General features: G+C 60.5%; 871 protein-coding genes, 17 tRNA genes, 20 pseudogenes and 1 riboswitch (2 of these 909 only partly in view). Of the genes and pseudogenes, 415 read left to right on the top strand and 493 right to left on the bottom strand.

From position 1 onward, the window contains the following. The 7 genes from RlegSU303_RS09535 to RlegSU303_RS09505 form a co-directional block, all read right to left on the bottom strand. A protein-coding gene (locus RlegSU303_RS09535) for a hypothetical protein (protein WP_231283754.1) crosses the window boundary here: on the bottom strand, nt 1-2220 show its 5' portion. It extends 141 nt beyond the left edge of the window; the window shows 2220 of its 2361 coding nt (coding positions 1-2220); the start codon lies at nt 2218-2220; the stop codon falls past the left edge of the window. Beyond that, complete coding sequence (locus RlegSU303_RS09530) at nt 2217-3713, bottom strand: DUF2357 domain-containing protein (protein ID WP_131706926.1); 1497 nt, start codon at nt 3711-3713, stop codon at nt 2217-2219. Before RlegSU303_RS09530 ends, RlegSU303_RS09535 begins: the two co-directional genes overlap by 4 nt. Then, entirely contained in the window at nt 3713-5473 is a 1761-nt protein-coding gene (locus RlegSU303_RS09525; protein WP_231283753.1) for an McrB family protein, read from the bottom strand. Before RlegSU303_RS09525 ends, RlegSU303_RS09530 begins: the two co-directional genes overlap by 1 nt. A gap of 272 nt (nt 5474-5745) precedes the next feature. Next, the gene (locus RlegSU303_RS09520; RefSeq protein WP_231283752.1) at nt 5746-6981 is read right to left on the bottom strand and encodes a hypothetical protein; all 1236 of its coding nucleotides are present in this window, start codon (nt 6979-6981) and stop codon (nt 5746-5748) included. A gap of 76 nt (nt 6982-7057) precedes the next feature. Next, complete coding sequence (locus tag RlegSU303_RS09515; RefSeq protein WP_231283751.1) at nt 7058-10213, bottom strand: AAA domain-containing protein; 3156 nt, start codon at nt 10211-10213, stop codon at nt 7058-7060. 345 nt (nt 10214-10558) lie between these two features. Beyond that, nucleotides 10559-11716, bottom strand: a complete 1158-nt coding sequence (locus RlegSU303_RS09510; RefSeq protein WP_231283750.1) for a Shedu immune nuclease family protein — start codon at nt 11714-11716, stop codon at nt 10559-10561. Nucleotides 11717-11860: 144 nt separating this feature from the next. Beyond that, entirely contained in the window at nt 11861-12361 is a 501-nt protein-coding gene (locus RlegSU303_RS09505; protein ID WP_231283749.1) for a hypothetical protein, read from the bottom strand. A gap of 221 nt (nt 12362-12582) precedes the next feature. Here RlegSU303_RS09505 and RlegSU303_RS09500 point away from each other — a divergent pair, with 221 nt between their 5' ends. From RlegSU303_RS09500 to RlegSU303_RS09470, 7 genes are all read left to right on the top strand, one after another. Beyond that, nucleotides 12583-15582 carry a BPTD_3080 family restriction endonuclease gene (locus RlegSU303_RS09500; RefSeq protein WP_231283748.1) on the top strand — a complete coding sequence of 1000 codons (3000 nt, stop codon included), beginning with the start codon at nt 12583-12585 and terminating at the stop codon, nt 15580-15582. Next, nucleotides 15575-16498 (top strand): hypothetical protein, encoded by a 924-nt coding sequence (locus RlegSU303_RS09495; RefSeq protein WP_231283747.1) that lies wholly within the window; start codon nt 15575-15577, stop codon nt 16496-16498. The genes RlegSU303_RS09500 and RlegSU303_RS09495 overlap by 8 nt, the downstream gene beginning before the upstream one ends. A 4-nt stretch (nt 16499-16502) precedes the next feature. Next, on the top strand, nt 16503-19466 hold the full coding sequence (locus RlegSU303_RS09490) for a site-specific DNA-methyltransferase (protein ID WP_231283746.1): 2964 nt from the start codon (nt 16503-16505) through the stop codon (nt 19464-19466). A 2-nt stretch (nt 19467-19468) separates the two neighbouring features. After that, complete coding sequence (locus tag RlegSU303_RS09485; RefSeq protein WP_231283745.1) at nt 19469-20290, top strand: hypothetical protein; 822 nt, start codon at nt 19469-19471, stop codon at nt 20288-20290. Between the two features lie 42 nt (nt 20291-20332). Further along, entirely contained in the window at nt 20333-20665 is a 333-nt protein-coding gene (locus RlegSU303_RS09480) for a hypothetical protein (protein ID WP_231283744.1), read from the top strand. A 9-nt stretch (nt 20666-20674) separates the two neighbouring features. Continuing rightward, nucleotides 20675-22732, top strand: coding sequence for a 3'-5' exonuclease (locus RlegSU303_RS09475; RefSeq protein WP_231283743.1), 2058 nt, complete (start codon nt 20675-20677; stop codon nt 22730-22732). A 1732-nt stretch (nt 22733-24464) separates the two neighbouring features. Beyond that, nucleotides 24465-25664, top strand: a complete 1200-nt coding sequence (locus RlegSU303_RS09470; protein WP_231283742.1) for a tyrosine-type recombinase/integrase — start codon at nt 24465-24467, stop codon at nt 25662-25664. A gap of 260 nt (nt 25665-25924) precedes the next feature. Here RlegSU303_RS09470 and RlegSU303_RS09465 read toward each other — a convergent pair whose 3' ends face one another. Continuing rightward, complete coding sequence (locus tag RlegSU303_RS09465) at nt 25925-26413, bottom strand: DUF192 domain-containing protein (protein WP_131629417.1); 489 nt, start codon at nt 26411-26413, stop codon at nt 25925-25927. Nucleotides 26414-26415: 2 nt separating this feature from the next. Continuing rightward, complete coding sequence (locus tag RlegSU303_RS09460) at nt 26416-26994, bottom strand: cold-shock protein (RefSeq protein WP_012757289.1); 579 nt, start codon at nt 26992-26994, stop codon at nt 26416-26418. A 195-nt stretch (nt 26995-27189) separates the two neighbouring features. On the opposite strand from RlegSU303_RS09460, the gene gloA reads away from it, so the two are divergent. From gloA to RlegSU303_RS09435, 5 genes are all read left to right on the top strand, one after another. Then, nucleotides 27190-27630, top strand: a complete 441-nt coding sequence (gloA, locus tag RlegSU303_RS09455; protein WP_012757288.1) for a lactoylglutathione lyase — start codon at nt 27190-27192, stop codon at nt 27628-27630. 174 nt (nt 27631-27804) lie between these two features. Further along, nucleotides 27805-28863: a D-Ala-D-Ala carboxypeptidase family metallohydrolase gene (locus RlegSU303_RS09450; RefSeq protein WP_373423255.1), complete on the top strand. Its 1059-nt coding sequence runs from the start codon at nt 27805-27807 to the stop codon at nt 28861-28863. Nucleotides 28864-29060: 197 nt separating this feature from the next. Further along, nucleotides 29061-29135 (top strand) — tRNA-Glu (locus RlegSU303_RS09445). A 74-nt stretch (nt 29136-29209) separates the two neighbouring features. Further along, nucleotides 29210-29284, top strand: a tRNA-Glu gene (locus RlegSU303_RS09440). 247 nt (nt 29285-29531) lie between these two features. Beyond that, nucleotides 29532-29606, top strand: a tRNA-Glu gene (locus tag RlegSU303_RS09435). A gap of 49 nt (nt 29607-29655) precedes the next feature. On the opposite strand, the gene recJ is transcribed toward RlegSU303_RS09435, so the two are convergent. The 5 genes from recJ to RlegSU303_RS09410 all read right to left on the bottom strand — a co-directional run bounded on the left by recJ (nt 29656) and on the right by RlegSU303_RS09410 (nt 35185). Then, on the bottom strand, nt 29656-31458 hold the full coding sequence (gene recJ / locus RlegSU303_RS09430) for a single-stranded-DNA-specific exonuclease RecJ (protein ID WP_131644039.1): 1803 nt from the start codon (nt 31456-31458) through the stop codon (nt 29656-29658). An 80-nt stretch (nt 31459-31538) separates the two neighbouring features. Next, a complete protein-coding gene (locus RlegSU303_RS09425) occupies nt 31539-31784 on the bottom strand; it encodes a hypothetical protein (RefSeq protein WP_017993873.1) in 246 nt (81 codons plus the stop codon). Between the two features lie 161 nt (nt 31785-31945). Continuing rightward, complete coding sequence (locus RlegSU303_RS09420; protein WP_131644040.1) at nt 31946-33271, bottom strand: homoserine dehydrogenase; 1326 nt, start codon at nt 33269-33271, stop codon at nt 31946-31948. Between the two features lie 61 nt (nt 33272-33332). Beyond that, complete coding sequence (locus tag RlegSU303_RS09415; protein WP_131644041.1) at nt 33333-34550, bottom strand: LL-diaminopimelate aminotransferase; 1218 nt, start codon at nt 34548-34550, stop codon at nt 33333-33335. 221 nt (nt 34551-34771) lie between these two features. After that, nucleotides 34772-35185 carry a hypothetical protein gene (locus RlegSU303_RS09410; protein WP_231283741.1) on the bottom strand — a complete coding sequence of 138 codons (414 nt, stop codon included), beginning with the start codon at nt 35183-35185 and terminating at the stop codon, nt 34772-34774. A gap of 150 nt (nt 35186-35335) precedes the next feature. On the opposite strand from RlegSU303_RS09410, the gene RlegSU303_RS09405 reads away from it, so the two are divergent. Together RlegSU303_RS09405 and RlegSU303_RS09400 are read left to right on the top strand one after the other, a co-directional pair. After that, on the top strand, nt 35336-37189 hold the full coding sequence (locus RlegSU303_RS09405; protein ID WP_222283351.1) for a PHA/PHB synthase family protein: 1854 nt from the start codon (nt 35336-35338) through the stop codon (nt 37187-37189). A gap of 207 nt (nt 37190-37396) precedes the next feature. Continuing rightward, nucleotides 37397-38737, top strand: a complete 1341-nt coding sequence (locus RlegSU303_RS09400; protein WP_017960240.1) for a DUF2778 domain-containing protein — start codon at nt 37397-37399, stop codon at nt 38735-38737. Nucleotides 38738-38776: 39 nt separating this feature from the next. On the opposite strand, the gene RlegSU303_RS09395 is transcribed toward RlegSU303_RS09400, so the two are convergent. Continuing rightward, a complete protein-coding gene (locus tag RlegSU303_RS09395) occupies nt 38777-39934 on the bottom strand; it encodes a pyridoxal phosphate-dependent aminotransferase (protein ID WP_026158658.1) in 1158 nt (385 codons plus the stop codon). A 210-nt stretch (nt 39935-40144) separates the two neighbouring features. On the opposite strand from RlegSU303_RS09395, the gene RlegSU303_RS09390 reads away from it, so the two are divergent. From RlegSU303_RS09390 to aat, 5 genes are all read left to right on the top strand, one after another. Then, nucleotides 40145-40903: a DsbA family protein gene (locus RlegSU303_RS09390; protein ID WP_017960238.1), complete on the top strand. Its 759-nt coding sequence runs from the start codon at nt 40145-40147 to the stop codon at nt 40901-40903. 161 nt (nt 40904-41064) lie between these two features. Beyond that, nucleotides 41065-41502: a type II 3-dehydroquinate dehydratase gene (gene aroQ / locus RlegSU303_RS09385; protein WP_017960237.1), complete on the top strand. Its 438-nt coding sequence runs from the start codon at nt 41065-41067 to the stop codon at nt 41500-41502. Nucleotides 41503-41522: 20 nt separating this feature from the next. Beyond that, nucleotides 41523-41993, top strand: coding sequence for an acetyl-CoA carboxylase biotin carboxyl carrier protein (gene accB / locus RlegSU303_RS09380; protein ID WP_017960236.1), 471 nt, complete (start codon nt 41523-41525; stop codon nt 41991-41993). A gap of 4 nt (nt 41994-41997) precedes the next feature. Further along, the gene (gene accC, locus RlegSU303_RS09375; RefSeq protein ID WP_017960235.1) at nt 41998-43353 is read left to right on the top strand and encodes an acetyl-CoA carboxylase biotin carboxylase subunit; all 1356 of its coding nucleotides are present in this window, start codon (nt 41998-42000) and stop codon (nt 43351-43353) included. Nucleotides 43354-43360: 7 nt separating this feature from the next. Then, nucleotides 43361-43975, top strand: coding sequence for a leucyl/phenylalanyl-tRNA--protein transferase (aat, locus tag RlegSU303_RS09370; RefSeq protein ID WP_168279507.1), 615 nt, complete (start codon nt 43361-43363; stop codon nt 43973-43975). A gap of 103 nt (nt 43976-44078) precedes the next feature. Here the strand turns inward: aat and RlegSU303_RS09365 are convergent, their stop codons facing one another. The 5 genes from RlegSU303_RS09365 to gatB all read right to left on the bottom strand — a co-directional run bounded on the left by RlegSU303_RS09365 (nt 44079) and on the right by gatB (nt 47620). Further along, a complete protein-coding gene (locus tag RlegSU303_RS09365) occupies nt 44079-44513 on the bottom strand; it encodes a DUF2155 domain-containing protein (protein ID WP_231283740.1) in 435 nt (144 codons plus the stop codon). A gap of 115 nt (nt 44514-44628) precedes the next feature. Continuing rightward, on the bottom strand, nt 44629-45027 hold the full coding sequence (locus RlegSU303_RS09360) for an NADH:ubiquinone oxidoreductase subunit NDUFA12 (protein WP_020049728.1): 399 nt from the start codon (nt 45025-45027) through the stop codon (nt 44629-44631). A gap of 103 nt (nt 45028-45130) precedes the next feature. Next, a complete protein-coding gene (locus RlegSU303_RS09355) occupies nt 45131-45604 on the bottom strand; it encodes a GNAT family N-acetyltransferase (protein ID WP_168279505.1) in 474 nt (157 codons plus the stop codon). A gap of 6 nt (nt 45605-45610) precedes the next feature. Continuing rightward, a complete protein-coding gene (locus RlegSU303_RS09350) occupies nt 45611-46114 on the bottom strand; it encodes a GNAT family N-acetyltransferase (protein ID WP_168279504.1) in 504 nt (167 codons plus the stop codon). Between the two features lie 3 nt (nt 46115-46117). After that, complete coding sequence (gene gatB, locus RlegSU303_RS09345) at nt 46118-47620, bottom strand: Asp-tRNA(Asn)/Glu-tRNA(Gln) amidotransferase subunit GatB (RefSeq protein WP_168279503.1); 1503 nt, start codon at nt 47618-47620, stop codon at nt 46118-46120. Nucleotides 47621-47749: 129 nt separating this feature from the next. Between gatB and RlegSU303_RS09340 the strand changes: the two genes are divergently transcribed. Continuing rightward, nucleotides 47750-48061: a DUF1294 domain-containing protein gene (locus tag RlegSU303_RS09340; RefSeq protein WP_168279502.1), complete on the top strand. Its 312-nt coding sequence runs from the start codon at nt 47750-47752 to the stop codon at nt 48059-48061. A 4-nt stretch (nt 48062-48065) separates the two neighbouring features. On the opposite strand, the gene RlegSU303_RS09335 is transcribed toward RlegSU303_RS09340, so the two are convergent. Continuing rightward, nucleotides 48066-48575 carry a GNAT family N-acetyltransferase gene (locus RlegSU303_RS09335; protein WP_094086075.1) on the bottom strand — a complete coding sequence of 170 codons (510 nt, stop codon included), beginning with the start codon at nt 48573-48575 and terminating at the stop codon, nt 48066-48068. Between the two features lie 310 nt (nt 48576-48885). On the opposite strand from RlegSU303_RS09335, the gene RlegSU303_RS09330 reads away from it, so the two are divergent. Beyond that, nucleotides 48886-49143, top strand: a complete 258-nt coding sequence (locus RlegSU303_RS09330) for a YjhX family toxin (protein WP_231283739.1) — start codon at nt 48886-48888, stop codon at nt 49141-49143. Nucleotides 49144-49193: 50 nt separating this feature from the next. Here RlegSU303_RS09330 and RlegSU303_RS09325 read toward each other — a convergent pair whose 3' ends face one another. The 5 genes from RlegSU303_RS09325 to RlegSU303_RS09305 form a co-directional block, all read right to left on the bottom strand. Continuing rightward, nucleotides 49194-49469 (bottom strand): hypothetical protein, encoded by a 276-nt coding sequence (locus RlegSU303_RS09325; RefSeq protein ID WP_168279501.1) that lies wholly within the window; start codon nt 49467-49469, stop codon nt 49194-49196. A gap of 20 nt (nt 49470-49489) precedes the next feature. Further along, the gene (locus RlegSU303_RS09320) at nt 49490-49990 is read right to left on the bottom strand and encodes a GNAT family N-acetyltransferase (RefSeq protein ID WP_168279500.1); all 501 of its coding nucleotides are present in this window, start codon (nt 49988-49990) and stop codon (nt 49490-49492) included. Next, nucleotides 49981-51462 (bottom strand): Asp-tRNA(Asn)/Glu-tRNA(Gln) amidotransferase subunit GatA, encoded by a 1482-nt coding sequence (gene gatA / locus RlegSU303_RS09315; RefSeq protein WP_168279499.1) that lies wholly within the window; start codon nt 51460-51462, stop codon nt 49981-49983. Before gatA ends, RlegSU303_RS09320 begins: the two co-directional genes overlap by 10 nt. Nucleotides 51463-51518: 56 nt before the next feature. After that, nucleotides 51519-51806, bottom strand: a complete 288-nt coding sequence (gene gatC, locus RlegSU303_RS09310) for an Asp-tRNA(Asn)/Glu-tRNA(Gln) amidotransferase subunit GatC (protein WP_049734290.1) — start codon at nt 51804-51806, stop codon at nt 51519-51521. Between the two features lie 69 nt (nt 51807-51875). Further along, nucleotides 51876-52580 carry a metal-dependent hydrolase gene (locus RlegSU303_RS09305; RefSeq protein ID WP_094086078.1) on the bottom strand — a complete coding sequence of 235 codons (705 nt, stop codon included), beginning with the start codon at nt 52578-52580 and terminating at the stop codon, nt 51876-51878. Nucleotides 52581-52759: 179 nt separating this feature from the next. On the opposite strand from RlegSU303_RS09305, the gene ruvX reads away from it, so the two are divergent. Then, complete coding sequence (gene ruvX, locus RlegSU303_RS09300; protein WP_168275085.1) at nt 52760-53254, top strand: Holliday junction resolvase RuvX; 495 nt, start codon at nt 52760-52762, stop codon at nt 53252-53254. Here ruvX and RlegSU303_RS09295 read toward each other — a convergent pair. From RlegSU303_RS09295 to RlegSU303_RS09285, 3 genes are all read right to left on the bottom strand, one after another. Continuing rightward, nucleotides 53191-53523 (bottom strand): DUF6105 family protein, encoded by a 333-nt coding sequence (locus RlegSU303_RS09295; protein ID WP_003558937.1) that lies wholly within the window; start codon nt 53521-53523, stop codon nt 53191-53193. The genes ruvX and RlegSU303_RS09295 overlap by 64 nt on opposite strands. After that, nucleotides 53520-53693, bottom strand: coding sequence for a hypothetical protein (locus tag RlegSU303_RS09290; protein WP_026158656.1), 174 nt, complete (start codon nt 53691-53693; stop codon nt 53520-53522). The genes RlegSU303_RS09295 and RlegSU303_RS09290 overlap by 4 nt, the downstream gene beginning before the upstream one ends. A gap of 129 nt (nt 53694-53822) precedes the next feature. Next, on the bottom strand, nt 53823-54482 hold the full coding sequence (locus RlegSU303_RS09285; protein WP_131719959.1) for a TetR/AcrR family transcriptional regulator: 660 nt from the start codon (nt 54480-54482) through the stop codon (nt 53823-53825). A 247-nt stretch (nt 54483-54729) separates the two neighbouring features. Between RlegSU303_RS09285 and map the strand changes: the two genes are divergently transcribed. From map to RlegSU303_RS09255, 6 genes are all read left to right on the top strand, one after another. Then, nucleotides 54730-55566: a type I methionyl aminopeptidase gene (gene map, locus RlegSU303_RS09280; protein ID WP_017960220.1), complete on the top strand. Its 837-nt coding sequence runs from the start codon at nt 54730-54732 to the stop codon at nt 55564-55566. 7 nt (nt 55567-55573) lie between these two features. Beyond that, on the top strand, nt 55574-56398 hold the full coding sequence (gene radC / locus RlegSU303_RS09275; protein WP_231283738.1) for a RadC family protein: 825 nt from the start codon (nt 55574-55576) through the stop codon (nt 56396-56398). A 196-nt stretch (nt 56399-56594) separates the two neighbouring features. Then, nucleotides 56595-57782: an alpha-hydroxy acid oxidase gene (locus tag RlegSU303_RS09270; protein WP_231283737.1), complete on the top strand. Its 1188-nt coding sequence runs from the start codon at nt 56595-56597 to the stop codon at nt 57780-57782. Between the two features lie 219 nt (nt 57783-58001). Then, the gene (sthA, locus tag RlegSU303_RS09265) at nt 58002-59408 is read left to right on the top strand and encodes a Si-specific NAD(P)(+) transhydrogenase (RefSeq protein ID WP_130707547.1); all 1407 of its coding nucleotides are present in this window, start codon (nt 58002-58004) and stop codon (nt 59406-59408) included. Between the two features lie 63 nt (nt 59409-59471). Continuing rightward, complete coding sequence (locus RlegSU303_RS09260) at nt 59472-60275, top strand: endonuclease/exonuclease/phosphatase family protein (protein ID WP_168279478.1); 804 nt, start codon at nt 59472-59474, stop codon at nt 60273-60275. A 158-nt stretch (nt 60276-60433) separates the two neighbouring features. Beyond that, nucleotides 60434-62203 carry a B12-binding domain-containing radical SAM protein gene (locus tag RlegSU303_RS09255; RefSeq protein ID WP_168279477.1) on the top strand — a complete coding sequence of 590 codons (1770 nt, stop codon included), beginning with the start codon at nt 60434-60436 and terminating at the stop codon, nt 62201-62203. 134 nt (nt 62204-62337) lie between these two features. Here the strand turns inward: RlegSU303_RS09255 and RlegSU303_RS09250 are convergent, their stop codons facing one another. The 5 genes from RlegSU303_RS09250 to RlegSU303_RS09230 form a co-directional block, all read right to left on the bottom strand. Next, nucleotides 62338-62760: a nuclear transport factor 2 family protein gene (locus RlegSU303_RS09250; protein ID WP_168279476.1), complete on the bottom strand. Its 423-nt coding sequence runs from the start codon at nt 62758-62760 to the stop codon at nt 62338-62340. 176 nt (nt 62761-62936) lie between these two features. Then, nucleotides 62937-64421 (bottom strand): trigger factor, encoded by a 1485-nt coding sequence (tig, locus tag RlegSU303_RS09245; RefSeq protein ID WP_231283736.1) that lies wholly within the window; start codon nt 64419-64421, stop codon nt 62937-62939. A gap of 200 nt (nt 64422-64621) precedes the next feature. Next, nucleotides 64622-64706: transfer RNA gene (locus tag RlegSU303_RS09240), tRNA-Leu, on the bottom strand. A 153-nt stretch (nt 64707-64859) separates the two neighbouring features. Beyond that, complete coding sequence (locus RlegSU303_RS09235) at nt 64860-65450, bottom strand: GDYXXLXY domain-containing protein (RefSeq protein WP_077981159.1); 591 nt, start codon at nt 65448-65450, stop codon at nt 64860-64862. Beyond that, nucleotides 65447-66550 carry a DUF2157 domain-containing protein gene (locus tag RlegSU303_RS09230; protein WP_131709004.1) on the bottom strand — a complete coding sequence of 368 codons (1104 nt, stop codon included), beginning with the start codon at nt 66548-66550 and terminating at the stop codon, nt 65447-65449. The genes RlegSU303_RS09235 and RlegSU303_RS09230 overlap by 4 nt, the downstream gene beginning before the upstream one ends. An 870-nt stretch (nt 66551-67420) precedes the next feature. Between RlegSU303_RS09230 and RlegSU303_RS09225 the strand changes: the two genes are divergently transcribed. The 3 genes from RlegSU303_RS09225 to trmFO all read left to right on the top strand — a co-directional run bounded on the left by RlegSU303_RS09225 (nt 67421) and on the right by trmFO (nt 69532). Beyond that, entirely contained in the window at nt 67421-67567 is a 147-nt protein-coding gene (locus tag RlegSU303_RS09225) for a DUF1127 domain-containing protein (RefSeq protein WP_003539019.1), read from the top strand. Nucleotides 67568-67861: 294 nt separating this feature from the next. Next, a complete protein-coding gene (locus RlegSU303_RS09220; protein WP_003539017.1) occupies nt 67862-68005 on the top strand; it encodes a DUF1127 domain-containing protein in 144 nt (47 codons plus the stop codon). Nucleotides 68006-68098: 93 nt separating this feature from the next. Continuing rightward, nucleotides 68099-69532 (top strand): methylenetetrahydrofolate--tRNA-(uracil(54)-C(5))-methyltransferase (FADH(2)-oxidizing) TrmFO, encoded by a 1434-nt coding sequence (trmFO, locus tag RlegSU303_RS09215; protein ID WP_231283735.1) that lies wholly within the window; start codon nt 68099-68101, stop codon nt 69530-69532. An 89-nt stretch (nt 69533-69621) separates the two neighbouring features. On the opposite strand, the gene RlegSU303_RS09210 is transcribed toward trmFO, so the two are convergent. From RlegSU303_RS09210 to yajC, 5 genes are all read right to left on the bottom strand, one after another. Then, nucleotides 69622-70089 (bottom strand): hypothetical protein, encoded by a 468-nt coding sequence (locus tag RlegSU303_RS09210; protein WP_094086088.1) that lies wholly within the window; start codon nt 70087-70089, stop codon nt 69622-69624. 71 nt (nt 70090-70160) lie between these two features. Continuing rightward, the gene (locus tag RlegSU303_RS09205; RefSeq protein ID WP_094086089.1) at nt 70161-71018 is read right to left on the bottom strand and encodes a phytoene/squalene synthase family protein; all 858 of its coding nucleotides are present in this window, start codon (nt 71016-71018) and stop codon (nt 70161-70163) included. 2 nt (nt 71019-71020) lie between these two features. Next, nucleotides 71021-71407 (bottom strand): Mth938-like domain-containing protein, encoded by a 387-nt coding sequence (locus RlegSU303_RS09200; protein WP_003539009.1) that lies wholly within the window; start codon nt 71405-71407, stop codon nt 71021-71023. Between the two features lie 4 nt (nt 71408-71411). After that, nucleotides 71412-73952, bottom strand: coding sequence for a protein translocase subunit SecDF (secDF, locus tag RlegSU303_RS09195; protein WP_131709002.1), 2541 nt, complete (start codon nt 73950-73952; stop codon nt 71412-71414). A 45-nt stretch (nt 73953-73997) separates the two neighbouring features. Then, entirely contained in the window at nt 73998-74345 is a 348-nt protein-coding gene (yajC, locus tag RlegSU303_RS09190; RefSeq protein ID WP_003539006.1) for a preprotein translocase subunit YajC, read from the bottom strand. 310 nt (nt 74346-74655) lie between these two features. Between yajC and RlegSU303_RS09185 the strand changes: the two genes are divergently transcribed. Continuing rightward, a complete protein-coding gene (locus RlegSU303_RS09185; RefSeq protein ID WP_231283734.1) occupies nt 74656-75528 on the top strand; it encodes an ATP-binding protein in 873 nt (290 codons plus the stop codon). A gap of 142 nt (nt 75529-75670) precedes the next feature. On the opposite strand, the gene RlegSU303_RS09180 is transcribed toward RlegSU303_RS09185, so the two are convergent. From RlegSU303_RS09180 to RlegSU303_RS09120, 13 genes are all read right to left on the bottom strand, one after another. Continuing rightward, entirely contained in the window at nt 75671-77272 is a 1602-nt protein-coding gene (locus tag RlegSU303_RS09180; RefSeq protein ID WP_231283733.1) for a M23 family metallopeptidase, read from the bottom strand. A gap of 138 nt (nt 77273-77410) precedes the next feature. Then, on the bottom strand, nt 77411-78064 hold the full coding sequence (locus RlegSU303_RS09175; RefSeq protein ID WP_011651660.1) for a protein-L-isoaspartate(D-aspartate) O-methyltransferase: 654 nt from the start codon (nt 78062-78064) through the stop codon (nt 77411-77413). Further along, nucleotides 78061-78834: a 5'/3'-nucleotidase SurE gene (surE, locus tag RlegSU303_RS09170; RefSeq protein ID WP_017991200.1), complete on the bottom strand. Its 774-nt coding sequence runs from the start codon at nt 78832-78834 to the stop codon at nt 78061-78063. The genes RlegSU303_RS09175 and surE overlap by 4 nt, the downstream gene beginning before the upstream one ends. A 4-nt stretch (nt 78835-78838) precedes the next feature. Further along, nucleotides 78839-80122 carry a serine--tRNA ligase gene (gene serS, locus RlegSU303_RS09165; protein WP_131709000.1) on the bottom strand — a complete coding sequence of 428 codons (1284 nt, stop codon included), beginning with the start codon at nt 80120-80122 and terminating at the stop codon, nt 78839-78841. 201 nt (nt 80123-80323) lie between these two features. Next, nucleotides 80324-81151 carry a twin-arginine translocase subunit TatC gene (gene tatC, locus RlegSU303_RS09160; protein ID WP_017960201.1) on the bottom strand — a complete coding sequence of 276 codons (828 nt, stop codon included), beginning with the start codon at nt 81149-81151 and terminating at the stop codon, nt 80324-80326. Next, entirely contained in the window at nt 81148-81759 is a 612-nt protein-coding gene (tatB, locus tag RlegSU303_RS09155) for a Sec-independent protein translocase protein TatB (protein ID WP_131629425.1), read from the bottom strand. The genes tatC and tatB overlap by 4 nt, the downstream gene beginning before the upstream one ends. A 51-nt stretch (nt 81760-81810) precedes the next feature. Next, nucleotides 81811-82002, bottom strand: a complete 192-nt coding sequence (locus tag RlegSU303_RS09150; RefSeq protein ID WP_017960199.1) for a twin-arginine translocase TatA/TatE family subunit — start codon at nt 82000-82002, stop codon at nt 81811-81813. A gap of 183 nt (nt 82003-82185) precedes the next feature. Then, nucleotides 82186-82902, bottom strand: coding sequence for an SMC-Scp complex subunit ScpB (scpB, locus tag RlegSU303_RS09145; protein ID WP_131629426.1), 717 nt, complete (start codon nt 82900-82902; stop codon nt 82186-82188). Then, nucleotides 82899-83756 carry a segregation and condensation protein A gene (locus tag RlegSU303_RS09140; RefSeq protein WP_077981171.1) on the bottom strand — a complete coding sequence of 286 codons (858 nt, stop codon included), beginning with the start codon at nt 83754-83756 and terminating at the stop codon, nt 82899-82901. Before RlegSU303_RS09140 ends, scpB begins: the two co-directional genes overlap by 4 nt. 18 nt (nt 83757-83774) lie before the next feature. After that, nucleotides 83775-84788: a beta-N-acetylhexosaminidase gene (gene nagZ / locus RlegSU303_RS09135; protein ID WP_231283732.1), complete on the bottom strand. Its 1014-nt coding sequence runs from the start codon at nt 84786-84788 to the stop codon at nt 83775-83777. A 110-nt stretch (nt 84789-84898) separates the two neighbouring features. Continuing rightward, complete coding sequence (locus RlegSU303_RS09130; RefSeq protein ID WP_231283731.1) at nt 84899-88111, bottom strand: SPOR domain-containing protein; 3213 nt, start codon at nt 88109-88111, stop codon at nt 84899-84901. A gap of 62 nt (nt 88112-88173) precedes the next feature. Next, on the bottom strand, nt 88174-89931 hold the full coding sequence (gene argS, locus RlegSU303_RS09125; protein WP_017960194.1) for an arginine--tRNA ligase: 1758 nt from the start codon (nt 89929-89931) through the stop codon (nt 88174-88176). Between the two features lie 65 nt (nt 89932-89996). After that, nucleotides 89997-91214, bottom strand: coding sequence for a deoxyguanosinetriphosphate triphosphohydrolase (locus tag RlegSU303_RS09120; protein ID WP_065279719.1), 1218 nt, complete (start codon nt 91212-91214; stop codon nt 89997-89999). 221 nt (nt 91215-91435) lie between these two features. On the opposite strand from RlegSU303_RS09120, the gene erpA reads away from it, so the two are divergent. Then, complete coding sequence (gene erpA, locus RlegSU303_RS09115; RefSeq protein WP_017960192.1) at nt 91436-91768, top strand: iron-sulfur cluster insertion protein ErpA; 333 nt, start codon at nt 91436-91438, stop codon at nt 91766-91768. Between the two features lie 122 nt (nt 91769-91890). Next, nucleotides 91891-92682 carry an exodeoxyribonuclease III gene (xth, locus tag RlegSU303_RS09110; RefSeq protein ID WP_094086096.1) on the top strand — a complete coding sequence of 264 codons (792 nt, stop codon included), beginning with the start codon at nt 91891-91893 and terminating at the stop codon, nt 92680-92682. 11 nt (nt 92683-92693) lie between these two features. Here the strand turns inward: xth (RlegSU303_RS09110) and exoR are convergent, their stop codons facing one another. The 6 genes from exoR to RlegSU303_RS09080 form a co-directional block, all read right to left on the bottom strand. Then, nucleotides 92694-93491, bottom strand: a complete 798-nt coding sequence (exoR, locus tag RlegSU303_RS09105) for an exopolysaccharide production regulator ExoR (protein WP_026158651.1) — start codon at nt 93489-93491, stop codon at nt 92694-92696. Then, nucleotides 93485-93982: a hypothetical protein gene (locus RlegSU303_RS09100; RefSeq protein ID WP_231283730.1), complete on the bottom strand. Its 498-nt coding sequence runs from the start codon at nt 93980-93982 to the stop codon at nt 93485-93487. The genes exoR and RlegSU303_RS09100 overlap by 7 nt, the downstream gene beginning before the upstream one ends. A gap of 228 nt (nt 93983-94210) precedes the next feature. Then, nucleotides 94211-95491 carry an OmpP1/FadL family transporter gene (locus tag RlegSU303_RS09095; RefSeq protein WP_231283729.1) on the bottom strand — a complete coding sequence of 427 codons (1281 nt, stop codon included), beginning with the start codon at nt 95489-95491 and terminating at the stop codon, nt 94211-94213. Between the two features lie 399 nt (nt 95492-95890). Next, the gene (locus RlegSU303_RS09090) at nt 95891-98734 is read right to left on the bottom strand and encodes a valine--tRNA ligase (protein ID WP_231283728.1); all 2844 of its coding nucleotides are present in this window, start codon (nt 98732-98734) and stop codon (nt 95891-95893) included. 115 nt (nt 98735-98849) lie between these two features. After that, nucleotides 98850-99719, bottom strand: coding sequence for a PopZ family protein (locus tag RlegSU303_RS09085; protein WP_131629432.1), 870 nt, complete (start codon nt 99717-99719; stop codon nt 98850-98852). 333 nt (nt 99720-100052) lie between these two features. Further along, nucleotides 100053-100718, bottom strand: a complete 666-nt coding sequence (locus RlegSU303_RS09080) for a protein-L-isoaspartate O-methyltransferase family protein (protein WP_186806509.1) — start codon at nt 100716-100718, stop codon at nt 100053-100055. A gap of 492 nt (nt 100719-101210) precedes the next feature. Between RlegSU303_RS09080 and RlegSU303_RS09075 the strand changes: the two genes are divergently transcribed. Both RlegSU303_RS09075 and RlegSU303_RS09070 read left to right on the top strand, forming a co-directional pair. Then, nucleotides 101211-101420 (top strand): hypothetical protein, encoded by a 210-nt coding sequence (locus RlegSU303_RS09075; RefSeq protein ID WP_231283727.1) that lies wholly within the window; start codon nt 101211-101213, stop codon nt 101418-101420. 381 nt (nt 101421-101801) lie between these two features. Beyond that, entirely contained in the window at nt 101802-102119 is a 318-nt protein-coding gene (locus RlegSU303_RS09070) for a hypothetical protein (protein WP_231283726.1), read from the top strand. A 3-nt stretch (nt 102120-102122) separates the two neighbouring features. Here RlegSU303_RS09070 and ligD read toward each other — a convergent pair whose 3' ends face one another. Next, nucleotides 102123-103169, bottom strand: a complete 1047-nt coding sequence (gene ligD / locus RlegSU303_RS09065; protein ID WP_231283725.1) for a non-homologous end-joining DNA ligase — start codon at nt 103167-103169, stop codon at nt 102123-102125. Between the two features lie 152 nt (nt 103170-103321). Between ligD and RlegSU303_RS09060 the strand changes: the two genes are divergently transcribed. Both RlegSU303_RS09060 and RlegSU303_RS09055 read left to right on the top strand, forming a co-directional pair. Continuing rightward, nucleotides 103322-103564: a hypothetical protein gene (locus RlegSU303_RS09060; RefSeq protein ID WP_231283724.1), complete on the top strand. Its 243-nt coding sequence runs from the start codon at nt 103322-103324 to the stop codon at nt 103562-103564. After that, nucleotides 103561-103773 carry a hypothetical protein gene (locus RlegSU303_RS09055; RefSeq protein WP_231283723.1) on the top strand — a complete coding sequence of 71 codons (213 nt, stop codon included), beginning with the start codon at nt 103561-103563 and terminating at the stop codon, nt 103771-103773. Before RlegSU303_RS09060 ends, RlegSU303_RS09055 begins: the two co-directional genes overlap by 4 nt. Nucleotides 103774-103783: 10 nt before the next feature. Here RlegSU303_RS09055 and RlegSU303_RS09050 read toward each other — a convergent pair whose 3' ends face one another. From RlegSU303_RS09050 to RlegSU303_RS09040, 3 genes are all read right to left on the bottom strand, one after another. Then, on the bottom strand, nt 103784-103945 hold the full coding sequence (locus RlegSU303_RS09050) for a hypothetical protein (protein ID WP_231283722.1): 162 nt from the start codon (nt 103943-103945) through the stop codon (nt 103784-103786). Further along, entirely contained in the window at nt 103946-104281 is a 336-nt protein-coding gene (locus RlegSU303_RS09045; RefSeq protein ID WP_231283721.1) for a hypothetical protein, read from the bottom strand. 112 nt (nt 104282-104393) lie between these two features. Beyond that, nucleotides 104394-104561, bottom strand: a complete 168-nt coding sequence (locus tag RlegSU303_RS09040; RefSeq protein WP_231283720.1) for an Arc family DNA-binding protein — start codon at nt 104559-104561, stop codon at nt 104394-104396. A 56-nt stretch (nt 104562-104617) separates the two neighbouring features. Here RlegSU303_RS09040 and RlegSU303_RS09035 point away from each other — a divergent pair, with 56 nt between their 5' ends. Next, a complete protein-coding gene (locus RlegSU303_RS09035) occupies nt 104618-104935 on the top strand; it encodes an Arc family DNA-binding protein (RefSeq protein WP_231283719.1) in 318 nt (105 codons plus the stop codon). 66 nt (nt 104936-105001) lie between these two features. Here the strand turns inward: RlegSU303_RS09035 and RlegSU303_RS09030 are convergent, their stop codons facing one another. The 39 genes from RlegSU303_RS09030 to RlegSU303_RS08840 all read right to left on the bottom strand — a co-directional run bounded on the left by RlegSU303_RS09030 (nt 105002) and on the right by RlegSU303_RS08840 (nt 139140). Further along, entirely contained in the window at nt 105002-105571 is a 570-nt protein-coding gene (locus tag RlegSU303_RS09030; RefSeq protein ID WP_231283718.1) for a hypothetical protein, read from the bottom strand. Continuing rightward, nucleotides 105568-105765 (bottom strand): hypothetical protein, encoded by a 198-nt coding sequence (locus RlegSU303_RS09025; RefSeq protein ID WP_231283717.1) that lies wholly within the window; start codon nt 105763-105765, stop codon nt 105568-105570. The genes RlegSU303_RS09030 and RlegSU303_RS09025 overlap by 4 nt, the downstream gene beginning before the upstream one ends. Then, entirely contained in the window at nt 105762-106058 is a 297-nt protein-coding gene (locus RlegSU303_RS09020; RefSeq protein WP_231283716.1) for a hypothetical protein, read from the bottom strand. The genes RlegSU303_RS09025 and RlegSU303_RS09020 overlap by 4 nt, the downstream gene beginning before the upstream one ends. Before the next feature lie 13 nt (nt 106059-106071). Continuing rightward, nucleotides 106072-106305, bottom strand: coding sequence for a hypothetical protein (locus RlegSU303_RS09015; RefSeq protein WP_231283715.1), 234 nt, complete (start codon nt 106303-106305; stop codon nt 106072-106074). Continuing rightward, entirely contained in the window at nt 106283-106642 is a 360-nt protein-coding gene (locus RlegSU303_RS09010) for a hypothetical protein (RefSeq protein WP_231283714.1), read from the bottom strand. The genes RlegSU303_RS09015 and RlegSU303_RS09010 overlap by 23 nt, the downstream gene beginning before the upstream one ends. After that, the gene (locus RlegSU303_RS09005; protein ID WP_231283713.1) at nt 106639-106989 is read right to left on the bottom strand and encodes a hypothetical protein; all 351 of its coding nucleotides are present in this window, start codon (nt 106987-106989) and stop codon (nt 106639-106641) included. The genes RlegSU303_RS09010 and RlegSU303_RS09005 overlap by 4 nt, the downstream gene beginning before the upstream one ends. Further along, nucleotides 106986-107510: a peptidoglycan recognition protein family protein gene (locus tag RlegSU303_RS09000; protein WP_231283712.1), complete on the bottom strand. Its 525-nt coding sequence runs from the start codon at nt 107508-107510 to the stop codon at nt 106986-106988. Before RlegSU303_RS09000 ends, RlegSU303_RS09005 begins: the two co-directional genes overlap by 4 nt. A gap of 49 nt (nt 107511-107559) precedes the next feature. Continuing rightward, nucleotides 107560-108783, bottom strand: a complete 1224-nt coding sequence (locus RlegSU303_RS08995; protein WP_231283711.1) for an SGNH/GDSL hydrolase family protein — start codon at nt 108781-108783, stop codon at nt 107560-107562. 3 nt (nt 108784-108786) lie between these two features. Next, the gene (locus RlegSU303_RS08990; protein WP_231283710.1) at nt 108787-109431 is read right to left on the bottom strand and encodes a hypothetical protein; all 645 of its coding nucleotides are present in this window, start codon (nt 109429-109431) and stop codon (nt 108787-108789) included. After that, nucleotides 109432-109911, bottom strand: coding sequence for a hypothetical protein (locus tag RlegSU303_RS08985; protein ID WP_231283709.1), 480 nt, complete (start codon nt 109909-109911; stop codon nt 109432-109434). Nucleotides 109912-109919: 8 nt separating this feature from the next. Continuing rightward, nucleotides 109920-111065 carry a phage late control D family protein gene (locus RlegSU303_RS08980; protein ID WP_231283708.1) on the bottom strand — a complete coding sequence of 382 codons (1146 nt, stop codon included), beginning with the start codon at nt 111063-111065 and terminating at the stop codon, nt 109920-109922. 1 nt (nt 111066) lies between these two features. Beyond that, nucleotides 111067-111279 carry a tail protein X gene (locus tag RlegSU303_RS08975; protein WP_231283707.1) on the bottom strand — a complete coding sequence of 71 codons (213 nt, stop codon included), beginning with the start codon at nt 111277-111279 and terminating at the stop codon, nt 111067-111069. Between the two features lie 3 nt (nt 111280-111282). Beyond that, entirely contained in the window at nt 111283-111738 is a 456-nt protein-coding gene (locus RlegSU303_RS08970) for a phage tail protein (protein WP_231283706.1), read from the bottom strand. A 24-nt stretch (nt 111739-111762) separates the two neighbouring features. After that, nucleotides 111763-113838: a phage tail tape measure protein gene (locus RlegSU303_RS08965; RefSeq protein WP_231283705.1), complete on the bottom strand. Its 2076-nt coding sequence runs from the start codon at nt 113836-113838 to the stop codon at nt 111763-111765. Nucleotides 113839-113965: 127 nt separating this feature from the next. Beyond that, entirely contained in the window at nt 113966-114241 is a 276-nt protein-coding gene (locus tag RlegSU303_RS08960; protein WP_231283704.1) for a phage tail assembly protein, read from the bottom strand. Nucleotides 114242-114304: 63 nt separating this feature from the next. After that, nucleotides 114305-114817 (bottom strand): phage major tail tube protein, encoded by a 513-nt coding sequence (locus RlegSU303_RS08955; protein ID WP_231283703.1) that lies wholly within the window; start codon nt 114815-114817, stop codon nt 114305-114307. 12 nt (nt 114818-114829) lie between these two features. Next, entirely contained in the window at nt 114830-116293 is a 1464-nt protein-coding gene (locus tag RlegSU303_RS08950) for a phage tail sheath C-terminal domain-containing protein (protein WP_231283702.1), read from the bottom strand. Nucleotides 116294-116337: 44 nt separating this feature from the next. Further along, nucleotides 116338-116817 (bottom strand): hypothetical protein, encoded by a 480-nt coding sequence (locus RlegSU303_RS08945; protein WP_231283701.1) that lies wholly within the window; start codon nt 116815-116817, stop codon nt 116338-116340. Between the two features lie 4 nt (nt 116818-116821). Next, nucleotides 116822-118120 carry a hypothetical protein gene (locus RlegSU303_RS08940; protein WP_231283700.1) on the bottom strand — a complete coding sequence of 433 codons (1299 nt, stop codon included), beginning with the start codon at nt 118118-118120 and terminating at the stop codon, nt 116822-116824. Nucleotides 118121-118133: 13 nt separating this feature from the next. Continuing rightward, nucleotides 118134-121352, bottom strand: a complete 3219-nt coding sequence (locus RlegSU303_RS08935) for a DUF4815 domain-containing protein (protein ID WP_231283699.1) — start codon at nt 121350-121352, stop codon at nt 118134-118136. Next, nucleotides 121352-122476, bottom strand: a complete 1125-nt coding sequence (locus RlegSU303_RS08930; RefSeq protein ID WP_231283698.1) for a phage tail protein — start codon at nt 122474-122476, stop codon at nt 121352-121354. The genes RlegSU303_RS08935 and RlegSU303_RS08930 overlap by 1 nt, the downstream gene beginning before the upstream one ends. Beyond that, nucleotides 122476-123351, bottom strand: a complete 876-nt coding sequence (locus tag RlegSU303_RS08925; RefSeq protein WP_231283697.1) for a baseplate J/gp47 family protein — start codon at nt 123349-123351, stop codon at nt 122476-122478. Before RlegSU303_RS08925 ends, RlegSU303_RS08930 begins: the two co-directional genes overlap by 1 nt. A gap of 12 nt (nt 123352-123363) precedes the next feature. Next, nucleotides 123364-123738, bottom strand: coding sequence for a GPW/gp25 family protein (locus RlegSU303_RS08920; protein WP_231283696.1), 375 nt, complete (start codon nt 123736-123738; stop codon nt 123364-123366). Between the two features lie 9 nt (nt 123739-123747). Further along, nucleotides 123748-124281 carry a hypothetical protein gene (locus RlegSU303_RS08915; RefSeq protein WP_231283695.1) on the bottom strand — a complete coding sequence of 178 codons (534 nt, stop codon included), beginning with the start codon at nt 124279-124281 and terminating at the stop codon, nt 123748-123750. Next, complete coding sequence (locus RlegSU303_RS08910) at nt 124278-125078, bottom strand: hypothetical protein (protein ID WP_231283694.1); 801 nt, start codon at nt 125076-125078, stop codon at nt 124278-124280. The genes RlegSU303_RS08915 and RlegSU303_RS08910 overlap by 4 nt, the downstream gene beginning before the upstream one ends. Continuing rightward, entirely contained in the window at nt 125078-125371 is a 294-nt protein-coding gene (locus RlegSU303_RS08905) for a hypothetical protein (RefSeq protein WP_231283693.1), read from the bottom strand. The genes RlegSU303_RS08910 and RlegSU303_RS08905 overlap by 1 nt, the downstream gene beginning before the upstream one ends. A gap of 92 nt (nt 125372-125463) precedes the next feature. Continuing rightward, complete coding sequence (locus RlegSU303_RS08900; protein ID WP_231283692.1) at nt 125464-125682, bottom strand: Rho termination factor N-terminal domain-containing protein; 219 nt, start codon at nt 125680-125682, stop codon at nt 125464-125466. A gap of 47 nt (nt 125683-125729) precedes the next feature. Then, nucleotides 125730-126758, bottom strand: coding sequence for a major capsid protein (locus RlegSU303_RS08895; RefSeq protein ID WP_231283691.1), 1029 nt, complete (start codon nt 126756-126758; stop codon nt 125730-125732). A 12-nt stretch (nt 126759-126770) separates the two neighbouring features. After that, complete coding sequence (locus RlegSU303_RS08890; RefSeq protein WP_231283690.1) at nt 126771-127142, bottom strand: head decoration protein; 372 nt, start codon at nt 127140-127142, stop codon at nt 126771-126773. 15 nt (nt 127143-127157) lie between these two features. Continuing rightward, nucleotides 127158-128216: a head maturation protease, ClpP-related gene (locus RlegSU303_RS08885; protein WP_231283689.1), complete on the bottom strand. Its 1059-nt coding sequence runs from the start codon at nt 128214-128216 to the stop codon at nt 127158-127160. A gap of 10 nt (nt 128217-128226) precedes the next feature. Continuing rightward, complete coding sequence (locus tag RlegSU303_RS08880; RefSeq protein ID WP_231283688.1) at nt 128227-128484, bottom strand: hypothetical protein; 258 nt, start codon at nt 128482-128484, stop codon at nt 128227-128229. Further along, on the bottom strand, nt 128484-130145 hold the full coding sequence (locus tag RlegSU303_RS08875; protein WP_231283687.1) for a phage portal protein: 1662 nt from the start codon (nt 130143-130145) through the stop codon (nt 128484-128486). The genes RlegSU303_RS08880 and RlegSU303_RS08875 overlap by 1 nt, the downstream gene beginning before the upstream one ends. After that, nucleotides 130142-132259 (bottom strand): terminase gpA endonuclease subunit, encoded by a 2118-nt coding sequence (locus RlegSU303_RS08870; RefSeq protein WP_231283686.1) that lies wholly within the window; start codon nt 132257-132259, stop codon nt 130142-130144. Before RlegSU303_RS08870 ends, RlegSU303_RS08875 begins: the two co-directional genes overlap by 4 nt. Next, nucleotides 132256-132870, bottom strand: a complete 615-nt coding sequence (locus RlegSU303_RS08865) for a hypothetical protein (protein WP_231283685.1) — start codon at nt 132868-132870, stop codon at nt 132256-132258. Before RlegSU303_RS08865 ends, RlegSU303_RS08870 begins: the two co-directional genes overlap by 4 nt. 170 nt (nt 132871-133040) lie before the next feature. Continuing rightward, complete coding sequence (locus RlegSU303_RS08860; RefSeq protein WP_231283684.1) at nt 133041-133610, bottom strand: hypothetical protein; 570 nt, start codon at nt 133608-133610, stop codon at nt 133041-133043. A 124-nt stretch (nt 133611-133734) separates the two neighbouring features. Beyond that, the gene (locus tag RlegSU303_RS08855; protein ID WP_231283683.1) at nt 133735-134541 is read right to left on the bottom strand and encodes a hypothetical protein; all 807 of its coding nucleotides are present in this window, start codon (nt 134539-134541) and stop codon (nt 133735-133737) included. 313 nt (nt 134542-134854) lie between these two features. Next, nucleotides 134855-136684 carry a DNA primase family protein gene (locus RlegSU303_RS08850; RefSeq protein ID WP_231283682.1) on the bottom strand — a complete coding sequence of 610 codons (1830 nt, stop codon included), beginning with the start codon at nt 136682-136684 and terminating at the stop codon, nt 134855-134857. Nucleotides 136685-136688: 4 nt separating this feature from the next. Further along, on the bottom strand, nt 136689-137909 hold the full coding sequence (locus RlegSU303_RS08845) for a P4 alpha zinc-binding domain-containing protein (protein ID WP_231283681.1): 1221 nt from the start codon (nt 137907-137909) through the stop codon (nt 136689-136691). Nucleotides 137910-137916: 7 nt separating this feature from the next. Then, nucleotides 137917-139140, bottom strand: a complete 1224-nt coding sequence (locus RlegSU303_RS08840) for a phosphoadenosine phosphosulfate reductase domain-containing protein (protein ID WP_231283680.1) — start codon at nt 139138-139140, stop codon at nt 137917-137919. 93 nt (nt 139141-139233) lie between these two features. Here RlegSU303_RS08840 and RlegSU303_RS08835 point away from each other — a divergent pair, with 93 nt between their 5' ends. Continuing rightward, nucleotides 139234-139431: a hypothetical protein gene (locus tag RlegSU303_RS08835; RefSeq protein WP_222360007.1), complete on the top strand. Its 198-nt coding sequence runs from the start codon at nt 139234-139236 to the stop codon at nt 139429-139431. A 74-nt stretch (nt 139432-139505) separates the two neighbouring features. After that, entirely contained in the window at nt 139506-139931 is a 426-nt protein-coding gene (locus RlegSU303_RS08830) for a type II toxin-antitoxin system HicB family antitoxin (protein WP_231283679.1), read from the top strand. A 217-nt stretch (nt 139932-140148) separates the two neighbouring features. On the opposite strand, the gene RlegSU303_RS08825 is transcribed toward RlegSU303_RS08830, so the two are convergent. The 11 genes from RlegSU303_RS08825 to RlegSU303_RS08775 form a co-directional block, all read right to left on the bottom strand. Next, on the bottom strand, nt 140149-140445 hold the full coding sequence (locus RlegSU303_RS08825; protein ID WP_231283678.1) for a hypothetical protein: 297 nt from the start codon (nt 140443-140445) through the stop codon (nt 140149-140151). Next, nucleotides 140442-140642: a hypothetical protein gene (locus RlegSU303_RS08820; protein WP_231283677.1), complete on the bottom strand. Its 201-nt coding sequence runs from the start codon at nt 140640-140642 to the stop codon at nt 140442-140444. Before RlegSU303_RS08820 ends, RlegSU303_RS08825 begins: the two co-directional genes overlap by 4 nt. 3 nt (nt 140643-140645) lie before the next feature. After that, nucleotides 140646-141161, bottom strand: coding sequence for a hypothetical protein (locus RlegSU303_RS08815; protein ID WP_231283676.1), 516 nt, complete (start codon nt 141159-141161; stop codon nt 140646-140648). Then, a complete protein-coding gene (locus RlegSU303_RS08810) occupies nt 141152-141607 on the bottom strand; it encodes a hypothetical protein (RefSeq protein WP_231283675.1) in 456 nt (151 codons plus the stop codon). Before RlegSU303_RS08810 ends, RlegSU303_RS08815 begins: the two co-directional genes overlap by 10 nt. Continuing rightward, nucleotides 141604-144219, bottom strand: coding sequence for a DNA methyltransferase (locus RlegSU303_RS08805; RefSeq protein WP_231283674.1), 2616 nt, complete (start codon nt 144217-144219; stop codon nt 141604-141606). The genes RlegSU303_RS08810 and RlegSU303_RS08805 overlap by 4 nt, the downstream gene beginning before the upstream one ends. A gap of 1 nt (nt 144220) precedes the next feature. Further along, a complete protein-coding gene (locus RlegSU303_RS08800; RefSeq protein WP_231283673.1) occupies nt 144221-144790 on the bottom strand; it encodes a GcrA family cell cycle regulator in 570 nt (189 codons plus the stop codon). Then, nucleotides 144787-144969 carry a hypothetical protein gene (locus RlegSU303_RS08795; RefSeq protein ID WP_231283672.1) on the bottom strand — a complete coding sequence of 61 codons (183 nt, stop codon included), beginning with the start codon at nt 144967-144969 and terminating at the stop codon, nt 144787-144789. The genes RlegSU303_RS08800 and RlegSU303_RS08795 overlap by 4 nt, the downstream gene beginning before the upstream one ends. After that, entirely contained in the window at nt 144969-145190 is a 222-nt protein-coding gene (locus tag RlegSU303_RS08790) for a hypothetical protein (protein ID WP_231283671.1), read from the bottom strand. The genes RlegSU303_RS08795 and RlegSU303_RS08790 overlap by 1 nt, the downstream gene beginning before the upstream one ends. 4 nt (nt 145191-145194) lie before the next feature. Next, nucleotides 145195-145650: a hypothetical protein gene (locus RlegSU303_RS08785; protein WP_231283670.1), complete on the bottom strand. Its 456-nt coding sequence runs from the start codon at nt 145648-145650 to the stop codon at nt 145195-145197. A 145-nt stretch (nt 145651-145795) separates the two neighbouring features. Further along, a tRNA-Met gene (locus RlegSU303_RS08780) sits at nt 145796-145871 on the bottom strand. A gap of 98 nt (nt 145872-145969) precedes the next feature. Beyond that, nucleotides 145970-146197, bottom strand: coding sequence for a hypothetical protein (locus RlegSU303_RS08775; RefSeq protein ID WP_231283669.1), 228 nt, complete (start codon nt 146195-146197; stop codon nt 145970-145972). Between the two features lie 135 nt (nt 146198-146332). On the opposite strand from RlegSU303_RS08775, the gene RlegSU303_RS08770 reads away from it, so the two are divergent. Continuing rightward, complete coding sequence (locus tag RlegSU303_RS08770; protein WP_231283668.1) at nt 146333-146962, top strand: LexA family transcriptional regulator; 630 nt, start codon at nt 146333-146335, stop codon at nt 146960-146962. Here the strand turns inward: RlegSU303_RS08770 and RlegSU303_RS08765 are convergent. Continuing rightward, a complete protein-coding gene (locus RlegSU303_RS08765; protein WP_231283667.1) occupies nt 146959-147792 on the bottom strand; it encodes a hypothetical protein in 834 nt (277 codons plus the stop codon). The two genes, RlegSU303_RS08770 and RlegSU303_RS08765, sit on opposite strands and share 4 nt — an antisense overlap. A 167-nt stretch (nt 147793-147959) precedes the next feature. On the opposite strand from RlegSU303_RS08765, the gene RlegSU303_RS08760 reads away from it, so the two are divergent. The 19 genes from RlegSU303_RS08760 (at nt 147960) to RlegSU303_RS08670 (ending at nt 158199) form a co-directional block, all read left to right on the top strand. Continuing rightward, on the top strand, nt 147960-148166 hold the full coding sequence (locus tag RlegSU303_RS08760) for a hypothetical protein (RefSeq protein WP_231283666.1): 207 nt from the start codon (nt 147960-147962) through the stop codon (nt 148164-148166). Nucleotides 148167-148261: 95 nt separating this feature from the next. Continuing rightward, nucleotides 148262-148516: a hypothetical protein gene (locus RlegSU303_RS08755; RefSeq protein WP_231283665.1), complete on the top strand. Its 255-nt coding sequence runs from the start codon at nt 148262-148264 to the stop codon at nt 148514-148516. A 69-nt stretch (nt 148517-148585) separates the two neighbouring features. Next, nucleotides 148586-148795 (top strand): hypothetical protein, encoded by a 210-nt coding sequence (locus RlegSU303_RS08750; protein ID WP_231283664.1) that lies wholly within the window; start codon nt 148586-148588, stop codon nt 148793-148795. Next, nucleotides 148795-149103 carry a hypothetical protein gene (locus RlegSU303_RS08745; protein ID WP_231283663.1) on the top strand — a complete coding sequence of 103 codons (309 nt, stop codon included), beginning with the start codon at nt 148795-148797 and terminating at the stop codon, nt 149101-149103. Before RlegSU303_RS08750 ends, RlegSU303_RS08745 begins: the two co-directional genes overlap by 1 nt. Continuing rightward, entirely contained in the window at nt 149100-149726 is a 627-nt protein-coding gene (locus RlegSU303_RS08740; protein WP_231283662.1) for a hypothetical protein, read from the top strand. The genes RlegSU303_RS08745 and RlegSU303_RS08740 overlap by 4 nt, the downstream gene beginning before the upstream one ends. 7 nt (nt 149727-149733) lie before the next feature. Beyond that, a complete protein-coding gene (locus RlegSU303_RS08735; protein WP_222359949.1) occupies nt 149734-150249 on the top strand; it encodes a single-stranded DNA-binding protein in 516 nt (171 codons plus the stop codon). Nucleotides 150250-150273: 24 nt separating this feature from the next. Beyond that, nucleotides 150274-150558: a hypothetical protein gene (locus tag RlegSU303_RS08730; RefSeq protein WP_231283661.1), complete on the top strand. Its 285-nt coding sequence runs from the start codon at nt 150274-150276 to the stop codon at nt 150556-150558. 39 nt (nt 150559-150597) lie between these two features. Beyond that, on the top strand, nt 150598-150942 hold the full coding sequence (locus RlegSU303_RS08725) for a hypothetical protein (RefSeq protein ID WP_094230901.1): 345 nt from the start codon (nt 150598-150600) through the stop codon (nt 150940-150942). Nucleotides 150943-150966: 24 nt separating this feature from the next. Then, nucleotides 150967-151884 (top strand): DUF2303 family protein, encoded by a 918-nt coding sequence (locus RlegSU303_RS08720; RefSeq protein ID WP_231283660.1) that lies wholly within the window; start codon nt 150967-150969, stop codon nt 151882-151884. 51 nt (nt 151885-151935) lie between these two features. Then, on the top strand, nt 151936-153054 hold the full coding sequence (gene dnaN, locus RlegSU303_RS08715) for a DNA polymerase III subunit beta (protein WP_231283659.1): 1119 nt from the start codon (nt 151936-151938) through the stop codon (nt 153052-153054). A 10-nt stretch (nt 153055-153064) separates the two neighbouring features. Next, nucleotides 153065-153598: a MazG-like family protein gene (locus tag RlegSU303_RS08710; protein ID WP_231283658.1), complete on the top strand. Its 534-nt coding sequence runs from the start codon at nt 153065-153067 to the stop codon at nt 153596-153598. Beyond that, on the top strand, nt 153598-154428 hold the full coding sequence (locus tag RlegSU303_RS08705) for a DUF7768 domain-containing protein (protein WP_231283657.1): 831 nt from the start codon (nt 153598-153600) through the stop codon (nt 154426-154428). Before RlegSU303_RS08710 ends, RlegSU303_RS08705 begins: the two co-directional genes overlap by 1 nt. Next, nucleotides 154425-155150, top strand: a complete 726-nt coding sequence (locus RlegSU303_RS08700) for a hypothetical protein (RefSeq protein ID WP_231283656.1) — start codon at nt 154425-154427, stop codon at nt 155148-155150. Before RlegSU303_RS08705 ends, RlegSU303_RS08700 begins: the two co-directional genes overlap by 4 nt. Beyond that, nucleotides 155147-155383, top strand: a complete 237-nt coding sequence (locus tag RlegSU303_RS08695) for a hypothetical protein (protein WP_231283655.1) — start codon at nt 155147-155149, stop codon at nt 155381-155383. Before RlegSU303_RS08700 ends, RlegSU303_RS08695 begins: the two co-directional genes overlap by 4 nt. Continuing rightward, the gene (locus RlegSU303_RS08690) at nt 155380-155862 is read left to right on the top strand and encodes an ASCH domain-containing protein (RefSeq protein WP_231283654.1); all 483 of its coding nucleotides are present in this window, start codon (nt 155380-155382) and stop codon (nt 155860-155862) included. Before RlegSU303_RS08695 ends, RlegSU303_RS08690 begins: the two co-directional genes overlap by 4 nt. After that, on the top strand, nt 155862-156356 hold the full coding sequence (locus RlegSU303_RS08685) for a DUF1643 domain-containing protein (protein ID WP_231283653.1): 495 nt from the start codon (nt 155862-155864) through the stop codon (nt 156354-156356). Before RlegSU303_RS08690 ends, RlegSU303_RS08685 begins: the two co-directional genes overlap by 1 nt. 2 nt (nt 156357-156358) lie before the next feature. Further along, the gene (locus tag RlegSU303_RS08680) at nt 156359-156541 is read left to right on the top strand and encodes a hypothetical protein (RefSeq protein ID WP_231283652.1); all 183 of its coding nucleotides are present in this window, start codon (nt 156359-156361) and stop codon (nt 156539-156541) included. A gap of 240 nt (nt 156542-156781) precedes the next feature. Then, nucleotides 156782-157054, top strand: coding sequence for a hypothetical protein (locus RlegSU303_RS08675; protein ID WP_231283651.1), 273 nt, complete (start codon nt 156782-156784; stop codon nt 157052-157054). Beyond that, the gene (locus RlegSU303_RS08670; protein ID WP_231283650.1) at nt 157051-158199 is read left to right on the top strand and encodes a tyrosine-type recombinase/integrase; all 1149 of its coding nucleotides are present in this window, start codon (nt 157051-157053) and stop codon (nt 158197-158199) included. The genes RlegSU303_RS08675 and RlegSU303_RS08670 overlap by 4 nt, the downstream gene beginning before the upstream one ends. Before the next feature lie 118 nt (nt 158200-158317). Here RlegSU303_RS08670 and RlegSU303_RS08665 read toward each other — a convergent pair. After that, nucleotides 158318-158391 (bottom strand) — tRNA-Cys (locus tag RlegSU303_RS08665). A 262-nt stretch (nt 158392-158653) separates the two neighbouring features. Between RlegSU303_RS08665 and RlegSU303_RS08660 the strand changes: the two genes are divergently transcribed. Beyond that, a complete protein-coding gene (locus RlegSU303_RS08660) occupies nt 158654-158992 on the top strand; it encodes a KTSC domain-containing protein (RefSeq protein ID WP_017960183.1) in 339 nt (112 codons plus the stop codon). On the opposite strand, the gene RlegSU303_RS08655 is transcribed toward RlegSU303_RS08660, so the two are convergent. Then, complete coding sequence (locus tag RlegSU303_RS08655) at nt 158989-159330, bottom strand: hypothetical protein (RefSeq protein ID WP_168265874.1); 342 nt, start codon at nt 159328-159330, stop codon at nt 158989-158991. The genes RlegSU303_RS08660 and RlegSU303_RS08655 overlap by 4 nt on opposite strands. A gap of 101 nt (nt 159331-159431) precedes the next feature. Then, nucleotides 159432-159749 carry a hypothetical protein gene (locus RlegSU303_RS08650; RefSeq protein ID WP_065279711.1) on the bottom strand — a complete coding sequence of 106 codons (318 nt, stop codon included), beginning with the start codon at nt 159747-159749 and terminating at the stop codon, nt 159432-159434. A 117-nt stretch (nt 159750-159866) separates the two neighbouring features. Here RlegSU303_RS08650 and RlegSU303_RS08645 point away from each other — a divergent pair. Continuing rightward, nucleotides 159867-159941, top strand: a tRNA-Asn gene (locus RlegSU303_RS08645). 543 nt (nt 159942-160484) lie between these two features. On the opposite strand, the gene RlegSU303_RS08640 is transcribed toward RlegSU303_RS08645, so the two are convergent. Continuing rightward, nucleotides 160485-160799 carry a hypothetical protein gene (locus tag RlegSU303_RS08640; protein ID WP_231283649.1) on the bottom strand — a complete coding sequence of 105 codons (315 nt, stop codon included), beginning with the start codon at nt 160797-160799 and terminating at the stop codon, nt 160485-160487. 125 nt (nt 160800-160924) lie between these two features. Here RlegSU303_RS08640 and RlegSU303_RS08635 point away from each other — a divergent pair, with 125 nt between their 5' ends. Continuing rightward, the gene (locus RlegSU303_RS08635) at nt 160925-161176 is read left to right on the top strand and encodes a hypothetical protein (protein WP_179040081.1); all 252 of its coding nucleotides are present in this window, start codon (nt 160925-160927) and stop codon (nt 161174-161176) included. A gap of 332 nt (nt 161177-161508) precedes the next feature. Further along, nucleotides 161509-161711, top strand: a pseudogene (locus RlegSU303_RS08630) (hypothetical protein). 208 nt (nt 161712-161919) lie between these two features. Here RlegSU303_RS08630 and RlegSU303_RS08625 read toward each other — a convergent pair. Both RlegSU303_RS08625 and RlegSU303_RS34540 read right to left on the bottom strand, forming a co-directional pair. Beyond that, nucleotides 161920-162099, bottom strand: a complete 180-nt coding sequence (locus tag RlegSU303_RS08625; protein WP_131644067.1) for a hypothetical protein — start codon at nt 162097-162099, stop codon at nt 161920-161922. Between the two features lie 291 nt (nt 162100-162390). Further along, nucleotides 162391-162726, bottom strand: coding sequence for a hypothetical protein (locus RlegSU303_RS34540; RefSeq protein WP_445944750.1), 336 nt, complete (start codon nt 162724-162726; stop codon nt 162391-162393). Nucleotides 162727-163200: 474 nt separating this feature from the next. Between RlegSU303_RS34540 and RlegSU303_RS08610 the strand changes: the two genes are divergently transcribed. The 3 genes from RlegSU303_RS08610 (at nt 163201) to RlegSU303_RS08600 (ending at nt 166951) form a co-directional block, all read left to right on the top strand. Next, on the top strand, nt 163201-164121 hold the full coding sequence (locus RlegSU303_RS08610) for a hypothetical protein (RefSeq protein ID WP_231283647.1): 921 nt from the start codon (nt 163201-163203) through the stop codon (nt 164119-164121). Nucleotides 164122-164325: 204 nt separating this feature from the next. Further along, a complete protein-coding gene (gene katE, locus RlegSU303_RS08605; protein ID WP_231283646.1) occupies nt 164326-166443 on the top strand; it encodes a catalase in 2118 nt (705 codons plus the stop codon). 148 nt (nt 166444-166591) lie between these two features. Beyond that, nucleotides 166592-166951 carry a low affinity iron permease family protein gene (locus tag RlegSU303_RS08600; protein ID WP_132609733.1) on the top strand — a complete coding sequence of 120 codons (360 nt, stop codon included), beginning with the start codon at nt 166592-166594 and terminating at the stop codon, nt 166949-166951. Between the two features lie 99 nt (nt 166952-167050). On the opposite strand, the gene RlegSU303_RS08595 is transcribed toward RlegSU303_RS08600, so the two are convergent. Then, the gene (locus tag RlegSU303_RS08595; protein WP_017960158.1) at nt 167051-167458 is read right to left on the bottom strand and encodes a low affinity iron permease family protein; all 408 of its coding nucleotides are present in this window, start codon (nt 167456-167458) and stop codon (nt 167051-167053) included. A 341-nt stretch (nt 167459-167799) separates the two neighbouring features. Here RlegSU303_RS08595 and RlegSU303_RS08590 point away from each other — a divergent pair, with 341 nt between their 5' ends. Beyond that, nucleotides 167800-168891 carry an extracellular catalytic domain type 1 short-chain-length polyhydroxyalkanoate depolymerase gene (locus RlegSU303_RS08590; RefSeq protein ID WP_231283815.1) on the top strand — a complete coding sequence of 364 codons (1092 nt, stop codon included), beginning with the start codon at nt 167800-167802 and terminating at the stop codon, nt 168889-168891. Between the two features lie 43 nt (nt 168892-168934). On the opposite strand, the gene RlegSU303_RS08585 is transcribed toward RlegSU303_RS08590, so the two are convergent. Then, complete coding sequence (locus RlegSU303_RS08585; RefSeq protein ID WP_017960156.1) at nt 168935-169234, bottom strand: DUF6074 family protein; 300 nt, start codon at nt 169232-169234, stop codon at nt 168935-168937. 109 nt (nt 169235-169343) lie between these two features. Next, nucleotides 169344-171269, bottom strand: coding sequence for an adenine deaminase (locus RlegSU303_RS08580; protein WP_231283645.1), 1926 nt, complete (start codon nt 171267-171269; stop codon nt 169344-169346). 225 nt (nt 171270-171494) lie between these two features. On the opposite strand from RlegSU303_RS08580, the gene RlegSU303_RS08575 reads away from it, so the two are divergent. The 6 genes from RlegSU303_RS08575 (at nt 171495) to RlegSU303_RS08550 (ending at nt 178152) form a co-directional block, all read left to right on the top strand. After that, nucleotides 171495-172535 carry an ABC transporter substrate-binding protein gene (locus tag RlegSU303_RS08575; RefSeq protein ID WP_131629440.1) on the top strand — a complete coding sequence of 347 codons (1041 nt, stop codon included), beginning with the start codon at nt 171495-171497 and terminating at the stop codon, nt 172533-172535. A 121-nt stretch (nt 172536-172656) separates the two neighbouring features. Next, nucleotides 172657-173481 (top strand): ABC transporter permease, encoded by an 825-nt coding sequence (locus tag RlegSU303_RS08570; RefSeq protein WP_168279463.1) that lies wholly within the window; start codon nt 172657-172659, stop codon nt 173479-173481. Continuing rightward, nucleotides 173478-174269 (top strand): ABC transporter permease, encoded by a 792-nt coding sequence (locus RlegSU303_RS08565; protein WP_131629442.1) that lies wholly within the window; start codon nt 173478-173480, stop codon nt 174267-174269. Before RlegSU303_RS08570 ends, RlegSU303_RS08565 begins: the two co-directional genes overlap by 4 nt. A gap of 7 nt (nt 174270-174276) precedes the next feature. After that, nucleotides 174277-175335 (top strand): ABC transporter ATP-binding protein, encoded by a 1059-nt coding sequence (locus RlegSU303_RS08560; RefSeq protein WP_131644073.1) that lies wholly within the window; start codon nt 174277-174279, stop codon nt 175333-175335. 17 nt (nt 175336-175352) lie between these two features. Further along, nucleotides 175353-176750 carry a dipeptidase gene (locus RlegSU303_RS08555; RefSeq protein WP_131644074.1) on the top strand — a complete coding sequence of 466 codons (1398 nt, stop codon included), beginning with the start codon at nt 175353-175355 and terminating at the stop codon, nt 176748-176750. Nucleotides 176751-176886: 136 nt separating this feature from the next. Then, nucleotides 176887-178152, top strand: coding sequence for a glycerate kinase type-2 family protein (locus RlegSU303_RS08550; RefSeq protein WP_131644075.1), 1266 nt, complete (start codon nt 176887-176889; stop codon nt 178150-178152). An 85-nt stretch (nt 178153-178237) separates the two neighbouring features. Here RlegSU303_RS08550 and RlegSU303_RS08545 read toward each other — a convergent pair whose 3' ends face one another. Next, nucleotides 178238-179194, bottom strand: coding sequence for an NAD-dependent epimerase/dehydratase family protein (locus RlegSU303_RS08545; protein ID WP_206106421.1), 957 nt, complete (start codon nt 179192-179194; stop codon nt 178238-178240). A 92-nt stretch (nt 179195-179286) separates the two neighbouring features. Further along, a complete protein-coding gene (locus RlegSU303_RS08540) occupies nt 179287-180270 on the bottom strand; it encodes a lytic transglycosylase domain-containing protein (RefSeq protein WP_206106422.1) in 984 nt (327 codons plus the stop codon). A gap of 194 nt (nt 180271-180464) precedes the next feature. Here RlegSU303_RS08540 and RlegSU303_RS08535 point away from each other — a divergent pair. Beyond that, nucleotides 180465-181189: pseudogene (locus RlegSU303_RS08535) on the top strand (glutathione binding-like protein). 152 nt (nt 181190-181341) lie between these two features. On the opposite strand, the gene RlegSU303_RS08530 reads toward RlegSU303_RS08535, so the two are convergent. From RlegSU303_RS08530 to RlegSU303_RS08495, 9 genes and pseudogenes are all read right to left on the bottom strand, one after another. Then, nucleotides 181342-182001, bottom strand: a complete 660-nt coding sequence (locus RlegSU303_RS08530) for a peroxiredoxin (protein WP_168279462.1) — start codon at nt 181999-182001, stop codon at nt 181342-181344. Then, nucleotides 181998-182252 carry a hypothetical protein gene (locus RlegSU303_RS08525; RefSeq protein WP_231283644.1) on the bottom strand — a complete coding sequence of 85 codons (255 nt, stop codon included), beginning with the start codon at nt 182250-182252 and terminating at the stop codon, nt 181998-182000. The genes RlegSU303_RS08530 and RlegSU303_RS08525 overlap by 4 nt, the downstream gene beginning before the upstream one ends. Before the next feature lie 42 nt (nt 182253-182294). Continuing rightward, nucleotides 182295-183293 (bottom strand): TRAP transporter substrate-binding protein, encoded by a 999-nt coding sequence (locus RlegSU303_RS08520; protein ID WP_168279461.1) that lies wholly within the window; start codon nt 183291-183293, stop codon nt 182295-182297. Nucleotides 183294-183306: 13 nt separating this feature from the next. Then, on the bottom strand, nt 183307-185139 hold the full coding sequence (locus RlegSU303_RS08515) for a TRAP transporter large permease (protein ID WP_168279460.1): 1833 nt from the start codon (nt 185137-185139) through the stop codon (nt 183307-183309). Beyond that, nucleotides 185070-185254 (bottom strand): annotated as a pseudogene (locus tag RlegSU303_RS34535) (hypothetical protein); the annotation flags it as partial. The pseudogene RlegSU303_RS34535 and the gene RlegSU303_RS08515, both read right to left, overlap by 70 nt. A 3-nt stretch (nt 185255-185257) precedes the next feature. Further along, nucleotides 185258-186241: an ABC transporter permease gene (locus tag RlegSU303_RS08510; protein WP_072638700.1), complete on the bottom strand. Its 984-nt coding sequence runs from the start codon at nt 186239-186241 to the stop codon at nt 185258-185260. Continuing rightward, on the bottom strand, nt 186238-187233 hold the full coding sequence (locus RlegSU303_RS08505) for an ABC transporter permease (protein ID WP_017960140.1): 996 nt from the start codon (nt 187231-187233) through the stop codon (nt 186238-186240). The genes RlegSU303_RS08510 and RlegSU303_RS08505 overlap by 4 nt, the downstream gene beginning before the upstream one ends. Then, nucleotides 187230-188768, bottom strand: a complete 1539-nt coding sequence (locus tag RlegSU303_RS08500; RefSeq protein WP_020485986.1) for a sugar ABC transporter ATP-binding protein — start codon at nt 188766-188768, stop codon at nt 187230-187232. The genes RlegSU303_RS08505 and RlegSU303_RS08500 overlap by 4 nt, the downstream gene beginning before the upstream one ends. Before the next feature lie 77 nt (nt 188769-188845). After that, nucleotides 188846-189985 carry a sugar ABC transporter substrate-binding protein gene (locus RlegSU303_RS08495; protein WP_131663850.1) on the bottom strand — a complete coding sequence of 380 codons (1140 nt, stop codon included), beginning with the start codon at nt 189983-189985 and terminating at the stop codon, nt 188846-188848. 228 nt (nt 189986-190213) lie between these two features. On the opposite strand from RlegSU303_RS08495, the gene RlegSU303_RS08490 reads away from it, so the two are divergent. From RlegSU303_RS08490 to RlegSU303_RS08460, 7 genes are all read left to right on the top strand, one after another. Continuing rightward, nucleotides 190214-191218: a LacI family DNA-binding transcriptional regulator gene (locus RlegSU303_RS08490; RefSeq protein ID WP_017960137.1), complete on the top strand. Its 1005-nt coding sequence runs from the start codon at nt 190214-190216 to the stop codon at nt 191216-191218. A gap of 85 nt (nt 191219-191303) precedes the next feature. Further along, nucleotides 191304-191891 carry an ANTAR domain-containing response regulator gene (locus RlegSU303_RS08485; RefSeq protein ID WP_018241751.1) on the top strand — a complete coding sequence of 196 codons (588 nt, stop codon included), beginning with the start codon at nt 191304-191306 and terminating at the stop codon, nt 191889-191891. 34 nt (nt 191892-191925) lie between these two features. Beyond that, a complete protein-coding gene (locus RlegSU303_RS08480; protein ID WP_017960135.1) occupies nt 191926-193206 on the top strand; it encodes a CmpA/NrtA family ABC transporter substrate-binding protein in 1281 nt (426 codons plus the stop codon). 480 nt (nt 193207-193686) lie between these two features. Then, nucleotides 193687-194955 carry an MFS transporter gene (locus RlegSU303_RS08475; protein ID WP_231283643.1) on the top strand — a complete coding sequence of 423 codons (1269 nt, stop codon included), beginning with the start codon at nt 193687-193689 and terminating at the stop codon, nt 194953-194955. A 17-nt stretch (nt 194956-194972) separates the two neighbouring features. Next, entirely contained in the window at nt 194973-197423 is a 2451-nt protein-coding gene (gene nirB / locus RlegSU303_RS08470; protein WP_017960133.1) for a nitrite reductase large subunit NirB, read from the top strand. A gap of 4 nt (nt 197424-197427) precedes the next feature. Beyond that, complete coding sequence (gene nirD, locus RlegSU303_RS08465) at nt 197428-197763, top strand: nitrite reductase small subunit NirD (RefSeq protein WP_017960132.1); 336 nt, start codon at nt 197428-197430, stop codon at nt 197761-197763. Next, nucleotides 197764-200421 (top strand): nitrate reductase, encoded by a 2658-nt coding sequence (locus RlegSU303_RS08460; protein WP_017960131.1) that lies wholly within the window; start codon nt 197764-197766, stop codon nt 200419-200421. Between the two features lie 37 nt (nt 200422-200458). On the opposite strand, the gene RlegSU303_RS08455 is transcribed toward RlegSU303_RS08460, so the two are convergent. Both RlegSU303_RS08455 and RlegSU303_RS08450 read right to left on the bottom strand, forming a co-directional pair. Then, entirely contained in the window at nt 200459-201136 is a 678-nt protein-coding gene (locus RlegSU303_RS08455) for an HAD-IA family hydrolase (RefSeq protein WP_017960130.1), read from the bottom strand. A gap of 115 nt (nt 201137-201251) precedes the next feature. Further along, nucleotides 201252-201568: pseudogene (locus RlegSU303_RS08450) on the bottom strand (hypothetical protein). A 213-nt stretch (nt 201569-201781) separates the two neighbouring features. Here RlegSU303_RS08450 and RlegSU303_RS08445 point away from each other — a divergent pair. The 4 genes and pseudogenes from RlegSU303_RS08445 (at nt 201782) to RlegSU303_RS08435 (ending at nt 203834) form a co-directional block, all read left to right on the top strand. After that, entirely contained in the window at nt 201782-202108 is a 327-nt protein-coding gene (locus RlegSU303_RS08445; RefSeq protein ID WP_017960128.1) for a hypothetical protein, read from the top strand. After that, a pseudogene (locus tag RlegSU303_RS34325) lies at nt 202012-202290 on the top strand (hypothetical protein); the annotation flags it as partial. The gene RlegSU303_RS08445 and the pseudogene RlegSU303_RS34325, both read left to right, overlap by 97 nt. Nucleotides 202291-202392: 102 nt before the next feature. Beyond that, nucleotides 202393-202478 (top strand): annotated as a pseudogene (locus RlegSU303_RS34530) (DUF1365 domain-containing protein); the annotation flags it as partial. Nucleotides 202479-202574: 96 nt separating this feature from the next. Then, nucleotides 202575-203834 (top strand): SAM-dependent methyltransferase, encoded by a 1260-nt coding sequence (locus RlegSU303_RS08435; protein WP_231283642.1) that lies wholly within the window; start codon nt 202575-202577, stop codon nt 203832-203834. Here RlegSU303_RS08435 and RlegSU303_RS08430 read toward each other — a convergent pair whose 3' ends face one another. Then, complete coding sequence (locus tag RlegSU303_RS08430; protein WP_017960126.1) at nt 203835-204668, bottom strand: SDR family NAD(P)-dependent oxidoreductase; 834 nt, start codon at nt 204666-204668, stop codon at nt 203835-203837. Nucleotides 204669-204766: 98 nt separating this feature from the next. Beyond that, the gene (locus RlegSU303_RS08425; protein WP_017960125.1) at nt 204767-205426 is read right to left on the bottom strand and encodes a ChrR family anti-sigma-E factor; all 660 of its coding nucleotides are present in this window, start codon (nt 205424-205426) and stop codon (nt 204767-204769) included. Nucleotides 205427-205652: 226 nt separating this feature from the next. Here RlegSU303_RS08425 and RlegSU303_RS08420 point away from each other — a divergent pair, with 226 nt between their 5' ends. From RlegSU303_RS08420 to RlegSU303_RS08405, 4 genes are read left to right on the top strand one after another with little or no spacing between them, the layout of a single operon-like run. Next, complete coding sequence (locus tag RlegSU303_RS08420) at nt 205653-206690, top strand: cysteine synthase A (RefSeq protein WP_017960124.1); 1038 nt, start codon at nt 205653-205655, stop codon at nt 206688-206690. 6 nt (nt 206691-206696) lie between these two features. Continuing rightward, nucleotides 206697-207434, top strand: a complete 738-nt coding sequence (locus RlegSU303_RS08415) for an alanyl-tRNA editing protein (protein WP_094086171.1) — start codon at nt 206697-206699, stop codon at nt 207432-207434. 18 nt (nt 207435-207452) lie between these two features. Beyond that, nucleotides 207453-208322: a 3-mercaptopyruvate sulfurtransferase gene (gene sseA, locus RlegSU303_RS08410; RefSeq protein ID WP_017960122.1), complete on the top strand. Its 870-nt coding sequence runs from the start codon at nt 207453-207455 to the stop codon at nt 208320-208322. Between the two features lie 5 nt (nt 208323-208327). Next, nucleotides 208328-208888, top strand: coding sequence for a GNAT family N-acetyltransferase (locus tag RlegSU303_RS08405; protein ID WP_017960121.1), 561 nt, complete (start codon nt 208328-208330; stop codon nt 208886-208888). Between the two features lie 30 nt (nt 208889-208918). Here RlegSU303_RS08405 and RlegSU303_RS08400 read toward each other — a convergent pair whose 3' ends face one another. Together RlegSU303_RS08400 and RlegSU303_RS08395 are read right to left on the bottom strand one after the other, a co-directional pair. Then, nucleotides 208919-209086: a hypothetical protein gene (locus tag RlegSU303_RS08400; protein ID WP_165402793.1), complete on the bottom strand. Its 168-nt coding sequence runs from the start codon at nt 209084-209086 to the stop codon at nt 208919-208921. Nucleotides 209087-209154: 68 nt separating this feature from the next. Continuing rightward, nucleotides 209155-209964, bottom strand: coding sequence for a class I SAM-dependent methyltransferase (locus RlegSU303_RS08395; protein WP_017960120.1), 810 nt, complete (start codon nt 209962-209964; stop codon nt 209155-209157). Nucleotides 209965-210352: 388 nt separating this feature from the next. On the opposite strand from RlegSU303_RS08395, the gene RlegSU303_RS08390 reads away from it, so the two are divergent. Continuing rightward, nucleotides 210353-210862 carry a DUF1203 domain-containing protein gene (locus RlegSU303_RS08390; RefSeq protein ID WP_017960119.1) on the top strand — a complete coding sequence of 170 codons (510 nt, stop codon included), beginning with the start codon at nt 210353-210355 and terminating at the stop codon, nt 210860-210862. A gap of 16 nt (nt 210863-210878) precedes the next feature. Here RlegSU303_RS08390 and ald read toward each other — a convergent pair whose 3' ends face one another. Further along, complete coding sequence (ald, locus tag RlegSU303_RS08385; RefSeq protein ID WP_017960118.1) at nt 210879-211997, bottom strand: alanine dehydrogenase; 1119 nt, start codon at nt 211995-211997, stop codon at nt 210879-210881. 156 nt (nt 211998-212153) lie between these two features. Between ald and RlegSU303_RS08380 the strand changes: the two genes are divergently transcribed. The 3 genes from RlegSU303_RS08380 to RlegSU303_RS08370 all read left to right on the top strand — a co-directional run bounded on the left by RlegSU303_RS08380 (nt 212154) and on the right by RlegSU303_RS08370 (nt 214059). Next, nucleotides 212154-212615, top strand: coding sequence for an Lrp/AsnC family transcriptional regulator (locus RlegSU303_RS08380; RefSeq protein ID WP_003538804.1), 462 nt, complete (start codon nt 212154-212156; stop codon nt 212613-212615). Between the two features lie 73 nt (nt 212616-212688). Further along, the gene (locus RlegSU303_RS08375; RefSeq protein WP_017960117.1) at nt 212689-213570 is read left to right on the top strand and encodes a DMT family transporter; all 882 of its coding nucleotides are present in this window, start codon (nt 212689-212691) and stop codon (nt 213568-213570) included. Between the two features lie 84 nt (nt 213571-213654). Next, nucleotides 213655-214059 (top strand): PilZ domain-containing protein, encoded by a 405-nt coding sequence (locus RlegSU303_RS08370; protein WP_017960116.1) that lies wholly within the window; start codon nt 213655-213657, stop codon nt 214057-214059. Here RlegSU303_RS08370 and RlegSU303_RS08365 read toward each other — a convergent pair. Continuing rightward, a complete protein-coding gene (locus tag RlegSU303_RS08365) occupies nt 214029-214751 on the bottom strand; it encodes a hypothetical protein (protein ID WP_231283641.1) in 723 nt (240 codons plus the stop codon). The genes RlegSU303_RS08370 and RlegSU303_RS08365 overlap by 31 nt on opposite strands. A 177-nt stretch (nt 214752-214928) precedes the next feature. Here RlegSU303_RS08365 and RlegSU303_RS08360 point away from each other — a divergent pair, with 177 nt between their 5' ends. After that, nucleotides 214929-216917, top strand: a complete 1989-nt coding sequence (locus RlegSU303_RS08360) for a bifunctional 2',3'-cyclic-nucleotide 2'-phosphodiesterase/3'-nucleotidase (RefSeq protein WP_026158644.1) — start codon at nt 214929-214931, stop codon at nt 216915-216917. Nucleotides 216918-216959: 42 nt separating this feature from the next. On the opposite strand, the gene RlegSU303_RS08355 is transcribed toward RlegSU303_RS08360, so the two are convergent. Further along, nucleotides 216960-217928 carry a LysR family transcriptional regulator gene (locus RlegSU303_RS08355; protein WP_130679882.1) on the bottom strand — a complete coding sequence of 323 codons (969 nt, stop codon included), beginning with the start codon at nt 217926-217928 and terminating at the stop codon, nt 216960-216962. A gap of 139 nt (nt 217929-218067) precedes the next feature. On the opposite strand from RlegSU303_RS08355, the gene RlegSU303_RS08350 reads away from it, so the two are divergent. Next, a complete protein-coding gene (locus RlegSU303_RS08350; protein ID WP_017960113.1) occupies nt 218068-218682 on the top strand; it encodes an FMN-dependent NADH-azoreductase in 615 nt (204 codons plus the stop codon). 47 nt (nt 218683-218729) lie between these two features. Here RlegSU303_RS08350 and RlegSU303_RS08345 read toward each other — a convergent pair whose 3' ends face one another. Further along, entirely contained in the window at nt 218730-219305 is a 576-nt protein-coding gene (locus RlegSU303_RS08345) for a TetR/AcrR family transcriptional regulator (RefSeq protein WP_017960112.1), read from the bottom strand. A 162-nt stretch (nt 219306-219467) separates the two neighbouring features. Here RlegSU303_RS08345 and RlegSU303_RS08340 point away from each other — a divergent pair, with 162 nt between their 5' ends. After that, on the top strand, nt 219468-220244 hold the full coding sequence (locus RlegSU303_RS08340; protein WP_017960111.1) for an SDR family oxidoreductase: 777 nt from the start codon (nt 219468-219470) through the stop codon (nt 220242-220244). Between the two features lie 7 nt (nt 220245-220251). Here RlegSU303_RS08340 and RlegSU303_RS08335 read toward each other — a convergent pair whose 3' ends face one another. The 3 genes from RlegSU303_RS08335 to ilvA form a co-directional block, all read right to left on the bottom strand. Next, on the bottom strand, nt 220252-221523 hold the full coding sequence (locus RlegSU303_RS08335; RefSeq protein ID WP_029873018.1) for a GGDEF domain-containing protein: 1272 nt from the start codon (nt 221521-221523) through the stop codon (nt 220252-220254). A gap of 249 nt (nt 221524-221772) precedes the next feature. Next, nucleotides 221773-222099, bottom strand: a complete 327-nt coding sequence (locus RlegSU303_RS08330; protein WP_003538786.1) for an HlyU family transcriptional regulator — start codon at nt 222097-222099, stop codon at nt 221773-221775. A 37-nt stretch (nt 222100-222136) separates the two neighbouring features. Continuing rightward, nucleotides 222137-223387, bottom strand: coding sequence for a threonine ammonia-lyase (ilvA, locus tag RlegSU303_RS08325; protein ID WP_017960109.1), 1251 nt, complete (start codon nt 223385-223387; stop codon nt 222137-222139). A gap of 182 nt (nt 223388-223569) precedes the next feature. On the opposite strand from ilvA, the gene RlegSU303_RS08320 reads away from it, so the two are divergent. Next, the gene (locus tag RlegSU303_RS08320) at nt 223570-223944 is read left to right on the top strand and encodes a VanZ family protein (protein ID WP_026158643.1); all 375 of its coding nucleotides are present in this window, start codon (nt 223570-223572) and stop codon (nt 223942-223944) included. A 387-nt stretch (nt 223945-224331) separates the two neighbouring features. Here RlegSU303_RS08320 and RlegSU303_RS08315 read toward each other — a convergent pair. After that, a tRNA-Leu gene (locus RlegSU303_RS08315) sits at nt 224332-224416 on the bottom strand. Between the two features lie 216 nt (nt 224417-224632). Beyond that, the gene (wrbA, locus tag RlegSU303_RS08310; protein ID WP_017960107.1) at nt 224633-225229 is read right to left on the bottom strand and encodes an NAD(P)H:quinone oxidoreductase type IV; all 597 of its coding nucleotides are present in this window, start codon (nt 225227-225229) and stop codon (nt 224633-224635) included. Between the two features lie 285 nt (nt 225230-225514). On the opposite strand from wrbA, the gene RlegSU303_RS08305 reads away from it, so the two are divergent. The 11 genes from RlegSU303_RS08305 to RlegSU303_RS08255 all read left to right on the top strand — a co-directional run bounded on the left by RlegSU303_RS08305 (nt 225515) and on the right by RlegSU303_RS08255 (nt 240059). Then, nucleotides 225515-226291, top strand: coding sequence for a competence/damage-inducible protein A (locus RlegSU303_RS08305; RefSeq protein WP_017960106.1), 777 nt, complete (start codon nt 225515-225517; stop codon nt 226289-226291). Nucleotides 226292-226374: 83 nt separating this feature from the next. Continuing rightward, complete coding sequence (locus RlegSU303_RS08300) at nt 226375-227217, top strand: universal stress protein (protein ID WP_017960105.1); 843 nt, start codon at nt 226375-226377, stop codon at nt 227215-227217. 181 nt (nt 227218-227398) lie between these two features. Then, nucleotides 227399-227893, top strand: coding sequence for a xanthine phosphoribosyltransferase (gene gpt / locus RlegSU303_RS08295; RefSeq protein ID WP_017960103.1), 495 nt, complete (start codon nt 227399-227401; stop codon nt 227891-227893). 296 nt (nt 227894-228189) lie between these two features. Continuing rightward, nucleotides 228190-228780 (top strand): hypothetical protein, encoded by a 591-nt coding sequence (locus tag RlegSU303_RS08290; RefSeq protein ID WP_017960102.1) that lies wholly within the window; start codon nt 228190-228192, stop codon nt 228778-228780. Nucleotides 228781-229419: 639 nt separating this feature from the next. After that, entirely contained in the window at nt 229420-233235 is a 3816-nt protein-coding gene (locus RlegSU303_RS08285) for a vitamin B12-dependent ribonucleotide reductase (RefSeq protein WP_017960101.1), read from the top strand. A 223-nt stretch (nt 233236-233458) separates the two neighbouring features. Continuing rightward, on the top strand, nt 233459-234685 hold the full coding sequence (locus RlegSU303_RS08280) for a nucleotidyltransferase domain-containing protein (RefSeq protein ID WP_205930751.1): 1227 nt from the start codon (nt 233459-233461) through the stop codon (nt 234683-234685). Further along, on the top strand, nt 234682-236397 hold the full coding sequence (locus tag RlegSU303_RS08275; protein WP_231283640.1) for a ThiF family adenylyltransferase: 1716 nt from the start codon (nt 234682-234684) through the stop codon (nt 236395-236397). The genes RlegSU303_RS08280 and RlegSU303_RS08275 overlap by 4 nt, the downstream gene beginning before the upstream one ends. Then, nucleotides 236394-236903, top strand: a complete 510-nt coding sequence (locus RlegSU303_RS08270) for a Mov34/MPN/PAD-1 family protein (RefSeq protein ID WP_222335554.1) — start codon at nt 236394-236396, stop codon at nt 236901-236903. The genes RlegSU303_RS08275 and RlegSU303_RS08270 overlap by 4 nt, the downstream gene beginning before the upstream one ends. Continuing rightward, nucleotides 236900-238102, top strand: a complete 1203-nt coding sequence (locus RlegSU303_RS08265) for an HNH endonuclease (RefSeq protein WP_168276286.1) — start codon at nt 236900-236902, stop codon at nt 238100-238102. Before RlegSU303_RS08270 ends, RlegSU303_RS08265 begins: the two co-directional genes overlap by 4 nt. Nucleotides 238103-238411: 309 nt before the next feature. Beyond that, nucleotides 238412-239386, top strand: a complete 975-nt coding sequence (locus RlegSU303_RS08260; RefSeq protein ID WP_222335555.1) for a hypothetical protein — start codon at nt 238412-238414, stop codon at nt 239384-239386. Next, nucleotides 239376-240059, top strand: a complete 684-nt coding sequence (locus RlegSU303_RS08255; RefSeq protein ID WP_168276290.1) for a hypothetical protein — start codon at nt 239376-239378, stop codon at nt 240057-240059. The genes RlegSU303_RS08260 and RlegSU303_RS08255 overlap by 11 nt, the downstream gene beginning before the upstream one ends. A gap of 309 nt (nt 240060-240368) precedes the next feature. On the opposite strand, the gene RlegSU303_RS08250 is transcribed toward RlegSU303_RS08255, so the two are convergent. The 3 genes from RlegSU303_RS08250 to RlegSU303_RS08240 all read right to left on the bottom strand — a co-directional run bounded on the left by RlegSU303_RS08250 (nt 240369) and on the right by RlegSU303_RS08240 (nt 243656). After that, on the bottom strand, nt 240369-242216 hold the full coding sequence (locus tag RlegSU303_RS08250) for a hypothetical protein (RefSeq protein WP_168276292.1): 1848 nt from the start codon (nt 242214-242216) through the stop codon (nt 240369-240371). 8 nt (nt 242217-242224) lie between these two features. Next, nucleotides 242225-242446: a hypothetical protein gene (locus RlegSU303_RS08245; RefSeq protein WP_168276293.1), complete on the bottom strand. Its 222-nt coding sequence runs from the start codon at nt 242444-242446 to the stop codon at nt 242225-242227. A 424-nt stretch (nt 242447-242870) separates the two neighbouring features. Further along, a complete protein-coding gene (locus RlegSU303_RS08240; protein WP_168276297.1) occupies nt 242871-243656 on the bottom strand; it encodes a hypothetical protein in 786 nt (261 codons plus the stop codon). 380 nt (nt 243657-244036) lie between these two features. On the opposite strand from RlegSU303_RS08240, the gene RlegSU303_RS08235 reads away from it, so the two are divergent. The 4 genes from RlegSU303_RS08235 (at nt 244037) to tnpC (RlegSU303_RS08215) (ending at nt 250941) form a co-directional block, all read left to right on the top strand. Then, complete coding sequence (locus RlegSU303_RS08235) at nt 244037-247903, top strand: SIR2 family protein (protein WP_231283639.1); 3867 nt, start codon at nt 244037-244039, stop codon at nt 247901-247903. Nucleotides 247904-248578: 675 nt separating this feature from the next. After that, nucleotides 248579-248965: an IS66-like element accessory protein TnpA gene (gene tnpA / locus RlegSU303_RS08225; RefSeq protein WP_231283601.1), complete on the top strand. Its 387-nt coding sequence runs from the start codon at nt 248579-248581 to the stop codon at nt 248963-248965. After that, complete coding sequence (tnpB, locus tag RlegSU303_RS08220) at nt 248962-249315, top strand: IS66 family insertion sequence element accessory protein TnpB (protein ID WP_222356307.1); 354 nt, start codon at nt 248962-248964, stop codon at nt 249313-249315. Before tnpA (RlegSU303_RS08225) ends, tnpB (RlegSU303_RS08220) begins: the two co-directional genes overlap by 4 nt. 69 nt (nt 249316-249384) lie before the next feature. Continuing rightward, entirely contained in the window at nt 249385-250941 is a 1557-nt protein-coding gene (gene tnpC, locus RlegSU303_RS08215) for an IS66 family transposase (RefSeq protein ID WP_231283600.1), read from the top strand. A 1274-nt stretch (nt 250942-252215) separates the two neighbouring features. Here the strand turns inward: tnpC (RlegSU303_RS08215) and RlegSU303_RS08210 are convergent. The 5 genes from RlegSU303_RS08210 to RlegSU303_RS08190 form a co-directional block, all read right to left on the bottom strand. Then, the gene (locus RlegSU303_RS08210; RefSeq protein WP_168276301.1) at nt 252216-253445 is read right to left on the bottom strand and encodes a COG3904 family protein; all 1230 of its coding nucleotides are present in this window, start codon (nt 253443-253445) and stop codon (nt 252216-252218) included. Then, nucleotides 253442-253927, bottom strand: a complete 486-nt coding sequence (locus RlegSU303_RS08205) for a hypothetical protein (protein WP_168276302.1) — start codon at nt 253925-253927, stop codon at nt 253442-253444. The genes RlegSU303_RS08210 and RlegSU303_RS08205 overlap by 4 nt, the downstream gene beginning before the upstream one ends. Before the next feature lie 18 nt (nt 253928-253945). Beyond that, complete coding sequence (locus RlegSU303_RS08200) at nt 253946-255232, bottom strand: trypsin-like peptidase domain-containing protein (RefSeq protein ID WP_168276304.1); 1287 nt, start codon at nt 255230-255232, stop codon at nt 253946-253948. A gap of 475 nt (nt 255233-255707) precedes the next feature. Then, complete coding sequence (locus tag RlegSU303_RS08195) at nt 255708-256403, bottom strand: HNH endonuclease (protein WP_168276306.1); 696 nt, start codon at nt 256401-256403, stop codon at nt 255708-255710. A 253-nt stretch (nt 256404-256656) separates the two neighbouring features. After that, entirely contained in the window at nt 256657-256857 is a 201-nt protein-coding gene (locus RlegSU303_RS08190) for a dehydrogenase (RefSeq protein WP_168276308.1), read from the bottom strand. A gap of 249 nt (nt 256858-257106) precedes the next feature. Here RlegSU303_RS08190 and RlegSU303_RS08185 point away from each other — a divergent pair, with 249 nt between their 5' ends. Beyond that, a complete protein-coding gene (locus tag RlegSU303_RS08185) occupies nt 257107-257916 on the top strand; it encodes a hypothetical protein (RefSeq protein ID WP_231283637.1) in 810 nt (269 codons plus the stop codon). Between the two features lie 9 nt (nt 257917-257925). Here RlegSU303_RS08185 and RlegSU303_RS08180 read toward each other — a convergent pair whose 3' ends face one another. Further along, a complete protein-coding gene (locus RlegSU303_RS08180; protein WP_131645326.1) occupies nt 257926-258162 on the bottom strand; it encodes a hypothetical protein in 237 nt (78 codons plus the stop codon). A 148-nt stretch (nt 258163-258310) separates the two neighbouring features. Then, entirely contained in the window at nt 258311-258493 is a 183-nt protein-coding gene (locus tag RlegSU303_RS08175) for a DUF3606 domain-containing protein (protein WP_077988735.1), read from the bottom strand. 337 nt (nt 258494-258830) lie between these two features. Between RlegSU303_RS08175 and ku (RlegSU303_RS08170) the strand changes: the two genes are divergently transcribed. The 4 genes and pseudogenes from ku (RlegSU303_RS08170) to RlegSU303_RS08155 all read left to right on the top strand — a co-directional run bounded on the left by ku (RlegSU303_RS08170) (nt 258831) and on the right by RlegSU303_RS08155 (nt 261494). Then, a complete protein-coding gene (gene ku / locus RlegSU303_RS08170) occupies nt 258831-259739 on the top strand; it encodes a non-homologous end joining protein Ku (protein WP_168276312.1) in 909 nt (302 codons plus the stop codon). 11 nt (nt 259740-259750) lie between these two features. Next, entirely contained in the window at nt 259751-260563 is an 813-nt protein-coding gene (gene ku / locus RlegSU303_RS08165; protein ID WP_131720434.1) for a non-homologous end joining protein Ku, read from the top strand. Between the two features lie 4 nt (nt 260564-260567). After that, nucleotides 260568-260816, top strand: a pseudogene (locus RlegSU303_RS08160) (hypothetical protein); the annotation flags it as partial. Nucleotides 260817-260892: 76 nt separating this feature from the next. Continuing rightward, nucleotides 260893-261494 (top strand): annotated as a pseudogene (locus tag RlegSU303_RS08155) (hypothetical protein). A gap of 9 nt (nt 261495-261503) precedes the next feature. On the opposite strand, the pseudogene RlegSU303_RS34525 reads toward RlegSU303_RS08155, so the two are convergent. Then, nucleotides 261504-261633 (bottom strand): annotated as a pseudogene (locus tag RlegSU303_RS34525) (OB-fold nucleic acid binding domain-containing protein); the annotation flags it as partial. 305 nt (nt 261634-261938) lie between these two features. Between RlegSU303_RS34525 and RlegSU303_RS08150 the strand changes: the two are divergent. Together RlegSU303_RS08150 and RlegSU303_RS08145 are read left to right on the top strand one after the other, a co-directional pair. Further along, nucleotides 261939-263111, top strand: a complete 1173-nt coding sequence (locus RlegSU303_RS08150; protein ID WP_131720432.1) for an MFS transporter — start codon at nt 261939-261941, stop codon at nt 263109-263111. A 53-nt stretch (nt 263112-263164) separates the two neighbouring features. Continuing rightward, nucleotides 263165-265579 carry a PAS domain-containing sensor histidine kinase gene (locus tag RlegSU303_RS08145; protein WP_168271661.1) on the top strand — a complete coding sequence of 805 codons (2415 nt, stop codon included), beginning with the start codon at nt 263165-263167 and terminating at the stop codon, nt 265577-265579. 188 nt (nt 265580-265767) lie between these two features. On the opposite strand, the gene RlegSU303_RS08140 is transcribed toward RlegSU303_RS08145, so the two are convergent. After that, entirely contained in the window at nt 265768-266466 is a 699-nt protein-coding gene (locus RlegSU303_RS08140; protein WP_168278217.1) for a type 1 glutamine amidotransferase domain-containing protein, read from the bottom strand. 618 nt (nt 266467-267084) lie between these two features. Between RlegSU303_RS08140 and RlegSU303_RS08135 the strand changes: the two genes are divergently transcribed. After that, on the top strand, nt 267085-268134 hold the full coding sequence (locus tag RlegSU303_RS08135) for an alpha/beta fold hydrolase (protein ID WP_231283636.1): 1050 nt from the start codon (nt 267085-267087) through the stop codon (nt 268132-268134). Between the two features lie 299 nt (nt 268135-268433). After that, nucleotides 268434-269468, top strand: a complete 1035-nt coding sequence (locus tag RlegSU303_RS08130) for an LLM class flavin-dependent oxidoreductase (RefSeq protein ID WP_231283635.1) — start codon at nt 268434-268436, stop codon at nt 269466-269468. Nucleotides 269469-269669: 201 nt separating this feature from the next. On the opposite strand, the gene RlegSU303_RS08125 is transcribed toward RlegSU303_RS08130, so the two are convergent. Beyond that, complete coding sequence (locus tag RlegSU303_RS08125) at nt 269670-270140, bottom strand: YybH family protein (RefSeq protein WP_074068747.1); 471 nt, start codon at nt 270138-270140, stop codon at nt 269670-269672. A gap of 350 nt (nt 270141-270490) precedes the next feature. Between RlegSU303_RS08125 and RlegSU303_RS08120 the strand changes: the two genes are divergently transcribed. After that, nucleotides 270491-271171 carry a response regulator transcription factor gene (locus RlegSU303_RS08120; protein WP_131720427.1) on the top strand — a complete coding sequence of 227 codons (681 nt, stop codon included), beginning with the start codon at nt 270491-270493 and terminating at the stop codon, nt 271169-271171. A 31-nt stretch (nt 271172-271202) separates the two neighbouring features. Here RlegSU303_RS08120 and RlegSU303_RS08115 read toward each other — a convergent pair whose 3' ends face one another. Together RlegSU303_RS08115 and RlegSU303_RS08110 are read right to left on the bottom strand one after the other, a co-directional pair. Beyond that, nucleotides 271203-271466: a YbfB/YjiJ family MFS transporter gene (locus RlegSU303_RS08115; RefSeq protein ID WP_445944752.1), complete on the bottom strand. Its 264-nt coding sequence runs from the start codon at nt 271464-271466 to the stop codon at nt 271203-271205. A 38-nt stretch (nt 271467-271504) separates the two neighbouring features. After that, the gene (locus RlegSU303_RS08110) at nt 271505-272614 is read right to left on the bottom strand and encodes an NAD(P)H-dependent flavin oxidoreductase (RefSeq protein ID WP_168271730.1); all 1110 of its coding nucleotides are present in this window, start codon (nt 272612-272614) and stop codon (nt 271505-271507) included. A 271-nt stretch (nt 272615-272885) separates the two neighbouring features. Here RlegSU303_RS08110 and RlegSU303_RS08105 point away from each other — a divergent pair, with 271 nt between their 5' ends. The 6 genes from RlegSU303_RS08105 (at nt 272886) to RlegSU303_RS08080 (ending at nt 278187) form a co-directional block, all read left to right on the top strand. Continuing rightward, on the top strand, nt 272886-273611 hold the full coding sequence (locus tag RlegSU303_RS08105) for an SDR family NAD(P)-dependent oxidoreductase (RefSeq protein ID WP_168278211.1): 726 nt from the start codon (nt 272886-272888) through the stop codon (nt 273609-273611). After that, a complete protein-coding gene (locus RlegSU303_RS08100; protein WP_168278209.1) occupies nt 273605-274075 on the top strand; it encodes a RidA family protein in 471 nt (156 codons plus the stop codon). The genes RlegSU303_RS08105 and RlegSU303_RS08100 overlap by 7 nt, the downstream gene beginning before the upstream one ends. A 34-nt stretch (nt 274076-274109) precedes the next feature. Beyond that, nucleotides 274110-275099, top strand: coding sequence for an enoyl-CoA hydratase/isomerase family protein (locus tag RlegSU303_RS08095; protein ID WP_131720423.1), 990 nt, complete (start codon nt 274110-274112; stop codon nt 275097-275099). A 138-nt stretch (nt 275100-275237) separates the two neighbouring features. Beyond that, complete coding sequence (locus RlegSU303_RS08090; protein ID WP_074068764.1) at nt 275238-275789, top strand: hypothetical protein; 552 nt, start codon at nt 275238-275240, stop codon at nt 275787-275789. A 17-nt stretch (nt 275790-275806) separates the two neighbouring features. Then, a complete protein-coding gene (locus tag RlegSU303_RS08085; protein ID WP_168271668.1) occupies nt 275807-276442 on the top strand; it encodes an isochorismatase family cysteine hydrolase in 636 nt (211 codons plus the stop codon). 215 nt (nt 276443-276657) lie between these two features. Then, the gene (locus RlegSU303_RS08080; RefSeq protein WP_231283634.1) at nt 276658-278187 is read left to right on the top strand and encodes an aldehyde dehydrogenase (NADP(+)); all 1530 of its coding nucleotides are present in this window, start codon (nt 276658-276660) and stop codon (nt 278185-278187) included. Nucleotides 278188-278271: 84 nt separating this feature from the next. Here the strand turns inward: RlegSU303_RS08080 and RlegSU303_RS08075 are convergent, their stop codons facing one another. Beyond that, complete coding sequence (locus tag RlegSU303_RS08075) at nt 278272-278517, bottom strand: tautomerase family protein (RefSeq protein WP_231283633.1); 246 nt, start codon at nt 278515-278517, stop codon at nt 278272-278274. 235 nt (nt 278518-278752) lie between these two features. Then, the gene (locus RlegSU303_RS08070) at nt 278753-279580 is read right to left on the bottom strand and encodes an SDR family NAD(P)-dependent oxidoreductase (protein ID WP_168271670.1); all 828 of its coding nucleotides are present in this window, start codon (nt 279578-279580) and stop codon (nt 278753-278755) included. A 251-nt stretch (nt 279581-279831) separates the two neighbouring features. Here RlegSU303_RS08070 and RlegSU303_RS08065 point away from each other — a divergent pair, with 251 nt between their 5' ends. The 4 genes from RlegSU303_RS08065 to RlegSU303_RS08050 all read left to right on the top strand — a co-directional run bounded on the left by RlegSU303_RS08065 (nt 279832) and on the right by RlegSU303_RS08050 (nt 284404). Further along, nucleotides 279832-280500 carry a VOC family protein gene (locus tag RlegSU303_RS08065; RefSeq protein ID WP_168271671.1) on the top strand — a complete coding sequence of 223 codons (669 nt, stop codon included), beginning with the start codon at nt 279832-279834 and terminating at the stop codon, nt 280498-280500. A gap of 382 nt (nt 280501-280882) precedes the next feature. Then, complete coding sequence (locus RlegSU303_RS08060) at nt 280883-281248, top strand: response regulator (RefSeq protein WP_168341904.1); 366 nt, start codon at nt 280883-280885, stop codon at nt 281246-281248. A 127-nt stretch (nt 281249-281375) separates the two neighbouring features. Next, complete coding sequence (locus tag RlegSU303_RS08055; protein ID WP_231283632.1) at nt 281376-284033, top strand: PAS domain-containing sensor histidine kinase; 2658 nt, start codon at nt 281376-281378, stop codon at nt 284031-284033. After that, nucleotides 284030-284404: a response regulator gene (locus RlegSU303_RS08050; protein ID WP_168278198.1), complete on the top strand. Its 375-nt coding sequence runs from the start codon at nt 284030-284032 to the stop codon at nt 284402-284404. The genes RlegSU303_RS08055 and RlegSU303_RS08050 overlap by 4 nt, the downstream gene beginning before the upstream one ends. 141 nt (nt 284405-284545) lie before the next feature. On the opposite strand, the gene RlegSU303_RS34520 is transcribed toward RlegSU303_RS08050, so the two are convergent. After that, nucleotides 284546-284635, bottom strand: a complete 90-nt coding sequence (locus RlegSU303_RS34520; RefSeq protein WP_445944751.1) for a hypothetical protein — start codon at nt 284633-284635, stop codon at nt 284546-284548. A 351-nt stretch (nt 284636-284986) separates the two neighbouring features. Between RlegSU303_RS34520 and RlegSU303_RS08045 the strand changes: the two genes are divergently transcribed. Next, entirely contained in the window at nt 284987-286285 is a 1299-nt protein-coding gene (locus tag RlegSU303_RS08045) for an epoxide hydrolase family protein (RefSeq protein ID WP_131720414.1), read from the top strand. Between the two features lie 157 nt (nt 286286-286442). Here RlegSU303_RS08045 and RlegSU303_RS08040 read toward each other — a convergent pair whose 3' ends face one another. Genes RlegSU303_RS08040 through RlegSU303_RS08030 form a run of 3 tightly spaced genes read right to left on the bottom strand, consistent with a single transcriptional unit; the run spans nt 286443 to nt 291893 of the window. After that, a complete protein-coding gene (locus RlegSU303_RS08040; protein ID WP_168341907.1) occupies nt 286443-289706 on the bottom strand; it encodes an error-prone DNA polymerase in 3264 nt (1087 codons plus the stop codon). After that, entirely contained in the window at nt 289703-291214 is a 1512-nt protein-coding gene (locus RlegSU303_RS08035; RefSeq protein ID WP_168341908.1) for a Y-family DNA polymerase, read from the bottom strand. Before RlegSU303_RS08035 ends, RlegSU303_RS08040 begins: the two co-directional genes overlap by 4 nt. After that, on the bottom strand, nt 291135-291893 hold the full coding sequence (locus tag RlegSU303_RS08030; protein ID WP_168341909.1) for an ImuA family protein: 759 nt from the start codon (nt 291891-291893) through the stop codon (nt 291135-291137). The genes RlegSU303_RS08035 and RlegSU303_RS08030 overlap by 80 nt, the downstream gene beginning before the upstream one ends. A gap of 174 nt (nt 291894-292067) precedes the next feature. Between RlegSU303_RS08030 and RlegSU303_RS08025 the strand changes: the two are divergent. Together RlegSU303_RS08025 and dinB are read left to right on the top strand one after the other, a co-directional pair. Beyond that, nucleotides 292068-292332: pseudogene (locus tag RlegSU303_RS08025) on the top strand (hypothetical protein). A gap of 3 nt (nt 292333-292335) precedes the next feature. Then, nucleotides 292336-293424 (top strand): annotated as a pseudogene (gene dinB / locus RlegSU303_RS08020) (DNA polymerase IV). 358 nt (nt 293425-293782) lie between these two features. Here the strand turns inward: dinB and RlegSU303_RS08015 are convergent. From RlegSU303_RS08015 to RlegSU303_RS08005, 3 genes are all read right to left on the bottom strand, one after another. Then, nucleotides 293783-294277: a hypothetical protein gene (locus tag RlegSU303_RS08015; protein ID WP_168257984.1), complete on the bottom strand. Its 495-nt coding sequence runs from the start codon at nt 294275-294277 to the stop codon at nt 293783-293785. Continuing rightward, complete coding sequence (locus tag RlegSU303_RS08010; RefSeq protein WP_231283631.1) at nt 294277-297342, bottom strand: HEAT repeat domain-containing protein; 3066 nt, start codon at nt 297340-297342, stop codon at nt 294277-294279. The genes RlegSU303_RS08015 and RlegSU303_RS08010 overlap by 1 nt, the downstream gene beginning before the upstream one ends. A gap of 576 nt (nt 297343-297918) precedes the next feature. Continuing rightward, nucleotides 297919-298431: a thermonuclease family protein gene (locus RlegSU303_RS08005; RefSeq protein WP_168257986.1), complete on the bottom strand. Its 513-nt coding sequence runs from the start codon at nt 298429-298431 to the stop codon at nt 297919-297921. A gap of 154 nt (nt 298432-298585) precedes the next feature. Here RlegSU303_RS08005 and RlegSU303_RS08000 point away from each other — a divergent pair, with 154 nt between their 5' ends. The 3 genes from RlegSU303_RS08000 (at nt 298586) to RlegSU303_RS07990 (ending at nt 303009) form a co-directional block, all read left to right on the top strand. After that, the gene (locus tag RlegSU303_RS08000) at nt 298586-299041 is read left to right on the top strand and encodes a hypothetical protein (protein ID WP_231283629.1); all 456 of its coding nucleotides are present in this window, start codon (nt 298586-298588) and stop codon (nt 299039-299041) included. A gap of 97 nt (nt 299042-299138) precedes the next feature. After that, a complete protein-coding gene (locus RlegSU303_RS07995) occupies nt 299139-299906 on the top strand; it encodes an SOS response-associated peptidase family protein (RefSeq protein ID WP_231283628.1) in 768 nt (255 codons plus the stop codon). A gap of 1213 nt (nt 299907-301119) precedes the next feature. Further along, entirely contained in the window at nt 301120-303009 is a 1890-nt protein-coding gene (locus RlegSU303_RS07990) for a DNA cytosine methyltransferase (protein ID WP_168257979.1), read from the top strand. 115 nt (nt 303010-303124) lie between these two features. Here RlegSU303_RS07990 and RlegSU303_RS07985 read toward each other — a convergent pair whose 3' ends face one another. From RlegSU303_RS07985 to RlegSU303_RS07975, 3 genes are all read right to left on the bottom strand, one after another. Next, a complete protein-coding gene (locus RlegSU303_RS07985; RefSeq protein ID WP_231283627.1) occupies nt 303125-305005 on the bottom strand; it encodes an AAA family ATPase in 1881 nt (626 codons plus the stop codon). A 10-nt stretch (nt 305006-305015) separates the two neighbouring features. Next, on the bottom strand, nt 305016-305642 hold the full coding sequence (locus RlegSU303_RS07980) for a hypothetical protein (RefSeq protein ID WP_168257978.1): 627 nt from the start codon (nt 305640-305642) through the stop codon (nt 305016-305018). Nucleotides 305643-305911: 269 nt separating this feature from the next. Beyond that, entirely contained in the window at nt 305912-306103 is a 192-nt protein-coding gene (locus RlegSU303_RS07975; protein ID WP_128408362.1) for a hypothetical protein, read from the bottom strand. A gap of 107 nt (nt 306104-306210) precedes the next feature. Between RlegSU303_RS07975 and RlegSU303_RS07970 the strand changes: the two genes are divergently transcribed. From RlegSU303_RS07970 to RlegSU303_RS34510, 14 genes and pseudogenes are all read left to right on the top strand, one after another. Beyond that, a complete protein-coding gene (locus RlegSU303_RS07970) occupies nt 306211-306774 on the top strand; it encodes a type II toxin-antitoxin system VapC family toxin (RefSeq protein WP_231283626.1) in 564 nt (187 codons plus the stop codon). 69 nt (nt 306775-306843) lie between these two features. Next, nucleotides 306844-307625 (top strand): annotated as a pseudogene (locus RlegSU303_RS34515) (IS5 family transposase). 100 nt (nt 307626-307725) lie between these two features. Further along, entirely contained in the window at nt 307726-310122 is a 2397-nt protein-coding gene (locus RlegSU303_RS07960) for a DNA cytosine methyltransferase (protein WP_231283625.1), read from the top strand. A gap of 1088 nt (nt 310123-311210) precedes the next feature. Further along, on the top strand, nt 311211-311618 hold the full coding sequence (locus tag RlegSU303_RS07955) for a hypothetical protein (RefSeq protein WP_168257976.1): 408 nt from the start codon (nt 311211-311213) through the stop codon (nt 311616-311618). Between the two features lie 11 nt (nt 311619-311629). Beyond that, nucleotides 311630-311944, top strand: coding sequence for a hypothetical protein (locus RlegSU303_RS07950; RefSeq protein WP_168257975.1), 315 nt, complete (start codon nt 311630-311632; stop codon nt 311942-311944). A gap of 144 nt (nt 311945-312088) precedes the next feature. Further along, complete coding sequence (locus RlegSU303_RS07945) at nt 312089-312451, top strand: hypothetical protein (RefSeq protein ID WP_131708930.1); 363 nt, start codon at nt 312089-312091, stop codon at nt 312449-312451. A 26-nt stretch (nt 312452-312477) separates the two neighbouring features. Beyond that, nucleotides 312478-312756 (top strand): hypothetical protein, encoded by a 279-nt coding sequence (locus RlegSU303_RS07940; RefSeq protein ID WP_231283624.1) that lies wholly within the window; start codon nt 312478-312480, stop codon nt 312754-312756. Nucleotides 312757-312837: 81 nt separating this feature from the next. Then, nucleotides 312838-313686, top strand: a complete 849-nt coding sequence (locus RlegSU303_RS07935) for a hypothetical protein (protein ID WP_168257893.1) — start codon at nt 312838-312840, stop codon at nt 313684-313686. A 10-nt stretch (nt 313687-313696) separates the two neighbouring features. Next, nucleotides 313697-316051: a hypothetical protein gene (locus tag RlegSU303_RS07930; RefSeq protein ID WP_168257894.1), complete on the top strand. Its 2355-nt coding sequence runs from the start codon at nt 313697-313699 to the stop codon at nt 316049-316051. 10 nt (nt 316052-316061) lie between these two features. Then, nucleotides 316062-317189 carry an AAA family ATPase gene (locus RlegSU303_RS07925; protein WP_168257895.1) on the top strand — a complete coding sequence of 376 codons (1128 nt, stop codon included), beginning with the start codon at nt 316062-316064 and terminating at the stop codon, nt 317187-317189. Beyond that, nucleotides 317186-319009 (top strand): TniQ family protein, encoded by a 1824-nt coding sequence (locus RlegSU303_RS07920; protein ID WP_168257896.1) that lies wholly within the window; start codon nt 317186-317188, stop codon nt 319007-319009. Before RlegSU303_RS07925 ends, RlegSU303_RS07920 begins: the two co-directional genes overlap by 4 nt. A 571-nt stretch (nt 319010-319580) precedes the next feature. Next, nucleotides 319581-319898, top strand: coding sequence for a hypothetical protein (locus tag RlegSU303_RS07915; protein ID WP_157626477.1), 318 nt, complete (start codon nt 319581-319583; stop codon nt 319896-319898). After that, nucleotides 319898-320923 (top strand): serine/threonine-protein kinase, encoded by a 1026-nt coding sequence (locus tag RlegSU303_RS07910; protein WP_170258131.1) that lies wholly within the window; start codon nt 319898-319900, stop codon nt 320921-320923. Before RlegSU303_RS07915 ends, RlegSU303_RS07910 begins: the two co-directional genes overlap by 1 nt. A gap of 387 nt (nt 320924-321310) precedes the next feature. Then, nucleotides 321311-321482: pseudogene (locus RlegSU303_RS34510) on the top strand (transposase domain-containing protein); the annotation flags it as partial. A 196-nt stretch (nt 321483-321678) separates the two neighbouring features. Here RlegSU303_RS34510 and RlegSU303_RS07900 read toward each other — a convergent pair. After that, nucleotides 321679-323592, bottom strand: coding sequence for a P-loop NTPase fold protein (locus tag RlegSU303_RS07900; protein ID WP_231283623.1), 1914 nt, complete (start codon nt 323590-323592; stop codon nt 321679-321681). Nucleotides 323593-324123: 531 nt separating this feature from the next. On the opposite strand from RlegSU303_RS07900, the gene RlegSU303_RS07895 reads away from it, so the two are divergent. Next, nucleotides 324124-324594 (top strand): MEKHLA domain-containing protein, encoded by a 471-nt coding sequence (locus tag RlegSU303_RS07895; protein WP_017960095.1) that lies wholly within the window; start codon nt 324124-324126, stop codon nt 324592-324594. A gap of 3 nt (nt 324595-324597) precedes the next feature. On the opposite strand, the gene maiA is transcribed toward RlegSU303_RS07895, so the two are convergent. The 4 genes from maiA to hppD form a co-directional block, all read right to left on the bottom strand. Further along, complete coding sequence (gene maiA / locus RlegSU303_RS07890; protein ID WP_231283622.1) at nt 324598-325230, bottom strand: maleylacetoacetate isomerase; 633 nt, start codon at nt 325228-325230, stop codon at nt 324598-324600. After that, nucleotides 325227-326252: a fumarylacetoacetate hydrolase family protein gene (locus RlegSU303_RS07885; protein ID WP_231283621.1), complete on the bottom strand. Its 1026-nt coding sequence runs from the start codon at nt 326250-326252 to the stop codon at nt 325227-325229. Before RlegSU303_RS07885 ends, maiA begins: the two co-directional genes overlap by 4 nt. Before the next feature lie 40 nt (nt 326253-326292). Then, nucleotides 326293-327654, bottom strand: coding sequence for a homogentisate 1,2-dioxygenase (gene hmgA, locus RlegSU303_RS07880; protein WP_231283620.1), 1362 nt, complete (start codon nt 327652-327654; stop codon nt 326293-326295). Nucleotides 327655-327715: 61 nt separating this feature from the next. After that, nucleotides 327716-328825 (bottom strand): 4-hydroxyphenylpyruvate dioxygenase, encoded by a 1110-nt coding sequence (hppD, locus tag RlegSU303_RS07875; protein WP_231283619.1) that lies wholly within the window; start codon nt 328823-328825, stop codon nt 327716-327718. A gap of 130 nt (nt 328826-328955) precedes the next feature. Between hppD and RlegSU303_RS07870 the strand changes: the two genes are divergently transcribed. After that, on the top strand, nt 328956-329435 hold the full coding sequence (locus RlegSU303_RS07870) for an Lrp/AsnC family transcriptional regulator (protein ID WP_003558671.1): 480 nt from the start codon (nt 328956-328958) through the stop codon (nt 329433-329435). 30 nt (nt 329436-329465) lie between these two features. On the opposite strand, the gene RlegSU303_RS07865 is transcribed toward RlegSU303_RS07870, so the two are convergent. Continuing rightward, nucleotides 329466-329927, bottom strand: a complete 462-nt coding sequence (locus RlegSU303_RS07865) for an Lrp/AsnC family transcriptional regulator (RefSeq protein ID WP_017960090.1) — start codon at nt 329925-329927, stop codon at nt 329466-329468. Between the two features lie 123 nt (nt 329928-330050). Here RlegSU303_RS07865 and RlegSU303_RS07860 point away from each other — a divergent pair, with 123 nt between their 5' ends. After that, nucleotides 330051-330842 (top strand): phenylalanine 4-monooxygenase, encoded by a 792-nt coding sequence (locus tag RlegSU303_RS07860; protein ID WP_231283618.1) that lies wholly within the window; start codon nt 330051-330053, stop codon nt 330840-330842. Nucleotides 330843-330903: 61 nt separating this feature from the next. Here the strand turns inward: RlegSU303_RS07860 and RlegSU303_RS07855 are convergent, their stop codons facing one another. After that, nucleotides 330904-332685, bottom strand: a complete 1782-nt coding sequence (locus RlegSU303_RS07855) for a peroxidase family protein (RefSeq protein ID WP_231283617.1) — start codon at nt 332683-332685, stop codon at nt 330904-330906. Between the two features lie 688 nt (nt 332686-333373). Here RlegSU303_RS07855 and RlegSU303_RS07850 point away from each other — a divergent pair. Further along, complete coding sequence (locus RlegSU303_RS07850; protein WP_017960087.1) at nt 333374-334729, top strand: S8 family peptidase; 1356 nt, start codon at nt 333374-333376, stop codon at nt 334727-334729. Beyond that, nucleotides 334726-334956 (top strand): hypothetical protein, encoded by a 231-nt coding sequence (locus tag RlegSU303_RS07845; RefSeq protein ID WP_017960086.1) that lies wholly within the window; start codon nt 334726-334728, stop codon nt 334954-334956. Before RlegSU303_RS07850 ends, RlegSU303_RS07845 begins: the two co-directional genes overlap by 4 nt. A gap of 91 nt (nt 334957-335047) precedes the next feature. Here the strand turns inward: RlegSU303_RS07845 and RlegSU303_RS07840 are convergent, their stop codons facing one another. Next, nucleotides 335048-336049: a L,D-transpeptidase family protein gene (locus RlegSU303_RS07840; protein WP_017960085.1), complete on the bottom strand. Its 1002-nt coding sequence runs from the start codon at nt 336047-336049 to the stop codon at nt 335048-335050. 119 nt (nt 336050-336168) lie between these two features. Here RlegSU303_RS07840 and RlegSU303_RS07835 point away from each other — a divergent pair, with 119 nt between their 5' ends. Continuing rightward, nucleotides 336169-337062: a LysR family transcriptional regulator gene (locus tag RlegSU303_RS07835; RefSeq protein WP_017960084.1), complete on the top strand. Its 894-nt coding sequence runs from the start codon at nt 336169-336171 to the stop codon at nt 337060-337062. A 100-nt stretch (nt 337063-337162) separates the two neighbouring features. Here RlegSU303_RS07835 and RlegSU303_RS07830 read toward each other — a convergent pair whose 3' ends face one another. The 5 genes from RlegSU303_RS07830 to RlegSU303_RS07810 all read right to left on the bottom strand — a co-directional run bounded on the left by RlegSU303_RS07830 (nt 337163) and on the right by RlegSU303_RS07810 (nt 339776). Then, nucleotides 337163-337477 carry a hypothetical protein gene (locus RlegSU303_RS07830; RefSeq protein ID WP_017960083.1) on the bottom strand — a complete coding sequence of 105 codons (315 nt, stop codon included), beginning with the start codon at nt 337475-337477 and terminating at the stop codon, nt 337163-337165. A gap of 122 nt (nt 337478-337599) precedes the next feature. Continuing rightward, nucleotides 337600-338184, bottom strand: coding sequence for a BA14K family protein (locus RlegSU303_RS07825; RefSeq protein WP_017960082.1), 585 nt, complete (start codon nt 338182-338184; stop codon nt 337600-337602). After that, nucleotides 338181-338348, bottom strand: a complete 168-nt coding sequence (locus RlegSU303_RS07820; protein ID WP_017960081.1) for a hypothetical protein — start codon at nt 338346-338348, stop codon at nt 338181-338183. The genes RlegSU303_RS07825 and RlegSU303_RS07820 overlap by 4 nt, the downstream gene beginning before the upstream one ends. Nucleotides 338349-338398: 50 nt before the next feature. Further along, nucleotides 338399-339262: a DUF1236 domain-containing protein gene (locus tag RlegSU303_RS07815; protein WP_017960080.1), complete on the bottom strand. Its 864-nt coding sequence runs from the start codon at nt 339260-339262 to the stop codon at nt 338399-338401. Nucleotides 339263-339377: 115 nt separating this feature from the next. Continuing rightward, nucleotides 339378-339776, bottom strand: coding sequence for a DUF1236 domain-containing protein (locus RlegSU303_RS07810; protein ID WP_026158641.1), 399 nt, complete (start codon nt 339774-339776; stop codon nt 339378-339380). A 197-nt stretch (nt 339777-339973) separates the two neighbouring features. Between RlegSU303_RS07810 and RlegSU303_RS07805 the strand changes: the two genes are divergently transcribed. Continuing rightward, on the top strand, nt 339974-340240 hold the full coding sequence (locus RlegSU303_RS07805) for a hypothetical protein (protein ID WP_017960078.1): 267 nt from the start codon (nt 339974-339976) through the stop codon (nt 340238-340240). Between the two features lie 87 nt (nt 340241-340327). Here RlegSU303_RS07805 and RlegSU303_RS07800 read toward each other — a convergent pair whose 3' ends face one another. Next, nucleotides 340328-341176 (bottom strand): class I SAM-dependent methyltransferase, encoded by an 849-nt coding sequence (locus RlegSU303_RS07800; protein ID WP_131629483.1) that lies wholly within the window; start codon nt 341174-341176, stop codon nt 340328-340330. A 161-nt stretch (nt 341177-341337) separates the two neighbouring features. Between RlegSU303_RS07800 and RlegSU303_RS07795 the strand changes: the two genes are divergently transcribed. The 3 genes from RlegSU303_RS07795 (at nt 341338) to RlegSU303_RS07785 (ending at nt 343591) form a co-directional block, all read left to right on the top strand. After that, a complete protein-coding gene (locus tag RlegSU303_RS07795; protein ID WP_017960076.1) occupies nt 341338-341514 on the top strand; it encodes a hypothetical protein in 177 nt (58 codons plus the stop codon). Between the two features lie 62 nt (nt 341515-341576). After that, on the top strand, nt 341577-342965 hold the full coding sequence (locus tag RlegSU303_RS07790) for a sensor histidine kinase (RefSeq protein ID WP_017960075.1): 1389 nt from the start codon (nt 341577-341579) through the stop codon (nt 342963-342965). 2 nt (nt 342966-342967) lie between these two features. Continuing rightward, on the top strand, nt 342968-343591 hold the full coding sequence (locus RlegSU303_RS07785) for a response regulator (RefSeq protein ID WP_017960074.1): 624 nt from the start codon (nt 342968-342970) through the stop codon (nt 343589-343591). Nucleotides 343592-343618: 27 nt separating this feature from the next. Here the strand turns inward: RlegSU303_RS07785 and RlegSU303_RS07780 are convergent, their stop codons facing one another. Next, nucleotides 343619-344113, bottom strand: a complete 495-nt coding sequence (locus tag RlegSU303_RS07780) for a hypothetical protein (RefSeq protein ID WP_017960073.1) — start codon at nt 344111-344113, stop codon at nt 343619-343621. 291 nt (nt 344114-344404) lie between these two features. Here RlegSU303_RS07780 and RlegSU303_RS07775 point away from each other — a divergent pair, with 291 nt between their 5' ends. The 4 genes from RlegSU303_RS07775 (at nt 344405) to RlegSU303_RS07760 (ending at nt 346432) form a co-directional block, all read left to right on the top strand. Continuing rightward, the gene (locus RlegSU303_RS07775; protein WP_017960072.1) at nt 344405-344902 is read left to right on the top strand and encodes a hypothetical protein; all 498 of its coding nucleotides are present in this window, start codon (nt 344405-344407) and stop codon (nt 344900-344902) included. A 10-nt stretch (nt 344903-344912) separates the two neighbouring features. Next, complete coding sequence (locus tag RlegSU303_RS07770; protein ID WP_094086218.1) at nt 344913-345314, top strand: GFA family protein; 402 nt, start codon at nt 344913-344915, stop codon at nt 345312-345314. Between the two features lie 37 nt (nt 345315-345351). Continuing rightward, nucleotides 345352-346143: an exodeoxyribonuclease III gene (gene xth / locus RlegSU303_RS07765; protein WP_168279445.1), complete on the top strand. Its 792-nt coding sequence runs from the start codon at nt 345352-345354 to the stop codon at nt 346141-346143. Between the two features lie 106 nt (nt 346144-346249). Continuing rightward, the gene (locus tag RlegSU303_RS07760) at nt 346250-346432 is read left to right on the top strand and encodes a hypothetical protein (protein WP_012757058.1); all 183 of its coding nucleotides are present in this window, start codon (nt 346250-346252) and stop codon (nt 346430-346432) included. A gap of 45 nt (nt 346433-346477) precedes the next feature. On the opposite strand, the gene RlegSU303_RS07755 is transcribed toward RlegSU303_RS07760, so the two are convergent. The 12 genes from RlegSU303_RS07755 to RlegSU303_RS07700 all read right to left on the bottom strand — a co-directional run bounded on the left by RlegSU303_RS07755 (nt 346478) and on the right by RlegSU303_RS07700 (nt 362467). After that, entirely contained in the window at nt 346478-348562 is a 2085-nt protein-coding gene (locus RlegSU303_RS07755; protein WP_231283616.1) for an FAD-dependent oxidoreductase, read from the bottom strand. A gap of 6 nt (nt 348563-348568) precedes the next feature. Continuing rightward, entirely contained in the window at nt 348569-349738 is a 1170-nt protein-coding gene (locus tag RlegSU303_RS07750; protein WP_168279443.1) for a Gfo/Idh/MocA family protein, read from the bottom strand. A 24-nt stretch (nt 349739-349762) separates the two neighbouring features. Next, on the bottom strand, nt 349763-351418 hold the full coding sequence (locus RlegSU303_RS07745; RefSeq protein ID WP_168279442.1) for a GMC family oxidoreductase: 1656 nt from the start codon (nt 351416-351418) through the stop codon (nt 349763-349765). A gap of 1 nt (nt 351419) precedes the next feature. Continuing rightward, nucleotides 351420-352970, bottom strand: coding sequence for a GMC oxidoreductase (locus tag RlegSU303_RS07740; RefSeq protein WP_168279441.1), 1551 nt, complete (start codon nt 352968-352970; stop codon nt 351420-351422). A 15-nt stretch (nt 352971-352985) separates the two neighbouring features. Continuing rightward, entirely contained in the window at nt 352986-354101 is a 1116-nt protein-coding gene (locus RlegSU303_RS07735; protein ID WP_131629488.1) for an ABC transporter ATP-binding protein, read from the bottom strand. 3 nt (nt 354102-354104) lie between these two features. Then, on the bottom strand, nt 354105-355052 hold the full coding sequence (locus RlegSU303_RS07730; RefSeq protein ID WP_131710449.1) for a carbohydrate ABC transporter permease: 948 nt from the start codon (nt 355050-355052) through the stop codon (nt 354105-354107). Beyond that, entirely contained in the window at nt 355049-356002 is a 954-nt protein-coding gene (locus tag RlegSU303_RS07725; protein ID WP_017960063.1) for a carbohydrate ABC transporter permease, read from the bottom strand. The genes RlegSU303_RS07730 and RlegSU303_RS07725 overlap by 4 nt, the downstream gene beginning before the upstream one ends. Before the next feature lie 151 nt (nt 356003-356153). Then, nucleotides 356154-357416: an ABC transporter substrate-binding protein gene (locus RlegSU303_RS07720; protein WP_231283615.1), complete on the bottom strand. Its 1263-nt coding sequence runs from the start codon at nt 357414-357416 to the stop codon at nt 356154-356156. Between the two features lie 90 nt (nt 357417-357506). Next, entirely contained in the window at nt 357507-359027 is a 1521-nt protein-coding gene (locus tag RlegSU303_RS07715; protein ID WP_168280404.1) for an aldehyde dehydrogenase family protein, read from the bottom strand. Next, nucleotides 359027-359806, bottom strand: a complete 780-nt coding sequence (locus RlegSU303_RS07710) for an enoyl-CoA hydratase/isomerase family protein (RefSeq protein ID WP_168280405.1) — start codon at nt 359804-359806, stop codon at nt 359027-359029. Before RlegSU303_RS07710 ends, RlegSU303_RS07715 begins: the two co-directional genes overlap by 1 nt. Next, nucleotides 359799-361412 (bottom strand): acyl CoA:acetate/3-ketoacid CoA transferase, encoded by a 1614-nt coding sequence (locus tag RlegSU303_RS07705; RefSeq protein ID WP_168280406.1) that lies wholly within the window; start codon nt 361410-361412, stop codon nt 359799-359801. Before RlegSU303_RS07705 ends, RlegSU303_RS07710 begins: the two co-directional genes overlap by 8 nt. Before the next feature lie 5 nt (nt 361413-361417). After that, nucleotides 361418-362467: a LacI family DNA-binding transcriptional regulator gene (locus RlegSU303_RS07700; protein WP_231283614.1), complete on the bottom strand. Its 1050-nt coding sequence runs from the start codon at nt 362465-362467 to the stop codon at nt 361418-361420. A gap of 392 nt (nt 362468-362859) precedes the next feature. Between RlegSU303_RS07700 and RlegSU303_RS07695 the strand changes: the two genes are divergently transcribed. From RlegSU303_RS07695 to RlegSU303_RS07685, 3 genes are all read left to right on the top strand, one after another. Further along, complete coding sequence (locus RlegSU303_RS07695; protein ID WP_231283613.1) at nt 362860-363264, top strand: Imm6 family immunity protein; 405 nt, start codon at nt 362860-362862, stop codon at nt 363262-363264. 259 nt (nt 363265-363523) lie between these two features. Beyond that, nucleotides 363524-365059, top strand: a complete 1536-nt coding sequence (locus RlegSU303_RS07690) for a sensor histidine kinase (protein WP_231283612.1) — start codon at nt 363524-363526, stop codon at nt 365057-365059. Nucleotides 365060-365122: 63 nt separating this feature from the next. Next, on the top strand, nt 365123-365740 hold the full coding sequence (locus tag RlegSU303_RS07685; RefSeq protein ID WP_017960054.1) for a carboxymuconolactone decarboxylase family protein: 618 nt from the start codon (nt 365123-365125) through the stop codon (nt 365738-365740). Nucleotides 365741-365779: 39 nt separating this feature from the next. On the opposite strand, the gene RlegSU303_RS07680 is transcribed toward RlegSU303_RS07685, so the two are convergent. Next, nucleotides 365780-366754, bottom strand: a complete 975-nt coding sequence (locus RlegSU303_RS07680) for an alpha/beta hydrolase (RefSeq protein WP_206121247.1) — start codon at nt 366752-366754, stop codon at nt 365780-365782. A 468-nt stretch (nt 366755-367222) separates the two neighbouring features. Between RlegSU303_RS07680 and RlegSU303_RS07675 the strand changes: the two genes are divergently transcribed. Together RlegSU303_RS07675 and RlegSU303_RS07670 are read left to right on the top strand one after the other, a co-directional pair. After that, entirely contained in the window at nt 367223-367813 is a 591-nt protein-coding gene (locus tag RlegSU303_RS07675; RefSeq protein WP_168280412.1) for a nucleoside 2-deoxyribosyltransferase, read from the top strand. A 238-nt stretch (nt 367814-368051) separates the two neighbouring features. Further along, nucleotides 368052-369056 carry a ketopantoate reductase family protein gene (locus RlegSU303_RS07670; RefSeq protein WP_168280413.1) on the top strand — a complete coding sequence of 335 codons (1005 nt, stop codon included), beginning with the start codon at nt 368052-368054 and terminating at the stop codon, nt 369054-369056. A 37-nt stretch (nt 369057-369093) separates the two neighbouring features. Here RlegSU303_RS07670 and RlegSU303_RS07665 read toward each other — a convergent pair whose 3' ends face one another. Beyond that, entirely contained in the window at nt 369094-370089 is a 996-nt protein-coding gene (locus RlegSU303_RS07665) for an alpha/beta fold hydrolase (protein ID WP_206121246.1), read from the bottom strand. 302 nt (nt 370090-370391) lie between these two features. Here RlegSU303_RS07665 and dapA (RlegSU303_RS07660) point away from each other — a divergent pair, with 302 nt between their 5' ends. The 4 genes from dapA (RlegSU303_RS07660) to RlegSU303_RS07645 all read left to right on the top strand — a co-directional run bounded on the left by dapA (RlegSU303_RS07660) (nt 370392) and on the right by RlegSU303_RS07645 (nt 372338). Then, the gene (dapA, locus tag RlegSU303_RS07660) at nt 370392-371312 is read left to right on the top strand and encodes a 4-hydroxy-tetrahydrodipicolinate synthase (RefSeq protein ID WP_168280415.1); all 921 of its coding nucleotides are present in this window, start codon (nt 370392-370394) and stop codon (nt 371310-371312) included. A gap of 117 nt (nt 371313-371429) precedes the next feature. Next, nucleotides 371430-371612 carry a hypothetical protein gene (locus RlegSU303_RS07655; RefSeq protein ID WP_062945447.1) on the top strand — a complete coding sequence of 61 codons (183 nt, stop codon included), beginning with the start codon at nt 371430-371432 and terminating at the stop codon, nt 371610-371612. Between the two features lie 26 nt (nt 371613-371638). After that, complete coding sequence (locus tag RlegSU303_RS07650) at nt 371639-371893, top strand: hypothetical protein (RefSeq protein ID WP_168280416.1); 255 nt, start codon at nt 371639-371641, stop codon at nt 371891-371893. 133 nt (nt 371894-372026) lie between these two features. Continuing rightward, nucleotides 372027-372338 carry a DUF1883 domain-containing protein gene (locus RlegSU303_RS07645; RefSeq protein WP_017960044.1) on the top strand — a complete coding sequence of 104 codons (312 nt, stop codon included), beginning with the start codon at nt 372027-372029 and terminating at the stop codon, nt 372336-372338. Nucleotides 372339-372351: 13 nt separating this feature from the next. Here the strand turns inward: RlegSU303_RS07645 and RlegSU303_RS07640 are convergent, their stop codons facing one another. Further along, a complete protein-coding gene (locus tag RlegSU303_RS07640) occupies nt 372352-373668 on the bottom strand; it encodes a replication-associated recombination protein A (protein WP_168280417.1) in 1317 nt (438 codons plus the stop codon). Continuing rightward, nucleotides 373665-375068 carry a DegQ family serine endoprotease gene (locus RlegSU303_RS07635; protein WP_168280418.1) on the bottom strand — a complete coding sequence of 468 codons (1404 nt, stop codon included), beginning with the start codon at nt 375066-375068 and terminating at the stop codon, nt 373665-373667. The genes RlegSU303_RS07640 and RlegSU303_RS07635 overlap by 4 nt, the downstream gene beginning before the upstream one ends. Before the next feature lie 257 nt (nt 375069-375325). Between RlegSU303_RS07635 and RlegSU303_RS07630 the strand changes: the two genes are divergently transcribed. Both RlegSU303_RS07630 and RlegSU303_RS07625 read left to right on the top strand, forming a co-directional pair. Continuing rightward, on the top strand, nt 375326-375706 hold the full coding sequence (locus RlegSU303_RS07630) for a YkvA family protein (protein ID WP_168280419.1): 381 nt from the start codon (nt 375326-375328) through the stop codon (nt 375704-375706). A gap of 23 nt (nt 375707-375729) precedes the next feature. After that, nucleotides 375730-376083: a lysozyme inhibitor LprI family protein gene (locus RlegSU303_RS07625; protein WP_168280420.1), complete on the top strand. Its 354-nt coding sequence runs from the start codon at nt 375730-375732 to the stop codon at nt 376081-376083. Nucleotides 376084-376253: 170 nt separating this feature from the next. Here RlegSU303_RS07625 and ilvD read toward each other — a convergent pair whose 3' ends face one another. Continuing rightward, nucleotides 376254-378092, bottom strand: coding sequence for a dihydroxy-acid dehydratase (ilvD, locus tag RlegSU303_RS07620; protein ID WP_168280421.1), 1839 nt, complete (start codon nt 378090-378092; stop codon nt 376254-376256). A gap of 334 nt (nt 378093-378426) precedes the next feature. Here ilvD and msrP point away from each other — a divergent pair, with 334 nt between their 5' ends. Both msrP and msrQ read left to right on the top strand, forming a co-directional pair. Then, complete coding sequence (msrP, locus tag RlegSU303_RS07615; RefSeq protein WP_168280422.1) at nt 378427-379374, top strand: protein-methionine-sulfoxide reductase catalytic subunit MsrP; 948 nt, start codon at nt 378427-378429, stop codon at nt 379372-379374. Further along, nucleotides 379374-380039: a protein-methionine-sulfoxide reductase heme-binding subunit MsrQ gene (gene msrQ / locus RlegSU303_RS07610; RefSeq protein WP_168280423.1), complete on the top strand. Its 666-nt coding sequence runs from the start codon at nt 379374-379376 to the stop codon at nt 380037-380039. Before msrP ends, msrQ begins: the two co-directional genes overlap by 1 nt. Here msrQ and RlegSU303_RS07605 read toward each other — a convergent pair. The 32 genes from RlegSU303_RS07605 to rpsL form a co-directional block, all read right to left on the bottom strand. Next, nucleotides 380036-380428, bottom strand: coding sequence for a ribosomal maturation YjgA family protein (locus RlegSU303_RS07605; protein WP_432444793.1), 393 nt, complete (start codon nt 380426-380428; stop codon nt 380036-380038). The two genes, msrQ and RlegSU303_RS07605, sit on opposite strands and share 4 nt — an antisense overlap. A 160-nt stretch (nt 380429-380588) precedes the next feature. Further along, nucleotides 380589-381011, bottom strand: coding sequence for a 50S ribosomal protein L17 (rplQ, locus tag RlegSU303_RS07600; protein WP_003547581.1), 423 nt, complete (start codon nt 381009-381011; stop codon nt 380589-380591). A gap of 123 nt (nt 381012-381134) precedes the next feature. After that, nucleotides 381135-382145: a DNA-directed RNA polymerase subunit alpha gene (locus tag RlegSU303_RS07595; protein WP_003547579.1), complete on the bottom strand. Its 1011-nt coding sequence runs from the start codon at nt 382143-382145 to the stop codon at nt 381135-381137. Nucleotides 382146-382242: 97 nt separating this feature from the next. Beyond that, nucleotides 382243-382632 carry a 30S ribosomal protein S11 gene (rpsK, locus tag RlegSU303_RS07590; protein WP_003547577.1) on the bottom strand — a complete coding sequence of 130 codons (390 nt, stop codon included), beginning with the start codon at nt 382630-382632 and terminating at the stop codon, nt 382243-382245. A gap of 132 nt (nt 382633-382764) precedes the next feature. Further along, entirely contained in the window at nt 382765-383133 is a 369-nt protein-coding gene (rpsM, locus tag RlegSU303_RS07585) for a 30S ribosomal protein S13 (RefSeq protein WP_003547573.1), read from the bottom strand. Between the two features lie 221 nt (nt 383134-383354). Further along, entirely contained in the window at nt 383355-384005 is a 651-nt protein-coding gene (locus RlegSU303_RS07580) for an adenylate kinase (RefSeq protein ID WP_168280425.1), read from the bottom strand. Beyond that, nucleotides 384002-385342: a preprotein translocase subunit SecY gene (gene secY / locus RlegSU303_RS07575; protein WP_003547569.1), complete on the bottom strand. Its 1341-nt coding sequence runs from the start codon at nt 385340-385342 to the stop codon at nt 384002-384004. The genes RlegSU303_RS07580 and secY overlap by 4 nt, the downstream gene beginning before the upstream one ends. A 234-nt stretch (nt 385343-385576) precedes the next feature. After that, nucleotides 385577-386053, bottom strand: a complete 477-nt coding sequence (gene rplO / locus RlegSU303_RS07570) for a 50S ribosomal protein L15 (RefSeq protein ID WP_131624291.1) — start codon at nt 386051-386053, stop codon at nt 385577-385579. Nucleotides 386054-386069: 16 nt separating this feature from the next. Beyond that, nucleotides 386070-386279, bottom strand: a complete 210-nt coding sequence (rpmD, locus tag RlegSU303_RS07565; RefSeq protein WP_003547566.1) for a 50S ribosomal protein L30 — start codon at nt 386277-386279, stop codon at nt 386070-386072. Between the two features lie 14 nt (nt 386280-386293). Beyond that, a complete protein-coding gene (gene rpsE / locus RlegSU303_RS07560; protein ID WP_003547565.1) occupies nt 386294-386863 on the bottom strand; it encodes a 30S ribosomal protein S5 in 570 nt (189 codons plus the stop codon). Between the two features lie 131 nt (nt 386864-386994). Then, entirely contained in the window at nt 386995-387357 is a 363-nt protein-coding gene (gene rplR, locus RlegSU303_RS07555; RefSeq protein ID WP_003547564.1) for a 50S ribosomal protein L18, read from the bottom strand. A gap of 12 nt (nt 387358-387369) precedes the next feature. After that, nucleotides 387370-387903 carry a 50S ribosomal protein L6 gene (gene rplF, locus RlegSU303_RS07550; protein WP_017963907.1) on the bottom strand — a complete coding sequence of 178 codons (534 nt, stop codon included), beginning with the start codon at nt 387901-387903 and terminating at the stop codon, nt 387370-387372. Between the two features lie 42 nt (nt 387904-387945). Then, entirely contained in the window at nt 387946-388344 is a 399-nt protein-coding gene (gene rpsH / locus RlegSU303_RS07545) for a 30S ribosomal protein S8 (RefSeq protein WP_003547562.1), read from the bottom strand. A 12-nt stretch (nt 388345-388356) separates the two neighbouring features. After that, complete coding sequence (gene rpsN, locus RlegSU303_RS07540) at nt 388357-388662, bottom strand: 30S ribosomal protein S14 (protein WP_003547561.1); 306 nt, start codon at nt 388660-388662, stop codon at nt 388357-388359. A 32-nt stretch (nt 388663-388694) separates the two neighbouring features. Further along, nucleotides 388695-389252 carry a 50S ribosomal protein L5 gene (gene rplE / locus RlegSU303_RS07535; protein ID WP_027668957.1) on the bottom strand — a complete coding sequence of 186 codons (558 nt, stop codon included), beginning with the start codon at nt 389250-389252 and terminating at the stop codon, nt 388695-388697. Then, a complete protein-coding gene (rplX, locus tag RlegSU303_RS07530; protein WP_003547559.1) occupies nt 389245-389553 on the bottom strand; it encodes a 50S ribosomal protein L24 in 309 nt (102 codons plus the stop codon). Before rplX ends, rplE begins: the two co-directional genes overlap by 8 nt. 11 nt (nt 389554-389564) lie before the next feature. Beyond that, complete coding sequence (gene rplN, locus RlegSU303_RS07525) at nt 389565-389933, bottom strand: 50S ribosomal protein L14 (RefSeq protein ID WP_003547558.1); 369 nt, start codon at nt 389931-389933, stop codon at nt 389565-389567. A 259-nt stretch (nt 389934-390192) separates the two neighbouring features. Next, nucleotides 390193-390432 (bottom strand): 30S ribosomal protein S17, encoded by a 240-nt coding sequence (gene rpsQ, locus RlegSU303_RS07520; protein ID WP_003547557.1) that lies wholly within the window; start codon nt 390430-390432, stop codon nt 390193-390195. A 12-nt stretch (nt 390433-390444) separates the two neighbouring features. Then, a complete protein-coding gene (gene rpmC, locus RlegSU303_RS07515) occupies nt 390445-390645 on the bottom strand; it encodes a 50S ribosomal protein L29 (protein ID WP_003558545.1) in 201 nt (66 codons plus the stop codon). A 12-nt stretch (nt 390646-390657) separates the two neighbouring features. Further along, nucleotides 390658-391071 (bottom strand): 50S ribosomal protein L16, encoded by a 414-nt coding sequence (gene rplP / locus RlegSU303_RS07510; protein WP_003547555.1) that lies wholly within the window; start codon nt 391069-391071, stop codon nt 390658-390660. A 36-nt stretch (nt 391072-391107) separates the two neighbouring features. Further along, nucleotides 391108-391839, bottom strand: coding sequence for a 30S ribosomal protein S3 (gene rpsC, locus RlegSU303_RS07505; protein WP_003547554.1), 732 nt, complete (start codon nt 391837-391839; stop codon nt 391108-391110). After that, nucleotides 391839-392228 (bottom strand): 50S ribosomal protein L22, encoded by a 390-nt coding sequence (rplV, locus tag RlegSU303_RS07500; RefSeq protein WP_003547553.1) that lies wholly within the window; start codon nt 392226-392228, stop codon nt 391839-391841. Before rplV ends, rpsC begins: the two co-directional genes overlap by 1 nt. A gap of 2 nt (nt 392229-392230) precedes the next feature. Then, on the bottom strand, nt 392231-392509 hold the full coding sequence (rpsS, locus tag RlegSU303_RS07495) for a 30S ribosomal protein S19 (protein WP_003547552.1): 279 nt from the start codon (nt 392507-392509) through the stop codon (nt 392231-392233). A 15-nt stretch (nt 392510-392524) separates the two neighbouring features. Beyond that, nucleotides 392525-393361, bottom strand: a complete 837-nt coding sequence (rplB, locus tag RlegSU303_RS07490) for a 50S ribosomal protein L2 (RefSeq protein ID WP_003547551.1) — start codon at nt 393359-393361, stop codon at nt 392525-392527. Between the two features lie 11 nt (nt 393362-393372). Continuing rightward, nucleotides 393373-393666 (bottom strand): 50S ribosomal protein L23, encoded by a 294-nt coding sequence (locus RlegSU303_RS07485; RefSeq protein ID WP_003547550.1) that lies wholly within the window; start codon nt 393664-393666, stop codon nt 393373-393375. Next, nucleotides 393663-394283 (bottom strand): 50S ribosomal protein L4, encoded by a 621-nt coding sequence (rplD, locus tag RlegSU303_RS07480; RefSeq protein WP_003547549.1) that lies wholly within the window; start codon nt 394281-394283, stop codon nt 393663-393665. The genes RlegSU303_RS07485 and rplD overlap by 4 nt, the downstream gene beginning before the upstream one ends. 13 nt (nt 394284-394296) lie before the next feature. Beyond that, nucleotides 394297-394938, bottom strand: a complete 642-nt coding sequence (rplC, locus tag RlegSU303_RS07475) for a 50S ribosomal protein L3 (RefSeq protein ID WP_003547548.1) — start codon at nt 394936-394938, stop codon at nt 394297-394299. 39 nt (nt 394939-394977) lie between these two features. Further along, nucleotides 394978-395286, bottom strand: coding sequence for a 30S ribosomal protein S10 (gene rpsJ / locus RlegSU303_RS07470; RefSeq protein ID WP_003547547.1), 309 nt, complete (start codon nt 395284-395286; stop codon nt 394978-394980). Nucleotides 395287-395440: 154 nt separating this feature from the next. After that, a complete protein-coding gene (gene tuf, locus RlegSU303_RS07465; protein WP_012757012.1) occupies nt 395441-396616 on the bottom strand; it encodes an elongation factor Tu in 1176 nt (391 codons plus the stop codon). A gap of 68 nt (nt 396617-396684) precedes the next feature. Continuing rightward, nucleotides 396685-398784 (bottom strand): elongation factor G, encoded by a 2100-nt coding sequence (fusA, locus tag RlegSU303_RS07460; RefSeq protein WP_017960035.1) that lies wholly within the window; start codon nt 398782-398784, stop codon nt 396685-396687. Between the two features lie 29 nt (nt 398785-398813). Next, a complete protein-coding gene (rpsG, locus tag RlegSU303_RS07455) occupies nt 398814-399284 on the bottom strand; it encodes a 30S ribosomal protein S7 (protein ID WP_011651422.1) in 471 nt (156 codons plus the stop codon). A gap of 76 nt (nt 399285-399360) precedes the next feature. Continuing rightward, nucleotides 399361-399732, bottom strand: coding sequence for a 30S ribosomal protein S12 (rpsL, locus tag RlegSU303_RS07450; RefSeq protein ID WP_003547537.1), 372 nt, complete (start codon nt 399730-399732; stop codon nt 399361-399363). Nucleotides 399733-400229: 497 nt separating this feature from the next. Here rpsL and RlegSU303_RS07445 point away from each other — a divergent pair, with 497 nt between their 5' ends. After that, nucleotides 400230-400523, top strand: coding sequence for a hypothetical protein (locus RlegSU303_RS07445; protein WP_003547528.1), 294 nt, complete (start codon nt 400230-400232; stop codon nt 400521-400523). A gap of 149 nt (nt 400524-400672) precedes the next feature. Here RlegSU303_RS07445 and rpoC read toward each other — a convergent pair whose 3' ends face one another. The 14 genes from rpoC to RlegSU303_RS07380 form a co-directional block, all read right to left on the bottom strand. Further along, nucleotides 400673-404881: a DNA-directed RNA polymerase subunit beta' gene (gene rpoC, locus RlegSU303_RS07440; RefSeq protein ID WP_131710432.1), complete on the bottom strand. Its 4209-nt coding sequence runs from the start codon at nt 404879-404881 to the stop codon at nt 400673-400675. 190 nt (nt 404882-405071) lie between these two features. Further along, a complete protein-coding gene (rpoB, locus tag RlegSU303_RS07435; RefSeq protein ID WP_012757017.1) occupies nt 405072-409211 on the bottom strand; it encodes a DNA-directed RNA polymerase subunit beta in 4140 nt (1379 codons plus the stop codon). Between the two features lie 263 nt (nt 409212-409474). Further along, nucleotides 409475-409852 (bottom strand): 50S ribosomal protein L7/L12, encoded by a 378-nt coding sequence (gene rplL, locus RlegSU303_RS07430; protein WP_003547523.1) that lies wholly within the window; start codon nt 409850-409852, stop codon nt 409475-409477. A 58-nt stretch (nt 409853-409910) separates the two neighbouring features. Next, a complete protein-coding gene (rplJ, locus tag RlegSU303_RS07425) occupies nt 409911-410429 on the bottom strand; it encodes a 50S ribosomal protein L10 (protein ID WP_003547522.1) in 519 nt (172 codons plus the stop codon). 329 nt (nt 410430-410758) lie between these two features. Next, a complete protein-coding gene (rplA, locus tag RlegSU303_RS07420; RefSeq protein ID WP_003547520.1) occupies nt 410759-411460 on the bottom strand; it encodes a 50S ribosomal protein L1 in 702 nt (233 codons plus the stop codon). Between the two features lie 4 nt (nt 411461-411464). After that, entirely contained in the window at nt 411465-411896 is a 432-nt protein-coding gene (gene rplK, locus RlegSU303_RS07415) for a 50S ribosomal protein L11 (protein WP_003547518.1), read from the bottom strand. Between the two features lie 176 nt (nt 411897-412072). After that, nucleotides 412073-412603, bottom strand: coding sequence for a transcription termination/antitermination protein NusG (gene nusG, locus RlegSU303_RS07410; protein ID WP_003547516.1), 531 nt, complete (start codon nt 412601-412603; stop codon nt 412073-412075). 17 nt (nt 412604-412620) lie between these two features. Then, nucleotides 412621-412821 carry a preprotein translocase subunit SecE gene (secE, locus tag RlegSU303_RS07405; RefSeq protein WP_003547514.1) on the bottom strand — a complete coding sequence of 67 codons (201 nt, stop codon included), beginning with the start codon at nt 412819-412821 and terminating at the stop codon, nt 412621-412623. A 194-nt stretch (nt 412822-413015) separates the two neighbouring features. Continuing rightward, nucleotides 413016-413091, bottom strand: a tRNA-Trp gene (locus tag RlegSU303_RS07400). 168 nt (nt 413092-413259) lie between these two features. Beyond that, entirely contained in the window at nt 413260-414153 is an 894-nt protein-coding gene (locus RlegSU303_RS07395; RefSeq protein WP_151518280.1) for an NAD-dependent epimerase/dehydratase family protein, read from the bottom strand. Nucleotides 414154-414324: 171 nt separating this feature from the next. Continuing rightward, on the bottom strand, nt 414325-414459 hold the full coding sequence (locus tag RlegSU303_RS34220; RefSeq protein ID WP_003547509.1) for a hypothetical protein: 135 nt from the start codon (nt 414457-414459) through the stop codon (nt 414325-414327). Between the two features lie 202 nt (nt 414460-414661). Next, a complete protein-coding gene (tuf, locus tag RlegSU303_RS07390) occupies nt 414662-415837 on the bottom strand; it encodes an elongation factor Tu (RefSeq protein ID WP_012757012.1) in 1176 nt (391 codons plus the stop codon). Nucleotides 415838-416184: 347 nt separating this feature from the next. Then, nucleotides 416185-416258: transfer RNA gene (locus RlegSU303_RS07385), tRNA-Gly, on the bottom strand. A 24-nt stretch (nt 416259-416282) separates the two neighbouring features. Continuing rightward, a tRNA-Tyr gene (locus tag RlegSU303_RS07380) sits at nt 416283-416367 on the bottom strand. A gap of 200 nt (nt 416368-416567) precedes the next feature. On the opposite strand from RlegSU303_RS07380, the gene rlmB reads away from it, so the two are divergent. Both rlmB and RlegSU303_RS07370 read left to right on the top strand, forming a co-directional pair. Further along, the gene (gene rlmB / locus RlegSU303_RS07375; protein ID WP_151517764.1) at nt 416568-417458 is read left to right on the top strand and encodes a 23S rRNA (guanosine(2251)-2'-O)-methyltransferase RlmB; all 891 of its coding nucleotides are present in this window, start codon (nt 416568-416570) and stop codon (nt 417456-417458) included. Nucleotides 417459-417744: 286 nt separating this feature from the next. Further along, entirely contained in the window at nt 417745-417903 is a 159-nt protein-coding gene (locus RlegSU303_RS07370) for a hypothetical protein (RefSeq protein WP_017960031.1), read from the top strand. Nucleotides 417904-417999: 96 nt separating this feature from the next. Here RlegSU303_RS07370 and RlegSU303_RS07365 read toward each other — a convergent pair whose 3' ends face one another. Both RlegSU303_RS07365 and RlegSU303_RS07360 read right to left on the bottom strand, forming a co-directional pair. Continuing rightward, a complete protein-coding gene (locus tag RlegSU303_RS07365) occupies nt 418000-418386 on the bottom strand; it encodes a hypothetical protein (RefSeq protein WP_181018147.1) in 387 nt (128 codons plus the stop codon). A 222-nt stretch (nt 418387-418608) separates the two neighbouring features. Next, a tRNA-Thr gene (locus RlegSU303_RS07360) sits at nt 418609-418684 on the bottom strand. Between the two features lie 159 nt (nt 418685-418843). On the opposite strand from RlegSU303_RS07360, the gene RlegSU303_RS07355 reads away from it, so the two are divergent. The 3 genes from RlegSU303_RS07355 to RlegSU303_RS07345 are packed head-to-tail and all read left to right on the top strand — an operon-like array spanning nt 418844 to nt 421186. Next, nucleotides 418844-419617: an NAD kinase gene (locus RlegSU303_RS07355; protein ID WP_025394132.1), complete on the top strand. Its 774-nt coding sequence runs from the start codon at nt 418844-418846 to the stop codon at nt 419615-419617. A gap of 4 nt (nt 419618-419621) precedes the next feature. Beyond that, nucleotides 419622-420137 carry a hypothetical protein gene (locus RlegSU303_RS07350; protein WP_151517762.1) on the top strand — a complete coding sequence of 172 codons (516 nt, stop codon included), beginning with the start codon at nt 419622-419624 and terminating at the stop codon, nt 420135-420137. A 32-nt stretch (nt 420138-420169) separates the two neighbouring features. Continuing rightward, nucleotides 420170-421186: an alpha/beta hydrolase family protein gene (locus tag RlegSU303_RS07345; protein ID WP_151517761.1), complete on the top strand. Its 1017-nt coding sequence runs from the start codon at nt 420170-420172 to the stop codon at nt 421184-421186. Between the two features lie 59 nt (nt 421187-421245). Here RlegSU303_RS07345 and prfB read toward each other — a convergent pair. From prfB to RlegSU303_RS07330, 3 genes are all read right to left on the bottom strand, one after another. Next, nucleotides 421246-422377 (bottom strand): peptide chain release factor 2 gene (gene prfB / locus RlegSU303_RS07340; RefSeq protein ID WP_003547475.1). Its coding sequence is split into 2 segments (ribosomal slippage): nt 421246-422307 and nt 422309-422377, totalling 1131 coding nucleotides; the frame shifts between segments, so codons are not numbered across the junction. 225 nt (nt 422378-422602) lie between these two features. Beyond that, on the bottom strand, nt 422603-425062 hold the full coding sequence (locus RlegSU303_RS07335) for a penicillin-binding protein 1A (RefSeq protein ID WP_151517484.1): 2460 nt from the start codon (nt 425060-425062) through the stop codon (nt 422603-422605). A 374-nt stretch (nt 425063-425436) separates the two neighbouring features. Then, nucleotides 425437-426693, bottom strand: a complete 1257-nt coding sequence (locus tag RlegSU303_RS07330) for an N-acetylmuramoyl-L-alanine amidase (protein WP_168279909.1) — start codon at nt 426691-426693, stop codon at nt 425437-425439. A gap of 622 nt (nt 426694-427315) precedes the next feature. Between RlegSU303_RS07330 and RlegSU303_RS07325 the strand changes: the two genes are divergently transcribed. The 3 genes from RlegSU303_RS07325 (at nt 427316) to vapC (ending at nt 430927) form a co-directional block, all read left to right on the top strand. Continuing rightward, nucleotides 427316-430186 carry an Rne/Rng family ribonuclease gene (locus tag RlegSU303_RS07325; protein ID WP_151519422.1) on the top strand — a complete coding sequence of 957 codons (2871 nt, stop codon included), beginning with the start codon at nt 427316-427318 and terminating at the stop codon, nt 430184-430186. Nucleotides 430187-430331: 145 nt separating this feature from the next. Beyond that, nucleotides 430332-430541: a type II toxin-antitoxin system VapB family antitoxin gene (locus RlegSU303_RS07320; protein ID WP_003547469.1), complete on the top strand. Its 210-nt coding sequence runs from the start codon at nt 430332-430334 to the stop codon at nt 430539-430541. After that, nucleotides 430538-430927, top strand: a complete 390-nt coding sequence (gene vapC / locus RlegSU303_RS07315) for a type II toxin-antitoxin system VapC family toxin (protein ID WP_017959969.1) — start codon at nt 430538-430540, stop codon at nt 430925-430927. The genes RlegSU303_RS07320 and vapC overlap by 4 nt, the downstream gene beginning before the upstream one ends. Nucleotides 430928-431111: 184 nt before the next feature. Here vapC and RlegSU303_RS07310 read toward each other — a convergent pair whose 3' ends face one another. Then, complete coding sequence (locus RlegSU303_RS07310) at nt 431112-432770, bottom strand: acyl-CoA dehydrogenase family protein (RefSeq protein WP_017959968.1); 1659 nt, start codon at nt 432768-432770, stop codon at nt 431112-431114. A 179-nt stretch (nt 432771-432949) separates the two neighbouring features. Here RlegSU303_RS07310 and RlegSU303_RS07305 point away from each other — a divergent pair, with 179 nt between their 5' ends. The 9 genes from RlegSU303_RS07305 to rpmG all read left to right on the top strand — a co-directional run bounded on the left by RlegSU303_RS07305 (nt 432950) and on the right by rpmG (nt 444579). Next, nucleotides 432950-433906, top strand: coding sequence for an aspartate carbamoyltransferase catalytic subunit (locus tag RlegSU303_RS07305; RefSeq protein ID WP_007626148.1), 957 nt, complete (start codon nt 432950-432952; stop codon nt 433904-433906). Then, nucleotides 433903-435192, top strand: a complete 1290-nt coding sequence (locus tag RlegSU303_RS07300; protein ID WP_131622251.1) for a dihydroorotase — start codon at nt 433903-433905, stop codon at nt 435190-435192. The genes RlegSU303_RS07305 and RlegSU303_RS07300 overlap by 4 nt, the downstream gene beginning before the upstream one ends. Before the next feature lie 78 nt (nt 435193-435270). Beyond that, nucleotides 435271-435891 carry a glycerol-3-phosphate 1-O-acyltransferase PlsY gene (gene plsY, locus RlegSU303_RS07295; RefSeq protein WP_027665391.1) on the top strand — a complete coding sequence of 207 codons (621 nt, stop codon included), beginning with the start codon at nt 435271-435273 and terminating at the stop codon, nt 435889-435891. After that, nucleotides 435891-437033, top strand: a complete 1143-nt coding sequence (gene dprA, locus RlegSU303_RS07290; RefSeq protein WP_168279911.1) for a DNA-processing protein DprA — start codon at nt 435891-435893, stop codon at nt 437031-437033. Before plsY ends, dprA begins: the two co-directional genes overlap by 1 nt. A 249-nt stretch (nt 437034-437282) precedes the next feature. Next, the gene (gene topA / locus RlegSU303_RS07285) at nt 437283-439937 is read left to right on the top strand and encodes a type I DNA topoisomerase (protein ID WP_168279912.1); all 2655 of its coding nucleotides are present in this window, start codon (nt 437283-437285) and stop codon (nt 439935-439937) included. Between the two features lies 1 nt (nt 439938). Continuing rightward, nucleotides 439939-442305, top strand: a complete 2367-nt coding sequence (gene rnr, locus RlegSU303_RS07280) for a ribonuclease R (RefSeq protein ID WP_168279913.1) — start codon at nt 439939-439941, stop codon at nt 442303-442305. A 123-nt stretch (nt 442306-442428) separates the two neighbouring features. Next, nucleotides 442429-442881, top strand: a complete 453-nt coding sequence (locus tag RlegSU303_RS07275) for a DUF983 domain-containing protein (protein ID WP_168279914.1) — start codon at nt 442429-442431, stop codon at nt 442879-442881. Between the two features lie 253 nt (nt 442882-443134). Next, nucleotides 443135-444319 carry an MFS transporter gene (locus RlegSU303_RS07270; protein WP_168279915.1) on the top strand — a complete coding sequence of 395 codons (1185 nt, stop codon included), beginning with the start codon at nt 443135-443137 and terminating at the stop codon, nt 444317-444319. Between the two features lie 92 nt (nt 444320-444411). Beyond that, on the top strand, nt 444412-444579 hold the full coding sequence (gene rpmG, locus RlegSU303_RS07265) for a 50S ribosomal protein L33 (RefSeq protein ID WP_003547442.1): 168 nt from the start codon (nt 444412-444414) through the stop codon (nt 444577-444579). Nucleotides 444580-445325: 746 nt separating this feature from the next. Here rpmG and RlegSU303_RS07260 read toward each other — a convergent pair. Then, entirely contained in the window at nt 445326-446699 is a 1374-nt protein-coding gene (locus RlegSU303_RS07260) for a PleD family two-component system response regulator (protein ID WP_011651390.1), read from the bottom strand. 18 nt (nt 446700-446717) lie between these two features. Continuing rightward, nucleotides 446718-447089: a response regulator gene (locus tag RlegSU303_RS07255; RefSeq protein WP_003547430.1), complete on the bottom strand. Its 372-nt coding sequence runs from the start codon at nt 447087-447089 to the stop codon at nt 446718-446720. Nucleotides 447090-447221: 132 nt separating this feature from the next. Between RlegSU303_RS07255 and RlegSU303_RS07250 the strand changes: the two genes are divergently transcribed. Further along, nucleotides 447222-447530: a DUF3572 domain-containing protein gene (locus RlegSU303_RS07250; protein ID WP_017959959.1), complete on the top strand. Its 309-nt coding sequence runs from the start codon at nt 447222-447224 to the stop codon at nt 447528-447530. 2 nt (nt 447531-447532) lie between these two features. Continuing rightward, nucleotides 447533-448207 (top strand): hypothetical protein, encoded by a 675-nt coding sequence (locus RlegSU303_RS07245; protein WP_017959958.1) that lies wholly within the window; start codon nt 447533-447535, stop codon nt 448205-448207. Here the strand turns inward: RlegSU303_RS07245 and RlegSU303_RS07240 are convergent. Next, entirely contained in the window at nt 448182-448769 is a 588-nt protein-coding gene (locus RlegSU303_RS07240) for a GNAT family N-acetyltransferase (protein ID WP_043294471.1), read from the bottom strand. The two genes, RlegSU303_RS07245 and RlegSU303_RS07240, sit on opposite strands and share 26 nt — an antisense overlap. A gap of 76 nt (nt 448770-448845) precedes the next feature. Between RlegSU303_RS07240 and RlegSU303_RS07235 the strand changes: the two genes are divergently transcribed. Then, nucleotides 448846-450138, top strand: coding sequence for a DNA polymerase IV (locus RlegSU303_RS07235; protein ID WP_017959956.1), 1293 nt, complete (start codon nt 448846-448848; stop codon nt 450136-450138). Between the two features lie 193 nt (nt 450139-450331). Continuing rightward, nucleotides 450332-451588 (top strand): L,D-transpeptidase family protein, encoded by a 1257-nt coding sequence (locus tag RlegSU303_RS07230; RefSeq protein ID WP_017959955.1) that lies wholly within the window; start codon nt 450332-450334, stop codon nt 451586-451588. Here RlegSU303_RS07230 and dnaE read toward each other — a convergent pair whose 3' ends face one another. Then, nucleotides 451589-455086 (bottom strand): DNA polymerase III subunit alpha, encoded by a 3498-nt coding sequence (gene dnaE / locus RlegSU303_RS07225; RefSeq protein WP_017959954.1) that lies wholly within the window; start codon nt 455084-455086, stop codon nt 451589-451591. Nucleotides 455087-455589: 503 nt separating this feature from the next. On the opposite strand from dnaE, the gene RlegSU303_RS07220 reads away from it, so the two are divergent. Next, nucleotides 455590-456054 carry a DUF5680 domain-containing protein gene (locus tag RlegSU303_RS07220; protein WP_231283611.1) on the top strand — a complete coding sequence of 155 codons (465 nt, stop codon included), beginning with the start codon at nt 455590-455592 and terminating at the stop codon, nt 456052-456054. 13 nt (nt 456055-456067) lie between these two features. Here RlegSU303_RS07220 and RlegSU303_RS07215 read toward each other — a convergent pair whose 3' ends face one another. From RlegSU303_RS07215 to RlegSU303_RS07090, 26 genes are all read right to left on the bottom strand, one after another. Continuing rightward, complete coding sequence (locus RlegSU303_RS07215) at nt 456068-456751, bottom strand: ABC transporter ATP-binding protein (protein WP_017959951.1); 684 nt, start codon at nt 456749-456751, stop codon at nt 456068-456070. A 14-nt stretch (nt 456752-456765) separates the two neighbouring features. Then, nucleotides 456766-458070: a lipoprotein-releasing ABC transporter permease subunit gene (locus tag RlegSU303_RS07210; RefSeq protein WP_017959950.1), complete on the bottom strand. Its 1305-nt coding sequence runs from the start codon at nt 458068-458070 to the stop codon at nt 456766-456768. A gap of 15 nt (nt 458071-458085) precedes the next feature. Beyond that, nucleotides 458086-459408 carry a proline--tRNA ligase gene (proS, locus tag RlegSU303_RS07205; RefSeq protein WP_231283610.1) on the bottom strand — a complete coding sequence of 441 codons (1323 nt, stop codon included), beginning with the start codon at nt 459406-459408 and terminating at the stop codon, nt 458086-458088. A gap of 590 nt (nt 459409-459998) precedes the next feature. Next, nucleotides 459999-460274, bottom strand: a complete 276-nt coding sequence (locus RlegSU303_RS07200) for a DUF1467 family protein (protein WP_017959948.1) — start codon at nt 460272-460274, stop codon at nt 459999-460001. Nucleotides 460275-460376: 102 nt separating this feature from the next. Then, on the bottom strand, nt 460377-460781 hold the full coding sequence (gene mce, locus RlegSU303_RS07195) for a methylmalonyl-CoA epimerase (RefSeq protein ID WP_017959947.1): 405 nt from the start codon (nt 460779-460781) through the stop codon (nt 460377-460379). Between the two features lie 2 nt (nt 460782-460783). Beyond that, nucleotides 460784-462454 (bottom strand): ribonuclease J, encoded by a 1671-nt coding sequence (locus RlegSU303_RS07190; protein WP_017959946.1) that lies wholly within the window; start codon nt 462452-462454, stop codon nt 460784-460786. Between the two features lie 17 nt (nt 462455-462471). Next, nucleotides 462472-463236 (bottom strand): biotin--[acetyl-CoA-carboxylase] ligase, encoded by a 765-nt coding sequence (locus RlegSU303_RS07185; RefSeq protein ID WP_017959945.1) that lies wholly within the window; start codon nt 463234-463236, stop codon nt 462472-462474. After that, nucleotides 463236-464681 (bottom strand): NADH-quinone oxidoreductase subunit NuoN, encoded by a 1446-nt coding sequence (gene nuoN, locus RlegSU303_RS07180; protein WP_003547394.1) that lies wholly within the window; start codon nt 464679-464681, stop codon nt 463236-463238. The genes RlegSU303_RS07185 and nuoN overlap by 1 nt, the downstream gene beginning before the upstream one ends. Nucleotides 464682-464699: 18 nt before the next feature. Beyond that, entirely contained in the window at nt 464700-466211 is a 1512-nt protein-coding gene (locus RlegSU303_RS07175) for an NADH-quinone oxidoreductase subunit M (RefSeq protein ID WP_231283609.1), read from the bottom strand. Then, entirely contained in the window at nt 466211-468211 is a 2001-nt protein-coding gene (nuoL, locus tag RlegSU303_RS07170; protein ID WP_131719649.1) for an NADH-quinone oxidoreductase subunit L, read from the bottom strand. Before nuoL ends, RlegSU303_RS07175 begins: the two co-directional genes overlap by 1 nt. 7 nt (nt 468212-468218) lie before the next feature. After that, complete coding sequence (gene nuoK, locus RlegSU303_RS07165; RefSeq protein ID WP_003547388.1) at nt 468219-468527, bottom strand: NADH-quinone oxidoreductase subunit NuoK; 309 nt, start codon at nt 468525-468527, stop codon at nt 468219-468221. 22 nt (nt 468528-468549) lie between these two features. Continuing rightward, a complete protein-coding gene (locus RlegSU303_RS07160; RefSeq protein WP_131708347.1) occupies nt 468550-469164 on the bottom strand; it encodes an NADH-quinone oxidoreductase subunit J in 615 nt (204 codons plus the stop codon). A gap of 144 nt (nt 469165-469308) precedes the next feature. Then, entirely contained in the window at nt 469309-469800 is a 492-nt protein-coding gene (gene nuoI, locus RlegSU303_RS07155) for an NADH-quinone oxidoreductase subunit NuoI (RefSeq protein WP_017959943.1), read from the bottom strand. Between the two features lie 40 nt (nt 469801-469840). Continuing rightward, nucleotides 469841-470884: an NADH-quinone oxidoreductase subunit NuoH gene (gene nuoH, locus RlegSU303_RS07150; protein WP_017959942.1), complete on the bottom strand. Its 1044-nt coding sequence runs from the start codon at nt 470882-470884 to the stop codon at nt 469841-469843. 12 nt (nt 470885-470896) lie between these two features. After that, nucleotides 470897-472978 (bottom strand): NADH-quinone oxidoreductase subunit NuoG, encoded by a 2082-nt coding sequence (nuoG, locus tag RlegSU303_RS07145; protein ID WP_231283608.1) that lies wholly within the window; start codon nt 472976-472978, stop codon nt 470897-470899. 218 nt (nt 472979-473196) lie between these two features. Further along, on the bottom strand, nt 473197-473913 hold the full coding sequence (locus RlegSU303_RS07140; RefSeq protein WP_131644739.1) for a 5' DNA nuclease: 717 nt from the start codon (nt 473911-473913) through the stop codon (nt 473197-473199). A gap of 2 nt (nt 473914-473915) precedes the next feature. After that, entirely contained in the window at nt 473916-475220 is a 1305-nt protein-coding gene (nuoF, locus tag RlegSU303_RS07135; protein ID WP_003558451.1) for an NADH-quinone oxidoreductase subunit NuoF, read from the bottom strand. 10 nt (nt 475221-475230) lie between these two features. Continuing rightward, nucleotides 475231-476397 carry an NADH-quinone oxidoreductase subunit E gene (locus RlegSU303_RS07130; RefSeq protein WP_131622280.1) on the bottom strand — a complete coding sequence of 389 codons (1167 nt, stop codon included), beginning with the start codon at nt 476395-476397 and terminating at the stop codon, nt 475231-475233. 16 nt (nt 476398-476413) lie between these two features. Beyond that, a complete protein-coding gene (locus RlegSU303_RS07125; protein WP_025394095.1) occupies nt 476414-476686 on the bottom strand; it encodes a hypothetical protein in 273 nt (90 codons plus the stop codon). Further along, entirely contained in the window at nt 476686-477876 is a 1191-nt protein-coding gene (locus RlegSU303_RS07120) for an NADH-quinone oxidoreductase subunit D (protein ID WP_018069465.1), read from the bottom strand. The genes RlegSU303_RS07125 and RlegSU303_RS07120 overlap by 1 nt, the downstream gene beginning before the upstream one ends. A gap of 61 nt (nt 477877-477937) precedes the next feature. Beyond that, nucleotides 477938-478321 (bottom strand): four helix bundle protein, encoded by a 384-nt coding sequence (locus RlegSU303_RS07115; protein WP_151519404.1) that lies wholly within the window; start codon nt 478319-478321, stop codon nt 477938-477940. A 40-nt stretch (nt 478322-478361) separates the two neighbouring features. Next, entirely contained in the window at nt 478362-478964 is a 603-nt protein-coding gene (locus RlegSU303_RS07110; RefSeq protein WP_094086266.1) for an NADH-quinone oxidoreductase subunit C, read from the bottom strand. An 18-nt stretch (nt 478965-478982) separates the two neighbouring features. After that, nucleotides 478983-479567, bottom strand: a complete 585-nt coding sequence (locus tag RlegSU303_RS07105; RefSeq protein WP_003547368.1) for a NuoB/complex I 20 kDa subunit family protein — start codon at nt 479565-479567, stop codon at nt 478983-478985. Beyond that, nucleotides 479558-479923 (bottom strand): NADH-quinone oxidoreductase subunit A, encoded by a 366-nt coding sequence (locus tag RlegSU303_RS07100; protein ID WP_010055493.1) that lies wholly within the window; start codon nt 479921-479923, stop codon nt 479558-479560. The genes RlegSU303_RS07105 and RlegSU303_RS07100 overlap by 10 nt, the downstream gene beginning before the upstream one ends. Before the next feature lie 246 nt (nt 479924-480169). Beyond that, nucleotides 480170-480246: transfer RNA gene (locus RlegSU303_RS07095), tRNA-Asp, on the bottom strand. Nucleotides 480247-480330: 84 nt separating this feature from the next. Continuing rightward, a tRNA-Asp gene (locus tag RlegSU303_RS07090) sits at nt 480331-480407 on the bottom strand. 404 nt (nt 480408-480811) lie between these two features. On the opposite strand from RlegSU303_RS07090, the gene RlegSU303_RS07085 reads away from it, so the two are divergent. Then, a tRNA-Val gene (locus RlegSU303_RS07085) sits at nt 480812-480887 on the top strand. 100 nt (nt 480888-480987) lie between these two features. After that, entirely contained in the window at nt 480988-481386 is a 399-nt protein-coding gene (locus RlegSU303_RS07080; protein WP_094086267.1) for a hypothetical protein, read from the top strand. 50 nt (nt 481387-481436) lie between these two features. Here the strand turns inward: RlegSU303_RS07080 and RlegSU303_RS07075 are convergent, their stop codons facing one another. Both RlegSU303_RS07075 and RlegSU303_RS07070 read right to left on the bottom strand, forming a co-directional pair. Next, nucleotides 481437-481985 (bottom strand): glutathione peroxidase, encoded by a 549-nt coding sequence (locus tag RlegSU303_RS07075; protein WP_065279569.1) that lies wholly within the window; start codon nt 481983-481985, stop codon nt 481437-481439. Nucleotides 481986-482117: 132 nt separating this feature from the next. After that, a complete protein-coding gene (locus RlegSU303_RS07070; protein ID WP_027665360.1) occupies nt 482118-482471 on the bottom strand; it encodes a hypothetical protein in 354 nt (117 codons plus the stop codon). A gap of 164 nt (nt 482472-482635) precedes the next feature. Between RlegSU303_RS07070 and RlegSU303_RS07065 the strand changes: the two genes are divergently transcribed. Continuing rightward, nucleotides 482636-483241 carry a class I SAM-dependent methyltransferase gene (locus tag RlegSU303_RS07065; protein WP_011651366.1) on the top strand — a complete coding sequence of 202 codons (606 nt, stop codon included), beginning with the start codon at nt 482636-482638 and terminating at the stop codon, nt 483239-483241. A gap of 109 nt (nt 483242-483350) precedes the next feature. Here RlegSU303_RS07065 and RlegSU303_RS07060 read toward each other — a convergent pair whose 3' ends face one another. Next, entirely contained in the window at nt 483351-483752 is a 402-nt protein-coding gene (locus RlegSU303_RS07060; RefSeq protein WP_029872851.1) for a (R)-mandelonitrile lyase, read from the bottom strand. A gap of 236 nt (nt 483753-483988) precedes the next feature. Here RlegSU303_RS07060 and RlegSU303_RS07055 point away from each other — a divergent pair, with 236 nt between their 5' ends. Continuing rightward, a complete protein-coding gene (locus RlegSU303_RS07055; RefSeq protein WP_131630118.1) occupies nt 483989-484975 on the top strand; it encodes an aldo/keto reductase in 987 nt (328 codons plus the stop codon). Nucleotides 484976-485064: 89 nt separating this feature from the next. On the opposite strand, the gene RlegSU303_RS07050 is transcribed toward RlegSU303_RS07055, so the two are convergent. The 6 genes from RlegSU303_RS07050 to clpP all read right to left on the bottom strand — a co-directional run bounded on the left by RlegSU303_RS07050 (nt 485065) and on the right by clpP (nt 494251). Then, nucleotides 485065-487275: an esterase-like activity of phytase family protein gene (locus tag RlegSU303_RS07050; protein WP_231283607.1), complete on the bottom strand. Its 2211-nt coding sequence runs from the start codon at nt 487273-487275 to the stop codon at nt 485065-485067. Nucleotides 487276-487358: 83 nt separating this feature from the next. Beyond that, a complete protein-coding gene (ribN, locus tag RlegSU303_RS07045) occupies nt 487359-488267 on the bottom strand; it encodes a riboflavin transporter RibN (protein ID WP_432431676.1) in 909 nt (302 codons plus the stop codon). A gap of 83 nt (nt 488268-488350) precedes the next feature. Beyond that, nucleotides 488351-488504, bottom strand: a riboswitch (FMN riboswitch). A gap of 235 nt (nt 488505-488739) precedes the next feature. Beyond that, nucleotides 488740-489015, bottom strand: a complete 276-nt coding sequence (gene hupB / locus RlegSU303_RS07040) for a DNA-binding protein HupB (protein ID WP_231283606.1) — start codon at nt 489013-489015, stop codon at nt 488740-488742. Nucleotides 489016-489221: 206 nt separating this feature from the next. Beyond that, nucleotides 489222-491639: an endopeptidase La gene (gene lon, locus RlegSU303_RS07035; protein WP_017959927.1), complete on the bottom strand. Its 2418-nt coding sequence runs from the start codon at nt 491637-491639 to the stop codon at nt 489222-489224. A 402-nt stretch (nt 491640-492041) separates the two neighbouring features. Beyond that, nucleotides 492042-493319 (bottom strand): ATP-dependent Clp protease ATP-binding subunit ClpX, encoded by a 1278-nt coding sequence (gene clpX / locus RlegSU303_RS07030; protein WP_003547337.1) that lies wholly within the window; start codon nt 493317-493319, stop codon nt 492042-492044. A 296-nt stretch (nt 493320-493615) separates the two neighbouring features. After that, nucleotides 493616-494251 carry an ATP-dependent Clp endopeptidase proteolytic subunit ClpP gene (clpP, locus tag RlegSU303_RS07025; protein WP_017959926.1) on the bottom strand — a complete coding sequence of 212 codons (636 nt, stop codon included), beginning with the start codon at nt 494249-494251 and terminating at the stop codon, nt 493616-493618. A 435-nt stretch (nt 494252-494686) separates the two neighbouring features. On the opposite strand from clpP, the gene RlegSU303_RS07020 reads away from it, so the two are divergent. Both RlegSU303_RS07020 and RlegSU303_RS07015 read left to right on the top strand, forming a co-directional pair. Beyond that, entirely contained in the window at nt 494687-495940 is a 1254-nt protein-coding gene (locus tag RlegSU303_RS07020) for a sensor domain-containing diguanylate cyclase (protein ID WP_017959925.1), read from the top strand. Between the two features lie 59 nt (nt 495941-495999). Then, entirely contained in the window at nt 496000-497244 is a 1245-nt protein-coding gene (locus RlegSU303_RS07015; protein ID WP_168279919.1) for a cytochrome P450, read from the top strand. Between the two features lie 266 nt (nt 497245-497510). Here RlegSU303_RS07015 and RlegSU303_RS07010 read toward each other — a convergent pair whose 3' ends face one another. From RlegSU303_RS07010 to RlegSU303_RS06995, 4 genes are all read right to left on the bottom strand, one after another. Then, nucleotides 497511-499640 carry a bifunctional diguanylate cyclase/phosphodiesterase gene (locus tag RlegSU303_RS07010; protein WP_231283605.1) on the bottom strand — a complete coding sequence of 710 codons (2130 nt, stop codon included), beginning with the start codon at nt 499638-499640 and terminating at the stop codon, nt 497511-497513. A 256-nt stretch (nt 499641-499896) separates the two neighbouring features. Beyond that, nucleotides 499897-500241 carry a cupin domain-containing protein gene (locus RlegSU303_RS07005; protein ID WP_231283604.1) on the bottom strand — a complete coding sequence of 115 codons (345 nt, stop codon included), beginning with the start codon at nt 500239-500241 and terminating at the stop codon, nt 499897-499899. A 23-nt stretch (nt 500242-500264) separates the two neighbouring features. Beyond that, the gene (locus RlegSU303_RS07000) at nt 500265-501548 is read right to left on the bottom strand and encodes an O-acetylhomoserine aminocarboxypropyltransferase (RefSeq protein WP_131720481.1); all 1284 of its coding nucleotides are present in this window, start codon (nt 501546-501548) and stop codon (nt 500265-500267) included. A 117-nt stretch (nt 501549-501665) separates the two neighbouring features. Continuing rightward, nucleotides 501666-502094, bottom strand: coding sequence for a CoA-binding protein (locus tag RlegSU303_RS06995; protein ID WP_017959916.1), 429 nt, complete (start codon nt 502092-502094; stop codon nt 501666-501668). A gap of 135 nt (nt 502095-502229) precedes the next feature. Here RlegSU303_RS06995 and RlegSU303_RS06990 point away from each other — a divergent pair. Both RlegSU303_RS06990 and RlegSU303_RS06985 read left to right on the top strand, forming a co-directional pair. Further along, nucleotides 502230-502528: pseudogene (locus tag RlegSU303_RS06990) on the top strand (hypothetical protein). A 475-nt stretch (nt 502529-503003) separates the two neighbouring features. Beyond that, nucleotides 503004-503840, top strand: a complete 837-nt coding sequence (locus RlegSU303_RS06985; RefSeq protein ID WP_017959914.1) for an EamA family transporter — start codon at nt 503004-503006, stop codon at nt 503838-503840. Here the strand turns inward: RlegSU303_RS06985 and RlegSU303_RS06980 are convergent, their stop codons facing one another. Further along, complete coding sequence (locus RlegSU303_RS06980) at nt 503841-504674, bottom strand: enoyl-CoA hydratase (RefSeq protein WP_168279920.1); 834 nt, start codon at nt 504672-504674, stop codon at nt 503841-503843. Nucleotides 504675-504769: 95 nt separating this feature from the next. Continuing rightward, nucleotides 504770-505000 (bottom strand): DUF1127 domain-containing protein, encoded by a 231-nt coding sequence (locus tag RlegSU303_RS06975; protein WP_017959912.1) that lies wholly within the window; start codon nt 504998-505000, stop codon nt 504770-504772. A gap of 22 nt (nt 505001-505022) precedes the next feature. Here RlegSU303_RS06975 and RlegSU303_RS06970 point away from each other — a divergent pair, with 22 nt between their 5' ends. The 6 genes from RlegSU303_RS06970 to RlegSU303_RS06945 all read left to right on the top strand — a co-directional run bounded on the left by RlegSU303_RS06970 (nt 505023) and on the right by RlegSU303_RS06945 (nt 510375). Beyond that, the gene (locus RlegSU303_RS06970) at nt 505023-505973 is read left to right on the top strand and encodes a LysR family transcriptional regulator (protein ID WP_206121193.1); all 951 of its coding nucleotides are present in this window, start codon (nt 505023-505025) and stop codon (nt 505971-505973) included. A gap of 316 nt (nt 505974-506289) precedes the next feature. Then, the gene (rplM, locus tag RlegSU303_RS06965; RefSeq protein WP_131644731.1) at nt 506290-506754 is read left to right on the top strand and encodes a 50S ribosomal protein L13; all 465 of its coding nucleotides are present in this window, start codon (nt 506290-506292) and stop codon (nt 506752-506754) included. A 1-nt stretch (nt 506755) separates the two neighbouring features. Continuing rightward, the gene (gene rpsI, locus RlegSU303_RS06960; protein WP_003558419.1) at nt 506756-507223 is read left to right on the top strand and encodes a 30S ribosomal protein S9; all 468 of its coding nucleotides are present in this window, start codon (nt 506756-506758) and stop codon (nt 507221-507223) included. Nucleotides 507224-507443: 220 nt separating this feature from the next. Further along, complete coding sequence (gene speB / locus RlegSU303_RS06955; protein ID WP_003547297.1) at nt 507444-508406, top strand: agmatinase; 963 nt, start codon at nt 507444-507446, stop codon at nt 508404-508406. 60 nt (nt 508407-508466) lie between these two features. Next, on the top strand, nt 508467-509399 hold the full coding sequence (gene argC, locus RlegSU303_RS06950; RefSeq protein WP_131644730.1) for an N-acetyl-gamma-glutamyl-phosphate reductase: 933 nt from the start codon (nt 508467-508469) through the stop codon (nt 509397-509399). 184 nt (nt 509400-509583) lie between these two features. Next, a complete protein-coding gene (locus RlegSU303_RS06945; protein ID WP_151518516.1) occupies nt 509584-510375 on the top strand; it encodes a sulfite exporter TauE/SafE family protein in 792 nt (263 codons plus the stop codon). Here RlegSU303_RS06945 and RlegSU303_RS06940 read toward each other — a convergent pair. Together RlegSU303_RS06940 and RlegSU303_RS06935 are read right to left on the bottom strand one after the other, a co-directional pair. After that, nucleotides 510372-511544 carry an endonuclease/exonuclease/phosphatase family protein gene (locus RlegSU303_RS06940; RefSeq protein ID WP_168279923.1) on the bottom strand — a complete coding sequence of 391 codons (1173 nt, stop codon included), beginning with the start codon at nt 511542-511544 and terminating at the stop codon, nt 510372-510374. The genes RlegSU303_RS06945 and RlegSU303_RS06940 overlap by 4 nt on opposite strands. Before the next feature lie 295 nt (nt 511545-511839). Next, a complete protein-coding gene (locus RlegSU303_RS06935; protein ID WP_231283603.1) occupies nt 511840-512943 on the bottom strand; it encodes a COX15/CtaA family protein in 1104 nt (367 codons plus the stop codon). 115 nt (nt 512944-513058) lie between these two features. On the opposite strand from RlegSU303_RS06935, the gene RlegSU303_RS06930 reads away from it, so the two are divergent. Beyond that, nucleotides 513059-513268 carry a DUF2842 domain-containing protein gene (locus RlegSU303_RS06930; protein WP_003547289.1) on the top strand — a complete coding sequence of 70 codons (210 nt, stop codon included), beginning with the start codon at nt 513059-513061 and terminating at the stop codon, nt 513266-513268. A gap of 223 nt (nt 513269-513491) precedes the next feature. Continuing rightward, nucleotides 513492-514733 carry a GNAT family N-acetyltransferase gene (locus RlegSU303_RS06925; RefSeq protein ID WP_168279925.1) on the top strand — a complete coding sequence of 414 codons (1242 nt, stop codon included), beginning with the start codon at nt 513492-513494 and terminating at the stop codon, nt 514731-514733. A gap of 11 nt (nt 514734-514744) precedes the next feature. Here the strand turns inward: RlegSU303_RS06925 and RlegSU303_RS06920 are convergent, their stop codons facing one another. Continuing rightward, nucleotides 514745-516925: a GumC family protein gene (locus RlegSU303_RS06920; RefSeq protein ID WP_168279926.1), complete on the bottom strand. Its 2181-nt coding sequence runs from the start codon at nt 516923-516925 to the stop codon at nt 514745-514747. Between the two features lie 190 nt (nt 516926-517115). On the opposite strand from RlegSU303_RS06920, the gene RlegSU303_RS06915 reads away from it, so the two are divergent. The 4 genes from RlegSU303_RS06915 to RlegSU303_RS06900 are packed head-to-tail and all read left to right on the top strand — an operon-like array spanning nt 517116 to nt 521723. Beyond that, entirely contained in the window at nt 517116-517691 is a 576-nt protein-coding gene (locus RlegSU303_RS06915; RefSeq protein ID WP_017959905.1) for a polysaccharide biosynthesis/export family protein, read from the top strand. Nucleotides 517692-517694: 3 nt separating this feature from the next. Next, nucleotides 517695-518864: a glycosyltransferase family 4 protein gene (locus RlegSU303_RS06910; protein WP_025394066.1), complete on the top strand. Its 1170-nt coding sequence runs from the start codon at nt 517695-517697 to the stop codon at nt 518862-518864. 55 nt (nt 518865-518919) lie between these two features. Then, nucleotides 518920-520482 (top strand): undecaprenyl-phosphate glucose phosphotransferase, encoded by a 1563-nt coding sequence (locus RlegSU303_RS06905; protein ID WP_017959903.1) that lies wholly within the window; start codon nt 518920-518922, stop codon nt 520480-520482. Beyond that, complete coding sequence (locus tag RlegSU303_RS06900) at nt 520479-521723, top strand: O-antigen ligase family protein (protein ID WP_017959902.1); 1245 nt, start codon at nt 520479-520481, stop codon at nt 521721-521723. Before RlegSU303_RS06905 ends, RlegSU303_RS06900 begins: the two co-directional genes overlap by 4 nt. Before the next feature lie 25 nt (nt 521724-521748). Here RlegSU303_RS06900 and RlegSU303_RS06895 read toward each other — a convergent pair whose 3' ends face one another. The 3 genes from RlegSU303_RS06895 to RlegSU303_RS06885 all read right to left on the bottom strand — a co-directional run bounded on the left by RlegSU303_RS06895 (nt 521749) and on the right by RlegSU303_RS06885 (nt 524936). Continuing rightward, nucleotides 521749-522582, bottom strand: a complete 834-nt coding sequence (locus RlegSU303_RS06895) for a carbohydrate ABC transporter permease (protein WP_020485981.1) — start codon at nt 522580-522582, stop codon at nt 521749-521751. Further along, nucleotides 522582-523475: a carbohydrate ABC transporter permease gene (locus RlegSU303_RS06890; RefSeq protein WP_017959900.1), complete on the bottom strand. Its 894-nt coding sequence runs from the start codon at nt 523473-523475 to the stop codon at nt 522582-522584. Before RlegSU303_RS06890 ends, RlegSU303_RS06895 begins: the two co-directional genes overlap by 1 nt. A gap of 123 nt (nt 523476-523598) precedes the next feature. Next, nucleotides 523599-524936 (bottom strand): extracellular solute-binding protein, encoded by a 1338-nt coding sequence (locus tag RlegSU303_RS06885; RefSeq protein WP_017959899.1) that lies wholly within the window; start codon nt 524934-524936, stop codon nt 523599-523601. Nucleotides 524937-525113: 177 nt separating this feature from the next. Between RlegSU303_RS06885 and RlegSU303_RS06880 the strand changes: the two genes are divergently transcribed. The 4 genes from RlegSU303_RS06880 to RlegSU303_RS06865 all read left to right on the top strand — a co-directional run bounded on the left by RlegSU303_RS06880 (nt 525114) and on the right by RlegSU303_RS06865 (nt 528053). After that, complete coding sequence (locus tag RlegSU303_RS06880; RefSeq protein ID WP_094086284.1) at nt 525114-525728, top strand: GNAT family N-acetyltransferase; 615 nt, start codon at nt 525114-525116, stop codon at nt 525726-525728. A 551-nt stretch (nt 525729-526279) separates the two neighbouring features. Continuing rightward, a complete protein-coding gene (locus tag RlegSU303_RS06875) occupies nt 526280-527461 on the top strand; it encodes an ROK family transcriptional regulator (protein ID WP_017959897.1) in 1182 nt (393 codons plus the stop codon). A 73-nt stretch (nt 527462-527534) separates the two neighbouring features. Next, on the top strand, nt 527535-527828 hold the full coding sequence (locus tag RlegSU303_RS06870; protein WP_003547265.1) for a helix-turn-helix domain-containing protein: 294 nt from the start codon (nt 527535-527537) through the stop codon (nt 527826-527828). 75 nt (nt 527829-527903) lie between these two features. Beyond that, nucleotides 527904-528053: a hypothetical protein gene (locus RlegSU303_RS06865; RefSeq protein ID WP_012756918.1), complete on the top strand. Its 150-nt coding sequence runs from the start codon at nt 527904-527906 to the stop codon at nt 528051-528053. Nucleotides 528054-528056: 3 nt separating this feature from the next. Here the strand turns inward: RlegSU303_RS06865 and RlegSU303_RS06860 are convergent, their stop codons facing one another. Beyond that, nucleotides 528057-528269, bottom strand: a complete 213-nt coding sequence (locus RlegSU303_RS06860; protein ID WP_029872887.1) for a hypothetical protein — start codon at nt 528267-528269, stop codon at nt 528057-528059. Between the two features lie 185 nt (nt 528270-528454). Between RlegSU303_RS06860 and RlegSU303_RS06855 the strand changes: the two are divergent. Further along, nucleotides 528455-528699 (top strand): annotated as a pseudogene (locus RlegSU303_RS06855) (DUF982 domain-containing protein). Between the two features lie 5 nt (nt 528700-528704). On the opposite strand, the gene RlegSU303_RS06850 reads toward RlegSU303_RS06855, so the two are convergent. Then, nucleotides 528705-528923: a hypothetical protein gene (locus tag RlegSU303_RS06850; protein WP_168279927.1), complete on the bottom strand. Its 219-nt coding sequence runs from the start codon at nt 528921-528923 to the stop codon at nt 528705-528707. Nucleotides 528924-529382: 459 nt separating this feature from the next. Between RlegSU303_RS06850 and RlegSU303_RS06845 the strand changes: the two genes are divergently transcribed. The 9 genes from RlegSU303_RS06845 (at nt 529383) to tnpC (RlegSU303_RS06805) (ending at nt 539297) form a co-directional block, all read left to right on the top strand. Beyond that, nucleotides 529383-530015, top strand: a complete 633-nt coding sequence (locus tag RlegSU303_RS06845) for a class I SAM-dependent methyltransferase (RefSeq protein ID WP_168279928.1) — start codon at nt 529383-529385, stop codon at nt 530013-530015. Between the two features lie 559 nt (nt 530016-530574). Then, the gene (locus tag RlegSU303_RS06840; protein WP_231283602.1) at nt 530575-531918 is read left to right on the top strand and encodes a tyrosine-type recombinase/integrase; all 1344 of its coding nucleotides are present in this window, start codon (nt 530575-530577) and stop codon (nt 531916-531918) included. Beyond that, nucleotides 531915-533744 carry a hypothetical protein gene (locus RlegSU303_RS06835; protein ID WP_130827630.1) on the top strand — a complete coding sequence of 610 codons (1830 nt, stop codon included), beginning with the start codon at nt 531915-531917 and terminating at the stop codon, nt 533742-533744. The genes RlegSU303_RS06840 and RlegSU303_RS06835 overlap by 4 nt, the downstream gene beginning before the upstream one ends. Nucleotides 533745-534055: 311 nt before the next feature. Beyond that, nucleotides 534056-535801, top strand: a complete 1746-nt coding sequence (locus RlegSU303_RS06830) for a hypothetical protein (RefSeq protein ID WP_018070448.1) — start codon at nt 534056-534058, stop codon at nt 535799-535801. Continuing rightward, the gene (locus RlegSU303_RS06825) at nt 535798-536286 is read left to right on the top strand and encodes a hypothetical protein (RefSeq protein ID WP_018070449.1); all 489 of its coding nucleotides are present in this window, start codon (nt 535798-535800) and stop codon (nt 536284-536286) included. The genes RlegSU303_RS06830 and RlegSU303_RS06825 overlap by 4 nt, the downstream gene beginning before the upstream one ends. A gap of 29 nt (nt 536287-536315) precedes the next feature. After that, the gene (locus RlegSU303_RS06820; RefSeq protein WP_018070450.1) at nt 536316-536627 is read left to right on the top strand and encodes a hypothetical protein; all 312 of its coding nucleotides are present in this window, start codon (nt 536316-536318) and stop codon (nt 536625-536627) included. A 307-nt stretch (nt 536628-536934) separates the two neighbouring features. Continuing rightward, the gene (tnpA, locus tag RlegSU303_RS06815) at nt 536935-537321 is read left to right on the top strand and encodes an IS66-like element accessory protein TnpA (protein ID WP_231283601.1); all 387 of its coding nucleotides are present in this window, start codon (nt 536935-536937) and stop codon (nt 537319-537321) included. After that, on the top strand, nt 537318-537671 hold the full coding sequence (gene tnpB / locus RlegSU303_RS06810; protein WP_222356307.1) for an IS66 family insertion sequence element accessory protein TnpB: 354 nt from the start codon (nt 537318-537320) through the stop codon (nt 537669-537671). The genes tnpA (RlegSU303_RS06815) and tnpB (RlegSU303_RS06810) overlap by 4 nt, the downstream gene beginning before the upstream one ends. Before the next feature lie 69 nt (nt 537672-537740). Then, nucleotides 537741-539297, top strand: coding sequence for an IS66 family transposase (gene tnpC / locus RlegSU303_RS06805; protein WP_231283600.1), 1557 nt, complete (start codon nt 537741-537743; stop codon nt 539295-539297). 654 nt (nt 539298-539951) lie between these two features. Here tnpC (RlegSU303_RS06805) and brxL read toward each other — a convergent pair. Genes brxL through RlegSU303_RS06775 form a run of 6 tightly spaced genes read right to left on the bottom strand, consistent with a single transcriptional unit; the run spans nt 539952 to nt 553010 of the window. Then, on the bottom strand, nt 539952-541997 hold the full coding sequence (brxL, locus tag RlegSU303_RS06800) for a protease Lon-related BREX system protein BrxL (protein WP_018070451.1): 2046 nt from the start codon (nt 541995-541997) through the stop codon (nt 539952-539954). Beyond that, nucleotides 541987-544623: a BREX-1 system phosphatase PglZ type A gene (gene pglZ, locus RlegSU303_RS06795; RefSeq protein WP_018070452.1), complete on the bottom strand. Its 2637-nt coding sequence runs from the start codon at nt 544621-544623 to the stop codon at nt 541987-541989. Before pglZ ends, brxL begins: the two co-directional genes overlap by 11 nt. A gap of 2 nt (nt 544624-544625) precedes the next feature. Next, nucleotides 544626-548345, bottom strand: coding sequence for a BREX-1 system adenine-specific DNA-methyltransferase PglX (pglX, locus tag RlegSU303_RS06790; protein ID WP_231283599.1), 3720 nt, complete (start codon nt 548343-548345; stop codon nt 544626-544628). Further along, nucleotides 548266-551889, bottom strand: coding sequence for a BREX system P-loop protein BrxC (gene brxC / locus RlegSU303_RS06785; RefSeq protein WP_231283598.1), 3624 nt, complete (start codon nt 551887-551889; stop codon nt 548266-548268). Before brxC ends, pglX begins: the two co-directional genes overlap by 80 nt. Nucleotides 551890-551892: 3 nt before the next feature. Beyond that, a complete protein-coding gene (locus tag RlegSU303_RS06780) occupies nt 551893-552474 on the bottom strand; it encodes a DUF1788 domain-containing protein (RefSeq protein ID WP_231283597.1) in 582 nt (193 codons plus the stop codon). Beyond that, nucleotides 552453-553010 carry a DUF1819 family protein gene (locus tag RlegSU303_RS06775; protein WP_231283596.1) on the bottom strand — a complete coding sequence of 186 codons (558 nt, stop codon included), beginning with the start codon at nt 553008-553010 and terminating at the stop codon, nt 552453-552455. Before RlegSU303_RS06775 ends, RlegSU303_RS06780 begins: the two co-directional genes overlap by 22 nt. A gap of 593 nt (nt 553011-553603) precedes the next feature. On the opposite strand from RlegSU303_RS06775, the pseudogene RlegSU303_RS34320 reads away from it, so the two are divergent. The 3 genes and pseudogenes from RlegSU303_RS34320 to RlegSU303_RS06760 all read left to right on the top strand — a co-directional run. Next, nucleotides 553604-553777: pseudogene (locus RlegSU303_RS34320) on the top strand (ISL3 family transposase); the annotation flags it as partial. A gap of 60 nt (nt 553778-553837) precedes the next feature. Continuing rightward, nucleotides 553838-554119 (top strand): annotated as a pseudogene (locus RlegSU303_RS06765) (transposase); the annotation flags it as partial. 260 nt (nt 554120-554379) lie between these two features. Continuing rightward, nucleotides 554380-555327, top strand: a complete 948-nt coding sequence (locus tag RlegSU303_RS06760) for a hypothetical protein (protein WP_018070458.1) — start codon at nt 554380-554382, stop codon at nt 555325-555327. 44 nt (nt 555328-555371) lie between these two features. On the opposite strand, the gene RlegSU303_RS06755 is transcribed toward RlegSU303_RS06760, so the two are convergent. The 3 genes from RlegSU303_RS06755 to RlegSU303_RS06745 form a co-directional block, all read right to left on the bottom strand. Further along, on the bottom strand, nt 555372-556934 hold the full coding sequence (locus RlegSU303_RS06755; RefSeq protein WP_018070459.1) for a tetratricopeptide repeat protein: 1563 nt from the start codon (nt 556932-556934) through the stop codon (nt 555372-555374). Then, nucleotides 556931-559552, bottom strand: a complete 2622-nt coding sequence (locus RlegSU303_RS06750; protein WP_018070460.1) for an NERD domain-containing protein — start codon at nt 559550-559552, stop codon at nt 556931-556933. The genes RlegSU303_RS06755 and RlegSU303_RS06750 overlap by 4 nt, the downstream gene beginning before the upstream one ends. Nucleotides 559553-559878: 326 nt before the next feature. Continuing rightward, the gene (locus RlegSU303_RS06745; protein WP_018070461.1) at nt 559879-560904 is read right to left on the bottom strand and encodes a hypothetical protein; all 1026 of its coding nucleotides are present in this window, start codon (nt 560902-560904) and stop codon (nt 559879-559881) included. A gap of 339 nt (nt 560905-561243) precedes the next feature. Between RlegSU303_RS06745 and RlegSU303_RS06740 the strand changes: the two genes are divergently transcribed. Both RlegSU303_RS06740 and RlegSU303_RS06735 read left to right on the top strand, forming a co-directional pair. Next, entirely contained in the window at nt 561244-561531 is a 288-nt protein-coding gene (locus RlegSU303_RS06740) for a hypothetical protein (protein WP_130827629.1), read from the top strand. A 320-nt stretch (nt 561532-561851) separates the two neighbouring features. Further along, entirely contained in the window at nt 561852-562517 is a 666-nt protein-coding gene (locus RlegSU303_RS06735; protein ID WP_231283595.1) for a hypothetical protein, read from the top strand. A 3-nt stretch (nt 562518-562520) separates the two neighbouring features. Here the strand turns inward: RlegSU303_RS06735 and RlegSU303_RS06730 are convergent, their stop codons facing one another. The 21 genes from RlegSU303_RS06730 to bcsN form a co-directional block, all read right to left on the bottom strand. Then, nucleotides 562521-563177, bottom strand: a complete 657-nt coding sequence (locus tag RlegSU303_RS06730; RefSeq protein WP_018070464.1) for a hypothetical protein — start codon at nt 563175-563177, stop codon at nt 562521-562523. Next, nucleotides 563174-563923: a hypothetical protein gene (locus RlegSU303_RS06725; RefSeq protein WP_018070465.1), complete on the bottom strand. Its 750-nt coding sequence runs from the start codon at nt 563921-563923 to the stop codon at nt 563174-563176. The genes RlegSU303_RS06730 and RlegSU303_RS06725 overlap by 4 nt, the downstream gene beginning before the upstream one ends. A 514-nt stretch (nt 563924-564437) precedes the next feature. Beyond that, complete coding sequence (locus tag RlegSU303_RS06720) at nt 564438-565214, bottom strand: hypothetical protein (protein ID WP_018070466.1); 777 nt, start codon at nt 565212-565214, stop codon at nt 564438-564440. Between the two features lie 215 nt (nt 565215-565429). After that, nucleotides 565430-566284 (bottom strand): hypothetical protein, encoded by an 855-nt coding sequence (locus tag RlegSU303_RS06715; RefSeq protein ID WP_018070467.1) that lies wholly within the window; start codon nt 566282-566284, stop codon nt 565430-565432. Between the two features lie 63 nt (nt 566285-566347). Then, nucleotides 566348-566659, bottom strand: a complete 312-nt coding sequence (locus RlegSU303_RS06710) for a hypothetical protein (RefSeq protein ID WP_018070468.1) — start codon at nt 566657-566659, stop codon at nt 566348-566350. Nucleotides 566660-566729: 70 nt separating this feature from the next. Next, nucleotides 566730-567335 (bottom strand): hypothetical protein, encoded by a 606-nt coding sequence (locus RlegSU303_RS06705; protein WP_018070469.1) that lies wholly within the window; start codon nt 567333-567335, stop codon nt 566730-566732. A gap of 59 nt (nt 567336-567394) precedes the next feature. Beyond that, nucleotides 567395-568324: a DUF4238 domain-containing protein gene (locus tag RlegSU303_RS06700; protein ID WP_018070470.1), complete on the bottom strand. Its 930-nt coding sequence runs from the start codon at nt 568322-568324 to the stop codon at nt 567395-567397. A gap of 27 nt (nt 568325-568351) precedes the next feature. Beyond that, nucleotides 568352-568480 carry a DUF982 domain-containing protein gene (locus RlegSU303_RS06695; protein ID WP_231283594.1) on the bottom strand — a complete coding sequence of 43 codons (129 nt, stop codon included), beginning with the start codon at nt 568478-568480 and terminating at the stop codon, nt 568352-568354. A 25-nt stretch (nt 568481-568505) separates the two neighbouring features. Further along, complete coding sequence (locus RlegSU303_RS06690; RefSeq protein ID WP_018070471.1) at nt 568506-569267, bottom strand: hypothetical protein; 762 nt, start codon at nt 569265-569267, stop codon at nt 568506-568508. A gap of 292 nt (nt 569268-569559) precedes the next feature. Next, nucleotides 569560-569736: a hypothetical protein gene (locus RlegSU303_RS06685; RefSeq protein ID WP_020397439.1), complete on the bottom strand. Its 177-nt coding sequence runs from the start codon at nt 569734-569736 to the stop codon at nt 569560-569562. 329 nt (nt 569737-570065) lie between these two features. Then, nucleotides 570066-570833 carry a metallophosphoesterase gene (locus tag RlegSU303_RS06680; protein WP_018070474.1) on the bottom strand — a complete coding sequence of 256 codons (768 nt, stop codon included), beginning with the start codon at nt 570831-570833 and terminating at the stop codon, nt 570066-570068. A 53-nt stretch (nt 570834-570886) separates the two neighbouring features. Then, nucleotides 570887-572212: a DUF2442 domain-containing protein gene (locus RlegSU303_RS06675; RefSeq protein WP_018070475.1), complete on the bottom strand. Its 1326-nt coding sequence runs from the start codon at nt 572210-572212 to the stop codon at nt 570887-570889. Then, nucleotides 572213-574192: an AAA family ATPase gene (locus RlegSU303_RS06670; RefSeq protein ID WP_018070476.1), complete on the bottom strand. Its 1980-nt coding sequence runs from the start codon at nt 574190-574192 to the stop codon at nt 572213-572215. Next, nucleotides 574192-574404, bottom strand: coding sequence for a DUF6634 family protein (locus tag RlegSU303_RS34315; protein WP_318028957.1), 213 nt, complete (start codon nt 574402-574404; stop codon nt 574192-574194). The genes RlegSU303_RS06670 and RlegSU303_RS34315 overlap by 1 nt, the downstream gene beginning before the upstream one ends. 1271 nt (nt 574405-575675) lie before the next feature. Next, a tRNA-Pro gene (locus RlegSU303_RS06665) sits at nt 575676-575749 on the bottom strand. A gap of 204 nt (nt 575750-575953) precedes the next feature. Next, entirely contained in the window at nt 575954-576622 is a 669-nt protein-coding gene (locus RlegSU303_RS06660; protein ID WP_017959893.1) for an HAD family hydrolase, read from the bottom strand. 76 nt (nt 576623-576698) lie between these two features. Beyond that, entirely contained in the window at nt 576699-579089 is a 2391-nt protein-coding gene (locus RlegSU303_RS06655) for a cellulose synthase (protein WP_231283593.1), read from the bottom strand. Further along, nucleotides 579086-580132, bottom strand: a complete 1047-nt coding sequence (locus RlegSU303_RS06650; RefSeq protein ID WP_017959891.1) for a glycosyl hydrolase family 8 — start codon at nt 580130-580132, stop codon at nt 579086-579088. Before RlegSU303_RS06650 ends, RlegSU303_RS06655 begins: the two co-directional genes overlap by 4 nt. After that, the gene (locus tag RlegSU303_RS06645; RefSeq protein WP_168279931.1) at nt 580129-582570 is read right to left on the bottom strand and encodes a cellulose biosynthesis cyclic di-GMP-binding regulatory protein BcsB; all 2442 of its coding nucleotides are present in this window, start codon (nt 582568-582570) and stop codon (nt 580129-580131) included. Before RlegSU303_RS06645 ends, RlegSU303_RS06650 begins: the two co-directional genes overlap by 4 nt. Next, nucleotides 582567-584759: a UDP-forming cellulose synthase catalytic subunit gene (gene bcsA, locus RlegSU303_RS06640; protein ID WP_151518496.1), complete on the bottom strand. Its 2193-nt coding sequence runs from the start codon at nt 584757-584759 to the stop codon at nt 582567-582569. The genes RlegSU303_RS06645 and bcsA overlap by 4 nt, the downstream gene beginning before the upstream one ends. A gap of 58 nt (nt 584760-584817) precedes the next feature. Then, on the bottom strand, nt 584818-585798 hold the full coding sequence (gene bcsN / locus RlegSU303_RS06635; RefSeq protein WP_168279932.1) for a cellulose biosynthesis protein BcsN: 981 nt from the start codon (nt 585796-585798) through the stop codon (nt 584818-584820). 324 nt (nt 585799-586122) lie between these two features. On the opposite strand from bcsN, the gene RlegSU303_RS06630 reads away from it, so the two are divergent. Beyond that, nucleotides 586123-586437: a DUF1236 domain-containing protein gene (locus RlegSU303_RS06630; RefSeq protein WP_131708377.1), complete on the top strand. Its 315-nt coding sequence runs from the start codon at nt 586123-586125 to the stop codon at nt 586435-586437. 40 nt (nt 586438-586477) lie between these two features. On the opposite strand, the gene RlegSU303_RS06625 is transcribed toward RlegSU303_RS06630, so the two are convergent. Beyond that, a complete protein-coding gene (locus tag RlegSU303_RS06625) occupies nt 586478-588124 on the bottom strand; it encodes an ATP-binding protein (protein ID WP_168279933.1) in 1647 nt (548 codons plus the stop codon). A gap of 375 nt (nt 588125-588499) precedes the next feature. Here RlegSU303_RS06625 and RlegSU303_RS06620 point away from each other — a divergent pair, with 375 nt between their 5' ends. After that, nucleotides 588500-588847, top strand: a complete 348-nt coding sequence (locus RlegSU303_RS06620; protein WP_168279934.1) for a response regulator — start codon at nt 588500-588502, stop codon at nt 588845-588847. Between the two features lie 9 nt (nt 588848-588856). On the opposite strand, the gene RlegSU303_RS06615 is transcribed toward RlegSU303_RS06620, so the two are convergent. From RlegSU303_RS06615 to RlegSU303_RS06590, 6 genes are all read right to left on the bottom strand, one after another. After that, nucleotides 588857-589396, bottom strand: coding sequence for a MerR family transcriptional regulator (locus RlegSU303_RS06615; protein ID WP_003558354.1), 540 nt, complete (start codon nt 589394-589396; stop codon nt 588857-588859). A gap of 150 nt (nt 589397-589546) precedes the next feature. Next, a complete protein-coding gene (locus RlegSU303_RS06610) occupies nt 589547-589885 on the bottom strand; it encodes an integration host factor subunit alpha (RefSeq protein ID WP_003547228.1) in 339 nt (112 codons plus the stop codon). A gap of 105 nt (nt 589886-589990) precedes the next feature. Next, nucleotides 589991-590962, bottom strand: a complete 972-nt coding sequence (locus RlegSU303_RS06605; RefSeq protein WP_231283592.1) for a beta-ketoacyl-ACP synthase III — start codon at nt 590960-590962, stop codon at nt 589991-589993. 20 nt (nt 590963-590982) lie between these two features. Then, the gene (gene plsX, locus RlegSU303_RS06600; protein ID WP_026158621.1) at nt 590983-592029 is read right to left on the bottom strand and encodes a phosphate acyltransferase PlsX; all 1047 of its coding nucleotides are present in this window, start codon (nt 592027-592029) and stop codon (nt 590983-590985) included. A 98-nt stretch (nt 592030-592127) separates the two neighbouring features. After that, nucleotides 592128-592682 carry a YceD family protein gene (locus tag RlegSU303_RS06595; RefSeq protein ID WP_168279935.1) on the bottom strand — a complete coding sequence of 185 codons (555 nt, stop codon included), beginning with the start codon at nt 592680-592682 and terminating at the stop codon, nt 592128-592130. Between the two features lie 11 nt (nt 592683-592693). Beyond that, entirely contained in the window at nt 592694-593350 is a 657-nt protein-coding gene (locus RlegSU303_RS06590; RefSeq protein WP_163878619.1) for a ubiquinol-cytochrome C chaperone family protein, read from the bottom strand. A 137-nt stretch (nt 593351-593487) separates the two neighbouring features. Here RlegSU303_RS06590 and RlegSU303_RS06585 point away from each other — a divergent pair, with 137 nt between their 5' ends. Then, the gene (locus RlegSU303_RS06585) at nt 593488-594021 is read left to right on the top strand and encodes an outer membrane protein assembly factor BamE (RefSeq protein ID WP_020049423.1); all 534 of its coding nucleotides are present in this window, start codon (nt 593488-593490) and stop codon (nt 594019-594021) included. Between the two features lie 95 nt (nt 594022-594116). On the opposite strand, the gene RlegSU303_RS06580 is transcribed toward RlegSU303_RS06585, so the two are convergent. The 3 genes from RlegSU303_RS06580 to ribH form a co-directional block, all read right to left on the bottom strand. After that, entirely contained in the window at nt 594117-596255 is a 2139-nt protein-coding gene (locus RlegSU303_RS06580) for a sodium-translocating pyrophosphatase (RefSeq protein WP_131644717.1), read from the bottom strand. A gap of 198 nt (nt 596256-596453) precedes the next feature. Beyond that, nucleotides 596454-596936: a transcription antitermination factor NusB gene (gene nusB / locus RlegSU303_RS06575; RefSeq protein ID WP_131630094.1), complete on the bottom strand. Its 483-nt coding sequence runs from the start codon at nt 596934-596936 to the stop codon at nt 596454-596456. A gap of 3 nt (nt 596937-596939) precedes the next feature. Then, on the bottom strand, nt 596940-597395 hold the full coding sequence (gene ribH, locus RlegSU303_RS06570) for a 6,7-dimethyl-8-ribityllumazine synthase (RefSeq protein WP_003547214.1): 456 nt from the start codon (nt 597393-597395) through the stop codon (nt 596940-596942). Nucleotides 597396-597742: 347 nt separating this feature from the next. Here ribH and RlegSU303_RS06565 point away from each other — a divergent pair, with 347 nt between their 5' ends. From RlegSU303_RS06565 to rfbA, 9 genes are all read left to right on the top strand, one after another. Further along, nucleotides 597743-598102, top strand: coding sequence for a hypothetical protein (locus RlegSU303_RS06565; protein ID WP_072638854.1), 360 nt, complete (start codon nt 597743-597745; stop codon nt 598100-598102). A gap of 204 nt (nt 598103-598306) precedes the next feature. Beyond that, nucleotides 598307-598810: a cupin domain-containing protein gene (locus RlegSU303_RS06560; protein WP_131630093.1), complete on the top strand. Its 504-nt coding sequence runs from the start codon at nt 598307-598309 to the stop codon at nt 598808-598810. A gap of 27 nt (nt 598811-598837) precedes the next feature. Further along, nucleotides 598838-599353 carry a GNAT family N-acetyltransferase gene (locus RlegSU303_RS06555; protein WP_017959874.1) on the top strand — a complete coding sequence of 172 codons (516 nt, stop codon included), beginning with the start codon at nt 598838-598840 and terminating at the stop codon, nt 599351-599353. Nucleotides 599354-599663: 310 nt separating this feature from the next. Next, complete coding sequence (locus RlegSU303_RS06550; protein WP_017959873.1) at nt 599664-600470, top strand: hypothetical protein; 807 nt, start codon at nt 599664-599666, stop codon at nt 600468-600470. Between the two features lie 352 nt (nt 600471-600822). Next, nucleotides 600823-602790 (top strand): glycosyltransferase family 1 protein, encoded by a 1968-nt coding sequence (locus tag RlegSU303_RS06545; protein WP_168279939.1) that lies wholly within the window; start codon nt 600823-600825, stop codon nt 602788-602790. Between the two features lie 23 nt (nt 602791-602813). After that, nucleotides 602814-603392: a dTDP-4-dehydrorhamnose 3,5-epimerase gene (gene rfbC, locus RlegSU303_RS06540; protein ID WP_168279940.1), complete on the top strand. Its 579-nt coding sequence runs from the start codon at nt 602814-602816 to the stop codon at nt 603390-603392. A gap of 6 nt (nt 603393-603398) precedes the next feature. Then, nucleotides 603399-604454, top strand: a complete 1056-nt coding sequence (gene rfbB, locus RlegSU303_RS06535) for a dTDP-glucose 4,6-dehydratase (RefSeq protein ID WP_131708379.1) — start codon at nt 603399-603401, stop codon at nt 604452-604454. Nucleotides 604455-604457: 3 nt separating this feature from the next. After that, nucleotides 604458-605345 (top strand): dTDP-4-dehydrorhamnose reductase, encoded by an 888-nt coding sequence (rfbD, locus tag RlegSU303_RS06530; protein WP_017959869.1) that lies wholly within the window; start codon nt 604458-604460, stop codon nt 605343-605345. A gap of 10 nt (nt 605346-605355) precedes the next feature. Further along, a complete protein-coding gene (rfbA, locus tag RlegSU303_RS06525) occupies nt 605356-606225 on the top strand; it encodes a glucose-1-phosphate thymidylyltransferase RfbA (RefSeq protein WP_026158619.1) in 870 nt (289 codons plus the stop codon). Nucleotides 606226-606345: 120 nt separating this feature from the next. Here the strand turns inward: rfbA and RlegSU303_RS06520 are convergent, their stop codons facing one another. From RlegSU303_RS06520 to RlegSU303_RS06495, 6 genes are all read right to left on the bottom strand, one after another. Further along, a complete protein-coding gene (locus RlegSU303_RS06520; protein ID WP_026158618.1) occupies nt 606346-606957 on the bottom strand; it encodes a riboflavin synthase in 612 nt (203 codons plus the stop codon). Next, a complete protein-coding gene (gene ribD / locus RlegSU303_RS06515) occupies nt 606957-608264 on the bottom strand; it encodes a bifunctional diaminohydroxyphosphoribosylaminopyrimidine deaminase/5-amino-6-(5-phosphoribosylamino)uracil reductase RibD (protein WP_231283591.1) in 1308 nt (435 codons plus the stop codon). Before ribD ends, RlegSU303_RS06520 begins: the two co-directional genes overlap by 1 nt. Before the next feature lie 3 nt (nt 608265-608267). Further along, a complete protein-coding gene (gene nrdR / locus RlegSU303_RS06510) occupies nt 608268-608744 on the bottom strand; it encodes a transcriptional regulator NrdR (protein WP_003547190.1) in 477 nt (158 codons plus the stop codon). A 9-nt stretch (nt 608745-608753) separates the two neighbouring features. Further along, nucleotides 608754-610052 (bottom strand): serine hydroxymethyltransferase, encoded by a 1299-nt coding sequence (glyA, locus tag RlegSU303_RS06505; protein ID WP_011651299.1) that lies wholly within the window; start codon nt 610050-610052, stop codon nt 608754-608756. Between the two features lie 217 nt (nt 610053-610269). Further along, nucleotides 610270-611571 carry a L,D-transpeptidase family protein gene (locus RlegSU303_RS06500; protein ID WP_222269552.1) on the bottom strand — a complete coding sequence of 434 codons (1302 nt, stop codon included), beginning with the start codon at nt 611569-611571 and terminating at the stop codon, nt 610270-610272. A gap of 520 nt (nt 611572-612091) precedes the next feature. Continuing rightward, entirely contained in the window at nt 612092-612274 is a 183-nt protein-coding gene (locus RlegSU303_RS06495; RefSeq protein ID WP_222060376.1) for a hypothetical protein, read from the bottom strand. A 610-nt stretch (nt 612275-612884) separates the two neighbouring features. Between RlegSU303_RS06495 and RlegSU303_RS06490 the strand changes: the two genes are divergently transcribed. Next, nucleotides 612885-613886, top strand: coding sequence for a DUF4062 domain-containing protein (locus RlegSU303_RS06490; protein ID WP_231283590.1), 1002 nt, complete (start codon nt 612885-612887; stop codon nt 613884-613886). 354 nt (nt 613887-614240) lie between these two features. On the opposite strand, the gene RlegSU303_RS06485 is transcribed toward RlegSU303_RS06490, so the two are convergent. After that, nucleotides 614241-614459, bottom strand: a complete 219-nt coding sequence (locus tag RlegSU303_RS06485) for a hypothetical protein (protein WP_231283589.1) — start codon at nt 614457-614459, stop codon at nt 614241-614243. A 155-nt stretch (nt 614460-614614) separates the two neighbouring features. Here RlegSU303_RS06485 and RlegSU303_RS06480 point away from each other — a divergent pair, with 155 nt between their 5' ends. Further along, nucleotides 614615-614782 (top strand): hypothetical protein, encoded by a 168-nt coding sequence (locus RlegSU303_RS06480; RefSeq protein ID WP_231283588.1) that lies wholly within the window; start codon nt 614615-614617, stop codon nt 614780-614782. 561 nt (nt 614783-615343) lie between these two features. Here the strand turns inward: RlegSU303_RS06480 and RlegSU303_RS06475 are convergent. The 4 genes from RlegSU303_RS06475 to RlegSU303_RS06460 form a co-directional block, all read right to left on the bottom strand. Then, a complete protein-coding gene (locus RlegSU303_RS06475; RefSeq protein WP_231283587.1) occupies nt 615344-616258 on the bottom strand; it encodes a hypothetical protein in 915 nt (304 codons plus the stop codon). Nucleotides 616259-616324: 66 nt separating this feature from the next. After that, nucleotides 616325-616660: a hypothetical protein gene (locus RlegSU303_RS06470; protein WP_231283586.1), complete on the bottom strand. Its 336-nt coding sequence runs from the start codon at nt 616658-616660 to the stop codon at nt 616325-616327. A gap of 226 nt (nt 616661-616886) precedes the next feature. Then, complete coding sequence (gene ldtR, locus RlegSU303_RS06465; RefSeq protein WP_003547156.1) at nt 616887-617402, bottom strand: transcriptional regulator LdtR; 516 nt, start codon at nt 617400-617402, stop codon at nt 616887-616889. 128 nt (nt 617403-617530) lie between these two features. Further along, the gene (locus RlegSU303_RS06460; protein ID WP_025394019.1) at nt 617531-617968 is read right to left on the bottom strand and encodes a DUF6163 family protein; all 438 of its coding nucleotides are present in this window, start codon (nt 617966-617968) and stop codon (nt 617531-617533) included. A 233-nt stretch (nt 617969-618201) separates the two neighbouring features. On the opposite strand from RlegSU303_RS06460, the gene hemB reads away from it, so the two are divergent. The 6 genes from hemB (at nt 618202) to RlegSU303_RS06430 (ending at nt 622471) form a co-directional block, all read left to right on the top strand. Continuing rightward, nucleotides 618202-619215 carry a porphobilinogen synthase gene (hemB, locus tag RlegSU303_RS06455; RefSeq protein WP_221981211.1) on the top strand — a complete coding sequence of 338 codons (1014 nt, stop codon included), beginning with the start codon at nt 618202-618204 and terminating at the stop codon, nt 619213-619215. Nucleotides 619216-619486: 271 nt separating this feature from the next. Next, complete coding sequence (locus tag RlegSU303_RS06450) at nt 619487-619945, top strand: RDD family protein (protein ID WP_003547150.1); 459 nt, start codon at nt 619487-619489, stop codon at nt 619943-619945. A gap of 193 nt (nt 619946-620138) precedes the next feature. Then, the gene (locus tag RlegSU303_RS06445; protein WP_231283585.1) at nt 620139-620915 is read left to right on the top strand and encodes an arginyltransferase; all 777 of its coding nucleotides are present in this window, start codon (nt 620139-620141) and stop codon (nt 620913-620915) included. Next, entirely contained in the window at nt 620916-621803 is an 888-nt protein-coding gene (locus tag RlegSU303_RS06440) for a DMT family transporter (protein WP_231283584.1), read from the top strand. 57 nt (nt 621804-621860) lie between these two features. Then, nucleotides 621861-622082, top strand: a complete 222-nt coding sequence (locus tag RlegSU303_RS06435) for an AbrB/MazE/SpoVT family DNA-binding domain-containing protein (protein WP_018070513.1) — start codon at nt 621861-621863, stop codon at nt 622080-622082. Beyond that, entirely contained in the window at nt 622079-622471 is a 393-nt protein-coding gene (locus RlegSU303_RS06430) for a type II toxin-antitoxin system death-on-curing family toxin (RefSeq protein ID WP_231283583.1), read from the top strand. Before RlegSU303_RS06435 ends, RlegSU303_RS06430 begins: the two co-directional genes overlap by 4 nt. Here RlegSU303_RS06430 and RlegSU303_RS06425 read toward each other — a convergent pair. Beyond that, entirely contained in the window at nt 622461-622919 is a 459-nt protein-coding gene (locus tag RlegSU303_RS06425) for an SRPBCC family protein (protein WP_231283582.1), read from the bottom strand. The genes RlegSU303_RS06430 and RlegSU303_RS06425 overlap by 11 nt on opposite strands. A 158-nt stretch (nt 622920-623077) precedes the next feature. Next, on the bottom strand, nt 623078-625333 hold the full coding sequence (gene parC / locus RlegSU303_RS06420) for a DNA topoisomerase IV subunit A (RefSeq protein WP_207155831.1): 2256 nt from the start codon (nt 625331-625333) through the stop codon (nt 623078-623080). A gap of 506 nt (nt 625334-625839) precedes the next feature. Here parC and RlegSU303_RS06415 point away from each other — a divergent pair. After that, nucleotides 625840-627027, top strand: coding sequence for a hypothetical protein (locus RlegSU303_RS06415; RefSeq protein WP_131622354.1), 1188 nt, complete (start codon nt 625840-625842; stop codon nt 627025-627027). Nucleotides 627028-627086: 59 nt separating this feature from the next. Here RlegSU303_RS06415 and RlegSU303_RS06410 read toward each other — a convergent pair whose 3' ends face one another. Beyond that, entirely contained in the window at nt 627087-627728 is a 642-nt protein-coding gene (locus RlegSU303_RS06410) for a TetR/AcrR family transcriptional regulator (protein WP_231283581.1), read from the bottom strand. A gap of 66 nt (nt 627729-627794) precedes the next feature. On the opposite strand from RlegSU303_RS06410, the gene RlegSU303_RS06405 reads away from it, so the two are divergent. Beyond that, complete coding sequence (locus RlegSU303_RS06405) at nt 627795-628961, top strand: serine hydrolase domain-containing protein (protein WP_168276834.1); 1167 nt, start codon at nt 627795-627797, stop codon at nt 628959-628961. 63 nt (nt 628962-629024) lie between these two features. Here the strand turns inward: RlegSU303_RS06405 and aspS are convergent, their stop codons facing one another. Next, nucleotides 629025-630815 carry an aspartate--tRNA ligase gene (aspS, locus tag RlegSU303_RS06400; protein WP_065282401.1) on the bottom strand — a complete coding sequence of 597 codons (1791 nt, stop codon included), beginning with the start codon at nt 630813-630815 and terminating at the stop codon, nt 629025-629027. A 255-nt stretch (nt 630816-631070) separates the two neighbouring features. On the opposite strand from aspS, the gene RlegSU303_RS06395 reads away from it, so the two are divergent. The 4 genes from RlegSU303_RS06395 (at nt 631071) to RlegSU303_RS06380 (ending at nt 636378) form a co-directional block, all read left to right on the top strand. After that, on the top strand, nt 631071-632462 hold the full coding sequence (locus tag RlegSU303_RS06395; RefSeq protein WP_131622360.1) for a multicopper oxidase family protein: 1392 nt from the start codon (nt 631071-631073) through the stop codon (nt 632460-632462). A gap of 164 nt (nt 632463-632626) precedes the next feature. After that, complete coding sequence (rnd, locus tag RlegSU303_RS06390) at nt 632627-633772, top strand: ribonuclease D (protein WP_027665291.1); 1146 nt, start codon at nt 632627-632629, stop codon at nt 633770-633772. A gap of 79 nt (nt 633773-633851) precedes the next feature. Beyond that, complete coding sequence (locus tag RlegSU303_RS06385; protein WP_131622362.1) at nt 633852-634913, top strand: adenylate/guanylate cyclase domain-containing protein; 1062 nt, start codon at nt 633852-633854, stop codon at nt 634911-634913. A 106-nt stretch (nt 634914-635019) separates the two neighbouring features. Beyond that, entirely contained in the window at nt 635020-636378 is a 1359-nt protein-coding gene (locus RlegSU303_RS06380) for an esterase-like activity of phytase family protein (protein ID WP_131622364.1), read from the top strand. A 276-nt stretch (nt 636379-636654) separates the two neighbouring features. Here the strand turns inward: RlegSU303_RS06380 and ppx are convergent, their stop codons facing one another. From ppx to RlegSU303_RS06360, 4 genes are all read right to left on the bottom strand, one after another. After that, on the bottom strand, nt 636655-638175 hold the full coding sequence (gene ppx, locus RlegSU303_RS06375) for an exopolyphosphatase (protein ID WP_231283580.1): 1521 nt from the start codon (nt 638173-638175) through the stop codon (nt 636655-636657). A gap of 12 nt (nt 638176-638187) precedes the next feature. Then, the gene (locus tag RlegSU303_RS06370; protein WP_231283579.1) at nt 638188-640392 is read right to left on the bottom strand and encodes an RNA degradosome polyphosphate kinase; all 2205 of its coding nucleotides are present in this window, start codon (nt 640390-640392) and stop codon (nt 638188-638190) included. Between the two features lie 66 nt (nt 640393-640458). Further along, nucleotides 640459-641172: a DnaA regulatory inactivator HdaA gene (gene hdaA / locus RlegSU303_RS06365; protein WP_131622371.1), complete on the bottom strand. Its 714-nt coding sequence runs from the start codon at nt 641170-641172 to the stop codon at nt 640459-640461. Then, the gene (locus RlegSU303_RS06360) at nt 641165-642289 is read right to left on the bottom strand and encodes an AI-2E family transporter (RefSeq protein ID WP_131622373.1); all 1125 of its coding nucleotides are present in this window, start codon (nt 642287-642289) and stop codon (nt 641165-641167) included. Before RlegSU303_RS06360 ends, hdaA begins: the two co-directional genes overlap by 8 nt. 245 nt (nt 642290-642534) lie before the next feature. Between RlegSU303_RS06360 and purM the strand changes: the two genes are divergently transcribed. Together purM and purN are read left to right on the top strand one after the other, a co-directional pair. Then, on the top strand, nt 642535-643608 hold the full coding sequence (gene purM, locus RlegSU303_RS06355; protein WP_168279946.1) for a phosphoribosylformylglycinamidine cyclo-ligase: 1074 nt from the start codon (nt 642535-642537) through the stop codon (nt 643606-643608). Further along, on the top strand, nt 643605-644276 hold the full coding sequence (gene purN, locus RlegSU303_RS06350) for a phosphoribosylglycinamide formyltransferase (protein WP_168279947.1): 672 nt from the start codon (nt 643605-643607) through the stop codon (nt 644274-644276). The genes purM and purN overlap by 4 nt, the downstream gene beginning before the upstream one ends. Before the next feature lie 84 nt (nt 644277-644360). Here purN and RlegSU303_RS06345 read toward each other — a convergent pair whose 3' ends face one another. The 4 genes from RlegSU303_RS06345 to RlegSU303_RS06330 form a co-directional block, all read right to left on the bottom strand. After that, nucleotides 644361-645083, bottom strand: a complete 723-nt coding sequence (locus RlegSU303_RS06345) for a hypothetical protein (RefSeq protein WP_131622380.1) — start codon at nt 645081-645083, stop codon at nt 644361-644363. A gap of 168 nt (nt 645084-645251) precedes the next feature. After that, complete coding sequence (locus RlegSU303_RS06340) at nt 645252-646421, bottom strand: alpha-D-ribose 1-methylphosphonate 5-triphosphate diphosphatase (RefSeq protein ID WP_131622382.1); 1170 nt, start codon at nt 646419-646421, stop codon at nt 645252-645254. 144 nt (nt 646422-646565) lie between these two features. Then, a complete protein-coding gene (locus tag RlegSU303_RS06335; protein WP_094086295.1) occupies nt 646566-647159 on the bottom strand; it encodes an NUDIX domain-containing protein in 594 nt (197 codons plus the stop codon). After that, nucleotides 647156-649360 carry a molybdopterin-containing oxidoreductase family protein gene (locus tag RlegSU303_RS06330; RefSeq protein WP_168279949.1) on the bottom strand — a complete coding sequence of 735 codons (2205 nt, stop codon included), beginning with the start codon at nt 649358-649360 and terminating at the stop codon, nt 647156-647158. The genes RlegSU303_RS06335 and RlegSU303_RS06330 overlap by 4 nt, the downstream gene beginning before the upstream one ends. Before the next feature lie 16 nt (nt 649361-649376). Between RlegSU303_RS06330 and RlegSU303_RS06325 the strand changes: the two genes are divergently transcribed. Then, complete coding sequence (locus RlegSU303_RS06325) at nt 649377-650246, top strand: 23S rRNA (adenine(2030)-N(6))-methyltransferase RlmJ (protein ID WP_131622386.1); 870 nt, start codon at nt 649377-649379, stop codon at nt 650244-650246. Between the two features lie 59 nt (nt 650247-650305). Next, entirely contained in the window at nt 650306-650902 is a 597-nt protein-coding gene (locus RlegSU303_RS06320; RefSeq protein ID WP_131622388.1) for a glutathione S-transferase family protein, read from the top strand. Between the two features lie 248 nt (nt 650903-651150). Here RlegSU303_RS06320 and RlegSU303_RS06315 read toward each other — a convergent pair whose 3' ends face one another. After that, on the bottom strand, nt 651151-651786 hold the full coding sequence (locus RlegSU303_RS06315; protein WP_003547106.1) for an outer membrane protein: 636 nt from the start codon (nt 651784-651786) through the stop codon (nt 651151-651153). A gap of 365 nt (nt 651787-652151) precedes the next feature. Here RlegSU303_RS06315 and RlegSU303_RS06310 point away from each other — a divergent pair, with 365 nt between their 5' ends. From RlegSU303_RS06310 to RlegSU303_RS06290, 5 genes are all read left to right on the top strand, one after another. Then, nucleotides 652152-652919, top strand: coding sequence for an SDR family oxidoreductase (locus RlegSU303_RS06310; RefSeq protein ID WP_131622390.1), 768 nt, complete (start codon nt 652152-652154; stop codon nt 652917-652919). Continuing rightward, nucleotides 652916-654958, top strand: a complete 2043-nt coding sequence (uvrC, locus tag RlegSU303_RS06305) for an excinuclease ABC subunit UvrC (RefSeq protein WP_168279950.1) — start codon at nt 652916-652918, stop codon at nt 654956-654958. The genes RlegSU303_RS06310 and uvrC overlap by 4 nt, the downstream gene beginning before the upstream one ends. A 192-nt stretch (nt 654959-655150) precedes the next feature. Beyond that, on the top strand, nt 655151-655741 hold the full coding sequence (gene pgsA, locus RlegSU303_RS06300) for a CDP-diacylglycerol--glycerol-3-phosphate 3-phosphatidyltransferase (protein WP_003547103.1): 591 nt from the start codon (nt 655151-655153) through the stop codon (nt 655739-655741). Beyond that, entirely contained in the window at nt 655738-655992 is a 255-nt protein-coding gene (gene moaD / locus RlegSU303_RS06295; protein WP_168279951.1) for a molybdopterin converting factor subunit 1, read from the top strand. The genes pgsA and moaD overlap by 4 nt, the downstream gene beginning before the upstream one ends. A 261-nt stretch (nt 655993-656253) precedes the next feature. After that, a complete protein-coding gene (locus tag RlegSU303_RS06290) occupies nt 656254-656715 on the top strand; it encodes a molybdenum cofactor biosynthesis protein MoaE (protein WP_065279493.1) in 462 nt (153 codons plus the stop codon). On the opposite strand, the gene RlegSU303_RS06285 is transcribed toward RlegSU303_RS06290, so the two are convergent. Then, nucleotides 656716-657612, bottom strand: a complete 897-nt coding sequence (locus RlegSU303_RS06285) for a branched-chain amino acid ABC transporter permease (RefSeq protein WP_168279952.1) — start codon at nt 657610-657612, stop codon at nt 656716-656718. 64 nt (nt 657613-657676) lie between these two features. Between RlegSU303_RS06285 and RlegSU303_RS06280 the strand changes: the two genes are divergently transcribed. Continuing rightward, on the top strand, nt 657677-658222 hold the full coding sequence (locus tag RlegSU303_RS06280; protein ID WP_168279953.1) for a CGNR zinc finger domain-containing protein: 546 nt from the start codon (nt 657677-657679) through the stop codon (nt 658220-658222). Then, entirely contained in the window at nt 658219-658722 is a 504-nt protein-coding gene (locus RlegSU303_RS06275; RefSeq protein ID WP_168279954.1) for a hypothetical protein, read from the top strand. Before RlegSU303_RS06280 ends, RlegSU303_RS06275 begins: the two co-directional genes overlap by 4 nt. Before the next feature lie 72 nt (nt 658723-658794). Here the strand turns inward: RlegSU303_RS06275 and ndk are convergent, their stop codons facing one another. Both ndk and RlegSU303_RS06265 read right to left on the bottom strand, forming a co-directional pair. Next, nucleotides 658795-659217, bottom strand: a complete 423-nt coding sequence (ndk, locus tag RlegSU303_RS06270) for a nucleoside-diphosphate kinase (protein WP_004680549.1) — start codon at nt 659215-659217, stop codon at nt 658795-658797. A gap of 81 nt (nt 659218-659298) precedes the next feature. Continuing rightward, nucleotides 659299-659988: a glutathione S-transferase family protein gene (locus RlegSU303_RS06265; RefSeq protein ID WP_131629223.1), complete on the bottom strand. Its 690-nt coding sequence runs from the start codon at nt 659986-659988 to the stop codon at nt 659299-659301. Nucleotides 659989-660127: 139 nt separating this feature from the next. Between RlegSU303_RS06265 and RlegSU303_RS06260 the strand changes: the two genes are divergently transcribed. From RlegSU303_RS06260 to RlegSU303_RS06235, 6 genes are all read left to right on the top strand, one after another. After that, the gene (locus RlegSU303_RS06260) at nt 660128-660637 is read left to right on the top strand and encodes a DinB family protein (protein WP_131621906.1); all 510 of its coding nucleotides are present in this window, start codon (nt 660128-660130) and stop codon (nt 660635-660637) included. A gap of 208 nt (nt 660638-660845) precedes the next feature. Continuing rightward, complete coding sequence (locus tag RlegSU303_RS06255) at nt 660846-661895, top strand: GGDEF domain-containing protein (protein ID WP_094086305.1); 1050 nt, start codon at nt 660846-660848, stop codon at nt 661893-661895. A 102-nt stretch (nt 661896-661997) separates the two neighbouring features. Further along, the gene (gene abc-f, locus RlegSU303_RS06250) at nt 661998-663881 is read left to right on the top strand and encodes a ribosomal protection-like ABC-F family protein (protein WP_017959822.1); all 1884 of its coding nucleotides are present in this window, start codon (nt 661998-662000) and stop codon (nt 663879-663881) included. A 224-nt stretch (nt 663882-664105) separates the two neighbouring features. Further along, nucleotides 664106-666148: a prolyl oligopeptidase family serine peptidase gene (locus tag RlegSU303_RS06245; protein WP_094086306.1), complete on the top strand. Its 2043-nt coding sequence runs from the start codon at nt 664106-664108 to the stop codon at nt 666146-666148. An 88-nt stretch (nt 666149-666236) separates the two neighbouring features. Continuing rightward, on the top strand, nt 666237-667163 hold the full coding sequence (locus RlegSU303_RS06240; protein ID WP_131621908.1) for a Gfo/Idh/MocA family protein: 927 nt from the start codon (nt 666237-666239) through the stop codon (nt 667161-667163). Nucleotides 667164-667235: 72 nt separating this feature from the next. Next, nucleotides 667236-667739 carry a hypothetical protein gene (locus RlegSU303_RS06235; protein WP_231283853.1) on the top strand — a complete coding sequence of 168 codons (504 nt, stop codon included), beginning with the start codon at nt 667236-667238 and terminating at the stop codon, nt 667737-667739. A gap of 115 nt (nt 667740-667854) precedes the next feature. Here RlegSU303_RS06235 and RlegSU303_RS06230 read toward each other — a convergent pair whose 3' ends face one another. Beyond that, a complete protein-coding gene (locus RlegSU303_RS06230) occupies nt 667855-668304 on the bottom strand; it encodes a DNA polymerase III subunit chi (RefSeq protein WP_011651256.1) in 450 nt (149 codons plus the stop codon). Beyond that, on the bottom strand, nt 668304-669794 hold the full coding sequence (locus tag RlegSU303_RS06225) for a leucyl aminopeptidase (RefSeq protein ID WP_131629221.1): 1491 nt from the start codon (nt 669792-669794) through the stop codon (nt 668304-668306). The genes RlegSU303_RS06230 and RlegSU303_RS06225 overlap by 1 nt, the downstream gene beginning before the upstream one ends. A 144-nt stretch (nt 669795-669938) precedes the next feature. Here RlegSU303_RS06225 and RlegSU303_RS06220 point away from each other — a divergent pair, with 144 nt between their 5' ends. The 7 genes from RlegSU303_RS06220 (at nt 669939) to rsmA (ending at nt 678397) form a co-directional block, all read left to right on the top strand. Next, nucleotides 669939-670712, top strand: coding sequence for a phosphatase PAP2 family protein (locus RlegSU303_RS06220; protein WP_017959816.1), 774 nt, complete (start codon nt 669939-669941; stop codon nt 670710-670712). 100 nt (nt 670713-670812) lie between these two features. Continuing rightward, nucleotides 670813-671994 carry an LPS export ABC transporter permease LptF gene (gene lptF, locus RlegSU303_RS06215; protein WP_026158615.1) on the top strand — a complete coding sequence of 394 codons (1182 nt, stop codon included), beginning with the start codon at nt 670813-670815 and terminating at the stop codon, nt 671992-671994. Then, nucleotides 671991-673079 carry an LPS export ABC transporter permease LptG gene (gene lptG / locus RlegSU303_RS06210; protein WP_017959814.1) on the top strand — a complete coding sequence of 363 codons (1089 nt, stop codon included), beginning with the start codon at nt 671991-671993 and terminating at the stop codon, nt 673077-673079. Before lptF ends, lptG begins: the two co-directional genes overlap by 4 nt. Beyond that, nucleotides 673079-675406 carry an LPS-assembly protein LptD gene (locus RlegSU303_RS06205; protein WP_017959813.1) on the top strand — a complete coding sequence of 776 codons (2328 nt, stop codon included), beginning with the start codon at nt 673079-673081 and terminating at the stop codon, nt 675404-675406. The genes lptG and RlegSU303_RS06205 overlap by 1 nt, the downstream gene beginning before the upstream one ends. A 184-nt stretch (nt 675407-675590) precedes the next feature. Next, nucleotides 675591-676535: a peptidylprolyl isomerase gene (locus tag RlegSU303_RS06200; RefSeq protein ID WP_017959812.1), complete on the top strand. Its 945-nt coding sequence runs from the start codon at nt 675591-675593 to the stop codon at nt 676533-676535. A gap of 6 nt (nt 676536-676541) precedes the next feature. Further along, complete coding sequence (gene pdxA, locus RlegSU303_RS06195) at nt 676542-677570, top strand: 4-hydroxythreonine-4-phosphate dehydrogenase PdxA (protein WP_131629220.1); 1029 nt, start codon at nt 676542-676544, stop codon at nt 677568-677570. After that, nucleotides 677570-678397 (top strand): 16S rRNA (adenine(1518)-N(6)/adenine(1519)-N(6))-dimethyltransferase RsmA, encoded by an 828-nt coding sequence (gene rsmA, locus RlegSU303_RS06190; protein WP_131621920.1) that lies wholly within the window; start codon nt 677570-677572, stop codon nt 678395-678397. The genes pdxA and rsmA overlap by 1 nt, the downstream gene beginning before the upstream one ends. 66 nt (nt 678398-678463) lie before the next feature. Here rsmA and gmk read toward each other — a convergent pair whose 3' ends face one another. From gmk to fabD, 7 genes are all read right to left on the bottom strand, one after another. Beyond that, nucleotides 678464-679126 (bottom strand): guanylate kinase, encoded by a 663-nt coding sequence (gene gmk, locus RlegSU303_RS06185; protein WP_131629219.1) that lies wholly within the window; start codon nt 679124-679126, stop codon nt 678464-678466. A gap of 3 nt (nt 679127-679129) precedes the next feature. Next, nucleotides 679130-680017 carry a YicC/YloC family endoribonuclease gene (locus RlegSU303_RS06180; RefSeq protein WP_017959808.1) on the bottom strand — a complete coding sequence of 296 codons (888 nt, stop codon included), beginning with the start codon at nt 680015-680017 and terminating at the stop codon, nt 679130-679132. Between the two features lie 18 nt (nt 680018-680035). After that, nucleotides 680036-681253 (bottom strand): endolytic transglycosylase MltG, encoded by a 1218-nt coding sequence (gene mltG / locus RlegSU303_RS06175; RefSeq protein ID WP_026158614.1) that lies wholly within the window; start codon nt 681251-681253, stop codon nt 680036-680038. A gap of 182 nt (nt 681254-681435) precedes the next feature. Then, on the bottom strand, nt 681436-682698 hold the full coding sequence (gene fabF / locus RlegSU303_RS06170) for a beta-ketoacyl-ACP synthase II (RefSeq protein WP_062942139.1): 1263 nt from the start codon (nt 682696-682698) through the stop codon (nt 681436-681438). Between the two features lie 93 nt (nt 682699-682791). Then, a complete protein-coding gene (locus RlegSU303_RS06165; RefSeq protein WP_003547058.1) occupies nt 682792-683028 on the bottom strand; it encodes an acyl carrier protein in 237 nt (78 codons plus the stop codon). A 286-nt stretch (nt 683029-683314) separates the two neighbouring features. Then, complete coding sequence (gene fabG / locus RlegSU303_RS06160; protein WP_017959804.1) at nt 683315-684052, bottom strand: 3-oxoacyl-[acyl-carrier-protein] reductase; 738 nt, start codon at nt 684050-684052, stop codon at nt 683315-683317. Nucleotides 684053-684103: 51 nt separating this feature from the next. Further along, complete coding sequence (fabD, locus tag RlegSU303_RS06155) at nt 684104-685048, bottom strand: ACP S-malonyltransferase (protein ID WP_017959803.1); 945 nt, start codon at nt 685046-685048, stop codon at nt 684104-684106. A gap of 214 nt (nt 685049-685262) precedes the next feature. Between fabD and RlegSU303_RS06150 the strand changes: the two genes are divergently transcribed. The 7 genes from RlegSU303_RS06150 (at nt 685263) to alr (ending at nt 692228) form a co-directional block, all read left to right on the top strand. Further along, a complete protein-coding gene (locus RlegSU303_RS06150; RefSeq protein ID WP_017959802.1) occupies nt 685263-686306 on the top strand; it encodes an aldo/keto reductase in 1044 nt (347 codons plus the stop codon). A gap of 315 nt (nt 686307-686621) precedes the next feature. Further along, the gene (gene rpsF / locus RlegSU303_RS06145; protein ID WP_003547040.1) at nt 686622-687089 is read left to right on the top strand and encodes a 30S ribosomal protein S6; all 468 of its coding nucleotides are present in this window, start codon (nt 686622-686624) and stop codon (nt 687087-687089) included. Nucleotides 687090-687103: 14 nt separating this feature from the next. Then, a complete protein-coding gene (gene rpsR, locus RlegSU303_RS06140; RefSeq protein WP_003547038.1) occupies nt 687104-687352 on the top strand; it encodes a 30S ribosomal protein S18 in 249 nt (82 codons plus the stop codon). A gap of 159 nt (nt 687353-687511) precedes the next feature. Then, a complete protein-coding gene (locus RlegSU303_RS06135; protein WP_094086315.1) occupies nt 687512-688498 on the top strand; it encodes a DUF2232 domain-containing protein in 987 nt (328 codons plus the stop codon). Nucleotides 688499-688520: 22 nt separating this feature from the next. Further along, the gene (gene rplI, locus RlegSU303_RS06130; protein WP_011651241.1) at nt 688521-689099 is read left to right on the top strand and encodes a 50S ribosomal protein L9; all 579 of its coding nucleotides are present in this window, start codon (nt 688521-688523) and stop codon (nt 689097-689099) included. Nucleotides 689100-689472: 373 nt separating this feature from the next. Then, a complete protein-coding gene (locus RlegSU303_RS06125) occupies nt 689473-690969 on the top strand; it encodes a replicative DNA helicase (RefSeq protein WP_063474885.1) in 1497 nt (498 codons plus the stop codon). Between the two features lie 98 nt (nt 690970-691067). Next, nucleotides 691068-692228, top strand: coding sequence for an alanine racemase (alr, locus tag RlegSU303_RS06120; RefSeq protein ID WP_094086316.1), 1161 nt, complete (start codon nt 691068-691070; stop codon nt 692226-692228). A gap of 9 nt (nt 692229-692237) precedes the next feature. Here alr and RlegSU303_RS06115 read toward each other — a convergent pair whose 3' ends face one another. Continuing rightward, on the bottom strand, nt 692238-692873 hold the full coding sequence (locus RlegSU303_RS06115; RefSeq protein ID WP_151519030.1) for a LysE family translocator: 636 nt from the start codon (nt 692871-692873) through the stop codon (nt 692238-692240). A gap of 160 nt (nt 692874-693033) precedes the next feature. Here RlegSU303_RS06115 and radA point away from each other — a divergent pair, with 160 nt between their 5' ends. From radA to RlegSU303_RS06095, 4 genes are all read left to right on the top strand, one after another. Beyond that, on the top strand, nt 693034-694434 hold the full coding sequence (gene radA / locus RlegSU303_RS06110; RefSeq protein WP_003547017.1) for a DNA repair protein RadA: 1401 nt from the start codon (nt 693034-693036) through the stop codon (nt 694432-694434). An 89-nt stretch (nt 694435-694523) separates the two neighbouring features. After that, a complete protein-coding gene (locus RlegSU303_RS06105; RefSeq protein WP_017959796.1) occupies nt 694524-695150 on the top strand; it encodes a CvpA family protein in 627 nt (208 codons plus the stop codon). Between the two features lie 148 nt (nt 695151-695298). Continuing rightward, complete coding sequence (purF, locus tag RlegSU303_RS06100; protein ID WP_025393957.1) at nt 695299-696789, top strand: amidophosphoribosyltransferase; 1491 nt, start codon at nt 695299-695301, stop codon at nt 696787-696789. A gap of 78 nt (nt 696790-696867) precedes the next feature. Continuing rightward, on the top strand, nt 696868-697608 hold the full coding sequence (locus tag RlegSU303_RS06095) for an SDR family NAD(P)-dependent oxidoreductase (RefSeq protein WP_017959795.1): 741 nt from the start codon (nt 696868-696870) through the stop codon (nt 697606-697608). 28 nt (nt 697609-697636) lie between these two features. On the opposite strand, the gene RlegSU303_RS06090 is transcribed toward RlegSU303_RS06095, so the two are convergent. After that, entirely contained in the window at nt 697637-698386 is a 750-nt protein-coding gene (locus RlegSU303_RS06090) for a glycoside hydrolase family 25 protein (RefSeq protein WP_131629214.1), read from the bottom strand. 352 nt (nt 698387-698738) lie between these two features. Between RlegSU303_RS06090 and cysS the strand changes: the two genes are divergently transcribed. From cysS to rarD, 7 genes are all read left to right on the top strand, one after another. Next, a complete protein-coding gene (gene cysS / locus RlegSU303_RS06085; RefSeq protein WP_065279467.1) occupies nt 698739-700130 on the top strand; it encodes a cysteine--tRNA ligase in 1392 nt (463 codons plus the stop codon). Next, a complete protein-coding gene (locus RlegSU303_RS06080; RefSeq protein ID WP_131644683.1) occupies nt 700127-700603 on the top strand; it encodes a GFA family protein in 477 nt (158 codons plus the stop codon). The genes cysS and RlegSU303_RS06080 overlap by 4 nt, the downstream gene beginning before the upstream one ends. After that, nucleotides 700600-701088 (top strand): GFA family protein, encoded by a 489-nt coding sequence (locus tag RlegSU303_RS06075; RefSeq protein ID WP_094086322.1) that lies wholly within the window; start codon nt 700600-700602, stop codon nt 701086-701088. The genes RlegSU303_RS06080 and RlegSU303_RS06075 overlap by 4 nt, the downstream gene beginning before the upstream one ends. Then, nucleotides 701085-701561: a GFA family protein gene (locus RlegSU303_RS06070; RefSeq protein WP_017959789.1), complete on the top strand. Its 477-nt coding sequence runs from the start codon at nt 701085-701087 to the stop codon at nt 701559-701561. Before RlegSU303_RS06075 ends, RlegSU303_RS06070 begins: the two co-directional genes overlap by 4 nt. Next, on the top strand, nt 701558-702520 hold the full coding sequence (gene pip, locus RlegSU303_RS06065; protein WP_094086323.1) for a prolyl aminopeptidase: 963 nt from the start codon (nt 701558-701560) through the stop codon (nt 702518-702520). The genes RlegSU303_RS06070 and pip overlap by 4 nt, the downstream gene beginning before the upstream one ends. Nucleotides 702521-702701: 181 nt before the next feature. Further along, the gene (gene cimA, locus RlegSU303_RS06060) at nt 702702-704315 is read left to right on the top strand and encodes a citramalate synthase (protein WP_017959787.1); all 1614 of its coding nucleotides are present in this window, start codon (nt 702702-702704) and stop codon (nt 704313-704315) included. A gap of 208 nt (nt 704316-704523) precedes the next feature. Further along, nucleotides 704524-705435: an EamA family transporter RarD gene (gene rarD / locus RlegSU303_RS06055; protein WP_020485980.1), complete on the top strand. Its 912-nt coding sequence runs from the start codon at nt 704524-704526 to the stop codon at nt 705433-705435. Between the two features lie 111 nt (nt 705436-705546). Here rarD and RlegSU303_RS06050 read toward each other — a convergent pair whose 3' ends face one another. Continuing rightward, nucleotides 705547-706170 carry an LOG family protein gene (locus tag RlegSU303_RS06050; protein ID WP_003558142.1) on the bottom strand — a complete coding sequence of 208 codons (624 nt, stop codon included), beginning with the start codon at nt 706168-706170 and terminating at the stop codon, nt 705547-705549. A 155-nt stretch (nt 706171-706325) separates the two neighbouring features. Here RlegSU303_RS06050 and RlegSU303_RS06045 point away from each other — a divergent pair, with 155 nt between their 5' ends. The 5 genes from RlegSU303_RS06045 to RlegSU303_RS06025 all read left to right on the top strand — a co-directional run bounded on the left by RlegSU303_RS06045 (nt 706326) and on the right by RlegSU303_RS06025 (nt 712650). Next, complete coding sequence (locus tag RlegSU303_RS06045; RefSeq protein ID WP_131629213.1) at nt 706326-708344, top strand: LysM peptidoglycan-binding domain-containing protein; 2019 nt, start codon at nt 706326-706328, stop codon at nt 708342-708344. Between the two features lie 212 nt (nt 708345-708556). Beyond that, nucleotides 708557-710434, top strand: coding sequence for an ABCB family ABC transporter ATP-binding protein/permease (locus RlegSU303_RS06040; protein WP_131629212.1), 1878 nt, complete (start codon nt 708557-708559; stop codon nt 710432-710434). A 134-nt stretch (nt 710435-710568) separates the two neighbouring features. Continuing rightward, entirely contained in the window at nt 710569-711267 is a 699-nt protein-coding gene (locus RlegSU303_RS06035) for a phosphatidylserine decarboxylase (protein WP_131629211.1), read from the top strand. 79 nt (nt 711268-711346) lie between these two features. Then, on the top strand, nt 711347-712192 hold the full coding sequence (gene pssA / locus RlegSU303_RS06030; protein WP_003558134.1) for a CDP-diacylglycerol--serine O-phosphatidyltransferase: 846 nt from the start codon (nt 711347-711349) through the stop codon (nt 712190-712192). A gap of 311 nt (nt 712193-712503) precedes the next feature. After that, the gene (locus tag RlegSU303_RS06025) at nt 712504-712650 is read left to right on the top strand and encodes a hypothetical protein (protein ID WP_003558132.1); all 147 of its coding nucleotides are present in this window, start codon (nt 712504-712506) and stop codon (nt 712648-712650) included. A gap of 227 nt (nt 712651-712877) precedes the next feature. Here RlegSU303_RS06025 and RlegSU303_RS06020 read toward each other — a convergent pair whose 3' ends face one another. Together RlegSU303_RS06020 and RlegSU303_RS06015 are read right to left on the bottom strand one after the other, a co-directional pair. Then, nucleotides 712878-713642, bottom strand: a complete 765-nt coding sequence (locus tag RlegSU303_RS06020) for an SOS response-associated peptidase (RefSeq protein WP_131629210.1) — start codon at nt 713640-713642, stop codon at nt 712878-712880. Between the two features lie 41 nt (nt 713643-713683). Beyond that, nucleotides 713684-714004, bottom strand: coding sequence for a YnfA family protein (locus RlegSU303_RS06015; RefSeq protein ID WP_131629209.1), 321 nt, complete (start codon nt 714002-714004; stop codon nt 713684-713686). 72 nt (nt 714005-714076) lie between these two features. On the opposite strand from RlegSU303_RS06015, the gene RlegSU303_RS06010 reads away from it, so the two are divergent. The 8 genes from RlegSU303_RS06010 to RlegSU303_RS05975 all read left to right on the top strand — a co-directional run bounded on the left by RlegSU303_RS06010 (nt 714077) and on the right by RlegSU303_RS05975 (nt 719107). Then, nucleotides 714077-714493 carry an NUDIX hydrolase gene (locus RlegSU303_RS06010; RefSeq protein WP_020049325.1) on the top strand — a complete coding sequence of 139 codons (417 nt, stop codon included), beginning with the start codon at nt 714077-714079 and terminating at the stop codon, nt 714491-714493. Nucleotides 714494-714527: 34 nt separating this feature from the next. Next, a complete protein-coding gene (locus tag RlegSU303_RS06005) occupies nt 714528-714971 on the top strand; it encodes a TIGR02301 family protein (protein WP_017959779.1) in 444 nt (147 codons plus the stop codon). 103 nt (nt 714972-715074) lie between these two features. Continuing rightward, nucleotides 715075-715332: a hypothetical protein gene (locus tag RlegSU303_RS06000; protein ID WP_003546972.1), complete on the top strand. Its 258-nt coding sequence runs from the start codon at nt 715075-715077 to the stop codon at nt 715330-715332. A gap of 18 nt (nt 715333-715350) precedes the next feature. Next, nucleotides 715351-716088, top strand: coding sequence for a hypothetical protein (locus RlegSU303_RS05995; RefSeq protein WP_131629208.1), 738 nt, complete (start codon nt 715351-715353; stop codon nt 716086-716088). 98 nt (nt 716089-716186) lie between these two features. Beyond that, nucleotides 716187-717032: a CAF17-like 4Fe-4S cluster assembly/insertion protein YgfZ gene (ygfZ, locus tag RlegSU303_RS05990; RefSeq protein ID WP_131629207.1), complete on the top strand. Its 846-nt coding sequence runs from the start codon at nt 716187-716189 to the stop codon at nt 717030-717032. Further along, nucleotides 717029-717637, top strand: coding sequence for a YfbR-like 5'-deoxynucleotidase (locus tag RlegSU303_RS05985; protein WP_029872987.1), 609 nt, complete (start codon nt 717029-717031; stop codon nt 717635-717637). Before ygfZ ends, RlegSU303_RS05985 begins: the two co-directional genes overlap by 4 nt. Then, the gene (locus RlegSU303_RS05980) at nt 717634-718164 is read left to right on the top strand and encodes a tyrosine phosphatase family protein (protein ID WP_017959774.1); all 531 of its coding nucleotides are present in this window, start codon (nt 717634-717636) and stop codon (nt 718162-718164) included. The genes RlegSU303_RS05985 and RlegSU303_RS05980 overlap by 4 nt, the downstream gene beginning before the upstream one ends. Nucleotides 718165-718222: 58 nt before the next feature. Beyond that, entirely contained in the window at nt 718223-719107 is an 885-nt protein-coding gene (locus RlegSU303_RS05975; protein WP_017959773.1) for a mechanosensitive ion channel family protein, read from the top strand. Nucleotides 719108-719215: 108 nt separating this feature from the next. Here the strand turns inward: RlegSU303_RS05975 and RlegSU303_RS05970 are convergent, their stop codons facing one another. Beyond that, complete coding sequence (locus RlegSU303_RS05970) at nt 719216-719731, bottom strand: superoxide dismutase family protein (protein ID WP_017959772.1); 516 nt, start codon at nt 719729-719731, stop codon at nt 719216-719218. A gap of 131 nt (nt 719732-719862) precedes the next feature. Then, entirely contained in the window at nt 719863-720216 is a 354-nt protein-coding gene (locus RlegSU303_RS05965; protein ID WP_017959771.1) for a hypothetical protein, read from the bottom strand. Nucleotides 720217-720649: 433 nt separating this feature from the next. Between RlegSU303_RS05965 and RlegSU303_RS05960 the strand changes: the two genes are divergently transcribed. The 3 genes from RlegSU303_RS05960 to RlegSU303_RS05950 all read left to right on the top strand — a co-directional run bounded on the left by RlegSU303_RS05960 (nt 720650) and on the right by RlegSU303_RS05950 (nt 724212). After that, nucleotides 720650-722548: a putative bifunctional diguanylate cyclase/phosphodiesterase gene (locus tag RlegSU303_RS05960; RefSeq protein WP_017959770.1), complete on the top strand. Its 1899-nt coding sequence runs from the start codon at nt 720650-720652 to the stop codon at nt 722546-722548. Nucleotides 722549-722685: 137 nt separating this feature from the next. Then, a complete protein-coding gene (locus tag RlegSU303_RS05955; RefSeq protein ID WP_017959769.1) occupies nt 722686-723345 on the top strand; it encodes an HD domain-containing protein in 660 nt (219 codons plus the stop codon). A 9-nt stretch (nt 723346-723354) separates the two neighbouring features. Next, nucleotides 723355-724212 (top strand): MOSC domain-containing protein, encoded by an 858-nt coding sequence (locus RlegSU303_RS05950; RefSeq protein ID WP_131621941.1) that lies wholly within the window; start codon nt 723355-723357, stop codon nt 724210-724212. A 67-nt stretch (nt 724213-724279) separates the two neighbouring features. Here RlegSU303_RS05950 and RlegSU303_RS05945 read toward each other — a convergent pair whose 3' ends face one another. From RlegSU303_RS05945 to rpoZ, 12 genes are all read right to left on the bottom strand, one after another. Further along, complete coding sequence (locus RlegSU303_RS05945; RefSeq protein ID WP_131718923.1) at nt 724280-725275, bottom strand: aldo/keto reductase; 996 nt, start codon at nt 725273-725275, stop codon at nt 724280-724282. 102 nt (nt 725276-725377) lie between these two features. Further along, complete coding sequence (recO, locus tag RlegSU303_RS05940) at nt 725378-726148, bottom strand: DNA repair protein RecO (RefSeq protein ID WP_017959766.1); 771 nt, start codon at nt 726146-726148, stop codon at nt 725378-725380. A 119-nt stretch (nt 726149-726267) separates the two neighbouring features. After that, a complete protein-coding gene (locus RlegSU303_RS05935; protein WP_017959765.1) occupies nt 726268-726753 on the bottom strand; it encodes a response regulator in 486 nt (161 codons plus the stop codon). A 149-nt stretch (nt 726754-726902) separates the two neighbouring features. Next, complete coding sequence (locus RlegSU303_RS05930) at nt 726903-727655, bottom strand: Crp/Fnr family transcriptional regulator (RefSeq protein ID WP_017959764.1); 753 nt, start codon at nt 727653-727655, stop codon at nt 726903-726905. A gap of 150 nt (nt 727656-727805) precedes the next feature. Next, nucleotides 727806-728747, bottom strand: a complete 942-nt coding sequence (era, locus tag RlegSU303_RS05925; protein ID WP_003546943.1) for a GTPase Era — start codon at nt 728745-728747, stop codon at nt 727806-727808. A gap of 7 nt (nt 728748-728754) precedes the next feature. Beyond that, entirely contained in the window at nt 728755-729474 is a 720-nt protein-coding gene (gene rnc / locus RlegSU303_RS05920; protein ID WP_017959762.1) for a ribonuclease III, read from the bottom strand. Continuing rightward, nucleotides 729471-730214: a signal peptidase I gene (gene lepB, locus RlegSU303_RS05915; protein WP_017959761.1), complete on the bottom strand. Its 744-nt coding sequence runs from the start codon at nt 730212-730214 to the stop codon at nt 729471-729473. The genes rnc and lepB overlap by 4 nt, the downstream gene beginning before the upstream one ends. Before the next feature lie 159 nt (nt 730215-730373). Next, complete coding sequence (gene acpS, locus RlegSU303_RS05910; protein ID WP_017959760.1) at nt 730374-730778, bottom strand: holo-ACP synthase; 405 nt, start codon at nt 730776-730778, stop codon at nt 730374-730376. Between the two features lie 38 nt (nt 730779-730816). Beyond that, entirely contained in the window at nt 730817-731407 is a 591-nt protein-coding gene (locus RlegSU303_RS05905; protein ID WP_222351878.1) for a DUF2062 domain-containing protein, read from the bottom strand. Nucleotides 731408-731568: 161 nt separating this feature from the next. Continuing rightward, nucleotides 731569-731718 (bottom strand): DUF3563 family protein, encoded by a 150-nt coding sequence (locus tag RlegSU303_RS05900; protein WP_003558084.1) that lies wholly within the window; start codon nt 731716-731718, stop codon nt 731569-731571. Between the two features lie 184 nt (nt 731719-731902). Next, entirely contained in the window at nt 731903-734137 is a 2235-nt protein-coding gene (locus RlegSU303_RS05895; protein ID WP_017959758.1) for a RelA/SpoT family protein, read from the bottom strand. A gap of 178 nt (nt 734138-734315) precedes the next feature. After that, on the bottom strand, nt 734316-734720 hold the full coding sequence (gene rpoZ / locus RlegSU303_RS05890; protein ID WP_017959757.1) for a DNA-directed RNA polymerase subunit omega: 405 nt from the start codon (nt 734718-734720) through the stop codon (nt 734316-734318). Between the two features lie 297 nt (nt 734721-735017). Between rpoZ and RlegSU303_RS05885 the strand changes: the two genes are divergently transcribed. After that, nucleotides 735018-735599 carry a LabA-like NYN domain-containing protein gene (locus RlegSU303_RS05885; protein ID WP_003546927.1) on the top strand — a complete coding sequence of 194 codons (582 nt, stop codon included), beginning with the start codon at nt 735018-735020 and terminating at the stop codon, nt 735597-735599. A 219-nt stretch (nt 735600-735818) separates the two neighbouring features. Here RlegSU303_RS05885 and smpB read toward each other — a convergent pair whose 3' ends face one another. After that, entirely contained in the window at nt 735819-736298 is a 480-nt protein-coding gene (gene smpB, locus RlegSU303_RS05880) for an SsrA-binding protein SmpB (protein WP_003546925.1), read from the bottom strand. 102 nt (nt 736299-736400) lie between these two features. Beyond that, nucleotides 736401-737285, bottom strand: a complete 885-nt coding sequence (dapA, locus tag RlegSU303_RS05875) for a 4-hydroxy-tetrahydrodipicolinate synthase (RefSeq protein ID WP_222402547.1) — start codon at nt 737283-737285, stop codon at nt 736401-736403. 214 nt (nt 737286-737499) lie between these two features. Between dapA (RlegSU303_RS05875) and RlegSU303_RS05870 the strand changes: the two genes are divergently transcribed. Then, a complete protein-coding gene (locus RlegSU303_RS05870) occupies nt 737500-739575 on the top strand; it encodes a lytic transglycosylase domain-containing protein (protein WP_231283578.1) in 2076 nt (691 codons plus the stop codon). A 65-nt stretch (nt 739576-739640) separates the two neighbouring features. After that, entirely contained in the window at nt 739641-740537 is an 897-nt protein-coding gene (locus RlegSU303_RS05865) for an alpha/beta fold hydrolase (protein ID WP_094086336.1), read from the top strand. Between the two features lie 100 nt (nt 740538-740637). Here the strand turns inward: RlegSU303_RS05865 and RlegSU303_RS05860 are convergent, their stop codons facing one another. The 4 genes from RlegSU303_RS05860 to RlegSU303_RS05845 form a co-directional block, all read right to left on the bottom strand. Beyond that, nucleotides 740638-741660, bottom strand: a complete 1023-nt coding sequence (locus RlegSU303_RS05860; protein ID WP_025393919.1) for a porin — start codon at nt 741658-741660, stop codon at nt 740638-740640. A 560-nt stretch (nt 741661-742220) separates the two neighbouring features. Further along, nucleotides 742221-742311 (bottom strand) — tRNA-Ser (locus RlegSU303_RS05855). Nucleotides 742312-742480: 169 nt separating this feature from the next. Then, nucleotides 742481-743698: an NAD(P)/FAD-dependent oxidoreductase gene (locus RlegSU303_RS05850; RefSeq protein WP_026158609.1), complete on the bottom strand. Its 1218-nt coding sequence runs from the start codon at nt 743696-743698 to the stop codon at nt 742481-742483. Between the two features lie 87 nt (nt 743699-743785). After that, on the bottom strand, nt 743786-744901 hold the full coding sequence (locus RlegSU303_RS05845; RefSeq protein WP_017959751.1) for a Gfo/Idh/MocA family protein: 1116 nt from the start codon (nt 744899-744901) through the stop codon (nt 743786-743788). A gap of 208 nt (nt 744902-745109) precedes the next feature. Between RlegSU303_RS05845 and RlegSU303_RS05840 the strand changes: the two genes are divergently transcribed. The 8 genes from RlegSU303_RS05840 (at nt 745110) to RlegSU303_RS05805 (ending at nt 753473) form a co-directional block, all read left to right on the top strand. Beyond that, the gene (locus RlegSU303_RS05840; protein WP_017959750.1) at nt 745110-745985 is read left to right on the top strand and encodes a MurR/RpiR family transcriptional regulator; all 876 of its coding nucleotides are present in this window, start codon (nt 745110-745112) and stop codon (nt 745983-745985) included. Nucleotides 745986-746077: 92 nt separating this feature from the next. Next, entirely contained in the window at nt 746078-748012 is a 1935-nt protein-coding gene (locus RlegSU303_RS05835; protein WP_017959749.1) for a bifunctional 5-dehydro-2-deoxygluconokinase/5-dehydro-2-deoxyphosphogluconate aldolase, read from the top strand. A 193-nt stretch (nt 748013-748205) separates the two neighbouring features. Then, nucleotides 748206-750056 carry a 3D-(3,5/4)-trihydroxycyclohexane-1,2-dione acylhydrolase (decyclizing) gene (gene iolD / locus RlegSU303_RS05830; protein WP_026158608.1) on the top strand — a complete coding sequence of 617 codons (1851 nt, stop codon included), beginning with the start codon at nt 748206-748208 and terminating at the stop codon, nt 750054-750056. A gap of 66 nt (nt 750057-750122) precedes the next feature. Beyond that, complete coding sequence (iolE, locus tag RlegSU303_RS05825; protein WP_026158607.1) at nt 750123-751040, top strand: myo-inosose-2 dehydratase; 918 nt, start codon at nt 750123-750125, stop codon at nt 751038-751040. A gap of 166 nt (nt 751041-751206) precedes the next feature. Continuing rightward, the gene (iolB, locus tag RlegSU303_RS05820; protein WP_017959747.1) at nt 751207-752004 is read left to right on the top strand and encodes a 5-deoxy-glucuronate isomerase; all 798 of its coding nucleotides are present in this window, start codon (nt 751207-751209) and stop codon (nt 752002-752004) included. An 89-nt stretch (nt 752005-752093) separates the two neighbouring features. Then, complete coding sequence (locus tag RlegSU303_RS05815; protein WP_017959746.1) at nt 752094-752321, top strand: DUF1127 domain-containing protein; 228 nt, start codon at nt 752094-752096, stop codon at nt 752319-752321. Nucleotides 752322-752372: 51 nt separating this feature from the next. Then, nucleotides 752373-753209 carry a helix-turn-helix domain-containing protein gene (locus tag RlegSU303_RS05810; protein WP_231283577.1) on the top strand — a complete coding sequence of 279 codons (837 nt, stop codon included), beginning with the start codon at nt 752373-752375 and terminating at the stop codon, nt 753207-753209. Between the two features lie 102 nt (nt 753210-753311). Continuing rightward, nucleotides 753312-753473, top strand: coding sequence for a hypothetical protein (locus RlegSU303_RS05805; RefSeq protein ID WP_165418912.1), 162 nt, complete (start codon nt 753312-753314; stop codon nt 753471-753473). A gap of 43 nt (nt 753474-753516) precedes the next feature. On the opposite strand, the gene RlegSU303_RS05800 is transcribed toward RlegSU303_RS05805, so the two are convergent. Both RlegSU303_RS05800 and RlegSU303_RS05795 read right to left on the bottom strand, forming a co-directional pair. Continuing rightward, complete coding sequence (locus RlegSU303_RS05800; RefSeq protein ID WP_231283576.1) at nt 753517-754884, bottom strand: MATE family efflux transporter; 1368 nt, start codon at nt 754882-754884, stop codon at nt 753517-753519. Between the two features lie 85 nt (nt 754885-754969). After that, nucleotides 754970-755410: a glyoxalase superfamily protein gene (locus tag RlegSU303_RS05795; protein WP_231283575.1), complete on the bottom strand. Its 441-nt coding sequence runs from the start codon at nt 755408-755410 to the stop codon at nt 754970-754972. Between the two features lie 354 nt (nt 755411-755764). Here RlegSU303_RS05795 and RlegSU303_RS05790 point away from each other — a divergent pair, with 354 nt between their 5' ends. Beyond that, entirely contained in the window at nt 755765-756097 is a 333-nt protein-coding gene (locus RlegSU303_RS05790; RefSeq protein ID WP_018241377.1) for a hypothetical protein, read from the top strand. Here RlegSU303_RS05790 and RlegSU303_RS05785 read toward each other — a convergent pair. Further along, nucleotides 756048-756311: a hypothetical protein gene (locus RlegSU303_RS05785; RefSeq protein WP_231283852.1), complete on the bottom strand. Its 264-nt coding sequence runs from the start codon at nt 756309-756311 to the stop codon at nt 756048-756050. The genes RlegSU303_RS05790 and RlegSU303_RS05785 overlap by 50 nt on opposite strands. 91 nt (nt 756312-756402) lie before the next feature. On the opposite strand from RlegSU303_RS05785, the gene RlegSU303_RS05780 reads away from it, so the two are divergent. Beyond that, nucleotides 756403-757269, top strand: a complete 867-nt coding sequence (locus RlegSU303_RS05780) for a LysR family transcriptional regulator (protein ID WP_231283574.1) — start codon at nt 756403-756405, stop codon at nt 757267-757269. 65 nt (nt 757270-757334) lie between these two features. On the opposite strand, the gene RlegSU303_RS05775 is transcribed toward RlegSU303_RS05780, so the two are convergent. Further along, nucleotides 757335-757781 (bottom strand): baeRF12 domain-containing protein, encoded by a 447-nt coding sequence (locus tag RlegSU303_RS05775; protein WP_064654166.1) that lies wholly within the window; start codon nt 757779-757781, stop codon nt 757335-757337. Between the two features lie 161 nt (nt 757782-757942). On the opposite strand from RlegSU303_RS05775, the gene RlegSU303_RS05770 reads away from it, so the two are divergent. From RlegSU303_RS05770 to RlegSU303_RS05760, 3 genes are all read left to right on the top strand, one after another. Beyond that, nucleotides 757943-758344: a DUF2177 family protein gene (locus RlegSU303_RS05770; RefSeq protein WP_231283573.1), complete on the top strand. Its 402-nt coding sequence runs from the start codon at nt 757943-757945 to the stop codon at nt 758342-758344. A gap of 220 nt (nt 758345-758564) precedes the next feature. Beyond that, nucleotides 758565-758966: a pilus protein PilZ gene (locus tag RlegSU303_RS05765; RefSeq protein WP_003558031.1), complete on the top strand. Its 402-nt coding sequence runs from the start codon at nt 758565-758567 to the stop codon at nt 758964-758966. Nucleotides 758967-759063: 97 nt separating this feature from the next. Further along, nucleotides 759064-760179 (top strand): pyridoxal phosphate-dependent aminotransferase, encoded by a 1116-nt coding sequence (locus tag RlegSU303_RS05760; protein ID WP_231283572.1) that lies wholly within the window; start codon nt 759064-759066, stop codon nt 760177-760179. Between the two features lie 116 nt (nt 760180-760295). Here the strand turns inward: RlegSU303_RS05760 and RlegSU303_RS05755 are convergent, their stop codons facing one another. Next, nucleotides 760296-760565, bottom strand: a complete 270-nt coding sequence (locus tag RlegSU303_RS05755) for an SEL1-like repeat protein (protein WP_064654007.1) — start codon at nt 760563-760565, stop codon at nt 760296-760298. 440 nt (nt 760566-761005) lie between these two features. Here RlegSU303_RS05755 and RlegSU303_RS05750 point away from each other — a divergent pair, with 440 nt between their 5' ends. From RlegSU303_RS05750 to RlegSU303_RS05740, 3 genes are all read left to right on the top strand, one after another. Continuing rightward, nucleotides 761006-761344, top strand: a complete 339-nt coding sequence (locus tag RlegSU303_RS05750; RefSeq protein WP_113547143.1) for a DUF2147 domain-containing protein — start codon at nt 761006-761008, stop codon at nt 761342-761344. A 272-nt stretch (nt 761345-761616) separates the two neighbouring features. Then, nucleotides 761617-761796, top strand: a complete 180-nt coding sequence (locus RlegSU303_RS05745; protein ID WP_027685326.1) for a hypothetical protein — start codon at nt 761617-761619, stop codon at nt 761794-761796. Nucleotides 761797-761969: 173 nt separating this feature from the next. Then, entirely contained in the window at nt 761970-763472 is a 1503-nt protein-coding gene (locus RlegSU303_RS05740; protein ID WP_231283571.1) for an AMP nucleosidase, read from the top strand. Nucleotides 763473-763481: 9 nt separating this feature from the next. Here the strand turns inward: RlegSU303_RS05740 and RlegSU303_RS05735 are convergent, their stop codons facing one another. Then, nucleotides 763482-763700, bottom strand: coding sequence for a hypothetical protein (locus RlegSU303_RS05735; RefSeq protein ID WP_221967860.1), 219 nt, complete (start codon nt 763698-763700; stop codon nt 763482-763484). Nucleotides 763701-763853: 153 nt separating this feature from the next. Between RlegSU303_RS05735 and RlegSU303_RS05730 the strand changes: the two genes are divergently transcribed. From RlegSU303_RS05730 to RlegSU303_RS05715, 4 genes are read left to right on the top strand one after another with little or no spacing between them, the layout of a single operon-like run. Continuing rightward, on the top strand, nt 763854-764210 hold the full coding sequence (locus RlegSU303_RS05730) for a YciI family protein (protein WP_094086346.1): 357 nt from the start codon (nt 763854-763856) through the stop codon (nt 764208-764210). Nucleotides 764211-764220: 10 nt separating this feature from the next. Then, a complete protein-coding gene (locus tag RlegSU303_RS05725) occupies nt 764221-764580 on the top strand; it encodes a YciI family protein (RefSeq protein WP_017959729.1) in 360 nt (119 codons plus the stop codon). 2 nt (nt 764581-764582) lie between these two features. Then, nucleotides 764583-764942 (top strand): YciI family protein, encoded by a 360-nt coding sequence (locus RlegSU303_RS05720; RefSeq protein WP_020049276.1) that lies wholly within the window; start codon nt 764583-764585, stop codon nt 764940-764942. A gap of 9 nt (nt 764943-764951) precedes the next feature. Then, complete coding sequence (locus tag RlegSU303_RS05715; RefSeq protein ID WP_131621960.1) at nt 764952-766190, top strand: RNA polymerase sigma factor; 1239 nt, start codon at nt 764952-764954, stop codon at nt 766188-766190. On the opposite strand, the gene RlegSU303_RS05710 is transcribed toward RlegSU303_RS05715, so the two are convergent. Further along, entirely contained in the window at nt 766161-767123 is a 963-nt protein-coding gene (locus tag RlegSU303_RS05710; protein ID WP_017959726.1) for a lysylphosphatidylglycerol synthase domain-containing protein, read from the bottom strand. The two genes, RlegSU303_RS05715 and RlegSU303_RS05710, sit on opposite strands and share 30 nt — an antisense overlap. Nucleotides 767124-767307: 184 nt before the next feature. Between RlegSU303_RS05710 and RlegSU303_RS05705 the strand changes: the two genes are divergently transcribed. From RlegSU303_RS05705 to RlegSU303_RS05690, 4 genes are all read left to right on the top strand, one after another. Further along, nucleotides 767308-768801: an ArnT family glycosyltransferase gene (locus RlegSU303_RS05705; protein WP_017959725.1), complete on the top strand. Its 1494-nt coding sequence runs from the start codon at nt 767308-767310 to the stop codon at nt 768799-768801. A gap of 137 nt (nt 768802-768938) precedes the next feature. Continuing rightward, on the top strand, nt 768939-769955 hold the full coding sequence (locus RlegSU303_RS05700; RefSeq protein WP_017959724.1) for a glycosyltransferase family 2 protein: 1017 nt from the start codon (nt 768939-768941) through the stop codon (nt 769953-769955). A 12-nt stretch (nt 769956-769967) separates the two neighbouring features. Next, complete coding sequence (locus tag RlegSU303_RS05695; protein ID WP_131629199.1) at nt 769968-771467, top strand: ArnT family glycosyltransferase; 1500 nt, start codon at nt 769968-769970, stop codon at nt 771465-771467. Nucleotide 771468: 1 nt separating this feature from the next. Then, the gene (locus RlegSU303_RS05690) at nt 771469-772956 is read left to right on the top strand and encodes an ArnT family glycosyltransferase (RefSeq protein WP_231283570.1); all 1488 of its coding nucleotides are present in this window, start codon (nt 771469-771471) and stop codon (nt 772954-772956) included. A gap of 6 nt (nt 772957-772962) precedes the next feature. Here RlegSU303_RS05690 and RlegSU303_RS05685 read toward each other — a convergent pair whose 3' ends face one another. Beyond that, nucleotides 772963-774330 carry an aspartate aminotransferase family protein gene (locus RlegSU303_RS05685; protein WP_231283569.1) on the bottom strand — a complete coding sequence of 456 codons (1368 nt, stop codon included), beginning with the start codon at nt 774328-774330 and terminating at the stop codon, nt 772963-772965. An 82-nt stretch (nt 774331-774412) separates the two neighbouring features. On the opposite strand from RlegSU303_RS05685, the gene RlegSU303_RS05680 reads away from it, so the two are divergent. Then, nucleotides 774413-775765 carry a glutamine synthetase family protein gene (locus RlegSU303_RS05680; RefSeq protein ID WP_131622091.1) on the top strand — a complete coding sequence of 451 codons (1353 nt, stop codon included), beginning with the start codon at nt 774413-774415 and terminating at the stop codon, nt 775763-775765. Nucleotides 775766-775799: 34 nt separating this feature from the next. Here RlegSU303_RS05680 and RlegSU303_RS05675 read toward each other — a convergent pair whose 3' ends face one another. Next, on the bottom strand, nt 775800-776744 hold the full coding sequence (locus tag RlegSU303_RS05675) for a diacylglycerol/lipid kinase family protein (protein ID WP_011651163.1): 945 nt from the start codon (nt 776742-776744) through the stop codon (nt 775800-775802). Nucleotides 776745-777044: 300 nt separating this feature from the next. Here RlegSU303_RS05675 and RlegSU303_RS05670 point away from each other — a divergent pair, with 300 nt between their 5' ends. Then, entirely contained in the window at nt 777045-778289 is a 1245-nt protein-coding gene (locus RlegSU303_RS05670; protein WP_231283568.1) for an MFS transporter, read from the top strand. Here the strand turns inward: RlegSU303_RS05670 and RlegSU303_RS05665 are convergent. Beyond that, a complete protein-coding gene (locus RlegSU303_RS05665) occupies nt 778248-778652 on the bottom strand; it encodes a winged helix-turn-helix transcriptional regulator (RefSeq protein WP_020049265.1) in 405 nt (134 codons plus the stop codon). The two genes, RlegSU303_RS05670 and RlegSU303_RS05665, sit on opposite strands and share 42 nt — an antisense overlap. Nucleotides 778653-778755: 103 nt before the next feature. Between RlegSU303_RS05665 and RlegSU303_RS05660 the strand changes: the two genes are divergently transcribed. Both RlegSU303_RS05660 and mgtE read left to right on the top strand, forming a co-directional pair. Then, a complete protein-coding gene (locus tag RlegSU303_RS05660; RefSeq protein ID WP_231283567.1) occupies nt 778756-779769 on the top strand; it encodes a zinc-binding alcohol dehydrogenase family protein in 1014 nt (337 codons plus the stop codon). A 314-nt stretch (nt 779770-780083) separates the two neighbouring features. After that, nucleotides 780084-781457, top strand: a complete 1374-nt coding sequence (gene mgtE, locus RlegSU303_RS05655) for a magnesium transporter (protein ID WP_017959716.1) — start codon at nt 780084-780086, stop codon at nt 781455-781457. Nucleotides 781458-781480: 23 nt separating this feature from the next. Here mgtE and RlegSU303_RS05650 read toward each other — a convergent pair whose 3' ends face one another. Continuing rightward, nucleotides 781481-782002, bottom strand: a complete 522-nt coding sequence (locus RlegSU303_RS05650) for an Lrp/AsnC family transcriptional regulator (protein ID WP_017959715.1) — start codon at nt 782000-782002, stop codon at nt 781481-781483. A 97-nt stretch (nt 782003-782099) separates the two neighbouring features. On the opposite strand from RlegSU303_RS05650, the gene RlegSU303_RS05645 reads away from it, so the two are divergent. Then, complete coding sequence (locus tag RlegSU303_RS05645; protein ID WP_131621966.1) at nt 782100-783005, top strand: DMT family transporter; 906 nt, start codon at nt 782100-782102, stop codon at nt 783003-783005. Nucleotides 783006-783103: 98 nt separating this feature from the next. Here RlegSU303_RS05645 and RlegSU303_RS05640 read toward each other — a convergent pair whose 3' ends face one another. Beyond that, the gene (locus tag RlegSU303_RS05640; RefSeq protein ID WP_025393885.1) at nt 783104-783718 is read right to left on the bottom strand and encodes a L,D-transpeptidase; all 615 of its coding nucleotides are present in this window, start codon (nt 783716-783718) and stop codon (nt 783104-783106) included. A 135-nt stretch (nt 783719-783853) separates the two neighbouring features. Next, nucleotides 783854-785518 carry an electron transfer flavoprotein-ubiquinone oxidoreductase gene (locus RlegSU303_RS05635; RefSeq protein WP_168279848.1) on the bottom strand — a complete coding sequence of 555 codons (1665 nt, stop codon included), beginning with the start codon at nt 785516-785518 and terminating at the stop codon, nt 783854-783856. A gap of 251 nt (nt 785519-785769) precedes the next feature. On the opposite strand from RlegSU303_RS05635, the gene RlegSU303_RS05630 reads away from it, so the two are divergent. After that, a complete protein-coding gene (locus tag RlegSU303_RS05630; protein WP_131621970.1) occupies nt 785770-786558 on the top strand; it encodes an SDR family oxidoreductase in 789 nt (262 codons plus the stop codon). A gap of 9 nt (nt 786559-786567) precedes the next feature. Here the strand turns inward: RlegSU303_RS05630 and RlegSU303_RS05625 are convergent, their stop codons facing one another. Further along, nucleotides 786568-787446, bottom strand: a complete 879-nt coding sequence (locus RlegSU303_RS05625) for a phosphotransferase family protein (protein ID WP_231283566.1) — start codon at nt 787444-787446, stop codon at nt 786568-786570. Between the two features lie 289 nt (nt 787447-787735). Here RlegSU303_RS05625 and RlegSU303_RS05620 point away from each other — a divergent pair, with 289 nt between their 5' ends. From RlegSU303_RS05620 to RlegSU303_RS05595, 6 genes are all read left to right on the top strand, one after another. Then, a complete protein-coding gene (locus RlegSU303_RS05620; RefSeq protein ID WP_131621975.1) occupies nt 787736-789040 on the top strand; it encodes an efflux RND transporter periplasmic adaptor subunit in 1305 nt (434 codons plus the stop codon). Continuing rightward, nucleotides 789037-792153 (top strand): efflux RND transporter permease subunit, encoded by a 3117-nt coding sequence (locus RlegSU303_RS05615; protein ID WP_231283565.1) that lies wholly within the window; start codon nt 789037-789039, stop codon nt 792151-792153. Before RlegSU303_RS05620 ends, RlegSU303_RS05615 begins: the two co-directional genes overlap by 4 nt. A 220-nt stretch (nt 792154-792373) precedes the next feature. Continuing rightward, complete coding sequence (locus RlegSU303_RS05610; RefSeq protein WP_017959707.1) at nt 792374-793666, top strand: Hsp70 family protein; 1293 nt, start codon at nt 792374-792376, stop codon at nt 793664-793666. 69 nt (nt 793667-793735) lie between these two features. Then, nucleotides 793736-794635 carry a uracil-DNA glycosylase gene (locus RlegSU303_RS05605; protein ID WP_131629189.1) on the top strand — a complete coding sequence of 300 codons (900 nt, stop codon included), beginning with the start codon at nt 793736-793738 and terminating at the stop codon, nt 794633-794635. 131 nt (nt 794636-794766) lie between these two features. Beyond that, the gene (locus RlegSU303_RS05600; protein ID WP_131629188.1) at nt 794767-794958 is read left to right on the top strand and encodes a hypothetical protein; all 192 of its coding nucleotides are present in this window, start codon (nt 794767-794769) and stop codon (nt 794956-794958) included. A gap of 98 nt (nt 794959-795056) precedes the next feature. Beyond that, nucleotides 795057-795215, top strand: coding sequence for a hypothetical protein (locus RlegSU303_RS05595; protein ID WP_165504204.1), 159 nt, complete (start codon nt 795057-795059; stop codon nt 795213-795215). Between the two features lie 91 nt (nt 795216-795306). On the opposite strand, the gene RlegSU303_RS05590 is transcribed toward RlegSU303_RS05595, so the two are convergent. Further along, complete coding sequence (locus tag RlegSU303_RS05590) at nt 795307-796179, bottom strand: hypothetical protein (RefSeq protein WP_231283564.1); 873 nt, start codon at nt 796177-796179, stop codon at nt 795307-795309. A 246-nt stretch (nt 796180-796425) separates the two neighbouring features. Next, complete coding sequence (locus RlegSU303_RS05585; RefSeq protein ID WP_003546796.1) at nt 796426-797364, bottom strand: DMT family transporter; 939 nt, start codon at nt 797362-797364, stop codon at nt 796426-796428. A 346-nt stretch (nt 797365-797710) separates the two neighbouring features. Between RlegSU303_RS05585 and RlegSU303_RS34215 the strand changes: the two genes are divergently transcribed. The 6 genes and pseudogenes from RlegSU303_RS34215 to RlegSU303_RS05555 all read left to right on the top strand — a co-directional run. Further along, nucleotides 797711-798817 (top strand): methyl-accepting chemotaxis protein, encoded by a 1107-nt coding sequence (locus tag RlegSU303_RS34215; RefSeq protein ID WP_131629186.1) that lies wholly within the window; start codon nt 797711-797713, stop codon nt 798815-798817. Nucleotides 798818-799005: 188 nt separating this feature from the next. After that, nucleotides 799006-801654 carry an aminopeptidase N gene (gene pepN, locus RlegSU303_RS05575; RefSeq protein ID WP_131621983.1) on the top strand — a complete coding sequence of 883 codons (2649 nt, stop codon included), beginning with the start codon at nt 799006-799008 and terminating at the stop codon, nt 801652-801654. A gap of 192 nt (nt 801655-801846) precedes the next feature. Continuing rightward, nucleotides 801847-804156: a PAS domain-containing sensor histidine kinase gene (locus tag RlegSU303_RS05570; RefSeq protein ID WP_065279398.1), complete on the top strand. Its 2310-nt coding sequence runs from the start codon at nt 801847-801849 to the stop codon at nt 804154-804156. Nucleotides 804157-804583: 427 nt separating this feature from the next. Beyond that, entirely contained in the window at nt 804584-805192 is a 609-nt protein-coding gene (locus RlegSU303_RS05565; protein WP_131629185.1) for a YceI family protein, read from the top strand. 80 nt (nt 805193-805272) lie between these two features. Continuing rightward, a complete protein-coding gene (locus tag RlegSU303_RS05560; RefSeq protein WP_131629184.1) occupies nt 805273-806496 on the top strand; it encodes a cytochrome b/b6 domain-containing protein in 1224 nt (407 codons plus the stop codon). A gap of 64 nt (nt 806497-806560) precedes the next feature. Further along, nucleotides 806561-806801: pseudogene (locus tag RlegSU303_RS05555) on the top strand (aldehyde dehydrogenase family protein); the annotation flags it as partial. Between the two features lie 127 nt (nt 806802-806928). Here the strand turns inward: RlegSU303_RS05555 and RlegSU303_RS05550 are convergent. From RlegSU303_RS05550 to RlegSU303_RS05490, 13 genes are all read right to left on the bottom strand, one after another. Next, nucleotides 806929-807579, bottom strand: coding sequence for a glutathione S-transferase family protein (locus RlegSU303_RS05550; RefSeq protein ID WP_231283563.1), 651 nt, complete (start codon nt 807577-807579; stop codon nt 806929-806931). A gap of 100 nt (nt 807580-807679) precedes the next feature. Beyond that, the gene (locus RlegSU303_RS05545) at nt 807680-810637 is read right to left on the bottom strand and encodes a bifunctional [glutamine synthetase] adenylyltransferase/[glutamine synthetase]-adenylyl-L-tyrosine phosphorylase (protein WP_231283562.1); all 2958 of its coding nucleotides are present in this window, start codon (nt 810635-810637) and stop codon (nt 807680-807682) included. 139 nt (nt 810638-810776) lie between these two features. Continuing rightward, the gene (locus RlegSU303_RS05540; RefSeq protein ID WP_231283561.1) at nt 810777-812189 is read right to left on the bottom strand and encodes a sensor histidine kinase; all 1413 of its coding nucleotides are present in this window, start codon (nt 812187-812189) and stop codon (nt 810777-810779) included. Further along, nucleotides 812186-812941, bottom strand: a complete 756-nt coding sequence (locus RlegSU303_RS05535; protein WP_020485979.1) for a response regulator transcription factor — start codon at nt 812939-812941, stop codon at nt 812186-812188. The genes RlegSU303_RS05540 and RlegSU303_RS05535 overlap by 4 nt, the downstream gene beginning before the upstream one ends. A gap of 67 nt (nt 812942-813008) precedes the next feature. After that, a complete protein-coding gene (locus RlegSU303_RS05530; protein ID WP_231283560.1) occupies nt 813009-814595 on the bottom strand; it encodes a Do family serine endopeptidase in 1587 nt (528 codons plus the stop codon). 202 nt (nt 814596-814797) lie between these two features. Further along, a complete protein-coding gene (locus tag RlegSU303_RS05525) occupies nt 814798-815253 on the bottom strand; it encodes a cytochrome c-type biogenesis protein (protein WP_131621993.1) in 456 nt (151 codons plus the stop codon). Further along, nucleotides 815250-817238, bottom strand: coding sequence for a heme lyase CcmF/NrfE family subunit (locus tag RlegSU303_RS05520; RefSeq protein WP_151518766.1), 1989 nt, complete (start codon nt 817236-817238; stop codon nt 815250-815252). The genes RlegSU303_RS05525 and RlegSU303_RS05520 overlap by 4 nt, the downstream gene beginning before the upstream one ends. Beyond that, nucleotides 817235-817747, bottom strand: coding sequence for a cytochrome c maturation protein CcmE (gene ccmE, locus RlegSU303_RS05515; protein ID WP_131621998.1), 513 nt, complete (start codon nt 817745-817747; stop codon nt 817235-817237). The genes RlegSU303_RS05520 and ccmE overlap by 4 nt, the downstream gene beginning before the upstream one ends. Further along, the gene (gene ccmI / locus RlegSU303_RS05510) at nt 817744-818880 is read right to left on the bottom strand and encodes a c-type cytochrome biogenesis protein CcmI (protein WP_445944756.1); all 1137 of its coding nucleotides are present in this window, start codon (nt 818878-818880) and stop codon (nt 817744-817746) included. Before ccmI ends, ccmE begins: the two co-directional genes overlap by 4 nt. A gap of 182 nt (nt 818881-819062) precedes the next feature. Beyond that, nucleotides 819063-819485, bottom strand: a complete 423-nt coding sequence (locus RlegSU303_RS05505; RefSeq protein ID WP_017959685.1) for a lipA protein — start codon at nt 819483-819485, stop codon at nt 819063-819065. A 118-nt stretch (nt 819486-819603) separates the two neighbouring features. Next, a complete protein-coding gene (locus RlegSU303_RS05500) occupies nt 819604-821007 on the bottom strand; it encodes a sensor histidine kinase (RefSeq protein WP_017959684.1) in 1404 nt (467 codons plus the stop codon). Continuing rightward, nucleotides 820997-821668, bottom strand: a complete 672-nt coding sequence (locus RlegSU303_RS05495; protein WP_003546765.1) for a response regulator transcription factor — start codon at nt 821666-821668, stop codon at nt 820997-820999. Before RlegSU303_RS05495 ends, RlegSU303_RS05500 begins: the two co-directional genes overlap by 11 nt. A gap of 56 nt (nt 821669-821724) precedes the next feature. Beyond that, complete coding sequence (locus RlegSU303_RS05490) at nt 821725-821973, bottom strand: hypothetical protein (protein ID WP_003557930.1); 249 nt, start codon at nt 821971-821973, stop codon at nt 821725-821727. Between the two features lie 373 nt (nt 821974-822346). Here RlegSU303_RS05490 and RlegSU303_RS05485 point away from each other — a divergent pair, with 373 nt between their 5' ends. Next, on the top strand, nt 822347-823573 hold the full coding sequence (locus tag RlegSU303_RS05485; protein WP_222283468.1) for an MFS transporter: 1227 nt from the start codon (nt 822347-822349) through the stop codon (nt 823571-823573). Between the two features lie 233 nt (nt 823574-823806). On the opposite strand, the gene RlegSU303_RS05480 is transcribed toward RlegSU303_RS05485, so the two are convergent. Together RlegSU303_RS05480 and RlegSU303_RS05475 are read right to left on the bottom strand one after the other, a co-directional pair. Then, the gene (locus tag RlegSU303_RS05480) at nt 823807-824112 is read right to left on the bottom strand and encodes a Dabb family protein (protein ID WP_003546748.1); all 306 of its coding nucleotides are present in this window, start codon (nt 824110-824112) and stop codon (nt 823807-823809) included. A 51-nt stretch (nt 824113-824163) separates the two neighbouring features. Next, nucleotides 824164-824868, bottom strand: coding sequence for a hypothetical protein (locus tag RlegSU303_RS05475; protein WP_131644968.1), 705 nt, complete (start codon nt 824866-824868; stop codon nt 824164-824166). A gap of 155 nt (nt 824869-825023) precedes the next feature. Here RlegSU303_RS05475 and RlegSU303_RS34210 point away from each other — a divergent pair, with 155 nt between their 5' ends. Continuing rightward, the gene (locus tag RlegSU303_RS34210) at nt 825024-825155 is read left to right on the top strand and encodes a hypothetical protein (RefSeq protein WP_257785305.1); all 132 of its coding nucleotides are present in this window, start codon (nt 825024-825026) and stop codon (nt 825153-825155) included. 130 nt (nt 825156-825285) lie between these two features. Here RlegSU303_RS34210 and RlegSU303_RS05470 read toward each other — a convergent pair whose 3' ends face one another. From RlegSU303_RS05470 to RlegSU303_RS05455, 4 genes are all read right to left on the bottom strand, one after another. After that, nucleotides 825286-825846 carry a TetR/AcrR family transcriptional regulator gene (locus RlegSU303_RS05470; protein ID WP_131622006.1) on the bottom strand — a complete coding sequence of 187 codons (561 nt, stop codon included), beginning with the start codon at nt 825844-825846 and terminating at the stop codon, nt 825286-825288. A 20-nt stretch (nt 825847-825866) separates the two neighbouring features. Then, nucleotides 825867-826328, bottom strand: coding sequence for a nuclear transport factor 2 family protein (locus tag RlegSU303_RS05465; RefSeq protein ID WP_017963583.1), 462 nt, complete (start codon nt 826326-826328; stop codon nt 825867-825869). Nucleotides 826329-826416: 88 nt separating this feature from the next. Then, nucleotides 826417-827349: a pyridoxamine 5'-phosphate oxidase family protein gene (locus RlegSU303_RS05460; RefSeq protein WP_231283558.1), complete on the bottom strand. Its 933-nt coding sequence runs from the start codon at nt 827347-827349 to the stop codon at nt 826417-826419. Nucleotides 827350-827409: 60 nt separating this feature from the next. Continuing rightward, entirely contained in the window at nt 827410-828021 is a 612-nt protein-coding gene (locus RlegSU303_RS05455; RefSeq protein ID WP_131622010.1) for a glutathione S-transferase family protein, read from the bottom strand. A gap of 143 nt (nt 828022-828164) precedes the next feature. Here RlegSU303_RS05455 and RlegSU303_RS05450 point away from each other — a divergent pair, with 143 nt between their 5' ends. Beyond that, nucleotides 828165-829064 (top strand): LysR family transcriptional regulator, encoded by a 900-nt coding sequence (locus RlegSU303_RS05450; protein WP_131622012.1) that lies wholly within the window; start codon nt 828165-828167, stop codon nt 829062-829064. A gap of 98 nt (nt 829065-829162) precedes the next feature. Here RlegSU303_RS05450 and RlegSU303_RS05445 read toward each other — a convergent pair whose 3' ends face one another. From RlegSU303_RS05445 to RlegSU303_RS05435, 3 genes are all read right to left on the bottom strand, one after another. Continuing rightward, complete coding sequence (locus tag RlegSU303_RS05445) at nt 829163-829531, bottom strand: DUF983 domain-containing protein (RefSeq protein WP_017990843.1); 369 nt, start codon at nt 829529-829531, stop codon at nt 829163-829165. A 321-nt stretch (nt 829532-829852) separates the two neighbouring features. Beyond that, nucleotides 829853-831256, bottom strand: coding sequence for an aminotransferase-like domain-containing protein (locus tag RlegSU303_RS05440; RefSeq protein ID WP_131629176.1), 1404 nt, complete (start codon nt 831254-831256; stop codon nt 829853-829855). Between the two features lie 371 nt (nt 831257-831627). Continuing rightward, complete coding sequence (locus RlegSU303_RS05435) at nt 831628-832587, bottom strand: SDR family NAD(P)-dependent oxidoreductase (protein WP_131629175.1); 960 nt, start codon at nt 832585-832587, stop codon at nt 831628-831630. A gap of 124 nt (nt 832588-832711) precedes the next feature. Here RlegSU303_RS05435 and RlegSU303_RS05430 point away from each other — a divergent pair, with 124 nt between their 5' ends. Next, nucleotides 832712-833653 (top strand): AraC family transcriptional regulator, encoded by a 942-nt coding sequence (locus tag RlegSU303_RS05430; RefSeq protein ID WP_131629174.1) that lies wholly within the window; start codon nt 832712-832714, stop codon nt 833651-833653. Between the two features lie 156 nt (nt 833654-833809). Then, the gene (locus tag RlegSU303_RS05425; RefSeq protein ID WP_026158598.1) at nt 833810-834715 is read left to right on the top strand and encodes a S1C family serine protease; all 906 of its coding nucleotides are present in this window, start codon (nt 833810-833812) and stop codon (nt 834713-834715) included. Between the two features lie 69 nt (nt 834716-834784). Here the strand turns inward: RlegSU303_RS05425 and RlegSU303_RS05420 are convergent, their stop codons facing one another. Beyond that, nucleotides 834785-835786: a LacI family DNA-binding transcriptional regulator gene (locus tag RlegSU303_RS05420; RefSeq protein WP_222283472.1), complete on the bottom strand. Its 1002-nt coding sequence runs from the start codon at nt 835784-835786 to the stop codon at nt 834785-834787. A 208-nt stretch (nt 835787-835994) separates the two neighbouring features. On the opposite strand from RlegSU303_RS05420, the gene RlegSU303_RS05415 reads away from it, so the two are divergent. From RlegSU303_RS05415 to RlegSU303_RS05405, 3 genes are read left to right on the top strand one after another with little or no spacing between them, the layout of a single operon-like run. Next, nucleotides 835995-836909: a sugar phosphate isomerase/epimerase family protein gene (locus RlegSU303_RS05415; protein ID WP_231283557.1), complete on the top strand. Its 915-nt coding sequence runs from the start codon at nt 835995-835997 to the stop codon at nt 836907-836909. Nucleotides 836910-836953: 44 nt separating this feature from the next. Further along, entirely contained in the window at nt 836954-837877 is a 924-nt protein-coding gene (locus RlegSU303_RS05410; protein WP_231283556.1) for a TIM barrel protein, read from the top strand. A 10-nt stretch (nt 837878-837887) separates the two neighbouring features. Further along, the gene (locus RlegSU303_RS05405) at nt 837888-839051 is read left to right on the top strand and encodes a Gfo/Idh/MocA family protein (RefSeq protein ID WP_222351852.1); all 1164 of its coding nucleotides are present in this window, start codon (nt 837888-837890) and stop codon (nt 839049-839051) included. A 27-nt stretch (nt 839052-839078) separates the two neighbouring features. Here the strand turns inward: RlegSU303_RS05405 and RlegSU303_RS05400 are convergent, their stop codons facing one another. The 4 genes from RlegSU303_RS05400 to RlegSU303_RS05385 form a co-directional block, all read right to left on the bottom strand. Continuing rightward, a complete protein-coding gene (locus tag RlegSU303_RS05400) occupies nt 839079-839246 on the bottom strand; it encodes a hypothetical protein (protein WP_017959667.1) in 168 nt (55 codons plus the stop codon). A 67-nt stretch (nt 839247-839313) separates the two neighbouring features. Further along, nucleotides 839314-839706: a hypothetical protein gene (locus RlegSU303_RS05395; RefSeq protein ID WP_222283475.1), complete on the bottom strand. Its 393-nt coding sequence runs from the start codon at nt 839704-839706 to the stop codon at nt 839314-839316. A gap of 179 nt (nt 839707-839885) precedes the next feature. Then, entirely contained in the window at nt 839886-841520 is a 1635-nt protein-coding gene (gene groL / locus RlegSU303_RS05390) for a chaperonin GroEL (RefSeq protein WP_231283555.1), read from the bottom strand. A gap of 49 nt (nt 841521-841569) precedes the next feature. Beyond that, a complete protein-coding gene (locus tag RlegSU303_RS05385) occupies nt 841570-841887 on the bottom strand; it encodes a co-chaperone GroES (RefSeq protein ID WP_168293887.1) in 318 nt (105 codons plus the stop codon). Nucleotides 841888-842397: 510 nt separating this feature from the next. On the opposite strand from RlegSU303_RS05385, the gene RlegSU303_RS05380 reads away from it, so the two are divergent. The 6 genes from RlegSU303_RS05380 to RlegSU303_RS05355 all read left to right on the top strand — a co-directional run bounded on the left by RlegSU303_RS05380 (nt 842398) and on the right by RlegSU303_RS05355 (nt 845021). After that, entirely contained in the window at nt 842398-842661 is a 264-nt protein-coding gene (locus RlegSU303_RS05380) for a hypothetical protein (RefSeq protein ID WP_003546697.1), read from the top strand. Then, complete coding sequence (locus RlegSU303_RS05375; RefSeq protein WP_017959662.1) at nt 842658-842993, top strand: hypothetical protein; 336 nt, start codon at nt 842658-842660, stop codon at nt 842991-842993. Before RlegSU303_RS05380 ends, RlegSU303_RS05375 begins: the two co-directional genes overlap by 4 nt. Then, a complete protein-coding gene (locus RlegSU303_RS05370) occupies nt 842990-843319 on the top strand; it encodes a hypothetical protein (RefSeq protein ID WP_017959661.1) in 330 nt (109 codons plus the stop codon). The genes RlegSU303_RS05375 and RlegSU303_RS05370 overlap by 4 nt, the downstream gene beginning before the upstream one ends. Further along, a complete protein-coding gene (locus RlegSU303_RS05365; RefSeq protein WP_017959660.1) occupies nt 843310-843585 on the top strand; it encodes a DUF1488 domain-containing protein in 276 nt (91 codons plus the stop codon). Before RlegSU303_RS05370 ends, RlegSU303_RS05365 begins: the two co-directional genes overlap by 10 nt. A 27-nt stretch (nt 843586-843612) precedes the next feature. After that, nucleotides 843613-844455, top strand: coding sequence for a transglutaminase-like domain-containing protein (locus tag RlegSU303_RS05360; protein ID WP_017959659.1), 843 nt, complete (start codon nt 843613-843615; stop codon nt 844453-844455). A 185-nt stretch (nt 844456-844640) separates the two neighbouring features. Next, the gene (locus RlegSU303_RS05355; protein ID WP_094086385.1) at nt 844641-845021 is read left to right on the top strand and encodes a VOC family protein; all 381 of its coding nucleotides are present in this window, start codon (nt 844641-844643) and stop codon (nt 845019-845021) included. A 7-nt stretch (nt 845022-845028) separates the two neighbouring features. Here the strand turns inward: RlegSU303_RS05355 and RlegSU303_RS05350 are convergent, their stop codons facing one another. Next, entirely contained in the window at nt 845029-845991 is a 963-nt protein-coding gene (locus RlegSU303_RS05350) for a LysR family transcriptional regulator (protein ID WP_017959657.1), read from the bottom strand. Nucleotides 845992-846114: 123 nt separating this feature from the next. Between RlegSU303_RS05350 and RlegSU303_RS05345 the strand changes: the two genes are divergently transcribed. The 5 genes from RlegSU303_RS05345 (at nt 846115) to RlegSU303_RS05325 (ending at nt 850476) form a co-directional block, all read left to right on the top strand. After that, nucleotides 846115-847515 carry an MFS transporter gene (locus RlegSU303_RS05345; protein WP_131622033.1) on the top strand — a complete coding sequence of 467 codons (1401 nt, stop codon included), beginning with the start codon at nt 846115-846117 and terminating at the stop codon, nt 847513-847515. 96 nt (nt 847516-847611) lie between these two features. Then, the gene (locus RlegSU303_RS05340; RefSeq protein ID WP_017959655.1) at nt 847612-847989 is read left to right on the top strand and encodes a hypothetical protein; all 378 of its coding nucleotides are present in this window, start codon (nt 847612-847614) and stop codon (nt 847987-847989) included. A 199-nt stretch (nt 847990-848188) separates the two neighbouring features. After that, nucleotides 848189-848524, top strand: a complete 336-nt coding sequence (locus RlegSU303_RS05335; protein ID WP_094086387.1) for a hypothetical protein — start codon at nt 848189-848191, stop codon at nt 848522-848524. A 468-nt stretch (nt 848525-848992) separates the two neighbouring features. After that, nucleotides 848993-849136, top strand: a complete 144-nt coding sequence (locus RlegSU303_RS05330; protein ID WP_003546677.1) for a hypothetical protein — start codon at nt 848993-848995, stop codon at nt 849134-849136. Between the two features lie 302 nt (nt 849137-849438). Next, entirely contained in the window at nt 849439-850476 is a 1038-nt protein-coding gene (locus tag RlegSU303_RS05325; protein ID WP_205913538.1) for a fatty acid desaturase, read from the top strand. A 155-nt stretch (nt 850477-850631) separates the two neighbouring features. On the opposite strand, the gene RlegSU303_RS05320 is transcribed toward RlegSU303_RS05325, so the two are convergent. Next, nucleotides 850632-851546: an SDR family oxidoreductase gene (locus RlegSU303_RS05320; protein ID WP_231283554.1), complete on the bottom strand. Its 915-nt coding sequence runs from the start codon at nt 851544-851546 to the stop codon at nt 850632-850634. Nucleotides 851547-851717: 171 nt separating this feature from the next. Here RlegSU303_RS05320 and RlegSU303_RS05315 point away from each other — a divergent pair, with 171 nt between their 5' ends. Beyond that, on the top strand, nt 851718-852287 hold the full coding sequence (locus RlegSU303_RS05315; protein WP_231283553.1) for a TetR family transcriptional regulator: 570 nt from the start codon (nt 851718-851720) through the stop codon (nt 852285-852287). On the opposite strand, the gene RlegSU303_RS05310 is transcribed toward RlegSU303_RS05315, so the two are convergent. The 4 genes and pseudogenes from RlegSU303_RS05310 to RlegSU303_RS05295 all read right to left on the bottom strand — a co-directional run bounded on the left by RlegSU303_RS05310 (nt 852284) and on the right by RlegSU303_RS05295 (nt 854247). After that, on the bottom strand, nt 852284-852910 hold the full coding sequence (locus RlegSU303_RS05310; RefSeq protein ID WP_231283552.1) for an exopolysaccharide biosynthesis protein: 627 nt from the start codon (nt 852908-852910) through the stop codon (nt 852284-852286). The genes RlegSU303_RS05315 and RlegSU303_RS05310 overlap by 4 nt on opposite strands. Before the next feature lie 28 nt (nt 852911-852938). Beyond that, nucleotides 852939-853241, bottom strand: a complete 303-nt coding sequence (locus RlegSU303_RS05305; RefSeq protein ID WP_131622041.1) for a hypothetical protein — start codon at nt 853239-853241, stop codon at nt 852939-852941. Nucleotides 853242-853285: 44 nt separating this feature from the next. Continuing rightward, a pseudogene (locus tag RlegSU303_RS05300) lies at nt 853286-853474 on the bottom strand (TerC family protein); the annotation flags it as partial. Between the two features lie 296 nt (nt 853475-853770). After that, nucleotides 853771-854247, bottom strand: a complete 477-nt coding sequence (locus RlegSU303_RS05295; protein ID WP_017959646.1) for a YcgN family cysteine cluster protein — start codon at nt 854245-854247, stop codon at nt 853771-853773. A 204-nt stretch (nt 854248-854451) separates the two neighbouring features. Between RlegSU303_RS05295 and RlegSU303_RS05290 the strand changes: the two genes are divergently transcribed. The 4 genes from RlegSU303_RS05290 to RlegSU303_RS05275 all read left to right on the top strand — a co-directional run bounded on the left by RlegSU303_RS05290 (nt 854452) and on the right by RlegSU303_RS05275 (nt 859129). After that, nucleotides 854452-856638 carry a transglycosylase domain-containing protein gene (locus RlegSU303_RS05290; RefSeq protein ID WP_231283551.1) on the top strand — a complete coding sequence of 729 codons (2187 nt, stop codon included), beginning with the start codon at nt 854452-854454 and terminating at the stop codon, nt 856636-856638. Nucleotides 856639-856840: 202 nt separating this feature from the next. Continuing rightward, the gene (locus RlegSU303_RS05285) at nt 856841-857812 is read left to right on the top strand and encodes an IS110 family transposase (protein WP_017957967.1); all 972 of its coding nucleotides are present in this window, start codon (nt 856841-856843) and stop codon (nt 857810-857812) included. A gap of 188 nt (nt 857813-858000) precedes the next feature. Beyond that, nucleotides 858001-858588 (top strand): DUF1214 domain-containing protein, encoded by a 588-nt coding sequence (locus tag RlegSU303_RS05280; RefSeq protein WP_094086392.1) that lies wholly within the window; start codon nt 858001-858003, stop codon nt 858586-858588. Continuing rightward, the gene (locus RlegSU303_RS05275) at nt 858581-859129 is read left to right on the top strand and encodes a DUF1254 domain-containing protein (protein WP_094086393.1); all 549 of its coding nucleotides are present in this window, start codon (nt 858581-858583) and stop codon (nt 859127-859129) included. Before RlegSU303_RS05280 ends, RlegSU303_RS05275 begins: the two co-directional genes overlap by 8 nt. Before the next feature lie 13 nt (nt 859130-859142). Here the strand turns inward: RlegSU303_RS05275 and RlegSU303_RS05270 are convergent, their stop codons facing one another. Next, a complete protein-coding gene (locus RlegSU303_RS05270; protein ID WP_003546657.1) occupies nt 859143-859310 on the bottom strand; it encodes a hypothetical protein in 168 nt (55 codons plus the stop codon). A gap of 541 nt (nt 859311-859851) precedes the next feature. On the opposite strand from RlegSU303_RS05270, the gene RlegSU303_RS05265 reads away from it, so the two are divergent. Further along, nucleotides 859852-860058 (top strand): hypothetical protein, encoded by a 207-nt coding sequence (locus tag RlegSU303_RS05265; protein ID WP_026158597.1) that lies wholly within the window; start codon nt 859852-859854, stop codon nt 860056-860058. A 249-nt stretch (nt 860059-860307) separates the two neighbouring features. Continuing rightward, the gene (locus RlegSU303_RS05260; RefSeq protein WP_131718894.1) at nt 860308-861357 is read left to right on the top strand and encodes a DUF2336 domain-containing protein; all 1050 of its coding nucleotides are present in this window, start codon (nt 860308-860310) and stop codon (nt 861355-861357) included. Nucleotides 861358-861427: 70 nt separating this feature from the next. Here the strand turns inward: RlegSU303_RS05260 and RlegSU303_RS05255 are convergent, their stop codons facing one another. After that, nucleotides 861428-861772 (bottom strand): DUF1491 family protein, encoded by a 345-nt coding sequence (locus RlegSU303_RS05255; protein ID WP_131708552.1) that lies wholly within the window; start codon nt 861770-861772, stop codon nt 861428-861430. Nucleotides 861773-861914: 142 nt separating this feature from the next. Next, complete coding sequence (locus RlegSU303_RS05250) at nt 861915-863363, bottom strand: methyl-accepting chemotaxis protein (RefSeq protein ID WP_131708460.1); 1449 nt, start codon at nt 863361-863363, stop codon at nt 861915-861917. A gap of 399 nt (nt 863364-863762) precedes the next feature. On the opposite strand from RlegSU303_RS05250, the gene RlegSU303_RS05245 reads away from it, so the two are divergent. Beyond that, on the top strand, nt 863763-863942 hold the full coding sequence (locus tag RlegSU303_RS05245; protein WP_094086395.1) for a hypothetical protein: 180 nt from the start codon (nt 863763-863765) through the stop codon (nt 863940-863942). 37 nt (nt 863943-863979) lie between these two features. On the opposite strand, the gene RlegSU303_RS05240 is transcribed toward RlegSU303_RS05245, so the two are convergent. The 5 genes from RlegSU303_RS05240 to RlegSU303_RS05220 all read right to left on the bottom strand — a co-directional run bounded on the left by RlegSU303_RS05240 (nt 863980) and on the right by RlegSU303_RS05220 (nt 868371). Then, nucleotides 863980-864186, bottom strand: coding sequence for a hypothetical protein (locus RlegSU303_RS05240; protein ID WP_029875294.1), 207 nt, complete (start codon nt 864184-864186; stop codon nt 863980-863982). 46 nt (nt 864187-864232) lie between these two features. Next, nucleotides 864233-865000: a Crp/Fnr family transcriptional regulator gene (locus tag RlegSU303_RS05235; protein ID WP_017959636.1), complete on the bottom strand. Its 768-nt coding sequence runs from the start codon at nt 864998-865000 to the stop codon at nt 864233-864235. 171 nt (nt 865001-865171) lie between these two features. After that, on the bottom strand, nt 865172-865522 hold the full coding sequence (locus RlegSU303_RS05230) for a hypothetical protein (RefSeq protein ID WP_128459998.1): 351 nt from the start codon (nt 865520-865522) through the stop codon (nt 865172-865174). Between the two features lie 382 nt (nt 865523-865904). Next, a complete protein-coding gene (locus tag RlegSU303_RS05225; RefSeq protein ID WP_017959634.1) occupies nt 865905-866819 on the bottom strand; it encodes a peptidoglycan-binding domain-containing protein in 915 nt (304 codons plus the stop codon). Next, nucleotides 866791-868371, bottom strand: coding sequence for a sensor histidine kinase (locus RlegSU303_RS05220; protein ID WP_017959633.1), 1581 nt, complete (start codon nt 868369-868371; stop codon nt 866791-866793). The genes RlegSU303_RS05225 and RlegSU303_RS05220 overlap by 29 nt, the downstream gene beginning before the upstream one ends. 413 nt (nt 868372-868784) lie before the next feature. Here RlegSU303_RS05220 and RlegSU303_RS05215 point away from each other — a divergent pair, with 413 nt between their 5' ends. Beyond that, nucleotides 868785-869279, top strand: coding sequence for a DUF5330 domain-containing protein (locus RlegSU303_RS05215; protein WP_017959632.1), 495 nt, complete (start codon nt 868785-868787; stop codon nt 869277-869279). Nucleotides 869280-869525: 246 nt separating this feature from the next. Continuing rightward, nucleotides 869526-869948 carry a SufE family protein gene (locus tag RlegSU303_RS05210; protein WP_017959631.1) on the top strand — a complete coding sequence of 141 codons (423 nt, stop codon included), beginning with the start codon at nt 869526-869528 and terminating at the stop codon, nt 869946-869948. 332 nt (nt 869949-870280) lie between these two features. Here the strand turns inward: RlegSU303_RS05210 and RlegSU303_RS05205 are convergent, their stop codons facing one another. The 9 genes from RlegSU303_RS05205 to RlegSU303_RS05165 form a co-directional block, all read right to left on the bottom strand. After that, nucleotides 870281-870712, bottom strand: coding sequence for a MucR family transcriptional regulator (locus tag RlegSU303_RS05205; RefSeq protein WP_003557810.1), 432 nt, complete (start codon nt 870710-870712; stop codon nt 870281-870283). A 440-nt stretch (nt 870713-871152) separates the two neighbouring features. Then, on the bottom strand, nt 871153-871485 hold the full coding sequence (gene mnhG, locus RlegSU303_RS05200) for a monovalent cation/H(+) antiporter subunit G (RefSeq protein WP_094086399.1): 333 nt from the start codon (nt 871483-871485) through the stop codon (nt 871153-871155). Then, nucleotides 871482-871835, bottom strand: coding sequence for a cation:proton antiporter (locus tag RlegSU303_RS05195; RefSeq protein WP_017959629.1), 354 nt, complete (start codon nt 871833-871835; stop codon nt 871482-871484). Before RlegSU303_RS05195 ends, mnhG begins: the two co-directional genes overlap by 4 nt. Further along, on the bottom strand, nt 871832-872305 hold the full coding sequence (locus RlegSU303_RS05190; RefSeq protein ID WP_017959628.1) for a Na+/H+ antiporter subunit E: 474 nt from the start codon (nt 872303-872305) through the stop codon (nt 871832-871834). The genes RlegSU303_RS05195 and RlegSU303_RS05190 overlap by 4 nt, the downstream gene beginning before the upstream one ends. After that, on the bottom strand, nt 872302-873885 hold the full coding sequence (locus tag RlegSU303_RS05185) for a Na+/H+ antiporter subunit D (protein WP_017959627.1): 1584 nt from the start codon (nt 873883-873885) through the stop codon (nt 872302-872304). The genes RlegSU303_RS05190 and RlegSU303_RS05185 overlap by 4 nt, the downstream gene beginning before the upstream one ends. A gap of 261 nt (nt 873886-874146) precedes the next feature. Continuing rightward, nucleotides 874147-874524 (bottom strand): Na+/H+ antiporter subunit C, encoded by a 378-nt coding sequence (locus RlegSU303_RS05180; RefSeq protein ID WP_043294676.1) that lies wholly within the window; start codon nt 874522-874524, stop codon nt 874147-874149. Continuing rightward, on the bottom strand, nt 874524-874943 hold the full coding sequence (locus RlegSU303_RS05175) for a Na(+)/H(+) antiporter subunit B (protein WP_017959625.1): 420 nt from the start codon (nt 874941-874943) through the stop codon (nt 874524-874526). The genes RlegSU303_RS05180 and RlegSU303_RS05175 overlap by 1 nt, the downstream gene beginning before the upstream one ends. 4 nt (nt 874944-874947) lie before the next feature. Further along, on the bottom strand, nt 874948-877305 hold the full coding sequence (locus RlegSU303_RS05170) for a putative monovalent cation/H+ antiporter subunit A (RefSeq protein WP_017959624.1): 2358 nt from the start codon (nt 877303-877305) through the stop codon (nt 874948-874950). Between the two features lie 229 nt (nt 877306-877534). Continuing rightward, nucleotides 877535-877750, bottom strand: a complete 216-nt coding sequence (locus RlegSU303_RS05165; protein WP_017959623.1) for a hypothetical protein — start codon at nt 877748-877750, stop codon at nt 877535-877537. A gap of 189 nt (nt 877751-877939) precedes the next feature. Between RlegSU303_RS05165 and msrB the strand changes: the two genes are divergently transcribed. After that, nucleotides 877940-878353: a peptide-methionine (R)-S-oxide reductase MsrB gene (gene msrB, locus RlegSU303_RS05160; protein ID WP_017959622.1), complete on the top strand. Its 414-nt coding sequence runs from the start codon at nt 877940-877942 to the stop codon at nt 878351-878353. 131 nt (nt 878354-878484) lie between these two features. On the opposite strand, the gene RlegSU303_RS05155 is transcribed toward msrB, so the two are convergent. Beyond that, a complete protein-coding gene (locus RlegSU303_RS05155) occupies nt 878485-878994 on the bottom strand; it encodes an Hsp20/alpha crystallin family protein (protein WP_017959621.1) in 510 nt (169 codons plus the stop codon). Nucleotides 878995-879035: 41 nt separating this feature from the next. Further along, a complete protein-coding gene (locus tag RlegSU303_RS05150) occupies nt 879036-879512 on the bottom strand; it encodes an Hsp20 family protein (protein WP_094086403.1) in 477 nt (158 codons plus the stop codon). Nucleotides 879513-879721: 209 nt separating this feature from the next. Between RlegSU303_RS05150 and RlegSU303_RS05145 the strand changes: the two genes are divergently transcribed. Both RlegSU303_RS05145 and RlegSU303_RS05140 read left to right on the top strand, forming a co-directional pair. Next, nucleotides 879722-879943 carry a hypothetical protein gene (locus tag RlegSU303_RS05145; protein ID WP_231283550.1) on the top strand — a complete coding sequence of 74 codons (222 nt, stop codon included), beginning with the start codon at nt 879722-879724 and terminating at the stop codon, nt 879941-879943. 139 nt (nt 879944-880082) lie between these two features. After that, nucleotides 880083-880178 (top strand): annotated as a pseudogene (locus RlegSU303_RS05140) (aspartate-semialdehyde dehydrogenase); the annotation flags it as partial. Nucleotides 880179-880251: 73 nt separating this feature from the next. Here the strand turns inward: RlegSU303_RS05140 and RlegSU303_RS05135 are convergent. The 4 genes from RlegSU303_RS05135 to RlegSU303_RS05120 all read right to left on the bottom strand — a co-directional run bounded on the left by RlegSU303_RS05135 (nt 880252) and on the right by RlegSU303_RS05120 (nt 882915). Beyond that, the gene (locus RlegSU303_RS05135; protein ID WP_017959618.1) at nt 880252-880953 is read right to left on the bottom strand and encodes a pentapeptide repeat-containing protein; all 702 of its coding nucleotides are present in this window, start codon (nt 880951-880953) and stop codon (nt 880252-880254) included. 140 nt (nt 880954-881093) lie between these two features. Then, nucleotides 881094-881645: a GNAT family N-acetyltransferase gene (locus tag RlegSU303_RS05130; protein WP_017959617.1), complete on the bottom strand. Its 552-nt coding sequence runs from the start codon at nt 881643-881645 to the stop codon at nt 881094-881096. A 66-nt stretch (nt 881646-881711) separates the two neighbouring features. Next, nucleotides 881712-882380, bottom strand: a complete 669-nt coding sequence (trhA, locus tag RlegSU303_RS05125) for a PAQR family membrane homeostasis protein TrhA (RefSeq protein ID WP_027665105.1) — start codon at nt 882378-882380, stop codon at nt 881712-881714. A 115-nt stretch (nt 882381-882495) separates the two neighbouring features. Beyond that, nucleotides 882496-882915, bottom strand: a complete 420-nt coding sequence (locus RlegSU303_RS05120; RefSeq protein ID WP_017959615.1) for a universal stress protein — start codon at nt 882913-882915, stop codon at nt 882496-882498. A 191-nt stretch (nt 882916-883106) separates the two neighbouring features. On the opposite strand from RlegSU303_RS05120, the gene RlegSU303_RS05115 reads away from it, so the two are divergent. Continuing rightward, nucleotides 883107-884072: a VOC family protein gene (locus RlegSU303_RS05115; protein WP_445944749.1), complete on the top strand. Its 966-nt coding sequence runs from the start codon at nt 883107-883109 to the stop codon at nt 884070-884072. Nucleotides 884073-884082: 10 nt separating this feature from the next. Here RlegSU303_RS05115 and RlegSU303_RS05110 read toward each other — a convergent pair whose 3' ends face one another. After that, nucleotides 884083-884466 carry a hypothetical protein gene (locus tag RlegSU303_RS05110; protein ID WP_231283548.1) on the bottom strand — a complete coding sequence of 128 codons (384 nt, stop codon included), beginning with the start codon at nt 884464-884466 and terminating at the stop codon, nt 884083-884085. Nucleotides 884467-884719: 253 nt separating this feature from the next. Between RlegSU303_RS05110 and RlegSU303_RS05105 the strand changes: the two genes are divergently transcribed. Both RlegSU303_RS05105 and RlegSU303_RS05100 read left to right on the top strand, forming a co-directional pair. Continuing rightward, complete coding sequence (locus tag RlegSU303_RS05105) at nt 884720-885886, top strand: AI-2E family transporter (RefSeq protein WP_017959612.1); 1167 nt, start codon at nt 884720-884722, stop codon at nt 885884-885886. A gap of 18 nt (nt 885887-885904) precedes the next feature. Next, nucleotides 885905-887197 carry an NAD(P)/FAD-dependent oxidoreductase gene (locus tag RlegSU303_RS05100; RefSeq protein ID WP_231283547.1) on the top strand — a complete coding sequence of 431 codons (1293 nt, stop codon included), beginning with the start codon at nt 885905-885907 and terminating at the stop codon, nt 887195-887197. 21 nt (nt 887198-887218) lie between these two features. Here the strand turns inward: RlegSU303_RS05100 and RlegSU303_RS05095 are convergent, their stop codons facing one another. Next, a complete protein-coding gene (locus tag RlegSU303_RS05095; protein WP_231283546.1) occupies nt 887219-888058 on the bottom strand; it encodes a polysaccharide deacetylase family protein in 840 nt (279 codons plus the stop codon). Nucleotides 888059-888159: 101 nt separating this feature from the next. Beyond that, nucleotides 888160-888549, bottom strand: coding sequence for a DUF930 domain-containing protein (locus tag RlegSU303_RS05090; protein WP_017959609.1), 390 nt, complete (start codon nt 888547-888549; stop codon nt 888160-888162). Nucleotides 888550-888800: 251 nt separating this feature from the next. On the opposite strand from RlegSU303_RS05090, the gene RlegSU303_RS05085 reads away from it, so the two are divergent. Together RlegSU303_RS05085 and RlegSU303_RS05080 are read left to right on the top strand one after the other, a co-directional pair. Further along, the gene (locus RlegSU303_RS05085) at nt 888801-890909 is read left to right on the top strand and encodes a S9 family peptidase (RefSeq protein WP_231283545.1); all 2109 of its coding nucleotides are present in this window, start codon (nt 888801-888803) and stop codon (nt 890907-890909) included. A 52-nt stretch (nt 890910-890961) separates the two neighbouring features. Further along, nucleotides 890962-891486 (top strand): DUF1697 domain-containing protein, encoded by a 525-nt coding sequence (locus RlegSU303_RS05080; protein WP_131622081.1) that lies wholly within the window; start codon nt 890962-890964, stop codon nt 891484-891486. Between the two features lie 55 nt (nt 891487-891541). Here the strand turns inward: RlegSU303_RS05080 and RlegSU303_RS05075 are convergent, their stop codons facing one another. Then, nucleotides 891542-892171, bottom strand: coding sequence for a TetR/AcrR family transcriptional regulator (locus tag RlegSU303_RS05075; protein WP_131622083.1), 630 nt, complete (start codon nt 892169-892171; stop codon nt 891542-891544). Nucleotides 892172-892389: 218 nt separating this feature from the next. Here RlegSU303_RS05075 and RlegSU303_RS05070 point away from each other — a divergent pair, with 218 nt between their 5' ends. Both RlegSU303_RS05070 and RlegSU303_RS05065 read left to right on the top strand, forming a co-directional pair. Further along, the gene (locus RlegSU303_RS05070; RefSeq protein WP_131708468.1) at nt 892390-893337 is read left to right on the top strand and encodes a homocysteine S-methyltransferase family protein; all 948 of its coding nucleotides are present in this window, start codon (nt 892390-892392) and stop codon (nt 893335-893337) included. A 21-nt stretch (nt 893338-893358) separates the two neighbouring features. Beyond that, nucleotides 893359-893589 carry a hypothetical protein gene (locus RlegSU303_RS05065; protein ID WP_017959604.1) on the top strand — a complete coding sequence of 77 codons (231 nt, stop codon included), beginning with the start codon at nt 893359-893361 and terminating at the stop codon, nt 893587-893589. A 17-nt stretch (nt 893590-893606) separates the two neighbouring features. On the opposite strand, the gene RlegSU303_RS05060 is transcribed toward RlegSU303_RS05065, so the two are convergent. Continuing rightward, nucleotides 893607-895061: a DHA2 family efflux MFS transporter permease subunit gene (locus tag RlegSU303_RS05060; protein ID WP_017959603.1), complete on the bottom strand. Its 1455-nt coding sequence runs from the start codon at nt 895059-895061 to the stop codon at nt 893607-893609. Between the two features lie 249 nt (nt 895062-895310). On the opposite strand from RlegSU303_RS05060, the gene RlegSU303_RS05055 reads away from it, so the two are divergent. Both RlegSU303_RS05055 and RlegSU303_RS05050 read left to right on the top strand, forming a co-directional pair. Beyond that, nucleotides 895311-896813 (top strand): protein adenylyltransferase SelO, encoded by a 1503-nt coding sequence (locus RlegSU303_RS05055; protein ID WP_231283544.1) that lies wholly within the window; start codon nt 895311-895313, stop codon nt 896811-896813. Between the two features lie 198 nt (nt 896814-897011). Further along, on the top strand, nt 897012-899351 hold the full coding sequence (locus RlegSU303_RS05050) for a glucose/quinate/shikimate family membrane-bound PQQ-dependent dehydrogenase (RefSeq protein WP_231283543.1): 2340 nt from the start codon (nt 897012-897014) through the stop codon (nt 899349-899351). 232 nt (nt 899352-899583) lie between these two features. Here RlegSU303_RS05050 and bla read toward each other — a convergent pair whose 3' ends face one another. The 3 genes from bla to dmeR form a co-directional block, all read right to left on the bottom strand. Further along, nucleotides 899584-900486, bottom strand: coding sequence for a class A beta-lactamase (gene bla, locus RlegSU303_RS05045; protein ID WP_231283542.1), 903 nt, complete (start codon nt 900484-900486; stop codon nt 899584-899586). A gap of 128 nt (nt 900487-900614) precedes the next feature. Further along, nucleotides 900615-901622 (bottom strand): CDF family Co(II)/Ni(II) efflux transporter DmeF, encoded by a 1008-nt coding sequence (gene dmeF, locus RlegSU303_RS05040; RefSeq protein WP_017959599.1) that lies wholly within the window; start codon nt 901620-901622, stop codon nt 900615-900617. Nucleotides 901623-901645: 23 nt separating this feature from the next. Further along, entirely contained in the window at nt 901646-901918 is a 273-nt protein-coding gene (gene dmeR / locus RlegSU303_RS05035; RefSeq protein WP_003546569.1) for a Ni(II)/Co(II)-sensing transcriptional repressor DmeR, read from the bottom strand. 267 nt (nt 901919-902185) lie between these two features. Here dmeR and RlegSU303_RS05030 point away from each other — a divergent pair, with 267 nt between their 5' ends. Continuing rightward, on the top strand, nt 902186-902680 hold the full coding sequence (locus tag RlegSU303_RS05030; protein WP_043294450.1) for a GNAT family N-acetyltransferase: 495 nt from the start codon (nt 902186-902188) through the stop codon (nt 902678-902680). 67 nt (nt 902681-902747) lie between these two features. After that, on the top strand, nt 902748-903016 hold the 5' end (the start) of the coding sequence (locus tag RlegSU303_RS05025) for a glutathione S-transferase family protein (RefSeq protein WP_017959597.1). 361 nt of this gene lie beyond the right edge of the window; the window shows 269 of its 630 coding nt (coding positions 1-269); it begins with the start codon at nt 902748-902750; its stop codon lies off the right edge, out of view.

Here is a 903016-nt window from a genome sequence, read left to right as displayed (position 1 = left end):
GGCGAGATCATCGAGCGTTGCTTCGACAGCCTGACCAAGACGATCTGCCATGGGGTCCTGGCCGATGACGAGTGCGAATGGCTCGCGGAGCCGATAACGCAGCAGACCGACCAGAAGAAGCGGAGCATACTGGAAACGGGTATATGTCGAGCCCAGATTTTCCTTGAACTCTCGAAGGACGCGCTTCGCAATCCGCTCTGCTTCGGTCCTGTTGACAAGCCGTGGGGCGATCTCGGAACGCGACAGGAGAAACGCCATCGCAGCCGTTTCCCTCTGCCATTTCCACGTATCTATTGTCCTCGAAAGCATCGTGCGGATGGCTTGAAGCTCGACGACCTCGCCGCTGGCGATACGACCCAGTCCCTGGTACGCTAGTTTCCAGTGGCTGCCCATCTTGAAGATCGGGTGACCTCCTCGCTCCTCCTGATCCCACGCATCTAACAGCCAGGCGGAGACCTGCTCGGGGCAGCGTCGGAAGAGCCAAGTCAAGAACCTGAGGGAATCCGTTCCGTCCTGGCACTGATCGATCTTGTGGCGGACATCCTCCACCGCTCGCAGGATAAGCGTGTCCAGTTGAGCGACAGCCTCCTGCCCGATTCCGGGAGGAATCTCGCCGTCGCTGGAGATCGCGTAACGCCCGCCAGGCCTCGCTGCCAAGCGTTTTGCCAACGCCGTCCAGTCTACCGCGCTCGCCGTGACATTTTTTGACAGCAGCTTAAGAAGTCCGTCGCCGCGCGGATTGTCGTTCCAGGAATCTGGCCCGCACGGTAGCACGAGACGTCCGGGAACCGTTGGCTGCGATCTCTTGAACCCGTCGAGGAGATCCTCCCATCGGGTCGATAGCTCCGCAGCGCCGTCCCAGTCGATTTGGAACTGATTGCCGAGCTTCTGCGCGTGTACGAGGATCTTGGCACGGCCAGACGCCGGGCTCTGCTCCACCCATAGATCGACGGGGGTCGCTTCATTAACTTTCGTACCGATGACGACTTCGGCTTTTCGAGGAAGGTCCGCAGTTTCCTTGCGTAGGAAGATCGAAAACCGGTCCTGGCCCGCCTGAATTGCCAGACGCGCGGGCAACGGACTTCGATAGACTGACCCGGCTGGCAGCGTAGCTTCGGGGTCGATGAGATCAAAGTTCTCCGCTGCGTCGCGGCGCTGAACGATTGTCGAAATCTGCGGTAGAAAGTCGAAATACACCGGCTCGCGTCTGCTAAGGCGTCGAGCCGCCGTCAACGCTCCCTGTGCGACCGCGGTCGCGGTCAAACGCAGCGGCGATCTTCCCACGGCGTTAGCCGCACGTGCAAAGAGACCGTCGCTCAGTGCGCCCTCGGTCAGAGTCTCGAACAGTACGACGTCGCATCGTTGAAATTCTTGCCACATATCGGGAGCTGCCGGGAGACTGCCGACGGGCATTTCCAATGGCGGATCCAGAATTTCCCAGGATCCGTTCTTCAAACGGAGCACTTCAGGGGAAGCCCCTAGGCCTACGGTAAGACGACCGTGCGCGTGAGCCCATTCCAGATGCTCATATCTATCGCTCTGCGAGGCGCTCAGCACCGCTTCCCTGGCTCGAAGAGCAAGACCGTCGTATCCAAGTTCCGAAGCCATCAGCTTTCCCACCGCCCGTCGTTCGGGCGCCAGAAGGGACTGACCACGGCTGTTCTCCCGGCGGATACGAAGCTTCTGGACAGTGAAGCCGTCGGCGACGTGACTGACGATCCCCACCAATTGCCCATGCTCGATCGCCCCTAGCTCAATGGCGTGCAACGCGGCTAGCACCGAGCGCCACACCAGCAGCGGAGTGGCATTTCGCGCCTTTCGCAATGCGGCAAGCAATCGCTCCTGCTGCAGCTCGCTGACGCCTGGATGATCGTCCAGGCTGCCGACGCCGAAGTCTGCTTGTGGTGCCATGCCTCTGAACGCTGCCGACAACTGCTCGACGGACCCCTCGCCGGAAATAAGGCTTCGCACCCTCACACGTTTGCCGGCTTCGCCCACGTTTCCCCAGCCGTCTCCAAGACCGTGCGGAGCAAGCGCTCCCTGCGCGCCCCCGACGAAGCCTGAATTGGCCTTTGCACCAGTCAGAACCACAACACCGTTCAGACCGCCGTCCACGATCGACGACGGCACCTCCCGCTCTTCGCCGTCGGCCAGCACCACCCAGTTCCGCGCCGCGGAGTCGCGCCAGCCATTCAAATCAAAGCCGGTGAGCTTCTTCATGGTCCAGCTCTATAAATCTCGCTGCGCGCGAACGCTCTGATCGCTTCCAGTCCGCTTCGAAGACCATCGCCGAACGCTTCGAATGCAATTGCGTCTACATGGGTCCGCGGGCCGGTAGCGGAGTGCTTCTCGAATTGTCCATGGGACGGCGTAAGGATTAGTCCGTTACGAAGAACTTCCGTCTGTCCGAACGGTTGAATGTCAGCCAGGCGATCGTTTGCGCGAAGGACGGCTTCCGAGAGATCAAATCTTTCCATCGTGTGTGGGGTCCACACCGCCACCCGCCTTGGCAGCTCCACTCGCGAGATGTCAGTGATGCGCAGCGAGACGTGAGCTCGCGCCAGTGCTAGAAGCGTGCCGGGCGCTTCGGGCCGGGCCTGGACCTCGACGATGCGCCCGGTGTTCTTGAGCCAGAACACCGCTATAGGACGGTCCTGCTCGAACCATCGGCCCAGCGACGCCTCCGCGCGCCAAACTATCGGCGACTGCGCGACGAGTTCGGACTCCTCAAGCTCGTCGATGGCAAGTACCATGGCGAGGACTGCGAAATCCGTCCATGTCTCGGCCTGCCACGCCCATAGGTCGTCGAGCACCTTGTCCTCTTCCAGCAACCGCCGCCAGGCCTCGTGAATGGCCCGATAGCCGGAATCCTGCATGAGGACGTAATTCGGAACGATTCCGGTGTCGGCGACGCGGACTTCGAGTTCCGCGAGCATGCGGGCGAACGTCTTGCAGAAACGGCCGAACGCGTCGACTTCCATATAACGTTTGCTTGCCTTGGCGCGGGGATGCTCCTGCATCCATTCTCTGGCGACGTCCGAAGCGAGGCGGACATACGCATGAAGAACGCGATTTTCCGGCGTGTCGAAGTTCTCCCTTCGAACGGTTGCGAGAATTCGCTGGCTGGCCCCCGCTCTTTCGGCGATGTTACGGCCAGGCTGGCGCACCAGCCAGCGCATCGACGCCCTATCCATCTCCTGTACGCGGTCGAGCGGAACGAGCTCGCGGGTCCGCCGAAGCACCCGACGAATGCGCGGCTCGAGTGCCTTCAGTGTCGGAAGCACGTCCTCGGCCTGACGGACGATTTCCGCCATTCGTGGATCTTCTTCATTTTCGGCGCGCTCCCACGCGAGCCGCAATCGTGACCAGACGTCGATCGGGTCCTCCAACGCCTCCCCGAGTTCCTGCACACGCGCAAGAACTTCGTTCATCCTGCGAAGCAGCTCGCGCGCCCTGACTTCTTCCGGCGTCTCATGCTCTTTCGCCGTTCGCGGACGAACTGGAAATCCCTGTCGGAGAGGATTGAGCGCGTAGCCTCCCTTGGGATAGGGATGCAGAATCAGCTCGCGCACGCCGTCGCGCAACTGTGTGCGCATCAGGCGGGCATGCCCGCCCCTGCGCGGAGCGTCGCCTGCGATTTCGCTAACCAGGCAATCGCTGGGTCCGAAGCTTTCCAACCCTGAACGATCCCACGGACGAGCCAGATGCAGCATCAGCGGCTGACCCCATTCCAAACGAACTGACCGGCGCTATCCCGCGCGGCCTGGATCGAGGTCTCGATAGCCTGCGCAAGCGCGTCGTCCTGCAGATCGTCAGACACGAAGGACTTGAGCTTGCCGAAAGCAAAGTCGTTGGCGTCTACCTCCAATCCTCGCAGCTTGGGTAAAAGACGCATCTCGATCTGGTCTGCAAGAGGAATGCGAACGTCGCCGCCGCGGCCAGGATAATTGGAGACATAGGCCATGATAGCACGGCCGAGACGGTGCCCGAAGGGCCGCTTGAAGTCCGTCATGACTTCGACCATGCGCTCGATACGTGATGTAACCGCTGCGTCACCTTCAACATTGGAAACCGACCGGACCCAGCTTCGCCAACGCCTGGCCGACAGTGCCTCGGGCTCCGGCGACTTCCCTGACGGGGTGCTCGTATGAATTCGCTTCGGGGCCGCGAACCTGATGACGTTGGCCCGGTCGACGACCTTGTCCGACAGGGATTGCGTGCTCTCGTCTTCGTTCATCGTGCCCGCAAACAGCAGATTGTATCCGGGGAAGATGCGTGGCGGATTCTTGCCGCGCGGCATCGGGATCTCGAGTTCGATTTCCGCATCCTTGCGGAGCGACCGTTCGCCCGTCCTGTCGCTGCTCGGCCGGCTTTCCAACCGGCTTAGGAAGTCCGAGAAATAGTATTCGATGCGGGCGAGATTCATTTCGTCCAGAAGGACCATCATCATCCGGTCCTGGAATTCACTCTTGGTATTGTTTATGGTGTCAAGCTGGTAGAGTGCGCGAGCCATATCAGTCGGACGGAACCGCTTTTCGATGTAGTTGTAGAACCCCATCAGATCCTGCGGGCTATCCCATCTGGGTTGTACGGGCACCTGTAGGAAGCCGATCCCCATCGCGGCGGCGTATTGTCTCGGAAGCTGGCTTTTGCCCGTGCCGGAAATCCCTGCTAGGACGGCCATCTGCGTGGTCTCGTTCGTCTTCATCGCGGTATGGAACGCCATGACGGTGCGGTCGGGGTATTGCAACCCGTTTTCGCTAAGACGTCGCTTGACGCGGGTGATGGCTTCGTCCTCGTTCTCGCCCGCTCGTTCGGGCCAGATCTTCATGTGCTCGAGCACCGGCGGAAGAGCGATCAGCTCCTTGATGCGGTCGTCGTCATCTTCTCCGCCGGAGCCAGAACCTGCCGCCTCGCCGATGTTATCCTCAAGCCTCGCGAGCTGGGCCATGAGCGAGGACCTGCGTTCGTCGAGCTTGCCGATCTCGCTTTCGATGGCCATGGCTCGTTCTTCTGACGCGGCTGCTCGGGCCGCCGCCTGCGTAAGCTCAGCACGCACGGTCGCGACGGCCTGCTGTTCCGCAGCCAGCGCTTCCCGCGCGACCGCTAGTTCGCGGGTTGCAACTTCCAACCTTCCCTCGTCCTGTGCCACGGCCCGTGCGAGCTCCGACGCCGTGGCCTCAAGATATTGCACTCGCTCCTGCGCTTCGGAGAGGCGGGCTGCTTCCGACCGAAGTTCTCCCAGCCTGGCTTCGAGCGCCGCATGCTCCCGCTTCATCTCGTCGTTCGTGGCAAATAGGCGTTCGGCCGCCGCCAGCCGCTCCTGAACGGCTTCGAGGTCGGCACGACCCGTTGCCAGGTCGGACTCGACAGCGAGTTTTTCGTTGATCTTCTCTTCGATTTCTTCGCGCACCGCCCGCACTTCCGCGCGTCGCTCGTCCTGCTGAAGCCACTCCGTCTTGAGATCGTCCAATTGCCGCTTCGTAGCGTCGTAGTCGGCCTGGACGTCGGCGATGTTCGCCAGCGCCTTCCGCCGCTCCGCCAGATCGTTTTCGATATCGGAGAGGGCGTTTCGTTTCTGGTCGATGCTTGCAATCAGTGACTCGAGGGTCATCGTAGGGCCGGCCGCCGAAACTGCGCGATCATGGTAGATTGCCAGGACAGTCTGGGCGCCGATCAGAGCGACGAGCGCGACGGCGGTGAGGACTAGAAGCAGTATGTTTTCCGTGAGCATTGGGCCTGTCCCTATTCCGCAGTCTTCGGCTGCAACGCCGCCTTTGAAGCCGACAACGTCTCGACCTCCTGCGAGAGGCTTCCGCGCCGCCCGCTCAGCTCGGCGAGCTCATTCTTCAACTTCGTCAATTCGCCCTCGACAATCTCGATATCCTTAGACATCTGGGAACGCCGCTTCTCGAGATCGGCGACCGCGCCCTCAAGGGTCATCTTCTCGGCCGACGTGCGATCGACCTCCGCCCTATCGAGCGCAAAGCTCGCTTTCGCCGCCTTCAGGCTCGACACCTCGCTAGTCATCGCATCGCGTTGCGCCGTCGCAGAGCCGACGTCGGACTTGATCGAATCGAGCTGAGCTTTCACAGTCGGAAGATCCCGACCAGCTTGCGCCAACATGTCTTGCGCGACCTTCGCGCGGCCTTCTGCTGCCGCGGCGTCGGCTCTCGCACGTTCGGCCTCGCCTTGAAGCGCCGCCAGATCGCCCGTCGCCTTCGCCTTGCTGGACTCGAGCTGGTTGATTTCCTTTTCGAGACCCGACTTCTGCTCCTCGAGCTTCGCAAGATCCGCCGAGATCGAAGACGAGGCGTCCTTGGATTTCGTTATCTGCTGCTGCAAGGAGCCAAGCTGAGCCTGAAGCGCCGTGGCCTCTCTGGTCTTGTCGGCAATGTTCTTAGTTGCTTCACCAAGATCTGACTGTGCAGATTTCCTGCGTGCTTCCGCATCCGCTAGCTCCCGCTTCTTGGAGTCGAGATCTTCGATTTGCTCGCCTAGGTCTTTCACTTCGGCTAGACGGCGGTCGCGCTCTCTTTCCGACGAGCTAGCGGCGTCGTCGGCGGTCTGCTTCTTTTTCTCCGCGACTTCGATGCCGTCGTTCAGTTCGTCCAGCCGGCTCTGGTTGGTCGTGATCGTCTTCTCCTGATCGGAGCTTCGCGCCCGAAGGTCCGCGAGTTCTTTGGTAGCCTGAGCGGCTTTCGCAATGGCGTCGTTTGCGGCCGCAGATCGACTTTCGATGTCTTTCAGTGTGTCGGACGCCTTAGCGATCCTCTCTTCCTGATCGGCGAGGTCTGCCGCGCTTTTCGCCTTTTCTGCGTTGAGAACTGCGATCGCTCTTCGCAACGCCTCGGCCTCGGACGTCCTTTCAGAAACGTCCGTGAGAATTCCGTCGCGACGGATCTGAGCATCGTCACGCTCTTTGTTGAACCTCGCAATGTCGGTGCGGATCGCGCCGTAGGTCTTCTCGAGAGAATCCACTTGAACGATCGCCGCGCCGACGCCGGCGATGGCGATGAGGCCGAGCGCCGCCGAGACGTAGCTGAAGCGCCGCGACTTATGAAAGGTCTTCTGCGACGAGCTCAATGCATTCCTCCAAGTTCCTAGCTAATTCATCCACCCAGAAGCGGCGCACGCGCCATCCCATGGACTTGAGTTGTTGATCCCGCCAGTGGTCGGCGAGCTTCCGCTTGCCGTCCATGTCCGCATGCCAGCGGCGTCCGTCGACTTCCAGGTCGAGCTTGATGTCGCCGGCGCCGAAGAGCGCGAAGTCCAGACGGCGCCCGGCGATCTCGTATTGAGCAATGGGTTCCAGGCCCTTGGCCTTCAGCGCGTGATACACGATGTGTTCCCAGGAACTGTCGAATGTCCCTTCCGCCACGCGCGGCCTCGGCTCAGTCGCATATGCTGCAAGTTTCTGGAGGCTTTTCACCTTGCCCGAACGGGCGAAGGAAAGATCTCCGAACACATGAGCAACAGCCCTTGCGCGGCTTATTGCAACGTTCAGCCTTCGCCAGTCCTTCTGCACAAATGTCAGGGCGCTGGTCGCACTCGCATAGCCAAGGCAAGGCGAAAAGAGGATGAGGTCTCGCTCCTGCCCCTGAAATGAATCCACTGTCCCCACGCGAAACTCCGCCCGGCTTAGCAGATCAGCAGGTAGGGCTGCGCCGATGGCTTCGCTTAGCGCCTGCACTTGCGGACGGAAGGGCGCGATCACTCCGATGGATCCCGTATAACCCTGCTTCAGAAGAAGTGTTTCCACCTGCGCAGTGATGGCCGCCACCTCGGCGACGTTCACGTTGCCAACCATCGGCGTGGTCGGTCCTTTCACGTCTGCCCATTCAATACCAGGTTTCTGCCCGACCGGGGGCCTCAGCGTCTTCTCATCGCCGGCTACCCGAAGCATTTTTCCGTAAAATTGATCGTTAATGTAGCTGACTATATCAGGAGCCGACCGATACTGGTTGCGCAGCATCACCTTGGACGTTCCAGGCATCAGGTTCGCTACATTGAAAAGGGACTGCTTGCTCTGCGCGAAACGTCCCATGCTCGCCACGACCAGTCCCTGCGCCTGCATGAGATTGCGGTCATGCGCCGCGCCGAGCTGGCTGATGAACGAAAGCTGCTTGTCGTCGCCCACGACGACCGCCCGCTTGGCACGTGCGAACAAGGGCAGTGCCGACGCGACGTCGCACTGACTGGCTTCATCGAAGATGACGAGATCAAAGAGGCCCTCGACGAGAGGTATTCGACGCGGGGCGCCCAGCACCGATGCGAGCCATAGCGGCCTGCGCGCTACGACCTTGCTCGCGATCCCGGCGGGAAGCGATCGGAAATTCTGCATCAGCTCAAGATTGGCCTTTTCCTCACCGAGCTCGAGCCGCTCTTCTTCCGGCAGAGCGGCTCGGTTGGAAAGGATTCGCGGCAGGATGGCGCCGACAACTGCTGCGATCTCCTCGGTCAGGGCGACGGGATCCGCCTTTATATTTATCACCGCGAGCTCTTCCCTGGTCTTCGCCAAGGCATGCAGCAGCCGTGGAAGATCGGCGGCTTCAAGATCTGCTTCACCATGGTCAACGGCAGGAGGCGATCTGCCGAGGATCCTCTGAAGGACGAGCAGCAGGCGTCGTAGCATGCCGATGCGAGAAGCTATTTTCGTCTCGGTCGGCGTTCTACCGCGCGCATCGATCTCTCGGCTCTCGATCCGCTCGAGTAGATCGGCCACTACACTGTTCAATCTCCCCTGCTCGTCGAGCTGATCCAACGCCCGGAGGCGGGCCTGGCAAAGATTCGTCAGCTTCGAGCGAAGGACGCGGTCGACTTCTGCCCCACCTCCCGACGGCTCCTGAAGCAGTGTAGTAAGGACGTCATGGAAGGATCGGTCGATCTCTCTCGCGGGATCGAGAGTTCTGACTAGAAATTGGGCCTCACTGGCCATGCTGGACAGGCGGGTTTCCACCGCGTCGAGCGCCTGATGGTTCTTCGAAGCGACGAGCACGCTTCCTCCCGCCGCGAGGACGGAAGCCGCCATAGACACGATCGCCTGGCTTTTGCCGGTGCCGGGCGGACCCGTCACTACTGTAAGTGGCGAGGTGCCTGAAAGTCGAACGGACTGGATCTGCTCCCGGTTCAACGAACCGACGTTCACAACTGGCGGCGCGATGCCTGCAATGTCGTGCGGAATCCCCAAAATGGGAGCGAGCGCCGTTCTGCTGAGGCGCTCGGTCGACCACGTCGCAATCGCATCAAGATCGCGTACAGCGCCAGTCGTAAACGTGTTGTCGGTGGGAATGAAGATGGCGGCGATGTCATAGATCCCGACGGCCTCGGTATCGAGCTCTGTCTTCAGCTTCTTTCCGGAAACGGCTCCCTTGAAGTCTCCGGCGACGGCCTCACGCAGCCGGCTCAGGAATTCGTCGCGTCGAAAGCCAATGCCTTCGGGCTGAGTGAAGACCTCGCGGAGATTGGCTTCCGTCCAGCCCGCCCTGCGGGCCGCACCTTTTATCCAATCGGGATTGGGTACGATGTCGTCGGTATCGATGACGATCTCGATATGGCCTGGCTCACGACGCCATTCGCCGCTTACCAGTCCGACCGGCCATATGATGGGCGCTCCCTGCTTGCGACCGACGGCGATGGGCCAGCCGATGGCTAGAGCCTGATCGTTCGCTTCGCGTTTGAGAAGAGCTTTTCTGAACTCGTCGGCTAGGTCATCGAGTACCACCGATATTGAGAGCTGCTCGCCATCTTCGGGCGTCAACGGCCCCAAGCCCGTTATGAGGTGCCATTGAACGCCGTGGCGATCCGGAATTTGCGCGATCGCGCCTCTCGGATCCGACCGAAGTGCGGACCGGTAGTATCGCAGCAACGCGTTGGGATCCACGCCGACCGAGATTGCATCAGGTTCAGCGATGGCCTCCTGAACGCGGGAGCGATAAATCGCATCGGCTGCCAGAAGCGTCGAACGGTGAGCCGTCGCTGCTTCTCTTCCGTCCGAGTTCTCTGCGGCAACTACCTTCCGTACGAAGGAGGCGACACTTCGCCAACGGCCGTTTCGATCCCGACTGATCTTGCCGGCCTCAGTAAGGGCGGAGAGTTCCGCATAAAGCTCTGTACGCCTGCGAGGATCGAATTCCACGTCCAGCAGAGCAAACAACTCGTTGGTGGTCCTACCCGAAGGAAAAGACGAGATCGTGCGCAGAAGCACTGACATTAAAATTAAGAGCCACCCAGATGCGCGTGATCAGTTACATGACTTCACCCTGAACATCGGTTTGAAGGCGACGAAAATACATGTCAATGGGTTGCAGTGCGCAATCCAAGCTCAACTTTGACATGGCAAGCCAGAAGGCGCGAATGTTGGGCGGAGTGTCTTTTGAGTTACGCGATCGACAGTGTTCTGACTAATCGCCGCCGTCGAGGAGGTACGCGGGCGCCTCCATGCCGGCTTCGTGCTGAAAGAATTCGAAGAACCTACGGTTTGTCACTTAAAGATACCCGCCCTGAACGAGCAGTTCCTCCGCGAGCTGGGGTTCGAGTGGCGGAACGTCATACGGTATCAGTCTCTGGTAATGAACCGCGCACGGTCGAGTAATTCATCGAATGTTACGATATCCAGATTTCGAGTGTCGCGCCGAAAAAGCTCGAAAGTGTCGCGTCTAACCCCGGCGTCGCGAGCGCTTCCATCGCCTTCGATGTCGCGACGACGCCCAATGACCAAGATCGCTTTCGGATCGCGGGTTCTCGTGGTGTGACGACGATTACCGGACTTGTCATAGTTCTGCCCCGTCTGCGCCTGTACCAACCATTCGGCCTTCTGCTCGAGTACCTGCGAGATAGCGTCCATGAACTCGTTGCTGAACCTCCACGTGCCAGCGCGTCCGGACCGGCGTTGTTGGAAGATCGGAGTGTCGGGACGCTTGATCTCTACGAGGACGGAGTAGTCGTTGAAGTTCATAAGATAATCGACCGTCGGCCTGTCGCGATCATCTGTTCCCCCTGCGCCGACTACCATTTCACGGTCGAACGGCCGCATGATCCTGTAGTCCAGACCGTAACCAAAGACCCAACTCTGACGTTCAAAGAAGTCTTGCCAGCTTGCTTCCGCCCACAGGTCCGCCCCGAGCTGTCGTTCGAACTCCTCGAGACCTTGCCTACGCCCAAGAAGTAGGTTGATTTCGGTCTGGCTTAGGTCCGCCTGTATGCCACGAAGGAGACGTTCCCGCTGCTTGTGATCCAGATCCTTGATCCGGGCAAGAAGCGCCTCGTCTGAGGCGTCGGTGATAATCTTCGAACCGTGGCCGACGGAGATGTCGCGGATATCGAACCGGCCCTCGTTCGACCGATCGATGAAACGGATGCTTTCCAAAAACGAAACGAGTTTTGCGAATTCGCCGGACCTGAAAGTGAACGAATGCTCGTCGTATCCCCGATACCAGTCGCCGGTTCGACTTTGGAACGTCTGCAACGTGACGCGCCGTATGCCGCCATCATCCTGACTGACGAGCGCCGTCACTTGCGTTTTTCTCTTCTCGCCCGTCAGGCGCAGGCACAAAGCACCTTCGATCTCCCCGAGCAGGACTTGACCGGTTCCTTCAAGAACCCAGCGAATATTGCGACGTCGTTCGGGATTTATCGATCCATGCGTGAAGACAGAGGTCAGGTAGGTTCTGCCCTCTTTCCGGAGCTCGAAGAATTTCACATCATCGTCGTTCATTCCGGACATCCGCAGGCTGTGAGACGGGTCGAACTAGATCATGCTGGGCCTATTTCTACAACCTGTAGGGACGCTTCGCCAGAAAAGACGTAGGAACTGCAGAAGGGACAGTGAGTGTCCATTAGTTGCGAAAATAAATGACGATTACGCGGCCAATTGCCCGTGCCGCTCTAGGAGCCGCATCAAAACCGCATTGGCGTGAGTGAAATTCGAGAGTTGGTCGCGGAGCAGATAAGCCCACTTCTCGCCGTGGAAAAGGTTGTTGCGGAACCGCCAAACGATAATCATTACGGTGAGAAGCCGATCACGCGGATCTTTGTTGCTGCCGTCAAGCACCGACTTGACGAGGGGTTGATCTGCGGGTCGCAAGTTCAGGTGCGGAAAGTGGTGAGTGAAGGTGCCGTTGGCAAAATAGTGCTGCCGGAAATAAGCCAGCTCCGGTGCGTACTGATCGGCATCGAGCGTGCCCGCTTCATGCCACTCGTCGGCTTTCGTGTAGATCAAGTCGGCGCGCGCGAAGTTGCCCATGACCTGGGACTCGAACAGGCTCCATAGGAATGTGAAGCTAAAGATCGCGGCGCGATCCGCTTCCGGCAATTCGTGAAAACCTGGCGCTTTTGCCAAAAGCCATTGCATACTCATCATCTTACGCCTGCTTTTGTGTTGGTGATGACGCTATTCAATACTAAAGGGCATTCCCATCAATACGGGGCAGCTCTGAGAAGTTGGTTATCGTGAAGGACTTCTTTCACACTTGCATGCGGACTTCTCGCATTCAAATTCCCACTGGTCGTCGCCCCGTATCAACGTTACGAGTTGCAACCGAGACACCACAATCGAAATCGACGTTCTCGGGGGCGTTAGTAGTGAGCAGCTTTTACGAACGTCCTATTCTTAATTCACCCTACCGCGCCCCGGAATTCCATCATCCGCTGGATAAGAACGGTCAGCCTCTCGACGGCGAGCCCCGGCAAGGTCGTCGCGCCTCCCGATTCATTGTCCCAGTTCCGGCATCTCGTAAGAAGGCGGCGGCATCCCAGGCGTCCCTGGATCTGGAGTCGTACAATGAGAACGCGTTGATCAACGCGATCCGGGGACATCTCGACACTTGGCGTAAGCTACATAATCCGGCCGATTGGGGGGTAACGGCAGCGACGCAGCGACTGCTGGAGCATTGGCGGACGCACCAGTTCAACGGGCCGAAGCCGTTCTTCTGCCAGGTTGAAGCAGTCGAGACGATCATCTGGTTGACAGAGGTGGCCCCCAAGCGAGCCGCCACGAAGACCTTCGTCAATGACATTGCTGCCGCCAATGCGGAAGCCAATCCAGCGCTATTCCGGCTGGCGATGAAGATGGCGACGGGCAGCGGCAAGACCACTGTGATGGCGATGCTGATCGCTTGGCAGACAGTGAATGCTGTCCGACGCGCCTCGAAAGATTTTTCGCGCGCCTTTCTCATCATCGCGCCGGGCATCACCATCCGCGACCGGCTACGGGTTCTCCTGCCCAGCGAAGCGGACAATTACTACGAGACCCGCGAAATCGTGCCGCCAGAGATGCTGCCGGACATTCGCCGGGCCGAGATCGTCATCACAAACTACCACGCGTTCCAGCACCGCGAGACGCTTGCGCTGCCCAAGGTTGCCCGCAGCTTCTTACAGGGTAATTCGCCGGAGCCGGTGAAGACCACCGAAACGGATGCCGACATGCTCAAGCGGGCGTGCGAAAAACTGCTGAACTTCGACCGCGTCAATGTAATCAACGACGAAGCGCATCACTGCTATCGCCACAAGGTGGATGGAGACGCCGAAGGCCCCCTGACTGGGGATGATAAGAAAGAGGCAGCCGAGAACGAGGAGGCAGCGCGTCTTTGGATTAATGGTATCGAAGCCCTCGACCGAAAGCTGTCGAAGGGTGTTCGCGCTGTCTACGATCTTTCCGCGACGCCATTCTTCCTGAAAGGATCGGGATATCCGGAAGGCTTTTTGTTTCCGTGGGTCGTTTCCGACTTCAGCCTGATCGACGCGATCGAATGTGGCATCGTGAAACTTCCGCGCGTTCCAGTGACGGACAATCTCGTGCAGACCGACTCCGTGATTTACCGCGATCTCTGGAAACACATCGGAAAGGACCTTCCCAAAACCGCAGCCGGCGCGAACAAGCTCAGCCCGTTCGACCTTCCCAACCAGCTCAGGACTGCCCTGACTGCCCTCTACAGTCATTACGAGGGCGAGTTCGATCGCTGGAAACGCGAAGGAATTGAGGTTCCGCCGGTCTTCATCGTGGTCTGCCAGAACACCGCAATCTCCAAGCTCGTATTCGAATGGATCGCAGGATTCGAGCGAGGCGACGCCGAAGAGGGCGAACGCGCTGCCTTCCATGCAGGACATCTCGAACTGTTCCGGAACTATGATGAAAACGGCGCTAGGTTGCCACGCCCGCGCACACTGCTCATCGACTCGCGCCAGATCGAATCCGGGGATGCGCTGGACAAAGGATTCCACGAGGCCGCCAAGGCGGAGATCGAGCAGTTCAGGCGCGAGATGGCGGACCGGGAAGGCGCCGGCAGCATCGGTGCCGCGACAGACGAGAGCGCACTGCTGCGTGAGGTGATGAACACCGTCGGCCGTCCCGGCCGTCTCGGCGAGCAAATCCGCTGCGTCGTATCGGTGTCGATGTTGACGGAAGGGTGGGACACGAACACCGTCACCCACATCTTGGGCGTGCGCGCCTTCGGCACGCAGCTCCTCTGCGAGCAAGTGGTCGGTCGGGGGCTGCGCCGCCAGTCCTACGAGCTGAACCCGCGCACTGGCCTGTTCGACGTCGAGTACGCCGATATCATGGGCATTCCCTTCGACTTCGCATCTGCTCCACAGGTTGCAAAGCCGACGAAGCCGAAACCCGTGACCCGCGTGCACGCGATCAAAGAGCGGGCAAGCCTTGAGATCGTTTTCCCGCGCGTCAGCGGTTACCGGCGCGAACTGCCATCAGAGAAGCTGGAAGCCGTCTTCAACGACGACAGCCGCCTGGTAATAACGCCTGAAGACATTGGACCGACCTCGGTCGTCATGGAAGGCATTGTCGGTGCCGGCGTTACGATTACGCCGGCCGTTCTCGAGCGTCTGCGACCATCGGAGATCAGCTTTAACCTTGCGAAGCACCTTCTCTACACGCATTTCCGTGACGATGACGGCTTTCCTAAACAACATCTCTTTCCGCAAATCCAACGGCTGGCGCGCCGGTGGCTGGACGAGGGTTACCTCGTCACGAAGGGCGTACCGGTTGGGGCGATCCTCTACCAAGACCAGCTTACCCGCGCAGCGGAGAAGATTGACATTGCGCTCACGCGCGGCGGCGAAGGTCGAATCCTTGCGGTCCTGGATCCGTATAATCCCAAGGGGTCCACGCGGCACGTAAACTTCATCACATCAAAGCCATGCTGGACGACTGGGGCTCGGCCTGCAAAGAGCCACATCAGCCACGTCGTCCTCGATTCAACCTGGGAGGAACAGCTCGCGCTGACGCTGGAAGGGCACCCGCGCGCTGTGGCCTATGCCAAGAACCAGGCGATGGGCTTCGAAATTCCATATCTCGATGGCGGCGTCTTGCGCCGCTACGTCCCGGATTTCCTTGTGCGGCTCGATGACGGCGGCGGGGAACCGCTCAATATCATCCTGGAGGTCAAGGGCATTCGCGATGAAGCTGACAAGGCGAAGGCTCAGACGACTCGAGACCTTTGGGTGAAGGGTGTCAATGCCCTCGGTGGCTTCGGTCGCTGGGAGTTTGCTGAGTTTCGGGACTGGACGGTGATGGAGGACGACTTCTCCGCGCTCGTCGTAAGGTTGCTGGAGGCGAAGAATGGTTGAACGAAAGCCTTATGCGGCGACAAACGATAACTTGATCGTACATGGGCTTGCGCCGACTATGCGATTTCTAATCGCCGTTGCCTTGGATGGTTCAACGATGACCTACGGAGAACTTGGCGCGAAGCTCGAAAACGAGGCAGGCTTCTCCACTATCTTTAGGACGCGCCTCGGTTTTGTCGTCGGCTCCCTGATGGGCAAGATCCAAAAGGTCGAGCCGACCGCTCCTCTAATCAACGTCCTTGCGGTCAACCAAAAGGATCGACAGCCCAGCAAGGGCGCCGGCTCGTTTATGGCACGCCGCTTTAAAGAGAAGCGTCTTGATCGCGACGACGCCAAGAAGCGCTCCCCAAGCCTTTGGCAGCACAGTTTCGAGCGAGCAGCGGGCGAAGTCTACAAGGTTTCCGCAGGCGATTGGGCTGATCTTTACCGGAGGGTCTTCGGGACATCTCTTGATGAGCGCGCGATTGAGAATGAGCGCGACGACCGCAAGCGAGGTACCGAAAAGGACGGTATCCAGACCGGTCGAAACTATGGCAGCGGTGGCGAGGGACCGTATCACAAGGCCCTTCGGCTGTGGATCAAGGACAATCCCGGATTGGTCGACAACGCCTTCGCTCTGGCGACGACTGACACTGAAGTTGATCTGGACTCTGGTGACAGGATCGATGTGGTTTACAAGCTGATCGATCGCACCATCGTGGTCGAGGTCAAGTCCCGTATTTCTAACGACGTAGATTTGCGACGCGGCGTATATCAATGCGTCAAGTATCGCGCGGTGCGGCAAGCCATGGATGTTCGCGAGGCCACACCTGTCGAGGCGCTACTCGTCACCGAGAACGAACTGCCCGGCGAGATCGCCGCTTTGGTAAAGCTTCACGGAATCCGACATTTTATGGCTCCCCTGGAGCGAGGTTGACCTAATGGCCCGTACACCCAAATCCCCCCACATCATCGATGCGCTGAAGCATGCTGGCGCCAGCCGCATCAACATTCCAACGGCGGAGATGGAGAGCTTCTTTCGGCGTGACGAGGACACCTCGCCGATGCCGCCGAAGCACTATGCGCGGGCGCGGCCGCTTGCCCCTGGCACGACACGGACGGAGGAGGAGCCGGGCAGGCCCGAGTTTATCTGGAACGGTGCGACTATCACCATCTCCGACGAGCAGATGCAGGAGCTGGCCGAGACGGGGCGGCTCACGCTCTCGGACGCGCAACTCGTCTGGCGTGGCAAGGATCGGCAGGACTGGTCCGACCTCGTCGTCAACGTGCCGCCGCTCTACATTCAGGAGAAGATCCATCCCAAAGCGATCATCGATGACCTGAAGCGCCGGACGGCAGCGAACAGGGAGGCGCAGACCGACGCGCCAGACCTCTTCGCCGACTTCAACGGCATCGAGCCCGACCAGCGCGCGGAGTTTTACCAGCACGATCAGCACTGGTCGAATCGCATGATCCTTGGCGACAGCCTGCAGGTGATGGCGAGCCTGGCCGAGCGCGAGAGCCTGCGCGGCAAGGTGCAATGCATCTTCTTTGACCCGCCCTACGGCATCAAGTTCAACTCGAACTGGCAGGTCTCGACGCAGTCCCGTGACGTCAAAGACGGCAAACAAACCGACATCAGCCGAGAGCCTGAACAGGTAAAGGCTTTTCGCGACACTTGGAAGGACGGCATTCACTCGTACCTCACCTACCTGCGCGACCGCCTGACCGCGATGCGCGATCTGCTAACAGAGAGTGGGTCCATCTTTGTACAGATTGGCGCAGAGAACGCTCACCGAGTTCGTGCCATCATGGATGAGATTTTCGGAGAGGAGAACGTTGTCGTTGAGATCATGTTCGCTAAGACGAGCAGTTCTACAGGTGACCACATTGCCCCTACACTCGACCATATTCTTTGGTATGGGAAGCAAAAAGAAGCTTTGAAATTTCGACCATACTGGATGGAGAAACGCCCCGGCGAGAAGGGCGGCACAGGGTATCGAAACGCCCGTTCCATGTTTGGGGAGAGACGCGTACTCAGCGCAAAGGAATTATCGGGCGAAACTACGCTGCCGGATGGCTGGAAAGTTTACTTCCGCGACAATATCACAAGCCAAAGCATGGGACGTGCTAAAGGCGAAGGCGCTGCCTCATGGTTTCCCGTAGAGATCAACGGCGAGACAGTCAGGCCGTCCATGTCAGTTCGATGGAAGACAAACGAAATGGGAATGGGTCGCCTCGGTCGAGCCGGACGTATAGAGCTTAGCGGGAAGAACAATCTTGGCTACGTCCGATATCTTGATGACTTTCGCGCCTATTCGCTGTCAGACTTGTGGGGGGATACTGTAGGGCAGAATCAATTCGGCGGTGACAAGGTGTATGTCGTTCAGACGGCGCTGACCGTCGTACAGCGCTGTATCTTGATGGCCAGCGATCCTGGCGATCTTGTACTCGATCCAACATGTGGTTCGGGCACTACAGCTTATGTCGCCGAGCAGTGGGGCCGACGCTGGATCACGATGGATACGAGCCGGGTCGCGTTAGCGCTAGCACGTACGCGACTGATGGCGGCGCGCTATCCTTGGTATCTACTCGCCGACAGCCGCGAAGGACGGACAAAGGAGACGGCACTAACCCAGCGCCCGCAGCCGGACACGCCGATTCGCAACGATATCCGCCAAGGATTCGTATACGAGCGCGTGCCGCACATCACGCTGAAGTCGATTGCTAGCAACCCCTTGATCGACGACATCTGGGAAAAGTGGCAGGCGGTGCTTGAGCCGCGTCGTGCGGAATTGAACCAGCTTGTCGGCAAGGACTGGCAGGAATGGGAGGTCCCGCCAGAACCAGAGAGGTCGTGGTCCGACAATGTTCGAGGTGTCCACAATGCCTGGTGGGAAGCCCGAATCGCCCGACAGACCGAGATCGACGCCTCAATCGCTGCGCGAGCCGAGGTCGAATATCTCTACGACAAGCCCTATGCCGACAGCAATCGCGTCCGCGTCGCCGGGCCTTTCACCGTGGAAAGCCTTTCGCCTCATCGCGTGCTGCCGGCGAGCGAGGAGGAACTGGTCGCTGACGTCGAGGCCGCAGAAGGCCAGCGTTCTGCTGCTGACGCAGATTTGGCTGGACAGGACTTCGCGGCGATTGTCATCGACTATCTCAGGACGGAGGGTGTCAAGCAGCAGGATAGGGTTGACCGCATCACCTTCGATAGCCTGACGCCCTGGCCAGGCGGCAAGTTCATTGGGGCGAGCGGCACCTTCATCGAGGGCGAGAACGGACCGGAACGCCGCGCCGCGATCCTCATTGGTCCGGAATACGGCACGGTTGGGCGGCAGGATATCGTCGCCGCCGCGCGCGAGGCGGTCGATGGCCGATTCGACGTGCTGATTGCCTGCGCATTCAACTTCGACGCCCATTCGTCGGAACTCGGGAGCCTGGGCAGCCTGCGAATTCTCAAGGCCCGCATAAACCCCGACATGCACATGTCGGAGGAGCTGAAGAACACTGGGCGCGGCAACATGTTTGTCGTCTTCGGCGAGCCGGACGTAGACATTCTCGACGACGGTGGGCCGCAGATCCGCGTCAAGGTGAACGGCGTCGACGTGTTCGACCCCAACACCGGCGACATCCGCTCGAACGACACCGCCGGCATTGCCGCCTGGTTCGTCGACACGGACTACAATGAGGAAAGCTTCTTCGTCCGCCACGCCTACTTTCTCGGCGCCAACGACCCCTACAAGAGCCTGCGTACGGCGCTCAAGGCTGATATCGACGAGGACGCCTGGGCAACGCTTTATTCGGACACGTCACGCCCGTTCGAACGCCCGGCAACGGGGAAGATTGCGGTGAAGGTCATCAACCATTTCGGGGATGAAGTGATGAAGGTGTTCGGGGTTTGAACATGAAGATCGCAAAGCCGCTCAATATGGTCCAAACAACCTTCAACGAACTTTGCGCGAAGGGCGGCGGCATCGGCGGAGGCCCAGCACGATCAAAAGTCCAGCAACTCCTTCACGACGGCAGTAAGAAGCTGAACAAGTTCGCGTTCGATGAAATCACAGACCAATTGGCCAAGTTTCCTGATCGCGACCCGTGGCACGTCTGCTTCGCCGTCGGCCTAGGATGGGGGCATCTAGCCCAGATACACGACGACTTTACAGACCACGCGACGAAGGTCCTTTCAAAACTTGATGCTACGTCACTTGGCAAGGCGAAGACATTTCACCTTGAGCGCGGTCCGACCCCAATCGAACAGTCTCTCACTGGCGGCTATGCGATGTTTCAAAAGGTCAGGTTGCCCAAAGATTTGCCAGATGATCTTGCGAGCTATGGCCGCGCGCAAGAGCGTTGGCTCCAGCCGATACTGTCAAAAACAGAAGAGCGGCCGCGCTACATAGGCAGTTGGAATGCGACAGCAATGTTTATGGTGGCATTGTTCTCGGAGCCTGCCCTGGCTTCCACGCTTAAGAACCGGGAAGTCATGCTTCCGCCAGGAGGACCGATTTATATGGGTCTCGCGCTGCTACACCAGGCGAAGTTGTTGTCTCAAAAACCTGCGGGCAACGCACTTGACGACGAGGCATTCGAGCCGGGCGCCATCTACGAAAATAACGCCCTGATGCACGAACTCCTCAAGGGTAAATCGGATTGGAGTATACTGGACGTGCATAGTGGCCTCTATATGCTCGGAACTCGTCACAACCTTTCTGATCAATGGGCCTAGCGGAATATGCAGCGGGAAAACTTCAATCACGGATTTAGTGCCATGGCCTGGAAGAAGGCAAAGGACGAGGCCCTAACCATTCTCAGGCAAAGAGCGAAGCGCTGCGACCCGATCACCTACTCAGAACTGGCAAGTAAGATTTCGGCGGTCCAGATGGAGCCGCACGACCCTCGGCTCGCCCACTTTCTTGGCGAAATTTCCACTGATGAGCACGAAGGCGGACGACCACTTATCACCGCGCTGGTCGTTCACAAGCACGATCTGCAACCGGGCAAGGGCTTCTTCGACCTTTCGCGATCGCTCGGATATTCCTTTATTGATGAGATCGAATTCTGGAGTGAACAGCTCGACCGGCTGCGCGCACAATGGAAGTGAGGTGGTGACGTGAACTTCCTGATTGCAGAGACATTCACGGCCTCGTTCAACCGACTATCAAGCGTGGATCAGAAGGCAGTCAAGGCGAGTGTGTTTGATTTGCAGATGGATCCGTCCGGCAATGGGCTGCAGCTCCATCGCATTGACAACAGCAAGGATCCGAACTTCTGGTCGGCTCGTGTCAATCGGGACTTAAGGCTGATCGTCCACAGGACGAGAGACAGCGTGTTGGTCGCCTATGTCGACCATCACGACGCGGCTTATGCGTGGGCAGAGCGCCGGCGTATTGAGGCGCATCCGCGGACTGGCGCGATACAAATCGTCGAAGTGCGCGAGCGCGTCGAGGACGTAGCACCGCCGGCGACGTTCGATTTCGCCTTTCCGGAGCCCGCGAGGCAACCGAAGACGGTTTCTCCGTCTCCGTCCCTGTTCGCATCTCTCGATGACGATGCGCTTCTTTCAGCGGGTGTCCCGCAAGACTGGCTCGCGGATGTCCGCGGCGCCAACGAGGATGTCTTCTTCGCGCTTGCAGCGCACCTCCCGGCGGAGGCCTCAGAAGCGCTGCTCGAATATGCGGCGACTGGAACATTGCCGGCGCCGACCCTTGCCGCCGCAGACCCGTTCTCCCACCCAGATGCGCTGCGCAGGATTCGTCCGATTGCTGACCAGGATGAACTGGAGCAGGCACTCGCCTTTCCCTGGGAGAAATGGGGTGTTTTCCTCCATCCCTCGCAACGGGCGCTGGTTGACCAAACCTTCGCGGGACCTGCCCGCGTAGCGGGCTCGGCCGGGACAGGTAAAACGATCGTCGCGATCCATCGTGCGGTCCGGCTGGCCCGGCAGAACCCGAATGCTCGGATCCTGTTGGCAAGTTTCTCGCAGCCCCTCGCTGATTCGATGGCCAAAAAGCTTCTCGTGCTCGCGCCGGAGACTGGCGGCATCGTACCTCGCATCACAACTGCCTCGTTTCGCGGGATCGCGGAGCAGATGCATCAGCTAGAACATGGCGTCCGCCCGCGGATTGCGTCAGAACCGATGCTGAGGGAACGGCTCCACGATGCCGCGAGCAGAACCGATCTGAAGGGGTTTTCGGATCGCTTCCTTCTGTCGGAATGGACCAATGTGATCGACGCCTGGGGGATCACGTCGCCGGAGGCCTATGCGACCGTTCAGAGAATGGGGCGGAAAAGTCGACTGGGTCCGAATCAGCGGGAGCGGCTCTGGCCCGTGTTTGCGTCGGTACGCGCTTCTTTATCGTCTGAGCGATACACCACCTGGTCTGAGGTCTTTACAAGTGTTGCTGGTTCAATCCTCGACCGCAGGTCGAAACCATTCGACCACATCATCATCGACGAGGCACAGGATCTTGCGCCAGCCGAGCTCCGATTTTTTGCAGCTCTAGCTCCAGCCACTACGGATGCCATTTTTCTATCTGGCGATGTCGGCCAGCGCATCTTCCAGCACCCCTTCTCGTGGGCTGGGCTGGGCATTGACGTTCGCGGCAGGTCGCATACGCTCAAGGTCTGCTATCGCACTTCGCAGCAGATCCGGCGGGCCGCTGACAAGCTTTTGCCCAACATTCTACGGGACACCGATGGGCTTGAGGACGAGCGAAGAGGTATCGTCTCCGTTTTCTCAGGCCCGCCGCCGGAGATCAGAACCTTCGAGAGTGAGCGCGAGGAAGCCGACAACGTGCGCGCGACAATCGGAGCCTGGCTGGCCGAAGGTATCGCCGCTCATGAGATTGGCGTCTTCGTACGGACACCGCAATTGATCCCGCGTGCCCGAGCAAGCGTGCCTGGAATTGATGAGGCTGCCGGCGTTGCCACGTCGCCGATGAGCCTGGCGAAAGGTCTGGAATTTCGCGCCGTAGTCGTAATGGCCTGTGATGAAGGAATTCTACCTTTCGACGAACGCGTAGCGGATGCCGCCGACGAGGCAGAGCTTGACGACGTATACGAGACGGAACGGCGGCTGCTCTACGTAGCGTGCACCCGCGCGCGAGAACATCTGGTTCTTACCGGCCTGCGGCCAGGGTCCGAGTATCTCGTCGACTTCAGTGAGTAGCGGCCGCAGTCTCGTAGCGGGATGTGAAATCGTTGGCGCACCGCCACGGTGCGCGACTGCTACCTACGGAATGATGGCGCCTAAGCTTGGAACGAGCTACTATGCCGACGTCTTGGCTCTATTCTTGAGGCTTGTGAAATGGCTGCCAACGAAGGGGATGATGTCCCGCACGTCCCCGCCGACAGACCGGCACTCGGGTCCGATGCGAAGCGTGACGGCAATCGTGCGGATATGGTATCGCGAGAGGACTCAGCTCGTGCGGAACGGGCTAAGCCACGAAAGCTCGTGACACAGGGCCGGCCGCGTGAAGCCCTCAAAAAGCGCACGACCTGACGGTCAACATTCCTGATGATTTTGAAGTAAGGAATGGCGATTATGCTCCGTGTACCGATATTGCGGGCATATCTGCTTGCCTTGTCTCCGCCACACTGTCCGCGATCAGCTCGTCGATGTCCTCCACTGTCAGTGTTTCTCTCTCGAACAGTTCGGTAGCGATCCTACCAAGTAGGGCAGAATGTTCGATCAATATGGCAGTAGCGCGGGATATTGCTGGTCAAGGATTCGGTTGACATCTTCACGGAGCGCGTTCGGCAGCCTTTTCGCACGAGCAGCACGCTGATGTCCTGCGCTACGTCCGCAAACACGTCTTCGCGGTGGTGACCGTGCCAAGCGCTAGAATCTGCCCCTGGCCCGGATCCCGACGCACTGCCACTCGAACCAGGTCCGTGACTACTACGTCGTCCGGGCGCTGGCGAAATGACGCGCCGCATCTTGACGCAGACCACTCCGTATCCGGCGGTGTCTAGGCGGGCAAGGATCGAAGAGCCCCCCAATAAGGCGTCGCGCAAAAGATTCGGGCATCATCCGACAGACCGCCAGCTCCAGATGCGGGGATGTAGGCGACCACGAGTTATCAACCAAAAGGTGTCTTTTAAGATTGCAGGTCGCGAACCTCAGGGGAAAACTATGCGGTGTTTCGAGCTCTCTTGCTTCTGGATGCCAGCACCACCGACGAATCCTTAGTTTGAGCACTTTGCTCACGGCCTGACCAAAATACTCATGCTGTGAGCAAAATGAAGCATCAATCTAAGGACGTACAATTAACTCAGCAAGGATTCAATTGGCATGCGGTGAACACGCGTCAAAGGTGTGTCGTTGTCAACAATTATGAAATTGTTTCAAAGTGATAGCAGGAGGATTAGCTCCATAGGGCTAGTTTACATTTCATGACCTTTTGCACATCCTGGAGATGCACATTTGGCGCCTGCGGTTGTCAGCGGTAGCCATGCATTACAACGAAAACAATTCGGAGGTTGACCGTGACAAACGGCTTCGATGATGGGAAGTCCGTGCCTACACGGCACGACGCGACGAGTGGTGTAGCGCGACCGCTCGATAGTGAAAAGGAATGGACACCTGCCAACCTGGTTGCAGCAATAGCCGCTATTCAATCCATTCTCTTGCGTTTGGGAATTCCGCCTGCTGGAGCAGCCGGCAGTTTGTCTCTTGAACGCCAATCGGCGGATCTGGATGCTCCGATTACGCTTCGGCAAGCAGTCTGCCTGGCCGAACTCGGAGGCACTCTAGGCTCCACAAATGATCATCCCAGCCCCTCACTCAGCATCAACGTCAAGGTCCTGAGAGGAGCCATTCGCAGACGGGAAATGATTCCCATAACGATCAATCGACGCCTCTTTTTATCGAAACGTATAGTCAAGGAGTGGATAGAATCATGCCGCGACGTAAAAAGGAACCACATCTCTTGCTCAGAAAAGTCAGATACGACCGCCGAGGTCGTGTCACGCACCAGTCAACCTGGATCATTCGGGATGGTGAAAGACACGTTGCCACAGGATGCGGTGTCGATGATTTTGCGGCGGCTGAGCTGAAGCTTCATGACTACAACATAGCAAAGCATGCCGCAAAATCACTGACCGGACCAAACCAAGCAAATCATGTCCTTATAGCGGACCTCATTGCGTATTATCTCAAGCGCAAAGAGGACTGGATCGCAGGCATGCCTCCGGAAAGAAAGAGAGCGCTTCTTGTCCAAATAGGACGATTGAACGCATTCTGGGGCGGCAAGAACGTTGCTGAGATTAATGAAGAATCGTCACTCAAATACCAGAGGGGCCGAAACAAACATTCGGTAAGGTCCGAACTCGAAGTATTGCGAGCCGTTATAAATTTTGGCGAAAAGAAAGGAAAAGTGGATAAGGGAGGCAGATCACTTGACTATGCTATGCCCGCTAAAGCCAAATCCCGCGTTACGTTCTACACGCGGCGTGAAATCGCGCTGTTGGTTCTTTCCGCGTACCGACGCAAAGACACGGTTCATATAGCCCGGTTCATTCTTACAGGACTTTATACAGGAACTCGCTCGGAAAGGATCGAACGCGCGAGCTACATCAGGGAGCCGGGCCGCCCGTGGGTTGATCTCGAAAACGGTGTATTCTATCGCCGGGCCGACGGCGAGATGACACCGGCCAACAAGCGAGCAGATCCGGTTCGCATTCCCCGCCCTCTCCTCATGCACATGCGACGATGGCACAAAGGCGCTCCTGGCCGTCCGGGATCGCGTTATGTTGTTGAGTATCGTGGACGACCAGTATCTCCAAGAAAGGGCTTCTATACTCTTAAGGGAAAAATTTTCGACAAGGAGCGACGAAGAGAAGTCAATCGCCATACTCTGCGACACACCTGCGCGACGTGGTTGATGCAGGCCGGCGTTTCAATTTCTCTTGTGGCAAAATACCTGTCTGCAACAGAGAAGATTATCGAAGAGGTATATGGTCACCATCATCCGGATTTTCATAGCGAAGCAGACCATGCGTTCTCGAGAGGAAAAGCTGGCCGAATGGACGAGCAGAGCCGTCAAAAGCGCCCAGGCCAGTCACGTATAGACAGCACTGATGATGAAGATCCCGCATGAGCACCGCCGCCGAAATGCCACCGTTTACCGTGGACAGAAAGAGAACGCCTTCGCACAAATGATACCTCCTCTTCTATCAACGCCCATCTTTTCCGCAATTTCTCTGGCCAATGGCAATAGAACCCTCGTTTGGGGCGTCCGGGTCGTTGGTTTGGGACCAGAGGGTCGGGAGTTCGAATCTCTCCACTCCGACCATTCAAATATCCCGATATTGTTGAATTCCTTGACCGCCGCAGCGTAGCTTGCGGTCGTGCGCGCCGTTACTTCGCCTTCTTGGTCGTCGTGGCGCTGACGATCCTGTCGCCGGGCTTGATTCCGAGTTTGGCAACGATTCCGGCGTTGAGTTCGACGACGTATTTCACCGGAACCATCGAATCGATGATGTCGCGCGAATAGGGCACCGCCTTTTCCTTGATGTGGCGGATCGTGCCGGTGTCGTCGGCAAACAGCATGTCGAGCGGCAGGATGGTGTTTTCCATCCACATGGTGACGCGCCGCGGCTGGTCGAAATCGAAGATCATGCCGGCATCGTCGGCCATCGTCTTGCGAAACATCAGGCCGTGGGCGCGCTGATCCGGGGTCGAGGCGATTTCGACGGTGAAATGCAGCACCTTGCCCGCAGCGGTCTGGATCAGCAGCGGCTCCTTGTCGAACCGCATCTGCTCGTCAGCCAAGGCCGGCAGCGCGACCATGAAAAAAAGCGCCAGGATGGCGCTTCTGATAGCATCAAATAGGATTAGGCCGCGCATATTCAGTGCGACCGGCTTGCCGGGCTCGGAACGTCGGGGTGGATCTCTGCGGCCATCAGGCCCTTTTCGCCGTCGCCGAAGCGGACGAGAACCACCTGGCCGGGGCGGAGCTCCGTCAGGCCGAAGCGGCGCAGCGTCTCCATGTGCACGAAGATATCTTCGGTGCCCTCGCCGCGCGTCAGGAAGCCGAAACCCTTGGTGCGGTTGAACCACTTGACCAGCGCACGCTCGAGGCCACTTGTCGCGGTGACCTGCACATGGGTGCGCACCGGCGGCAGCTGCGAGGGATGAACCGCGGTCGACTGGTCCATCGAGAGGATCTTGAAAGCCTGATAGCCGCGCTCACGGCGCTGGATGAGGGCGACGATGCGCGTTCCCTCGAGGATCGTCTGGTAACCGTCTCTGCGCAGGCAGGTCACGTGCAGGAGAACATCCTGCATGCCGTTGTCGGGCACGATGAAGCCGAAACCCTTGGCGACGTCGAACCACTTGACGACGCCGGTGATTTCAACAAGATCGACCGCCTCTCCTGATAGCTCGTCGAGATCGGAGTATTCGTTCGATGAAATCCTGTCAGCCATTGTCGCCAGCCCCTCGAATACGCGTCACACTGTTACGGTTAACTGATTCTTGAAATCAAGATTAACATCTTGGTAACGGATAAGCGCAAGTCCTAGTTTTCGGTTATTCCCAGGTGCACATTTTATAAAGATGACTTGCCCGAAGCTGACCTCGGCTCGCCGAAAAAAGCTAGCCCCAATAAAGGAGTAAATAGAATGCGTTATCTTCATACAATGGTGCGCGTCAAAGACCTCGACGCCTCACTCACCTTTTACACCACGCTGTTCGGGCTGGAGGAGATTCGCCGCCACGAAAACGAGAAGGGCCGCTTCACCCTGGTTTTCCTGGCTGCTCGCGACGATCTCGACCGTGCGCGCAGCGAAAAAGCCCCCTGCCTCGAGCTGACCTACAATTGGGACACGGAAGATTATAGCGGAGGACGCAATTTCGGCCACCTCGCTTATGAGGTCGACGATATTTACGCGACCTGCCAGAATCTGATGGACAACGGCATCACCATCAACCGGCCGCCGCGCGACGGCAACATGGCCTTCGTGCGCTCGCCCGACGGCATCTCGATCGAAATCCTGCAGAAGGGCAGCCCACTTCCGGCCGCCGAACCCTGGGCCTCGATGGGCAATACCGGCGCCTGGTAAGGTTTTTGCCGCAAGGCTTTTGCGAAGCTTGCGGCTTTTTCGATTTCGGGTCCGGCCGGCGCCTCGGCGCTTGCCGCGATCCGACGCCGCAGGCAATCTCCTGACGACTCGAAGCGGACGAGAAGCGTTTTTCGCTTATTTTCCGGATCAACTGGAGACTGTCGCTTGCATAAGATGCAGATGCGGATGCCCGTGACGGGCGCTTTGCTGATCGCCACCTCGGTGCTGGCACTGTCCGGCTGCGCGTCGGACAAGAAGGCGCTCGATTCGGCGGCGGTGGTTCCGGCTGTGCCGGCCGCAGCACCGCAGCTGGCCACGGCAGCGCCCGCAAGCCCTGCCCCACGTTCGGTCTATAGCGATCCCCGGCTCGTCAACGTCTCCGGCGTCCAGGGCGCGCCTCAGGTCGTGGCACAAGATCCGAATGCAGCCGTCCCGCCCGCCGGCTCGGCAACGGCGGCGCCTGCCAATATCGGCGGGCTCGTCTTGCAGTCGACCCGGATCAATGCGCAGGCGATGAGCATCTTTTCCGATCACCAGCCGGCGCCGCAGAACAACAGCACGTCCACCGTCATTCAGCCGCAGGCCTATGTGCCGGTGGAAGGTGCAGCACCGGCGCGAAGCAGCGTCTACAGCCAGCCGCCCGTGCCCCAACAGCCGGCGGAGCCGGTGCTGCCGCAGCAATCCTCGCAGAATAACAGCACGCAGCTTGCACCCGTGCAGACAGCGTCGTTGGCGACGGGCAGCATTCCGACCTCGACGATGAACGCGCTCTACAGCGCGCCGAAGCAGAACCTGCTCGGCAGCCTCTCGGGCCTGCTGCACAAGGCGGCCCTGCCCGGCATGACGCGTATCGCGCCGAACGGGCTGCATCTCCAGAACGAAAAGGTCGAGGTCGGCTGCTTCAAGCCCGACCTGCTGAAAGTGATCAAGATGGTCGAAAGTCATTTCGGCCGGCCTGTTATCGTCACCTCCGGCTATCGCGACGAAGAGCACAACCGCCTCGTCGGCGGCGCTGACGAATCGATGCACAAGAGCTGCGAGGCGGCCGACATCCAGATCGACGGCGTGACGAAATGGGATATCGCCGCCTATATCCGCTCCTTGCCGGACCGCGGCGGCGTCGGCACCTACTGCCACACGGATTCGGTTCACCTCGACACCGGCAAAACCCGTGACTGGAACTGGGGCTGCGGCGGCAAGCGCACACCGATAGCGACGGCAAGAGCGATCTGACGGCCGCGCGATTTCCGCATTACGTTACGGCAGCTGCACCTCGTCTCGTTAAAGAAACAGGCGGCAGCCTATTGATTCAGCTTCAATAATCAGCCTCTCGAACACACTCGGATTTCCTGTCATTTTTTTGAAAGAAAACCGCAATTCCGCTTGCGAGATTCAAAACGCCTGACTATAAGGGCGCCACCACGAAGGAAGCGCCCTTCGTCTATCGGTTAGGACACCAGATTTTCATTCTGGGAAGAGGGGTTCGACTCCCCTAGGGCGTACCACTTTCTCTCCATATAGAAGCCATCACTTCCGCTTGCAGAAGCCGGCGCGCGCTCCTATTTTAACGAGGCTGCCTGCGCCCTTCGTCTATCGGTTAGGACGACAGATTCTCATTCTGTAAAGAGGGGTTCAACTCCCCTAGGGCGTGCCATCCCGATGATAGGCCGTCGTCATTCAATCGACGTCGGCCGGCGCTATCAGTCCCCTTGAGGAGAACCCTTCTGGTTCGCGCGACGCCGCCCATTCTAGACCGCCGGTTTGATTTTTCTCCGCTCCGCCGTAGCCTGCGCCTCGATTTTCCACAGCGGCAAATAAATCGGCGAAAACGATGATTTTTTCGCGCCTTGGCGCTTGCGGCCTTCGAAGGTGCTGACTATAAGGGCGCCACCACGAAGGAAGCGCCCTTCGTCTATCGGTTAGGACACCAGATTTTCATTCTGGGAAGAGGGGTTCGACTCCCCTAGGGCGTACCACTTTCTCTCCCTTGACACTTCCCATCGTCAGCGCTCTTGCGCGACCACTCTATTTCGCCGGCGCTGCATCGCAGACGCGCAACTGGATGCGGCGTGTGCCCTGGTAATGGTCGGCACCGAGCGAACCGGCGACATGCAGGCTGGCGCCGCGTGAATTGACGAGAAGATTGCCGAGCGGCGTATCGGCGGCGCGGAAGGCGATGCCGTCGAGCCGCGATCCGTCCATGGCCTCCAGCGTCACCTTCACATGTTTCTCACCGACCAGGCGGGCGTCTCGCACCCTATGCGCCGGCACGGCAAAAAGCGGCTGTGCATGGCCGGAGCCGTAGGGGCCGGCGGCCTCCAGGCGATCGATGAGTTCGAGGGTAGCGCCGCTTGCGCCGATCGCGCCGTCGATCTTCAGCGTTTCGTTGGCGACGAGGCCGGCAACCGTTCTTGCGGCCTTCTCCGTGAAGAAGGTCCTTAGCCTGCCAAGATCGGCGCGCTCGACCGTCAGACCCGCGGCCATGGCGTGGCCGCCGCCCTTGACGAGCAGCCCCTCGTCAACCGCAGCCCGCACCATCCTGCCCATATCGAATCCGTTGATCGAGCGGCCCGAGCCGGTGCCGCGGCCGGAGGGATCGAAGGCAATCGCGAAAGCGGGCCGTTTGAATTTTTCCTTCAGCCGCGCCGCAATCAGCCCGACGATACCGGGATGCCATTTCTCATGGGCGGTAACGATGACGGAGGCGCCCTCGCCGTCGCCATATTCGGCAAGCGCCTCGGCTTCGGCCTCCTGCAGCATGATCGCCTCCATCGCCTGGCGTTCGCGGTTGAGCTCGTCAAGGCGCTGCGCGATCACATCAGCCTCTCCGGCGTCATCAAGCGTCAGCAGCCGGCTGCCGAGCGCCGCGTCGCCGATCCGCCCGCCGGCATTGATGCGCGGGCCGATCAGGAAGCCGAAGTGATAGGGTGTCACCGGGCCGGCGAGCCCCGCCTTGCGGAAGAGCGCTGCCAGTCCTGCATTGCTCTGGTGGCGGGCAGCGACGAGGCCCTTCACCACATAGGCCCGGTTGAGGCCCTTCAGCGGCACGACATCGCAGACCGTCGCAAGTGCGACGATATCCAGCCATTGCAGCAGGTCGATCGCCAGGATGCGCTTGTTGCCGGCCGCGCGCAGCAGCCGGAGCGCCGCGACCAGCACCATGAAGACGACGCCGGCGGCGCAAAGATGCCCCTGCCCCGAGAGATCGTCCTCGCGGTTCGGGTTGACCAGCGCATGACAGGGCGGCAGCTCATGTGTCACCTGGTGGTGATCGATGACGACGACATCGATATTGCGCGCGGCAGCGGCGGCCAGCGCCTCGTGGCTGGTGGAGCCGCAATCGACGGTAACGATCAGCTGAGCGCCATTGTCGACCAACTGATTGATCGCCGCCGGATTGGGGCCGTAACCTTCGAAGACGCGGTCGGGAATATAGATGGTCGCCCTGACGCCGAAATGGCTGAGAAAACGAAACATCAGCGCCGAGGAGGCGGCACCGTCGACGTCGTAGTCGCCGAAGATCGCGACGCTCTCGCCGCGCTCGATCGCGCGCAGGAGGCGGGTCGCGGCCTTTTCGCAGTCGGTCAGCTTATGGGGATCGGGCATCAGGCTGCGGATCGTCGGATCGAGGAATTCGATCGCCTCGTCCACCGTCACGCCGCGCCCGGCAAGCACCCGGGCGATCAGATCCGGCAGTCCGTGGATCTGCGACATGGCCAGCGCGCGGTTCTGCCCTGCCTGGTCGAGCCGCGCCACCCAGCGATTGTCGAGCGCGGATTTCTCCACGCCGAGAAACGCGCGCTGTACCGGATCGACGAGATCTGCCATGCCACACTCCGCTGACTTCATCTGCTCTTTCTACAGGAGCAGCGGAGATAACATAGCGATGGATTTGCAGACACGGGTTTTTACCAAAACACCGCCCAGATGATCATGGCGATGCCGGCGAACTGCACCAGCAGGAACGAAAACAGCGTCAGCAGAATGGCCCAGTTACGGCCTTCCGTATTTTCCTCGTCATCCGCCTCATCAGAGACCTCTTCAGGAATTTCACGGTAGGCCGGCTTGAGGATTTCCTCAGGCATATCAGGAGGGTTCGGCGGCACATCGCTCGGGTAGCCATACCCCTTCCCGGCGTGGCTGTCCTTGCTCATGAAATTCTCCACCCAGACGACTCACCATCTTAGGTTTAGTTATATCAATATTTCGGCATCTGTTAATATAGGCTTCCCTAAGGGAAGGTGGAATAGATAACAGAAAAAACCGCCCTGCAGGAACAGGGCGGCTCAACGGTCCTCCGGGACGGGAAAAAGGCTCAGCCTTCCTCTTTCGGCCGCTCGATGCGAATCACCTGCGGCTCGCCGAAGAGATAACCTTCCGACTTGATCGAGACGACCGCCTTGCGCACCGACTCTTCCATCGTCGCATGGGTGACGAGAATGATCGTCTGGTGGTGCGATGGCGCCAGGTGCTGCTTGGAGCGCTGGACGATCGATTCCAGCGAAATGTTGTTTTCGGCCATACGGGTTGCGACGCTGGCAAAGACGCCGGTGCGGTCGAGCACGGTCAGGCGGATGAAATAGCCGCCCTCGTGGCTCTGCATCTGCGCCTTGCGGTAGGGTTCCAGCGTCGCTGCGGGATGGCCGAGCACCGGCACGCGCTGGGCGCCTGGCTGGCTTTTGGCGATATCGGCGATATCGCCAAGCACCGACGAGGCCGTGGCATTGCCGCCGGCGCCAGGGCCGACCATCAGCAGTTCGCCGAGCACGTCGGATTCGATCGCCACCGCATTGGTGACGCCGTCGACCTGGGCGATGACCGAATCGACCGGCACCATTGTGGGATGGACGCGCTGCTCGATGCCTGTATCGGTGCGCTGGGCAACGCCCAAGAGCTTAATGCGATAACCGAGCTCGGCCGCGGCGTGGATATCCTCGATCGAGATGTTGGTGATGCCTTCGAGATAGATGTCGTCGGCCGCGATCTGATTGCCGAAGGCGAGCGTCGTCAGGATGGAAAGCTTATGGGCCGTGTCGTTGCCCTCGATATCGAAGGCTGGATCGGCCTCGGCATAACCCAGCCGTTGCGCCTCCTTCAGGCATTCGGCGAAGGAAAGCCCCTCCTTCTCCATCTTGGTCAGGATGTAATTGCAGGTGCCGTTCATGATGCCATAGATGCGCGAGACGGAATTGCCCGTCAGCGATTCACGCAGCGCCTTGATAACAGGGATGCCGCCGGCGACTGCCGCCTCGAAGTTCAACAGCGACCCCTTCTCCTCGGCGATCGTCGCAAGCTCGACGCCGTGATAGGCAAGCAGCGCCTTGTTGGCTGTCACCACATGGAGACCACGCTGGAGTGCCGTACGCACCGAGATGTTGGCAGCCCCTTCAGCGCCGCCCATCAGCTCGACGAAGACGTCGATATCGCCTTTTGCGGCAAGCTCTTCCGGCCGGTCGAACCAGGTAACAGTGGAAAGATCGATGCCGCGGTCCCTCGCCTTGTCACGTGCCGAGACGGCCGTGATGGTGATCGGACGCCCGCAGGTGACGGCAAGCTCGTTGCTCTTCTGCTGAATGATGCGGACAAGCGAGGCGCCAACGGTGCCCAAGCCCGCAATGCCGATTTTGAGGGCATCTGCCATGGATCGATCCTGAAATGTCTGTGTGGCGGCAGCCGCATGACGCGGCTGCCCAACGGTTGGATTAGCGGTGTGCGTTCAGCGAGATGACGTTGTGCATCGTCTCGTCTGCCGTCGACATGAACTTCTTGATGTTGCGCGCAGCCTGGCGGATGCGGTGTTCGTTTTCGACAAGTGCCAGACGGACGTAGTCGTCGCCCATTTCGCCGAAGCCGATGCCCGGGGCAACGGCGACGTCGGCCTTCTCGACCAGCAACTTGGAAAATTCCAGCGAACCGAGATGACGGAACTTTTCCGGGATCTTCGCCCAGGCAAACATCGTCGCAGCCGGCGGCGGCACGTCGAACCCGGCCTTGCCGAAGCTTTCGACCATGACGTCGCGACGACGTTTATAGACGTTGCGGACTTCCGCAATGTCGGAACCATCGCCGTTTAGCGCATGCGTCGCCGCCACCTGGATCGGCGTGAAGGCGCCATAGTCGAGATAGGACTTGACGCGGGTGAGCGCCGCGATCAGCCGCTCGTTGCCGACAGCAAAGCCCATGCGCCAGCCAGGCATGGAGAAGGTCTTCGACATCGAGGTGAACTCGACGGTCACGTCCATTGCGCCCGGCACTTCGAGAACCGACGGCGGCGGGGCGCCGTCGAAGTAGATTTCCGAATAGGCAAGGTCGGAAAGCACGATGATGTCGTGCTTTTTCGCAAAGGCGATGACGTCCTTGTAGAAATCGAGCGTCGCGACATAGGCCGTCGGGTTCGAGGGATAATTGAGAACCAGCGCCAGCGGCTTCGGGATCGAATGCCGGACGGCACGTTCCAATGGTTCGAAGAAGCTCTCATCCGGCTCGACCGACATGGAGCGGATCACGCCGCCCGCCATCAGGAAGCCGAAGGCGTGGATCGGATAGGTGGGGTTCGGGCAGAGGATCACGTCGCCAGGCGCGGTGATTGCCTGCGCCATGTTGGCGAAGCCTTCCTTGGAGCCCAAGGTGGCGACCACCTGCGTATCCGGGTTGAGCTTGACGCCGAAACGGCGGGCATAATAGGCGGCCTGGGCGCGGCGCAGCCCCGGAATGCCTTTGGAAGAGGAATAACGGTGCGTGCGCGGATCCTGCACGACCTCGCACAGCTTGTCGACGATCGACTGGGGAGTGGGAAGGTCGGGGTTTCCCATGCCGAGATCGATGATATCGGCGCCGCCCGCTCGCGCGCTTGCCTTCAAACGGTTGACCTGTTCGAAAACATAAGGCGGCAAACGCCGGACTTTGTGAAACTCTTCCATCTCATTCCCCATGGAAAGGCGGCATTTCGGGCCGCAGTCGAAGTTCGTTCCGTCTCCCGGCGGCTGCGACACGAACTTCAGAATCGCAACGCCGTATTCATCAAACCCAAGCGACGCGGCGAATCTTTGACGGAAAGGCCGCGGAACGCGCTTTATCGGGAAAATTGTATCTTCCGATCCTTGCCGAAGGCTTTGCGTCCAAATTGCCTGAAAGGCAAGGTTTATTTGGAGATTTGAGACAGCGTATCGGTGCCGTGCTCGGCGGCGAGACGCCGCATTTCGGCGACCTTGGCCTGATATTCGGCTTCCGAAAGCGCGCCTGCCTTGCGCCGGGCGGCAAGTGCCGTCAGCTGATGCTGCAGTTCGGCCGCCTGCTCATCGCTCATCTGGACATTGGCGGCCGTCAGCGGAGCGCCGAAATTCGGATAGCCATCCGGATATTTTGCAAGGCCGCCCTCGGCCGCCTCGCCCTTGGTGGCCGGCATGACGACGGCGGTCGGCGCCGCTCGCTTGGCGGCGGCTGCGGCTTTTTGTTCCGCCGTCAGATTGCATCCGGCAAGAGCCATCGCCGCCGCGGCGCAGATCAGTGCGGTGCGGTTGAAGTTCGCGATGTGCCGAATGCCGTTCTTCGTCATGCCTCAAAAATCCAGTTTTGACTGCTTCGACTGTTAAATTTGTCGCAGCCACAAAGCAATAGCATGAGCCGATGCGGGTGGAACTTGTTTTCTCGTTCGATCACGATGTACAACGAATGGATAAAAAGAGTGGTGCTGCCGCCGGAGGAAATGGTGACCGACAGCAAGCAGGAGAATGGCGGCAAGGCCGGCTTCGACGCGACCGATCTCGATCCCTATCTGTTGAAGGATCCTGAGGCCATGGCGATGAATTTCGCCCGGGCGCTCGAAAATCTCGGACAAGCAGCGTCTGCCTGGCTTGCGCCGCGCGAACGCGGCGAGATCACCGAGAGCGCCGCGGATCCGATGACCGACATGGTCAAGACGCTTTCCAAGGTCACCGAATACTGGATTTCCGATCCGCGCCGCACCTTCGAGGCGCAGACGCAGCTGATGTCCTCGTTCTTCGGCATCTGGATGCGCTCGATGCAGCGCATGCAAGGCACGCGCGGCATTCAGGGCGATCCCACGCCTCCCGAGCCGGACACCCGCAAGGACAAGCGTTTCTCGGACGAGGACTGGGAGAAGAATCCGTTCTTCGATTTTCTCCGCCAGGTCTATTTCGTCACGACCGACTGGGTGGAAAAGATGGTGTCGGAGACCGAGGGCCTCGACGAGCACACCAAACACAAGGCCGGCTTCTACGTGAAGCAGATCACGGCAGCGCTTTCGCCGACCAACTTCATCGCCACCAATCCGCAGCTCTACCGCGAGACGATCGCGACCAGCGGCGCCAATCTGGTGCGCGGGATGAAGATGCTGGCCGAGGATATCGCTGCCGGACATGGCGACCTTCGCCTTCGCCAGACCGACATGACGAAATTCGCCGTCGGCCGCGACATGGCGCTGACGCCAGGCAAGGTGATCGCCCAGAACGACATCTGCCAGATCATCCAGTACGAGGCTTCGACCGAAACGGTGCTGAAGCGGCCGCTGCTGATCTGCCCGCCCTGGATCAACAAGTTCTATATTCTCGACCTCAACCCGCAAAAATCCTTTATCAAATGGTGCGTCGACCAGGGGCAGACGGTCTTCGTCATTTCCTGGGTCAACCCGGATGCGCGCCACGCCGACAAGGACTGGGCGGCCTATGCCCGCGAGGGCATCGATTTCGCGCTGGCAACGGTCGAGAAGGCGACTGGCGAAAAGGACGTCAACGCCGTCGGTTACTGCGTCGGCGGCACGCTGCTTGCCGCAACACTGGCACTGCATGCCAAGGAGAAGAACAAGCGCATCAAGACCGCCACACTCTTCACCACCCAGGTCGACTTCACCCATGCCGGCGACCTCAAGGTCTTCGTCGACGAGGAGCAGCTTGAATCGCTCGAAGAGCATATGCAGGCGGCCGGCTATCTGGACGGCACGAAGATGTCGATGGCCTTCAACATGTTGCGCGCCTCCGAGCTGATATGGCCTTATTTCGTCAACAACTACCTCAAGGGCCAGGATCCCCTGCCCTTCGACCTGTTGTTCTGGAACGCCGATTCGACCCGCATGGCAGCGGCAAACCATGCCTTCTACCTGCGCAATTGCTATCTCAAGAATGCGCTGACGCAGAACGAGATGATCCTCGACGGCAAGTCCGTGTCGCTGAAGGACGTCAAGATCCCGATCTATAATCTCGCCACCCGCGAGGATCACATCGCCCCTGCCAAGTCCGTCTTCCTCGGCAGCCGGTTCTTCGGCGGCAAAGTGGAATTCGTCGTGACCGGCTCCGGACACATCGCCGGCGTCGTCAATCCGCCCGACAGGAAGAAGTATCAATTCTGGACGGGCGGCCCCGCCAAGGGAGACTACGAGACCTGGCTCGAGCAGGCGACGGAGACTCCGGGATCATGGTGGCCGCATTGGCAGGCCTGGATCGAGACGCATGACGGCAGACGCGTGCCGGCCCGCAAACCTGGCGGCGATGCGTTGAACGCGATCGAGGAAGCGCCGGGAAGTTATGTGATGGAGCGCGCCTGAGAAGGCCCGACACATCTCTTTTTGAGACGTCGAGAGACAGAGCGACGCCGCGTAAACAAATTAGAAACCATAATTCGTCATCCTTGCGAGACAGTCGGACGTCGTGGGTGGTCTAAATTCGGCCCATTTGCGCCTGTACCGGCCCCGGCGAAGTGTAGTCAGTCAGTGCCGCCGGCCTGCGTAGCGAGTTTGAAAGACGAGTGTAGTATGGCGTGTGCGGTCGGGACGTTCGATGACGTCACCCCTCTTGGCGGATCTGCTTTCCGTTGGCGCAGATCTCGCGGTTTCCTTTACGGTGTTGTCGGCGCCGGATGTCTGACCTCCACATGGCTGATCGCGACCTTCGCGACGATGCACTCGATTGCCACTCCCTATTCTCCGCCGGATCGCCTAGCACAGATGGCGACCGCGCCGAAGGTGGCGCCGTCACCGCGCCATGAGCGGCTGATCCATGTCGGCAAGGCCGACCGGCTGGCCGCCTTCGATGCGAAGCCGAAGGTCCCGCTGACGGCGAGCCTCATTCAATCCCATGCCGAAAAGACCGCCGCCGCGGCAACGGCGCTTGCGGTTCTCGCCAAAAACAACCGGCTCGCCATGGCTGCCGAACAGCCGGTCGTGGCGGCGATCTCCGACAGCGCCAAATTCCGCAAGGACGATGTGATCGCGGCGGCGCCGGTCGAACTCGCCTCGGCAGAGACGGACGAAGACGACGGCGACCGGATCATCGTTCCGTCGAAAGAAGCCGTCGCCGCAGCCGAACTCCCGACCCTGCTTGCTCTTGCCGATGCCGGATCCCGGCAAATCGCGCCGGCTCCGGTCGAGCCAACCGCATCTCCCCTCAAAACGGCCTCCATTCCCGCATCGGAACCAGCTCCGGTGGTTGTCGCCGCCGCGGAAGACGCGCCACCCTTCGATCTCGTGCTGGCGCCGAACGAGGATTCGGTGCCGCTGCCGATGGCGCGTCCTGACGGACTCGTCGGCAAACCGACACCGCTCTCCAAGGGGTCTCAGCGCTCTGGCGAGCCTGTGCTTGCCTACGCCCAGCCGAACGCGCCGATCGAGGATGACGAGGACGATGCTGTGCCGCGCTACGACAAGCCGGTCTTCTCGCCGAAGCTGCGCGCAGGCGTGGCGATCTACGATATCGAAAACAGCACCGTCTATCTGCCGAACGGCGAGCGGCTTGAGGCCCATTCAGGGCTCGGCAAGATGCGCGATAAGCCGCGTTTCGCCAACAAGAAGATGCGCGGACCGACGCCGCCGCACACCTATGTTCTTACCATGCGCGAGAGCCTTTTCCACGGCGTTGAGGCGCTGCGGCTGACACCGATCGAGGGTTCGGACGCCATCTATGACCGTGTCGGCCTGCTCGCCCACACCTACATGCTCGGCAAGAACGGCGATTCGAACGGCTGCGTCTCCTTCAAGGATTACCGCCGCTTCCTGGCCGCCTACAAGCGCGGCGACATCAAGCAGCTCGTGGTGGTGCCGCGCCTGAACAACAAACCGTCTTCGACGCTTGCCTCGCTGTTTTCGCGGCGCAGCTGAGGATTGGAGAGCGCACTGCCGCTTGCCCGGCAGCGGACGCTACTTCAACCAGGCTGCGATTCGCTCCACCGCCTCGGCGATCTCCGCCTGCGAGCCCGCATAGGACAGACGGAGCGTTCGATTTCCCTCCAGGGGATCGAAATCGAGACCGGGCGTGGCGGCGACGTCGATTTCCGCGAGCATGCGTTTGGCAAAGCCCATGCTGTCATTGGTGAAGCGGGTGACGTCGAGATAGGCATAGAAAGCGCCGTCCATCGGCGAGGCGATCGAAAACCCGATCTGCGGCAGGCGCCGCATCAGCAAATCACGATTGGCGGCATAGCTTGCCTTATAACGATCGAGTTCGGCGCCGGCGCTGAGAGCAGCCGTGGCGGCGATCTGGGAGAGCTCGGGCGGGGAGATGTAGAGGCTCTGCGCCACCCGCTCGATCGGCCGCACCAGGCGTTCCGGCAGTACCATCCAGCCGATTCGCCAGCCGGTCATGCAATAATATTTGGAGAAGGAGTTGATGACGATCGCCTCGTCGGTCAGCTCCAGCGCGCTCGCCTCCTCGCCGGCGAAGGTCAGCCCGTGGTAGATTTCATCGGAGATGAAAGCGATGGAATGGGCCGCGCAGTAATCCGAAAGCGCCTTCAGCCCATCGCGGCCGGTCACCGTGCCGGTCGGATTGGCGGGGCTTGCGAGCAACACGCCTTTCAGCGTGATGCCGCTTTCCTTCTGCGCAGCTTCGAGGCCTTGCGGCGTCAGCGTGAAGTGGGTCTCGGCCGTTACCGGCACTTCGAGAACCTTCAGGCCCAGCGCACCGAGGATATTGCGATAGGCGGGATAACCGGGTCTTGCGATCGCCACCGCATCGCCGGCATCGAAGAGCGACAGGAAGGCGAGATTGAAGCCGGCCGAGGAACCGGTGGTGATGGCGATGCGCTTGGGATCGATCTCCAGGCCGTGGCGATCCTTGTAGTGCCAGGCGAGCGCCGATTTCAGCCGTGCCGTCCCCAGCGCATCGGTATAACCGATCCGGCCTTCGGCAAGGGCTGTGCGCGCCGCTTCGAGGGCCGCTTGAGGGGCCGGATGCGAGGGCTGACCGACTGCCATCGAGATCACCGGATGGCCGGCAGCGCGCCGCTTCGTCGCCTCCGCCAGGACGTCCATGGCGTGAAAAGGCTCGACTTCGCTGCGTTTCGATATGGAAAACAAGATCGTTTCTCGCTCAGCTTCTTCAATCACGGCCCGACAATTGCCGCATTAATCGGCTCATCACAATCCCGCGAGGGCCGCGCGGGGATGAAAATTCCGGTTTGAGCAGAACCGAACGCACCGTACCTTGACGCGACGCATTCAAGTCCATTAATCCGGCGACGGTCTTCTCGATGAAGAGACGACAATATCGCCGATGACGAGGATATCATGGCATTCTTCCCGAAGACCTTCACCGCACTGGCGCTTGCCGCATCGATCGCCCTTCCGCTTCCGGCGGCAGCGCTCGACGACCAGCAGAAGAAGGAGTTCGGCGAATTCATCAAGCAATACCTGCTCGAGAACCCCGAGATCATGCTCGAAGTCCAGGATGCGCTGCAGAAGAAGCAGGAGGCCCAGCGGTCGGTGAAGGCCAATATGGCGATCGAAGAGAACAGCACCGACATCTTCGAATCGAAGAACGACGTCACGCTCGGCAATCCCAAGGGCGATGTCACTGTCGTCGAATTCTTCGATTATAATTGCAGCTATTGCCGGCACGCGCTTCCCGACATGCAGGCCATACTGAAGAAGGACAAGAACGTCCGTTTCGTCCTCAAGGAATTCCCGATCCTCGGGCCGGATTCGGTCGCCGCGCACAAGGTGGCCGACGCCTTCCGGAAGCTCGCACCGGAGAAATATGCCGATTTCCACGTCGCCCTTCTCGGCACCGAAGGCCGTGCCTCTGACGAAACAGCGGTCGCGGTCGCTGCCTCGCTCGGCGTCAGCGAGGACAAGATCCGCGCCGAGATGGCAAAGAGCCCGAATGACGGGATCGTCCAGGCGACCTACCAGCTCGCCTCCAGTCTCGGCATCAGCGGCACGCCCTCTTATGTGATCGGCAACGAACTGGTGCCCGGCGCCGTCGGGCTGGACGATCTCGAAGCCAAGGTCAAGAACATGCGCAGCTGCGGCAAGACCGCCTGCTGAGCAAACCAGTCGCCAGCCGGCAGCCCATCAAATCGCCAAAATCGAAGTGTTTCAACCATGTGGACAAATGTGGCACGATTGCCGCTGGCCAATCCGTAAGGGCTTTCATTCAGCCTTCGCGGAGTCTATAGGTTGCCGTCGTACATTTTACGGAACATTCGATGACGCAAACGATTTTTGTCCTGAACGGCCCCAACCTGAACATGCTGGGCAAACGAGAGCCCGGCATTTATGGCGGCAAGACGCTCAAGGACATCGAGGCGGACTGCAAGGCCGCAGGCCGCGAACTCGGCCTCGATATCGATTTCCGCCAGAGCAACCATGAAGGCGCGCTCGTCGATTGGTTCCATGAGGCCGACGAAAAGTCCGTCGGCGTTGCCATCAATGCAGGCGCTTATACGCATACATCGGTCGCGCTGCATGATGCGATCCGCGCTATTTCCATTCCCGTCGTCGAGCTCCACATATCCAACGTGCATGCACGGGAAGAATTCCGCCACAAGTCGATGATCGCGCCGGCATGCAAAGGCGTGATCTGCGGCTTCGGGCCTCACAGCTACATCCTGGCGCTCCACGCGCTGAAGAACATCACGGCATAAGAAGAAGACAGGGCAACACCATGGCTGAAAAGAAATCGGGTATCGACCAGGCACTGATCCGCGATCTCGCTAATATTCTCAACGAAACGGATCTGACGGAGATCGAGGTCGAGCAGGACGATCTGCGCATCCGCGTTTCGCGCGCCGGCACGCCACAATATGTCCAGGCTCCGATCGCAGCACCTGGTTATGCCGCGCCCGCAGCCGCCGCTGCGGCAGCCGTTGCTGCGCCTGCCGCAGCTCCCAGCCGTAACCCGGCCAATGTCGTCAATGCACCGATGGTGGGTACCGTCTATATGGCGCCGGCACCGGGGGCGCGTCCGTTCATCGAAGTCGGCGCAACCGTCAAGGAAGGCCAGACGTTGATCATCATCGAAGCGATGAAGACGATGAACCAGATCCCCTCGCCGAAGTCAGGCAAGGTGACCGAGATCCTCGTCGATGACGGACATCCCGTCGAATACGGCCAAGCCCTCGTCGTCATCGAATAGGCCGATGCCCATGATTTCGAAAATCCTCATCGCCAATCGCGGAGAAATCGCCCTTCGCGTGCTTCGGGCCTGCAAGGAGCTCGGCATCGCCTGCGTCGTGGTTCATTCCACCGCCGACGCCGATGCCATGCATGTGCGCCTTGCGGACGAAAGTGTCTGCATCGGCCCGCCCTCCTCGCGCGAGAGCTATCTCAACATCCATCAGATCGTCGCTGCCTGCGAGATCACCGGTGCCGACGCCGTGCATCCGGGCTACGGCTTTCTGTCGGAAAATGCCAAGTTCGCCGATATCCTCGAAGCCCACGGCATTACTTTCATTGGGCCGACGGCGGACCATATCCGCATCATGGGCGACAAGATCACCGCCAAGACGACGGCGCTCGAGCTCGGCATTCCCGTCGTTCCGGGCTCGGACGGCGAAGTGAAGACCGAAGAGGATGCGCTGAAGACGGCCGCCGAAATCGGCTATCCCGTGCTGATCAAGGCCACGGCCGGCGGCGGAGGACGCGGCATGAAGGTCGCCAAGAGCGAGGCCGACCTGATCGAAGCCTGGTCGACGGCGCGCACGGAAGCGGCAGCCGCCTTCGGCAACGATGCCGTCTACATGGAAAAATATCTCGGCAAGCCGCGCCACATCGAAATTCAGGTATTCGGTGACGGTGAAGGCAATGCCATCCATCTCGGCGAGCGCGACTGCTCGCTGCAGCGCCGCCATCAGAAGGTCTGGGAAGAGGCGAATTCGCCGGCACTCAACGTCGAGCAGCGCATGAAGATCGGCCAGGTCTGCGCCGACGCCATGAAGAAGCTGAAATATCGCGGCGCCGGCACGATCGAATTCCTCTACGAAAACGGCGAGTTCTATTTCATCGAAATGAACACCCGCCTGCAGGTGGAGCATCCGATCACCGAAGCGATCACCGGCATCGACCTCGTGCACGAGCAGATCCGCGTCGCTTCCGGCGGCGGTCTCTCGGTGACGCAGGATGAAGTGCATTTTTCCGGTCACGCCATCGAGTGCCGTATCAATGCCGAGCACCCGCGCACCTTCGTGCCTTCGCCCGGCACGATCACGCATTTCCACGCGCCGGGCGGCCTCGGCGTGCGCATCGATTCCGGTGCCTATCAGGGCTACAAGATCCCGCCCTATTACGACAGCCTCATCGGCAAGCTGATCGTGCACGGCCGTACCCGCGTCGAATGCATGATGCGCCTGCGCCGGGCGCTCGACGAATTCGTCGTCGACGGCATCAATACGACGCTGCCGCTGTTCCAGGATCTCGTCTCCAACCAGGATATTGCCAACGGCGACTACGACATCCACTGGCTGGAAGACTACCTCGCCAACACACCGGCGGCATAGGACAGGAATGGCAGGATCGCGCAGGAAGTCACCAGGCATAACCCCTGACATTCTCCTGCGCGCCTATTCCATCGGCCTCTTCCCGATGGCCGAATCCGCCGACGACCCGGAGATCTTCTGGGTCGAACCGGAACTGCGCGGCGTGCTGCCGCTCGACCATTTCCATGTGTCGAAAAGCCTTGCCAAGACGGTGCGCAAGAAACCCTTCGAGATCCGTTTCGATCACGCTTTCGATCAGGTCATTGCTGCCTGTGCGGAGGAGACGTCCGGGCGCCCGAGCACCTGGATCAACAGGACGATCAGATCGCTCTACTCGACGCTCTTCGACATGGGCCATGCCCATACCGTCGAAGCCTGGGAGGGTGATGAACTGGTCGGCGGCCTCTACGGCGTCTCGCTCGGTTCGGCCTTCTTCGGCGAAAGCATGTTTTCGCGCCGGACGGATGCCTCGAAGATCTGCCTCGTGCATCTGGTCGACCGGCTGCGGGAACGGGGCTTCACCCTGCTCGACACGCAGTTCACCACCGAGCACCTGAAGACGTTCGGAGCGATCGACGTTCCGAAGACCGATTATGCCGTTATGCTTGCCGCGGCGATGGAATCGCCGCATCTGGAATTCTGAGGACCGTTTTCAGAGTAAAATCCGGCAGACAATATCGCTCTTGCCCATTGTGGATCACCACACGCCGGGTTGAGGAGGATGCAGCAAACCAGCGAAGACGCAGTTACTTCGCCTTGGCGCTGTCAGGCGCCGGGACATCCGAGTTTGCCTTGCAGTCTTTCAGCCAGACGTCGTAAATCGGGTGCTCGACGGCGTTGAGGCCGGGGCTGGCGGCGAACATCCAGCCGGTGAAGATGCGGCGGATCTTGCGGTCGAGGGTGATCTCGTCGACCTCGACGAAACCGTCGATCTTCTGCGCTTCTGTCTGGTCGCGCGAATAACAGGCCTTCGGTGTCACCTGCAGCGCACCGAACTGTACCGTCTCATTGACATAGACGTCGAAGGTCGTGATGCGGCCGGTGATCTTGTCGAGACCGGAAAAGACGGCAACCGGATTTTCGATGCGTGCGGCATTTGCCGCAACTGGCGGAAGCAGGGCCGAGAGCGCCAGCAGCGATCCGGCGGCACGCAGGACCATGTTCCGCGTGAAGAGCTTCATATGTACCCGTCTCCAGACATTTTCAGTTCACGGCCGCGGTCAAGCGCGGCCAACCTGCGGGTAAAGGTCAATTGTGGCCAAAAGCCGGGTCTTGAGATCGCCCGGTCGAGCCGTCTCAGTTGCCTGGCGTCCAGGCGTCGTAATCGCCGGTGACGCGCGGACGCTCGCCCGGAACGGCGATGGAACCCGGCGGACGATAGGCTTGCGGCGAACCGGTATGGTTGGGACGGTGCGGCTTCTGCCACTCCTTGGCGACGTAGGTCTCCTTGGAGGGGGGAACATCGGTGCGATGATGCATCCAGCCATGCCAGCCCGGCGGAATGGCGGAGGCTTCGGCATAACCCTTGTAGATCACCCAACGCTTCGGCAGACCGTAGGAGGACATGCCGCCTTCGTAGTAGACGTTGCCGAATTCATCCTCGCCGACGCGCTTGCCAAAACGCCAGGTCGCAAAACGCGTGCCCATCGTCTGACCGTTCCACCAGGTAAAGGTCTGAACCAGAAGATTCCACATGTCTTTTCCTTGTGCCCGCCAGATGCGAGCCAAACCAGAATTCGTTTCCTCGCTTATGCCGTCGCCAAGCCGAATTGTCCAGCGATTCCACGACGGCCATGGGTCATTTCAAAGCCATCTTGAAGCCCAGATGCGAGGGCTTGAAGCCCAGCCTTTCGTAGAAACGATGGGCATCCTTGCGCACTGCATTCGAGGTCAACGCTACCCGCCCGATACCGCGGCCTTTTGCCTCGGCAATGGCAAATTCGATCATCAGCGCGCCGACCCCCTGCCCGCGCATATCGGCGCGCGTCTGCACCGCCTCGATGATCATCGCCGAAGAGCCGCGGCCAGTGAGCGAGGTCGTCACCATCGTCTGGAACGTGCCGACGACATCGCCGCCACGCTCTGCGACGTAAAGCATCTGGTCAGGCGAAGCCTCGATGACGGCGAAGGCCCTGAGATAATCCGGGAAGGCTTCAGCTTCCGTGGTATCGCCATGACCGCCGAGCGCATCGGCGGCAAACATAGCTACCAGCGCCGGCAGATCTCCCCGGCGGGCCGGACGAATGAGAATGTCGGGCAACTCGGCCGCCATAGTCTCTCAATGCCCTTCGAGTGGTTTTTCGAAGATCAGCGCCGGAATGCCGGATTGTCCGGCTCCGCTATTCTCGTTGCGGCCGATTTCGGTGAAGCCATGCGTGCGATAGAAGGCGATCGCCGCAGCATTCTGCGGTTCGACTTCGAGGCGCATGATCTCCGCATCCGGGAAGCAGGTTTCGAGCTCGGCGAAGATATCGCGGCCGATGCCCTGGCGCTGCAGCGCCGGGCTGACATAGAGGAGATGCAGCATCACCGTCTTAGTCAGTTCCTGCGACATGGCCGCATACCCCATGCCGCCGATATTGCGGCCGTCGTCAGCAACGAGGAACTCGGCATCCTTTCGCACCAGCCGCGCCTTCAGCGCCGCCGGCGAAAAGAGATGGGCGATCAGGTCATCTACCCTGGCTCGGCCATGGAGACCGTCATAGGTGGCATGAAAGCTCTCCGCCAGCAGGTCGCGCACCTTCTCCAGGTCGCGCTCGCCGGCAGTGCGGACGAAATACACCGCTTATTCCTCGATGCCGAGCTTCGCTTTGACGAGAGCCTGGACAGCCTGCGGGTTGGCCTTGCCGCCGGTCGCCTTCATTACCTGGCCGACGAACCATGCCGCCATGGTCGGCTTCGCCTTGACCTTTTCGACCTGATCGGGATTGGCGGCGATGATCTCGTCCACGGCCTTTTCGATCGCGCCGGTATCCGTCACCTGCTTCATGCCGCGCGCTTCGACGATCTCGGCGGGATCACCGCCTTCGGTCAGCACGATCTCGAAGAGATCCTTGGCGATCTTGCCGGAGATAGTTTCGGCCTTGATGAGATCGATGATCGCGCCGAGCTGGGCCGGCGAAACCGGCGTCTGCTCAATGTCTTTGCCGGTGCGGTTCAGCGCGCCGAGCAGATCGTTGATCACCCAGTTGGCGGCCGTCTTGCCGTCACGGCCTGCGGCGACCGCTTCGAAATAATCGGCGATCGCTTTTTCGGAAACGAGCACCGAGGCGTCGTAGATCGACAGGCCGAGCTCGCGCACGAAGCGCTCCTTCTTGTCGTCAGGCAGTTCCGGCAGATCGGCTTCGAGCGCATTGATGAAGGCATCGTCGAATTCGAGAGGCAGCAGGTCCGGATCGGGGAAATAGCGATAGTCGTGCGCATCCTCCTTGGAGCGCATCGAGCGCGTCTCGCCCTTGTTCGGGTCGAAGAGGCGGGTCTCCTGATCGATCTTGCCGCCGTCCTCCAGAATGCCGATCTGGCGACGGGCTTCATATTCGATCGCCTGGCCGATGAAACGGATGGAGTTGACGTTCTTGATCTCGCAACGCGTGCCGAAATCCTCGCCCGGACGGCGAACGGAGACGTTGACGTCGGCGCGCATCGAGCCCTCGTCCATGTTGCCGTCGCAGGTGCCGAGATAACGCACGATCGAGCGCAGCTTGGTCATATAGGCCTTGGCCTCGTCGGACGAGCGCATGTCGGGCTTGGAGACGATCTCCATCAGCGCGACACCGGAACGGTTGAGGTCGACATAGGACATGGTTGCGTGCTGATCATGCATCGACTTGCCGGCATCCTGCTCCAGATGCAGGCGCTCGATGCCGATCTCGATATCCTCGAACTGGCCCTGGCGGTCCGGCCCGAGCGAAATGACGATCTTGCCCTCGCCGACGATCGGATCCTTGAACTGCGAGATCTGATAGCCCTGCGGCAGGTCGGGATAGAAATAGTTTTTGCGATCAAACAAGGAGCGCTTGTTGATCTGTGCTTTCAGGCCGAGGCCGGTGCGCACCGCCTGCTTGACGCATTCCTCGTTGATGACAGGCAGCATGCCGGGCATGGCAGCGTCGACCATCGAGACATTCGAATTCTGCGGCTTGCCGAATTCCGTCGAGGCGCCGGAGAAAAGCTTCGAATTGGACAGCACCTGGGCATGGACTTCCATGCCGACGATGACTTCCCAGTCGCCGGTGGCGCCGGGGATGAAGCGTTTCGGATCAGGTGTGCGGACGTCGACAAGGGTCATCTGATGCTCTTTGCAGGCTGTTCTTTTCCACTGGTGAGGTAAAGGAAATGGCGTGCCGGTGCAAGGCTTTCGCCATGGCGCGCATTGCGGTTTTGCCGTCCATTAACGGAGCCGCGGTAGGGTTCCCCTATGACGATGACCGATATTATCAAATGGGCCTTACTGTTTCTGGCGCTGAACCTTTTGGTATTCTCGATCTATTTCAGGGACAAGCAGGCGGCTCGTCACGGCAGGCGGCGCATCAGCGAGCGCACGCTTCTTTTACTTGCGCTGATCGGCGGCAGCCTTGGCGCGGTGGCGGCACAGCAGCTGTTGCGGCACAAGACGAGAAAGGAGCCTTTCCGGTCAATCCTGGCGGCGATCCTGATCCTGCATGGCGCAGTGATGGCAATCCTGGTCTTCGTGCCGCAATGGAGCCTTCTGCTTCCTCAGCATTTTTGAAGCGTCAGAATTCCAGGCCATACCCACTTTGGCCGTCCGAAACGAGCTGTTTCGTCAGTCCAACGGAGGGTACGTCGCGATCGAGCTTCGGATTGTAAGCCACCGAGAGCCAGTGGATGCTGTAGCCGTGCTTCCGGAAGAAGCCGATCGCCTCGCTATTGCCGGAATGGGTCTGCATCGCCGCCTTCTCGAGGCCCTGATCGGCGATTTCCTTTTCGATGCGGACGAGAAGGGCCGAACCGAGGCCCTGGCGGGTGAATGCGGGATCGATCCAGAAATCCGAGATGGTTTCGTCCAATCCCTCGCGCGCCGCCCAGCCTGCGACCTGTCCGTTCTGCTCGACGACGGTGATGGTCAGCCAGTCGTTTTCCACGAAGTTCCGGAAGGCGTTGCGCGCTGCGTCGACCATCGCGTCCGATTCGCCGATCGACGCCATCGCCTTTTGCCAGGCCCTCAGCCCGATCTCGCTCAATAGCTCCGCTTCACCGTCGCGGGCATTGCGAATGTGGATCAACGACACCTCCGCGTTAGCCGTCAACTAGACCATTGAGTCGCGGATTTTACCAGTAGCTGCGACGGAACGATCGACCGAAACCGCGGTTTTCGACTGGCTTTCAGAGGCAAGTACGCTCTTGACCGAATTTTCCGCGCTGAATAATAGGTCTTATCGAGGTGTTTTATGTTGAGCCTGCCTGAGACCCGGTAAAGGCCCTGCCCGCAAGTTCGCTTGCGCGCATGGGCCCGAAAAAACGAAGCCCTGACGTTCGAATGAGCGCCAGATCGTTTTTGTGCGCCCTGCCGGGCGCGATACCGGATCTCAACATATGGACGTTTCTCGCACGGAGCAGCGCATCCTGCATCTCATGGCCCAAGGTGGCCGCATCGAAATTACCCGCGACGACAACAGGAAAATCGAGGCAGTCAGTTGCTTCACCCGCGACGGCTGGCTCTATCCTGGCGTCGACCTCGATCTCTTCCGCAGGCTGAAGCGGCTGAGGGCAATCAAGTCCTCTGGCGGCCACCCTTACCGGATCACTGAAAGAGGGCTGAGGTTGGTCAGGTCGCAGTTGAACAACAGGTAATAGCGGCACCCCCGATCGCGTCTCGAACGGGCGCGATCGGGGGTATCGCCTCAAGCCTTTGCAGAGAGTTCCGTCCGCATCGCCGACCACTCGTCGGCCATCGTGCCCGTGCCGCGCCTCTTGCCGGCGCGGCGATACCAGTAATCAGCGTTCCAGTCATCGCCCTCGATGCGATGGCAAAGGGCGTGCCCCCAGTCGAACGGCTGTTCGCCTTCGTGGCGCTGGCAGATGTCGTGCACCGCCTGCCAATCCGCGCCCATGGTGAAACCGCCGGCAGCGAGGCGATCAACTGCCTCGATCAATTGCGCAAGATCACTGTTCGCCATAAGACCTCCTCTGGTTCCTGCTATTGGTCAGCAAACCGTTTCTCCAGATGCACCTTTTCAAGTTCGACACCCATGCTCTCGGAAAATTCGCGGCCACGCCAGATGATGGTGAAGCCGCAGCGCTCGTAGAGGCGGATTGCGCCCTTATTCCCGGCATGCGTGTCGAGCCTGGCAGTCGCCAGCCCCTCTGCCGCCATCAGTTCGCACAAATGAAGCAAGAGAGCCCGGCCGACGCCGTTGCCCTGATGGTCGGGATGCACCCAGAGGTCGGACACATAATTCGGTTGGTTTTCACGCGCGCCCCAGCCGACGATCGTCCCGCCCCGTTCAGCAACGAAGATCTCGCCTTTCGTTTCCTCGGGAAAGATGGCGAACTCGTGCCGCACCCTGGTGATCACATCGGGATCGAGATAGCTGTCCTCGAAGGCATCGCTTGCGGCCCAAGCGGCAAAGCCGACGGCGCCGACCGTTTCGTGGTCGGCAGCCGCTATTCTTCGGATCGTTAGATCCGTTACCACCACTTGGCCGGCGTAAACCGGCCGGCTGCCTGCTCGATGACATGGGCGGTCTTGAAGAGGGTTTCCTCGTCAAAGGGTTTGCCGATCAGCTGCAGGCCAAGCGGCAGGCCCTTGTGGTCGAGACCGGCGGGCACGGCGATGCCGGGCAGGCCCGCCATGTTGACCGTCACCGTGAAGATGTCGTTCAGATACATCTTCACCGGATCGGCGGCGAGGTTCTCATCGGCAACGCCAAAGGCCGACGACGGCGTTGCCGGCGTCAGGATGGCATCGACACCGGCGTCGAAGGCGAGTTCGAAATCGCGCTTGATCAGCGTGCGCACCTTCTGCGCGCGGATGTAATAGGCATCGTAATAACCGGCCGACAGCACGTAGGTGCCGATCATGATGCGGCGCTTGACTTCCTTGCCGAAGCCCGCGGCACGCGTCTTCTCGTACATGTCGACAATATCCTTGCCGTCGACACGCAGGCCGTAGCGCACGCCGTCGTAGCGCGCGAGGTTCGAAGATGCCTCGGCGGGAGCGACGATGTAATAGGCTGGAAGAGCGTATTTGGTATGCGGCAGCGAGATGTCGACGATTTCGGCACCGGCTTCCTTCAGCCAGGCGATGCCCTGGCGCCAAAGCGTCTCGATCTCATCCGGCATGCCGTCGACACGATATTCGTTCGGGATGCCGATCTTCATGCCTTTCAGCGATTGGCCGAGAGCTGCTTCGTAATCCGGCACCGGCAGATCGACCGATGTCGTGTCCTTTGCGTCGACGCTTGCCATCGACTTCAAAAGGATAGCGGCATCGCGTACGTCGCGGGCGATCGGGCCTGCCTGGTCGAGCGAAGAGGCGAAGGCGACGGTGCCCCAGCGCGAGCAACGGCCATAGGTCGGCTTGATGCCGACGGTGCCGGTGAAGGCGGCCGGCTGGCGGATCGAGCCGCCGGTATCGGTCGCGGTCGCGCCGGCGCAAAGATGCGCGGCGACGGCTGCGGCCGAGCCGCCCGACGAACCGCCGGGCACGAGCTGCTGGTTGGAGCCTGCGGCACGCCAGGGATTGATCACCGGACCGTAATGCGAGGTCTCGTTTGAGGAGCCCATGGCGAACTCATCCATGTTCAGCTTGCCGAGCATGACGGCGCCATCATCCCAGAGGTTCTGCGTGACGGTCGATTCATAACGCGGCTCGAAACCATCGAGAATGTGGCTGCAGGCCTGGGTGTGAACGCCGACGGTGGCAAAGAGATCCTTGATGCCGAGCGGAATGCCTTCGAGTTCGCCGGCCTTACCGGCGGCGATTCGCTCGTCGGAGTTCTTGGCCATGACGCGGGCGAGATCAGGCGTGATCTTGATATAGGCGTTAAGCCGGCCATTGGCCGCATCGATCGCCGAGATATAAGCTTCGGTCAGTTCGATCGCGGTGATTTCCTTGGCGCGCAGCTTCTGGCGGGCTTCGGCAATGGTCAGGCTGGTGAGTTCGTTCATCGTGTTTTCGCTTCAGATCTGGAATGGCAAAAGGGTCGGAGAGAGGCTTCGAAGCCTTATTCGACGACTTTCGGCACCAGGAAAAAATTGTGATCGGTGACGGGCGCATTAGCGACGATATCGGCTGCCTTGCTGCCGTCGGTAACCGCGTCAGTCCGCTTCTTCATCGCCATCGGGGTCACCGACGTCATCGCCTCGACGCCGTCGACATTCACTTCGGAGAGTTGCTCGACGAAGCCAAGGATGCCGTTCAGCTCGCCGACCATGCGATTTGCCTCGTCCTCGGAGACGGCAATTCGGGCAAGGTGGGCGACGCGCTTCACGGTGGCAAGATCGACGGACATGGCATTCTCCGGATAGGATTTTTCCTACCCGCTATAAAGGCCATGTCCGCCGTGTGCAACGGGGTTTCGTCAGATCGACAGGCTCTCGGAAGGCCTGATCGCCTTCACATCCGTCTTCGATCCATCCATCCCGGCAACGAATTTTTCCGCCGTCTGGTCGATGATCGGGAAGGTGCCGTAATGGCAGGGGATCGCGGTCTTGAAGTTGAAATAGCGTCGGCAGGCAAGTGCGGCCACAGCGCCGCCCATGGTGAAGCGGTCGCCGACCGGCACGAAGCCGATATCAGGCTGGTGCAATTCGTTGATCAGCGCCATGTCGGAGAAGATGTCGGTATCGCCCATGGCAAGGATCGAGGCTTCGTCGTCGAAATGCAGCATCAGGCCGTTGGCGTTGCCGAGCGCATGCGAGACGCCGTCCTCGGTGATCTGGGCGGAGGAGTGCAGCGCATTGGTGAAGGTCGCCGAGAAGCTGCCGAGCGCGATCGTACCGCCGGTATTGCCCATCTCGATCTTGTCGACGCCCTTAGAGCCAAGCCAGGCGGCGAGATCGGCATTGGCAAGAACGACGGCGCCGGTTTCCCTGGCGAGTGCCACGGTATCGCCGACATGGTCGCCATGGCCATGCGTCAGCAGGATATGGGTGATGCCGGCGGACACGTCCTTGACATCCTGGCCGGAAAAGGAGGCGTTATAGCTGAGGAATGGATCGAGCAGGATCTTCGCCTTTGATGTCTCGATGCGGAAGGCGGAATGGCCGAGCCAGGTGATCTTCATGAAATGTCTCCTTTATTACGTGATGCAAAGCCGGTTTCGATGCCACATCAAAGAATGAGAGCATGATGTCGTCCGAAAACCGCTCACACTTTTCGGCGTCATGCCCTAAGGACATATCTTATGCGGCCGCAAAGAAAAGCGGCGGCGACTTCAATTTGTTTTGACGGGATGAAACGGCGATGACGGTGCTGACGATCGAGGAAATGGCCGAGACGCTTGTCCCGCGACAGGCGATTGCCGGCCTCGATCTCGGCACCAAGACAATCGGGCTTTCGATGTCCGATCTCGGGCGGCGTTTCGCCACGCCGCGCACAGTGATCCGCCGCGTCAAGTTCACCATCGATGCCCAGGCGCTCTTGGATTTCGCACAATCGGAAAAGGTCGCAGGCTTCATCATCGGCCTGCCGATGAACATGGATGGATCGGCGGGTCCGCGCGTGCAGGCGACGCGCGCCTTCGTGCGCAACATGGAGCAGAAGACGTCACTGCCCTTCGTCTATTGGGACGAGCGGCTTTCGACGGTTGCCGCCGAACGGACGCTGCTCGAAATGGACGTCTCCCGCGCCAAGCGGGCCGAACGGATCGATTCGGCCGCGGCAAGCTTCATCCTTCAGGGCGCGCTTGACAGGCTTTCCTTGCTGGCAAGGTCTGATGGAGATGAATTCAGCGCCTGACGCGCCTTCCACCAGGCGATGATCGACTTGCGCTTCCGAAGGCCGATAATGGCGAAGACCACAAGGCTGTCCACCGCGATCGCGCGGGCAACGAGCGGCGGGATGGTCTCCGGCGGAATGCCGAGCGCCTTGCCGTAAAGCTCAAAGGTCAGGTCATGGACCTGCCGGCTCAGCATGAAGATGCCGAAACTCATGTCGTAATAGGAGAGCCAGTACCATCCGCCCAAAAAGACGATGGGGCCGGCCCAGAAGATCAGAAACCACTTCATGCGGCCTCTCCTCCATGCTTGCGCGCGACAGGCAGATCAAGAGAGACCAACCAGGTCGACAAAGCCATGATACAAAGCACGAGCGTCGGAGTTGCGATATCCAGCGCCAGGACTGCGAAAAACATCATCGCCGCCACCAAAAACACTGCCTTGGCGATCTTGGTTCCCATGGTCGTCAACTCGGGTCTTCTACTCATACAATCTCTGCTGAGACCACACTGTCGGGTTAACCAGCCCCACGCAACGTAAACCATTTGTTAAGGTTAATGCTACGCCCGCCCCCTGTGGATGAGCAGATATCAGCCGTAGACGCCGCGCACGATGCGCTTCAGCGCCGTCGCTGCCTTCTCCCAGTCCTTGGGCGTTTTCAGCGACAGGCCGGCGCACTGCCCGCCGGCTGCGGCGGCGAGCACAAGGTGCTGGATCGCGGCGATGACGACGGCGTTGACGGCTGCCGCATCCACGCCCTTCGGCGGCGCCAACGAGCCGCGCATGCGCTCCAGCCAGAGCGCGAGCGCCTTCGAACGCGCCTCGGACAAGCGCCTCACCTGCTCGGTGTTTTCCGATATCTCCCAGGCAAGGATGCGGCGCATCAGCGGATCGTTTCTCAAGGCGTCGAGGAGGAGAAGCGACAGCCGCTCCATCAGGTCGCCATAGGTGAGCAGGAACATGCCGCCGGCGTCTTCCGGAATGCGATCCTTGACCCATGTGCCGAGATCGGTGCCGATCGCCTCGACCAAGCCGTCGAGGCCGCCATAGTAACGATAGATCAGCTGCTTGTCGCAACCGGCGCGGCGGGCGACCGCATTGATGCCGAAATTCTGGAAGCCTTCCTCGGCGAGCAGCCCCTTGGCGGCGACAAGGATTGCGCGCTCGGTGGCGCCGCGATCACGCACGCGCCGTTCCGGCCCCTCGCCGGTCCCGGGTGAATTTTCAAGATTTACGGCTTCATTCAGCATGTCGACCCTTCCCCGCTGTCACCAATCGGTGAGTAGCTGGCAGGCTTCACGCAATCAATCCTATCCCTTTGGGAAGATTGTGGATATTCGAGCCGGACCGTTGATTGTCCATCGAACGGATGCGGAAGACTGCACGTTGGGCGGATCGGATCCGCTTAGAAATCTCGTCCTGGCGGTTGATCGTGATGGACGAACCCGGCATAGCTACATTATGAACAAATCTAACAATCTCCGCTAAGGCCCTGCAATGGTGAACTATATCGAAGCCTCTACTGCGCCCCCGAAGAATACGGGCGCCATCCGGCTTTATGACGCGCAAGCATTCGAGGGCATGCGCAGGGCATGCCAGCTGACCGCACGCTGCCTCGATGCGCTTGCCGACATCGTCAAGCCCGGCCTGCTGACCGATGAGATCGACAGGTTCGTCTTCGATTTCGGCATGGATCACGGCGCCTATCCGGCGACGCTGAACTATCGCGGTTATACCAAATCGACCTGCACCTCGATCAACCACGTCGTCTGCCATGGCATTCCGAACGACAAGCCGCTGCGCGACGGCGATATCGTCAATATCGACGTCACCTTCGTGCTCGACGGCTGGCACGGCGATTCGAGCCGGATGTATCCCGTCGGCACCATCAAGCGCTCCGCCGAGCGGCTGCTCGAGGTCACCTATGAATCGCTGATGCGCGGCATTGCCGCCGTAAGGCCCGGCGCCCGCACCGGCGCGATCGGCGAGGCGATCCAGACCTATGCAGAGGCCGAGCGCTGTTCGGTGGTGCGCGATTTCTGCGGCCACGGTGTCGGCCGGCTGTTCCACGATTCGCCGAATATCCTGCATTACGGCCGCGCCAACGAGGGGCCGGAGCTGCGCGAGGGCATGATCTTCACCATCGAGCCGATGATCAACCTCGGCCGGCCGCATGTGAAGGTGCTGGCCGACGGCTGGACGGCCGTCACCCGCGACCGCTCGCTTTCGGCGCAGTACGAACACACGGTCGGCGTCACCTCCGACGGCTGCGAGATCTTCACGCTGTCGCCTGGCGGGCTCGACCGCCCCGGCCTGCCGTCGCACAACGGGTGACGGTCCGATGGCGAAGGGGCCTGTTTCGACATCTTCCGACGAACTGCCTTTCGAGACGCAAGAGCCGATTGCTGCCGATGAACGTTCGTTCTTTGCAGGCCAGCCGCAAAAGCCGTCCGGGCCGAATGCCAGGACCTCCCTGCCCGCCTCGCTTGCCGGCCAAGAGCATTATCACGGCCATCGCGAGCGGTTGCGTGACCGCTTCCGGGAGCTCGGCGACACAGCACTTGCCGACTACGAAATCCTCGAGCTGCTGCTTTTCCGCCTGATCCCGCGGCGTGACACCAAGCCGATCGCAAAGGCGCTGATCGAACGGTTCGGCTCGCTCGCTGGCGTTTTCGGTGCGCCTCAGGCGCTGCTGATGGAGGTCAAGGGTGTCGGTGAGGCGGTGGCGCTCGACCTGAAGCTGATCTCGACTGTCGCCCACCGGACGCTGAAGAGCGAACTCAGAAGCAAACAGGTTCTGTCCTCGTGGTCTTCGGTCATCCAGTATTGCCATGCCGCCATGGCGCACGAGACCCGCGAACAGTTCCGTATCCTCTTCCTCGACAAGCGCAATGTACTAATCGCCGATGAGGTGCAAGGCCGCGGCACGGTCGACCATACGCCGGTCTATCCGCGCGAGGTGGTCAAACGCGCGCTCGAGCTTTCGGCAACGGCGATGATCCTCGTCCACAACCACCCCTCCGGCGATCCGACGCCATCGCGCGCCGACATCGACATGACGAAGGTGATCATCGATGCCGCCAAGGCGCTCGATATCACCGTCCACGACCACGTCATCATCGGCAAGGATGGGCATGTCAGCCTGAAGGGGCTGAAGCTGATCTGAACAAACACTGCGGCTGATCGCCGGCAAGATGCAGAGCCCCGGCGCATCGACCATGCCCTGGTCCATCCCGCGAGAAGACTGAGGCGAGAAGACTGGGGAATGCTGGAGTTGACAGCAGTCGGTGGTGCGGGATTGTATGCAGTCCTGCACCACAGCCTGGACAATGCCCGCCCGAATACCGAGAAGATGAAGCTCCATGACGATCCGCAGCGGCAACACCGATCGATCGACCCGGCTCTGTCGCGACGTGCTCTGCCTCGACGATTTTGAAATAAAGGCGCGGCGACATCTGCCAAAGCCCCTGTTCGGTTATATCGCCGGCGCAACCGAGACCAATGCGTCGCTACGGCATAATGCAGAATCTTTCCAAGCCTATGCCTTCCGGCCTCGTGTCCTTCGGGACGTCTCGAAACGCAGCACCGAGACGAGCCTCTTCGGCAAGACCCATGCCGCACCATTCGGCATAGCGCCGATGGGTATCAGCGCGCTGATGGCCTATCGAGGCGACATCGTGCTCGCGCAAGGAGCGGATCAATCGGGAATCCCGATGATCATAAGCGGTTCATCGCTTATCCCTTTGGAAGAGATCGTTGCGGTTTCGCCGCAAGCATGGTTTCAGGCCTATCTCCCCGGCGAACCCGACCGTATCGACGCTCTCATCGATCGCGTCGGCGCGGCCGGCTTGGGCACGCTTCTGCTGACCGTGGACACGGCCACGCTGCCAAATCGTGAAAACAATGTAAGGGCAGGATTTTCGACGCCTCTGCGTCCCGGTCTCCGCCTGGCATGGCAGGGCATCTCGCACCCGCGCTGGACTACCGGCACATTCCTGCGCACGATCGTCCGGCACGGCATTCCGCATTTTGAAAATTCCTATGCCACAAGAGGCGCGCCGATTATCTCCTCGAATGTCACGCGCGACTTCGGCAGGCGCGACCATCTCAACTGGAACCATCTTGAGCGGATACGCAACAGGTGGTCCGGCAAACTTGTGGTCAAGGGGATCATGCATCCCGACGACGCGGCTCGGGCTGTCGACACCGGGGTGGATGGTGTGATCGTCTCCAACCATGGCGGCCGCCAACTCGACGGCACCGCATCTCCCCTTCAGGTCCTTCCGCAGATTGCGTCCCGTGTTGGAGACAGCGTTGCCGTCATGGTCGATGGCGGTTTCAGGCGTGGAACGGACATCATGAAGGCCCTCGCGCTCGGGGCCTGTTTCGTGTTCGTGGGCAGGCCGTTCCTTTATGCCGCAGCCGTCGCGGGCCTACCAGGCGTGCTCAAGGCGGCCGATATCCTGAAGACGGAACTGCATAGCAATATGGCGTTGCTCGGCGTCACCAAGGTGGGCGATATTTCCGCGGACTACATCACCCGTGCATGAAAAGCCGTCGAGCCACCGAGCATGGCAAGCGACCCTGCCGGTATTCGTCGGCTACGGCCCAAGACGTAAAGCTGTTTCTCGCAGGGCTCACTTGCCCGAAAAAGTACCCGTCAGGACCAATCAGGTGGCCGTAAAACAATCTGTAACGTTGACCGGCTAACGATGGACGGGCGACATTTTGCGTCGCAATATGATTCCTTTCCAATCCGGGGCTTGATGATGCTTCAGTACGATCTCGTTGTGGTGGGCAGCGGTCCCGCAGGGCGCCGCGGCGCGATCCAGGCGGCAAAACTCGGCAAGAAAGTGCTTGTCATCGAGCAGGGCAAACGCGTCGGCGGCGTGTCCGTGCATACCGGCACCATCCCTTCCAAAACGCTGCGCGAGACTGCGCTTAATCTTTCCGGCTGGCGCGAACGCGGCTTCTACGGCCGGTCATACCGCGTCAAGGAAGAGATCAGTGCAGATGACCTGCGCCGCCGCCTGCTGATTACGCTCAATCACGAGGTCGAGGTGCTGGAACACCAGTTCGCCCGCAACCGCGTGCAGCATATTCGCGGCAAGGCGAGCTTCATCGATGCGTCGACGCTGCAGGTAATCAAGGATGACGGCGAGACCACGCAGGTCACCGCCGCCAGCGTGCTGCTCGCCGTCGGCACAAAGCCGTTCCGCCCCGATTACATGCCCTTCGACGGCAAGACCGTTCTCGACAGCGACGAACTGCTCGACATCCAGGACCTGCCGCGATCGATGGTCGTTATCGGCGCCGGCGTCATCGGCATCGAATATGCGACGATCTTCAGCGCGCTCGACACCGCCGTCACCGTCATCGACCCGAAGGCGACAATGCTCGACTTCATCGACAAGGAAATCATCGAGGATTTTACCTACCAGCTGCGCGACCGCAACATGAAGCTGCTGCTCGGCCAGAAGGCCGACAAGGTGGAGAGGCTCGAAAACGGCAAGGTCGAACTGACGCTCGACAGCGGCCGACGCCTGACGACCGACATGGTGCTTTTCGCCGCCGGCCGCATGGGGGCGACGGATGCGCTAAACCTTCAGGCCATCGGCCTCGAAGCCGACAGCCGCGGCCGTCTCAAGGTCAATCCGGAAACCTTCCAGACATCGGTTGCCAACATCTACGCCGCCGGCGACGTCGTCGGCTTTCCGAGCCTTGCCTCGACCTCGATGGAACAGGGCCGCATCGCCGCCCGCGTCGCGGTCGGCGCGGTCGCCAAGGAGCCGCCGAAATATTTTCCCTACGGCATCTATGCCGTGCCGGAGATTTCGACCTGCGGCCTGACCGAAGAAGAGATGAAGGAGCGCGGTATTCCCTATGAATGCGGCATCGCCCGCTTCCGCGAGACATCGCGCGGTCATATCATGGGCCTCGACACCGGGCTTCTGAAGCTGATCTTCTCGCTGAAGACCCGCCGCCTGCTCGGTGTGCATATCGTCGGCGAAGGCGCCACCGAGCTGGTGCATATCGGCCAGGCGGTGCTCAATCTCAAGGGGACCGTCGAATATTTCGTCGAGAACACCTTCAACTATCCGACGCTCGCCGAAGCCTACAAGATCGCCGGCCTCGATGCCTGGAACCGAATGGGCGACATCAAGTCGGAACTCTAAAGTCCGTCGCGTCGTCGAGGGAACGGCCGTCTCAGACCGGCCGCCAAAACGGAGCCGAATGCATTGCGCATCATCTCGCTGAACGCATGGGGCGGCAGGCTTCATGAGGCGCTGATTGAATATGTGACGGCGGCCGATCCCGACGTGCTGTGCCTGCAGGAGGTTTTGCGCGCACCCGGCACCCGCTCTGGCTGGTCAGTCTATCGGGACGGCGACGTCGAGCTGCTGCAGCGCTTCAATCTCTTTACCGAGATCAGCACCGCCCTGCCCGGCCACGACGGCTTCTTCTGCCCGACATCGAGAGGCGAACTCTTCGACGGCGATACTGCCATTGTCGCCGAATTCGGGCTGGCGACCTTTGTGCGCAAAAAGCATTCCGTCACCGCCCAAGGGCTGGACTTCGTGCATGGCCGTTTTTCCGCCGATGGCTGGGGCGAACATCCTCGGCCGCGAAACGCCCATTGCATCCGTCTCTTCAGCCATGAGCACGCTGCTACCATGACCATCGCCCACATGCATGGCCTGCGCGATCCCGCAGGCAAGGGCGACACCCCGGCGCGCGACGAGCAGGCTGCAGCGCTGGTCAAGCTCATCGAGGGCGTCTGGCCCGGCGACGAGGGGCTCATCGTCTGCGGCGATTTCAACGTGCTGCCTGATAGCGCGACCTTTGCGATTCTCGCCAGACTCGGGCTTTCCGACCTCGTCACCGGAAACGGCCTTGTAGACACGCGAACCTCCTACTATCTGAAGCAGGGCCGCTTTGCCGACTACATGCTGGTGACGCCAGGGGTGAAGGTTGCCAAGTTCGAGGTGGTCGAGGCGCCCGAAGTCTCCGATCATCGCGCATTACTGCTCGATATCGGGTAGTATATTGAGTAATGATACACTTCGCGAAGCGTTTGCGCGCCATGCCGTTTTTTTACGCCTTAGTTTGACCTCCTAAATCGCATTGATACGTCGTGCTTGTATGTGTCTTCAACGCCATTTTGCCTTCGGGCAAAGCTTCTAAAGAAAGATAGATACTCTTGTCCCATGTCTTGGAAGCTGCGCGCAGACGTTTTCAGCTGATCCTGATCAAGCCGTCGCATTATGACGACGACGGCTACGTCATCCGCTGGTGGCGGGCGATGATCCCCTCCAATTCGCTGGCGGCGCTCTACGGCATTGCCGCCGAATGCGCCGAACGCAAGGTGCTCGGAGACGATACGGCGATCGATATCACCGTGATCGACGAGACCAATACGCGGATCGATATCGCCGGACTGCTGGCGCAGTTCAAGCGTCACGACAATTTCGGCATGATCGCGCTCGTCGGCGTCCAGACCAACCAATATCCGCGCGCCCTCGATATCGCCCGTCCCTTCCGCGATGCCGGCCTGCCGGTTTCGATCGGCGGCTTTCATGTTTCCGGCTGCCTGTCGATGCTGGATGGGAAGGCGGTCGGGCTTGACGCCTGCCGCGACATGGGCATCTCGATGTTTGCCGGCGAGGCCGAGGGCCGGCTCGACATGGTGCTGCGCGATGCCGCCGCCGGCGAGCTGAAGCCGCTCTATAATTTCATGAACGACCTTCCCGGCATCGGCGGCACGCCGGTTCCCTTCCTGCCGAAGGACAATATCCAGCGCACGCTCGGGCTCAGCACCAGCTTCGATGCCGGACGTGGCTGTCCCTATCAGTGCTCGTTCTGCACCATCATCAACGTGCAGGGACGCAAGTCACGCTTCCGTTCGGCCGACGACGTCGAAAAGCTGGTGCGGATGAACTGGGCGCAGGGCATCCACAAATTCTTCATCACCGACGACAATTTCGCCCGCAACAAGGATTGGGAAGCGATCTTTGACCGGTTGATCGAACTCAAGGAACGGGACGGCATTCCGCTCGGCCTGATGATCCAGGTCGACACGCTCTGCCACAAGATCCCCAATTTCATCGAGAAATCCAGGCGCGCCGGCGTCACCCGCGTCTTCATCGGCCTCGAAAACGTCAATCCGGACAATTTGACCGCCGCCAAGAAGAACCAGAACAAGATCACCGAATACCGCAAGATGCTGCTCGCCTGGAAGGCGCAGGGCATCATGACGCTCGCCGGCTATATCCTGGGCTTCCCCGCCGATACGCCGGAATCGATCCGCCGCGACATCGCGATCATCCAGGAAGAGCTGCCGCTCGACGTCATCGAATTCTTCATCCTGACGCCGCTGCCCGGCTCCGAGGACCATCAGGTCCTGTGGAAGAAGGGCGTCGACATGGATGCCGATCTCAACATCTACGATGTCGAGCATGTCTGCACCGCGCATCCGAAGATGAGCAAGCAGGAATGGGAAGACATCTACCACGAGGCCTGGTCGCTCTACTATTCGCCCGATCATATGAAGACCCTGTTGCGCCGCGCCGTGGCAACCGGCGTACCGCTCGCAAGGCTCGTCAAGGTTCTGGTCTCCTTCGCGACCACCGTGCCGCTGGAAAACGTGCACCCGCTGCAAAGCGGCCTGCTGCGCCTGAAGACGCCGTCGGAGCGGCGCCCGGATCTGCCGCGCGAGAATCCGCTGGTCTTCTGGCCGCGCTTTGCCTGGGAAACCTTCCGCAAACATGCTTCGCTCGCCGGCACGATCATTGGCCTGACGATTTCGGCGTTCTTGATTTCAAGGGACACGAAGTCGAAGACCTACATGGATCAGGCCCTGACGCCGGTCGCCGACGACGAAGAGGAAACGCTCCACCTCTTCACCCAGACCGCCGGCGGCGCCGCAGCCGTCAGCCATGTCAGGAAAGTCGCGCAACTGACAGCGCATTGAGCGGCGATTGTTGCAACGGCGGCTGATGCCCGAACCATGGCGGCATCAAACTCCAAGCCAATGCATGTCGCTAAGGCGCGCCGCATGAATCACGTTTGACAACGCGCTTTGAAGACTTCGATTTTGTTGGCCGTTTATGCGACTTGGATCATCTTGGTCGTCTCGGCCACTTGCAGCGTGTCGACGAATTCGACGATCTTGACCGGTTTCCCATCGCGGAAATGGATCTTGTCGACGAATTCCGTATGGAAGCTCACGCCCGATGGGATGTGCCTGACCTCGCCTTCGCGGTGGGCAAAGATCATCTGCTCATCTTCGTCCACATAGATGCCGGCCGTCCTGATATTCGATAGATCCCATACAGTGATAAGCTGGGTTATCGCCTGGCGAAAAGCATGCCCGCTTGATTCAGTCGAAAAAGGCGCCAGCCGGGTATTGCCGACCATGCGAAAGGTGCAATTCTCGCCGATCAGCGCCAGCGTAGCTTCGACATCGCCACGGTCACGCACAGCATAGATTTCTTCCACGAGCTTCTTCATGTCATGCTTTGCAGTCATTTTCAGGTCCCTCCCACCATCAGCGAAATCTGCATCTAATTATACTTTGATGCAACTCCTTGTTGTTCCGGATGAATAAGCACAATGGAGTAGGCAGCGAGAATGAACTGCTCTGGATAACAGAAAAAGGCCCCGCACGATGGCGAGGCCTTCCAAACTTCTGAACTGAAAAGCGATTATTCGGCGCTTTCGTCAGCCGCCTTCTTCTTCGGAGCAGCCTTCTTCTTCGGCGCGGCTTCTTCGCCTTCACCGGCGTCAGCTGCTTCGGCCTTGGCGGCAGTCTTCTTCTTCGGTGCTGCCTTCTTGGTTTCGGCCTTCGCTTCGCCTTCTTCCTCGGCGAGCAGCTCTTCCTTCGTCACCTTCTTGTCGGTGACGTCGATTTCGGTCAGCAGGTGATCGATGACCTTCTCTTCGAAGATCGGTGCGCGGATCGAAGCGGCGGCACCTGGCTGGCTGCGGAAGAATTCGAGGATCTGCTTTTCCTGGCCCGGATACTGGCGCAGCTGATCATAGATGGCGCGCTGCATCTCGTCTTCGCTGACTTCGACGCCGGCCTTTTCGCCGATTTCGGAGAGAACGAGACCGAGGCGAACGCGGCGCTCGGCGAGCGTCTTGTATTCCTCGCGAGCCTTCTCCTCGGTCGTGTCTTCGTCCTCGAAGGTCTTGCCGGACTGGGCGAGGTCGTTGTTCACCTGGCTCCAGATGCCGTTATATTCGGCGTCGACGAGCGAGTTCGGGGTCTCGAACTTGTACATCTCGTCGAGCTGGTCGAGGATCTGACGCTTCAGCTTCTGGCGGGTCAGCGAGCCGTACTGCGATTCGATCTGGCCACGGACGATCTCCTTCAGGCGATCGGCGGACTCGATGCCGAGCTTGGAAGCGAGTTCGTCGTTGATCTCGACATCGGCAGGTGCGGCGACTTCCTTGACTGACACGTCAAAGGTCGCTTCCTTGCCGGCGAGGTTCTTGGCCGGGTAATCAGCCGGGAAGGTCACGGTAATGGTCTTCTCGGCGCCGGCCTTGACGCCGACGAGCTGGTCTTCGAAGCCCGGAATGAAGCGGCCGGAGCCGAGCACCAGTTCGGCGCCCTGGTCGGTGCCGCCTTCGAAGGCTTCACCGTCGACCTTGCCGACGTAATCCATGGTGATGCGGTCACCGTTTGCCGACTTGCCGGTCTTGGTCTCGTAGGCGCGGGCGCTCTCGGCGACCTTCAGGACCTGCTCGTTGACTTCGTCTTCCGAGATGTCGATGACTTCGCGCGTGACCTTGATGCCCTTGACCGACTTCAGCTCGATCGGCGGCAGCACTTCATAGGAGAGCGTGAATTCGAAATCCTGCTCGGCGGCGAGGATCTTGTCGGCTTCGTCCTTGTCTTCCGTCATGGCGATTTCCGGCTGCGTGGCCGACTTCTCGCCGCGGCTGGACAGGATGGCGGCCGGCTGCTCGCGGACGATCTCGTTGACGAGGTCGGCCATGATCGACTTGCCGTAGACCTTCTTCAGGTGAGCGGCAGGCACCTTGCCCGGACGGAAGCCGTTGATGCGAACCTTGTCCTTCACATCGGCAAGACGCTCATTCATCTTGTCTTGCATGTCCTTGGCCGGGATAACGACCTTGATTTCGCGCTTCAGCCCTTCAGCGAGCGTTTCGATAACCTGCATGTCTTCCTACCTTCATTTCGTGGCGGCCGTGCCCAGACGCCGTTCGTTTCGATGAGCACGACGCCGGCGATCCTGCCGCGCGTGGCTTTTCCCAATTCCATATCATTCCGCCCAAAGCGGAATGGCACTCGCGGGCTATTCGGGACAACTCTCAATTGTTCTGGAACAACCGATTCTTAGTCTCCCGCCTGCAAACAGCTTGGTGCGGGTAGAGAGACTTGAACTCCCACGCCTTGCGGCACCAGAACCTAAATCTGGCGTGTCTACCAATTTCACCATACCCGCGTTCACAAAACCGCATGCTTATGCCTGCGCATGAGGCCTTCCGGAGCGCGGCGTCTCTATATCACCCGATTTGGTCGAGGCAAAGGAAAAATGAACGGCAAATGACAGGGGATTTGCGGCCCTGGAGCCGCCCTGCCCCGAAGTGTGACGAGATCAGTAAAGCGGCTCGTCGTAAACCGGCTTGCCGTCAACGAGAAGGCTGCGGATCTGTGCGCTTCCATCAGGCGAGACACGCACTGCAATGGCGACGTTGCCGTCATTGCGGGCCTCCTCGATCGGCTTGCCCTCGCCTTCAGGAACGTAGTAGCGCTCGATGCCGTATTCGACACGCATGCTGTCGCCGACGGCAAGTCCGCCGCTATAAAATGGCTGGCTGCGCAAGATCACGGTCTCCGGCTGCGGAGGCAGTTCGTGAAAGGACGATTCGGTCACCGTCCAGAAACCGTCCTCCTGCTTCTTCAACCGGACCCATAACACCCGTTCGCCGGCCTCAGCTGGAATGCCGCCGGAAACCGTCTGCACCGGCACCGAGGAAATGTCGTAGTTCAAGACGACATAGTCGCCGCGCAGGAAATCGCGCGGATCGACGGGCGCCGTCTTCAGCAGCACTTCGGCGCCATCGCTGAGGATCGACGCCCGGCTCTGGATGATCGTGCCGAGGATAAGGGTCTGCAGACCCGCGACGATGATGGCCGAAAGCAAATAGCCCTTGCCGGATTGCAGCTTTGCCATGAACGAATTCATGCCCGCTCCCCCCGTGCACTCGCCGAAAAACGCCGTTCGAGACGGATGACCATCCAGGCGACCAGCGCGACCACGAGACCGGAGAAGAGGAAGAGGCTCGACGTGCCGAGGATCGAGCCGACAGTGACGGAAGCGAGATAGAGCATCTCCGCGGCAAAGGTCGCGTAGGCGAGATATCGCACCGCGCCATTATCCCTGCCACGCAGGACGATCGCCAGCACGGAAGCGGCAAGCGTCACCACTCCGAGCACCACCAGCCCCCAGCCATCCTCGATCTCGATATGCAGCAGCAGGAAGCCGATTACGGCGACGAGGAAGCTGTAGAAGGCAGGAGCCGCGCCGGCGCTTCTTACCAAGGAGGCAATTGGCCGGAGCGGCAACGCCGTCAGGACGAAGGCCGCCATGCCGCCGATTGCAAAGGCAAGCGCCACGGTGATTTCCTCATAAAGAGTATAGAGCCAGGCGAGCCAGCCGATCAGCAGCAGATAGGCCAGATGGCGGGCCCGCTCGGCGCCGGTATACCGCACCAGCCCGATGACGATCACCGCCATGGCGGGCGCCATCCAGGGGTCGAACCCTATCCAATGCGTGTCGTTATTCTGAAGATAAACGGCGAAGGATGCCCAGGAGAGGAAGCCGGCGACGACGGTCACGGCGGCTGAACGGAACAGGATCGCCGAGACCGTCGCGATCGCGAACCACAGATACATCACCGTCTGCTCGTCTCCGGAGAGGTGATACATCTGCCCGACCAGCGAGATGGCGCCGCCGAAACTCATCGCGCCGATGACCAGCAACCCGCCTGCGGCCGCTGTCGCACCGCGGGCAAGCATCCGGGCGGCGGCGATATGCACGAACCAGATCAGGGCAAGGATGCCGCCCACGCGCACCAGGCGCGGGATGGCCTCCCAGTTGGAGGCGACGACCAGCAGGATGGCAGCTGCAAGCAGCACCGCTGCCAGCGCCATCAGCACCCTGCCGAGGCTGAAGCTTGCCGGGCGGCTGTCATATTCGGCGAGAAGCGCACCTGCCGTTTCCTGCCCGAGCAGGCCCTTGCCCACCCAGAGCGAGAGATCCCGCTCCAATCTGCCGCGATACATGCTCAACCCCTCGATTTCCGCAACGTCGACTGCGGCGCTGCAGCTCACGCCGTTATAGACGCAGCACGGGTGTTCGCAAACGCTCTTGCGACAAATATACAAGTTCCTCATTGGTCTAAATAGTATCGAGTGTTAACCGGCCGCTAACGTCAGAAGCACTAATATAAGCCTATGGACGGAGAGGTATGCGATCTCTGCATATCCCCCATGAAATTATTGCACTGCACAATACTCATTAGTCATACTATTGATCAACACATCGAAGCACGGGATGGCGCCCCGGCCCGGCATTAGCCGGACGCCCGCGGATGCCTTGTCCGTGACGAGATTCGCAGCTGCGCACTCCTCCTCCCAGCGCGCTGCGATAGACTGACAACACTCCTCCTCCCAGTTGTCAGTCACCATAACACGCCCGCCGGATCCTCCCCCGGCGGGCGTTTTTGTTTAGCCAAGGCTTCATTAAAGCCTTGGCAGTGAGAGGATTTTCGGCGCATGGCGCCGTCATGCCACATTGTCGTCACGCCGCCCCACCAACCCGCGAGGGGGTGGGCGACTTCCAATGCGAAACGGAACGCCTCTTTGCAGCGGAAGCACGGGCGGAATCACCGGAGGAAGCAGCGTTTTCTGTTATGGCACCCCATTCGCCTCTCCCAATCGAACTGCTTTCTCAAAAGTCATTCTGCCTATTCGTTGACCAAAAAATGGTAAGTCTGCGTCAAATACCCTTTGAGCATTGCATAGCTCGCATAGGTGATCTGAAAACTTGTCTGTTTTAGTCTTTCGCGTTGCAACATATATTCGGGTCATCAAATAGAGGTCAGCGCCGATCGGTGGCTGCTGGCGGATGAAACCCTCGGAAAGGGGCTTAACATGAACTTCTCTCGCTCTTTCAATAACTGGCGCAAGTATCGTCAGACCGTCACGGAACTCGGCCGCATGACCAACCGCGAATTGCACGATCTCGGCATCGACCGTTCGGACATCCATCGCGTTGCCCGTGAGGCTTCTCACCGCTAATTCCAGGCGATCACTGCTCCTCCCAAGCACGATTATTCTCGATCGAAACGCCCGCTGTACCCACAGCGGGCGTTTTCTTTTGTCTGCACGTGGTGGCCGCGGCAGTTGCAGGTTTTTCCCACTCGTTAGCCCGCTCAAAAAATATCCTCTGCTTAATTGAAGAGCATCATAGTGCACAATTGCATGGCAGACGCCTTTTATTTGCACTGCACAATCGGACGGTTCTCGCCTATATAAACATCAACCGCAGAGAGACAGGCGATCCCGCCGTCCCGCGGACATAGGAAGAAGACAATGAACCCGATCCGCATTGCAAGAAGCTGGCTCAGCTACCGTCGTACGCTCAATGAACTCGGCGGCCTTTCGAACCAGACCCTGTCCGATATCGGCGTTAGCCGCTACGACATCCGGAATATCGCATCCCGCTCGTTCCGCTAATAGCGAGTACGATGCTTCCAAGACGGCGCCCCAGGGCGCCGTTTTTGATTCCAGGGTGTTGGATCGCACCTGCCGACATGATATCAGCCCGGAATGAACACGATCTCTTCCTATTCCCCCATCCACGTCGTCGGCGGCGGGCTTGCCGGTTCGGAAGCCGCCTGGCAGATCGCCGGTTCCGGCGTTCCGGTCATCCTGCATGAAATGCGCGGGGTGCGCGGCACGGATGCGCACAAGACCGACGGCCTTGCCGAACTCGTCTGCTCCAATTCCTTCCGTTCCGACGATGCGACCAGCAATGCCGTCGGCGTCATCCATGCCGAGATGCGCATGGCGGGCTCGCTGATCATGGCCGCTGCCGATCGGTGCCAGGTACCGGCCGGCGGTGCGCTCGCCGTCGATCGCGATGGCTTCTCCGAGGCGGTGACCAAAGCGGTCCATGACCACCCGCTCATCACCGTCGTGCGTGAAGAGATCACCGGCCTGCCGCCGAAGGATTGGGATCTAGCCATCGTCGCCACCGGACCGCTGACGGCGCCGTCGCTCGCGAGCGCCATCCAGACGGAAACCGGCGAGGATTCGCTTGCCTTCTTCGACGCCATCGCGCCGATCGTCTACCGCGAGAGCATCGATATGGATATCTGCTGGTATCAGTCGCGCTACGACAAGGTCGGCCCCGGCGGCACCGGCAAGGATTACATCAACTGCCCGATGGACGAAGCGCAGTACAATGCCTTCGTCGATGCGCTGATATCCGGCGATACGGTCGGTTTCAAGGAATGGGAGGGCACGCCTTATTTCGACGGTTGCCTGCCGATCGAGGTGATGGCCGAACGCGGCCGCGAGACGCTGCGCCACGGACCGATGAAGCCGATGGGGCTGACGAACGCGCATAATCCGACGGTCAAGGCCTATGCCGTCGTGCAGCTGCGTCAGGACAATGCGCTCGGTACGCTCTACAATATGGTCGGCTTCCAGACGAAGCTGAAATATGGCGCGCAGGCGGATATCTTCCGGATGATCCCGGGTCTGGAAAATGCGGAATTTGCCCGTCTCGGCGGTCTGCACCGCAACACCTATATCAACTCCCCCACCCTGCTCGATCCGTCGCTGACGCTGAAATCGCGGCCCGGCCTGCGCTTTGCCGGCCAGATCACCGGCTGCGAGGGTTATGTGGAAAGCGCCAGCGTCGGGCTGATGGCCGGGCGTTTCGCCGCCGCCGAACGCAAGGGCGAGGCGGTCTCGCTACCGCCGGCGACGACGGCGCTCGGCTCGCTGCTCGGTCATATCACCGGTGGGCACCTCGTCACCGACGAGGAGCCAGGCAAACGATCGTTCCAGCCGATGAACATCAATTTCGGGCTGTTTCCGGAGCTCGAGCCGGGTTCGATCGTCAAGCCCGAAGGCGTCAAGCGCTTCCGCGGCAAGGACAAGACGGTCATGAAGCGGCAGCTGATCGCACGTCGCGCGCTTGCCGACTGCGCGGCCTGGCTCGGTCAAGAATCGACGATTGCCGAAAGCGCCTGATCGGCGCTTTCAAGCGCGTCGCGCTTGACGTCTTTGCTTTTATGCATGTCGTCCTCCCAAAACCGATGCACACTTTTGGGCGACATGTATTATTGCTTGTTCGCCGCCGAAATATTGCCGGGCGGCAGGTCCTTATCCGGCTCGGCGATATAATTGCCGAGTAGCCAGAGCGAAACCTCCGAGGCTTCCTTGGCGGAAGCGAATTCGAAACCGCCGTTGTGATGGGGTGCATCGAGGAAGTCGATCACCAATCCCCTGCCCGTTTCCGAGCCGACGACGCGCACCCGACCCGGCTCGATCACGTGGCAGGAGAAATGGCGCGACATGTTGCGCATGAAGCCGGCCTTGTTGTCGTGCAGGCGCACAAAGACGGCCTGGCCGTTTTCCGTCGCCTGCAGCTGACGGATCGCCTCGTTCGGAAAGGCGCGGCCGAACTCGATGATGGCGAGGCCCGTGTCATGCAGGCCATCTTCCTTGTTCTGCGCGGCCATGCGCGTTGCCACGAAAGCAAAGAAAATGACGATGGCGAAAAGGACGCACCAGACGATAATGCCCACGCCGAGTCTCCGTTCAAAGGGTAGCGGTGGAAGCCTTGTAACGCGCGAGACTTGCGCGAATTTGACCGATATCAGATTTTTCGGCGTGCGGCAGCCAGCCCCATCCGCAGTTGACGGCGCCATTGCGGCGGCTGCAGCGGCCGGTCGAGCAGCAAGGCACCGCGTTTCTGCGCCTTGACGAGCACCGGTTCGGCAAGCGTCGCCGGCAGGAAGGCTGGAAAGACGGCCGGCGCAATCGGCCCCGCAGCCCTCGCCTTTGCCAGATGTTCGCGACCGAGGCCGGCGAAGGCCTCGATCGCGGCAGAGATGCGCGGCCTGTCTTCGCCGGCGAGGAAGGCATCGCGGTCGAGACCGGTGGCGGAAAGGATCTGCAGCGGAATATAGATCTGGCCGCGACGGCGATGCAGCGGCATCAGCAGCAACAGCCCGGCGACCGCCTGGGCGACGCCTGCATGGCCGGCGGCGTCGGCCGAGCGTGCGGCTTCCTCCGGCGAAAGCACCAGGCTTGCGAGTTGAATCAGCGCCGATGCCGTTTCGCCGGCATAGCCTTCAAGCGAAAGACGTGTCTCCATCGGATCGTCATAGAGATCGAAGGTCCGGGCCTCGATCATGTCGATCAGCGTCTTGCGCGGCAGGTGGTGCGTTTCGATCGCGATCAGAAGGGCTGCGGCGACGGGATTGGCCGCCGTCGAGCCGTGTGCGCTGCCTTCCAGAAGATCGTGCCAATATTGCAGCCGCACCTCACCGGGCAAGGGCTCGTGGACGAGATCGCGGATGCGGGCAAGCTCGGCATTGAAGGCGTAAAGAGCTGCGAGCGCGCCGCGCTTTTCCTCCGGCGACAGCAGACAGGCGAGATAGCGGTCGCGATCGCTGTCACGCAGCATCGCCAGGCAGATGTCCCGGTTGGTCGCAATATGCGCTTCAGCCATCGTCAGACCGCAATCAGCGCCGCGGCGACGGCACGCTGCTCGGCAAGCATGATATTGAAGGTGCGCACTGCAGCCCCGGTACTCATCGGATCGGAGGAGATGCCGCGCGACTTCAGCGCCAGCCTCAATTCCTCGGGCAGACGGCGAAGCTCGGTTCCGGTACCGACGAGCAGAACCTCGATATCGGCGGCCTCATCCAGCACCCGGCGAAAATTTTCAGGCGACAGCGGTTTCGACATGTCCATATCCCAGCCATGAATGCCGGAGGGCAGGCAAAGGATCGAGCCGCGATGCGACATGTCGGCAAAACGAAAGCCGCCATTGCCGTATGCATCGATCGGAGCGCGCCCGGGGAAATGTGCGGCGCGGATTTCTATGCCTTTTGCCATGTCTTCAAACCACCGTACCGGATTTTACACCAGCATCCGTCTTGTTGCTCTCTTCCCCGTCGGGAGCCTCTGGCCGCAGCCGGAAGACGATCAAGACAGGAGCGGCGATATAGATCGAAGAGAAGGTGCCGAGAGCAACGCCGAAGAGCATCGCAAAGGTGAAGGAACGGATGACTTCACCGCCGAAGAGAAGGAGCGCCAGCAAGGCGATCAGCGTCGTCGCCGCGGTCAGAACGGTGCGCGACAGCGTCTGATTGATCGAAGCATCGATCAGGATCGGCAGCGGCATCTTCTTGTATCGCTTGAGATTTTCGCGCATTCGGTCGTAGACCACGACCGTATCGTTCAGGGAGTAACCGACGATGGTCAGCACGGCGGCGACGCTCGTCAGGTTGAACTCGATGCCGGTGAGGACGAAGAGGCCGAGCATGATTATGACATCGTGCAGCGTTGCGACGATGGCGCCGACCGCGAACTGCCATTCGAAGCGGATCCAGATGTAGATCAGGATCGCCGCAAGTGCTGCAAGCACGCCGAGCGTCGCCATCATCGTCAATTCGCCCGAGATGGCAGGGCCGACGACCTCGACGCGGCGAAAATCATAATCTTCCTGGAGCTCGCCGCGCACCAGCGTCGCCGCCGACTGCTCGGCATTTTCGCCGCCGCCCTGGGAAGCGATGCGGATCCGCGCGTTCGCCGGCCCGCCCGTGCGCTCGACATTGATCTCACCGAGATTGAGATCATTAAGGCGCGCGTTGAGATCGGCGATGTCGGCATTGCCTTGCTTCGCCGTCACCTCGATGAGCGAACCGCCGGTGAAATCAATGCCGAGATGCAGGCCGACGGTGGCAAAGGCGGCCATGGCGATCAGCGAGATGACCGCCGACGCCGTAAAGACATAACGGCGGATCCCCATGAAGCGGATATTGGCGTGTTCGAAAAGGTGCGTCAGAACGCTCTTCGGCAGATGCCGGGGATGGCGCCTTCTCAACCAGACGGCAACGATCGAGCGTGTCAGCGTGAAAGCCGTGAAAACGGTCGTCAGGATGCCGATCGCGAGCGTCACGGCGAAACCGCGGATGGATTCGCTGCCGAGGAAGAAGAGGATGATGGCGGCAATGAAGATCGTGACGTTCGCGTCGACGATGGTTGCGAATGCGCGCGAGAAACCGCGTCCGACGGCCTCCGCAAAGGAATGGGTGGTTTTTTCCTCTTCGCGGATTCGCTCATAGATCAGAACATTCGAGTCGACCGCCATGCCGACGATCAGCACGATTCCGGCAATCCCCGGCAAGGTGAGCGTCGCGCCGGCAAGGCTGAGCACTGTGACGATGAGGATCAGGTTGAGGAAGAGCGAGGCGACGGCGATGAGGCCGAGGATGCGATAGAGCGCGATCATCAATGCCGCGACCAATATGACGGCGACGAGGCCGGCAACGAGACCGTTGAAGATGGAATCGGCGCCGAATCTCTGACTGACGCTGCGTTCCTCGACGCTGGTCAGCGTCGCCGGCAAGGCGCCGGCGCGCAGCATGATCGCAAGGTCGCGGACGCCACCCTCGGAGAAGTTTGCCGAAATCCGGCCCTCGCCGCCGGTGATCGCCGCATCGATGACCGGTGACGACATCACCTGGTCGTCAAAGACGATGGCAAGGTGCTTGCCGATATTCTGCCCCGTCGCCTGCGCCAGCCGCTGCGTGCCTTCGGCATCGAGACGGTAGGCGATCGAGGTGTCCTGTGTCTGTGGATCGACGACAGGCTCTATATCGACCATGTTGCTGCCGGTGATGAAAGCTGTGCGGTCGACGAGGTACGGCACCGGCGGATCGTCAAGCGAATAGAGCACCTGCGATGTCGCCGGCCAGCGGCCGTTCAGCGCCTCCTGCCCCGACATGCTTTCGTCGATCAGATGAAAGGAAAGTTTGGCCGGCTGGTTGAGGATGTTCTTCAGCCGCTCCGCATCGATCGATCCCAACACCTGCGCGACGATGCGGTCGGCGCCATCGGGGCGAACGAGGAAATTATCATTGCCCAATCCGGCGATGCGGCGGCCAACGATATCGAGCGAGCGGGTCCGGGCGGAAGCGAGGTCAGCAGTAATGCCGGCGTCGGAAATCTGCAGCGAGAGCTGCCCCTGGTCACCCTGCTGCAGGGCGACCTCAGGTCCCGAATGTCCACCAGCCGTCGTCAAAGGCTTCAGGAGATCGACCGCCGCCTGTGTCTGGGCCGCATCGGTGATCCGCACGGTAACGGTCTGGTCATTGCCGGTCAGCCCGGTATAGCGGATGCCGGCGCCGCGTAGCGCGTTGCGCACATTGGCGACCACCTCTTCCAGGCGGTCCCTGACGATATCGGAACGCTCGACCTTCAGAACGATATGCGAGCCGCCCTGCAGGTCGAGACCAAGCACTACGCGGTCGTGCCGCAACCAGTCCGGCAAGGAAGATCGCTGCGCCTCAGTCAGCAGATTGGGCGCAGCGATGACGATGGCCGCAAACGCGACCAGCCAAATCAGAAGTGTTTTCCAGCGGGAAAAATGCAACATTCTCTCGACGATCTTCCGATCCGGCGGTCCTGCGGTTATCGCTTGTTACGCCGCGTCGGCCTTGACCGGTTCACCCTTGACGCGAATTTCGGAGATGCCGCTGCGGACGATGCGCACGCGCACGCCGTCAGCGATCTCGACTTCGACTTCCTTTTCGTCGATCACCTTGGTGACCTTGCCGACGAGGCCGCCACCGGTGACGACCTGGTCGCCGCGACGGATCGCCTTCAGGGTCTCCTCACGCTTTTTTGCCTGCGCGCGCTGCGGACGGATCAGCAGGAAGTACCAGACGACCATCAGCGGCACGAACAGGATGATCATTTCGAAACCGGAGCCGCCGAATCCCGTTGCGGTATCGGTCGCGCTCTGGGCGAATGCCGGGGTGATGAACATGCTAAACTCCTCAGGCTTGGGCGGCGGAACTCCGCCTCTCTTTTCAGGTTGCCGGACTATAGTTACGGCTTCGATGAATGCAACAGAAACAGCCGGAAACAGTACCGATTCCGCTGCCTCATAACCTTTCCGCCGTCAAAACGCCATGCTAAAGCGCGTCGCATCGAACTTGATCAATGCGACGCGCTTTAGCTCCTTTATTTTCAAGCATGTCGTTATCTCGGAACCGCCCCACACTTCCGGGCGACATGCATTAGCGTCATCGAAAGATCAAAGCGGATTGCCGCAGTGAGAAATCAGGAGGCCACCGATGACCGAGGAAATCAACACAGCCCTGCTTGCCGAGCTGAAGCGGCTCGCAGACGCCGTCGAGCGTCTTGCCGGACCGGCACCCACCCTCAACGACTGGGATGCGGCCGACTGTTTCGTCTGGGCGCCACTGCGCCAGCACCTGCAGCCGGTCAAAAGGCCGAACCGGGTGGCGTTGACGCTTATCCGCGGCGTCGATCACGTGCGTGACATCCTGCACGAGAATACGGTGCGTTTCGCCGAGGGGTATGCCGCCAACAACGTGCTGCTCTGGGGCGCGCGCGGTATGGGCAAATCCTCTCTGGTCAAGGCCGTGCACGAGGATGTCCGGCGCGAAAGCAGCGCCTCACTGAAACTGGTCGAAGTCCATCGTGAGGATATCGCCAGCCTTCCCAATCTGCTCGACCTCTTGAAGGACACGCCGTACCGCGTGATCGTCTTCTGCGACGATCTCTCCTTCGATCACGACGACACCGCCTACAAGTCACTGAAGGCAGCACTCGACGGCGGCATCGAAGGGCGGCCGGACAATGTGCTCTTCTACGCCACCTCCAACCGGCGCCATCTCCTGCCGCGCCACATGATGGAAAACGAGCAGTCGACGGCGATCAATCCGTCGGAGGCGGTCGAGGAGAAGGTTTCGCTTTCCGACCGCTTCGGCCTCTGGCTCGGCTTCCACAAATGCAGCCAGGAGGATTATCTCGGCATGATCGACGGCTATGCCGATCACTTCGAGCTCGGGCTCGAACGCGACAAGATGCATGCCGAAGCGCTGGAATGGGCAACGACGCGCGGCGCACGCTCCGGCCGCGTCGCGTGGCAGTATATTCAGGACCTGGCCGGACGCATGCGGGTTCACATCGACCGGGGCTGAAGCGCGTCGCGCCAATCGGAATTCATGCGACGCGTTTATGCACGTCGTTCTCCGAAAACCGCTGCCCACTTTTGGGCCGCATCCATCAAATGACAAAAGCCCGGCTGGCGGCCGGGCTTTTGCGTTTCCTGGTACGCTGTACCTATTCCAGGAAAGTCATCGGGTTGACCGGGGACGCATCCTTGCGCACCTCGAAATGGACCTGCGGCTGCTTGACGTCGCCGCTCATGCCGGAGACGGCGACGGTCTGGCCGCGCTGGATCTTCTGGCCGCGGGTGACGCTCAGCGTATCGGCGTTGCCGTAGACGGTGACGGTACCGTCGTCGTGGCGGACGAGAACCGTGTTGCCCAGTTCCTTCAGGCCGTTGCCGGCATAGATGACGACGCCGTTTTCGGCGGCCTTGATCGACGTGCCCTGCGGGACCGAGATGTCGATGCCGTCATTGCGGTTGCCGTTGACGTTGGCGCCGTATGAGGCAATGACCTGGCCGCGCACCGGCCAGCGATATTTGCCGATGCCGGTCGATTCCGGTGCCGCGGAACTGACATCAGACTTCTTCTCGGCATCGTCGACCGTCTGGGTGGCGGCCGGCGCCTTGTAGGGCGCGGGCTGCGCGGAAGCCGTCTGCTGGGCAGCCGCCGGCTGGGCCGGCTTCGCATCGACCTTCTCAGCCGGGATCGAGGCGGTGTTGATATTATCGGCGGTGCCGTTCGGGATCTTCAGAGCCTGACCGATGCGGAGCGAGCTGGCCGAAAGATTGTTGGCGGCCTTGAGGTCGTCGACATTGCTACCGGTTGCCTTGGCAATCTTTGCCAGGGAATCGCCTTGCTTGACGACATAGGTCCCGGCAGGCGCCTTCGGATCCTTGCCGGCGCCGGTGGGAAGTTTGCCGGTGACATCGCCGCTCGCCAGCGTCTTGTCGCGGGCGGAATTGGCGCCTGGAATGACGGCGACGTTCTGCTCAGGTGCCTTCGGCGCCGGCATTTTGCCGGGCTTGGAAAGATCAGCCGCCTGCGACGCCGCCTTGGCGGCATTGCCGCCGTTGAGGGTCGGGATGAGGACCGCCTGGCCAGGCTGGGCGGCAGATGCCGTCTTTAGGTTGTTGACGCGCAGAATTTCTTTTTCGGGTACGCCAAAGCGCCTCGAGAGCGTGGCAATGCTTTCACCCGGACGCAGCGTCACCGATGGAGCGTTGGTCGCGGACCAGCCGGAAATCTTGGGCGTCGTGCCTGTGGTCAGCGTATCGGGCGTGACCTTCGGCGCGGCCGGCGCTACCAGTCGAGGCTTCTCAGCCTGCGGCGCAGCCGGGAAAGGCTGCGCGAGCGCGACTTCCTTTTCCCGCTGCCGGGAGGGTGCCGCGGCCGTCGGCGCGGCCAGCTCTGAACGCTGCACCGAGACCGGCGCGGAAGCGAGACGTGCGCTCGAGCTCGACGTGCGGGTGGGATCGTAACCCGGGCTTGCCGGATAAGGCTGGTTCAGTGCGTCATTGCCGCCGCCATAGCCTGACTGGCCGGCAACGGCCGAACTGCTAAGATCGGCGCGCGGCACCGGATCGCCCTGAGAACCGTTCATATTCCTACGCGGAATGGAACTTGTGGTGATCTGGTCCTGCCCGGAGGAGGAAAACAAGCCGCCAAACCGTGTCACATCGGAACTGCAGCCCGTTGCGGCACTTGCCAGCAGGCTAACAACCAGAAGATTACCGGCCGACTTCCCGAACTTTGGCGAAAGACTGAAACGCATGACTCGACCCACTGAGAACGCAACCATTTGTGAGTCTATTAAAACGCGTTAGTATTACCACGCGGTTAAGATGCTGGAATCAGTGCGATTTTTTTGAGAAGTTGATAACCATAGCTTACAGGTGAAAAATCGCAGTGCCTAAAGCAGCGAGGCAAGGCGCGGAACGATCGGCAGATAAGGCGCCTCGAATAACTCCTCGCGTTCGAAGCGGCTGCCGGTTTTCGTCAGCCGCACCATTCGACACTCGTTCTCGGAAATCATCAGCGGCGCGATCATCGAGCCACCGGAAACGAGCTGGTCGGTATAAAAGCGCGGCATCGCGTTGAAGGCGGCCGTCACCAGGATGCGGTCGAAGGTGCCCTCACCCTGCATGCCGGCGCTGCCGTCGGCCTGGCGGATGACGACGCTGCGCAAACCAAGCGATTCCATGCGCCGCTGCGCGGCTGAAGTCAGCGTCTTGTAGCGGTCGATGGACAGAACACGCTCTGCCAGGCGCCCCATCACGGCGGCGGTAAAGCCGCTTCCAGTGCCGATCTCCAGGACGCGCTGGCCGGGCTTGAGCTTCAGGTGATGCAGGATGCGGACGGCAAAATCGATGCCCTCGAGGAACGAACCGCATTCGATCGGGATCGTCCGGCTCGAATAGGCGTCGTCGGCGAATTGCGGCGGCACGAACAACGAACGCTGCGTCTGCTCGACCGCCGTCAGCAGATCAAGGTCCGAGATGCCTTCGGCACGCAATCTGAGGACGAGCGCCGCAAAGCCCTCCTTCTCCGCCAGTCTTGCCGTCAAACTTGTGCTCCGTATCCCAAGGCCCGCGCCACGCGGTCCGTCACGGAATAATCGGTCAGATCCAGTTTCAAAGGCGTTACCGAAATCTTATTATGCTTCAGGGCGTGAATATCGGTGCCTTCGACGAAGGCGCCGGCGCGTTCGCCAAACTTCAGCCAGTAGTAAGGAAATCCCCGGCCGTCGGAGCGGGCATCGACCTGCAGATTGAAGGCGAGCTTGCCCTGCATGGTCACCTCGGCGCCGTCGACCTCGTCGGGACGGCAGTTCGGGAAATTGAGATTGAGGAACGTGCCCTCCGGCAGGTCCAGGACCATCAGCTTTTCCAGAAGAGCCGGCGCGTGCGTCTCGCAGACCTCCCAGGGCACGATGCGTGCACCGTCCTCATAAAGATAGGCCTGGCTCAGCGCGAAGGAGCGCACGCCCTGCATCGTTCCCTCGATGGCGCCGGCGATCGTGCCGGAATAGGTCACGTCGTCGGCAACGTTCGAGCCCGAATTGACGCCTGACAGGACGAGATCCGGCTTGATGTCCATCACCTGCCTGATGCCCATGATGACGCAATCGGTCGGCGTGCCGCGCAGGGCGAAATGCTTGTCGGAAATCTTGCGCAGCCGCAAAGGTTCGGAGAGGCTCAGCGAATGGGCCAAGCCGCTCTGGTCGGTCTCGGGCGCCACGATCCAGACATCGTCGGACAGCGTGCGCGCGATCCGCTCCAGCGCGGCAAGACCTTCGGCGTGAATGCCGTCGTCATTCGTAAGCAGGATGCGCATCGCCTCAGGCCGCCCGTTCGATTTTGGTCAATCCGCCCATATAAGGCAGCAAAACGTCCGGAATCGTGACGGAACCATCCTCGTTCAGATAATTTTCAAGGACGGCGATCAGGCAGCGGCCGACGGCCGTGCCGGAACCGTTCAGCGTGTGGACGAACCTGTTGCTCTTGTCGTCCTTGCCGCGGTAGCGCGCATTCATCCGCCGGCCCTGAAAATCGCCGCAGACCGAGCAGGAAGAGATTTCACGGAAGGCATTCTGTCCCGGCAGCCAGACTTCGAGATCGTAGGTCTTGCGCGCGCCGAAGCCCATGTCGCCGGTGCAAAGCGTCATGGTGCGGAAATGCAGGCCGAGGCGCTTCAGCACTTCCTCGGCGCAGGCGGTCATGCGTTCATGCTCGGCAACGGCGCTCTCGGCATCGGTGATCGAGACGAGCTCACATTTCCAGAACTGATGCTGGCGCAGCATGCCGCGCGTATCGCGGCCGGCGGAGCCTGCTTCCGAACGGAAGGATGGCGTCAGCGCGGTGAAGCGGAGCGGCAGCTTTTCCTGATCGAGGATTTCCTCGCGCACCAGATTGGTGAGCGTCACTTCGGCCGTCGGAATCAGCCAGCGTCCATCAGTCGTCCTGAAGAGATCCTCGGCAAATTTCGGCAGCTGGGCGGTGCCATAAACGGCCTCGTCGCGCACCATCAGCGGCGAGCTGACTTCGGTATAGCCGTGCTCGCTGGTGTGGAGATCGATCATGAACTGGCCGAGCGCGCGCTCGAGCCTAGCGAGCGGCCCGGTCAGAACCGTGAAGCGCGAGCCGGAGAGCTTGGCGGCGCGCTCGAAATCCATATAGCCGAGCGCTTCGCCGATTTCGAAGTGCTCCTTCGGTGCGTGGTTCCAGCGCGGCTTTTCGCCGACGGTGCGGGTGACGACATTGTCATGCTCGTCCTTGCCGACCGGGACGTCGTCGAAGGGGATGTTGGGGATGCGCGACAGCGCGTCGCTGAGTTCGGCCGTCAGTTGCCGGTCCTCTTCCTCGATCGCCGGCAGCAGGGTCTTGAGTTCAGAGACCTCGGCCTTCAGTTTCTCGGCCAGCTCGCCGTTCTTCTGGGCCATCGCCGCGCCAATCTCCTTGGAGGCGAGGTTGCGGCGGGACAGCAGGTCCTGCGCCTTCTGCACGGCTGAGCGGCGCTTTTCATCGAGGGCAACGAGACTTTGGGCCAGAGGCTCCGCGCCGCGCTTGGCTAGGGCGGCATCGAGCGCTTCGGGATTCTCACGGATCCATTTGATATCGAGCATCGTCGTTCCAGGTCGTTGCAACAGAGGTGGCCCGGCCAAAGCCTGATCTGGCCTCGACCGGATGTTACAGCGCCGCCCGGTCTTTTCAGACGCGCAAAGGACACCGCAACACTTTGAATTGCTGCCTAATTCCTTAAACCGATTCCGATTTAAGGATTACGCAGTCGGCGGCCTTCATGAAGGGATTTCCGGGATTGCCGCTCAGACGCTGTCCGTCTTGGCAACGTCTGCGGATCCGGTTTCCTTTTCGACCGCCTGCCGGGCACGCTGGCGCTCCACGAGTCGCGCCGCATAGATGGAAATCTCGTAGAGAAGGATCGTCGGTATCGCAAGGCCGATCTGGGACATCGGGTCCGGCGGCGTCAGCACGGCGGCGACGACGAAGGCGAGGACGATGGCAAACTTGCGCTTTTCGGCGAGCCATTGCGACGTCAGAAGACCGACACGGGCGAGCAGCGTGGTGATGACAGGCAGCTGGAAGACGAGGCCGAAGGAGAAGACCAGCGTCATGATCAGGCTCAGATATTCCGAGACCTTCGGCATCAGCGAGATCGCTATCTCGTCATGACCCGGCGCCTGCTGCATCGACAGGAAGAACCACATGACCATCGGCGTGAAGAAGAAATAGACGAGCGCACCGCCCATCAGGAACAGAACCGGAGAGGCGACTAGGAACGGCAGGAAAGCCTGACGCTCGTTCTTGTAGAGGCCGGGCGCCACGAACTTGTAGACTTGGGCGGCGATGATCGGGAAAGCGACCACAAGGCCGCCGAACATCGCCACCTTGACCTGGGTGAAGAAGAATTCCTGCGGCGCGGTGTAGATGAGCTGGGCCTTCTCGACGTCGAGATTAGCCCACTGGACCGCTGTCTTGTATGGGATGACCAGATAATTGAAGAGATCCTTGGCGAAAAAGAAGCATGCGATGAAGGCGACGAAAAATGCGCCGATCGACCACATCAGCCGCGTGCGCAGCTCCATCAGGTGCTCGATCAACGGCTGCGGCTTGTCTTCGATATCACCGCTCATGCCTCGTCCTTCTTTGTCTGCGCAGGCTTCTTCGGCGTTGCAGGCTTCCTGACTGCCGTCATGCGTTTCGGCTTTTCCACAGGCACGGCAACGGCGGCCGCAGCATCGACCTGGTCGGCAGACTTGACGCGCGGCTTGCGCACGGGCTTCGGTTTGGCCGCAACCCTATCGGCCTGCACAATCGCTGCTGCGACGGGTTCCGACGGCGCAGGTGTCGTTACCAATGGCGGCGTTTCCGGCAGGCTCATCGACGGCGTCGAGGCTGCGACAGCATCGGGCGGCACCTCGGTCTTGTTTTCCGTGACCGTGGTCGCCTTCTGCAGGTCGGCCTTGATCTCGTTGCCCATCTGCCGAAGCGGATTCATCGCCTCGCGCAGACTGTTGACCGGGTTGAGCTTCTGGGCGTCGCTGATCGTCTGGCGGACATCGTCAAGCTCGGCTTCGCGCAACGCTTCATCGAACTGCGCACGGAAATCACCCGCCACCTTGCGGGCGCGCTGCGTCATCTTGCCGAAAGCGCGCAGCATCGGCGGCAAATCCTTGGGACCGACGACCACGATCAGTACGACCGCGATGACCAAAAGCTCGGTCCAGCCAATATCGAACATGCAAGGCTCCTGGACGGGAAGCGCGGGGGCTGCGCTTTTTCCCGGACTTGGTTACTTCGTTTCGTCGGCCTTGTGATCGACGGTCTTTGCCGTGTCCGGCGCGTCTTCGTCCGTCATGCCCTTCTTGAAGCTCTTGATGCCCTTGGCAACGTCGCCCATCAGTTCCGGGATCTTACCGCGACCGAACAACAACAGCACGATGACCAGAACGATCAACCAGTGCCACATGCTAAAACCACCCATTACGCTAACTCCCTGTTTCTATGTTCTCACGATGTAAGGATTTCCGACACCGTTTCCAACATCAAGCCCTTTGGATTGAGCTTAATGTCACGGTATCGCCCTTTGTGACAAGCCGTTGACCCATCGAAAAGTGGTGGCCACTATTGTTTTCGCCATGCATGGCAAAAGCAAGACGCAGGCCCCTCAATCTTCAGGGGTGCCGCGCGGTGCCAGCAACCCCAATTCCTCGAGGTCCATCTGGGTGATCGGGTCTTCGTCCTCGGTCAGTTCGTCGTTCATCAACGGCGAGGGAATGTTGAAATTCGCCGGAATGCGGCCCGACAGCAAGCCCGCTCCCTTCAACTCTTCGAGACCAGGCAGGTCACGCAGCTCTTCGAGCCCGAAATGGTCGAGGAAATCGCGCGTCGTGCCCAATGTCACCGGCCGGCCCGGTGTGCGCCGGCGGCCACGGAACCGCACCCAGCCAGCTTCCATCAGCACGTCAAGCGTGCCGCGCGAGGTCTGGACGCCGCGGATATCCTCGATTTCGGCACGCGTCACCGGCTGGTGGTAGGCGATGATCGCCAGCACTTCCAGTGCGGCGCGCGAAAGCTTCTTCACCTCATTGTCATCACGGCGGATGACGAAGGACAGGTCGGCGGCGGTGCGGAAGGCCCAGGCGCCTTCGACCTGCACGAGATTAACGCCGCGCGGCGCATATTGCTCCTTCAGGCGCAGCATGATCGCGTGCACGTCGGTCTTCTCAGGCAGGCGCTCGGCGAGGAAGCCTTCGGAGACCGGTTGCGAGGAGGCGAAAACCAGCGCCTCGGCAATGCGCTCGGCCTCGATCTCGGCCTGCAGGTCGGGGGCCCTGTCTTCAAAATCGCCTTCGAAATCCGCTTCGCCCTTCAGATCGATCAAGCCGGCCGCTCCTGTTCGACCACCTGCAGCGTGGCATGTTTCGGACCGCGGCGCATGTATATCGGCTGAAAGGCGCCGTCCTGGCGGATTTCGAGCTTGCCCTCGCGCACCAGCTCCAGCGAGGCGGCAAAGGCGCTGGCGATTGCCGTGACGCGCTCTTCGGGCGCTGCGAGATACCGCAGCAGATAATGTTCCATCGCCGTCCAGTCGGCGACCTCGCCGATCATCTTGGTCAGCAGTTCGCGGGCATCGGTCAGCGACCAGACGGTGCGCCGCTCGATCGTCACCTGGGTGACGGCATGGCGCTGGCGCAGCGCCGCATAGGCGGTCAGGAGATCATAAAGGCTCGCCGCATAAGCGGATTGCTGCCGGTCGGGAATATGCTCGGGCGCGCCGCGCACGAAGATATCGCGGCCGAGGCGATTGCGGTTGACGAGGCCGTCTGCCGCCTGGCGCATGGCTTCGAGGCGTTTCAGGCGGAAGGCGAGCGTTGCCGCCAGCTCCTCGCCGGAAGGGCCGTCATCCTTGACCTGCTGGGGAATGAGCAGCTTCGACTTGAGATAGGCAAGCCAGGCTGCCATGACGAGGTAATCGGCGGCAAGCTCGATGCGGATACGCCGGGCGCTTTCGATGAACAGCAGATATTGCTCGGCGAGCGCCAGCACCGAAATGCGCGACAGGTCGACCTTCTGGTTGCGGGCGAGATAGAGCAACAGGTCGAGCGGGCCTTCGAAGCCGGCGACGTCGATCACCAGCGCCGGCTCGTGGCTGGCGCGCTCGGCACCGTTATCCTGCCACAGCTTGTCCATCGGCGTTGCCGCCTGCGGACGTTCCGTGCCCTTGACCGTGTTCACCTAGCTGCTCCCTTACGATCAGACCGTTGCAAACATTGCCTCGAATTCCGCCCTCAATTCCGCTTCATCGGCGGTATCCGGCGCCGCGAAGCCCGCTTCCACCGCTTTTGCGCGGGCAAGCGATATGCCGGCGAGCGGTGGAACATTTGCCACAACCTCCCGCATCTCGTCCATATTGCCATTGCAATGCAGCACGATATCGCATCCGCCTGCAATGATATTCGCCGCACGTTCACCGATCGTGCCGGAAAGAGCGTTCATCGAGCTGTCGTCGGAGAGCAGCAGACCGTTAAAACCGATGTGATCGCGGATGATGCCGTCGATCACCTTGCGCGAGGTCGTCGCCGGATTGTCCGGGTCGATGGCGGCGAAAACGACGTGGCAGGTCATGGCCATCAACTCGTCCTTCATCGCGACAAAGGGCGGGAAGTCATGGAGCTCCAGCTCATCGCGCGGGACGGTGACGACGGGCAGTTCCAGATGTGAATCGGCAAAGCCGCGACCGTGGCCGGGCATATGCTTCATCACGGGCAACAGGCCACCAGCCTTCAGCCCCTCGGCAGCCGCCCGGCCCATCGCAATGACGGTCTCCGGATCGCTGCCATAGGCGCGGTCGCCGATGACGTTGCTGCTGCCCTCGACCGGCACATCGAGCACCGGCAGGCAATCGACATCGATGCCGAGGCTCGAAAGATCGAAGGCGTGCAGCCGCGACATCAGCCAGGCGGCGCGCAGGCCGAGTGCGCGATCACGGCGATAGAGATCGCCGAGCGCCTGGCCGGAAGGATAACGCGTGAGAATGGGTGGGCGGATGCGCTGGACGCGGCCGCCCTCCTGGTCGATCAGCACCGGCGCATGCCAACCGACGCTGTCGCGCAGTTCGGCGACGAGATCGGCGATCTGCCGTGCTTCGGAGATGTTGCGCCCGAAGAGGATGAAGCCCCAGGGTCGCTCGCCCCGGTAAAAGGCTTTCTCTTCGGATGTGAGGGCAAGGCCGCTGCAGCCAAGGATCATCGCTTTTGATTCGGTCATGCAAGAATCATAGACGGCGCCCGGCCAAATGCGAGCAAGGTCGGGCTCGATGCACAAAAAAGAGCGGCGAGCCGATCCGGCCCGCCGCTCCGATATTCAAAGACGCGATCCTACCTGGAGATCAGGCAGCTTCCGCCCGCCGCGCGATACTGTTCGCAGAGTGCTGCGGCCTCATCCTTGGAACCGGCCGGTATGCGGACACGGTAGAAAGTGCCCTTGCCGGCGATATCGGCCCTGCGGATCTCGTGGCTGCGGCCGCCAAGCACGCCGGCGAATTTCTTGGACAGGTTGGCATAGGATTTGGTCGCCTCGTCTTCCGAAGGCAGCGAGGCGATCTGGATGCCGTAGCCGCCGGCGGATGCAGCCTGTTGCGGCTTTGCAGCGACTGGTGCTGCGGCCGCGACCTCGGTCGTCTTCGGCTGCTGTGCGGTCGGGCGGACATTGCCCTTCTCGGTCACGGTGCCGACGACGTTGACGGGCTGGTCGGCCGGACGCGCTGTCGGAATGGGAGCGGTATCGGCAATCCCCGAGGTCTTGACCGGGCGCACCGGCAACGCGACCGGAGCCGGGTTTGCGGCCTGCGCGTCGGCACTGCCGGCGAGCGGCGGCTGTACCGGCGCGGTTTCGACGGGGGCTGCAGAACGCGCATCGGCGGAAGCAACCTCGGCGCTTGCCGGGAAGCTTGCGGCCGTTCCACCGACGGGAGGTACAGCCGGGGTCGATTGCGCGGACGAGGTCGACGGAGCCGTCAACGCCGGCTGAGCCGGCGGCATCGGCTGGGCAGCGGACGTCACCTGGGCAGACTGTGTCGGCTCGTCGACGGGCGCCGGTTCCTCGCGGGCGACCAACGTACCGTCAGGCTTGACGATCATCGTGCGGACCTTGCGCGGCGAAACGGACGGCGTTTTGTCAGTGTTGGTTGCCGAAGCGTTGTCGGCGTTGTCCTGGGTTGGCAGCAGACGCGGATCCTCCGTCTCACCGACCGCAGTCGGCGTGACCTGATCGTCGACGCTGGCGTTCTCGTCGTCCTCGGGCAGCGCTTCCGGTGTCAGCGTGCGCTGGACCACATCGACGGGCGCCTCATCGGAAGAAACGAGCGCCTTCTGCTTCGGCTCTTCGGCAGAACCCGCAACGCGGTCGTAGACGGCCTTATCCTGGTTCGGCACGGTCTTGCCGCCAGGATTTTCCGGAACGACCTTGACCGGTTCTTTGTCGGCGGTGATCACGCGAGGCTCGCCGGACGCGACAATGCCGAGCCCCTCGCCGTTCCAGACGGAGGAATAGACACCATAACCGACGCCGGCAAAGACCACGAGCACGACGGCCCCGGCAAGCAACTGGCGCATCGATCGGGCGCGGCTGAAATCGGCGGCCTGGCTTGCCGATTCAATGCGGACCTCGGAGGTCTCGCGGCGCTCGACCGGCTCGCGCACGCTGCGGCGGAAATCTTCCTCCAGCGCCCGTTCGAAATCATCGAGGCCATCGGCGATGGTGGGCTTGACCGGCTTTGCAGCGGCGGCGGCCGTATCCCGGACCGGCGTCGGCGTTTGCCGCGGTTTGGCCGGTTCAAAGAAGCTGGCGATCTCGGCGTCGAGATCGAAATCGAAATCCGCAGATTTCGCGACCGGCGCGGGCTGCTCGACCGGCGGCAGCGCCGGCACGTGCATGTCGTCGACGGCCTCGGGACGATCCTCCGGATCGGAGATCATCGCCGGATCGAATGGCAGGTCTTCGGTCGATTCGGAGACAGGCGTCCAGTTGAAAGCCGGAGCCGGAGCTTGAGCCTGCGGCTCGGGAACGAAGGCCGGAGCGGACCGTGCAGGAGCGGCAGCAGCCTGCTCAAAAGCAGGAGCCGGCGGCTCAGGAGCAAAAACCGGAGCGGGGCGAGGAGCGACGGCAGCGGCCTGCTGGGGAGCAGGGGCTGGCGGCTCTGGCTGCGGTGCCGGCTCGGACGGCTCGGAGAAATCGAGATCGGTCAGTTCCAGCTCGATGCCGGCAAGATCCAGCTCGAAATCATGGCCGGCGAAGGGGTCGTCGGCTTCCGGTGCCGGCTGCGGCGTCGGCGAATACGCCGCTGCGGCAGACTGAGGCGTAACGACATCGGCAAGCTGCGGCGCGACCGGCCTTGCGGCTTCTGCATAGACCGGAGCCGGCTCGATCGGGGCAGACCGGACGGGTGCTACGGCGAGCGGTGCGGGCGCGATCACCTCGGACTGAACAGGTGCGGCAGCGACGGGAGCGGCCGCTGCCTCGATCGATGCGGGTTGCTGCGAGACGGGCGCCGGATTGGCACGTTGCGGCACCGGATAACGCGAGACGTCGGCGAGCAGATCGTCGAGATCGAATGTGCCGGCGGTATGCGGAACATCCGGCACGACCTCGGTCAGCGCGGCATCGGCCTGGATCTCGCCTTCGACGGCGGCAGCGATGAGATCGAAACCGGCGTCGGACCCGAAATCCTCCAGCTCTTCCTCGACTTCGACGAATTCTTCGGCCTCGGCGGTCTCTTCCGGCGCGATCACCTCATCATGGCGGTCGAGTTCGGCGGGAAAGCCAAGTGACGGAGAAGCGGATTCGAATTCCTCGGAAGGCTCGACAGCGGCGACAAGCGCCGGCGGCTCGACGACAGGTTGAGCCTCGACCACAGGAAGATCGGCGGATGGCGCTTCAGCAACCGGTGCGGCGACCGTTTCGGCCACAGGCTCCGGCAAAACAACCGGTTCCTCGCGCCTCGGGGCATGGAAATTGGCAAGCGGCAGCCTGATGCTGGCAGCCGACCATTGCGGCGCCTTGGTGGGCTGCACCAGCGAAGAGACCGGTGCTGCGCCGATCGACAGTTCAAGCTCCTCGATCAGGTCGCGCGCACCGCCGAAGGCCGATTGCACCGACGCGTCGGGCTCGGGAGAAAGCTGCTCCGCCCAGTCGGCGACAGATGCGTCCCCATTTCCTGCGGCGGGCAAAGCTTCTTCAGCCTCAACAGCGGCGACGGAAACCGAAACCGGCTCAGGAGCCTGCGCATGTTCGGCAGCGGAAGAAGCATCGAGAACGGGCTCGACGTAATCTTCAGGCGTGATGTCATCAGAGATCGGCTCGGCGGGCCGGTCGAGTTCGGCAAGCGGACGTGGCGAGTCGTAGCGGTCGAACTCGCGCCCAAGCTCATCCTCGAGATCGAGGGCGGGCTCGCGGCGTGCGGTCTCCGTCACGGTATTCGCCGCAACACGCGGCTCGAAGCCGACGATACGGGCCAGTTCTGCCAACGGATCATCGTCGGCAAACAGATCGTTTTTTCCGCGCGTATCATACGCAAGTTGTTTATCAGCCATGCCTATTCCCACTCGCAAACGCCAACGCTCAAATGCCAGCGCATTGTGGGGAAATGGTGACGTTATCGCATTTCGTCCGGTGCGGCAGTGCCTGTAATGGCAAGTCCCGACCTCAAAACCGACGCGACGGCGTACACCAGCCCAAGTCTGGCAATACTTGATTCTCGGTTTTTATCATTAACAAATCGTAATTCCGGCTGATCTTTACCTTTGTTCCAGTGCGCGTGGAAGGAACTGGCGAGGTCGTAGAGGTAAAAAGCGATACGATGCGGCTCCTGCGACTGGGCCGCCGCCTCGACGATACGCGGGAATTCAGCGAGCTTGGCGACAAGCTGCAATTCGGCCGGATCGCCAATGCCTGCAACGGTTTTCGCCAGTTTCTCGTGGGAGACATCGAGGTCGGGAAAAGCCTCCCTCGCCTGCCGGAAGACCGACATGCAGCGAGCATGCGCATACTGCACGTAAAAAACAGGATTATCTTTCGACTGCTCGGTCACTTTGGCGAAATCGAAGTCGAGCGGCTCGGAATTCTTGCGATAAAGCATCATAAACCGGACCGAATCACGGCCGACTTCTTCGACGACGTCCCGAAGCGTGACGAAGTCGCCCGAGCGTTTCGACATCTTCACCGGCTCGCCGTTGCGATAGAGCTTGACGAGCTGGCAGAGCAGCACCGTCAGCTTCGCCTTACCATCCGAAACGCCGCGTGCAACCGCTTCCAGGCGCTTGACGTAGCCGCCGTGGTCGGCGCCGAGCACATAGATCATCTCGTCGAAACCACGGTCGAACTTGTTCTTGAAGTAAGCGACGTCGGCGGCGAAATAGGTGTAGGAGCCGTCCGACTTGATCAGCGGCCGGTCGATATCGTCGCCCACCTCGGTCGAACGGAACAATGTCTGTTCGCGATCTTCCCAGTCCTCGGGAAGCTGGCCCTTCGGCGGCGGCAGCGTGCCCTTGTAGACATAGCCCTTGAAGGTCAGGTCGTTGATCGCCGTGCGGATCGCAGCTGCAACATTGGCATGCAGGGTGCGTTCGGAGAAGAAGACGTCGTGATGGACGTTCAGAGCCGCCAGATCCTCACGGATCATCACCATCATCGCATCGATGGTGCGATCCTTGACAATCGGCATCCATTGGTCTTCCGGCATGTTGTGCAGCCGCACGCCGTAATCGGCGGCAAGCGACTGGCCGACGGGCACGAGATAGTCGCCGGGATAGAGACCCGAGGGGATTTCGCCGATCTTTTCGCCGAGCGCTTCGCGATAGCGCAGGAAGACGGAACGGGCGAGCACGTCAATCTGCGAGCCGGCATCGTTGATGTAATATTCCTTCTCGACGCCGTAACCGGCAAAAGCGAGCAGGTTGGCGAGCGCGTCGCCGACGACGGCGCCCCGGCAATGGCCGACATGCATAGGGCCGGTCGGATTGGCCGAGACATATTCGACATTGACCTTCTTGCCCTCGCCGAGCGTCGAGCGGCCGTAATCGGTGCCGGCGCCGATCATCGAGGCGAGCAACCGCTGCCAGTAACCGACGGCGAGACGGATGTTGATGAAGCCGGGACCCGCGACCGAGACATCGGCGACGTCGGCATCCTCCTTGAGCTTGGCGATGATGACGTCGGCCAGCGCGCGCGGATTGGTTCCGAGCGGTTTTGCCAGCACCATTGCGGCATTGGTCGCGACATCGCCATGGCTCGCGTCACGCGGCGGCTCGACGGTGATGCGGCCGAAATCGAGCTCGGATCGCTTTTCCCTGACCAGATCGATCTGTTCAAGGGCGGTTTTGATCCTGGCTTCGAAGTCGGTAAAAAGGTTCATCGCACTCTTCCATGCATAGGCTGTGCCAAAGGCTCAAATCGGCCCTCGGCGTGGGCGACCGCTGCCTATCGCAAATCCGGAGTGTGGTCAAACAACCGCCTGTGGGCGCTGATGGCATAGGTGTCGGTCATGCCGGCGAGATAATCGCCGACATGGCGGGCCTTCGGCGCATCGGACAGGCCGGCGATATGATCGACCCAGTAATGGCTTTGCATCTCCTTGGGATTTGCCATGTAGGCGGCAAAGAGATCGGTGACGATCTGGGCGGCACCGGCACGGATGCGCATGATATCGGGATTGCGGTAGATGCGCTTGAAGAGCATGGCCTTGATCTGCCTGTCGGTCTCGGCCATTCCCTCGGAAAAGGTGGCAATAACCCGGTCGGCAGCGCGGATGTCGGCCGCATTCTCAGGGCGGAGGAGCGACAGGCGCTGCTGTGCCACGCCGATCACGTCTTCGACCATGCGGGTAATCTGGCGGCGCATGATCTCATGGGTGAAGCGGCTCGGCTCCAGATGCGGATATCGCGCCCTCACCTCGGCCATCAGCCCGGCAAGAAACGGGATTTCCTCCAGCATGTCGAAAGTCAGGTAACCGGAGCGTAGGCCATCGTCGATATCGTGGGTATTATAGGCGATGTCGTCGGCGATCGCCGCGACCTGGGCTTCAAGGCTGGCATAGGTTGCAAGCTCGAGATCGTGCAGCTCGCAATAATCGAGGATCGGCTGAGGAACGGGACCGCGGGTGCCGACTCCATCAGCCGTCAGAAGCGGACCATTGTGCTTGACGAGACCTTCGAGGCTTTCCCAGGTCAGGTTGATGCCGTCGAATTCGGCATAACGCCTCTCCAGTTTGGTCACGATGCGCAGCGATTGGGCATTGTGATCGAAGCCGCCATAGGGCAGCAGCACCTCGTGCAGCGCGTCCTCGCCGGTATGACCGAACGGCGTATGGCCGAAATCGTGCACGAGCGCTACGCCTTCGGCCAGATCCTCGTCGAGCTTCAGGGCGCGGGCAAGCGCGCGGGCGATCTGCGCCACCTCGATCGTGTGCGTCAGCCGGGTGCGGTAATGATCGCCGTCCTGGGCGATGAAGACCTGGGTCTTGTGCTTCAGCCGGCGGAAGGCGGTGGTGTGGACGATGCGGTCGCGGTCGCGCTGGAAATCGGAGCGCGTCGGGCTTCCGTCCTCCTGATAGAGCCGCCCGCGCGTCGTCCAGGGGTCGGCCGCATAAACCGCCCTCTCACTGCTGCCGAAACCCAAAGCACGCGTATCGATCGTCATTCTTCACCGTCATCCTGCATGTTGCTGCATCTGCCCATTGACGCCGCCTGACGCTCTTCATACCTATAGCCCGATGAACGGCAAAGAGGCGCTTTCCTAATCGCTTCGGCGCATCATCGCCTTTTCGCGAATATCATGGTAAGTTTCTTTGATATCAGGCATTTGAACATTCAAGTGCCAAAACCCATTCTCTCCGGATCTTGACCCCGGCAGGAGGAAACATGACGGATACGAGTGTAACCCTTTCAGATGCGGCGGCAAAGCGTATCGCTGCGATCGTCGGCGCCGAAGCCGGCAAGAGCGCCTTGCGCGTTTCCGTCGAAGGTGGCGGCTGTTCGGGCTTTTCCTACAAGTTCGATCTTGCCGACAGCGCCGCCGACGACGACATCATCGTCGAAAAGAACGATGCCAAGGTGCTGATCGACAGCCTTTCGCTGGTTTATATGGCGGGCTCGGAGATCGACTTCGTCGACAATCTGCTTGGCCAATCCTTCCAGATCAAGAACCCGAACGCGGTGGCAAGCTGCGGCTGCGGCACCAGTTTCTCGATCTGAACGTCTAAACGCATATACTCCCCATCAAACCGGCCGAAGAATTCCTTCCGGCCGGTTTATCGTCTTGTCCGGCGACGAAAGACCGCGATAAAAGAAGCGCACGAAGCGAACAGGGCGAAGAGATGAAGATCGCGACTTGGAACATCAACGGCGTCAAGGCGCGCATCGACAATCTCACGCAATGGCTCAAGGATTCCGATCCGGATATCGTCTGCCTGCAGGAGATCAAGACGGTCGACGAGGGTTTTCCGCGGCTGGAGATCGAGGCGCTCGGCTATCACGTCGAGACGCACGGCCAGAAGGGCTTCAACGGCGTGGCGATCCTCTCCAAGAATTCACCTTTCGAAGTGAACCGCGGCCTGCCCGGCGATCCGCTGGACGAACAGGCGCGTTTCCTCGAAGCGGCGTTCACTCTGTCCGATACGCGAATCCTGCGCGTCTGCTGCATCTACCTGCCCAACGGCAATCCTGTCGAAACGGAGAAATATCCCTACAAGCTCGCCTGGATGGAGCGCCTGCGCACGTTCGCCGCCGAACGGCTGGCCTATGAGGAGATGCTGATCCTTGCCGGCGATTACAACGTCATCCCGGAACCGCACGACTGCTTCGATCCCAAGGTGTGGGAAAACGACGCGCTATTTCTCCCACAGACGCGGGCGGCGTTTCGCAGGCTCGAAAATCTCGGCCTGACGGATGCGGTGCGCGCCACGACGGATGCGACGCAGTTCTATTCCTTCTGGGATTATCAGGCCGGCGCCTGGCCGAAGAACAACGGCATCCGCATCGACCATCTGCTGCTGTCGCCGGAAGCTGCCGACCGGATGACGTCGGCTGCGATCGAAAAACATGTGCGGGCCTGGGAAAAGCCGTCCGACCACGTGCCCGTCATCGCCTATTTCGATTTCGCAGCCTGAGGCCTTCTACCTCAATCGTCCGAACCGCTCGCGATCGTGTGCGACAGCGACACCGCAGTGCGGCGGTCGGACTCGTTTGCAACCGAGAAGGCCTGCTCCTGCAGTGCTTCCATCCAGCCGCAGTCCTTGGGCTTGCAGCGGTCGAGTGCCGCCGTCATCAGCGCCAGACCACGGGCCGTCTGGCCTTCGTCGAAAAGAATATTGCCGAAGACCGCCATGGCGCCGGGATGGCCACTCTTGCGGGCCTGGTTCAGCCATTTCTTCGCCTGCTGCGGGCTGGAATTGCCACCCTCGCCGGCCAGCATCATCTGCGCCAGCTGGAACTGCGCCTCGGGCACGCCAAAAGTAGAAGCCACCTGAAAATAAAGCTGGCGCGCCTGGCTGAGGTCGGTCCTGACCGGACTGCCGGCGATGCCGTGCTTGTAATAGTTGGCGAGCGAGAGCAGCGCGTTGACGAAGAAGCCGGTGTCTTCCGAGCCGGGTTCGACGCCCTGCTGGGCGATCTCGCTGTAGATCTTGAAGGCTTCGAAATCGTCCTGCGTGACACCGTCGCCATCGGCATACATGTTGGCGAGCGCCCAGCGCGAGCCGGTATGCCCCTTTTCGGCGGCGTATTTATAGGCTTCGACCGCCTCTTCCTTCTGGCCGTTCTTATAGGCCTTGAAGCCGAACTTGAAGAGATCGAAGGGTCCGGATTCCTTGCTGACGCCACCTTTGATGTCGAATGCGCGGCACGGACCGGACAGCGCCAGCGCTATAGACATGCCCACCAGCATGAATTTGAACAGTTTGAACTCGGACGTCACCATTTCAACCGATTTCTTTCGCTCATCCCAGGCAGGCGGCAACGGCGGCTCATGCCGTGCATCCCGCGGATGTATTTCTTCGAGGCGAGCGATCCCGCGGCGAGCTCCATGGCTCCTTTACCCGCGTCGCATTCAGCCCACTGGCCTTTTCTCAAAGGCGATATTCTCAGCCCATCCTTCAGAACCACCCGGCTCCCGGCATGGCTCGACTGCAATCTCTGTGGCACTCTTTCGGCAGGTGCGGCATCCGCCTTCCCGCCTTTATCGCATTCGTAAACAGTAAATGTGACGAAAGCGGTATCGACATTTTCGGTAAGGCCGGGCTGCTCAGCTGAGCGGGTCGAAAATAACCACAATGCATGAATCGACGACCTCATCGCGAGGTCGGATCGGCGGCCGGAACAGCCTTGTTCGGAAAGCGAAACGGCCGCAAACAAACGATTGTCGCCAATCGCGCCGCACGACTTCATGTTACCGGAAAAAAATCGACCCATGCTACTATTTACACGCACCGTACGCCTGCCATGCCTCACCCGCTAATATCGCTGCGCCCTCTTTGTGGCGGGAAATGGACAAATTCGCCCTACCACCACCATACGCCAAACGTCGTAAAAATGTGTTGCTGAATCGTCACAAAACGGGACCGGAAATGGCATGATTAACGGACGCGAATAAAGAAGAGCCCGGCACTGCCGGGCTCCTCAATTCTTCAGATCGGGGAATTAGAACTTGACCTTTAGGCTCGTCGACAGCGCAGCAACCAGATCGTTGCCAAAGGAATAGGAGACATCATCTCCAAACGTGACGCCGTTCTGGGTCACAACGCCAGACGAACCGCTCGTCAACACGCCCACGGCACCGGCGACGCGCCATTCGATATGTTCGGTCGGCGTGAAGGCTGCACCGAGTCCGAGCGTCCAGCTATCGGTTTGCGCGCCATAGCCTTGGCTGGTGCCGCGATCCCAGGTGAGGCTGACCGCACCTGCCCACTGTTCGTTGAACTTGTGACCGACACCACCGGTGATCGTCCAACCGTCCTGGTAAAGAAGGTCGAGCGAGGTCAGCTCCGTCGCACCGCCGGAGGTGCAGGCGACCAAGCCCTTGGTCGACTTTGGGCAGAAAGGCACGGACTGCAGAACACTCCAGTTCGTCCACTTTACCGATCCGAAGGCGAGCCAATCCGGAGCGATACCGCTTTGCAACTTAAGCTCAAGCGAATCCGGCGCTTCGGCAGAGCCAAAGACGTCCGTGATCCTTCCGTATGGAGCGCCATTCAGCGGTGCGAATGGCGCGGTCACCTGCGTCAGATCCACCGTACCAGTCAGATTGTCGTATTTTACACGGCTGTTATAGACGAGGCTTGCTCGCATTGCATATTCCGGAATCTCGTAGGCGAGACCGGCGCGCCAGCCCCAGCCACTATCTTCAAGATCGAGGCGGCCGACGCCGTTGCCGGTACCGACCAGAAGCGGAACGGTTGAAACCAGACGTTCCTTGAAGCCTTCGACTTCCTGATAGAAAGCGCCGCCGATGAAGCGAAGCTGCCCGGGGCCGACATCAAAACGATAGGAGCAGGTGCCGCCATAGTTGCGGGTTTTGATCTCTGTCTCGATGTTATTGTTGGCGCCGGCCCAGTTGAGACCGGGGTCGGTATGCCCGCCGAAGGGCTCGGAATAGTCGATCAGGCAGTCGATTGCATCGCCAAAACCAGCCTTAAAGCCAATATAAGGGATGGTGTAATTTGAGGTATCGTCAGCTGTGTTTGGACGGCTGTTCAGATTGCCGCCGCCTGGGGATACCGACGTATCCGTATCTCGGACGTCCTTCAGCCTGCGTTGCGGTGTGACGTAGGTCACACCGGACTGAAATGAGAAAGGCGACGTGTCGAACAGCTGATCGATATTATATCCGCCGCGCTCCAGACCGCCGGCGAAGGACGGCGATGCAAGCGACGAAAGAAGAACGAGCGACGTTACGCCCTTGGAAAACCTACGCGATGCCATTGTGTCTCCCCCACTCCAGCAATTAATGTGACGCCACTTTAGTAAGCGTTCGCTCGATATGGCAACGCGCGCCACGGTAGCGCTCCCAGGCATTGCAGCGGCTAACTTACGTAAAGAGATTGACGGACACGTCAAAAAACCTGGTTAATAAAATTTTATTCCAGACTTATCGAATTCCAGGTGGTCTTTTGGGTTTTCATTCCAAACATTGCAGCAGCTGTATCAATCCGACAACAGTGGCAGTTTTCGCCCGCTGGATGGCCGTTCAGCCACAATCCACAGGCTGCGCGCCTGAAATCAGCCGTTTTCAGGCGCGAATCGCATGCGCACAGAACGACAAAAGACGCGCCGGCAGAGGGCGCGTCTTTGAAATAACTTACCAAATAGGGCCGGTGAAACTTACCCGGCTTCGCTCACCCTGGAAAGAGCGCCCCTCAAGCTCGCGATCTGACCCTTCAGTTCCTCGAGGCGATCACGCTCGGCCTCGACGACTTCGGGATTGGCGTTGGCGACGAACTTCTCGTTTGAGAGCTTGCCGTCGATGCGGGAGATCTCGCTCTCCATCTTGGTAATCGCTTTTTCCAGACGAGCCTTTTCGGCGGAAAGGTCGATCAGATTGCCGAGCGGCAGGCAGATGGTGGCCTCGGCGATGACGATCTGAGCGGCACCCTTGGGCGCATCGTCAGCCAGCGATATCGCCTCGACGCGCGCAAGGCGCTTGATGGCGGCGTCGTGGCGGAACAGCCGTTCACGCGTCAGGTTGTTGGACTTGACGACGACAAGTGGGGCTGTCGCCGATGGCGGCACATTCATTTCAGCGCGCACTGAGCGGATGCCGGAGACGAGGTCGATCAGCCAGTTGATTTCGTCGGCGGCCCCGTCATCGGCATAAGACGGCGCCGGCCATTCGGCGTGGCAGACCAATGTGTCGCGCTCTTCGCCTTCGCCTGCGGTATGGGCCCAAAGCTCTTCGGTCATGAAGGGCATGAAGGGATGCAGCAGCTTGTAGATCTCTTCGAGAATATAGGCGCTGCAGGCCTGGGCTTCCGCCTTGGCGCCCTCGTCCTCACCATTGAAGACCGGCTTCAACAGTTCAAGATACCAGTCGCAGACCTCGTTCCAGACGAAGCGGTAGAGCGCGCCGGCAGCATCGTTGAAGCGGAAGGCCTCGAGTGCTTCCGTAACGTCACGTTCCGTACGGGCAAGTTCCGTCAGGATCCAGCGATTGATGGTGAGCTCGGCGGCTTCGGGCACGAAATGCGGGTCGCTTCTTGCGCCGTTCATTTCGGCGAAGCGCGTGGCATTCCAGAGCTTGGTGCCGAAATTGCGGTAGCCGGCGATGCGGGCCGGATCGAGCTTCACGTCGCGGCCCTGCGCCGCCATGATCGCCAGGGTAAACCGCAGCGCGTCGGCGCCGTATTCGTCGATCAGTTCGAGGGGATCGATGACGTTGCCCTTCGATTTCGACATCTTCTGCCCATTCTTGTCGCGCACCAGCGCGTGGACATAGACGGTCTGGAAGGGCTCGACGGGTTCGCCGTCCTCATCCTTCATGAAGTGCAGGCCCATCATCATCATGCGGGCAACCCAGAAGAAGATGATATCGAAGCCGGTGACGAGAACGTTGGTCGGGTAATAACGCGCCAGTTCGGGCGTCTCGTCCGGCCAGCCGAGCGTCGAGAAAGGCCAGAGTGCTGAGGAGAACCACGTGTCGAGCACGTCCTCGTCACGCGTCAGTATTTCGCCCGGCTTGAAGTTTTCAAGCAGGTCCTCGACATAGGCTTTCATCGGCCCCTCGTGCGAAAGGTAATGCTGGATCGCCGCCTGCAGCGCCTCTTCCTCGGTCTTTTCGACGAAGACCTGGCCGTCCGGGCCGTACCAGGCGGGGATCTGGTGACCCCACCAGAGCTGACGGGAGACACACCAGGGCTGGATGTTTTCCATCCATTCGTAATAGGTCTTGTCCCAGCTCTTCGGCACCATCCTGGTGCGACCTTCGCGGACCGAGGCTATCGCCGGTTCGGCGAGCGTCTTTGCATCGACGTACCACTGTTCGGTCAGCCGCGGTTCGATCGGCACGCCGCCGCGGTCGCCGTGCGGGACCATGTGCTTGTGCGGCTCGATCTTGTCGACGAGGCCGGCCTCTTCGAAAATCTCGACGATGACCTTGCGCGCATAGAAGCGGTCCTGCCCTTCCAGGCGGTCCCAGGCGCCGTGCAACGCCGCCGGATTGTCGAGACCTTCAAGAAAGTCCTCATTGTCCTTGATGGTGATCGTGCCGTCGCCGTTCATGATATTGATGACGCGAAGACCTGCGCGCTTGCCGACGTCGAAGTCGTTGAAATCGTGCGCGGGCGTAATCTTCACCGCGCCGGTGCCGGCAGCCGGATCGGCATAATCGTCAGCAACGATCGGAATTCTGCGGCCGACGATCGGCAGAGTGACATGCTTGCCGACAATGCCCTGATAGCGTTCGTCCTTCGGATTGACGGCAACACCGGTATCGCCCAGCATGGTCTCCGGGCGTGTCGTTGCGACGACCACATAATCGCGCGTCTCGAATTCGGTCGGCTTGCCTTCCTCATCGAATGCAATCGGGTATTGGTAGGTTACGCCCTTTTCCAGCGGATAGCGCAGGTGCCAGAGATTGCCCTTGACCTCGTGCTGCTCGACTTCGATATCGGAAATCGCCGTCAGCAGCTTCGGATCCCAATTGACCAGGCGCTTGTCCTTGTAGATCAGACCTTCCTTGTAGAGGGCGACGAAAACCTCGATAACCGCCTTCGACAGGCCCTCGTCCATGGTGAAACGTTCGCGCGACCAGTCGCATGACGCACCAAGACGCTTCAGCTGGTTGAAGATCAGGCCACCCGATTCCGCCTTCCACTCCCAAATCTTGTCGATGAAGGCTTCGCGGCCCATGTCGCGGCGGCCCGGCAGCTGCTGTTCCATCAGCTTGCGCTCGACGACCATCTGCGTGGCGATGCCGGCGTGGTCCATGCCCGGCTGCCAGAGCACGTCTTTGCCGCGCATGCGCTCGAAGCGCACCAGGATGTCCTGCAGCGTATTGTTCAGCGCATGACCCATGTGCAGCGAACCGGTGACATTCGGCGGCGGGATCACAATGGTGAAGGTCTCGGCGCCCGGCCTGGCGTTCGCGCCAGCGCGGAAAGCGTCTGCCTCATCCCATATCGCGGCGATTTTCGGTTCGACGGCAGCGGAATCATAGGTCTTGTCGAGCATTTTCTGACCAATTTCGAGGTTCGAGGGTGGCGTTTGTAAATAGGATGGTCACGGCCAAGTCAATAAAAAAGCCGCCCCGGAGACCGGAGCGGCTTTTCAGGAAAAAGCAATCCGATCAGCGGCGCGGGCCGCGCGCCACGCGCTCGATTTCCTCGCGCACCAACCGCTCGACCAGTGTCGGCAGATTATCATCGAGCCATTCGCGCAGCATCGGGCGAAGCATGTCCTCAGCAATCTCGTCCAGCGAGCGGCGCTCGGCACCGTCGATCGCAGCGGCAAGCTCCTCGAAGGAGCGGCTGATCTGCAGGCCAGCGCCCTCCGAAAGCAGCGTCGGCTGGACCTCGTCCATAACGCTCGGCAGGAAACGCTCGGTCGACGACTGAGCGGGTTCCATGGCCGGCAGCGCTGTTTCGACGGCAGGCGCAGGCTCGGCGACGGCAAGCCTTTGCGTTTCGGTAAACATCGGCTCGGCCGGCTGCTGGATCGCAGCAGGCTGGATGGGCGCTGCGGCATCCGGGAAAACAGGCTGTGGTGGCTGCGGCTGCGGTGCCGCGGCGCGCGGCGGTTCCGGCATCACAGCCGGCTGCGGTTCGGGCTGACGGAAGCCGCTCGGAATTTCGCGCAGGGCCTGACCGGCCTGCACGGCGCTGCGCTCGGAGGCGGCGCGCACGCGGGCGGCGACATCGGCAAGCGACAGAGCGCGGGCCGGCACTTCTGCTTCGGGGGCGGTGCCGGCCGAATTGGCGGCGACGAAACGCGGATCGGAGGAGCGCATGACCGGTTCGGGGAATTCCACGCCGGCATAGGTATCGTCGACCGTCAGATGAATTTCGGAGCCATTGTCATCCTCGTCGGCACCGTAGACCGGCGGCAGGGATGCGGAAATCGCCTTGCCGGCGCCGGGCTCATTGCTTTCGATGATCTGGCGGATGGACGCCAGAATTTCTTCCATGGACGGTTCACGCGCTACACTTGGCTGAGCCATATCTATCCCCGTTATTCCAAAACAACGACCGGATGGTGTGGAGCGTTCATCCGAATCACCACGACCTTAGAATACCCCAGACGTGAAAAAAATCATCGCGAATCAAATGAATGCGGCCATGCACAGTTTTGTTACCTGATGTTTTCCACCCGCAAAGCCTGTCGCGATTTTGCGGCGGAACATCCCATAAAACCGAAGTTGAAGCGCATAACATCCGTCCGATCCGCCGTGGCGGCGTCAGGGTAGGTGATGTTTGTGAAGGCTTTCCAGCGGCGTTGACAAAAAACGGGCGCCGATGGCGCCCGTCGCTGAACGTCATAGACAAGAACGATGTCAGAAAACGAATTCGCGCGCCTTGGCGAAGCCCGGCAGCGGCTTGACTGAGGCGTTGAAAAAGACGTTTTCCGAAATGGCGCCGCGCTCGGCGACGAAGACCTTGGCACGGGCGGCATTGCCGTAACCTTCAACGGTGATCAGACGGCCACCATCGCGCAATTGACCGAGAAGGGCAGCCGGAACCTCTTCGACTGCGCCGTTGATGAAGATCAGATCATAGGGAGCGCCGGCAGCGTAGCCCTGTTCGAGCGGGCCGGTCACCACCTCGACCTTGGCGTAGCCGGCAAGCTGCGCCTTCGCTTCAGTGGCCAGCGTCTCGTCGCATTCGAGCGCGATGACGGAGCCGGCAATGATCGACAAGAGCGCCGAGGCATAACCCGTACCGCAGCCAACCTCGAGCACGAAGTCGTCTTTGGTGATCGCCGCCAGCTGCAGCAGCTTGGCGAGCGGCGATGCCTCCATCAGGAACCGGGCCGGCTTTCCCGGTGCGGCTGCGGAGATCTCGACGTCGTTGTCGATATAAGCCAGCAGCTTCGCCTTCTCCGGCACGAAAGCCTCACGCGGCACCGTGTGAAACGCCGTCAGCACCGAATGCGAGGTAACGTCCGTCGTGCGAACCTGGGTATCGACCATCTTTGCGCGCGCTGCTTCGAAATCCATCATGTCCTCTCGCTCTTGAAAAGCGGTTCCTGTCCCTCGTCTCTTAATCTCCGCCACGGATGCTTTCAAGGCTTGGCAGCCGTCGGCGAAAAGAATCCGGCCGGCGCCTCTTCCGCGCCACAGGAGCAGGAGGGACGCTGCAACTCCAGCGTGGAACCTTCCGCCCCTTCATGCTATGATCTGCAATGGAGGAAATAGGAGGAGCAGGCCATGTCTGCGATTTTCGAATATTTCACGCTGTTCGATTTCTTCATCGTCGCAGCGCTCATCGGCATCTTCTGCTGCGGGCTGCTGGACGGCGAAACGACCTGGCGACGATAGACGCCGAGGCACGCTTCAAATATCCGGGACGGCGTCTGAGGCAATCTCATGCCGGCAGACGCAGCTCTGACATGTGTTCGTTTCCTTTCAAATCCAGCCCTCGACAGCCGCACGCGCATTAACGTATGTCAACCATTCTGTTGCGGCACCTCGCCTTCCGCTATGGGTGTGCGAATGCAAACCTCTCTGATCCAATCGCGCGGCATAGAAGCGCTTCATTACAACGCCGATGCGCGCCTGCTGCTGATCAAATACAGCAGCTGCGCACTCGCAGCTTCACCCGCATTTCGCGCAGGGCATGCGGCGGCTTCTCGGCGCCGGTTGCGAATCGCCGACGGGCCGCGATTGAGCGGTGTGGAATATCAGGCGGAGATCCGAAAATAGCTATCTGAAGGCGCTCTACCGCCTCACGGGCATCAATCCGCAGTTCGATTTTTCGCCCGGCCGCGGGTCTGGTAGGATCGATAACGCCGATGCGGCACCGCTGAGCCAGCAGTATTCGGACAACTCTGTCATGTGGAAGATGTTGGAGGCCTCGCCCGGAAGGGCGCAAGCGGGCAAAGTCAAACAGTTACCGCGACTATCGCCACACCTCCGCTGAAATATTTCTCATTAGAAATCAACGGCAGCTGCCACACCCTGCCACACCCAAACACCTGTTGAACAACCGCGCGTTTGGTAACCATTGTCACAAAAGTCCAAAAATAGTTCTTGCGCAAATTTCGCGCTTAGGCTGTAGCTAATTACTTAGGGTGGGGCAAATTCATGAACATAATAAATCACGCGGGCATGGCCCCGGCGGCCGCTATAGCGTCGCCGGACGAGGAAGTTATCCAGCTTCTGTACATGACGGCGAAGGAAGACGATCTCTGCTGTCTCATGACTGATGGGGAATGGGAAGATTACGACAAGACCATTGTACACCGCGCCTGCGATCTTGGCCTCGTCACCATTCATAGTCCAGGTGGCGGGTGGAGTTACGTGACCGGCTGGCGGCTTACAAAGCTCGGCAAAGAAACAATCGGCGTCCCGGTAAAGCTCGGCATCCTGTCGCGTATCCTGGCATTCGTCACCAGAACTTGAACCCTACTCCATCTCGTAGATCGCGGCGTTGTCCTGCACCTCGCGAAGCCCCTTGTAGGAGGAGTGTCGCAGCTGACCGTCGTCCGTCCACGCTCGATATTCGATTTCCGCGATCAACGTCGGCTGCAGCCAGACGACATTCTTCCGCCGGCCGACATACTTGATCGCCGGGGTCTTTCGCTTGATCCTGTCCATCAGGCCGCGCAGCTTCCATGCTTCGCTTTCCTTAAAACCCGTCCCGACCGAACCGACATAGACCAAGTCGTCGCCCTTGCGGGCGGCGAGCAGCAGCGACCCGATATGGCCCCGCGCCGCCATCGATATCTCGTGACCGACGATGATGAAGCTGTCGCTCTGGACGCATTTAATTTTGATCCAGTCGCCGCCCCGGCCGGGGCGATAGGGCGCGCGCCGTCGCTTCGCAACGATACCCTCAAGGTCAAGTTCGCAGGCGCTCGCCAGCAACTGATCACCGTCCGCATCGATCTCCTCCGAAAGCCGGATATCGCCTTGCCCTTCTGCCGGCACCAGATCCTCGAGCAGATGCCGGCGCATGTCGTGTTCGGAGTTTCTGAGATCGCGGCCGTCGAAATAGAGCAGATCAAAAGCCATGAAGATTGCGTCGCTTGAGCTCTTCTTGCCGCCGCGACCACCGAGCGATCGTTGTAGCAGGCCGAAATCCGACCGGCCCTGCTGGTCGAGAACCACCGCCTCTCCGTCCAGGATCGCCGTGCCAACAGGAAGCCACAACGCCGCCTGTTTGATCGCAGGGAAACGATCTGTCCAGTCGTGGCCGCCGCGCGTCAGGATGCGTACCCCGGACGGCTCGATATGGACGGCCAGGCGGTAGCCGTCCCATTTAATTTCATAAACCCAGTCGTCGCCCTTCGGCGGCCTGGCCTTCAGCAGCGCAAGGCAAGGATCGATGCGATCCGGCATAGGGTCGAGGGGGAGGTTCGGCTGTGCGGGATTTCGCGATCTGCGAGGCCGGGATCGAACCGGCTTGTCAGCATCCTGCAGGAGTGGCTTTGGTTTCGGCGGCTTTGTCATGCCGCCTATCCCATCAGCAATACCTTAAAAAGCAATTGCCCAATTTGTGTTATTGACTCGATCGACGGCAAGAACATATTAGGAACACGCTCTGGCGGGAAACTAAAAAATCCATCGACATGCGGCGGTCGATCCTTTGCGAGGACGAAACTATGCGCCGCTTTCATCAGACCCCAGACTGGTCGCCTGGCTACATCAACGTCTGCCCGCAGCATGTGCAAATCATGGCTGAATGTACGGCCTGTGGCGTAATGCGCGAATTCGATCGCAAGACGTTGCCCGACAGTTTGAGGCACGCGCTTATCGAGGAAATCGAAATGCGCCTGAAATGCGCATGCGGGGCGAAGGTCGCGAAATTGAGGTTTGGCCACTTTCTGGATGGAGAAGAAGAATGAACGATACCGATAAACCGGCGCTGACCATGGCGCCACAAATGTATGTCCACTACTGCGAGCACGCCGGCTGCGACAAGTGGGGCGGGTTCGGCCGCAGCGCCGCGAAAGACGAGCCTCCCCAGTGGTGGTGCTGGGAGCATTTCCCCGAAGAGTTCAAGATTCGCCGCCCGAATAATCGCGCGCTGAATATCGAGAAAATCGGTGATTGATAGAGGGCTGTCAGCCTTCTTCCTCATCTTGATCTGAGCGGCGGCGCTGTTCTTCCTCGGCCTCGACGATCGCGATGTCGAGGAGATAGACGACCATCTCACCACCCGGATTGTCGGCGGCAATGTGCCTGGCTTCCTTCAGCTGCTCGATGATGAACGGAATGCGATCCATTTAAGCCGACCCTCCCGTTTCGTCACGGCGAATCGATGCAACCAGGGCAAACTTCGTCATCGCATCGTAGGAGACGAAGCCACCCTCTATCCGGCCTTCCCATTCTGAGACGCTGCGCTTGGCCGCGATGGCATTGTCGCTTCGCGCCGGCAGTTCGGACATGACGCGAGCAAGACGGCCCATCCTCTCGGCCGAGCCGAGGTTCATGGTGTTCCCGGAGAGGAACCTTTGCGCCTCCTGCATGAAGCGATCGCGAAGCCAGATAATGGTTTGGTCAAGAAATCCACTTGTCTGCGGAGCCGCCATTGCCGGTACCGCCACGGCCATTGCCGCCATGCCTGAAAGAGCCAGAAATCGCCGTCTGTTGCCATCTGGCACAGCTTCGTGTATTTTTTGCATGTCGTACTTCCTTACTGATTTATGACCAAATTCAGGGCGAAGCAGGTTCCTAGGCCGGCGCTTCGCCCTTTGTCTTTTTCTGACGTTCCATTTTCTCTTTGAGCGCCATGACGATTTCGGAGTTTTTCGATCTCAGATTCCGGGCCGCTTCCGCTTCTACCCACTCATTGATATCGCTTGGCATCCTCAGCCCAAACGGCGTTATTTTGCTGTTCATAGGCCACCTCTAAATTAGCAACACAGTGTCGCCATAGCAACACCTTGAAGCGATTGATGTCAACTGCACTTTCGCTACAAAGTGTTGCTATGAGCAGCAAGAAATCGCCCAGCGAAAAAATCGGAAACGTCACCCCGTTTGGCCTGCGATTGCTGCCGGAGCTAAGGGCGCGCGTGGAAGAAGCCGCACGCAAATCGAAGCGTTCTTTGAACGCAGAGATTGTCGCTCGCTTGGAGGCGTCGTTTTCAGATATATTCTCCAGCGACGAAGATTTTACGGACGTGATTACCGAAATCGACAAACTGAAGGCCCGCCTGATCCACAAGCGGACAGAAGTTGAGAGCAAACGCAAAAAAAGCTCGGCCCTTTCTTAAAAGAGCCGAGCAACGATGTTCTGAAGTTTGTCGAGCGCAGTCTGCTGAGAGTAGGTCGACTGCCTTTTACGGGTCCCCAAACGTCGGAAAGGGCGAAACAACGAGCGCCGCCTGCGGCACCCGCATCAGCGGCGCATCGAGCCGCCCGAGCTCGTCGAGCCGATCCGAGAACACAATAAGCGTCGTCGCCGCGATGATACCGGAGAGGATAAGGGCGACGATCGCCCGGGTGATGTTGTCGCGCGGCACGTGGCCGCCTTCCGTCCCCCGCGCTAGGATCATCAAGAAGACTGAGAAAGCCCCCATGATCATGATGATGCCGGTAACCGGCGAATAGACCAGGTAATCCGGTCGCCCGGTCCACCGGAGCAGATTGCCCCACAGCCGCTGCACTGACATGAAGAACAGGATCTGGAAGATGCTGAAGGCAAAGAAATCGGCATAGTCTTGGCCATCGCGCATCGACCTCGCCGCCGGCTTGAACCATTGCACCATGCCGACAAGGCATGAGCCCATGACCAGCGCAGAGGCGATCTCCTGAAATTCGTACCAGGAGAAGAGTGAAGCACAAAGCCAAGTGAGTAGTGTCACGGCGAGGAACAGATAGGCGATCAGGCTTCGGCGCAGTCGTTTCATTTAGCTTGCCTTTCATCGAGTTTTTCAAGGGTGGCCAGGGCGATGCGCCGCGCCCAGTCCATTTTCACAGCGTGGTCCGCCAAGGCCTCGGCGAATTTGCCCTCGGCCTCGAGCAGTTGCTGGCGGGCGTCTTCGGAAAGCAGAGGGCGCGCCCTCTGATCGCTGCGGTGCCTGAAGAACGGGAGTAGCTTCATGCCCTCTCCTTTGCCTGCACGACGGTCGCATTCACTGCGAATTGCAGCTTCTGCGTTGCCGTGAGATCGGTGATCGCATCAATGACTTTCTGATATTCAGCCAGGCGCTTTTCCGTCAGCGCCTCGAATTCCTTCCGCATATGGGCGATATCGCTGTCGTAACGCTTCCTGTCCTTGCCCCTCCCATGGTGCGAGAGCAGAAACAGGCAGAGGAAAAGAAGCGTCGTGAAGCCCAGCACGCCTTGTGTAAAGGCATACTCAGTGAACAGTTTGATGATGCCGACTTCTTCCACGCGACCGGCCTCGTTACTTAGCCGCGTCGACGGCCGCCACGCAGGCGGCGCGGCGGGATTCGCCGATGTTGCGGGCCGTCCGGTCGGCCGACCATCCGTTGAAGATCTCTTCCTGCGTCATGTCCCGATCTGGCTTCGGCGAAAGCGCCGGCGTTGCCTTCCGGCATTCCGGCGGCAGCACCACCGTCACGGTCCGGGTAATGACGATCGGCTCCGGTTTTGGATTAGTCAGGGAGCAGGCGGACACGATCGGCGCTAAGACCGACATCGCCACCATGAGGCAGAGCCGCATTGCGTTTCCTCAATTCTTCGAGCTGCTGGGAAGCGGCGTTGACGCGATCGGCCGCGTCCGCCTGGATCTCGATCACCGCCTTGGCCTGGTCGGCGATCTTTTGGTTGGCCTCGGCATTGGCTTTCTCGATCTTCGCCGTCCATGTCTGGTCGGAGAGCGCCTTGGCATTTGCCGATGCATTGTCGACCATGGAGCGGATTTCCCGGATGGAGCCGTAGACGAGACCCGAGATGACAAGCACGAGCGCCAACGCGGCCAGGCCGATCGCGATAGGCTTTGATAGACCGATCATCCCACTTCATCCTTTACCGATTGATCCTGCGTCGCCTCGCCGTCGATCGCGACAGGCGGGTTCGCGTAGGGCAAACCCGTTCTGGTGGCGAAGATTGCGGTGATGTCCTGAGCGGTCGCAAAGCCGGTGAAGAAGAACACCGAGGCGATGAGGTTAAGCGTCATGCCCCAGGCGATCGTCTCATTGACGCGAGTGTCCGCCGCGTCCTTCAGCAGGTAGAGCATCCAGAAGGACACGATCACATTCGGGAAGATCAGAGCCTTGCGCCACTGCCATCCCGGCTCCCCGCTCGCTTTTGCTTCCCTCAGCCTCGCCGGCCGCGGGCCACCGTAGCGCACTTCCCTCACAGCAGCGCCTGCACCTGGCCGCGCATCCTGTCGCCGCACGCCTTGGCGCCGACCGTCTTCGGATCAAACGGAAGCCGCGCCACATCCCATTTCCCGGCCTGCTGGATGCCAAGATTGGTCTGCACCTCGGCGTGGCTGAGGATGGTCTTGGGCGTGACCGGGATCCTGTAGAAGCTCGCCAGGTGAGCGATCACTTCCATCGCCCGGTTCCACTGCGTTTCCGTCATCGGGAACTTGCCGGCGTTGAACGGGCTTTCGACCGCCCCCGCCATGCAGGCCATCGAAACGCCGATCGCGCCGGTGTTGCAGCCGCGCGTATGAGCGGCATAGTCGTCATCGGCGGTGTTGACGTTGTCGGCAATGGTATGATCGCCGCGAACAACATTGCCATCGTTCTCGACGATGAAGTGATAATGCTCCTTGTCGAGTTCGGAGGCCTTCCAGCCCCCGGCCGACCAGTGCAGAACGACACGGCTCATCTTCACCGACTGGAGCCAATCCAGCGGAATGCGGTATGTCATTGAATCTTCCTCTTGAAAAGTTTCGGAGGTCGCGTTGAACGCGCGGCAGTTATGCAGCCAGGCGCGCTTCAAAGAGCGGATCGAGGTACGGCACAAACTCCGAGGCTATTACGGCGGCCATGTTTGCATGGTCTGTTGGGCCGGGATGAACCTGATCGGCGGGATATGTGGTGAAATCACCCGCGGCTGCGTTAATGTCGTAATACTTATCGCAATATCCGTTTGCGCCTGATGCGAGCCAGTTGTTGTATCCAGTGCGCAGCGTGTTTTGCGCCGCGCTGAACCCACCTCGAGGAATGATCGATGAGGCGTGCACCCTCAAACGATAGCCATAAGGTCCGACAACGCTGTGAGCGAAGCTCGCCATGTTGACGAACCTGGCCTTCAACACCTCAAGATCAGTGGTGAAAACGATATCGTTCGTGCCGAGGTGGAAAAATATGTCGGTCAGGTACTGCCACAGAGCAGTAGTCTTCGGAGAAACCGCGACTTGGCAATTCACCATCGTTGCGCCGCCGACAGTCTGCCGATGCCACGGAACTTTATAGCCGTTGACATTATTGAAGGCCCGGTGGAGGAGACCGGCCGACCCTGAGCTGTTGCTGTCGCCCTGCCCGTTGCCGATGCTGTCCGTACGCCATCCGACTGCTGCCAGTGGCCGATCAGGAATTCCGAGAAGCATGGTCGGCCAATAGACAGGTCCGCCGGAAGTACCCGCCGTATTGATGACGCCGCTCGCCATGAGCTGCGAAGCGCCGTTAGTGCGGCAACCATCGTCGTCGAGGCCGACACGATCGATTCCGTTCAGCTTGTCAGTAGAGAGCAGATTGATGCGTTCTAGGCGCGTCCAGAACTGTGTGTTGGCAGGGATGGTGATGAGGTCACCAAGATCTTCGGAGAAGATGGTCTCACCTGAAGCCGCAATTTTGAAATTTTCTACACCGTCGTAAAGGAAGCGGCTGCGACCGCCGCCTGTTCGCTCCAATGCGCGCGTAAAAGTCTGCGCGTTGGACGGCTGGTTAGCTTCCAGACCCGAGCCTGGTGTTATGCTCCATCCGGCATCGACCAACTTCAGTCGCCGAATATTGGCGTTCCCGGTAAAGTGGCCGAGCCTCCCCATGTTCCGGGTGAACGAGCCGACCGTTGTGGCCGCCATGTTCGATACGCCAGTGAAGGTGGACACCAATTGGAAGTTCGTTGGGACTATGGTGGCAGCCGCCTGAGCATGGGCGGCTGCCATCAGGATGCGCCTTTGACGATTGGTCAGAGCCATGGATTAGACCTCGGCCGTATGTATGGTGGGCTTATAGACGTCACCCGACCCGCCCGGGAAACCAGCTATCGTCTGGAGATAGGCGTACACATTGCCGGAATTCAGCTTCACCTGCTTTCCGATGTTGTTGACCTCGACATACAGCGCCGAGCCGAGATCAATCGGCTTCGGGATATCGATGAAGCCGAGATAGGCCGGGTCGTCGCCGATAGGTAGGTCGAAGGGATCACCGTCAACCAGGTTGGATGGCGGCGTCACGCTGTAGAGGTGCAGACGGAACGCGCCGAGGCCGGCTGGAACGGCGGCGACGTTCATCTTAAACTGGACGCTGTTGATCAGAGCGGGCGCGCCACCAGCTTTTCCTGCCGCAGTAAACGTGATGGGGCCGCCGACGATGTCACCGGCATCATAGACATTAGTGTTCGCCGCACGGGTGATTGTCGCCGTGACGCTTCGCGCAACGCTAACCTGATTGACCGCCAGCGTTGCTCCGAGCGCGGTGCTGATCGCCTTTACCCGGTCGAGTAGCGTGTACTCCGAGGGTATATCCTGCGATTCTCCGAGCAATGCCGCGATCGCGGTCAAGGTAGCGACTTCGCGGGGAACGCCGTCTTTGTCGAGGACGAAGATAGAAGGTACCTGTGCCATTTAAATCACCTGTCCAATGAAGTAGGAGTTTTGGGTGGAACTGAAGTCGAGAGAGCGGCCCACTGGCGGCGCCGCAGTCGGCTCGACCGAAACTTGGATAGTTGCAGCCAAGAGACGGGCGCCACGGGCGGCCTTGACCGTGATGACGGGTGTGGGCGCATCGTCGTGGCTCAGCGGCGTGGAACCGACGAGCAGCCAATCGCCGCTGATCGCGAACATGCCATCGGCATCGTCGGCGAGCGCGTAGCTCCATCCGCCTTCGCTATCGTCGACGACGCTGAAGCGGCCAATGATGGTTCCGGCACCCGCCCGCTCACTGACTGAACTGGTCGAGAGATCGATGGCTGATGGAGTGTCGACCTCAAAGCCCTGACCGAACTTGTCGCGAAGCTCTGGTGAGGTGAGCAAACCAAGCGAGAACGACAAAGCTTCGCCGCTCTCATCGGCCTTCACTCCGTGAAAGTAGGATAGATCAACCATGGGGGTCCTCAGTTTTCGTCCGTCCGCCCGTTGCGGCGCGTGAACTGCCAATTGTCAGGGGTTGCCGGTGTCCCGGCCGGGCTGTTCGGCGCGACCTTGCCGCCCGAAGGGGATCCGCTTGAACCCTCCCCAGCCTCACCATCGTCACCGTCCTCGCCAGCGGACTTGCCGTCGTAGAGCGTGTTGCTGAGGCCGGTCGTATAGCTGGCCTTGGAATAGGCATGCGTGGCCGTGTCGATGATGTAGGGAACACCATCGAGGCCTGGCCTGACATCCTGGAAGAGCAGTGGCGCGCCGGCGATGATCGTCGCATCGCCGACGACAGTCACCGAACTGGAGCCCTCACCACGCTTCAAGGCCTTGGCCTTGGCTTGCGCCGCCTTGTCCGCCTCCTCGAGAGTCCCGTACGGTTCCGGAATGCGGTAGACGCTGTCGCCGTCAGCGTCGCCGTCTGCGTCTATCTCGACGCGCTGCGCCTTGTCCCTGTCCTGATAGTAGGCGACCACCTTGCGATATTTCGTCCGGTCGTTCGCCTCGAAGCTGCAGCTCCCCTGCACGATCATGTCGGGGGTGATGATCACCGTGCCAACGAATGCGCCGCTGGCCGATCGGGCCGCGCCACGCTTGGCGAATACCACTCGGCCGCCCTTGATCGACATCAGTCCATTGTGCCGCTTCTCCAGCCGGTGCAGCAGTTGCAGGTCGCTTTCATCCTGCTGGCCGAGCCAGGTGTAGCGGAAACTCGCGAGCGAAGGATCGACGGCAGATGATAACCCGTTCTCGCCCGCGATTTGCTCGACCACGTCGCCGAGGCTGGCATTATCCCAGTGCCTCTCCTTTGCCTCCTTCAGCTTGCCAGAGCGGAAATCCGCGCTCTTGCCCGAGATCGACATCGAGTAAGGAAGGCACTTCGGCGACACCTTGTCGACGATGAACCGCCCGAGCGGCCGCGCCGTGCCATAGCCCATGGCAACGCTGATCACGGCGCCCGTTCGCGGGATGGCAAGAAAATTCGGCGGGCCGTCGTTCAGCTCGATCGAGACGGTGTCTGCCTTGACGCCCTGTTTATCGATGACAGTGGCCGATAATAGCCGCTCATAGAAGAGGCCCGCGACCGGCTGGCCGTCGATGGTAACTTCGATTTTCGGATGCATCTCAATCCCAGAGCGAAACGAGCTTGGTAGCAGTGGGCTGCGCCGGCTGGTCTGGCATCACCATCACGGTGCCCATGGGCAGCACCGGTCCCTTACCGCTAAGGCCCGGGTTGGCCGAAAGCACCGCTTCTGTCGTTCCGGCCGTGCGGCCATAGAAACGCCAGCAGGCGAGGTCGACGGTCTCGCCCTGTTTGGTCGTATAGGTTCCAGGCATGGCTTATCCGAAGAGATCGAGGATGGGTTGCAGGATGGAGATCGGGCCCGGCACGGCGTTTTCGTCGCCATAACGCTCAAGCACGATCGAATAGGAATTGCGCTGTGGCATGCCGAAGGCTGTGTGAAAGCTCCGGTCTTCGTCGACAGATTGCACCGTGAATGTTCCGTGGATGACGCCCTCGACAGTATCTCCCGTCACAAGCAACATCGGCGTGCCCGATACAGCAGCGGCCGAAAGCCCCTCCAACTGAGACTGCCCACCGAGCTCGACGGGAAAAAGCACGCCCCGAATGGTCACAGTGTCGGACGTCGGACCCATCCATTGCTGGACGTTGAACCGCTGTGCCACCTGAACCTTTGCCCACGGCGTTTGCAGGCTGCGGGTCACCCCTTCATAACCGAAGCCAAGGGCCTCGAAGGCGAAGGCACCGAGCATCATGGAAGTCTGGCCGGTCATATAGCTTGTCACCTGTTGGAGAAATCAGAAGCCCCCGCCACCGCCGAACGATTCCTCGACAGCGCTTTTTGCAGTCTTGCCGAGCTGATCGATTGCAGCGTCCGCCGCGGCCTTCGGATCGATGACGCCGGTGATGTTAATCGGGGCGTGGATCGTTACATTGGGCCGGGTCGGATTTGTAATCTTCACATCCTGCACACCGCTCGGCTTCATCAGCTCGACGATCGTCGAGCGATCAAGCTTGACGGGACTGTTGCTGCTGTCGACGGCCTGCTGAAGCGGCGAATATGCTGTCCCGCGCTGCGCATTGAGTTGCGTTTCCGAGCCAGTATAGGTGTCCGGGCGCTGCGGGATGAATGGATGGGTTTTGATCCATTCCCTTCCCGCCCTGTCGATGACGCCTTGCTGCTCTTCAGGCGTCATCTTCCGAGAGGAGGCTGTCTGCACGGCCCCGAGACCGGCAACCGTGCTCAGTCGCCCAAGGATCGGCAGCAGGTTCCCCCAGAAGCCGCCGCCCGCTTTGCCTGCCGCGCCACCAGCGCCGGCAGTGGCCTTCGCGCCGGCGACGATCCCGCCCACCTTGCCGAGCGTTTTGATGATGCCGATGGCGCTTGTGATGCCCGTCAGGAAGGCAATCGCCCGGCCGAGCTTCATGATGGTTCCGGCGAGCATCGAGAAACCTGCCGACCACAGCACGAGTTGAAAGCCGTAGCCCGACATTTGCTCAAGGAATTTAACGATCGGGTTATCTTTCACCTGGTCGTAGAAGCTGCGGATATTCTGGCCCCACTCCTGAAAGCGGTGAAAGATGCGGCCATATTCATCTGCCGCCCGGCTCGCATCCTTCACACCAAAGAAGAATTCCTCAGCCTCTTTCGCGATACCCTTCAGCTCGCCACCGCTAATTCCCAAACCATTTAGAAATCCCTGCGTGCCGACGCCGATCCTGTCGAAGATCGTCGCACGCTCATCCAGCGTGTTGAGAATATCTGCAAGATACTGAGCACCCTCGCCGACCGGCCCGAGAAAGTTGGCGCCGATCGACATGCCGAGGTTGGAAAGGCCTATCTGGGCGGCCTTGATCTTCTGGTTGGCATCCTGCATGCGGCGGTTGAAGGCTTCAGAGACGGTCCCATTGGCGCGATCTGCCTGTTCGCGAATGCGCAAGTAGTCGTCGAAGCCCGCTATCATCGGCCGAATGAAATCCAGCGTCTGCTTGTCGCCGAAAATCTGGGTCAGCAGGTCGCCCTGGCCACCCTTCGTCTTCTCGTCGATGAGCTTGATGAAATGCTCGATTGGCGACACGCCCTTCTTGTGCGCCTTCTGAAGTTCTTTCGTAACGTCGACGCCGAACTTCTTGAAGTTCTTTATGGTCTGCGGCGTCATGATCTTGCCCATGAAGTCGCTGAGGTTGTTCGCCGCGGTCGATGCGTCGCCCGCGCCGCGGCGGGCAATCTGCAGAGCTGCGGCAATATCGTTAATGGCTGGCACACCCTCCATGCCGAGCGTCTGCGCCGAGGCCGTCAGCTGCGGGAAATACTGCGCCATGTCCTTCAGCTCGAAAGCGCCGGCATTGCCAGCAGCCGCCATTCCATCCAGCATCTGCTGGATCAACCCAGGCGCAACCTTCAGGTTCTGGATGGCGGAAACCGAAGCGGCCGAGAGATCGTTGATGGCAGCGCCAGTGGCCGTCGCAGCCTTGCCGACGGCCGGGATTGCCGTGCTCGCGTCATTGGCGGCCAGACCCATCGTCAGCATCGTGTCGATGCCTCCAGTGAGCGCTTGCGTCGTCTGGTTGACACCAGGTGCCAGCTTCTGCAGGCGAGCCTGCAGCTGGGCAAGCTGCGTCTTCGACAGATCGGCTTTGATGCCGATCTCGGTCATCGCAGCCTGCATGTCTGCTGCCGGCTTAAACCCCTGCTCGATCGCTGCGTTGACGCCGAGATAGGCGCCACCGAAAGCCACCGCCTTTGCCGCCAAACCGCCAAGCGGAGAGGCAGCCCGGCGCTGAAGGTCTCCGAGAGCCGCGGCAATGCCTCTCGACTTTCGCGTCACATCGTCGATGAGACTGACGCGAAGCTTCGATTCCTGCGTTGCCATGGTTACGACCCTTTGAGAATGCGACGGAGATCGGCGGCCGTGTCGAAGTATGCGAGCAGCTTGGCCGGGGGCCATCGCTCGATCTCATCGAGCGATGTGCTATTGAAATGAGACACGAAGCTGGCGATCATTCGCCAGTCGTGCTGTCCTCGTTTCCCAGAAAGTCCTTCGTAAGATCGAGGATCTTGTTCAGTTCGCGAGCCGAGATCTTCTTGAAGGCGGGGAGCGGAACGTCGGCCATCGAAGCGAGCATGACGACGGACTTCGAAACCTGACCGCCGGCAAATTGCTCGGCAAGCATGATGTCGCCGACGGTCGCCTCGCGGAACGTCAGTTGTGAATAGGTCTTGTCGCCGTGCTCGATCGGCTTCTTGAGCGTATGCTGGACGGTATCGTCAGTCATGGTTCACCTAAAGAAATGGCCGCTCACGGCGGCCTCTGCGGATTGGGATACTGGAAGCGGCCGCTAGAGCAGCAGCGCGTTACGAATGCCCTGATATTGGCTGACGCCGCCGATCTTGACGTCGAAGTCGTCCATCTCGATCAGCTCTTCGCCGTCGATTTCCAGCTTGTAGTAATTGACCGAGACCGTGTTGTCGTTTTCAGACAGCTCGCCTGGCTTCCAGTTGCCGTGATCGAGCTGGTTGATCGAGCCGCGCACCGTTGCGACCGCAGAATGAACCGTGCCATCCTCGTCGACGAGAGCGCCCGTGATGATGAACGGTGTTTCGACGCCCGGCTTCAGGCCGAAGAGTTTGACGATCTGCGGGTCGAGGCCCGGCATCTTGAAACTGAAGCCAAGCTTCTCGTAACCGAGCATGATGTCGCGGGGCTTGATCATGCCGCCGTTTCGAAGTTCCTCGAGCTTCTTCTGCACGACCGGCAGCGTGATGTCGCCGATCTGGCCGAGCTTGCTCTCGCGGTCGGCCCAGAGCGTGCAGTCGCGCATGATGGACCGGGGTTTGTTGCTTTCTGCCATGGAATGCGCTCCTTATGCCGCCAGCGTCAGCGGACCGTTTTCGATTGCCCCGCGCACCTCGTCCAGCAGGAGCTGGTAGTAGAGGATGTTGCGGAAGGTGGTGAGATTGATCTGCTCCATGATTCCGACCGGCTCGAACTCGACATTCAGGAAGACCTTGCCGTTCGAATTCAGATCGGGCGTGTTGAGGTCGGAAAGCCAGACGCGGCCTCCGAGGATGTCCTCATTATTCTTGAAGGTCCGAAGCGTGGCGTTTCCGTCCTCGATCATGTTCTTCAGGTTGCCCTTGGTGAACTTGCGGTCGACATACTGGAAATAGAGATCTTCGAGAGACTCGTTGACCATGTCGGCCGTGGCGCGGACGCTGTCGAACTGCCAAAGGGCAATATCGGTGCAGAGGCGGCTGCCCCAGGTGCGGAAACCGCCGCGCTCGTTGATGATGGTCGAGACCTGCCGCTCGTTCAGGTAATTGCTGTCGACCGGGTAGGTGATGCTGCGCGCCACGCCGTCGATGGTCCGGATGATCTTGTTGGACACCGAACCCGAAACGCCCTCGCTCGAGGCAACCACGCGCGCGCGGACGCCGGCAAAGACCGGCGCGACCGGCTTTGCGACCGGCACTCCATCGACATTCTTGAGCGTCAGCGGATCGATGACAAGGATACGCCCGCCGTTGATCGTGTTGCGGAAGCGCACTGCCGCATCGTTCGTCGTGTTGGGGCCGGCGATGTAAGCTCGGGCGCGCAGCGGCGGCAGGATCGTGTTCAGCGCCGAGATGAAGGGGTTGGCCACGTCGCCGATATTGGCGACCGCGATCGGCAATGCCTTATCGGGATCGGCGCCACCGCCGGTGAAAGCAATGGCTGGAGCCGCGCTCATCTTCTTGCCAGCATCGGTGATCGTGATGCCGACGACAGTGCCGGCGTCCGCGCCCGTCCCCATCACCGCGACCGCCGTCGGCAAAACCTTGCCGGCGTCCGCGCCGCCGCCGGAAAACGCGACGACGGGCGCTTCCGTCAGGTTCTGCCCGCCGCTGGTCAACGCCACTGATGTAAGGCCACCTTCGATCCATACCCCCGTCACACCGGCTGTGATGAGCACGCGTGGCGTGACACCGAGCAATGCCTTTGCCCGCAGCGCAGCGTAAAGGCCGGTGCGCGCGACTGGATCGCCGATCAGGTTTGCCTGCTGTACCGCAGCGTCGTTGTCGCTGGCCACGCGGTTGACGATCAACATCGAACCACCTTCGCCGAAATACGTGATCACGTCTTCCTGCAGGCTACCGGCCATGCCCAGTGCGGCCGCGCCGCCAAGCGAGGTGACCAGTTTCGGTTCGTTGATTGGGAAGGCCGCCGGGTCGGCATTCGGCGCGATGCCGTTCAGAAAGGTGACGCCGAAATTGCTGACGCGCACAACGGACGGTGTGTCCGGGCTCTCGGCAAGATTTACGCCATGGTAATAGGATAGGTCGGCCACTGCGGGTCTCCTTTGGCAGAGGTTGGCGATGTCGTTGATTGGTGTCAGGCCGGCCAATAGGCCGGATTGGTCGCGTAGTCTGTGGGGATCGGGTTCATGTCCTGCAGATCGAAGCTCGCCTGCCAGAGCGGTTGTTCAAAGTTCGCCGCAGCGTAGAGCAGAATTTCGACCCATTCCGGGGCGGTCACCTCGACCCGGCCGGTCGCCGTGCTGATCTTGATCTTCGTCGATTGATCGCCGGACTGGAGCAACGCATCCTTGAGCTTGGTCACACGATCCCAGCCCTTCATGTCTTCCTCGGTCGTAGCGAAGTGATGGACACCACGCTCATCGCCGAAGTCATAATCGAAGCCGAGCCCCAGCCGACGATCGCGTTCTCTACCGATAGCAAAACCGGTCGGCGGTGGATTGCGGAATGCTTTGACAAGTGGGTCGTTTTCGTCTCGCGCTTTCACGCCAGGCTGCGCCGCGCCCAATATCTCGACGACCTTGCCATCCACTTCTCTTGTCCAAATAGATGTCATATTTCTATCCCCAAGGCAGCCGCTTGCACTGCCAATCATCCCATCCCCAAACACTAAAGTTTACAGACACCGTTCCGACGCCCGCCCCAGCGACCGATGCTGCTCTCGCAATGCGCGCCGATGTATCCGTTCGGCACTTCCCCACATTCGAGTAGCTGCTGTCAGGATAATCGTTGCCCGTTCTTGCTCTAACAATCACGCTGGGGGCGATCGATGCGCCGACGCCAATGGCGTCCCCTGCAGTCGCCACAGCATCCGCGTTAGTCGTCCCGATCTGGACATCAACGCTGACCAGAGCATCCACGGAAATGCCTACCGGGATCGCTGGACACACAACGAGGGCACCAAGAGCCCCGGCATTTAGTGTGCTGATGACCACGTTGTTGGGGAACGACACCTTGTTGGTCTGCTGTTTGAAGCTGGTTATCTGACCAGAACCATTCGTGACGATCAGAGCGACCCTGCCACCGGAAAGCATTTCATAGCCAGCCGGAACCGCGACACCGCTCTCGGTCATACTGAGGGAGGCAACGAACTTCGTTGTTCCGTCGGATAAATTTCTGACGGCATAGATCGCGTAGGTTTTGGAAGCCTGGATGACACCCGTATCCAAGCAGCCGTTCCCGCTGCCAAAGACGCTAGCAAAACTGATTGTCGTTGGCGCGATCGTTGAGAGTCTCTTTCCTCCAAGGACCCCTGCTCCGGCAGCAATAACGATGGAATTCGCTGTGGCGTAGGACGCCTCGAAGCCTATAAAATGGTCTGGGACAAGGCCCTTAACATCTGCGATCTGCTGTGAAACGCTGACAGCGAAATTAGGATCGTTGCCAATCGCAGCCGCCAGCTCATAGACGGCGTTGAGGGCGTCCGGCGCGCCGCCGATCAGGGCGTTGAACCTGCCGTCGACATAGCTGTCCAGGTCGACAATATCGCTGCGCTGATGCTGGTGCGGTCCAAGCGCGGCGATAGCGGACGAAGCCCGCCAAATGCCGTTGATCCCCTTGACCAACACGTAATTCAGCGCTGCGGCGCTTGCCCCGTCGACATCGCTCAGATCGTCGAGGCTGAATTGCGCATTGCTGTCAAGCTTGCCCGAGAGCGCCGACACGAGGCCCGCGATATCGCCCATCTGATGGCCGTGGCTGCTGTTCGCTTTGCCGGCAAGCCCATCAGCATGGGTTTTCAGCACGGCGTCTGCGATCAACCACGCTGCCGCGAGCCGCAGAAACTCCTCATTGATGTTCCGCAGCGGATCAGCGTCCGGGTCCGGGATGGGGATATTGAAGTTCGGCGTCTGTTCCATAGCCTATCCCCCGTTAGAAAATGCCGGCGCCGAAATCGCCGATCATGAGCCGCGCATCCGGGCCGCCCGTCGCCTCGATCTTCAGCCGTGCCAGCGTTCCAGTCACCGCCGTCGCCTCGAACTTCTTTTCGGTCCAAAGCGGATAGGCCAGCGGATCTGTGTCCACCAGCGGCAGTGCCACGAAGGCGGCGCCGTCGATCGAGTAAGTCATGCTGATCGCCGCTCCGCCCGGCAGAAAGGTTTTCAGGTAGCTGGTGATGCGGACGGCCGCTCCGAGATCGAAAGCGCGCGTCACATAGGTCAGGCTTTCCGCGATCTCGCCCGCAACCAGTTCGACCGGCGCGTAAAGGATCGGCGAAAGCTTGGCCGTGCCTGTCAGCACGGCTCGAAGCTCGACCGTCTCGGTGATAAACTCCGGCAGAGGGAGCACCTGGAAAGGCAACAGCCGGTAGATGGTCCCGTTCGTGCGCTCGATTTCGAAAACGACGCTGCAGCCGGCCGACGGCAATTCTACCGCGGCCCGCACTTGCAGGTCGGAACAATCGACCAGGTCGAAACTCCCGAGCTCGACCGTCTTCGTCAGGACCGCGAATTTCGCTGCCATGATCCTGAACGTCAGAGCCTCGTCCTGATGCGCCGTCCATGTCGCCGCGTTGACGGAAGAGAAACGCGGGCCGGTGACGTAGGGATGGACAGTCACCCATTTCTGAAGATCCGCGTCGAAACCTCCGAGCTTGGCGATCGAGATCGAGTGCTCGTTGTCGTCAGTCTTGATCACAAAGGCGTGGCTGCGATCGCTCGGGGTCGTCAGCGGTAGATTGTAGCGTGCCGACTTCCATCCAACGACGGCACCGACCATAGAGACGACGGCCTCGGCCGAGATGTCAGTGGTCGGATAGCCCGTGTCGGTCGAGACCTGGTCGACAAGCAAATGCTTCGTCGTATCGCCAATATTGCAGAGATGAAAATCGACGCCAACCACTTGCCGGGTTTCCGAAAGCGCAAACAGCTGCGCCTGCGGATCGGCGCCGCCCCAGCCGCCACCGCCGCCGAGGTCGGAACTGCCGCCGTTGCCACTGCCGGCACGGACCGTCAGTTGCTGGCGGGTCCAGTTGTTGACCGTCGTCACGCGCCGCATCACATCGACCTCGATCGTCCCCTGTCCGGTAAAGAGACCGATCGCTTCTGTTCCACCCTGCCCTACGGCCCGCATTTCCTTGGTACCGGCCGTGACATTGGCCGGGATCGTGATGGTGCCGGCGATCTTTCCGTTGGCATCGGCCGTCTGCGTGCCTGCCGGCTTGACGTCGATCTGGTCGAAGGTGAGGGTCGCAAGGATCTCACCCGCTCCGAACCCACTGATCTCAAAGGCCACCACGATCTGGCGCAGGAATTCCGCCTGCTCGACGCGCTGATCGACGAGTTGATTATCTGTCGTGACCTCCTGAAGCGGTCCGTTGTTCCGCCGCGTGCCGCGGTTGAATTCGTTCGTCTGCGGCGACAGCCACTGCGTTCTAGATTCCGTCCAGAAGTCGGCGGCCGGCGTCAGCTTCAGCGCGCCCGGAAGCGGGGTGAAGTTGGCATAGGGGTTGATCTTCTCGCACTGTGTTTTCAGAACCTGCGAGATGATAACCTCTTCCGTCCAGTCGAGCATGACCGGCGCTTCGAGATCGGCGCGGTAGAAGGTCGGCGTGATGGAAAGCTCCAGCAGGCCGTTGCCGATGGCGCCTGTCTGCGCGAGACCCGCATCGCGATAGCTATCGTCGATGAACGGGTCGACGAACATGCCGCGCTTGGCAACGGGCTCGCGGCTGTCGATCCCGCTCTTCAGCCTTTCGAGCTGCACCAGCCGGTCGAGATCGAGAATGCGGTTAAAGTAGCGCCACATTTCCGAGTAGGGAAGCGAGCGGATGCCGTCATTCTCGACAACCGGGGCGGTCATCCAATTGTTAGTGATGCGGCAGAGCGGCAAGACGTCGGCCGGAACGCCGGGTGCCAGCGGATTGCTGCGGGCCGGCAGCCCCTTGACGTATAGCGGCGATCCGTCCTGCTGCAGGCAAAGCCGGTCGATGCGCGGAAGCTTCTGCGTATAGGCGATGATGATATCGCCCCCTGTCGCGCCGCCCGAAACCGTAACGGACGTGTCGGTGAAGCTGTCGGCCGCGACCAGGGCGCGATATCGGTAGGTCACCTGATAGGCGGACCCGACGGCGGGCTCTGCACCCGCTGGTGCCCAATCGATCGTATTGCCGACAAGGGTATAATCCGCGGGGGCCACATAGGTCGTGCCCCCCTGCACTACCAGCGAAACCGAAATCACGCTCGTATCGGGAAGGCCATCGGCGCCGCTGACAATCGCGCCACGTGTCACCGTGACCGTCTTCTCTTTCGTTAGCAGGATCGAGTTGATCACACCGATCGGAGCAGCATCGACATTAAACGTGACGGCTGCCCCGCCTGTATAAGTGTGCGTTTCCCCCGGGATCGCCAGCTCTTCCCAGGCTTCCGGCTCGGCATGGCGAAGCGCCGCATAGCGTGTCCGCTTCCACCCGTTGATGTTCGCCTCACCCTGCTCGACCGAGAACAGCTGATCGCCGCTGTCAGCGCCGAGCGCGGTCACACGGCAACCACTGACGATATAGTTGCCGTTCGGCCGGTCGTAGGCCGCCAGCGCCTGCATGGCCGGCTCGAGAATGGAGGGGCCGGTCTGGTCGAGGATCGTTCCGTTCTGGAGCGTATAGACGGCGTAGAACTGCCCATCACCATCATCGTCGACCCATGCCCAGGCTATCGAAACAGTCTCGCGCGCTGCGCCCGGTTCACCTTCTGCAAGCGATCCCGGCACGATACCGAGCAATGACGGATCGTCTTCATGGGTGATGTAGGATTTGGTGACACGCACGCCGACTTCAGTGCGGCCGGTCATGGAAACGTCAGTCAAGACAGCCGCCTGGACGGGGAAAACGTCACCCTCGACATAGATGCTGCCGGCGCTCAAGGTGACGGTCTCAGCCTCGACGTCGACGATGGCGTCGGCGCGATCGATTCTGTTGCCGTCCTTTGCGACCAGTCGACCAAGCCGGTTGTGACGGCTGCGGGCGATGGTCTGTAATTCCTGAAGCTCCGGACCCTGCAGGAACGGGCGATCGCCGTAGAAGACGACGCTCTGCCACGATCCTTTGCCGACCGCCCTGTCGAAGGCGTTCGGCAGGCCGCTCTCGTGTTCGTACATCAGAACCTCATCAATATTTTGATCTGGTCACGCACCGTGGTGCGCAACGGAAGGGCAATCGTGCCGACGGCGATCGCGTCGCCGCCAAGCACGTCGTCAGGCTCCAGCCAAAGCCGGCCCGGTGGAATGTCGGCAGCCAACGTCGGCGCGATGGTCAGCTCGACGCCGGCCGCGACGACAGTTTGAGCATCGCCAAAATCCGTCATCGCCTCGATGTAGAGCATCGTGCCGGCGGATGCCGGGCGGTATGTCGCGGCGCCGAAGGTATAACCCGCTCCGAAACCTTGATTGACGGCACGCACGGCGCGGCACCGCCGATGGCCGATGATGTCTCCTTCAGCATCGCGAAAGGTCACATACAGGCTGCGGCTTTCGAACCAGGATGCCATCAAGATCTGACGGGCGACGACAGGGCTGTCCGCCCAGCCGAAATCGGCGTCAGCCCAGGGATAGTTCATTTCGATCCAGAGCAGGCTGTCGCCTACTGGTGGATCAATCCAGTTGCCGATGGCCGTCCCCTCGGCCTCGGTCAGCACGTGATCGATCTCCGAGGTCCTGCCGAACGACCAGAGGGTTCCGGCCGCCGTCACCGCGACGCCGCTCTCACGCTCCAGCAGTCCGTCATCGAGACGGGAGCGGTCGAGCTCGATCGCTTGCGCATCGTATTGGTAGACGCCACGCCGTAGGAGCGAACGCTTGGCCAGCGACAACTGCGTGATGCCTTCGATCCGAGACAGGTCCGGATCGTCGGTACCCGGCAACGCGGGAAACCGCAGCTGCGTCGAATTCCAGAATGCCCGACCATACCAGGCGTCTTCGAGGGTGGCGCTATACCCGATGAAGCCGAGACCTTTGGCGACCGCAGCGGGTGTTCCCCGGAGGCGTTGCCACTTCACGCCTTCCCGATCGACAACGAGGTTGTAGAGGTTGGGCACAAAGGGCGTCAGCTCTCCGAGGCCGTATTCCAAAACCAGCCACGGCAGAAACGATGGCGGCGGCGAAACGAGCTTCGCGGTTCTGATGGCGGCGACCGCGCCGCCGATATCGACCCAGCGATCACCGAGCGAAGTCTCGAATGTCGTTTCGAGCAGGCCGGAATTGGCCGGCAGCAACGATCCTTCCATCAGAAATCCCGCCCGCGGAAGTTCAGCGTGATGGTTCCGAGCGAGATCGCTTCAGCCGGGGACGCAACCACGTCACCGAGAGGAGACAGTGGCGTGATCTTGTACATGCCGGCAATCATCAGCTTGGATTTCCACCACTCAAGAACAAGGTTTCGACCGAGTGTATTCTCCGTCGCCCAGGCCGTGCGCAGTGCTGTCTGCGCACGCTCCAGCGTCGCCGCATCCGCATCGGGCAGCAGCCAGGCGTCGGCGGAAATATTGACCACCGTGCGAACCGCCGTTTCCGTGACGATCGTGTCGTTAACCATCCTGACATCAGGAGCCTGCAGCGCGGCGTCGGCGATCGCCAGCAGCTCCGGCGACGCGACGCCATCGGCATCGGTCGAAAAAATCGCCGCGTGGATCAGAGGGCTTCGACCGACGGTGTAAATGATGGCATCGGCGATCCTGACATCGGCTGCCATGACTCTCGCCTTATACCGCGGCGCGGTGCCGCCCGTAGAGCGACCCTGAATTTCAAGCACGACGCGCGCCCGAAGACGGTCGTCTTTCTCCCCGGCAAGCCGCGTCACGTCGTAGAACGCTGCCAGCATGTCGAGATCGGAACCGACCGCACGCGGCAGCATATAGGCCTGGATCGCTTCGTTGACGCGCTGGCGCATCAGCGTTTCGCGATAGCTCTCCGCTTCGTTCAAGATGACGGGCGGATCCGTTTCCAGCAGAACGACATCATAGACCGGCAAGCTCGCGTCGGGATTGGCCGCGCGCACTTCCGCCCATCGCTGCTGGAAGATGGTATTCTGGCGCGAGACAATCGCCTCGTGGTCCAGCTCCTCGATGATCTGAGGCGCAGGAAGCGCGGAAATATCGATCATGCTGGCGTCCGATCAGATCGTGAAGGCGATGCGCGTCGAGCGATCCTCGGCAATCGAGTAATCACCGAGGTGACCGCGCGGGAAGTAGGTACCGAGAATGACGAGCTCGACTTTCCCGGTTGCGGCAAGAGACAGCACCTGGCCGCGCCGCATTCGGAAGCGTGGTTCCCATCGGGCAATCGCGGCCGCAGAAGCGGAGTAGATCGCAAGGATGTTCCGACGGGTCATTTTCAGGTCAACCAGGTCCGGCAGGTCCGAGCCGAAATCACGGCGCATGACGCGTGCGCCGATCGGTGTCGTCAGGATCTTGCTGATCGACTGCTGGGTGTGATCCCAGTCGCTGAGCGCAGCGCCAGTCTCAGCGTTGACGCCGGTCGAATCGGTCATCGGATATCCTCAAGCCGGGGGACCGGTATTGTCGCCGCCTTGGACGACGTCTGTATGCTCATGATCATGGCCGACATTCTTGCCGATATGCTTCAGATATCCGCCTCCGATGTCGGTATCGCCTTCCAGCTTGATCTTGCCGGCCTTCAGAACGATCTCGTCCGCGCTCATGCTAAACACGGCGCCGCCGATATGGATTAGCAGCGGAGTGTCGCTGTTTTCCCGCGGGTTGGCCTCGGAATAGGCGCTGAGGTCGATCTGCGCGTCGGTCAGGTCGCCGCTTTCCGAGACGACGTCGACCTGCTCGCCTTGCTTCAGCAGGATGTCGATCTTGACCAGCCCTGCGCCGAGCTGCTTCGGCTTGATCCAGTCGGTCAGAAAGGGCTTGCCGCCCTGCCCCGACAGCTTGACGCGATAGAGCCCCTTCTCGTGATCGACCTGGTCGATGGTGCCCGTGCGCTTGCGATTACGCGCCCGCCGCTCGATCTCGCCAAGGCGGCCATAAAGGTCAGCGATCTGACCCGGAATGTCCCCAGGGATCAAGGCTGCACCTGTTCGGCAGGTGATGCCTCGACGCTGACGACGGAAATATCGCCGCCATCGGGGTCGGCCGACACGACTTGCAAAGCCTCCGCTTCGGCGCCGGTCAGGCCGTAGCGCCGCTGGATAATATGCCAAGGCAGATCGGACCCCGAAAGCTGCGCCTCGATCATTTCCATCTGCGCCCGGAAATCCGGCTGCGTCACCGTATCCTTCAACGCCAGAAACCGCGACATAGACGACGTCGGCCGCAACTCTTCCCCTTTGACGGGGTCGGGAAGAAGCTCCGCCAGAACACGCAGCTGCTGGCCGGCGACGCGCACGCCGTCCTGGTCGCTGCCGGCCCGCGCCCGATCGACTTGGATGACACGCGAAATGAAGCCCATGTAAATCTGAGCCCAGACATTTTGCGGATCGACAATCGTGTCCCCGATCTGGCGCATGACCATATCGAGGAAGAATTCCATTGGCCCGTCGGTCGGAGGCAAGCCAATGCCCACGATTCGGCTTTCATCGGTATCGGGATCGACCTCGGTCATGGTCGCCGCGATGCCCGCCTCGAAGAGGATCGACGTCACGCCATTGACGACCATCGCCCTGAGTGGAGCGCTGATGTCCTTTGTGGTCGCGTCGTCGGTATAGACAGCGATAAACGGATCGTCCTCTGGCAGCCTCAGCCCACCGCTGGCATTCGACTGCAGCGCGAAGATCTGGCTATCAAGCACGTTATCGCCGACCATCGTGGCGCCGCGAAGCGCCAAGATGGCAGAGATCCGCACCGCGGCGCGCACAAGGCTCATTACTTCTGCCCCAGTCTCACGATAAGGCGCGAGTGATCACGCCGATTGACCGAAAGCACTTCGAACAGCGGCTCGCCGGGACGCGAAATCGCCCGGATGGCATCGCCTTTTTCGAAGTCGACATCGGGATATTTCGCCCGGTCGACCCTGAGCTCCGCCTGCCCGGCCGCAATCCTCGTCCGCCATGCCTTGTCGGACCCGCCATCCGAACCAACCGGCTTTTCCTCGCCAGTTCTCAGTATGGCGTCGATCTGGCGCTGCGGCCGATCAGGATCGGTCTGTCCGTTTTTCATGAACGATAGCCGCACGGGCTCCGCGAGCTTCGCGTCGACAGTCGCGACGACGCGATCGCGAAGCTCGTGGAACCGTGCGGCTACTGGCATTATTAGGCCTTTGCTTCGATAGCGGCGATGATCTCCGCCTTCGTCATGCTGGCGTTGACTTCAACGCCACGATCGGCGGCGATGGCGAGAAGCTCATCCTTCGTCAGCCTGTCGCTGACTTCGGTGGTATCCGTTTCGATTCCATCGCTTTCGTAGTGTTGGCCGGGCTTCAGAAACTTGCCGTTATAGAAGCCGGCTTCGGTTACTTGATGCTGGGTCATTGCATTCTTCCTTCGTTACGAGGGTTTACTGAGCGGTCCCCTGCCGGTCAGGTAGCTCTCGCGCGGAGCAGCATTTCAGGGCGCGTGGCGATGAACAGCGGGTAGCTGTAAATCTCGACGCGGTCCCATTCTTCGCGACCCGAAGTGTCGGAAAGAAGGAGTCCGACCTTCTCCTGGCCGCGCTTGTTCAAGTAAGGCTTGAACTCGCTGGCCGGAGCCCAACCGACCTGGAAGGCATTGCGTGCGCCAATCGGGAAGAAGCGGGCCTTGTCGGTGGCGATAGCAATCGTGCTATCGTCATCCGTTCCCCGATAGTTGATGAAGGTGATCCCTTCGAACACGACGGCCGAATAGCCTTCGATGCCTTCGAGGTCCATCGCACCTTCGGTGTTGAGTTTCGTTTCCTTGTACTGCTTGTGGTTTACAAGGCTGTCGTAGAAAGTGTCACCGACCAGTGCGCCGACCCTCGTTCCCGGCGTCCAGATGCCTTTTCCTGCACGCTGCATTGCGCGCTTCACATCACGGCACTTCTTGCGAACGTCAGTCGCTTCGACATCAAGTTCGAAGTCGATTTCCGCCGGTTCTGCGATACCCCAGAAGGTGTACCAGTCGACCAGGACGGTGGTGCCGTCGGCGTCAAGCACCTTCCCCTGGATGGCGCCGAAGCGCATATGCTCCCAGGTCAGTTCAAGGTCGTCGGTGATCTGGGCCGTCCGGCTCGTCACCTCATCTGCGACTTCGATCGTCTGATCGTCCATCGGCAGTGCTGCGATGCCAGCGAGTTCGATCGCATAGATGGTCGAGCCCTTGGCAAGCCGGACCGCCTCCATGGTCCTGACCTTCGCGCCCTTCGGGATAAGCTCCTCGGGCGGCGCGCCGGTCGGGCTCGTCGGGATCAGCGTGAGGGTGCCGTTCCGGTCAACGATCGCGATAGTGCGCGACCGCGAGTAGATCGGTGCGAAGAGCCCGAGCGAACCGAGGAGCTGAGGCTTGAAGTCGACACGGTCGACGATCTCCTCCTGCACCTCGATCAGACCCCAGGCATTCTGGTTGAAAATGTCAGCAACTAAGGCCATGAAATGCCCTCCTTATCGGGACGCGATGCCAAGCGCGGCCAGCTGGGCGAGCGCGGCGGTTTTCTGGTTGTCCGTCGCACCGGCCGGCCAGACGAGGACGGCGGCCTGCACTTCGGCGTGGCGAGCGGTGATGGTGCGGCGAACATCCGCGGAGGTTGCGTCGCAGGCCTCGTAGAGGATCGCAGCCGCGTTCTGGGTACCGTCCGAGGCAGCGGGCGCGAGCGGCTTAAATTTCTTCGTCGCAGTAACCTGTCCGAGGACTGCGCCGGCGTCGAGCTTCCCACTTCCGCTGGCGATGACGCCAACTTCACGGGAGCGGAAGCCGTTAGCTTCCGAGACCAGATAGTGACCGGTCGGGCGAAGGCCCTGAGTAAGCACGGGCATTGGCGTGATCTCCTGTTAGCGGCGCTTGTTGAGACGTTCGACTGAGGCGGAAAGAACCGCCCGCGCCGTCGTCTTGTCACCGGGTTTCGTGTTGACAGGCGTCTTGTTCAGACCCTGCGCGTTCATGCGGCGCGGCTGGAACTCCTGCTCATCCTCGTCGCCTTCGGCCGCAACAGCTTTCGGCGAGACGGTGAGCGTCGCCTTCGCCTGGTCGACGGTGCTGCCGGTATTGAAAAGGTGCTCGGCAAGAGTCTCGCGACCTTTGGCTTCGTCGAGGCTCATGATGGCGCTACGGCGCTCACGGTCTGCCTTTACGGCAACATCGACGCTCGCAGTTGCTGCAGCGAGGTCAGTCTTCAGCTTGGCATTTTCGGCGGCAAGCTGATCCGCACGTTCTTTATCCGTCATGGAGGGCTCCTCTTTTGGACGGGTAGTTGCGGCGGGAGCCGCCATCTTGGTCGACATCGACCAATTCTTCTTTCTCGCGAGAGCCGCGAGGTTCTTCGGGGCGTGCGCGAAAAGCCTATAATCGAAAGCCGCGACAGGTTCAGCGACGGTCTCCGTCGTGTCATCTGCGAAGCCTTCAGCGACCGCCTCTGGCGGCGTCAGCCATCGCTCTTCCTTCATGATCTCGCGGCATTCCTCGGGAGTTTTCCCCGACTTCGCGGAGTAGACGCGGGCATAGGCGGTCGCCAGCGCTTCGAGACCTTCGATGGTCTTGCTGTGATCCTGCGACGTGCCGAACGTGTATCCGCTCGGATCATGGATCATCATCACGGCGCCCGCCGACATCGTCACGGTTTCGCCGGCCATCGCGATAAGGGAGGCCGCCGAAGCCGCGATGCCCTCAACGACGACGTCGGTAGTTCCCGAGCGCGCCGACAGCAGTGCGTGAATTGCAGCCCCTTCGGATGCGATACCGCCGCCGGAATTGATGTGGACGACCAGCTCGTCGTCATCTTCGATTTGCGCAAGCGCCAGCACCACATCACTCGAGGTGAAGCCGTCTTCGAAGAAATAGTCGCCGACATAGCCGGAGAGCCGAAGCTTTCCGTCTTCAAGAATTGCAGCCATGATGAAAACCTCAGTAGGGGCGCATTATCCCGCGAATGGCATAGCGCTTCCGCTTGGGCGCCTCGCCGCGAGAAATCTGACAGTTGCGGATTGCCTCCTCGAGCGCGCGTTTCACGTCATCGAGCTTGGCGGTTGCATACTTGGCCATGTCTTCGCCGAAGCGCGCTTCGGTGACCATCTCGCCACTCAGCAGAGCCTCTTCAACCTTGCGCAGCTTGATGGCTCGGGCACACCAGTCTACTTCGATAGAGACCGGATCATCTGCCATCACGCGGCCTCCTTGACAGGTTCGCGATTACCATCCGCAGCCCCGCCATCTGGACCGCCTCCCCCGCCCTTGGAACGGCCGAACGGATGTGGAACGCCTGCGGTTTCGAACATTTTGATCTCTCGGCCGAGCTGAACGATCTGCTCCTCGCCGTTCTTTCCCATCATCGCGCACTCATCGAAGAACGTTGACGTCCCAATCTCGAGGCGGATCTTCTGAGCCATGGCAGCCTTATAGTCGTCGGCCGAAGGCGCGGCGGGGCCGCTCCATTCCGCCTGAAAGACGCTTTCGCGGTCGCGGCTGAACGCAGCAAATCCACCCTTGAACGGGATCTGCCCGCGGAAGATCTTTTCTTCCAGCCAACGCTCGAAAATCCCCTGGACGAATGGGATGGCGATGCGAGTGCGCCTGCGCAGCACGATCGGCCAGATGCTGGCGACCGACATACGGACTGAGGAATAGGAGGCCGACGAATGGTCCATCGTCAGGTTTTCGAAGGTGATCCCCAGGCACCGGGCGACCTCCCGCAACAGGTTCTGGAAAAACGGCAGATACTGAGAGCCTGGCGTTGCCGCCGTGTGCATCTGGAACTCTTCTCCCGGGCCGAGATGATTGACCCGTGCGGAATCGGACATCGATATGCCCTTTTCCTTTAGAGCCCCGAGGCGGGCATCCCAAACGCCTAAAAGATCATGCTGCAGGCCGCTTAGGAATTCGTCCCAGGAGCCGTCACTGGCGTCGAAATCCTTCGGCTCGGGTATATCCGTCAGCGTCGAGATTGCCTCGAAAGCCTCGGCACTCGCTTCGGGACTTTTGATCGTCGCTGCGAAAATCGTCTGCATCAGCGCGGTCGCCAACGTCGCATCTGCAAGCTGATCCGACTGAGCGATCACCTTGAGCGCGGCAGCAAGAACCGAGATGCCGCGGGCGCTGTTCAGGTTCTCGCCGCGATCCATGACATGGATGACATCGGCAGCATCGATATCGTGATCGCTTTCAATGCCGGCTTCACGAACCCGGAAGCGATAGGCCACCGCCCGGCCGTACCCGTCGTGAAAAATTCCCTGGTCAAGCCCTTCAATCTCGCGCGTGACCCTCGGTAGCCGATGTGAAGCGATCAACGAAACCTTGGTTCCGGTCTTCAACCCAAGGCGTCGTTGCTCACGCAGCGGCATGTTGTCGAGGATGCCAAAAGCCTCACCCGTGACCAGATACGAGCGAACGGCAGCCTCGACCATCTCGGCGACGGTAGCTTTGCCAGCGAGATCACACTCTTTCGGGTTCCAAGCCCAGCGGCGCCATTCACGCTCGACCAGACGGCACCATTTGGCGGCCTGCACATCGGTATAGCCGAACTTCTTCAACTGCGCCCGGCAGTTGAGCTTGAGCTCATCACCGATCGTGTCCGACAAGATCTGCGTGACAGCACCGGCAATCCAGCCGCTATTGTGTAGGAAGTCGGTTGCGAGCGCAGATGCCCGATCGGCCGCCTCGCGGACGTCCCGCTTTGCGTCGCGCGTGATCGCCTTGCGCATTGCCAACACGCCGGCGCTGTCGCCGCGGAGATACCGGGCCGTGTGGCGCCGCGCCGGCGGCCGCTGCGTGCCCGGCGTGTGAACGCCGACTGCTTTCACGCGGTAACGGGGTTTGGTTTCCGTCAAGAATACGCTCCCCATTTCTTGCGTTTGCGTGGACTGCCGGACGAAGGGGCAGCTGGTTTTGTCGGCTTCGGTTGCTTGCCGAATGGATTTTCATCGGCAACCGTGAAGAGATCTTTCTCTTCCTCCGGCGTACCGTGCAGCTCGCGGACCAGGTCGGCCCAGCGATCAAGATTGAGCCGGCGCTTGTTCTGCAGGTGCCAGCCGAGCGCATAAGCGTAGACCGTGGCGTCAAACCAGTCGTTCTTCCGACCGATGATCTTCATCCACTTTTTGCCGGCCTTGGGCTTGACCATGCGGCGGGCGCGACGGGTGATGCTCGCCCTCGCCTCCTCCTCTGCGTCCACAAGCTTTTCGCCGGTTAGTTCCTTGGCGAATTCTTCATCGCAAAGATCGGCCGGCAGATGTATCGTGTTGCGCGGCCACTGAGCGCTTTCCCCGCGCCCCTGCACCAGGTTCGCCATGGCGGCCGTCACAGCCGTCTTCACATCGAACAGGCCAACAGGATAGAGCAGCGCCTTGGCGACCACCCTCTTCATCCGGTCCTTGATGTCTCTCTTGACCGGCGTTCCGAGCCAAGGGAGGCCAATGGGCTCACGGCCATCGAGGGCGTAAACGTTCGGGCGGCCCGCGCAGAACCGGTAGACGCGCTCCGTCGCCCAGCCTGAATCGACACCGGATAGGTCGATGCCCTTCTCCGCGTTTCCGCTCTCTGTCGGATAAGTTCTACCGAGAGCGTCCGATAGGCTGATCCAGGGCTCGTCGCTCTGGTCCGGTGCCCCCGCAAACACTTCCCGGTCGATCAGCTGATACTGATCACGCGGACCGATCGCATAAACCGTCCACTTGATGCCATAACCCTGGACGTCGGCGGCAGACACAAGCAATGCCGCCCACGAAGGGATCACACGCGCCGGCAACACCTGCAGCTTGACAGCCTCGACGATCTTTTCCCAATCAACGGTCAGGCCGGCCGGGTCGTACGGTTCCGCCAGATCCTGCTGGCAGAATGTCCGCATTTTGGTCGTGTCGCCCTGCGCATCGAGCCACCGCTGCCAGATGTCAGCAAGCTTTTCGCGGGGCGCATAGGCTGCCCACAAATGATAGCTCGGTTGCCAGTCCCGGCATCTACCTTCACAAGGCGCGCAGATCCAGTCGGCTATGTCACTCGACGCTATCGCCAGAGGCACGGCCGGCTCGAACTCGCGAACACGGCGAGCGATCCAATGCCCCCGGCTCATCATGTCCGGCTTGTGACCGTCGAGGATCGGTTCGTCGCAAGACAGGCAACGCAGATGCGTCGGCCGATCGTGATCTGGCCCGCGCATCATGTCGAAGGTCAGAGCCTGATACGTGTCGCAGTGCGGACACGGCAGGTAATAATATCGCTGGTCGCCGGCCTCGAAGTCGTCGCTGATGACGCACTCGCCAGCGACGCCAGGGGTCGATCCCTGCCATTCCTTCGCGAGGTCGCCGTACATCTTCTGTCGGGCGCGCGCTTGGTCCCGCGGGCTGCCTCGCCCTTCGACGTCCTTCGGGTATCCGGTCACCTCGTCCATGGCGAGATACTTGATCGACACCATCTGCAGGCCCTTGGAAGAACCTGCATTGACGATCTGGCAGAAGCCGCCGGCGTACCGCTTGAACGCTGTCGTGCTGCCCTGCTCATCCCGGCTGCTGACGGGAAGCACCTTGTGACGGATGCGGGGCGATGCCTCGATCGTCGGGTGCAATTTGACCCGGTTGAACTTCGTTGCCTCCTCGAGCGTCGGCAGCACGATCATCATCGAGCCTGGCGACTGATCGACAACAAAGCAAAACCAGTTCTCGATCGCCGTCGATTTGCCGAGCTGCGCCGCCCAGCGGCACGAGATACGGCGGGCCGGATGGTCCGGATGCAGGCAGTCCTGCGGCTCCCGCAGATAAGGCACGCGATCGGTCCGGAAATCACCGGGCCAAGGCGAGCCAGATTCCGCCGAAACCTTCCGGTACCGGTCGGAAAATTCGCTGATCGTCAGCTCCTCGCTCGGCCGGCTCGCAGCGGCCATGCCAGAGAAGATCGCGACCGCTCCATTCGGAAGCTCCGGAAACCGTGTCCGGATATCATGCACGGTCACTGGAGCGGCAGCTCGGCTGCGTCCAGATCACGAGGATCTTCTCCAGCGTCTTCGCGACGCCGCATCGCATCCAGCTTCTTCAGGACGTTCTGATTGAAGACGCTCAGCCCCTCCCTGGAAAAGCCTTTCAGCGCAATGCGCACCACGCGTTCTTCCCATCCATACCGGAGCGAAAGCGAGGCCGCCTCCGTCTCGATCGCCCGCTCGAAAGCCGACATCATCATGGCAATGGCGTCACGCCCGGCCTGGTCGACTTCCGCAACCGGCGTCAGTTCCTTTCGACGCTCCGCGAGATCCATCTCGCGCATCTCGGCCTCCGCCTGAACCTTTCGCGCAGTGCCATCGGACTGCGTGCCGGTTTGCCTCGATGTCGGCCCCGGCTTTGCTGCTGCCGAACGAGACGACTGCGAGGCCGGTCGAATACGAATATTCTCCCGGCGATGCGCCAGGAGAGCAATGTAATCGACCAGGTTCGACTTGCCATCCGGCTTGAGCGACAGCGCTTCGGAGTGCTGCTTCAGATATCGCGAGAGGGTCGAACGGTCGACCTGATCACCGTCAGCGGTCAGCCTCGCAGCCGCTTCTGTGATCGAAATCCATTCTTCGTCCATCGTGTATCAATCCGTGCATAACACGTGTGCGTGCACGCTTCTCACGTGTACCGCTTTCGAAGTTTCACACTGGCGAAAAGCCGCAGTCGCGCGCTTCCGTCCGGCTGTCGGATCGTTGAAACGGTCCCTGAATGGGGGGGGGGTGCCCCCGCCCTCGCCCCTTCGGGGTATCAGCCCTGCAGCTTCCGAAGCACCTGGTCGATGCGCATCGGCAGGGTCGTCTGCACCTCGCCCTCGAAGGCTTCCTTCGTGGCGCCGATGATCATCTCTTTCGGGATGATGACGCCCGAACGCGCGAAGGTGATGCGCGTTCCCGATCGGTTGAGGCGATAGTAGACGTGACCATCGAAGCGCCGCACGATCTTGCGATCTGGGAAAGCCCCACCACGCATGAAGGTGCCGGGATACAGCGTCCGCTTGCTGAACGGCGTGGCAACCACACCTGCTTCAGTCTCTTTCGGGTTCAGATACTTGAGGCGGACATTACCGCCTCGCGACCTGAGATCGTAGATGAGCTGACCAGTGAAGGCCCGCTTTGAATTGTCGACAGCGCGGCGGATGACATCCCGCTTCAGTCCTGTTTGCGTGGTCAGCGCCCGGACGACGCGAGTGCGCGCCCTATCGCCCACCTGGTTCATAATCCGAGGGAGAACTTTCGGGAAGTTCTCATTCAGCCAGCGAACGCCCTTTTCGAGCTTTCTCAGGCCACGGACATCAGCCCATGTGACGACAAGCTTCACATCACAGCCTCCGCAAACGCGAAACCCGCCGGGCCATCGCCAAGCGGGTTTTTCTAACCTTTTTCAGTGTCCTTAGGGTAGTCAACACCGTGCCGCATCTCAAGAGGCAGTTCCGAATATTTTCTCAGCCTTTTTCAATGGTTTGCGAGGAGGTGCTACGAAATGCGAGACGTGCCCATGGTGCCCTGTCAGGCACGAAGGGCAGCAAATCATTCGCCTTTAGCCGGCCAGACAGGTCGAAATGCAGGTGCTGGAGCGCATCCTGCCAGAGCTGCCAGTCCAATCTGGAGAGGATCGCGGCGCGGATCGATGTGGAAAGCTCGTGTTTGCGGTATGCGCCCTTCATCGGCCGCTGCTTCTTCTTGTCGAAGCCGTCTGCCTCGTAGTGATAGACCCGGTTCAGCGCATCGCGGCCTTTTTTGGCGACAAACCATGCCGGCTTGCCCGACTTCATCACCATCCTCACCGTCGGCTGCTCTGCCGTCCAATCCGGTCCGCGACCGAGGATGGCGTGCCTGGTCACGAGATTGACCACATGCCGGCCGTTCAGCCGCTCACCCTTCAACCGCAGCGTCTCATCGACGCTGGCAACCTCAGCGGCGATCAATCCGAGATCATCATCCCACTCAGGGAACGGGTTCCACGTCCCCTCGCCACTGTAATCAAAGCTGCCGAACTCCTGCATGGCGCGTACGGCGTCGCCGACCTTGACCGCGTCGGGATGAGGATCGGCGGCGGCCGCGATGTAATCCGGGATCACGCCATAGACGTTCGGATTGCGGTCGATCAGCGTTCCCAGCGCTGCAACCTCGCTCATCATGCTCCAGGCAGCGCTGAAGCCATGCCCTGTGTCCGCCATCGGTGCCCCGACCTTGCAGAGCTCCTGCGAGTAAGCCCAGCTCAGAAGCTGTTCAATGGTCACCTTTTTCATCATCAACCCTTTGGAGATAGTTTGCGATAGTTTAGAGATAGTTTTAGCGATAGTTTTTATGTTTGTTTTCAATGACTTCGATAGTTGCGATAGTTTTTACGCATTAACATGGAGATTTAATTCATCCCCCAAACCCCCGCCGTTTTACGCATGCGTATGCGCGCCAAAACTATCGCAACTATCGCAAGCCTTTGATTTTGCTCCCCCTTCCCCCGCCCCAACTGTCGCAAAACTGCCGCTGAAACTATCGCAACTATCGCAGCGCGCGGGGGTTTTAACGGCGGCGAGATGTCGGGTGGGGTTGCGGGGAACATCAGAAAACCTCCGGCAACGGCGCATCATCATCGAAGCGGCCGGGCGGCGGCTCTGGCATGGGAGCACTCTGAGGTGCAGGAACGTCGCGAAGCCGCAGGCCGAGGTAGTAGTGCAGCCGCTGCGTGGTATCCTTTTTGAACTTTTTCGACATCGCCCGCCCGAAGGCGGTCACATTGATCGGCTTGCCGCCCTCGTCTTCGGTGAAGCGGCAATAGGCGCTATAGAGATATTTGGCCTGCAGCGGCTCCGCCGTCTCATCACGCACCACGCAGCGCGCCACGAAGGCCGACGTTCGATCCATGTCGTCGCGATACTCCTGCGTCGCCGTCCGCACGGCGTCTGGGATGACGAGACCCTCCCGCAGGAAGATGCGCACCCCCTCGATCAGCCAATTGAGGATTCCGGGATATTCCGGCCGGAAATAGCCGATCATGTCGTCGAATTCGCGCCGCTCGGCCTCTGGCACCTTCACCGGCCAATGAACGACGGCCATTCGCCGCCAGATGCCATCGTCATTGCCGGTGATGCGGGGATAACCGTTGCCACTCATGATGACGATGAAGATCGGGTCGAAATCCATGTAGCCCGCGAAGAGGTCGCGCGCCGTGATCGTCTCGCCGCCGGTCAGTTCCTTGACCAGGTTCTCTTTCAGGTCCTCGCCCTCAGGCAGCTCCTTGACGCGCAAGAGCCGTCGGCCGAGCAGTCGGGCAAGATCGGGAGAGGCGCCACCCGACGAACCGCTCTCGCCGATCAGACTGGTCGCCGGCAGCGTCACCGCCACCTCGCCCAGCAGCCGGCAGAGCGTTTCCATGTAGACGGATTTGCCGTTCGCACCGTCACCATAGTGGAAGAATAGCTTCTGCACAGTGATCCCGACCAGGCCGAGGCCTGACGACACCTGCACCATGCGCCGGACATCAGCATCGGGCAGCATCGTCTCGAGGAATCTCACCCAGCGCGGGCACCGGGCCTTCGGCTGGTAATCGACCGGCACGACATGAGTGATCAGATCTTCCCGGTCGTGCCCTCGCTTGACCTTTACCTCGGCATCGGTGCAGACGTCGACCATCGCAGGCACATTCGGCGTCTCGGCCGCGTTGGTGAATTTCGGGTTGGCGCGCCGCTCCATCTTTCGCTCGAATCTGATCGTGGCGTTGTGGACAGCAAATCGCATCCGATCGGCATTGAAGTCATCAGGCGAGCGGATCACATGCGGCGCGGCGCAGGCGAGCGCGGCATTCATCCGCGCGACGTTCTTCGAAGAGACCGCATGGTCGAGACGTCTTTTCACCCGTTTGGAAAATGCGTCCAGCGCCTTTTCCCGGTTGGCGACCAATCGCCGTTTGGTGACGTCGATGTCCTCGCCCGCCGCCTCGGCATCGGATGCCGCCTTACCGGCATCGATGGCGTCCTGCTCCTTCTGTGTCGGCTTGATGTAATGCCGCTCCTGCATGATCCGGTCGCCGAGCTGCTGGACGATCGCCAGAGACTTCGGCCCGCCATTGGCAACATCCCAATGCGTGCCGGTCCAGACGGCATAGAGCGCGCTCTTTGCCTTCTCCTGGCTGACGACCAGCAGATCCTTGCCGAAGTGCTTAAGAAGCCGTTTGCCGTTATCCGTGTCGGAATGGTCAAGCCCGGCGCAATATTCGAGGATTTCCTTTAGGCCTTCGCCGTCGCTTGGCGGCGCCGCGCCATTGTCGAGAGTTTCGGCATGGTCATCAGAGAGGGGTGGGGTTTCGGGGTCAATCTCGCCACGTTGGGCAAGCGCCTCCTGCACGATCTCGCGGAGACCGCCCGGCATGTCAGTCGATAAAGTTTCCAGCACGCCCTCAAGCCCTTCCCGAAAGTAAACCGGCGAAATCCATACCCATTGGAGGCCACCAGATCTTGATGTCGCGGCCGGAGGCAGACAGCCGGGCTTTCGCCCGGGCCATCGCAGCCGCGGTGAAGTAGAATTCGCTGTCGCCATCGGCGAGCAGCACGAGGCCTTTGACATGGTCCGGCACCTGGATTGCATCCGACGGCGCCTGATCGGGCTTCGGGAACGGATAGACGCGGACCTTCTGCCCGCTCGCCGTCACATGAGCCTCGCTCTTTCCCGCGCCGCGATCGGCCGGTCCCGCCAGGTTGCCGAGATCGCCGGCCGCGAAATAGAAGGTGCCGGGGTCGAAGCGCTCGTAGCCGGCGACGGCAAGCACCGTCTCGATTCCTTCACCTCCGACCCACCGGCGGGCCTCCATATCGCCGCAGAGCGGGATCAGGCCGCCGCTCTTGGCACCGCGCATCTTCTTCGTCGGCAGAAGATCGCCCTTGTCGTCACGTCCGAGATCCGGTCGGAACTTCGGCGCGCGCGTCATGTCGATCCACGTCAGATGGCTGCCGATGACCGTGCCCGTCAGGTCGACGAACGGCGCAACCTGCGCATACCCTGAGTAGATTGCAGCCGGTCGGCCGAGCTCGTCGACGCCATGCCAATAGGTCAGCCGGGGATTGAAGCGGAGGCATTCGAAGACGCGGTCGGACATGGCAAAGCCGGTCCGTGAGGCGAGGTATGTCCGCAGGAGTTCGTCATCAGCGTGCGGCGCGATCGTTGCATTGAGGTAGATGCCCCGCGCTTTGTCGATTTCCTTCTGACGGAACTTATCCTGCTCCAACTGCCGGGCCGCTTCCTTCGCCTCACGCTCAGCTTTCGCCTTCGCCATGCGCTCCTGCCGCGTGGCCCGCTCTTCATCCGTCTCCCGCTCCGCTTCGTCGGGCAGATCCTCGTTCAACGCCTTGGCGCAGGCTTCCAGCAACTCAGCTTTCCTATGCAGGTCGAGGCCGAGCACGAAGCCGATCAACCCGACGCCGGTGCGCCCGCCGATGCTGCAGCCACGGCAGTTCCATGCCTGCTTAGCGAGATTGACCGAGAACCGATCCTTGCCGCCGCAATGCGGGCAAGGCTGGCCCTTGTCGCCGCGCTTGATCGCCAGCCCCAGCCGGTCGACCGCTTCGGCGACCGTCACATTGTGGGCGCGTTCGATGAATTCGGAGATGATCGGATTGCTCATACCATCCTCACATCAAAAGAGGCTGCACGGAACCGTCAGCGTAGACAGCATCGAGGGGCGTGTCGGCGCGAGGTTCCTCGCCATCCCACTTGTCGGGCCAGGTGTTCAGCGAAATCAGTTCTCTTATCCGAGCCTCTTCCTCGGCATTGAGTATATCGACGAGCGGGCGACCGAGACGGATGGCGGCCTCGTTGCATTCGGCCTGGATCGAGAGGACCCGATCGAGAGCATAGAGGCGAGCCTCCATCGTCAGCGGCCCCATCCGTTGCGGATTGGCGGCTATGCTGCCGTCCTTAAGCCTCTCAACGCCTGATTTCCGCAACCGATTCGTCGGCTGTCGAAGCTCGCGATATAGCGGCTTGAGGCCCAATAGTGGCTCGATGTACGACCAGTAAGGGATGCGGATGACAGTCTTTAGCCCGAGATCTTCCGATGCTAGCGCGCAGCCGACACAGCCGGTGCGGGCATTGATCTCTTCTGCCTCTTCACCACCGTAGGCATCGGCAACCATGGACGTTTCCCATGCCCCGTATTCGGCCATAGGTGCATAGATCTTGAGCCAGTCGAAGACATTGCAAACCCGCCAATGCAAAAGCGGTGCAAGGGTTGCGATCTTGCCGCGAATTCCCTTCGCTTCCGGCAAAACCTGCTGATACCAGCCTTGGCCACACTCAGCGCCGTCCTTGCCACAGGACATGGCAATTCGGCCATCCCTGATCGCGCTTTCCCCCTGACGCACGCCCGTTATCATTAGGATCGACCCGTCAAGCTCACCGATCCGACGCTCCAGCGCCGCCGTCATCGGGTCAACCTTGATCTGTCGGGTGCACCAACGCAGCGTATTGTTATTCGGAGGAGGCACACCTCGGCCGAGCATGTAGACGAAAAAGCGCTTGTCGAGCGGAGCTGTCACGACCTCGCAATAGATGCCCATGGACCGCAGCCGTTCCATCAGGAGATTGCCCGCAATTGTTAGTGGCGTCAGCTCCATGCGCGTGTCTGCCGATAGCACTGAGATCGATTTCGGCCGCGGCAGACGTCCGGCCTCGACCAGGTGCACAATAACAGTCAAGGTTGCGGTGCTGTCTTTGCCGCCGGAAAATGCGAATACCCAATGATCATGCGTCGGGCCGTAGGCCTGCATCGACTGCAGCGTGAGTTCGACCGCTTCGTCATAAACGAGGCGCTGTGCCCCACCGAACAGGGTTGGCTGGTCGAAACGTCCGCTCATTTTGCACCTTCAAAATTCGGATAAAAATATCCGAGACCGCTTGACATTCGGATAAAAATATCCGAATATGTCCTCATTGAAACGGAGACGGACATGGACAAGCGGGATCGCTTCATCGCTGAACTCAGAGACGAAGCAAAAGAGCGAGGCCTTTCCTTCCGGGTCAGCAAATCGAAGGGCAAGGGCGGGCATGCGACGGTCTGGATCGGAGACCGCTTCACGACCCTCCCGAGCCGGGAGATAGACCCGAAGACGGCATCGAAGATAAAAAAAGGTCTGGGGCTCACTTGAGCCCCGGACCTTCGTGGCGAGACCGCTTGCCCATGTCGAACAAGGCCAATCATGGCCGCATTGGAGACCGAACCATGAAGACTTACGCTTACGCGGCGACCTTCGAGCCGACCGAAAAGGAAGGCGGCTTCACCGTCACCTTCGCCGATGTGCCTGAGGCCATCACCGAGGGCGACGATATGGCTGATGCCCGCGCCATGGCCGCCGACGCACTCGGCGTCATCCTGCTGACCTATCTGGAAATGGGCCGCGCGCTTCCGGAGCCCACGGCCGGCGAAACGATGATCGCGCCGGAGCCCGAGATTGCCATGAAGATCGCCGTCATCGAGACCTTCCGTGAGGCTGGTATTTCGCGCAGCGAGCTGGCCCGCCGCATAGGCAAGGACGAGAAGGAGGCGCGCCGGCTGCTCGACCCTGATGTCATCACCAAGCTGCCGATGTTGGTCAGCGCGCTTAGAGCCATGGGCAAGCGATTGGTGATCGGCCTCGAGGCGGCGTGATGTGACAGTGGCATTAGCGGCCATCAGCCCCCCCCCCGCGACGATCGTCCGCGCCGCATTCAACGTCCGGCAGACCGCATCCTCGCCAACGTCGAGCAGCTTGCCGATATCGAGCGTGTCGAAATGTCCAGAATTCCACAGCACGATGGCCGCCAGCGCCTGGCGATCGTCCATCTTGCCGCTCATGGCGGATGATGTTGCCCGTCTTGGATCGGCCCTATCCAGCATGGGAGACCCTTTCCATGAACGGCGAGAGATCCTCGTCATTGGCGATCCGCAGCTGGCCGAGCCTCGTCAACGCGTCGAGCGCCAGGTCGAGGTCCTCGGGCCAGCGTTCGCGATGAAGAGCGATAAAAGGGGTCGCGCGGCTCCAGCCGCGCAGGTGATGCGGCTTGGTCACGCACCGCATGGAACCCACCTGCAAAAGGTCGAGGCCGAATTCGCGCGCCGTGCGATAGCACTCGACGATAGTCGGCGCGACGATCAGCAGTATGCGGGTGCGGGCGTCCTTCATGGAAGCACCGCCTCGCGTTCCGGCTGGCTGACCAGATTGCCGTCGAGCGGCACGTGGGGGCGGCCGGTGATCTGCTGCAGCCGCTCTTCCATGTTGCGCGCCTCGATCTCGAAGCCGCGCAGGATGAGGGCTTCGCCGACCTTGCCGCTTTCCCTTTCCTTGCTCTGCCGCAGGATGCGGATCGAATCGGAGAGCATTCCTCATGCCTCCGCCGTCGCGGGAGACGCCGCCGTGTTCAGCAATGTCCGGCCTTGCGGCGTCACGCAGTAAGTCGGCGCCTGCCCCCGCCCCATGGTGCCAAGTTTGACGACCAGGCCGCGGTCGAGAACTTCGTTCATCGCCCGCTCGAGCGCCACCTCGTAAAGCCCGGTCTCGGTCGAGACTTTCGCCTTTCCGGCCGTCCACCCCTGCCGCTCGCGGCCGATGCGACGCAGGAGCAGCAGGCCGTTGCGGCTGATGTCGATCTTCTCCAGCACTGCCGCCGGGATATCTTCCTGCTGCATCCGCTCTTCGGCTGCCTTCGGGATGCTGTAAACGTGCTTTGCCTCGATCAGGCGCTGCACAACCTGAGAGCCGATCCCGAGGATCGTGCCGATCGCCAGATCGCTTTTGCCGCGCTCGCGCATCAGTGCGAGGCATTCGCTGCGTTCATGCGGCAACATCGACATCAGGCCATCACGCGTGACGGCCGTCGGGCCGAACATCATCACTTCCATCTGGACACCCTTGGCTGGCTGGGGAAAACGGCGACATTTTCCGACGCGACGGCGGTTGCCGCGGCGTTGGCATTGGCGAAATCGGCAAACGAGGTGACGGGAGCGTCAGAAAGATCGGCAACGGCTTCGGCGAGGATCCTCGCCTCCGCTTCGCGCCGCTTGGCGTTCCACTCGTCGATGCGCTGAAAGAAGGTCTCGCTGACGCCCTCGATGTCGCCGGCGCCCTTGCGCCACTCCCACGCCATCTGCGCTTCATCGGGCCGGCGATCCGACCAGGCGAACCATTGGCCGATGCAGCGGGCGCCTTCAGGAATCTCTCGGATCGCGGCGGCTTCCGTCAGGATGCGAACGAACGGCGGGCAATCAGAGGGAAAGCAGCTCATCACCGACAGGCAGGCCCGCTCCGGATTATCGGTCACGATGAAGAGGCGGATGGGTTCGCTCATTCCGCCGCATCCATCAGATCGAAGAGGCTCGGCATGGCCTTGGCGCGGGCTTCAGCCTCGACATATTTGCAGCCGTCGAGGAAGTAAGCGGGGTTGAGTTCCACTGCCGCACCCTTCCGCCCGAGCTTCAAGGCCCGGTAGGGCACCGTCATCAGCCCGCCGAAAGGATCGAACACGGTTTCGCCCGGCTCGGTATATTGCGCGATCGCGCGGTCGACGATATCGAACTGCAGCGGGCAGAGGTGAAGCTCTCGGCCGGCGCCTGCCTGCAGCGTGTTCATCGACAGCATGCGGGTGACATCGGTCCAGACGTCGTCATGCTTGGAGTGCGGCGGCAGCAGCATGAAGGTCGAGGGCAGCATGCCGCGCTCTTCCAGCGCCTCGGCGATCATCACGTGATGCTCGAAATCATAGACCGCTTCGAGCTGATACTTTTTCCAGAGCTTGAAGATCTGGCTGGCGTCGAGCCCGAACAGTTCTTCCGGCTGCAGAATGCGGTTTCCGGATGACGGCATGAAGCCGTGCGCGTCCAGTTGCCAGCGGGCGCGGGAATAGCCGGCTGGATTTTCCCACTCCCTGGTCTCGCTGACATGCTTACGCTTGGCCTTCTTTACCGGCCGGTCGGCATAGCCGTTCGAGGAATCTGACGGCGGCTTGCGGAAGATCAGCAGATATTCCGGCATGCCGTTGCCCATGCGCGAACCATCCTTGCATTGCTCGGACCAGCCGAGCCGATAGGTCTGGTTGTTCTCGCGAACGACGTCCGTCGTGATCGTCTTGCGCGACAGGAAGGCGAAGCCGTGCCGTTTGAAGCGGGCGACGCAGTCATCGGAGAACGGATAGACGGTCTGGAAGCCGAGCCCGGTCATGCCGCCCGGCACGATCCGGTCCTTGACGTGGATCGCGGCGATGCGCCCCGGCGAAAGCACCCGCAGCAGCTCCGGGATCAGGAAATCCATCTGCTGCCAGAAATGGTCGTTGTCGTCGGTATGGCCGAAATCGGCATAGTTCGGCGAATATTCGTACTGCGTCGAAAACGGGATAGAGGTGACGATCAGATCGACGCTGTCAGCCTCCATCCGCTGGCATTCGACAACGCAGTCGCTGTTGACCAGGCGATAACCCTCGCCCTTCACCTCGATGCGCTCGACACCCATGGCACGCGTCAGAGAATCGGCCATCGCGGCCGATGACAGGCCGTATTCCTTGATGATCCCGGTCATGATCTGCATTTCCTCGGTATGCCGGCGCCACTTGCCTTCGAGGTTTTCGCGTTGCGGCCGCTCGGCTTCGGTGTAGATGAGGTCGATCAGCACTTCGTGCGGCTGCATGAAGCGGTAGCAGCGGTGCAGCGCCTGGATGAAATCGTTGAACTTCGGCCCGATACCGAAGAAGATTTCCCACCAGCAGGCATATTGAAAATTCGGCCCCGACCCGAGCATCTGCGGCTTGCCTGCCAGCTCGCGGATACGGCCCTCGGAAAAGTCGATGATCGCCTGTTCGCGTTCATCCAGACCCTGCGCGCCGTAGACGGAGACGACGTCGGGAATGGCTTTCTCGATCGCCTCGCGCTCCGCCTCGAGATCGTGCCAGATGATGCGATGGGCATCGGGGTTTTCCGCCCTCAGTTCCATCAGCTTGGCAAGCCGCACCGGCAGGCTGTCGCGCTTTTCGCGTGCCGCATCCGACAGCGAGGCGGCGGCATTGCGCAAAAGCCTGCCTTGGCCACTCCGTTCCAGGCCGGCGCTGGTATGGTCGGACGGCAGTTCGTGCCAGCGGATGCGCATCGGCGGCAGGTCATAGCCGGCGTCGTCGAAACCGAGATCGGACGGCTTCTGAACAAACAGCGCCCAGCTCGCCACCCAAAGCCAGAACTCACGCTCCTTGTGCGGATGGATGGTGAGCGTGTCGGCCTTCTCGGAATTGCGCTTGAAAAAGCGCGTCTTCGCCTGCCCGACATCCATGATTTCGAGATAGGCGGAATAGGCGAGCAGCTCGATGAACTGGTTGGGCGAAGGCGTCGCCGTCGCCACGAACTTGTAGCGGATACCCTCGAACAGCCGCATGAACTCGCGAAAGGTCTTCGAGCCGCCGAAGCCGCGAAGGCACGAGGCCTCGTCGAGCGAGGTGACGGCGAAGACGCGCGGATCGAGCTTGCCGTCGCGCACCGGCTCATAATTGGTCATGTAAAGCGGATAGCCCTTGCCGTCGGCTTGGGCCGTCTCGCGGATGAAGGTGAAGTGAGGAGCCCGGTCCGGCCGTAGCGCCAGCCAGGCGCGCAGCACCTTGCGCTGTTCGTCGGTAATGCGCGGATGCTCGCCCGTCGCCAGAACATGGGCATCGCCCTTGAACTCCTGTCGTACGCCGAGCGGCGCCACCAGCAGGCCCATGCCGCCGCACTTATGCGCGATGATCCGCAGCAGCTCGATCTGCATCATAGTCTTGCCGAGCCCGAAGGCGGCGAAGATCGCCCGCCGTCCGCCGCGGCACGCCCATTTGACGATCGCCTTCTGGTGCGGCAGGAGCAGCGGATTGATGTCGTCGTCGGAAAGCTCGAAGCCGCCTTCCGGCGCCATCTGGATCTTCGCGTGCAGGAACGAGCCGTAATCCATCCTATCGGCCCTCACCGCGCGCTACCGCTGCGTGTTCGGCGCAATAGGCGCTGTTCGGCGCATCCTGCCCGCGACGACGCCGGCCGCAGCACGGCATGTCCGGTCCGTCCGCATCCTCGAAATTCGTCAGCGGCCAGGCGCACTGCCAATGAGTGAGCGCTGAGAAAGAAACCCCATTGGGCGCGCCGCCCTTCAGCACCGCGCCGCGATGCGGAAAGCGGGCCTCGGCCGTCGGCTTGGGCAACCGGGCGATGATGCCGAGATCGGCAAGTCGCGCGGTCGCCTTGGGCGCTTCGAACTGCGGTTGTTTCGGCTTGGGCGCCTGCACCGGCTTGGCAGGCGCGACCTTGCGCACCCTCTCCTTCGGCGACATCGGAATGTTGCGCCCGCCGCCCGCCGGTCCGCCGCGATAGGGAAAGCGTGCACGCTCGCGGTTCATGACGCCGAGGACGGCGTTGCGGCTGATGCCGGGAAGCCGCGCGGCGATCACCGTGGCGGAGTTGCCATCCTTCCAGAGCTTTTCCGCAAGGTCGAGGCGTTCGGGTGTCCAGACGGACTTCTTGTTGTTCATGACGCGTCCGCCTTCTTCACGATCTGCGCAAGCGCCGCGATCAAGGAGGCTCCGTCGCCGCCATCATTCCAGGCCTTGACGGCGCGGCGCGCAGCCTTGGCGATTTCCTTGTTAGCCGCGCCGCGCTTCTGGCGGATGCGATCGCGATCGGACTTCTGTGTCGGTGCGCCGTGATCCATCAGAAGCGAACCTCTTTCGGCGCGACGTCGCCGCAGTGGGCGCAGTAGCGCTCGATCACTTCGGCAACTGCCAGCACGCGGTGGCAGCACGGGCATTCGTGGGTTCTGTCGGAGGTGATGACCGATTGGACAGTGATGTTGTGGGCAGCCGCGACCGCCGCGATATTCTTGGTCAGCTTTCTGGCCTTCTCCCGAAGAGCTTGCTTTTCCGAAAACATCATCGGCTCAGCCCTCCACCCGCCGGACGCGCGACAGCACGTCCTGCACGTCCATCATGTGGCTGTTGAGCTTGCGTTCGATTTCGCGCTTTTCGCCTTCGTCGACGGTCTCGTCGGCGATCGCGGCATGAATGGCGCTGACGACGGTCATCAGGCCTTCGAGCAGCTTGACCGTGTCCCTGACGCCGATCGGCGCTTCGACAGCGCCGTCGATCGGAACCAGCCGATAACCCTGGATCGAGGCGAGCGCCTGTGTGATGATCGGCGCACCGGCCGCAAGCTCGGTATCGAGCACCACGTCGATCGGCATGTAGTCGGGATAGTTGGGGCCGACATACTTGTTGACCTGGCCTTCGCTGACCCGGGTGAACTGCGAAAGCTGCTCGGCCGTGCCGGCCTGGCCGACTGCGGCGCGTGTCGCGGCCTTCAGTCTGGTCCAGTGATGTTCGTGCGAAGCGCGCATGGGCTTCCCCCTCGAAAAGTCAACGAAGTTTTCCGGCCCCGAACTTCGTTGGCGCGGGGACGATCGGTCGCTAGCAATGTTGGCGAGGCGTCAGATGGCTGACGCGGTCCGGCTTACGGGGGTCCGCATGCGAGACGGCAGAAACTGGTTGCAGGGGCAGGATTTGAACCTGCGATCTCGTGGGTATGAGCCACGCGTGATGACCGCTTCCCTACCCTGCGGAAGAAAAGCCGACCGACGCGCCTGGAGAACCGCGCGTCGGCCGGAGTTGGCGCCAAGTGAGGAAGGCGCACTGGGAGCGAATGTGAGGGACGCGCATTCATACCGCGGCCTCCGAAATGACTTCAGGAAAGTTGGCAAGCGCGTCAGGTCGATTTTGCTTCAGCCAATCAAGCCGCTGCTGATGCAGATCGTCGAGCGTGACCTGCCCATCGGTCGTGGCAATGATGCGAACCGTCAAAGGCGCATCCGGCCTGTTCTCGCCAGTCTCGTATCGCTGATAGGAACCGGCATATTTCAAAGACAGCAGCGTTGCCGCTTCCGCCATCGATAATCCCCGCATCTCTCGCCAACGCTTCATGTTCATGGAGCGAATATAGCGTTAAACGCGATATCCCTGTCAAGTGGAATTTAGCGTTTAACGCGATATCGCAATATCTCGTTAAACGGTAAATTCAGAACTATGTTGAGAATCAAAGAGGTACGCAAAAGTCAGGGGCTAACGCAGTCGCAGGTTGCGGATGCGCTCGGTATTCATTTGTCGAACTACAACAAGCTCGAAAACGAAACAGCGGACATTTCGATGAGCCGCCTGCAACAAATCGCCGATGTGCTCCACTGCGAAGTCGTCGACCTGATGGAAGGTCATGGGCAGGCGAGAACCGTGACCGTCAAACAGCACGTGGCAGCCGGCATTTGGAAAGAATCGTTCGAATGGTCCGAGGACGATTGGTACGAAGTCGCGGTGCCACATGATCCGGAATTCCGCGGCGTATCGCTCTATGCGGCCGAGACGCAGGGGCCGTCAATGAACCGGGTTTACCCGGATGGATCGGCCGTCATCTACACGAGCGTCCTGGAGACAGCCGAGGATCTCAAGGTCGGCCGCCGGTACATCATTGAGATCGAACGCTCGGACGGGTTGCGCGAAGCGACGATCAAGAAGCTCTGGCAGGACGACACCGGCAAAATGTGGCTTTTGCCAGAATCGGATGATCCTCGCTATCAACAGCCGATCGATGTAAGCGGAGCCGAGGGAGACAATATCCGCGTGGTCGGCAGGGTCGTATATTCTGTCAGGCGAGAGCCTTAGAAAAAGAGATAGCCCGTCCCGGCAAAGGCAGCGACGAGAAGCATAAGCGAGCCGAGACACCCGCTTTTGGGTGTTGCCGGTACAGTTTCATCGCCGTTCGAGATACTGATTTTGCTGCGAATTGCCGAACTGACAACGCCATCTGATCTTGGTGAACTTGGCACCAAACCGGCTCGTAGGAGTTCGCCGTAAGCGAGCTTGAAGCATGCGGTGTTCCGGCTGTCCCCGGTAATCCGTTGGCCGTCGTCGCCTTCGAAGCTACCGAACCATCGAAAGCCGCTGTCTGTTTCCCGCGCCGCTCTCCATAGCGACCGCATCCCGGCGTCATCTTGCAGGAGAGCATTCGTCGCGGTGCGCAGACGGTCATCCCCAGGATGGTCGATCATGGCGCCATGCCTATCGCATCCCGTTCGATAAACGCGATATGTGAACCACTCGGCGAGCTCACGGCCGTCACTATTTGACGAGACCTGCGAACAGATCCGCCTGTACAAACTTTCCTTCGATGTATAGCGCGTCACCTCGACCCGGTAATGCCGCGCGAGGCGACCGAGCGATGGCTGCATCGGCGATTTCCGTTCCTGCGCATTCGTGATCAAGTCGCTGGCTTCGTGCTTAGTAAGCGATCCGGACCATGACACACCCAGGTCTCGAAGATAATCCGTCTGACGCTCAGTCGAAGCCTCAGGCGGCTCCATCTCCACATCAATCGGTTGGATGCCTTCCAGCGACAGTGCCGCACGCAACTCGGCTTCGTCATAAGCCGAGCGCGACGCTTTGTTGGCCCGCCCTGTCGAAGCCTTGGTAAATCGATAGTTGAATCGCGGCATAAGCCCTCCGTCGCGTTCAACAACATATTGGCAATGCTAGCGAAACTTGGATATAGCGTTAAACGCGATATTCCCGCTTGACAAAATATAGCGTTTAACGCGATATTCCTTTCAATGCTCAGCGCTGCGCCGGGCAGCAGAGTGACCCTCTCGGAAAGGAACCGACCATGCACACCCTTCCCTACACATCCGCCTTTGCCCACGCAGCCATCGGCCGCGACGTCGCCGGCGAAATGGCGTCGTTTATGCGCGCCCATCCCGGCTGCACCTATGCCGACCTGCGTGCCGAAGGTTTCACCTCCCGCCAGATCGCCCGCTACCAGCTCGAAGCAAAGAACCTCGCCGATCGCCTGTCGACGCGTCGCGTCGCCTGATCCTCGATCGGCTTCGTCATGGCGCGCCCGTCACCCCTCGGGCGTCGCCATTGCGAAACCGATCTCCGGTTTCAGCAAAGTGAGAGGTTCACCGCATGACAACCACCATCATAGTCAAAGCCAACCATGGCTGGCCCGTCGACGTCTCTGCCTTTCATCCGAAGACCGGTGAAAAGATCGAACACTACGGCGGCCGCGTGCCAGCCGGGGAAAACCGGGACTTCATCTGCCATTCCGACATGGACCTGAAAATCCACGAAGTGCAGCCGGCCGAGATCGAGGACGAGCGTGAAGCCGCCGAAAATGCGGCTGCGGCAAACGACACCCGGGACGAAGACGCTGCAGGCTGATCCGCGATCGGCTTGGCTATGGCCCGTCCTTGGATGCGGCCATTTCCAAACCGATGAGAGGGCTTCTCCATGGATCATTTCACGCCTTTCAGTGCGCGCGTCGAGCCGCTGCGCGTCATCCCGCTCTCGCGGCCGCCGCGGGCGCCGTTCTGGCTGGTCGCGCTGATCTGCAGCATGTCATGGGCGATGGCGCTGCTGTCGCTGCTGGCTCTTGGCGTCTCGACCTATCACGGACTGTCGCAGGTCGAACAGCAGATTGCCTGGCAGGAGCGCGTCTGATGATCGAGATCGCCACGATCGCCGGATGGGGCCTTGCCGCGATCTTCATGATGCTCTGGCTCGTCAGCATTCGCATGCGCGACTATGCCCTTCATGACAGCAAGGCCGCACAGCGGATGGAGATGCGGATCGCGGTCGACTTCGTCACGGACGTACTCGAGCCGGCGACGAACGATCTCTTTGCCGCGGTCGAATTCCTGCCCGCCTGGTTGAGCGGCGACTGGAATGTCATCGATCATGAGTGGCCCGAATGGCGCCCTTACCGTGCCGCACGTCTCTCCGGTCGCAAGTGGGAGCCGGCAGCATGATGGCCGTGCGCCTGACCAAGGATCCGATCTTCGCCAATATCGGCCTCGGCCGCCGTATCGATATCGGCCTGGTCGATCCCGCCGCCGTCGATTTCCGGCTGATGGCGTCGACCCTGTCGAAGCAGGCGCGCTTCGGCGCGCGGAACGAAGGTCCGCACGCCCTGTCTGCGGCGCAGCATGCCGTCCAGGGCGCGCAGGCGATCCTGCGGGAAACCGGCGATATGCGGCTTGCCGGCCTCTTCCTGCTACGCGACGGCCACCAGTTGTTCATCGATGGCCGCAGCCGCCCGGCTGAGCAGCTGATGCACGTCAAGTCCGGTACCGACCTCGATCTGATCGTCAGCCAGATCAAAGGCGCTTGGGATCTCGCGATCTATCAGGCAGCCGGCATGCAGCCCCCCGATGCCTGGACGAAACAGACGCGCGCAGCCCTGCAGATGATGAACCTTCGCATGACACGCGCCGAGGCGATCACGCTGTTCGGCGAACATGCGGCAGCGGATTTTCCCAAGGTCGCCCCGCCGTTGACGATCGGCACCTTGCATCCATGGCCTGCCTCCAAGGCTGAGGTCGCCTTCATCGAATTTTTCCAGCGCGCCACCGGCCGCGCGATTTCCAATTGAGGTTCTGATGTCAGGCTCCGTCAACAAGGTCATTCTTATCGGCAACGTCGGCGCCGATCCCGAGATCCGTCGCACGCAGGACGGCCGACCGATCGCCAGTCTGCGCCTTGCCACGTCCGAAAGCTGGCGCGACCGGACCAGCGGCGAGCGCAAGGAAAAGACCGAGTGGCATACGATCGTCGTCTTCAACGAAGGCCTCTGCAAGGTCGTCGAGCAGTATGTGAAGAAGGGCTCGAAGCTCTATCTCGAAGGCCAGCTCGCCACCCGCAAGTGGCAGGATCAGGCCGGAAACGACCGCTACACGACAGAGATCGTGCTTCAGGGCTTCCACGGCAATCTCCAGCTCCTCGATCGCCGGCAGGGCAGCGGCTACCAGCCCGGCGGCGAACCAGACGATTATGGCCTCGACGGCGAACGCTCGGCGGGCGCGACGCGCAACGCCAGCCAAGGTGGCGGCGCACCGGCAAACAGCTTCTCCCGCGATCTCGACGACGACATTCCCTTCGCGCCCGAGTGGCGCTGATCCTCTCAATCGGAGACCAAGACCATGAGACGTAACGCCTATCTCGGAATCTCCCTCGCTGCTTTGGCAGGCATTTTCGGCATACATGCACCTGTCGTTACGACCGCACCAAAGCAGAGTGCCGTCTTGAGCGCCGTCCCCACGATTTCAAAGCCACCGAAGCGCCGCCGCTCGACCAACCGCGGACGTCCTTCAAACGGCAAGCGCGAGATCGCACGCCGCCTGCGTCAGATCGCGGCCGGTCAGCTGACCCGTAGCAACGGATTGGTGACGGCCGCGGAGCTGAAAGGCTACCGCGCCGCCGCCTGATTTCTTCATCTCAACACCGGCTCTCTGAAAGGACGCCCCATGCAGACAATACGCGATGCGCAGGCCCTCGTTGGCATGCTCGAACGAGGCGAGCTCAATCAGGAACTGACGGAGAAGATCGAGATCGTCGTCGAAAAGCTTCTGGAGCATTCCAACGAGCAGCCGAAGGCGACCTTCAAGGGCCAGGTCTCCGTTGTCCTCAACTTCGCGATCAAGAACGGCGTCGTCGAGGTCACCGCCGATCTCCCGCCGCCGAAGCTGCCGAAGATCCCGCGCAAGTCCAACGTCTACTGGGCCATCGAGGGCGGCAAGCTTTCGACCGAGCATCCCCAGCAGCACGACATGTTTCCCGGTCCTCGCGTGATCGACCGGACCCAGCAGTAAGCCCTTCAACCAGAGGAAAACAAAGTGGATCAGCTATCCGAAACAGCCGTCAAGGCCATCGCCGATCTCGCCGTCCAGGCAGACTTCGGCATCGATATCATCACCACGCCCACCGATGTGTCCGGCCTTCCCAAGGAAGTGCCCGTCCTCATCGACCCGAAAACCGGCAAGGCTGCCAGCATCAAGCAGCTCGTCGACGAATGGCGCCTGACCCCCGCTCGCAAGTCCGGCACGGCCAAGGTCCTGACGCTCGAAAGTTTCATCGAACTGGTCGAACGGCACAAAACCGAGCATTCCGCCATCTTCGCCGATACCGACTGGACGAAGCCCTCGCTGACCGCCGTGATCGACTATCACGCCAAGGTCAATGGCGGCGCGGCCGATAATGGCAAGCATCGGATCCACTATGAATTCCCGCTCTCCGACAGTTGGAAAGCATGGATCGGCATCAACAGCAAGGCGCTCGACCAGACGCAGTTCGCCGAATTCATCGAGGATCATATCGCCGATCTCGCCGCGCCCGACGAGATCGAGGAAGAGGATTGGCGGCACAAGTTCTCCTTCCGCGTCGCCTATCCGAACGAGATGGTCACCCTCTCGCGCGGCCTGCAGGTCGCCTCGGAAATGAAGGTCAAGAATGTCGTCTCGCTCCAGTCGGGCGCGGCGCAGATCAATTTCGAGGAAGAGCACCGCGACGCCAACGGCAACAAGCTCGACGTGCCAGGCATGTTCATCCTGTCGGTCCCGCCCTTCTTCCGTGGCGAGCCGACCCGCATCCCGGTCCGCCTGCGCTACCGGCTGTCGAGCGGCAAGCTCTTCTGGATTTGCCAGCTCTATCGCCCCGATGTCCACATCACCGAGCAGGTGGTGCGCGACATGGAACGCGCCGGCGCCGACACCGGTCTGCCCTATTTCCAGGGCGCGCCGGAAATGCAGGCCTGACAAACCGTCGGGCGGCATTGACCGCCCGACCTCCCATCCGAGAGGTCATCCATGTTCAAGGCTGAAAAGTCCGCCCTTCTGTCCGCCTTAGCGCTTGCCGGCAGCATCGTCGAGAAGCGCAACACCATCCCGATTCTGCAGAACGTGCTGATCGAGCGCGAGGAAGAACGGCTGATCGCCCGCGTGACCAATCTCGACATCGAGGCGAAGAGCTATTTCAAGGCCGTCTCGATCGACCCCGGCTTCGAGCCCTTCACGGTTCCGGCAGCACTGCTGGCCGATATCGTCCGCAAGCTGCCCGACGGCGCCGAGGCATCGGTCGAGCGCGCCAAGGCCGACCGCTTGGACAGCATCGTCCTGAAATCCGGCCGCTCGAGATTCGTCCTGCAGGTTCTTCCCGCCGGCGACTTCCCCGAAATGGTGATGGCGACGGGCGCCGTGCGCGTCTCCATCCCGGCCGATGAACTGGCAGGCGCGATCGGCGATTGTAGTCACGCCATCTCGACCGAGGAAACGCGCATCTACCTCAACGGCATCTATTTCCACCAGGTCGACGGCAGCGAGGATGCGACCTTCGTCGCGACCGATGGTCACCGCCTGGTGAAGAGGCTGACGCAGGCCGACATATCGGCCGGCTTTCCCGGTGTCATCATCCCTCGCATGGCCGTCCGCGTGCTGCAGAAGATCCTGCCCGACGCCGGCGATATCGATCTGATGGTGACGCCGAACCTGATCCGCGTCGTCGGCGGCTCGGCGATCGTCACCTCGAAGCTGATCGACGGCAACTTTCCCGACTATCTCAGGGTCATCCCGGCCGAAAGCACCATGGTCTGTACCTTGCCGGCGAAACAGCTCGGCGAAGCGGTCGACCGCGTCGCGACCGTCGCCGGTGATCGCGGCCGCGGCGTCTCCTTCACCTTCGCCGACCAGCAGCTCCGCCTGAAGGTCTCCAATCCCGACGCCGGCGACGCCGAGGATGAACTCGCCTTCGAGGGTCAGGCCGACCTGACGATCGGTTTCAACGCGAAATACGTCGCCGAGGCCTTAGCGCATCTCAGCGGCGAAAACATCACCATGTCGCTCGGAGGAGCAGGCGCGCCCGCCGTGCTGCGATCCACCATCGGCAGCCCCGAAAACCTGATCGTGCTGATGCCGATGCGCATCAACTGAGGAGATGATGATGAGCACTGAAGCCATCGACGATCTTGCCCGCTCTTCGCCCCGGGCATTGTCCTTCGTCTACAAGAACTGGCGAGGCGAAACCGCGCTTCGGCGGGTGCTGCCGATCCGCATTGAGTTCGGCCCTACCGATTGGCATCCGGAACCGCAATGGCACCTGGTCGCGCATGATCTTGAGAAAGGCGCGGCGCGCTTCTTTGCCATGAAGGATATCTCCTTCAACGATGCAGACGAGGAAACGCAGGCCACAATCAACGAGTGGATCAGCGCGACCTTCGGCGAGGCCGGCAGCAATATTTCCGTTGCAGCACGAGCCAACAAGGAAATGTCGGAATTGCTCATGGCGTTGGCAATCGATGACAATGACCCGGAAGCGGTGGTCGAGGCCGCCGACATCGTCATCATCCTGTTTCGCCTTGCGCATCGCTTCGGAGCCGATCTCCTTCAGGAGGTCGACCGCAAGATGGCAATCAACCGATCCCGCAAGTGGAACGTCGCCCATGGCCACGGCTACCACATCAAGGAGAATGGCTGATGCGGCTTGTCATCATCGAAAGTCCCTATGCGGGCGACATCGAGGCAAACACGGCTTATGCCCGCGCCGCGATGTGGGATTGCCTCGAGCGCGGCGAGGCGCCGTTCGCCAGCCACCTGCTCTACACTCAGGTCGGAGTTCTGGACGATAGCGATCCGATCCAGCGCCAACGTGGAATTGAGGCCGGCCTCTTGTGGGGCAAATTCGCCGAAGCCACGATCGTGTACACCGATCGGGGCATTTCAGCCGGAATGCATCAGGGCATCGATCGGGCCGTCGCGGAAGGAAGGCTGGTCGTTTATCGCTCCATCTCCGTACCGCTAGCACCGCCTCAGCAGCATGGGGTGCGAACCTCCGATCTAATCCAGGCACTCTCTAGACTGGCCGGCAACCGCCATTCTGATGGCGTCTCGTCGTTAGTCAGCAGCGAGGATCGCGGTGCGATTATCAACGGTTGCTACGATCTGATGATCTCTTCGCGTCAAGCTACTGCGCCTCAAGTGGTTGGGTCTCAAGCCCTTCTCGATGTAGCGGGCGAGCGTCGGCGCCAAGTCGAGGCGGAGGGCTGGACGCCAGAGCACGACGATCAGCACATGGACGCATCAATGGCGCTCGCGGCCGGCAGCTACTGTGAAAGCGCGGCTCGGCCCTCAATCCTTGCTCGGAAGCCCGGAGCGGCTTTTGCGATCCCTAAGCTCTGGCCGCAATCGTGGAGCCGCGACTGGTGGAAACCTAAGTCGCCTCGCGAGGATCTGGTGCGCGCTGCAGCCCTCATCATCGCCGAGATTGAGCGCCTTGACCGCGCCGCCGCAACGGAGGCCACCGAATGACCCTTCCTGTTCTCACCATGACGGGCATTGATGCCAAAACAGATCCGAAATGGATCAGGGCCATGCTCCGCAAGCTCGTGCTCAAAAACGGTTACAGCGGTCTCGAGTTCGCAATCCTCCGATCTCCCAAGGTCGACCAGTCCCCGCGCTACCCTAAGCGTGATGTCATCAAGCGCCTGATGAGCGAGGCCCATTCCGGCGATTTCGCCTATCACCTATGCGGCAGGTACGCCCGCATGGTGCATAGCCAGGAGTGGGCGGAACTTTGCGACATCATTGATTTCAGAGATGTCGGCCGCGTGCAGGTCAATTCTGCCGAGGCAGATGAAAAAGCCATCTTAAACCTTTGGCGCTTCAGCGTGCACATCGGAACCCCGGTTGTTATGCAGTGGCGCGGGAACGAGTTTCCAGCAGTTTCTGGCATTCATCTTCTGCAAGATCGCAGCGGCGGCCAGGGCATCGCCGAAACGACCTGGTCAACGCCCGACGCGATCTGCGTCAAGGCGAAGACCTTCATCGGCTACGCTGGCGGGCTCGGCCCGGACAACGTCCAGCAGGCGTTGAAGTCCATTCGGACAGCTTCACGAGGCCGCCGCTTTTGGATCGATTGTGAGAGCAGCCTGAGAACCGATGATTGGTTCGATCAGTCTAAGGCCGAGCAGATGGCGCACGCAGTCTATGAGGCGATGCCTGATATGTTTCAGGAGGCCAGAGATCAATGACGGCCACAATTCCCAGAAAACGCTGTGAGAATTGCTCGGCGTGGTGCAGCACTGATCGCGTATGGGGCAATTGCCACTACGCTTCCACCGAAGATCGCGACGGCACCAAGATCGCGCAGGCGACCTATGTCCGACTGGGAGACGAGAAGCAGGCCGAGCTGGAAACGAAATACAGTTTCGGCTGCGTTCTCTGGGCCTCTGCAAAGATGGCTGCGGGAGGATCTTCTCGATGACAACGCTCTACTCCGGCGACATTTCCAGCCTGCCCGATCTCGCTTTGTCGACTCGTCAGCCGTGGGCGCACGCGATCGTCAAGGGCTGGAAAGATATCGAGAACCGCAAGTGGAACACCCGCCACCGCGGATGGGTCTGCATCCACTCCAGCGCCTTCAATCGTCGCAACTTCGAAGACGACCACTCCGACTATAGCAATGTCGTGAGCGACTACGTCAACCAGGTGCCGTCCACTTTGCCGGCAAAGGACCTCGCCTTCGGTGCCATCATCGGCGTCGCCCGCATCGTCGACGTGACCATGCGCCATTCGAGCCCATGGTTCTTCGGCAAGTACGGTTTCGTGCTTGCCGACCAGCAGATCCTCGCCGAGCCGATCCCGGTCAAGGGCGCGCTTGGTTTCTTCGAATGGCGGCCGCGCATGATCGCTGCACCGGAGCCCGCAGCGAGGCCGGTAGCCGCACAAGGGAGCCTGTTCTGATGCAGACAGACCTTTTCCAGACGGATGCCAAACCAGCCGCCGCCATGATCATGTCCGCGGTTCTCTCCGGCGAGCCCGAACCGCTCTACCGCCCCGAGCTGCGCCGCGTCTGGGATAACACCCTTCCGATCCTCGTGGTCTGTATGCTCAACCCATCAAGGGCCGATCATCGCAAGAACGACCCGACCGTGCTGGCGCTGATCCACTTTGCCAAGCTCTGGGGCTATGGCGGCATCCTGATCGTCAACCTCTTCGATTTCCGCTCCTCTTCACCGAAAGAGATGATGGCCCACGCCGCACCGATCAGCGCTGAGAATAGCGGCTATATCGACGGCGCCTTCATCATCGCCCGGCACACGAATAAGCCGGTGCTCGCCGCCTGCCTTGGCCTGACCAAGGATGGTTATCCGAAGCACCCGATGGCGCGCGGCGCCCATCGCATCCCTCGCGATCAACAGCCGATTCTCTGGAAATCGGCGCAGGCGGGAGAGTAGCGATGCCCTCCGCCAACAAAGCCGAAACGAAGCGCGACCCTTTCGCGGACGAAATAGCAATGCGCCTCGCTATACGGCGTCTCGCCGCCGTCCAGCCGAAGGACCCGGAGACGATGACGATGGCGGAGCTCATTGCGGCCATCGATCGGCTTGCCGCCTCGGCCTGGAGGATCGCCCATGGGTGAGACGACTGAAGCATATGTCGACAAGCTGATGTCTATGAGCCGGTGCCCGGTGTGTGGATCCGATATCGCAGCCGAGACGCCAGCGACGAAGGGATCGACCTTCCCGCTAGCGACCGTGAGGTTCGTCTGTGGCGCGTGTTTCTGGGCGGACGGCCGCAGCATCATCTCTTCCTCCCCGTGCCGCTCTGGCTCGCTGCTGGCGGCACGGCTGATGTGTATCGAGGCGGAGGGCCGCGCCAGATGAGTAGCGATGCGACCTCGATCGCCCGCAAGGTCCCGCGGATCGGCCTCAACAGGTCGGAGGTCGCGCTTGCGATCGGCTTCAGCGCGAATACAGTTGACCTTATGGTCGCGGAAGGATTTCTTCCTAAGCCGAGAGTGTGGCACAGCCGAAAGATCTGGCTGGTTTCCGAGATCGAGGCATCGATGTCGGAATGGCCGGAAGACGGCGTGCCGCCGAGCAAGGGAGAGAAGGACGTCGACGACGGCGATAGCTGGAGGGCGTCCGTATGAACGACGTGGCCAATATCGATCTGCCCTATGTCGAAAAGAACAAGAGCCGGCATGGCACCGTGCGCTATTATCTGCGCATCGACGGCAAGCGCGTCTGCCGGCTGCCCGAGGACATCGACAGCGAGGAATTTTCCAAAGCCTACTGGAAAGCCCGCAATGCCGCTCTCCCGGCCGCCGATGGCGAGCCGACCGGCGCACGCACCATATCGTCGATCGTCAAGCCGAACACCTTCCGCTGGCTCTGCATGGAGTACATGCGCTCGGACGCCTTCAAGGCGCTCGACACTTCGACGCAGACCGCCAGGCGAAAGATCATGGAGGCGATGTGGCTGGAGCCAGTGAAGCCGGGCGGCAAGCTTCAATTTGGTGATATGCCCCTGCCCCACATGGATCACAACAATATCGAGGTGCTTCGCGACCGTAAGAAGGAAACACCCTTCGCGGCCGATGAACGCCTGAAGGTGCTGCGCCAGGTCTTCGACACGAAGAAGGACGGCAAACACATCGTTCCGAATGTCGCGCGCCTTGTCGACCCATTTGCCATTCACACCGATGGCCATGCGACGGCGACGCCCCAGGACCTCGCCCAATACATCGAGCACCACGGAATTCGTTCCAAGGCCGTTCTGTGTGTCGCCATCTTGATGTTCACCGGCTTCCGAGTATCCGATGCCTCGCAGCTCGGTCCGCAACACCGACGCAAGGACATGTTCAAGCTGCGGCTCTTTAAGAACCGCAATCGCAAGCCTTACGACATCGAGATCGCCATTCACCCGATTCTCGAATCGGTGCTCGCCATGCACAAGGTGACGGCGCTGACCTACCTGGTCACCGAGTTCGGCAAGGCGTTCTCGATCAAGGGGCTGGGAAACAGGATCTCGGATTGGTTCCGCCAGGCTGGTCTGCCGCATCTCACGGCGCACTCTGTCCGGAAGGGCTTGGCGACAGACGTTGCGCACAACGAGGCGACCGACAGCATGCTCGAGGCGATGTTCGGCTGGCGCGATGCAAAGACCTCAAAAATTTATACGAGAAATGCCGATCGCGCCCGCCTGGCGCGACAAACTGTCGCACGAATCAACTGGGACGGCGTCGGCACGAAGCTGCTCGCGATCATCGAAGAAAGCGACGTGGCGAATGGATAAACCGGGAACACATTGCCACACCTCGCCTTTGGTGTGGCGGAACGGTTCAAGTCCAAACTGCCACACCTCGAAAATTATCGAGGTTTTACAATTGGTTATCGCTATGGTGAAAAGATGTTGGAGGCCTCGCCCGGAATTGAACCGGGGTACAAGGATTTGCAGTCCTCTGCGTCACCACTCCGCCACGAGGCCTCACGCGCTCGTTATCTGAGCCGTGGCGAGCGTTTAGAATGATCGTAAGGAAATCGCAAGAGGGCATTTCGGAAAAACGCCATTCCGCTGCTGCCGAGAAGGCCATTTTTCCGTCCCGGAACGGCGCGGGCGCAGGCTGGAATTTCCATGGCCGCAACGATGCCCCATTTCCCGGCAATGATGGCATTTGAAACAAATTCTTAACTTGACTTCGATCCTCGTCCGGGCCTCAATTATGCCCGGGAGGGTATAGGAGCTGGCGATGGATTGGGCTGCCCTCAAATCGAAGCGCGTGCGTGCCGCATATGATGCCGAAACCCGGGATCTTTATGTAAAATTTCCCGGTTCCGCGCCGGTGAAACATGCGGATGTTCCGCCGCACGTCTACCAAAACCTGCTGGAAACGGATGATCCGCATTTCTACTACAAATATTATATAGCGCCGTGTCGCGTATCACAGGCGCATAGACAACCGGTCTCCGTTGCGTCCTACGCAGTCAAGCTCGTGCTCCTCCTTGCCGCCTGCAGCCTGTTGATGGCGACCGGACTCGATCCGGACCATGGTGGCACTTTCGAGGAAAGCGAACTCAGGTCCAACTAGACGCGAATGTGGATGAGCTGCGCGCCCAGCTCAATCTCAGGGCCTGCGACAAGGCGGCTGGTTCCGGTGCCGAAATTGTCGCTCCTGTTCTGAGAACGGTAGCGACGATTGTCCCGCTCGCGGTCATTCCTGTCGTCGCGATCGTTACGACCGTTGAAATTGCGATAGTTGCGCGGCCCGTTGTAGCTGCCGCCTTGACCATGGTCGACCACACAGCCTTCCGGACGGCGGCAGACGCCGCGCGCGTCGAAACCGCGGCTGTCGATGGCTTGGGCCTCGGCGGAAATGCCTGAAAGAACCGTCGCTGCCGACAGAGCGACCACAAAAAATGCCTTCATTTCCTCACCTGAACCATCGTGGTGCGTTTTCGCATTTTACACTGCATAAACCTCGAATGCGAAAAGCGATCCACAGTTCCACGAAGCCCCCGGGGTGGCTATCAGTCAGCCGGTTTCCGCCGCCTGTGCCACCAGACCGCCAGCCGCCGCCGAAGCCGGCGCGCGAAGGGCAGATCGTGCGAGAGCACGAGGAAGCCGAGCGGCAGCATCCAGAAACCCAGGATGGGCAGGAAACCCAATACGCCGCAGAAAATGAGGGCCATGCCGAGTGCCATCCGGGCGATGCGCGAGCGCGGCATGCCGATGCTGAAAGAGCCGAGAACAAGCCTGCCGCTTGCATGATCGATGCCGAAGCGCACTGCCTGTGCCTTGCGCTTCTCGCCGCCTCTCGTCTCCTGACGATCATTCACGTTTGCCATTCCCCAGAGATGGGCGCAGGCGTCCCAAATACAAGTTCATTTCATTTTTTTGAAAAAACCGCTTGGCAAATCGGGAAAGCGTTTGTATTAGCCCACTCACACCGCGCCAAGCAGTGATCCCTGGTAGCTCAGCGGTAGAGCATTCGACTGTTAATCGACAGGTCGCCGGTTCGAATCCGGCCCGGGGAGCCATTTTTTTCAAGTTGAGCGCCTGTTTCGTTGATAACTCCGAATGCAGGCGCTTTCTGCCCTACTTTCCCTCCCGCTTTTGAAATGCGCCCGGAGCGCAAAGCACATGCGATCAAAACTGATGGCAGCGGACGTCAGCGTTTCGTTTTTTTGGGTAAGGACGGGACCGAAGGGGTCAGCGGAACATTCCCGTTGGTGCATCGAACCACATTTGAGAAAGCAGTCGATATAGGAAAAATATGACACTAAGGTTCTGCGGTCGCCCCGATGATCGACTGGAATGATCAGCCAAGGCAACTAGCGCCCTCAGAGCGCGTGTCGTACATCTCGTCGTACCGTGGTTATTGCGCCTCCCCTCACCTAACCCTAAATCAGCACCCCCTAATCCTTGCGAAAATTCACGAGGCGCATAAATTCAATCTATCAGATCGCTTTTGCTGGTGACCACGGATGTACTGGCACCGTGCTGACGCAATCAAAGAAGGGTCGGCGCGAGCATTCGCCCGACCCTTTCTTGTTCTCCAAGACCGTTCTCGCTACTGCCGGCTAAAAATCGAAATACACGGTCACACCTGACCGACGACGATAGGGGTAATGGTCGCGATAGCCGTAATAGTCGCGACTGCCGTAATACCGCGGACGATAGCACGAGCCGTAATACCGGCAGTCGCGGTAAGCGTACCGGTGTTTCTTCCAGTGGCCATACGCATGTCCATTACCGTGGCGACGGTGTTTGACCTGCTCGACGTCGAGGGTGTGCATATGTACTGCATTCGGCACAACGATCGGGGTGGCGTTTAGCGGCAGGGCGAAAGATGCAGACAAGATCATGGCTGCAAGTGCGGAAAAAAGCATCTTCATCGGCGCATCCTTTCAGGCTGCGATTCTGGGTTAATGAGCATTAACCTCCGATGAACGGCTGGCAGCATCTACGACGGGTAGGCATTCGCTGGCCAACCAACCGCTGGCGGTGTACAGCAAACACCATGGCTCTCGATCCCGAAAAAGCATTTTTAGATTACAGTGCGGCGGACTGCAGCGTGCAGTTCTGGACCGCTAACGCACCGGCCGTGCAATTCACCTCTTTGGAAGCCGCCGTCAGGTTCGCAAAAGATCATGGCGGCAGGTGGGAAGAGATTGAGATAACAGTCCACCTGCCGCGCGAGGACATCGTATTCGCCACCGGAAAAGTGCATCAACTCATCGATGCTTTGCCAGGTGACCCCCGGAAAAAATAATAGCGCTGGCAGTGCCTCGGCTGCTGTCTCTTGCCGAAGTCGCGCGAACCTGAACCTATAGGCGCCGACGATCCACGACCTCGTGCGCCCACGGTGAACTGGCATTTGTGCATAATGGCCGCAGCACCTAGATTTTGAACAAGGTGAGGTCAGCAGTTTCGTTAAACGGCACACAAAGCGGGACCACGCCGCTTTAGACAGGCTGGTCTGGAGGCGATCAGCCGCCCGTAGGTGTTCTGATTACACCCAATATGCCCGCTCAATTCCGTTTTCATTGGAACTGTCGCAGCCGGCCGCTGTTTTGCATCTAGCCAATGAAACGGAGGAAAATCATGACTTCCAAACATCCCAAGTCAACTCGCCCTACCGATGCAGATCTCGAGCGAGATCCGGGTATCGGACAATCGAAGGGGCTGCATCGTGACACGGGCGCCGACGATATTGCCGGGCAGAACACTGAAGAAGGCGATGTGGCCAACGACACCAACCGATTGGCGGCGTAAACCCCAAACAGCGCGGCCGCACAAACAAGTAGGAAAGGTCCATGACGGACGGTTCCGCCTTCGCGCACCAAACAAACCACGAGAGCAGGCTTGCTCGATAAAACCACCGGACGGCGCGCTTGTGTTGCGGGCCGCCGGCCGGCGAAATGATCCGCCACGATGTCTCGCGGGCGACGGCGTTTCGCATCTAAGCGCTGAAGCGGCCAGCCATAGCCTGCTCATACCGAGAGACACCCGTCTCTAATAGCTGCATGAACGGCCGTCGCCGGGTCGAAATCCATCCGCACAGGCCGGGTTCATTGAATCGCCCGGCTGATATCCTGATGCCGAACCATATGAATTCGGTGGTGTCGAGCAAGCCGAGGTCATGACGGTAAGGCTGACTGCTGCGGCTGCTACAAATACGCGAAATCTGTTCATGAACGTCTCTCCAGCCTACGGAGCAATGAGAGCCTCTCCCCTTCGGAATATTGGGGAAATTTTCCCAGAACTCATTGCTCCCAGATCATCTTGAGCTCAAGATATAGGCGCGCGCCCTGGTCGGCGTTAGCTCCGAACGCGCAAGATTTTCTTGCGACCTCGTTAATTTCTGCAACGTCAGCCAAATGCTCTCGAGATTGTTTCCGTTCGAAAGCTACCGAAACCTCCGCCTCGGCCTCTCTTGACTCGCAAACCAAACAGAACATAATAAGAACATCGGCGTGGTGGCCGTCAATCTGAAAACTTGCGGTGGAAACTCTGAAGGAGATCGAGGTCGTGCGTCCGCGGATAGCTGAAAAGCTGGCAGAAGAAACGCTGAGAGGTGAAGTCGATGCAGTTGTCGCCTTTCATGATGGTGACGTCCGAGCCGCCATCACGACATTGCTGGTGGACTGCCATCACCTGCGACTTCAGCTTGCCTTCGCGGAAAGAGGGATGAATTGTGGCATGACAGCTGGACGGACTCAGACTGTCGAACGGGCATGAAACATCGCCGCAGTATTGAGCTCGCATCTCCTGGTCGCCACGCTGTCGAAATTGAGAAAGAAACGCTGGCGACCTTGCCACAGTGGTACGTCCTCCATGGCCGTTGCCGCATTTGTCGTCACGAAACATCCATCGACGGGCGGGAAATTGCCCGCCGATACGGCCATGACTTATCTCTCGCCAACCTTGCCAAGCGGCTCAAATGTCAAGGATGTGGCAACCGCTCCGACAATCTGTTGTTACTCCAAAAACTGCCGCGTGACTGACGGCGATTGCGTGCCGAATAGTCTCAGGTTCCGACCGAAAACCGCAAGCAGGAAGCTCGACCGCACGAGCGGCTCAGTCCCCTGGTGAAACAGTCCGATCTCGGGTCATCATCCCAGATAAAAGCCGGCCGGGAACAAAGACCGCGGTTCAAAGTTGAGTGGCACCAACCACGTAACGTCAGTTTCTGACAGGAGGTCTTTCATGGGTCGCGGTATTCTTCTTTGGCTGCTTGGTGTTCCACTGCCGATCATCATCCTTCTCGCTCTGTTTATGCGATAGGAAGAGATCATGTCGGTTTCAATGACAGGTTCCGGGGAGATTGCTACCCCGGTCGAATCCTCCAAATCCGCCATAACATGGGGGCCAATCTTCGGGGGCGCCGCTGCCGCCATCGGAGTGACCCTCATTCTCTTGCTGCTTGGATCCGGGGTCGGGTTGACGATGGTATCGCCCTGGTCGGGGCAAAGCAGTTCGCTCGGTACGGTCGGGGTGACGGCGGCGATCTGGCTGGTTGTCGTGCAATGGCTGTCCTCCGGGCTCGGAGGCTACATCACCGGCCGCCTGCGCACGAAGTGGGCGGCCGTCCACACCGATGAGGTGTTCTTCCGCGATACGGCGCATGGCTTCATCAGCTGGGCGCTGGCGACAATCTTCGTCGCCGGGTTTCTGGCGTCGTCGCTGACTTCGCTTGCCGGTGCAGGCGCACAGGCCGTGGGCTCCGCCGCGCAAGCTGTGGGTTCGACCGCCACTGCCGCCGGCACGGCAGCAGCATCGTCGACAGCGTCGCCGATGGATCTGCCCACTGCCTATTTTACCGACGCGTTGCTGCGTCCTGATCAGGCTCGCGCGGCTGCAACCTCGAATGACGCCGCGGCAACGGCGGAGGTATCCCGCATCCTCCTCAACGGCGCCGCTGAGGGCCAGATCCCGGATGACGACAAGGCCTATCTTGCCACCATCGTCTCTGCTCGCACCGGTCTTTCCGAAGCCGATGCGCGCACCCGCGTCGACACCGTGCTGAAGCGCATCGACGACGCCAAGGTCGCCGCCCAGAAAGCCGCCGATGAGGCACGCAAGGCTGCCTCCACCACGGCATTGCTCGGCGCGTTGTCACTTCTGATCGGGGCTTTCATCGCTGCTGCCGCCGCAGCCTTTGGCGGGTCGCAACGCGACGAAGAGGAAGACCTTCTCGTCACGCCTCGGATTTAAGGCCCCGGGCCCAGGATCGACGGAAATGGGGGCGCGGGGTCGAAAGGCCCGCGCCCCAATAATGCGGGGCCATCCCAGGCTCTGCTGCGGTTGGATGATCGTGCGCTGCAAGGCTTTTTCCCCATGGCGGTTTATTTCGCATCGGGCGGAACATGTCGCCGTTGGGGAGCTTCGGTTAGGTCAAACCTTTTCCGGAGAATGTAGATGGCCAAGAAGACCTCCCAAACCTCGCCCTCGGACAACGCAACGATCCATGATCAAAAACTGCACCGGGGTGCAGGCGGCGAGCTTCATCAGTTTGCCGAAGACGGCAAGCCGGTGCTGACCACAGCTCAGGGCGGACCCGTCTCAGACGATCAGAATACGCTTCGTCTCGGTGCCCGCGGCCCTGCCCTCATCGATGATTTCCATTTTCGCGAGAAGATCTTTCATTTCGATCACGAGCGCATCCCCGAGCGGGTCGTCCATGCGCGCGGTTACGGCGCCCATGGCTATTTCGAAACATATGAATCCCTGGCCGCCTATACCCGGGCCGATCTTTTCCAGCGGCCGGGCGAAAAGACGCCGGCCTTCGTTCGGTTTTCGACCGTCGCCGGTAGCAAAGGTTCCTTCGATCTGGCGCGCGACGTGCGTGGTTTCGCGGTCAAGATCTATACGCAGCAGGGGAATTGGGACCTCGTCGGCAACAACATCCCGGTCTTCTTCATTCAGGATGCGATCAAGTTTCCCGATGTCATCCATTCTGTAAAGCCGGAACCCGACAAGGAATTTCCGCAGGCGCAGTCGGCGCATGACAATTTCTGGGATTTCATCACGCTGACGCCCGAAAGCATGCACATGATCATGTGGGTGATGTCGGACCGCGCCATTCCGCGATCGTTCCGTTTCATGGAGGGTTTTGGCGTTCACACCTTCCGCTTCGTCAATGCAGCGGACGAATCGACCTTCGTCAAATTCCATTGGAAACCGAAACTCGGCCTGCAGTCCGTCGCCTGGAACGAGGCAGTCAAGATCAATGGCGCGGATCCGGATTTCCATCGCCGCGACCTCTGGCAGTCGATCCAGTCGGGAAACTTCCCCGAATGGGAACTCTGCGTGCAGCTTTTCGATCAGGACTTCGCCGACACGTTCGACTTCGACATCCTCGATCCAACGAAGATCATTCCCGAGGAGATCCTTCCGGTCAAACCGATTGGCCGTCTCGTGCTCGACCGAATGCCCGACAACTTTTTTGCAGAGACCGAGCAGGTCGCCTTCATGACGCAGAACGTGCCCCCTGGCATCGACTTCAGCAACGATCCCCTTCTGCAGGGACGGAACTTCTCCTATCTCGACACGCAGCTGAAACGTCTGGGCGGTCCGAATTTCACCCACCTGCCGATCAACGCGCCGAAGTGTCCCTTCCACAATTTTCAGCAGGATGGCCATATGGCGATGCGCAATCCTGTCGGACGCGTCAATTACCAGCCGAATTCCTGGAATCAGGGGCCGCGGGAATCGCCGGTTCAGGGCTATCGCCACTTCCCGGCCGAAGAACAGGGTCCCAAGGTTCGGCTGCGCCCGGAAAGCTTTGCCGATCATTACAGCCAGGCCCGGCAATTCTACGTCAGCCAGACTCCACCGGAGCAACGCCATATCGCCGCAGCGCTGATCTTCGAGTTGAGCAAGGTCGAAACGCCAGTCATTCGCGAGCGTATGGTCTCGCATCTGATGAATATCGATGAGACGCTGGCCAGCAAGGTCGGCCACGCACTCGGCTTCAAATCGATGCCGAAGCCTGCCGACGCCGCCATGCCGACGCGGCAAGATCTCGAGCCGTCGCCGGCGCTCAGCATCATAGAGCGCGGTCCGAAGCGGTTCGAAGGACGAAAACTCGGCATTCTTGTCAGCGATGGCACCGATGCCGCCATCTTCAAGGCGCTGCTTGCCGAGGTCACCGAGCAGAAGGCAGCGTTCGAAGTGATCGCACCAAAGATTGGGGGTGTGACACTCTCGGACGGCAATTGGATCGAGGCGCATCAGATGATCGACGGCGGACCTTCAGTACTTTACGACGCCGTCGCCCTCCTCCCCTCAGCCGAGGGAACCGGCGATCTGCTGAAGGAGGCAACGGCCCGCGATTTCGTGGCGGACGCCTTCGTACACTGCAAGTTCATCGGTTATGTGGAAACGGCGTTGCCGCTTATGCAGAAGGCCGGAATTGCCGATTCACTGGATGAGGGCGTGATGGCGCTCGGAGCGGCGAAAGACGTTCCGGCTTTTATCAAGGCGCTTGGCAAACTGCGTGTCTGGGGCCGGGAGCCATCGGTCAAATTGAATTGACGTCTCGTCGCCATAACGGCACGAGTGGCTAGTCGTCAGAATAAAACCCGCGGAAACGCGGGTTTTATGTCGTTTGCGGCGCCCTATTTATTGAGCTGAGGTGATGGAAGCTGCTCCATCTCCAGTTTTACGCGCTGTGGAGAGCCGTATGCGCTCGCACTTTCGACAGATCTCTGATTTGGCCGTCTTATGGGCAGGCCATCGTGTGGTTCCTGTCACGCTGATCGCGTTCGCAGCCATTTGGGCGGCAGTGGGTCTCAGCTTTTCCTTCCCAAGGCAGTGGTTTTTGCTGACCAATATGGTCGGTACCCTCATCATATTTTTTATCTTGCTGCTGGTGCAGCACTCCCAAAACCGGGACATGACGGCGCTCCATGCCAAGCTCGACGAACTGATCCGATCGAGCGAAGCAGGAAACCACTGGATTGCGGCTGAGAAGAAAGATGCCGACGCAATAGAGGGAATGCGCCAGCTACACCACGGCCAAACCTCAGAGACCTCGACCTAAGCGTGTCGCAATCTTTCAGATTCGCTCCTCGCGCTTCAGATCTTTACTGTTACGCGTGTCGTTATCGCAAAACTGCTGCACAGTTTTGCGCGACATGTCCTAGGCTGACGCTGCCTCTGCGGCAGATTTCTCATCCGCTTTGTCCTCGACGCATTCTGCTTTCTCGGCAAGGGTCTTGCTCATTTCCCTGAGTTCTCCCTCATCCAACTTTTCGATGCCGACAAACTTATTGGCCGCCTGGCTCGTCAGGATGAGTTCGTCAAGTTTGGCCTGCAGAGCCTTTCCGTCACGGTTCTGGCTGTTCTGCAACACAAATACCATCAAGAAGGTAATGATGGTGGTAGTGGTGTTGATCACAAGTTGCCAGGTCTCTGAATAGCCGAAAAAGGGGCCGGAAACCGCCCAGACAAGCACCAGCGCCAAAGCCGCTACAAAGGTGAACGGCTTTCCCGAGAGATCGGCGACGGTGGTCGCAAACGAAGAGAAGAAGTTGGATTTGTTCGACATCTGTAAAGCCTCGTTGGGTCGCAATGCTGTCAATCGACAACATCAACTCTACATGCGGGCCGAAGTTCCTCGCGCCGCCGAGGTCAATCAAGAGGTCCGACGCTCCTCCTTCGCTGCCCGTGGAGAAGATTGTCGCTGATAACCCGTACCTTCACGGATGTTTCCCCTTGCCGGCAAAAAAAATAGGTTATCTGAATAACTTAGCTGGTTCGCTCAGGAGAAGTGCGCCCGCCCAACCAAAAACGCGCCAGAAATATTGTGCAGCGCAGCAACCTTTTGGTAGACTGACGCGTTTAGTTTAGCATCACCGCCATCCCGGCTGCTGATTGGCGGAGACTTTCATGAGATCTATGTCAGACACCCTCGCACGCCTTGCTGCGCTGCGAGGAACCCTTCGCGCCCGACCCTCGCAGGACAACCCCGATCTCGTCGCCTTGGACGCATTTGGCTCAAACCCGGGCGCTTTGGGGGGCTACATCTATCTGCCGTCAAAGCGCGGGAAAAACATGGCGCTGATCGTTGTCCTGCATGGCTGCACCCAGACTGCCGCCGGGTATGATATCGGGTCCGGGTGGTCGCGATTGGCCGAGGACTATGGCTTCGCGCTGCTGTTTCCCGAACAACGACGGGCAAACAACCCAAACCTCTGCTTCAATTGGTTTAACCCGGAGGACATAAGCCGGGATCACGGCGAGGTCTTTTCCATTCGCCAGATGATCGCAAAAGTCGTTGCGGAACACGGTATCGACAGCAGGCGCGTGTTCGTGACCGGGCTTTCGGCCGGCGGCGCCATGGCCGCAGCCATGCTTGCGACCTATCCCGAGGTTTTTGCAGGCGGCGCGATCATCGCAGGCCTGCCATATGCAAGTGCCGCAACCATTCCCGAGGCGTTCGACCGGATGCGTGGCCATGGCGGCCCGACTGGCAAAGAGCTTGAACTGCGGTTGAGAAACGCCTCAGGCCATAAAGGCCCGTGGCCGACATTATCACTCTGGCAGGGAACCGCAGATAGGACCGTCGTGTCATCCAATGCGAATGCGATCGTGGAGCAATGGAGAAATATCCACGGCGTCGACGCATCGCCGGGGCGTGTCGAAGATATCGGACGACATCAGCGAAAGGTCTGGACCGATGCTCACGGTGTCGAGGTGATCGAGCTCCATACGATTGCCGGGATGGATCACGGCACGCCGCTCGATGTCGGCACCGGCTACGGGGCAAGCGGCCCCTTCATGCTTGACGTCGGAATTTCCTCGACCGTCGAAATTGCCAGGTCCTGGGGTCTGGTGCCCTCATTTGAAAAACGGCGCGATGCAAAAGCCTCTGCTGCGCAACCCGAAAACGCCGCAGGCCCATTCGGCGCAGGCAGCGACCGAGGCGGCATTCAGAAGGTTATTGAAGATGCCCTCCGGTCCGCCGGGCTGATGCGGTAATCGCAAGGCATATGACGGCAGTCAGAATCCCGCGAGATCGCCATTATCGGTTTTGAGACTTGGGCAGTGGTCCGTTTTGATGGTTGAAGACAAGTTCGCTCTGGACATCTTGCTGAAACTGCAGCACCCGCTGACCGATATCGCTCTCCGGCATCCCGGCCGCCAGAAGCTGATCGGCAAGCCTGCGGCATTCGGCCTTCCAGAATTCTATCGCATCTGCGCCGTGCCGCCGGCCGAGTTCGCGAGCGCAGCGCTCGACATTGGCAGTTCCGGTTAAAGCGGGAAAGGCAATAATCTTGCCTTCATTGGCGCCGGCAGGCCGGCGGGTCATTTCAGTAGCCATCGAACACAGGTTCCTTTGATCCTGTTCGTTGTCTACGGGACTATGGTTAATGCTTTCTATTTGCTGCAGTAAGAAGATCAATCAGGTGGAAATTTAGCGGGCCGCAATGTCACCAGACAATCGGATGGGTTTTGCCGGTGAGCACGTTCACGAACCCCTCCGGCGCCAGCTCAGACGGCGCGACCAGCACCCAGCGCCAGGGCGAGCAAGTTAGCGTCGCAAACGACAGGCGTTCGGGAAATCCCGGCCACCATCGAGGCGAAAAAGTCGGCTCGTACATCCAGTCGATCCCGGCGCCGGCGGCATAAAGAGCCTGCATCTCCGCATCGAGCGCTTCGGCCGACCGCGCCGTCATCAGGCCGCCGACCTCGTAACGGACGCGGGCGAGAATCTTGCCACCGGATACCAGCACCCAGCCGCCCTGCTGCTCGTTCAGGGCATTGACTGATATCGCCATCGCCTCGTCGGACGAGCCGACCGTCCAGATATTGTGCTTGTCGTGCCCGAGCGTGGAGGCGAGCGCCGTCTCCGGCGTGCGCGGCCCGGTGCCCAGCCAGAACATCCTGGAGACCTTGGCCTCTCCGGAAAACCGGTCGACAATCGAGAATTTGGTGACATTGCGCGCGGGATCCCGCTGCACGGCGCCCTCTTCCACCGGCAATTCCATGGTGATGAAATCGTCGTGCCAGTGAAACGGCCGCAAAAGTGCTGCGTTGACCGTGGTCCGGTTCGGCGGCGCCTCGATGCGGAAATCGTCAGCCGTGACCGTCCGGTCTATTTTCACGGTCCGCGTCGCCCATTGCGGCCAATCGATTTCAGGACGCACGCCAATGAATGTCGCACCCTCGGACACAGGCCTCCCGTCGGCCCACACTTTTTCGATCGACAGGCTGGCGACATCGTCCAGAAGAACGAAATCGGCGAAACGGCCCGGCGCGATCGATCCGACCCAGGGCGTCAGCCGCATATGGCGCGCCGGATTGAGGGTGACGCATTGAATGGCGATTTCCGGTGCAAGGCCGTTTTCGATGGCGAGCCGGACATTGTGGTCGGTCGCACCGATTTTCAGCGTGTCCGAGGCGCTGCGGTCGTCGGTCACCAGAGCGATCTGCGACCAGTCCGTCAGCCCCTTGTCGATCAGACCGCGGATGACCTCCGGCAGGGAATGCGGCCTGAGCTCGATGAAAAGGCCGTGGAGGAGTTTCTGCCAGATTTCATCGAGAAACCAGCCTTCGTGATCGGAGGCGAGACCTGCCGCGGCAAAGGCATTGATCGAGGCCATGTCGCTCAGTCCGGCACCGTGGCCCTCGACCACGCCGCGCTGCTCGAAGGTCGCGCCGATCATGCCCCACAGCCGATCGTAGGAAGGATTGCCGGGATCGGATATGGACGGCCAGTCCATGACCTCGTCGAGCCCGGCGACCATCAGGCTTTCGGAAAGGAAGGCCTTCTGCTCGTCGTAGCCGAACCAGCCGCCACCCCATTCATAGGCGGTCGGAGGGACGGCGGAGCCAGGCAGGGGAAAGATTTTCATCGGCGATCCGCGCCGGCGCGCTTCCAGCCAGAATTCCAGATTGCGGGCGCCGTTGACATTGGAAAATTCGTGGCTCGCCTCGCATGTCCAGGTCACGCCATGCGGCATCACCAAAGCCGCCTCCCACTCCGGCGTCAAATGGGAGCTTTCGATATGTTTGTGCGCCTCGCCGAAGCCCGGCACGGCCGCAAGATCCGGCTCCGAGAACCGCTCGCTCACCTCGCCTTCGTAGCTGCCGGCGGGGCCGACATAGGCGATACGGCGGCCCTTGATGACGATCTCCTGATCGTCAAGCCATGTCCTCGAATGGACATCGAGCAACCTTCCCACGCGCAACAGCCTGTCGGCGGGCCGGCGTCCGAGCGCCGTCAGCACGAGATCCTGGCGCGTCAGAACCTCGTCGGACGCGTTGATCAGCAGATCATCAGGAAGAACAGTGTGCGAAGTGGCCATGAATGGAATGCCCGTGAGAAGCTGGAACCGCCGGACCGTAGAGACCATGCCCGGATGTGTAAAGCGCTGATGGACCACACGTTTTGTGAGCGATGACCAGACGCCATCAACCGGGAGTTAGCTGATGGTCCGGTCCCGGAAAATTCTCCGCACAAGATCGTATTTGCCCAATTATTGAGCTTGCGGCCCGATCGATCAAAAAATAGTATCCCTCAAATCGTGGGGGGTATGATCCCGATTGCCAACGCCGCTTTTCACAGAAGGACATTGCTCATGAAGGCCAGACGTTTTGCCCAAATCCTGTCTCTTGCGCTGCTTGCCGCCGTCGGCAACACCGCCGCGGCCCATGCGCAATCGAAGATGCTGACCATCTCCTGGTGGGGCTATAACGGCGAGAAGATGAATGCGAACATCATCACGCCCTTCAAGAAGATCTGCGGCTGCGAGATCGTGTTCGAAACCGGCAACAATGCCGACCGGCTCAACAAGCTGAAATTGCGCGATGGCAAGGGCGTCGATGTCATCTATCTCACCGACAGTTTCTCGCAGCTCGGCATCGAACAGGGACTGTTCCAGGAGATCGATGCGTCGAAGATCCCGAACCTTGCGGATATCTACGAACTGGGCAAGGCGCCTCAGGGCAAATACGGCCCGGCCTATACGATCGGACGCGTCGGCATCGTCTATGACTCCGCCAAGGTCAACCCACCGATCACCGCCTGGGGCGACCTGTGGCGCGATGATCTGAAGAGCTCCGTCTCCTTGCCCGGAATCACCACTACGGCCGGCCCGCTGGTCGTTCTGGAAGCCGGCAAGCATGGCGGCGCGGATGCCTATGAAGACACCGACAAGGCCTTCTCGGAAATCGAGGCACTGAAGCCCAATGTCGTCAAGAACTACAACACCGGCTCGGAGCTGGTGAACCTGATATCAACAGGCGAAGTGCGCGTTGCGCTGGCCCAGGATTTTACCCTGGCATCGATGCAGGCGGCCGTTCCGACGATGACATGGGCCAAGCTCAAGGATGGCGACATCGCCACGCTGAATACCGTGAACATCCCGAAGGGTTCGGAAAATGTCGAACTCGCCCATCAGTTCATCAACTTCATCCTGTCCAAAGAAGTCCAGCAGGCTGAAGCCGAACAAGGCGTCGATGCACCGATCTCGACCAAGGTCAGCCTGACGCCGGACCAGGCGAAGATCTGGACCTATGGCCCGGATATGGTGGCAGGCCTTACCCGCATCGACTATGCCAAGATGAACGCTGCCAAGGCCGACTGGATCGATCGCTGGAACGAAGTCTTCGGTCAGTAAGCTGCGCGATATCCCGACCTGAGGCCGGCTCATTGCCAGTCCTGGGCCAGACCTGGAAGTGCCGCACATCCGAATCCGAGATGCGGCGCTCCTGATATCAGGACATGCCACGAGTTTTAAGATGAAGCATTTTGCCAGATGGGGATTGACGATGCCGGCGACGATTGCCGTCGTTGTGCTTCTCATCATTCCCGTCGCCATCACCATTGCGGCGACGTTTGCGGAACCGAAGGGCGTGTTTGCGCCCTATGTGACATTCTTCAGCAGCGGCTTTCGCCGGGCGGTTCTTTATCGGACGCTGGAGGTCGCGCTGATTACGACGGCGATCTCCCTCACCGTTGGTTTCATCACCGCCTATGTGATCGCGCAGATGCCCGGTCGCGCAAAGAGCATCATGATCGTCGCGGCGGTTTTTCCACTGCTGACAGGTGTCGTCGTCCGATCCTTCGCATGGCTGATCATTCTCGGGAAGAACGGCATCCTGAACGCCATGCTGATCTCGACCGGCATTATCGGGGAGCCGCTTTCGATGCTCTATACCGAAGGCGCGGTGATCGTCGCCATGGTCTATCTCTTCGTTCCCCTGATGATCCTGACACTGGTCGGCGTGCTTGAAGGCATCCCGCGCGATCTGATCGATGCCTCAGCCTCGCTCGGCGCGAGGCCGCTGATGACATTCTTTCAGGTGATCCTGCCGCTTGCGACACCCGGCCTCATCGTCGGCGCGGTCCTGGTCTTCACCGGCAGCTTCACCTCCTATGCGACACCGCAACTGCTCGGCGGAGAAAAGCAGATGATGATGGGGACCTTCCTCTACCAGCGCGCCATGGTGACTTTCGATTGGGTGGGTGCATCGACGATCGCCGCCATCATGGTGGTGCTGACGCTCGGTGTGGTCCTGATCATGAGCCGCATCGCACGCCGGCTCAATCCGATGGCGGTGTGATGGACAGGCGCGTTCACCCGATCCTCGCCGGTTTTGCGGCCTGCGTTTTCTTCTTCCTGCTCGCACCGCTGGTCATCATCATCGGTGCCGCCGTCAGCGACACGACCTATCTGACCTTCCCGCCGCAGGGCCTGACATTGCGGTGGTTCGTCAATATCTTCGAAATCGAGGCCTTCCGCACGACCGCGATCACCAGCCTGCAGGTCGCCTTTCTCGGCACGGCACTCTCCCTGCTGATCGGCGTCCCGGCGGCCTATGCGATCAACCGCTATCGGGTGGAATTGCCGCGCTGGCTTTCCACCATCTTCGTCCTGCCGATCCTGGTGCCGGAGATCGTCTTCGGATTTTCGCTGATGAAATCCGTCACGATTGGCCTCGGGCTGCCGATCTTCATCAGCCTGCTGGTCGGTCACGCCCTGCTGATCCTGCCCTATTCGGTGCGTGTCGTCGGCGCCAGCCTGGCGGCCTTCGATTTTTCCGTCGAAGAGGCGGCGATCAGCCTGGGTTGCCCACCGCTGAAAACCTTCCTGACCGTGGTCCTGCCGAATATCCGCGCCGGCGTCATTGCCGCCTTCATCCTCGCCTTCATCACCTCGATCAACGACGTGTCAGTTTCGGTCTTCCTGACCGGGCCGGGTATCTCAACGCTGCCGATCCAGATCCTTGCGCATATGGAGCAGTTTTTCGATCCGACGATCGCATCGGTCTCGGTGCTGCTGATGTTCGTGACAGTCGGCGTCATGGCCGTCGTCGAGGCCACGCTCGGCCTCACCTTCCTGACAAAGTAGAACGATCTTGACCGTATCCCTCACCATCGATTCCATCTCCGCCCATTATGGCAGCACCCAGGTGCTCAAAGACCTGTCGATCTCAGTCATGGCCGGGGAGTTGGTCTCCCTGCTCGGCTCCAGCGGCTGCGGCAAGACGACGACATTGCGCCTCGTGGCCGGTTTTCTGCAGCCGAGCAGCGGCAGCATCAAGCTCGGCGAGCGCAACCTGACCGGACTTCCCGCGCATGCGCGCGACATCGGCCTGGTTTTTCAGAACTACGCGCTTTTTCCTCACCTGAGCGTGCAGGACAATGTTGCCTTCGGCCTGAGGCAGCGCCGCATTCCCCAGCCGGAGCGGACGAAAAGAACGATGGCCATGCTGGACCGCGTCGGCCTTTCGGCCTTCGCCGACCGCCTGCCGTCGGCGCTCTCAGGCGGCCAGAAACAGCGCGTGGCGCTCGCCCGAGCACTGGTCATCGAGCCGCCGCTTCTGATGTTCGACGAGCCGCTTTCCAACCTGGATGCAAAGCTCAGGATCGACATGCGCGTCGAGATCAGGCAGCTCCAGCGCGCCAACGGCACGACGTCGCTTTACGTCACCCATGACCAAGAGGAGGCATTCTCGATCTCCGACAGGGTGGCGATCATGAATGCCGGGCGCATCATGCAACTCGATGCGCCTGAGGTGCTGTATCGCCAGCCGGCCAATGCTTTCGTCGCCCGCTTCGTCGGATTCGAGAACCTGATCCGCATGAAGGTGACCGCGCGCAACGGCGCGCTTGTGACCGCCGAAACAACGGGCGGAGCGCGGCTGCAGCTGTCGCAGGAAACATTCGGGCCGATCAAGGACGACTTCGTGCTGGCCTGCCGCGCAGACGGTCTTGCCGTCAGCCGTGACGGTGATGGCATCACCGCCGTGCTCGGCACGCGCACCTATCTCGGCCGGGCCTATCAGTACAAATGCATGACATCAGCTGGAGAGATCACCGCCAATGGGGCGCTGTCCGATCCGCTGGAAACAGGGGCGTCCGCCGTGCTGACACCTGTGGCCGAGCAATGCTGTATTCTCGACCCGGAAGATTGAGCCGCTGAGGAGAAACGATGACCAGTATCATCCATCAGGACATCGATGCCGTTCTTGCCTATGTGGACCGGAGCCTCGATGACAGCCTGGCGCGGCTTTTCGAGCTGATCCGCATTCCGAGCGTCTCGACCGACCCGGCCTATCGTGATCACTGCCGGGCTGCTGCCGAATGGCTGAGCCGGGACCTGGTTGCTATCGGCTTCGAGGCATCGGTGCGCAAAACAACAGGCCATCCGATGGTGGTCGCCCATGAAAAGGCGGCATCCGGACCGCATCTGCTGTTTTACGGCCATTACGATGTCCAGCCGGTCGATCCGCTGGCGCTGTGGACGAGCGATCCGTTCGAGCCGCGCATGGAAGCCTTGCCGAACGGCGATACCGCGATCGTCGCGCGCGGCGCGTCCGACGACAAGGGGCAGTTGATGACCTTCGTCGAAGCCTGCCGCGCCTGGAAGAGCGTCACCGGAAAACTGCCGGTGCAGGTGAGCATGCTGTTCGAAGGCGAGGAAGAGGCCGGCAGCCCGAGCCTCGCACCCTTTCTGGATGCCACGGCGGACGAGTTGAAGGCCGATGCGGTTTTCGTCTGCGACACGGATATGTGGGATCGCGAAACGCCTGCCGTCACGACGATGCTGCGCGGTATCTTCAGTACGGAAATCGAAGTCACCTGCGCCGATCAAGACCTGCATTCCGGTATGTTCGGCAATGCCGCGCGCAATCCGCTGCAGGTGCTGTCAGACGTCGTTTCGAGCCTGCGGCGCGCCGATGGCGGCGTCGCGGTCGAGGGTTTCTATGATGGCGTGAAAGAGCTCCCGGACGCCATCAAGGCGCTGTGGAAAAGGCTGCCCTTCGACGAGGAGGCCTTTCTCGGCGATATTGGCCTCAGAGATCCGGCCGGCGAGGCAGGCCGTTCCGTCCTCGAACAGATCTGGGCGCGGCCGAGCTGCGAGATCAACGGCATGAGCGGCGGTTATACAGGCGAAGGCTTCAAGACGGTCATTCCGGCGAAGGCAAGCGCCAAGATTTCGTTTCGCCTGGTGGAAGGACAGGATCCCAAGGCGATCCGCGATGCCTTCCAGCGGCACGTGCGCGCACGTATCCCTAGGGATTGTTCGGTCAGCTTCAAGGATTACGGGCTTTCGCCGGCAACGGTCATGCCGATCGACAGTCCGTTTCTCACCAGAACGCTTCAGGCGCTTTCGACGGAATGGCAATGCGAAGCGGCCCTTGCCGGCACGGGAGGCTCGATCCCGATCATCGGCGAATTCAAACGCCGGCTCGGATGCGATGCCCTCCTGGTCGGCTTCGCCCGCTTTGACAACCGCGTCCATAGCCCGAACGAAAAATACGATCTCTCCAGCTTTCATAAAGGCATACGATCCTGGGTCCGCATCCTGGCCGCCCTCGCCGACTGACGCAAGTATACCGCGCCGCGTAGCTTTTCGGGAACAGCAAAGGACGCTGTAACACTTTGAATTGCTGCATTATGCAGTAGGCTATGGTGCAGCAAGCGCCCCACATTACCATCGACACCGAGGCAGCAGACCACCGATGACCATAACCGCTCCCCGCGATTTCCTGAAAGGCCTGTTTGACGCGGCGGTTCGCGCCGCCGATCCGCTGACCGGCATCCAGGCGCATCTGCCTGAAAGGCCGAAGGGAAGGACCGTGGTGATCGGCGCCGGCAAGGGCGCGGCGCAAATGGCGCGGGCGCTCGAAAGCGTCTGGGACGGACCGCTCGAAGGTGTGGTGGTCACCCGTTACGGCTATGGCTGCGAGACACGCGGCATCGAAATCCTCGAGGCAGCGCATCCGGTGCCGGATGCGGCTGGCCTTGCCGCCGCAAAGCGGCTGACGGAGACGGTGAACGGGCTGACGGAAGACGATCTGGTGATCGCGCTGATCTGCGGCGGCGGCTCGGCGCTGCTGCCCGCCCCGCCGGACGGGCTGACCCTCGAAGACGAGATTGCGCTCAACGAAATGCTGCTTGCCTCGGGCGCGCCGATTTCGGCGATGAATGTCGTGCGCAAGCATCTCTCCACCATCAAGGGCGGCAGACTTGCGGCAGTGACCAAAGCGAGCGTCATCAGCCTGATCGTCTCCGACATTCCCGGCGACAACCCGGCTCATGTCGCCTCCGGGCCGACAGTGCCTGATGGTTCGACACGGCACGATGCGCTCGACATCATCAGGCAATACGGATTGCAGCTGCCGCAGGCAGCACTCGACCATCTGAACTCGCCGAAAGCCGATGCACCGCGGCCGGACGATCCGGTGTTTTTGCGGCACGCGCATCACATCATCGCCTCCGCCGGCGTTTCGCTGGAGGCAGCTGCCGCCCTGGCAAAATCGCAGGGGATCGAGCCGGCTATCCTTTCAGATGCGATCGAGGGGGAATCGCGTGACGTGGCGCTGGTGCATGCGGCGATCGCCCGCGAGGTGTTGGGCCGGAACAGGCCGTTTTCCAAGCCGGTCGTCATCCTTTCTGGCGGCGAAACGACGGTGACGCTGAGAGCCAGGGGTGGCAAGGGCGGACGCAATGGCGAATTCGCGCTCGCCATGGCGCTTGCGATCGACGGACAGGAGGGCATTCATGTCCTCGCCGCCGACACCGACGGGATCGACGGCTCGGAGGATAATGCCGGCGCCTTTGCCGATGGCGGCACGGTGAGGCGCCTGCGCGCCGCCGGGCTCGATCCGCGCCGGCTGCTCGACGGCAATAACAGCTATTCGGGCTTTGCGGCCACCAGCGATCTGTTCGAAACCGGCCCGACCGGAACCAATGTCAATGATTTCAGGGCGATCCTGATCCGTTAGAGCAATTTCAGGAAAAGTGCGAAGCGGTTTTCCGTCCGGAATTGCGTAAAACAAGAGCAGCCGGCCGCTGCGCGGCGCTGGCGGATCAGGTCTCGATCCGCCCCTGTTCGACCAGCCAACCCACCGATTCCTGCACCGCCTGCAGGGACGTGTATCTCGGAGTGTAACCCAGCAGGCGTCCGGCTTTTGCGATCGAACAATTCGGGCTACGGGCAATATGTTCCCAGGTCGCCTTCGCATCCTCAGCCGTCTGACTTTCGGCCCAGGCGTCGAATGGGGCGAAGCTGAGCTTCGGCTCGTGCCCGAACCAGCGAGACATGGATTCAGCATAACCGCGAAGGGTCAATGCCTGCTCCGAAACCGCGTGGAAACTTTCGCCGGTCGACGCATTCCAGTTGGCGATCGCATCCATGAACATCGCCGCCACGTCATCGGCATGGACGTGATGAACGGTCTCCAAGCCGAAGTGGGGCAGCGCCAGGGTCTCTCCGCGGGCAAGGGTTGAAAAGACCTGCAGGTTGAAATTGCCGGCCGGATTGAGCGGCGTCCAGCCGGGACCGACAATGTGCCCGGGATGGATGATGGTTGCCGGAAATCCGTGAAGCCTTGCCTGCTGCAGCAGATAGGTTTCGATTGCCGCCTTCTGCGTCCCATAGTCGCCGAAGGGAAATTTCGGCGTCTCCTCCAGCGTGGGTACGACCGTCGAATGGCCATGCGTCCAGATCGTGCCGGTATGCAGGAAGTGACCGATATGCCCCGACAGCGCCGTCACCAGATGCTCGGCACTTTCCAGCGAGAAGCAGATCATGTCGATGACGATGTCGGCTTTCAATGCACGTACGGCCGGGCCGAAATCACCCGTCCGCTCCATCGCAGCCCGATCCATCTGATGCTGATCGACGGCAGCCCAGGCGTGGTTTGCCGTATAAGGCTTTGCCGTGCCGCGGCTGATCGTGACGACGTCGTGACCGGCTTCCACCAGACGGGGAACGAGATAGGTTCCGACATGGCCCGTTGCTCCGATTACCAAAACCCGCATCATCGTTCCTCCTTTTGCATTTCCGTGTCGAATATGCTGCGCTCAGGTGATCCTGCAAGCAGACTTTTCGTGATCAAGGGGCTGGACCAGGCCCGCTATCGATTCCTGAAAACAAGACAGGTGCCGCCATGCTTGCGGATCTGGGTGCATAGGTCGTTGGCTTCCATGCGTGTCTGCCGGCCGATGCGGGCAGCATAACGCGGGCGAAAGCCGAAGCTGCGATCGCGCTGGCGCAGGATCAGCGGCTGCTCCGCATTCAGGGGCGCGGGCAGATCCTGCACGGCATCGAGAAACATGCGCCTGACTACCGCGACATTCGCATTCGCCGCAAGCTGGACGCCCCAGGGAGCCCATTCGCCCTCCTGACGCCAGGGCGTGTCCTTCAACGTCCGTCTCTCCGCAAGCGCCACGCAGCCATCGAGGAAGGACTTGTCCTTGTCGAGCGGGGCGGCCGCATCTTCCGGTGGGTTATCCTTCCATTCCTCGACCGTATGCGCGGTGATCGCCGTGACGTAGCCACGCGTCTCGTAAGGTAATCTGCCTGACGTAAGGTAAGTGGCAAGGCCGTTTTCACCGGCATTATAGGCGGCGGCGGCAAGGCCGAGATTGCCGAAACGATTGCGCAATTCGTCGAGATACTGCGCCGATTTCCGGAGCGCTTCCAACACCTGGTAGCTGTCTTCGAGACCGCGCAGTTTCGCCGTTCCGGGCATGAACTGCGCAATCCCCTGGGCTCCCTTGAAGCTGACTGCATCAGGGCGAAAGGTGCTTTCTCGCCAGATGAGACGGGCGAAATAATCCGCTGGCAATCGATTGGCGCTGGCGAAATGCTCGATCGCGACGCAAAGGTCGTAGTTGAAACTGTCTTTCCGGATGCAGAGCGTCTCACCCGATCCCGCCGCCGAAGGTCCCGAATACAAGCAGACCGGCGGCCCGGCGCTCCCCTCAGGCTGGGCCTTTACTGTGTCCACGGCGGGAAACAGAAGACAGAGCCAAAGCATGGCCTTCGCCGATCTCCTCGCAATGTCGGACTGACGCTTTCGGCGTATCATCGGATCTCGGCGGGTTCGAACTTCCATCTCGACGCTCGATTCTAGATACCATCGATCAAAGCGCGACGCTTCCCCATTTCCATATCTGCACCCGAATTGGCGCCAGGAACGCTCACAGGTTTTTAATTTCGCCATCGATTTTGGAACAAACATATTCGGCCTGCCATGGTCGCAACGCTATTCTGCTCATCAGGAATGCCTAAGCGAACGAGGATAAGCAGATGATTGATCTCCACTACTGGCCGACGCCGAACGGCAAGAAGGTTTCGATCTTCCTGGAGGAAACGGGCACGCCCTATCGGCTGGTGCCGGTCAATATCGGCCGAGGCGACCAGTTCAAGCCTGATTACCTCAGACTCAACCCCAATCACCGCATGCCTGCCATCGTCGACCACGAACCTGCCGATGGCGGCGATCCGTTGAGCGTCTTCGAATCCGGCGCGATCCTCTTCTACCTCGCCGAGAAGACCGGCAGATTCTGGCCGCAGGATCTGCGCGGCAAATACGAGGTCACGCAATGGGTGATCTGGCAGATGGCGAACCAGGGGGGCCGAAACTCGGCGAAGCCGGTCATTTCCGTCGCCTTGGCGATCGCGAAGGCGACCAGTCCTATGCGGTGCGGCGCTTCACCGACGAAGCCAACCGCCTTTACGGCGTTCTCAACATGCGGCTACGCGACCGGCGCTATCTTGCCGGCGACGAATTCACCATCGCCGACATCGTCAGCTATCCCTGGACCGTCAACTGGCAGGCACAGGGTCAGGACATCAACGAGTTCAAACATTTCAAGCGATGGTTCGAGGAGGTCGGCGCAAGGCCCGGCGTTCAGCGCGGCCTGGCGGTCGGCGCCGATCTTAGCACCGACAACAGTAAGCTCTCCGAAGAGGAACAGGCGCGCATCCGCAAGATCCTCTACAACCAGCGCGCCCTTCCCGTTCCGGATTGAGCCTAGCAATTCCAGCAAAAGTGCGCAGCGGTTTGCGTCCGGAATTGCGCAAAAGCAAGGCGCAGCGGGGCGACATTCTTCCAGAATGCCTGCACGAAAAAGCCGCCGGGCCATACGGCCGCGGCGGCTTGGGAATGGCTTGAAAGCAGCAATCAAGCCGTCGGCTGCTTGGTCTTCCTGAGATAGGGCAGAACCGTATCGAAGGAGCCGAAACGCGTGATTGCGTCTTCGTTGGAAACCGCGGCGGTGATGATGACGTCGTCGCCCTGATTCCAGTTCGCCGGTGTCGCCACCTGGTGCTTGGCCGTCAGCTGGATGGAATCGATGGCGCGCAGGATCTCATTGAAATTGCGGCCCGTCGTCATCGGATAGGTCAGGATCAGTTTGATCTTCTTATCGGGTCCGATGATGAAGACCGACCGCACGGTGGCGTTATCGGCAGGCGTACGGCCTTCCGAGCTCTCGCCGGCGCCGGCTGGCAGCATGTCGTAGAGCTTGGCGACCTTAAGGTCCTTGTCACCGATCAGCGGATATTCGACGTCGAAGCCGGTGGCGGTCTTGATGTCGTTCTTCCACTTGGCATGGCTTTCCACCGGATCGACGGAGATGCCGATGATCTTGGCACCACGCTTGGAAAATTCTCCGGCCAGGCCGGCCATGGCACCGAGCTCGGTCGTGCACACAGGCGTGAAATTCTTCGGATGCGAGAACAGGACGGCCCAGCCGTTGCCGATCCACTCATGGAAGCTGATCGGTCCCTGGGTGGTGTCGGCGGTAAAATCGGGGGCAATATCGTTGATGCGTAAGCTCATGGTCGGCCCTCCAAAGCCTTGTGTTCAATGTTGTTTATCTCAAATCGAGGCCATGGGATCCGTCCGCCGGAAGCGGTCGCGAGATTGCGGTCAACAGGATCGCACCGGCCGAAGGTAAAAACTTCCCATTCCAGGATTTTAAGTAAGTCATATACCACAATCACCGAAGGCATGCTCTTTCGATTTCCGGCCTGCTCCGGCATTATTTTTCCGGCAAGTGCGCGGGATGAAGAGACCGATGGTTTTTCCATCGGTCTCGTCACGAGCTGCAGGAGAACCGCCCTACCCTTCGCTCAGGCGGCCTGGACCGATTTGATCCTGTCGATGCCGCCGACAACAGGCGCGAAATCGTTCCACACACCTTGGGCGCCCTTCTGCCACTCGTCGAAGGCTTCCGGCTTCAAGAGCTTTCCGCCGTTGGCAAGCGCGGTCTCGACGGATTTGGATTCGTCGTCGACGATCAGCTGGTTGAAATAGGCAGCCCCTTCGCTGGAAGCCTGCTGGAACACCACCTTCTGCTCGTCGTCGAGGCCACCCCAGAAGGTCGAGGCATAATAGATGACGCCGGATGCCCAGATGTGGCCGGTCTCGGTCATATCGGGCACGACCTCATAGAGCTTGAAGCCGGCATAGGCCGATTTGGTCAGATCCATCGCGTCGGCGACGCCGGTTGCGAGCGCATTGTAGGTCTCGGTGATCGGAATGCCGATCGGCGTCGTGCCGAATGCGCTCCAGAGCTTCGTGTGCAGCGGGCTCTGGATGACACGGATGCGCTTGCCCTTGAGCTGCTCCGGCCGCGTCACCGGTTCCTTGGTCAGGAGATGGCGGGCGCCGTAATTGATGAAATCGCCGACGACGAAATTCTGCGCCTGCAGTTTCTGCTTGAGATCGGCGCCGACATCGCCGCCGACGGTTTTACGGACATGGTCGGCATCGCGGAAGAGGAAGGGCAGATCGAGGATCTGCAGTTCCGGCGCCCAGCCTGAGAGCGACGAAACCGTCGAAAGACTGGCCTGGATGGAGCCGAGGCGCACGCCTTCGGCCACTTCCTTCTCGCCGCCGAGCGCACCGTTTCTGACGATATTGAACTTGAACTGGCCGGGGAGTTTCGCTTCGACCAATTCGCCGATCTTCACCCAGATCTTCGTTTCCGGCTTGTCGTCGCCGAGCAGCGAGGCGATCGTGATCGTCGTCGTGCGGGCGGCGGCGCTGCGAACGAAGGCGGGCGCTGCAAGCGCCGTTCCAGCCAGAGCTGCGGTCTTCAGGAAATTGCGTCGATTAAATTTGTCCATGGGGTTGTCCTGTTTACGAGAAGATGATGGCCCAGGCGCAAAGGATTGCGAGCGAGACCAGGAGAGCGAGCAGATAGGGAACCACCGCCCGAAAGAGCTCCGAGGCGGGAATGCGCGTGACGCCGCTGACGACGAAGATCAGCATGCCGAGCGGCGGTGTCAGTCCATGGATCATCAGGTTGACGACGATGATCACGCCGAATTGGATGGGATCGATGCCGGCGGCGACCGCTGCCGGCAGAAGGATCGGACCGAAGAGCAGGATCGCGGCGCCGATGTCGAGAACGAGGCCGACCACCAGCAGGATGACGTTCGACAGCAGGACGACCGCAAGCGCGCTGCCGCCGAGCGCCGTCGTCAGGTGCGAGATCAGTCCGGACACGTCGTCGACCGCCAGCAGGAAGGCAAAGGGGCCGGCCGTGCCGATGAGAAGGCCGATCGCCGCCGCTTCGACTGCTGCCTGACGGAAGGCGGCATAGAGCGAGAGAACGCCGAGGCGCGCGCCGATGCCGAGCAGCAGCGTGTAGAAAGCAGCAAGTGCTGCGGCCTCCGTGGTCGTGACGATGCCGATGCGGATGCCGACGACGACGATGATGCCGAGCCCGAAAGCTGGAATTGCCTGGACCGCCGATTGCCAGCGCTGTCTCGCATTTGCGCGCGGCAACGGCACTTGTTCGCTGACCGTCAGATGGATTGCGACCGCCAGGCATATGGCCATCAATCCGCCGGCAAAGAAGCCGCCGACGAGCAGCGAGCCGACGGAAAGATTGGTGGCCGTCGCAAGGATGAGAAAGGCGATCGACGGCGGGATGACATTGTCGAGAACCGATGTCGAGGCGATGATCGCCGCTGCCTGTGCCGGCCGGTAGCCGTGTTTGACCAGCTCGGGCTGGAAGGTCGATGCGCCGAAGGCGGCATTTGCGACCGATGAGCCGGAGGCGCCGGAAAAGAGAACGCTGGTCAACAGCGTCGTCTGCGCCAACCCGGCCCGGCGATGACCGACCATGGCGGCAGCGAAGCGCACAAGCTGGTTGGCGACACCGGAGGCCGTCAGCAGGCCGCCGGCGAGCAGGAAGAAGGGAATGGCGAGCAGCAGGAATTTCGATATGCCGGTGACGGTCGCGGAAACGATCGCCGGCTCGGGCAGGCTGCTGCCGAAGGCGATGACGACATAGGCTGCGGCAAGAAAGGCATGCGGCAGCGGCGCAGCAAGCACGAGACCGACCGCGGCGATCAGTCCGAGGAAGATGCTCGGCGGCCAGTCGAGATCGAGCGAGACATGCGGGATGCCGGCATAGAGCGCGACACCGACGGCAAGCGAGAGCAAAACCGGCAGGATCTTGCCTTCGGCGATGCGCTGCAGAAGCAGCACGACGAGGATCAACGCGCCACCGGCGCCGAGAAAGCCGAAGCGGATCCATTCCGGCACGCCGAGCGTCGGCGACACGCCGCCAAGCATCGTCATGATCTCGCTGCCGCCGAAGCTCAGAATCAGCGCCGAAAGCACGGTGAAAACATCGGAGCCGATCGGCGTGACCTTCTGCAGGCTTTCCGGCAGCATCTTGACGAAGACGTCGAGGCGCATGGCAAGCGCGCTATTGAGGCTGAGCGGCGCTCCGAGCGCGATCAGACCCACATGCAGCCAGATACCGAGATCCTCGGCGCCGATGAAGCCGGCGCTGAAGAAATAACGGAGGCAGACTGTGACGAGCACCATGGAGAGCAGCGCGGCGAGAACGAGTGCCGCCGCAATGCCGAGAACCGCTTCGATCGCCCTCAAGGCGCGCGCCGCAAGTCCATCATCCAGAGCGGTCCGTTCGATCGAATGAAATTCGCTGGTGGCCACAAAACGTACCTTCTGACTTCCCTGCTGACATCGAACCGCGGCAGCTCCTTTTCGCCGAAACGATAGGTTTCCTCAAGCAGCGGATGCTGGAAAAGATGAAAGTATCGACAGCGGCCGATCAGGCCGGCTTCTGGCGGCCGTAGAGCAGGAGCATGCCGATGATGACGGCGCCGTAGATGAGCTGGCGGCCGGCTTCCTCGATCTGCATCACCGAGAGGATGGATTGCAGCAGGGTGATCAGGATGACACCCGCCACCGTTCCGAGGTAGGAACCTTTGCCGCCGAGCACATGCGTGCCACCGAGAACGACGGCCGCGATCGACGGCAGCAGATAGGCGTCGCCCATGGATTGCGACGCCTTTGACGCGTAACCCGCCAGCAGAACGCCGCCGAGCGCGCTGAGCCCTCCCGAAATAACAAAAGCCAGAAGCGTAATGCGACGAGTATTGATGCCGGACATGTAGGCGGCGCGCTCCCGGTTTCCGATGGCGTAGAGCGACCGGCCGAACGTCGTCCGCGTCAGCATGAAAACCGCGGCCAAACCCACGCATAGCCAGACGAGAACCCCGTTAGGGAGTCCCGGGATTGTGTAGCCGGTTGCCAGGAACCGCATGGCCGGGGTGGCCGAATCCTGCGGGGAGAAGCCGCCGGTGTAGACGACCATCAGCCCTTGCGCGACGGCATTGGTCGCCAGCGTGATGATCATCGAGGGAATGCGGAGATAGGCGACCGCCAGGCCGTTGACGAGACCGATCGCAGCGCCGCAGAAAATGCCGAAGGGGATCGCCAGAACCGAGCCGGTCGTACCGTAAGCCGTCGCGGCGCAGGCCATCATCGCACCTGTCGTCACGACCCATGGCACCGAAAGGTCGATCTGGCCGAGCAGGATGACCGCCATCATGCCGGTGGCGATGACGCCGAGGAACGAGGCCACCTTCAGCTGCTGCAGCAGATAATCCGGCGACAGGAAATTCGGCGAATAGATCGATCCGGCGAGCAGAAGCAGGATGATGCATCCGAAGGCTGTCGCCACCGCCGGATCGATACCGCGCAGGCGTGTGGGCACTCGAAGCTGCCGCATGAGGGACGCTTCCTCGCTCATTGAAACCACTCCAGCCGATTGCGGACCCTCGCAAGCCCGATGCAGCCGATACTGATCGCCAGCATCAACACCACGCCCTGGAACAGCGGCTGCCAAAGCGGATCGAAATCGAAGACGAAGAGCAGGTCGCCGATCGTGCGAAAGGCCAAGGCTCCGAAGACAGCGCCAACGGCGCTTCCCTTGCCCCCCGCAAGGGAAACGCCGCCGAGCACCACCGCCGCGATCGAATAGAGCGTGTAGGCGTTGCCGCTCGCAAACGCCGCTTCGCCGGTATAGGAGAAAAAGGTGAGATAGAGCCCGCCGATCGCCGAAAGCAGTCCCGCCAATGCATAGGCGGTGAATTTCGCCCGCTTGACCGGCATTGCCGACATATAGGCGGCGTTCTCGGCCGAACCCACCGCATAGGCCGCCCTGCCGATCGCCGAGCGGCTGAACGGAACCCAGATGACGACAATGGAGGCGAGGAGAACCACGAGGCTTGCCGGAACGATCCCAAAGAGCTTCGAGGTGAAGGCATCGGCCAAATCCTCGTTGACCGAGCCGCCGGGCGTCGGTCGCAGCAACAGCGCCAGCCCATAGAAGATCGCGCTGGTCGCGATCGTCGCCACGATCGGCTGCAGCCGGCCGAAGATGATGATGAGGCCGTTCAGCATGCCGCAGCCCAGCCCGGCGAGCAGCACCACGACGATGCCAGTTCCCGTCTGCAGCGGCGTGCCGACGACCAGCCAGGAGGCGAGGCAATTGCAGAGGACCAGAACCATGCCGGCCGAGAGATCGATGCCGGCGGTTATGACGACCAGGCATTGCGCCATGGCGACGAAGGCAAGCAGCGTCGCCTTGTTCGAAGCCGTCTGCACGACGTTGGGCGTGAAGCCCGCCGGGTGGTTCGAGACGTAGAGAGCGAACATGGCGACGAAGAGGAGTGCGGCAAACAGCGTTCCCTTCTGCTGCGCATACCAGAACCGCCGGTCGCCGGAAGCATGCTTGTTCATGGGGCAATCCTTTGCGCTGCGTGGTCGCGGGCGATGTTGAGAGCTGCGCCGATCAGTTCGTGTTCGTTGATCTCGGCGCCTTCGAGCTCGCGGATAATGCGGCCGTCATACATGACGAGCACGCGGTCGCAGCAGCCGATCAGTTCATCGTAGTCGGTGGAGTAGAAGATGATCGCCGCGCCCGCATCGGCAAGCTTGTGCAGCAGCAGATAGATTTCCTGCTTGGTGCCGACGTCGATGCCGCGCGTCGGATCGTTGAGCAGGATGATACGCGGCCTGTTCATCAGCCATTTGGCGATAACCACCTTCTGCTGGTTACCGCCGGATAGCGCGGCAACGGGCATGTCGATCGTCGCGGCCTTGATCGCCAACAGCTTGAACAGATCGTCGATCTCGCGTCGTTCGGCCGCCCGATCGATGACGCCGTTGCGCGAGACGCGGTCGAGGGCTGCAATCGACAGGTTCTCGCGCACGGTCATCGGCAGCATCAGCCCTTCGGTCTTCCGATCCTCGGGGATCAGCGCCATGGATATGCCGCCGGACTTGGCATCACGCGGGCTTTTCAGCGTCACCGGCCTGCCGTCGATTACGACTTCACCCTTCACATCGCGCAGCACGCCGAAGAGGGCCAGCAGCAATTCGCGCTGTCCCTGCCCGTCCAGGCCGCCGACGCCGATGATCTCGCCGGGCTTGATATCGAAGGTGATGCCGGAAAGCCTATCGCCCCAGGAAAGGTCGCGGCAGGAAAGGACCGGCTTTACCTCTCCGCGACGCGCCGGTTTCGGCGGAAAGACATTGCTGTATTCGCGGCCAATCATCAGCTCCACCACCTGCTGGTCGGTCTTCGTGCCGGCCGGATAGGATTCGATGCTGCGGCCGTTGCGGAAGACCGTGCACTCATCGGCCAGCTGGGCGATCTCGTGCATGCGGTGGGAGATATAGATTAGCGCCATTCCCTCGGCGCGCAGGCGCTTCAGTACGGCAAAGACCTTTTCGACATCCGACTGCGTCAGCGCCGAGGTCGCCTCGTCGAGGATCATCAGCCGCGGCTTGCGGGCAAGCGCCTTGGCGATCTCGACCATTTGCCGCCGGGACAGAGGGAGGTCCTTGACCAAGGCGGACGGATGAATGTCGGAGGCGCCGGCGCGCGCCAACGCTTCCTCGGCGATCCGCCGCTGCCTGCGCCGGTCTATCATGCCGAATTTCAGCGGTGGATTGCTGATGACGATGTTGTCGGCGACCGAGAGGTCGGGGATCAGCGAAAGCTCCTGGAAAACGCAGACGATGCCCGCCGCATTGGCGGCGGCCGGCGAGGCGAAGGCGATCTCCTTACCGTCGAGCAGCATGCGTCCTTCATCAGGCGCCACGACGCCCGCCATGATCTTGATCAGCGTTGATTTGCCGGCGCCGTTCTCGCCGAGGACGGCATGGATCGCGCCCGGCCGGATGGCGATATCGGCATCCTTAAGCGCGACGGCACCGCCATAGCGTTTCGATATGCCTTCCATGCGGAAAAGCGGTTCGGGCAAGGTCATGCATCCAGCCTCCATTCGGTCTATCACCTTCGAGATTGCGGGTGCGAACACCCGCAATCAGATCCGGAGGACGGCTGCTATTGGTTCTCTTTGGACTGCCCCATGATTTCCTGAGCGCTGAAATTAATGCCGCAGGTGGGGAAGGAATTGCCGACGAAGAAGTTGTCGGACTGGGTGGGATAATAATCCTCGCCCTCCTTGAAATCAGGATCCGAAACAACCGCGGTCGGCAGCTTGACGGCCTGCGGCACGACCTGACCCTCAAGGGCTGCAATCGCCGTCTTGATGGCGACGGCGACCTGGGCCGGGCCGGTGCCGGCGGACGAGCACTTCAGGCCGTCGGCGGCATGGGCAGCGCAGAATTTGCGGAAGCCATTTTCCGTCTCACCGCCGAAGGGCACGAAGGGATGTTTGGCATCGATCATCGCCTGCACGACGCCGGTATCGCCGCCCTGGGCAGTGATGCCGTCGAACGGGCCGTTGGTGGCGATCGCGTCAGCGGTTGCCTTCTGGGCAACGCCGTCATCCCATTTTCCGACGACCTCGGTTACCGTGAACTTCTTGCCCGAGGCGTCCAGGGTTTCGTGGATGCCGTTGTGGCGATCCGTATCGACCGAGGTGCCGGCGACGCCACGCACTTCCAGCACCTTGCCACCGTTCGGCAGATGCTTCACCAGCCAGTCGGCCCAGAGGACACCGAGCCCCTTCTGGTCGACGTTGACATTGATAGCGTCCTTGGTGTCCAGGATATTGTCGAAAGCGACGAGGACGACCCCGGCCTCCTTGGCGCGCTTGATCACCGGCCCGAAGGCGGTCGGGTTCTGCGCGTTGACGACGATGGCATCATAACCGGCATCGATGAAGTTGTTGATGGCGGAAATCTGCGCCGGCACATCCTCGCCAGTGGAAACGACCTTGAACTCCTTCAGCTTGGCCGCGACATCGGGCTGGGCGGCGTAGGCCTTGGCCGTCTGCACCATCTGGATACGCCAGGTGTTGGCGATATAGCCGTTGGCGAGCGCGATGCGATAGGGGCCGTCCTTCTTCGGATATTGCAGGAACTGTGTATCGGCTGCCCACGGCACCATGCAGCCGGGCTCGGCGGCCGGACCGGACACGACCTTCGGTTCCGCACTGGCCGCGCCGCAGAGCAGGGCAAGCGCGGATACGGAAAATGCGGCAATGCGAGCCAATTTGGCTTCTTTCACCTTAAACATGAATGTTCTCCTCCTCAGGCGGACCGAGCCGCCTCTCCTATGCTTTGATTTGCATACTTGGTCCCGGAAGGCTCCACCCCGTCCCTTTCCGGTACAATTTTAGGTTAACATAGTTGACAGCGCTGTCAAATCGTATCTGCTAGCGCTGTCAACTACAGCAATGAGCGAATATTCTCTATTTTTAAAGAATATGAGAATCAATATTATGGGACGAATGGCGGGACTTGCATGCGGCGGATAACACTTGATGACGTGGCAAATCTTGCCGGCGTCAGCCCGATCACGGTTTCGAGGGTGCTGCGCAAGCCCGATGCGGTCTCGCCAGGCCTGCGGCTGCGCGTCGATGCCGCCGTCAAGGAACTCGGCTATGTGCCGAATATTGCCGCGAGCCGCCTCGCCTCCTCGCGCACGCATGCGATCGGCGTCATCGTTCCGACCCTCTACAACGTTATCTTCGCGGAATATCTGTTTGCCCTTCACGAGGTGCTGGTCGCCGCCGGCTTCCAGGTGATCGTCGTCAACAGCCGCTATTCCGAGATCGAGGAGGAAAACGCCATCAAGGCATTACTCGGGCAAAGGGTGGAGGCGATCATCATCGCCGGCACTCATCACACGCCGCTCTCGCGTCAGCTTCTCGCCCAGGCTCGTCTGCCCGTTGTCGAGACCTTCGAGCTTTCTCCAAACCCGATCGACCTCAACATCGGCATGTCGCAGGAGCATGCCGGGCAGACGGCGACGCAGCACCTGATCGAACGGGGTTTCCGCCGAATCGCCTTCCTGACCGGCAATCTCGACCACCGCGCCCAATCGCGTTTCGACGGCTACCGGCTGGCGATGCGGGAGGCGGAGCTGCCGAATCAGGAGATCATCGCCGAGAGGCCACGCCATAGCTCCGTGGCACTCGGCTCCGACCTCTTCGCCATGACGCATGAACGTGGCGACGTGCCCGAGGCGATCTTCTGCACTGACGACAATCTGGCGCTCGGCGCCATGCAGGAATGCCGCAAACGCGGCATCCGTGTGCCCGATGACATCTCGATCATCGGATTTCACGACCTGGAATTCGCCGCCTGCGCCGCACCCTCCCTCTCCTCGATCGCGACTCGGCGTTTCGAAACCGGAAAACTCGCGGCCGAAAGGGTGCTTGCCGCGTTGAATTCCTCCGTGGTATCGAGGGCCGAGCAGATCGACCTCGGCTTTGCCTTGATTCCGCGCGAAAGCACGGCAATCTGATCATATATTGTGCATGCTTAGTTTTTGCACACTTTCCAGGCTGGCGCGCTTGCCAAATTTGCTGCACTGCGTCATGAATATAGTCATGACGCATCTCGATCTGACAATTCTGGTGATCGACGAAAATGCCATTCGCGCCTCCATCATCGAAGAAGGCCTGCGCGAGGCAGGGCATGTGCGCGTCACTGTGGTGCACGAGGTCAACGGCATCGCGCGAATCATCGAAACGCTGATGCCCGACGTGATCATCATCGATATCGAAAATCCCAACCGCGACATGATGGAGCATCTGTTCCAGCTGACGCGCACGGTCAGCCGCCCGATCGCCATGTTCGTCGATCGCTCCGACACGGCCTCGATCGAGGCAGCTGTCGATGCCGGCGTCTCGGCCTATATCGTCGACGGATTGAAGAAGGAACGCGTCAAACCGATCCTAGACATGGCCGTCAGCCGCTTCAATGCCTTTAACCGGCTGCGGCGGGAGCTTGCCGATGCCCGCTCCGCGCTGGAGGAACGCAAATTGGTCGAGCGCGCCAAGGGCATATTGATGAAGATGCGCGGCCTCTCCGAGGAAGAGGCTTTCGCCCTGCTGCGCCAGACAGCGATGAACGAAAAGAAGAAGATGTCGGAAATCGCCCAAAGCGTCGTCACTGCCGCGGGGCTGTTGATGTAATGGCCGACCTGATGAATTTCCGGAGGAAACCGGAGTGGATATGATGACAACGACCTCCAACTCCGGCGGCGACATGCCCTCGCCCGTGCGGGTGAACAATGAAGGACCGAAAGTACTGCGGGCCGGTTTCATTCCGCTCGTCGATGCATCGGTGCTGATTGCGGCCGCAGAATTCGGCTTCGCGCGGAAGGAAGGCCTGACGCTCGACCTCGTCAAGGACGTCTCCTGGGCGAATGTGCGTGACCGCCTGGCATTCCGCCAGTTCGACATTGCCCACATGCTGTCGCCGATGCCGGTCGCCTCCATGCTCGGCCTCGGCTCCAATCCCTCACCGACGATCACGCCATTTTCGCTGGGGCGCGGCGGCAACGCGATCACGCTGTCGACGCGGCTCTTCGACAGGATGCGGAATGATGTGGGATTGCCGGAAACGGCAAGCGCGCTCGACAATGCCCGCGCCCTGGCAAAAACATTGGCGGCAATGAAGGCCCGCGGCGAGCCGCTGCCGACTTTCGGGGTCACCTATCCCTTCTCCTCGCACAATTACGAATTCCGCTACTGGCTGGCGGCCGGCGGCATCGATCCCGACAAGGATGTCAAGCTCGTCGTCGTGCCGCCGCCCATGACTTCGGATGCGCTGGCAGCCGGTGCGATCGACGGATTCTGTGTCGGCGCGCCGTGGAACATGGTCGCTTCGGAGCGCGGCGTCGGTCGCATCGTCGCTGCCAAGCAGGATATCTGGCCGTCGGCACCGGAGAAGGTGATCGGCATGCGGCCGGACTGGGCGGAAAGCCATCCGGAAACCGTTTCCCGGCTGATCGTGGCGCTCGACGCGGCAGCCCAGTGGTGCGACCGGCCGGAAAATCACGATGCGCTGGCGGCAGCTCTTGCCGACCCGCGCTATATCGCTGCCCCCGTCGAAATCATTCGCCGTGTGCTCGCCGGCGAATTCAGCCTCGACGCAAAGGGTAACCGCCGCATCATCACCGATTATTTCATGTTCCATTCCGGCTTCGCCAACTATCCCCGGCCAAGCCAGGCGCTGTGGATTTACAGCCAGATGATCCGCTGGGGACAGGCCGAGATCAGCCTCAACATGGCGAGGGCCGCAGCATCCGCTTACCGCCCCGATCTCTATCGCACGGCTCTCGGTGACGACAAAGCACCTGAAGATGCCGATATCCGCATCGAAGGCAGTGACGAGCGCGACTGTTTCATGGACGGCCACGTCTTCGACCCGGCGAGGCTGCCGGACTATGTCGCAGGTTTTGCCGTCAAAAGCGCCCTCGCCTTCGTTTCCGACGACGAGGTCTAACCGATGCCGGCCTGCACAAAACGCCAGCAAGCATCTGCCCGCCTCACGACAAGCGCACAAAATATTTGCATGAGCGGGTGGCGGCCCGAAAAACAAGCAGGCGGTGCGTTTCGTAAAATATCATTTTTATTCAGCGGCTTGAACGTAAATCACCAAACTGGCACGCAGCTTGCATGACCTTTATAGCGCCGGTCAATGACGATCAGCGCAGAGTGAGCGCGCGATGGACGCTCACGGAAGACACAGAGATTGCTCTTCGGATGAAGAGGTAGGTTTTAGCTTGAGCAATCCGGCCAACGGATTGCTTCCAGGCAAATGGGCCAGAAGGCCCAAGAATTCGGCGTCCAACGGCGGGCGCCACCAGCAAAGCCGCTGATCAGGATATTTCGCGCGCCTCGGGTATGCGCGTCCTGACCAGCGGCTTTTTGTTTTAACCCTCAGCGATGGATCGGCACGACCTTGTCGGGCCTCGGAGAAGTTATGTCTGTCATCGAGAAATCACAGCCCATGTCCGCCGGCGAGCCAGCCAAGGCATTGTGGATCTCCACTGTAGCCTTCACCCTCTGTTTTGCCGTCTGGACGATCTTCGCGATCATCGGCATTCGCATCAAGCAGGATCTCGGCCTGAACGAGGCCGAGTTCGGATTGCTGGTCGGCACCCCCGTGCTCACCGGTTCGCTTGTGCGCATCGTTCTTGGCATCTGGACGGGGCGTTACGGCGGCCGTCTCGTTTACACCCTCACCATGCTGGCCGCTGCATTGGCGACCTTTCTGCTCTCTTACGCCCAGACCTATACGCAGATGTTGATCGCCGGCCTCGGCGTCGGCCTCGCCGGCGGCTCTTTCGCAGTCGGTGTCGCCTATGTCTCGCCTTTCTTCCCGGCGGAGAAGCAGGGAACCGCGCTCGGCATCTTTGGTGCCGGCAACGTTGGCGCGGCCGTAACCAAATTCGCAGCCCCCTTCGTGCTGATCGCATGGGGCTGGCAGGCGGTTGCTGAGATCTGGGCCGTCGGCCTGGCGCTGATGGCAATCGTCTTCTGGTTCGCCACGACCGATGATCCGGCCTTCCGTCTCCGCCGCGAACGCCGCGTTGCCACCAAAAGTTTCGTCGAGGAATTCGCGCCACTCCAGAACGTTCAGGTCTGGCGCTTCTCGCTTTACTATTTCTTCGCCTTCGGCGGCTTCGTCGCCCTGTCGCTGTGGCTGCCGCGCTATCTGGTCGGCGTCTACGGCTTCAACCTGGAAACCGCCGGCATGATCGCGGCCGCCTACTCCATCCCGGGCAGCATCTTCCGCGCCTTCGGCGGCGTGCTGTCGGACAAGAAGGGCGCACGCAGCGTGATGTATACGATGTTTGCCGTGTCGGCCGTCGCCACCCTCATCCTTTCGCTGCCGGCCGCCGACGCCTCCGGGACGGGTCCGGCGTTCGGTATCACCCCTGTCATCTTCATCGTCGTCATCTTCGTGCTCGGCTTCTTCATGAGCCTCGGCAAGGCTGCCGTCTACAAGCACATTCCGGCCTATTACCCCGAAAACGTCGGCGCAGTCGGCGGCGTCGTCGGAATGATGGGCGGCCTTGGCGGCTTCATCCTTCCGATTGCCTTTGGCCTCCTCAAGGACATGACCGGCCTTTGGTCCAGCTGTTTCCTGCTGCTCTTTGCGATCGTCGTGATCTCTCTCATCTGGATGCACCTGTCCGTCAAGCAACTGTCGCGCCAAGGGCACTCGGCGCCCGTTGCTGCAACCTGATCTAAGGACCTGGAAATATGACCGAAAAACTTGTCATCATCGGCAATGGCATGGCGCCCGGGCGCATGCTGGAGCACCTCTTCGAGCAGGCGCCGGGTCGCTATGAAGTTACGATCTTCAATGCCGAGCCGCGCGTCAATTACGACCGCATCATGCTGTCGCCGGTTCTCTCCGGAGAAAAGGACTACGAGCAGATCATCATTCACGGCGATGGCTGGTACATCAAGCACGGCATCATGCTCTACAAGGGCCACAAGATCGTCAACATCGATCGTGCCGCCAAGACCGTCACCTCCGACCACGGCGTCACCGAAAGCTACGACAAGCTGGTGATCGCAACCGGGTCCGTGCCCTTCATCATCCCTGTTCCCGGCAAGGATCTGCCCGGCGTCATCACCTATCGCGATCTCGACGACGTGCAGGCAATGCTGCTTGCCGCCCAGTCGCGCGAAAAAGCTGTCGTCATCGGCGGTGGTCTGCTTGGCCTGGAAGCAGCGGCCGGTCTAGCCCAGCGCGGCATGGACGTCACCGTGCTGCATGTCATGCCGACGCTAATGGAACGCCAGCTCGACCCGGCCGCCGGCTACCTGCTGCAGAAGGCTGTGGAGGAACGTGGCATCAAGGTCATCTGCAAGGCCAATACCAAGGCGATATTCGGCAACGGCAAGGTCGAGGGCATCGAGCTTGACGACGGCCGCATCATCCCGGCAACGCTGGTCGTGATGGCCGTCGGCATTCGTCCGAGTGTCGGTCTGGCGAAGGATGCCGGCCTTGCGGTCAATCGCGGCATCGTCGTCGATGCCGGCATGCAGACCTCGGACGGCAATATTCTCGCGCTCGGCGAATGCGCCGAGGTGGGCGGCATGGTCTATGGCCTCGTTGCGCCGCTCTATGAAATGGCCCGTATCGCCGCCGCGCATCTCTCCGGCGATCGCTCGCCCGCCTTCGTTCACGCGGATACGCCAACCAAGCTCAAGGTCACCGGCATCGAGCTTTATTCCCTCGGCGATTTCGCCGACGGCGACGACCGCGAGGAGATCGTGCTGCGCGATGCCAGCGCCGGCGTCTACAAGCGTCTGGTGCTCAAGGACAATAAGATCATCGGCACCGTGCTTTACGGCGAGACCGCCGATGGCGCCTGGTTCAACGACCTGAAGAAGAAAGCGACCGATATTTCGGAGATGCGCGAGACGCTGATCTTCGGACAGGCCTATCAGGGAGGGTCGCCGCTGGACCCTATGGCGGCCGTTGCAGCCTTGCCGGATGACGCGGAGATTTGTGGCTGCAACGGCGTATGCAAGGGCAAGATCACTTCGACGATTTCAGGCAAAGGGCTGACGTCGCTCGACGACGTACGCGCCCATACGAAGGCCTCCGCCTCGTGCGGTTCCTGCACCGGTCTCGTCGAACAACTCATGGCGTTGACGCTCGGCGACAGCTACAATCCGACTGCCGTCCAGCCGATGTGCACCTGCACCGAACTCGGCCATGACGACGTTCGCCGGCTGATCAAGGCCAAGGGTCTGAAGAGCATCCCTGCCGTCATGCAGGAACTCGAGTGGAAGACCTCCTGCGGCTGCGCCAAATGTCGGCCGGCGCTCAACTATTACCTCGTCTGCGACTGGCCGGACGAATATGCCGATGACTACCAGTCGCGGTTCATCAATGAACGTGTGCACGCCAACATCCAGAAGGACGGGACCTACTCCGTCGTTCCGCGCATGTGGGGCGGTGTCACCAATTCGAACGAGCTGCGCGCCATCGCCGATGTCGTCGACAAGTTCGAGATCCCGATGGTGAAGGTCACCGGCGGCCAGCGCATCGACCTGCTCGGCATCGAGAAGGAAGACCTGCCCGCCGTCTGGGCCGATCTCGGCAAGGCCGGCTTCGTCTCCGGCCAGGCTTATGCCAAGGGTCTGCGCACCGTGAAGACCTGTGTCGGCTCGGACTGGTGTCGCTTCGGCACCCAGGATTCCACCGGCCTCGGTATCCGGATCGAAAGGTTCATGTGGGGCTCCTGGACGCCGGCCAAGCTGAAGATGGCTGTCTCCGGCTGCCCGCGCAACTGCGCGGAAGCAACCTGCAAGGACATCGGCGTGATCTGCGTGGATTCCGGCTTTGAGATCCATTTCGCCGGTGCGGCCGGCCTCGACATCAAGGGCACGGAGGTCCTCGGGCTTGTCCGGACCGAGGACGAGGCGCTGGAGTATATCGTGGCCCTGACGCAGATGTACCGCGAGCAGGCCCGCTATCTCGAGCGCATCTACAAATGGGCAAAGCGCATCGGCCTGGAGGAAATCCGCCGCCAGATCATGGGCGATGCCGAAAAGCGCAAAGCCTATTACGACCGCTTCGTCTTCTCCCAGAAATTTGCCCAGGTCGACCCCTGGTCGGAGCGTGTCTCCGGCAAGGACAAGCATGAGTTCAAGCCGATGGCGACGATCGGCTATCCGCAGGCTGCAGAATAAGGAGATGGACATGAACTGGATCGCAATCGGTGACATCTCCGACATCCCGCTGCGCGGGGCGCGCTGCGTGAAGACGCCGCAAGGCAAGATCGCCGTCTTCCGCACGGCCGAAAACGAGGTCTTTGCCATCGAGGATCACTGCCCGCACAAGGGCGGCCCGCTCTCCCAGGGCATCGTCCACGCCAAGTCAGTCACCTGCCCGCTGCACAACTGGGTTATCTCGCTGGAAACAGGCAAGGCGCTCGGCGCCGATGAAGGCGAGGTTCGGACGATCCAGGTGCTGAATGAAGACGGCAGGCTGTTCATCGCTCTGGAAAGCCTGATGATGGCGGCGGAATAGATGGCGGCGGAGGTCAAGACCACCTGTCCCTATTGCGGTGTCGGCTGCGGCGTAATCGCCACGGTCGACCAGGCAGGCGCAGTCAGCGTCAAAGGAGATCCCGAGCATCCGTCGAATTTCGGCCGGCTCTGCTCGAAGGGTTCAGCCCTTGCCGAAACTATCGATCTCGATGGCCGGCTTCTCTATCCCGAGATCGAGGGCAAACAGAGCGGCTGGGACGAAGCGCTTGATCTGGTCGCCCGCCGTTTTTCTGAAACGATCGCCGAACACGGGCCTGACGCCGTTGCCTTCTACGTCTCCGGCCAGTTGCTGACCGAGGATTACTATGTCGCCAACAAGCTGATGAAGGGCTTCATCGGCTCCGGCAATATCGACACCAATTCAAGGCTCTGCATGTCCTCTTCCGTGGCGGGGCATCGCCGCGCCTTCGGCGCCGATACGGTGCCCGGGACATATGAGGATATCGAACTTGCGGATCTGGTGGTCCTGACCGGCTCCAACCTTGCCTGGTGTCATCCCGTCATCTACCAGCGGCTTGCCGCCGCAAAGACGGCGCGGCCAAACATGCGGATCGTCGTCATCGATCCACGCCGGACGATGACCTGCGACATCGCCGACCTGCATCTCGCCATCCGTCCTGATGGCGACGTTGCGCTGTTCATGGGACTGCTTGCTCATCTCGCGACAAGTCCGGCAATCGACCAGAATTATATCGGCGCCCATACCGAAGGTTTCGGCGACGCTTTTGCCGCCGCCGCCGCGCTTGATATCAACGATCTCCTGGAACGGACCGGCCTGCCCGCCATGCAGATCAGGGAGTTCTTCCGCCTGTTCGAGACGACGCCGAAGGTCGTGACCTGCTACAGCCAGGGCGTCAACCAATCCTCCTCCGGCACCGACAAGGTCAATGCCATCCTCAACTGCCACCTGGCGACCGGCCGCATCGGCCGCCCCGGCATGGGACCGTTTTCGCTGACCGGCCAGCCGAACGCCATGGGCGGGCGCGAGGTTGGCGGTCTCGCCAATATGCTTGCCGCCCATATGGCGATCGAGAATGCCGAGGACCGGGACCGCGTGCAGCGCTTCTGGAACTCGCCGGTCATCGCCGCGAAACCCGGCCTGAAGGCGGTCGACATGTTCCAAGCCGTGGCCGACGGGCGCATCAAGGCGCTGTGGATCATGGCGACCAATCCCGTCGTCTCGATGCCGGATGCCGACAGTGTCGAAAACGCGATCGCCGCCTGTCCCTTCGTCGTCGTCTCGGACATCCTCAAAGAGACGGATACGACCCGGCACGCAGATGTGCTTTTGCCCTCGCTCGGCTGGGGCGAGAAGGATGGCACCGTCACCAACTCCGAACGGCGCATTTCAAGGCAACGGCCGTTTCTCGACGTCCCCGGCGATGCAAGGGCCGACTGGTGGCAGCTTGCGGAGGTCGGACGCCGCATGGGATTTGCCGCCGCCTTCGATTTTGATGTGCCGGCGGCAATCTTCGCCGAGCACGCCGCGCTTTCCGCCTTCGAAAATAACGGCAGCCGCGATTTCGACATCGGCGCGCGCGCCGGCATGAGCGGCAGCGCCTATGACGAGCTGTCGCCCTTCCAGTGGCCGCAGGCGGCAGGGACAGAACCGAGCATCACCCGCTTCTTCGCCGAGGGTGGTTTCTTCCATCCCGATCGCAAGGCGCGCTTCGTCGCGGTCAAACCGCCCTCAACCGATCGCACCAATGCCGAGTACCCCTTCACGCTGAATACCGGGCGCATCCGCGACCAGTGGCACACGATGACGCGAACAGGAAAGAGCGCGCGGCTTTCCGCCCATATCGCCGAACCCTTTGCCGAGATCCATCCGCGCGACGCGATCGAGACCGGTATAGCAAGCGCCGGCCTCGTCGAGATCGACAGCCCGCACGGCAAGGCAATCGTGCGGGCGCTGGTGACCGATCGCCAGGCGCGCGGCGGCATCTTTGCGCCGATGCACTGGAACGACCAGTTCGCCGCAAGAGCACGGATCGACGCCGTGGTCGCGCCGATAACGGACCCCATTTCCGGTCAGCCGGCGTCGAAGAACGTTGCCGTCGCCGTCCGGCCGTTCCGCGCCGCGCATTACGGCTTCGCCGTCTCCGCCACAAAACCCGCCACGCCTGACGCGGCCTATTGGGCGCTGGCGAAAGCCGCCGGTGGCTGGCGGCTGGAGCTTGCCTTCGGCGACAACGTCGAAGACTGGACGGCCTGGTGCCGGGCGGTTTTCGCCCTTCCGGCCGAGATCGAACCGCTTGGTTATGCCGACCGGCAATCCGGCGACCTCAGGCTCGCCTTCTTCGATGGCGAGGTCCTGCTTGCGGCGCTGTTTCTGGCACGCGAGCCCGTCGCTGTCGCGCGCAACTGGGCGATCTCGCAGCTCTCTGCCTCGCATGGCGACCTCAGGAAACGCTTTGCGCTTGTTGCGGGTCGTCCCGGCGCCGGAAGGCCGGATCCGGGCGCAACCGTCTGCTCCTGCTTCAGTGTCGGGGTCAACCAGATCGCCGCTGCCGTGCGCGGCGGATGTCACAGCGTCGAGGCGGTCGGCAAGGAAACCAGCGCTGGAACCAATTGCGGCTCCTGCCGCAGCGAAATCGGCAGCATCATCGATCGCTGTCTTGCCGCAGCCGCGGAGTGAACAGCGCAAATGTAAGCAGGACGCAGCCGGAGCCCTGTCAGGCCGCGTTCGGGACGATAAGCATTCTGTGATCGGGGGAGATGCGGACCGAGATCTCGTCATAGGATGAAAGAGTCGGGTGCGGCGTCTCCATCTTTTGGTGATGTGTTGCCGTGATGACCATGACATCGGCACCCGCCGCCTCGCCGGCGGCAATGCCGGCTGCGACATCCTCGAACACAAGGCAATCCTGCGTGCTGACGCCGAGGCGTTCGGCGCCGAGAATATAACATTGCGGGTCGGGTTTTCCGACCTTGACGTCTTCCGCCGTCACCATGAATTTCGGCACCGGCAAGCCTGCTGCCTCCAGTCGCCGGTGAGCAAGGCGCAACGGCGAGGAGGTGACGATCGCCCAGCGATCCGGGGGCAGTGAACTCAGAAAGGTCGCGGCGCCGGGAATGGCCACGACGTCGCTGACATCGGCGATTTCGGCCTCGGTCACCAGCTTCGATTCATGTTCGGGATCGACTCCAGGCAGGTTCAGCCGGGTGATCGTGTCAATGCCGCGAGATCCATGCATCTTCGGTAAAAAGGCGGCGACATCGAGCCCGTGACGCCTTGCCCAGTCGCTCCATACACGCTCGGCCGCACGGATCGAATTGAGGATGGTGCCGTCCATATCGAACAGGAAGGCGGCAAAGGGCTTCTCGAAGCCGCGGGGCATCGGCATAGACAAAAGGCTGATCCTTCAGGGAAAGAGTCGAATGGTGGTCGCTGTCGCGATGAAACGGCAAATCATTGGGTTTTGCAAGCTTTCGGGAATGGCGGTGACGCCTCCCGACCGCCTTCACCTAAAAAGCCGCCGTACCGGAAGTGACGATCAAGTCGCAGGAAAGCCGGAGGCCGATCGGGTCGTGGCAGAGGTCGTCGGCACCATCGGCGAATTCCAGTGCGGCCGAAGCATCGGTGCGCAGGTAGGCCTGCGTAGCCGGATCGACGCGCATCGGAGCGGCGGTCCAGAGTGAGGGACGGCTGAGTCGATCGCTGAAATTTTAGCCTTGTCATTCCTGACGGCGTAGGAGGCGACCGCCATGCCACTCATCGTCAAGGTGAGTGCAAGTACGATCTGGAGACCGAGATCTGCGGCTTCGCGAAAGGAGATGAACATAGCGGCCTCATGCCACGGTTTTTTAGTATCTCCGCATGCAAGTAGGACATGTGCTGGCGCCGATCCAGCGACATCGCCCGTTAAGGTTTACGCATAACCATGCCGGGCACGCCGCAGAGCTTGAATGCAGGTTTTCTGCAAATTTCGGAACAATGATTCCATCAGGCAGTTACCCCAGGGTCATCCAAGATGAAAATCCAAGGAGGATATCGTATGTCTAGATCCCTTATTGCCGCTTCGCTGCTCGCGATCGGCATGGCGTCGTCGGCTTTTGCCCAGTCTAACCCGAGTCCGATCGGGCCAACGAATGGCGGCTCGACCGATCCCGGTTCCGGCACCTATTCATCCGATTACACCAACGATGACAACGGCATTCGTCCGGTACCCGTCTCGCCGGTCGATCCGACGACGACACAGAGCATCGGCCGACCGCAGACGATGGAATGCCCCGGCATGCCGCAACAGATGTCCGGCGTCGACACGCGCGGCGGTCAGAGCGGCGCATCGATCAGCGAAGCCTGCCGCGAATACGACAACTAAGCTACAGACTCCCGCTTTCAGAAAAAGGCCGGTTCACACCGGCCTTTTTCATGCCGCCGACAGCCGTGAAAGCTTTTTTCCACCGGATGAAACTTTTGATCCGGGCGTTCCGTACTCCGGAGCAGACTGCAAACAACACAAGTGGGGAACGGCTTTGGCGCCGCGGCATGACCGGCTATCCGATCGTCGATGCCGGCATGCGCCAGTTCTGGCGCCAACCTATCCAAAACCGATCGTCGATCACGCGAACGCCCGCCGGGCGCTCGCCGCTTACAGCGCCACAAAAGGGCGCGCGCTACGTCAGGCGTCCGGGGCCTCCGCCAGAAGTCAGCATCCGGCAACCCGCCCGCTTGCGGACGCGGCGGAATGACATTAGCCTTCAATGTAATGGCCGGGGGCCGGTCGAGCGCATCGTCACGAATGTATCGCCGTCCCTAACCGGCAAAAAAATGCTGGAGGAGGAGAGATGAGCAAGGCGCAGGACTGGAATCTGCTGGCCCGTGACGCGGTGACGCTGACGGGGGAAAACATATCTCGTCTGGCGAAGGGGCTGCCCTTCAAGGCGAAGCTGGCGTTGCGCGGACTTCTGCGCATGCAGCACGGTTCGCTTGCCGTCACCCTCCCCGACGGCCGCAGGCTGCTGATCGAAGGCAAGCAGCCCGGGCCGAAGGCGGCGCTCAGCCTCAACAATTGGAACCTTGCCTATCGAGCGCTGACAAGCGGCACGATCGGGGTCGCGGAAACCTATATGGACGGCGATTGGGACAGCCCCGACATCACCGCCTTTCTCGAACTCTTCCTCGTCAACGGCGAGGCCGCGCACAGCTATGCGCATGGCAAGGGCGGCGTCGGCCGCCTCTTCGAGCGCGTCCGCCATTGGATGAACGCCAATACCAAGACGGGCTCGAAGCGCAACATCTCAGCCCATTACGATCTCGGCAACGATTTCTACAGAGAATGGCTCGATCCGAGTATGACCTATTCCTCGGCGCTCTATTCCACAGGCGCCAACGATCTGCAATCGGCCCAGAACGCCAAATACCGGGCTCTTGCCGAGGCGACCGGCATCGGGCCCGGCGATCATGTGCTGGAGATCGGTAGCGGCTGGGGCGGTTTTGCCGAATTTGCCGCAAGCGAGCTGAACTGCAAGGTCACGGGGCTGACGATCAGCCGCGAGCAGCTCGCCTTTGCCGAGGAGCGCATTCGCAAGGCCGGCCTCGATGACCGCGTGGAATTCCGCTTCCAGGACTACCGCGATGAAGCAGGGCTCTACGACCGGATCGTCTCGATCGAGATGTTCGAAGCGGTCGGCGAGAAATACTGGCCGTCCTATTTCTCCAAGCTCAGGCAATGTCTGAAGCCGGGCGGCAAGGCTGGCCTGCAGATCATCACCATCCGGCCGGAATCCTTCGACCAGTATCGCAGCAACCCCGACTTCATCCAGAAATATGTCTTTCCCGGCGGCATGCTGCCGACGCGCAACCATCTGGCCGAGCTTGCCGGCAAGGTCGATCTGTCGCTGGTCAAGGACTTCGGCTTCGGGCTCGACTACGCCCGCACGCTTGCCGAATGGCGCGAGCGTTTCTGGTCGGTCTGGGAACGCATCCGCCCGATGGGCTTCGACGGGCGTTTCAAGCGGCTCTGGGAATTCTATCTGTTCTATTGCGAGGCCGGCTTCCGTGCCCGCAATATCGATGTGCGCCAGGTCGTGTTCTCGCGCCGTTGATCATTCCGCCGCATGCGGTGTCACTGGATGGCGACCAGCCGATGGCGGCCGGTCCCGCCAGCCGGTCACGCGGTTCACCAGCGTGAAATAAACGCTGTAGGGGAGCAGGCGCGCGAGCTTCAGCATAGCGGTGAAGCGCTTCGGGAAGGTGATCTCGAAGGCCTGCGATTTCAACCCGGCGGCAATCTCCCGGGCCGCCTCCTCGACCGATACCAGAGCCGGCATCGGAAAGGCATTCTTCCTCGTCGCCGGCGTGTCGACGAAGCCCGGGCTGACGAGCTGGATGCGGATGCCCATCTTGTCGAGATCGAATTTCAGGCTTTCAGCCATATTGATCAGCGCTGCCTTGGTGGCGCCATAGGCAGCTCCCGTCGGCAGGCCGCCGTAGCCGGTGACGGAGGAAACGATGGCGATCTGCCCCTGCCCTTTCGCCTTCATATGGCGGATCGCCGGCAGCAGACAGTTAACGACGCCGGAGAGGTTGACGGCGAAGCTCTTCTCGAAATTGGCGCGTTTCAGATCCTCGGCATGAACAGGCAGGTTGACGCCGGCATTGAGGATCGCCATGGCGAGCGTGCCGTGCTCATATTCGATGGAGGCGATGACATGTTCCATGTCCTCGGCATTGGTGACGTCGCCGTCGAGCACAATGATACTGCCCGAGAGGCCATTGGCTTCGGCTTGCAGTTCGACCAGCTTTTCATGGCTTCTGGCCGTGACGGCGACCTTGTATCCTTCGCCGGCGAGCCTCAGTGCAAGCGCCCGGCCGATGCCTGAACTCGCGCCCGAAATCCAGACGATTCCATGTTCGGGATGGGCAATGAAATCACGCATGACATGTTCCTCCGGGCTGCCTGATCAATGCGAAAACAGGTCCGGAAGTTCCTCAACCCCTCCGGATTTACGGCTCTATCACACTATTGTGGCTGCTTTCAGCCGATCAGGTCGCCGATCATCTGGCGGAAGGATCCGGTGAGCTTGACCAATCCGTCCGAGACGGCAAAGGCGATGCACGGCCTGTCCTTTTCGGCGACCGGCCGGTGGTCGACCGTCTCGTCGGCGATGGAGATATCACCGGGACCGAAACGACCGCGTTCATCGTTGAAGGCGCCGTCGAGAATGAGAATCAGCTCCATGCCTTTATGGGTGTGCGCCGGCAAGGCGCGGCCCGGCCGGATCCACATCAGGCTGACCTCGCAGCCATCCATGTCGAGCGAATATTCCTTGAAACCGGGCAACCGCCGGCGCCAGGGCACATCCTCGGCCTCGAAGCCCAAGAGGGCGCGCAACGCTTGCGGAAATAGCGCGTTTTCCGATCGCGCGACCGTCTTTGGCGCTGGGACGGGAGACGCAGAGGAAAAGATCGCCGCAAGTCGCCCGTCGCGATCGGCAATAGCGACTTCAGGCGCGTTTTCCAGAGCTTCGCCTGCCAGCAGCTCGAGGCTGTTCACCAGGCTGCGATTATCCGGTTTCATTTCAAGATGAGACTGGACCAGCACACGCGCCGGCTCGGGCAAGGAGCCGGCAACATAATGCGCCATCAATGCATCGATCGTGTCGATCTGCTCGTGAACCATGTTTGTTTCGGTCACGCCCTGTTGCCGCGTTCCGTTTTCGCTTTGTCGTCATCCGTACGGGGAAAGTCAATCTTCGGATCACCCCTCACACGGCGGGATTGCGGGCCATGCATCATTTCGGAGGAGGAAAGCCAAATTTTATCGCGGCCGACAGAGGTGTGGAATAGCTTTTCTTGCCAACTCAGCCTTGTGAAGGGAAAAGACCGTTCCTAAAGTAAGAGTTCGAATAGAGGCAGATTCCATGACCTTCCACCCCTCCGTCCTCGACGCCATCGGCAACACGCCCCTGATCAAACTCAAGGGCGCCTCAGAGGTGACCGGCTGCACCATTCTCGGCAAGGCGGAGTTCCTGAACCCCGGCCAGTCGGTCAAGGATCGCGCCGCGCTCTACATCATCCGCGACGCAGAGCGGAAGGGATTGCTTCGTCCGGGCGGCGTCATCGTCGAGGGAACGGCCGGCAATACCGGCATCGGGCTGACGCTGGTCGCCAAGGCGCTCGGTTATCGCACCGTCATCGTCATCCCGGAAACGCAGAGCCAGGAAAAGAAGGACGCGCTGAAGCTGCTCGGCGCCGAACTCGTCGAAGTGCCCGCCGTTCCCTATAAGAACCCGAACAATTACGTGAAGGTATCCGGGCGGCTGGCAGAGCAGCTGGCGAAGACCGAGCCGAACGGGGCGATCTGGGCAAACCAGTTCGACAACGTCGCTAACCGCCAGGCGCATGTCGAAACGACGGCAAAAGAAATCTGGAAAGACACCGACGGCAAGGTCGACGGGTTTATCTGCTCGGTCGGCTCCGGCGGCACGCTGGCAGGTGTCGCCGCCGGCCTCAAGGCTTTCAAGGCAGACGTCAAGATCGGCATCGCCGATCCCGATGGCGCCGCACTCTATGAATTCTACCAGAACGGCGCGCTGAAATCCGAGGGATCCTCGATCACCGAGGGCATCGGCCAAGGCCGCATCACCGCCAATCTCGAGGGTTTCACACCTGACTATGCCTATCGGATCCCGGATGCCGAAGCGCTTCCTTATCTCTTCGACCTCGTCGAGAACGAGGGCCTCTGCCTCGGCGGATCGACGGCGATCAACATTGCCGGCGCGGTCAACCTCGCCCGGGATCTCGGACCTGGTCACACGGTGGTGACGATCCTCTGCGATTACGGCAACCGCTATCAGTCAAAACTCTTCAACCCGGATTTCCTGACCTCGAAGGGACTGCCCGTTCCGGGCTGGATGGCCAAGTCGCCCGATATCCACGTTCCCTACGAGCCCGTGTGAGACCTCATGCCCGTCAGTGCCCTCTATCGTGACGACTTCTATCTCTCGACCTGCGAGGCGGTCGTCACCGCCGTTCATGAAGACGGGGGCATCGAACTGGACCAGACCTGCTTCTATGCGACATCAGGCGGCCAGCCCGGCGACACCGGCGAGCTCGAGCGCGCCGACGGCAGCAAGATCGCGCTCGGCCAGACGAAGCATGGTCCAAGCAAAGATGTCATTATCCACGTGCCGCTCGAAGGTGCGCCGCGGCCCGTGGTCGGCGAGATGCTGGTGCTGCATGTCGACTGGCCGCGCCGCTACAGGCTGATGCGCATGCACACGGCCTGCCACTTGCTTTCCGTCGTCTGCTCCTATCCGATCACCGGCGCTGCCGTCGGAGAGGAGGAAAGTCGCGTCGACTTCGACATGGCCGAAACGATCGACAAGGACGAGGTGACGGCCAAGCTGATGGAACTGGTCGAGCAGAACCATCCGGTCACTCTGCAATGGATCACCGACGAGGAGCTTGTGGCCAATCCCGACATCGTCAAATCGAAGAACGTGCGCCCGCCGATCGGGCTCGGGCGCGTCAGCCTCGTCTGCATCGGCGAGAACTCCTCGATTGACAGCCAACCCTGCGGTGGCACACATGTTTCCGAGACTCAGGAAGTCGGCCGGATCCATATCGCCAAGATCGAGAAGAAGGGCAAAGAGAACCGGCGCTTCCGCATCCGCTTCGGCACGCCCGGCGACGAAGCCTGACCATCAAGGGAGACCATCATGAGTGAGACCAAGAGCCGTTTCGTCGTTTCGGCCGACTGGCTGCAGTCCGAGCTCGGGAAAGCTGATCTGCGGGTGCTGGACGCTTCCTTCTATCTGCCGGCGCAGAAGCGCGATGCCGATGCCGAATATGCGGCCGGCCATATTCCCGGCGCCATCCGCTTCGACCAGGACAAGGTCGCCGACCATTCGACGTCGCTGCCGCACGCGATCCCCTCGCCCGAATATTTCGCCGCTGAAGTCGGCCGGCTCGGCATCAGCGAGAATGATCGGATCGTCGTCTATGACGGTATCGGCCTGTTCGCCTCGCCGCGCGTCTGGTGGCTGTTCCGGGTGATGGGCGCGAAAAACGTCTTCGTGCTCGACGGCGGTCTCGACGGCTGGAAGGCCGAGGGCCGTCCACTTGAAACCGAAACACCCAATCCTGTGCCGGCGACCTTTACGCCTGACTTCGACGAAAGCCGCGTGGTGACGTTCGATACGATGCGCGATATCGTCTCCAGTGGCGCGATGCAGATCGCCGATGCCCGCAGCGCCGGCCGCTTCGCCGCCGTCGAACCTGAACCGCGTGCCGGCATGCGTTCCGGCCATATGCCCGGCGCCCGCAGCCTGCCCTCCGGCGTCTTCGCCAGCCAGGGCCGTTTCAAATCGCTGCCCGAACTCAGGCAGACGATCGAGGATGCAGGCATTGATCTTTCAAAGCCTGTCGTCACCTCCTGCGGCTCGGGAATCACCGCCGCGATCATCACGCTGGCGTTGGAATCGCTCGGCCATCACGACAACAAGCTTTATGACGGCTCGTGGAGCGAATGGGGCAGCCGTGACGATACGCCCATCGTCGCCGGTCCGCCGACGCCGGTCAAAGTCTGATCGCCATGGGAAAGGCACCCGCTTCGCTGAAAGCTCACATCACCCGGCTCGAAATGACGGCGCCGCCGAAGGCGAGCATGCCGGTGCCCGTCAACATCCAGACGGCGATCATGCGCGCTCCCGAGATCCCATTGCCCTTCTACCGCTATCTCTACCGGCAGGTGGGCGCGCGCTGGCAATGGGTGGATCGGCTGCGCATGAGCGACGAGCAGCTTGCCGAGACGCTGAACGACAAGCGTAACAATATCAGCGTTCTCTACGTGAACGGCGCGCCCGCCGGCTTCTACGAATATTTCTGCGAAGACGAGGATATGATCGAGCTCAGCCATTTCGGCCTGATCGAACATGCACTCGGTCTCGGCATCGGCAAATGGTTCCTGCTGCAGGCGCTCTATGCCATCTGGTCGCTCAATCCCAAGCGGGTTACCACCACCACCAACAACCTCGACCATCCGCGTGCGCTGCAGCTCTACCAGATGTACGGCTTCTCCCCGGTTTCGACAGGCACCGGCATCGTCCGGCCGCTCAGTGACAAGGAACTTCTGGAGCTTGCGCGGAAAAGCTGACGGATGCCTTCCTGACGTAAGCAGAGCTGATTAACGCTGCGTCAGGCTGTTCGGGCGGCGCGGATCGTTGCGGCGCTCAAAATCGAGCGTGCGGCCCGACTGCTCCTTCAGTTCCGCCACTTCCCGCCGCAGGGCTCTCAGCTCTTCCAGTATTTCTGCATTCTGTTGCGCCAGCAGCGCGAGATCGACATCGGGCATCGGCTTCTCCTTTTCGTCATGCAGTTTTGCGGAATTCGATAGCAAATGCCATTCACGCTGAGCGGAAATCACTTGACGCGCGGGGGACTGTCGCCGCACCGGCGGCCGGTGATCAGCCATGCGCGCGAATCGAATTGAATTCCGTGGGGTGTCTGGTGCTCCTCCAGCATGTCGAGCAGCCGCGCCCGTATTTCGGCTGTCGTGGCGGGACGATCGAGGGCGTTCTTCACATTTTCAAATGTCTGAATCGTCGCCAATGCAATCTCGGGATCCTGACCGTAGAACACAGGCTCGTTGATTTCACGAAACTCGATGGCAGTGAACCCTGCCGTTTCGAGCAGTCCAGACGTTACCGAGGGTTCGCTCAGCGAAAAGGCTTTGCTGGCCGCAACCGGACCGGTTGAATCCGGATCAAGCGCCTTATGTATAGCGGTCGCCCACTCATTGTGGTCTCTGCCCTGCCAGACCATGAAAATGAAACGCCCACCCGGGCGTACGGCGTTGGCGATGTTGGCGAAAGCCACCGCCGGATCGGCGAAGAACATGACGCCAAATCGACTGATGCAAAGGTCGAATTCCCCTTTTGCGAAGACATGGTTCTGTGCGTCCGCCAGTTCGAACGTCGCATTCGGTAATCCCTCCTCGGCGCTGCGCCGACGGGCAATCTCCAGCATCGTGGCGGACAGGTCTATCCCGTGCGCCCGTCCTGCTTCCGCAGCGCGAGCGGCGTCACGTGTGGTTTGTCCGGCGCCGCAGCCGATATCGAGCACACGATCAGACCGCCCGACCGCGGCGGCGACCCGAAAATGCGCGTTGTGAAGAGCAAGCTCGGCATCATAGAAGTCCGCGAAGTTCAATGCTGCTTCCTCGGCCACCATTTGTCCCTCCAAACCGAAATTCGTGAGGCCGCCAGCCAGCGCACCCTCTCAAAACCGAGCAGCGGCCCGATCCTGTGCCACCCGATCGTGTACCACGGTATGAAGACGCCATACATACCCGGCGGCGACGGTAGACACGATCGAGCCGACAACAGTCCACCGCGAGAAGAAAGCTGGTCCATGACAGACATCGACCCGCTTGGGGACGACCCGTGGTGACCGCACTCCCGCAGTGTCTGAGGTTACGCGGAGGGTGGAAGCGTGCGCTTTGAGGACGAAGCATATTCCGCGTTTCTCTCGATCGCCCAATTGCCTGCGGCGCGCAAGAATCGGGTGGCTTGCACACTCGTCCGGGTGCATTTCATGGCAATCACAAAGGAGATCTGCCATGACCGCCATTCGTTTTGTCGCCATGCCGACGATCGACGCCGAACTCCTCTGGAACGGCGGCAGCGACGCTTATGACAGGCTGCCCGAGACGATCGTTTCCGATGGTCCCGGTCATCCCTGCCGCCATTGCCTCGAAAATATCGATGCGGGCGAGGCGTTGCTGGTCTTCGCCTACCGGCCCTTCCCCGAGCTGCAGCCCTATGCCGAAACCGGCCCGGTCTTCCTGCACAAGCAACCTTGTGCACGCTATGCCGCCGAAGAGATCATGCCGCCGGTGCTGACGACGAGCCGTGACTTCATCGTCCGCGGCTATAACGAAAATGACCGCATCGTCTACGGCACCGGCGCGGTGACTGCTGTCGGCGATATTCCGGCCTATAGCGAAGAGCTGCTGGGACGATCTGATATCGCCTATGTGCATGTGCGCTCGGCGCGCAACAACTGCTTCCAATGCCGGATCGACAAGGTAAAGGCGCCGGCCTTTGTGGAGACCGGCCCTTCTATCTGACCTATAGTCAGGTCTCTCACGCTACGTTCAGCACGCTCTCCGGCGCGAAAGCCTCGTAGCCCAGCGCGTCGGCGACCGGCTTGCTGGTGATGCGGCCCTTGTGGACGTTGAGGCCGTTCCTCAGATGCTTGTCTTCGGCGATAGCGCGCAGGCCGCGATCGGCAAGCGCCAGGCCATGAACCAATGTGGCATTGTTCAGCGCGTGCGCCGAGGTGACTGGCACGGCGCCCGGCATGTTGGCAACGCAATAATGCACGACGCCGTCGACTTCATAGGTCGGATCGGAATGGGTCGTCGCGTGCGAGGTCTCGAAGCAGCCGCCCTGGTCGATGGCGACGTCGACGATGACGGAGCCCTTCTTCATGCCGGACAGCATCTCGTGTGTGACCAGCTTCGGAGCGGCAGCGCCCGGGATCAGCACGGCGCCGATAATGAGATCGGCCGAGAAGACTTCCTCCTCCAGCGCCTGGATGCTGGAATAACGCGTGTGGATGCGGCCTGCGAAGATATCGTCGAGCTGGCGCAGTCGCGGCAGCGACTTGTCGAGGATGCTGACATCGGCGCCAAGGCCGGCAGCCATCCTGGCCGCATGCAGGCCGACGACGCCGCCGCCGATGACCGCGACCTTGGCCGGCAACACGCCGGGCACGCCGCCGAGCAGGACGCCGAGGCCGCCATTGGCCTTCTGCAGGGCGGTCGCTCCAGCCTGGATCGACAGGCGTCCGGCGACCTCCGACATCGGCGCCAGCAGCGGCAGGCCGCCACGCTCGTCGGTTACCGTCTCATAGGCGATCGCGGTGACGCCCGAGGCGATGAGACCCTTGGTCTGTTCGGGATCCGGCGCCAGATGGAGGTAGGTGTAGAGAAGCTGACCGTCGCGGAGTTGCGTCCATTCGGCGGGCTGCGGCTCCTTCACCTTGACGATCATGTCGCACTTTTCGAAGATATCCTTGGCGGAGGCGGCGATCTTGGCGCCGGCCGCGGCATAGGCGGCATCATCAGCGCCGATGCCGACGCCCGCCTTGGTTTCCACCCAGACCTCGTGGCCATGGGCAACATATTCGCGCACCGAAGCCGGCGTCAGGCCGACGCGATATTCATGATTCTTGATTTCCTTCGGGCAACCGACACGCATGCGCGTTCCTCTCATTTTATCTCCGCGGCCGCGGATTTTTTCAGATGATGAATCCAACCATCAAGGCAGTGAAATGTCCTTGCAAAGACGATTTGCGAAGACGCGATTTTTCGGCGATTATTGCGCCTCTCCTATCTTTCTTCGAAGGTTCTTCGAATGGCCGATCTCGATACCATCGATCTTGCGATTCTCCGGGCATTGCAGGCAAACGCCCGCATCACCAATGCCGAGCTTGCCGAAAGAATCGGATTGTCGCCTTCGGCCTGTTCGCGCCGGCTCGACATCTTGGAAAGAAGCGGGGTCATCGGCGGCTACCATGCGCGGCTTTCACACAAGGCACTCGACTACAAGATGATCGCCATCGTGCATATCTCGCTCTCCGGCCAATTCGCCAAGACGCTGGCGGAATTCGAGGCAGCGGTGAAGCTCTGCCCGAACGTGCTCGTCTGCTACCTGATGTCGGGCGAATACGACTATATCCTCAGGGTCGCAGCCCGCGACCTCGAGGACTATGAGCGCATCCACCGCGACTGGCTGTCGGCCCTGCCCCACGTCGTCAAGATCAATTCGAGCTTCGCGCTCAGAGAAATCATCGACAAGCCGAATGTCGGCCTTTGAGGCCTTGCATCTTTGCCGAAAGCCTGCCCAGACTTTTGGTGCGCGCAGGCGTTTTCCCACTCACTGGCAAATCATGACATCGAAGACCCAAGGCTATATTTTCGCGCTGCTGGCGATCACCATCTTCTCCCTGCAGGATGCCATCTCGAAACATCTGGCGACGGCCTATCCGCCAATCTTCGTGACGATGATCCGCTACTGGGCCTTTGCGCTTTTCACGATCATCCTCGCTTCGAAGATGCGCGGCGGCATCAAGGCGACCGCCCGCACCAAACGCCCCCTCCTGCAGGTGACCCGCGGCGTGCTGCTTGCCGTCCAGGTGGTACTGGCCATCACCTGCTTTGCGATGATCGGCCTTGCCCGTTCACAGGCGATCTTTTCCGCGACGCCGATCCTGATCGCGCTGCTGGCGATGCCGATCCTCGGCGAGAGGGTCGGGTGGCGGCGGTGGGCAGCGATCGGCGCCGGGCTTTTCGGGGTGCTGCTGATCCTGGAGCCGGAAGGCGAATTTTTCGACGTGAAGCTGCTTCTCGCCGTCATTTCCTGCTTCAACTTCGCCTTCTACGTCATCGCGACCCGTCTGGTCAGCCGCGACGATGCGTCGATGACCAGCTTCTTCTATACCGGCGTCGTCGGCGGCGTCACGATGACGCTCATCGGACCGTTCTACTGGAGCTGGATGTCGCCGGGTGACTGGGGCTGGATGGCGCTCGTCTGCGTCACCAGCATTTCCAGCCATTATTTCCTGATCCGCGCCTATGATGTTCTCGATGCCGCCGCCGTCCAGCCGCTGACCTATCTGTCACTTGTCTACGCCTCGGTCATCGGCATGGCGGTCTATGACGAAACGCTCAGTCTCAACACGATCATCGGTTCGATCATCGTGGTTGCCGCCGGCATTTTCACGGTCTGGCGCGAGCATGTGGTCGGAAGCAGGGCCACTGCTGCCAATTGATGTTTCACTGCAATTTTAGCCAAGCCCCTAAAACCATTTCAATTTTCCGGCGCTATGCTCCCTCGCTATACCAAGGGAGACAGTATGACCCGCAACTTGAAAATCACGGCCCGGAAGACTGATCGGAAAAACTGCCGCATTTTCGGCCTTGTCAAATACCTGAACAGCCAGGTGGATGCCCGCATCCTCGACCTATCGCCGACCGGTGCCGCCCTGGAGATGAAGGGGCCGCTCCATGCCGCTTCCGGCAGCAAGGTGCGCATCGAGGCCGAAAACCTCGGGCTGCTCGAAGGCATCATCCGCTGGAAGCACAATGGCCGCGTCGGCATCCAGTTCGACGTGAATTCGAATGCGCGGGCGCAGATTTCCTCCTATTTCCGCTTTTTCCATAAGGAGATGCGGCCGGTGCTGGCAGTACGCCAGCTGGCCAAAGCCAGCACCAATAGCGACCGGATGCCTCATTTGGCAACGTCGACGCTGAAATCGTAAGGCTGCACTGCCTTGGCGCCGAATGAACGGCTGAGATCGTTCCAGTAGCGGCGGTTGACGTTGACGTCGAGGGTGACCGAACCTTGCGTCTGCGGCAGCCTGGCGCCGAGGTTCCTGACGTCGACGGTGGCGGTATTGGCGTTGGCGCCGGACAGCAGGATCGTTTCCGTGCCGAGCGGCACGTTGACCGCGCCAGGCGCCTGGCTGCTGGAGAGCGGCTCGCTTGATATTATCTGGCCGTCTCCGCCGAGGAACTTGATATCGCAGGTCTGGCATTCGCCCTGCGTCCAGCCGGGATTGACCTTCAATTCGACCCGCGGCGGCAGGGAGCGAGTGCCGTCCTGAGCATGGGCGACGCCGACGATGCCGAACAAGCTGGCGGCCGAGCTGACTTCGATCGGCCGCGGGTTGGCTGCACTCCCCTGTGCAGCGGCCATGATGAGAGCCGGCGCGCCGATGCCAAGAAGAAGCGCCTTCTGCAACTGCTGTTCGCGATAGATCAGCGCGATAGCACCGCCGATAATGAAGAAGACGACGATGGCGGCAAGCGCGCAGGCAACTGAGATCCAAGGGTTTGCCGTCGTCGTCAGCCATTTCTCGACATCGCCGCTGTAGAGCGCCTGCGCCTTGTCGACCAGACTGGGTGCGATGCCTCCGAAACCTCCGACCAAAGCGATAACGACCTTGTTCATAATCCCATCTCCCCAATGGTTCCAGCCGCCGCCACTGTACCATAAATTGTATTTCACGACCATGCCGCTCTCCCGCTGGATTGTTTTGACGTCCTGTCATTTTCGCAGTGTACTCCTCGTCAAATCGTCCTAATTCTGACGGGCCGGACGATGCATGATCTTTGAAGGAGAGTTTCCATGTCTTCCATTTTCGATGTTGGTGTAATGAGCCGCCGTTCCCTGCTCGGCGGCCTTGCCGCCACTTCCGCCCTGGTGCTGCTGCACCCTTTCAGCGCCCGCGCCAACGCCAATCAGGCGCATCTCAGGCTGATGGAAACGACCGACATTCACGTCAACGTCTTCCCCTATGACTATTATGCCGACAAGCCGAACGACACGATGGGCCTGTCGCGCACCGGGACGATTATCGACGCGATCCGCACAGAGGCCGTCAACTCGCTGCTGATCGACAATGGCGATGTGCTGCAGGGCAATCCGATGGGCGATTACATGGCCTATCAGCACGGCATGAAGGACGGCGACGTCCATCCGGTGATCAAGGCGATGAACACGCTCGGCTATACGGTCGGCACGCTCGGCAATCACGAGTTCAACTACGGCCTCGACTTCATGTTCAAGGTCCTGGCAGGCGCAAACTTCCCCTTCGTCTGCGCCAACCTGACCAAGGGCCAGCTCGCCTCGGACCCGAAGCAGGACGATCTCTTCTTCAAGCCCTACATCATCGTCGAAAAGCAGATCAAGGACGGCGCCGGCAATGAGAGCCCCGTCAAGATCGGCTTCATCGGCTTCGTGCCGCCGCAGATCATGCTCTGGGACATCAAGAACCTCGAAGGCAAGGCGCAGACGCGCGACATCGTCGAGGCCGCCAAGGCCTGGGTTCCCGCCATGAAGGAAGCCGGCGCCGATATCATCATTGCGCTCTCGCATTCCGGCATCGATGGCAGCGTACCCTCCGAAAAGATGGAAAACGCCTCGCTGTATCTCGCCGCCGTCGACGGGATCGACGCGATCTTCACCGGCCACCAGCACCTCGTCTTCCCCGGCCCGAAGAGCTGGGACGGTGTGGCCAATGCCGACCCCGTCAAGGGCACGCTGCATGGCAAGCCCGCCGTGATGGCGGGCTTCTGGGGCTCACATCTCGGCCTTATCGACCTGCTGCTCGAAAAGGACGGCAATAGCTGGAAGATCGTCGATTTCACCTCGGAAGCACGGCCGATCTTCCATCGCGACGACAAGAAGAAAGTGGTTGCCGACTACGCCGACAAGAAGGAAGTGGTCGAGGCCGCCAAGGCCGAGCACGAGGCGACGCTTGCCTATGTCCGCACCCCGGTCGGCAAGACCTCCGCACCGCTCTACTCCTACTTCGCGCTGGTTGCCGACGATCCCTCGGTGCAGGTCGTCAGCCAAGCCCAGACCTGGTACATCAAGCAGATGCTCGCCGACACCGAGTTCAAGGACCTGCCGGTGCTTTCGGCGGCGGCCCCCTTCAAGGCCGGCGGTCGCGGCGGCGCCGACTACTATACCGATGTTCCGGCCGGCGATATCGCCATCAAGAACGTCGCCGACCTCTATCTCTACCCGAACACGGTGCAGGCCGTTGCCATCACCGGCGCCCAGGTGAAGAACTGGCTCGAAATGTCGGCCGGCATGTTCAATCACATCGAGGCCGGCTCGAAGGATGCAGCGCTGCTCAACAATGACTTTCCGTCCTACAATTTCGACGTGATCGACGGCGTCACCTACCAGATCGACCTGTCGCAGCCGCCGAAATATGATTCATCCGGCAAGCCGATCCATCCGGACGCCAACCGCATCCAGAACCTCGCCTTCAACGGCAAGCCGATCGATCCGGCTCAGAAGTTCGTCGTCGTCTCGAACAACTACCGCGCCGGCGGCGGCGGCAATTTCCCTGAGATCACCGCGGACAAGGTGATCTTCCAGGCGCCGGATACCAACCGCGACGTCATCGTCCGCTATATCCATGATCAGGGCACGATCAATCCGTCTGCCGACGCCAACTGGACCTTCAAGCCGCTCCCCGGCACGACCGCGACCTTCGAAAGCGGCCCGAAGGCGAAACAGTTCCTCGCCGAGCTCAAGAGCGTCAAGATCGAGGATGCCGGCGAAGGGGCAGACGGGTTCTCGAAGTTCAGGCTTGTTCTTTAGGCCGAGGACAATATCAGCGAAGGCGCGGCACTCGCGCCTTCGTCATTCGGCCGCAAGCGGCGTACCAGCTTCCTGCAGTTCCGCTATCTGAGCATGGAAATCGACTTGGCTCGGGCAGGCGGAAAGCCGCGTGCGGAACGCGTCGATCATCCAGGTGGCGGCAGGTCCGGGCGGGTTAGCGAGCTGACGGACCGAATATATGGGATACTCTCCCTGTTCATAGGCATCCAGATCGAGATGGACGAGCCTGCCGCTCGTCAGATCGTCATGAATCACGGAAGCCGGAAGGCCGCCCCAGCCAAGGCCGGCCCTGATGAGCTGGTGCTTCGTTGCAATATCGCTGACGCGCCATGTCTTGTAGGAGAGAACGTTGAAATCGCGCCCCTTCGTCCGTCCCGATGCATCGGTGACGACGAGTTGCACTTCCTCGCGGACGTCGCCGAGCGTCAGTGGCCGGCCGATCCCGGCAAGCGGGTGGTTGCGCGCGGCAACGGGCAACATGAAGGAATGACCGATCCGCTCCGTGACGATCGAATCGTCCTGCTTGACGACCGCGCCGCCAATCCCGATCGTCGCCTTGCCGCTGAGGACGAGATCCATGACCATTCCGAGCTCACCGACATTGAGGCTTAACGAAACGGATGGAAACATCTCCCGGAATTCGCGGAGGACGTCCACCAGGGCTCGCGAAGGCACCATAACGCTGATGGCGACGGAAACCTCCGCTTCGAGCCCTTCTCTCAGGCTCTTGACGCGCGCCCGCATAACCTGCAGGTCGCCCAGAATGCGCCGCGCATCCTCCAGCATCGCCTTGCCCGCCTCCGTCAGCTTCGGCTGACGCGCGCCGGAACGCTCGAAAAGCGGGACTTCGAGCTGCGCCTCCAGATTGGCGATCGTATAGCTGACGACCGACTGCGCCCGGTTCAGCGCCCGCGAAGCGGCCGAGAAGCTACCGGTCTCGGCAACGGTCAGAAACACCTGCAATTGGTCCAGAGTGGGGTTTGGCAGCATCTTCTATCCATTCCATCGATAGTTTCGATCTACATTATCACCGTTTTTTCGATAGCAGGCCAGACCTATTTTCCTCATCGAGACTGCGGCTCACCTCCCAGCAACGGGCCGTCAAATTCCATTCGAAAGGAAATGCACCATGTCGTCCATCCTGCTTCTGACGTCCAGCCCGCGTGCCGAATCGCTCTCGACGCCGATCGCCGTCGATCTCGCCGAAAAGCTGAAGAGCCAGAATCCAGGCAGCGTCGTCATTCGCCGCGACCTTGCCACCAACCCGCTGCCGCATATCGATGACCTCTTCACCGGCGCGATCCGCAAGCCGCCCGAGGCCCGCACAGCTGAGGAAACCGTGGCCGTCAAGACCTCCGACGAGCTTGTCAACGAACTGCTCGCCGCCGACACGATCGTCATCAGCACCGGCCTCATCAACTTCAACATCTATTCGTCGCTGAAGACCTGGATCGACAACGTTGCCCGCGCCGGCCTGACCTTCAAGTACACGGAAAGCGGCCCGGTTGGCCTCGCAACCGGCAAGAAGGTCTATGTGGTGCTCGCCTCGGGTGGCGTCTACTCGCAGGGACCGGCCGCCCCCTTGAACCATGCCGTGCCGTATCTGAAGTCGGTTCTCGGCTTCCTCGGCATCAGCGATATCGAGACCATCTATGTCGAAGGCCTGGCCTTCGGTCCGGAAGCTGCCGAAAAGGCGATCGACGCCGCCAAGTCACGCGTCCAGGAAATCGCACTGGCGGCCTGATCAGCTCCCAAATGCTTCACGGACGGCCGGCGTTTGCCGGCCGTTTTTCATTTGTCGATATCGGCGACAAAATCCCGGACCGTCGCCAGGATTTCGGCCGAGAGTTCTTCATCGGACGAAATCCTGGCAAGGCCGACGCCGCCGGCCATCATCGCGAAGGCCATGATCGCCTTGCGCCGCCGTTCGCTATCGTCCGTTCCCGCAGCCTTGCTCGCCAGTGACGCGAAATTGCGCCTGAGCCCGTCCGTGGCGATCCCCCGCGCCTTCTCGCCGCTGCGGGATATATCGGAGGTCAGCGCGGCAAAAGGGCAGCCCTCACCGGGATTGTCGCGATGATAGGCGCTCACATAACGATCGGCGACTTCGGCAGCCGTCATCTCCGCCGGGTTCACCCCCTCGGCCTCCAGCTTGCGTCCCCATGAATCGAAAGCGGACTGGATCGCCTCGGCGACCAGATCGTCACGGGAGGCGAAATGCTTGTAGAAGCCGCCGACGGTCAGTCCGGCTTCCTTCATCAGATCGGCGACGCCAATACCGTCGAGCCCCTCCTCGCGCAGCCGCTTCGACGCGGTCTCGACAATCTTCTCGTGCGTCTTCTGTTTCTCCAACTGCGAACGCCCCATCGGACATCTCCCCGGCACCAATCGAATGAGCATGATGTCGGCCGAAAACCGCTTACACTTTTCGGTATCATGCTCCTCTTGACTCATGTAGATTATCATCATAATCCTTGTGGATAACGATCATAATCTAGATCGTAGCCAATTCCAAGAGGAGCATGAATCATGCGTCTAAGAAACAAGGTCGCCCTGATCACCGGCGGAAACAGCGGCATCGGTCTTGCAACCGCCAGGGTCTTCATCGACGAGGGTGCCAGTGTTGTGATCACCGGCCGCAACCCGCAAACGCTCGCGGCTGCCGAAAAGGCGCTCGGGGCCGGTGTGCTGGCACTGAAGGTCGACGTCACCGATGCCGCCGCCACCGAGAAGGCGTTTGCCGAAGCCGCCGCAAAGGTCGGCAAGTTCGACATCGTCTTCGCCAATGCCGGCATCGGCGGCGCCACGCCGCTCGGCGAGACATCGCCGGAGCAGTTCAACCAGATCATCAGCACCAATCTCACGGCGGTTTTCTTCACCGTGCAATCAGCCCTGCCGCATCTCAATGACGGCGCATCGGTGATCCTCAACGGTTCCGTACATGCGGTGCTCGGCGCTCCTGGCTGGTCGGCCTATGCGGCGACCAAGGCGGCAGTCCGGGCAATGACGCGCAATATGGCATCCGAGCTCGCGCCGCGCGGCATCCGCGTCAATCAGGTAACGCCCGGCGGCACCAAGACGCCGATCTGGTCACCGATGGCCCAGACGGAAGACGCCATGTCGGCGCTCGAGGCCCGCATCGGCGGCATGAGCCCGCTCGGCCGCATGAGCGAAGCCGACGAAATCGCCAAGGCGGCGCTCTACCTGGCCTCGGATGATTCGGCCAATGTCACCGGCATCGAGATCACTGTCGACGGCGGCATGACGAGTGCCCCCTCCGGCGCCAAGATCTTCCGCGCTGCCTGAATGAGTTTCAGCTGAGTTTCACCACGCCGGAGCGGCCGACGACGCAGTTGCGGCCGCTCTTCTTGGCTGCGTAGAGCCTGCCGTCGGCAGCCGTCAGCACGGCGGTGAAATCGACGCCGTCCTCGTCGGCAGTCGCAACGCCGATGCTGACCGTGATCGGCGTGTCATCCGGCGTCTTGACGCTGGTTGCGATCGTCCAGCGCAGGCGCTCGGCAAGCAGCAGACCTTCCTCGTGATCGGTGCCTGGACAGACGGCAACGAATTCCTCGCCGCCGAAGCGGAAGACGCGATCGCTCGAGCGCAACGTCGTGCCCAATCGGGCGGCGATCGCCTTCAGCACCTCGTCGCCCTGGAGATGGCCGTAGCCGTCGTTGACATCCTTGAAGTGATCGGCGTCGATAATGAGGACGGTGGCGAATGACCCCTGCTTCAGTGCCTCGAGCAGCATCAGCGGCGCTTCCATTTCCATGCGCGTCCGATCGTAGACACCGGTGAGCATGTCGCGGCCGGTGCGCTCCAGAAGATCGTTGTAGCGCTCGCGGAACGTCAGGTCACCGAACACGTCGCTGATCGAACGTGCGGACCCGGCTGCGCCGATGCGGCGAATACGATATTCATAGAATGCGAACATCGCCGCGTAGAGGCAGACGGCAAGCATTTTCGCCTTCCATCCGCCCCAGAATGCGGCGATCGGCACATCCAGGAAGTAATGCAGCGCGGCGAAAAAGCCGATCTGGTCGAAGGTCAGCAGCACGAAGCCCGAAATCAGGAAACGCAGGACGACGCGGCGGCGGAAGAAATCGCCGAGTTTTTCGTAGAGCAGGATGATGCCGAGCGAATCGACATAGAGCAGCGCCGTGCCCCAGACCATCAGCCAGCCCATCTCCTTGAGAAAATCGACATCGGGTGTGTGGTTGGTCGATATCTGCAGCGGCTGGTGCAGTTGTAGCACCCAGGCAATACCGACGGTGAGCAGGTTGCCGAGGAAAAGACCATAGATCGGCTGGCGCACCGTCGCGGCATCTTCCTGCAGGTAAAGCATCAGGATCATCATCAGCTTGCCGGAGAAGAAGACGGATGAGCCCGGCGACACATCCCCGAACGGCAGCGAGACGTAAAAGACCGCCGCCAGATAGGTCTCCATGAAATGCATGACGCCGAGCGCCGTCAGGAAAACCCCGAGACCGAGCCGGTGACGGAAATGCAGAAGCGTCACCATCAGCACGAAGTAGGCGATGGCTTCGACGACGAAGAGAGCGAGGTTGAGTGTCTCCATCACAATACCTCGGCTCCGGACATCAGCCCCCAGCACCCTGCCGGCGCGACGATCGCGACAGCGGATCCTTTGGTCGATCGTCCGAAAAAGTCAAACACGAGGGCGTCCCGCAAATCCTGCAGGCGATACCTTTCACCGCAATCCTTTAAGATTGCGTGAGCAGGATCGCTCGCCGATGGACGTCCAGATCAGGCGATTGAAAAACAAGAATAATTGTGGCCGGCATCAAATACCTGTCCGGCGGTATCTATTTCAAACCTGACGAAGCTTCTCGCCGTCGCCAAAGAGCGACGAACCATGCTGATCGATGATCTGCTGCGCCTTGCGCACCGTGCATTCGAGCGCGTCATCGGAGGAGGAAAACAGATCGGCGCGGATGAAATTGCGCACCAGTACCTCGTCGCCAACCTTCTTTTCGATGCGGCCGGCAAGGCGATACTGGCCGCCTTCCTTGCGAGGCTCGGCATAGATCGTGCAATCGCCGTAAAGCTGCGGCTCGCCGGAAGGGCCTGCCGCCTCCGAAGCCGGTTTGCCGCCGCCGGAGAACATCGAAAAGATATTTGAAATGAACGAAGCCATACTCCGCCTTTAGCACGACCGTATCGCTGTCGCCAAGTCAAATGATCAGATTGGCGAGGATCTCGTTTTCGGTGATATCCTCGTAACCCATGCCGGCTGCTTCGAAATTTCCGATCAGCCGAGCGAAATTCTCAGGCGCCTTGGTTTCGATGCCAATCAGGATCGAGCCGAAATTACGCGCCGATTTCTTCAGATATTCGAAGCGGGCGATATCGTCGTCAGGGCCGAGCAGATTGAGGAAATCCCGGAGCGCGCCGGGGCGCTGGGCGAGCCGCAGGATGAAGTATTTCTTCAGCCCTGCGTAACGCATGGCTCTTTCCTTTACGTCAGGCAGACGCTCGAAATCGAAATTGCCGCCGGACACGACAGCAACGATGGTCTTGCCGCGGATCGCTTGGCCGTCCATCGCAGCGATCGCCGTCAGCGACAAGGCACCGGCCGGCTCCAGCACGACGCCCTCGACATTCAGCATTTCCTGAATGGTAACGCAGATGGCGTTCTCCGGCATGAGTTGCACTTGGCTTGCCGGGAAGTCACGAAGAGCGGCGAAATTCAGGTCGCCTATGCGGGCGACAGCAGCGCCATCGACGAAATTGTCGACCTTGGCAAGCGTCGTCACCTTGCCGGCCTCGATGCTGCGCTTGAGACTCGGCGCGCCGGCGGGCTCGGTGAAGACGAAAGCCGATTTCGGCACGGTGCCGTCGAGATAGCCGGTGATGCCGGCGGCCAGTCCGCCACCGCCAACCGGCAGGACGACCATGTCGGGCACCGTTCCTTCCGGCAGCTGCTGCATGATTTCGGCGGCGACGGTTGCCTGGCCTTCGATGATGTCGGCATGGTCGAAGGGCGGCACCATGACGCCGCCGACCGCCTCCACATGTTCGCGGGCGGCCTGGTAGCACTGGTCGAAGAAGTCACCGAACAGCCGGATGGTGATGAATTCGGCGCCGAACATGCGGGTCTTGTCGATCTTCTGTTGCGGTGTCGTCACCGGCATGAAGACGACGCCCGGAACGCCGAAATGGCGGCAGACGAAGGCAAAGCCCTGGGCGTGGTTGCCGGCCGAGGCGCAGACGAAGGTCTTGCCGGCGGCACCCTGCCCGATCGCCTTGCGGAAGAAATTGAAGGCGCCGCGGATCTTGTAGGAGCGCACCGGCGACAGATCCTCGCGCTTCAGCCAGATATCGGCCTCGTAGCGGGCCGACAGATGATCGTTGAGCTGTAGCGGCGTTGCCGGAAACAGGCTGCGCATTGCCTCTTCGGCGCTTTCGACATCAAGTCTCGTCACGGGCGTGGTCCATTCTCATGATTAGCCATCGCCGCTATGGCATAGGCCGACCGGCAAAAGAAAGCCCGTTTCGGCCATTTCCGGTTCGCTCCCGGGAAAGCCTTTCTAAGCCACTTGCGAAATCGGCGGCAGATGAACTGATTTTTACTGTTAATGAAAAACCAAGCCACTAATATCAAGCCATGATGATCTTCAAATTTGCAAGGCCGCTCGCCTGGCTGCTGCTCGCCCTCATCCTCTTCGTCACGGTTTCGCCAATCGGGCTGAGGCCGGAAACGGTCACGACGGTCGATACCGACCGCGGGGGCGCCTATGTTCTCGTCGGCCTCGCCTTCGCGCTCGCCTATCCCAAACAGTGGAAGATGGTGGCGGTGCTGCTGATTGCCGGTGCAGTCGCCATCGAATATCTGCAATATTTCGCACCAACACGACATCCGCGCCTGCACGATGCCGGCATCAAGGCCGCCGGCGCAGCCCTCGGGCTGCTGGCTGGCTGGCTGATCAACAGGTGGCGCGAGACCAAAGCGCCAAACGCGCTTCCGCTCACAGAGCGATGATCACTATCAGGAACAGACCGCACATAATCCCGAAAATCGAATTCGGGATCTGTCCAGATCGAAAGTGATAGAGCGTCCTTAGCGCGTCATCTTAGACGCGCTAAGGACGCTCTAGAAACCCTGCAAATGCATTGCCCAGAAGAACAGTGGTATCGCGGCTATCGCAGTCCCCAGAACAAGTGCGACACTGGTCTTGAAGATGCGGATGCGCCGAACCTTAGTCCCACTCCAATCGTAAACCATCGTCTTACTCCCACAAGACAACCCTTACTCAACTGTCGCGGCGCAATCGTTACGCCGGAAATTCCTTTGTCAAGCGATAACTTGCTTTTATGCACAAAATACAAGCAGATTCAATACAGGCCTATTCAAACAGGATTATGAAGGTGGTGCGGGCGACGGGGGTCGAACCCGTACAGCCAAGGCCGAGGGATTTTAAGTCCCTTGCGTCTACCAGTTTCGCCACGCCCGCTTGCGGCATTTTCAATATCTTGCGTCATGGGCGATGGGAAGAGCCGCAAGGCGTAAAAATCATGCTTGTTTTGCTGCAGCACTGACGAATGATCGGCCAGGCATTTCCCTCCCGAGAGCCCTCGCCGATGAACGCTGCCCAGTCTGTCGCAGGAAAAAACAGAAAAGGCGCGGCGAGCCCATGCCCGCCGCGCCTTCATTATTTCAGCATCAAAGATCAGGCGAGCTTGGCAGCAAGCTTGGCAACGTGGGCGCCCTGGTATTTCGCGCCTTCCAGCTCGATCTCGGAAGGCTGGCGCGAGCCGTCGCCGTTGGTGATGGTGGAGGCGCCGTAAGGCGAGCCGCCCTTGACTTCCTCGGTGCCCATCTGGCCCTGGAAGGCATAAGGCAGGCCGGCAACGACCATGCCCTGGTGCAGGAAGGTCGGGATGAAGCCGAGGATGGTCGATTCCTGGCCGCCGTGCTGGGTGGCCGAAGAGGTGAAGACCGAACCGAGCTTGCCGACGAGTTTGCCGGCGAACCAGAGGCCGCCCGTCTGATCCCAGAAATTGCGCATCTGCGAGGCGACCGTGCCGAAGCGGGTGCCGGCGCCGACGATGATCGCGTCATAGTCCGCCAGTTCGTCGACGGTGGCAATCGGAGCCGCCTGGTCGACCTTGTAATAGGAAGCCTTGGCGACGTCTTCCGGAACCAGTTCCGGAACGCGCTTGACGGTGACCTCGGCGCCGACCGACTTCGCGCCTTCGGCAACCGCATAGGCCATGGTTTCGATATGACCGTAAGCCGAATAATAAAGGACGAGAACCTTCGCCATCTTCTATCTTCCTTGAAACATCGGGTTGAATTTCGTGTCCGACGCGATTTCTATCAGCGCGCCTGTTTGAACAAAGCCCCGTGCTAAAGAACTCAGTGTTCACCACCCGGAGACGAAAATTCGCTTGCGGTTTTCATTTCGGCAAAAATGACGCATCGCCCGAGTTAAAGAGTTAGCGCATGATGTCGTCCGAAAACCGGCTGCACTTTTCGGCGTCATGCTCTGGGTTTGCAAAGCGAGCGAACGGCGCTACCTATTCCCCAGCCTCACATCACGGAACATCCCATGAGCCAAGACATCGTCGTCACCGCCGCCATGCTCGCCATCGGCGACGAACTTCTCTCCGGCCGTACCAAGGATAAAAATATCGGCCATCTCGCCGATTTGCTGACGCTTTCCGGCATCGACCTCAAGGAAGTGCGCATCGTCGCCGACGACGAGGACGCGATTGTCGAGGCGCTGAACGCGCTTCGCGGCAAATATGATTACGTCTTCACCTCGGGCGGCATCGGGCCGACGCATGACGACATCACTGCCGATGCGATCTCCAAGGCTTTCGGCGTGCCCTGCGAATACGACGAAACAGCAATGACGCTGCTTGCCGAGATGTACCGGCGCCGCGAGATGGAATTTACCGAGGCGCGCCAGCGCATGGCGCGCATGCCGCGCGGGGCTGCCCATATTCCCAATCCGGTCTCGACGGCGCCCGGCTTCATCATCGGCAACGTCTACGTCATGGCCGGCGTGCCGCAGGTCTTCCAGGCAATGGTCGACAATGTGCTGCCGACGCTTCGAACCGGCACGCCGGTGCTCTCGCTCGCCATCGCCTGCCCTTACGGAGAAGGCGAGATCGGCACGCCCTTGACCGCGATCCAGAAAGCACATCCGGAAACCAGCATCGGCTCCTACCCGCGCTATATTGGCCAGAAATTTTCGACCGAGATCGTCGTGCGCGGCCGCTCGCAGGCGGCAATCGATGCGGCCGGCGCCGAGGTGCAGGCGATGATCGACGCCATCCGCCAAAGAAGGGACATCGCCGAAAACCATTCTGCCGAGGCTTGAGGGCAAAGCCGGAACTGGAACAGGAGAACGGTCCGGCGCATTCCTTCCCTCGCGCAAGCCATTTCAGCGCAAGGAGAATTGATATGTCTTACAAAACCATTCTCGCCATTCTTGATACATCAGACAATAGTGCTGCGGTTGCCGATTTCGCCTTTGCCATCGCCGCTGAAAGCGGCGCCCATGTGATCGGCTTGCATGCCGAAATCATTTCCGCCGTGCCGCTGGTCGCGCCGATGGAAATCCCCGATCCCGTTGCCGTGCAGGCGCTGCAGGACATGGCGCATAGCGAAACGATTGCGGTTGAGCGTATCTTCAGGGCGAAAGTGGAGGCGGCTGGCGCCTCCTTCGAATGGCGCAGCTTTGCCACATCAACCGGATACGGCTCCGCACCGCTGATCGAAAGTGCGCGCAGCGCCGATCTCCTGATCGCCTCGCAGGCCGACCCGGCCAGACCTTCCGACAGCCACGTCGACGTCGACAGTTTCCTTTTCGAAACCGGACGGCCGGTGCTGATGATCCCCTATATCATTCGCCAGCCGAAGCCGATCAAGCGCGTGCTGATCGCCTGGAACGGATCGAAAGAGGTGGCGCGCGCAACCTTCGACGCACTGCCGATCCTCAAAGCCGCCGACGAGGTGGAGATCTTTTCGGTCGATCCGGCCGACACGGCGCTGCAATCGCCGCTGACCGCTGGCGCCGACATCGCCGCGACGCTTGCGCGTCATGGCGTCAAGGCGACGCTTTCGACGGCCCAGAGTGTGGATAAGAGCGCATCGCATGTCATCGAGAACCGGCTTTCGGACAGCAGCATCGATCTTCTCGTCATGGGCGCCTATACGCATTCCTGGCTCTGGCAGATGATCTTCGGCGGCACGACCAAGACCTTGCTGCAATCGATGACGGCGCTCACCCTGTTATCGCGTTGATTGGCTGCTCTTGCCTTTTGCCGGCAAATCCCGCTAATTGCGGCGACCGATGACAGCTTCGAGCCTCGGCCCCATCTCGCGCAGTTCCGGCTGCGCGATTTGCGTTTTGCCAATCGCCGCTTCAAGCCCATCCGGTCGCCGGCAAACGGCGTGTCGTTTTTTCATGCCGCGGAGCAGCCCGATGTCCCTTCCCGATAAAGCCTTTCCCGTTTCCTGGGATCAGTTCCACCGCGATGCGCGCGCCCTTGCCTGGCGGCTTGCCGGCTTGAATCAGACGTTCAAGGCGATCGTTTGCATCACCCGCGGCGGCCTCGTTCCGGCTGCGATCATCTCGCGCGAGCTGAACATCCGGCTGATCGAGACCGTCTGCGTCGCGTCCTATCATGACTATGTGAACCAGGGCGACATGGTGCTGCTCAAGGGAATAGCGCCCGAACTTATGGAGAATGGCGGCGAAACCGTGCTGGTCATCGACGATCTGACCGACACCGGCAAGACCGCCGCACAGGTGCGCACCATGCTGCCGAGAGCACATTTCGCCTGCGTCTACGCCAAGCCGAAGGGCGTGCCGACCGTCGATACCTTCATCACCGAGGTCAGCCAGGATACCTGGATCTACTTCCCGTGGGACATGGGCTTCACCTATCAGGAGCCGATCGCCAAGGGTGCCGGCTGATCGCCACCAATCAAAGCGCGCCACCCTCATATTTACCACTTGAAATTGTTCCAGATTTTGTCGGCGAGGTTTCCTGAATCCGCTATCGGGATCTGCACATCTATTTTATCTTTTGCTCATAGACTGCGGCCTAATTCCTTCAATCGGAATCGATTGAAGGATGAAATTATGCAGCAATTCAAAGTGATACAGCGTCCTTTGCGGCTCTTGAAAAGACGCGCGGCGCTGCAGGGCGTGCGAATCGTGTCAAATTGCGCTTAAAGCGTGCAATGATCGATACGGTACAAGGAAACAAGATGGCGCGGTGGGGGTATGTAAGAGCGGTTGTGACTGCCGGCCTGGCGGCCTTTCTGTTGCCGCTGGCGCCTGTCCGCGCTGAGCCTGCCTATATTCCCCTCGTGCGGGACTATGTCGAGAAGCGGATCCGGCCGATAGTGGAAACGCCGTTGGTGCTGAAAGCCATCGCCGAGCAGAACGCAAAATTCGGCAATGTCAGCGAAATGGATATGCGAGTGCTCGACGAAACCTACCGGTCGGAGGTCGATCAGCACCACCTGCAGATGGTCAAGCTGCTGCTCGACAAATCCGTGTCGCATTACCTGAGGGAAAAACAGGACGCCTCGCAGGGCGCGATTCTCGAATTTTTCGTCACGGACTCGCATGGGCTGAATGTCGGGCAGAGCACCATCACCGCCGACTTCTGGCAGGGCGACGAGGAGAAATACCTTAGAACCTTCGCCAACGGCTCCCGCGAGATCTTCATCGACCGGGCGGAACGCAATGAATCCACCCAGAATCTCGAGACGCAGGCGAGCTTCGTTGTCATGGACAAAGAGAACAGGCCAATCGGCGTCGCCATCGTCACCATCGCCATCGATGCGCTCTAACAGCATGTCGCGCAAAAGTTTGCGGTTTTGCGATAAGGACGCGCTTTAGGAGCGCGGATTTCACCGGCGAATCGGCATGCCGATTTGCGCCGGAAATGCCATCACAAGATTTGCCGCACGACGCTTTTTTGCCATTCTAAGGTTTTCCTTAGCCGGCAACGCCTGCAAGCCATTGTAATTTCAGCGCTCCCCGGCTTTCCCCAATCTCCACAGGCGCATCCACAACATGTTGTGGTTAGCAATGAATTAAAAGCCAGCCCTTGACGGAATCAGCTGTTTCAAACTTTACTGATCCTGATGTTGCGGCGGCGACAGGACCGGAGGTAACGAGCCCGGTTCCCTTTTGAAAATTAGGACGCGGAATCAGGGCGATGGACCGAGAACGGTCCAGGCCAGACAGGATTTCTGCGCGGTTTTCAGCCTCCAAAAAAAGTGACATTGGGGCTGGCGATAATAAGCTGTTAATACTATATTTAGTGTTTGCAGCCACCATCACCACAAGATACAGGAAGGACATCTCCGGATGACACCCCTGTCACAATACGGAAACGAGACTGGCTGCACGACGACAAAGTGCCGCCGGATAGGAATTTTGCGCCTGAGGTCGTGGGGACCGGGTGCCAACACGAGGTCAAGACCATGCGCATCGAACGTCGTTTCACGAAGGCCGGCCAAGGCGCCTATGCGGATATCGAATTCCGCAAGGCGACGAGCGAGATCAAGAACCCTGACGGTTCGGTCGTGTTCCGCCTCGAGAACATCGACGTTCCCGCGCAGTTCTCCCAGGTCGCGACCGACGTGCTGGCGCAGAAGTATTTCCGCAAGGCCGGCGTTCCCACCAGGCTGAAGAAGGTCGAGGAAAACGACGTTCCTTCCTTCCTGTGGCGCTCCGTTCCCGACGATGCTGCGCTGAAGAACCTGCCGAAGGACGAGCAGACCGGCTCGGAAATCGATGCGCGCCAGGTCTTCGATCGTCTTGCCGGCACCTGGACCTATTGGGGCTGGAAGGGCGGCTATTTCTCCTCCGAGGAAGATGCATCGGCCTTCAAGGACGAGCTTGCCTATATGCTCGCCACCCAGCGCGTCGCCCCGAACTCGCCGCAGTGGTTCAACACCGGCCTGCACTGGGCCTACGGCATCGATGGTCCCGGCCAGGGTCATTTCTACGTCGATCCCTTCACCGGCAAGCTGACCAAATCCAAGTCGGCCTACGAACACCCGCAGCCGCATGCCTGCTTCATCCAGTCGGTCGAGGACGATCTCGTCAACGAAGGCGGCATCATGGACCTCTGGGTGCGTGAAGCGCGCCTGTTCAAATACGGCTCCGGCACCGGCTCCAACTTCTCGATGCTGCGCGGCGAAGGCGAAAAGCTTTCCGGCGGCGGCCGCTCCTCCGGCCTGATGAGCTTCCTGAAGATCGGCGACCGTGCGGCCGGCGCCATCAAATCGGGCGGCACGACGCGCCGCGCCGCCAAGATGGTGGTCGTCGACATCGACCATCCCGATATCGAGGAATACATCAACTGGAAGGTCAAGGAAGAGCAGAAGGTTGCGGCTCTCGTGACCGGCTCGAAGGTTGTCGCCAAGCATCTGAAGGCGATCATGAAGGCCTGCTTCAATTGCGAAGGCGGCGACAATGGTGATTGCTACGATCCCAACAAGAACCCTGCCCTGAAGCGCGAAATCCGCGCCGCCAAGAAGGACCAGGTTCCGGAGAACTACGTCCAGCGCGTCATCCAGTTCGCCCGCCAGGGCTACAAGGATCTCCAATTCAAGACCTACGACACGGATTGGGATTCGGAAGCCTACCTCACGGTATCCGGCCAGAACTCCAACAATTCCGTCTCGATCAAGGACGACTTCCTGCGCGCCGTCGAGAATGATGGCGAATGGAACCTGACCGCCCGCAAGGACGGCCGGGTGATGAAGACGCTGAAGGCCCGCGATCTCTGGGAAACCATTTCCTATGCCGCCTGGGCCTCGGCCGATCCCGGCATCCATTTCAACACGACGATGAACGACTGGCACACTTCGCCGGCCGGCGGCCCGATCCGCGGCTCGAACCCGTGCTCGGAATACATGTTTCTCGACGACACGGCCTGCAACCTTGCCTCGCTGAACCTGCTGCAGTTCAAGGACAAGGCTACCAAGCGCATCAACATCGCCGATTACGAACACGCGGTTCGCCTGTGGACCGTCGTGCTCGAAGTCTCGGTGATGATGGCGCAGTTCCCGTCGAAGCGCATTGCCGAACTCTCCTACGAATACCGCACGCTCGGCCTCGGCTACGCCAATATCGGCGGCCTGCTGATGTCGTCAGGCATTCCCTACGACTCCGCTGAAGCCCGCGCCATCGCAGGCTCGCTGACCGCGATCATGACCGGCATCTGCTATGCGACCTCGGCCGAAATGGCTGCCGAGCTCGGCCCGTTCCCGAACTTCGCGCCGAACCGCGAGAGCATGCTCAAGGTCATTCGCAACCATCGCCGTGCGGCGCATGGCGAGAGCTCCGGCTATGAAGCGCTGTCGATCAATCCGGTCGCCCTGATCCATTCGGAAAACCCGGACCAGGATCTCGTCGCCCACGCCAAATCGGCCTGGGACAAGGCGCTCGAGCTTGGTGAACAGCATGGCTACCGCAATGCCCAGGTCTCGGTCATCGCGCCCACCGGCACGATCGGTCTCGTCATGGATTGCGACACCACGGGCATCGAGCCCGACTTTGCCCTCGTCAAATTCAAGAAGCTTGCCGGCGGCGGCTACTTCAAGATCATCAACCGCGCCGTGCCCGACGCGCTGCGCACGCTCGGCTATTCGGAAAGCCAGATCGCCGAGATCGAGGCCTATGCCGTCGGCCACGGCAACCTGAACCAGGCGCCGGCCGTCAATCCGTCGTCGCTGAAGACCAAGGGCTTCACCGACGAGAAGGTCGAAGCCGTCAACGCCGCGCTGAAGAGCGCCTTCGACATCAAGTTCGTCTTCAACCAGTGGACGCTCGGCGCCGACTTCCTGAAGGAGACGCTGAAGGTTTCCGACGAACAGCTCGCCGATATGAGCTTCAGCCTGCTCGACCATATCGGCTTCTCGAAGAAGGACATCGAAGCCGCCAACATCCATGTCTGCGGTGCGATGACGCTGGAAGGCGCGCCCTTCCTCAAGAATGAACACCTGCCGGTCTTCGATTGCGCCAATCCCTGCGGCAAGATCGGCAAGCGTTACCTCTCTGTGGAAAGCCACATCCGCATGATGGCGGCTGCCCAGCCGTTCATCTCCGGCGCGATTTCCAAGACGATCAACATGCCGAACGAGGCGACCGTCGAGGATTGCAAGAACGCCTACATGCTGTCCTGGAAGCTTGGCCTCAAGGCCAATGCGCTCTATCGCGACGGCTCGAAGCTGTCGCAGCCGCTCAATTCCTCGCTGATCGAGGACGAGGACGACGAGGATGCGCTGGAGGAACTGCTGCAGGCGCCGCTGGCCGCCCAGGCCGTCACCGTCACCGAGAAGATCATCGAACGGGTGATCGAACGAGTTTCGCGCGAACGCGAGAAGCTGCCGAACCGCCGCCAGGGCTATACCCAGAAGGCCGCCGTCGGCGGACATAAGGTCTATCTCCGCACCGGCGAATTCGGCGACGGCCGGATCGGCGAGATCTTCATCGACATGCACAAGGAAGGCGCTGCCTTCCGTGCGATGATGAACAATTTCGCCATCGCCATCTCGCTCGGCCTGCAATATGGCGTGCCGCTCGAGGAATATGTCGAGGCCTTCACCTTCACCAAGTTCGAGCCGGCCGGCATGGTCATCGGCAATGACGCGATCAAGAACGCCACCTCGATCCTCGACTATGTCTTCCGCGAGCTTGCCGTCTCTTATCTCGGCCGCCATGACCTGGCGCATGTCGATACGTCGGACTTCTCGAACACCGCGCTCGGCAAGGGCATCCAGGAAGGCAAGACCAACCTGCTCTCCACCGGCTGGACCCGCGGCTACAAGCCGACACTGGTGTCCGGCACCGGCGGCGAACGCCAGGCAGGCGAACCCAAGGGTGCGGCGACCGCCGCCCCTGCCCGCGCCGCCTCCACCGGCACCGTGACTGCCTTTGCAGGCGCGGCTGCCCGCAAGCTGGAGCCGACGGTTGCCATCTCCACCTCCGAAATCGTCGCCTTCAAGCGCGACTACGAGGAGCGCGCCAAGGAGCTGGCGGAAGAGATCGCCGAAGAGGTAACCGAGGAACTCACCAGCGACGCAACGGCCCTGTTCTCCGACAAGGCGGCAGCCGACGCGGCAACGGCGAAATCCGAAGCCAAGAAGCGGGAAGCCGAACGCCGCCAGCGCTCGATCATGCAGGGCTATACCGGCAACATGTGCTCGGAGTGCCAGAACTTCACGATGGTGCGGAATGGGACTTGTGAGAAGTGCGACACGTGTGGTGCTACGAGCGGGTGCAGCTAAAGACTCTCTGAGTTCCATCGCGCAGATGAGAAATCGACGCTAATTCTGGCCAAATACCTCTAAAACTGGCCATTCACGGCCACAAAACTGGCCAACGCCATATAGTCACGGTTCCGGGCACTTTCCAGTGCCCGGAAAATGCCAGAAGGAACAAATCAAGAAACAAACGGCATAGTTGGAATCAGGTCACCTATTTCACGCGTACCCATGAGGTCTCCCAGTCATGAACATGCATGTGAATACCATCGAGGCATTCCTCGAAGCTCTGGTGAAAGAGCTTGAGGTTCCGGAACACAGATATGAGCAGGCGCAGACGAGCTACACCTCACTCGGCGAATGGCTTCATCGTCCTGAAAGCACCGTCCGTCGATACGACCCGCAGGTCTACTGCCAAGGGTCGTTCCGACTTGGAACTGCAATCCGCCCGCATACTGATGCGGAAGAATATGATGTCGACTCGGTCGTGGAGCTTCGCTCTCTGACCAAACGCGACAAGACCCAGCAACAACTGAAGGCTATGCTCGGCGTCGAGATCAAGGCCTATCACGATGCCAAGGGCATGGAGAAACCCGTTCGGGAAGGTAATCGCTGCTGGGTTCTGGACTATGCCGATGGCGCTCAGTTCCACATGGACGTGGTTCCGGCCGTTCCGAACACTGAGCAGCAGCGGAGCCTTCTCGAAGCTCGGATGCTCGACACGCGGTGGGCATCGACCGCAATCTCAATCACGGACAAGCGGGAGCCGAACTATTGGGTGCTCTCGGAGGACTGGCCGCGCTCCAATCCCAAGGGGTATTCCAACTGGTTCGCTTCCCGACAAGCAGTGGTGTTCGAGCGCCGCAAGCGGGCGATACTGGAGACCATGCAGAAGCAAGGCTTTCGCGCGAGTGTGGAAGATCTGCCGGACTTTAAAGTGAAGACACCTCTTCAGTCGGCAATCATGATCCTCAAGCGTCACAGGGATAACATGTTCGCCCGCGATCTGGATATGCGGCCGATCTCTATCATCATAACCACGCTTGCGGCTCATGCGTACGAGAACCAGGATACGATCTCCAGCGCCCTTTTCGCGATCCTAGATCGCATGGATCAGTTCATCGTCCGTGACGGCCGGAAGTACATCATAGCGAACCCCACTGACCCCTTCGAGAACTTCGCCGACAAGTGGGAACGTGAGCCACAGAAGGCAGAAGCATTCTTCGACTGGCTACGCCAGGCACGCGCAGACTTCAGGGCGGCAGCTCTGGCCACGACCTACAAGGATATGAGCGACGCCGTCTATCAGAGAATGGGATACCGGGCCGCGACTGGCGCCGTTGACCGGCTCACCGGAGGGTCACGCCTGCTGCGTGCAGCGACAGGCGCGTCCGCGGTGGGCGCAGGAACTGTCGCTGCACCCAGCTTCGCGAATGCCGACCGACGACCGACGACGCCTAAGGGCTACGCATGATCTGGTGGTGGGCGGATCAGGGCAGGGCGAGAGCGGAGAAGGCAGCGTTCGTCGCCCTCCAGGAGGAACATGACTGGCTGACGAGCGTGCGCATCAGACACCTCGCCAATTTCCAGCTCTGCGTGGACGTGGAGATTGTGCATGGCGGGGAGAAATTCCCGCTGGTAGTGATCTATCCAACGACGTTCCCTGACACCCCGCCGATTGTCTTGCCGCACGGCGAGCTAAGGCTCTCCGACCATCAGTATGGTCCCGGGGGCGAACTTTGCCTCCAGTGGCGCCCTGACAATTGGGATCCCTCTGTCACCGGCGCGATGATGGTGGAAAGCGCCCACGGTCTGATTGCTGGCGAGCGCCCTTCCGACGGAGAGGCCGCCGCTGTGCCGTCGGAACACCGTTCGTCGCTTGCCGGGGAACTGCGCTTCGAGACCTGGCGCCTGATGGTTCCGGAGGGTGCATGGGCTTCGCTCGACGGACAACTCCCAGAGGCGGTATTGGAGATATCCCTGACGATTACCGCGCGCAGAACGCAACGGGTGGCGCACCTGAGATCGATCGGTGCACAGGGCAACGAGGTTTGGATATCGCCCCAGCCAGCACCGAATGCACCTGGGAGACGGACCGGCTTCATTTTGCGAACGGCGCAAGACATGAGCGTGCTAGCATTGCATGTAGGGGGCGAATTCAACGACCTCGCCAAACGCGTGCCAGAACTGGCCTCGCTTCTTGAAAGGCCAGAATGGCCGTTCATTATCGTCCTCGAAAAGAGCGGGCGGAAGACCGTCTTCGATATAGTTCGCAGCAAAGCCGGCCATCCGTTTCTTGTTCCGTATCGGATCGTCGAGGAAGAGGAACTGGCGCGGCGCTCCGCCTCAAACCGCGAAAGTGTGTCCCGCAATCGTGTTGCCATTGTAGGCTGTGGTTCCATCGGATCCAAGGTCGCAGCGTCTCTTGCGCGCGCTGGTGTCAGGAAGTTTCTCCTGGTCGATGAAGACATCTTCCTGACGGGCAACCTAGTGCGGAACGAACTCGATGCCTGGGCGATCGGTTGGCACAAGGTGGACGCTTTGGCCGACAGGATCGGCCAGATCGTGACCGACACCGAAATTGACACGCGCCGCGTTGCGCTTGGCAGCCAGACCTCCGCCCTTGGGATGGAATCCACGCTCGAATCGATCGGCGAATGCGATCTTATCGTCGATGTGACAGCGAACCCGACATCCTTCAATCTGTGCGCGGGCGCGGCAAGGCGGCACCGGAAGCCGATGATCTGGGCCTCGGTTTTCGGCGGCGGGATCGGCGGGATCATTGCAAGGGCACGGCCGGATATAGATCCCCCTCCGCTGGCGACAAGGAACCAGATCGCGACTTGGTGTGACGACCATGAGACTCCCTGGCAGTCGGAGACCCGAAACGCCTATGAGATGAACCGCGGCGAAGAACCGCCGTTCATCGCTGACGACGCCGATGTCTCTGTCATCGCCGCTCATGCAACACGGCTCGCCCTAGACATTCTTCAAGGCGGGGAAACAACCTTCCCTCATTCCGCCTATGCCATCGGGTTGAAGAGAGCATGGATATTCGAGGCTGCCTTCGACACCTGGCCCGTCGACCTGCAACCAACCGGGACTTGGGAAGAGCCGGCTTCCGAACATGACGACCAAGATATCGCAACCCTGATGTCCGAACTCCTCGACGAGAATCCATCGTGACCGTGCAGTTGATCCTTCCCGGTGGGATCGTGGAAACGATGAAGACCATGCTGGTTCGTGCAGCCGACCGTGAGATCGGCGGCATCCTGATGGCACGGCAGATCGTGCCCGGACAATTCGAAATCGTCGATTTTTCCGTCGATGAACTGACGGGCGAACGCGCACATTTCGTCCGGGACCACGTCTTTCATAATGCCTTCCTAGACGCATTCTTCGAGAGGACCGGATACGACTACGAGACTTACAACTACATCGGCGAATGGCATTCACACCCTCGCCTACCGATCTTTCCAAGCATGACGGACCTGGAGTCGATGGAGGACTTGGTGAACGGGGAGCGGGACATCCCGTTCGCCGTGCTCCTCGTCGTAAGGTCAGATGTTCCCGGCGAGTTTGTAGCGACTGCCACCTTCCATCAATACGGCCTGGCACCGGAGCCCGTCCAGATAACGCAGCAATTGGGAGTCAATAATGGGACTTCTGACAAGGTTGAGATCAAAAGATGAGTGACGACACCTCGCTTGAACTGGATGACCCGGACGGAAGCTCGGCGGACAAACGATCGGGTGCGCGTCGCCGGGAAAGCATTCCCCCAAACGTGAAGGCGATCATCTGGGGACGTTCCGCGGGAAGATGCGCGTTCTGCAACAAGCCGCTCATCGGCGATTTAACTTCCGGCAAGTCGAATCTCAACACGGCGTACATCGCACACATTATTTCCGACGCTCCCGGCGGCCCGCGCGGCGACCCGGTCCTGTCCCCGGCTCTCGCCAAGGACCCATCAAATTTGATGCTTCTATGCGACACCCATCATCGACTGATCGACGGCCGCTCGACGTGGCATGAATATCCTGTCGAGCTGCTTCGAAAGATGAAGGCCGACCACGAGAGCAGGATCGAAACAGTGACCTCGATCCTCCTTGACGCCTCATGCCACGTGATCAGATACGCGGCCGGAATCGGCAGCAACGAGTCTCCTGTAAACGTCGATGCGATAAAAAGCGCGCTTCTTCCCACCTTCTACCCGTCGCATGACGGGATGATCGATCTGGACATTCCGGACCTCGGGATTCCCGACCATGACCCAAGCTACTGGCCTCTTCACCAGAAAACTCTTCGCGACAAGTTTCTTCAGAGAGTGAGAGGTCGTCTCGAGCGTGGCGAAATTAACCGTCTCGTAGTCTTCGGCCTCGCGCCCATGCCGCTGCTGATCGAGCTTGGACGGCTCATCTCCGACATCTCGGAGGCACATGTTCGACAGCTTCTGCGGGAGCCGAAAGGGTGGGCTTGGGACGTTGCCGAACCCGCTCTCTCGCTCGAGTTCCAGCAGCCGAAGTCGAGTGGTAAGCAGGTTGTCCTGAAACTTGGCGTGAGCGCCTCTGTCGACGATGATCGTGTCACCGCCGTGCTCGGGGCGGACGTATCCATCTGGTCGTTATCTGCGGAGGGAGCGCACAACGACATTATGAGAACGCCTGATGATCTGGCGCTCTGGCGCCGAGAAGTCCGGAGGGTTCTTGAGACTATCGCGAACCGCCATACGGATGCCGAACTCATACATGTGTTTCCCGCCATTCCCCTTTCGGCGGCTATAGAGCTCGGCCGCGTATGGATGCCGAAGGCAAATCTCCCGATGCGCATCTACGACCATAACAGAGCACTTGGTGGATCCAGACCGACCATCGACATCGTCCACGGAGGATGATGCCGTGGCTCTGCGACGCTTCTTCCTGGATAGCTCGCAGAGATGCAAGGCTCCTAACGGAACGTGTCCATCGCAGGGTCGCTTCCGGAGTGCTCCGAGACGCGTTCCAATCGTTGGCCAGCTCCATCGCAGCTCTTATGGACTCGGTAACCCTGATTTTAGGGTCAACCATTTCTAAAGGATTCCGATACGGCCCCATGACATAAGCCAATCGATTCGGGCGGCACCCTCGTCACAAAGAATGGACGCGGCGCAGCTTCAAGCAAGCGACTTTTAACAAACATTCATATCGGCGAACGAAGGCAGTTGATGTATTTCCACCCAGAAGAGATTCGAGACCACGTCAGCGAGCTAGATCTTGCGTACCTGTCCAACAAGAACGTTGGAGGAAGATCCTCTCGCGATGGCTTCATATTCGAGGTGCGTGCCGCGGCGTATGAATTGCTGCGTATTTGCAGCGCGGTCGTAAAGGGCGACAAGGGCCCCTCCGGCGGTGCTGTCTCGGCGCAAGTGCTATCGTTCATAGATGACTTCGCTATTTCCGAGGATGGAAGAATCCGCTGGTTTGAAATGAAGTCTGGCAAGGACGTTGAGTGGTTGACTGGTAAAAGGCCAGTGGGGAGGAATTTTGCGAAGCAGATAGCCCTCGACGGTCGGCTGGGAAAGGAGGCAGAATACACACTGGTTGTCTCTACCACTCAGCATCGACGCGTACTTGATGAGCGCCCCGAAACGCTTTCTCGCGTCGTCGTCAGCCCCTTCCCCACCACGATCACCATAGCTGCGTTGGAACAGGTTCGTCCGGGTATTCTTGAAGAGGCTGCTGCCCTCTTTGGGGGAGACTGGAAGGACGCGCTCTCGGACCGGGGTTTTGAGTCCTTCCTCGTTTTCGACGACAAGCGAACGAAGGCATTCAATGCATTCCGGTCATTCACGGGGGTGTTCAATGCTATGGAATCTGCCAAAAGCTATCGCTTCGCCTGGGTGATGGCCAGTGCAGATGGTGTAGTTGCGAGAATCGCAAGGTGGACTGATGAGGAAATCACCGGCGAGGCTCTGGAGATACTCTATGACTTGCAGGGCGTGGAATTCTTCGTTGATAAGGGGCGCGTTCGTGCCATCGTAGAAGAAAGGGTGCCGGTCGATTTGCATGTTGTCTTAGGCGACATCACAGGTGATATCTTTGTCAGAGAGCTAGTGAAGAAGCCCCCTCAGTGCTTTGATGATGTTTGGAATCTGGCCCGCGGGATCTTGGATGATGTGAGTAATGCGAATGGCCTTTGAAAAAATACCGGCACGGATACAGGTTCATAACCTCGTTAAGTCGTCTGTTGGTGACGTACCAGGCGTCGCTCGCGAACTTGGCAGAGCGCTTGTAAAGCTGGTAATCACCGACGAAACGGATATTGAAGGTAAACATATTCTCGTCGCAGCCACTCCGGAGGACATCGACTTGATTGCCGGAGGCTTTATCGATCTCCTTTCGGAGCGGAAGGCAAAGGTTACGATCTCGTGTTTCTGGAATATCGAACGACAGACTGCGAACGGCGACTGGTTTGTCGATCTCGCAGCTCAGTATAACGATCTTCACCCACAAAAGCCCGACTACGCTTTCGCGGTGACATCATCGATTGAAAAACCCGCCGGAGTAGCTGCGAACTTGGACCGGCTAAGGGAATTCACACCCAAGTCCTGGGCCATCGTGGTTCCGGCGGCATCGATAGACGCGAGAAAGAGGCTCGAAGACGAGCTCCAAACAAGAGATATCAATGGGAGCGTGATCCAAGCCGCTTTCGGATTAGAAAAGTCCGATGCACTCACTGCTCAGATCACGGCCAGAATAATTGAATACCTAGAGGCAGAGCACGGACAAGGTGTGAACTTCTTCGTACCCGCCCTGATTAGATCAAGACCGCCCATGCCGAGACCGCAGCCGCCGGCATACTCTCCCATCTAAAAGCTCGCGAGCCATCTCTACTGGCGAGAACACTAGCGCAGCGGGGATGTTTGCGACTCCGCTGTGACGTGCGAAGCCCCACTTGGTCGGCTTGAAGTGCAAAGACACTATCGTAGTGGCGAACCCGGATGTTCCCTCCGTGTTTTCGTGTTTTCGTGAATGTGCGTCGATCTCCGAAATAGTCCCGGCTTGCGTGATCCGCCGGGAAACTCATCAATGAGGCACTCCGGCGATGTGAATCCAGATTCCCCTTGGCCGCTGCGCTGTCCATGCAGCATGAATCCCGAGAACCCATCTCATGATTTCACCTTAGACGGTCTCGATCTCTTCCATTGCGAGCCCCTGAATCTTGAGTTCGGCGCCAATCCATTTCCGCGCTGCGCCCATGCTCTGCCGATAGTCGTCGGCAGAAAGGGATAGCGACTCCGGCGATGTGGCGCGATCAAGGTCTTCAAGCGACCATCCGTCTACCAGCCTTTTGCTGATTGCGAAGCACGTCGCCTTACCCACCCGGAAAGCCATCGAACGCTGAGCTGCCCGCAGAATGATGCTGCGCAACTCCTCAGCTTCCATCTGTCCAGCGAAGAGGACTTCGAGCTCCGCCGTCATCCTTTCGACTGCGGAATAAAGACCATTGATGAACAAGGTCTGCGCATCCTTGTAATAGCGCCCAGCGCGCCCCTTCATCTGTTTTTCGTCGATTTCTGTCGGGTCATCCAGGATTTCGATCGTAGGCGCTCTTTCCAAAGCCTGAGCCTCCCTAGAAAGCCTAGCGCCTTCGGGCGCCTTGCGGACCTTCTTCTCCGTCGCTCGCTGCCCGCCACTTCTTTCTCCGCGGAGGAACCGATCTTCTTCGTCATCGATGGGTTCGACGGCTGCCGGGCGTGCCTCATCGAGACCGAGATCGCTGTCGTCCGTGCGATCAGGAGCCTTTAATGATTTGACATATGTGGTCGTCGGAAGACGGAACTCGTCCAGGAGTTTCTGAAGGTCCTTCTGCAGATCGTCGAGGTTCTCGTCGCGCGGCGGGTGAGCTTCCCGAATAACGTCCTTCACCCACTCCGGCATGAGCTCCCGCACCCTACCCGCATAGTCGTCCGTGGAAATGGGACTCCGCTCCTCGACCGTCGTGAGCGCATCACGGTATTGGTTTGGGAGCGCGTCGTCGTCCGGAAGATAGATCTCGACAGTGAGGACGGTTGAACCGAAGGGAACGCCGTAGTTTGGCGCGACCGCGGACCACTTCTTACCAGTCCGGAAGTCGTAGCGCTCTCCCTTGTGCACGAGTGCGCAGAACGTCGTCGAAGACGTCGTAGGATTGTTCAAAGCGCTGATGGAGTGACTGTAACTCTGATGCTTGGGATCGTGGATGTACTGGATCCTGACCCCGGTTTCAGGGCACGAGACGATTTCCGCCTTCGGAAGCGCTGGAACGACCTCCTGCAACGTCTTGAGCGTCCGAGTCCTTCCCGTTTCGTCCTTGCCGCCGCCTTTTGTCATCGACACGTCGATCGCAACCTTAACGCCGGGGCGAAACTCGGCGAAACGCCGGAAGATCTGCGTAGCGACATAACTCCGGTCGGCCCTGATACCCTTGCCTACTGGTTCTGCGACCGTGTCGTGGTCATCGTCCTCGCCCATTAGGACGACCTCGGTCCAGTCGGACGACAGGTCTACGGTGTGGCGCAACGCGTAGCCGACATCGAAGACGGCCTCCTGCCTTCCCTCGATGTCGTAGGTGAAGCGGACGAAGGTCTCAGCTTCTTCGTCGTAACCGATCGTGACCTGGTGGACGAGACCGTTCTTGCACGAGCGGTAGCGTATGCCAGCGGGAGAAACCGTGAGGCCGGACACCTTGGCCCCGATCCCGAAGTTGCCCTTGAGCGACATCTGCTTGTTGATCGAAGCCGATATGTTCGTCGCCCTCCGGAGCTCGCTCGCATCCATACCCGGTCCGGTATTCCAGAATGTGAGTTTTCGGACGCCGTCGATGAGCGTGGGATAGATGCGGACAATACGCCGTCCGTCTGAAGCAAGCGAAGCGCTCTCCTGGGCGTTCATGAAGAACTCCCGGACAACAGTGTGACGCGGAGCCTGCCCGATCATTCGATTGATCAGGAACCTGTCGTCTTCGATCGTCAGGCGCTCATAGCTCATGGTGAATCCTACAGTTTGAAAACGTCCTTCTCGGACGCGCCCGAGGTGCCGAACTTGCGTTCGAGTTCGGATGCGGCATCGCGGAGTGCCTTGACGATCTTTTTCACGTCCCCGTCATCGAAGTCATAGGCTCGACGGTTCGAAAGGTTGCCGATCTTGCGAATGGCATCGAGAGCAGACTGCGTCCTACCCTCCGCCAGCTTCACGAATTTCTCTCTCTTACTTTCCATTCTCGTCTCGCGAATTCATCATCGCGCGATGATTGTAGGCGGCGGGATATCTTGTCAACATTTCACACTGCATATTTCAATGAATTTCATCGAAATATGCAATGATTGTTCTCCCCCTCCACAGGCGTGAAGCCGCGGGTCTCGTCGTGCTTGTACCAGTAGATCGGCCCACGCTACTGGTCCAAGGTAATTCCCATCTCCTGCAGTTTCAGGAGGGTGTAATGGCACTGAGCAGATGCATCCATGCCCGCAGGACGTTCCATTAGTTTTTCCGGAACATGGATTCTCACCGGAGCCCGCAGTGTTCAATGGGAAAAACTCGGTGCCCTTGAAGTTTACAAACACGCTCGTGTCGACAGTCGGCTTCTTGCCTTCCGGCTCGGTTGCCTCGTCTTGATTGCCTGCCACGTTGAGTCCTCCCCGGTTATGGTGACTGACTTAATATTGCCGATGCCGTACTTCCGCCGAGCAGCGCCGCCTGATGTTGGACCTGGGCCTGCAGTCCCAGCTCCGCCATGCCAGCGGCTGTCGCAGGAGCTGCGATCGGTCCCAGCGTCACTATGATATTGCTCGTCTTTGTCCTCGTTGCTCCGAAGAACGAGCCGTCAGGATTGACGGTGAACTTCTTCAATTTCCACGTTGGGGTGATGCCACCACTGAAGGCCACCACGAAAGTGAGTGTTTCCTGAAACGTGCTGAAAGGCGCATACTGGAAACCGCGCGTGGTGGAAGTAGGTGTTGCCGCAATCGAGGCCTTGTCGAAGATGAATTCGTCGATCTTGAGATTGCTTTCGACCGTAACGCCTTTTTCGGTAACGCTGCAGTCCAACGCCGGATCCGTCTTGTGCGTTGCGATAGCCTCCTTAAGAAGGACAGCATTGTCCCAAGTCAGGGTAATTGCCTCCGTTCTCGTCGCATGTGCAGAGCCAGAGATACCTCCGCCAACATTGAAGAGGCTCGAAGCCCCGATGGAATCAGAATAGCTCAGGCCGGGGCTGATATTGGATTGCTCCTCCCAGGTGAGGTTGAGGGAGATTGTCACCCCCCAACCCGCTAGCCACGGGACCTGATGGTTAGCAACGGCACGGAAAAGACCTTTGGTTACTTCGCATCTGATGTTTGCAAGTATGTTTGCCTCTACACGACCTTGCAGCGACATATTGTTCTCGCTGCTTTTGGTATTCTCACGAAAAAGGTCTTTCTCTGGCACGTACAGCCCGCAGCCAGTCAACAACGAGAGAAGGACCGCTGATGCTGACTTCACTCCTCGGTAATATCTCACGGAACGCCCCCTTCGACCATGCGATACTATAGTTACATAGAATATTAACCAGCGCCGAATGCAAGTCAAAATTGAATTGACCGGAGGTCGGGGAGGCACTCGGGCGTTACAATTTCGCCATTCCCGTTGTATCGTGCAACTGGCATCTGCGACTGGACATAGTGGTAGCTGATCTTCCCCGCACGCGACGCGCATGTCACGAGCCGCCGGCGGATGAGATAAATCCGACAGTCCACGCAGAGCTCGGGGGCTGTGGTCCACCGAGGACCGACCTCGACAATCGACGCAACCCTTGCTTTATCTAGCGAATGAGATTCGTCGCGCACGGCCCATCGATTCCTGATGATCTTCTGCTCGCCCGAGACCGGAGCGAGGTGGTGTTCTTCTGCGGCGCCGGTGTGTCGCAGGCCCGGGCGGGGCTTTCGAACTTCACCCAGTTGGCCCGGAAGGTGATGGACCGGCTTGGTCCCGCAGGAGGCAGCCCGGCGCGGAAGCTGCTTGACCGCGCCACATCACTGGATCCAATCCAGGGCATCGGAAGCTACGTGGCGACCGACCGGATCTTTTCTCTCCTGGAGCGCGAATTCGACACCGCTGATATCCACGCCGCGGTGGCCGCGGCTTTGAAACCTCGGGATGGAGCGGACCGTTCAGCACATGAAGTCGTGCTGGATCTGGCTGGTCGGAAGACAGGTGTTGTGAGACTGATCACGACAAACTTCGACAGGTTGTTCGAAGACTGCGATCCCAACATCACCTCGCTAGGACCGGCTCACCTTCCCGATCCAAAACGAGCCGAGCTGAACGGCGTGATCCATCTGCACGGACGTGTCGATTCCGCCTATATGGGGTCTGACGAGGAAGGGTTCGTGCTCTCGAGCGGCGACTTCGGCCGTGCCTACCTCGCTGACGGCTGGGCGGCCCGATTCATCCAGTCGCTCCTTTCTCGGTTCAGCATCGTGTTCCTTGGGTATTCGGCGGACGACCCTCCGGTGCAATACCTTCTTGAGGCGCTGAAGGGAGCACCTCACGCGGTCGGACGGATGTATGCGTTTCAGCCTGGTGATAGCTTCGTTGCTGCGTCGCTCTGGGAAAACAAAGGCGTCCACGCGATGGCTTTCGATCCCGCGGACGGATACACGGCCATGTGGTCCACTCTGGAGGCATGGGCACAGCGCGCGAACGATATCGACGGATGGCACGACGCAGTTCTCGCAAATGCCACCCGGGGCCCAGCGGCGCTGCAACCTCACGAGCGGGGTCAGGTCGCTCATGTGCTGTCGTCCGTGGAAGGAGTACGCCGCACGGTCCAGCTCGCTGAGGGCGGCCTTCCAAGCGCGTGGCTCCAGGTCATCGATGCGAGGGAACGATACCGGGCGCCTGAAAAGAATTCTGACTCATCGGAAGGCGGCCTGGATCCCTTCGATCGGTTCGGACTCGACAATGACACCCCTCCGCCGCCTCCGAATCCAAACGAGGACGAATTCTCCTACATCACTAGGCCGCGAGAAATCCCACAAGAGAGTTGGGGCGGTTTCGATCTACAACCGATGGATTCCGTACTTGCGACGGGCCGATCGGAGATCTTTTACGGCGACTGGGCTGCCCAGGCGGGTCCGCTTCCTACCCGCATCGAGCTGCTCGCTGTCTGGCTCGCGCGGGTGTCACACCAGTCCGACGCGTTTGCGTGGGCAGTAAGGCAGCGCGACCTCCACCCTCGAGCGAAGACGTTGCTCGCTTCAGCGCTTGACCACGACGCCGAAAGATTCCCAGAAGAAATCGCACGAGGGTGGCGATATCTTTTGAGATCTTGGTCAGACCGTCGCGTCTCGGCAGATCAGGTCGCGCTCGCTATCTCGGCTGAGGCGAAGAAACTGGGTTGGACCGACGATCTGGTGCGAAGACTGGTTGATACGCGTCGTCCCCGGCTCGAAGTGGAGCCACCGTTTAGGGCACATGCGGCTTCCGGAAACGAAGCAGTCTTCTCTCTAAAAATCGAATATCCGAGACCACATGTCGAGATGGAAATTCCGGCCGACATGCTGCAGGGGGCCGTCGCAAGGATTCGCGAAAGTCTGGAATACGCAAAATCGCTTGAGGCAGAAGTCCGTCAGAGCGATTGGATCTACCTGCCGACCACCTACGAAGAAGATGGGCAGCCACTGGACGTCCACGGACACGGAATGGTGGGCCTTGTCCTGGAGATGCAGCGGCTGACAACACGTCTGGCTGCCGGCGATCCCGCTGCCGCGCACGCAGAATTCCTAACGTGGAGCAGAGATGACGACGGCATCTTCGCCCGCCTGCGCATCTGGGCGGCCGGTCAGCCGACGGTCACCACGGCTGACGAGGCAGCATCTGTGCTGCTTGAACTTTCGGACAAGGCCTTCTGGGGCAGCCTGCACCAGCGCGATCTCCTTATGAGTATTCGATGCCGGTGGAAAGACCTTCCACGTCCCTCGCGGCTTGAGGTCGAGCGCAAATTGATTTCCACGAGATTCCCATGGGAGAACACAGGCCGAGCCGAGCAATACACCGATATGGCTCTTGTCGAACGGCTGCGCTGGCTCGTCGCAAACGGCGTGCAATTCGCCCTCGACGTGAACGCAAAGATCGCCGAGCTATCCTCCCGGCTCGGAGGCAACCTCCCCGATATCGAAGACGCCGTCGAGGACAGCCAGCCGCGTGTTTTCTCCGTCCAGTCAGACACGGATGCGAGCGAACTCGCTGAGATTCCAATCAAGGACATCCTTTCCCGAGCGGATGCCGCCGAAGGAATCGATTACCGGACTCATGTGCATCACGTGCCTTTCACGGGATTGGTCGAAAAGCGCCCGATCAGAGCGCTTGCAGCACTGTCCTACGAGGTAAGGCAGGGGCGGATTCACGCCGAAGGCTGGAGCCGCTTCCTTCGCTCGGAAGCGAGGGGAGAAGATACAGCAAGGATGCTGCGCCTGATCTGCGCGAGGCTTGCCATGTTCACGACGGAAAATCTGTCGCAGATACTCTACCCGGTCTCTGATTGGATGAAGCGCGTCGCTGATCGCAAGCGGGCGGAACTGCCGGACACCTTCAAAGCCCTGTGGGCGAAAACGCTGGCGACGGCGGAAGAATTCTCCGCCGCGGACAGCGAGCGGTACTCTGAGCGGAACTGGGCGGACGACGGCCTGAACAAACCGATCGGCAAACTCACGCAGATACTTCTGCAGGACTCGAGAATCGCTGGCAAGCATCCCCGCAACTCCGGCCTCGACGCGAGCTGGAAAACCGAGATGGACACTCTTCTTTCTCTTCCGGGCGACCTGAGGCGGCAGGCACTTGTATTCGCAGCATTCCACTTCGCGGCATTTTGGTACATAGATGCCAAATGGGCAGAGGCGGCTCTGACGCCCAGCATGATATCCGAAGGTCCTGACGGGGACGCGTTTTGGGATGGCTTCCTATGGGCTAGCAAGGTGCCTCATCCAGCACTGCTTCGCAGGATGGTGGGCCCAATGGTCCGGAGGGTATCGGCAGGGTCTCGGCGCAAACCTATCACTGACAGTCTCGCGGACATCCTCCTGTACTCCTGGGTTCAATGGTCGGAATGGAAGCGCCCCCCTTTCTCCGACGCGCAATTCCGCGAGGCGATCATCGAGGGCGGAACGGCTTTTGGGGTGCAGGTCCTGTGGAACTTCGGACGTCGGCTTCAAAGAGGTGCAGTATCGCGCGACAAGACAGTTCTGTTCTTCCGGGAGGTGTGGCCCCTACAGAAGTCGCTCAAATCGGCGGAAGTATCCCGCGCGCTCAGCTCATTCTTGTTCAAGACCGGCGATCTTTTTCCGGATTTGGCCGCCCTGGTGCTGGGAAGGCTCGTGCCGTGCGACAATTTCGACGCGTACACATTGAGCCCCTCTGAAACCGGCGGGATCATCGAGAAGTATCCGGAAGCGCTCCTTGACGTGCTTCAACGGCTGCTTCCCGCGGACGTGAGCCGCTGGCCGTATAACATGGGCGATGTTCTCGATCAGCTCGGCCGCATTCCGCGCGTCAGTGCCGATGGGCGCCTGATGCAGCTCCGGCGGGCGATTGGGCGCCCCTCTCTCATGCGTGTCGTCAACGACAAAACCGTTGAATTGAGGGCACCGGACGGCGGTGGCCCAAGGCCGCGTGATACCGCCATAGGCCGGCGATAGCCGCGAACGCACGGTGGACATGCTGAATGTTCCGGACACAACAGTGCACAAGAGTACGGCACCCTGTCCTTTGCAGGCGGCGTCGGCGAGATTGATCCCGGCCGGGCGCATCCGTGGCTGCAGTCGCTCAATGCTCTGACTGGGCGAGCGCTGCCGGGGCACAAAGAGGATTAGGCGAACCTTCGAGAACTACCGATAGGTCACGAGCGCCCGACAGTTGTCGAGATCTGCGCAGGAGCCGGGGGGATGTCGATAGGCGGGCTGGCTTCGAACACGTCGCCCTCATCGAGTACGACAAGCATACTGCAGCCACGCTCGGCTGGAACCGCCCTGATTGGACAGTCATCAAGGAGGATCTCCGAAGGCCAAGGATAAGCGTCGTATCAATCAGGCACGGGCACCCAGATGCCCGACTCTCGGTCTCCGAAAGCTCTCGCCCGCCCACCCGTGACGCAGGCTCCCACCCAGGCACAAACGACTGCGTCGATGGCGTCCTCGAATGCCTTCAATTCGTGCCCCCGTGCATCTCGAGACGGCAAAGGCAACGCTCCCCCGATGCCTTGGATCTTGACATCCAGCAGCATGAGAATCGTAACCGGTGTTCTGTCTCCACATTGTCCTTCTCCGCCTGATCTGTGATCGAGGTTTTCATGGATGAAGAACGGGAGTTTCTCCATGGAGACCTCATTGGAGTTTCTCACAACCAGGAAGCCTGGACGTGAGGTTCACCGACATTGGCCTGATGAGATCAAGGCGAAGATTGTTTCGGAAAGTTTGCGGCCTGGTACGACGGTCAATGAAGTTGCGCAACGCTATGGATTGCGAGCCAACAGCCTTTCCACCTGGCGGACGATGGCTCGGCAGGGCAAGCTGATCCTGCCAGCACCGGAGGATGCGGTAGAGTTCGCGGCGGTGATCGTTGATCCGCCAGTTTCCGTGCCTCCGCCGAAAGCGATTGGTCGCCCCGAGATCGTCGTAGGCACTGTTACGATCCGCTTGGAGGAAGGTGCGTCCGCGTCCCGGATCGCTGCCATCGCCCGCGCCCTGGCGGCGACAATATGATCTTTCCATCGAACCGCGTTCGGATCATGGTGGCCACCAAACCCGTGGATTTCCGCAAGGGTCATGACGGATTGGCGGCGCTGGTGAAGAACGAGTTGCACAAGGACCCGTTCACCGGAACGGTCTTTGTGTTCCGGTCACGTAAGACGGACCGGTTGAAGCTGATCTACTGGGATGGCTCTGGGATCGTCATGGCCTACAAAAGGCTGGAAGAGCACACGTTCACCTGGCCCGGCATCAAGGATGGCCTGATGACGCTGACACATGCCCAGTTCGAGGCCCTGTTTGCAGGCCTTGATTGGCGGCGAGTTCATGCCGTCCAAACGAGAACACCGGAGGCCATCGAATAGCTGCGGCACGATGACTCAGCACGGCAAATTCCACAGGCAAGTCGGCTCAGGATTTGATAGTTTTCGCCCATGCTGGATGCCGCCGACCTTCCCGATGATGTTGCCGCCCTGAAGGCGATGCTGATTGCGGCGCGGCTGAGCGAGGCAGGTAAAGACGCCCAGATTGGCCGCAAGGATGAGCGGATCGAACGGCTTGAGAAGCTGGTCGCCGCCTTCAAACAGGCAGCCTTCGGGAGAAAGTCCGAGAAGACTGATCCCGACCAATTCGATCTGGCACTGGAGGACCTGGAAACGGCGATGGCAGCGATCCATGCCGAGGATGAGGCGGACGGTCCTCCTGGAAACAGGATCAGCAAGCCCCGCGCGACAAATCGTGGCTCCCTTCCAAGGCATCTTCCCCGTGTTGAAGAGGTCATCGAACCAGCAAGCCTGATCTGCGCCTGCGGCGGTTGTCTGCATTGCATCGGCGAGGATGTCTCCGAGCGGCTGGACGTGGTCCCGGCGCAGTTCCGCGTCATTGTTACCCGTCGCCCCAAATATGCCTGCCGCGCCTGCACTGACGGTGTCGTTCAGGCTCCAGCTCCAGCGCGGCTGATCCAGGCAGGACTGCCGACGGAAGCGACCGTCGCCCATGTGCTGGTTTCCAAATATGCCGATCACCTTCCGTTGTATCGGCAGGCCCAGATCATGAGCCGCCAAGGCATCGATTTGGATCGCTCAACGCTTGCCGACTGGGTCGGCCGGGCTGCGTTCGAATTGCGTCCCGTCTTCGATGCGCTGGTTGCCGACCTGAAGCGCTCGACCAAGCTGTTCATGGATGAGACCCGTGTACCGGTTCTCGATCCCGGCTCCCGCAAGACCAAGACCGGATACTTCTGGGCGCTGGCACGAGATGATCGTACTTGGGGCGGTGGTGCTCCGCCGGGCGTCGCCTTCACCTACGCTCCCGGTCGAGGAGGCATTCATGCCGAACGGATATTGCAGGGCTTCTCCGGCATCCTGCAGGTCGATGGCTATGCCGGATACAACAGGCTGATCGCGCCAGAGCGTGTTGGGTCCGACATTCGGCTTGCCTATTGCTGGGCGCATGCCCGCCGCAAGCTGGTGGAGATCACCCGCAACGGCTCAGCACCGATTGCCGAGGACGGCGTCAAACAGATCGGTGAACTGTATCGCATCGAGGCCGAACTGCGCGGCCGTGATCCGCAGGCTCGTCTCGCTGGACGGCAGGAGCGGTCAGCGCCGCTGGTCGCCGACATGCAAACCTGGCTTGTCCATCACCGCGCCCATGTCTCAACTAAGTCCCCACTCGGCGAAGCCTTGGCCTACATTGCCAAATACTGGGATGGTCTGAAGCTCTTCCTGACCGACGGCCGCATCGAGATCGACAACAACGCCGTCGAGCGGACCATCCGGCCGATTGCCCTCAATCGCAAGAACGCGCTCTTCGCGGGTCATGATACAGGTGCCGAGAACTGGGCGACAATCGCCTCGCTCATTGAGACTTGCAAGCTCAATGCCGTCGATCCGCAGGCCTACCTGACCGCCACGCTCACCGCCATCGTCAGTGGCCACAAGCAGAGCCGGATCGAGGAACTCTTGCCTTGGAAAGCGCCAAGACGCTGACACACAGAAGAGTCGTCGCGAAAGTCTAAGGGTTCACACCGCTTCGGCCAATGATGTCGACCCTCTGGCAAGTTCCAGTTGCTGGTACAATGTCAAGCTTATCTCCGACTTTAAAACCGTCACGAGGCGTGCCGATCTCAAACTGGTGCCTGCAAGCAATTGCCTCCCCCATGGGCGCAGTCCTTGAGAAAGATAGGTCTGCCATCGTTACGATTGTCGTCCCGCGACGATTCACTTCTTCGTCCCAAACGGCTTCGACCGTTGCGACGGACCGCTCAAAATTCTGGAGCCGCCACAGATAAAAACCAAGGATAGCCACGCAGGCAACTAACCCGATCAATGCAAACACGATCCTCATCACCGCGAGTTCTCGTGTCACCTTCGCATCGTATTTCCTTCTAAGCATCGCTATCCGCCCTCATACGCCTGCAACTATGAAGGGATGGCGCGATCTCTGCAACGGACGAACGGATTCGGTGGTGTGATGGAAACACCGGTTACTGAGAATCCGCCTCCAGGTTTCGAAGAGGTTTTGCCGCCGGACAGCGGGGCTTTCGTCCGGCCAGTACTTCCGCCTCTTGGAATGCTTGTACGGCATTCGGAGGAGATCATGTTGTCCGACGCACGGCGGCCGATGATCGGGGTCAGTGACAGAGGCATGTCGATGGCAACAACGTCGACTGACGCGCCAAGCTTTTCGTGCGCTGCCGCGAGCAACGACGGCGCGTCCGGAAGCGATCCTCGATGGCGAACAACAGTATCCGCATCTTTCCCATCTCGGGCGAACGCAGCGGCTTCGAGGAGCCGCCAGCCGGAGCCACGATCGACAATCAAGGCAACACCGCTCGGTTCGCGCTCCGTCCAAGCGGCGTCAATGCCAAGAACCGCTCTCAACCTCGTTTCCCTCCTCACTTCGGCCAGAACTCACAATCACTTCCGCAGGTAGCTCTTCTGCCCTCCGTCGGTCATGCAGTACCGACCTCCCCTGGGACCTGTGCAATATGCTCCGGATCGGCAGGAGCAATCTGCGCCGACAGTAGGCGCCATCTGCGGGGAACCGCCGCCCAGCAGGCCGACGGCTCCTCTCATATACACTGAACATGATCGCTTGCTCGCGGAGACCGACCCATCGTTGCAAATGAACGTGTCACCCTGACATCCCGCGATACCGCCCTTCCTGCCACTGCAGGGAGTGTTCGCAGCTTGTGCCGCCACCGCTGTCGATAGCAAGATGGCTGCGGTGCCCAAGAACAAGCGCGTGCTGTAAGCTCCGTTCAACGCGTCCTCCACTTCAGCACCTCTTCGGAGGCGAAGTACTGATCGAGGACGCTAGCGACCTTGTTGAGCTTGGTGTCCGGCGGAACGAGATCGATGTCTCGGACCATGTCGTAGATCCAGTCGCCCGTCGTTGGTGAGATCATGTCCTCCGCCGTGGTGAGTGTCATAAAATCACCCTTGCCCCCGAAGCTGGCGAAGAGCTCTTCAATGGATCCGGCAGCCTTGTAGAAGGTTTTCAGATCGGAAGGATCCGGTGCGAATAGGCACCACACGAAATTCTTTCCGTCTGAGGTCTTCGCGATGGGCAGGTAGGCCACCCAAGTCTTGATCGTCCCCTGTCTGAATGGACGTGTGCCGAAGGCGATCTTGTCCTCCCCATTCTCGAGAAGCTGAGATCCCTCGATGAATTCGTTGGTTGTCGCCTTGGCTATCGAGAATCCTTCAACGCTGCTGCGCCGCTTCAGATGGTAGAAGCGGTTCACGCATCCGTTCACGATCATCGATCGTGTGATGCCGGGCTTGTCTCGCATTTGATACGAACGGTCTTCGTAATCGATACCCAGGAAGCGTACGCTGTCGGCATCGTCCGCAACGAAGAGCTCGTCTTTTGTCGGCGCCAACAGTTTCGGCAGTTCTGCAGGAACGACGTACAGTCTGTCAGCGATCGCGACCAGCCTGGATATCCCCAGCACGGCTGATCGATAGGCATCGGCGACGACGGAGGCGTCATAGTCCTCGCTGGGAACAGCAAGATACGGCGCATGGAACCCGAGTACGGCTCCGGGTTCTAGCGACCGCTCGGGAAGCTGGTCTGGGAGCGGATCGTCTTCGCCGACGGGGTTCGGATCCTTTGGCAGGGCCGTCCCACCGAGGAAGGCAATGCCACAAGCGGACAAGCACTGGTTACCCGAACGGACAACTGTGGCCAAACCTCGTCGGCGGAACGCGAGCGCGAGATCAAGCCCGTCGTGGTAGGAGCCCCCCGGACTATTGAGTGACACGACAATCCTTCGCCAGGGATCTTGGGCGTGAGTGATACCGGACGACTGAAGAGCCGCATCAAGTCGCTGCACGTCGCCCTGCTCGATGTCACCCCGCATTCGGAAGCGTGCCTCCGCTATCGGGCCGTTCTTGAGGCCTTCGAACGAGAAGTCGGCCGATGCTGCGGGAACCGAAAGGAGCGACGCCAAGGCCAGTACGCCCGTCGAGAGCCGCCCAAGCTTCATTTCGCAATGTCCGGGCAGAGCTGCTCGAAGATGGTGAGGGCGACCCCGTATCCGGACGCGGACGAGCCGTCGAGAATTTCGCCGGACTTCATATCCCGGACGGCATAATCTGCCATGCTGTCCGTAGACTTCATCGGCCCTTCGAACGCGTATGATTGGCCATACATGTCCGTCCAGGTACGCTTCCAGCAATTTCCCGTGACACGATCGCCGACCTTGACCTCGGCCATCGTGCGCTTCACGCATGCCATGGAATTGTCCATCTCGTACCCCACGCAGTAGGCCTTTGCATCCTTCGGCGTGTGCTTGACCACGATCACCGCGTTTGCGGTGCCGATCCCCGTCTTCGAGACGGTCGTCAGTTGCATCCCCGCCCGAGATCCATAGTAGATCGAATGATCCTCGGCGGCGAGGGCTGGGAGAGCGGCAGCTCCAACGACGACTGAGCAAGCAAGGGCGAGATGTCGAAATGAAAAATTCATGGCAGTCCTCTCATGATGTCAGTCGCAGCAGACCTTGCGGACGTAGGTATTTCCGAAGGTCACCATGGCATCCTTCGCGATGAGCCCGTGCGTCTTGAGAGCGTTTGACAGGTCCTTCGCTTCCTGCTCGCCGTAGACGTCATGCAGTGTCACGGCGATCCAGCCGTTCGCAGCTAGGTGTGCCGCGAGCGGGACCGACGCGGCTTTGATGAACGAGCGGGCGTCTTCGAGTGTCCGGAAGGATTTGACCTGCACGAAGCGTCCGTCACCAGCAGGTTCCTCGAATTCGTTCACCCGCACCCAGGAATAGTGCATGTAGCCGCTGGATCCTCCGACGGCGACGCGATACCAGTCGCCTAGTAGTTCAGTGACCTCCACGGGACTTCCGTTTGGCGCCTGTCCGATCGTCTTCGCATCGCCGTCGGCCGCAGATCTGATCGGCGCTATCCCCTTGGGATGACGCACGAAGCCGCTCCGGGCTCGGGGAACTTCGAGTGACGCGTCATCGGTGGCCGCATTGTCCGCCGGCAGGTTGACAGAGCTTGCGGGAGGCTGGGTTTGGATAGAATTCGGCGACTCCGGGGTGATGGCTACTCGCGCGTCTGGCTTTGGATAGCATAGGATCTGGAAAACCGACGGCGTAACGCGATCAGCAAGATCGGCTGTCGATAGGGCTGTCGGATTCTCAGTCATATCAGCGGCTTGATCGACGAGGCTCTGAGACTGCATAAATAACTCGGCGACCGACGCGCGGATCGCGAAGTTCACGTTCTGAGCAGTGATACCGATCTCATCTGCAGTCTTCTTGGATAGCGTCGCGCTCGTGATGCCGACAAGGTATCCGTTCCGGTCCACTACAGGGCCTCCTGAGTTGCCCGGCTGGATTGGTGTCGAGATCTGGATGTATCTGGTGTCGTTGCGGATCCCCGCGAGAGCATTCACGTTGCCTGTGGTGATCTTCACGGAATCCGCGAGCAGCGTGGCCAGAGGGTATCCCACTGCAACGATGTCCTCGCCGAGCCTCGTTGGAGACTTTCGGAATGCAAGTGGCTTTAGTGGCTCGTCGGCCGCGATCTTCACGACGGCCAGATCATTGATCCTATCGATGCGGGGATCGGCGGCATCGCCCTTCCCCTTCACCTCGATCCGCCCGCAATCCTGAACCACATGGGCGTTCGTCAGGATCCACCCGTCGGTGGTCACCGCAAATCCCGTTCCCGAGGAACTGGGCTCGTCGGCAAGGCAGTGTGAAGCGATGGCCATGGACAGGCCCGCGGCAACGAATACTCGGCAAGTGACAAACATTTGAATTCCCCAGGCGGTCGAAAGCTAAAGCCATCGAGGCATGGATTTCAACTTCTTCTTGCAAGATTGCTTAATTGTCAGCGTACTGTGTCACCCGCCTGCATCACGGGAGAACCCCCTTCGGGAATGAGCGCAGGTTACCTCACACCGAACTAAACCTCTCTCGGTGCCGCGCAACATACGCCGGATGAGGCCACAACCTGCCATCCGCAGGCAAATGGATTCGATCCATCTGCTTCGCAAACAGTGTCCGCGGCACCAGCGGCACCTCGTTGTGCGATACGAGGATCCGGTAATCGCCGCTCAGCGAGATCAAATGCTTGTCGAAGAGCCGAGCGCGATACCGTTCTGCACCACGTCCGGTTCACCGTCGGTCACCGTTCGGCGGTACCGTCAGATCATTCTTCTCCTGGCGAACGCCTCAGGTTTCAACACCCGACATTCAGGTCTTTAGTGACCAGGACATCTGAAGTGATCAGTCCGGATCAATCATCTGACCGCAGTTTGTGCACCGCGTGCCATTCCAACTGGTCGGACCGCAATTCGGACAGTCCCAACTAGGATCGAGCCGATCGCCCTTGGGCCGCATCCCGACAATCCCTGTGCGCCCTCGGATCATGTATCGCAGGTCGTCTTCGCTAACGATGGTCATACCGGGGCCGAACTCCAATGGCCTGCCCTTCTGCTCCGGCTCTCGGTTCTCCTCGTGATGACGATAGAAGAGCTGCTCGAGTTTCCTCCTGTATTTGTCCGGTAGTTTCCCACTGACCAAGGCTTCTGTGATCCGGGCAGTGGCGATGCCAATGGCTCGATCAGTGAGATACCTCTCGTGAACTTCGGCGGCGCGTGCTGCCTTTTCAGCGGCGCGTTCGAGCCTGATTTGGATGACTGGGGTTGCCTTGAAGACCCTATTTCCCTTTGAGCCATTGCACCTCCGGCAAGCGGGCATCCAGTTGGCCCACGAATTGACTGCAAAGTTCTCCCCAAGGCCGAAACCTTCCAGGATTGCTTGAAGGGCATCGGATCCTTCCAGAGATTCCGGAATGATGTGATCAACCTCGCAGGTGTTGTACGAAACTGGTTCCTCGCACAGCCAGCATCGCTCGCTATGCACGGTCCAAACTGCATAGCGTTCGGCGTCGGTGAAGTTGCGTTTTGCGGGCTGGGACATTCGTGACTGCGGGTGAAGAATTGACCGCAATCTAGGACCATTTCTCCTAAGTTGGCAATGGGTTCGAATGCACACCAAAGGCGATCCCTGCAGCCGGAGGAGAAACGCGCTAGGGATCGTCCTTTCAATGCTGCCCTCGCACGAAGCAACAAGCTCTCGATTTCGCCCGCGGTCAGGCGGTCGACTTCATTCGCCGCCCTTACGAGTTCTGCGACGAACCCCGGGACGCTACTCGTCTCCGCAGTTATCGTCATCATCCCTCGAATTCAGCGCCGGGCAGCCAACCGCGCGTATAGCCTTTGCTGATGCATGCCCGAGCGATTGCGAGCTGTTCGCACAGCCGTTCACGATCCTTGAGCAGAGCATCGATGGTTGCACGCGGATCCCCTCCGTGCCAGGCCAAAGCTGCGTCGACGGGGTTGGATTCCGGTGTCACATGACGTTCAGCAAGCATGTCGGATCTCGTCAGTTCAGGAAGAGCATGCTCGGAGACAATGTTGCGGCAGCGATGCGGCCTATGCAACGGCACGACAGCGCGAGCACCGAAAAGCTAGACACCAGAGCGAGTCGTAGCAAGGATTCGTTGAACGCTTAGCAGATCACAAGATGCGGCGTGTCCTGAGGCTTGAATTCCCCTTCCTGCCGGAGCAAAGTTGAGGACGGGGGAAAATCGATGAAAACGCTGATAATGCTTGCAGTCGGAATGGTGGCGTTCGATGCCGTCGCCACAGACTATCCTACCAATGGCATGCTCTATAACCAGCAGGAGGATTCCTCGCTGACGTATAGCTGCAAGCTTCAGGCGGGCCAGCAGCGTCTCCGGTGCGAGTTCCTCCAGACGGCCGTTCGCAAGAAGGCGAAGGCAGCCGATCTGGAAAAGAAGCTTGACGAAGCTCGCAAGAACTATCCGGGTGCTGTGAAGGAATTCTCCGATCCCAAGGAATGCAACATGATGGGCGCGTGGCTCGGCATGGCCACCGGTCAGATTTCCATTGATGACGCCCTCGCCCGCAATCCTGGAATCGCGACGGATGCCGCGAAGTTTAAGGAAGGCATGGTCCGTCTGCGAGAAGACGCGAAGGCGAACCCCAGTATGCTCGACACGCTCCGCGCTCTCGCAGGCATGTGCGATCATCCGACCGAGGAGAACTTCCTGAAGATCACCAGGGCCGACCACGCGAAGGATCTTCGGACCTGCCAGGTCAGCTCGAACCCGTTCACGCAGGAGTTCGTCTGGGTCTCCGACTTCGCGAATGGTGGTGCTTGGGTCGTATCATCCCAGCCCGAAGGTCCATGCGGTGTCGTCCAACTCTCTCGTATCGAGAAGGACCAGTCCGATACCTCGGGCATGTTCTGGCGGTACATCGCTCGGAAAGCGGCGACCAATCCATCCGGTACCGTGTTGCCTGGAATGAGCTGCTCGGCAATCGACCAAGGGGAATATGTCTACGATTGGAAGAAGACGCGGTCGGATCACATGCAGTGCGAATTCGTCGAGTTCAGCCCGATCTGATTTGGCCTGTCAATGCACTGAGCTCGAAGATGGCGCGTTTACGCGCGTGGCGGCCAGCCCGACGTAAGTGCCGATCAGAACGGTCGCCATCTCCTCTACCGAGCGACAGCCCTCGTTGTAGAGTTCGATGGCGGCATCACACAAAAACGAGGACGCTTGATCGTCCCATTCCACCTCGTAGTACCGATACCATTCACGGACCGCCTTCGACATCAGCAGGTGGTCTTCCTGTATGCACTTGGACATGCGTTACCCCAGACATGGAGGCGGCAGGCCTGCGTGGCTATGACTGCTTCGTTACGACACAGCGGCGTCGCCATGATCCAGACTAGGAAAGACAGGACATCCACGGGGATCTGCCTCGTCCGTGGCCGGGGCAACGCCGCTCGGCTGCCTAACGGCGACCAATCTCGGCCTCGACCTTCTTCCGTGAGTTTCCAGCGCTCTTCACGGCCTTCTTGACGGCATCTTTCGAGACGCCTTCCTTCGTTGCTTCGTACTTGACCTCGTGATCCTGGCCGCCTGCCACGCGGGCTCGATCCTGTGCGCGGCCGCGGGATGTCGGTGTCTGTGCCATCGGGCTTCTCCTTCGAATGAACGTCCGTAGTAGAAACTCACAACGATTCCGGTGGTTCCCGGGAGATAGTGGATGATGATGCTGCACTTGAAGCGGCTGCGGAATTCCCTAAGCGGTGCCCGACATTGTGCTGGAGGAAGGTGGTCGCTATGGCTCTCGACCTGAACATATCTCCACCGCTTTCCACCACTGTCGGGCGCAATTCGACCAGCGGAGACGGCGGAATCAATTTGAGAGAGAAATTCCGTAAAGTATTGAAAAATGATTCGTTTTGTGTCGGAACGAATCACCCTGACACGTCTTTGAGTCGCGTATTAGTGATTCGGAGAAATTTGTCATGCCGTCAGGACAGCGTGCACAGTGGAAAGGCTTTCTGAAGTTCGGTGAGGTAAGCTGCGGCGTCGCTCTCTACACGGCAGCCTCGACCAGCGAGCGCATCACCTTCAACACCATCAACAAGGCCACGGGCAATCGCGTCAACCGCATCTTCATAGACAGCGAGACCGAGGATCCGGTGCCGAAGGAAGCCCAGACCAAGGGCTTCGAGATCGAGAACGGCCAGTACATCATCATCGATCCTGAGGAAGTTTCCGCCGCGATCCCTGAGAGCAACAAGACGCTCGAGATTGAGGCGTTCATCCCGTGCTCCGACGTCGACGACGTCTACTTCGACAAGCCCTACTACCTCACGCCCGACAAGATGGGCGGAGACGCGTTCGCGGCTCTCCGCGATGCGATGAAGAAGTCAATGGTCGCGGCCATCGCCCGCACCGTCCTATTCCGTCGAATGCGTACGGTGCTGATACGGCCCCACGGCAAGGGCCTGATCGCCAGCACGCTCAACTACGACTACGAGGTTCGTTCCTCCGAGAAGGCCTTCGAGGAGATGCCCAAGCTCAAGATCCAGGGCGAGATGCTCGATCTCGCCAAGCACATCATCAGCACCAAGAAGGGCGAGTTCGATCCGGCGACCTTCGACGACCGCTACGAAGCCGCCCTCGCGGATCTGGTGAAGGCGAAGCTGGAAGGCAAGTCGCTTCCGAAGCCGAAGAAGGTGCAGGTCTCGAAGCCCAACGATCTGCTGGCCGCGCTCCGCGAGAGCGCAGGCATGATGAAGACCGCTGCGGACCAACCGAAACGCACTGCCGCCAACGCTAACACCGGCACTGGGAGGCAGCGCGCCGCGCGCGGGGCGGCAGCGAAGTCCGCCGCTTCAAAGGCTGCCCCGCAGCGCAAAGCCAGCTAGGGAGATAGGCCATGGCTCCGAAATATTACTGGAAAGGCTATCTCAAACTCTCCCTGGTCACGTGCCCCGTGGCGATGACCCCGGCCACGAGCGAAAGCGAGAAGGTCCGCTTCCATACACTCAACAAGGAGACGGGCAACCGCGTCGTCTCCCGGTACATCGATTCAGTCACGGGCAAGCCCGTCAAGGACGAGAACGAAGCCAAGGGATATGCCCGCGGCGAGAACGACTACGTTATCCTCACCGAGGACGATCTGGATGCCGTTGCGCTCGATACGGTGAAGACGATCGACATCGACAAGTTCGTCCCGGCCGACAGCATCGAGTGGATCTACCTTGAGAAGCCGCATTACCTGATGCCGGACGACGCCGTCGGCAACGAGGCATTTGCGGTGATCAGGGATGCCATGAAGGCCGACAAGGTTTTCGGCGTGTCGAAGCTCGTGATGGGCCGCCGAGAGCGGGCGGTCGTCCTGGAACCGCGCGGCGAGGGCATCGTGCTCTGGACGCTGCGTTTCGGCGACGAGGTTCGACCGGAGGAGAATTACTTCGAGGAAATCGACGAGAAAGCAGATCCGGATCTCATTCCGCTCGTCCAGAAGCTCATCAAGCAGAAGACCGCGCGCTGGTCGCCGGACATGGTCAGCGATCCCATTCAGACCAGCCTGCTGAAGCTCATCGATGAGAAGAAAAAGGCGTTGAAACCGAAAAAAACGGCGAAGGGGAAAGCTGCCGAAGCTGCTCCGAAGTCGAATGTGTTCAACATCATGGATGCGCTCCGGAAGAGCGTCGAGGCCGATCTCAAAGGCAGGAAGTCCGGGTAGTCACATGCATCTGACGAACACCAAAGTAGCCCACGAGAACGGCGGTTGGCGCGTCGACTTCGTTGGAGATGACGGCGATGCCGTTACCGTTAATGTGGCCAATGCCGCCTATATAGATGAGGAGGCTGCGGTCGAACGCGCTCGCGCCATCATGGTGCGGTTAACGGCGTTCGGCACCCGAGGCGGCGGTCGGAGCGTGAACACCTACGATGCCGCCAGCAATGGGAATTTCGACGACGATCTGCCCTTGCTCGTACCCGGCACTGATTATCCGCCATGGCAAGACATGCAGCCCGTTGACGCTTGCCCTTCCCGATGCCATCTCCAGTATGCCCAAGACGAAGACAAAAGCGCAGAGCGATGATCCTGAGCTGATCAAAGAGGGTCGCTCCCGGTGGAGGCGACGTTCGGATCGGCTGTCAGGGTGAAGGGAATCCTGCAGGAAATACGGTCTCGCCTGCCTCCCGCGGTCAGGAAGTCGCTGGATATGCAGTCGGGCGAGCTTACTCTCGTTATGCCGGAAACTTCGAAGACAGCGTTTCGCGCGACCTCTTCGATTGTCTCGGAATCACTGCAAGGCATAGCTGACCTTCCGATCATCCCTCGCGAGATCGAGGACATCCTGGGAATAACCTCCTCGGAAAGGAAGCGCTGGTTGGAGGACGGGCGTCTTCCAAGCGCCGGAACCCGAACCGTCAGGCTTCAGGGCCGAGCGCGACGAATCACTTTCCACGTATTCGATCCGCGGGTCGTCGAAGACCTGCTCAATCGCGGGGCCGTGGATGAATGGCGCGAGGAAGACGCGGCGGCGAAAGCAGAAAACCGGAGGCGCGCCGCCTACCAGGCGAAGCTGCCGCGTTCCCAGGCTGAAGATGCTGCGCACGGTTTGAGAGGGTGGGACGAGTTCGATAGCGAGGGTCTGCTGCGGTAGCGATTGGCGGTGGATGGCCATCATGGATGATCCCAGCGATGCGGCGGCGCTTTTCAAACACGAATGGCCATACCACCACGTTCACCGGTCCCGTTTCGTCTTCGATCGTCAGGAATGTGACACCCTTTGCCGACCTCGGCCATCTGACACTTGTCAGACGCAAGCGCCTTGATGACATCCTCCGGCAGGCCATGCGCCTTCACAACATCGCGGATCGCTCCCTTGGCCCGATAGCATGAGACGGTCGCGCAGAGAGCGACCTTGTCCTCACGATTTGGGCAATACCATAGTATGATGTGCTTGGTGCCAGTTTCCGGTAAGCTCAACTTCACGCGGCAGGGCATCAAGCAAGATGACAGGACGAGATGCACCTGTGCCGGGCTGTTTTGAGATAGATCGACAACGTCCGTCGGTTCGGACGTGGCTGGCTAGAGTTAACGACAAATGAACGGGGGCGATTTGAAGCGTCATCGGTCTCTCCGCTGGGTCGTCGCATACGGATTTTTTGGCGCGCCGCGTGCCGGAGCGTCGATCGCGTTTGCTATGGCAGCTCTTTCGATCACTGATAATGCAGCGGGCGGGGCTACAGCGCTCGCAGCTATGACCGCTGCGCAACTGGCAGGAGCGATACCCGTTGCCCGGTTGGGACGCGGTTCTAACTCGATCGCGTATTTCAAGATCCTCATTGTCATCAGGACCATGGCGCTATTCTGCGGCGCCGCAGCGTGTGGCATGGGCGCGCCCTACTCGATTTTCATCGCTGCGGCAGTTGCGTCCGGGCTTGTACAAGGAGCAGCCTTCGGCCATCTGCGCGACGCCGCGAACTATCTTGTCGCACCGACGCAGATGACCAGAGTCCTTGCTTGGGGGTTTTTCGCAACCGAACTTGCTTTTCTGGTCATGCCGATCCTGGCGGCGGCGTTGGGGACCGTCTCCGCATCATTGGCGATAGCTGCTATCGCGGTTCTAGGGGCGCTTCCTGCCTTCATCTTGCCGTCAGCACCGACCGCCGACGTGAAGGTCGAGGAGGCGGAGAAGAGAAAAGCGATATCTCCAGATGTCCTTATTTGGTTAGCGTGCGCTTGCGCCAGTTCCGCCGCAATCAGTGCGATCGAGGTTGGCGCGGTATCAATTGCAATGGGATTTGGGCTCCAAGCGGGGTATGGAGCAGTGTTCACTGGAACCTTGTGTGCGGCCTCCCTGATTGGCGCAATTGTAAATAGCTTCCTTAACCGAACTTTTTCGAGGCACCAGGTCGCCGGAATGCTAGCGGCGATCCTCATTGGTATCGCGCTCGTACTTCAAAATTCCTTTGGGTTATCGATCGTCGGCTGTGCGTTGGTGGGACTATTTGCCCCGTCACTCGGTATTCACTACTCTTTGCAGATCAACAGATTGGTAAGGCCCGAAATGAGGGCCGAAACGTTCTCGGTGCTGAAGATATCCACCTCGGTTGGGACGATATTGGCGTCATCGATGCTTGGCTGGACATCGGTCTCTTTAACGCTGACCGCAGCGATATGGTTGCTCCTTTTCGCACTGGGGATGATTTCAGTGCAGGACTTGATCGTCGGGCGGCGCCTGTCCACGGCGCGCACGCAGCGTGTACCAGATTAGGCAAGGCGCAAAATGCCCCGGCGTGCGGGCAAAGAAGGTAACGGGACGGCCGGATGTCCATTTCACTTAACGAGCAGGCAACCCCGACTGAGCCCGATGCGGCGCTGATCCTGGACCACCTGCCGGGTCTGGTCTGGACGACAGACGAAACGGGCACAATCTCATACTGCAATGCCCGTTTTGGAGAATATGCTGGTATAGATTTCGGCTTGAGCCGCTCATCACACTGGGCGAGCGTTTTACATCCGGACGACGTAATATTCGCGGTCCAGTACGGTCGAAGCGCGCGGTGGACCGAAGGGCATACGGTCATCAACGCCCGTTTGCGACGAAACGATGGAGAGTTCAGGTGGTTCGAGCTTGCTGCGTCGCCGCTGGCGGATGGTGGAAAGGTCTGCTGGCTCGGGACAGAACTCCACGAGAGCGCCAGCGAACGGGCCCAAGAGGAAATCGAAAGCAGATTCCGGCGCTTCCTCAATTGCTTATCGCTTCCAGCGCTGCTGATCACCCCTGCTTTGGAACTCGAGTTTGCCAATCACGCGGCGTTGCGTTGGTACGGCTTTCGGCCTGAGGGTTCGGAGCAAGTGACTTCGGCCGATATGGAGTCGAGGAAATTCGATGAGATCCTGCTTCCGCTCAAGGCATACATGGAGGGAGAGCAAACAGCGGTCGTCTCATACCAAGCACAGCATGCCGACGGCACACTCCGGTCGCTTGAGGCGCAAGTCGTGCCGATTATCGATAAGTCAGGCGAACTGACGAACTACGTCGTACTTCAGAACGACGTTCAGGACTCTCGCGATGCCGCCTACCTGTTCGGGAAGGAAATGGAGATCCTCGACATGGTGGCCCGAGGCACACCATCAGCAAGGGTTCTTCAAGAGCTCTGCAATGTCGTCGACGATCTGATCCCCGATCTCCTTTGCTGTTTTCTCGAGCTGTCGCTCGATCGCAAGTTCTTTCGAATGGGCGCGGCTCCCCGGTTGCCAAGCGAATTCCGAGAGATCTTCGACCGAAAGAGCGTGGCTGCGGACAAGAATGCGTGCTCAGTAGCAGCGCTTTCAAAGAAGGCCGTTGAAATCCAAAACCTAGGCGAAAGCGATCATCGCGACACGTCCATGGGCCAGTTCATGCTGGCCAACAAACTCAACTATTGTCATGCAATTCCCATTCTCTCGCCCTTTGGGAACACGGCTGGGATCTTTGCCATCCTCCGTCATCAATATACCGAACTTAAACCTCACGAGCTGCAAATTATCGACCGTGCAGCGCATATAGCGGGGATTTCCATAGACAGGACGCGCCATGAAGAAGCGCTAGTAAAGCGGGAGACCCAGTTCGAGCGGAGCCAGGCACAGCTCGTCGCAGCACAGCGGATTAGTTCGACCGGTAGCTTCACATCCGACATCCAGCGGGACGAAAATATCTGGTCTGAGGAATTTTATCGAATATTCGATCTCGATCCGAAGCTCGCGCCGAGCATCGATGCGGTCAGGGAGCGAATCCATCCGGAAGACCTGGAACGTTTCAATGTCGAGATGCAGAGAGGGCTTACTGGCGAGGGCTCCGATTTCGTCTTTCGGATCATCCGGACGGACGCTTCCGTCAGGTTCATCCGCGGACTTGCAAAAGTGACACGTTACGTGGGTGACCACCCGATCTTCATGGGGACTGTACAGGACATCACTGAGACGAAACGGGCGGAAGACGCCCTCCGACGTGGTGAGGAAGCTCTGTTGAAAGCGAGAGAAGAACTCGCCTATGTTTCACGCGCGATGACTATCAGCGCCTTGACGACGTCCATCGCCCACGAGGTGAGCCAACCGCTGTCGGGGATTCTCGCCAACGCCAACGCCTGTGTTCGCCTGTTAGCGCTCGATCCGCCGGACATCGCCACTGCGGCAGACACTGCACGGAGAACAATCCGGGACACTATGCGCGCAACCGAAGTCGTTAAGCGCCTTCGGGCTATGTTTAGTCGGCAGGCTCCGACTATGGAGGAGATCGACCTCAATGAAATTGCTCGCGAGGTAATCGCATTATCGGCGAGAGATATGCGGGAAAGATCTATCGTCCTCGAGTCCAGATTGGCATCCGGACTGCCTTCGGTCAGAGGCGATCGTATTCAACTCCAGCAGGTCATCTTGAACCTGGTCCTGAACGGGATCGAAGCCATGGCTGAGATCGAGGGGCGGCCCCGCCGTCTGCTTGTGCTGACTTCACCCGACGAGGACATGCTCACTTTGTCGATCGTGGATGCGGGCGTCGGCATCGCCGCGGACTCTGCGGAGAGGCTGTTTGAACCTTTCTTCACCACAAAGCGTAACGGAATGGGGATCGGACTTTCTATCAGCCGGTCGATCATCGAAAACCACGGCGGCAGCATGTGGGCGACGCCCAACGATGGACCGGGCACAACGGTTGCCTTTTCGATACCAAAAATCCCTCCCTTGGCCCAGAGCGTTTAACTGACCTACCAAGCTCTATGCGGGCGGCTTACTGAAGTCTCGTCTTCCCCAGACACCAGGACGATTTTGCCAGGCACTGGGCGTAGTGTTCGAACGGGGCAGGTTCATATCAAAGGCACCGAGCACGGACCCAGTGCCCCATTCGAGAAGGTCAAGATAGCAGGGGTTGGAACGCCGCCCCTGATTAGTCAGGCCGCGGTTGAGGCGTGGCCGCTCGTCAGCAGCTTTACTAAGCGCTGAGCCCCTGCGGTCGAGGATGCTGGGTTTTGTCCCGTGATTAGGCGACCGTCAGTAATAGCGAAGCTCTCCCAGTTTCCTCTCTTTTCGTAAAGGCCGCCGAGCCGCGTGAGTTCATCCTCCACGAGGAAGGGAACGACCTTAGTGAGTTGGACTTCTTCCTCCTCTGTATTGGTGAAGCCCGTTACACGCTTGCCCTGAACAATAGGAGCGCCTTTGTGGGTCACCCGATGCAGAACTCCGGGTGCATGACATACCGCCGCGACAGGCTTTCCGGCATTGTAGAAGGCCTCGATCAGCTTGATCGAATCCTGATCCTCTGCAAGATCCCACATCGGGCCGTGGCCGCCCGGATAAAATACGGCGTCGAAGTCTTCCGACCTCATGTCCTTTAGCAGCTTTGTGTGGGCGAAAACTTTCTGCGCATCGGGATCCTTCTTGAAGCGGGCCATCGCCGGTGTCTGGTTCTCAGCCAGATCACTCTTAGGATCGACAGGCGGCTGTCCTCCCTTGGGTGACGCAAGAGTAAGATCGATGCCGGCGTCACGGAACACGTAGTAAGGAGCGGCGCCCTCCTCAAGCCAGAAGCCGGTCTTGCGCCCCGTGTCGCCGAGCGTGTCATGAGAAGTGAAAACCATCAGTATCTTCATCGGAGAATCTCCTTCCAGGTTGATCAGCCGAAAGAGGCTGCGGCGCAGACTATGCTCTCGATGGATCGATGGCGCAGTTGAACATTGGTATCGGCGATACCAAGGTATTGAATGCAGCTTCCCAGCTTCCAAGAGAAATTTTTAATTCTCCCGAGAGCTCAACTGAGGTCCGACAGAGCGACACTCGCTCCAGAACCGACGGACGCAGATGGTACCCAGACACGTGTCGGCGCTGGCCGATCGCTGATGGCAATCAGAACCCCGACGATCGCCACCATGGCAATTGCGATCATAACAAGCGGAAAGCTTGAGCCAGGATGTTCTTGGTCTCGGTAGATCATCTTCTGCTCCCGATTTCTGGCCGCGGCTGATCCGAAACCGCCGGCTTCGACGGAGACTATGTCGGGGGACAACCAGGAAGGCAGTTGCACCTTGGTATAGGCGATACGTTTGTATAGGCGATACCATCGTGCAGTAGCGCGCTACACGGGTCAGTCTCAATGTTCCCGGATACGGATCGACGACGGATATCGATACGGAAGGTCAGCGCAACACGCTCGGAATCCGGATCGTGAGCGCAGCCTAGAAGGTAAGCAATCACCACCGGAGACTGGCGCAATGTCAAATTTCGAACCCGCAAATCTTACACGCCGATCTTTTGGCGGCGTTGCACTCGCCATTACCGCAGCGGGTGTCCTCGGTGAAAAGATGGCTGAAGCCTCTCAGGCAACCACGCGTGTGGACGTACCAACGGCCGCTACCGGAGCCATACTCGAAGCAAACAAGAGTATCGAGGCAGGGGACCTGCTTGTCTCCTATGCCGACCTGGGACCGGCGACCGGATCACCAGTGTTGCTGCTGCACGGCTGGCCCTACGACATCAACAGCTTCGGGCGGGTCGCACCTCTGCTCGCCGACCGAGGCCACCGAGTTATTGTGCCGTTCCTGCGGGGCTACGGCGGCACGCGCTTCCTATCCGGGCGGACGAAGCGCAATGGGCAGCAGGCGGCAATTGCAGTCGATACGATCAAGCTCATGGACGCCCTAGGGATCAGGGAGGCTACGATCGCTGGATTCGACTGGGGAGCGAGGACTGCCGACATAGTCGCGGCCCTTTGGCCGGAACGCTGCAGGGCCCTCGTCTCGGTCAGCGGCTATCTGATCGGAAGTCAGAACGCGGGCAGGATGCCACTGCCGCCGTCCGCCGAACTTCAGTGGTGGTATCAATTCTATTTCGCCACAGATCGCGGTCGCGAGGGCTATGAGAAATATACGAACGACTTCGCCAAGCTCATCTGGCAGCTCGCCTCCCCAAATTGGAAGTTCGATGATGAAACGTTCTCGCGAAGTGCCGCCGCGTTGGGGAATCCTGACCATGTCGCGATCGTCGTTCATAACTATCGATGGCGTCTCGGACTGGCCGAGGGCGAGAAGTGGTTCGACGAGTTGGAAGACAAGCTCGCGGCCGGTCCCGAAATACACGTGCCTACGATTACCATGGAAGGTGACGCGAACGGGGCACCCCACCCAGATCCAAAAACCTACGCAGACAAGTTCAAGTCGAAATATGAGCACCGCCAGATCACAGGCGGGATCGGTCACAACCTGCCGCAAGAAGCCCCGGAATCGTTCGCTAGTGCCGTGATCGATGTGGACGGCTGGGCGTAGTTACCGAAATCGGCGCAGCCTCGAGCCTGTGAGGGAGCACGCATCAACCGACAAGTTCCGCGCACATCGGTCTGGGCTCGACGCCTGTTCGATGGTGACCCGTCAAAATCCAGGTATCGAATCCTTCGATGAAATCGATCAGAAAATGGTGCCTAGTGGGACACCCGCCGGCCGTGTGATGGTGGAACGCACTTCCAGATAGCACAGCTCTTCTCCGCGATTGCACGGCGAGGAGCGTGCTTAAGCTGGAAGGATTTTTAGTAGGCGACACCACCAGCTCAAACCGGAAGGATCGATGATTGGAAATCGGTATCGATAGTTTCGCAATGCTTTTGACCGACCCTGCCTCGGGGCGATTGCAGTCAGCCATTGACCGCATGGAGAGCGTGCTGGCGGAGATTGAGCTCGCGGATCAAGTCGGCCTAGATGTTTTCGGAATGGGCGAACACCATCGAGAGAACGCGCTCGATTCAGCCCCGGCCGTCATCCTTGCGGCCGCGGCCGCGCGCGCAAAGTCGATCAGACTGACAAGCGCCGTGGCAGTCCTCAGTGCCGCCGATCCCGTGCGGCTCTTCCAGGAGTTCGCCACACTGGATCTGATATCCGGCGGAAGAGCTGAACTCGTGGTCGGTCGCGGCTCATCCGTCGAGGCCTATCCTCTGTTTGGATTCGACCTGCGGGACTACGACGCGCTCTTCGCCGAGAAGCTGGACCTCTTGCTGAAGATCAGGGAGCAACCCAATGTCAAATGGGAGGGCCGCTTTCGTCCTGCGATCAATGGCGAGGGTGTCTTTCCCCGTCCGCACCAGCCGACCTTGCCAATCTGGCTGGGCGTCGGCGGCACGCCTGAATCCTTCCTCCGCGCCGGAACACTCGGATTGCCGTTGATGGTCGCCATCATCGGCGGAAGCTTCGAACGTTTCTTGCCTCTGGTCGAACTCTACCGTCGCGCGTGGCTCGCCGCCGGCCATCCCGCGCAGAACCAGAAGGTCGGAGTACATGCCCTAGGCTTCGTCGGAGAGACGGACACGGCTGCCAGGGAAGCGTTCTTTCCGGGCTGGTTCCAGATGTTCACGGACGCTGGACGGGAACGGGGATGGCCGCCGCCAACGAAGGCGCAATTTGAGCACATGTGCGGTCCAAGTGGCGCGTTCCTGGTTGGCAGTCCGGAGACAGTTGCGGCCAAGATTATGCATGTGAACAATACCTTGCGTGGAGTCTCTCGCATCACCTTCCAGATGAGCACCGCAGCACTGGAAACCGAGGCGATGCGCCGCTCGATAGAACTCCTCGGCACTGATGTAGCGCCTCTTGTTCGCGGACAACGTCCTTGAATGAGTCATCGAATGACACGAGGCTCAAGGGAAGATACCAACACCGCCTGATCGCCGGGGGATCAGCCACAGCCTTCCCCAGAAGTCACCAGACGCCTTCTCACAGGATGTTCCCGATCCGTGGGCCTGAGGAAGCGAAGTGTTTCCACCGTCGGTGGAAACACTTATTGCGAAGGCAACGCGCCAACGTGGATGCTGTGGTCAACTGCTGCTGCCGAAAATGAGGTTTCGATAGGCTGCGAGCATCTCCGGATCTTCGACAGAGCCATGATGATGGAGTTGCCTCCAGCCGCCATCCACCTGAACGAACCAGCGGGTTGTTCGGAAGGCGACATCAAGACTGTCGCTGGCAGTTTGACACTTACCCCGTTCCCGACCGACGAACAGATGCCACTCGCGTCCGCCCTGGCTGGTGAAGTCATGGAACGCAACATTTACCGTTGCGGCGCCGCCGAACAGCTTAGAATAACCCTCAGCGATCTCGTTCCAACCGCGACGAATTCCGCCGATAGGGTTGTCCATGCTGGGAGCCGCCCCAGGGAACCAGATCGCCTCCAGCCCCACCATATCGGCAGCATTGAAGGCCCTGTAGAATTCGATCAGCGCATCCAGAGCGCCACCGTTCCCTGCCTTCTGTTCTGCACCCGTGATCTCTTCAAAACGTTCCTTCATGTCGAAACCTCTTTGCGGAATCTGTGGCGAGCTACGCCAATCCAGCGGCGTCGATCGGTCGACTGGAGGAAGGTGGCAGCACGCTCCAGAGCCAAGCCGACGAAGGCAACATGCGCAGCGATGGTTGCGTAATCCATTATACGATGGTGTCGGCGCAAGCCCACCGCGGCAAAATCCCGATAGGCCGCTGGCGATACCATCGTACAATGGACTTCTAGCGAGAACGGCGCATCCTCAGCAGGCGGTCGGAGCAAGCGCATTGCGCTGCCGCGCGCCGCAAGTTGAGAGAGTTGTGATATACATACTTCGATTGGACGACGAGCCTGCTGTCTTCTCTGGGGACGAAGCACATGTATCGGATGATCTCGGCAATGACGAATGCAGCGCTTCCCGATGGTGGGGATATCAAGCGACCAACCGTCGTGGTTATCGACGACGACATATCAGTCAGGGAATCCCTGGAGCTCCTCATAGTATCAGCGGGCTGGCAGCCCCTGCTCTTTGAATCCGCCCAATCCTATCTTGCAACCCCCCTCTCGTCGGCTCCGTGCTGTCTCGTACTCGATGTCAACATGCCGGGCCTGAACGGCCTCGATTTGCAGACCGTGATCAACATGGGCGGCAATCGCATGCCGATCATTTTCGTCTCCGGCTTCGGCGATGTCCCGATGACCGTAAAGGCGCTCAAGGGGGGCGCGCTCGATTTTCTGACCAAACCCATCGACACGATGGCGCTTCTGGAGGCGATCCGATCGGCACTCGCGCGGAGCGAAGAAATGCTACGCAACGACGAGGAGCTTCGACGGCTGCAGCGCTCGTACGACACGCTGACAAAGAGGGAACGCGAAGTGATGATACGCGTGGTCAAGGGTCTCTTGAACAAGCAGGTCGCATTCGAGCTCGATATAAGCGAGATCACCGTGAAGGCGCATCGCGGCCAAGTCATGCGTAAAATGGACGCCCGCACCCTTCCGGAACTGGTGAACATGGCTGCAAAGCTCAGCCTCGGAGAAAGTGTCGAGGCGGACTGAAGCGTCCGGCAGTCTAGCGCGGCGACGTGCACTACCCTCGCGCTCGACGTCTTTCGGATGGATAGAGCATTATCATCGCGACGAATATGGCCGCCCCGACGACCAGGGCGATGCTGGCGAGGCCGAGGGAAAGACCGACTCCCGCGTCGCTGCTAGCCGTCCGCGCCAGAATGATCCCCACCACCGGAGGTCCCGTGATCTGTCCGACAGCGAAGACAGCCGTTAGAAGTCCCATGTATCGGGCATGATTTCTCGCGCGGATTCGCCTCACTTCGTTCATGGCAAAGAAACTGATCGCGGTGAACGGCAGGCCAACCGGAGCGCTGCTGACGCTCAGTCCCAGAGCGTCGTGCCAGAACGCGAGCAGGCTCGGCGCCCGAGCACCATTAACGCTGCTTCGTAGAGGTTCCGGGTCAGATCGAAGGCTCCCATCCTGGGTGCAAGTCTCGCCGACTGGCCCGCCCATAGGTTTGTGAAGTCACCCCGTGACGCCTTTTCCGCCTGCGCGCGCACGGCAGACAGTGCGGCTCCGGCAGTTGGGAACGCTGGCACGGCCTCTGAAATTGGACCGAGTTCCCGCATGAGGCGGTTGACGATACCTCTGGCGGGACGGCCGGTGAAGACGTTCGTGATTGCGGTACTGTCATCACCTGCCTCGGCGAGCGCTTGCGCGTGTACCGCCGGGATCTTCGCCTCCGGGCAGAAAAGGTAGGCCGTGCCGACCTGGACGGCGGAAGCGCCGAGCATTAAGGCCGCAGCAACGCCCCGGCCGTCGGCGATACCACCCGCAGCAATCACAGGAACCGCTACGGCATCGACAACTTGCGGAACGAGCGCCATCGTTCCGACCTGGGTGGACATGTCCTGTGTGAGGAAGTTGCCACGGTGCCCTCCGGCCTCAGAACCCATCGCGATGATGGCGTCGGCCCCGTTCGCCTCCAGCCACGCGGCTTCGGCCGCAGTCGTAGCGGAGGACACGACCTTCGCGCCGGCCGCCTTCACGCGGTCCAAGAGCGGCCTGGCAGGCAATCCGAAATGGAAGCTCACCACCTCCGGCCTATGCTCTTCGACAACCTCACAGAAGCGTTCATCGAACGGCGCACGACCCGCACCGGAAACGGGAGCGGCAGGGTCGAGATCAAATTCGACATAGTAGGGCGCCAGCAACGCCCGCCATCGGATCTCAGCGACCGCGTCCACGGAAGGCGTTTGATGCGCGAAGAAATTCACGTTCAGCGGCGCCTTGATCGAGGCGCGAATGCTGCTGATCGCAGTCTTCAGTTGATCGACGGTCAATTGCGCACTCGGCAGCGAGCCTAGTCCTCCAGCCTGCCCTGCGGCGACCACCATCTCGATGGTCGTTGCTCCAGCCATAGGCGCCTGGATGATCGGAAGCTCAATACCGAAAAGATCGAGTATGCGTCGGTCTGGCCAGCTCGTCATATCGCACACCATCCCATTGTGTGGCTCGACCACTGGTTAGATCCTTGCACGTGGCGGGTCTATTGCACTTGATGATCTGGCACCCGATCCAAAGGTATCGGGACACCTTCGTACAATAGCTAGAAGCAATGAACCGCGAGATGGTGTTGTCACGGCGGCGGCGACGATCGTTCCTATCCGCAACAGTAGAGACATGACTTTGAAGATCCTGGCGAACCTGCCGCGCGTCGGCGGTCGGAGGATCGTGCGTGGTCCAACAATGGAGGTGCTAATGAGCACGCGGAAGACAATCTTGATCACGGGCGCGTCCCAGGGGATTGGGGCAGGACTGGTCAGATCGTTCCTCGAACGAGGCTACAATGTCGTCGGCACATCGCGCCGTGTCACGGAAGCAATGCTGCCGGACGCTCCGGAACACCTGGAACTGGTCGATGGCGACGTGGGCGATCCAGTGACCGCCGGACGCGTAGCGCAACGCGCGATCGAACGCTTCGGATCGATCGACGCGCTGGTGAACAACGCGGGCATTTTCTTCACCAAGCCGTTCCTCGACTACACGATCGACGACCTTCGGCAGCTTACCGCGACGAATGTCGAAGGATTCATCCACTTCACCAAGCACGCGATCCGGCAGATGCTCCGCCAGGGATCGGGCGGAAGTGTCGTCACGATAACGACCTCGCTGACAGACCACCCGATCGCCGGCGTGACCGCGTCGTTCGCCATGATCACCAAGGGCGGCCTGAATGCGGTCACGAAGAGCCTCGCGATGGAATTCGCCAAGGACAACATCCGGGTGAATGCCGTCGCTCCCGGCATCGTCGACACGCCGATGCATGAAAAGGATCCGAAGGACTTTCTGAAGTCTCTCTCGCCAATGGGCACGATCACCGCCGTCCCGGAGATCGTCAACGGCGTCGTCTATCTGACGGAATCCACCAACATCACCGGGGAGGTGCTGCACGTCGACAACGGCGCACATTTGGGAAAATGGTAGTCCCTGGCGCTGACGCACGATTGCGGGATCTTGAGATCGAGCTCCCTCCCCCGCCGACACCTTTCGGCGCTTATGTCGAGGCGGTCCAGGTCGGCACGCTTCTCTTCCTGAGCGGAATGCTCCCAGTGATCGGACACGAAGCGGTCTACTACGGGCGCGTCGGCGAAGGTCTTTCGGTCCCTGAAGGCTACAACGCCGCCCGTGCTGCCTGCCTCAGCGGGCTCGCCGCGGCGAAGGCACACCTCGGATCTCTGAACAAGATCAGCCGTATCGCCAAGCTCGGCGTCTACATCGCGTCGCCCGGCGATTTCCAGGAACACCCGAAGGTGGCCGACGGGGCATCCGAGCTTCTGCGCGACGTGTTTGGCACGTCATTGGTTCCGCCCCGAATCGTCCTTGGCGTCTCCAGCATACCGTTGGGAATGCCGGTCGAAATCGAACTCGTGCTCGAGATCGAATCCTAGCGACATCATTCCAACGACCTGAATGGAGTTATTCATGAAACTCAGATCACCCATCTCGACGAGCGCAATTATCTCGTCATCGAAGTTCCTGACGGCTGCGGCAGTGCTCATGCTTCCGGCACTCGCGCTTTCCGGGCAGACGATGGTCGCGGAGACGACAGATCGTCCCACCGACTCCAAGTCACAGCCTGCGAGCGAGAAGCCCCAAATCCGGATCGAGAAGCGCACACCCGCATATTGGCGCGTCACCTTCGACAATCCGCCCTTCAACATATTCGGCCCGGAGACCATTCCGCAGATGGAGGCGGTCGTCGCGGAGATCGAAGCGGACCCGAGCCTGAGGGTCGTCGTCTTTGACAGCGCGGTGCCGGGCTTCTTCCTCACCCACTATAACTTTACGCCGCCGCTCTCCGAATCCACGAGCCTTCCCTATGGAAGGACCGGCCTCCACCCCCTGCCGGACATGCTCGTTCGCATCAGCAAGGCGCCCGTTGTCTCCATCGCCCTCATTCGCGGGCGAGCCACGGGCGTCGGCAGCGAACTGGCGCTCGCCAGCGACATGCGGTTTGCCAGCAAGGAGAATGCAATTCTTTCTCAATGGGAGGTCGGAGCCGGCTTCGTTCCGGGTGGCGGTCCGATGGCGCGCCTCCCGCGTCTGATAGGCCGCGGCCGCGCGCTCGAAGTCCTTCTCGGCTCCGATGACATCAACGGCGAGCTTGCCGAGGAATACGGCTACGTCAACCGTTCATTCGACGACGACAAGCTGGACCCGTTCGTCGATGCGCTCGCCGCCCGGATTTCTGGTTTCGACCGTCAGGCGATCGCTGATACGAAACGCCTCGTCGATTTCGCCAGCCTCCCGAGCGATCCGGAAATCGGAGCGGGCTGGGACGCGTTCATCCAGTCCGTCCAGCGCCCAGTGGCGCAGAAGAACATCGGCCGCCTGATGGAAATGGGACTTCAGACGAACCCGGACGTCGAAGAGCGCCTCGGGCACTACACTCAGACTTTGGCCGACAACTAGGCCAAAGCCGCGCCCGCGCGTTGGAACGGCAGGTCGCGCGGGCGCACATCCTGCCAGTCGTCCCCTCAGAGAAATCGCGCGGTTCCCAGCCGCGGAGATCTTCCGCACCGACAACCCAACCAGCGATGGAGAAGTCACATGCACAGCATCGAAAACCAGATCGTCGATTCCAGCTTTTCGGCAATCATCAACGCACCGATCGAACAGGTGGATATTCCGAAGTGGTGCTTTACCCTGCCGGAGAAGGAATACCAGGGCTGCTCTCCGGCGCACATCGCTGCGGGCTTCACGACGGCGCCCGACGGCACGCGCATGTCGATCAATGTCGAGACGATCGGCGGAAGCCTGATGGTCCAACATTACCTCGAAACCCTCGGCGAGAAGGATCATCTCGTCCTTGATTCCGATTCCGACGTGTTCACGCCAAATGGCCGCGTGACGATCCATGTCACCTGGGAACTCAGCGTCAAGAAACTCGACGCGGGTCGATGTGAATTCACCAACCGCGTCAGGTCCTATGCAACGGACGAGATGATGGCCTTCCTCGACCGCCAGGGCATCCCCTTCGAGATCTTCCGGACGCAGCGGCAACCGATGTCGATCGCACACAACAAGGGCGAGACTCCCCTGTTTGCCGCAAGCATCGAGCGGGCGGCGCTGAAGAACGCCGCCTCCACGAAAGCGGCCTGATCAACGGAGGAATCCCTATGACCCAACTGTCTTTCGACCGGAATAATACAGGTCTGCTGGTGGTCGATCCGTACAACGACTTCATTTCCGAAGGCGGCAAGATCTGGCCAAGGATCAAGGAAGTGGCCGAGGCGAGCAACTGCGTACCGCACATGCTCCAAATGCTGAACGCGGCGCGCGAGGCGAAGCTTCGCGTCTTCTATGCTATGCATCATCGGTATCGCGCCGGCGATTACGAAAATTGGAAGTTTATCGCTCCTATCCAGCGCGCGGCATGGCATCGCAAGAGCTTCGAGTTCGGCACCTGGGGCGGAGAATTCCGCGCCGAGTTCGTACCACAGCCGGGTGACGTCGTCGCCTCCGAACACTGGTGCTCCAGCGGCTTCGCCAACACCGATCTCGATCTCGAGCTGAAGCGGCATGGAATCCAGAGGCTTATCGTGATCGGGCTCGTTGCCCACACCTGCATCGAGGCGACCGTGCGCTACGCCGCCGAACTCGGATACGACGTGACCGTCGTCAAGGACGCGGTGGCCGATTACTCGCAGGAGATGATGCATGCCGCTCTGGAGGTCAACCTCCCCAACTATGCCAGCGCTATCGTCGACACCACGGAAGCCATCGAAGCGATCGGCCTTACACAAGCGGCGTAAGCTTGCATCTCGGCGGCATCAGCATCTGGCGAGCGTTCGCGGACGCACGCCGAATCTCCCATCAAAATCGAAAAGTAATACTTTTTAACCCTCCAGGGTTGGCATGCCCTTCGCCGGCACCTATGTGAGTTCGACAGCCGACTGCCGCCGATCTATTTCGATCCTCCAATATGGTACAGAGAGGCGGTCATGGCTCCCAATTCGAAAGGATCCACATGACATTCTCCGGAGACCTTCTCATCGGCGGCTCAAACGTGCGTGGCGCGGCTGCGACCTTTTCCGCGATAAACCCTGCCAACGGCGGTGCAATGGACCCGACTTTCGCGGGCGCGACGAAGGCGCAGGTGGAGATGGCCACGGCTTTGGCGTGGGACGCGTTCCCGGTCTACAAGGAGACGACGCTCGAAGATCGGGCGCGCTTCCTGGAAACCATCGCTGAAGGCATCATCTCACTCGGCGACGACCTTATCCTGCGAGCGATGGACGAAACTGGCCTGCCGCGCACACGGATCGAAGGTGAACGCGCCAGAACTGCCGGACAGTTGCGCCTGTTCGCGAAAGAGGTCCGCGACGGCAAGTTTCAGGAGCTTCGCTTCGATCCGGCCGACGCTGACCGCAAGCCTGTTGCTAAACCGGACCTTCGACTGAGAAACATTGCTCTCGGTCCGGTCGCCGTATTCGGAGCATCGAACTTTCCTCTCGCATTCTCTGTCGCTGGCGGCGACACAGCCTCTGCCCTTGCCGCCGGCTGCCCTGTTGTCGTCAAAGCTCACTCTGCCCACCCCGGAACGTCCGCGCTCGTTGGCAAAGCAGTCGTGGATGCCGTCACGGCATGCGGTCTTCCACCTGGGACGTTTGCCCTTTTGTTCGATGCAGGATTCGAGGTGGGACAGACCCTCGTCGCCGATCCCCGGATCGGTGCCGTCGGATTCACCGGTTCGCGCCGCGGCGGTACCGCGTTGATGAAGATCGCCTCGGAGCGGAAGCAACCAATACCTGTCTACGCCGAGATGAGCAGCATCAATCCCGTCATTCTTTATCCGAGCGCGCTTCGTAATCGCGGATCCAAGATCGGAACATCGTTCGCATCCGCCCTAACCCTGGGCGCGGGCCAGTTCTGCACCAATCCAGGCCTGATCATCGCCGTCGATGGTCCTGGACTCGATGCGTTCATCGAAAGTGCCGGTGCAGCAATTTCGGAAGCGCAGGCCCAGACCATGCTGACGGGCGGCATCTGCGAGGCCTACCGCAAGGGTGTGGCAAGGCTGTCGTCGTCATCGTCGGTCTGGCGGGTCGCTGCGGGGAAGAACGGAACTTCCTATCAGGCCGCGGCCGCGCTCTTCGAAACGACTGCCGCAGTATTCCTCGGAGATCCCGCGCTGCAGGAAGAAATCTTCGGCGCCTCGGGACTGATTGTTCGCTGTAAGGACGAAACGGAGCTACGTGAAGTCATCGAATCCTTGGAGGGTCAGTTGACGATCGCCCTGCACTTGGATGCCGAGGACATCGCGGCCGCCTCGACGATCATCCCGCAGTTGGAGCTTCTCGCGGGCCGACTTCTCGTCAACGGCTTCGGAACCGGGGTCGAGGTATCCCCGGCGATGGTCCATGGGGGACCGTATCCGGCCACGTCAGACGGTAGATCGACCTCAGTCGGGACACTGGCGATTTATCGATTCCTGCGGCCCGTTTCCTACCAGGACTTTCCGGCGGAGCTGCTTCCGGAGTCACTTAGACGGTCATAAGCGCACTCGGGCGATGACGAAGATGCCGGGCAGGCGTGAACCGCCGCGTCGGCCCCTCAATCAGACGGGTACGCGGGAAGCGGCTTAGGAGCGGTGTTTTAGGCTTTCGACAAGAACGAATCTTTTGGACCTATCCATCCCAAGGCCGGTATCAAGGACTTGAAGATGCGATCTCTCGTGCTCCTCCAATATCTGATACCGATCTCGGCGCGGAACGCCGAACGCTTCGACAACGACATCGTTGGCGACGTCGAGCAGCGTCTGAAGTTCGTCGACGCTGCGCCTTTGAAGACGTGGATCCTTACCAGTGGCATTGGTCATCTCCTTCATCGGTGCGGTGCTTCGTCATGACGCCGATCCGCATCCCGATGGCGTGCAGCTCGCACCGGAATTCCGAGAGCTGAGGTCACCCATGTTACGACCTCCGCCACCTTCGGAAGGCGCGAAAGCAGACTTCGTCCGTGACACATTTGAGCATGATGCCAGCACCCCTGTCATCGTGGCGAGGACGACTGCTTGCCGTCCTTTTGAAATCCACGCTTTGAGGGCGATCGGCAACTTAAACTCAGGCATGGAACGTGGCATCCTGGGGAATCGCTGCGGGGCAATATCGGGGCGCCGGAATGTTCCGCGACAAGTTCGGTATCAACTTCTGCCTCGCCGCCTCATATGCGTTCCAGTCATCGGCGTCCGGAACGGATGGAAGCGTCACCAGCTCACCCATATCCAGGCCCGCGAGAGCGGCGTCCACCGCGTCGTCGGCCTTCATGACGATACTGTCTGGCAGGTGCTCGAGTGACCCCCCGGCGGATTCCCAGAAGGGCGTCTCCACGGCCCCTGGAAGGACTGCTTGAACGCGAACGTTCTTTTCGGCGAGTTCCTTGTGCAGCGAGAACGTCAACGCGAGAACGAATGCTTTCGTGGCGCCGTAGACGCCGTTGAGAATTTCGGGGGCGAGAGCAAGCGCCGAGGCGACGTTGATGATAGTACCTTGCTCCCGCGCCACGAACGAAGGAGCGGCGGCGTAGACCAGGCGGGTCAACGCCGTGACGTTGATCCTGATCATGCGCTCCATGTCCTCAACGTCAGACACAAGGAGTGGCTGTACCGCGCCAACGCCTGCGTTGTTGACGAGCATGTTGATCGATGGGTCGCTGCGAAGAAACCCCTCTGTCTTGAGTAGGTCCTCCCTGGCGCCGAGATCGGCTCTCAGCGTCGTCACGCGGCGCCCCGTCCCGCGAGTAACCTCTGCGGCCACGTTCGTAAGTCCATCCTGACTGCGCGCCACGAGCACGAGATCATAGCCTCGTCTGGCGAGCCTATCGGCATAGATCGCACCGATACCTGAAGATGCACCTGTAATCAGAGCTGTTCCTTTGGACGATTGCGTCATCTAGCGTCTCCGTGCTGAGCGTCCGCGGGCGTGCTGCCCATCCCGACTGTTGGCGTTTGTCGTCCTTAGGGATCGTTCGGATTCCGCCCGGAATCCATTGGACGAAGGTATCGGCGATACCTTGGAAGGGGTTTTCGTGAGCGATCGCAGATTGGAACCGACACCATCGGACAATGGACGCGACCGGTGCGCGAGATCATCGTAGCGCCGTCTGCTAGCAGTCCGCAGGGACACACAGAGGGAGAAGGTGAATGACCGTCCAGGAGCGCAGCACTCAGTCTGCCACCGCCGTGAACGACATCGACATGAAGCTTGAGGTCGTTGTGATACCGGTATCCGACGTTGATCGCGCGAAGTCATTCTACACAGGCCTTGGCTGGAGACTTGACGCCGATGTTTCTGGCGCAGACGGCTTCAGGGTCGTCCAGGTAACGCCTCCAGGATCGTCCTGCTCGGTCATCTTCGGCAGGAACGTCACTGCGGCCGTCCCGGGATCAGCGCAAGGACTCCATCTCATCGTCTCGGACATCGAGATGGCCCATGCGGCACTCGCCGCTCGCGGCGCCGAAATGAGCGGGGTCTTCCATGACGCGGGTGGCGTGTTCCATCACAAAGGCACCGATGGGCGCGTTGCCGGCCCCCACCCCTCTCGCGCCAGCTATGGCTCGTTTGCCTCCTTCAGCGATCCTGACGGAAACGGATGGCTTTTACAGGAAGTGACCGCGAGACTTCCTGGCCGCATCGAAGCCACGGGTGCAGCCTTCAGCTCCGCCGCCGATCTTGCAAACGCGCTTCGTCGTGCCGCCGAAGCCCATGGCGAACATGAGAAACGCATGGGTGGGAAACACGACGATGAATGGCCGGACTGGTACGCCGAATATATGGTGAGCGAGCAGTTGGGCGGTCCTCTCCCGATTTGATTACAATTGTGCGTGGCGGCGCTGAATGAGGCCAAGCCGGGACGAGCGGCATCGCGGGCTCGCTCATTTTCCGCTGAAACCGACACCATTGCACAATAGTTGGATACCGCCAGGGTGATGCATAATGCGTTGACGACATCGTCCTCGCAAAAGCATGGAGCGACGGTCGGACGGCTACCGGCTACGACAATCAAATTAGATGTTCCAGCTTATGAAGGGATATTGTGACGACGCAGAACCCGGACAATATCCATGCAGACAATCCTGCGCTGCCGCGGCATGCTTCAGCCCAGATCGCCGCCGCAGGCGGCGCAATATTTGGCTTTTCGTTAAGGGCCCAGAGAACGCAAGACAGCCACAGCGCGACGAAGGCGCATCGACAATGACGACCGAGCGCGCGCTGGTGTCTGTCGTTGATGATGAGTCGGTCAGAGAGTCTCTTCCCGACCTGACCCGGATATTCGGATACGACGTCCGTGCATTCTCCTCTGCCGACAAGTTCTTGGATTCCGAATGGGTATCAAGAACGAACTGCCTGATACGCGACGTCGCTATGCCTGGCATGTCCGGTCCCGAACTTGAGGAAGAGTTGATCCGTCGCGGTGACCGAATTCCAGTCGTCTTCATCACAGCCCACAAGGACGAGAACGATCGAATTCCCCTCATGCAGAACTGCGCGGTTGCCTGCCTGTTCAAGCCGTTTAGCGATGTCGCCCTGCAGGAAACGCTGGATCGGGTTTTCGCCTAGGAGACTGTGAGCTCGCGTGCAATCTCAGCATAGTCTGGCCCCATCCGACACCATAGGACAATGTACGAGAGGTGGCGGAAACCATACAGTGCACGAAAAGGGTAGGTCAGCCCTTGAAAGGACATGCATGCAGACGGAACTCGGTCGGGTTCTCGACGCGCTGCCTGGGATGGTGTTCAGCGCTCTCCCGGACGGACGCATCGATTTTGTGAATAGGGACCTGGCCCATTTTTCCGGCGTCCCGATGGCCGAGACAAACGCGTGGGAATGGCCGGTGCACGGGGAACCTGCGGAGGCGTCGATGATCGTCGATAGGTTTCGATCGATGCTATCTCGGGACGAGCCATTCGAGATGGATATCCCAACCCTGCGGGCTGACGGCGAGCGCCGCCTTCTGAGGGTCCGGTGCAACCCCATGCTCAAAGACAGCAAGGTCCAGAAATGGTATGGTCTTGCCAACGAACGTGAGCTTGCAAGCACGGATAGTCGTACCGAGCACGAAACGGACTTTCAGCGCATCGTGGATAGCATTCCTGTTCCAGTCGCGGTCACCACACCGACTGGAGACGTTGAAGCATTGAACAATCCTGCTCTCGAATACTTCGGCATGACGCTGGAGGAACTGAAGAACTGGAAGGCGATCGAGGTCGTCCATCCCGAAGACCTGCAGCATACCATCGCCGATCAGCTCGAGGCCCACAGGACCGCGACCTTCTACAATGTCGAAAGCCGTCATCTCCGTTCGGACGGCGTCTATCGCTGGCACAATGTGCTTGGCTTGCCCTTCAAGGACCGGGACGGAAATATTCTACGTTGGTTTCATCTTCTCGTCGACATCGATGACCGCAAAAAGGCTGAATTGGCGCTTGCCATGCGCGAGCGCGAAGCGCAACTGGTATTGGAGAGCATCCCGGCCGGGATCGCCGTCCTGGCTCCAGATGGAAAGGTCGAGGCGATCAACGGACCGCTGTTGAGGTACTACGGACGCAAGCTCGAGGAGCTGCGCGATTGGGGCAACACGGATGTTGTGCATCCGGACGACATGCCCCGAATGATCGCAGCCGTGTCGGATGCCGTCGCATCCGGATCTCCGTATGATAGAGAGGTGCGTCTGCGGCGCGCCGACGGAACATATCGCTGGTTCCAGGTCACCGGACATCCCTTGAAGTCGGAGGATGGCAAGATCATCCGGTGGTACGCCCTTCACATGGACATCGACGATCGGAAGCAGGCAGAAGAAGCGCTGGCGGAACGTGAACGCGAATCGCGATTGGTCATCGACGGCATAGCGGGAATGATTGCGATCTTTTCTCCGGACGCCAAACTGATTGGCGGCAACCAGCAGATAATCGACTATTTCCAGCGCCCTATCGAGGAGCTCGACAACTGGGCGACGAATGGGATCACCCATCCCGACGATCTCCAGATCTGCATCGACAGTTTCATGGGAGCCATCGCGACCGGAGAACCCTATGACTACGAGACCCGCTTCCTCCGGCATGATGGAACATGGCGCTGGTTTCAGCTTCGCGGGTTGCCATTGCGAAACACGGACGGTCAGATCGTGCGTTGGTATGGGCTGCTGACGGATATAGACGATCGAAAACGTACCGAGGAAAATCTCCGCAGAAGCGAAGCTTTTCTGGCCGACGCCCAGCGGCTCAGCAAAACAGGAAGCTTCTCGCTCAAGTATGGCACCGACGAGGTCACCTGGTCGGCGGAAACTTATCGCATCTTCGGTATCGATCCTTCCACGGGAGTGACGCTGCGCACGATTCTGTCGCGCCTAGATCACGACAGCTTTGCAAGGGTGCAGCGCGTCCTCGAACGCGCGCGCGAAGGAAGTGGTGACTTCGACTACGACATCACGCTGGTTATGCCCGACAAGTCGATGAAGCACGTTCGCGTCCTGGCTCACAGCGAGCGAAACAAGGACGGCGAGCAGGAACTGACTGGCGCAGTGCAGGACGTAACTGAAAGCCGGCGGGCAGAAGAGACACTCAACCAGGTTCGGTCCGAGCTCGCCTATGTCACGCGCGTTACAAGCCTTGGCGTGCTGACGGCGTCGATCGCCCACGAGGTCAATCAGCCTCTTGCCGGGATCGTCACCAATGCGAACACGTGTCTTCGCGTCCTGGCTACGGAACCGCCCAACATGGAGGTCGCGAAAGACACGGCTCGCCGTATGATCCGCGATGCCAACCGGGCCGCGGACGTGATCGTCAGGCTGCGGGCGCTGTTCAGCAGAAAACCTCCGATCATCGAGCCGATCGACATGAACGAGATCGCAAGCGAAGTGGTCGCCTTGGCATTGAGCGACCTCCAGCGGGCGCGCGTGTCAGTCGCGACAGAATTCGGCCATAACCTGCCACCCGTCGCAGGTGCCCGTGTCCAGCTCCAGCAGGTGATCATGAACCTGCTCCGAAACGCCATCGAGGCTCTGGCTGGGATCAACGACAGGCCGAAGCAAATCATAATCAATACCCAAGCAGATCCGACAGGTGAGGTCCAGGTTTCAGTGAGTGACGACGGAGTCGGATTCGCCTCGCAGGAGATGGGACGGATCTTCGACGCTTTCTATACCACCAAACCCGATGGCATGGGCATCGGACTATCTGTCAGTCGATCCATAGTCGAAAACCACAATGGACGGCTGTGGGCGAAAGCGAACAATAGCCATGGCGCAACAGTTGCGTTTGCCATTCCGACATATGACGTTGCCGGAGAACCTTGCGACGTTGAAGTTCGAGACAGGCCCCACTCGCCCTCCGGGACAGTTCGATGAGAAAGCGATCAAAGTTCGTATCGGTGATCGATGACGACGAGTCTGTACGAGAAGCTCTCCCAGACCTGCTCCGATCGTTCGGTCTGTCGGTGGAAGCATTTCCATCCGCGGAGGCCTTCCTCGGATCGCAGGCACTGGAGACCAGTGACGGCATCATCCTGGACGTGGCAATGCCGGGCATGACCGGTCCCGAATTGCAGCGCGAGCTTAGACGTAGAAATCTACGCTTTCCGATCATTTTTGTGACCGCATTCGCTGACGAGATGGTGCGCGCGCGCCTGATAAGCGACGGAGCGGTGGGGTGCCTGTTCAAACCGTTCAGTGATGACGAGCTGCAGAATGCGCTCCGCCTCGCTTCCCTCGTGACCTGACGGTCCCCTCGCAATCTCGGTCATGGAGAGTAGTGTCACACAATTCCGGCATTATGGCGCAAGTGCCGGGCGTTTGCTCCATAATGCCGGACATTTTTTGAACACGCTGCCAATCCTGGTTTGGAACATTAAGGCAGACGGTTATGTCGAGTTCCGACGAAGGCGCATCTCGAAATCCGCGGAACCACCCCTGGCGACCGCATCGTGCCAACTATCGCGGACCCACTCGATGTCATTTGGATGAATTGTCGCCGTCCAGCCGCGTTCCCGAAGCTCTTTTTGCCCTGTTGCTCAGACTAACCCAGGCAGGATGTCGAAAGGTTTCCAGAGGTCTGCTTCCATACCTCACTTTCCCACAGTCAAGGCGCGGTCATTTTTTGAGTACTCGAAGCAATCTCGTCATCCGAGATGTTGTACCTTCGTAAAGGTCTCAGGTGCTTTGTTACATTGCGAGGCTTGCAGAGGCGCAACGAAGAACATCGTACATACTAAAGTGTCGGCGATACCATGGTGCAATAGTCCCCACGCCTGTTCAGTGTGACCTTCCTCCTATCAACCCTAGCAAACACGCAGGAGGATGCCATGCCCCGCATACAGCCCGAAGTCACACGTCGAACAGTTCTCGCCGTCGCCGCAGCCGCAGGCGCGATGGGTATGCTCCCAGGAACACTCGCCGCTTCGACCACAACCCCCGACATCACACCGTTCAAGTTTTCGGCCACCGACGAGCAGCTTAAGGATCTTCGACGTCGTGTTGCAGCGACCCGCTGGCCGGACCGCGAGACGGTGACGGATGATACGCAGGGTGTGCGGCTTGATACGATCCAGAAAGTCGCCAAGCACTGGAAGGGCCATGACTGGCGCATGGTCGAGACCCGGCTCAATTCCTTCCCGCAGTTCATGACCGAGATCGACGGTCTCGACATTCATTTCATCCATGTGCGCTCCAAGCACGAGAAGGCGCTGCCCATCATCATCACCCATGGCTGGCCGGGCTCGATCATCGAGCAGATGAAGATCATCAAGCCACTCACCGATCCGACCGCCTTCGGCGGCACGGAAGCCGATGCCTTCCACGTCGTCATCCCCTCGCTGCCGGGCTATGGCTTCTCGGGCAAGCCAAAGCAGCCCGGCTGGAATCCGCCACGCATCGCCAAGGCCTGGGCCGTGCTGATGCAGCGTCTTGGTTACACGAAATACGTGGCCCAGGGCGGCGACTGGGGCAATGCCGTTTCCGAACTGATGGCGGTGCAGGAGCCTCCGGGCTTGCTCGGCATCCACACCAATATGGCAGCGACCGTGCCCGCTGATGTCGCCAAGGCGCTTTCGGCCGGCAGCCCGGCCACTGCAGATCTTTCGGCCGATGAAAAGCGCGCCTACGAGCAGCTCGACGATTTCTACAAGAACGGCCTCGGCTATGCGATCGAGATGAACAACCGGCCGCAGACGCTTTACGGCATCGTCGACTCGCCCATCGGCCTCGCCTCTTGGATGCTCGACCATGACATCCGCAGCTACCGGATGATTGCCCGTTCCTTCGACGGCGAGAAGGAGGGCCTCACGCCTGACGATATCCTCGACAATGTCACGCTCTACTGGCTGACGAACACGGCGATCTCCTCGGCACGGCTCTACTGGGACAATGCGCATTTCCCCTCGGGCGGTTTCTTCGATCCGCGCGGCATCAAGATCCCGGTGGCCGTCAGCGCCTTCCCGGATGAGATTTACCAAGCGCCGCAGAGCTGGGCGGAAAAGGCCTATCCGAAGCTCATCCACTACAACAGGCCGGAAAAGGGCGGGCATTTCGCCGCCTGGGAACAGCCGGAGCTGTTTACGGCTGAGCTTCGCGACTCGTTCAGGCCGCTGCGCAACCAAATCTAAGAACCTGGATTAGAAGTTTGAGTTGGGCTCAAAGATTGAGGAGTCTCGAGGCCAAGCATGTCAGTGCCCGCAGTGGGTGCGAGCGCCGCCAGCTACCCCGTTATTGAAAGTTGCAGGAGCAGGAAACCACAGATCGAGGAAGTAGCTTTTTGAGCGCCTAGTGGAAATTCCTTGCCTTCACCTTGAGTGTGTCAATGTGGAGATCCCTGACGAAGATATCGCGCGGCCGCGGGACTGGCTTCGGCCCGTCTCGTGAATCCGGGCTTCCCGGGGATCCATGCGCGAACTCGTCACCCCTGCCCGTCGGCAGCTTGAAGTCGATGTCGCGGTCGGCCAGTCCAGAGAGATCGCCGGACAGGTCGAAGACCTGCTGGGCGACGAGATGGACGACATCGCCTTCCCGCTGGATCCTGCCGTTGATCGCCATCATTGACGATCCCAGCACAACCCTCCGCCGTTTCTCGAACAGGCTCGGCCAGACGACGATGTTTGCAGGCCCGGTCTCGTCCTCGATGGTCACGAACATGACCCCCTTTGCCGACCCTGGCATCTGCCTCACCAGGACAAGTCCCGCCGCCATCAGCCAGCGGCCGTCGCGAGCGTTCATCGCTTCCGAGCACGTGACGATGTTCTTCTTCTGCAGATCCCTCCGCAGGAACGCGAGCGGATGCTCACGTAGCGTCAGCCCCGTGTGGCTGTAGTCGGCGATGACATTGTGCCCATCGGTCATTTGCCGGAGTGCGACTTCCGGTTCCTGCTGCTCCGCGATCGTTTTCATCTCGCGTTCGGCGGCGGCAGCGAACAGCGGTAGCGGCTCGTCGCGTAACGCCTTGATTGCCCAGATGGCATCACGTCTTTCGAGCTTCAGAGACGGCAGGTAGGCATCTGCATCGGCGAGCTGCTTCAGAGCCTCGGACGGGACGCCCGAACGCCGCCACATGTCGTCGATGCTCTCAAATGGCATATGCATCCGGGCGGCGACAATCCGAGCGGCATCGGCGGCCGCCAGTCCTTTAACCATCCTCATACCAAGACGCACGGCATGTCGGTCGCTGTTGCCGACGAGTTCCAGCGTGCAATCCCAGCGAGATCGGTTCACACAGACGGGTAGAACATCCACACCGTGGTTCCTGGCACATCCGACGATCTGCGCGGGGGCATAGAATCCCATGGGCTGCGAGTTGAGGAGCGCCGCACAGAATGCATCCGGATAATGGCACTTCACGAAGCTGGAGGCGTAGGCGATGAGAGCGAACGAGGCCGCATGGCTTTCGGGGAATCCATAGGATCCGAATCCCTCGAGCTGTGAGAAGGTCTTCTCTGCGAACTCTGCGGTGTAGCCATTCTTGACCATCCCGGATACCAGCTTGTCCTTGAACCTCGATACGCCGCCCGTGAACTTGAAGGTAGCCATGCTCTTCCGGAGCTGGTCGGCCTCCCCGCCCGTGAACCCGGCGCAGACCATAGCCACGCGCATCGCGCTTTCTTGGAAGAGTGGCACTCCGAGGGTCTTCCCGAGAACGGCCTCCAGCTCCGGTGTCGGGTATTCGATCTTTTCCTTGCCTTCACGGCGGCGAAGATAGGGGTGGACCATATCGCCTTGGATCGGCCCCGGCCTGACAATCGCGACCTGAACCACGAGATCGTAAAAGGTCTGCGGTCGAAGCCTCGGGAGCATCGACATCTGCGCGCGGGATTCAATCTGGAACGTGCCCAAGGTGTCAGCCTTCCGGATCATCGCGTAGGTCGCTGAATCTTCCTGTTCGATCTTCGCGAGATCGAGATCTTCGTGCTTGTGCTCGCGGATGAGGTTGAATGCCTTCGACATGCAGGTGAGCATTCCCAAGGCTAATACATCGACCTTCATGAACTTCAGCGCCTCGACGTCGTCCTTATCCCATTCGATGATCTGCCGATCTTTCATGCTGGCAGGTTCGATTGGCACGAGATCGTCCAATCTGTCGTGGGTAAGGACGAAGCCGCCAGGATGCTGGCCGAGGTGACGCGGCGCGCCCATGAGCTGCTGAGCCAGCTTCAGCGTAAGTACGAGACGGCGGTCTTCAGGGTTGAGGTTCAGCTCGCGGACGTTCCGATCCGAAACCTCCTCCGACCATGACCACATTCCCGACGACAGGGCCTTGATCACGTCCTCGGGCAGTCCGAGCGCCTTGCCGACATCGCGGATTGCGCCCTTCGCCCGATACCGGGTGACCGTCGCGCAGAGAGCGGCCTTCTCGCGGGTGTAGGTCTTGTAGATCCACTGGATCACTTCCTCACGACGCTCATGTTCGAAGTCCACGTCGATATCTGGCGGCTCATCACGTTCCTGAGAAACGAAGCGCTCGAAGAGTAGATCGTTCGTCGACGGGTCGATGCTCGTTATGCCCAGGACATAGCAGACGGCGCTGTTGGCGGCCGATCCCCTGCCCTGACACAGGATTCCTTGGGACCGTGCGAACTTGACGATACTGAAAACAGTCAAAAAGTACGGCGCGTACTTCATCTTCTGTACGAGATCGAGCTCGTGACGGATCGTCTTCAGTACATCGGTCGGCAGACCTTCCGGATACCGATGCGGTACGCACTCCCACACATACTGCTCCAAGGACTCCTGCGCCGACTTGCCGGGGACGATCGCCTCTTCTGGATACTGATAGGTGAGCTCTTCCAAGGAGAACCTGCAGCGATCGACGATCTCGACCGTGCGCCTGAGCGCTTCCGGATAGCGCGGGAACAGACGCTCCATCTCTTCGGGAGGCTTGAGATACCGGTCTGCATGGCGCTCGCGCTCGAACCCGACGGTGTCGATTGTGGTGTTGTGCCGGATGCAGGTCACGACGTCTTGTAGCTGCCGCCTGCCCGGCTCGTGGAATAACACGTCGTTCGTGACGACCGTCTTCACCCTGAACTTCGTCGCCATATTCGACAGGTCATGTAGCCGCAACTGATCGTTCGGGCGCCGTCGGAGACAGAGCGAGAGATATGCCCGGTCGCCGAATATCTCCGCCATCTTCCTGAGCTGAACCGCGCATCTCTCGTCGGGCAGATCCGGTGCAAGGATGCCAATCATGCCGTCGGAATACGCAACGACATCATCCAGGTGCAGGATGCAGTTGTTCTTGCCGCCTCGGGACTTACCCAGCGTGATGAGGCGTGTCAGCCGGGAGTAAGCCGCGCGGTCGGTGGGGTAGACGAGGATCGACATCCCGTCCTGTAAATCGAGGCGACAGCCGACGACAAGCCGGATCCCGGTCGACCGCGAGGCTTCCAGCGCCCGAACAATCCCCGCAAGCGAATTTCTGTCGACGACGCCGATGGCTTCGATCCCCAGCATCTTGGCAGTCTCGAACAGCTCCTGCGCCGAACTCGCACCCCGCAGGAACGAAAAATGTGTCGTGACCTGCAGCTCCGCGTATCTCATGCGAAGACCCCGTGCACGAACCATTTATGGCTGCCTGTTTCCGTATCCACGCCGTCGCCGGACCGGAAGATCCAGAGCCGCTCACCGCCCTCGTCCTCGATCACGAAATAGTCGCGGACCGCCGCCATCTCGGAGTTGCGTTCCCACCATTCCCCGAAAATCCGCTCTGGCCCATCGGCGTTCTTCACCTTCCGGCGCTTGCCCCGCCACATGATCCAGACGGGCGGATGGTCTGGCAGCAGCGCCATCACTTCGACCTGCTCTGGCCGCGCAAGCAGGCGGACGGGCCGACGCCAGTGATTGACCCAGGCAGCCTCTATCGGATCAGATGCGGCACCGATCCTCTGGACCGAACGCTCGGGAACGTCGGAAGCAACGGGGGCGACACGATAGACGCGTTGGCCACGGTTGCCGTAGATGTCGATTAGCGGCGTGAGGTCCACGACTTCGTCTTCGACCAGCGACGACGACTTCTGGGCTTCCTCCAGCGGCTCCGCCATGACCGCCACTAGCGTCATCTTCTCGATACCGAAGCCGGGTTCGATCTTCTCGGTTCTGTCTTTGAATAGCTTCGTCAGCCAGGCGACATCGCGCGCGGGTTTGGCGGTCCCGGCGCGGATGGCTTGCCGGGTGCCGTCGACCGTCTCGACAATAAGGTCGGCGCGACGGACGCCGAGACCCCTTCTCTGCAGCTCATCGACAAGCTGGACGACCAGCCGGACGACATACTTGTTGATGGTCTCCGCGGCGCCGATGGGTTCAGCGAACGCCCTGCTGACTTCGACAAGCTCGACTGTCCGGATGGGATCGATAGGCTCCGGTGTGCGGCCGAACATCTGGTCGAGACGGCGGCCGACCTCCGGGCCGAAGCGGAGCGTGAGCGGTGCGCGAGGAGTATTCGCGAGCTCGCCGATTGTCTTGAAGCCGAGCGTCCGAAGGTCGCCGACGATCTTCTCAGGGAGCCGTAGAAGAGAGATCGGCAGCTTCTCGACCGCCCGAACGGTTTCGCCCCTCGGTACAATGACGGTCTCGCGGCTGATCGCTCTAGCGCATGCGTTTGCGGCGCCCCAAGTGTCGGCGATGGCGACCCGTGTTGTCAGGCCCTTGGCGCGGAAGCGGTTGGCGATGCTCGTCAACATGCGCTCCTCGCCGCCCTGCAAATGGTCCGCGCCCTCCGTATCCATGACAATGCCGTCCGGCGCGTCGACGGCGACGATCGGGGAATACTGGCTCAGCGCCCACGTGGTAATGCGCTCGAGCGCCGCGGCATCTGCGGCGAGATCGGCGTCGATCATCCGGAGGCCCTGGAAGAGCGCCTGCGCCTTTGCGGCCGGCATGCCCACGTGGACTCCAGCCTTCCTGGCTGCAGGATCAGCGGCCGACACCCAGCGCTTGGAGCCGCTCTTCGAAATGACGGCGATCGCCTGGTCAACGGAAATAGCGGGATCGACCCGCCTGATCCTGTCCGTCGGCAGATCGGGAAAAAATATCGATACGACCCTCGGCATCGCAGGCTCCTACTTCGAACTCGGCGCACTCACCCGCTTTCACCCTCATCAATTCAAGAAACCACCTCGCCCGCCCGACGCCTGGAACGGGCAGTTCCTCGCTTGGAATGACGCTCACTCTCCATCGCGTGGTCGCAGCAGTCGGCTGGCCGAAGTCGCTGGCCTCGGTCTGCCGTCGCCACCGCCGCACTACGAGTGCCATCGTGCCGGTCTTCTCGGCAGCAAGCTGCAGCCGCCGGGACGCCGCCATCGGCAACCGGACGATCTCGCCAATCACCGCGCCGAGACCGCCGTATGAGAGGCCCTCCTCCATGTTCGCAAGGACGTCCTCCTCCTTGTCGGACTCGACGAAGACGATCCGGTTCGGATGAAGCCCCGCCTGCGCCAGGGCCGGGAAGAACAGGTCGGGACGTGTCAGGCACCAGACGACCTTGCCTTGAGTGCGAGCGGCTATCCCGGCCACGAACAGGGCGGCCGCCGCCCCATCGACGGTGCCAGCCCCGCCGCCAGCACACTCGTGCAGCGCCCCATAGGCCAACCCACCGCCCGGAAGCCGCTCGTCGATCTGTGCCACGCCGAAAGGCAAAACGCCGCGCTTGCGCTGACTGGCGCTTTCCAGGTGCGCAATCTGTTCGCGCAGGCCGTCGAGGACGGCGTTTGTGGCGGCGGCTGAGTTCATGATCTCCCTTCAACGGCAACCCGTTTTCAGCTTGAGAAACAGTAATATGTTCTGTATTTGTTCTCATAGAACAACTGAGTCAATGCGCATGTGACCCGCTGAAGTTGAGCACCAGTGCAAAGCAGAAAAATCGCCAGCGGATTCAATCGGATGGCGGAGAAGGAATATTTTCGCATGCGCCGAACGCGGCTTGTGGACGAATGCGGCCCCGAGACTGAAAGATCACAAGGTCCCGGTGGTCGAACTCATCTGCCGTGTCTGCGACCGCCATTGCGCGCATGAGCGCAGGCTGTTGGTGAAAGCTTTTGGCGCAAGCGTCAGCTTCGCGGAAATCCGCCGACGCATGGCTATGGGCTGCGAACGCATGCAGACGCCTGAGGGTGACAAGTGCGGGGCACATTTCCCATGTTTGGGTAATGATCTCCCTGATGGAAGCTAGATGATGACAGGCGAAGAAAGCCGAGAGCGGCCGCGCAAGATCGTGCATGTCGACATGGATGCCTTCTACGCATCGGTCGAGCAGCGTGACAATCCGGAGCTGCGTGGCATGCCGGTTGCCGTGGCAGTCCTGCTGCCCGCGGGGTGGTGGCAGCGGCCAGCTACGAAGCCAGAAAGTTCGGCGTTCATTCCGCCATGCCTTCGGTGACTGCGCAGCGGAAATGCCCGGACCTCATCTTCGTCAAGCCGCGCTTTGATGTTTACAAAGCCGTGTCGTTGCAGATCCGGGCGATCTTCGCCGAATACGCGCCGATGATCGAGCCGTTGTCGCTCGACGAGGCCTATCTCGACGTCACCGAAAACCTGAAGGGCATGGAGATTGCGACCGAGATCGCCGAAGAGATCCGCGCGAGCATCAAGGCGGCGACGGGGCTCAATGCGTCAGCCGGAATTTCTTACAACAAGTTTCTGGCCAAGTTGGCAAGCGACCTCAACAAGCCGAACGGCCAGGCTGTCATCACGCCGAAGAACGGCCCCGCCTTCGTCGAGCAACTCCCCGTCAAGAAATTCCACGGTGTAGGGCCGGCAACCGCCGAAAAGATGCATCGGCTGGGCATCGAGATGGGCGCTGACCTCAAGCAGCAATCGCTCGAGTTTCTGGTTCAGCATTTCGGGAAGTCGGGACCGTATTTCTTTGGGATTGCTCGCTGTATCGACAATCGTCCGGTCAAGCCGGATCGGGTGCGGAAATCCGTCGGAGCGGAAGACACGTTTTCGCAGGACATCCATTCCTTTGAGCCCGCGCGCGAAGGGCTTCAGCCGCTGATCGAGAAAGTCTGGGGCTACTGCGAGGCCAATGAAATTGGCGCCAAGACGGTGACACTCAAGGTCAAGTATGCCGAACTTCAGCCAGATCACCCGCAGCAAGACTGTTCCGTCAGCACTGCCGGCGATCACCGATCTTGAGGTGATCGATCTGCTTCTCGCGCCAATCTTCCCGCCGCGGAAAGGCATACGTCTGCTTGGCGTTTCGCTGTCTTCGCTGGAACGGCGGAGATCTGAAGCAACGCCGCAGTTGCGGCTCGCGCTTTAGACGCCGAGCAATGGCTGGAAGGGATCCCCCACGGGACAATGTGAGAAACGGACACCCAGCTAGAGAAGCTCTGCCGATGGCCGAAAGCAGACATCGATAGAGCAGCATGTCGAGCCCCCGCAGATGCGTGGTACGCCGCAATTTCCGCGGCTTGCCAGCTTCTGTTTCGACGGAGATCCAGCGTGGGATGTCTGACGACGGCTTTGTACTCACCTCGCGTCGCAGAAGGACGATAAGCCGGCTTCTAGGTCAGCCCTGCCGACCCGGAACACGACGCAACGCCATTGTCCGCCGCCTTCAAGTGCCATCATCACTGTTCTCGTGCAGAGGTCCACGCGTAGAAGAGGACGCGATCCATTCAGCCTTTTCGCGAAGGATCCGCCAGTTCCACCTTTTCCCGCGTTCCACCCTTCGGCGAATCCTGCGTCACGAACAATACGCCAAGCGCAGCCACCGCGAGACCCTGTATCGGTCCCAGGAAGTAGTTCGAAGAGGTATAGAGCTCGAGCACCGGTATTTTCGTAAAGGGCTCAAGCATGATCGTAAGCGCAATCAACGCCAGATAGAAGATGGACAAGGCACGAGAGAGCCGGAAGAAGCCGCGCTTGACGCGCTTTGGTTGTTGCGCGGTCGACGAAAGAGCGGTTGCTCCGATCACGCCAACCATAAGCGACAAGGTCGGTAGGATGTTCGGGATGAACCACGACCAGACTGACTGCAGCTCGGTGCCGTAGCGGCCGAAGATTGACTGCACGGTGAGGATCAGGAACAAGGCTCCCCCACCTGATAGCCAGATCACGAGTAGTTCAGTTCGCGCACTGTCGAGATCCATCCAATCCGCACGCGTCGCCATCAGTTCCTCCGTTCCGCGAGTTGAAGTGGTGAAAACAAGGCGTCGTAAAGTCCGATGGCACGCAGGTGCTCATGCAGGGGTTGCGACACCGATAGGTTCGCGAAGGCGCGGATCGACGTATCGTCCTTCAAAAAGTCATAGGAAAGGACGCCGATGCTGTAGCCTGAGGCAAGCTGTTCGGCCACCTGACTGGGAAGCCCGCTGTAGCCGATCTGCGCCCAGCCGCGAGCCTCTTCCAGTTCGAGTTGAGTGCCCGGCGCTGCAAAATCCCTCGAGGTCGCGTAAAAGACGAGCCAGCGATACGTCTCGTCGGTGCCGAGGAACAGACGACGAAAATAGTCCGCGGGATTGACAGTGACGAGCGGAAGCTTGCCGAGGCTCCAGCGCTGGCTCCCTGGAACGCCTAGACGCTCCGGTGCGAAGGCTGCAGCGAACCCGCCTGGAATCGCATAAATGCTCGGCTCGGGGAAACCGGCCAAGCGCGCCGCGGTTTTCAAACGGTGCAGGAACGAGCCGAGCGTTGTCTTGCGGCTGCCGATCTCGCTCGGCTCGAACGTGATCCGGTCCGTAAACTTGCCCGGCGGCCAAGGGAGCAAACGAGGGAAGTCGCTGTCGAAGCCGTAGAAGGGCGGCGATCGATCGTAGGCGATGCCCGGTGGTTCGAGGGCTTTGGCGATGTAGCGGGCGATGATCTCGTTATTCACCTTGAAGCGCAGGCGGTCGAGAGTATCGAGCCCACCGGGCAGCTTTTTGAGCGCGAGCACGGCAACACTGGCCGTCTCCTCGTCGCTCGCGAGTATGGTGAACTCCAGGACCTTATTGACGCTTTCGTCGAACGGATCGGCAACCATCGGATAGGCCCGAATGGCCGGGATCAGCACCTGGGGATCGCTCTCCCCTTCGAGCAGAGTTCGGACGCGAGCCGTCACGGAGCGAAGCGCAAGCAGTGCCGGGTCGTTGGACGGGCCTATGCGAAGGGCCGCAAGGTTCGACGTCGTAGCAGAAGCGATGGCGTTCAGTGTGGCAATGCGGACCGCATCGGAAGAGTCCGCCAGCCCTTGTTGCCAAAGTGCGAGCCGCGGCTCTAAAGCGAATCCGTTTGAAGCGCGGGCGAGCGCTAGGCGATCCACGAGCGGGCGATCGGACGCTTGGCGCAAAGGTAGTGCCGGCAATTCGAGCATCTCAGCAACATCGGGCGGAAGATCGGCAATGAGGTCGAGCGCAGTATTAAAGGTGTCGGCGTCGGCAAGGAGCCGGCTGAACTGCGCTTGGCTTATTCGCTCGGGAGCATCGAAGGCAAGCTTCTCTATGAGGCTGGCACGCAGTTCCGGCTCGAGCGTCTCGGCAAGCGCCACCTGCTCTGCCGTCACGTTGAGTAGGCTCAAGCTTGTCAGCAACTCCTGGCTCCAGGCCGGATCGGGTTGCCGAAGCTCAGCAAGCGCCCACGCGATCATCTGCTCGCCTTCGAGGGGACCATAGCGCTTCACCTTACGTACCGCCGAGACCTTTGCGGCCGCAGGCAGTGTAGGCCAGAGCCGGACGAGGGCCGAGCGCGCCGCGTCGGAACGCTCGCCCAGCGCCATCAGGGCAGCAAGGGCGCCGCCTTGCATTGCCGGAGTCTGTGCAAGGCGGACGATCTCAGGGACGGATTTTCCATCAGCATCGGCAAGTGCCAGGATCTCGAGAATTTTTTCCTGCGCCGCACCGCTGGTAGAGAGCCGGAACAGAAGCTTGGCGACGACGGCAGGTCCGCCCGACAGAAGCGCGTCGCGTCCCGCAACCTGGAGGTCGAAGTCTTTCGCTCCGAGGAGGGCGATAAGATCGTCGGCGAATCTTGCGCCCGCCTGACCCAGCTTAATTGCTTCCGCCATTTCGAGCTTGGCTGCGAGGTCTCCGCTACTCAGCATCTGTTGCACCCTGTCCCGCTCACGGTCGACGAAGAGCGCAAGAGCTGCCAGGCGAGCTTCAGCCTCGCGTCGCTCATCCTCGTCACCTGCATCGAGACGGCGCGAGATCGATGCGAAGAGCGGCTCGCCAATTCTAGGCGAAGCGATCGTCTTTTCCGTGATGAATTCATAGGCGCTGCGCCGCACTAAGGAGCTGGGATCGGCAAGCGCCAGGCCCAGAATCTGATCGGTCACGGGGTGACCTCTCGGAGCAGCGGAGAGCGCGGGAACCGCCTGATACCGCTCGTGCTCATCGTTCGAACGCATAATCGCCGGCAAATTTGTTAGGCCCTGCTCATCCACGCCAAACTGTTGCGCCGCCATTAGGCTCGCCTTAACGCGGAGGGATTGATCCGACGCGACCTCTAGGCGACGAAGCAGCGCCTCCTTCGCCGGGGTCTTCTCTACCCAGGATAAAGCGAACCATCCACTTTCCCGAACGCCCTGCACCGGCGAGCGGATGGCCTGTTCGAGGGACGGCAGCGCAGGATCGCCAAGCTCCTTGATCTTGCCTGCCGCCGATTCCCGAACGTCAGGATCCGGATCCTCGAGCAGGCCTCGCGCAAGAATGCGGATGGCGTCTCCACCGCCGAGCGAACCTGCTGCACTTATAGCGAAGCGGCGAAGTTGGGGATCGGCGGAGCGAGCAGCTTCAGCCATGCAGGTCGTCGGCTGTGGCGCCTCGTATTTCGATCTCGCAATGGCCCAGAGCGCCGCCTCGGCGGCCCGCCGCTCCCTGCTCTTCGGGCTTGCTAGAATCCCTCTGGTAATCGTCCGGCAAAGGTCCGGGAGAACCGCTTCGCGCATTGCAGCGAGCGCTTCGACCGCGTCGGAAACGTAATTCACTGGCTCATCAGGAGGAACTTCATCGCCGATCACATCGAGGAGATAGGGAACGGCAGCGCTCGCCTTCGGCCCGAGACCCTCGAGCACCTCGAAGCCCTCGGATCTGCCGTCGTAGCGATCGGTTTGCGAAGCACCCTTCGCCAGCCTTAGTGCTTCGGCCGTTCCCGCTGACCCCATACCAACAAGGGCCTCGACAACGGCAGAGGAGACGACGGAATTGGTTTCGCCTGAGGCTCTCACCCGAAGCAGAGCGTCACCGAGCGCGCGGCCCAAGGGCGCAGCTTTCGGTCCTAGCTGCGTGGCGACATCGCAGCCGAGTTCGATGGCTTCCTGATCGTCCGAGGCGATGAGCTTGCCTGCAAGTGCGACGGCATCCTCGCGCCTGGCGAGTGCTGCCGCATAGACATCCTGCGCTTCGTAATCCGCTGGCAAATCGGCGACGATCTTGCGAAGGGCCGGATCGAGAAGAACATCGGCCGCTTGTGCCGATGACGCGGTCCCGGACAAGGGGAAGGCGCAGCCTAGGGCGACCAGGATCGCGGACAGCCGGAAGGCAACGCGCAAACGCCATGATCCGCAAACGGCCCTGTCCCCGTCCAGCATCGCCACACCTCCCCGAAGGGAAGCATATCAACCCTCTATCCCCAAGACCAGACGAACATATCGATTTGATGTATCATCGATCACCAAGAGGTCGCTTACTGAATGGCAGCTAAACTCTGAACTCGATCTGACAGCGGCCGGTCCGCAATCGGCCCCAAATCGGTCGTTCCAGGATGCCGGCCAACGACTTCCGCGGCGCGCAGCGGCCCTTGTAAGTCGGCGGGATTCATCGGCGAATCCCGCACATCAGCAGGCCGCCCGACGCTTTAAGCGCGCTGCCCTCGCCTCACATGGAATTTCGAACGACCCACGCCAAACCCCGGCACGCGCTGCCTGGGCTATTGCCTGATCGCCCCGGAAGACGCCCTTCGAGTATCGGAGCCAGTCGATCGCCCAACCCCGCCTGACAAGCCAGGAATTCACGCTCTGTCCATCTGCCCTGAAGCAATCGGCAACAACGCGCCTATATCTGTCCTTGCCGTGGCCCACGCAGCGGATCGGGCGCGATTTCGAAAGGAACTCGTCGAGTGCGAACGCGGCATCCTTTCCGCAACGATACGGCCTCCCTGCCGCGTCGCGACAGGCCTGCCAGCTTTCCGGAGCATCGATCCCATTCAGCCGGATCCGCTGCCCGGCGATTTCAATCGTGTCGCCGTCGATGACCGACGCGCGGCCGATAAATTGCTCTGCGCCGACAGATACGGATGAGAGAACCAGCCCGGCCAAGAGCAACGGAAACAGCGAGATTAGCTTGCGCATCGACTTCATGAATATCCAGACAAAGCAGCAAGTTGGCGACAACGGAATCACTCTTTGGTCAAAACTATTGACATCGAGGCATATCAGAACATAATAAGAACATCCAGGTGACAGAAGTCGCCAATCTTAAAAAAATGCAGGTGGGAGAACGACGATGCAGAAGCATTCGAACGGCGGCGGAGCTGTGCTCATTGGTGTGCCCGTAGCTCCGATGACCGAGCTTTATTGGGGGCCAGTCGCCCCGTTTAAAATAGTCGAGGCCCACGACGAGATGGTGAAGGCGATCCAGGGTAGGCCCGACATCCAGCTTCTGACTGCAAATGTTCACAACAAGCACTCGGGCGCTCCGTCGGGCAGGTTCGATATCGCAATCGATGTTCGCTCGGGTGACGGATGCGGAATGTACCGGTCCCTCATGATGGTGAAATCGACTGGCGAAATGCATGACCTCGCTACGCCGCCCCTTTGGTACCAGTTTAAAGATCCTCAGGATGTGATCGCGAAGGTCTATAAATTCCTCACAGGCATGCAGTTCTTCGAGAACCTCGACGCCTTCGCCGATCACGCGATCAATCTCAATGAGGCAGAGGCAAGCGGACAGATCCATTGACTGCCTTCCAGCGTGAACCCGACCTGGGTTGACAAACGTCACCGACGGCAAGGATTCTGGCGCTCGCAACTGACGTGCCGGAGGAGGTTCGGGCGAGATGTGCAACTTGTACCGCATGGATGACAGAGACTGGGTCAGGAAGTGGGCGATCGATGCCGAGAGCATGATCAACTTGATGCCCAGTTATCAAATGAACCCTGACCAGATGGGGCCGATCGTCCGCAACACTGCAGACGGCCGCAAGCAGCTCGTCCATGCCCGCTGGGGTCTGCCATCCCCGACGCGTGTCCAAGAGGAAGCTGTCGAAGGCCGTGCCGCGAAACTCGCGGCCAAGGGGAAGTCTTTCGATATGGACGAACTGCTGCGGATGGAGCCTGACCGCGGCGTGACAAATGTCCGGAAGCTCAATCTCAAGCACTGGAGGCAATGGTTTGGTGTCGAGCATAGATGCATCGTTCCGGTGACAACTTTCGCTGAACCCGATCCCGACAATCAGGAGCCGGGAGGGAAAGTCCCGAATGCCTGGTTCGGGCGAGACGAAAGCAATGAACTTATGTTCTTCGCAGGGATCCACGTGCCGCAGTGGACAAGCGTACGGAAGGTGAAGGACGGGCTGACGACAGACGACCTATACGGTTTCCTGACGACGAACCCGAACGACATCGTGAGGCCCATTCACTGGAAGGCGATGCCTGTACTGCTGCTGACGAAGGAGGAGACGGATGTCTGGATGAGTGCTCCCTGGGAAGAAGCCCAGCATCTCGCACGCCCGGCGCCGAACGATGCGATCATGATCACGTCGCGAGAGCCTTACGGATCCAGCATCATCTCGGAAGGCGATCCCATTCAGGCAAGCTTGCTGTGACAGTACAGATCCTGTGGGTCGATACGACAACCAACGAAGATGCTCGCGCGCTCGACCGCGCCATTTGGGATTTCTCAACCCGGGAAGAGCCTGACGGCACCATCATAACGCAGGCTCCAGTGCCCGGCGCCCGAGAACGGCGAGTTCCGGTCGCACGCCCTCGACCGCATCAAGGACGATCCCGATCAGCGTTATGCCATGGCTCGTCGACACCTGCCCCTGCCCGCAGCATGGCGCGAGATGGCGATCGCTCTTCGGCTTCGCGGAGGAGCCGATGGAGCGATGCCGTGCCCGCGCAGGGATGGACTCCGAGGGACATCTCGTGGCTGAGCTGCCGTTCCCACTGTTTCAATCAGGTCCAATGACAAGGGTGGACGAATCGCCGACCCGGACATCCGAGACGGCACCTACTTGTGCGAATCCTTCGAAAATTTTCTCAAGGTTTCCCGGCGTTTTCCTTGTCCCACGATCTTGCGCCCACTCTTCGACGGTTTGAACCCGACCTTCAAGAGCGCGTCGCCCACCGTTTCACTCGTTTGCCAGGTTTCGCCGCTTGAGCCGACGGCGTCGACCTTTGGCGCATCGTTCGATCCATTGTCTGACATGCCAGCCTCCCGATCTTCAGATCGTTCTACTACCTGCCGAACACAAGGGCAAATCGGACGACGTCGATGGCAACCGCCAAGCCGGACTACGAGACAAATGCGAGAAGCGTGTCCGAGCAGCAGGTGTCTCTAGCAGCCACTCGATTGGCAAATCTGTTGAACGCTGCGCTCGCAGGTCCGTGAGTTGATGCAAGCACCCCGGGGTTTGAAGTGCTTGCGTCCGTCCCGATCCAGGTCACGCTTGATCAGTCAGAGAGGGGATCTCCATGCCAATGATGGAATTGCATTTATCTAGGCGACGAAGGATATCGCGTCCTGGCAACAACGACCAGTTGACATTCACCGTCCTCGAGCAAGGTGGCTGGCACGTACGTCGCCTGGTGGGCTGCTCGCCGATGGAATGGGCTCCATCGATCTGAGATACGTCAATCTCGGCTAGGCGATCCAACCAGCCCCTCCTCTCGCATAGACGAAATTGAGCAGCCGCGAAGTCTCGGACAGAGACCGAATCCGCGAATCAAACGCATTTGAACGAATGCCTTCCCGCGCCTTTAACATCTGTGCCGGTACGAGACATCTGCAGGTTGAGGTAAGCGTTGCGGGGTACCATGAATTCGAAGGCAGAGGCACTATCGGCAGCAAAGCAGCGGATCATCGCGCTCCAAAAGCAGATGGCGGCACGAATCCTCGAAATGGCCGCGGAGGTTGAGAAGCTCACCAAGGAGACGACGGAACGCGAAGCGCGCGAATTCTTGCGCGTCACCTGCAACATGCCGGCGTCCGAGTTATCTACCTATGTGCGCTTCAGCAGCACATTGCGTGGCCGAGAGGAGCTGCTCGAGAAGCACCGGGTTTCGTTTCCAGTCTTAAAGGCGCTGGTTGGTGCGGACGAAGAGACTAGGTCAGAAGTGCTCGAGAGAATGGAAATCGGCGCGAGGATCGATCTCAAAGGTATTTCGACCATTCGGAAGCGTTTGCGCGAGGCGAAGCTGACCCCTGAGGCAGTGATGGCCGACCAGGGGCGGAAGATCGCGTCGGCGGCAGCGCGCAAGCGAGTCCAAGATTCCTCGACCACCTTCCTCGATCGGCTCCATCACTTCGTATCAAGCATCATCGATCAGCGAGACGCTGCTGAACTCGCGGCCGACGACGTCCGTCACGAGGCCGGTGAGCTGCGGACTGGGTTCGAAGATCTGTTCGGCCCGGATCATCGTGCTCCTGAGGAACTTAAACCTCAGTCAGCGGCATACGAGCTATCGGTGGCGTACCGCGCCCTGATGCATCTCGAGGAAGGCACCCTGCCCTTTGCAGGCGGCGTCGGCGAGCTCGATCCCAACAGGGCGCATCCGTGGCTGCAGTCACTTAATGCTTTGACGGGGCGAGCGTTGCCCGGGCACAAAGAGGATAGGGCAAACCTTCGAGAACTCCCTGCAGGTGCCGAGCGCCTGACGGTCGTCGAGATCTGCGCGGGAGCCGGTGGGATGTCGCTAGGTCTTGAACGCGCTGGCTTCGAGCACGTTGCGCTCGTCGAATACGACAATCATGCTGCCGCCACGCTCCGCCGCAACCGCCGTGATTGGACGGTCATCCGAGAGGACGTGCGGACAATGGATTTCAGGCTTTACCGCCAGCTTGAAATCGACCTCGTGAGCGGGGGCCCTCCCTGCCAGCCGTATTCGTCCGACGGGTACGGTCTCGGTAAGGAAGACCCGCGCGACCTGCTCCCGGAATGCGTTCGCATCGTTGATGAGATCAAACCGAAGGCGTTTCTGTTCGAGAATGTCGATGGCCTGCTACAGGCGCGCCACTCGGACCATGTCGCCGACATCCTCCGTGGCTTCAAGCGTGCTGGCTACGAGGTCGATATTCATCGCATCCAAGCAAAAGACTATGGGCTGGCTCAGGAACGAAGCCGTGTCCTGTTCATCGGAATCCGCAAGGATCTTGCTCGGGGATTCCGAATGCCGCCGAAATTCCCACAGCGGAGTGCCAACATCGGCGACGTCCTCGTTGATCTGATGGCGGCAAACGGTTGGGAAGGAGCCTACGAATGGGCCAGAGAGCGGAGGGAGGCCAACGACGTAGCGTCTACCGTTGTCACGCGCCGCGGCAAGCCGCGTGCCAAGGAGGCTGCCCGCTGGGGCTCCAAGCGTGTCGATATCGCTGGCCTCCCAGACGAGGCTCCTACCATGGCGCAGGCATCGAAGCCGGGCTTCATGCCCGCATTGACGGCAAGAATGCGTGCCCGGCTACAAGACTTTCAGGACGACTGGGAATTCGTTGGGGGCAAGCAAGCGACGGCAGATCAGATTGGGAATGCGGTGCCGCCGCGCATGGCGCAGGCGCTTGGCCTTGCTATCCACGGGGCGCTCAAGGACGTGACTTGGGATTGGGAGACGATGCTCTGGCCGGAAACATCCAGGGGACGGAAGTTCGTTGCAGCGCCTCCATTGGAGCCCGAAGAAATCACCTCGCGCGAAACCGAGTTGAGTAGCTGAGTGAGCTAAGCCCGCGACTGGATCCAGTCCGCCCGTTGGCTCACTCTGCCGAAATCGTCGCTCGCGAGTGTGTGACCACGCTTTTCGCGACTAGAGCCAAGTGCAGGTGCCAGTTCTAGGGCGGAGCATTTCTCCCTGGAATTACCTTGTTGACCACCTCGCCCGGCAACACCTCGTGTTCCATGAGCGCTTCCGCGATGCGCATCACGTCCGCCCCGCGCTCCTTGACGATCTCCTCGGCTCGCGTCAGCTCCTCCGCGAGCAGACGCTCCACCCGCCTTCGCAGGATAGGGTCAGCTCGTCGAAGCTGGTCGAGATCTCGTGAACGGGAGACGTCGGTGTATCCAAGCGCCTGCACACCGTGGCCGGCAATTAGAATTGTCGCAATGTCCGCTGCCCGATTAAGATCGGATCCCTCAACGCCACCCGAGCCGACGTACATTTCGTCTAGGACTGCCTTTTCGGCAGCCCTGCCACCGAGCAGCATCGCAATCTCGTCCCTATAGGCCCGAAGCGTCCGATTGCGTACAACTGGTCTGCGCCACTCCACGTGGCCGACGCTCTCGTCCCGGTGCGCAGCCTGACGCGCAACGACGATGGCCTCTACATCACCGATACCGAGCGTGAGCCCAACGAGCGCGTGTCCAGCTTCATGCACGCACACTGGCCATCGCTCCTTCTGGGTGAGAGCGGCAACGGGTGGCACGATCGAAATGAAGTCGGAACCGCACACTGGCCTCCTGGATTTTCTAGCAATCCGGCGCGCATCACGGGTAAGCTGCCGCAGAGCAGCCCCGGAATAGCCACTGGTTGCCACCGCGATCGTTTTCAGTTCGTCCTGCGGCAACGCCACGCCGACATGCGCCGACAGGATCTGCTCACGTGCTTCCTGATCGGGCATCTCCACCGCAATGTGGCGATCCAGACGACCCGGCCTGCGGAGCGCTTCGTCGATATCGTCCGGCCTGTTGGTGGCCGCGATCACGACGACGCCTTCGCGCGCCGCAGCACCGTCAAGTTGTTCGAGAAGTGCATTGATGACTTGAAGGCCATAAGCCGCACTGTCTCCTCGAAGGTTCTTGCGGGAACCAAAGGAATCGAATTCGTCAATGAGTAGAATCGCTGGCGCGGCAGCGATCGCATCCTTGAATGACTTCCGCATCGCCCGCAACATATCGCCGAGGTGACCGTGGGATTGCCAGACCGCGCTCGATGCCGCGAAGAAAGAAGCTTCACACGATCTGGCTACCGCGCTCGCGAACAGGGTCTTGCCACAGCCTGGCGGACCGCTCAGCAGCAATCCCGCGTCCACATCGCGCCACTCGACGCCTCCCTGTCTCCATGCGGCGATATCCTCGACGAGGTCCAGCGCCCAATCCGTGGCCTTCCCATAGCCTGCAAGCTGTTCGATCCGCGGCTCCCACGCAACCGCAAGCTTCACCTCCGGCACCACCGCTAGATCCTTAGAAGCTGCCAGCTTCGCCAGGGTGACTTCGATCGGGCGTGACCGCCTGAGAGCTGCGAACATCAATGGCAGAGGATACGCGAACAGCGCAGTGGCCTGATCCCGCGTGATTACCGCATCGAGCACCGTTCTTGCCGCAGCGATCAAATGATACGGCTTGACCGCGGTCACCTGCTCGAGACGATCCAGTGAGACCGAGAGTTCTGGGGGCAGATCGGCACCGTGCGCGATCACGACGATAACTGCGTTGCTCAGCGAGACTGTCTTAACTGCGTCGTCCGCGTCCGTCTCCCGCTTGTAAGCGCTGACGCGCACCAGCGGGACGGCGTAGTGGAGGATCCCGCCGCCAACCAGGATCGATTTGACGGCCCGCTGGTAAGTCTCGAGGTCCGCTTCAGGCGGCAGTAGCAAGCCTACGACCTTATCGCCCTTCAGAAAAATTCCGCACCGCCTCAACGCGATGCGCAGAGAATTGGCATAGGTAGTCAGTTCGAGCGAAATCTTCCGCTCATCAGGTTTTGCCGATTTCATCACTGAACTCCTACGAACGAGCGCGGCGGACGATCGTGTCCGGACCAAGCAGTTTCTCGTCCAGGTCGACCTCGATCAGGCCACGCAGGATCATGCTGGCGACAGACCCCATTGCTGTTCCCTCCCGGACCGCGGAGAGGCATTCGGCGAGCGAGAGCGATCCCATCTCGTCGAGGCCGGCCAGAATACGGATGCGGTCGCCGAGAGTGACCTCACGATCCGCGTATCTGACGAGGTCACGCGCGTTCTGAAGGCGGATGGGATCCACGTCGCACATGGCAATCGCTTGGTAGCGATAGCCCTTCCGGGATGCGACGCTGGGAAGCCAGGTGATGATGTCTGGCTTTCCGTGCCATACATCCACGAGCAGCGCCTCTTGCGCCGTCTCGACTGCGAAGTCGATGAAGTGATGGCGGGGCTTGCGAGCAGTGGACTCGTTGGTGACTGGCTTTGTTACGCAACGCCAGGAGATCACTTCTGGATCCAGATCGAGCAGGCAGGCATAGTCGCTCGCCTGCTGTGATCTAAACAGAGTGCGACCGATACATTTGACGGCGTTGAACGGGAAACGAGGTTTGTAAGCATTGCGGAGATCGCAAGCGTCATCGCCTGCGACATGAGCAGTTGAGGTCGTCATGACCTACCCTCCGATGAATATGATTTGGTGTCGGCACCGGGATCCGTCCCGGACCCGGTCAACCTATTCGTATTCGGAAAGTGAGGGCGGTGAAGTTGCTCATAAGCGAACAATTAGAGAACGAAATTTCGGACGTCAACCACTTTTAAACGGGCATCAGCCGCTGGCTCTGCGCCGCCACATATTGCGGCCATAGGATCTGGATTTTTAAGGCCACCGGCACCCAACTCGCACTTGTACAAAAACCCGGTCACCGGCTAACGTTGCATTCACTCATCATCGGGAATGGGGCCCGGCTTGGAGAAGAGGTCTTCGAGTGTTCCCTTTACCGGGATGAAAGTAAGGCTGAAGGTTCCGTCCGTATCCCTCACCTCTTGTGGCCCCGCGGCCTTCGCGGCGTCGAAAAGCTCTCGGACACGTGCTTCGGCGTCGTTTCTGAGCCATGCAGTTTGTTGCTTCATAAACGATCCTCCATGGGTCAGCTAAGGCCTAGCCTCCCACCATACAACCGAAGGGAGGCAATGTGTTGATAATATTCGTACAACCGCAGCAGCCCACAGGAAATGCCGTGGCGAAAACTGTACTTTTACTAGATACAAACATCGTCAGCCTCATGGGCAAGCAGCGATCGCCCGCCGGACTTCGTCCTTGGCTGCTTCAGATAGGAATCGAGCGCCTAGGTATTTGCTTTCCTGTCATAACAGAGCTACTTCGGGGAGCCCATCTCAAAGAGGCCGAAAATCCTGAAAAAGCCCGCGCCATCGTCAAGTGGGTTGATCAGATTCTGAACACGAGCTTTCCCTTGATGGCAATGACCCCGGAGATCGCCTCGATCTATGCCCGGATGACAACGGTGCCCGCGCTTCGACACATGTGGACCGTACAGCGCAAGGAAAAGCACAACAGGCTCGGACACGACCTGATGATCTCTGCGGTGTCCTTATTCTATCGGGCGCCAATCATCACAAACAACGTCGAGGACTTCCTTGCGATCACGGAGCGCTTTCCGCTTCCCGGGGTCTATGATCCCTTCTCTGGTCGCTGGTGCGTCAGGCCACTGTTCGAGGTGCCACTACCGGCGTTCGACCGCACAGCGCCGGATCCGGTTGAGCAGGTGCTCCCGACGCTTTAGGCCCTGTTGACAAAGTGCCTTTTCAAATCAGGTAGGGTCTGATTCAAGGCTGCTTTTTAGGAGGCAGCAATGGCGCGTGGAGACCTAACCGACGCAGAATGGCGGATCGTGGAACCACTTCTTCCTGCAGAGCGTGGCCGTAAATCGCGACCCTCGCACGATAATCGTCAGTTCATGAACGGCATGTTGCATGTCCTTCGGGTCGGCTGCCCGTGGCGTGACATGCATGAGCGATACGGAAAGTGGAATTCAGTCTACGTCCGGTTCCGTCGCTGGGCCGAGCAAGGGGTATGGGATGCACTTTTGGAAACGCTTGTCGAGCTTGGCCTTACAGATGATTGGCAGCACATGCTGGACAGCACCACAGTTCGAGGCCATTCACAGGCAGCGGGCGCTAAAGGGGGACTCATAAGGAGGCTTTTGGTCGATCACGCGGCGGCTTTACGACAAAAATCCACGCCCGAGCAGACGGTCAGGGCCGCCCTCTTGGCTTTGTCCTGACGGGTGGCGAAGCCTCTGACTATCTGGCCGTTCCAGATCTTCTCGCAATGCCGGTAAACAGGCCTCGTCGTCTACTCGCCGACAAGGGATATGATGCCGACAGCATCCGCCAGGAACTTCTCTTCCACGGAACACGCCCGGTTATTCCGCCACGAGCAAGCAGAAAAAACCCACCGAATTGCGATTATCATGCCTATAAGGATCGCAATCGCATCGAGCGGATGTTCAACCGGATCAAACAGTTCCGCCGCATCGCTACGCGCTACGACAAGACCAAAACATCATTCGCGGCATTCCTGGCGATCGCCGCAGCGAAGATTTGGCTGCCCCACTTTGTCAACATGACCTAGTGCGGCGCTTCCCAGAATGCGAGGAAGGTTGCAATTTTAATTTCTCTCTTCTCCGCGCAGCAACGTTCCGATGTTACCGGTCCCTTAAAAGGGGATCATCATGACTGAGAAAACATTTCCGGACGAACAGAAGCTTGTGGACGACGCCGATACGCTGAAGCGCACCATGGACAAGCTATCGAAGCTGCTGGTCAAGGCGGCGAAGGTCGTCAAACGGATTCAAACCGAAGCGAGCCCCGATGTCGCCGAGGCATTGCTGATGGTGCAGGTCGGCGTCACGCCAGAGGATGCCCGTCTCTTTAGGTCCGTCGGGGAGCTTGTCGAGAAAGATGCCGATCTTCTCGAAAACGCTGTCTCTGCGGAAACCCTTCGAGTGCTTTTTGCTGCATCGGACGCGGATCGGGCAGAGGCAATCCGTGCCATCAAGGCCGGCCTCCCGGTCGGCGAAGCGAAGATGAAGCACCTCGAAAGTCACCGCAGATGGATCGAGAAGGGAGCGGCACAAGCCGCGCTGGATGCAAGGTCAGCAAGTCTCGAATCGTTGGCAACGCGCAACGTTCATGCCCTGCTTCGCAATCTCGAAAGCCGGGCGGATGAATTGCGCGACGCCGCCGCACAATTCGCTAACCACTTCGGACCCGGTGACCCGCAACAAGGATTTGAGATGGAAATGCACCGGGCGGGATATTTCGAGGCTCACGCGGACGTCACTGCAAAGGCCTCGGCCGTTCTCAACCTCTTCGAACTGATTCTTGGCAAAGGCGACGCGCCAGAGGCTTTCGGTCCCAAGGATTCGGAGGCATCTGCGCTGGAGCAATCTCATCGCGCTCTTGAGCGCCTTTCGTCAGGGAGCTTCGGCCACCAAGGAGGCTTCGCGTTCGATATCGCCGCGGCCGACATCTTTTCCTGGGAGATAATCGATGCTCTCAACTACATCTGCACCCAGTCGCCTCCTGAAGCAGAGCCGTCGCGTCGTCTTTCCCGTCCGCCCCGCAAGTTGCGTGTCCTCGAGCTGGGCGCAGGCGCAGGCGGCCAGGCCATCGGGCTCATGTCCGCAGGATTCGAGCATGTCGCCCTATACGAGAGGATCCGGAAGCGTGCCAACACACTCAAGGCCAACTGGCCGACCTGGCCGGTCCGCTGCGCCGACTTGAGAAATGTTCCGGATGCCGAGTTGGCCCGACATCATGGCGTTGACCTCCTGGCGGGAGGCATCTCCTCCAACATGGTGTCGAGGCAGTCCGGACAGGACAAGCGTAGCGGGGATGACGATCTTGTGCCGGAACTGCTGCGCGCAGTTCGTGTGGTCCAACCTCGTGCCTTCATGATCGAGAGTGCTCGGGGATTCGCCTTCGAATCTCACGTGGCCTACCTCGCGGAATTCAAAGCCGGCCTCAGTGATCTGGGTTACACCGTCGAATCCTATCTGCTCGACATGAAGCTTTATGGCCTTCCGCGCGATGATGAGCGTATTGTCCTCGTCGGCATTCGTCTCGGCGAGCCTGGTACGTTTCTCCCACCGACTCTTCAAAAGCCGATCGACAGGTATGTCCAGGACGCACTCGGAGATCTTGTCATTCTGCACGAGACCCCGGCCAACCTGAAGCATACGATCCCAAGGAAGACGCCACAGTGGCATTACGACCAGTGGGCCGCCCTTTGGCGATCGTATACGAGAACGGCACGTCTCTCGACGATTTCGAGGGAATGGAAGGAGTCTCGGCCGGAGCGTCAGAAGGATTCCGAGGCCAAGGTGTCCGACCCATTCGATCGGTCGGGATTCGCAGCGACACCACCCCGTGTCGAGGATTTCCTGAATGAAAATGACGACTACCGGCCAAAAATGACCCGGGAGATCGCTGCCCGAGCCCAGGGATTTCCAAAGGGCTGGATGTTCAGGGCCAAAGGCGGCGGCAACATCGACATGATCGCTGATGCGATGCCCCCAATCCTTGCGAAGGCCGTGGCCCTGCAGATCTACTCCGCGCTCACGGGCATCACCTTTGATCTCGACGCAGCGCTGGCCAAGCCTAATGTCAATGAGCGGCAAATCGGCGTCGGGGATCTGCGACTGAACGCGGGAACTCAAAGCGCACACACACTGACCCAGATAGAAACTCTGCTCCGCGGCGACGCCGACATTGCCAGCGAGCCGACTATGAAGAAGCGACAGGCCAGGCTCCGAAGCCTCCTCAAGGAGGTGGAGCCGAACCACATGAGACGTACGACCTTGGTAAAAACGCTGCAAAGGATTCAGTGGGAACGGGAGCGCCAGGCGACGGAGGACCACGCCGCGTTGGACCGCCTGTTCCCCAACGGAATCCCGGAAGGCGTGTTCGATTGGCTAGAGCCTGAGCGAAACCTTGCCGACATCGATCCCGGTGCTCAATGTGACCGCATATTCGGCGACCTGCCTGAGTTCGTCCGTGTGTATGCGGGCGATCTCTTGGCCATCGGCGTAGATGGTGCCGCGTCCGTCACCTTGGCGCAGGCATAGATGGATTCGCCGTCCACCGTGATCGATGAACGTGAGGGCGTCGAATTGCGCGTCCTCACGACCCGGCAAAAACTCGTCCTCAATCCTTGTGACCGCCAGATCGGGTATCCGCCCGTCGATCGACCAGAATACGTCGGCTAGATGCTCGCAAGCCATCTTCATCGCCTCCCTGTCGAGCGTAACAAGCTTGTTCGTTCGAAGCTTGCGCGCGATCGCCGCGAACATCTCTTCGACATCGCCTTCGATCCGCAGGCGTCTTTCCCCCCACTTGCGCTGATGCACCCAACCGGTATCGCCCAGCTTCTTCTTGCGCCAGTCCGCGTGCAGGATCCGAACCTCCGACCACGGAGGCCTGCGATCGTCGGTATCCTTCTTTTGAGTGAACTCCAACGCGATCGGCGAGAAGCTCCGATCCGTCTGGAAGTTCACCACATAACGCCACCTCTCATCAAAGCATGCGGCTTCCAAGCCCATCTTCTCCAACACCGGTCCCAGGTGCTTCCTGATCTGGGCCATGCGCTTCCTCATGAAAATCGGTTCCATCAAGTCCTCCTCCGACATGGAGAAAAGGATCTCCGGACGCCACGCACGACACAACCGGGCGTCGCGCAGGAATTTTCAGCCGGTCCTTCACGGGCACGCGCGGGCACCCAGTAAACGGCGCCGTTCCACCCGGAGTCAACACCCACCGGTTGAAATATATTGGTGGACAAGAGGCGCGAACTAATCGTTAACTATAGCCGCTTTCGCCATGGGTCATGCTCAGGAGATCCAACATGTGCATGCGAATATTCGCGGCCCGCAACGGCATCGCGATAAAGTAAGCGGGTCGCCCGCCGCCGTCCGGTCGAGACAGTAGGTTGCCTCGAGGATCGCCGCGTGCCGAATCCTACAAGCCAGTCCCTGGTGCATACTTTTCCAAAAACATCCCGCCAGCAGATTCTCGCTTTTGGTCCAGTGGGCCTCCTGAATCCGGTCTACACGATCGGGAGAAGACGGAGCTATCGATGACACACGACACCACCGCGCCTACTGCTCACTAAGCCCATCCCCACTACCGATCCGACCATCAGCAAAGGAGCTGCACCATGCCGCAGAACGAACACGTGCGTCCGCATTCCGAGAAGATCCAGCCCGACTACCGAAACAGACTCCGTGAATGGCTCCAGCCGAGTTTGATGGGACGTTTCTCCGAAGACGAGCAAAAGCTGCATCGCTCTGCAGCCCTCGCCTATGCGCACCCCCGTCGCCCCTCCATCTGGAGCCTTTACCAGATGCTGCGCGCGATGCTCGATCATGACGGAAACCTAACGGGGATCGCCTTGAATTGCCCCTCATACGAATACTTCCGTCGCCTCGTGCGGACCCTGCCGGCCGACTATGTCGATCACATGCGCTACGGCCGCGGCATCGGTCTCTGGGACATCGTCCACGACGCCGGGCAGAGCATCGACGACATCGCCACTGCTGGCGCCCCCACCGCACCTCAAAGCTAAGGAGATCTGCAATGGACTACATGCCCTTTGTCAAGCTTCTGAGTGAAGCCAGCGACTCCCGCCAGGTGGCGACGCACGGGACAGTTCCCGGTCTGTCGAACCGTCCCGATGAGTATCTCATGTTCGAGTGCAGCGCTCTAAAGCAAGCCTTCCGTACCGCCGAGGAGTTCCCTGGCGACGAGCCGCACGTCTGGGCCGTCATGGCCGAAGTGTTCACAGCGATGAACGCTGTACTCCGCGCGGTCGGCGCCCATGAGCTGAAGCTCATCGACTACGGCATGTTTCTCGAATTCCTCGACGTCGGTTCGGAGACGTTCGATGCCTGATCTGATGAAGACCAGACCCGCCCGCGGTCCGCCCTGATTTAGCTCACGCCGCGAGCGGCACCTTCGAAACCTCAGCCATGCCTGCCGCCCCGTGCCCGGGGTGATTGATGGCGCACGTCCAAAAGTCACCGAGTAGAGACAGAGATGAACACTGCAGAGTACACCGCCACCCTCCCCCTCCCGATCGTCGCGTCCCTCGCGCACGCCACGCCGCAGGAGTATTCGCTCTATGCGAAATTCGCCCGCCCCTGCCATCGCATCGGAGGTTGGGAGACGACTTCCCGCGGTTACACGGCGATGAAGGAAGAGTGCGCGAAGCGCGGCCTTCGCGCCTGCTCATTCCCCCACTTCCGCGAGGTAGTGCGCCGCTTCCGCAAGAACGATCGTCGCCCGAACCGCTGCTCCCCTCCATACGGCTTCGAAGCGATGTCGGTCTCGCGTGGGCCGACGACGAACTTTCTCGACCTCGCCGCCGGATGGCGCTGGGTGGGCATGAGCGGTCAGTGATCGAGATGATGGAACAGGAGACGACTATGAACACGAACACAACGTCATCGATCGTTGCCGTCAAGAGCAACAAGCGCACATTTGGTGACTCCGTCGTTCTTCAGAGCCTCCCGCCAGGGCTCGCGGAAGTTCCGTTCGACTTCCCACTCCTTCTCCGGGCGACGGGACTATGGGCCGTCCTCTCCCGCCAGCAGCGGAACCGCGCCAAGCGCATGGCACCGCGTCTCGTCGCAGTCGTTGACCCGAGCACCCGCTGCATCACCGGATACGTGAGCCTCCCGAAAATAGCAAAGCGCCGTCGCTAAGCCGCCGAAACACCCCATCAACTGGATTTCCGCCCGGCGATCTGACGCCGGGACGGAGTCCTGAGTCCAAAGGACCATCACGTGACCCGCATTCGTCAGGCCATCCGATATATGAAGGAACTGGACTCCGGCTTCGACCGAACTCTCCTTGCCCTACCTACCGAAACCGTGTTCCTCAAGCCAGCGGGTCCGCTCTCCGGCCGCTACGTGCCCTTCGAGGCTGACCCGCACGACGAGGAGGACTACTCCGGCCTCGTCAGTATTCCATGGCTATGGCAGCCGACCGAGGAAGCCACCCCGAGCCGCTGGTATCCGGCGCGCACGAAGGGCCATGCGCGCGGCACAATCACGAACCCCAAGACCCGAAAGGCAATCTCGTACAGCAGCACGTATGAGATGAACCTCGCATACATGCTGTGCGCGTCTCGCCACATCGCCCTAGTCGAGGACCAGCCTTCGGCAGTTCCAGTCCAGTGCGAGGACGGCGAGAAGAAGCATACGATCGACTACCGGACCACGATGTGCGCATCGCGAAACCGTATTGTGGTCGCCGTGCGACCGTCCTGGCTTCTGGAAAAGGACGGCCTTCCCGAAACCATCGCCAGCATCAACCTCGGGTCATTGGAGGGTTTCGCCGACGAGGCCACAATCGTCACCGAGGAAGAAGCCACGGGCGCGCGCGGGTGGAATGGAAAGAGCGTGCTTCGCGCTCTGAACTCCCCCGTTGCAGACGACAACGAAAGACTCCGGGACTACGCCGCCAAGTTCCAGGGCACCGTCTCCCTGATGACTCTGACTGCGGGCTTCGAGAACAGGGCCGCGGCGGAAAACGCTGTCTGGTGCCTGATCCACGATGAGGCCCTCGTTCCGGTGCGACCCGACCTCAGGCTCATCGACGCACCCTTCGTTCGCTTCAACCACAATCACTAAGGAGACTTCCATGCAGGATCACATCCGAACTGCTCTCGCCCTCCAGCACGCCCCCGCCTCGCTCCCGTTCATCAGGTTCCCCGAGGGCGCTCGAGTTAAGGATCTGGGGATCGAGTACAACGTCCTCTACTGCGACCGTACCGGCGCGGTGCTCCGCCGGATGGACGAGACCAACGCGACCATCAGCTTCACCCAGGCCGACCTCAACGAGCGCCTGAACCGCGCCGAGAACCCGATGACGGTCGAGTTCGGGTTCTATTCCGAAAACAAGGCAAAGGCACGAAACCGAGGCGCATCGAGCCTAAGCGTGCTTGCCCCGAAGGACCAGGAAGACGTCCTTCGGAAAGAGTTCGTCGTCCGCAAGTTTCTTGAGCTGAGGGAAGAGAACAGGGAAGAGCGGAGGCTGGCCCGCATCGATGGCCTTCCACTGCCGCCTTCAGTCAGCAAGTCCCGAGAATCCCTCCTTCGCGTAATCCCTATCATTGCTCGGGCGTGGCGCGAGTTGCAGATTTCTTATGGATCCGCCTGGTCCAACAGAAAGCCCACGGCCACGGGTCGCGTGAACTACACGACAAAGGCCAAGGTCGAGCTGTGGGAACCCAGTCCTTCCTCGGTGAAAGATTGGATCCTCGCCTTGGAAGAGAACCAGTTCGATCCGACGTGCCTGAAGAACAACTACCGCAGCGAGCGCCCCGAGTACTTCACTCCGGACGAGTTTCAGTATCTCAACGACGCCGTCCGCGCTGCCTGCTCGACTACCGGGCCCGATCTTGCCGAGATCCACAGGGGCATGGTGGGACTGATGGAGGCCGCGAACAAGTTGCGCGCCCCTGAGGACCAGCTACGCATCCCGTGCGAGGACACGCTGCGAAATCGATACAATGCGCTTCCGGAGATGTGGCGTGAACTCGGCCGGGACGGCCGGGAGACCGCGCGCAAGGAGTGGCAGCCCGAACATGGCGGCATCGACGTTATCCGCGCTCTCGAGCGTATCGAGTGCGACGACCACGAGATCGATCTCCAGACCCTGCTGGTGAAGATCGGCGTCTGGAAGACGCTCTCAAAGGCTGAGCGAAAGAAGATCAAGCGGATCCGACTGTGGATCACCGCCATGATCTGCGTTGCCACCCGCTGCATTATCGCCCTGCACGTCAGCGCGGAGCCGCCGTCTCTGAAGTCGGCGATGACGGCTCTGGAAATGTCGACGCGCGACAAGACGGACATCGCCCGCCGCCTCGGCTGCCAGGCACCGTGGATGCAGCACGGAACCGGGGAAGCGGTTGCGGTCGACAGCGCCGTGTACTTCGCCCATCGCCCCTACCGGGTAGCCGTCAACGACATGGGCTGCGCCGTCTTCCTTCCCGCTGCAGGGGAGGCCTCCATGCGCGGCTTCGTCGAGCGCTGGTTCCAGACCTGCTCCCATCAGATGTTCAACTATTTCGATGGCCGGACTTGGGGATCCATCGCCGAAAAGGGTGACTACGATTCCGAAGCCCATGCCGCCGCGGTAGCGGATCTGGTCGCCGAATGCCTGATCCGCTGGGCTGTGGACGGTTATCACAATGCTCCGCATACGGGCCTGAACGGCGCGACGCCTTTCAACCGTTGGCTCGAACTCGCGCGCGACCACGGTGTGCAGCCGGGTCCCACCGGAGCGCTGAGAACCCATCTCTTCGGCACCTATGTGAAGCGCGTCATCTCCAAGAAGGGCTACCGCGTCGCAGGTCTCTATTTCCAGAGCAAGGAGCTGCAGCAGATCCGGCGCAAGTCCAAGAAGACGCCTGTCCTGGGGCGCGTGAACAATCATAACCTCGACGCTGTCTCGATCCTCACCGAAAACGGATGGATCGAGGTCCCCTGCGTTCATCGCGAACTCGCAGGTGTCAGCATCTGGCAATGGCTTGCGGCGGTCGAACGGCTGAGGCTCTTCAACAGCGAGAACGCAAAGGCCTCGCGACAGATCCTTGTCGACACCTTCGCGTGGCTGAAGCAGCAGGCCGAGATGGCGCGTCTCGAGGCCGGGCTGGTGAATCCAGTCCTGACCGACGAGGACTATCAGCGCTTCGAGCGCAAGATGGACCGGGAGTTCGATCTCACCGACGCTCCTCGTAAGGGCGAGCCCCGGCCCGAAGGAGAATGGCGCCCCTCCGACGAGCTGTTCGCGGCGCTGCGCATCTCGCCGATCGTCTACGCGAAAACTCGCACCGCCAAAGTCATCCGCGAGGAAGCCGAAGCCGGCGGTCGTCCGGTCCTCGGCACCCCGCTCGCACTCCCGCGGCCGCAGGAACCGAGTCCGGAGGATGAGGCGAACGACGACGCAACCGTCATCCTCCGCATCAGCAACAACATTTTCGACGACGAGTAAGGAGTAAGCCGTGACCCAGCCCGAAGACTACGAATCCAAGCGCAGCCAGGCCGCCATCGACCGTGTCCGCGATCTGGTTGGTGCCGACCGACTTTCGGTGGCCGACCGCATCGCACGGCTCTACAGCGAGTACATCGCCCTGGATCGGGACAAGCTCCTCAGGGATGCACTTGTGGCTTCCATCGCAAGCGTGACCACCCCGATCACGGGCAAACCCGACAAGCGTCGCATCGTGGCGGTCTGCGGCCGCTCCGGTGCAGGGAAGACGACGTCGATCGTGAAGCATATCCAGAACCTCAAGGCGATGGCGTCGTACTTCGATGAAGATGGGGTGCGGATCCATCCCGTCATCTTCATCGAGGCTCCCTCCCCTTGCACGCCTCGCCTCCTTGCCATCGCCGGCCTCGAAGCTCTGGGGCATACGCCGCCCGACCGAATCCGCGAGAACGAGGCATGGCTGCTTTTTCGTCGCCTGCTGAAAGTCCACAAGGTCATGTGGGTCGTCATCGACGAAGCGCAGCACACGATAGAGGCTGCCTCTGTCCGGGAAGCGACCGTCATCGGCGACGCGTTCAAAAACCTCACCCAGATGACGGACTGGCCCGTTCGGCTGATCCTGATCGGCGTTCCGCCGCTCGCGAGCTTTCTCGCCCGCAAGCAGCTCTACAATCGCCGCACTGTGGTGCCGTTCGACACTGTCGATGCCGAGGGCAACACCGATTTGATCAAGAGCATCCTGAACACGATCGTCCTCGAACACGCTGGCATGGAGATCCGGATCGATCTCGAGGAGACAAGTGCGGATGATCATGAGGAGGAGAAAAAGAAGCAAGGAGCCTTCCTGAAGCGCCTGATGCACGCCGGCGACGCGGAGTTCGGATCCGTTGTGCAGATGATCCGGGCTGCGGTCGAGCTGGCGATGCTGGACGGCCGCCAGTACGTGCTTCTCGACGATTTCGTAAAGACCTACGCGTCGTTCTCGGGATGCAGACCCAGCAAGAACGTCTTCACGGCAGCCAACTGGCAGGACCTGGATCCCGCAACGGCTCTGCTGCGCGACGAGGACCGCGCTTGGGAAGAGAACAAGTTGAAGACCAAGGGCAAGAACGCCACCAAATATGGAGTACGTCCCCAATGAACAGACTGTCTGAAATCATCAACTTCAATGCTGACGAGTCCGTCGCAAGTTACTGCTCTCGTCTCGCAGCCGCCTGCGGGTACCGTCATGCGCGTTCGTTCGGGGTCGATCTCGGTTTCCGCTTCCAGGGGCTGGCTGTTGGATGTAAAGATGACATCGACAAATTCAGCGCAGTCCTTGGGGTGCCAACTTCATACCTGACTCCTGGGATCATCTCCACCGACAACCGCTTCAGCACGGTTGCGGGACAGCTCCTCTCCCGCGCATCCATGCAACGGCAGCGGCTGAGGTTCTGCCCCTACTGCGTGCTTGGTGACGAATGCATGAAAGGTGGTCGGCGCGGTTTCCGCTCCTTCGGCCGTATCGACTGGTTGGTGAAATCGATCCGGTGCTGCGAAGACCATGGGGTGCAACTGGTGACCTGTGATCAGGACACGCCTCCCGTCTTCATCCACGATTTTGCCGCCAACCTCGCACAGCTTGGCGACGTGAGACGCATGTTGTCTGACGTCGAATTCATGAAGCCGGACAGCCTCCAGCGATACGTGAAGGAACGGCTCCGCGGAAAGCAGACCGAAGCGGCGTGGCTTGACAGCCTACCTCTCTACGTTGCCGTTCGCTTGTGCGAGACTGTCGGGACAGCAGAGCGCCACGGCACCCAGTTCCACACATCCAACATGAACGAACACGAATGGTCGGCATGTGCCGGTGCTGGCTATGATCTCCTCCGCGGCGGGGAGCAGGACTTCCGCAATTATCTGCGCAGACAGGTAAAGTGCTTCTATGGAAAACTGAGCGACATGGGCGGGCGCTCGATTTTCGGCCGTCTTTACGAGCGCCTCGCGCACGAAACGGAGGACAAGGCATTCGACCCGATCCGCCAAATCATGCGGGACGTAGCCCTGGACAGTCTCCCGCTCGGGCCAGGTGACGAGTTTTTCGGTCCCGTCACCGAGAGGCGGCTTCACTCCGTGCAGTCGGCCTCCGTAGAATTCGGCGTTCATCCGAAACGGCTGCGGAAGACGCTCGTGAACGAAGGGCTGATCCCGACCGAAGACAAGTCGAAGACCTTCGAAAGGATCCTACTCGACGCGAAAACGATGCAAAGGTTCGCCCTCGTGGCCAAGAGCAGCCTCAATGTGCCGGACGCGAAAGCATACCTTGGTGCCGAGCGCGTCCAATTCGAGATGCTTGTGAAGCACGGCTTCATCCAGCCCGTCGGCGGCAATGGCGCATCAGCCGAAGTTGCTGTCGACCGCAGGTTTTCCCCGGACGATCTCGATACCCTGCTCCGCCGCCTGAAGGCCGCCGACACGCGCGCCGACAACAATGGTCTTAGCGATCTCCGAGAGGTCATGTCCAAAGCGGGCTGCACGTTCGCCGAAGTCATCGAACTCGTGCTCAGCGGCACGTTGGCGAAGGTATCGTGGGCTGCGGGCGAGACTGGGCTCGCAGCCATCAGGCTTGACGCGGACGAGATCAAGGCAAAAACAATCGGCGACGATCATGGCTGTCTCTCTCTCCGTCAGCTCGAGACGGTCATTCCAGCCTCGAGCAAGATCATCAAGGCATTGATCGCGGGCGGTCGGCTGCCGGCGGTCAAGCGACGCAATCCCGTGAAGCGGAACATGCAGACTGTGGTCGAGCCCGGCGCGCTCGAGGCGTTCATGAATCAGTATCTGTCACTGGGCAACTTCGCCACCAGCAGAAGGACACGTACTTGGAACCTGAAGCGCAATCTCGACGATGCCGGAATTGAGCCGATCTTTGTGGCGGCCGAGATGCCGTTCTACCTAAGGTCGGACATCGAGCGCGTTTAAAGGAACTACTGATTAGAGAGTCAACGAAGCCGGGTTCTGCCCGGCTTTTTTGATGCCGTGTTCAATTGGCCAGTTTTAGCTTCCGATACGGCCACTTCTGGATCGGTTTTTCGGATCCCTGTAGCGAATATCAATAGGTTACAAGCGAAATGGCCAATACCAAGGTCGTTTTCTCAGCAGAGAGTCAAATAGATCTCAAATCGATCGGCGTCGTGTCCAACCAAATGCGAGCGCCCGCTCAACTAAACTGGATTATCCAACCTAGTTGAGCGGGCGTTGTAGCGCGCCACTAGGTTTGCCAATGGCTGGACCAGGAGACGTGAAGCTTGGCCGCTAACGCCTAAGTTTATAAAATCCCAGAAAAGGGCCCGGCCGCCATTCGCTCGGGCCCTTTGGTTCAGGGCTCGCGCAGAAGGCGACCCTCCCATCGAAAGGCAGGCTGATGGCTATCCTTGGGTTTAATCTTCAGAAGGGCGAGTTGCACTTCTGCCTGATGGAAGGCACGAGAGCCGATCCGCGGTACGTCGTACACGACCGCCACCGATTCGACGTAGACCAGCCGAAGCCGGAGATGGCAAACTTCTTCAAACAGACGTTCAACGAGCTGATCGAGGCGCGGCAGCCGCAAGGCCTCGCATACCGCCTGTCGATGGACGGAAAGAAGGCCGATCAGATCGCCTACCTGACGTTCCCCTTCGGGATCCTTGCCCTGGTTGCGCACGAGCGGGGGCTGGCCGCTGACCAGTCGACCATCCACACCTTCACGAAGAAGGCGCTGGCGCATCCGGGTGACAAGTTCACGGCTTGCGACGAGCGCATTGTGGATCGCCCTGCGACTTGGCCGAACGCGGCCAAACTGGCTGCCCTTGCCGCTTGGATGAGCCTCTGATGTCGGCCGTCGCCCCCCTGACGTTCCAGCCCGGCGAGATCGTGCTGAACAAGTACGAGATCGTCCGGCCGCTCGGGAGCGGCCAGTTCGGCGACGTCTTCCACGTGATCAATCGGAACCTTGGTCGCGAGTCCGCCCTGAAGTTGATCCGCGTCGCCAATCCCGTCGAGCACCGCGCCGTCGTCGAGGCGCAGGCGCAGAGCCTTTGCGGCCACGACCACGTCGTGAAGGTGCTCACCGCCGACGTCTTCGACGGTGCCGTGCTCATTGAAATGGAGTACCTGGAAGGCGGCTCGCTGGCCGATCGGCTGCATCAGGAATTCGTGCCCGTCATCGAAACCATCGGCTACCTGAAGCAGATCCTGTTCGCCCTCGAGCACGCCCACAACCGCGGGATCGTTCACCGCGACGTCAAGCCAGGCAACATCATGCTGACGGGCGGGATCGCCAAGCTGTCGGACTTTGGCACCGTCATCCATCCGGAGAGCGGCGTGAGGGTCACGGACTTGTTCTACCGTCCGCACGCCTCGCCGGAGGCCATCAATAACAGGGAGTTCTCCGCCGCCAGCGACGTGTTCGCCGCAGGCATGACGCTGCTCCGTGCTGTGAACAACATGACGGGATGGGACGTAATATTGAGCAGCGCGGCGTGGCCTGCTCTCGTGAAGGAAGGCAAGCTCGTGAACCTGTTGGGCTTCGCCGATCACATGCCGCCGAAGCTGAAGCGCATCATCAAGAAGGCGATAAACCCCGTCGTTGCCGACAGGTACCCGACGGCTGCCGCCCTTCGGCAGGAGCTGGAGCGGCTGCGGCCGGCCCGGCGGTGGATCCGCTTGAACGACAACGAATGGACCTGCACCTTCGATGGAAGGGAGGAACGCGCCTTCTTCCAATCCGGCATCAAACCGTCCGTCGAATACACGGTCGGAGGTCGTCGCCGTCGCCCGGATTGCCAGAGCTACCGAACGGAACGCGAAGCACGGACTCGTCTGGCGGAGCTGGTGGCACGTTCAACGTTGGCGTGAGGGGTCAACCCGGCGCGAGCGGAGATCGAGCAGTCATGCCCACGCCCACGCGCTACCAATGCCTGATTTGCGGACGCCGTTTCAGGTGAGGTCCGCACCAGAAGGATGACACCGCACGGACGGCAGCCGCCAACATTTTCACGGCCGAAGCCGGAACTCGATGTTGTGCGGCATCATTCCAGGATCACTGAACACCTCCGTTATCTCGGAAAACCTCAATGGTTCACCGGCGCGGGCAGGCTCAAGAGCCTTGATGAGGAAGGCGTTCCCATCCAGATTACAGAACGGTTCCATCGGAATAGAGATATCTATTCTTCGCTAGTGAATCGGCTGTCGGTCGCCGTCGAAAACGGATCTCCCCAACTATCAGACTTCGAGCGAGGGTGCGGAGCGGAGAATTGGGCGACTATCGCCTCACTTATTGAGACCTGTAGGATCAACGCTGTCGAACCGTTCGCATACCTGACCGCCACGCTCAGCTCCATCGTCAATGGTCACAAGCAGAGCCGGGTCGACGACCTAAATGCCTTGGAACTATTCGGAGCGAACGCACGGCTGATGTCGACCCGAAGCGGACCCATAGCGCTGGATTTCAAAACGGCTCAATGCGCGTGGTCAAGGTGCGATGCAAGCAGCGCTTACTGATAACCTATGTGTCCGACGCCCTGGAGAGCTATAGTCGGACGTGCGGCGCGGGTCCGGCTGCAAACTAGGCTGCGAGATTTTGAGGCACGAGTTCTGTGCACGGGAGGCGACTATGCGTCCTGCATTTCCGTTTCCGCCTCGGCCTCTTTCGGTGGCGGGATGATCCTGTCTTCAGGTTGCTTGTCCCGCTCGTAGTATCGAATGAGGCTGTTCATCGAATGCAGCGCCATCGCCCGGTGAGGTTCCGGCCACTGGGCAAGCTTTCCGACAACGGCAGCATAAACATCGCGGGCCCATTGCAGTTCCTCAAGCACAGGATCCCCGGGCATCGTTCGGTGATATCGATACGCAAGCAGCTTCGAACCTGCGGATAGCTCCGGGACGTCCCGGCTCATGAATTCCGCGACATGATCGACCGGAATGTCCAACAGTACCGGGGTCTGGGAAAGCTCTGGGTCGTCGGTTCGGATGAACTTGAACAGCGCCTCGAAATCACCTGCTTCCGCTTCGGCGAAGATCGAAACTGCTCGCTCATGGCGTTTCGCCGCAGCTTTTTCCAAGGACTTTGCGCGCAAGTAGGTAGCTATGTGCTGAAATTCCCCAGTCTCAGTGGAGCTGAAGCCGAGTCCGCCATGGCTATCGAATCCTGCGGGAAAATGGTCGAACTTCATCGCCTCCAAAAGTCCTGCCGCGGCAACCTCGTCGATGTACTTTTCGAAGTAGGCAACGACATCCTCTCCTGCGGTCAGGCGTTGGTCGTTCATTCCCCATTGCCGGATCGCAAGCCCCGCGGAATGAAGGATTGGCCCGTTATCCGTGTGAACCCGCTTGGCCAGTTCACCGGCAAGTATGGCAACAGCCTCGTCTGTGTCCTTCATCGGTCGCTCGTGGCTGAGCCACAATCTCCGCCATGACGGCTCGGCGTGCTCTTTGCCAAAGCCGAACTGGGTCTTTATCCAAGAATTGACTTGCAGCGGGTCCATAACCCCACTGCGTTCGAAGCCATTGATGAAACCGTAATCGATCGGTGGCGTGTCGAGGGAGAGCGAGCCGAACTTATCCGAAAACGTTTTGGCCTGCAGAAGCTGAGGATCCAACGGCGCGTGGTTGTTCCCAACTGACCGGAAGGCAAGCGTCGTCGCCAGCCCGGGAAGACGCTCGAGCGTTTCCGCATTGAGAAGGCCGCCGCGCATCCCCAGAGTCGTCGCGAGTACGACGCCCATCGTCGAGGCGACGTGTCGCTCCGGTATCTCGCCGTCTCCGATGAGGCAGTCCACGAAAGCGGAGGCGTTGTGCATGGCCCATGTCAGATTGCGGAGGTTCTGGATCTCCGAGGCCATCGCGATTTCGAGGAGGTCGTCGATACGGGCGCCCATGAACGACTTGGCAGAACCGTTCGGCATGTTCCCTATTGTGCTGTGGATCACACTCTCGTAGTCCGCTTCGATATGCGCACGTCGGCCGACGATCTTCTCGTTCTGGTCCTTCCACATGTCGCCTCCAACAAGTTCCTCCAGCTTGGTCTCGTCGGTGACGAGCAGGACTCGTCGTCCGTGTTCTGCAACGAGGGAGTTGACCAGTCCCATCACTTCCCCGAAAGCGGTCTTTTCCATCCGCTCGAGATCGTCGAAGACGAAGACAAAGTCGTTGAGACGCTTGATCGCCTTCTTTCCGAGCTTGTCCATCGCACCCTTGGTCGCATCCTTGACACGAAAGAACTCCCCGACCCCCAGTGCTATGGTGCCAGCGATCCCGGCCGCGATTGCCTCCCCGGGGCAGGCCGCCTTGTAGATGCGCATTTCGACGTCGGCGGCCGAGGTCGCGCCGAACAGGCTCACGAACAGAAACGGAGTGTGATGGAGACGCTTGGCATTCATCTCTCGCATCCGCGCGGGCTCGTAGACGTTTTGCAGGAAAAACGTTTTGCCGCTGCCCCAGCGGCCCTCTATCAGTACTGCATGCGGAACAGACAGCGTATCGGCATCGAAATATGCATCCAGGACTTTGACGGCATGCTCGTTCATTCGCAGCGGCTCCGGTGGTGAGTGGGACAGGAATGTATGCATCATCGGCGTACACGCCAAGGACCAGGTCGGTAGATAATCCGCCGTTCGCCGGTGACGCCGCTCGTCTCGCCATCCAGACTACGCGGGCAAGCGCAAGCTTCTCCGCAGTGACAGTGTCCGCGGCAAGCACACGCTCGTCGCACCAAGTGCGTAACTGGCCGAGAAGACCCCTGTCATTCGTAGAGATATTCGCCTCCGCCCAGCCTCCAATCGCCGGCCCCTCGACAACGAGACCGTTGCTGGAGGCGTTCGACGAATCCAGAACGAGCTGCCTGTCCGTCAAATACACCTTGCCGTGAAGCTTGGGGTCGGAGAGAACCTCGACCTTGCCTCCCAGCTTTTTCAGCTCCTCGATCTCATTTGGATTGCAGGCACCGGATTCAAGATTGCAGACTACTCGCAGCGACCGCCATTCTTTGCGCTGTAGACCGATGCGATGAATATCGACTATGTCGCCTGCATCGAAGCATTTGACCCGTGAGGCAGTTCGTGACTTTTGCCTATGACAATCACGCCCTCGACCTGAGGAGCGATGCCCATTTCTTCTTCCTCCTCACCGGAAGTTACCTGCGCGTCACCGGCCGTCGACTTGTCCAGGACGGGCAAGGGCCGGACTGGCTCTATAACGACGCGCCTTTCGTGGTCCTTGCCCACAATACCCTGCCCGACCCGCGCTTCATCTATGCCAACTGCACGGCGCAGACCTGCTTCGAATACAGCTGGGATGAATTCATCACGCTGCCGTCGCGGCTTTCGGCTGAACAGCCCGATCTCGCCGAGCGCCAGCGGCTGCTCGATGCCGTCACGCGTGATGGTTTTGTCGATAATGGCCGCGGTGTCAGGGTCGCGAAATCGGGCCGCCGTTTCTGGGTCGACAACTTCACCGTCTGGCAGCTGATCGATGACGCGGGCAAGCGGTTGGGCCAGGCTGCGATATTCTCTTCATGGCGGGATGCATAGTTTCTACGGTTTCACGCGGCCGGGATGCGCCGCCTGGAAGGCGGGCAGTTCGGCGCATCTGGCGTCGATGTCGGTGATGCGCCTGAAAGCGGTCATATCTACTCCCCAGCGGCGAGCGTTGTAGACTTGGGGAATGAGACAGAGGTCCGCCATCGTCGGCGCATCTCCAAAGCTGAACGCGCCATCGGCTTCGCCGATCATCGCTTCCAGTTTGCCCAGCCCGTCGGAGATGAAATGTTTCATCCATTCCTCGCGGGCATCGGGCTTATCCGTCACGGTCATCAGATGCGACACGACATGCAAGTTGCAGATCGGATGGATGTCCATGGCGACCGCATAGGCAAGGGCGCGGACTTTCTGACGATCGGCAATGTCAGGTGGCAGCAATCCGCATTCCGGCCGAAGCTCGGCCAGATATTCGATGATTGCCAGCGATTGCGTCAGGGTTCTTCCGTCGATCACTAATGTCGGCACCAGCCCTTGCGGGTTGAGGGCCAGATATTCCGGAGTCTTCTGTGCGCCGTCCAACAGGTTGATGGGCACGGTCTTGTAATCGATGCCCAGGAGATTGAGCGCGATGCGGACGCGATAGCTCGCCGATGATCGCCAGTAGTCGTAGAGAACGACCTCGTTCATTGCGGGTCGGCCCCCTGGTATTTTTCGACCGTCTGCTCGATCGCTCCGAAGATCGAATGGCCGGCCTTATCCTTCATCTCGATGCGGACCTGATCGCCGAACTTCATGAAAGGGGTCTTCGGCGATCCGGTCTCGATCGTCTCGATCATCCTGATTTCGGCAATGCAGGAGTAGCCGTCTCCTCCCTCTTCCACCGGCTTGCCCGGGCCGCCGTTGAGCTTGTTGGACACCGTTCCCGAGCCGATGATCGTTCCGGCCGCGAGATTGCGGGTTTTGGCGGCATGGGCGATCAACTGGCCAAAATCGAAGGTCATGTCGATGCCGGCGTTCGCCTTGCCGAATGGCTTGCCGTTCAAGCTCACCAGCAGCGGAAGATGCAGCTTGCCGCCGTCCCAGGCGTCTCCGAGCTCGTCCGGCGTCACCGCGACCGGAGAAAATGCCGATGCCGGCTTCGACTGGAAGAAACCAAATCCCTTCGCCAACTCGTCCGGGATCAGACTGCGCAGCGACACATCGTTGACGAGCATCAGGAGACGGATGGCGCCGCGCGCCGCTTCCGGGCTGCAACCCATGTCAACGTCGCCGGTGATGACGGCGACTTCGCCCTCCATATCGATCCCATAAGCCTCGTCGGCCGCCAAGATCGGGTCGCGCGGCGCAAGGAACGCGTCCGACCCGCCTTGATAGATCAGCGGATCGGTCCAGAAGCTCGCCGGCATCTCGGCGCCACGTGCCTTGCGCACCAGTTCGACATGGTTGACGTAAGCGGAGCCATCGGCCCATTGGTAGGCGCGCGGCAGAGGTGACGTGGCGTCATGTTCGTGAAACCGGATCGTCGGCTGGGCGCCGGTCTCGACGCCTTCGGCAATGAGCGCGAGCCTCGGAGCCACATGCTCCCAGTCATCGAGTGCTGCCTGCAATGTGCGGGCGATATGACCGACCTCGGAACAGCGGGTCAGGTCGCGGGAAACGACGACGAGCCGGCCGTCCCGCGTGGAGTCTTTTGACGTTGCAAGTTTCATGTCCGAAATTCCGTGCCGGAGGATGACTTCACTTGATGCATCATTTGATACCGGGGGTTCCGTCGAACTTGCGTTCCAGGCCGTCCCAGCATTCCAGGTAATCATCCTGCAGCGTCTCAAGCTCGGCTGCGTATTTCGTCAGTTGCTGCGGGTACCGGGTCTCGAACATGAAGGCCATGGTGTGATCGAGCTTCACGGGCTTGAGTTCGGTATTGGATGCCTTTTCGAAGGCCAGCGCGTCCGGCCCGTGGGGAAGCATCATGTTGTGCAGGCTCATGCCGCCCGGCACGAAGCCCTCCTCCTTGGCGTCATACTGGCCATGGATCAGCCCCATGAATTCGCTCATGATGTTGCGGTGGTACCAGGGCGGACGAAACGTGTGCTCGGCCACCAGCCAGCGCGGCGGAAAGATCACGAAATCGACATTCGCCGTGCCGGCATCTTCGGTCGGCGCGGTCAGCACCGAAAAGATCGACGGATCGGGATGATCGAAGCGGATCGCGCCAACAGGAGAAAATGTCCGCAGGTCGTATTTGAACGGGGCGTAGTTGCCATGCCAGGCCACCACATCGAGCGGCGAATGGCCGATCTCCGTGACGTAGAATTTTCCACACCACTTCACATGCACGCGGCACGGCGTTTCCTTATCCTCGAAAGCGGCAACGGGTGTTTTGAAGTCGCGCGGGTTTGCCAGGCAGTTGGCGCCGATCGGCCCGCGGTCCGGCAGGGTAAATTTCGCGCCGTAGTTCTCGCATATATAGCCACGCCAGACCGTCTGCTCGCCGCCCTTCAGAATCTTGAACATCATGCCGCGCGGGATGAGGCATATTTCCAACGGCTCGACATCCATGATGCCCATCTCGGTGAACACTCTGATGGCGCCGAGCTGCGGCACGATCAGCAATTCACCATCGGCATTGAAGAAGTAGTCGTCGACCATGTCCTCATTAAAGACATAGGCATGGGCTGACATGCCCACCTGGGTGGTGGCATCGCCTGCCGTCGTGATGGTCCGCACCCCTTCGAGGAATGTCAGCCTCTCCGCGGGTGCGGGGATGGGATCCCACCGAAGCTGGCCGAGAGGAAGCGAATGTTCGTCGAGGCACGGCGCGGTTTTCCAGAGCGGATAGGAGGCGTTGGAGAAGCGGCGGGTGTGGCGCACGCTCGGGCGGATGCGGTAAAGCCAGGACCTTTCATTCGTCCCGCGCGGCGCGGTGAACGGCGAGCCGGAAAGCTGCTCCGCATAGAGACCGTAATTGCACTTCTGCGGGCTGTTCTGGCCCTGCGGCAAGGCGCCGGGGAGCGACTCGGTTTCGAAGTCGTTGCCGAACCCCGGCATATATTTCAGCGTGTTTGCCGTTGCGGCTTCACCATCCGACGCCTGGATCGATGTCTGGTCCATGCTCACTCCTCCCCGAAAACTCCAGCGCCACGCGTCTGACAGATGCGCGGCGCTGGAGAGTTTACTCCGCTGCAGTCCCGATGACACCACGCTTGATCTGATCGGCCTCGATCGACTCGAAAAGCGCCCGGAAGTTGCCTTCGCCGAAGCCTTCGTCGCCCTTGCGCTGGATGAATTCGAAGAAGATCGGGCCGATGACGGTCTTGGAGAAGATCTGCAGCAGGATTTTCGTCATGCCGCCATTCACCACACCTTCGCCATCGATGAGGATGCCGTGTTTCTTCATGCGTTCGACAGGTTCACTATGGCCGTTCACGCGTTCATAGGACATGTCGTAATAGGTCTCCGGCGGACCCGGCATGAAGCGCAGGCCGTTGTCGGCAAGGCTGTCGGTGGCGTCGTAAATGTCCTCCGTTCCAACGGCGATGTGCTGAATGCCCTCGCCCTTGTACTTCTTCAGATACTCCTCGATCTGGCTGGTGTCGTCCTTCGATTCATTCAGCGGAATGCGGATTTTGCCGCAGGGCGAGGTGATGGCGCGGCTCACCAGACCGGTGATGCGCCCATCGATATCGAAGAAGTGGATCTGCTTGAAATTGAACAGGTTGCGGTAAAAATCCCACCACTTGTCCATGTTGCCGCGGAAGACGTTGTGCGTCAGATGGTCGAGATAATAAAAGCCGATCCCCTGGGGATGCGGGTTACGCTCGCCAAGCCAATCGAACTCGGCCTCGTAGGCCGATCCCTTGGCGCCATAGGTCTCGACGAAGTAGAGCAGCGAGCCGCCAATGCCGACAATCGCCGGGACGTCGAGCATCTTGTCGTCCCCTTCATAGGGAACAGCGCCTTTTGATACGGCGTGGTCGAAAGCGTGCTTGGCATCGACGACGCGCCAGGCCATCGATGGGGCGCAGGGACCGTGATTTGCGACGAAACGCGCGGCTTGACTGCCCGGTTCGGCGTTCAGGACATAGTTGATGTCACCCTGTCTCCAGACGGTGATATCTTTCGTCTTGTGCTTGGCGACGGCGGTGTAGCCCATGCGTGTGAAGAGCTCGCGCAGCGTCTCGGGCTCAGGATGGGCGAACTCGACGAATTCGAAGCCGTCGGTGCCGGCCGGATTGTCGGCGGTGATTTCCGAGGGCGGTGCGTCATGCGGGAACGGACCCATTTTCTTTCCTCCAGAGGAGATTGCATTTGATATGCAAAGTGTGGCCCAAAACGCGTGCAAAGTTCTTGCATTCTTTATGCTCCGAGAAGAGATTATGCACGATCCGTGAGTGTATTGGGGATTTCGTGCAATGGATGAGCCACTCGACAAATTGGATTTGCGCCTGCTCCAGGAACTTCAAAAGGACGGCAGGCTGACGAACAACGAGCTGGGGGAGCGGATTGCGCTTTCGCCGTCGCAATGCTCGCGCCGGCGCACGAGACTGGAGGCTGAGGGATATATCCGCAGCTACCGGGCTTACCTCGATCGGCAGAAGTTGGGTCTCGATATGCTGGTGGTCATTTCCGTGACGCTCGCGACCCACAACAGAGACAATGCCCGCCGATTTTCGCAACTGATCAACGGGTTGCCGGAAGTTCTCGAAGCCTATGCGCTAACCGGTGAAATGGATTATCACCTGACGGTCGCAACCCGCGGGCTCGCCGACCTCTCGAAATTCGTCAACGACGTTCTGTTGCCCCACGAGTCGGTGCAGCACGTGAAAACGTCGATCGTGCTCGACACACTGAAGACATTCGAAGGTTTTCCGGTGCTGATGCCGGGTCACTGATGTCGACGGCATCGCCCTGCGCAGTCATATCTAGATCGGCAGTTCGGTCGAGAATTTCAGCTCGCGCAGCACGAAGCTCGAAACCACCGTGCGCACATGCGGGTTGCGCATGAGATAGCGGGTCATGAAGGCTTCATAGCTTTCCACGTCGCTTGCCCGGATCTTCAGCATGTAATCGAAGGCGCCTGACAGGGCGTAGCACTCCATGATCTCCGGCCGTTCCAGCACCACCGCAGCGAACGACGCGACCGCCTCTTCGTGGTGATCCTCCAGCGTGACATGCGCGATGACGCAGAGCTTGAGATCGAGTTTGCCAGGATCGAGCAATGTCACACGCTTGCGGATGACGCCGTCGGCTTCCAACTCCTGGATCTTCCGCCAGGCCGAGCTCTGCGACATGCCGGCCTTTTCCGCCAGGTCGGCCAGCGACAGGCTGCCGTCGGCCTGGACGAGTTGCAGAAGCTTGCGGCGGAAATTCCCAGTTTCTTTCATTTTCCGCATCTCATTCGGGAATATTTGCCACCATTATGGCGATAACCAGCATGAAAGAAAAGAAAATCCTCCAAACCCGGGTCATAATGGCAGGAATAGCGCCGTGCCTGGGAGGATCAGCCTATGACCAAGGAAAGCAGCTACACCGCCAAACTGTCCAGCCCGGACGGTTTGTATGACTACACTCCGGATGAAGATGCGATCTGGGGCGAACTCTACCGGCGTCAGATGAAGCTGCTGGCCGATACCGCCTGCCGCGAATATCTGGACGGCGTCAAAATGCTGGGGCTGAAGCCCGATAAGGTGCCTCAGCTTCTCGACGTCAACAGACGCCTGAACGAGACCACCGGCTTTGGCGTCGAAGGCGTGCCGGCGCTCATTCCGCCCTCGCGCTTTTATGAGCTTCTGTCGCAAGGCAAATTCCCGCTCGCAACCTTCCTGCGCCGTCGCGAGCATATCGACTATATCGAGGAACCGGACCTGTTCCACGAGGTTTTCGGCCATTGCCCCATGCTCACCAACCAGAGCTATGCCAATTTCGTCCGGCATTTCGGCGAAACGGCCGTCCGTCTCGGCAAGGGCTATTCATGGCACCTGTTCCGGATCTTCTGGTTCACCGTCGAATTCGGCCTGATCAATACGCCGCAAGGCCGCCGTTGCTTCGGCGCGGGCATCGTCTCATCGCCCAGCGAAGCGAAGGCGGCAATGGAAGGCAAGGCGTGCGAATTCCGGCCGTTCGATCTGCTGAGCGTGCTGAGAACGCCCTACCGGATCGATATCCTCCAGCCGATCTACTATGTCATCGATAGCTTCGCCGATCTTGAAGCGATCGTGGAACAGGATATCGAGGCCACGATCCTCAAGGCAAAATCGCTGGGTGATTTCGCCCCCGCTTTCGAAGCCAAAGCTTCGTGAATCGCGGATGATAGGACGGCTTGCCTCGCCGCGGTGCGGCGAGGCAACAGTCTTACGAGCTCTACTGCATGACCGCTGCGAACCGCATCCACTTGGTGATCGAGTCGATCGGCGAGTTGTCCGGCATCTTGAGAGGGCTCTGATTGGGCGTGAACCCACGCGAAAGAGCCGAGTCCGGATCCGCAAGCAGCACGCCCACGAAGGTCGACGCCACGAGACAGCTCCCGACTTCGCCCAATCGATTTCCGCCTGCAGCCTCGGCTTCAGCCAGAACGTAGAACCAGAGCGGTGTACGTTCGTGGAAACGCGATGCGGTGCCGGCGAGGAAGTTCTTCAGATCGGGCTTCGCGGCGAACAGCGCTGAGACATCCTGGATCGGCGAGGACTGCACCGCGCCAATTTGGTTGAGATGCTTGTGTAAAGCCTGACCCGTCGGGAGCCTGAGATTGTAGCCCCGACGAAGGTTCCTCCTTGCCAGGTTCTTGAACAACTCCTTGAGCTGTTGGTCGGCCTGGTCCTCCCCCTCCTTGAACAGCGTATGCAATGGCGGAGCAAGCTCCGTATCGATCCTCCTGGCAAGACGGGCCGGCTCCCCATCGCCCGCATCATGGGGATCGGCTCCGGTAAAGCGCGTCCAGTCGATTATCCAGTTCTTGGGCAGCTTCTTCGCGTCATCCAGCCTGCCGCCGCCGCCGGTGAATTCGAAAAGCAACCTCAAGGTGGCGCGCGGTAGAAAACCTGTGCCCGGCCGCCCAAAGTTCTTGTTGTAGTCATAGAAGGTTCTGACCATGGAATGACCGAACCGATAGGCTGCGGTGGAGAACTCCAACGGCAGAGCATTGCCGAGCCGGGTATTCTGCCTCCGGGCATCGAACTCGGCTCTGAATTTGAAGAAATGAGATGCCCGATCGTTGACGACGCGGTCCACCACAACCGGATCGCAAACGCCCTTGAGATATCCTTCGACAATCAACCATTGGTAATGAAGTCTTGTCAGAGCCTGCGCCGAGCTGAAATCGGCGATCCAGCCCGTGTCATGCGATGCAAGATAGTCGACGGCCTTGTTATGGAACCGGAGAAAGCTCAGATGGAACTGCGCGACGACGAGATTTTCATCGTTGCGATTGTCCCCGATTATCGCCCGCTGGGGCAAGGTATCAGAGAATTTCTGAAACGCCTCGGGAGTCATCGCGGCCTGAGCCAGACGTAAAGCCGCCTCCCGGACAGACGACTGGACCTGGCCGTAGCGAGGGAGGTCGCGATGTTCGTCGAGGTTGTCGGGAAGTGGCCCCGGATCGACGGCTGTCCCGACACGCATTTTGTTTGTCAGCGTGGGGTGGCGAAGGCCGGAGATCACTTTGACAACATCCGCATCTATCCCCTCGCCGACGGCAGATCCGCCGTAGACACTATCCAGATCGAAACGGGGCGAGCGAGCATTTCTGAACTGGCTCTCCACTGTCGACGAGGCGACAGGCGGGTGTGCGTTGACCATGCTCGAGATCGCTCCTTCGCGATCAGTTCGGGCCGTCAGCTCGTGATCCAGGAATTGTCCCCAATATGTGAAGACAGGCGGGAGCGTGGAATCTTCCGTCGGATCCTCGCTCGTCGGCGTCGCGACAACATCGATCATCATTTCGCCGAGCTCATCGAGCTCCCCAAGCGTTTCCGCCGTGTTGGGAAGGTAATTCTCTGGCGCATCTAATGGCGGTACGAAATATCCGAAGTCAGCTTCTTCATCGACCGCGACGTCACCCGTCGCTGGCCGCCCGGCCCGAACGCTCGGCCCTGGAACTGCGCGCTCTTTCTCCGCACCCCCGTGCGATTGAAAAACGATTGCCATTGGCAACACCCTCCGTTTTCCAGCCCGCGGGATAATTCATACACCTAGAACGCGAAGTCAACTAATCATATTGGGCTATTATTCATCTTAAAGTTGGTAAATTACCGGTAAAGCTCAGTCGATGTCTGTGCGGTTTCAGCGCACTCGTTTTTTGCGCATCGTATTCCCTGCCCCGCGGTTGGCGCCTCGTTGTAAGAGGTGCCATTGCCGGTATCGCTGGCGCTTTTCGCCGCAAGTCCGTTATTGCAAGGCAGTATCGATAATCGGACAGAGCCACCTCAGGCACAAAAATAGCGAGGAAATACAATGGGGAGGAGATGTAGAAGTATAGGCTACCTGAAAAGCAATGAAACGCCGGCGAACGACCGCTAGAATTTTCATTTGCTAACTCAACAATAAGATGTATATTTGCCGCCGAGATTTCCGGCCAGGGGAAGTACATCCCGAAATCGACCTACAAGGTACAATTTATTATGCTTGCTTGCCGAATGCTCCAGTTTTCGGTTGGCGAAGCTTTGAGTTCTGGCGGCAAGTCAGCGGAAAAACATCTGGTCAATCCGCATCGATCCACCAGCAGCTCCGCCGCTGTCCCGAACCCGAGTTTCGGCTCGATTAACGGGGTATGCCGCGCCAAGCTTGCGGCTTTTGTATTGCTTTAAAACCGTGAAAGATGGGGAGAGTTGGTATCATGGCGAAATCAACGCGAGGCAGGGTCAACGCACAAGGCGACGGCACATCGGGTCTTGGCATGGTGGTGCGATTTACACCCAAAGCAAGGAGCGAGGGTGTACAGCAACTCGAAAAAGGCGGCTTCCGTGTCGCATCGTCCAAAGATTTTCGCAGCGCCGTGGCGGTGCCAAATGATTTCGACGGCGCTGATGTTCAGTACTTCGAACGTTTCGGAATCGCAATTGTGCGCCGGGATGGCGAAAGACTGAAACCCATGTTGCAAAATGCCATGCAGCGGAAGGTCGTCAGCGCGGCACGGCCAGAGCGATCCTATCGCGCTCTCGGCGGCCCGCAGACGAAGCGGCTAGACCTCGCACAGGCAACGGTGGGCGGCGTTGCAACCTCTTTGGACCGTGACTACCTGCTCGGCTATCGTGACGCTGTGAACGAACTGGTCGATCGCTTATTGGGCAAAAAGGGGGCAGAGGGGCTTGTGGCCCGGGCTGCCTTTGACGAGACCAGCAACACTTGGGGCCTGCAGGCTGTCAGGGCTATCGAAAGTGACCTGAGCGGGGCCGGCATCAAGGTAGCAGTACTGGATACCGGATTTGACGAAACTCATCAGGATTTTGTCGGCCGTTCCGTCACCAAGAAGCTCTTTGCAACACGTAGTTCCGAAGGGGATGTTCACGGTCACGGAACGCATTGTATCGGGACGGCATGCGGTCCATTGCGACCGACCAGCGGCCCACGTTACGGCGTTGCCTATGAGGCGGAAATCTACGCTGGAAAGGTGCTGGGCGACGACGGCTTCGGCACCGACCGGTCGATCATTGCCGGCATGGAATGGGCGCTGGATGAAGGTTGCCATGTTATTTCGATGTCGCTAGGCGCTGCAACGCAAATTGGAGATGCGCCGAGTGACGACTACGAGCAAATTGGGCAGGTATGTTTAGACGCGGGAACTTTAGTTGTTGCTGCCGCTGGGAACGAAAGCTCTCGTCCTCAACAGATTGAGCCAGTTGGTTCTCCTGCGAACGCGTCCACGATCCTCGGAGTTGGCGCCGTGGATCGCTCCGTCGCGCCGGCGTCGTTCTCATGCGGCGGTTTGAATCCTGGTCAGGAAGTGGACATTGCCGCTCCTGGCGTCGATATATTTTCGAGCTTGCCCGATGATAAGTATGACCGATGGGATGGCACCAGCATGGCGACCCCACATGTTGCCGGCGTTGCCGCTCTTATTGCTCAGTCTGATCCGAAGTTTCGCGGATGGGCGCTGTGGGCGCGCTTGATTCAGCTTACAAAGCCTCTATCTTCCCCTGCTAGGGATGTTGGCAAGGGCCTGCTCCAGGCAAGAGGATGCGGCGAGGTATGACGACCGATAAGATTGAAGTTACCATTCGGATCGACAAAAACGAGGCCCGCAGTTTGGGAGAGGTCGTCGGCGACTTGAAGTCGCAAGGCCTTGAACAGGTGCAAAGCCACGAGCGCTTCATGATTGTCAACGGTACTGTCAATCCTGACGCGCTCGATGCGCTTCGCGCGGTAAAGGGAGTCGCTTCAGTTCGGCAAGATGCCGCATACAAGACTCAAGCGAACTGATCATGCAGGCGGCACGGCCTATGCACAGGCGCTGAGCCGCAGGTCGTCAGTGACAAGCAGAGAAGAGTGCGGGTTTTCAACATATTCCCCCTCACTTCGGCGTGGCCGAACTTCGATTGACGAAGTCCACCATGACGCCTGGCTTGACCATGCCAGCCAGCTCTTCGACATCCCAATTCGTGAGCCGTACACAGCCATGCGATCCCACCTTGTCGATAAGCTTCGGCTCCGGTGTGCCATGTATCCCATAGGTCGGCTCGGTCAGGTCGATCCAGACCGTACCAACAGGACCGTTCGGCCCTTTCGGGATCGTCAGAACCTTATCGTTCTTTCCCTGTTTGAAGTTGCGCTTCGGATCATATCGATAGGCCGGCATTCTCGCGACGCCCTTGACCTTGTGCTTGCCTGACGGCGCCGGATTGTCTTCGCTTCCGATCGTTGCGGGATAGACCGCAAGCAACGATCCATCTGCGGCATAGGCGAGCACCTGCCCCGTCTTCCTGTCAGCCTCGATCCTCTTGACCTTTCCGTCCCTTGGAGGACCTGGGTTCACCACCCACACCGTGTCGCCAGGAGCAAACTGCGAAGCCGGATTGAGCCCATGCACGAGATCGATACCCATGTGGAACCGCTCGGACAGTTTCTCGGCAACGCTCGTATATCCCAAGCTTTGCATCTTTGCCTTCTCGCCATAGTCTTCAGGGATCTTGTCAACGAGACCCGCGGCATCCTCTGCCGAGACGACATAGCTCTCAACGATCGGGGCATTGCCTTCCAGGCGGGAGGCGACCTCTGGATCGAGCCTCCCATCGACAGGAAGATTGTTCATCGCCTCGAAGCCGGCCACGGCCTTGTCGACGTTTTCGCCCGAAAGGCCATCGATCACGCCGGGAGATGAGCCTGCACGGTCGAGCAGGACTTGAAGGCGAACGATCGCCGGGTCTGGATCTCCCGGCCCAGATTTCTCAGTCCCGATGGACGCAATCGACGCGGTATTGATTTCTTCGGGTCGGAGTTCCCGCGCGGCGGCACCGCCAACGGAGAAGGCCAGAGCAAGCAGCGACATCGGCAGGGCTGTTTTCATGGACGACAAATGGCCGGCGGCGCAACTTGTTCCAGTGCGAACAGAGCCGGGCGGGTGTTCACGATGATTTCAATGTCCAGCCTCAACAAATTCAGTACAACGGCCATTCGATCCGAAGGAGCTCGTGAATGCCGCGCGAGAGCGTCAATGACCTGATGGCCTTTCTGGCGGTCGCCCGAGAGAAGAACTTTACGCGAGCGGCTGCGAAGCTGGGCGTGTCTCAATCGGCGCTCAGCCATGTCGTCCGCCAGCTCGAAACGCGGCTCGGAATTCGGCTGCTGACCCGTACCACGCGGGCCGTTTCGCTCACCGACGCCGGAGAGCGGTTGTTCCAAGGCGTGGGGCCTCATTTCGACGAGATCGAGGCGCAACTTGAAACCCTCACCGAATTCAGGGAAAAGCCAGCCGGGAACCTCCGCATCACGGCATCCGACCATGCGATCAACTGGATCATCTGGCCGAAGCTCCAGCGTTTCCTGCCCAACAACCCTGACATCAAGGTGGAGCTGATACGCGAAAATGGGCTGTCTGACATCGTGACCGAGCGCTTCGACGGCGGCGTCCGGATGGGGGAGCAGGTGGCGAAAGACATGATCTCGACACGCATCGGGCCTGATTTCCCTTTTGCCGTCGTTGGCGCACCCTCATATTTCGAGGTCAAGGGGGTTCCGGAGCATCCGCAGGACCTCGTCCGCCACAACTGCATCAACGAGCGCCTGCCCACATATGGCGGCTTCTGGGCATGGGAGTTCGAAGATAACGGGAAAGAGATCAGGATCAGGGTCGAGGGACAGCTAGCCTTCAATAACTCCTATCAGAGTGTGGAAGCGGCGCTGGACGGACTTGGCCTGGCATACGTACCGGAAGACGTCGCGCTACCTCATATCGCGGAAGGCCGCCTGAGACGCGTGCTGGAAGCCTTTTCGCCACACTGGGATGGCTACCATCTCTACTATCCCAGCAGAAGGCAGTCCTCTCCGGCTTTCGTGGCACTCGTCGACGCCCTGCGCCATCGAGCATGATAGCCATCTTCCTTTTCTTGGGCGCCCTTTGAGTAGGGAACGCTGACGCGCAGGGATCGCTTTCTTGGGGCGCTAAATTGGCCGCCTCTCGGTGACCCACTCAATGAATTATCTTTGACCGCTTCTCCGCATGCGAAATTCCATCGAGCGTCGCCATAAGCTTTTCGAATTCGGTCAAGACTCGATTGAACTCGGCGTCCTGCATGGCGGCGATTTCCGATATCGTCGAGGACACGGACTCAATCAGCGTGTCGATCCAAACGCAGCGCTCGGCCGGGACATGGCCGAGGACCTGCTGCCTATGCGTCTTCAGCTCGCGCAGGATGCGAACGATAAGAGCGCCACGGTCCGCCCTGCTCAAGAACGGAAGCCTTATCTGCGCCTGCTGGATTTCCATTATCAGCGTCGTCGCCATCCCCGATCTCCGACGTTCGAATGCAACCCGTTATCACAACCACAGCGTTTGGAACATGGACTTTGGTCTGAGTGACCGTATCGGTGCGGTTCAGTACTCTCTTCGCCGCCACAGCCGATCGATCAATCGCTCGTTGCGACGAGATCTGAAGTGTCGCAGCTGCGCCTTGGTCCTTCCCATGGTTGATAAGTATTGTCCTCCGGACGATACGACTTGTAGCGAGCAGCGCACCGAGCCGCCGCCTGTGCATTCACCTTGGTGGTGACGCCCTCATCGGCTTCGGCGACGATCTTCTGGAACGGCGAAGAGCACTCGCGGATCCCGCCGCTATAGGATCGATAGCTATTGGTCGCAGGGTCGAAGGAACGGTAGCGTTGCGCGCACCAAGCAAGGTGCTCGGCAGAAAGCTTTGGCTGCGGTGTCTGGAGTTCGGCTGTTGACGGGCGATCGGGAACCGGCTTCACACTTGACGTCGTGATAGCAGGCGCCTCGGTGACGTAGCTGGAGTAGAGAGGCGGAATTCGCTCGTAGTGCTGCTGCCGGATATCGACTTTCACCGGTGTCGTCGTCCACAGATCGCGCGACGTCAGGTCTTTAAAGGCATGAGGTTCTGAGTCCGCGACGACGTAGGATGCGACAGATGCGGCAGCCATGCAGGCCCCGACCGAGCTCAAGATTCCAAAGACGACGGATGCGATGGCTTTCATTGTCCTGACCCCTGTTGTTGAGCCTGCGGGACCCAGACGCGGGCGGCGGTGCTATCATGTCGGCCGCCGATGGCGACAAGCACGGCGACAATGCCGGCGATCGCCAGCAGGATGGCGATCAGCGGCACGGCCAGACCTGCGGATTTCTCTTCGGAATAGATCATGTTCCCTCTCCTCGGCCCCGGCGGCGACGGTCGCCGCCGGGCACCGGCCGTTATGCCGAGATGATGTAGACGATCGTGAATGCAGAGGGATCGACGATGACGATCCGGCCGTCCGCGAGGAGGAAGAAGCGGTAGGCCTTGTACTGCGGTACGATCTCCACGATCCGCGGCGGCAGCGGCTCGAGCCTGATCTTCTTCGGAATGGTCGTGCCGACCGAGACCGTGAAGTCCACCTCCCGCACCGGCTCGACCTGAACTTCCTTCACTACCTGGCGGATTTCCGTCTGTTGCTCGACGGAGATGTTCACATTGGTCGTGTTGTTCGTCTCGGTCTTCGTGGTGTTCTGAGTGTTGCTGTCGACGGATGTGTTGTTGGTCTTGCTGTCCGACTGGGTCTCAGTCGAGCCGCTGGAAGACTTCGCGTCGCCGGATTTCTGGCTCTCGCCGGAGCCGGTCGATGTGCCGGTGTCCTGGCTGCCGGCAGGCTTTTGGCTTTCCGTCGAGGACTGCCCCGACTTGGAAGACTTCGAAGCATCCGGGCTTCCGCCGGAGGTGTCCGTGCCTGCGGCACCGGTTTCGCTCGAGCTTCCGGACTGCGTCTTGGCACCGGGCTGAGTTGTCGTCTGACCCGAGGAGCCATCCGTGGAGGTTCCGGTCGACGCCCCCGACGAGTTTCCGTCGGAGCCGGAAGGTTGCTGCTGCGCATCCTGGCTACTCGATGCTCCTGCGCCACCCGAGGAGGTGGCGCCCCCCGCATGCGGTTGCTGGGTCGCACCACCGCTGGACTGGTTGTTTTCGGCAGCACCCTTCTTGGGAAGGATCGGTGCATCCTGCGCGGAGGCGGCCATGGTACCGACCGGCGAAACGCCGATCGAGAGTGCCGTCATCAGCACTGCGAGTGTCTTGGTCTTCATAACAATCTCTCTGCTTTTTGGCCGCACGACGGCGCTTCCGTCTGTCGTGCGGCGGTTCTCAGGTTTTAAGATGATTTCCGGAGCAATGACGCGGCAGTGGCTGCGTCGCATCAGGTCACTTGATGACCTGGATCACCTTGCGGGACGACGGTTCGACGATGACACGTTCATCATTGACGACCGCATAAGCATAGGTCGGGTCATCCGGAATAGGCGTCACGACGACCGTCTCCGGCAGGGGCTGGCCGACGACAATCTTCTCCTTCACGACCACGCGCGCCGATGGTGCTGGAGCCTCGCGGACATAGGTGACGACCTTTTGCGGCGGCGGATCGATCGCCGTGCCAACAACGGCGCCGGCAACGCCACCGACAGCAGCACCGACTGGGCCACCGACGATCGCACCGGTAACCGCACCACCCGCCGCACCATTAACGGTCGAGGACTGGGCGAATGCGACGCCCGACATGAGGGTCGCGGCAGTGGCCGCACCGACGATAAGCTTGGAGAGCATTTTCTCCTCCTTCTGTTTCGAGGCGGCCTTCTTGACCGCTGGCAAACCAACTAGCTGGAGGCAGGGTCGTTCCACGCCCCGGACCTCAGTCCGATGGGGCCTGGCCTTTGGTCCTAAAACCCATTTCAATATCGGTCGCCGGCGCTAATTGCCGATCGAAGGCCCTGTCGTCGCGGGCATAGAGGAGACTGAAGGAGATGGCACGATCCAACCGTCAGGAGGCGGGACGCAGGCGCCTGGCGATGCGCCTGCCGCAGTTGCGCAAGCTGATCATGGAAACCCGCGACCCGTGGCAGCTCGAGCTCTTCGAAGCCTACCAGATGGCCGTCGAGGCGCGCGACGCAGTTCGACGGCAACGGTTCAATCCGAACCTGGTGCGGGAATATGAAGAGACCTGCTCGGAGATAGAACGGCACGTCATCCGAGCCATGCGCGAGCCTTCCTACGCGCAACGCACAAGCTGACCCCGGTGAGCAGTCATATCTCGGCGGGGAACGTCTGGACATTCAATATGGAGGAACCGCATGATTGCCGCCGTACGCTGACGAGAATTATGACACACGGCCGACGACGACCAACGCACTCATGCCGCCGCACGGACGCACTCCGTGGCGCGATTCCAGTTGCTCTGCCACTTCGTCGACGATCTCCAGAATGCGCCCCGGCGCCCGCTTTTCGATCTCTCCCCTGAGCGGAGTGCCTTGACAGAAGGCTGCAGCGACGTCGTGCGCGGCCGCGACGGAGGTCAACTCGATCCGATCGCAGGAAACCGAATCAAATCCTGCCGAAGACATATGCGCCTTGATCGTATGGGGGTCGAAATAGGAGTATGGCAGCCGACTTAGAAAGTCCGGCGGATCGGACCGAAAAAGGCCTGTCAGGCATTCGTCCACATATCTTGCGAAATCGTTAGCAGAAAGCGAATCCCAGGTCGCAAACAGGAAACGACCGCCGCTCCGCAACACTCTTGCAGCCTCGCCATAGGCCTTCAGCTTATCTGCAAAGAACATCACCCCGAACTGGCAGACGACGAGATCGAACATCGACGGCGCGAAGGGGAGATTTTGCGCGTCGGCGTTCATCCAGTGAGTCCGCGACATCGTCAGCGATGGTGCGCCGACGTCTATCATCGCCTGGCTGAGGTCGGTGGCAACGAGTTCCGTTGCATGATCGAGTGTCGCCCGCAAAGCGCGTGTCAAGGCGCCGGTCCCCGCAGCAACCTCGAGAACGCTGCCCGGTTTCAATCGTTCGGCGACGATCGCCATCTCCGACGCATAAGGCTCGAAAAGTATGGGCACGAGAAAGGCCTCGTAAAAGCCGGCAACGTCTTCCTCGAACGGCGCGGGAAAAACGGCAGATGCGGAGCTGATGCCGCCTTCGATATCTGCGGAAATCGTCACGTACAAGCCTCCAAACCTTGGTCTGTCGATCGTGAAATATGACTGAGTCCGTTGATGTCTATGGGCGCCAGACCTTGGTCCCAGCCCTGTCCGACCGAAGTCCCTGGAGTGGAACGGGCACCGGTATCGCTCCGTTTCGAAGGAGACCAAGGAGATCCGACATGCCCCAGAGTCCTAGATCCCGAGTGAATGACGCCTGCAACGCGTCTGTTTTCGCACTTGTTATCGTTCTGGCTGCCCTTCTCTACGTCTTCGGCGCGGTCATGTCCGGCGATACCGTCGGGTTGACCCAGAGCATAAGAGGCGCCGAGGTGTTCGACACGAGGAATTTGCCCTGATGCTGTTTGGAAAACTCTGAAGACGCGGTAGGTTATTCGGGCTGTCTCTTACCGGTATCAACATGAATTGGCTTCGCCGCTGGAATGCCCGCTCACTCGCCTCCCAGTTCTTCATCGCGGGTGGGCTCATTTCGATTGCCGCCATGTTCGTGGTGGGCCTTTTCGTGAGCCACCTCATCGAGGAAACCGTCATCCACAATTCGGGAGCGGCAACGGCGCTTTATGTGGACAGCGTGATCGCACCGCTTCTTCCCGATATGCAAACAGAATCACTGCTTGATGAAGCGAGTGCTCAGGCTCTGGACGAGACGCTCGGTCAGGGTGCACTCGGCAAACGCCTTGTTTCGTTCAAGCTGTGGCGAAGCGACGGCACCATCCTCTATTCGAACGAGAAGGAGCTGGTGGGCAAGACGTTTGCCGTCAGCGACAAACTGCAGAGGGCATTCGCAGGGTCTCTCGTCGCGCGCTACGAAATCGCCAGCGATCCGGAAAGCGATAGGGAGCGCGCGCTCGGCAAGCCGCTGATGGAGATCTATAACCCGGTGCTCCAGCCATGGTCCGGACAGGCGGTCGCCGTCCTTGAGTTCTACGAGTCAGCGGAAGGACTGGGCGATAGTCTGGCGCGTGCCAGGCTCCGGAGCTGGGGCGCCGTCGCCGCCCTCACGGCGACCTTTTTCCTTGTTCTCTCCGTTCTGGTGTTCCGGGGTAGCCGCACGATCGAGGCGCAGCGCAAGGATCTCAAAGAACGGGTCACCGAACTCTCTGCGCTGCTTGCGGAAAACCGCGGACTTCAGCGGCGCCTGCAGCGCGCCTCCCAGCGTGCGGCGGCGCTGAACGAAACATATCTGCGCAGCATCGGTGCCGATCTGCATGACGGTCCGGCCCAGCACATCGCCTATGCCTCATTGCGCCTGGACAGCGACGTGTTGATCAATGCGTCCACCCAGCCCGAAGCGCGTGAGAAGGAGCTTGCCTGGATACGCTCGAGCCTTGCCGAAGCGATGACGGAGATCCGCAATATCTGCAGCGGACTGGTGCTTCCACACATCGAAAAATCCTCGATCACCGAGATTGTCACGCGGGTCGTCGAAGCGCATCAACATAAGACCGAAACACCTGTCGAAACTGTTATCGACGAGGATGGACCGGAACTTCCCCCCGCCGTGAAGATCTGTATCTATCGCTTCGTTCAGGAAGCCTTGAACAACGCCTATCGCCACGGCGGCGGAGTTCAGCAGGCTGTCAGGGCTGTCTCGCACAAGGGTCATGTCCGTGTCGAGGTCAGCGATCACGGCGACGGCTTCGATCCGACCGAGGTGAGGCCAACGAGCCTTGGCCTCGTGGGGTTGCGCGAGCGCGTCGACAGCCTGGGAGGCTCCTTCGACATCAAGACAGGCGAAGGAGGAACGACAGTGACCATGATCTTCGAGCCAATGGAAGTGGGAGAGTAGGAATGACATCAATCACCATCGGCGTCGTGGATGATCATCCGCTTTTTCGCGAGGGTGTAACGCGCAGCCTCTCCGAGATCAGCGGCTTTATCGTCGTTGGCGAGGGGGCCAGCAGCGATGACGCCGCGATGATCGCCTCGGACAACCACCCCGACATCATGCTCCTCGACGTCTCGATGCCCGGCGGCGGACTGTCGGCGATCAGTGACGTCCTGGCGCGTAGCCCCACAACGAAAGTGCTGATGTTGACGGTATCCGAGGAGGTAGACACTTTACTGGGAGCTCTGCAACGGGGCGCGATGGGCTATGTTCTCAAAGGTGTTGGTTCACGTGGCCTGGCCGAAGCGATCCAAACCGTTTTGCGCGGCTCGCGATATATCTCGCCGACCATGTCGGCGAAAGTCATGGAAAATTCCTTGAATGGCGGAACCTCCGACAAAAGCAGCCTGACGCCACGGGAACGCGAGGTGATGGATCTTGTCGCACAGGGCCTGTCAAACAAGCATATCGGCTTGCGTCTCAACCTGCAGGAAAAGACTGTGAAGCACCATATGACCCAAATCCTGAGCAAGCTCGGCGCCTCAAACCGGACCGAGGCGGCTCTACAGTGGCGCGAACGGCGCTGAGACGGATTATCACCCGCCTATCAGGCGTCAGCGAAGAAAGCGGCTCATCCGGCGGGCATCGTTTGCCGTTGCTTGTCGACTGATGATCGTCCGGCCCTTCGAGTCCTTCATAACGTAGCGACCGCGTTGCAGGGTTTCAGTGATGCCGTTCGAATGGCGGACGTCGATGGAGCCATCGGACGCTGCTGTCGCTCTCGCGCCCGATCTTGCTGACGATCCTGTGCTAGAGGAAGACGATCCTCCACCACCGGCGGAATTTCCACCATTGCCGTTCCCGGAACCGCTATTGCCGCTGCCGCCACCGTTGCCATTCCCTCCCCCGTTGCCATTACCGCCGCCGTTGCCATTCCCTCCACCATTACCGTTGCCATTCCCGTTGTTGCCGTCCTTTGCCTGCGCAAAGTCCGCCGCCAGAACAGGAAGGGAACCGCCGAAATTCAAACTGACTGGTGATGCAGCAGCGATGAGAGCGACGGCCGCACTGCCGCCCAATCTCAGAAAATCGCGTTTCCGGATACTCATGCCATAGCCTCGTTCGTCCGTTCGTTGCCGCTTCCCATGCAATACGACGTATGAGACTTTTCGCTGTTCCGAGTAAAGAATGCAACCGACCTAGGTAGTAGGTGCGGCAAGACTTTGGTCCGCCGCTCGCCGATTGTAATGCTTGTCATCGGAAAAATGTCGCATGGTGGCACCTCAAGCGCACCTCTGCGAGGGGCTGTTCGTGCATCGCTGTTAAGCGCGGAAGCATTCTATGGAACTTCTCCGCTTTTCGCCGCTTTGTTTGTTCAGGGTGCAACAGAGGAAACTTCCATGGCAAATCCAAACGAATCCCCCGCAGTCCAGTCCATGCGAAAAGAACAGGCAGAGCAGCGGAAGCAGGCGCGAAAAGGCGAACTCGACAAAGCAATCGAGGATACTTTTCCTGCGTCCGACCCCGTGTCTGCCACTCACACTTCTATTCCGGCCGGCCGCAGCGATGTCGAGGCGGCTGAGCGTGTCAAGCGGGAGCCGGATCCCACCAGGCTTGACGAGCAATATCCGTATGTCGATCAAGCTCTACGCTCGACCGGCGACACCGCCCGCTCCTCGGAAGCCTCCGATGTCGACCGCCAAGGAATGCGATCTCTTCAGAGAGAAGCAAGCCGCGTGGCCGAGTCCGCATCGGAACTGGCGTCCGGATCGGCTCGCCTGGCAAAGGCGGAAGCACGCACATTCGTTCATGAGCTCGAGGATCGCATACGCCGGCAGCCGCTAACAGCCGCTGCGATCGTCGCCGGCATCGCCTTCGTCTTCGGCGCGACGCGTTGAGAAGCCAGCCATGGTAGCGCGTTGGACTGGCGGCTGTCTTTGCGGATCCTGCCGGTACGAATTCGCCGGTGATCCGCCGCATTCGGGGTACTGCCACTGCGACATGTGCAAGAAGGCGACCGGAGGCCCTTTCGCGGTCCTGGTCCAGGCGAGGATCGACGATCTTGCCTGGACGGCCGGTACGCCCACCTCGTACCGATCCTCGCCGATCGCGACGCGCGGCTTTTGCGGCAAGTGCGGAACACCACTCTATCTTCAGTACGATGGCGACGAACTGATCCGGGTGACCGTCGGCTCGCTCGACCGCCCGGAGAAGATCAGCCCGGCGGGACACTACGGTGTGGAGAGCCGCCTTGATTGGGCCGATTGCGGACGCGGACTTCCTGAGGAGGAAACTCAGGAGCGCTTTTAGATGTTGCCCGGCATCGCCCGGGCTTCCCGGGGGGCTCATGAAAATCGCGACCTACAATGTCAACGGCATCAATGGGCGGCTGGAGATCCTGCTGCGCTGGCTCAAAGAGGACGTCCCTGATGTGGTCTGCCTCCAGGAACTGAAGACAGACGATGCCAGGTTTCCGCGAAAGGAGATCGAACAGGCCGGCTACGGCGCCATCTGGCACGGACAGAGATCCTGGAACGGGGTGGCCATCCTGGCGAAGGGCAAGACACCGATACTGACGCGTCGCGGTCTTCCTGGCGATCCTGACGATACTCACAGCCGGTATATCGAAGCTGCCGTCGACGGCATCCTGATCGGATGCCTGTATCTTCCCAACGGCAATCCGTTTCCGGGCGCAAAGTTCGATTACAAGCTGCGCTGGTTCCGCCGTCTGCAGGCGTACGCCGCCGAACTCCTCGAGCTCGAAGTGCCTTCGATCCTGGCCGGCGACTTCAACGTCATGCCGACGGAGATCGACGTTTACAAGCCGGAACGCTGGCTGGACGACGCTCTCTTCAGGCCGGAAGTGCGCAAGGCCTATGCTCATCTCGTTGCCCAGGGCTGGACCGACGCCGTCAGACATCTGCATCCAGATGAGCGCATCTACACCTTCTGGAAATACTGGCGGAACAGCTTCGAACGTGACGCGGGGCTTCGGATCGACCATCTCTTGCTCAGTCCGGCCGTCGCCCCCTTGCTTCGATCAGCCACCGTCAGGCGAAAGCCACGCAGCTGGGAGCACACGAGCGATCACGCGCCCGTCATGATCGAGCTCGACGTTTCCGCTGGGGCCGATCTGTAAGCCGTAAGCCGCTCGGGAGCGAGGGAACCTGTCACGTCGCCGAGAGTTAGCCCAAAGCGCGGGACGGCATTCCTGCCCCGCAATTTTCCAACCGGACGCAATCGCTATGGACGAAAGCAAGAACTACCTGAACACCGACGAGATCCAGGCCGACGACCAGTTGTCTCCGAAGCCGGTCGAAGGCAAGGATCCGCCAAGGCGGGTGCGCAGAAGCGAGGAAGCTATCGCCGAAGGCTCTGACGACACCGAGCGCGTCCGAGTTCCGCCCCCGGTTTCGAATCCCGATTGATCAGCCGCACCGCTCCGTCTCGAAGTGACGCCTACCGGCATCGCCTCATTTGTCCGCGCCCAGATCGTAGATACGGCCTGTCAACCAGGCTGGCCAGTCTCGCTCGAAGAAGGACTTGGCGCTTTCATCCAGCATGCGGTTCGGACGGGTTGAAAGCCTGATCTCATCGCCATCGAGCCGAACGACGATCTGTTCCTTGCGATGCGCCTCGCGTTCCTTCCGGAAGCGATAATCCTGCAACGGTCCTGAGCGCGCCAGCGGAAGCGATTCGCCCTCCGCATCGCATATCGCCCGCGCGCCACGGCTGCCGCCTCCATTGCGAATGAAGAAATCAAGCGCGCTGAGCACGGCTTCCGATGCGAGCGCCATATGACGCCATTGCACGCCTCGAACGGCCTCCGCTGCGCGACCGTAGGCAATGCCGTTCGCGTGGATTTCAGCGTTCAGTTTGCGCGCTTCGATCAAGGCCCGGCCTACGCTTTCTTGATCACAGATGATACCAGCCTTCTCGCTCATTCGCGCCTGTACTTGCGAACGGATCGATTTGACGGTGAGCGGGCTCTCGGTCCGAAGGACCGCAAGGAGGTCGGCGATGCCCGCCTCTGCGATATCGGCTCTGTCCTCTGCTGCCGACCGCTTTGTCCTGCCGCTCGCGCTGATGTGCTCTGCCGCGCGCGTACCGAAGACTTGCCCGGCATTGAGCGCCGCTCCACCCGGCCTCGTCACGCCGTGTGTGCCCGCCGCTTCTCCGACCGCGTAACAGCCGCCGAGACTGCTGCGGCTCCAGGTGTCGACCATGATGCCGCCGTTCATGTGCTGGTTGTTGACGGCAAATTCCAGCGGCTCCTCGGCGATATCGATCTTGTAGCGGCGGTAGAGCTCGATCGCGAGCGGGTTCATATGCTTCAATCGATCGATCGGCATGTCCTGGTCGGCGCCGGCCTTGCCGAGATAGAGACGGACGTCTTCATCCAGTCTCTCCAGGCTGAACGGCAGGTCGCCCGGCACGGGTAGCGGATTGCGATTGAAATCCATGAAGACGCGGCGCCCGGCGGCGGTTTCGCTGGAGATGGCAAGGTCGACCAGGCTCGAACCGAAGTCGAGCATGCGCGTCGCGTGAAATGGCCACTGATAGCCCTTACGGAAGATGTTCGACGCCAGTTCCTGCGTGCTGCGATAGTATTCTGCCAGGAAGTGATGCTCGGCGCCTTCGGCGTCCACCGAGTAAATATGCGGGATCGCCTGGACGTAGGTGCCCGACAGATTCCAGGGGAACCCTTCCCTGCGTGTTCCGATCCCAAACTGGCTTTCGGTCAGGTTGACGAGTTCGACGCCTGCCTCGAGCGCCAATCCGAGGGAGCCGAAGCAGCCGTTGGGATAAACGCTGTCGCGATAGAGTTCGCCCGGCCCGCCGGCGGCGAGCACGATCACGCCACTCGCGAACAGCGCGATGCCCAGCGGGTTGTCCTCCGTGCGATCACTGGCGCGCATGACGACTATCCCGACGACGTGGCGGTCAGCGCCATCGCCCTCGGTAAGGATCTTTACCGCGGTGGTCTGGTTGTAAAACGGCACTCCGAGCCGGATCGCTTCCTCGGCCAGCACCTTGACCATCAGGCGCGAGGTGCGCGGGCCGCAACTGGTGGCGCGGCCGACCTCGTCATGGTCGGTCTGATATCTGAGCGTCCCGCCAAGCGGATCCTGCGGCAGCGGCAGACCTAAGAACTGGAGCGATGCCATCATCCGTGACGAGCCTACCGCCTCGACATAGGCCGTGTCCTCGTCCATGGCGCCGCCGCTGCGGATGGCGCGCGCCATTGCCTTGTAATTGTCGCCCTGATCGGCCGTATTTGCCGTGTGCAGGGTCTGCTTGTCCGATCCAGAACAGGCCGAGGTTCCACCCCACGCGCTTTGGCTGATGATGACGACGTCATCGCCGCGTCGCTTCAATTCCACTGCCGCCCGCAGACCCGCCGCGCCGGATCCGACGACAACGCAACCGGCTCGATAGATCGGCGCCTCGACGCCGGCGAGCCGGACCACGTCCGAAGGGCCGGGCTCGGTTGGGAGCCGCGGCATGTCGACATCGGTCAGTGCGTCAAGAATTTCCTGCGGAACGTCTATGGTCATCGGCGTTCAACCCAGCGGGATGTCGACCCAGCGCCTTTGCCGGGAGGACTCCATGCATGCGTCGACAATCTGGCAGATGTGATGGCCTGTATCGAATGTCGGCCACATCGGCCTGTTTGCAACGATCGAGCGGATCACCTCGGCCACTTCGATGATCTTGCTTTCATTGTAGCCCAGGCCGAAATTCGGCAGGGGGAGGAATGCCCTGAAAGTAGGGTTCTCAGGACCCACGTCGATCTCCCGAAAGCCGCGACGTCCCGTCAGGTCGTCGTTGGAGTAGAAGCGCAGCCGGTTTATCTCGTCATAGGTATAGGCGATGCTGCCTTTCGTTCCATAGATTTCATAGGTCTGCATGAACTTGCGGCCGGTCGCGACACGGCTGAAATCGACGATCCCGCCGGCGCCGTTCTCGAACCGGCACAGCAGATTGGTTGCATCGGGATTGGTGATATCAGCCCAGGTCTCATTGCCTGTCAGTTTCACCTGCTCGCCATAGGCAAGGCCTTCGACGACAGGCCGGCGCGGCGTCACGATGAGATTGTCGGCGATCAGGGAACTGACGCGGCCGACCAGGAAATCCATGAAGCTAAAGATGTGCGAACCGGTATCACCGACGATCCCAGTCGGCGCAAGCTTTCCATCGGCGCGCCACATGAAGGGCGCGTTCGGATCGCCGTACATGTCGACGTGCTGGCAGCCGCGGAACAGTTTGATCTCGCCGATTTCGCCGGATTGAATGATGTCTTTCGCCAGATCGTGGACGGGATTCCGGGGAAAGGCGTGTCCGACTCGGGTAATGAGACCCTTTTCCCTGGCGATCTCGGCCAGTTCCCGCGCTTCGGCGGCGGTGTTTGCCAATGGCTTCTCGCAATAGACATGTTTGCCGGCCAGCAAGGCCGCCTTGGCTACCTCATAGTGGAGGTGGTCAGGCAGGCAGATATCGATCAGATCAACATCCGGATCAGCGACCGCCAGATTCCAATCCTGAAGAATTCTTGCACCCGGCGCCCTGTCGGAAAGATCCCCGGCTGCCTTCGAGGGGCCTTCGACGAGAGCGACGATCCGTGCCGTTCCGTCCGCCACTCCGAAGAAATGCGGAAAGGTCTGATAGGCCATTGTGTGGACCTTTCCCATCCAGCCCGAGGCGCCAAGCACTGCAACTCTGACTTCAGACATTGTCGTCTCTCCTCTCGATATGGCTTACCGGATTTCGGCGCGGGCCCGGGGCCTCGCATCGTTGCGTTCGTAGGCGAAGATAGTGGGGGCAAGTGCTGGCAAGCCCCGGATGAGGTCCGATCCCTTTTCGCCGACCATGATCGTCGGCGCGCTGGTATTGCATGACGGCACGCGCGGCATGACGGATGAGTCGCAGACCCTGAGGCCTTCCAGGCCATGGACCTTGAGATCAAGCCCGACAACCGCGTCGGGTCCCGTTCCCATCTTGCAGGTGCCCACCGGATGATGGTCGGTCTTTGCGTTGGCGCAGCCATAGTCGAAAAGTTGCTCGTCGGTCATCACCTTCGGTCCGGGAAGCCTTTCGGCCATGACATAGGGCTTCAGCGCCGCCTGCTGCATGATCTCGCGCGCGATCTTGAGCCCCTCCAGAGACATCGTCCTGTCATGGGGATCGGACCAGTAGTTGGGGTCGATCAATGGAGCGGCAGCCGGGTCGGAGGATGACAGACGCACCGTCCCTCGCGAGCGCGGATGCAGATAGGCTGAGTTAAGCGTCACGCCGGCATTCTTGAGCCGTTCGACGCCTGCTTCGATGCCCGATCCGAGGCCGAGGTGAAACTGGATATCGGGAGAACGGGCTTCGGGATCGGCATACCAGAAGCCGCCGGTCTCGAAGAGCGACGAGGCGACCGGTCCGGTCCGGAACAGGACATATTGAATCCCCGCCCAAAGTGTCCGGTGGAGTTTTGCAACGCCGTCATAAGTGTGATCGCCCGTGCATTCAGCAATGACGAAAAGATCCAGGTGATCCTGGAGGTTGCCGCCGACACCCGGCAGATCGTGGAGCACTTTGACGCCCACCGACTTGAGATGGTCCGCCGGTCCTATGCCGGACTGCAAAAGCAGCTTCGGCGATCCGATGGCGCCGGAGGAAACCAATACTTCACGGTCGGCGCGCACGATCTCCTGGCCGTGCGAGGTCACGATCTCGACGCCTGTCGCACGGCCTCCCTCCACGATAATGCGCGCGACGCGCGCGCCAGTCCTGACCGTCAGGTTCTTCCGGTCCTTGATCGGCGAGAGATAGGCCAGCGACGCCGATGACCGGCGGCGGTTGCGCTGCGTCAGCTGATAAAATCCCACGCCTGCCTGCTGGCGTCCGTTGAAGTCGTGATTGTAGGGAATGCCGAGCTCCTGCCCCGCACGGATGTAGGCGTCGCAGATCGGCAGCGGCGCAGCAGGCATCGAGACACCGAGCGGACCGCCATAGGAGTGGTAGTCGTCGGCGAAGCGCTGATTGTCTTCCGCGCGTTTGAAATAGGGAAGGATCGAGCGGTAGTCCCAGCCCTCGCAACCGTCTTCACGAGCCCAAAGGTCATAATCCACCGCGTTTCCGCGCGTGTAGAGCTGCGCGTTGATGGACGAACCGCCGCCGATGACCTTTGCCTGGGTATAGCGAAGCACTCTGCCCTTCATATGCTTCTGGGGAACGGTTTCCCATCCCCAGCTGGCGACGCCTTTGGTCATCTTGGCAAAGCCCGCCGGCATGTGAAAGAGCGGATTCCAGTCGCCTCCGCCCGCTTCGAGCAGGAGTACGCTGACGTCGGGGTCTTCGCTCAGCCGATTTGCAAGCACGCATCCTGCAGGGCCGGCGCCGGTGATGATGTAATCGAATCCCATTTTACTGTCCTGTTGCATCCTGCCTGGCGACCGCCAGCGCCTGTGTCATGCCTGCAAAGTCCCTTGACGCGATGTGATCTGCCACCCTCAGCGCTTGGGCGGCGATGGTGAGCGCAGGATTCACCGCGGCCGAGGTGGGGAGGAAACTGGCGTCGACGACGAAGAGATTTTCATGATCATACGAACGGCAGTACGCGTTCAGCGGCGCAGTCGCGGGATCGTTTCCGATGCGGATCGTTCCGCACTGGTGCGAGGGCGTACGTTTGTCGAACGGCCTCGCCAGCACAATCGGAAATCCGATCGACTTCAGAATCCCCTTCAGCTTGGCGACAAGTGCGAGATGGGCGTCCCAGTTGGTTCGTTGCCATTGGAGAATAATCCGATCTCCATCCACCATGACGCGGCTTTCGGGGTTTGGAACGTCCTCGCTCATCGCATAGAAGTCGATGGCATGGGTTGTGATGAAGCGCAGAAGCCATTCCGGAGCCTGCGGCAGGGAGCCCTTGAGAACCTTTTCAGAGATGCGACCGAGGAGCTGCACGTTACCGAGGGGCGGCCCTCCCTCCCCGTCGGAAAGGTAGAAGTCGTTGAAGGCAAACGTCTTCTGGTAGATGGAGGTGTTCCTGAACCGCGGCGAGACCGCTATCACCGCGGAGGCATTGTGGTTCATGAAGTTGCGGCCGACCTGGTCGGAAGAATTCGCCAGACCCCTTGGGAAGCGGTCGTTTTTCGAGCGCAGCAAAAGCACTGACGACTGCACCGCCCCGGCAGAAAGGATCACGATCTCAGGCGAAACAGTCAGCGTCTCCCCGTCCTTGACATAGGTCACCCGCTCGACCCGGCTCCCCGCTCCCGTGTCGAGCCTCATCACACGCGCATTGGTTTCGAGCCGCACGTTCTCGTGTCTCAGCGCTACTGCGAGGGCTGCAGTTTCGGCATCCATCTTGCCGTCGCGGGCGTTTGGATGCGCATCCCATGGCGTGCGTGCTTTGGAGAGCCAGGCGTCAAGATCGAGGCCGAGCGGCAGGGAAAACGGATGCAGGCCTTTCTGCTTGAGGCGCGCCCTGATATCGGCGATCGGCGCCTCGTCCGGGACGGGCGGGTACTCGTAGGCAGCCGAGTGGTGCGGTTCCGTCGGATCTTCACCTAGACTGCCGCGGACCTGGTAGATGCGTTCCGCCTGGCAGTACCACGGCTCCAGGACCTCGTACGGAAACGGCCAGGCCGGCGACACTCCCTCCCGATGCTCGATGACGTCGAAATCTTGGCTGCGATAACGTGACAGCACGGCGCCGTAGAACTTCGAATTCCCGCCGACATTGTAGTAATTGCCGGGATTGAATCCCTTGCCGTTCGCCTCGTACCAAGTTTCCTTCGGTCGAAAATGTCCTCGCTGGAAGATGGCGCGTTGGTCGCGGTTAACAGGAAGGTCGGCGATATGGTCGCCGGCCTCGAGGATCAATATTTGTGCGCCGGTCACCGCCAGGCCGGCCGCGACCGTCGCGCCGCCGACGCCTGAACCGATGATGACGATGTCAGGTGAACCGCTCATGTTAGCACCTGGCCCTCACGCGATCCGCGCCTGTGTGTCCGGATCGAAGAACACGGCCTTGTCGAGATTGAAGGCGAGGCGGGTGTTTTGTCCGGGGGCGATGCCGGTATCGGCGCGCAGGCGGGCGACGACGGATTTGCCGCCGAGCTTGGTGACGGCGAAGGTATCGGAGCCGGCCGGTTCCACCACCTCGATCAGGCAATCGCCTTCGGTCAGCGAGCGCGCCTTGCGGTCGGCGCCATCGGGATCGGTCAGCGCCTCCGGCCGGATGCCGAAGATCACCTGTCTGCCGGTATAGGCGGTCAGACCGTCATTGCCTGAGATGACCGGCAATCGGAGCGGGGCGGCATTCGGCCGCTCCAGCGAGACTTCGAGGCCGCCGGCGCCGTTCTCGACGGTGGCGTTCAAGAGGTTCATCGCCGGCGATCCCATGAAGTCGGCGACGAAGATGTTGGACGGGCTGTTATAGATCTCGGCCGGCGTGCCGAACTGCTGCAGCACGCCATCCTTGAGCACGGCGATCTTGGTCGCCAGCGTCATCGCCTCGATCTGGTCATGGGTGACATAGACGAAGGTGGTGCCCATGCGCTGATGCAGCCGCTTGATCTCGGTGCGCATGTCGACGCGCAGCTTGGCATCGAGGTTGGAGAGCGGCTCGTCGAACAGGAAGACCTGCGGATTGCGCACCAGCGCCCTCCCCATGGCGACACGCTGGCGCTGGCCGCCGGAAAGCTGGCTCGGCTTGCGGTCGAGCAGATGGCCGATCTGCAGCATGTCGGAGACCTGGGCGATCGCCCTGGCACGCTCCTCCTTCGGCACGCCGCGGATCTCCATGCCGAAGGCGATGTTGCCCGCCACCGTCATGTTCGGATAGAGCGCATAGGACTGGAACACCATGGCGATGTCGCGCTTGGAGGGGTGCAGGCCGGCGATGTCGCGCCCGTCGATCCTGATATCGCCAGAGGTGATCGTCTCCAGCCCGGCAATGGTGTTGAGCAGGGTGGACTTGCCGCAGCCGGACGGGCCGACCAGCACGAGAAAGCCGCCCTTTTCGAGTTCGAGGTCGATCCCCTTGAGAATGTCGACGGCGCCGAAGCGCTTTTTGAGACCGGAGATTTCGAGGAAGGCCATGGATTACCCTTTGACAGCGCCCGCCATCAGACCGCGCACGAAGTAGCGGCCGGCGAGGATATAGACGATGAGCGTCGGCACGGCGGCGATCATCGCAGCCGCCATATTGACATTGTATTCGACGACGCCCGTCGAGGTGTTGACGACATTGTTCAGCGCCACCGTCATCGGCATGGATTCCCCGGTGCCGGCGTAAGCCGAGGCAAACAGGAAGTCGTTCCAGATATTGGTGAACTGGTAGATCACCGTGACGACGATGATCGGCAGCGAGTTCGGCAGCATGATGCGGCGGAAGATCTGGAAGAAGCTGGCGCCATCGACCTGGGCGGCCCTGACCAGCTCGGTCGGAAAGGCCTCGTAGAAATTGCGGAAGAACAGCGTGGTGAAGCCCAAGCCATAGACGACATGCACGAAGACCAGATTGACCGTCGGATTGCCGAAGCCGAAGTTGAAGCCCGTGGCGTTCTGCAGCGTCATGCCGAAGCGGCCGAGACTGCCGAGGATCGTTGCCATCGGCAACAGCACCGACTGGAACGGAATGAAGCAGGCAAACAGCATCAGCCCGAACACCAGTGTGTGGCCGGGAAAGCGCCATTTGGTCAGCACATAACCGTTCAGCGCCCCCATGATGGTGGAGATTGCCACAGCCGGCACCACCATCTTAATCGAGTTCCAGAAGTAGCCCTTGATACCGGCGCAGGTCAGCCCGACGCAGGTCTCGCCCCAGGCCTTGATCCAGGGATCGAAGGTCGGCGATTGCGGCAGCGCCAGCATGTTGCCGTTCTGGATCTCGTCCATGGTCTTGAACGAGGTCGTCAGCATGACGAAGAGCGGCATCAGATAGAGGACGGCGAAGATCAGCAGCAGGCCGTAGATGACGGTGCGGCCGATCCAGCGGGTATTGTTGTTGTTCTGCGCCCTGTCGGCTGTCGGTGAGATGATCGCACTCATCGCGCCTTCTCCTTCAGTTCGGAATAGAGATAGGGAACGATGATCGCCGAGATCGTCATCAGCATGATGATGGCGCTGGCCGAGCCGACGGCCATTTCGTTGCGCTTGAAGGTGTATTCATACATGAAGTTGGACGGCAGCCAGGCCGAACCGCCCGGGCCGCCCGAGGTCAGCGCCACCACCAGGTCATAGGACTTGATCGCCATATGGGCGAGCACGATGAAGGCGGACAGAAAGATCGGCCGCAGCAGCGGAATGACGATGCGCCGATAGAGCTGGAATGGTGAGGCGCCATCGATCTGGGCGGCCTTCATGATCTCGCCGTCGATGCCGCGCAGGCCCGCCAGGAACATCGCCATGACGAAGCCGGACGCCTGCCAGACACCGGCGATGACGACGGTGTAGATGACGAAGTCCTTGTTCTTGATCCAGTCGAAGTGGAAGCTCGTCCAGCCGAAGTGGTGCAGCGTCTGTTCCAGGCCGAGGCCGGGATCGAGGAACCATTTCCAGGCAACGCCTGTCACAATGAAGGACAGCGCCATCGGATAGAGGAAGATCGGCCGCAACACGCTCTCGCCGCGGATCTTCTGGTCGAGCAGGATGGCGAGGAACAGACCGAGCGCCAGGCAGATGCCGACATAGAGGAAGCCGAAGATCGCCATGTTGGTGATCGAGGTATACCAGGAGGACGGCGGATCGCTCTCGAAGGTCCAGCGCCACAGCCGCTGATAGGCGCGCGCGCCGGTCAGCGCATAGGAGGGAAAGGTCTTGGAATTGGTGAAGGAGAGATAGGCCGTCCAGACGATGAAGCCGTAGACGAAGATGATGGTGATGACGAAGCTCGGCGCCAGCACGATCTTCGGCAGCGCATCCTGCAGCCGGCCCCTCAACGAGATCCCCGTCGATTGCCTCGGCGTCAGAACCGGATCGGTGGTCGCAACGGTGCTCATGGAATGTCATCTCCTTCCCGCAATCGGCCCCGCATGATATCGGGCATGATCGGCTCTCATTGTCCGGGCATGATCATCCCTGCATGATCGGCGCGGAGCCTGAAGCTCCCCCGCGGAGCACGCGGGGAAGCATTTTTAGTCGACAGTGGTCTCAGCGGGCGTCGTCGATCGCCTGGACGAGCTGCTTGACGGCTTCGTCGGAGGTCTTGATCTGGCCGTGGACGAACTTCGAGACGACATCCTTATAGGCATTGGCGATCGCCGGCGGTGCACCGTAGCCTTGGGCCAGCGAGCCGAACAGCGTGCCGCCTTCGTTCGCTGCCTTCAGGTCGGCGATGCCCTTCTTGCCGCAGGCGTCGAAATCGGTATCGGGAACGTCGGTGCGGGCCGGCACCGAACCCTTGACGACGTTGAAGGCCGACTGGAAGCTCTTCGACAGCGTTGCCGTCGCCAACGCCACCTGGGCCGCCTTGCGGTCGTCTGGAACGTTGAACATGCCGAACATGTCGGAGTTGTAGACCACGCTGCCGTCGGTGCCGGGGAAGCGGTAGCACAGGAAGTCGGTGTCCGGCGTCTTCTTGGCGGCGACGAATTCGCCCTTGGCCCAGTCGCCCATCACCTGCACCAGCGCGTCCCCCTTGATGACCATGGCGGTCGCCAGGTTCCAGTCGCGGCCTGAGAAGTTCGGGTCGACATATTTGATGATCGTCGCCAGATTGTCGAAGGACTTCTTCATCGTCTCCGACTTCAGCGATTCCTCGTCGAGATCGTTGAAGGCCTTCTTGTAGAACTCCGGCCCGCCGGTCGACAGCACGATGGAATCAAACATCGTCGCTTCCTGCCAATTCTGGCCGCCAAGCGCCAGCGGGATGACGCCGGCAGCCTTGGCCTTGTCGAGCAGGGCGATCAGATCCTCGAAGGTCTTCGGCTCAGTGCCGCCGATCTTGTCCATCACAGCCTTGTTGATCCACAGCCAGTTGACCGAGTGGACGTTGACCGGGGCAGCAACCCACTTGCCGTCATAGACCGAGAACTTCTGCAGTGCCGCCGGAACCGACTTGTCCCAGCCTTCCTTCTTGGCCGTCTCCGTCAGGTCGCCCATGACGCCGGCCTCGGCATAATCGAGCACGGTATAGCCCAGCATCTGCGAGGCTGTCGGATAGGTGCCGGCCGCCACCATCGCCTTCAGCGCCGTCATCGCCGCATCGCCGCCACCGCCGGCAACCGGCACGTCCTTCCAGGCAAAACCTTCCTTCGAAAGATCCTCCTTCAAGACGTTCAGCGCCGCAGCCTCACCACCAGACGTCCACCAGTGCAGCATCTGCACTTCTTTCACGTCGGCGGCGTGGGCGGAGACGCTAGCGCCGGCCAGAGCAAATGCGATCATTGCAGTCGTGGTCAAAAACCTGTTCATCGAAAAGACCTCCCAGTCTTATATTTGGACGATGCGGAACCCATTCCCGCATCAATCACCCGCCCTCCCCGGGCGTAGTCTCGCTGCCACCTAAGCCAGCTTTTCCGTCTGCGGCATCCACCAGCTCGTGCGTTTGCCGATATGCATGTTGAGTGTCTTGGTCTCGGTGTAATCTTCAACCGCATGGCGGCCGAGTTCACGGCCGAGGCCGCTTTGCTTGTAACCGCCGAAGGGAAGTTCCGAGGCGCCGTCCATGAAGGTGTTCATCCAAACCGTCCCTGCCCGTACCGACCGGCCGATCGTCAGGCACGTGTCGAAATCGCGGCTCCAGACACCGGCCGACAGGCCGTAGTCGATGGAATTCGCAATCCTGATGGCTTCGGCTGATGTCTCGAATGTCAGGACCGAAAGCACCGGACCAAAGACTTCCTCGCGCGCCACGGCCATATCGGGGGTGACCTCTTCGAGGATCGTCGGCGACATGAACTGCCCCATGCCGAGATCGAGCGTCTCGCCGCCATGCGCGACCCGGGCACCGCTGCTCCTCGCGCCGGCGACGTATCCTGATATCTTCTCCAGATGCTGCGGCGTGATGATGGCGCCGACCTGCGTCGAAGGATCGAGCGGGTCGCCCACCTTCACCGCCTTCGACAGCTCGGCAATCCGCTTGACGACATCGGAAGCGATTGATTTGTGAAGGATCAGCCGCGAGCCGGCATTGCAGCACTCGCCGGCGTTGAAGTAGGCGCCGAAGACCGCGGCATCGATGAATGCATCGAGATCGGCATCCGGGAACACGATCTGCGGGTTCTTCCCACCCAGTTCCAGCGAGACCTTTTTCAGCGTCTGTGCGGCATTCGACATGGTCAGCTTTCCGACGCCGGTCGAGCCGGTGAAGGACACCATGTCGACGCCGGGATGCGACGTCATGACCGCGCCGACCTCGGGTCCCGTACCGGTGACAATGTTGACGACGCCATCCGGAATGCCTGCCTCCTGCAGGATCTCTCCCAGCACCAGCGTCGATCCTGAGGTCAATTCCGAGGGCTTGACGACGGTCGTGCAACCAGCGGCCAAGGCGAATGGCAGCTTCTGGCCGACGATCAGGAACGGAAAGTTCCAAGGCGTGATGATCGACACTACGCCGATCGCTTCGCGCAAGACGACGCCGAGCGTGCCGTCGCCGAGCGTGTTATAGCTTTCACCGTGAAGGTCGCGGGCAAGAGCCGCCGCATAGCGCCATATGTCAACGGAGCCTGCAATTTCTCCCCGCACCTGTGTGATCGGCTTTCCTGCCTCGATAGCATCGAGAAATGCCAGCTCCTCTGCGCGCGCTGCGATCAGATCGGCCGCCTTGAGCAGGATCGCGGAACGTTCGGCAGCGGTCATTCGGGGCCACGGCCCAAGATCGAAAGCCTTGCGTGCCGCGGAAATCGCACGCTCGGCGTCCTTCTTGCTGCCGGTCGGAAACCGGCTGACCACGACACCATGGCTCGGCGCGACACGCTCGATCGGATCGGAGCTGCCTGCCTCCCATTTGCCGTCGATGAGCATCTTGAAATCACGCGCTTTGTGGTCGCTGAGCGCAGTGGGGTTGACGAGAACCGTCATTACCATTCTCCCTTGAACGTTGCCGGGCGCTTCTCGCTGAATGATGCGACGCCCTCCTTCAGATCGCCGGTCTTCGCAGCGAGGATCGAGCCCAGGGCTTCGACCGCGGTTCCATTGTCTTCGCCGTTTGCCGATGCGATCATCAACTTTGCGATCTCGGTCGCAGCCGGCCCCCTTGCGGCGATCCGCTGCGTATATTCCCGGGCGGCCGCGAGCGCGTTTCCTGTGGGAACAACCACGTCTACGATCCCGAGCAGGCGTGCCTCCTCGGCGGTGAATATCTCGCCGCCCAAGGCCATGCGTCGGACGGCCTGCGCCCCGAACCGGCGCACAAGACGCTGGGTCCCGGACCAGCCCGGTACCATGCCAAGGCCGGTCTCGGGCAGGCCGATCTTGATCTGTTCCTCGGCGAGGCGAATGTCCGCAACCCCTGCAAGTTCAAGGCCTCCCCCGAGAGCATGGCCGTTCAGAGCCGCGACCAGCGGCATCCGGAGCGTCGCCAGTCTTTCGAAAATGCGATGGCCGTGCCGAACCCAGAGATGACCGAACTCCTGAGGCAACATTCCGCCCCAGGCCTTGATATCGCCGCCGGCGGAAAAGCCCTTTCCTTCGCCGGTGAGAATGGCGGCGCGCACATTGGCGTTCGCCTCCACCTCGTCGGCCGCGTCCGCCAACGCCTTGAGCATGTCGAGATCGAGCGCGTTCAGCTTCTCCGGACGAGAAATCGTCAGCGTCGCAACATGTCCATCGACGTCAATTCTGATTGTTCCGCTAGCCATGGAAGCTGCCCTCCAGTGTCCGCGCCCTCTTTTCTGGAAGGGACAGGCCGATGTTTGCCTCCCCGAAGAGCGCGGCGTCCATGACCTTCAGGTCAGGCGCCATGATCAGCGGAAATTCCGACTGATCGAGGATGTGGGACTGGAGATCGACACCGGGCGCAATCTCGGTGAGGACGATGCCACCAGGCGTCAGCTTCATCACGCACCGCTCGGTGACATAGGTGATATCCTGCCCCTGCTCGATCGCGCGCCTGCCGCTGAAGGTGACATGTTCGACCTCGTTCACGAGCTTCTTCAGCTTGCCTTCCTTCTCAATGAGAAGGGCGCCATCGGCGATCGCAAGCTTCGCTCCGGCATTGAACATGCCTGAGAAGACGATCTTCTTCGCCCGCGCCGTGATGTCGACGAAGCCTCCGGCGCCAGCCGTCACATGCGGCCGGAATGAGAGCTTGGAGACGTTGACCGAACCGTCTTTGCCGATCTCGAGGAAGGACAGCAGCGATGCATCGAAGCCCGCACCCTGGAAATAGGTGAACTGATAGGGAGACGGCATATAGGCGTCCGCATTGGAGGCGCAGCCAAAGGCGAAGTCGAGCAGAGGCACCCCACCGACCGCGCCCTGCTCGATGACCCAGGTGACCGCGCCGTGGAGCCCTTCCTCCAGCAGAATTCGCGGCACGTTGGCCGATATGCCGAAGCCGAGATTGACGCAGCTTCCCGCCTGAAGTTCCTGCGCGACACGACGCGCGATGACTTTCTGAACATTGAACTCCGGAACGCTGAAGCTATCGAGCGGGCGGAAGATCTCCCCGGAAATTGCCGGATCGTATTGCGTCTGCGTCGTCTGCTTCTGTTCCGGATCGATGACCACATAGTCGACCAGCATTCCAGGCACCCGGACATCATGAGGCTTCAGTGAGCCTTCCTTGGTGATCCGCTTGACCTGGGCGATGACGATGCCGCCGTTATTGCGTGCGGCCAGCGCCTGATCGAGGCCGCCGAGATAGGCGCCTTCATGTTCATATGTGAGGTTACCGCGCTCGTCGGCGGTGGTGGCGCGGATGATGGCGACCGCAGGGATGATCGAGGGAAAGAACAACCAGTCGTCGCCCTCGAAGCGCACGCGCTTGACCACCGGATGCTCCGAAGCCAGGCCGTTCATCGCGGAACCCTGTCGCTCGGGATCGACGAATGTATCGATGCCGATCTTGGTCAGGACGCCCGGCCGCTTCGCGGCGGCTTCGCGATGAATGTCGAAGAGGATACCCGACGGAATATTGTAGGCCGGAATTTCGTTGTTGGTGATCATTTGCCAGATCAGCGGCGGCTCCGATGACGACGGGCCGGACGGATAGGAACCACCGATGATGCGCTTGAGCAGCCCCTTCTTGGCGATATGATCGACACCCTTGATGCCGCTCATGTCGCCGGCGGCGATGGGGTGAAGGGTCGTGATATCACGAGGGTGGCCGGTCGCATCGAAACGGTCGCCAATCGCCTTCAGCATGAGGTCCGGGCAACCGAGACCGCTCGAGGAAGACACCGTTACAACGGCGCCATCCGGGATCAGCGCGGCTGCTTCGGTCGGGGTGAGATGCTTCTTCATGGGCGTTACTCAGAGTCCTGTTTCAATTTTACGCTCTTGCGGGCTCCGCAGCTCTCGCGAACAACCAGCCGAACCGCTGTTGTCACCGTCTCCACCTCGGCCTTGCCCGCATTGATCTGCTTCAGAAGCAGCTGCGCGCCGCGGCGCCCAATGCCCTGCGGATCGACCGAAACCGTCGTGAGCGCGGGAACCGCCGCCTGAGCCTCGATGACGTCGTCGAAACCCACGACCGCGAAGTCGGAGCCGGGCTCCAGACGGCGCGCACGCAATCCGTCGCAAACACCGAAGGCTACGGCATCGTTGAAGCAGACGGCTGCCGTGGGTTTGTCGGCAAGGATGATTGCTCTTCCAATCGCCTCTACCCCGCCGGCTCGCGAAGGCGCCGACGAAATGACAAATTCTTGGTGATAGTCGAGCCCGGCTGCCTCCATGCCGCTTCGGTAACCGGCAAGGCGGTCGTCGAAGACAGCGGTGTCGGGAAAGCCGCCGAGAAAAGCGATGCGCTTGTGACCGAGCTCCGCCAGGTGATTGACCGCGGACCTCATGCCAGCCTGGTTGTCGGAGACGACGGACGAGACCTTGGCGCCAGGCAGGTTTCTGACGACGACCACCACCGGAATCCCTGCGGCGACGAGTGGTTTGAAGTCTGCGGCATCGGTGGCGCGCGCCGGCGACACGATGAGCCCCGAAATGCCATGTTCCCGCATCGATGCGACAACCTCGCGCTGCCTGTCGATGCTCTCACTGGTGTTCGACAGGAATTGCACGAACCCGGCCGATTGAACGACCATATCGACACCGACCGCCAGTTCCGCGAAGAAGCTGTTCGTCAGGTCGTTGACGACGACCCCGATGATCTTCGATTTGGCACTGGCCTGCCGAAGATTGGCTGCGCCGCGATTGTAGACGTAGCCCAGCTCACGCATCACGGTATTGACCTTGGAACGCGTCCCCTCATTAACCAGGGAGGAGCCTTGCAGCACCAGCGAAACCGTCGACTTCGAGACGCCGGCAGCCTTCGCGATGTCGATGACGGTCACCCGCGCCTTTGTCATTTCCCCTCCCGACGCCAACGTCGACTGATCATTAAATATTTGGAACGTTCCAAATATGTCAAGAGAAATTTATGTGGATTGTTATAAACCAGCTCGTTTCTGGCAAGTCTTGGCCTTCTCCGACCGCTGGAATCTCATCCTGGAAATTGGAACGATCTAAAATATGACCATGTCTGAGAGGCATATATCGATATTTTTCGGCCTGCAAAATCGTGCGTGGAGCACAACCGCCCGATGCGTTGGCAGCAAAAATGTGGAAGATTCAGGCTCGCCCGGTATTTCCATCGAAGCGATCAATGCGGCGCAATCGGCGGACCTTCCGGCAAAAGCAGGAAGGGCTTCTATTCTGTGTTAATAGACGTTGCGACAAGCCCAGTGGAGACCATGGAGACATGAAATTGCGCACCGAGCTGACCGTTCTGCCGCCACGCGAACAGGCGCGGCGCTTGGCAGCCATCGCCGCGTATTTGGTCGCACAAATCGAGCGCACCGAACCTCATGCGCCCGAAGCCGAAGCCGCCTTGGCGGCAATCCGCAATTGGGGTGATGGCGGACGCCTGACGGGCCGATACTTCTCCGATCTTATCTACAGCGACGATGAGCGCGGGACGCTCCGTCGGCTCTCAGAGGCGGTCGGCAAGCCCAGCGAAGACGGCTGGAACGCGCTGACGACGGCAATCATGTATGTTGCCTGGCTTGTTTACCAGGAGACCGGTGAGCCCATGCCGAGTGACGTCAACGAGGTCGGAGAGGACAGCCTTGACGTTCTGGATGAGCAACTCGCCAAACTCGGCTAAAATCGAGCGCGCGATCCCCTCTCGAAACATATCGGCTTTCCACGAATTCGTTGACATGTTGGAAGAGGGTCGAGCGCCGTCCCACGCCTCTCGATGCAAGCTTGAACATCCCTGGAACGCTGGTTCGCCCATCCCAAAACGACAGGAGGATCTCCAGGCTTCCATCGAGCAATTCCCACCGATAGACATTAGCGAAACTTTATAGTTTCTAACGAATGCTAAGGATACGTGCAACGCGCCAGATCTGAAGCAGGGCCGGATGATGTCACACTCGTTTGAATCCATTCTGGAGAGCCTGCCTCAGGGCATTGTTCTGCTTGATCCTGCCGGTACGGTGACGGCTTTCAATTCGCGCACGCTTGATATTCTCGGTCTTCCGCACGGCGCTATACGCAAAGGCATGAATATCGACGGATTGCCGGGCACCGCAGACTGCCGTGCAGTGGCATCCCGCCGGTCGATGGCCGCTGGAGCGCCGACGTCTCAGTTTGCCCTTTCCGATGGAGGGATGGTCTCATTGACCTGCGCCCCATCGCGGGATGGGGGCTGGATCCTCAGTTACGAAGACATCTCGACTCTCATTCGCGTCGAAGACAGCCTGACCGAACAACATCGCCGGTTCGACGCAGCCCTCAGCAACATGCCGCATGGGCTGTGCATGTTCGATTCGTCAAAGAATCTCATTCTGTGCAACGCCTCCTATGCACGGATGTACAATCTGCCGGACCTGCTGACGCAACCGGGAACGCCACTTGTGGATATCCTGGCCTATCGCAGCCGGGAGGGAAATGGGCCGGCCGATACCGCCGCCTATTTTGACGTGGTCTTCGAAGCGACAGCACGCGGTGCGCCGGCCAGCCAAAATATCGTCCTGGCCGATGGACGCGTTATCAAAATCACCCACAATCCGATGCAAACGGGTGGATATGTGGCCACGCATGAAGACGTGACAAAGACCGTGCGACTTGCCGAAGAGCTGCGCCGGCATCACGATCAGCTCGAAGCGACGGTGCAGAGCCGCACGGCGGAAGTCGAGCGGCAGGCGCGGGAACTCGAGCGCATGCTGGCGCAGGAGCGCAACATCAACGAATTGCAGCGGCAATTCGTGGCGATGGCATCCCATGAATTCAGGACCCCGCTTGCCATCATCGACGCTGCTGCCCAGCGGCTGTTGCGAAAAAGGGGGGCGGTCGAGCCCGAATTTCTCAGTGACAAGGTCGATCAAATCCGCGCATCGGTGACCCGGATTGTCGATCTCATGGAGAGCATCCTGTCAGCCGGACGCCTTGATACCGGCAAGATCGATATCAACTACGACGCCTGCGCATTGAGATCATTGATAAAAACCTGTTGCGAGCGGCAATCGACGATCGCAAAATCGCACAGCTTTGTGTTGGATATCGACGGCCTGCCGGAGTTCATCGATGCCGATCCCCGGACTTTAGGACAGGTCTTTACCAACCTGCTTTCCAATGCCGTCAAATACGCGCCTGGAACCTCCGAAATTCGCGTCACCGCATGGGCAGAGACGGGAAACGTCAAAGTTTCGATCAGCGATGATGGCGTGGGGATCGATGCCGAAGACGTGCCCCGGCTGTTCCAGCGCTATTTTCGTGCCCGGACTTCGACCGGGATTGCCGGAACCGGTATCGGCCTCAATCTGGTGAAGCAGATCATCGAACTGCACAACGGCTCGATAGAGGTTCGAAGCGCAAGAGGATGCGGATCGACATTCACCGTAACTCTTCCGATTAAGAGAAGTGGTAACGCTTCCGCGACCAATGACGCTGCCTGACGTTTCAGGATTGCTGTCCTGCTTATCTACCCTATCCTTCTCACAATAGAGGAGGATCATGCCATGGCTTTCATTCACACCCCCAACGCATCCGCCAGCGAGAAGACGACGTCGATGTATGCGTCGGCCGAGGCGAATTATGGTTATCTGCCGAACATGTATCGGGCCTTCGGCCATCGGCCGGAGGTGATGGAGAGCTGGGTGGCGCTGCTTTCGAGCATTCGCGGCCATATGAGCTTGCGGCGCTATGAACTGGTAACGCTGGCGGCGGCCAAGGAGCTCAAATCCTCGTATTGCATGCTGGCGCACGGCTCGGTGCTGCTGCGCGAGGGTTTCACCAGCGACGGGCTGACGGCCGTCGTCAACGAGACGGAAAAGGCGCCGATCGATGCCGGCGAACGCGCGATCATGGCTTTTGCCGCCAAGGTTGCGCGCGATGCGACGTCGGTGACCCAGCAGGATATAGACGGGCTAAAAAAGCACGGCTTGAGCGACGCCGACGTCTTCGACGTCACGGCTGCGGCAGCTGCCCGGTGTTTCTTCTCGAAAATGCTGGATGCGCTGGGCGCTGCACCCGACCACGCCTATATGGAGCGGCTGGAGCCGAATGTGCGAAAGGCGCTCAGCGTCGGCCGGGAGGTCGAGCGGCCCCTGGCGCCGTCACCGTCTCGCTCGCAATGATGCGATGACGGAGGTGCCAGGACGCCTGGTCCTGCGGCCCTACTCCTGCGGTTTGTCCGCAAAATGCCGGATCGCGAACTCGGCGATATTCTGGCTCGACCGATCGGCATCGTCGAGCAGAGAGGGAAACAGCTGCCATTGATGGGGCATGCCCGGCCAGACCTCGGTGGTGACATCCACCCCCGCCTGGCGCGCCTTGTCGGCGAGCCGCAGCGTGTCGTCCAGCAGGACTTCGCCGGCGCCGACCTGCAGCAGCAGCGGCGGAAAGCCGGTCATGTCTGCATAGAGCGGCGATACCCGGGGATCGGTCGGAGACCGGCTTCCGAGATAGGTCTTGCGCATGGCCTCAATCGAGGCCTTGCCGACCAAGGGATCGCTTTCGGCATTTGTTGTCATCGATCCGCCCGTCGCGGCAAGATCGGTGATGGGGCTGAGCGCAATTACAGCCGCCGGCAACGGCTTTGCCGCCTGCATCTGCCGCAGCACCGTCTCGATCGCAATATTGCCGCCGGCGCCGTCTCCCGCCACGACTACGTTCTCGCTCCGATAGCCATTGTCGAGAAGCCACCGATAGGCGGTCAGCGCGTCGTTGATCTGCGCGGGATAGCCATATTCGGGCATCAACCGATAATCGATGAGAAAAACGTCGCTGGAGGCGGCTTTGGCGAGCGAGCCGGCAAGCAGGCTATGTGTGCGAATGGAGCCGCTGGAAAAGCCGCCGCCATGAATATAGAGGATCACCCTTTGGCCGATCGGGTGATGAAGGCGGGCAGGCCACATCAGCTCGGCGTCGACGCCGTCGGCATCGACCTGCCGCACCTGGATGCGCGTCGGCCCCGGCGTCGTCTCCATCAGCGTCCTGAAGGCCGTTCGCCGCTGCTGCAGGCTATCGGCGCCGGCAAAGTGATCTTTCCAGAGGTCGACCAGTTTTTCGACCTGCTCGCGCGAGGCCGGGCTTTGCGGCCCAATGTCCCGCCCGACCGCCGCCGAGGCGAGCAGCATCAGCGCAGCCAAAGCGGGGAACAGACATTTGAGCCGCTTTGGGGCTCTTCGAATACCAGCTGGCAAAATCCGACCGTTCATCAACCTCTCCCGACGATGCTGGCCAAGGCGGCATCTTTGGCCGGTTCGTCCACCGGAGTCAAAAGGGTGACAGGCGCGAACCCCAAGCTTTTTTATTCCACGAACATCGCCGCACACGTCCGGGCCCGGGTGCGGTCGATGGCCGCCTTGAAGGCCGCCCATATCAGGCGGCGGCTCGATGACGGAGATAGGGCGGCTCCTCTGCAGGTCCCTCCGCTCTGCCTGGAATGGAAGTCGGCAGATGCCCGTTCCCTGTGGATTCGTCAGACTGCTCTTAAAAAATTGAACAATGCCTGCCTGCACGGCTTGCCATTTGCCGCGCTTCCGTCGGAAATGGACGACGTGCCTGGCTGTCCCCTACCCCCGGCGCCTCGTCTTGCTTGTGAGTGAAGGATACCGATGACCACCATTTACCTTGCCGGCACGGAGGTCTTTCTTCCGGATGCCATGCCCATCATGGCCGAGAAACGCCGATTGGCGCGCCAGTTCGGCTTCGAGCCGACCGGTCCCGGCAGCGACGAAAACCAGACGCCGGTGAAGCGGACGGCCGCAGAGATCTATGCACGCAACGACGACGCCATGCGTCGAGCCGAGATCTGCCTTGCCAACATCACTCCTTTTCGAGGCGTCAGCGCCGATCCGGGTACGGTCTACGAGATCGGCTTCATGATTGCACTGGGAAAAGCGGTCTTTGCCTATACCAATCACCCCGACGACTATGGTCTGCGTGTTCGCTCGATCTGGTATGCGGGGCTCGATATCGATGAGACGAGCGGGCGCCCACGCGGACCGGATGGCATTGCGATCGAAAATCACGGGATGGCCGACAACCTGATGGTCGACGGAGGGGTCGAAGCGACAGGAGGCAAGGTGTTTCGTGCGGCCGCACTCCCGGCGGATCCTGCCCGCGACCTGGCGGTTTATTTTAAAGCGCTTGAGACGATCGCCGGCATGCGTGCAGATGGCAGTCAGCTTGACGGATCGCGCTGACGGCGCCGATTTCTTCCCTGTCAACGCTTCTCGCTGATATCAGAGAGCTTGGTCCGCCAGCATGTTGGCGAGCGAGAAGAGGACCGGCCGTTCGGCAGCGATAATCGAAGAGCAGCATGCGAGCGTCGAAAAGGCTCGCCGCCTGGCGCCCGCTCGCCTTGCTTGCGGCAAATTAGCATTCGCCTTACGCCTTTCATGACCTAGATCTAGGTTCGATCACCACCATGAAGAGGCGAGCATGTCCATTAAGTCCATCTGCATCTATGGCGCTGGGGCGCTCGGCGGCGCTATCGCCGCCAAACTTGCACGCCAGGCCGGAAACGACGCCACCATCTCCGTCGTCGCGCGCGGGGCACATCTCGACGCCATTCGCGGCAACGGTATCAGCCTGCGCGAAGCCGATGCAGAAAGGCCGCTCAATGTCCGCCTCACCGCGACTGACGATCCCAGGACATTGCCGCCGCAGGATCTCATCATCACCGGCCTCAAGGGGCATCAGCTGGCACCCGCTGCCGAAGGCATCGCAAGCCTCCTCAAGGAGGGCACCCGCGTTCTGATGATTCTCAACGGCATCCCGTGGTGGTATTTTCACCGCGATACCCAGAGCCGGCATGCCGAGCTGCAGTTCGATGAGCTCGACCCCGGCGGCAGGCTCTGGCGGCTGATCGGACCGGAGCGGGTCATCGGCTGCGTCGCTTATCAGGGTGCCGAGGTGATCAACCCCGGCGAGATCCAGCTTTCCCACAACGGCCGCTTCGTGCTCGGCGAGCCCTCCGGCGACATCTCGCCCGATCTCGAGGTGATCGCCGCGGTGCTGACCGGCGCGGGTCTCAACATTACGACGACTCCTGATATCCGCGGCGAGATCTGGAGCAAGTTGATGGGCAACGCCGCCTTCAACCCGATCAGCGCGCTGACCAGGGCGCTGATGACCGACATCATGGCGGATCCCGCCCTTTCGGCTACGGTCGGCAAGGTGATGAGTGAAGTCCGCGCCGTCGGCGAGGCCTTGGGCGCGCGGTTCAGCATGACCGTCGAGCAGCGGTTGGAACAATCGCGCCATATCGGCGGCGTGCGCACATCGATGCTGCAGGATCTGATCGGCGGCAAGGCGCTCGAAATCACGCCGCTGGTCGGCATGGTGGTGGCACTCGGACGCCTGAGCGCCGTGCCGACGCCGGTTTCGGAAACGATCCTGGCGCTGGTGACCCAGCTGGATCGGGAAAACCAGCGCGGCAGCTGATTGCGGAGGAAGGACGCCCGGGAAAGGCCGCCTTCGCTTACTTTCCAACCTGCTCGGCCCAGTTCGGCGCCTTGCCGCCGCCATCGAGGAAGGTCATCGCCATATTCGCCATCAGGGGCGAGGCGAAGGTCTCGTAGTGAGTGAGATCGGGCAGGATCGCCAGCCGGTTCTTCGACATGTTTTCCCGCATCCAGCCCGCATCGCGCAGACCGCCGCCGAGCTTGTGGTAGAAGTCGATCATATGCTCGGGCCGGATCATGTCGGCATCGCCATAGATCAGCATAACCGGCATGGTGAGCTTGGCGACGGCATCGCTATAATCGACGGGTTCGCGCATCAGCGCGCCCATGGCGTCGAGCAGCTTCGGAAATTCCGAAACGTCAGGCGCCACCGCCTTGTAGGAGAGGAACATCGGCGTGTCCTTCATCATGTCGGCCATAGCGGCGCCGACGGCCGCCTGCTGCGGCAGCATCTCCGGGAAGAAGCCGTTCTGCGCATAGGGTGCCGAGAGGATCACTAGCCGGCGCACCTGGTCGGGAGCGTTCGCCGCCATGTTCAACGCCACCCCGCCGCCAAAGGAATAGCCGAAGACATCGAGCTTGTCGTAACCGAGCTGCTTCATCAGGATTGCGAGATCGGCGCCGATGGCCGGAAGCTCGATCGGCCGCTTGCCGAGGGGCGTGCGGCCATGGCCTTGCAGATCGACGGCGATCACCTGCCGGTGGTCGGTGAAAACAGGCATGACCGGCGCGAACATCTCGATCTGCCCGAGGCCGCCGTGAAGCAGCAGCAGCGGCTCGCCCTCGCCGCGGATCTCGTAATAATAATCGATGCCGTTGACCGGCAGACTTCCCTTCCTGACAATCGGCGCTGCAGCCTTCTTCTCCTCGATAACACGCGTGCTGCTGTCGGCGCCTGATATACCGGGCGCTGCCAGGAATGCGGCAACGGTTGCGATCATCGAAATCAGCGTCATCTTCGACATGTCCTTGCTCCGTGTTTGCATCGATACCGCAAGGACGGCGGCGCTCATGTCTTTCCGACAGCACGCTTCGAAATTTCTCGCATCGGCCTTTATGCCGTTCCTATATTTTCGTGCCCCGCTCCGAATGGATTTCCTATCGCCCGCAGCAGTAGGCTTTCGCCATCACTGCAAAGGTCAAATGCCATGCGAAATGTCACGTCCTCCGGTTTTCAGCCCCTTCGCCCATCCAGGATCAAGCGCGGCAGCCGGTAGATGCGCGAGAAGCGCACCGCCCAGGCGCTGATCGTTTTTGGCGTAGTGCTCGCCTGCGTCGAACTCTACGTCATTTTCGGCGCGCTTTGAGAACCGCCATGGAAACGGCGAGAATGCCGCGTCTTGGCGGCGCGATTACCGCTCTTGTCACGCCGTTTCGCCATGGCGGCCTCGACAGGCCGGCCCTTCGAGCACTTGCAGAGTGGCAGATCCTCAGCGGCGTCGACGGGCTTGCTGTCTGCTCCGTCACCGGAGAGGGCCCGACGCTTTCGCCGCAGGAGCGCGCTGAGGTGATCGACCTCAGCATCCAATCGGCCGCCGGCCGCGTGCCCGTCATCGCCGCCACCGGCACCAACTCCACCGAAAGCACGATCGCGCTCACTCGCGAGGCCGAAACGCTCGGCGCCGCCGCCGCACTCGTCACGGTGCCCTATTATTCCAAGCCTGGGCAGAAAGGCATCATCCACCACTTCGAGCAGGTGGCGGCGGCGAGTGGACTGCCTGTTATCGTCGACAATGCGCCGACGCAGACGGCGAGCGATCTTTCGACGGAAACGCTCGGCAGCCTGGCCGCCATCCCGGAGATTCTCGGCATTCGCGACGCGACGGGCGACATCGCTCGCTTCGCTGGGCTTTCGCCGATCCTGCGACAGCGCTTCCGCTTCTTTTCTGGCCATGACCCTTCCGCGCTCGCCTTCACCATCGCTGGCGGCGACGGCGTGATCTCGCCGGGCGCCAACGTTCTGCCAAGGCTCTTCACCTCGATGCAGCAGGCAGCGCGGGCCGGAAACCTTGCGGCCGCGCGTTCTCTGCAGGATCGGCTGCTGCCGCTGATATCAGCGCTCGGGCCGGAGGGCGATCCGGCGAGGATCAAATACGCGCTCCGGCTGATGCGCGGCCTGGAGGCCGAGCTTCGCCTTCCGCTTGTCGCTGCCGAGCCGGAGATGCGTTTCGCCATCGGCAAGGCGCTTGCGCCCTTCCTTGACGAAAGCAGCGCGAAGATGGCGTTATCCCTATGAGATTTTTATATTTTCGTTTTCGCCGCCAAATGGAAACCCTATCCACCCGAGCTTATTTTTGAAGCGTGACACCGCCGCTCGATCAAGCGGCGGTTGAGACTTCGAAAGGACAAACCGATGTCACGCCTGACTGAACCGAGTGCCGAGAGCGACCCGCTGCAACGCAGCCGCCTCAGCACACTCGCCGCCGATCCCTCCCATTCGATGCTCTCCGGCCTTGCCGCGATTGCGCCCCGCCTTGCGATGACGCTGGCCTTTGCCGGCCTGGTCCAGATGATGTTCGACCTCATCTCCCGTTGAAGCATCAGGACCGAAGGATCACCACAATGGCAAATGCACAGCAACGCCGCAGCCCTCCCGCTGCAGCACCCTCGCCTTCCGCCCGCTTCACCGTCGGCCGCGACAGAAGCGGCCGCTGGATCGTCCACGACCGCGAAGGCCTCGTCGGCGGGCTCTTCATGGCCGCCCTCCATTTCGCAGCTGGGGAATGCAACTGCCCCTCCGCCGATATCCATAGGGCGGCCGCAGGCATGGTGCTCGAATTCGCGCCCTTTGCGCGCGGCACCGCGAATATCCACTAAATCTTGCCGTACTCCCGCTGTTTTCATGCAGCAGGAGTACGAAGACATGAGCTGAACGGCCGATTTCCAACTTTTCCTTAACCCACATTCTGGTAAAATTCCCGGCGCAGAGACTTCAGACGCCACGAGACCGATGCCGAAACCGAATTTCCGCTTCACCCATTACGATCTCAGGGAACAACGCACCGGGACGATCATCGAGGTGTCGTTGAATGCGGTCAACAATGTCCGCCTGATGACGGCCCCGAATTTCCAGCGGTTCACCGAGGTTCTCGATTTCAAATATATCGGCGGCGTGGCACGCAAATCGCCGATCAAGATCGCGGTTCCGGAAAGCGGTCACTGGCATGTCATCGTCGATATGGAAGGTCATCACGGGCTTGCGGAATCTTCCGTCAAGGTGATCGCCGCGCCGGCGAATCAGAAGACGCCGCGCGCTTCCTGAGGTTCGCCAGGTTTCAGCGCGGATTACGCTCCTTGCGAAGTTTTGCCCACCATTCCAACCGCTTGCGAATATCGCGCTCGAAGCCGCGTTCCGGCGGATCATAGAAGATCTGACGGCCCATCTTCTCCGGGAAATAATCCTGGCCGGAAAAGGCATCCGGCTCGTCGTGGTCGTAGCGATAGCCCTCACCGTAACCCTCGCCCTTCATCAGCTTGGTCGGCGCATTGAGGATATGCTTCGGCGGCAGCAACGAGCCGTTCTGCTTTGCCGCCTGGCTTGCCGCCTTGAAGGCCGTGTAGACGGCATTCGATTTCGGGGCGGTGGCGAGATAGACACAGGCCTGGGCGAGCGCCAGTTCGCCTTCCGGCGAGCCGAGATACTCATAGGCATCCTTGGCGGCATTGCAGATCACCAGCGCCTGCGGATCGGCAAGACCGATATCCTCCACCGCCATGCGCACCAGCCGCCGGCCGAGATAGAGCGGATCCTCACCGGCATCGAACATGCGGGCGAGATAATAGAGCGCGGCATCGGGGTCCGAGCCGCGTACAGATTTATGCAGCGCCGAGATCAGATTGTAGTGGCCATCCTGCGCCTTGTCGTAGACCGGGGCACGGCGCTGGACGATGCGCGTCAGGCCTTCTGTGTCGAAGCTCTCGCCTTCGCGCGCTGCGCGCCAGACTTCTTCGGCAAGCGTCAGCACCGCACGGCCGTCGCCATCGGCCATGCGGATCAGGCTGGCGCGGGCATCCTCCGTCAGCGGCAGCGGCTTTTGCTCGATCGCCTCGGCACGCTTCAGCAGCTCCTCGAGGCTCTCCTCGTCATGCGACTTGAAGGTGAGCACACGGGCACGCGAGAGCAGAGCGGCGTTGAGTTCGAAGGATGGGTTCTCAGTGGTGGCGCCGACGAGGATGACGGTGCCATCCTCCATGACCGGCAGGAAACTGTCCTGCTGGGCGCGGTTGAAACGATGGATCTCATCGACGAAGAGCAGCGTCTGACGGCCGTCCATACGCCGCAAACGGGCTGTCTCGAACACCTTCTTCAGATCGGCGACGCCGGAGAAGATCGCCGATATCTGCTCGAAGGCCAGTCCCGCCTCGCCCGAGAGCAGCCGTGCCACCGTCGTCTTGCCGGTGCCCGGCGGACCCCAGAAGATCATCGAGCCAAGCGAGCCGCTTTCGATCATCCTTTTCAGCACGCCATCCTCACCGGTCAGGTGTTCCTGACCGGTGACATCGGTAAGCGTCTTCGGCCGCAGCCGGTCGGCAAGCGGCCGCCTGGCAGCGACCTCCTCCGGAATGCGCGGCGCGAAGAGATCGTTGCTCATCGGAAAAATTGCCGGATGCGCTGGCCGTCGCGCTCTATCTCGACCCGCCAGAAGCCGGGGTCGCTATCGGCGATCTCGGACAGTTCGCTGGTCGATTTCACATCGGTGCCGTTGATCGAGACGATGATATCCTTCGGTTCGAAACCGAGACGGGCAGCAGGCGAATCCTCCTTTACCTCGGATACGACGACGCCCGACGATTCCGGCGGCATGCGCAGCTCGTCGGCGACACGCGGCGACAGGTTCTCGACGACGGCACCGGTAAACGGCGTGTGTCCGCCGATGGTGCGCTGGTCGCGCGGCGAGGTTTCCGGGGCGCGGGCGAGCGTCAACGGCAGTTGCTCCTCGCGGCCGTTCTCGATGACGGTGAGCTTGACCGAATTGCCGAGACCGGCTGTGGTCAGCCGGTAGAGCAGCGCGTCGGGATGCTCGACGGAAATCCCGTCAACGGCGGTGACGATCTCGCCGGCCTTCAGCCCGGCCTTGGCCGCCGGCCCACCTTCCGAAACCTTGACGACGAGCGCGCCGCGGGCCTTGTTCAGCCCCAGCGCCTCAGCCACTTCCGAGGTCACCGCATCGAAGCTTGCGCCGACATAGGGCCGCTCGAAGGATTTGACCCCGGCATCGGCAGACGCGAGGAAGACCTTGACCAGATTGGCAGGGATGGCAAAGCCAATGCCGTTCGAGCCGCCGCCGCGCGAGAAGATCGCGGTGTTGATGCCGATCAGTTCGCCCTTCATGTTCATCAGGGCGCCGCCGGAATTGCCCGGATTGATCGAGGCATCGGTCTGGATGAAGAAGCCGAACTCGTTCCTTATCACCTGGTTGCGGGCAAGCGCCGAGACGATGCCGCTCGTCACCGTCTGGCCGACGCCGAAGGGGTTGCCGATCGCCAGCACGAGATCACCGACCTCGACTGAATCGGAATTGCCGATCGGCAGCGCCGGAAAGCTCTCCTTGGCGTCGATCTTCAGCACGGCAAGATCGACGCGATCATCGCGCAGCACCACCTTGCAGGGGAACTCGCGGCCGTCCGAGAGGGCAATCTTGATGTCATCGGCGCCTTCGATGACGTGATTGTTGGTGACGACAGTGCCGTTCGCCTCGACGATGACGCCGGAGCCGAGCGAAGACTGCTTCTCCGAACGGTTCGGCATCTGCTGGCCGAAAAACTGCTCGAAGAAAGGATCGCCGGCAAAGGGCGACTGCCGCCGGATAGTCTTTTCCGCATAGACATTGACGACGGCGCCCGACGTCTGTTTGACGAGCGGCGCGAAGGAGAGCTGCATCTGCATCTGGCTCTCAGGTACGGTCTTTGCCGTCTGCGCATGGGCAGCAAGCGGCAGGACGAGCATGAGAGCGAATAGCGAGACGGAGGCGCGCTTGAACAGGCCTTGCATGGGTATCCCTTTTGAATCCTCTAGAGGAACGTTTTAGAGCATGACGCCGAAAAGTGTGAGCGGTTTTCGGACGACATCATGCTCTAACTATTTAATTGCGAACAGGATTCAGATTTTAGGCCGAACCGGCCTAAAATCATCCTGTTCTGCGGCCCGACGCTAGAAAGGAAAGAGGGCGGAAGCATGGAAGAACAAGCCAAGAGGGTGTCTCGGAAACCGGTTGAAGCCCTTGTGAATTTGATTCAGGAAGATTGGCCATGCAACTGATATCAAAGGCCAAAAACTGGGCGAAGTCACTGAAGCGTGACGTCGTGGCCCTATGGCTTGCCGCCCGCGACCCGCGTGTACCGTGGCATGCCAAAGCGGTGGCCGGCGCCGTTGCCGCCTACGCGCTGTCGCCCATCGATCTCATCCCCGATTTCATCCCCATCCTCGGCTATCTCGACGATCTTGTCATCGTGCCGCTCGGTATCATGCTGGCGATCCGGCTCGTGCCAGTAGAGGTGATGAACGAGCTTCGTACGGAGGCGACAAGGCGCACCGAGCGTCCCTCCAGCCGGGTCGGACTGATCTTCATCCTTGCCGTCTGGCTCATCTGCATCATCTTCCTGGCTCTGGCACTGCGGAAGCTAGCCTGACCGGCAGCAATAGGAACATATGAATGATCACGACAAGAACGACGACAGCGGCCCTCGGCTTTGCGATCCTGCTCATTGCATCGAACCTGGCGCAGGCAGCAAGCTTCGATTGCGATGCGAAAGAATTGAAGCCGGATGAAAAAGCGATCTGCGACAACCGCGCACTCAACGACGCCGACGTGAAGATGGCGACGACTTTCGAGCTGCTCTCCGGCCTGCTGGCGATGGGTTCGCGCGGAACATTGCAGGACGAACAGACGGCCTGGCTGAAGAAACGGCAGGAATGCGGGGCAGATGCAACTTGCATCAAGGCTGCCTATGACGAGCGGCTGAAGCAACTTGGCGAGTCTTATAAAAACATCAACCGGCCGCTCTAGAACAGGATGATTTTAGGCCGGGTCGGCCTAAAATCTGAATCCTGTTCTACATTATATAGTTAGAGCATGATGTCGTCCGAAAACCGCTCACACTTTTCGGCATCATGCTCTGAAGCGACCGGTCGGTAGAGCACCTGACTTTTAATCAGTAGGTCGTCGGTTCAGATGAGTCAGCGGGCGTTCAGATCGCGCACGGCACCGCGGTCCGCACTCGTTGCGAAGGCGGCGTAGGCCTTTAGCGCGGTCGTGACGTTGCGCTTGCGGACTTCTGTGGGATACCAGCCCTTGGCGTCCTGTTCGGCGCGGCGGGCGGCAAGTTCGGTCTCGCTGACACGCAGGCTGATCGTGCGGTTTGGGATGTCGATGTCGATCATGTCACCTTCGCGCACCAGGCCGATCGTGCCGCCATTTGCCGCCTCCGGCGATGCGTGGCCGATCGAGAGGCCGGAAGTGCCGCCGGAGAAGCGGCCGTCGGTGATCAGCGCGCAGGCCTTGCCGAGGCCCTTCGACTTCAGATAGCTCGTCGGATAGAGCATTTCCTGCATGCCTGGTCCGCCCTTCGGGCCTTCGTAGCGGATGACGACGACGTCGCCGGCCTTCACCTCGTTGGCAAGGATCGCCTTGACCGACGAATCCTGGCTTTCGAAAACGCGGGCGGGGCCGGAGAACTTCAGGATCGATTCATCGACGCCGGCGGTCTTGACGATGCAGCCGTCGATCGCAAGGTTGCCCTTGAGCACGGCAAGGCCGCCATCCTTGGAGAAGGGATGCTCGACCGAGCGGATGACGCCGTTCTCGCGATCCATGTCGAGATCGTCCCAACGGGCTTCCTGGCTGAAGGCGACCTGGGTCGGGATGCCGCCGGGTGCGGCACGATAGAAGTTGCGCACGGTTTCGCTGTTGGTGCGGGTGATATCCCAGCGATCGATCGCATCGCCCAGCGTCTCGGCATGGACCGTCGGGCAATCGCGGTTCAGGAGACCGCCTTTGTCGAGTTCGCCGAGGATTGACATGATGCCGCCGGCGCGATGGACGTCTTCCATGTGCACATCGCTCTTGGCGGGTGCGACCTTCGACAGGCACGGCACCCGGCGCGACAGCGCATCGATATCGGCCATGGTGAAATCGATCTCGCCTTCATGGGCGGCGGCAAGAATGTGCAAGACCGTATTGGTGGAACCGCCCATGGCGATATCGAGCGTCATAGCATTCTCGAAGGCCTGCTTGGAGGCAATGGTGCGCGGCAGTGCCTTGACGTCATCCTGCTCGTAATAACGGCGGGCGAGATCGACAATAAGATGACCGGCCTCGACGAAGAGGCGCTTGCGGTCGAGATGGGTGGCAAGCGTCGAGCCGTTGCCGGGCAGCGACAGGCCGAGGGCTTCCGTCAGGCAGTTCATCGAATTGGCAGTGAACATGCCGGAGCAGGAGCCGCAGGTCGGACAGGCCGAGCGTTCGATGGTCTGGACGTCCTCGTCGCTGATCTTGTCATCGGCTGCGGCAACCATGGCGTCGACGAGGTCGAGTGCATGCGTCTTGCCGTGCATCACGACCTTGCCGGCTTCCATCGGACCGCCCGAGACGAAGACCGTCGGGATATTGAGGCGCAGCGACGCCATCAGCATTCCGGGAGTGATCTTGTCGCAGTTGGAGATGCAGACCATGGCGTCGGCGCAATGGGCATTGACCATGTATTCGACGCTGTCGGCGATGAGCTCACGCGAGGGCAGCGAATAAAGCATGCCGTCATGACCCATGGCGATACCGTCATCGACGGCGATCGTGTTGAATTCCTTGGCAACACCGCCGGCCGCCTCGATCTCGCGGGCAACGAGCTGGCCAAGGTCCTTCAGGTGCACATGGCCGGGCACGAACTGGGTGAAGGAATTCACCACAGCGATGATCGGCTTGCCGAAATCCGAATCCTTCATGCCCGTGGCGCGCCAAAGGCCGCGGGCGCCTGCCATGTTGCGGCCATGGGTCGTGGTTCTGGAACGGTAAACTGGCATCGGTGTCTTCCTCAACGTGTCGGAATTATCAGGCGAAGCCGGGCGGCATGGAGCCTGCAGGCCGGGCAAACGCTGCTTTTTGGAATTGTCCTAATCCAATCGACGGGGGCTGTCACTACCGGGAAGCCCAAATCCGGTACGCCGGGAAGAAGCACCATGAGGCCCATCGATCATATACGGTTCGACCCGACGTTTTGTTACAGCCTATTCCATCACGACCGAACACAAAAAATTGGCTTCACGTCTGTAATATTCAAGGCTTAGACACTGATCTGAACATGCGGGCGGGTCGTTTAAAGACTATATTGTAGAAATCCGCCCAGGAGATTTCGACATGCCAACCTATCACCCAACGAAGATCGCCTCATCAGAGATCACGCCGCGCCAGATCTATCTGCGGCGTCGTGAATTCCTCGGCGCGGCAGCGCTTGGCGCCATGGGGCTCTACAGTGCCGGCAAGGCGAGTGCTGCGGCCCTCTCCGCCGTTGAGAGCAAGTACAAGGTCGACGAGAAGGCGACGCCGATCAAGGACGTCACGACCTACAATAATTTCTATGAGTTCGGCCTCGACAAGGGCGATCCCGCAGCTCTTTCCGGCGATTTCAAGCCGCTGCCCTGGACGATCAAGGTCGACGGCATGGTCAACAAGCCCGGCACCTTCGACATCGAGGCGCTGATGAAGGAAATCCCGATCGAGGAGCGTACCTACCGGATGCGCTGCGTCGAGGCCTGGTCGATGGTCATCCCGTGGGACGGCTTTCCGCTGGCATCGCTGCTCAACAAAGTCGAGCCACTCGGCAGCGCCAAATACGTCGCCTTCGAAACCGTGGTGCGGCCAGACGAGATGCCGGGTCAGAAGGGCTTCTTCCAGTCGCTCGACTGGCCCTATGTCGAGGGTCTTCGCCTCGACGAGGCGCGCCATCCGCTGACGCTGCTGGCCGTCGGTCTCTATGGCGAAACGCTGCCGAACCAGAACGGCGCGCCGATCCGCCTCGTCGTGCCGTGGAAATACGGCTTCAAGGGCATCAAGTCGATCGTCAGGATCACGCTCACCGACCAGCAGCCGAAGAATACCTGGCAGGTCACCAATGCGCAGGAATACGGCTTCTACGCCAACGTCAACCCTGCGGTCGACCATCCGCGCTGGAGCCAGGCGAGCGAACGGCGCATCGGCGAGAGCGGCTTCTTCGGCGCGAGCCGCCACCCCACCCTGCCCTTCAACGGTTATGCCGACGAGGTGGCAAGCCTCTATGCCGGCATGGATCTGAAGGCGAATTTCTGATGGCGGAACTGTCGCTCGCCATCCCGAAGCGCTGGCAGCCCGCCTCCGTCTGGCTGCTTTATGTCGTCGGGCTCGTGCCTGCAGCCTGGACTTTCTATCTCGGCGCGACCGATCAGCTCGGCGCCGATCCGGTCAAGACCTTCGAGCTTTTCCTCGGCATCTGGACGATCCGTTTCCTGATCGCAACACTTGCCGTTTCCCCTGCCCGCGAGCTCTTCGGCTGGAACTATCTGCGTTACCGCCGCGCGCTTGGCCTGCTGACTTTTTATTACGCTCTGATGCATTTCACCGTTTACATGGTGCTCGACCAGGCGATGGATATTGCCGCCGTCATCAACGACGTGCTGAAGCGCCCCTTCATCATGTTCGGCATGGCAGCCCTTGCGATGCTCATTCCGCTGGCGCTGACATCCAACAATCTCTCGATCCGCCGCCTCGGCAAGAACTGGATCTGGCTGCATCGCCTTGTCTATATCATCGCCGCCTGCGGGGCGCTGCACTTCGCCCTCTCGACCAAGATCCTCGATCTCGAGCAATATATCTATGTCGGGCTGATCATCGCGCTGATCCTCTACCGCTCCTACCGGCCGATCGCGCGCAGCCGGAAGAAGGGCCAGGGACGGCCACGCAATCGCGCGGTGGCTTCGGCCGAGACATTGAATTAGCGGCGAAGACGCGTCGCAGTCCGGCGTGCCGGATCGAAGGCGCAGGCCGCGGCTATGCGGATTGCATAAGCTAGCATGTTCCAAAGCGAAAAGACCCGGCCAAGCAGCAGGGCGCCTGCCGTGGTCAGCCGAAACGCATCGAGCCAGGGCGTGTGATAGAGCCGGAACAACTCCACTGAGATCGCTATGAACAGCGCTGTGACAGCAATTGCTGCCGGCCGTGACCTTGCGGCAATGAGCGCCGCGAGCAGATAGACCATCGCTCCCCAGAGTGCCGATCCACCATATTTGACGACAATGAAGGGCAGATCGGCCGCATAGCCAAACCGTCTGAGCGCCAGCCCGAGCGCAATAACCGCAAGCAGGGCTATGAGACGGAGGAACTGCACTCGACGACGATTTTCAAAGACTTCGCGCAAATGAACCTGTCCTATCTACACCTCAGCCGGTTCAACGACTGATCTGAAAAGAAGCGCGGCGCTGTCGTGCACAAACAAAAACAGCCGGGCTTTGCAGCCCGGCTGTTCTGTTTCCGCCGGAGCGGAGGATTTAAGCGGCGACAGCCTGCTCTTCGGCAGCGACGCGGGCCTTGTCGGCTGCGCCCTTGGCATAGGCATCGCGATCCACGAATTCGATCACAGCCATGGCGGCATTGTCGCCCTGGCGGAAGCCGGCCTTCATGATGCGCAGGTAGCCGCCGTTGCGGGTGGCGTAACGCGTTGCGATCGTGTCGAACAGCTTCGCGACGACAGCGGCATCGCGGATCTGCGAGATCGCCTGACGGCGAGCGTGCAGGTCGCCGCGCTTGCCGAGCGTGACGAGCTTCTCGACGATCGGACGGATTTCCTTGGCCTTCGGCAGGGTCGTGACGATCTGCTCGTGGGTAATCAGCGAAGCCGCCATGTTGGCGAACATCGCCTTGCGGTGGCTTGCAGTTCTATTCAGCTTGCGGCCGGCTTTACCATGGCGCATTGCTATTCTCCTTTAATGCAGGTGCCCTTACGCTAAGTGGGCCTGCCGTTTCCTGGCACATGCAGGCGATCGGCCTGCTGTTTGACGGGGAAAGGCAGCCGAAAGAGCCTGCCTTTTGTTTTTTCAGTATTGATCTTCGTAACGCTTGGCGAGATCTTCGATGTTCTCGGGCGGCCATGCCGGCACTTCCATGCCGAGGTGCAGGCCCATGGAAGCGAGAACTTCCTTGATTTCGTTCAGCGACTTGCGACCAAAATTCGGTGTGCGGAGCATTTCTGCTTCGGTCTTCTGAATGAGGTCGCCGATGTAGACGATGTTGTCGTTCTTCAGGCAGTTTGCCGAACGGACCGACAGTTCGAGTTCGTCCACCTTCTTCAGGAGAGCCGGGTTGAAAGCGAGTTCGGTGACTGCTTCCTCTTCGGTTTCCTTCTGCGGCTCGTCGAAGTTGACGAAGACGCCAAGCTGATCCTGGAGAATGCGCGCCGCAAAAGCGACGGCGTCTTCGCCGGTGATCGAGCCATCGGTTTCGATGGTCATGTTCAGCTTGTCGTAATCGAGAACCTGTCCTTCGCGGGTATTTTCAACCTTGTAGGACACCTTCTTGACCGGCGAATAGAGGCTGTCGACCGGGATGAGACCGATCGGAGCATCTTCCGCACGATTGCGTTCGGCCGGAACATAGCCCTTGCCGTTGTTGACGGTGAATTCCATGCGGATCTCGGCACCCTCGTCGAGCGTGCAGATGACATGCTCGGGGTTGAGGATTTCGATATCGCCGACCGTCTGAATGTCGCCAGCCGTGACAACGCCAGGGCCCTGCTTACGCACGACCATGCGCTTTGCATCGTCGCCATCCATCTTGATGGCGATTTCCTTGATGTTGAGCACGATATCCGTGACGTCTTCGCGGACGCCCGGAATCGAGGAGAATTCATGCAGCACGCCATCGATCTGCACCGCCGTGACGGCAGCACCGCGCAGCGAGGAGAGCAGAACGCGGCGAAGCGCGTTGCCGAGGGTGAGGCCGAAGCCGCGCTCCAGCGGCTCGGCAACAAGCGTCGCCCTGGTGCGCGAGCTCGAGGAGAACTCCACCTTGTTCGGCTTGATCAATTCCTGCCAGTTCTTCTGAATCATGAGTTTGCCTTCCGTTCGTTGCCACCATCCAATCGTGGCAACCGAGCTTGAAAACCACCGGGAGCGCGCAGGCGCTCACCGGTGACGAGAGCGATGATCAGACGCGGCGCTTCTTGCGCGGACGGCAGCCATTGTGCGGGATCGGGGTCACGTCGCGGATGGACGTGATCATGAAACCTGCAGCCTGGAGCGCGCGCAGAGCCGATTCACGACCCGAACCCGGACCGCAGACTTCGACTTCCAGCGACTTCATACCGTGCTCCTGGGCCTTCTTGGCGCAGTCTTCGGCAGCGATCTGGGCAGCGAACGGGGTCGACTTGCGCGAGCCCTTGAAGCCCTTGGCGCCAGCCGACGACCAAGCGATCGCATTGCCCTGCGCATCGGTGATGGTGATCATCGTGTTGTTGAAGGTCGAGTTGACGTGAGCGACACCCGACGAGATGTTCTTGCGCTCGCGACGGCGAACGCGGACGGCTTCCTTAGCCATGGTATTCCTTTCGTTGATCTCTTCACCGCCGTAATGCCAGCGGCTACACCGGAACGGCGCCTATATGGTCCCGCTCCAAACTCAAAAGAGGCCGGCGCAGCCGCCAGCCTCCCCACCCCGGTTTCCCGGAAATTACTTCTTCTTGCCAGCGATTGCCTTTGCCGGACCCTTGCGGGTGCGCGCATTGGTATGCGTGCGCTGACCGCGGACCGGAAGGCCGCGGCGATGACGCAGGCCGCGGTAGCAGCCGAGGTCCATCAGGCGCTTGATGTTCATCGCGGTATCGCGACGAAGATCGCCTTCGACCTGATAGTCGCGGTCGATGGCTTCGCGGATCTGAAGGACTTCTGCGTCCGTCAGCTGATGCACACGACGTTCAGCCGGGATACCGACCTTTTCGACGATTTCCTGTGCGAATTTAGAACCGATCCCGTGAATGTAGGTCAGCGCGATGACAACGCGCTTCGCAGTCGGGATGTTGACGCCAGCGATACGTGCCACGCCTATTCTCCTTGCATTCCAGTTGCCATCCGGCAAGTGGGCTTCGTTATGCGGTCTTGAGAACCGCCCGTTCAGATTTACGTCCGTAACATGTCAAAACGACCGCACCCGGACTTCCCTGGGAAATCCGCGCCGATCGCATGGAATGTCGCGAGTTGGCGCGGTGTTTAGCGGAATCACTGCTGAAAAGCAACCGTTCCGCCAAGTTTATTTTCAAAGCCTTAAAGCTTGGAAAGAATGCTTTCGACCTCGCCGGTCACCTGATCGATTTCTGCCATGCCGTCCACAGACTTGAGTTTGCCCTTGGCATGGTAATAGCCGATCAGCGGCGAGGTTTCCTTGTAGTAGACTTGCAGCCGAGCCGTCATGGTCTCCGGAGTGTCATCAGGACGGCGCTTGAAGTGCGTGGAACCGCACTTGTCGCACACGCCCTCGGCAGCCGGAACCTTATCGGTATCGTGATAGACGCTGCCGCACTGTGCACAGGAGTAGCGACCGGCAACGCGACGAACCAACTCGTCGTCATTGACACGGAATTCGATGACGACCGAAAGGTCGAGACCTTTTGCCTTCAGCATCGCCTCGGTGGCGTCCGCCTGGACGAGCGTCCTGGGGAAGCCGTCGAGGATGAAGCCGTTGGCACAATCGGGTTGATCGATACGCTCGGAAACGATGGCAATGACGATCTCATCCGAGACGAGCTTGCCGGCGTCCATGACCGCCTTCGCACGCTTGCCGACATCGGTGCCGGCGTTAACGGCTGCACGCAGCATGTCCCCCGTGGAAAGCTGCGGAATGCCGTGCTTTTCCACGATCCGCTGGGCCTGGGTTCCCTTACCCGCGCCCGGCGGCCCCAAAAGGATAAGTCTCATCGCCCCCTCTTTCCTCCACGCAACTTCGATTTCTTGATCAGGCCTTCGTATTGCTGCGCGATCAGGTGACCCTGGATCTGTGCAACCGTATCAAGAGTTACGCTAACCACGATCAAAAGCGAAGTCCCACCAAGGGCTAATGGAATGCCGGTTTGCGACACCAATATCTCCGGAAGGATGCAGACGAAGACGAGATAGAGCGCGCCGATCACCGTGATTCGGGTCAGCACATAGTCGATATATTCGGCGGTGCGGTCGCCCGGACGGATGCCGGGAATGAAGCCGCCATGCTTCTTCAGATTATCAGCCGTATCCTTCGGATTGAAAACGATGGCCGTATAGAAGAAGGCGAAGAAGGCGATCAGCGCCGCATAGAGCACCATATAGAGTGGCTGGCCATGACCGAGGGCCGCGACGATCGATGTCGCCCAGGAGGGCATTGCCGTGGTGCTGGCAAAGCCCGCAATCGTCGCCGGCAGAAGCAGCAGCGACGATGCGAAGATTGCCGGAATGACACCTGATGTGTTGAGTTTCAACGGCAGGTGGGACGTATCGCCCTGGAACATCCGGTTGCCGACCTGGCGCTTCGGATACTGGATCAGCAGTCGGCGCTGGGCGCGCTCGACGAAGACGATGATGGCAATGACGGCGATCGCGACGATGATCACGAGCAGGATCAGCGGGGTCGATAGCGCGCCGGTGCGGCCGAGTTCGAGCGTGCCGGCAAGAGCTGTGGGAAGGCCGGCGGCGATGCCGGCGAAGATGATCAGCGAGATGCCGTTGCCGATGCCGCGCGAGGTGATCTGCTCGCCGAGCCACATCAGGAACATCGTGCCGCCGAGCAGCGTCAGAACGGTGGAGACGCGGAAGAACCAGCCCGGATCGACGACCAAGCCCTGGCCGCTTTCAAGGCCGGCGGCAATGCCATAGGCCTGCAGCGCACCGAGGATAACGGTACCGTAGCGGGTATACTGGTTGATGATCTTACGGCCCTGCTCGCCTTCCTTCTTGAGGTTTTCGAGCGCCGGCACGACCGAAGTCATCAGCTGCACGATGATCGAGGCAGAGATATAGGGCATGATGCCGAGCGCGAAGATCGCCATGCGCTCAACGGCGCCGCCCGAAAACATGTTGAAAAGGCCGAGAATGCCGCCTGCCTGGCCGCGGAAAGCCTGGGCATAGGCTTCAGGATTGAGGCCTGGAAGCGGAATATGCGTGCCAAGTCGGTAGACGAGGAGAGCTGCCAGTGTGAACCACAAGCGCTTCTTCAAATCCTCGGCTTTGGCGAAGGTCGAAAAATTGAGGTTGGATGCCAATTGTTCCGCTGCAGAAGCCATGCGTTTCTCCGCGCTACCAATTCCGGCGTCTCTGGGGGACAGACCGGACCCGGAATCAGTATGAAATTATTCAAAACCGGGCTTAGGACGGATTGCAACGCAACCCCATGCCTCACCCTTGTTTTCGAGTCTTACCGGCATGACGCGGGCGCGCCAGCCAAGTTTTTGTGAGGCCCACATATGGGAGCAAAATCGCCCGGTGTGAAGCACCCCGGGCGATATATCATCAGATTATTATTCGGCTGCGGCCGGAGCCGAAAGCAGCGTCACGGTGCCGCCGGCCTTTTCGATCTTCTCGACGGCAGGCTTGGAGGCGCCTGCAACGACGATGGTGATCTTGGCCTTGATCTCGCCGTCGGCGAGAACGCGAACGCCGTCCTTGACGCGGCGGATGACACCAGCAGCCTTGAGGGCAGCTGCGTCAACGGTCGTCTTGGCATCGAGCTTACCGGCATCGATCGCCGTCTGGATACGGGCCAGCGACACGACAACAAAATCGGAAGAGAAAATGTTGTTGAAGCCGCGCTTCGGCAGGCGACGATAAATCGGCATCTGGCCGCCTTCGAAGCCATTGATGGCGACGCCGGAACGGGACTTCTGACCCTTCACGCCGCGACCACCAGTCTTGCCCGAGCCCGAGCCGATACCGCGGCCGAGGCGCTTGCGGCTGTGGGTCGAGCCTTCGTTGTCTTTAATTTCATTGAGTTTCATGAGCGTTTCCTCCGTCTCACTTCTCGTCGACGACGCGAACGAGATGCTGGACAGCACGGATCATGCCACGAACGGAAGGGGTATCCTCCAGCGTGCGGCGACGGTGCATCTTGTTCAGTCCGAGACCGATCAGCGTGCGCTGCTGGACATCCGGACGGCGAATCGGGCTGCCGATCTGTTCGATCGTGACAGTCTTCGCTTCAGCCTTCTTGGTAGCCTTGGCCATCTGTCAAACTCCTCTTATTCTTCAGAGGCGTTGCCGGAGGCGCTACGACGAGCCTGCAGCGTTGCATACTTGATGCCGCGCTGAGCTGCGATGTCCTTCGGGTGAACCTGGTGCTTCAGAGCGTCGAAGGTGGCGCGAACCATGTTGTAGGGGTTCGACGAACCGGTCGACTTGGCGACGACGTCGTGCATGCCGAGCGTCTCGAATACGGCGCGCATCGGGCCGCCGGCGATGATGCCGGTACCGACCTTGGCCGAGCGCAGCAGAACCTTGCCAGCGCCGTGGCGGCCATGAACGTCGTGATGGAGCGTACGGCCGTCACGCAGCGGTACGAAGATCAGTTCGCGCTTGGCGGCTTCGGTTGCCTTGCGGATGGCTTCCGGCACTTCACGTGCCTTGCCATGGCCGAAGCCGACGCGGCCCTTCTGATCGCCGACGACGACGAGTGCTGCGAAACCGAAACGACGGCCGCCCTTGACGACCTTGGCGACGCGGTTGATCGCGACAAGCTTGTCGACGAATTCGCTATCGCGCTCTTCACGGCTCTGGCGGTCGTCCCGCTGCGGCCTTCTTTCCTGTGCCATTGTCCTCTTCCTTTTTCTTTTCCGGGTGCAATCGGCAAACAAATGTGGACCGCATCAGCCTCCCCTTTCGGAGAGTGCCTGCGGTCCGGCGAAAATCCGGCCGGCGCTTTAGGCGTCCGGCCGGAAACTGATCAGAAGGTGAGACCGCCTTCGCGGGCCGCTTCGGCGAGAGCCTTGATGCGGCCGTGATAGATGAAGGCGCCACGGTCGAACACGACTTCCGTAACACCGGCCTTGGAGGCGCGCTCTGCGAGGAGCTTGCCCACAACGGTAGCGGCGGCGGTATCGGCACCGGTCTTCAGAGAACCGCGCAGATCCTTCTCGAGGGTGGAGGCAGACGCAAGCGTCTTGCCGGCCACATCATCGATGACCTGGGCGTAGATGTTCTTCGAGGAGCGATGAACCGACAGGCGCGGACGGCCATTGGCCACCGACTTGAGATGACGGCGCACGCGGTTGGCACGACGTGCAAGTGCTTCTTTCCTGCTAGCCATTTCGCGTGATCCTTACTTCTTCTTGCCTTCTTTGCGGACGATCCGCTCGTCAGCGTACTTGACGCCCTTGCCCTTGTAGGGCTCGGGACCGCGATATTCGCGGATTTCGGCGGCAACCTGACCGACCTGCTGCTTGTTGATGCCGCTGACGACGATTTCCGTCGGCTTCGGAACAACGATCGAGATACCGACCGGCGGCTCGTAGATCACGTCGTGGCTGAAACCGAGAGCCAACTGCAGGTTCTTGCCCTGCATGGCGGCGCGGTAACCGACGCCGTTGATTTCAAGCTTGCGCTCAAAACCGTCCTTGACGCCCTTGAAGATGCCTTCGATCATCGTGCGGGACATGCCCCACTTTGCGCGCGCATCCTTGGTCTGATTCACCGGCGTCACGACGACGGCGTTATTTTCAAGCTTGAGGCTGATTTCGTCGTTAGCAACGAAAAACAGCTCGCCCTTCGGGCCCTTTGCAGTCACCTTCTGGCCATCGACCGTAGCCGTGATCCCAGCAGGCACCTGAACGGGCTTCTTACCGATACGAGACATGTTTCAATCCTGTCTGTTCGCTATGGAGATCCCTGCCCGATCTTAGAAGACCGAGCAAAGAACCTCGCCACCAACGTTCTGTTCGCGAGCCTGGTGATCGGCCATCACACCCTTCGGGGTCGAAAGGATGGTGATGCCGAGACCGTTCGCGACCTGCGGAATGGACTTGACCGAGACATAAACCCGGCGGCCCGGCTTGGACACACGGCCGATCTCACGGATCACCGATGCGCCTTCATAATATTTCAGCTCGATGCTGAGTTCCGACTTGCCATTGCCGAAATCGACAACGGAATAGCCACGGATGTAGCCTTCGGACTGCAGAACATCGAGAACACGTGCACGGAGCTTCGAAGCAGGCGTCGAGACCGACGACTTGCGGCGGGAAGCGCCGTTACGGATGCGAGTGAGCATATCGCCCAACGGATCAGTCATTGTCATGTAACCTGCTCCTTACCAGCTCGACTTGACGATACCCGGCACCTTGCCGAGATTGCCGAGTTCACGCAGCGCAATACGCGACATGCGCAGTTTGCGGTAATATGCGCGCGGACGCCCCGAAACTTCGCAACGGTTGCGAATACGGGTCTTCGATCCATCACGCGGCAGGGATGCCAGCTTGATCGAGGCCTTGAACCGCTCTTCGATCGGAAGAGCCTGGTTCATGATGATCGCCTTCAACCCAGCCCGCTTAGCGGCCTGGTTAGCGACCGTAGTACGGCGGCGCTTGTTCTTTTCAACTGCGCTTGTCTTCGCCATGTCGGGTTCCTTTTCTACGCTCGTCGTTACGGTTATTGACGGAACGGGAAGCTGAACTCTTTCAGAAGAGCCCGTGCTTCGTCGTCGGTCGTCGCCGTCGTGCAAACGATGATGTCCATGCCCCACATCTGATCAACCTTGTCGTAGTTGATCTCAGGGAACACAATGTGCTCCTTGATGCCCATGGCGAAGTTGCCACGGCCGTCAAAGCTTTTCGGGTTCAGGCCGCGGAAGTCGCGAACGCGCGGGAGCGCGATGTTCACGAGACGGTCCAAGAACTCGTACATGCGGGCGCCGCGCAGGGTGACCTTCGCGCCGATCGGCATCTGTTCGCGGACCTTGAAGCCTGCGATAGAGTTACGTGCGCGGGTGATGACCGGCTTCTGGCCGGCAATCGCTGCGAGGTCGGCGGCAGCTACCGTCGGCTTCTTCGAGTCAGCGGTCGCTTCGCCGACACCCATGTTGATCACGATCTTGTCGAGCTTCGGAATCATCATCTCGTTGGCGTAGGAGAACTGCTCCTGCAACGCCTTGCGGATGCGCTCGACATATTCCTTCTTGAGCCGCGGCTCATATTTTGCCTCAGCCATCGATCACTTCTCCAGAACGCTTGGCCACACGGACCTTCTTGCCGTCAACAACCTTGAAACCGACGCGGGTCGGCTTGCCGTCCTTGTCGATGATTGCAACGTTGGACAGGTGAACCGGGGCTTCCTTGTTGATGATGCCGGCTTCCTGGGTCTGCGTCTGGCGCTGGTGGCGCTTGACGACGTTGACGCCACGAACAACGGCACGATCTTCCTTCGGCATGACCTGGACAACTTCGCCGGTACGGCCCTTGTCCTTGCCAGCGAGCATGACGACCTTGTCGCCCTTACGAATCTTCTGCATCGCTTCGCTCCTTACAGTACTTCGGGAGCCAGCGAGATGATCTTCATGTGGTTCTTGGCGCGAAGTTCGCGCGGAACCGGTCCGAAGATACGGGTGCCGATCGGCTCTTTCTTGTTGTCGATGAGGACTGCTGCGTTGGTGTCGAAGCGGATGACGGAGCCATCTGCACGACGGATGTCCTTGGCGGTGCGAACGACAACCGCCTTCATCACGTCACCCTTCTTCACGCGGCCGCGCGGGATCGCTTCCTTGATCGAAACGACGATGACGTCGCCGATCGAGGCATACTTGCGCTTCGAGCCGCCCAGCACCTTGATGCACATGACACGACGTGCGCCGGAATTATCCGCGACGTCGAGGTTTGTTTGCATCTGAATCATATCAGGTCGCCTTCTTGGTTTACCGGAATGGTTGGGCTAGCCCCCTACTCCGGCTTATGAAAATTTTCGCCGGCCGAGCTGCCATGACGGCAGCACAGACGCGGCAATAGCTGAATAGCGCGGGATCGATCGTGCCAGGGTGGTTTCCCGAACGGGACCTTCCGTGCGCTCAAAGCAAAAGAACGCCCGGCATTCGAGCGTTCTGACGCTGCTTCATACAGATATTTCGGCGAGACGCAAGGCCTCGCGCAAAATTCTGTTACTTGCCCTGGGCGGAAATCACCGTCCAGCGCTTGTCCTTGGAGATCGGCGCGCATTCCTCGATGGATACGGTATCGCCAATCTTGTACTGGTTGTTCTCGTCGTGGGCCTTGTACTTCTTGGAACGACGAACGGTCTTCTGGAGCAGCGGGTGAGCGAAACGACGCTCGACACGAACCACTACCGTCTTCTCGTTCTTGTCGCCAACGACGACGCCCTGCAGGATGCGCTTCGGCATATTTTTCTTCCTTTAGGCCTTAACTTCTGCCGCCTTCTGGCGGGCAATGGTTTTCACGCGGGCGATGTCCTTGCGGACTTCGTTGATGCGCGAGGATTTTTCGAGCTGGCCGGTCGCCTTCTGGAAGCGCAGGTTGAACTGCTCCTTCTTCAGCTTGGCAAGCTCGTCCTTGAGTTGGTCGGCGGTGAACGCGCGAACGTCTGAGGCTTTCATGAGCTCAATCCCTTACTCTGCAATGCGCTGAACGAAGCGCGTCTTGACCGAGAGCTTGGCAGAGCCGAGGCGAAGCGCCTCACGGGCGATTTCTTCGCTGACACCGTCGATCTCGAACATCATACGGCCGGGCTTGACCTTGCATGCCCAGTATTCAACGGAGCCCTTACCCTTACCCATACGGACTTCGGTCGGCTTTTTGGTTACCGGAACGTCCGGGAACACGCGGATCCATACACGGCCGGCGCGCTTCATATAGCGCGTGATCGCACGGCGGGCCGCTTCGATCTCGCGCGCGTTGACGCGGTTGGGTTCCTGTGCCTTCAGGCCGAATTCGCCGAATGCCAGGTCAGAACCGCCCTTGGCGACGCCCTTGATGCGGCCCTTGAACTGCTTGCGGTACTTGGTACGCTTTGGCTGCAACATTTTCTTATTCTCCGAACTTCTCTGCCACGCGCGCTATCAAGCGTTGTCGCGGCGACGGTCTCTGTCGCGGTCACGATCACGGCTTGCCGGACCCTGGGCGTCACCTTCCATCGCGCGGCGCTCGGAAGCCATCGGATCATGCTCAAGGATTTCGCCCTTGAAGATCCAGACCTTGATGCCGCAGATGCCGAACGCGGTTTCTGCTTCAGCCGTGCCGTAGTCGATGTCGGCGCGCAGCGTGTGCAACGGCACACGACCTTCGCGGTACCATTCCGTACGGGCGATTTCAGCGCCGCCGAGACGGCCAGCGCAGGTGATCTTGATGCCTTCGGCGCCAAGACGCATCGCGGACTGAACGGCGCGCTTCATGGCGCGACGGAAAGCCACACGACGCTCGAGCTGCTGGGCGATCGACTGAGCGACCAGCGTCGCATCGACTTCGGGCTTGCGCACTTCGACGATGTTGAGGTGCGTTTCCGAATTGGTCATCTCCGACAGCTTCTTGCGGAGCTTGTCAATGTCAGCGCCCTTGCGGCCGATGATCAGGCCCGGACGTGCCGAGTGGATCGTGACGCGGCACTTCTTGTGCGGACGCTCGATGACCACCTTGGAGATCCCGGCCTGCTTCAGTTCGCTCATGACGAACTTGCGCATCTTCAGGTCTTCGTGCAGCAGCTGACCGTACTCGGCATTGTCCGCAAACCAGCGGCTATCCCAGGTACGGTTGATTCCGAGACGGAAACCGATTGGATTGATTTTCTGACCCATTATGCGGCCTCCTCTGCTGCCTGCACTTCACGAACGACGATCGTCAGGTGCGCGAAGGGCTTTTCGATGCGCGACGCGCGACCGCGGCCACGAGCGTGGAAACGCTTCATGACGATCGACTTGCCGACATAGGCCTCGGCGACGACCAGCGAGTCGACGTCGAGATCGTGGTTGTTCTCGGCGTTGGCGATCGCAGATTCAAGCGTCTTCTTGACGGCGCCTGCGATGCGCTTGCGGGAGAACTCCAGCTCAGCGAGTGCGCGCTCGACCTTCTTGCCACGGATAGCCGCAGCAACCAGGTTGAGCTTCTGGGGGCTGACGCGGAGCGTGCGGGCGACTGCTTGCGCCTCGTTGTCCTTCAGCCGGCGTTCGGCTTTTGCCTTGCCCATTGTTACTTCCTCTTCGCCTTCTTGTCCGCGCCGTGACCGTAGTAGGTGCGGGTCGGAGAGAATTCACCGAATTTGTGGCCGACCATGTCTTCATTGACGCTGACCGGGATATGCTTGCTGCCGTTGTAGACGCCGAAGGTGAGACCGACGAACTGCGGCAGGATCGTGGAGCGACGGCTCCAGATCTTGATCACTTCACTACGACCGCCTTCACGAACCTTCTCAGCCTTCTTGAGAAGATAGCCGTCAACGAACGGACCTTTCCATACTGAACGAGCCATTGGAGACTTCCTCTCTTACTTCTTACGCTGATGACGCGAGCGCATGATCATCTTGTCGGTCGACTTGTTCGACCGGGTGCGCTTGCCCTTGGTCGGCTTGCCCCACGGTGTCACCGGATGGCGACCACCGGAGGTGCGGCCTTCACCACCGCCGTGCGGATGGTCGACCGGGTTCATGACGACACCGCGGTTATGCGGACGCTTGCCGCGCCAAACGGTACGACCGGCCTTGCCGTCGTTGATGTTGGCGTGATCAGGGTTGGAGACCGCGCCGATCGAAGCAAGGCAGGAGCCATGAACGAGACGCTGTTCACCGGAGTTCAGGCGAAGGATCGCCATGCCCTGGTCGCGGCCGACGAGCTGTGCGTAGCCACCGGCGGAACGAGCGATCTGACCACCCTTGCCCGGCTTCATTTCCACATTGTGGATGATGGAGCCGACCGGGATGAACTGCAGCGGCATGGTGTTGCCGGGCTTGACGTCGACAGCCTTCTCGGAAGCGATAACCTTGTCACCGGCAGCGAGGCGCTGAGGAGCGAGGATATAAGCCTTTTCGCCGTCGGCATAGTTCACCAGCGCGATGAAAGCCGTGCGGTTCGGATCGTATTCGATACGCTCGACCGTGCCTTCGACGTCGAACTTGCGACGCTTGAAGTCGATCAGACGATAGGTGCGCTTGTGACCACCGCCGATGAAGCGGGCAGTGATGCGACCGAGGTTGTTACGACCGCCGCTCTTGGTCAGACCTTCCGTCAGCGCCTTGACCGGCTTGCCCTTGTAGAGGGCCGAGCGGTCGACGATGACCAGCTGGCGCTGGCTCGGGGTGATCGGATTGAAAGTTTTCAATGCCATTTTCTTATACCTCAGAGACCGGTGGAGACGTCGATCGTCTGGCCTTCAGCCAGCGTCACAACAGCCTTCTTCACGTCCTTCTGCTTGCCGACGAAACCGCGGAACCGCTTGGTCTTGCCCTTGCGCAGCAGAGTGTTGACAGCCGTGACCTTGACGCCGAACAGCGCCTCGACCGCAGCCTTGATTTCCGGCTTCGTCGCCTGCTTGGCGACATTGAAAACAACCTGGTTGTTTTCGGATACCAGCGTGGACTTTTCGGTGATCGCCGGAGAGACGATCACATCGTAGTGGCGAAGATCGGTCACTTGAATCGCTCCTCTAGCGCTTCAACCGCAGCCTTGGAAAGCACGAGCTTGCCGCGGCGCACGATGTCGTAAACGTTGATGCCCTGGATCGGCAGAACATCGATGTTGGGGATGTTCTGAGCTGCGAGCTTGAAGTTGCCATCAAGCTCCGCGCCGCCGATGAAGAGGGCGTTGGTCAGGCCGAGCGTCTCGAAAACGGACGCGAGCGACTTGGTCTTGGCTTCAGCGGCAACCAGGTTGTCGATGACGATGACGTCATCGGCCTTGATCTTGGCCGAAAGGGCGTGGCGAAGGCCGAGTGCGCGAACCTTCTTCGGAAGATCGTGCTCGTGGCTGCGGACAACCGGGCCGTGAGCCTTGCCGCCGCCGCGGAACTGCGGAGCGCGAGCCGAATGGTGGCGGGCGCGGCCCGTACCCTTCTGCTTGTACATCTTGGCGCCGGTGCGCGAAACTTCCGCGCGGCCCTTAGCCTTGTGCGTGCCCTGCTGCTTCTTGGCAAGCTGCCAGCGGATGACGCGGGCGAGAATGTCTTCGCGGGGCTCGAGGCCGAAAATCGCGTCCGAAAGGGAAACCTTCCCGGCGTCTTTTCCCTCGAGGGTCTTGACGTTGAATTCCATTGATCTGGCTCCCTTACTTCGCGGCCGACTTGACGGCGTCGCGCACGATGATCCAAGCACCCTTGGAACCAGGAACAGCACCCTTGATCAGGATCAGACCACGATCTTCGTCGGTCGAAACCACTTCCAGGTTCTGCGTCGTGACGCGCGTCTGGCCCATGTGACCAGCCATCTTCTTGTTCTTGAAAACCTTGCCCGGATCCTGGCGCGAGCCGGTCGAACCGTGCGAACGGTGCGACACCGACACACCGTGCGTGGCACGCAGACCGCCGAAACCGTGGCGCTTCATGGCGCCGGCAAAACCCTTACCGATCGTCGTGCCCGTCACGTCGACGAGCTGACCGGCTGCAAAGTGACCCGCCTTGATCTCAGTGCCGACCTCGAGCAGTTGATCTTCCGACACGCGGAATTCCGTCAGCTTGGCCTTCGGCTCGACGTTGGCAATGGCAAAGTTGCCGCGCATCGCCTTCGACGTGTTCTTCACCTTCGCCTGGCCGGCACCGAGCTGAACTGCGGTATAGCCATTCTTTTCGACAGTGCGCGTAGCGACGACCTGGCAGCCTTCCATACGCAGTACCGTTACCGGGACATGCTCGCCGGCGTCGTTATAGACGCGGGTCATTCCCACCTTCTGTGCAATCACACCTGAACGCATCGGTTCAATCCTTCTCACTCAGCCCGAAGACCCGAGGTCTCAGAGCTTGATCTCAACATCGACACCGGCGGCGAGATCGAGCTTCATCAGCGCGTCTACCGTCTGCGGGGTCGGGTCAACGATATCGAGAAGGCGCTTATGCGTGCGCATCTCGAACTGTTCGCGGCTCTTCTTGTCGATGTGCGGGGACCGGTTAACCGTAAACTTCTCGATGCGGGTCGGAAGCGGAACGGGGCCCCGGACGCTTGCACCGGTGCGCTTAGCCGTCGATACGATCTCACGCGTTGAGGCGTCGAGAATCCGGTGATCGAACGCCTTCAGGCGGATGCGGATATTCTGGCCGTTCATTCGACTTTATCCTTGTGTCTGTTATCCGCGTGTCACCGCTTAGGGACACGACTTACCTTCAGTTACGTTAGCGGGCCACCGGTTTCAAAGATCGAGAGGGACACCGAGATCGGCGTCCCTATCCTTTCCTTGGGCCAGGTGGCCCAGCCGCTAATTACTCGACGATCGACGCGACGATGCCGGCGCCGACGGTGCGGCCGCCTTCGCGGATCGCGAAGCGCAGCTTTTCTTCCATCGCGATCGGAACGATCAGCTCGACCGATACCGTGACGTTGTCGCCCGGCATGACCATCTCCGTACCTTCCGGCAGCGTCACAATGCCCGTCACGTCGGTCGTGCGGAAGTAGAACTGCGGACGGTAGTTGGTGAAGAACGGCGTATGACGGCCACCCTCTTCCTTCGTCAGGATGTAGGCTTCAGCCATGAACTTCTTGTGCGGCTTGACCGAACCCGGCTTGCACAGAATCTGGCCACGCTCGACGCCATCACGGGTAACGCCGCGGATCAGCGCGCCGATGTTGTCGCCAGCCTGGCCCTGATCGAGCAGCTTGCGGAACATTTCAACGCCGGTCACCGTCGTCTTCGTCGTCGGGCGGATGCCGACGATCTCGACTTCTTCGCCAACCTTGACAATGCCACGCTCGACGCGGCCGGTCACAACCGTGCCGCGGCCAGAGATCGAGAACACGTCTTCGATCGGCAGCAAGAACGGCAGGTTGATCGGACGCTCAGGCGTCGGGATGTAGGCGTCGACAGCGGCCATCAGTTCGCGGATCGAATCCTCGCCGATCTTCTTGTCCGAATCTTCGAGAGCAGCAAGTGCTGAACCCTTGACGATCGGGATATCGTCGCCCGGGAAGTCGTAGGACGACAGCAGTTCGCGCACTTCGAGCTCGACCAGTTCGAGAAGCTCGGCGTCGTCAACCTGGTCAACCTTGTTCAGGAACACCACGATTGCCGGAACGCCAACCTGGCGGGCCAGCAGGATGTGTTCGCGCGTCTGCGGCATCGGGCCGTCAGCAGCCGAGCACACCAGGATCGCGCCGTCCATCTGGGCAGCACCGGTGATCATGTTCTTGACGTAGTCGGCGTGGCCGGGGCAGTCGACGTGGGCGTAGTGGCGGGCCGGCGTCTCGTACTCAACGTGGGCCGTCGAAATCGTGATGCCACGCGCCTTTTCTTCCGGAGCCGCGTCGATCTGGTCGTACGCCTTGTACTCACCGAAGTACTTCGTGATCGCTGCCGTCAGAGACGTCTTACCGTGGTCAACGTGGCCAATCGTGCCAATGTTGACGTGCGGCTTGTTGCGCTCAAACTTACTCTTTCCCATTTTCGGGTCTCCGTTTTGCTAGTCCCCGAAGGGATCTAATTCTTGTTATCGGTCAATTGGTATTCCGGTCACTTCTGACCGGAATACTTTGCCTGGATTTCAGTTGCGACGTTCGACGGGACCGGCGAATAGTGATCGAAGGTCATCGTGTACTGGGCGCGGCCCTGGGACATGGAGCGCAGGTTGTCGACGTACTTGAACATGTTCGCGAGCGGGACGTTCGCGTTGATGACGACGGCGATACCGCGGCTTTCCTGGCCCTGGATCTGACCGCGACGAGAGTTCAGGTCGCCGATAACGTCGCCGACGTAATCTTCCGGGGTGACGACTTCGACCTTCATCATCGGCTCGAGCAGCTGAGCGCCGGCCTTCCTGGCTGCTTCACGGAAGCAGGCACGCGATGCGATTTCGAAGGCGAGAACCGACGAGTCGACGTCGTGGAAGGCGCCGTCGATGAGGGTCGCCTTGACGCCGAGCATCGGGAAGCCTGCGAGCGGACCCGAAGACAGAACGCTTTCGATGCCCTTCTGGACGCCGGGGATGTATTCCTTCGGAACGGAACCGCCGACGATCTTCGATTCGAACTTGAATTCGTCGCCGTCCGGGTTCGGTTCGAAGACGATCTTGACGCGCGCGAACTGGCCGGTACCACCGGACTGCTTCTTGTGCGTGTAGTCTTCCTCATGTGTCTTGGTGATGGTTTCGCGGTAGGCAACCTGCGGCGCGCCGACGGTTGCTTCGACCTTGAATTCACGACGCATGCGGTCGACGATAATGTCGAGATGCAGTTCGCCCATGCCGGCGATGATGGTCTGGCCGGATTCCTGGTCGGTCTTGACGCGGAAGGACGGATCTTCAGCAGCCAGGCGATTGAGCGCGAGGCCCATCTTTTCCTGGTCGCCCTTGGTCTTCGGCTCGATGGCGATCTGGATGACCGGCTCCGGGAATTCCATGCGCTCGAGGATAACCGGCTTCAGCGGATCGCAGAGAGTGTCGCCCGTCGTGGTTTCCTTGAGGCCGGCGAGAGCCACGATGTCGCCTGCGAAGGCTTCTTCGATGTCTTCACGCGAGTTGGAGTGCATCTGCAGCATACGGCCGACGCGCTCGCGCTTGTCCTTGACCGTGTTGATGACCGACGTGCCCTTTTCGAGCTTGCCGGAGTAGATACGGGCGAAGGTCAGCGAACCGACGAAGGGGTCGTTCATGATCTTGAAGGCGAGCATGGAAAGCGGCTCGCTGTCATCGGCATGACGCTCGATTTCGGCTTCCGTCTTGAAGTCGATGCCCTTGATCGCCGGGATGTCCATCGGCGACGGCAGGTAGTCGACAACGGCGTCGAGCAGCGGCTGCACGCCCTTGTTCTTGAAGGCGGTGCCGCAGAACATCGGGTGGAACTTGACGTCGATCGTGCCGCGGCGAACCAGCGCACGGATCTGATCGTTGTCAGGCAGAATACCTTCGAGGTAAGCTTCGGTGGCGGCTTCGTCGATGTCGACGACCGTCTCGATCAGCTTTTCGCGATATTCTTCAGCCTTGGCCTTCATGTCCTCGGGGATCTCGACGACATCCCACTGGGCGCCGAGCGACTCGTCGCGCCAGATGAGTGCGTTCATCTCGACCAGGTCGATGACGCCCTTGAATTCAGTCTCCGCACCGATCGGCAGCTGCATGACGACAGCCGTTGCACCGAGGCGGGTCTTGATCATCTCGACGGAGCGGTAGAAGTCCGCACCGGTCTTGTCCATCTTGTTGCAGAAGATCATCCGCGGGACATTGTATTTCTCAGCCTGGCGCCAGACAGTTTCCGTCTGCGGCTCGACACCGGCGTTGGCGTCGAGCAACGCGATGGCGCCGTCGAGAACGCGCAGCGAACGCTCGACTTCAATGGTGAAGTCGACGTGGCCGGGAGTGTCGATGATGTTGAAGCGGCGCATTTTGCCGTCACGGCCCTTCCAGTAGGTCGTGGTGGCAGCAGAGGTGATCGTGATGCCACGCTCCTGCTCCTGCTCCATCCAGTCCATGGTGGCTGCGCCGTCGTGGACTTCGCCGATCTTGTGCGACTTGCCGGTGTAATAAAGAATACGCTCGGTGGTCGTGGTCTTGCCGGCGTCGATATGCGCCATGATACCGAAATTGCGGTAGTCTTCGATCTTATATTCGCGAGCCATTGTGGACTGCCTTTCGATACCGTTCGGAATTACCAGCGATAGTGCGAGAACGCGCGGTTGGCGTCAGCCATCTTGTGCGTGTCTTCGCGCTTCTTGACGGCGGAGCCGCGGTTGTTGGACGCATCGAGCAGTTCGCCGGAAAGGCGGTCAACCATAGTCGTTTCATTGCGCTTGCGGGCAGCAGCGATCAGCCAGCGAATAGCAAGAGCCTGGCGGCGCTCCGGACGAACATCGACGGGGACCTGATAGGTCGCACCACCGACACGACGCGAGCGAACTTCAACGTGCGGGGCAATGTTCTCAAGCGCAGAATGGAAAACCGTGAGCGGCTCCTGCTTGGCCTTGCCCTGGACAACGTCGAACGCACCGTAGACGATGTTTTCAGCAACGGACTTCTTGCCGTCGAGCATGATGGCATTCATGAACTTGGTGACGACGAGATCGCCGAACTTCGGGTCCGGATTGATCTCGCGCTTTTCTGCTTTATGACGTCTGGACATATTTTGTCTCTTCAACCGTTAAGGCGCTTCATGACGCGGAGGACCTCGCGCAGCGCCGGATTATTCAAAAACCGAATTACTTCGGACGCTTCGCGCCGTACTTGGAGCGGCGCTGCTTGCGGTTCTTGACACCCTGAGTATCGAGAACGCCGCGGATGATGTGATAACGGACACCCGGAAGGTCCTTGACGCGGCCGCCACGGATCATGACGACGGAGTGTTCCTGAAGGTTGTGACCTTCGCCGGGGATGTAACCAATGACTTCGAAGCCGTTGGTCAGGCGGATCTTTGCGACCTTACGCAGAGCCGAGTTCGGCTTCTTCGGCGTCGTCGTGTAGACGCGCGTGCAAACGCCGCGCTTCTGCGGGTTCTCCTGGAGTGCGGGAACCTTGTTACGCTTTACGTTCGCCTGGCGAGGCTTGCGGATCAGCTGGTTTACGGTAGGCATTCAACCATCCCTTACGTTTTATCTCAGTACCCTTGCGGGCTTGAACTCGCGCCGTCTCCGGCAGTGACGCGCGCTTTCCGTCAATGCGCAAAATATGGCCCAATCCGCTTCCGCAGATGGACCACAAGGAGCAGAGGACGCATAGCATATGCGTCGTGCGTGCAGCATCATGACTTCAACGTGCGTTTAGAACCTTGTTTGAGGTGAACTTCAGGGCGAGTCGCCCCGAACAGCCAAGCCTCACATGGGATCTGATGGCCGGGGTACTACTGGTTTCCACCCGTCTCGTCAAGGCCGGTTAAGAAATAAACTCGCCGTATCGCCTTGATATGCGGGCCGAACGCCCTGTTTCATCCTTCTAGACGAATTCACGGCTGTGCCCCAAGATAAAAACTTGGGCATTGCAGCAAAAGCAGTTAAGGAATCAGCAATTGCGGCGTTCGGCCCTCACAGCAGGATTCGAGCGACCGAATCGTCAAAGAGCCGAAGGACAGGCGATGATCACGACACCTGATAACGACAATAATTTCGACGGCCCGATGATCTTCATCATCATCGGCAAGGGCTACGAGTCCGACGCCAGCGAAGGCATCGACCTGCACATCATGCTGAAGGCGCCTGACGACGACACTGCCGTACGCGAGGCCTTGAACGCCCTTGCCGAGGAAGGCTTCATCGAGGCAGATCTCGATCAGATCGGCATGCTGACCGAGGTCCCGGCCGAAGAGCCGCACGCATCTGCCTACCAGGGCGCCGTCGAAGGCGAAGTCGCGATCATCCGGTTCAACTGAAGGGAGCCGCCGCTGACGCTGCCGGTCGCCACAGGCAGCATAAGCGGAAAGCAGCGCCCTCCCCGCCCTCCCAATCAGAGCAGACTAAAAACGAAAAACCGCCCGGATCGCTCCGGGCGGTTTTTCATTTCGTCGACTTCAGCCGCGGATTATTCCGCAGCCGGAGCCTTTTCGGCCATGTCCTGCAGCATCGGCGTGGCGACGGCAGCACCCGTGCCCTTGCGGCGCTCTTCGAGGATCATCTCGTCGCGCGACGTGGCGATGCGGCGGATCTGGGTCATGGTGCCGCCGGTACCGGCCGGGATAAGACGGCCGACGATGACGTTTTCCTTCAGACCCTGCAGGCCGTCGGTCTTGCCGGCGATCGCAGCTTCCGTCAGCACCTTGGTCGTTTCCTGGAAGGACGCGGCCGAGATGAAGGACGGGGTCTGCAGCGACGCCTTGGTGATGCCGAGAAGAACCGGATCGCCATAGGCTGGCTTCTTGCCCTGCTCGATCAGGTGATCGTTGACGTCTTCGAGCTCGATCCGGTCGACATTGTCGCCGACGATATAGGTCGAGTCGCCTGCATCGGTGATTTCCACCTTCTGCAGCATCTGACGGACAATCACCTCGATGTGCTTGTCGTTGATGACGACGCCCTGCAGGCGGTAGACTTCCTGGATCTCGTTGACGAGGTACGAGGCCAGAGCCTCCACGCCCTTGATCGCCAGGATGTCGTGCGGAGCCGGGTTACCGTCGAGGATGTAGTCACCCTTTTCGATATAGTCGCCTTCCTGAAGGTGGAAGGGCTTGCCCTTCGGGATCAGGTATTCGACAGGCTCGACACCGTCTTCCGCCGGCTCGATGATGACGCGACGCTTATTCTTGTAGTCACGGCCGAGACGGATCGTACCATCGATCTCTGCGATGATGGCATGGTCCTTCGGACGGCGGGCTTCGAACAGCTCGGCAACACGCGGCAGACCGCCGGTGATGTCCTTGGTCTTGGCGCTTTCGAGCGGCGAACGGGCGAGAACGTCACCCTGGGAGACCTTCGTGCCCGGCTCGACCGACAGGATCGCATCGACCGAGAGGAAGAAGCGGGCGTCACCACCACGAGACAGCTTCGCGATATTGCCGCTGGCATCCTTGACGACGATCGCCGGCTTGAGGTCCGAGCCGCGCGGGGTCGAACGCCAGTCGATGACCTGACGCTTGGTGATGCCGGTCGATTCGTCGGTCGCTTCCAGAACGGAGAGACCGTCGACCAGATCTTCAAACTGAACGGTACCGGCCACTTCCGTCATCATCGGACGGGTGTAGGGGTCCCACTCTGCCAGGCGCTGGCCGCGCTTGACCTTGTCGCCTTCGTCGACATGCAGCTTCGAACCGTAGGCCACGCGCTGCGACGACCGCTCGACACCACGTTCGTCCAGGATCTGGACGGTCATGTTGCGGCCCATGGCAACGAGGTTGCCATCGGAGTTGCGCAGGATGTTGCGGTTCTTGATCTGCACCGTACCTTCGTACGAGGCTTCGAGGAACGACTGGTCGACCACGGTTGCCGTACCGCCAAGGTGGAAGGTACGCATGGTGAGCTGGGTGCCCGGCTCGCCGATCGACTGAGCAGCGATGACGCCGACGGCTTCGCCCATATTGACCGGCGTACCGCGCGCGAGGTCGCGGCCGTAGCAGACCGAGCAGACGCCCGTCTGGATTTCGCAGGTCAGTGCCGAGCGGATGCGGATCGACTGGATGCCGGCCTTCTCGATTTCGACGACGTCGGGCTCGAGGATCATCCTGCCGGCATCGACGATGCGCTCACCCGTGACCGGATGATCGATGTCATCGAGCGCCGTGCGGCCGAGGATACGGGCGCCGATCGAGGCAACCACCTGGCCGGCATCGACGATGGCGGTCATGGTGAGGCCCGTCTGCGTTCCGCAATCGACATGCGTGACGATGCAATCCTGCGCGACGTCGACGAGACGGCGGGTCAGGTAGCCGGAGTTGGCGGTCTTCAGGGCGGTGTCTGCCAGACCCTTACGGGCGCCGTGCGTTGAGTTGAAGTACTCGTTGACGGTCAGGCCTTCCTTGAAGTTCGAGATGATCGGGGTCTCGATGATTTCGCCCGACGGCTTGGCCATGAGGCCACGCATGCCGCCCAGCTGGCGCATCTGGTTCGGAGAACCGCGGGCACCGGAGTGGCTCATCATGTAGATTGAGTTCATCGGCTTCTGGCGACCGGTCTTCTCGTCGAATTCGACCGCCTTGATGCGCGCCATCATCTCTTCGGCGACCTTTTCGGTCGCCTTGCCCCAGGCGTCGACAACCTTGTTGTACTTCTCGCCCTGGGTGATGAGGCCGTCATTGTACTGCTGCTCGTATTCCTTCACCAGGTTTTCGGTGTCGGCAACGATCTTGGCCTTGGCATCCGGAATGACCATGTCGTCCTTGCCGAACGAAATGCCGGCGCGGCAGGCGTGGGCGAAGCCGAGCTGCATGATGCGGTCGCAGAAAATGACCGTGTCCTTCTGGCCGCAATGGCGATAGACCGTGTCGATCATCTTCGAGATGTTCTTCTTGGTCATTTCCTGGTTGCAGATATCGAAGGGCACCTTGCCGTTCTTCGGCAACAGTTCGCCGATGAGCAGACGGCCAGGCGTCGTCTCATAGATCTTCGAGTAAGGCTTGCCATCCTCGTCGACCGACTTGAAGCGGCCGCGGATCTTGGTGTGCAGCGTCACGACCTTGCTTTCGAGGGCGTGATGCAGTTCGCCGAGATCGGAGAAGGCCATGCCTTCGCCCGGCTCGTTCTGGTTGAGGATCGACAGATAGTAGAGGCCGAGAACCATGTCCTGCGAGGGAACGATGATCGGCGCGCCGTTGGCCGGATGCAGGATGTTGTTGGTCGACATCATCAGCACGCGGGCTTCGAGCTGGGCTTCGAGCGACAGCGGCACGTGAACGGCCATCTGGTCGCCGTCGAAGTCGGCGTTGAAGGCCGTGCAGACGAGCGGATGCAGCTGGATCGCCTTGCCTTCGACCAGGATAGGTTCGAAGGCCTGGATGCCCAGGCGGTGCAGCGTCGGTGCGCGGTTCAAGAGAACCGGATGCTCGCGGATGACCTCGTCGAGGATATCCCAGACTTCCGGCTTTTCCTTCTCGACCAGCTTCTTGGCCTGCTTGACGGTCGAGGAGTAACCCTTGGCGTCGAGGCGGGCATAGATGAACGGCTTGAAGAGCTCGAGCGCCATCTTCTTCGGCAGGCCGCACTGGTGCAGCTTCAGTTCCGGACCGGTGACGATGACCGAACGACCGGAATAGTCGACGCGCTTGCCGAGCAAGTTCTGGCGGAAGCGGCCCTGCTTGCCCTTCAGCATGTCGGAGAGCGACTTCAGCGGACGCTTGTTGGCGCCGGTGATGACACGACCGCGACGGCCGTTGTCGAACAGCGCGTCAACGGATTCCTGCAGCATGCGCTTTTCGTTGCGGATGATGATGCCAGGCGCACGAAGCTCGATCAGGCGCTTCAGACGGTTGTTACGGTTGATGACGCGGCGGTAGAGATCGTTCAGATCCGACGTCGCGAAACGGCCGCCGTCGAGCGGCACCAGCGGACGCAGATCCGGCGGGATGACCGGAACGACCTTCATGATCATCCATTCCGGACGGTTGCCCGACTCCATGAAGTTCTCGACGATCTTCAAGCGCTTCATCAGCTTCTTCTGCTTGAGATCCGACGTGGTGTCGGCAAGCTCGGCGCGCAGGTCGCCGGCGATCTTTTCGAGGTTCATCGAGGCCAGCATCTCGTAGATCGCCTCAGCGCCGATCATCGCGGTGAACTGGTCTTCGCCGTATTCGTCGACGGCAAGCATGTACTCTTCTTCCGAGAGGAGCTGGTGCTCCTTGAGCGCGGTCAGGCCCGGCTCGGTGACGATGTAGTTTTCGAAGTAGAGGACGCGCTCGACATCCTTCAGCGTCATGTCGAGCAGCGTCGAAATGCGTGATGGCAGCGACTTCAGGAACCAGATGTGGGCAACGGGAGCGGCGAGCTCGATATGACCCATGCGCTCACGGCGAACGCGCGACAGCGTGACTTCGACGCCGCACTTTTCGCAGATGATGCCCTTGTACTTCATGCGCTTGTACTTGCCGCACAGGCATTCGTAGTCCTTGATGGGCCCGAAGATGCGCGCGCAGAACAGACCGTCACGTTCCGGCTTGAACGTACGGTAGTTGATGGTTTCCGGCTTCTTGATCTCACCGTAAGACCAGGAGAGGATCTTCTCCGGAGACGCGATCGAAATCCGAATGGAATCGAAATTCTGTGCAGGCACCTGCGGATTGAAAAGATTCATGACCTCTTGGTTCATGCCTGTCTCCTTCATGGGCTAAAGCGCCCTCAAAATGCGATGATCGGCGGCAAATTCCCGGGAGCCGCCTCCCTCGCTTAAACGAGAATAACCGCTGGATGCGGCGAAACTTCCCTTCCGGGCCGACACGGATACGGCGCCCGGTGGGACCGGCGTGCGCCGCATTGGCAGCGCACGCCCTATCAAGTGCTTACTCGGCCGCGTCGGGCAGCTGAGCTGCCTGCGCCTCGTCAAGCTTGGTGTTCTCGAGCTCGACGCTGAGGCCCAGTGAGCGCATTTCCTTGACGAGAACGTTGAAGCTTTCCGGAATACCGGCTTCGAACGTGTCGTCTCCTCGGACGATGGCTTCGTAGACCTTGGTGCGGCCGGCGACGTCGTCCGACTTCACCGTCAGCATTTCCTGCAGCGTGTAGGCCGCGCCGTATGCTTCGAGCGCCCAGACTTCCATTTCGCCGAAGCGCTGGCCGCCGAACTGCGCCTTGCCGCCCAGCGGCTGCTGGGTCACGAGCGAGTAAGGACCGATCGAACGAGCATGGATCTTGTCGTCGACCAGATGGTTGAGCTTCAGCATGTAGATGTAGCCCACGGTCACCTGGCGGTCGAACTGCTCACCGGTACGGCCGTCATAGAGCGTCGACTGACCGCTATCCTTGAGACCTGCCAGACGCAGCATGTCGTTGACGTCGGCTTCGTTCGCGCCGTCGAAAACAGGCGTCGCAATCGAAACGCCGCGCTTCCACTGGTCGGCGAGACGCAGAACCGAGTCGTCGTCGAACTCGTGGACCTGTTCGGCCTTGGGGCCGTCTCCGACGACATCGCCGATGGTCTTGCGCAACGGCTCAATGTTGCCATTGGCCTTATATGCGTCGATCAGTTCGCCGATCTGGCGACCCATGCCGGCGCAAGCCCAACCCAGATGCGTTTCCAGGATCTGGCCGACGTTCATGCGCGAAGGCACGCCGAGCGGGTTCAGAACGACGTCGACATGCGTGCCGTCTTCGAGGAACGGCATGTCCTCCACCGGCACAATGCGCGAGACGACGCCCTTGTTCCCGTGACGGCCGGCCATCTTGTCGCCCGGCTGGATCTTGCGCTTTACGGCGACGAAGACCTTGACCATCTTCATGACGCCAGGGGGCATTTCATCGCCGCGCTGGACCTTTTCGACCTTGTCCATGAAGCGCTGTTCGAGGCGCGACTTGGATTCGTCGTACTGACCGCGGAGCGCTTCGAGTTCGCTCTGAACCTTTTCGTCTTCGACCGCGAACATCCACCACTGCGAGCGGGGATATTCGGAGACGACGGCGTTCGAAAGCTCGGCTCCCTTCTTGAAGCCCTTCGGGCCGGCAATAGAGGCCTGGCCGCGCAGCATCTCGATCAGACGGCCGTAGACGTTACGGTCGAGGATCGCCTGCTCGTCGTCACGGTCCTTTGCCAGACGCTCGATTTCTTCGCGCTCGATCGCCATTGCGCGCTCGTCCTTTTCAACGCCGTGGCGGTTGAAGACGCGAACTTCGACGATGGTGCCGTAGGTGCCGGGCGGCATGCGCATGGAGGTATCGCGCACGTCGGAGGCCTTTTCGCCGAAGATGGCGCGCAGAAGCTTTTCTTCCGGCGTCATCGGGCTTTCGCCCTTCGGGGTGATCTTGCCGACGAGGATATCACCCGGCTGAACTTCGGCGCCGATATAGACGATGCCGGCTTCGTCGAGGTTCTTCAGCGCTTCTTCCGAAACATTCGGAATATCGCGGGTGATTTCCTCAGGACCAAGCTTGGTGTCGCGCGCCATCACTTCGAATTCCTCGATGTGGATGGAGGTGAACACGTCGTCGGCAACGATACGCTCGGAGAGCAGGATCGAGTCTTCGTAGTTGTAGCCGTTCCAGGGCATGAACGCGACGAGCGCGTTGCGGCCGAGCGCCAGGTCGCCGAGATCGGTCGACGGGCCGTCGGCGAGGATGTCGCCGCGGTTGACCTCGTCACCGACGGTGACCAGCGGGCGCTGGTTGACGCAGGTGTTCTGGTTCGAACGCTGGAACTTCTGCAGGCGGTAGATATCGACGCCGGACTTGCCGGCTTCGAGGTCTTCCGTGGCGCGGATAACGATACGCGTCGCGTCGACCTGATCGACCACACCGCCGCGGCGGGCGCCGATGGCGGCGCCAGAGTCACGGGCAACGACCGGCTCCATGCCAGTCCCGACGAACGGAGCTTCGGCACGCAGCAGCGGCACTGCCTGACGCTGCATGTTCGAGCCCATGAGCGCGCGGTTGGCGTCGTCGTTTTCCAGGAACGGGATGAGCGCGGCTGCGACCGAAACAACCTGCTTCGGCGAGACGTCCATCAGGTTCATGCTGTCGCGCGGGGCGAGCATGACTTCGCCGGCATGACGGCAGACGACGAATTCGTCGACGAAGGAACCGTCAGCGTTCATCTCGGCGTTGGCCTGGGCGACGTAATACTTCGCCTCTTCCATGGCGGAGAGGTAGAGCACGTCGCTCGTCACCTTGCCGTCGACGATGCGGCGGTACGGGCTTTCGATGAAGCCGTACTTGTTGACGCGGGCAAAGGTCGCAAGCGAGTTGATGAGACCGATGTTCGGGCCTTCCGGCGTTTCGATTGGGCAGATGCGGCCATAGTGGGTCGGATGCACGTCGCGGACTTCGAAGCCTGCGCGCTCACGGGTCAGACCGCCCGGGCCAAGAGCCGAAAGGCGGCGCTTGTGGGTGATTTCCGAGAGCGGGTTGACCTGGTCCATGAACTGCGAGAGCTGCGAGGAACCGAAGAATTCGCGCACGGCAGCAGCTGCCGGCTTGGCGTTGATCAGATCCTGCGGCATGACCGTATCGATCTCGATCGAGGACATACGTTCCTTGATCGCGCGCTCCATGCGCAAAAGGCCGAGACGGTACTGGTTTTCCATCAGCTCGCCGACCGAACGGACACGACGGTTGCCGAGGTTGTCGATGTCGTCGATCTCGCCCTTGCCGTCGCGCAGTTCGACCAGCATCCTGACCACGGCCAGGATGTCGTCCTTGCGCAGGATGCGGACGGTGTCTTCGACGGTTAGGTCGAGGCGCATGTTCATCTTGACGCGGCCGACTGCGGAGAGGTCGTAACGCTCCGCATCGAAGAACAGCGAGTTGAACATGGCTTCGGCCGATTCCATGGTCGGCGGCTCACCCGGACGCATGACGCGGTAGATGTCGAACAGAGCGTCCTGACGGTTCTCGTTCTTGTCGGCTGTCAGGGTGTTGCGGATATAGGCGCCGACATTGATGTGGTCGATGCCGAGAACCGGGATCTCGTCAAAGCCGTTCGCCAGGATGATGCCAAGCGTCTTCTCGTCGATTTCGTCGCCGGCCTCGAGGTAGATCTCACCCGTCGAGTAGTTGACGATGTCGCCGGCAAGGTAGTTACCATAAAGATCGTCGTCGGCAGCCTTGAGGGCCTTCAGACCCTTGTCGGACAGCGTGCGCAGCAGGCGCGGGGTCAGCTTCTTGCCGGCTTCCACGACGACTTCGCCGGTATCGGCGTCGACCATCTCGGTGATCGCCTTGGCACCCTTCAGCGTTTCCGGCTTGAAGGGAATGCGCCAGCCTTCGCCGTCGCGCTTGTAGAGCGACTTCGTGTAGAAGGTGTCGAGAATTTCTTCGCCGTCCATGCCGAGCGCCATCAGCAGCGACGTCACGGGGATCTTGCGGCGGCGGTCGATACGGGCGTAGACGATGTCCTTGGCGTCGAATTCGATATCGAGCCAGGAACCGCGATAAGGGATGACGCGCGCAGCAAAGAGCAGCTTGCCGGAAGAATGGCTCTTGCCCTTGTCATGGTCGAAGAAGACGCCCGGCGAACGGTGCATCTGGGAAACGATCACGCGCTCGGTGCCGTTGACGATAAACGTGCCGTTGTTGGTCATGAGCGGCATGTCGCCCATGTAAACGGACTGCTCCTTGATGTCCTTGATCGACTTCGCGCCGGTATCCTCGTCGATATCGAACACGATGAGGCGCAGCGTCACCTTCAGTGGCGCTGCATAGGTCAGGTCGCGCTGACGGCATTCGTCAACGTCGAACTTCGGCGGTTCGAACTCGTAGGACACGAATTCCAGCATGGATGCGCCGGAGAAATCGGTGATCGGGAAAACCGATTTGAAAACGGCCTGAAGACCCTCGTCGGGTCGGCCGCCCTTCGGCTCTTCAACCATCAGAAACTGGTCGTAGGACGCCTTCTGAACCTCGATGAGGTTCGGCATTTCTGCGACTTCGGGGATCTTACCAAAAAACTTGCGTACGCGCCTGCGACCGTTGAACGAAAGGGTCTGAGCCATCGTCGCTCCTTCAAAATCTTGCACCCGGGCCTGCAACGGACGGGAACCGATGGCCAGTCGATCCCGTCAATCAATGAGTAGTTCAATCTCGTCCGACCCCAGAAAACGCTCAGCTCGGATTGCTGTGCTGCCCTCGGTGCGAGACCATCCTTTTGAAGAACCCATTACCCAAAAGCCGTTTCGACGCGGCTTTTGGGTAATTCGTTCAGAAAAACGGCAAATGGGAGGCAGTAGAGATACTGCCTCCCAAAAGCAGTTCAAGATTACTTGACGTCGGCCTTGGCGCCAGCGTCTTCAAGCTTCTTCTTGATGTCAGCGGCTTCAGCCTTGTTGACGCCTTCCTTGACAGCCTTCGGAGCGGCTTCAACGAGATCCTTGGCTTCCTTGAGACCGAGACCAGTGATGGCGCGGACTTCCTTGATGACGTTGATCTTGTTGGCACCAGCTTCGACGAGGATGACGTCGAATTCGGTCTTTTCTTCTTCAACGACAGCAGCAGCAGCACCGCCGGCAGCGGCAGCAACAGCTACCGGAGCAGCAGCGGAAACGCCCCACTTTTCTTCGAGAAGCTTCGACAGTTCTGCAGCTTCCAGAACGGTCAGCGAGGAGAGGTCGTCAACGATCTTTGCGAGATCAGCCATTTTACTAGTTCCTTTTGTTCGGTTCGAACCGGTTGATTATAAACAGCGAAAAACCGCCTTACGCGGCTTCGTCCTTCTTGGCGTAGGCCGCAAACACGCGTGCAAGCTGGCTTGCCGGTGCTGCAACAACCCCAGCGATGCGGGTAGCCGGTGTCTGGATCATGCCCAGCAGCTTCGCACGCAGCTCATCGAGCGAAGGCAGGGTCGCAAGCGACTTGACTGCATCGGCGTTGAGCGTGGTTGTTCCCATGGCGCCGCCCAGAACAATGATCTTGTCATTGGTCTTGGCGAAATCCATGACGACCTTCGGAGCGGTAATCGGATCGGTGCTGTATGCAATCAGCGTCTGACCCTTGAAGAGATTGGACATCCCTTCCGCTTCCGTACCCTGAAGGGCAATCTTGGCCAGGCGGTTCTTCGCGACTTTGACGGTGCCGCCAGCTGCGCGCATCTTCGAACGAAAATCGTTCATCTGCGCGACTGTGGCACCAGCATAGTGGGCCACGACAACTGAGCCCGAAGCCTTGAAGACTTCGTTCAGTTCCGTGACGAATTCGCGTTTTTCCGCTCTTTCCACTGCCTATCTCCAGTTGGCAGGACCGAAAATGGGCCCGCCGGTTGCCTTTTGCCTCCTGGGATCATGCGAGATCCCAAGCGACGCTTGAGGATCCTGTCCCCCCGCGCTCTCGCGCCAATCAAGGCTAAAGAGGCACAAGGCATCCAAGGCTCGAACCGAGTTCCTAGAAGCGAACTTCTTGCAATTCGGGTCTTACCCGTCTCATGCAGGCACAGTGATTAAGGGAAAACCACCTGCAATCTCGGACAGGATTCCGGATTTCTCCGGAATATTCCGGCCCCTTGCGAGGCCGGAAATTCAGTCGCCGGACTTAAAGCCCGGCCATAAACTTACGCAGCCGGAGCACCGGTGACCGAGCCGGGCTCGATCTTGACGCCCGGGCCCATGGTCGAGGAAATCGCCACGCGCTTGACGTAGTTGCCCTTGGCGCCAGCCGGCTTCGCCTTGATGACGGCGTCAGCAAAGGCGCGGATGTTTTCTTCCAGAGCCTTGGCGTCGAACGAGGCCTTGCCGATACCGGCATGGACGATGCCGGCCTTCTCGACGCGGAACTCGACAGCGCCGCCCTTGGAAGCCTTGACGGCGCCGGCGACATCCATGGTGACGGTGCCGACCTTCGGGTTCGGCATCATGCCGCGCGGACCGAGAACCTTACCGAGACGGCCGACGAGCGGCATCATGTCGGGGGTGGCGATGCAGCGATCGAATTCGATCTTGCCGCCCTGGACGATTTCGACGAGGTCTTCGGCGCCGACGATATCGGCACCTGCGGCCTTGGCTTCGTCAGCCTTGGCGCCACGAGCGAAGACGGCGACGCGAACCGTGCGGCCCGTGCCGTTCGGCAGGTTGACGACGCCGCGAACCATCTGGTCCGCATGGCGTGGGTCGACGCCGAGGTTCATCGAGACTTCGATGGTTTCGTCGAACTTGGCGACAGCCCGTTCCTTGACCATGCCAATGGCCAGGGTCAGAGCGTAGAGCTTGGTGGGATCAACACCTTCGTTGATCTTCTGCGTGCGCTTACCAGCCATGATCTTAACCCACCACTTCCAGGCCCATGGCGCGGGCAGAGCCCTCGATCATCGCCATTGCACCTTCGATATCCGCTGCGTTCAGATCCTTCATCTTGGCTTCTGCGATCGACTTGATCTGAGCCTTGGTGAGGGAGCCGGCCTTGGCGCCCTTGCCGGGCGTCTTGGAACCGGACGTGATCTTCGCTTCCTTCTTCAGCCAGTAGCTGACCGGGGGCTGCTTCATCGCGAAGGTGAAGGACTTGTCCTGGTAATAGGTGATGACGACCGGAATCGGCATGCCCTTTTCCATTTCCTGCGTGGCGGCATTGAACGCCTTGCAGAATTCCATGATGTTAATGCCACGCTGACCAAGCGCCGGGCCAATCGGCGGGGACGGATTTGCCGATCCTGCCTTGACCTGAAGCTTGAGCTGGCCTGCAACTTTCTTAGCCATATCTCTCTGCCTTTCATGAACGGCCGGTTGCCCGGCCCGTGATGCCGGATCTCTCCGGCGGCTGCGGTTGCGTGGTGCGGATCCTTAGGGTCCGGCTAAGACCCCTCACCTTCCACGCGGGTGCGGACGACGTCCGCAGGAAACAGGCCGCAAGGGCCAGCTTCCAGTTTCTGCAATCAGACCTTCTCGACCTGAGCGTATTCCAGCTCGACCGGCGTTGCGCGGCCGAAGATCGACACTTCCACCTTCAGGCGCGAACGTTCTTCGTCCACATCCTGAACCGTGCCGTTGAACGAAGCGAACGGGCCGTCGGAAACGCGGACCTGCTCGCCGATCTCGAAGGTAATGGAGGCCTTCGGCCGCTCGACACCTTCCTGGACCTGACCGAGAATGCGCTCGGCTTCATAATCCGGAATCGGAACGGGCTTATTGTCGGAGCCGAGGAAACCTGTGACCTTCGGCGTATTCTTGATCAGGTGGTAGGCTTCGTCCGTCAGATTGGCACGAACCATGACATAGCCCGGGAAAAACTTGCGCTCGGAATCGACCTTGCGGCCGCGACGCACTTCCACCACCTTTTCAGTCGGCACGAGGATCTTCTCGAACAGGTGCTCAAGCCCCTTCTGGCGAGCCTTGTTCTCGATGTCTTCAGCCACCTTCTTTTCAAAATTTGAATATGCGTGGACGATGTACCAACGTGCCGCCATTTTCATCTCCACCCGTATCAGTTGCCGGTATTCAGCACGAAGCTCAGAGCCCAGCCGATCAGCTGGTCAGCGGCAAAGAAAAACAGCGCGGCGAAAACCACCATCACCAGCACCATGACCGTCGAGATCATGGTCTCGCGGCGCGACGGCCATGTAACTTTCGACGTCTCGGAGCGAACCTGCTGCAGAAACGCAAACGGATTGGATTTGGATGCCATCGACTGCCCACGCAATTACGGCGCGTAAAGCTGAAACTATCAGCCCCACGCACCGCGTGTCTGTTGAACCCTAAATAAACACCGATTTCCGAATACACAAGGGGGAAACCGAAGTTTAACGAAATTACTTACCACCAATCAATCCCCGACCGGAAATGCCGCGAGCATGTCCGCGCTGTCCCGCATCCAGGAAATGGCAGGGGCAGTAGGGCTCGAACCTACGACCTGCGGTTTTGGAGACCGCCGCTCTACCAACTGAGCTATACCCCTTCATACCGATCATTCAGCGCCAGGGCCAAGGCCCGCAAATCGCTGCTGAAAAGCATGGCGCTCCCTTTAAGACGACGACACGGGATTGGCAAGCACGATTTTCGATTTTCAAAACCAATCTCCTGATATGCGAACGATCGGCCTTTCAATCGCGGAACCAAGGTCCGTTCAGACCTTCACATATTTCCGCCAATCGTGCTCTTCCTTAAAACCCAGCACCTCGCGGATCTTGCGGTTGGAGAGCAGTCCCTCATATTCGCCGATCTCGCGGGTGAAAGGCACGTTCGGAAAGAATCGCTTGGCAAGCTCTTTCGATGGCGTATTCGCCGAGACCGTGTCGTTGGCGGCGTTGAAGACCTGGTGGCCGAGGCCGTCCTTCTCGATGCAGAGATGGCAGATCTGCCCGAGGTCGCGGGCGTCGATATAGCTCCAGGCGATTCGCTTGCGCATCTCGGGATTGGCGAAAAAGGTCGGGAACTTCTCGTATTCGTCAGGCTCGATGACATTGCCGATGCGCAGCGCATAGATGTCGAAGCCCGAACGTTCGGCAAAGGCGCGCGCCGTCTTTTCGTTGACCACCTTGGAAAGGCCGTAGGAATCCATCGGATTGACGTCGTAATCCTCCTCCAGCGGGAACTGGTGGAAATCGCGATGGCCTTCGGCGAAGCAGACGCCGTAGGTCGTCTCGCTCGATGCGACGATGATCTTCCGGATGCCGAGCTTCACCGCCGCCTCGATGACATTATAGGTGCCCATCGTGTTGATGCGGAAGGTTTCGTTGTCGGGCTTGATCAGGATGCGCGGGATGGCGGCGAAATGCACGACGGCGTCGAAGGGCTGAACGCCCCTGCCCGCATCGAGATCGGGAAAATCGCGATGCATCGAGAGCGCGTTGAACACCTGACCGCTATCGGTGATGTCGGCGATGAGATTGGTGACGCCGGGGCTATCCAGCGGCACGAGATCAAGGTTGTGAACCTCGTAGCCGGCATTGACGAGCCATGGCACAGCATGGCGACCTGCCTTGCCTGAACCGCCGGTGAACAGAATACGTCTCTTCATGGAATATCCTCCGCGTCATGAAATCGGAGGCATAGATAGACGCTTCCGCGCGAAGAGCAAGCGAGCGTCCTGCAAGGGTTCACCCCCGCGCCGCCAGGAGCATCCTATCCGGGAGCACCTGGCCGATCATTTCCGATCATCGCAGAACCCTGCGATGTTCGGCAAAGGTCGTCACTTGACGACACTTACCTCGCCAATCTGCACGACGGCAGACTGAACAACTTCTTGCGGTATTGCAGCGATGAAAAACATCGTGAAAACATACATCGCGAATATCGTCGCAGCGAATGTGGCCTTTGGAATCATCCGGGCTCTCCTCTTTGCAAGAAGGAGTCTGGACTACAATGGTCCAATCACAAACCGGTTTCTGAACGTGAGATGAACAAAATACTGTGACAGGCCAATTTAACGATATTTTTACAACACCTGTTAAACCTACAGGAAGCCATCAAAATGAAAAACCCCGCTGTTTCCAGCGGGGTCTTCATAATTGCGGATAACTCGAAAGTTACTCGACGATCGACGCGACGATGCCGGCGCCGACGGTGCGGCCGCCTTCGCGGATCGCGAAGCGCAGCTTTTCTTCCATCGCGATCGGAACGATCAGCTCGACCGATACCGTGACGTTGTCGCCCGGCATGACCATCTCCGTACCTTCCGGCAGCGTCACAATGCCCGTCACGTCGGTCGTGCGGAAGTAGAACTGCGGACGGTAGTTGGTGAAGAACGGCGTATGACGGCCACCCTCTTCCTTCGTCAGGATGTAGGCTTCAGCCATGAACTTCTTGTGCGGCTTGACCGAACCCGGCTTGCACAGAATCTGGCCACGCTCGACGCCATCACGGGTAACGCCGCGGATCAGCGCGCCGATGTTGTCGCCAGCCTGGCCCTGATCGAGCAGCTTGCGGAACATTTCAACGCCGGTCACCGTCGTCTTCGTCGTCGGGCGGATGCCGACGATCTCGACTTCTTCGCCAACCTTGACAATGCCACGCTCGACGCGGCCGGTCACAACCGTGCCGCGGCCAGAGATCGAGAACACGTCTTCGATCGGCAGCAAGAACGGCAGGTTGATCGGACGCTCAGGCGTCGGGATGTAGGCGTCGACAGCGGCCATCAGTTCGCGGATCGAATCCTCGCCGATCTTCTTGTCCGAATCTTCGAGAGCAGCAAGTGCTGAACCCTTGACGATCGGGATATCGTCGCCCGGGAAGTCGTAGGACGACAGCAGTTCGCGCACTTCGAGCTCGACCAGTTCGAGAAGCTCGGCGTCGTCAACCTGGTCAACCTTGTTCAGGAACACCACGATTGCCGGAACGCCAACCTGGCGGGCCAGCAGGATGTGTTCGCGCGTCTGCGGCATCGGGCCGTCAGCAGCCGAGCACACCAGGATCGCGCCGTCCATCTGGGCAGCACCGGTGATCATGTTCTTGACGTAGTCGGCGTGGCCGGGGCAGTCGACGTGGGCGTAGTGGCGGGCCGGCGTCTCGTACTCAACGTGGGCCGTCGAAATCGTGATGCCACGCGCCTTTTCTTCCGGAGCCGCGTCGATCTGGTCGTACGCCTTGTACTCACCGAAGTACTTCGTGATCGCTGCCGTCAGAGACGTCTTACCGTGGTCAACGTGGCCAATCGTGCCAATGTTGACGTGCGGCTTGTTGCGCTCAAACTTACTCTTTCCCATTTGAATGCTTCCTGTGAACGAAAATGGTGGCCCCGGCGAACCGGTTTAGTGCCGCCGTTTAAGGCTTTCGGCGACATTGCGCAAGACTTAATTGCAGACGCCAAACTTGGCCTGACAGCGCATATGGGAGACAATTCGCCGCCTGCAAGGCGATTCGCCAAAGCCCCCTCGAAAATCGCTGAAATCTTAGAGAAAATCGCATTGACCGCCGGAGACCCACCATAGACGTTCGGCGTCGAGCGCCCTTCCCTGCCAGCCGATAACCGCAATCATCAGCTTCTCAGGCGGCGCCGGAGACATCTAGGGACGACCGCTGCAGCGGTCATATGAAGTAGCGTAACGGAAACTGGAGCGGGTAGCGGGAATCGAACCCGCGTATTCAGCTTGGAAGGCTGCTGCTCTACCATTGAGCTATACCCGCGGGGTGGTCCGATCCGATGACGAATGGTGGAGAGAGTTGGATTTGAACCAACGTAGGCTGAGCCAACGGATTTACAGTCCGTCCCCTTTAACCACTCGGGCATCTCTCCAGTTTCGTCCGGATCGCAAGACCAAGTTCGTCAGACTTCGAAGCGTTGCTGCCCGTCGTCTGCGCCGCGTATATGACCGGAGCATTTCAGTCTGTCAACACGATGACAACGGAAAAAACACGAAAAATTTCATTCGCCACCGAAAGCCGGCATATGAAAGAAAGCCTATGCGGCAGCGAGCGCCATGGCTATAAAGCTGCATGAGCAAAGACAACAAATCCGGCGGCAAGACCGCGACAGACCCATCCGCCAAGGATACGCATTACGCCACTCTGCGGCGCGCCCACCGCGACGCCAAGCGCGAACGCGGCGAGATTCCGACACCTCAGCCGCAGAAGCGCAAGCGCGGCGGCGAGGACTGGAAGCCGCCAACGCTAGCGCCCGACCAAGTGCATCTCTATGGCCTGCATACGGTGCGTGCAGCGCTCGACAATCCCGAGCGCAAGAAGATCAAGCTGTTCGTGACGCAGAATGCACTGGCGCGCCTCGAAGTCGACGTCGAGGCGCTCGGCATTCCCTTCGAGATCGTCTCGCCGCAGGAGATCGACAAGGTGCTCGGCCCCGAGGCGATCCATCAGGGCGTGATGCTGGAAACACGGCCGCTTCCGGTGCGCCGGCTCGAAGCGCTGAAGGAAAGCCCTCTCCTGCTCGTCCTCGATCAGGTGACCGATCCGCACAATGTCGGCGCGATCATGCGCTCGGCCGTCGCCTTCAATGCGGGAGCGGTCATCACCACCCAGAGGCATAGCCCGACCGAATCGGGCGTGCTCGCCAAGTCCGCCTCCGGCGCGCTGGAACTGATACCTTATATACAGGTCACCAATCTCGCCGATGCGCTCGGTGAATTGCACAAGCTCGGTTTCTCCACCATCGGCCTCGATTCGGAAGCGCCGGCGCCACTCGAAGGCACCTTCTCGGGCCAGAAAGTGGCGCTCGTGCTCGGCTCCGAGGGCAAGGGACTGCGGCAGAAGACGCGGGAAACCGTCAACGCACTTGCCCGTCTCGACATGCCGGGCTCGATCAAATCGCTCAACGTCTCGAATGCAGCGGCAATCGCGCTTTATGCGGCGCGGATCCACCTGAAGGCATAGGCTGGCCCGCAGGCAGTCATTCAAAGTGCTACAACGTCCTTTGCGCGTCTGAAAAGGCGCGTGACGCTGTCGTCGCGGCAATAGGGGAATTGTCATGATCCGTTTTATTCCCACGCTCGCGGCTCTGGAAGGCGGCAGGCCGCTTTCGCTCGTCCGCCGCTACCGCAGTCCGGCTCCGATGCCAGAAAAATCCACTTTTGCCTTGGAATGACACCCCGGAGCACTATGATCGGCCAATGATTGGTCACAGCGACCCACTCAGAAGCAAGAAGGAACGAACCCTATCATGGCCATTCGACCGCTGATTTTCGGTATCCTCTTCATCGCGGTCTTCGTCGTGATTATCCTCAGCATCATCTGGGTGGACACGTCGCACCCCGTCCACCAGCCCGATCCACTGTCACCGATAGTGCCCGGCCCCGCGACGCCGGGACCGGTGCAATAATTCTGGCAGGAACGCGGACGGAGATCAGGATCGAGGCGAGCGTCAACGAGCCGGTCACTCATTAAAGTAACGGCCCGGATGATCCGGGCCGTATCGTCAGCTGCGGTAGAGCCAGAACGGCATGCCGCGATCGCGATCGCGCCACTCGCGGCGCTCCTGCCAACGCTCGGCACGCCACCGCCGCCAATGACGGCGATCATCGCGCCAGTCGGACCGGCGCCAATCGCGCTCATGGCGCCAACCACGATCGTCACGGTCGCGATCACGTCGCCAGCCATCACGAATTTGAACGATATCGCCCTCAGTCGACACCGCCGGCCGCTCGGCCGGCATGGCGGCCGCCGTTGCGACGGACGCGAAAGCCGCACCGACGGAAATGGTTGCGGCAAGAAAGAGATGTGCGAGCTTCATGGCTGTTTCCTCATTGATGATGAGGCGAAGATAGGCGGGCGCGGCTGAATTGGCGCTGAAGCAGCCCTTCACGCGCGGTTCATCAACCGATGTAAACCTTCTGAAAAGTCTGCCGGTGCGATTGAGCCAAACAGCATCGAACCCCAGACTATGGGGTAGCAGACTCGTGGGGAAAAGATGGTGCCGGATCATTCTGGAACCAGTCCGCCTTCGTTCCTGACGGAACTACGACGCGACAGCCTCCGCTTAGCTGCTCTCTTCGGCTCGCCGAGCCGAAGCTCACAGAGCGTAGGCTGGTGCCCCCGCCAGGGTTCGAACCCGGGACCCCCTGATTACAAATCAGGTGCTCTACCAACTGAGCTACAAGGGCGCTAGTTGCCCCAACTAGCAGATTCTATAATTCTGTAAAGGGAAAATCCGTGTCTGCGCGGACAGCTCGGCTGCAGCTCAAAACGCTTCGCGATAGAAAACGTCCTTGTCGCGCAAGGCCTTTATCCTTTAGCTAGGGCAGCATCATAAAGGGCATTGCATGGGCCGTTCATTTCAGACGCTTTCCTTTCTCGCCTCACCAACGACGGAGGCGCTTGCCGCGCGCGAAGAGTTGATTGGCATCTATGGTGACGTACCGGCTGACGAAGCCGACGTCATCGTCGCGCTCGGCGGCGACGGTTTCATGCTGCAGACGCTGCACAACACCATGAACTCCGGCAAGTTGGTTTACGGCATGAATCGCGGCTCGGTCGGCTTCCTGATGAACGATTATCGGACAGACCGGCTTCAAGAGCGAATCTGCGTCGCCGTCGAAAACGTCTTCCGGCCATTGCAGATGACAACGGCCAACGCCGACGGCACCAACTCGACGGCGCTCGCCATCAACGAAGTCTATCTTTTTCGCCAGTCCTATCAGGCCGCTAACCTGAGGGTCATGGTGGACGGGCGCGTCCGGCTGGAGGAACTGATCTGCGACGGGCTGATGGTCGCGACACCGGCCGGATCGACGGCTTATAATCTTTCCGCCCATGGGCCGATCCTGCCGCTCGAGGCGCCGCTGCTCGCCATGACGCCGGTCAGCGCTTTCAGGCCGCGGCGCTGGAGGGGCGCTCTGCTGCCGAACAAGGTGACCGTCGATATCGACATTCTCGAGCCGGAGAAGCGGCCGGTCAACGCGGTGGCCGACAATACCGAGGTCAAGTCGGTGCTGCATATCCGCATCGCCCAGTCGGAGCATGTCACGGCGCGCATTCTTTCTGATCCCGACCGCTCCTGGTCCGACCGTATTCTCGCCGAGCAGTTCAAGGATTGAGACGATGGCAATGCGACGGATATTGATGACCAGCCTCCTGCTTGCGGGATGGAGCGCCACGGCGGAGGCCGCGCCGGCGCAGGATGCCCTCCTGCCGGCACCGGTGATTTTCGCGACCAGCACCGGCTATTGGGAGGACGACGGCAACGCACCGGCGGTCGAGCGAGCACCGACGGGCGCCGAGAGCGTTGCTAACCCCGAAGGAGAAGGGACGCAGCGCCACGGCTACTACAAGCTCTTTGCCGTGCGCCAGCCGGACAGGACTTCGAAGGTCTATCTGCAGCAGATTGCCCAGACCGAGGCCGGCCCGGCGATCGCCTCGACCATCGAGCTGCAGGAGTTCGCCGAACTGAAGCCTTACGTGACCGATATCCGCCCCGAGAATTCGAACGGCATCATCAAGCAGCCGGGGCTCTTCGCCACGGTCTATCTGAAGACAGACCCTGCCGCGGAGCCGGATGGCTGGACCGTGCTGATCGACGAATTCGGCGACATCACCGTCGAGAAGGCGACGAATTGACGGCTGGGACGTGTTCAGAGGGCATCCAAGAGATGAAACTGGGCTTTCGCGACGGCGTCCTCTACGACGAGAGAAGGTCGAACTGGGACGCCGCCGGCCCCAGACCCATCAGTTGGTCCCTTTGGTACCCCGCAGCCGACGACGCGCAAAGCGACATCCCGGAACGAAGCTGGTTCCAGAGGGCGGCCGTCGCCCGCGACGCACCCATCCGGCCGGAGGCCAGGCCCTATCCCCTCGTCCTGTTGTCGCATGGCACCGGCGGATCCGCGGCCGGACTGGAGTGGCTGGCGCGACGCTTGGTCGATCGCGGATTTGCCGCGCTCGGCGTCAGCCATCACGGCAATACCGGCATCGAGCCCTATCGCGCTGAAGGCTTTGCCTGCCTTTGGGAGCGGGCGCCGGATCTAAGCTACATGCTCGACCATTGCGATGCGTGGCTCAGCGATCTCTCAGGCCATATCGATACGAACAACGTCTTCGCAGCCGGATTTTCGGCCGGAGCCTATAGTGTGATGCTGCTGCTTGGCGCTGTCGCCCAGTTCTCGCAGTTCGAACCGTCCAGGATGAAGCCGGGTGGCGCGCGCGGACCGAGGGAATTTCCCGACCTTGCCGATCATATCCCGGCATTGCTGCGCACCAGCGATGTGTTTCGCGATTCGTGGTCCCGGATGTCGGAGTCTTACCGAGACGACAGAATCAAGGCCGCACTCATCTGCGCGCCGGGCCGGTCCGTTCTCGGCTTCAGCGAGGAAAGCCTGAAAGCCGTCGATGCGCCTGCCCTTATCCTGGTAGGTGATGCCGACCGGGCGGCACCGGCCGAAGAATGTTCGTCGTGGCTGCATGCGCGGCTGCGGCGCGGCGCTCTTAAAATCTTCGGCGGCGGCCTTGGGCACTATGTTTTCGTGCCAGAGGGCACAGCGCTCGGCCTTGCCTTTGCGGCGGAACTCTTTACCGATCCCCCGGGCATCGAACGCGCAGCCATTCATGACGAGATTGCCCATCTGTCGGCAGCGCTGTTTCACGACAGCGCCATCAAGGTAATAGTCTGAGCAAAACAAAAGCCCCGTCTCCGGGGCCTTCGCGTCTCGATCCTGCTGCTACCGTGGCATCAGTCGACATCCTCGACGACCGCGTCGGCGGCGCCGCTGATGCGGTGAGCGAGTGCTGCTTCCATGAACTCGTTCAGGTCGCCGTCGAGAACGTCATCCGGCGCGCTGCTGGCGACGCCGGTGCGCAGGTCTTTGACCATCTGATAGGGCTGCAACACATAGGAGCGAATCTGGTGGCCCCAGCCGATCTCCGTCTTGGAAGCGGCTTCGGCGCTGGCGGCGTCCTCGCGCTTCTTCAGTTCGGCTTCATACATGCGGGCACGCAGCATGTCCCAGGCCTTGGCGCGGTTCTTGTGCTGCGAGCGCTCCTGCTGGCACTGCACGACGATGCCCGTCGGGATATGCGTGATGCGTACGGCCGAGTCGGTGGTGTTGACGTGCTGGCCGCCAGCACCCGACGAACGATAGGTATCGATGCGGCAGTCGCTTTCGTTGATCTCGATCTGGATCGAGTCGTCGACAACCGGATAGACCCAGATCGACGAGAAGGAGGTGTGGCGACGCGCATTGCTGTCGTAGGGCGAGATGCGCACCAGTCGGTGCACGCCCGATTCCGTCTTCAGCCAGCCATAGGCATTGTGGCCCTTGACGAGCAGGGTCGCGGACTTGATGCCCGCCTCTTCGCCGTCATGGACTTCGAGAAGCTCGACCTTGAAGCGCTGGCGTTCGGCCCAGCGGGTGTACATGCGCAAAAGCATGTTCGCCCAGTCCTGGCTTTCGGTGCCGCCGGCGCCCGAATGGACTTCGAGATAGGTGTCGTTGCCATCGGCTTCGCCAGAGAGCATGGCTTCCACCTGGCGGCGCCCGGCCTCGGCCTTCAAGGCCTTCAGCGCGTCTTCGGCTTCCTTGACGACGCTCTGGTCGCCCTCTTCCTCGCCAAGCTCGATCAGCTCGATATTGTCGTTCAGCTGCTGCTCGAGCTGCTTGACGCCGTTGATGCCGTCATCGAGTTGCTGGCGTTCGCGCATCAGCTTCTGCGCTTCGGAAGCGTCGTTCCAGAGGTTCGGATCCTCTGCCTTGTTGTTCAACCAGTCCAGCCGTCTTATCGCCTGGTCCCAGTCAAAGATGCCTCCTCAGCAGGGTGATAGCCTGCTTGGTTTCATCGACCACGTTTTCGATTTCCGCTCGCATTTTCCTGCTTCTCTGTCTCGGTCTTCTTCAGGTGCTGGTGAGATAGCGCATTTCCGTTTTTCTCTGAGCCACGGAGATGCTCTATCTTTTTGGTTTCGCGCAATTCCTGGGAAAGTCGCTTTGCGCTTTTCCCGGCAAAACCGCTATGCACTTTTGCTGGAATTGCTCTAGAGACGCCCACCGCGGATGTAAAGGGCCGCGGCGGCATACAAAATTCAGGTCTCGTCAGAACAGGCCGGGCGTGCCGGTCTGGACGGCCTGGTTCGCCTGCGGCGAGGTCTTCAGGATTTCCTCCGGCGCCATGGTGCTGTCCATGCCGATGACGGAGAAGCTGTCGGCCGGGCCGGTGCCGGGCTTGAAGGCCTCGACGATGGTGTTCGGATCGCCTTCGCCAGCCGCCATGCCGGTCTTGCGGTCGATCGGGATTAGGTTCATGCCTGATGGAATGACGAATTTCGATTCCGGCGTATCCTTGACGACCGCCTGCATGAATTCGTTGAAGATCGGGGCGGAGAGACCGCCGCCGGTCCCGCCGCGGCCGAGCGGGCCCGGCGTATCGAAGCCCATATAGAGGCCTGCGACCAAATCCGGCGTGAAGCCGACGAACCAGGCATCCTTCTCGTCGTTGGTGGTGCCGGTCTTTCCGGCGACGTCGCGACCGCCGAGATCGATCTTGCCGGCAGCGGTGCCGCGCTGGATGACGCCCTGCATCATCGAGGTGATCTGGTACGCCGTCATCGGATCGAGAACGGTTTCGCGATTGTCGACGACATTCGGCTCTTCCTGGTTCTGCCAGTCGCCGGCATTGCAGCCCTCGCACAAACGCTCCTCATGCTTGAAGATCGTCTTGCCGTAGCGGTCCTGGATGCGGTCGATCAATGTCGGCTTGATCTGCTTGCCGCCATTGGCGATGACCGAATAGGCCGAGACCATGCGCAATACCGTCGTGTCGCCGGCGCCGAGCGACATGGAGAGAACCGGCAGCATGTGATCGTAGATGCCGAAGCGCTCGGCATATTCGGCGACGATGTTCATGCCGAGATCGTTGGCGAGGCGCACCGTCATCAGATTGCGCGAATGCTCGATGCCCGAACGCAGCGTCGACGGGCCGCTGGATTCGCCGCCGTAGTTCTCCGGCCTCCAGACTTGGCCGCCCGAGACGATTTCGATCGGCGCGTCCATGATGACCGAAGCCGGCGTATAACCATTGTCCATCGCCGCCGCGTAGACGAAAGGCTTGAACGAGGAACCCGGCTGGCGCATCGCCTGGGTGGCGCGGTTGAATTCGGACTGGGCATAGGAGAAGCCGCCGACCATGGCGAGCACGCGGCCGGTCTTCGGATCCATGGCGACCAGGCCACCCTGCACCTTCGGCGGCTGCTGCAGGCGATAGGAGGTAGACGCGTCGTCACCGAGCTTTGCGACATAGACAACGTCACCGGGGGACACGGCGCCGACCGGTGATTTCGTGGTCTTGCGGGCGCCGTCGGCCGAACGGAAGGCCCACTGCATGTTCTTGGCGTCGATCGTGCCGCGCTGGCGATCGGCTGCAACCTTGCCGCTTCCATCCTTGGCCGGCTGCAGGCCGATGTCGACGGTCGAGTCGGATACGGCGAGCACGACGGCGAGCCGCCATTCCGGCACGTCGGACAGTGTGGGAATATCGGCAAGCGCCTTGCCCCAATCACCGCTCGCATCGATCTGCTTAATCGGGCCGTGGAAACCGCGGCGCTCATCATAGGTGACCAGACCGTCCTGCAGCGCCTTGCGGGCAGCGAGCTGCATCTGCGGATCGAGCGACGTGCGCACCGAAAGGCCGCCCTCATAGAGGACCTTTTCGCCGTACTGGTCGATCAGCTGACGGCGCACGGCTTCGGCGAAATAATCCGAAGCAAAGAGCGAAGGGCCGGTGGTGCGGGCGGTGACGCCGAGCGGCTGCTTCTTGGCTTCCTCGCCGTCAGGCTGGCTGACATAACCGTTCTCGACCATCCGGTCGATCACCCAGTTGCGACGCTCGAGTGCAGCTTCCGGATGGCGGAACGGATGATAATTGGCAGGACCCTTCGGCAGCGATGCCAGATAGGCGGCTTCGGCGACGGTCAGTTCGGTGACGGATTTGTTGAAATAGGTGAGTGCTGCGCCGGCGATGCCATAGGAATTCAGACCGAAGAAGATCTCGTTCAGGTAGAGTTCGAGGATCTTGTCCTTGCTGTAGGCCTGCTCGATACGGAAGGAGAGGATCGCTTCCTTGATCTTGCGGTCGATCGTCTGGTCCGAGCTCAAAAGGAAGTTCTTGGCCACCTGCTGGGTGATTGTGGAGGCGCCGACCGGGCGGCGGCCGGAACCGAAATTCTGCAGGTTGACGAGGATTGCGCGGCCGAGACCGGTCAGATCGACGCCCGGATGATTGTAGAAGTTCTTGTCTTCTGCCGACAGGAAAGCCGCCTTCACACGGTCGGGAACCGCCTGGATCGGCAGGAAGAGACGCTTTTCCTTGGCATACTCGGCCATCAAAGCGCCGTTGCCGGCATGGACGCGGGTCGTCACCGGCGGCGCGTAGCTGTTCAGAACGGCATAGTCCGGAAGATCCTTCGCGACATTGGCGAGATAAATGGCAATACCCGCCGCCGCGACCAGAAACAGGACGCAGGCCATTCCGAAGAAATATCCAAAAAGTCTAACCATATTTCAGCTACCGGTCTTTTCGATCTTCAATCGGCGCAGACGCAACGATTGCAAAGATCAAGGCAATTTGCACGTTGCGCGGCTTACTCCATGAGCGCTACCGCCACAAGCCGATTCCGCGCCTCAGGCTGCGAAACATAAGCCGGAGTAACGGCGCGAATGTGAGCAAAATAGGGCTGTCTGCGCCGCATTCACCGCTACGGCGGCGTTTCATTAGAACTGTCACATCCAAGCAACGCCCGCTCCCGCCGCCAATCTGAGGTATCTTGCTCAGAATTTGATTCATGCGGCGCACTTAAATCTTTGTTTTTATGAATTTTTGTTTTTGCTGGCCGCGCCGCCGTGCCGCAACCGCTACAGATTTACGGTGGCCGTTAGCCGCCATTCGCCATGACGGCGGCGCGGTATCGCTTCACTGCGTCGGTCAAGAGACCGGCGATCTTGCCGCGCCAGGCCTCGTCGAGCAGCAGTTTCTCGTCCTCGGCATTCGAGAGGAACCCGATCTCGAGAAGGATCGACGGCACGTCAGGGGCCTGCAGCACGCGGAAGCCGGCATGACGGTGCGGATTGTTGATGGTGCCGACCTGATCCTTGAAAGAATTCAGCACACTCTCGGCCAGCGAGATGGAGAAAGCCTGGGTCTCGCGCCGCGTCAGATCGAGCAGGATGTCAGCGACCTCGGGCGGCTCGGCGACCGTCTCCTTGCCGGCGATCTGGTCGGAGAGGTTTTCGCGTTCGGCCAAGTCGGCGGCGAGCTTGTCGGATGCCTTGTCGGAGATCGTGTAGACAGTCGCGCCGCGGATATCCTTCTGTTTCAGCGTATCGGCATGCAGCGAAATGAAGAGGCCGGCATGGTTCTGGCGGGCGATCAGTACACGCTGCGAAAGCGACAGGAACTCGTCGTCCTCGCGCGTCAGGAAAGCCTTGATGCCCGGTTCCTTGTTCAGCCGTTCCGTGAAGGCCTTGGCGAAGGCGAGCGTCACCTGTTTTTCCTCGGTCTTGGTGTCGACGCCGATCGCGCCGGTGTCGATGCCGCCATGGCCGGCGTCGACGGCGATGACGAAATCGCCGGGAGCAGCCTTTTGCGGTGCCAGAATGGCGCTTGTCGTCTGAGCCGCCTCAGTCCGATCGCTCCAGGATTGCGTCTTCACCAGTTCGGCAAAGGCCTTCTTGTCGATCATCTCCGCATCGAGCACGAGGCGATGGCCGTTGCCCGTCTCATCGGCCTGCACCTTGGCAAGCGCCAGCTTCACCGGCCCTGCCGTCGTCAGCACGATGCGGGCGCTCTCTTCGTCCATCTTGCCGTAGCGGATATCCTTGAACAGGCCGCGGGCGGCAAGATCCTTCGCCGGAAACCCGAAGGCGGTCGCCGGCAAGTCAACGACGATGCGTTCCGGATTGGCGATATAGTGGACGGAGAAACGCGGCTCGCGATCGAAATCGATGACGATGCGAGTCCTTGCGTCGTCGCCGACGATGCGCGCGCCATAGGCAAGCAGCGGATCCCCGGCCTCGACAGAGCTGGCAGCGGCCGGCAGCAGACTAGCGACCAGAAGCGCCGCCAGAACCCGCCTTGCGAATGTCGATCGCGGCGCTGCGGATTTCGCCGCGATCCGAGCCCTCTTAAACAATAAACCGCCACACCCTATCTGTATTGCGATGGACCCGACGCGGCTGCGGCCAACGTCCTGTGACGAAACACCCGCTGCAGCCTGCCGAATCGCGATCACTTTATCCCAGCTTGTATGCGTTGCGAAATCCATCAATATTATGGCACATTTGGCTTTCCCCTTGCTATTGTGACACAGAAAACATACAACGAATTTCAGGGTAAAGTGTTGACGGGATAGAGTCGCCGCAAAGGCTGCCAGCCAGATCAGGACCTGGCGCCACACCGGTCATCGTCCGCCGTCTCATGCGCTTCATCCCTAGAACTCGATCCTGATTTTCCGGCTTATTGTCGGAATTCATTGGTGGATCAGCCACCACGCTCTCAGGGAGCAAACTCATCGGACCCGAACGGGTCTTCGTATTTGTCGATCACGCTTGGTTGTTGATGGTTTCGCAGCAGGTTTTATCTGAAGTGTACAGGCCCCGGACCGAAATGGTTCCGGCTGCGGTCTGGCTGCTGCCCTCCCCCTCGCATCAGGCGCGACTTTCATTATCCGGCGCGGCCACAGTGGACCGCATTCTTTCTGTCTCAACAGCAGTCGGGAATGCGCTCTCGCGGCCACGCCGAGGAGCACAGCTTTCATGGCAGACAAAATGCTTATCGATGCGTCTCACGAGGAAGAGACGCGCGTCGTTGTCGTTCGCGGGAACCGCATAGAAGAATTTGACTTCGAGTCCCAGCACAAGAAGCAGATCCGCGGCAACATCTATCTTGCAAAGGTAACGAGGGTCGAACCCTCGCTGCAGGCCGCCTTCGTCGATTATGGCGGCAACCGGCACGGCTTCCTGGCCTTCGCCGAAATCCATCCCGACTATTATCAGATACCGCTTGCCGACCGTCAGGCACTGCTTCGGGCCGAGGCCGAGGAGCATCGCCGCGACGAAGATGTCGAGCATGTCGAAACCGCACCGATGGTCGATCTTTCCAAACAGGATCAGCCGGATGTCGGCATCGTTCCGGCAGAGGCGCCGGAAACGGCTGCCGTAACGGAAGAGACCGCAGCGGTAGAGGCCGCGGCATCACCCGAGGCCACCGAGGAAGCGCCGGCCAAGAAGGCAAGGCCGCGCCGCAGCCGCAAGAAGGTCGTAGAACCGGTTGTCGAAACGACCGCGACCGAGGATGCTGTTCCCACAGACGTCGAAGCCGAAGGCGCTTCGAGCGTCGACAATGAGGATGACGGTTCGACCGGCGGCGCGATGGCTGCGATGGTGGAAACCGACTCGATTTCCGAGGACGTCGATACCAGCAAGCGTCGCCACGATGACGACGACGACGATGACGATCACGGCGAAGAGGAAGTCATCGAATCCGTCGGCGCCGAAGACGCGATGGAAGAAGTGCCGGACCGCGTGCAGCGCAAGCCGCGCAAGCAGTACCGCATTCAGGAAGTCATCAAGCGCCGCCAGATCCTGCTCGTGCAGGTCGCCAAGGAAGAGCGCGGCAACAAGGGTGCAGCCCTTACCACCTATCTCTCGCTCGCCGGCCGCTATTCGGTGCTGATGCCGAACACGGCGCGCGGCGGCGGCATTTCCCGCAAGATCACCAACCCTGCCGACCGCAAGCGCCTGAAGGAAATTGCGCGCCTGCTCGAGGTGCCGCAGGGCATGGGCGTCATCCTTCGCACCGCCGGTGCCAACCGCACCAAGGTCGAGGTCAAGCGCGACTTCGAATATCTGATGCGCCTCTGGGAGAATGTGCGCACGCTGACGCTGGCGTCCACAGCTCCCTGCCTCGTCTATGAGGAAGGCTCGCTGATCAAGCGTTCGATCCGCGACCTCTACAACAAGGATATCAGCGAAGTCATCGTTTCCGGCGAAGAAGGCTATCGTGAAGCGAAAGACTTCATGAAGATGCTGATGCCGAGCCATGCCAAGGTGGTTCAGCCCTACCGCGACATCCATCCGATCTTTTCGCGTTCCGGCATCGAGGCTCAGCTCGACCGCATGCTGCAGCCACAGGTGACGCTGAAGTCTGGCGGCTACCTGATCATGAATCAGACCGAAGCGCTGGTCTCGATCGACGTCAACTCCGGCCGCTCGACCCGCGAACATTCGATCGAGGACACCGCGCTGCAGACGAATCTCGAGGCTGCGGACGAAGTCGCCCGCCAGCTTCGCCTTCGCGACCTTGCCGGCCTGATCGTCATCGACTTCATCGACATGGAAGAGAAGCGCAACAACCGCGCTGTCGAGAAGAAGCTGAAGGAATGCCTGAAGAACGACCGCGCCCGCATCCAGGTCGGCCGGATCTCGCATTTCGGCCTGCTCGAAATGTCGCGCCAGCGCATCCGCGCTTCGGTTCTCGAATCGACCACGCAGGTCTGCTCGCATTGCGGCGGCAGCGGCCATGTGCGTTCGCAGTCCTCCGTCGCCCTGCATGTCCTGCGGGGCATCGAAGAATATCTGCTCAAGAACACCACGCACAACATCACCGTGCGCACCACGCCTGACATCGCGCTCTACCTGCTCAACCACAAGCGCCAGACGATCGTCGATTATGAGAGCCGCTTCGGCGTCGCGATCATCATCGATGCGGATGGCTCGGTCGGTGCGCAACATTTCGCGATCGATCGCGGCGAGCCGGTGGAAAACCCGGTCAAGATCGAAACCCTCTTCAACTTCGCAGCCATTCCCGAGGATGACGACGACGATATCGTCATCGAAGTGGATGAGGAGGAAGACGAGGAACTCGAGGAAAAGCCGGTCGTTGCCGAGCGGCCCGTCGCGGCACGCGCGGAAGGCGAAGCTGACGGCAACCGCAAGCGCAAGCGCCGCAGGCGCCGCCGCGGCCGCAACGGCAATGCCGAACAGCCGGTATCAGCAGGCGAAGCTGGCGACGAGGATGAGGAAGGTGACGACGAGGGCGGCGAAGGTGATGAAAACACCGAGGCCACGCCCGAGACACGCGCTGAAAGCGAGGAATCGCAGCGCCGCAAGCGCCGCCGTCGCGGCAAGCGTGGCGGCCGCCGCAATCGCGCCGAGGATGGCTCCGAACTGGCAGCTGGCGAAGCCGGTGAAGACAATGGCGGCGACGAGGACGAAGGCGACGACGTTTCGAACGACGGCACTCCGAGCCAAGCCGCAGCGGTCGAGGCGATTGCCGAACAGGCCGACGAAGGCCAGGCCGCGATGGCAGCCGTCGAGAGCGCGCCTGTTGTAACCGAAGATGTAAAGCCCGCCCGCGCCCGCGGCCGCCGCAAACCGGCCGCAGCGCCGGTCGAGGAACCGGTTGCAGAGACGGCCCCTGTGGCCGAGGCCGAACCGGAATTGGTGGAAGCCTCCGCCGATCTCGAAACGGTCGTTCAGGAAGAAGCAAAGCCGGTTCGCGCCAACCGCGAATCCAACATCTCCTCCTCCGAGCCGACGGTGAAATCCACCCGCGTCGAGAATGGCGAAGGCGATGACGGAAAGCCGAAGAAAGCCGGCTGGTGGCAGCGCCGTGGCTTCTTTTGAACGCTGATTTTCGGACGTAAACACTGAAATCCGGCCGCGGCGACGCGGCCGGATTTTCGTTTATGACGAGGGCTCGTGGCCGAGCTTGAATAACTTGGCGCAGATGTGTATATTTTGTGTTATTCATACACATGAGGCGCGAATCGTGCGGACGAATATAGATATCGATGATGCCTTGCTCGACGCGGCAATGACCGCCACCGGACTGGCGACAAAAAAGGCCACCGTCGAACAAGCTTTGCAAAATCTTGTCGAGAGGCACCGCCGAGGCAATGCCATCGCAAACCTTGCAGGAATAGGTTGGGAAGGCGACCTCGACGTGATACGTCGCGACCGGCCCGACGATAAACGGTGATCGTCGTCGACAGTTCGGTCTGGATTGCGCATCTGCGTGGGATAGAAAGCGCCGCCAGATGGCGGCTGCAGAACATCGAGGATCCGCTGGATATTGTTGTCGGGGACCTGATCCTTTTGGAAGTGCTTCAGGGCGCGCGCAATGAACGCCATGCATCGGTGATCGAAGAAAGCCTACACCAGTTCACAATCCGCCCGATGCTTGGCGACAGCCTCGCCGTCAAGGCGGCTCGTAACTATCGCCTGCTACGAGAACGCGGCATCACGGTGCGCAAGACCATCGATGTGATCATCGGCACCTTCTGCATTGAGGAAGGCTATGCGCTCTTGCACGATGATCGCGACTTCGATCCTATGACCGAGCATCTCGGCCTCAAGATCGCCTGACTTCAGAGAGCCCGATCGGACAGATGGTTGCTCCATGAAAGTGCAGAATAGGTGCTCTCGCCATCCTACCATCCCGACAGATGAGCGGCATCAACGACCGCCATCGAGGGTAAGGACGGCGCAAAGCGCTTCTATATCGCTTGGCTCAACGCAGCGAAGCGCGATCATCATCCCTCGGCGGCGATCAGGCGGCCGGGGGATAGAGCAGGTCGACGATGTAGCTGGCGTCGAAGCGGGAATCGAGCATGCCGTAGGTGGAGCGCCAGCCGCCGGCAAGACGTGTCTCGATGAAGGCATCGGCAATGCGCCCTGCCCCAAGGCGATAGAGTTCGGCGGCACCGGCGGCGAGCGCCAGCTGCTCGACGAGCAGGCGCGCGGCGCCCTCATCCTGTTCGCACAGCGCGATTGCGGCGCGCAGCACGTCGATCGTCTTCTTGCCGGCAGGGCCGAGATCGCGGGCAAGGCCGGAAAAGACCGTTTCGAACAGATCCTTGCCGCGGTTCAGCACGCGCAGCACGTCGAGCGCCATGACGTTGCCGGAGCCTTCCCAGATGGCGTTGACGGGAGCCTCGCGGTAATGGCGGGCGATCGGGCGCTCTTCGATGTAGCCGTTGCCGCCGATGCATTCCATCGCCTCGTAGATCAGCGCGGGCGCGATCTTGCAGCACCAGTATTTGGCGACCGGCGTCATGACGCGGGCATAGGCCGCTTCCTCAGCATTGCCGCGCGCCTTGTCGAAGGCGTCGGCTAGACGGAAGGACAGTGCCGTCGCGGCGGCGACATCGAGCGCCATGTCGGCGAGCACGCGCGTCATGATCGGCTGGTTGACGAGCATCTTGCCGAAGACGCTGCGGCCGCGGGTGTGGTGCACGGCTTCGGCGAGCGAGGCGCGCATCATGCCTGACGAGGCCAGCGCGCAGTCGAGCCGGGTCAGCGTCACCATGTCGAGGATGGTCCGGATGCCGGCATCCGGACCACCGAGCAGGAAACCGAACGTGTCTGTAAATTCGACCTCGGAAGAGGCGTTGGAGCGGTTGCCGACTTTGTCCTTCAACCGCTGGAATTGCAGGCCGTTGGCGGAACCATCCTCCAGAAGGCGCGGCACCAGAAAGCAGCCCATGCCCTCCTTCGTCTGCGCCAGCATAATGAAGGCATCGCTCATCGGCGCCGACATGAACCACTTGTGGCCGGACAGCCGATAGATGCCCTCGCTGACCTTTTCGGCAGCGCTCCTGTTGGCGCGCACATCCGTACCGCCCTGCTTTTCCGTCATGCCCATGCCGATGGTCACAGCGGATTTCTGCATGGCGGGCTTGTTCGACGAATCATATTTGCGCGAGAGGATTTTCGGCGCCCAGTCCTTCTGGACCGCGGGCGAGGCCGAGAGCGCTGCAACGGAGGCGCTCGTCATCGTCAGCGGGCAGAGATGGCCGGATTCCAGCTGCGACGTCAGATAAAACCGCGCGGCGCGAACCTTATGGGCCTCGTCCTTGGCCTCGGTATCGGCCTGGGGATCCCAGACGGAGGAATGCAGGCCGACCGACATGGAGCGGCGCATCAGCGCATGCCAGGCGGGGTGAAACTCGACGACGTCGACGCGTTCACCGCGCGGACCGTGGGTGCGCAGCTGCGGCGCGCCCTGGTTTGCCATGCGCGCCATCTCCTGCGCCTCCGGCGAGGTGACGTAGCGGCCCATGTTTTCCAGGTCTTCGCGGATGCCGCGCGGCAGGGCCGCCGTCAGGTCGACGATCAGCGGATCGGACCGATAGGCGTTGATGCCGGACCACAGGCTCGGCTGGTTGAGTTCTGCGAGTTTGTCGTCAGTCCGGTTGGCGGAGGTCATAATTCGCTTCTAGTGTAAGAACCCGGCAAAGGGAAACCGGAAGTTATGATTCGGTTCATTCTGCTCTATCGGAATTCGGGCGAAAATGCATGGGGACATAAGCCTTTGCCCACAGCACATGCTTGCCCCGGCGGGCAGCACTCTTTATAGACCCGCCAGAGACAGCAAGAGGCAGGGTCATGGTCTTTTTCCCCCACCGCCACCTCATCGGCATCAAAGGCCTCACCGAGCAGGATATCACCTATCTTCTCGACAAGGCGGACGAGGCCGTCAAGATCAGCCGCCAGAGAGAAAAGAAGACGTCGACGCTACGCGGGCTGACGCAGATCAACCTCTTCTTCGAGGCATCGACCCGCACGCAGGCCTCCTTCGAGCTTGCCGGCAAGCGGCTCGGCGCCGACGTCATGAACATGTCGGTCGGCAATTCCTCGGTCAAGAAAGGCGAAACGCTGATCGACACGGCGATGACGCTGAATGCGATGCGCCCCGATGTCCTGGTGATCCGCCATTCGAGCGCCGGTGCGGCCGCCCTTCTTGCCCAGAAGGTCTCCTGCTCGGTCGTCAATGCCGGTGACGGGCAGCATGAACATCCGACCCAGGCGCTGCTCGACGCGCTGACGATCCGCCGCGCCAAGGGCAAGCTTTCGCGCATCATCGTAGCAATCTGCGGCGACGTGCTGCATTCGCGGGTGGCGCGCTCCAATATCCTGCTGCTCAACGCGATGGGCGCCCGCGTGCGTGTCGTCGCGCCCGCGACCCTCCTGCCGGCCGGCATCGCCGAGATGGGCGTCGAGGTCTTCCATTCGATGAAGGAAGGGCTGAAGGACGCCGACGTGGTGATGATGCTGCGGCTGCAGCGCGAGCGGATGTCCGGCGCCTTCGTGCCTTCGGTGCGCGAATACTATCACTTCTACGGGCTCGACGCCGAAACGCTGAAGGCGGCCAAGGAGGATGCACTGGTGATGCATCCCGGCCCGATGAACCGCGGCGTCGAGATCGCTTCGGAAGTGGCGGACGGACCGCAGAGCGTCATCGCCGAACAGGTGGAAATGGGAGTCGCGGTGCGCATGGCCGTCATGGAGACGCTGCTCGTCTCGCAGAACCAGGGTCCCCGAAGCGATGGAATGATGGCATGAGCAACCCGATCGTCCTCAAGAACGTCCGCATCATCGACCCGTCGCGCAATCTCGACGAAGTCGGGACGATCATTGCCGAAGACGGCGTGATTCTCGCCGCCGGCCACAAGGCGCAGAACCAGGGCGCGCCTGAAGGCGCAGTCATCCGCGATTGCACGGGCCTTGTCGCGACGCCTGGCCTCGTCGATGCGCGCGTCCATGTCGGCGAACCCGGCGGCGAACACCGCGAGACGATCGCCTCGGCGAGCCGGGCGGCAGCCGCCGGCGGCGTCACCTCGATCATCATGATGCCGGACACCGATCCCATCATCGACGACATCGCGCTCGTCGAATTCGTCAAGAAGACGGCGCGGGATACGGCCGCCGTCAACGTCTATCCGGCAGCCGCCATCACCAAGGGCCTTGCCGGCGAGGAGATGACGGAGATCGGCCTCTTGATGCAGGCCGGCGCCGTTGCCTTCACCGATGCGCATTCCAGCGTCCACGACACGCAGGTGCTGCGCCGGATCATGACCTATGCGCGCGAATTCGGCGCCGTCGTTTCCTGCGAGACGCGCGACAAATATCTCGGCGCCAACGGCGTCATGCATGAGGGGCTTTTTGCCAGCTGGCTCGGGCTTTCCGGCATTCCAAAAGAAGCCGAGCTCATCCCGCTCGAACGCGATTTGAGGATCGCGCAGCTGACGCGTGGCCGTTATCACGCCGCGATGATCTCGGTGCCGGAATCAGTCGAGGCGATCGAACGCGCCCGCAACCGCGGCGCCAAGGTGACCTGCGGCATCTCGATCAACAATCTGGCGCTCAACGAAAACGACATCGGCGAATACCGCACCTTCTTCAAGCTCTATCCGCCGCTGCGTCCGGAAGACGACCGGGTGGCGATGGTCGACGCCCTTGCGAGCGGCGCGATCGATATCATCGTCTCCTCGCACGACCCGCAGGACGTCGATACGAAGCGTCTGCCTTTCGGCGAGGCGGAGGACGGCGCGATCGGCCTCGAAACCATGCTGGCGGCAGCGCTCAGGCTTCACCATGGCGGCCAAGTGAGCCTGATGCGCCTGATCGACGCCATGTCGACCCGCCCTGCTGAGATTTTCGGCCTGAATGCCGGCACGCTGAAGCCGGGCGCTGCGGCCGATATCGCGCTGATCGATCTCGATGAGCCTTGGCTTGTCGCCAAAGACATGCTTCTCTCCCGCTCGAAGAATACGCCGTTCGAGGATGCGCGCTTCAGTGGGCGGGCGGTCGCGACATACGTCTCGGGAAAGCTTGTCCACGCAATTTAGAACCGACACGATCGCCGTCCATCCCCCAGCGGGAGAAGGCTGACTCGAGGATAGGCCACGGAGAGGCTGAGGGGGCATATGTTATCCAATCTCATGTCATGGCAGATCACCCTGCCGATCGCGCTTGCCGCCGCCATTATCGGCTATCTCTTCGGCTCGATCCCGTTCGGCCTGATCCTCACGCGCGCCGCCGGCCTCGGCGACGTGCGCAGCATCGGCTCCGGCAATATCGGCGCGACCAATGTGCTGAGAACAGGAAACCGGACGCTCGCCGCGGCGACGCTGCTGCTCGATGCGCTGAAGGCATCGGCGGCAGCCTGGGTCGTCGGCTATTTCCTCGGTGAGGAAGCCGCGATCATCGCCGGCTTCTTCGCCTTTATCGGCCATCTTTTCCCGGTCTGGATCGGCTTCAAGGGCGGCAAGGGTGTCGCCACCTATATCGGCACCCTGCTCGGCGTTGCCCCGATCATGGTCGTGCTCTTCGCCGCCGTCTGGCTGGCGGTCGCTTTCACCACCCGCTACTCCTCACTGTCGGCGCTGGTTGCCATGCTTGTCATTCCAGTTGCACTGTGGATATTGGGCAACGAAAAGGTTGCAGCTGTCATGGCGATCATGACCCTCATCTCCTACTGGAAGCATAGAGCGAATATTTCGCGGCTGATGGGCGGGACTGAAAGCAAGATCGGGGCAAAGGGATAATGGATGCGCTGAGCGCCGGACCAAAAGGCGTCGTGCTGACCGAGCGGCAAAGAATTGCCTGGCTGCGCCTCATCCGTTCCGACAATATCGGCCCTGCCACCTTTCGTGACCTCATCAATCATTTCGGTTCGGCCGAGGCAGCACTTGCCGCACTGCCGGAGCTTTCGGCGCGCGGCGGCGCCACGCGGGCAATCCGCGTCGCCAGCGAGGCCGAGGCGCATCGGGAGCTGGAGGCGGCGCGTCGTTTCGGCGCCCGGTTCGTCGGCATCGGTGAGCCGGACTATCCGCAAGCGCTGAAGCAGATCGACGGTGCGCCGCCGCTTCTGGCCGTGAAGGGCTCGCTTGCCGCCGCCAGACGACCTGCGGTCGGCATCGTCGGCTCGCGTAACGCCTCGATCGCAGGCGCGAAATTCGCGGCGATGGTGGCGCGCGACTGCGGCCGGGCGGGTTACACCGTGGTCTCTGGCCTGGCGCGCGGCATAGACACCGCTGCCCACCGGGCAAGCCTGGACACAGGTACGATCGCAGCGCTCGCCGGCGGCCTCGACCAGCCCTACCCGCCGGAGAATATCGGCCTGCTCGAAGAGATAACCGGTGGCAATGGCCTGGCGGTGAGCGAGATGCCCTTCGGCTGGGAACCCCGCGCCCGCGACTTCCCACGCCGAAACCGGCTGATCGCCGGCATCGGGCTCGGCCTCGTCGTCATCGAAGCGGCGACGCGTTCGGGCTCGCTGATCACGGCGCGGCTTGCCGGCGAGTTCGGCCGCCTGGTGTTTGCCGTGCCCGGTTCGCCGCTCGATCCGCGCTGCCATGGCACCAACGGCCTGCTGAAGGACGGCGCTTCGATCGTCACCGCACCCGCCGATGTCGTCGAGGCCCTGGCGCCGCTTGCGCAATTCGACCTATTCCCATCATCGATGGCGGAGGAACCGGCACCTGACGGCAAGCCAATGTCGGTGCCACCAGACGATTCCGATCGAAGCCGCATCATCGATGCGCTCGGGCCGACGCCGGTCGAGATCGACGACGTCATCCGCCATACCGGCCTGTCGGCATCCGCGGTCTATCTCATCCTTCTGGAACTCGATATATCAGGCAGGCTGCACCGGCATCATGGCGGTCTCGTCTCGCTTTCCGATTGAACCTGGGTACGACATCAGGCGGCGGCTTTGCGAATTGCCGAACCGTGAGTCGAAAACCTTCGATAGACTATCTATGATTGTATTCCATCGACACTCTCCCTTCGGCTGCAGAAGACACAAGAGGTAAAATTGTAGCAAACCCCTTGACCGCGGCGATTTCCCTGTCCATGTCGGAGGGCCGATATCCATGTTGCGGTGTGTGTCGCGCTGGCTTCAACGCTGGCGTCGTTTCCTTTTTAGAGAATCATCATGAATGTTGTAGTGGTGGAATCGCCTGCCAAGGCCAAGACGATCAATAAGTATCTGGGTCCGGGATACAAAGTGCTCGCCTCCTTCGGCCACGTGCGCGATCTGCCTGCCAAGGACGGCTCAGTTCTTCCTGATCAGGATTTCGAAATGCTTTGGGAGGTCGACAGCGCCTCCGCCAAGCGGATGAAGGACATTGCCGACGCGGTGAAGTCCGCCGATGGCCTGTTTCTCGCAACCGACCCGGATCGCGAAGGCGAAGCGATTTCCTGGCATGTTCTCGACATGCTGAACAAGAAGCGCGTGCTGAACGGTAAACCGGTCAAGCGCGTCGTTTTCAATGCGATCACCAAGAAGGCGGTGCTCGACGCGATGGCCGATCCGCGCGACATCGACGTGCCGCTGGTCGACGCTTACCTCGCGCGCCGCGCGCTCGATTATCTCGTCGGCTTCAATCTTTCGCCGGTGCTGTGGCGCAAGCTGCCCGGCGCACGTTCGGCCGGCCGCGTCCAGTCGGTGGCGCTTCGCCTGGTCTGCGACCGCGAATCTGAGATCGAGCGCTTCATTTCCGAAGAGTATTGGAACATCTCGGCGCTCCTGAAGACGCCGCGCGGCGACGAGTTCGAGGCAAGACTGGTTTCGGCGAACGGCAAACGGCTGCAGCCGCGCGCGATCGGCAACGGCGAGGATGCCGGCCGGCTCAAGGCATTGCTCGAAGGCGCGAGCTATGTCGTCGACACGGTCGAGGCGAAACCGGTCAAGCGCAACCCGGGACCGCCGTTTACGACCTCGACGCTGCAGCAGGCGGCTTCCTCCAATCTCGGCTTCTCCGCCTCGCGCACCATGCAGATCGCCCAGCGGCTCTATGAGGGCGTCGATATCGGCGGCGAGACGGTCGGTCTCATCACCTATATGCGAACCGACGGCGTGCAGATGGCGCCCGAGGCGATCGACGCGGCGCGCAGCGCCATCGTCGACCAGTTCGGCGAGCGCTACATGCCGGAAAAGCCGCGCTTCTACTCGACCAAGGCGAAGAATGCCCAGGAGGCGCACGAGGCGATCCGTCCGACCGATTTCGACCGCTCGCCCGACCGTGTCCGCAAATTCCTCGATGCCGACCAGATCCGGCTCTACGAGCTGATCTGGAAGCGCGGCATCGCCAGCCAGATGGCGTCGGCCGAGATCGAGCGCACGACAGCTGAAATCACCGCCGACAACAAGGGCGAGAAGGCCGGGCTTCGTGCCGTCGGTTCGGTCATCCGCTTCGATGGTTTCATCGCCGCCTATACCGACCAGAAGGAAGATGGCGAGCAGAGCGACGATGGCGACGAGGATGGCCGCCTGCCGGAGATCATTGCGCGCGAGGCGCTCGCCAAGCAGAAGATCAATTCGACGCAGCATTTCACCGAGCCGCCGCCGCGCTATTCGGAAGCGACGCTGATCAAGAAGATGGAAGAGCTCGGCATCGGCCGCCCCTCCACCTATGCCGCGACGCTCGCGACGCTGCGCGACCGCGACTATGTGACGATCGACAAGCGCAAGCTGATCCCGCAGGCCAAGGGCCGGCTGGTGACGGCTTTCCTCGAGAGCTTCTTCACCAAATATGTCGAGTATGACTTCACCGCCGATCTCGAAGAGAAGCTTGACCGGATTTCCGCCGGCGAGTTGAACTGGAAGCAGGTCCTGCGCGATTTCTGGAAGGATTTCTTCGCCCAGATCGAGGACACCAAGGAACTGCGCGTCACCAACGTGCTGGATTCGCTGAACGAGGCGCTGGCACCCCTCGTCTTCCCGAAACGGGAGGACGGCAGCGACCCACGTATCTGTCAGGTCTGCGGCACCGGCAACCTGTCGCTTAAGCTCGGCAAATACGGCGCCTTCGTCGGCTGCTCGAACTATCCGGACTGCAACTACACCCGCCAGCTCTCCTCCGAAAACGGCGGAGAAGCGGACGGCGCAGCGCTCAACGAGCCTAAGAACCTCGGCACCGATCCGACCACCGGCGAGGAACTGACGCTGCGTTCCGGCCGCTTCGGCCCTTATATCCAGCGCGGCGACGGCAAGGAAGCCAAACGCGCTTCGCTGCCGAAGGGCTGGAAGCCCGAGGACATCGATTATGAAAAGGCGATGGCGCTGATCTCGCTGCCGCGCGATATCGGCAAACATCCCGAATCGGGCAAGATGATCTCGTCCGGCATCGGCCGGTATGGGCCGTTTCTCCTGCACGACGGCTCCTATGCCAATCTGGAAACCGTCGAGGACGTGTTCTCGGTCGGCCTCAACCGCGCCGTGACTGTTATCGCCGAAAAGGCGAAACAGGCCCCGGGCCGGGGTGCGCGCGGCACGCCGGCGGCGCTGAAGACGCTCGGTGATCATCCTGATGGCGGCGCCATCACCGTGCGCGACGGCAAGTACGGCCCCTATGTCAACTGGGGCAAGGTCAACGCCACGCTGCCGAAGGGCAAGGATCCCCAGGCGATCACCGTCGAGGAGGCGCTTGCCTTGATCGCCGAGAAGGCCGGAAAGACACCTGTGGGCAAGGCGGCCAAGGCGAAAGCCAAGCCGAAGGCCGCAGCCGCCGAAGCCAAGAGCACCAAGACGGCCGCCAAGCCGAAAACAACGAAGGCGAAAGCGCCCGCGAAATCGAAAAAGGGCTGACGTGAGCAGGATACCGCGCGAGAGAACGAACCCTGCGGGCAAGCGTCCGGGCAAGATCGGCCGCAAGGATGCTCCCGCCGTCGAGCCGCTGAACATCGTCCACGGCGCGCTGCCCTCGCGCGAGGTGATCCTGCGCTTCATCGCCGATCATCCGCAGAAAGCGTCCAAGCGTGAACTCGCCAAGGCTTTCGGCCTGAAGGGCGATAGCCGCGTCGAGCTCAAGCACATGCTGCAGGAGCTCGAACAGGAAGGCATGCTGCAGAAGAACCGCAAGTCGCTGATCCGTCCCGGTGCGCTGCCGCCTGTCACCGTTCTCGATATCACCACGCGCGACAAGGACGGCGATCTGATCGGCCGGCCGGCGGAATGGCCGGAGGATCAGGGCGCAGCACCCGCCGTTTCCATCCGCCAGCAATCGCCCGCAGGCCGCCAGGGCAAGGGCAAGGCACCCGTCGCCGGGCTCGGCGACCGCATCCTGGCGAAGATCTTCCCGGCTGTCGATCGCGGCGGGCCGGCCTATACGGCGCGGATCATCAAAGTGATCGACAGGCGCCGCGGCGCCTCGATGGGCGTTTTCCGCATAGCAGCCGGCGGCGGCGGCCGGCTGCTGCCGATCGAACGGCGCGGCGAGGAGATGGTGATCGATCCCGACTTCACCGGCGGCGCCACGGACGGTGACCTGGTCGAAGTCGAAATCGCCCGTCTCGGCCGTTTCGGCCTGCCGCGCGCCAAGGTGCTTTCCGTCGTCGGTTCCGTCGGTTCGGAAAAGGCGATCTCGATGATCGCGATCCATGCGCACGGCATCCCGCATGTCTTCCCGCCGGCCGTCATCGCCGAGGCGGAGGCCGCAAGGCCCGCCAGCATGTCACATCGCGAGGATTGGCGCGACGTGCCGCTGATCACCATCGACCCCGCTGACGCCAAGGACCATGACGATGCCGTTTATGCCGAGCCCGATCCCTCGCCCGACAATCCCGGCGGCGTCCTCGTCACCGTCGCGATCGCCGACGTCTCCTGGTATATCCGACCCAATTCGCCGCTCGACCGCGAGGCGCTGAAGCGCGGCAATTCGGTCTATTTCCCGGATCGTGTCGTGCCGATGCTGCCGGAGCGCATCTCCAACGATCTCTGCTCGCTGAAAGAAGGTGTCGACCGCCCGGCGCTTGCCGTGCGCATGAGCTTTTCCGGGGAAGGCCGCAAGATCGGCCATACTTTCCATCGCATCATGATGAAGAGTGCCGCCAAGCTCTCCTACCAGCAGGCGCAGGCGGCCATCGACGGGAAACCGGACGATCAGACCGGACCGATGCTCGAGCCGATCCTGAAACCGCTCTGGCACGCCTATGAGGTGATGAAGCGCGGACGCGACCGGCGCCAGCCGCTGGAACTCGATATGCCGGAGCGCAAGATCCTCCTGAAGCCCGACGGCACGGTCGATCGGGTCGTCGTGCCGCCACGGCTCGATGCGCATAAGCTGATCGAAGAGATGATGATCCAGGCGAACGTCTGCGCCGCCGAGACGCTCGAAAAGAAGCGTCAGCCGCTGATCTACCGCATCCATGACGGCCCGACGCTTGCCAAGCAGGAGATCCTGCGCGAGTTCCTGGCCACGCTCGGCATCTCGCTTGCCAAGGGCGGCAACATGCGCGCCAACAACTTCAACGGCATTCTGGCGAAGGCGGACGGCACGCCGCATCAGACCATGGTGAGCGAGATGGTGCTGCGGTCGCAGAGCCAGGCGATCTACGGACCGGAGAATATCGGCCATTTCGGCCTCAACCTGATGAAGTACGCCCACTTCACCTCGCCGATCCGCCGTTATGCCGACCTCATCGTGCATCGCGCCCTCGTCGGCTCGCTCGGCTTCGGCGAAGGCGGCATCACGCCCGAAGAAGAGGCAGCGCTCGACGATATCGCCGCCGAAATCTCGACCTTCGAGCGCCGGGCCATGGCAGCCGAGCGCGAAACCGTCGACCGGCTGATCGCGCATCACCTCAGCGGCCGCGTCGGCGAGGAATTTGCCGGGCGGGTTTCGGGCGTGACGAAATCGGGGCTTTTTATCGCCCTGCCGGACTATGGCGCCGACGGTTTCGTTCCTATATCTACGCTCGGCAGCGATTATTTCATCTATGACGAGGCGCATCAGGCACTCTCGGGTGAACGAACAGGGCTCGGCTATCGCCTGGGTGACAGCGTCACCGTGAAGCTTGCCGAAGCGATCCCGCTTGCCGGCGCGTTGCGTTTCGAGATGATCAGCGAGGGCCGCGAAATGCCGGCGGCGATGCGCTCCTTCCACAAGGCGGGGCGCCGCGACAGGGGCTTGGTTCGCAAGAAGCCCGGAACGAGGCCGCCGCGCGGACGGCACTAAAGCGCGTCGCAATCGTTCAGATTGGCTCCCCGCGCTTTAGGTCCTTGTTTTTACGCGTGTCGTTATCGCAAAACCGCTGCACAGTTTCGCGCGACATGTTTTAGATCCGAAGAGGAACATGCGATGAGCACACCGACCGATCCGGCCGTCCGCTACGGCGATACGCCCGAGATCGAGCGTCCGCTTGGGCGCTCCATCATGCGCGGGCTGATGAACCGATGCCCGGCCTGCGGCAACGGCAAGCTCTTTCGTGCCTTCCTGAAGCCGGTCGATCATTGCGCGGCCTGCGGCGAGGCGATGCATCACCAACGCGCCGACGACCTGCCGCCCTATATCGTCATCCTCGTCCTCGGCCACGTTGTGGTCGGCGGTTATATGCTGACCGAGCTGACTTTCGTGCTGCCGGTCTGGGTGCATCTCGCCATCTGGGCGCCGATCACCGTCATCACCGCGCTTGCCTCGATCCAGCCGATCAAGGGCGGGGTCATCGGCCTGCAATGGGCGCTGCGCATGCACGGCTTCGGTGGCGAGAGTGACGGTCCGGACGATTATGACATCCCCGGCCGGCCGAATTAGCGCCTTCACCTTCCAGACATATTTAACGTGTAGTGCCAGCCCTCCACCGACCACCACCCAAATGCGGGAGCCAACGATCCTCAAGACCTGACATGGTAAGCATTTCTTGCCCGAACGGGCTTTACATTCCGCAGATGGTCACTCACATCGGAAATACTGCGAAGCGGCATCCGTCACCTGGATTTGGCACGTCCGTGTCTATCTATCTGACGGGTCGGCCGATTCGTTCGCGCACCTCTCTAAGGATGGATAAATGTCTCAGCCGAGAACCGGCACATCGGGCGATGTCGAAGAAATCCATTGGCCTTCTCTGGTGGCAGCCATCTCGTCCATATCAGCCGTTGGCATAGCAATCGGCCTCGGTCTGCCCCTCCTCAGCATTATCCTCGAAAAACGCGGCATCTCGTCCACCCTGATCGGGCTCAACACGGCGATGGCTGGGGTCGCGGCGATGGCCGCCGCACCGATCACCACCAAGCTTGCCCATAAATACGGCGTTGCGCCGACAATGATCTGGGCCGTGCTGATTTCGGCGCTGAGCGCGCTGGGTTTCTATTACGCCCAGGATTTCTGGATGTGGTTTCCGCTACGTTTCGCCTTCCATGGCGCGACGACGACGCTGTTCATCCTCTCCGAATTCTGGATCAACGCCGCTTCGCCGCCTTCCAAGCGCGGCTTCGTGCTCGGCATCTACGCGACGGTGCTTTCTCTTGGCTTCGCGGCCGGACCGCTGCTGTTTTCGATCCTCGGCAGTGACGGCATCTTCCCCTTCCTGATCGGCGCCGGCGCCATCCTGCTTGCCGCCATCCCGATCTACATCGCCCGCGACGAAAGCCCGGTGCTCGAGGAAAAACCGGAGCTGCATTTCATGCGCTACGTTTTCCTGGTGCCGACTGCGACGGCAGCAGTCTTCATCTTCGGCGCGGTCGAAGCCGGTGGGCTGTCGCTTTTTCCGATCTTTGCCGTGCGCGCCCATTTCACCGAATCGCAGGCCGCACTGCTGCTCACCATGATGGGCGTCGGCAACGTCATCTTTCAGATCCCGCTCGGCCTGCTTTCCGACCGCATCGCCGACAAGCGGCCGCTTCTGGCCGGCATGGCGCTGATGGGCTTCATCGGCTCGATGATGTTGCCACTGTTGCTCAACAACTGGCTGCTGATGGCCGGCCTCCTGCTTTTCTGGGGCGGCTGCGTCTCAGGCCTCTATACGGTCGGCCTCAGCCATCTCGGCTCGCGGTTGACGGGCTCCGATCTTGCAGCGGCCAATGCCGCCTTTGTCTTCTGTTATGCGATGGGAACCGTGGCCGGGCCGCAGGCGATCGGCGCAGCGATCGATGTCGCTGGAAATAACGGTTTTGCCTGGGCGATTGCCGCTTTCTTCGGTCTTTACGCGCTACTTTCCGGCATCAGACTGATGTTCATTCGAAAACGGGCTTGACTTTTCGGGCGGGATTCGTAGTTTCGCGCCAGAATTTGCCGTGGAGCCCATCCGGCTTCCACGGCTTTCATTTTCTTAAAGGCAGGACGACCATGGCCAAGGCTACAACAATCAAGATCAAGCTGCTGTCGACGGCCGACACCGGTTTCTTCTACGTCACGACGAAGAACAGCCGCACGATGACGGACAAGATGACGAAGACGAAGTACGACCCGGTTGCGAAAAAGCATGTCGAGTTCAAGGAAACCAAGATCAAGTAATCACTTGGCCTGAGGGATTTCAAAAAAGCGCGCGCCTTCGGGTTGCGCGTTTTTTATTGTCCGGCTTTGTGGTTTTCACGATGATAGCGCAAACAGACAAAACGCCGCCCTTCCATCTTCGGGAAGTGGCGGCGTTTTCGTGAAAGGGGGTCGGCCAGCATGCAAAACGGCACGAGGAACCGCTATAACTTGCCTACTAGCCGACCGACCCCACGACCCAGGAGATGCGGCGGACCTGAGCATCATGGGGTATCGACAACTCCTCAACGGGAGCGCTTCTCTTATGAGCGATAATTTGCGCAAAAATGAAAGAAAATCAACAAATTCTTAATGATGAATTTTCTCATCTTGATTCTATGGTTAAAAGTCCAGATTTGGGACATACAAAGATTTGTCGCCTCTGCTTTGGATCGAAGCGTAGCACCTGCTCTTTCCAAGAAATTCGACAATATAACTTAATAACATACGCCACCCCTCCCCTTACGTGAGGTGACGCCGCCGCAATCTATTTGACCCTGTCGGCGCTAGGCGTTTTTTATAGTCTTCATTTCATATTGAGCTACGGCCTGACGCTCTCAAGACTATCGCGCGGCAACACATCCGCGGTAACGCGGCAAATCCATTTTTGGGCTATTGGGCCGCAATTTTTTCGCCCCGCAGTGCACAGGCGAAGATTAAAAATCGGTAACAGTTCGCTTACCGCAGTGGAAAACCCGCAAATGGCGCGTATGGCGGCAAGTGATTCGTCAGGCGGCTGCGGCGACCACACGGTTGCGGCCGGTATTCTTGGCCTCGTAAAGGGCCAGATCCGCCTGTTTCATCAGCTGGTCCGGGGTCAGCACCGACGTAATGCGCGAGGCGATGCCGAAGGAAGCAGTGACGTTCAGTGCTTCTCCGGCGTGTTTCAGCATGAAGGGAGCGTTTTCGATCGCCGCACGCAGGCGCTCGGCGACGGCGGCGGCAATTTCCGGCGAGGTGTCGGGCATTACGACAACGAATTCCTCTCCGCCGTAGCGGCAGGCGAGATCGGCACCGCGGATGGTCGACCGGACGCGATTTGAAAATTCCCGCAGCACCTCGTCGCCGCCGTCATGGCCGTAGGTGTCGTTCACATGCTTGAAGCGGTCGATATCGGTGATCAGCACCGAAAGCGGCCGGCCCCGCGCCATCGAACGGTTGAAGAGCACGTTCAGGTGATTGTCGAGATAGCGCCGGTTATAAAGGCCGGTCAGCGGATCGGTCACGGCAAGCTCGATCGTCTGCTTGACGCTGGCGCGCAGGCGGTCGTTATAGCGCTTGCGGCGGATCTGCGTCAGGCTGCGGGCAACCAGTTCGTTGGGATCGACCGGACGGATGATGTAGTCGTTGACGCCGAGATCGAGCGCGCGCACGACCATTTCGTCAGCGCCCTGCTCGGTGATGATCAGGATCGGCAAGAAGCGGGTGCGCTCCAACGAGCGCAGCTGCGAGCAGAGGCGAAGCGGATCGTAGTCGTCGAAGTTGGCGTTGACGATGACGAGATCGAACGCGCTTTCGGCCGCCTCGAAGAGGGCGGCCTGCGGATCGGAGAGGGCAAGCACGTCGGCGACGGGCTTCAGCGCCTTGATGATGCGCTCCTGCGAATTGGCGCGGCCGTCGACGAGCAGGACCTGAGCGGTCTCGTCGGCGCGGCCCTCGCCTGCCCGTGTGAGGTCATCGATGCCCATCGTATGGGCGGTGTCGGCGCGGATACGCAACTCATCGCTCAACGTCTTCAGCCGCAGCAGGCTCTTCACCCGGGAAATCAGCTGCAGATCGTTGACCGGCTTGGTGAGAAAATCGTCAGCGCCGGCCTTCAGGCCGCGTACGCGATCGGTCGGCTGGTCGAGCGCGGTGACCATGACGACTGGAATATGGGCGGTCTTCTGGCTGGCCTTCAGCCGCTCGCAGACCTCAAAACCGTCTATGCCGGGCATCATGATGTCGAGCAGGATGAGATCGACCTGGTTGCGCTCGCAGATCGCCAGTGCCGTGTAACCGTCGGCTGCGGTCATCACGTCGAAATACTCCGCAAGCAGCCGCGCTTCGAGCAGCTTCACGTTGGCCGGAATATCGTCAACCACCAGTATTCGCGCAGTCATCAGCGTCTTTCCGATGCGTCAGGCATCGCCCAGATAGGTCTTGATCGTCTCGATGAATTTCGGAACCGAGATCGGCTTGGAAACATAGGCCTCGCAGCCGCCCTGGCGGATCCGCTCCTCGTCGCCCTTCATCGCGAAAGCCGTAACGGCGATGACGGGAATCACGTGCAGCTCGTCGTCTTCCTTCAGCCATTTCGTGACTTCGAGGCCGGAGACTTCGGGAAGCTGAATATCCATCAGGATGAGATCGGGGCGATGCTTGCGCGCCAGATCGAGCGCCTCCATACCGTTTCTGGTCTGGATCGTCGTATAACCGGACGCCTCGATGAGGTCGCGAAAGAGCTTCATGTTAAGCTCGTTATCTTCTACAATCATCACCTGTTTGGGCATGACAAGCTGTCCCTACGTCCGTTCGCGCAGCGGTTCGTCCCATGACAAAGGCACATGCGGACAAAAGCTGCGTGAAACCGATAGCGCACGCTACCGGTATTTGGTTGAAGAAAAGGTAACTTACCCAGCGAAATGCAAAGCAACTTCAAGACTTCGAAACAACAGGCCGCCGACCCGCACGAGACAGCGATCGCCGTGCTCGGCTGGCTTGCCGATGATCCCGACATGTTCGGCCGCTTCCTCGCCCTGACAGGGGTGGCGCCCGGCCAGGTGCGCAACGCCGTCGACGATCCCGGATTCCTCGCCGGCTTGATGGATTTCCTGATGAACCACGAACCGACGGCGATGGCCTTCTGCGCGGCGAGCGGGATCAGCCCGGAGACAGTGACGGCGGCCTGGCGGCATTTCTCTTCGCCGGGCCTCGATTCCGGAGAATACTGATCGTGACCGCCGGGGAACTCGACATCTCGCATATCCGCCTCGGCGAACGGCCGTTGATCGTCTGCGACGTCGACGACGTCGTGCTTCAGTTCATCGATCCCTTCCAGCTTTTCCTTCAGAGCCAGGGCCACGCGTTTCTGCCGCGATCGTTCCGGCTGCACGGCAACATCGTCTCGCAAGCCGACGGCGTGGAGATCGAGGATCAAGAGGTCAGCCGGCTGATCGAGGAATTCTTCGAGGCGCAAGAGCTGTGGCAGACGCCGCTCGACCGCGTCGTCGAAACGCTCGAACGGCTTTCGGAAGAGGCCGATGTCCTTTTCCTGACAGCCATGCAGCCGCGGTTCCAGAACCAGCGCCGTCGCCTGCTCGACAGGATGGGCCTGCTCTTTCCGCTGCTTGCCACCGAGCAGCCCAAAGGGCCGATCGTTCACGCACTGCATGCCAGCCGCTCCCTTCCCGTCGTCTTCATCGATGATATGGCGCGCAATCTGCATTCCGTCAGGGATCACGTCGCTGATTGCCTGCTGATTCATCTGATGCCGAACTCGCCCGTCCATCGTTTCGCACCGCCCGCCGCTGACGACATCACCCGCGCCACCGACTGGATGCATGCGGCCGAACTGATCGAGGCGCATTTTCTTTCCGGCACCTTCACGCACGCAGTTCCAGCCGCATGAGCGGACGGCCGTCCTTGCGCCAAGCTATCGTCTCGAAACCGGCGGCATCGAAGATCGCCGTCGAGCCGATGCAGAGCGTCACGGATTTCGACTGCTTCACATGATCGATCGGACAGGCTTCGAGCAGCCGCGCTCCCTGGCACCGCGCATGGTCGATCGCGCCGGCGAGCAGACGGTGGCTCATTCCCTTGCCGCGCAGTTTGGGCAGCAGGAAGAAGCAACTGACGGCCCAGACGGATGGATCATGCGCATCGCCCTCATCGAGCGGCCGCGAGACGGTGCGCGGCGAATTGAACTGCGGCACGTCGTGGCGCGGCCCGACCTGCACCCAGGCGACCGGCGCGCCGTCGGCATAACAGAGGATGCCAGGCGGCGGACCCGCCTTGATCCGCTCCCGCATATGCGCCTTGCGTTCGTCGGCAGCCATCTTGGTCCTCACCGCATGCGGCAGGCGCAACGCGACGCACCAGCAGTTATAGAAGCCACCCTGCGGCCCGAACACGACTTCGAAATCGTCCCAGCGTTCTGGCGTTACCGGCTCGAAACGAAGATCGTTATCCAAAGGCAAAGCTCCCGGCCTCTCTTGAGACTCGGAAGCTTAAGGCGTAATCTCCGGCCGTTCAATCTTTGTTCTCATCATGACGCCTGCGCCTGACAAGACACCCGGCTTCTGTCGCGACTGCCTTGCTGAGCAGAAGGGCGAGGCGCGCCGTTGCGTTTCCTGCGGCAGCCCGCGCCTCGTGCGCCATCGCGAACTCTACGCGCTGACGCTCGCCCATATCGATTGCGACGCCTTTTACGCAGCCGTCGAGAAACGCGACAATCCCGAGCTTGCCGACAAGCCTGTCATTATCGGCGGCGGCAAACGCGGCGTGGTTTCCACCGCCTGCTATATCGCCCGTATTCACGGCGTGCGTTCGGCCATGCCGATGTTCAAGGCGCTGGAGGCATGCCCTCAAGCGATCGTCATCCGCCCCGACATGGAGAAATATGTCCGGGTCGGACGGCAGGTGCGCGCCATGATGCAGGATCTGACGCCGCTGGTGCAGCCGCTATCGATCGATGAGGCCTTCCTGGAGCTCGGCGGCACCGAGAGGCTGCATCACGATCCGCCGGCGCGCACGCTGGCCAAATTTGCCCGTCGCATCGAAAGAGAGATCGGCATCACCGTTTCGGTCGGGCTTTCCTATTGCAAATTTCTCGCCAAGGTCGCCTCCGATCTGCAGAAGCCGCGCGGCTTTTCGGTCATCGGCCGAGAGGAAGCGGTCGAGTTCCTGGCACCGCGTCCCGTCACCACGATCTGGGGCGTCGGCAAGGCCTTTGCGGCGACGCTGGAAGCGGACGGCATCCGCACCATCAGCCAGTTGCAGCAGATGGAGGAAAACGACCTGATGCGCCGCTACGGCAGCATCGGCCAGCGGCTCGCACGGCTGTCGCGCGGCGTCGACGACCGCGAAGTGCATCTCAATGATGCGGCCAAGAGCGTTTCGTCCGAGACAACTTTCTTCGATGACATCTCGCGTTACGATGATCTTGTGCCGATCCTGCGCAACCTCTCCGAGAAGGTCTCCTGGCGGCTGAAGAAAAACGGCATTGCCGGCCAGACCGTGGTCTTGAAGATGAAGACCGCCGATTTCAAATCGCGCACCCGCAACCGCAAGCTCGAAGACCCGACCCAGCTTGCCGACAGGATCTTCCGCACCGGGCTCGAGCTTCTCGAAAAAGAGACTGACGGTACGAAGTTCCGCCTGCTCGGCATCGGCGTCACCGATCTCGGCGATGCCGGCCGCGCCGATCCGCCCGATCTCATCGACCAGCAATCAGGGCGGCGAGCGGCTGCCGAAGCGGCGATGGACAAGCTGCGCGACAAGTTCGGCAATAAGACGGTCGAGACCGGCTACACCTTCGGCAACGGCAAGCGCGATCACTAGCGCATAACCCCGAAAATCGGAATCGATTTTCGGAAAGGATTATGCGCAGATTCAAAGTGATAGAGCGTCCTTAGCGCGTCTGAAGACGAGCGGCGCTCTAACGCGTGAAACCTGCGGGTGATCCAGCCTATAAAATCTTCGTTAAACTTCGTCCCATAATGTGCCGGGCAAGTATTGCGTATGGTTGGGTATCATGTTCTCGCGTCTCGTCTTCGGCCTCGGCTTGCTGTCGGCCACCGCACTCGTGCACCCCGCTCTTGCCGCGGATGCGCGCACGCTGCAGATCATCGTCTCGAAGGACAAGCAGTCGCTTGCGGTCTATGATGGCACCGAGGTCGTCGCGACCTCGAAGGTCTCGACCGGCAAGGACGGCCACACGACGCCGAGCGGCATATTTTCGGTGCTGGAAAAGCAGAAATACCACGAATCCAATCTCTATTCCAACGCCCCCATGCCGTTCATGCAACGGCTGACCTGGTCCGGCATCGCGCTGCACGAATCCAATTCGGTGCCGCGTTATCCGGCCTCGCATGGCTGCGTGCGCATGCCCGGCACCTTCGCAAAAATGCTCTATGGGATGACCGACCGCGGTGTCCCCGTCATTATCAGCGACGGTGAACTGGCGCCGCAACCGATCGACCATCCGACGCTTTTCCATCCGGATGCACCGGCGGCGATGCCGCTGCTTTCGGATGTCGAGTTGCGGCCCTCCATGCCCGACGGCCTCGGGGAGCCGGTACAGGTGGCGATGAACGACACGGCTGCGATGCCGATGCCGGCCGTGCCGCCGATTGCAGCGCCCGAACCCGAGCCGCCGTCCGAGCCGATCAGCATGCTCGTTACGCGACGGACACTGCGCGAGACGGTGATCGGCATCCAGACCCTGCTAAACCAGCTCGGCTTTTCCGCCGGCAATCCGGACGGCTTGCTCGGTCCGTCGACCGTGCAGGCGATCAAGGCTTTCAAGACATTGCGGCCGACGGAATTCGCCGCCGACAGGAACCTGGTCTCAGACACGCTCCTCAGGGAAGTCTATGCCGCGGCAGGCAAGGGCGAGCCGCCGAACGGCGTCATCATGGTGCGGCAGGCTTTCAAGCCCCTCTTCGAAGCGCCGGTGACGATCGCCGATCCGGGACTGGCGCTTGGCACGCATTTCTTCACGTTGCATGCCGTCGATGCAAAGGCCGGCACGGCGGACTGGCTCAGCATCACGCTTGAGAACAATCTCTCCCGCGAAACGATGAAGCGGCTCGGCATCACCAATCAGGAAAGCTCGATCATCACAGGCAAACCGATCGCCCGTTCGCTCAGCCGGATTACCATCCCCGACGAGACCCGCCGCAAGATCGACGCCCTCATCGCGCCGGGCTCGACGCTGACGATCTCCGATACCGGCCTCGGCCGGGAGACCGGCGAAGGCACGGATTTCATCACCATCACCCGCGGATGATCAGACAAGCTCGACGTCTACGACGCCGGGGGCGGCGCGAAGGGCGGCGGCAATCTCCGGCGTGATGCGGTATTTCTCCGACAGCGCCACTTCCACCTCGCGTTTGCCATCCTCCTTGATGACGATGAAGGAGACGAGGCCGTCACCCTTGGCGTTCAGATGGCCGGCGACCATCCTCAGCGGTCCGGAATCGCGGACATAGACGCGCAGCGCCTTCTGCATCTGCAGCGACTTTTCCTCCAGCGACTGGATCGTCTGGATGCGCAGGCCGATGCCCTCCGGCCGCTCCTCGCCCGTCGCGGTCAGCACGAAAGATTTTCCCGACTCGAGCACATCGCGATACTGGTTCAGCATTTCCGAAAACAGCACCGCTTCGAACTGGCCTGAAGAATCCGAAAAGACGATGATGCCCATCTTGTTGCCGGTGCGAGTCTTGCGCTCCTGCTTCGAGATGACGGTACCAGCAAGGCGCGCATTGGCCGCGCCCTGTTTGATGGCGGCGGAAAATTCGGCAAAGGTCTGCACCCGCATCTTCTGCAGGATGTTGTTGTAGGAATCGAGCGGGTGGGCTGTCAGATAAAAGCCCAGCACCTGGAATTCCTTGAGCAGTCGCTCGGAGGGGAGCCAGGGGGAGAACGGCGGCAGGGAGATCTTCTCGGGCCCCGACGTCAGCGTACTGCCGAAAATGTCCGACTGGCCGCTCAGCTTGTTCTCCTGGGCGCGTTGGGCATAACCGAGAACTCGGTCGAGGCCGGCTGCCAGCTGGGCGCGGTCCATGTCGAAACAATCGAAGGCGCCGGCATAGATCAGGCTTTCAAGCACGCGACGATTGACCTGACGCGGATCGATGCGCAGGCAGAAATCCTCAATGCTGGCAAAGGGCTGGTCGCCGCGCACCTCGACGATATGGTCGACGGCGGATTCGCCGACACCCTTGAGGGCGGCGAGCGCGTAATAGATGCGGTTGTCGCCGGTCTCAAAATGGCGGAAGGAGGTCTGCACCGAGGGTGCGATCACCTCGATGCCGAGGCGCTTGGCATCCTGACGGAAATCATTGACCTTTTCCGTGTTGGACATGTCGAGCGTCATTGAGGCGGCAAGGAATTCGACCGGGTAATGCGCCTTCATATAGGCCGTCTGGTAGGAGACGATGGCATAGGCGGCGGCATGCGACTTGTTGAAGCCGTAATTGGCGAACTTCGCCAGCAGTTCGAAGATATTGTCGGCCTGCGGCTTCGATACACCATTCTTGACAGCGCCAACGACGAAACGTTCGCGCTGCTGGTCCATCTCGGCCTTGATCTTCTTACCCATGGCGCGGCGCAGAAGGTCGGCTTCGCCCAGCGAATAGCCAGACAGCACCTGGGCGATCTGCATCACCTGTTCCTGATAGACGATGACGCCTTGTGTTTCCTTGAGCAGGTGGTCGATCATCGGATGGATCGATTCCAGCTCTTCGTCGCCGTGCTTGCGGGCATTGTAGGTCGGGATGTTCTCCATCGGGCCGGGACGGTAGAGCGCCACCAGCGCGATGATGTCCTCGATGCAGTCCGGCTTCATGCCGATCAACGCCTTGCGCATGCCGGCACTTTCCACCTGGAACACGCCGACCGTCTCGCCGCGCGACAGCATCTCGTAGGTCTTCTTATCGTCGAGAGGAATGGCTGCGAGATCGACCTTGACGCCGAGCTTGGCGACGAAATCGACCGCGACCTTCAGCACGGTCAGCGTCTTCAGGCCAAGGAAGTCGAACTTGACGAGGCCCGCCTGCTCCACCCATTTCATGTTGAACTGGGTGACCGGCATGTCCGAACGCGGATCGCGATACATCGGCACCAGCTTAGAAAGCGGCCTGTCGCCGATGACGATACCGGCGGCGTGAGTCGAGGCGTGGCGGTAAAGCCCCTCGATCTTCTGGGCGATGTCGAGCAGGCGCGCGACCACCGGTTCTTTCGCCGCCTCCTCCTGCAGCTTCGGCTCCTCCTCGATCGCCTTGGACAGCGGCGTCGGATTGGCGGGATTGTTCGGCACGAGTTTGCAGATCTTGTCGACCTGGCCATAGGGCATTTCCAGCACGCGGCCGACGTCGCGAAGGGCGGCGCGCGCTTGCAGCGAACCGAAGGTGATGATCTGCGCCACCTGCTCGCGACCATACTTGGCCTGGACGTAGCGGATCACCTCTTCGCGGCGGTCCTGGCAGAAATCGATGTCGAAGTCGGGCATCGAGACGCGTTCCGGATTGAGGAAGCGCTCGAAGAGCAGCGAAAAACGCAAGGGATCGACGTCGGTGATCGTCAATGCATAGGCGACCAGCGAACCGGCGCCCGAACCGCGGCCGGGACCGACCGGAATGTCATGCTGCTTGGCCCATTTGATGAAGTCGGCAACGATCAGGAAGTAGCCGGGGAAACGCATGCGCTCGATGACGCTGAGTTCGAAATCCAGCCGTTCGCGATAATCCTTTTCCTCGTAACCCGGCGACATGCCGAGCGTTGCAAGCCGCATGTCCAGTCCTTCGACCGCCTGGCGGCGCAGCTCGCTCGCCTCGGCGCGTTCGGCCTCCTCGGCATCGTCGGTCGCACCGGTGAAGCGTGGCAGGATCGGCTTTCGCGTCTTCAGCGCGAAGGAGCAGCGCGTGGCAATCTCGATCGTATTTTCCAGTGCTTCCGGCAGGTCGGCGAAAAGCTTGACCATCTCGGCCCGGCTCTTCAGATAGTGATCCGGCGTCAGGCGAAAGCGGCTGTCGTCGGAGACGATGGCGTTGTGCGCGACCGCCATCAGCGCATCATGGGCGTCGTAATCGTCGCGTGTGGGAAAGAAGGCCTCGTTGGTCGCAACCAGCGGCAGGTCGTGGGCGTAGGCGAGCCCGATAATCTTCTGCTCGTGCCGCTTGTCGTAAGTGCCGTGCCGTTGCAGCTCGACATAGAGCCTGTCGCCGAAGAGACGCTTCAGCGTGAGCAGCCGGACTTCCGCCTGAGCGGGATGGCCTTCCTTGATCGCCACGTCAACCGGCCCGGTCAAGGCGCCGCTCAATGCGATCAGTCCTTCCGTGCCTGCCTCCTCCAGCCAGGAGGCGCTGATATGAACAGCCTGGTTGCTCTCGCCGCCAAGATAGGCCCGGCTGACGAGATCGACCAGGCGTTCGTAACCGGCATCCGTCGCGGCAAGAAGAACGATCGACGGCAGCTTGACCAGGGCCTGCTGGCCGCCGCGCTTTTCCGTTTCCAACCCGTCTCCCATATCGATCGAGACCTGGCAGCCGATGATCGGCTGCAGGCCGTCTTCCATCGCCTTCTGGGAGAATTCGAGGGCGACGAACAGATTGTTGGTGTCGGTAATCGCAATCGCCGGCTGGCTGTCGCTGGTCGCCTTGTAGAGGATCTTCTTCAGCGGCAGTGCGCCCTCGAGAAGCGAATAGGCGGAATGGACCCTCAGGTGGATGAAACCTGGCGTGCCGCCGGTCGCCTCACCCGTTGAACCCTTTGCTGTACCCGCCATGACATGCCTTCCCAATCACCCGAATGAATCGGACGCATTGTCGGCATAGAGGGCGATGATGTCCAGAAGAAGTCCCGCGTCCGGACCGCATGACTACCATGCGATCCCCTGAAAAGTTTAGAGCGCAATCACGATGAGCGAGAAGCTGGCAACGAACATTGCGATGGAGGTGAATGCTGCGATATCACGGATCATGTCAGTCATCGGGCTCTCCTTTACTCGTTATGTTTTCAATTTGTTCCATGTATGTTCTGTTGTCAACAGGAATCTTTTCCTTCTTTCTTGTGTTCGAAAATCCCAGGAAATAGGCGACGAATCGGCTAAGGTCCGGCGCTCGATGTGATCGGCAGCAGCCTTGCCCCTTTCCCGATCCGCCGCAGATTGGTCATGGTGCTCAGGCAGCAGACCTCCTCAGGGCGGCTCTTTATTTCTCACCTATGTTCCCTTTTTGTTCTTTACATGCCGCGGCATATTTGCCAGCATCGGGCCGAGAGGAGAATGACATGCTCGACATTGCGAGGCTGAACGAATTCCTCGTGGAGGCGAAGGCTGCGACCTATGTCGGCGGCGGCGTGGCGCGCGCGCCCTGTCGGCCGGGTGCCCACGATATCGGTTACGAACGCGGCGACTGGCGCTATCTCGACAGCTATTTCGGCGGGACCGATTTCGCCGGACAGGAAGTGGTGTGGCTTGCCGACGAGCCCGTCTGGGCGATGAATTATTTCGGCTGCGTCATTGCGCCTGAGCTCATCGACGGCACAGCAGCCGGAGCAGTGATCAAGGCTGCACTTTCGGCGATGTACCGCGAGGGCCGGTTTCTTGGCGGGATGGAATTCGACCATCCGTTCGGCAGCTATATCGACAGCAGCGAAGGCGGCTGCGAGCGGTTCGTCGGCCACGAATGCATCATGGTCGATGGCCAGAAGGCCTATCAACTCGACTATCGCGGCGGATTGATCATCCCTTGATCTGATCTGGGACTCAGAAATCGACAATCTTGCCGTCCGAAATCGTCACGCGTCGATCCATGCGGCGGGCGAGCTCGTGATTGTGGGTGGCGATGAGGGCAGCAAGGCCGGACTGGCGCACCAGCGCTTCCAGCGCGTCGAAGACGTAGCTTGCCGTTTCGGGGTCAAGATTGCCGGTTGGCTCGTCGGCAAGAAGCAGAGTCGGCGCATTGGCGACGGCGCGGGCAATTGCGACGCGCTGCTGCTCGCCGCCGGAAAGCTCGCCGGGGCGATGCGAGCCACGATGGCCGATGCGCATATAATCGAGAAGCTGGCCGGCCCGCTCTCCGGCTTCCTTCCAGGAAAGCCCGGCGATCAGCTGCGGCATCATGATATTTTCGAGCGCCGAGAATTCCGGCAGCAGATGGTGGAACTGGTAGACAAAGCCGATTTCGCTGCGGCGGATGGCGGTGCGTTTCTCATCGCTCAGGCCGTCACAGGCATGGCCGTTGATGTTGACCTCACCGCCGTCCGGATGCTCCAGCAGGCCGGCGATATGCAGCAGTGTCGACTTGCCGGTGCCGGAAGGGGCGACGAGAGCGACAATCTCCCCCTTCGATATCGAAAAATCGGCGCCCTTCAGGATCGAGAGCAGCGTACCGCCCTGCCCGTAATGGCGCTCGACGCCGGTAAGCTGGAGAACGACGTTGCGTTTCATGAAGGCGGCATTCCTTATTCGTAGCGCAGGGCCTGCACCGGATCGAGCTTGGAGGCACGCCAGGCGGGGAAGATGGTCGCGATGAAGGAGAGCGTCAGCGCCATGACGACGATCGAGATCGTTTCGCTCAGATCCATCTCGGCCGGCAGCTGGCTGAGGAAATAGACCTGCGGATTGAAGAGCACGGTGCCGGAGATCCAGGAGAAGAACTGGCGGACGGATTCGATGTTGACGCAGACGAGAACGCCGAGCAGCACACCGGCAATGGTGCCGACGATGCCGATCGCCGCCCCGGTCATGAAAAAGATGCGCATGATCGCGCCGGCGCTGGCGCCCATGGTGCGCAGGATGGCGATATCGCTGCCCTTGTCCTTCACCAGCATGATGAGGCCGGAGATGATGTTCAGCGCCGCGACAAGCACGATCAGAGTCAGGATCATGAACATGACGTTGCGCTCGACCTGCAGCGCCGAGAAGAAGGTCTGGTTGCGCTGGCGCCAGTCGGTGATGGCGATCTGGCGGCCGGCCGCTTCCTCCACCTTGGGCCTCAGATCGTCGATATCGTCGGGATTGTCGACGAAGAGCTCGATCGACTGCACCAGCCCCTCGGCATTGAAATAGAGCTGCGCTTCCTCGAGCGGCATGAAGATGATCGAGGAGTCATATTCCGACATGCCGATCTCGAAGAGGCCGGAGATCTTGTAGGATTTGATGCGAGGGCTGACGCCCATCGGCGTAATGTCGCCATCTGGTGACGTCAGCGTAATGAGATCGCCAACGCGCAGACCGAGCTGGTCGGCCATGCGGGTGCCGATCAGCACGCCGTCGCCGGAGGCATACCCCACCATATCGCCTGATTTGATGTTGTCGGAGACCGTCTTGAGCTTGGTCAGATCCTCGGCGCGGGCGCCGCGCACCAGAGCGCCGGTGCTGCCGCCGGCCTGGGCGGAGGCGAGCACCTGGCCTTCCACTAGCGGTAGCGCCATCTTGACGCCCGGTACGGCGGCGAGCTTGCTGCTGAGGACAGGATAATCGGTGAAGGGGCCGTCGACCGGCTGGACGATCATGTGGCCGTTGATGCCGAGGATGCGCGAGACGAGCTCGGTACGGAAGCCGTTCATCACGGCCATGACGATGATCAGCGTCGCAACGCCGAGCATGATGCCGACAAAGGAGAAGCCGGCGATGACCGATATGAAGGCTTCCTTGCGGCGCGCGCGCAGATAACGCCACGCCACGAGGCGTTCAAAGGTGGAAAATGGCTTGCCAGCCGGACCCAAGCCGGATTTCGAACTCCGGTCCACTGCTGCCTCTGCCATTTCGCCTCCGTTTCCTTAAGCTACGAACCGATTGATCGCCGCTTCGATGGTCATCGTTTCGCGGGCGCCGGTCTTGCGGTCCTTCACTTCCACTTCGCCATTTGCGACCGCGCGCGGGCCGGCGATGATCTGGACGGGCACACCGATCAGGTCGGCGGTCGCGAATTTCGTGCCGGCCCGGTCGTCTGTATCGTCATAGAGCACATCCTTGCCGGCCTTGATCAGCGCGGCATAGATCAGCTCGCAGGTATCGTCACAGGCCTGATCGCCCGCCTTCATGTTGATCACAACGATATCGAAGGGTGCGACCGATGCCGGCCAGATGATTCCGTTATCATCATGCGATGCTTCGATGATGGCGGGAACAAGGCGTGTCGGGCCGATACCGTAGGAACCCATGTGAACGAAGTGTTCTTTGCCATCAGGTCCCTGCACTTTCGCGCCCATCGGCTCGGAATATTTCGTGCCGAAATAGAAGATGTGGCCGACCTCGATGCCGCGCGCCGACAGGCGGTCGCCTTCCGGAACGGCGTTGAAAGCCGCCTCGTCGTGCATTTCCGAGGTCGCCGCATAGAGCGAGGTCCATTTGCCGAAGATCGCCTGCAGGCCCTCGACACTGTCGAAATCGGTGTGTTCGCCAGGAATATCGAAATCGACGAAATCCTTGTGGCAGAAGACTTCGGATTCGCCGGTATCGGCGAGGATAATGAATTCATGGCTGAGCTTGCCGCCGATCGGGCCGGTGTCGGCGCGCATCGGAATGGCGCGCAGGCCGAGCCGGTCGAAAGTTCTGAGATAGGCGGCGAACATCTTGTTATAGGAATGCTCCGCCGCTTCGCGCGTCAGATCGAAGGAATAGGCATCCTTCATCATGAATTCACGCGAGCGCATGGTGCCGAAGCGCGGACGGATCTCATCACGGAACTTCAGCTGGATATGATAGAGATTGAGCGGCAGGTCCTTGTAGGACTTGACGGAGGAGCGGAAAATATCCGTCACCATCTCCTCGTTGGTGGGACCGTAGAGCATCGGCCGGTCCTGACGGTCCTTGATGCGCAGCATCTCCTTACCGTAGGCGTCGTAACGGCCGCTTTCCTGCCAGAGTTCGGCCGACTGCAAGGTCGGCATCGACAGCTCGATGGCGCCGGCGCGGTTCTGCTCGTCGCGGATAATGGCGTTGACCTTGTCGAGCACGCGCTTGCCGAGCGGGAGCCAGGAATAAATGCCCTGCGACTGCTGGCGGATCATGCCGGCGCGCAGCATCAGCCGGTGGGAGACGATTTCCGCCTCCTTGGGGTTTTCCTTAAGGATGGGCATGAAAAAACGGGACAGACGCATGGCGGATTCCGGAGCAGTTGAGATCCCGCAGCGGGCGGAATCGAAAGACCATTGTTAATGTCGGGAGCGTTCATAGCCGCTTCGCGGCAGGAAGGAAACCCGCAACGGATGCCGGCAACCTCCCGGAAGCGCATGTTCGCACCCGCAAAATGAAAGGGCATGAAAAAGCGCGTGTTTATAAGGACTTGAACGAAAATCTTGTCAACAGAAAAATTTTGCTAGAGTGTAGCAAAAATGCAAAAAAAGCAGATGACAAAGCCCAATGTTTGAGCTAGTTTTAGCTCACAAAACAGGCAGGAAGTTAAATTCTTGCCGAATTCGCGGTCAAGTCTTGGGAGGATCAGATCTTAGGCGCGCTCGTCGCAGCCCCGGCAACGGTTACAGATCACGCGATACTTAAAACAAGGCTTTTAGCCTTGTTTTTTTTTGGCTTTTCGGCCTCCATCTCATCCAAAAATCCGGCCGACTTCCGTTAGGGGATGACCCTCATTCCGTTACGAGAGCTCTTTGCCGCAACAGTATGACGCTGGTATGACGAAGTTCGCTTTCAATAGGTTTACATCTGCTCAAAGTTTGAGCAAAAGCCACGCTCAATAGAAGCTGGGGCCGAGTTGCGGCAGGGCATCGAAGCCCCAACCGAAATAGGTGTCGCAGACATACCAGAGGCCGTAGACCAGAGCCGAAATCAGCGTCGTCAGCGAAAACACGAAGACGGCGCGAAACCGGGTGGGCGCGCTCGGGACGGTGCCGAGCACGACGTCGTTGTCATCCGCCTGGGTGCGCAGGCCGATCGGCAGAACGGCAAAGAGCGTCATCCACCAGATGATGAAGTAGACGGCAAATCCCTGAAGAAAGATCTGGAGCATTATGGTTCCCGTTGGTGTCGCGTCCTTATACGGCGGAATGGCGACCAACTCAAAACAAACGAAAGGTTTGACCGTCTTCGGGTCACTCTGCCGCAGCAGGGCTCAGGCCTGTTCGAGTTCGATCAGCGTGCCGAAGAAATCCTTGGGGTGCAGAAAGAGCACCGGCTTGCCGTGCGCGCCGGTCTTCGGCTGGCCGTCGCCAAGCACCCTTGCGCCCGCCTCGACCAGCCGGTCACGGGCGAGAAGGATATCGTCCACCTCGTAGCAGATATGGTGCATGCCGCCGGACGGGTTCTTTTCGAGGAAGGTTGCGATCGGCGAGGTAGCTCCGAGCGGCTGCAGCAATTCGACCTTGGTGTTCGGCAATTCGACGAAGACGACGGTGACGCCGTGCTCCGGCAGAGCCTGCGGCTGCGATACGGCAGCGCCCAGCGTATCGCGATAGGCCGCAGTCGCCGCAGCCAGATCCGGCACGGCGATGGCGATATGGTTGACCCGGCCGAGCATTGTCAGACCTTGGTGACGAAGGCGGTGACAAGAGGTTTCTTGCCCCAGGTGTTGTTCGCGGCCGAGCGGATGGCGCGGCGTACCGCTTCCTGCAACATGTCAATATCCTTGCGGCGGGCGCGCGGGATGCTCTCGATGGCGCTGACCGCCGCGTCGAAGAGCGTATCCTCCATATCCTCGCCCTCGTCATCGTAGGTCGGCAGGCCGATCGAAATGAGGTCGGGTTCGCCAACGATGTCATAGCGGGCGTCGAGCACGACGTTAACGGCGACATGGCCGACATAGGAGAGCTTCTTGCGCTCGCCGATACCCATCTCGTCGAAATCGCCGATCAGCGCGCCGTCCTTATAAATCCGGCCATGCGGCGCCTCGCCGATCACCTCGACGGGACCGGGCGCCAGCCGCAGGATGTCGCCGTTGCGCACCCGCGGCACCAGCGCAATGCCGGATTGCTCGGCAAGTTCCTTGTGGGCCGTCAGATGTATCGCCTCGCCATGCACCGGCACGACGATCTTAGGCCGTGTCCATTCATACATCCGCTGCAACTCGTTGCGGCGCGGATGGCCGGAAACGTGGACCAATGCCTCTGTATCCGTGATGATGTGCACACCCTGCTCGACGAGGCCGTTCTTGATGTCCTGGATCGCCTTCTCGTTGCCGGGAATGGCCCGCGAGGAAAAGACGACGATATCGCCGGCCGCAAAGGCCACATTGCGCATCTCGTCGCGCGAGAGCTTGGCAAGGGCTGCCCGCGCCTCGCCCTGGCTGCCGGTCAGGATGACGACGACCTTGTCGCGCGGGATGTAGCCGTATTCATCCTCCGAGATGAAGGGCTTCACGCCCTCCATCAGGCCGATATCCTGGGCAACGTCGACGACGCGCTTCAGCGAACTGCCGAGCAGCAGCACTTCGCGGCCGGCCGCCTCGGCAGCCTCGGCAACGGTGCGGATACGCCCGACATTCGACGAGAAGGTGGTGATCGCCACCCTGCCCTCGGCATTCTCGATGATCTTGCGCAGGCTTTCGGACACATCCTTCTCGGAGGGCGAAACACCGTCGCGCAGCGCATTGGTGGAATCGCACATCAGCGCCAGCACGCCCTCGTCGCCGAGCTGGCGGAAACGTGTCTCGTCGGTCAGAGGCCCGAGCGAAGGCTCGTGGTCGATCTTCCAGTCGCCGGTATGGATAACATTGCCAACCGGCGTGCGGATCATCAGCGACATCGGCTCGGGTATCGAATGGTTGACGGCGACGCCTTCGATGCTGAAGGGGCCGACATTGATCGTATCGCCGGCCTTGAACGGCGTCACTGGCACTTCGCCGATCTTAGCCTTCTCAAAATTGCGCTTGGCTTCGAGCAGACCGGCGGTAAAACCCGAGGCATAGACCGGGACGTTGAGGCCGGGCCAAAGGTCGGCGAGCGCACCATAATGGTCTTCATGCGCATGGGTGATGATAATCGCCTTGAGGTTCTTTCGTTCGCTGGCGAGGAAGCGGATATCGGGCAATACGAGGTCGACGCCCGGCAAGTCAGGCCCCGGAAAAGTGACGCCGCAATCGACCATGATCCACTGGCGATGCTCGGGCGGGCCGTAGCCGTAGAGAGCGAGATTCATGCCAATCTCACCGACACCGCCCAGAGGCAGGAATACCAGTTCGTCCTGTTTCGCCATAATTTTTGTTTTTTCCGCTATCCAAAAAACACATCACCGGCAGCAATGGGCATTATCCTGCCAGCGCCGGTATCGAGCATCAACAAGCCATTATCATCAATTCCGGCGAATTGTCCGGAAATCGATCGGTCCGGCAAATTCACCGTAATCTTTTCGCCGATGCCGCAGGCAATCGCGCGCCAGAGCGCCGTGATCTCGCCAATGCCGCGGCCCTTGTCCCATATTTCAAGCACTTCCGCCGTGGCGGCGAAGAGATGCGCGAAGAGTTCCTCCGGTGACGCCGCACTCCCCTGCTGACGCAGGCAGGTGACGGGGTAGAGCGGATTGTCCGGCATGACCGAGATATTGATGCCGATGCCGACGATCAGCGCGTAACGGCCGTCCGGCAGCCCCTCGCCTTCGACGAGAATGCCGCAGGTCTTCTTTCGACCGATGAGGATATCGTTCGGCCATTTGACCTCGAGCGGCTCGGCGCCCAGTGGCAGCACCCTGCGGATCGCCTGGTGCACGGCAACGGCGATCGCCAGCGGCAGCGAGCCCAGGCGCTCCATCGGCGCTGGATCGATCAGGAGAAGAGAAGCGTAGAGATTGCCGCGTTCGGAAACCCAGAGCCTGCCGCGGCGGCCGCGGCCGCCCGTCTGCCTCTCGGCGGTCACCCAGAGATTGCCGCCATCGCCCGCCCGAGCCCGGGCGAGGCACTCGCTGTTGGTAGACGATGTTTCCGACAGAGCCTCGTGCCTGAAATCGCCGAGCGATATCCGGCGCCGTCCGTCGGAAGCCATCAAAAGAGCGTCGCGGCGGCAAGCTCTGCAGCGCCGCCGATCGGGCCGCCGATGAGGACATAGGCAGTGACGAACAGACCGGAGAGACCGAAGACCAGACGCAGCGCTCCGGAGACACGGGCGAATTCGCCGGTCGCCTCATCGAACCACATCAGCTTGATGACACGCAGATAGTAGTAGGCGCCGACGACCGAGGCGAGAACGCCGATGATGGCAAGCGCATAGAGCTTGGCCTCGATGGCGGCAACGAAGACGAAGTACTTCGCGAAGAAGCCGGCGAGCGGCGGGATGCCGGCAAGCGAGAACATCAGCGCTGTCAGCACCACGGCCATGAACGGGTTGGTTGTGGAGAGACCGGCGAGATCGTCGACATTTTCGACGACGGTGCCGTCCTTGCGGCGCATCGACATGATGATCGCAAAGGTGCCGAGCGTCATGACCATATAGATGACCATGTAAAGCATGACGCCGGTCACGCCGGTCTGGTTGCCGGCGGCAAGACCGACCAGCGCATAACCCATGTGGCCGATCGAGGAATAGGCCATCAGTCGCTTGATGTTCTTCTGGCCGATCGCAGCAAACGAGCCGAGCAGCATAGAGGCGATCGAGATGAAGACGACGACCTGCTGCCAGTCCGCCAGAACCGGCTGGAAGGCGGTGATGACGATGCGGGTCATCATCGCCATGGCGGCAACTTTGGGCGCTGCGGCCAGGAAGGCGGTGACCGGTGTCGGCGCGCCTTCATAAACATCCGGCGTCCACATGTGGAAGGGAACGGCCGAGATCTTGAAGGCGATGCCGGCGAGGATGAAGACCAGGCCGAAGATCAGGCCGAGCGAACGCGCGCCCTCGACGGACAGCGCCTGGGCGATTTCGGAGAAGTGGGTGTGGCCGGTAAAGCCGTAGACCAGCGACATGCCATAGAGCAGCATGCCGGAGGAAAGCGCGCCGAGGACGAAATATTTCAGGCCGGCTTCGGTCGACTTCAGGCTGTCGCGGTTGATCGCGGCGACGACGTAGAGCGCCAATGATTGCAGCTCCAGCGCCAGATAGAGCGAGATCAGGTCGTTGGCCGAGATCATCAGCAGGATGCCGAGGGTCGCAAGCACCAGGAGAACCGGGAACTCGAACTTGTCGAGCTGATTTTCTCTGGCGTGGCCGATCGACATGAAGATGGCGACCAGCGAACCGATCAGCGCCACCAGCTTCATGAACCGTGAGAAGCCGTCCGCCATGTAGACCCCGCCATAGGCAAGGCCTTCTGCGGGCACGAAGAGCAACCACAGGCCCGAGGCCAGCAGCAGGACGATGGCGAGGCCGGTGACGAGAAGGCCCGACCGCTCGCCGGAGAAGACGCCGACCATCAACAGGACAAGGGCGCCGACCGCGAGGATGAGCTCCGGCGCGGAAAGATGCAGACTGAGGAGAATTGTTTCAGCGGTCATGTCCAATAAGTCCCGTCATCATTTCATAGACAGCGCAACATTCTGCGCTGCGTGCACGGCGGCCGTGTAGTTGTTGACCAGCAGATCCACCGAGGCGGCTGTCGCATCGAAGACCGGAGCAGGATAAACGCCGAAGAAGATAGTCAGCGCGACCAGCGGGTAGAGGATCAGCTGCTCGCGCGGTGAAAGATCGAGCAGCGCCTTCAGCTTTTCCTTTTCCAGCGCACCGAAGATCACCCGGCGATAAAGCCAGAGCGCGTAGGCGGCCGAGAGGATGACGCCGGTGGCGGCAAAGAGCGCTACCCAGGTATTGACCCGGAAGACACCGATCAGCGTCAGGAATTCGCCGACGAAGCCCGACGTGCCGGGAAGCCCGACATTGGCCATGGTGAAGACCATCATCGCCACGGCATATTTCGGCATATTGTTGACCAGGCCGCCATAGGCGTTGATCTCGCGGGTGTGGGTGCGGTCGTAGACGACGCCGACGCAGAGGAAGAGCGCGCCGGAGATGATGCCGTGCGAGAGCATCTGGAAGATCGAGCCTTGGACGCCCTGCATGTTGGCGGCAAAGATGCCCATGGTCACGTAGCCCATGTGGGCCACGGAGGAATAGGCGATCAGCTTCTTGATATCGTCCTGCATCATCGCCACCAGAGAAGTGTAGATGATGGCGATGACGGACATGGCAAAGACGAGCGGCGCGAAATAATCGGACGCGACCGGGAACATGCCGAGCGAGAAACGGATGAGACCGTAGCCGCCGAGCTTCAAAAGCACGCCGGCCAGGATCACCGAGCCAGCCGTCGGCGCCTGAACGTGGGCATCGGGAAGCCAGGTATGGACGGGCCACATCGGCATCTTCACCGCGAAGGAGGCGAAGAAGGCAAGCCATAACCAGGTCTGCAGCGCCGGCGGGAACTTGTAGGCGAGCAGTGCGGTAATATCGGTCGTGCCGGCCTGCCAGTACATCGCCATGATGGCGAGCAGCATCAGCACCGAGCCGAGCAGCGTATAGAGGAAGAACTTGTAGCTCGCATAGACGCGGTCCTTGCCGCCCCAGACGCCGATGATCAGGAACATCGGAATAAGGCCCGCCTCGAAGAAGACGTAGAAGAGCACGATATCGAGCGAGACGAAGACGCCAATCATCATCGTTTCGAGGATGAGGAAGGCGATCATGTATTCCTTCAGGCGCTTCTCGATCGAGAGCCAGCTCGCCAGCACACAGAAGGGCATGAGGAAGGTCGACAGGATGACGAACAGCATCGAGATGCCGTCGACGCCGACGTGATAGCCGATGCCGGTGCCGAGCCAGTTATGCTTCTCGACCATCTGGAAGCCGGGATTGGCATTGTCGAAGCCGATCCAGATTACGAGCGAGACGACGAAGGTGAAGACGGTGGTGATCAGCGAGATCCACAGCACGTTCTTCCGGCCGGTTTCGCTCTCGCCGTTCATCAGCAGCAGGAGCACCACGCCGACGAGCGGCAGGAAGGTGACCGTTGAAAGAATAGGCCAATCGGTCATCAGAAGGAACTCCCGAGCATCATCCAGGTAACGAGCGCCGCAATGCCGATCAGCATGGCGAAGGCGTAGTGATAGAGGTAACCGGTCTGCAAGCGGACCACGCGATCGGTGACGGCGACGACGCGAGCGGCGACTCCGTTCGGGCCGTAGGTGTCGATGACGCCGACATCACCTTTCTTCCACAGGAAGCGGCCGAGTGCCTTGGCGGAGCGGACGAAGAGGAAGTCGTAGAGTTCGTCGAAGTACCACTTGTTCAACAGGAACTGGTAGAGCACGCGGTGCTGCTGCGCGAGGATGCGCGGCGTCTGCGGCGAGCGGATATACATGTACCAGGCAGTGACGAAGCCGAGAACCATGGCGATGAAGGGGCTCAAAGCCACGAGCGCCGGCACATGGTGGAACTCTTCGACGAGTTCGTTCTCGGCGCCGGTAAAGAGCGCACCCTTCCAGAACTCGGCATATTCCTCGCCGTAGAACCGGCCTTCGAAGAAGTAGCCGGCGAAAACTGCACCAACCGCGAGGAGATAAAGCGGCACCAGCATGACCTGCGGCGACTCGTGGACGTGGTGCATCACCTCGTGCGAAGCTCGCGGCTTGCCGAAGAAGGTCATGAAGATCAAGCGCCAGGAATAGAAGCTCGTAAAGAGAGCCGCGATGACCAGCAACGCGAAGGCAAAGCCGGAGACCGGCGAATGCGAAGCATAGGTCGCCTCGATGATCACGTCCTTGGAGAAGAAGCCGGCAAGACCGAACGGCGTGAAGGGAATGCCGACGCCGGTGATTGCCAGCGTGCCGACAATCATCATACGGAACGTCCACTTAATATGCGGCCGCAGGCCGCCCATGTAGCGCATGTCCTGCTCGCCATCGACGGCATGGATGACCGAGCCGGCGCAGAGGAAGAGCAGCGCCTTGAAGAAGGCGTGCGTGAAGAGATGGAAGATCGCCGCGCCATAGGCCCCTACCCCGAGCGCCACGAACATGTAGCCGAGCTGCGAACAGGTGGAATAGGCGATGACGCGCTTGATATCGTTCTGCACGAGGCCGACGGTTGCTGCGAAGAAGGCGGTGATCGCGCCGATCACGGTAACGACAACCAGCGCATCCGGTGACAGTTCAAAGAGCGGCGACATGCGGGCGACGAGGAAGACGCCGGCGGTGACCATGGTCGCGGCATGGATAAGGGCCGAGACCGGGGTCGGGCCTTCCATGGCGTCCGGCAGCCAGGTGTGCAGCAGGAACTGCGCCGACTTGCCCATCGCGCCCATGAAGAGCAGCAGGCAGATGCCGGTCAGCGCGTGCGCCTTGTCGAGCTGCATGCCGAAGAGATTGAGGATCACCTCGCCCGCTTCGCCGCCGCCTTCATGCGGGGTGAAGTTCGAGGCATTGGCGAAGATCGTGTCGAGGTTGATCGAGCCGAACAGCACGAAGACGCCGGCAATGCCCAGCACGAAACCGAAGTCGCCGACGCGGTTGACGATGAAGGCCTTCATCGCCGCGGCCGTCGCCGAGGGCTTCTTGAACCAGAAGCCGATCAGCAGATAGGAGGCGAGACCGACACCTTCCCAGCCGAAGAACATCTGGGCAAGGTTGTCAGCGGTCACCAGCATCAGCATGGCGAAGGTGAAGAGCGAGAGATAGGCGAAGAAGCGCGGGCGATGCGGATCGGTATGCATGTAGCCGATCGAATAGACGTGCACCAGCGTCGACACCGTGTTGACGACGATCAGCATGACTGATGTCAGCGTATCCACGCGCAGCGACCAGGAGACGTCGATGCCGCCGGACTGGATCCAGCGCAGCACCTCGACCTTGATCGGACCGCCTTCGGCATGGCCCATGCCGACGGTGAAGAAGACGACCCAGGACAGGATGGCGGCGATGATCATCAGGCCGCTGGTGACATATTCCGAAGCCTTGGCGCCGATTGCGCGGCCGAAAAGGCCGGCGACGATCGCACCGATCAAGGGAAGAAAGACGATAGCCTTATAGAGGAACATGAGCCACTCAGCCCTTCATCATATTGACGTCTTCGACCGCGATCGAGCCGCGGTTGCGGTAGAAGACAACGAGAATTGCAAGACCGATCGCCGCTTCGGCAGCCGCGACCGTCAGGATGAACAGCGCGAAGACCTGGCCGACGATGTCGTTCAGGAAGGAGGAGAAGGCGACCATGTTGATGTTGACGGCAAGCAGGATCAGTTCGATCGACATCAGGATGACGATGACGTTCTTCCGATTCAGGAAGATACCGAAGACGCCGAGCGTGAAGAGGATGGCGCTGACCGTCAGGTAGTGGGAAAGTCCGATGACCATGTTCTTTGTTCCTTGACCTGCCTTAGACGCCCTGCCCGGGCTTGACCGACACCACCTCGACGGCGGTGGCGGGCGTGCGGGCAACCTGCCTGGGAATATTCTGCCGCTTGATGTTGGTGCGGTGTCTCAACGTCAGCACGATCGCGCCGATCATGGCGACCAGGAGCACCAGACCGGCGATCTGGAAGAAATAGACGTAGTTGGTATAGAGCACGTCGCCGAGGGCGGCCGTATTGGTGCGCTCGCTCAGCGCCGGGATCGGCATGGCGACTGACTTGGCGATCTCAGGCGAGATGACGCTGCCGCCGATGACGACGATCAGTTCGGCTGCGAGGATCACCCCGATCAGCCCGCCGATCGGCGCATATTCGAGAACGCCGGCCCTCAGTTCGGTGAAGTCGATATCGAGCATCATCACCACGAAGAGGAAGAGGACGGCGACGGCGCCGACATAGACGACAAGCAGGATCATCGCCAGGAATTCGGCACCGAGCAGCAGGAAGAGGCCGGCCGCATTGAAGAACACCACGATCAGGAAGAGAACCGAGTGAACCGGGTTCTTCGCCCAGATGACCATGAACGCCGACGCCACCGCGACAAAGGCGAAAAGATAGAAAAATAGAGCCTGCAGACCCATGTTGGTGCCTTTTTCATCTTCCCCCGGGCAGCCGGGAGTTTCCCTGCCCGATGGAGCTCTCCCTGGCGTTAACCGGAAAAGCTCCTGTGCATATTGACCGCGACAGGAGCAACAGCGCTCCACCGCGGCATTTCAAAATCTCAATCAGCGGTACGGCGAGTCGATCGCGATATTGCGGGCGATTTCGCGCTCCCACCGGTCTCCGTTATCCAGAAGCCGTGCCTTGTCGAAATAGAGCTCTTCGCGGGTTTCCGTCGCAAATTCGAAATTCGGGCCTTCGACGATCGCATCGACCGGGCAGGCTTCCTGGCAGAAGCCGCAATAGATGCACTTCACCATGTCGATGTCGTAGCGCACCGTGCGGCGCGTGCCGTCATTGCGGCGCGGACCGGCTTCGATGGTGATCGCCTGGGCAGGACAGATCGCCTCGCAGAGCTTGCAGGCGATGCAGCGTTCCTCGCCGTTCGGATAACGGCGCAACGCATGCTCGCCGCGGAAACGCGGGGAGACCGGACCCTTTTCGAAAGGATAGTTGATCGTCGCCTTCTGGCGGAAGAAATAGCGCATCGACAGAAAGAACGCGCCGACGAATTCCTTGAGAAACAGCGAGTTGATGGAGCCGGACAAGCTTGCCATCTTCAACCTCCAATTTTGCCGAAAACGAGAGCGGGCAGCATCATGCCCAACCCATCAGTTTCAGCACGAATGCAACGATGACGACCATGGCGAGCGACAGGGGCAGGAAGACCTTCCAGCCGAGGCGCATGAGCTGGTCGTAGCGGTAGCGCGGAACGAAGGCCTTGACCATCGCGAACATGAAGAACACCAGGCAGGCCTTCAGCGTGAACCAGATGATGCCTGGGACCCAGTTGAGGATCCAGATATCGACCGGGGGCAGCCAGCCGCCGAGGAAGAGGATCGTCGTCAGCGCGCACATCAGGCAGACGGCCGCATATTCGCCGAGCATGAACATCATGTATGGCGAGGAGCCGTATTCGACCATGAAGCCGGCGACGAGTTCCGATTCGGCTTCCGGAAGGTCGAAGGGCGGACGGTTCGTCTCGGCGAGTGCCGAAATGAAGAAGATGATGAACATCGGGAAGAGCGACAGCCAGTGCCAGTCGAGGAACGACGCCGGCAGGCCGAGCATGGTGCCGAGGCCGGTATGCTGCGCATTGACGATATCGGTCAGGTTCAGCGAGCCGACGCAGAGAAGCACGGTGACGATGACGAAGCCGATCGAGACTTCATAGGAGACCATCTGCGCCGCCGAACGCAACGCGCCGAGGAACGGATACTTCGAGTTCGAAGCCCAGCCACCCATGATGATGCCGTAAACCTCGAGCGAGGAGATCGCGAAAATATAGAGGATGCCGACATTGATGTTGGCGATCACCCATCCGTCTGCCAGCGGCACCACCGCCCAGGTCGACAGCGCCAGAAGCACCGTCACCAGCGGGGCAAGCAGGAAGACCGCCTTGTTGGCGCCGGCCGGAATGATCGGCTCCTTGAAGACGAACTTCAAAAGATCGGCGAAGGACTGGAACAGGCCGAAGGGACCGACGACGTTCGGGCCGCGGCGCAGCTGCACGGCCGCCCAGATCTTGCGGTCTGCGAGCAGCACGTAGGCGATGAAGACGAGCAGGCAGACGAGAAGCAGCAGCGACTGGCCGACCATGATGATCGCCGGCAAGACATAGCTTGAAAAGAAAGAATCCATAGTCCCCTGCCCTTACTCTGCCGCGACTTTGAAGTTGTTGCGGGCCAATGCCGAGCACTCCGCCATGACAGCCGAGGCACGCGCTATCGGGTTCGTCAAATAGAAGTCTTTCACCGGCGACGCAAACCCGGATTTGTTCATCTTGCCGGCTTTTTTCGCAACTGCGGCAATTTGGGCGCTATCGGTTTCAGCGATCTCGTCGATGGCGGCGAAATGCGGGAAAGCGGCATAAAGCCGGACACGCAATTCGCTGAGCGAATCGAAGGGAAGCTTCTTGCCGAGCACGTCGGAAAGCGCACGGATGATCGCCCAGTCCTCGCGAGCGTCACCCGGCGCAAAACCTGCGCGGTTGCCCATCTGGACGCGGCCTTCGGTGTTGACCCAGGTGCCGGACTTTTCGGTATAGGCTGCCGCCGGCAGGATGACGTCGGCATGATGCGCGCCGTTATCGCCATGCGAGCCGATATAGACGGTGAGCTTGGCCTTCTTGGCAGTGAAGTCGAGTTCGTCTGCACCGAGCAGGAAGAGCACGTCCATCGCCGTCAGCATCTCGGCGGCATTGACGCCCTTGGCGCCCGGCACGAAGCCGAGGTCGAGGCCGCCGACGCGCGACGCTGCGATATGGAGGACGGCAAAACCGTTCCAGCCTTCGGCAACCGCGCCTACCGAGCCGGCGAGTTTGGCAGCACTGGCGAGAACGCCGGCGCCGTCGGTGCGCGAGAGCGCGCCCTGGCCGATGATGATCATCGGCTTGGCGGCATTCTTCAGCACATCCGCGAAGGCGTGGGTACCGTCGATCAGATCCTTCAGCGTGTCCGGACCGCCGCCGAGGTAATCATAGCTGTAGCGCAGTTCACCCGGCTCGCCGATCACGCCGATCGGGAACTTGCCGCGGCGCCAGCGCTTGCGGATGCGGGCGTTGAGGATGGCTGCTTCGAAGCGCGGATTGGCGCCGATGATCAACAGCGCGTCGGCCTGGTCGATGCCCGATATGGTCGGGTTGAAGAGATAGCTTGCACGGCCGAGCGACGGATCGAGTGCCGCCCCGTCCTGGCGACAGTCGAGATTGACCGACCCCAGCGATTTCACCAGTTCGGAGAGTGCATACATTTCCTCGACGGAAGCGAGGTCGCCGGCGACAGCGCCGATCTTGTCGCCCGAGGTGGCGCCGACGGCGGCCTTGATGGCGCCGAAGGCTTCGGCCCAGGTGGCGGGCTGCAGGCGGCCGTCGCGGCGGACATAGGGCCGGTCGAGGCGCTGGGTCTTCAGGCCGTCCCAGATGAAGCGGCTCTTGTCGGAGATCCACTCCTCGTTGATCGCCTCATTGACGCGCGGCAGGATGCGCATGACCTCACGGCCGCGGGTGTCGACGCGGATCGCCGAACCGACGGCATCCATGACGTCGATCGATTCAGTCTTGTTCAATTCCCACGGGCGCGCGGTGAAGGCGAAGGGCTTCGAGGTCAGCGCGCCGACCGGGCAAAGGTCAACGACGTTGCCCTGCAGCTCGGAGGTCATCGCCTGCTCGAGATAGGTGGTGATCTCGGCATCCTCGCCGCGGCCGATCAGGCCGAGTTCGGAAATTCCGGCGACCTCGGTGGTGAAGCGGACGCAGCGCGTGCAGTGGATGCAGCGGTTCATCACCGTCTTGACGAGCGGGCCGATATACTTGTCCTCGACGGCGCGCTTGTCTTCCTGATAGCGCGAGGTGTCGATGCCGAAGGCCATCGCCTGGTCCTGCAGGTCGCATTCGCCGCCCTGGTCGCAGATCGGGCAATCGAGCGGATGGTTGATCAGCAGGAATTCCATCACGCCTTCGCGGGCCTTCTTGACCATCGGGGTGTTGGTGAAGACCTCAGGCAGTTCGCCGTTCGGGCCGCCGCGGATATCGCGCACGCTCATGGCGCAGGAAGCCTGCGGCTTCGGCGGTCCGCCCTTCACCTCGACAAGGCACATGCGGCAATTGCCGGCAACCGACAGGCGCTCATGGAAGCAGAAGCGCGGAACCTCGGCACCGGCATCCTCGCACGCCTGCAACAGCGTGTAATGATCCGGAACTTCGATCTCGTTGCCGTCAATCTTCAGTTTTGCCATCGTCGCTCAGTCCTGTTTCCCGTTTGCCTGATGACGGCAAACAAACCTATTTTTGCAGCACTCTCGTTGCCAAGCCGGATCTTTCGTCCTGCCGACATCTGATGTCGCCCAAATTCTCTGTCGCGCGTTCCAGATCCGGAACCCGCACCGGCATCCTGAGGCCCCCGCCCGTCCGCCGACCTGCCCATCTTTCCGGCCGATTGACACGGCCGGACAGTTCATTTCTTTCTACGGCCCCGTCCTGCCAGAACTTTCGCCTGGCCGGTCCAATCGTCACGGCCGATGCGGCCGTTAAAGCCGAGCTCGGCGTCGAGCCGGGCGATTTCCTCGTCGGTCCAGGCAGCGATCTCGGCGAAGCTGCGAATGCCCTTGGCGTTCAGTACCTGCTCCAGCTTCGGGCCGATGCCGGCGATCAGCTTGAGGTCGTCGGTCTTCCCCCGCGCAACCGGTTTTGCCTTCACGGCCGGCTTTGGCTCGCTGGCCTTCGCTTGGCGGGCTGGCTTCGCCTGGCTGACTGGCTTCGCTTGGCTTACTGGCGTCGGCTCGCCGACCGGCTTGACAACCGTCAGTTTCGGTCCTGCCTTCTGCGCGGCCGGTGGCTTGGTGAACGCCTTCACGACCGGGCGAATATTCTCCGGCCGGATATCGACATCGGGCTTCAGTTCGTCCGGCGGCGTGTCATCGAGGGCGGCAGCGACCTTGCTGGTGGTTTCCAGGGCACTCTGGAAGGCCCCGAAGAAGGCGCCTGCCATCTGGGTCGAGAAACCGAAGCCGATCGCCGTTGCGGCGGCAAAGGCTGCAGCTGGATGCGCCATCAGCGGATGCACCGGCATCGCCCGGGCATTTTCCAGCATCTCGGCAGCAAGACGGCCGAAACCCGCCGCGAAATCGGCGGCTTCTTCGTTTTTCCTACCCTTGGATGCATTGTCCGCCATGATTATTCAGCCGCCTCCAGAACCGCGCCGTGATCAAGCGCGCTCGCCGTATACTGGTCGATGCGCTTTTCGATCTCGGGACGGAAGTTACGGATCAGACCCTGCACCGGCCATGCGGCGGCGTCGCCGAGCGCGCAGATGGTGTGGCCTTCGATCTGCTTCGTCACCTGGAACAGCATGTCGATTTCGCGCTTCTGAGCATTGCCCTTGGCCATGCGCTCCATCACGCGCCACATCCAGCCCGTGCCTTCGCGGCAGGGCGTGCACTGGCCGCAGCTCTCATGCTTGAAGAAGGCGGAGATACGGGCGATCGCCTTGATGACGTCGGTGGACTTGTCCATGACGATCGCGGCCGCCGTACCGAAGGAAGAGCCGACGCCGCGCAGGCCGTCGAAATCCATCGGGCAATCGATGATGTCCTTGGCCGGAACGATCGGGCAGGATGCCCCGCCCGGAATGACGGCAAGCAGGTTGTCCCAGCCGCCGCGGATGCCGCCGGCATGGCGGTCGACCAGTTCGCGGAAGGTGATGCCCATTTCTTCTTCGACCGTGCACGGCTTATTGACGTGGCCGGAGAGCATGAACAGCTTGGTGCCGACATTGTTCGGACGGCCGATGGCCGAGAACCAGCCGGCGCCGCGGCGCAGGATCGTCGGCGCAACAGCGATCGATTCGACGTTATTGACCGTCGTCGGGCAGCCGTAGAGGCCCATATTGGCCGGGAACGGCGGCTTCAGACGCGGCTGGCCCTTCTTGCCTTCGAGGCTTTCAAGCAGCGCGGTTTCCTCGCCGCAAATATAGGCGCCGGCGCCGTGATGGACGAAGATGTCCATGTCCCAGCCGAGCTTGTTGTTCTTGCCGAGCAGGCCGTAATCATAGCATTCGTCGATTGCCGCCTGCAGCGCCTCGCGCTCGCGAATATATTCGCCGCGCACATAGATATAAGCCGCATTGGCACCCATCGCGAAGCTCGCGACGACGCAGCCTTCGATCAGCGTATGCGGATCGTGGCGCATGATGTCGCGGTCCTTGCAGGTGCCGGGCTCCGATTCGTCGGCGTTGACGACGAGGTAATGCGGTCGGCCGTCGCTTTCCTTCGGCATGAAGGACCATTTGAGGCCTGTCGGGAAGCCTGCGCCGCCGCGGCCGCGAAGGCCTGACGCCTTCATCTCGTTGATGATCCAGTCACGGCCCTTTTCGAGGATCTGCTTGGTGCCGTCCCAGTGGCCGCGGCTCATCGCGCCCTTCAGGGACTTGTCCTTGAGGCCGTAGATGTTGGTAAAGATGCGGTCTTTATCTTGTAACATGCTTCACCTCTTACCGCGGCTTCTTGCCGAAGACCTTGATATATTCCGCTTCCCCGCCCTTGGCGAGCGCCTTGGCCTGCTTGACCCAGTCGTCGCGCTCGATGCGACCGCGGAAATTCAGATAGCCGTCGACCCATTCGCGTTCGGCCTTCTTCCAGGACGCGACCTGCGCGAAGGTGAAGATGCCGATTTCGTTCAACGTCGCCTCGATTTTCGGTCCGACACCCGAGATCATCTTCAGATCATCCGGTGCGGCGGGCTTTTCGATGCCGGACGGACGGTTCTTGTCGGTCAGGGCAGGCCTTGCCGCCGGAGCAGCCTCAGCCTTTACGGCCGCTTTCGGCGCCGGTTCGGCGGCCGCAGTGCCTGATATCGGCTGCTGCTCGGCCGCCTTGGCGTTTTTCGCAGCTGCCTTCGGCGCCGTTGCCGGCGTCTTCAGGGCAGCATTGGTCTCTGCATCGGTGCTCTTCGGGCGGGCGGCCTCGGAGGGCGGAACCGGAGCGCGGTCGACTGGGGCCGACACGGTTTCGGCATCGGCCTTCTTGGCGCGCGTCCTTGCCTTCGGCTCTTCGGTCGTCAGCGAGGTCAGGCCGCCTTCAGGCGCCGAAAACACCCGGTCGATCTGGGTGCCGGGCTTGATGCTGGCGCCATTGCCGGCGGCAAAGACGTCGATGATCTCTTCGAGACGCGCGGGCGTCAGGTCCTCATAAGTGTCCTTGCCGATCATCACCATCGGCGCATTGACGCAGGCCCCGAGACATTCGACCTCTTCCCAGGACAGCGTGCCTTCGGCATTGCGCTCGAAGGCATGGGCATGGATCTTGCTCTTGCAGACCGACATCAGCGCTTCCGAGCCGCGCAGCATGCAGGGCGTGGTGCCGCAGACCTGGACATGGGCGCGGGTGCCGACCGGATGCAGCTGGAACTGCGTATAGAAGGTCGCGACCTCAAGCACGCGGATATAGGCCATATCAAGCATGTCGGCGATCTTTTCGATCGCCGCGCGCGTGACCCAGCCGTCCTGCTCCTGCGCCCGCATCAACAGCGGGATGACCGCCGATTGCTGGCGGCCGGCGGGGTATTTCTGGATCGTCTTGTCCGCCCAGACCGCATTCTCATCGCTGAAGGCGAATGCGGCAGGCTGGAATTGATCTTCGGCTAATCGACGAACGGACATTCTTTCTCACGCCTTGTCAGTTTAGGGTTCCACACCGCGAAGCGGTCAAAGACTGCATTTCGCAGGCATAGGCCGACTGGTCTTTTTGCATAAACACTACGAATTTGCTGCCGTTCGGAATGGCAGCCTTGATCTGATAGCCCTTGGACAAAAGCTCGCCCATGGACGATTGCTGCGCCGGCGGCGTCTCTTCCTTGTGGCCCAGCGGCGTGCCGAGGCTATCGGACTCCTGAGCCGAAACCCCGGATGCCGAAAGAAGGATTGCGACGGCCAGCGGCAGAAGCTGCATCAGCGGTCCACCTCGCCGAAGACGATGTCGAGCGAGCCGAGGACGGCCGCGACGTCGGCAAGCTGATGGCCGCGGCACATGAAGTCCATCGCCTGCAGATGGGCATAACCGGGGGCGCGGATCTTGCAGCGATAGGGCCTATTGGTGCCGTCGGAGACGAGATAGACGCCGAATTCGCCTTTCGGCGCCTCGACGGCGGCGTAAACCTCGCCGGCCGGCACATGGTAGCCTTCGGTATAGAGTTTGAAGTGGTGGATCAGCGCTTCCATCGAGCGCTTCATCTCGCCGCGCTTCGGCGGCACGACCTTGCCGTCGATCGACGAGAAAGGACCGGTCTTGGCATCAGAGAGCAGACGGTTGACGCATTGCTTCATGATACGGACCGATTCGCGCATCTCGATCATACGGATCAGATAACGGTCGTAGTTGTCGCCATTCTTGCCGATCGGGATGTCGAATTCGAGATCGGAATAACATTCATAGGGCTGGGCGCGACGCAGATCCCAGGCCGCACCCGAACCACGCACCATGACGCCGGAAAAGCCCCAGGCCCAGCATTCCTCCAGCGAGACGACGCCGATATCGACGTTGCGCTGCTTGAAGATGCGGTTGCCGGTCAACAGGTTGTCGATGTCGTCGAGCGCCTTCAGGAACGGATCGCACCAGGCGCCGATATCCTGCACGAGCTGTTCGGGCAGATCCTGGTGGACGCCGCCCGGACGGATATAAGCGGCATGCATGCGTGAGCCGCTGGCGCGCTCGTAGAACACCATCAGCTTTTCACGCTCTTCGAAGCCCCAGAGCGGCGGCGTCAGCGCGCCAACGTCCATGGCCTGCGTCGTGACGTTCAGGAGGTGCGAAAGGATGCGGCCGATTTCCGAATAGAGAACGCGGATCAGCTGGCCACGAATCGGGATCTCGATGCCGAGCAGCTTTTCGACGGCCATCGCATAGGCATGCTCCTGGTTCATCGGCGCGACGTAGTCGAGGCGATCGAAATAGGGCACGGCCTGAAGATAGGTCTTGGTCTCGATCAGCTTCTCGGTGCCGCGATGCAAAAGGCCGATATGCGGATCGACCCGCTCCACAATTTCGCCGTCAAGCTCCAGGACAAGACGAAGAACGCCGTGCGCCGCCGGATGCTGTGGTCCGAAGTTGATGTTGAAGTTGCGGACGTTATGTTCGGTCATGGCGATCAACTCGCTTAGAGTGAGTAGTGGCTAGTGAGTAGTGATTAGTTTCGACCGTTCACTATTCATCAGCTTTCCGGTGCTGAACGCTTCGAATAAGCGATCCCAGCATCTTTCCAATTTCGTCGCATCGGTCGAGCAATTCGTCCAAGGCCGAGGCTTGAAGAAAGCCAATTCGTCCGGCGATGATCAAATGCGTCTCCAATTCTTTCAACGAGCCCTGAGCGATCTTGAGAAATTGGGCGAACGAGCCTCGATTTTCTCTTCCATAGCCCTTCGCGATATTCGCGGCCACGGAAGCAGAAGATCGTCTAATCTGGCTGGTCAACCCATAAATCTCTTCCCGCGGGAAGGTTCTCGTCACCTCATAACAAACAACAGACAGCTCGATAGCAAATTGCCAGACTTTCAAGTCACGGTAGGAAGTGATTTTCCCGTTCGTCACCCGGATATCTGCCCGCTACTCACTACCGACTATTCACTACTCACTGCTTCGCCTTTTCATCCCCAGGCAGCACATACTCCGTGCCTTCCCAAGGCGACATAAAGTCGAAGTTGCGGAATTCCTGCTTCAGCTCGACCGGCTCGTAAACGACGCGCTTTGCCGCGTCGTCGTAGCGAACCTCGACGAAACCAGTGGTCGGGAAATCCTTGCGCAGCGGATGGCCTTCGAAGCCGTAGTCGGTCAGGATGCGGCGCAGATCCGGATGGCCGGTGAAGAGCACGCCGTACATGTCCCAGGTCTCGCGCTCGAACCAGTCGGCGCCGGGATAGACCGGGCAGGCGGACGGAACCGGCGTATCTTCATCCGTTGCGACCTTGATGCGGATGCGCAGGTTCTTCTTCGGCGACAGCAGGTGGTAGACGACGTCGAAACGCAGCTCGCGCTGCGGCCAGTCGACCCCGCAAATATCGATCAGGTTGACGAAACCGCATTTGGAGTCGTCGCGCAGGAAAGTCAGAAGCGCGACCAGGTTTTCGCCGGTCGTCGTCAGCGTCAGCTCGCCATACTTCATCTGCGATGCGGCGATCAGGTTGCCGCGCGCTTCGCCAAGGTAGGACGCAAGCTCAGTCAGGGCTTCACTCATATGCCTTGTCCTTAACCCTTAGCGTTCGATCGTGCCGGTACGCCGGATCTTCTTCTGCAGCAGAAGCACGCCGTAAAGCAGCGCCTCTGCCGTGGGGGGACAGCCCGGCACGTAGATGTCGATCGGCACGATGCGGTCACAGCCGCGCACCACCGAATAGGAATAGTGATAATAGCCGCCACCATTGGCGCAGGAGCCCATCGAGATGACATAACGCGGCTCGGGCATCTGGTCATAGACCTTGCGCAGCGCCGGCGCCATCTTGTTGGTCAGCGTGCCGGCGACGATCATCACGTCGGACTGGCGCGGCGAAGCGCGCGGTGCAAAACCGAAGCGCTCGACATCGTAGCGCGGCATCGACAGCTGCATCATTTCGACGGCGCAGCAGGCAAGACCGAAGGTCATCCACATCAGCGAGCCCGTGCGGGCCCAGTTGATCAGCTCATCGGTCGAGGTGACGAGAAAACCCTTGTCGGCGAGCTCGTTATTGATCTCACCGAAAAATGGGTCGTTGCTGCCGATCGGCTTGCCGGTCGAGGGATCGATGATCCCCTTCGGCTGCTGTGCGACGAGCGGCTGATTGCTCACAGGGGCTACTCCCATTCCAGGGCTCCCTTCTTCCATTCATAGATAAAGCCGATGGTCAGCACGAGAAGGAAGACCATCATGGACCAGAAGCCGAACCAGCCAATGGCGCCGAAGGAGACGGCCCAGGGGAAGAGGAAGGCGACTTCGAGGTCGAAGATGATGAAGAGGATCGACACGAGGTAGAAGCGGATGTCGAACTTCATGCGGGCGTCGTCGAAAGCGTTGAAGCCGCATTCGTAAGCCGAGAGCTTTTCCGAATCGGGCGCTTTGAAAGCCACGGCGAACGGCGCAATGAGCAGCGCCAGGCCGATAACGAGCGCAATAGCAATGAAGATAGCGATCGGAATATAAGAACTGAGCAGTTCAGTCATCATGTTCATCCCTGCTTGCCGGTGACGCCAGGCGGCGCATTTGGGCAAATGCCCGGCAAGCGAACGTGCGTTGCAACAAGCCGTGGTTAGCGCAGCCGAGGCCCCGGCGCAAGACTTTTACAGAGGCAATTCGACGCGTGTCGCGCGGACATTATCAAGCAGATGCAACGATGTCGCGACAAATCCGTGCAAGCCGTTTGAACCTGCATGCCTGACCACTGGAAACTGCATAGCTTTCGGAAGAAATGGCGCGAGTGACGGGGCTCGAACCCGCGACCTCCGGCGTGACAGGCCGGCACTCTAACCGACTGAGCTACACCCGCGCATTGATCGGCCATTTTGCGGCCGCGAGGATAAAGAGAACCGGACAAACGACAAATCGCATTTGCGTTTTACAAGACTTGAAATGGCGCGAGTGACGGGGCTCGAACCCGCGACCTCCGGCGTGACAGGCCGGCACTCTAACCAACTGAGCTACACCCGCAATTCATTTCAAGCAGTCCGGATGCCTTCGCACCCTCTCCAAAACGGCTGCCCGTTTCGATGAGCGGCTAACTACGGGGTTCGCCTTTTAGTGTCAAGCAGGTTTGGAGACAAAACCATGACAGTCCGCGAATTGTTTCGGTGGGTCGGGTGCCAGACGAACAAAAGCCGGCACTTCCGTCTTCCGCGGCGGTGCTCAGGTGCCGACACAGTGCCTTCGAAACGGACATGCCCGCCGCCCGCCCCTCACTTTTTTACACCCGCGCCGGGCCTGAGCGGCATTGCCAGACACGGGACCACCACCAAAAAAATCAAAAAATCTTCACAAACACTCTTGCGGTTTTGCCGCGATCCGCATAGATCACGGCCACCAACGCGACAGGCCGATCCGGCTTCGTTTGCGATGGGCGATTAGCTCAGTTGGTAGAGCGCCTCGTTTACACCGAGGATGTCGGCGGTTCGAGTCCGTCATCGCCCACCATTTCCAAACATTCCTGCTGCTTGTTCATCAGATTAGGCTTCCGAATTAGCTCGCTAATCCGGCCAGTATCTGCGCAAGGTGTTTTGTCAGGAGACACCTCATGAAAACCGTTGCCTTCATCTCTACGCTGCTTCTCGCAGGCGTGGCTGCGCCGCCGTGCATTGCCAAAGAGCCGGCACTCGAGGTTTTCCTGTCTGCCGGGGACCAGACGATGACGACCTCGGGGGAAACCCCGGCGCGTGAAGCCAGGACCTATCTCCTGAGAATGCCGTCAGATCTGCCGATTAATTTTTCGGTCGATGCAGACAATTCAGCCTGCAGCCTGGAAATCAAGAAAACCAGCCAGCGCGGCGTCTTAAGCACAATCAGCCGATTCCCCGCATCTTTCAAAGACAGCGGTCAAAGCGGCGATGAATATACGTTTTCGTTTTTCCAAAACCGCGTTTCATTTATGAGCGGCGCCCGATGCGCCTTCTCATTTTCTCTAACGCAGATGTGACCATGTGTTTGGGGTGATGGGCATGCCTTGCCGCGCGCATACCCTCCAATTCATGCCTTCGCCAATTCCTTCTCCACCGCCGAAACCAGCCGCGAATCGTCGGCCGTCACATCGGGCGCGAATCGGGCAACGACTTTGCCGTCGCGGCCGATCAGGAATTTTTCGAAATTCCAGAGGATATCGTCCTCATCGCCGCCTGTCATGCCATGGGATTTCAGGCGTTCGCGCATTGGTCCGTCACCCGTCGTCGCGACACCCGACTTGGTCAGCTGCCGGTAAAGCGGGTGCTGGGCCTCGCCCTTGACCGAGATCTTCGAGAAGATCGGGAAGGTGACGTCGTAGGTGCTGGTGCAGAAATCGAGGATCTCGGCGTCGGTGCCGGGCTCCTGGCCCTTGAAGTCGTTGGCGGGAAAGGCGGCGATGACGAAGCCGCGCTCGCGCTTTTCCCCATAGAGCTTTTCCAGCCCGTCATACTGCGGGGTTAGCCCGCATTTCGAGGCGACGTTAACGATCAGAATCACCCTGCCCTTGTATTCGTTGAGCGTCATTTGACGACCATCCACAGTCTTGACCGGGATATCCAGTACATTACCCGTCACGGGAACCTCCAATTTTGTAAGGATATGTTTCGCCAAGCTTAGCGATATCGCCGCTGTTGTCATCAGCGTCGGGATCAACTTGGCTTCCACAGGACGCCGGTGCGGCTTCCGGCCGCACCGGGCCTCAGCACCTCAGGCGGGAGACGTTTCCTTCACGTCGTCGAGCAGGAAGTGCACGACGAGATAATCCGTCTTGTAATGGCGGCCACTGTCCGACACAGAATCGACGCTACCGCCGTCCTTCGGATGCCAGGGATGATAGTGGGGGTTGGTGGTGATCAGCGTAATGGCCTTGCCATCTCTTTCGCCAAGCCGGAAGCGCATCTCGGCGAGCGGCCAGATCCGCTCGTAATCCTGCATGGTGATTCGCGCCTTCAGCGCCTTGCGCTGCAGCGGCGCTTCGCCGGCCTCGGCTGGTGTTTCCAACACCACCTCCTCAGCTCCGCTGATGATGGCGTTGAATTCTTCAGGCCACATGCGTCTCATGAAATCGCTCCTCCCGAGGCTTTTTCGTCAGTTCACAGATGGAACTTAGCGGTTTGTTCGAAAGAAGCAAATTCCTGTCATGCGGTTGTCATCGGTGCCGGCTGCTCCTACCTTCCCGTCAAACCGCATCAGGGCCGTCAGTCGCCCGCAATCCCGAGATCAAGATGAAGACACGTGAAGAAAGGCAGGCGCTCCGGGCGAGCATGCCGCGCACCCCGCTCAGCGCCCATCATATGGAAAACGCCCGGCTGCTGCCGGATCGGGGCGAGCTGCTCTACCGGATTCCGAACGGCGGCATTGGCGTCGAGGTGGGAGCGGCCTTTGGCGAATATACGGCGGAGATCCTGGAAAAGAACCGACCGGCACAGCTCTATCTCATCGATCCCTGGTCGATGGATCGCTACAGTTCCGGGCTCGACTCGATCCACACGAATTTCGCGGCCGAGATCGAGGCCGGCCGGCTGCACCTGATGCAGGGCACATCGCTCGAGAAGCTTGCCGAATTCGAGGACGATTTCCTCGACTGGGCCTATATCGATACCGATCATTCCTTCGAGCTCACCTGGCAGGAACTCCTGCTCTGCGAAAAAAAGGTGAAGCGGACGGGGCGTATTGCCGGGCATGATTTCTGCACCGGCAATACGGTCAAGCCGATCGTCTACGGCGTCGTCGAGGCGGTTACCAAATTCTGCAAGGATTACGGCTGGCAATTCGAGTTCCTGACGGTCGAATCACACGCGCATTTTTCCTATTGCCTGAAGCGGCTCTGATCAGTCTAAAGCGCGGCGCGATCTTTCAGATTCGCTTCACGCGCTTTAGGTCTTTGGTTTCGCGCATGTCTTTACCGCAAAACCGCTGCAGACTTTTGCGTGACATGCTTTACGCTTGGCCGGAATATTGCTCGTCGCTGACCTTTTCCATCCAGTCGACGTGATTGCCGTCCAGCGCCTCATGAATGGCGATGTGCGTCATCGCCGTATCCGGGGCAGCACCGTGCCAATGTTTTTCGCCCGGCGCGAACCAGACGGTATCGCCGGCACGGATCTCGCGGATGTCCCCACCCCAACTCTGAGCGAGGCCCTTGCCTGATGTCACGATCAGAGTCTGGCCGAGCGGATGCGTATGCCAGGCGGTGCGGGCACCGGGTTCGAAGGTGACGGAGACCGCCCTCGCCCGTGCCGGCGCCGGTGTTTCCATCAGCGGATCCTGGCGAACGGCGCCGGTGAAATAGTCGGCCGGTGGCTTTGTCGAGGGGCGAGAGCCGACGGGTTTGATCTCCATGATCTTTCCTTTTCCATCCATACGGTTGAAGCCTTGTAGCAGAACGATATTTCATCGGGGCGACCAATCAAAGCCGGATCGACAATTGCCGCAAAGTCACACGGCTGATAGTGCCAGTGTCTTTCATCAGCGCGTCGCATCTTGCTTGAATCATGCGACGCGCTTTGGCTCTTTGTTTTTATGCATGCCGTTGTTCCCGTACACGTCCGGGCGACATGCAGTAGGGAGGATTTTTCATGAAACACCATGCTTTCGGCCGGATGCCCTTCACCGTCACCAATGTCGGCTTCGGCGCCTGGCAGATCGGCGGCTCCTGGGGCGATATCAGCGAGGCCGACGGACGCGCGGCGCTGAATGCCGCACTCGATGCCGGCATGACATTCATCGATACGGCCGATGTCTATGGCGACGGCCGCTCGGAAAAGATCATCGCCGACGTGCTGAAGACGCGCGGCGGCGCCCGCCCGATGGTCGCCACCAAGGCGGGGCGCCGCCTCAACCCGCATGTCGCCGAAGGCTACACAAAGGCTAATCTCGAAGGCTTTATCGACCGCAGCCTGACGAATCTTGCCGTCGACAGCCTCGACCTCGTGCAGCTCCACTGCCCGCCGCGCGACGCGCTTTACCAGCCTGAGATCTTCGAGAGCCTGAACGCGCTGCAGAAGGCCGGCAAGATCAAGGGTTACGGCGTCAGCGTCGAAAAGGTCGAAGACGGGCTGAAGGCGATCGAATATCCCGGCGTCGTCAGCATCCAGATCATCTACAACATCTTCCGCCAGCGCCCCGACCACCTCTTCTTCCAGGAAGCGCGCCGCAGGAATGTGGCGATCATCGCCCGTGTGCCGCTCGCCAGCGGTCTTCTCTCCGGCAAGATCACCCGGGACACACATTTTGCCAGCGACGACCACCGCAATTTCAACCGCAACGGCGAGGCCTTCGATGTCGGCGAGACCTTTGCCGGCGTTCCCTTCGAGGTCGGCCTGCAGGCGGTGGAAGAGGTGCGCAAGCTGGTGCCCGAGGGCACGACGATGGCTGCCTTCGCGCTCCGCTGGATTCTGATGAGCGACGCTGTCACCGTCGTCATCCCCGGCGCCCGCAATGCCGAGCAGGCCAGGGCCAACGCGGCTGCCGCCGACCTTGCGCCGCTGTCAGCCGATGTCATGGCGGCAACGCGCGAGATCTATGAGCGGCTGATCGCGCCGCATGTGCACCAGCGCTGGTAGGCCATCGATATTCTAAAATGCAAATGGCCGAAAGGCAAAATGGCCGGGTTGTCGCCCGGCCATTTTTCTGTCGTGTAACTATCAGAAGCTCAGTTCGTGGCGGTCAGGTCGACCGGGAAGAACAGGGTCTCGCCGGAGGAGTCGCTGACGCCGTCATTGTCGGTGACCGCGTAGGGCTTGCCCGACGCGTCGAAAGTGAAGCCTTCGAGCTTGTCCAGCACATAGCCGTTGGTGGCAGACTTCAGCTCACCGAGGAAGTCATGGGCTTGGGTCTTCTTGACGACCGGCAGCTCGCCGCCGAGCTTGGCGGGCTTCAGCTCCGATATCGCCACCTTGTAAAGCTTCTTCAGCCTGGCGGCATCGCCGACGAGGTTGTCGCGCTCGATGATGTAGACACTGTCGCCCTGTGCCGAGATCTCGGACAGGCCGACCCAGCCGCTTTCCGTCTTGTCGAGCGGATAGCGAACGGCACCCCATTCCTTCTTCTTCGGATTGTAGGAGACGAGCTTGACGAAGCCCTTCTCGTCGTCGCTCCACTCACGCTGGACCGCCATCCAGAGCGTGGTGTCGTCGCCGGTGCCGACAATGGTCACGCCTTCGAAGCCGTAGCGGATTTCGTTGGCGACGAGCTCCTTCGGCAGGGCGATCTCGGCCTTGATGTCGCCCTTGGCGTTGACGTTGTAGAGTGCGTGCGGGACGAGACGCTCGCTGTAGCCTTCCGAGGCGAGCCAGAAGGAGCCGCCGGCGGCAGCCGCGATGCCTTCGATGTCGAGCTTCTGGGCCGGGGCGCCGTCACGCTTGACGACGAGGGCGTCGGTGATGACGGCCGGCTTCTTGCTGGCGTCGATCGTATAGATGGTCGGCTGCGAACCGAGAACACTGTCGCTGACGGCATAGAGCATGCCCGGCTTGCCGGGAACCGCGGCGAGACCCGAAAGGGCTGCGAAGCCGATCGGGTTGCCGTCCTTTTCAGCGGAGACGATCTGCGGATAGGCCTTCTCGCCTTCCGAGCGCTCGTAGATCATCACATGCGAGCGCGTGCCGCCGTCCTTGCCGAGATCGACCTCGTTGGCGGTCGCAAAGAGATTGCGGGCGGGAATGGCGATCGCGCCTTCCGGCGAAATGCCTGATGGCAGCAGCTGGACGAGTTCGGGATCAGCGCCGGTATCCTTATAGACGCCGACCACCGAGGCGCGCTCTGCGAGCAGGAAGAAATACTTGATGTCGCCGAACTTGGCGGCTTCGAGGCCTTCCGGCTCGACGCCCTTCGATCCCGAGCGGCTTTCCGGATAGTGGCCGATATGGGCGACGGCGCGTTCGAAGGAGGCGCCCGATTCGTAGAGAAGCTTGCCCGTCTTGTCGAAGATGGTGAAGCCGCGCGAGCCGCCCTGGTAGTCGCCTTCATTGGCGACGACGAGGCGGTTGTCGTCCAGCCACTTCACGGCGTCGGGCTCGCGCAGCACGCCTTTGGCTTCGCCTGAGAATTTCAGGGCACCGTCACGCTTGGTGTCAATACCGGTGAGATCGACGCTGCCGGCGGAGAAATGCGTCTTCACTTCAGCCGTGTTGGCGTCGATGATGACGATCTCGTTGTTTTCCTGCAGCGTCAGGGCAATCTCGTTCAGGCTGTTGAAGGCGACGAATTCCGGCTCCGGATCCTCCGGGGCGACGCCGGTAAGCCCGGTCAGCGCCACGTGCTTGATGGTGCCGCAATCGACGGTGCCGTTCTTGACCTGGAAGACGACGAGGTCGCCGGCCGGCATCTGCGGGATCTTGCCGTCATTGACGTCTTCGTCGCGCTCGTTTTCGATCGCTATGGCGCCGAGCGTTTTGTCCTTGTTGAGGGCGATCGAATCCGGCTGACCGTCGAGATCGCACGTGCTTTCGATCTTCTTGCTCGCCACGTCGACGATCGCCAGACGGCCCGAGGGCTTCGCCTTGCTTTCGGAGGTGTTGACGGCAACGAGCGCCTTGCCGGCGCTCGAGGTGACCGAAGTCGGCTCGCCGTCCATCATCAGCGCGCCGCCGGCCTTCGGGGCCTTGGCATCTGTAATGTCGATAAAGCCGATCGCGCCAAGCGGGCTGTCACTATAGATCAGCGTGTTGCCGTCGTCGGTCGCGGTGATGATTTCGGCGGAGCTCACCGAAAGCTTGTCCTTATCAACAGGCAGGTTCTCTGCGACCGGGAAGGACGCGATGCGGTTGAAAACCGGCTCGGCCGCGGCCGGAAAGGCAACGGATGTAAGAAGCACGGCAGCAAGAGCTGCCTTGCGCGATGAAATGGTCATGAAATCCCCCATGTGTCGAACATTCGAAACAGGAGTTTTCTGCGGGAGCGGCATGACAGAGGCATGACAGATGCGGCATTTTGCGTCAGATCATGTCAGGCTGGTTTGCGCTCCCTGCGCATCTCGTTTCGCATGATGAACAGCGAAGCAGACAGGATGAGAGCCGCTCCCACCCAGAGGTAACCCGCCGGCGCATAGCCAAAGAACAGCCAACCGGCCAGCACGTTCAACGGCAGCTTCAGATCGTCGAACGGCTGGACGTAGGCGGCATCCGCTGCAGCATAGGCGAGCGTCAGGAAATACTGCGCTACGGCAGTCAGCAGCCCCGCCAGCAGGAACAGGGCAAGGGTTGCGCCTGTCGGCACTGCAAAGCCCGCCGCAAGCGCCAACCCGCCATTTATCGGCGTCAGCAGAACGAGCAGCCAGACGGTGATCGTCTCCGGCCGTTCGATGCCCGTCAGGCTCTTGGTGATCAGCGACGAGGCGCCCCACAGCAGCGCCGAAAGCACCGGCAAGAGAGCCGCCCAGCCAAAACCATCAGACCATGGCTGCAGAATGATCATCGCTCCGGTGAAGCCGGCCGCCGTAGCTGCCCAGCGGGCCGGGCCGACGCGCTCACCCAGAAAAAGGCGGGCACCCAGAATGATGAAGAAGGGCGAGGTCATCACCAGTGCGATCGCCTGCCAGATCGGCACTACGGACAGGCCGGCGACCCAGGCCTCGACGCCGAGCGCGGCAAGCGCGACGCGCGCGAGGTGGCGCCAGGGATAGCGCGTGCGCATTGCTGCGAGACCGAGCCTCTTCAGGAGCGGCAGCGAAAACAGGAAGGCGAAGCCATATTGCCAAAACGCTGCCGACGCCGAGGGAAAGCCTAGCTTCATCGTCAGCCATTGGGTGACGACGTTTAGAAGCGAAAAGGCAATGCCGGCAAGCACCATCCAGAGGGCGCCGACAAGGGCGCGGGATGGCTCGACTGCAAGGGAAGTCTGATTCATGTCTTTCATCCATAAAAGGGACCAACATAAATCAGGACGCATGAACTCCGACCAAGCGGCGCAGGGCAACCCCTGCCCTTCGCACGGCCGACGCTCATTCTCTTCCATCCGGACTTTAACCGTCGGCTCCGGAATCGCACCGGATCTGCTGACCCCTCCCCCGCTTGGCACGAGGAAAGGCGCTCGCGGGCTCGAGCCGAAACCCTTACCGCCGGTGGGGAGTTTCACCCCGCCCTGAGAACAGAAACGTCGTAGATCAAAGCCCGCGCGGCGGCAAGAGTGCTCTAGATCCTGATGATTTTAGGCCGGATCGGCCTAAAATCTGAATCCGAATCTAAATCAAAAAGTAGAGCATGATGTCGTCCGAAAACCGCTCACACTTTTCGGCATCATGCCCTAACGCAAAAGGGGTCCGGCAAAGCCGAACCCCTCTCAAATCCTGCACAGCCGGTCTCGTTTCCGGCTGGTGGATAATCTCAGATCAGCCGTTGACGGCGTCCTTCAGGCCCTTGCCGGGCGTGAATTTCGGAACGTTGCGAGCCGGAATGTCGACTTCAGCGCCCGTCGACGGGTTACGGCCCTTCGATGCGGCACGATGAGAAACGGTGAAGCTGCCGAAACCCGCGAGGCGGATGTCGCCCTTCTTCTTGAGTTCAGCCTGGACAACGTCAAAAACCGCGTCAACAGCGGAAGCCGCGTCAGACTTCGTCAGTCCTGCCTTTTCGGCTACTGCGGACACGAGTTCATTCTTGTTCATGTTTCCACCCCTTTCTAAATGGTATGAAACGACTCAAAAGTAAGCTAGGCGCAGAATAGGTTTCATCAGGCCCGCCGAAAACCCAAAAGCCCTGCAAATCAAGGAAAAGCAAGCGTCTACATGACGTTTTCACAAAAAAGGCTGGCGTTTCCGCCAGCCTTTTTGCGTGTTTTGTCCCAATGGGGCATAAATGTGGCAAAGGCCACTCAATGCGCTATGGTTGCGCCTGTCTCATCGAGGCCTTCGACCGTTGCGATGACCGGCGTTTCCACCGTGCCGTCCCATTCGATCGGCTCCGGCCGCCGGATCAGCGCATGCTTGATCACCTCGCCCATGCGGGATACCGGGATGATCTCCATGTTGTTCTTCACGTTATCAGGAATCTCCGCCAGGTCCTTGGCGTTTTCCTCCGGAATCAGCACCTTCTTGATGCCGCCGCGAAGCGCTGCGAGCAACTTTTCCTTGAGACCGCCGATCGGCAGCACACGGCCGCGAAGGGTGATTTCACCGGTCATGGCCACATGCCTGTCCACCGGGATCCCGGTCATGATCGAGACGATCGCGGTTGCCATGGCGACGCCGGCCGAGGGGCCATCCTTCGGCGTCGCGCCTTCCGGCACGTGCACGTGGATGTCGCTCTTGTCGAAGCGCGGCGGCTCGATGCCGAAATCGACAGCGCGCGAGCGGACATAGGAGGCCGCTGCCGAGATCGATTCCTTCATGACTTCCTTCAGATTGCCGGTGACCGTCATGCGGCCCTTGCCCGGCATCATCACGCCTTCGATGGTCAGCAGCTCGCCACCGACTTCCGTCCAGGCAAGGCCGGTCACGACGCCGACCTGATCCTCGCCCTCGGCTTCGCCATGGCGGAAGCGCGGGACGCCCAGATAGTCGGAGATGTTCGCCGCCGTCACATGAACGGCCTTCGTCTTACCCTTGATGATCTCGGTGACCGCCTTGCGGGCGAGTTTCATCAATTCGCGTTCGAAGTTGCGGACGCCGGCTTCGCGGGTGTACTGCTGGCTGATCGCCATCAGGGCGTCGTCGCTGACCGAGAATTCTTCCGGCTGCAACGCATGTTCCTTGATGGCCTTAGGCAGCAGGTGCCGCTTGGCGATTTCGCGCTTTTCATCCTCGGTGTAGCCGGCGATACGGATGATCTCCATGCGGTCCATCAGAGGCGCTGGAATATTCAGCGTATTCGCCGTCGTGATGAACATCACATCCGACAGGTCGTATTCGACTTCCAGATAGTGGTCCATGAAGGTCATGTTCTGGGCCGGATCGAGCACTTCGAGCAGGGCCGAGGACGGATCGCCGCGATAGTCCTGGCCGAGCTTGTCGATCTCGTCGAGCAGGAAGAGCGGGTTGGACTTCTTCGCCTTCTTCATCGACTGGATGACCTTGCCGGGCATCGAGCCGATATAGGTGCGGCGGTGACCGCGGATTTCGGCTTCGTCGCGAACGCCGCCAAGCGCCATGCGGACATACTCACGGCCGGTCGCCTTGGCGATCGACTGGGCGAGCGAGGTCTTGCCGACGCCCGGAGGACCGACGAGGCAGAGGATCGGGCCCTTGATCTTGGTGGCACGGGCCTGCACGGCCAGATATTCGACGATGCGCTCCTTGACCTTGTCGAGACCGAAGTGATCGGCTTCGAGGATCTTCTCGGCATTGTTGAGATCCGCCTTGATCTTCGACTTCTTGCCCCAGGGAATGCCGAGCAGCCAGTCCAGATAATTGCGCACGACGGTGGCTTCCGCCGACATCGGGCTCATCTGGCGCAGCTTCTTCAGCTCCGCATCGGCCTTTTCACGGGCTTCCTTGGACAGCTTTGTCTTGGAGATGCGCTCTTCCAGTTCGCTCATCTCGTCGCGGCCTTCCTCGCCGTCGCCGAGTTCCTTCTGGATCGCCTTCATCTGTTCATTGAGGTAATACTCGCGCTGGGTCTTCTCCATCTGGCGCTTGACGCGCGAGCGGATGCGCTTTTCGACCTGCAGGACCGAGATCTCGCCTTCCATGAAGCCGAGGGCCTTTTCGAGGCGCTGCTTGACGCTGGTGGTCTCCAGCATCTCCTGCTTCTCGGTGATCTTGATCGACAGATGCGACGCGACCGTATCGGCGAGCTTGGAATAGTCGTCGATCTGGCTGGCGGCGCCGACCACTTCGGGCGAAATCTTCTTGTTGAGCTTCACGTAGCTCTCGAATTCGGAGACGACCGAACGCGACAAGGCTTCCAGTTCGACCGGATCGTCATGCGGCTCCTCGAGCACATGGCCGAGCGCCTCATAGAAATCCTCGCGGCTGGTATAGGTGTCGATCTCGGCGCGGGCGCGGCCTTCGACGAGAACCTTCACGGTACCGTCGGGCAGCTTCAAGAGCTGCAGCACGTTCGCCACGGTGCCGACATTGTGGATCGCGGAAGGATCCGGATCGTCGTCGCTGGCGTTGATCTGCGTCACCAGCATGATCTGCTTGTCGGAACCCATGACCTCTTCGAGCGCACGGATCGATTTTTCCCGTCCGACGAACAGCGGCACGATCATATGCGGGAAAACCACGATGTCGCGCAGGGGCAGAACAGGGTAGGCAGTGCTGCTCGCTACAGACGTTTTCTTCGTCATTTTATGTCCTTTCCATCGTCCCGTTGCCGGGCTCTCTGCACGGCCGCTTGGGACCGGCCGGCACTCACTTGTTGCTACAAGTGGAGGTTCTAACTACGCTTTTCAAGCCATGCTAACGCCCGCGTCCCTCGGATGTGACAGCTTTATTACAACGGAACGCCAACACTATGAAGCGCGTGGCTGGACCGGCGCTTACCACTTCCGACCCGGCTAAAATACAAACGTCAGCAAGAGGCTTACGGAAACATTGCATCATTGCCAAGCACGATCCCTTGCGCAACATCGGCAAAGGCAATTTCGGTTCCCACGGGTAAATACTAACAGCGCCTCGTATGGTTTTTCAAATAGAAAGGGGCCCGCCTATGGCAAGCCCCTCAAAATAATGGTGCGAAAGTCACAAGGTCACGCCGAAGCGTTGGCCTTTTCTTCCTGCCGGTCGGCATAGATGTAAAGCGGACGCGCCGAACCGCGCACCACTTCCTCGGAGATGACGACCTCGCGCACGCCTTCCAGCGTCGGCAGTTCGAACATCGTGTCGAGCAGGATCTTCTCCATGATCGAGCGAAGGCCGCGGGCGCCGGTCTTGCGCACGATCGCCTTACGGGCGATTTCGCGAAGAGCGTCCTCGTGGAAGTTCAGTTCCACGTCTTCCATCTCGAACAGGCGCTGATACTGCTTGATCAACGCGTTCTTCGGCTCGGACAGGATCTGGATCAGCGCGTCCTCATCGAGATCCTCGAGCGTCGCCAGAACCGGCAAGCGGCCGATGAACTCAGGGATCAGGCCGAACTTGACCAGATCTTCAGGCTCCAGTTCGCGCAGAACCTCGCCGACGCGGCGGTCATCCTGCGACTTGACGCTAGCGCCAAAGCCGATCGAGGTCTTCTCGCCACGGGCAGAGATGATCTTGTCGAGGCCGGCAAAAGCGCCGCCGCAGATGAACAGGATGTTCGTCGTGTCGACCTGCAGGAATTCCTGCTGCGGGTGCTTGCGGCCGCCCTGCGGCGGAACGGAAGCGACCGTGCCTTCCATGATCTTCAGCAGCGCCTGCTGCACGCCCTCGCCCGAGACGTCACGGGTAATCGACGGGTTGTCGGACTTGCGCGAAATCTTGTCGACTTCGTCGATGTAGACGATGCCGCGCTGTGCACGCTCGACGTTGTAGTCGGCCGACTGCAGCAGCTTCAGGATGATGTTTTCGACATCCTCGCCGACATAACCGGCCTCGGTCAGCGTCGTCGCGTCAGCCATGGTGAAGGGAACGTCGATGATGCGGGCAAGCGTCTGGGCAAGATAGGTTTTGCCGCAGCCGGTGGGACCGACGAGCATGATGTTCGACTTCGCCAGCTCGACTTCGCCGTTCTTGGAGGCGTGCGCCAGGCGCTTGTAATGGTTGTGAACGGCAACCGACAGGATCTTCTTCGCCTGCCGCTGGCCGATGACATATTCGTCGAGGACCTTGATGATGTCCTGGGGCGTCGGAACGCCGTCGCGGGACTTGACCATCGAGGACTTGTTTTCCTCACGGATGATGTCCATGCACAATTCGACGCATTCATCGCAGATGAAGACGGTCGGTCCGGCAATCAGTTTCCGGACTTCGTGCTGGCTCTTTCCGCAGAACGAACAATAAAGAGTGTTCTTGGAGTCGCCGCCGTTGCTGCCGCTGACCTTGCTCATATCACTTTCCTTCCAGCACGCCGCATTTCAAGGCGAAATCGCGGTCCACTCTATCAGCTCCTGGCGGCACTCCGTTTCCGGAGCCTTTGCCGAGAAGGGCTTCAGGGGCTACGAACCGGGCCCAACCAATCATGTCCTGGCCCCGGCGGCAACGAATTCCCCTTCGAATGCCGAATGCTATGTCATAAAAATTCAACATAGCATTAATAGTTACTATTAGCGTCTTCGTCGCCGGATGAAAGCCCTTGTTCAATCACAAATGGGATAGAACTGTGGCGAGGAAAACACCATCCCTATTAATTACTAGCCTGCTCGCCTTCCATTTCGAGGCGCGACGTCAGAACCTTGTCGATCACGCCCCAGCTCTGGGCTTCGTCCGCATCCATGAAATGGTCACGATCGAGCGTCTTTTCAACTTCCTCGTAGGTCCGGCCCGTGTGCTTGACGTAGACCTCGTTCAGGCGGCGCTTCATCTTGAGGATGTCGCGGGCATGACGCTCGATGTCCGAAGCCTGGCCCTGGAAGCCGCCCGAGGGCTGGTGCACCATGATGCGTGAATTCGGCGTGGCAAAGCGCATGTCCTTGTGGCCGGCTGCGAGAAGCAGCGAGCCCATGGATGCGGCCTGGCCGATGCAGAGCGTCGAGACCGCGGGCTTGATGAACTGCATCGTATCGTAGATCGCCATGCCGGCGGTGACGACGCCACCGGGTGAATTGATGTAGAGGGCGATTTCCTTCTTCGGGTTTTCCGCCTCGAGGAAGAGCAGCTGGGCGCAGACGAGCGTCGCCATATGGTCCTCGACAGCACCTGTCAGGAAGATGATGCGTTCCTTTAACAGGCGGGAATAAATGTCGTAGGAGCGTTCACCGCGGTTGGTCTGTTCCACGACCATCGGAACGAGGGCCATTGCGGTATCGACTGGGTTTCTCATGTGCGTCCTTTGTCAACGTCTCGCCGGCCGGCGCCGGGAATCAAAGAAAAATCTCTTACCCCTACATAGAGTGTCCCGGCCCTCCTCTTCAAGACACGCATGAGGATAACGTTAAGAAGGCGGGGCAAGGCGGCTAAGCTCCTTCTTTTCATGCATGTCGTCATCCCGGAACCGCTGCACACTTCCGGGCGACATGCATTGAGCCTCTTTCCCTCAAACGCTTGTTAACGGCGAGCCCTTGCTACGGTCTCCCCCGCTTTTCTCCAAGACAGGATGAAGGAAGGCTTACTCTATTCGACCGTGCTCATACTCGTTTACCCAACGGAAAGCCTACCGGCAGATATCGGCCGAAAACAATGCCGCAGCGCAGCGACATTAAGGAAGTGGCGAGCTTCATCGGCAAGGATGTGAGCGGACAGACAAGGGGTCGCTGCCGTGTTCAATATTGCTACAGGTCTCGCCATCTGGTGTTCCGAGGCCATGACGCTCGCTTTGGTGCTGTTCGTCGCCTGGCGCCACAACGTCAGGAACGAGGCCTATCTCTACTGGGGCTTGGGCTTCCTGCTGACCGGCATTGGCTTTGCGATGGTCGCGTTGCGCGGCGAAATCCCCAGCGTGCTTTCCATAGAGGCGGGCAATGCCATCGCCCTGCTCGGCCAGAGCGCCTGGGTGGCTGGTTTTCTCGCACTCGACCGCAAGCGGATAGAATGGTGGGCACTGCTGCCGCCGGCAATCTGGCTCGCCGGGGTCTTCCTGCCCTGGGTCAACAGCGATTATTCAAACCGGGTCGTGCTCTACAACCTTGCTTCGGCGACGGGTGCGACGGCACTCGCCATGGCGGTCGCCGCCGGCGACATGCGCCGCGAGCGGACCCGCATCAAGCTGATGGGTGTGTTCGTCCTCCAGGGCTGCCTGTGCTTCGGCTCGGCGCTGACGATGACGCTGACAATGCCAAGCGATGTCGAGGCGACGAATCTCGGCGGCGCTTCCGCCATGGCCACCGCCTTCCTGCTGACCATCGCTTTCGCGTTCACCTGCCGGCTGATCATGGAACGCTCCGAACGACACCTGCGTGCGCTCACCCTGACCGACTCGCTGACCGGCGTGCTCAACCGCCGCGGCCTGCTCGGCTATTTCGACGGCATCCAGGAAAGAGCTCATAACGAGCAGCGCCAGGTCGCGGTCATTCTCTTCGATCTCGACCATTTCAAGCGCGTCAACGACCGTTACGGCCACCAGTCCGGCGATGCCGTGCTGACCGCCTTCGCGCGCATGGCCCGCCAGTACATTCCGAACAACATCTTCGGCCGTATGGGCGGCGAAGAATTCGCCGCATTCGCCGCCGTCGCGGACCAGACGGAAGCCGAGGCGATCGCCGAAGCGATCCGCACTGAATTCTGCCGCCTTCCCGTCAGCACCGGCGAAGCGATCGTTCCGGTCACCGTCAGCATCGGCATCGCGCTCGCCTCCTCGATCGAAGCCAATATCGACAAGCTGATCTCGGCCGCCGACCGGGCGCTTTATGCGGCAAAGGCCGCGGGGCGCAACTGCACGGTCACCTTCGGCGAAGCGGAGGCCGCAGCCCCTGCACCAGCCACGCCGAGCAGCACTGCCGGCGAACTCGTGCCAACGGTCGACGACCAGGTCGAAGCGCTGCGACGCATGGGTACCCTGTCACGGGCCGGGTAGTCCGGGATCCCTGCCCCCACATCTTTCCGAGGTCCGGCAAATCCGATAAGGCTCGGGGCATGATGATCCCATCCTTTCTCTCGATCGACCGCGCCAACCGTCATGTCTCGCTGGACGGCCGCAACCCGGCCTTTTACGGCAATCCGAATGCCGTCTATGCCGCACTTCATGCCCATTGCCCGACCTTCTATTGGAGCGAGCAGAAGCAGTGGTTCTTCACGGGCTACGACCATGTGAACGGCCTGCTGCGCGACCGGCGCTTCGGCCGGCAGATCCTGCATATCGCCAGCCGCGAGGAGCTTGGACTTGCGGAGCCGATGCCGCATCTTGCCAGTTTCGATCTCTCGGAACGTTATTCCCTGCTCGAACTCGAACCGCCGGAGCACACGCGGCTGCGCACGCTCGTCAACCGCGCCTTCGTCTCCCGCCATGTCGAGAAGATGAAACCGGAGCTTGCCGAACTCGCCAACCGGCTGATCGACGGCTTCGCGGAGAAGCGTGAGGTCGAGCTGCTCTCGGCCTTTGCCGACATCATCCCGGTGACGATGATCGCCCGGATGATCGGCATTCCCGAGGAGATGGGGCCGCAGCTGCTTAACTGGTCGCACGCCTATGTCCGTATGTACATGTTCGGCCGTACGCGCGAGCAGGAGGAAGAGGCCGAACGGGCGGCCAAGGAATTTTCCGACTACGTCAAGACGGTCATCGCAGAGCGCCGCGCCGAACCACGCGACGACCTGCTGACCCACATGATCCATACCGAGCACAAGGGCCAGTATCTGACCGAGGAGGAGCTCGTCTCGACGACGATCGTGCTGCTCAATGCCGGGCATGAGGCGACCGTGCACCAGATCGGCAACTCCGTGCGCACCATCCTCGACAGCGGCTGCGATCCGGCGGAACTCTTCCGGGACGAGGCGACGACGGAGCGCACCGTCGAGGAAACCCTGCGCATCTGCGCGCCGGTCCACATCTTCCAGCGCTGGGCCCTGGAGCCTGCAGAAATCGACGGCGTCTCCTTCAAGCGCGGCGACAAGGTCAGCCTCATCCTCGCCGCCGCCAATCTCGACCCGGCGAAATTCACCGATCCCCTCACCTTCAAGCCGGACCGTAACGAGGCGGCAAACCTCTCCTTCGGCGCCGGCATCCATTTCTGCATCGGCGCGCCGCTGGCGCGGCTGGAGCTAAACGTCGTGCTGCCGATCCTGTTCAAGCGGCTTGCCGGCCTGAAGTTGGCGAAGACGCCGGTGGTCAAGGATGTCTATCATTTCCACGGGCTGGACCGACTGGATCTGCAGTGGTGATCCGTTTCTCTGAGCTGGGGAATGTCTGGAATGCCGGCGAGCAGTTCGATCGCGCCGCTGCGCGACCGGATCCCATTCTGTACCCGTAGAGGAAACCGAAGCCGAAGGTCCGGAAGGCGACCGCCGCGCCCCCAACCATGGAAATCGCGGCGGCGAGCAGAGCCGCCAGAAAAAGCCGGCCACAGCCGAAAACTATCCAATGGAAAATACGGTCGCCGCCGGTCACGATCCGTCAATACCGAGCCTATGCCACGATCTTTGCGGCATCATGCGGCTGACTCTTCTTCCAGCCTGCTTGATATGTCGTATGCCGACATAGGTTTTCCAATCAGATATCCTTGAAGCTGATCGCAGCCGGCGTCGCGCAAGATCGCCGCCTGGCGAGCAGTCTCGATACCTTCCGCGGTAACGGGAATTCGTAGCGCGGTCGCGAGCGAGATGGTCGCCCGGAGAACATCAGCGCCATTTGCGCCTTCGTCGAGAGCGGACACAAGCGATCGGTCGATCTTCATGCGATCAAACCCGAACTGCCGCAATGCGCCAATGCTTGCGTAGCCGCAGCCAAAGTCGTCGAGCGCGAACTTTATGCCGACATGCTTCAGCTGGTCTATCGACCGCCGGGCCTGGTCCGGATTTGTCATCAGAACGCCTTCGGTGATCTCCAATGTCAGGCGGTTGGGATTGAAATCGAGCTCCTGCAGGACAGAGATCACTTCGGCGGCAAACTCCGGATTGCAGAGCTGGATTGGTGAAACGTTCACCGACAATGCCAGATCGGGCCAGCTCTTGGCATGCTCGATCGATGTTCTCAGCATATGAACGCCGAGCGCATCGATGAGGCCGCACCTCTCGGCAAGAGGGATGAAAATCTCCGGGCTGATGTTTCCGGTTGCAGTTCGCCAGCGCGCCAGTGCTTCAAGACCAGTCACAGCGCCGGTCGAAGCAGAGACGAGAGGTTGGAAAACGGCTTCGATTGCACCACTGCTGATAGCGTTCTTCAACAGGCCTTCCAGTTCGGCGATCCGTTGGCGCTCCCGGTCCAGGTCGGGGTCGTATTCGATTGCCTGGCCTCTGCCATTTGCCTTGGCACGGTAGAGAGCCATGTCCGCTCTGCGGAGAAGCTCCAAGGGTGGGACGTCGCCGTCGCCAGCAGCGGCTCCGATGCTTGCGCCAACTTCGATCGTTCGTCCGTCGATTTTGAAGGGTTCGGCAAACAGCGCCAGAATCGTCTTTTCCATCTCTCCGCATGTGGCAGAACCGACGTGCACCAGCGCAAATTCGTCGCCCCCCAGCCGCGCCACGGCAATGATTTCAGGGTGGCAGGCCGTCAGCGCCTTCGAGACCAGCCGGATCAAATCGTCCCCCACCGCATGCCCCCAGGCATCGTTGACGGCCTTGAAGCCATCAAGGTCGACCAGATAAAGCCGATGTGGCGAAGAGGCCGAATTTTCCAGCTCTTCCAGCAAGTTGAGAAGCCCATGTCTGTTCAACAGGCCGCTCAGGCTATCATGGTCGGCTTCGAAAAGCGCTACTTGCGCCAGTTGACGCAGGCGCCGCGCCTCGGATGCGCCAACCAGCAGAACGCCGATCAGGAACAGCGCGAGGATAACGATAGCGGCTGCGACATAGGGGTAGACCTGATGAAACACGGCACTTCCCGGCGCTTTGCTGGGCCAGACGAGATAGCCGATGACGGCTCCATTTATGTCGGTGATCGGCGTGTTCAGGGATTCCGGCTTGGGCGTCGTCTCGAGGCTCAACCCCTCGAGTTCGTGGTCATTCGAAAGCGTATCGATAACCTCCGACGTAAACTCCTTGTAGAAACTCAGCACACTGAACTTCGGAAGCTTGGGGGCGTCCTCGAAAGGCTGGATCGCCTGCGAGGCGATCAGGGCTATACCGCTTTCGGTCTTGATGAAATTGACCACCGGCGCCCTCGCCGGAGCCGCTGCCGCATTGATCTGCTGATAAAAGACGTCGCCAAAAAAAGTGCCCGGCTGGAAGGGCTTGCCTTTGGCATAGGCCGAGACGATCGAAGACCGGTCAGGGCCGGTTACGATCGCGCCGTCATAGAGCGCGTAATCCTCGCTGGTTTTCCCCCAATTCTCATAGGCCCAATCCGCGGCGGCCGGAGATGAGACAGCACTATAGGCATCGTCCCATATGGCATTGTCCGTCGTTGTCCCGCTCAAGCGAGCCACAAAGGCTGCGACCGCCGCGCGGGCGGCGCGACTGGCCCTGGCATCGTCGATCTCGTTGGCCGACCGGGTCATCGTGACGACGACATGTGCCATCAGGCCGGTCAGTACGAGGGCGACGACAAGGAAGAAGACCGTTGTCGCGATGATGGAAGACGTCTGGGTCCGAACGTACCTACCTGCAAGATTCGACGACATGCAAATTCCGCAAAGATTAAATTGCAAGGCCATGTCTGTGGGACGGCAGGAGACATCATGTCCGCAATGCGCTGCAGATAAGGTTTAGCATTTGTCGATGTAGGCACGATTAATGGGATTGGTTAAAAGCATTTCAATCCGGGACAACGGGTCACGAACACCGTCGTTGCCTGCTTGCCGTCGCGGATCATCGCCGTGAAAGTGACGACAAAGGTGAAGCCGAAAACGGGACAGGCTCGGCTTCGTTCGCGCCCGCTCAAACCTTGATCACATAATCCTTGCGAGTCGTTTCAACGACTTCCCACGTTCCCTTGAAGCCGGGCCTGAGGATCATCCGGTCGCCCGCCTTCAGATGAACCGGCTCACCGCCGTCCTCCGTGACGATCGAATGGCCGGCCAGCAGGCTGAAATATTCCCATTCCTCGTAAACGATCCGCCACTTGCCCGGTGTCGCCTCCCAGATGCCGGAATAGAGGGCGCCTTCGGCCTCCTCCAGATTCCAGGTGCGAAAATGCGGATCGCCGGAGATAATCCGATCGGCTTCGGGGGCGCCGAATTCCGGTTGGACGCCGTCGATTTCGAAGGTGATGAAATTTGTCATGGTCGCTGTAGATCCCTCTGATCTCAGATCTTCGAGAGCGCCTGTTCAAGATCGGCGATGATGTCCTTGACGTCCTCGATGCCGACGGAAAGGCGCACCACGTCAGGGCCTGCGCCGGCGGCGATCCTTTGCTCGTCGGTCAACTGCCGGTGTGTCGTCGAGGCCGGATGGATGACGAGCGAACGGGTGTCCCCGATATTGGCAAGATGAGAGAAGAGCTCCAGCCCCTCGACCAGCGTCTTGCCCGCCTCATAGCCGCCCTTGACGCCGAAGGTGAAGACGGAGCCGGCGCCCTTCGGCGAGTAACGCTGCTGCAGGGTGTGGTTCGGGTCGTCGTCGAGGCCGGCATAATTCACCCAGGCGATCTTGCTGTGCGCCTTCAGCCATTTCGCGACGGCGATCGCATTGTCGCTGTGGCGCTGCATCCTGAGCGGCAGCGTCTCGATGCCTGTCAGGATCAGGAAAGCATTGAAGGGCGAGATCGCCGGCCCGAGATCGCGCAGGCCGAGCACACGGGCAGCGATCGCAAAGGCGAAATTGCCGAAAGTCGCGTGCAACACCATGCCGTTATATTCCGGCCGCGGGCTCGACAGCATCGGGTAATTGCCGGATTTCGACCAGTCGAAGGTGCCGCCGTCGACGATGAGGCCACCCATGGAATTGCCGTGGCCGCCGAGAAACTTGGTCAGCGAATGCACGACGATGTCGGCGCCGTGCTCGATCGGACGGATGAAATAGGGTGTTGCCATCGTATTGTCGACGATCAGCGGCAGGCCGTGGCGATGCGCGACGTCGGCAATGGCGGCGATATCGACGAAGGTGCCGCCGGGATTGGCCAGGCTTTCGATGAAGATGCCGCGCGTCTTGTCGTCGATCTGGCTTTCGAAGCTTGCCGGATCGGCGGTGTCGGCCCAGCGCACCTGCCAGCCGAAATTCTCGAAGGCATGGCCGAACTGGTTGATCGAGCCGCCATAGAGCCTGTTGGCGGCGATGAAATTCTCGCCGGGGCGCATGATGGTGTGGAAGACGACCATCTGCGCCGCATGGCCGGAGGCGACGGCAAGGGCCGCCGTGCCGCCCTCGAGCGCTGCGACGCGCTCCTCGAGCACGGCCTGCGTCGGGTTCATGATGCGGGTATAGATGTTGCCGAAGGCCTGCAGACCGAAGAGGGCGGCAGCATGATCGGAATCATTGAAGACGAAAGCGGTCGTCTGGTAGATCGGTGTTACCCGCGCGCCCGTCGCCGGGTCGGGCTGCGCACCGGCATGGATCGCCAACGTGTTGAATCCCGGATCGTTCTTGGCCATGTCGTCCTCCAGTTGTTGCTGACGGGCAGGATCATAGCCGGTCGCTTGCGAAAGTTAATCGCGATCCATTTCAACCCATGGGCGTTCGGTGGAAAATCCGTCTCAGCGGACCGCAACTCAGGCAATAAGACGAGGATACTCGATCGCCGGGCAGCGGTTCATCACCACCTGGATGCCGGCGGCCTCCGCCTTTGCCGCAGCCGCATCGTCGCGCACACCAAGTTGAGACCAGATGATTTTCGGCAGCGGCCTCAGCGCCAGCGCCTCCTCAACGACCCCATCCAGATATTCGGAGGCGCGAAATACGTCGACCATGTCGATCGGCACCGGAATATCGGCGAGCCGGGCATAAACGGTGCGGCCCTGGATCTGTTTGCCCGCCTGCCCCGGATTGACAGGAATGACCTCGTAGCCGCGCGACAGCAGATAGCCCATGACGCCATTGCTCGGCCGGGCCGGATTGGGCGAAGCGCCGGTCAGCGCGATGGTCTTTACCGAATGCAGGATGCCGGCGAGGTAATCATCCGTGTAGACGTCGTGGTTCATATCCGCTTCTCCACTCCCTTCGGCACAGCCGGCATGTTTTTTTGCGTTTCCGTGAAACCGGCTGCGTGTCTTTCCCGTATATATGAATTGGATACTCCTTGAGGATGATTCGATGAAAAAATCGCTCTTGCCCTCATGCTCGTGCTCGCCGCATCGCCGGCGCTGGCGATCTCGCGCTACAATCCGCTCACATGAGCTGTGCCAGCGTGCGCGCCGCCATCCACAATCAAGGCGCCGTCATCTTCCGCTACCAGTCTCCCCGTGGCTTGCCGCTTTACGATCGCTATGTCCGCAATAGCAATTATTGCGACGCGACCGATTATGCGGAATGGACGCATATCCCCTCAAAAGACAATCCGCACTGCCAGGTGCTGAACTGCCAGAGCATTGACAACCTTGACGGGATGCTCTTCGTTCCGCATCATCAGCTTTGATGTTTTCGCCGTCGTGACCGCCGCCGAAACTGTACGTCTTTCGCGCTTGCGAAAGGTTTGGGCTCAATTCCGCGCTGCGATTTCCTGAAGATTGCACAATCAGAAGCTTTAGTTTTCCCCTATGTCAAAGCTATAGAATAATATCTATATTTCAGAAGCATAGAATAATCAGCTCTCGAATTCCGGAAGCTGATTTCTCTTTTTGTTCGCGATAGTGCCGCGCTTTGTTCTCGCATCCATTAGAAACATCTCATAGTTGAAAGGATCGTATGGATTGAACGCATGTCGCGCGCACGTAAAAATTGCTCCAACGGGCCGCCATTGTTAACATACTGAAAGGATGCCATTCGACATATGAACGCATAAGCGACCCCTGCCTTGCAATTTCGTGCAAATCCCAGTTGTCTTTTCGGGAATTTGAAATACCCAGGGCGAGGCGTGTTCCGCTTCGCCTCATCCCTTCCGGATTACTCCCTTGCCTCTCGACGTTATCCTCCTCGTTCTCTTCGGTGCACTGCTGCACGCGACATGGAACGCCATCATCAAGGCGGGGAGCGATAAGTCCCTCGATGCGGCGCTGATCTCGGCCGGCGGCGCGGTTTCGGCACTGCCGTTCCTGCCATTCCTGCCGTTGCCGCACGCCTCGGCCTGGCCGTTCATCGGCGCTTCTGCCATCCTGCAGTTTGCCTATTTTCAGCTGGTTGCCGCCGCCTACCGGGCCGGCGATATCGGCCTCGTCTATCCGCTGATGCGTGGCTGCGCACCGCTCCTGATCGCCGCGACGAGCGGCTTCATCCTGAAGGAAAATCTTTCCGGCGGCGCCCTTGCCGGCACGATGACGATCTCGGCCGGCGTGCTGACGCTCGCCCTGGAGGCGCGGCGTGGCAGCAGCCGCGCCGTTATCCTCTCGCTTGTCAATGCCTGCGTCATCGCCAGCTACACCTATGTCGACGGAATCGGCGCGCGCATCTCCGGCAATGCGGTTTCCTACACATTGTGGATGTCGCTGCTGCCGCCGGTGCTGCTGTTTTCCTGGGCAGCGTCCCAGCGCGGCGCTTTCGCAGTAGTGCGTCACGTTCGCCGCAACTGGTGGCGCGGCCTTATCGGCGGCGCCGGCTCGATCGCGTCCTACGGGCTGGCGCTCTGGGCGATGACGAAAGCCCCGGTCGCGACTGTCGCAGCCCTGCGCGAAACCGCGATCCTCTTTGCGCTGGTGATCTCGATCACCGTCTTCAAGGAAAAAGCCAGCATCTGGCGCTATGTCGCCGGCGTCGTCATCGCGATCGGCGGGCTGCTTCTGAAACTGGCGTGATCACTCACCTGTCCATTCGGCCTTGAGCTTGCCAAGGAACGCGCCGATCCCTTCCTGCGCATCCTTAGTCAGCATGTTCTCGACCATCACCCTGGCGGTATAATCATATGCCGCCTCCACCGGCAGTTCGAGCTGCCGGTTGAAGGCTTCCTTGCCGATCTTCAGCGTCAACGGCGACTTGCTGGCGATCACAGCCGCATATTTGGAAACCACCTGCGCCAGATATTGCTTCGGCACGATACGGTTGACGAGGCCGAAATCCTTGGCGGTCGAGGCGTCGATTGTCTCGCCGGTCAGCAGCATCTCCATCGCCTGTTTGCGGTGCGCGGCACGGGAAACGGCCACCATCGGCGTTGAACAGAACAGGCCGATGTTGACGCCCGGCGTACAGAATGTCGAACTGTCCGTGCAGATCGCCAGATCGCAGGAAGCAACGAGCTGGCAGCCTGCAGCCGTCGCCAGCCCATCGATCTCGGCAATGACGGCCTTCGGCAGATGCGCGATCTTCAGCATCAGATCGGCGCAGAGCCGGAAGGTCTTTTCGAAGAAACCGGCACCCTGATCTTCATCGGCGCGATGGGCCGTCAGCTCTTTCAGATCATGTCCGGCGGAAAAGACATTGCCGGTCGAGGCGATGACGACGACGCGCGCATCCGGCTCCGCCCCGGCCGTCTCGAGTTCTTGCATCAGCGCTTCGAGAAGCGCGATCGAAAGCACATTGGCCGGTGGGTTGTTGAGCACGAGCCGCAGCACGCCGTCGCGCAGCGAGCGGGTCAGCAGACCGCCCTCTTTCGCTCCGGCGGCGTCCTTCCGGAAAGATACGATTTCGGCCATGATGCTGCTCCCTGCGCTCGATTCCAGGCAGACGTTTTGCCACAAAGCGCCGGAAATTTCGAGCAGGATCCGCACTCCCGCAGAGACCGTTGCCGTCAGGACCAGAACCAGGACTTCGATGTTTCTGCCCTTGCCTGCGCACGGGTCAGACCGACATCGCAAAGCTCGTCGTCGGTGAGTTCTAAAAGCGTGCGGCGGCTGCGGCGCTTTTCGAGGTAATGTTCGATCATCATCAGCAGCCGCAGGCTCCAGCGCGCCATGCCGTGAAGTCTCGACCGAACGATATCGCGATGTGTGTCAACGATCCCGCTTAATTCCACGGCCATCTCTTCTTCCTTTCTTCAACGGATGAAAGATGCGCTGGAAGGTGCCGCGAAAGAAGCTTATGGATATTATGATACACATAAGGATTTCTTTTGTATGCCTCTCCACCTCGATCAGCTTGCCGCCTTCGTCAACGTCGCCGATCTCGGAAGCTTTACGGCTGCGGCCGACAAGGAAGGCCTGACGCAACCGGCCGTCAGCCTGCAGGTGAAGGGGCTCGAACAGCGGCTCGGCGTCCGGCTGATCGAGCGTGTCGGGCGGCGGGCGCAGCCGACCGTTGCAGGCCTCGACCTGCTCGTGCATGCAAGGCGGCTGCTTCAGGAATCGGCTGCCGCGGAAGAAGCGATGATGCCGTATAGAGATGGCGCCAGCGGCCGCGTGCGCATCGGCAGCGGCGGCACGGCGTCGATCCATCTGCTTCCTCGCGCCATCGCCGTCGCCAGAAAATCCATGCCCGGCCTCGAAATCACCGTCCGCATCGGCGACGCTGACGACATTCTGCGTGATCTGGAAGCCAACAGCCTCGATATCGCCGTCGTCGCCCTGCCGGCATCGGGACGCAACTTCGAGATCGAACCGTTCTATGAGGAGGAATTGCTAGCCGTCGCTCCTGCGGGCAGCCTGATGCCCGAAAACGGACCGGACGCCGCCTTCATGCGCGACAGGACGCTGCTGCTTTATGAGGGCGGCAATACCAGGCGGGCGATCGACGCGTGGCTGGCTGCGCCGGATACCAGAATCCGGCCTGCGATGGAGTTCGGCAGCATCGAGGCGATCAAGGAGCTGGTGGCCGTGGGGCTCGGCTGGTCGATCCTGCCGGGGCTGGCGCTGAAGCGCGACCGCGCCGGCCTCGTTGCGACTTCATCGCTGAACCCGCGGCTCACGCGCCGCCTCGGCATGGTTCTGCGCCGGGACAAACATCTGACACGCGGCCTTCGCGAAATGATGAAATGCCTGCGCGCGTTCAAAGGCTGAGAGCTGCTTTCGACCGTCGTATGCGATTTCAAACCGGCAGAGACGACGTGAAAAACGTCAGGCGCAGCAGTTCGCGACCGCAGAAATATGAGGTACCATAATACCTCATCTATAAGTATTTGTTTTTACTTGGCAATTTTTCAAAACCTTCGGGACGTTGATATTGACCCGATGTCACATTCCCTTTATACACCGCGTCAGAACGCAGCCTGTCCGGGCTGCTTTCTTTTTGGCAATGCCTAAAGCCTGCCAATCCAAGCAACAAGAAACGCCCTTCAAGCCCTCGGGCCAAGGGTCCCAAAAGAGAGTATTCACTATGGCAACCTTCTCCCAGAAGCCTGCAGAGGTGGAGAAGAAGTGGGTGATCATCGACGCCGAAGGGCTGGTCGTTGGCCGTCTCGCTTCCATCATCGCTATGCGCCTGCGCGGCAAGCACAAGGCAACCTTCACGCCTCACGTTGACGACGGCGACAACGTCATCGTCATCAATGCCGAAAAGGTCGTTTTCACCGGCAAGAAGTATTCCGACAAGGTCTACTACTGGCACACCGGTTATGCCGGCGGTATCAAGGAACGCAGCGCACGCCAGATCATCGAAGGCCGCTTCCCGGAGCGCGTCCTCGAAAAGGCCGTCGAACGTATGGTTCCGCGTGGCCCGCTCGGCCGTCGCCAGATGAAGAACCTGCGCGTTTACGCCGGCTCCAACCATCCCCATGAAGCCCAGCAGCCGGTCGCCCTCGACGTTGCCGTGCTCAACAAAAAGAACGTAAGGAGCGCCTGATATGGCTGACCTCTCCTCCCTGAAGGATCTCGGCACGGTTTCCGAAGCTGCTGCTCCGGCCCACGTCCGCAAGGTCGATTCGCTCGGCCGCTCCTACGCGACCGGCAAGCGCAAGAACGCTGTCGCCCGTGTCTGGGTCAAGCCGGGCTCCGGCAAGATCACCGTCAACGGCAAGGAATTCGCGGAATATTTCGCACGTCCGGTGCTGCAGATGATCCTGCGCCAGCCGATCGTTGCGGCTGCCCGTGACGGCCAGTTCGACATCGTCGCAACCGTTGCCGGCGGCGGCCTCTCCGGCCAGGCCGGCGCCGTTCGCCACGGCGTGTCCAAGGCGCTCACCTACTTCGAACCGGGCCTGCGCGCGGTGCTGAAGAAGGGCGGCTTCCTGACCCGCGACAGCCGCGTCGTCGAACGCAAGAAGTACGGCAAGGCAAAGGCCCGCCGCTCGTTCCAGTTCTCCAAGCGTTAATCGCTTCGGACAGGCGGAATTTACGAAGGCCGGGGCAACCCGGCCTTTTTGTTTTGCAGGTCCGCGTTTCTCTTTCTTCGCTCGCGCACATCATTACCAAGGCGCAGCACCGCGACGTGCTTTTGCCCGCCACTCCATCGCCGATCGCTTGTAATTCGCGGCTCGGTCGCCTACGCGTTGTCGACGCCTTGACCTTTCACGACCGAAAAAAGGAGCCCCCTTGGCGAACAGATCGATTGACCACGCCTTTACGGCGACCAGCCTCACCTCCGCTGCCAGCGATCCGACCTTTGCCGGCGCGCTGTCCTTCATGCGCCGCCGCTTCACCAAGGAGCTCGCCGGCGTCGACGTCGCCGTCTGGGGCATTCCCTTCGATGCTGCGACATCGAACAGGCCGGGCACACGCTTCGGGCCGCAGGCGATCCGGCGCGCTTCGGCGATCTTCGACAACGATGCGCAATATCCCTTCAACCGTGAACTCTTCGCCGAAATGGCCGTGATCGACTACGGTGATTGCCTGCTCGACTATGGCAATCATCAGGACACGCCGGCCGCCATCGAACGCCAGGCGAATGTCATCCTCGACAGCGGCGCCTTCCTGCTGACGCTTGGCGGCGATCACTACGTCACCTGGCCGCTGCTGAAAGCCCATGTGGCAAAACATGGGCCGCTGGCGCTCGTGCAGTTCGACGCGCATCAGGACACCTGGTTCGACGAGGAACGGCGCATCGACCACGGTTCTTTCGTGGCGCGGGCCGCCCGCGAAGGCATCATCGATCCCGACCGCTCCATTCAGATCGGCATCCGCACCCATGCGCCTGAGGATTGCGGCGTCAATATTCTATACGGTCATCAGGTCGAGGAGATGAGCGCCAGCGATATCGCCTCGGCGATCATCTCCCATACGCGCGGGGCGCCGGCCTATCTCACCTTCGATATCGATTGCCTCGATCCGGCTTTTGCGCCGGGCACCGGCACGCCGGTTTCAGGCGGGCCATCGAGCGCCAAGATCCTCTCGGTGCTGCAGCGTCTGCACCAGCTCGATATCCGCGGCGCCGACGTCGTCGAGGTATCGCCGCCCTATGATCATGCCGATATCACCGCCATTGCGGGGGCAACGGTGGCGATGTATATGCTGGGGCTTCATGCCGAGCGCCGCGCCATCGCCGTGTCACAAGGCTGACTTATCATCCTCAAACTGAATCCGGAAACCTTCAGAACCCATTGAAAGCGCAGGTTTAACATGGCACCGAAAATCTTCATCGACGGCGAACACGGCACGACGGGTCTGCAGATCCGCACGCGCATGGCCGGCCGCCGCGATGTCGAACTTCTGTCCATACCCGAAGCCGAACGGCGCAACGCCGCCATGCGCGAGGACATGCTGAACGGCGCCGACATCGCCATTCTCTGCCTGCCCGACGATGCGTCGAAGGAAGCGGTTCAGATGGTTTCGGCCAACAACAATGTGCGCGTCATCGACACCTCGACCGCCTTCCGCGTCAATCCCGGCTGGGCCTATGGTTTTGCCGAAATGGATAAGCAGCAGGCCGACAAGATCGCTGCCGCCCGTTTCGTCGCCAATCCCGGCTGCTATCCTACCGGAGCGATCGGCCTCATCCGGCCGCTGCGCGCCGCCGGCATTCTGCCGGACGGCTATCCGATTACAGTGAACGCGGTCTCCGGCTATACCGGCGGCGGCAAGCAGATGATCGCCCAAATGGAAAACCCGGATCACCTGGACGCGATCACCGCGCCGCATTTCCTCTACGGCCTGCCGCTCACCCACAAACACGTGCCCGAGATGACCGTGCACGGCCTGCTCGACCGCGCGCCGATCTTCTCGCCGTCCGTCGGCAAGTTTGCTCAAGGCATGATCGTGCAGGTGCCGCTGCATCTCGACGATCTCGCCGAGGGTACGACGATGGAGAGCATCCATGCCGCACTCGTCGCCCATTATGCCGGCCAGGATATCGTCAGTGTCGTGCCGTTGGCCGAAAGCAAGGCCCTGCCCCGCGTCAATGCCATCGAGCTCGAAGGCAAGGACACGATGAAGCTCTTCGTCTTCGGCACACCAGGCGCTTCGCAGGTCAATTTGGTGGCGCTGCTCGACAATCTCGGCAAGGGGGCGTCGGGCGCTGCCGTCCAGAATATGGACCTGATGCTCGCCTCGTAAGGCGCAGACGACGGCATCAGCGTCGATGCCGTTCGAGCTTTGTATCGATGTCTTCATCATGATCTTTCCGCGGCCGCTTGCATCGGCGGCCGCAGCATCGCTTTCGCGCTCGATCATCGATGACGATTGGGCTATGAAACCGGATCCTTCCTCGCTGCCCATCCCGAATCACGGAGCCGATGTCATGACGCTGGATGCGCTTATCGCTGGCGTCGGCGCATGGTTTGCCGCAGCCTTGCCCGATCATGGCATCTATGCGCTGATGGCGTTTGCCTTCATCGCCGGGCTTGCCCGCGGCTTTTCGGGTTTCGGCGCCGCATTGATCTTCATTCCGCTCGGCGGCGCGATCGTCGGGCCGAAGCTGATTTCACCGATCCTGCTCGTCATTGACGGCATTGCCACACTCGGGATGATCCCGCCGGCCTGGCGCGGCGCCAACCGACGCGAGGTTTTCGTCATGGCTGCGGGTGCCGCGCTCGGCGTCCCGGCCGGCACGGCGATGCTGGCGCTGCTCGACCCGATGCTTTTGCGCTGGAGCATCACGATCATCGCCATCTGCCTGCTTGCGCTGCTGGTATCGGGATGGCGCTATCACGGGGAGGCGTCCGCACCGCTCACCAGCGGAGTCGGGCTGATCGCCGGGCTTTTCAGCGGCGCCGCACAGCTCGGCGGGCCGCCGGTCGTCGCCTACTGGCTCGGCGGCAAGAGCGACTTCACCCGCGTCAGGGCGAATGTCGTGCTCTACTTCTCGATCTCGTCGGTCTTCAGCGCCATCAGCTATTATGTCGGCGGACTGTTCGTGCCTGCCGTCTTTGCGCTCACCGTCGTCATCCTGCCGAGTTATGTGGTCGGGCTCTACGGCGGCTCGAAACTGTTCGGGCTTGCTAAGGAAAGAACCTTTCGCATCGCCTGCTATGTCCTGATCGCCGCCGCCGCAATCATCGGCATGCCGCTGCTCGACAGCGTGCTGCGTTAGGCCGGCTTCGGTCCGAGTTGCCCGCCGGCCGCAATCGCCTGAAGATAGCTCTCGGTGAAATCGGTATCGATCTCCAGCCATAGCGGGGCATGATCCGACATCTGCCATGTCCGCCATTTCTCGTAGAGCGACTCAGGCGTCTTTGCCTTGAATTTCGGATCAGCTTCTGGATCGCTCTTCGGAAGGAATCCAGCATAGAGCCCCCTGTCCTCGTCGGTGGAGCGGAAGACGTCGGCATAAAGGTCGATCAGCCCGCCGGTAATCACCTTGAAGCGCTTGTCCTTCACGCGTACGGCGATCTGGTCGTAGAAATGGTCGCCTAGCTTGCGCACCTTCTTGCCGTCGATCTCGGCCGGAACCACGAAGCCGTGGCTCTTCAGGGCTTTCATTGTCTCATGTTCGGGGCTGACGACGTTGAAATCGCCAAGCAGGATATAGTTTTCAACAGCGCCGCTGAGGTCGAGTTCCTGACTGCTGGCTTGATCCTGCCGGTCGGCTAAAAATTCGACGAGCTGCTTGATCTCCCCGATACGCCGTTTCAACTGCTCGCCCGAATCCGCACCGTAGTAGATATGCACCGTGCAGAGGCTGAAACGGAACCAGCCGGACTGAAATGCCACGAGAAACGGACTACGGGCGAATTGCTGCTCCATCTCGACAGTCTTCGGCTCGACATCAGGCTGGCCTTTCGGCGCCTTCACCTTTTTGCTGGAAACAACGAGATGACCTTCCGGCAGCACGACTTCGCCGGCGATCTTGCGGAACCAGACCTTCTCAGTGTTGTAGATGAAGGCCATACGCTCGGAATTGCCGCCGGAGCCCGCTGTCGTATCCGTTGCGATATAATCCCACTCTCGGCCGAGGATCTTCATCACCTTTTCCAGGGCCGAAAGGTCGCGGTTGACCTCTTGGATCGCCACCAGATCGAAGCAGGCGATCATCTCCGCGATATAATAAAAGGTCTCCGGAAGGCGAGGACCAAAGCCAAATTTATTTGAATCGAAATCGCGGATGTTCCAGGTCGCCAGCAGCAGCGAGCTGTCTTTCTTCTGGGTGCGTAATGGTGCTAGCGTCTTGCGAATGTCGAGAAGGCGCTGCGCGCAACGCTCGATCGTTCCCTTCGGTTGCCCCTCCAACGCTCTGCGCATTCCGGCATAATTATTAGACACCGCCCCCTCCACGCTGTCGTCGTTCACCGAACCTACCCAATTGCATATACCGACGCAATATTACACGTTTAAGTCAGCAAATTGCCCGTTTGTCGTGAACGATTTACATCCGTGCGCTGAGTCGGCTTCGAGAGGACCGCATGATCTCAGTGCTTGTCGGCATGCGCTTCGTCGCCCGTTCTTCATCTAGGGCTTCTCGAACGCCTACAGCCCACCCACGGCCCTCAATCCACCGTCTTCGAGCGGCTGCACAGGAAATCGCAGGCACGCCGACGCCACGTTAAGGCCACTCGCCTCAATCGCGCTCGGCGATCATCGTCCCGTGCGGATATTCGCCGTAAAAGCCGCGCCAGTTGGCGACGGCGAAGCCGAAAACCACAAGCGCGCCGGCCTGATGCAGCAGGCCCCAGTCAAGCGGCACCTGCATCAGCAGCGTCGCGATGCCGATTGCCGCTTGCAGCGTCACCAGCACGAAAAGCAGTATCGCGCGGCGTGCATGGGTGGTCCTTGGCGCTGCGCGCAGAGCGATCACCATGTTGATCAGCGTCAATGCGAAGAGCGTATAGGCGCCGATCCGGTGAATGAACTGCACCGTCTTCGGGTTCTCGAAGGCATTGATCCAGAAGGGCTGCTGGATCAGCAGATCGGAAGGGATGACGGCGCCGTCCATCAGCGGCCAGGTATTGTAGGAGAAACCGGCGTCGAGCCCCGCCACCAGCGCGCCGAGATAGATTTGGAAAAGTGAAAAAATGGCGATCGCGGCGGCAAAACCGCGCGAGCTTCTTGTCGGCGCCGGATCGTTGGAATGTCTGGAGAGACCGCGCATGATCCACATGCAGCCGGCAAAGATCAGGCAGGCCATGACGAGATGGGTCGCCAGCCTGTACTGGCTGACGTCGGTGCGGACGGAAAGGCCCGAGGACACCATCCACCAACCAATAAAACCCTGCAGGCCGCCGAGCGCCAGGATGCCGACGAGCGGCCAGCGCAGACGCTTCTCGATCCGCCCCGTCAGCCAGAAATAGATGAGCGGCAGCGCGAAGATCACGCCGATGGCACGCGCGATCAGCCGGTGCGCCCATTCCCACCAGAAGATGCCCTTGAACTCATCGACGGTCATGGAACTGTTCAGCTGCTGAAATTCAGGAATGCGCTGGTAGAGGCGGAATTCCTCCTCCCATTCGGCGGCCGACAGGGGCGGGATGACTCCGTGGATCGGCTTCCACTCTGTGATCGACAGGCCGGAATTGGTCAGCCGCGTGGCGCCGCCGACGAGCACGAGACAGAAGAGCGCCAAAAGCACGAAGCCGAGCCAGAAGCGCAAGGCGCGGCGGTCGCGATTCTGCTTGCGCATTTCGCTCAGGATCGCCTGTTCCGTGGTCGGGTTTGCGACGGCCATGATGTCTCCTTCTATCCGGCAGTTGATTTGCCCCACCGGCTCATGCAAAACAAGCCCCGAACCTTTGCGGCATGCCGTCGCGCCGGTTCGTCCCCTCTATGCCGAGAGATAACCGATGCCCGTCCGCCTCCGCAAATTCATCGGCACGATCCTTATCATCGTGCTCGTGGTCGTCTATGCGCTGGTGGCCAATACGATCGCGGTGGCAACGCTCGGCAACGCGCCCTGGTGGGGACATCTGCTCTATTTCCTGCTCACCGGCTTGCTCTGGGTATTGCCGGCGATGGTGATCATCAAATGGATGGCCGGACCACCGCAGCGCTAAAGCGCGTCGCGATCTTTCAGATTCGCTTGTCGCGCTTTAGGTCTTTGTTTTTACGCATGTCGTTGTCGCAAAACCGCGGCACACTTTTGCGCGATATGCTTTAGGGCCATTAACGGCCGAATAACCGTGATCTGCGGAAAACCTCGCCCATCGCCTGCGGTTAAACCAAATATACGTCTGGCATACCTACCTTCCCGTTCAGCATTCTTGACCGGAGAAAACCGTGCAGACGCAACAGCTCGATGTCCATGAACAGCCGTCCGACGAAGCGGCGCTGGCCGATACGGCCATTTCGCGCCTGCGCCAGCTGAGCATGAAACTCGCCATGGCCCAACTCGACACCGAAGTCTTCGACGCGATGCAGCCGCTGGAGGATGACTGGCGGGCGCTGGAGCGCGACAACCTCCAGTCCCTGCATCAGAGCTACGACTGGTGCGCCGCCTGGGTGAGCGCCTTCCAGCGGCCGCTTGCGATCCTCAAAGGCGCTCATGCGGGTCAGACCGCCTTCATTCTGCCGGTCGAGATCGTCAAGTCCCGCGGGCTCAGGACGGCGAGATTCATTGCCGCCGATCACAGCAATATCAATACCGGCCTATTCGCAGAGAGCTTTGCCGAAGCCGGCAGGACCATCGACCCCCATGAGTTCGCCGGCCAGCTCCGGCATGCGCTGAAGGGCCGCGCCGATTTGCTGCTGCTGCAGAACATTCCGCTGGAATGGCGCGGGCGAGAGAGCCCGCTCGCCGGGCTGCCGATGGTGCAGAACCAGAATCACGCCTATCAGCTGCCGTTCCTTCCCGCTTTCGAGGACACACTGAAGCAGCTCAACGCCAAGAACCGGCGCAAGAAATTCCGTGTTCAGTCGAAGCGTTTCGAGGCGGCCGGCGGCTTCGAATACGTTATTCCCGAGACATCGGCAGAACAGCACGGCCTGCTCGATATCTTCCTCCGCCTGAAAAGCGCCCGCTTCGCCAGCCTCGGCCTGCCCGACGTCTTTGCCGACAGGGAAACGCAGACCTTCCTGCACGGTCTCATCGACAAGCAGGACGACACCAGGCAGTACTTCGGGCTGCAGATGCATATGCTCCGGCTCAAAGGAGAGCATGAGGGTAAGATCGCCGCGATTTCAGGGATTTCGCGCAAGGGCGACCATATCATCTGCCAGTTCGGCGCAATCGATGAAGAGCTCGTGCCGGATACGAGCCCCGGCGAATTCCTCTATTGGCAGACCATCTCGGGATTGCATGGCAAGGGTGTAGCGCTGTTCGATTTTGGCCTTGGCGACCAGACCTACAAGCGTTCCTGGGCGCCGGTCGAGACCGCGCATTACGACGTGGTGCTGCCGGTATCGCCGTTCGGCGTCGTCGCCGGCGCCGCACACCGGCTCGTCACCCGCGGCAAGGCGCACATCAAGGCGCGCCCGAAGCTCTATAAATTCGCCCAGGGCATCCGGGCACGGATCGGCTGATCGTCAAAAAACTAGGCGGCCCGGCCGAGTGCCTGCTCGGCCCCTTCGCCGCCCGACATCAGCACGACGCGCTCATAGCCGGCAGCCTGGAATTCCGTCATCAGAGCAACGAAAATGGTCTCCTCGACCTCAGGCAGCGAGAGAATGATCTCGACGTCCCGGCTGCGCGTCAGCCGCGAGACGCCGGCGACATCGGCCGAACCGCATTCGACCACCACAAGATCGTAGGCGGCGGCGAGTGCATCGAGCAGCAACGACAGTCGGTCGACACCGCGCATGGCGCGGCGCACGTCGCTCTGGCCTTGGGGAATGAGATGCGCATCGGAGAGGCGGTCGCCGTGGATCGTGTCGCCGAAGGCGGCCTCGCCGCAAAGCAGATCGGTGACACCGAGGACGGCCGGGTCCTCGACCATCAATTCCGTGGGGTAGCCGGAGCCGGTCATATCGATCAGGATGACGCGGTGGCCGGCATCGGCGAGCATGCGGGTCAGCGAAACCGTCGCCGCCGAACCATTATCGCCAGTCGGCGATATGGCGATTGCCAGCGGCGCGCGGCTGCCGGTGAGATAATCCGCAACTGAGGCGACGGAGAATTCATTGTCATCCTCCGGCTCGTCCTCTGGCACCTCCTCGGCAACCTTCACGTCCTCGATTGTATCCTCTTCGTCCGCGACGACGGCGAGCATGCTCGGCTGAACGGGTTTTCCGGCGGCGGCGGCGATCGGAGCGGCCTGCGGCACATGTTTCTCCTCGACGACTGCTTCTGCCTCTATTGTTTCCGGGGAGGCATCTGTCGGGCGGAGAGCCCGGCCGCTGAAGAGCTCGGCCAGCATGATGACGATGGCGCTCATGATCAGCGTCGCGACGGCAGCGACGACGACGATCGGCACCACCTTCGGGAAATAAGGATCGACCGGCTCGACGGCCCTCGAAACGATCCGGGCATCAGCCGGGCTCGAATTGCTGTCGGCGCGGGAGGCGGCCTCGCGGTAGCGCACCAGATAGGTTTCGAGCAGTTGGCGCTGGGCGTTCGCCTCGCGCTCTAGCGCATTGAGACCGACCTCGTCCTCACCGGCGCGGGCGCTGTTGGCCTGGACCGTGTCGGACTGGCGCTCGAGTTCGCTCGCCCTCAGATCCGCAACCTTCGACTCGTTCTCGATGCTCGCCAGGATCTTCTGCGTCTCCTGGCGAATCTGGCTACGGATGTCGGAGAGCTGGGCGCGCAGGCTTTTCAGCCGCGGATGATTATTGAGAAGGCTAGTCTGCAGATCGGAGATCTGCGACTGCAGGCCGGATTCCGTCCCCTTCAGCCGCTGGATCGCCTGGGAGGACATGATGTCGGGCAGCGTATCGGAGGCTTCGCCCGAAGACAGTGCATTGCGCACCGCCTGCGCCCTCGCCTCGGCATTGGCCTTGTCGCCCCGCACGCGGGTCAGCTCGGCGGAGATATCGTTCAATTGCTGGGCCGGAAAAGTGGTCGTGCCGTTCGTCTGCAGCAGCCCGTGCGACGTGCGGTATTCGGCGACCTTCCTCTCGGCTTCGCTGACCTTCTGGCGCAGACCTTCGATCTCCGGCTCCAGCCAGCGGGTCGCCTCGGAATTGGAATCGAGCTTGGCGCTGCTCTGGGTCGAAAGATAGACATTCGCCATGGCATTCGGGATGGCGGCGGCGAGCTTCGGATCCTTGGAGGTGAAAGTGATGCCGATGACGCGTGAACCCGGCACCTGATAGACCTGCAGGCGTTCGACGAAGGCGTCGATGACGCGCTCTTCCGGCGGATTTTCCAGTGGGTTCTTCTTCAGGTGCAGCTTCACCAGGATACTGCTCATGGCCGAGCCGCTGGCGGCATCGTCGAATTCCGGCAGGTTATAAAGCTTCAGATCGTTGATGACCTTCTTGAGGAGATCGGCCGATTGTAGAAGCTGCACCTGGCTGGCGATGTTCAGTTCATCCATCAGCGGACCGGCGCTGGCGTCATTGGCCTGCTGCGTGCTGGCAAAGGCCGGCGCACGGGGTTCGATGAGGATGCGCGTTTCGCTACGATATTGCGGCGACATGATCTTGGCGCCGGCAAAGGCGACGCCCGCCCCCACGAGGGTGATTGCCAAAATCCGCAGACGGCGCGCCCAGACTGCACGGACCAACTGGCCGAGGTCGATGTCCACATCCTGATCACGAGCTACGCCGGACATGCTCTTACTCCACAACAAAGGTGCCGCAAGCGTAAACGATCGTGGTAACTCAACGGTTAATGGCGATCTCGCCGAGAAATGAGCGATGATCGATGAAGGATACCGGGAAATTGCGAGCGCCCTTTACCGGGCATTAACCCTAACGGATCGATAACGACTGCACCGAGTTCATTTTTGTGAGCACAAGCGGATGTCTGTCGTCCAGCCCAAGATTCTTTTGGCCCTGAGCCTTGCAGCCATGACGGCAGCACTGAGCGGCTGCACGACATACAGGCCTGCGCCGAAGGCCTTCAACGAGGCCACGATCCAGCCCTATACGCTGGACAGCGGCGATCGGCTGCGCATTACCGTCTTCGACCAGCAGAGCCTGACCAATACCTATACGGTGGACCAGGCCGGCTATGTCGCCTTCCCGCTCATCGGTCAGGTCCCTGCCCGCGGTCGAACCCTGCAGCAGCTCTCGGGACAGATCGCCCAGAAACTGCAACAGGGTTATCTTCGCGATCCCGACGTCACCATCGATGTCGATCGCTACCGTTCGGTCTTCATCATGGGTGAAGTCGGCCAGCCCGGCCAGTACGCCTATGTTCCCGGCATGACGGTGCAAAATGCCATCGCGGTTGCCGGCGGCTTCACCAGCCGCGCCAACCAGCGCATGGTCGACGTCACCCGCAAGATCAACGGACAGGTGCTGACCGGCCGCATCAACATATCGGGGCCGATCATCGCGGGTGACACGATCTACGTTCGCGAACGGCTTTTCTGAACGATGGCAAAACAGCAGCCGCTCCGCATCCTCCATTGCTTCAGGTCGCCGATCGGCGGAATTTTCCGCCATGTCCGCGATCTCGTCGAAGAGCACAGCAAGGCCGGCCATGAAATCGGCATCCTCTGCGACAGCTCGACCGGCGGCGAGTACGAGGACAGCCTGTTCGACGATATCCGTCCCTATCTCTCGCTCGGCCTGACGCGCGTGCCGATCCGGCGCTCGATCAGCCCGTCCGATATTGCGACGATGTGGGATACATACAAGAAAATCAAAAGTTTGCGGCCGGATGTGCTGCACGGACACGGCGCCAAAGGCGGCGTGCTCGCGCGACTTGCCGGCTCAGTGTTGCGGGTGAACAGGTATCGCGTAGCCCGCCTCTATACCGCGCATGGCGGAAGCCTGCATTATTCGCGCTCCTCGCTCAGCGGACAGTTCGTCCTCCGGATGGAGCGCCTGCAGGAATATTTCACCGATGCGCTGGTCTTCATCTGCGAATATGAGCGCGACACCTATGCGCGCAAGGTCGGACGGCCAAGGACGAAGACGAGACTGATCTACAACGGCATCGGCGAGCGCGATTTCGAGCCGATCCCGACTCGCTCGGATGCCGTGCATTTCATCTATGTCGGAATGCTCCGGGACCTCAAGGGTCCCGATCTGTTTGTCGATGCCTTCGCCAAGACCGAACGGCTGCTCGGCAGGCCGCTGTCGGCGCTGATGATTGGCGACGGGCCGGATCGCGACCGCTACCGTGAGATGATGGTCGAACGCGGCCTTGGCAAACGCATCGGCATGCTGCCGGCCATGCGGGTCCACGAAGCCTTCTCCATGGCGCAGAACCTCGTCGTTCCCTCGCGCGCCGAAGCCATGCCCTATATCGTGCTCGAGGGGCTCGGCGCCGGTAAGACGATCATCGCAAGCCGTGTCGGCGGCATTCCCGAGGTGCTCGGCGCCGACAGCGCAGCACTGGTGGAGCCCGGCAATTCCGACGATCTCGCCCGCGTCATGGCGGAAACGCTGAGCACGCCCGACTGGCACGCCAGGACGATGCCGAAGCCCGAGGCGGTGAAGGCGGTGTTTTCTTCGGCCGTCATGGCACGCGATGTCCTGAAATTGTACCATGAGCTCGTCAATCCCGCTGCCGGCCAAGCAATGCCCGTTGCCTCGTAAATATTTCTTAGGGGCTTTCTGGTATTTCGCTTGGTGACAACGAGCGAAAAGCCCCATGAACAAGCTGGAAAAAGGCGATCAATTCGACGTGGAAGCACTGCGCAAGCAGGTCTCCGACGTCGAGGCGCACGGCGGCGCGGGTCAGGAGAAGCCTTCCGACCCGACCGAAATCAACCCCTTTGCCCGGCAGATCGCCGAGCAGTTCCGCGACGGAACCAATTCGCCTGTGATCATCATCGGCCAATTGCGGCTGCTGGAATTCCTGGCGCTCTTCGCGATCGCCCTGATCTCCCACTATTTCTGGCCCGGTGACGGCAGCGATTCCACCTCGATGCGGGCGGGCATGGCGGCGATCGCTTCGGCCCTGACCGTTATCGGCCTGCAGCTTGCCGACACCTACACCATTCCCGCCCTCCGGGCGAAGCTGCGGCTGATGCCACGCATCCTCGCCTCCTGGACGATCGCGCTTCTCCTGAGCGTCGGCCTGTTCGCGCTCATTCGCGGCACCACATGGGCGATGGTCGATGCCTATATCCCGTGGTTCGCCGCAGGCGGGCTCTTCCTTGCGGCCGAGCGTTTCCTGGTTGCCTACGGCATCCGCAACTGGGCGCGCAACGGCATCATGGAACGCCGCGCCGTCATCGTCGGCGGCGGCGAGCCGGCCAAGGACCTGATCCGCATCCTCGAACAGCAGGCCGACAACGACATCCGTATCTGCGGCATCTTCGACGACCGCGGCGAGAAACGCTCGCCGATCATGGTCGCCGGTTATCCGAAGCTCGGCACCGTGGCCGAACTCGTCGAATTCGTGCGGCTGACGCGCATCGACATGCTGATCATCGCCCTGCCGCTGTCGGCCGAGGCCCGTATCTACGACCTTTTGAAGAAGCTCTGGGTTCTGCCGGTCGATATCCGCCTTGCCGCGCATGCCAATCGGCTGCGCTTCCGGCCGCGCGCCTATTCGCATGTCGGCTCGGTGCCGATGCTCGATATTTTCAAAAAACCGATCCGCGACTGGGATTCCGTCGCCAAGCGCGGCTTCGACATCTTCTTCACTTTGGTCGCGCTCGCACTGCTCTGGCCGCTGATGATCGCCACCGCGATCGCCATTAAGGCGACTTCCGAAGGCCCGGTCTTCTTCATGCAGAAGCGCCACGGCTTCAACAACGAAATCATCAACGTCTTCAAGTTCCGCTCGATGTACACCAACATGGCCGACCCCACCGGCAAGGCCGCGGTAACCAAGGGCGATCCACGCGTCACCCGCGTCGGCCGCTTCATCCGCAAGACCTCGATCGACGAATTGCCGCAGCTTTTCAACGTTTTGAGAGGCGATCTCTCGCTGGTCGGCCCACGCCCGCATGCCGTTCTCGCCCAGGCGCGCGATCGCGCCTTCGCCGATGTCGTCGAGGGTTATTTCGCCCGCCATCGCGTCAAGCCCGGCGTCACCGGTTGGGCGCAGATCAACGGCTGGCGCGGCGAAGTGGACAATGACGAGAAGATCAAGTTCCGCACGGCCTACGACCTCTACTACATCGAGAACTGGTCGCTCTGGTTCGATCTCAAGATCTTGTTCCTGACGCCGATCCGACTGCTCAACACGGAAAACGCCTATTGAGCGCGATGGAGGCGACATATCCCCGTGTCGCCCAACCGCAGCGGATGACGCTGCGCCTGATCGGCTCGGCCTTCGTCGCCTTCGGCGTCTTCCTTTCCGGTTTCGTGATCGACGAGCCGGCACCCTATGAACTCTGGGTGGCGGGGCTGAGCGGCCTCTGGTTCATCCTGGGCCTCAGGATTTCGCGCAGCGTGGCGCCGCTGCTCGCCTTGTTGCTGACCTTCAATATCGGCGGCATGCTGTCGCTGACGCAGATGAAGGACCTGGCAACGGCGCCGATGTATATCGCGGTGTCGACCTTCCTGGCGCTGACGGCGGTCTTCTACGCGGCAATCATCGAGGACAGCCACAAGCGGCTGCCGCTGATCTTCAATGCCTGGACCTTTGCAGCCGTCGCCACCTCCGCGCTCGGCATACTCGGCTATTTCCACGCCTTTCCGGGTGCGGAAATCTTCACGCTCTATGACCGTGCCAAGGGCGCCTTCCAGGATCCCAACGTCTTCGGGCCCTTCCTGGTGCCGCCATCGCTCTATCTCGTCCACGGTATCCTGGTCGGCGACCTGAAGAAATCGCCGCTGAAGGCCGCCGCCCTGCTCGTGCTTGCGCTCGGCATTTTCCTCTCCTTTTCCCGCGCCGCCTGGGGGCTCTTCGCGCTCGGCGTGGTGCTGTTGATCTTCATCATGCTGCTGAAGGAGCGCAGCGGCGCCTTTCGCTTGCGCGTCCTGGTCTTGTCGCTGGCGGCGATCATCATGCTGATCGCATCGCTGCTGGTGGCGCTGCAGATCCCGAAGGTCGCCGAACTGTTTTCGGCACGCGCCCAGCTGGTACAGCAATATGACGGCGAACATCTCGGCCGCTTCGAGCGCCACCGGATCGGCTTCACCATGATGATGGAGCGCCCGCTCGGCATCGGCCCGCTGGTGTTCGGCACGATGTTTCCCGAGGACGAGCACAATATCTGGCTGAAATCGCTCACCTCCTATGGCTGGCTCGGCTTCGTCAGCTATGTCGGCATGCTTCTCTGGACGCTGGCTCTCGGTTTCCGGAATCTGCTGCTCGACCGGCCGTGGCAGCCCTTCCTGATGATCGCCTGGATCTCGGTTCTCGGCCATGCGGCAATCGGCAACGTCATCGATATCGACCACTGGCGCCATGTCTATCTGCTGCTCGGCACGGTCTGGGGCTGCGCGGCGCTGGAAGTGCGCCACAAGCGTGAACGAAGACGCCGCGAGGCGGCGTGAGGTCTTGCCGTCAATGGGCGGCTGTCTATTTCGTCGCTCCTGCCGTCAAGCCGGCAATGAACCGCCGCTGGAAAACGAGATAAGTCACGATGAGCGGGAAGATGACGATCACCGCGCCGGCGGTCAGAACCGGCGTGTTGACGGTATAACGCCCTTGGAAAAACAGCATGCCGAGGGGCAGCGTCCGATAGTCGTCGTCGTTGACCAGGATGAACGGAATCAGAAACTCGTTCCAGGTCCATATGAACAGGAACAGCGCCAGTGTCGACATTGCCGGCACCATGAGTGGGACGACGATCTTGCGCAGGATATAGAAGCGTCCGGCGCCATCGAGAACCGCCGCTTCGAGAACTTCTTCCGGCAGTTGCTGCATCGCGCTGGCGAGGAAGATCGTCGAGAACGGTATCGACATCGCGATCTGCGGCAAAATCAGAGCCGCATAGGTATTGATCAATCCCAGATACCGCATTTCATAATAAAGCGGGATGATGAAGGCTTCCGCCGGCACCATCATGCCGAGCGTCAGGATAGCGAACAGCGTGCGCCGGAACGGGAACGACAGGTAGGCGAAGGCAAAACCAGTCAGCAGGCCTAAAAAGACGCTTGCAGCAACGACGGGTATGACAACGATGATCGAATTCCAGAAATAAATGTTGAAATGTCCGGCATTCCAAGCAGCGACGTAATTTTCGAAATGTGGATATGCCGGCAGCGCGAATGCACCCTGCAGAACGTCGGCCTTGCTCTTTATCGAGGTCAGAAGCAGAAGCAGGAACGGCGTGATCGTTACGAAAGCAAGAAGCCAGAGCACAAGGCGAAGGAATAGCGTACCGGCGGAGAAGTTAGACCAACGGCTCATCAAGCCCGTCCTTTGTTCTGCGATCCCACAAATCGGTGAATTGCATAGTTGATGATGAATGTGAGTATCGCGCCGACAATGGCGATGGCCGCCGCAGCGCCGAACCGATTAAGCTCGAAGCCGAGCTGATACATGTAGATGTTCGGCACGAGTGTCGCGTTGGCGGGTCCGCCCCTGGTCATTGTAAAAATCAGGTCGAAGCTTTTGATTGACGCTATGACCGTCAGCAGCAAAACCACCCTTATCTCAGGCAAAAGAAGCGGCAGCGTTATCCAGAAAAAGGTTTTTCGCGCCGAAGCGCCATCGACCTTGGCAGCGTCGAAAAGAGACGGGTCGATGCGCTGAATTCCGGTCAGGAAGATGACCATGCAAAAACCGAAGAAATACCAGGTGGCAACGATCCCGACCGCGGGAAGCACAAAATTGAAATCTCCCAGCCACGGGAGTGCGAAGGCGCCTAAGCCCACTGCTCTCAGAAACTGATTGAAAGGGCCAAATGCAGGATTGTAGAGCCATGCCCAGATGATGCCCAACACGGCGGTCGGCATGATATAAGGCAGGAACAGGAAGGTCCGGAGCGCAAGTTGTTCGCGCTGCTTCAGATTCCAGACGCAAGCAGCAAGAGTTATGCCGAGCACGAGCGGCAGGACACAGTAGAAGATCATAAGCTCGGCATTGTTGCGCAAGGCAATATAAAAACGGCTGTCAGAAAATAGATCGACGTAATTGCCGAGACCAACCCACTTGGGCATGCTCAGGCCGTCCCAGCTGGTCAGGCTCAAACCCAAAGCCGCGATGATCGGTCCAAAGACAAAAGCCGCGTAGAACAGCAATCCAGGCAATAAATAGATAAAATTGGTCTGTTGCGAGCCATCAAGTGCGGAGCGTTTCATCCATTACTCCATAAACCTAGCTGTGGTCATCGCGCAGCAAGCCGATCGCAGTGCTCATTTATTTGGATCGACGAGACTGAGGTCACGACCGCAGGGGACGGCCGTGACCAGCGCCCGCAATCTTTATTTCTTATCCTTCAGGTACGCCTGATAATCCTTGTCCATAGCATCGACAAAGGCTTCGGGCGTGATATTGCCGGACAGAAGAAGCGGCGTGTTGTCATCTATTGTCTTCAGCATCGTCGGGCTCGACCAGTCGGGGTAATGGCCGAGAGCATCGTTTGCGTTGAGTGTCTTCCACATTTCGATGCCGGAGCTGAGGAGCGGCGTGAGCTTTGGCTTGGCGTCAGCCGCGAGCGACGTTGCAGGAAGATAGCCAGCATTGGCCCAGGTTTCAGCAGCCTTTTCCGAAACCATATAATCGATGTATGCGCCGGCTACGTCCTGTGTCGGCTTCGTTTTGGCAAGGCTCGTTATCGCCCAGGCAAGATCCACGCCCCCAACACTCATCGGCTTGGAAATACCTTTCGGGGCGGGAATGGCCATGAAGCCGATATCCGGATTGTGTTGCATGTCACCGAAATACCAGGTCCCGGAGATCAGAAACGCACCCTGCCCGGAAATGAAAAGCTGGACGGCGTCGTCACCCGAGATACCTTCGAAACCGGGGAAAAAATAACCGCCCTGTGCCCATTGCTGCACGAGTTTGGCGGATTCGATGTTCCCCTTGGTGTTCCAGGAGCCGCCCCGGCCGTAAATCAGATCGTCAAGCTCGGCACGATTGCTTGCGTCGATATGCGCTTGCTCGATGGCGCCGATCATGTGCAGGGCCAGATGCTGCTTTGCCGAGCCCATCATGAAGGGTGGGACGCCTTTTTCCTTCAGCTTATCAAGACCGGCCAGCAGCTCCTCGAAGGTTTGCGGCAGCGCTACTCCCGCATCGGCGAGGATCTTTTTATTGTAGTAGAGGCCAACGATCTCGCCGAGGCCTGATATGCCGTAGGTCTTACCGACCCCAAATTTTCCATCTTCCCAGCGGTCTCGGGCAAGCACGGAATCCGACTGGCGCTTATCCCAGCCATATTTTTTGATGTAGTCGTCGACCGGCAGGAGCAATCCTTCCTTGACCATCGCCCCCATGTCACCAGCACCCTGATTGACTTTCGTGACGACAGGGCCATCACCTGCCGAAACCGCAAGCTTCAGCGTCAACTTCATGTCATCAAAGGTGCGGGCGGTGCGTTTGATCGTGACGCCGGGATGGGCAGCTTCGAACTCCTTGTTGAGCTGCTCTATGACCGCACTCTGACCTTCATAGGTTTGGTCATCCCACACAGCCAGGTCGTCGGCGCGCGCGGCTGCCGAAAGGCCAAAACAAAAAAGCGCCGCGCCAGCAAGCGCGACAGCTGCTTTCAATCGGTATGCCGGCAGTATGCTGATCGATTTCACGGTTCTTTTCATCTGCTCCACCTCATCTGGTTTATTCTCCACTCCCCGTTCGGGCCTTGCGCCAAGCAGCGGCCGAACGTTTTCTTCCCCCAGAGCTTTGCCTGGCTGGCGATTCTGAGGTAATCGTCAATGCATCCGCTCCTCTCCCGACCCAAAATGACAAAGCGCCACGCAGGAGGTGGCAAAGTGATGGACACCAGTTGCTTCATCCGCCCCGCGACTGAAGCGGATATGGACGCCTTTTTCGACATCTGCCTGAAAACCGCGAATGGCGGTGAGGATGCCAGCGCGCTTTATAGCGACCCGCATCTGCCCGGCTACATCTGGTCGGTACCCTACCTCAAATTCGCCAAGGACTTTGCCTTTGTTCTCGTTCAGGACGGCCGGCCGGCCGGCTATGTCGTCGGGGTGCCGGACACCAGCAGGTTCGACAGAGACTTGCAGGCAAACTGGTGGCCGTTCGTCCGCCAGCAGATTGCGGGACTGGCACCCACCCGTACGCGCGACGCCGACGTGATGGAACGAATTCAAAATCCGCGCAGCGGAACGGCGTGGCTTCAAGACCAGTACCCGGCGCATCTTCACATCAACATCCTTCCCGGACTTCAGGCAAGCGGTTGGGGGCGCAGGATGATCGCCACGGAGCTTCAAGCGCTTCGAAACCACGGGGTCGGAGCCGTGCATCTCGGGGTCGACCCAAACAACGAACGCGCCAGGGGTTTCTACCGTCGCCTCGGCTTTTCCGAATTCGAGCAGGATGGCTCCGTCGCCTTCGCAATGCGGATCGACGAGGGATCGGGTTGAAGCATTTCCTGGTTTCTCCGAGCCACGGAAAGGCCCTGTCTCCCGGGTATAAGCACCCTTGATTGGAGAAAATCTCACACGCCCGAAACTGCCTGCTCCCCACGCGGTGAGGTCAGCGTACCCATCCCGATGAACGTCCGTCTGAAGGCATGATAGCATTATCGGCAGTAAAGCAGGTTGCTTCGCGAAAAGCTGTCCATCAGTCGAGGGCTTCATCATGAGCAAATCCTCGGAAGCCGGGTTCAAGGAGTCCGCGGGACGCGAAAAAGGAAATAGCCTGTCAAGACCAGGCCAGTTCCTCTTTGGGCGATCTTGGCAGGCGCACGGCTAACCGGACGATAGGTATGGCACATACTTCTCATCGACCCTCTTTATTTCATCGCGCATTTTCATCGCACGTTAATTCAAGCCTACAGCTGGCCTCCCATTTGTCAAGGACATAGACAAATTGCCTGCTTCGATGTATTGAATTCCGGTTAGTCGCGTTAGTTGTGACTTAATATCGCGTCCATTAAGTATGCGCTCCGAACTAATTGGACTGAGCTAGCCGGATGGCAATGACATCTTCTGTCGCACAGACCCCGATCGCACGAAAAATTTCAACCAATGCCGTCATCCGAACCGTGTTCGCGAACGGATCGATCTCTCGCGCCGATATTGCCAAGCTCACCGGCTTGTCAAAGCAGACGATTTCCGATGTCGTGCGCGACCTTGAGGATGACGGATGGCTGAAACCAGTCGGGCAGACTGATGGTCGCCCGGGCCGGAATGCGATCACCTATGAAATCAATGCCAGGGCTGGACTGGCCGTCTCTATCGATCTCGGGAGCACCAAGATTGCTGCGGCCATTTGCGATCTGTTGGGGAACGTGGTTGCTGAAACCAAAGTACCCACCGACCCGCGCGGCGGAATGCATCTCGTCAATCAGTTCAGCGATCTTATCGTGGAACTCGCGTTTGCAGCCGGGACGACTGCCGACAAACTCCGTATCGTCGTTCTAGGCAGTCCCGGCGTGCTCGATCCGGCCACCGGACATATCAACGTAGCGCCAAGCATCCCCGGCATCGACGCCATAAATCTGCGGCAAGTCTTCAGCGGCAGAATGGGTATACCGGTGATCGTTGAAAATGACGTCAACCTCGCCGCGCAAGGGGAGAGATGGCGGGGACACGGTGTCGAAACCAGCAATTTTGCTTTCGTTGCTCTCGGAACAGGCGTCGGCATGGGCATCATCGCCAACGGAACTCTGTTGCGCGGCGCGCGTGGGGCGGCCGGCGAAATCGCCTATCTTCCGATCGGCGGAGATGCTTTTGATCCTGGCGGATTTACGCTTGGAACCTTTGAGAGTGCGGTCGGCAGCGTCGCGATGTTGCGCCGCTACGTCGGTTTCGGCGGCCGCAACGCATCCACCGTGGCCGATCTCTTCGCCGCGTTTAATGCAGGAGAAACAAGCGCCGCCGCTGCCATCGAAGAGACGGCAAGGCTGGTTGCAGTCGCTATTGCTGCAATCGGAGCGGCTCTCGATCCTGAACTGGTGATCACCGGCGGCAGCATCGGCGCAAGACCGGAACTCGTAAACGCCATCCGCGGTTTCCTGCCGCGTTGTACGCCTTACCCGCCGCGCATTGAGATCAGTCGCTTTGGGAACCGCGCCGCCCTGATGGGAGGAATGGGGATCGCGGTCGAGCGCATGCATGACGATCTGTTTGGTGTCAAATTGAGGGAAGTTTGAAGAGCGCGTGCCTGAGAGCCAACGTGCAGCGTCGCCACTTGAGAAGCGCTGGAAATGCGCTAGATTTTCCATCATGATAACAGCAACGCAGATCCGCGGCGCGCGCGCCATGATTGGAATGAGCATCGAAGAGCTCGCCGCCGCCAGCGGCCTGCCGGTTGAGACCGTGATGGCGCTGGAAAATGGCGAATTCGCCGGCGAGCCGCACGCGCTGTTCGACGTACGCAGCACGCTCGAGGCGAACGGCATCATCTTCCTTTCCAGCGGCAATCAGGATGAAGGCGGACCCGGCATCCGGTTACGCGCACGCACCTCCAGCGATGACGGCATCCGGCCGGAAAACCTCAACGCCGCCAACGACGACTGACGGAACCAATCGCTCGCCCGGGCGTTTCGCTGTCCCATAACATATCGGGGCCTATAACATATCGGGGGCAGTCTCTTGAACCGCAGCAATGGTCTCTACGTCATCATCGGCGTTCTTGTCGTCGCCGTCATCGGCCTCGGCGCCTATATCTTCCACGAGGAAAGCAAGCCGCAGGGGATCGAGATGAGCATCGGTAAGAACGGTGTCTCGATCGAGCAGAACTGATCTTTATAGATAGGTTTTTGCAAGGTCGGCGAGTTTGCCGCCATCCTTCACGCCTTGCCTGTAGAGCTGAATGATGACCGCACCGATCCGCTCGGCCTCCGGCGTCGTCCTGGCGAGGCCGCGTTCGTCGCAGACCTTGTCGAGCACTTGCGAAAGCAGATCGAGATCTTCCGAAAACAGCGGTAAATCATGCGGATGAATTGATGATCGTAACATCACGCCGCATCTCCTCCGAGGGCAAACGCATCCACGCTTGCATCGCCAGCCGCCCTCCGCAACCGACCATAAAATCATTATGCGCGAGGGTCTGAAGTTTAGCAACTGCGCAAATTTCTGTGGAACAAAATTATGGAACAAAATTCTATCACGCGCGTTCTGGCCGCGTTTGGTAGCAGGAATCAGTGAGTGCAGACGTGAGTGAAAACGCTTTCCCTCCCCGTCAGGGTCATTTCTCCAAACAGCAGCCTGATCGTTTCGACCGTCTGGGAAGCCGTCGAATATCTGAAGCGGTGGCCGAGCAAGCGTGGGCGCGATTATCGCGTTGCGCGCCAGCACTGCCTGGATGCGCTCGACGGACTGCGCAGCCCGCGGCGCAGCACAGGCTTCCTTCATCACGGCAGCGAAAGCGGCAGGATTGCTGGTGTAAGATCGTTAGCTGTTGCGTCCACCGCCGGCCGCGACGAGCTGAGGAATGAAGCCTTCCGTTATCACCTTGGCGGTAGCCTCGATCACCCGCTCCTCGGCGAGTTCAGCAAGCGCGAGGGCGACATCGCCTTCCGACCAGCCGGCTTTGAGGGCCTCGTCCGACAGAGCCTGGAACGCGCTGGCGAGGCTCTGCCTGCAAGTTAGATTGTGCTTCATATGCGCCATGCTCGACTAGGCTATCTGTGACAGGGATAAATGTTAATCTACACATATTCACGAGAATGCGAAGCGGCTTCAGGTTTTTTTCAATCCAAAAATGGGCTGTTAACTTCCAAACTGGGTATAATCTTAACAAAATGCAACAAATACCACCTCTCCCAACTGAGGCAGTACCAAAAAGAACTATAGGATTTATTTGCGATGCACCTTCAAAGGGTATTTCATCGCGTTATTTAGTTTAAATGGTCGATGCGTGCGGAGCCGGATGCAGCGGCACTTTGAACCACGAGAATGCGGTAATATGAATGCGGGCCGTTTTCAGCATCTTCAGGGCACCCTGTCAATCAGCTTCAGGCCGCGAACACCTTCGGCGTTAATCACCTTAATACCACAACGACACCACACTCCCGTCAAAGTCCGCCGTACCATTGGCGGCTCACTTCTTTCAGGTTTTCAGGAGGTAAAATGTCTATCGAACTGGACGCTACTACCTATGTACACGCCAAGCCGGCGACTGCCCATTCCTATATTCTGCCGGCCGTTGTCGATGTTCTCGAGAACAGTTTCCAAGAGGCAAATGAAACCGCAGTCTTCGACCTCGGTTGCGGCACCGGCGGTGCTGCAGCCGTGCTTGCGGAAAAAGGATATGACGTCGTCGGCGTCGATCCCTCGAAGGACGGCATCGCCAAAGCGAGAACGGCCCACCCCGATCTTCCGCTGGAAATCGGTTCCGGCTACGAAGATCTTTCCAGCCGGTATGGGACCTTCGATGCGGTGATCAGCCTTGAAGTGGTGGAACATGTCTATGATCCCAAGGCTTTCTCGGCCACCATGTATGATCTGGTGAAGCCTGGCGGCATTGCCGTTATGTCGACGCCTTTTCACGGCTACTGGAAAAATCTGGCATTGGCCGTCAGCGGAAAGATGGATGACCATTTCATGCCTCTGAAGGACCATGGCCATATCAAATTCTGGTCTCCCGGAACGCTCGCTACCCTCCTGCTTGAAACAGGCTTCGAAGACGTCGACTTCGAATATGTCGGGAGAATTCCGCTGCTGGCGAAATCGATGATCGCGATCGCTCAGAAACCGCACTGAAGAGGCGGTCGAAGGCCACCACCCTTTGCAATGGCGGCGCTATAGTTCGCCTGCAACATGAACAAATGACATTTTCGTTCGGGACGTTCGGCTCCCGTTTTAGCATTTCTGCCAATGCCTCGTTCCGCTTTCCGCCGCTAGCGGGACGAAGAAAACTGACATTCTGACTGGGATTTCAAGGGGATAAATGGTCGGGGCGACTGGACTCAAACCTTATAAGGAGTCCAAGCGTTCGATTGTTCACAGCAGCTCGTCACCACTTCAGGCTATGCACGCATCTTGGACCCTGAGGCACTGGTCCCGAATAGCGTGAAGGTTTCGCACGGCCTGCGACAGATTGTCGCACCATTGGAGTCTTGTCATTTAATTTAGGTCTTTGAATTGACGGTTATCAACAAGAAATTCTCCTATTGGAGTCTTCCATTACAAGTTGGCGTCTTCCATTTGTAAAAAAACATATATTAGCTTTTTCAAATACATAGAATCACTGGCATATGCCACGATTTCCTTTTGCGCACTGCTATCCTATTCCTCCAGTGGCGAACTACAGGAGGTATCGTTGTCTGACGGCCACGAGCTTGGATTTGACCCCATCATCTTCACGGAAAGAGCTGCTGAGATCGGCGCGACCCCGATCAGGGTGAAGCTGCGCGGCAAGACGTCGCGGATCAGGCCCGGCTTTCGTATGCTGTTTTATTCCGACTGGACCCCGGTCACGATCGTCAACTGCTACCTTCACGATTTCATCCGTCCATATTCAGGTTCGTCCTGGGTAAATACCCAGAAGGACTACAACAGCGACTGCACCCAGTTCACGGTCTTCCTCGCTTATAGAAACAAGCGGTGGGAGGACACTGACTGGCTCGACGTCCTGGAGTTCAGTGAACTAAACCAGAACGGCGTTTCCGCCCGTACTCGGCGGCAGTTTGAACGCGGAACGGCTCTCCGGCGAGTTAGTACCGTGATCGCCGTTCTAAAGTGGGCATACGAAAAAAAGCTTATACCTCACCGTGTAGTTCCGGAGGGGGGGCTTGACGAAGTTGGGGAGGAGGAAGCTCTTCCGCGCTCGTCGGCTAAAGATGCCAAAGTGAACCGCATTCCGGAAAAAAGGTTTCAGCAAATCCTAGCGGCCTTGGGCCCAAGTTTGGAAAAGGCGCGGAATTGGAACCCAGACGTACCTTCGATGGCTAAACGGCTCGCAGCGACGACCGCGCTAGCAACTGGTATGCGCATAGCCGAAACGCTTTCCATGACGGTGACGCAGCTGGTAAACCTAGAGGCCGAACTTGATGACGAATATCCCGATAAACTCATTGAGCTGAAGATTCTGCAGACCAAGGGCAAACCTGACCGTATCGTGATCTTTCCCTCGGTCATTGTAAAATTGCTTAGCCATTATGTTTCCTACGAGCGGACAATCGTTCAAGATGCAGCCGTGGCACGGGGAAAGCGCCGCTCCGAGCTGACCCAGAAGATTTTTCTCAACTCTCTCGACTGCAACAATCGAGACGTTGGAAATGCTCTGACGCCTGACTTTCTATCAAGGACCTTCAGGAAAGTCGTCATTGCGCTTGGCTTCCTTCGGGACGTCACAAAATTCAAGTTCGATGGATCAGAACAGCCATACATAGAAGACGGCGAGCGCGCCGTATACATCGACAAGGTCAACGCGTACTCCTTTCACGACTTGCGCCACACTTTCACGGCGTTCATGGCGGAGCTGCTATCAAGCGCCGGAAAAGGAGACATCTGGAAAACGATGCAGATGCTCTTAGGCCACGAGCATTCTGACACAACACGAACGATATATGGACGGCACGTGAAAGTGAACGGCTCGGCCGTATCCGACGCGGTTTCGGCTTGGCTCGCCGCTATCGACAAAACATTCGGTAGCGAAAAATGAGCCGTCGTCCCACCCGCCGTCCCGCGCCACACCTGAGAGCAAGGCCGCCGCTCAATCCGAGGAGAGACAACCCTGAAAAAACAACCGCTTGGGCGGAAAAAGGGTTTATAGTCAGTATAGTAGACCACGATGCGCCGAACGGCCTATCGAAAATCGACCTGAGCGTATTGAAAGCACGATCGGAGCTTGCGTCCGAAATTTGTGACTATGGCGCTCATTGGGGACCGAGCGTCGATGTAGGCACGCGAACCAACTTGAAAAAATCCATCCAATATTTCGCCTCTTTTTTGAATACCCTTGAGGATACGTTTGGTACGAAGGTTAACTCTATAGAGGACTGCACTGCCGATATTGTCGATCTGTTTAAAAATTGGCTTCGGGGCTGGGTTGATATCAATCCGCCAGCGGCTTTGCTCACCGATACATTGAGTGCTCTCACCGCGGCGAGAATTTACAATGACCTTGGCCGAGCTTTTAAGTGGATACTGGGACGCTCCGACCGCGCCGGTCGTCGCAAGCCCAATCCCTTTAAGAGAAACCCATATCCTCGAGCCTCGCGGGAGGTAAAGCATAAGACCCCCCTCGACGCAGCGACGTTGGGGAAAATTCGGCATGCTTGTTTCGCCGAATTAGATGCAACAATTGGTCTCCTGCGAAGAGGCGAACAAATTCTGGCGACCACCCAGAGCGCAAATCTGTCAGACTTGATCAACATCGGATACGACGATTTAGACGCCGCGGTGGCACTATATGCCAAGCTCGAAGACGAGGGGATTTCCCATAGGACGCTGGTCAAACGGTTTCCGGTATCAGTACGTAGGCTACGCTCCTACAGTCGTACGGAGATCATTTCACATCTCCATTTTACACCGCGGGCACTCGTACCGATCATTCTGCTGCTAGCGATGGAATCATTCTACAACGCAGAGACAATCTTTGATGCTGTCTGGAATGACGTTGTCTTCAGTGACCTTGCCAATGGTCGATTAAAGCTATCCCCGGGCAAGGGGCGCGGAGGCTTCAAGCAGCCGCGCGAATTTTCCAATCTCGATTTGAAGCGTTACGAACCTCAACAACTTATTGCGCTGCTGCACCACTACTCGAGACGCACAGCGCGCTTCGCCTCCGCTAAAACGTCGGGGAAGATTTTCATCTGTGCTTCGGAGAAATACCAACAATACTCAGAAATTAAGAAACGGTGGACCGCAACTCTTCGAGATTTTAGAATTAAATATAAACTGCCTCCCTTCACACTTGCGCAATTCCGAGTGACAGGCTCTGATATTGTCGGGGTGATAACAGGAGAGGATATCAACGCCCAACAAGCTGCTCTGGGTCACACAACTCCCACTACGACTCGTGAATCGTATGTGACCGAAGGCCAAAAAGCGAGATACGCCGAAGCTCTAGCTCTCAATATGGGATACATCCAACGCTGGCTCGACACCGACGGACGGTCCGATTTGCGCGGCCTGGCGCTCTCGGCCTTTGGACGCACCGCGGTAACGCCGGGCTTTTTTTGCACCGACCCGTTTGACTCTCCGCTGATTGGCCAGCGCCGCGGCCGAATGTGCAGCGCATATGGAAGGTGCCCCGCGTGTCCGAATAGCTCCGTCGATTGCCGTGACCCTAAGTCGTATTTTCGTTTACTTCAGCTGAGGGAGTTACTTCGCGAAACTCGCAATACATGTGACGGCCCAAGGTGGACGGCGCACTGGCTACCACAACTTCAGGAGCTAGAGAACTTTTTCCTACCCAAGTTCGCCGCTTCCATCATCGAGGCTTCTCTCGGCCTTTCATTGTCACCCCTGGCTCAATTGGACTGACGATGTCAAACCGATTGAAACGGCGGGCGTTGCCGACGCAAATATGTCTCCTCGATGATGCGCAGTTGTTGGTCACGCGGGTCTCTGATTATTCCTACTTTCACGAACCGATATGGCGCTTTGGGCCAACGACCGCAGGTAAAACAAACTCGATTCTCAACTGGGTACGGGACATCCCAGAGGCAATCTCGTCTCACCCGCGTTGGCGTAGGCTGCTCCTGCAGGCAAAGCGTATCGTCATATCTCTGATGTCACGGGCTACGCGCGGACTTAATCTGAAGCCCGACAGACTGTGTTCTGTAGGACGCTGCATGCGTTCCCTGATCCACTGGATGTTTCTCGCCGGTTATTCAAACCTCAGCGAGATCAACGAAGATAGCGCCGCCGACTATATCGATTTCCTAGCAGGTCAGTACATCGACGATGATGATTCAAGTTCGGTATCGACCGACACTTTCGCTACGTACATCGATGTACTAGCCCGTTTGTATGAACAATCGCCGCTGTTTGACCGCTTTCCGCAAATTCAAGTTTCATCTCACCCTATGAAAGGTAAGGCTGCCACCGCGGTCGCTCGTCAATATATCCGATCACCGAGAGTACGCATTCCGTCGGTACCTGATCAAATCCACCTTCCGTGCATTAGGGAAGCGTTGCATTGGATTCGCGACAAATCCACGGACGTCCTTCGCTTGGCAAAAGTTGAACAGATGGCTCGGGACGCCTGCGCGGGCTGGAAGTCAAAAAACTATATGTCGTACATCAACGCGAGGGTTATTGGTTTCACCTTCCACGGTGGCGGCACCTTGGCTACTCCGTGGAGGGAACCCATCAAGAGCGAAGTGGTGGTAACCGTTAGCGATGAAGCGGGGGAACGAACCTCGCGTTGGTTTGCATCTCGGCAAATTAGGGACCTCTATGAATCAACGCGAGATGCCAGTTGCCTGACATTGGAAGCGTTGGTTGGTTTCAGGATAAGTGAGATCGCAGGTTTGCAGGCGAATCCCAGGCAGCAAAACGGGTGGCCTCACTGCTTAACCGTTAGACCATCGATGGACGGCCTGAAGGAAGTCTTCTTCATTAGGGGGAAAGTCTTCAAGGGAACCGAGGGCTATCAAGAAGTTGAGTGGGTGGCGGGTATCCGCCCCGTGGGATCAGATCACTTTCCTGATGCTGTAGAAGCAATATTATTATTAGACAAACTCTATGAGTATTGGAGAACCCTGGCCGGCTTAGACGACCTGATCGTATCCTTCGGCAAAATGTCCGGCCTACCGCGTGAGCCGGGTACTCTTTCTCCAATTATGAGTGATGTTCTTCGTGATAGTCAGAAATCGTTCATACAGCGCTTCGTCGATGTTGAAGAACGGTTTCGTTTCTGGAACGTGACGACCCACCAATGGAGAAAAAAATTCGCCAAGGATGTCATCCGTATCGATCCTGACGCGCTGCCGTCGGTTCGGGAGCATTTCAAGCACCTGTCGGACTATGTGACAGATACTGCCTACCTCGGAAGCAATCCGACGCTCTTGAAGATTGTCGACAATGAGAGGTTGCGGATGGCTTCTCGCGACTTCTTGGACATTATGCTTGGACAGCGTTCCTTCACCGGAAAAATGGCGAGGATAATACAGCGAGAGCTGGCCGAATTGAAAACGGTTTGCGAAACGCTTGAAACTGAGGGTGAGAAGCTCGCAGCGGTCGAAGAAAGTTTGAAAGCACATGATGTAAGAGCTTGGCGCTGCGAGTACGGGACCTGCCTCTTCCGGTCTGATACGTCACTTTGCCACTTTATCGCCAAAGGCACGCACGACCGGACAGCACGCCGGCCATTGGCGCAAGAGCGCTGCCCAGACGTTTGCTGCACGTGCTCCAATCTGGTCATTTCCGAGGTTCACATTTCTTTCTGGAAGGCGAGATACAGGGAACACAAGGAGCTATTGGATGCGAGCATCGCGGCTGCAGAGGCTGCTATCGCCGGTATTGCACGTCAACGCATGTCCAGGGCCATGGCTATCCTTCGAAAGCTTGGATTGAAAACCGGAGAGTTTGCATGAGTGATTTAACTGAAGAGTTTCAAGCCGCCATCGAAAGAATCGTAACAGGCAAACCGGAGAATCAACGCAACAAGGAACTTGCCAAAAAGGGAAAGCTCTCGTTGAACTTTTCGTCGGTAGCCAGAGAGGCTGGCGACCATTCAAGGACGCTTCTCTCTATGGAGGATTGCGCCTACCCCCACATCAGGGACCAAATTCTAACTCATGCCGACAAGCCGGAAGTTGAGCAAACCCAAGACGGGCTGTCGGTTCGTGTGGGGTCGACGGCGCAGGAAACCCTCCTCTCTTTGCGCCGGTCAAAGCAGGACGCGGAGGCCGACCGCGCGATGATTGCGACCCGGCTCGCCGAGGCCGACATAGCCCTGCAGCTTCTACGTAGCGAAAATGAAAAACTAACGCGCCAGATCGAGAACCTTCAGAAACTCGACATTGAAAACAATGGGAGGACGACAACGGCAGGGAGATTCGACCGGGTATATCGCTAATCCCAATGGCCGCACGAAGAGGATGCGACATGGAAATCTATGCCAAGAAAATCGAGTCCGAATTGCTTTACTTTACAGAGCTTTCCGGCGGCCGGTCACTGGAAGGATGGGGAGTCACGGGTGTCTCAAAGATGCTAGCGGAAATCGCTGACGGAGATTATGGACACGACAATCTCAATGTTGCCACGGTCGTCGGATTCTACAGGAATATCGAGCCGCGCATGTTACCTGGGGATGAAGTCTGGATCGATCTCGTGGAGAACCGCGTGAGAAACATTCGCTTCGAAAGGGACGGCGTCCTCGAGGTATTCCAAAATCTCTTCATTTACTACGAGAGTTGACCTCCTTCGTTAGACCGAATCCGCCGACGCTGTTCGGACATTCACCGGCGCTGTAGTAGCCATCTTCCAGCTCGCCGAGGCTGGTCCCGGCATAAAATGTGCCGAACTCGTAGGAGCGAACGAAAGCGGCGGACCTTTTGGTCCTGGTCGGAATCCCCACGCCCCAGCGCCGCCTCGACGACTACTCGCACCAACTATCAGGCGTATTCAAAGCCGCCGAGACGTAACCGGTGTTCTGTCTCCACATTGTCCTTCTCCGCCTGATCTGTGATCGAGGTTTTCATGGATGAAGAACGGGAGTTTCTCCATGGAGACCTCATTGGAGTTTCTCACAACCAGGAAGCCTGGACGTGAGGTTCACCGACATTGGCCTGATGAGATCAAGGCGAAGATTGTTTCGGAAAGTTTGCGGCCTGGTACGACGGTCAATGAAGTTGCGCAACGCTATGGATTGCGAGCCAACAGCCTTTCCACCTGGCGGACGATGGCTCGGCAGGGCAAGCTGATCCTGCCAGCACCGGAGGATGCGGTAGAGTTCGCGGCGGTGATCGTTGATCCGCCAGTTTCCGTGCCTCCGCCGAAAGCGATTGGTCGCCCCGAGATCGTCGTAGGCACTGTTACGATCCGCTTGGAGGAAGGTGCGTCCGCGTCCCGGATCGCTGCCATCGCCCGCGCCCTGGCGGCGACAATATGATCTTTCCATCGAACCGCGTTCGGATCATGGTGGCCACCAAACCCGTGGATTTCCGCAAGGGTCATGACGGATTGGCGGCGCTGGTGAAGAACGAGTTGCACAAGGACCCGTTCACCGGAACGGTCTTTGTGTTCCGGTCACGTAAGACGGACCGGTTGAAGCTGATCTACTGGGATGGCTCTGGGATCGTCATGGCCTACAAAAGGCTGGAAGAGCACACGTTCACCTGGCCCGGCATCAAGGATGGCCTGATGACGCTGACACATGCCCAGTTCGAGGCCCTGTTTGCAGGCCTTGATTGGCGGCGAGTTCATGCCGTCCAAACGAGAACACCGGAGGCCATCGAATAGCTGCGGCACGATGACTCAGCACGGCAAATTCCACAGGCAAGTCGGCTCAGGATTTGATAGTTTTCGCCCATGCTGGATGCCGCCGACCTTCCCGATGATGTTGCCGCCCTGAAGGCGATGCTGATTGCGGCGCGGCTGAGCGAGGCAGGTAAAGACGCCCAGATTGGCCGCAAGGATGAGCGGATCGAACGGCTTGAGAAGCTGGTCGCCGCCTTCAAACAGGCAGCCTTCGGGAGAAAGTCCGAGAAGACTGATCCCGACCAATTCGATCTGGCACTGGAGGACCTGGAAACGGCGATGGCAGCGATCCATGCCGAGGATGAGGCGGACGGTCCTCCTGGAAACAGGATCAGCAAGCCCCGCGCGACAAATCGTGGCTCCCTTCCAAGGCATCTTCCCCGTGTTGAAGAGGTCATCGAACCAGCAAGCCTGATCTGCGCCTGCGGCGGTTGTCTGCATTGCATCGGCGAGGATGTCTCCGAGCGGCTGGACGTGGTCCCGGCGCAGTTCCGCGTCATTGTTACCCGTCGCCCCAAATATGCCTGCCGCGCCTGCACTGACGGTGTCGTTCAGGCTCCAGCTCCAGCGCGGCTGATCCAGGCAGGACTGCCGACGGAAGCGACCGTCGCCCATGTGCTGGTTTCCAAATATGCCGATCACCTTCCGTTGTATCGGCAGGCCCAGATCATGAGCCGCCAAGGCATCGATTTGGATCGCTCAACGCTTGCCGACTGGGTCGGCCGGGCTGCGTTCGAATTGCGTCCCGTCTTCGATGCGCTGGTTGCCGACCTGAAGCGCTCGACCAAGCTGTTCATGGATGAGACCCGTGTACCGGTTCTCGATCCCGGCTCCCGCAAGACCAAGACCGGATACTTCTGGGCGCTGGCACGAGATGATCGTACTTGGGGCGGTGGTGCTCCGCCGGGCGTCGCCTTCACCTACGCTCCCGGTCGAGGAGGCATTCATGCCGAACGGATATTGCAGGGCTTCTCCGGCATCCTGCAGGTCGATGGCTATGCCGGATACAACAGGCTGATCGCGCCAGAGCGTGTTGGGTCCGACATTCGGCTTGCCTATTGCTGGGCGCATGCCCGCCGCAAGCTGGTGGAGATCACCCGCAACGGCTCAGCACCGATTGCCGAGGACGGCGTCAAACAGATCGGTGAACTGTATCGCATCGAGGCCGAACTGCGCGGCCGTGATCCGCAGGCTCGTCTCGCTGGACGGCAGGAGCGGTCAGCGCCGCTGGTCGCCGACATGCAAACCTGGCTTGTCCATCACCGCGCCCATGTCTCAACTAAGTCCCCACTCGGCGAAGCCTTGGCCTACATTGCCAAATACTGGGATGGTCTGAAGCTCTTCCTGACCGACGGCCGCATCGAGATCGACAACAACGCCGTCGAGCGGACCATCCGGCCGATTGCCCTCAATCGCAAGAACGCGCTCTTCGCGGGTCATGATACAGGTGCCGAGAACTGGGCGACAATCGCCTCGCTCATTGAGACTTGCAAGCTCAATGCCGTCGATCCGCAGGCCTACCTGACCGCCACGCTCACCGCCATCGTCAGTGGCCACAAGCAGAGCCGGATCGAGGAACTCTTGCCTTGGAAAGCGCCAAGACGCTGACACACAGAAGAGTCGTCGCGAAAGTCTAAGGGTTCACACCGCTTCGGCCAATGATGTCGACCCTCTGGCAAGTTCCAGTTGCTGGTACAATGTCAAGCTTATCTCCGACTTTAAAACCGTCACGAGGCGTGCCGATCTCAAACTGGTGCCTGCAAGCAATTGCCTCCCCCATGGGCGCAGTCCTTGAGAAAGATAGGTCTGCCATCGTTACGATTGTCGTCCCGCGACGATTCACTTCTTCGTCCCAAACGGCTTCGACCGTTGCGACGGACCGCTCAAAATTCTGGAGCCGCCACAGATAAAAACCAAGGATAGCCACGCAGGCAACTAACCCGATCAATGCAAACACGATCCTCATCACCGCGAGTTCTCGTGTCACCTTCGCATCGTATTTCCTTCTAAGCATCGCTATCCGCCCTCATACGCCTGCAACTATGAAGGGATGGCGCGATCTCTGCAACGGACGAACGGATTCGGTGGTGTGATGGAAACACCGGTTACGCCGAGACTCTAATCCATCCTGGATGAAAGTTCAGTGGCAGGTCATTTGCGATAAACGAGAATTCCAAACAGCCTAGCATCGGGTCGAGGGCTAAATTGCATCGGCCCGGGCACCAGGGTGCATATGGAGCCGGCCGCCCAATCAATGAGGTATCAGTTTAGTCCGAAAGCCTTGAAGGCTGCGTCCACCGGGTCCGAATAAAACGAAACCTGAAATTTGGCAAACAGCTCCCCGGGAACCGTCGAGATATCCCTAACGCTGGCCATTGGAAGGAGAGTCTTCTTAGCCCCGGAATCAAAGGCCATCTGCAAACACTCGGCAAGGTTCTCAACTGGCTTCACGCTGCCACCAAGGCTCATGTCACCCAGGACAACCATTTGACTTTGAATCGGTTTTTGTGTCAGCCCAGAGCAAAGGGCGATGAATGAAGCCAGGGTTATGGCTGTGGTCGGGCCGTTGTTATGTAGCTCGACCAGATGGAGGTGGTAGTCGTGTTCACCAACTCGGGCGCTTCCACTTATCCTCGTAATGTTAGCCTTGAAATAATCGAACCCTATTCTCACGGCCTCCTTAGACGCCTGATTTGACCCCATGCCAGACAACGCGAACTTTCCGCCTCCGGAGGTCGTCTGCGTTTCAAGGCGATAAAGTCCCTGCATCCCCGAACTGCCAATACCAATCGTATGTAGGACGCCCGGGTTTAAAGGACCGTCGGGAATTAGACTTCCCCCGCCTTGCTCCGGTACGCCAATGAAGCGCTCCTCACTCGTATCCTGATCGATGTAGGAAAAATGAACATCGTAAAATTCCATGCCGCCGATCTTTTTCAGCTGTTCCTTAACCCGCCGGCGGGATTCAAGTGCATACTCTAGGCACCTTTGGACGTCCTCTTTTTGGAACTCCCCGTTAGGAAACAGGAGCTTCAGTAGGCCGGAAACAGTCTTGCGAACGGCAATTGTGTCGCGCTGATTGAGATTGTTTCCGAGCTTGAAATCTCGGCCGATGGCATCAGCAAAATTCCGTTTGCGCATCTCTCGCATGAATTCGGCGAGGTAATCGGTGATAAGCCCATATCGGTTAGTGAAAAACTCCGGGCGCATCTTCGGGATTTCCCAGCCCGGAATATACGAGTGGAAACGATCGAAAAATGCGCTATCAATCATTGCCTCGGGGAATGGTGCGAGCAGATGGCTGGTCTTCACGAGCGTGTCGACGGGTTGGTTTATGTTTCCGACGAACACCATACTTGCCGATGCGGCGATCGACTCCCTGCCACGGGCAAACGTTCCATTGGCCATGTATCCCTTCATGATCTGCACGCCATCCAATTCCTTGAAGTTGATGCCGGCGACCTCGTCAAAAGCCACAACGTCCCATAGACCGACGAGGCCAACCTGGCGACGCGAAAGGTTGTAGAACAGATTGGCTACGGTTGTTTGTCCTCCGGAGACAAGAATGCTGTTCGGGCTCACGTCGTCGTAGACATACGATTTGCCCGTGCCGCGGGGTCCCAACTCGCAGGTGTTGTAATTGTTCTCCACGAAAGGAATCATGCGAGCGAGCAAGTGCCAAAGGGTACGCTCGCTCAGGACTGTTGGCTCCATTCCGATAGAGCGGATGAGCACATCGATCCATTGCTTTGTGGAGAAGGCGCGGCGACCCTCGAAGAGCTCCTCAATATCCATATTCGGCATCTGAATCGGCTTGAGATCAGCGATTGAAAACGGCGACCGTTTTTGGCCCTCCTCGAAAAAGTAATGTACGGTGATGATGCACCAAATGCCTCCCGCCAGCAGCTTCTCGTTCGCCTTGACGTCACGCGAACTGATCTCAGCGTCTTTGACGCCGAGATTGGACAGCAGAGCCTCATAGGTGTCCCGCTTTTCGTTCAAACGGACGGTCACCTTGTCGATGATTTTGAAACTGCCCCTTTCGCGAATTTTGGACTTAATCTTCTCAGCTTCGTCCGGGCGAACGTAGTTGTCTGCCAAAATAGCCTTAACCGTATCCATGCCCGCCCAGATCGTAGACTCGTCGTCGGATGCGCAGTGGATACCCAGCAAGTATTCCAGGACATACGTTGGAACGTTTGCGCCTTCCTTGACGAGCTTTGTTAAATCCTTGCGTACGACCTTGCCGGCGAAATGCCGGTTCAGAAGTTGATCAACGTCGTTCTGCAAAAATTCATTAGAAGTCATTGTCAAACGCCAGGCTTATGGTGACATTCGCAGACACCAACTCGAGTTGATCTTCGGTATCGCGGACGATGAGCTTGTAGTGCTTCCTCGAGTCGAATGTCTGGCTCACAAGTGTGAGCCAGACATCCCGCTTCCAAGCGTTCATGTCGGCAGCCGACGAATCGAAAGTGAGAATTTCCGCATTGGAAATCTGAACATCTTCGTCGAAGAGTGCAATGCGCACCGTCACGGCCTGCCGCCTCGCGGTTATCGCTTCCGTTTGCGTAATTGTAAAACGGTGCCGCGAAGTCGTGATCCTATTACTATGGAGCAGAAGGGCGAGGCCAATCTTGCTTACGCGGGTTCTTTCACGCTCTTTGCCTTCTCCCCGTGAATATTGAATCCGCAAAAGTGGGACACAGATTTCCTGTGGCATCGCCCCGCCATGGACAAACCGGCTGCCGCCGACGAAATGAAAGCGGTTGATGCCCTTAGGTACCCAGAATTCGGTATCAGTAATCACTTTTGCGGTGGCGGAGAGATGCCCAGCCATTGCACCGGGGTCAGTTCCAAGATTTTTGCCAATCAAGTAGCGTTTTTTCGCGATGAGCGTTCCAGCCGGTTTGTCCTTGATTGCGTTTTTCTGGGCAATGCCGGGCGCTTCGTTTTGAAACAGAAAGCCGTGATCGGAGGTGACGAGCGCAAAATTACAGTTAAATGTGAAGGCACGCCTTACCAAAGCGTTGATCTCTTCGATCGAGGTGCGGACGGCGGCGAACGTCTTCTCCTCATTTCCCCGATCGGCTGTCTGATCTATCTGATCATGATAGACATAGATCACGCGGTATGGCCGAAAGAACTCTTTCCCCTTGTCCTTCTTCATATCCATTAGATCGGAGGCTTTCACGGCAACACCCGACACCGATCCGAGAATTTTGTTCCGGGCGTCAAGCCCGCTTGAGGACTTTCCGTCAACAAGGACTGTTCCGTCTGACGCGTAACCTAAGCGCTCGTGCGGCAATAGCGAGGCCATACCCAACGCTGTATACGAAGGCAGCACCCCAACCATGGCGTCCAGTTTGGCCCTGATCCGATCCTGCCCGTTCAAAACTTGAAATAGTTCGTGGGCGGCTTCGTAGCGGAATGCGTCGGATACAATAACCACGACGCGGCGTTCCGGGTCGTTTTCCAATATAGGCTTTACGACCCGACGAAAGAAATCGTATTGATTGAGCGTCGCCGGGAGAGACCAACTCTGCAACATGTCGTCCTGCACTTGCCCCGTCCACAGGCTCCCTAGCTCGGCGAGATACCAGTTTCCATAGACGTCTTCGACATGCTGGCGAAGGTCTTTAAGAATGTCCCATCCTTCACCCTCGGCGATATCCGTGGCCTCCGAGAAGAGTCGGTAGAGCTGGTCGATGCGAAAGAGCTTACCGGTATAGAGCTGCCAAGTCTCATTTGCGGAATTACCGCGGATACGAGACCCAATCTCACCCTTGAGGGTAAGCAAGTTCGATGCATGTATCAGGGCGTCATAGACGGCGTGCAGTGAGCGTCGCGGTGCATCATGGGTCGTCGGTTTGTTCCGGTTTGCCCAATAAGCGTCCTGCCTCGTTTTTGCCAGATCGGACACCTGCACCGCGTTCACGGTCTCGGCGGCCTCGTCAATCTGGCGAGTCAAAAGGGATGCGATCCGTTTTTCGACATCGATAAAGGTATCGACCGCGGTCAAATCGACCAATGAAAATCCGCTGAGGTGATCGCGGATACGAAGGTCCTCCGCTATTGAGGCAGACATATGATCGTAGCCGGTCTGATGGGTACTGGAATCGCGCCATCCATCCATGAAAACCACGGCGTTCGCCCCGCCGCCATTGGGCAGGATCAGATGTTGCAGCGCCTGGGGAATGCTTCCAGAAACATGGCGTGCAAAATCCGTGACAAATAAGCGCATTAGGAGATTACGTACCGAAGGCTTGTCGTGCTGATAGCGAAACTCGCGAGCGATGAACTCCCAGAAACGGGGCAGCATGTCAAAACGCTCGAACTCGGCGAGGACCCGGTTCTCAGCGGCCCAATCCTCGGGATCGGCCTCGGAGAGCACATTGCGAAGGATCAAACTCAACTGCGATTGCGTCGCCTTGGCGAGCACAGCTAAGATTTTCAAATCCAGTTGAAACTCGTCATCCCCAGGTGTCACGAACCTTTGGAGCTTTTGCAGCCTCTCACGGCTCCCAAAGTATTTTGTCCGGTCTGCGATGTAGGGCTTCAGAGCCAGCTCATCAACTAGGCCAAGTTCGCGAAGAATCATAGTTGATCGATCCGCGGCGAAGGGGGCGGCCCACTTCTTGATGTCGAGGAGAAAGTCGCTGTCCGGGTCGATTTGGGGGCCGCTTTGGTAAAGGACGAAACGCGCGTTCGGTTCATCCATCAGCACACGAAACTTAATACTAAATGTCGAGCCGCCGTCGATGTGAATGAGACAGACCCCGTCCTCGTGCAGCTCTCCGATGCCAATATTATCCAGCTCTTCGACAAACTCGCCAGCTTGATCGTGCCAATAGACGACTCGGTGACCAGCGTGCTCATGCCCTCCCGAATTGAAGAGGCGTCTCAAGTGGCTCTGTATGTGGGTCAGGTCCATATTCAGTCCGCATCATCCCGCTTGCCGCAAACCTTGTCTGTGGCCGCGAGCAGATTTCCAAACTTGCCGTAATTCACCTTGACCCCGTCATCAAGATCGAGTGCGATGCGCTGGTCGGCAAGATGACGCAGCTCTTCGTCGAATGCGCGAAGCTCCTCAAGCTGCTTGCGAAATTTCGTAACGTCCTTGTTTTTGCGGTTCTTCTCGGCGGACGATGATGATTGCGTGATCTCACTTTCCAAAGCCTCGATACGAGCCTGCATCTTGCCCATCAACGGGGTGACATATTCGGTGCGCATGCGGGCGAGCGTGCCCTCATTGTAGCGATGCAGATAAACTAGGCATTCAAAGGCCTTCTGCTTACCGGACGAGAACATCCAGTAGATTGGGCGGTTCTTATAAGTCTGCAGATGGTCGGAATAGAATCTCTTAGAGAAGTAGCTCCGCAGATCGGCGCGGGGATCGTCCGCCCGTCCTTTGACTAAGCCATCGATCAAAAAGGCAAGATTCTCTGAAACGCTTGAACCTGGCCACACGACACTTAGAAATTCCTCAAATCGATTGGCGGCGTCGTCTTCGAACCATCCTTCCTCTGTGGTCGGAATGATACCATCGACGTCAGCGGGAAATGCACCGTAGCGAGGGCTTTCAAAACCAACATTGCTCCCCTTGGCATAAATCAAACCAGGCTCAGACAGAGAATACCGCCCCATGATACAGCCGACGGCAAACGAGACGAGCGATTTGAAGTTTTCGGCAGGATTAGTGTCTTGAAACCCGAGGTCTCTGACATCCTCAGTGGGAAGGATATCGTCGTCTAATCGAAGAGCGCTTTGGAAAATGTTCTCGCATTTGTTGATTTCGTCGAGCATCCGGCTCCGCGCGCTTTCGCGGCATTGCGATAAAGCCACGCTCCAGTTTGAGGCATTTCGCGAATCTAATCGTAGGTGTTGAAAGTCCCAAGAAATCTCTGAAAAATCCCAGTCTTCCTTGGCCATTTCTCGAATTTCTCGCGCAGCGCCTACGATATCAGCCTTTAGGTTGGGCGATACCGGTGGCAGTGGGAGTTTCGCGATAGAACCCGCATTGTAGTCGAGAGTCGGGCATAGAAGATTGAGAAGTCGCGCCGCACTACGACTGTTTAAAAAGGCCATCAAATACAGCATTTTGGACTCGTCGAAGTCCGACAAAAACAATGAACTGCCCTTTGAGTCAAACAAATAACCGGGACCATTGAATCGAAAGGAAACATTGTCACTGCTCAACGCAGACCATGTTAAGCCTTGCGCAAAATAGAACTCTTGGCTTGGAAGCTTTCTGCTCGGAGAGCCATAAAGATCGGTAGCGAGTTTGAAAATTTCAGCACCGTCGTGCTCCCAATTTACAACGAGTCCTATATTTCCGTACCACTTTCTGTAGCTACCGCCTTTGTTGTATGGAAACCATTTCCCGCCTGAAGCGGCCGCAAGCGCTCGAGTGTCGCAACCGGTGCGAATCTTTTCGGTCGAAACTTCCCACCACCAGCGGAGGAAGCGATCGTTGTCGCTTGTAACCATCCCATGCCGTGCTTCAGCTACAGATGAGATTGCGGGCTCCCGACGGAAAAGCTCCAGTTCGCGATCTGTTGCCCAGTAACAAAGTATAGCGGATGGCAACAGAGAAAATTCTTCCGCTGATTTTTGATACTCTCTTGCACTTCGGTTTCTAAGGGCGACACCCTTATTTTCCCCAGAATAAGGCGTCAGGTCAATGTATTTCCCAAGAAATCTCCGACAAGAATTGTTGCGAACTGAAAGCGCCACGGCCTGAACAACTTCGCCGGTTATTTCAGGAAACCCTCGTGTTCCTATATGCGACAAATTTAATATGGTGTTATTATCTAGAATATCCTTTCGCATCGACTCGTATTTGAATACGAACATCCAGCTATGCATGACGATAAGAGAATATATTCCTCCTTCTTTTGTTTTATTTTTGGAATTAGCAACAAATGACGAATATGTATCTAGTTTATGGCTCGGAAATTCTTTGGTGCAGAATGCTTTCAATTTCGGGTTCATAGCTCCCGCTCCCATGTAAGGTGGGTTGGCAACGACACAGTCGTAAAGTCGTCCCAAGACCTTCGCTTGATGCACAAACACGCGTAGCAGTTCGATAGCCGCTTGATATGGCTTTCGGCGTAACAAGTCAGATGGGGCCGGCTCCTGGAATAGGTCCTCGATGAAAGGCAACGACTCGACAACCTCATGCGGAAGTGTAATCAACGAACCATACGTCTTGGCGTCCCGAAAAGCTTTCAAAAGGGCGCGAATGCCTTGAATAGCCTCTCTTGGGGAACAGGTGTCTGGCGTTGTTGCCAGAATGGGCTGAGACAACGTCTCCGGCAGCAGATCGGATGGCGGCACGAGTTCAATGCGGACCTGTGTCTTTAGGTTGTCAATAATAACATCCGCGTTCAGCCCATTGCTTTCCTGAAGCGCCAGTACATTCAGCATTGGTGGATCGCGCAGGAGGCTACTATCATCGGCCCGTGCTTTCATTAGCAGAGCAAAACCCGCCATTTGTGCTGCTCGGTCATCGATATCGAGACCGTAAAGGTTCTTAGTCAAAATCAGTCGCGCAGCCTCCTTGGCGGTATAGCCGCGCTCGATGTAGATTGCCTTGAACAGATCATAGGCTTCAACCAGAATATGGCCCGAGCCGACGGCGGGGTCGATTAGAGTGAGCGCCTCGGGATCAAGCGATCTTGGCGTAATCGCTGCCAATTGCTCACTGACCTCCCATGTCTGTTTCGCTGGGTCGACGTAATAGTCCATTGTGCCTTTAATGGCACTGTCGGGGTAAGAGCCGAGCCAAGTCGCGCCGAGCGAATTCTGGACCATGTATTTGACGATCCAGTTCGGCGTAAACAATTGTGTCGCTGCCGGAATATCTTCTGACTTGACGACCTTGCCGATAACCTGGTCCTTCTTGTGCGAGATATAGAACTGGTACAGCCAGCCAATGATCTCGATATCGTTCCATTCAGCCTCATCAATCGCACCGACCAGCTTACGAATGATCGAGTCCGATTGCAGCAAATTCTCTGGAAGCAGTAGCTCAGTCTCGTCCTCGATCTTCTCGAATAGGAACGGCATTGCCCGATAGAGATCGTTGCACTGCGCGATCAGGATTTTGCGGTAGAGTGCCTCATCCTGCGTGCCCATGAGTTTCATTTCGACAATCAGGTCGCGCTTCAAGCCTGGCAGGTCGAGGTGCAAGGCCTCCTCAAGGATTTCTGGTTCTTTATGGCCTTGGGGATGGCTAAGAACGCGATATCCATGGTCGAAATACCCGTGCAGTTCCATATAGCGGATGGCAAGAAAGCGGTTGAACCACGTATAGGCGACCGCCTCGATAACCTGCTCAAAGGACGTTTGATTGATGCGCTCAACCAGCTTTTCTCGCTGATTGCCTACCGCTCTTGAAAAGGATTTACCCTCAACGATAAACAGCTCACCCTGAAGCTCTCCTTTGGAGACACCGCTCTTCGTGATTCCGAATTGCGCGGCACGGTTAGTCATCGCCTGGATGAAATCGAGCCGAGCCTGAGGTGCATAGTTTTTGAGGGCAGTCCGGTTGATGGTCATGGCATGACGACTTTCAGAGAATTTCGATACGGGTGTTGGCGAGCAGAGCAGCTTCCAGCTCGTTGCGGAGAGCCGCCAAATAGGCGTCGACATCGGCCAGTGTCTCGAGATACGGCCGCTTGTTCAGTTGTGCCGCGCGTATCTGTCGTCTCGGTTTGAAAAGCTCTGGAGACTTGATAACAGTTTGCGGAATGACAGGCAGGGCCGCAGAAGGTTCCGCTATGTCCGTCGGCACGGTGCTCGCCGGATTCGCGGCGGCATTGACGGCAATCTCGATTTTGTCATGCGCCTCGTCTTCGGCTTCGCGAGCCTGCGTCACCAATGTCGAAATTCGACCGGTGTCCACTTCTGCTTCAACCTGTTTGCGGATATCCTGCAGCGGCTTCAGGCAGGTGTTGGAGAAGGTGGGTTCAACGCCGATTTTGTCGAGGTCCGCTTTCACAGATTCGATTAGCGGATTGATGAGTCCCAACGCCTGCGCACGCTGCTCTACGACTACGGCCTCGTTTCTGATCCTCAGAATCTCGATAAGCGGGGCACATTCCTTAATCCGTCCATAGGGTTTGGGATCATGTAAAATGGACCGGACAGCCACGAGCGCAGCCCGGGCGTCCGGGTCCTTGCGCAGAAAGAAATCATTAGGCTTGAACTCGCGGTCATGAGCGTGCCGCAAAGCATCCCATTGGGGTTTTTGCGATTCATAGAACGAGCGAAGGCGACCATAGCGTTCGCTGAAGTTATCGAAGGAGTCACCGTTTGCTTTCACGTGACGGAGAAAGGTATAGCTGTCCCGGTTTAACTGCAGCTTGCCAATGAATCCTCGGAGATCAGCAATCTCGTCTCGTCCGGGGTAGGTGCCATTCTCTGCAAGACCGGCCCAGGCCTGCAGGTTCGATGCGACAGCGGCAAACATTTCGCTCAAGTATTTGAAAAGGTCGTCTTCGCCTTCCGGGGCAGTCTTCTCGAAGAGGTCGCGAGCAAGTTTGCGTACGGCTAGAATATCAGCCTTCTCGACAGTCTTGCGGCGCGAGATCGTTACCCGGTTCCACTTCGCGGAACCGTCAAGCTGCGCATAGATTTCGTTTGCCTGTAGTTTGGCTCCACCAGCCGACAGTTCGATCTCTCCGGCCTTGTAAAGGCGGCAAACCAAAAGAACCGTGTCCAGCTCCTTCCAGCCATAGGGGAACCGCGAAAAGCGCTCATTGACCATTGTGCCGAGATTGATGCTGTTGCTGCGACTGCTCAAAAGATCGATATAGTCGAGCAAATCTTTGAGGGCTTTGCCGTTCTGGCTGCCGCCCAGAAGATCGAGCTCCTCGCCATTGGAATCGCTCAACACACGGCGGATTTCTTCAAGTGGCGCGGTCGGCGACTTCTGGATGTAGGAAAGCTTCTTGAACGCATTCTCGACCAGATAATGGAAAGCGCTTTCGACCGCAGCTTTGGGCGATCCCGAGAAAAGCTTCTCACTCCCGAGGACGAAGTACTTTCCTTCCTCCATCATTGTCGTGAGCGTCGTGTCAATCCGCTTTCTGCGTTGTGCGTTTTCAGCACGTTTGTCGTCGTGAATGCGTTTCACCGTTTGGGACAGGGACCCATCCGTCTTTAGGCGAAGGTAAGCCTCGGTTTTCAGGTAGGTTGCGATCTCTTCAGCCAGCTTCGCATCATCGCGTAAACGGATCAGCACCTGGCCTACCTCGCCTTCCATGCTCAATTGGAGGCATCGAGCGTCATGGAAGCTGGAATAGTCAACCGCCATTGGGGTGACGACTGATAGCACCAAACCGCCCTCGGAGCGGTTGCCAGACGGAATGAGATCGCACAGCCTGACGATGTCGAAGTCCTTGCCATTGACCAGGTATCGATAGCGCCGAAGGTCCTTGAGCACGTCCTCGAACACAATCTCGCCAAGTAGCCGCTGGGTTTCCGATGGGCTGGTATCGAGTGACTTTATTTCCTTATTTATGTCTCGCTCTTCATTGGTCAGGAAGAAATAGAGTTCGCCGTTGCGGCTGATCAAGGTTTCTTTCTCAAGCCTGATCAGGCTCTCTTCTATCTTCTCCCGAAGCGCTCTCTTGTCAGCATCAACCTCATCAAGGAAGAAGGTAATGAGGTTGTCGATGTTGCCAGGGACCTCCTCGATATAGCGGATCAGGAAAAGTGTTTTCAGTACACGCTCATCAAACGTCGTTGCGCCCGAGATGGATTTCACGCGATTAATGGCAACCCGCACCACTCCTTCCAGGAAGCTCTCTATGGAGGGGTAGAAGGCGTCCAGTGTGACAAGCGCACTGATGGGCTGCCGTTGGAGCGCTTTCGCCGCCGTTTGGAAGGCATCCAGCATGGAACGCTCACCCTTGGAAAGATGCCCTCCCGCCGCGCCAAACTGGCGGCTTGCTTCAAACATCTTCTGCACCAGCAGGAACTGGTAAGGCGGAAACGGGTAACACTTCGCGAAATTGTCCTCGTCAGCAAACCCTTTCAGGGTCATACCGGCATCGCGAAAAGTGATCTGGTTCTTTAGAATATCGCCCTTTCTGCTGAAGAGAGCTTTGAGCTCATGGGCCGCTTCGCCCGTCTTTTTCAACAAGCGAGTCTGAATGACCTCGTCCGCGTTGGAGCCGGATAGGGAAAGTCTGGTCGCGAACCGGCCCTGGATTTTGGAGAAATCCGTCCCGAGTCGCTTGTCATGAGAAACACCGACAACGGCGTCCATGTCCTCTTGGGACGTGACGATGACCCAAGCTCGTCCGCCGCAAACGGTGCCCAGATTCTCGGTGATGGTCTGCAGATTCAACATCAGTTTTGACTGGCCCCCAATAAACTGGCCAACCTCGTCGACGAGAAATACCAGCCTCTGAGCCATGCCTTTCGTGTCGATGTATTGCTTCACCCATCTTGCGAAATTGTCGACGTTCAGGCTCAGCCCCTTTTCGAGGTTGTCAATCCACGCCTGGGGGTCCTCGATCTTTTGTCCTAGAACCTTGCTTAGTGCTCCTGCAATTTCAGTGGGATAGAACTGATAGGAATCCCTGTCCGCTCGCCAGTCTAAAGCGAATTCATCGCGCAGCACCGCGATGAATTCCTCATACCTTCCTTTTTCATCGAGAAAGCGCTCCATATGAGCAACTTCCGGATGATCCCCGGAATATCCGACATGCTCATTGAAGACCTTGAGAAACACCTGAAGAATGGCATCCCGGTTATGGTTTTGCTCCGCCTTGCTGTCGATGTTGAAAAGAATGACTTCCGTTTTGGCCCCTGCGAGCCTCTTCAAATCAGCAGTGAAAGCAGCATCTTTGGTAACTTTATCAAGGAAGAATTCGAGCGGGGTCCTTGCCGAATGCTGATCATCTGAAACTGGCTTGTTGGCGAGGAGATAGGAGAGAATCTTCAGAAAGTGGGATTTCCCTGACCCGAAGAAACCCGAAATCCAGACGCCCATTTCATTGGGCGACCCAGATTTCCTATCCAGGCCCCGAATAAATACATCGACGAACTTGCGGAGATGGGCATCAACCTCTTTGGTTAGCACATATTCATCAAGTTCGTTATAGGCTTCATTGCTCTGGTCAGCCTTGATGACGCCGTTGATCGGGCGATTGATGTCTTTTTCAAAGATGTTCTTCATGTCCATATTTTAGTCCACCAATTTAAATGCCCGGTAGTAGGAAGATTCCTGAAGGTCGCCAAAAAGCTGTAACGAAAGTCCATTGAAGCGCCCAGGAAAAAACATCACTACGGGAGTGTTTCCGATACGCGGTTGCAGATTGTTCAGAAGGCTGTGTGCTCTTACCATGGGATAGGCTTGCCCGATTCCGGTGAGGAACAAGACATCGGCGGATTCGTTCGCTGCAAGGACTGCGTCTGCAACCTTTCCTGACTCCAAGGGCCCCTTCAGGGCACTGAGAAGCCCCTTCGGCCCTTTGGACATCTCCATGTTGATTGCTTTTTCAAAGATTCCGCGGCCGATCAACATCGTGCGGATCAAAGCAAGAAGGTTCACCTCGACGATCGATATGCCGTTTTTGCGATTAATGTCTTCAACAAGCCACGTCACATAAGATGCGACGGCTTCCTCGTCGGACGCTGGATAGTCGAAGGCATAGAAGGGTACCTCCTTGCCTAAGCCACGGCCTTCTAAAAAATCTCGAGAAATGACCCGGTCTCTAATTTGGTCTAAACGCCGCCTAAGACTCATTAGTAAAAAACCTGCATACATCGGATCACGTGGTCGTAGCCGCCGCGTTTGAGCATGTCTAACACCGCTCGTTCATAGGCGACCGGTTGCAACATTGTCGTTTTCCCGTCTGACAACAATCCAACTTCCGAAAGAATCTGGAAAACAGTGTCGCCGAGCTTGTTCACGGTGGATGACGACCAATCGGACATCTCTGCATCGCGTTCATGGCATCCGGCAACGAAGGTCTCCCAGTTGTTTCGGGACAGAGTGCGGTGGCTTGTGCGGAAGCGGTCACGCACCGCTATATCAAGGAAATCCGCAAGCAAGTTGCTGTGGGCGATTGCCGCCGCAAAAGCAACTTGAGTTGCCACAGGTTTGCTTCCGCCATGAACGAGCTGCCAGCCTTCCCGATTAAGTTTCTGCAGGCGCGATTTTAAAAGCGCCGCTTGTCGTTTCGCTGTGTTTATTGATGTTTTTTGCAGAATATTTTCGATTTCTATTGCGTTCTTCCACTTCTCGGCGGTGACCTCTTCCAGGAGCAGCCCGGCGACCAAGCGTGACTCGTAAATTTTCAATGCCCCCCCCGCGATGTCAGCTTTATATCGAGCCAAGTTCATAGTCCTATGCGTCCAGCGGAAACCGCCACTAAGAAAGGGTACTAAGCGCGCTCAAGAGTCGTTCAGCGCCAGATGCTGAAACTAATCTCCTGGTCGGCGCGCCTGCGAGTAGAGAATGCACCAGCTGTATCGTCACACGACCGTAGGAGAGGCTCGACTGCATCCGTGGGGCGACGGTGCTGTTGACTGTCTCTGTCGAGATACCCGTTCGGAAGAGGATTTGCCAGCAAAGTCGCAAGCTTCTCCACGCCAAAGGTGCGTCGTCCCCAGAGACGTCCAACCAAATCGGGTGTGGTATGCTGGGTCGAGCGCTCCACGGAACACGAGCAGGGGAATCGGGTGCTTGATTGATGGAAGTTGTGCGCGAAGACAATTACACAATTGGCGCGTGGCGGTGTGCATGTAATATCCGCCGAGTCCACTTCGCGAGGGCTAGTCAGCCGAGCGCGCACCGCCGAGTGAATGTGTTCCGGCGTGCAAATTTGGCTCTGACTCACTTTTGATGAAATCGAGTGCTGGCTGATGTTGGTTTCACATAAGGAATCAGCACCATGGGTCATTCGCTCCGGTCGTCGACGCTCGTTCCTCGCGGTTTTGTGGTCTACAATACAGCCATTGATGACGGGGTCATGTTGATCGCAATTCGTCCGGCGAGCACAGCAAGCCTTTGCCCGGTCTGCGGAACAAGGTCGGAACGAATCCACAGTCGATATCAACGACGCTTGGCTGACCTGCCGTTGGTGGGAAAGCCTGTTCGGCTTGTCATTGATGCGCGACGGCCGCTGCTCGTTGAGGCGCGGGAAGCGATCGCCGCCTTCCAGACGATGATCCGCAAGAAATCCATCACTGATCTCGATCCATGGTTGGAGAAAGCTCGAACAGGCTTGGTCGCGTCCTTCGCTAACGGCGTCGTCAAGGACCGTGCAGCCGTCAGCGCCGCGATGACGTCGCCATGGTCGAATGGCCAGACCGAAGGGCAGATCACCAAGCTCAAATTGGTGAAACGCCAGATGTATGGCCGCGGAAAGATCGACCTCCTCCAGGCCCGCGTCATCGGCGCGGGATAAAATCCATCACCACCAAAACTGCGTCAGAGCCAATTTTGGACGCCGATTGACAGTCTGTACCCATGAAGCTGACGGGGACCTCGCTTTCAACGAAGGACACCGTGCGGGTATCCTACGAATACAGGACGGCACAGGGTCGGCAGTGCCGAGGCCGCGCAGATGTAGAGACCGTTTACCTGTACGGTCGGACATTGATATCGCGGACAAGGGCGCTCGATGGTTGTTGACGTCAAGTTCGCTCAATTACCTTGGAGCCAACCATGAGCTACCTGACATTCGACACCATTGCTCGGGTTGACGAGGTCGTCACTGATGTCTTGGCAATGGACCTGCTTTATAGTTCGCGCGAGTTCCTCGAGATGATCCTGACGGTCGCCGCAGAACCGCGCGATGCTGCCCCTGTTGCGATCCGGCGATCGGTTGCCGAAACCTCGCTTGGCGAAACCGACATCGAGTTGGTGGTGGAGTGCGCTGAAGGCAGATGCGGCATCCTTGTCGAGAACAAGGTCCGAGCGCCATTGATGGATCGTCAGTTCGCACGCTACCGCATGCGCGGCAAGGCAGGCATCCTGAATGGACAGTGGCAGCGCTTCAAAGTGATCCTGATGTCGCCGCGATTCTACTACGAATCTCTGGCGGCCGAACATTCATCGCAAATTGATGCAAACCTGTCTTACGAAATCGTGGTCGATTTCCTTGCGGGTCATCCCGAGTTCGCCTTCAAGCGTCATGTCTTCGAAAGTGCGATAGCGGATTACAGGAAGGGGTATGTGAAATCGCCCGATGTCGCGATGATGGAATTCTACCAGAATTACTGGGCGGTCGCCTCGTCCGACTTTCCACAACTCCGTCTCATCAAGCCGGATGTCATCGGAAAGGACGGCAGCTGGATTTACTTCCCTCCCCTGTACGGCGGCAGCAGCGTTCGGTTGATCCACAAGTTCAAGGGTATCGGTTGTGAACTAGCGGTGACCACCAGAAATGCGGAACAGCTGGCCGAGACCTTGGGGCCATTCCTGCAACCTGACATGATTGTCCGGCCGATGAAATCCATGGCCTTCGTCAACGTGAAGACACCTGCTATCAATCACCTCCTCGACTTCGACATCGTTAGACGTGATGTCGTAACCAGCCCTCGCACGCTCGAGCGTCTCCAAAGTTTCGCAATGGATGAAAACGTCAGAAGGCTCGTTACGGACGCGCTGTAGTTATCCGTAAGTGGCCACCAAGTGGCACAACTGGGTCGGAATTTTCAAACGCTGGGCGGCGTAGCATTCAAGGAAATCGCGCGCCAAGTTCGATCACCTTTTGATGGATGCTTGCCAAACACGGCTAACGCGGTGACGTCAACAGTCGCACTGTCGACTGAATCGACCAAGAAGGGCGCGACAAAGACATCGTCTATAAATGCAAATCCCTTGTCATTGCGACGGAGCTGGCCCTGTACAAGCCTTACGCTCTTGGTGGCCGAGTCGTGCCGCTTCACGTTGAACGCATCCAACCGATCGTTCTTCGGGTTTCTGGCTACCCCAAATCGGACGCAATCGCCGATACGTAGGGATTTGTCTTCGAAGACGCTCCCAGCCGCTTCAGCTCCCGTGCCATCAACGAAAACCTTCATTGAATTGTCGTCGGTCGCTTCGCGGACGACCACACCGATGGATGGTTCGAGGCAATCCCACTCTGTCCCATCCCCACGGGTCGCAACGTGGATGATGGTCCGCCGATCATCGCGATGCTGGCGACCGATCAAGAGCGTCAACGGCGACCCGGCCTCAAATCTCATTTTGCTAGTCTTGGGACTGACCATGCTCAAGGCGACGCCCTCATCGTCCCTGATTGCGAACCGCATCAAGAGCTTCTGCCTCCGATCCGGGTGAGCTTCAGCGGGCGAATGCGGAACGAGGACGCCGAGACAAGTCGCAGCTTTCGTTTCGACAACGTCGAAGCAGAGGGCAAGCGCGGCTGACGAATGCCGCGCATAGAAGGGTTTTGGCTCCTCGGCTCCTTCTGCAGACGGGTCGTACCAAGGTTTGGCAAGCAAACCCTCGAGCTTGCGACCAAGCGGCCAGCCCTCCGCTTCGCGGATCGCGATGGCCGTATTGATCTCTAGACTGGCTTGCGCATATTCGTCCTGGCTTGCCAACAATTCGGCAAGGTCCTCATGAGCTCGCACAAGAAACTTCGGTTCGGCGGGACATTCCAGCGCGCGGCAGAAACATGCCAAAGCCAACTCCGATTGTTCCGATTGATATAGCCGGCCTGCTTCCGCCCAGACCCAGAACTCATTGCGCTTGGACTTGATGACGCCAGATAAAAGCTCAGCGGCACGTTGGAATTCACCCCTGCGTCGCAACAGTATGGCAACGTCCCAATTCAGCCAGAGCGCATCATCTCCCGTAGCCTTTTCCCTGACGCGTTCCGCCCATTCAAGCGCCATGTCTGTCTGGCTGTTGCTGGCATCAGAATGTGTCTTGACCCATTTGCATAATGCGCGGGCTATTTTTATTGCCAGGGACGGATACATCTTGCCTTCAAATTCGTTGGGCTTCCAATCCTCCGATCTCAAGCCGCCGGTTCCGACCCAACTGATAATGTCGGGGAATTTAGGCAGGTATGGTCCGACTTTCGTCAACTGTCCGAGGATGGCGGAGCAGGCCACATCCGGAACGCTTGGCTGGAGCCGATAATACTTCCTCATCCAATCCATTATCGCATCCACATGACGCGCGTTGACAGCTTGGTTTCTCTCCAATCCTGCGACAAGGTCGGTCACGATGATTTTGATTTGCTTGAAGACGTCCCACTCGTTCACAAGAGCATCCTCTTGATCTCTTCGAGTAGTCCCAGGTCACTCACTTGGCGTGGGCGCAGGCTGGAAACCAACCCCTGCTTATCGAAATTGACCTCTATGACGACACGCTCATCAGTGTTCCGCGCAAGGGTGACTGTCAGTCGATATGGAGTCTCTGTGTGGGAAACGAGCCGCCATCCCTTTCTGCTATACCGAGAACGGATTGATCGAAGTAAGTCATCTGCTTCCGGGGTGTGGGAATTGGTCTGCAAACAACCTGCCGCCGCCTCGGTCAGTAGTGGCCAGAACGCCGGATCGTCGACATGCATGGCCGTGACGAAGTTTCTTCCGTTATATGAAACACGCAGTTTGCACTGCTCGCCGTTTGGTCCGACCAAGCCGTACTGCTCTTGGTGTGGATAGCAATCTGCCTTACCCACCCGCCAACCCACACTCTCGACAGCATGGGTTATCCGGAGCCAGATCGCAGCCGACCTGGAAATGTCCTTCGATTGATCAAGCCCATGCGGCAGAGCACGTTGCAAGTCTCTCTCGGCGGCGATGCCATTGGGTTCAAACGACCAGCCCGCGCCCACCGCGATGTCCTTGGCAACCGTGACGGCACTCGCATTCCAGGTTGCGGAATCAAACGGATGGATTTCAGTGAAATTAATTAGCACCAACTCGCGTTCCCCGACAGTCAGCGCAGAATAAAGCCAGCGAAAGTATCCCTCCGAATGACGGCCTGCGGCATGGTCGCAGTTGATGTAGCAAATCGGCTGGGACATGCCTTGAGCGTGGTGAACCGTAGAGGCGTAGCCATATCGTGCATAGACGAAATCTGGCGGCTGAGGCTTTGGCGCTAAAACTTCCTGCTGCCCTTCTTTCAAAGCTTGTCTGCGGTCCTTCTCAATTTCGCGTCGCCATACGCTTTCGGCGACTGCGGTCTCCTTTTCCAATTCAGGCTTTTCTGCCGTCAGAAACTCCTCGAGCAAGGTTATCTTAGCCTCGTTCAGGTTCCCGACACTGCAAGCAATCGAATGAAACCTGACTGGATTTTTCGTCGCCCAAGTTAGACCCTGGCAGTATCCGACTCTCTCGCCGACCCGCACCACTTTATGCCTGCCGTCAATTTGCCTGTATATGCCCGGTTCAAGGGGATCGCGAACGTCCGGCCTCACGTAGATTTCCAGCATATCTCCGGGTTCGACACTGGCCAAAAGCTTCCTGCCGTGAAGGCGCTCGCGCACCCATAGGGTCAATGCATTGGTCTTGGCATGCGTCTCGGCTAGATACCAAGCTGAAAGCGGATCGGAACGGAAGTGCTCCAGCATTTCGACAGCAGCGCCATGTTTATCCGACTGCCGGAAGCCGTCGTCCATCGACAGGTTCAATTCCGAGAACCGCTTCGAACGAATGGCGTTCACAAGGCGTTCTGCATTCGCTAGTCTGGCGGAGCCGCCAGTCGTATCGATCACCTGGTTGAGCTCCAAGAACTGGTGCCTAAAACCCCGCCTCTTCTGGAATTCTCCAAGCAACGCAGATTCCTCGTCTGCGGAGCGTTGCATCTGATAATGGTCCCCGAAGAAAACGACTTTTCGCTGGCTCTTGCCGATCTCAGCGAAATCGAAAAAATCGACCAGCAGGTGGCCGCTACCGTATTGCTTTCCGTCAGGCGTGTTGAAGCGGGAATTGCCCAGCAAGTGGGCATCATCGAGCAGGTAGACACAGTCCTCCGGGTCGTCGCACGGTCGCAACGGAATGACTTTTAGCTTCTTCTCTTCCGCTTCAGCATCCTGGTCCTCCTCCTCATCGGTGCTCCCCGTGTAGAGATAAGAATAGATGCTGGTGGATTCGACCTCGGCCGCGTCGGCAAGACGGCGGTTGGGCTCTAGAACGATAACTTTTTTTCCAGTTCTTTTAATTTCCTCGACTGCCAAAGCCAAAACTCTGCTCTTGCCTGTAGAGGTCATACCGAGAACGGAGAAACTAACCATTTCGTTCGAGGAAACGCAGCTACATAGCGCCTGGAGCGCCTCTTGCTGATGAGGAGTTGCCGATGGCAGGTGCTCGGGCTTTACAAAGCTCGATTCGATTGAGCGGATGAAAGGCCGTGTGGACGTCCACTCGATTATGGGGACGCCTAGCCTACGGACAATTTCCTGTGCTTCCTTTCGCTCGATCCTTAACTCAGGAGACCCGAGGCTTTTCAGCAAGGTCGTGCAGGTGTCGATGTCCGTCGGATACAGCCAAGAGCGAACCTTGGACGGAAGTTCGAGTTCGTCGACGATACGACCAGAGAACATGGCACTGGCAGAGATATGGCCGAGGTTGCGACCTGGAAGCAACGTGCGGGAGGTCAACCAATTCAGCACGGAGAACTTGTTGTCGCGCAATTGTTGAAATGGATTTGCCTTGCTGCCGCCTTTCACCAGGATGCCGTCAGCCTGCCATGGACCATTTTCGGTGCCGGTCAGCTTGCCACCGTGGCTCTTGAAGTCAGCAACCAAAATCGCGGACGGAAGGATACATACCGCGTCAATTTCAGTTCCATTCCAATAAGCGTTGGCAATGACGACAATCCAATCGTCGCTGGCCGCCCACTGGGGTTCCAACCGCTCCAAGAACTGTTGGAGCATCTGGTTTTCGTGCGTTCGGCTTGCTCGCTCTCCGTATACAACTATGCTCACATGTATTCCTCAAACGCGCCTGCACTTGTCCTTAGCCTTCACCACGGCTAGGGCAACGTCAACAACCGAAGGTTTTCTATATCAACCGCAGCAACAATTCACCACTTTCGAACGCTTTTGCGCAATCGTCGCGTCTGGTTGTGGCGCATTGTTGCCATCTCTGTCACAGCGAAGAATTCGAAACGGCGCAGTGCGCGTGGTCAAGGTGCAAGGTGAACAGCGCTCGCGTTGAATCACGAGTCCCGCCTTCCGCCGATCGTGTGAAGGCGGAAGGGCTAAATTCCCAGGTCTTCGATCTTCTGTTGAACGACCATATCCAATAGGTCGCGAAACCGCTGATCATCGCTCGCCAGTTTCCAGAAATTTGCGAACCGGCATACAAGCTGGACATTCGTGAGCGTGTAGTGGCCGTTGCTATCTATCCGGTCCGGGGAGACCAGGAGGTCTTTGATCTCTCCAGGCTGACCTGGTAGGTGCATTTTCAGCCCCGTCAACTTGCAATTGCCTTTCTGCTCGAACCACAGTTTTTCCAAGTGGGCTGCCATTTGTTCGAGGGTGCAGCCCTCGAGTTTTTTGTCCTTTAATTTATTGAGAACCCGCTGCCCGTTTGACCAGTCCACCGTTCCCTTGATGGACATCACCAATTCGGTGATCCCCTTTTGAAGGAGCGAGGAATTCATGACCAGCGAATTCCCTGTCGTGCCCTCTTGCCGCTGCTTCCAGTCGGGCCGCTTGTGCCAATGAGAAACATCGCCACCCATCAGCAGGGTTTCGAGGTAGAGCCTCATGTCGTCATCCGCGATTGGAGATAACGCAGACAACTTCACAATGTAGTCCTGGGCACGCTTGTGGATCGTCTTGAGCTGGAGCTTCACGCCGCTGGCAGTTAAGTCGCTCCAACCGTTGACCCGAGCGCCGACCGCGATGATTTCGGCTCCCGAGGTCGGATGGGTGTGAGGCACAAGAACTGGCTCTCCGGCAACCATCTTATTGGACGTCGTGGATATTGACCGTGCCCAGGTTACGGAGTCCCCATCGATATTGATGAAGATGTCATCGACGCTATTGGCGATCTTCGTCGCGTAGTTGAACCACCGCGTTGACTCCGACTTTATCGTGGATTCGCTTTGTTCCATGTCTGCTCGCGCTAGGTGAACAGCGAGATGAGCATCACGATCACCCGCAGACCAGGCGTCGAAATAGGGTTTGTCCAGCATCAGCCCAGCAATCTTCAGCTGCTGGCATTCCTGCTTGAAATAGTTATCCGCTCCGAGCTTGATAGTATAAATCGCGCCAGCCACGTTAGACGTCCCACCCTGTCACCTTCCGAGTTGGATCAACCTGACGGAATGTTTCCGGAAGTCCAGCAAAACGTGACTGGTATTGTGGGTGAGCTATCCGATGCATCGATGACAACCCGCCGATAGGACAGGTCTCACCGACAAAGGCTTTCCCGCACAAAGGCTACGTGCTTGCCGCCGGGAAACGGGAGGAATGCGAGGACGTCGGAACTGTGGGTGAGAAAGCGGACGCGGCCAACCCTTCTGTGACAATTATCGCGTCTGAAGGATTTTCAGGTTGGTGAAGGTCGGGCATTCTCCGCACACGCAGTCGTCTCGACGCTCTCGGACTTCGCCACCGTGTCGGTTTCGACAGTGGAAAGGGTCGAGCGCGGCGAGACGGTCAGCGAAGAAGCTCTCGATAAAATCGCGTTGGCGCTCGGTCGCGAGAAAGGTGCCTTTTATACTCCTCGTATTCCGTTTGGCCCAGCTTTTGGAGCCATGGTCGAGACATATGGGCATATGGAGGAGGTCGCCGTCTCTTTGATGAACACCCACCGAGCGATCCGCGAGGCCGCCAAATGCGACGGCATTCTGATCCATAGCCCAATGTCCCCGAGGGGTATGACCACGAAATATCCACGCTAAGGGAATGGATCGACCTCGCGTCATTCGTCTTGTACGACGAGATCGAAGGCGGGGATGCAGAGCCGCTTCGAACAACTTCGCGTGTCCTGAGTTCTCCCGCTGGCGATAACATCTCACCCATTCAATCACCGTTTTGTGTCAACCATACAGCATAGCTGGGATCAACCTGATAATCCGCAAAGCCTTTTTGGAAAGTAATCCCGATTTTGCATTTGAAGGCACGCTTCCAGGGAGCCGAAAAAGATTTCAAGACCGATGGGTGCGATCGGGCATAGAAAGCGGTTTAAGGGTGTTAAAACCCCTAAAGGAGTAATCAGGGAATGCCGCAATATTGGAGAGGTAAGGACTACGGATACGAAGAGAACTCGCTCGGAGGCGCGAGGCTGCTCGTCCTCGGCGAGGCCCACCATCATAAGCAAACCGAGATCGGAACCGAGGTTCCGGGTCTGACCGAGGAGGTCGTCAGGCGTCACGTCAACGGCGCGCTCGGATCGCACTCACGACTGTTTTCGATGGTCGAGCGCCTGGTAACGCGACAGCTCGGTCAGAGCCTCGATAGGATCGGCAGGGAATCGTTCTGGAACAGCGTCGTGTTCGCCAACTACATCCCCGTGATCGCCGCGAGGAAGCCAAAGCAACGCCCTCCATCTCATGTATGGGACGGCGCTGCGCCCCAGCTGTACCGCGAGCTTGTCAAGCGCGTGGAAGCGGAGATCGTGCTGGTGTGCGGTCGCCAACTCTGGAGGAAGAAGCCTCACGACATCGCGATCAAAGGGGCCTACAAGGTGGGCGAACGCCCCTTCGAAGCCCACGTGATCAACTGGTCGGACTCATACGGTGCGGTCGCAACCCACATCCTGCATCCCTCCGGCAGTTTCGGATGGTCATACGAAGAAAACCTTCCTCCCATTGACTACCTGTTTCGCGTGATCGACGAGAGGCGCGCCGTGCACGGCACCGCGCCTGTCCGCGATTTCAGGGGTTAACGGTCAGAGCCCGATGTCGAGGCCAAGCTTGTCTTTAAAGACTAGCTTGGACCGCCGCACGAAGGCCTCGATGTCGGCTCGAGACGCGAGGTCGTGCAGAGGAACTTCGACCTGGAACGAATGGATCGATCCGTACTCGTTGATCATGACATCCCCGTTCGCCTTGGATTCGTCGCTCGGCCACTCGTTGTAGTTCCAGATACCCTTGACCCAGTCCGTGCCTTCGTCTTGGTCCTCGACCGATTTCCAGACGATCAAAATAAGGAGGGACTTCGCCTCGGCCGGATCGACGAAGATAGATTTGTCGAAAGGGTCCACGCCAAGGGGGGTTTGTTCGAGGTGCTTGTTTATCCCGTCATCGGTAACGATGCGGATTTCGAGCATCCAATCGCCTTCACGAGGGTGGCCGGGTGAGACTGATGGCTTGGCGAACAGGAAGGAAGTCCCGTAGATCGGTAGGAAGTCAGCGTCATCGCGTCCGAACGGTGTCACATGGCTCGCCGGTGTCCCGTTGCCGAGATTGCTGCGCCATGCCTTAAAGGAAACGCCACGGAATAGCTCCTGGACCAACCTGACAGTGTCGAGCGCTCTCTTCTGGTAGGCCCAGATCAAACGATAGGCGGCCCTGACATCCGCGAGACTCGCTTTTACTTCGGTCATTCGTATCCTCCGAAGTCGTAATCCAACAATGCTCCCATGCTTCGGCCAGCCGCATGGAGCGGCAGTGACGGAAGACTGTCTAAAAGGGTCAGTCGTCTGTAACCAGCAAGGGCGATAGCCTCGATGATATCGGAGAGGATACGTTTCTCGGGAACGATTTTCGAAACGCCGATGCGGGCGTGGACCGCATTGAGCATCTGGTCCCAACTGGCGGCAACGGCCTTGATCTCAACGCCATCGTCGCCGTTCTGCTTTATCAGTTTCTCGGCAGTCCTGTCCGCGTCGACGCCGAGACCGCCGATCGCCATCAGATAGACTGCGTCGGCCATCGGAAGTTCTCCGTTTGCCTCGTGATAGGATTCCCATTGGCCGCGCCACTGCCTTGCCGACTGCGCGGAGTGGGGTCGAAGCTTGGCCTCGACGATGATGTCGATGCGGATAGCGGGATCGCCGACGGAAAAACCGAGCACGACGTCGGGCTGCACGCGGCCCTCTCCTCCCGCGGCGCTCCACCATGGCCAAAAATCCGCCGTGACGAGTTCGGCGAAGCGAAAGTCGGGCAACGCGTTGCCACAGGCAGAGCGGAGCACGCTCCAGAGTACACCGCCTTCCAGGTAGGTAAGCCGTCCGAAGGCGGCAGCCGTCAAAAGGTCCTCGGACTGCCTGAAAGCCTCGCGCCAGCTGCTACCGGGTTTAAGATTGTCCGGGAGGCGACCGCTCTTGTTGCTCGTGACGGCGATCAGCATCGTCCGAATACCTCATGTCAGGTTGGATCGGCAGACCATACACTTCCGGCCGCTATAGGGAATAGCCCGGAATTACATCCGTTCGTGGGCGTTGATGGAAGGGAGGTCTAGTACCTTGGCTTGGTATTGGCCTGCGAAGTTAAGGATCGCCGGACGGTTCGCACGCTCCTCGTCATCCGCCTTGAGGATTCTAGGTCGCTGTAGACCTTCGCGACCGCCTGCCGACGTCGAATACCTGGTCTCACGCCTCCTTGGGCTGATAGCTGCGCGCCGCCACTCGCGGCCCGCGGTTCTCTCCGTGATCGGCAGCTGGCCGTCCCAATGATGTGGCCTAATTTATGCTGCTCCTGATAAGGGATCATCGGCATAAAACCGCCAGGAACTCACATCGCCATCGTCCGCGAAGGACGTCCCCTGAACACGGTTCGGCGAAACCCAATTGGGCGCGCTCTTGTGAGATTGATCATTATCGGCAGTCAGAAGAAGCCGCCCCGAGAGCGGTTGATTTCCGTTATCAACGATAAGCTGTATCGCCTTCCTGCCAGTCAGCAACCTGCTTTCGCACTTTCGCGCCGCAGATGAGGCCAACGCGATCAAGGAGCGCGAACCGAGCCCCAGGGCCAGCCAGAAAGTCGGTTGAGGTTTTCATACGGAACAGTTCGGGACACAGCTTTTCGGCATTGACGCAGCTCTGATTCATGAGGAACGACACCATGTCGTCGCTATAGGTGCCATCGGGACCGTCGCGGCCATGGATGCCGCCATGGAAGATGAAGCTTGAGGCCCGCATACCGGACTTGCAAGCCAATGCGACCGTGCGCTTGTCGCCGTTGTCCAGTGCTTGAACGAAACGGGTTTCATCAATTGAGAAACCGCGAAGATCGTCCGTATTTTCGGCAATTTTCGACGTGTTGTCGGCGATTTTCACCGTTTCTTCATGAATGTCGCCGAGCCTTTTAACAAGCTCGCCCTGCGCCTTTTCGATAATCGAGAAGCGGGAAGCCAAATAACCAGTATCACCCTCATTTGGGCCGCTTGGCTCTTGCGTCAGGAAGAACAGGCTAAGCGCGGCCATGATCGCGCCGACCCCGAGCAGACCCTTGGTTATATCGCTGCGAATGCCTAGCGTGCCAGCAGCCAGAAAGCCGAGGACAAGGGCAACAACGCCCGCCATCACGCCGTAGATGTTCGACCCCGCGAGAGGTGTTGCAATGTCATTGCAAACCCCGATCAGGCCACCGATCGCCCCGAATGACAAATATTTTTCCAATGGCTGCAAGAACGCGCGCATAGACCCCATTTCCCTTTTTAAACCCAAGGCGGTCTTAGCAATCTCCAGTTAGCCGATGCCTAATAGAAAGCCTAAAAATCGGGGCTGAGATCATTACATCGGTTTGGGTGGGCCATTGGTACATCAGGTAGTTCGCGAGGTCGTATACCGACGACCACGTTTCGAAGCTGCCCAAATTGGTCTGGAAAGGGATGATCTCCACGGAGCCTCGCTCGTCAACGAGTTCTTTTGTCGAACCGGCGAAGAAGCAGCCTCGCGGTTACCAACGTGATTTGAAGGCGGAAAGTTGCATCCTCTTCTTCGGAGAGGCCAGCGTGACCTCCGTGCGGATGCATCCTGCTCATCAACCCCTGAATATACTGGGGTTTTTGATTGTTAGAGTTCCATTCATTGTAATCCTCCAACAGGAAGGGCGGTTGCACTGTTCCGAGAAAATCCCGTTTGCCTTTGCTGTCATCTTTTCCCTGATAGCCAAGCTTTTCAGCAATCTCATCGAGATAGCTCTCGTAAAGTTTTCGCAGCTCCCCGTTTGCCGACGACCACGCTCCACGCTCAAAGGCTGAAAGCGCCAATTGAAGGTGCCCCTTAGCCACTGTAAATCCGTGCCGCTCCAGAAGCTGGACGACTTCACTTTCCGCCTCCCGGAAATCAAGCTCGGGAACATCTTCAGGAAGCATTCGGGCAAGCGTTCTTACGGTCTTTGTCCGTGGAAATGACCCGCGTATACGCGGTGGCACTTCGGTCTCAGTTTCGATGATTTCGAATCCGTCGAACCGCAAACCGGAAACAAGCTTTGTCCAGCTATCCTCGCTGCGGTTTCGTTCCGAAACTTTGAGAGCCGATTCAACGACGGCTCGGCTGAGAGGGACGCGGCCGTTCTCCGTCATCACCTCAAGGTCTTCATCAATTGCTATTCGCGCGAGCGCTGCCACACGCCCTGACTTGCTCGATGCGTTACAACGACCTGAAATGCCCCATTGGGCTTCGAGGACTTCCATGTCGTTATGCGAATTCCCATCGCCAACCACCTCACATGCGGCAACAACGGTCATTCTGTTGAAGGGATTCATGCGCGATCCTTGCGTTGTTATATTCGAGAGCGAAGAAATCCATCATCTTCACTCTAGCAGCCACTAATCTTCGTAGCCGTTCGTATAGCTATCAAGCACCTTGCCATCATGGATCAGATCGAGCCTTACTCTTGTTCGATCCGGCCCGACTGCAAAGGCCTTTGAGGTGTCGCGCATTGTGTGCTTCACTCGCACTTCGAGAGGGCCAAACGTCGCAACATAGTCCTCGTCAATGGACAGGCCGCCATGCCTGCCGCCGTCCTCCAGGACGAGGCCCGCCGCGCTGACAGCAGCTTGCCACGCGCTATCGCTCTTTGCTGCCGCCGATGCGTCGATAGCGTTCTTGATCGATGTGATAGCCTCAAGCAGTTTCATGTCGCCTCCCGCGAGTTTTAGGTGTCCGCACAGACAGGTAGACGGCGGTACTTTGACTAGTTGGGAGCCGTCAAAACTTCACATCGCCCATGAAAACGGATCGTCGGATGTCAGCCGGCCGCGATTTGACTAGATCAATCGCCTCGTCGATCGAGAGCCGCTTTCCATTCAATTCGGACTCGAGGGGGAGGTTGGCGTCTCCACCAGGCGCGCTGAACTTGCAGAACCCGATCCCGCACTTCTGCATCCGGCGAAGATTGTGCAGCTGATTGGCCTTCGACCACTCTGTGTGCAGCGCCAAGTCCAAGGCCTCGACAGCCTCATCGACCGTGCCGACGGCTATGGCCTCGACGAAGCGCGTCCCGATCTTCCGTCGGGCATTCAAGCCATGCGCCTTGAGGACGTCAGGGGCCATCGGCGGGCCGGATCGCGTGATCTCTTGGATTGGTCCTCGATAGTTCATGCCGTCGTTCATCCGGGTGAAGGCTATGTCGGCAATCCATCCGAGGTCGCTGGGCTTGAATCGTTCCGTTCCAGTGATGGCGTGTTCAACCGCATCCCGCGTCGGATATAGGTCTGCAAACTCCGGCCCGCTGGTGTCGATCGACAACGAGGCCGCGACAGCCTTGATATCGTCGCTCTTAGGACGCTTCAAAATCTTCGAAAACCAGCTCATCCATCCTCGCGATTGCCACCGTCCATTCCGATATCATTTTCACGACATGGAGCCCGTCGCTAGCCCCCATTTAAACGAGCCGAGCGTCTGCGATCGATAATCTGCTCGATCAGGCGAGGTTGGGGCGACAGTCCGAAGCGATTTTCGATAAACCGGGTCTGACCCTCGTCGACGGCGTAGACGAACCGCACAGCGCCCTCCACGACCTGCCGATTGCATTCCTTCAGGAGGCGGGTCTGATCGGCCCGCAGCAGGCCGTTTAGAAAGCGGGTGTCGTGGGAAGCGATGAAGAGCAGGCGCGGCCCGATAGGCAGCGCTATATGTCCTTGCTCGCCTTTGAGGCTATTCGAACGGATGACGGGCCTGTCCGATGTCAGCAGCCGAGGGGCGGAAGCAGGCGTCTCCAGAACTCGCCATTCCATGTTGTTGATGTTCGTCCCAACACTGTCATGCTCAAGAAGTGAGTTGAGCATCTCGATCATATATCGCTCTTTGACGGCGAGGGGCTGACTGTCGAGGTAATCCGAGAACGTCGCAGGATCACCTGGGGTTCTCGTTGCTTGATACCGCGCTTCGGCCTCCGCGTCAGTGCTGGCGAAGTCGTCATGCCACCACTCCCGGAACGCGTCGATGTCCTCAGGGCAGCGCAGAAGCAGTGACATCATGAACCGGGTCCATGCCGTGCGGCTCTTGGCGGTCCAGGCCGCATTATGCCCGTGTCGATAGAGCATTTCGAGCGCGTCGGCCGCCATGGTGTCGATGGGCTTGAAATACTTCTCTTCGAACTGTTGCGCTAACTCAGGCTCGACCCCTTGCATCTCATACAGCCGCTCTTTGTAGCCCGTGCGTTCGGGCATTTTCGGCTTGGTGACGATCTTCCCGCCGTGAACCTTCGCGAACTCGGTGACCTTGCCCAAGGTGCCAGCCCAGCGGCTCAGGTAGAAGGCCGGAATGTAGTGATGTTTGGTCGGCGGATTGTCTGATTTCATGTGGTCGATATAGCAGATCGATCCAGCCTAAAACCAGTCTGGACCATCATCGCCGGATACCGACAACCCCGCTTCGTGCGCCGCGTCGATGAAGGCTGCCCGAGCGTCTTCGACCGTGTCATCCTCACTACCACGTAGGACGGCCTCACAGACCATCAGTGCGGTCAGGTAGGCCTCTCTGTCAGTTGGCGGGCCATTGGATCATCAAGCAATTCGCGAGATCGAGGACCGAGGACAGCCCCCACTGGATTTTTGAACCACGTTCACGGCTTGCGGGGAGCGGCAACGGCCGGAGGATCGCTGTCTTCGAGCGCTTCGTGATCTCGATCATCAAGGCGCGCTGCCTAGCCTCGTATTTTTTCCGAGCCATCACATCAGCCAAGCTGAATGTAGCCTTGCCATCGATCTCGTTTCTCACGAGCCTTCCTGCTCTAACCCGGCGATCCAGTAGCACCAGATCAATCCCGAGGATAGCGGCGGCTTGCTCTGGGGTGATATCTCGATCGTCGAGGCTTTCCATCAGCCTGCTGGCTTCGAGCAGCGCAGCGTTCGTGACTTCCTGTTCCTTCTTCAATTCGAGGACTTGGAAGAGGTCGAACGTGATCTTGCCATCTGCCTGTCGGTAGTGGAGGTCCCCTCCGTCGGTCAGAGCTTCGAGCAGCACGAGATCGATCCCGAGAATTTCGGCAGCTTCCTCCGGTGTGATTTCCCGACGAGCGAACGGAGGCGGCGGCCCGTCTGTACCGAGCAGCCGTTCTTCATTGCCGAAATCGACCTCAAGACTTTCGATCAAAGCCCGCTCTTCGGCCGTCAGGTCGTCTTGATAGATGAACCTCCAGTTCGCCCGATACAGCGCCCACGCGGTTTCCCGATCGATGGGCGTCGTCTTGCTCCTGTTCCAGCATAGGCTTTCAAGACTGGGATATTCCTTGGGTACGATCATCACGACACCTTTTTGCGGTCCTTCATGGCAGCTTTTGTGAGAGCCGTGGCCTCCTCCATGATTTCGATTTCGGTGGAATGTCGATCCGGACCGCCAAACCGCTTCTCGGCGGCTATTTCGGCAGTCGCTTTCTCGAACCCGACCCTTGCCCGCTCCATATTGGAAGGTCGACGAAATAGCCGCCTGATTGTTTTCCAGATCACGGACCACAAAAACATTCGAACTCCGTTTCTCTGTCAGGGACGGCCGAGCGGGCCAAGGCAAACACAAAAACCGGCTGGCTGTCATGTCCCTATTCCCCTTCCCAAAGTTCCCTTTTCTCGATCTCGCAGCAGGCGAGACATAGCCGACGATCCGGCAGATACTTGTCCTCGCCGTTCTGGCCGATCTTGAGGACGACTTCCGATGGCTTGCCACAACGCTGGCAAGGGCCGGGGGCATAGGGGCTGCCTTCGAAAAATCGGGCCATGGGTTTTTCCGTCGACCGGTAACGCTGCGGTCGTTGCTGATGGGAAAATCCGCTCGTTTCAGGTCGATACACTCCTGGAGGAACTCGAGGATAGAGCATCGGTCATCCGGTTCACGAATTCCGCCAAGGCTACGTTTGCGGGCGCGCTTGACATGGATTTGGTAGCCGACCGGAAGAAGGCGGTACGTACGTTGCGGCCCGTTCCCGAATAGGATTCAGTGTCGCCGCAAACGACGACCGCCGTTGTTCACTCCGAAGCCTCACGGCGCGCCCTTCAAGTCTTTCACAACGTGACACCAATGCGCATTTGGGTGCCCGAGACCGACATGCTAAACATCCACGGTAAAGGCGGGATCGAACCCGGTCATTTCGTCAGGGTACCCCCTCGGATTCGATACGACCCTCGTTGAGCCGACCATGTAGTCATTTCGATGGTGGACGTGACCGTGTACCCACAACGTTGGCCCGACCTCGTACAGCAAATCTTCTAAGTCGGAAGCGTAACAAGCGGAGAGTGGATCGTGCCGGAAACCGAGGTCAATCGCACGCGGTGACGGGGCGTGATGCGTAACGACGACTGTCGTTAGCCCTGTCCCTTCGCGCAATCGACTGGCGATGAAATCGCGAGTCTCAAGATGTTTCCGCAAGGCGTCGATCGGCTTGAATTTGCGAAACGGTGCCTTTGCGAACTTGATCTTCTTATAGTCGTTCATCCCGTGCGCGGCGTACGACATGGTGACCTCCGGATTTCGGCCAAACAGGCGAAAATCGGTCCAAAGTCCTCCGCCGATGAACCGGACACCACCGATGTCGACGGCCTCGTTCTCAAGAAAATGAATGTTGGGAAGACGACCAGCGAAATCGCGGGCGTCCCGGATACTTTCCTGGACGAACGCAGAATAAAACTCGTGGTTTCCCGGTACGAAAACCACGGGGATAGCATGCGCCACGGTGTCGGCGAGCCATTGCAGACTCGGGACGATGCCCTTGTCCAGAACGTCGCCAGCGCAAATCATGACATCGGCATCGGCTGGTGCGGTCTGCAAAAAAGGCTGTCCGAATTCCAGATGGAGGTCTGAGAGGACCCAAAGTTTCATGACTGTTGTCCTACTGCGGCAGAAAAAGAGGAGAACTCGGTCTAGCGAGTGGATCAGAGGGCCAGGAGTGGCTGGCTTGGGTAGAGCCAACCCATGACCGCCTTTCTCATCGAACTCGCCAAGTCATCGTGGTGAATCTCTAATGCGGATTTCGCCTCGTCAGCGGAGAGCCAACCGTCGCTCAAGCGCCACCGGCGATAGAACAAGACATCGAGACGATGGCGTCGGAAATCTTCTGCCATGCTCCGCAGATCGCTGGGCTTTTCTGGCGGCATCGCTTCGGCATCGGGAGGCAGGTCAGACTTGTCGGAGTGCTCACCATTCGGCGTCTGAACCACCCAAGTCTCCTCATCCGCGGCGGTGACAATCGCGTCTATCTGAGAGCGGATGTCGTCCGGCACATTCGCGGCGGCGTCGAAAGCCGCCGTGATAAATCTGGCATCGCTCGCGAAATGGAGGTTCCACTCCGACGGATTGTACCGCCAGAGGACTGTTTCAGCAGCTTTCGTCCAACACCCCGCTTGCATAAGTCCGAGAGCCTCCAGAACCGAGTATGCGTTGACCGTGGCGCACGCCGGGCCGGCCCCGTTGGCAGCGGCGATGTTGGCTACTGGCACGCTATCGCGGTCGTCCGCCTTCAGCGACAGAACGCGTCTGTCCAACTTCCGGAATCGCAGTTCGCCGTTCTGGTCGGCCACGTAGATGACCGCGGTCGAGATATCGTCCCACCTTGGCGGCGGCTCGGGACGTTCGGGAAATCGCCGCGGCTTGGCTCCCCCGACAAATTCGTGCGCCTGTCCCAGTGCAACAAGCGCCGCACACCCGACCTCATAGGCGGTTATGTGGTAATGTTCCCAACCTATCTCGTCCTTGTAAGGTAATCCGTACGACAAATATACGGCAACTGCCCGAGCCCAGGCGGCGAAATCGTTTGCCTGCTTTTTGTTGTGCAGCTCCATGGCACGCGTCGCAGATTCCGCCATGAAACTCGGCGTGCCGTAGATTCCGGTGATCATCAGCCCAATCTCGTGATCGACATCGAGGCTCTCCCAGTGGAGACCCGTCTCGCCAAGCAGTTCGACTTCTGCGAGGTGAGGCTCGGATGCCTCGACCAATCCCTCGAGGAATCGTCCGGGGACCGTGAAGGTCGAGCCGTTCTCGAACTCGACGACGATCCGGCCTGTCGACTGATGGTAGTAGGCACCCCTTGGAGTCGGGTGTTTCAGTCGCCAATATGCGTCACGCGCGCTCCCGACCACAATGCGACGTCCCAGCGGGTCAAAGCCGATTTCGTCCAGACCCGACCCAAGCGACTTCTCCCGGTCGGGGTCCGTTTTGATACGACGATAGCGCCGCCTACCCCTCCCCTTGCTCGTCATCTACGCCCCCGCGCTGCGACGAGGCAGCTTCGCAAGGCTGACCGTTGGCATCCGGTGCCGCCGTACGATCTCGGCGACCTCCTCTCCTGCCAGGACATTTGCTTCCAGAAGACGTTCTACAATGGCATGGAGAGCGGCTCGACGAGATTGAATGATGGACCTCGCGCGATCGAACTCGTTCTGCAAAACGTCGTGAATGCGCCTGCGGAATTCTGGATTGTAGGACCTCAGTCGCTCGAGCTGTTCAAGGGAACCCTCGACGACGAGTGTGTGTCCCATCCCGAGGCAGCCTTCCAACATCGTCGCAAGCTCCGTCGCCCTATTGAGGTCGGCCGTTTGCGATCCCGAAGCGCCGTCGGCAAAACAACCGAAGACTTCCGTTTCTGCGGCTATGCCAGCCAGGCAGACGGCGATCGCCGCGAGATAGTCTGGCCGCGTCTTTGGCCGGGCACTACTGTGACCGTATTGGACGTACCCAAGTTGGCTGGATTTGCCCTCAGCCCGGTACCGTGAAATCTTGACCTCACTGACCTCTCCATGGCCGACTTCGATCGAGACGAGGGCATGGCCCGCTTCATGGACGGCGAGAGCACGAACGAAGTCTTCCGGAAGTTCCGTCACCGCCGGCAATTGGTCGATGATATGCGTTCCCGCAAGGACCTCCGAACGGCGTCGCGCTGTTCGTCGTGCGCCTCGAGCGATTTGTTCGATATCGGCACCTGATAGACCATCGGTCGCTGTATCGAAGATTTCAGCTTGAGGTTGGTCAAGCTCGACCCCGCTGTGGAATTGCAAAATCGAAAGCCGGGATTGAGCATCGGGAAGCGCGATCGGGTACTGACGATCCAGCCGTCCCGCGCGCCGTATCGCCGGATCGAGATCGTCCGGATGGTTGCAGGCTGCCACGACCACCACACCTTCGCGGTGGTGGAAGCCGTCGAGGAGTTCGAGTAATCCGGCAATCGCGGCCGTCATGTAGGCCCTATTATGATCACGGATGCTTCGATCACCAAAGGTAGAGACTTCATCGATAAATAGGATTGCCGGAGCCTTCGATCTTGCCTCCTCGAAGGCTTTCCTCATGGCTTTCAAGAAGTCATCGAGCGAACCGGCACTCTGCCACGTCGAGAAAGACCCAACGACGACGGATACCCCGCAGGTGTTGGCCAAGGCACGCACGAACGTCGTCTTTCCGGTTCCAGTCGGACCTGAAATCAAGACCCCATCGTCGACATCCTCCCACCGGATGCGGCCCGTTTTGTAATCCGCCAGATCACGCGCCAGGTCAAACCCCCATTGCACGACCGGACCGTATCCATGCATATCCGCGAGGGTTGGCACACTGATCGTGGGTTCCGGCGCACTGGAGCGCGTCGACGGCAACGGGAGTTGCTGTAGCCTCCGAAGAGAAAGCATCGGCGGGCGTCCTTCCTGAAAGGCCTTGTCCAGCAAGGACCACGGCGCAGAAAGGAGAAGTTCGACATCCTTCTCGATGACCGGCATCCCGAAGCGTCTAAGCGCCGCCTCGACATGCCCCCGGCTCCGCATCGGAACATCGACCACAATGTCCGCAAAGAGCCTCGCTTCGTCGTCCAAGGCTTTGCCGGGCTCCTTTACGAAGATCGCTCGATCCACTCGCAATACTTCCAGCTGGTCGCGGTGTGAGTAGCGTCCGCCCCAGTCACTGACATATGGGCGGGCATCTTTCTTGTATTCTGCGACCCCGTGTAGAAAGACTCGGGCGGCGGCCGTATAGACGGAAAGGCAGGCTTCCTCCTGGAGGCAAACGATGCCCTTGAACCTGGCGTTCTTCTTGTTCCAGCGCCGAAGCGCCGCGGCTATGCCGCAGAAGGCCATGAAGACCGGCAGCGTGATGAAGGTATCGTCGCCGGGGCTACTTGGCTTCCACGGGACTGGCGGCTTTCTGGTAGACGGCGGCGGAGGCTCGTTTAGAACCTCGAGATATTCGACGATGTCCATCAATGCGGGCACTCCGACGGCCCATTCTCCCGGAGCCTCTCTTCCCAGTATTCGGGGTCCACGCGCGTTCCGAGTCTGTACCAACGAGACATCGTTCGCGCGATGCCGCGTTCCGGGTCGAGGTAAAAGAGCTCGCTCGAGTACGCAGGCCTTCCGTCTGAGATGTTCGGATGTGCGAGAGGACGGCCGATCAGGCAAGGCACCGAGCGCATCGCCAAAGCCCAGCTGTTCATGGCCGCCTTCGGTGCGATCGCATCGACGCACCGATCGATATTTTCGAGGTCGTCGGCGAGACGTCGCAGCTTCTCGACGAGGACCGGTCCCGACGTTCCAAACCAAGCGTAAAAAGCAGAATCATCGTGTCGCATAATTAACCCCGAATCACTGCCCTCTTTTTATAGGGCGCACGGAGTCTTATAGACTCCATCTGACATATTAAAAGACCCCATGCGGTATTTATTGACAATTTTATTGGAGACATCTTTGTCGGGTGAATGAGGATACCTGCCCCACCCGAGGCCCTCCGGGTCGCACGCGCGCTTTTGAACCTACCGCAGCGGCGCGCTGCGGAGAGCGCCGGCGTGCCACATAGGTACCTCACGGTTGTCGAAACAAGCGTCTCCCGCGCCAACACGAACCTCGAATTGGTTGACTTCTATACCTCGAAGGGAATCGAACTTCTTGGTGAGGCATCTATAGGGAGAACAATAACTCGCGCTGGAGCCAGATGGGCTGCCCCTAGCTCACCAGATGTCAGCAAAGGAGCGAAAGAGAAATTTCACGCCGAAGACTCCCGTGTTTCGTTCCGGGCTGCGAGAGCGTTGTTGAACAAAGGGCAGGATCAGATCGCGGAGTTGGCCGGCTTGAGCCGGGCTACGGTGAAAAGCCTGGAGGCTGGTAAAAATTGGGAGGAATCGCACCAGACTCTCTTGAGCTTCTACGAGAGCGCGGGCGTCGAATTCACGGGATGGGGCGATCCAGTCACCGGCAGGTATTTCGGCGTCGGAGTGAGATGGAACACTTCCAGACGGGCAGATGATGAGTCCACACTTTAGCTAAGACCTTGGGGCTTTGCGTAGGTCGGGAGTGCCCCGTTGATATCCCAGTGAACAGGCCCACTCCCTGCGGTCGCGGGTCCGCGGGCTCCGCCATTGGGTCGGCCCAAAGGGCCGTCTTCTTTATGAATTGGGCTGATCGCTCCGGCTGTTACAGTGAATCGATAGCCTGATCAGCCCAATCAAGCGGAATGCGCCTAGTCGGCGCATGCTTTTTTGTGTTCAGATTCGTGTCCGCCGCAAGATTAGTGAACACCTAAACGCCGCTAAGTCCCTGAACTCAAAGCCAATGAACAATTGCGATAACTTCAAATAACCACAGACCGGAAGCAAGGCAACGCAAATAAAAAAGGCCGACGAAGCACTTTCGCTCGTCGGCCTCTTCAATTGAGAAGAGCTGGCGTCTAAGCCTAACTCTTTGAAAAATCTCGGAATGGCCGGATTTGAACCGACGACCCCTTGACCCCCAGTCAAGTGCGCTACCAGGCTGCGCTACATTCCGTCACCGCCATTCGAAGGTCTTCTGAACACAATCGTTGAATCCGTATAACGAACCAGCGACCCCTTGACCCCCAGTCAAGTGCGCTACCGGGCTGCGCTACGCCCCGACCTGCCGAAACGGCTTGCTTCGTTTAGTTTTTCAGCGCGTGCAATGCAAGCGGAAAAACCTTGCCTCCAAGAAAAAGGAGGCGGTTTGCGCGAATGGTCAGATCGCCGCGAGCCTCAGCCGGCCTTCGGCGGTTTGACGAGGCTGCCATGCCTGGTAGTTGGCGATCGAAAAATGCGGCGTTTCGAAGGGCGTGGCGTGCGTTTCGGTGATGACGGTGACGTCGGCGCCGGCGGCCTCGCCGGCGAGGATGCCGGCGACCGCATCTTCGAAGACCAGGCATTTTTTCGGATCGACACCGAGGCGACTTGCACCGAGCAGATATCCTTCGGGGCTGGGCTTGCCTGATTTGACCTCTTGGCCGCTGACGATGACCTTCGGCATCGGGACGCCGGCAGCGGCCATGCGGCGCCTGGCGAGCTCGATCGGCGCCGAGGTGACGATCGCCCATTTGCCATCGGCGATGGCATTGAGGAAACGAACGGCGTCGGGGATCTCGACGATGCCGGAGACATCCTCCATTTCCTCGGCGAGCAGCAGATCCGCCTCATGTGCCGGATCGACGCCAGGCAAGCCGAGCCCGCGGATCACATCGGAGGCGCGGATGCCGTGGATCGTCTTCAGGAAGACCTCCGGCTCGAAGCCGTGGCGCCTTGCCCATTCACTCCAGACGCGTTCGACGACCGCAATAGAATTCAGCAGCGTTCCGTCCATGTCGAAAAGGAAGGCGTCATAGGTTCTGTCGAGGATGTCATGGAGAGCGGGCACGGGCTTTTCCTTGCAAGCATGAGGCCGGGGCGACCTTTGTGCAGGCGAGTAGCGGAGAGTGGAAACGACGTCAACGTCAGTTGTTGGTGTCTGGATGCGTGACGTTACGGACGTCGGCAAGACCGCGGGCGGCGTCGCGGCTGCCGGTTGCGGCAGCGGCTTCGAAGATACGGGTCGCATCGCCGTACATTTTGAGATTGAGGTAGCAATAGCCGCGCAGAACCATCAGGTCGATGCGTTCCTGCTGCAGCTGGGCGCGCTGATCGAGATGGATGAGGGTTTCGCGATAACGGCCGGCATCGAAGGCCGAAAGCGCACGGTCTGCGAGGATCGCCACCTGAAGCTCGGCGGCGCGCTGGCGGTTCTGCGGCGCCTTGGTGGCCGCGACGGCGGCATTGCCGGAGAGGCCGGCGCGCAGATAAGCAAGGCTCTGGCCATAGGCTGCGTCTTCACGGACCTTGCGGGCCGGGCTCTGCAATGCAGCCTCGAAGGCCAAGATCGCCTCCATCGGCCGGTTGATATCCATCAGGCACCAGCCGCGCGACAGTGCGTCGGCCGGCTTAAGCTGCCCCGCATCGATTGTGGTCGAGCAGCCGCGCGTCTGGCGCGGGCCGCGCGGGACGGTCATCGTCTCCATCGCCGGCCTTGCCGCGCGAACGACCACTTCCGACCCCGGCTGCAGGGTGATGCGGCGCTCGGCCGGGAGCGGCTCGGTCGGGGGACGCAGCGCCGGTTGAGCCGGTTGCTGTGCGGCAAGCCCTCCCTTCGCCGGCGGCGGCGTGAGGGCATTCGGCATCAGGGAGGACGTGTCTTCGAGGTTGGTGATCCGGCTCGACCGGCCGGCCCAGGCGCGCTGGAGGTCGAGCACGCCCTTGCGGTCGCTCAGTTGCTCGCGGGTGATGACAAGGCCATAGGCGGACGGTTCGTCATCGGGTTTCCAGGCAAGCGCCGTCTCGAACCAGCGCGCAGCGGTCTGGAACTGGTTGAGGGAGCGGGCATACCAGCCGAATTGCTGCGCCGTCGGCACATATTTCCGGGTGATGATCTCGGTGGCGATGCGGTGCAGCACGTCTTCGGCCAGATCGGCCGGCGGCTGCAGCGCCATCAGGTTGGCGGTAGCGGCGAGATAGGTTGATGTCGCATCATCGGAATCGGCGCGCCAGCGAAACATCACATCCTCGGCTTCTTCTGGCGCCTTGCGGGCGATCAGCGCCAGCGCCAGCCCCTGTGAAGCGGCCGCCGAATCTTGCTTGGCTCGGGCGGCACGGAACCACTTTTCTGCATTGGCATCGTTGTTGCGGCGAAGCTGGTACCAGCCGAGCAGCAGCGCGTCGGAGGCAAGCCCCTCAATCCCGGCGAGCTTTTCGAGGCGGGCGACGTAATCGGGCGCAATGGCGAGATTCGGATCGTCATTGCCTTCGGCCACGAAGCGCCGGGCGAGGTTATCACGGATCGCATCGAATTCCCTGCTGCCGTCGGCGGCAGGCCTCTCCAGCGCGAGCAGCGCCTGCATCGGCTGATAAGCAAGCAGCGTCGAGGCCTTTTCGACCGTCGCCTGCCGCTCGGCGGGATTGGAGCAGTTCTTCAGGACATAGGTATAAGCGTCCTGGCCGCGCTGCGCCCTCTCCGTCTGGATGAAGGCTTCGGCGACGCGCCAGAGAATATCGATCTCGCTGCAGGTGAGCAGGCTCGGTGTTGCGGCAGCGGTATCGACCACCGTCGCATATTGCCTGAGGTCCGAAGCATTGACGAGGCGGGCGCGGGCCTCGGAGACGTCGAGCCGGTCGAGCAGATCGGTCGGCGGCTGCCATCCGGCATCGGCTGCCTGGCGGTCGGCGACCGCCTTGCGCAACTCTGCATAGCGGCCATCGGAATAGAGCTGCCACATGGTCTCGAGCTGCTTGTCGACATTCTGCGGCACGGCGAGCGGATCGGCTGGTGGAACCCAGTTCGGATAAAGCGCCTGAAGGCGGGAGATTTCGGCCTGCAGGCGCACCTTGTCGCCGCGGCTGGCGAAATAACGAAGCGCACTTTCATCGACGGCAGGCTGCGGCGCCGCGGCCGTTTGCTGTGGTGCCGGCGGCGCGGAAACGATGGGGGGTGTGACTGGTGCCGGCTGGGCGACCGTCTGAGCCGGCGGAGCAGCCGTCTGAGGTGCCGCAGGCTGCGATGCTGCAGGCTGCGATGCTGCAGGCTGCGATGCAGCGGCATCCGGCTCGGACGTGTCCAGTGCTGGCGACGGCGAAGTGATCGCCTCTATCTTGTCGGCGACGAGTTGCGCATTGAATTCAGGATTGCCGGCAGGACCATCGGTCGGCTTGATGCGGCCCATCATCATCAGCTCCGGCGCCGGCTTGCCGGCAGACCCAAGGCCGAACCTTTCCTGCAGAGCGGCACGATCCTTCAGTCCGGTGACGAGGGTCGCCACAACGACTGCCGCTGAAACCGCCACGAGAGAAGACTTCACAGACACTCCGGATGCTTCTCCCCGATATAGGCCAGCCCCAGCAGCTGAAGTGTGGACGGATAATAGAGTGCGGGCGCAAATTGTAGGGCTGAGACCGGCAACTTGGTCCCATCGACTACACAGGCCACAACATCGTTAACAATTCTATAACCGGGATCCGACAACACAGCCTTCGGCCGGCCGGTGGTCAGATCGATGGTGGCGGGAACGCCGTCTTGCGACATCCCTTGCTGCAGGCGGGTCAGCAGCGCCTTGTCGGTGACTCCGCCGCGAGCGAGATAGAGCGGGATGCGGATGGCGTTATAGGCAAACTCGGCGTCGAAACCCTGCGCCGGCTGCGGCTGGCCGCTGAGACTGACCCATTCGGCAGGAAGCTTGCGCGGGCCGAACTGCATCGTCTTCAACAGCGTTAGGCCATCGTCCGACAGTTTTTGCCAGGCATCCGACGGAGCGAGCGCCGCCATCACCGGGATCGCCTCATAAATCCAGTAGGACGGGTTGACGACGGGGCCGTCTTCACGGTCGGTGGCGGCAAAACCCTGGCTCCCCGGCAACAGGAGTGTGTGGCCGGACGAATGCACGACGGTTTCGGCAAGAAGCGCCTGCGCCATGCGGGAGGCAGCTAGGATATAGTCGTTGCGTTTCCACGCCGTGCCCGCAAGCGCCAGCGCATAGGCGATCAACATGTCGCCGTCCGATGCATTGTTGGTGTCGGTGACGTGCGGCTTGACGTTCGGATCCCATTTCCAGACCGCCAGGCCATCGTCGCGTAGCAGCAGCTCTGTGCGGGTAAAATACCAGATCTGTTCGAAGTCGGCGGGGCTGGCTGCGAGATAGGCGAGCAACATGCCATAGCCCTGCCCTTCGCTATGGCTGATATTGCCATTGCCGTTATCGACGATGCGACCCGTCGCATCGAGAAACCTTGCCTTATAGGCGGACCATGCGCCGGCATTGATCATCGCCTGCTGGGCGACGGCGGGCGGGGCCGCCGGGGCGAGCGCAACCGTTGCCGCCAGCAGGAGCGTTCGCAATCGCCTCATTTCGACCGGCCCAGCTTTTTGAGCATGCTCGACGTGGTGACGCCGATCAGCAGCAGGAATACGACCAGCAGGAAGGCATAGGAGAGAATATTGGTCGACAGCCAGTTGGCCGCGATCAAGCGATAATTGGCAATCGACCAGGGCGTAGACGGCACGAAATCGAAGCGGGTGACGGGCACCGCATCGATCTTGCCTGTCTTGCTCGAATAGGTGGTGATGTGGCCCGATATCTGCGGCCAGTTCAGTTGCGTGGTCAGAACCTCGAGCCCTTCGCGCAAATCCTTCGCCGATGGCGCCGTCACCACGGTCCAGGCGCCGGCTCCAGCGGGGCTGGAGCCTTGGGCGACCAGAAGCGTTGCGGCGTTGGGCGGTGTAAAAATCTGGTCGGCGCCGGGCATGAATTGCAGCGAACTGCGGGAGATATCGAAATTGCGCGACAGCCACTCGCGGAAAGCGGTGATCCGGCTGCGCAAGACTCCGCCGCTGACCTTGGAATTCCACTCCTCGAAGGCCGTACCGGTATCGACGACGCCCGGCTGCGCATCCGGCACGGGACGCCACGAGGCCTGGCTCGCCGTGGCGATATTGGTCTGCGACAGCGCCGTTGCCGGCATTTGCGAGATGGAGCCGATGAAGATCGCGTCACGATCGCCGATCATGTTCGGCGAGGCGATGGTTTCGATGGCGATCGGATGGCCGGCGGTGATCGCCATGTGGCCAAGGAGCGTGGCGGCGGCCGAAAGCGTGTCGGCATCGACGCGGTCGATGAAGAGCGGCGTCGGCTCCGTAGCCCGACCATAGGGATAGGCGGTGCCGGCCATTGCGGCCAGATTCGGACGCTGACCGACGCGGGCAAAATCCGGAATCTGCAGCTCGGACGTATCGAACAGGGCAAAGTGCGGGGTGGCGCCGGCGGTCGAGCCCGGCGCGCAGACAGCATCGTCCTCGGTCATCAGGATCGCCTCGATCGCCACTAAATTAAGACCGGGCTTGAAGTGCCGCATCGTCACGCGGATCGGCAGATGACGGAGAATGCCACCTGATCTCTTGGTGATCGGGACGGTGGAGGCGATGTTGTCGTTGACGTAGATATCGATGTGGCTGCCGGGCAGCACGTTATCGGTATAGGCGGCGTCGAGCAGCACCTTCGCCTCGCCGTAGGCATTGGCATAAAAATCGGCCGGCACGGCGATATTGAAGCTCGTGCGCAACCGCCGGCCGGAGAACTCGGTGGTCTTCACACCGAGCTGAGACAGGGCGATATTCGTATCGGAAAAGACCAAGGGCGCGTTCGGCGCGCTCCAGCGCTCGGTGGTCAACACGTTGCGGCGAACATCCGAGGACCGGTCTGTCGGCGAGACGATGGTATCGATCGCCGAGGAGACCGCCTGCCAGGAGGGGCCGCTGATCAGAAGTACCGGCGAGCCGCTGCGTGGATCGGTGACGAAAGCGGCGAGTGCTGCACTTTCGGCGCCGGGTGGCAGGCCGGGAAAGAGTGGCCGCAGTTCCGCCGCGGTACCGACGAGCACGCTGAGCTTGCCAGGCCCGCCGGCCGGAAGTGAAGCGATGCTGAAGGCGAAGATCTGGTTCGGCATGCTGCTCAGCACAGACAGGCCCTGCGCCAGCCGTAGTAGCGGTTTGGTGGTTCCCGGCTGCTCCAGCGCCGGGACAACGATGTCGAACTCGGTCTCGCCGGCACTGTCGACGCCGATGGCGCGGATTGCGTCGGCGCTCGATAGCTGGGCGGCGTCCCTGCCGGCAAAGCTCAAATAGGTTCCGGCCGGATCGATATTCGACCACAGTTCATAGGTGGATTGAATACTGCAATCGGTGCGGTGGCGCTGATCGGCTTCGAAGGTGACGAGATTGGCGCCGGGCTGCAGCAGACCAGGCGGAACCTCGAACGTGACGGTCGACGGACCATCCGGCGAGCCGACGCGCTGCTGGCCGATCGGGCGATTGTTGAGATAGACGGTCAGCGCCGAGGCCTCAGGCGCGACGACGATCGAATTCTGATAGGCGAAGGTGAAGCTTGCCTTGGCCGCCGCCTGCTCCGGCGTCAGATAGACCGACCATGACCGGCGGTCGTATTCCCCGCCGAGAGAGAGTTTCGAAAAGGGCACGACAAAGCGGCGGACATCGCCGGAACGCGGCGGCGCAACGCTATTTGCCGCTGCGGCAGGCTGGCGCGCAGGCGCCGCCGGCTGCGGCTGAGCGACGACCGGCGGAGGAACAGGAGCAGCCGAGGTTGCGGGCGCGGGTATGACGGAGACCGGCGGCGTGACGGGAACCGGCGCAGCCGCCGCAGGCGGCGTCAAACGCGGGGTAACGGACGCACCGGGCGGCCGCTCGCCGGACATGTCGAACGGTGCCGTCTGCGCCTGGGCGAAGGCGGAAGCATTCAGCACGAGAAGCGAGGCGGCGACGATCCTTCTCATCCGGCGTTGACCTTTGCCGCCTGCTGCTGGGCTTCTCGCTCCGGCCGCATGCTGCGAAAGAAGTAAACGAGGCCGCGGCTCGTCTGGTAGAACGACATGCCGAGAAACCAGATGGTGCCGCGGATCAGGCCCGGATTGCGGCGGCGCGAGGCCTGGAACTGGGTCCATTGGTCGGAGTTGGCAAAGATCAGATCGGCGATCAGGCGATGGTCGAGCGCGCTTTTCGGCACGTACTGGCAGCCGACATTGCTGATGTCGCCCGACGGCTCGATGTTGCGGACGATGAGCGGCAGGGTTTCCAGATCCGCGCCGCTATAGGGCCGGAAGCGGATTTCGCCGACGGCGCCGACCAGCATCTCGTCGAGCTGCTTGTTGAAGATGTGAAGCCTTGCGCCGTGGACGGAGACGTCCTCGATCGAGGCCGTGTACCACTTGCCATTGGCGCCGAATTCGCAGCGCCGGTTGACGCGGACGCGGCGGGACAAGGCGCGCTCGCCGCGCTCCGACACGACACCGAGCGCGCAGCCGGCCATGATCAGGTTGATGAGATTCCATCCGCCGACGACCAGCGTGACGTCGGCCTTATAGGGCTCGGCATAGATTTTGTAGATGGTGATGACGAGCGCGACGATCTGCACCGCGAAGATGACGAAGAACGGCCGGCTGATCTCCGACAGACGGCTGACGGCGATCGATTCGTCCTTGGCGGTGACCTTGAAGGTCGGCTTCCGTGGATTGATCATGACGGAGACGACGGCCGGCAGCAGATGCACGGTCTGGACATATTCGTAGAGCTCGGAAATCCAGGGCCAGCGGAACGACCCGTAGAGGTAGTTCTGCATCATCAGATTCACCAGCATATAAGCCAGCGTATAGGCGAGGAACTCACCGCCCGAGGCGGTGAAGATTTCCAGATCGAAGAACAGGTAGAAGAGCGGCGCAAACAGGAAGATCGTGCGCGGGAATGGGAAGAGCCAGAACAGCGTGGAGGACATGTAGCAGAGGCGCTGCGGGATCGTCAGGCCTCGCTTCAGAAGCGGGAAGCGGAAGCGCAGGATCTGCATCATGCCCTGGGCCCAGCGGCTGCGCTGGCCGATGAAGCTTGCGAAGGTGGCTGGCTGCAGGCCGGCGATCAGCGGCTTGTCGACATAGACGCTGTTCCAGCCGCTGCCATGGAGCGCCAGCGCCGTCTCACAATCCTCGGTGATGCTGATGCCGCTGAAACCGTTCTGGGATTCGAGCGCCCTGCGGCTCAGAACAGCGGCCGAACCGCAGAAGAAGGCGGCGTTCCATTTGTCGAGGCCGCGCTGGATGATGCCGTAGAACATCTCGTTCTCGCTCGGCATCTTGTCGAAGGTGCGCAGGTTGCGCTCCAGCGGATCGGGATTGATGAAGAAGTGCGGGGTCTGGACGAGGAAGAGCTTCGGATCGTCTTCGAAGTAACCGACGGTCTCCAACAGGAAATCGCGGGCCGGCGCGTGGTCGGCATCGAAGACGGCGATGAGTTCGCCGGTCGAATGTTTCATGCCGTTGTTGAGATTGCCGGCCTTCGCGTGCTCGTTGCGGTCGCGCGTGAGGTAACTGACATCGAGATCGTCGCAGAGCTGCTTCAGTTCGACATGGCGGGCGGCAGCCGCCTGCGCTTCGAGCAGCTTGCCGGAATTGCGCTTCTGCAAGGTGGCGCCGTCGTCGAGCAGCCAGACATGCAGCTTCTCGGCCGGATAATCCATGGCCTTGGCGGCGGCCAGCGTATTTCCCAGCAGGCCGGCATCCTCGTTGTAGGATGGCACGAAGACGTCGACATGAGGGAAACGCTCATTCCTGGCGGCACGCGAGGGGCGCGATGGCAGCGGCGTCGCGACGATGAAGAGGCTGAGCGCCAGCATCGCAACGCTATACATTTCGGCCAGATAGAGCAGCAGGCCGGGAATGAAATTCTCGGGCTGGTTCAGAGGCGGCAGCGTATTGGTGGTGCGCCAGTAAACATAGCGCAGCACGATCGACGTGCCGAAGGCGAGCGCCACCAGGCGCCACGTCCCCTCGCCCTTCAGGATCTTGATCAGCGCCATCACAGTCACGACCGTGATGCTGGTGATGAGCTGAGTCTGCAGGTTGACCGGCAGCGTGATCAGCACGATCATGCAGAGCGAAACCACGGCCCATATGATGACACTGCGGGCTTTGCGCATTGACGATCCTTCGAAATTGCTCAACCGGACCACCATCTGGCGCCCGCGGGCATGCTCATTATCGTCGGCAGGCGGCCGTCATGGCCGCGTCGCCTATGCAGTCCGGCGAAGGGACGGTGACGCCGATCGCCCTTACCGATTGTTCGATTGGCGCAGCGACCGCATCCGGCCTTGCACTCGTCTGCGGCGCCTCGCCAGGCAGCGGCACGCGCGGGCCGATGGGCGCGGGCACCGGTGCAACGCCTTGAGCCGGTTGCGCGGTGGAGGTGCTGCGAACGACAGCTGCCCGCGGCCGGCGGACAATGGCAGGCGCCGGCTCGTAGCCGATCGGCATCGGGCTGCCGCGGTAACCACCTTCGTCGGGATAGATCGGCGCGCCGGCGCGTCCGAGTGCAGCATCGGCAGGCGGCGGATTGCCGTAAGGGTTCCAGACCTCGCCGTCGAAGGTGCCGGTGACGGTGTAGCCATAGACGATGCCGAGCAGCTGGCGCTCGCTGGCACCCGCATCGCAGAGACGCAGGCGCAGCTGGATCATGCCGAAATTGCGCGCCTGGGTATTGGCAGCAGCGCTCGAGCGGATCTGCTGCCAGGCATAGATGCAGGTGTCGCCGGCACCGCTTCGGCCGGAAGCATAACCGAAGGGGCCATAGGCGTTCAGCAGGAAGGTCGCCGACATCGCCATCGGCACGCCCGGGGCCGAACGAGCCACCTCGCGGGCAATGCCGCTCTCATTGATCTTGCTGAAGCCGGCATTGCCGGCGCCGGGATTGGCCCCCGAAGCGCCGAAGAACTGGATTTTCAGGAAATTCTGACCGGGCACGGAGGATGAGGTAAACAGCGATATCGTCTGCTCGACGCCGTTGCCGCGCTTGCGCTCGACGACGCTGACGATCGACGGACCGCCCGGCGGCGGCAGGACCAGCGCCTTTTCAGGCGCTACGGTTTCCGGCGCCGACGGCTGGCGCACACCGCCTGTCGATGTGCAGGCGGCCATCGTGCCCGCCACGGCCACCAGCAATATCGTCTTTCGCAAGCGCATGTCTCGAGCCGCCGCAATCGTCTTCTAGAGATCCATTCGCAAGCCGAAACGCGACGGATCGCCGAATCAACGACCGGTTGGTCGTCCGTTCAGAATAAACGTCCAACATGGTTAGCGAAAAGTAAACAAGCGAGCTCTAACATCACCGGATGAACTCTTTTCGAGCATTGTTCAGGCAGCTCAACCGTATGATGCAGAAATTAATTTAGTAACAACTTAATTGCTCTCATTGCGCCTGTCTTCTGCTGTGGACAAGCCCGCGGGGAACTATGCTGCATGGCCAGCGTTGCCTTGATGTCTGGGGTAGGAAAAGGAGAACATCCCATGCGCAAGACCATGCTGGCTGCGGCCGCCATACTGACCATCAGCTCCGCCGCCTTCGCGCAGAGCACCGTCATCGTCACCGATCCCGCACCGACCGGCTCCGTCGTATTGCCCGGCGAGGTGCGCACCTATGTGATGGAGCAGAACACACCATCCGTCGTCTATGACGGCGATATCGCGGTCGGCGCGACGCTGCCCGATACTGTCGAAGTGCATACCGTGCCTGATGTCGACGGCTATGGCTATACGGTCGTCAACGAGCGGCGCGTGATCGTCGAACCGAAGACGCATCGCATCATCCAGGTCTTGGAATAACGCGGATAGAGAATTGCGGACGTGCGGCCGTATTCCGGCTTCACGTCCGCTCGTCTCCCACCCTCACCGCAACATTCAGAAGCTCGCGGATCTTATGAGCGAGCTGCTCCAGGCTGAAGGGCTTGGCAAGCAGGGAAACGCCGTGATCAAGCACGCCATTATGGACGATGGCATTGCGGGTGTAGCCCGTCGTGTAGAGGATCCGGATCGTCGGCCATTTTTCCTGGACGATATCGGCAAGCTGGCGCCCGCTCATCTGGGGCATGACGATATCGGTAAAGATCAGGTCGACGTCCGGATTTTCTTCGAGCAGGAGAAGCGCCTCCATGCCGCTTGCCGCCTGCAACACGGTGTAGCCGAGTTCATGCAGGCTTTCGGCGGTCATGGTGCGGACGTGCTCATCGTCTTCGACCACCAGGATCGTATCATTGAAGCTGCCCTGAGGAATCGGCTGGGCGCCGGCGGCGCTCAAGCGGGCGTCCGCCGCGCCGACATGACGGGGAAGATAGATCTTCACCGTCGTGCCGCTGTCGATCTCTGAATAGATCTTGATGTGGCCGCCGCTCTGTTTGATGTAGCCGTAGACCTGGCTGAGGCCGAGACCTGTGCCTTTGCCGGGTCCCTTGGTCGTGTAGAACGGGTCGAAGGCGCGTTCGATCACCTCCGGCGACATGCCGGTGCCGGTGTCGGTGATGCTGATCATCACATATTGACCTGCTTCGACCTCCGAATGCATGCGCGAATATCGCTCGTCGAGTTCGGTATTGGCGGTCTCGATCGTCAGATTTCCGCCGCCAGGCATGGCATCGCGAGCGTTGACGGCAAGGTTCAGGATGGCATTCTCGAGCTGGCTCAAATCGGCAAAGCTCGGCCAAAGGCCGCCGGCAAGCACGGTCTCGATCCGGATGTGCTCGCCGAGCGTGCGCCGCAGCAGCTCCGACATGCCGCCGACCAGCTTGTTGAGGTCGATCACCTCCGGGGCGAGCGGTTGCTGGCGCGAGAAGGCGAGAAGACGCGCGGTCAGCACCGCCGCTCTCTGCGCACCATCTCTGGCATTCTGGATGGAATATAGCAGGCGAGGATCCTCACTGCCGGTCAGGCGCCGTTGGGCGAGATCGAGGTTGCCGATGATAATTGCCAGCATGTTGTTGAAATCATGGGCGACGCCGCCGGTCAGTTGGCCAATCGTTTCCATCTTCTGCAACTGGCGGACCTGCGCCTGAGCGGCGGCATTCTCTTCCATCTCGTGCCTGAGCTCGGCAGTGCGCTGGACCACTGTCTGTTCGAGGCGCGTGTTGAAGCTGTTGAGTTCGCTGCGAAGGCGGCTCTGCCTGCCATGGGCGATGATGATCATCTCCATCAGCCCGACGATGATCACGGCATTGATGAGATAGGCGGAAAGCCCGACCCATTGGGCGGCGCTGGCCGGCCAGAAAACATTGTGCGGCTCGACGAAAAACTGCTGGACAATGAAACCGGCAACCAGGGTCGCGACAAAGCCCGGCCCGGCGCCGCCTATGAAACTCGCGAGCAATATCGCCGGAAGGAAGCTCAGGAAGGGAAACTCGGAGAGAGTGTCCCTGGCGGCAAGCCTCAGAAGAAACGTCAGGCCAACGAAGGCAATGGCCAGCGGATATGTAAAACCTGGCCTGTGACGCAGCCAATCCGTGGCACTCAGCAAATCCATTCGACACCCCTTCTTACAGCGCCGCGCGTCTTTTCGAGAGCCGCAAAAGACGCTGCAACGCTTTGAATTGCTGCATAATTTATTCATAAATCGATTCCGATTTAAGGAAATTATGCAGGAGCCGTTGCGGAGACGGCACTCCAGCTTTTGCATATCGAATTTCAACCGGCAATATGCTGTTTCTCGCACTGCCGGCCACGACGTCTTGACGAGCCGTGCAAGCGGCCACATAAACCTCATGCCTAAAGCGTGTCGCAATCTTTCAGATTCGCTCCTTGCGCTTTAGATCTTTGTTTTTACGCATGTCGTTATCGCAAAACCGCAGCACACTTTTGCGCGACATGCTTTAGCAAGGGGCAATGGGTGAACGGGATCATGAAAGACATATTCATCGTCGAAGACGACGCGCTGATTGCCATGCTGCTTGAGGACATGCTTGCCGATCTCGGCTACCGGGTCTGCGCCAGCGCGCCCGACCTGGAACGAGCGCTGACAGCCGCCAGGGATACGGAGTTCGACGCTGCAATTCTCGACGTCTCGCTTGCCGGGCAGAGTTCGTTGCCGGTCGCAAAGCTGCTCGACGAACGCGGAAAACCCTATCTCTATGCGACGGGATACGGCACACCGCCTGATGGCAGCAGCCCAAGCACGCTGCCCGTGTTGCAAAAACCCTTCCAGCTCAGCGAACTCGAACAGGCGATGAAGCGGCTTAGCGAAGCCTGACTTTCCTGTTCAGCGCACCTGATCGAGCAGACGCTTGCATTCCAGGAGGTCGTAGAGTGCCTCCTGCAGCAGCGCCCTGTCTTCCTTGCCAACGCTCGATTTGCCGATCGAGACTTCCTGCTCGTCGTCTCCGGCGACGAAATTGAAGAACCGGCGGGTGATCGGCGGCTTGGCGCGGCCGACGATCTGGTCTTCGTCAGCCATGCCGACGCGCGGTTCCCCGGCACCCGTGTCCTGCACGCCCGACGCAAGCGCCTCGACGCTGGCGAGGTCGCCATGGCCGACCGATATGACGAACTTGTTGCCATTGGTCTTCAGAAGCTTCTGCACACCCTTGATCGTATAGCCATGATCATAGAGCAAATGCCGGATGCCCTTGAGGAGGTCCACGTCCTCCGGCCGATAGTAGCGACGGCCGCCGCCGCGCTTCATCGGCTTTATCTGGGGAAACCGCGTCTCCCAGAAGCGCAGCACATGCTGCGGCAGATCAAGATCGTCTGCGACTTCGCTGATGGTGCGAAAGGCATCGGGGCTCTTGTCCAACGTCATGCTGCTACGCGACCTCGCGGCTCGATTCTACGGCGACTCATCATATTTCAACGGTTTGGCGCCGACAATTCAAGTCATGTCTTGACGTTGCGCACAAGGATGGAGAGCGCGAGAGAGAAAAAAGCCGTTTCCGAAACGGGAAGCCGATTATCAGGGAGCCGGATTCAGCGGCTTCAGCTTGATCTTGCGAGCGACATGCGATTTGAGGATGCGTGTCTTCAACACGTTCGACGCCTTGAAGGTCATGACCCGGCGGGGGGAAATCGGAACCTCCTCGCCGGTCTTCGGGTTGCGGCCGATCCGCTCGTTCTTGTCGCGCACCTGGAAGGTGGCGAAGGAGGAAAGCTTGACGGTTTCACCACGCACGATGGCGTTGCAGATCTCGTCGATGACGGTTTCGACCAGTTCGGCAGATTCGGTCCGGGAAAGCCCGACCTTTCGGAAAACGGATTCCGCCAGGTCTGCTCGCGTCACTGTTTTTCCGGTCATGGTTTCCCCGCCCATACAAAATATTTTGTGAAATCGCACGAAGAGTATTTGTCTTGCGCCTTACGGTCAAGCTCTTGTTCGCCGCCAGTTTTTTAGGTTTCGTGCCTACCAGCGCAGCAGAACCGCACCCCAGGTAAAGCCGCCGCCCATCGCTTCGAGCATCACCAGGTCGCCCTTCTTGATGCGGCCGTCGCCGGCAGCAGTCGCAAGCGCCAACGGGATCGAGGCGGCCGACGTATTGCCGTGCAGGTCTACGGTGATGACCACCTTCGCGGCATCGATGTTCAGCTTCTTCGCCGAACCGTCGATAATGCGGCGATTGGCCTGGTGCGGTACCAGCCAGTCGAGGTCATCGGCAGTGGTGCCGGTCGAATCGAAAGCCGCCTGGATAACATCGGTGATCATGCCGACGGCGTATTTGAAGACCTCGCGGCCTTCCATGCGCAGCTTGCCGACAGTGCCCGTCGTCGACGGGCCGCCATCGACATAGAGCTTTTCCTTGTGCGAGCCGTCGGAACGCAGATGTGCGGTCAGCACGCCGCGATCGCTAACGGTACCCTCGCCGCCGGTCGCTTCGAGGATGATCGCGCCGGCGCCGTCGCCGAAAAGCACGCAGGTGGTGCGGTCGTTCCAGTCGAGAATGCGCGAAAAAGTTTCGGCGCCGATGACGAGAACGCGCTTTGCCAGCCCGCCGCGGATATAGGCATCCGCGGTCGTCACCGCATAGACGAAACCGGTGCAGACGGCCTGGACGTCGAAGGCGAAGCCGTGGCTCATGCCGAGCCGGTTCTGGATGTTGACTGACGTCGCCGGAAACGTGTTGTCAGGCGTCGAGGTGGCGCAGATGACAAGATCGATATCGGCAGGCGTCAGGCCGCCATTGGCAAGCGCTGCGCGCGCAGCCGCCTCGCCGAGCGACGCCGTCGTTTCGTCATCACCGGCGACATAACGCTGCCGGATGCCGGTACGCTGGACGATCCATTCGTCCGATGTATCGACGATGGCCTCCATGTCACGATTGGTCATTACGCGCTTCGGAAGTGCGGCTCCGAACCCGCGAACCACTGAACGGATCATCTTTGATTGAACCCCATCGCTCATGCCGCTTCCGGGCCCATCGGGGGCAGCCGCTTGGCATGATATTTCTTAAGATCGTTTTCTATTTTCTGATTGAGGCCGTTCTTGGCCATGTCGTAGCCGACTTCGATGGCGGCTGCGATGCCTTCTGCATTCGCCCCGCCATGGCTCTTGATGACAATGCCGTTCAGGCCGAGAAACACGCCGCCATTGACCTTGCTCGGATCGAGCTTCTCGCGAAGCATGTCGAAGGCGCTTTTGGCGAAGAGGTAGCCGATACGGGCGAGCAGCGTGCGCGACATGGCGGCACGCAGATATTCACCGATCTGCTTGGCGGTGCCTTCGGCGGTCTTCAGCGCGATATTGCCGGAAAATCCTTCGGTGACAACGACGTCGACTGTGCCCTTGCCAAGGTCGTTGCCCTCGACGAAGCCGGAATATTCGAGCGAATCGATATTCGCCTCGCGCAACAGCCGGCCGGCCTCCTTGACCTCCTCCTGGCCTTTCATCTCCTCGACGCCGACGTTCAGAAGACCGACCGTCGGACGTTCGACCTCGAAAAGAGCGCGCGCCATGGCGCCGCCCATCAGGGCAAAATCCATCAGCTGCTGGGCATCGGCGCCGATCGTCGCCCCAACATCGAGCACGATGCTCTCACCCTTCAGCGTCGGCCAGATCGCGGCAATCGCCGGACGCTCGATATTGGCCATGGTGCGCAGACAGAACTTCGCCATGGCCATCAGCGCGCCGGTGTTGCCGGCCGAGACCGCGACGTCGGCGTCACCCGTCTTCACCGCCTCGATCGAACGCCACATGGTGGAGATGTAGCGGCCACGGCGCAACGCCTGGCTCGGCTTCTCATCCATAGCGACGGCAAGCTCGCAGTCGTGAAAGAGCGATTTTTCCCTGAGCTTCGGAAACTTGGCGAGAACCGGATCGCACTGTTCCTTGAGACCATAGAGAACGAAGGAAATATCCGGATGCCGATCCAACGCCTTGGCGGCGCCGGGGATGACAACCTGGGGACCAAAGTCGCCACCCATGAGGTCGAGAGATATTCTGATCACGCGTCCCTGATCCTTCTTTTCGCCGAGGGCGAAATTTCGGCCAAAATACCGGTTTTGGCGTCGCTTACAACTGAATTGTGTCAAATGCCAGAGGGGCTTCAGTCCTTTTTCCAGTCCTTGAGAGCCGCGAAAGCGGAGGGCTTTTTGTCGTCTTCGCCGCTGTCTTCGACATGGCCGGCGAATTCGATACCCGGCTTGCGCGGATAGGGATCGATCGCCAGAGCGGCGAATTCGGCAACCACTTCGCCGGCGTCGATCGTATCGCCGACAAAGTTTTCGGGCAGATCGGGACCGTCGGGATCGAGCAGCATCTCGCCGGCGTCGTTGCCGGCCTGACGGGCGAGCTTGGAGCCCTCCGGCACGAAGATCTGCTCGAAGCTCTCGTCGATGGCGGATTCGACCGGCTCCAGCGTCACGACGCAGGACTGGACAATCTTCGCCTGCACGCGGCCCTTGATGCGCACGCCGTCGCGCTTCCAGCGGGCAATCTGCAGATCGGCGCTGAGATCGTCGACGGAGACGACGTTCCAGGTCCGGGCCAACGCCTTCAGTTCGCTGGAATCGGCCTCAACATGGACCTCGACGGGGTTGGCCGAGATGTGGCCGACCTTGACTTGATAGGAGAAGGGAACATCGTCCCGATCATTCTGCATCGTTTCCTCCTTCAGGTGACCGGTGGGCAGGCGACCGGCGGCAGCGTTGCCGAACCGGTGGCGATTACCTCTTCGGCAACGGCGGACAGATGCGATTCTGCGGCCATCATCCACCCGGCGAGACCGGACATATCGGCCGGCGTCGCGGTTTCGGGGTAAATATTGCGCTGAAGGGCAAGAGCGAGGGCTTCGGCATCGCCTGTGTCCATCGCCTTCGAATAGGCTTCGAGCCGGCCGTAGAACATACCGGCGAGCTTCTTCATGCGCTTCGGCACACTGTTGTCGCCGATGCCGAGTTCGCGGATCGAATAGTCGATATCCTGGAAGAAAGCGTCGACGATCTCCTGGGCGATCTCCTGGCCGCTGGTGGCGGAAGCACGGGTGCGGCGAAAAAACAGAATCATGACTATCGACAGCATCTCGAAACGGCCCATGACCGTATCCGGCACATTGAGCCGCTCGTAGAGTTCCGGCATGCGCGCGGCCGCCGCCAACGCCGCATATTGCCTGTCGACGATCGCCTGATTGTTGTTTTTCTTGCGGAAGAGCCCGAGGATCATTGTTTTTTCCGGAAATGCCTCATTCTTCATGCCGGCTGGCGTCTGGCCTTGTTGCATGATTTCGAAAGCTGGTTTACCGAAGCAGGCGCGAATTGCAATGCCGATCATGGCCAGTTTCGGGACGACGCCTTCGATGCGTCAGCGAAGCGAATTCGGGAAATTCGACCCGGAATGGCCACAATGGTTTTGCAGGAGGAAAGCGTGCAAGGCCCAGAATGGCTGCTATCGACACTCACAGGGAGTAGATGTCGTTGAAGAAACGGTATTTCAAGTCTGACATGAAATTCTTCAGCAGTGCGGCCATTGCCCTCATAATTGCCTCCACTACCGCTCTTTCCGGTTGCCAGACCAGCACCGTTCTCAACGGTGGCTACGTCGCCGACCAGCAGTCGCTGAACCTCGTTCCGGAAGGCTCCAGCCGCGAGCAGGTGCTGCTTTCGCTCGGTACCCCGTCGACGACGGCGACCTTCGACGGCGAAGTCTTCTATTACATCTCGCAGCGGCGCACGCGTGCGGTCGCCTTCCAGAAACTGAAGGTCGTCGATCAGAGCGTTCTGGCGATCTATTTCGACAAGGACGGCGTCGTCAGCCGCCGCGCCAACTATGCGCTGCAGGACGGCAAGGTTTTCGACACGATCGGACGCGTCACGCCGACCGGCGGCAAGGAACTCACCTTCCTGCAACAGATGCTTTCCGGCGGCAGCGCCGCGAGTGCTGCCCGCAGCCTGTTCGGCGGTGGCGCCGGCGGCACGCCACAGAATCCAAGCAGCCTGCGCTGATCGGACACGCCTGATACGAAAACCCGCCGGATCGCTCCGGCGGGTTTTTTTAATGGTCGCAGCGTCAGCTTGAAGTGTGCCAAGCCGGCCGTTGTTTATCCGGCGAGAACGGCCAGCAGCAGCAGCGCGACGATGTTGGTGATCTTGATCGCCGGGTTGACGGCGGGGCCGGCGGTGTCCTTGTAGGGATCGCCGACTGTATCGCCGGTGACGGAAGCCTTGTGCGCATCCGAACCCTTCATGTGACGCACGCCGTCCTTGTCGACGAAACCGTCTTCGAAGCTTTTCTTGGCATTGTCCCAGGCGCCACCGCCCGATGTCATCGAGATGGCGACGAAGAGGCCGTTGATGATGACGCCGAGCAGCGATGCGCCGAGGGCGGCAAAGGCGGAGGCCTTGGAACCGGAGATGAGAAGCACGCCGAAATAGACCACGATCGGCGCCAGCACCGGCAGCAGCGACGGCACGATCATCTCGCGGATGGCAGCCTTGGTCAGAATGTCGACCGCCCTGCCATAGTCCGGCTTTTCCGTGCCCTGCATGATGCCGGGCTTTTCCTTGAACTGACGGCGGACTTCCTCGACGATCGCGCCGGCCGCACGGCCGACGGCGGTCATCGCGATGCCGCCGAAGAGGTAGGGAATGAGACCTCCGAAGATCAATCCCGCCACCACGTAAGGGTTGGAAAGATCGAAGGAAATTTCGCCGATGCCGGCGAAATAAGGGAACTTGTCGCCATTCGCCGCAAAATATTTGAGGTCGTAGGAGTAGGCCGCGAAAAGAACCAGGGCGCCGAGACCGGCAGAACCGATGGCATAGCCCTTGGTGACGGCCTTGGTCGTATTGCCGACGGCATCGAGCGCATCGGTGGATTTACGAACCTCCGGCGGCAGATGCGCCATTTCGGCGATACCGCCTGCATTGTCCGTCACCGGTCCGAATGCGTCGAGCGCGACGATCATTCCGGCGATGCCGAGCATGGCCGTGACCGCAATGCCCGTGCCGAACAGGCCGCCGAGCTGGTAGGTGGCGAGAATGCCGCCAACGATGACGATCGCCGGCAGTGCCGTCGATTCCAGTGAAACGGCCAGGCCCTGGATGACGTTGGTGCCGTGACCGGTGACCGAGGCCTGGGCGATCGAGACGACCGGGCGCTTGCCCGTGCCGGTATAATATTCAGTGATCACGACGATCAGCGCGGTGACGACGAGGCCGATGATGCCGCAGAAGAAGAGGTTCGCGCCTGATATGTCGGCGCCTCCGACGGAGCCGATCGACCCCCAGCCGATGGTGAGCGAAGTGGCAGCGCCAAGACCGACGATCGACAGCAGGCCGGTGACGATGAGGCCCTTGTAGAGAGCGCCCATGATCGAGCCGTTTGAGCCGAGCTTGACGAAGAAGGTGCCGATGATCGAGGTGATGATGCAGGCACCGCAGATTGCCAGCGGATAGACCATCGCAGACTGGAGGATCGGCGCCCCGGCAAAGAAGATCGCGGCGAGAACCATGGTGGCGACGACCGAGACCGCATAGGTTTCGAAGAGGTCGGCCGCCATACCGGCGCAGTCGCCGACATTGTCGCCGACATTATCGGCGATCGTTGCCGGGTTGCGCGGATCGTCTTCGGGAATGCCAGCTTCCACCTTGCCGACCAGATCGCCGCCGACATCGGCGCCCTTGGTGAAGATGCCGCCGCCGAGACGGGCGAAGATCGAGATCAGTGACGCGCCGAAGCCGAGCGCCACCAGCGCATCGATGACTTCGCGCGAGCCGCTCTCATGGCCGAGCCCGACGGTCAAGATCGTATAATAGATAGAGACGCCGAGCAGCGCCAGGCCAGCCACCAGCATGCCGGTGATCGCACCCGACTTGAAGGCGATGTCGAGGCCGGCGGAAAGGCTGACGGAAGCCGCCTGAGCGGTGCGCACATTGGCGCGGACGGAGACGTGCATGCCGATGAAACCAGCAGCACCGGAAAGCACGGCGCCAATCAGGAAGCCGATCGCGGCCTCGCCGGAAAGAAGCAGCCAGGCTAAAATGAAAACAACAACGCCGACAATGGCAATGGTTCTGTACTGGCGCGTCAGATAGGCTTGCGCACCTTCGCGGATATAGCCCGCGATCTCCTGCATGCGGCTGTTGCCCTGATCGGCGGCAAGCACCGACCGGGTTGCCCAGGCGGCATAAACCACCGAGAGCAGACCGCATGCGATTACGCATAAAAGAATCGTCATTTCGCTCTTTCCTCCCATAGGCCGGAGCTCACTCCTTCTCCGGCAGATACGCCGCCGAATCGCCTTCCTCTCCACAGAAATGCCACAGCTAAGCGGTGCGGAGATTGCTTGGTCGATCACGTGGCGTCAAGACCGCAACGGGCGAAAACCATTGCGGTACGAAGAAAGACGTAGGGGGATTGTTTGGCGGCTAAAGACTTACTTGTTCGCCTCGCCGCGAACCTGCTTTGCGATGCGGTCGAGCACGGCATTGACGAGCTTCGGCTCGTCGTCGTCGAAGAAGGCCTGGGCGATCTCGACATATTCGGTGACGATGACCGCCACCGGCACGTCCTTGCGGTCGGTGATCTCGAAAACGCCGGCGCGCAGGATGGCGCGCACAGTGCTGTCAAGGCGCGACAAGGCCCAATCATCCTGCAGAGCTGCGGCAATCAGCGGATCGAGGCGGACCTGATCGCGCACGACACCGGAGACGATGGAACGGAACCAGGCTGCATCGGCTTTCAGATAAGTCTCGCCATCGATTTCCTGACCAAGACGGTGCGCCTCGTATTCAGCCACGATCTCCAGAACGCCCGTGCCGCCGACATCCATCTGATACAGTGCCTGAACGGCAGCAAGACGGGCAGCGCCCCGCTGGTTCGCAGTCTTGACCGGCCGTTCCGTCTTGTCGTCGTTCATTCGTTATGCACCCAGTTTCTGCTTCAGCTCGATCATGGTCAGAGCTGCACGAGCGGCAAATCCGCCCTTGTCCTTTTCCGAGCGGCGCACGCGCGTCCAGGCCTGCTCGTCGTTTTCGACGGTCAGGATGCCATTGCCGATGGCAAGGGACTCGCTGACCGCAAGATCCATCAAGGCGCGCGAGGATTCGTTCGACACGATATCGAAGTGATAGGTCTCGCCGCGAATGACCATGCCAAGGGCGACATAGCCGTCGTAATGCGTTCCGCCATTGTCGTCTCCATCAAGCGACATGGCAATCGCCGCCGGAATTTCCAGTGCGCCGGGAACGGTGACGACCTCGAAGGTGGCGCCGGCCTCCGTCAATGCGAAGGTCGCGCCTTCGAGCAGGGCGTCGGCCATGTCGTCGTAGAAGCGGGCCTCGACGATCAAAATATGGGGAGCGGTCTCTCTCGACATGGTTCACCTTCGGTTGGCGGGACATTTACCCGCTCGGCAGCCCGCGGTCAAAACATGCCTTCGTCCGAATGGCAAGCAATTTCGCCCGATGCCGCAATGGGAAAGAGGAAATATCTGCAAGGGGATAGCCGCGCCCTGTATGCACGGCTGGGCAGGCCTCTGAAATCAGCTTTCCCGGACGCCTGGAAAGCGGCAATTCGAAGGCAGTTTTCATGAACAATTCTTAATGGATTTTCAGTGGCTTAACCCATTGAATCGCGAATGGGAGAACGCCAATTCCATGTCGTGACGCAGACGATCCCCTGCAACGACAGCCGACCGTCTAAGCAGATGAAAGGATACAAATCATGCACCGCGTTCTCACCATCACTATCGCTGCAACCCTCTCCTCCCTCGCCTTTGCCGGCGTCAGCCGGGCCGAAAGCCTTGGGATGAACACCCCTCAAGGCATCGAGCAGACGCTCAGGAGCTACCAGGGCAATGACTTCAATGTCCAGGAGGTTTACAACTGGCGCAACTTCGACGACGAGACGAGCGGCCCACACTCCGCACCGCAACGCTCCGGCCAGGCTATCCGCGGCATCCAGGCCTCGATCGACGCCAACAAGTCGCTTGCCCACCGGCTCAACAATGAGGGTGTCAATATTCGCAATGTCGTCAATGCCGAGCAGGCGGCCGATGGGAGCTTCACCTTCTACGTTCGTTGACGGCTCCAGCGCATACCCCGAAAATCGGATCGATTTTTGGGCTATGCGTGGGATTGGAAGCGATAGAGCGTCTTAGCGTATTGCACGCTCGGCGCTCAAAGCATGGGCGGCGGGCTCCTCTCCGCCCATGCCGGGGATTTCCGAGATAAGCATTGAATTTTCCGGCGCGATGATAGTTTCTCCTCCTGCAACAGGAGGACCATCATGACGACGGAAGCAAAAGCGGCGATCAATACCGCCGATCTCAAGCTCGACCACTGGACACAGGGCGAGCTCTATGAGAGCACCGACACCTCTTTCGGCCCGCTTCTCGGCCTGGCCGGTCTGGGCGTCAGCTACAACGAGGTACCGCCCGGCAAATCCGGCTGCCCCTTCCACAACCATCACGTCGAAGACGAGCTTTTCTATGTGATCGCCGGTACCGGCGAATACCGCTTCGGCGATGCGCGCCATGCGATCAAGGCGGGCGACGTGCTCGGCGCGCCGGCCGGCGGACCGGAAACGGCGCACCAGATCATCAACACCGGCACGGCCACACTCGTCTATCTCGGCATTTCGACGATGGCGAAGACCGAGATCGTCGAATATCCCGATTCCGGAAAGTTCCTTGCCAAGACGAATAGAGACGGTACAGAAGCCAGGCGCTTCCGCCACATCGGGCGGCGGGAAGGCGACCTCGACTATTGGGACGGCGAGCCCGGCGCCTGAGGACGTGTTTTTTCACAAGGACCCATCGTGATCGACATTCCGACCCTCGAAACGGCGCGTCTGAAGCTTCGCCCTCACCGCCTCGACGATTTCGACGCGCATGCAGCGCTGTGGGCGGACGAGGATGTCGTGCGCTTCATCACCGGCGCGCCATCGACGCGCGAGCAGAGCTGGAGCCGCATGCTGCGCGTTGCCGGCATGTGGCACCATATGGGCTTCGGCTTTCTCGCGATCGTAGAAAAGGAGAGCGGCCGGTTCATCGGTGAAGCGGGCTTCCTCGAAGCCCGCCGCGAGATGGAACCGTCTATCGAGGGGACGATGGAGGTCGGCTGGGCGCTGATGCCTTCGGCACACGGCCGCGGTTATGCCACCGAGGCGCTGACCGTCCTGATCGGCTGGGCGGAAATGCATTTTCCCGGAAAACCGATGAGCTGCATCATCAGCCCCGAGAACCAGGCCTCGCTGCGGGTCGCAGCCAAGCTCGGCTTCCGCGAGACGGCACGCACGCAGTACAACGGCGAGATCATTCAGTTTTCGCGGTAGGGAATTCCACCAAGCGGGCAACATAGCGCGCGCCATTGCGGGCTTGCTGACATTTGCCGATATCGCCAACTGCAAGCTTAAGCAAAAGGATATCGACGACCTCAGCTTGCAGCACCCGACTTCATCCCCGGATGGGTCCGGACTTCGCACCTGCTACGCGCAAGGAACGCGCTTTAGAGTCGCTGACAAGAGGCAGAAACGCTTGGAATCCTGACGTCCGCCACCTTGACACAACTAAGCATTGACGGGCGAGCCGCGTGGTAATTGCAGCCGGCAGAAACTCCCCATCCATAAGAGGCTGATCACAAATATGACCGTTTTCATTGTTTGCCATAAGGATTTGCCGAGCTACCCTCCTCCCGAGGGCGCGAAAATCATATGGCTCAATTCTAAGCCTCCTTTGGAAAACAAGGGAATGGATGTCATTGCCGGCTATGATTTTTTCAGCGAGCCGGAGGAGATTCACGCGAAATTGTCAGGATCGCTGGGAACGCTAGTCATCGCGAAAGTCGTTTCGGAAGAAACTGTAAAACCTCGCAACATTACCATCTGGCAGTATCGTAAATTTTTAACAAGACTAAACATCGGAACGCCGAATCCCGAATATCCCGGCATGAATATAGCAACTTCAGAAGAAGTAGAAATCACAAGACCAGAGAATCCGGCGTTTTTTTCAGAGAGTTTCTTTCTGCCTCGTCCATTGAATCTCCATAACATATCGTATCACTATGCAGGCTGCCACAATATTGTTGACTTTTTCAGATATACGGCGTTTTCAGTCGAAGCAAATACTTTACCGCAAGCCGAAGCTTTGCATTTTTTTAATTCCAGCACTCTGGTTCCTGGAGGCATTGAGCTCGGCACATATCCGACGGACTGGTGGCTGGATACTTTTGTGCGCCTTGTGGCGCCGTCTCTTGAATTTGCGAAACGATATCAACCGTTTCAAGCCGAAGATCCCGTGCAGAAACGTGCGATCTCATTTTGCCAGGAGCGTCTGGGAAGCTATCTTCTAATCAAGCGGTTGGCCGAGCTCTATGGCAACAACCTGCCTGGGTTCTTGTTCGGAGATATGGCTACCGTATCGAACGATGGTGTCTATAGAACCGGCGTATAAACCGAGGCAATCCCAAACGTAGTATCGCAAGTCTTTGCGATACTGGCAGCAGAAGCGGCTGAGCGAGCAAAGCTGGCTATTGCATAATTCCTTAAATCGGAATCGATTTAAGGACAAAATTATGCAGCGATTCAAAGTGCTACAGCGTCCTTTGCGCGTCTGAAAAGACGCGCGGCGCTGTAGAGAAAACCGACCCCGGATAGGTCGAGCCCCTGCAATCCCTCCAGGCTGACCAGAGAAAGTCCTGGAAACAGTGTGGCGCAAGCTTCACGTCCAATAGTCGGCTCCTAGACCAGCCCGAATGCCGTTTCGTGAATCGCGGAGACGGCGACCATGCACTGAGGATGATGCCTTGACGATCAATCAGCCCGTTTCCGCTCTGCCCGCCGGTCTTCCTGATCTGGCGCTTCTCACCGAGAAAGCTGCCGGCACGGGGTCCGTCATTATCTACCAGCCTTATCTCGGCCCTTCGCAGCGCAGCCAGCTCGACGGGGCTGCCGTACCGCTCGACATCTCATTCAACCCGCAGGCTGCGACCCGCGAATACGAGCTCTTCCGTATCCTGCATGCGCAGCACGAGGCGATCGGCCTCGGCGAGGACGTGTTCTGGGGACTGCTGTCCAGCAAATTCGAGATGAAGTCCGTCACGAGCTTCCCATCCTTCGTTGCCGAGGCGGAAAAGGCCAGGGCGGAAGGTGCGGACGCCTATCTCTACAATCCGCTGATCGGCCACGCCGCGATCTACAGCAACGTCTGGGAGCATTCGCTGCTTGGCGGCCGTCCAGGCATGGAGCCGATCTTCCTGCATATCCAGCAGCTCGGCTATCCGATCGCGCCGCCGCAAGACAAAACCGCCTTCATGTTCTGCAACTATTTCTGCGGCAACAGGAAGTTCTGGTCCGGATATTTCGCCTTTTGCGAAGGCATTCTGGAATCGCTGGAAAATGAAGCGCGCCGCGGCACGCCAGCGGGCATTGCCTATGCCGGTTCGGCGCAGTATTCACGCGACGCCAACGCGACGATGCGCCCCTTCGTGATCGAGCGTCTGCTCGGGCTCTATGTCCAGCAGGCTGCCGCCTCCGGATTGAAGATCGCCGCCTTCGTGCCGGCGCCTGCCGATTTCGAGTGGAAGTTCGGTGTCCGTCTCGGCCGGATGCTGCATGGTCTCTTCACCGCCAAGGAAGCTTTTCTTCAGAGCCCCGACGAGGCCCACTTGGCCTCTTGGCAGGAGGGCCGCCAACCACTGATCAAGCAGCCGCACCTTATCTGGTTCGCCGATGATCCGCCGGCCTGGATGCCGCGCGGCCAGTTCACGGGTGGCCGCGAACTGATGCATGCCTATGCTCCGCAGGCTTCCGGCGCCTCCCCGGCGCCGCAGCAGGCTGTGCGTACCGAGACACCCGCCGCCCAAAAGATCGAGCAGTCGCTTCGCAACGCATTGCAGCCCTTTGCCGGCGGATGGCAGGCCCACAAGGATCGCCATTGCATCTGGATCGTGACGCCTGCCAATTACAGTCACAGCCACGCCTTCGACGAGGTTGCGCTCGGTCTGCAGGGTGCCTTCCATGAGCTGGGCGGTTCTGCACCGATCGTCAGAGACATGAACGAGTTCGCGGACCGTGCGCCGATCATTTATGGCGGCAACCTGCTTCCGGCCGAAATCGTCGATCATCTGCCGAAGGACAGTGTCATCATCAATCTCGAGCAGGTGTCCGAAGAAAGCATCTGGATCAATTCGCGCTATATGTCGATCCTGCGGGCGATGCCGGTGCTCGACTACAGCCCGCGCAACCGCGAAAACCTTGCCGCCAAGGGTATCGATCACGCCGGTGTGCTCGAAATCGGTTACAACAGTTGCCTGAGCCAGATCCAGCATGCCGTCGTCAAGGATATAGACGTGCTCTTCTATGGCTCGATGAACGAGCGCCGCCACCACATCCTGAAGACGCTTGAAGAGGGTGGGCTCAAGGTCGTGCATCTCTTCAACATCTATGGTGCGGAACGTGATGCGGCGATTGCCCGCGCCAAGATCGTCATAAACATCCATCACTATGCGAGCGGCGTCTTCGAGATCGTCCGCATTTCCTATCTGCTTGCCAATCGCGTTTGCGTGCTAACGGAAGGCGACATCCGCGATCCGGACCTCCAGCCTTTCATCGGCGGCTTGGCAATCGAGCCCTACGACGACATGATCGAGCGCTGCTACAAGCTGATCGCAGATGCCGACGAGCGCGATGCCATTGCCGCGAAGGGCCTTGCGGCCATGCAGAGCCGCTCGCAGGCGGACATGCTGATGAGCGTCATGAGGGCGGGCGCTTGATGAAGGCGCAGAAAGGGTAAGTCATGCGTATTGAGACGACGGCCATCGAGGGCATCGTTGCGATCACGCCGCCACGCTTCGGCGATCACCGCGGCTACTTCTCCGAGGTATTCAAGGATGCCTGGTTCCGGGAAAATGTGGCCGACGTCACGTTCATCCAGGACAATGAATCGCTTTCGGCGCAGGCCGGCACCGTCCGGGGGCTGCATTTCCAGATACGACCCTTCGCACAGGGCAAGCTGGTGCGCTGCCTTGCCGGCCGGATCATGGATGTCGTCGTCGATATCCGCTGGGGATCACCGAGCTTCGGCAAATGGCTCTCTCAGGATCTCTCGCCGGAAAACGGCATGCAGGTCTGGGTACCGGCCGGTTTCGCACACGGATTCGCAACGCTCGAGCCGAACAGCATCATCAGCTACAAGGTAACCGCACCTTACAGCCCGCAGCATGATCGTGGCATCGCGTGGAACGATCCGGCGATCGGCATCCGCTGGCCCTTCGATGAGAGAGACATGGTATCGTCCGACAAGGACAAGACGCTGCCGCGGCTCGCCGATCTGCCAAGCCATTTTACCTATTCAGCACAGCATCCCAAGGATTGATCCACGATGCGCATACTGGTCACGGGCGGAGCGGGCTTCATCGGATCGGCATTGGTGCGCCATCTCGTCAGCGATATCGGCGCCGAGGTGCTGAATGTCGACGCGCTGACCTATGCCGGCAATCTGGCATCGCTGAAATCCGTCGAATCGGCGCCGAACTATCAATTCCTGCAGGCCGACATCTGCGACCGCGCCAGGATGCAGGAAGCATTCGCGTCCTTCCGCCCTGATATCGTCATGCATCTCGCAGCAGAGAGCCATGTCGACCGCTCGATCTCGGGCGCGGACGATTTCATCCAGACCAACATCGTCGGCACATTCAGCCTGCTGGATGCCGCACGGCACTATTGGGATGGGCTTGACGCTCGCCGCAAAAGCGCCTTCCGCTTTCTGCATGTCTCGACGGACGAGGTCTACGGCTCACTCGGCGACGAGGGCCTCTTCGAGGAGACGACGCCTTACGATCCGTCCTCGCCCTATTCCGCCTCCAAGGCCGCGAGCGACCATCTGGCGATCGCCTGGCACCGCACCTACGGTCTGCCCGTCGTCGTCTCCAATTGCTCCAACAACTACGGCCCGTTCCATTTCCCGGAAAAGCTCATTCCACTGATGATCCTGAACGCGCTGGAGGGCAAGCCGCTTCCGGTTTACGGCAATGGCGCAAATGTCCGCGACTGGCTCTATGTCGAAGACCACGCCCGCGCGCTCTTCACGATCGCCTCCCGGGGCCGGCTCGGCGAGAAATACAACGTCGGCGGCCGCAACGAGCGCAGGAACATCGATGTCGTTCATCGTATCTGCGCTATTCTCGACGGCGTCTACGAAGACAAGGGACCGCATGCGCGTCTGATCACCAATGTCACGGACCGCCCCGGACACGACGCACGCTATGCGATCGATGCCTCCAAACTCGAAAGCGAACTCGGCTGGAAGGCGCAAGAGACCTTCGAAACCGGCATCGAGAAGACCGTGCACTGGTACTTGGAAAACGAATGGTGGTGGAGGCCGCTGCGCGAAAACGTCTACTCCGGCGAACGCCTCGGCGTTTTCAAGGGACGATAAGCGATGCATATTGCCGTCACCGGCAAACAGGGCCAGGTCGTTCAGTCGCTGCTCAGACGGGGTGCCGAAACGGGCGTCGAAATCAGCGCGGTCGGGCGCCCGGAAATGGACCTTGCGGATCCTGCAAGCATCGCAGCCGCCTTCTCGGCTCTGCGCCCGGATGTGATCGTCTCGGCGGCTGCCTATACGGCGGTCGACAAGGCCGAGAGCGAACCCGAGCTTGCTTTTTCCGTCAACGCGGCAGGCGCCGGGGCGGTTGCCGAGGCTGCCGTGCGGATCGGGGCTCCGATCATCCACATTTCGACCGACTACGTCTTCAGCGGCGACAAGGCCTCCGCGTATTCCGAAGAGGATGCGACCGCGCCGATCTCCGTCTACGGGCGTTCGAAGCTCGCGGGCGAGAAGGCCGTCGCGGCGGCGAACCCGAACCACGTCATCTTGCGCACCGCCTGGGTCTATTCGCCCTTTGGCGCCAACTTCCTGAAAACGATGCTGCGGCTTTCCGAGACGCGCGATCATCTTCGCGTTGTCGCCGATCAGACAGGATGCCCGACCTCGGCACTCGACATCGCCGACGCGATTCTTGCGATCGCATCCCGTATCGTAGCGGACCCTGCGCCATCGCTGCGCGGCACCTTTCACCTGACTGGCAGCGGCGAGGCAAGCTGGGCGGACTTCGCCGAAGAGATATTCACGGAGCTTTCTAAATCCGGCGGCAGAAACGTCGGCGTCGAGCGCATCCCGACGGCGGACTATCCGACACCGGCGAAGCGTCCCGCCAATTCACGTCTCAACGGCGACAAGCTCGCCGGAACATATGGAATCCGGCTGCCGGAGTGGAAGCAGTCGATGAAGATTGTCATGCAGGACCTTTTGAATAAAGGTCTTTAGGGAGATGGGCATGAAGGGGATTATTCTCGCCGGCGGCACGGGCACGCGTCTGCATCCGATCACGCAGGCCGTCTCGAAACAGTTGATGCCGGTCTACGACAAGCCGATGATCTACTATCCGCTGACGACGCTGATGCTCGCCGGCATCAGGGATTTTCTGATCATCACCACGCCTCACGACGTCGAAGCCTTCAAGCGCCTTCTCGGCGACGGCTCGCAATGGGGAATTTCGCTGACCTATGCCGTACAGCCGAGCCCGGACGGCCTCGCCCAGGCCTTCATCATCGGCGCCGACTTCCTGCACGGCGAAAGCTCGGCACTCGTTCTCGGCGACAACATCTTCTACGGGCACGGACTGCCGGAAATCATGAAATCCGGCACGAGTCGTGAGGAAGGCGCGACGGTGTTCGCCTATCACGTCACCGATCCGGAACGCTATGGCGTTGTCGGCTTTGACAAAAAGATGAATGCGCTGTCGATCGAGGAGAAGCCGAAGAAGCCGAAATCGAACTGGGCGGTGACCGGCCTCTATTTCTACGACCAGCAGGTGGTCGATATCGCCGCCAACCTGAAGCCATCACCGCGCGGTGAATTGGAAATCACCGATGTCAACCGCACCTATCTCGAGCGCGGCCAGCTTTTCGTGGAGCTGATGGGCCGCGGCTATGCCTGGCTCGACACTGGCACACCGGACAGCCTGCTCGATGCCGCAGGTTTTGTCAGCACGCTGGAGAAACGCCAGGGCTTCAAGATCGCCTGCCCCGAAGAAGTCGCCTGGCGCATGGGTTACATCTCGCAGAACGACCTCGCCAAGCTCGCGGAGAAGCTCGGCAAGAGCGCCTACGGCCAGTATCTGACGAAGCTGTCCCCGGATTGGTGAGCTATCGGGCCGTCGCCGCATCGCAGACGTGCAGTTGGATGCGTCGACGAGCGCCTGATGATGTTCCGCGCCAGCATGCCTGTCGTGGTGTCACCCTGGAAACCGTTACAGGTTTTTGATTCAGGTGCTCGGAAATTCGGCCAGCCGGGCGGCATACCGCGCCATAGTGTCGACTTCGAAATTGACGAAATCGCCGGCCTTGCGATCGCCCCAGGTGGTGACCTCGAGCGTGTGGCGGATGAGCAGCACGTCGAAATCCGTGCCGTCGACCGCATTGACCGTTAGCGAGGTGCCGTCGAGTGCGATCGAACCCTTGGGGGCGACGAATTTCGCCAGATGTTCGGGCGCGCGCAAGCGGTAGCGCGTGGCATCGCCTTCTGCTGTCACCGATAGGATTTCCGCCTTGCCGTCGACATGGCCGGAAACGATGTGGCCGCCGAGTTCATCACCGATCTTCAGCGACCGTTCGAGATTGATGCGGCTGCCTTCCTGCCAGGCGCCGATCGTCGTCAGCCGCAGCGCCTCCTCCCAGGCCTCGACCTCGAACCAGCGACCGTTGCTGCCTTCCTGCGGCAGGCCGGTGACGGTGAGGCAGATGCCGGAGTGAGAGATGGATGCGCCCATATCTATGGTTGCCGGGTCGTAACTCGTCGCAACGCGGAGCTTGATGCCCTCCTTCAGCGGCGAAACGGATTCGATCGTACCGATATCGGTGACTATTCCGGTGAACATCAAAGCCCTCTTTCGTATTCGTCCAGGCGATCTTCGCCGAACATCAGCGTGCCCGCATGGGAAAAACCCGATGGTATGTCGGTTGCATCAAGCGGGGATTCAATACCGCCCTCGCCGATCACAACAGGCGCCTGATAAAGCTGGATGCGGTCGACGAGGCCAGCCTCGAGGAAAAGCCGCGCCGTCTTTGCACCGCCCTCGACCAGGAGCGAGGAAATACCGCGCGTCGCCAGTGCCGGCAACAGGACTTCCGGATGATAGGGATTGCAGTAGAGCACCTCGACGCCGGCGGCTTCGAGGGCTGCGCGGCGGGAGTCCATGTCAGCGGGTGAGGCACCCCCCTCTGCCCTGCCGGGCATCTCCCCCACAAGGGGGGAGATCGGATCGGGGTTAGCCCCTTGCCCTACGTCTTGCCTCAAGGCGAAACCATCACCATCGGAAACTGGGGAATTCGGATCGCGCCTCTTGCCGATCTCCCCCCCTGTGGGGGAGATGCCCGGCAGGGTAGAGGGGGGTAATCCCTCCGCATTCGATGACAACGGCCATACTTCCTCGCTCGCCACCACGATGACCGGCACTTCCCGCGCCGTCTCGACGAGCTTGCTGGTCAGCGGCAATGCGAGAGACGGATCGAGCACGATGCGGATCGGCGATTGCGATTCAAGACCTGGCGTCCGTACCGTCAGCAGCGGATCATCCGTAATCGCGGTGCCGATGCCGACCAGGATCGCATCGGTTTCGGCGCGCAGCGCCTGCACCTGGGCGCGGGCCTCCGCGCCTGTTATCGCCACCTGCCCTGCTCCCTCGCGGCCGATCATGCCATCGGCGGAAACGGCAAGCTTGAGAGTCACATAGGGCCGGTTCTTCGTCTGGCGGGTGAGGTAGGCGGCAATCGAGTGCCGGCCCTCCGCCTCCAGCACGCCGGTAGCCACCTCTATGCCGGCTTCGCGCAGCATGGCGATACCGCGGCCCGAGACCCGCGGATCCGGATCGGTGACGCTGATGACGACGCGGGCGACGCCATAGGCGATCAGTGCTTCGGCGCAGGGCGGCGTCTTGCCGTGATGCGAGCAGGGTTCGAGTGTCACATAGGCGGTGGCGCCACGGGCGAGCGCGCCGGCTTCGGCGAGCGCCTGCGTCTCGGCATGCGGGCGGCCACTGAGCGCCGTTACCGCACGGCCGACGATGACGCCATCCCTGACGATCAGGCAGCCGACGGAGGGGTTGGTGGCGGTGCGGCCGAGATGCCAGCGCGACAGGCGGATCGCCGCCGCCATGAAACGTTCGTCATGCAGCGTGATGCTCATGGCTCACCTGTCCAGCGGGTCGCGAGCGATCTTGGCGTTGATTTCGGAAATGACCTTCTCGAAATCCTCGGCAAGCGAGAAATCCCGATAGACCGAGGCGTAGCGCACGAAGCCGACATCATCGAGGCTCTTCATGGCTTCCAGCACCTGCAGGCCGATCTGTTCGGAGGAGATTTCTGTCTCGCCGGAGCTTTCAAGACGCCGGACGATGCCCGAGACGGCGCGTTCGATGCGGTCGCGCTCGACCGGGCGCTTGCGCAGCGCCACTTCGAAGGAGCGCACCAGCTTGTCGCGGTCGAAGGGCACCTTGCGGCCGGTCTTCTTGATGACCATCAGCTCGCGCAGCTGCACACGCTCAAACGTGGTGAAGCGGCCGCCGCAATCCGGGCAGATGCGCCGCCGGCGGATGGACGTGTTGTCCTCCGCCGGGCGCGAATCCTTGACCTGGGTATCTTCCGAACCGCAATAGGGGCAGCGCATCCCTACTCCTTATCCCATGTAGCCGTACATGGGGAAGCGGTCGGTGAGGCTGACCACCTTGCCGCGCACGGCGGCTTCGACGGCGGCGTTGCCTTCATCGGAATTGGCGACCTTCAGGCCGTCGAGAACCTCGACGATCAGATTGCCGATCTCGCGGAATTCCGCTTCCTTGAAGCCGCGGGTCGTGCCGGCCGGAGCGCCGAGGCGCACACCCGAGGTAACGAAGGGCTTTTCCGGATCGAAGGGGATGCCGTTCTTGTTGCAGGTGACATAGGCGCGGCCGAGGGCTGCCTCGGCGCGCTTGCCGGTGGCATTCTTCTTGCGCAGGTCGACCAGCATCAGGTGGTTGTCGGTACCGCCGGAGACGACGTCGAGGCCGCCCGATATCAGCGTTTCGGCAAGCGCCTTGGCGTTCTTGACCACCTGGGCGGCATAATCCTTGAATTCCGGCTGCAGCGCCTCGCCGAAGGCCACAGCCTTGGCGGCGATGATGTGCATCAGCGGGCCGCCCTGCAGACCGGGGAAGACAGCCGAATTGAACTTCTTCGCCAGATCCTCGTCATTGGTGAGGATGACGCCGCCGCGCGGGCCGCGCAACGACTTGTGGGTCGTCGTCGTCGCGACATGGCAATGCGGGAACGGCGACGGATGAACGCCACCGGCGACAAGGCCGGCGATGTGGGCCATGTCGACCATCAGATAGGCGCCGACGCTGTCGGCGATCTCGCGGAAGCGCTTCCAGTCCCAGATACGAGAATAGGCAGTGCCGCCGGCGATGATGAGCTTCGGCTTGGTTTCCTCGGCCTTGCGGGCGACTTCATCCATGTCGAGCAGGTTGTCGCCTTCGCGCACGCCGTAGGAGACGACGTTGAACCACTTGCCGGACATGTTGACCGGCGAACCATGCGTGAGGTGGCCGCCGGAGTTCAGGTCGAGCCCCATGAAGGTATCGCCGGGCTGCAGCAGCGCCAGGAACACGGCCTGGTTCATCTGCGAACCGGAATTCGGCTGGACGTTGGCGAAATTGACGCCGAACAGCTTCTTGGCGCGCTCGATCGCCAGTTCCTCGGCGATATCGACGAACTGGCAGCCGCCGTAATAACGCTTGCCGGGATAACCCTCGGCATATTTGTTGGTCATGATGGAGCCCTGGGCTTCCAGCACGGCGCGGGAGACGATGTTCTCAGAAGCGATCAGTTCGATCTCGTGCCGTTGGCGACCGAGTTCCTTTCCGATCGCGCCGAAAATGTCCGGATCGACGTCCGCAAGCGAGCGATTGAAGAAGGATTCGGTGGAAGCATTGGTCATGGGCGGGCTCCTCAACTGGAATGCGCTGAGGTATTAGCCTTCCGCCGTGGCGAGAGCAATACGAAGAACGACATTTGCTGAGCAAAGCGCGCGCTCACGCTCTTTTGCGGTCGCTCCGTGCCGATCTTTGGCGGCCATCTCAAGAACCGCTTCTCCGACATAAAAAAACCGCGCCCGAAAAAGCGCGGTTTTCAAATTGCGATGCAGAGGTCGCCGCTTACTGGACCGGCTGTTCCATGCCAGCTGTGGTGTCGAGCGCCAGCTCCGCATTGCCGTCCATCTGATAGATGTCGTCGCGGAACTGGACGATGCCGTCGGGCATGCCCCAGGCAGAGATATAGACGAAATAGACCGGAACTTCCGCGGCGAGTTTGATCGGTGTGTTGACGCCGGTTGCGATCACTTGCTCCATCTGCTGGCGGTTCCAGCCGGGCGTTTCGCGCAGCAGCCAGTTCGTCAGGTCGCGCACGTTCTGAACGCGGACGCAGCCCGACGACTCGAAGCGCATCAGCTTGTTGAACAGGCCCTGCTGCGGCGTGTCGTGCATGTACTCGCCGTTCTTGTTGTAGAAGTTGATCTTCGTCGACGCCATGGCGTTGGTCTTGCCGGGGTCCTGACGGAACATCAGGTTGGGCGCCTCGCCGTTCCAGTCGATGGTCTCGGGGGCGACTTCATTGCCCTTGCCGTCGAGCAGACGGATGGCATTCTTTTCGAGATAGGTCGGATCCTTGCGCATCAGCGGCATGATGTCCTTCTCGACGATCGAGCGTGGTGCCGTCCAGTAAGGATTGAGGATGACCTCGTAGATCTTCGAATTGACGAGATGCGTCGGGCGGCTGAGACGGCCGACAACCGCTGTGTGGCGCGTCGCGACGCTGCCGTCTTCAACAGCCTCCACATAGGCGGCCGGGATGTTGACCATCAGGTGACGGCGGCCCAAGTCTTCAGGGAAGGTCTGCAGACGGACGACATTGGTGTTCAGCTGCTGCAGGCGGACATCGGCGGGGATGTTCATCGCCTTCAGCGTGAATTCGCCGAGAACGCCATCGGCTGGCAGGCCGTGGCGCGCCTGGAAGCGCTTGACGGCGCCGTCGACATAGGAATCGAAGGCGTTGGACAGGCCGGCCTCGCGCGGCAGATCGCCGGTGATCGCGAGACGCTGGCGCAGCGCCTGGACGGCGGGAGAGCTTACGCCGAGCTGCAGACGCTGATCACCGGGATTGACCTCAGGCCAGCCGCCGGCTGCGGCGATCTGCTGATACTGCATGATCGCCTGCTGGGCGCTTGCGACCGATTGGGGCCCGAGGATCGGCGTGTTGGAAACCATGGCGGTCGCCGTGCGCGACGCCGCCTTGGCGTCAAATTGGTCGTCCCAGTTTCCGCGGCGCGGCGCATTGATCAGCGTATCGAGCGCCGATTGCGCGAATGCCGGCGCGGCAATCGCGCTGGCGCCAACCGTTGCCGCGGACGCAAGGAAAGCGCGGCGCGAGAGAGCTTCAATTCCGTTTTTCTTCGACATAGTCCCAACCACTGACTGCGGCGATAAAGAGATGCCGCGGCTCTTTGCGATATCACTGCGCTTTAACGCAGATCCCAGTCCATTCGTTGTCCCGGCGCATCAAAAAATTCCGCTTGCCCCATCACAAGATTGCGATGTGACAGCCTGAGCATTCCTGATCGGTCCATTGAAAGCGCCGGTTGTTAAGCCTTCCGCTGCCACACCAATATGGCCAATTCGTGTTGCCAGGCCCGAAGACGGACTTGCCGACTGCCGGAAACAGGACGCAACGAACCATATGACGGGGTAAAGCGTGCCGGTTAATAACGGCTAAAAAACGGCTTGAAAACACGCGAGAACGCTTGGCCCGCCCTGCGTTGCAAAGATGCCACGCGAGAGCAAACGGCAAATCGGACGTGCAGGGACACGTCCGATTTTCTGCAACCCTGGAAGCAATGGGGATGATGAACGAGCGGGACGCGCCCCCTCTGGCCGTTGCTCCTCACGACCGCTCAATCACAATCCCCACTCTTGCGGGGATCTATTTTTCAATGGAGGCGGTCGCCTTTGGCCCATGGAGCCAATCGACCACCTGCGTCCCACCGAAATAGCTAGCTCCGCCGATCGCCACAAGGATGCAGAAAAGAACGGCGATGGGAAACCTGCCAACAGCGGAGGCTTTCAGTTTGCCATATTCGATTGTCAGGAGGTCTTTGTCGTTCATCGGCGCACTTCTCCATAAAAAAAGAAAAGCCGCCTGCTACTGCTACGCATAGACCACAAACTTTTGATGCCGTAAAGGGCTGAGCGCCAGCCGACCTGTTAACGTTTAACGTTTGTTCACGTTTTCCCGACGTTTTGGATGGCCTGTATTTGATACAACCAGTTGAATCCGGATGTATTTCAGGCCGAATTGGGAAGATAGCGCCTTTATGACGTTTACCCGTCATTCGCCTCCCTTTTCTGATGGGATCGAGGGCTATTCGACCTTTTCCCTAGCGGCGACAATCTCAGCCGTTGCCGCGTAATGACAGCGTAGCTACCTTTCAGAGTGTGGCTCCATTTCCAACACCCTGAGACCACTTCGTGGATTTGCATTCAATTTCGTCTAAAGTGATTTTTAGTACATCAACGCTGTACCGGCGTGGCTCGTCATCCCTGTGCTTTCACTTATTTTGCGCCCATGCTTTCCGACTAAATCGCAGGTCGACAGCGCACAGGCGCCGCCGACTCTTCAAGCTGAATCAGGTTGTGGATTTCGGCAACTAAAAGTTATACCCAGTGTCTGGCGCAGGATATACTTAGGTTTAGTGCGGCTCGATTGGAAAACCACCATGGATGTGAAGTATCAGATATTCGTCAGCTCAACCTTTGAAGACCTTCAGGATGAGCGGCGGGCGGTTATCGCTGCAATCCTTGCTATGGGGCACATTCCCGTAGGGATGGAAGCTTTCAATGCCAGCGATGAAGACCAATGGACGAATATCAAGCGCCGCATTGACAAGGCCGATTACTACGTCGTCATAGTGGCCGAACGGTATGGGGCCGAGAAAGACGGCAAAAGTTACACCCAGATGGAATACGAATATGCGGTGGGGCAAGGAGTCCCCGTTGCGGCGTTCCTGCTGAAGGGAGAAGCACGTCGCTCATGGCCGAACCATAAGGTTGAGCATTCAAAGGCTGAGAAGGTCGAGACATTCAGAAAGCTTTGTCAAACGAAGATGGTGAGCTTCTGGACATCGGCCGGGGACCTATCGGGCGCCGTTGTGTTGTCGCTAACCGAACTCATCCAGCTTAAGCCGCGCGTGGGTTGGGTCCGGTCAGATTCCGTTCCAAGCTCGAATGTCTTGAATGAGCTGGCTACCCTGTCAGAAGAAAAGAGGCAGCTTCAGGCTCAAATCGATAAACTGAACGCCTCTACTGAACTGACGATTCCAGTCGATGTAAAATATCGCATTAGCCAGATGCAAATGACGGCAGTTGGCTCGTTCATAGATGGCTTTGACGTCGAGGACGATATTCCAGACTTGCTGGAGGTATTCCTGAACCTCAACAACCTTCTCTCGCGCGGCGCAGAAAGCTGGGAGATCCAACAGCGACTGGCCGAGCATTACCCGCAGATGCAAGACGGTTATACCGCGGTCGAAGGTCTGTCAGCAGAGTTAGCCGCCCACAAACTGCTAGAGGTCTCCCGACATGCATCGAAGAACGGGCACACAAAGGTTTATACGCTGACGGACTACGGAAAAGATTTTGCCATGTACGCGGTACACTCGGCGGTCAACGACCACATCTCAAGCAATCCAGAGCCTAGAACGGGAAACGATCGGCAATAAAAAACCCGCCGAAGCGGGTTTCTATACGGCTGTTGGCCGATGCAGAGAGGGGACGAAACTGCTCGTCCAACTAGTGCCGATTGAGAATGCTGTCATCAAAGCAAGGCCGATAACATGTTTTAGTCGGGTCACAAGTCCAGTAGTTTTTGCTGATCCGTTAGTCTCGTAGTTTATTTTGTTAGTTTTCATATCTTTGTCTCCAATAAGTTTAGTGGCACACCCGAGTAGGCATGTCATTATGAGAAAAGACACTAGGAACGCGCAGGGAGTCGCACCCATTACTGCCAATGAAGCTGGAAGCCACGATCTACTATCGTGACCAAGAAGTTTCAAGCCGAAAGCTCCCGTTTCTCTTTAGTCTTTCAAGGCGTAGTATATATGCCACAGTGGATTGGTGCGCGTCTCCTTCCCTCCCAAGCAGGTATCCCGCTTGATTTGCTGGCTCAGGTCAGGCCCGAGGTATTCGGCGCACATCCCCAGCTGCGACGCGTAGTGGTAGTTTTCCAGCCTGGCTAATGCGCCCCCCATCCAGACGTTCAGAGCCAGCGACAGCACCAACAAGACAGTTCGCATAATCTTTCTCCCCCAGCGTCCTGCCACCATGGCCGATTCTTGAGGCTTCCGCAGCCTATGCGCCGCTATACCCCGACGCGCCCTTCTGCACCCTCAAGTATACTTTGACGGATTCCCCCAACCGTGATTCAGCCGCATCCAGCAGGAGCAACATCATGGCGGCCTTTAAACCAAACCATCTTCAGGAGGATATCGAGGAACAGTTTGAGATTCCGCCGCGTATGACGGCGAACCGCGCCAAGGACTTCAAACGTCCTTGCGAAAAATGTGAATTGGCAGAATGCCGCTGCATCGGCTGGAAAGCCTTTGACGTGGTTATTTGAAAGCGAGGTGATCCTTCATCTCCTCTTGCGGGGCTGACGTAAACCGTCCCGTTCTTCCAGGATGCCTGAAAACCTTTCACTACCACGCCGACCAAGGGCCATTACGGCAATGGGTCGACAGGCTCTCATGCGCCGGGCCGCATGTAAAAATGCCCGACCAATCCCGTCCCGCATCCTCCCGGCGATCGGCGGTTCGCTGGCCCTGCACGCGAATGTGCGGGGCCTTTTTTATGGAGCATCATCATGTTTATTGAACTCTAAATATGTCCAATGAGGCCCATCCCCCGCTTTTCGACGCTTACATCGATCGGCAAGGCAATCTCTACGGCATGTCGCCCGTGCCAAGGGTCAGCTGGAAGATATGATGCAAGTCGTGCTAGAGAACGGGCCGCGATGGCTGATCACCGACCAAAAAGGCGCGATTGCGTTTGTGATGAAAATGGACTCAGTCGACGAGTGCCACCTCTATCAGGAGATTGCCACCGCCTCCGGACCCATATGCCCGTGCTACTGTATGACCTGAACTAAGCCCCAGCGATGGGGCTTTTTCGTTCACGGACCTTATTCAACACGCCTAGCCGAATAGATCTCTACCCGATATTCCATATCATCAAGTTGCTTTGCTACGTCGTTGGCCGCTTTGAGGTTAGCCTCGCTGTAAGCCACCGTGTAAAGGATGCTGCCTTCATCCTCTTCCGCTGCTGCATAGGAATCGAAATACGTCCGCATAATCCGTTGTCCATCTTCATAGAGCTGGCGACTGGATTGGAGTTTCGCGATAACCATTATCCCGATTTCGTCCTGCGCGATGCGAAGTGCAGGTCGACGATGAGGTTCAAACCGTCTTGCGGCTTTGAAAGCCGGACGCATCAGAGCTTCAGCTACAGAAATAGGATTATCTGCTCGTTCTAGCAACGCTAGACGGGCATTGAAGCTCGCCATCTGGTCCTGCAGAACCTTCTCACCCGGTGTTGCACTCTCTTCAAACTTCACCATACCGCGTGTGCGCGTGACAGGGTTGTCAACCTTGAAGTCGTCCGCGAACGTCGCCTCCAAAGACTCCTTCAGAGCAACTTTTGCCGCTTCGAGCGCCTGCGGTGTCGCCACTGAGAATGTGATGTGGCGGAAAAGCTTTATGTCAAAAGGTATCGGGTCGCCGACACGGCACATATGGATAATGGCCTTGTTGACAACGTGGCGGACACCAATCTCGTAGAATACGTTAGGGTTCAGGGTCGTGATGTCCGCGATGACCAATTCGGCATCAAGCAACTGTTCGATGATCTGAATGTCAATCAGTCCAGGCGCCGGCATCTTGTCTGCACGGATGATCTTGTAGTCCGAATAGTGTGCCGCAAAGACGGGCCTGATTATACCTTCGAGCAACCAGTCGGCGTGAATGCGTTCCGGACTACCGTTCTCCCCAATAGGACTTACGACGAAACAAACCGGCTGCTTAACTTTCGGCGGTGCCATTGCATTTCTCCCAGCGACACCAACCAACTAGCGGTTTTGGAATTGCCTTTCAACTTGCAGAAGAAGTTATCCGCACCCGGCGCTTCGCGCCCCACCCGCTCCACCCTTACGGGGGCGCAAGCAGGCAGAGACGGTTTCGCTTGCGCCGAGATGTTCGCGCTCCCGGTCAACCATGGACGCGATGATATAAGTCGCTATCGCGTTGATTATACCATCCCGCAGCGCCGGGTACATGTCGTCGAGTGTCCTCGCGAGAAGAGTAGCAGGTGTTACGTCGCCCAGAACGCTTATGATTCCCGAGATCGCTGCTAACCCAACAGCAGCCACACCAAGGCTTGCCGCCTTGACACCCTTCACCAAAGAAATTTCGGTTCTGATCAGATCGGCAATGACTTCTTTCATATGTCCAAGCTCGCAGCGGGAGCTGGAGCGTGGCTGGCACACATAGCAGAAAGCGCATCGCGGAGGGAAAGCCGCTATGCGCTCAAGGTGCCGATTGGAGGTCGGATTTACTGGCGCGCAAGTGGCGCGCAAACGAGCGCCACCTTGTGCCATCTAGTGCCCCTTTACGCATCTACGCGCCAGTTAGAGCATTCTAATATCGATATTGAAACAACCAAGTAACGCCTTAGAGACGGTAAAGGATTTGGTCGTTCCAGAAGCGATCCAGGCGCTGGAGCAGCTTGTTCATCTGGGTGAACTCGTCGGTGCCGATGCCGCCGACCTTGTCGATCGAGGCGATGTGGCGTTCGTAGAGCTTGGCCACCGTTTCGGCGATGTCCTGGCCGGTTTCGGTCAGGCTGATGCGGACCGAGCGGCGGTCGATGCGCGAGCGCTGGTGGTTGATGAAGCCGAGATCGACCAGCTTCTTGACGTTGTAGGAGACGTTGGAGCCGAGATAGTAGCCACGCGAGCGCAGCTCGCCGGCGGTCAGCTCGGAATTGCCGATGTTGAAAAGGAGCAGCGCCTGGATGGCGTTGACGTCGCTGCGACCCTGGCGGTCGAATTCGTCCTTGATGACGTCGAGAAGACGACGGTGCAGACGTTCAACGAGATGAAGGGATTCCATGTAAAGATCACGGATGTCGTGGTCCTGCTGGTCACGGAAGGTCGATACCGCCTGCGGCTTGATTTTCGTGTTCATATTGACTGCCTCACTGTTTGTTTAGCGGTGTGTTTTCTTCCCGCCTTGAGTGAGACCCTATCGAATACATATAAAATTCGACTTAAACCGCAGGCTTAACGGAGCCTTACCGGTAACTCCACGTTGTCTCAGGGTAAATCAACACTTACCTGGCGGCGATGCCGGCGCTTTTCCAGCCAGAGCAGCAGGCGGAAAATCAAGTAGACCACCGCGACGATGACATGCAGCAGGATGATCAGCTGGTTGGGGCCGAAAATATCCGGCAGCAGGCCATACATGAGGATTTGTCCGCCGGCGGCCAGCACCCAGATGACCGGCCCCCAGGAGACGGTGAGCCAGAGGCCGAGGGAGGCGACGGGGAAGAGCACGGCAAGGCTGGTGCTCGCCACCTTCCATGGCAGGCTCAAAAGATCGAAGCGGCCGGCGCCGACCAGCGAATAGCCGACGAGCATCGCCCAATATTGCAGGCCGAACCAGAAGCAGGATAAGGCAACCAGCCTCAGGAAGAGAATGAAGAGGATATCCGCCAGTGTGCGTTTCGGTATCGTCGGGGATTCGGTTTCCATAGCGCAGACATCGGTTTGGGGTTGCATCTTCATAAAGAACGCCGCGTGTCTGACAAGACGCGCTGGAGAACGCTTTATCACTTTGAGTTTGCGCATACCCCCGAAAAATCGATTCCGATTATCGGCATCATGCGCCAGAGGTTCTTCCGCCGCGGCCAATCGTCCGGTTTGGATTTTCCAGGCGCCATGATAATGAGCGCTCCGATAAATGGAATGGGCCAGGGACAGATATCATGCAGGATAGGACTCATCTCGTCGACGACATCACCGGCCATCGCCGCATGCGGCGCAACCGCAAGGCGGATTGGACGCGCCGGCTGGTGCAGGAGAACCGGCTGACCGTCGACGACCTGATCTGGCCGATCTTCATCGTGCCGGGTTCCGGCATCGTCGATCCGATCGCTGCCATGCCCGGCGTCAACCGGATGAGCATCGACAAGGCCGTCGAAGCCGCGCGGGAAGCGGCCGGCCTCGGCATTCCGGCGCTTGCCACCTTTCCGAATATAGAGATGGAGCTGCGCGACGAGACCGGCTCGAACAGCCTCGAAGCCAATAACCTGATCAATCAGGCGACGGCGGCGATCAAGAAGGCGGTGCCAAATATCGGCATCATCACCGACGTCGCGCTCGATCCCTTCACCAGCCACGGCCATGACGGCATTCTCAGAGGCGGCGAGATCGTCAACGACGAAACGGTCGACCAGGTGGCGCGCGCCGCCGTGATGCAGGCGGATGCCGGCGCCGACATCATCGCGCCGTCGGAGATGATGGACGGACGCATCGGCGCGATCCGCATGGCGCTCGATGCGGCCGGCCACCAGAGCGTCGGCATCATGAGCTATGCGACGAAATTTGCCTCTGCCTTCTACGGTCCCTATCGCGAGGCGATCTCGACGGGCGGGCTGCTGAAAGGCGACAAGAAGACCTATTATATCGACCCCGCCAACGGCACTGAGGCAATCCGCGACGCGGCCCTCGACGTCGAGGAAGGCGCCGACATGCTGATGGTCAAGCCCGGCCTGCCCTATCTCGACATCTGCTGGCGGATGAAGGAAGCCTTTGGCCTGCCGACCTTCGCCTACCAGGTGTCCGGCGAATATACGCAGATCAAGGCGGCGGCGATGAACGGCTGGATCGACGGCGAGCGGGCGATGCTCGAAACGCTGCTGTCGTTCAAGCGGGCGGGATGCGACGGTGTCCTCACCTATTTCGCGGTCGAAGTGGCGAAAATTCTTGCAAAGCGGTGACTGCATAATTCCTTAAATCGGAATCGATTTAAGGATTAAATTATGCAGCGATTCAAAGTGCTACAGCGTCCTTTGCGCATCTCAAAAGACGCGCGGCGCTGTAGTGCATGATGCCGAAAAGTGTCCGCGGTTTTCGGACGACATCATGCTCCATTTCTTTGATTTAGATGCGGATGGTTCCGGCCTAAAACCATCCGCATTTGGGGCAGATTATTGCATTTTGCCCTGCCGATACCATATCAGCGGCATCGTTTTTCCGCAGGAGATTGAGATGAGCTACAACCCCAATCCGCTTTATGCCGCACCGGAGGACTGGCGCGCCTATAGCGGCGTGTTGAGCCGCCGGGTCTTCGCCTTCATCCTCGACTACGTCATCGTGGCGCTGCTCTGCATTCCCGCGGCGATCGTGCTGTTCTTCCTGTCGATCGTCACGCTGGGGCTCGGCTTCTTTCTCTACCCTGCCCTCTTCGTCATCGTCGCCGGCATTTACTTTGGCCTGACGGTGGGCGGGCCGAGCCAGGCCTCGCTCGGTATGCGGGCCATGGGGATCGCAATCGTGCGCGTCGACGGACGGCCGATGGATTTCATGACAGCGATCGTGCATCTGGCTCTGTTCTGGATCCTCAACTCGGTGCTGACGCCGCTCATTCTGCTTGCCGGCCTGTTCATCGAACGCAGCCGTCTCGTTCACGACCTGCTTGTGGGCACGGCGACGGTGCGCACGGCCTGAGACCCTAACTGCGAACCCGGGCGGAGACCAAATAAAGTCTCCGCCTTCCCTTTGCCGGCACGCCCCAGCGCTCCATATCTAAAATTAGAAGACTGATATGAAGGGCGAAACGCGCCCCGCTGTTGACGTTTTTTATTCTTAGGTCATGCTGTCAGGAAACGGCACGGTCTCGACAAGGAAATTTCCGCGACAAATGAATACGCAGACGACGCCATCACCGCAGTTTTATCTGACGGCTCCGGCTGCGTGTCCGTACCTGCCGCATGAGATGGAGCGCAAGGTATTCACCCATCTGGTCGGCCCGCGCGCCGCCGAGATGAACGACATCCTGACGCAGGGCGGTTTCCGCCGCTCGCAGAACATCGCCTATCGCCCGGCCTGTGAATCCTGTCGCGCCTGCGTTTCCGTGAGAATTCTCGCCCAGGAATTCGAGCCGACGAAATCGATGAAGCGGGTGCTTGGCGCCAATTCCGACGTCATCGCCACCGAATTCGCAGCCCAGCCTTCCAGCGAGCAATATTCGCTCTTCCGACGCTATCTCGATTTTCGCCACCAGCAGGGCGGCATGTCCGACATGACCGTGCTCGACTATGCAATCATGGTGGAAGATACGCATGTGAATACAAGAATCATCGAATATCGCCTGCGTGAGGAAGGCTCAGGACTGGAGCAGCGCCCGAAAGGCGAACTGCTTGGCGCTGCGCTGACCGACACGATGAGCGATGGGCTGTCGATGGTTTATTCCTATTTCAATCCGGCGCTTGAGCGGCGTTCGCTCGGCACCTTCATGATTCTCGATCATGTCAGGCGCACCAAAGCGTTGGGACTGCCGCATGTCTACCTCGGCTACTGGGTTCAAGGGTCGCGGAAAATGGACTACAAGACGCGCTTCCAGCCGCAGGAGCATCTGACCCCGCGCGGGTGGGAACGCTTCGATCCCTCGTCCATGCCCGAGAGCACCCACGACTGAATGTTCCCCAACGCTCTTTCCGATCATCGGAAGGGCCTGCTGCTGACGGCGATCGGCGGGCTGGCGCTATCCGTGGATATCCCGCTCATGCGGCTCGCCCACGGCGAGCTCTGGTCGATTCTTGCCGCAAGAAGCATCGCCACCCTTGGCGTGACGCTCCTGGTCGCCACAGTGCTCAGGATCGCCAACGGCCGATGGCCACTGCTGGTGCCGGGCTGGCCGGGCGTCGTCACCGGTCTGCTCTACGGACTGACGACGGTGATCTTCCTTCTCGCCGTTTTTAACACGTCTACGGCCAATGTTGTTTTCATCGTCGCCTTCAATCCGATGTTCGCCGCGCTTCTTTCCTGGATTTTCCTCAAGGAGCGGCCGGCGCTGGCAACGCTGATCGCCATGGCCGCGATGATCTTCGGCGTCGGCCTGATCGTGCGGGACGGGCTTTCAGGCGGCCATCTCTTCGGCGATATCATGGCGCTGCTTACCGCCTTCATCATTGCCGTCGCCATCACCATCAGCCGCGCATCCCGCCGGGAGATGGGCTTCGTCTCGCTGCTTTCGACGGTGCTGCCGGCAGCGGTCGGCCTGATCTCGGTCATGCCGGCAGGCGGTTTTTCGATCGAGCATCCGGCCTGGATCCTCTTTAACGGCGCGGTGATGATGCCGCTTGCCTTCTGGTGTCTGGCGACCGGGCCGCGTTACCTCTCGGCGCCGGAGGTCGGCATGTTCTACCTGCTCGAAACCGTGCTTGCGCCGATCTGGGTCTGGCTGATCTTTGCGGAAACGCCGGCGCCGATGACGCTGGTCGGCGGCGGCATCCTGGTGACGGCGATCGCAGCGCATTCCGTCTGGATGGTGCGGAGGAAAAGCATCAGGCAAATGGCAGGATAGGGCGTTGTCGCCTGCACGGCCTCATGTTATAACTTCGTTATTACAGAGGACAAAATGATGAACGTCACAATCCGCAAGATCGGAAATTCCGAGGGTGTTATCATCCCCAAAGAGGTGCTGCAGCGGTTGGGCCTGAGCAGCGGCGACAGCCTCGAACTGCGAGAGATCGAGGGTAATATTCAGCTCGTACCAGAATCGGCCGATCTTGCCGAGCAAATGCGGGCAGCCCGCATCGGCATGGAAAAATATCGGGTGGCGCTCCGCGAACTCGCGAAATGATACGGCTTAAATGGCTAAGCCGCCAGGCGATTGAAAATATGCATGATGAGCAGATCGCCGAGCATGGCGGTCTGTCTGGCCTGCGGGATGCCAATGCATTGGAAACCAGTTTGGCACGCCCGCTCGACAAGGCTGCATACGGCGAAACCGATATCTTCATATTCGCTGCAGCCTATCTCTACGCCATTGCTAGAAACCACCCATTCGTGGATGGAAACAAACGTACCGGTTATCTCGCGGCGTTTACGTTTCTCTACATCAACCGCTACGTCATCAATGCCGATAACGCGCAGGTCATTGCATTTGTGCTCGACGTAGCCGCCGGCGAGATCGACGAAGAAGGTGCAACCCGCTTCCTGCGGGATTTCAGCATACCCCTCAGCCCGTAGCCTTGAACTGCTGCTGCTCTAATTCCCTGCCAAGACCTTCGACCACATGCGCCCAGCCTTGCCGGGTCTTTTCCTCGTGTTCGGCCCATTCGGCGCACATTTCATGGGTCAGCGTCAAACGGCTGCCGCCGCCAAGAGGCTCAATGTTGATCTCGACGCGGTCGCAATTGTGATCGTGCTCCTCGACGGAGAAGCTGAAGACCATGCGCTGCGGACGCTTCAATTCCAGGTAAACGCCCTGATGAAAGGCGTCGCCGGTCGGGCGGCGGTCGACGACGAAGAAACGGCCGCCGACACGCGGATCGATATCGGCACGGATGACATGACCGTCATCGGTCGCAAACAGGAAGCGGCGGGCGATTTCGGGGTTGAGCCAGGCGTCGTAGACGACGGCGGGCGGCACTTTGTAGGTGTGGCTGACATGCAATTTGATGGTGCTGGCGGGCATCGATTTTCCTCCGTTAAGGGCGCGCGCACTTTCCCCAAGCGCACGGGCCTCGGCCATTCCGTCCGCCTTCGGAGCTGGCCTGTTCGTATTTTTGGTAACAGGAGTGAGATAGAGGAATTGTCGCGCCCGCCAAGAGTCGGGCGCGGAATTTTTAGGCCTCAGCCGGCGAATTTGCCGCTGCGCGGGAAGCCCTTCGGCACGGTGCGGCCGGCGGTGGCGCGATCGGCCAGCCATTCGGCGAGCTCGTCCTTGTTCTTCGTGAACGTGCGGCCGGCGCTATCTTCCCAGACGAGGCCGTCTGATATCGCGAAGCAGCGGACGTCGGAAATGCCACCATCCTTGTAACGCTGCAAGCGTACGCCCTTGCCGCGCGACATTTCCGGCACCTGCGCCAGCGGGAAGACCAGCAACTTGCGGTTTTCGCCGACGACGGCGACATGGTCGCCGCTGACGGGCACGAGCAGCTGCGTTTCCTCGGGCAGCCCGACATTCATGATCTGCTTGCCCTTGCGGGTATTGGCAACCAGCTCGGCCTCCGGAACGACGAAGCCGTTGCCGGCGGTCGAGACGATCAGCTGCTTGCGCGAGGGATCATGGACGAAAGCGGTCAGCACCGCCTGGTCGTTGTCCATATCGACGATGATGCGCAGCGGCTCGCCGTGACCGCGACCGCCCGGCAGCTTGTCGCCGCCGAGCGTGAAGGCCTTGCCGCCTGTCGTGACGATCAGGATCTTGTCCGTGGTCTGCGCCGGGAAAGCGATCTTCAAGCCGTCGCCTTCCTTGAAGGTCAGCGTCGCCGTGTCGGCGATATGGCCCTTCAATGCGCGGATCCAGCCCTTTTCGGAAATGACGACGGTGATCGGTTCCTTCTCGATCATCGCCTGCTGGATTGCTTCCTCGTCGGTCTCGGGCGCGTCGGCAAACTGAGTGCGGCGGCGGCCGACCTCGGTCGCCTTGGCGAATTTCTTCTTCACTTCGCCGATTTCCCAGGCGACCGTCTGCCACTGCTTGTCGTCGGAGGAAAGCAACGCCTCGATCTCGCCCTTTTCCTTGGTGAGTTCAGCGAATTCCTTACGGATCTCGAACTCTTCCAGCTTGCGCAGGGCGCGCAACCGCATATTGAGGATCGCCTCGACCTGATTGTCGGTGAGATCCCAGCGCGCCATCATCACCGGTTTCGGCTCGTCCTCCTCGCGGATGATGCGGATGACCTCGTCGATGTTGAGGTAGGCGACCAGCAGGCCGCTGAGGATTTCGAGACGCCTATCGATCGCCGCCAGACGGAAGCGCGAGCGGCGCTGCAGAACTTCGCGGCGGTGGTCCAGCCACTCCTTCAACACTTCGTTCAGCGCCATGACCCGCGGGATGCGGCCCATGGAGAGCACGTTCATGTTGAGCGGGAAACGACTTTCGAGCTCCGTTAGCTTGAACATCGATTCCATCAGGATCGTCGGATCGACGCTGCGGGTCTTCGGCACCAGCACGACACGAATGTCTTCGGCCGATTCGTCGCGGATATCTTCCAGCAGCGGCAGCTTGCGGGCGATCAGCAGCTCGGCAATCTTCTCGATCAGCCGCGATTTCTGCACCTGGAAGGGAATTTCGGTGATGACGATCTGGTAACCGCCGCGGCCAAGATCTTCCGTCTGCCATTTCGCCCGCACGCGGAAACCGCCGCGGCCGGTGCGGTAGCTCTCGATAATGCTTTCGCGGTTGTCGATGATGATGCCGCCGGTGGGGAAGTCCGGGCCGGGAATGAATTCGACCAGCTTTTCGACGGTCGCATCTGGATGTTTGATCAGATGCAGGGCGGCGTCGCAAAGCTCGTGGGCATTATGCGACGGGATCGAGGTCGCCATGCCGACGGCGATGCCGGAGGAGCCGTTGGCGAGCAGGTTCGGGAAGGCGCCGGGAAGGACGACCGGCTCGGAATTCGATTCGTCGTAAGTGTCGCGGAAATCGACGGCATCCTGATCGATGCCTTCGAGCAGCAGTTCGGAGACCGCCGTCATCTTCGATTCGGTGTAACGCATGGCGGCGGGGCTATCGCCGTCGATATTGCCGAAATTGCCCTGGCCGTTGACCAGCGTGTAGCGCTGCGAGAAATCCTGGGCGAGACGGGCAAGCGCGTCGTAAATCGACTGGTCGCCGTGCGGATGGTAGTTACCCATCACCTCGCCGACGATCTTGGCGCATTTCCTGAAGGCCGAGTTCGGCCTCAGCCCCATCTCGTTCATCGCATAGACGATGCGGCGATGGACAGGCTTCAGCCCGTCGCGCACGTCCGGCAGGGCGCGGTGCATGATGGTCGACAACGCATAGGCAAGGTAACGCTGCTCAAGCGCCGCCTTGAGGTCGACCGGCTGGATGTGATCGTCGTCTCCGCCTGAAGGCGGCAAAATCTCTTGTCCCATAGGTTCTGACTAGAGCCTTTCCTGATCAGATTGCAGCATTCTGCCGGAGCAGATTTTCGTCAGGGCAGAGGCGATTGGCGAAGGGCATACCTCTTGGTACGTCCGAGCCGATCGCCTCTGTCCTGGCGGAAAGATGCCCGGCCCTTCGGGTTGGCTGAAACGGGCCGGTTGATCGACCGGCCGGCTTGGCCGTAGAGCTGGGCTACGACACGCGCCGGCCGGTCGACCATCCGACTCCGTTTGAGCCAACAGAATGCTTCAATCTGACCAGGAAAGGCTCTAACTCAGAAGAGGCCCGCGGGCAAGGAATCGGGGCCATTGCAGCTGTGGATGAAGTCTTGGGAGTGACATCAAAGGATGAGACAAACGCGCCGCCGCAATTTGGACTTCGTTTGCCGTTCCTCTCAAACAAAAATTTAGAGGTCGGCAAATATAAAGCAGGCCCAATCCGTAGTAGCGTCACTGCAGATTTCAAACCGCCACCACGCCACCAGAGGAATCACCCCATGAACTTTTACCGGACAACGCGGCTGATGCTGTCGAGCGCAGCCTTTCTCTCGCTCGCCGGCTCGGCTTTCGCTCTCGACGGCGCCGATCTGCTGAAGAAGCTCAATGCCGCCTATGCCGCACAAGGCGGAACGATTTCGGCTGACAGCGTCGATATCGACGGCACGACTGCGACGCTGAAGAATGTCAGCGTCAAATCGGCCGGCGGCGAAAGCCTGGCCGTCGGCGAAGTCACCCTTTCCGGCGTCGAAGAAGACGAGGATGGCGGCTATTACATCGAAGAGGCCGCCTTCCCTGATATCAACACCACGAAAGACGGCGTCACGGTCACGGCGCAGGAGCTGACGCTCGGCGGCATCTCGATCCCGGCAACGCCGGGCGGCGACACGCTCGATACCATGATGCTCTACGAAACTGCCCATACCGGCCCGCTGAAGGTGGTCAAGGATGGGGCGGAATTGTTCTCGGTGCTTGAAAGCGACGTCAACCTGACGCTGCGCGAAGACGAATCCGGCTTCGATTTCGACGGCGCCTTCAAAAGCATGAAGGCCGATCTCAGCAAGTCTGAGGATCCGCAGAGCAAGGACGCGATCGAGAAGCTGGCCCTGCAGCACATCCAGGGCGACATCACCATGAAGGGCGCCTGGGAACTGGCTCCCGGCACGATCGATATTTCGGAATTCGCCTTTGACTTCACCAACATCGGCAAGCTGAACCTTGGCTTCAAGATCTCGGGCTACACGATGCCCTTCGTGAAGTCGCTGCAGGATGCGATGAAGCAATCCGAAGCCAACCCGAACAAGGAAGAATCGCAGCAGGCGCTCGGTCTTGCCATGCTTGGCCTGATGCAGCAGCTGTCCTTCGAGGCCGCGCAGGTGCGCTTCGAAGATGCCTCGATCACCAAGCGCGCGCTCGATTATGCCGGTTCGCAGCAGAACATGTCGGGCAAGCAGATGGCGGATTCGCTGAAGGCGATGACGCCGATCATGCTGGCGCAGCTCAATATCCCGGAACTGCAAAACGCCGTTTCGGCTGCCGTCAACACCTTCCTCGACGATCCGAAAAGCCTGACCGTCAAGGCCGCTCCTGAAAAGCCGGTTCCGTTCCCGACGATCGTGGGTGCTGCCATGGGCGCTCCGAACACCCTGCCGCAAGTGCTTGGCGTCAAGGTTACCGCCAACGACTGATTGCTTCGATCTCGCGACGAAAAGGCCCGGCAGTTCGGTACTGCCGGGCCTTTTCGTTTTCAGGCGCGGTGGCGGCCGACCTCGGCGATGGCGAGGACTGCGATATCAAGCAATTCCTCCAGCGATGCGCCGTCCCTCGCCTGCACCGACATGCCCTGGATGATGGCGCCGAGGAACCGTGCCAGCGCGCGGGGGTTCGTCTCTGGCTTCATGTCGCCCTCGCGGATGCCACGCTCGATCCTCGCCGTGAAAGCGTCCAGCGACCGACGGCGCATCGCTGCGACATGGTCGGCGATCACGGCGTTCTCGCTGGCGCAGTTCAGCACGGCCGTCGAGATCATGCAGCCTTTCGGATGCTCCGGTGCCGAGAAAATTGCAGCCGAGCCCCGCAATATGCGCTCGAAGGCGGAGACGGTGTCGATCGGCTCGCCGAGCGCGGAAAACGTATTGGAGCCCAGCCCTCGGTATTGCTCCAGCGCGGCGCGGTAAAGATCGGCCTTCGAGTTGAAGGCGGCATAGAGGCTTTGCGGCGTGATGCCCATGGCGGCGGTGAGATCGGCGATCGAGGCGCCCTCAAATCCATGCGCCCAGAAGGTCTCGCGCGCCGCCGACAGCACGGTCTCGCGGTCGAAGGCCGGCGGACGGCCGCGGCGGCGGGCGGTAGAATTTTCCACGTCTCGTCTATTTTTCACAATGATCACTCTAGAAATTCGAAACGACCTTCTATATTCAGGAACGGTCATTGTGATTATAGAAGGTTTAATCTGATGAGTCTTCCCCTTGAAATGGCAGACGCCGACAGGAATTCATCGCTGACAGCAGCGGTCGATGCGGCCATCACAAGCGCGCTCGACGACAAACGGCTTGTGGGAACGGTGGTGTTCGTCGCCCGCGACGGAGAGATCGTCCATCGCCGTGCCGCCGGTCTTGCCGACCGCGAGAACGGTCTGGCAATGCACGAGAACACTATCTTCCGGCTTGCCTCCATCACCAAGCCGATCGTCACCATCACCGCGATGCGGCTCGTCGAGCAGGGAAGAATCGGGCTCGACGACCCGGTGACGAGATGGCTGCCGGACTTCCGGCCGAGGCTGCCTGACGGCGGCGAAGCAACCATTCGCATCCGCCACCTGCTGACCCATACGTCCGGCCTCAGCTACAGCTTCTTCGAAGAGGACGATGCCTATGCCCGCGCCGGCGTTTCCGACGGCCTCGCTGAACCCGGACTGCCGCTGGCCGAGAACCTGCGGCGGATCGCCAGCGCACCGCTGCGCTTCGCGCCGGGCAGCGACTGGCAATATTCCGTCGCCATGGATGTTCTGGGCGGCGTCATCGAGGTGGAAACCGGCGTGCCGCTGGGCGAGGCCATCGCTGATCTGGTAACGAACCCACTCGGACTTGCCGATACCGCGTTTTCGGTTCGCGACCGCAGCCGGCTGGCAGCGGCCTATATGGACGCTTCACCGGAACCGGCGCTGATGGGCGAGACTGCGGTGGTGATGTCGCTGATGGGTCCGATCCGCTTCGTGCCGAACCGCATCTTCGACCCCGCCTCCTATCATTCCGGCGGCGCCGGCATGGCGGGAACGGCGGGTGATATCCTGGCCATACTCGAAACCATCCGTAGGGGTGGCGCACCACTGCTCTCGACCGAAAGCGTAAGGATGATGATGACTGACCAGGCGGCCGGCCACCGCCAGCAGCACGAGCCCGGCTCCGGCTTTGGCTTCGGCTGGTCAGTCATCACCAATCCGGCCGAGGCAGGCGTCCCCTTCCCCAAGGGCACGCTGAAGTGGGGCGGCGTCTACGGCCATAGCTGGTTCATCGACCCGGTCAACGGGTTGACCGTCGTTGCAATGACCAACACGACGCTGGAGGGCATGTGGGGCAAGTTCACAGTCGATCTTCGCGAGTCGATCTACTCGGCATTGTGAGCGACCGGACCAACAGAAAAGCCCGGCGATTTGCCGGGCTTTTGCATTTGGGATCAGACGATCTCAGTCTTTCTTGACCGGCGGGATCGGCCGGATCGAGAGTTCGCGCAGCTGCGTCGGCGCTGCCGGGCTCGGCGCACCCATCAGCAGGTCCTGGGCCTGCTGGTTCATCGGGAACAGCGAGATTTCGCGCAGGTTCTTCGCGCCGACGAGCAGCATGACGATACGGTCGATGCCGAAGGCGGCGCCACCATGCGGGGGCGCGCCGTACTGGAAGGCGCGGTAGAGGCCGCCGAAACGGTCTTCGACATCCTGCTGGCTGAGGCCGACCTTCTCGAAGGCGGCGACCATGGTTTCCGGCGACTGGTTGCGGATCGAGCCCGAGGCGATTTCGAAGCCGTTGCAAACGGCGTCATACTGGAACGCCTTGATGGTCAGCGGATCCTGGTTCTGAAGCGCATCGAGGCCGCCCTGCGGCATCGAGAACGGGTTGTGGGCGAAATCGACCTTCTTTTCTTCCTCGCTCCATTCGAAGAACGGGAAGTCGACGATCCAGCAGAGTTCGAAACGGTCGCGATCGACAAGGTTCAGCTCTTCGCCGGCCTTGGTGCGGGCTTCACCGGCAAACTTGTAGAACTTCGCCGGATCGCCGGCAACGAAGAAGCAGGCGTCACCGTCATCGAGGCCGAGCTGGGTACGGATCGCGTCGGTGCGCTCCTCGCCGATGTTCTTTGCAAGCGGGCCGGCGCCCTCGAGCTTGTCACCTTCCTTGCGCCAGAAGATGTAGCCGAGGCCAGGCTGACCGGTCGACTGCGCCCAGGCATTCATGCGATCGCAGAACGCTCTTGAACCGCCGGTCTTGGCCGGAATAGCCCAGATCTCGACCTTCGGGTTGGAGGCGATCATGCCCGCGAAAACCTTGAAGCCCGAGCCGGCAAAATGCTCGGTCACGGCCTGCATGACGATCGGGTTGCGCAGATCGGGCTTGTCGGAGCCATATTTGCGGATCGCCTCATCATAGGGGATGCGCGGCCATTCCTTGGTGACCGGCTTGCCTTCGGCGAATTCCTCGAAGATCGAGGTCATCAGCGGGCCCATCGTGTTCCAGACGTCTTCCTGGGTGACGAAGCTCATTTCGAGGTCGAGCTGGTAGAATTCGCCCGGCAGGCGGTCGGCGCGCGGGTCTTCGTCGCGGAAGCACGGCGCGATCTGGAAATAGCGGTCAAAACCCGCCACCATCAGCAGCTGCTTGTACTGCTGTGGCGCCTGCGGCAGCGCGTAGAAGGTGCCGGGATGGATGCGCGACGGCACGAGGAAGTCGCGCGCGCCTTCCGGCGAGGAGGCCGTCAGGATCGGCGTCGTATATTCGGTGAAGCCGACATTGCCCATTTCGCGGCGCATGGCCGAGATGACCTGGGTGCGCTTGACGATGTTCCGGTGCAGCGTTTCGCGGCGAAGATCGAGGAAACGATACTTCAGGCGGACGTCTTCGGGATAGTCCGGTTCGCCGAAGACCGGCAGCGGCAATTCCTTGGCGGCGGAGAGGACTTCGATCTCCTGTGCGTAGAGCTCGATCTCGCCAGTCGCCATGGTCTTGTTGACGGTATCTTCGGTGCGCGCCTTGACGAGGCCGTCGATGCGGATGACCCATTCACCGCGCACGGTTTCCGCCATCTTGAAGGCCGGGCTATCGGGATCGGCAACGACCTGGGTGATGCCGTAGTGGTCGCGAAGATCGATGAACAGCACGCCGCCATGATCTCTGACACGATGGACCCAGCCGGAGATACGGACGGTCGAGCCGACATCCGACTTGCGGAGGGCGGCGCATGTGTGGCTGCGATAGCGATGCATGATCTCAAATCCTGGCATGTGGCTTAAGACGGCAGCAAGGGTTCCAAGACCCTCAAGCGCCGACAAGAAAATCGGGCGGAAAAGCGCATGGACGCTCCGATTTGTCAAGGCTTGGCGCGCGCGGCCGAGCGTTTGACACGCGTTTGTGGCGAGGCTGCGACCGGTATGCTGCGGCAGTTTGGCTACGCTTCCTGTATTGATGAAGATGCTGGTCAACTTTAAAAGGATCGGCATTTCTCACCGTGGAGCATCCGCATGCCTCTCCTTAACCGACGCAACCTCTTGAAGGCATCCGCTGTGGCGGGTGCCTATGGCGTCGGCATCGGCATTGCCGGTAAATTCGGATTTGCCGCGGCGGCTCCCGAACCGCAGCTGCTGACGGCGGTGAAGACCGAAGCCATGCTGACCGAGGCGGGACCGACCAAGGATATCATGAGCTGGGGCCATGACGGCATGCCGCCGATTCTCAGGATGAGGAAGGGGCGACCCTATGCGGCGCGGCTGAAAAACGGTCTCGACGAGCCGACGACGATCCACTGGCACGGGCTTCGCATCGACAACCGCATGGACGGCGTGCCGTTCATGACGCAGCCCTACGTCTATACCGGCGACAGCTTCGACTATTCCTTCACGCCGCCCGATGCCGGCACATTCTGGTATCATCCGCATTGCAACACGCTGACGCAGATGGGGCACGGCATGACCGGCGTCATCGTCGTCGAAGATCCGGCCGATCCGGAATTCGATGCGGAGGTGGTGCTGAACCTGCGCGACTGGCGGCTCGGCGGCAACGGACAATTCATTGCCCCTTTCCGGCCGCGCGACGCTGCCAAGACCGGCACCTACGGCACGGTGCGGACCGCCAACTGGCATCAGGAGCCGCGATATGACGCGCCGGCCGGCGGGCTAGTTCGGCTACGCATTGCGGTCACCGACGTGACGCGGATCTTCTCGCTGAAGATGGAAGGCGCCGAGGCCACCGTGATTGCGATCGACGGCAATCCGGTGCCGAAGCGTTTTTCCCTCGACCTCCTGCAGATCGGACCGGGTCAACGGCTCGATCTTGCCGTGCGAATGCCAGATGATGAAGGCGCGGTCGCGACGCTCGAGGATATCCGCGGCACGGCGCCGAAGACGATCGCCAGCCTGCGCGCGGTCGGGTCATCGTTGAAGCGCGCCATCGGCGATCTCGGACCGCTTGTCGACAATCCCGTCCAGAAGGCCGATCTTTCCGTCGCCGAGCAGATACCCCTAGTGCTGAGCGCAACTGCCGAGAATGCCGCCGTCGAAAGCATCTGCGGCACGCTCGGTTACAGTTTCTGGGCCATCAACAAGGTGCCGTGGCCAGGCGACACGCCCGATCCGACGGCGCCGCTTGCGGAATTGAAGCTCGGCAAGAGCTATGTCTTCAATCTGGAGAATACCACGCCGCATACGCATCCGATCCATCTGCACGGGATGAGCTTCACGGTGATCTCCTCCTCGACGCGGGAGGTGATGCCGCTGGTCTCCGACACCTATCTCATTCAGCCGGACGAGAAGGTGCAGCTTGCCTTCGTCGCCGATAATCCCGGTGACTGGCTGCTGCATTGCCATATCATCGAGCACCAGAAGACGGGCATGACGAGTTATCTCAGGGTCAGCTGAGGATTCCTGCACTTTCACCGCGATTGCCGCCATGCATCGCGCCGTGCCTCAGTTTGGACGTGATTCTTAGCCAGCAATGCTCGAAGCGTATGCTGTTGTATTGACATATCGAACCGAAAGGAGAAGGAAGGTTTAACCGACCTTTTCCTTGCGAATGAATTGATATGATCGAAACCACCGCCGATTTGGCGGCCGCCTGCAAAGAGCTGGCCAAGTCCGACTTCATCACCATCGACACCGAATTCCTGCGCGAAACGACCTTCTGGCCGGAGCTCTGCCTGATCCAGATGGCAAGCCCGACGACGGAGGTTCTCGTCGATCCGCTAGCCAAGGGCATCGATCTCGCCCCCTTCTTCGAGCTGATGGCCGATACGAAGGTGCTGAAGGTCTTTCATGCGGCGCGCCAGGACATCGAAATCATCTTCAATCGCGGCAATCTCATTCCGCATCCGATCTTCGACACGCAGGTCGCCGCAATGGTCTGCGGCTTCGGCGACAGCGTCTCCTATGACCAGTTGGTCAGCCGCATCAAGAACGTCCATATCGACAAGTCGTCGCGCTTCACCGACTGGAGCCGCCGGCCGCTCTCGGACAAACAGCTGGATTATGCGCTGGCCGACGTCACCCACCTGCGCGACGTCTACCTGTCGCTGAAGGCGGAACTCGAACGCGAAGGCCGCACCTCCTGGCTCTCCGAGGAAATGGACGTTCTCGAGTCGCGCGAAACCTACGACATGCATCCAGACGATGCGTGGCAGCGGCTGAAGATGCGCCTGCGCAAGCCGCAGGAGCTGGCGATCCTGAAATATGTCGCCGCCTGGCGCGAACGCGAGGCACGCGCCCGCAACGTGCCGCGTTCGCGGGTGCTGAAGGATGATGCGATCTACGAGATCGCCCAGCAGCAGCCCAAGGATACCGAGGCGCTCGGCCGTCTGCGCACCATTCCGAAGGGTTGGGAGCGCTCAACTTCCGGCGCCGCGGTTATCGAGGCCGTCAACACCGCTCTTGCTCTTCCGAAGGCCGATATGCCGCATGTGCCACGCCAGGCGCAGGCGCCCGAAGGGGCCGCTGCTGCCGTTGAATTGTTGAAGGTTCTGCTGAAGCTGATTTCGGAAAAACACGGCGTGGCGCCGAAGGTGATCGCCAATAGCGAAGATCTCGACAGGATCGCCGCCGAGGGCGAGAAGGCCGAAGTCGCTGCCCTGCACGGCTGGCGGCGCGATCTTTTCGGCGAGCCGGCACTGCAACTGATTCAGGGCGCGATCGCTCTGCGCTTCGTCGACCGGAAGGTCGAAACTGTCAGCCTCTGAGATCCCTATTCGAATTCGCTTGACGGTTTTTTCCGGCCTGAAACAATGACGGGAAGAAACATCACGGCGCAGAGGCGGCATGCGGGAAATATCTCCGACACAGAATTGGATCCTGATCACGATCGTCCTTGCGGCCAGCGGCGTCATCTATGATCTGATGTTCTACTCCAATCAGACGCCGATCATCGGGGCGATCTTCGCGCTCTTCATCGGCATGCCGATTCTCGCTTTCGAGCGCAAGGTGCTGTTTCGAGCACTCTACAGGCGCATCCAGAAGCTGCCGACTTTCGCCTTCATCATCACCGAGCTGCTGATCTACGAAATCCTGATGAGCGTCGGCTTTGCCTGCGCCGGCCTGCTGCTCTGGTGGCTCGGCATGGTGAAGCCGGTGTCGCTCCTCGACCTCGTCATCATGCCGTTCGAGGTCTTCCTTTATGCGCTTGCGGTCTGCACGATGCTGATCTTCGTCTTGCGCGTGCGGGAACTGCTTGGTCGTGAAGTTTTCCTCAGCATGCTCATCAGCCGCTACCGCAATCCGGTCAGGGAAGAGCGCGTCTTCCTGTTCATCGACCTCGTCGATTCGACGGCTTTTGCCGAAAAGCACGGCGACCTCAGGGCGCAACAACTGCTGAGCTCGCTGTTTGCGACCTTCGCCGAGCCCGTCAGGCGTCACAAGGGCATGATCAACGACTATGTCGGCGATGCTGCGATCATCACCTGGCCACTTGCCCGCGGCGTCAAGGATGCGCGTTGCGTGCGCTGCATCTTCGATATCCTCGCCGATATCGACGCCAATGCCGCCGGCTGGCGAAAGAATTACGGGCAGGTGCCGAAGCTCCGCGCCGCCCTCCACGGCGGCGAGATCATCACCGCCGAAATCGGCGTCGACCATCACAAGATCAGCTATTTCGGCGATACGGTGAACACCACCGCCCGGCTGGAGACGCTCTGCCGCAGTTTGAACCGATCGGTGCTGATCTCCAGCGAGCTTGCCAGGCGCATGAAATTTCCCGACGACATATCCTGCGAGGATCTCGGCACCCATGCCGTCAAGGGGCGCGGCCAGGCACTGGGCGTCATGGCGCTTTCCTCGCGCGCGGTCACCGTCCTGAACACGCCGGCGGCCATTCTGCACGGCTGAGCACCGTCTGACCTTCACGTCACCAAAGCTTCATCCAGCCGTCAATTCGCTGACATTAAAGCCCTGTTAAGCGGAAGGCCTTTGCAATCCGCTCCACGGGGATATTATGAAGAACGTCCTTATTGCTTCCGTATCGCTTTTCATCCTGGTCGCGGGCTCCGCTTCGGCCGACCAGCAGCAGTTTCCGGCCAAGCTCGCCGGCCAGGCGATCCTGCCTGCCAATACCATGGTTCCGGCGCCGGCCGATGCCCCCGAATTCCTCAAGCATTCCGGCAAGTTTACAACGCCGGACCGCAAGCGTACCGAAGCGCTCGGCACCGCCCCCGGTAAGGACGGCGCCCGCGTCACCGACCTGAAGCTTCCTTTCGACGGCCAGCCGATCCAGGGCTTCTCCGGCGTCAAGACGATGGTCGACGGCACCTTCTGGACGCTCTCCGACAACGGTTTCGGCTCGAAGTCCAATTCGTCGGACTCCATGCTCTTCCTGCACCAGATGAAGTTCGACTGGGCCGGCAACAAGGCTGAAGTCGTCAAGAACCTCTTCCTCTCCGACCCCAACAAGATCGCCCCGTTCCCGATCGTGCTTGAAGGCACCGACACGCGTTATCTCACCGGCGCCGACTTCGATATCGAATCGATCCAGCCGGTTGCCGACGGCTTCTGGATCGGCGACGAATTCGGTCCCTACATCCTGAAGTTCGACACGTCAGGCCGCCTCACCGACGTCATCCCGACGACGCTCGACGGCAAGCCGGTGCTTTCGCCCGACAATCCGCTTCTCTCGGTTCCGGCCAACCCGGCTGCGAAGATGCCGGTCTTCAATCTGAAGCGCTCCGGCGGCTTCGAAGGCCTCGCCATGTCGAAGGACGGCGCCAAGCTCTACGGCCTGCTCGAGGGCGCCATATACAAGGATGACGGCACGGTGGAAACGGTCGACGGCCACACCGCCATCCGCGTCATCGAATTCGATGTCGCTTCGAAGAAGTGGACCGGCCGCAGCTGGCTCTATCCGTTCGAGGACAAGGGCGTGTCGATCGGCGACTTCAACATGCTCGACGACACGACCGCTCTCGTCATCGAGCGCGACAACGGCGCTGGCACGACGGACAAGGCCTGCGCAGACCCGAAACAGCCGAAGCCGGATTGCTTCGAAGCTCCGGCCGTGCTGAAGCGCGTCTACAAGATCGAGTTCAACGATGCCAATGTCGGCAAGGCCGTCCGCAAGATCGGCTATATCGACCTCATGAACATCCAGGACCCCGACAACAAGAAGAAGGCCGGCAGCAAGGACGGCGTCTACGACATGCCGTTCGTGACGATCGAAAACGTCGACCGCGTCGACACCACGCACATCATCATCGGCAACGACAACAACCTGCCCTTCTCGGCCGGCCGCGCCGCCGACAAGGCCGACAATAACGAGTTCAGCCTGCTTGAGGTTGGCGAGTTTTTGAACGCGAAGTAAGCGGAAAATCCTGAGGATATCTGGAGGGCGGTGCGGTCAGCGCCGCCCTTTTTTTTTGCGCAAGGCATTACCTCAACCTCCCTCATTCCTGTGCTTGTCACAGCAATCCAGCCACGGCGCGTCCGCCCGTGATTGCATCGATATCTCAAGGGGAAAGAGTCTTTCGCGCCCAAGGACTTGGGCGCGCTGGATTCCTGTGACAAGCACAGGAATGAGGGAGGAGCGAGGTTTCGGCACGAAAAGAAACGATCAAATACGGCGAGCAGCGGAATTACCCTATTCGAACCGAAACGCCAACCGCTTGTTCGTCAACTTCGAAAGCTGCTGCAGGCGGCCGTCCAGGCGTTCGCCAGCGAAGTCGCGATACTCCGGAGGCACGACGAATTCGAGGTCTAGGTCCGGGCTCGACGATTTGCGGAAGGTCAGGTTCTTGACGATGCCGGGCATCGAGGCCGAGAAGAGATAGACGACGCGCAGCATGCCGCCGAGCAGCTTGGCGCGCTCGATGAGCTGGGGCGTGGCAATCTGCGCCAGCGGACCGGTGGCGCCGTCGTCATGCAGGCCTTCGAAACGGTAATAGTTGGACAGCGCGATGAAAGCGCGGCCGGGGTGACTGATGCCGACGAAGGAAGAGTGGGCGATGACGTTCAGCGCCTGCAGGCCGCGATAATCAGGATGGGCGCGCCAGCTGATATCGGCCAGCAGACAGGCCGCCTGACGGTAGCGGCTTTCCTCGTCGGTTTCCTGGATGCCGAAGAGCGGCATCATGCGCCCGGTCCATTCCGCGAGCTCGCGGGCATGCTCCGGCGAACGGGCACGCAGGATCGCCAGTTCGCCGGCGGCGGCCAGCAGTGGATCGGCGCGGCGCTCGGCCTCCGACAGCAGCGAATAGAGATATCCCTCGCGCACACCCTGCGCCGAGAAGGAAATCAGCGACGGCTTCATCGCGCTCAGCACTTCTTTCATGGCGACGGCGCCGAAGGGCAGCAGCGAACGGCGGTGCTTGGAAACGGCCTGCAGCGCCGGCTCCCTGGAATCGCGCGCGGCCACCACCTGGTCGAGAAACTGCATCATTGCTTCGAGCGGCACCTCATAGCCCTGCATCATGTGCAGCGGATAATGGGTGATTTCCATGTGCAGCTTGGCGATGTTTCGCCAGGTGCCGCCGACGGCGTAGAAGGTGCGCCCCTCGCCTTTCGATAGCAGCTTTGCCGTCTTCAACTGCTTGCGGGCAAAGGTCTGGGCCTTGGAGAGCGAGCCGCCGGCATATTCCGACAGGCGCAGGCCGCCGAGCGGCAACGTGATGCCCTTGCCGAACTCCTTGCCCTTGATATCAATCAGTTCCAGCGAGCCGCCGCCGAGATCGCCGGCAATGCCGTCAGGATTGTAGAAGCCGCTGATGATACCAAGCGAAGCGAATTTCGCCTCCTCCTCGCCGGAGAGCACGCGGACCTTGCGGTTAAGGATAGTTTCCGCCTGGTGGATGAAATCAGGACCGTTGCTCGCCTCGCGCGCGGCCGCCGTCGCCAACACATACATGGTGGCAGCGCGCGCCTGGTCGGATAGAGCCTTGAAACGGTGCAGCGCTGCCAGAGCCCGGCTGACGCTATCTTCATCCATCTTCCCGGTGAGGGCTACGCCCTTGCCCAGGCCGCAGAGGACCTTTTCGTTGAAGAGGACGGTCGGCGAACGGGACATGCCTTCATAGACGACAAGACGAATGGAATTCGATCCAATATCGACGACGGAGACCGGGGCGATCCCCGGAAGGCGCCCCTGGGCTTCAGATTCAACCATTTAGGTCCAGTTTTACTTTTTGTTGCGGCCTTCGAGCAGGCCGGCGATCAGCTTCGGCGCACTGGACTTCAGAGCTTCACCACGGCCTGACAGGCTCGGATTGGTCATGAAATACTGCTGCGCATTGAACGGTTCTTCGCCTCTGCGCACTTCCATGCGACGCGACGTACCGTCGGGCAATATCTCGTAGCTTTGCTGATTGTCAATCACGTTGCCGAGCATAATCTGTGACAAGACCTGCTCGTGAACGGTCGGATTCGTAAGCGGAACCATAGTCTCGACGCGGCGATCGAGATTTCTCGGCATCATATCGGCCGAGCCGATGTAAACCAGCGCCTTGTCGGACGGCAGGCCGTGACCGTTGCCGAAGCAGAAGATGCGGCTGTGTTCGAGGAAGCGGCCGACGATCGACTTGACGCGGATCTTTTCCGAAAGGCCGGCCACCTGCGGACGCAGGCAGCAGATGCCGCGCACGACGAGATCAATCTCGACGCCGGCATGGCTGGCGCGATAGAGCGCGTCGATGATGTCGGGATCGACAAGCGAATTCATCTTCATCCAGATCGCCGCCGGCGCGCCGTTCCTAGCGTGCTGGACCTCTTCCTCGATGTGACGCAGGATGCGCGAGCGCATCGTATAGGGCGAGATCGCGAGTTGCATGCCCTGTTCCGGCTCGCCGTAGCCGGTGATGAAGTTGAAGATGTTCGCCATGTCGTGGGCGATGACGGGATTGCAGGTGAAGTAAGAAAGATCGGTGTAGATCTTTGCGGTGATCGGGTGATAGTTGCCGGTGCCGAGATGGCAATAGGTGCGCAGCTTGCCATCCTCGCGACGGACAACCAGCGACATCTTGGCGTGGGTCTTGAGCTCGATGAAGCCGAAGACGACCTGGACACCGGCGCGCTCGAGGTCGCGCGCCCAGCGGATGTTTGCCTCTTCGTCGAAGCGGGCCTTGAGCTCGACCAGCGCCGTCACCGACTTGCCGGCTTCGGCGGCATCGATCAGCGCGCGAACGATCGGGCTGTCGTTGGAGGTGCGGTAAAGCGTCTGCTTTATCGCCAGGACGTCAGGATCGCGCGCAGCCTGGAGAAGAAACTGGACCACCACGTCGAAAGATTCGTAGGGGTGATGGACGACCATGTCCTTTTCGCGGATGGCGGCGAAGCAATCGCCGGCGTGCTCGCGGACGCGCTCGGGAAATCGCGCATTGTAGGGGGCAAAACGCAGGTCGTCGCGCGGCGCCTTGGTGATTTCCGACAGCGTGTTCAGCGCCAGAAGACCCGGCAGAACGGCGACGCGGTTATCGGGGATGCTCAGCGCCTGGACGACGAACTGGCGCAGCGACGCCGGCATTTCCGAATCGGTCTCGATGCGGATGACCTTGCCGCGCCGGCGGCGTTTCAGCGCCGTTTCGAAGAAGCGGACGAGATCCTCGGCCTCTTCCTCGACTTCGATATCGCTGTCGCGGATGACGCGGAACGTACCGGAGCCCTGCACCTCGTAACCCGGGTAGAGCCGATGGATGAAGATGTTGGCGACATCTTCCAGCGTGATGTAGCGGATTGTGTTTCCATCATCCGGCAGGCGGACGAAGCGGTCGAGCGCCACCGGCAGGCGCAGCAGCGCCGTCATCGGCTCGCGGCCGTTCTTGCTGACGAGCTGCAGACCGATCGAAAAGCCGAGATTCGGAATGAAGGGGAACGGGTGGGCGGGATCGATCGACAGCGGCGTCAGCACCGGGAAGATCGCCTGTTCGAATTCGGCGGCCAGCCACTGGCGGTCGCCCTCGCTCAGGGCGCCGGGGCGCACGATCAGGATGTCTTCCTTGGCGAGATATTGTTGCAGCACCGCGAGCGAGGCCTGCTGCTCCATCTGCAGATGGTCGATCTCGTGCAGGATCGAATCGAGCTGCTCGGCCGGCGTCTTGCCGTCCGGGCTGCGGATGGCGATGTTCTGGCGTACCTGGCCTTCGAGGCCGGCGACACGCACCATGAAGAACTCGTCGAGGTTAGCGGCCGAGATCGACAGGAAGCGGACACGCTCGAGCAGCGGATGCTCGGTATTCAAAGTTTCTTCCAGGACACGGCGGTTGAACTGCAGCCAGGAGAATTCTCGGTTGATGAAGCGCTCGGGGCTCTTGAGCAGCTCTTCCAGCGGGGGGGTGTTGTCGTTGATTTCCGGAGTGAGTTCCTGATGTTCTGCGACTGCGCTATCCATGGTCCGCTTACCCCGTTTTCAATCGCCAAAGGCAATTATATCAGTTTGACGACGGAACTGTGACAATCAATCGGCCGGTTCCGAATTTCCCAATTCATTCAATACTTCGGCAGCAAGAGACCGGGTAATTTTCGTGCCCCGCGACAGGGCCAGCCGGTCAAGCCTTTCGACGATTGTCTGGGCCGCGTTCAGCGACCGCTCCATCCGGTTCACGATATAAAGCACGAGTTTGTCATCTATATAAAGCTGCCGGTCGGCGAAGAGCTTGACGATCACCTGCGACAACAGTGCCTCGTCGGGTTCGCCGATCTCGACGACGGTCGCCGCTTTCAGGCGCGAGCGCAAATCGGGCAGCGAAACCGGCCACGACATCGGCCAGAGACGGCTGGTGATCAACAGGCTGGTGCCGTTTTCGCGGACGCTGTTGATGACGTGAAAGAGCGCATTGTCGTCGAAGCCGAGGCGGTCGGCGTCCTCGAACAGCACCGGGCCGGCGGCAGCGGCAACCGCCGCGTCCGAGCCAGGCTCGGGGTGGATGTCGACGGCGCCGCTCAATTCCCGCCAGATGCGGGCGAGATGCGATTTTCCCGAGCCGACGGGGCCGGCGAGCACGACCACCGGCGATGGCCATGCCGGCCAGGCATCGACGATCGAAACGGCGGCGGCGAGCCGCTCCGAGATCAGGAGGTCGTCGCGCCCGCTTGCGGCATCGTGCGAGAAGACCAGCGGCAGCTGCTCTCCGGCCTTGCGCTTCGGATCAGCGTTTTTCACGTCATTCATTGGGAACTGATTTCGTCTTCCGGGCACTGCCACTCGGCGACCCGCCAAAATAAAGATCACTCTGAAGGTAGCGTGAAAGTGCGAAACGAACAAGGACGCCGACGGCCGCGGCCGCCGGCACGGCGACCAGAAGCCCGACGAAACCGAAGAGCACGCCGAAGGCAAAGAGCGCAAACATCAGCCAGACCGGATGCAGGCCAACGCTGGAGCCGACGAGCTTCGGCTGCAGAATGTTGCCTTCGAGGAACTGACCGCTGAAGAAAACGACGAGCACCAGGCCGATCCACGGATAATCCGGCCAGAACTGCACAAGCGCGACGCCGACCGCCAGCACGAGACCAACCATCGAGCCGACATAGGGAATGAAGCTGATCATGCCGGCGAAGAGGCCGATCAGCAGGCCGAAATTCAGCCCCACGAGAGAGAGGCCGACGGCATAATAAATGCCGAGGATGAGGCAGAGCGAGCCCTGGCCGCGGATGAAACCGGCGATTGCCTGGTCGATCTCCTTGGCGATCTGGCGGACATCGCTGACATAATCGCGCGGGATCCACTGATCGACCTTGGCAACCATGCGGTCCCAATCAAGCAGGATGTAAAAGGCAACGACGGGGGTGACGACGAGCAGCGATATGACGTCGACGATCGCCTTGCCTGAATTCCAGATCTGCGCAAAGAGCCCGGTGAGGAAGCCCATGCCCTCCGACAGGATGCCCGAGAGATTGTCCTTGATCGTGCCCACTTGGTTCTCAACCCAGTCCGGCAGCAGCGAATTCTGCGCCTGCGCGATGAACTGCTGTAATTGGCTGATATAACCCGGCAGACGTTGAGCGAAATCGTTGAACTGGCTGATCAGCACCGGAATGAGGATCATCAGCGCCAGCGCGAAGACGATCACGAAAGCGACGAGAATGCCGATAGTCGCCATCATGCGGCTCAGTCCCAGCCGCTGCAGCCTGTCTGCCACCGGATCGAGGAAATAGGCGATCGCCATGCCGGCGACGAAGGGCAGCAGGATCGAGCTGAAGACGTAGAGAAAGACGATGAAGAAGACGAGAACCGCCAGCCAGAAGAAAATCTGACGTTTGAGACTGTTGCCGCTGACTTGCTGTGGCATCGCTTCCCCGCTGATCGCTCGCCGCCGTCTGACGCCGCATCCGATACGAAGCGGCCATTGAGCACATAGGATGCAGGCGCAAAGATGGTCAACCCTGTCGCGCCAAATCCCGGAAAGGCCGGAAGAAGACGCGGGAAATTGGGAGCTTTCGCCATGCAGCGCTTGCATAAAAGCCCCTGTCATGCAATTGCGACCGGCAGATGACGCGGCACGTTTGCCGCCTGAAATAGCCATCGGAGACCAGCATGAGCCAGTCTGGGAAAAACGGCCTGACATATAGCGATGCGGGCGTCGACATCGATGCCGGCAACCTTCTCGTCGAGAAGATCAAGCCGGCGGTTCGCTCGACCCGCCGTCCCGGCGCCGACGGCGAGATCGGCGGCTTCGGCGGGCTTTTCGATCTCAAGGCGGCAGGCTTTACCGATCCGGTTCTCGTCGCCGCCAATGACGGCGTCGGCACCAAGCTGAAGATCGCGATCGATGCCGACTATCACGACACCGTCGGCATCGACCTCGTCGCCATGTGCGTCAACGATCTCGTGGTGCAGGGCGCCGAGCCGCTGTTCTTCCTCGATTATTTCGCGACCGGCAAGCTCGACCCCGACCAGGGTGCGGCCATCGTCGGCGGCATTGCCGCCGGCTGCCGCGAGGCCGGCTGCGCGCTGATCGGCGGCGAGACGGCCGAAATGCCCGGCATGTATTCCTCCGGCGACTACGATCTCGCGGGTTTTGCCGTCGGTGCTGCCGAACGCGGCAAGCTCCTGCCATCAGGCGATATTGCCGAGGGTGACGTGATCCTCGGCCTCGCCTCCTCCGGCGTCCATTCCAACGGCTTCTCGCTGGTGCGCAAGATCGTCGAATTGTCCGGCCTCGATTGGGATGCGCTGGCGCCGTTTGCCGAAGACAAGAAGCTTGGCGAAGCCCTGCTCGAGCCGACCCGGATCTATGTGAAGCCGCTCCTGAAGGCGATCCGCGAGACCGGCGCCATCAAGGCGCTGGCGCACATCACCGGCGGCGGCTTCCCGGAAAATATTCCGCGCGTGCTGCCGAAGCATCTGGCGGCCGAGATCGATCTTGCCGCCGTCGAGGTGCCGCCAGTGTTTTCATGGCTCGCCAAGACCGGCGGCGTCGAGACTAAAGAAATGCTGCGCACCTTCAACTGCGGCGTCGGCATGATTGCCGTCGTTGCCGGCGAGAACGTCGCAATGGTTTCCGCGGCACTTGAAGCCGAGGGCGAGACGGTTGTCACGCTCGGCCGCATGATCGCCCGCGACGAGGGCGCTGCCGGCACGGTCTACAAGGGTACGCTTGCCATATGAGCTCGCCGCGCAAACGCGCCGTCGTCTTCATATCAGGCAGCGGCTCCAACATGATGGCGCTGGTTGCGGCGGCGAAGGCAACCGACTACCCGGCCGAGATCGTCGGCGTCATCTCCGACAAGGCGGATGCCGGCGGGCTTGCAAAGGCAGCCGCCGAAGGCATTGCCACCTTCGCTTTTCCCCGCAAGGACTATGCCAGCAAGGACGCGCACGAAGTGGCGATCTTTTCGGCGCTCGATGAGCTTTCACCCGACATTCTCTGCCTGGCAGGCTATATGCGGCTGCTGACGGCGACCTTCATCCAGCGTTATGAAGGCCGGATGCTCAACATCCACCCTTCCCTGCTGCCGCTATTTCCCGGCCTGCATACGCATCAGCGGGCAATCGACGCCGGCATGCGGATCGCCGGCTGCACGGTGCATTTCGTCACCGAAGGCATGGATGAGGGGCCGGTGATCGGCCAGGCGGCCGTACCGGTTCTTTCCGGCGACACGGCCGAAAGCCTTGCTGCGCGTGTGCTCACCGTGGAGCACCAGATCTACCCGCAAGCGCTGCGGCTCTTTGCCGAGGGCCGCGTGATGATGGAAGCCGGCAGGGCCGTCGGTGTGGAGGCCTCGACCGCTGTATCCAAGGCTCAGCTGATTTCACTGATCGGCGATCGCGCTTAGTTAGAGTACAGAGCTATCTGCCCTCAGCAGATAGCTTTCCATCGACAGGATCGCCATGATCAGTTCCGATGAAATGGACATACGCTATTCTCCGGTTATGAAATCGTTTCGGGAAAGCTGAAAAGCAAAGGGAAGCTTTTTGAAAGGACCGCTGCTTGTGAATGCTGCTTCGCGCTTTCCAGCCCAATCTTCGAAGAAGCGCGGTCCAAGGACTCGCTGGACGATGCCCTCGGTCTTTGCCTCATCCGTAATGGCGAGTTTGATAGATACAAGTCGATACCCTGAGCCAAACGATGCCTTGAGATTTACCGGATCGACTTTTTGTGCCGTTGCGGGATCAGACAAATCCGAAAACGTTACCAATGCCGGATATGCCGACCTCGGAACTTCCCGCGTCTCTCTCAACCGCTCCAAGTGATCGTTTTGTGCTCTGATTTCTTGGCGAAGGCTCGCGGCATTTCCTGATCTGCTGATGGGCGGCCTGAAAACCTGCTCGCTCGCTATACCATCATATGATTTCGGCAGCGCGAAGATGTATCTACCTGGAGCAAGCTCCACCACGACCGCTTCACCGGAGAGATCGCTGCTGAACCAACCGCCACTGTCACCCAGCCGCGCCCAAGCGGGGCTTTCGTACCAGCTGACTCTTTGGACGGACTCTCCTATGCGCTCTCCGGTGGGCGTTTCCACGACCACAATTATTCTCTGGTTCCACTGCCAGGAATGGAAGCCGAAACCGTCGCATCCACCGAGGAGCGCCGACAGAAGAAAGACCGCCGGAATGGCCACATGGCGCCGTATCGACATGAACGTCCGCGTAGAGTTGAAGATCATTTCCCGGAATATTGCCTAAAGGTGATCACGCTGGGGACTCTCACGCAGAAACCACCTTTATGGCAATCACATCTAACGCTGCAAACCCGGCACGCGTTGCCAGGCCCTGCCCGCCCCAGCGACAATTAAGTTCTATCAAAGCTAAGCCGCCAGCGCCCTTAACGGATGCAGCGTGCCGTCGCTGTAGACGAAGCGGCCGGCGCGGAAGGTGGCGCGGATACGATTGATATCACCCGGCTCGACCACGACCAGATCGGCGCGCTGGCCGACGGCGATCTCGCCACGATCCGACAGGCCGGCCGAGCGGGCCGCATTGCCGGTCGCCATGGCAACGGCTGCCGGCAGGCCGCCTTGCACCATGTCGGCAAGCTTGAAGATGCCGGGCACGAAGGCGGCCGGATGATAATCGGCGGCGATGACGCTGAGCAGGCCGGCCCTTGCAGCATCGAGCGCGCTGAGATTGCCCGACATCGACTGGCCGCGCAGCGCGTTCGGCGCGCCCATCAACGTCCAGAGGCCGCGACGGCGCGCTTCCTCTGCCGCAGGCGCGGTGACCGGAAACTCGCTGATGGTGACGCCGAGATCGTGCATCTCCGCGACCTTTTCGACGCTGTCATCGTCATGCGAGGCAAGCGACAGCTTGTGCTTCAGCGACAGCGCGACGATCTCCTTCAGCTTGGCCTCGATGTCAGGATTGCTGCGCATGGCGATGCGCTTGGCAACGATCTCCGCCGCCATTTCCTCGGAGATGGCGCGGCGCTCGGAAATGCTGAGAATGTAGCTGTGCAGGTTGTTGTACTGGCCCTGGCCCGGCGTGTGGTCGGTGAGCGAAACCATGTCGATCTGATCGGCATTCAGCAGGCGTTCGAGTGCAGGAGTTGCACCAACATTGGTGATTTCGTAGCGGGCGTGGACGCGGTGGTCGATCAGCAGATCGTCGCGCAGGCGATTGATGCCCTCGATCACCGCTGATGTCGTCTCCAGCGAACGGACGTGGCCGTAGACGCTTTCGGTCGCAAAGGAGACGGCGGCAAACGCCGTGGTGACACCGGCGGCGGCAAGCTTCTTGTCGAGTTCGTGGATACCGAAATCGATCGGCATCGTCGCGTTCGGCCGTGGGGCGATCTCGCGCTCGATCATGTCGCCGTGGAGATCGACGAATCCCGGCATCAGCAGCCGCCCGCCGCCGTCGATGGCAGCACCGGCGACCGGCTCCGGCCTGATCTCGGCGATGGCTCCATCCTCAACACGCACGGAACCTTCACTCACCACCTCGTTTGGGAGAACGAGGGTGAAATTGCTGAGCCACATGGGCTTTCTCCTGACCGCATCCGATGATTGACAAACCGCAGCGGATAGAACCGCTTCGTGACAGTCGTATGAAATTTCGCGCCGTATCATCTTAAAGCGGAAACTTGGGCTTTAGAAATGATCCGATGCGCCCGCCTCGCGGATTCACGCCGTCAGCCTTGCCCTGTTCAACAAGGCCCATTGCAGAAGCACGATCGTTTTGACGTCGAAGATCTCGCCGGTTTCGATCATCGCCGCCGCCTCGTCGAGCGGGATCTCGAGGACCTCGATATCCTCGTGCTCCTCGTCCAGGCCGCCACCTTCCGCCACGCGGTCAGCGATGTCGACGAGGGCTGCGAAGAAGTGGACCACTTCGGTGACGGCACCCGGTGAGGTGTAGGATTTGAACAGGAAGCGCGCATCGCGCAGGCGATAGCCGGTCTCCTCCATCGCCTCGCGACGGATCGCCGCTTCGGGATGGTCATCGTCGAGAAGGCCGGCCGGCACCTCGATTATCCAGGCGGGATCGCCGTTGAGATGAACGGCGAGGCGGAATTGGCGGACGAGAACGACGAGGTCGCGCTTGGGATCATAAAGCAGGATGCAGGCGGCCGGCGTGCGGTGGTAGACTTCCCGCTTCAACCGATGGGTCGCGCCCTTGCGGTCGATATAGTCGAGGAGATAGCTGCTCAGCCGCGTCCACCCATTCGACAGCGTCTCCTCGCCGGCGATCTTCACCCGTGATTTCGGCTGCATCATGCTGCGTCCCTGCGAAGCCAGACCTTGTTGTCGTGCACGGCCGCCCCGCCATAAGGCGCGACGGGGTCGGCGCCGGTCAAGACGTTGATGCCCTCGCCGTCGACATGCGCCTTGTTCGGCCAGAGCCCCTCGGCAATCAGCACGCCGGATTTCACTTCGGTGGTGATGCGGGCGTGGATGCGCAGATCGCCGCGGCTGTTGCCGATGCGGACAAGATCGCCGTGGGCGATGCCGTTGGCTTCGGCGTCGGCCGGATTGATCATCACCTCGGGGCGGCCTTCTTTCTGGCGTGAGGTCTTGGTCTCGGAGAAGCTCGAATTCAGGAAGTTGCGCGCCGGCGACGTGGCGAGGCGGAAGGGATGCTCGGGATCGGCGACTTCGATGACATCGACCTGATCGGGAAAGGCCGGTAGCGCGGCGTGCGGACCGAGCGCGCCGATCGCGGCCGGTGGTTTGTTCGGCGCCGGCTGATTGATCCAGTCCGGGCGGAAATGGAACTTGCCATCTGGATGGGCAAAGCCGTTCAGGTAATGCGCTTCCTCGAAAGCAGGCTGGCGATCGAACCATTTGTGTTCGAGGAAATGGTCGTAATCCGGCAGGCCGCTCGATTCGAGGATGCGGTCGACCATCTCACGGGCGGTGAAGCCGAAGCCGGGGCGATCGGCGACGCCGAGGCGCTTGGCCAGTTCCTCGATGACGAAGAGATTGGTGCGCACGGTGGGCGGTGGCTCGACCAGCTTCGGTCCCAGCAGGATATGGTTTTGTCCGCCGGCCCGGTAGATATCGTCGTGCTCGACGAACATCGTCGCGGGAATGACGATATCGGCAATATCGGCTGTCTCGGTCATGAACTGCTCGTGGACGGCGACGAAGAGGTCGTTGCGGGCGAAGCCGCGTCTGACGAGGCGCTGCTCGGGCGCGATGTTTGCGGGATTGGTGTTCTGGATCAGCATCGCCGTGACAGGGCCGCGGTGGCGCAGCGCCACGGCATCGCCGGTCAGCACGCGGCCGATCTGCGACTGATCGAGCATGCGGATATCAGCATCCTTCATCGATCGGCCGGTCAGTTCGGCACTGTTCATGCGGAAGATATCGCTGTTCGAATGGAAGGCGCCGCCGCCCTCATATTGCCAGGAACCGAGAACGGTAGCGATCGAGGCCGCCGCATGCATGGCGACCGCGCCGTTGCGCTGGCGGGTGAAGCCGTAACCCAGGCGGAAGAAGGTCTTCTTCGTCGTGCCGACGAGGCTGGCGAAGGCTTCGATCTCCTCGACCGAAAGGCCGGTGACAGCGGCGGCCCATTGCGGCGTCTTGGTTTTCAGATGCGCTTCGAGACCCTCGGGATCATCGGCATATCTCGCCATGTATTCGCGCTCGGCATGACCGTCGCGGAAGGCGATGTGCATGACGGCGCAGGCGAGCGCGGCGTCGGTACCCGGCCTGACGATCAGCGCCATGTCGGCCTGCTTCATCGTCGGATTATCGTAAATGTCGATGACGACGATCTTCGCGCCGCGCTCCTTGCGCGACTTGATGGCGTGGGTCATCACGTTGACCTGGGTCGACACCGCGTTGGTGCCCCAGATGACGACGCAATCGGTGCGGCCCATCTCGCGCGGATCGGGACCGCGCAGCGTGCCGGTCGCCATGGTGAAGCCGGTCCAGGCGGGGTTGGTGCAGATCGAGGAGAAGAAGCCGGAGTAACGCTTGGCATGACGCAGGCGATCGATGGAATCGCGCTGCACCCAGCCCATGGTGCCGGCGTAGAAATAGGGCCAGATCGCCTCGCTGCCGTCCCTTGCCTCGGACTTCACAAAGGCTTCGGCGATCTCGTCCAGCGCATCGTCCCAGGAAATCTGCTGCCACTGCCCTGCCCCCTTGGCGCCGGCGCGGCGTAGCGGATGCATCAGGCGGTCGGGATGGTAGAGCCGCTCGGCATAACGGGCGACCTTGGCGCAGATGACACCTGACGTGTAAGAATGGTCATTGGCGCCGCGCACACGGCCGATGCGGCCATCCTCCGATATCTCGATCTCCAGCGCACAGGTGGAGGGACAGTCATGCGGACAGGCAGTGTGGCCTACCCTATTCTCGGGCTTGGATGATTTGGCGTGGATGGGGGTCGCAATGTTCATGGCATTTGTATATTCCAAGGCTTGCACGGCCAAAAGCCACAAAAATTCCCCATGACGCGAATTCATACGGACATCAGCAAAAATGAACTACCGCCACATCTATCACGCGGGCAACTTTGCCGATGTGCTGAAACATGTCGTGCTGACGCGGCTGATCCGCTACATGCAGAAGAAGGATGGCGGCTTCCGCGTGCTCGACACGCATGCCGGCATCGGGCTCTACGACCTCTCCTCCGAAGAAGCGCAGAAAACCGGCGAATGGCTCGATGGCATCGGCAAGCTGATGGAGGCAGAACTCGGCCCTCAAATCTCTGAACTGCTGGAGCCCTACCTCTCGGCGATCCGCGAACTCAATCCGCAGGGCGGTATCCGCTTCTATCCCGGCTCGCCGAAACTTGCGCGCATGCTGTTCCGGCCGCAAGACCGGCTGTCGGCGATGGAACTGCATCCCGAGGACTATGTCAGGCTGCACCGGCTGTTCGAGGGCGATCACCACGCCCGCATCACCGAGCTTGACGGCTGGCTGGCACTCGGCGCGCATCTGCCGCCGAAGGAGAAGCGCGGCATTGTGCTCGTCGATCCGCCCTTCGAGGAGGAGGACGAATATCAGCGGCTGGCCGAGGGGCTGGAAAAGGCCTATCGGCGCTTTCCCGGCGGCACCTATTGCCTGTGGTATCCGCTGAAGAAGGGCGCGCCGGTCAAGGAATTCCACGAGAGGCTGCAGGCGCTCGACATCCCGAAAATGCTCTGCGCCGAACTTGCCGTTCGCAGCGACCGCGGCATTACCGGACTGACGGGCTCCGGACTCGTCATCGTCAACCCGCCCTTCACACTGAAGGACGAGTTGCACCAATTGCTGCCCGCATTGAAGGATCATCTGGCGCAAGACCGCTTCGCCTCGCACCGCGCCTTCTGGCTGCGCGGCGAAAACAAGGCCGTCAAGGACGATTGACCAGCCAATCGCCTTCAGGAATAGTCCGCGCCGCAGTCTACAACCTCATCAGGTGTCCCATGAAGCTCCTTTGTTCGCCCGCCTCGCCCTATTCCAACAAGGTGCGGATGGCCGCGCATTTTCTGGGGCTGGAGTTAAACGCCATCCGGGTCGACACCAATACCGGACCGGCGATCCTGGTGGACAACAATCCGCTCGGCAAGATCCCGACGCTTCTGACCGATGACGAGGTCTCGATATACGATAGCGTGGCGATCATGCATTATTTCGACCGGCTGACGAAGGGCGGGCTCTACCCCTCCAAGAAGGGCAAGCGCACGGATGCTGAAATCCTCGAGGCGCTCTGCGACGGCATCTGCGATTGCCTGCTGGCGATCGTCTACGAGCGGCGCTTCCGCGACGAGGAGAAGGTTCACCAGCCGTGGATCGACCGGCAATGGAAGAAGGCGACGAGCGGGCTCGCTCATCTCAGCGCCAACCCGCCGAAAACAGGCAAGAAGCTCAATGGCGGACACTTCGCGCTGGCCGCGACGCTCGACTATCTCGACCTGCGCTTCAAGGACCAGTGGGAAGCCGATCATGCGCCGCTGATCGACTGGCTTGCCCAGTTCGAGAAAAAATTCCCTGCCCACCGCGAGCTCAAGTCTGAGGGATGAGCTCCCAGAAACAACGTGCCCGGCTTCAATTTGCTGACAAAGTCTCTTCCGTCATGCTCGGCCTTGTGCCGAGCATCTAACCACCCCAATTGTTCTGGCGGAAAACATTTATTTTCAGATGTTTATTTTGACGTGCGCAGATCCTCGGCACAAGGCCGAGGATGACGTCGCGGGTTTTTCAGCGGTTTGTCGGCAGCAAAAAGCCGGGCGACTTGCCCGGCTTTTCCATATCAGGATATTCGGTCGGCTTAGAACTTGACGCCGATACCGAGCTTGACGCTGTTCTCGTCGTAACCGCGCGAGAAGCTGCCGGAGTCGAGATCGTAGTCCTTGCTCTGGTAGTCGGTGTAGCGATATTCGAGGCGAGTCGTGATGTTGTTGGTCACGAAGGCTTCGACACCGGCGCCGACCGTATAGCCGAAGTTCGTCTTGCTTTCGTCCGAGGTGTCGTCGGAAACCTTGACGTCGCCGATGGCAAGACCGGCCGTGCCGTAGAGCAGGAAGGGGTTCATGTCGTAGCCGACGCGGCCACGGACGGAGCCGTTCCAGCCATACTTGTTCTCGACGCCGCCCGAGGAGACGTCGTCGCCGCTGTAGCCGAGATCGGATTCAACGCCGTAAACGATCTGCCCCTGCTGCCAGTTGTAGCCGGTGAAGACCTGGCCGCCGAAACCGTAGGTGTGGCGGTCGGAACCGAAGTCACCCATGTTATAGGTGCCCGCACCGCCGAGGTAGAAACCTTCCCAGTTGCCAGCCGGCTTGACCGGAGCTTCCTGGGCGACCGGTGCTTCCGGAACCTGGTCGACGGCATCAGCCGCCTGAGCTGCCGAGACGCCCGCAATTGCAAAAACGGAGGCCATGAGGCCAGCAATGAGTACACGCATACTTAGTCTCCTTTCAGTCCCGCGCCGCTTGTCATCTGTCTATCAGTGAAGCATTGGCGGGATATTGCCAGATGTCCCTTCCGGATCGAGACTGAAATTGGAACTCAAATGCGGATTTGAAAGAGCCAAATTGTGATATCATTGTGGCTGCCGCATGGCTGAAATTCGATGTTGCTTTAACGCAACATACATTTCATTAACCATACTGAAGTGTTAAACCGACAATACTTATTTTAAGAGATCACATTCTTAAATAATACATAGAATATCCAGCTCCCGGACGCAACCGCAACGGCCTATTTATATAATCTCCGTCGGCGCCTATATAGTCTGCAGACAGACTCGCGGGATCAGAAGGCAAGATTTTGAACCACAAAAGACTTCGCTCGGCCCTTATAACAGGGGCTGCTAAAAGAATAGGCCGGGCAATCGCCGAAGACCTTGCTGCAAATGGCTTTTCCGTTGCGATCCACGCGAACGGCTCCATCGGTGAGGCCGAAGAGCTGGTGGCGGAATTGCGGCGGAAGGGATATCGGGCGACCGCCCTGCAGGCCGACCTCACCGATATCGGCGAAACCGGCGCCTTGGTCGTGAAGGCGTCGGAGGCGCTCGGGCCGCTCGATCTGCTCGTCAATAATGCGTCGGTCTTCCAGCATGATTCAGCGCGTAGCTTCAATGCCGCCACCTGGGCATTGCACTTCGACCTGCATGTCCGTGCGCCCTCTATTCTTGCGGCGGCCTTCGCACAGCAGATGCCCGCTGAGGCAGCGGGGCTGATCGTCAATATCATCGACCAGCGGGTCTGGGCGCTGAGGCCTAGCTTCTATTCCTATACCCTCTCCAAATCCGCGCTGTGGACGGCGACACAGACGCTTGCACAGGCATTGGCGCCACGTATCCGCGTCAATGCCATCGGCCCCGGCCCCTCGATGCCGAGCGAGCGGCAGGCGATGGAGGACTTCCAAGCGCAGGTCTCAGCCCTTATCTTGCAGCGAGGGCCGGCGCTGGAGGAATTCGGACAAACGATTCGCTTCCTTTACGACACGCCCTCGATCACCGGCCAGATGATTGCCCTCGACGGCGGCCAGCACCTCGCCTGGCAGACGCCCGATGTGGCGGAGATTACGGAATGAACGGACGAAAGCTGCCGGATGGCGGCGTTCTCTACGACGACACGGACGAGAGCGAAGACGATATCGAGGTGGAAGGCGACGCTTCCGTCGCCGCGCCGCTTACGGCGACGGTCGACTGGAATGCGGGTAGCCTCAATGAAACCGGGCTCCTCGGCGCGGAACTGATCGGCGAATTCGTCAAGCGGCTGCCGAACAGCCCCGGCGTCTACCGCATGTTCAATGCCGAGGGCGACGTGCTCTATGTCGGCAAGGCACGTAGCCTGAAGAAACGCGTCAACAATTACGCCGTCGGCCGCGTGCATTCCAACCGCATCGCCCAGATGGTGCGCCAGACGGCGAACATGGAATTCGTGACGACGCGCACGGAAACCGAAGCGCTGCTTCTGGAAGCGAATCTGATCAAGCGCTTGCGGCCGCGCTTTAATGTGCTTTTGCGCGACGACAAGTCCTTTCCCTATATCCTCATCACCGGCGACCACCGGGCACCGGCGATCTTCAAGCATCGCGGTGCGAGAGCGCGAAAGGGCGACTATTTCGGACCTTTTGCTTCGGCCGGCGCGGTCGGGCGGACGATCAACTCGCTGCAGCGCGCCTTCCTGATCCGCACCTGCACCGACAGCGTCTTCGAAACGCGCACGCGACCCTGCCTGCTCTACCAGATCAAGCGCTGTTCCGGGCCGTGCACCCATGAGGTCAGCGACGAGAGTTACGGCGAACTGGTGCAGGAGGCGAAGGACTTCCTGTCCGGCAAGAGCCAGAAGGTGAAGTCGCATATGGCCGAGGCGATGAACCAGGCGGCCGAGGACCTCGATTTCGAGCGGGCGGCGATCTATCGTGATCGCCTGGCGGCATTGTCGCATGTGCAGAGCCATCAGGGCATCAATCCGGCGGGCGTCGAGGAGGCTGACGTTTTCGCCATCCACCATGAAGGCGGCATCTCCTGCATCCAGGTGTTCTTCTTCCGCACCGGCCAGAACTGGGGCAACCGCGCCTATTTCCCGAAGGCCGATCCACAGCTTTCGAGCGCCGAAGTGCTGAACTCCTTTCTCGCGCAGTTCTACGACGACAAGCCGGTGCCGAAGCAGATCATGCTGTCGCAGACGGTCGAGGAGCTGGAGCTGCTCGCCGCAGCACTCAGCGAAAAGGCCGGCCACAAGGTTTCCATCCTGGTGCCGCAGCGCGGCGAGAAGCGCGATCTGGTCGACCATGTCGTCGGCAATGCACGCGAGGCGCATGGGCGAAAGCTTGCCGAGACGGCGTCGCAGTCGCGGCTGCTCGAAGGTTTCAAGGAGACGTTCGGGCTTGCCTATGCTCCGCAGCGCATCGAGATCTACGACAATTCGCATATCATGGGCACCAATGCTGTCGGCGGCATGGTGGTGGCGGGGCCGGAAGGTTTCGTCAAGAACCAGTACCGCAAGTTCAACATCAAATCGACCGACATCACCCCCGGCGACGACTTCGGCATGATGAAGGAGGTGATGACGCGGCGTTTCTCGCGGCTGATCAAGGAGGAAGGCATTCCTGACCGGACGGCGCAGGCGGCCACTCCCGATGCAGCCGACATGCCCTTCCCGACCTGGCCCGACGTAATCCTCATCGATGGCGGCCAGGGGCAGATGACGGCGGTGCGCGCCATCCTTGCCGAACTCGGCATCACCGACAGCGTGACGGCAATCGGCATCGCCAAGGGCGTCGATCGCGATGCCGGGCGCGAACGTTTCTTCCCGCCGGGACGCGAGAGTTTCACGCTGCCGCCGCGTGATCCGGTGCTCTACTTCATCCAGCGCATGCGCGACGAGGCGCATCGTTTCGCGATCGGCTCGCACCGGGCACGGCGCAAGAAGGAAATGATCAAGAACCCGCTCGACGAGATCGGCGGCATCGGCCCATCGCGCAAACGCGCGCTGCTCCAGCATTTCGGCACGGCGAAGGCGGTTTCGCGCGCCGCCCTGTCCGACCTGATGGCGGTGGAAGGCATATCGGAAGCCGTCGCCAGGCAGGTCTACAACCATTTCCACGACGACGCTGCGAAATAACCGGCGTCCGTCGCAAATTCCACGCAAAGGCGGTGAAAAGACAGAAAGAATGTTGACGGTCCGCGGCCAAAGCCGTCATCTACCGCATCGGCCCGAGCATGATGCGGAGGTTCTAAAGTGTTACAGCGTCCTTGGCTCGTCTGAAAAGGCGCGCGGCGCTGTAGCGGTGCATCAATTCAGAGAAACGATCCCATGGCATCGCGTGCGTACAGCATTCCCAATCTTCTGACCTACGGCCGCATCCTCGCCGTACCGCTGATCGTTCTCTGCTTCTTCATCGAGGGCAGGCTGTCGATCAGCAATACGGCGCGTTGGGTGGCGCTGTGGATCTTCGTCATCGCCTCGCTCACCGATTTCCTCGACGGTTATCTCGCGCGCATCTGGAACCAGACGTCGAATATCGGCCGCATGCTCGATCCGATCGCCGACAAGCTGCTGGTCGCCTCGATCCTTCTCCTGGTCGCGGCCGACCAGACCATCGCCGGCTGGTCGATCTGGGCAGCGATCACCATTCTCTGCCGCGAGATCCTGGTGTCGGGACTGCGCGAATATCTTGCGGCGCTGAAGGTCAGCGTACCGGTGACGCGGATTGCCAAGTGGAAGACGACGCTGCAGCTCGTCGCCATCGCCTTCCTGCTCGCCGGCCCGGCCGGCGACGAGATTTTCCCCTATACAACGCAGACCGGCATCGCGCTGCTGTGGATCGCGGCGCTGCTGACGATCTATACCGGCTATGATTATTTCCGCGCCGGAGTGAAACATATCGTGGATGACGAGGAATGACGCGGCTTGTCTATTTCGCCTGGGTGCGCGAGCGCATCGGCAAGGGCGAGGAGGAGATCGACCTCCCCTCCTCCGTTGTCACCGTCGCCGATCTGTTGAATCATTTGAAGACGCTGGGCGAAGAATATGAGACGGCGCTTCAATATCCTGATGTGATCCGTGTGGCGCTCGACATGGAACATGTCGAGCATGACGAGCCGATATTGGGGGCGAAAGAGATCGGTATATTTCCGCCGATGACGGGGGGATGAGGCAGTGATGGTGGTGCCGTGTCGCTACCCCCCTCTGTCCTGCCGGACATCTCCCCCACAAGGAGGGAGATTGGCTGGGAGCACCGGCTTCCCCAAACAGTCGGCGTTTCAGCCCGGCAAAACTGTAGATGGGCCCGATGGTCAAGCCACGCGTAATCTCCCTCCTTGTGGGGGAGATGCCCGGCAGGGCAGAGGGGGGTTGGCACGGCACGCCCTCTCCATAGCCTCCGCTACGACATCAAAGCATTTGGGGATGTTATCATGACCATCACCCCCACCATCCGCGTCCAGCATGAGGACTTCGACCTGCAAGCCGAGGTCGATCGCCTCTCCAAGGGCAAACCCGGCATCGGCGCCGTCGTCACTTTTTCCGGCCTCTGCCGCGATGAAGGCGGGACACTTGCGGCACTCGAGCTCGAGCATTATCCCGGCATGGCGGAGGCGGAGATGCGACGCATCGGCGATCTTGCCATCGGGCGTTTCGGACTTCTCGGCCTCACCGCCATCCACCGCTACGGCAAGATCGCCGCCGGCGAGAATATCGTGCTCGTCGTCGCAGCTGCGCCGCACCGGCAGGCGGCTTTCGACGGCGCCAATTTCGTCATGGACTTCCTCAAGACCGCAGCCCCCTTCTGGAAGAAGGAGCACGCTCGGGATGGCGCCACCGGCGACTGGGTCGCGGCGAAAGACGCCGACGACGCGGCCCGCGACAAGTGGAAGTAGTTAGAGAACAACGCGCTCCCGGCGGCTCATCACCAAGAGCAGGACGAGCAGCGAGAAGATGACGAGATCCCGCCAGACGAAGGGGCCGTAGGCGCCCCACATAGTTTCGGCGACGGCGAGCCCAGCAGCGCCGCCTGCCGAGCGTAGCGGATCGGAATGGCCGCCGACGGCTGCGATCATCAGCACCTTCAGCCCGAACATCAGGCCCGCGCCGAAATCCATCGAGCCGTAGTAGAAAGTCGCGAGGATGCCGCAGATGGTGGCAACGAGGGCTGCGGCCCCGTAGGCGACGAGAAAGACGCGGTTGGCGCTGGTACCGCAGAGTTCGGCCGCCAGCGGGTCATCGGTGACGGCGCGCCAGACGCGGCCCCAGGCCGTGCGTCTGAGGATCAGCGTACCCACTGCGACGATGGCACACATCAGAGCGGTGTCGATCAACTGGATATGGGTGAGCGTCACCTTGAACGGGCCGTCGCTCCAGAAGACGACCGTGTCGTTCAGGAACGGCGGCAGCCAGATGGCGCGGGTATTGGCGGCAAGCCGGGCGGTCTCCATGAGGACGATCATGATGCCGAGGGCAGCGACGATGACCGTATTCGGCGATTTGCTGACCAGCGGCAGCATGATCGAGCGGCCGATCCATAGGCCCGCCGCCAGCGAATAGACGATCGAAGCGAAAGCGCCGACGGCAAGGGCGGCCGGCAGCACCAGCCAGAAGCGGTTGAAGGCGAGTTCGGTGAAGAGCAGCAGGATCTGGCCCGCGAAGGCAAAGATCGCCCCATAGGTGATATCGGCCCGCTTCGTCACGCCGAAGGCTACGGCATAACCGAAGGCAAGCGCGGCGTAGAGGGCGGCCAGCGGAATCGAATTCGCCAGCTGCTGCAGAAGATAAGCCATTCCAGACACTCCGCGTCAGCAAAATTATAACTGGTAAAACCCATTTCGCCAGTTATAATTTATCATGAGCTTCTCCTGGACCCCTCACCGCTTTGCCGGCGGCGCACTGGCGCTCGATGTCGTCAACAGCGTCGTTCTGCGCCACGATACCACGCGGCGTATCGACCGCTTCGCGGTCAGAGACCAGATGCGGAGCTTTCCGCGCGCCGCCGCCGAATTCTGCGCCGAGCGGGCCCTCTTCGGCGACATCGCGCCGGTGGCGGCGGAAAACGAGGCGGATTTCATCGCACTGCGGGAAGCGATCGACCTCTATTTCCGCAAGCGTATACTTGATGGAGGCGACGACCAACTGCTCGCCAGCCTGCTGGAGGCGCTGGCGAAGGCGTTGCGCGACACGAGGCCCGACAGCTTGGTCGCGGCGACCGCCCATTCGGCGCTGCGGCTGATCGCCATGCCTGATCCGGACCGCATGAAGATCTGCGGCAATTGCGGCTGGCTGTTCATCGACCGCAGCAAGAACAGGAGCCGGACCTGGTGCGACATGGCGGTCTGCGGCAACCGCGCCAAGGCGAACCGTCACTATCGCCGCAAGAAGGAGGAGACGCCATGAGAAAGCATTGTATCCTGATGGCGGCGGTTGCCGGGCTGGTGCTGTCAGCCTGCCAGCGCCAGGCTGAAAACCTGGTCGAGGTCACCGGCCATCTCTTCGTCTTCAACTATCGGATAGCGAGCGCCACCTATCTGCTGACGCTGAAGAAGACAGGCCCCATCCCCGACGGTTCGGTCATCATCGCCGAATTCGAAAATCCGCAAGGCGGCGATCCGCTGGTGCTGAACCAGAAGATCTATCCGATCGACGACAAGATCGCGCTGCAGAGCGAAAACCTGCATTGCGTGCGCAAGGACCGTCCCTATTCCGTCAGCGTCCGGCTGGTCGACAAGGACGGCAAGGTGCTGCAGGAATTGAAGACGCAGTTCCGGTCCGACCTCGACCAGACCGTCCTGCCGAGCAAGCCGCTCGTGGTCGGTGCGTTTTATGACAAGAACCCGGAGGTCTTCAAGCCTGACGGCAGCGTCGATTTCTCGAATACGGACAAATGTCCGGCATAGAAAAAGCCGGAGCGTGGCCCCGGCTTTCGAGAGTCAATTCAAGGCATTGCCAGCGAATGCCGAAGCGTGGCCTCAGCCGACGATTTCGGTATCGGAGAACCAGTACTTGATTTCCTGGGCAGCCGTCTCCGGAGCATCCGAGCCGTGAACGGAATTTTCGCCGATCGACAGAGCGTGAACCTTGCGGATCGTGCCTTCGTCAGCGTTTGCCGGGTTGGTCGCGCCCATGATCTCGCGGTTCTTGAGGATCGCGCCTTCGCCTTCCAGCACCTGGACGACGGTCGGGCCGGAGGTCATGCCTTCGACCAGTTCGCCGAAGAAGGGACGGTCCTTGTGAACGGCGTAGAAGCCTTCGGCTTCGCGACGGCTCATCCAGACGCGCTTGGAAGCGACGACACGCAGGCCTGCATCTTCGAGCATCTTGGTGATGGCGCCCGTCAGGTTGCGCTTGGTCGCGTCCGGCTTGATCATCGAGAAGGTGCGTTCAATCGCCATAGTCAAATCCTCTGTTTTCTCGGGAAAAGTGGGCGGTCTTTACCCGCCCCAACGCCCGAAAACAAGAGGTAGGCGGCAATTTCACGCCGCTGTCACAGTCCTGCCGCGGCTTTGGTGAAGATCGAGGCAGCGTTCGAACCAGGCCATGACGGGATCGTCGGCGGCCAGCATGGCGAGACCGGCGGAGACACGCAGCCATTGCAGCGCGCCGAAGACGATATAGTCGGCAAAGAGCGGAGTCTGCCCGCCGATGAAGGGCTGGAACTTCAGCATGTGCCGCAGCGGCTCCAGCTTGGCGCCGAAGGCGGCCTTCTCCGCTTCGCTGTCGGCGGCAACCAGTTCCAGCGGTTTGCCGAAGCGAGCCTCTCTGCTTTCGCGGAAATAGGCCTTGTCTTCCTCGTCGAGGTTCGCATGGATGTCGAGAAGGGCGATGCGCATGATCGCCGGATGGATGATCATCTGCGAATAGCCTTCCACCATCCGCGACAGCGCCTTGCCGCCCTCACCGTTGAATAGCGACGGCCGCTCGGGATAGGCCTGCTCCAGATAGAGGGCGATGTCGAAACTGTCGGAGACCAGCCGGCCATTGTCGTCGAGAACGGGCACGATCGACGAGACACCGCCGCCGATCGCGCGGATGCGGGCATAAGTCGTCGGAATCTCCTCGAAATCGAGCCCCTTATGCGCCAGCGCCATCACCGCCTTCCAGCAATGGGGCGAAAAGAAGCGCCGCTCGTCGGCGCCGCAGAGGGAATAGAGGGCTCTGGTCATGACAGTCCTTTCGAGATCGCAGCTCTATCCATTCCACGACAGAAAGCGGCTGCGATCAAATCAGGAAATTTCATGGCGTCATCACTCGGCTTTCTGGGGAAAAGGGCTAGACTGCCGATACGACACGGGAGGGGACAGGATGCTCAGACATTACAGGATGTTCGCCGCCTATAACCGCTGGGCCAACAAGCAAGTTTATGCGGCTGCGGCCGAACTCAGCGATGCAGAATTCCGCAATGATTGCGGCGCCTTCTTCGGCTCGCTGCATCGCACGCTCAATCATCTGCTCGTCGCCGACCGTATATGGATGAAGCGCTTCAGCGGCACCGGCGAAGCGCCGACGACACTCGATGCCGTGCTCTTCGAAGAGCTGGATGCGCTTGCCGCCGCACGCAAAATCGAGGACGCGCGTATCATTGCCTGGACGGGCATGCTGGACGAGAGAGCCCTCGCCGCCGACTTCACCTATGTAACAGTGGTACAGCCGGCCGAGATCACCCAGCCTCTGTCGGCGGCGCTCGCGCATTTCTTCAACCACCAAACCCATCATCGCGGCCAGTGCCACATGACGCTGACGGCGCTCGGCAAGGCGAGCCTCACGCTTGATCTCATCTACTTCCTGCGCAGCGAGGGCCGCGAATGGATGTGAGGCCCGATCCGAATTAAAAAGTTGGAACATGATGTCATCTGAAAACCGCTCACACTTTCGGCATCATGTTCTGGCATCAAGACTGAATTAACCGCCTTTGCCGGTTCCACCAGCGAATCCCGGGCTTTCCGTTGAAAATTCAGCCTCTCTTAAAAGCTTGCGGGCATAGCGTGATGTGAGAGATGAGGCCGGGTCGCGAGGGATCGTCATGCAGAATGCAAGCGCAAACGCATTGGTGCCGCGCGAGGCTGCGCGCGCCGCGCCGATGGCGGATATCCAGAAGATCGCCCAGCACATGGCGCGCCTCAACGTCGCGTCACTCCCGCGCAATTACGAACTCTTTCACGAGGCGATCGTCGGGCTGAATGCCGGCCTTGCGCAGGATATCGCGGCACTCGGGTCCCAGCCGCAGCAGCCGATGCTCGACGAACTCGGCCTGAAATACCGCCTCGTCGGCCATTGCGGGCTGGCGGGCGTGACATCCCGAAACGAGGCGAGCCGGATGCTGCGCGACGTGGCGGAAAGGCTTGCCGAAGGGCTGAAGCACAGGAACGCCTTTGCGCGCGCCTGCGGCACGATCCTGAAATCCGTGTCCGGCCACGACGACCAGAGCCTTGCCGCCTTCCTCAGCGAGGTCGACTACCTCACTGCCTCGCTTTCGACCGTTCTTGCAGCGGAGATGGAAATCGGCGCGAAGCTGCAGGACGATATCAAGACGCTGGAAACCCTGGAGCGCGGCATTTCGGCGATGCAATCGGCCGCGATCGCCGACAGGATCACCGGACTTCCAAACCGCATCGCACTGAACCGGACGATCGCCGATCTCTACAAGCGAGAAGAAGGTGCCGCCGGCAGCGCGCTGATCATGGTCGATATCGACAACTTCACCGATCTCAACGACAAATACGGCACCCAGGCCGGCAACAAGCTCCTGAAGAAGCTCGCCGGCCTGTTCAGCAAGTCGGTCAAGAAAAACGATTTCGTCGCTCGCACCGAGGCTGACGAATTCGCCCTGTTGTTTTCCAATGTCGGCATGCAGGATGCGATTGCTATTGCCGAACGCCTGCGCGCCTCCGTCGAGGACAATCTGGTCTTCGCGACATCCGACAAGGCCGATCCCGGCAGGCTCACCATCTCGATCGGCGTGGCGCTCAGCACCGATGCGGCAACTCCGGGACAGTTGCAGGCCAATGCCCGCGTGGCACTTCTCGCCGCGCAGTCGAACCCCCGACTGCCGGTGCAGGCTTTCGGCCGCTAGATCCGGCCGGAGGTCCGAAAACCACTCCCGCTTTTGGGCATCATGCTCCAGGACTGACAAGCGCTCTTGCCTTGGCGGGCGCTTTCGGCCAAAACGCCGGCCATGATCACGCTCACCGATATTTCCGCCCGCATCGCCGGGCGCCTGCTTCTCGACAATGCCAGCGTTTCGCTGCCTTCAGGCACGAAGGCTGGGCTCGTCGGGCGCAACGGCGCCGGCAAGTCCACGCTGTTTCGCGTCATCACCGGCGATCTCGGCTCGGAGAGCGGAACGGTGTCGATCCCCAAGGCCGCACGCATCGGCCAGGTGGCGCAGGAAGCGCCGGCGACCGAGGACGCCCTGATCGAGATCGTGCTTGCCGCGGACAAGGAACGCACCGCTCTCGTTGCCGAGGCGGAAACGGCGACCGATCCGCATCGCATCGCCGAAATCCAGATGCGTCTTGTCGATATCGACGCGCATTCGGCCGAAGCGCGCGCGGCGAGCATCCTTGCCGGCCTCGGCTTCGACAAGGACGCGCAGGCCCGCCCCGCCTCCTCCTTTTCCGGCGGCTGGCGCATGCGCGTCGCCCTTGCCGCCGTGCTGTTTTCCGAGCCGGATCTGCTTCTGCTCGACGAGCCGACCAACTATCTCGACCTCGAAGGCACGCTGTGGCTGGAAGACTATGTCCGCCGCTATCCGCACACCGTCATCATCATCAGCCACGATCGCGACCTTCTGAACAACGCGGTCAATGCGATCGTCCATCTCGACCAGAAGAAGCTGACCTTCTATCGCGGCGGTTACGACCAGTTCGAGCGGCAGAAAGCGGAAGCCGACGAGTTGCAGACCAAGGCCAAGGCCAAGAACGACGCGGCACGCAAACATCTGCAGGGCTTCATCGATCGCTTCAAGGCCAAGGCTTCCAAGGCCCGGCAGGCACAATCGCGCGTCAAGGCGCTGGAGCGCATGGGAACGGTCGCCGCGGTGATCGAGGACCACGTACAGCCGATCACTTTTCCTGAGCCGGAAAAGCAGCCGGCTTCGCCGATCGTCGCGATCCAGAGCGGCGCCGTCGGCTACGAGCCCGGCAATCCGATCCTGAAAAACCTCAATCTGCGCATCGACAATGACGACCGCATCGCCCTGCTCGGCTCGAACGGCAACGGCAAATCGACCTTCGCCAAATTCATCTCCGGCCGTCTGGCGCCGGAGAGCGGTGAAGTGAAGATCGCGCCGAGCCTGAAGATCGGCTTCTTCGCGCAGCACCAGCTCGACGACCTCATCCCCGAGCAATCGCCGGTGGAGCATGTGCGCCGACTGATGCCGGGCGCGCCGGAAGCCAAGGTGCGCGCCCGCGTCGCCCAGATGGGGCTTGCGACCGAGAAGATGGCGACGGCCGCCAAGGATCTTTCCGGCGGCGAAAAAGCCCGCCTGTTGATGGGGCTTGCCGCCTTCAATGCACCCAATCTGCTGATCCTCGACGAGCCGACCAACCACCTCGACATCGATAGCCGCCGCGCGCTGATCGAGGCGCTGAACGACTACGAAGGCGCCGTCATCCTGATCTCGCACGATCGTCACCTAATCGAGGCGACGGTCGATCGGCTGTGGCTGGTCAATGGCGGTACGGTGACGACCTTCGAAGGCGATATGGACGAGTACCGCGACCTCATCGTCACCTCAGGTAAAAAAAAAGAAGAAAAGCCGCAGCTAACTGAAGACGCGACGTCGAAGGCCGACCAGCGCAAGCTCAATGCCGAACGTCGCGCCTCGCTGACGCCGCTCAGGAAAAAGATCAACGAAATCGAATCCTTGACGGCGAAGCTGGAGAAACAGATTCAGGCGCTTGACGCGGAACTTGCGGATCCGGCCCTTTATGAGAAGACGCCAGCCAAGGCCGCCGAGAAGGCAAAGCAGCGCGGCGAGGCCGCGGCAAAACTCGCTGCCGCCGAGGAAGACTGGCTGATGCTGTCAGCCGAATACGAAGAAGCGATGGCGGGATAGCCACAGGGTGACGCTGAAATTCAAGAAGACCGAGGTGCCGAACACCGTCGTCGCCTCGGCCGATTTCGTGACGATCCGCTAGCGCATCGGGCCGATGCTTAGATTCAAAGTGTTACAGCGTCCTTCGCGCGTCTGAAGAGACGCGCGGCGCTGCAAGGCGGGTTGCCAAGTCGGGACCGGCTGCCTAGATCTGTCCGACGTCAACAGAAGCCGGCAGGTCATATATGAACCTTCATCTCGAAACGGACGACGATCCGCGCACCCGCCAGTTCATCGACGAGCACAACCGGGTTTCCGACGCGGCTCTGAGAACACCTGAATTCGAGAGAGATCGCGACGCGATCAAGGCGCTGATCGAGCGGCAGGACAGGCTGATCGTTCCGATGCGCCGAGGCGAGTGGCTGTTCGATTTCCGCCAGAGCAAGGACAATCCTCTCGGCATCTGGCTCCGCCTGCCGGCAGACCAAGAGCCGCTGCCGGACGCCGCCTGGGAGCCGGTCTTCGATCTCGACGCCTTCTGCGTCAGGGAAGGCAAGCGCTGGAATTGGCGCGGCGCCGTCACCTGCCCATGGGAGCCGACGCGGGTGCTGCTCACGCTTTCGGACGGCGGCTCCGATCTTCTCCGGCTGCTCGAATTCGACGCCGAGCGGAAACAGGTCGTCGAGGGCGGCTTCGATACACCGGCCGCACGATCGCATGCCACCTGGCTGAGCCGTGACGAAATCTGCTATTTTGGTTCCATAGACAGATTTTCGGCGACCCGCTCCGGATGGCCGCGCGTCGGACGGCGATTGAAGCGCGGGCAGCGGCCGGAAGATGCCACCGTCATGTTCGAAGCAGCAGACGAGGACGTCTACGGCTTCAATCTCGTCATCGACCCTGCCCTATCAGGCGCTTCGGCGGATCGCGGATTGATCGATATTTTCGTCGCCGCCCACGAGATCGGCGTCGCGAGCGCTTTCCTGATCGCCAGCGACGGCACACAGCGGCGCATCGATCTGCCTAAGGAAGCCGATTTCCAGTTCAATCATGATCATTGCCTTTGGCGGGCAAAGACCGATGAGCGCGTTGCGACCGGCAGCCTCGTGCTGCAACGCTTCGATCCCGCCTCGGAGACGGCCCTGCTCGGGCCGGAGCGGATCCTGTTTCAGCCTGCCGAGGGCCAGTCCATCGCGCAGATGATGCTGATGCAGGAGTGGTGCGTCTTCATCATCTCCGATCGGCTGCGTCCGCGTCTCATGGTGCTGGACCTGACAAGGCCCGATGCTGAGCAGCGGGAGATCGCACTGCCGGCGGATATGCAGACGGCTCACTTCAGGCCGCTCCATGCCGATCTACATCTTGGCGACGATACGCTCCACATCGTCGGCCAGGGCTTCCTGCAGCCGCCCGTCTGTTACCGTCTCGAACTGTCGGATCGCAGCAAAGAGGCCGAGCCGGTTTTCGTCGCCGCGGCGCCGAGCTATTTCGATGCGACCGATATGTCATCCGAACTGCTGGAGGCTGTTTCCGAGGACGGAACGAGGGTTACCTACCGGCTGGTCCTGCCGAAGCAATGGACCAAGGGCGCGCTGCCGGTGCTGCTTTACGGCTATGGCGGCTTCGATGTCCCGTTGTCGCCAAGCTATTCCGGCGTGACAGGACGCTGGCTGGAACAAGGCGGCGCCTATGTGCAGGCCTATATTCGAGGCGGCGGCGAATTCGGGCCCGACTGGTATCGCAGCGCCAAGCGGCAAGGGCGAGACCGGGCGTTTGCCGATTTCGTCGCCATCGCGCGCGATCTCGTCGCCCGCGGCTATACAGTGCCGTCGCGGATCGCCTGCCAGGGCGGCAGCAATGGCGGTCTGCTGACCGGCGTGATGCTGACGCGCTATCCTGACGATTTCGGCGCCGTCTGGTGCCAGGTGCCGGTTCTCGACATGACACGCTTCCACCTGTTCAGCGCAGGGCAAGCCTGGATGGACGAATATGGCGATCCGGAGACGCCGGTGGACCGGGACTTCATGCTCGGTTATTCGCCGCTTCACAATGTCGGGCCGGCGACCAAGGTCAGCTATCCGCCGATCTACATCGAAAGCTCGGCCAATGACGACCGCGTGCATCCCTCGCATGCGCGCCGCTTTGCCGCGCGACTGGAGGAAGAAGGACACCGGCCGCTCTTCCATGAATTCGGCTCCGGCGGGCATGGCGGCGACGGCAATTCCGAAGAGCGCGCCGCCCGCGCGGCGATGGGTTACAGCTTCCTTCGCCAAACCATCATGCGATAGAATGAAGGAGGAGAGCTTGTCGGCACGCCTCTTTCTGATACAAACGCGTCAATAATCATACTTTTCATACAGGCTCGAGCGAAACACCATGTCTCCTATCAATCTCGCCATCGTCGGCGTCGGCAAGATCGTCCGCGACCAGCACCTTCCCTCCATCGCCAAGAACCCGGATTTCGAACTCGTCGCCACGGCAAGCCGCCACGGCACGGTCGAAGGCGTCAAGAGTTATACGACGATCGAAGCGATGCTCGACGCCGAGCCCTCGATCGATGCCGTCTCGCTCTGCATGCCGCCGCAATATCGCTATGAGGCAGCCTATAAGGCGCTGGTCGCCGGCAAGCACGTCTTCCTGGAAAAGCCGCCTGGCGCGACGCTCAGCGAAGTGGCCGATCTCGAAGCGCTGGCGAGCAAGCAGGGTGCGTCGCTCTTTGCCAGCTGGCATTCGCGCTACGCGCCGGGCGTCGAGGCCGCCAAGGCGTTTCTTGCCGCGACGACGATCAAAAGCGTGCATGTGATCTGGAAGGAGGATGTCCGCCACTGGCATCCGAACCAGGACTGGATCTGGCAGGCCGGCGGCCTCGGCGTTTTCGATCCCGGCATCAACGCGCTGTCGATCGTCACCCATATCCTGCCGCGGCCGATCTTCATCACCGAGGCCGTGCTCGAATTTCCCGAGAATCGCGATGCACCGATCGCGGCCGACATTCACTTCCGCAATGCGGACGGCTTGCCGGTTCACGCCGAATTCGACTGGCGCCAGACCGGCAAGCAGAGCTGGGACATCGTCGCGGAAACGGCAGCCGGCCAGATGGTGCTCGCCGAGGGCGGCGCCAAGCTTTTGATCGACGGCGCGCTGAGATTCGCCGAGCCGGAGCAGGAATATCCCTCGCTCTACCGTCGCTTTGCCGAAATCATCAAGGCCGGCAAATCGGATGTCGATCTCGCGCCGCTGCGCCACGTCGCCGATGCCTTCATGCTCGGCAAGCGGAAATTCGTCGACGCCTTCCACGACTGAGCGTCGCAATAACGTCATAGAAACCGGCAAGATTTGCCGGCCTATGGCAATAGTGTTCGGGGGCAGCCGCTCATGAGCAACAAAATTGGCCGCAAGGGCCGATTTTTCCGCCTGTTGAAGATTGGCATCCTTGTGGTGCCGCTTCTCGGCCTTGCAGCATGCTCGGGCGAAGAGGTCGTCATGCCGCCTGATCCACCGGGCATTTCCCGATCCGAGGAATATTCCTTCGGATCGGCGACCCAGGCCCAGGATTGGCAGGCCACCCGCAAGGTGCTGGGCCAGCTGGAAGGGCGGTTCGGAGAGAAGTCCATGCGTATCCTGGCGCGCAATCTTGTCAGCACCACCGACCCGCAGACCATCAAGGCTTATTATGCCGAACGCCTTGTGCATCAAGCCGGCTGGGCGGAAATGCCGGTCAGCACCTTTGCCGACAAGGCGTGGGCATTCGCTTTGGTCAGCCCGAATGGAAAGCATGTTTTGGCAGTCGAGGCGCTCGACGCATCGGAAAGTGCTGGCGGGATCGTACCCCTCAATATCCTGACAAACCTTGACGAGGATAAAGATTCGAAACGGTAGCGGCGTTCGCTGGCGGGAGAGCGAAGCTGGACGGCTTCATGCAGCAATTCAAAGTGTTACAGCGTCCTTTGCGGCTCTCGAAAGACGCGCGCCGCAGTAGCGTCGTAGCGAACGATCAGGCCTTCTTCTCCCATCGCCCTTCCGGTGTCTGCTGCCAATAGGTGAGGTTATGTCCCTCTCCTTTCAGCTTCTTCCACTGCGCACGGGCGGTGTCCAGTTGCTCCTGGTCATGACCGTCGAACATGAAGACGATGCGCTCATAGGCATCGGCCGGCGGCGGCTCGGCGCCGTCGACGATGAAACGCACGGTCGCCGCATTGGCATTGTCCGGCGTCACGGTCAAAAGCACCGGCTGGCTTTCGGCGAAATCCGCCTCGTCGGTGCCGTGCGGCAGGAAGCTCTCCTCGCGGAAAGTCCAAAGATGCTGATCGAGAGCATCACGCCGCGCCGGCTCGCGCGTCTGGACGGCAACGCGCCAGCCGCGCTCGACGCTTTTGTCGATGAGCGGCGGAAGCGCGTCCTCCAGCCTGGATTCGGTCAGATGATAGAAGAGAACGTCCGTCATCAGGATTCATAATGGGCGCGAACGAGTTCGTCGAGCAGGCGTACGCCGAAGCCGGAACCCCAGGATTGATTGATCTCGTCCTGCGGCGAGCCCATCGCCGTGCCGGCAATATCGAGATGCGCCCAAGGCGTGTCCTGCACGAAGCGCTTGAGGAAATGCGCGGCCGTGATCGAGCCGGCCTGTCGGCCGCCGGTGTTCTTCATATCGGCGAACTTGCTGTCGATCAGCTTGTCGTAATCCCTGCCGAGCGGCATGCGCCAGAGCTTCTCGTTTGTGGAAAGGCCGGCTGCCGTTAGTTGCGCGGAAAGCTGGTCGTCGTTGGAGAACAGGCCGGCATGCACATTGCCGAGTGCGACGACGATCGCCCCGGTCAGGGTGGCGAGATTGATCATGAACTGCGGCTTGAAGCGGTCGTTGCAGTACCAGAGCGCATCGCAGAGCACGAGGCGGCCCTCGGCATCGGTGTTGATCACCTCGATCGTCTGGCCGGACATCGAGGTGACGATATCGCCCGGACGCTGGGCGTTACCGTCAGGCATGTTCTCGACCAGGCCGATGATGCCGATGGCGTTGACGGCCGCCTTGCGGGAGGCGAGCACATGCATGAGGCCGGTGACGGCTGCCGCACCGCCCATATCGCCCTTCATGTCTTCCATGCCGGCGGCCGGCTTGATCGAAATGCCGCCGGTATCGAAGACGACACCCTTGCCGATGAAGGCGACGGGGCGATCCTTGCCCTTGCCGCCCTTCCACTGCATGACCGCCAGGCGCGGCGGACGCACGGAGCCCTGGGCGACGCCGAGAAGGGCGCCCATGCCGAGGCGGCGCATTTCGCGCTCCGTCAAGATTTCCACTTCGACGCCGAGCTTTTCCAACTCCTTGGCCTTGGCGGCGAACTCGACGGGGCCGAGCACGTTCGGCGGTTCGTTGACGAGGTCGCGGGCAAGGTTGACACCGCCGGCAATCGCTTCGGAATCGGAAAACGCCTTCTTGGCGCCAGCCGGATCGGCGGTGACGATCGTCACCTTGACGGATTTCGCCGGCTTCTCCTCCTCATCGCTCTTCTTCGTCTTGTAGGTATCGAAGCTATAGGCGCGCAGCAGCACGCCGAGCGCGAAATCGGCAGCTGCCCGCGCGCTGGTATCGAGGCCAGGCACGTCGATGAAGACAGCGGCGTTGTCGGTGTTCTTGATTCTCGAGGCCGCAGCACCGCCGGCCTTCAGCCAGTCATGGGCGGTGAGTTCAGCTGCCTTGCCGAGCCCGATGACGACGATGCGCTCGACGGGCGCGCCTTCGGGTGCGACAATATCGAGCCCGCTCATGGATTTCGCGGAGAATCGGGCGATCCGGGCAGCCTTGGCGATCACACCTGCCGGGTCGACCGTATCGGCGCCGGCAGCGCTGTCGGCCTCCGCGGTCTTCAACAGGATCGCCAGGCCGCCATTGAGCTTTGCCGACTTTGCGAATGAAATTTCCAACTTTACTGACATGTCTTCTCCGCTGGGATTCTTTGAAATCCGTCCCTGGCGGATAATTTCGCGTTTGGCGGGTCTGTCAATGGCTTGCGACAATTGTTATGGTCGCCCGCAGCTATCAGGGCTCCCTTGTTTTCGTCAGTTTTGTAGATATTCGCGTTGACAGTTTTTTCGAAAAATCGATGGCGGAGCTTGGCAATCCGCCTGCCGAAAACAACTTTCGGCGCATTCATGCTGCTGTTTTGGATGTGGTGGGCGCTGCTTGCCGTCTTCCGTGCTTTCCCCGAAATAGACATCTATTTTTCCCAGCTTTTTTTCGTGGGCGCAGATTGCGACGCGACTGCTGCTGCCGGGAGCATCTGCGGCGGCTTTCCCTATCGCGACGTCGCGGCCTTCGACCTGCTGCGTACTCTATTCTTCCGCCTGCCCTATGTGGTGGCGATCGTGATGCTGTGGAAACTCGTCGAATGCTACCAGCAGCACGGCGCAACCTTCAACGCCGAGCGCGCGCAAAAGCTCAAAGTCGCGCTCGGAACGATGCTGATCGGGCCGGTGCTGCTCGTCAATGTCATCCTCAAGGAACATTGGGGCCGGCCGCGGCCGATACAGACGGACATTTTCGGCGGTACGCTGCATTTCGTCGAGGCAGGTTCGCTTGCCGGAAAATGCGTTTCGAACTGCTCGTTCGTCTCCGGCGAGGCGGCGAGTGCCGGCTGGCTCTTCTGCCTCCTGCTCTTCGTGCCGAAATCCCTGCGTTATGCGGTGGCGGCACCCTTGGCGGCGATCTCGATCCTCACCCCGGCGATGCGGCTATCCTTCGGCGCACACTATCTTTCCGACGTCGTTCTTGGATGGCTTTCTTCGCTTGTCGTCTTCGCCGCATTGCTGGCGTTAACTGAGTCGCAACAGCATCAAAAAAATTCTGAAATTTGAATGAATTTTTGACACCAGCTTGTCGCAAAAGCGCGACAAAGAGCGTAGAGGGATTCTCCTGCAAGGCCGTTTGGGCGTGCAGGTGCTTTCAAGGGCAGGCATGAAACTACTCGAGACATACATATTGCGGCGCGTCGGCCAGATGTTTCTCGTGGCGCTCCTGCCGGTTCTGGCGATCATTTGGACGACTCAGGTTCTGCAGCGCATCAATCTGGTCACCGACAGCGGCCAGTCGATCGGCTCGTTCGCCAAGCTGGCGACGATGATTCTGCCGTCGATCATTCCTGTCGTTCTGCCCTTCGCTCTCGTTATCGCGATCACCCAGACGCTGACGACGATGAACAACGATTCCGAACTTACCGTCATCGACGCGGCCGGGGCGCGGCGCAGCGTGCTGATCCGCCCGATCCTGCTGCTTGCCGCCGTCATCAGCGTCTTTTCCTTTTTCGTCGACAACGTCGTCGAGCCGCGCGCAAAGACCGTCGTGCGCCAGATGATCGCCGAGACCTATGCTGACCTCCTCTCTTCGGTGATCGAGGAAAAGACCTTCCGCAAGCTCGACGAAGGCCTCTATGTTCAGATCTCGCAGCGGATGGCGGGCCGCATGCTGAAGGGCCTGTTCGTCGCCGACGAGCGCGACCCGGCCTATGAACTGATCTATTATGCGAAGGAAGGCGCCGTCGACGACACGGGCACGACGCTGATCATGCATCAAGGCGAAGTGCACCGAAAAACGCCCGATGGCAACGTCTCGGTTATCAATTTCGATTCCTATTCCTTCGATCTATCGGACATGACTGAGAATCGCGGACAGGCGACGTTGCGCGCCAGCGACCGTGACCTGTGGTTCCTGTTCAATCCGGATCCGGCCGATAAGGACTTTACTATCCGGCCGCAAAGCTACCGCGCCGAACTGCATCGGCGGCTGACCGACTGGATCCTGCCCGTCGTCTTTGCACTGTTTTCACTGGCGATCGCCGGCGATGCGCGCTCGCACCGCGAAGCGCGGCTGCATCCGATGGTGAGCGCTCTCGCTTATGCCTTCGCGATGCGATGGGCCGCCTTCTACGCGGCCAATCAGATCGATACCGACCCTGAATATATCGCCGTCCTCTACGCCATCCCGATTGTCAGCAGCATCGTCTCGATCGTCTTCCTCGGCCTGCACAAACGACTGGTCATGCCTTCGTTCATCCGGGACCGGATTTCGTCTTTCTGGAGACGGATGCAGGAAAGGCTGCTTGCCGCAGCCGGCAGGACCGGCGGGGGCACTGCCCAATGATGTTCGGGACATTGTCGCGTTATTTCTTTCGCCGCTATCTGGTGACGACGGGCTGGTTCCTGATCGGCGTCTCGGCGATTTCTTTCCTTCTCGATTTCAGCGAGACGGCGGGCCGCATGTCCGGCCTTCCCGGCTACACGATCGGCGGCGGCGTCTTGATGACCGCCGTGCGCCTGCCGCTCATCCTACAGCAGACTGTGCCATTCATCGCACTGTTCGTCGGCATGACGGTGCTGATCGGCCTCAACCGCAAATATGAACTCGTCGTCACGCGCGCTGCCGGCATTTCGGTCTGGCAGTTCATGTTCCCCTTCATCGCCGGCTCGCTGGCGCTCGGCCTGCTGACGATGGCGGCGCTCAACCCGCTTGCCGCCTGGGGACAGCGCCAGGCACTGCTGGTCGAATCGGACTGGCGTGGCGAGAACGCGGTTCTGCGCAAGGCACCGCAGATTCCGTGGCTGCGCCAGATCAGTGGCCGGGACGATGTCATCATCGGCGCCCAGACGGTCCAGGAGAACGGAACCAAGCTGATCGACGCCGTGCTGATCCATTTCGATTCAAGCGGTCAGGTCATTCTGAGACAGGACGCCGCCACGGCAAAATTGGAAGATGGTTACTGGCAACTTAACACCGTAGTGGAGCGCAAGCCTGGCGAAATCCCCGTGCGTAAAGCTTCGGTTCAACTTCGCACCAATCTGAAACAGGACTTCGTCCAGGAGCGGCTGACAGCGCCGGAAACAATTGGTTTCTTTGACCTTTCCAACCGAATTGCTGCGGCCAAGTCCTTCGGCATTTCGACCAAGGCGCTGGAGACGCAATTCAACTCCCTGTTGTCCCAGCCATTGCTGCTGGTGGCCATGACTTTCATAGCCGCAACAGTGTCCCTAAAATTTAGCCGGTTCAACCAATCCCGCTCCGTGATTCTGGGTGGCATCCTCTCGGGCTTCATGCTTTATGTCGTCACCGTGCTTGTAAAGGCATTCGGAAGCAGTGGAGTCGTGCCCCCCTTCGTGGCGACGTGGATACCGGTGGTCGTCGCGCTGGCCTTGGGTGCGACTATTCTGCTTCATCAGGAGGACGGCTAGTGGCGGCAGGCGACCGCAAGTATTTTAGTAATCAGCTGGTTGCCCTGCTTGTCGGCGCGACTCTATGTTCCTATTTCGGCAGTGTCCCAGTCTCCTACGGCCAGGCCAACACGTCCGCTCAAGATATCGGGAAGAACATTCCGGAAGGAGCCAAGCTCCTGCTTTCGGCCAATGAACTGGTCTATAACCGTGACGCCGATCTGGTGTCGGCGGTTGGCGGCGTACAGATCAATTATGCCGGCTATAAAATGGTCGCTCAGAAGGTCGAGTACAATCAGAAGACCGGCCGGATGATGGCGATCGGCAATATCGAGCTGGTCAGTCCCGACGGCAATCGCATCTATGCCGACAACCTCGACGTGACCGACAATTTCGCCGACGGGTTCATGAACTCGCTGCGTATCGAAACCGCCGACAATACGCGTATCGCCGCCGAAACCGGCGAGCGCGTCGGCGGCACGAAGATGATTCTCAACAAGGGCGTCTACACGGCCTGCCTTCCCTGCGCCGAGGATCCGAAGCGCGCGCCCTTCTGGCAGGTCAAGGCCCAGCGGGTGATCCAGAACGGCGAGACGCATACGATCCGTCTGGAGAGAGCGCGCTTCGAGCTGCTCGGCCATCCGATCGCCTTCCTGCCGTTCATCGAAGTTCCCGACAATACGGTGAAACGCAAGTCCGGCTTTCTGTTTCCGACGATGAGCCTGTCGCAGAATCTCGGCTTCGGTCTTTCCGTTCCTTATTACTATGTGATCTCGCCGAGTATGGACGCGACGGTCACCGCCACGGGCTACACCGCCCAGGGCTTCCTCATCGAAGGCGAATTCCGTCAACGCTTCGAAAATGGCACGCATATTCTGCGCGTCGCAGGCATCGACCAGGCAAAGCCGAGCAACTTCAGCTCCGGCACCAGCGATGCCGAAGCCGACCAGCGTGGCATGGTGGCTTCCAAGGCCGAATTCCGCATCAATCCGCGCTGGACGTTCGGCTGGGACGTCATGATGCAGAGCGACAACAATTTCTCGAAAACGTACAAGCTGCGGGGCCTGACCGGTACGGATCGTACCAATCAGATCTACCTGACAGGGCTCGGGAAACGCAATTATTTCGACATGCGGGCGTTCTATTTCGACGTCCAGGATGCCGATCGGACGAATACCGCTGAAAAGCAGCAGGCGATCGTCTATCCGTCGCTCGACTATCACTATGTGGCGCCGCAGCCGCTTGCCGGCGGCGAGCTTTCGGCGGATGTCAACCTGACGAATATTTCGCGCACACATGACGACTTCTATACCGTCGACGGCTTCGACCGTTTCCGCGGCCTGAAAGGCCAGACTTCGCGGCTGACTGCCGAACTTCAATGGAAGCGCACCTACGTCACGCCGACCGGTCTTGTGATCACACCGCTGCTGGCCGCGCGCGGCGATGCCTTCGCGCTGAACATGGATGATCCGACCGGCTACACCGGCAACTACGTCGACGGCAATTCTGCTACCCGCTCGATGTTCACAGCCGGTCTGGAGATGCGTTATCCGATCCTGATGACGACGGCTAACAGCACCCATATCCTCGAGCCGATCGCACAGATCTACGCCCGCCCCGACGAGCAGCTTGCCGGCCGCCTGCCGAACGAGGATGCGCAAAGCTTCGTCTTCGACGCCACCTCGCTTTTCGACCGCGACAAGTTCTCGGGCTACGACCGGGTCGAAGGCGGTACCCGCGCCAATATCGGCGTCCAGTATACCGGGACCTTCGACAGCGGTTACAAGCTGCACGGCATTTTCGGCCAGTCCTATCAGATCGCCGGCCAGAACTCCTTTGCAACGGCTGATCTTGTCAATGTCGGCGCCGACTCCGGCCTTGAAACCGACCGCTCCGATTACGTCGGCCTTGGCGGCGTCGAAACACCGTACGGCGTTTCCGTCGCAGCCTCCTACCGGCTCGACGAAAAGGATTTCGAATTCCGCCGCGGCGACCTGACGACGGCCTACCAGAACGACACCTTCGCGACGCAGCTGACCTACACCCATCTCAGCGCCCAGCCGGCATATGGCTTTGCCGAGGACAATGACGAGATCCAGACGAACAGCAGCGTCAAGTTCAAAGATTACTGGTCGATTTTCGGCGGCATTGCCTGGGATCTGAACAATGATGTGATCAGTCGGCGGACGATCGGCCTCTCTTATGAGGACGAATGCACGATCTTCACGATCGCCTATACGGACAGCAGAGATTCCGACGACGAGTCGGGAAGCGACTGGACGATCGGCGCACGGCTGACCTTCCGCACGCTCGGCGACATCAAGATCGGCACCGACACCCTCGAATGACGGGCGATCGGCGCAAACATGGCCTGAAGCCATTCTTTCGCCGTAAGCCTGTGCAGGACATTGCCGCCAGTCGGTATCTGAGGCATAGGAGTTTCGCGCCGTGATGGAAGCGATTTCAGCGTGTCTCGCACTGTGGTAAGAACGCCGCGAACAACGTCTCGCGGCGCTATCGGGAGGTCAACAGATGATTGACGCGAAAAAAGCCATAACCAAATTCCTCGCCGCGGCAGCGCTTGCATTGCTGACAGGCCTTGCCGGTCCAGCGCTTGCGGCAAGCGAAGTCAAAGCCGTGGTGAACGGCACCGCCATCACCAGCGGCGATGTCGCCAAGCGCCAGGCCTTCCTGCGCCTGCAGCGTACGAAGGCCGATGCCAAGACCGCCGAGGAGCAACTGATCGACGAGGCGCTCAAGCGGCAGGAAGTCGCTCGCGTCCGTATGTCGGTGTCGCAGCAGGACGTCGATGCGTCTTTCGCGCGCTTTTCGAGCGGCAACAAGCTTTCCCCCGAGCAGATGTCGCAGATCCTCGATCGCGCCGGCGTCGGCGTCGATCATTTCAAGGGTTTCATCGCCGTGCAGATGAGCTGGCCGCGTGTCGTCAACGCCCGCTACGGCTCGACCTCGCGGCTGTCGAACTATGATCTCGTCTCGCGCATGATGCAGAACAACAAGCAGAAGCCGGTGACGACGGAATATATGCTGCAGCAGATCATCTTCGTCATTCCGCAAGCCAAGCGCGGCGCCATCACCGGCAAGCGCAAGGGCGAGGCCGAGGCGTCGCGCTCCAAATTTCCAGGCTGCGATCAGGCAAAGGTGTTTGCTGCGACGATGCGCGACGTTTCCGTGCGCGATCTCGGCCGACTGCTCGCCCCCGAGATCCCGCCGGATTGGAAGCCGCTGGTCGAGCAGGCCAAGGGCAACACGACAGGGACCCGCGTCACCGACAAGGGCGTCGAGTATCTGGCAATCTGCAGCCAGCGGCAGGTTTCCGACGACCAGGCCGCCGAAATGGTCTTCCGCCAGGAAGATCTCGACAAGTCCAAGGCCGGCAAGGATGCCAGCCCGGAAAACGAAAACAGCAAGAAATACCTGGATGAACTGCGCAAAAAGGCGCAGATCGCCTATCGCTGACCGATAATGGCGATACCGTTTTTGCGACCGCTTGCGCTGAGCCAGGGCGACCCCGCCGGCATCGGGCCGGATATTACTCTGATGGCTTGGCTGAGGCGGCGAGAACTTGGGTTGCCGCCTTTCTTCCTGATTGGCGACCCCGACGTTCTGGCGTTGAGAGCCCGCCAGCTCAATCTGGCGGTCTCGATCCGCGAGACCGATGAAGCCAGCAAGGCCGCCGGCATGTTTGCCGATGCGCTGCCCGTCATGACCATATCGGCTAGTATCGAGGTCGTGGCCGGCGAACCGCATGCGGCAACGGCGAAAGGCACGATCGCGTCGATCGAGAAAGCCGTGTCGCTTGTCATTGACGGCGAGGCGCTCGCAGTCGTTACCAATCCGATCGCCAAGGCCGTGCTTTACGAAGCGGGTTTCCGGTTTCCCGGCCATACCGAATTTCTCGCCGATCTCGCCGCCAGGGCGACCGGCCGGCCGGTAACACCGGTAATGATGCTGTCCGGACCGAAGCTCCGGGCCATTCCCGTCACCATCCATATTCCGGTCCGCGACGTGCCGCAGGCGCTGACGGGCGAACTGATCACCGAAACCTGCAGGATCGCCCATGAAGATCTGAGGCAGCGCTTCGGCATCGAGGCGCCGCGGCTCGCCGTTGCCGGCCTCAACCCGCATGCGGGCGAAGGCGGGGCGATCGGCACGGAGGACGAGGACGTCATCCGTCCGGCGATCGAGCGCCTGCGCGACGAGGGCATCGATGCGATCGGCCCCCTGCCCGCCGATACGATGTTCCATGACGAGGCGCGGGCGCGATACGACGTTGCCATCTGCATGTATCACGATCAGGCGCTGATCCCGGCCAAGGCACTTGGTTTCGACGACAGCGTCAACGTGACGCTCGGGCTTCCCTTCGTGCGCACCTCGCCGGATCACGGCACCGCTTTCGGCATTGCCGGCAAGGGACTGGCGCGCGAGCACAGCCTCGTTGCGGCGCTGAAGCTCGCCGCCCAGCTCGGCCGCAGCGCGGAAAGCCGCCGCTGATGGCAGCACTCGATGGCCTGCCGCCGCTTCGCGACGTCATCCAGCGTCACGGCCTCGATGCACGCAAGGCGCTCGGGCAAAATTTCCTGCTCGACCTCAACCTCACGCAGAAGATCGCCCGCACGGCGGGGGCGCTCGAAGATGCGACCGTTTTCGAGGTCGGCCCCGGCCCCGGCGGACTGACGCGCGCGATCCTGGCGCTCGGCGCCAGGAAGGTTATCGCCATCGAGCGGGATACACGCTGCCTGCCGGCGCTTGCCGAGATCGCCGATCATTATCCCGGCCGGCTGGAGGTGATCGAAGGCGATGCGCTGAAGACGGATTTCGAGACATTGGCGCCGGAAGGCCCGATCAAGATCATCGCCAACCTGCCCTACAATGTCGGCACGCAGTTGCTGGTCAACTGGCTGCTGCCGAAAGCCTGGCCGCCGTTCTGGCAGTCGCTGACGCTGATGTTTCAGAAGGAAGTCGGCGAGCGTATCGTCGCCAACGAAGACGACGATCATTACGGCCGTCTCGGCGTGCTCTGCGGCTGGCGGAGTGAGGCACGCATGGCCTTCGACGTGCCGCCGCAAGCCTTCACGCCGCCACCAAAGGTGACGTCGACGGTCGTGCAACTGACCCCCCGCGATAACCCGATCCCCTGCGCTGTGGGCAATCTGGAAAAGGTGACACAGGCGGCCTTCGGCCAGCGCCGCAAGATGCTGCGCCAAAGCCTGAAATCGCTCGGCGGCGAGAGCCTGCTCGTCAAGGCCGGGATCGATCCGGCGCGTCGGGCGGAAACCCTGTCCGTCGAGGAGTTCTGCCTGCTGGCGAACAGCCTCTAAAGCGCGTCGCAATCTTTCAGATTTGGTGCTCATCGCGAAATCGCGCAGACTTTTCGGCATCACGCTTTAAAGCGACGGCGTCTCTTCCAGCAACTCGCGGACGAAGTCGAACATGCCATGGCGGCGGTCACGGCGCAGGCGTTCGGCCTTGACGATCGACTGGACGGCGTCGAGGGCGGCGTTGAGATCGTCGTTGACGATGACATAGTCGTATTCGCGCCAGTGGGCGATCTCGGCGCGGCTGTTGGCGAGGCGCGTCTGGATGACCTCCTCGGAATCCTCGGCACGGCGGTGCAGCCGCGACTGGAGCTCGGTCATGGTCGGCGGCAGCACGAAGATCGAGACGACGTCGGCCGACATCTTCTCCTGTAATTGCTGGGCGCCCTGCCAATCGATGTCGAAGAGCATGTCACGGCCTTCGCCCATGGCCTGCTCGACCGGCTCACGCGGCGTGCCGTAGAAATTGCCATGCACCTCGGCCCATTCGAGCAGCGCGTCGCTATCGCGCAACCGCTCGAACTCGCGCACACTCTTGAAGTGGTAATGCACATCCTCGACTTCGCTCGGGCGGCGCTGGCGCGTGGTGACGCTGACGGAAAGGCTGATTTGCCTGTCGGTCTCCAACAGCGTGCGCGCGATGGTGGACTTGCCGGCGCCTGATGGCGACGAGATGACAAGCATCAAACCGCGGCGGGCGATCTGCACGGGCGAGGAATTCGCCGGTTTCATGTCTTACTCCAAATTCTGGACCTGCTCGCGGAACTGGTCGATCACGACTTTCAGCTCGATGCCGGCGGCGGTGACCGCCGAGGCATTCGACTTCGAGCAGATGGTATTCGATTCGCGGTTAAATTCCTGTGCAAGGAAGTCCAGTCGGCGCCCGGCGGGGCCACCTTTCACCAAGAGATCGCGCGCTGCGGCGATATGAGCCTTCAGACGATCGATTTCCTCGCGCAGATCCGCCTTGGTCGCCAACAGCGCGGCTTCGGCATGCAGCCTGTCGCGGTCGAGCGCGGCCATGCCGTCCATCAACAAGGCGACCTGCGCGGCAAGCCGCGCGGCGATCTCCTGCGGCGAGCGCGATGGATCGGCCTCAATCGTCCGCGTCAGGCCTTCGATGGTCGTGACGTGGTCGTGAAGAATGCGGGCCAGCGCCGCCCCTTCCTGTTCGCGCATCGCTCTCAGATCGGCAAGCGCGGCCAGCAGGCCGGCAGCGATATCGGCGTCACGGGCGGCAAGCGCCTCCTCGCCATCCTCGCTTTCGCGGAATTCGACGATGCCGCGCACCAGCAGCAGCGTATCGAGCTTCAGCGGCGCCGGATCGATGACACCGTCCAGTTGCTCGCGCATGGCCAGCACGGCGGCAAGCGCCTGCCTGTTCAGCACCGCCTCGAAACGGTTCTCGTCGGCGGTGACGGATAGCGATGCCTGCAGGTTGCCGCGGCTGAAGCTTTCTCCGGCGAGGCGGCGGACCTCTGCCTCCATGCGTTCGAGACCGGGCGGCAGGCGCAGGCGCAGGTCGAGGCCCTTGCCGTTGACCGAGCGCAGTTCCCATGCCCAGCGCCAGCGGCCGCTCGTTCCCTCGCGCCGCGCAAAACCGGTCATGGACTGCAAAGCCATGCGAGCCTCCCGAAAGTCTCAGTTGATCTTCTTTTTCTTCGGCGGCGCGACGGTCGCGCCATTATCCGCCGGCTGCTCTTCCGGCTGGCCGTCGACTGCGATGTTCGGGTCCGAACCCTTGTCGGCTTCGAGCTTGCGCCAGCGCTTGACGTTGGCATTGTGCTCCTCGAGCGTCGCAGAGAAAACATGACCACCGGAACCGTCGGCGACGAAATAGAGATCCTGCGTCTTCCAGGGATTGGCGACGGCTTCCAGCGCATCCTTGCCGGGATTGGCGATCGGCGTCGGCGGCAGACCCTTGATGACATAGGTGTTGTAAGGTGTGTCCCGCTTCAGGTCCGACTGGTAGATCGGCCGGTCGGCCGGTTTACCCTCGCCGCCGAAGAGGCCGTAGATGATCGTTGGGTCGGACTGCAGGCGCATGCCCTTGCCGAGCCGGTTCAGGAAAACGGAGGCGACATGAGCACGCTCGTCGGGAACCCCGGTTTCCTTTTCGACGATCGAGGCGAGTGTCACGAACTCCTCCTTGGATCGCAGCGGCAGCGACGAGTCACGCTTGTCCCAGATCTGATCGACGAGCTTCTGCTGCGCAGCCGCCATCTGTTCGATGATTTCCGAGCGCTTGGTGCCGCGCGAGAATTTGTAGGTATCCGGACGCAGGCTTCCCTCGGTCGGCAATGCCGCCGGCAAGTCGCCCTCCAGCACGGTATCCTGCAGCATGCGGTCGAACATCTGGCGGACCGTCAGGCCCTCGGGGAAGGAAACGGAATAGAGAATGGACTTGCCCGATTTCAGCAGCTCCATGATATCCCTCATGGAGGCCCTCGCCTTGATCTCGTATTCACCCGCCTTCAGGCTCTCACCGGCAGAAAGATGCGTTGCCGTGAGATAGCGGAAGATGCGGGCATCGCTAATGATCGCGTTGCGCTCGAGGTTCGAGGCGATTTCGGTCAGACCAGCGCCGTTGCGGACGATGAAATTGGTGTTGGTCTGCAGCGGGCCCGGGTTCCGATAGGTCGATGTGGCATAGTAGAAGCCGATGACGGCGACGACACAGACCAGAACCGCCATCGTCATGATGAAGTTCAGGAAAAGAACGACCTGGCCGCGGGCTTTCTTGGACCGCTTCGGCGGCTCCGGAACGCGCTCCGGACGCAGGGCTTCGCTGGGCGACTTCGGGATAATCGGTCCCTTCTGCGCCTGGGTATCGTTGCTCTGGTTCGTCGTATCGCTCACCGGCAATCCTCTAAAACTTGACCCTCACTTCGCTATTTCGCGAAGCAATGCGGCAAAAGCAGGTTCTGCCGCCGTTCAACGACGCCGCTGCCGGTCGTTATGCTTTCGCACGCCCTCCTACGCAACGGAGAGGACGGCCGGTTGCGGTGTATGGGAGACCCATTACACCGCTTGCAGCACTCTTACTGCGCGTAACGGCGCAGTACGAGCGACGCGTTCGTGCCGCCGAATCCGAATGAGTTGGACAGCGCCACATTGATGTCTCGCTCACGCGCCTTGTGCGGAACAAGATCGATCGCCGTCTCCCGTTCGGGATTGTCGAGATTGAGCGTCGGCGGCGCGATATTGTCGCGAATGGCGAGCGTGGTGAAGATCGCCTCGATGGCACCGGCAGCACCGAGAAGGTGTCCTGTCGCCGACTTGGTCGAGGACATGGAGATCTTCGACGCCGCATTGCCGACCAGCCGCTCGACGGCGCCGAGTTCGATCGTATCAGCCATGGTCGAGGTACCGTGGGCATTGATGTAGTCGATATCGGCCGGCGTCAGCCCGGCGCGTTTCAGCGCCATCGCCATGCAGCGGCCGGCGCCCTCGCCGTCTTCGGAGGGCGCGGTGATGTGATAAGCGTCGCCCGACAGGCCGTAGCCGACGATTTCGGCGTAGATCCTGGCGCCGCGCGCCTTGGCGTGTTCCAGCTCCTCGAGCACGACGATGCCGGCACCTTCGCCCATGACGAAGCCGTCGCGGTCGCGATCATAGGGACGCGACGCCTTCTGCGGATCGTCGTTGTGCTGGGTCGACAGCGCCTTGCAGGCGGCAAAGCCTGCAAGCGAAATGCGGCTGACGGGGGATTCCGTGCCGCCGGCGACCATGACGTCGGCATCACCAAGCGCGATCAGCCGCGCGGCATCGCCGATCGCATGTGCGCCCGTCGAGCAGGCGGTGACGACCGAATGATTGGGTCCGCGCAGCTTGTGGCGGATTGAGACTTGGCCGGAGACGAGGTTGATCAGGCGGCCGGGAATGAAGAAGGGGGAGATGCGGCGCGGGCCCTTGTCGCGCAGGGTGTAACCCGCCTCGACGATGCCTTCGATGCCGCCGATGCCGGAGCCGATCAGCACGCCGGTGGCGATCTGGTCCTCATCGGTTTCAGGATGCCAGCCGGCATCGGCAAGCGCCATGTCGGCGGCGGCCATGCCGTAGATGATGAAGGGATCGACCTTGCGCTGCTCCTTCGGCTCCATCCACTGATCGACATTGAAGGTGCCGTCGGTGCCGTCACCGATAGGAATACGGCAGGCGATCTTGGCGGGAAGGTCATCGACCTCGAATTCGGTGACGAGGCGGGCGCCGTTCTGACCGGCAAGCAGCCGGGACCACGTCACCTCGGTTCCGCATCCCAAGGGTGATACCATGCCGGTACCGGTGATGACGACACGTCTCATCGCGTGCTTTCCCCCGTCTCTTATGTTCTATGGAGAAATATGCCGAAAAGAAAAGGGCGGACTCCAGGCCCGCCCTTTCTCAAATTCACAGGATCAGGCCTGGGCCTTCTCAATAAACTTCACTGCATCGCCGACCGTCAGGATCGAGTCGGCAGCGTCGTCAGGAATTTCAACGCCGAATTCTTCTTCGAAAGCCATGACAAGTTCGACCGTGTCGAGCGAGTCAGCGCCCAGATCGTCGATAAAGCTGGCGCTCTCGACGACCTTGTCGGCGTCGACGCCAAGATGATCAATAACAATTTTCTTTACGCGTTCTGCGATATCGCTCATGTCGGTTTCCTCGACCTTATGTCCTGATCGGAATGCCATCGCGGCACCCCTACCCTGTTTCAGCCTGCGATGTTTTCAGACATCCTCGGCAAACTCGTTTACCCGGCTTCAGAGATGTCCCAGGCTTGCAAAAAGCCCGCCGGTCCGTCTGCTTTCTCGGGACGACTGTTCACAGTCATGGCCCGCTTAACATGCTTTATGTCTGCCGCAAAGCCAGAAAATCAACGGTTCGTGATTGCTCAACATGCTATTGGCGGAATTATTCACACGCCAACAGTTTGTCGTTTCAGATCATCGCCATGCCGCCGTTTACGTGCAGCGTCTGGCCCGTCATATAAGCAGCCTCGGAGGACGCAAGGTAAGCGACCGCCGAAGCCACCTCGCCGCCCGTGCCCATGCGCTTCATCGGGATCGCTCCCATGATCGCTTCCTTCTGCTTGTCGTTCAGCTTGCCGGTCATGGCGCTCTCGATGAAGCCCGGTGCGACGCAGTTGACCGTCACGTTGCGGGTGGCAATCTCCTGCGCCAGGGACTTGGTGAAGCCGATCATACCGGCCTTGGAGGCGCAGTAATTGGCCTGGCCCGGATTGCCGGTGACGCCGACGATGGAGGTGATGTTGATGATGCGGCCATAGCGGCGGCGCATCATCGGATGCGTCAATTCGCGCGTCAGGCGGAAGGTCGCCGTCAGGTTCACTTCGAGAACGCTGTCCCAGTCCTCGTCGCTCATGCGCACGAACAGCCCGTCGCGGGTGATGCCGGCATTGTTGACGAGGATGTCGACGCCTTCGAGGTCGGCCTCGGCCTTCTGGCCGAGCGCCTTGACCTCATCGCGGTCGGAGAGGTTCGCCGGGAAGATCTTGACGCGCTCGCCGAGATCGGCGGCCAGCGCTTCCAGCTTCTCGACGCGGGTGCCGTGCAGGCCGACGATGGCGCCCTGCTTATGGAGAAGGCGGGCGATTTCCTCGCCAATACCGCCCGATGCGCCGGTGACGAGAGCCTTGCGGCCGGAAAGATCGAACATGGAAACGTTCCTTATATAAGGGACACCAAATCCGGTGTCCGGAGATACCAATCAGGCCATGAGGGCGGCGACGGCCGCGTCGATATCCGCCGGACCGTTGACGGAGATGCCGTTGATCGTCTTGTCGATGCGGCGGGCAAGGCCGGTCAGCACCTTGCCGGAACCGAGTTCATAAAGCGTCGTCACGCCATTTCCGGCAAACCATTCCACCGTCTCGCGCCAGCGGACCTGACCGGTCACCTGCTCGACCAGCAGGCTGGCGATCTCGTCGGCGCCGGTCACCGGGGCGGCACGGACATTGGCGATGAGAGGCACGACGGGGTCGAACTTGGCGACCGTTGCCAGCGCTTCGCGCATGGCGTCGGCGGCAGGCGCCATCAGCGTCGAATGGAACGGAGCAGAGACCGGCAGCAGAATGGCGCGCTTGGCGCCCTTGTCGGTCGCAAGGGCGGCCGCCTTTTCGACGGCTGCCTTCTCGCCCGAGATGACGATCTGGCCGCCGCCATTGTCGTTGGCGATCTGGCAGGCGCCAACGGCGGCCGCTGCCTCACAGACGGCAACGACGTCGGCATGTTCGAGGCCGATGATCGCGGCCATGGCGCCGACGCCGACGGGAACGGCCGCCTGCATGGCGTTGCCGCGGATGCGCAACAGCCGCGCGGTGTCGGCGAGCGAAAAGGTGCCGGCGGCGCAAAGCGCCGAATATTCGCCGAGCGAGTGGCCGGCGACGTAGGCGACCTTGGACTTCAGATCCAGCCCTTTGGCCTCCAATACGCGGACGACGGCGATCGAGACGGCCATCAGCGCCGGCTGGGCGTTCGCAGTCAAGGTCAACGTATCCTCGGGACCGTTGAACATGACGTCCGAAAGCTTTTCACCGAGCGCCTCATCGACTTCTTGGAAAACGGCGCGGGCTTCCGCGAAATTCTCGGCGAGGTCCTTGCCCATGCCGACGGCCTGACTGCCCTGACCGGGAAAAGTGAAAGCAATGGTCATTCTCGTGTCCCTGGCTCATGCCCCTGATTGCGCCCCTTGAGGCTGTTTTGCCTCCAATTGACATTCTTTCCGGCAGAGTCAAGTAGCGGCTCATTCTCCGCAAAGCCTTTCGCGCGCGCGCAAAAGCCCGGCTTTTGCTCTTGCGCTCCGCCAAATCCAGCCTAGATTTGCCCGGACCTCCCCAAGGCTTTCACCTCTCTCCCAAGGTTTTTCCATGAAGTACAATTCACTAGGCCGCACCGATATTTCCGTTTCAGAGATTTGCCTTGGCACCATGACCTGGGGCTCGCAGAACAGCGAAGCCGATGCGCATGCGCAGATGGATTACGCCGTCGAAAAGGGCGTCAATTTCTTCGATACGGCCGAACTTTATCCGACCACCCCGGTTTCGGCCGCGACACAGGGCTGGACCGAAGACTATATCGGCAGCTGGTTCAATAAGACCGGCAAGCGCGGCGATATCGTGCTCGCCACCAAGGTCGCCGGCCGCGGCCGCGATTATCTGCGCGGCGGCGAAGGTGCCGATGCAAAGAATATCCGCCTGGCGCTCGAGGCCAGCCTGACGCGGCTGAAGACGGATTACGTCGACCTCTACCAGATCCACTGGCCGAACCGCGGCCATTTCCATTTCCGCCAGAACTGGAACTACAATCCGTTCACCCAGGATCGCGACAAGGCCGTCGCCAATATGCTCGACATCCTGGAAACGCTCGGTGCGCTGGTGAAGGAAGGCAAGATCCGCGCGATCGGCCTTTCCAACGAAACCACCTGGGGCATACACAAATACCTGACGCTCGCCGAACAGAAGAGCCTGCCCCGGGTCGCCAGCGTCCAGAACGAATACAACCTGCTCTACCGCCATTTCGACCTCGATCTCGCCGAACTTTCGCATCATGAGGATGTCGGGCTGCTCGCCTATTCGCCGCTTGCCGGCGGCATCCTGTCCGGCAAATATATCGACGGCGGCAGGCCGAAAGGTTCGCGCGGTTCGATCAACCACGATATCGGCGGCCGCCTGCAGCCGCTGCAGGAGCCGGCGACCAAAGCCTATCTGGACATCGCCGCAACATACGGCGTCGACCCGGCAGCGATGGCGCTCGCCTTCTGCCTGTCACGTCCCTTCATGGCCTCAGTCATCATCGGCGCGACATCGATGGAGCAGTTGAAAATCGATATCGGCGCGGCAGATATTACGCTTTCGAACGAGATCCTGGCGGAAATCGCCAAGGTGCACCGGCAGTATCCGCTGACGCTTTGATCCTATTTGTCTGGCGCCTGCCCGATGCCGACCATTGGCCGGCATCGGGTTCGGGTGTCCGATTGCGCTTGCCTTTGCCCAAAAAATCCGTATAAGCCGCCCTGTTCGTTAACCCGGTCTTCTGGCTGGTGGCTGAACGGAGGGCCGGTTTCCTCACGGAAATCGTTCGGAACGGAAGCGTTCCAGCCTCCCGTGTCTCCGCTCTCGACCGTCTCGGAAACGCTTTCTTGCCTGGGTCCGCCCAATCAGGAGCAGTCGTTGAGGCTTAGCCGCCGAATATCGGGTTGAACCAAACGCAAGAAAGGCAAAGCTGTCATGGCTCTTTATGAACATGTATTCCTTGCCCGGCAGGATATTTCCGCTCAGCAGGTCGATGCCCTCGTAGAACAGTACAAGGGTGTGATCGAAGCGAATGGCGGTAAGGTCGGGCGTATCGAGAACTGGGGCCTCAAGTCCCTCACCTACCGCATCAAGAAGAACCGCAAGGCACACTACGCCCTGATGGACATCGATGCGCCGGCTGCTGCCGTCCAGGAAATGGAACGTCAGATGCGCATCAGCGAAGACGTTCTTCGCTACATGACGATCGCCGTCGAGAAGCATGAAGAAGGTCCGTCTGCCATGATGCAGAAGCGCGACCGTGACGACCGTCCGCGCGAAGGCGGCCGTGGCCCGCGTGAAGGCGGCTTCGGCGATCGCGACCGCGGCCCGCGTCCGCCGCGTGAAGGTGGCTTCGGCGACCGCGACGACCGTCCGCGCCGTCCGCGCGAAGACCGTGTATAAGGGAGATCTGAGATATGTCTGAAACTTCCTCCGCTCCGGTCCGCCGCCCGTTCCATCGCCGCCGCAAGACCTGCCCGTTCTCCGGCGCCAACGCGCCGCGGATCGACTACAAGGACGTACGCCTGCTGCAGCGCTACATTTCCGAGCGCGGCAAGATCGTTCCGTCCCGCATCACGGCCGTTTCCCAGAAGAAGCAGCGCGAACTCGCCCAGGCGATCAAGCGCGCCCGTTTCCTCGGCCTGCTGCCCTACGTCGTCGCCTGATCATCGGCCGACGCGCACACCCTTGAGGGAAGGCATTCGTGCCTTCCCTTCTCCCTTCCGCGATGGGCGCGGATCGGAACTCTTAAAACCCATGTTGAGACGTTTCTGAATTTGATTCAGCAACATCCTCTAACTGCTTGATGAAGCAGGACAGCGACCTTGAAACGACCGAACATTAAAACGCTGCTGATCGGCGCACTCGCCGGGTTGACCGCCGCCCTGCTGGTGCTGGGCGCGAGCATGCAGCCGTCGTTTTTCAGCGCGCTTCTCTACACGGCTTCGGCTTTGCCGATCCTGATCGTCGGGCTCGGCTGGGGCAATACCGCCGCGGTCTCGGCCGTCGTCAGTGCCGCAGCACTCGGCGCGATCTTGATCTCGCCTTCCTTCGCGCTGATCATGACGATGGTGACGCTGCTGCCGGCCGGTTGGCTCAGCCACCTCGCCAATCTGGCGCGTCCGGCCGCCGAACTCGGCGGACCCGACCATCTGCTTGCCTGGTACCCGCTCTCCGATATCCTGTTGCATCTCTGCGGTCTGGTGACGCTCGCCGTCATCGTCATCGGTGTGATCATCGGCTACGGGCCTGAGATTACCGACCCGATCGTCGATCTGCTGATCACCTCGCTCAAGCAGCAGCAGCCGGAATTCATGCCCGATCCGGCAGCGACCGCGCAGACCAAGTCGCTGATCCTGCTGATGCTGCCGGCTTTGCAGGGCGGCATGTGGGTCAGCATGCTGTTTGCCGCCTATTATTTTGCCGTGCGCATCGTTGCAGCCTCCGGCCGCGGCCTTCGTCCGCGCGAGGACATTCCCTCGTCGCTGCGGATGAACCGCAACTCGATCTTCATCTTCCTGGCCGGACTTGCCGCCTGCTTTTTCGGCGGCGTTCCGGCACTGGTCGGCGCGACCGTGATCGGCGCCTTCGGTGCCGGTTTCATGCTTTCCGGTTTCGCCTCGCTGCATTTCCGCACGCGCGGCAAGGACTGGCGCATACCGGCCCTCATCCTCTGCTATCTGGGCTCGATGCTCATGCTGCTGCCAGTTCTCCTCATCCTCGTCCTCGGTCTCAGCGATACGCGCAAGGCGATCGCACTGACCCCGACGAAAGATGCTGATACCCCCAAACAATCCGATACGAAAATCTGAGACACAAGAAAGGAAAAAGAAAATGCAAGTCATCCTTCTCGAACGCATCTCCAAGCTCGGCCAGATGGGCGAAACCGTAAAGGTTCGCGACGGCTTTGCCCGCAACTACCTGCTGCCGCTCGGCAAGGCGCTGCGCGCCAACGCCGCCAACAAGACCCGCTTCGAAGCCGAGCGCGCAACGCTCGAAGCCCGCAACCTGGAGCGCAAGTCGGAAGCCCAGACGGTCGCCGACGTTCTCGACGGCAAGTCCTTCATCGTCGTGCGCTCCGCCGGCGAAACCGGCCAGCTCTACGGTTCGGTTGCTGCCCGTGACGTCGTCGATATTCTCGGCGCCGAAGGCTTCAACATCGGCCGCAACCAGGTTCACCTCAACACGCCGATCAAGTCGATCGGCCTACACAAGGTCGAGCTGCAGCTGCATGCCGAAGTCGAAATTCACGTCGAGCTGAACGTTGCCCGTTCTGCCGAAGAGGCAGAGCGCCAGTCCAAGGGCGAAGAACTCACCTCGGTCGACGCGATCTACGGCGTCGACGAAGACGCGCTGCGTCCGGAAGACTTCTTCGATCCGGAAGCTGATGGCGTCGACGAAGACGAAGCATAATTTCGTCGGAGCGATCCGCGAGAGGGAAGCCCGGCCACCGCGCCGGGCTTTTTCGTTTCCACCCCTTCGATGTGAGCTGCCGATCGGTTCACTTTTTTAAAGGGGATCTTCCGGATGTTTTTGCTGCGTGCCTTATCGCATCGCGCTAAAATGACATTCTCCGAAACGGATGGGCTGAGTCGGCGCCATACCGTGTCGTGCGGGTGACACTGCCAGTATTTCTCCTTTGTGCCGCCCAAGACTGTGGAGAAGTCGAACAACGTGCACAGCGTTCAGGATTTAGGCGAAGCGAGCCCCCGCTCCTTTCGTAGCCTCTTGATTTTCGCGTCCGGAATTGCAAATCCGGAGCTGGAAAAAGACAGAACGGATGATGATGAACGACGCCGCTCGAAAGATTGCAGCTGTTGCTCCGTCGGAGCAGCATTATCGCGAAGCACCCAACAATATCGAAGCCGAGCAGGCGCTTCTGGGTGCGATCCTGATGAACAACGACGCCTATTACCGGGTGTCGGACTTCCTGAAGCCGATCCATCTCTATGAACCGCTGCACCGGAAGATCTTCGAGGTTGCCGGCGATATCATCCGCATGGGCAAGATCGCCAATCCGGTGACGATCAAGACCTTCCTGAAGGCCGACGAGAAGGTCGGCGACATGACGGTTTCGCAATATCTGGCGAGCCTGGTCAGCAATGCCGTCACCGTCATCAATGCCGAGGATTACGGCCGGGCGATCTACGACCTGGCGCTGCGCCGGGCGCTGATCACCATCGGCGAGGACGTCGTCAACATCGCCTATGACGCGCCGCTCGACATGCCGCCGCAGTCACAGATCGAGGATACCGAACGCCGCCTCTTCGAACTGGCGGAAAACGGCCGCTACGACGGCGGCTTCCAGGCCTTCAACGATGCGGTTGCGCTGGCGATCGACATGGCGGCCGTGGCCAAGGAACGCGACGGCGGGCTTTCCGGCATTTCCACCGGCATCCATTCGCTGGATTCCAAGATGGGCGGCCTGCAGCGGTCGGACTTGATCGTGCTTGCCGGACGCCCCGGCATGGGCAAGACCTCGCTTGCCACCAACATCGCCTACAATATCGCCGCCGCCTACGAAGGCGAAGTCCAGTCGGACGGCAGCATGAAGGCGAAGAACGGCGGCGTCGTCGGCTTCTACTCGCTCGAAATGTCGTCCGAACAGCTCGCCACCCGTATCATCTCCGAGCAGACCGAAGTCTCCTCCTCGAAGATCCGCCGCGGCGACATCAACGATGCCGATTTCGAAAAGCTCGTCGCCTGCTCGATGATGATGCAGAAGGTGCCGCTTTATATCGACCAGACCGGTGGTATCTCGATTGCCCAGCTTTCGGCCCGTGCGCGCCGTCTGAAGCGCCAGCGCGGCCTCGACGTGCTTGTGGTCGACTACATTCAGCTGATGACCGGCTCGGGCAAATCCAGCGACAACCGCGTGCAGGAAATCACCCAGATCACCACCGGCCTGAAGGCGCTCGGCAAGGAGCTCAACGTTCCGATCATCGCGCTGTCGCAGCTCTCGCGTCAGGTCGAAAGCCGCGACGACAAACGGCCGCAGCTGTCCGACCTTCGCGAATCCGGCTCGATCGAGCAGGACGCCGACGTCGTGCTCTTCGTGTTCCGCGAGGAATATTACGTCAAGAATTCGGAGCCGCGCGACATCCACGATCCGAAATATCCGGAATGGGAAGCGCTGTTCGACAAGGTGAAGGGCACAGCCGACGTCATCATCGCCAAGCAGCGCCACGGGCCGACGGGCACGGTGAAGCTCGCCTTCCAGGCGGAATTCACGCGTTTTGCCGATCTCGCCGATCCCTCCTTCACTCAATATGAAGAGCACTGATCGTGCGGATGCTGCAATGCAGCGCCGGGCTTTCCCTTGACATAGTTGATCTTTAAACTGGCCGGAGAATCTTCTCCGGCCTCTTTTCGATGTGAATCATGAGCGAATTTATCGACGCCCCCGAAGACGACAATTTTGCCTCGGCCGGCCTGCGGCTGACCGTCGACCTGACCGCCCTGACGGAGAACTGGCGCGACATGGCGCGCCGCTCCGGTGCGGCGCGCGCTTCGGCAGTCGTCAAAGCGGATGCTTACGGCATGGGCATCGAGGATGCCGGCGAAGCGCTGTATATGGCCGGCGCGCGCGACTTCTTCGTCGCGACCGTCGACGAGGGCGTAACACTTCGCCTCTATGCGCCCGAGGCGCGCATCTTCGTGCTTTCAGGCATCTGGCCGGGCACCGAGCGGCGCTTCTTCGAAAACGATCTGGTGCCGGTGATTTCCTCCGACGAACAGCTCGCCTTCTGGATGGCGGTGCTTGCCGATTACGGCGACTACCCCTGCGCGCTGCATGTCGATACCGGCTTCAATCGGCTCGGACTGCATATCGACGATGCGATCGCGCTCGCCGACGACGTCTCGCGGCCGGCGAGCTTCGCGCCCGTGCTTGTCATGAGCCACCTCGCCTGCGCCGACGATCCCACCCATGCGATGAACCGGCAGCAGCTCGAATCATTCCACAGGGTTAGCGCCGCCTATGAAGGCATCGATTCAAGTCTTGCGGCCTCGGCCGGCATCTTTCTCGGCGAGGATTATCACTTCGACCTGACCCGCCCCGGCATCGCGCTCTATGGCGGCGAAGCGGTCAGCGGCATGGTAAACCCGATGCGGCCGGTCGCGACGGCGGAAGCGCGCATCATTCAGGTGCGCAGCGTCGAAGCCGGCGAGACCGTCAGCTATGGGCGGGCGCTGCAGCTTCGCCGTGAAAGCCGGTTGGCGGTCGCCTCTGCCGGCTATGCCGACGGCTACATGCGCAGTCAGTCGAGCGGCGGTGTGCCGTTGCGCCAGGTGGTGCCGCAAGGCGGGCAAGGCTTCATCGCCGGACAGAAGGTCCCGGTTGCCGGCCGGATCACCATGGACCTGACGATCTTCGATATCACCGACCTGCCTGACAACGCCGTGCGCACCGGGGATTATGTCGAACTGTTCGGAAAGAACATGCCGGTGGACGATGTGGCGCGGGCATCCGGCACGATCGGATACGAGATCCTGACCGGCATGGGGCTGCGCCACGAGCGGCGCTACGTGGCCGAGGAATAGCCTTCCTATTCAGCGGCTGCTGAGGGCGAGACGGACACCGAGCGCCACGAAAAGTGCACCGAGGCCGCGATCGAGCCAGAGGCCGATTTTTTGATTATGCCTGATTGCATCCGCAAGGCGCCCGCCGAGAAGGACGAGCGGCGGTTCGATGAAGGCTGCGACGACGATGATGAGCCCGCCATGCAGCATGAGCTGCGCCCATGCCGGTCCTGCCCCTTCGACGACGAATTGCGGCAGGAAGGCCAGGAAGAATATCGCCACTTTCGGATTGAGCAGCGACACCAGAATTCCCTGCCGATAGATTCTTGCAACCGGCAATTTTTCACCAGCAGCCTTTATCAGGCCATCGCCGCCACGGGAGCGCAAAGCCTGGATGCCGAGCCAGACGAGATAGGCGGCGCCGATCCATTTGACCGTGGAGAAGGCGACGGCGGAAGCGGCAAGTATGGCCGAGAGACCGAGTGCAGCCATCAGCACGTGCAGGCAGGCGCCGGACCAGACGCCGAACAGCGCGGAAAAACCGGCACGTTTTCCGCTTCTCATCGTGTGACCGAGGATGAAGGCGATATCGGGTCCAGGCGAAAGGTTCAGCAAAACCGCTGCCGACAGAAATGCAAGCCAGTGCGCAAACGAATAATCGAACATTTTCCACCGTTCCGAATGAGGAGCAAAGGATAGGCATGGGTGCGCTGATGGGGAAATCATTAGTTTTGATCCGTCGCGATAGCCATTATCTCAAGCACGATAATGATTCGGTGAAGCGGCGCGTCGCTTCGCTCGGGAACCCGGACTGAAAGAGTAATGGATGGCGAAGGCCAGGACACAATTCATCTGCCAGAGTTGCGGCACGGTTCATAACCGCTGGGCTGGCAAATGCGAGAACTGCGGCGAGTGGAACACCATCGTCGAGGAAGACCCGATGGGCGGGATCGGCTCCGGTCCCGGTAAGACACCGAAGAAGGGCCGACCGGTGGCGCTGACGGCGCTCTCCGGCGAGATCGAGGAGGCGCCACGCATCCATACCGCCATGTCGGAGCTCGACCGGGCGCTCGGCGGCGGTTTCGTGCGCGGTTCGGCGGTGCTGATCGGCGGCGATCCCGGCATCGGCAAATCGACGCTGCTGATGCAGGCCGCCGCCGCCCTTGCGCGGCGCGGCCACAAGATCATCTACGTCTCCGGCGAAGAAGCCGTGGCGCAGGTGCGGCTGCGGGCGCAACGCCTTGCGGCGGCCGATACCGATGTGATGCTGGCAGCCGAAACCAATGTCGAGGATATTCTGGCGACGCTCGCAGAGGGCAAGCGGCCGGACCTCGTCATCATCGATTCCATCCAGACGCTGTGGAGCGAACTTGCCGAGTCCGCGCCGGGAACGGTGACGCAGGTGCGCACCGGCGTGCAGGCAATGATCCGTTTCGCCAAGCAGACAGGGGCCGCCATGGTGCTCGTCGGGCATGTGACCAAGGACGGGCAGATCGCCGGGCCACGCGTCGTCGAGCACATGGTCGACGCCGTGCTCTATTTCGAAGGCGACCGCGGCCATCACTACCGCATCCTGCGCACGGTCAAGAACCGCTTCGGCCCGACCGACGAGATCGGCGTCTTCGAAATGTCCGACAGAGGCTTGCGGGAAGTCGCCAATCCTTCCGAGTTGTTCCTTGGTGAGCGCAACGAAAAATCGCCGGGTGCTGCCGTCTTTGCCGGCATGGAAGGCACCCGCCCCATTCTCGTCGAGGTGCAGGCGCTGGTGGCCCCAACCTCACTCGGCACGCCGCGCCGCGCCGTGGTCGGCTGGGATTCGGCACGGCTGTCGATGATCCTGGCGGTGCTGGAAGCCCATTGCGGCGTCAGGCTCGGCCAGCACGACGTCTATCTCAACGTCGCCGGCGGTTACCGCATCTCCGAACCGGCGGCCGATCTTGCCGTCGCCTCGGCGCTCGTTTCCTCGCTTGCCGGTATTGCCCTTCCTGCCGATTGCGTCTATTTCGGCGAAGTCAGCCTGTCGGGTGCCATCCGGCCGGTTGCGCACACCGCCCAGCGTCTCAAGGAAGCCGAGAAGCTGGGTTTTTCCGCAGCGCTGCTTCCATCTGCCTCCGCCGAATTGCCGAAGGGCTCCGGCGGGCGCTGGAGCGAAGTCGCAAGCCTGCCGGATCTGGTCGCGCGCATCGCCGGATCGAAGGGAGCGCTGCGTGTGGAAGACGACGTTTGATCCTTTCATTGCCAAGAGTGGTGATGATATAGGAGCACACGATAAGGCACGACACGGCCGCCAAGCGGCAGTCCTGGAGTTGAATTTACATGCCCATTACGATTTTCGACGGTATTGTCATCGGCGTCGTGCTCTTCTCCGCCGTGCTGGCGATGGTCCGCGGCTTTTCGCGCGAGATTCTTTCGATCGCGAGCTGGGGCGGTTCGGCCGCCGCTGCCTATTATCTCTATCCGTACCTGCTGCCCTATGCGAAGAAATATACCGATGACGATCGTATCGCGATCGTCGGTTCGGCAGCGGTCGTCTTCCTGATCGCGCTCATCGTCATCTCCTTCATCACGATGAAGATCGCGGATTTCATCATCGACAGCCGTGTCGGCGCACTCGACCGCACGCTCGGCTTCCTGTTCGGGGCAGCGCGCGGCGTGCTGCTCCTGGTCGTTGCCGTCGCCTTCTGGAACTGGCTCGTCGATGCCGACCACCGTCCGACCTGGGTCAACGAAGCGAAGTCGAAGCCCTTCCTGGATTCGATGGTCGTGAAGCTGAAATCGGTTCTGCCGGAGCAATTTGCCCAGATGATACCGGAAAGCATCCGTGATAAGCTGCAGCCGCCGGCACAGGGCGCCGAAGGTACCACTCCGCCGACGGGCGACCAAGCTCCGGCGGAAGACGCACCGACCGCGCCTGCAGACGGCGCGCAGCAGCCGGCGAATTGACACAGTGTTCAAGAGCTTGACCCGCCTTCCGGCAATCGCCATTTGAGCGGGACGTGAAATGAGGGTCCGGCCGAGCATTCCAGCTCCGCCGGGCTCAGCTATTTCTGGAAATGCCGATCCATTCTTGTGAGAGCAGAGGCCCGCAGAAATGAACCAGTCCCATTCCTTCCCGACCGACGATCCGCTCGACGGAGATACACTGCATGAAGAATGCGGGGTTTTCGGAATTCTGGGACATCCCGATGCCGCCGCGCTCACCGCTCTTGGCCTGCATGCTCTGCAGCACCGTGGACAGGAAGCGGCCGGCATCGTCTCCTTCGACGGCAAGCGCTTTTATCAAGAGCGCCACATGGGCCTTGTCGGCGACCATTATACCAATCCGATGACGCTGGCCCGCCTGCCCGGCAGCATTACGATCGGTCATACCCGCTACTCGACAACCGGCGAAGTAGCCATGCGCAACGTGCAGCCGCTCTTTGCCGAACTGGAAGAAGGCGGCATCGCCATTGCCCATAACGGCAATTTCACCAACGGCCTGACGCTGCGCCGCCAGATCATCGCGACCGGCGCCATCTGTCAGTCGACCTCCGATACCGAAGTCGTCCTCCACCTCATCGCCCGTTCCCGCCACGCTTCCACGTCCGACCGCTTCATCGATGCCATTCGTCAGATGGAAGGCGGCTACTCGATGCTGGCCATGACGCGCACCAAGCTGATTGCCGCGCGCGACCCGACCGGCATCCGCCCACTCGTCATGGGAGAATTCGACGGCAAGCCGATCTTCTGCTCGGAGACCTGCGCGCTCGACATCATCGGCGCCAAGTTCATCCGTGACGTTGAGAACGGCGAGGTTATCATCTGTGAAATCCAGCCCGACGGTTCGATCAGCATCGATGCGCGCAAGCCCAGCAAGCCGCAGCCGGAACGCCTCTGCCTGTTCGAATATGTCTATTTCGCTCGCCCGGACTCGGTCGTCGGTGGCCGCAACGTCTACACGACGCGCAAGAGCATGGGCATGAACCTTGCGAAGGAATCGCCCGTCGATGGCGACGTGATCGTGCCGGTGCCGGATGGCGGCACGCCGGCGGCGCTCGGCTATGCGCAGCAGAGCGGCATCCCCTTCGAATACGGCATCATTCGTAACCACTATGTCGGGCGCACCTTCATCGAGCCGACGCAGCAGATCCGCGCCTTCGGTGTGAAGCTGAAGCATTCGGCCAACCGGGCAATGATCGAAGGCAAGCGCGTGGTGCTGGTCGATGATTCCATCGTGCGTGGCACGACGTCTCTCAAGATCGTCCAGATGATCCGTGAAGCCGGGGCGCGCGAAGTCCATGTCCGCGTCGCAAGCCCGATGATCTTCTTCCCGGATTTCTACGGCATCGACACGCCTGACGCAGACAAGCTGCTGGCAAACCAATATGCCGATGTCGAAGCCATGGCCAAATATATCGGCGCGGATTCGCTCGCCTTCCTGTCGATCGACGGCCTCTATCGCGCCGTTGGCGGTGAGGATCGCAATCCGGTCCGGCCGCAGTTCACCGACCATTATTTCACCGGCGACTATCCGACCCGCCTGCTCGACAAGAACGGCGAGTCCATGGGCAACAAGATTTCCATGCTTGCCAGCAACGGCTGACACGGCGCGCCGGTTTTTCCATTGTCCATTCCGAGGGGTGCATCGCACCCCTCTCCCTTCGTGAGGGAACACAACGTCATGAATATCAATCTTGAGGGCAAGATCGCACTCGTCACCGGTGCGTCGCGCGGCATCGGCTATTTCACGGCGCTGGAACTTGCCAAAGCCGGCGCCCATGTGATTGCCTGCGCACGCACGGTCGGCGGGCTTGAGGACCTCGACGATGCGATCAAGGCTGTCGGCGGCACGGCGACGCTCGTGCCCTTCGACCTTGCCGACATGAATGCGATCGATGCGCTCGGCGGCTCAATCTTCGAGCGCTGGGGCAAGCTCGACATCCTCGTCGCCAATGCCGGCGTGCTCGGCGTCATTTCGCCAATCGGCCATATCGAAGCGAAGGTGTTCGAGAAGGTGATGACCATCAACGTCACCGCAACATGGCGGCTGATCCGCTCGGTCGACCCGCTGCTCGCCCGCTCCGATGCCGGCCGTGCGGTGATCCTGTCTTCGGGTGCCGCTCACAAGTGCCGCCCCTTCTGGGGCGCCTATTCCGCTTCCAAGGCTGCGGTCGAAGCGCTGGCACGCACATGGGCCGGCGAAAGTCAAAGCACACCGCTGCGGGTCACCAGCGTCGATCCGGGGGCGACACGCACGGCGATGCGGGCGCAGGCGGTGCCCGGCGAAGATCCCCAGACGCTGCCGCATCCCTCCGAGGTCGCAAAGGCGATCCTGCCGTTGCTCGGGCCTGGTGTGACGGAGACGGGCAAGTTGTTCATCGTCCGGGAGAACAAGCTTGTCGATTATCGCCTGCCGGAATAAGCCGGACATTTCAGATAGGCCGGACATTTCAGTTCGCTGCAACGGCGGGGAACAGATGCGCCAGGCCCGTTGCCGACGGGCATAGCGCATTGAGGTCAACCGGTCCCTGGATGCCGTCCAAGGTGCCGTTGTCGGCAAATTGCCAGATTGACCAATGACTGCACTCTTCCTGCCTCGGTTCCCTGAACACGCTGCGCAGCCATAGATAGTGGTCGGGAAAGCGCGATTCATTGCCTTTCAGATATTGATCGAAGAACTCCTGCGTGACGTAGAAAACAGGCTTCTCCGGAAAGGTGCCCTTCAGCTCTGTGAAGAAGGCGTTCACCTCGGCAGCCATTTCCTCGAGCGTCGGGATTTTGTTGCAATTGCCGACAAACTCCAGATCGACGGCGATCGGCAGAGTTCCCTGCTCCTTCGGCACGGTCGCCAGGACATTCTGCGCCTGATCCTTGCCCGGACGGCAGAAGGTGAAGAAATGATAAGCGCCCCTGACCACTCCAGCATCTCCGGCGCGCTGCCAGTTGTCGGCGAACTTGGAATCCCGATGGTCTCCGCCTTCGGTCGCCTTCATGAAGGCGAAACGGACATTCGGCTGCGCGGCAACGGCCTTCCAATCGATATCGCCCTGGTGATGGCTGACATCGATGCCTTGGATTGGATAGTTGCTGAGAGAGGGATTGTTGAAGCGAAGCATGCCGAAATCGTATGCGAAATATGCAGCGAATGCGACCACCAGAACTGCAGTCGCTCCGATCGTCGATCGGGCAAGTCTCCGCATCCCTTCCTCCTATTTTCAACAGCTTCTCAACTGGCTATGCGAGATTTGTGAGCCGAAAATGGCGGACGAATTTCAAGAGCGCGCTAATGGGTTTCAAAGACGTTGGTTGCTGCCATCGATTCACCGGATAGATGTATCCTGTTGCCGATGGATCGCTCTTCGCCCCTTGACCGGAAGCGCGAACCGGGCCATAAAACCCGCCATGAAAACGGTTATTTGCATTATCTGCCGGAAGATTATTCGCTAGCGCGAGCGCTGGCCCGGCCGTTTTCGTCTCCCAAATAGTCAAGATGCGAAACGCCCCGGTCCGCCGGTCGCGATATTTTTCTGATCGTGCCTTTGGGAGAGTGAAATGGACGCGACGCCGGAACTGAAGCTATACAACACGCTGACGCGGGAAAAATCGGTCTTTTCGCCGATCGATCCCAACAATGTCCGCATGTATGTCTGCGGCCCGACCGTCTATGACTTCGCTCATATCGGCAATGCCCGGCCAGCCATTGTCTTCGACATGCTGTTCCGGCTGCTGCGCCATGCCTATGGCGAAGATCACGTCACTTATGCCCGCAACATTACCGACGTCGACGACAAGATCAATGCGCGGGCGCTTCGCGACCATCCGGGCTTGCCGCTCAATGAAGCGATCCGCGCGGTCACTGAAAAGACCGAGACGCAATATCACGCGGATGTCGCCGAACTCGGCTGCCTGGAGCCGAGCTTCGAGCCGCGCGCCACCGACAATATCGTTGAGATGACCGAGATCATCGAGAAGCTGATCGGCAACGGTCACGCCTATGTCGCATCAGGGGAAGTGCTGTTCGACACCAAATCCATGGCGGATTACGGTCAACTTTCGAAGCGCCCGCTCGACGAGCAGCAGGCCGGCGCCCGCATCGCCGTCGACGCGCACAAGAAGAACCCGGGTGATTTCGTGCTCTGGAAGCTGTCGAGCCACAACGAGCCCGGCTGGGAGAGCCCGTGGGGCCGCGGCCGGCCCGGTTGGCACATCGAATGCTCGGCGATGAGCAAGCGTTATCTCGGCGACGTCTTCGACATTCATGGCGGCGGGCTGGACCTGATCTTCCCGCATCATGAAAACGAGATCGCCCAGTCGCGCTGCGCCCACGGCACCGAGGTGATGGCGAACGTCTGGATGCATAACGGCTTCCTGCAGGTCGAAGGCCGCAAGATGTCGAAATCCGAAGGCAATTTCGTCACCATCCACGAGTTGCTGCACACAGACATCTTCGGCGGCCGCAGCTGGCCGGGCCAGGTGCTACGCCTTGCCATGCTGATGACGCATTACCGCGAGCCGATCGATTTTTCGATCAAGCGGCTGGAAGAAGCCGAACGGCTGCTCGCCAAATGGCCGGCGGCAGAAGCCGGCGATGCGGCGCCCGATGAAACCGTGCTGAACGCGCTTTCCGACGACCTCAATACGGTCGCGGCGGTGCAGGCATTGCATGCGCTGGCCCAGGCTGCCCATGCGGATCCCACAGCCCGTGCCGTCTTTGCCGCAACGGCCGACCTTCTGGGCCTGTTGCCGAAAAAGATGGAAATCGACGAAGCCGTCGCATCGGCAGTCGATGCGCTGGTTGCGATGCGTCTCGAAATGCTGAAGGCGAAGAACTTCACCGAGGCCGACAAGATCCGCGACGAACTGGCTGCAAAGGGCATCCAGTTGAAGGACGGCAAGGATGCGGTGACCGGCGAGCGCGTGACGACGTGGGAGGTCAAGAGATGACGACCTATACCGGCGGCTGCCAATGCGGAGCGATCCGTTTCCGCGTCAGCGGCGACATCAAAGATTCGTCGATCTGTCATTGCCGCATGTGCCAGAAGGCGTTCGGGGCCTATTATGCGCCGCTGGTCTCGGTGCGCGGCGCCGATTTCGAATGGACACGCGGAGAGCGGAAAAGATTCCGCTCTTCCAATTTCGTCGAGCGCGGCTTCTGCGGCGATTGCGGCACGCCGCTCACCTATGAGGCGCCGGATGGAGTGGCGGTAGCTGCAGGCGCATTCGACGATCCGTCATCCCTTCCTCCCACCATTCAATGGGGCGTGGAAGGCAAGATCGGCTTCGTCGATCATCTGCACGAATTGCCCGGAGAGCGAACCGAGGCGGATCTGGCTGCAGGCTCCTTCCTCAACGAACTCGTTTCCTATCAGCATCCCGACCACGATACGCCGGTCTGGCCGCCGGAGGATCGCACTTGACCGGCGTGGCGAAGCAGACGGGCGGATGCCAGTGCGGGGCGGTCCGTTATCGGGCCAGCGGCGAGCTCGGCTACCCACACATCTGCCACTGCCGCATGTGCCAGAAAGCCGCCGGCAATTATTTTCTGCCGCTTGCAGCGGCCATGCGTAAGGATTTTGAGCTGACGCGCGGCGCCCCGAAATGGTTTCAGTCCTCGGATCTGGTGCGGCGCGGTTTCTGCGGCGATTGCGGCACGCCGCTGTTCTACGATATTCCCGAGGCGGACTTCATCAACATCACGCTCGGCTCGCTCGACGAGCCCGATACGGTCAAGCCGGTGATGCAATCGAATACCGGCCGCAAGATGTCCTGGTTTCATGCGCTCGACGGTCTGCCGCTGGAACCACAGCCTGAAACGCCCGACCGCGAAAACACGATCGCGGCAAGCAACCATCAGCACCCCGACCACGACACGCAAAATTGGCCCCTCGGAGAAACCTCATGACGGACACGATAAAAACAGGCGGATGCCAGTGCGGCGCGGTGCGCTTCCGCATATCAGGCAGGCTGGGGCGGCCCTCGATCTGCCATTGCCGCATGTGCCAGAAACAGTTCGGCGGCTTCTTCTCCGCGCTGGTCACCGCGCCTGAGGAAGGGATGGAATGGACGCGCGGCGAGCCGAGCTACTTCCAGTCCTCGGTCAATATCGAACGCGGCTTCTGCAGCAATTGCGGCACACCGATGGCCTATCGCCATCCGGGCGGGCTGGAGCTTGCGATCGGCACCTTCGACGACCGCAGCGACCTCGCACCGCTGATCCAGGTCAACTACGAGGCACGCCTGCCCTGGGTGGAGACGATTTTCGAGGCGCCGGTGCTGAAGGATCAGGATTTCTACGCACGACAGGAGGCGATCATCTCCTTCCAGCATCCCGACCACGACACGGAAGTCTGGCCCGCAAAAGGCGTGAAGATATGACCGAGATACTGCGCACGCTCTATCCCGAAATCGAACCCTATGCTTCCGGCCATCTCGATGTCGGCGACGGCCATGTGATCTATTGGGAGCGCTCGGGCACGCCCGGCGCCAAGCCTGCCGTCTTCCTGCATGGCGGTCCGGGCGGCGGCATCTCACCCGCCCATCGCCGGCTTTTCGATCCCACTCTCTACGACGTCATGCTGTTCGACCAGCGCGGTTGCGGCAGGTCGACGCCGCATGCGGAACTCCATGCCAACACGACCTGGCACCTCGTCGCCGATATCGAGCGGCTGCGCGAGATGGCCGGCGTCGACAGCTGGCAGGTGTTCGGCGGTTCCTGGGGTTCGACGCTGGCGCTCGCCTATGCCGAGACGCATCCGGAGCACGTCTCCGAGCTCATCCTGCGCGGCATCTACACGCTGACCAAGGCCGAGCTCGACTGGTACTACCAATTCGGCGTCTCGGAAATGTTCCCCGACAAGTGGGAGCGGTTCATCGCGCCGATTCCGCCGGAAGAGCGGCATGAGATGATGCATGCCTATCATCGTCGCCTGACGCATGAGGACAGGAACGTGCGCCTTAAGGCCGCGCAGGCCTGGAGCATCTGGGAAGGCGAAACGATCACACTGCTGCCGGAACCTTCGACGAGCGGCAAGTTCGAGGAGCCGGAATTCGCCTATGCATTTGCGCGCATCGAGAACCATTTCTTCGTCCATGCCGGCTGGATGGACGAGGGACAGTTGATCCGCGATGCCGGCAGGCTCAGGGATATTCCGGGCGTCATCGTACATGGACGCTACGACATGCCCTGCCCGGCCAAATATGCCTGGCTGCTGCACAAGGCCTGGCCGAAGGCAGAGTTCCACCTGATCGAGGGCGCGGGCCATGCCTATTCGGAGCCGGGGATTCTCGATCAGCTGATCCGGGCGACGGATAAGTTTGCCGGGAAGCAAGACTGATCGTTGGCATTGGGGGCAGCCCCTCACCCTAACCCTCTCCCCGCCCGCGGGGAGAGGGGACGTGCCCCGCGATACGGTGCGGCATATCCCTTCTCCCCGTCATAACGGGAAGAAGGTGGCGGCAGCGGATGAGGGGCAGCATCCGCACTTCATAACAACCCGCCTGGCGGGAGGAAACGACATGAAGGAACGCATCTATCTCTTCGACACGACGCTCCGGGACGGGCAGCAGACGCCCGGCATCGATTTCTCCGTCGAGGACAAGATTGCGATCGCCGCCATGCTGGACGAGTTCGGCATCGATTACGTCGAGGGCGGATATCCCGGCGCCAATCCGACGGATACGGCCTTCTTCAGCGAGAAACGCACCAGCCAGGCCAGCTTCGTCGCCTTCGGCATGACGAAGCGGGCGGGCGTTTCGGTCTCCAACGATCCCGGCATTGCCGGGCTGCTGCAGGCAAAATCCGACGCCATCTGTTTCGTCGCCAAGAGCTGGGATTATCATGTCGCGGTGGCGCTCGGCTGCACCAACGAGGAAAACCTCGAATGCATCGCCGAAAGCGTCAAGGCGGCGGTTGGCGCGGGCAAGGAGGCGATCGTCGATTGCGAGCATTTCTTCGACGGCTTCAAGGCCAATCCGGCCTATGCGCTTGCCTGCGCCAAGACGGCCTATGAGAGCGGCGCCCGCTGGGTCGTGCTCTGCGACACCAATGGCGGCACGCAGCCGCCGGAAGTGCGGGCGATCGTCGAGGCGGTGATCGCCTCAGGCGTTCCCGGCCACTGTCTTGGCATCCATGCGCATAACGACACCGGCCAGGCGGTCGCCAATTCGCTTGCCGCCGTCGACGCCGGCGTCCGGCAGATCCAGGGCACGCTGAACGGTATCGGCGAGCGCTGCGGCAATGCCAATCTGGTGACGCTGATCCCGACGCTGGCGCTGAAGAGCGCCTACAACACACGTTTCGAAACGGCGATCGACGAGGAGCGGCTGCTCAACCTCACCCGGTTCTCGCATGCCTTCGACGAGCTGCTCAACCGCTCGCCCGACCACCAGATGCCCTATGTCGGCGCTTCCGCCTTCGCCACCAAGGCAGGCATCCACGCATCGGCGCTGCTCAAGGATCCGCGGACCTATGAACACGTGCCGCCGGAAACCGTCGGCAATTTCCGCAAGGTCATGGTGTCCGACCAGGGCGGCAAGGCGAACTTCATCAATGCGCTGAAACGGCGCGGTATCGCGGTCGCCAAGGATGATCCGAAGCTCGACCTGCTTATCTCCATCGTCAAGGAGCGTGAATCCATCGGCTATGCCTATGAGGGCGCGGATGCGAGCTTCGAGCTGCTGGCGCGCCGCACGCTCGGCACGATCCCGGAATTCTTCACCATCGAAGGCTTCCGCGTGATGATCGAGCGCCGCTTCGACAGTCTCGGCCGAGTGAAGATCGTCTCGGAGGCGGTGGTGAAGATCACCATCGACGGCCAGACGCTGATGTCGGTGGCCGATGCCGAAGGCCCGGTCAACGCGCTCGACCTCGCGCTGCGCAAGGATTTCGGCAAGTACCAGCACGAGATCGACGATCTGGTGCTCGCCGATTTCAAGGTGCGTATCCTCAATGGCGGCACGGAGGCAATCACCCGCGTGCTGATCGAATCCACCGACAGCGACGGGGTGCGTTGGTGGACGGTCGGCGTCTCGGAGAACATCATCGACGCTTCGTTCCAGGCGCTGATGGATTCGGTCATCTACAAGCTGATGAAGAACCGGCAGCTGGCGGGCAAGATCGCGGCGGAATAAACCTATTCCGCCGGCTCGGCGATAGGGTCCCAGCCCTCGCCCAATACCATTCGCTTCCTTCGGACGCCGCCCCCCACCGCAGGGCGTCGGATCATCTCGCCCGTCTCCCGGTTCAAATCCTCTCACCCTTCATTCAACGAAATGAATTGGCCTATTCACGGCGCTTAAGCTAGGCCGGATCAGAAGAAGAACAAAGATGGAAACACCGATGTCGACCGATGCATCCGTTCCGTTGGCCAAGAACGAAGACAGTCCGCGCGGGTTCGCCTTCGCGCTGACGGCCTATCTGCTCTGGGGCTTCCTGCCGATCTACATGAAGGCGGTGGCGCATATCTCGCCGGCCGAGGTGATCGCCCATCGCATCGTTTGGTCGCTGCCGCTGGCGGGCATCGTGCTGATCGTGCTCGGGCGCACGCAGGATATCCGCGCAGCGCTCAGTTCGCCGCGCATGCTGGCGATGGCGGCGCTGACGGCGTCGCTGATCACCGTCAACTGGGGCACCTATGTCTGGGCGATCGGCGCCGGCCATTCGCTCGATGCAGCACTCGGTTATTTCATCAATCCACTGTTCAGCATCTTCCTCGGCGCAGTGTTCCTCAAGGAAAAGCTGCAGCCGCTGCAGATTGCGGCGATCGCGCTTGCGGCGCTTGCCGTCGCCATTCTCGCACTGGACAGCGGCGGCATCCCGTGGGTGGCGCTGACGCTGGCGGTCAGCTGGGGTTTCTACGCCCTGTTGCGCAAGACGCTGCCGCTCGGGCCGAACCAGGGCTTCTTCCTCGAAGTGCTGATCCTCAGCGGGCCGGCCCTCCTCTACATCCTCTATCTCGAATTCGGCGGCCAGGGCCACCTCTACCGCACCGGTCTTGCAGATACGACCCTGCTGCTCGGCTGCGGCGTCATCACCGCCGTGCCGCTGATGATCTATGCGAACGGCGCCAAGCTCTTGAAACTCTCGACGATCGGCATCATGCAGTATATCGCGCCGACGATGATCTTCCTGATCGCGGTCTTCGTCTTCCACGAGCCATTCGGCACGGCACGCATGATTGCCTTCCCGCTGATCTGGGCGGGGCTGTTCCTCTATAGTTGGTCGATGCTGAAGGGAAGCCGGGAGCGTTAGAGCAATTCCAGCAAAAGTGCGCAGCGGTTTTGCATCCGGGATTGCGTAAAACAAAAGCTTGGAGCGGTTCGGCGCTTCCGTGAAAGCCGAACCGCTCCAAAGGCGCGCGCGCTACATCTTCGAAATTACTTCGTCCTCGCCGTCACGATCGGCGGCGAGTTGGGCTGCCTGGGCCATGATCGCCGGAATGATGCCGGAGATCTCGTCGACGACGAGCGGCTGCACCCGGTGGGCAGTGTGCAGGAAGCCTTCTTCAGTCATATGGCGCATCAATTCCATCATCGGATCCCAGAAACCGTTGACGTTGGCAAAGACCATCGGCTTCTCGTGGCGACCGAGCTGCGCCCAGGTCATGATCTCGACGATCTCCTCCAGCGTACCGATGCCGCCGGGCAGCGCGACGAAGGCATCGGAGCGCTCGAACATGGTGTGTTTGCGCGCATGCATGTCAGGGGTTACAATGAGTTCGTTCAGCTGACCGAGCGAGTGGCGAGTCGCTTCCATATCGATCAGGAATTCGGGAATGATGCCCGTGACCTGACCGCCGCCTGAAAGCACGCCGCTGGCAACCGCGCCCATGATGCCTTTGGTACCCCCGCCATAGACGAGGCGCAGGCCGTATTCGGCGATCTCTCTTCCGAGAGCACGCCCGGCCGCCATGTGGGAAGGATCGCGTCCCGGCCTTGAGCCGCAGTAAACGCAGATGGATCGAATCGATACAGATTGTTCGGTCATGAGGGCAAAACAACTATTCCATTTCAATGCAGTCAAGAAAATTGACTGAAAAGCAGCGTGCCTAGCTTGCCTAATTGCTTTGAATGCTTGTGGAAAGCAACGGGAATCGCTAGCAATTTTGGGTACTACGGCAAATTGCCGCCTTGGGAGACATAATGATGAAGAACCGTGCCGGCTTGCTGGCCCTTGCAGTCCTCGCAATCGCAATCCTACTGATGGTGTTTGTCGTTATGCCGCGCATCGGCGGCGATGCAACCAAGGTCGGAGACGCCATCAACCAGGCGAGCACGGAGGTCAAGAACACGGTTAACGAGGCGGCAAAGACATCGCGCTCCGCCGTGGGCGACACGGCTGCGGTCGCCGACAAAGTGGGTCGCCTTTCGGCCGATGCCGGCGTATCGCTCAGCGAGCTCAAGGCATTGTTTGCCGACGGCAAAGGCCCTTCCATCGATGTCTTCACTGCCGCCAAGACCAAGGCCGTGAACGCGCTGACCGCGCTTGCCGATTTCACCATTCCCGAGGGCCTCGATCCCGCGACCCAGACCCTTGCCGCCAAGGCCAAGGAAGGCGGCGCGAAGGCGCTCGCCATCATCCGGTCGCTGCCCGAGAACATCGCCGATGCGCTTGCCGCGATCGCCAAGGCCGAGGTTGCGCTGACCGGTGCGCCGGAGACCGCCCCTGGGACGAATACGGCGGCGGAAAATACCGGCCCGAAGCTTCCTGCCTTCGACGTATTGCGCGTCGAGCCCGACGGATCGACGGTGATTGCCGGTTCCGCCGAGCCGAACGGCAAGCTCGAGGTGCTCGACGGCGAGAAGGTGGTGACGACGGCCAATGTCGATGCAAGCGGCGATTTTGCTGCCGTTCTCGACGATCCGCTTCCGGCCGGCGACCACCAGCTCGTGCTCAAGTTCACGGGCAAGGACGGCAAGAGCACGCTTTCCGAAGAAGTCGCGACCATTTCCGTGCCGAAGGATGGCAATGGCGCCAATCTGCTCGCCATGGTTTCCAAACCCGGCACGGCGAGCCGCATCATCACCGCGCCGAAGGCCGGAACCGAAGTTGCCGATGCTTCCAACCCAATGGCACCGCCTGCTGCACCTGCCGCAACAGCTGCAGCAACCGGCGAGCTGGCGCTGCAGACGCCGAACCTCACCGACACCCCTTCCGGCGCCGCTGATACGGCACCGGCCATTCCCGGCACCGCGGCACCTGATAAGACGAATGTGCCCGACATCATGGTCAATGCCGTCGAAATCGAGGGCAACAAGATCTTCATTGCCGGCACGACGCGCTCCAATGCCAAGGTCATCGGTTATGCCGACGACAGCCTCGTCGGCCAGGACACGGCCGGCTCCGACGGCCATTTCGTCATCGACGGGGTGGTGACGCTCTCGGTCGGCGACCACAAGATCCGCGTCGATATCGTCGATCCCGCAGGCAAGGTGATCGTGCGTGCGGCGGTGAATTTCAACCGCCCGGCCGGCGATCAGGTGAGGGTTGCCGCGCAATCGGCGCCCACCGAGGCGAACGGTGCTTCCTCGATGGTGCTGCTCGACGAAGGCGAACTCGGCAAACTCAAAGCAGAAGTCGGCAAGGCCTTCGGGCTGCTGAAGGGGCTATTTGCCGATGGCAAGCTGCCCGGCGCCGAACAGCTCGCAGCGGCGCGCTCGGCAACGGAGTTCGCGCTACGCTCGGTCGCCGACTTCCGTCCGGCGGCCGATGCGCCCGATGCCTTCAGGCAAACGTCCGGCTCGGCCTCTCAGGTCGCCGGCAATGCGCTGAAGCTGCTGCAGGGCCTGCCTGGGGATGCGAAATCCGTCGGCGCCGCACTTGAAAAACTGGGCGGGATGATCGCCGAACTCACCGCTGCACCCGCGCCGGCAACGCCATCTGCAAACGATGTCGGAAGCAACCAGCCGAAGACGATCGAACAGGCGCCGCTGACGGCAAACAATGCGGCGGTCATCATTCGCCGCGGCGACACGCTGTGGCAGATCTCGCGCCGCACCTATGGCCTCGGCGTTCGTTACACGACGATCTACATCGCCAACGAGGACAAGATCATCAATCCCGATCGGATCCGCCCTGGCCAGATTTTTGGCCTGCCGAAGGATGTCCTGCCGAATGCCGAAGAGCTGCACCGCAAGCGCATGTCCGGCCAGCATCTCTAAGCTGCTAAACAACGCGACGAGGCCGGGCGGGACAAGCGCCCGGCCTCGTCGTTTCCTTACCCCAGCAATTGTTGTATTCGTCCGCCCGGCACCCTATCTGGCGGTGGCGGCTGCGGGATATGGGAAGCGCTTTCAGGTAGGTCCCGGTTCCGCGCTCCTGCCGCCATCGAATCGCCGCAATCGCGGCAAGCTCATCCGGGCTGGAGACAAGCATGGCAAACAGCAAGACAGTCTCCGAATCCAACCTGCCGCGGACGCTTCTCAACCTTTGGCCCTATATGTGGCCGGCCGGCCGGCCCGACCTGAAAATGCGCGTCGTCTGGGCTTCGGTCTACCTGCTGATCTCCAAATTCGTATTACTGCTCGTTCCCTATTTCTTCAAATGGTCGACCGATGCGCTGAACGGCAGGATGGATCTTGCCGGCTCGGTGCCACCGCTGCTGGCCGGCGCCATCGCGCTGGTGATCGCCTATAACATCACCCGGCTGATCCAGCTCGGCCTTAACCAGCTGCGCGACGCGCTCTTTGCCAGCGTCGGACAACATGCGGTGCGCCAGCTCGCCTACAGGACCTTCGTGCATATGCACGAGCTGTCGCTGCGCTTCCATCTCGAGCGCAAGACCGGCGGGCTTTCGCGCATCATCGAGCGCGGCACCAAGGGCATCGAGACGATCGTGCGGTTCACGATCCTCAATTCGGTCCCGACCGTCATCGAATTCCTGCTGACGGCAGCGATCTTCTGGTGGGGCTACGGCTTCTCCTATCTCGCCGTTACCGCTTTTACCGTCTGGGCCTATATCTGGTTCACGATCCGCGCATCCGACTGGCGCATCGCCATCCGCCGGTCGATGAACGACAGCGATACCGACGCCAACACCAAGGCGATCGACTCTCTCCTCAATTTCGAGACCGTCAAATATTTCGGCAATGAGGAGATGGAGGCAAAGCGTTTCGACAAATCGATGGAACGCTACGAAAAGGCGGCGACCGATGTCTGGACCTCGCTCGGCTGGCTGAACTTCGGCCAGGGCGTCATCTTCGGCATAGGCACGACGATCATGCTGGTGCTGTCGGCGCTGGCAGTGCAGCGCGGCGAGCAGACGGTCGGCGATTTCGTCTTCGTCAATTCGATGCTGCTCCAGCTTTCCGTACCGCTCAACTTCATCGGCTTCGTCTACCGCGAAATCCGCCAGGGGCTGACCGACATCGAGCAGATGTTCGATTTGCTTGAGGTGCAGACCGAAGTCAAAGACGCGCCCGATGCGACCGAACTTCGGATCGGCCAGGGCGCAATCTCCTTCAAGGACGTGCACTTCGCCTATGATGCGGCCCGTCCGATCCTGAAGGGCATTTCCTTCGAGGTGCCGGCCGGCAAGACCGTCGCCGTCGTCGGCCCGTCGGGTGCGGGCAAATCGACGCTGTCGCGCCTGCTCTATCGTTTCTACGATATCCAGAGCGGCGCAATCACCGTCGACGGTCAGGATATCCGCACGGTGACGCAGAAGAGCCTGCGCTCGGTGATCGGCATGGTGCCGCAGGATACCGTGCTCTTCAACGACACGGTCGCCTACAACATCCGCTACGGCCGCACATCGGCCAGCGACGGCGAAGTCTTTGCCGCCGCCGAGGTGGCGCAGATCGCGCATTTCATCGAAACGCTGCCCGAGGGTTTCGAAACCAAGGTCGGCGAGCGCGGGCTGAAGCTTTCGGGCGGCGAGAAGCAGCGGGTGGCGATCGCCCGCACCATCCTCAAGGCGCCACCGATCCTGATCCTCGACGAGGCGACATCGGCGCTCGACACGACGACGGAACGGGAAATCCAGGAGGCGCTCGACCTGGTTTCAAAGAACCGGACGACGCTTGTTATCGCCCACCGGCTTTCGACTGTCATCAGCGCCGATGAAATCATCGTGCTCAAAAGCGGCGAGATCGCCGAGCGCGGAACACATGCCGCCCTCCTCGAAAGGAACGGCCTTTATGCCTCGATGTGGAACCGCCAGCGCGAGGCGACACAGGCGGAGGAACATCTGAAGCAGGTGCGCGAAAGCGACGACCTCGGCGTGATAACGCGGCTTGCTCCGGCAAGCTGAGATGGGAAACCGACGCCGGCCGACTTTTGTTGTTCAGAAACCCGGCGTGGGAACCAGGGCCGAGGCCACAGCATTGCCCCAGAGACGGTTTTTCGCTAACCAGCAAAAATGAAAACGCAAGGAGACCGGCAGCCATGAGCCTGTTCAACACGGTTCGCAACACGATCGTCCCCGTGCACAAGGAGGGTTATCCCTTCGTTGCCGCCTTCTTCGTCGCGTCGCTGGTCTTGGGCTGGATCTTCGAGCCGCTCTTCTGGATCGGCATGATCTTCACGCTCTGGTGCGCCTATTTCTTCCGTGATCCGGAGCGCGTGACCCCGCAGGACGACGACCTGGTGATCTCTCCCGCCGATGGCAAGGTGTCGGCGATCCAGATGGTGACCCCGCCGGCCGAGCTCAACCTCGGCTCCGAGCCGATGCTGCGCATCTCGGTCTTCATGAACGTCTTCAATTGCCATGTGAACCGGGCGCCGATGCGCGGGCGCATCGTCAGCATCAACTACCGCTCCGGCAGCTTCGTCAACGCCGAGCTCGACAAGGCGAGCGAAGACAATGAGCGCAACGGGCTGGTGATCGAAACCCAGCACGGCCAGATCGGCGTCGTGCAGATCGCCGGCCTCGTCGCACGGCGCATCCTTTGCTGGGCAAACCCCAACGAGCCGCTGGATGCCGGCGAGCGCTTCGGGCTCATCCGTTTCGGCTCGCGGCTCGATGTGTTCCTGCCCGCCGGTGCCGCGCCACGCGTCTCGCTCGGCCAGACGGCGGTTGCGGGAGAAACCGTCATCGCCGAATTCGCCTCCGCCAAGGGTCCCGTTATCAGCCGCCGCAGCTAGAGCGGTTCAGCTTTTCACGGAAGTGCAGAAGCGCTACGCACTGTAGCTGGAATTGCCTTAGGAACGATTGGAACGCGATATGGAAACGCCTTTTCCGCCTTTCGAGCCCAATGGGCCGGATGATTCCGCCCGCGGCCCGCGTCTGCGCGAAATCCCGCTCCGGCTCGTCTTTCCGAACCTCATCACTATTCTGGCGATCTGCGCCGGATTGACCGGCATCCGGCTGGCTTTCGAGAATCGTTACGAGCTCGCCGTCTCCATGGTGCTGCTCGCCGCCTTCCTCGACGGCATCGACGGGCGCGTGGCACGGCTGATGAAGGCGACCTCGAAGTTCGGCGCGCAGATGGATTCGCTTGCCGACATCGTCAATTTCGGCGTCGCACCCGCCCTCGTCGTCTATGTCTTCGCGCTCGACCAGGCGCGCTCGCTCGGCTGGATTGCCGCCCTGATCTATGCGATCGCCGCCGGGCTTCGCCTTGCCCGCTTCAATGTCATGGCCGAACGCGAGAACAAGGCGAGTTGGCAATCGGAATATTTCGTCGGCGTGCCGGCGCCGGCCGGCGCCATGCTGGTGCTGCTGCCGGTCTATCTCGGCTTCCTCGGGTTGGCGACGGACCGCACCTTCGCCTATCTTTCGTCGATCTACACCGTGCTCATCGCCTTCCTGCTAATCAGCCGGCTGCCGGTCTGGTCGGGCAAATCGGAAGGCAACCGCTTGCGGCGCGATCTCGTACTGCCGATGATGCTCGGCGTCGTGCTCTATGTGGCTCTGCTAATGAGCTACACCTGGGAGGTGATGGTCTTCACCGTTGCCGCCTACCTCATATCGCTTCCCTTCGGCGCGCGGAAATGGCGGCGGAAATACGGGACGCTGACGATCGAGGAACCCGGCATCGGCGACGACGATATCGGCCGGCACATCTGATCTGCTAGCATTTCCGGATCTCTTCGAATGACGGAAATGCTTCTCTCCCTTCGTTCTGACGTATCCCCGGGAAAAGCATGCGCTTTATCCGGGTGAAAACCGTTGCGCGCTTTTCCCCAGAAAACCGCTCTCGGACTTTTATTGGAACTGCTCTCTTCAGTAAGTATTAACCAACGTAGGCTTCAGTTAAGCCTCGCGAATTATGGTGGGCGTTTACAAATCCTGATAAGCTACGCCCCCGTTTTGTCGCTATTCGTGACGAAACATCAAACTAGAAAATACCCAGGGAAGAACCACGCAAGGAGAGTATCGTGACTTCGAAGAAGAGCAGTACCGGCGAACAGCAGGCGGCCAAGCCAGACCTCGCCGCCAACTATCGCCCCGTCGGCCTGAAGGCTGTTGCCGCAGCATCGCTGATGGCGAAGCATAAGCCGACCAGCGTCAAAAAATCCGCTTGAGGCGGAAGGCTTCAAATCGGAATCATGCGTGCTTTCGGGTTACATGCGTTAGGCACCGCTGACGAAGTCAATGACGAGGCGATCGCCGGAAGACTTCCGACCACGCTCTGGCGACATAAGTACAACCCGAAAAACCTGATTGGACGAAGCGACGCATCGCCGCCGCCTATGTGAGACGTGGGCGCCGATCGGTCGCCGACGGGCCTACAGATGCGACCGATCCCGTTTCAGAAGAAGCTGAGCTGGCCGTCCTCAGACTTTTGCTTGTCGGGCGCCTTCAGCGGTTTTTCGATGGCGACCGGCTCCTGCAGGTCGGGACCCATATTGGCGACCTTGTTGACCTTGTTGGAGACCGGGACGGCCTCGAAGAAATCATCCTGAACCGGCTGCATCAGGTCGACCACCTCGCGCGGTTCCTGCGTCTTGCAATCGAGCCAGTGCGTGAAATCCTCAGGTCTGATGACGACCGGCATGCGATCGTGGATCGCCGATATGGCTGAATTGGCCGATGTCGTCAGGATCGCGCCGGTATCGACCTCGGAGCCGTCGGCCGAGGACCATGTCTCCATCAGCCCGGCAAAGGCGATGACCCCGCCCTGGCGCGGCCTGATCCAGTAGGCCTGCGGCTTCTCACCGCTTTCTTTCGACGGGCGATGCCATTCATAGAAACCGGAGGCCGGAATGAGCACGCGGCGATGACGCATGGCGGCGCGGAAAGAGGCCTTGCCGATCGCGGTTTCGGCGCGCGCATTGATCAGCAGCGGGAAATCTCTCGGATCCTTGACCCAGCCCGGCGTAAGGCCCCAGCGCACGAGTACGGCGCGCCGGTCGGCCAAGTTGCTGCCCTGCTCCCTGCCCTCGCCTGATATGACGACGAGGATCGGCTGCGTCGGCGCGATGTTGTAGCGCGCCGGAAAATCGTCGAGATCGAGACCGGAGAAGACGTCGCTCAAGTCGACGCTGGAGACTGTCAGGGCGAAACGTCCACACATCGGCCTGTCTTTGCACCCCGCTCGTATCCGGTCAAGACGCCTCAGCCTCTCGGCGCAAAGAGGATGAGGCTGGCGCCGGCAAGGCAGATCAGCGCGCCGCCGATATCGTAACGATCAGGCACGCGGGCTTCGACCAGCCATAGCCAGAGCAGCGAGGCGAGGATATAGATGCCCCCATAGGCCGCGAAGGTACGGCCGGCAGCCTCGCTCGGCACCAGCGTCAGAAGCCAGGCGAAAAGCGCCAGAGAGACCATGCCCGGTGCCAGCCACCAGATGGATTTTTCGAGCTTCAGCCATGCCCAGAAGGCAAAGCAGCCAGCGATCTCGAAGAGGGCAGCAAACGCAAAGATGATGTAGGTCACGGAAGCACCTTTCGAATCCCCGTCGCACTATTCCTCCGATAAGATGGGCCATCACAGCAAGAGCAGCCTACGATGATCTCGACCGCCAAACCCGGCTCCGCCGCCATTCTCGAACGCGACGGACGATTCCTCCTTGTGTTGCGGCGCAACCCGCCTTCCGCCGACATGTATGCCTTTCCCGGCGGGCGGGCCGAGCCCGGCGAAACGCCGGAGCAAACGGCGTTGCGCGAACTCCATGAAGAGACCGGCATTTCGGCACGTAATCCGCGGCTGTTTTCGACCTACGACCTGAAGACGCATGCTGCCGACGGCAGCGTCAAGAGCCATTTCCTGTTGTCGGTCTTTCGCGTCGATGCGGATCGAGATGCCGTGGCGGAAGCCGCCGACGATGCGGCAGCCCTCGGCTGGTACACGGTGGAGGAAATCCGGCAATTGCCCGTACCGCAGAGCGTGCTCGAATGCGCGGAGCGGCTGGCGGGCGGCGAATAGACGTGGAAACTTTGAAGCACGCCTTGTTGCCGTCATGCTGAGCGTATCAACTGTGAGCATGATTCCCGTTCGACGCGTTTTTCTGTCCCTGCTCGTGCTCGCCGGCCCCACGATGGCGCAGGGCAAGAATACGCCGCCTCCACAGGAGGAGCAGATTGCACCGCCGGTCGTGAGCGTGCCCTATGACGACAAGCTGGCGCGGTTCGCCGAGGTGCTGGGTTCGGTGCATTATCTCAGAACGCTCTGCAAGGCGGCGGGTGGCGACGAGTGGCGAAACGGCATGCAGCAGCTGCTCGATTCGGAGACCGGCAACGAGCCGCAGCGCAAGGAAAAGCTGACAGCGGCCTTCAATCGCGGCTATCGCGCCTTCGCCTCGGTCTATACGGATTGCACCCCGGCGGCCATCGTGGCAGAAGAGCGCTACCGTAACGAAGGTGCAACACTTGCCACAGAAATTACCTCGCGCTTTGGAAATTGACGTTTAATTAACCTGTTTTCGCAAGCGGACGTGTCGTTTTGGGAAAAGGCTGTTAGTGTTGTTAACGGTGCAGTAAGACATGAGAAGTTCTGAGGAAAAAACAATGGAAGCAAGCCTCAACGACATCGACGACATGATCGTCCACGAAAAGATGCAGGCAGCTCTGGAGTACCAGAACGAAGCTTGGGCCGACGGCATGGCCGACGGGATCGAGCCTGAAATCATCGCTGATGCTGCCATTGCACATGCGCTGCGCGAGACGATCAGATTGCATGGGGAAAAGAGCGCCGAAGCCCTGCTGGATTCGCTGCGTGAGCGCATGCTTGCTGGCGAATTCTCCGCGAACCGCACCCTGCAATAATTGTTATCAGAGAGTTTGATGCACACCGGTAAAGAGAAAGTTTCGCGAATTTCGCTCGCGCCGGTGCTGCTTGCGTTCAGCCTCGCCGCCGGCAATGTTTTCCTTGCGCCGGCAGCCTACGCGCTTTCCGAACTGCACAAGATCCCTGGCCAGGCGGCCAACGAGACGCCCGCTCAGGGACAGAGCCAGCCGCAGACCACTCCCGGTGTTCCCATGGCCGATCCACTGGTCAACAGCCAGAACAATCAGGGTGTCGACAAGACGCCGGGGGCTCAGGACAATTCCAAGCCCACCGAGGTGATCTACGATATCAGCAAGGTGCCAGAGCCGGTTCGCAAGATGCGCGAGCAGATCGTCGAGGCGGCCGCATCCGGCGATCTCGAGCGGCTGCGGCCGCTGATGGGCGCCGGCGCCGACCAGACGCAGGTGACAGTGGGCGAACCGACCGACGATCCGATCGGCACGCTGAAGGATCTGTCTGGCGATCCTGACGGCGACGAGATCCTTGCCATCATGCTCGACATCATCTCGACCGGCTTCGTGCATGTCGGCCAGGGCACGCCCGACGATATGTATGTGTGGCCCTATTTTGCCGAGAAGGACCTGAAGTCGCTGACGCCGCCGGAACGCGTCGAGCTGCTGCGCATCGTCACGGCCGGCGATCTCTCCGACATGCAGGAATTCGGCGGATATAATTTCTATCGCCTCGGCATTACGCCTGAGGGTAAATGGAAATTCTTCACAGCGGGCGATTGATGCCCATCTCGCCTGCGCTTTTCACGTTTCGCATGGCGCTTGCGATCCACCTCATGAAGACATACCTCTGAGCGATAACCAACGCGACAGGTTCCGCCATGCCAGCCGTATTCCTGAAAGACCGCTCCTTGCTCTTCGTCAGCGGCGCGGAAGCTCAATCCTTCCTGCAGAACCTGATCACCACCGATATCGCCGCGCTCGGCGCCGACGAGGCGCGGCCCGGGGCATTGCTGACGCCGCAGGGCAAGATCCTGTTCGACTTCATGATCTGGCAGGACGGCGACGGCTACATGATCGAAACCGATGCCGACCAGCGCGACAGCATGCTGAAGCGGCTGACAATGTACAAGCTGCGCGCCGCCGTCACACTTGCGCCAAGCACCGAAGAGGGCGTCACCGTTGCCTGGGGCGAAGATGCCGAGGACAGCCGGGGCGCCCGAGACAGCCGCTTCGCCAAGGCGGGCGTCACGCTCACCCGTCGGCCCGGCAAACACGGCGATGGTGCAGAAGCGCTCTACGACGCGCTGCGCATCAGCCACGGCATCGTCACATCAGGATCGGACTTCGCCCTGCAGGACGCCTTCCCGCATGACGTGCTGATGGATTTCAACGGCGGCCTCTCCTTCAGGAAAGGCTGCTATGTCGGCCAGGAGGTCGTCTCGCGCATGCAGCATCGCGGCACTGCGCGCCGGCGCGTCGTGACGGTGTCCGCCGCAACGGATCTGCCAGGGACCGGGACGGAGATTACCGCCGCCGGCAAGCCTGTGGGAACCCTCGGTTCGGTCGACGGCGGCAATGGACTTGCGATCGTGCGCATCGACCGTGCCGGCGCCGCAATGGCGGCAGGCACGCCACTGCTCGCCGGCGACACGCCTGTTTCCCTCGTCCTGCCGGCATGGTCCGGCCTTGTCTTTCCTACAAGCGGCGACGAGGCCAGCGCGTGACAACGACGAAAGCTCCGCGTGCCTGGCAACGCATGCTGTCCGGACGCAGGCTCGACCTGCTCGACCCCTCGCCGCTTGATGTCGAACTTATCGACATCGCGCACGGGCTTGCGCGCGTGGCCCGCTGGAACGGCCAGACCTCCGGCGATCATGCTTTTTCGGTGGCGCAGCACAGTCTCGTCGTCGAGGATATCTTCCGCCGCTTCAACGATGCGCGGCCGCAGGAGTGCCTGATGGCGCTGCTGCACGATGCGCCCGAATATGTGATCGGCGACATGATCTCGCCGTTCAAATCGGTGGTCGGCGGCGGCTATAAAACGGTGGAAAAGCGGCTGGAGGCCGCCGTGCACCTGCGCTTCGGCCTGCCGCCGCATCCCTCGCGCGATCTCAAGGACCGGATCAAGAAGGCCGACACGATCGCCGCTTATTTCGAAGCGACCGTGCTTGCCGGTTTCACCCCCGCCGAGGCACAGAAATTCTTCGGCCAGCCGCGCGGCATCAGCAAGGACATGCTGATGATCGAGCCCCTGCCGGCGATCGAAGCGCAGCGGTTGTTCTGCGAGCGCTTCGCGGCGATCGAGGTCGAGCGGGAGATGGTATCGTGACCTTCATCGTCGTCTCGCCGCTATCGCGCATTGCGGAAATGGCGGTGCGCCACAAGGCGCGCGACATGATCAGCCTGATCGCCAAGGAGCAGGCTTTTCACCGGCCGGGCGTGATCGCGACCGAGCGTCATCTGACGCTTGCCATGAACGATATCGTCTTCAAGGGCACCGGCGATCTCGTTGCGCCTGACGAGACGCATGTGCGAGGGATTATCGAGTTTGCCGCTTCGTGGCGGCAGGAAACGCCACTGCTCATCCATTGCTGGATGGGCGTGTCGCGATCGCCGGCCGCAGCCCTGATCGCCGCGCTTTCGCTCGCACCGGATCAGAGCGAGGAAATGCTGGCCCGCCGGCTGCGCGCCGCCTCACCTTTCGCGACGCCGAATGCCCGGCTGATCGAGATCGGCGACGCCCTGCTTAGCCGCGGCGGCCGGCTGGTTGCGGCGGTCCGGGCCATCGGACGCGGTGCCGATGCCGACGGCAATGCGCCCTTCGTGCTTGCGATCCGAGACGCCGCCTGCGGTTGACGCTGCCGCCGGCCGCTCCATCTAGGCCCCGACCACGAACAATCGACAGAGCCTGATCATGGAACAACAAGCAGCCGACGTCTTCCTCGCCACCCGCACGGCACTCAGCCAAGCAAGCGCGCTCGCAGTCCAATATTCCTTCTCAATCCTGGGGGCGTTAATCCTGCTGGTCATCGGCTGGACGCTCGCCGGCTTCGTCAGCCGCTGGGCTTATGAGGGCTTGTCGCGCATCCACGGCATCGACGAGACGTTGGCACGCTTCTTCACCAATGTCGTGCGCTATGCGCTGCTGATCCTGGTGTTCATCACCGTGCTCGGCCAATTCGGCGTTCAGACCGCCTCGATCATCGCGGCGCTCGGCGCAGCCGGCCTGGCGATCGGGCTGGCGCTGCAAGGGACGCTGCAGAATATCGCGGCCGGTATCATGTTGCTGATCCTCAGACCGTTCCGCGTTGGCGAATATATCGAGACCAGCAGCGTGGCCGGTACGGTGCGCGAAATCGGACTGTTTGCGACCGAACTCAGGACTGGCGACGGGCTCTACCGGTTGGCACCGAATTCGACGCTCTGGAACACGCCGATTACCAATTTCAGCCGCGAGCCCACGCGGCGGGAAGAGCTGAAAATCAGCGTCGCCCATGAGGATGACATCGATCTGGCGATGGAGAGGCTGATGGGCCTAGCCAGAGCCGATTCCAGAGTGCTGACGTCACCGGCACCGAGTGTCTTCATCGACAGCCTCGGCGACGGCGCGATGTCCGTAACGCTGCGCTATTGGGCAAAGACCGGCGATTGGTGGCTGGTCAGCCGTGACATGGTAAAGCGCGTGAAACTCGCCTTCGACAAGAAACCGGTCGCTGATGCGGATGCTTCAGATGCCGCGCCACCAAAAAAGTCCAACGGCAAGGCAACCGCCGAAAAGCCGACGCAGACGCGACAGTAAGACATTGCGGCGCCGCGGATCTTTTAAGACCAGCGGCGCTGTGCACAGGCTGAATTACTGCATGGCTTTGTCCCTCAATCGATCCCGATTTTAGGACTTGTGCCGTAGCTATTGAACGACGCCGCAGGAGAGTCTTTCCCCGGCATCCCCCGAAGGCTGGCTCCGATAATCATCCGAATTGGCATGCACCATCAATGCGCGGCCGCGAATGCCGTCGGTCTTGCCGTCGAGTGTCACCATGGTATTGAAGATCTGCGCCCGCAGCACGCCGTCCTGCCCGACATATTGATTGGGCATATCGCCGGCGTGCGGACCCTTAGCGGCAAGAATGCCATGCTCCGCCTTCCCGGGATTGAAATGACCGCCCGCCGATTCGTGATGGGTCGCGGCGTCGCAGCGGCCGGTCTCATGCACATGGAAGGCCACCCATTTGTTCGCCGGCAGTCCCGATATCTCGACTTCGATCAGGACGCCGCCATTGGCGGCAGCCGTCAGCTGCGCGCGACCGTCTTCCTTGCCGTCCTTGCCGACGAAATTGGCGACCGCCGTCTGCTTGTCCTGAGCGCCCGCCGGCAATGCAACCGCAAGCAGGCTCAGGGCGGCGATATTGCGCATGGCTTTCATGGAGATCTCCTTCCGTCCGGTTGTCCTTCTGAACGTGTCAGGCCGGAAGGTGTTCCTGATTAGAGACCATCGAACGAGAAAAGCCGGCCAAACGGCCGGCTTGGAGATCGCCCGAATTGAGACGCCGGTCGTCAGGCGACAGCGTTGAAGTCGAACTGGCCGTAAGTGTTGCGGTAGAGATCGTCGGGCTGATCGCCGGTCGCCGGCGCGGTCTGCTGCAACGGATAAGAAACGGCGATGCTGCTTAGCGTACCGCTGTTGCGCGTGTCCATCATCAGGGCAATCAGGCTGCCGGAAAATTTCGGCTGCGTGTCGCTGGTCGTGTCATCTTCCGAGAGTTCCTTGATGATGCCGGGCTTCTCATCGGCGGCACGTTCGCCGCGGCTGAGGACGCCATCGCCATTGGCATCGAGACGCGAAAGCGTCGCCAGATATGCATATGAGCTGTCTGAAACGGATGTGGTGCTGGTCATACAAACCTCCATTCACCGCCTTTTGCCGGTGGTGTTTGTACGCAATACGAACGTGGAAAATCAGTGCTGACTCGGTGGTTAAACTGATTTGCGCAGTGCGTCAATAAGTTGTTAACTTCTCATTAACGATGATTGACAAAAGTTAACGGAACGCCGCGAAGGCGCCTGCCGCCTGCGCCAGCCGGCCGATTTCCCCCAAATTTCAGCGATTTTTTACATAGAGACAATTGTCTGACCAAGTGCCCGTCGCTGTTGCACTGCAACCGAATATTAATTCGACCCATAGAAAATGGGCGTCACGCATTGCCACCAGACAGTCCGGCTATAAAAAGCAATTCTGTGTTCATTTGAGAAAGGTTTTCATGTCCGGCGTAATGATGCACGTACGTCAATCGAAGGCACCTTCCCCCGAGGCCGGGGCAGCGGCTGCGCAAGACGCATCCACATGAAAGCTGAAGCGCTTTTCTGGCAGCAATGCACTCAGGCCATTACGGACGATGGATCGATCGATGCGCAGCGTCTGATGGATCTCGTGATCGCGACCTATCGCGTCCATGAAAGCAACTATGACGAAATCGAGAGAAGCCTGGAAACGCTGCTGAGGGAAAACCATGTGCTGAGAGGCAATATGTCAGCGCTCAGCCAGGCATTCGACGGACAGAAAAAACTCTTCGAAATCATTCTCAACAACCTGCCGCTCGGTCTCAGCGTCTTCGACGCCGACCAGCGGCTGACGCTTTCCAACACCCGTTTCCGTCAGCTCTTCGGCCTGACGCAAGAAGATCTCACTGCCGGCGCGACAATCGCCGATCTCACGGCCAAAATGCGTGGTACGGAGAGCACCAAACCCGGCCGGCGGACCGAGCGACATTCCGCTGCAACAGCAAGAAGCAGTAGTCTCCGTCGGCGCGAATGGTTGATGGATGATGGTCGCATCATCCAGAGCATGGTGACTATCCTTTCCGACGGCAGCAACATTTCCATACATGCCGATATCACCGAGGATCGAAGGGCGGCCGAGCGCATCACCTATCTCGCCCACCACGACCCGCTGACCGGCCTTCCGAACCGCATCCACTTTCGCGAACAGGTCGATGCGACGCTTACGGAACGCAAGCCGGATGAGCAGATCGCCCTCGTTCACCTCAATCTCGACCGGTTCAAATCGATCAACAACACGATGGGCGTTTCGGCCGGCGACAAGATCCTGCAGCAGGTCGCGGAGCGCGTCCGAGCCTCGGCCGGTTCGGAAAACACCCTGGCGCGCCTCGGCTCGGACGAATTCGCCATCCTCCAGACGGGCAAGCAGCAGCCGTGGAACGTAACAGCGCTTGCCGAGCAGATCCGCCGGGAGCTTTCCGAGCCATTCTTCCACGGCGAGAAACAGGTGGAGCTCAGCGTCTCCATGGGCATCGCAATCGCCCCTGAGGATGGCGAGGAAACCGATATCCTGCTGAAAAATGCCGGCGTGGCGCTGTCGCATGCCAAGGCGGACGGCCGCAAACGCGAGCGCTTCTTCGCCAGTGAGATGGAAGCGCAGATGCAGTTGCGCCACGCGCTGGAGGCGGACCTCAAAACAGCCGTTGAGAACGAGGAGTTCGAGCTGCATTACCAGCCGCTTTATGACCTCTCGCAGCGGCGCATCTGCGGCTTCGAAGCTCTGATCCGCTGGAACCACCCGGTTCGAGGCCGCGTTCCGCCGATGGATTTCATTCCGCTTGCCGAAGAGGTCGGCCTCGTCGTCGATATCGGCCGTTGGGTTTTGCGCCGGGCCTGCAACGATGCAGCGCAATGGCCCGAAGGCATCAAGATCGCCGTCAACGTTTCGGCAATCCAGTTCAGCAGCAGCGACCTGACGCGCGATGTCAGCGAGGCGCTTGCCGCCGCGGCGCTGTCGCCGTCGCGGCTCGAACTCGAAATCACCGAGAGCGTGCTGATGGAAAATCTGAGCGAAGTTCTGCCGATCCTGCATGCGCTGAAGGAGCGCGGCATCCGCATCTCGATGGACGATTTCGGAACCGGCTATTCCTCACTGAGCTACCTCTCGAGCTTTCCCTTCGACAAGATCAAGATCGACAAATCCTTCGTCAACGACATCGTCGACAACAAGGAAGCGCATGCGATCATGCACGCGATCATCCTGCTCGGCGATGCGCTCGGCATGCGCGTCACCGTCGAGGGTGTCGAGACGGCCGCGCAGCTGGCGCTGCTCGAGTGCGAGGAATGCGACGAGATCCAGGGTTATCACATCAGCCCGCCGAGACCGGCGCGTGACGTGCCCCATCTTCTCTCCCTGCCGCCGAAGAGCGGTGGCGTGACGCGTCTCCCCAAAGCCAAGCACTGAGATCCCCGTCGATTGCGACTCGCACGGCAAGCCGCTACAAAATCGGCTGCGGTTCCTGAGATCGTCGTTGTCGCATTCTCTTACCCGTTCGCATCCACTTCCGCGCCGATGCTCATCGGCGGAAAACGATCTTCCTCATGACAGGTGGCGCTATGTTCGCGGCTGAAGCCTTCTCCCCACACGAAACGCTTGCCGCGGCGCTGATTGCGCATGCGGCCGACGGCGACGACGGCTCGCACGACCTTGCCCATATCCTGCGCGTTTTCAGGAATGCCATGCGCATCCATGCGGGAGAAGGCGGCGACGGGCGGGTTCTTGTTGCTTCCGTGCTGCTGCACGACTGCGTCGCCGTCGAGAAGAATTCGCCGCAGCGGGCAAAAGCATCGGCTTTGGCGGCCGAGAAGGCATCGGCGATCCTGGCGGAACTTGGCTGGAGCGGCGCGGATATCGAGGCCGCGGCCCACGCAATCACCGCGCATAGTTTCTCGGCCGGGGTGGCGCCGCAGACGCTGGAGGCGAAGATCCTGCAGGATGCCGACCGGCTGGACGCGATCGGCATGATCGGCGTCGCCCGCTGCTTCTATATCGCCGGGCGACTGGGATCCGGGCTCTACGATCCGTTCGACCCGGCAGCGGCAGACCGCCCGCTCGATGACAAGCGTTATGCCATTGACCATTTCCAGACGAAGCTGTTCAAACTGGCGGAAGGATTCCAGACCGAGACCGGCCGCAGGCTGGCGGCCGCGCGTGACAAGAGCTTGCGCGATTTTCTCTCGGAATTCATGGACGAAATCTAGGAGAACGGCATGCTTGTCAGCGACCTCTTCATCTATCCGCTCAAGAGCGCCCGTGGCATTGCGCTGCCCGCCGCCGACATCGACGCCTATGGGCTTCCAGGCGACCGGCGGGCGATGATCACCGATGCGCAGGGGCACTTCATCACCCAGCGCGAGTTGCCCGACCTCGCACGCATCGAGGTTCGACCGGAAGCGAGTGCCTTTCGGCTGCTGATGCAGGGGAAAACGGACATATCGGTACCACCGCCTCAGCCTGAAGCCCGCATGGATGTGATCGTGTGGAAATCTGCCGTCAACGCGGCCGTCGCCGATCCGGAGAGCAACCGGCAGCTTTCGGAATGGCTTGGCCGCGAGGTGCGCCTGGTCTTCTTCGACGGGCAGGCACGGCGGACGGCGAATGCCGAATGGGCCGGCGAAGCCACGCCCGTCACCTTTACCGACGGCTACCAGATCCTGGTGACGACGACCGGCTCGCTGAAAGCGTTGAATGCCGATCTCGCCGCCCATGGCGAAGGCAGTGTCGGCATGGAACGCTTCCGTCCGAACATCGTCATCGATACCGACGAAGCCTGGGCGGAGGACCGCTGGGCGGCGATCGAGATCGTCGGCATCCGCTTCGATCTCGTCAAACCCTGCTCCCGCTGCATCATGACGACGCAGGACCAGTTGACCGGGTCCCGCGAGGGACCAAACCCGATGCCGGCCATGGGCCGCGTCCGTATGTCGGCCGATCGGCGCGTGCCAGGCCCGCTCTTCGGTTGGAACGTCACGCCGCGCGGCAGCGGCAGGGTCACGATCGGTGACACCGTCCGCATCGTTGAAGAGAGGCCAGAAGGCTGGGCGCTCAAGCGTCGCGCCGCAGCATAAAGCAATTCCAGGAAAAGCGCGAAGCGGTTCTCCGTCCGGAATTGCGTGAAAACAAAGAGTTAGAGCGTCACACGCGTGCGAGTGCGGTATCGATGCCTGCCATGACATCGGCCGGCAGTGGTCCCTTCTCCAGAGCGCCGGCATTTTCCTCTACCTGGGCGACGGTGCGGAACCCCGGAATGGGAAGGGTGCGCGGCGAGCGTGCCCAGAGCCAGGCAAGCGCGCCCTGCGTCAGTGTGCGGCCGCCTGACGTCAGGAGATCGCGGACGGCATCGAGCCTTGCGGCGAATTCCGGGGCCATGCGCCCATCCTTGAAATAGACCATCCAGTCAAGGGCCGCCCCACGGACATCCTTGGCGCCCACCGCCTTGTCGGCGGTGAACTTGCCGGTCAGCAGTCCCATCGCCAGCGGACCGCGATTGATGGAGATCAGACCCTTCCCCTCGATCACCGAGATCATCTCCGGCACCGGTTCGAAAACGTTCATCGTATGCTGGATCGAGACGTAGCCCTGGCGGCCGACATGACGGGCGGCACGATCGGGAAAATCGGTGCTCCAGCCGAACGCATCGATCTTGCCTTCGGCGCGCAGCGCCTCCAGCGTATCGAAGACGGCATCCGACTGTTCAAGCGGAAAATCATTGAGGTGGAACTGCAGGAGATCGAGGCTATCGCGCTTGAGGCGGCGCAGCGAGGTCTCGACCGAACGGCGGATGAAGGCCTCATCGGCGAAGGCGCCGGTTGCCTGCTTGGTTTCCGGGTCGGTGGCGAAGCCGAACTTGGTGGCGATGACAATATCGTCGCGATTGCCGATCGCCCGGCCGAGCACCTCCTCCGAGCGGCCGGCGCCGTAGTTCGAGGCCGTGTCGAAGAAGCGGATGCCGAGTTCGATGGCACGGTGGATCGCTTCCACGGATTCATCGTCGTCGACATCGCCCCAGCCGAGCGGCGTGTCGCCGGCGAAGAAGGGACCGCCGATCGCCCAGCATCCCATACCGAGGCGCGGAATTTCGCGGCCATTCCAGAGCGTGATCGTCGTCGGTGATGCGGTCTTAGTCAGCATGAGGTCCTCCTTGATTGGCAATCCTGTGAAGACATAGGAAGCGCTCATAGGCAGGTAAACCGCCAAATCCGGAGGATGTTTTGCACCCGTAAAAAACGGAGGTCAGGCGGAAATACCATTCGGACCTGAAAGCGTCCGCACGGCTGGATTGAGCGCCTTGAGTGCCGCCTGAACGAAGCCGTCGCGGGCTGCTACGGCTTCGATGCCGCGCGGCTCGTAGACATGGCGATGCAGAAAGAACCCTGTCAGACGGAATGCGGCTGAAAGACTATCGAAGTCGGCCGCATGATTGCCCTCGATACTGAGGAACGGCGGCAGGAGCAGCATCTTGTCCGCCCAGGGGGCACCAGCGGCGCGGCTGACGGCGCGGCCGGATTTCGGCGAGACATAGGCGAGATCGGAACGGGCGCCGGTCGCGGCGCATTCGGCAAGATCGAGGCCGAAGCCGAGGTCATTCAGCACCGCAAGCTCGAAACGCACAAAGAGTTCGCCGGCATCGGCCGGGTTGTGCAGGTGATCGAGGATGACCTCCAGCGCATCGAAGAGATGCGGATGCGGGTCACGCTCCGGCAGCAGCCGCAGCAGCGCACCCATCGCCTGGACACCGTAGACGGCGGTTGCCGTTTCCATCAACCGGGCAGCGCGCAGCGTCACCGGCTCGACGCGGAATTCGCCCAGATGCTCGTCAAGCCGGGCTCGCCAGATAACCTCCACTGCATTGCCCGCCTGCAGCACCGGCTGCATGGCGCGCGAGCGGCCGGAGCGCACCAGGCCGAGATGGCGGCCGCGATCACGCGTCATCACCTCGGCGATGACGCTCGTCTCGCCGTGGCGCTTGACGCCCAGGATGATCGCATGGTCCTGCCACTGCATTGAAAGAAGTCCTTACGGCTGACGAATCATCCTACTGCATAATTCAACGCGTTACAGCGTCCTTTGCGCGTCTGAAAGACACGCTGCAATGCAAGGCCCGGCTTCCGTCGGGGACCGCATCAGGCGACAGCCGGGAAAAGCCTCTGCAGGAATTCCCGCATCGCCATTTCGTCGAAAGGCTTCACCAGAAGTGGTATGTGCTGCAGGTCGGGCGGGAAATCGCCAGTATCGGAATAGCCGCTGACGAAGCCGAACGGGATGCCGATATCGAGAAGATGGCGGGCAAAACCGAAGCTCATGCCCTCGCCGAGATTGACGTCGAGAAGAGCGAAATCATATTTCTCCGCAGCAATGGCGGCCCTTGCCTGCTCGACGCTGCCGACGATATCGATGCTCTCGACGCCGGCCAGGCGAAGAATATCCTCCGCCTCCATCGCGATGATCAAACTGTCTTCAAGAACCAGAACACGGATTGCGCTCATGATTCGATGCCCCTCGTCGGGCGCCTGTCGCAGCGCCCCGGCCGTTTCGCCAACATCATTGCCCTCCGGTGCCCCGCATGGCACGCTATCGGTGAATTCCGCCACCTTTTCTGAATAAACCATTTTTCTGCCCGGTCGATAAGAATCAAAATCGGAGGAAGATGACAGCCGACTTTATTTTCCTTGCTGCTAATCTGCATTTAAAAAAGACATAACCAGGCTGCTTGACCAAAGCATGTCGCGCAAAACAAAGACCTAAGACGCGACGCGCTTTAGATGAACGGGCGTTTGCCCTCTCCCAGCCCTTCCCAGCCGGCGATCGCCATTAATTCCTCGCCGTTCAGCACCTCGCAGCCGCGCTCCTGCCAGCGGATCAACCCTCGTTCGCTGAGCTTTTTCAAAGTTTTATTGGTGTGAACGATGGAAAGACCGAGCGTGTCGGCGATGTGCTGCTGGGTGATGGGAATGAATTTGCGGCCGTTGAAGATATTGAGCTTCCGGCCACGCTCAAACAGGAAGGCGATCAGGTAGGCTGCTCTTTCCAGCGCCGTGCGGCGGCCGATGCTCAAGAGATGCTCATCCAGGATGCGCTCCTCGCGCGCGGCGATCCAGGTGATGTCGAAGGCCAGCGAGGCGTGCTTGTTGTACAGCGTCATCAGCCTGTCACGCTCGAAGACACAAAGGGACACGGGCGAAAGCGCTTCGACGGAATGCTGCATCTCACCGGCGATCGTTCCCTGCAGGCCGACCAGGTCGCCCGGCATAATATAGTTCAGAATCTGGCGGCGTCCGTCCTCCAGCATCTTGTAGCGGAAGCCCCAGCCGGCGAGCACGGTGAAGAGGTGAGCGCTATGTGCGCCCTCGACGAGGATGGTGGAGCCGGCATCGACTGCAAGCTCACCCCTCTTGAAGCTCGAGACGAATTCCAGCTCGTCGCGGCTGAACTCCCTGAAATGCGGCAGAGGCCGCAAGGGACATTGGTCGCAAGGGGTCTTGAAAGAATTGATGGGTCTCGACGTCGCCATGCTTGCCCTTGCCGTCGCAAAATCGGCGCGCCAACATTGGCGCGCCGTTCGTCAAGGAATGCGCAAGGCACGGATTTGTTCCATGAGCGAGGCCAATTTTTTATGCGGAAACAAAGGGCTGGCGCCAACCCGACGAAATCCTTGCCATGCTTATTTCGGGAAATCGAGACCCATTTCGCGGAACCGCTCGGGATCATCACCCCAATTCTCGCGAACCTTGACGAACAGGAAGAGATGGACCGGCTGTTCGAGGATCTGCGACAATTCCTTGCGGGAAGCAGTCGAGATCGCCTTGATGGTTTCACCACCCTTGCCGAGCGCGATCTTCTTCTGGCTGTCACGCTCGAGATAAATCACCTGCTCGATCCGCACCGAGCCGTCCTTGCGCTCTTCCCACGTCTCCGTCTCGACATGCGAGGCATAGGGGAGCTCTTGGTGCAGGCGCAGAAACAGCTTCTCGCGGGTGATCTCGGCAGCGAGCTGGCGCATCGGCAGATCGGAGATCTGGTCTTCCGGATAGTACCACGGCCCCTCCGGGAGCGTTTTCGCCAGATAGTCCATGAGATCGTCGCAGCCGGAGCCGTTTTCGGCGGAGATCATGAAGGTGCGATCGAAAGCGATCTTCTCGTTGGCGGCAGCGGCCAGCGCCAGCAGATCCTCGCGATTGACGCGGTCGATCTTGTTGAGCAGCAGGATCTTCGGCTGCCGGACTTCCTTGAGGCCTTCGAGGATGGCTTCGGCATCCCCGCGCAGGCCGCGCTCGCTGTCGATCAGCAGCACGATCAGATCGGCATCCCTCGCACCGCCCCAGGCCGAGGTCACCATGGCGCGGTCAAGCCGGCGGCGCGGCTTGAAGATACCAGGCGTATCCATGAAGACGATCTGGGCATTGTCGTGGATCGCGATGCCGCGGACGATGGCCCGCGTCGTCTGCACCTTATGGCTGACGATCGAGACCTTGGCGCCGACGAGGCGGTTGACCAGCGTCGACTTGCCGGCATTGGTCGGCCCGATCAGCGCGACAAAGCCCGAATGCGTCGGACCATTGGTTTCTGCGGCAGCTTCGGCCGCGATCTCTTCTTCTTGTGTCATTGTCCCGTCAGTTTCCGGCAGGCGATTGCTGCCAAATGCCTTCGCGCTCGAGCATCTTCGTTGCCGCCACCTGTTCGGCGGCACGCTTCGACCGCTCTACGCCGGTTTCGGGCTTAATGCCAGCAACTTCCACCGTCACCTTGAAGCGCGGATCATGATCCGGTCCGCTGCGTTCATCAACCCGGTAGATCGGCGTGACACCAAATTTCGCGTGCGACCATTCCTGCAGCTCGGTCTTGGCGTCGCGCTTGGCGCCATCGGCCCGCACCGCCCTGCCCTGCCAGTAACGCAGAATGAAGCGGCGGGCGACTTCGAGGCCGCCGTCGAGATAGATCGCGGCGATCAGGCTTTCGACGACATCGGCGCGCACATTCATCATGCGCTTGCCGGTCAGTTTTTTCACATCGGCGCCGGTGCGGATATAGAGGTGAAGATTGAGTTCGTCGGCGACCGCAGCACAGGTTTCGGCGCTGACGAGCTGGTTGAGGCGAACCGAGAGCTCGCCTTCTCCTGCCGTGCCGAAGGTGCGGAACAGAAGCTCGGCGATGCAGAGCCCGAGGACCCTGTCGCCGAGGAATTCCAGCCGTTCGTAATTGCCGCCCTTTTCGGTACGGGCGCTGGCATGGGTCAGCGCGCTATCCAGGCGTTCCTTTTCAGCGAAGTCATGACCGATCAGGCCCTCAAGCTTTGCGCGGTCCGCCGCAGAAAGCGTCTGCGCCTTACTCATTCAACAACCTTGAAGAGGCGGTCCCAACGCATGTTCGTCGGCCACTTCCAGATTTCGCGGAAGGAGGTGTCGTTGCCGAGCGAGAAGAAGATGACGCTGGCACGGCCGACAAGATTTTCAGCGGGCACGAAGCCGACGTCGAAGCGGCTGTCTAGCGAGTTGTCGCGATTGTCGCCCATCATGAAATAATGGCCTTCCGGCACGATGAACTCGCGGGTGTTATCACCACGCGACACCGGAGACTGATCGAGCGTGTCGTAGGACTTGCCGTCGTCGAGCGTTTCGCGGAATACCGGCACGTCCTCGCCCGGGTCGAGCTTGTAATCCGAAGTGAACGCACCGTCCGCCACCTTCGGAACCGGCTTGCCGTTGACGTAGAGCACGCCGTCGGTAACCTGGATACGGTCGCCCGGCAGGCCGATGCAGCGCTTGATGTAATCGATGTCGGGGTTCGGCGGGAAACGGAAGACGACAATGTCGCCACGCTTCGGATCGGCGCCGAACAGGCGGCCGCTGAAGACATCAGGCGAGAAGGGCAGCGAATATTTCGAATAGCCGTAAGCGAACTTGTTGACGAAGATGTAGTCGCCGACAAGCAGGGTCGGCATCATCGAACCGGACGGAATGGTAAAGGGCTGGAACAGCACCGTTCGGATCACCATCGCCAAAATCAGCGCCTGGATGATAACTTTGATATTTTCCCAGAGGGCGTTCGGCTTGGCTTCGACTTTTTCGGACACGCAGTCTTATTCCTTCAAGACGCCGCGGCGGCGCAATTCTTTCTGTCGTTCTCTCTAGCGGCTTCGGCCGGTTGCGGCAATGGCGACAACATCAAAAGCGACGAGAGGTCGCGATCAACGCTTCCGAGGTCGCGATCAACAGCTCCCGATGTCGCGCGATCAGAGGCTCAAGGGCAACGCTTCGATAATGACGAAAGCCTGCGCCAAGGGATAATCATCCGTTATTGTCAAATGAATGGCGGGCCTGTGGCCCGCAGGCAGCAGCGATTCGAGGATCAGGGCGGCGCCGCCTGATAAAAGCATGGTGGGCTTGCCGCTCGGCAGGTTGACGACGCCCATGTCCTTCCAGAAGACGCCCTGCGCCATGCCGGTGCCGAGCGCCTTGGAACAGGCCTCCTTGGCGGCAAAACGCTTGGCATAGGATGCGGCACGGTTTGCTCGCCTGTCGGAACGCGCGCGCTCGATCTCGGTGAAGCAGCGATGGGTGAAGCGCTCGCCGAAGCGCTCGATGGATTTCTCGACACGGCGAATGTCGATCAAATCACTGCCAATGCCGATGATCATGCCGGCCCCTTCCGTCGCTTAAGAATTCTTGATCGGGTTCATACGCTCGGCATGTCGCCGGCTGGAACGGCAAGACGCAGGCGCGCCCGCTCCATCAGCCGTGTATGGCGGCGCGTCTGAAAACCCTTCACGGTGTAGAATGTCAGCGCATAGAGCGCAACGGAGGTGACGATCGCCGGCGGGATAGCGCCGACCAGCATCGGCTCCAGCACCGGCTTCCATAATTCGGTGAAGTTCAGCTTGTGGAAAAGGGCGGCGAGATCCACCGTCTGACCAGCCAGTTGATCCTCACGGCTCAACAGCAGATGCCCGATTTCCCAGGTGATGCCCCAGATGAAGGGATAGGTCAGCGGATTGCCGAAGGCGGCGCAGCCGAGGGCGGCGGCCACCATACTACCGGAGAGGAAATAGGTGATGACGAAAGCCATGACGAAATGCACGCCGATGAACGGCGTCCACGAGACGAAGACACCCGCAGCGACGCCGGCGGCAACCGCATGCGGCGAAGCGCTCAGACGCAGGACGCGCATTGTCAGGTAACGGATCGGGCGAAGGAAACCTTTGCGAGGCCATAAAAGCTCCCGCATCTTTTCCTTGAATCCCGCAGGCTTGCGACGGCGAAACAACATGGCCGGTATTTAGTGCAGCGCGCACCACCATGACAAGAGCGGCAAATGATACCGCTCCAAAAACCGCCCCTCAATTCTCGCTGCGAAGAGGAGCTTCTTCATGCCGAGGGGCGTCCGTTATGCATAACGTCCCTCACTTACCTCAAGTATAAAGTCCAGTATCAGCGATTGCGGAACAGACCGCGATCGACCTGGCGCTGACGAAACTCGAGATCGATACGATCGAGCGAGCCATTCAAATATGCCATTTCACGTTCCTGCGTGGTCGGAGCGCGAAAGGCGCGAGCGAATTTCTTGATAGGGTCAAACATTATCTTGTCTCATCTTCTGTTTACGTTTCGATGACCAGAAGATAGGCCCGGCACAGGTTAATTACCACCGCCGCAATATGGAGACAGCCATGCGCTGAGTGCATCGCTTGCCCCTCTCATGCGCTGCTCCGATTATAAAATGTGCAATTTTTCGCCCAACCCTCTGGAGGGGCTTAACAAAAGCTTAGTCGTAGAGGCGCCGGACCGTGGCGATGCAATCCAGTTCCTTCATCTGGGCGAGCAACTGGTTGAGCTGGCGCAGGTCCCAGACCTCGACCTCGAGCATCATTTCGGTGAAATCGGCCGCCACCCGCACCGTGTTCAGCAAGCGGATATTGACGTCGAGGCCTGCGACCGTCTGGGCGACCTTGGCAAGCGTGCCGGGCTCATTCAACCCATTCACCATGATGCGCGCCATGAAACGCGACTTGTTGGCTTCGTCGAGGTCCCAGCGCACGTCGATCCAGCGGTCGGGCTGATCGTCGAAGCGCTGCAGGCTCGGCGACTGGATCGGATAGATGGTGATGCCCTTGCCCTGATCCATGATACCGACGATGCGATCGCCGGGCACGGCGCCGGTCGGCGCGAACTTGACGTCGACATTGCCGGACAGGCCGCGGATCGGCCCGATATCGGCATCGGCGTCGATTTCCGAATGGCCGCCGTCGTGCCCTGTCTTGGTCTTGCCGGGGATCTTGAAGATCATGCCGGCGGCGCTGCGAACGTTGAACCAGCCGTCATCGCCGGAGGGCTTCACGGTGACGCGCTCATCTTGATGATCGGGATAGACGGCGCGCAACACGTCGAGCGAGGACATCTCGCCGCGGCCGACGGCGGCGATCGCATCCTCGACATCCTTCTGGCCGAGACGGTGCAGCGCCGGCTTCATCGCCTCGCGCGAGAAGATCTTGCCGGCCCTGTTGAAGGTGCGCTCGAGAATGCGGTGGCCGAGGCCGGCATATTGCTTGCGGATCGCCATGCGGGTGGCGCGGCGGATGGCGGCGCGCGCCTTGCCGGTCACGACGATCTCCTCCCAGGCGGCGGGCGGAACCTGCACGCCGGAGCGGATGATCTCGACCTCGTCGCCATTTGCAAGCCGCGTCACCAGCGGCATGATGCGGCCGTTGATCTTGGCGCCCACCGTGGTGTCGCCGATATTGGTGTGCACCGCATAGGCGAAATCGATCGGGGTGGCGCCACGCGGCAGGGCAATCAACTTGCCCTTCGGCGTGAAGCAGAAGACCTGGTCCTGGAAGAGTTCGAGCTTGGTGTGTTCGAGGAATTCTTCCGGGCTGTCGCCCTCGGCCAGCGCCTCGATCGTATGACGCAGCCAGGAATAGGCATTGGATTCGCGGGAAAGGATGTCGCCATCAGCATTGGTGGCGCCGTCCTTATAGAGCGTGTGGGCGGCGATGCCGAATTCGGCGATTTCGTGCATGCGCTTGGTGCGGATCTGCAGTTCGATGCGCTGGCTGGAGGGGCCGACAATGGTGGTGTGCAGCGAACGGTAATCGTTCTGCTTCGGCGTCGAGATATAGTCCTTGAAGCGGCCGGGCACGACGCGCCAGCGCGTGTGGACGATGCCGAGTGCCCGGTAGCAGGACGGGATGTCCTCGACGATCAGGCGGAAGCCGTAGACATCGGAAAGCTGTTCGAAGGAAAGCGACTTCGATTGCATCTTGCGGAAGACCGAATAGGGCTTCTTCTGCCGGCCCTTGACATAGGCGCTCGTCAGGCCGCTTGCGACCAGAAGGTCGCGCAGTTCGGCCTCGATCTTCTTGACGATGCCCTCGTTGCGCTTCGAAAGCTCTTCCAGCCTTTTGGTGACGGTCTCGTAGGCTTCCGGGTTCATATGGCGGAAGGAGAGTTCCTCGAGTTCCTCGCGCATGTCCTGCATGCCCATGCGGCCGGCGAGCGGCGCATAGATTTCCATCGTCTCCTCGGAAATGCGGGCACGCTTGTCGGCCGACATGTGATCGAGGGTACGCATATTGTGCAAGCGATCGGCAAGCTTGACGAGCAGCACGCGCACATCGTCGGAAATGGCGAGCAGCAGCTTGCGCAGATTTTCCGCCTGCTTGGCCTTCTTGGTGACGAGATCGAGCTTCTTGATCTTGGTCAGACCCTCGACCAAGCGGCCGATATCCTCGCCGAAGAGTTCGTCGATCTCGGCACGCGTCGCCGTCGTATCCTCGATCGTATCGTGCAGAAGGGCAACCGCGATCGTCGATTCATCGAGATGCATGTCGGTGAGGATGGCGGCGACCTCGAGCGGATGGGAAATATAGGGATCGCCGCTCGCGCGCTTTTGCTGGCCATGCTTCTGCATGGCGTAAACATAGGCTTTGTTCAGCAGTGCTTCATTGGCATCGGGCTTGTATTGCTGAACCCGCTCCACGAGCTCGTACTGCCGCATCATTCCAAAGCCACTCCGATAAAAATAAAAGCGCGCCAATCAACGATTGGCGCACACATGGGCAATAATATGCCTAAGCAATAAAGGTGCAAGATTGACGATTGGTAATCGTCGCTCTTTTGCGTCGCATGCAGCTTTTTCCGGCATCTAACCGATGCGACCGGAGATCCCGCCTGCGCGCTTAGTAGTCGTCGCTCTTTTCCGGCGGCACGAGGCCTTCGATGCCGGCAAGCAGCTCTTCTTCCGACATCTGGTCGAAAGTGATCGTCTCCGGCACGTCGTCCTGCTCTTCGCTGTCGGCCGCAGTGGCACCGCCGGCGGCGATCATGCTTGCCGGGTCGGGCTCGGGCTCGTCGACTTCAACATGCTTCTGCAGCGAATGGATCAGATCTTCCTTGAGGTCGTCGGGCGAAAGCGTCTCGTCGGCGATTTCGCGCAGGGCCACGACAGGATTCTTGTCGTTGTCGCGATCGATGGTGATCGAGGCACCCTGGGAAATCAGCCGGGCGCGGTGGCTGGCGAGCAGAACCAGCTCGAAGCGGTTCTCCACCTTGTCGATGCAATCTTCAACTGTGACACGGGCCATTGCCTGTCCTTTACGGTCGTCATTTCGGGATTAACACGCCCGATACAATTAAAACCGGGCAAATACAAGTTTTTCATTCCGGCTCCCCTCGTCTTTATCCGCGGCTGAGCTAGATTTCCATGGAGAATGTCATAATTCCACCGAAGGTTGCTTGGAATATGTCGAATCGTGCCCTAAATCTTTCATATATGAATAATTCATAAAGTAAGGATCAGATCGAAATCGAAACACAAGCTTTTGTTTTTATTGAAGTTTGGCCCATACGGATTTCGATTGCTCTCATTGGATTGGTAAGCGATGTTTGACCCACGCGAAAAAATTGCACTCTTCATTGACGGCGCCAATCTCTACGCTGCATCCAAGAGCCTCGGCTTTGACATTGATTACCGCAAGCTCCTGAAAGCATTCCAGAAACGCGGATATCTGCTGCGCGCGTATTATTATACCGCTCTGATCGAAGATCAGGAATATTCGTCGATCCGGCCGCTGATCGACTGGCTTGACTACAACGGCTACAAAGTCGTCACCAAGCCCGCCAAGGAATTCACGGATTCCATGGGTCGCCGAAAGATCAAAGGCAACATGGACATCGAGCTTGCGATCGATGCCATGGAACAATCCGAAACGGTCGATCATCTCGTCATCTTCTCGGGCGACGGCGATTTCACCAACCTGGTCGAGGCATTGCAGCGCAGAGGCCGCAAGGTCTCGGTGATATCAACCATGGCGACCCAGCCACCAATGATTGCCGACGACCTGCGCCGTCAGGCCGATCATTTCATCGATCTCTTGTCTCTGAAGGCTGAAATCGGTCGCGATCCTTCCGAGCGGGCGCCACGTCCGGCCGAAGTCGCCCCGGCCAGCGATTTCGAAGACTGATCTCTCACTGTAACACTTTGAATTATGCAGGGGCGGCCAGCTCCTCGCGTGGCCACGCCTTTACATGGACGATACGCGACAGCGGCCGATTGCAGCGTGATCGGCCCTAAAGCGCGTCGCGATCTTCCAGATTCGCTTCTTGCGCTTTAAGTCTTTGTTTTTACGTATGCCGTTGCCGCAAAACCGCTGCACACTTTTGCGCGACATGCTTTAGCGCGGTCAACCATGAGCCTTCAGCAGGCGGCTCTTCTGCCGGTTCCAATCGCGCTCCTTCTCGGATTCGCGCTTGTCGTGCAATTTCTTACCCTTGGCGAGCGCCAGTTCCATCTTCGCCCGACCGCGATCGTTGAAATAGATCTTCAGCGGGATCAGCGTCATGCCTTCGCGGTTGATGGCAGAGCGCAGGCGATGGATTTCACGGCCCGACAGCAGCAGCTTGCGGCGTCGGCGCGGTTCGTGATTGAAGCGGTTGGCCTGCAGATATTCCGGTAGGTAGGAATTGATCAGCCAGATCTCGCCGCCCTCATCCGAGGCGTAGGATTCGGCGATATTGGCCTTGCCTTCGCGCAGCGACTTGACCTCCGTGCCCATCAGCACGATGCCGGCCTCGTAAGTATCGATGATCTCGTAGTTGAAGCGGGCCTTGCGGTTTTCGGCCACGACCTTGTTCACCACACGCTGGCTGCCTTTGGGGGCCATGACGATATTCCAATTGTTTTTTTAGGGCGCGAAAAGCCGCGCCCTCATTCCTTGCCCTCTATGTAAGGGAGAGACCCCGTCTTGTGAAGACGGCCGGTCTCGTCAGTTCAGCAGGCCTGCATGGCGCATCGCGGTGTCGATCGCCGATTCCGTTGCCGGCTCCAGCGTCGAAAGCAGCGGCGAACGAACGTTGCGGCTCATCCGGCCAAGTTTGGAGAGCCCGTATTTGGCACCGCAAAGACCCGGCTCAAGGAAGATAGCCTTGTGCAGCGGCATCAGCCGATCCTGATATTCCAGGGCGCGGGCATAGTCGCCTGCCAGCGTTGCCGCCTGGAAGTCGGCGCAAAGGCGCGGGGCGACATTGGCCGTTACCGAAATACAGCCGACACCGCCATGGGCGTTGAAGCCGAGCGCCGTCGCATCCTCGCCGGATAGCTGCCTGAAATCCGCGCCGCAGCTGATGCGCTGTTCGGAGACGCGCTCGATCTTGCCCGTCGCATCCTTGACGCCGACGATATTCCTATGCGCCTTGGCGAGCGCACCCATCGTTTCCGGTGTCATGTCGACCACCGAGCGGCCCGGGATGTTATAGATATAGATCGGCAGATCGACGGCCTCGGCGATTGCCGAAAAATGGGCGATCAAACCCTTCTGCGTCGGCTTGTTGTAATAGGGGGTGACGACCAGAACGGCGTTTGCACCGACCTTTTCCGCATGCTGGGCAAGCTCGATCGCCTCACGCGTATTGTTCGAGCCGGCGCCGGCCATGACGGGAACGCGTTTTGCGGCAACTTCGATGCAGAGTTCCACGACCCGTTTGTGCTCGGCATGCGACAGCGTTGGAGATTCGCCGGTCGTGCCGACCGGAACGAGACCACCGCTGCCCTCTTTGATCTGCCAGTCGACATGAGCGGCGAAGCTGTCTTCGTCGATCAATCCGGCATCCGTGAAGGGGGTGACGAGGGCGGGAATGGACCCATTGAACATGCAAAGCTCCTCACGACCAAATCCTTGCTTCGGCCGCATTCCATGAATATGAGTTGCGCACCATAGAGCGCCGAAATCATCGCGACAAGCGCGCAGAGTTCGGTTTAGGGCAAATTCCGATAGCAGATGTGAATGAATTTTACCTGGTACGGTAAGGTTTCGTTAAGATGCCTCTAGCCAAATGGCAGGGCGTGTTTTCGTTGCGAGATCCCGGATGAAGAAAGCTGTCCTGATTCTGTCCGCCTTCGGCTTCATTGCCGCCGCGTGGAACAGTGTTGCGTCGCCGCTTCCCGGTGAGAGCACTCCCATGCCTGCCGTCAAGCCACTCGGCTTCATTCCCGGGACAGCCATACCGGAATCGATCACAACAGGCGCCATTCCGCGCAATCCGGCCATCGCGCCCGTCAACGGCGACCTGAAAGCCGGCCTCGACGCGCTTTCCGACCAGGACCCGCAGCTGGCACTTTCGATCCGCAACGGCATGCGCGACGGGACGCTCGACCGCCATATCCTCACCTGGGCGATCGCCGTTTCCGGATTGAAGGGTGTTCCTTCTTTTGAAATCGCCAGCGCCGCGCAAGAGCTCAAGAGCTGGCCGGGTCTTTCGCGGCTGCGCGCCTATTCCGAACGCGCGATCTATGACGAAAATCCCGCCCCTTCCGCCGTGCTCGCCGCCTTCGGCGATACCGCGCCCGAGACGATGTGGGGCGCCGTCATCCTCGGCCGGGCGCTGATTGCGTCAGGCAAGCAGGCGCAGGCGGCAAAATATATCCGCAAGGTCTGGCGCGGAGAGGCTCTCGACAAGGCGACCGAGGACAAGATCCTCATCGAGTTTTCCGCGCTGTTGACGCCTGCCGACCATAAGGCGCGAATGGACTATCTGATGTATCGCGGCCGAGTGGCGCAGGCCAAGCGCTTCGGAGACATGGGCCAGGCGCAGTCGCTTTACACTGCCTGGGCTGCCGTCGACGCCAAAGCCGGCAATGCCAGCGCGCTGCTCAACGCCGTCGATGCGAAATGGCGCGGCGATGCCGGCCTGCTGTTTGCGCGGATCGAATATCTGCGCAAGCAAGACAAATATGCCGAAGCGGCTGTGCTTCTGGAGCAGATGCCACCCGAGCGTAGCGAACTCGTCAATTCCGGCGAATGGTGGAACGAGCAGCGCATCATCAGCCGTGGCCTGGTCGACCAGGGACGGTTCAAGCCTGCCTATCGCATCGTCGCAAACTACGCCGCAACGAGCCCGACGGATATCGTCGAGGCTGAATTCCATGCCGGATGGTACGCGCTTCGTGGCCTCCAGGACCCGGCAACGGCGGAAAGACATTTCCGCAAGATTCTCCAGACATCAAACGGACCGATCTCGGTTTCACGCGCCTGGTATTGGCTGGGACGAGCAGCGGAGGCCGGAGGCCCCGGCAAATCCAGCGATTTCTATGCGAAGGCCGCGAATTTTCCCGGCACCTTCTATGGACAACTCGCGGCAGAAAGACTGGGGCGAAAGACGCTTAATGTCACCTATCCCGCACCGAGCACGGCCGACCGGCAGCGCTTCCAGGCACGCGAAGCCGTGCAGGCGATCGCCCGGCTGGAGGCCGCCGGCCATGGATGGCGGGCCGCCATTCTCTATCTCGCGCTCGCCGATCAACTGCAAAGCCCCGGTGAATTGGCTGTCCTTGCGGCACGGGCCGAGCAATCCGGCGATCATCATCTCTCGCTGCAGATCGGCAAGATCGCCTATGGACGCGGCATCGATGTCGCAGCGCTTGCCTTTCCGGTCGGCGTGATCCCGGCGAGCGCCAATATAACAGGCTCCGGCAAGGCGCTCGCCTATGCCATCGCCCGGCAGGAAAGCGCCTTCAACCCGGCCGCCGTTTCGGCGGCAAACGCGCGCGGCCTGCTGCAGCTTCTGCCGGGAACAGCCCAGGCGGTGGCCAAGCGCCACAACATCGCCTTTTCCAAGGACAAGCTGACGGCCGATGCCGGCTATAACGCGACACTCGGCGCGCATTATCTCGGCGAGCAGATCGACGCCTTCGGCGGCTCCTATGTCCTCACCTTCATTGCCTATAATGCCGGGCCGAAGCGGGTGCCGGAATGGATCGGCCGCTACGGCGATCCGCGCGGCAGGCCGATCGACGAGATCGTCGACTGGATCGAGCGCATCCCCTTCCCCGAAACGCGCAACTACGTGCAGCGCGTGATGGAGAATTACGAAGTTTATAAAGCCCGTCTCGGCCAACCCACCGATATCGAGCGCGACCTGATCGGCGGACGCAGCGCCTCCTGAAGCCATTTGGCGCGGCTTGAAAAGCAAGCTACATCTTCGGGATCAAACAGGTCTCGAGGGATGCGATGCCGGATATGGATGCAGGCGATTTCCAGGAACGATTTTTCACTTCTTCTGATGGGTTGAGGCTTTATGCCCGCGACTACCAACCCGACCAGGCGGCAACCGCCGGACGGCTACCGGTGATCTGCCTGCCCGGCCTGACCCGCAATACCCGGGATTTTCATCCCCTTGCGCTGCTTCTTTCCCGGGACACAGCAGCGCCGCGCAGGTTGATTGCGCTCGATTCGCGCGGACGGGGAAACTCGGCATGGGACGACAACAAGGCGAACTACAATCTCGCCATCGAGGCCGGCGACGTCATTACCGCCTGCACAGCGCTTGGCATCGAGCGGGCGATCTTCATCGGCACGTCGCGGGGCGGGTTGATCCTGCATCTGATCGCGACGACACGGCCGGATCTTCTCGAAGCCGTCATCCTCAACGACATCGGGCCTGTGCTCGAGGCTGAGGGGCTGGCGCGGATCCGCGATTACCTCAACGGCGGCAGGAAACCGGCGGACTGGAACGAGGCGGCCGATATATTGAAGGAAAATCATGGTGCGTCGTTTGCCGCGCTGGCAGAGGAAGACTGGCGCGAGATGGCGCTTGCCCTTTATCGCGATATCGATGGACGGCCGGTCGCCGACTTCGACCCGGCGATCGCAGAGGCACTGAAATCGATCGATTTCAGCCAGCCGCTGCCTGATCTCTGGGAGCAATTTGAAAGCCTGAGCCGGTTGCCGCTCATGCTGATCCGCGGTGAAAATACGTCGCTGCTTTCACAGGAAACCGCCGGCGAAATGGCACGGCGGCATTCACGGCTGATCCTTCATGCTGCCGAAGGACAAGGACACGCCCCGCTCCTGCATCTCGGCAATATCCCCACGACAATTCGAGCTTTTCTCGCCACCTGCCGATAACCTCACGAAATTGGTCAGCTGGCACAATGGGCCATTCGTCCAAATACAAAAAGCCCGGCTCGAGAGCCGGGCTTTCCTGTTTGACCGAAGTCAGATCAGATTAGAACGAACGCTGCAGGCGGAAGTAGCCAGCCGTCTGGTCGTCATCATCTTCCGGATCGAGGTACTGAACCGAAGCCTTGGCGTAGAAGTTGTCAACGATCTGGTAATCGACCGTCAGACCGACCTTCCAGGCTTCGCCGTCGCTGAAGTCGTCGCCGGCAACGTAGTAGTTGCTGTAGTACTGGACACCAGGAGTGATCTTGAGCTTGTCGGTTGCCTTGATAGCGTATTCGGCAGCGACAACCCATTCGGCCTTGGTGTAGTAGGAGCTCGGGCCGGTAGCGTATACGGCAGCGAGGCCGAGCGTACCAGGACCGATGTCAACCGTACCCATTGCGCGGATAGCACCGTCTTCGTTATCGACGTCGTAGCCGGCAGTGATCTGGTAGCTGAACGCACCAGCCTTGCCGCCGAGACCGACTGCAACGCCAACGTTGTTGGGTTCTTCGTCCGTCTTGTAGAAGCCGTCTTCGAGTTCGTCGACGCTGATGCCAGCGTAGAAGGCGTCGGTTTCGTACTGATAACGGATGGAGTTATGCAGCGTGACCGGCGAGCCGATGTCGTCGGTTTCGCCAGAGAGACCATCGTCCCACCAGCTGTAGAACAGACCAGCGCGGAAGCCGGCGATGTCGAGGTAAGCGGAGTCGAGGATGGCTTCCTGTTCAGAGGAATTGTCAGCATTGAACTGCATGACGATGACGCCGGTCAGCGGACCATATTCGGTGTCGCTCTTGGCCGTAAACTGAACCTGGCCGCGAGTTCTTGCATCCCAATCGGAGTCGTTAGAAGCCGACTGATTGAGCGGCTGGTCGCCGATATCAACCTGGAAACGGATGTAACCTTCGATCTTGAGGCAGGTTTCAGTGCCCGGGATGTAGAAGTAGCCGGTGCCGTAAGCGTCGCAGACGCGAACATATTCAACCGGTTCCGGCTCGGCAGCAACGATAGCGTCAGCAGCCTGAGCACCGGAAACTACTGCGAGAGCAGCAGCGGAGCCGAGAAGAAGGCTCTTGATGTTCATAAATGACCTCCAATTCAAAGTTTCGATCGGGTTTGGGATCTTTCGCTGAGCAGCGTTCCCTGCCCCATCCCCGTGTTTCAAGAAGTGGACGATCAGTCGCCCTTGCTTCCGAGATTGAAAATACAAGACGGAAGCCGTCACGCAATCACCAACTTACTCGGATAGGGGATTTGAGGGAGCCTTCCCAACATTCTGTTGCTGAAAGGACACAAGTTGGGCAACCGGCCTCGATTTCCTTTATGTTTTGTTAAGAAAACCCTGATTTTGCGGAGGCTTAGGTCAGGCCAGCAACGAATTGGGCATGCGCTTGCCGACGCATTCGTGACACTTTTTTGACGAAATGCGCCTCTTGCGGGGGATTCATGATTACCGGAAGCGTAACCGGACGTGCACCGATCCGCTTTCGCCCCTTGCTGGCGGCTTGAGCGCGGGAGGTGATTCCCGCAGGCGATTCTCTCGCTTGAGGCAGAGAGATTGTTTCGTCGCCTGGCCTAGCCGACTAAGCGAACATGATTCCCTGCCAGAAACTAATGATCGACGCGTGCTCAGGAAATCGGGGATGGCGGAGAAGATGGGATTCGAACCCACGATACGCTTTTGACGTATACTCCCTTAGCAGGGGAGCGCCTTCGACCACTCGGCCACCTCTCCGGTGCGGCCTAACTATGGTGACCGGTCTGTGAATGCAAGGGTTTTTTGAGTTTTCACCAGAAGAAATGCAGCGAATTGCAATTCAACCGGTTGCGCAAACAAACCGCATTTCCTGGCGAAATCCGCGGAATTTGATCGCGCTTCATTCTCTTCGGTGAAGAAGCCGATCTCAACCGAGCAGGCTCTTGAGGTCGGCAGAAGGGTCGGCGAGAATCGATTTATCGGGATTGGTCCCGGATTCCAGCAGTTTTTTGCCGGTCACATAGGCCTTCGCATCGTTGATCGCATCGACGGCAATCAGCCGGCCTTCCCTGAAGTACCAGACCGAATGGGCGCCTTCGCGGGCGCCGGGGCGCAACAGCGTCTCGTCATAACCAAGATTGAAGCCGGCGATCTGCAGCTTGACGTCATACTGGTCGGACCAGAACCAGGGCTTCGGATCATAGGGCTCGCTGCCGCCGGCGATGACGGCGGCCGCCGCTTCGGCCTGATCGACGGCGTTCTGCACCGATTCGAGCCTGATGCGTCCACCCTGCCAGGGAAGTGCGGCGCAATCGCCAGCCGCAAAGATTGCCGGATCGGAGGTGCGGGCGAATTCGTCGACGACAATGCCGTTGGCAACTTCGAGGCCGGCTTCCTTGGCAAGCTGATCGTTCGGGGCGACGCCGATGCCGACGACGGCGAAATCGATGTCGATGACCGATCCGTCGGAAAGTGCGGCGCCGGTGACGCGGCCATCCTTACCGATCAGATGCTTGAGCCCTGTCTTCTCGCGGATCACCACGTCATGGGCCTCGTGGATCACGCGCATGATGTCGGCGGTCTCCTTCGCCGCGACGCGCTGCAGGATGCGGTCGGCCATCTCGATGACGGTGACTTCCAGGCCGCGATGGCGGGCAACGGCCGCCGCCTCGAGACCGATATAACCGCCACCGATGATGAGGACGCTGCGACCGGGGCGCATCTCGTCAGCGAGCAGATCGGCATCGCGCTTGTCGCGGGCGACATAGACGCCTTCGAGATCGCCGCCGATTGCGGCCGGCAGCCGGCGCGGCGTCGAGCCGGTGGCGAGCGCCAGCGTGCCGTAATCAAGAACGGAGCCATCCTGCAGCAGAACCTGCTTGCTGTCCGGCTTGATCTGCTCGGCCCAGGTCGAAAGGCGAAGGTCGACGTCATTGTCCGCATACCAGTGCTCGGCGCGGAACAGCAGGCGGTCGAAAGCCATTTCGCCGAGCAGGTATTTCTTTGAAAGCGGCGGGCGCTGATAGGGAGCGACATCTTCCGCGCCGATGAGGGTGATCGGGCGCGCATCCTTCAACGCACGCAGCTTGGCCGCCAATGCGAAACCGGCCTGTCCCGCGCCGATGATCACCAGTCTATCCGTCACGATCTCACTCCTGAAGCTGCGCCCGACAACCACGCCAAGGCCTATTCCCTACCCCACGCCCCGTCAACGGAAAGCGGCCTCTTACATTCAGCCGATCTCGATCCAGCGGCGCTCGTGGAAGGACTGTGCCATGGCATGCACCGACTTCTCTATCCTGAGACCGTCTTCGAATGTCACGATCGACGACGGCTCGCCTGATATTGCCCGGATCAGCTCACGGCATTCGATGATCTTCAGATCGTTGAAGCCGAGGCCGTGGCCTGGTGCCGGGATAAACCGATCATAAGGCTGATGCGCGGGGGCCGCCAGTATCTTGCGGAAGCCCTGCTCGGAGCCACGGCCGTCGGCCTGATAGAGCTCGAATTCGTTCATCCGCTCCTGGTCGTAGACGATCGAGCCTTTCGAGCCAAAAATCTGCAGCGCAATGCGGCCCTTGCGACCCCAGGCGGCGCGATTCGCCATCAGCACGGCGGAGATGCCGCCGCCAAGCCGCATCAGCACGTTGGCGCCATCGTGGTTTTCGACGGCACGGCGACCGCCCTCGCTTAGCGGGCGGTCGGCATAGGGTTTGACCATATCCGTTATGACAGCCTCGACATGGCCGAAGAGATACCAGAGCAGCGACAGCGGGTGCACGGCGAAATCGTCGAGCGCGCCGTAGCCGGCGGAAAGCTCGCTCTTCCAATAAAAGAAGACATCCGGATCGGCCATGAAATCCTCGTCCATCTCGACGCGGATGTGGTTGACCGTGCCGATGGCGCCCTCGCCAATCAGCGTCCTGATATGCCGCATGACAGGATTCTGGATGTAATTATAACCAAGGACGGCAACCCTGCCGGATCGCTTCGCCGTCTCCAGCATGCGCTCGGCATCGGCATAGGCCGGCGCCATCGGTTTTTCGCACCAGACATGTTTGCCGGCTGCAAGGGCTGCAATCGCCATCTCGGCGTGGAACTGATTGGGCGTGGTGACGGAGACGACGTCGACCTCGGGGTCGGCAATCAGCGCCCGCCAGTCGGCCGTTGCCTTCTCGAAACCGAATTCACCGGCACGAGCCTCAGCAAGCCCGGCATTGGCTTCGGCCAGATGCACGAGACGCGGACGCTCGACATCGCCGAACACCGTCTTCACCGCATTCCACGCCAATGCATGGCACTTGCCCATATAACCGGTGCCGATCAAACCGATGCCGAGTGGCTTCATTTCCGTCTCCTCCAGAACTGTGCGCGGATTTTTGGAATATTTGGATCATTTTGACAAGGGACCCAGCCACAGGGCACTTTTGCGCCCATCCCGACCAGACTGTCCAAAAGCCTTCAATTACAGGGGATTAAAAACAATTAGCCGTGTCGTTTGAAATCGTTTATGTTCGATAATATGGAATATTTGTTTCATCTCGTGAGCCGTAAGCATGGATAACGATTCCCAGAGGCACGCGCGCGTGCCGCGCGATTTCGAAAGCCTGCGCAGCACCATCATCGAGCGCAAGGCGAGCATGCCGAAGCGGCTGGCGCAGGTCGCCGCCTTCGCGCTCGGCAATCCCGACGAAATCGCCTTCGGCACGACGGCGAGCATCGCGGCCGCCTCCGATGTCCAGCCGTCGACGCTGGTGCGCCTGGCGCATCATCTGGGTTACGGCGGCTTTTCCGACCTGCAGAGCATCTTTCGCGAAAGATTGCGGGACCGGACGCTAAGCTACGAAGAGCGCCTCGTCACGCTCGAGCAATCGAGCGGCGACGATGAGGACGCCAATCTGCTCTCCGGCTTCATTGCCGCGGCTAACCAGTCGGTCAACCGGCTGGCGGCGACGGTGCAGAGCGATACTTTTACGAAAGCCGTGAATATCCTTGCCAGCGCCGAGACGATCTATCTGATCGCCAAACGGCGCTCCTACCCTTTGACGGCGCACATGACCTACGCTTTTTCCAAGCTCAATATCCGCCACCAGATCGTCGCCTCGCCAAACGGCGTCGATCCTGAAATGGTGCAGTTCGCAACACCGAAAGACGCAGCGATCGCGGCAAGCTTCTCGCCCTATGCCGCCGACAGCCTTAATCAGAGCCAGGAGCTTGCCGACCGCGGCGTCCCCGTTATCGCGATCACCGATTCGGCCTTCTCGCCGCTTGCCGCCTGCGCCACGCACTGGTTCGAAGTGGCGGAAGCCGATTTCGCCGGCTTCCGCTCGCTTTCGGCCTCGATGGCGCTCACCATGGCACTACCGGTTGCAATCGCCGAACGGCGGCGCAAGAGTCAGCAGTCAAAACCTGCAAAAGGCAAAATGGAATAAACATTCCGAATTGACAAAATATCGGAACCGATGTTTCATTATTGAAAATTCGCGGGCGCTGGAAGCCGCGCAAAATCTAGCGGGAGGACATCATGGTACAATCGAATCCGGGTTCACAGCCGGAGCCGGCGCTTGATGTGATCACCATCGGCCGTTCCTCGGTCGACCTTTACGGCCAGCAGATCGGTTCGCGGCTTGAGGATATCGGCTCCTTCGCCAAGTCCGTCGGCGGCTGCCCGGCCAATATTGCCATCGGCACGGCACGGCTCGGCCTCAAATCCGGCCTCATCACCCGCGTCGGCGACGAGCAGATGGGACGCTTCATCCGCGAGCAGTCGGCGCGCGAAGGTGTCGCGACAGATGGCATCGTCACCGACAAGGAGCGACTGACGGCGCTGGTGCTGCTGGCAGTCGAAGCCGAGGGCGTGTCGCCGATGATCTTCTATCGGTCGGACTGCGCCGACATGGCGCTCGATGAAGGTGATATCGACGAAGATTTCATCAGATCGTCGCGCGCCGTTCTTGTTTCCGGCACGCATTTCTCGCGGCCGAATACCGAGGCCGCGCAGCGCAAAGCCATCCGCATCGCCAAGGCGAACGGCCGCAAGGTGATCTTCGACATCGATTACCGGCCGAACCTCTGGGGCCTTGCCGGCCATGCGGAAGGCTTCGAACGCTACGTGAAATCCGACCGGGTCTCCTCGAAGATGAAGGAGACGCTGCCGGATTGCGACCTCATCGTCGGCACCGAAGAGGAAATCCTGATCGCTTCCGGCGCCGACGACGTGCTCGGCGCGCTGAAGGAGATCCGTCGGCTGTCGCCGGCGACGATCGTGCTCAAGCGCGGCGCCATGGGCTGCATCGTCTATGACGGGCCGATCGCCGACGATCTCGAAGCCGGCATCATCGGCCAGGGTTTCCCGATCGAGGTCTTCAACGTGCTGGGTGCCGGCGATGCCTTCATGTCCGGCTTCCTGCGCGGCTTCCTGCGCGACGAGCCGCTGAAGACCTGCGCCACCTGGGCCAATGCATGCGGCGCCTTCGCCGTCTCCCGCCTGCTCTGCTCGCCGGAATATCCGACCTGGGCGGAACTCGACTTCTTCCTGACGACCGGTAGCAAGCACCGAGCGCTACGCAAGGACGAGGCGCTCAACCATATCCACTGGGCATCGACCCGGCGCGGCGAAATCCCGCTTTTGATGGCGCTGGCGATCGACCACCGTTCGCAGCTCGTCAGCGTCGCCGATGAGCTCGGCGTCGGCCATGAGAAGATTGTCGCCTTCAAGCGGCTGGCAGTGGCGGCAGCGGCGCGTGTTTCGAACGGCCGCGACGGCTACGGCATGCTGATCGACGAACGCTTCGGCCGCGACGCTTTCTTCGATGCGGCGACGAAGAATTTCTCCTGGATCGGACGGCCGGTGGAATTGCCGGGCTCGAAGCCGCTGCGCTTCGAATTCAGCCAGGATATCGGCTCGCAGCTCGTCGAATGGCCGCTCGGTCATTGCATCAAGTGCCTGTGCTTCTATCATCCTGATGATCCGGCTGAATTGAAGACGGAGCAGCAGGAGAAGCTGCGGACGCTGTTCGAGGCCGCCCGCAAGGTCGGCCGCGAGCTGCTGGTGGAGATCATCGCCGGCAAGAACGGGCCGCTCACCGACGGCACGATCGCAACCGCGCTGGAGGAGCTCTATGCGCTCGGCATCAAACCGGACTGGTGGAAGCTGGAGCCGCAGGCATCCCGTGAAGCCTGGAAAAAGATCGATGCGGTGATCGCCAAAAATGATCCATGGTGCCGCGGTATCGTGCTGCTGGGGCTCGAGGCGCCCGCCGACGAGCTGATCTCCTGCTTCGAGGCGACGCTGGCTGCCCCCTCCGTAAAGGGCTTCGCCGTCGGCCGGACGATCTTTGCCGATCCGGCGCGCGCCTGGCTTTCGGGCGAAATGAACGACGAGGAAGCGATCGCCGATATGGCCGGCCGCTTCCGGCAACTGACAGAGGCGTGGCTGAAAACGCGCGACCTCCACTGAGAATTAAGACCCCTCCCCAACCCCTCCCCACAAGGGGGCGGGGCTAACCTGCCGGGCTCTCTGCATTCTCACCGCAGCGTCTTGTCCAAAAGGACGCTCGCTCATGGTGTGAGGCGGTGCCCCAAGTTAAGTCCCTCCCCCTTGAGGGGTTGGGGAGGGGAAAACGCGAAAAGAAAGATTGCGGGAGGACCCGATGGGCAAGACGATACGGTTGACGATGGCGCAGGCCGTCGCGCATTTCCTGAAAGTACAGATGACGATCGTCGACGGCGAGAAAGTGCCGATCTTCGGCGGCGTCTGGGCGATCTTCGGTCACGGCAATGTCGCCGGCATCGGCGAGGCGCTCTATCAGGTGCGCGATGAATTAACGACCTATCGCGCCCACAACGAACAGGGCATGGCGCATGCGGCGATCGCCTATGCCAAGGCGAATTTCCGCACGCGCTTCATGGCCTGCACCAGCTCGATCGGCCCCGGGGCGCTGAACATGGTGACGGCTGCCGGCGTGGCGCATGTCAATCGTATTCCCGTTCTCTTCCTGCCGGGCGACGTGTTTGCCAACCGCGCGCCGGATCCGGTGCTGCAGCAGATCGAGGATTTCGGCGACGGCACGGTTTCGGCCAATGATGCCTTCCGTCCGGTTTCGCGCTATTTCGACCGCATCACCCGGCCCGAGCAGATCATCACGGCGCTGAAGCGCGCCATGCAGGTCCTGACCGATCCGCTCGATTGCGGCCCGGTGACATTGTCACTCTGCCAGGACGTTCAGGCGGAGGCCTATGATTACCCGGAAAGCCTGTTCGAGGAAAAAGTCTGGGCGACCCGCCGGCCGCAGCCGGATGCGGATGAGCTCGCAAATGCCATCGCGCTGATCAAGGCATCGCAGAAGCCGGTGATCATTGCCGGCGGCGGCGTGCTTTATTCGCAGGCGACGAAGGAGCTTGCCGCCTTTGCCGAGGCCCACGACATTCCGGTCGTCGTCAGCCAGGCCGGCAAATCGTCGATCAACGAGAGCCATCCGCTGGCGCTTGGTTCGGTCGGCGTCACCGGCACCTCGGCGGCGAATGCGATCGCCGAAGAGACGGACCTCGTCATCGCCGTCGGCACGCGCTGCCAGGATTTCACCACCGGCTCCTGGGCGCTGTTCAAGAACGACAGCCTGAAGATGATCGGCCTCAATATCGCCGCCTATGACGCGGTGAAGCACGACAGCCATCCGCTGGTGACCGATGCGCGCGAAGGGTTGAAGGCGCTTTCGGCGGGGCTTTCAGGCTGGAAGGCGCCGGCTGCACTCGCCGAGAAGGCGGCTGCGGAGAAGAAGGTCTGGATGGAGGCCGCGGCCAAGGCAATGGCGACGACCAATGCCGCCCTACCCTCCGATGCGCAGGTGATCGGCGCAGTGGTGCGCTCGATCGGCGGCGAGAACACGACGCTGCTCTGCGCTGCGGGCGGCCTTCCCGGCGAATTGCACAAGCTGTGGCCGGCCACCACGCCCGGCAGCTATCACATGGAATACGGCTTTTCCTGCATGGGCTACGAGATCGCCGGCGGCCTCGGTGTCAAGATGGCGCGTCCGGAACGCGATGTCGTCGTCATGGTCGGCGACGGTTCCTACATGATGATGAATTCCGAGATTGCGACCTCTGTCATGCTCGGTCTCAAGGTCAATATCGTCCTACTCGACAATCGCGGCTATGGCTGCATCAACCGGCTGCAGATGGAAACCGGCGGCGCCAACTTCAACAATCTGCTGAAGGACTCCTATCACGAGGTGATGCCGGAGATCGATTTCCGCGCCCACGCGGAAAGCATGGGCGCCATAGCCGTCAAGGTCGCCTCGATCGCGGAACTCGAGCAGGCAATCGCCGATTCCAGGAAGAACGACCGCACGTCGGTCTTCGTCATCGACACCGATCCGCTGATCACCACGGAAGCCGGCGGCCACTGGTGGGATGTCGCGGTGCCTGAGGTCAGCTCGCGCGGTGAGGTCAACAAGGCGCATGAGGCCTATGTCAAAGCACGCGCTGCCCAGCGCGTCGGCTGATCGATTGCTGTCATTTTTCTGGAGGAGCGGCACCGCTCCTCCGCAATGCTTTTAAGGAGAATGTTGATGAAGGCCAAACTCGGCATGTCGCCCATCGCTTGGTGGAACGACGACCTTCCTGAACTCAGTGACGATGTGTCCCTCGAGGAATGCCTGCGGCAGTCCCGAAGTGCTGGCTTTACAGGCATGGAGCAAGGCCGCCGTTTCCCCAGCAATCCCGAGGAGATGCTGCCCATCCTGCGCGCCGCCGACGTGACGCTGTGCGGTGGCTGGTTCTCCGGCACGCTGGTCAATGAGGAGCTTGCCGCCAACAAGGACCGCATCGCGCCGATGATCGCGCTGTTCAAGGCGGTCAATGCACCTTGCATCGTTTATGGCGAAGTCGGTCGCTCCATCCAGGGCGACCGCTCCAAGCCGCTCGCGACCAAGCCGCGCCTTTCCGATGACGAGATGAAGGCCTATGCGCGCCGCGTCACGGAATTCGGGGAATGGTGCGCCGAGCAGGGCATGCCGCTTTCCTATCACCATCACATGGCCGCCGTGGTCGAAACCGAGCCGGAACTCGACGCCTTCATGCGCCATTCGGGCGAAGGCATCCCGCTGCTGCTCGATGCCGGCCATCTCGCCTTTGCCGGCGGCGACGTGTTGCGCGCTATCGGGAATCACCACGCCCGTATCAACCATGTTCACGTCAAGGACATCCGCAAGCCTGTGGTGGATGGGCTGGATCGCAGCCGGCAGTCCTTCCTCGATGCGGTGGCACTTGGCGCCTTCACGGTGCCTGGCGACGGCTCGCTCGATTTCGGCGCCATCGTCCAGAGGCTGGCCGATCATGGCTATGAAGGCTGGTTCGTCGTCGAGGCCGAACAGGATCCGCGCAAGGCCCCGCCGCAGAAAATGGCCGAGATCGGCCACGCCGAGTTGATGCGCGTCATGACGGCTGCGGGCTATACCGTGGAAACGGAAGGCTTCCCCAAGGGATAGCGGGAACAAAAGACCCCTCCCCACAAGGGGTGGGACTTAAGGCACCGCCCACACCAGACAACGGCCACCTTGCAAAAAGGAACACCGTAATATGGGCGAGACAGCACGGCAGGTTAACCCTCCCTTGTGGGGAGGGAAACTTTCCAACTTACGAGGAAAAACACCAATGCCCAACCTCAAGGTGAAACCGTCCGGCACGCATGGCCGCGTCACGCATGTCACCCCGGAAAACGCCGGCTGGACCTATGTCGGCTTCGATCTGCATCGGATGAAGCCGGGCGAAACCGTCTCGGGAGAGACGGGCGATCGCGAAGTCTGCCTCGTCTGGGTGACCGGTAAAGGCAAGGCATCGGCCGGCACCAAGGATTTCGGCACGCTCGGCGGCCGCATGAATCCGTTCGAAGGCGCGCCGCATGCGCTCTATATCCCGATGGAATCGACATGGTCGGTGACGGCGGAGACCGATCTGGAGCTCGCGGTCTGCTCCGCACCCGGCGGCGGCACCTATCAGGCAAAGGCCATCCCGCCCGGCACGCATCCGCAGGTGACGCGCGGCAAGGGCACGAATGTGCGCTATGTCAACAATATCATGCCGGAAGACGACAGCTCGGCGCATTCGCTGCTGGTCGTCGAGGTAATCACGCCAGGTGGACACACCTCTTCCTATCCGCCGCACAAGCACGACCAGGACGACCTGCCGAACGAGAGCTTCCTGGAAGAGACCTATTATCATCGCCTCAACCCGCCGCAGGGCTTCGCTTTCCAGCGCGTCTACACCGACGATCGCTCGCTCGACGAGGCAATGGCGCTCGAGGACGGCGATGTGACGCTGGTGCCGAAGGGCTATCACCCCTGCGCCGCCTGCCATGGCTACGACCTCTATTACCTCAACGTCATGGCCGGACCGCAGCGGATCTGGAAATTCCACAATGCTACCGAGCACGAGTGGCTGCTGAAAGCATAAGCGTCGCCTCCGATCGCTAAATAATCTGACAGCGCGAAAACGCTGCTGGTGGTTCACTGCCTCCATCCAAACACGGATGGAGGATCACCATGCACAGCCCGAACTTCACGATACCGGCCCGAAATATTCGCTCTTCGCGTCTTACGCGACCCGGCCTGTTCCTTGCCGCAATCATGGCGGCGCGCTGGCTGGCGCGCAAAATAAACGAACGACGCAACCTGAATGCGTTAATGGAGCTTTCCGACGAACAGCTGAAGGATATCGGCCTTTCCAGGGGGCAGACGGAAAGCGATGTTCATGTCTACAGCCGTTACTGAAGTGCTGTTATAAGTACTGTCGGTTCTGGCCTGTCTGATACGGAATATGCAATGTCGCAGTTCTCAACGGCACCGCTTCTGAAAACGAAGATGGTCACTATTCGTGACATCGCCTGCAATGGCGAGTGCCGTCATAAGAGCGACGAGGAATGCGCCCACAGGACGAGCCTCGTCTATCCCTATCGCGGCGTCTTCATGCGACATGTCGGCCGCAATGATACGGTGGCCGAAGCCAATCAGGTCTTGTTCTTCAATGTCGGTCAGGGATATCGGATCAGCCACCCTATCGAGGGTGGCGACGCCTGCATCGATCTGGCGATCGACGAATCCATGCTTGAAGAGCTTACGCCGAAGGAGCAGGCACAGCCCGGCCCGCCCTTTTCCTTCCGCCGCCAGCGCCGACGGATCGATCCGCGCGCGCAGGCCCTGGTTGCGCTCCTACGTCATGGTCTCAGCCGCAACGTCGCCGAAACGCTGGAAGCGGAAATATTGGCGCTGACGCTGGTGCGCCGTTCGCTCGGCGAGCGCACATCGCATGCGGCGGGTGCCAGTGCCGGCCGGCAGAAACTCGTCGACCGGGCAAAGCTGGTGCTTTCTTCCGATCTCGCGCGGCGCTGGACGCTTTCGGAAATCGCCACCGAAGTGGGCGTCTCGCCCGTTTATCTCACCCAGGTCTTCCAACAGGTCGAGGCGACGCCACTCTATCGCTATCAGCTGCGGCTGCGGCTTGCCCGCGCGCTCGATCTGCTCGGCCAGTATGAGGATCTGACCGCGCTCGGTCTCGATCTCGGCTTTTCCAGCCACAGCCATTTCAGCGCGTCTTTCAAGCAGGCCTTTGGGCAGACTCCGGCCGAATTCCAGCGTTCGGCGCAGCTGCGGCGCAGGTGAAAACTCCTATTGATTGCTAAAGATTTCGACAGCGGTGATGCGGTCTTCGATGATCTTATGAACCTGTCCCGATCCGGGGACGACCAATCGGAGCATCATCAGATGAAGAAGACCACATGTGCTGCCTGCGACTGCGAACTCGGCGCGGAGACCATCACTGTCAAGCTCGGCGGCAAGACTGTCGAGGTCTGCTGCCAGGAATGCGCCGAGGCGCTGAATGAGGCGGAAGCCGCGACATCGGCCGCTTCGCATGGCAAGGAATAGACGACATCAGGCAAAGCCGCGCTCCCGGCGCGGCTTTGCCGTCTCAGATCGGTAGAAGCCCGTAGCGCCAGCCGCGGCGTTTGGCGTTCTGCGACAGCACCAGGAAGGCAAAGATGAACATACCTGCCTCGGCAAAGACCGGCACCATCCAGATCCCCTGCTCGCCGAAGACGAAGGGAAGCAGGAAGGTGAGCGGCAGGGTGAGCAGATAGGGCCGCGACAGGCCGAAGATCGCCGCGCGCGGGGCATCGCCGATCGACTGGAAATAGGACGACAGGATCAGCATCTGCCCGAAGAGAAAATAGGCACCGATCGTCCAGGGCAGAATTCGCCTGACCTCGGCGATGATCGCGGGATCGGCGACGAAAACGGCGCCGAGGCGGCCGGCCAGCAATTCGACGGTGATCTCCACCAGGGTGCAATAGACGAGCGCTGCGAGCATGGCGATCTGCAGGCTGCGGCCGACGCGGAGCCCGAGGCCGGCACCGTGATTGTTGCCGACGATCGTCTGCAGGGCGATGCTGAGGCCAAGCAGCGGCAGATAGGTGAAAGTCATGATCCGGGTGATGATGCCATAGGCAGCCACGGTCGCGGCATAGTCTGCCACGCTCCAGAGCGCGACGTTGATCAGAATGGCGGCCGAGGCCAGCGATATGCCGATGAAACCGAGGCTCATCGGCGCGCCGAAGGCGACGATGCCGCGCCATTCGGCAAGAGCCAACCCGGGGGAAGGTCTGAGCGCCGCCGGCCGGCGCCAGCGATAGGCGAGCACGGCTGCGAGACAGACGAATTGCGCTGCGATGGAGCCGGCTGCCGAACCGAGCACGCCCCAATGCATCACCGCCATGAACAGCCAGTTGGCGAGGATGTTGAGCAGCGAGGCCGACAGCGTCACCAGCGTCATGAAACCGATCTTGCCTTCGCAGCGCAATCCGTCGAGATGCAGCGACAGGAAGAAGCCGACCGGCGCACAGGCGATCATCGCGCCCATGAACAGCATAGCGCCATCGGCCACGGCAGCATTGCCGGCGGCACCGGCATCGATGATCTGCCGGCCGACAGTCCAATAGACCAGGTTGAGAATGAGGGTAACGGCGAACGCCAGCGCATGCGCGCCGGCAAACACCCGGCGTGCGCCTTGACGATCGCCGGCGCCGAGCCGGCGGGCGAGGATGCTCGCCATGCCGTTCGAGACCAGCGATTGCAGGGCGACGAGCAGCATCAGCCCCGGGAAAATCAGGCTGACGGCAGAGAGCGCGTCCGGGCCGACATAGGCACCGAGGAAATAGGCGTCGACGACGGTGAACAGGCCGTTGACGGTGGTGATCGCGACGATCGGTGCCGCCGTTTTGATGAAGACGCCCGGCAGCCAGCCGGTAAGAAAGGCATTACCTTCAGAAAAATCGGTCATGGAGAAATCCGTGCAATAGCGGGCGAGGCTGGATCCGGCTTAAGAATCCTGCGTATCCGGACGGCCTCAAAAGAATGAGAGCAAATTAGAGATCGAGCACCAGATGCGGCACGCCGTTCGAGGTCTTCCGCGGCGACACGCCGTCGGCATCGATCTGCGCGTTCACACGCTGGCGAAAGGCGGAAAAGCTCTCGAAGGTGACGACATCCACCGGCTCGTCGAAATGGATGGTGATCCTGTGGAGGTCGCCGCCCGGCAGGGCCGAAAGCGCCAGAACTTCGCCAGTGAACGGCTGATTGAGATAACGGCCGCGAATATGCGCGCCGACGAAGAGCGGGGTCTTCGGGCTAGCATTGGGCTTTGCCGCAAGGGCCGCAAGCGTATTCCAATCGCGCACGCCGTGCTGGCGGGCAATCATTTCCAGGGCCGCACTGTGGGTCAGCGGGGTGCCGCGATCGTTCATCGCCTGGCGCAGGCGCTTGGCCTGGGCCTTCAATTCTTCAATGGCAGGATAGGTCGTCGTCATGGCGTGAGCCTTCGAAAGGCATGCTCTTCGACTGCGGATGGGAGCTCGCATTGCCGTCAGTCAGCATGCACAAAGGGCCGTGACCATGATCGCGAGGACTTCACCATGGATTTTCATCCGCGAGCGGCCGGCGCCTCGAACCGGCCCTTGTATGCGCGAACGCCGCCGACATGTCAAGAATGGCGCATCTGCCTCAGGAATGCGCAGCTTTGGGGCAAATCTGCACGAAATCGGTGCGATTTTCCCGCAGGCTTCACAGAAGCATTCAATCTTACCGATGTTCTTCAGCAAGTGTCAGCATTCTTCCGCTAATATCCTGTCGTATAACAAGCGGAGGCTAAAAGGGCCTTTCAGATGCACCTCGACACAGAACACCCCAAGCCGGAACGTGCTTACAGGGAATTCAATCTCGACAGGCCCGGCAACATCATCTTCGTCGGCCATCACCTCAGCACCGGAACGCAGGTGCGCTGCCTGATCCGCACCATCACGCTTGCCGGCGCATTGCTCGAAGTCAGCCCGAACCTGGAAATACCGAGCCATTTCTTTCTGGAAATCCTCGGCATCCATGACGAGATCGGTGCGACCGTGGTCAAGCGCGAAGGCGAATTGGTGACGATCAGCTTCAACATGCTGATCAATCCGGAATTCCTGCACCACGTGTTGCGACTGAACTTCGAAACCTGAGGCTTTTTCCGATCCGTGAATCATCGCTGCGCGTCGCCCTTGTTTCGCCGCTCCGTCTTGCGGCGAGACGTGCGATGATCGGAACGGCCCAGAGAAATCCGCGCCATTCCGGACGATCAAGCGGGTCGGCAAGCGGATCGGTCAAGGGACCGCGGCGGATCCGCCGATTGCGGATTTCGATTTCCCTAAAGAGAACAACCCAGTTGAGATCCATAGCTTCATCCTCCATCTATTTCCTGGAGCACTTGAGCTAAGCCTTCGCGCCCTTCCGATGTAGAGGCGCCGGAGAAAGGGGGTTTTCATCCATGAAAGATGCGAGCTGGGACGACCTGCAACTTTTCTTCCATGTTGCGACAGGCGGCGGGCTTTCGGCGGCGGCGGCCCGCACTGGACTCAGCGCGCCGACGATCGGCCGGCGCATGCTGGCACTCGAACGGGTGACGGGCCGATCGCTGTTCAGCCGCGGCCCTACCGGCTATCTGCTTGCCAAGGACGGGCAGGAGCTGCTCGATCGCGTCCGGCTGATGCAGGATGCGGCGCGTGCGATCTCCGACTGGCGCGGCGAGGTGCTGACGCTGCCGATCGTCTCGACGGCCGCCGACAGCTGGACCTCGCGCTTCGTCGCCGACCATCTGGCAAGCGTCTGGACGCCGAAGGACAGCTTCCGCATGTGCTACAAGACCTGCGACACGAGCGTCGATTTCACCTATCGCGAGGCGCATATCGCCATTCGCCACAGCCGGCCGGAGAGCGGCAACGTCGCGATCCGCCGGTCAGTCAAGGTGGCGCATGCGGCTTATCAGGCGGCCGGCTATGACGAGAAAAACTGCAACTGGATCTCGCTCGGCACCGATACCGCCATCACGCCGGCGGACAAATGGACGTTCGAACAGCCGGACTCATGGATCACCAGCTGGACGAACACGCCGCATATGCTCTTTTACCTGATACGCGGCGGTGCCGGCCGCGGCGTCCTTCCCTGTTTCATCGGCGATCAGGAGCGCAGGCTCGTCCGCGCCGGACCCGTCATCGACGAACTGACCTACGACATGTGGATCGTTGCGCATGACGACGAGCGGCAACGGCCGGAAGTCAGGATCGTCATCGACCGCCTGGCGGCGCTCTTTGCCGATCATGAAGAGGTGTTTGCCGGACAGAAACCGTCCGCTTGACGCGGCGGCAAGAGAAAACGCGGGCCATTCGACCCGCGTTCACGAATAGGTAGGTTTTTGCCGGCTCAGGCGGCGAGATGCCGCTCGATCTCGTCGACCGGCATATTGGTATAGTCTTTCGCCACTTCCGCGGTGATCACCGCCTGCGTATCGGCGCGGAGTGCCGGCCGCAGCGCGCCAAGCGCCTTCGGCGGTGCGACGAGGACGATGCGACGGGCCTTCTTTTCCTGCACCAACGCGTCGAGCTTTTCCGCCACCTGTTTCAAAAATTCGGTTTCGGCCTGATCCTGCCAACTGGTCTCCTCGACAGCGCTGCCGCTCAGTCCGTCTGCAGCATGGGTTCGGCCAGGCTTATCGGCGCCAATCTCGCGGTCCGGCGCGCTCGGCTGCGTCAGGGTTTCCAGCACCTTCAGGTTCACCAGTTGGGCATCACCGGCATTCTGCATGATCAGAGCCTTGGCTCCATCGCAGACCACGACCCATGATTCCCAAGGGATTTTTACATCAGTCATCTTCAACTCCTCGCTGTCGTCATTCGAAGCGCGCCGTGCTTCATCGATCAAGGCACAACGCTCGGCCATTGAAAGAGTTCGGGGAAATTGCGCCGAAATCGAACGGGCGGCGATCCGGCTGGCCCTTGCTGCGTAGAAAGGCCAAGTTCGGGAGATTGACGATGAAGACATCACTGCTCGCCTATGCCGGCACCTTTCTCACCCTTCTCATCTGCGACGGGATATGGCTCGGCCTCATCGCCCGCAACTTCTACCGCGACCAGCTGGGAGCGCTGATGCTGCCCTCGCCCAACCTTGCGGTCGGCGCACTGTTCTACCTGTTCTTCGCCGCCGCGGTGGTTGTGCTTGCCGTGCTGCCGGCGCTATCGACAGGCTCGATCGCCACCGCGTTTCTCCACGGTGCCATTCTGGGACTGGCGGCCTATGGCACCTATGACATCACCAATCTTGCCACGCTTCGCAACTGGCCGCTCGCCATGAGCCTGGTCGACATGGCCTGGGGCACGGCTCTGACGGCGCTGACTGCCGCCGGCGGATATCTCGCCGTCAGATTTTTCGGCTGAAACGGGAGCCTGGAGACGAAAGCCTGCGTCCCAATAATGAACATCGGGCGTCCCGCTTGGGAACAAAGTTTAAACTCGTTAAAATTGTAATTTTATATTTGACGAATGTGCAAAACATTCATGTGACCTTGGTTGGAGCAAGACCCCAGCTTGAATGAGATCAAGACCAGCTTGCTCGCGATCAAGACCCCAAATGTGCCCTGTCTGACGGAGAATGTGAATGACTATGCTCCGCGCTACACACCTTGCCACGGTCAAGTCCGCTGTCTACGACCTGCGCTGGGAAGAGTTCAGCGTCAAACGGCCAGCCCGCATCGTCGCCGTCCGGCCGTGCCTCACAGGCGTCTCGATGCGAAGTGCCGAGATCATCGATATCTCCCAGGGCGGCGCCACCTTCATCGTCTCGACCACGGCCGGCCTGCCGAAGCATTATTATCTCAACATTCTTGGCCTCGCCTATCGGATCGGCTGCGCCGAGGTCTATCGCCATAAGGAACGCATCGGGGTGCGGTTCATCAACATCATGGACCCCGAGGTTCTGCGCCGCGTCGTCCGTACCGATTTCCTCGTCGGCAACATGGAAGCAATTGCCGCCCGGCGTGCGCCGATCTTCCGCGCCTGAACATGCCGAGTCGTTGCGGAAATAATCTTGCTTGCGTTGGCCGTGCCCGGGCCTATTGTTTCGCCAATTGTCATTATGTCCGGGAAATTGCCGTCGCATGTCCGCCTTTTCGCGCTTCACACCTCTTGCCAGCGCCCTGCCCTCCACAGTTCCCTTCGTCGGCCCCGAGGCGATCGAGCGCCAGCGTGGACTTGCCGTTTCAGCGCGCATCGGCGCCAATGAGAATGGCTTCGGCCCCGCCGCTTCCGTGTTTGCAGCGATGCGCGAGGAAGCCGGCAATATCTGGAAATACAATGATCCGGAGAATTTCGCGCTTCGGGAAGCGCTTGCCGCCCATCTCGGTATCTCGTCCGCCAATATCGCCATCGGCAGCGGCATCGACGAATTGCTCGGCCAGATCGTCCGGCTGGTGATCGAACCGGGCGCGCCCGTCGTCACCTCGCTCGGCGCCTATCCGACCTTCAATTTCCATGTCGCCGGTTTCGGCGGTCGGCTGGTGACCGTTCCCTACGCAAACGACCGCGAGGATCTCGGCGGCCTGCTCGATGCCGTCAAGCGCGAGAATGCGCCGCTCGTCTATTTCGCCAATCCTGACAATCCGATGGGAAGCTGGTGGGATGCCGACAGCATCATCGCTTTCGCCCGTGCGCTGCCCGAGACGACGCTGATGGTGCTCGACGAGGCCTATAGCGAAACGGGACCGGCAGGTTCGCTGCCGTCGATCTCCTCGCTCATCGAGTTGCCGAACGTCGTTCGCACCCGCACCTTCTCCAAGGCCTACGGACTTGCCGGCTCACGCACCGGCTATGTGATCTCGACGGCAGGCACGGCACAGGCCTTCGACAAGATCCGCAATCATTTCGGCATGAACCGGCTGGCAACGGCCGCAGCGCTCGCGGCGCTGAAGGACCAAGCCTATCTCGTCGAGGTGGTCGGGAAAATCCATGCGGCGCGGGAGCGGATCGCCGGCATCGCCCGAGCGAACGGTCTTGAGCCACTGCCCTCGGCGACAAATTTCGTGGCGGTCGACACTGGGCGCGACGGCGCTTATGCGAGGGCGATCGTCGACGGGCTGATGGAACACGGCGTTTTCATCCGCATGCCTGGCGTGGCGCCCCTCAACCGCTGCATCCGCATCAGCGTCGGGCCGGAGGCGGATATGGCGCTGCTCGAAGAGACGCTGCCGCAGGTGCTGAAACAGATCAGCCGATAAAGCGAAGAACCGCGGCCGGTGGAGGATCCGGTCGCGGTTCCGTTCTCCCGGCGTCGGCCCCATCCAAGCGGCCCGCCAGCTCCCTCTTTTTGAGGTTTGCTGCTCTTGTCGATTCCTTAGTGAACCGTCATCCACTCGCGGGCGGCGCGCAGCGCCGCTGCGAGCTGCATCTTGTCCATGGCGGCGGCCACGTCGGCACGAAGCTCGGCGGCGCGATCGTTGCCCTTGATTGCAGCGATGTTCAGCCATTTGTGGGCTGAGACGAGATCGACTTCGCAGCCGCGGCCGGTCGCATACATCAGACCCATTTCGCAGAAGACATCGGCGCAGTTGTTGTCGCCACCCATGGTGGCCGTTTCAGCATTGTGCATTTCAAAGCGTGCCATCGGTTTTATCCCTGTTAGCCTGTTTATGACTGACCCTGTTTTACCTCTAGGCCTTGCCGTCTTTTGCGGCTTGCGGCCCTTTCGGTCCGGCGGGTTTGCCCCGCTCGTTTGATGGGTTCACTATGCCAAACGGCTTTCAAAAAACGCCTAAAATGCATGATTAATTTGAGACAAACAAAGTGCAAACACTTGGTAAAATTGGATTTTCGTTAAACATCGGACTCCCTGTGAATTAAGGATTTTCGAGCGGATTTTACGAAAGATTCAGATTTGAAAATAAAGGGATTGTTCATCATGAAATCAGCAGGCGATCTCTTTGGAAGCTGGACGAACGGCTTTTTCTCGCGTTTTTCAGCTGGCCAGCATGATAGCGATTGACCCTGTTTACCTTTACGTTTGCGTCAGTTATTTTCGCGATCAAGGACATCGTGGAGGAAAAGATGATCCGCAGCTTCGTTCTCGCCGGCGCCATAACAGTCATCGCGGGTATCGCGCATGCCGAAGAGCCGATCGTCGGCAACTGGAAGACGGCCGCCGGTGATACGGCGGTGATCGCATCCTGCGGCGGCAGTTACTGCGTGACGCTGAAGACCGGTAAATATGCCGGCCGGAAGATCGGCACGCTTGCGGGAACCGGCGGCAGCTATGCCGGCGAGATCACCGACCCGGCCGCCGAGAAGACCTATAGCGGCTCGGGCAAGATTTCCGGCAATTCGCTGAGGATGCAGGGCTGCGTGATGAAGATCCTCTGCAAGTCGCAGACCTGGACGCGGCTCTGAAGCCATAAGGCGCCCGCGCAACGATCATCCCAAACCGAGAAGCATGCCAACGCGACGGCATGCTTCGAAGCCCTTTGCGGCCTTCTCTGTCAAGCCGTCCGGCGAAGCCGAACAGTCGAACTGGGCCCGGCGCCTCCCTACAAATCCCCTCCGCAACCTGGCCGAGCCTGCCCAGCAAGCTGAACGGCTGATGAACCGGCATCTCAGCACTCGTTCAGCCATCGCATGGCAAAACTCTTGTCACGATAGAGTTGCATATCGGGGATAAGGGGATGAACATCTATATTCTGGCAAGACGCTTTAGCATCATCACGCTGTTTGCGGCGATCTTCGCGATCACCTTTTCGGCAGTCGTGGTGCACGAAGGCGGCGGCGGGGCGCAGTCGCATTTCGGGGCGAGCTATACCTGCCTGGAGAGAAACGGCACCTTCTGCGCGCCCACGGTGCGGTGACTTAAAGCGCATCGTACGATGCGCTTTAAGTCTTTGGTTATGCATGTCGTTGTCTCAAAACCGCTGGGTACGTTGGGCGACAGGCATTCGCACCAGATGCGGAATAGGATAAAAAATCGGAATCCGCCGGCGCGCGTCGTTTGCTTGTCAAGAACAACTCTCTATAATGTGTCATGAACAAACGAATCCCCCCTTTGTTGCCCCTCGACATTTCCTCTCCACCGCCTTTCCAGCCTGAGAGTTTCGATGATCCCGCCAAGGCGGTCGAGGCGCTGACGGCGCTTTACGAGCGCAATACGGCGTTTCTCATCCAGAGCTTCGCCGAACTCGCACAGGGCTCGCCGATCTCCTCGCGCTACCGCGCTTTTTATCCGCAGGTCAGCATCGAGACGACAAGCTTCGGCCATGTCGATTCGCGGCTTTCCTATGGTCATGTCACGGCACCCGGCATCTACACGACGACCGTCACCCGGCCGAAGCTCTTCAAGCATTACCTGAAAGAGCAGCTGGCGCTCTTGATGAAGAGCCACAATGTTCCTGTCATCGTCTCGGAATCGACGACGCCGATCCCCTTGCACTTCGCCTTCGGCGAGGGTGCGCATGTGGAAGCATCGACCAACGCCTTCATCGACGTTCCGATGCGCGATATCTTCGACACACCCGATCTCAACACCACCGACGACGAGATTGCCAACGGCGAATATATCCCGCCGCCGGGAGAGCCCTCGCCGCTTGCGCCATTTACCGCGCAACGCATCGACTACTCGCTCGCCCGACTGTCGCATTATACGGCGACTCATGCCGAGCATTTCCAGAATTTCGTGCTGTTTACGAATTACCAGTTCTATATCGACGAATTCTGCAGCTGGGCGCGCAAGCTGATGGCGGAGGACGGCGACGGCTATACTGCCTTCGTCGAGCCCGGCAATGTCGTCACCCTGCCCGGCTCGAACGCGCCGGAAACGGATTCCGCCCTCACCCGCCTGCCACAGATGCCGGCCTACCATCTGAAGAAGAAGGGCCATGCCGGGATCACCATGATCAATATCGGCGTCGGCCCCTCCAACGCTAAGACGATCACCGACCACGTCGCCGTGCTGCGCCCGCATGCCTGGCTGATGCTCGGCCATTGCGCCGGGCTACGCAACAGCCAGCGGCTCGGCGACTATGTTCTCGCCCATGCCTATATGCGCGAGGACCATGTTCTCGACGACGACCTGCCGGTCTGGGTGCCGATCCCGGCGCTGGCCGAAGTGCAGGTGGCGCTCGAAGCCGCCGTTGCCGAAATCACCGGCTATGAGGGTTTCGAGCTGAAGCGCATCATGCGCACCGGTACCGTCGGCACGATCGACAACCGCAACTGGGAACTGCGCGACCAGCGCGGGCCGGTGAAGCGGCTCTCCCAGGCGCGCGCAATCGCGCTCGACATGGAATCGGCAACGATCGCCGCCAACGGCTTCCGCTTCCGCGTGCCCTATGGCACGCTGCTCTGCGTCTCCGACAAGCCGCTGCACGGCGAATTGAAACTGCCGGGCATGGCAACGGCCTTCTACCGCACGCAGGTCAACCAGCACCTGCAGATCGGCATCCGCGCCGTCCAGAAGCTTGCCGCCATGCCTAAGGAAGCGCTGCATTCGCGCAAGCTGCGCAGCTTCTTCGAGACGGCCTTCCAATAGGCCGTTTCCTCATCTGCCCGTCACGACAGACGCCGAGCCCTCGGCCAGCACCTGCGGCCTACCGGCGGCAAGATTCAGCCCTGATATCAGCAGGGTGAAGGCCACCACGACGAAAGCGATGCGCAGGAGAACCTTCAGCACATCGGCATCGTCGAGTACTACCAGCTGACGCTTCTCGTGGCGACGTGCCCAGATCTGGCTTGCCAGAGCGATTTCAAGAATGCTCATTTCCATTCTCCTCGACAGGTTTCGATGAAGCCTTGTCGAGTGCTGCCTTGCTATTTCGACACCTCGTCCGCACATTTTTTTTTCGCGGCGCTGTCGAAATGCATGCAGGTCGTTCGTCCATGTTTATGGGAACAGGGCAAGGAGGCTGCCGCGATGAAATATCTCTGTCAGGTCTGGTTCGATAGCGGGATACTCGACGCCATGACGCAAGAGGAGAAGACCGAACTCGACACCAATTCCTTGAATTATGACAAGGACCTCGTCGAAAGCGGGCATATGATCGTCGCCCAGGCCCTGCAACCGCCGAAATCGGCGGTGACCTTACGGGTGCGCAATGGCGAGATGTCGGTGACGGACGGTCCCTTCGCCGAGACGAAGGAGGCGCTCGGCGGCTTCATCCTGATCGAGGCCAAGGATCTCAACGAAGCGATCCGCGTTGCCGCCGGCATCCCGCTCGCCAGGTTCGGCGCGATCGAAGTACGGCCAATCCACGAATTCGGAGCTAAATGAGGAGAGACCAATGAAATTTCTATGCCAGATCTGGTTCGACACGGAAAAAAGCAAGCTGGTCCCTCAGACCGAATGGGATGCGCTCACACAGGAGTGCATCACCAGCGACAATCGCTGGCGCGAGAGCGGTCATCTGCTGGTGGCGCTCGCCTTGCATGAACCGTCAACGGCGATCACGGTCCGCCTGCGCAATGGCGAAGCCTTTGCGACCGATGGCCCATTTGCCGAAATCAAAGAGCACCTCGGCGGTTTTTTGCTGATCGAAGCCGAGACTATCGAGGAGGCGAAGACGATCGTGTCGAGTTTTCCGATCCTCAAATATTGCTCGATCGAAGTGCGCCCGACTTACTCCATTGAGGATGGGAAATAGCGATGCGCTACATCTGCCTGATTTATAACAGCACCGACACGGACGGAACGCTGACGCCTGATGAAACCGCCGAACTTATCAAAGCGCATTTCGCTTTCGATGAGGAGTTGAGCCGCGAAGGCATCATGATCCACTCCGATGCCTTGGAGATGCCTGACACGGCGACCGTGCTGCGCGTTCGCAACAACACGCTCTCCGCCACGGACGGTCCCTATGTCGAAACGAAGGAGCATCTGGCCGGCTTCTACGTCATCGAGGCGCCCGACATGGTCAAGGCAAAAGAGATCGCCGGGCGAATCCCATCGGCCCGTTACGGCGCGGTCGAACTGAGGCCCGTGCGGACGCTGACCCTGCCAGACTGAGGTGCCTGATTGGAAAGCGTCATCGAAGAAATCTACCGAACTCAGTCGCGCCGGGTGCTGGCGACGCTGATCCGTCTGCTCGGCGATTTCGACCGGGCGGAGGAGGCGCTTCACGACGCCTTTGCCGCGGCCGCACGGACGTGGCCGGCGGACGGCATTCCCGGCAATCCAGTCGGCTGGCTCGTTTCGACGGGGCGCTTCAAGGCGATCGATACGCTGCGACGGCGGGCACGTTTCGATGCTTCGCAACATCACATCGAAGACAGCCTCTATACGCCCGACGCAACGGAGCTCGGCGACATGGAACCGATCGAGGACGACATGCTGCGGCTGATCTTCACCTGCTGCCACCCGCTCATCCCGGCCGATGCGCAGATGGCGATGGCGCTGAGGGAAATCTGCGGGCTGACCACCGAAGAGATCGCCCATGCCTTCCTCATTCCTGCGCCGACGGTGGCCCAGCGGATCGTGCGCGCCAAAGGCAGGATCCGGGCGGCGAAGATCCCCTACGAGGTGCCGGGCCGCGAGGCGCTGCCGCCGCGACTCGACCGGGTGCTGCACGTCATCTACCTCGTCTTCAACGAGGGCTATTCGGCCTCTTCGGGCGAGGAGGTGGTCCGCGCCGACCTGACCGCAGAAGCGATCCGTCTGGCACGACTGCTTCTGGCGCTGCTGCCGCATCCCGACGTCTCCGGCCTGCTGGCCTTGATGCTGCTGCAGGATTCCCGCCGCACCGCCCGCCGTGTCGGAGACGGATCGCTGGTGCTGCTTGCCGATCAGGACCGCTCGCTCTGGGATCATGCGAAGATTACGGAAGGCCTGGCGCTGCTCGCCGCGGCGATGGAAGCGGGAGAGATCGGCACCTATACGCTGCAGGCGGCGATCGCCGCCGAGCATGCCAGGGCGCCGGCTGCCGAAGAGACCGACTGGCGGCGGATCGCCTTCTATTACGATCTGCTGCTGGCGGCGCAGCCCTCTCCAATCGTCGAGCTCAACCGCGCCGTGGCGATTGCGATGGCCGAAGGGCCAGCGAAGGGGCTGGACCTGATCGATAGCATTCTGGGACGCCGGGAGCTGCAGGCCTATCACCTCGTCCATTCGGCGCGCGCCGATTTCCTGCGCCGTCTCGGCCGGAGGCAAGAGGCGATCGCGGCCTATCAAACGGCGCTGTCGCTCTGCCGGCAGGAGCCGGAGCAGGCGTTTCTGAGAAAGCGGATTTCAGAGCTTGCCACGACGTCCGAGCGGTAGTGAGATCGCAGTTCCCGTCAGCGCCGAGACAATGATCAGCAAGTGGGCATTGACGCTCGCCTGCGCCAGCGCGGCCAGGGCCAGCCGCTCGCTCGAGGCGCCCAACGCGATGGCGCCGGCGGTGATGCCGGCCGGATAGGTGCCGACGCCGCCTGGCGCATGCATCGGCAGCACGGAGGAGAGCTCGCCGCCGAGCGCGCCGCCGAAGCTTGCCGCCATCGGCAGCACCCCCATCAGGCCGAGCGCCCAGGCAAGCACCATCACCTTCACCAGCCAGTTGACGATGGTCATCGCCCAGGCACGCGCAAAGGCGACGGCATCGAGCGGCAAGCCGTTTTCGATCTCGGCGACAAATTTCTGCGCCTTCTTCGGCAGCAGCCTGGCGGCCAGGCGCAGCAGCGGCTTGCGGGCGGCGAAGGCCGCGACCGGCAGCAGCAGGAAGGCGGCCCAGAGCGACCACGCAAGAGCTGCATTCGCGGCAGCGATCGCAAAGCCGATGCCGGCGGCGGCCAGAAGCGCGTGCAGGTCGAGCAACCGCATGACGAACAGCGCCGAGGTCCCGCGCGTCAGCGGAATGCCGAATTCGGTGCGCATCAACAGCGGAAAGCTGGTTTCGCCGGTTCGGAAAGGCAGCATGATGTTCAGGAGATTATGGATCTGCGTGACGCGGAAGAGGGTCGCAAACCGGCCGGCCGTTTCCTTCGGAAAATAATCATAGATGCGCCAGGTGCGCAGGAAATAGGTGCTCGTCAGCAGTACGAGCGCAGCGATCACGGGACCCGCGCCGACATCGGCCCATTGGCTGATGATGACGGGCCAACCCCAGAACCATTGGATGAAGAGGCCATAGGCTGCGACAATGACGACCGTCAGAACGGTCATGCGATTGCGCATAAACCAGGACTGCCGGCTTTCAACGATCGAACTCTTCATGTAGTAGGCATTCCTCGCTTGGCGTCGGCATAGGCCTCGGTTCCGTCGCCAGGCGTTTTAGGAGAAATGAAGGTTGCGCACAACGGCGGAGTTGCCGGCGACGGCGGCGAGATCGCCTTAAGGCCGACGATCCCCGCGGACGACCGAAAAATAACAACGCCTTGCCGGCCTGACCTGGAGATCGATGTTGGAGCGCATTACCAGAAGCATTACGAGCGCAAGCCTGTTTCTGGCAGTCTATTTCCTGCTGAACATCGCGCTCCGCATCGCATTGCCTCATACGCTCGATCTCGACGAGGCGGAGCAATCCTTCTACTCGCAGTACTTGCTTGCCGGCTACGGCCCGCAGCCGCCCTTCTACAACTGGATCCAATATGCCATCGTTTCGGTGACCGGCATATCGATGTGGGTGCTCTCGGTGCCGAAGAACATCATTCTCTTCGGCTGCTATCTCTTCTACGGACTTGCTGCCCGCGAGGTGCTGAAGAACCGTTCGCTCGCAGCCGTCGCCATGCTGAGCCTAATTACCCTGCCGCAGGTCGGCCTGATGGCGCAGCGCGAACTGACCCATACGGTTGCCCTGCTGTTTGCGACCTCGCTCTTCCTCTTCGGTTTTTTCCGCACGCTGCGCCAGCCGACGATCTGGAGCTATCTGATCATCGGCATAGCCACCGGCATCGGGCTCATCTCGAAGTATAATTTCGCCATCCTGCCATTTGCCGCCCTTATCGCCGTGCTGCCAGAGCGGGAATGGCGCAGCCGTCTTATCGACTGGCGTTTGCTGCCGGCGGCCGTGCTCGCCATTCTGATCGTGCTGCCGCATGCGCTCTGGCTGCCTGACAATCTCGCCAGTGCCTCTGCGCCGACGCTGGAGCGGATGACCGCCGAAGACTTGGCCCCCGCCGGCCTGCCCCGCGTCGGGCAAGGGCTGCTGTCTCTCGTGATCGCCGTCCTCGGCTTCGTCGCACTGCCGATCGTTCTCATCGCTGCCGCCTTCCGGCGCGACTTTTTTCGCGCGCTCTCCACCACTAGCCCGATGATCCGGGTGATCGAGCGGATGATGGTCATCAGCCTGCTCGCCTTCGTCGGTGTCGTCCTCTTCGCCGGTGCGAGCGATATCCACGAGCGCTGGCTCGACCCCTGCCTGCTCGTCCTGCTGATTTATCTGTTCCTGAAACTGGAAACCGCAGACCTCGATCTGTCCGCCGGCCTTTCACGCTTCCGGCCCGTGGTGCCGGTCTTCATGGTCGTCATCCTGTCGATCCTTCTCTTCCGGATCGTCGGCATTCAATATATCGGCACTTACACGAGAACGAATGTACCCTTTTCCGGCTACGTGGCTGAATTGACCGCGACCCGCAAGCCGGTTCTCATCGTGGCGGGAACCAAGTTCGTTGCCGGCAACATGCGCCTGAGATTTCCCGACGTTCCCGTGGTGATCCCGTTCTTCCCCGGACCCGGGGTTCCCGAATATGCTGACGCAAAGGGGCCGGTGCTGGTTATCTGGCGCGGCGAGACCGCAGATGATCCGACAATTTCCCCCGGCTTTGCCAATGACCTCGTGAGATCGGGCATTCACCTGCAAGAGTTGAAGACGCTGACGCTGCCCTATCTCTTCGGTGACGGCAAACGCAGCTTCTCCATTGGCTACTCCTGGGTGGAAGGCGGCGCGAAATAGCGCCCCGGAAGATCCGCCGATTGCGGGAAACCGGCATTGCCCGCTGGCAACCGGCGGACACTTCATGTAGTAGCCTTCCGCAAGTGCGGCGGCGGCATTAAAAATTGCTCGGCCGTCCGGCCTTTTGGAGATGAAAGTTGCAGACAACCGTAGAGCCCATTCGCGGTACGAATGATCCGGTACAATCGCTCGAACTGTCGCTGGTCGTGCCCATTTTCAACGAAGAGCAAAGCGTCGGCCCGCTTGTCGAGCGTGTCGCGGCCGCGATGGTCAGCTACCCCCATCGCTGGGAGCTGATCCTCGTCGATGACGGCAGCACGGATGCGACGCTCGTCAACGCCCGCCAGTATGTCGGACGCGAGGGGCTGGCGCTCAGGATCGTCGAACTGCAGCGCAACTTCGGCCAGACTGCCGCCATGCAGGCCGGCATCGATACCGCCCGTGGCCGCCTGATCGCGACGATGGACGGCGACCTGCAAAACGATCCGAAGGACATTCCTTCGATGGTCTCCGAGTTGGAACGGCGTGAACTCGACCTCTTGGTCGGCTGGCGCAAGAACCGCAAGGATGGTCTGTTCCTGCGCAAGATCCCCTCCTGGTGCGCCAACTACCTGATCGGCCGCATCACCGGCGTCAAGCTGCATGATTACGGCTGCAGCCTGAAGATCTACCGTGCCTCGATCATCAAGCAGGTGAAGTTGATGGGCGAGATGCACCGCTTCATCCCCGCATGGGTCGCCGGGGTCGTGCCGAGCTCGCGCATCGGCGAGATGGCCGTTACCCACCATGCCCGCGAGCACGGCGTCTCGAAATACGGTATTTCGCGCACCTTTCGCGTCATCCTCGATCTGCTGTCAGTGATGTTCTTCATGCGCTACAAGGCGCGGCCGGGGCATTTCTTTGGTTCGCTGGGTCTCGGCCTCGGCGCGCTCGCCATGCTGATCCTGCTCTATCTCAGCTTCGACAAGTTCATCCTGGGCAACGACATCGGCACGCGACCGATGCTGATGGTCGGCGTCGTGCTGCTGCTGTCGTCGGTGCAGATGATCACCACCGGCATCCTGGCGGAAATGATCGCGCGCACTTATTACCGCGACGATGCCTCTCCGAATTATATCGTGCGGCAGATCTTCGACGATCAAAGCCAAGCCTAAGCCGGCAGCACGATGCTGGAGCGCGCGACGAGGACGATCAAAACCGCGGGCCTGCTGCTTGCAGCCTATTTCGTGCTCAACATCGTGCTGCGCATCGTCCTTCCGCATTCGCTGGAGCTCGACGAGGCGGAGCAATCCTTCTTCTCGCAATATCTGCTGGCGGGCTACGGCCCGCAGCCGCCCTTCTACAACTGGATGCAATATGCCGTCGTTTCGGTGACGGGCATGTCGATCGGCGCGCTCATCGTTCCGAAGAACATCCTGCTGTTCCTGTCCTATCTCTTCTATGGCCTTGCCGGGCGGCGCGCGCTGAAGGACGAGGCGCTTGCCGCGGTCGGCATGCTGGCGCTGATCACCCTGCCTCAGGTCTCCTACATGGCCCAGCAGGATCTGACCCACACGACGGCGCTGCTCTTTGCCAGCTCGCTGTTTCTCTACGGCTTCTTCCGCACGCTCGACCGGCCCGATATGGCGAGCTACCTGCTGCTCGGGCTTGCGACCGGCATCGGGCTGATCTCGAAATATAACTTCGCGCTGATGCCTGTCGTCGCCTTGCTCGCCATCCTGCCCGATGCCGAATGGCGACGCCGGGCGCTCGACTGGCGCATGCTGGCAGCGATCACTGTTGCGCTCGTCATCGTCCTGCCGCACGCGGTCTGGCTGCAGGGCAATCTCGCATTCGCCTCCTCCGACACTCTGGTCAAGATGGCCGCCGGCAGCGAACCCGCCGGCGCCGTGCGGATTGGCAAAGGGCTTGTCGCCTTTCTCGTCGCCATCATCGCCTTTGCGGCGCTGCCGGTGGTGATCTTCGCTGCCACCTTCCGCCGGGATTTCGTCCGGGCGCTCTCGGCGGGCAACCGCTGGACCGGGATGATGGCGCGGATGATGCTCGCAAGCCTCGCCGGCATCGCTTTGATCGTGCTGTTGACCGGCTCGACAACTGTTCGCGAGCGCTGGCTCGACCCCTTCCTGCTGGTTCTGCCGATCTACTTCCTTGCGAAAATGCAGGCCGCCGGGCTCGACCTTTCCACAGGACTCCGCCGTTTCCGGCCGGTATTGCCGGTGCTGATGGCCTGCGTGCTGATCGCCCTCGGCTTCCGCGTCGTCGGCGCCGGACTAATTGGCACTTACAGCCGGCCGAATGTGCCGATGGCGGGTTTTTCGCGCGAGATGACGCGACAGGCGCAACCGGCGCTGGTGATCGCTTCCGACACTTATATCGGCGGAAACATGCGGCTGCAATTTCCCGATGTGCCGGTGGTGATCCCGGATTTTCCGGCACCGGGCATTCCGGCCTATGCCGAGGCCAAGGGGCCGGTGCTGATCGTCTGGCGCGGCAAGAAGACGGCGACGGCTGCCGATGCGATCATGCCCGAGCGGTTTTCATCGGCGCTGACGGCGGCTGATATCGCGCTGCAGGAGATCGGCTCGCTATCGCTTCCTTATTATTTCGGCCGCCAGAGCGACAATTTCGCGCTCGGCTACGCCTGGGTTCGGCCGGAGACCAAATAGAATGACCGAGAGCAGCCGTCGCGACATCAGTTGGATCTTCGTTCTGCTGGCAGCCTACTTCGCGCTCCAGGTCGGCGTGCGGCTCGCAACCTCGCATTCGCTCGATCTCGATGAGGCCGAACAGGCCTTCCGCTCGCAATGGCTTGCCGCCGGCTACGGCCCGCAGCCGCCCTTCTACAACTGGCTGCAATACACCGTCTTCCGGTTTGCCGGCGTCTCGCTGACCGCGCTTTCTATCGTGAAGAACCTTCTGCTGTTCAGCTCCTACGTGCTCTACGGCCTGACCGCGCGGCTTATCCTGCGCGACAAGGCGCTGGTGGCGATCGCCACGCTCGGGCTGCTGACAATCCCGCAGATGGCTTTCGAGATGCAGCGCGACCTGACGCACACGGTCGCGGTGTTCTTCTCGGCCAGCATCTTCTTCTACGGCTTTATCCGCAGCCTGAAGCAGCCGAGCCTTGCCTCCTATCTGATCGCAGGCATCGGCATCGGTTTCGGCCTGCTTGCCAAGTATAATTTCGCGATCCTGCCGGCGGCAGCCCTGATCGCCGCGCTTTCGGATGCGCGGCTGCGGCCGCGGATCTTCGACTGGCGGCTGGTGCTGACGGCGGCGGTGGCGCTCGTCATCACCCTGCCGCATCTCTTCTGGCTGAAGGACAATCTCGATTTCGCCACCGCACGCACCCTGGAGAAGATGACCGCGAGCGGCGATGCGAGCTATCTCACGCAGGTCGCCATGGGCGTCAGTTCGCTCGCCCTCGCCACCATCAGCTTTGCCGCATTGACCGTGGCGGTGTTCGCGCTCGTCTTCGGCAAGGGCCTTCGCCCGGCGCTCGCCTCCCGTTCGGAATGGACGCGACTTCTCGAGCGGATGATGCTCATCTTCTTCGCCGGCATTCTGTTTCTGATCGTCTTCGGCGGTGCGGCCGGCATCAAGGATCGCTGGCTGGTGCCGATGCTCGTCATCCTGCCGCTCTATTTCTGCCTGAAGATCGAGGCCGCAGGCGTCACGGCAGACAGGGCGTTCCGGCGGTTTATACCCATCCTCGCCGTGATCATGATCGGCGTGCCGGCGGCCCTCTATGGAAGCGTTGCAACTGCACGCTTTACCGGTCATTACGAGCGGCTGAACAGGCCGTACGCCGACATGCTGGAAACTTTGCGCAAACAGGCCGAACCGGCCGCGATCCTTGCCGACGACAGCCTGCTTGCCGGCAATCTCAGGCAGGATATTCCCGGTGTGCCGATCCTCTCCGTGGACTATCCCGGCTTCAACCCGGATCTTACCAGCCGGCGACCGCTTCTCCTGGTGTGGCTCCTGCCGCAAAAAAGGGGTAACGAAGGGCTTCCGCCGGCCATGGCTCAATGGCTGCAGACCAATCTCGGCGTGTCCGCACCCGAGACGTCGGTGATCAACGTGCCCTATTTCTATGCGCGCGGCGACGACACCTATCGTTTCGGCTATGCCTGGGTCAACCAGCCAGGCTGAGCACAATCAGGATTTCAGCTCCTTCCAGGCCAAATCCAGCGCCAGCCTGGTAATCCTCGCCATCTCGTCCACCTCGGCGTGGCTGATGACGAGAGGCGGCGAGGCGAGCATGCGGTCGCCGGTGGCGCGTAGCACCAGACCGTTCGCCAGCGCGTGATTGCGCACCAGCGCACCGACCTGATCGGGCTTGGCATAACGGGTGCGGGTGCTCTTCTCGGCGGCAAGCTGCACGCCGCCCATCAGGCCGATGCTGACGGCTTCGCCGACCAGATCATGGTCTGCCAGCGCTGCCCAGGCCCTACCGAAGTAGGGGCCGATATCGTCGCGCACGCGTTCGACCAGTCTTTCCGCTTCGATGATGCGCAGGTTCTCGAGGGCTGCGGCGGCGCAGACCGGGTGGCCGGAATAGGTGAAGCCGTGATTGAAGTCGCCGACCTCGTTGATCAGCACATCGGCGATGCGATCGCTGACGAGCACGCCGCCGATCGGGAGGTAGCCAGAGGAAAGCCCCTTGGCGATCGGCGCCAGATCGGGTTCGACGCCGAAATACTGGTGGCCGAACCAGGCGCCCAGACGGCCGAAACCGCAGATCACCTCGTCGGTCACCAGCAGGATATTGCGCGCCTTGCAGATGCGGTCGATCTCCGGCCAGTAGGTCTCGGGCGGGATGATGACGCCGGCAGCCCCCTGCACCGGCTCGGCGACGAAGGCGGCGACATTCTCCTCGCCGAGTTCGTCGATCTTGGCTTCGAGCTCGCGGGCGACCTTGAGACCGAATGCGGCGGGTGAGAGATCGCCGCCCTCGCCGTACCAATAGGGCTGACCGATATGGACGATGCCCGGGATCGGCAGGTCGCCTTGCTCATGCATGTATTTCATGCCGCCGAGGCTGGCGCCGGCGACGGTCGAACCGTGATAGCCGTTCTTCCTCGATATGACGATCTTCTTCGACGGCTTGCCGACGGCGCTCCAGTAGACCCGGGCCATACGAAACCAGGTGTCGTTCGCCTCCGAACCGGAGCCGGTGAAGAAGATATGGTTGAAACGCTCGCCGGCATGGGAAGTGACTTTCTGCGCAAGCAGCGTCGCCGGCATCGAGGTCGTGCCGAAGAAGGTGTTGTAATAGGGCAGCTCGTTCATCTGCCTGGTGGCGGCATCGGCGATCTCCCGGCGGCCATAGCCGATATTGACGCACCAGAGGCCGGCGAAGCCATCGAGATATTTCCTGCCGTGATTGTCGAAGATGTAGACGCCCTCGCCGCGCTGGATGATACGCGCGCCCTCGGCATTCAGCTTCTTCATGTCGGCGAAGGGGTGCAGGTGGTGCGCGGCGTCGATCGCGGCAAGATTCGAGGGTGGGTAAGTATCGGGCATGATTGGTAAAGACCCTCGCGGATTGAAAGGCTGATGTCGATGGGATAGGAGCTTGGCCTTGTCCCGGAGGATTTTCAAGGTCATGGCGAGCGACAGGGTGGACGGCAAGGCCGAGGGCGGCGACCCGCGTTTCGAGATCCTGATCGTCGGCATGAACGGCGACCTGCGCGGCAAGCAGCTTCCGCCCGGCGCCGAAGACAAGGTCTGGGCCGGTGACATCCGCCTGCCGACCTCGACGCAATCGCTCGACATCTGGGGCGACGACAATGACGATATCACCGGCCTGTCGCTGACGATCGGCGATCCCGACGGCAAAGTCATCCCCGACCGGCGCAGCCTGGCGCCGATGCCCTGGGCGCCCGAGGGTTCGATGCAGGTGCTCGCCACCATGCACGAATTCGACGGCAGCCCGAGCTTCATGGATCCCCGTGCCATCCTCACCTCGGTGGTCGAGCGCTATGCGGCGCGCGGGCTGACGCCCGTCGTCGCCACCGAGTTGGAATTTTACGTGATGTCGGGAGACTGGCGCGAGACCGGACGCCCCTGCCCGCCGAAAAGCCTCACCTATCGCGGCGAACCAAACGGTTTCCAGCTCTACGACATGAGCGCCGTCGACGCGCTCGATGGCTATTTGCAGACGCTGAGGGCCTATGCGAAGGCGCAGAACCTGCCGGCGGATGCGACGACGGCGGAATTCGGGCCGGGCCAGTTCGAGGTCAACCTGCTGCACCGCGCGGATGCGCTGGCAGCCGCCGACGATTGCCTCTATCTCAAGCGTATCGCCGAACAGGCGGCGCGCCGACACGGGCTGAAATCGACCTGCATGGCCAAGCCCTATTCCGAACATGCCGGCTCCGGCCTGCATGTGCATGCGAGCATCATCGACGGGCAAGGCCGCAACATCCTCGATGCCAAGGGCGGCGAACCGAAGCTACTCAAATCGGTGATATCAGGCCTGCTCGATACCATGCGCGCGGCGCAGCTGATCTTCGCCCCCTTTGCCAATTCCTACCGCCGCTTCCAGCCGGGCTCGTTTGCGCCTGTCGATCTGACCTGGGGCAGCGGCCATCGCGGCACGGCGATCCGCATCCCCGACAAGGATGGCCCGGCGGCACGCATCGAACACCGCGTCGCCGGCGCCGACGCCAATCCTTATCTGCTGCTGGCAGCGATCCTCGGCGGCATGCTCGCCGGTCTCGATGGCGAACTCGACCCGGGCGAAGAGACGACGCCCTCGCACATACCTGCGAATACGACGCGACTGACGCATGATTTCCTCAGCGCCGTCGACACCTTCCGCACCTCGCCCTTCATCGCCGATATCTTCGGTGCGCGTTATCAGGCGCTCTATGGCGACACCAAGCGCAAGGAAGCGCTTGCGCATCTGCGCACGGTCTCGGATTTCGACTACCGCACTTATCTGCCGCGGCTCTGAAATTACGCTGCGCCGACTTATGCAGCCGGCCGACTTACGCAGCGGGCTCGCGGCGTTCGTCCGCATTCACTTGAGCGGCGAGCCCCTGTTTGACGAGAACCTTCAATTCGCCCGGATGCAGCCGGATCGAGACGTCGCGTTCGAGCGGCAGCAACTCGCCGTCCATGACGCAATTGGCCTTGGAGCGCAGTTTCGGGAAATGCAGGTGCACTTCGGCCGGATGCATCACCATGACATCGGCATTCTCCCGGACCTTGCCGCGCAGCATGTCGATGGCGAGACGGGCGACACCGAGGGGTTTCAAGGGATTTGCCGTATAGAATCCGAGCTCGCCGCTTCTCAAATTATCGGCATAGAGCAGCGCGTTCTCGCCGAAGGGATTGTTGGAGACTGAGATCGCCGACACCCTGCGGCGCTCGCGCATGCCGATCGCCTCGAACTCGACCTCGAATTCCGGCGGGTTGAAGATGACGCCCAAAGCCGCCTTCGTGCTCGCCCGTATTTTGCCCAGTCGGGACCGATAGCTGTAGGCGTTGCGGTAGCGCACCATACGGGCATGCAGGCCGGCGGAAAACTGGTGGATGAAGGGCCGACCGTTGGCGCTGGCGATATCGACATTGTCGACCTCGCCGGAGGCAAGCACATCGAGCGCCTGCCAGATATCGAGCGGCACACGCAGCGAGCGGGCAAAGAGGTTCATCGTGCCGGCGGGCACGACGCCGAGCGCAATTCCGTTCTTCCAGGCAATCGATGCCGCCGCCGAAATCGTGCCGTCGCCGCCGCCGGCGACGATGCCGTCGATATCATCGCGCTTGGCCGCCCGCTCCATGGCAGGAACGATTTCCTTTCCTGAGAAGACGATGGCGTCGAAATCGTGCCCCGCTTCGCGGAAAGCCGTCTCCGCCCTTTTTTCATAGGCCAGCATGTCGGTGGTCTTGAAGGTCCCGCCGTCGCGATTGAAAAAGCCTACAAGCTTCATAAGAGCTCCCGTCCCTGGCGCGGAAATGCTCCTGCCTTGCCCCTGAGATGGTTGCGGTATCGCCGATTTCAAGCGCAACCTTCTTTCCTGACAAAGGGCAGAAATGCAAAAATTGCAATAGACGTATGCACATAGCAGGACGCTGCACTGCAAAAAATGCACTCGACGGCAGCCCAGGCCTCACGGATAGATGGTCTACCGGAGACATCGTCTCCACCTCCCGCCATTTCCACCGATCGGCTTGCGGCCGCGCCTGCGCCAGAGGCCATTGCCAAGCAGAAACCGCCTCGAGGAGCTCTCGTGAGTGAGATTGCCGCCAATATTTCAGTCGATAGCCAGAACTCCATTGATAGCCAGGATGACGCGCTGCCATCGGCAATGACCGTGGCGCTGGTTCAGCTGGCGCTCGCCTGCGGCGGCTTCGGCATCGGCACCGGCGAATTCGCGATCATGGGATTGCTGCCCAATGTCGCCGAGACCTTCTCGGTCACGACGCCGCAAGCCGGTTACGTCATCAGCGCCTATGCGCTCGGCGTCGTCGTCGGCGCACCCGTCATTGCCGTGCTCGCCGCGAAGATGGCGCGCCGCACGCTGCTTTTGACCCTGATGCTGATCTTTGCCGCCGGCAACATATCAAGCGCCATGGCGCCGACCTTCGAAAGCTTCACGCTGCTGCGCTTCGTCAGCGGCCTGCCGCATGGCGCTTATTTCGGCGTCGCGGCCCTTGTCGCCGCCTCGATGGTGCCGGCGCATCGCCGAGCCCGCGCCGTCGGCCGCGTCATGCTCGGCCTGACCGTTGCGACACTTCTCGGCACGCCGTTGACGACCTTCTTCGGCCAGTCGCTCGACTGGCAGGTGGCGTTTTTCTCGGTCGGCGTGCTCGGCCTGCTGACGGTGGCGCTGATCTGGTTCTACGTTCCGAAGGACAGGGTTTCCGCGGAAGCGGGCTTCCTTCGCGAACTCGGCGCCTTCCGCCGGCCGCAGGTGTGGCTGACGCTCGGCATCGCCGCCGTCGGTTACGGCGGCATGTTCGCAATGTTCAGCTATATCGCCTCGACGACGACTGAGGTGGCGATGCTGCCGGAAACGGCGGTCCCGATCATGCTGGTCCTCTTCGGCGTCGGCATGAATGCAGGCAATTTCATCGGCTCGTGGCTCGCCGACAAATCGCTGCTCGGCACGATCGGCGGGTCGCTCATTTATAATATCGTCGTCCTGACCACCTTCTCGCTGACCGCCGCCAATCCCTATTTGCTCGGCCTCTCCGTCTTCCTCGTCGGCTGCGGCTTTGCCGCCGGCCCGGCGCTGCAGACGCGGCTGATGGATGTCGCCGCCGACGCGCAGACGCTTGCGGCCGCTTCCAACCATTCCGCCTTCAACATCGCCAATGCGATCGGCGCCTGGCTCGGCGGCCTGGTTATCGCCGGCGGTTACGGTTTTGCGGCGACCGGTTATGTCGGCGCGGCGCTGTCCTTTCTCGGCCTCTTCGTCTTTGCAGCCTCGCTACGCCTCGAGCGCCGCGACCGGAGCGCGCAGGCCGTCTGAGGCCAAGCGCAGCTCGCGGCCTTCCGGGCTGCAGAAGACATAATCGTCACCCCATGCGGCCAACGCCTGGATGACAGGCTTCAGCGTCATGCCGAGCGGCGTCATTGCATATTCGACCCTCGGCGGCACGACCGGATAGACGGTGCGTGATACCAGGCCGGACTCTTCCAGTTCACGCAGCTGCTTGGTCAGCATGCGCTGGGTCACGGCCGGCAGCTTGCGCCGCAATTCGTTGAAGCGGAGGGTTCCTTGCATCAGATGAAACAGGATCACGCCCTTCCACTTCCCGTCGAGGTAAGTCAGCGTCGCTTCGACCGGGCAGCCGGGGAAATTCTGGACGAGCTTGGCGCGCGGCAATGACATTTTACAGTATCCTTTTGGGTACTACGTACAGAATTTGTGCATTCTTGCGTTGTCAGAACTTAGTGCGCATCTAGCTTCCGTGCAACGAACACAGGAGCTTCCCATGCGCGCCGTCGCCTATAAAACGCCCCAACCGATCTCCGCCGAAACCTCGCTGATCGATGTCGAGCTGCCGATGCCGGAGGCTGGGGGCCACGACCTGCTCGTCGAAATCAAAGCCGTTTCGGTCAATCCCGTCGACGTGAAGGTGCGCGCCCATTCCGCACCACCCGTGGACGAACTCAAGGTGCTCGGCTGGGATGCCGCCGGCATCGTCAAGGCCATCGGCGCCGATGTCACTCTGTTCAGGCCGGGCGACGAGGTGTTCTACTCCGGGGTCATCAGCCGCCCGGGCAGCAATGCCGAATTCCATCTCGTCGACGAGCGTATCGTCGGCGCCAAACCGAAGAGCCTCGATTTCGCGGCCGCGGCCGCCCTGCCGCTGACCTCGATTACGGCCTACGAAGCGCTGTTCGACCGGCTGAAGGTGCAGGACGCGGTTTCGGGAGCGGCACGATCCATCCTGATCATCGGCGGCGCCGGCGGGGTCGGCTCGATCGCCATTCAGATCGCCCGGGCACTGACCGACCTGACGGTGATCGCCACGGCCTCGCGGCCGGAAACGCAGGACTGGGTGAAGGAACTCGGCGCGCATCACGTCGTCGACCATTCCAAACCGATCGCGCCGCAGGTGGCAGCGCTCGGCATCGGCGCGCCGGGATTCATATTCTCGACCACCAATACCGACAGTCATATCGGCGACATCGTCGAAGCGATTGCGCCGCAGGGCCGCTTCGCGCTGATCGACGATCCTAAGACGCTCGATATCGTACCCTTCAAGCGCAAGGCCGTCTCCGTTCATTGGGAGCTGATGTTCACCCGCCCGCTCTACGGCACGCCTGACATGATCGAGCAGCACAAGCTGCTGAACAAGATTTCCGAGCTCGTCGACGGCGGAAAGATCCGCACCACGCTTTCAGAGATCGTCGGGCCGATCAATGCGGTGAACCTCAAGACGGCGCATGCCATGGTCGAAAGCGGCAGGATGAAGGGCAAGGCGGTGCTTGCAGGATTCTGAGATCGCAGCCGGCAGGCCGGTATTCTGGGACCCCCAAGATCATACAAACCATACCCGCCTGGAATGCCGCATCGTGGGGTGCGGCATTCTGGCGTTAAGCATTTATCCCGCTTGACTTTTTCCGCGTCCGGGACCACCTAGCATCCACGTGGATGACGCTCGTCAGCCACGGATTTCAACGGAGCCATCATAACGATGCCAAGCGACAGTAGCAGTCGATTGCCTTTGCCGTACGCGGCCCTCGTGCGCTGACCGACTCCTGTCGGCTCGCTCGATCGGACGCTACGGCGGATCGACGGAAAGGCGAGCCTCAAATGAATATCAATCGCTTCCCTCTTCGGGCAGGCCATGCCGCCCGTGCCTTCATCAACAACAGCCGCGGCGCAACGATCGCCGAACGCGTCGAATCATTGAACGCGCTGAGCATCCAGGACGCCGGGCGGGTGTTGACCGGCATACCGCTCGACTATGCGGTCAACATTCTCGACCGGCCGGAGCTTCGCAACGCCGCACAGATCCTTGCGCTGATCAGCGCCGAGGAGGCCGCACGGCTGCTGCACGGCATGTCGAACGACCGCGTCGCCGACGTGCTGCTCGAACTCGACGGCGAGACCCGCGCCCGGCTGTTCTCCAGTCTCGACGAGCCGGTGCGCATCGCGATCCAGCACCTGATGGGCTATCCGCCGCGCACGGCCGGCGGCATCATGACGACGGAGTTCGTCAGCGTGCCTGACAGCTGGACCGTCGCCCGCACACTCGACCATGTACGCCAGGTCGAACGCTCGCGCGAGACCGTCTACGCCATCTATGTGCTGGACGAGGTCAGCCATGCGCTGCTGCATGTGGTGACGCTGCGTCGCCTCATCACCGGCGAGCCGGACGCTTCGATCCTCTCTGTTACACAGAAGGGCGCGCCGGTTTCGGCCGATCCGCTGATGAAGCAGGAGGACGTCGCCCGGCTTATCCGCAAGCACGATCTGCTCGCCCTGCCCGTCACCGACGAACAGGGGCAGATGCTCGGCATCGTCACCGTCGACGACGTGATCGACACGATGATCGCAGACACGACGGAAGCGGCCCAGAAGTTCGGCGGCATGGAGGCGCTCGGCCAGCCCTACATGAAGATCAGCTTCTCCGGCATGATCCGCAAGCGCGCCGGCTGGCTCGCTGCGCTCTTCCTCGGCGAGATGCTGACGGCAAGCGCCATGCAGCATTTCGAAGGCGAGCTGGAAAAGGCCGTGGTGCTGACGCTGTTCATCCCGCTGATCATGAGCTCGGGCGGCAACTCCGGTTCGCAGGCGACGTCACTGATCATCCGGGCGCTGGCACTCGGCGAGCTGAAGCTCTCAGACTGGTGGAAGGTGCTTTTGCGGGAACTGCCGACCGGCATCGTGCTCGGCGCGATCCTCGGCCTGGTCGGCTTCATCCGCATCGTCTTCTGGCAGTCGGCCGGGCTCTACGATTACGGCCCGCACTGGCAGATGGTCGCCGTCACGGTGTTTGCCGCCCTGATCGGGATCGTCACCTTCGGCTCGATCTGCGGCTCGATGCTGCCCTTCGTGCTGCAGAAGCTCCGGCTCGATCCGGCCAGCGCGTCGGCCCCCTTCGTCGCCACGCTGGTCGACGTCACCGGGCTCGTCATCTACTTCTCGGTGGCGCTGCTCATCCTCAGCGGGACGCTGCTCTAACTCGCAAGCAAGCCCGAGTGGAATTATTTTCCCTCGGGCAGCTTCAACGGCCCATGCGTCTTGATGCTGCGGATGGCGAAGTTCGAGCGGATGTCGCTGACATTCGGCAGGGTCAACAGCGTTTCGGTCAGAAGCCGTTCATAGGCGGCGAGATCCTCCACCACCACTTCGGCGAGGAAATCGGCGGTGCCCGAAATCAGGAAGCAGGAGACGATCTCGGGGATTGCGAGCAGCGCCTTCTGCTGCGCCTCGGAATTCTCGCGGCTGTGATGGACGACCTTGAATTCGACGAAGACGGTGAGGCCGAGACCGACCTCCTTGCGGTCGATATCCGCCCTGTAGCCGCGGATGATGCCGGACCGTTCGAGATTGCGGATGCGGCGCAGGCAGGGCGACGGCGAAAGGTTCACCTTCTCGGCGATCTCGACATTGGTGGCGCGCGCATCCTCCTGCAGGCACTTCAGGATGGCGATATCGAATTTATCGAGATTTGGCATTTTCGCGATACCTATTGGCCTCGATTGGCAGAAGATTGCGCATAGCATGATTTTGGAGCCATAGATAGCAAGGACATGCCTCGGCCTCTGGCGCTAATCTTTTCTTCAACCGGACAGGCTCCGGACGGAGGAAAGGATTGATACGATGACCACCATTGCATTCACAAACGACAAGTCGCCGTCGCAGGTACTGGGTTATGCCGGCGGCACCATTACCGTGCTGATCTGGGCAACATGGTTTCTCGTCACCCGCCACAGCGCCGCAACGCCGCTCGGCTCGATCGATATCGGGCTGATCCGCTTCGGAATTCCGGCGCTGGTGCTTTCGCCTGTCTGGCTGAAGACGGGGCTGCTGCCGAAGGCCCTGCCGCTTCACCTGTTGGCGATCATGGTGTCCGGTTCCGGCGCCGTCTTCTTCCTGCTGACGACGCTGGCAATCCATTCGACGCCGGCCGCCTCTTCGGGGATTCTGCTTGGCGGCTCGATGCCGCTCGCCGCGGCGCTGATCGGCATTGTGCTGTTTCGCGAAAGACCTGACGGCACCCGCATCGCGGGGCTCGTTGCGATCGTCGTCGGTGTGCTGATCCTGCTCACGCGTAGCCTTGCGGACGCCTCGCTGCCATGGACGAGCTTCGTGCTGCTGCCGGCCGGCGCCATTCTCTGGGCGAGCTATACGCATGCCTTCCGCCGCTCCGGTCTTACCGCCGTGCAGGCGAGCGCCCTGATCGCCGTCTGGTCCTTCCTGATCATGGGCGCACTTGCCCTCATCTTCGGCATCTCGCTGCCAAAGGCTACTCTCCCGGAGATCGGTCTGCAGGTGCTGAGCCAGGGCGTTCTTTCCGGCCTCGTCGCCATGGTCGCCTACGGCACCGCCGTCAGAACACTCGGCGGAACACAGGCCGCCGCGTTCACAGCGCTGACGCCGGTTCTCGCGACGCTTGGCGGCGGCTTGCTGCTTGGCGAAGCGATCGGCATGACGGAAATCAGCGCCGCCGTGATCACCGGCATCGGCGTGGCGCTTTCGACAGGTATAGCCACGCCACGCCGCTGAAATCCAACACCAACAGCAGATGGAAAAGCCGCCTGCAGCCATCGCTGCGGCGGCTCAGTCAATGGAGAGGGCGTCGTTACCGAGCTTGGAACAACACCTCAGGCCTGGATGACGACGACCCTGGCGCCGACCTCAACACGGCTATAGAGGTCGATCACGTCGTGGTTCATCATGCGGATACAGCCGCTCGACATGGCAAGACCAATCGATTGCGGCTGGTTGGTGCCATGAATGCGAAAATGCGTGTCGTTGCCGCCGCGATAGAGGTACATCGCCCGCGCACCGAGCGGGTTGTTCGGGCCGCCCGGCATACCGCCGGCGAGCTTGCGATAGCGCTCTTCGCGGCGCTGCATGTTTTCGGTGGGTGTCCAGCTCGGCCACTCGGCTTTGCGGCCGATATAGGCGTTACCGGCAAAGGCCAGCCCCTCGCGGCCGACACCGACGCCATAACGCATCGCCCTGCCGCCGCCGAGGACGTAATAGGCGCGGCGCGCGGGTGTATCGACGATCACGGTGCCGGCAGCATGCGTGGTTTCGTAGGCCACTTCCTGGCGGCGGAGCTCCGGCTTGATCTTGTCGATCGGCACCTGCTTCAACGGGAATTTTTCATCCGGAAGTGCGGCATAATTCGTCTGGCTGTTCAGACCGGTCGAAGAGCAGCCGGCCACGAAAAGCGGCAGAGCGATCAGAAAGCCCCGGCGGGAGATCGTCATGAATGTGTCCTTAGTGCGTCAACTTGATGTCGCAAGCTAAGGAAATTATGGTTAACGAACGGCTAACAGCCTCCGGCAGAAGGCGATCACGAAGGCGTCAGCACGCAAGAATTGTCGCGGTGGGGATAATCCGCATCACATATTCGGATAGACCGGCCCCTCGCCGCCCTGCGGCGGCACCCAGTTGATGTTCTGGTTGGGGTCCTTGATGTCGCAGGTCTTGCAGTGCACGCAGTTCTGGGCGTTGATGACGAAGACCTCTTCGCCGTCCTTTTCCACCCATTCATAGACGCCGGCCGGACAGTAACGCGTCGACGGGCCGGCATAGATGTCATGCTCGGACGACTTCTGCAGGTTCATGTCCTTGACCTGCAGATGCACAGGCTGGTCTTCCTCGTGATTGGTGTTCGACAGGAACACCGAGGAGAGGCGATCGAAGGTCAAGACGCCATCGGGCTTCGGATAGGCGATCGGCTTGTGCTGCGACGCCGGCTCCAGGCTCTCAGCATCCGTCTTGCCATGCTTCAGCGTGCCGAAGACGGAAAAGCCGAACAGCTGGTTGGTCCACATGTCGAAGCCGCCGAGCGCCACGCCGAGTGCGGTGCCGAACTTCGACCATAGCGGCTTGACGTTGCGCACCCGCTTCAAATCCTTGCCGATGTCGCCCTTGCGCCATTCATTCTCGATCTCGGCCACCTCGTCATGGCTGCGGCCGGTCGCGATCGCGGCGACGATCTTCTCGGCCGCCAGCATGCCCGACAGCACCGCATTGTGGCTGCCCTTGATGCGCGGCACGTTGACGAGACCGGCCGAACAGCCGATCAGCGCCCCGCCGGGGAAGGTCAGCTTCGGCACCGACTGATAGCCGCCCTCGGTGATGGCGCGGGCGCCATAGGACAGCCGCTTGCCGCCCTCGAAGGTGGTGCGGATCGCCGGATGGGTCTTGAAGCGCTGGAATTCCTCGAAGGGATAGAGATAGGGGTTCTTGTAATTGAGGTGGACGACGAAGCCGACGGCCACCAGATTGTCTTCCAGGTGATAGAGGAAAGAGCCGCCGCCGGTCTTCATGCCGAGCGGCCAGCCGAAGGAGTGCTGCACCAGGCCCGGCCTGTGGTTTTCCGGCTTGACCTGCCAGAGTTCCTTGAGGCCGATGCCGAATTTCTGCGGTTCGCGGTCTTTTTGCAGATCGAACTTGGCGATCAACTGCTTGGCGAGCGAGCCGCGCACGCCCTCGCCGATCAGGGTATATTTGCCGAGCAGTTCCATGCCGCGGGTATAGTTCGGGCCAGGCTCGCCATTCTTCTCGATGCCCATATCGCCGGTGGCGACCCCGATGACCGCACCCTGGTCATTGTAGAGCACTTCGGTGGCGGCAAAGCCCGGATAGATCTCGACGCCGAGCTCTTCGGCCTTGGTCGCCAGCCAGCGACAGACGTTTCCGAGCGAGACGATGTAGTTGCCGTGATTGTTCATCAATGGCGGCATCAGCACATTCGGCAGGCGAACGGAGCCGGCCGGACCGAGCAGCAGGAAGTGATCGGCGCTGACCTTGGTCTTGAACGGTTGGTCGGCCTCGTCGCGCCAGCCGGGCAGCAGCCGGTCGATGCCGATCGGATCGACCACGGCGCCAGAGAGGATATGCGCGCCAACTTCCGCGCCCTTCTCCAGCACGACGACGGAGAGTTCCGGATTGACTTGTTTCAGACGGATCGCCGCCGCAAGACCAGCCGGACCGGCGCCGACGATCACAACGTCGAATTCCATGCTCTCGCGTTCGGGCAGCTCAGTCGTCTCGGTCATTCACTCGTCTCCGCTTGCCGGCACGCGGCCGTCATCCCGTCATGGCACTTTCTTGTCAAAACGAGAAAGCATTGTCGAGCCGGGATACGACAGCCAATCTTCCAATTCGCACAATGATGAGGCCTCGTGGGAAAGAATTACATAACGCTTACGTCAACGTCAATTATCAAACGCTGCCGAACCGGTCACATGCCCTTTCCTTTTCCGCCGCTTGCGCCTTATACATCGCTCAAAGCTATCGGAGGACAATCATGGATCTCGGCATCAAGGGCAAACGGGCACTCGTCCTCGCCTCCTCGCGCGGCCTTGGCCTCGGCATCGCCGTGGCGCTGGCGCGGGAGGGCGCAAACGTGCTGCTCTGCGGGCGCAGCGGCGAACAGCTGGAGGCCAATTGCAAGGCGATCAACGGCGAAGGCAAAGGCCGGGCCGACTGGATCTGGGCCGATCTCGGGGACGAACGCTTCGTCGAGATGGCGACAACGGCGGTGAAGGAGAAGTTCGGCGGTCTCGATATTCTCGTCAACAATACCGGCGGGCCGACGCCCGGCACGACGGAGGACATGACGGGCGAAAAGCTCGAAAGCTATTTCCTCTCCATGGTCGCTCGCGTGATCACGCTCACCAATGCGCTGCTGCCTGGCATGAAGGCGCAGGGCTGGGGCCGCATCCTGACAGTCGCCTCATCCGGCGTGATCGAACCAATCGCCAATCTGGCGCTGTCGAATACGTTGCGCCCGGCCCTTGCCGGCTGGAGCAAGACGCTTGCCTCCGAAGTGGCGGGCTTCGGCGTCACCACCAACCTGCTCTTGCCGGGCAGTATCCTGACGGCACGGCTCGACGATCTCGACGGGGCCGCGGCAAAGCGGACCGGCAAGAGCCTCGAGGAGATCCGCACCGACAAGGAAGCGCGCATTCCGGTGGGCCGCTACGGCAGAGTCGAGGAATTCGCCGCAACGGCTGCCTTCCTGTGCAGCCAACCGGCAAGCTATATCACCGGCTCGCTCATCCGCTGCGACGGCGGCGCGGCACGATCCGTCTGACATTCCTTCTCAGCCGACGTGGGCTGCCGCCGCCCATGTCGCCACACTTCGGATCATCTGTTCGACGTTAGTCGGATCGTCCGCAAGTTCGGCGAGTTCGGACAGACGATGGAAGCCGGTCAGGATCGCAATGCGGCGCCGGTCGAGCCTGCGTCCGGTCAGCATTTCATAGGCCGATATGATGCGTGCGGTCAGATCGGGCGAAATGAAGTTCGAGTAGATGAATTCCTGGTGCAGCGGACCAAAGCCGGAATCGGCGAAATCGTAAATGCCGTTGAGCTTCCTTTGCGCATGGTCGAAGGCCATGTTCCAGCCATGACCGTCGAAGAAGCCGTAGATGTTGCCGTAGGGATCGGGCGGCAAGGCTTCGAAATCGGAAATAATGGCCTGCGCAAAGCTCTTGAGCTCAGGCGACAGCAGCGGCAAAGCCTTGGTTCGCACCGTCTCGGGCGATTGCCATGGCTGGACAGAACCGGCACCGGCCGATCGTATGCGAACGGCATCAAGTACATGCAGCTCGGCGTAAAAACGCGCGAGATCTTCCGCGAGGCGCTGACGATCGCTTTCGCCAAGCGCATCGTAATCTTCGGCAATGAGATGTTCGCCGTCGAGCTTGGCATGGCTGGAGAAGATCGGCGGCCCGTCGTGAATGCGCATGTCGGGAACCGCCATCGACAGCGACGGCCGAACGATGTCGAGCAAGGCAGCTTCCTTCTGAAGCGCTCTTTCCGCGCCGAGATTACGGGGAAACTTGAAGATCAACGTGTCATCGACGTCGACGGCAAGCGAATCCCAGCCCTTCGCCGCCAGCTTGAAGACGGAGGCCGTGAGTTCAGGAAATAGGCTTACGATCAGAGAGCGAAATTCGCTGGCATCCAACTCGTTCATGACGACCTGCCTTCTCTCGTTTTTCCGTGTTCTTCCCGCGCGATGGACGGCATACGGGTCGGTATCGTCGCCTGGCGAACCACCACCGCCGCCGCCGTCGGACGGCATCGGACTACACTGGATCTATATTAGTATAATTTGAATATTACGGAATATTCATTACAAAATTTTAAGCCATTATAACCACTTAGTGATCGCACACCGGGAATTATGTCCTTTTTGCGCCGCAATATAAGCAGCTCAATCAGAGCATAAAATTTGCAACCTTGCTCAAGACCGGTTCCCGCCCATGAAGAAATTTTGGATCACCGTCAGCGTTATCGCAATTGCCGCCATCGGCGTCTGGCAATTCGGGAATCTGGTCCCTTATGCCTCCCGAATTCCCTACCTCTCGCAGTTCATCAGGCAGCCGGCCGGCGGCAATGACGGCGGGCAGCAGGCGCAGGCCGATCAAGGTCAGGCCGCCAGTCAGGATGGGGGGCAACATCAGGGCGGCGGGCGCAGGCGCGGCGGCGGCCCGACCGTCGTCAAGACCGTCGCAGCCGTGAAAACGACGCTGCCGATGGATGTAACGGCGACCGGCTGGGCCGATGCCGATGACAACACGACCATTGCCGCACAGGAGCAGGGCTTGATCGTCAGCATCGATGCGCAGGATGGGGCGACCGTAAAAGCCGGCGACTTGATCGCCAAGCTGGACGACCGGACGGCCAAGGCGACCGTCGACAAGGACAATGCGATGATCGTGCGCGACACGGCAACCCTTTCGGAAGCCGAGACCGCATTGACGCGTGCGCAGGACCTCTTCAACCAGAAGGCCGGCACTCAGCAGAGCCTCGACCAGGCGGTCGCCGCCCGCGATACCGCGGCAGCCACTGTTGACGCCGACAAGGCGTCGCTGGCCTCCGACCAGATCCTGCTCGAGCACACCGATATCCGCGCTCCCTTCGACGGCCGGCTTGGCGATATCGCCGTCAGCAAGGGCGCCTTCCTCAATGCCGGCTCGGCAATCGTCACCATTGCGAAATACGACCCGATCTATGTGAAATTCCACCTGCAGGAACGCTACCTGCGGGAGCTGAAGAGCGCTCTGGCAAGCGGTCCGGTCGAAGTCAGCACCGCCCCCAATTCCACCAAGGGGCAAGTCCGAAAGGGCGAGATCAGCTTCTACGACAACACGGTCGACACCGCCTCGGGCACGATCCTCGCCAAGGCGAAATTCGAGAATGCCTCCGGTGCGCTCTGGCCCGGCCAGTCGGTCAACATCGTCGTGCATTTCAACAATGACGCACAGCAGGTGGTGGTGCCGACGGTTGCCGTCAGCCCCGGCCCGGAGGGTTTCTTCGCCTTCGTCGCCAAGGATGGCAAATCGCATCTGACAGCCGTCACCGTTGCCCGCGCCAACGGCGGCTTCACCGCCATCGCCTCGGGTCTTCAGCCAGGCGATCACGTCGTCGTCGAGGGCCAGGGCCAGCTCAGCGACCAGCAGGCGATCAACGAGCAGTTCGACGAAAAGGCGCTTGATGTCGCCTCCGCCGAAGAGCCTCGGCAACAGCAGCCGTCCGAAACAATCGCGGTGGGAGCTCAGCAATGATCCCGAATTTCTGTATCCAGCGCCCCGTCGCGACGACGCTGCTTGCGATCGGCGTCATTCTGGCCGGTCTTGCCGGTTATCAGCTCGTACCCGTCGCAGCGCTACCGCAGGTCGACTTTCCCACCATCAACGTTTCGGCGCAGTTGAGCGGTGCCTCGCCGCAGACGATGGCGACCTCGGTTTCGACGCCGCTGATCAAGCAGTTCGAGACCATTCCCGGGATCACCGAAATCAGCGCTTCCAGTTCGCTCGGCAGCACCAGCATCGTGCTGCAGTTCGACCTCAGTCGTAATATCGATGCGGCCGCAGCCGACGTGCAGGCCGCGATTTCGCATGCCACCCGGCAACTGCCCGACAATCTGACGACGCCGCCGAGTTATCGCAAGACGAACCCGGCCGATGCGCCTGTCATGCTGCTCTCGGTGCAGAGCAACACCATGCCGCGCAGCAAGCTTGACGACATCGCCGAGAACATCATCTCGCCGTCGCTTTCCACACTTCCCGGCGTTGCCCAGGTCAGCGTCTACGGTGCGCAGACCTATGCCGTGCGCGTCGAGGTCGATCCCAACAAGCTTTTGACCCGCGGCATCGGCATCGATACCGTCAACAAGGCACTTGCTGCCGCCAACAGCCAGCAGCCTGTGGGAACGCTGCAGAACAATTCGCAGAGCATGACCATCACGGCGAACACGCAGCGCACCAGCGCCGAACAATTCCGTTCGCTGGTCATTGCCAATCCGAACGGCGCGCCGATCCACCTCGGCGATATTGCCGATGTGCAGGACAGCGTCGAGAACCAGTATACCGGCAGCTGGTATGATGGCCAGCGCGGCATCATCCTCGCCATCCAGCGCCAGCCGGACGCTAACACGGTCGATGTCGTCGATGCGATCAACGCGAAGCTGCCGCAGCTTCACGCCGAAATCCCGCCCTCGGTCAACACGGTCGTCATGAATGACGCAGCAAAGCCGATTCGCGATGCCATCTCCGACGTGAAGTTCACGCTGCTGCTCACGATCGGCCTCGTCGTTCTCGTCATCTACCTCTTTACCGGCCATGCGACAGCAACGATCATTCCCGGGCTTGCCGTTCCGCTGTCGCTGATCTCGACCTTCGGCACGATGTATGTGCTCGGCTACAGTATCGACAACATCTCGCTGCTCGGGCTGACGCTCGCGGTGGGGCTCGTGGTGGATGACGCCATCGTCATGCTCGAAAACATTCTGCGCCATGTCGAGGAAGGCATGCCGGTGCGGGAAGCGGCGATCAAGGGTGCGGGCGAAGTCAGCTACACCATCATTTCCATGTCGGTTTCGTTGATCGCGGTCTTCATCCCGATCCTGCTGATGGGCGGCGTTGTCGGCCGCGTGTTCAACGAATTCGGCATGGTGGTTGCGATTGCGATCATCTCCTCGGCAATCGTCTCGCTGACCGTGACGCCGATGCTCGCCTCGCGTCTGTCCAACCACCAGAGCCGCCCGCCGCTCATCATCCGCATCTTCGATGCCGGCTTCGAACGGACGCTGCGCGGCTATGACAGGGCGGTCGGCTGGTGCCTTCAGCATCGCATCATAATCCTCGGCGTTTTCCTCGGCTCGGTGGCACTGACGATCTATTTCTTCATGACGCTGCCGACGAGCTTCTTCCCACAGGAAGATATCGGCCGCCTGACGATCAGCACGCAGGCCCGGCAGGACATTTCCTATTCCGCCATGGCGGCGCTGCAGCAGCAGGCGGCAGCCGTCGTCAAGGCGAACCCGGCGGTCAACCACGTGATGTCGACGATCGGCGGCAACCCGAACAAGCCACAGAACAACGGCTCGATGTTCGTCGAACTCAAGGACAAGGACCAGCGTGCGCCGCTTGACCAGACGCTGCGCGATCTGCGCACGGCGATCAACAAGATCCCCGGCCTGCAGGCCTTCGTGACACCGAACCAGAGCCTGCGCTTCGGCGGTCGCCAGACCGCCAGCCAGTATCAGCTGGTGGTGCAGGCGCTGAGTGCTGATCAGACCAACCTGTGGGCCGGCAAGATCCAGGCGGCGATGCGCAAGGATCGCCTCTTCACCGACGTGACGTCGGACGCCCAGAACAACGCCCTGCAGGCCAATATCGTCATCGATACCGAGCGGGCAGCCGCCTACGGGATCGACAACGACACGCTGCGCACGACGCTGCAGGAATCCTTCAGCGGATTTGCAGCGGCGGAAATCCAGTCGACCGGTGACAGCTACGACGTCATCGTCGAATATGACACGAGCAAGCCCTGGGACGACCAGAAGCTCTCGGAAATCCGTGTCGCCTCGGCCAATGGCAGTCTGGTGCCGCTTTCAAACTTCGCGCATGTCGAGCGCACGGTCGGCCCTGTGACAATCAACCAGACGGGCCAGCTCGTCTCGACCACCGTTTCCTTCAACCTGCCGGAAGGCGTCTCGCTGAGCAATGCCACGGCAGCGATCGACCAGATCAAGACGGAAATCAGCATGCCGGCCGACGTCTTCACCTCCTATGGCGGTACGGCTGAGATTTTCGAGCAGTCTCAGGGCAATACGCCATACCTCATCCTGGCGGCGGTGCTGACCATCTATGTCGTGCTCGGCGTGCTCTACGAGAGCTTCATCCACCCGCTCACCATTCTCTCCGGTTTGCCTGCGGCGGCATTCGGTGCGCTGCTGGCGCTAAAGATCATGGGCTTCGACCTGTCGATCATCGCCCTTATCGGCCTGCTGATGCTGATCGGCATCGTCAAGAAGAACGCGATCATGATGATCGACGTGGCGGTGGAGACCATGCGTACGACCGGCGAAAAGGCGACGGTGGCGATCCACGAGGCCTGCGTGCGACGCTTCCGGCCGATCATGATGACGACCTTCTGCGCCCTGCTCGGCGCCTTGCCGATCGCGCTCGGCACCGGCGCAAGTTCGGAGCTGCGCCAGCCGCTCGGCATCGCCGTCGTCGGCGGCCTGATCGTCTCGCAGATGCTGACGCTCTTCATCACCCCGGTCATTTTCGTCGAGATGGACCGCTTCGGAAACTTCCTCGGCCGTCTGATCGGCCACACGAAGGTCGTGGAGCCGGAGCTGGAAGAGGCAAGGGCAATGGCCGCCGAGTGATGACGGCCCTCTGAATTCGGCATTGCCGATTGACCCTTGCGGCGCACTTCTTCTTCTAACCGGGAGAAGAAGTGCGCCCGCGATCACATCAACTTCCGCTCCTCTTGAATGTGTCACGCCCCTGTGGCATCACCCGCCCTCCTGATTCCGGGGCGTGCTTACGCCCTTTCGCGGAGCGATGCTCCGTCTCCAATAACAATCGGCATGAAGAGGTGCGGGCATGGCTCAGGCGCTGGGTTTCGACTTCGGCACGACGAATACGGTTCTCGCCATGGCGGATGGCGGGGCGACACGCTCAATGGCGTTCACGAGCACGGAGGGTACGGCAGACAGCATGCGCACGGCGCTTTCCTTCATGAAGGATGCCCAGCTCGGCGCTTCGGCGCTGAAGGTGGAAGCGGGCCATGCGGCGATCCGCCAATTCATCGACAATCCCGGCGAATGCCGCTTTCTGCAGTCGATCAAGACCTTTGCAGCGAGCGCGCTGTTCCAGGGCACATTGATTTTCGCCAAGCGGCATAATTTCGAAGATCTGATGGAGATTTTCGTCAGGCGCCTGCGCAACTATGCCGGCGACAACTGGCCTTCGGATGTCGGTCGCATCGTCACAGGCCGGCCGGTGCACTTTGCCGGCGCCAGCCCCGATCCGGCGCTGGCGACCGAGCGCTACAACGCGGCGCTGTCGCGCTTCGGCTTTCCCGAAATCCACTATGTCTACGAGCCGGTCGCCGCCGCCTTCTACTTCGCGCAGAACCTGAAGCAGGATGCCACCGTGCTGGTTGCCGATTTCGGCGGCGGTACCACCGACTATTCGCTGATCCGCTTCGAGACCGTCGCCGGCAGGCTGACGGCAACGCCGATCGGCCATTCAGGCGTCGGCGTTGCCGGCGACCATTTCGACTACAGGATGATCGACAACATCGTCGCGCCGCTGATCGGCAAGGGCAGCCATTTCAAAAGCTTCGACAAGATCCTCGAAGTGCCGTCCAACTACTATTCCAGCTTCGGCCGCTGGAACCAGCTGTCGATCTTCAAGACGACGCGCGAATTCGAGGATTTGAAGAAGCTGGTGCGCACCAGCCTGGAACCGGAAAAGCTCGAAATCTTCATCGACCTGATCGATCATGACGAGGGCTACCCGCTCTATCAGGCGGTGTCGGCGACAAAGATGGCGCTTTCGGCCGCAGAAGAGGCGCCTTTCGATTTCACGCCGCTTGGCCGCAGCGGACATCGCAGCATCAAGCGGAGCGACTTCGAAGGCTGGATCGCCGATGATCTCGCCCGTATCGAAGGCGCGCTCGACGACGTGCTCGACAAGACCGAGACGAAGCCTGCGGAGATCGACAAGGTCTTCCTGACTGGTGGCACCTCCTTCGTGCCGGCGGTGCGCCGCATCTTTACCGAACGCTTCGAGCGCGACCGGATCGAAAGCGGCGGCGAGCTGTTGTCGATCGCCCATGGCCTGGCGCTGATCGGCGAACGCGATGATATCGCGCAATGGACTGTGCAATAGAGCCGGCAAGGGCGGGCAATCGGCCGCCCGCCCTTTCAATGCCACTGTCACTCCGCTAAGCTTGCCCGCATGATCTCCGCCAACGACCTTTCCCCAGCCGAGCTCGCAGCGCTTCTGCATTTCCATGCCGATGCCGGCGTGGAATGGCTCTTGGAGGAAGAGGCGATCGACCGCTTCGCCGAGTTCGAGGCGATGAAGGCCGCGCGCCGCCCAGCGGCACAGGCGCAGCAGCAACGTCCCGCCGCCGGGAAGCGCCCTGCCCCAGGTCAGGCACCGGCGCGCCCGAATGCAGCGGCACGCCCAGCGCCTGCCGAACGCGCAGCGTCCGGTCCGCAACCGGCAATCCCGGATGGCGAGGCAGTGCAGCAGGCGCGCTTCGCCGCCGAGACCGCGCGATCGCTCGTCGAGCTCAAGACGGCGATCGAAGCCTTCAGCGGCTGCAACCTCAAGCACAGTGCCCGCTCGACCATCTTTGCCAGCGGCGATGCCGAAAGCGGGATCATGGTGATCGGCTCGGCACCGAGCGCCGAAGACGATCGCGAGGGCATGCCCTTCTCGGGAAAATCCGGTCAACTGTTCGACAAGATGTTGGCGGCGATCGGGCTGACGCGCTCAGCCATTCTGTTGACGCAGGTCATCCCCTGGCGACCACCTGGCAATCGTGCGCCCTCGGCGGCGGAAATGGACATTTGCCGACCCTTCATCGAACGGCAGATCGCGCTTGCCGAACCGAAGGCGATCCTGCTGCTCGGCAATTTTTCGGCGCGCTTTTTCTTCGGCGAAAACGATACGATTCACGGGTTGCGCGGCCGCTGGAAGGAGATTGCCGTTGCGGACTGTGTCATTCCTGCCATAGCCAGCCTGCATCCGCAGGATCTGTTAACCGCACCTGTAAACAAGCGGCTGGCCTGGAATGACCTGCTCGTCTTTCAAGCGAAGCTTAAGTCCCTCTCTTTGCTTAGAAATTAGCCAAAGTTGAATAATTTGTGAATCAGCCTATGCGATTTTCGCATGGCTGCATCCCGCCGTGACGCATTGCGGAATCTATGCTGCATCGCAATATCAGCTGTGTCTTGGGAGGAATCACAGGAACCAAGGCCATGAACAAGCGTTTTCGTCCTATCCATAGCGGGTTTGAAACCCTTCGCCTCGTCGGCGACCAGGTTCGTTCCACTCAAGGCTACAGCCGTTTCGGCTTTGCTACGAACGAACAGATGATTGCGCGCGGCACCGGCATCAACAGCCGCACGGCGCGCCCGAACGCCATTTTTTCGGACTTCCAGCAATATTGAGCAGGAATTCAACGTGTCGCAGCGTCCTTTGCGCGTCCTAAAAAGACGCCCAGCGCTGTAGGCGCTTCGCCTGCCCTTCGTATCAAGAGTACCCCAACATGTCGACGATCCTGATATCGCTCCTGCGCAACATCGAAACATTCGAACATATCCGCGTTGCCGTCTGCGCCGCGCGGGAATATGAGCGCGAGCTTTCGGTCAAGCCGGCGGATACGGGATCCCGCATTGGCGCAGGTACAGCGGCGATCGTTCTCTAGAACATTTCCGAGTCATGGAAATGCTCTATCTCTTTGTTTTCGCGCATTCCGGACGCAAAACCGCTGCGCACTTTTGCTGGAAGTGCTCTGGTCAGATGGCCATTTCCTCGAACTGGGCCTTCGCCCATTCGAAGGCTTCGTCGACATAGGCGAACTTGACGGCCTGCCAAGCGCAATATTCCTCGATGAAATCCCGCGATATCCAAAGGTGCGTCTTGCGCGGCTCGTCCTGCCAGCCGACGCAGCCGCGTTGCGCCGCTTTTGCCAGCAGCCGCTGCAGATGGGTGCGCGACATCATGAAATCGGCAGCGAGCGCACGGGTTTCGACACGGCCGACGGGCAATCTGCCCGGCTCGCTGCTTGCCATATCCATCCGGGCGATGAAGTTGTCGACGACGAGGCCGCCGGCTTCCGTCCAAAGGAACAGCGCCACCTGCTCAGGCGGCTCGCGCCAGGCGGCATCCTCGAGGCAATGGCGGGCAATGCGCGGCTGAATGAGCCGCATCAGTGATGGATTTGCCTGTAAAAAGGCTGCCCTTGGACCGCCGTCGAGCAGATCGAGCGCGCCGAGATTGGAAATAAGCCAGGCAAACATCCCCTGATGGCTGACGTCAGCCGGCTCGAAATGACGTGGCCGCCGCCGCTCGTCGCCGGGCGTGTGGGTTATGAACCGGTAGGTATAGAGTTCTTCGATGAAAGCGAGCACGGTGTTGCGGCTCGCCACCTTATGCGCGGTGATGCGCCCGGTCAGCCGAACGGCGGTGAAACCCGAGGTCGGGTCGCGCGGATCATGTTCCAGGTGGAGGGCATAGGCAGTCTGGGTCAGAAGCCAGCGTTGATGGGAGGCAAGCAGTCGCGCCAGCCGCGGACCGGCATCGAACATGCCGCGCATCTGCCCAGCCAAAAAGCGAATGCTCATCAGAAAGGAAGAGCTCCCTACCAATTGCTCCGCTGTGAATGCCATTATGCTTTTCTCCACCCCCGCTCGCCGGCCAGCGTTCGGAGCAACGACACCGAGAGCTCCTCCGGCATCAGCGGCCATTCAGACATGCACAGCTTGGAATAAATGATAGTCTCTCATGTTCAACAACCATATTCGATGGGCCGGCGATATCCCAAGAATTCGCCATTGTTTTCACGTCTTGCGGGCAAACTTTCAAGCGGCTGCAATCCCCGCGTTAAAACCTTGATAAATATGCGCTTGTAGGCGTCAGGCTTGCGGCGTCGTGGCCTTGCGCGCCTCTCTCTGCTCGATGCCCAGCTGATGCTCGCGATAAATGATGAAGATGCCGGCGGCGACGACGATGACGGTGCCGATCAGCATGGTCACGCTCGGCACGTCGCCGAAGACGAAGTAGGCGACAATGCCGCCGAGCAGGATCGACGTATATTCGAACGGCGCGATGGTGGAAACGTCGGCATGGCGGTAACTTTCCGTCAGCAGGATCTGCGCGACGCCGCCGCAAAAGCCGGCGGCGATCAGATAGAGCGCCGTCGGCCATGCCAGGATGAGCCAGCCGAAGGGAAGAGAAGCCAGCGAGAAGACCGAGGCGGTGATCGAGAAATAGAGCACGATCGTCGCCGTCTTCTCTTCCTCGACGAGGCGACGCACCTGGATCATCGCCACGCCGCCGAGAACGGCCGAGAGCAGCACGCAGAGCGCGCCGACGGCCTGTTCTGCTTCCATGCCGCCGTCGCGAAACAGCGTGAGTTTCGGCCAGGAAACGATGGCGACGCCGACGATGCCGACCAGGACGGCGCTCCAGCGATAGATGCGCACGGTCTCGCCGAGAAAAACGGCAGCGAAGATGACGGCGACGAGCGGCAACGCATAGCCGAGCGCGATCGCCTCCGGTAGCGGCAGATGCAGCAGGCCGTAGAAACCGAAAGCCATCGACAAGATGCCGATCGTGCCGCGCTTCAGGTGACCGATTGGATTGGCCGTGTAGAAGGCGGCGCGCAGCTGCCTGTTATAGGCCAGATAGGCCATGATCGGGAAAAGCGCGAAGAACGACCTGCAGAAGGTGACCTGACCTGGCGGGATGTCTGAGCCCGCCAGCTTGATGAAGGTCTGCATGGCCAGGAAGACCACGACCGACGAGACTTTCAGCGCAATGCCTCTCATCGGGTTTCTGAGAACCGAGTGCATGATCCTGGCTCTTGATACTGACTTAACCGGAACGGGGAGACGCGTTCGACTCGGGAACGCAGCAGGTGACGTCACCCATCGTAGCGAAAGAAAAACCCGATTGGCGAAAAAACCGCAAGCAACATGAGAGAAACACGAAAACGCCGTCCGCGGCAGGCTCAACCGTGCTGCTTATGCTCCACCGCTCTGAAATTTCCCGTTTTGAGCCATTCACCCCGAAAATGTTCATCTCGCGAGGCTGGCCGTTAACCAATTGAAAACCATAGGCAAGCATCGTTTTTATCGCTGATCTCGAAATTTTCTTCACCACACAAACAATTGCCCGCTCCTTCCAGGACCCCATTTGATGAAGCCGCTTAGCGCCGAAACCATTGCCCAGTCGCAGAATGCGACACCGCGGTCCATGCGCGTCGTCACCGACGGCATCAGCACCGACCTCGAGCGCTTCAGCGCCGACAACACCCACATCGTCAAGCAGATCAAGCTGCTGGCGATCAATGCGCTGATCGAGGCAGCCAGAGCCGGCGAGACCGGAAAGGGCTTCGCCGTCGTTGCCAACGAGGTGCAGCGGCTGGCACAGATCGCAACCGACATTACCGGCAGGTTCGAAAGCAACGTGCTCGGCCGCATCGGCCTCAGCCGCGCCATGGCCGATTCGCTGGTCGAGGAGATGGAGGGCGTTCGCCTTACCGATCTGGCGCAGACGCTGGTGCAGCTCATCGTCCGCAACCTTTTCGAGCGCACGGCCGATGTGCGCTGGTGGGCGACGGACCCGGCACTTTGGCAGGCGCTGCAGGAACCGGGCCGGGAAACCGTCGCCTTTGCGGCGGAGCGTCTTGGCGCCATCAACCGCTTCTACACCGTCTATCTCGATCTCGTCATGACCGATCTCTCTGGCAAGGTGATCGCATCCGCCAATCCCAAGTTCCAGCGCAAGATCGTCGGCACGAGCCTTGCCGGCGATCCGTGGTTCCGCGCGGCGTCGGCCTGCTCGTCCGGCGACGCTTATATCGTCGACGACGTCAAAGCGAGCCCGCTCCACGACAACAGGCATGCGCTCGTTTATGCCACCGGCATCCGCAAAGAGGGCAAGCTCGACGGGCGGCTGATCGGCACGCTCGGCGTCTATTTCGACTGGCAGAACCAGGGCCAGGCGATCGTCGAGAAGGAGGCCAACCTGCCGCCACAGCTGGCGGAAAAAACGACGGTCATGCTGCTCGACGGCAAGAGCCGGGTGATCGCCACCACCAATCCCGCCTTGCTCTTTTCCCATTTCGCGCTCGCCAATCCGTCCGGTCAGGCGAAAGGCAGCTACTACGACAATAACGGCTCGATCGTCGCCTTCGCGCGCACACTTGGCTACGAGGATTACGACGGGCTCGGTTGGTACGGCGTCGTCGTGCAGCAGACCGAAAACGACGCGACGATCAAAGCCGCCCTCAACCTGAAGTAGCGCCTATGTCGCCGCAGCGGCGGTCATCCGTTTCCGATAAGATATTTTGCCCGCGAACTTGGTGTTCGCGGGCAATTTGCTTTAAGTTTAGTTCAGACTTTAATGTAATCATCCCCGGCAAAATTTATGGCAGAGTGCGCCCGCCTCTGTATTCCGCGGTTATCAAATAACGGTCTTCAGGAAACACCATGCGAACAGATACCGGCCAGGTCATTCATCTGGCAGATTACCGTCCCACCGACTTCGTGCTGGAACGTGTGGACCTGACCTTCGAACTCGACCCGACGGAGACAAAGGTCGAGGCGCGTCTGATCTTTCATCGTCGCCCGGGCACCGATCCGGCAGCGCCGATCGTTCTCGACGGCGACGAACTGACGCTGTCGGGGCTGCTGTTAGACCAAGTGGAACTGGACCCTTCGCGTTACGACGCAACAGCGGAAAGCCTGACGGTGCGCGACATGCCGGAAAGCGCGCCCTTCGAACTGACGATCACCACCGTCATCAACCCTGAGGCCAACACCAAGCTGATGGGCCTTTACCGGACCGGCGGCATCTACTGCACGCAGTGCGAGGCGGAGGGTTTCCGCCGCATCACCTATTTCCCCGACCGGCCCGACGTGCTTGCGCCGTTCACGGTCAACATCATTGCCGACAAGGACGCCAACCCGCTGCTTTTGTCGAACGGCAACTTCCTCGGCGGTGCCGGCTACGGCCCCGGCAAGCATTTCGCCGCCTGGTTCGATCCGCATCCGAAACCGAGCTATCTCTTTGCGCTCGTCGCCGGCGATCTCGGCGTCGTCGAAGACACGTTCACGACCATGTCCGGCCGTGAGGTGGTGCTGAAAATCTATGTCGAGCACGGCAAGGAGCCGCGCGCCGCCTATGCCATGGACGCGCTGAAACGCTCGATGAAGTGGGACGAAGAGAGGTTTGGCCGCGAATACGATCTCGACATCTTCATGATCGTCGCCGTCTCCGACTTCAACATGGGTGCGATGGAGAACAAGGGCCTCAACGTCTTCAACGACAAATACGTCCTTGCCGATCCCGAAACCGCGACCGATGCCGACTATGCCAATATCGAAACGATCATCGCGCATGAATATTTCCACAACTGGACCGGCAACCGCATCACCTGCCGCGACTGGTTCCAGCTGTGCCTCAAGGAAGGCCTGACGGTCTATCGCGACCACGAATTCTCTTCCGACCAGCGCTCGCGCGCCGTCAAGCGCATCGCCGAAGTGCGCCACCTGAAATCGGAGCAGTTCCCGGAGGACGGCGGCCCGCTCGCCCATCCGGTGCGGCCGACGACATATCGCGAGATCAATAATTTCTACACGACGACCGTCTATGAAAAGGGCAGCGAAGTCACACGCATGATCGCGACGCTGCTCGGCAAGGACGGCTTCAAGAAAGGCATGGACCTCTATTTCGACCGCCATGACGGTGAGGCCGTGACGATCGAGGATTTCGTCAAATGCTTCGAGGATGCAAGCGGGCGCGACCTCACGCAATTTTCGCTCTGGTACCATCAGGCCGGCACGCCGCTCGTCACCGCATCGGGCAGCTATGATGCGGCGGCCGGCAGCTTCACCCTGTCGCTCGAACAGATGATCCCGGCAACGCCCGACCAGCCGGGCAAGGAGCCGATGCATATTCCGCTCAGCCTCGCGCTGTTTGGCGAAAACGGCGGCAAGATCGAGCCAACCTCGGTCGACGGCGCGGAATATGCCGACGAGGTATTGCATCTCACAGGGCGCACGCAGACGGCCGTGTTCCATGGCGTTGGCTCGCGACCGGTCGTTTCGATCAACCGCAGCTTCTCGGCGCCGATCAACCTGCATTTCGATCAGAGCCCGGCCGATCTTGCCCATCTCGCCCGCCATGAGACCGACCACTTCGCCCGCTGGCAGGCATTGACCGATCTGGCGCTGCCGAACCTGTTGAAAGCGGCACGCGACGCCCGCCAGGGCAAGCCTGTGGTCTGCGAGGCGACCTTCGTCGAGACGCTGATTGCCGCCGCCGCCGACGAGAGCCTCGAGCCTGCCTTCCGCGCCCAGGCGCTGGCTCTGCCGAGCGAATCCGATATCGCCCGTGAACTCGGCGGCAACAACGATCCCGATGCCATCCATGCCGGCCGGCAGGCGGTCCTGAAACAGATCGCCGATGCCGGAAAGGATGTCTTTGCCGGCCTCTACGCAGCGATGACGACATCAGGCGATTTCAACCCGGATGCGAAAAGCGCCGGCCTGCGGGCGCTGCGCAATAGCGCCCTCACCTACCTTTCGCATGCCGAAGAGACGCCGGCCCGCGCCAAGGCCGCCTTCGATGCGGCCAACAACATGACCGATCTCAGCCATGCGCTGACGATCCTCGCCCATCGTTTTCCCGACAGCGCGGAGACGAGCGAGGCGCTCGCCACCTTCCGTGACCGCTTCGCGGAAAATGCGCTCGTCATCGACAAATGGTTCGCGATCCAGGCCGGCATTCCGGGCGCAAAAACCCTGGGACGGGTCCGCGCTCTGATGGACGATCCGCTCTTCAAGCGCACCAATCCGAACCGGATGCGGTCGCTGGTCGGCACCTTCGCTTTTGCCAACCCGACCGGATTCGGCCGCGCCGATGGCGAAGGCTATCGCTTCCTCGCGGATCAGATTCTCGATATCGACGGGCGCAACCCGCAGCTTGCCGCCCGCATCCTCACCTCGATGCGCTCCTGGCGGTCGCTCGAACCCGTGCGTGCCGATCACGCCCGCTCGGCGCTGATCGAGATCGAGCGGGCCGCAGATCTTTCGACCGACGTGCGCGATATCGTCGAGCGCACGCTTAAAGGGTAATTTGATTCGACCGTCCATCAGGAAAATTTCGGCGGCCGGTCGCCCAGCACCTCGAATCACCTCGAAAAGCCGGGGATTATAAATAGTTAACGGATTTTTACCTTTGCCTCTGGACAAGGCGAATCACCCATGATTCTCTAGGTCAGGTTCGAGCGAGCGGCGCGCGAATCACATGAGGGACAAGGCGAAGAGATGATGGACGTGCGGCGGGCAACCGTGGCCGGAGGACGGCTGCGTGTCGATTTTGACGGGCTGAAAGCCTGGCGCGACAGCCTTTCGGGCCATGCGACATCGGAACCACTTCTCCGTTATCTGCCGAAGGCCGAGCTGGTCTTGAAGCGAGCCATCCCGGCGCTGATCGTTGCCTTCCTCTCCGTCGTCGCCGCCTCGCATTTCTTCGGCATGATGAGCGAATATGGGCGTCTGGAGGCCTCGGCGCGCCATGCCACCGCACTTTCGGCGGCGACCGCCTCTGCTGTGTTTGCCGATGCGGCAGACATCTTCGACAGCGGCGATATCACCGGGGCGCAGGCCCGCCTCGCCAAATACCTGCCGCAGGACCGGCTGGACAGCGGTGCTTTCGTGCTGCTCGTGCAGGCAAGCGGCAAGGTTTTTGCCGCGACCACCGCCGGGCTTTCACATGTTGGCAGCAATGTCGGCGATTTCTTCCCCGAGGTCTCGGCGATCCGGCGCTTCGGCGATCGCGCCGGCGTCATCGAAACGACGATCGGCGGCGTGCCGCACTATGCCGAGATCACGCTGATGGGCAACGCCGGCGGTTATATCGTCGCCGCCACCTCGCTCGACGAGATCGGCCGGCTCTGGCGCGAGGAACTGGCGCTCAACGTGACGCTGTTTGCCGGGATCTCCTCCATCCTGCTCGTCATCCTCTATGCCTACTACACGCAGGTGAAGCGCGCCCGCGACGCCGACGATATCTTCGTGGAATCGAACCTGCGCGTCGAGACGGCGCTGTCGCGCGGCCGCTGCGGCCTCTGGGACTTCGATTTCGAGAACCGCGAATTCTTCTGGTCGCGCTCGATGTACGACATGCTCGGCCTGCCGGGTTCCGACAAGACGATGGGTTTCGGCGAAGCCGCCCGGCTGATGCATCCCGATGACGGCGGGCTCTACGAGATCGCGCGCGCCATCGGCAAGGGCGCCTCCGGCCAGGTCGATCAGATCTTCCGCATGCGCCATGCCGGCGGCCACTATGTCTGGATGCGGGCGCGTGCCCAGGTGATCCGCAGCAATTCCGGCCGTATGCACCTGATCGGCATCGCCATGGACGTGACCGAACAGCATCGGCTCGCCCAGCGCTACGCAGAAGCCGACCAGCGCTTGGCCGACGCCATCGAATGCACCTCGGAAGCCTTCGTGCTCTGGGACAAGAACGATCGGCTGGTCATGTGCAACACGCATTTCCAGCAGGCCTATGGCCTGCCGGACAGCGTGCTCGTGCCCGGCACCGAGCGCTCGACCGTCAATGCCGCCGCCGCCCGGCCTGTCATCGAACGGCGGATTTCCGATGCCGACGGCTCCGGTTATTCGCGTACGACGGAGGTGCAGCTTGCCGACGAGCGCTGGCTGCAGATCAACGAGCGGCGCACCCGCGACGGCGGCAGGGTCTCGGTCGGAACCGACATCACGCTGATGAAACGCCATCAGGAGCGGCTGCGTGAATCCGAGCGCCGGCTGATGGCGACCATCGGCGATCTGTCCGCCTCGCGCCAGACGCTGGAGATCCAGAAGTCCGAGCTTTCGACGGCCAACGCCAACTACCAGGCGGAGAAGGAACGCGCCGAGGCCGCCAACAAGGCGAAGTCGGAATTCCTCGCCAACATGTCGCATGAGCTGCGCACGCCGCTCAACGCCATCCTCGGCTTCTCGGAAATCCTGCAGAACCAGATGTTCGGGCCGCTCGGCTCGCTGAAATATGACGAATATGCCCGCGATATCCATGACAGCGGCAAACATCTGCTCAACGTCATCAACGACATTCTCGACATGTCGAAGATCGAAGCCGGCCATGTCAGGCTGCATTGCGAGCGCATCGATCTTGTGCCGCTGATCGAGGAAAGCCTGCGCTTCACCGCCATGCCCGCGGCTGAAAAGAACATCGTCATCGAACAGCGCATCTGCTCCGGCCTGACATTGATGGCCGACCGCCGGGCGATGAAGCAGGTGCTGCTCAACCTGCTCTCGAATGCGGTGAAGTTCACCGACAATGGCGGCCGCATCGCGGTGCGCACCCGCCGCGTCGATGGTGCCGTCGTCGTCACCATCGCCGACACCGGCATCGGCATTCCACGCTCGGCACTGTCGAAGATCGGTCAGCCCTTCGAGCAGGTGCAGAGCCAATATGCCAAGAGCAAGGGCGGCTCCGGCCTTGGGCTTGCTATCTCCCGCTCGCTGACCTTGCTGCATGGCGGCCGCATGAAGATCCGCTCGCGCGAAGCGGTCGGCACCGTGATCTCGCTGCGCATTCCCGACGATATTTAGGTGTCGGACAAAGGGCCGGAATGATGCGCTCATCCCGGCCCCTAACTGGTCTTCACAGCTAGCTGGCAGCCACAGCCTTTCATTGCGGGTCGACACTGAGTGATGCCGTCAGACGGCAATCTTGCCATCGTCCACTTTGGTGATGGCAACGACAGCAGGTTGCACTGGCATGTCAGGCTTGAAGTCCGGCCAGCGGCTGACGCGGACCGTTTCTCAGAAAAGCAGCGCAAAAACGGCGATCACGCCGTCCTCACTTTTCATTGCTACTTCTTGATCTCGTGAATTTGTCTTTTTTAAACATAGGCTTATCGTACTTCAAGTGATTGTCAACAAATGTCGAACAGTTCGTCGCTGTTTCGGGAGGGCTGAGCACCCGCTAGGGAAACGCTGCACGCAATGTGCTGTCAAAACAATTCAAGGATCAGCGATGTTTTCCATTAAGTCCGCCCTCGTTGCCGGTGTCCTGGCACTTACGTCCTCCACTGCATATGCGCAGACGATCGATGTTCCTACCGGCACCTACCGGGCGGATGTGACCCATACCAACGTTCTGTGGAGCGTCGTCCATTTCGGCCTTTCCAACTATATCGGCCGCTTCGACAAGATTTCCGCGACGCTCGAGCTCGACCCTGCAGACGTTACGAAGTCGAAACTAACGGCAACCATCGATCCGGCTTCGGTCAGCACAAACTATCCGGCAAGCGACAAGAGCTTTGATGCAGAGATTGCCAGTGAGATGTTCTTTGATGCGGCCAAGTTCAGCGAGATCACTTTCGTTTCCACGGCCATCGACGTCAAGGACGGCAAGACCGGAACCGTCACCGGTGACCTGACGTTCCACGGCGTCACCAAGCCCGTCACGCTCGACGTTACCCTGAACGCAGCGCTCAACCCGCACCCGATGTCCAAGAAGCCGACCGTCGGCTTTTCAGCAACTGGCGTGATCAAGCGCTCCGATTTCGGCGTCGCCGCTTTGGTCGGTCCTGTCAGCGACGACGTCAAACTGACGATCGAAACCGAGTTCGTCGCCCAGTAGGAGTCGTTGCCGGTGCAGCCCGACATCGTCGGGTTGCGCCGGCTCTTTTGCGTTCCCATTGAGACGACTGGAAGTCACCCATGTCAGCTACACATTCGGTCCGGGCCTACAGTATGGGTGCAATGATCCTGCACTGGCTCATCGCTGCGCTCATCCTGACCCAGCTTGCCATGGGTTTTCTGATGAGCCGCGTGGAGAGCGTTCCAGATACGCTGCGTTTTGCGATGTTCCAGTGGCACAAGACGTTCGGCATCGCGGTCCTAACCTTGACGATCGCCCGCATCGCCTGGCGCCTGTTCCACACGCCGCCCGCGCATGCGCCGATGAGGCGGGCGGAACAGGTCGCGGCCGGCATCGTCCATGCACTGTTCTATGCGCTGATGCTGGTCGTGCCTTTGACCGGCTGGCTGCTGGTGTCGGCGTCCTCTACAGGCATTCCCACCCTTCTGTTTCTCTCCGATACCCTGGTCTGGCCACATCTGCCCATTCCGGTCTGGATGCGCGCAACGGTTGAGGCAGCGTCCGAGAATGCGCATGTCATTCTGGCCTATGGTTTCGGGTTGCTTCTGGTTCTGCATGTGGCCGGGGCGCTCAAGCATTCGGTGATCGACCGGATGCCGTCCTTTTCGCGAATGATACCTGTCGGCTGGCTGCGCCGGATGCCCTCCTCCGCAATCGGCGTGCTGGTCTCCGTCGTTCTGGCACTGTGCTTTATCAGCGGCGGATTGTTGATCTGCAGAACGGGCGGCGCTGCATCCGTCAATGCCGCGGACCTTGGATCGACTGAAGCATCGCCATCCGGCTGGGTGATCGATAAAACGAAGTCTGCACTGACCTACACGATCAATTTTTCCGGAACGCCGACTGCCGGCACGATCGGAAAATGGGACGCATTCATCGAATTCGATCCGGACAATCTTGGCGCCGCCAAGGCGCGGATTGCCATAGATGCCGCCTCCATCGATTTCGATAATTCATTCGTCAGGCCGAATATCGGCGGCGACGACGGCCTGCAGACGGCCACCCATCCGCTGGTGGAGGTTGTGCTCGACCATTTCGAAACGGCGGGCGAGGCCTATTTCGGCAAGGGCAATGCCCTTGTCCGTGGTGTGACGGTGCCCGTGTCGGTCCCGTTTACGATGCAGCGCGACGGGGCGGGACGGGCCATCGTTGCCGGCACGGCGGAACTGGATCGTCTGGCCCTTGGACTTGGCGTGCAGAATGACGGAAAGGGTGAATGGCTCGACAAGGTCATCCGCGTAACCTTCAAGCTCGAAGCGACGCCGTCCGGGCCGACGAGCTAAGCCGGAAAGTCGTTGGCGCCCCCGGATTCCTTGAAGAAAGAACAACCTGTAATCTCGATCTAGGGTAGATGAAGCTGTCATCCTCGCCAATGATATCGAGTACGGGTTGTCTGCAGCCGTCTTTGGTCGTGATGTTGCACGAGCGTGCAGGTTGCGGGCCGCATCGATACAGGTATCTGCCACATGAACGATCCCACCGTACATGACGAGGCACAAATGCCCCTTGGTGGTGTAAAGCCGGCCGGAATTGGGCACGTTGGCGGAAAGCGGGTATCGCCGAATTCACGGATTTGCGCTGGATCACCAGTGCATCCCGAAGAACAGCCGCGGCAAGGTCTGGAAGTTTACACAGAGACTTTGCCGCTCCATTTTATTTAGCAAGCGGTCTCAGAGTAATCGGCGATCCAGGGTCACGACCAGAGCCGACCTTCGTCAGCCGTCCGATGCGGCGGTGAAAACCGCCAATTGAGCCGCGAAAGCACGCTTGTATGCCGGCCGAGCTTCGGCCCGGGCGACATAGGCGGAGAGGTTCGAATATTCCTCCAGTATGCCTGATCCTTTCAACCTGAGAAGCACCGTCACCATCAGCAAGTCGCCGGCGCTGAACGCACCATCGAGCCAGTCGGCATCGCCAAGACGACGGGAGAGGTCAGTCAGCCGTTTCCGGATGCTGTCCTCAAGGCCGGAAAGGCGCTGATCGTACCAAGGCTTATCGCGCTCGAGGATCGTGACGAGAGCGCGGTCGAAGATCGGCGGTTCCACGGTGTTGAGCGCGGCAAACATCCATGTGAGCGCGCGTGCCCTGGCATTCGCATCGTCCGGCAATAGGCCCGCATGGCGCTCGCCGATATGAAAGACGATCGCTCCGGACTCGAACAGTGCGAGATCGCCTTCTTCATAGGTCGGGATCTGCCCGAAAGGCTGCAGTGCGAGATGGGCGGGTTCTCTCATCGTCTTGAACGAAACAAGACGAACGTCGTAAGGCTGGCCCACTTCTTCGAGCGCCCAGCGAACGCGCATGTCACGCGCCAGACCCCTGCCGCGATCGGGCGACCGTTCAAAGGCGGTGATAGTAATCGTCATTGGTGTTCTCCATCGCTAATCCGCCTTGAAGACGACTGGCTGAACGCGATTCCGACAGGCTATATCGAGATATCCCGCGGTCGTTCGATCTGATTTGAGATCATGCCTTCACGGCATCCAGGAATATTTTCCGGACCGCTTTCGACAGCCGCTTCACCTCCGCTTCCAGTGCCTTGATGTCAGGGCAGTCGCCGGCGCGGCAGACGAGCTCGACGAGGCCCGCCGGCGCATCCTTCGGATCGAACAGACCGTCGACGGAGAGGCGGATCAGCTGCGAAAGTCCGGTATAAAGCGCGAAAGCCTCGAGGCATATGTCGAGATCGAGTGGCGCCATCAGCGTTTCGCCAAGCACCTTCAGGGCCTCGCCGGTGCTCATCCCATTGACGGCAATGCCGACGCCCCTGGTCGGTGCGATCAGCGCCAGATACTGGGCGATGAATTCGAGATCGATGACGCCGCCGGGAATGAGCTTCAGGTCCCACGGGCCGGAGGGCGGCTTTTCCTTGTCGATCAGTTCGCGCATCTCGGCTACATCATGCGCCACCTTGGCAATATCGCGATCGGCCGACAGCACCTCGCGCACGATAAGTTCCGCCTCGGCGATCAGGCTCTCATTGCCGCAAATCAGCCGGGCGCGGCTGAGTGCCATATGTTCCCAGGTCCATGCCTCTTCGCGCTGATACTTGCCGAAGGCATTGATGCGGGTGGCGACCGGTCCCTTGTTGCCGGATGGGCGCAGCCGCATGTCGACCTCATAAAGCACACCTTCGGCGGTCGGCGCCGACAAAGCGGCCATCAGCCTCTGGGTGATGCGGGTGAAGTAACGCGTCGCATCGAGCGGCTTCGGCCCGTCGGATTCAGAAGCCGCATCGTCATAATCATAGAGCAGGATCAGATCGATATCGGAACCGGCCGTCAGCTCGAAACTGCCGAGCTTGCCCATGCCTGCGACCGCAATGCGCCCGCCGGGATAGTCGCCGTGTGCTGCCCGCATCTCGCCGACCACGGCATCGAGTGCCGCCGCAATGATGAGGTCGGCGAGATGGGTGAAGGCGCGTGCGGCCATCACGCCGTTGATCGCGCCTGTGAGCAGGCGGATGCCGATCAGGAAGCGCTGCTCGGCGGCGAAGATGCGCAGCCGGTCGAGCACCTCTTCATAGTGGCGGGCCTGGGCAAGCGAGCCCTTCAGCCGTTCACCGAGATAATCGCGCGTCGGCAGTTCGGCCATCAGGCCGGGATCGAGCATGCCGTCGAAGACGTGCGGCTTGGCGGCGATCACCTCGGCAAGCCGGGGTGCCGAGGACATGATGTTGACGATCAGAGACAGCAGCGCCGGGTTGCTGCCGAGCAGCGAGAACAGCTGGATGCCGGAGGGAAGGCCGGAGATGAAACTGTCGAAGCGCAGCAGCGCCTCGTCGGCACGTTTGCTTTCGCCGAAGACCCGCAGGAGCTCCGGCGCCAGCTCCGTCAGCCTTTCACGCGCCTCGACCGATTGCGTCGCCCGGTAGCGGCCATAGTGCCAGGTGCGGATGATACGGGAAATATCGGACGGCCTGGTAAAACCGAGTTTCTTCAGCGTCTCCAGCGTGTCCGGGTCGTCGCCCTGGCCGGTGAAGACGAGATTTCCGGCGTCGGTGGAAAGCCTGCTCTCCTGCTCGAAGAGGTGGGCATAACGCCGCTCGACCGTCTTCAGCACGCCGACCAGCCGTTCGGAGAAGCTCGGCGTGTCGGAAAAGCCCATCATGAAGGCGATGCGCTTCAGGTCGGCATCCGTCTCCGGCAGCAGGTGGGTCTGCTCGTCGCGCACCATCTGGATGCGATGCTCGACATCGCGCAGGAACCAGTAGGCCTCCGTCAGTTCGTCACGGGTCTCCGCGTCGATCCATTTCGCCTTGGTGAGTTCACCGAGCGTCTCCTCTGTCGCCCGGCCGCGCAATGCCGGCATGCGGCCGCCGGCGATCAGCTGCTGCGTCTGGACGAAGAATTCGATCTCGCGAATGCCGCCGCGGCCGAGCTTGACGTTATGACCCTTGACCGCAATGGCGCCGTGGCCCTTATGCGCGTGGATCTGCCGCTTGATCGAATGGATATCGGCAATCGCCGCGTAATCGAGATATTTGCGGAAGACGAAAGGGGCGAGCCCGCGCAGGAAATCACGGCCTGCGGTCAAGTCGCCGGCAACGGCGCGCGCCTTGATGAAGGCTGCCCGTTCCCAATTCTGGCCCCTGCCCTCGTAATAGATCATCGCCGCATCGACCGGGATCGCCAGCGGCGTCGAGCCGGGATCGGGGCGCAATCTGAGATCGGTGCGGAAGACGTAGCCATCGGCTGTCCGCTCCTGCAGGATGCGCACCAGCCGCCGCATCATCCTCGGGAAGACCTCGATCGCGTCATCCGGGTCAGGCACGATGCCGGCCTGTTCGTCGAAGACGACGACGAGGTCGATATCGGAGGAATAGTTGAGTTCGGATGCGCCGAGTTTGCCCATGCCGAGCACGATCAGCCCGGAGCCGTCGCTCGGTGCCGCCAGATCCCGCAGCCTGAGCTTTCCACCCTCATGCGCCGAAAGCAGCAGATGATCGATGGCGCCGGCAACCGACGCTTCGGCAAGCTGGCTCAGCCAGTCCGTCGTCGCTCGGCCGTCGAAGATGCGCGCAAGATCGGCGAGTGCGACGAGGAAGGCCACCTTGCGCTTGATGATACGCAGCCTGCTCATCACTACGGATTCGGCAGGTGCAGCCCCCTCCTCATCCGGCCGCCAGCAGCGCCGCGCCTCGGCGACCAGCGCCTCGATCTGCGGCTCCAGCGGCTGGGTGATGGCACCGGCGAGGATGGCGGGATCGAGATTGACGATTTCACGCAGATAGGGCGACAGCGTCAGCACGGCTGCAATGAAATCGCGAAGCGGGCCTTCCGTCTTCAGCATCGCAGCCACCGACGGCTCGTGTCCGCCGGCCTCCTGAAGGTCGGCCAGCGCCAGCTTCAACTCCGCCTGGTTCAGCGGACGTAGCAGCCCTTCGGCCACATCCTTCAGGCCATGCGTCGATTTCGTCAGCATGCGCTCTCCCTGCTTTAGCGCCTAAAGGAACGGTCCCGCAGAATCGCGGAAAACGCCTCCTTCGACCGGCATTAAACTAGGGTCCTGGCGGCAAACCGCCAATATACGATTCAACCGATCGTATTTCGGTGGAAAAAGCTTAGGCAGCCTTGGCGGGGAAGATCATGCTGACGGTCAATCCGCGCTTTTCAGGTTTGTCGGGATCGGTATCGGAGAGTTCCAACCGGCCGTTGTGCAGCTCCATCACCGCTTCCACCAGCGAAAGCCCGAGCCCTGTTCCCGGCTTCGATCGGCTTTCATCGAGGCGGACGAAGCGCTTCACCACGTCGTCGCGCCTGTCGGCTGGAACGCCCGGTCCATGGTCGGCCACCGAAAGGCAGATGCCATCCGGGCGGCGGGCAAGCTTCAGCGTTACCTTGCCCGCCCCTTCCGTATCGGAGGAATATTTGATGGCATTGTCGAGCAGATTGAAGATTGCCTGGCCGATCAGCTCGCGATTGCCCTGCACCTCGACATCCGGCTCGATGCTGGAGCTGAGGCCGAGCCCGGCCTCCTCCGCCGCCGGCTCGTAAAGCTCGGCGCTGTCGGCGACGATGGCCGAAAGCTCGACCGGCGACATCTCGGCGGCGACCGACCCGGCCTCGACGCGGGAGATCATCAACAGCGCGTTGAAGGTGCGGATCAACTGGTCCGATTCGGAAATGATGCCTTCCAGCGCGGTGCGCCGCGCCTCGCCATCGGCGACACCGAGCGCATCGGCCGCCTTGTTGCGCAGCCGCGTCAACGGCGTCTTGAGATCGTGGGCGATGTTGTCGGAGACCTGCCGCAGTCCCTCGTTCAGCTTCTCGATGCGCTCCAGCATGGTATTCAGCGACATCGACAAGCGGTCGAATTCATCGCCGGATCCGCCCACCGGCAGGCGCTGCGACAGGTCGCCGGCCATGATCTTCTTGCTGGCATCCGACATGCGGTCGATGCGTTTCAGCGCGTTGCGGCCGATGCCGAACCAGATGATGATGGCGCCGAGCCCCATGACCGCCAAGGCCACCATCAGCGCCTGGCGCACCAGCAGACGGAAACGCTCGGGGTCGCCGAGGTCGCGGCCGATCAGGATTCTGAGGCCATTGTCGAGCACGAAAATATTGGCGATTGCCTTGTGGCGGCGCTCGACACCCCCGCCGTCAGTATAGCGTTGGTAGCCGAAGGGCGCGGAGGTCCAGCCGATCTCCTCGAAGACACCCGGCTGCACCGAGGCGACGTTGCCGGCGAGAATATCGCCGGAGGGACCGGCGATGATGTAGAGGTTGGCTCCAGGCTGGCGTGCACGCCGCTCCATCGTGCGCAGGAGAAGGTTCATGCCGCCGGTGTCATAGGCGCGCTGCACCTGCTCCACCTCCTGCCTGACGGCGTCGCGGATCTGGCCCGTCAGCAGCCGCTCCGACATCGCCGTCACATAGAAGACGAGCGTCGCGGCGCAGATGGCGAAAAGGAGAATGTAGAGTGCCGAAAGGCGGACTGCTGTGGACTTGAAGAGAACCCTGAAACGGCTCATCCCTCATCCTTGATCATGTACCCCGCGCCGCGAATGGTCTTCAGGAGCGGCTGGTTGTAGTCCTTTTCAATCTTCGAGCGCAGGCGCGAGACATGAACGTCGATGACGTTGGTCTGCGGGTCGAAGTGATAGTCCCAGACATTTTCGAGCAGCATGGTGCGGGTCACCACCTGGCCCGCATTCTTCATCAGATATTCCAGCAGGCGGAATTCGCGCGGCTGCAGCGGGATCTCCTTGCCGCCGCGGCGCACCTCATGGGAGAGCCGGTCGAGTTCGAGATCGCCGACGCGATAGACGACGTCTTGATCCGGCGTGCCCTTGCGGCGGCCGAGCACCTCGACGCGCGCCAGCAACTCGCTGAAGGCATAGGGCTTCGGCAGGTAGTCGTCGCCGCCGGCGCGAAGACCGGTCACGCGGTCATCGACCTGGCCGAGCGCCGAGAGGATGAGGACCGGCGTATGAATGGCCTTGCGGCGCAACTCGCTGATGACGGAAAGCCCGTCCCGGCGCGGCAGCATGCGGTCGATGACGATGACGTCGTAGGTATTTTCCGACCCCATGAACAGGCCGCTCTCGCCGTCGCTGGCGTGATCGGCAACGATACCCGCCTCGCGGAAGGCTTTCGTGAGGTAGGCGGCAGCCTCGAGATCATCTTCGATGATGAGAATCTTCATGCGGCCGACATTACCCGCCGGCTGCGTTTCGGCAAGGCTCAAAGCATCTTCCTGCGGGGCGGCGCTCATCGTGATCATCCTTCAAAAGGCAGAAGAATCGAGCCGCGCGGAGTTTCGTCCGCACGGCTCCAAGTTGTCTTAGGGATCAGCCCTGGCCGTTGATCGGAAGCGCTACGAAACGGCTTCCTTCACTGGACTGTATCTGGAAGAGCGCGCGGGTGCGCCCGTCCTTCTTTGCCTGGTTCAGCACCTTGACGATATCGTCGGCGCTGGAGACCTCCTGGTTGTTGACCGAGGTGATCTTTTCGCCTTCCTTGATGCCCTTGTCAGCGGCGTCGGAGTTCGGATCGATGTCTGTTATCGCCAGGCCCTTGCCGTCGTCAGACGGGCCGACCGTCAGGCCGAGATCGGCAAGCGCCTTTTCGGAAGCCGGTGCCTCAGGCTGCTGCGGCTGATTGCTGTCATCGGCGGACGCATCCTTCTGGTCGATCGGCAACGTGCCGAGTTCGACGGTGAGAGGCTGGGCCTTGCCGGCGCGCCAGACCGAAAGCTCGACCTTGCTGCCCGGCTGCATCGCGCCGATGCGGCGGCTGAGATCACGCGCATCCTTGATCGTCTCACCGTTCAGCGCGGTGACGACGTCGCCGGCCTTCATGCCGGCCTTGTCACCCGGCGATCCGGCCTGCGGGGCGACGACAAGGGCGCCGCTCGGCTCGGAGAGACCGATGGATTCGGCGATATCCTTGGTCACCGGCTGGATCTGGACACCCAGCCAGCCGCGCGAGACCTGGCCGTCCTTCATCAGATCGGCGACGACGTCCCTGGCGGTCGAGGCGGGAATGGCGAAGGCGATGCCGACGCTGCCGCCCGACGGCGAGAAGATTGCGGTGTTGATGCCGACGACTTCGCCGCTGAGATTGAAGGTCGGGCCGCCGGAGTTGCCGCGGTTTACCGCGGCATCGACCTGCAGGTAATCGTCATAAGGACCGGAGCCGATATCGCGGCCGCGGGCCGAGACAATGCCGGCCGTGACCGTGCCGCCGAGGCCGAAGGGGTTGCCGACGGCAACGACCCAGTCGCCGACGCGGACGTTGTTGTCGTCTGCCCAGTTGACGTAGGTGAACTTCTTGCCCTTGCCGTCGACCTTCAGCACGGCGAGGTCGGTGCGCGGATCCTTGCCGATCAGCTTGGCATCGAGCTCGGTGCCGTCATTCGTGACAGCGACGAAGGCCTGGCCATCAGAAACGACGTGGTTGTTGGTGACGATATAGCCGTCCTCGGAGATGAAGAAGCCGGAGCCCTGGGCGACGGGGCGGAGGCGACCCTTGCCGCCCGGACCACCATTCGGGCCGTTCTGGCCGAAGCGCCTGGAATGGCCCTGCTGATCATTCGGATCCTGGCCGAACTGCTTGAAGAACCGCTTCAGCGGATGATCATCGGGAAGGTCGTCGAAGCCGCGGCCGTTGAAATCGAAGGAGAAGCCGTCATTGTTGTTGTCGGAGACGGGATTGACGCGGTTTTCGACCCGGACGGAAACGACGGCCGGCGAAACGGCGTCGACGACATTGGCGAAGCTCGGAACGGCAGGCGCCTGAACCTTGACAGCTTCGGCATAAGACCGGGTGATTTCGAGCGGAACGCCGGTTGCGAGCACAGCGGCTGCGATACCGGCGACGGTAGAAGCCTTGAGCACAGTAGCGAGGGACGGACGTCCGTTGAAATTCTTGAGCATTGGAGCACCTTCTCTTGTTCTTAGATCTTCAGACCGGCGACGCCGGATCAGTCGATGACGAAAGATATAGGACGCCGCACCTTACTGCGAACTGTCCGGCCAATGAAAAGTTCGTAATGTTTGCAAGATTTGCTTTCGGCCAAACGTGCCGCCGGCCTCTCTGGCGGCCAGAAATGCCCGGCTGCCGGCTCAGCCTGGTCGATTATTTCTTCAGAAGCTCGCTCAGCTTCGCCTGCTCGTCTGCCGTCAGCTTGCTGCCGGTCGGCTTGCCGGCCCTCTTGCGCGCAAAGACCAACAATGACAGCCCGCCGGCAAGGACCAGCAGCACCGGCGCACCCCAGAGCAGCACCGTCTTCATGCTGACACGCGGCTTCAACAGCACGAACTCGCCGTAGCGCGAGACGATATAGTTCAGCACTGCCTCGTCGCTATCGCCATCGGAGATGCGCTCGCGCACCAGCAGGCGCAAGTCCTTGGCCAGATCGGCGTTGGAATCGTCGATCGACTGGTTCTGGCAGACCATGCAGCGCAGTTCCGCCGAAAGGGCGCGGGCGCGCGCTTCGAGCGCCGGATCGGCCAGCACCTCGTCCGGATTGACGGCAAAGGCGGGGGCTGCCATCAGCACCACAACGACAGCCAGGAGCAGACGCCGCATCATTCCGCCGGCTCCATTGCGGGAGCTGCCGGCTTCGCCTTGCGGCGCGGCGCGCCGACACGCAGGCGCCGGTCGCTGAGCGAGACGAGGCCTCCGAAGGCCATGAACACCGCTCCGCCCCAGATGCAGAGAATGAACGGCTTCCACCAGATGCGCACGACGATACCACCGTCCTTGGTGGCGTCACCCAGGGAAACATAGAGCTGGCTGAGCCCGAAGGTCAGGATGCCGGCCTCCGTCGTCGGCATCTGGCGGGCAGTGTAGAGGCGCTTGGCCGACCAGGTATCGGCAACTGCGACACCGGCGCGCCGGATGGTGAAGTGGCCGCGGTCCTCGGTATAGTTCGGCCCGGTCCCCGGCTGCATGCCGTCGAAATGCAGGCTGTAACCGCCGGCCTCGGTCACCTGCCCCGGCTTCATCTCGATGACGTGCTCCGTCTCAAACGTCGTAACCGCGACGATGCCGAGCACGGTGACGCCGAGCCCGGCATGGGCAAGTGCGGTGCCGAAGGCCGAGCGCGGCAGGCCGGAAAGCCGGCGCCAGGCAAGGCTTCCCGCGACCTTACCGATGCCGGCGCGGTACCAGAGATCGGCGATCGCACCGAAGATGAGGAACAGCCCGGCAGCGAGGCCGAGCACCGAAAGCACCGGCCCGCCATGTTCGATATAGAAGAAGGCCAGCGCGGCAAGGAAGGCCAGACCTGCGACGACATAGAGCCGCTGCAGGGCACCGAGCAGATCGCCGCGCTTCCAGGCAAGCATCGGCCCGAAGGGCACGATGACGATCAGCGGCGCCATCAGCAGGCCGAAGGTCAGGTTGAAGAAGGGCGCTCCAACGGAAATCTTGTCGCCGGTCAGCGTTTCCAACAGCAGCGGATAGAGCGTGCCCGTCAGCACCGTGCCGCAGGCGACCGTCAGGATCAGATTGTTGACGACAAGCGCGCCTTCGCGCGAGATCGGCGCAAACAGCCCGCCTGCCGACAGCTTCGGCGCGCGGAAGGCAAAGAGCGACAGCGCCCCACCGATGAAGATCAGCAGGATGCAGAGAATGAAGACGCCGCGGGAGGGGTCGCTGGCAAAGGCATGCACAGAGGTCAGCACGCCGGAGCGCACCAGGAAGGTGCCCATCAGTGACAGCGAGAAGGTGAGGATCGCGAGCAGTACCGTCCAGATCTTCAGCGCCTCGCGCTTTTCCATGACGAGCGCCGAATGCAGCAGTGCGGTGCCGGCGAGCCACGGCATGAAGGAGGCGTTTTCCACCGGGTCCCAGAACCACCAGCCGCCCCAGCCGAGCTCGTAATAGGCCCAGTAGGAGCCCATGGCGATGCCAAGCGTCAGAAAGGTCCAGGCCGCCAGCGTCCAGGGCCGCACCCAGCGTGCCCAGGCGGCGTCGATGCGCCCTTCCAGGAGGGCCGCGACGGCAAAGGAGAAGCAGACGGAGAAGCCGACATAACCGAGATAAAGCAGCGGCGGGTGGATCGCGAGGCCGACATCCTGAAGAACCGGATTGAGATCGCGGCCCTCGGCCGGCGCCGGATCGAGACGGAGGAAGGGATTGGAGGTCAAAAGAATGAACAGCGTGAAGGCGACCGAAATCCAGGCCTGCACGGCCAATACATTGGCCTTCAGCGTCTCCGGCAGATTGCGGCCGAAGACGGCGACCAGCGCGCTGAACAGCGTCAGGATCAACAGCCAGAGCATCATCGATCCCTCGTGATTGCCCCAGACGCCGGAATATTTATAGAGCAGCGGCACCAGTGAATGCGAATTCTCCCAGACGTTCTCGACCGAGAAATCCGAGACGACATGTGCATAGGTCAGCACGGCGAAGGAGAAGGTGACAAGCGCAAACATCGCCAGCGAACCGATCGTCGCCACATCCATCATCGCCCGGTCGTGACGACGGGCTCCGATCACCGGCACGATGGAAAGGATGAGCGCCGTGGCGAGCGCCAGCACCAGCGCGTAATGGCCGATCTCGATGATCATTGCGTCGCCTTCACTTCCTGCGCTTGGCTTTCCTTTCCTGGGCCTTGCTTCCCAGGACCTTCCTGGCCTTGGCCTTCCTTCCACAGCCCCTGGGCTTTGAGCCTGTCGGCCACGTCCTTCGGCATATAGGTCTCGTCATGCTTGGCAAGCACGGTGTCGGCGACGAAGACGTTCGTTCCAGCGGCAAACATGCCTTCGGTGACGACGCCCTGGCCCTCGCGGAAGAGATCGGGAAGGATGCCGGTATATTTGACCTTCACGGCATTGGTGCTGCCGTCGGTGACGGCAAATTCCACCGTCGAGCCGGTGCCGCGCACGACACTGCCCTCGCCGACCAGCCCGCCGAGGCGGATGCGGGTTTCCGGCGCCACCGGCGTCTTGGCGAGATCGGCCGGCATGTAGAAATAGGCGACCGACTGGCTGAAGGCGAACATGACCAGCAGCACGGCGGCGAGGATGAAGCCCATGCCGCCCGCAATCACCGCCAGGCGCTTCTGCTTGCGCGTCATTGCGTCGCTTCCTCCGTGGCTATGCCGAGTTCCCTGGCAAGCGCCAGCAATTGCCTGCCCTGTTCGCCGGGCGGCGGAAAGGCCGCAAGCCCGCGCTTCAGAGCGCCGGCGGCACGATCCTTGTCGTTCAATACGGCGTAAGAGCGGACGAGCCGCATCCATCCATCGAAATTGTTCGGATCCTCGCTGAGCTTGGCGTCGAGGCTCTCGACCATGCCGCGGATCATTTGCTGCCGGTCGCCGGCGCTCATAGTCTCGGCCGCCGCCACATCCTGCTGCGTAGGATTACCGGGGGTCGCCGGATTGGCACCTGCCGGCGCGCCGCCGTTCGTGGCGATATGCTGGTTGACCAATGGCAGCCAGGGCGCATCGGCGGGCGATTGTTTAGCCAGTGCCTCGAAGGCCTTGCGCGCCTCATCGGGCCGTCCCGCCTGCTCCATGCTGAGGGCGATGTAAAAGCGGGCACGCGGATTGTCAGGTTCGAGCGTCAGCGACTGTTCCAGCACTTGCCGCGCCTCGTCGGTCACCACGCCGTCGGAGACCGCCATCAGCGTCTCGGCAAGGCCATCGAGCCGGACGGGGCTTGGGCCGAGAAGCCGGATGGCATTGCGATAAGCCACTTGCGCGTCGTTGACGCGCATCGTGCGGAAATAGATCGGCGCCAGCACGTCCCAGCCCTTGCCGTCATCGGGCTGCTCAGCCAGGTGCCGTTCCGCCTTGGCGATCAGCACCGCCACGTCGTTGCCAGGGTTTTCCAGCCGCGCTTCCAGCGGCTGCGAGGGCAGGTCCGGCCTGCCCGTCGTCAAATAAAGACAGAGCCCGAGAACCGGCAGGACCAGGAGGACGAAGGCCTCGGTGAAACGGTGATGGCGTGCGGGTTTCGGCGTCTCAGCCGGCTCGTCGGCAGAGACGGCGATCAGTCGCCGGCCGATTTCCGCCCTGGCGTAATCGGCCTCCTCCGGGGTGATCAGCCCGCCGTCGAGATCGCGGTCGAGTTCGCGCAACTGGTCGCGGTAGACCGCCGCCTCGCCGGCACGGATATTATTCGCCGCCTTCGCTCCGCGCAGAAGGGGGTAGAGCAGGATGACGGCGAGGGCTGCCGTCAAAGCGGCAACGAGAATCCAGAACAGCATATCGCCCAAATACGTGAAGCGTGCCGTCATTCCAACTGCCAAAGCCGGAATGACGAAGATTTGAGGCTAGCGCATAACCCCGAGAATCGGAATCGATTTTCGGAAAGGATCATGCGCCATTTAAAGTGATAGAGCGTCTTTAGCGCGTCCTGTCGGACGCGCGGCGCTCTATTGGCCGCAATTCAGAGCGGCGACCAGCTGCCGTCGTCGTTGCGGCAGGCAGCGCCGCGCACCACGGTGTCCTTGCCGTCGACGGTCAGCGTATGGGTATATTGCCGGCAGTTCTGCGAACCGACCTGATAGGGTGCCGCCGCGACCACCTTGCCGGTCACGTCCTTACCGGTCCAGAGCATCGGCTGGCCGACTGCCGCCCCTTCCAGCGCCCGATATTCCGCCTCGAGCGCCCGCTGCTTGTCGCTGTCGGTCAAGCTCACGCCGCTGCGGCCGACGATGCCGCCCTGGAGCGCGGTGATGAAGGCGGCCGATGCCGAGGGCTTGCTCGAAAAAATGCCGCGCGAAGCGGCACTCTTCGTCGTCGTGCAGCCGGATAGCGCGACGGCGACGAGAAGAGCGGAAACGATCATGCCTTGCGAGCGTAAAATCATTGCGTCGAACCACGATCAGGGGTCAATTTCAGCCGATCGAAGTGCAGCGTCCCCGTGTCAGCATTAAGGCAAAGCATGCTATACATTTGCCAGTATCTTTGTGACATCAAGCAGTTGCTCATGCAACATCCTTTGTGACGCCGGGCAGGATAAGCTTTGCCTTCAGCCCGCCCCATTCACCGCGGGAAAGCTCGAGCCGTCCCTGGTACTCGTTGGAAATCTCGGTGACGATCGAAAGGCCGAGCCCGGTTCCGGGTTTGCTTTCGTCGAGCCTGCGGCCGCGCTTCAGCGCCTCGCGGATCTGGTCCGGCTCCAGGCCCGGCCCGTCATCCTCGACGGCGAGCTCCACCCAGTGGCGGCGCGCGCTCGCCTCCACCCCCTTCACATCCTCGCCGGCCTCGACGGCCGAAAGCCGCACCCTGCTTTTGGCAAAACGCGCCGCATTTTCCAGGAGATTGCCGACGGTCTCCTCGAGATCCTGCTGCTCCATGGCAACGGCCAGATGCGGCGGCGAGACGACGAGATCGAATTCGGTATCGACGTTCAGCCGGCGCATGACGCGCACCAGCCGCTCCAGTGCCGGCTCGGCCTCGGTGCGGGCGAGCACGGATTCTCGTTGCGCGGCGATACGCGCCCGATTGAGATAGGACTGCACCTGCCCCTGCATCGCTTCCGCCTGGCTGCGCACCAGCTCACCATGGGATTTTTCGAGCACGCGCGCCTCGTTGAGAAGCACGGCGATCGGCGTCTTCAGCGAATGCGCGAGATTGCCGACCTGCATACGTGCGCGCTCGACGATGCGGCGGTTGCTGTCGATCAGCGCGTTTACCTCGTTGGCGAGCGGCAGGATTTCGCGCGGGAAGTCGCCCTTCAGTTGCTCGCTCTCGCCGGCGCGGATGCGCTCCAGCGCGGCACGTGCCTTGTCGAGCGGCTTCAGGCCGTAGAGAATCGCCAGCGCGTTGACGATCAGGCTGCCGACGCCGAAACCGGCGAGCGCCAGATAAAGGCTGTGGGAAAAGGTGCGCACGTCGTCTTCGACGACATCGACATTGCCGGTGACCCGGACGCGCGCCGCACGCCCGTCGGTATCGAGCACCACTTCGGTCTCGGCCACCTGCACGCGGTTCCCGGAGGCATCCGTCACCTGATAATAGCGCTCGTAATTCTTGTCGAAGGGCGCTTCGACGACGGAGGGAACCGGAATGAGCGCCGAGCCCAGCGAAGGCGACACCAGCGGTGCCGTCGTATAGGTGCCGAGCGGCTCCACCACCCAGTACCAGCCGGTCTTCGGCTGGGCAAAACGCAGATCGCCGAGCTGCGGGCTGCCACTGAGCGCGCCCTGATCGCCGATCGTCACCGAATTGATGACATTATAGAGCTGCGCCCGCAATAGATCCTGGAAACCGCGTTCGGCGCTCTTGCGGTAGAGGGTGGAGATCAGCAGACCGATCACCACCAGCGCCACCGTCGACCAGACCGTGGTCAGCAACAACACACGTGCGGTGAGCGACTTAATTCGCATGTTTCGGCGCTTGGATACGGTAACCGAGACCGCGCACCGTTTCGATCAGATCGACCCCCATTTTCTTGCGCAGGCGCCCGACAAAGACCTCGATGGTGTTGGAATCACGGTCGAAATCCTGGTCGTACATGTGCTCGACCAGTTCCGTGCGCGAGACGACCTCGCCCATGTGATGCATGAGATAGGAAAGCAGGCGATATTCGTGCGAAGTCAGCTTCAGCGTCGTGCCGTTGACTGTCGCCTTCGAGGATTTGGTATCGAGCCGCACCGGCCCGCAGATGATCTCGGATGAGGAATGCCCGGCCGCACGCCGGATCAGCGCCCGAATGCGCGCCAGCACTTCCTCGACATGGAAGGGCTTGGTAACGTAGTCGTCGGCACCGGCGTCGATGCCTGCGACCTTGTCGCTCCAGCGGTCGCGCGCCGTCAGGATCAGCACCGGCACGCCGCGGCCGGCGCCGCGCCATTTTTCAAGAACGGTGACCCCGTCCATCTCCGGCAGGCCGATATCGAGGATGATGGCGTCATAGGGTTCGGTGTCGCCAAGAAAATGGCCTTCCTCGCCGTCGAACGCCTGGTCGACGACATAGCCCGCCTCCTTCAGCGTGTCGGCCAGCTGCCGGTTCAGATTAACGTCGTCTTCGACTACCAGGATGCGCATCGGTCCGCCTTCGTCCGCTTCAAATCGATCAATTGTGCTGAATAAGCCGCTTCCGCCTACATCGGAACCTTTACCGTGACTTTGCGTGGGCGCTGGCCATTCCCCTGCACAAGAACGGTGATGATGCAGGTATCGCCCACCGGTTGCACGGACAGGAGCTGGCCGCCAGTCTGTTCGACGACCTGGGCTGCGGCGGCGCTGCAATCGCCTCCGATACGCACGACAAAAGTGCTCGTGGCGTCCGGTGAGGGCGCCGATACCACCAGTCCGGCGGCCAATGCTGCGACGCTCAGAGGAAAGGCCATGTGTTATGCTTTCAAGGTAATGCCAACTTGCCCCGAATATGTACTCACGCGACCTGAATGGCAAATGAATGCGCTGTAATGCAGGGTGTTTAGAACTGTTCTCGACTGTTCCGGGCAGCCGGTTTCAGCGCCTGTAAACCGCCGCCGCAGCAAGCTCCGGCGGCCGCCGTTGCGTCCAAGAACGAACCCTCAACCTTGGGATCCACGCATTCTCTATCACCTCAGGTAAAGGCGGAAAGCCGGCGGGACCGACACCACAGTCTCTGTCTGCGAATCGGCCGCGCGCTTCTCTTTCCTGCCGCTCGCAGCTTTCACCGGCCGGTTGAAACTGTTATGTCCTTGCTGCCCCACATTTCAGACCGTTTCAGCACCAATGCCAAAATCCTCCCGCTTCCGCTCGGCGCAGACGGTCACCGTCCTTGCCGTTACCCAGCTGATCGGCTGGGGCACGACCTTCGACATGCTCGGGGTCATGGGCCGCGTCGTGGCGCCGGATCTTGGCCTGGCGAACGAAGTGGTGTTTGCCGGCCTGACGATCATGATGGTGGTCAGCGCCATCGTTGGTCCGGCGACCGGCCGCTGGCTCGACCGCTATGGTGCTGCCCGGGTGCTTTCGGCCGCCTCGCTGACCTTTGCGCTTGGCCTGCTTCTGCTGGCTGCCGCAAACGGCATCGTGCTCTATGCCGGCGCCTGGATCATCATCGGCATCGGCGGCGCGTTCGGCCTTTCGGCACCGGCCTATACCGCCGTCGTCGAGCGCGAAGGGGCGAACGGCAAACGCGTCATCGCCATCCTGATGCTGTTCACCGGGCTTTCGAGCGCCATCTTCTGGCCGATTCTCAGCCTGCTCAACGAGGCGGTCGGCTGGCGCCTCACCTTCCTGATCTGTGCGGCGCTGCAATTCTTCGTCTGCCTGCCGCTGCATCTTTTCGCCCTGCCGAAGGCGATCGCAACATATGTCGACGGCGGCACAGCCGAAATCGCCCCGGTGCCACTGTCGAAGGCCAAGCAGCGCAAAGCCTTTCTGCTGATCGCCGCGGCGACGACGATCTCGACCTTCGTCACCTTCGGGATCTCGCCATCGCTGCTCGAAATCTTCCGCCAGTCCGGCGCTTCGCCGGCCTTTGCGCTGCAGCTCGGCTCGGCACGCGGCATCCTTGGCATCTCAGCACGTTTCCTCGACATGCTGCTCGGCCGGCGCGGCAACCCCATGCTCAGCGCGGCCATGGGTATCAGCCTGATGATGGTGAGCTTCGTTATTATGCTGGTTGCCAGCCCGTCGACGCCGTTGCTCGTCACCTTCGTCCTGTTTTACGGGTTCGGGACCGGCGTCATGACCGTCGCCCGCGCGCTGCTGCCGCTGGCACTGTTCTCACCGCGCGAATTTGGACTGCAATCGGCCCGGCTGTCGCTGCCGCAGAATCTCGCCAACGCCATTGCCCCTGTCATCTTCACCGCCATCCTCGACCGCGCCGGCACCGGCCCGGCGCTCGCCGCCTGCGCCGTTCTGGCGGCATCGTCGCTGATCTTCGTGTTGATGCTGATGGCGCTGGTGCGCGGCGCCCGTGCGTCGGAATCAGCCATTCTTAATATTTCCTGATTATCATCCACGCATGGACGAGAGCGGCTTTCCGTCCACCCGCTGCGGCCGGCCCTACCATGAATAAGCAGCCGCTTTTGACGAATCTTTTGAATCGCTTGCCGCCGCTTTTTCGAAAATTGAGTCCGGCGGCTCAGAAATTGACCCAGCTTCGCGACGATCCGAATCCGGAAAACCATCCATCCATCTGAAATTCAACGGAATGTAGCTTTGCGGTCGGATGCTTGCGGAATTCAGAGCGGCCGCGTCACCGCCGTGCGGCTGTCGTAATCGGCGGCGATGCGCTTTTCGCGGAGCGGCCGCACGCGATCGATCGAGAGCTGATAATCGGGATGCGCCTTGTAGGCGGCAAGGGCCGCCTCGTCGTCGAATTCTCCATAGACTACGAGATCGATCTCGGTGCCCAGCTGATCGGTCTTCACATTGGTGCCGATTTCCAGCAGCCGCGCGTGCGGAATGCCGGTCAGTATAGAAAGCCCGGCCCTCACCTCCTGCAGATGTTCCTCCTGCACGGTGAAGAAGACGATATGACGGATCACGCGGAAGCTCCTGTCAGATTTATCAAAATGATGGAGCGACCCTGGCGCATCCTATCGGACGCGCCGCACTCCAGCTGTCAGCCGGGCGATAACATGCGCGCCCCAGGCCTTCAACCGCGCGAGCATGCCACGGGCCGCATCGGGACGTATCGCCGCATCGAAGACCATGGCGTAGGCGGCGAGCTTTTCCGCCCGGTCTGTGCCATTGACGATGCGGCGCGCATTCACCCAGTCCGCGGTCGTCGCGTTCAGGTGATCGGCGAGCTTGTGGCCGGTAAAGCTGCCCTGCAGCATGCCTTCGATCAGGATCGTCACCGCCGCATCCATCTCCATCGCCCGGTCGGGATCGGCAACGAGGTCGATCCCCGTCAGCACACTCATCGCCTCGTAGTTCCGCTTGTGGGTGAGCTGCACCAGGCCGCGTCCGAGCCAGCTGCGGCCATCCTCGTCCGGCCGCCAATAGGGCGTCTTCACCCAGGAGAGCCGGCCTGCGGCAAAGGCCGTCTCGAGGATCTCGACCGCGCGCACATCGCTTTCCGCCAGCGTCTCGCGCACCGGCTGCATCGTATAAGCGGTCTCGTGGTAAGCGGTTGCGAGGATATAGGCGAGCCACCGCCGGTCGGCATCGGCAAACCGTTCCTCCCAGGCGTCGAGGATCGCCGTGATACCCACTACCTGAGGCTGCGTCAGCTCTCCCTTGAAGAGTCCGTGCCGCACAACATCGAAAAAGAATGCCCGGTCCATGTGGACAACCATTCCGCGCTTCCCTCAAATATCAAGGTTAAAACTATCTTAATCGATTAAATTCGATTTAATCGTTTAAAGTGTTTAAGCTACTGATTTACACGCCTTTTGTCTTGTGCAATGCATCTTCCTGCCCTGAAGCCTTACCACGAAAAGAGGGACTTCCGATGCAGACATCCGCCAATGCCCCAACCACCATTCCCCAGCATGTCGTCGACCAGATGGAAAACGAATGGCGCCAGGTTCGCCCTGAACGGGAAAATACGCGCCCGGCCCAGCAGCCTCAACAGCAACGCTGAAATAGACGCAAAGCGGTACCGATATAAGCTCGAGCGCCGCCCTAGCGCCCGATCAATGCCCCGGCCAGTCACTCGTGGCCGGGTGAATTTTTTCATAGGTACAATAAACGTCTCAGCGGTTTAACGCCCCTCATCGCAGTACAGCATCAAGCCGTTTCGCCAGCGTGTCCAAGGACCGGGTGAAAACCATCCTGTCGTCGAGCGCACGCGACAGCACCAGCGCGCCCTGAATGCCCGCGACCCCCTCCTCGGCGAGTGTTTGCGCCTCCCCCTCAGGGCAGCCTGCCCGCATCAACGCCGAACGCAAGGCGTCGATCCAGCGAATGAAATAATCGCCGATCGCTGCTGAAAACCGCTCGCGGGTCTCGTCAAGCGCAAAGGCGCCGACCAGGCAGATGCGACGACCGGAGCGGAAATAACCGTTCACATTCGTCCACATCGCCGCGATCGCCTGATCGGCGTCGTCCTTTCTCAGCGGCTGATAGATCGCATGTTCGAACCAGGCATCGACATCGGCGAGGACGGCGCCCGCCATCTCCTCCTTGCCGCCGGGAAAGAAGTGGTAAAGGCTGCCCTTGCCGATGCCGGTGCGTTCGGTGATGCGGCTGAGTGACGTGCCCTCATAGCCGAGTTCGCGGAAGATTTCCGCCAGCAGCGTTACGATGTCAGCGCGTTCGTAGACGGTCTTCACCCGCGGCTTCCTTGGCTTGTTTAGAGGCCGAGTTCGGTCAGACCGGGATGGTCATCCGGTCGTCGGCCGAGCGGCCAATGGTACTTGCGCTCCGATTCCCGGATCGGCAGGTCGTTGATGCAGGCGAAGCGGCGTTGCATCAAGCCGGCGGCGTCGAACTCCCAGTTCTCGTTGCCATAGGAGCGGAACCAGTTGCCGCTGTCATCGTGCCACTCATAGGCGAAGCGCACGGCGATGCGATGATCGGTGAAGGCCCAGATCTCCTTGATCAGCCGGTAATCCAGCTCCTTTGCCCATTTGCGGGTGAGGAAGGCAACGATCTCGGCGCGGCCGGTGATGAATTCGGCACGGTTCCGCCAGCGGCTGTCCGGCGTATAGACGAGCGAGACGCGCTCGGGATCACGGCTGTTCCAGCCATCCTCGGCAAGACGGACTTTCTGGGTGGCGGTCTCAAGGGTGAAAGGCGGGACGAGGCTGGACATAGGTTCTCCGGGCGCTCCTGTACTGAACGGTTATCATTGTACTGATCAGTACGATGATTGGCAAGGCGATTCGAGGCGGCGTTTCGCCTCAGAGGTTGGAATGCAGACTCCACCGCAGCGGCAGTGCATCCGGGCGAAGCACGATCTCTTCGGGCGTGAAGCGCCACAGCCGTTCCGCCCGTTGAAAAGTGGCGATCTCAGGCGAATCCAGCAGTACCTCGACCTTTCCCGTCATCTGCAGCATGTCGCCGCTTTCGAAATCGATGAACACCAGCCCCGCCTTCGGGTTGACGAGGAAATTACCGAGCGTGTTGAAGAACCGATTGCCGGGAAAGTCGGGAACGGTCAGCACGCCGTCGGCGCCGACACGCACGAAGCCGGCATTGCCGCCGCGATGGGACACGTCCACTTGCCGCTCGCCATTGTCGCGGTCGACATAAGAGGCGACGAAAAAGGTATCGGCGCCCTCGATCACCCGCCGCGCCCGATCGTCGAGTTGGCCGGAATGAATGGATGGCATCGTCGTGGACATATCGGGATCGCGGACGAAGGCTGAAGAGCGAAGCTGGATATATTGCGGGCAATTGCCGAAGCTCTGGCCGACGCGCACTTGGAAAGCTCCAGCATCCGTCCTGTGGATCACGCCGTTCAGCCGGTTGCGCCGCCGGGTCTCGAGCTGGATGCCGAGCATCGCGATCGCATCGCCATCCTCCATGCCGGCATCGGCAGGATCGGCTGCGTCGCGCGGCAGGCGGACCTCGAGAATCTCCGGCTCCGGTGAGACCATGAAACCCGGACGCTCAGCTCGCACCGTTGCCCAGACATCGCCCTTGGCATCGACGGCGCCGAGCACGACGAAAGGCAGCATCGGAAAGAAGGCGCGGTGCTGCTCCGGCATGGCCTTGCGGACGAAATTCCGTCCCGGCCCGTCCATGCGTTCAGCGACACCGACACTGCGCTGCATGGCGAGTTCACCCACATGCCAGGGCGATGTGGCGTCCTGTCTTGTCTGCTCCAGCATCACGGCCTCCTTTTGGGCACCATTTGGGGAACCGGGACAGCGACGTGCCCCGGCGGCTTCTCACGCGGCAAGGCCGATCTTGGTCTTGCGAAAACCGACGAAACCCGGCAGCGCCTCAATGCGCGCTAGCCAGGCACGAACGCTTGGATAGGCCGAGACATCGACATTGCCCTCCGGCGCATTGGCGATGTAGCTGTAGAGCGCCACGTCGGCGATCACAGGATTGTCGCCGAGCAGGAAGCTGCGGCCGCGGAGCTCCGCCTCGATCAGCGCGAGAATGCGGTGCGCCCGGCCGATCACCTCGTCGGTGCGGAAATCGGCGCCGAAGACGGTGACCAGTCGCGCAGCACAGGGTCCATAGGCGATTTCGCCTGATGCAACCGAGAGCCATTTCTGTATCCGCGACGCGGCCACTGCCTCTTCCGGCAGCCAGTCGGTGCGGCCGTATTTGCGCGCGAGATAGACGAGGATGGCGGAGGAATCGGCAATGACCGTGCCATTGTCGTCGAGCACCGGCACCTGGCCAAAGGGATTGAGCTTCAGAAAGTCCGGCGCCTTGTGAGCGCCAGCCGCCAGGTCGACCTCGACCAGTTCATAGGGTACGCCAAGCAGCGACAGGAACAGGTGAGCCCGGTGGGCATGGCCGGAAAGCGGGTGGTGATAGAGTTTCATGACTGTTCCTCTGGTCTTCCGATCGACGGGACGCGGTTGGCGATGGCCGCTTCGAACCATCTGCGGCGTAATTTATTGCCTTCCACCTGGCTGCAGTAGAATGCTAATCTGGAAGGCATGTTACCAATTCATGGAAGGATAGAATGGACCGCCTCGACGCCATGACCGTGCTTCTTGCCGTTGTCGAACAGGGCAGCCTGTCGGCCGCCTCACGGCATCTGCGATCGCCGCTCGCAACCGTCAGCCGCAAGGTTTCGGAACTGGAAGCACATCTCAACGCTCAGCTGCTGCAACGGAGCAACCGGAAGATCGCGCTGACGGAAGCCGGCCGCTCCTACGTCGAGGCGGCGCGGGAGATTCTCGATCGGGTGGAAGAGGCGGAACGGACGGCAGCCGGTGAATACAGCGCCCCGAAGGGCGAGTTGACGATGACCGCACCGATCGTCTTCGGTCGGCTGCATGTCCTACCCGTCGTGGTGGATTTCCTGAAAGCCTATCCTGACATCAATCTGCGGCTGATGCTTGGGGACCGGCTGTCGAACCTCATCGAGGATCATATCGACGTGGCGCTGAGGATCGGCAACCTGCCTGATAGTAACCTGATCGCCACAAGGCTCGGCGCGATCCGCCGTACGGTCTATGCCAGCCCGGATTATCTGACGCGGCACGCCCTGCCCCGGCATCCAGGCGATCTTGCCGGGCATGACTGCGTGACCTTCGAGGGTATGGCCTCGATGCTGAGTTGGACATTCATCGAGGGGAAACATGATCTCGCGGTGCCGATCCGCTCGCGGCTCGCGGTCAACACAGCCGAGGCCGCGGTCGATGCGGCCGTCGCCGGCCTCGGCATCACCCGGGTGCTTTCCTACCAGGCCGCACGCGCCGAGATGGCCGGGTTGCTGGTGCCGCTGCTCCAAGATTTCGAACCGCCGCCGGCCCCGGTGCATCTCGTCTATCCCGCGCAGGGACTGGTGCCCCTGAAACTGCGGGCGCTGCTCGATTTCGCGACGCCGCGCCTGCGCGCGACGCTAAACAAGTCCTAAAGCGCGTGGCGATCTTTCAGATTCGCCCTCGCGCTTTAGGTCTTTGTTTTACGCATGTCGTTTGCGCAAAACCGCTGCACAGTTTTGCGCGACATGCTTTAGGCGAGCTTGCCCTCTTCCGCCTTGTAGAAATACTGGCTGGCCACCAGCCAGCCCTTCAGCGGCCGCAGCGGCGGAATGCAGGTGGCGAGCATGAAGGGGCCGGTGACCAGAAGCTGCACCCAGATCGGCGCCGAAAAGGCCACCTCCAGCCAGACGCCGAGCAGCACGCTCGGGATGCAGGCGAAGCAGATGACGAAGAAGGCCGGACCGTCGGCCGGATCGGCGAAGGAATAATCGAGGCCGCAGACTTCGCATTCCGGCTGCAGTGTCAGGAAGCCCTTGAACATATGGCCCTGGCCGCAGCGCGGGCAGCGCCCCCTGATGCCGGTCTGTATCGGAGGAAGTGGGGGATATTCCGTGTCCATGACGATCTCGCTTCTTGCTCCGCAAATATTAATACGATCAATATTCGCAATGAATGCATTCAATATAATTACATTATGAGGAAATTACCAGTCAATTTGCCAGAATGCCGCAGAGCTCCCCAGCGCATGCTGGCAGCAAGCTGACTGCAGATTTATCAAGCAGCATTTGGGGCGCAGCCAGGCCTGGCAGCCAGGGCGGATCAGCCGTGAACGTGACGGTTACGCTTCGCCCATGCCCCGATAGATCTGCGCGCGACCGATCTGATCTCGACCGCCTCCGGCTTTCGTCCGTGCCTGATCAGCCCGAGGCGGGGTTCTGCGTCAGAAGAACGACGCCGCCATTTCCGGCGGACCTTCCAGCGCGTGGGCCATGAATTCCAGTGCGCCCTGCAGTTTCTCCCGGGTGATCGGTCCGCCAAGGCAGACACGCACGGCCTCGGGTGCCGTGCCCTCGACTGTGAAGGCATCGCTTGCGACGACGCCGATGCCGGAAGAACGGGTATGGCTGCCGAAGGTGGAGCGGGTCCAGCCATTGGAGAGCGGCAGCCAGATGTTGAAACTGATCGGATCAGCGCGGTAGCTGCCGGCCGGCAGGATGGCGGCGACCATTTGCTGGCGGGCGGCGGCCTCGGCACGGATGAAACGCAGGATCGTATCGGCGGTACCGTCCTCGACCCAGCGGGTGGCGAGCGCCACGGTCAGTGGCGATGCCATGACATTGTTGGCGCGCATGGCGCTGACGAAGGGCCACACGGCCTTGCTGTCGGGCGCCACGACATAGGCAAGTCGCAGACCCGCGCCGATGCATTTCGCCAGTCCGCCGATATGCCAGGTCAGATCGGGCGCTGTTGCGGCGAGCGGCGCCGGGCCGTGCTGCGGAATGAAACCATAGGCATCGTCCTCGACGATCGGCACGTGATACTTGCGGGCAACGGCACAGATCTCCTCGCGACGCCTGGCCGGGATGGTCAGCGTCGTCGGGTTCTGCAGCGTCGGATTGAGATAGAGCGCCTTCGGCTTCAATCTCTCGCAGGCCTCGGCAAAGGCGTCCGGCAGGATACCGTCCTCGTCCATCGGCAGGCCGGCCAGATTGAGCCGCAACTGGGCGGCGATCGAGCGCATGCCGGGATAGGTGATGATTTCCGAAAGCACGGTTTCGCCCGGTTTTGCCAGCAGGCCGAAGATCGCCAGCAGGGCCGGATGGGCGCCGGGTGTGACGAAGATGCGCTCCTGCGAGGGCACCAGCCCGCGACGGCTGAGCCAGGAGGCGGCAGCCTCCTTGTCCATGCTGGAGCCGCCGAAGCCCTGGTAGCGCAGAAGCGGAATGAGGTTCGCCGTCACCGCCGACATGCCCTCGCGCATGCGGGCGATCAGCTCGGGATCATCCGTTTCCGGCGGCATGTTCATCGAGAAATCGACGATCAAGGCGCGGCGGGGATCGGGCGCGGCGTCGGGCGCGAATCCCTGGCGCCCCTTGTCCGCGCCACCGGTGACGAAGGTGCCTCGGCCGACATGCGAATCCACAAGCCCACGCTTCTGTGCCTCGACATAACCTCTCGCCACCGTCGTGAAATCGACGTTCAGCCGCTTGGCGAGTTCGCGTTGCGGCGGCAGCCGGTCCCCAACCACCAGATGCCCGCTGCGCAGATCCATTTCGATCACATCGGCGATCGCCATATAACGCGGACTGCTGCTGCGGCTGAGATCGGGATGCCAGTCTTTCATGTCGTGATCCGTGTCGGTCTGATTCCTGATGAGATTGACCGTATATTGTTGCACAATGCCGCTGTCACGAAAAATGTCGCGCGCCGAGTCCGGAGAACGACGCAAGACGGAATGGCGCAGCTTTTGCGTATGCCTTGATACGTTTTAATGACGGATTGTCGCCGGACTTGACTGCTGTCTGCGCAAATACAATCTGGCACGGCGACCGCGCTGTCGCAGGCCGATTTCGGCAGCGTGTGCGCCAATGACGTGCTGACGATCCGCTCGGCTTGCCGATCGGGCTTTCACCCGCCCGGGTGAGGCGCGAGGACGGCAAGACATCAGCAGCGTCTTCATCGCGCATTGACGACGGTTTGCCGCGCGCTATGGCTTCAGACGTACGCCGCGAAAGCGTCAATGCCGGTCAGCCTTGCCGACAAGATCCACAGGCGTGCCGCCTCCTCGGGATCGGCTGCATGGTCGCTGACGCCGCCGGGTTCTCCATCCGTTGCGCGGATGGCGATATCGCAGTCCTCGCAATAGAGGCCTCCCATACCGTCGAGTTGTGGCGAGGTCGCCGCCCAAACCTGCGTCGCCGCCCCCTGGGCTGGTGTCTTGAATGTCGGATCAATCGGATTGCCGTCTGCATCGATCCAGCCGGCACTGACCATTTCCTCCTTTGCGAGATGGCGCTGCAAGGGGGTAAGGATCTTGCCCGGGTGCAGCGAGAAGGCGCGGATGCCGGTGTCGCGCCCGAGCCTGTCCAGATGCACGGCGAAAAGTGCGTTGGCGGTCTTCGACTGGCCGTAGGCCCGCCATTTGTCGTAACCGGTCTCGAATTGCACATCCTCCCATCGTATGGCCGAGTTGTGATGGCCACCGGAGGAAACCGAAACGATGCGAGCGCCGCGCGAGATCGCCGGCCAAAGGCGGTTGACCAAGGCGAAATGGCCGAGATGATTGGTCGCGAACTGTGCCTCCCATCCGTCGCCGACACGCGTTTCCGGGCAGGCCATGATGCCGGCGCTGTTGATCAGAACGTCGATGCTGCGGCCAGACGCGACCAACCGCTCGGCAAAGACGCGAACGCTTTCGAGGTCGGAAAGGTCGAGCCGATCAATCTCTACGCCATCGATACCGGCGACCGCGCTGCGCGCCGCCTCGATGCTCCTTGCGCCGATGGTCACCTTGGCGCCGGCGCCCGCCAGTGCGCGCGTGGTCTCGAGCCCGAGGCCGGAATGGCCGCCGGTGACGATGGCGCGCTTGCCGGAAAGATTAAGACCGGCCAGAACCTCGTCGGCCGTCGTGTGGGCTCCAAATCCGGAGCCGATGGGGGCTTGTTTGCCATTCATGATAACTACCTTTGTTCTGCGACGTTGCCATCGCTCGGGATGACCGTCGCGAGAATAAGGCGTGGCCTCCAGACGATCCATGCGCTAAAGTCCGGCATCTCTTCGCCATCGTCCGGATTTTTACATGGACCCGTTATCCGATGTTCTCGCATTGCTCAAACCGCGCAGCTATGTTTCCGCGGGGCTTGACGCTGGCGGCGCTTGGGCCATCGATTTTCCGCCCCCTGACGGCATCAAGTTCAACGCAGTGATTTCAGGCGCGTGCTGGCTGAGCGTCGATGGCGTTGCCGAAGCTGTCCGCCTGGAGGAAAGCGACTGCTTTCTGCTGACGAGCCGCCGAGCTTTTCGTCTCGCCAGCGATCCGGCGCTCGAAGCGATCCCGTCCGATGCGATCTATTCGATCGCCCGCGACGGCATTGCGACTTGCAATGGCGGCGGCGATTTCTTCCTGATCGGCAGCCGCTTTTCCTTTTCAGGAGGAAATGCGGACATCCTTCTCGGAATTCTGCCGCCGATCGTCCATGTGAAGAGGGATTCCGATCACGCCGCCGTGCTGCGCTGGTGTCTCGATCGGATGACGCGCGAATTGCGCGACCAGCAACCAGGTGGCTTTCTGATGGCGGAGCATTTTGCTCATGTCATGCTCATGCAAGTGTTGCGCCTCCATATCGCATCGCCGAATGCGCGCGGCGTCGGCTGGCTTTTCGCGCTTACCGACCGGCGGATCGGTGCGGCTATCGGTGCCGTGCATGCCGATCCAGCCCGCAAGTGGACGCTGCAGTCGCTGGCTGAACGGGCCTCGATGTCCCGGTCCAGTTTCGCTCTCCACTTCAAGGAAAAGGTCGGGCTTGCGCCGATGGATTATCTGACGCGCTGGCGCATGCTCCTCGCAGGTGACCGATTGACAAACTCGGCCGAAGCAATTGCCGGTGTCGCCCTGTCGCTCGGTTATGAATCCGAAAGCGCATTCAGCACCGCTTTCAAGAGAGTGATGGGATGCTCGCCGCGGCAATATGGTCGCGCTCAGCCGCCCGGTGCCATGCGAGATAGTCTCAGCGCTCAGTGAAACCTTGATTGGTGCAGGCATCGGAGGGAGGTCGCGCGTTGGCCTGCCAAAATTCCGTCCGATATGGTCTTGCACCCGCCGTCCATTCTCTTACCTATTCAAGGAAGAATGCGCCGGATTTCGGCCTTTCGCGCCGGCGTCTATCGGGATGAAAGTATGAATATCGATCCGATTTTGCGGTCAGTCGTGGCCGTCCGTTCCTCCATTCCGGAAGATGCCTTCACGGCGGAGACGCTGGGCACTGTCCGGGAAGGCAGCGGCGTGGTCATTCGCGACAACGGGCTGGTGCTGACCATCGGTTATCTCATCACCGAGGCCGAAGAGGTCTGGCTGACGACCCATGACGGGCGCGTGGTTCCCGCGCATGCGCTTGCTTATGATCAGGAAAGCGGCTTCGGCCTGGTCCAGGCGCTTGGGGCCCTGAATGCGCCGGCGGTGGATCTCGGCGACGCGGCCACGGCCAAGCCCGGCGATCCCGTCGTGCTGGCCGATGGCATCGGAGAATTCGTCGAGGCAAATATCGTCGCCCGGCAGGAATTTGCCGGCTATTGGGAATATCTGCTCGACGAGGCGATTTTTACGGCACCTGCCCATCCCTCATGGGGCGGTGCGGCGCTGATCGGTTCGGACGGCAAGCTTCTCGGCATCGGTTCGCTTCGCCTGCAGATGAGCCATGGCGACGAGGTTGCCGATATCAACATGGTCGTGCCGATCGACCTTTTGCCGCCGATCCTCGACGATCTCTTGAACCGGGGCCAGGTCAACAAGCCGCCGCGGCCCTGGCTCGGCGCCTTCTCCGCCGAGAGCAATGGCGGCGTGGTGGTCATGAGCGTGGCCGAAGACGGCCCGGCCGCCCAGGCGGGCCTGCGTCAAGGCGACATCATTTCGGAGATCCGCGACGAAGAGGTCGATGGCCTGGCCGATTTCTACCGAAAACTCTGGAGCAGCGGCCCGGCCGGCGCCGAGATTCCCATGCGGATCCTCAGGAACGGCCGGGAAGCCTGGCTGCGCATCAAATCCGCCGACCGCAACAGCTTTCTCAAAAAGCCGCAGCTGCAGTGAGGTCGCGCCAGCGTCGTGAAGGCGGCTGGCGCTCATTCAAGCGGATTGTCCGGGCATCCTCATCCCGTCTCAGAGATTTTCCGGTGTGATCGTCAGGAAGCGCACCGGTTCGGCGCTGACCTCCACCTCGATGAGACCCAGCCTGTTCAAGGCAAGGTCTATCGATCGTCTCGCCTGCACTTCCGGCGCCTGGTCGAGCACGATCGACATGATGCCGCGGCGGAGATAGTCCTGCGTCTCTCCCGTCAATTCGTGGCCGACCCAGAACGGCCGCCCAGCCTTATTTGCCTCGAGCACCCTTGCCACACCCTTGTTGTCGCCGCCTGCACTATAGACGCCGATGATGCCGGGCTCCCGCCGAAGTGCCGCTTGCAGCAGTTCGATTGCATTGTGCTCGTCATCAAGGTCGAACATGACCTCGATGAAACGATGTTCGTTTGAACGGTGGTCTGAGAGATAGGCGGAGAAGCCGCGGATCCGCTCCTTATGGTTCTCATAGGCGCCGCTGTGGCAGAGAGCGACGAACGAACCGGGGCGCTGCGCCAGCATGCCCGACATGTAGTGAGCCGCGGTGCGTCCGGCGGCGTAGTTGTCGATGCCGACATAGGGCAGTTCGGGGGCCGGACGGGTCATGATCTGGACGACGGGAATGCCGAGACCGGCCGCCTTGCGCACGCTGGTGACGACATCGGCATGGTCGGGCGCAACCACGATCAGCGCCGACCGGCGTGCCGTCGGGTTGGCGATGTAGCGGGCGAATTGCGCCGGTTCGTTCTCGCGGACGAAGGTGCGGTGAACGACAATGCTGTCGTCGAGCGAGGCGGCAATGCGCTCGAACGCCCGGTTCAGACGCGAATAAAAACTGGTCTCCGGACGAACGAGGATCACCTCTATCCGGATCAGGCCGCGATGGGCGACCGGCAGGCTTTGCCGGTATTCAAGCCGTCTTGCCGCCAGGAAGACTTTCTCCACCGTCTCCGGCCGTACGCCGCCGCGGCCGTTGAGGACGCGCTCGACGGTCGCGGTGCCAACGCCGGCCTGCGTCGCGACATCCTTCAAAGTCACCTTCATCAGGGCTCATCCACTCCCAAAGCTGCCACAACAGAGCATCGGTCTGCTGTGCGGTCAATGATCAAATTTGATCAAGGAAGCATTGGAGCATGGGGGCACTGCAGCAGTATCGTGCTGGCAATCCGGGAGGAGCACCGGACGTCCGCAACAAACGAGATCAAGGATCACCCGCCGGCCCGATGCGGCCGAAGGATGACGGAGGAACCAGATGAAGATCGCACTCGACCCGCATATGCACCGTCACCTCAATCTGCGCGACCTCTGCCGAAAGGCGGCGGAGCTTGGCTATGAGCATATCGAGCTTTCACCGCGCGACGATTTTCTGCCCTGGTGGGTGCGCCCGCGGGCGCACAAGGAACGCATCGCGGAATTCAAGTCGGCCCTGAAGGATCACGGCGTCCAGCTCGCTTCGATCCTGCCGATGTATCGCTGGGCGAGCCCGCATGAGGACGAGCGGCAGGCGGCGGTGCGCTACTGGAAGGAAGCGATCGCGATTTCGGCTGAGATGGGCTGCGATACGATGAATTCGGAATTCGGCCGCGGACCGTCGCCGGATCGCAGCCACCGCGCCAGCTGCTGCGGCGGCATGCATACCCACGAGCACAGCGAGGCTGCCTGGTGGCGCTCGATGGAGGAGCTCGTTCCGGTGTTCGAGCGCGAGGGCGTCACGCTCAACATGGAACCGCATCCGGAAGACTGGTGCGAGACGCTGCATCCGGCGATCGACATGCTGAAGACCATCGGCTCGAAGAACGTCAAATTCCTCTATTGCGCGCCGCACACCTTCTATTTCGGTGACGACATGGCGCGGATGATCCGCGATGCCGGCCCGCTGATCGCCCATGTGCATGTGGCCGATACCTATAACCACAAGGCGTCATCCGGGCTGCGCTACATCAACAATCCGCCGGGCGCGAAGGTCACCATCCATCAGCACATGGATATGTACCAGGGCGAGATCAATTGGGATGTCTTCTTCTCCTCGCTCGCCGCGGTCGGGTTCGACGGCATCATCACCGCCTGCGTCTTCGGCTGGGAGGAGCGTGCCGATGATTCCGGCCGCTTCATGCGCTCCGAAATCCAGAAATATGTCGACAAGTACTGGCCCGGGAAACTTGGCTGATCGTCAACATCCGCTCGGGCACCCCACTTTTCAGGAATAAAACCGTGACCATCACGATTACGACAGCCCCCTGCTGCTGGGGCGTTGATGACGTCAACAATCCAAACCTTCCCGCCTGGGAACGCGTCTTCGACGAGGCGGCCGCAGCCGGCTATGGCGGCCTCGAACTCGGACCCTACGGCTACGTGCCGCTCGATGATGTGCTCGTTGCAAAGGCGCTCGCCGAGCGCAACCTCTTCATCGTCGCCGGCACGATCTTCGACGATCTGGTCTCTCCTGAAAACCGGGAGACATTGCTGCGACAGACGGAGGAAATCTGCGCCATCATCACTAGGCTGCCGCAGCCGGAACAGGTGGCGGGCCAGCGGTTCAAGACCCCCTATCTCACGATCATGGACTGGGGGCACGACGAACGAGACTATGCCGCCGGCCATTCCGATCGTGCGCCGCGTCTCGACGACAAGGCTTGGGCCGGGATGGTCGCGAACATCACGGCGATCGCCGAACTCGCCCAGCGCAAATACGGCGTGCGCGCCGTCATCCATCCGCATGCGGGCGGCTATATCGAATTCGCCGATGAGATCGAGCGGGTGGCAGGAGACATTCCGCAGGAGACCGCCGGCTTCTGCCTCGACACCGGCCATAGCTACTATGCCGGCATGGATCCGGTGGAGATGCTTCGCCGCTATGCCGACAGGCTCGACTACGTCCACTTCAAGGACATCGACCAGACCGTCTTCGACCGCGTACTTGGCGAGAAGATCCGCTTCTTCGATGCCTGCGGACAGGGCGTCATGTGCCCGATCGGCCGCGGCGTCATCGACTACCCCGCCGTCAAGCGGACGCTCGAGGAGATCGGCTATCACGGCTTCATCACCGTCGAACAGGAGCGCGATCCGCTCAATGTCGCGGGCAGCCTCGAAGATGTGAAGCAAAGCCGCGATTACCTCAGGTCGGTCGGGTTTTAGGGAAGATAGCATGACGAATGACAGGAGAAAGCCGATCCGCTGGGGCATGGTCGGCGGCGGCAAAGGCAGCCAGATCGGCTATATTCATCGCTCGGCGGCGCATCGCGACGACGTCTTTGCCCTCGCGGCAGGCGCCTTCGATATCGATCCGGAACGCGGCCGCGCCTTCGGCCTCGATCTCGGACTCGACGAAGCCAGGAGCTACCGGGACTATGCGGCGATGTTTGCGACTGAGGCCGGGCGGGCCGACGGCATCGAGGCCGTGTCGATCGCAACACCCAACAACACCCATTTCGCGATCTGCAAGGCAGCACTCGAACATGATCTGCATGTGATCTGCGAAAAGCCGCTCTGCTTTACGACCGCCGAGGCTGAAGAGCTGAAGACGCTTTCCCAGGCGCGCGGCCGTATCGTCGGCGTGACCTATGGCTACGCCGGCCACCAGATGATCGAGCAGGCGCGCGCGATGGTCAGGAATGGCGATCTCGGCGAGATCCGCATCGTCAACCTGCAATTCGCCCATGGCTTCCATAGTGCTGCGGTAGAGGAGCAGAACCCCGCGACGCGCTGGCGCGTCGATCCGAAATTCGCAGGTCCCAGCTATGTGCTCGGCGATGTCGGGACCCACCCGCTATATATCGCCAAGGTCATCCTGCCGCACCTGAAGATCAGGCGGCTGCTCTGCACCCGCCAGAGCTTCGTCAAAAGCCGCGCGCCGCTCGAAGACAATGCGGTGACCCTGATGGAATATGATAATGGCGCGGTCGCCACCATCTGGTCGAGCGCCGTCAATGCCGGCTCCATGCACGGCCAGAAGATCCGCATCGTCGGCTCGAAGGCCAGCATCGAATGGTGGGACGAGCGGCCGAACCAACTGTCTTACGAGATCCAGGGCGAACCGGCCCGCATTTTCGAGCGCGGCATGGACTATCTCTATCCCGAGGCCAGAATCGACGACCGGATCGGCGGCGGTCACCCGGAAGGTCTCTTCGAAGCCTGGGCGAACCTCTATCGCCGCTTCGGCTTCGCCATCAACAGAGAGCGCGGCCTCGCCCTTGCGGGGATCGAAAAGCTGGTCTTTCCCGATGTCGATGCCGGACTGGAAGGCGTGCGCTGGGTCGAAAACTGCGTACGGTCCGCCGACGCCGGCGGGATCTGGCTGGACTATCGCTAGGCCGTGAACTGCGGTGCGGTGCTGTGCTCAGATAAGCGGGTCGTCATCTTCCGCCGCTTGCGGCGCGCGGCGACGCGTGCTGTCGTTGGCGGCTTTCTTAGGCCCCTCGGCGGCTGCCTCGCGGATTTTCTTGACGCTTTCGCCGGCGTCTTCTGCGGCTGGCTGCGGGTCGTTCTTTTTCACGAAACGGATCATGGGTCATTTCCTGCTTCAACAGTGGGAGCGCTCCGCACATATATCGGAGCGCTCAGGAAAAACGGTGTCAGACGGCAAGCGCCGTGGCGCAGCCTTGAACACTTCGGCTATCGGGTGAGGTTTGCCCAGGCATGGTCGCCCAACCGCCGGCTTCAACGAACTGACGCTGCTTGTAGCCTTCGGTAATCGCCTTGAACTCGATCAGTTTAGCGCTCGCATCCGGCGCCGCCTTGAATCGCTCGACGCAAATGGCCGACGCCAGTTCTCCGCGTGCGGTGTCGCCGGCGGCGGCTGCCGCCTTGCTTGATGTGCCGCCTGTGACCCAACCTCCCCAGCTGAAGCCGATGATCATCGTGGCGATCGCCGTGACGACGCAGGCCCAGACGAGAAGTGTCTTGGATGGCTGGTAACTGTCGAAACGCTGAGTAATCGACGTCTTGCTGCTGCTCTGTACGGACATTGGAATTCTCCCTGTCTGTTGTTCGGGTTGTGCCGTCCGGCTGCGCCGGACCGGTTCAGGCTGGCCTTAGAACAGGATGATCTTAGGCCGGGTCGGCCTAAGATCTGAATCCTGTTCTACATTAAGTAGTTAGAGCATGATGTCGCCCGAAAACCGCTCACACTTTTCGGCATCATGCTCTAGTATCCCATAGCGCCCATGCCGCCATTTCCGGCAGCAGGCGCAGAATCTTTCGCGGGAATGTCGGCGATCATCACCTCGGCGGTGATCAGCAGCGCCGCGATCGAACCGGCGTCCTGCAGAGCGGTGCGCACGACCTTGGCAGGATCGACGATGCCGGCCTCGATCATATCGACATAGGTCTCCGTCTGTGCGTCGAAGCCCTGATTGTGATCATTGCTGTCGGCGAGTTTGCCGACGACGATGGAGCCTTCGAACCCGGCATTGTCGGCGATCTGCCGGATCGGGGCTTCGAGCGCCCTGAGCACGATCGAGATGCCCGCCGTCACGTCGGCGTTCTCCCCGGTCAGGCCCATGAGCGCCGACTTGGCGCGCAACAGTGCCACGCCGCCGCCGGGCACGATGCCCTCTTCGACCGCCGCACGGGTGGCGTTCAGCGCGTCGTCGATGCGGTCCTTCTTTTCCTTGACTTCCGTCTCAGTCGCGCCGCCGACGCGGATGACCGCGACGCCGCCGGCAAGTTTCGCCAGGCGTTCCTGCAGTTTTTCCTTGTCGTAGTCGGAGGTGGTGTCTTCGATCTGCGCCTTGATCTGCTGGATGCGCGCCTGGATGGCCGCTTTCTCGCCAGAGCCGTCGATGATCGTGGTGCTTTCCTTGTCGATCAGCACGCGTTTGGCGTGGCCGAGCATATCGAGCGTGACGTTCTCGAGCTTGATGCCGAGATCCTCGGAAATCATCTGGCCGGCGGTCAGCACGGCAATATCCTCCAGCATCGCCTTGCGGCGATCGCCGAAGCCCGGCGCCTTGACGGCTGCGACCTTCAGGCCGCCGCGCAGCTTGTTGACGACAAGCGTCGCCAGTGCCTCGCCTTCGACGTCCTCCGAGATGAGGAGCAGCGGTTTGCCGGTCTGTACGACGGCTTCCAGGATCGGCAGCATCGCCTGCAAACTGCCGAGTTTCTTCTCGTGAACGAGGATATAAGGCTCCTCCAGTTCCACGCGCATCTTCTCGGCATTGGTGACGAAATAGGGCGAGAGATAGCCACGATCGAACTGCATGCCCTCGACGACATCGAGTTCGGTTTCGGCGGTTCGCGCCTCTTCGACCGTTATGACGCCCTCATTGCCGACTTTGTCCATCGCCCTGGCGATCATCTCACCGATGGTGGCGTCGCCATTGGCGGCAATGGTGCCGACCTGGGCGATCTCGCCTGACGATTTGACCTTCATCGCCCTCGCCTTGATTTCCTTGACGACGGCGATAACGGCGAGATCGATGCCGCGCCTGAGATCCATCGGATTCATGCCGGCAGCGACGAGCTTTGCACCTTCGCGGAAGATGGAGGCGGCGAGCACCGTTGCCGTTGTCGTGCCGTCGCCGGCAAGATCATTGGTCTTCGAAGCCACCTCGCGCACCATTTGCGCGCCCATGTTCTCGAACTTGTCTTCGAGCTCGATCTCCTTGGCGACGCTGACGCCGTCCTTGGTAATGCGCGGTGCGCCATAGGCCTTGTCGATGACGACGTTGCGACCCTTCGGGCCAAGCGTCACCTTGACGGCGTTGTTGAGCAATTCGACGCCGCGCAGCAGGCGGTCGCGCGCGTCGGTGGAGAACCTGATTTCCTTGGCAGACATGATATTTCTTCCCAGTTCGGTCTTGAGTTGCGGGTCACAAATTCGACCCTCAGGCGGCTTTGCCGGCAGCCGCTTCGGTCTTTTCGACGATGCCCATGATGTCGGTCTCCTTCATGATCAGAAGGGTTTCGCCATCGATCGTGACCTCGGCCCCCGACCATTTTCCAAACAGAATGAGATCACCGACCTCGACATCGAGCGGGACGAGATTACCGCCTTTGTCGCGCAGGCCCGGGCCGACTGCGACCACTTCGCCTTGCTGCGGCTTCTCCTTGGCGGTGTCTGGAATGATGATCCCGCCCTTGGATTTGACATCGCCTTCCGCACGCCGAATGACGACGCGGTCGTGAAGTGAACGGAATTTCATAGAGGTCTTTCTGCTGCCGGCGCGTATGGCGGCAGCAATACATAAATAGCACTCGTGGCACTCGATTGATAGGAGTGCCAAGAAATATTGTTCACGCAGCGGATTTCTTTAAAAATTCAGGAAATCAATTTGAACGGATATTTTGTAATAATCGGGAAATTAATAGAATTTTTGCGCCATCGCGCTCAATTTTATTTAACGTGTCGTCGAGTTAATTTAGCGTTTTTCATAGATAAATCCGAATTATCTTGATTTAAACTCAATCGAAGCGCAATGATAGGCCTCGTCGATTTGGCCGACTTGGCTTCGCGGTGTCAGAGACCTACGACCCGCCATCACCACTGAATTATCGATAGCAATCTATGACGTCGTTCCGGCGTCGATTTCGCCTATTCCGATCCGGAATGAGCTTGGCTCTGACCGCGGATGTACCGGCAGCCTCGAGTTCGTCCGGATCGGATCTCAACGATACAGGAAACGCATCGGTGTCTTCCTGCGGAGGCCTCAGCCGTGACAAGTCGCACCACACAAACCGTCGTCCGCTTTTCATCCCCATTCCGCCTGCCCGGTTTCGACGGGGCGCAGCCAGCCGGAGAATACCGTGTCGATTATGACGAGGAATTGATCGATAGCGTTTCCAGGCTTGCCTGGCTAAGGGTCGGCGCCTTCATCCACCTGCCGGCGATCGCCGCGCAGAGTTCGACGCAGCAGATGATGCCTATCCACCTGTCAGATCTCGAAACCGCGCTCGAAAAGGACCACAAACCGTCATGACCGCTACGCGCATCCCGCAACGCAATGGACGCTCGATCCGGCGCGAGGCAGCAACACATATCTTCAAGGTGGGGCAGACCGTCCGGGTGAAGGACGGGTTCTTAGTCGTTCCCTCCAAGCTCCCCGACACATACCGCATTACCGCCACGCTGCCTCTGAGAGGAAATGTGCTGCAATACCGCATCCGCAGTGACGATGAACGTCATGAGCGGGTCGCGACGGAAGACAGCCTGGAACTGGTAACCCTATCGCCCGCCGGCAGCGGCGCAACACTGATCGAGAGGACGTTTGGCCATGGCCACGGCCCGAATGACGAAAGGTTGACATCGTGAACAGCCATGAAGACGAAGCCGAACGAAGACGGAATGCCTTTGCCGTCGGCACATGGGAAAACAAATGTGGGGCTTCCGGCCGCTACTCCATGGAGATCGAACACGACCGCCGGATCGAATCCGCCCGTTCGTCGACCGTCTATCGTGTCTCAGCAGGCGTTCCAGTGCATGCCGACCGTGCCATGATCGGCAAGAGCCGTTCGCAGGCCGGGAAAGACATGATGTCCTTCAATCTTCTCAACATAGGATACCGGAAGGAATGGCTCAGGCTGTCGGACGCCGCCCGGAGTGCTCGTAAGACCCCGCCGGTTCAACCATGGCGCTAGCCTTTCTGAACCAAAGCCGCAGCTTCGATGCGGCGAGAAATGCTGTGCGCTTCGTCGGCCATGACGGCATGTTCCAGGTGTTGTTCTTCATCGAGGTTGGCGCGCTGGCGAAATCCGACATGACATTGCAAAGAACCGAGCCTTCGGAAACGAGGTGGCTTTCGGCGTTCGACGCCCTGCGCAACTCCATTCAGGACGTGGCACACAAAGCCTATTCCTACCGCCGCCGCGCCTTCTATACTCTAACTGCGGCGGATTTCCGCTAGGCGGATCCGGACGCGCGGGAACGCTCCATGTTGATCCGTTACGGCTATGAAATCACGCTGACCTGCCCGCAGCCGACCGCATTGGTATGCCTGTTGTCGGTTCATGACGATCGTGCGGCCGACATCAGAATTCCGGAAACGGTCTTCACCACCCCTGATGTTCCCACTTCGACTTATCGCGACCTTTTCGGCAACCGCTGTCTTCGGCTGGTTGCCCCGGCGGGCGACCTGACCATATGGGGCGATGCGACGATCGAAGACGACGGCAAACCCGACAGCTATCTGGCAGGCGCCCGCGAAATCCCGGTTTCGGAGTTGCCGGACGATTGCCTTAACTACCTGATGGGCAGCCGCTATTGCGAAACGGACCGCCTCAGCCAGATTGCGTGGGATATGTTCGGCACGGTCTCACCCGGCTGGGGCCGCGTTCAGGCGATTTGCGACTTCGTCCACGGCCATATCCAATTCGACTACATGCAGGCGCGATCGACGCGGACAGCCTTCGAGGCGTTCCACGAACGTATCGGCGTCTGTCGCGACTTCGCGCATCTCGCGGTGGCGTTGTGCCGCTGCCTCAACATTCCAGCCCGATATGTCAACGGCCATCTCGGCGACATCGGTGTTCCCGTCGTCGACCCGATGGACTTCAGCGCCTGGATCGAGGTCTTCCTCGACGGTGCATGGCATACATTCGATCCGCGCAACAACACGCCGCGGATCGGTCGTATCATCGTCGCACGCGGGCGCGACGCCGCCGACATACCGCTCATCAATTCCTTCGGACCGCATGTGCTGAAGGCGTTTCGAGTCTGGACCTATGAGGTGACGAACCTGCAGCAGATGCAAAGCGTCGCCGAGAGCGCTGTTTAGAACGAGACCTGGACGGATGCGGCAATGTCCGGCCTCAGGCTTTGCCGCCGGCGCCAGCTGTCGCAGGATTGCCTCTCCCACACACTTTGACGCGACGTGCTTTAGAACGGCGGTTGAAAGATGTTGGCGTCGTGCCATCTTGGGTACGAGCAGTCATTAGCTGAAGATAGGGAGTTTCGCAGTCCATGTTCGATCATATTTCCATCGGCGTAAAAGACCTGGAAAGAGCCCGCCGTTTCTACGATGCGGCGCTGGCGCCGCTTGGATATGAGCGCCTGGCCAATTCCGACACCATGATCGGCTACGGCCCGGAAAGGGTCGGGCTCTGGGTGATGCAGGTCGACCAGCCTGTTGTTGCCGACATGCGATCCGGGCTGCATTTCTGCTTCGTCGCGCCTGATGAGGCCGCGGTCGATGCCTTTCACGCGGCCGCCGTTGCATCCGGCGGCACGGATAATGGCGAACCAGGTGTGCGGCCGGATTATGGGCAATTCTATTACGCCGCCTTCATCATCGACCCGGACGGCTATCGCCTCGAAGCTTATTTCCACAAAGGCGAACTGTAAGGGACCGTCAGGCAGCGGCTCTCGGAATGGATACGCAGCAGCCGGAAGCTTCGAGCGCTTTATTGGCTACATCGATGAACAGGCGACGGAACCAGCGCGCCCGGCCGTCCGTCTGGTCGACTCGGCGATAAAGCATCGTCACGGGATCGGCCGGCAGCGAAAGCGGCGGCTCGCAAAGCATCAGCCCATGTAACTGCGCCATGCAGCGACCGATCGATTCCGGCACGGTGGCAATGGCGGGCATCGCCTTCAGCACCATCGGCAGAGCGGAAAAGCGCGGGACGGTCGCCACCACCTGTCTCACATCGCCGGTGCGGTTCAGCGCCATGTCGATACCGGTCGAGGTGTTGCCTTCGAACGAGACGGTGACATGCGCGACATTGGCGAAATCCTTGAGGCTCAACGGCGCCTTCAGCCCGAGCTGAGCTTCATCGTAGATGCAGATCGAGACTTGGTCGAACAGCGGCGCGCGAATGTGCCAGGAGGCGGGCTCGTCGTGCATCGCGACGCTGAAATCGAAAACGCCTTCATCCAGCCGGCGTGCGGCATCGCGCTTTTCGGAAGCGATGCCGATCAGCCGGGCGCCGGGTGAAAGCTTTAGAAGACGGGCGGCAAACGGGCCGAAGAAAGCCGATTCGAGATTGTCGCACATGCCGATGCGGAACTCGCCCTGCCAGCTTGCCGGATCGAATTCGGCCTGCGGGCGGATGGCGCGCTCGATGCCCGACAGCGCATCCTCGATCGCCGGGGCGATGGAAAGGGCGCGCGGCGTCGGCTGCAGGCCACGGCCGACACGTACGAACAGTTCGTCGTCCAGCGCCTCGCGCAGGCGCCGCAAAGCAGCCGACAGGCCCGGCTGGCCGAGCAGCAGCCGCTCGGCGGCGCGACTGACATTGCGCTCCTGCATCAGCACCGAAAAGGCCAGCAGGAGATTGAGGTCGATCTTGCGAAGAGTGGCATCATTCATCATCGTCAGTAATACCTGGCATGGCTACTATCAATTTGCAATAGGAAAGGAAGCTGTACATTTTCTCGTTCCCTGCCGTCCGGCAACCTCCCCCGATGAGGCGGCAGCAACGAAGGAACGATTTCGATGACACTTTCCAAATCGCGAAGCGGGGCGGGGCTGGCACTGCTGCTGCTCTGCACCGCCAATTTCCTCGACGCCATGGACGTCTCCACCATCGGCGTTGCCTTGCCTGCCATCCAGGCCGAACTCGGCATGGAGGCGACATCGCTGCAATGGGCCGTCAGCGCCTATGTGCTCGGCTATGGCGGCTTCCTGTTGCTCGGCGGCCGGGTCGCCGACGTCTTCGGCCATCGCCGCGTCTTCCTCTGGTCGCTGGCGATCTTTGCCGCCGCCAGCATCGCCGGCGGCTTCGTCGATAGCGGGCCGACGCTGATTGCCGCCCGCTTGATCAAGGGCATTGCCGCCGCCTTCACTGCGCCCGCCGCCCTTGCGTTGCTGCTCTCCGTCTTCGGCGAGGGAACCGCACGGGCAAAGGCGCTCGGGGTCTTCGCCTCGACCGGCGCCACCGGCTTCGTGCTCGGCATGGTGCTCGGCGGTGCCGCGACGATCTTCAGCTGGCGGGCGACGCTCGTCATGGGCGCGCCCGTCGCCATCCTGACACTCCTTCTTGCGCCGCTGGCGCTGCCGGCCGACCCGAAAAGGACAGGACCACGGCCGAGCTTCGACTGGGCCGGCGCGCTGACGATCACGCCCGGACTGCTGCTCTTCGTCTTCGGCATCACCAATGCCGCAGCCGCCGGCTGGCAGGCCTTCCCGACCTGGGGTTCGCTCGCCGCGTCGCTGGTGCTGATCCTGCTCTTCCTCGTGGTCGAAGCGCGCCATGCCGATCCGATGGTGCCGCTCGGCATGTTCCGCCGAGCCAAGCTCCGGCATGCCAATGCCATCGCCGCCCTCTTCCAGGGCGCCTATGTCGGCTTCCAGTTCCTGGCGACGCTCTATTATCAAAACGTCATCGGCTGGTCGGCCTTCACCACCGGCTTCTGTTTTGCGCTTGGCGGCGTCTTCGTGATGTTCCTGGCGCCACGTTTTGCGACGCTCGCGCAAAATCGCGGCGCCACCGGGCTGATGGCGGCGGGTGTCGGCCTGCAAGCGTTCAGCTATGTCTTCTGGGTGACCGCACTCGGACATGTCGACCCGATCCTGCTCGTGCTGTTTTCGCAGATCCCGCTCGGCCTCGGTTACGCCATGACCTACCCTTCAGTGCAGGTCGCGGCCCTTTCCGACGTGGAAGACGATAAGTCGGGGCTCGCCTCCGGACTGCTCTTCGCCTCCTTCCAGATCGGCGGCGGCATCGTGCTTGCGGCGGCCTCGGCAGTCTTCGGCGCCGCGCCGCATTTCGGCTGGGACCCCTATGTCGCCGGCATCGCCTTCGTGGCGCTGCTTGCGGTGGCGATTACCTTGCTTGCAGCCGCCGGTCCGCGGACATCGGCCGCCCGGAGACCCAGCTATCAGGCGGCGGAATGACGGTCATCAGCCCGCACCCTGACCGGTGCGGGCTACTCATCAACCGGAGCGATATCTGCAGCAAGAATCCCGTTGCGTTGCCTGGTTGAAAGGCGCATGGTCGCAACTTCGGCAGCCAGTGTACGGGCGCTGCCGACTGAGGGTTTTTATACCCTTGCCCCGATGAAAGGAGGACCGATGTCTTCCACTTTCGAAAAGTCGCATCTGACTTCGTCCGATCTCGACATGCTGCAAGGCGTGCTCGACGACGCCGGCTACGACGCCAAAATTCTGATCGGCAACGAACGCGTCTTCAACGTCGCGGCCATACTGCTGATCAGGCTGTTCGAAGAGGGCGTCACCTCGCCGGCCATGCTCTCACAAGCGCTCGAACACCATTTCGGCAAGCTGAAGACGCCGCCGAAACCGATAACCCCCGTCTTTAATCGATATGCGATACAGGGATTGCCCCGCGAAAGACGCGTCGCCGGCTAGAGCATGATGCCAAAAAGTGTGAGCGGTTTTCGGACGACATCATGCTCTCACTGATGTTCTAAAGCGCGTCGCGATCTTTCAGATTCACTCCTCGCGCTTTAGGTCTTTGTTTTACGCATGCCGTTAGCGCAAAACCGCTTCACACTTTTGCGCGACATGCTTTAGCGGCAAGCGAGCCGCCCGGCTCCGAAGGAATATCGTGCGAAAAACCCTCCTGCTTTGTATCTGCGTCGCAGCGGCCGGTTATTTCGGATGGGTGCAATTCGGGGCTTACCAACAACGCGAGCAGGCTAGAGTTCTTGCTGTCACCGACAGGGAGCGCCGGGTGGCGCTCCTGGAAATCGATGGCTGCCAGGCGAAAGTGGATCTGCTTCTATCGATGACAGACCGCCTGCTCAAGGCCGGCGGCATGCTGGTGCCGCTAGATATCGGACGGGATATAGAACTCTGTTTGGCCCGCGGCATCATGTCTGCATCAGGCCGTGCGGAGATGGAAAGAACGAAGCTGATCCGCCTGTTTCCCGTGAATGACTAAGCGCGTCGGAAGATTCATCCCTCGCGCTATAGCGCTATTGTTTCGCACGCTGTTGTCGCTTAACCGCAGCCCAGTTTTGCGCAGCGCGCTTTATCCCCTGTGGAAATGTGGCTTTCCTGCGGCGGCGGCCTTAATGGCACCTCAATTTTACTCTATAAGGAGGGTTCGCTGATTTGGCCGATGCGGCATTTGCGGTGACCGGATTTCCGGCCCCGCCATTTTCCCGATCGCGAAAGCATGGTGACGTCCCGTCTCAACGTCGGGTTTGGCTTTCGGTGACCTCTCCGGTCATCCGCCTCCAGACTGCGATGCGGTTTCAGCAGGCATCATTTTCATTCCATCCCTGCGGCCCGGTGTTGTCGGGTTGCCCCTCATGACGATCCCGCGATCTCCGATCGCGACCGACAAGCGGGGCGAATACCACGCAGGCTGCGGCTTTCAATTTCGATCTAAAGGGAGATTTTATCGATGGCAAAAGGACAAGTAAGAAGCAATCGCGAGGTCCGGAAGCCGAAGAAGGACAAGCAGGCAGCGAAGGTGGAAAGCACATTCGCCAATCAGATGAAGACGGCGACCAAAACCGCCCCGCAGGGCAGTGCTCCAAAGAAATAGAACCTCTTATCGAGCCCCCGCTCCGCCCCCGTGCGCATAACAGCGCCAGTGATAGCGCGTCTTGTCGGACGCGCCGCGCTCCGGCGCGACACCATCACCCATTGACATGTTTTCGGAAAAACAGGAATTGCTGCAACCATGACCACTCTTAATACGATGTACAACTTCGACTATCCGCTCTTCCTCATTCGCTCGGCCGTGGTGATTGCACTCGGCTTTTCGGCGATCGCCGCCTTTCACGGCGTCACTCTATGATCGAATCTGCGCGCCGCAGCGAGTGCGAGGAAATCCAAGTGGCCCCTTTGGGTGAGCCCGACGACAACCCGGAGCGATCCGCACTTTTCGCAGAAAAGCGCTGGCTGAAGATCCTTGCCGGATATCGCCAGCCGCGGGCCGGACGCAGCGCCTTCGAGCTTGCTGTCACAGTCGTCCCCTTCGCGCTGTTCTGGGCTGCCGCTTGGGCAGCGGTACATTACAGTTTCTGGCCCGGCCTGATCCTCATCCTTCCCGCCGCTGCTTTCCTGCTCCGGCTGTTCATGATCCAGCATGATTGCGGCCACGGCTCGTTTTTCGCTCGTCGCCGCGTCGACGACTGGATTGGACGCACGATCGGCATCCTGACGCTGACGCCCTACGACTATTGGCGCCGGGCGCATGCGGAACACCACGCCTCGGCCGGAAACCTGGACGAGCGCGGCGTTGGCGACATCGAAACGCTGACGATCGCCGAATATAACGCGCTGTCGCGCTGGGGCCGGCTTGGCTACCGGCTCTACCGGCACCCGATCGTGATGTTCGGGATCGGACCGGCATGGCTGTTCCTCTTCAAGCAGCGCCTGCCTTTCGGCATGATGCGCTCCGGCGCCCTGCCCTGGATCTCGACCATGGCGACCAATCTTGCCATCGCGGTGGTCGCCGCGCTGCTGATCTGGGCGGTCGGGATCGTCCCCTTTTTACTGGTGCATCTGCCGACCGTGCTTCTGGCAGGTGCTGCCGGCGTCTGGTTGTTCTACGTGCAGCATCAATTCGAGGAAACACATTGGTCGAAGGAGCCGGACTGGCAGTTCCAGCATGCAGCCCTGCACGGCGCCTCGCATTACGACCTGCCGCCAGTGCTGCGGTGGATCACCGGCAATATCGGCATCCACCACGTGCATCATCTGTCGAGCCGGGTGCCTTACTACCGGCTGCCGGAGGTGCTGCGAGATCATCCTGAGCTTGCCGATCTGGGCCGCATCACGCTCATGGAAAGCCTGCGTTGCGTCAAGCTGGTGCTGTGGGACGAACAGACGAAGCGACTGGTCTCGTTTCGCGAGGCGGCGCGGCTTGCCACAGCATGATAACGGGGCGTTAGAGCGGTTTAGCTTTCACGGAAGCGCGGAGCCGCTCTAACCTTTTGTTCCTGGAATTGCTCCAGTAAAATCATCCAGTTCTAAATTAAATAGTTAGAGCATGATGTCGTCCGAAAACCGCTCACACTTTTCGGCATCATGCTCTAGCGATAGCCTGTCACATCCGCCGGTTCGCCCGGCTCCTGCACTTCCACCATGTAGCGCCAGCAATCCGGCCGCGAACCGTCGATATCGTCGAAGCCGTAGGCCTTGGCCGCTCCGCCGCTCGACAGCGACTGGCCGTTCCAGCGGGCACGGTCGGGATCGGCGGCGATGGCCGCAACGGCCCGGCCGACGAAGCGCGGGGTTTCGGAAATGGCGAAATGCGGCTGTACTTTCGTCGCTTCGCGCCAGTTCTCCTCGCGAACACCATAAGCATCCAGCATCATTTCGGAACGCAGCCAGCCGGGCGTGATCGAAACGGCCGTGGCGCCGTGTTTCGCCAGATCTTGCGCATGCGCCCAGGCCATGCGGGTGACGCCTGTCTTGACGAGGTCGTAGAAGGGCGACAGCCGGTAATGGGTGGCATTGTATTCGGCCGTGCCGTCGGTCATCTCCACCAGCAGCCCGCCGGGACGCTCGATCATCAGCGGCAGGGCGTAATGGGCGGTGATCAGATGCGTCTCGATGCCGAGCTGCAGCATGCGCAGGCCTTTGTCCAGCGAATGCTCCCAGACGGCCTTGTCCCATTCGAACAGTTTCTCGCAGCCCCAGATGTCGTTGACGAGAATATCGAGTCGGCCGGCCTCCTCGCGGATGCGTGCGACCAGCGCCTCGACCTGTTGCTGGACGAGATGGTCCACCTGCACGGCAATGCCCTTGCCACCGGCTGATGTCACCAGCTCGGCCGTCTCCTCGATCGTCTCCGGTCGGGCATACTCGGATTGCTGGGCGCGCGTCGTGCGCCCGGTCACGTAGACGGTGGCGCCGGCGGCACCGAGTTCCACCGCGATGCCTCGGCCGGCGCCGCGCGTAGCACCCGCCACCAAGGCCACTTTCTCCCGCAAGTTCGCTGTCACTTCTCCATCCTCCACGCTACTGCAAAGTGTTACAGCGTCCTTTGCGCCTCTAAAGAGGCGCGGCGCTGTAGAACGCCTCATGCCGTAATGGAAGCGCCAGGAATTAGCCGGCGCTCCTTGTTTTATAAACGAATGATCGTTTATATATAACGTGAATGCAAGGGGAATTTCATGCCGCGCCGCCGCACAGTGTCCGACGAACAGCTTCTCGCCATGGTGCTCGCGTTGATTCATGCCGAGGGGCCGGATGCAGCGACCTTTGCGGCGGTGGCGAAAGCGAGTGGACTTTCCGGCTCGACGCTAGTGCAGCGTTTCGCCACGAAAGCGGCGATGCTGCGCGCCGCGCTACTTTACGCCTGGGACCGGCTGGATGCGGAAACGGCGCGGCTTGCCGAGACCGTCCCGAAAACGCCGGAAGGCGCCATGACGCTGCTTGTCAGCCTGTCGCAGGATTACGGCGACAATGCCGCCGCCTATGGCGAGGGATTGCTGGTGCTACGCGAGGATTTCCGCGATCCGGTGCTGCGTGCCCGGGGTGCGGCCTGGGGAACGGCACTGACGGCGGCGATCGCTCGATGTTTCGGATCGGCGACTGCGCCGGAGACGATTGCCCGGCTGATGCTGTCGCAATGGCAGGGTTCGCTCATCTGGTGGGGTTTTAGCGCCGAGGGGCCGGTGGCCGCCTATGTGGAGACGGAGCTTCGGCGCTTCCTCGCCGCGGTACCTGTCCATTCAGCTTAGGATACCGTGAAGATCATCGCCTTGATAAAATAAAGTAAAGCGGCGGTCGCGACGATGGTCGCCAATGTGAGCAGCAGTCCGATCAGGGTGACGAGACCATCCCGCTCCATCAGGGCGACGGCGAGCACCACCAGCGAGAACACCGGCAGAATATTGCCGAAGGGGATCGGCAGCGCGATCACCACGGCGAGCAGGAAGACAGGAATGCCGAGCAGCGCCTGCACCGTCGGGCCGGTGAAGGCCTCCAGCCGGCCGGCGCGCACGACCCTCTCCACCCGGGCGATCACCGGGACCGCGTGACCCACGACGAGATCAAGCGCCGCGGACGAAACCCGGCGATCCCTGACGATGGCGGGCAGCCAGACCTTCCGGCCGCCCGCAACGATCTGGAGGGAGACCAGCGCAAGCGCGGTGCCGAAAATCATTCCGAACGGCCCGGGAATCGGGGTCAGCGCCGGGATTGCCAGGAACAGGATGGTGAAGGCGATGCTCGTCGAGCCCATCGCCTCCAGAACCTCGCCGATGGAGAGGCCGCCCCTCACCCGGGCGAGTTCCAGCATTTCCCGGAGACGCGCGGTGGCCACACCGCGCGGCGCCCGTCTATTTCCGTCTTGATCAGACATCACGCAGTCCATTTTCAGCTGGCAGCCGTCACGTACCCGTGCCGGCTCCCTTCAGGGCGCCGACGAGGGCTGTGCATTGCGGGTCGCTACCGTCGAGAAGTTCGGCCGGCGCGGTATGGCCGATCGCTATGCTGACGACTGTGGCCGCCGCCCAGCCGTAGTCGCTGGCGGCGCGCTCTATGAGCTTCGGCCCCTGAGATGTCAGGCAGGCCTGGGATTGGCGGACGATCTCCACGGGAAGCCGGGCGCGCTCAGCCTGTTGCTGTATCTCAGCCTGCAACGGATCGACGACGAGCAGGGCAAAAATCCAGCCGATGAAATTCGAAATCATATCTGTTTCCTTCCTTTGTTAACGTATTCCCTCGCAGAGCCCGCTCAGGCGGGCTGCTGCGGATCCCGCTTTTTGAGGAGGCTCCAGACCGCTCCGGCAGCGATGATCGCGAAAGCGATGCTGAGCGAGAGCGCGGCCGGGAATTTTTCAAGGCCCAGCAGATCGGCGAGAAAGATCTTCGAGCCGATGAAGATCAGCACGATGGCAAGCGCCGGCTTCAGGTAACGGAAGCGGGGCGAAGAAGCTCGACCACATCCAGAGCGGCGTTCCCAGCCGCTCGACGAACAAAAAAGAGAGATTCAAGGATAGTCCCCTGTCGGCACTGGTTGTCGGAGAAGAGGTCCGACATCGCAAGAGTGCCGAAGCTCTCGCCAGAGGGGCCCGGACCAGCGGGTCGCACTGCAGGTAGGGTCTCACTCTTCAATAATCAAGCAGCGGCCAGTGCCGATTTTACGCATCGCGCGGAGGTAAGGCGTGCGCTGTGCGAATGCGTCATTCGCCCCGCAAGAGAAAGCCTTCGCCAGCCGTATCAGGCGTCCTCATCGTCCTTCTCCTCGCCCACAGTCAGCGGCCAGTCGACGACGTAGTCTTCGAGATCGTCGAGATCGATCTCATTTTCGTTGATCGCGCGGCCTCGCGCGGAAATGCCGGCGGCATGGACGGTCGCCGGGTCGCCGGAGACGAGCGGGTGCCACCAGTAGAGGTCGCGGCCTTCATTGACCAGCCGGTAGCCGCAGGTGGGCGGCAGCCAGGCGATATCCGGCACATTCTCCTTGGTCAGCTGCACGCAGTCCGGCACGAAATCCCAGCGGTTCTCATAGCTGGAGCAGCGGCAGCTTTCGCCGTCGAGAAGCTTGCAGCTGACCGAGGTGAAATAGATATCGCCGCTATCCCATTCCTCGATCTTGTTGAGACAACAGAGGCCGCAGCCGTCGCAGAGGCTTTCCCACTCGGCGACGGTCATTTCGGCAAGCGTCTTACTCTTCCAGAAGGGCAAATCGTTCATCGTTCGTTTCTTGCAACAGCGACCCGCAAAATCGCGTGACCCTGATGCATCTCTCTTGTTATCAGCCGCAAAATCAATCAATCCTTCAGTATACTCCTGGTACTCGGAGAATTCTCTCCTCGTATCGGAGAGCTTTGCGGCCATATGCGGGCCTCGCGCTTTCGTCGGATATGACCGAAGCGAGATCAGGCGGGAATACAGGACGTGCAAGATCCGGACAACCCAGGAAATGGGCCAGAAAAAAGCCCGGGAAAAGCGGCGAACGAGGCGGCGGAAAAGCGGCCGGCGAAGAGCCGTCACATTCTGCTGCGCATCGATTCCTGGATCGATTCGACCGTCTGGAACGCCGGCTTCCGCGCCGCCGAGATCTGGGAAGACATTACCATCTTCTTCCGCCGCTTCCGCGTGCGGGGCTGGAAGCGCATGGTCTTCGAACTTGCCGGCGAAGGACTGACGCTCGGAGCGGCCGGCTCGGTGCTGATGCTGCTGCTTGCCCAACCTGCCTTCGAGGCAACCAAGGAGGACTGGCGCAACCGCGGCGATTTCGCCGTCACCTTCACCGACCGCTACGGTAATGTCATCGGCCATCGCGGCGTCATCCACCAGAATTCCGTACCGATCGACGAGCTGCCGGATTCGCTGATCAAATCGGTGCTCGCCACCGAGGACCGGCGCTTCTTCGACCATTTCGGCATCGATTTCATCGGCCTCTTCCGCGCCATGAGCGAGAATGCGCGCGCCGGCGAAGTCGTGCAGGGCGGCTCGACGCTGACGCAGCAGCTCGCCAAGAACCTGTTCCTGTCGAACGAACGCTCGATCGACCGCAAGGTCACCGAGGCCTTCCTGGCGCTTTGGCTCGAGGCGAACCTTTCCAAGAAAGAAATCCTCTCCACCTATCTCGACCGCGCCTATATGGGCGGCGGCACTTTTGGCGCCGCGGCGGCGGCGCAGTTCTATTTCGGCAAGAACATCACCGATGTGAACCTCGCCGAATCCGCCATGCTTGCCGGCCTGTTCAAGGCGCCGGCGAAATACGCGCCGCATGTCAACCTGCCGGCGGCGCGTGCCCGCGCCAACGAAGTGCTGACCAATCTGGTGCAAAGCGGGCTGATGACCGAGGGCCAGGTGATCGCCGCCAGGCGTAATCCAGCTACCGTCGTCGACCGCAACGAGGTGGAATCGCCCGATTTCTTCCTCGATTGGGCTTTCGACGAGGTGCAGCGGCTTTCGTCGCGCTTCCACCAGCATTCGCTGATCGTGCGCACGACGATCGATATGGGCATCCAGCAGGCGGCGGAGGATTCGGTCGAGACGTCGCTGCGCGAATATGGCGAAGCCTATCACGCCAAGCAGGGCGCGATGGTGATGATCGAAAACGGCGGCGCCGTGCGCGCCATGGTCGGCGGCCGGGATTACGGCGAGAGCCAGTTCAACCGCGCCAGCAGGGCGCTGCGCCAGCCAGGCTCGTCCTTCAAGGTCTACACTTATGCGGTGGCGATGGAGAGCGGCATGACGCCGCAGACGACGATCGTCGATGCGCCGATCTACTGGGGCAACTGGAGCCCGCACAATTACGCAAACCGCTATGCCGGCCGCATCACGCTCGAGACCGCGATCGCCCAGTCGATCAACACCGTGCCGGTGCGGCTCGCCAAGGAGAAGCTCGGCATCCAGCCGATCCGGGCGATGGCAAAGAACCTCGGCGTCGAAACGCCGATCCGCGACGACGTCACCATCCCGATTGGCACCTCCGAGGTGACGGTCCTCGACCAGGCGACGGCCTACGCCACCTTCCCGGCCGGCGGCTACCAGTCGCGCCGCCACGGCATCACCCAGATCCTCGATTACGACGGCGACGTTCTCTATGATTTCGACCGCGACGAACCGGCGCCGAAACGCGTGCTGTCCGAACAGGCCGACGCCTATATGAACCAGATGCTGTCGCGCGTTCCTTATGTCGGCACGGCGCGCAAGGCGGCCCTCGACAATGGCATCCTGACGGCCGGCAAGACCGGCACGACCCAGGCCTATCGCGACGCCTGGTTCGTCGGCTTCACCGGCAATTACACCTGCGCTGTCTGGTTCGGCAATGACGACTACACCTCGACCAACGAGATGACCGGCGGTTCGCTGCCTGCGATGACCTTCAAGCGCGCCATGGATTACGCCCATCAGGGTGTCACGCTGCGCGCCATCCCCGGCGTCGAAAACCCCCTGCCCTCGGAAAAGGACCTCGCCAAGACCGCCGCCGCCAAGCCGCAGGACGGATCGCCGCAGCTCATCCGGCCGCGCATGCTCTCCGTTCAATCGACTGGCATCCTCAAGAAGCTCGGCGAAAAACTCAAGGATGCCGCCCCACTCGCGCCGGCGAAGGTGGCGAGCGCGGACTAGCCGGCCCAGGAGATTGCCGGTAGCTGCCCCTTGCATGTTCAATTAGCGCTGATTGTTGGATGATCGGTGCGCACTCCGGCGGATGGCCATCCGCCGGAGTGCGGACGGCCGGGACCGCAGGCCCCTTGGCTTGAACCGGGGATGAGATTGGTCCGGCCGTCCTCGCGTTTGTCCTGAACAGATGATGGGGAGCAAGTCCCGCATGCAAGGCAAGGTTTCGTTCCAAGAAGACGCGATGCCGGTAGTTTATGCCGGTGTGGACGTGAGTAAAGAGTGGCTTGATGTTCATCTGCATCCGCTGGGCGAAAGCCGGCGGTTTAGCAATGACAAGACCGGCATCCGCCAGCTGAAACGGCTGCTGGCCAGGCATCAGCCCAAAAGCATCGTGATGGAGGCAACCGGCAAGTTCCATCGCCCCGCCCATCGCTCGCTTTGGCTCGATGGCTTTGCCGTCGCCGTGGTCGATCCGCTGCGCGCCCGCATGTTTGCCCGCGCCTGCGGCTATCTCGCCAAGACCGACCGTCTCGATGCCCGTTTCCTGGCGCTCCTGGCCGAGAGCCTGCGCCCGCCGGCCGACACGCCGCCAAGTCCTCACATCGAGGCCTTGCAGGAGCTGGTCAATGCACGATCGGCAGCCAAATGCGACATCACCGCCCTGCAGAACCGCAGCAAGACTGCCACCACCGCCCTTCTGCGCGGCGAACTCAACCGCCTCGTGCGTCGGCTGGAACAGCATGTCGAACGTCTCGACAAAGAGATCGAACGATGTGTCGGCGAGGACCCGCAGCTCTGCCGCAAGGCCGAGATCCTCACCTCCATCCCCGGCATCGGCCGCGTCACGGCCCTGGCATTGATGGCCGGCATAGACGAGTTGGGCAGTTGTTCGGGCAAGCAGGCCGCCATGCTGGCAGGGCTTGCACCAATCGCCAACGACAGCGGTGCCCGAACCGGACGTCGTTCCATCCGCGCCGGCAGGCCAGCACCCCGGCGCGCGCTCTACATGGCCGCCTTGTCGGCCCGTCGATACAATCCCGCCCTGGCTCGTTTCGCAGACACGCTCAAAGCCGCAGGAAAACCAGCCAAGGTCATCCTGGTCGCCATCATGCGCAAGCTGCTCGTCTTGGCAAACTGCCTCCTAGCTCACGATCGCATCTGGACACCAAATCCGCCTTGACAACCAACACAGATTCTCATCCGCCTGCCGGCACCTCTGGGTGAAAGGCCGTATTGGCGCAGTTGGCAGACGACTTTGCCGCATGGACATAACCTGACATCAATCAGCGCCTATGTCACGGCGCGGCATTCCACCCTGCCAGAATCAGTGGTAACCCTTTCATCCGATATGGTTTCCAAGGTCATGACGTGTTTCGATTCCCCCTCTTTATCGCGATCACGCTGATCGTCGCCTTCGGCGGCGGGATCATGATTTCGCTTTATGCGCTGGATGCGACACAGGGTTTCGGGGCGATCAAGCTCGGTGCCTGGGAGGCCTTTCCGGCGTTGCAGACGGTCGAGGCCGATCCTTACGCCAAGTCGCATCGCGCGCGCGCCGGCAAGCTGCTCTATGGCAGCGCCGAGGGCCTGACCTTCACGGCGAGCGTCGACGACGAGGGCGCGCGACTGAATGCCGACTGCCGCTACCGCATCAGCGGGCAGACGCCGCCTGCCCGGCTCTGGACCCTCTTTACCGCCGACAATGGCGGCAATCCGGCAGCGGTGAAGACCGGGCATCCCTCAGCGCTCAATTCCTGGACGGTGCTGCGCAATCAAGACAGCAGTTTCTCGATCGAGATCTCAGCCGTCGCGCAGCCGGGCAACTGGCTGGCCTTGCCAGAGGCCGGCACCTTCCGGCTGGTCCTGACGCTGTTCGACACACCGACAGCCGGCAGTTCCGGCGTGATCGACCTCGCCATGCCGAAGCTCACCAAGACCGGATGCGGCAATGCTTAGGATATTCTTCGCCGTCCTGACCGGCCTTTTCGGCGCAGCCCTGCTGCATCTCATCATCATCCTGTCGCTGCCGCATTTCACCGGAAGGGATGCGGCGACCCGCGTGGAGGCAGAGGGCGACCTCAATAATTTCTACCTGCTCGGCGACCGATATGACGAGGCCGGCCTTGCCAATGGCGACCCCTTCCTGCGCACCGCCGTCTGCTCCTTCGACGTCGAGGATGCGCCGGTACATTTCACCGCCAAGGGCAATGTGCCTTTCTGGTCGATCGCGATCTATGACAGCGCCTCCAACGAGGTCTTCAGCATGAACGACAGGACATCGGTCGGCGGCGCGCTCGATGTGCTGGCCGGCAGTCCCATCCAACTGACAGACCTGCGCAAGAACTTGCCGCAGGAGCTGCAGCAGGCAATCCTGGTGGAAATGGCACGGCCGGACGGCTATGCCGTGCTGCGGACGCTGGCGCCGCAGGCGAGCTTCGATGAGGCTGCGCGCAACTTCCTGACGGAAGCCGGCTGCGAGCAATTCGCCGCTCGCTGAGGTTGAAAAGCGGTTACTTCTTGTTGACGCGCGGCGCGGGCGCCGGACGATGTTTCGGGCTCTCGGCCAACCGCTCGTAGCGGACGCCGGTGAACCAAAGGATCTTGGCTTCGCGGGGCTCTTTGTCCGGGCGACGCGGCGCCCGCGGCCGCCGATCCGCCAATGCGACTACTATTGCCATTCTCGTCTCCATGCACTGCCCGAGACGGATGAAGTTGCGATGGATTTCACCCTGCCCGCCAATATGCGAGCCGGCGCGTCCTGCAGTGCCGGAATGACCGGACCGAGGGCATTCGCGCCTTTCCCACGGCACCTGATTGAAATACCGTGATGCGGAGTTTCAACGATCCAAATACTCAAATCGCGTCGTTCCTATCCGAATTGAGACAGATGACAGTTAACAGTTTACTAATATTCGGCCGGGGCCAAACACAGTTCACGCTACTTCCCTTTAACGCTCGAAGAGTTGATTTGGTTTCACCCCGCCTGCGCAAACGACCGGCTGGAGATCGACGGATAAAATTAGAAGCAATTCATATAGTTGACACGGGGACAGGGAACCCGCCGGCCGGAAAAAGGGCGACGTTGCAGAAATGCATCATGAAAATATTTAATTGCGAGACGCTCAGATGCGCGTATGTTCGATCATGTCGATCACACGTTTCCGGGCTCCGATCGATCGGGGATTTTTCACGTTCTTGCCGGAATGCGGAGGGCAAGCGATGTCTTTGCTGGTCAATTCATCTTTCTCGCCTGAAGATCTCGACGTGCTGCGTAGTGCGCTTGATGCCTGGTGCACAGAACGGCGCATCGACATCAAAAGCGTCGACGCGCAATTCGCGGCATCCGCAGCACTCGACCTTTATCAGGCCGGTTACGACAGCCGCGAAAAACTGCTGCACGCGCTCCGCGATCACAGGATCGCCTGAGTTTTTCCACCATCACGGCAGCGATGCGCAATCGTCGCAGCACGCCTTCCAAACCACGCATTTTTATATTGCCGGCTAACCATATCGCAACACGTTTCGCGTGTATATTTCTGTTGCATTTTAATAAAATCTTCAGCATGCATTAACCGTACCGGTGTAGGATTTGTTCATAACCGTATGGCCTGACATGCGTTCCGCCAGCGCATATCGGCCCTTGGTCCCCTTATTCTGCGTTTTCGGGGTGTATTTGTGCGTGACCGGTTTCGAGACCTAGAGGGCCCCTTGGCCGTCAGGAAAAAGGACGTGGTATTGATGGCGACTGTCAGCAGTTTCGAGAACCTGTCTCATCCGACACGGTCCGAACTGCGCCAATTCGCCGAACTTTTCATGCCGCTGTTCCAGGCCTCCTCCGACGAGGCCAAGCGCCAGGCGGTCGCCGCCCTTTCTCAATGCAAGAACATGCCAGCCGCGGTGGCGCTGTTCATCGGCAACCAGCCGATCGAGATCGCGGCCCCTTTTCTTACCGCCTCAAAGGCAATCGCCGACGATACGCTGATCACCATCGCGCGCATGCAGGGTGCAACGCATGTCAAGGCGATCGTCAGCCGCGATTCACTCTCGCCGAAGGTCATCGATGCTTTGGTGGCGCTCCGCCAGAGCCAGCCGCGGTCGGCGGCCGCATCGGCGCCGATCATGGAATCGCCGGCGGTTCCACTTTCGCCGGCGCCTACCGAGACCAACGAGGCAGATGCGCTGGAGGAACAGCGGGTTGCCAATGAAGAGGCGTTGCGCGAGCGCATCCTCGGCCTTGCCGGCCATCTCGGCCGTGCCGACAAGGACAGGCTCGGTCTGCGCACGCTCACCGACATTCAGGAGGCGCTGCTGGTGCGCTTCGCCCGCTCGCGTGAGGCCACGCATTTCGCGACCGCACTTGCCGATGCGCTTTCCGCCAGCCGCTGGCTTGCCGAGCGCATCATGCTCGATCTTTCCGGCCAGCAGCTCGCCACGACGCTGACGAGCCTCGGCATGGGCTTTCTCGATGCTGTCTTCGTGCTCGAAAGGCTCTATCCGCACCTTGCCGAACAGCACCACAACGTCACTCGCGGCTGGATGGTGCTCGATGCGCTCGACCCGGAAGAATGCCACGAACGCGTCGAAGCCTGGAGGCGCGCCGATCGCTACACCTATAAGCCGGAAGCGCCCGATGCGGCCGCACCGGCGGCAACACCCGACTATCGCTTCATCCGCCAGGCGCCGCCGCAGCGCGACATGCGCGTCATGGGGCGGCGGTCTCGCTGAATTAGAACGACTAACCTCACCGCATGGCGAGCTGTTCGAAAAGGTGAGAAGCTGACGCGCGTCTTGGCTATCAGCCGTCCTTCGCAAGCGGGATCATGTCCCCCAGTTCCTCCGCCTCCAGCTCGACGATCCAGAGATCGGGGTCGAATTTGCGTTCGCGCTCCAGCATCGCGCGGACAGCTTCCGGATCGCTGCGCGACAGGCGGACCTCGAACAGACGGTCGCCGGCCTGGCCTTCGTCGAAGGCGGTCTGCGGCGCCGGCGCATAGAGCGTTTCCAGGCCGTTGCGGAAATGCTGGCGGATGAAGATCGCACCCGCTTCCTCCGCACCCTTCTTCTCGACGGCGGCAAAGTCGCCGCTGGCGAAGACGCGGCGCAGGAGGGCGGAAACGAAGATGTCGGCGCGTAATCTCATCGGTGCGGTATAAAGCATGTCGTGCGATAACGACATGTGGAAAGATAGAGACTTAAAGCTCAAGAGATGAATCTGAAAGATTGCGACGTGCTTTAGACGGGCGCGGGCTGCGGCAATTGGCGGTCAAAATTTGAGCGCCGAGTCAGACCTTGACTGCCAGCCGCAGGCCACCCCAATGCCGTCCGCGGACGGTGATCGGAGCGGAGATATCCTTCATCATCACGAAATTGCCCCCGCCCATGTCGCGCCTGTAGGTCTGGACGAGGAAGGGCGCGGTGCTGCGGCCGGCGGCAAGGCCGACGCGATCGGCGAAGATGCGGCGATTGCGGCAATTGGCGGTGTTCCAGACGCTGTCGCCAGGCCGCTGGGCTTGCGAGAATTTCCGGTTGTGGGTCGGCAGATAGCCGTTCTCGTCGATCGCCGCGCAGAAAGCGATGCGCTCGTCCAAGGTTGTGACGGGTTCCTGGATCGGCGGCAGCAGGCGGTCGGTGAGTTCGGTGAAGGCTGCCATCATCTGTGCCGGATCGGAGCCTGGTATCGGCCGATACCGCCGGTCGAAAAGAGCATCGAGCCCGATCTGCCCTTCCGCGACGGCGCGCTCGAAGGCGCCGGAAATCTGTCTTGCCACCGACTGCGCTTCCTCGATCCAACGGCTGTCGGCGGTCTTGACGCCAGCGCTCGCCGTCAGCTGGATCAGGGTTTCCGAGAGGCCGACGACGCTGTCGACACGTTTTGCCGCCTGCTGCAGCCTGACATTCGAGCCGGCGACCTCGGCCGACATCTCGCCGAGTTTCTCGACGAAGCCGGCGCATTGCTGATCGACCGCCTCGGTGGTGTTGGCCATGACAGTCGAACTGTCGAGGATGCGGGTGATGACATGTTCCATGCTTTCGAAGGCGCCGCGCATCGCCTCCGACTTGTCACGCACGCCGGCTGCACTGTCGCGCGCATCGCTGCCGGCGGCCGACAGCCGGTCGATCTTCACGCGCAGTTCGTCCAGCGTCTGCTGGATGGAGCCGGTCGCCTTCGAGGTCTGCAGCGAAAGCGCGCGGACCTCGGTGGCGACGACCGCAAAACCCTTGCCCGCATCACCGGCGCGCGCCGCCTCGATCGCGGCGTTCAGCGCCAGCAGGTTGGTCTGCCGGGCGATGGTGCTGATCTCCTCGGCGATATTATCGACATCGGCAAGCGACTTGGAGAAGCCGGCGATCTCAGCGCCGATCTCGTTGGAGGACTGAACCATGTGGCCGATCTCGGCGACGGAGCCCGTCAGGCGGTCGGCCGATTCCTTCAGCATGTGGCGGGCCTCGGCCGCGGTACGGTCGGTCTCGCGCAGCGACATGGCGACCGAGCGGTTGGTCTCGGCAATCGACAGCGCGGTGCGGGTAACATGATCGAAGGCGGAGGCATGCCGGGCCGACATTCCCGCCATGTCCTGGATGGCGCCGGCGATATCGACGAGATCGATGCCAAGGGTGGAGGCTTCTTCGGCAAGACGCAGCAGGATGTGGCGCAGCGCCTCGCGATCAGGCCCTCCCGCTTCGACCACCGGTTCTCCGGCCAGATCGTCTATCGCCTTCAGCGCATGCATGTCCGACGCTCCTCCGCCCAATCAGAAAAGCTTCCGTCAACATGGTTAATAAGTTGCAAACAGCGGCAGCACCTTAGACTTAGGTTGTAGGGAAAGCGGACTCCGTGACTGTGGGCCGGTCGTGTGGCGACTCATCAGCTGGCAATGAAGCCCGTAGCCGCTCGGACGTGGATCAAAGAAGGCCTGCCGTCTGTGTGCCATTTTTCCGGACGTCTTTTTGAAGACATGCGGCGCATTGGCTGGAATGCTGACCATCGAAGACGCGCTCAGGGTCGACGCCGCTCCGCGGAAGGTGAATTGTAGCTCCCCCTCCATGATATTGTCTCATTCCGTACCATTCCACCGGTCGAGTCACGACCCTGATAAGTTGAATCAACTGATTTGGTTTAGGAGGAGAAAATGATGACTGTCACCGTGATCAAACCCGCACAGGATCGGAAAAAAGTGTCCGATGCTTATGAAGTTGACTATTTTGTGCAGAAACACGCGATCGCCAGAATGGACGCGATCCGGATTCTCAATCTGCACCGATCTGATCGGGATGCCTCCGATCGCGCCGCGCATCGTCTCAAAAGGTGATCTATCAACCGGAACGATACGGGCAGGATTTTCTCTTTCATTTGCCAATGAGATTTAACGCGAGGCCGACCAGCGCATCCTTGGTCGTCGTCCCCTTTTGAAAGGCATACAAAAGAACGGTCAAGAGATCCGAGCCGTCTTCGCTATCGGGCGAGATGTCATGCCGGGCGCAGGCCTCCTGGAAGGCGATCAGGAGCACTGTCGAAGCGGTCTCGTCCACATGGTGATTGTAAAATGAGGTCACGCATCATCCTTGAGGGTTGCCGACGTCAAATGCGTTCAGTTGTCGATCAGGCAGGCCGTATCAACGGCGCGGCATCATTCGGAACCGGCTTCGATTTACCAAGAGGAATGCCGGTCAGCCGTTCGTATTCTATCTCAGCCGGACCATAGGTGCCTTGGCAGAGGTGCATCAGCCCAGTGCGATCCCGCACAAGAATTTCCCCACGTTGCGATTTGATGAAGTGCTTCGTTTCGAGAATTTGCAAGGCCACTGTTACACCCGGCCTACGCACGCCAAGCATCATCGCAAGAAATTCATGGGTCACATAGAAGCTGTCGCCATTGACGCGGTCGTGAACCATGAGGATCCATCGCGCCAGCCGCTCTTCCAGTTTGATCTGACCGTTTGCAAGAGCGGTGTAGGTGGTCTGGATACCGAGCGTACGGGCATAATGCATCAACAGTTCTGTTAACGCGGCGCTCTGGGACATCGCTTCTTGAAGATTGTCGACAGAAATACGAAGCGCCGAGCCGCCCATCTGGACGAAGCAGTCAAACGGGCTTTCTGTATCGCCCTGGGCCAGCGACGTGCCAGTCATGCCATCCCGGCCGAAAAGGCCGACCTCGACGGTTGAACCGCCCTCTTTGCTTGCCACCACCGAACCAAGACCCGCCTCGAAAAAATAAACGAAGTTGATCGGCTGATGCGCCTTTTCGAGCGACTGACGAAGGTTGAGCTGCATTCTCTCCAGACTGGGGGCAAGCAGGCGCCGATCTTCAGGGGCGAGGGCACACAACAAATGGTTCTTGAACGTGCTTATATTCTGGTTGGTCATCGTGCTCTCCGGGGCGAAAGCACGACGATCTTCCAAACGTCAGCGCCCTTGCGTGGCTGACGTCATATATAAGGTTGCGCTTAAAAGCTGCATTGCGCAACAACTTTTGTATGAAATCGTACAGAGCCGCATCTATACGTTGTTTTGGAAAGAGGATTTGGCCCACACTGGTTACGCTTGTGATGCGGCGACTGGTCGTCGTTTGCCGATGCCGTTTCGGAGCGATGTCTCCTGAAGTTTGAGTCGGCGAACTTCATCTTCCCCGCGCGCAGCGAGAATGAAAACACGTTCTTTCCCATCGGGAGCTTGAACCTCGGCGACAACGTCTCGCGCTATCAGCCCCTCCATGGTTATATCCGATACCCCCGGGATCACGGAAGTCGGCTGCGGTTCTGGATAATATTGGTCGAGAAATCTGATAGCCTTGTTTTGTCTGTTGCCGAGGCCAAGCCGCGGCCCGTCGTCAAATTCCTCCCTGCGCTCACGTTGCACTCGGCTTGACGAAGCCGGTCGACGTTTCATCGCTATTTCCTCTCGCGTTTTGATATGGTCGGGAAGTCGGTGAGTTGCAGACCGGATGGGTAAGAAGCTCGTCTGCCTTTTCGTTGGCCATAGGAAGAAACCGGGGAAAATCCCTCTATTCTTCACGCCATCGCGCCAGATTGGCACAGCTTGCACATTCTGACGGGCACAACGGGCCGTTGCAACAATAGTTCCGTGTATATCGACTCTCAGCGCGCTGGAGCAGCTGTCGGGTCCGCAATCGGGATAGGCGGCCCTACTCATCTTCAGTCGTCCGGCCCGAGGAACGCTTGCCAGGTGCGGCAGTTTCGATGCATCCGGCGATGCCGTGCAGGAAGGTCTTGCCATGACTGACCTGGCGCTGTTTTGAGAGGCGCGGAACCTAGATCGCGCCGATTTCCTTGAGTTTCTTCAGCACCGCCTGGTTCGGCTCGCCGTCTTCGGGCAGGTTGTAGTGCTTCTGAAAATGGCGGATGGCCGCGCGGGTCTGCTCGCCGGCGACGCCGTCCACGCCGACATTGGCATAGGCCATGTTGGAAAGACCCTTCTGGATCTTCAACACCAGGTCGACATTGGTGATTTGGCTTGATGGAACCTGCTTTGCTGCCGATGGAACCGTTTTGACGGTCTTCTCGGCGCTGCGGATCGCCGCTGCTACCGGGTCTTCCGCCGCCGCCTTCGAGCTGACGTCCTCGGGCGGCTTTTCGGCGGGCACGGTCGAGGGGCCGGCGGCATCGGTCTTCAGCGCCGCCAGCACCTCCGGCGTCGGATCGCCGGTCTGGGTCATGCCGACGGTCTCTTCGAAGAAGAGAATGGCCGCACTGGTGCGGGGGCCGATGATGCCGTCGGGTATGCCGTTATAGAGGCCGCGGCGCACAAGCTGCTGCTGGATGTCCATGACGAGCTGGCTCGGCTGCTGGCCGGGTGCGGCAGGCGCCGGTGTCGCGTTGGTGGCGGCGGTATCCTGCGGCCGTTCGATCCGGAAGGTGGTGACGTCACCCTGTTGCTCCTCGGCCGGACGGCGGGCGCCGAGCACGGTCGGAGACTGCGGATCGCGGGTGCGGAAGATCGGATGCGGATGCAGGCCCGGCTGATACCAGAGCGCATTGGCGGCGACGAAAGAGAAGATGACGGCGAAGGTGATCGTGCCGCCGGCGACCGACGGATTGCGGCCGATGACGCCGCCGAGCACGGAGGCGCCCTGCAGGCCGAGCCCGCCGAGGGCGGCGGCGCCTGACATCAGAAGGCCCGGCTGCTGCCGTTTTCCCTTAGGCGATTTTCGCTTGCGCGCGGCCATCGAAACGCCCCTCTTCCAACTCTACACCGCTATTGACCGCGCCCTTCAGCCGCGGCGGAAACTCGACAGTCGCGCCATGACCGGCGTCTTCGGCGTGCTGTGCACCCGAGCCGTCCGCGGCGATCTCGATCGTGATGATCGTGCCTTCGCCCGGCTGGCTGGCGATGGCGAAATGCCCACCATGCAGCGCCACCAGCCCCTTGACCAAGGAGAGACCGAGGCCGGAGCCTTCGAAGCGGCGGGTGTAATCGTTCTGGATCTGGACGAAGGGCTGGCCAAGCAATGCCAGCTTGTCGGCCGGGATGCCGATGCCGGTGTCGCTGACCGTCAGCTTGAGGATGCCGTCGCGCGCTGCCGCATCGACCGAGACGACGCCTCCGGCCTCGGTGAACTTTATGGCATTGCCGACGAGGTTGATGAGGATCTGCTGGATGGCGCGCTGATCGGCGACGACCTCGCCGAGGCCGCGCTGAATACGGCTCGTCAGGGTGAGGCCCTTGGTCTTCGCCTGCAATGCCAGCATCGATTCGCAGGATTTGACGGAGCTTGATATATCGAAGCCTTCGAGGATCAGCTCGTAGCGACCGGCTTCGATCTTGCTCATATCGAGCATGGTGTTGACGACGGACAGCAGATGCGCGCCGGATTCGCGGACCAGGCCGACATATTCGCGCTGACGGTCGTTTTCAAACTTGCCGAAATATTCGCCGATCAGGATATCGGAAAAACCGAGAATGGCGTTCAGCGGCGTGCGCAGCTCATGGCTGACGGCCGCGAGGAAGCGCGATTTGGCATCATTTGCGGATTCGGCATCAGCCGCGCGGTTCTGGGCTTCGTCACGCAGCTGCTGCTCGACGGAGACATCGCGCAGCTGGGCAATGATGGCGGCAAGCTCGCCGTCGGCATCGCGCCGGGCCGTCATGTCCATTCTCAGATAGGCAAACTGGCGCTGATCACGCGAGACCGAGGGCCGGTCGAGGCGCAGGTCGACGCTCTGAGCATCCTCGCCCCGGCGCAGGCCATCGAGCGCCTGCAGGAAAAGAATGCGGTCGGAGACATGCACCTGCTCGAGGAAGCCCCTGCCCTTGGGATCGCGCATCCAGGCGAGGAAATCGCGCCGGTCGCGACCACCGACGGTCGCCACACTGCCATGCGGGTCGAGGAAGAAGACGAGGCCCGGGGTGGCGGCAAGGAAGAAATCCTCGGCCGACTGCGTGGCGATACCGGCGGACGAACCCTGACGGGCGAGCGCGATGCTGCCGACGGCGGAAAAGAGAAAGGCGGCGCAGACCATGGCGACACCTGCCGGCAGCGCCACGGCCGGACTGGTGACCGCGGAAAGGCCGATAGGAGCGGCAACGAGAGCGGCCGACGAGAACAGCACGAGGCGGCGCAGGATCGCGAGCTCGCGTTGGCGCACGGCTTCACCGCCGCCCGTCCGGGAGAGCCAGCTTGTCGCTGCCCGGTCTACGAGGGCCGTCATCCAGCCGCCAATGTTACTCAATACACGCACGCAATACCCGCCCGAAAGGCTGTCTATCGATCCGGACAATAGGCCTTGGCGACTTAAAGAAAGGATAAGGCAAAAGCGCTGTTCACAGCCTGAAACGGCTGAAATTCTCGTTTTGAAGCATCTGGAAGGCTCTTTGCCTTTTGTGGTTAATAGGGGGTAAGCGACGGATTTTCCTCATATTTCAGCATTGCGTTAACTCCTGTGGCAAGGCGAGCCGGCAAAAGTCCTGCAATTGCAAGCAGGTGCTGCCCTGATGCTTAACGGCGATCGCTCGCATTCGACTAAAATGCGGCTCAAATGCCGTTCGCTAAAATTTGAACTAAATTTGCCGCAAATGCGCGTGAGTTTCGAAAAGCGGCATTCGCAACTTGGCGGTAGGGTGAAAACACACCGGACAACCGGCCTGATTCGGCGACAAGAACCGGACGGGGAAAACAGGATGGGCAACGACAATGTGGTTTCTGATCAAAGGATCCTTCTGGTTTGGCCTCGTGCTCGTGCTTCTTTCCGTCTTCAGCACGGAGAGTTCCGACAAGCTCGCCAACGGCCCGCAATTGCAGCTTTCCGACGCGTTCACGGCGGCAAGCGGCGCCTACGACTATTTGACCGGCATGTGCTCGGAGAAGCCCGAGGTCTGCGCCAAGGGCACCGAGACCCTCACCGCGCTCGGCTACCGGGCCCGCGAAGGCGCCCGCGTTGCCTATGAACTGCTCGACAGCCAGTTCAAGGACGAGGCGCCGGCAACCGCAAAGCTTGCCGAACCGCAGATGCCGGTGGCGCTCAACATGCCTTCCCTCACCACGCCTGCCATCCAGGAAAAGGTGCGCGAGGCAAAGGCCGCGCTCAACCAGCCGATGCCTTACCGTCCGCCGGTCGAGGACGACGCCTCCCCTGAGGCGGTGGTGACCGGCGCCATTCCGCTGCCGACGCCGAAGCCGGCGACCTGACCCTTAACCAGCTTGCATCGGTGGTCCGCATGACGCGGAGATGCCCCATGCCTGACGTGCCTGCCCTGTTTAATTCAGCATGTTGCTGCGCCGTGAGGATGCCCATTCCTCACGGCGTTTCTTTTTAACGGTTCAAATCTGCCGGTCTTTCACCTATATGCAGTCTTAGAGCACTTCCTGACGCATTCCGGACGCAAAACCGCTGCGCACCTTTGCTGGAACTGCTTTAATAGTGAAAGGTTCCGCATGGCATCCCTCGACCAGATCATCGACGACTTCGCTTTCCTGGACGATTGGGAAGACCGCTACCGCTATGTCATCGAACTCGGCAAGGCGCTGCCCGACTTGGCGGAGGAGAAGCGTACCTCCGAGAATAAGGTGATGGGCTGCGCCAGCCAGGTGTGGCTGGTGAGCCATACGGCGGGCGATCCCGACAATCCCGTCATGAGCTTCGAGGGTGATTCCGACGCCCATATCGTGCGCGGCCTCGTCGCCATCGTGCTTGCCACCTATTCCGGCAAGACGGCCTCCGAGATCGCCGGGCTCGATGCCTTCGAGATATTCTCGAAGATCGGCCTGGTGGAGAACCTGTCATCGCAGCGTTCGAACGGACTGCGGTCGATGGTGAACAGGATCCGCGAAGAGGCAAGAGTCCGCGCTGCGGCTTGACCGTACTCGTGGCTGGCCTGCTTTGAGGGCCACAGGACGGGCGAGCGGGTCGGTGCCGGCTCTGCAATCGAGTACATTAACACTTGCTCATAGTATAGGAATACATTCTAAGCCTGTCGGCAAAGCATAAGACGGGACCGCTTAGGCTGTCGTGGCGTCCGGCCGAAACGGGCCGGCCGGTCGACCATCCGACTCCGTTTGAGCCAACAGAATGCTTCAATCTAACCCGGAAAGGCTCTAAATATCGGACCGAGTATTTCTTCGTCTTGAAAAAGCACACAAAAAGCCGGGCACAAGACCCGGCTTTTTGTCGTCGATGCTTTCGAAAAAGCTCAGCCGCGGCCGCGCTTGCGGCGCTGCCCGAGGCCCATTTCCTTTGCCAGGCGCGAACGCGCTTCGGCATAAGCGGGCGCTACCATCGGGTAATCGGTCGGCAGGTCCCACTTCTCGCGGTATTCTTCCGGCGAGAGGCTGTGATGCGTCATCAGGTGACGCTTCAGGGACTTGAAGTTGCCGCCGCATTCCAAACACGTGATCTGCTCGTCCTGTACGGACTTGCGGACAGAAACTGCAGGCTTCTGCTTTTCGACGATCGCCGCAGCAGGCTGCGGTACGGACGTGTTGCTCAGTGCCGAATGCACGTCGGAAATCAGATTGGCCAGGTCGCTGACCGGTACAACATGGTTGCTGACATAGGCCGCGACGATGTCGGCTGTCAGTTCCACAAGCAGCTCCGGCGCATTGCCGGTCGCTATATCCGTCATATTCTTTCTCCTGTTAGCATGCTCAAACGGTCTTTGACTGACACGCCAAAGACCCGCCTCGTAGAAGCGAACAGCAAAAGCACAGGAAGCGACCTTCTGTTTCGAAAAACGCGAAATCCACCCCTAGATTCCGAAGAGCGTGACCTGTTCTTATACTGCCTGACTGGAAACCACTACGTCATGCCCCAGGCGATGGCCTCAGTTTAGACATTAAAAATCAAAACTGAGGGACTTGGAAGCAGTACGATTGCAATCCACAATCAGAACTCTACTTGCATTTTCAAATACCATCGTTTGGTCGAAAGGCCAATTATTATTTGTCGTTTTTCTTGAGAAAAAATGACAGATGAAGAATTGAGGGGCTCTTCGGCAAGCTTTACTCACAGCTTCCTGTGCATAAGTTTTGCATAAATCTGGTAAAGTCCCCGAACAGCATAGGCTCAACGATCCCTGATATCGTCACGGACCGAGAGTGCACCGAGATCATATCCCGAACGATGGGCAGCTCTGGCAAGCAGGTGGGCAGACACCGGCGCCGTCAGCAGGAAGAAGACGAAACCGGCAATGGCGCGGGCGAGAATCGCCGGGTCCTCTGAATAGAGGCCGGCGGCAAGGAGCAACAGGCCGGAGCCGACAGTGCCCGCTTTCGAGGCCGAGTGCATGCGCGTATAGAGATCGGGCAGCCTGACCAGGCCGATCGCCGCCGCAAGCGCAAAGAAAGCACCGGCAATCAGCAGCAGGGCGGTGACGGCAGCCACCATATAATCGATCATCGCTTCTTCCCCCCTGCCCGGCGCTTTTGCGTGTTGCCGTTTGCCGCAGCGGCGGGCGGCTTCGATTTGATGTTGCCGCGCGACAGCACGAATCGGGCGAAGGCGACTGTCGCCAGGAAACCGACGAGGCCGAGCGAAATGGCGATATCGATATAGAGCGAAAACCCGGTCTTGACCGCGATGACGGCGATGAAGCCGATGGCGATGCCGGTCAGCATGTCGAGGGCGAGGATCCGATCCGGCAATGTCGGACCGGCAACGACGCGCCAGACGGTCAGAATCAGCGCCAGGCCGAGAATGACGAGTGCGGCCGAGGATGCGAGTGCGACGATGGCGGCAGGTGTGATCACCGGAAGGCCTCCATGATCTTGCGTTCGAAACCGTTGGCGATATCACGCTTGGTCGTCTCGGGATCGGAACAATCGAGCGCGTGCACATAGAGCGTGCGGCGATCTGCAGAGACGTCGACCGAAAGCGTACCGGGTGTCAGCGTGATGAGGTTTGCGAGCAAAGTGATCTCGAAATCGCTCGTCACCGTCAGCGGGAAGGCGAAGATGCCGGGCTTCAGCTTCATATCGGGCGAGAGGACAGTGACCGTGACCTTCCAGGCCGACAGCGACAATTCCTTCAGGAACAGAGCGGCGAGCGAGAGCACCGGGAGGACACGGGGGATATGCCCCTTGCCGCCGAATGACTCGCGGATGATGACCAGCGCCAAGGCCCCGAGCAGCAAGCCGAGGACGAGATTGTGCAGCGAGGCGCTGCCGGTAACAGCGACCCAGGCAATGGCAAGCAACAGGTTGAAGAGGAAGAAGATCACGGCGCGCGCCCTTCCGGGAAGACCGAATGAAGATAGGCCTGGGGATCGGCCAGGCCGGCAGCGGCCGATTGCGACAGCGCCAGCAACTGTTCCGGCAGGATGCCAAAACCGACGACCAGCGCTGTCAGTGCCGCGAGCGGCAGGCCCGTGCGCCACCTGGCCCCGGGCGGCCTCCGGGCTGTCGGCGACGATGCTATCGGCGTCGGAGCTATCGGCGCCGGGCGCCAATAGGCGAGCAGGAAGAGACGGCCGAAGGCAATCGTCGTCAGAAAACCGCCGAGGAGGATCGAGGCCGCTAACCACCAGGCACCGAGATCAAGCGAGGCCTTGACGAGAATGACTTTCGGCCAGAAGCCCGAAAAGGGTGGCAGGCCGCAGGCGGCAAGGAAGAGCACGAGGGAGAGCGCGGTAAAGCCGCCGCTTTGCCTGTAGAGCCCGCCGAGGGCCGAGAGAGAAAAGCCGCCGCCGCGCCGGGCGATCTCGCCGGCGGCAAGATAAAGCGCCGTCATCAGCACCATGGAATGGATCGCATAGAAGACAGCGCCGCTGATGCCGCCAAGGCCGCCGAGTGCGACGCCCGCCAGCATATTGCCGATGCCCGATATGACGACATAGCCGAACAGCCTACGGATATCGTTTTCGGCAAGCGCGCCGAGAGCGCCGACGACAATGGTCGCGACGGCGGCGAGCGCGATCACCAGGCTCAATTCCTGGCGCTCCATCGGCAACAGCATGACCATCACCCGGATCAGCGCGTAGATGCCGACCTTAGTGAGCAGGCCGGCAAACAGCGCGGAGACCACGATGCGCGGCGTATGGTAGGCGGCGGGCAACCAGAAATTGACCGGGAAGGCTGCCGCCTTCATGCCGAAGGCGAGCAGGAAGAGGCTTGCCAGCGTCATCAGCGGCGCCGTGCCGCGCAAATCCCCGGTTTTTGCAGCGATATCGGCCATATTGAGCGTGCCGAAGGCGGCATAGAGAATGCCGACGCCGACCAGAAACAGGGTCGTGGCAATCAGATTGAGCACCGCATATTTCAGCGCGCCGTCGATCTGCTCACGTTCGGAACCAAGGATGATCAGCCCGAAGGAGGAGATCAGCAGCACCTCGAACCAGACATAGAGATTGAAGATATCGCCGGTGAGAAAGGCGCCGGTGACGCCGGCCATCAGCAGCATCAGCAGCGGGAAGAAGCCGTATCGCCGGCCGCTTTCGCCGATATCGGCCAGCGCATAGATGCCACCGGCGAGTGCGGCCAGAGCTGCGGTGAAGGCCATCAGCGCACCGAAGAGATCGACGGTGAAGGCAATGCCGAAGGGCGGCAGCCAGCGGCCCATGACCATGGTCAGCGGCCCGTCGGCCGCGACCTTGGCAAGCAGCGCCGCATCGATCAGCGCCAGCGCCGCAAGACCCGGAATAGCAAGCCAGGCCTGCAGGCGGGGATAGCCGCGCAGCATCAGCAGGACGGCGCCGAGCGTGATGCAATGGGCGACCGGCAGGATGGCAAGCCAATGACCGATCGGCACCGGAGCGGTGATCAGGGCGGCGGAGAGATCGACGGTGGCGGTGGGGGCGGCCATGCGATTAGGTTTCTTTTCCGGTCGGCGAGGCTTGCTCCCTCTTCTCCCCAGCGGGGAGAAGGTGGCCCGAAGGGTCGGATGAGGGGGGCCACACGACACACGTCATCCTTCGTTGTGGCAAAAACATTGCCCTTCGCTTACGCTTCGGGCGTTCGTCGCGAATGCTCCTCACCCCCCTCATCCGCCCTAACGGGCACCTTCTCCCCGCTGGGGAGAAGAGGGAAGTTGCCGGTGCTTCAGCCCAAATTCGCATGTCCATCCTCAATACCCCAATGGTGGCAGCGGCCGGTCGTCGGGCTCGGCGGCGCGCATGTCGCTGGTGTTGTCGGTGCCGAGGTCCTGATAGGCGCGGTAGGTCAGCACCAGCAGGAAGGCGAGGAAGGAGAAGGAGATGACGATCGCGGTCAGGATGAGGGCCTGCGGCAGCGGGTTGGCCGCGCCTGCGGGCAAGCTGTCGAGACCCGCTGGGATGATCGGCGGCACCTCGCGCGTCAGTCGGCCGCCGGTAAAGAGCAGCAGATTGACGGCGTTGCCGAGGATGGCGATGCCGAGCATGATGCGGATCGAGAATTTCGACAGCATTAGATAGATGGCGGCGGCGAAGAACAGACCGACGAGGATCGCCAGAAGCGGCTCCATCATTCCACCTCCTTTTCCTCGAGCGCCAGTGCGATCGAGGTGATGGCGCCGAGCACGACAAGATAGACGCCGACATCGAAGAGCATGACGCTGGACAGCGGCACCTCGGCGCCGAAAAGCGTCGGATAGATCCAGAGGCCGGTCATGAAGGGAACGGCAAACAGGATGGAGAGAAGACCGGCCACGGTCGACAGCAGCAAGCCGAAGCCGGCAATCGACAGCGGATGGAAAAACAGCGCCCGGCGAACGGCGCCAACGCCGCGGGCAATGCCGTAGATCGCTAGTCCCGAGGCAGCGATCAGCCCGCCGATGAAGCCGCCGCCCGGCTCGTTATGGCCGCGCAGCAGCACGAAGACGGAAAAAAGCAGCATCAGCGCGGTGAGAAACGGGGCGGCGGTGCGGAAGATGAGGGTGTTCACGCGCTCAACCCTCCGCCGCGGGATCGTTGGCGGCAAGCTTGCGCTCGCTGCCGGCGCGGATGCGGATCAGCGCCAGGATGGCAAGGCCGGTGACCGCGACGACGGCGATTTCGCCAAGCGTGTCGGTGCCGCGGAAATCGACGATGATGACGTTGACGACATTGGCGCCGTGGGCGATCGATTTGGAATAGGTGTTGAAGAAAGCCGTCAGCGCGTCGTTGAACGGTGCCTCGGTTGCCCGCATCAGCAGAAGCGTGAAGCCGAGGCCGCAGGCAAGCGCCAGCGCGCCGTCGAAGAGCTTGCGGCCGAGCGGCCGCTGATCGTCGGGCGAGAGACGAAGCCTGGTCATGACCAGGGCGAGAATCACCACCGAAAGGGTTTCGACCATGAACTGGGTGAAGGACAGATCCGGCGCGCCGAACAGCAGGAAGATGATGGCGACGGCGAAACCCTGGATGCCGAGCGAAACGATCGCCGTCAGCCGGTCGCGGGCGACGAGCACGGCGGCCAGGCCGAAGGCGGCGATCAGGAAGACCGCCCATTCATGCAGCCTGACATCGGTCGGCCAGGCCGGCAGACGCGGCAGCTCGCCATAGACGACGAGCGGGACGATGAGGATGGCGGCAACGCAGAGGAAGGTGCAGGTGACGTAGATCTCCAGCCGCCCCGGCTGCAGCACACGCATGACGCGGCCGGAAAAGCGGACAAGGCCCGATACAGCGACATCAAAGCCATGGTCCGGCCCAGGTCCGGCCGCGCGCAGGAAGACGGCCATCAGGAAACGGGCACGCGCGAGTTGCCAGTAGACGCCGATACCGAGCAGCACGGTCAGGGCGGAGAGCGCCAAGGGCAGGCCGATATGCGGCGTCAGCGAAATGTCGATTTGGACGGGTGTCTGGCGGATGGCGGATGCGATCGGCGAGGACAGGACGGTATGGGTAAAGCCCGGAAAGATCGCCGCGAGCAGGCCGAGGACGGCGAGAAAGGCCGGGCCGAGCCAAAGCAAGACGGGGGCTTCGTGCGGAGGTTTCGGCGTCTCCACCGGCTGGCCGAGGAAGGGTTTCAGCGCCACGGCGAAGGCGACAGCAAACATCAGCGCATTGCCGAAGACAGTGATGGCGGCGAAAGTAATCGTGCGGACATCGCCGCCGACGAGTGCGGTATAGATCTCCTCCTTGGCCAGGAAGCCGAAGAAGGGCGGCAGGCCGGCCATGGAGAAGGCCGCCGCAAGCGCGATGATCCAAGTGAGCGGCATCGCCCGCATCAGGCCACTGAGCCTGGTGATATCGCGCGTGCCGGTCTCGTGATCGATGATGCCGGCGACCATGAAGAGCGCGCCTTTGAAGAGGGAATGTGCCACCAGATAGAGTGCTGCCGCCTCCACTGCATGGTCAGAGCCGAAGCCGATCAGCATGACGAGCAGGCCGAGCGAGGAGACGGTGGTATAGGCGAGCTTGAGCTTCAGGTCGGTCTGGCGGATGGCAAGCGCGGTGCCGACCACCAGCGTCAGCCCGCCGAAGAAGGGCAGAAGGATTTCCCATGCAGGGGTTGCTCCCATGACTGGGTTGAGCCTCATCAGCAGATAGACGCCTGCCTTCACCATGGTGGCCGAATGCAGATAGGCCGAAACCGGCGTCGGCGCCTCCATGGCGTTCGGCAGCCAGAAATGAAAGGGAAACTGCGCCGACTTGGTGAAGGCGCCGCCGAGGACCAGGATGAGCGCAGCCAGATAGAACGGGCTTTCGCGCACGATATCGCCGGCGCCGACGAGCCGCGACATCTCAGTGACGCCAGAGATGTTCCAGAGCAGCAGCAGGCCGGCCAACAGGCAGAGCCCTCCCCCGCCGGTCACAACAAGCGCCTGCAGGGCGGCGCGGCGAGCCGCCTCACGCTCGTGATCGAAACCGATCAGCAGGAAGGACGTGATCGACGTCAGTTCCCAGAAAATGAAGAGCATCAGGAAACTGTCGGAAACGACGACGCCGAGCATCGCGCCCATGAAGAGGAAGATGAAGGAGAAGAAGCGGCCCTGATCCTTGTGTCCTTTGAGGTAGCCGCCGGCATAAAGCACGATCATGGTGCCGATGCCGGTGATCAGCAGCGCGAAAGCCAGCGACAGGCCGTCGAGGAACCAGGAGAAAGAGAGATGATAGCTCGGCACCCAGGAATAGCCGCCTGTAACAACCTCGCCGCGCGCGATCTGAGGAATGAACCGCAGGAAATGCAGGAAGGCGAGCAAGGGAGCGATCGCCAGGAGCCAGGCACCGTTTGCGCCGAAGGTGCGGATGACGAAGGGAGCAGCAAGAGCGCCGGCGAGCGGCAGACACAGGGCCAGAAATGTCAGAGCCGTGACATCGGCCATGTCTTCTCCTCTACTGGATAACGCCTTAAACCGGAATCGATTCAAGGAATGAAATTATGCAGCAATTCAAAGCGGTACAGCATCCTTTGCGCCTGAAAAGACGCGCGACACCGGAAAGGCAACAGACGAAAGCCGGCGAAAACCGGCCTGTCTTCTGACTTAGGCGAAACGAGGGAGTGTCTCAAGCGATTTCGGCCGGTCCGGCGAAGCAGGCGATCTTCGAAGCCGATCAGGCCGTCGATCGGGAAAGACGCGTCAGCAGCCGGGCGATGCAACCGTGCAGGATGAAGACCAGAAGCGTCAGCGGCCAGAGCAGGCAAGCGAGGAGCCCGGCGAGACGATGAAGCGTCAAGCCGTCATGGTTGGCCCAGCCTTCCAAAAGTGTGACCGCCATGGCTGCCACGGCCACAAGGCCGTAGAGCAGGACGATTGCTGCCTCAAACACCAGTGATTCTCCAATGCACGCAACATTAACCCTAACAGAAAACCCCTAACGGATGTAAAAGCAAGCCTCTTCCCCCAATTGGGTATGCGGCCAATCTCATGGCGCGCCGCGGGAGACTTGATGAAGTGAACGCGGCGCACCACATTTTCTCGCGAAACGGAACCCGCCCCTCGGCGAAAGGAGCACCCCATGTCCGAAACTGCGACCACCGCCAAGATCCACAAGACCGACGCCGAATGGAAAGAGCAGCTCACCCCCGAGCAATACCGCATCACGCGCCAGCACGGCACCGAACGCGCCTTCACCGGCCCCTACTGGGATTCGTTCGAGACGGGGCTTTACCGCTGCGTCGGCTGCAACGCGCCGCTTTTCCGCTCCGACACGAAATTCGATGCCGGCTGCGGCTGGCCGAGCTATTTCGAAGCGGTGTCGCCCGAAGCGGTGATCGAGCATCGCGACACGACCCACGGCATGGTGCGCACCGAAATCCGCTGCGGCAGCTGCGATGCCCATCTCGGCCACGTCTTTCCGGACGGCCCACCGCCGACCGGCCTGCGCTATTGCATCAACGGCCACTCCATGGTGTTCGAGCCTGGGAAATAGGCCTGAACCTGCGATCGGCATCTGCCGATCCCGCGGCCATGAGGAGACTAAGCGCGACGGAAATTTCCGTGCCACCATGGACGACATGGTAGCGGCGGCCGCCAGGTGGTCGGCCGCCGCCCTCGTTTCGATCAGCTTCTGATGGCGATGCGCCTGACCTGTGACTGCGCCTTTTCGGTCTTGGGCAAGGTGACGGTCAGGACGCCGTTCTTGAAGGTGGCGTCGACCTGATCTTCCTTGACCTCGGTGCCGAGCGGGATGCGCCGCTCGAAGCGGCCATAGTAGCGCTCCGAGAACTGCTTCTCCTTGTCTTCCGTCTCCGAACGCTTTTCGCCCTTCAGCGTCAGAACGCCATCATCGAGAATGACCTCGATGTCCTTTTCCTCAAGGCCGGGGACTTCGGCCGTCACCTTGATATCCTTATCGGTGTCGGAGATCTCGACACTCGGCCAGCCGGCACCGAAACCGCTGGCGCCCCGCAGTGACGGCAGGCCAGAGCCGAAGCTGCGGAAAGCATCGTCGAACAGACGGTTGACCTCGCGATGGAGCGACAGGAAAGGATCATGGTCGTCCTCGCGGAGGAGACTCGGAACCTGGTGGCCGTTGTTGCGGCCCCAAGGAATCAAATCACGAACACTCATGGCTTACTCCTTTCTGGTGGTTCTTGGGCATTCCTGACGGCTCAGGCTGCCTGCGTCTCGGCCTCGATCTGCTTGGTCTCGGCCTTCGGCATTGCATTTCCAGTTCCGATCTCGATCTGGCGCGGCTTCATCTCTTCAGGAATTTCACGCTTGAGATCGATGGTCAGCAGACCGTTGACGAGGCCGGCATCCACGACCTTGACGTGGTCGGCCAATTCGAACCGACGCTGGAAGCTTCGACTAGCAATGCCGCGATGCAGATATTGAACATCTTCGCCGTTCGCCTTCTGCCCTGAGACGACGAGCATGTTCTGCTCTTGGATGATCGCCAGTTCGTCCTGCGAGAAGCCCGCCACTGCCATGGCGATGCGGTATTCGTCCTCGCCGGTTTTGACGATATCGTAAGGCGGCCAGTTGTCGATTGTCTCGGCGCGGCTTGCAGCCTCGAGTGCGTTCAACATCCGCTCGAAGCCGACGCTCGACCGGATCAGGGGAGAGAAATCGAGGTTTGTCCTCATAGCCATATCCTCCTTACAAGCAACATGGATACAGGAGACGCCAAGAGCGACAGGCGTCTCCTGGACCTGTCGATCCCTGCTCGGCGATCGACAATACTGATATAATTCAGCAGCTTACCGTTTCAAGAGGAGAGAATTTCTCAGCGAAAAATTGCTTTCTTCGAAGGCACCACCATATCTGGGCTGAGCTTGAGAGAGGAGAAATGGTTATGACAATGACTTCAAAGGACGTCATCGCCGTCCTCGGGCCCGCCGATGAAACGCTCGTGGCCGAGGTCATCGCGACAGGCGCCACCCAGGCTGAACTCGCCGAGGCATTTGCGTGGGCCAGCAACGACGAAGCCTTGATGGGTGAAGGCCGGCCTCTGGCAACAGGCAGGGTTGCTGCGCTTGTTGATCTGCTGAGTTCGGATGAAGAGGAACCGGAATAGGAAAGGCGGATGACCCGCCTCTCCCCCACCGATCCGTCATGCTATCGTGAGCACCTGAACATTGCCGTGGCGATCCATTACATCGACCACGACCTGGCGTCCCGACCGGCGAATGGCGACGTCAGCCGAGCCATTACCGATCAACAGGCCGCTGCATTCCGTTCGCTACAGCCACCAGCGGCTGATCGGACCGAACGAATGGCGTCGCGTCACGGGCGAGTTACGATTGCACTAAATCGAATACGACAGTCCCCCAGCCAGATCGTTGCGTGCCTTACCAATCGCTCGGTCGCGGCAACCCCAACCAATCAATCGTGATCGGCAGGGCATGGCCAAGTCGAGGGTACCGAGAGGCCGGGGGGCAGCTTGGTCGAGGCATCGCCGCAGGCAAGGTCGATCTGCGCCTGTTCGAGCCCGGCGGCGCCCGAGAGGTCGAGGCCTTCGATGCGGGTCAGGAACATGAAGGCGCGCTCGAAGGTCGCCGGGCCTTCGAAGGTGGCCTTGGAGAGATCGGCGCGGGAGAGATTGGCGAAAGAGAATTTCACCCCCGTCAGCACCGCCTTGTCGAAATCGGCGCGGCCGAGTTCAGCCTTTTCGAAGCTCGCGCCGGAGAGCTGGGCGCCGGCGAAATTGGCGCGCTGCAGCTCGGCGCCAGCAAAGGAGGCGCCCTCGGCGGCGACATTGGCGAAGCTGGATCGGTAGGCCTCGATCTTGGCAAAATTGGCGCCTTCGGCGTGTGCGCCCTCCAGAGAGGCGCGCACCAGCGTCGCTTTCTCCAGATTGGCGGATTTGACGTTGGCGCCGGCGAGATCGGTCAGCGAAAAATCGGTGCCGACGAGATTGGCGCCTTCGAGATCACTGCCCTGTAGCATCAGGTTTTTCTTGGTGCATTCCTGCCAGTCGAGCTTCGGCTCGGCCAGACTGCTGCAATCGGCGGCCCGTGCGGCAATTGGCGGAAATGCCAGAAGGACGAGGGCAAGGAGACCGAGCGACGATCCGTGCATTGCCATTGAACAGTTCACCCCCATGACGCTTTCAGGCCGCCTTTCGCGAAGCAGCCTTCCATTTTCTTACACAGCTCAGACTACAATAAAAAGATGGCGCGCGCCGTTCACAATGGATTGCGGTCCGGATTTGCCAGGCAGGCGGATCAATCCACCTTGCCGGGCAGGCGAAGCTCCATGCAGGTGAGGTCCAGCCAGCGGCCGAACTTGGTGCCGACTTCGGAAAATCTGCCGGCGATGCGGAAACCAAGTTTTTCGTGCAGCCTGATCGAGGCTGCGTTCTCAGCCTCGATGCCGGCAATCATCACATGGATATTGCCGGCCGCAGCACGCGTGATCAGCTCCCGCATCAGGCGCTCGCCGATGCCCGCACCGCGGCAATCCTTGTCGACATAGACGGAATGCTCGACCGTGTGGCGGTAGCCGTCGAAAGGCCGCCAGTCGCCATAGGAGGCATAGCCGGCGACCTTGCCCGACATTTCGGCGACGATGACGGGAAAGCCGCGCGCCTTGCGCGCCCTGAACCATTCCAGCCGATTTTCAAGATCGACCAGCGTGTCGTTCCAGATCGCCGTGGTGTGCTCGACCGCATGATTGTAGATATCGCGGATGGCGGAAAGATCGGCTTCGGTGGCGTCGCGGAGGAGGACAGCGTCTGTCATGATGCTCGGGTTCATATTGTTTGCGAAGGTGGGCATACGCCGCGCCTGCAAAGATGTAAACGGCGGATGCGAAAGACCGACGACCTCCGGCACATCAGTCGTTCAGAGGCCCGGCGCCGACAGGCTGAAACAGGTGAAGACGGCCGAATAATGCACGGCCGCGGCGGTGACGACGAAGCCGTGCCAGATGGCGTTCTGGAAGCGCAGCTTCTCCCAGACGTGGAAGATGACGCCGAGCGAATAGATGACGCCGCCGATGACGATCAGCAGCATGGAGGCGGCGGGAATGCGCGAGGCGACGGGCTCGGCCACCAGCACGCCGCTCCACCCCATGGCGAGATAAAGCAGGATGGCGAGACGGTCGAAACGCCCGGGAAAGACGCATTTCAGGAGAATGCCGACAGCGGCAAACAGCCAGATCGCGACCAGCATGAACAAGAGCAGCGGATCGTCGGCGCCGCGTTCGAGGAAGGGCGTATAGGTGGCGGCGATCAAGAGGAAGATCGCCGAATGATCGAAGCGGCGCAGATACCACTTCGTGCGCGAGACCGGCCAGGCGTTGTAGGAAAAGGAAATGGCAAGCGTCAGCACCAGCCCGACGCCATAGATCCAGGCGGCAGCGAGCGCGCCGTAGGAGCTCCAGACCGTGGCGTAGAAGATCAGCACGGTGGCCCCGATCAGGGCCAGCACGAGACCGACGCCATGAACGATACCGTCGGCGATCAGTTCGTATCTATCATAAGCCCAGCGAATGCCGTTGAACTCGCCCATGCACGCCCAATCCGTTTCATACTCCGGTTGCAATCGTCGCATCGAACGGACGGGCGCGCAACTGCGGCAAAGCGCACCGGCGGTAAATCTTCGTGACAGGCAGCAGGGCGCAAAGTCAAACCTTCTGACGGTCAACCAGCACCGAGCATTTGGCATGGCGCACGACCCGATCGGCAGTGGCGCCGATGAAGTAGTTGGAAAAGTCGGGAACGTGCGAGGCGACGATAATCAGATCGGCGCCGTGGGTTTCGGCGGCCGAGATGATCGCTTTGGCAGGCGGGCCGTTGCGGATCTCGACAGTTGCCGCAACACCGGCTGCGGCGACCAGTGCTTCCAGCTGCCCGCGGCTGTCCTTCATGACGTCCTCGACCATATTGGCCGGCAGTTCGATCGCGACATAACTCGGCACATCCTCGACGACGTTGAGCGCGATGATCTCGCCGCCTTCGTCGAGCAGGGACGCGGCCTTGCGAAGGATTTTTTCTCCCTTGTCGATGCCGCCGAGCGCGATCGCTACGATGATCTTCCTGTACATGGCTTCCCTCCATGACTGAGATGCATAAGTTTCCTCTTATGGAGATATGAACGCATTGATCGCGATCAAGTGGGCGCAAGTCATCGTCAACATCTGTTCAACGCTTCATCGTCAAAAACGCATCTTCTGTGAACAATTGGAATGCGCCATATAGGGGTCAAGTACGGCAGCCGAGGGGAGATCAGAAGCGAATGAACCGGCGAAACTTCCTCGGGCTTGCCACGGGCGGCGTGTTTGCCGCCATCGCCGGTACGCCTTCTATCCTACGGGCCAATTCAGAGGCAGGAGAACAAGCCATGACGACCGAAACTTCCTATGCGCTGACGCGGCCCGCCTATATCGACCAGTCGCATCTGGTCGTGACCGACCTCGGTCTGGTTTCCGGCTTCTATCAATCGATGCTTGGCCTGAAAGTCATCGAGAAGACGGCGAGCGGCGAAGTGCTGGGTGTCGGCGATCAGCCATTGCTGACGCTGACCACCGCCAAGAATGCGACCATCGCGCCGCGCAATGCCGCCGGCCTTTTCCACACCGCCTTCCTGATGCCGGATCGGACCGAACTGGCACGCTGGCTGCGCCATGCGGCACAGAATAACGTCGCGCTCGACGGCGCGTCGGACCATCTCGTCAGCGAAGCGATCTACCTTGCCGATCCCGAAGGCAACGGCATCGAAATCTACGCCGACCGGCCGCACGAACAATGGAAATTCCATGAGGACGGCATGGTGGAGATGGCGACGCTGCGCCTCGACCTGCAGGCGCTCTACAACAGCGCGCCTGATGAGCGCTGGGACGGCATGGCTGCGGGAACGGCAATCGGCCACCTGCATCTGCAGGTCGGCGATATTCCACAGGCCGACGCCTTCTACCGCGACGTCCTCGGCCTCAAGCTGATGGCGCGCTATCCGGGCGCGAGCTTCTTTGCGAGCGGCGGCTACCATCACCATCTCGGCGCCAATATCTGGAACAGCCGCGGCGCCATGGCACGCGCCGGCAATATGACCGGGCTGTCCGACTACAAGATTCGTTTCAACGACAAGGCCACGCTGGATGCGGCCGTCTCCAAGCTCGATGCGCTGGAGATCAACAGCGAGAAGCGCGACGGCGGCATCTTCCTGAAAGATCCGTGGGGCATCGGCCTAACGCTGTCGGCTTGATCCGAAGACGCTATCGGACCTTCTCGGCGCCCGATGGTGTCGTCACCTGCGTCGGCCCACCACCATTTCCGCTCGGCGATGGTGAGCGGTCCACAGCTTCCGGAGGCCTTGCTGCGCCGGAGACAGGATCGTTGTTGAAGGTGCCGGGGCCGAATGGTTGTGCATTGATCGGATCCGGCTTCGTCGAGGCCGTCGTCGTCGGGTCATTGTTGCTGGGATTGGGCCAAATCGCAACACTCACGCCAGCAATGATGAGGACTGCCGCTCCGGCCCAGATGACCGTCCAACTCCACCACCGGCGCTGTTCGGCAGCTTTCAGCGTCGCCTCGTCTGCATAAGGTGGATCGGCCGTATAGGTCTTGACGGCTTTTGTCTGATCGGGATCTTCAATCATGGCCTTCACTCCTTCTCGGGCCGAACGCCTGCGACTGTGACGTTGTTCCGGCGGGACAGCTCAAATTCTACGCTGTTGCCGACGATGTTGGCGGCGCCTTTTCGCTGGCGAATTTCACGCTCGCCAAGCCGCCGGAAGGTCTGCTCGGCTCAACAACGGGTTGCGCAGCCGCGACGCCATCACACCTCACGGAACCGGAACCCTATCGGCGCGTTTCCGTGGGGAAGCAATGGGGCTTCGGGGACCTCACCGCATGGGCATCGCCAATGGCATCCGCAAACAAGCAAAGAAGATCGCCATCGGCGAACGCCACACCAGCGCATGGGCACAATCGCTGAAGGAAGCTGCGGAAGAACTGCCGCCGCCGCCGCTGCACCGGCTGGAAAAAGACGGGCTCGATGTCAGCATGGCCTGGGCGATCATCGGCATCTTCGGCATTCTCTTCCTTGCGGCCGTCTACCTGATGTCGCTGATCCTCATCCCGATCACACTTGCCGTCGTCGTCGGCATGATCCTTGGCATGGCGGCGGAAAAGCTCGGCAAGATGGGGGTGCCGCGGCTTGCCAACGCCTTCATCCTTTCAAGCAGCGTGGCGCTGGTGATCTTCCTGTTGATCAACTCACTCGCCGACCCGCTGATGACGCTTGCCAATGAGGGCCCCGCCTTCGCCGAGCGAACCATAAACCGCGTCATGCCTTATCTGGAGCGCATCACATGGCTGCATATCACGCCGGCGACATTCAAAAGCGAGTCGATGTCGATCGGTGCGCTGCTCGAAAACACTGGCAACGTGCTGCACGTGGTGACAAGTAGCCTGACGCCGGCGCTGGTGCAGGGACTGATATTTTTTGCGGCGCTGCTGTTCTTCCTCGCTGGTCGGGTCAACCTGCGCAAGACGATCATCATGACCTTCCGCACCCGCACGCAGCGCCTGGCGGCAATCCGCGTCATCAATGCCGTCGAGCAGGTACTCGGATTTTATTTCGCAACGGCCTCGCTGATCTATGTTGGGCTCGGCGTCGTCATGACCGTCATCGCCTATGCAGGCGGGCTGTCGGCCCCGGTGCTCTGGGGCTTCTTTGCCTTCCTGTCGAGCTTCATCCCTTATCTCGGCATCACGCTGATGACGCTTGCTGTCGCCATCGCCGGCATCCTAACTCATGATGGCATCCTCATCGGCCTAATGCCGGCCGCAGCCTTCTTCACAGTGCATCTCCTCATGGAGAACCTGATCTTCCCCGCGGTGATGGGACGGCGGCTGGAAATCAATCCCTTCGTCGTCTTCCTCGCCATCCTGTTCTGGACATGGATGTGGGGTGCCGTCGGCGCCATGCTGGCACTGCCGCTTTCACTGATTGTCATGACCGTTATCGACGAACTGCTGATCGAGGAAAAGCCGCAGCCGCAATTGCCGAAATGATCAACCGGGGGAACGTCCGTGGCATCTGATCTCGATCTTACCGAATCCGATCACGACCAGATGGTGAGCGGCCGTTCTCTCTGGGGAAAAAGCGGCATAAGGCCGGAATGGCGGCCGATCGAGCAGAGTTTTGCCACCGACGTCGCCGTGATCGGCGGCGGCATCACCGGCGCATTGGTCGCAGAACATCTGACGGCGCGGGGTTTTTCCGTTGCGGTCATCGACCGGGAGGAGCCCGGCTTTGGCAGCACCGCGGCGAGTACGGCGATGCTGCAATGGGAAATCGACAGCACGCTCAGCGAACTCGAGGATTATTACGGCTTCGAGCGCGCGGCCGGCATCTACCGCCGCAGTGGTGCTGCGGTCGCCGGCCTTTCCAAGCTCATCGCCGCCAACGGCATCGCCTGCGGCTTCCGGCCGCGCAACACACTCTATCTCGCCGCCAACTGCGAAGGCGCGCGCAACCTCAGGGAGGAGCGCCAGCTTCGCCGCCGGGCCGGCCTGCCCGGCGTCTATCTCGAACATCCCGATCTCTTCACACAGTTCGAGCTTGATCGGGATGGCGCGATCTATTCGCCGGGTTCGGCGGAGGCCGATCCGCTGCTTCTGACCTGGGCCTTGATCGAGATGGCGGTGCGGCGCGGCGCGCTACTGGTCAACGCTCCCGTGACCACGCTTCACAGCGAAGGCGATCATGTCACGGCAGTGACCGATGGAGGCCACGTCATCGAGGCGCGGCATGTCGTGCTGGCGACCGGCTATTCGATGCCGGGTCTCGACATGCCGAAGCTGCACCGCTCGAGTTCTAGCTGGGCGTTCGCCACCGTGCCGCAAGACCCGGCAAATTTCTGGCGCGACAGGGCGCTGATCTGGGAGGACAGCCATCCCTATCTCTACATGCGAACGACGGCGGACAATCGCATCGTCGCCGGCGGCGAGGATGACGAGACCATCGATGCCGAGGTACGGGATCGGAAGCTGCCGGCCAAGATCAAGGCAATCCAAGAGAAGATGAAGCGGCTGTGGCCGAAGGCGGATACGCGGGTGGAACACGCCTGGTGCGGCACTTTCGGCGAGACGGCCGACGGTCTGCCGCTGATCGGCCCGGTGCCGGAGATACCGCATGTGTTCGCAGCCTATGGCTACGGCGGCAACGGCATCACCTTTTCCTATCTCGCCGCGCAGATGATCGGCGCCATGCTCGCCGGCATGCATCGCGACTGGTTCGAGGATTTCGCGCTCGACCGCGACGGACCGGGTTCCAGAACGCTGCATGAGCGCTTTCGACCGCCGGAGATAGCGCTGCGTTAAACGAAAAAGCGCTTCTGGCCGTTACTGCGTCGTCTTGTCGTCACCAGTGTCCTCGACATCCCCGAGGCGGACGAATTGCGTGCCCTTGGCCTTGAGATCGACCAGTGCCTTGGCTACCCCCTCGCCGGCCGCATGGGTCGGCTGGTTGATGTGGGAGATGACGACGTCGCCGTCCTTGGCCGAGGCGATGCGCTTTTCGGTGATGCCAGCTCCGAGCAGCGAGCCGCCGTCGCCATTCACCGAATAACCGGCAATGCGATAGCCCATGGCACGGATCTCACCGATGGCGGAAAGATCATATTTGGCAGTCGAGCCGCGGAACCAGTGCGGCGCCGGGAGGCCGGCTGCGACCATGGCGGCGGCACCGCCTTCGACTTCCTGCCGCACCGCCTGCGGCGAACCGGCAGACGCGATGCCATAAATTAGAGCCGGCGTATCGACGGCCGGAATATGGTTCTGGCCGTGGTTTTCGAGTTCGAAGAGATCGGGATTCTGCAGGAACACGGCGACCGTAGCGGGGTTGCGCTTCAGCCAGCGGGCGGTGACGAAGATCGTTGCCGGGATGCGTTCCCGCACCAACGTGGAAAGGATGCGCTCGTCCGCCTGGCCCATGCAGGCATCGAAGGTCAGCGCAATGCGGGCATGGCCCGCGATATTGGAACGGGCGATATGCAGATGCGGCTCGACGAGTTTTAGCGCCGGCACCTTCGGGGCCGGATCGACTGCAGCCGGGACCGGACTGACTGCAGCCGGGACCGGACTGACCACGGCTGAAGCGGGCAGCGCTGACGGAGTTTCGTCGGCGAATACAGCCGAGATGCTGACGAGAAGGAACGCCGAAGCGAGCAGGATGCGGTTCATATAACGGGTTTCTATGGCTCGAGCTGCCGACTTTAGCGGCGGCTCTCCCCCGGCGCCATGCGGCCGGATGTCACCGCAGCCGCTTGGACGGACAGGCCGTATCAATCATAGAGATAATACTTGTTCCATTTGTCGCGCGGCACCTTCTCGCCGATCTCGTAATTGAGCTCGCGCACGTTGATATGCTGCGGACCGGTGATGCAATTGTAGGAGAGATGGTACCAGTCGCCCTTGCTGCGGAAGACGGCACCCGGCGCCTCCAGCGAATTATCGCCGGGGATCGGCTCCTTGAAGGTATAGGCGATCACCTTGTCGGGCTTGAAGCCGGTGCTGTCCTTATTGATGCGGCTCATCGCCTCGGTGTCGCAGCTCTGTTCCAGGCGGGTCGAGGGATCGAGTTTTTCCAGCTGCTTCTTGATGGCGGGATCGACGGCAAAGGCGGGGGCAGCAAGGCTTGCGAGGGATAGAAACAGGACCAGACGTTTCGGCATTGCGGAAAAAATCCCTTACTGTTCTGCAATTTTCACCCTGCCGCCGACAACTTGCCGGGGGCTGGGCACGTGCAAATTCACTGAGATAGCGGACTTTCTTAAATATTGTGGTGACATCAAGGCACGGTGGCTTGGGTGTCCTCCTTGTCTGTGGAAGGGCAGCTGTACTCTTGCCACACCCTTGCCGCTTGATCCGGCGGCGGCGCGCCTCTATCTCTTGCCAACCCGACATTCCGACCCGGAGCCATTCCTTGTCCGTTTTCAAGAGCCTGCCGACCCCGCCTGCCGCACCGAAGAAGCCGATCTCCGATACGCGCCACGGCATCACCCGCACGGACGACTATGCCTGGCTGCGCGCCGACAACTGGCAGGCGATGTTCAAGGATCCATCGATTCTCGACCCTGAGATCCGCCGCCATCTCGAAGCCGAAAACGCCTATATGAACGCGGCGATGGAGGACACCAAGCCGCTGCAGAAGGTGCTGTTTGCCGAAATGCGCGGCCGCATCAAGGAAGATGACAGCTCGGTGCCGATGAAGGACGGGGCATATGCCTACGGCACCTTCTATGTCACCGGCGGCGAACAGCCGCGCTTTTTCCGCATCGCCCGCGACGGCAACGTCGCCGACGAGACGATCCGCACGGTGCTGCTCGACGGCGACAAGGAGGCCACCGGCAAGGCCTATTTCCGCCTCGCCGGCCTCGACCATTCGAGCGACCACAGCCGCGGCATCTGGGGTTACGACGACAAGGGTTCGGAATTCTTTACGCTGCAGGTGCGAGACCTCCAGACCGGGCAAGACCTTACCGACCGGATCGAAAATACCGGCGGCGGCGGCGTCTGGGCGCCCGATGGCAAGAGCTTCTTCTATTCGGCGCTCGACGAGAATCATCGGCCCTCGAAGGTGTTCCACCACATTCTCGGCCAGCCGCAGTCGGAAGACCGGCTGGTCTATGAGGAAGAGGATGCCGGCTTCTTCATGGGCGTCGGCGGCTCACTGCTTGACGATTTCATCTATATCGACATTCACGACCACGAGACCAGCGAATACCGGCTGCTGTCGACCAAGGATTTGACCGCCGAGCCGAAGCTGGTGGCGCCCCGCGAGGAAGGCATCGAATATTCGCTGACCGAGGGCGGTGACGTCTTCTACATCCTGACGAATGACGGCGACGCCAAGGATTTCAAGATCATGGAAGCGCCGGTTGATAAGCCCGGCAAGGAAAACTGGCGCGAGGTCGTGCCGCATAAGCCCGGCACGCTCATCATCAGCCACATGGCCTATGCCCGCCACCTCCTGTGGCTGGAGCGCAAGGACGGGCTGCCGCAGATCATGATCCGCGATCGGGCGACCGGCGAGGAACATGCGATCGCCTTTGCCGAGGAAGCCTATTCGCTGGGGCTGCAGGGTGCTGCGGAATACGATACGGATATTATCCGCTTCTCCTATTCCTCGATGACGACGCCGTCGCAGCTCTACGACTACAACATGGTGACGCGCGAGCGCACGCTGTTGAAGACTCAGGAAGTGCCGTCCGGCCACAATCCCGACGACTACATCACCCGCCGCGTCTTTGCGCCGGCATGGGACGGCGAGAAGGTGCCGGTCACCCTGCTCTATCGTAGGGACACCCTACTCGACGGCAGCGCCCCCTGCCTGCTCTATGGCTATGGTGCCTACGGCATCACCATTCCGGCCGGCTTCAACACCAACTGCCTGTCGCTCGCCGACCGCGGCTTCGTCTATGCGATTGCCCATATCCGCGGCGGCAAGGACAAGGGATTTTCCTGGTACGAAGACGGCAAGATGGACAAGAAGACGAATACCTTCAAGGACTTCGTCGCAGCGGCCGATTATCTGAATCAACAGAAGTTCACGTCTTACGCGAAGATCATCGCTGAGGGCGGATCGGCCGGCGGCATGCTGATGGGTGCGGTTGCCAACATGGCGCCGGAGAAGTTCGCCGGCCTCATTGCCGCCGTTCCCTTCGTCGACGTGCTCAACACCATGCTCGACGACACTTTGCCGCTCACCCCGCCGGAATGGCCGGAATGGGGCAACCCGATCGACAGCAAGGAAGAATACGAGCAGATCGCATCCTACTCGCCCTATGACAATGTCGACGCGAAAGCCTATCCGCCGATCCTGGCGCTCGGCGGCCTGACGGACCCGCGCGTTACCTATTGGGAGCCGGCAAAGTGGGTGGCGAAGCTCCGCGACAAGACGACGGGCAACGCGCCGATCCTGCTCAAGACCAACATGGACGCCGGCCACGGCGGCGCCTCGGGCCGCTTCCAGCGGCTGGAAGAGATTGCGTTCGAGTATGCGTTTGCGATCAAAGTGGCGGAGAAAATGTGAAGGTTAGACGGCGTGGGGCGTGCTGTGTGACACAAGGTCAAGGGAGAGAGAAATGCCCGTCTATTGCGCCCTCCTTCGCGCAGTGAATGTCGGCGGCACCGGCTCGCTGCCGATGGCCGAGCTGAAGGCGATCTGCGAAGGCCTCGGCTTTTCCGACGTGAAGACCTACATCCAGAGTGGCAACGTGGTTTTCCGTTCGGATGAAGCGGAAAAGACGGTGGGGGAGCGTCTCGACGAGGCGCTCAGCAAGATGATGGGCAAGCGGCCGGGCGTCATGGTGCGTAGCCGGAAAGAACTCGACGGCATTGTCGCCGATGCGCCCTTCCCGGATGCCAAGCCGAATTTTCTACTGGTCTATTTCCTGCCCGAAAAGCCGCCCGGCGATGCGCTGGAGACGATGGTGGCGCCCGATGGCGAGGAGGCCAAGCTCGCCGGCCGGGAAATCTATGTACATTACCCCAATGGTTCCGGCCGCTCGAAGCTGAAACTGCCGGCGCTGAAGCCGGGGACGTCGCGCAATCTCAACACCGTACGCAAGCTCGCGGAAATGGCTGCGGCGCTGGAGGACGGAGGCTGAGGATGTCAGCGCAATTCCCGACGCAAAGGCGATTCGCACTTTTGCTGGAATTGCTTTAGGCTCTCGGCATTTCCACCACTGGCAGGAAGAGCATCTTCACGAAGGTGCGGAGCATCAGGACCTGCTCGGCCAGCGTGTTCGGCTCCTTCAGCGTCTTCGACAAAACGATGCCGCCTTCCAGGACCGAAGATACCATGTCGGCGAGCTGGTCGACATCGACTGGTTCGCGCGGCGGATAGACGGCCATGATCTCCCGGAGCATGCGGCCGAAGCGCCGCCGCCAGGCAAGCACCGCATTTCGGTTGGTCTCCTGGATCTCCCGGTCGAACAGCCGCTCGTAATAGCAGACGGTTGCCACGAGGCAGCCGGGATGGCCGTTCGGCAGGTCGGAGAGCAATTCGGACAGCAACTTCAGGCCGAGCAGAAAGGATTGCAGCGGATCGCCGGTCAGCTCGCGCGCGCGGCTGAAGATCTCGTCGTAGATGCGCTCGTCATTTTCGATGTAGCGGTTGAGCAGCGCCTTGGCGAGCTCGTTCTTGTCTCTGAAATGATAGAAGAAGCCGCTCTTGGTGATGCCGGTCTCGGCGATCAGCTCCTCGATGGAAGTGCCGCCGAAACCCTTCTGCAAGACTGCCGCTTCCGCCACATCGAGGATGCGGGTCCGCGTTTCCTCGCCCTTTCGCATGTCCCCTCCTGTACCGGCGGTACAGTTTTCAGTGTTGCATGATCAGACTTGCCTCCGCCCCCGGCAAGATCGGTCGAAGCAAGCGATTGAAATCAATCGGCAAAACCCAAAACCGCTTGGAGTATACCGCAAGTCGCCTAGTTTGGCAGCCAATTAAGCGCCAGAACATCATTCATCGACGGCAGCCAATCGGGTGTCGCGAGGGAGAGGCTTCAACAATGGCAAAGTACAGAAACGGGTTGCCGCAGCTCAAAGGCGGCACATTCATTACCGATGGCGGCATGGAAACGACGATGATCTTCCAGGAAGGGATAGAACTTCCGCATTTCGCTGCCTTCATATTGCTGGCTTCCGAAGACGGGCGGCAGCGGATGCGGAATTACTATCGCCGTTATCTCGACGTCGCCCGGCGGCACGGCACGGGCTTCGTGCTCGACACCGCTACATGGCGGGCCAATCCGGACTGGGGGCAGAAGCTCGGCTATACGAGCGAAGCCCTGAAGGCGGCCAACGAGGAAGCCGTCGACCTGCTTGTCGGCTTGCGCAACGTCTATGAGCGGCCGGAGCAGCCGATCGTCATCAGCGGGGCGATCGGCCCGCGCGGCGACGGCTACAAGGCGGGCGTCATGGATGCCGCCGAGGCGGAAGACTACCACGCTTTCCAGATCGGGGCTTTCGCCGGCACGGAAGCCGACATGGTGAGCGCCTTCACGCTGACCAATATCGACGAGGCGATCGGCGTGGCGCGGGCGGCGCAAGCGCTCGGCATGCCATCGGCCATCTCCTTCACGCTGGAGACGGATGGCCGGCTGGTGACGGGCCGCAGCCTTCAGGAGGCCATCGAGACGACCGATGCGATGACCGGCGGGGCGCCGGCCTATTACATGATCAATTGCGCCCACCCGACGCATTTCGAAACAGCGCTCGATCACGGAAGCGCCTGGGTGAAACGTATATCCGGCATCCGCGCCAATGCCTCGACCATGAGCCATGAGCAGCTCGACAATAGCGAGACGCTGGATGCCGGCGATCCCGAAGATCTCGGCCGCCGCTACCGCAAGCTCATCGACCGCATGCCAGCGCTCAGCGTGCTCGGCGGCTGCTGCGGCACCGACCACCGCCATGTTGCGGCGATCTGCGAGGCATGCCTGCCGCAGGCGGCATGACGACCTGAGAGGGAGGAGAGAATGACGATCGGGGGCACGATGATGCGTGAGCGCGGCTGGCACGATCTGTGGCTTGTGATCACCGGACGGCAGAGGCGCGGTGAGCCCGAGGCGGCCGTGGAGGTGGCTCTACGGGATAGTGATCTCGCCTTCGGGAGCTTCGACGGCCCGATGACCTACGGACTCGAGGCGGACCGGCGCGAGGGCCGGCCGTCGGGACGCAGGCAGCCGCGGGAGCCGGTCGGCTTCTGACGAAGGGAAAGGCGGCGTCAACCTTCGGCGACGGTGCCTTTCCTCTGTTTGGCCTTGTAGCCGGTGATCTCCTCGCCGGCGGTCGGCGAGAAGCGCAGGTTCCAGAAGGTGGCGGTGATCGAGATGATGGTGACGACGATGAAGGCTGCCGAGAAATCGCCAAGGGCCGGCGTCTCAGTGCCTGACAAGGCCATGGAGCCGTGCAGCGCCAAGGCGCCGATGCAGATGCCGAGCGACAGCATGAGCTGCTGGAAGGTGGTGTAGAAGCTGGTGGCTGAGCTCATCCGCTCCTTGCTGATCTCATCATAGGCAATGGTGTTATAGGCGGTGAACTGGAACGACAGGAAGAAGGCGCTGAGCACCAGGACGACGAAGATGAGCGGCATCGGCCAATCCGGCCGGAAGGCGGCACAGAGGCCATAGCCGATCGTACCGAGGATGCCGTTGAGGATGAGGCTTCGCCGGAAGCCCAGCCGGCGGAAGACAAACTTCGCCATCGGCTTCATGGCGAGAGCGCCAAGCGCGGTCGCGATGATGATCTGGCCGGCCGCCGCCGCAGACAGGCCGAAGCCGATCTGGAAGAGCAGCGGAAGCAGGAAGGGCTGCGCCCCTTGCGTGATGCGGGTCAGCGAACCGGCGATAACAGACGTGCCGAAGCTCGGCACCTTCATCAGCGAGAAATCCATGATCGGCGACGGATGCGTGCGGGCATGCCTGAGATAGGCGATGCCGAAGAGCAGCCCGATGGCGATCAGGAAGATCGAAAACGCGCCCTCGCCTTCATGGCTCGACATTTCGAAGCCGAAGAGCAGCGAACCGAGCGAGATGCCCGAGAGAATGAAGCCGATCGTATCGAATGGACCGCTTGCCTTACCCTTCACCTCTTCGATGTAAATCGAGACGAAGATCATGCCGATGATGCCGATCGGCACGTTGATATAAAAGATCCAGCGCCAGTCGAGATAGGTGACGATGAAGCCGCCGAGCGGCGGGCCGACGATGGGGCCGATCAGCGCCGGCACGAGCAGCCAGGACATGGCGCTGACCATATCCTTGCGATCGACGCTGCGCATCAGCACCAGGCGACCGACCGGCATCATCATCGCGCCGCCGATGCCCTGCAGCAGCCGCGCCAGCACCAGCAATGACAGCGTCGGCGCCAGCGCGCAGAGGATGGAGCCGACGACGAAGACCGCGATGGCCGAGCGGAAGACCGTGCGGGAACCGAAACTGTCGGCCATCCGGCCGCTTGCCGGAATGAAGATCGCAAGGCTGAGGAGATAGGAGGTCAGCGCGATCGACATGGCCGGGGCGCTGACGCCGAAATCGCGCGCCATGGTGGGCAGCGCGGTCGCAAGCACGGTTGCATCGATGTTTTCCATCAGCATCGCACTCGCGACAATCATCGCAATCACCCGGAAATTGGGCGTGGCGCGCCGAACCATCGGCGCCTGGTAAATCTGATCCGACATCGTCCAGGATCACTCGCGGTGGCGCGGCGGAGCACACAAGGCAGCAAGGCCGCGGGGGATGACATGGCGCAAAGCCAAGGGGAGGCGATTTGCTATACGCCCGCGATCATCGCGGCGCTATGTCGTTTATGGCAAAGCTGCTTTGACGAGAGGTAAAGGCAGATCACGATTCCTTGCATGGGTCTGTTCTTCGTGAAGGTCTTCATCCCCCGGCTTGTGCGGCAGGCATCCTAGCCCTACCTATGAACCATGACCTCCGCCCTGCAGAAAAACCGGCCCGGTGCGGCCTTTCCGTTCGACAACAGCTATGTCGGTTTGCCCCCACGCTTCTTTGCGGCGCAAGCGCCGACCGCGGTGGCGGAGCCCTGGCTGATCAAGCTCAACGAGCCGCTCGCTGCCGAACTCGGGCTCGACGTCGAGGCCTTGCGCCGCGATGGCGCGGCGATCTTTTCCGGCAATCTCGTTCCCGAAGGGGCCGAACCGCTGGCAATGGCCTATGCCGGGCATCAGTTCGGCGGCTTCTCGCCGCAGCTCGGCGACGGGCGGGCGATCCTGCTCGGTGAGGTCGTCAACCTCAGCGGCAAGCGCTACGACATCCAGCTGAAGGGCGCCGGGCCGACACCGTTTTCGCGCCGCGGCGACGGGCGGGCGGCAGTCGGGCCGGTTTTGCGGGAATATATCATTAGCGAGGCGATGTTTGCGCTCGGCATTCCGGCCACACGGGCGCTGGCGGCGGTGACGACAGGCGAGCCCGTCTATCGCGAAGAGGTGCTGCCTGGCGCGGTCTTCACCCGCGTCGCAGCCAGCCATATCCGCGTCGGCACCTTCCAGTACTTCGCGGCCAGGGGCGACACCGACGGCGTGCGGGCTCTGGCCGATTATGTGATCGACCGGCACTATCCGGCATTGAAACAGGCCGAAAACCCCTATCTCGCGCTGTTCGAAGCGGTCTCAGACCGCCAGGCGGCGCTGATTGCCCGCTGGCTGCATGTCGGCTTCATCCATGGCGTGATGAACACGGATAATATGACCGTCTCCGGGGAGACGATCGATTTCGGCCCCTGCGCCTTCATGGATGCCTATGATCCGGCGACCGTCTTCTCGTCGATCGACCAGCATGGGCGTTACGCCTATGCCAACCAGCCCGGCATCGGCCAATGGAACCTCGCAAGGCTCGGCGAAACGCTGCTGCCGCTGATCGACTCCGAGCCAGACGGCGCGGTCGACAAGGCGAATGCAGTGATCAAGAGTTACGGCGAACGGTTCCAGGCGCATTGGCTGGCCGGCATGCGCGAAAAGATCGGCCTTGCCGTCGAAGAGGACGGCGATCTCGACCTGGTGCAGGCGCTGCTGTCGCTGATGCAGGCGCAGGGTGCGGATTTCACCCTGACCTTCCGGCGACTGTCGGATCTTGCCGGCGATAACGCTGCAGAGCCCGAATTTGCGGCAGGTTTCCGCGAGCCGGACGCCTGCGGCGCGTGGCTTGCGCAGTGGCGCGAGCGTCTGTCGCGCGATCCGCAGACGGCCAGTGAGCGTGCTGTTGCTATGCGCCGCGTCAATCCGGCCTTCATTCCGCGCAATCACCGGGTCGAACAGGCGATCGAGGCCGCGGTCGAGAACGGCGATTTCTCGCTGTTCGAGGCGCTGCTGGCCGTGCTTTCGAAACCCTACGAGGATCAGCCGGGCTTTGCCGCCTATAGGGAACCGCCGAAGCCCAGCGAACGGGTGCTTGCGACCTTCTGCGGAACGTGACAGGCGCTTCGATCGTTTTCGGGGCGGCAGTTGCGCCACAGCGATCCGCTTCCATCCGGCCCAGCGCCCCCGTTCGACGCATCCGCACCCTGCGGCAATTGTGGCCGTTGAAAGGCATCTCCTTCGCGCTATCTGGCTGATCGGCGGGACTTTTCCGCCGATCCCTCAGCCCGGCTAACCTCAGCGGGAGACTGCCTTATGGCGATCATCGTCACCTCCATCTTCTTCATCATCATCGGGCTCACACTCGGCGGCGGCGGGCTCTGGCTCGTCACGCTCGGCGGCAGCATCTTCTATCTTTTCGCCGGGCTGATGTTCCTGATTACCGCCGGGCTGCTGCTGATGCGCAAGGCAGTGGCGCTCTGGGTCTATGCGGTGCTCGTCGTTGCGGCACTTGCCTGGGCGATTTGGGAGGTCGGCTTCGACTGGTGGCAGCTCGGCCCGCGCGGCGGCATGATCATCCTGCTCGGGCTCTGGCTGCTAACACCATGGATTCGCCGGCCGCTCGGCCTGCGCAGCCCGACGGGGATCACCTATGCCGCCAACCCCTGGCCGCTTGCAGTGCCCGTCGTTCTCGCCATCCTGGTCGCCCTTTATTCGATGACGACAGACCCGCATGATCTTGCCGGCGAGCTGCCGAAGGATACGGTCGCCGCCCAGCCCGCCTTCGGCGGCAGCGTGCCGGATGGTGAATGGCATCAATACGGTCGCACCCCCTTCGGCCAACGCTATTCGCCGCTCGACCAGATAACCGCCGAGAACGTCTCCACCCTCAAGGAAGCGTGGCGATACCAGACCGGCGACGTCAAGCGGCCGGACGATGTCGGCGAGACGACCTATCAGGTGACGCCGCTCAAGGTGAAGGACACGCTCTATCTCTGCACCCCGCACAACTGGGCGATCGCGCTCGACGCCAAGACCGGCAAGGAGAAATGGAAATACGACTCCAACTCCGGCATGAACCCCGACCGGCAGCATCAGACCTGCCGCGGCGTCACCTATTATGCCGATCCCGCCGTTGCCGCCGGCCAGCCCTGCGCCGAGCGTGTCTACCTGCCGACCTCGGATGCCCGGCTGATCGCGCTCGATGCGGCGGACGGGAAGGTCTGCACCAGCTTTGCCAACCAGGGCGTGCTGCATCTGGAAACCGGCATGCGCTTCAATCCGGCCGGCTATTATTATTCCACCTCGCCACCGGTCGCGGTGGCGGGCAAGATCATCGTCGGCGGGGCGGTGAACGACAATTATTCGACCGAGGAACAATCCGGCGTCATCCGCGCCTTCGACATCAATACCGGCGCGCTGGTCTGGAACTGGGATTCCGGCAATCCCGACGTGACGACGCCGATCGCCGAGGGCCAGACCTATACGACCAACTCGCCGAACAGTTGGTCGGTCTTCAGCGTCGACGAGGGGCTTGGCATGGTCTACATCCCGCTCGGCAACCAAGTGCCCGACCAGATCGGCATCAATCGCAGCGAGAATGTCGAGAAATTCTCGTCTTCGATCGTCGCGCTCGATATCGCCACCGGCCAGCTGCGCTGGGTGCGCCAGACGGTGCATCACGATCTCTGGGACATGGACGTCCCGGCCCAGCCGGCGCTGATCGACCTGACGAAGCAGGACGGCACCGTGGTCCCCGCCCTCGTCGGCCCGACCAAGCAGGGCGATATCTATGTGCTCGACCGGCGCAGCGGCGAGCCGATCATCCCGGTCAAGGAAATACCAGCGCCAGGCGGCGCGGTCTCGGGCGATCATACCGCGCCGACACAGCCGATTTCGGACCTCACCTTCTCGCCCGAGCCTCTCCAGGAAAAGGACATGTGGGGCGTGTCGCTGTTTGATCAGATGGCCTGCCGCATCGACTTCCACCGCTACCACTATGAGGGCCGCTATACGCCGCCTTCGCTTAAAGGGACGATCGTCTATCCCGGCAATTTCGGCACCTTCAACTGGGGCTCGGTGGCGGTCGACCCGGAGCGGCAGATCATGTTCGGCATGCCGACCTATCTCGCCTTCACCTCGCGGCTTATACCGGCCGCCGATATTCCGCCGAGAGGCCAGGACGAGAAAGGCAGCGAACAGGGGCTGAACCGTAATGACGGCGCGCCCTACGGCGTCTTCATGGGTCCCTTCCTCGGACTGCTGCAGATCCCCTGCCAAGCGCCGCCATGGGGTTATGTCGCCGGCGTCGACCTGCGCACCGGCAAGATCGCCTATATGCACAAGAACGGCACCGTGCGCGACATGACGCCATTACCCCTGCCCTTCAAGGTGGGCGTGCCGGGGATCGGCGGGCCGATGTTGACCAAGGGCGGCGTCGCTTTTCTCGGTGCTGCGGTCGATAACTACCTGCGCGCCTACGACGTGACCAACGGACGAGAGCTCTGGAAGGCGCGGCTTCCGGCCGGCGGCCAGGCGACGCCGATGACCTATACGACTGATGACAACAAGCAATATGTCGTCATGGTCGCCGGCGGCCACGGCTCGGTCGGCACCAAGCCCGGCGATTATGTGATCGCTTATACGTTGCCTTGATGGGGAAGTTGCCGTCCTCTTGCGGGACAAGGCCCCTCCCCAACCCCCTCCCCACAAGGGGGAGGGACTAACCCGCGGCGAGTCCGCGCCACCAAATACGTAGCCACATACTGCATTGTCAGGAATGAAATGCGATGAGTGCCACACAGCAGCCCCTCCCCCTTGTGGGGAGGGGTTGGGGAGGGGTTTCCGCGCGCGACAGCTGTCGATCACGCCCTTCGCATTTTCCCACTCAAACCATCTCGACGATCATGCGGCCGACTTCGGCAAAGAGCGGGTTGAGCTCCTTTACCGGCACGGTCGTCTCGCTGATATAGACGGCGGCGACGATGGGGCCGCGATCCGGCGGCCAGATCACCGCGATATCGCCGAGTGATCCATTCGGGCCGGTGCCGGTCTTGTCGCCAACCTTCCAATCCGCCGGCGGGCCGGCCCTGAGCCGCTCCTTGCCTGTCGTGCTCGCCACCAGCCAGGCGATTAGCCTGCCCGAGGAGGCCTCGGTGAGGACCGAGCCGAGGGTCAGGTTGCCGAGTGTGTCGAGCATCGCATCCGGTGTCGTCGTGTCGCGCGGATCACCCCTTCTGCCCTCGTTCAACGTCGGCTCGGTGCGGTCGAGACGCGTCGTGCCGTCACCGATCGAGCGCAGCCAATCGGTCAGCCCCGCCGGACCGCCGAAACTTTCAAGCAGCAGGTTGCCGGCGGTGTTGTCGCTGACGGTCACCGCCGCCTCGCAGAGTTCGGCAAGGGTCATGCCGTCGGTGCCGGCGTGCTTTTCGCTGATTGGCGAATAATCGACGAGCTTGTCCTTGCCGTAGCTCACCCGCCGGTCGAGGTTCTCCTCGCCCTTGTCGGCACGGGCAAGCACGAACGCGGCGGCCAGCGCCTTGAAGGTACTGCACATCGGAAAGGCCTCGCTGCCGCGATAGCCGAAGGAGATGCTCGTCTGGGTGTCGAGCACAGAGACGCCGAGGCGGCCGCCGGTGCGTTTTTCCAAGGCGGCAAGGCGGCGGTCGATGTTGTCGTCGCCCTCGCCTGCACTCTCTTTGAAACTCTCCTCAGCATTGGCTCGAAGCGTCAGCACGGGTAGGCACAATGCCGAGCCTATCAGCATGCGGCGGGTCAGACTGAGATCCATGAAATCCTCCGGCGAATCAAGGGGGCAGAGCTAAGCAGCGATTGCGGCGACTTGTCGTCCCCACGGCGATGTTAATCGTCTGTCGAGCGATCTTGTCGTCCGCCGAGCGTCTCCGCCCGCCCCCCAGATCATGCGGTGCGCGTGACCTCGACCGTCACATGCGACAGTTCTCCCAGCGCCGAGAGCCTGCCCTTGTAGAAAGCCGGGTCGCGCGGCTGCGAGGTGAGGACGGCGACGATCGCGGCATGATGGCCGGGGCCGACCTGCCAGACATGCAGATCGGTGATCCGGTCGTCCTCCGTCTCGATGGCGCCGCGGATTTCCGCCGGCAGCGTCTCGCCTTCGGGGACGACGTCGAGAAGAACGCCGCCCGAGGATCTCATCAGGCTCCAGGACCAGTTGGCGATCACCACCCCGCCGACGATGCCCATCAGGGGATCAAGCCAGAGCCAGCCGTAAAGACTGCCGAGCGTCAGCGCCGCAATGGCGAGCACGGAGGTCAGGGCATCGGCAATGACGTGCAGATAGGCGGCGCGGATATTGTTGTCGCCGGTCTTTGCGTGATGGGCATGATCGCCATTTCCGTGATGATGATGGCCATGGGCATGATTGCCATGCCCGTGATTACCATGCCCGTGATGCGCATGATTGCCATGCGCGACATGGCCGCCGCCGGCCAGCAGCCAGGCGCTCACCAGATTGACGGCAAGGCCGATCACCGCAACGGCGATTGCCTGGGCAAAGCCGATCGGCACGGGATTGGACAGGCGCAGCAGGCTCTCCCAGGCCATCAGCAGGGCGATCAACGCGAGAACGATGGCGCTGGCGAAGCCGGCGAGATCGCCGAGCTTGCCGGTGCCGAAGGTGAAGCGCGGATTGCGTGCCTGCCGGCGGGCGAAGAGATAGGCGAGTGCGGAAATCAGCAGTGCGCTGGCATGGGTCGACATGTGCCAGCCATCGGCGACGAGCGCCATCGAGCCGTAGATGGTGCCGGCGGCGATTTCCGCCACCATCATCACCGCCGTCAGCGCGATCACCAGCCAGATGCGCCGCTCGTTGCGCGCATGATCAGTGCCGAGGAAGTCATGGTCATGTTCCAGGGCATCAATTCCAGCTTTGTCGATTCCGGCACTCATGACAGGCTCCTTCGTCGCCGCGTTCAGCGCATATAGGTTCTCAACACTTCCGATATTTCCTCCACCGCCTCTGCCCTTGCCGCATCGTCAGCGGCATTCAGCACATGCTCACGCAGGTGATCGTCGAGCACCTCGCCGGTCAGCCCTGTCAGGGCGCCGCGGATCGAGGCGAGCAGTTGCAGGATCTCGCCGCAGGGGCGCTCGGCCTCGAGCGCGCGCTCAACCGCCTCCATCTGCCCCTTCAGGCGGCTGATGCGGGCGACAAGCTTCTTTTTCTGCAGGGTGGTGTGGGACATGATGGGTTCTCATATAGCATAGGGGGGTATGGTATCAAGAGTGAAGCCGGGATCAATGCTTGTGATGGGTTCCGATCCCCATTGACAAAACCCGCGTTTCCGACGATCTATGATCCATGATCAAGAACGCGCACCAGAGCCGCTCGTATTTTTGGCTGTACCTGTAAAGGGCGGCTGGACAAGATCATATTGTCAACAAGCCGCCGTCAGGCGGCTTTGTTGTATCGGCAGCGTCCTGACGGCAGACTATCAAAGGACGCGAAGACCATGACTGAAATCGAAGACAGCGAAATTTCACTGATGCGCCCATCGGTGGTGACGATCCGTGCCGCCAAGCCGCGCGACCTGCCCGAGCTCGGCGAGATGATCGCCCTGCTTGCCGCCCATCACGGCGATGCGGCTGTTACAACGCCGGAGCAGCTGGAGCGCGACCTCTTCGGCCCCCTGCCCTGGATCAATGCTCTTGTCGCCGAGAGCAGCGAAGGGCTGATCGGCTACGCCATTCTCGTGCCGCTCTACAGGGCGCAGGAAGGCAAGCGCGGCATGGACCTGCACCATCTCTTCGTGCGCGACGGCCATCGCGGTCACGGCACCGGCCAGCTCCTCGTCGACCGGGCGCGCGAGACCGCCCGCAATGCCGGCTGCGGCTACCTGTCCGTCAGTGCTGCGACCGGAAACGTGCTGGCGCACCGCTTCTACGAACAGCTGGATTTCACCCCGCGTCCGGTGACCGGCATGCGCTATATGCAGTCGATCGCCTAAAGCGCGTCGCGATCTTTCAGATTCGCTTGATCGGCGCTTTAAGTCTTTATTTTTGTTAGGAGCTTTCATGCCTGATTTCAAACTCCATTGCTTCGCTCTCTCCGGGAACTGTTACAAGGTCGCACTCTTCTTTGCTCTTGCGGGCATCAAGTGGGAAAGCATTTTCGTTGATTATCTGGGCGGCGAAACGCGAACTGAAGAATGGCGAAAAACCATCAACGAACAGGGCGAAGCGCCTGTGCTCGAACATGGGCAAATGAAGATCAGCCAATCAGGGATTATCCTGGACTACTTGTCAGAGGTGACAGGCCAGTTTGGCGCGCAGACGGCCGAAGA

Origin of the sequence: Rhizobium sp. SU303 (genome assembly GCF_021052345.1) — a bacterium.
GTDB classification, from domain to species: Bacteria; Pseudomonadota; Alphaproteobacteria; order Rhizobiales; family Rhizobiaceae; genus Rhizobium; species Rhizobium laguerreae.
The sequence above is the reverse complement of the archived record's forward strand: the minus strand, read 5'-3'. Positions and strand labels throughout refer to the sequence as shown.

Bases quoted from the DNA above. Each gene is read 5' to 3' on its own strand.
- RlegSU303_RS09530 (WP_131706926.1), bottom strand. From the start codon at position 3,713: ATGCTGCATCTGGCTCGTCCGTGGGATCGTTCAGGGTTGGAAAGCTTC.
- RlegSU303_RS09515 (WP_231283751.1), bottom strand. From the start codon at position 10,213: ATGTCAGTGCTTCTGCGCACGATCTCGTCTTTTCCTTCGGGTAGGACC.
- RlegSU303_RS09510 (WP_231283750.1), bottom strand. From the start codon at position 11,716: ATGAACGACGATGATGTGAAATTCTTCGAGCTCCGGAAAGAGGGCAGA.
- RlegSU303_RS09505 (WP_231283749.1), bottom strand. From the start codon at position 12,361: ATGATGAGTATGCAATGGCTTTTGGCAAAAGCGCCAGGTTTTCACGAA.
- RlegSU303_RS09495 (WP_231283747.1), top strand. From the start codon at position 15,575: ATGGTTGAACGAAAGCCTTATGCGGCGACAAACGATAACTTGATCGTA.
- RlegSU303_RS09490 (WP_231283746.1), top strand. From the start codon at position 16,503: ATGGCCCGTACACCCAAATCCCCCCACATCATCGATGCGCTGAAGCAT.
- RlegSU303_RS09485 (WP_231283745.1), top strand. From the start codon at position 19,469: ATGAAGATCGCAAAGCCGCTCAATATGGTCCAAACAACCTTCAACGAA.
- RlegSU303_RS09480 (WP_231283744.1), top strand. From the start codon at position 20,333: ATGGCCTGGAAGAAGGCAAAGGACGAGGCCCTAACCATTCTCAGGCAA.
- RlegSU303_RS09470 (WP_231283742.1), top strand. From the start codon at position 24,465: ATGCCGCGACGTAAAAAGGAACCACATCTCTTGCTCAGAAAAGTCAGA.
- RlegSU303_RS09465 (WP_131629417.1), bottom strand. From the start codon at position 26,413: ATGCGCGGCCTAATCCTATTTGATGCTATCAGAAGCGCCATCCTGGCG.
- RlegSU303_RS09460 (WP_012757289.1), bottom strand. From the start codon at position 26,994: ATGGCTGACAGGATTTCATCGAACGAATACTCCGATCTCGACGAGCTA.
- gloA (WP_012757288.1), top strand. From the start codon at position 27,190: ATGCGTTATCTTCATACAATGGTGCGCGTCAAAGACCTCGACGCCTCA.
- RlegSU303_RS09450 (WP_373423255.1), top strand. From the start codon at position 27,805: ATGCAGATGCGGATGCCCGTGACGGGCGCTTTGCTGATCGCCACCTCG.
- recJ (WP_131644039.1), bottom strand. From the start codon at position 31,458: ATGGCAGATCTCGTCGATCCGGTACAGCGCGCGTTTCTCGGCGTGGAG.
- RlegSU303_RS09425 (WP_017993873.1), bottom strand. From the start codon at position 31,784: ATGAGCAAGGACAGCCACGCCGGGAAGGGGTATGGCTACCCGAGCGAT.
- RlegSU303_RS09420 (WP_131644040.1), bottom strand. From the start codon at position 33,271: ATGGCAGATGCCCTCAAAATCGGCATTGCGGGCTTGGGCACCGTTGGC.
- RlegSU303_RS09415 (WP_131644041.1), bottom strand. From the start codon at position 34,550: ATGGAAGAGTTTCACAAAGTCCGGCGTTTGCCGCCTTATGTTTTCGAA.
- RlegSU303_RS09410 (WP_231283741.1), bottom strand. From the start codon at position 35,185: ATGACGAAGAACGGCATTCGGCACATCGCGAACTTCAACCGCACCGCA.
- RlegSU303_RS09405 (WP_222283351.1), top strand. From the start codon at position 35,336: ATGGTGACCGACAGCAAGCAGGAGAATGGCGGCAAGGCCGGCTTCGAC.
- RlegSU303_RS09400 (WP_017960240.1), top strand. From the start codon at position 37,397: ATGGCGTGTGCGGTCGGGACGTTCGATGACGTCACCCCTCTTGGCGGA.
- RlegSU303_RS09390 (WP_017960238.1), top strand. From the start codon at position 40,145: ATGGCATTCTTCCCGAAGACCTTCACCGCACTGGCGCTTGCCGCATCG.
- aroQ (WP_017960237.1), top strand. From the start codon at position 41,065: ATGACGCAAACGATTTTTGTCCTGAACGGCCCCAACCTGAACATGCTG.
- accB (WP_017960236.1), top strand. From the start codon at position 41,523: ATGGCTGAAAAGAAATCGGGTATCGACCAGGCACTGATCCGCGATCTC.
- accC (WP_017960235.1), top strand. From the start codon at position 41,998: ATGCCCATGATTTCGAAAATCCTCATCGCCAATCGCGGAGAAATCGCC.
- aat (WP_168279507.1), top strand. From the start codon at position 43,361: ATGGCAGGATCGCGCAGGAAGTCACCAGGCATAACCCCTGACATTCTC.
- RlegSU303_RS09365 (WP_231283740.1), bottom strand. From the start codon at position 44,513: ATGAAGCTCTTCACGCGGAACATGGTCCTGCGTGCCGCCGGATCGCTG.
- RlegSU303_RS09360 (WP_020049728.1), bottom strand. From the start codon at position 45,027: ATGTGGAATCTTCTGGTTCAGACCTTTACCTGGTGGAACGGTCAGACG.
- RlegSU303_RS09355 (WP_168279505.1), bottom strand. From the start codon at position 45,604: ATGGCGGCCGAGTTGCCCGACATTCTCATTCGTCCGGCCCGCCGGGGA.
- gatB (WP_168279503.1), bottom strand. From the start codon at position 47,620: ATGACCCTTGTCGACGTCCGCACACCTGATCCGAAACGCTTCATCCCC.
- RlegSU303_RS09340 (WP_168279502.1), top strand. From the start codon at position 47,750: ATGACGATGACCGATATTATCAAATGGGCCTTACTGTTTCTGGCGCTG.
- RlegSU303_RS09330 (WP_231283739.1), top strand. From the start codon at position 48,886: ATGGACGTTTCTCGCACGGAGCAGCGCATCCTGCATCTCATGGCCCAA.
- RlegSU303_RS09325 (WP_168279501.1), bottom strand. From the start codon at position 49,469: ATGGCGAACAGTGATCTTGCGCAATTGATCGAGGCAGTTGATCGCCTC.
- gatA (WP_168279499.1), bottom strand. From the start codon at position 51,462: ATGAACGAACTCACCAGCCTGACCATTGCCGAAGCCCGCCAGAAGCTG.
- gatC (WP_049734290.1), bottom strand. From the start codon at position 51,806: ATGTCCGTCGATCTTGCCACCGTGAAGCGCGTCGCCCACCTTGCCCGA.
- RlegSU303_RS09305 (WP_094086078.1), bottom strand. From the start codon at position 52,580: ATGAAGATCACCTGGCTCGGCCATTCCGCCTTCCGCATCGAGACATCA.
- ruvX (WP_168275085.1), top strand. From the start codon at position 52,760: ATGACGGTGCTGACGATCGAGGAAATGGCCGAGACGCTTGTCCCGCGA.
- RlegSU303_RS09295 (WP_003558937.1), bottom strand. From the start codon at position 53,523: ATGAAGTGGTTTCTGATCTTCTGGGCCGGCCCCATCGTCTTTTTGGGC.
- RlegSU303_RS09290 (WP_026158656.1), bottom strand. From the start codon at position 53,693: ATGGGAACCAAGATCGCCAAGGCAGTGTTTTTGGTGGCGGCGATGATG.
- RlegSU303_RS09285 (WP_131719959.1), bottom strand. From the start codon at position 54,482: ATGCTGAATGAAGCCGTAAATCTTGAAAATTCACCCGGGACCGGCGAG.
- map (WP_017960220.1), top strand. From the start codon at position 54,730: ATGGTGAACTATATCGAAGCCTCTACTGCGCCCCCGAAGAATACGGGC.
- radC (WP_231283738.1), top strand. From the start codon at position 55,574: ATGGCGAAGGGGCCTGTTTCGACATCTTCCGACGAACTGCCTTTCGAG.
- RlegSU303_RS09270 (WP_231283737.1), top strand. From the start codon at position 56,595: ATGACGATCCGCAGCGGCAACACCGATCGATCGACCCGGCTCTGTCGC.
- sthA (WP_130707547.1), top strand. From the start codon at position 58,002: ATGCTTCAGTACGATCTCGTTGTGGTGGGCAGCGGTCCCGCAGGGCGC.
- RlegSU303_RS09250 (WP_168279476.1), bottom strand. From the start codon at position 62,760: ATGACTGCAAAGCATGACATGAAGAAGCTCGTGGAAGAAATCTATGCT.
- tig (WP_231283736.1), bottom strand. From the start codon at position 64,421: ATGCAGGTTATCGAAACGCTCGCTGAAGGGCTGAAGCGCGAAATCAAG.
- RlegSU303_RS09235 (WP_077981159.1), bottom strand. From the start codon at position 65,450: ATGAATTCGTTCATGGCAAAGCTGCAATCCGGCAAGGGCTATTTGCTT.
- RlegSU303_RS09230 (WP_131709004.1), bottom strand. From the start codon at position 66,550: ATGTATCGCGGCAGATTGGAGCGGGATCTCTCGCTCTGGGTGGGCAAG.
- RlegSU303_RS09225 (WP_003539019.1), top strand. From the start codon at position 67,421: ATGAACTTCTCTCGCTCTTTCAATAACTGGCGCAAGTATCGTCAGACC.
- RlegSU303_RS09220 (WP_003539017.1), top strand. From the start codon at position 67,862: ATGAACCCGATCCGCATTGCAAGAAGCTGGCTCAGCTACCGTCGTACG.
- trmFO (WP_231283735.1), top strand. From the start codon at position 68,099: ATGAACACGATCTCTTCCTATTCCCCCATCCACGTCGTCGGCGGCGGG.
- RlegSU303_RS09205 (WP_094086089.1), bottom strand. From the start codon at position 71,018: ATGGCTGAAGCGCATATTGCGACCAACCGGGACATCTGCCTGGCGATG.
- RlegSU303_RS09200 (WP_003539009.1), bottom strand. From the start codon at position 71,407: ATGGCAAAAGGCATAGAAATCCGCGCCGCACATTTCCCCGGGCGCGCT.
- secDF (WP_131709002.1), bottom strand. From the start codon at position 73,952: ATGTTGCATTTTTCCCGCTGGAAAACACTTCTGATTTGGCTGGTCGCG.
- yajC (WP_003539006.1), bottom strand. From the start codon at position 74,345: ATGTTCATCACCCCGGCATTCGCCCAGAGCGCGACCGATACCGCAACG.
- RlegSU303_RS09185 (WP_231283734.1), top strand. From the start codon at position 74,656: ATGACCGAGGAAATCAACACAGCCCTGCTTGCCGAGCTGAAGCGGCTC.
- RlegSU303_RS09180 (WP_231283733.1), bottom strand. From the start codon at position 77,272: ATGCGTTTCAGTCTTTCGCCAAAGTTCGGGAAGTCGGCCGGTAATCTT.
- surE (WP_017991200.1), bottom strand. From the start codon at position 78,834: ATGCGCATCCTGCTTACGAATGACGACGGCATTCACGCCGAAGGTCTT.
- serS (WP_131709000.1), bottom strand. From the start codon at position 80,122: ATGCTCGATATCAAATGGATCCGTGAGAATCCCGAAGCGCTCGATGCC.
- tatC (WP_017960201.1), bottom strand. From the start codon at position 81,151: ATGAGCGGTGATATCGAAGACAAGCCGCAGCCGTTGATCGAGCACCTG.
- tatB (WP_131629425.1), bottom strand. From the start codon at position 81,759: ATGTTCGATATTGGCTGGACCGAGCTTTTGGTCATCGCGGTCGTACTG.
- RlegSU303_RS09150 (WP_017960199.1), bottom strand. From the start codon at position 82,002: ATGGGTGGTTTTAGCATGTGGCACTGGTTGATCGTTCTGGTCATCGTG.
- nagZ (WP_231283732.1), bottom strand. From the start codon at position 84,788: ATGACCGAATCAAAAGCGATGATCCTTGGCTGCAGCGGCCTTGCCCTC.
- RlegSU303_RS09130 (WP_231283731.1), bottom strand. From the start codon at position 88,111: ATGGCTGATAAACAACTTGCGTATGATACGCGCGGAAAAAACGATCTG.
- argS (WP_017960194.1), bottom strand. From the start codon at position 89,931: ATGAACCTTTTTACCGACTTCGAAGCCAGGATCAAAACCGCCCTTGAA.
- RlegSU303_RS09120 (WP_065279719.1), bottom strand. From the start codon at position 91,214: ATGACGATCGATACGCGTGCTTTGGGTTTCGGCAGCAGTGAGAGGGCG.
- erpA (WP_017960192.1), top strand. From the start codon at position 91,436: ATGACGGATACGAGTGTAACCCTTTCAGATGCGGCGGCAAAGCGTATC.
- xth (WP_094086096.1), top strand. From the start codon at position 91,891: ATGAAGATCGCGACTTGGAACATCAACGGCGTCAAGGCGCGCATCGAC.
- exoR (WP_026158651.1), bottom strand. From the start codon at position 93,491: ATGGTGACGTCCGAGTTCAAACTGTTCAAATTCATGCTGGTGGGCATG.
- RlegSU303_RS09100 (WP_231283730.1), bottom strand. From the start codon at position 93,982: ATGGGTCGATTTTTTTCCGGTAACATGAAGTCGTGCGGCGCGATTGGC.
- RlegSU303_RS09095 (WP_231283729.1), bottom strand. From the start codon at position 95,491: ATGGCATCGCGTAGGTTTTCCAAGGGCGTAACGTCGCTCGTTCTTCTT.
- RlegSU303_RS09090 (WP_231283728.1), bottom strand. From the start codon at position 98,734: ATGCTCGACAAGACCTATGATTCCGCTGCCGTCGAACCGAAAATCGCC.
- RlegSU303_RS09085 (WP_131629432.1), bottom strand. From the start codon at position 99,719: ATGGCTCAGCCAAGTGTAGCGCGTGAACCGTCCATGGAAGAAATTCTG.
- RlegSU303_RS09080 (WP_186806509.1), bottom strand. From the start codon at position 100,718: ATGATGGATTTCGAAGCAGCGCGCGCAAAGATGGTCGATACCCAGGTT.
- RlegSU303_RS09075 (WP_231283727.1), top strand. From the start codon at position 101,211: ATGCAAACCTCTCTGATCCAATCGCGCGGCATAGAAGCGCTTCATTAC.
- RlegSU303_RS09070 (WP_231283726.1), top strand. From the start codon at position 101,802: ATGAACATAATAAATCACGCGGGCATGGCCCCGGCGGCCGCTATAGCG.
- ligD (WP_231283725.1), bottom strand. From the start codon at position 103,169: ATGACAAAGCCGCCGAAACCAAAGCCACTCCTGCAGGATGCTGACAAG.
- RlegSU303_RS09060 (WP_231283724.1), top strand. From the start codon at position 103,322: ATGCGCCGCTTTCATCAGACCCCAGACTGGTCGCCTGGCTACATCAAC.
- RlegSU303_RS09055 (WP_231283723.1), top strand. From the start codon at position 103,561: ATGAACGATACCGATAAACCGGCGCTGACCATGGCGCCACAAATGTAT.
- RlegSU303_RS09050 (WP_231283722.1), bottom strand. From the start codon at position 103,945: ATGGATCGCATTCCGTTCATCATCGAGCAGCTGAAGGAAGCCAGGCAC.
- RlegSU303_RS09045 (WP_231283721.1), bottom strand. From the start codon at position 104,281: ATGGCGGCAATGGCCGTGGCGGTACCGGCAATGGCGGCTCCGCAGACA.
- RlegSU303_RS09040 (WP_231283720.1), bottom strand. From the start codon at position 104,561: ATGAACAGCAAAATAACGCCGTTTGGGCTGAGGATGCCAAGCGATATC.
- RlegSU303_RS09035 (WP_231283719.1), top strand. From the start codon at position 104,618: ATGTCAACTGCACTTTCGCTACAAAGTGTTGCTATGAGCAGCAAGAAA.
- RlegSU303_RS09030 (WP_231283718.1), bottom strand. From the start codon at position 105,571: ATGAAACGACTGCGCCGAAGCCTGATCGCCTATCTGTTCCTCGCCGTG.
- RlegSU303_RS09025 (WP_231283717.1), bottom strand. From the start codon at position 105,765: ATGAAGCTACTCCCGTTCTTCAGGCACCGCAGCGATCAGAGGGCGCGC.
- RlegSU303_RS09010 (WP_231283714.1), bottom strand. From the start codon at position 106,642: ATGATCGGTCTATCAAAGCCTATCGCGATCGGCCTGGCCGCGTTGGCG.
- RlegSU303_RS09000 (WP_231283712.1), bottom strand. From the start codon at position 107,510: ATGACATACCGCATTCCGCTGGATTGGCTCCAGTCGGTGAAGATGAGC.
- RlegSU303_RS08995 (WP_231283711.1), bottom strand. From the start codon at position 108,783: ATGGCTCTGACCAATCGTCAAAGGCGCATCCTGATGGCAGCCGCCCAT.
- RlegSU303_RS08990 (WP_231283710.1), bottom strand. From the start codon at position 109,431: ATGGCACAGGTACCTTCTATCTTCGTCCTCGACAAAGACGGCGTTCCC.
- RlegSU303_RS08985 (WP_231283709.1), bottom strand. From the start codon at position 109,911: ATGGTTGATCTATCCTACTTTCACGGAGTGAAGGCCGATGAGAGCGGC.
- RlegSU303_RS08980 (WP_231283708.1), bottom strand. From the start codon at position 111,065: ATGCATCCGAAAATCGAAGTTACCATCGACGGCCAGCCGGTCGCGGGC.
- RlegSU303_RS08975 (WP_231283707.1), bottom strand. From the start codon at position 111,279: ATGCCTGGAACCTATACGACCAAACAGGGCGAGACCGTCGACCTCGCC.
- RlegSU303_RS08970 (WP_231283706.1), bottom strand. From the start codon at position 111,738: ATGACCGGCCAGACTTCCATGATGCTCGGTGCCTTCGCCTTCGAGGCC.
- RlegSU303_RS08965 (WP_231283705.1), bottom strand. From the start codon at position 113,838: ATGGCAACGCAGGAATCGAAGCTTCGCGTCAGTCTCATCGACGATGTG.
- RlegSU303_RS08960 (WP_231283704.1), bottom strand. From the start codon at position 114,241: ATGACTGACGATACCGTCCAGCATACGCTCAAGAAGCCGATCGAGCAC.
- RlegSU303_RS08955 (WP_231283703.1), bottom strand. From the start codon at position 114,817: ATGGCAGAAAGCAACAAACCCCGGTCCATCATGCGCGACTGCACGCTC.
- RlegSU303_RS08945 (WP_231283701.1), bottom strand. From the start codon at position 116,817: ATGACATCTATTTGGACAAGAGAAGTGGATGGCAAGGTCGTCGAGATA.
- RlegSU303_RS08940 (WP_231283700.1), bottom strand. From the start codon at position 118,120: ATGGAACAGACGCCGAACTTCAATATCCCCATCCCGGACCCGGACGCT.
- RlegSU303_RS08935 (WP_231283699.1), bottom strand. From the start codon at position 121,352: ATGTACGAACACGAGAGCGGCCTGCCGAACGCCTTCGACAGGGCGGTC.
- RlegSU303_RS08930 (WP_231283698.1), bottom strand. From the start codon at position 122,476: ATGGAAGGATCGTTGCTGCCGGCCAATTCCGGCCTGCTCGAAACGACA.
- RlegSU303_RS08925 (WP_231283697.1), bottom strand. From the start codon at position 123,351: ATGATCGATATTTCCGCGCTTCCTGCGCCTCAGATCATCGAGGAGCTG.
- RlegSU303_RS08920 (WP_231283696.1), bottom strand. From the start codon at position 123,738: ATGACCGATTCGACCGGCGTCAACGCTGAGACTGGCGCTGCGCTCAGC.
- RlegSU303_RS08910 (WP_231283694.1), bottom strand. From the start codon at position 125,078: ATGAGCCTTGTGCGCGCCGCGGTGCGGATCTCTGCCATCTTGGCGCTT.
- RlegSU303_RS08905 (WP_231283693.1), bottom strand. From the start codon at position 125,371: ATGAAAAACGGACAGACCGATCCTGATCGGCCGCAGCGCCAGATCGAC.
- RlegSU303_RS08900 (WP_231283692.1), bottom strand. From the start codon at position 125,682: ATGACCCAGCATCAAGTAACCGAAGCCGGCTTCTATAACGGCAAGTTT.
- RlegSU303_RS08895 (WP_231283691.1), bottom strand. From the start codon at position 126,758: ATGGCCTTAGTTGCTGACATTTTCAACCAGAATGCCTGGGGTCTGATC.
- RlegSU303_RS08890 (WP_231283690.1), bottom strand. From the start codon at position 127,142: ATGCCCGTGCTTACTCAGGGCCTTCGCCCGACCGGTCACTATCTGGTC.
- RlegSU303_RS08885 (WP_231283689.1), bottom strand. From the start codon at position 128,216: ATGGCTGCAATTCTTGAAGACGGAAAGCTTCGGCTCTCCGGCTATGTC.
- RlegSU303_RS08880 (WP_231283688.1), bottom strand. From the start codon at position 128,484: ATGGCAGATGATCCGGTCTCTATCGAAGTAGACTGGTGTGCCCGAGCC.
- RlegSU303_RS08865 (WP_231283685.1), bottom strand. From the start codon at position 132,870: ATGGACGAAGAATGGATTTCGATCACAGAAGCGGCTGCGAGGCTGACC.
- RlegSU303_RS08855 (WP_231283683.1), bottom strand. From the start codon at position 134,541: ATGAAAAAGGTGACCATTGAACAGCTTCTGAGCTGGGCTTACTCGCAG.
- RlegSU303_RS08845 (WP_231283681.1), bottom strand. From the start codon at position 137,909: ATGAGCAATCCGATCATCTCCGAATTCATCGAACGCGCCCACAATGTG.
- RlegSU303_RS08840 (WP_231283680.1), bottom strand. From the start codon at position 139,140: ATGAGCGGACGTTTCGACCAGCCAACCCTGTTCGGTGGGGCACAGCGC.
- RlegSU303_RS08835 (WP_222360007.1), top strand. From the start codon at position 139,234: ATGGACAAGCGGGATCGCTTCATCGCTGAACTCAGAGACGAAGCAAAA.
- RlegSU303_RS08830 (WP_231283679.1), top strand. From the start codon at position 139,506: ATGAAGACTTACGCTTACGCGGCGACCTTCGAGCCGACCGAAAAGGAA.
- RlegSU303_RS08825 (WP_231283678.1), bottom strand. From the start codon at position 140,445: ATGAAGGACGCCCGCACCCGCATACTGCTGATCGTCGCGCCGACTATC.
- RlegSU303_RS08820 (WP_231283677.1), bottom strand. From the start codon at position 140,642: ATGCTCTCCGATTCGATCCGCATCCTGCGGCAGAGCAAGGAAAGGGAA.
- RlegSU303_RS08815 (WP_231283676.1), bottom strand. From the start codon at position 141,161: ATGGAAGTGATGATGTTCGGCCCGACGGCCGTCACGCGTGATGGCCTG.
- RlegSU303_RS08810 (WP_231283675.1), bottom strand. From the start codon at position 141,607: ATGAGCGAACCCATCCGCCTCTTCATCGTGACCGATAATCCGGAGCGG.
- RlegSU303_RS08805 (WP_231283674.1), bottom strand. From the start codon at position 144,219: ATGGATTACGGCTCGTTCCTGCACGCGAAGATCCAGATGGCGCCGGAA.
- RlegSU303_RS08800 (WP_231283673.1), bottom strand. From the start codon at position 144,790: ATGAACAACAAGAAGTCCGTCTGGACACCCGAACGCCTCGACCTTGCG.
- RlegSU303_RS08795 (WP_231283672.1), bottom strand. From the start codon at position 144,969: ATGGATCACGGCGCACCGACACAGAAGTCCGATCGCGATCGCATCCGC.
- RlegSU303_RS08790 (WP_231283671.1), bottom strand. From the start codon at position 145,190: ATGATGTTTTCGGAAAAGCAAGCTCTTCGGGAGAAGGCCAGAAAGCTG.
- RlegSU303_RS08785 (WP_231283670.1), bottom strand. From the start codon at position 145,650: ATGCGCGCTTCGCACGAACATCACTGGACCAGACTGAAGGCCGCGACA.
- RlegSU303_RS08775 (WP_231283669.1), bottom strand. From the start codon at position 146,197: ATGGCGGAAGCGGCAACGCTGCTGTCTTTGAAATATGCCGGTTCCTAT.
- RlegSU303_RS08770 (WP_231283668.1), top strand. From the start codon at position 146,333: ATGTTGAGAATCAAAGAGGTACGCAAAAGTCAGGGGCTAACGCAGTCG.
- RlegSU303_RS08765 (WP_231283667.1), bottom strand. From the start codon at position 147,792: ATGCCGCGATTCAACTATCGATTTACCAAGGCTTCGACAGGGCGGGCC.
- RlegSU303_RS08760 (WP_231283666.1), top strand. From the start codon at position 147,960: ATGCACACCCTTCCCTACACATCCGCCTTTGCCCACGCAGCCATCGGC.
- RlegSU303_RS08755 (WP_231283665.1), top strand. From the start codon at position 148,262: ATGACAACCACCATCATAGTCAAAGCCAACCATGGCTGGCCCGTCGAC.
- RlegSU303_RS08750 (WP_231283664.1), top strand. From the start codon at position 148,586: ATGGATCATTTCACGCCTTTCAGTGCGCGCGTCGAGCCGCTGCGCGTC.
- RlegSU303_RS08745 (WP_231283663.1), top strand. From the start codon at position 148,795: ATGATCGAGATCGCCACGATCGCCGGATGGGGCCTTGCCGCGATCTTC.
- RlegSU303_RS08740 (WP_231283662.1), top strand. From the start codon at position 149,100: ATGATGGCCGTGCGCCTGACCAAGGATCCGATCTTCGCCAATATCGGC.
- RlegSU303_RS08735 (WP_222359949.1), top strand. From the start codon at position 149,734: ATGTCAGGCTCCGTCAACAAGGTCATTCTTATCGGCAACGTCGGCGCC.
- RlegSU303_RS08730 (WP_231283661.1), top strand. From the start codon at position 150,274: ATGAGACGTAACGCCTATCTCGGAATCTCCCTCGCTGCTTTGGCAGGC.
- RlegSU303_RS08725 (WP_094230901.1), top strand. From the start codon at position 150,598: ATGCAGACAATACGCGATGCGCAGGCCCTCGTTGGCATGCTCGAACGA.
- dnaN (WP_231283659.1), top strand. From the start codon at position 151,936: ATGTTCAAGGCTGAAAAGTCCGCCCTTCTGTCCGCCTTAGCGCTTGCC.
- RlegSU303_RS08710 (WP_231283658.1), top strand. From the start codon at position 153,065: ATGAGCACTGAAGCCATCGACGATCTTGCCCGCTCTTCGCCCCGGGCA.
- RlegSU303_RS08705 (WP_231283657.1), top strand. From the start codon at position 153,598: ATGCGGCTTGTCATCATCGAAAGTCCCTATGCGGGCGACATCGAGGCA.
- RlegSU303_RS08700 (WP_231283656.1), top strand. From the start codon at position 154,425: ATGACCCTTCCTGTTCTCACCATGACGGGCATTGATGCCAAAACAGAT.
- RlegSU303_RS08695 (WP_231283655.1), top strand. From the start codon at position 155,147: ATGACGGCCACAATTCCCAGAAAACGCTGTGAGAATTGCTCGGCGTGG.
- RlegSU303_RS08690 (WP_231283654.1), top strand. From the start codon at position 155,380: ATGACAACGCTCTACTCCGGCGACATTTCCAGCCTGCCCGATCTCGCT.
- RlegSU303_RS08685 (WP_231283653.1), top strand. From the start codon at position 155,862: ATGCAGACAGACCTTTTCCAGACGGATGCCAAACCAGCCGCCGCCATG.
- RlegSU303_RS08680 (WP_231283652.1), top strand. From the start codon at position 156,359: ATGCCCTCCGCCAACAAAGCCGAAACGAAGCGCGACCCTTTCGCGGAC.
- RlegSU303_RS08675 (WP_231283651.1), top strand. From the start codon at position 156,782: ATGAGTAGCGATGCGACCTCGATCGCCCGCAAGGTCCCGCGGATCGGC.
- RlegSU303_RS08670 (WP_231283650.1), top strand. From the start codon at position 157,051: ATGAACGACGTGGCCAATATCGATCTGCCCTATGTCGAAAAGAACAAG.
- RlegSU303_RS08660 (WP_017960183.1), top strand. From the start codon at position 158,654: ATGGATTGGGCTGCCCTCAAATCGAAGCGCGTGCGTGCCGCATATGAT.
- RlegSU303_RS08655 (WP_168265874.1), bottom strand. From the start codon at position 159,330: ATGAAGGCATTTTTTGTGGTCGCTCTGTCGGCAGCGACGGTTCTTTCA.
- RlegSU303_RS08650 (WP_065279711.1), bottom strand. From the start codon at position 159,749: ATGGCAAACGTGAATGATCGTCAGGAGACGAGAGGCGGCGAGAAGCGC.
- RlegSU303_RS08640 (WP_231283649.1), bottom strand. From the start codon at position 160,799: ATGAAGATGCTTTTTTCCGCACTTGCAGCCATGATCTTGTCTGCATCT.
- RlegSU303_RS08635 (WP_179040081.1), top strand. From the start codon at position 160,925: ATGGCTCTCGATCCCGAAAAAGCATTTTTAGATTACAGTGCGGCGGAC.
- RlegSU303_RS08625 (WP_131644067.1), bottom strand. From the start codon at position 162,099: ATGAACAGATTTCGCGTATTTGTAGCAGCCGCAGCAGTCAGCCTTACC.
- RlegSU303_RS08610 (WP_231283647.1), top strand. From the start codon at position 163,201: ATGTCGGTTTCAATGACAGGTTCCGGGGAGATTGCTACCCCGGTCGAA.
- katE (WP_231283646.1), top strand. From the start codon at position 164,326: ATGGCCAAGAAGACCTCCCAAACCTCGCCCTCGGACAACGCAACGATC.
- RlegSU303_RS08600 (WP_132609733.1), top strand. From the start codon at position 166,592: ATGCGCTCGCACTTTCGACAGATCTCTGATTTGGCCGTCTTATGGGCA.
- RlegSU303_RS08595 (WP_017960158.1), bottom strand. From the start codon at position 167,458: ATGTCGAACAAATCCAACTTCTTCTCTTCGTTTGCGACCACCGTCGCC.
- RlegSU303_RS08590 (WP_231283815.1), top strand. From the start codon at position 167,800: ATGAGATCTATGTCAGACACCCTCGCACGCCTTGCTGCGCTGCGAGGA.
- RlegSU303_RS08585 (WP_017960156.1), bottom strand. From the start codon at position 169,234: ATGGCTACTGAAATGACCCGCCGGCCTGCCGGCGCCAATGAAGGCAAG.
- RlegSU303_RS08580 (WP_231283645.1), bottom strand. From the start codon at position 171,269: ATGGTCTCTACGGTCCGGCGGTTCCAGCTTCTCACGGGCATTCCATTC.
- RlegSU303_RS08575 (WP_131629440.1), top strand. From the start codon at position 171,495: ATGAAGGCCAGACGTTTTGCCCAAATCCTGTCTCTTGCGCTGCTTGCC.
- RlegSU303_RS08570 (WP_168279463.1), top strand. From the start codon at position 172,657: ATGAAGCATTTTGCCAGATGGGGATTGACGATGCCGGCGACGATTGCC.
- RlegSU303_RS08555 (WP_131644074.1), top strand. From the start codon at position 175,353: ATGACCAGTATCATCCATCAGGACATCGATGCCGTTCTTGCCTATGTG.
- RlegSU303_RS08550 (WP_131644075.1), top strand. From the start codon at position 176,887: ATGACCATAACCGCTCCCCGCGATTTCCTGAAAGGCCTGTTTGACGCG.
- RlegSU303_RS08545 (WP_206106421.1), bottom strand. From the start codon at position 179,194: ATGATGCGGGTTTTGGTAATCGGAGCAACGGGCCATGTCGGAACCTAT.
- RlegSU303_RS08540 (WP_206106422.1), bottom strand. From the start codon at position 180,270: ATGGAAGTTCGAACCCGCCGAGATCCGATGATACGCCGAAAGCGTCAG.
- RlegSU303_RS08530 (WP_168279462.1), bottom strand. From the start codon at position 182,001: ATGAGCTTACGCATCAACGATATTGCCCCCGATTTTACCGCCGACACC.
- RlegSU303_RS08525 (WP_231283644.1), bottom strand. From the start codon at position 182,252: ATGGAAAAACCATCGGTCTCTTCATCCCGCGCACTTGCCGGAAAAATA.
- RlegSU303_RS08520 (WP_168279461.1), bottom strand. From the start codon at position 183,293: ATGGACAAATTTAATCGACGCAATTTCCTGAAGACCGCAGCTCTGGCT.
- RlegSU303_RS08510 (WP_072638700.1), bottom strand. From the start codon at position 186,241: ATGAGCGAGGAAGCGTCCCTCATGCGGCAGCTTCGAGTGCCCACACGC.
- RlegSU303_RS08505 (WP_017960140.1), bottom strand. From the start codon at position 187,233: ATGAACAAGCATGCTTCCGGCGACCGGCGGTTCTGGTATGCGCAGCAG.
- RlegSU303_RS08500 (WP_020485986.1), bottom strand. From the start codon at position 188,768: ATGACCTTGCCCGAACCGCTTTTCCGCATGGAAGGCATATCGAAACGC.
- RlegSU303_RS08495 (WP_131663850.1), bottom strand. From the start codon at position 189,985: ATGTTTAAGGTGAAAGAAGCCAAATTGGCTCGCATTGCCGCATTTTCC.
- RlegSU303_RS08490 (WP_017960137.1), top strand. From the start codon at position 190,214: ATGCGGCGGATAACACTTGATGACGTGGCAAATCTTGCCGGCGTCAGC.
- RlegSU303_RS08485 (WP_018241751.1), top strand. From the start codon at position 191,304: ATGACGCATCTCGATCTGACAATTCTGGTGATCGACGAAAATGCCATT.
- RlegSU303_RS08475 (WP_231283643.1), top strand. From the start codon at position 193,687: ATGTCTGTCATCGAGAAATCACAGCCCATGTCCGCCGGCGAGCCAGCC.
- nirB (WP_017960133.1), top strand. From the start codon at position 194,973: ATGACCGAAAAACTTGTCATCATCGGCAATGGCATGGCGCCCGGGCGC.
- nirD (WP_017960132.1), top strand. From the start codon at position 197,428: ATGGACATGAACTGGATCGCAATCGGTGACATCTCCGACATCCCGCTG.
- RlegSU303_RS08460 (WP_017960131.1), top strand. From the start codon at position 197,764: ATGGCGGCGGAGGTCAAGACCACCTGTCCCTATTGCGGTGTCGGCTGC.
- RlegSU303_RS08445 (WP_017960128.1), top strand. From the start codon at position 201,782: ATGTCTAGATCCCTTATTGCCGCTTCGCTGCTCGCGATCGGCATGGCG.
- RlegSU303_RS08435 (WP_231283642.1), top strand. From the start codon at position 202,575: ATGAGCAAGGCGCAGGACTGGAATCTGCTGGCCCGTGACGCGGTGACG.
- RlegSU303_RS08430 (WP_017960126.1), bottom strand. From the start codon at position 204,668: ATGCGTGATTTCATTGCCCATCCCGAACATGGAATCGTCTGGATTTCG.
- RlegSU303_RS08420 (WP_017960124.1), top strand. From the start codon at position 205,653: ATGACCTTCCACCCCTCCGTCCTCGACGCCATCGGCAACACGCCCCTG.
- RlegSU303_RS08415 (WP_094086171.1), top strand. From the start codon at position 206,697: ATGCCCGTCAGTGCCCTCTATCGTGACGACTTCTATCTCTCGACCTGC.
- sseA (WP_017960122.1), top strand. From the start codon at position 207,453: ATGAGTGAGACCAAGAGCCGTTTCGTCGTTTCGGCCGACTGGCTGCAG.
- RlegSU303_RS08405 (WP_017960121.1), top strand. From the start codon at position 208,328: ATGGGAAAGGCACCCGCTTCGCTGAAAGCTCACATCACCCGGCTCGAA.
- RlegSU303_RS08400 (WP_165402793.1), bottom strand. From the start codon at position 209,086: ATGCCCGATGTCGATCTCGCGCTGCTGGCGCAACAGAATGCAGAAATA.
- RlegSU303_RS08395 (WP_017960120.1), bottom strand. From the start codon at position 209,964: ATGGTGGCCGAGGAAGCAGCATTGAACTTCGCGGACTTCTATGATGCC.
- RlegSU303_RS08390 (WP_017960119.1), top strand. From the start codon at position 210,353: ATGACCGCCATTCGTTTTGTCGCCATGCCGACGATCGACGCCGAACTC.
- ald (WP_017960118.1), bottom strand. From the start codon at position 211,997: ATGCGTGTCGGTTGCCCGAAGGAAATCAAGAATCATGAATATCGCGTC.
- RlegSU303_RS08380 (WP_003538804.1), top strand. From the start codon at position 212,154: ATGGCCGATCTCGATACCATCGATCTTGCGATTCTCCGGGCATTGCAG.
- RlegSU303_RS08375 (WP_017960117.1), top strand. From the start codon at position 212,689: ATGACATCGAAGACCCAAGGCTATATTTTCGCGCTGCTGGCGATCACC.
- RlegSU303_RS08370 (WP_017960116.1), top strand. From the start codon at position 213,655: ATGACCCGCAACTTGAAAATCACGGCCCGGAAGACTGATCGGAAAAAC.
- RlegSU303_RS08365 (WP_231283641.1), bottom strand. From the start codon at position 214,751: ATGAACAAGGTCGTTATCGCTTTGGTCGGAGGTTTCGGAGGCATCGCA.
- RlegSU303_RS08360 (WP_026158644.1), top strand. From the start codon at position 214,929: ATGTCTTCCATTTTCGATGTTGGTGTAATGAGCCGCCGTTCCCTGCTC.
- RlegSU303_RS08355 (WP_130679882.1), bottom strand. From the start codon at position 217,928: ATGCTGCCAAACCCCACTCTGGACCAATTGCAGGTGTTTCTGACCGTT.
- RlegSU303_RS08350 (WP_017960113.1), top strand. From the start codon at position 218,068: ATGTCGTCCATCCTGCTTCTGACGTCCAGCCCGCGTGCCGAATCGCTC.
- RlegSU303_RS08345 (WP_017960112.1), bottom strand. From the start codon at position 219,305: ATGGGGCGTTCGCAGTTGGAGAAACAGAAGACGCACGAGAAGATTGTC.
- RlegSU303_RS08340 (WP_017960111.1), top strand. From the start codon at position 219,468: ATGCGTCTAAGAAACAAGGTCGCCCTGATCACCGGCGGAAACAGCGGC.
- RlegSU303_RS08330 (WP_003538786.1), bottom strand. From the start codon at position 222,099: ATGGCTTCGTTCATTTCAAATATCTTTTCGATGTTCTCCGGCGGCGGC.
- RlegSU303_RS08320 (WP_026158643.1), top strand. From the start codon at position 223,570: ATGATGATCTTCAAATTTGCAAGGCCGCTCGCCTGGCTGCTGCTCGCC.
- wrbA (WP_017960107.1), bottom strand. From the start codon at position 225,229: ATGGCGAAGGTTCTCGTCCTTTATTATTCGGCTTACGGTCATATCGAA.
- RlegSU303_RS08305 (WP_017960106.1), top strand. From the start codon at position 225,515: ATGAGCCAAGACATCGTCGTCACCGCCGCCATGCTCGCCATCGGCGAC.
- RlegSU303_RS08300 (WP_017960105.1), top strand. From the start codon at position 226,375: ATGTCTTACAAAACCATTCTCGCCATTCTTGATACATCAGACAATAGT.
- gpt (WP_017960103.1), top strand. From the start codon at position 227,399: ATGTCCCTTCCCGATAAAGCCTTTCCCGTTTCCTGGGATCAGTTCCAC.
- RlegSU303_RS08290 (WP_017960102.1), top strand. From the start codon at position 228,190: ATGGCGCGGTGGGGGTATGTAAGAGCGGTTGTGACTGCCGGCCTGGCG.
- RlegSU303_RS08285 (WP_017960101.1), top strand. From the start codon at position 229,420: ATGCGCATCGAACGTCGTTTCACGAAGGCCGGCCAAGGCGCCTATGCG.
- RlegSU303_RS08280 (WP_205930751.1), top strand. From the start codon at position 233,459: ATGAACATGCATGTGAATACCATCGAGGCATTCCTCGAAGCTCTGGTG.
- RlegSU303_RS08275 (WP_231283640.1), top strand. From the start codon at position 234,682: ATGATCTGGTGGTGGGCGGATCAGGGCAGGGCGAGAGCGGAGAAGGCA.
- RlegSU303_RS08265 (WP_168276286.1), top strand. From the start codon at position 236,900: ATGAGTGACGACACCTCGCTTGAACTGGATGACCCGGACGGAAGCTCG.
- RlegSU303_RS08260 (WP_222335555.1), top strand. From the start codon at position 238,412: ATGTATTTCCACCCAGAAGAGATTCGAGACCACGTCAGCGAGCTAGAT.
- RlegSU303_RS08255 (WP_168276290.1), top strand. From the start codon at position 239,376: ATGGCCTTTGAAAAAATACCGGCACGGATACAGGTTCATAACCTCGTT.
- RlegSU303_RS08250 (WP_168276292.1), bottom strand. From the start codon at position 242,216: ATGAGCTATGAGCGCCTGACGATCGAAGACGACAGGTTCCTGATCAAT.
- RlegSU303_RS08245 (WP_168276293.1), bottom strand. From the start codon at position 242,446: ATGGAAAGTAAGAGAGAGAAATTCGTGAAGCTGGCGGAGGGTAGGACG.
- RlegSU303_RS08235 (WP_231283639.1), top strand. From the start codon at position 244,037: ATGAGATTCGTCGCGCACGGCCCATCGATTCCTGATGATCTTCTGCTC.
- tnpA (WP_231283601.1), top strand. From the start codon at position 248,579: ATGGAGACCTCATTGGAGTTTCTCACAACCAGGAAGCCTGGACGTGAG.
- tnpB (WP_222356307.1), top strand. From the start codon at position 248,962: ATGATCTTTCCATCGAACCGCGTTCGGATCATGGTGGCCACCAAACCC.
- tnpC (WP_231283600.1), top strand. From the start codon at position 249,385: ATGCTGGATGCCGCCGACCTTCCCGATGATGTTGCCGCCCTGAAGGCG.
- RlegSU303_RS08210 (WP_168276301.1), bottom strand. From the start codon at position 253,445: ATGAAGCTTGGGCGGCTCTCGACGGGCGTACTGGCCTTGGCGTCGCTC.
- RlegSU303_RS08205 (WP_168276302.1), bottom strand. From the start codon at position 253,927: ATGAATTTTTCATTTCGACATCTCGCCCTTGCTTGCTCAGTCGTCGTT.
- RlegSU303_RS08200 (WP_168276304.1), bottom strand. From the start codon at position 255,232: ATGTTTGTCACTTGCCGAGTATTCGTTGCCGCGGGCCTGTCCATGGCC.
- RlegSU303_RS08195 (WP_168276306.1), bottom strand. From the start codon at position 256,403: ATGTCCCAGCCCGCAAAACGCAACTTCACCGACGCCGAACGCTATGCA.
- RlegSU303_RS08190 (WP_168276308.1), bottom strand. From the start codon at position 256,857: ATGCTTGCTGAACGTCATGTGACACCGGAATCCAACCCCGTCGACGCA.
- RlegSU303_RS08185 (WP_231283637.1), top strand. From the start codon at position 257,107: ATGGTGGCGTTCGATGCCGTCGCCACAGACTATCCTACCAATGGCATG.
- RlegSU303_RS08180 (WP_131645326.1), bottom strand. From the start codon at position 258,162: ATGTCCAAGTGCATACAGGAAGACCACCTGCTGATGTCGAAGGCGGTC.
- RlegSU303_RS08175 (WP_077988735.1), bottom strand. From the start codon at position 258,493: ATGGCACAGACACCGACATCCCGCGGCCGCGCACAGGATCGAGCCCGC.
- ku (WP_168276312.1), top strand. From the start codon at position 258,831: ATGCCGTCAGGACAGCGTGCACAGTGGAAAGGCTTTCTGAAGTTCGGT.
- ku (WP_131720434.1), top strand. From the start codon at position 259,751: ATGGCTCCGAAATATTACTGGAAAGGCTATCTCAAACTCTCCCTGGTC.
- RlegSU303_RS08150 (WP_131720432.1), top strand. From the start codon at position 261,939: ATGAACGGGGGCGATTTGAAGCGTCATCGGTCTCTCCGCTGGGTCGTC.
- RlegSU303_RS08145 (WP_168271661.1), top strand. From the start codon at position 263,165: ATGTCCATTTCACTTAACGAGCAGGCAACCCCGACTGAGCCCGATGCG.
- RlegSU303_RS08140 (WP_168278217.1), bottom strand. From the start codon at position 266,466: ATGAAGATACTGATGGTTTTCACTTCTCATGACACGCTCGGCGACACG.
- RlegSU303_RS08135 (WP_231283636.1), top strand. From the start codon at position 267,085: ATGTCAAATTTCGAACCCGCAAATCTTACACGCCGATCTTTTGGCGGC.
- RlegSU303_RS08125 (WP_074068747.1), bottom strand. From the start codon at position 270,140: ATGAAGGAACGTTTTGAAGAGATCACGGGTGCAGAACAGAAGGCAGGG.
- RlegSU303_RS08120 (WP_131720427.1), top strand. From the start codon at position 270,491: ATGTATCGGATGATCTCGGCAATGACGAATGCAGCGCTTCCCGATGGT.
- RlegSU303_RS08110 (WP_168271730.1), bottom strand. From the start codon at position 272,614: ATGACGAGCTGGCCAGACCGACGCATACTCGATCTTTTCGGTATTGAG.
- RlegSU303_RS08105 (WP_168278211.1), top strand. From the start codon at position 272,886: ATGAGCACGCGGAAGACAATCTTGATCACGGGCGCGTCCCAGGGGATT.
- RlegSU303_RS08100 (WP_168278209.1), top strand. From the start codon at position 273,605: ATGGTAGTCCCTGGCGCTGACGCACGATTGCGGGATCTTGAGATCGAG.
- RlegSU303_RS08095 (WP_131720423.1), top strand. From the start codon at position 274,110: ATGAAACTCAGATCACCCATCTCGACGAGCGCAATTATCTCGTCATCG.
- RlegSU303_RS08090 (WP_074068764.1), top strand. From the start codon at position 275,238: ATGCACAGCATCGAAAACCAGATCGTCGATTCCAGCTTTTCGGCAATC.
- RlegSU303_RS08085 (WP_168271668.1), top strand. From the start codon at position 275,807: ATGACCCAACTGTCTTTCGACCGGAATAATACAGGTCTGCTGGTGGTC.
- RlegSU303_RS08080 (WP_231283634.1), top strand. From the start codon at position 276,658: ATGACATTCTCCGGAGACCTTCTCATCGGCGGCTCAAACGTGCGTGGC.
- RlegSU303_RS08075 (WP_231283633.1), bottom strand. From the start codon at position 278,517: ATGAAGGAGATGACCAATGCCACTGGTAAGGATCCACGTCTTCAAAGG.
- RlegSU303_RS08070 (WP_168271670.1), bottom strand. From the start codon at position 279,580: ATGACGCAATCGTCCAAAGGAACAGCTCTGATTACAGGTGCATCTTCA.
- RlegSU303_RS08065 (WP_168271671.1), top strand. From the start codon at position 279,832: ATGACCGTCCAGGAGCGCAGCACTCAGTCTGCCACCGCCGTGAACGAC.
- RlegSU303_RS08060 (WP_168341904.1), top strand. From the start codon at position 280,883: ATGACGACCGAGCGCGCGCTGGTGTCTGTCGTTGATGATGAGTCGGTC.
- RlegSU303_RS08055 (WP_231283632.1), top strand. From the start codon at position 281,376: ATGCAGACGGAACTCGGTCGGGTTCTCGACGCGCTGCCTGGGATGGTG.
- RlegSU303_RS08050 (WP_168278198.1), top strand. From the start codon at position 284,030: ATGAGAAAGCGATCAAAGTTCGTATCGGTGATCGATGACGACGAGTCT.
- RlegSU303_RS08045 (WP_131720414.1), top strand. From the start codon at position 284,987: ATGCCCCGCATACAGCCCGAAGTCACACGTCGAACAGTTCTCGCCGTC.
- RlegSU303_RS08040 (WP_168341907.1), bottom strand. From the start codon at position 289,706: ATGAGATACGCGGAGCTGCAGGTCACGACACATTTTTCGTTCCTGCGG.
- RlegSU303_RS08035 (WP_168341908.1), bottom strand. From the start codon at position 291,214: ATGCCGAGGGTCGTATCGATATTTTTTCCCGATCTGCCGACGGACAGG.
- RlegSU303_RS08030 (WP_168341909.1), bottom strand. From the start codon at position 291,893: ATGAACTCAGCCGCCGCCACAAACGCCGTCCTCGACGGCCTGCGCGAA.
- RlegSU303_RS08015 (WP_168257984.1), bottom strand. From the start codon at position 294,277: ATGGCGACGCGTGCGGATTGGATGGATCTCGACAGTGCGCGAACTGAA.
- RlegSU303_RS08005 (WP_168257986.1), bottom strand. From the start codon at position 298,431: ATGCGCAAGCTAATCTCGCTGTTTCCGTTGCTCTTGGCCGGGCTGGTT.
- RlegSU303_RS08000 (WP_231283629.1), top strand. From the start codon at position 298,586: ATGCAGAAGCATTCGAACGGCGGCGGAGCTGTGCTCATTGGTGTGCCC.
- RlegSU303_RS07995 (WP_231283628.1), top strand. From the start codon at position 299,139: ATGTGCAACTTGTACCGCATGGATGACAGAGACTGGGTCAGGAAGTGG.
- RlegSU303_RS07990 (WP_168257979.1), top strand. From the start codon at position 301,120: ATGAATTCGAAGGCAGAGGCACTATCGGCAGCAAAGCAGCGGATCATC.
- RlegSU303_RS07985 (WP_231283627.1), bottom strand. From the start codon at position 305,005: ATGAAATCGGCAAAACCTGATGAGCGGAAGATTTCGCTCGAACTGACT.
- RlegSU303_RS07980 (WP_168257978.1), bottom strand. From the start codon at position 305,642: ATGACGACCTCAACTGCTCATGTCGCAGGCGATGACGCTTGCGATCTC.
- RlegSU303_RS07975 (WP_128408362.1), bottom strand. From the start codon at position 306,103: ATGAAGCAACAAACTGCATGGCTCAGAAACGACGCCGAAGCACGTGTC.
- RlegSU303_RS07960 (WP_231283625.1), top strand. From the start codon at position 307,726: ATGACTGAGAAAACATTTCCGGACGAACAGAAGCTTGTGGACGACGCC.
- RlegSU303_RS07955 (WP_168257976.1), top strand. From the start codon at position 311,211: ATGCCGCAGAACGAACACGTGCGTCCGCATTCCGAGAAGATCCAGCCC.
- RlegSU303_RS07950 (WP_168257975.1), top strand. From the start codon at position 311,630: ATGGACTACATGCCCTTTGTCAAGCTTCTGAGTGAAGCCAGCGACTCC.
- RlegSU303_RS07945 (WP_131708930.1), top strand. From the start codon at position 312,089: ATGAACACTGCAGAGTACACCGCCACCCTCCCCCTCCCGATCGTCGCG.
- RlegSU303_RS07940 (WP_231283624.1), top strand. From the start codon at position 312,478: ATGAACACGAACACAACGTCATCGATCGTTGCCGTCAAGAGCAACAAG.
- RlegSU303_RS07930 (WP_168257894.1), top strand. From the start codon at position 313,697: ATGCAGGATCACATCCGAACTGCTCTCGCCCTCCAGCACGCCCCCGCC.
- RlegSU303_RS07920 (WP_168257896.1), top strand. From the start codon at position 317,186: ATGAACAGACTGTCTGAAATCATCAACTTCAATGCTGACGAGTCCGTC.
- RlegSU303_RS07915 (WP_157626477.1), top strand. From the start codon at position 319,581: ATGGCAAACTTCTTCAAACAGACGTTCAACGAGCTGATCGAGGCGCGG.
- RlegSU303_RS07910 (WP_170258131.1), top strand. From the start codon at position 319,898: ATGTCGGCCGTCGCCCCCCTGACGTTCCAGCCCGGCGAGATCGTGCTG.
- RlegSU303_RS07900 (WP_231283623.1), bottom strand. From the start codon at position 323,592: ATGAACGAGCATGCCGTCAAAGTCCTGGATGCATATTTCGATGCCGAT.
- maiA (WP_231283622.1), bottom strand. From the start codon at position 325,230: ATGAACGAGGTCGTTCTCTACGACTACTGGCGATCATCGGCGAGCTAT.
- RlegSU303_RS07885 (WP_231283621.1), bottom strand. From the start codon at position 326,252: ATGAAACTTGCAACGTCAAAAGACTCCACGCGGGACGGCCGGCTCGTC.
- hmgA (WP_231283620.1), bottom strand. From the start codon at position 327,654: ATGGACCAGACATCGATCCAGGCGTCGGATGGTGAAGCCGCAACGGCA.
- hppD (WP_231283619.1), bottom strand. From the start codon at position 328,825: ATGGGTCCGTTCCCGCATGACGCACCGCCCTCGGAAATCACCGCCGAC.
- RlegSU303_RS07870 (WP_003558671.1), top strand. From the start codon at position 328,956: ATGGATGAGCCACTCGACAAATTGGATTTGCGCCTGCTCCAGGAACTT.
- RlegSU303_RS07865 (WP_017960090.1), bottom strand. From the start codon at position 329,927: ATGAAAGAAACTGGGAATTTCCGCCGCAAGCTTCTGCAACTCGTCCAG.
- RlegSU303_RS07860 (WP_231283618.1), top strand. From the start codon at position 330,051: ATGACCAAGGAAAGCAGCTACACCGCCAAACTGTCCAGCCCGGACGGT.
- RlegSU303_RS07855 (WP_231283617.1), bottom strand. From the start codon at position 332,685: ATGGCAATCGTTTTTCAATCGCACGGGGGTGCGGAGAAAGAGCGCGCA.
- RlegSU303_RS07850 (WP_017960087.1), top strand. From the start codon at position 333,374: ATGGCGAAATCAACGCGAGGCAGGGTCAACGCACAAGGCGACGGCACA.
- RlegSU303_RS07845 (WP_017960086.1), top strand. From the start codon at position 334,726: ATGACGACCGATAAGATTGAAGTTACCATTCGGATCGACAAAAACGAG.
- RlegSU303_RS07835 (WP_017960084.1), top strand. From the start codon at position 336,169: ATGCCGCGCGAGAGCGTCAATGACCTGATGGCCTTTCTGGCGGTCGCC.
- RlegSU303_RS07830 (WP_017960083.1), bottom strand. From the start codon at position 337,477: ATGGCGACGACGCTGATAATGGAAATCCAGCAGGCGCAGATAAGGCTT.
- RlegSU303_RS07825 (WP_017960082.1), bottom strand. From the start codon at position 338,184: ATGAAAGCCATCGCATCCGTCGTCTTTGGAATCTTGAGCTCGGTCGGG.
- RlegSU303_RS07820 (WP_017960081.1), bottom strand. From the start codon at position 338,348: ATGATCTATTCCGAAGAGAAATCCGCAGGTCTGGCCGTGCCGCTGATC.
- RlegSU303_RS07815 (WP_017960080.1), bottom strand. From the start codon at position 339,262: ATGAAGACCAAGACACTCGCAGTGCTGATGACGGCACTCTCGATCGGC.
- RlegSU303_RS07810 (WP_026158641.1), bottom strand. From the start codon at position 339,776: ATGCTCTCCAAGCTTATCGTCGGTGCGGCCACTGCCGCGACCCTCATG.
- RlegSU303_RS07805 (WP_017960078.1), top strand. From the start codon at position 339,974: ATGGCACGATCCAACCGTCAGGAGGCGGGACGCAGGCGCCTGGCGATG.
- RlegSU303_RS07795 (WP_017960076.1), top strand. From the start codon at position 341,338: ATGCCCCAGAGTCCTAGATCCCGAGTGAATGACGCCTGCAACGCGTCT.
- RlegSU303_RS07790 (WP_017960075.1), top strand. From the start codon at position 341,577: ATGAATTGGCTTCGCCGCTGGAATGCCCGCTCACTCGCCTCCCAGTTC.
- RlegSU303_RS07785 (WP_017960074.1), top strand. From the start codon at position 342,968: ATGACATCAATCACCATCGGCGTCGTGGATGATCATCCGCTTTTTCGC.
- RlegSU303_RS07780 (WP_017960073.1), bottom strand. From the start codon at position 344,113: ATGAGTATCCGGAAACGCGATTTTCTGAGATTGGGCGGCAGTGCGGCC.
- RlegSU303_RS07775 (WP_017960072.1), top strand. From the start codon at position 344,405: ATGGCAAATCCAAACGAATCCCCCGCAGTCCAGTCCATGCGAAAAGAA.
- RlegSU303_RS07770 (WP_094086218.1), top strand. From the start codon at position 344,913: ATGGTAGCGCGTTGGACTGGCGGCTGTCTTTGCGGATCCTGCCGGTAC.
- xth (WP_168279445.1), top strand. From the start codon at position 345,352: ATGAAAATCGCGACCTACAATGTCAACGGCATCAATGGGCGGCTGGAG.
- RlegSU303_RS07760 (WP_012757058.1), top strand. From the start codon at position 346,250: ATGGACGAAAGCAAGAACTACCTGAACACCGACGAGATCCAGGCCGAC.
- RlegSU303_RS07755 (WP_231283616.1), bottom strand. From the start codon at position 348,562: ATGACCATAGACGTTCCGCAGGAAATTCTTGACGCACTGACCGATGTC.
- RlegSU303_RS07750 (WP_168279443.1), bottom strand. From the start codon at position 349,738: ATGTCTGAAGTCAGAGTTGCAGTGCTTGGCGCCTCGGGCTGGATGGGA.
- RlegSU303_RS07745 (WP_168279442.1), bottom strand. From the start codon at position 351,418: ATGGGATTCGATTACATCATCACCGGCGCCGGCCCTGCAGGATGCGTG.
- RlegSU303_RS07740 (WP_168279441.1), bottom strand. From the start codon at position 352,970: ATGAGCGGTTCACCTGACATCGTCATCATCGGTTCAGGCGTCGGCGGC.
- RlegSU303_RS07735 (WP_131629488.1), bottom strand. From the start codon at position 354,101: ATGGCCTTCCTCGAAATCTCCGGTCTCAAAAAGCGCTTCGGCGCCGTC.
- RlegSU303_RS07730 (WP_131710449.1), bottom strand. From the start codon at position 355,052: ATGAGTGCGATCATCTCACCGACAGCCGACAGGGCGCAGAACAACAAC.
- RlegSU303_RS07725 (WP_017960063.1), bottom strand. From the start codon at position 356,002: ATGAGCACCGTTGCGACCACCGATCCGGTTCTGACGCCGAGGCAATCG.
- RlegSU303_RS07720 (WP_231283615.1), bottom strand. From the start codon at position 357,416: ATGAACAGGTTTTTGACCACGACTGCAATGATCGCATTTGCTCTGGCC.
- RlegSU303_RS07715 (WP_168280404.1), bottom strand. From the start codon at position 359,027: ATGACGGTTCTCGTCAACCCCACTGCGCTCAGCGACCACAAAGCGCGT.
- RlegSU303_RS07710 (WP_168280405.1), bottom strand. From the start codon at position 359,806: ATGGCTAGCGGAACAATCAGAATTGACGTCGATGGACATGTTGCGACG.
- RlegSU303_RS07705 (WP_168280406.1), bottom strand. From the start codon at position 361,412: ATGAAGAAGCATCTCACCCCGACCGAAGCAGCCGCGCTGATCCCGGAT.
- RlegSU303_RS07700 (WP_231283614.1), bottom strand. From the start codon at position 362,467: ATGACAAAGGCGCGGGTGACCGTCATCGACATCGCGAAGGCTGCCGGC.
- RlegSU303_RS07695 (WP_231283613.1), top strand. From the start codon at position 362,860: ATGAAATTGCGCACCGAGCTGACCGTTCTGCCGCCACGCGAACAGGCG.
- RlegSU303_RS07690 (WP_231283612.1), top strand. From the start codon at position 363,524: ATGATGTCACACTCGTTTGAATCCATTCTGGAGAGCCTGCCTCAGGGC.
- RlegSU303_RS07685 (WP_017960054.1), top strand. From the start codon at position 365,123: ATGGCTTTCATTCACACCCCCAACGCATCCGCCAGCGAGAAGACGACG.
- RlegSU303_RS07675 (WP_168280412.1), top strand. From the start codon at position 367,223: ATGACCACCATTTACCTTGCCGGCACGGAGGTCTTTCTTCCGGATGCC.
- RlegSU303_RS07670 (WP_168280413.1), top strand. From the start codon at position 368,052: ATGTCCATTAAGTCCATCTGCATCTATGGCGCTGGGGCGCTCGGCGGC.
- RlegSU303_RS07665 (WP_206121246.1), bottom strand. From the start codon at position 370,089: ATGAGCGCCGCCGTCCTTGCGGTATCGATGCAAACACGGAGCAAGGAC.
- dapA (WP_168280415.1), top strand. From the start codon at position 370,392: ATGGAAACGGCGAGAATGCCGCGTCTTGGCGGCGCGATTACCGCTCTT.
- RlegSU303_RS07655 (WP_062945447.1), top strand. From the start codon at position 371,430: ATGTCACGCCTGACTGAACCGAGTGCCGAGAGCGACCCGCTGCAACGC.
- RlegSU303_RS07650 (WP_168280416.1), top strand. From the start codon at position 371,639: ATGGCAAATGCACAGCAACGCCGCAGCCCTCCCGCTGCAGCACCCTCG.
- RlegSU303_RS07645 (WP_017960044.1), top strand. From the start codon at position 372,027: ATGCCGAAACCGAATTTCCGCTTCACCCATTACGATCTCAGGGAACAA.
- RlegSU303_RS07640 (WP_168280417.1), bottom strand. From the start codon at position 373,668: ATGAGCAACGATCTCTTCGCGCCGCGCATTCCGGAGGAGGTCGCTGCC.
- RlegSU303_RS07635 (WP_168280418.1), bottom strand. From the start codon at position 375,068: ATGCAAGGCCTGTTCAAGCGCGCCTCCGTCTCGCTATTCGCTCTCATG.
- RlegSU303_RS07630 (WP_168280419.1), top strand. From the start codon at position 375,326: ATGCAACTGATATCAAAGGCCAAAAACTGGGCGAAGTCACTGAAGCGT.
- RlegSU303_RS07625 (WP_168280420.1), top strand. From the start codon at position 375,730: ATGATCACGACAAGAACGACGACAGCGGCCCTCGGCTTTGCGATCCTG.
- ilvD (WP_168280421.1), bottom strand. From the start codon at position 378,092: ATGCCAGTTTACCGTTCCAGAACCACGACCCATGGCCGCAACATGGCA.
- msrP (WP_168280422.1), top strand. From the start codon at position 378,427: ATGCCAACCTATCACCCAACGAAGATCGCCTCATCAGAGATCACGCCG.
- msrQ (WP_168280423.1), top strand. From the start codon at position 379,374: ATGGCGGAACTGTCGCTCGCCATCCCGAAGCGCTGGCAGCCCGCCTCC.
- rplQ (WP_003547581.1), bottom strand. From the start codon at position 381,011: ATGCGCCATGGTAAAGCCGGCCGCAAGCTGAATAGAACTGCAAGCCAC.
- RlegSU303_RS07595 (WP_003547579.1), bottom strand. From the start codon at position 382,145: ATGATTCAGAAGAACTGGCAGGAATTGATCAAGCCGAACAAGGTGGAG.
- rpsK (WP_003547577.1), bottom strand. From the start codon at position 382,632: ATGGCTAAGGAAGCCGTCCGCGTTCGCCGTCGCGAGCGCAAGAACATC.
- RlegSU303_RS07580 (WP_168280425.1), bottom strand. From the start codon at position 384,005: ATGAGACTTATCCTTTTGGGGCCGCCGGGCGCGGGTAAGGGAACCCAG.
- secY (WP_003547569.1), bottom strand. From the start codon at position 385,342: ATGGCTTCTGCAGCGGAACAATTGGCATCCAACCTCAATTTTTCGACC.
- rplO (WP_131624291.1), bottom strand. From the start codon at position 386,053: ATGAAACTCAATGAAATTAAAGACAACGAAGGCTCGACCCACAGCCGC.
- rpmD (WP_003547566.1), bottom strand. From the start codon at position 386,279: ATGGCCAAGGCTACCAAGAAGGCTGAAGCGAAGACTGTCACGATCGAA.
- rpsE (WP_003547565.1), bottom strand. From the start codon at position 386,863: ATGGCACAGGAAAGAAGGCCGCAGCGGGACGACCGCCAGAGCCGTGAA.
- rplR (WP_003547564.1), bottom strand. From the start codon at position 387,357: ATGGCTAGCAGGAAAGAAGCACTTGCACGTCGTGCCAACCGCGTGCGC.
- rplF (WP_017963907.1), bottom strand. From the start codon at position 387,903: ATGTCTCGTATCGGTAAGAAGCCCGTTCAGGTGCCTGCTGGGATCACG.
- rpsH (WP_003547562.1), bottom strand. From the start codon at position 388,344: ATGACAATGACTGATCCGTTGGGCGATATGCTCACTCGCATCCGTAAC.
- rpsN (WP_003547561.1), bottom strand. From the start codon at position 388,662: ATGGCGAAGACAAGCGCAGTTGAAAAGAACAAGCGCCGCCGTACTACG.
- rplE (WP_027668957.1), bottom strand. From the start codon at position 389,252: ATGGCTGAGGCAAAATATGAGCCGCGGCTCAAGAAGGAATATGTCGAG.
- rplX (WP_003547559.1), bottom strand. From the start codon at position 389,553: ATGCAGAAGATTCGTAAGGGCGACAAGGTCGTCATGCTCGCTGGCAAG.
- rplN (WP_003547558.1), bottom strand. From the start codon at position 389,933: ATGATTCAGATGCAAACAAACCTCGACGTCGCGGATAATTCCGGCGCA.
- rpsQ (WP_003547557.1), bottom strand. From the start codon at position 390,432: ATGCCGAAGCGCATCCTGCAGGGCGTCGTCGTTGGCGACAAGAACGAG.
- rpmC (WP_003558545.1), bottom strand. From the start codon at position 390,645: ATGAAAGCCTCAGACGTTCGCGCGTTCACCGCCGACCAACTCAAGGAC.
- rplP (WP_003547555.1), bottom strand. From the start codon at position 391,071: ATGTTGCAGCCAAAGCGTACCAAGTACCGCAAGCAGTTCAAGGGCCGC.
- rpsC (WP_003547554.1), bottom strand. From the start codon at position 391,839: ATGGGTCAGAAAATCAATCCAATCGGTTTCCGTCTCGGAATCAACCGT.
- rplV (WP_003547553.1), bottom strand. From the start codon at position 392,228: ATGGGCAAGGCAAAAGCCGAACGCCGGCTGAAGGACAACGAGGCGCAA.
- rpsS (WP_003547552.1), bottom strand. From the start codon at position 392,509: ATGGCTCGTTCAGTATGGAAAGGTCCGTTCGTTGACGGCTATCTTCTC.
- rplB (WP_003547551.1), bottom strand. From the start codon at position 393,361: ATGGCATTGAAAACTTTCAATCCGATCACCCCGAGCCAGCGCCAGCTG.
- rplD (WP_003547549.1), bottom strand. From the start codon at position 394,283: ATGGAATTCAACGTCAAGACCCTCGAGGGAAAAGACGCCGGGAAGGTT.
- rplC (WP_003547548.1), bottom strand. From the start codon at position 394,938: ATGCGTTCAGGTGTGATTGCACAGAAGGTGGGAATGACCCGCGTCTAT.
- rpsJ (WP_003547547.1), bottom strand. From the start codon at position 395,286: ATGAACGGCCAGAATATCCGCATCCGCCTGAAGGCGTTCGATCACCGG.
- tuf (WP_012757012.1), bottom strand. From the start codon at position 396,616: ATGGGAAAGAGTAAGTTTGAGCGCAACAAGCCGCACGTCAACATTGGC.
- fusA (WP_017960035.1), bottom strand. From the start codon at position 398,784: ATGGCTCGCGAATATAAGATCGAAGACTACCGCAATTTCGGTATCATG.
- rpsG (WP_011651422.1), bottom strand. From the start codon at position 399,284: ATGTCCAGACGTCATAAAGCAGAAAAGCGCGAGATCAATCCGGACCCG.
- rpsL (WP_003547537.1), bottom strand. From the start codon at position 399,732: ATGCCTACCGTAAACCAGCTGATCCGCAAGCCTCGCCAGGCGAACGTA.
- RlegSU303_RS07445 (WP_003547528.1), top strand. From the start codon at position 400,230: ATGATCACGACACCTGATAACGACAATAATTTCGACGGCCCGATGATC.
- rpoC (WP_131710432.1), bottom strand. From the start codon at position 404,881: ATGAACCAAGAGGTCATGAATCTTTTCAATCCGCAGGTGCCTGCACAG.
- rpoB (WP_012757017.1), bottom strand. From the start codon at position 409,211: ATGGCTCAGACCCTTTCGTTCAACGGTCGCAGGCGCGTACGCAAGTTT.
- rplL (WP_003547523.1), bottom strand. From the start codon at position 409,852: ATGGCTGATCTCGCAAAGATCGTTGACGACCTCTCCTCGCTGACCGTT.
- rplA (WP_003547520.1), bottom strand. From the start codon at position 411,460: ATGGCTGGTAAGCGCACGCAGAAGATCAACGAAGGTGTTGATCCCACC.
- rplK (WP_003547518.1), bottom strand. From the start codon at position 411,896: ATGGCTAAGAAAGTTGCAGGCCAGCTCAAGCTTCAGGTCAAGGCAGGA.
- nusG (WP_003547516.1), bottom strand. From the start codon at position 412,603: ATGGCGGCACGTTGGTACATCGTCCACGCATATTCAAATTTTGAAAAG.
- secE (WP_003547514.1), bottom strand. From the start codon at position 412,821: ATGGCATCCAAATCCAATCCGTTTGCGTTTCTGCAGCAGGTTCGCTCC.
- RlegSU303_RS07395 (WP_151518280.1), bottom strand. From the start codon at position 414,153: ATGAAGAGACGTATTCTGTTCACCGGCGGTTCAGGCAAGGCAGGTCGC.
- RlegSU303_RS34220 (WP_003547509.1), bottom strand. From the start codon at position 414,459: ATGATTCCAAAGGCCACATTCGCTGCGACGATATTCGCGATGTATGTT.
- tuf (WP_012757012.1), bottom strand. From the start codon at position 415,837: ATGGGAAAGAGTAAGTTTGAGCGCAACAAGCCGCACGTCAACATTGGC.
- rlmB (WP_151517764.1), top strand. From the start codon at position 416,568: ATGAGCAAAGACAACAAATCCGGCGGCAAGACCGCGACAGACCCATCC.
- RlegSU303_RS07370 (WP_017960031.1), top strand. From the start codon at position 417,745: ATGGCCATTCGACCGCTGATTTTCGGTATCCTCTTCATCGCGGTCTTC.
- RlegSU303_RS07355 (WP_025394132.1), top strand. From the start codon at position 418,844: ATGGGCCGTTCATTTCAGACGCTTTCCTTTCTCGCCTCACCAACGACG.
- RlegSU303_RS07350 (WP_151517762.1), top strand. From the start codon at position 419,622: ATGGCAATGCGACGGATATTGATGACCAGCCTCCTGCTTGCGGGATGG.
- RlegSU303_RS07345 (WP_151517761.1), top strand. From the start codon at position 420,170: ATGAAACTGGGCTTTCGCGACGGCGTCCTCTACGACGAGAGAAGGTCG.
- RlegSU303_RS07335 (WP_151517484.1), bottom strand. From the start codon at position 425,062: ATGGTTAGACTTTTTGGATATTTCTTCGGAATGGCCTGCGTCCTGTTT.
- RlegSU303_RS07325 (WP_151519422.1), top strand. From the start codon at position 427,316: ATGGCAGACAAAATGCTTATCGATGCGTCTCACGAGGAAGAGACGCGC.
- RlegSU303_RS07310 (WP_017959968.1), bottom strand. From the start codon at position 432,770: ATGACCTCCGCCAACCGGACTGACGACAAACTCGCAGAACTCAACCAG.
- RlegSU303_RS07305 (WP_007626148.1), top strand. From the start codon at position 432,950: ATGGTCTTTTTCCCCCACCGCCACCTCATCGGCATCAAAGGCCTCACC.
- RlegSU303_RS07300 (WP_131622251.1), top strand. From the start codon at position 433,903: ATGAGCAACCCGATCGTCCTCAAGAACGTCCGCATCATCGACCCGTCG.
- plsY (WP_027665391.1), top strand. From the start codon at position 435,271: ATGTTATCCAATCTCATGTCATGGCAGATCACCCTGCCGATCGCGCTT.
- dprA (WP_168279911.1), top strand. From the start codon at position 435,891: ATGGATGCGCTGAGCGCCGGACCAAAAGGCGTCGTGCTGACCGAGCGG.
- topA (WP_168279912.1), top strand. From the start codon at position 437,283: ATGAATGTTGTAGTGGTGGAATCGCCTGCCAAGGCCAAGACGATCAAT.
- RlegSU303_RS07275 (WP_168279914.1), top strand. From the start codon at position 442,429: ATGAGCACACCGACCGATCCGGCCGTCCGCTACGGCGATACGCCCGAG.
- RlegSU303_RS07270 (WP_168279915.1), top strand. From the start codon at position 443,135: ATGTCTCAGCCGAGAACCGGCACATCGGGCGATGTCGAAGAAATCCAT.
- rpmG (WP_003547442.1), top strand. From the start codon at position 444,412: ATGGCCAAGGCTACAACAATCAAGATCAAGCTGCTGTCGACGGCCGAC.
- RlegSU303_RS07260 (WP_011651390.1), bottom strand. From the start codon at position 446,699: ATGACTGCGCGAATACTGGTGGTTGACGATATTCCGGCCAACGTGAAG.
- RlegSU303_RS07255 (WP_003547430.1), bottom strand. From the start codon at position 447,089: ATGCCCAAACAGGTGATGATTGTAGAAGATAACGAGCTTAACATGAAG.
- RlegSU303_RS07250 (WP_017959959.1), top strand. From the start codon at position 447,222: ATGCAAAGCAACTTCAAGACTTCGAAACAACAGGCCGCCGACCCGCAC.
- RlegSU303_RS07235 (WP_017959956.1), top strand. From the start codon at position 448,846: ATGACGCCTGCGCCTGACAAGACACCCGGCTTCTGTCGCGACTGCCTT.
- RlegSU303_RS07230 (WP_017959955.1), top strand. From the start codon at position 450,332: ATGTTCTCGCGTCTCGTCTTCGGCCTCGGCTTGCTGTCGGCCACCGCA.
- dnaE (WP_017959954.1), bottom strand. From the start codon at position 455,086: ATGGCGGGTACAGCAAAGGGTTCAACGGGTGAGGCGACCGGCGGCACG.
- RlegSU303_RS07220 (WP_231283611.1), top strand. From the start codon at position 455,590: ATGCTCGACATTGCGAGGCTGAACGAATTCCTCGTGGAGGCGAAGGCT.
- RlegSU303_RS07215 (WP_017959951.1), bottom strand. From the start codon at position 456,751: ATGAAACGCAACGTCGTTCTCCAGCTTACCGGCGTCGAGCGCCATTAC.
- RlegSU303_RS07210 (WP_017959950.1), bottom strand. From the start codon at position 458,070: ATGGCAGAGGCAGCAGTGGACCGGAGTTCGAAATCCGGCTTGGGTCCG.
- proS (WP_231283610.1), bottom strand. From the start codon at position 459,408: ATGCGTCTGTCCCGTTTTTTCATGCCCATCCTTAAGGAAAACCCCAAG.
- RlegSU303_RS07200 (WP_017959948.1), bottom strand. From the start codon at position 460,274: ATGCTCCAGATCTTTCTTCAGGGATTTGCCGTCTACTTCATCATCTGG.
- mce (WP_017959947.1), bottom strand. From the start codon at position 460,781: ATGCTCGGCCGGGTCAACCATATCGCCATCGCCGTGCCGGATCTGGCT.
- RlegSU303_RS07190 (WP_017959946.1), bottom strand. From the start codon at position 462,454: ATGGCGAAACAGGACGAACTGGTATTCCTGCCTCTGGGCGGTGTCGGT.
- RlegSU303_RS07185 (WP_017959945.1), bottom strand. From the start codon at position 463,236: ATGGCTTCCGACGGACGGCGCCGGATATCGCTCGGCGATTTCAGGCAC.
- nuoN (WP_003547394.1), bottom strand. From the start codon at position 464,681: ATGACCGCTGAAACAATTCTCCTCAGTCTGCATCTTTCCGCGCCGGAG.
- RlegSU303_RS07175 (WP_231283609.1), bottom strand. From the start codon at position 466,211: ATGACCGATTGGCCTATTCTTTCAACGGTCACCTTCCTGCCGCTCGTC.
- nuoL (WP_131719649.1), bottom strand. From the start codon at position 468,211: ATGTTCCTCTATAAGGCTATCGTCTTTCTTCCCTTGATCGGTGCGATC.
- nuoK (WP_003547388.1), bottom strand. From the start codon at position 468,527: ATGGTCATCGGACTTTCCCACTACCTGACGGTCAGCGCCATCCTCTTC.
- RlegSU303_RS07160 (WP_131708347.1), bottom strand. From the start codon at position 469,164: ATGGGTCTGCAGGCTCTATTTTTCTATCTTTTCGCCTTTGTCGCGGTG.
- nuoI (WP_017959943.1), bottom strand. From the start codon at position 469,800: ATGGCAAGCTTGTCCGGCTCCATCAACTCGCTGTTTCTCAAGGAATTC.
- nuoH (WP_017959942.1), bottom strand. From the start codon at position 470,884: ATGGATTCTTTCTTTTCAAGCTATGTCTTGCCGGCGATCATCATGGTC.
- nuoG (WP_231283608.1), bottom strand. From the start codon at position 472,978: ATGGCAAAACTGAAGATTGACGGCAACGAGATCGAAGTTCCGGATCAT.
- RlegSU303_RS07140 (WP_131644739.1), bottom strand. From the start codon at position 473,913: ATGGCGGACAATGCATCCAAGGGTAGGAAAAACGAAGAAGCCGCCGAT.
- nuoF (WP_003558451.1), bottom strand. From the start codon at position 475,220: ATGTTACAAGATAAAGACCGCATCTTTACCAACATCTACGGCCTCAAG.
- RlegSU303_RS07130 (WP_131622280.1), bottom strand. From the start codon at position 476,397: ATGTCCGTTCGTCGATTAGCCGAAGATCAATTCCAGCCTGCCGCATTC.
- RlegSU303_RS07125 (WP_025394095.1), bottom strand. From the start codon at position 476,686: ATGCAGCTTCTGCCGCTGGCCGTCGCAATCCTTCTTTCGGCATCCGGG.
- RlegSU303_RS07120 (WP_018069465.1), bottom strand. From the start codon at position 477,876: ATGACCGAACATAACGTCCGCAACTTCAACATCAACTTCGGACCACAG.
- RlegSU303_RS07110 (WP_094086266.1), bottom strand. From the start codon at position 478,964: ATGAGTGAAGCCCTGACTGAGCTTGCGTCCTACCTTGGCGAAGCGCGC.
- RlegSU303_RS07105 (WP_003547368.1), bottom strand. From the start codon at position 479,567: ATGGGAGTAGCCCCTGTGAGCAATCAGCCGCTCGTCGCACAGCAGCCG.
- RlegSU303_RS07100 (WP_010055493.1), bottom strand. From the start codon at position 479,923: ATGACTGAACTGCTCAGTTCTTATATTCCGATCGCTATCTTCATTGCT.
- RlegSU303_RS07080 (WP_094086267.1), top strand. From the start codon at position 480,988: ATGAAAACCGTTGCCTTCATCTCTACGCTGCTTCTCGCAGGCGTGGCT.
- RlegSU303_RS07070 (WP_027665360.1), bottom strand. From the start codon at position 482,471: ATGAGACGCATGTGGCCTGAAGAATTCAACGCCATCATCAGCGGAGCT.
- RlegSU303_RS07065 (WP_011651366.1), top strand. From the start codon at position 482,636: ATGAAGACACGTGAAGAAAGGCAGGCGCTCCGGGCGAGCATGCCGCGC.
- RlegSU303_RS07060 (WP_029872851.1), bottom strand. From the start codon at position 483,752: ATGGAGATCAAACCCGTCGGCTCTCGCCCCTCGACAAAGCCACCGGCC.
- RlegSU303_RS07055 (WP_131630118.1), top strand. From the start codon at position 483,989: ATGAAACACCATGCTTTCGGCCGGATGCCCTTCACCGTCACCAATGTC.
- RlegSU303_RS07050 (WP_231283607.1), bottom strand. From the start codon at position 487,275: ATGGGGGATTTCATGACCATTTCATCGCGCAAGGCAGCTCTTGCTGCC.
- ribN (WP_432431676.1), bottom strand. From the start codon at position 488,267: ATGAAAGACATGAATCAGACTTCCCTTGCAGTCGAGCCATCCCGCGCC.
- hupB (WP_231283606.1), bottom strand. From the start codon at position 489,015: ATGAACAAGAATGAACTCGTGTCCGCAGTAGCCGAAAAGGCAGGACTG.
- lon (WP_017959927.1), bottom strand. From the start codon at position 491,639: ATGACGAAGAAAACGTCTGTAGCGAGCAGCACTGCCTACCCTGTTCTG.
- clpX (WP_003547337.1), bottom strand. From the start codon at position 493,319: ATGAGCAAGGTCAGCGGCAGCAACGGCGGCGACTCCAAGAACACTCTT.
- clpP (WP_017959926.1), bottom strand. From the start codon at position 494,251: ATGAGAAACCCAGTCGATACCGCAATGGCCCTCGTTCCGATGGTCGTG.
- RlegSU303_RS07015 (WP_168279919.1), top strand. From the start codon at position 496,000: ATGATGATCCCATCCTTTCTCTCGATCGACCGCGCCAACCGTCATGTC.
- RlegSU303_RS07010 (WP_231283605.1), bottom strand. From the start codon at position 499,640: ATGTCGTCGAATCTTGCAGGTAGGTACGTTCGGACCCAGACGTCTTCC.
- RlegSU303_RS07005 (WP_231283604.1), bottom strand. From the start codon at position 500,241: ATGACAAATTTCATCACCTTCGAAATCGACGGCGTCCAACCGGAATTC.
- RlegSU303_RS07000 (WP_131720481.1), bottom strand. From the start codon at position 501,548: ATGGCCAAGAACGATCCGGGATTCAACACGTTGGCGATCCATGCCGGT.
- RlegSU303_RS06995 (WP_017959916.1), bottom strand. From the start codon at position 502,094: ATGAACCACGACGTCTACACGGATGATTACCTCGCCGGCATCCTGCAT.
- RlegSU303_RS06980 (WP_168279920.1), bottom strand. From the start codon at position 504,674: ATGGCCGAAATCGTATCTTTCCGGAAGGACGCCGCCGGAGCGAAAGAG.
- RlegSU303_RS06975 (WP_017959912.1), bottom strand. From the start codon at position 505,000: ATGGCCGTGGAATTAAGCGGGATCGTTGACACACATCGCGATATCGTT.
- RlegSU303_RS06970 (WP_206121193.1), top strand. From the start codon at position 505,023: ATGAAAGATGCGCTGGAAGGTGCCGCGAAAGAAGCTTATGGATATTAT.
- rplM (WP_131644731.1), top strand. From the start codon at position 506,290: ATGGCAACCTTCTCCCAGAAGCCTGCAGAGGTGGAGAAGAAGTGGGTG.
- rpsI (WP_003558419.1), top strand. From the start codon at position 506,756: ATGGCTGACCTCTCCTCCCTGAAGGATCTCGGCACGGTTTCCGAAGCT.
- argC (WP_131644730.1), top strand. From the start codon at position 508,467: ATGGCACCGAAAATCTTCATCGACGGCGAACACGGCACGACGGGTCTG.
- RlegSU303_RS06945 (WP_151518516.1), top strand. From the start codon at position 509,584: ATGACGCTGGATGCGCTTATCGCTGGCGTCGGCGCATGGTTTGCCGCA.
- RlegSU303_RS06935 (WP_231283603.1), bottom strand. From the start codon at position 512,943: ATGGCCGTCGCAAACCCGACCACGGAACAGGCGATCCTGAGCGAAATG.
- RlegSU303_RS06930 (WP_003547289.1), top strand. From the start codon at position 513,059: ATGCCCGTCCGCCTCCGCAAATTCATCGGCACGATCCTTATCATCGTG.
- RlegSU303_RS06920 (WP_168279926.1), bottom strand. From the start codon at position 516,925: ATGTCCGGCGTAGCTCGTGATCAGGATGTGGACATCGACCTCGGCCAG.
- RlegSU303_RS06915 (WP_017959905.1), top strand. From the start codon at position 517,116: ATGTCTGTCGTCCAGCCCAAGATTCTTTTGGCCCTGAGCCTTGCAGCC.
- RlegSU303_RS06910 (WP_025394066.1), top strand. From the start codon at position 517,695: ATGGCAAAACAGCAGCCGCTCCGCATCCTCCATTGCTTCAGGTCGCCG.
- RlegSU303_RS06905 (WP_017959903.1), top strand. From the start codon at position 518,920: ATGAACAAGCTGGAAAAAGGCGATCAATTCGACGTGGAAGCACTGCGC.
- RlegSU303_RS06895 (WP_020485981.1), bottom strand. From the start codon at position 522,582: ATGAGCCGTTGGTCTAACTTCTCCGCCGGTACGCTATTCCTTCGCCTT.
- RlegSU303_RS06890 (WP_017959900.1), bottom strand. From the start codon at position 523,475: ATGAAACGCTCCGCACTTGATGGCTCGCAACAGACCAATTTTATCTAT.
- RlegSU303_RS06885 (WP_017959899.1), bottom strand. From the start codon at position 524,936: ATGAAAAGAACCGTGAAATCGATCAGCATACTGCCGGCATACCGATTG.
- RlegSU303_RS06880 (WP_094086284.1), top strand. From the start codon at position 525,114: ATGGACACCAGTTGCTTCATCCGCCCCGCGACTGAAGCGGATATGGAC.
- RlegSU303_RS06875 (WP_017959897.1), top strand. From the start codon at position 526,280: ATGGCAATGACATCTTCTGTCGCACAGACCCCGATCGCACGAAAAATT.
- RlegSU303_RS06870 (WP_003547265.1), top strand. From the start codon at position 527,535: ATGATAACAGCAACGCAGATCCGCGGCGCGCGCGCCATGATTGGAATG.
- RlegSU303_RS06860 (WP_029872887.1), bottom strand. From the start codon at position 528,269: ATGTTACGATCATCAATTCATCCGCATGATTTACCGCTGTTTTCGGAA.
- RlegSU303_RS06850 (WP_168279927.1), bottom strand. From the start codon at position 528,923: ATGGCGCATATGAAGCACAATCTAACTTGCAGGCAGAGCCTCGCCAGC.
- RlegSU303_RS06845 (WP_168279928.1), top strand. From the start codon at position 529,383: ATGTCTATCGAACTGGACGCTACTACCTATGTACACGCCAAGCCGGCG.
- RlegSU303_RS06835 (WP_130827630.1), top strand. From the start codon at position 531,915: ATGAGCCGTCGTCCCACCCGCCGTCCCGCGCCACACCTGAGAGCAAGG.
- RlegSU303_RS06830 (WP_018070448.1), top strand. From the start codon at position 534,056: ATGCGTTCCCTGATCCACTGGATGTTTCTCGCCGGTTATTCAAACCTC.
- RlegSU303_RS06825 (WP_018070449.1), top strand. From the start codon at position 535,798: ATGAGTGATTTAACTGAAGAGTTTCAAGCCGCCATCGAAAGAATCGTA.
- RlegSU303_RS06820 (WP_018070450.1), top strand. From the start codon at position 536,316: ATGGAAATCTATGCCAAGAAAATCGAGTCCGAATTGCTTTACTTTACA.
- tnpA (WP_231283601.1), top strand. From the start codon at position 536,935: ATGGAGACCTCATTGGAGTTTCTCACAACCAGGAAGCCTGGACGTGAG.
- tnpB (WP_222356307.1), top strand. From the start codon at position 537,318: ATGATCTTTCCATCGAACCGCGTTCGGATCATGGTGGCCACCAAACCC.
- tnpC (WP_231283600.1), top strand. From the start codon at position 537,741: ATGCTGGATGCCGCCGACCTTCCCGATGATGTTGCCGCCCTGAAGGCG.
- brxL (WP_018070451.1), bottom strand. From the start codon at position 541,997: ATGACTTCTAATGAATTTTTGCAGAACGACGTTGATCAACTTCTGAAC.
- pglZ (WP_018070452.1), bottom strand. From the start codon at position 544,623: ATGGACCTGACCCACATACAGAGCCACTTGAGACGCCTCTTCAATTCG.
- pglX (WP_231283599.1), bottom strand. From the start codon at position 548,345: ATGTCGACGCCTATTTGGCGGCTCTCCGCAACGAGCTGGAAGCTGCTC.
- brxC (WP_231283598.1), bottom strand. From the start codon at position 551,889: ATGGACATGAAGAACATCTTTGAAAAAGACATCAATCGCCCGATCAAC.
- RlegSU303_RS06780 (WP_231283597.1), bottom strand. From the start codon at position 552,474: ATGTATGCAGGTTTTTTACTAATGAGTCTTAGGCGGCGTTTAGACCAA.
- RlegSU303_RS06760 (WP_018070458.1), top strand. From the start codon at position 554,380: ATGAGCTACCTGACATTCGACACCATTGCTCGGGTTGACGAGGTCGTC.
- RlegSU303_RS06750 (WP_018070460.1), bottom strand. From the start codon at position 559,552: ATGCTCCAACAGTTCTTGGAGCGGTTGGAACCCCAGTGGGCGGCCAGC.
- RlegSU303_RS06735 (WP_231283595.1), top strand. From the start codon at position 561,852: ATGCCGCAATATTGGAGAGGTAAGGACTACGGATACGAAGAGAACTCG.
- RlegSU303_RS06730 (WP_018070464.1), bottom strand. From the start codon at position 563,177: ATGACCGAAGTAAAAGCGAGTCTCGCGGATGTCAGGGCCGCCTATCGT.
- RlegSU303_RS06725 (WP_018070465.1), bottom strand. From the start codon at position 563,923: ATGCTGATCGCCGTCACGAGCAACAAGAGCGGTCGCCTCCCGGACAAT.
- RlegSU303_RS06720 (WP_018070466.1), bottom strand. From the start codon at position 565,214: ATGCGCGCGTTCTTGCAGCCATTGGAAAAATATTTGTCATTCGGGGCG.
- RlegSU303_RS06715 (WP_018070467.1), bottom strand. From the start codon at position 566,284: ATGAATCCCTTCAACAGAATGACCGTTGTTGCCGCATGTGAGGTGGTT.
- RlegSU303_RS06710 (WP_018070468.1), bottom strand. From the start codon at position 566,659: ATGAAACTGCTTGAGGCTATCACATCGATCAAGAACGCTATCGACGCA.
- RlegSU303_RS06705 (WP_018070469.1), bottom strand. From the start codon at position 567,335: ATGAGCTGGTTTTCGAAGATTTTGAAGCGTCCTAAGAGCGACGATATC.
- RlegSU303_RS06700 (WP_018070470.1), bottom strand. From the start codon at position 568,324: ATGAAATCAGACAATCCGCCGACCAAACATCACTACATTCCGGCCTTC.
- RlegSU303_RS06695 (WP_231283594.1), bottom strand. From the start codon at position 568,480: ATGGTCTGTGAGGCCGTCCTACGTGGTAGTGAGGATGACACGGTCGAA.
- RlegSU303_RS06690 (WP_018070471.1), bottom strand. From the start codon at position 569,267: ATGATCGTACCCAAGGAATATCCCAGTCTTGAAAGCCTATGCTGGAAC.
- RlegSU303_RS06685 (WP_020397439.1), bottom strand. From the start codon at position 569,736: ATGGCCCGATTTTTCGAAGGCAGCCCCTATGCCCCCGGCCCTTGCCAG.
- RlegSU303_RS06680 (WP_018070474.1), bottom strand. From the start codon at position 570,833: ATGAAACTTTGGGTCCTCTCAGACCTCCATCTGGAATTCGGACAGCCT.
- RlegSU303_RS06675 (WP_018070475.1), bottom strand. From the start codon at position 572,212: ATGACGAGCAAGGGGAGGGGTAGGCGGCGCTATCGTCGTATCAAAACG.
- RlegSU303_RS06670 (WP_018070476.1), bottom strand. From the start codon at position 574,192: ATGGACATCGTCGAATATCTCGAGGTTCTAAACGAGCCTCCGCCGCCG.
- RlegSU303_RS34315 (WP_318028957.1), bottom strand. From the start codon at position 574,404: ATGCGCTCGGTGCCTTGCCTGATCGGCCGTCCTCTCGCACATCCGAAC.
- RlegSU303_RS06650 (WP_017959891.1), bottom strand. From the start codon at position 580,132: ATGAGGCGATTGCGAACGCTCCTGCTGGCGGCAACGGTTGCGCTCGCC.
- RlegSU303_RS06645 (WP_168279931.1), bottom strand. From the start codon at position 582,570: ATGAGAAGGATCGTCGCCGCCTCGCTTCTCGTGCTGAATGCTTCCGCC.
- bcsA (WP_151518496.1), bottom strand. From the start codon at position 584,759: ATGCGCAAAGCCCGCAGTGTCATCATATGGGCCGTGGTTTCGCTCTGC.
- bcsN (WP_168279932.1), bottom strand. From the start codon at position 585,798: ATGCGCTTGCGAAAGACGATATTGCTGGTGGCCGTGGCGGGCACGATG.
- RlegSU303_RS06630 (WP_131708377.1), top strand. From the start codon at position 586,123: ATGCGCAAGACCATGCTGGCTGCGGCCGCCATACTGACCATCAGCTCC.
- RlegSU303_RS06625 (WP_168279933.1), bottom strand. From the start codon at position 588,124: ATGGATTTGCTGAGTGCCACGGATTGGCTGCGTCACAGGCCAGGTTTT.
- RlegSU303_RS06620 (WP_168279934.1), top strand. From the start codon at position 588,500: ATGAAAGACATATTCATCGTCGAAGACGACGCGCTGATTGCCATGCTG.
- RlegSU303_RS06615 (WP_003558354.1), bottom strand. From the start codon at position 589,396: ATGACGTTGGACAAGAGCCCCGATGCCTTTCGCACCATCAGCGAAGTC.
- RlegSU303_RS06610 (WP_003547228.1), bottom strand. From the start codon at position 589,885: ATGACCGGAAAAACAGTGACGCGAGCAGACCTGGCGGAATCCGTTTTC.
- RlegSU303_RS06605 (WP_231283592.1), bottom strand. From the start codon at position 590,962: ATGATCCGTTCAGTGGTTCGCGGGTTCGGAGCCGCACTTCCGAAGCGC.
- RlegSU303_RS06595 (WP_168279935.1), bottom strand. From the start codon at position 592,682: ATGCAGAATGATCGGGACGATGTTCCCTTCTCCTATCAAGTCAAGGTC.
- RlegSU303_RS06590 (WP_163878619.1), bottom strand. From the start codon at position 593,350: ATGATCGGCATTGCAATTCGCGCCTGCTTCGGTAAACCAGCTTTCGAA.
- RlegSU303_RS06585 (WP_020049423.1), top strand. From the start codon at position 593,488: ATGTCGTTGAAGAAACGGTATTTCAAGTCTGACATGAAATTCTTCAGC.
- RlegSU303_RS06580 (WP_131644717.1), bottom strand. From the start codon at position 596,255: ATGACGATTCTTTTATGCGTAATCGCATGCGGTCTGCTCTCGGTGGTT.
- nusB (WP_131630094.1), bottom strand. From the start codon at position 596,936: ATGAACGACGACAAGACGGAACGGCCGGTCAAGACTGCGAACCAGCGG.
- ribH (WP_003547214.1), bottom strand. From the start codon at position 597,395: ATGTCGAGAGAGACCGCTCCCCATATTTTGATCGTCGAGGCCCGCTTC.
- RlegSU303_RS06565 (WP_072638854.1), top strand. From the start codon at position 597,743: ATGCACCGCGTTCTCACCATCACTATCGCTGCAACCCTCTCCTCCCTC.
- RlegSU303_RS06560 (WP_131630093.1), top strand. From the start codon at position 598,307: ATGACGACGGAAGCAAAAGCGGCGATCAATACCGCCGATCTCAAGCTC.
- RlegSU303_RS06550 (WP_017959873.1), top strand. From the start codon at position 599,664: ATGACCGTTTTCATTGTTTGCCATAAGGATTTGCCGAGCTACCCTCCT.
- rfbC (WP_168279940.1), top strand. From the start codon at position 602,814: ATGCGTATTGAGACGACGGCCATCGAGGGCATCGTTGCGATCACGCCG.
- rfbB (WP_131708379.1), top strand. From the start codon at position 603,399: ATGCGCATACTGGTCACGGGCGGAGCGGGCTTCATCGGATCGGCATTG.
- rfbD (WP_017959869.1), top strand. From the start codon at position 604,458: ATGCATATTGCCGTCACCGGCAAACAGGGCCAGGTCGTTCAGTCGCTG.
- rfbA (WP_026158619.1), top strand. From the start codon at position 605,356: ATGAAGGGGATTATTCTCGCCGGCGGCACGGGCACGCGTCTGCATCCG.
- RlegSU303_RS06520 (WP_026158618.1), bottom strand. From the start codon at position 606,957: ATGTTCACCGGAATAGTCACCGATATCGGTACGATCGAATCCGTTTCG.
- ribD (WP_231283591.1), bottom strand. From the start codon at position 608,264: ATGAGCATCACGCTGCATGACGAACGTTTCATGGCGGCGGCGATCCGC.
- nrdR (WP_003547190.1), bottom strand. From the start codon at position 608,744: ATGCGCTGCCCCTATTGCGGTTCGGAAGATACCCAGGTCAAGGATTCG.
- glyA (WP_011651299.1), bottom strand. From the start codon at position 610,052: ATGACCAATGCTTCCACCGAATCCTTCTTCAATCGCTCGCTTGCGGAC.
- RlegSU303_RS06500 (WP_222269552.1), bottom strand. From the start codon at position 611,571: ATGTCGAAGAAAAACGGAATTGAAGCTCTCTCGCGCCGCGCTTTCCTT.
- RlegSU303_RS06495 (WP_222060376.1), bottom strand. From the start codon at position 612,274: ATGAACGACAAAGACCTCCTGACAATCGAATATGGCAAACTGAAAGCC.
- RlegSU303_RS06490 (WP_231283590.1), top strand. From the start codon at position 612,885: ATGGATGTGAAGTATCAGATATTCGTCAGCTCAACCTTTGAAGACCTT.
- RlegSU303_RS06485 (WP_231283589.1), bottom strand. From the start codon at position 614,459: ATGCGAACTGTCTTGTTGGTGCTGTCGCTGGCTCTGAACGTCTGGATG.
- RlegSU303_RS06480 (WP_231283588.1), top strand. From the start codon at position 614,615: ATGGCGGCCTTTAAACCAAACCATCTTCAGGAGGATATCGAGGAACAG.
- RlegSU303_RS06475 (WP_231283587.1), bottom strand. From the start codon at position 616,258: ATGGCACCGCCGAAAGTTAAGCAGCCGGTTTGTTTCGTCGTAAGTCCT.
- RlegSU303_RS06470 (WP_231283586.1), bottom strand. From the start codon at position 616,660: ATGAAAGAAGTCATTGCCGATCTGATCAGAACCGAAATTTCTTTGGTG.
- ldtR (WP_003547156.1), bottom strand. From the start codon at position 617,402: ATGAACACGAAAATCAAGCCGCAGGCGGTATCGACCTTCCGTGACCAG.
- RlegSU303_RS06460 (WP_025394019.1), bottom strand. From the start codon at position 617,968: ATGGAAACCGAATCCCCGACGATACCGAAACGCACACTGGCGGATATC.
- hemB (WP_221981211.1), top strand. From the start codon at position 618,202: ATGCAGGATAGGACTCATCTCGTCGACGACATCACCGGCCATCGCCGC.
- RlegSU303_RS06450 (WP_003547150.1), top strand. From the start codon at position 619,487: ATGAGCTACAACCCCAATCCGCTTTATGCCGCACCGGAGGACTGGCGC.
- RlegSU303_RS06445 (WP_231283585.1), top strand. From the start codon at position 620,139: ATGAATACGCAGACGACGCCATCACCGCAGTTTTATCTGACGGCTCCG.
- RlegSU303_RS06440 (WP_231283584.1), top strand. From the start codon at position 620,916: ATGTTCCCCAACGCTCTTTCCGATCATCGGAAGGGCCTGCTGCTGACG.
- RlegSU303_RS06435 (WP_018070513.1), top strand. From the start codon at position 621,861: ATGAACGTCACAATCCGCAAGATCGGAAATTCCGAGGGTGTTATCATC.
- RlegSU303_RS06430 (WP_231283583.1), top strand. From the start codon at position 622,079: ATGATACGGCTTAAATGGCTAAGCCGCCAGGCGATTGAAAATATGCAT.
- RlegSU303_RS06425 (WP_231283582.1), bottom strand. From the start codon at position 622,919: ATGCCCGCCAGCACCATCAAATTGCATGTCAGCCACACCTACAAAGTG.
- parC (WP_207155831.1), bottom strand. From the start codon at position 625,333: ATGGGACAAGAGATTTTGCCGCCTTCAGGCGGAGACGACGATCACATC.
- RlegSU303_RS06415 (WP_131622354.1), top strand. From the start codon at position 625,840: ATGAACTTTTACCGGACAACGCGGCTGATGCTGTCGAGCGCAGCCTTT.
- RlegSU303_RS06405 (WP_168276834.1), top strand. From the start codon at position 627,795: ATGAGTCTTCCCCTTGAAATGGCAGACGCCGACAGGAATTCATCGCTG.
- aspS (WP_065282401.1), bottom strand. From the start codon at position 630,815: ATGCATCGCTATCGCAGCCACACATGCGCCGCCCTCCGCAAGTCGGAT.
- RlegSU303_RS06395 (WP_131622360.1), top strand. From the start codon at position 631,071: ATGCCTCTCCTTAACCGACGCAACCTCTTGAAGGCATCCGCTGTGGCG.
- rnd (WP_027665291.1), top strand. From the start codon at position 632,627: ATGATCGAAACCACCGCCGATTTGGCGGCCGCCTGCAAAGAGCTGGCC.
- RlegSU303_RS06385 (WP_131622362.1), top strand. From the start codon at position 633,852: ATGCGGGAAATATCTCCGACACAGAATTGGATCCTGATCACGATCGTC.
- RlegSU303_RS06380 (WP_131622364.1), top strand. From the start codon at position 635,020: ATGAAGAACGTCCTTATTGCTTCCGTATCGCTTTTCATCCTGGTCGCG.
- ppx (WP_231283580.1), bottom strand. From the start codon at position 638,175: ATGGTTGAATCTGAAGCCCAGGGGCGCCTTCCGGGGATCGCCCCGGTC.
- RlegSU303_RS06370 (WP_231283579.1), bottom strand. From the start codon at position 640,392: ATGGATAGCGCAGTCGCAGAACATCAGGAACTCACTCCGGAAATCAAC.
- hdaA (WP_131622371.1), bottom strand. From the start codon at position 641,172: ATGAATGACGTGAAAAACGCTGATCCGAAGCGCAAGGCCGGAGAGCAG.
- RlegSU303_RS06360 (WP_131622373.1), bottom strand. From the start codon at position 642,289: ATGCCACAGCAAGTCAGCGGCAACAGTCTCAAACGTCAGATTTTCTTC.
- purM (WP_168279946.1), top strand. From the start codon at position 642,535: ATGAGCCAGTCTGGGAAAAACGGCCTGACATATAGCGATGCGGGCGTC.
- purN (WP_168279947.1), top strand. From the start codon at position 643,605: ATGAGCTCGCCGCGCAAACGCGCCGTCGTCTTCATATCAGGCAGCGGC.
- RlegSU303_RS06345 (WP_131622380.1), bottom strand. From the start codon at position 645,083: ATGTCGATACGGCGCCATGTGGCCATTCCGGCGGTCTTTCTTCTGTCG.
- RlegSU303_RS06340 (WP_131622382.1), bottom strand. From the start codon at position 646,421: ATGTGGCTCAGCAATTTCACCCTCGTTCTCCCAAACGAGGTGGTGAGT.
- RlegSU303_RS06335 (WP_094086295.1), bottom strand. From the start codon at position 647,159: ATGATGCAGCCGAAATCACGGGTGAAGATCGCCGGCGAGGAGACGCTG.
- RlegSU303_RS06330 (WP_168279949.1), bottom strand. From the start codon at position 649,360: ATGAATTCGCGTCATGGGGAATTTTTGTGGCTTTTGGCCGTGCAAGCC.
- RlegSU303_RS06325 (WP_131622386.1), top strand. From the start codon at position 649,377: ATGAACTACCGCCACATCTATCACGCGGGCAACTTTGCCGATGTGCTG.
- RlegSU303_RS06320 (WP_131622388.1), top strand. From the start codon at position 650,306: ATGAAGCTCCTTTGTTCGCCCGCCTCGCCCTATTCCAACAAGGTGCGG.
- RlegSU303_RS06315 (WP_003547106.1), bottom strand. From the start codon at position 651,786: ATGCGTGTACTCATTGCTGGCCTCATGGCCTCCGTTTTTGCAATTGCG.
- uvrC (WP_168279950.1), top strand. From the start codon at position 652,916: ATGAACGGACGAAAGCTGCCGGATGGCGGCGTTCTCTACGACGACACG.
- pgsA (WP_003547103.1), top strand. From the start codon at position 655,151: ATGGCATCGCGTGCGTACAGCATTCCCAATCTTCTGACCTACGGCCGC.
- moaD (WP_168279951.1), top strand. From the start codon at position 655,738: ATGACGCGGCTTGTCTATTTCGCCTGGGTGCGCGAGCGCATCGGCAAG.
- RlegSU303_RS06290 (WP_065279493.1), top strand. From the start codon at position 656,254: ATGACCATCACCCCCACCATCCGCGTCCAGCATGAGGACTTCGACCTG.
- RlegSU303_RS06285 (WP_168279952.1), bottom strand. From the start codon at position 657,612: ATGGCTTATCTTCTGCAGCAGCTGGCGAATTCGATTCCGCTGGCCGCC.
- RlegSU303_RS06280 (WP_168279953.1), top strand. From the start codon at position 657,677: ATGAGCTTCTCCTGGACCCCTCACCGCTTTGCCGGCGGCGCACTGGCG.
- RlegSU303_RS06275 (WP_168279954.1), top strand. From the start codon at position 658,219: ATGAGAAAGCATTGTATCCTGATGGCGGCGGTTGCCGGGCTGGTGCTG.
- ndk (WP_004680549.1), bottom strand. From the start codon at position 659,217: ATGGCGATTGAACGCACCTTCTCGATGATCAAGCCGGACGCGACCAAG.
- RlegSU303_RS06265 (WP_131629223.1), bottom strand. From the start codon at position 659,988: ATGACCAGAGCCCTCTATTCCCTCTGCGGCGCCGACGAGCGGCGCTTC.
- RlegSU303_RS06260 (WP_131621906.1), top strand. From the start codon at position 660,128: ATGCTCAGACATTACAGGATGTTCGCCGCCTATAACCGCTGGGCCAAC.
- RlegSU303_RS06255 (WP_094086305.1), top strand. From the start codon at position 660,846: ATGCAGAATGCAAGCGCAAACGCATTGGTGCCGCGCGAGGCTGCGCGC.
- abc-f (WP_017959822.1), top strand. From the start codon at position 661,998: ATGATCACGCTCACCGATATTTCCGCCCGCATCGCCGGGCGCCTGCTT.
- RlegSU303_RS06245 (WP_094086306.1), top strand. From the start codon at position 664,106: ATGAACCTTCATCTCGAAACGGACGACGATCCGCGCACCCGCCAGTTC.
- RlegSU303_RS06240 (WP_131621908.1), top strand. From the start codon at position 666,237: ATGTCTCCTATCAATCTCGCCATCGTCGGCGTCGGCAAGATCGTCCGC.
- RlegSU303_RS06235 (WP_231283853.1), top strand. From the start codon at position 667,236: ATGAGCAACAAAATTGGCCGCAAGGGCCGATTTTTCCGCCTGTTGAAG.
- RlegSU303_RS06230 (WP_011651256.1), bottom strand. From the start codon at position 668,304: ATGACGGACGTTCTCTTCTATCATCTGACCGAATCCAGGCTGGAGGAC.
- RlegSU303_RS06225 (WP_131629221.1), bottom strand. From the start codon at position 669,794: ATGTCAGTAAAGTTGGAAATTTCATTCGCAAAGTCGGCAAAGCTCAAT.
- lptF (WP_026158615.1), top strand. From the start codon at position 670,813: ATGAAACTACTCGAGACATACATATTGCGGCGCGTCGGCCAGATGTTT.
- lptG (WP_017959814.1), top strand. From the start codon at position 671,991: ATGATGTTCGGGACATTGTCGCGTTATTTCTTTCGCCGCTATCTGGTG.
- RlegSU303_RS06200 (WP_017959812.1), top strand. From the start codon at position 675,591: ATGATTGACGCGAAAAAAGCCATAACCAAATTCCTCGCCGCGGCAGCG.
- pdxA (WP_131629220.1), top strand. From the start codon at position 676,542: ATGGCGATACCGTTTTTGCGACCGCTTGCGCTGAGCCAGGGCGACCCC.
- rsmA (WP_131621920.1), top strand. From the start codon at position 677,570: ATGGCAGCACTCGATGGCCTGCCGCCGCTTCGCGACGTCATCCAGCGT.
- gmk (WP_131629219.1), bottom strand. From the start codon at position 679,126: ATGAAACCGGCGAATTCCTCGCCCGTGCAGATCGCCCGCCGCGGTTTG.
- RlegSU303_RS06180 (WP_017959808.1), bottom strand. From the start codon at position 680,017: ATGGCTTTGCAGTCCATGACCGGTTTTGCGCGGCGCGAGGGAACGAGC.
- fabF (WP_062942139.1), bottom strand. From the start codon at position 682,698: ATGAGACGTGTCGTCATCACCGGTACCGGCATGGTATCACCCTTGGGA.
- RlegSU303_RS06165 (WP_003547058.1), bottom strand. From the start codon at position 683,028: ATGAGCGATATCGCAGAACGCGTAAAGAAAATTGTTATTGATCATCTT.
- fabG (WP_017959804.1), bottom strand. From the start codon at position 684,052: ATGTTCGATCTTTCCGGCCGCAAGGCTCTCGTCACCGGCGCATCGGGC.
- fabD (WP_017959803.1), bottom strand. From the start codon at position 685,048: ATGACCATTGCTTTCACTTTTCCCGGTCAGGGCAGTCAGGCCGTCGGC.
- RlegSU303_RS06150 (WP_017959802.1), top strand. From the start codon at position 685,263: ATGAAGTACAATTCACTAGGCCGCACCGATATTTCCGTTTCAGAGATT.
- rpsF (WP_003547040.1), top strand. From the start codon at position 686,622: ATGGCTCTTTATGAACATGTATTCCTTGCCCGGCAGGATATTTCCGCT.
- rpsR (WP_003547038.1), top strand. From the start codon at position 687,104: ATGTCTGAAACTTCCTCCGCTCCGGTCCGCCGCCCGTTCCATCGCCGC.
- rplI (WP_011651241.1), top strand. From the start codon at position 688,521: ATGCAAGTCATCCTTCTCGAACGCATCTCCAAGCTCGGCCAGATGGGC.
- RlegSU303_RS06125 (WP_063474885.1), top strand. From the start codon at position 689,473: ATGAACGACGCCGCTCGAAAGATTGCAGCTGTTGCTCCGTCGGAGCAG.
- alr (WP_094086316.1), top strand. From the start codon at position 691,068: ATGAGCGAATTTATCGACGCCCCCGAAGACGACAATTTTGCCTCGGCC.
- RlegSU303_RS06115 (WP_151519030.1), bottom strand. From the start codon at position 692,873: ATGTTCGATTATTCGTTTGCGCACTGGCTTGCATTTCTGTCGGCAGCG.
- radA (WP_003547017.1), top strand. From the start codon at position 693,034: ATGGCGAAGGCCAGGACACAATTCATCTGCCAGAGTTGCGGCACGGTT.
- RlegSU303_RS06105 (WP_017959796.1), top strand. From the start codon at position 694,524: ATGCCCATTACGATTTTCGACGGTATTGTCATCGGCGTCGTGCTCTTC.
- purF (WP_025393957.1), top strand. From the start codon at position 695,299: ATGAACCAGTCCCATTCCTTCCCGACCGACGATCCGCTCGACGGAGAT.
- RlegSU303_RS06095 (WP_017959795.1), top strand. From the start codon at position 696,868: ATGAATATCAATCTTGAGGGCAAGATCGCACTCGTCACCGGTGCGTCG.
- RlegSU303_RS06090 (WP_131629214.1), bottom strand. From the start codon at position 698,386: ATGCGGAGACTTGCCCGATCGACGATCGGAGCGACTGCAGTTCTGGTG.
- cysS (WP_065279467.1), top strand. From the start codon at position 698,739: ATGGACGCGACGCCGGAACTGAAGCTATACAACACGCTGACGCGGGAA.
- RlegSU303_RS06080 (WP_131644683.1), top strand. From the start codon at position 700,127: ATGACGACCTATACCGGCGGCTGCCAATGCGGAGCGATCCGTTTCCGC.
- RlegSU303_RS06070 (WP_017959789.1), top strand. From the start codon at position 701,085: ATGACGGACACGATAAAAACAGGCGGATGCCAGTGCGGCGCGGTGCGC.
- pip (WP_094086323.1), top strand. From the start codon at position 701,558: ATGACCGAGATACTGCGCACGCTCTATCCCGAAATCGAACCCTATGCT.
- cimA (WP_017959787.1), top strand. From the start codon at position 702,702: ATGAAGGAACGCATCTATCTCTTCGACACGACGCTCCGGGACGGGCAG.
- rarD (WP_020485980.1), top strand. From the start codon at position 704,524: ATGTCGACCGATGCATCCGTTCCGTTGGCCAAGAACGAAGACAGTCCG.
- RlegSU303_RS06050 (WP_003558142.1), bottom strand. From the start codon at position 706,170: ATGACCGAACAATCTGTATCGATTCGATCCATCTGCGTTTACTGCGGC.
- RlegSU303_RS06045 (WP_131629213.1), top strand. From the start codon at position 706,326: ATGATGAAGAACCGTGCCGGCTTGCTGGCCCTTGCAGTCCTCGCAATC.
- RlegSU303_RS06040 (WP_131629212.1), top strand. From the start codon at position 708,557: ATGGCAAACAGCAAGACAGTCTCCGAATCCAACCTGCCGCGGACGCTT.
- RlegSU303_RS06035 (WP_131629211.1), top strand. From the start codon at position 710,569: ATGAGCCTGTTCAACACGGTTCGCAACACGATCGTCCCCGTGCACAAG.
- pssA (WP_003558134.1), top strand. From the start codon at position 711,347: ATGGAAACGCCTTTTCCGCCTTTCGAGCCCAATGGGCCGGATGATTCC.
- RlegSU303_RS06020 (WP_131629210.1), bottom strand. From the start codon at position 713,642: ATGTGTGGACGTTTCGCCCTGACAGTCTCCAGCGTCGACTTGAGCGAC.
- RlegSU303_RS06010 (WP_020049325.1), top strand. From the start codon at position 714,077: ATGATCTCGACCGCCAAACCCGGCTCCGCCGCCATTCTCGAACGCGAC.
- RlegSU303_RS06005 (WP_017959779.1), top strand. From the start codon at position 714,528: ATGCTGAGCGTATCAACTGTGAGCATGATTCCCGTTCGACGCGTTTTT.
- RlegSU303_RS06000 (WP_003546972.1), top strand. From the start codon at position 715,075: ATGGAAGCAAGCCTCAACGACATCGACGACATGATCGTCCACGAAAAG.
- RlegSU303_RS05995 (WP_131629208.1), top strand. From the start codon at position 715,351: ATGCACACCGGTAAAGAGAAAGTTTCGCGAATTTCGCTCGCGCCGGTG.
- ygfZ (WP_131629207.1), top strand. From the start codon at position 716,187: ATGCCAGCCGTATTCCTGAAAGACCGCTCCTTGCTCTTCGTCAGCGGC.
- RlegSU303_RS05975 (WP_017959773.1), top strand. From the start codon at position 718,223: ATGGAACAACAAGCAGCCGACGTCTTCCTCGCCACCCGCACGGCACTC.
- RlegSU303_RS05970 (WP_017959772.1), bottom strand. From the start codon at position 719,731: ATGAAAGCCATGCGCAATATCGCCGCCCTGAGCCTGCTTGCGGTTGCA.
- RlegSU303_RS05965 (WP_017959771.1), bottom strand. From the start codon at position 720,216: ATGGAGGTTTGTATGACCAGCACCACATCCGTTTCAGACAGCTCATAT.
- RlegSU303_RS05960 (WP_017959770.1), top strand. From the start codon at position 720,650: ATGAAAGCTGAAGCGCTTTTCTGGCAGCAATGCACTCAGGCCATTACG.
- RlegSU303_RS05955 (WP_017959769.1), top strand. From the start codon at position 722,686: ATGACAGGTGGCGCTATGTTCGCGGCTGAAGCCTTCTCCCCACACGAA.
- RlegSU303_RS05950 (WP_131621941.1), top strand. From the start codon at position 723,355: ATGCTTGTCAGCGACCTCTTCATCTATCCGCTCAAGAGCGCCCGTGGC.
- RlegSU303_RS05945 (WP_131718923.1), bottom strand. From the start codon at position 725,275: ATGCTGACTAAGACCGCATCACCGACGACGATCACGCTCTGGAATGGC.
- recO (WP_017959766.1), bottom strand. From the start codon at position 726,148: ATGCAGTGGCAGGACCATGCGATCATCCTGGGCGTCAAGCGCCACGGC.
- RlegSU303_RS05935 (WP_017959765.1), bottom strand. From the start codon at position 726,753: ATGGTTTATTCAGAAAAGGTGGCGGAATTCACCGATAGCGTGCCATGC.
- RlegSU303_RS05930 (WP_017959764.1), bottom strand. From the start codon at position 727,655: ATGGCGACGTCGAGACCCATCAATTCTTTCAAGACCCCTTGCGACCAA.
- era (WP_003546943.1), bottom strand. From the start codon at position 728,747: ATGACACAAGAAGAAGAGATCGCGGCCGAAGCTGCCGCAGAAACCAAT.
- rnc (WP_017959762.1), bottom strand. From the start codon at position 729,474: ATGAGTAAGGCGCAGACGCTTTCTGCGGCGGACCGCGCAAAGCTTGAG.
- acpS (WP_017959760.1), bottom strand. From the start codon at position 730,778: ATGATCATCGGCATTGGCAGTGATTTGATCGACATTCGCCGTGTCGAG.
- RlegSU303_RS05905 (WP_222351878.1), bottom strand. From the start codon at position 731,407: ATGTTGTTTCGCCGTCGCAAGCCTGCGGGATTCAAGGAAAAGATGCGG.
- RlegSU303_RS05900 (WP_003558084.1), bottom strand. From the start codon at position 731,718: ATGTTTGACCCTATCAAGAAATTCGCTCGCGCCTTTCGCGCTCCGACC.
- RlegSU303_RS05895 (WP_017959758.1), bottom strand. From the start codon at position 734,137: ATGATGCGGCAGTACGAGCTCGTGGAGCGGGTTCAGCAATACAAGCCC.
- rpoZ (WP_017959757.1), bottom strand. From the start codon at position 734,720: ATGGCCCGTGTCACAGTTGAAGATTGCATCGACAAGGTGGAGAACCGC.
- RlegSU303_RS05885 (WP_003546927.1), top strand. From the start codon at position 735,018: ATGTTTGACCCACGCGAAAAAATTGCACTCTTCATTGACGGCGCCAAT.
- smpB (WP_003546925.1), bottom strand. From the start codon at position 736,298: ATGGCCCCCAAAGGCAGCCAGCGTGTGGTGAACAAGGTCGTGGCCGAA.
- dapA (WP_222402547.1), bottom strand. From the start codon at position 737,285: ATGTTCAATGGGTCCATTCCCGCCCTCGTCACCCCCTTCACGGATGCC.
- RlegSU303_RS05870 (WP_231283578.1), top strand. From the start codon at position 737,500: ATGAAGAAAGCTGTCCTGATTCTGTCCGCCTTCGGCTTCATTGCCGCC.
- RlegSU303_RS05865 (WP_094086336.1), top strand. From the start codon at position 739,641: ATGCCGGATATGGATGCAGGCGATTTCCAGGAACGATTTTTCACTTCT.
- RlegSU303_RS05860 (WP_025393919.1), bottom strand. From the start codon at position 741,660: ATGAACATCAAGAGCCTTCTTCTCGGCTCCGCTGCTGCTCTCGCAGTA.
- RlegSU303_RS05845 (WP_017959751.1), bottom strand. From the start codon at position 744,901: ATGAAGCCACTCGGCATCGGTTTGATCGGCACCGGTTATATGGGCAAG.
- RlegSU303_RS05840 (WP_017959750.1), top strand. From the start codon at position 745,110: ATGGATAACGATTCCCAGAGGCACGCGCGCGTGCCGCGCGATTTCGAA.
- RlegSU303_RS05835 (WP_017959749.1), top strand. From the start codon at position 746,078: ATGGTACAATCGAATCCGGGTTCACAGCCGGAGCCGGCGCTTGATGTG.
- iolD (WP_026158608.1), top strand. From the start codon at position 748,206: ATGGGCAAGACGATACGGTTGACGATGGCGCAGGCCGTCGCGCATTTC.
- iolE (WP_026158607.1), top strand. From the start codon at position 750,123: ATGAAGGCCAAACTCGGCATGTCGCCCATCGCTTGGTGGAACGACGAC.
- iolB (WP_017959747.1), top strand. From the start codon at position 751,207: ATGCCCAACCTCAAGGTGAAACCGTCCGGCACGCATGGCCGCGTCACG.
- RlegSU303_RS05815 (WP_017959746.1), top strand. From the start codon at position 752,094: ATGCACAGCCCGAACTTCACGATACCGGCCCGAAATATTCGCTCTTCG.
- RlegSU303_RS05810 (WP_231283577.1), top strand. From the start codon at position 752,373: ATGTCGCAGTTCTCAACGGCACCGCTTCTGAAAACGAAGATGGTCACT.
- RlegSU303_RS05805 (WP_165418912.1), top strand. From the start codon at position 753,312: ATGAAGAAGACCACATGTGCTGCCTGCGACTGCGAACTCGGCGCGGAG.
- RlegSU303_RS05800 (WP_231283576.1), bottom strand. From the start codon at position 754,884: ATGACCGATTTTTCTGAAGGTAATGCCTTTCTTACCGGCTGGCTGCCG.
- RlegSU303_RS05795 (WP_231283575.1), bottom strand. From the start codon at position 755,410: ATGACGACGACCTATCCTGCCATTGAAGAATTGAAGGCCCAGGCCAAG.
- RlegSU303_RS05790 (WP_018241377.1), top strand. From the start codon at position 755,765: ATGCACCTCGACACAGAACACCCCAAGCCGGAACGTGCTTACAGGGAA.
- RlegSU303_RS05785 (WP_231283852.1), bottom strand. From the start codon at position 756,311: ATGGATCTCAACTGGGTTGTTCTCTTTAGGGAAATCGAAATCCGCAAT.
- RlegSU303_RS05780 (WP_231283574.1), top strand. From the start codon at position 756,403: ATGAAAGATGCGAGCTGGGACGACCTGCAACTTTTCTTCCATGTTGCG.
- RlegSU303_RS05775 (WP_064654166.1), bottom strand. From the start codon at position 757,781: ATGACTGATGTAAAAATCCCTTGGGAATCATGGGTCGTGGTCTGCGAT.
- RlegSU303_RS05770 (WP_231283573.1), top strand. From the start codon at position 757,943: ATGAAGACATCACTGCTCGCCTATGCCGGCACCTTTCTCACCCTTCTC.
- RlegSU303_RS05765 (WP_003558031.1), top strand. From the start codon at position 758,565: ATGACTATGCTCCGCGCTACACACCTTGCCACGGTCAAGTCCGCTGTC.
- RlegSU303_RS05760 (WP_231283572.1), top strand. From the start codon at position 759,064: ATGTCCGCCTTTTCGCGCTTCACACCTCTTGCCAGCGCCCTGCCCTCC.
- RlegSU303_RS05755 (WP_064654007.1), bottom strand. From the start codon at position 760,565: ATGGCACGCTTTGAAATGCACAATGCTGAAACGGCCACCATGGGTGGC.
- RlegSU303_RS05750 (WP_113547143.1), top strand. From the start codon at position 761,006: ATGATCCGCAGCTTCGTTCTCGCCGGCGCCATAACAGTCATCGCGGGT.
- RlegSU303_RS05745 (WP_027685326.1), top strand. From the start codon at position 761,617: ATGAACATCTATATTCTGGCAAGACGCTTTAGCATCATCACGCTGTTT.
- RlegSU303_RS05740 (WP_231283571.1), top strand. From the start codon at position 761,970: ATGAACAAACGAATCCCCCCTTTGTTGCCCCTCGACATTTCCTCTCCA.
- RlegSU303_RS05735 (WP_221967860.1), bottom strand. From the start codon at position 763,700: ATGAGCATTCTTGAAATCGCTCTGGCAAGCCAGATCTGGGCACGTCGC.
- RlegSU303_RS05730 (WP_094086346.1), top strand. From the start codon at position 763,854: ATGAAATATCTCTGTCAGGTCTGGTTCGATAGCGGGATACTCGACGCC.
- RlegSU303_RS05725 (WP_017959729.1), top strand. From the start codon at position 764,221: ATGAAATTTCTATGCCAGATCTGGTTCGACACGGAAAAAAGCAAGCTG.
- RlegSU303_RS05720 (WP_020049276.1), top strand. From the start codon at position 764,583: ATGCGCTACATCTGCCTGATTTATAACAGCACCGACACGGACGGAACG.
- RlegSU303_RS05710 (WP_017959726.1), bottom strand. From the start codon at position 767,123: ATGAAGAGTTCGATCGTTGAAAGCCGGCAGTCCTGGTTTATGCGCAAT.
- RlegSU303_RS05705 (WP_017959725.1), top strand. From the start codon at position 767,308: ATGTTGGAGCGCATTACCAGAAGCATTACGAGCGCAAGCCTGTTTCTG.
- RlegSU303_RS05695 (WP_131629199.1), top strand. From the start codon at position 769,968: ATGCTGGAGCGCGCGACGAGGACGATCAAAACCGCGGGCCTGCTGCTT.
- RlegSU303_RS05690 (WP_231283570.1), top strand. From the start codon at position 771,469: ATGACCGAGAGCAGCCGTCGCGACATCAGTTGGATCTTCGTTCTGCTG.
- RlegSU303_RS05685 (WP_231283569.1), bottom strand. From the start codon at position 774,330: ATGCCCGATACTTACCCACCCTCGAATCTTGCCGCGATCGACGCCGCG.
- RlegSU303_RS05680 (WP_131622091.1), top strand. From the start codon at position 774,413: ATGGCGAGCGACAGGGTGGACGGCAAGGCCGAGGGCGGCGACCCGCGT.
- RlegSU303_RS05675 (WP_011651163.1), bottom strand. From the start codon at position 776,744: ATGAAGCTTGTAGGCTTTTTCAATCGCGACGGCGGGACCTTCAAGACC.
- RlegSU303_RS05665 (WP_020049265.1), bottom strand. From the start codon at position 778,652: ATGTCATTGCCGCGCGCCAAGCTCGTCCAGAATTTCCCCGGCTGCCCG.
- RlegSU303_RS05660 (WP_231283567.1), top strand. From the start codon at position 778,756: ATGCGCGCCGTCGCCTATAAAACGCCCCAACCGATCTCCGCCGAAACC.
- mgtE (WP_017959716.1), top strand. From the start codon at position 780,084: ATGAATATCAATCGCTTCCCTCTTCGGGCAGGCCATGCCGCCCGTGCC.
- RlegSU303_RS05650 (WP_017959715.1), bottom strand. From the start codon at position 782,002: ATGCTATGCGCAATCTTCTGCCAATCGAGGCCAATAGGTATCGCGAAA.
- RlegSU303_RS05645 (WP_131621966.1), top strand. From the start codon at position 782,100: ATGACCACCATTGCATTCACAAACGACAAGTCGCCGTCGCAGGTACTG.
- RlegSU303_RS05640 (WP_025393885.1), bottom strand. From the start codon at position 783,718: ATGACGATCTCCCGCCGGGGCTTTCTGATCGCTCTGCCGCTTTTCGTG.
- RlegSU303_RS05635 (WP_168279848.1), bottom strand. From the start codon at position 785,518: ATGACCGAGACGACTGAGCTGCCCGAACGCGAGAGCATGGAATTCGAC.
- RlegSU303_RS05630 (WP_131621970.1), top strand. From the start codon at position 785,770: ATGGATCTCGGCATCAAGGGCAAACGGGCACTCGTCCTCGCCTCCTCG.
- RlegSU303_RS05625 (WP_231283566.1), bottom strand. From the start codon at position 787,446: ATGAACGAGTTGGATGCCAGCGAATTTCGCTCTCTGATCGTAAGCCTA.
- RlegSU303_RS05620 (WP_131621975.1), top strand. From the start codon at position 787,736: ATGAAGAAATTTTGGATCACCGTCAGCGTTATCGCAATTGCCGCCATC.
- RlegSU303_RS05615 (WP_231283565.1), top strand. From the start codon at position 789,037: ATGATCCCGAATTTCTGTATCCAGCGCCCCGTCGCGACGACGCTGCTT.
- RlegSU303_RS05610 (WP_017959707.1), top strand. From the start codon at position 792,374: ATGGCTCAGGCGCTGGGTTTCGACTTCGGCACGACGAATACGGTTCTC.
- RlegSU303_RS05605 (WP_131629189.1), top strand. From the start codon at position 793,736: ATGATCTCCGCCAACGACCTTTCCCCAGCCGAGCTCGCAGCGCTTCTG.
- RlegSU303_RS05600 (WP_131629188.1), top strand. From the start codon at position 794,767: ATGAACAAGCGTTTTCGTCCTATCCATAGCGGGTTTGAAACCCTTCGC.
- RlegSU303_RS05595 (WP_165504204.1), top strand. From the start codon at position 795,057: ATGTCGACGATCCTGATATCGCTCCTGCGCAACATCGAAACATTCGAA.
- RlegSU303_RS05590 (WP_231283564.1), bottom strand. From the start codon at position 796,179: ATGGCATTCACAGCGGAGCAATTGGTAGGGAGCTCTTCCTTTCTGATG.
- RlegSU303_RS05585 (WP_003546796.1), bottom strand. From the start codon at position 797,364: ATGCACTCGGTTCTCAGAAACCCGATGAGAGGCATTGCGCTGAAAGTC.
- RlegSU303_RS34215 (WP_131629186.1), top strand. From the start codon at position 797,711: ATGAAGCCGCTTAGCGCCGAAACCATTGCCCAGTCGCAGAATGCGACA.
- pepN (WP_131621983.1), top strand. From the start codon at position 799,006: ATGCGAACAGATACCGGCCAGGTCATTCATCTGGCAGATTACCGTCCC.
- RlegSU303_RS05570 (WP_065279398.1), top strand. From the start codon at position 801,847: ATGATGGACGTGCGGCGGGCAACCGTGGCCGGAGGACGGCTGCGTGTC.
- RlegSU303_RS05565 (WP_131629185.1), top strand. From the start codon at position 804,584: ATGTTTTCCATTAAGTCCGCCCTCGTTGCCGGTGTCCTGGCACTTACG.
- RlegSU303_RS05560 (WP_131629184.1), top strand. From the start codon at position 805,273: ATGTCAGCTACACATTCGGTCCGGGCCTACAGTATGGGTGCAATGATC.
- RlegSU303_RS05550 (WP_231283563.1), bottom strand. From the start codon at position 807,579: ATGACGATTACTATCACCGCCTTTGAACGGTCGCCCGATCGCGGCAGG.
- RlegSU303_RS05545 (WP_231283562.1), bottom strand. From the start codon at position 810,637: ATGCTGACGAAATCGACGCATGGCCTGAAGGATGTGGCCGAAGGGCTG.
- RlegSU303_RS05540 (WP_231283561.1), bottom strand. From the start codon at position 812,189: ATGAGCCGTTTCAGGGTTCTCTTCAAGTCCACAGCAGTCCGCCTTTCG.
- RlegSU303_RS05535 (WP_020485979.1), bottom strand. From the start codon at position 812,941: ATGATCACGATGAGCGCCGCCCCGCAGGAAGATGCTTTGAGCCTTGCC.
- RlegSU303_RS05530 (WP_231283560.1), bottom strand. From the start codon at position 814,595: ATGCTCAAGAATTTCAACGGACGTCCGTCCCTCGCTACTGTGCTCAAG.
- RlegSU303_RS05525 (WP_131621993.1), bottom strand. From the start codon at position 815,253: ATGATGCGGCGTCTGCTCCTGGCTGTCGTTGTGGTGCTGATGGCAGCC.
- RlegSU303_RS05520 (WP_151518766.1), bottom strand. From the start codon at position 817,238: ATGATCATCGAGATCGGCCATTACGCGCTGGTGCTGGCGCTCGCCACG.
- ccmE (WP_131621998.1), bottom strand. From the start codon at position 817,747: ATGACGCGCAAGCAGAAGCGCCTGGCGGTGATTGCGGGCGGCATGGGC.
- ccmI (WP_445944756.1), bottom strand. From the start codon at position 818,880: ATGCTGTTCTGGATTCTCGTTGCCGCTTTGACGGCAGCCCTCGCCGTC.
- RlegSU303_RS05505 (WP_017959685.1), bottom strand. From the start codon at position 819,485: ATGATTTTACGCTCGCAAGGCATGATCGTTTCCGCTCTTCTCGTCGCC.
- RlegSU303_RS05500 (WP_017959684.1), bottom strand. From the start codon at position 821,007: ATGCGAATTAAGTCGCTCACCGCACGTGTGTTGTTGCTGACCACGGTC.
- RlegSU303_RS05495 (WP_003546765.1), bottom strand. From the start codon at position 821,668: ATGCGCATCCTGGTAGTCGAAGACGACGTTAATCTGAACCGGCAGCTG.
- RlegSU303_RS05490 (WP_003557930.1), bottom strand. From the start codon at position 821,973: ATGGCCTTTCCTCTGAGCGTCGCAGCATTGGCCGCCGGACTGGTGGTA.
- RlegSU303_RS05485 (WP_222283468.1), top strand. From the start codon at position 822,347: ATGCCAAAATCCTCCCGCTTCCGCTCGGCGCAGACGGTCACCGTCCTT.
- RlegSU303_RS05475 (WP_131644968.1), bottom strand. From the start codon at position 824,868: ATGGTTGTCCACATGGACCGGGCATTCTTTTTCGATGTTGTGCGGCAC.
- RlegSU303_RS34210 (WP_257785305.1), top strand. From the start codon at position 825,024: ATGCAGACATCCGCCAATGCCCCAACCACCATTCCCCAGCATGTCGTC.
- RlegSU303_RS05465 (WP_017963583.1), bottom strand. From the start codon at position 826,328: ATGTCCAGCCTCGTCCCGCCTTTCACCCTTGAGACCGCCACCCAGAAA.
- RlegSU303_RS05460 (WP_231283558.1), bottom strand. From the start codon at position 827,349: ATGCTGGAGCAGACAAGACAGGACGCCACATCGCCCTGGCATGTGGGT.
- RlegSU303_RS05455 (WP_131622010.1), bottom strand. From the start codon at position 828,021: ATGAAACTCTATCACCACCCGCTTTCCGGCCATGCCCACCGGGCTCAC.
- RlegSU303_RS05450 (WP_131622012.1), top strand. From the start codon at position 828,165: ATGGACCGCCTCGACGCCATGACCGTGCTTCTTGCCGTTGTCGAACAG.
- RlegSU303_RS05445 (WP_017990843.1), bottom strand. From the start codon at position 829,531: ATGGACACGGAATATCCCCCACTTCCTCCGATACAGACCGGCATCAGG.
- RlegSU303_RS05440 (WP_131629176.1), bottom strand. From the start codon at position 831,256: ATGAAAGACTGGCATCCCGATCTCAGCCGCAGCAGCAGTCCGCGTTAT.
- RlegSU303_RS05435 (WP_131629175.1), bottom strand. From the start codon at position 832,587: ATGAATGGCAAACAAGCCCCCATCGGCTCCGGATTTGGAGCCCACACG.
- RlegSU303_RS05430 (WP_131629174.1), top strand. From the start codon at position 832,712: ATGGACCCGTTATCCGATGTTCTCGCATTGCTCAAACCGCGCAGCTAT.
- RlegSU303_RS05425 (WP_026158598.1), top strand. From the start codon at position 833,810: ATGAATATCGATCCGATTTTGCGGTCAGTCGTGGCCGTCCGTTCCTCC.
- RlegSU303_RS05420 (WP_222283472.1), bottom strand. From the start codon at position 835,786: ATGAAGGTGACTTTGAAGGATGTCGCGACGCAGGCCGGCGTTGGCACC.
- RlegSU303_RS05415 (WP_231283557.1), top strand. From the start codon at position 835,995: ATGAAGATCGCACTCGACCCGCATATGCACCGTCACCTCAATCTGCGC.
- RlegSU303_RS05405 (WP_222351852.1), top strand. From the start codon at position 837,888: ATGACGAATGACAGGAGAAAGCCGATCCGCTGGGGCATGGTCGGCGGC.
- RlegSU303_RS05400 (WP_017959667.1), bottom strand. From the start codon at position 839,246: ATGATCCGTTTCGTGAAAAAGAACGACCCGCAGCCAGCCGCAGAAGAC.
- RlegSU303_RS05395 (WP_222283475.1), bottom strand. From the start codon at position 839,706: ATGTCCGTACAGAGCAGCAGCAAGACGTCGATTACTCAGCGTTTCGAC.
- groL (WP_231283555.1), bottom strand. From the start codon at position 841,520: ATGTCTGCCAAGGAAATCAGGTTCTCCACCGACGCGCGCGACCGCCTG.
- RlegSU303_RS05385 (WP_168293887.1), bottom strand. From the start codon at position 841,887: ATGAAATTCCGTTCACTTCACGACCGCGTCGTCATTCGGCGTGCGGAA.
- RlegSU303_RS05375 (WP_017959662.1), top strand. From the start codon at position 842,658: ATGACCGCTACGCGCATCCCGCAACGCAATGGACGCTCGATCCGGCGC.
- RlegSU303_RS05365 (WP_017959660.1), top strand. From the start codon at position 843,310: ATGGCGCTAGCCTTTCTGAACCAAAGCCGCAGCTTCGATGCGGCGAGA.
- RlegSU303_RS05360 (WP_017959659.1), top strand. From the start codon at position 843,613: ATGTTGATCCGTTACGGCTATGAAATCACGCTGACCTGCCCGCAGCCG.
- RlegSU303_RS05355 (WP_094086385.1), top strand. From the start codon at position 844,641: ATGTTCGATCATATTTCCATCGGCGTAAAAGACCTGGAAAGAGCCCGC.
- RlegSU303_RS05350 (WP_017959657.1), bottom strand. From the start codon at position 845,991: ATGATGAATGATGCCACTCTTCGCAAGATCGACCTCAATCTCCTGCTG.
- RlegSU303_RS05345 (WP_131622033.1), top strand. From the start codon at position 846,115: ATGACACTTTCCAAATCGCGAAGCGGGGCGGGGCTGGCACTGCTGCTG.
- RlegSU303_RS05340 (WP_017959655.1), top strand. From the start codon at position 847,612: ATGGTCGCAACTTCGGCAGCCAGTGTACGGGCGCTGCCGACTGAGGGT.
- RlegSU303_RS05330 (WP_003546677.1), top strand. From the start codon at position 848,993: ATGGCAAAAGGACAAGTAAGAAGCAATCGCGAGGTCCGGAAGCCGAAG.
- RlegSU303_RS05315 (WP_231283553.1), top strand. From the start codon at position 851,718: ATGCCGCGCCGCCGCACAGTGTCCGACGAACAGCTTCTCGCCATGGTG.
- RlegSU303_RS05310 (WP_231283552.1), bottom strand. From the start codon at position 852,910: ATGTCTGATCAAGACGGAAATAGACGGGCGCCGCGCGGTGTGGCCACC.
- RlegSU303_RS05305 (WP_131622041.1), bottom strand. From the start codon at position 853,241: ATGATTTCGAATTTCATCGGCTGGATTTTTGCCCTGCTCGTCGTCGAT.
- RlegSU303_RS05295 (WP_017959646.1), bottom strand. From the start codon at position 854,247: ATGAACGATTTGCCCTTCTGGAAGAGTAAGACGCTTGCCGAAATGACC.
- RlegSU303_RS05285 (WP_017957967.1), top strand. From the start codon at position 856,841: ATGCAAGGCAAGGTTTCGTTCCAAGAAGACGCGATGCCGGTAGTTTAT.
- RlegSU303_RS05275 (WP_094086393.1), top strand. From the start codon at position 858,581: ATGCTTAGGATATTCTTCGCCGTCCTGACCGGCCTTTTCGGCGCAGCC.
- RlegSU303_RS05270 (WP_003546657.1), bottom strand. From the start codon at position 859,310: ATGGCAATAGTAGTCGCATTGGCGGATCGGCGGCCGCGGGCGCCGCGT.
- RlegSU303_RS05265 (WP_026158597.1), top strand. From the start codon at position 859,852: ATGTCTTTGCTGGTCAATTCATCTTTCTCGCCTGAAGATCTCGACGTG.
- RlegSU303_RS05255 (WP_131708552.1), bottom strand. From the start codon at position 861,772: ATGAGATTACGCGCCGACATCTTCGTTTCCGCCCTCCTGCGCCGCGTC.
- RlegSU303_RS05250 (WP_131708460.1), bottom strand. From the start codon at position 863,363: ATGCATGCGCTGAAGGCGATAGACGATCTGGCCGGAGAACCGGTGGTC.
- RlegSU303_RS05245 (WP_094086395.1), top strand. From the start codon at position 863,763: ATGATGACTGTCACCGTGATCAAACCCGCACAGGATCGGAAAAAAGTG.
- RlegSU303_RS05235 (WP_017959636.1), bottom strand. From the start codon at position 865,000: ATGACCAACCAGAATATAAGCACGTTCAAGAACCATTTGTTGTGTGCC.
- RlegSU303_RS05230 (WP_128459998.1), bottom strand. From the start codon at position 865,522: ATGAAACGTCGACCGGCTTCGTCAAGCCGAGTGCAACGTGAGCGCAGG.
- RlegSU303_RS05225 (WP_017959634.1), bottom strand. From the start codon at position 866,819: ATGGCCGCGCGCAAGCGAAAATCGCCTAAGGGAAAACGGCAGCAGCCG.
- RlegSU303_RS05215 (WP_017959632.1), top strand. From the start codon at position 868,785: ATGTGGTTTCTGATCAAAGGATCCTTCTGGTTTGGCCTCGTGCTCGTG.
- RlegSU303_RS05210 (WP_017959631.1), top strand. From the start codon at position 869,526: ATGGCATCCCTCGACCAGATCATCGACGACTTCGCTTTCCTGGACGAT.
- RlegSU303_RS05205 (WP_003557810.1), bottom strand. From the start codon at position 870,712: ATGACGGATATAGCGACCGGCAATGCGCCGGAGCTGCTTGTGGAACTG.
- mnhG (WP_094086399.1), bottom strand. From the start codon at position 871,485: ATGATCGATTATATGGTGGCTGCCGTCACCGCCCTGCTGCTGATTGCC.
- RlegSU303_RS05185 (WP_017959627.1), bottom strand. From the start codon at position 873,885: ATGGCCGCCCCCACCGCCACCGTCGATCTCTCCGCCGCCCTGATCACC.
- RlegSU303_RS05180 (WP_043294676.1), bottom strand. From the start codon at position 874,524: ATGGAGCCGCTTCTGGCGATCCTCGTCGGTCTGTTCTTCGCCGCCGCC.
- RlegSU303_RS05170 (WP_017959624.1), bottom strand. From the start codon at position 877,305: ATGGCCGATGTCACGGCTCTGACATTTCTGGCCCTGTGTCTGCCGCTC.
- msrB (WP_017959622.1), top strand. From the start codon at position 877,940: ATGTCCGAAACTGCGACCACCGCCAAGATCCACAAGACCGACGCCGAA.
- RlegSU303_RS05155 (WP_017959621.1), bottom strand. From the start codon at position 878,994: ATGAGTGTTCGTGATTTGATTCCTTGGGGCCGCAACAACGGCCACCAG.
- RlegSU303_RS05150 (WP_094086403.1), bottom strand. From the start codon at position 879,512: ATGAGGACAAACCTCGATTTCTCTCCCCTGATCCGGTCGAGCGTCGGC.
- RlegSU303_RS05145 (WP_231283550.1), top strand. From the start codon at position 879,722: ATGACAATGACTTCAAAGGACGTCATCGCCGTCCTCGGGCCCGCCGAT.
- RlegSU303_RS05135 (WP_017959618.1), bottom strand. From the start codon at position 880,953: ATGGCAATGCACGGATCGTCGCTCGGTCTCCTTGCCCTCGTCCTTCTG.
- RlegSU303_RS05130 (WP_017959617.1), bottom strand. From the start codon at position 881,645: ATGCCCACCTTCGCAAACAATATGAACCCGAGCATCATGACAGACGCT.
- trhA (WP_027665105.1), bottom strand. From the start codon at position 882,380: ATGGGCGAGTTCAACGGCATTCGCTGGGCTTATGATAGATACGAACTG.
- RlegSU303_RS05120 (WP_017959615.1), bottom strand. From the start codon at position 882,915: ATGTACAGGAAGATCATCGTAGCGATCGCGCTCGGCGGCATCGACAAG.
- RlegSU303_RS05115 (WP_445944749.1), top strand. From the start codon at position 883,107: ATGAACCGGCGAAACTTCCTCGGGCTTGCCACGGGCGGCGTGTTTGCC.
- RlegSU303_RS05110 (WP_231283548.1), bottom strand. From the start codon at position 884,466: ATGATTGAAGATCCCGATCAGACAAAAGCCGTCAAGACCTATACGGCC.
- RlegSU303_RS05105 (WP_017959612.1), top strand. From the start codon at position 884,720: ATGGGCATCGCCAATGGCATCCGCAAACAAGCAAAGAAGATCGCCATC.
- RlegSU303_RS05095 (WP_231283546.1), bottom strand. From the start codon at position 888,058: ATGAACCGCATCCTGCTCGCTTCGGCGTTCCTTCTCGTCAGCATCTCG.
- RlegSU303_RS05090 (WP_017959609.1), bottom strand. From the start codon at position 888,549: ATGCCGAAACGTCTGGTCCTGTTTCTATCCCTCGCAAGCCTTGCTGCC.
- RlegSU303_RS05080 (WP_131622081.1), top strand. From the start codon at position 890,962: ATGCCCGTCTATTGCGCCCTCCTTCGCGCAGTGAATGTCGGCGGCACC.
- RlegSU303_RS05075 (WP_131622083.1), bottom strand. From the start codon at position 892,171: ATGCGAAAGGGCGAGGAAACGCGGACCCGCATCCTCGATGTGGCGGAA.
- RlegSU303_RS05070 (WP_131708468.1), top strand. From the start codon at position 892,390: ATGGCAAAGTACAGAAACGGGTTGCCGCAGCTCAAAGGCGGCACATTC.
- RlegSU303_RS05065 (WP_017959604.1), top strand. From the start codon at position 893,359: ATGACGATCGGGGGCACGATGATGCGTGAGCGCGGCTGGCACGATCTG.
- RlegSU303_RS05060 (WP_017959603.1), bottom strand. From the start codon at position 895,061: ATGTCGGATCAGATTTACCAGGCGCCGATGGTTCGGCGCGCCACGCCC.
- RlegSU303_RS05055 (WP_231283544.1), top strand. From the start codon at position 895,311: ATGACCTCCGCCCTGCAGAAAAACCGGCCCGGTGCGGCCTTTCCGTTC.
- RlegSU303_RS05050 (WP_231283543.1), top strand. From the start codon at position 897,012: ATGGCGATCATCGTCACCTCCATCTTCTTCATCATCATCGGGCTCACA.
- bla (WP_231283542.1), bottom strand. From the start codon at position 900,486: ATGGATCTCAGTCTGACCCGCCGCATGCTGATAGGCTCGGCATTGTGC.
- dmeF (WP_017959599.1), bottom strand. From the start codon at position 901,622: ATGAGTGCCGGAATCGACAAAGCTGGAATTGATGCCCTGGAACATGAC.
- dmeR (WP_003546569.1), bottom strand. From the start codon at position 901,918: ATGTCCCACACCACCCTGCAGAAAAAGAAGCTTGTCGCCCGCATCAGC.
- RlegSU303_RS05030 (WP_043294450.1), top strand. From the start codon at position 902,186: ATGACTGAAATCGAAGACAGCGAAATTTCACTGATGCGCCCATCGGTG.